Source organism: Burkholderia mycopellens, from assembly GCF_964265025.1.
Lineage (GTDB): Bacteria > Pseudomonadota > Gammaproteobacteria > Burkholderiales > Burkholderiaceae > Burkholderia.
The window spans coordinates 1,356,787-2,279,532 of sequence record NZ_OZ183802.1; the positions used below are offsets into that span (position 1 = coordinate 1,356,787).

790 protein-coding genes, 9 tRNA genes, 28 pseudogenes, 4 riboswitches and 1 other annotated feature (2 of these 832 cut by a window edge) are annotated in these 922,746 nt (G+C 65.1%); of the genes and pseudogenes, 492 read left to right on the top strand and 335 right to left on the bottom strand.

The features are described from left to right. Window positions 1-1,427, bottom strand: the 5' portion of a protein-coding gene (locus ACPTTC_RS06360; RefSeq protein ID WP_423391882.1) for a methyl-accepting chemotaxis protein. It extends 271 nt beyond the left edge of the window; 1,427 of the gene's 1,698 nt are visible here — the first part of the coding sequence; its start codon is at window positions 1,425-1,427; its stop codon lies off the left edge, out of view. A gap of 515 nt (window positions 1,428-1,942) precedes the next feature. On the opposite strand from ACPTTC_RS06360, the gene ACPTTC_RS06365 reads away from it, so the two are divergent. Beyond that, entirely contained in the window at window positions 1,943-3,115 is a 1,173-nt protein-coding gene (locus ACPTTC_RS06365; RefSeq protein ID WP_423391883.1) for an EamA family transporter, read from the top strand. A 21-nt stretch (window positions 3,116-3,136) separates the two neighbouring features. Here ACPTTC_RS06365 and ACPTTC_RS06370 read toward each other — a convergent pair whose 3' ends face one another. From ACPTTC_RS06370 to ACPTTC_RS06400, 7 genes are all read right to left on the bottom strand, one after another. Beyond that, window positions 3,137-4,336 (bottom strand): MFS transporter, encoded by a 1,200-nt coding sequence (locus tag ACPTTC_RS06370; RefSeq protein ID WP_423391884.1) that lies wholly within the window; start codon window positions 4,334-4,336, stop codon window positions 3,137-3,139. A 193-nt stretch (window positions 4,337-4,529) separates the two neighbouring features. Continuing rightward, the gene (locus ACPTTC_RS06375) at window positions 4,530-5,354 is read right to left on the bottom strand and encodes a phosphodiesterase (RefSeq protein ID WP_175951809.1); all 825 of its coding nucleotides are present in this window, start codon (window positions 5,352-5,354) and stop codon (window positions 4,530-4,532) included. Window positions 5,355-5,438: 84 nt separating this feature from the next. Beyond that, window positions 5,439-6,470: an ABC transporter ATP-binding protein gene (locus tag ACPTTC_RS06380; protein WP_175951810.1), complete on the bottom strand. Its 1,032-nt coding sequence runs from the start codon at window positions 6,468-6,470 to the stop codon at window positions 5,439-5,441. A gap of 13 nt (window positions 6,471-6,483) precedes the next feature. Then, the gene (locus ACPTTC_RS06385) at window positions 6,484-7,380 is read right to left on the bottom strand and encodes an ABC transporter permease (protein ID WP_423391885.1); all 897 of its coding nucleotides are present in this window, start codon (window positions 7,378-7,380) and stop codon (window positions 6,484-6,486) included. 10 nt (window positions 7,381-7,390) lie between these two features. Further along, entirely contained in the window at window positions 7,391-8,215 is an 825-nt protein-coding gene (locus ACPTTC_RS06390; protein WP_423391886.1) for an ABC transporter permease, read from the bottom strand. After that, window positions 8,216-9,244 (bottom strand): ABC transporter substrate-binding protein, encoded by a 1,029-nt coding sequence (locus tag ACPTTC_RS06395; protein ID WP_423391887.1) that lies wholly within the window; start codon window positions 9,242-9,244, stop codon window positions 8,216-8,218. Between the two features lie 74 nt (window positions 9,245-9,318). Then, entirely contained in the window at window positions 9,319-10,344 is a 1,026-nt protein-coding gene (locus ACPTTC_RS06400) for a substrate-binding domain-containing protein (RefSeq protein ID WP_423391888.1), read from the bottom strand. A gap of 863 nt (window positions 10,345-11,207) precedes the next feature. Here ACPTTC_RS06400 and ACPTTC_RS06405 point away from each other — a divergent pair. The 6 genes from ACPTTC_RS06405 (at window position 11,208) to ACPTTC_RS06430 (ending at window position 18,384) form a co-directional block, all read left to right on the top strand. Then, entirely contained in the window at window positions 11,208-11,834 is a 627-nt protein-coding gene (locus ACPTTC_RS06405; RefSeq protein ID WP_175967447.1) for a flavin reductase family protein, read from the top strand. Window positions 11,835-12,224: 390 nt separating this feature from the next. Further along, complete coding sequence (locus ACPTTC_RS06410; RefSeq protein WP_175967450.1) at window positions 12,225-13,457, top strand: 3-methyl-2-oxobutanoate dehydrogenase (2-methylpropanoyl-transferring) subunit alpha; 1,233 nt, start codon at window positions 12,225-12,227, stop codon at window positions 13,455-13,457. Window positions 13,458-13,459: 2 nt separating this feature from the next. Beyond that, on the top strand, window positions 13,460-14,500 hold the full coding sequence (locus ACPTTC_RS06415) for an alpha-ketoacid dehydrogenase subunit beta (RefSeq protein WP_089483685.1): 1,041 nt from the start codon (window positions 13,460-13,462) through the stop codon (window positions 14,498-14,500). A 1-nt stretch (window position 14,501) separates the two neighbouring features. Beyond that, window positions 14,502-15,839: a dihydrolipoamide acetyltransferase family protein gene (locus tag ACPTTC_RS06420; protein ID WP_423391889.1), complete on the top strand. Its 1,338-nt coding sequence runs from the start codon at window positions 14,502-14,504 to the stop codon at window positions 15,837-15,839. 5 nt (window positions 15,840-15,844) lie between these two features. Then, window positions 15,845-17,236, top strand: a complete 1,392-nt coding sequence (gene lpdA / locus ACPTTC_RS06425; RefSeq protein WP_423391890.1) for a dihydrolipoyl dehydrogenase — start codon at window positions 15,845-15,847, stop codon at window positions 17,234-17,236. A gap of 518 nt (window positions 17,237-17,754) precedes the next feature. Continuing rightward, window positions 17,755-18,384, top strand: coding sequence for an NAD(P)H-binding protein (locus ACPTTC_RS06430; RefSeq protein WP_423391891.1), 630 nt, complete (start codon window positions 17,755-17,757; stop codon window positions 18,382-18,384). 25 nt (window positions 18,385-18,409) lie between these two features. On the opposite strand, the gene ACPTTC_RS06435 is transcribed toward ACPTTC_RS06430, so the two are convergent. Next, window positions 18,410-19,327, bottom strand: a complete 918-nt coding sequence (locus ACPTTC_RS06435; RefSeq protein WP_423391892.1) for a LysR family transcriptional regulator — start codon at window positions 19,325-19,327, stop codon at window positions 18,410-18,412. Between the two features lie 127 nt (window positions 19,328-19,454). Between ACPTTC_RS06435 and speB the strand changes: the two genes are divergently transcribed. The 5 genes from speB (at window position 19,455) to ACPTTC_RS06460 (ending at window position 24,653) form a co-directional block, all read left to right on the top strand. Further along, the gene (gene speB, locus ACPTTC_RS06440) at window positions 19,455-20,423 is read left to right on the top strand and encodes an agmatinase (RefSeq protein ID WP_423391893.1); all 969 of its coding nucleotides are present in this window, start codon (window positions 19,455-19,457) and stop codon (window positions 20,421-20,423) included. Further along, window positions 20,416-20,880 carry a GNAT family N-acetyltransferase gene (locus ACPTTC_RS06445; RefSeq protein ID WP_423391894.1) on the top strand — a complete coding sequence of 155 codons (465 nt, stop codon included), beginning with the start codon at window positions 20,416-20,418 and terminating at the stop codon, window positions 20,878-20,880. Before speB ends, ACPTTC_RS06445 begins: the two co-directional genes overlap by 8 nt. Window positions 20,881-21,010: 130 nt before the next feature. After that, window positions 21,011-21,688: an SOS response-associated peptidase family protein gene (locus ACPTTC_RS06450; protein WP_423391895.1), complete on the top strand. Its 678-nt coding sequence runs from the start codon at window positions 21,011-21,013 to the stop codon at window positions 21,686-21,688. A 303-nt stretch (window positions 21,689-21,991) separates the two neighbouring features. Beyond that, entirely contained in the window at window positions 21,992-23,422 is a 1,431-nt protein-coding gene (locus ACPTTC_RS06455) for a purine-cytosine permease family protein (protein WP_423391896.1), read from the top strand. Window positions 23,423-23,582: 160 nt separating this feature from the next. After that, the gene (locus ACPTTC_RS06460; RefSeq protein ID WP_423391897.1) at window positions 23,583-24,653 is read left to right on the top strand and encodes a porin; all 1,071 of its coding nucleotides are present in this window, start codon (window positions 23,583-23,585) and stop codon (window positions 24,651-24,653) included. 58 nt (window positions 24,654-24,711) lie between these two features. On the opposite strand, the gene ACPTTC_RS06465 is transcribed toward ACPTTC_RS06460, so the two are convergent. Next, window positions 24,712-25,668, bottom strand: a complete 957-nt coding sequence (locus tag ACPTTC_RS06465; protein WP_423391898.1) for a LysR family transcriptional regulator — start codon at window positions 25,666-25,668, stop codon at window positions 24,712-24,714. 190 nt (window positions 25,669-25,858) lie between these two features. Here ACPTTC_RS06465 and ACPTTC_RS06470 point away from each other — a divergent pair, with 190 nt between their 5' ends. The 4 genes from ACPTTC_RS06470 to ACPTTC_RS06485 all read left to right on the top strand — a co-directional run bounded on the left by ACPTTC_RS06470 (window position 25,859) and on the right by ACPTTC_RS06485 (window position 29,983). Then, window positions 25,859-27,169 (top strand): MFS transporter, encoded by a 1,311-nt coding sequence (locus tag ACPTTC_RS06470; RefSeq protein WP_069247614.1) that lies wholly within the window; start codon window positions 25,859-25,861, stop codon window positions 27,167-27,169. A 31-nt stretch (window positions 27,170-27,200) separates the two neighbouring features. Then, window positions 27,201-28,472, top strand: coding sequence for a Zn-dependent hydrolase (locus tag ACPTTC_RS06475; RefSeq protein WP_423391899.1), 1,272 nt, complete (start codon window positions 27,201-27,203; stop codon window positions 28,470-28,472). A gap of 33 nt (window positions 28,473-28,505) precedes the next feature. After that, window positions 28,506-29,528, top strand: coding sequence for a histone deacetylase family protein (locus ACPTTC_RS06480; protein ID WP_423391900.1), 1,023 nt, complete (start codon window positions 28,506-28,508; stop codon window positions 29,526-29,528). Between the two features lie 152 nt (window positions 29,529-29,680). Further along, window positions 29,681-29,983: a hypothetical protein gene (locus ACPTTC_RS06485; RefSeq protein ID WP_423391901.1), complete on the top strand. Its 303-nt coding sequence runs from the start codon at window positions 29,681-29,683 to the stop codon at window positions 29,981-29,983. 24 nt (window positions 29,984-30,007) lie between these two features. On the opposite strand, the gene ACPTTC_RS06490 is transcribed toward ACPTTC_RS06485, so the two are convergent. The 6 genes from ACPTTC_RS06490 to ACPTTC_RS06515 all read right to left on the bottom strand — a co-directional run bounded on the left by ACPTTC_RS06490 (window position 30,008) and on the right by ACPTTC_RS06515 (window position 38,022). After that, window positions 30,008-30,970, bottom strand: coding sequence for a Csu type fimbrial protein (locus ACPTTC_RS06490; protein ID WP_423391902.1), 963 nt, complete (start codon window positions 30,968-30,970; stop codon window positions 30,008-30,010). Beyond that, the gene (locus ACPTTC_RS06495) at window positions 30,967-33,351 is read right to left on the bottom strand and encodes a fimbria/pilus outer membrane usher protein (RefSeq protein ID WP_423391903.1); all 2,385 of its coding nucleotides are present in this window, start codon (window positions 33,349-33,351) and stop codon (window positions 30,967-30,969) included. The genes ACPTTC_RS06490 and ACPTTC_RS06495 overlap by 4 nt, the downstream gene beginning before the upstream one ends. Before the next feature lie 7 nt (window positions 33,352-33,358). Beyond that, window positions 33,359-34,078 (bottom strand): fimbrial biogenesis chaperone, encoded by a 720-nt coding sequence (locus tag ACPTTC_RS06500; RefSeq protein ID WP_423391904.1) that lies wholly within the window; start codon window positions 34,076-34,078, stop codon window positions 33,359-33,361. A gap of 15 nt (window positions 34,079-34,093) precedes the next feature. Continuing rightward, window positions 34,094-34,579, bottom strand: a complete 486-nt coding sequence (locus ACPTTC_RS06505; RefSeq protein ID WP_423393321.1) for a Csu type fimbrial protein — start codon at window positions 34,577-34,579, stop codon at window positions 34,094-34,096. A 586-nt stretch (window positions 34,580-35,165) separates the two neighbouring features. Further along, window positions 35,166-36,371, bottom strand: a complete 1,206-nt coding sequence (locus ACPTTC_RS06510) for an MFS transporter (protein ID WP_423391905.1) — start codon at window positions 36,369-36,371, stop codon at window positions 35,166-35,168. 730 nt (window positions 36,372-37,101) lie between these two features. Beyond that, window positions 37,102-38,022 (bottom strand): LysR family transcriptional regulator, encoded by a 921-nt coding sequence (locus ACPTTC_RS06515; protein WP_423391906.1) that lies wholly within the window; start codon window positions 38,020-38,022, stop codon window positions 37,102-37,104. A 156-nt stretch (window positions 38,023-38,178) separates the two neighbouring features. Between ACPTTC_RS06515 and ACPTTC_RS06520 the strand changes: the two genes are divergently transcribed. Continuing rightward, complete coding sequence (locus tag ACPTTC_RS06520; RefSeq protein WP_423391907.1) at window positions 38,179-39,099, top strand: pyridoxal-phosphate dependent enzyme; 921 nt, start codon at window positions 38,179-38,181, stop codon at window positions 39,097-39,099. A gap of 55 nt (window positions 39,100-39,154) precedes the next feature. Then, entirely contained in the window at window positions 39,155-39,292 is a 138-nt protein-coding gene (locus tag ACPTTC_RS06525) for a hypothetical protein (protein ID WP_423391908.1), read from the top strand. A 148-nt stretch (window positions 39,293-39,440) separates the two neighbouring features. Here the strand turns inward: ACPTTC_RS06525 and ACPTTC_RS06530 are convergent, their stop codons facing one another. Beyond that, complete coding sequence (locus ACPTTC_RS06530; protein WP_423391909.1) at window positions 39,441-40,574, bottom strand: DUF2242 domain-containing protein; 1,134 nt, start codon at window positions 40,572-40,574, stop codon at window positions 39,441-39,443. A 115-nt stretch (window positions 40,575-40,689) separates the two neighbouring features. Beyond that, complete coding sequence (locus ACPTTC_RS06535; protein ID WP_423391910.1) at window positions 40,690-41,583, bottom strand: LysR family transcriptional regulator; 894 nt, start codon at window positions 41,581-41,583, stop codon at window positions 40,690-40,692. A 108-nt stretch (window positions 41,584-41,691) separates the two neighbouring features. Between ACPTTC_RS06535 and ACPTTC_RS06540 the strand changes: the two genes are divergently transcribed. Together ACPTTC_RS06540 and ACPTTC_RS06545 are read left to right on the top strand one after the other, a co-directional pair. Continuing rightward, on the top strand, window positions 41,692-42,447 hold the full coding sequence (locus ACPTTC_RS06540) for a TerC family protein (protein ID WP_423391911.1): 756 nt from the start codon (window positions 41,692-41,694) through the stop codon (window positions 42,445-42,447). 91 nt (window positions 42,448-42,538) lie between these two features. After that, window positions 42,539-42,876: pseudogene (locus ACPTTC_RS06545) on the top strand (zf-TFIIB domain-containing protein). Window positions 42,877-42,963: 87 nt separating this feature from the next. On the opposite strand, the gene ACPTTC_RS06550 reads toward ACPTTC_RS06545, so the two are convergent. Then, window positions 42,964-43,380 carry an Hsp20/alpha crystallin family protein gene (locus ACPTTC_RS06550; protein ID WP_175967496.1) on the bottom strand — a complete coding sequence of 139 codons (417 nt, stop codon included), beginning with the start codon at window positions 43,378-43,380 and terminating at the stop codon, window positions 42,964-42,966. Between the two features lie 16 nt (window positions 43,381-43,396). Next, entirely contained in the window at window positions 43,397-43,837 is a 441-nt protein-coding gene (locus tag ACPTTC_RS06555; protein WP_226197913.1) for an Hsp20/alpha crystallin family protein, read from the bottom strand. Window positions 43,838-44,084: 247 nt separating this feature from the next. Between ACPTTC_RS06555 and ACPTTC_RS06560 the strand changes: the two genes are divergently transcribed. Beyond that, window positions 44,085-45,002 (top strand): 3-hydroxyacyl-CoA dehydrogenase NAD-binding domain-containing protein, encoded by a 918-nt coding sequence (locus tag ACPTTC_RS06560; protein WP_423391912.1) that lies wholly within the window; start codon window positions 44,085-44,087, stop codon window positions 45,000-45,002. A gap of 15 nt (window positions 45,003-45,017) precedes the next feature. Here ACPTTC_RS06560 and ACPTTC_RS06565 read toward each other — a convergent pair whose 3' ends face one another. Next, window positions 45,018-45,299, bottom strand: a complete 282-nt coding sequence (locus ACPTTC_RS06565; protein ID WP_423391913.1) for a DUF4148 domain-containing protein — start codon at window positions 45,297-45,299, stop codon at window positions 45,018-45,020. Between the two features lie 166 nt (window positions 45,300-45,465). Continuing rightward, entirely contained in the window at window positions 45,466-46,314 is an 849-nt protein-coding gene (locus ACPTTC_RS06570; protein WP_175967505.1) for a LysR substrate-binding domain-containing protein, read from the bottom strand. Between the two features lie 329 nt (window positions 46,315-46,643). Here ACPTTC_RS06570 and madL point away from each other — a divergent pair, with 329 nt between their 5' ends. From madL to ACPTTC_RS06625, 11 genes are all read left to right on the top strand, one after another. Further along, window positions 46,644-47,039, top strand: coding sequence for a malonate transporter subunit MadL (madL, locus tag ACPTTC_RS06575; protein WP_034186756.1), 396 nt, complete (start codon window positions 46,644-46,646; stop codon window positions 47,037-47,039). Window positions 47,040-47,050: 11 nt separating this feature from the next. Next, on the top strand, window positions 47,051-47,818 hold the full coding sequence (gene madM / locus ACPTTC_RS06580; RefSeq protein WP_226197917.1) for a malonate transporter subunit MadM: 768 nt from the start codon (window positions 47,051-47,053) through the stop codon (window positions 47,816-47,818). A gap of 132 nt (window positions 47,819-47,950) precedes the next feature. Then, entirely contained in the window at window positions 47,951-49,597 is a 1,647-nt protein-coding gene (mdcA, locus tag ACPTTC_RS06585) for a malonate decarboxylase subunit alpha (RefSeq protein WP_423391914.1), read from the top strand. A 10-nt stretch (window positions 49,598-49,607) separates the two neighbouring features. Next, window positions 49,608-49,922 (top strand): malonate decarboxylase acyl carrier protein, encoded by a 315-nt coding sequence (gene mdcC / locus ACPTTC_RS06590; RefSeq protein ID WP_423391915.1) that lies wholly within the window; start codon window positions 49,608-49,610, stop codon window positions 49,920-49,922. Beyond that, window positions 49,919-50,854, top strand: coding sequence for a biotin-independent malonate decarboxylase subunit beta (locus tag ACPTTC_RS06595; RefSeq protein ID WP_423391916.1), 936 nt, complete (start codon window positions 49,919-49,921; stop codon window positions 50,852-50,854). The genes mdcC and ACPTTC_RS06595 overlap by 4 nt, the downstream gene beginning before the upstream one ends. Beyond that, window positions 50,841-51,548 (top strand): biotin-independent malonate decarboxylase subunit gamma, encoded by a 708-nt coding sequence (gene mdcE / locus ACPTTC_RS06600; RefSeq protein WP_423391917.1) that lies wholly within the window; start codon window positions 50,841-50,843, stop codon window positions 51,546-51,548. The genes ACPTTC_RS06595 and mdcE overlap by 14 nt, the downstream gene beginning before the upstream one ends. Further along, window positions 51,535-52,203, top strand: a complete 669-nt coding sequence (gene mdcG / locus ACPTTC_RS06605; RefSeq protein WP_423391918.1) for a malonate decarboxylase holo-[acyl-carrier-protein] synthase — start codon at window positions 51,535-51,537, stop codon at window positions 52,201-52,203. Before mdcE ends, mdcG begins: the two co-directional genes overlap by 14 nt. After that, window positions 52,200-53,066 carry a triphosphoribosyl-dephospho-CoA synthase MdcB gene (mdcB, locus tag ACPTTC_RS06610; protein ID WP_423391919.1) on the top strand — a complete coding sequence of 289 codons (867 nt, stop codon included), beginning with the start codon at window positions 52,200-52,202 and terminating at the stop codon, window positions 53,064-53,066. Before mdcG ends, mdcB begins: the two co-directional genes overlap by 4 nt. Beyond that, window positions 53,063-53,995, top strand: coding sequence for an acyltransferase domain-containing protein (locus ACPTTC_RS06615; protein WP_423391920.1), 933 nt, complete (start codon window positions 53,063-53,065; stop codon window positions 53,993-53,995). The genes mdcB and ACPTTC_RS06615 overlap by 4 nt, the downstream gene beginning before the upstream one ends. 117 nt (window positions 53,996-54,112) lie before the next feature. Next, entirely contained in the window at window positions 54,113-54,634 is a 522-nt protein-coding gene (locus tag ACPTTC_RS06620; protein ID WP_226197924.1) for a phospholipase D-like domain-containing protein, read from the top strand. A 125-nt stretch (window positions 54,635-54,759) separates the two neighbouring features. Then, window positions 54,760-55,404: a phosphoribosyltransferase gene (locus tag ACPTTC_RS06625; protein ID WP_226197925.1), complete on the top strand. Its 645-nt coding sequence runs from the start codon at window positions 54,760-54,762 to the stop codon at window positions 55,402-55,404. A 7-nt stretch (window positions 55,405-55,411) separates the two neighbouring features. Here the strand turns inward: ACPTTC_RS06625 and ACPTTC_RS06630 are convergent, their stop codons facing one another. Further along, on the bottom strand, window positions 55,412-56,629 hold the full coding sequence (locus tag ACPTTC_RS06630) for a polyhydroxyalkanoate depolymerase (RefSeq protein WP_423391921.1): 1,218 nt from the start codon (window positions 56,627-56,629) through the stop codon (window positions 55,412-55,414). A gap of 253 nt (window positions 56,630-56,882) precedes the next feature. Here ACPTTC_RS06630 and ACPTTC_RS06635 point away from each other — a divergent pair, with 253 nt between their 5' ends. Both ACPTTC_RS06635 and ACPTTC_RS06640 read left to right on the top strand, forming a co-directional pair. Further along, window positions 56,883-57,512, top strand: a complete 630-nt coding sequence (locus tag ACPTTC_RS06635) for a glutathione S-transferase (RefSeq protein ID WP_423391922.1) — start codon at window positions 56,883-56,885, stop codon at window positions 57,510-57,512. Window positions 57,513-57,689: 177 nt separating this feature from the next. Beyond that, entirely contained in the window at window positions 57,690-57,896 is a 207-nt protein-coding gene (locus tag ACPTTC_RS06640; RefSeq protein ID WP_082146089.1) for a hypothetical protein, read from the top strand. 109 nt (window positions 57,897-58,005) lie between these two features. Here the strand turns inward: ACPTTC_RS06640 and proP are convergent, their stop codons facing one another. After that, window positions 58,006-59,493, bottom strand: coding sequence for a glycine betaine/L-proline transporter ProP (gene proP / locus ACPTTC_RS06645; protein WP_226197929.1), 1,488 nt, complete (start codon window positions 59,491-59,493; stop codon window positions 58,006-58,008). 539 nt (window positions 59,494-60,032) lie between these two features. Between proP and ACPTTC_RS06650 the strand changes: the two genes are divergently transcribed. Then, window positions 60,033-60,365: a YnfA family protein gene (locus ACPTTC_RS06650; RefSeq protein WP_423391923.1), complete on the top strand. Its 333-nt coding sequence runs from the start codon at window positions 60,033-60,035 to the stop codon at window positions 60,363-60,365. Between the two features lie 34 nt (window positions 60,366-60,399). Here ACPTTC_RS06650 and dnaQ read toward each other — a convergent pair whose 3' ends face one another. Genes dnaQ through ACPTTC_RS06665 form a run of 3 tightly spaced genes read right to left on the bottom strand, consistent with a single transcriptional unit; the run spans window position 60,400 to window position 62,425 of the window. After that, window positions 60,400-61,134 (bottom strand): DNA polymerase III subunit epsilon, encoded by a 735-nt coding sequence (gene dnaQ / locus ACPTTC_RS06655; RefSeq protein WP_175958101.1) that lies wholly within the window; start codon window positions 61,132-61,134, stop codon window positions 60,400-60,402. Window positions 61,135-61,172: 38 nt separating this feature from the next. Beyond that, entirely contained in the window at window positions 61,173-61,616 is a 444-nt protein-coding gene (rnhA, locus tag ACPTTC_RS06660) for a ribonuclease HI (protein WP_423391924.1), read from the bottom strand. Further along, entirely contained in the window at window positions 61,613-62,425 is an 813-nt protein-coding gene (locus ACPTTC_RS06665; RefSeq protein ID WP_226197931.1) for a class I SAM-dependent methyltransferase, read from the bottom strand. Before ACPTTC_RS06665 ends, rnhA begins: the two co-directional genes overlap by 4 nt. 18 nt (window positions 62,426-62,443) lie before the next feature. Here ACPTTC_RS06665 and gloB point away from each other — a divergent pair, with 18 nt between their 5' ends. From gloB to ACPTTC_RS06705, 8 genes are all read left to right on the top strand, one after another. Continuing rightward, entirely contained in the window at window positions 62,444-63,250 is an 807-nt protein-coding gene (gene gloB, locus ACPTTC_RS06670) for a hydroxyacylglutathione hydrolase (protein ID WP_423391925.1), read from the top strand. A 151-nt stretch (window positions 63,251-63,401) separates the two neighbouring features. Next, complete coding sequence (locus ACPTTC_RS06675) at window positions 63,402-64,961, top strand: transglycosylase SLT domain-containing protein (RefSeq protein WP_423391926.1); 1,560 nt, start codon at window positions 63,402-63,404, stop codon at window positions 64,959-64,961. Between the two features lie 156 nt (window positions 64,962-65,117). Further along, the gene (locus ACPTTC_RS06680) at window positions 65,118-66,335 is read left to right on the top strand and encodes an MFS transporter (RefSeq protein ID WP_423391927.1); all 1,218 of its coding nucleotides are present in this window, start codon (window positions 65,118-65,120) and stop codon (window positions 66,333-66,335) included. A 364-nt stretch (window positions 66,336-66,699) separates the two neighbouring features. Continuing rightward, window positions 66,700-67,845, top strand: a complete 1,146-nt coding sequence (gene carA / locus ACPTTC_RS06685; RefSeq protein WP_175967548.1) for a glutamine-hydrolyzing carbamoyl-phosphate synthase small subunit — start codon at window positions 66,700-66,702, stop codon at window positions 67,843-67,845. A gap of 37 nt (window positions 67,846-67,882) precedes the next feature. Further along, complete coding sequence (gene leuE / locus ACPTTC_RS06690; protein WP_423391928.1) at window positions 67,883-68,542, top strand: leucine efflux protein LeuE; 660 nt, start codon at window positions 67,883-67,885, stop codon at window positions 68,540-68,542. A 49-nt stretch (window positions 68,543-68,591) separates the two neighbouring features. After that, window positions 68,592-71,846 (top strand): carbamoyl-phosphate synthase large subunit, encoded by a 3,255-nt coding sequence (gene carB, locus ACPTTC_RS06695; protein ID WP_226197935.1) that lies wholly within the window; start codon window positions 68,592-68,594, stop codon window positions 71,844-71,846. A 118-nt stretch (window positions 71,847-71,964) separates the two neighbouring features. Next, window positions 71,965-72,441, top strand: coding sequence for a transcription elongation factor GreA (gene greA / locus ACPTTC_RS06700; RefSeq protein WP_057927897.1), 477 nt, complete (start codon window positions 71,965-71,967; stop codon window positions 72,439-72,441). 14 nt (window positions 72,442-72,455) lie between these two features. Beyond that, on the top strand, window positions 72,456-72,914 hold the full coding sequence (locus ACPTTC_RS06705) for a DUF4149 domain-containing protein (protein ID WP_046545365.1): 459 nt from the start codon (window positions 72,456-72,458) through the stop codon (window positions 72,912-72,914). 79 nt (window positions 72,915-72,993) lie between these two features. Here the strand turns inward: ACPTTC_RS06705 and ACPTTC_RS06710 are convergent, their stop codons facing one another. After that, window positions 72,994-73,521, bottom strand: coding sequence for a YhbY family RNA-binding protein (locus tag ACPTTC_RS06710; protein WP_423391929.1), 528 nt, complete (start codon window positions 73,519-73,521; stop codon window positions 72,994-72,996). 193 nt (window positions 73,522-73,714) lie between these two features. Here ACPTTC_RS06710 and ACPTTC_RS06715 point away from each other — a divergent pair, with 193 nt between their 5' ends. The 11 genes from ACPTTC_RS06715 to phoR all read left to right on the top strand — a co-directional run bounded on the left by ACPTTC_RS06715 (window position 73,715) and on the right by phoR (window position 85,878). Further along, window positions 73,715-74,377, top strand: coding sequence for an RlmE family RNA methyltransferase (locus ACPTTC_RS06715; protein ID WP_046545366.1), 663 nt, complete (start codon window positions 73,715-73,717; stop codon window positions 74,375-74,377). Window positions 74,378-74,543: 166 nt separating this feature from the next. Then, entirely contained in the window at window positions 74,544-76,442 is a 1,899-nt protein-coding gene (gene ftsH, locus ACPTTC_RS06720) for an ATP-dependent zinc metalloprotease FtsH (RefSeq protein WP_175967564.1), read from the top strand. 70 nt (window positions 76,443-76,512) lie between these two features. Further along, on the top strand, window positions 76,513-77,412 hold the full coding sequence (gene folP / locus ACPTTC_RS06725; RefSeq protein WP_423393322.1) for a dihydropteroate synthase: 900 nt from the start codon (window positions 76,513-76,515) through the stop codon (window positions 77,410-77,412). Window positions 77,413-77,440: 28 nt separating this feature from the next. Continuing rightward, a complete protein-coding gene (glmM, locus tag ACPTTC_RS06730) occupies window positions 77,441-78,796 on the top strand; it encodes a phosphoglucosamine mutase (protein WP_423391930.1) in 1,356 nt (451 codons plus the stop codon). A gap of 378 nt (window positions 78,797-79,174) precedes the next feature. Next, on the top strand, window positions 79,175-80,209 hold the full coding sequence (gene pstS / locus ACPTTC_RS06735) for a phosphate ABC transporter substrate-binding protein PstS (RefSeq protein WP_175967570.1): 1,035 nt from the start codon (window positions 79,175-79,177) through the stop codon (window positions 80,207-80,209). A 94-nt stretch (window positions 80,210-80,303) separates the two neighbouring features. Beyond that, complete coding sequence (gene pstC, locus ACPTTC_RS06740) at window positions 80,304-81,290, top strand: phosphate ABC transporter permease PstC (protein WP_423391931.1); 987 nt, start codon at window positions 80,304-80,306, stop codon at window positions 81,288-81,290. Further along, complete coding sequence (gene pstA, locus ACPTTC_RS06745; RefSeq protein ID WP_175967574.1) at window positions 81,287-82,180, top strand: phosphate ABC transporter permease PstA; 894 nt, start codon at window positions 81,287-81,289, stop codon at window positions 82,178-82,180. The genes pstC and pstA overlap by 4 nt, the downstream gene beginning before the upstream one ends. Window positions 82,181-82,195: 15 nt before the next feature. Then, entirely contained in the window at window positions 82,196-83,044 is an 849-nt protein-coding gene (gene pstB / locus ACPTTC_RS06750; RefSeq protein ID WP_226197941.1) for a phosphate ABC transporter ATP-binding protein PstB, read from the top strand. 18 nt (window positions 83,045-83,062) lie between these two features. Next, window positions 83,063-83,767: a phosphate signaling complex protein PhoU gene (gene phoU, locus ACPTTC_RS06755; protein WP_175958086.1), complete on the top strand. Its 705-nt coding sequence runs from the start codon at window positions 83,063-83,065 to the stop codon at window positions 83,765-83,767. 32 nt (window positions 83,768-83,799) lie between these two features. Continuing rightward, window positions 83,800-84,501: a phosphate regulon transcriptional regulator PhoB gene (phoB, locus tag ACPTTC_RS06760; protein WP_027787869.1), complete on the top strand. Its 702-nt coding sequence runs from the start codon at window positions 83,800-83,802 to the stop codon at window positions 84,499-84,501. Between the two features lie 57 nt (window positions 84,502-84,558). Continuing rightward, a complete protein-coding gene (gene phoR / locus ACPTTC_RS06765) occupies window positions 84,559-85,878 on the top strand; it encodes a phosphate regulon sensor histidine kinase PhoR (protein WP_423391932.1) in 1,320 nt (439 codons plus the stop codon). A gap of 126 nt (window positions 85,879-86,004) precedes the next feature. Here phoR and ppk1 read toward each other — a convergent pair whose 3' ends face one another. Next, on the bottom strand, window positions 86,005-88,068 hold the full coding sequence (gene ppk1, locus ACPTTC_RS06770) for a polyphosphate kinase 1 (RefSeq protein ID WP_423391933.1): 2,064 nt from the start codon (window positions 88,066-88,068) through the stop codon (window positions 86,005-86,007). A 277-nt stretch (window positions 88,069-88,345) separates the two neighbouring features. On the opposite strand from ppk1, the gene ppx reads away from it, so the two are divergent. Further along, complete coding sequence (gene ppx / locus ACPTTC_RS06775; RefSeq protein ID WP_423391934.1) at window positions 88,346-89,860, top strand: exopolyphosphatase; 1,515 nt, start codon at window positions 88,346-88,348, stop codon at window positions 89,858-89,860. A 90-nt stretch (window positions 89,861-89,950) separates the two neighbouring features. Here ppx and ACPTTC_RS06780 read toward each other — a convergent pair whose 3' ends face one another. Beyond that, window positions 89,951-90,385: a hypothetical protein gene (locus tag ACPTTC_RS06780; RefSeq protein ID WP_423391935.1), complete on the bottom strand. Its 435-nt coding sequence runs from the start codon at window positions 90,383-90,385 to the stop codon at window positions 89,951-89,953. Window positions 90,386-91,561: 1,176 nt separating this feature from the next. Between ACPTTC_RS06780 and ACPTTC_RS06785 the strand changes: the two genes are divergently transcribed. The 5 genes from ACPTTC_RS06785 (at window position 91,562) to ACPTTC_RS06805 (ending at window position 97,742) form a co-directional block, all read left to right on the top strand. Continuing rightward, on the top strand, window positions 91,562-94,261 hold the full coding sequence (locus ACPTTC_RS06785; protein ID WP_423391936.1) for a type VI secretion system Vgr family protein: 2,700 nt from the start codon (window positions 91,562-91,564) through the stop codon (window positions 94,259-94,261). Window positions 94,262-94,272: 11 nt separating this feature from the next. After that, a complete protein-coding gene (locus ACPTTC_RS06790; protein WP_423391937.1) occupies window positions 94,273-95,541 on the top strand; it encodes a hypothetical protein in 1,269 nt (422 codons plus the stop codon). 538 nt (window positions 95,542-96,079) lie between these two features. Further along, window positions 96,080-96,640, top strand: coding sequence for a PAAR domain-containing protein (locus ACPTTC_RS06795; protein ID WP_423391938.1), 561 nt, complete (start codon window positions 96,080-96,082; stop codon window positions 96,638-96,640). Beyond that, on the top strand, window positions 96,637-97,206 hold the full coding sequence (locus tag ACPTTC_RS06800; RefSeq protein WP_423391939.1) for a lytic transglycosylase domain-containing protein: 570 nt from the start codon (window positions 96,637-96,639) through the stop codon (window positions 97,204-97,206). Before ACPTTC_RS06795 ends, ACPTTC_RS06800 begins: the two co-directional genes overlap by 4 nt. Next, complete coding sequence (locus tag ACPTTC_RS06805; RefSeq protein ID WP_423391940.1) at window positions 97,203-97,742, top strand: hypothetical protein; 540 nt, start codon at window positions 97,203-97,205, stop codon at window positions 97,740-97,742. Before ACPTTC_RS06800 ends, ACPTTC_RS06805 begins: the two co-directional genes overlap by 4 nt. Before the next feature lie 938 nt (window positions 97,743-98,680). Here the strand turns inward: ACPTTC_RS06805 and ACPTTC_RS06810 are convergent. Continuing rightward, window positions 98,681-98,923, bottom strand: coding sequence for a transcriptional regulator domain-containing protein (locus ACPTTC_RS06810; RefSeq protein WP_423391941.1), 243 nt, complete (start codon window positions 98,921-98,923; stop codon window positions 98,681-98,683). Window positions 98,924-99,220: 297 nt separating this feature from the next. Here ACPTTC_RS06810 and ACPTTC_RS06815 point away from each other — a divergent pair, with 297 nt between their 5' ends. Further along, window positions 99,221-100,600: a tyrosine-type recombinase/integrase gene (locus ACPTTC_RS06815; RefSeq protein WP_423391942.1), complete on the top strand. Its 1,380-nt coding sequence runs from the start codon at window positions 99,221-99,223 to the stop codon at window positions 100,598-100,600. 57 nt (window positions 100,601-100,657) lie between these two features. Here the strand turns inward: ACPTTC_RS06815 and ACPTTC_RS06820 are convergent, their stop codons facing one another. Continuing rightward, window positions 100,658-101,209, bottom strand: coding sequence for a hypothetical protein (locus tag ACPTTC_RS06820; RefSeq protein WP_423391943.1), 552 nt, complete (start codon window positions 101,207-101,209; stop codon window positions 100,658-100,660). Between the two features lie 112 nt (window positions 101,210-101,321). Here ACPTTC_RS06820 and ACPTTC_RS06825 point away from each other — a divergent pair, with 112 nt between their 5' ends. After that, entirely contained in the window at window positions 101,322-101,744 is a 423-nt protein-coding gene (locus ACPTTC_RS06825) for a transcriptional regulator (protein WP_423391944.1), read from the top strand. Window positions 101,745-101,777: 33 nt separating this feature from the next. On the opposite strand, the gene ACPTTC_RS06830 is transcribed toward ACPTTC_RS06825, so the two are convergent. Beyond that, a complete protein-coding gene (locus ACPTTC_RS06830; RefSeq protein WP_423391945.1) occupies window positions 101,778-102,353 on the bottom strand; it encodes a hypothetical protein in 576 nt (191 codons plus the stop codon). Between the two features lie 137 nt (window positions 102,354-102,490). Between ACPTTC_RS06830 and ACPTTC_RS06835 the strand changes: the two genes are divergently transcribed. From ACPTTC_RS06835 to ACPTTC_RS06895, 13 genes are all read left to right on the top strand, one after another. Next, window positions 102,491-102,625: a hypothetical protein gene (locus tag ACPTTC_RS06835; protein ID WP_423391946.1), complete on the top strand. Its 135-nt coding sequence runs from the start codon at window positions 102,491-102,493 to the stop codon at window positions 102,623-102,625. A 111-nt stretch (window positions 102,626-102,736) separates the two neighbouring features. Further along, the gene (locus ACPTTC_RS06840; RefSeq protein ID WP_423391947.1) at window positions 102,737-103,702 is read left to right on the top strand and encodes a DUF932 domain-containing protein; all 966 of its coding nucleotides are present in this window, start codon (window positions 102,737-102,739) and stop codon (window positions 103,700-103,702) included. 88 nt (window positions 103,703-103,790) lie between these two features. Then, window positions 103,791-104,789: a YqaJ viral recombinase family protein gene (locus ACPTTC_RS06845; RefSeq protein WP_423391948.1), complete on the top strand. Its 999-nt coding sequence runs from the start codon at window positions 103,791-103,793 to the stop codon at window positions 104,787-104,789. 16 nt (window positions 104,790-104,805) lie between these two features. Then, window positions 104,806-105,708 (top strand): hydrolase or metal-binding protein, encoded by a 903-nt coding sequence (locus ACPTTC_RS06850; protein ID WP_423391949.1) that lies wholly within the window; start codon window positions 104,806-104,808, stop codon window positions 105,706-105,708. A gap of 504 nt (window positions 105,709-106,212) precedes the next feature. Further along, window positions 106,213-106,944 carry a hypothetical protein gene (locus ACPTTC_RS06855; RefSeq protein WP_423391950.1) on the top strand — a complete coding sequence of 244 codons (732 nt, stop codon included), beginning with the start codon at window positions 106,213-106,215 and terminating at the stop codon, window positions 106,942-106,944. Between the two features lie 119 nt (window positions 106,945-107,063). Next, window positions 107,064-111,200 carry a beta strand repeat-containing protein gene (locus tag ACPTTC_RS06860; protein ID WP_423391951.1) on the top strand — a complete coding sequence of 1,379 codons (4,137 nt, stop codon included), beginning with the start codon at window positions 107,064-107,066 and terminating at the stop codon, window positions 111,198-111,200. 87 nt (window positions 111,201-111,287) lie between these two features. Beyond that, window positions 111,288-112,100 (top strand): sulfotransferase family protein, encoded by an 813-nt coding sequence (locus tag ACPTTC_RS06865; RefSeq protein WP_423391952.1) that lies wholly within the window; start codon window positions 111,288-111,290, stop codon window positions 112,098-112,100. Between the two features lie 49 nt (window positions 112,101-112,149). Then, window positions 112,150-114,288 (top strand): type I secretion system permease/ATPase, encoded by a 2,139-nt coding sequence (locus ACPTTC_RS06870; RefSeq protein ID WP_423391953.1) that lies wholly within the window; start codon window positions 112,150-112,152, stop codon window positions 114,286-114,288. A gap of 5 nt (window positions 114,289-114,293) precedes the next feature. Then, window positions 114,294-115,712, top strand: a complete 1,419-nt coding sequence (locus ACPTTC_RS06875; protein WP_423393323.1) for an HlyD family type I secretion periplasmic adaptor subunit — start codon at window positions 114,294-114,296, stop codon at window positions 115,710-115,712. Then, entirely contained in the window at window positions 115,702-117,156 is a 1,455-nt protein-coding gene (locus ACPTTC_RS06880) for a TolC family protein (protein WP_423391954.1), read from the top strand. The genes ACPTTC_RS06875 and ACPTTC_RS06880 overlap by 11 nt, the downstream gene beginning before the upstream one ends. A 2-nt stretch (window positions 117,157-117,158) precedes the next feature. Further along, the gene (locus tag ACPTTC_RS06885) at window positions 117,159-118,571 is read left to right on the top strand and encodes a dienelactone hydrolase family protein (protein ID WP_423393324.1); all 1,413 of its coding nucleotides are present in this window, start codon (window positions 117,159-117,161) and stop codon (window positions 118,569-118,571) included. Window positions 118,572-118,727: 156 nt separating this feature from the next. After that, entirely contained in the window at window positions 118,728-119,528 is an 801-nt protein-coding gene (locus ACPTTC_RS06890; protein ID WP_423391955.1) for a hypothetical protein, read from the top strand. A gap of 79 nt (window positions 119,529-119,607) precedes the next feature. Beyond that, window positions 119,608-120,804 carry a DUF4919 domain-containing protein gene (locus ACPTTC_RS06895; protein ID WP_423391956.1) on the top strand — a complete coding sequence of 399 codons (1,197 nt, stop codon included), beginning with the start codon at window positions 119,608-119,610 and terminating at the stop codon, window positions 120,802-120,804. Between the two features lie 1,371 nt (window positions 120,805-122,175). On the opposite strand, the gene ACPTTC_RS06900 is transcribed toward ACPTTC_RS06895, so the two are convergent. The 6 genes from ACPTTC_RS06900 to ACPTTC_RS06925 form a co-directional block, all read right to left on the bottom strand. Beyond that, entirely contained in the window at window positions 122,176-124,800 is a 2,625-nt protein-coding gene (locus ACPTTC_RS06900) for a phage/plasmid primase, P4 family (protein ID WP_423391957.1), read from the bottom strand. After that, complete coding sequence (locus ACPTTC_RS06905) at window positions 124,760-124,966, bottom strand: helix-turn-helix domain-containing protein (RefSeq protein ID WP_423391958.1); 207 nt, start codon at window positions 124,964-124,966, stop codon at window positions 124,760-124,762. The genes ACPTTC_RS06900 and ACPTTC_RS06905 overlap by 41 nt, the downstream gene beginning before the upstream one ends. A gap of 189 nt (window positions 124,967-125,155) precedes the next feature. Further along, a complete protein-coding gene (locus ACPTTC_RS06910) occupies window positions 125,156-125,668 on the bottom strand; it encodes a hypothetical protein (RefSeq protein WP_423391959.1) in 513 nt (170 codons plus the stop codon). Beyond that, the gene (locus tag ACPTTC_RS06915) at window positions 125,658-125,867 is read right to left on the bottom strand and encodes a helix-turn-helix domain-containing protein (protein WP_423391960.1); all 210 of its coding nucleotides are present in this window, start codon (window positions 125,865-125,867) and stop codon (window positions 125,658-125,660) included. Before ACPTTC_RS06915 ends, ACPTTC_RS06910 begins: the two co-directional genes overlap by 11 nt. A gap of 125 nt (window positions 125,868-125,992) precedes the next feature. Further along, on the bottom strand, window positions 125,993-126,808 hold the full coding sequence (locus tag ACPTTC_RS06920) for a hypothetical protein (RefSeq protein WP_423391961.1): 816 nt from the start codon (window positions 126,806-126,808) through the stop codon (window positions 125,993-125,995). A gap of 105 nt (window positions 126,809-126,913) precedes the next feature. Beyond that, window positions 126,914-126,990 (bottom strand) — tRNA-Pro (locus tag ACPTTC_RS06925). Window positions 126,991-127,151: 161 nt separating this feature from the next. On the opposite strand from ACPTTC_RS06925, the gene sixA reads away from it, so the two are divergent. Together sixA and ACPTTC_RS06935 are read left to right on the top strand one after the other, a co-directional pair. Next, window positions 127,152-127,613, top strand: a complete 462-nt coding sequence (gene sixA / locus ACPTTC_RS06930; RefSeq protein ID WP_226197966.1) for a phosphohistidine phosphatase SixA — start codon at window positions 127,152-127,154, stop codon at window positions 127,611-127,613. Between the two features lie 170 nt (window positions 127,614-127,783). Then, on the top strand, window positions 127,784-128,590 hold the full coding sequence (locus ACPTTC_RS06935; RefSeq protein ID WP_011351620.1) for a GNAT family N-acetyltransferase: 807 nt from the start codon (window positions 127,784-127,786) through the stop codon (window positions 128,588-128,590). A 201-nt stretch (window positions 128,591-128,791) separates the two neighbouring features. Here the strand turns inward: ACPTTC_RS06935 and ACPTTC_RS06940 are convergent, their stop codons facing one another. Beyond that, window positions 128,792-128,962, bottom strand: a complete 171-nt coding sequence (locus ACPTTC_RS06940) for a hypothetical protein (RefSeq protein WP_175967592.1) — start codon at window positions 128,960-128,962, stop codon at window positions 128,792-128,794. 136 nt (window positions 128,963-129,098) lie between these two features. On the opposite strand from ACPTTC_RS06940, the gene ACPTTC_RS06945 reads away from it, so the two are divergent. Continuing rightward, entirely contained in the window at window positions 129,099-129,275 is a 177-nt protein-coding gene (locus tag ACPTTC_RS06945) for a hypothetical protein (protein ID WP_089445358.1), read from the top strand. Window positions 129,276-129,294: 19 nt separating this feature from the next. On the opposite strand, the gene ACPTTC_RS06950 is transcribed toward ACPTTC_RS06945, so the two are convergent. The 5 genes from ACPTTC_RS06950 to ACPTTC_RS06970 all read right to left on the bottom strand — a co-directional run bounded on the left by ACPTTC_RS06950 (window position 129,295) and on the right by ACPTTC_RS06970 (window position 134,827). Then, complete coding sequence (locus ACPTTC_RS06950) at window positions 129,295-130,659, bottom strand: MATE family efflux transporter (protein WP_423391962.1); 1,365 nt, start codon at window positions 130,657-130,659, stop codon at window positions 129,295-129,297. An 8-nt stretch (window positions 130,660-130,667) separates the two neighbouring features. Next, window positions 130,668-130,997 carry a DUF2288 domain-containing protein gene (locus tag ACPTTC_RS06955; RefSeq protein WP_175958504.1) on the bottom strand — a complete coding sequence of 110 codons (330 nt, stop codon included), beginning with the start codon at window positions 130,995-130,997 and terminating at the stop codon, window positions 130,668-130,670. 76 nt (window positions 130,998-131,073) lie between these two features. Further along, the gene (locus ACPTTC_RS06960; RefSeq protein WP_423391963.1) at window positions 131,074-132,693 is read right to left on the bottom strand and encodes an acyl-CoA synthetase; all 1,620 of its coding nucleotides are present in this window, start codon (window positions 132,691-132,693) and stop codon (window positions 131,074-131,076) included. A 368-nt stretch (window positions 132,694-133,061) separates the two neighbouring features. Next, on the bottom strand, window positions 133,062-133,763 hold the full coding sequence (locus ACPTTC_RS06965; RefSeq protein WP_175967598.1) for a peptidoglycan DD-metalloendopeptidase family protein: 702 nt from the start codon (window positions 133,761-133,763) through the stop codon (window positions 133,062-133,064). Between the two features lie 152 nt (window positions 133,764-133,915). Continuing rightward, window positions 133,916-134,827: an aldose epimerase gene (locus ACPTTC_RS06970; protein ID WP_423391964.1), complete on the bottom strand. Its 912-nt coding sequence runs from the start codon at window positions 134,825-134,827 to the stop codon at window positions 133,916-133,918. A 478-nt stretch (window positions 134,828-135,305) separates the two neighbouring features. Here ACPTTC_RS06970 and ACPTTC_RS06975 point away from each other — a divergent pair, with 478 nt between their 5' ends. From ACPTTC_RS06975 to ACPTTC_RS07005, 7 genes are all read left to right on the top strand, one after another. Then, on the top strand, window positions 135,306-136,136 hold the full coding sequence (locus ACPTTC_RS06975) for an undecaprenyl-diphosphate phosphatase (protein WP_423391965.1): 831 nt from the start codon (window positions 135,306-135,308) through the stop codon (window positions 136,134-136,136). Window positions 136,137-136,305: 169 nt separating this feature from the next. Beyond that, a tRNA-Arg gene (locus tag ACPTTC_RS06980) sits at window positions 136,306-136,382 on the top strand. Between the two features lie 451 nt (window positions 136,383-136,833). Further along, window positions 136,834-137,814 carry a hypothetical protein gene (locus ACPTTC_RS06985; RefSeq protein WP_423391966.1) on the top strand — a complete coding sequence of 327 codons (981 nt, stop codon included), beginning with the start codon at window positions 136,834-136,836 and terminating at the stop codon, window positions 137,812-137,814. A gap of 193 nt (window positions 137,815-138,007) precedes the next feature. Next, the gene (locus tag ACPTTC_RS06990) at window positions 138,008-138,280 is read left to right on the top strand and encodes a DNA-binding protein (RefSeq protein WP_423391967.1); all 273 of its coding nucleotides are present in this window, start codon (window positions 138,008-138,010) and stop codon (window positions 138,278-138,280) included. Then, entirely contained in the window at window positions 138,281-139,474 is a 1,194-nt protein-coding gene (locus ACPTTC_RS06995; protein ID WP_423391968.1) for a hypothetical protein, read from the top strand. Beyond that, on the top strand, window positions 139,464-141,014 hold the full coding sequence (locus tag ACPTTC_RS07000) for an AAA family ATPase (RefSeq protein WP_423391969.1): 1,551 nt from the start codon (window positions 139,464-139,466) through the stop codon (window positions 141,012-141,014). The genes ACPTTC_RS06995 and ACPTTC_RS07000 overlap by 11 nt, the downstream gene beginning before the upstream one ends. A gap of 304 nt (window positions 141,015-141,318) precedes the next feature. Then, on the top strand, window positions 141,319-142,596 hold the full coding sequence (locus tag ACPTTC_RS07005; RefSeq protein ID WP_423391970.1) for a hypothetical protein: 1,278 nt from the start codon (window positions 141,319-141,321) through the stop codon (window positions 142,594-142,596). On the opposite strand, the gene ACPTTC_RS07010 is transcribed toward ACPTTC_RS07005, so the two are convergent. Beyond that, window positions 142,582-142,875, bottom strand: a complete 294-nt coding sequence (locus tag ACPTTC_RS07010; protein WP_423391971.1) for an H-NS family nucleoid-associated regulatory protein — start codon at window positions 142,873-142,875, stop codon at window positions 142,582-142,584. The two genes, ACPTTC_RS07005 and ACPTTC_RS07010, sit on opposite strands and share 15 nt — an antisense overlap. A 568-nt stretch (window positions 142,876-143,443) precedes the next feature. Between ACPTTC_RS07010 and ACPTTC_RS07015 the strand changes: the two genes are divergently transcribed. Beyond that, window positions 143,444-144,667 (top strand): hypothetical protein, encoded by a 1,224-nt coding sequence (locus tag ACPTTC_RS07015; RefSeq protein WP_423391972.1) that lies wholly within the window; start codon window positions 143,444-143,446, stop codon window positions 144,665-144,667. 214 nt (window positions 144,668-144,881) lie between these two features. Here the strand turns inward: ACPTTC_RS07015 and ACPTTC_RS07020 are convergent, their stop codons facing one another. Beyond that, complete coding sequence (locus tag ACPTTC_RS07020; protein ID WP_423391973.1) at window positions 144,882-145,253, bottom strand: hypothetical protein; 372 nt, start codon at window positions 145,251-145,253, stop codon at window positions 144,882-144,884. Window positions 145,254-145,350: 97 nt separating this feature from the next. Then, complete coding sequence (locus tag ACPTTC_RS07025) at window positions 145,351-145,518, bottom strand: hypothetical protein (protein ID WP_423391974.1); 168 nt, start codon at window positions 145,516-145,518, stop codon at window positions 145,351-145,353. A 277-nt stretch (window positions 145,519-145,795) separates the two neighbouring features. Here ACPTTC_RS07025 and ACPTTC_RS07030 point away from each other — a divergent pair, with 277 nt between their 5' ends. Then, window positions 145,796-146,692: a hypothetical protein gene (locus tag ACPTTC_RS07030; protein ID WP_423391975.1), complete on the top strand. Its 897-nt coding sequence runs from the start codon at window positions 145,796-145,798 to the stop codon at window positions 146,690-146,692. Between the two features lie 218 nt (window positions 146,693-146,910). On the opposite strand, the gene tnpC (ACPTTC_RS07035) is transcribed toward ACPTTC_RS07030, so the two are convergent. Genes tnpC (ACPTTC_RS07035) through tnpA (ACPTTC_RS07045) form a run of 3 tightly spaced genes read right to left on the bottom strand, consistent with a single transcriptional unit; the run spans window position 146,911 to window position 149,300 of the window. Further along, window positions 146,911-148,497: an IS66 family transposase gene (gene tnpC, locus ACPTTC_RS07035; RefSeq protein WP_423391976.1), complete on the bottom strand. Its 1,587-nt coding sequence runs from the start codon at window positions 148,495-148,497 to the stop codon at window positions 146,911-146,913. A gap of 30 nt (window positions 148,498-148,527) precedes the next feature. Beyond that, window positions 148,528-148,872, bottom strand: a complete 345-nt coding sequence (gene tnpB, locus ACPTTC_RS07040) for an IS66 family insertion sequence element accessory protein TnpB (protein ID WP_089339208.1) — start codon at window positions 148,870-148,872, stop codon at window positions 148,528-148,530. Then, window positions 148,869-149,300, bottom strand: coding sequence for an IS66-like element accessory protein TnpA (gene tnpA / locus ACPTTC_RS07045; RefSeq protein ID WP_423391977.1), 432 nt, complete (start codon window positions 149,298-149,300; stop codon window positions 148,869-148,871). The genes tnpB (ACPTTC_RS07040) and tnpA (ACPTTC_RS07045) overlap by 4 nt, the downstream gene beginning before the upstream one ends. A 372-nt stretch (window positions 149,301-149,672) precedes the next feature. Here tnpA (ACPTTC_RS07045) and tnpA (ACPTTC_RS07050) point away from each other — a divergent pair, with 372 nt between their 5' ends. From tnpA (ACPTTC_RS07050) to ACPTTC_RS07070, 5 genes are all read left to right on the top strand, one after another. Then, window positions 149,673-150,074 (top strand): IS66-like element accessory protein TnpA, encoded by a 402-nt coding sequence (gene tnpA, locus ACPTTC_RS07050; RefSeq protein WP_423391978.1) that lies wholly within the window; start codon window positions 149,673-149,675, stop codon window positions 150,072-150,074. A 44-nt stretch (window positions 150,075-150,118) separates the two neighbouring features. Continuing rightward, the gene (gene tnpB, locus ACPTTC_RS07055) at window positions 150,119-150,412 is read left to right on the top strand and encodes an IS66 family insertion sequence element accessory protein TnpB (RefSeq protein WP_057929670.1); all 294 of its coding nucleotides are present in this window, start codon (window positions 150,119-150,121) and stop codon (window positions 150,410-150,412) included. Between the two features lie 51 nt (window positions 150,413-150,463). Further along, a complete protein-coding gene (tnpC, locus tag ACPTTC_RS07060) occupies window positions 150,464-152,014 on the top strand; it encodes an IS66 family transposase (protein WP_423391979.1) in 1,551 nt (516 codons plus the stop codon). 61 nt (window positions 152,015-152,075) lie between these two features. Next, complete coding sequence (locus tag ACPTTC_RS07065; protein WP_423391980.1) at window positions 152,076-153,125, top strand: hypothetical protein; 1,050 nt, start codon at window positions 152,076-152,078, stop codon at window positions 153,123-153,125. Window positions 153,126-153,263: 138 nt separating this feature from the next. Further along, a complete protein-coding gene (locus ACPTTC_RS07070) occupies window positions 153,264-153,791 on the top strand; it encodes a hypothetical protein (RefSeq protein ID WP_423391981.1) in 528 nt (175 codons plus the stop codon). Between the two features lie 144 nt (window positions 153,792-153,935). Here the strand turns inward: ACPTTC_RS07070 and ACPTTC_RS07075 are convergent, their stop codons facing one another. From ACPTTC_RS07075 to ACPTTC_RS07090, 4 genes are all read right to left on the bottom strand, one after another. Then, a complete protein-coding gene (locus ACPTTC_RS07075; RefSeq protein WP_423391982.1) occupies window positions 153,936-155,243 on the bottom strand; it encodes a hypothetical protein in 1,308 nt (435 codons plus the stop codon). Between the two features lie 88 nt (window positions 155,244-155,331). Further along, on the bottom strand, window positions 155,332-157,242 hold the full coding sequence (locus ACPTTC_RS07080) for a reverse transcriptase domain-containing protein (protein WP_423391983.1): 1,911 nt from the start codon (window positions 157,240-157,242) through the stop codon (window positions 155,332-155,334). Window positions 157,243-157,712: 470 nt separating this feature from the next. Continuing rightward, complete coding sequence (locus ACPTTC_RS07085; protein WP_423391984.1) at window positions 157,713-159,239, bottom strand: hypothetical protein; 1,527 nt, start codon at window positions 159,237-159,239, stop codon at window positions 157,713-157,715. 151 nt (window positions 159,240-159,390) lie between these two features. Next, window positions 159,391-160,257 carry a hypothetical protein gene (locus tag ACPTTC_RS07090; protein ID WP_423391985.1) on the bottom strand — a complete coding sequence of 289 codons (867 nt, stop codon included), beginning with the start codon at window positions 160,255-160,257 and terminating at the stop codon, window positions 159,391-159,393. Window positions 160,258-160,778: 521 nt separating this feature from the next. Between ACPTTC_RS07090 and ACPTTC_RS07095 the strand changes: the two genes are divergently transcribed. From ACPTTC_RS07095 to ACPTTC_RS07110, 4 genes are read left to right on the top strand one after another with little or no spacing between them, the layout of a single operon-like run. Beyond that, a complete protein-coding gene (locus tag ACPTTC_RS07095; protein ID WP_423391986.1) occupies window positions 160,779-162,506 on the top strand; it encodes an SIR2 family protein in 1,728 nt (575 codons plus the stop codon). Between the two features lie 2 nt (window positions 162,507-162,508). Beyond that, window positions 162,509-163,954: an argonaute/piwi family protein gene (locus ACPTTC_RS07100; protein ID WP_423391987.1), complete on the top strand. Its 1,446-nt coding sequence runs from the start codon at window positions 162,509-162,511 to the stop codon at window positions 163,952-163,954. A 5-nt stretch (window positions 163,955-163,959) separates the two neighbouring features. After that, window positions 163,960-164,733 carry an abortive infection family protein gene (locus tag ACPTTC_RS07105; protein WP_423391988.1) on the top strand — a complete coding sequence of 258 codons (774 nt, stop codon included), beginning with the start codon at window positions 163,960-163,962 and terminating at the stop codon, window positions 164,731-164,733. Continuing rightward, window positions 164,730-165,251: a hypothetical protein gene (locus tag ACPTTC_RS07110; protein WP_423391989.1), complete on the top strand. Its 522-nt coding sequence runs from the start codon at window positions 164,730-164,732 to the stop codon at window positions 165,249-165,251. Before ACPTTC_RS07105 ends, ACPTTC_RS07110 begins: the two co-directional genes overlap by 4 nt. Window positions 165,252-165,656: 405 nt before the next feature. On the opposite strand, the gene ACPTTC_RS07115 is transcribed toward ACPTTC_RS07110, so the two are convergent. The 7 genes from ACPTTC_RS07115 to ACPTTC_RS07145 form a co-directional block, all read right to left on the bottom strand. Then, entirely contained in the window at window positions 165,657-166,370 is a 714-nt protein-coding gene (locus ACPTTC_RS07115) for a hypothetical protein (RefSeq protein ID WP_423391990.1), read from the bottom strand. Beyond that, the gene (locus ACPTTC_RS07120; protein WP_423391991.1) at window positions 166,367-167,209 is read right to left on the bottom strand and encodes an endonuclease NucS domain-containing protein; all 843 of its coding nucleotides are present in this window, start codon (window positions 167,207-167,209) and stop codon (window positions 166,367-166,369) included. Before ACPTTC_RS07120 ends, ACPTTC_RS07115 begins: the two co-directional genes overlap by 4 nt. A gap of 388 nt (window positions 167,210-167,597) precedes the next feature. Beyond that, window positions 167,598-168,014 (bottom strand): DUF2513 domain-containing protein, encoded by a 417-nt coding sequence (locus ACPTTC_RS07125; protein WP_423391992.1) that lies wholly within the window; start codon window positions 168,012-168,014, stop codon window positions 167,598-167,600. A gap of 47 nt (window positions 168,015-168,061) precedes the next feature. Further along, entirely contained in the window at window positions 168,062-168,796 is a 735-nt protein-coding gene (locus ACPTTC_RS07130) for a hypothetical protein (RefSeq protein WP_423391993.1), read from the bottom strand. 95 nt (window positions 168,797-168,891) lie between these two features. After that, the gene (locus ACPTTC_RS07135; protein WP_423391994.1) at window positions 168,892-169,209 is read right to left on the bottom strand and encodes a hypothetical protein; all 318 of its coding nucleotides are present in this window, start codon (window positions 169,207-169,209) and stop codon (window positions 168,892-168,894) included. After that, a protein-coding gene (locus tag ACPTTC_RS07140) for an IS3 family transposase (RefSeq protein WP_423393325.1) occupies window positions 169,209-170,416 on the bottom strand; the annotation gives its coding sequence in 2 pieces (ribosomal slippage) (window positions 169,209-170,101 and window positions 170,101-170,416; 1,209 coding nt in all). The genes ACPTTC_RS07135 and ACPTTC_RS07140 overlap by 1 nt, the downstream gene beginning before the upstream one ends. 341 nt (window positions 170,417-170,757) lie before the next feature. After that, window positions 170,758-171,951 carry a toxin-antitoxin system YwqK family antitoxin gene (locus ACPTTC_RS07145; RefSeq protein ID WP_423391995.1) on the bottom strand — a complete coding sequence of 398 codons (1,194 nt, stop codon included), beginning with the start codon at window positions 171,949-171,951 and terminating at the stop codon, window positions 170,758-170,760. Between the two features lie 129 nt (window positions 171,952-172,080). Between ACPTTC_RS07145 and ACPTTC_RS07150 the strand changes: the two genes are divergently transcribed. Next, on the top strand, window positions 172,081-172,428 hold the full coding sequence (locus tag ACPTTC_RS07150; protein ID WP_423391996.1) for a helix-turn-helix domain-containing protein: 348 nt from the start codon (window positions 172,081-172,083) through the stop codon (window positions 172,426-172,428). 84 nt (window positions 172,429-172,512) lie between these two features. On the opposite strand, the gene ACPTTC_RS07155 is transcribed toward ACPTTC_RS07150, so the two are convergent. After that, window positions 172,513-173,304 (bottom strand): methyltransferase domain-containing protein, encoded by a 792-nt coding sequence (locus ACPTTC_RS07155; RefSeq protein WP_423391997.1) that lies wholly within the window; start codon window positions 173,302-173,304, stop codon window positions 172,513-172,515. Window positions 173,305-173,778: 474 nt separating this feature from the next. Here ACPTTC_RS07155 and ACPTTC_RS07160 point away from each other — a divergent pair, with 474 nt between their 5' ends. Then, window positions 173,779-174,036, top strand: coding sequence for a helix-turn-helix domain-containing protein (locus tag ACPTTC_RS07160; RefSeq protein ID WP_423391998.1), 258 nt, complete (start codon window positions 173,779-173,781; stop codon window positions 174,034-174,036). Between the two features lie 3 nt (window positions 174,037-174,039). On the opposite strand, the gene ACPTTC_RS07165 is transcribed toward ACPTTC_RS07160, so the two are convergent. The 23 genes and pseudogenes from ACPTTC_RS07165 to ACPTTC_RS07275 all read right to left on the bottom strand — a co-directional run bounded on the left by ACPTTC_RS07165 (window position 174,040) and on the right by ACPTTC_RS07275 (window position 196,023). Further along, entirely contained in the window at window positions 174,040-174,339 is a 300-nt protein-coding gene (locus ACPTTC_RS07165; RefSeq protein WP_423391999.1) for a hypothetical protein, read from the bottom strand. Window positions 174,340-174,441: 102 nt separating this feature from the next. Then, window positions 174,442-175,248, bottom strand: a complete 807-nt coding sequence (locus ACPTTC_RS07170; protein WP_423392000.1) for a DUF4942 domain-containing protein — start codon at window positions 175,246-175,248, stop codon at window positions 174,442-174,444. Between the two features lie 65 nt (window positions 175,249-175,313). Then, entirely contained in the window at window positions 175,314-176,399 is a 1,086-nt protein-coding gene (locus tag ACPTTC_RS07175; RefSeq protein WP_423392001.1) for a hypothetical protein, read from the bottom strand. Further along, window positions 176,396-177,301, bottom strand: coding sequence for a phage capsid protein (locus ACPTTC_RS07180; protein ID WP_423392002.1), 906 nt, complete (start codon window positions 177,299-177,301; stop codon window positions 176,396-176,398). The genes ACPTTC_RS07175 and ACPTTC_RS07180 overlap by 4 nt, the downstream gene beginning before the upstream one ends. Before the next feature lie 51 nt (window positions 177,302-177,352). Next, window positions 177,353-177,580: a hypothetical protein gene (locus tag ACPTTC_RS07185; RefSeq protein ID WP_423392003.1), complete on the bottom strand. Its 228-nt coding sequence runs from the start codon at window positions 177,578-177,580 to the stop codon at window positions 177,353-177,355. Window positions 177,581-177,593: 13 nt separating this feature from the next. Continuing rightward, the gene (locus ACPTTC_RS07190; RefSeq protein WP_423392004.1) at window positions 177,594-178,589 is read right to left on the bottom strand and encodes a YqaJ viral recombinase family protein; all 996 of its coding nucleotides are present in this window, start codon (window positions 178,587-178,589) and stop codon (window positions 177,594-177,596) included. Window positions 178,590-178,664: 75 nt separating this feature from the next. Then, window positions 178,665-178,865 (bottom strand): hypothetical protein, encoded by a 201-nt coding sequence (locus ACPTTC_RS07195; protein WP_423392005.1) that lies wholly within the window; start codon window positions 178,863-178,865, stop codon window positions 178,665-178,667. Then, on the bottom strand, window positions 178,862-179,830 hold the full coding sequence (locus ACPTTC_RS07200; protein ID WP_423392006.1) for a DUF932 domain-containing protein: 969 nt from the start codon (window positions 179,828-179,830) through the stop codon (window positions 178,862-178,864). Before ACPTTC_RS07200 ends, ACPTTC_RS07195 begins: the two co-directional genes overlap by 4 nt. A gap of 96 nt (window positions 179,831-179,926) precedes the next feature. Beyond that, window positions 179,927-180,667 (bottom strand): hypothetical protein, encoded by a 741-nt coding sequence (locus ACPTTC_RS07205; RefSeq protein WP_423392007.1) that lies wholly within the window; start codon window positions 180,665-180,667, stop codon window positions 179,927-179,929. Window positions 180,668-181,444: 777 nt separating this feature from the next. Next, window positions 181,445-181,816 (bottom strand): annotated as a pseudogene (locus ACPTTC_RS07210) (transposase); the annotation flags it as partial. 74 nt (window positions 181,817-181,890) lie between these two features. Beyond that, the gene (locus ACPTTC_RS07215; RefSeq protein WP_423392008.1) at window positions 181,891-182,457 is read right to left on the bottom strand and encodes a GNAT family N-acetyltransferase; all 567 of its coding nucleotides are present in this window, start codon (window positions 182,455-182,457) and stop codon (window positions 181,891-181,893) included. A 32-nt stretch (window positions 182,458-182,489) separates the two neighbouring features. Beyond that, complete coding sequence (locus tag ACPTTC_RS07220; RefSeq protein ID WP_423392009.1) at window positions 182,490-183,833, bottom strand: MFS transporter; 1,344 nt, start codon at window positions 183,831-183,833, stop codon at window positions 182,490-182,492. A 13-nt stretch (window positions 183,834-183,846) separates the two neighbouring features. Next, window positions 183,847-184,530: a TfuA-like protein gene (locus ACPTTC_RS07225; protein ID WP_423392010.1), complete on the bottom strand. Its 684-nt coding sequence runs from the start codon at window positions 184,528-184,530 to the stop codon at window positions 183,847-183,849. After that, the gene (locus ACPTTC_RS07230; RefSeq protein WP_423392011.1) at window positions 184,511-185,662 is read right to left on the bottom strand and encodes a YcaO-like family protein; all 1,152 of its coding nucleotides are present in this window, start codon (window positions 185,660-185,662) and stop codon (window positions 184,511-184,513) included. The genes ACPTTC_RS07225 and ACPTTC_RS07230 overlap by 20 nt, the downstream gene beginning before the upstream one ends. Then, window positions 185,659-188,706, bottom strand: coding sequence for a carbamoyltransferase C-terminal domain-containing protein (locus ACPTTC_RS07235; protein ID WP_423392012.1), 3,048 nt, complete (start codon window positions 188,704-188,706; stop codon window positions 185,659-185,661). Before ACPTTC_RS07235 ends, ACPTTC_RS07230 begins: the two co-directional genes overlap by 4 nt. Further along, window positions 188,703-189,554, bottom strand: a complete 852-nt coding sequence (locus ACPTTC_RS07240; protein WP_423392013.1) for a DUF692 family multinuclear iron-containing protein — start codon at window positions 189,552-189,554, stop codon at window positions 188,703-188,705. Before ACPTTC_RS07240 ends, ACPTTC_RS07235 begins: the two co-directional genes overlap by 4 nt. 2 nt (window positions 189,555-189,556) lie before the next feature. Then, window positions 189,557-190,132 (bottom strand): hypothetical protein, encoded by a 576-nt coding sequence (locus ACPTTC_RS07245; protein WP_423392014.1) that lies wholly within the window; start codon window positions 190,130-190,132, stop codon window positions 189,557-189,559. Between the two features lie 3 nt (window positions 190,133-190,135). Next, the gene (locus tag ACPTTC_RS07250; RefSeq protein WP_423392015.1) at window positions 190,136-190,402 is read right to left on the bottom strand and encodes a hypothetical protein; all 267 of its coding nucleotides are present in this window, start codon (window positions 190,400-190,402) and stop codon (window positions 190,136-190,138) included. After that, window positions 190,403-191,032 carry a DUF6445 family protein gene (locus ACPTTC_RS07255; protein ID WP_423392016.1) on the bottom strand — a complete coding sequence of 210 codons (630 nt, stop codon included), beginning with the start codon at window positions 191,030-191,032 and terminating at the stop codon, window positions 190,403-190,405. It lies immediately after the preceding gene. 20 nt (window positions 191,033-191,052) lie between these two features. Next, a complete protein-coding gene (locus ACPTTC_RS07260; protein WP_423392017.1) occupies window positions 191,053-192,183 on the bottom strand; it encodes a ThiF family adenylyltransferase in 1,131 nt (376 codons plus the stop codon). A gap of 150 nt (window positions 192,184-192,333) precedes the next feature. After that, window positions 192,334-192,456, bottom strand: coding sequence for a hypothetical protein (locus tag ACPTTC_RS07265; RefSeq protein ID WP_423392018.1), 123 nt, complete (start codon window positions 192,454-192,456; stop codon window positions 192,334-192,336). Window positions 192,457-193,847: 1,391 nt separating this feature from the next. After that, window positions 193,848-195,239: a tyrosine-type recombinase/integrase gene (locus tag ACPTTC_RS07270; RefSeq protein ID WP_423392019.1), complete on the bottom strand. Its 1,392-nt coding sequence runs from the start codon at window positions 195,237-195,239 to the stop codon at window positions 193,848-193,850. Window positions 195,240-195,558: 319 nt separating this feature from the next. After that, entirely contained in the window at window positions 195,559-196,023 is a 465-nt protein-coding gene (locus ACPTTC_RS07275; RefSeq protein WP_423392020.1) for a phage terminase small subunit P27 family, read from the bottom strand. A 491-nt stretch (window positions 196,024-196,514) separates the two neighbouring features. Here ACPTTC_RS07275 and ACPTTC_RS07280 point away from each other — a divergent pair, with 491 nt between their 5' ends. After that, a complete protein-coding gene (locus tag ACPTTC_RS07280) occupies window positions 196,515-197,948 on the top strand; it encodes an AAA family ATPase (protein WP_423392021.1) in 1,434 nt (477 codons plus the stop codon). Further along, window positions 197,945-198,904: a hypothetical protein gene (locus tag ACPTTC_RS07285; protein ID WP_423392022.1), complete on the top strand. Its 960-nt coding sequence runs from the start codon at window positions 197,945-197,947 to the stop codon at window positions 198,902-198,904. The genes ACPTTC_RS07280 and ACPTTC_RS07285 overlap by 4 nt, the downstream gene beginning before the upstream one ends. Window positions 198,905-199,319: 415 nt before the next feature. Here the strand turns inward: ACPTTC_RS07285 and ACPTTC_RS07290 are convergent, their stop codons facing one another. From ACPTTC_RS07290 to istA (ACPTTC_RS07320), 7 genes are all read right to left on the bottom strand, one after another. Further along, complete coding sequence (locus ACPTTC_RS07290) at window positions 199,320-199,751, bottom strand: single-stranded DNA-binding protein (protein WP_423392023.1); 432 nt, start codon at window positions 199,749-199,751, stop codon at window positions 199,320-199,322. A gap of 19 nt (window positions 199,752-199,770) precedes the next feature. Then, window positions 199,771-200,235 carry a hypothetical protein gene (locus ACPTTC_RS07295; protein ID WP_423392024.1) on the bottom strand — a complete coding sequence of 155 codons (465 nt, stop codon included), beginning with the start codon at window positions 200,233-200,235 and terminating at the stop codon, window positions 199,771-199,773. 161 nt (window positions 200,236-200,396) lie between these two features. Beyond that, window positions 200,397-201,512 (bottom strand): helicase RepA family protein, encoded by a 1,116-nt coding sequence (locus tag ACPTTC_RS07300; RefSeq protein WP_423392025.1) that lies wholly within the window; start codon window positions 201,510-201,512, stop codon window positions 200,397-200,399. Then, window positions 201,499-202,311: a DUF7146 domain-containing protein gene (locus tag ACPTTC_RS07305; RefSeq protein ID WP_423392026.1), complete on the bottom strand. Its 813-nt coding sequence runs from the start codon at window positions 202,309-202,311 to the stop codon at window positions 201,499-201,501. Before ACPTTC_RS07305 ends, ACPTTC_RS07300 begins: the two co-directional genes overlap by 14 nt. Continuing rightward, window positions 202,308-202,631 carry a hypothetical protein gene (locus ACPTTC_RS07310; protein WP_423392027.1) on the bottom strand — a complete coding sequence of 108 codons (324 nt, stop codon included), beginning with the start codon at window positions 202,629-202,631 and terminating at the stop codon, window positions 202,308-202,310. Before ACPTTC_RS07310 ends, ACPTTC_RS07305 begins: the two co-directional genes overlap by 4 nt. Before the next feature lie 379 nt (window positions 202,632-203,010). Then, complete coding sequence (gene istB / locus ACPTTC_RS07315; RefSeq protein WP_060091270.1) at window positions 203,011-203,808, bottom strand: IS21-like element helper ATPase IstB; 798 nt, start codon at window positions 203,806-203,808, stop codon at window positions 203,011-203,013. Beyond that, on the bottom strand, window positions 203,801-205,279 hold the full coding sequence (istA, locus tag ACPTTC_RS07320; RefSeq protein ID WP_224755808.1) for an IS21 family transposase: 1,479 nt from the start codon (window positions 205,277-205,279) through the stop codon (window positions 203,801-203,803). The genes istB (ACPTTC_RS07315) and istA (ACPTTC_RS07320) overlap by 8 nt, the downstream gene beginning before the upstream one ends. A gap of 134 nt (window positions 205,280-205,413) precedes the next feature. Here istA (ACPTTC_RS07320) and ACPTTC_RS07325 point away from each other — a divergent pair. Further along, window positions 205,414-206,076, top strand: a pseudogene (locus tag ACPTTC_RS07325) (transposase); the annotation flags it as partial. A 258-nt stretch (window positions 206,077-206,334) separates the two neighbouring features. On the opposite strand, the gene ACPTTC_RS07330 reads toward ACPTTC_RS07325, so the two are convergent. After that, a complete protein-coding gene (locus ACPTTC_RS07330) occupies window positions 206,335-207,345 on the bottom strand; it encodes a LysR substrate-binding domain-containing protein (protein ID WP_423392028.1) in 1,011 nt (336 codons plus the stop codon). A gap of 151 nt (window positions 207,346-207,496) precedes the next feature. Between ACPTTC_RS07330 and ACPTTC_RS07335 the strand changes: the two genes are divergently transcribed. The 7 genes and pseudogenes from ACPTTC_RS07335 to tnpC (ACPTTC_RS07365) form a co-directional block, all read left to right on the top strand. Further along, entirely contained in the window at window positions 207,497-208,609 is a 1,113-nt protein-coding gene (locus ACPTTC_RS07335; protein ID WP_423392029.1) for a CoA transferase, read from the top strand. Beyond that, on the top strand, window positions 208,606-209,970 hold the full coding sequence (locus ACPTTC_RS07340; protein WP_423392030.1) for an MFS transporter: 1,365 nt from the start codon (window positions 208,606-208,608) through the stop codon (window positions 209,968-209,970). The genes ACPTTC_RS07335 and ACPTTC_RS07340 overlap by 4 nt, the downstream gene beginning before the upstream one ends. Window positions 209,971-210,100: 130 nt before the next feature. Further along, window positions 210,101-211,159 carry a porin gene (locus ACPTTC_RS07345; protein WP_423393326.1) on the top strand — a complete coding sequence of 353 codons (1,059 nt, stop codon included), beginning with the start codon at window positions 210,101-210,103 and terminating at the stop codon, window positions 211,157-211,159. A 65-nt stretch (window positions 211,160-211,224) separates the two neighbouring features. Further along, window positions 211,225-211,599 (top strand): BON domain-containing protein, encoded by a 375-nt coding sequence (locus ACPTTC_RS07350; protein ID WP_423392031.1) that lies wholly within the window; start codon window positions 211,225-211,227, stop codon window positions 211,597-211,599. A 478-nt stretch (window positions 211,600-212,077) separates the two neighbouring features. Beyond that, complete coding sequence (locus ACPTTC_RS07355) at window positions 212,078-212,620, top strand: transposase (protein WP_423392032.1); 543 nt, start codon at window positions 212,078-212,080, stop codon at window positions 212,618-212,620. After that, complete coding sequence (gene tnpB / locus ACPTTC_RS07360; protein WP_423392033.1) at window positions 212,596-212,952, top strand: IS66 family insertion sequence element accessory protein TnpB; 357 nt, start codon at window positions 212,596-212,598, stop codon at window positions 212,950-212,952. The genes ACPTTC_RS07355 and tnpB (ACPTTC_RS07360) overlap by 25 nt, the downstream gene beginning before the upstream one ends. Window positions 212,953-212,983: 31 nt before the next feature. Beyond that, a pseudogene (gene tnpC, locus ACPTTC_RS07365) lies at window positions 212,984-214,339 on the top strand (IS66 family transposase); the annotation flags it as partial. Here the strand turns inward: tnpC (ACPTTC_RS07365) and ACPTTC_RS07370 are convergent. After that, on the bottom strand, window positions 214,340-216,418 hold the full coding sequence (locus ACPTTC_RS07370) for a recombinase family protein (RefSeq protein ID WP_423392034.1): 2,079 nt from the start codon (window positions 216,416-216,418) through the stop codon (window positions 214,340-214,342). Further along, the gene (locus tag ACPTTC_RS07375) at window positions 216,408-216,608 is read right to left on the bottom strand and encodes a hypothetical protein (RefSeq protein ID WP_423392035.1); all 201 of its coding nucleotides are present in this window, start codon (window positions 216,606-216,608) and stop codon (window positions 216,408-216,410) included. The genes ACPTTC_RS07370 and ACPTTC_RS07375 overlap by 11 nt, the downstream gene beginning before the upstream one ends. Before the next feature lie 306 nt (window positions 216,609-216,914). On the opposite strand from ACPTTC_RS07375, the pseudogene ACPTTC_RS07380 reads away from it, so the two are divergent. From ACPTTC_RS07380 to ACPTTC_RS07410, 7 genes and pseudogenes are all read left to right on the top strand, one after another. Continuing rightward, window positions 216,915-217,133 (top strand): annotated as a pseudogene (locus ACPTTC_RS07380) (IS66 family transposase); the annotation flags it as partial. Window positions 217,134-218,107: 974 nt separating this feature from the next. After that, on the top strand, window positions 218,108-218,485 hold the full coding sequence (locus tag ACPTTC_RS07385; RefSeq protein WP_423392036.1) for a hypothetical protein: 378 nt from the start codon (window positions 218,108-218,110) through the stop codon (window positions 218,483-218,485). 561 nt (window positions 218,486-219,046) lie between these two features. After that, window positions 219,047-223,003, top strand: coding sequence for a matrixin family metalloprotease (locus ACPTTC_RS07390; protein WP_423392037.1), 3,957 nt, complete (start codon window positions 219,047-219,049; stop codon window positions 223,001-223,003). A gap of 34 nt (window positions 223,004-223,037) precedes the next feature. Beyond that, entirely contained in the window at window positions 223,038-223,853 is an 816-nt protein-coding gene (locus ACPTTC_RS07395; RefSeq protein ID WP_423392038.1) for a sulfotransferase family protein, read from the top strand. 67 nt (window positions 223,854-223,920) lie between these two features. Continuing rightward, window positions 223,921-226,050, top strand: a complete 2,130-nt coding sequence (locus tag ACPTTC_RS07400; protein ID WP_423392039.1) for a type I secretion system permease/ATPase — start codon at window positions 223,921-223,923, stop codon at window positions 226,048-226,050. 21 nt (window positions 226,051-226,071) lie between these two features. Next, window positions 226,072-227,502, top strand: coding sequence for an HlyD family type I secretion periplasmic adaptor subunit (locus tag ACPTTC_RS07405; RefSeq protein WP_423392040.1), 1,431 nt, complete (start codon window positions 226,072-226,074; stop codon window positions 227,500-227,502). Then, a complete protein-coding gene (locus ACPTTC_RS07410) occupies window positions 227,492-229,024 on the top strand; it encodes a TolC family protein (RefSeq protein WP_423392041.1) in 1,533 nt (510 codons plus the stop codon). The genes ACPTTC_RS07405 and ACPTTC_RS07410 overlap by 11 nt, the downstream gene beginning before the upstream one ends. Before the next feature lie 175 nt (window positions 229,025-229,199). Here ACPTTC_RS07410 and ACPTTC_RS07415 read toward each other — a convergent pair whose 3' ends face one another. Next, complete coding sequence (locus tag ACPTTC_RS07415) at window positions 229,200-229,493, bottom strand: hypothetical protein (protein ID WP_423392042.1); 294 nt, start codon at window positions 229,491-229,493, stop codon at window positions 229,200-229,202. 1,252 nt (window positions 229,494-230,745) lie between these two features. Between ACPTTC_RS07415 and ACPTTC_RS07420 the strand changes: the two genes are divergently transcribed. Continuing rightward, window positions 230,746-231,366, top strand: coding sequence for a Mu transposase C-terminal domain-containing protein (locus ACPTTC_RS07420; protein WP_423393327.1), 621 nt, complete (start codon window positions 230,746-230,748; stop codon window positions 231,364-231,366). Here the strand turns inward: ACPTTC_RS07420 and ACPTTC_RS07425 are convergent. Further along, window positions 231,353-231,910: pseudogene (locus ACPTTC_RS07425) on the bottom strand (transposase); the annotation flags it as partial. The gene ACPTTC_RS07420 and the pseudogene ACPTTC_RS07425 overlap by 14 nt on opposite strands. Before the next feature lie 155 nt (window positions 231,911-232,065). Next, window positions 232,066-233,004: a LysR family transcriptional regulator gene (locus tag ACPTTC_RS07430; protein ID WP_423392043.1), complete on the bottom strand. Its 939-nt coding sequence runs from the start codon at window positions 233,002-233,004 to the stop codon at window positions 232,066-232,068. Window positions 233,005-233,143: 139 nt separating this feature from the next. On the opposite strand from ACPTTC_RS07430, the gene ACPTTC_RS07435 reads away from it, so the two are divergent. From ACPTTC_RS07435 to ACPTTC_RS07470, 8 genes and pseudogenes are all read left to right on the top strand, one after another. Next, the gene (locus ACPTTC_RS07435) at window positions 233,144-234,256 is read left to right on the top strand and encodes a linear amide C-N hydrolase (protein WP_423393328.1); all 1,113 of its coding nucleotides are present in this window, start codon (window positions 233,144-233,146) and stop codon (window positions 234,254-234,256) included. Window positions 234,257-234,604: 348 nt separating this feature from the next. Beyond that, a pseudogene (locus ACPTTC_RS07440) lies at window positions 234,605-234,813 on the top strand (IS66 family transposase); the annotation flags it as partial. A 206-nt stretch (window positions 234,814-235,019) separates the two neighbouring features. After that, window positions 235,020-235,286: pseudogene (locus tag ACPTTC_RS07445) on the top strand (IS3 family transposase); the annotation flags it as partial. A gap of 324 nt (window positions 235,287-235,610) precedes the next feature. Beyond that, entirely contained in the window at window positions 235,611-236,888 is a 1,278-nt protein-coding gene (locus ACPTTC_RS07450) for an NAD(P)/FAD-dependent oxidoreductase (RefSeq protein ID WP_423392044.1), read from the top strand. A 21-nt stretch (window positions 236,889-236,909) separates the two neighbouring features. After that, entirely contained in the window at window positions 236,910-237,089 is a 180-nt protein-coding gene (locus tag ACPTTC_RS07455) for a hypothetical protein (protein ID WP_423392045.1), read from the top strand. A 1,012-nt stretch (window positions 237,090-238,101) separates the two neighbouring features. Beyond that, a complete protein-coding gene (locus tag ACPTTC_RS07460) occupies window positions 238,102-238,695 on the top strand; it encodes a Mu transposase C-terminal domain-containing protein (protein WP_423392046.1) in 594 nt (197 codons plus the stop codon). Window positions 238,696-238,787: 92 nt separating this feature from the next. After that, a complete protein-coding gene (locus ACPTTC_RS07465) occupies window positions 238,788-239,198 on the top strand; it encodes a transposase (protein WP_423392047.1) in 411 nt (136 codons plus the stop codon). A gap of 69 nt (window positions 239,199-239,267) precedes the next feature. Next, the gene (locus tag ACPTTC_RS07470) at window positions 239,268-239,483 is read left to right on the top strand and encodes a hypothetical protein (protein ID WP_423393379.1); all 216 of its coding nucleotides are present in this window, start codon (window positions 239,268-239,270) and stop codon (window positions 239,481-239,483) included. Between the two features lie 16 nt (window positions 239,484-239,499). Here the strand turns inward: ACPTTC_RS07470 and ACPTTC_RS07475 are convergent. Beyond that, window positions 239,500-239,613, bottom strand: a pseudogene (locus tag ACPTTC_RS07475) (IS110 family transposase); the annotation flags it as partial. Between the two features lie 201 nt (window positions 239,614-239,814). Between ACPTTC_RS07475 and ACPTTC_RS07480 the strand changes: the two are divergent. From ACPTTC_RS07480 to ACPTTC_RS07490, 3 genes are all read left to right on the top strand, one after another. Beyond that, complete coding sequence (locus tag ACPTTC_RS07480; RefSeq protein ID WP_423392048.1) at window positions 239,815-240,090, top strand: hypothetical protein; 276 nt, start codon at window positions 239,815-239,817, stop codon at window positions 240,088-240,090. Between the two features lie 23 nt (window positions 240,091-240,113). Continuing rightward, on the top strand, window positions 240,114-240,335 hold the full coding sequence (locus ACPTTC_RS07485; protein WP_423392049.1) for a hypothetical protein: 222 nt from the start codon (window positions 240,114-240,116) through the stop codon (window positions 240,333-240,335). Between the two features lie 134 nt (window positions 240,336-240,469). Then, a protein-coding gene (locus ACPTTC_RS07490; protein WP_423392050.1) for an IS3 family transposase occupies window positions 240,470-241,668 on the top strand; the annotation gives its coding sequence in 2 pieces (ribosomal slippage) (window positions 240,470-240,770 and window positions 240,770-241,668; 1,200 coding nt in all). 325 nt (window positions 241,669-241,993) lie between these two features. Here ACPTTC_RS07490 and ACPTTC_RS07495 read toward each other — a convergent pair. Next, a pseudogene (locus ACPTTC_RS07495) lies at window positions 241,994-243,031 on the bottom strand (IS110 family transposase). A 33-nt stretch (window positions 243,032-243,064) separates the two neighbouring features. Here ACPTTC_RS07495 and ACPTTC_RS07500 point away from each other — a divergent pair. Beyond that, window positions 243,065-243,559 (top strand): annotated as a pseudogene (locus ACPTTC_RS07500) (integrase core domain-containing protein); the annotation flags it as partial. Window positions 243,560-243,637: 78 nt separating this feature from the next. Beyond that, a protein-coding gene (locus tag ACPTTC_RS07505) for an IS3 family transposase (RefSeq protein WP_175047848.1) occupies window positions 243,638-244,779 on the top strand; the annotation gives its coding sequence in 2 pieces (ribosomal slippage) (window positions 243,638-243,890 and window positions 243,890-244,779; 1,143 coding nt in all). 125 nt (window positions 244,780-244,904) lie between these two features. Here ACPTTC_RS07505 and ACPTTC_RS07510 read toward each other — a convergent pair. The 4 genes from ACPTTC_RS07510 to ACPTTC_RS07525 all read right to left on the bottom strand — a co-directional run bounded on the left by ACPTTC_RS07510 (window position 244,905) and on the right by ACPTTC_RS07525 (window position 250,245). Continuing rightward, on the bottom strand, window positions 244,905-246,518 hold the full coding sequence (locus tag ACPTTC_RS07510; protein WP_423392051.1) for an MBL fold metallo-hydrolase: 1,614 nt from the start codon (window positions 246,516-246,518) through the stop codon (window positions 244,905-244,907). A gap of 277 nt (window positions 246,519-246,795) precedes the next feature. Then, window positions 246,796-247,608, bottom strand: coding sequence for a class I SAM-dependent methyltransferase (locus ACPTTC_RS07515; protein ID WP_423392052.1), 813 nt, complete (start codon window positions 247,606-247,608; stop codon window positions 246,796-246,798). A 63-nt stretch (window positions 247,609-247,671) separates the two neighbouring features. After that, window positions 247,672-248,835 carry an aminotransferase class V-fold PLP-dependent enzyme gene (locus ACPTTC_RS07520; RefSeq protein ID WP_423392053.1) on the bottom strand — a complete coding sequence of 388 codons (1,164 nt, stop codon included), beginning with the start codon at window positions 248,833-248,835 and terminating at the stop codon, window positions 247,672-247,674. Between the two features lie 93 nt (window positions 248,836-248,928). After that, window positions 248,929-250,245 (bottom strand): phenylacetate--CoA ligase family protein, encoded by a 1,317-nt coding sequence (locus tag ACPTTC_RS07525; RefSeq protein WP_423392054.1) that lies wholly within the window; start codon window positions 250,243-250,245, stop codon window positions 248,929-248,931. Window positions 250,246-251,533: 1,288 nt separating this feature from the next. Between ACPTTC_RS07525 and ACPTTC_RS07530 the strand changes: the two genes are divergently transcribed. The 9 genes from ACPTTC_RS07530 to ACPTTC_RS07570 all read left to right on the top strand — a co-directional run bounded on the left by ACPTTC_RS07530 (window position 251,534) and on the right by ACPTTC_RS07570 (window position 266,155). Continuing rightward, window positions 251,534-253,195, top strand: a complete 1,662-nt coding sequence (locus tag ACPTTC_RS07530; protein ID WP_423393329.1) for a PhpK family radical SAM P-methyltransferase — start codon at window positions 251,534-251,536, stop codon at window positions 253,193-253,195. Between the two features lie 48 nt (window positions 253,196-253,243). Next, window positions 253,244-253,441, top strand: a complete 198-nt coding sequence (locus ACPTTC_RS07535; protein WP_423392055.1) for an MbtH family protein — start codon at window positions 253,244-253,246, stop codon at window positions 253,439-253,441. A gap of 226 nt (window positions 253,442-253,667) precedes the next feature. Further along, a complete protein-coding gene (locus ACPTTC_RS07540; RefSeq protein ID WP_423392056.1) occupies window positions 253,668-253,913 on the top strand; it encodes a hypothetical protein in 246 nt (81 codons plus the stop codon). A gap of 60 nt (window positions 253,914-253,973) precedes the next feature. Further along, window positions 253,974-254,957 (top strand): MFS transporter, encoded by a 984-nt coding sequence (locus ACPTTC_RS07545; protein ID WP_423392057.1) that lies wholly within the window; start codon window positions 253,974-253,976, stop codon window positions 254,955-254,957. Between the two features lie 108 nt (window positions 254,958-255,065). Then, the gene (locus tag ACPTTC_RS07550; RefSeq protein WP_423393330.1) at window positions 255,066-256,856 is read left to right on the top strand and encodes a non-ribosomal peptide synthetase; all 1,791 of its coding nucleotides are present in this window, start codon (window positions 255,066-255,068) and stop codon (window positions 256,854-256,856) included. A gap of 44 nt (window positions 256,857-256,900) precedes the next feature. Then, complete coding sequence (locus ACPTTC_RS07555) at window positions 256,901-262,720, top strand: amino acid adenylation domain-containing protein (RefSeq protein WP_423392058.1); 5,820 nt, start codon at window positions 256,901-256,903, stop codon at window positions 262,718-262,720. A gap of 66 nt (window positions 262,721-262,786) precedes the next feature. Continuing rightward, window positions 262,787-264,064, top strand: coding sequence for a histidine--tRNA ligase (hisS, locus tag ACPTTC_RS07560; protein WP_423392059.1), 1,278 nt, complete (start codon window positions 262,787-262,789; stop codon window positions 264,062-264,064). A 48-nt stretch (window positions 264,065-264,112) separates the two neighbouring features. Beyond that, a complete protein-coding gene (locus ACPTTC_RS07565; RefSeq protein WP_423392060.1) occupies window positions 264,113-265,474 on the top strand; it encodes a condensation domain-containing protein in 1,362 nt (453 codons plus the stop codon). Window positions 265,475-265,777: 303 nt separating this feature from the next. After that, window positions 265,778-266,155 carry a transposase gene (locus ACPTTC_RS07570; RefSeq protein ID WP_423392061.1) on the top strand — a complete coding sequence of 126 codons (378 nt, stop codon included), beginning with the start codon at window positions 265,778-265,780 and terminating at the stop codon, window positions 266,153-266,155. Window positions 266,156-266,223: 68 nt separating this feature from the next. On the opposite strand, the gene tnpC (ACPTTC_RS07575) is transcribed toward ACPTTC_RS07570, so the two are convergent. The 3 genes from tnpC (ACPTTC_RS07575) to ACPTTC_RS07585 form a co-directional block, all read right to left on the bottom strand. Beyond that, complete coding sequence (gene tnpC, locus ACPTTC_RS07575; RefSeq protein ID WP_423392062.1) at window positions 266,224-267,777, bottom strand: IS66 family transposase; 1,554 nt, start codon at window positions 267,775-267,777, stop codon at window positions 266,224-266,226. Between the two features lie 62 nt (window positions 267,778-267,839). Beyond that, window positions 267,840-268,175, bottom strand: a complete 336-nt coding sequence (tnpB, locus tag ACPTTC_RS07580; protein ID WP_423392063.1) for an IS66 family insertion sequence element accessory protein TnpB — start codon at window positions 268,173-268,175, stop codon at window positions 267,840-267,842. Beyond that, entirely contained in the window at window positions 268,172-268,597 is a 426-nt protein-coding gene (locus ACPTTC_RS07585; protein WP_423392064.1) for a transposase, read from the bottom strand. Before ACPTTC_RS07585 ends, tnpB (ACPTTC_RS07580) begins: the two co-directional genes overlap by 4 nt. Before the next feature lie 98 nt (window positions 268,598-268,695). Here ACPTTC_RS07585 and ACPTTC_RS07590 point away from each other — a divergent pair. From ACPTTC_RS07590 to istA (ACPTTC_RS07610), 5 genes and pseudogenes are all read left to right on the top strand, one after another. Further along, window positions 268,696-269,195, top strand: a pseudogene (locus ACPTTC_RS07590) (transposase); the annotation flags it as partial. 39 nt (window positions 269,196-269,234) lie between these two features. Beyond that, entirely contained in the window at window positions 269,235-270,248 is a 1,014-nt protein-coding gene (locus ACPTTC_RS07595; RefSeq protein WP_423392065.1) for an IS110 family transposase, read from the top strand. Between the two features lie 244 nt (window positions 270,249-270,492). Further along, window positions 270,493-270,666, top strand: a pseudogene (locus ACPTTC_RS07600) (IS3 family transposase); the annotation flags it as partial. 77 nt (window positions 270,667-270,743) lie between these two features. Further along, window positions 270,744-270,854, top strand: a pseudogene (locus ACPTTC_RS07605) (transposase); the annotation flags it as partial. A gap of 113 nt (window positions 270,855-270,967) precedes the next feature. Then, window positions 270,968-271,639, top strand: a pseudogene (istA, locus tag ACPTTC_RS07610) (IS21 family transposase); the annotation flags it as partial. A gap of 68 nt (window positions 271,640-271,707) precedes the next feature. Here istA (ACPTTC_RS07610) and istB (ACPTTC_RS07615) read toward each other — a convergent pair. Together istB (ACPTTC_RS07615) and istA (ACPTTC_RS07620) are read right to left on the bottom strand one after the other, a co-directional pair. Next, entirely contained in the window at window positions 271,708-272,574 is an 867-nt protein-coding gene (istB, locus tag ACPTTC_RS07615; RefSeq protein ID WP_124681121.1) for an IS21-like element ISBcen28 family helper ATPase IstB, read from the bottom strand. After that, window positions 272,571-273,827: an IS21-like element ISBcen28 family transposase gene (gene istA / locus ACPTTC_RS07620; protein WP_423391356.1), complete on the bottom strand. Its 1,257-nt coding sequence runs from the start codon at window positions 273,825-273,827 to the stop codon at window positions 272,571-272,573. Before istA (ACPTTC_RS07620) ends, istB (ACPTTC_RS07615) begins: the two co-directional genes overlap by 4 nt. 122 nt (window positions 273,828-273,949) lie before the next feature. Between istA (ACPTTC_RS07620) and ACPTTC_RS07625 the strand changes: the two are divergent. Both ACPTTC_RS07625 and istB (ACPTTC_RS07630) read left to right on the top strand, forming a co-directional pair. After that, window positions 273,950-274,789 (top strand): annotated as a pseudogene (locus ACPTTC_RS07625) (Mu transposase domain-containing protein); the annotation flags it as partial. Then, the gene (istB, locus tag ACPTTC_RS07630) at window positions 274,782-275,579 is read left to right on the top strand and encodes an IS21-like element helper ATPase IstB (RefSeq protein ID WP_060091270.1); all 798 of its coding nucleotides are present in this window, start codon (window positions 274,782-274,784) and stop codon (window positions 275,577-275,579) included. The pseudogene ACPTTC_RS07625 and the gene istB (ACPTTC_RS07630), both read left to right, overlap by 8 nt. An 84-nt stretch (window positions 275,580-275,663) precedes the next feature. On the opposite strand, the gene ACPTTC_RS07635 is transcribed toward istB (ACPTTC_RS07630), so the two are convergent. From ACPTTC_RS07635 to ACPTTC_RS07665, 7 genes and pseudogenes are all read right to left on the bottom strand, one after another. After that, entirely contained in the window at window positions 275,664-276,704 is a 1,041-nt protein-coding gene (locus ACPTTC_RS07635; RefSeq protein ID WP_423392066.1) for an ATP-binding protein, read from the bottom strand. Then, the gene (locus ACPTTC_RS07640; protein WP_423392067.1) at window positions 276,698-278,704 is read right to left on the bottom strand and encodes a hypothetical protein; all 2,007 of its coding nucleotides are present in this window, start codon (window positions 278,702-278,704) and stop codon (window positions 276,698-276,700) included. The genes ACPTTC_RS07635 and ACPTTC_RS07640 overlap by 7 nt, the downstream gene beginning before the upstream one ends. A 153-nt stretch (window positions 278,705-278,857) precedes the next feature. After that, window positions 278,858-279,175 carry a hypothetical protein gene (locus tag ACPTTC_RS07645; RefSeq protein ID WP_423391994.1) on the bottom strand — a complete coding sequence of 106 codons (318 nt, stop codon included), beginning with the start codon at window positions 279,173-279,175 and terminating at the stop codon, window positions 278,858-278,860. After that, window positions 279,175-280,164: pseudogene (locus ACPTTC_RS07650) on the bottom strand (IS3 family transposase); the annotation flags it as partial. The gene ACPTTC_RS07645 and the pseudogene ACPTTC_RS07650, both read right to left, overlap by 1 nt. Before the next feature lie 13 nt (window positions 280,165-280,177). After that, window positions 280,178-280,975 carry an IS21-like element helper ATPase IstB gene (istB, locus tag ACPTTC_RS07655; RefSeq protein ID WP_060091270.1) on the bottom strand — a complete coding sequence of 266 codons (798 nt, stop codon included), beginning with the start codon at window positions 280,973-280,975 and terminating at the stop codon, window positions 280,178-280,180. Continuing rightward, a complete protein-coding gene (istA, locus tag ACPTTC_RS07660; RefSeq protein WP_224755808.1) occupies window positions 280,968-282,446 on the bottom strand; it encodes an IS21 family transposase in 1,479 nt (492 codons plus the stop codon). Before istA (ACPTTC_RS07660) ends, istB (ACPTTC_RS07655) begins: the two co-directional genes overlap by 8 nt. 299 nt (window positions 282,447-282,745) lie before the next feature. Then, window positions 282,746-283,189, bottom strand: coding sequence for a hypothetical protein (locus ACPTTC_RS07665; RefSeq protein WP_423392068.1), 444 nt, complete (start codon window positions 283,187-283,189; stop codon window positions 282,746-282,748). 509 nt (window positions 283,190-283,698) lie between these two features. Between ACPTTC_RS07665 and ACPTTC_RS07670 the strand changes: the two genes are divergently transcribed. From ACPTTC_RS07670 to ACPTTC_RS07680, 3 genes are all read left to right on the top strand, one after another. Then, window positions 283,699-284,118, top strand: a complete 420-nt coding sequence (locus ACPTTC_RS07670) for a hypothetical protein (protein ID WP_423392069.1) — start codon at window positions 283,699-283,701, stop codon at window positions 284,116-284,118. 303 nt (window positions 284,119-284,421) lie between these two features. Further along, window positions 284,422-285,659, top strand: a protein-coding gene (locus tag ACPTTC_RS07675; protein WP_423392070.1) for an IS3 family transposase whose coding sequence is annotated in 2 segments (ribosomal slippage) — window positions 284,422-284,713 and window positions 284,713-285,659 — 1,239 coding nt in all. Because the reading frame shifts where the segments join, the coding sequence is not laid out codon by codon here. Beyond that, window positions 284,703-284,819: a sequence feature (AL1L pseudoknot), on the top strand. (Overlaps the previous gene by 117 nt.) A 24-nt stretch (window positions 285,660-285,683) precedes the next feature. Further along, a complete protein-coding gene (locus tag ACPTTC_RS07680; RefSeq protein ID WP_423392071.1) occupies window positions 285,684-286,256 on the top strand; it encodes a LysR substrate-binding domain-containing protein in 573 nt (190 codons plus the stop codon). A 39-nt stretch (window positions 286,257-286,295) separates the two neighbouring features. On the opposite strand, the gene ACPTTC_RS07685 is transcribed toward ACPTTC_RS07680, so the two are convergent. The 3 genes from ACPTTC_RS07685 to ACPTTC_RS07695 form a co-directional block, all read right to left on the bottom strand. Then, the gene (locus tag ACPTTC_RS07685) at window positions 286,296-287,435 is read right to left on the bottom strand and encodes an aminodeoxychorismate synthase component I (RefSeq protein ID WP_423392072.1); all 1,140 of its coding nucleotides are present in this window, start codon (window positions 287,433-287,435) and stop codon (window positions 286,296-286,298) included. A gap of 237 nt (window positions 287,436-287,672) precedes the next feature. After that, window positions 287,673-287,757: riboswitch (ZMP/ZTP riboswitch) on the bottom strand. A 338-nt stretch (window positions 287,758-288,095) separates the two neighbouring features. Next, window positions 288,096-289,913, bottom strand: coding sequence for a glutamine--fructose-6-phosphate transaminase (isomerizing) (gene glmS / locus ACPTTC_RS07690; protein ID WP_175972068.1), 1,818 nt, complete (start codon window positions 289,911-289,913; stop codon window positions 288,096-288,098). A gap of 48 nt (window positions 289,914-289,961) precedes the next feature. Next, complete coding sequence (locus ACPTTC_RS07695; protein WP_423392073.1) at window positions 289,962-291,050, bottom strand: hypothetical protein; 1,089 nt, start codon at window positions 291,048-291,050, stop codon at window positions 289,962-289,964. A 1,336-nt stretch (window positions 291,051-292,386) separates the two neighbouring features. Between ACPTTC_RS07695 and wecB the strand changes: the two genes are divergently transcribed. The 7 genes from wecB (at window position 292,387) to ACPTTC_RS07730 (ending at window position 300,996) form a co-directional block, all read left to right on the top strand. After that, a complete protein-coding gene (gene wecB / locus ACPTTC_RS07700; protein WP_175972065.1) occupies window positions 292,387-293,604 on the top strand; it encodes a non-hydrolyzing UDP-N-acetylglucosamine 2-epimerase in 1,218 nt (405 codons plus the stop codon). Beyond that, window positions 293,601-293,741, top strand: a complete 141-nt coding sequence (locus tag ACPTTC_RS07705; RefSeq protein WP_175972064.1) for a hypothetical protein — start codon at window positions 293,601-293,603, stop codon at window positions 293,739-293,741. Before wecB ends, ACPTTC_RS07705 begins: the two co-directional genes overlap by 4 nt. Window positions 293,742-294,311: 570 nt before the next feature. Beyond that, window positions 294,312-294,773 (top strand): (2Fe-2S)-binding protein, encoded by a 462-nt coding sequence (locus ACPTTC_RS07710; RefSeq protein WP_226197991.1) that lies wholly within the window; start codon window positions 294,312-294,314, stop codon window positions 294,771-294,773. Then, entirely contained in the window at window positions 294,770-297,094 is a 2,325-nt protein-coding gene (locus ACPTTC_RS07715; RefSeq protein WP_423392074.1) for a molybdopterin cofactor-binding domain-containing protein, read from the top strand. The genes ACPTTC_RS07710 and ACPTTC_RS07715 overlap by 4 nt, the downstream gene beginning before the upstream one ends. A 68-nt stretch (window positions 297,095-297,162) precedes the next feature. Continuing rightward, window positions 297,163-297,930, top strand: coding sequence for a class II aldolase/adducin family protein (locus ACPTTC_RS07720; protein ID WP_423392075.1), 768 nt, complete (start codon window positions 297,163-297,165; stop codon window positions 297,928-297,930). Between the two features lie 107 nt (window positions 297,931-298,037). Beyond that, window positions 298,038-299,867: an acyl-CoA dehydrogenase gene (locus ACPTTC_RS07725; RefSeq protein WP_423392076.1), complete on the top strand. Its 1,830-nt coding sequence runs from the start codon at window positions 298,038-298,040 to the stop codon at window positions 299,865-299,867. A 148-nt stretch (window positions 299,868-300,015) separates the two neighbouring features. Further along, window positions 300,016-300,996 (top strand): NADPH:quinone oxidoreductase family protein, encoded by a 981-nt coding sequence (locus ACPTTC_RS07730; RefSeq protein ID WP_423392077.1) that lies wholly within the window; start codon window positions 300,016-300,018, stop codon window positions 300,994-300,996. A 79-nt stretch (window positions 300,997-301,075) separates the two neighbouring features. Here ACPTTC_RS07730 and ACPTTC_RS07735 read toward each other — a convergent pair whose 3' ends face one another. Beyond that, window positions 301,076-301,204: a hypothetical protein gene (locus ACPTTC_RS07735; protein ID WP_423392078.1), complete on the bottom strand. Its 129-nt coding sequence runs from the start codon at window positions 301,202-301,204 to the stop codon at window positions 301,076-301,078. A gap of 22 nt (window positions 301,205-301,226) precedes the next feature. After that, window positions 301,227-301,763 (bottom strand): PadR family transcriptional regulator, encoded by a 537-nt coding sequence (locus ACPTTC_RS07740; RefSeq protein ID WP_423392079.1) that lies wholly within the window; start codon window positions 301,761-301,763, stop codon window positions 301,227-301,229. 151 nt (window positions 301,764-301,914) lie between these two features. Here ACPTTC_RS07740 and ACPTTC_RS07745 point away from each other — a divergent pair, with 151 nt between their 5' ends. Both ACPTTC_RS07745 and ACPTTC_RS07750 read left to right on the top strand, forming a co-directional pair. Next, window positions 301,915-303,939, top strand: a complete 2,025-nt coding sequence (locus ACPTTC_RS07745; protein WP_423392080.1) for an FAD-dependent oxidoreductase — start codon at window positions 301,915-301,917, stop codon at window positions 303,937-303,939. A 49-nt stretch (window positions 303,940-303,988) separates the two neighbouring features. Further along, the gene (locus ACPTTC_RS07750; protein WP_423392081.1) at window positions 303,989-304,429 is read left to right on the top strand and encodes a nuclear transport factor 2 family protein; all 441 of its coding nucleotides are present in this window, start codon (window positions 303,989-303,991) and stop codon (window positions 304,427-304,429) included. Between the two features lie 146 nt (window positions 304,430-304,575). On the opposite strand, the gene ACPTTC_RS07755 is transcribed toward ACPTTC_RS07750, so the two are convergent. Beyond that, window positions 304,576-305,457, bottom strand: a complete 882-nt coding sequence (locus ACPTTC_RS07755; protein ID WP_423392082.1) for an intradiol ring-cleavage dioxygenase — start codon at window positions 305,455-305,457, stop codon at window positions 304,576-304,578. 118 nt (window positions 305,458-305,575) lie between these two features. On the opposite strand from ACPTTC_RS07755, the gene ACPTTC_RS07760 reads away from it, so the two are divergent. The 6 genes from ACPTTC_RS07760 to ACPTTC_RS07785 all read left to right on the top strand — a co-directional run bounded on the left by ACPTTC_RS07760 (window position 305,576) and on the right by ACPTTC_RS07785 (window position 312,068). Continuing rightward, the gene (locus tag ACPTTC_RS07760) at window positions 305,576-306,499 is read left to right on the top strand and encodes a LysR family transcriptional regulator (protein ID WP_423392083.1); all 924 of its coding nucleotides are present in this window, start codon (window positions 305,576-305,578) and stop codon (window positions 306,497-306,499) included. Window positions 306,500-306,661: 162 nt separating this feature from the next. Next, window positions 306,662-306,928: a hypothetical protein gene (locus ACPTTC_RS07765; RefSeq protein ID WP_423392084.1), complete on the top strand. Its 267-nt coding sequence runs from the start codon at window positions 306,662-306,664 to the stop codon at window positions 306,926-306,928. Between the two features lie 214 nt (window positions 306,929-307,142). Beyond that, on the top strand, window positions 307,143-309,233 hold the full coding sequence (locus ACPTTC_RS07770) for a TonB-dependent receptor (protein ID WP_423393331.1): 2,091 nt from the start codon (window positions 307,143-307,145) through the stop codon (window positions 309,231-309,233). Then, entirely contained in the window at window positions 309,233-310,030 is a 798-nt protein-coding gene (locus ACPTTC_RS07775) for an ABC transporter ATP-binding protein (protein ID WP_423393332.1), read from the top strand. Before ACPTTC_RS07770 ends, ACPTTC_RS07775 begins: the two co-directional genes overlap by 1 nt. Before the next feature lie 5 nt (window positions 310,031-310,035). Next, a complete protein-coding gene (locus ACPTTC_RS07780) occupies window positions 310,036-311,031 on the top strand; it encodes an ABC transporter substrate-binding protein (RefSeq protein ID WP_423392085.1) in 996 nt (331 codons plus the stop codon). Beyond that, on the top strand, window positions 311,028-312,068 hold the full coding sequence (locus ACPTTC_RS07785) for a FecCD family ABC transporter permease (protein WP_423392086.1): 1,041 nt from the start codon (window positions 311,028-311,030) through the stop codon (window positions 312,066-312,068). Before ACPTTC_RS07780 ends, ACPTTC_RS07785 begins: the two co-directional genes overlap by 4 nt. Window positions 312,069-312,131: 63 nt before the next feature. On the opposite strand, the gene ACPTTC_RS07790 is transcribed toward ACPTTC_RS07785, so the two are convergent. Next, window positions 312,132-313,523 carry an ATP-binding protein gene (locus ACPTTC_RS07790; protein WP_423392087.1) on the bottom strand — a complete coding sequence of 464 codons (1,392 nt, stop codon included), beginning with the start codon at window positions 313,521-313,523 and terminating at the stop codon, window positions 312,132-312,134. Beyond that, complete coding sequence (locus ACPTTC_RS07795; protein WP_423392088.1) at window positions 313,524-314,252, bottom strand: response regulator; 729 nt, start codon at window positions 314,250-314,252, stop codon at window positions 313,524-313,526. A 241-nt stretch (window positions 314,253-314,493) separates the two neighbouring features. Between ACPTTC_RS07795 and ACPTTC_RS07800 the strand changes: the two genes are divergently transcribed. Further along, a complete protein-coding gene (locus tag ACPTTC_RS07800; protein WP_423392089.1) occupies window positions 314,494-315,240 on the top strand; it encodes a MipA/OmpV family protein in 747 nt (248 codons plus the stop codon). 327 nt (window positions 315,241-315,567) lie between these two features. After that, the gene (locus ACPTTC_RS07805; RefSeq protein WP_175953071.1) at window positions 315,568-315,897 is read left to right on the top strand and encodes a hypothetical protein; all 330 of its coding nucleotides are present in this window, start codon (window positions 315,568-315,570) and stop codon (window positions 315,895-315,897) included. A 217-nt stretch (window positions 315,898-316,114) separates the two neighbouring features. Here the strand turns inward: ACPTTC_RS07805 and ACPTTC_RS07810 are convergent, their stop codons facing one another. Then, window positions 316,115-317,512, bottom strand: a complete 1,398-nt coding sequence (locus ACPTTC_RS07810) for a hypothetical protein (protein WP_423392090.1) — start codon at window positions 317,510-317,512, stop codon at window positions 316,115-316,117. A 36-nt stretch (window positions 317,513-317,548) separates the two neighbouring features. Next, window positions 317,549-317,812, bottom strand: coding sequence for a PAAR domain-containing protein (locus tag ACPTTC_RS07815; RefSeq protein ID WP_423392091.1), 264 nt, complete (start codon window positions 317,810-317,812; stop codon window positions 317,549-317,551). A gap of 476 nt (window positions 317,813-318,288) precedes the next feature. Between ACPTTC_RS07815 and ACPTTC_RS07820 the strand changes: the two genes are divergently transcribed. The 12 genes from ACPTTC_RS07820 (at window position 318,289) to ACPTTC_RS07875 (ending at window position 337,573) form a co-directional block, all read left to right on the top strand. Continuing rightward, a complete protein-coding gene (locus ACPTTC_RS07820) occupies window positions 318,289-321,084 on the top strand; it encodes a type VI secretion system Vgr family protein (protein WP_423392092.1) in 2,796 nt (931 codons plus the stop codon). 2 nt (window positions 321,085-321,086) lie between these two features. After that, window positions 321,087-321,944, top strand: coding sequence for a DUF4123 domain-containing protein (locus ACPTTC_RS07825; RefSeq protein WP_423392093.1), 858 nt, complete (start codon window positions 321,087-321,089; stop codon window positions 321,942-321,944). 113 nt (window positions 321,945-322,057) lie between these two features. Then, the gene (locus ACPTTC_RS07830) at window positions 322,058-322,678 is read left to right on the top strand and encodes a DUF3304 domain-containing protein (protein ID WP_423392094.1); all 621 of its coding nucleotides are present in this window, start codon (window positions 322,058-322,060) and stop codon (window positions 322,676-322,678) included. Next, a complete protein-coding gene (locus tag ACPTTC_RS07835; RefSeq protein ID WP_423392095.1) occupies window positions 322,675-325,074 on the top strand; it encodes a T6SS phospholipase effector Tle1-like catalytic domain-containing protein in 2,400 nt (799 codons plus the stop codon). The genes ACPTTC_RS07830 and ACPTTC_RS07835 overlap by 4 nt, the downstream gene beginning before the upstream one ends. A 61-nt stretch (window positions 325,075-325,135) precedes the next feature. Beyond that, the gene (locus ACPTTC_RS07840) at window positions 325,136-328,870 is read left to right on the top strand and encodes a type VI secretion system Vgr family protein (protein ID WP_423392096.1); all 3,735 of its coding nucleotides are present in this window, start codon (window positions 325,136-325,138) and stop codon (window positions 328,868-328,870) included. 53 nt (window positions 328,871-328,923) lie between these two features. Next, window positions 328,924-329,796 (top strand): hypothetical protein, encoded by an 873-nt coding sequence (locus ACPTTC_RS07845; RefSeq protein WP_423392097.1) that lies wholly within the window; start codon window positions 328,924-328,926, stop codon window positions 329,794-329,796. Window position 329,797: 1 nt separating this feature from the next. After that, complete coding sequence (locus ACPTTC_RS07850; RefSeq protein WP_423392098.1) at window positions 329,798-330,814, top strand: hypothetical protein; 1,017 nt, start codon at window positions 329,798-329,800, stop codon at window positions 330,812-330,814. A gap of 70 nt (window positions 330,815-330,884) precedes the next feature. After that, complete coding sequence (locus tag ACPTTC_RS07855) at window positions 330,885-333,689, top strand: type VI secretion system Vgr family protein (RefSeq protein WP_423392099.1); 2,805 nt, start codon at window positions 330,885-330,887, stop codon at window positions 333,687-333,689. Between the two features lie 5 nt (window positions 333,690-333,694). Next, window positions 333,695-334,585, top strand: coding sequence for a DUF4123 domain-containing protein (locus tag ACPTTC_RS07860; RefSeq protein ID WP_423392100.1), 891 nt, complete (start codon window positions 333,695-333,697; stop codon window positions 334,583-334,585). Further along, on the top strand, window positions 334,582-334,968 hold the full coding sequence (locus ACPTTC_RS07865; RefSeq protein ID WP_423392101.1) for a DUF805 domain-containing protein: 387 nt from the start codon (window positions 334,582-334,584) through the stop codon (window positions 334,966-334,968). The genes ACPTTC_RS07860 and ACPTTC_RS07865 overlap by 4 nt, the downstream gene beginning before the upstream one ends. Continuing rightward, a complete protein-coding gene (locus tag ACPTTC_RS07870; RefSeq protein ID WP_226198019.1) occupies window positions 334,965-335,444 on the top strand; it encodes a hypothetical protein in 480 nt (159 codons plus the stop codon). The genes ACPTTC_RS07865 and ACPTTC_RS07870 overlap by 4 nt, the downstream gene beginning before the upstream one ends. A gap of 5 nt (window positions 335,445-335,449) precedes the next feature. Beyond that, window positions 335,450-337,573, top strand: coding sequence for a phospholipase effector Tle1 domain-containing protein (locus ACPTTC_RS07875; RefSeq protein WP_423392102.1), 2,124 nt, complete (start codon window positions 335,450-335,452; stop codon window positions 337,571-337,573). 65 nt (window positions 337,574-337,638) lie between these two features. Here ACPTTC_RS07875 and ACPTTC_RS07880 read toward each other — a convergent pair whose 3' ends face one another. From ACPTTC_RS07880 to ACPTTC_RS07890, 3 genes are all read right to left on the bottom strand, one after another. Then, complete coding sequence (locus ACPTTC_RS07880) at window positions 337,639-338,874, bottom strand: transglycosylase SLT domain-containing protein (RefSeq protein ID WP_423392103.1); 1,236 nt, start codon at window positions 338,872-338,874, stop codon at window positions 337,639-337,641. A 412-nt stretch (window positions 338,875-339,286) separates the two neighbouring features. Beyond that, window positions 339,287-340,447 (bottom strand): porin, encoded by a 1,161-nt coding sequence (locus ACPTTC_RS07885; protein WP_423392104.1) that lies wholly within the window; start codon window positions 340,445-340,447, stop codon window positions 339,287-339,289. A gap of 260 nt (window positions 340,448-340,707) precedes the next feature. Then, window positions 340,708-341,037: a hypothetical protein gene (locus ACPTTC_RS07890; RefSeq protein WP_423392105.1), complete on the bottom strand. Its 330-nt coding sequence runs from the start codon at window positions 341,035-341,037 to the stop codon at window positions 340,708-340,710. On the opposite strand from ACPTTC_RS07890, the gene ACPTTC_RS07895 reads away from it, so the two are divergent. From ACPTTC_RS07895 to ACPTTC_RS07910, 4 genes are read left to right on the top strand one after another with little or no spacing between them, the layout of a single operon-like run. After that, window positions 341,011-341,520: a sigma-70 family RNA polymerase sigma factor gene (locus ACPTTC_RS07895; RefSeq protein ID WP_175953068.1), complete on the top strand. Its 510-nt coding sequence runs from the start codon at window positions 341,011-341,013 to the stop codon at window positions 341,518-341,520. The genes ACPTTC_RS07890 and ACPTTC_RS07895 overlap by 27 nt on opposite strands. 3 nt (window positions 341,521-341,523) lie before the next feature. After that, a complete protein-coding gene (locus ACPTTC_RS07900) occupies window positions 341,524-342,510 on the top strand; it encodes a FecR domain-containing protein (RefSeq protein WP_423392106.1) in 987 nt (328 codons plus the stop codon). Between the two features lie 53 nt (window positions 342,511-342,563). Continuing rightward, window positions 342,564-345,140 carry a TonB-dependent siderophore receptor gene (locus ACPTTC_RS07905; RefSeq protein ID WP_423392107.1) on the top strand — a complete coding sequence of 859 codons (2,577 nt, stop codon included), beginning with the start codon at window positions 342,564-342,566 and terminating at the stop codon, window positions 345,138-345,140. 55 nt (window positions 345,141-345,195) lie between these two features. After that, window positions 345,196-345,975, top strand: coding sequence for a hypothetical protein (locus ACPTTC_RS07910; protein ID WP_423392108.1), 780 nt, complete (start codon window positions 345,196-345,198; stop codon window positions 345,973-345,975). Window positions 345,976-346,009: 34 nt separating this feature from the next. On the opposite strand, the gene ACPTTC_RS07915 is transcribed toward ACPTTC_RS07910, so the two are convergent. Then, window positions 346,010-346,900 carry a LysR family transcriptional regulator gene (locus ACPTTC_RS07915; protein WP_423392109.1) on the bottom strand — a complete coding sequence of 297 codons (891 nt, stop codon included), beginning with the start codon at window positions 346,898-346,900 and terminating at the stop codon, window positions 346,010-346,012. 112 nt (window positions 346,901-347,012) lie between these two features. On the opposite strand from ACPTTC_RS07915, the gene ACPTTC_RS07920 reads away from it, so the two are divergent. Beyond that, on the top strand, window positions 347,013-347,438 hold the full coding sequence (locus ACPTTC_RS07920; RefSeq protein ID WP_166896550.1) for a VOC family protein: 426 nt from the start codon (window positions 347,013-347,015) through the stop codon (window positions 347,436-347,438). Between the two features lie 133 nt (window positions 347,439-347,571). Beyond that, window positions 347,572-348,156: a flavin reductase family protein gene (locus ACPTTC_RS07925; RefSeq protein WP_423392110.1), complete on the top strand. Its 585-nt coding sequence runs from the start codon at window positions 347,572-347,574 to the stop codon at window positions 348,154-348,156. Between the two features lie 42 nt (window positions 348,157-348,198). Here the strand turns inward: ACPTTC_RS07925 and ACPTTC_RS07930 are convergent, their stop codons facing one another. Then, window positions 348,199-349,095, bottom strand: a complete 897-nt coding sequence (locus tag ACPTTC_RS07930; protein WP_423392111.1) for a LysR family transcriptional regulator — start codon at window positions 349,093-349,095, stop codon at window positions 348,199-348,201. 97 nt (window positions 349,096-349,192) lie between these two features. Between ACPTTC_RS07930 and ACPTTC_RS07935 the strand changes: the two genes are divergently transcribed. The 3 genes from ACPTTC_RS07935 to ACPTTC_RS07945 are packed head-to-tail and all read left to right on the top strand — an operon-like array spanning window position 349,193 to window position 352,201. Beyond that, a complete protein-coding gene (locus ACPTTC_RS07935) occupies window positions 349,193-350,491 on the top strand; it encodes a CitMHS family transporter (protein WP_423392112.1) in 1,299 nt (432 codons plus the stop codon). A 40-nt stretch (window positions 350,492-350,531) separates the two neighbouring features. Continuing rightward, window positions 350,532-351,890: an acyclic terpene utilization AtuA family protein gene (locus ACPTTC_RS07940; RefSeq protein WP_423392113.1), complete on the top strand. Its 1,359-nt coding sequence runs from the start codon at window positions 350,532-350,534 to the stop codon at window positions 351,888-351,890. Continuing rightward, window positions 351,890-352,201: an AtuA-related protein gene (locus ACPTTC_RS07945; protein ID WP_226198032.1), complete on the top strand. Its 312-nt coding sequence runs from the start codon at window positions 351,890-351,892 to the stop codon at window positions 352,199-352,201. The genes ACPTTC_RS07940 and ACPTTC_RS07945 overlap by 1 nt, the downstream gene beginning before the upstream one ends. Before the next feature lie 30 nt (window positions 352,202-352,231). Here the strand turns inward: ACPTTC_RS07945 and ACPTTC_RS07950 are convergent, their stop codons facing one another. Together ACPTTC_RS07950 and ACPTTC_RS07955 are read right to left on the bottom strand one after the other, a co-directional pair. Continuing rightward, window positions 352,232-353,053: a carbon-nitrogen hydrolase family protein gene (locus tag ACPTTC_RS07950; RefSeq protein WP_423392114.1), complete on the bottom strand. Its 822-nt coding sequence runs from the start codon at window positions 353,051-353,053 to the stop codon at window positions 352,232-352,234. A gap of 177 nt (window positions 353,054-353,230) precedes the next feature. Next, complete coding sequence (locus tag ACPTTC_RS07955) at window positions 353,231-354,022, bottom strand: response regulator transcription factor (protein ID WP_423392115.1); 792 nt, start codon at window positions 354,020-354,022, stop codon at window positions 353,231-353,233. Window positions 354,023-354,237: 215 nt separating this feature from the next. Between ACPTTC_RS07955 and ACPTTC_RS07960 the strand changes: the two genes are divergently transcribed. The 4 genes from ACPTTC_RS07960 to ACPTTC_RS07975 are packed head-to-tail and all read left to right on the top strand — an operon-like array spanning window position 354,238 to window position 359,357. Continuing rightward, entirely contained in the window at window positions 354,238-356,589 is a 2,352-nt protein-coding gene (locus tag ACPTTC_RS07960) for a hypothetical protein (RefSeq protein ID WP_423392116.1), read from the top strand. Continuing rightward, window positions 356,586-357,806, top strand: coding sequence for a hypothetical protein (locus tag ACPTTC_RS07965; protein ID WP_423392117.1), 1,221 nt, complete (start codon window positions 356,586-356,588; stop codon window positions 357,804-357,806). The genes ACPTTC_RS07960 and ACPTTC_RS07965 overlap by 4 nt, the downstream gene beginning before the upstream one ends. Window positions 357,807-357,819: 13 nt before the next feature. Continuing rightward, window positions 357,820-358,491: a DUF1266 domain-containing protein gene (locus ACPTTC_RS07970; protein WP_208454960.1), complete on the top strand. Its 672-nt coding sequence runs from the start codon at window positions 357,820-357,822 to the stop codon at window positions 358,489-358,491. Between the two features lie 59 nt (window positions 358,492-358,550). Then, window positions 358,551-359,357 carry a topoisomerase IV gene (locus ACPTTC_RS07975; RefSeq protein ID WP_423392118.1) on the top strand — a complete coding sequence of 269 codons (807 nt, stop codon included), beginning with the start codon at window positions 358,551-358,553 and terminating at the stop codon, window positions 359,355-359,357. A gap of 42 nt (window positions 359,358-359,399) precedes the next feature. Here the strand turns inward: ACPTTC_RS07975 and ACPTTC_RS07980 are convergent, their stop codons facing one another. After that, window positions 359,400-360,329: a phosphatidate cytidylyltransferase gene (locus ACPTTC_RS07980; protein ID WP_175971775.1), complete on the bottom strand. Its 930-nt coding sequence runs from the start codon at window positions 360,327-360,329 to the stop codon at window positions 359,400-359,402. A 36-nt stretch (window positions 360,330-360,365) separates the two neighbouring features. Next, the gene (locus tag ACPTTC_RS07985; RefSeq protein ID WP_423392119.1) at window positions 360,366-360,998 is read right to left on the bottom strand and encodes a lysophospholipid acyltransferase family protein; all 633 of its coding nucleotides are present in this window, start codon (window positions 360,996-360,998) and stop codon (window positions 360,366-360,368) included. 466 nt (window positions 360,999-361,464) lie between these two features. Between ACPTTC_RS07985 and ACPTTC_RS07990 the strand changes: the two genes are divergently transcribed. From ACPTTC_RS07990 to ACPTTC_RS08005, 4 genes are all read left to right on the top strand, one after another. Further along, window positions 361,465-362,070 (top strand): CDP-alcohol phosphatidyltransferase family protein, encoded by a 606-nt coding sequence (locus ACPTTC_RS07990; RefSeq protein WP_041492804.1) that lies wholly within the window; start codon window positions 361,465-361,467, stop codon window positions 362,068-362,070. Window positions 362,071-362,151: 81 nt separating this feature from the next. After that, entirely contained in the window at window positions 362,152-363,921 is a 1,770-nt protein-coding gene (locus ACPTTC_RS07995; protein WP_423392120.1) for a bifunctional alpha/beta hydrolase/class I SAM-dependent methyltransferase, read from the top strand. Next, on the top strand, window positions 363,918-365,324 hold the full coding sequence (locus ACPTTC_RS08000) for a phosphatase PAP2/dual specificity phosphatase family protein (RefSeq protein WP_423392121.1): 1,407 nt from the start codon (window positions 363,918-363,920) through the stop codon (window positions 365,322-365,324). Before ACPTTC_RS07995 ends, ACPTTC_RS08000 begins: the two co-directional genes overlap by 4 nt. Next, on the top strand, window positions 365,324-365,776 hold the full coding sequence (locus ACPTTC_RS08005; RefSeq protein ID WP_423392122.1) for a hypothetical protein: 453 nt from the start codon (window positions 365,324-365,326) through the stop codon (window positions 365,774-365,776). Before ACPTTC_RS08000 ends, ACPTTC_RS08005 begins: the two co-directional genes overlap by 1 nt. Window positions 365,777-365,857: 81 nt before the next feature. Here ACPTTC_RS08005 and ACPTTC_RS08010 read toward each other — a convergent pair whose 3' ends face one another. Further along, on the bottom strand, window positions 365,858-366,880 hold the full coding sequence (locus ACPTTC_RS08010; RefSeq protein ID WP_423392123.1) for a diguanylate cyclase domain-containing protein: 1,023 nt from the start codon (window positions 366,878-366,880) through the stop codon (window positions 365,858-365,860). A gap of 479 nt (window positions 366,881-367,359) precedes the next feature. Between ACPTTC_RS08010 and bcsB the strand changes: the two genes are divergently transcribed. From bcsB to ACPTTC_RS08055, 9 genes are read left to right on the top strand one after another with little or no spacing between them, the layout of a single operon-like run. After that, on the top strand, window positions 367,360-369,672 hold the full coding sequence (gene bcsB / locus ACPTTC_RS08015; RefSeq protein WP_423392124.1) for a cellulose biosynthesis cyclic di-GMP-binding regulatory protein BcsB: 2,313 nt from the start codon (window positions 367,360-367,362) through the stop codon (window positions 369,670-369,672). Window positions 369,673-369,675: 3 nt separating this feature from the next. Beyond that, a complete protein-coding gene (bcsZ, locus tag ACPTTC_RS08020) occupies window positions 369,676-370,911 on the top strand; it encodes a cellulose synthase complex periplasmic endoglucanase BcsZ (RefSeq protein ID WP_423392125.1) in 1,236 nt (411 codons plus the stop codon). Next, a complete protein-coding gene (locus ACPTTC_RS08025; protein ID WP_423392126.1) occupies window positions 370,896-374,786 on the top strand; it encodes a cellulose synthase subunit BcsC-related outer membrane protein in 3,891 nt (1,296 codons plus the stop codon). Before bcsZ ends, ACPTTC_RS08025 begins: the two co-directional genes overlap by 16 nt. Window positions 374,787-374,795: 9 nt before the next feature. Then, a complete protein-coding gene (gene bcsE, locus ACPTTC_RS08030; protein ID WP_423392127.1) occupies window positions 374,796-376,763 on the top strand; it encodes a cellulose biosynthesis protein BcsE in 1,968 nt (655 codons plus the stop codon). Further along, complete coding sequence (locus ACPTTC_RS08035) at window positions 376,760-376,978, top strand: hypothetical protein (RefSeq protein ID WP_423392128.1); 219 nt, start codon at window positions 376,760-376,762, stop codon at window positions 376,976-376,978. The genes bcsE and ACPTTC_RS08035 overlap by 4 nt, the downstream gene beginning before the upstream one ends. Further along, window positions 376,975-377,754 (top strand): cellulose biosynthesis protein BcsQ, encoded by a 780-nt coding sequence (bcsQ, locus tag ACPTTC_RS08040; RefSeq protein WP_226198044.1) that lies wholly within the window; start codon window positions 376,975-376,977, stop codon window positions 377,752-377,754. Before ACPTTC_RS08035 ends, bcsQ begins: the two co-directional genes overlap by 4 nt. Beyond that, window positions 377,751-380,288, top strand: a complete 2,538-nt coding sequence (gene bcsA / locus ACPTTC_RS08045; RefSeq protein ID WP_423392129.1) for a UDP-forming cellulose synthase catalytic subunit — start codon at window positions 377,751-377,753, stop codon at window positions 380,286-380,288. Before bcsQ ends, bcsA begins: the two co-directional genes overlap by 4 nt. 27 nt (window positions 380,289-380,315) lie before the next feature. Further along, window positions 380,316-381,872, top strand: a complete 1,557-nt coding sequence (gene bcsG, locus ACPTTC_RS08050; protein ID WP_423392130.1) for a cellulose biosynthesis protein BcsG — start codon at window positions 380,316-380,318, stop codon at window positions 381,870-381,872. Further along, entirely contained in the window at window positions 381,854-382,051 is a 198-nt protein-coding gene (locus ACPTTC_RS08055; RefSeq protein ID WP_175971761.1) for a hypothetical protein, read from the top strand. The genes bcsG and ACPTTC_RS08055 overlap by 19 nt, the downstream gene beginning before the upstream one ends. A gap of 147 nt (window positions 382,052-382,198) precedes the next feature. On the opposite strand, the gene ACPTTC_RS08060 is transcribed toward ACPTTC_RS08055, so the two are convergent. Genes ACPTTC_RS08060 through ACPTTC_RS08075 form a run of 4 tightly spaced genes read right to left on the bottom strand, consistent with a single transcriptional unit; the run spans window position 382,199 to window position 385,436 of the window. Continuing rightward, the gene (locus ACPTTC_RS08060; RefSeq protein ID WP_423392131.1) at window positions 382,199-383,098 is read right to left on the bottom strand and encodes a pirin family protein; all 900 of its coding nucleotides are present in this window, start codon (window positions 383,096-383,098) and stop codon (window positions 382,199-382,201) included. A gap of 31 nt (window positions 383,099-383,129) precedes the next feature. After that, window positions 383,130-383,522, bottom strand: a complete 393-nt coding sequence (locus ACPTTC_RS08065) for an OsmC family protein (protein ID WP_423392132.1) — start codon at window positions 383,520-383,522, stop codon at window positions 383,130-383,132. Window positions 383,523-383,569: 47 nt separating this feature from the next. Next, a complete protein-coding gene (locus ACPTTC_RS08070) occupies window positions 383,570-385,150 on the bottom strand; it encodes a cation:proton antiporter (RefSeq protein ID WP_423392133.1) in 1,581 nt (526 codons plus the stop codon). A gap of 25 nt (window positions 385,151-385,175) precedes the next feature. Then, window positions 385,176-385,436: a XapX domain-containing protein gene (locus ACPTTC_RS08075; RefSeq protein WP_423392134.1), complete on the bottom strand. Its 261-nt coding sequence runs from the start codon at window positions 385,434-385,436 to the stop codon at window positions 385,176-385,178. A 417-nt stretch (window positions 385,437-385,853) separates the two neighbouring features. Between ACPTTC_RS08075 and ACPTTC_RS08080 the strand changes: the two genes are divergently transcribed. Next, window positions 385,854-386,156: a DUF3331 domain-containing protein gene (locus ACPTTC_RS08080; RefSeq protein WP_423392135.1), complete on the top strand. Its 303-nt coding sequence runs from the start codon at window positions 385,854-385,856 to the stop codon at window positions 386,154-386,156. A 118-nt stretch (window positions 386,157-386,274) separates the two neighbouring features. Here ACPTTC_RS08080 and ACPTTC_RS08085 read toward each other — a convergent pair whose 3' ends face one another. Then, complete coding sequence (locus ACPTTC_RS08085) at window positions 386,275-387,861, bottom strand: acid phosphatase (RefSeq protein WP_423392136.1); 1,587 nt, start codon at window positions 387,859-387,861, stop codon at window positions 386,275-386,277. A gap of 223 nt (window positions 387,862-388,084) precedes the next feature. On the opposite strand from ACPTTC_RS08085, the gene ACPTTC_RS08090 reads away from it, so the two are divergent. The 3 genes from ACPTTC_RS08090 to ACPTTC_RS08100 all read left to right on the top strand — a co-directional run bounded on the left by ACPTTC_RS08090 (window position 388,085) and on the right by ACPTTC_RS08100 (window position 390,489). Then, entirely contained in the window at window positions 388,085-389,470 is a 1,386-nt protein-coding gene (locus ACPTTC_RS08090; protein WP_423392137.1) for a cytochrome-c peroxidase, read from the top strand. Window positions 389,471-389,620: 150 nt separating this feature from the next. Continuing rightward, on the top strand, window positions 389,621-390,007 hold the full coding sequence (locus ACPTTC_RS08095; protein ID WP_423392138.1) for a hypothetical protein: 387 nt from the start codon (window positions 389,621-389,623) through the stop codon (window positions 390,005-390,007). A gap of 11 nt (window positions 390,008-390,018) precedes the next feature. Continuing rightward, window positions 390,019-390,489 (top strand): NUDIX hydrolase, encoded by a 471-nt coding sequence (locus tag ACPTTC_RS08100; protein ID WP_423393333.1) that lies wholly within the window; start codon window positions 390,019-390,021, stop codon window positions 390,487-390,489. Between the two features lie 139 nt (window positions 390,490-390,628). On the opposite strand, the gene ACPTTC_RS08105 is transcribed toward ACPTTC_RS08100, so the two are convergent. Continuing rightward, window positions 390,629-392,338 (bottom strand): glutamine--tRNA ligase/YqeY domain fusion protein, encoded by a 1,710-nt coding sequence (locus tag ACPTTC_RS08105; protein ID WP_175953036.1) that lies wholly within the window; start codon window positions 392,336-392,338, stop codon window positions 390,629-390,631. 244 nt (window positions 392,339-392,582) lie between these two features. On the opposite strand from ACPTTC_RS08105, the gene ACPTTC_RS08110 reads away from it, so the two are divergent. Together ACPTTC_RS08110 and ACPTTC_RS08115 are read left to right on the top strand one after the other, a co-directional pair. After that, window positions 392,583-392,792 carry an ornithine acetyltransferase gene (locus ACPTTC_RS08110; RefSeq protein ID WP_011351716.1) on the top strand — a complete coding sequence of 70 codons (210 nt, stop codon included), beginning with the start codon at window positions 392,583-392,585 and terminating at the stop codon, window positions 392,790-392,792. Between the two features lie 179 nt (window positions 392,793-392,971). Next, complete coding sequence (locus tag ACPTTC_RS08115) at window positions 392,972-393,538, top strand: RBBP9/YdeN family alpha/beta hydrolase (protein WP_423392139.1); 567 nt, start codon at window positions 392,972-392,974, stop codon at window positions 393,536-393,538. Window positions 393,539-393,704: 166 nt separating this feature from the next. Here the strand turns inward: ACPTTC_RS08115 and ACPTTC_RS08120 are convergent, their stop codons facing one another. Next, complete coding sequence (locus ACPTTC_RS08120; protein WP_423393334.1) at window positions 393,705-394,925, bottom strand: CaiB/BaiF CoA transferase family protein; 1,221 nt, start codon at window positions 394,923-394,925, stop codon at window positions 393,705-393,707. Between the two features lie 249 nt (window positions 394,926-395,174). Between ACPTTC_RS08120 and alaS the strand changes: the two genes are divergently transcribed. Then, window positions 395,175-397,799, top strand: coding sequence for an alanine--tRNA ligase (gene alaS / locus ACPTTC_RS08125; protein WP_175953033.1), 2,625 nt, complete (start codon window positions 395,175-395,177; stop codon window positions 397,797-397,799). 126 nt (window positions 397,800-397,925) lie between these two features. Here alaS and ACPTTC_RS08130 read toward each other — a convergent pair whose 3' ends face one another. Beyond that, a complete protein-coding gene (locus ACPTTC_RS08130) occupies window positions 397,926-398,840 on the bottom strand; it encodes a LysR family transcriptional regulator (RefSeq protein WP_423392140.1) in 915 nt (304 codons plus the stop codon). A 123-nt stretch (window positions 398,841-398,963) separates the two neighbouring features. Between ACPTTC_RS08130 and ACPTTC_RS08135 the strand changes: the two genes are divergently transcribed. The 16 genes from ACPTTC_RS08135 (at window position 398,964) to ACPTTC_RS08210 (ending at window position 415,662) form a co-directional block, all read left to right on the top strand. Next, window positions 398,964-400,208, top strand: a complete 1,245-nt coding sequence (locus ACPTTC_RS08135) for a YbfB/YjiJ family MFS transporter (RefSeq protein ID WP_423392141.1) — start codon at window positions 398,964-398,966, stop codon at window positions 400,206-400,208. Between the two features lie 121 nt (window positions 400,209-400,329). Next, complete coding sequence (locus ACPTTC_RS08140) at window positions 400,330-400,866, top strand: NUDIX domain-containing protein (protein ID WP_175953030.1); 537 nt, start codon at window positions 400,330-400,332, stop codon at window positions 400,864-400,866. A gap of 139 nt (window positions 400,867-401,005) precedes the next feature. After that, window positions 401,006-401,443, top strand: a complete 438-nt coding sequence (locus tag ACPTTC_RS08145; RefSeq protein ID WP_175953029.1) for an acyl-CoA thioesterase — start codon at window positions 401,006-401,008, stop codon at window positions 401,441-401,443. A 7-nt stretch (window positions 401,444-401,450) separates the two neighbouring features. Further along, complete coding sequence (locus ACPTTC_RS08150; RefSeq protein ID WP_226198057.1) at window positions 401,451-402,386, top strand: branched-chain amino acid ABC transporter permease; 936 nt, start codon at window positions 401,451-401,453, stop codon at window positions 402,384-402,386. Then, window positions 402,379-403,599 carry a branched-chain amino acid ABC transporter permease gene (locus tag ACPTTC_RS08155; RefSeq protein ID WP_423392142.1) on the top strand — a complete coding sequence of 407 codons (1,221 nt, stop codon included), beginning with the start codon at window positions 402,379-402,381 and terminating at the stop codon, window positions 403,597-403,599. Before ACPTTC_RS08150 ends, ACPTTC_RS08155 begins: the two co-directional genes overlap by 8 nt. Then, window positions 403,596-404,348: an ABC transporter ATP-binding protein gene (locus tag ACPTTC_RS08160; RefSeq protein ID WP_423392143.1), complete on the top strand. Its 753-nt coding sequence runs from the start codon at window positions 403,596-403,598 to the stop codon at window positions 404,346-404,348. The genes ACPTTC_RS08155 and ACPTTC_RS08160 overlap by 4 nt, the downstream gene beginning before the upstream one ends. Continuing rightward, complete coding sequence (locus tag ACPTTC_RS08165; protein ID WP_423392144.1) at window positions 404,345-405,049, top strand: ABC transporter ATP-binding protein; 705 nt, start codon at window positions 404,345-404,347, stop codon at window positions 405,047-405,049. The genes ACPTTC_RS08160 and ACPTTC_RS08165 overlap by 4 nt, the downstream gene beginning before the upstream one ends. Window positions 405,050-405,222: 173 nt before the next feature. Next, window positions 405,223-405,969 carry a glucose 1-dehydrogenase gene (locus ACPTTC_RS08170; RefSeq protein ID WP_175953024.1) on the top strand — a complete coding sequence of 249 codons (747 nt, stop codon included), beginning with the start codon at window positions 405,223-405,225 and terminating at the stop codon, window positions 405,967-405,969. Between the two features lie 472 nt (window positions 405,970-406,441). Beyond that, window positions 406,442-407,932 (top strand): MFS transporter, encoded by a 1,491-nt coding sequence (locus ACPTTC_RS08175; protein ID WP_423392145.1) that lies wholly within the window; start codon window positions 406,442-406,444, stop codon window positions 407,930-407,932. Window positions 407,933-407,941: 9 nt separating this feature from the next. Next, window positions 407,942-408,529, top strand: a complete 588-nt coding sequence (locus ACPTTC_RS08180) for a hydrolase (protein ID WP_423392146.1) — start codon at window positions 407,942-407,944, stop codon at window positions 408,527-408,529. A gap of 58 nt (window positions 408,530-408,587) precedes the next feature. Beyond that, window positions 408,588-409,751: a zinc-binding dehydrogenase gene (locus ACPTTC_RS08185; RefSeq protein WP_423392147.1), complete on the top strand. Its 1,164-nt coding sequence runs from the start codon at window positions 408,588-408,590 to the stop codon at window positions 409,749-409,751. A 102-nt stretch (window positions 409,752-409,853) separates the two neighbouring features. After that, window positions 409,854-411,092, top strand: a complete 1,239-nt coding sequence (locus tag ACPTTC_RS08190) for a CaiB/BaiF CoA transferase family protein (protein ID WP_423392148.1) — start codon at window positions 409,854-409,856, stop codon at window positions 411,090-411,092. Beyond that, entirely contained in the window at window positions 411,089-411,952 is an 864-nt protein-coding gene (locus ACPTTC_RS08195; RefSeq protein ID WP_423392149.1) for an HpcH/HpaI aldolase/citrate lyase family protein, read from the top strand. The genes ACPTTC_RS08190 and ACPTTC_RS08195 overlap by 4 nt, the downstream gene beginning before the upstream one ends. Then, window positions 411,949-413,436: an MmgE/PrpD family protein gene (locus tag ACPTTC_RS08200; RefSeq protein ID WP_423392150.1), complete on the top strand. Its 1,488-nt coding sequence runs from the start codon at window positions 411,949-411,951 to the stop codon at window positions 413,434-413,436. Before ACPTTC_RS08195 ends, ACPTTC_RS08200 begins: the two co-directional genes overlap by 4 nt. Then, entirely contained in the window at window positions 413,433-414,452 is a 1,020-nt protein-coding gene (locus ACPTTC_RS08205) for a cyclase family protein (RefSeq protein ID WP_423392151.1), read from the top strand. Before ACPTTC_RS08200 ends, ACPTTC_RS08205 begins: the two co-directional genes overlap by 4 nt. A 271-nt stretch (window positions 414,453-414,723) precedes the next feature. Continuing rightward, window positions 414,724-415,662: a LysR family transcriptional regulator gene (locus tag ACPTTC_RS08210; protein ID WP_423392152.1), complete on the top strand. Its 939-nt coding sequence runs from the start codon at window positions 414,724-414,726 to the stop codon at window positions 415,660-415,662. Between the two features lie 33 nt (window positions 415,663-415,695). Here ACPTTC_RS08210 and ACPTTC_RS08215 read toward each other — a convergent pair whose 3' ends face one another. From ACPTTC_RS08215 to ACPTTC_RS08225, 3 genes are all read right to left on the bottom strand, one after another. Further along, on the bottom strand, window positions 415,696-417,186 hold the full coding sequence (locus ACPTTC_RS08215) for an MmgE/PrpD family protein (protein WP_423392153.1): 1,491 nt from the start codon (window positions 417,184-417,186) through the stop codon (window positions 415,696-415,698). Window positions 417,187-417,232: 46 nt separating this feature from the next. After that, window positions 417,233-418,315, bottom strand: a complete 1,083-nt coding sequence (locus tag ACPTTC_RS08220; protein WP_423392154.1) for a porin — start codon at window positions 418,313-418,315, stop codon at window positions 417,233-417,235. Between the two features lie 200 nt (window positions 418,316-418,515). Next, window positions 418,516-419,406: an HpcH/HpaI aldolase/citrate lyase family protein gene (locus ACPTTC_RS08225; protein WP_175953013.1), complete on the bottom strand. Its 891-nt coding sequence runs from the start codon at window positions 419,404-419,406 to the stop codon at window positions 418,516-418,518. A 232-nt stretch (window positions 419,407-419,638) separates the two neighbouring features. Between ACPTTC_RS08225 and ACPTTC_RS08230 the strand changes: the two genes are divergently transcribed. The 4 genes from ACPTTC_RS08230 (at window position 419,639) to ACPTTC_RS08245 (ending at window position 424,346) form a co-directional block, all read left to right on the top strand. Further along, a complete protein-coding gene (locus tag ACPTTC_RS08230; protein WP_175953012.1) occupies window positions 419,639-420,403 on the top strand; it encodes an IclR family transcriptional regulator in 765 nt (254 codons plus the stop codon). Window positions 420,404-420,462: 59 nt separating this feature from the next. After that, window positions 420,463-421,743 (top strand): CaiB/BaiF CoA transferase family protein, encoded by a 1,281-nt coding sequence (locus ACPTTC_RS08235; RefSeq protein ID WP_423392155.1) that lies wholly within the window; start codon window positions 420,463-420,465, stop codon window positions 421,741-421,743. 56 nt (window positions 421,744-421,799) lie between these two features. Continuing rightward, window positions 421,800-422,819, top strand: a complete 1,020-nt coding sequence (locus ACPTTC_RS08240) for a cyclase family protein (RefSeq protein ID WP_423392156.1) — start codon at window positions 421,800-421,802, stop codon at window positions 422,817-422,819. Between the two features lie 75 nt (window positions 422,820-422,894). Beyond that, complete coding sequence (locus tag ACPTTC_RS08245) at window positions 422,895-424,346, top strand: MFS transporter (RefSeq protein ID WP_423392157.1); 1,452 nt, start codon at window positions 422,895-422,897, stop codon at window positions 424,344-424,346. Window positions 424,347-424,392: 46 nt separating this feature from the next. On the opposite strand, the gene ACPTTC_RS08250 is transcribed toward ACPTTC_RS08245, so the two are convergent. The 5 genes from ACPTTC_RS08250 to ACPTTC_RS08270 all read right to left on the bottom strand — a co-directional run bounded on the left by ACPTTC_RS08250 (window position 424,393) and on the right by ACPTTC_RS08270 (window position 430,692). Continuing rightward, window positions 424,393-424,887 (bottom strand): heme-degrading domain-containing protein, encoded by a 495-nt coding sequence (locus ACPTTC_RS08250; RefSeq protein WP_423392158.1) that lies wholly within the window; start codon window positions 424,885-424,887, stop codon window positions 424,393-424,395. 82 nt (window positions 424,888-424,969) lie between these two features. Next, entirely contained in the window at window positions 424,970-425,785 is an 816-nt protein-coding gene (gene iolB / locus ACPTTC_RS08255; protein WP_423392159.1) for a 5-deoxy-glucuronate isomerase, read from the bottom strand. Window positions 425,786-425,813: 28 nt separating this feature from the next. After that, window positions 425,814-426,743 (bottom strand): myo-inosose-2 dehydratase, encoded by a 930-nt coding sequence (gene iolE, locus ACPTTC_RS08260; protein WP_423392160.1) that lies wholly within the window; start codon window positions 426,741-426,743, stop codon window positions 425,814-425,816. A gap of 61 nt (window positions 426,744-426,804) precedes the next feature. Then, the gene (iolD, locus tag ACPTTC_RS08265; RefSeq protein ID WP_423392161.1) at window positions 426,805-428,688 is read right to left on the bottom strand and encodes a 3D-(3,5/4)-trihydroxycyclohexane-1,2-dione acylhydrolase (decyclizing); all 1,884 of its coding nucleotides are present in this window, start codon (window positions 428,686-428,688) and stop codon (window positions 426,805-426,807) included. Window positions 428,689-428,733: 45 nt separating this feature from the next. Beyond that, window positions 428,734-430,692, bottom strand: a complete 1,959-nt coding sequence (locus tag ACPTTC_RS08270; protein ID WP_423392162.1) for a bifunctional 5-dehydro-2-deoxygluconokinase/5-dehydro-2-deoxyphosphogluconate aldolase — start codon at window positions 430,690-430,692, stop codon at window positions 428,734-428,736. Between the two features lie 317 nt (window positions 430,693-431,009). On the opposite strand from ACPTTC_RS08270, the gene ACPTTC_RS08275 reads away from it, so the two are divergent. The 8 genes from ACPTTC_RS08275 to ACPTTC_RS08310 all read left to right on the top strand — a co-directional run bounded on the left by ACPTTC_RS08275 (window position 431,010) and on the right by ACPTTC_RS08310 (window position 440,029). Beyond that, the gene (locus tag ACPTTC_RS08275) at window positions 431,010-431,936 is read left to right on the top strand and encodes a sugar ABC transporter substrate-binding protein (protein WP_175953003.1); all 927 of its coding nucleotides are present in this window, start codon (window positions 431,010-431,012) and stop codon (window positions 431,934-431,936) included. 68 nt (window positions 431,937-432,004) lie between these two features. Then, window positions 432,005-433,588: a sugar ABC transporter ATP-binding protein gene (locus ACPTTC_RS08280; protein ID WP_423392163.1), complete on the top strand. Its 1,584-nt coding sequence runs from the start codon at window positions 432,005-432,007 to the stop codon at window positions 433,586-433,588. A gap of 26 nt (window positions 433,589-433,614) precedes the next feature. Next, window positions 433,615-434,640, top strand: coding sequence for an ABC transporter permease (locus tag ACPTTC_RS08285; RefSeq protein ID WP_226198067.1), 1,026 nt, complete (start codon window positions 433,615-433,617; stop codon window positions 434,638-434,640). Window positions 434,641-434,716: 76 nt separating this feature from the next. Next, on the top strand, window positions 434,717-435,628 hold the full coding sequence (locus ACPTTC_RS08290) for a sugar phosphate isomerase/epimerase family protein (protein WP_423392164.1): 912 nt from the start codon (window positions 434,717-434,719) through the stop codon (window positions 435,626-435,628). 59 nt (window positions 435,629-435,687) lie between these two features. Continuing rightward, window positions 435,688-436,701, top strand: coding sequence for a Gfo/Idh/MocA family oxidoreductase (locus ACPTTC_RS08295; RefSeq protein ID WP_423392165.1), 1,014 nt, complete (start codon window positions 435,688-435,690; stop codon window positions 436,699-436,701). A 39-nt stretch (window positions 436,702-436,740) separates the two neighbouring features. Next, window positions 436,741-437,667, top strand: coding sequence for a TIM barrel protein (locus tag ACPTTC_RS08300; protein ID WP_423392166.1), 927 nt, complete (start codon window positions 436,741-436,743; stop codon window positions 437,665-437,667). A gap of 32 nt (window positions 437,668-437,699) precedes the next feature. Then, entirely contained in the window at window positions 437,700-438,872 is a 1,173-nt protein-coding gene (locus tag ACPTTC_RS08305; RefSeq protein WP_423392167.1) for a Gfo/Idh/MocA family protein, read from the top strand. A 272-nt stretch (window positions 438,873-439,144) separates the two neighbouring features. After that, window positions 439,145-440,029 (top strand): MurR/RpiR family transcriptional regulator, encoded by an 885-nt coding sequence (locus ACPTTC_RS08310; RefSeq protein WP_423392168.1) that lies wholly within the window; start codon window positions 439,145-439,147, stop codon window positions 440,027-440,029. 59 nt (window positions 440,030-440,088) lie between these two features. Here ACPTTC_RS08310 and ACPTTC_RS08315 read toward each other — a convergent pair whose 3' ends face one another. Next, a complete protein-coding gene (locus ACPTTC_RS08315; RefSeq protein WP_423392169.1) occupies window positions 440,089-441,609 on the bottom strand; it encodes a CoA-acylating methylmalonate-semialdehyde dehydrogenase in 1,521 nt (506 codons plus the stop codon). 115 nt (window positions 441,610-441,724) lie between these two features. Between ACPTTC_RS08315 and ACPTTC_RS08320 the strand changes: the two genes are divergently transcribed. From ACPTTC_RS08320 to ACPTTC_RS08350, 7 genes are all read left to right on the top strand, one after another. After that, on the top strand, window positions 441,725-442,660 hold the full coding sequence (locus ACPTTC_RS08320) for a LysR substrate-binding domain-containing protein (RefSeq protein WP_423392170.1): 936 nt from the start codon (window positions 441,725-441,727) through the stop codon (window positions 442,658-442,660). Between the two features lie 117 nt (window positions 442,661-442,777). Beyond that, entirely contained in the window at window positions 442,778-443,005 is a 228-nt protein-coding gene (locus ACPTTC_RS08325) for a sulfurtransferase TusA family protein (RefSeq protein ID WP_006402122.1), read from the top strand. Window positions 443,006-443,214: 209 nt separating this feature from the next. Next, window positions 443,215-443,628, top strand: a complete 414-nt coding sequence (locus ACPTTC_RS08330) for a peptidase (RefSeq protein ID WP_423392171.1) — start codon at window positions 443,215-443,217, stop codon at window positions 443,626-443,628. A 269-nt stretch (window positions 443,629-443,897) separates the two neighbouring features. Further along, window positions 443,898-444,602, top strand: a complete 705-nt coding sequence (locus ACPTTC_RS08335; RefSeq protein WP_027784223.1) for a response regulator transcription factor — start codon at window positions 443,898-443,900, stop codon at window positions 444,600-444,602. Beyond that, window positions 444,599-445,960, top strand: coding sequence for a FecR domain-containing protein (locus ACPTTC_RS08340; protein WP_423392172.1), 1,362 nt, complete (start codon window positions 444,599-444,601; stop codon window positions 445,958-445,960). Before ACPTTC_RS08335 ends, ACPTTC_RS08340 begins: the two co-directional genes overlap by 4 nt. Window positions 445,961-445,970: 10 nt before the next feature. Next, on the top strand, window positions 445,971-448,358 hold the full coding sequence (locus ACPTTC_RS08345) for a CHASE2 domain-containing protein (RefSeq protein WP_423392173.1): 2,388 nt from the start codon (window positions 445,971-445,973) through the stop codon (window positions 448,356-448,358). 37 nt (window positions 448,359-448,395) lie between these two features. Then, the gene (locus ACPTTC_RS08350) at window positions 448,396-449,010 is read left to right on the top strand and encodes a DUF4136 domain-containing protein (protein WP_423392174.1); all 615 of its coding nucleotides are present in this window, start codon (window positions 448,396-448,398) and stop codon (window positions 449,008-449,010) included. Window positions 449,011-449,073: 63 nt separating this feature from the next. On the opposite strand, the gene galU is transcribed toward ACPTTC_RS08350, so the two are convergent. Beyond that, complete coding sequence (galU, locus tag ACPTTC_RS08355; RefSeq protein WP_226198079.1) at window positions 449,074-449,958, bottom strand: UTP--glucose-1-phosphate uridylyltransferase GalU; 885 nt, start codon at window positions 449,956-449,958, stop codon at window positions 449,074-449,076. An 87-nt stretch (window positions 449,959-450,045) separates the two neighbouring features. Then, window positions 450,046-452,913: a valine--tRNA ligase gene (locus ACPTTC_RS08360; RefSeq protein ID WP_226198080.1), complete on the bottom strand. Its 2,868-nt coding sequence runs from the start codon at window positions 452,911-452,913 to the stop codon at window positions 450,046-450,048. 224 nt (window positions 452,914-453,137) lie between these two features. Between ACPTTC_RS08360 and ACPTTC_RS08365 the strand changes: the two genes are divergently transcribed. Further along, window positions 453,138-455,501, top strand: coding sequence for a UvrD-helicase domain-containing protein (locus tag ACPTTC_RS08365; RefSeq protein ID WP_226198081.1), 2,364 nt, complete (start codon window positions 453,138-453,140; stop codon window positions 455,499-455,501). Continuing rightward, window positions 455,498-456,295, top strand: coding sequence for a 5'-methylthioadenosine/adenosylhomocysteine nucleosidase (locus tag ACPTTC_RS08370; RefSeq protein ID WP_423392175.1), 798 nt, complete (start codon window positions 455,498-455,500; stop codon window positions 456,293-456,295). The genes ACPTTC_RS08365 and ACPTTC_RS08370 overlap by 4 nt, the downstream gene beginning before the upstream one ends. A gap of 74 nt (window positions 456,296-456,369) precedes the next feature. On the opposite strand, the gene ACPTTC_RS08375 is transcribed toward ACPTTC_RS08370, so the two are convergent. Then, window positions 456,370-457,608, bottom strand: coding sequence for an MFS transporter (locus ACPTTC_RS08375; RefSeq protein ID WP_423392176.1), 1,239 nt, complete (start codon window positions 457,606-457,608; stop codon window positions 456,370-456,372). Window positions 457,609-458,015: 407 nt separating this feature from the next. Between ACPTTC_RS08375 and ACPTTC_RS08380 the strand changes: the two genes are divergently transcribed. Then, window positions 458,016-459,689: a methyl-accepting chemotaxis protein gene (locus tag ACPTTC_RS08380; RefSeq protein ID WP_423392177.1), complete on the top strand. Its 1,674-nt coding sequence runs from the start codon at window positions 458,016-458,018 to the stop codon at window positions 459,687-459,689. A 106-nt stretch (window positions 459,690-459,795) separates the two neighbouring features. Here ACPTTC_RS08380 and ACPTTC_RS08385 read toward each other — a convergent pair whose 3' ends face one another. Genes ACPTTC_RS08385 through ACPTTC_RS08400 form a run of 4 tightly spaced genes read right to left on the bottom strand, consistent with a single transcriptional unit; the run spans window position 459,796 to window position 464,680 of the window. Next, window positions 459,796-460,671 (bottom strand): HlyD family secretion protein, encoded by an 876-nt coding sequence (locus ACPTTC_RS08385; RefSeq protein ID WP_011351755.1) that lies wholly within the window; start codon window positions 460,669-460,671, stop codon window positions 459,796-459,798. A 12-nt stretch (window positions 460,672-460,683) separates the two neighbouring features. After that, entirely contained in the window at window positions 460,684-460,887 is a 204-nt protein-coding gene (locus ACPTTC_RS08390) for a DUF1656 domain-containing protein (protein WP_011351756.1), read from the bottom strand. Then, window positions 460,884-463,085: an FUSC family protein gene (locus ACPTTC_RS08395; RefSeq protein WP_423392178.1), complete on the bottom strand. Its 2,202-nt coding sequence runs from the start codon at window positions 463,083-463,085 to the stop codon at window positions 460,884-460,886. The genes ACPTTC_RS08390 and ACPTTC_RS08395 overlap by 4 nt, the downstream gene beginning before the upstream one ends. A gap of 14 nt (window positions 463,086-463,099) precedes the next feature. Beyond that, window positions 463,100-464,680 carry an efflux transporter outer membrane subunit gene (locus ACPTTC_RS08400; protein WP_423392179.1) on the bottom strand — a complete coding sequence of 527 codons (1,581 nt, stop codon included), beginning with the start codon at window positions 464,678-464,680 and terminating at the stop codon, window positions 463,100-463,102. Between the two features lie 157 nt (window positions 464,681-464,837). Here ACPTTC_RS08400 and ACPTTC_RS08405 point away from each other — a divergent pair, with 157 nt between their 5' ends. Beyond that, the gene (locus ACPTTC_RS08405) at window positions 464,838-465,779 is read left to right on the top strand and encodes a LysR family transcriptional regulator (RefSeq protein WP_175971717.1); all 942 of its coding nucleotides are present in this window, start codon (window positions 464,838-464,840) and stop codon (window positions 465,777-465,779) included. 117 nt (window positions 465,780-465,896) lie between these two features. After that, on the top strand, window positions 465,897-466,049 hold the full coding sequence (locus ACPTTC_RS08410; protein ID WP_163008969.1) for a hypothetical protein: 153 nt from the start codon (window positions 465,897-465,899) through the stop codon (window positions 466,047-466,049). Window positions 466,050-466,108: 59 nt separating this feature from the next. On the opposite strand, the gene ACPTTC_RS08415 is transcribed toward ACPTTC_RS08410, so the two are convergent. Genes ACPTTC_RS08415 through wrbA form a run of 4 tightly spaced genes read right to left on the bottom strand, consistent with a single transcriptional unit; the run spans window position 466,109 to window position 469,414 of the window. Next, window positions 466,109-466,939 carry a metallophosphoesterase gene (locus ACPTTC_RS08415; RefSeq protein WP_423392180.1) on the bottom strand — a complete coding sequence of 277 codons (831 nt, stop codon included), beginning with the start codon at window positions 466,937-466,939 and terminating at the stop codon, window positions 466,109-466,111. Between the two features lie 25 nt (window positions 466,940-466,964). After that, window positions 466,965-468,383: an FAD-binding oxidoreductase gene (locus tag ACPTTC_RS08420; RefSeq protein WP_423392181.1), complete on the bottom strand. Its 1,419-nt coding sequence runs from the start codon at window positions 468,381-468,383 to the stop codon at window positions 466,965-466,967. Window positions 468,384-468,404: 21 nt separating this feature from the next. Beyond that, window positions 468,405-468,797 carry a DUF2069 domain-containing protein gene (locus ACPTTC_RS08425; protein WP_175971714.1) on the bottom strand — a complete coding sequence of 131 codons (393 nt, stop codon included), beginning with the start codon at window positions 468,795-468,797 and terminating at the stop codon, window positions 468,405-468,407. Continuing rightward, entirely contained in the window at window positions 468,794-469,414 is a 621-nt protein-coding gene (gene wrbA / locus ACPTTC_RS08430) for an NAD(P)H:quinone oxidoreductase (RefSeq protein ID WP_175971713.1), read from the bottom strand. The genes ACPTTC_RS08425 and wrbA overlap by 4 nt, the downstream gene beginning before the upstream one ends. A 145-nt stretch (window positions 469,415-469,559) precedes the next feature. Here wrbA and ACPTTC_RS08435 point away from each other — a divergent pair, with 145 nt between their 5' ends. Then, on the top strand, window positions 469,560-470,891 hold the full coding sequence (locus tag ACPTTC_RS08435; RefSeq protein WP_423392182.1) for a YihY family inner membrane protein: 1,332 nt from the start codon (window positions 469,560-469,562) through the stop codon (window positions 470,889-470,891). Window positions 470,892-470,907: 16 nt separating this feature from the next. Here the strand turns inward: ACPTTC_RS08435 and ACPTTC_RS08440 are convergent, their stop codons facing one another. Further along, window positions 470,908-471,225, bottom strand: coding sequence for an Mpo1-like protein (locus ACPTTC_RS08440; protein WP_175952974.1), 318 nt, complete (start codon window positions 471,223-471,225; stop codon window positions 470,908-470,910). 158 nt (window positions 471,226-471,383) lie between these two features. Here ACPTTC_RS08440 and ACPTTC_RS08445 point away from each other — a divergent pair, with 158 nt between their 5' ends. The 3 genes from ACPTTC_RS08445 (at window position 471,384) to aroC (ending at window position 475,281) form a co-directional block, all read left to right on the top strand. Next, a complete protein-coding gene (locus tag ACPTTC_RS08445) occupies window positions 471,384-471,839 on the top strand; it encodes a CBS domain-containing protein (protein ID WP_006488504.1) in 456 nt (151 codons plus the stop codon). Between the two features lie 142 nt (window positions 471,840-471,981). After that, window positions 471,982-473,916 (top strand): MFS transporter, encoded by a 1,935-nt coding sequence (locus tag ACPTTC_RS08450; RefSeq protein WP_423392183.1) that lies wholly within the window; start codon window positions 471,982-471,984, stop codon window positions 473,914-473,916. A gap of 264 nt (window positions 473,917-474,180) precedes the next feature. Further along, window positions 474,181-475,281 (top strand): chorismate synthase, encoded by a 1,101-nt coding sequence (aroC, locus tag ACPTTC_RS08455; RefSeq protein ID WP_423392184.1) that lies wholly within the window; start codon window positions 474,181-474,183, stop codon window positions 475,279-475,281. Window positions 475,282-475,417: 136 nt separating this feature from the next. Here aroC and ACPTTC_RS08460 read toward each other — a convergent pair whose 3' ends face one another. Then, entirely contained in the window at window positions 475,418-477,091 is a 1,674-nt protein-coding gene (locus tag ACPTTC_RS08460) for an electron transfer flavoprotein-ubiquinone oxidoreductase (protein WP_423392185.1), read from the bottom strand. A 178-nt stretch (window positions 477,092-477,269) separates the two neighbouring features. Here ACPTTC_RS08460 and ACPTTC_RS08465 point away from each other — a divergent pair, with 178 nt between their 5' ends. Both ACPTTC_RS08465 and ACPTTC_RS08470 read left to right on the top strand, forming a co-directional pair. Continuing rightward, window positions 477,270-478,052 (top strand): SDR family oxidoreductase, encoded by a 783-nt coding sequence (locus tag ACPTTC_RS08465; RefSeq protein ID WP_011351770.1) that lies wholly within the window; start codon window positions 477,270-477,272, stop codon window positions 478,050-478,052. A gap of 32 nt (window positions 478,053-478,084) precedes the next feature. After that, window positions 478,085-478,516, top strand: a complete 432-nt coding sequence (locus ACPTTC_RS08470) for an acyl-CoA thioesterase (protein ID WP_011351771.1) — start codon at window positions 478,085-478,087, stop codon at window positions 478,514-478,516. A 110-nt stretch (window positions 478,517-478,626) separates the two neighbouring features. Here the strand turns inward: ACPTTC_RS08470 and ACPTTC_RS08475 are convergent, their stop codons facing one another. Then, the gene (locus ACPTTC_RS08475) at window positions 478,627-479,172 is read right to left on the bottom strand and encodes a LuxR C-terminal-related transcriptional regulator (protein WP_423393335.1); all 546 of its coding nucleotides are present in this window, start codon (window positions 479,170-479,172) and stop codon (window positions 478,627-478,629) included. 223 nt (window positions 479,173-479,395) lie between these two features. On the opposite strand from ACPTTC_RS08475, the gene ACPTTC_RS08480 reads away from it, so the two are divergent. Both ACPTTC_RS08480 and ACPTTC_RS08485 read left to right on the top strand, forming a co-directional pair. Then, complete coding sequence (locus ACPTTC_RS08480) at window positions 479,396-480,100, top strand: CoA transferase subunit A (protein ID WP_175952969.1); 705 nt, start codon at window positions 479,396-479,398, stop codon at window positions 480,098-480,100. Window position 480,101: 1 nt separating this feature from the next. Further along, complete coding sequence (locus ACPTTC_RS08485) at window positions 480,102-480,743, top strand: CoA transferase subunit B (RefSeq protein ID WP_423392186.1); 642 nt, start codon at window positions 480,102-480,104, stop codon at window positions 480,741-480,743. Window positions 480,744-480,819: 76 nt separating this feature from the next. Here the strand turns inward: ACPTTC_RS08485 and ACPTTC_RS08490 are convergent, their stop codons facing one another. Genes ACPTTC_RS08490 through ACPTTC_RS08500 form a run of 3 tightly spaced genes read right to left on the bottom strand, consistent with a single transcriptional unit; the run spans window position 480,820 to window position 483,150 of the window. Next, the gene (locus tag ACPTTC_RS08490; RefSeq protein WP_423392187.1) at window positions 480,820-481,533 is read right to left on the bottom strand and encodes an SDR family oxidoreductase; all 714 of its coding nucleotides are present in this window, start codon (window positions 481,531-481,533) and stop codon (window positions 480,820-480,822) included. Between the two features lie 37 nt (window positions 481,534-481,570). Further along, window positions 481,571-482,581 (bottom strand): polysaccharide deacetylase family protein, encoded by a 1,011-nt coding sequence (locus ACPTTC_RS08495; RefSeq protein WP_423392188.1) that lies wholly within the window; start codon window positions 482,579-482,581, stop codon window positions 481,571-481,573. Between the two features lie 11 nt (window positions 482,582-482,592). After that, window positions 482,593-483,150, bottom strand: a complete 558-nt coding sequence (locus ACPTTC_RS08500) for an ester cyclase (RefSeq protein WP_423393336.1) — start codon at window positions 483,148-483,150, stop codon at window positions 482,593-482,595. A 138-nt stretch (window positions 483,151-483,288) separates the two neighbouring features. Here ACPTTC_RS08500 and ACPTTC_RS08505 point away from each other — a divergent pair, with 138 nt between their 5' ends. From ACPTTC_RS08505 to ACPTTC_RS08565, 13 genes are all read left to right on the top strand, one after another. Further along, entirely contained in the window at window positions 483,289-484,194 is a 906-nt protein-coding gene (locus ACPTTC_RS08505; protein WP_069257985.1) for a LysR family transcriptional regulator, read from the top strand. A 124-nt stretch (window positions 484,195-484,318) separates the two neighbouring features. Further along, complete coding sequence (locus ACPTTC_RS08510; RefSeq protein WP_423392189.1) at window positions 484,319-485,215, top strand: alpha/beta fold hydrolase; 897 nt, start codon at window positions 484,319-484,321, stop codon at window positions 485,213-485,215. A gap of 80 nt (window positions 485,216-485,295) precedes the next feature. Next, a complete protein-coding gene (locus ACPTTC_RS08515; protein WP_175952967.1) occupies window positions 485,296-485,649 on the top strand; it encodes a RidA family protein in 354 nt (117 codons plus the stop codon). A gap of 44 nt (window positions 485,650-485,693) precedes the next feature. Then, window positions 485,694-487,928, top strand: a complete 2,235-nt coding sequence (locus tag ACPTTC_RS08520) for a RelA/SpoT family protein (protein ID WP_423392190.1) — start codon at window positions 485,694-485,696, stop codon at window positions 487,926-487,928. Between the two features lie 87 nt (window positions 487,929-488,015). Beyond that, window positions 488,016-488,092 (top strand) — tRNA-Val (locus tag ACPTTC_RS08525). 272 nt (window positions 488,093-488,364) lie between these two features. Then, the gene (gene thrS / locus ACPTTC_RS08530) at window positions 488,365-490,272 is read left to right on the top strand and encodes a threonine--tRNA ligase (protein ID WP_423392191.1); all 1,908 of its coding nucleotides are present in this window, start codon (window positions 488,365-488,367) and stop codon (window positions 490,270-490,272) included. Between the two features lie 49 nt (window positions 490,273-490,321). Then, a complete protein-coding gene (gene infC / locus ACPTTC_RS08535; protein ID WP_071734130.1) occupies window positions 490,322-490,846 on the top strand; it encodes a translation initiation factor IF-3 in 525 nt (174 codons plus the stop codon). Window positions 490,847-491,035: 189 nt separating this feature from the next. Next, window positions 491,036-491,233 (top strand): 50S ribosomal protein L35, encoded by a 198-nt coding sequence (rpmI, locus tag ACPTTC_RS08540; protein WP_004191477.1) that lies wholly within the window; start codon window positions 491,036-491,038, stop codon window positions 491,231-491,233. A gap of 29 nt (window positions 491,234-491,262) precedes the next feature. Continuing rightward, entirely contained in the window at window positions 491,263-491,622 is a 360-nt protein-coding gene (gene rplT / locus ACPTTC_RS08545) for a 50S ribosomal protein L20 (protein ID WP_004192938.1), read from the top strand. A gap of 148 nt (window positions 491,623-491,770) precedes the next feature. Next, a complete protein-coding gene (gene pheS / locus ACPTTC_RS08550) occupies window positions 491,771-492,784 on the top strand; it encodes a phenylalanine--tRNA ligase subunit alpha (RefSeq protein ID WP_006486107.1) in 1,014 nt (337 codons plus the stop codon). Between the two features lie 96 nt (window positions 492,785-492,880). Beyond that, complete coding sequence (gene pheT / locus ACPTTC_RS08555) at window positions 492,881-495,310, top strand: phenylalanine--tRNA ligase subunit beta (RefSeq protein ID WP_423392192.1); 2,430 nt, start codon at window positions 492,881-492,883, stop codon at window positions 495,308-495,310. A 72-nt stretch (window positions 495,311-495,382) separates the two neighbouring features. After that, entirely contained in the window at window positions 495,383-495,769 is a 387-nt protein-coding gene (locus ACPTTC_RS08560; RefSeq protein WP_040144036.1) for an integration host factor subunit alpha, read from the top strand. A gap of 61 nt (window positions 495,770-495,830) precedes the next feature. After that, a complete protein-coding gene (locus ACPTTC_RS08565) occupies window positions 495,831-496,244 on the top strand; it encodes a MerR family transcriptional regulator (protein ID WP_423392193.1) in 414 nt (137 codons plus the stop codon). A gap of 79 nt (window positions 496,245-496,323) precedes the next feature. Here ACPTTC_RS08565 and ACPTTC_RS08570 read toward each other — a convergent pair whose 3' ends face one another. After that, window positions 496,324-498,534: a hypothetical protein gene (locus ACPTTC_RS08570; protein WP_423392194.1), complete on the bottom strand. Its 2,211-nt coding sequence runs from the start codon at window positions 498,532-498,534 to the stop codon at window positions 496,324-496,326. 336 nt (window positions 498,535-498,870) lie between these two features. Beyond that, on the bottom strand, window positions 498,871-499,686 hold the full coding sequence (locus ACPTTC_RS08575; protein ID WP_423392195.1) for a tyrosine-protein phosphatase: 816 nt from the start codon (window positions 499,684-499,686) through the stop codon (window positions 498,871-498,873). Between the two features lie 396 nt (window positions 499,687-500,082). Between ACPTTC_RS08575 and ACPTTC_RS08580 the strand changes: the two genes are divergently transcribed. The 4 genes from ACPTTC_RS08580 (at window position 500,083) to ACPTTC_RS08595 (ending at window position 503,197) form a co-directional block, all read left to right on the top strand. Next, window positions 500,083-500,796 (top strand): class I SAM-dependent methyltransferase, encoded by a 714-nt coding sequence (locus ACPTTC_RS08580; RefSeq protein WP_423392196.1) that lies wholly within the window; start codon window positions 500,083-500,085, stop codon window positions 500,794-500,796. Between the two features lie 152 nt (window positions 500,797-500,948). Beyond that, window positions 500,949-501,025 (top strand) — tRNA-Pro (locus ACPTTC_RS08585). A 140-nt stretch (window positions 501,026-501,165) separates the two neighbouring features. Next, window positions 501,166-502,380 carry an outer membrane protein assembly factor BamC gene (bamC, locus tag ACPTTC_RS08590; protein WP_423392197.1) on the top strand — a complete coding sequence of 405 codons (1,215 nt, stop codon included), beginning with the start codon at window positions 501,166-501,168 and terminating at the stop codon, window positions 502,378-502,380. A gap of 526 nt (window positions 502,381-502,906) precedes the next feature. Continuing rightward, window positions 502,907-503,197, top strand: a complete 291-nt coding sequence (locus ACPTTC_RS08595; RefSeq protein WP_226198108.1) for a putative quinol monooxygenase — start codon at window positions 502,907-502,909, stop codon at window positions 503,195-503,197. Between the two features lie 40 nt (window positions 503,198-503,237). Here the strand turns inward: ACPTTC_RS08595 and ACPTTC_RS08600 are convergent, their stop codons facing one another. The 3 genes from ACPTTC_RS08600 to ACPTTC_RS08610 form a co-directional block, all read right to left on the bottom strand. Continuing rightward, window positions 503,238-503,495, bottom strand: a complete 258-nt coding sequence (locus ACPTTC_RS08600) for a hypothetical protein (RefSeq protein ID WP_021162409.1) — start codon at window positions 503,493-503,495, stop codon at window positions 503,238-503,240. A 136-nt stretch (window positions 503,496-503,631) separates the two neighbouring features. After that, the gene (locus ACPTTC_RS08605) at window positions 503,632-503,904 is read right to left on the bottom strand and encodes a hypothetical protein (protein WP_175952958.1); all 273 of its coding nucleotides are present in this window, start codon (window positions 503,902-503,904) and stop codon (window positions 503,632-503,634) included. Between the two features lie 224 nt (window positions 503,905-504,128). Then, window positions 504,129-504,845, bottom strand: a complete 717-nt coding sequence (locus ACPTTC_RS08610) for a YdcF family protein (protein WP_423392198.1) — start codon at window positions 504,843-504,845, stop codon at window positions 504,129-504,131. Between the two features lie 157 nt (window positions 504,846-505,002). Here ACPTTC_RS08610 and ACPTTC_RS08615 point away from each other — a divergent pair, with 157 nt between their 5' ends. Continuing rightward, complete coding sequence (locus ACPTTC_RS08615) at window positions 505,003-505,320, top strand: hypothetical protein (protein WP_011351791.1); 318 nt, start codon at window positions 505,003-505,005, stop codon at window positions 505,318-505,320. 195 nt (window positions 505,321-505,515) lie between these two features. Here the strand turns inward: ACPTTC_RS08615 and ACPTTC_RS08620 are convergent, their stop codons facing one another. Together ACPTTC_RS08620 and ACPTTC_RS08625 are read right to left on the bottom strand one after the other, a co-directional pair. Beyond that, window positions 505,516-505,767, bottom strand: coding sequence for a hypothetical protein (locus ACPTTC_RS08620; protein WP_226198110.1), 252 nt, complete (start codon window positions 505,765-505,767; stop codon window positions 505,516-505,518). A gap of 201 nt (window positions 505,768-505,968) precedes the next feature. Beyond that, window positions 505,969-506,364 (bottom strand): annotated as a pseudogene (locus ACPTTC_RS08625) (transposase); the annotation flags it as partial. Between the two features lie 431 nt (window positions 506,365-506,795). Here ACPTTC_RS08625 and ACPTTC_RS08630 point away from each other — a divergent pair. The 9 genes from ACPTTC_RS08630 to truB all read left to right on the top strand — a co-directional run bounded on the left by ACPTTC_RS08630 (window position 506,796) and on the right by truB (window position 518,976). Then, window positions 506,796-507,698, top strand: coding sequence for a LysR family transcriptional regulator (locus ACPTTC_RS08630; protein WP_089450360.1), 903 nt, complete (start codon window positions 506,796-506,798; stop codon window positions 507,696-507,698). Between the two features lie 75 nt (window positions 507,699-507,773). Beyond that, on the top strand, window positions 507,774-508,985 hold the full coding sequence (locus tag ACPTTC_RS08635) for a pyridoxal phosphate-dependent aminotransferase (RefSeq protein WP_423392199.1): 1,212 nt from the start codon (window positions 507,774-507,776) through the stop codon (window positions 508,983-508,985). 272 nt (window positions 508,986-509,257) lie between these two features. Further along, the gene (gene scpB, locus ACPTTC_RS08640; RefSeq protein WP_423392200.1) at window positions 509,258-510,289 is read left to right on the top strand and encodes an SMC-Scp complex subunit ScpB; all 1,032 of its coding nucleotides are present in this window, start codon (window positions 509,258-509,260) and stop codon (window positions 510,287-510,289) included. Window positions 510,290-510,349: 60 nt separating this feature from the next. Next, a complete protein-coding gene (gene rluB / locus ACPTTC_RS08645) occupies window positions 510,350-512,116 on the top strand; it encodes a 23S rRNA pseudouridine(2605) synthase RluB (protein ID WP_423392201.1) in 1,767 nt (588 codons plus the stop codon). A gap of 453 nt (window positions 512,117-512,569) precedes the next feature. Continuing rightward, on the top strand, window positions 512,570-513,028 hold the full coding sequence (gene rimP / locus ACPTTC_RS08650; protein WP_014897219.1) for a ribosome maturation factor RimP: 459 nt from the start codon (window positions 512,570-512,572) through the stop codon (window positions 513,026-513,028). Beyond that, entirely contained in the window at window positions 513,028-514,503 is a 1,476-nt protein-coding gene (nusA, locus tag ACPTTC_RS08655) for a transcription termination factor NusA (protein WP_006476166.1), read from the top strand. Before rimP ends, nusA begins: the two co-directional genes overlap by 1 nt. A gap of 91 nt (window positions 514,504-514,594) precedes the next feature. Beyond that, entirely contained in the window at window positions 514,595-517,519 is a 2,925-nt protein-coding gene (infB, locus tag ACPTTC_RS08660; RefSeq protein ID WP_423392202.1) for a translation initiation factor IF-2, read from the top strand. 112 nt (window positions 517,520-517,631) lie between these two features. Beyond that, window positions 517,632-518,030, top strand: a complete 399-nt coding sequence (gene rbfA, locus ACPTTC_RS08665; protein ID WP_021162402.1) for a 30S ribosome-binding factor RbfA — start codon at window positions 517,632-517,634, stop codon at window positions 518,028-518,030. A gap of 13 nt (window positions 518,031-518,043) precedes the next feature. Then, complete coding sequence (gene truB / locus ACPTTC_RS08670) at window positions 518,044-518,976, top strand: tRNA pseudouridine(55) synthase TruB (protein WP_423392203.1); 933 nt, start codon at window positions 518,044-518,046, stop codon at window positions 518,974-518,976. A 79-nt stretch (window positions 518,977-519,055) separates the two neighbouring features. On the opposite strand, the gene ACPTTC_RS08675 is transcribed toward truB, so the two are convergent. From ACPTTC_RS08675 to ACPTTC_RS08690, 4 genes are all read right to left on the bottom strand, one after another. After that, window positions 519,056-520,615 carry a DHA2 family efflux MFS transporter permease subunit gene (locus ACPTTC_RS08675; RefSeq protein WP_226198117.1) on the bottom strand — a complete coding sequence of 520 codons (1,560 nt, stop codon included), beginning with the start codon at window positions 520,613-520,615 and terminating at the stop codon, window positions 519,056-519,058. Between the two features lie 28 nt (window positions 520,616-520,643). After that, window positions 520,644-521,858, bottom strand: a complete 1,215-nt coding sequence (locus ACPTTC_RS08680; protein WP_226198118.1) for an efflux RND transporter periplasmic adaptor subunit — start codon at window positions 521,856-521,858, stop codon at window positions 520,644-520,646. A 52-nt stretch (window positions 521,859-521,910) separates the two neighbouring features. Beyond that, window positions 521,911-523,407 (bottom strand): efflux transporter outer membrane subunit, encoded by a 1,497-nt coding sequence (locus ACPTTC_RS08685; protein ID WP_423392204.1) that lies wholly within the window; start codon window positions 523,405-523,407, stop codon window positions 521,911-521,913. A gap of 87 nt (window positions 523,408-523,494) precedes the next feature. Next, the gene (locus ACPTTC_RS08690; RefSeq protein WP_175970144.1) at window positions 523,495-523,986 is read right to left on the bottom strand and encodes a MarR family winged helix-turn-helix transcriptional regulator; all 492 of its coding nucleotides are present in this window, start codon (window positions 523,984-523,986) and stop codon (window positions 523,495-523,497) included. Between the two features lie 328 nt (window positions 523,987-524,314). Between ACPTTC_RS08690 and typA the strand changes: the two genes are divergently transcribed. The 6 genes from typA to ACPTTC_RS08720 all read left to right on the top strand — a co-directional run bounded on the left by typA (window position 524,315) and on the right by ACPTTC_RS08720 (window position 533,993). Then, the gene (gene typA / locus ACPTTC_RS08695) at window positions 524,315-526,141 is read left to right on the top strand and encodes a translational GTPase TypA (RefSeq protein WP_175952947.1); all 1,827 of its coding nucleotides are present in this window, start codon (window positions 524,315-524,317) and stop codon (window positions 526,139-526,141) included. Window positions 526,142-526,459: 318 nt separating this feature from the next. Then, a complete protein-coding gene (locus ACPTTC_RS08700; RefSeq protein WP_175952946.1) occupies window positions 526,460-529,324 on the top strand; it encodes a 2-oxoglutarate dehydrogenase E1 component in 2,865 nt (954 codons plus the stop codon). 135 nt (window positions 529,325-529,459) lie between these two features. Then, entirely contained in the window at window positions 529,460-530,734 is a 1,275-nt protein-coding gene (gene odhB / locus ACPTTC_RS08705; RefSeq protein ID WP_175952945.1) for a 2-oxoglutarate dehydrogenase complex dihydrolipoyllysine-residue succinyltransferase, read from the top strand. Between the two features lie 83 nt (window positions 530,735-530,817). Then, window positions 530,818-532,248: a dihydrolipoyl dehydrogenase gene (lpdA, locus tag ACPTTC_RS08710; protein WP_085038893.1), complete on the top strand. Its 1,431-nt coding sequence runs from the start codon at window positions 530,818-530,820 to the stop codon at window positions 532,246-532,248. 92 nt (window positions 532,249-532,340) lie between these two features. Continuing rightward, entirely contained in the window at window positions 532,341-533,438 is a 1,098-nt protein-coding gene (gene zapE / locus ACPTTC_RS08715; protein WP_226198122.1) for a cell division protein ZapE, read from the top strand. Window positions 533,439-533,582: 144 nt separating this feature from the next. After that, complete coding sequence (locus tag ACPTTC_RS08720) at window positions 533,583-533,993, top strand: transposase (RefSeq protein ID WP_226198123.1); 411 nt, start codon at window positions 533,583-533,585, stop codon at window positions 533,991-533,993. A gap of 103 nt (window positions 533,994-534,096) precedes the next feature. Here the strand turns inward: ACPTTC_RS08720 and ACPTTC_RS08725 are convergent, their stop codons facing one another. The 5 genes from ACPTTC_RS08725 to ACPTTC_RS08745 all read right to left on the bottom strand — a co-directional run bounded on the left by ACPTTC_RS08725 (window position 534,097) and on the right by ACPTTC_RS08745 (window position 540,000). Next, entirely contained in the window at window positions 534,097-534,558 is a 462-nt protein-coding gene (locus ACPTTC_RS08725; protein WP_423392205.1) for a DUF2147 domain-containing protein, read from the bottom strand. 166 nt (window positions 534,559-534,724) lie between these two features. Beyond that, window positions 534,725-536,410 (bottom strand): ShlB/FhaC/HecB family hemolysin secretion/activation protein, encoded by a 1,686-nt coding sequence (locus tag ACPTTC_RS08730; RefSeq protein WP_423392206.1) that lies wholly within the window; start codon window positions 536,408-536,410, stop codon window positions 534,725-534,727. 144 nt (window positions 536,411-536,554) lie between these two features. Then, window positions 536,555-537,976: a collagen-like triple helix repeat-containing protein gene (locus tag ACPTTC_RS08735; protein ID WP_423392207.1), complete on the bottom strand. Its 1,422-nt coding sequence runs from the start codon at window positions 537,974-537,976 to the stop codon at window positions 536,555-536,557. 40 nt (window positions 537,977-538,016) lie between these two features. Continuing rightward, the gene (locus ACPTTC_RS08740; RefSeq protein WP_423392208.1) at window positions 538,017-539,687 is read right to left on the bottom strand and encodes a collagen-like triple helix repeat-containing protein; all 1,671 of its coding nucleotides are present in this window, start codon (window positions 539,685-539,687) and stop codon (window positions 538,017-538,019) included. Beyond that, window positions 539,677-540,000, bottom strand: a complete 324-nt coding sequence (locus tag ACPTTC_RS08745; protein WP_423392209.1) for a hypothetical protein — start codon at window positions 539,998-540,000, stop codon at window positions 539,677-539,679. The genes ACPTTC_RS08740 and ACPTTC_RS08745 overlap by 11 nt, the downstream gene beginning before the upstream one ends. Before the next feature lie 364 nt (window positions 540,001-540,364). Between ACPTTC_RS08745 and ACPTTC_RS08750 the strand changes: the two genes are divergently transcribed. From ACPTTC_RS08750 to ACPTTC_RS08815, 14 genes are all read left to right on the top strand, one after another. Then, window positions 540,365-540,574, top strand: a complete 210-nt coding sequence (locus ACPTTC_RS08750; RefSeq protein ID WP_174936517.1) for a Flp family type IVb pilin — start codon at window positions 540,365-540,367, stop codon at window positions 540,572-540,574. 101 nt (window positions 540,575-540,675) lie between these two features. Then, window positions 540,676-541,173, top strand: coding sequence for an A24 family peptidase (locus ACPTTC_RS08755; protein WP_423392210.1), 498 nt, complete (start codon window positions 540,676-540,678; stop codon window positions 541,171-541,173). After that, the gene (locus tag ACPTTC_RS08760) at window positions 541,173-541,676 is read left to right on the top strand and encodes a TadE/TadG family type IV pilus assembly protein (protein ID WP_423393337.1); all 504 of its coding nucleotides are present in this window, start codon (window positions 541,173-541,175) and stop codon (window positions 541,674-541,676) included. The genes ACPTTC_RS08755 and ACPTTC_RS08760 overlap by 1 nt, the downstream gene beginning before the upstream one ends. Window positions 541,677-541,740: 64 nt before the next feature. Then, window positions 541,741-542,670 (top strand): Flp pilus assembly protein CpaB, encoded by a 930-nt coding sequence (gene cpaB, locus ACPTTC_RS08765; RefSeq protein ID WP_423392211.1) that lies wholly within the window; start codon window positions 541,741-541,743, stop codon window positions 542,668-542,670. 64 nt (window positions 542,671-542,734) lie between these two features. Beyond that, entirely contained in the window at window positions 542,735-544,066 is a 1,332-nt protein-coding gene (locus ACPTTC_RS08770; protein ID WP_423392212.1) for a type II and III secretion system protein family protein, read from the top strand. A gap of 60 nt (window positions 544,067-544,126) precedes the next feature. Next, entirely contained in the window at window positions 544,127-545,401 is a 1,275-nt protein-coding gene (locus tag ACPTTC_RS08775) for a fimbrial protein (protein ID WP_423392213.1), read from the top strand. 3 nt (window positions 545,402-545,404) lie between these two features. Further along, window positions 545,405-546,772 (top strand): CpaF family protein, encoded by a 1,368-nt coding sequence (locus tag ACPTTC_RS08780; RefSeq protein WP_423392214.1) that lies wholly within the window; start codon window positions 545,405-545,407, stop codon window positions 546,770-546,772. Next, the gene (locus ACPTTC_RS08785) at window positions 546,765-547,757 is read left to right on the top strand and encodes a type II secretion system F family protein (RefSeq protein WP_423392215.1); all 993 of its coding nucleotides are present in this window, start codon (window positions 546,765-546,767) and stop codon (window positions 547,755-547,757) included. Before ACPTTC_RS08780 ends, ACPTTC_RS08785 begins: the two co-directional genes overlap by 8 nt. A 4-nt stretch (window positions 547,758-547,761) precedes the next feature. Beyond that, window positions 547,762-548,754 carry a type II secretion system F family protein gene (locus ACPTTC_RS08790; protein ID WP_423392216.1) on the top strand — a complete coding sequence of 331 codons (993 nt, stop codon included), beginning with the start codon at window positions 547,762-547,764 and terminating at the stop codon, window positions 548,752-548,754. Between the two features lie 18 nt (window positions 548,755-548,772). Then, entirely contained in the window at window positions 548,773-549,615 is an 843-nt protein-coding gene (locus tag ACPTTC_RS08795) for a pilus assembly protein (RefSeq protein ID WP_423392217.1), read from the top strand. A gap of 25 nt (window positions 549,616-549,640) precedes the next feature. Next, window positions 549,641-549,967 (top strand): DUF3613 domain-containing protein, encoded by a 327-nt coding sequence (locus tag ACPTTC_RS08800; RefSeq protein WP_423392218.1) that lies wholly within the window; start codon window positions 549,641-549,643, stop codon window positions 549,965-549,967. Between the two features lie 11 nt (window positions 549,968-549,978). Further along, window positions 549,979-552,009, top strand: coding sequence for a pilus assembly protein TadG-related protein (locus tag ACPTTC_RS08805; RefSeq protein WP_423392219.1), 2,031 nt, complete (start codon window positions 549,979-549,981; stop codon window positions 552,007-552,009). An 11-nt stretch (window positions 552,010-552,020) separates the two neighbouring features. Further along, window positions 552,021-553,412 carry a sigma 54-interacting transcriptional regulator gene (locus tag ACPTTC_RS08810; protein ID WP_423392220.1) on the top strand — a complete coding sequence of 464 codons (1,392 nt, stop codon included), beginning with the start codon at window positions 552,021-552,023 and terminating at the stop codon, window positions 553,410-553,412. A gap of 54 nt (window positions 553,413-553,466) precedes the next feature. After that, a complete protein-coding gene (locus tag ACPTTC_RS08815) occupies window positions 553,467-554,168 on the top strand; it encodes a DUF2968 domain-containing protein (protein WP_423392221.1) in 702 nt (233 codons plus the stop codon). 80 nt (window positions 554,169-554,248) lie between these two features. On the opposite strand, the gene hfq is transcribed toward ACPTTC_RS08815, so the two are convergent. From hfq to ACPTTC_RS08840, 5 genes are all read right to left on the bottom strand, one after another. After that, entirely contained in the window at window positions 554,249-554,800 is a 552-nt protein-coding gene (gene hfq, locus ACPTTC_RS08820) for an RNA chaperone Hfq (protein WP_423393338.1), read from the bottom strand. A 544-nt stretch (window positions 554,801-555,344) separates the two neighbouring features. Beyond that, the gene (locus tag ACPTTC_RS08825; RefSeq protein WP_423392222.1) at window positions 555,345-556,262 is read right to left on the bottom strand and encodes a DUF1571 domain-containing protein; all 918 of its coding nucleotides are present in this window, start codon (window positions 556,260-556,262) and stop codon (window positions 555,345-555,347) included. A 29-nt stretch (window positions 556,263-556,291) separates the two neighbouring features. Further along, window positions 556,292-558,046: an AMP-binding protein gene (locus tag ACPTTC_RS08830; RefSeq protein WP_423392223.1), complete on the bottom strand. Its 1,755-nt coding sequence runs from the start codon at window positions 558,044-558,046 to the stop codon at window positions 556,292-556,294. 156 nt (window positions 558,047-558,202) lie between these two features. After that, window positions 558,203-559,024: a TetR/AcrR family transcriptional regulator gene (locus ACPTTC_RS08835; protein WP_175952922.1), complete on the bottom strand. Its 822-nt coding sequence runs from the start codon at window positions 559,022-559,024 to the stop codon at window positions 558,203-558,205. A 214-nt stretch (window positions 559,025-559,238) separates the two neighbouring features. After that, window positions 559,239-560,459 carry an MFS transporter gene (locus ACPTTC_RS08840; protein ID WP_423392224.1) on the bottom strand — a complete coding sequence of 407 codons (1,221 nt, stop codon included), beginning with the start codon at window positions 560,457-560,459 and terminating at the stop codon, window positions 559,239-559,241. 281 nt (window positions 560,460-560,740) lie between these two features. Between ACPTTC_RS08840 and ACPTTC_RS08845 the strand changes: the two genes are divergently transcribed. The 3 genes from ACPTTC_RS08845 to ACPTTC_RS08855 all read left to right on the top strand — a co-directional run bounded on the left by ACPTTC_RS08845 (window position 560,741) and on the right by ACPTTC_RS08855 (window position 563,776). Further along, window positions 560,741-561,283 (top strand): GNAT family N-acetyltransferase, encoded by a 543-nt coding sequence (locus ACPTTC_RS08845; RefSeq protein WP_175970116.1) that lies wholly within the window; start codon window positions 560,741-560,743, stop codon window positions 561,281-561,283. A 128-nt stretch (window positions 561,284-561,411) separates the two neighbouring features. Continuing rightward, window positions 561,412-562,038 carry a ParB-like protein gene (locus ACPTTC_RS08850; RefSeq protein WP_175970115.1) on the top strand — a complete coding sequence of 209 codons (627 nt, stop codon included), beginning with the start codon at window positions 561,412-561,414 and terminating at the stop codon, window positions 562,036-562,038. A 7-nt stretch (window positions 562,039-562,045) separates the two neighbouring features. After that, window positions 562,046-563,776 (top strand): SulP family inorganic anion transporter, encoded by a 1,731-nt coding sequence (locus ACPTTC_RS08855; RefSeq protein ID WP_423392225.1) that lies wholly within the window; start codon window positions 562,046-562,048, stop codon window positions 563,774-563,776. A 22-nt stretch (window positions 563,777-563,798) separates the two neighbouring features. Here the strand turns inward: ACPTTC_RS08855 and ACPTTC_RS08860 are convergent, their stop codons facing one another. The 8 genes and pseudogenes from ACPTTC_RS08860 to ACPTTC_RS08895 all read right to left on the bottom strand — a co-directional run. Continuing rightward, window positions 563,799-564,734 carry a carbohydrate kinase family protein gene (locus ACPTTC_RS08860; RefSeq protein WP_175953098.1) on the bottom strand — a complete coding sequence of 312 codons (936 nt, stop codon included), beginning with the start codon at window positions 564,732-564,734 and terminating at the stop codon, window positions 563,799-563,801. A 130-nt stretch (window positions 564,735-564,864) separates the two neighbouring features. Beyond that, the gene (locus tag ACPTTC_RS08865; RefSeq protein ID WP_423392226.1) at window positions 564,865-565,809 is read right to left on the bottom strand and encodes an ABC transporter substrate-binding protein; all 945 of its coding nucleotides are present in this window, start codon (window positions 565,807-565,809) and stop codon (window positions 564,865-564,867) included. An 82-nt stretch (window positions 565,810-565,891) separates the two neighbouring features. Next, window positions 565,892-566,929 carry an ABC transporter permease subunit gene (locus tag ACPTTC_RS08870; RefSeq protein ID WP_423392227.1) on the bottom strand — a complete coding sequence of 346 codons (1,038 nt, stop codon included), beginning with the start codon at window positions 566,927-566,929 and terminating at the stop codon, window positions 565,892-565,894. Between the two features lie 42 nt (window positions 566,930-566,971). After that, complete coding sequence (locus ACPTTC_RS08875; protein WP_423392228.1) at window positions 566,972-568,525, bottom strand: sugar ABC transporter ATP-binding protein; 1,554 nt, start codon at window positions 568,523-568,525, stop codon at window positions 566,972-566,974. Beyond that, window positions 568,512-569,759, bottom strand: coding sequence for an ROK family protein (locus tag ACPTTC_RS08880; RefSeq protein WP_423392229.1), 1,248 nt, complete (start codon window positions 569,757-569,759; stop codon window positions 568,512-568,514). Before ACPTTC_RS08880 ends, ACPTTC_RS08875 begins: the two co-directional genes overlap by 14 nt. Window positions 569,760-570,118: 359 nt before the next feature. Further along, window positions 570,119-570,205: transfer RNA gene (locus ACPTTC_RS08885), tRNA-Leu, on the bottom strand. Between the two features lie 403 nt (window positions 570,206-570,608). After that, a tRNA-Leu gene (locus ACPTTC_RS08890) sits at window positions 570,609-570,695 on the bottom strand. 73 nt (window positions 570,696-570,768) lie between these two features. Beyond that, window positions 570,769-571,090: pseudogene (locus tag ACPTTC_RS08895) on the bottom strand (hypothetical protein); the annotation flags it as partial. On the opposite strand from ACPTTC_RS08895, the pseudogene ACPTTC_RS08900 reads away from it, so the two are divergent. Next, window positions 571,048-571,458 (top strand): annotated as a pseudogene (locus ACPTTC_RS08900) (MarR family winged helix-turn-helix transcriptional regulator); the annotation flags it as partial. The pseudogenes ACPTTC_RS08895 and ACPTTC_RS08900 sit on opposite strands and share 43 nt — an antisense overlap. Before the next feature lie 81 nt (window positions 571,459-571,539). Here the strand turns inward: ACPTTC_RS08900 and ACPTTC_RS08905 are convergent. Beyond that, a tRNA-Leu gene (locus ACPTTC_RS08905) sits at window positions 571,540-571,626 on the bottom strand. A 249-nt stretch (window positions 571,627-571,875) separates the two neighbouring features. Here ACPTTC_RS08905 and rnr point away from each other — a divergent pair. From rnr to ACPTTC_RS08935, 6 genes are all read left to right on the top strand, one after another. Beyond that, window positions 571,876-574,362, top strand: a complete 2,487-nt coding sequence (gene rnr / locus ACPTTC_RS08910) for a ribonuclease R (protein ID WP_423392230.1) — start codon at window positions 571,876-571,878, stop codon at window positions 574,360-574,362. A 148-nt stretch (window positions 574,363-574,510) separates the two neighbouring features. After that, window positions 574,511-575,254 (top strand): 23S rRNA (guanosine(2251)-2'-O)-methyltransferase RlmB, encoded by a 744-nt coding sequence (gene rlmB, locus ACPTTC_RS08915; protein ID WP_039358863.1) that lies wholly within the window; start codon window positions 574,511-574,513, stop codon window positions 575,252-575,254. 97 nt (window positions 575,255-575,351) lie between these two features. Then, on the top strand, window positions 575,352-576,224 hold the full coding sequence (locus tag ACPTTC_RS08920; RefSeq protein WP_423392231.1) for an N-acetylmuramoyl-L-alanine amidase: 873 nt from the start codon (window positions 575,352-575,354) through the stop codon (window positions 576,222-576,224). 91 nt (window positions 576,225-576,315) lie between these two features. Further along, window positions 576,316-577,011 carry a ribose-5-phosphate isomerase RpiA gene (gene rpiA, locus ACPTTC_RS08925; RefSeq protein WP_226201481.1) on the top strand — a complete coding sequence of 232 codons (696 nt, stop codon included), beginning with the start codon at window positions 576,316-576,318 and terminating at the stop codon, window positions 577,009-577,011. Between the two features lie 279 nt (window positions 577,012-577,290). Continuing rightward, on the top strand, window positions 577,291-578,007 hold the full coding sequence (locus tag ACPTTC_RS08930; protein ID WP_046545537.1) for a FadR/GntR family transcriptional regulator: 717 nt from the start codon (window positions 577,291-577,293) through the stop codon (window positions 578,005-578,007). Window positions 578,008-578,108: 101 nt separating this feature from the next. Next, window positions 578,109-579,095: a Gfo/Idh/MocA family protein gene (locus ACPTTC_RS08935; protein WP_423392232.1), complete on the top strand. Its 987-nt coding sequence runs from the start codon at window positions 578,109-578,111 to the stop codon at window positions 579,093-579,095. A gap of 52 nt (window positions 579,096-579,147) precedes the next feature. Here the strand turns inward: ACPTTC_RS08935 and ACPTTC_RS08940 are convergent, their stop codons facing one another. The 7 genes from ACPTTC_RS08940 to ACPTTC_RS08970 all read right to left on the bottom strand — a co-directional run bounded on the left by ACPTTC_RS08940 (window position 579,148) and on the right by ACPTTC_RS08970 (window position 584,439). Then, entirely contained in the window at window positions 579,148-579,840 is a 693-nt protein-coding gene (locus tag ACPTTC_RS08940) for an amino acid ABC transporter permease (RefSeq protein WP_006484207.1), read from the bottom strand. Window positions 579,841-579,962: 122 nt separating this feature from the next. Next, window positions 579,963-580,757, bottom strand: a complete 795-nt coding sequence (locus ACPTTC_RS08945) for a cystine ABC transporter substrate-binding protein (RefSeq protein ID WP_011351851.1) — start codon at window positions 580,755-580,757, stop codon at window positions 579,963-579,965. A 100-nt stretch (window positions 580,758-580,857) separates the two neighbouring features. After that, a complete protein-coding gene (locus ACPTTC_RS08950) occupies window positions 580,858-581,895 on the bottom strand; it encodes a quinone-dependent dihydroorotate dehydrogenase (RefSeq protein ID WP_175952909.1) in 1,038 nt (345 codons plus the stop codon). Window positions 581,896-581,993: 98 nt separating this feature from the next. Further along, window positions 581,994-582,824 carry an arginyltransferase gene (locus ACPTTC_RS08955; RefSeq protein WP_175952908.1) on the bottom strand — a complete coding sequence of 277 codons (831 nt, stop codon included), beginning with the start codon at window positions 582,822-582,824 and terminating at the stop codon, window positions 581,994-581,996. Between the two features lie 33 nt (window positions 582,825-582,857). Next, window positions 582,858-583,622, bottom strand: coding sequence for a leucyl/phenylalanyl-tRNA--protein transferase (gene aat / locus ACPTTC_RS08960; RefSeq protein ID WP_226201484.1), 765 nt, complete (start codon window positions 583,620-583,622; stop codon window positions 582,858-582,860). Between the two features lie 11 nt (window positions 583,623-583,633). Then, window positions 583,634-584,179 (bottom strand): NUDIX hydrolase, encoded by a 546-nt coding sequence (locus tag ACPTTC_RS08965; protein WP_021161562.1) that lies wholly within the window; start codon window positions 584,177-584,179, stop codon window positions 583,634-583,636. Window positions 584,180-584,362: 183 nt separating this feature from the next. Beyond that, a tRNA-Met gene (locus ACPTTC_RS08970) sits at window positions 584,363-584,439 on the bottom strand. Window positions 584,440-584,636: 197 nt separating this feature from the next. Here ACPTTC_RS08970 and ACPTTC_RS08975 point away from each other — a divergent pair. Genes ACPTTC_RS08975 through ACPTTC_RS08985 form a run of 3 tightly spaced genes read left to right on the top strand, consistent with a single transcriptional unit; the run spans window position 584,637 to window position 586,662 of the window. Further along, complete coding sequence (locus tag ACPTTC_RS08975; protein ID WP_423392233.1) at window positions 584,637-585,134, top strand: heme-degrading domain-containing protein; 498 nt, start codon at window positions 584,637-584,639, stop codon at window positions 585,132-585,134. Window positions 585,135-585,143: 9 nt separating this feature from the next. Next, window positions 585,144-585,476: a DMT family transporter gene (locus ACPTTC_RS08980; RefSeq protein ID WP_374101787.1), complete on the top strand. Its 333-nt coding sequence runs from the start codon at window positions 585,144-585,146 to the stop codon at window positions 585,474-585,476. Between the two features lie 31 nt (window positions 585,477-585,507). Next, window positions 585,508-586,662: an enoyl-CoA hydratase/isomerase family protein gene (locus ACPTTC_RS08985; RefSeq protein ID WP_423392234.1), complete on the top strand. Its 1,155-nt coding sequence runs from the start codon at window positions 585,508-585,510 to the stop codon at window positions 586,660-586,662. Window positions 586,663-586,766: 104 nt separating this feature from the next. Here the strand turns inward: ACPTTC_RS08985 and ACPTTC_RS08990 are convergent, their stop codons facing one another. Then, complete coding sequence (locus tag ACPTTC_RS08990; RefSeq protein WP_006484223.1) at window positions 586,767-587,195, bottom strand: hypothetical protein; 429 nt, start codon at window positions 587,193-587,195, stop codon at window positions 586,767-586,769. A 340-nt stretch (window positions 587,196-587,535) separates the two neighbouring features. On the opposite strand from ACPTTC_RS08990, the gene ssuD reads away from it, so the two are divergent. The 8 genes from ssuD to ACPTTC_RS09030 all read left to right on the top strand — a co-directional run bounded on the left by ssuD (window position 587,536) and on the right by ACPTTC_RS09030 (window position 592,643). Further along, a complete protein-coding gene (gene ssuD, locus ACPTTC_RS08995; protein ID WP_226201487.1) occupies window positions 587,536-588,693 on the top strand; it encodes an FMNH2-dependent alkanesulfonate monooxygenase in 1,158 nt (385 codons plus the stop codon). Window positions 588,694-588,710: 17 nt separating this feature from the next. Continuing rightward, on the top strand, window positions 588,711-589,523 hold the full coding sequence (gene ssuC / locus ACPTTC_RS09000) for an aliphatic sulfonate ABC transporter permease SsuC (protein ID WP_423392235.1): 813 nt from the start codon (window positions 588,711-588,713) through the stop codon (window positions 589,521-589,523). Next, complete coding sequence (locus tag ACPTTC_RS09005; RefSeq protein WP_423392236.1) at window positions 589,520-590,479, top strand: ATP-binding cassette domain-containing protein; 960 nt, start codon at window positions 589,520-589,522, stop codon at window positions 590,477-590,479. The genes ssuC and ACPTTC_RS09005 overlap by 4 nt, the downstream gene beginning before the upstream one ends. 57 nt (window positions 590,480-590,536) lie before the next feature. After that, window positions 590,537-590,752 (top strand): TOBE domain-containing protein, encoded by a 216-nt coding sequence (locus ACPTTC_RS09010; RefSeq protein WP_006476104.1) that lies wholly within the window; start codon window positions 590,537-590,539, stop codon window positions 590,750-590,752. Window positions 590,753-590,894: 142 nt separating this feature from the next. After that, window positions 590,895-591,092 (top strand): hypothetical protein, encoded by a 198-nt coding sequence (locus ACPTTC_RS09015; RefSeq protein ID WP_048243884.1) that lies wholly within the window; start codon window positions 590,895-590,897, stop codon window positions 591,090-591,092. 55 nt (window positions 591,093-591,147) lie between these two features. After that, a complete protein-coding gene (locus ACPTTC_RS09020) occupies window positions 591,148-591,393 on the top strand; it encodes a hypothetical protein (RefSeq protein WP_226201490.1) in 246 nt (81 codons plus the stop codon). A gap of 130 nt (window positions 591,394-591,523) precedes the next feature. After that, window positions 591,524-592,510: a tRNA dihydrouridine(20/20a) synthase DusA gene (gene dusA / locus ACPTTC_RS09025; protein ID WP_071334403.1), complete on the top strand. Its 987-nt coding sequence runs from the start codon at window positions 591,524-591,526 to the stop codon at window positions 592,508-592,510. A 57-nt stretch (window positions 592,511-592,567) separates the two neighbouring features. Then, window positions 592,568-592,643: transfer RNA gene (locus ACPTTC_RS09030), tRNA-His, on the top strand. A gap of 267 nt (window positions 592,644-592,910) precedes the next feature. Here ACPTTC_RS09030 and ACPTTC_RS09035 read toward each other — a convergent pair. Next, window positions 592,911-593,489 carry a VUT family protein gene (locus tag ACPTTC_RS09035; protein WP_423392237.1) on the bottom strand — a complete coding sequence of 193 codons (579 nt, stop codon included), beginning with the start codon at window positions 593,487-593,489 and terminating at the stop codon, window positions 592,911-592,913. Between the two features lie 534 nt (window positions 593,490-594,023). Here ACPTTC_RS09035 and ACPTTC_RS09040 point away from each other — a divergent pair. Next, window positions 594,024-594,128: pseudogene (locus ACPTTC_RS09040) on the top strand (GNAT family N-acetyltransferase); the annotation flags it as partial. A 74-nt stretch (window positions 594,129-594,202) separates the two neighbouring features. Here ACPTTC_RS09040 and ACPTTC_RS09045 read toward each other — a convergent pair. Continuing rightward, window positions 594,203-594,667 carry a plasmid fertility inhibition factor family protein gene (locus ACPTTC_RS09045; RefSeq protein ID WP_423392238.1) on the bottom strand — a complete coding sequence of 155 codons (465 nt, stop codon included), beginning with the start codon at window positions 594,665-594,667 and terminating at the stop codon, window positions 594,203-594,205. 326 nt (window positions 594,668-594,993) lie between these two features. Here ACPTTC_RS09045 and ACPTTC_RS09050 point away from each other — a divergent pair, with 326 nt between their 5' ends. Both ACPTTC_RS09050 and ACPTTC_RS09055 read left to right on the top strand, forming a co-directional pair. Next, window positions 594,994-595,389 (top strand): hypothetical protein, encoded by a 396-nt coding sequence (locus ACPTTC_RS09050; RefSeq protein ID WP_423392239.1) that lies wholly within the window; start codon window positions 594,994-594,996, stop codon window positions 595,387-595,389. Window positions 595,390-595,743: 354 nt separating this feature from the next. Further along, window positions 595,744-596,058, top strand: coding sequence for a hypothetical protein (locus ACPTTC_RS09055; protein ID WP_423392240.1), 315 nt, complete (start codon window positions 595,744-595,746; stop codon window positions 596,056-596,058). A gap of 420 nt (window positions 596,059-596,478) precedes the next feature. On the opposite strand, the gene ACPTTC_RS09060 is transcribed toward ACPTTC_RS09055, so the two are convergent. Beyond that, a complete protein-coding gene (locus ACPTTC_RS09060; RefSeq protein WP_423392241.1) occupies window positions 596,479-597,231 on the bottom strand; it encodes a DUF695 domain-containing protein in 753 nt (250 codons plus the stop codon). An 86-nt stretch (window positions 597,232-597,317) separates the two neighbouring features. Between ACPTTC_RS09060 and ACPTTC_RS09065 the strand changes: the two genes are divergently transcribed. The 5 genes from ACPTTC_RS09065 to ACPTTC_RS09085 all read left to right on the top strand — a co-directional run bounded on the left by ACPTTC_RS09065 (window position 597,318) and on the right by ACPTTC_RS09085 (window position 599,866). Beyond that, a complete protein-coding gene (locus tag ACPTTC_RS09065) occupies window positions 597,318-597,701 on the top strand; it encodes a VOC family protein (RefSeq protein ID WP_423392242.1) in 384 nt (127 codons plus the stop codon). Window positions 597,702-597,752: 51 nt separating this feature from the next. Next, window positions 597,753-598,061 carry a phosphatidylserine/phosphatidylglycerophosphate/cardiolipin synthase gene (locus ACPTTC_RS09070; protein WP_046546333.1) on the top strand — a complete coding sequence of 103 codons (309 nt, stop codon included), beginning with the start codon at window positions 597,753-597,755 and terminating at the stop codon, window positions 598,059-598,061. 208 nt (window positions 598,062-598,269) lie between these two features. Beyond that, window positions 598,270-598,512: a hypothetical protein gene (locus ACPTTC_RS09075; RefSeq protein WP_423393339.1), complete on the top strand. Its 243-nt coding sequence runs from the start codon at window positions 598,270-598,272 to the stop codon at window positions 598,510-598,512. A 178-nt stretch (window positions 598,513-598,690) separates the two neighbouring features. Next, window positions 598,691-599,233 carry an aspartyl-tRNA synthetase gene (locus tag ACPTTC_RS09080; RefSeq protein ID WP_423393340.1) on the top strand — a complete coding sequence of 181 codons (543 nt, stop codon included), beginning with the start codon at window positions 598,691-598,693 and terminating at the stop codon, window positions 599,231-599,233. Between the two features lie 159 nt (window positions 599,234-599,392). Continuing rightward, a complete protein-coding gene (locus ACPTTC_RS09085; RefSeq protein ID WP_174931533.1) occupies window positions 599,393-599,866 on the top strand; it encodes a VOC family protein in 474 nt (157 codons plus the stop codon). A 60-nt stretch (window positions 599,867-599,926) separates the two neighbouring features. Here the strand turns inward: ACPTTC_RS09085 and ACPTTC_RS09090 are convergent, their stop codons facing one another. Then, window positions 599,927-600,898: a diguanylate cyclase domain-containing protein gene (locus ACPTTC_RS09090; RefSeq protein ID WP_423392243.1), complete on the bottom strand. Its 972-nt coding sequence runs from the start codon at window positions 600,896-600,898 to the stop codon at window positions 599,927-599,929. Between the two features lie 264 nt (window positions 600,899-601,162). On the opposite strand from ACPTTC_RS09090, the gene ACPTTC_RS09095 reads away from it, so the two are divergent. Further along, window positions 601,163-601,390: a hypothetical protein gene (locus tag ACPTTC_RS09095; protein ID WP_423392244.1), complete on the top strand. Its 228-nt coding sequence runs from the start codon at window positions 601,163-601,165 to the stop codon at window positions 601,388-601,390. 107 nt (window positions 601,391-601,497) lie between these two features. Here ACPTTC_RS09095 and ACPTTC_RS09100 read toward each other — a convergent pair whose 3' ends face one another. Next, window positions 601,498-602,121 (bottom strand): phospholipase D family protein, encoded by a 624-nt coding sequence (locus ACPTTC_RS09100; protein WP_423392245.1) that lies wholly within the window; start codon window positions 602,119-602,121, stop codon window positions 601,498-601,500. Window positions 602,122-602,462: 341 nt separating this feature from the next. Further along, entirely contained in the window at window positions 602,463-602,951 is a 489-nt protein-coding gene (locus ACPTTC_RS09105; protein WP_226200648.1) for a winged helix-turn-helix transcriptional regulator, read from the bottom strand. A gap of 169 nt (window positions 602,952-603,120) precedes the next feature. Between ACPTTC_RS09105 and ACPTTC_RS09110 the strand changes: the two genes are divergently transcribed. Together ACPTTC_RS09110 and ACPTTC_RS09115 are read left to right on the top strand one after the other, a co-directional pair. After that, window positions 603,121-603,558 (top strand): PaaI family thioesterase, encoded by a 438-nt coding sequence (locus ACPTTC_RS09110; protein ID WP_423392246.1) that lies wholly within the window; start codon window positions 603,121-603,123, stop codon window positions 603,556-603,558. 147 nt (window positions 603,559-603,705) lie between these two features. Continuing rightward, a complete protein-coding gene (locus ACPTTC_RS09115) occupies window positions 603,706-604,758 on the top strand; it encodes an NADP(H)-dependent aldo-keto reductase (protein WP_423392247.1) in 1,053 nt (350 codons plus the stop codon). Between the two features lie 87 nt (window positions 604,759-604,845). Here ACPTTC_RS09115 and ACPTTC_RS09120 read toward each other — a convergent pair whose 3' ends face one another. Both ACPTTC_RS09120 and ACPTTC_RS09125 read right to left on the bottom strand, forming a co-directional pair. Continuing rightward, window positions 604,846-606,132 carry an MFS transporter gene (locus tag ACPTTC_RS09120; protein WP_423392248.1) on the bottom strand — a complete coding sequence of 429 codons (1,287 nt, stop codon included), beginning with the start codon at window positions 606,130-606,132 and terminating at the stop codon, window positions 604,846-604,848. A gap of 35 nt (window positions 606,133-606,167) precedes the next feature. Next, window positions 606,168-607,589, bottom strand: a complete 1,422-nt coding sequence (locus tag ACPTTC_RS09125) for a M20 family metallopeptidase (protein WP_423392249.1) — start codon at window positions 607,587-607,589, stop codon at window positions 606,168-606,170. A 164-nt stretch (window positions 607,590-607,753) separates the two neighbouring features. Here ACPTTC_RS09125 and ACPTTC_RS09130 point away from each other — a divergent pair, with 164 nt between their 5' ends. The 4 genes from ACPTTC_RS09130 to ACPTTC_RS09145 all read left to right on the top strand — a co-directional run bounded on the left by ACPTTC_RS09130 (window position 607,754) and on the right by ACPTTC_RS09145 (window position 611,478). Continuing rightward, window positions 607,754-608,707: a LysR family transcriptional regulator gene (locus tag ACPTTC_RS09130; RefSeq protein WP_423392250.1), complete on the top strand. Its 954-nt coding sequence runs from the start codon at window positions 607,754-607,756 to the stop codon at window positions 608,705-608,707. Window positions 608,708-608,771: 64 nt separating this feature from the next. After that, complete coding sequence (gene mnmH, locus ACPTTC_RS09135; RefSeq protein ID WP_423392251.1) at window positions 608,772-609,899, top strand: tRNA 2-selenouridine(34) synthase MnmH; 1,128 nt, start codon at window positions 608,772-608,774, stop codon at window positions 609,897-609,899. After that, window positions 609,896-610,954 carry a permease gene (locus tag ACPTTC_RS09140; RefSeq protein WP_423392252.1) on the top strand — a complete coding sequence of 353 codons (1,059 nt, stop codon included), beginning with the start codon at window positions 609,896-609,898 and terminating at the stop codon, window positions 610,952-610,954. The genes mnmH and ACPTTC_RS09140 overlap by 4 nt, the downstream gene beginning before the upstream one ends. Before the next feature lie 101 nt (window positions 610,955-611,055). Beyond that, complete coding sequence (locus ACPTTC_RS09145) at window positions 611,056-611,478, top strand: hypothetical protein (protein ID WP_175955471.1); 423 nt, start codon at window positions 611,056-611,058, stop codon at window positions 611,476-611,478. A 37-nt stretch (window positions 611,479-611,515) separates the two neighbouring features. On the opposite strand, the gene ACPTTC_RS09150 is transcribed toward ACPTTC_RS09145, so the two are convergent. Continuing rightward, a complete protein-coding gene (locus ACPTTC_RS09150; RefSeq protein WP_423392253.1) occupies window positions 611,516-612,349 on the bottom strand; it encodes an ABC transporter permease in 834 nt (277 codons plus the stop codon). Between the two features lie 6 nt (window positions 612,350-612,355). Next, window positions 612,356-613,270: a nodulation factor ABC transporter ATP-binding protein NodI gene (gene nodI, locus ACPTTC_RS09155; protein ID WP_423392254.1), complete on the bottom strand. Its 915-nt coding sequence runs from the start codon at window positions 613,268-613,270 to the stop codon at window positions 612,356-612,358. Between the two features lie 337 nt (window positions 613,271-613,607). Here nodI and ACPTTC_RS09160 point away from each other — a divergent pair, with 337 nt between their 5' ends. Beyond that, window positions 613,608-614,105, top strand: coding sequence for a universal stress protein (locus tag ACPTTC_RS09160; RefSeq protein WP_423392255.1), 498 nt, complete (start codon window positions 613,608-613,610; stop codon window positions 614,103-614,105). 97 nt (window positions 614,106-614,202) lie between these two features. Here ACPTTC_RS09160 and ACPTTC_RS09165 read toward each other — a convergent pair whose 3' ends face one another. Genes ACPTTC_RS09165 through lexA form a run of 3 tightly spaced genes read right to left on the bottom strand, consistent with a single transcriptional unit; the run spans window position 614,203 to window position 615,970 of the window. Beyond that, window positions 614,203-614,931: a DUF2939 domain-containing protein gene (locus tag ACPTTC_RS09165; protein ID WP_423392256.1), complete on the bottom strand. Its 729-nt coding sequence runs from the start codon at window positions 614,929-614,931 to the stop codon at window positions 614,203-614,205. A gap of 29 nt (window positions 614,932-614,960) precedes the next feature. Further along, a complete protein-coding gene (locus tag ACPTTC_RS09170) occupies window positions 614,961-615,296 on the bottom strand; it encodes a hypothetical protein (RefSeq protein ID WP_043182727.1) in 336 nt (111 codons plus the stop codon). Window positions 615,297-615,322: 26 nt separating this feature from the next. Further along, on the bottom strand, window positions 615,323-615,970 hold the full coding sequence (lexA, locus tag ACPTTC_RS09175; RefSeq protein WP_009689103.1) for a transcriptional repressor LexA: 648 nt from the start codon (window positions 615,968-615,970) through the stop codon (window positions 615,323-615,325). Between the two features lie 264 nt (window positions 615,971-616,234). Here lexA and ACPTTC_RS09180 point away from each other — a divergent pair, with 264 nt between their 5' ends. From ACPTTC_RS09180 to ACPTTC_RS09275, 20 genes are all read left to right on the top strand, one after another. After that, entirely contained in the window at window positions 616,235-617,272 is a 1,038-nt protein-coding gene (locus ACPTTC_RS09180) for a sulfate ABC transporter substrate-binding protein (RefSeq protein ID WP_011351893.1), read from the top strand. 122 nt (window positions 617,273-617,394) lie between these two features. Then, window positions 617,395-618,303, top strand: coding sequence for a sulfate ABC transporter permease subunit CysT (gene cysT, locus ACPTTC_RS09185; RefSeq protein ID WP_423392257.1), 909 nt, complete (start codon window positions 617,395-617,397; stop codon window positions 618,301-618,303). Next, window positions 618,300-619,250, top strand: coding sequence for a sulfate ABC transporter permease subunit CysW (gene cysW / locus ACPTTC_RS09190; RefSeq protein ID WP_423392258.1), 951 nt, complete (start codon window positions 618,300-618,302; stop codon window positions 619,248-619,250). Before cysT ends, cysW begins: the two co-directional genes overlap by 4 nt. A gap of 13 nt (window positions 619,251-619,263) precedes the next feature. Beyond that, complete coding sequence (locus ACPTTC_RS09195) at window positions 619,264-620,322, top strand: sulfate/molybdate ABC transporter ATP-binding protein (RefSeq protein WP_175970070.1); 1,059 nt, start codon at window positions 619,264-619,266, stop codon at window positions 620,320-620,322. Between the two features lie 75 nt (window positions 620,323-620,397). Further along, window positions 620,398-621,324: a CysB family HTH-type transcriptional regulator gene (locus tag ACPTTC_RS09200; RefSeq protein WP_175955462.1), complete on the top strand. Its 927-nt coding sequence runs from the start codon at window positions 620,398-620,400 to the stop codon at window positions 621,322-621,324. Window positions 621,325-621,826: 502 nt separating this feature from the next. After that, complete coding sequence (locus ACPTTC_RS09205; RefSeq protein ID WP_226200658.1) at window positions 621,827-622,213, top strand: DUF805 domain-containing protein; 387 nt, start codon at window positions 621,827-621,829, stop codon at window positions 622,211-622,213. Window positions 622,214-622,489: 276 nt separating this feature from the next. Continuing rightward, window positions 622,490-623,440 (top strand): sugar ABC transporter substrate-binding protein, encoded by a 951-nt coding sequence (locus ACPTTC_RS09210; RefSeq protein WP_226200659.1) that lies wholly within the window; start codon window positions 622,490-622,492, stop codon window positions 623,438-623,440. Window positions 623,441-623,586: 146 nt separating this feature from the next. Further along, window positions 623,587-625,200, top strand: coding sequence for a sugar ABC transporter ATP-binding protein (locus tag ACPTTC_RS09215; RefSeq protein ID WP_423392259.1), 1,614 nt, complete (start codon window positions 623,587-623,589; stop codon window positions 625,198-625,200). Further along, on the top strand, window positions 625,197-626,216 hold the full coding sequence (locus tag ACPTTC_RS09220; protein ID WP_175004679.1) for an ABC transporter permease: 1,020 nt from the start codon (window positions 625,197-625,199) through the stop codon (window positions 626,214-626,216). Before ACPTTC_RS09215 ends, ACPTTC_RS09220 begins: the two co-directional genes overlap by 4 nt. Before the next feature lie 35 nt (window positions 626,217-626,251). Further along, window positions 626,252-627,283, top strand: a complete 1,032-nt coding sequence (locus ACPTTC_RS09225) for a LacI family DNA-binding transcriptional regulator (RefSeq protein WP_011351902.1) — start codon at window positions 626,252-626,254, stop codon at window positions 627,281-627,283. Next, complete coding sequence (rbsK, locus tag ACPTTC_RS09230; RefSeq protein WP_423392260.1) at window positions 627,280-628,206, top strand: ribokinase; 927 nt, start codon at window positions 627,280-627,282, stop codon at window positions 628,204-628,206. Before ACPTTC_RS09225 ends, rbsK begins: the two co-directional genes overlap by 4 nt. Window positions 628,207-628,466: 260 nt before the next feature. Then, window positions 628,467-630,233, top strand: coding sequence for a methyl-accepting chemotaxis protein (locus ACPTTC_RS09235; protein WP_423393341.1), 1,767 nt, complete (start codon window positions 628,467-628,469; stop codon window positions 630,231-630,233). A 551-nt stretch (window positions 630,234-630,784) separates the two neighbouring features. Further along, complete coding sequence (locus tag ACPTTC_RS09240; protein WP_175970062.1) at window positions 630,785-632,707, top strand: PrkA family serine protein kinase; 1,923 nt, start codon at window positions 630,785-630,787, stop codon at window positions 632,705-632,707. Between the two features lie 125 nt (window positions 632,708-632,832). Continuing rightward, complete coding sequence (locus ACPTTC_RS09245; protein ID WP_039358726.1) at window positions 632,833-634,101, top strand: YeaH/YhbH family protein; 1,269 nt, start codon at window positions 632,833-632,835, stop codon at window positions 634,099-634,101. After that, entirely contained in the window at window positions 634,098-635,777 is a 1,680-nt protein-coding gene (locus ACPTTC_RS09250) for a SpoVR family protein (RefSeq protein ID WP_089494795.1), read from the top strand. Before ACPTTC_RS09245 ends, ACPTTC_RS09250 begins: the two co-directional genes overlap by 4 nt. Window positions 635,778-636,011: 234 nt before the next feature. Beyond that, the gene (locus ACPTTC_RS09255) at window positions 636,012-637,316 is read left to right on the top strand and encodes an MFS family transporter (protein ID WP_175955448.1); all 1,305 of its coding nucleotides are present in this window, start codon (window positions 636,012-636,014) and stop codon (window positions 637,314-637,316) included. A gap of 254 nt (window positions 637,317-637,570) precedes the next feature. Next, the gene (locus ACPTTC_RS09260) at window positions 637,571-639,505 is read left to right on the top strand and encodes a rhomboid family intramembrane serine protease (RefSeq protein WP_423392261.1); all 1,935 of its coding nucleotides are present in this window, start codon (window positions 637,571-637,573) and stop codon (window positions 639,503-639,505) included. Between the two features lie 175 nt (window positions 639,506-639,680). Next, entirely contained in the window at window positions 639,681-640,496 is an 816-nt protein-coding gene (locus tag ACPTTC_RS09265) for an ABC transporter substrate-binding protein (protein ID WP_423392262.1), read from the top strand. A gap of 94 nt (window positions 640,497-640,590) precedes the next feature. Beyond that, complete coding sequence (locus tag ACPTTC_RS09270) at window positions 640,591-641,313, top strand: amino acid ABC transporter permease (RefSeq protein ID WP_175955442.1); 723 nt, start codon at window positions 640,591-640,593, stop codon at window positions 641,311-641,313. Window positions 641,314-641,315: 2 nt separating this feature from the next. After that, entirely contained in the window at window positions 641,316-642,041 is a 726-nt protein-coding gene (locus ACPTTC_RS09275) for an amino acid ABC transporter permease (protein WP_423392263.1), read from the top strand. A 169-nt stretch (window positions 642,042-642,210) separates the two neighbouring features. Here ACPTTC_RS09275 and ACPTTC_RS09280 read toward each other — a convergent pair whose 3' ends face one another. Then, window positions 642,211-643,464: a M23 family metallopeptidase gene (locus ACPTTC_RS09280; protein WP_423392264.1), complete on the bottom strand. Its 1,254-nt coding sequence runs from the start codon at window positions 643,462-643,464 to the stop codon at window positions 642,211-642,213. Window positions 643,465-643,799: 335 nt separating this feature from the next. Beyond that, a complete protein-coding gene (locus tag ACPTTC_RS09285) occupies window positions 643,800-644,447 on the bottom strand; it encodes a TetR family transcriptional regulator (protein ID WP_175955436.1) in 648 nt (215 codons plus the stop codon). A 150-nt stretch (window positions 644,448-644,597) separates the two neighbouring features. On the opposite strand from ACPTTC_RS09285, the gene ACPTTC_RS09290 reads away from it, so the two are divergent. The 8 genes from ACPTTC_RS09290 (at window position 644,598) to ACPTTC_RS09325 (ending at window position 656,119) form a co-directional block, all read left to right on the top strand. Then, on the top strand, window positions 644,598-645,797 hold the full coding sequence (locus ACPTTC_RS09290) for a MexX/AxyX family multidrug efflux RND transporter periplasmic adaptor subunit (protein ID WP_423392265.1): 1,200 nt from the start codon (window positions 644,598-644,600) through the stop codon (window positions 645,795-645,797). Window positions 645,798-645,817: 20 nt separating this feature from the next. Next, complete coding sequence (locus tag ACPTTC_RS09295; protein WP_423392266.1) at window positions 645,818-648,955, top strand: multidrug efflux RND transporter permease subunit; 3,138 nt, start codon at window positions 645,818-645,820, stop codon at window positions 648,953-648,955. Continuing rightward, the gene (locus ACPTTC_RS09300; RefSeq protein WP_423393342.1) at window positions 648,955-650,412 is read left to right on the top strand and encodes an efflux transporter outer membrane subunit; all 1,458 of its coding nucleotides are present in this window, start codon (window positions 648,955-648,957) and stop codon (window positions 650,410-650,412) included. Before ACPTTC_RS09295 ends, ACPTTC_RS09300 begins: the two co-directional genes overlap by 1 nt. A 374-nt stretch (window positions 650,413-650,786) precedes the next feature. Beyond that, entirely contained in the window at window positions 650,787-651,044 is a 258-nt protein-coding gene (locus ACPTTC_RS09305; RefSeq protein WP_423392267.1) for a hypothetical protein, read from the top strand. A 205-nt stretch (window positions 651,045-651,249) separates the two neighbouring features. Then, a complete protein-coding gene (locus ACPTTC_RS09310) occupies window positions 651,250-651,762 on the top strand; it encodes a fimbrial protein (RefSeq protein ID WP_226200674.1) in 513 nt (170 codons plus the stop codon). Between the two features lie 118 nt (window positions 651,763-651,880). Next, window positions 651,881-654,334, top strand: a complete 2,454-nt coding sequence (locus ACPTTC_RS09315; RefSeq protein WP_423392268.1) for a fimbria/pilus outer membrane usher protein — start codon at window positions 651,881-651,883, stop codon at window positions 654,332-654,334. Between the two features lie 16 nt (window positions 654,335-654,350). After that, window positions 654,351-655,097 carry a fimbrial biogenesis chaperone gene (locus ACPTTC_RS09320; RefSeq protein ID WP_423392269.1) on the top strand — a complete coding sequence of 249 codons (747 nt, stop codon included), beginning with the start codon at window positions 654,351-654,353 and terminating at the stop codon, window positions 655,095-655,097. Further along, a complete protein-coding gene (locus ACPTTC_RS09325) occupies window positions 655,094-656,119 on the top strand; it encodes a fimbrial protein (RefSeq protein ID WP_226200677.1) in 1,026 nt (341 codons plus the stop codon). Before ACPTTC_RS09320 ends, ACPTTC_RS09325 begins: the two co-directional genes overlap by 4 nt. A 154-nt stretch (window positions 656,120-656,273) precedes the next feature. Here the strand turns inward: ACPTTC_RS09325 and ACPTTC_RS09330 are convergent, their stop codons facing one another. Continuing rightward, window positions 656,274-656,411, bottom strand: a complete 138-nt coding sequence (locus tag ACPTTC_RS09330) for an HHHH-motif protein (RefSeq protein WP_011351930.1) — start codon at window positions 656,409-656,411, stop codon at window positions 656,274-656,276. A 46-nt stretch (window positions 656,412-656,457) separates the two neighbouring features. Beyond that, entirely contained in the window at window positions 656,458-656,703 is a 246-nt protein-coding gene (locus tag ACPTTC_RS09335) for a hypothetical protein (protein WP_423392270.1), read from the bottom strand. Window positions 656,704-656,984: 281 nt separating this feature from the next. On the opposite strand from ACPTTC_RS09335, the gene ACPTTC_RS09340 reads away from it, so the two are divergent. The 7 genes from ACPTTC_RS09340 (at window position 656,985) to ACPTTC_RS09370 (ending at window position 663,789) form a co-directional block, all read left to right on the top strand. Then, on the top strand, window positions 656,985-657,641 hold the full coding sequence (locus ACPTTC_RS09340) for an RNA polymerase factor sigma-70 (RefSeq protein WP_175955419.1): 657 nt from the start codon (window positions 656,985-656,987) through the stop codon (window positions 657,639-657,641). Window positions 657,642-657,727: 86 nt separating this feature from the next. Continuing rightward, complete coding sequence (locus ACPTTC_RS09345) at window positions 657,728-657,970, top strand: MbtH family protein (protein WP_175955417.1); 243 nt, start codon at window positions 657,728-657,730, stop codon at window positions 657,968-657,970. A gap of 45 nt (window positions 657,971-658,015) precedes the next feature. Continuing rightward, the gene (locus tag ACPTTC_RS09350) at window positions 658,016-659,023 is read left to right on the top strand and encodes a TauD/TfdA family dioxygenase (RefSeq protein WP_423392271.1); all 1,008 of its coding nucleotides are present in this window, start codon (window positions 658,016-658,018) and stop codon (window positions 659,021-659,023) included. Then, window positions 659,023-659,871 (top strand): ABC transporter ATP-binding protein, encoded by an 849-nt coding sequence (locus tag ACPTTC_RS09355; RefSeq protein WP_423392272.1) that lies wholly within the window; start codon window positions 659,023-659,025, stop codon window positions 659,869-659,871. The genes ACPTTC_RS09350 and ACPTTC_RS09355 overlap by 1 nt, the downstream gene beginning before the upstream one ends. Continuing rightward, window positions 659,868-661,958 (top strand): Fe(3+)-hydroxamate ABC transporter permease FhuB, encoded by a 2,091-nt coding sequence (gene fhuB, locus ACPTTC_RS09360; RefSeq protein ID WP_423392273.1) that lies wholly within the window; start codon window positions 659,868-659,870, stop codon window positions 661,956-661,958. Before ACPTTC_RS09355 ends, fhuB begins: the two co-directional genes overlap by 4 nt. Beyond that, window positions 661,955-662,755 carry a siderophore-iron reductase FhuF gene (gene fhuF, locus ACPTTC_RS09365; RefSeq protein WP_423392274.1) on the top strand — a complete coding sequence of 267 codons (801 nt, stop codon included), beginning with the start codon at window positions 661,955-661,957 and terminating at the stop codon, window positions 662,753-662,755. Before fhuB ends, fhuF begins: the two co-directional genes overlap by 4 nt. Continuing rightward, window positions 662,752-663,789 (top strand): ABC transporter substrate-binding protein, encoded by a 1,038-nt coding sequence (locus ACPTTC_RS09370; RefSeq protein WP_423392275.1) that lies wholly within the window; start codon window positions 662,752-662,754, stop codon window positions 663,787-663,789. The genes fhuF and ACPTTC_RS09370 overlap by 4 nt, the downstream gene beginning before the upstream one ends. A 209-nt stretch (window positions 663,790-663,998) precedes the next feature. Here ACPTTC_RS09370 and ACPTTC_RS09375 read toward each other — a convergent pair whose 3' ends face one another. Continuing rightward, window positions 663,999-665,744, bottom strand: coding sequence for a cyclic peptide export ABC transporter (locus ACPTTC_RS09375; RefSeq protein WP_423392276.1), 1,746 nt, complete (start codon window positions 665,742-665,744; stop codon window positions 663,999-664,001). Between the two features lie 272 nt (window positions 665,745-666,016). On the opposite strand from ACPTTC_RS09375, the gene ACPTTC_RS09380 reads away from it, so the two are divergent. The 9 genes and pseudogenes from ACPTTC_RS09380 to ACPTTC_RS09420 all read left to right on the top strand — a co-directional run. Continuing rightward, complete coding sequence (locus tag ACPTTC_RS09380; protein WP_423392277.1) at window positions 666,017-675,700, top strand: amino acid adenylation domain-containing protein; 9,684 nt, start codon at window positions 666,017-666,019, stop codon at window positions 675,698-675,700. A gap of 9 nt (window positions 675,701-675,709) precedes the next feature. Then, window positions 675,710-680,731: an amino acid adenylation domain-containing protein gene (locus ACPTTC_RS09385; protein ID WP_423392278.1), complete on the top strand. Its 5,022-nt coding sequence runs from the start codon at window positions 675,710-675,712 to the stop codon at window positions 680,729-680,731. Further along, the gene (locus tag ACPTTC_RS09390) at window positions 680,721-681,746 is read left to right on the top strand and encodes a GNAT family N-acetyltransferase (RefSeq protein ID WP_423392279.1); all 1,026 of its coding nucleotides are present in this window, start codon (window positions 680,721-680,723) and stop codon (window positions 681,744-681,746) included. Before ACPTTC_RS09385 ends, ACPTTC_RS09390 begins: the two co-directional genes overlap by 11 nt. A gap of 32 nt (window positions 681,747-681,778) precedes the next feature. Next, the gene (locus tag ACPTTC_RS09395) at window positions 681,779-683,155 is read left to right on the top strand and encodes a lysine N(6)-hydroxylase/L-ornithine N(5)-oxygenase family protein (RefSeq protein ID WP_423392280.1); all 1,377 of its coding nucleotides are present in this window, start codon (window positions 681,779-681,781) and stop codon (window positions 683,153-683,155) included. A gap of 22 nt (window positions 683,156-683,177) precedes the next feature. Next, entirely contained in the window at window positions 683,178-685,427 is a 2,250-nt protein-coding gene (locus ACPTTC_RS09400) for a TonB-dependent siderophore receptor (RefSeq protein ID WP_423392281.1), read from the top strand. Between the two features lie 86 nt (window positions 685,428-685,513). After that, entirely contained in the window at window positions 685,514-686,353 is an 840-nt protein-coding gene (locus ACPTTC_RS09405) for a formyltransferase family protein (RefSeq protein WP_423392282.1), read from the top strand. Then, complete coding sequence (locus ACPTTC_RS09410; RefSeq protein ID WP_423392283.1) at window positions 686,353-687,369, top strand: GNAT family N-acetyltransferase; 1,017 nt, start codon at window positions 686,353-686,355, stop codon at window positions 687,367-687,369. Before ACPTTC_RS09405 ends, ACPTTC_RS09410 begins: the two co-directional genes overlap by 1 nt. Window positions 687,370-687,766: 397 nt before the next feature. After that, window positions 687,767-688,930, top strand: a complete 1,164-nt coding sequence (locus ACPTTC_RS09415) for a M20 aminoacylase family protein (RefSeq protein ID WP_423392284.1) — start codon at window positions 687,767-687,769, stop codon at window positions 688,928-688,930. 3 nt (window positions 688,931-688,933) lie between these two features. Then, a pseudogene (locus ACPTTC_RS09420) lies at window positions 688,934-689,077 on the top strand (type II toxin-antitoxin system ParD family antitoxin); the annotation flags it as partial. A 90-nt stretch (window positions 689,078-689,167) separates the two neighbouring features. Here the strand turns inward: ACPTTC_RS09420 and ACPTTC_RS09425 are convergent. Genes ACPTTC_RS09425 through cobA form a run of 4 tightly spaced genes read right to left on the bottom strand, consistent with a single transcriptional unit; the run spans window position 689,168 to window position 692,239 of the window. Continuing rightward, complete coding sequence (locus ACPTTC_RS09425) at window positions 689,168-690,472, bottom strand: cobyrinate a,c-diamide synthase (protein WP_423392285.1); 1,305 nt, start codon at window positions 690,470-690,472, stop codon at window positions 689,168-689,170. 2 nt (window positions 690,473-690,474) lie between these two features. After that, window positions 690,475-691,077, bottom strand: a complete 603-nt coding sequence (cobO, locus tag ACPTTC_RS09430; RefSeq protein WP_423392286.1) for a cob(I)yrinic acid a,c-diamide adenosyltransferase — start codon at window positions 691,075-691,077, stop codon at window positions 690,475-690,477. 38 nt (window positions 691,078-691,115) lie between these two features. After that, window positions 691,116-691,493 (bottom strand): cobalamin biosynthesis protein, encoded by a 378-nt coding sequence (locus ACPTTC_RS09435; protein WP_423392287.1) that lies wholly within the window; start codon window positions 691,491-691,493, stop codon window positions 691,116-691,118. Continuing rightward, window positions 691,490-692,239: a uroporphyrinogen-III C-methyltransferase gene (gene cobA, locus ACPTTC_RS09440; protein WP_423393343.1), complete on the bottom strand. Its 750-nt coding sequence runs from the start codon at window positions 692,237-692,239 to the stop codon at window positions 691,490-691,492. The genes ACPTTC_RS09435 and cobA overlap by 4 nt, the downstream gene beginning before the upstream one ends. Window positions 692,240-692,409: 170 nt before the next feature. Then, window positions 692,410-692,646: riboswitch (cobalamin riboswitch) on the bottom strand. 113 nt (window positions 692,647-692,759) lie between these two features. Further along, window positions 692,760-693,025: riboswitch (cobalamin riboswitch) on the top strand. Between the two features lie 330 nt (window positions 693,026-693,355). Here cobA and cobW point away from each other — a divergent pair. From cobW to ACPTTC_RS09475, 7 genes are all read left to right on the top strand, one after another. Further along, complete coding sequence (gene cobW / locus ACPTTC_RS09445; protein ID WP_423392288.1) at window positions 693,356-694,444, top strand: cobalamin biosynthesis protein CobW; 1,089 nt, start codon at window positions 693,356-693,358, stop codon at window positions 694,442-694,444. A gap of 6 nt (window positions 694,445-694,450) precedes the next feature. Then, a complete protein-coding gene (gene cobN, locus ACPTTC_RS09450) occupies window positions 694,451-698,248 on the top strand; it encodes a cobaltochelatase subunit CobN (RefSeq protein ID WP_423392289.1) in 3,798 nt (1,265 codons plus the stop codon). Further along, the gene (locus ACPTTC_RS09455) at window positions 698,245-699,321 is read left to right on the top strand and encodes an ATP-binding protein (RefSeq protein ID WP_423392290.1); all 1,077 of its coding nucleotides are present in this window, start codon (window positions 698,245-698,247) and stop codon (window positions 699,319-699,321) included. The genes cobN and ACPTTC_RS09455 overlap by 4 nt, the downstream gene beginning before the upstream one ends. Window positions 699,322-699,389: 68 nt before the next feature. Further along, a complete protein-coding gene (locus ACPTTC_RS09460; protein WP_423393344.1) occupies window positions 699,390-699,998 on the top strand; it encodes a vWA domain-containing protein in 609 nt (202 codons plus the stop codon). A gap of 90 nt (window positions 699,999-700,088) precedes the next feature. Then, entirely contained in the window at window positions 700,089-700,541 is a 453-nt protein-coding gene (locus ACPTTC_RS09465) for a YaiI/YqxD family protein (protein ID WP_423392291.1), read from the top strand. 166 nt (window positions 700,542-700,707) lie between these two features. Beyond that, window positions 700,708-701,280 carry a DUF1993 domain-containing protein gene (locus tag ACPTTC_RS09470; protein WP_423392292.1) on the top strand — a complete coding sequence of 191 codons (573 nt, stop codon included), beginning with the start codon at window positions 700,708-700,710 and terminating at the stop codon, window positions 701,278-701,280. A gap of 31 nt (window positions 701,281-701,311) precedes the next feature. Continuing rightward, window positions 701,312-701,638, top strand: a complete 327-nt coding sequence (locus ACPTTC_RS09475) for a low molecular weight protein tyrosine phosphatase family protein (protein WP_423392293.1) — start codon at window positions 701,312-701,314, stop codon at window positions 701,636-701,638. A gap of 21 nt (window positions 701,639-701,659) precedes the next feature. Here the strand turns inward: ACPTTC_RS09475 and ACPTTC_RS09480 are convergent, their stop codons facing one another. Together ACPTTC_RS09480 and ACPTTC_RS09485 are read right to left on the bottom strand one after the other, a co-directional pair. Next, complete coding sequence (locus ACPTTC_RS09480) at window positions 701,660-702,082, bottom strand: NUDIX hydrolase (RefSeq protein ID WP_175955358.1); 423 nt, start codon at window positions 702,080-702,082, stop codon at window positions 701,660-701,662. A gap of 151 nt (window positions 702,083-702,233) precedes the next feature. Continuing rightward, window positions 702,234-702,491, bottom strand: coding sequence for a hypothetical protein (locus ACPTTC_RS09485; protein ID WP_423392294.1), 258 nt, complete (start codon window positions 702,489-702,491; stop codon window positions 702,234-702,236). A 276-nt stretch (window positions 702,492-702,767) separates the two neighbouring features. Here ACPTTC_RS09485 and ACPTTC_RS09490 point away from each other — a divergent pair, with 276 nt between their 5' ends. The 4 genes from ACPTTC_RS09490 to ACPTTC_RS09505 all read left to right on the top strand — a co-directional run bounded on the left by ACPTTC_RS09490 (window position 702,768) and on the right by ACPTTC_RS09505 (window position 707,473). Next, window positions 702,768-703,934, top strand: coding sequence for a CaiB/BaiF CoA transferase family protein (locus tag ACPTTC_RS09490; RefSeq protein ID WP_423392295.1), 1,167 nt, complete (start codon window positions 702,768-702,770; stop codon window positions 703,932-703,934). Between the two features lie 124 nt (window positions 703,935-704,058). Further along, complete coding sequence (locus ACPTTC_RS09495; protein WP_423392296.1) at window positions 704,059-705,360, top strand: CitMHS family transporter; 1,302 nt, start codon at window positions 704,059-704,061, stop codon at window positions 705,358-705,360. A gap of 142 nt (window positions 705,361-705,502) precedes the next feature. After that, window positions 705,503-706,669 carry an acyl-CoA dehydrogenase family protein gene (locus tag ACPTTC_RS09500; protein ID WP_423392297.1) on the top strand — a complete coding sequence of 389 codons (1,167 nt, stop codon included), beginning with the start codon at window positions 705,503-705,505 and terminating at the stop codon, window positions 706,667-706,669. Window positions 706,670-706,729: 60 nt separating this feature from the next. Beyond that, a complete protein-coding gene (locus tag ACPTTC_RS09505; RefSeq protein WP_175955348.1) occupies window positions 706,730-707,473 on the top strand; it encodes an IclR family transcriptional regulator in 744 nt (247 codons plus the stop codon). A 113-nt stretch (window positions 707,474-707,586) separates the two neighbouring features. Here the strand turns inward: ACPTTC_RS09505 and ACPTTC_RS09510 are convergent, their stop codons facing one another. Then, entirely contained in the window at window positions 707,587-708,942 is a 1,356-nt protein-coding gene (locus ACPTTC_RS09510) for a chitinase (RefSeq protein ID WP_423392298.1), read from the bottom strand. 250 nt (window positions 708,943-709,192) lie between these two features. Next, complete coding sequence (locus ACPTTC_RS09515; RefSeq protein ID WP_423392299.1) at window positions 709,193-710,095, bottom strand: LysR substrate-binding domain-containing protein; 903 nt, start codon at window positions 710,093-710,095, stop codon at window positions 709,193-709,195. Between the two features lie 94 nt (window positions 710,096-710,189). On the opposite strand from ACPTTC_RS09515, the gene ACPTTC_RS09520 reads away from it, so the two are divergent. Beyond that, window positions 710,190-711,398, top strand: coding sequence for an MFS transporter (locus ACPTTC_RS09520; protein ID WP_423392300.1), 1,209 nt, complete (start codon window positions 710,190-710,192; stop codon window positions 711,396-711,398). Between the two features lie 6 nt (window positions 711,399-711,404). Here the strand turns inward: ACPTTC_RS09520 and cobJ are convergent, their stop codons facing one another. Genes cobJ through cobG form a run of 4 tightly spaced genes read right to left on the bottom strand, consistent with a single transcriptional unit; the run spans window position 711,405 to window position 715,843 of the window. Next, entirely contained in the window at window positions 711,405-713,132 is a 1,728-nt protein-coding gene (gene cobJ, locus ACPTTC_RS09525) for a precorrin-3B C(17)-methyltransferase (RefSeq protein WP_423392301.1), read from the bottom strand. Continuing rightward, window positions 713,129-713,863: a precorrin-2 C(20)-methyltransferase gene (locus ACPTTC_RS09530; RefSeq protein ID WP_423392302.1), complete on the bottom strand. Its 735-nt coding sequence runs from the start codon at window positions 713,861-713,863 to the stop codon at window positions 713,129-713,131. Before ACPTTC_RS09530 ends, cobJ begins: the two co-directional genes overlap by 4 nt. Continuing rightward, window positions 713,860-714,486 carry a precorrin-8X methylmutase gene (locus ACPTTC_RS09535; protein WP_423392303.1) on the bottom strand — a complete coding sequence of 209 codons (627 nt, stop codon included), beginning with the start codon at window positions 714,484-714,486 and terminating at the stop codon, window positions 713,860-713,862. The genes ACPTTC_RS09530 and ACPTTC_RS09535 overlap by 4 nt, the downstream gene beginning before the upstream one ends. Then, window positions 714,479-715,843 (bottom strand): precorrin-3B synthase, encoded by a 1,365-nt coding sequence (cobG, locus tag ACPTTC_RS09540; protein ID WP_423393345.1) that lies wholly within the window; start codon window positions 715,841-715,843, stop codon window positions 714,479-714,481. Before cobG ends, ACPTTC_RS09535 begins: the two co-directional genes overlap by 8 nt. Before the next feature lie 107 nt (window positions 715,844-715,950). Next, window positions 715,951-716,141: riboswitch (cobalamin riboswitch) on the bottom strand. 13 nt (window positions 716,142-716,154) lie between these two features. Between cobG and ACPTTC_RS09545 the strand changes: the two genes are divergently transcribed. The 6 genes from ACPTTC_RS09545 to ACPTTC_RS09570 all read left to right on the top strand — a co-directional run bounded on the left by ACPTTC_RS09545 (window position 716,155) and on the right by ACPTTC_RS09570 (window position 721,505). Then, on the top strand, window positions 716,155-716,580 hold the full coding sequence (locus ACPTTC_RS09545) for a hypothetical protein (protein WP_423392304.1): 426 nt from the start codon (window positions 716,155-716,157) through the stop codon (window positions 716,578-716,580). A 114-nt stretch (window positions 716,581-716,694) separates the two neighbouring features. Further along, the gene (cbiE, locus tag ACPTTC_RS09550) at window positions 716,695-717,957 is read left to right on the top strand and encodes a precorrin-6y C5,15-methyltransferase (decarboxylating) subunit CbiE (protein ID WP_423392305.1); all 1,263 of its coding nucleotides are present in this window, start codon (window positions 716,695-716,697) and stop codon (window positions 717,955-717,957) included. Continuing rightward, complete coding sequence (locus ACPTTC_RS09555) at window positions 717,957-719,045, top strand: cobalt-precorrin-5B (C(1))-methyltransferase (protein ID WP_423392306.1); 1,089 nt, start codon at window positions 717,957-717,959, stop codon at window positions 719,043-719,045. The genes cbiE and ACPTTC_RS09555 overlap by 1 nt, the downstream gene beginning before the upstream one ends. Continuing rightward, the gene (locus tag ACPTTC_RS09560) at window positions 719,042-719,773 is read left to right on the top strand and encodes a cobalt-precorrin-6A reductase (protein ID WP_423392307.1); all 732 of its coding nucleotides are present in this window, start codon (window positions 719,042-719,044) and stop codon (window positions 719,771-719,773) included. Before ACPTTC_RS09555 ends, ACPTTC_RS09560 begins: the two co-directional genes overlap by 4 nt. Window positions 719,774-719,816: 43 nt before the next feature. Beyond that, window positions 719,817-720,545: a precorrin-4 C(11)-methyltransferase gene (gene cobM / locus ACPTTC_RS09565; RefSeq protein ID WP_423392308.1), complete on the top strand. Its 729-nt coding sequence runs from the start codon at window positions 719,817-719,819 to the stop codon at window positions 720,543-720,545. Between the two features lie 90 nt (window positions 720,546-720,635). Then, entirely contained in the window at window positions 720,636-721,505 is an 870-nt protein-coding gene (locus ACPTTC_RS09570) for a hypothetical protein (RefSeq protein WP_423392309.1), read from the top strand. 13 nt (window positions 721,506-721,518) lie between these two features. Here the strand turns inward: ACPTTC_RS09570 and ACPTTC_RS09575 are convergent, their stop codons facing one another. After that, complete coding sequence (locus tag ACPTTC_RS09575) at window positions 721,519-722,697, bottom strand: MFS transporter (RefSeq protein ID WP_175955321.1); 1,179 nt, start codon at window positions 722,695-722,697, stop codon at window positions 721,519-721,521. A 130-nt stretch (window positions 722,698-722,827) separates the two neighbouring features. Between ACPTTC_RS09575 and ACPTTC_RS09580 the strand changes: the two genes are divergently transcribed. Further along, entirely contained in the window at window positions 722,828-723,343 is a 516-nt protein-coding gene (locus ACPTTC_RS09580) for a MarR family winged helix-turn-helix transcriptional regulator (protein WP_175955320.1), read from the top strand. Window positions 723,344-723,630: 287 nt separating this feature from the next. On the opposite strand, the gene ACPTTC_RS09585 is transcribed toward ACPTTC_RS09580, so the two are convergent. The 4 genes from ACPTTC_RS09585 to ACPTTC_RS09600 form a co-directional block, all read right to left on the bottom strand. Continuing rightward, on the bottom strand, window positions 723,631-724,014 hold the full coding sequence (locus ACPTTC_RS09585) for an ATP-dependent protease (protein ID WP_423393346.1): 384 nt from the start codon (window positions 724,012-724,014) through the stop codon (window positions 723,631-723,633). Between the two features lie 373 nt (window positions 724,015-724,387). Further along, window positions 724,388-725,092 carry a glutathione S-transferase N-terminal domain-containing protein gene (locus tag ACPTTC_RS09590; protein WP_175955318.1) on the bottom strand — a complete coding sequence of 235 codons (705 nt, stop codon included), beginning with the start codon at window positions 725,090-725,092 and terminating at the stop codon, window positions 724,388-724,390. A gap of 178 nt (window positions 725,093-725,270) precedes the next feature. Then, window positions 725,271-726,395, bottom strand: a complete 1,125-nt coding sequence (locus tag ACPTTC_RS09595) for a porin (RefSeq protein WP_423392310.1) — start codon at window positions 726,393-726,395, stop codon at window positions 725,271-725,273. Between the two features lie 222 nt (window positions 726,396-726,617). Continuing rightward, window positions 726,618-729,320: a LuxR C-terminal-related transcriptional regulator gene (locus ACPTTC_RS09600; protein WP_423392311.1), complete on the bottom strand. Its 2,703-nt coding sequence runs from the start codon at window positions 729,318-729,320 to the stop codon at window positions 726,618-726,620. Window positions 729,321-729,561: 241 nt separating this feature from the next. Here ACPTTC_RS09600 and ACPTTC_RS09605 point away from each other — a divergent pair, with 241 nt between their 5' ends. From ACPTTC_RS09605 to ACPTTC_RS09695, 19 genes and pseudogenes are all read left to right on the top strand, one after another. Continuing rightward, window positions 729,562-730,494: a universal stress protein gene (locus tag ACPTTC_RS09605; protein ID WP_423392312.1), complete on the top strand. Its 933-nt coding sequence runs from the start codon at window positions 729,562-729,564 to the stop codon at window positions 730,492-730,494. A gap of 18 nt (window positions 730,495-730,512) precedes the next feature. Beyond that, a complete protein-coding gene (locus ACPTTC_RS09610) occupies window positions 730,513-731,493 on the top strand; it encodes a quinone oxidoreductase family protein (RefSeq protein WP_226200725.1) in 981 nt (326 codons plus the stop codon). A gap of 10 nt (window positions 731,494-731,503) precedes the next feature. Next, on the top strand, window positions 731,504-732,352 hold the full coding sequence (locus tag ACPTTC_RS09615; protein ID WP_423392313.1) for a TauD/TfdA dioxygenase family protein: 849 nt from the start codon (window positions 731,504-731,506) through the stop codon (window positions 732,350-732,352). A 117-nt stretch (window positions 732,353-732,469) separates the two neighbouring features. Then, on the top strand, window positions 732,470-733,525 hold the full coding sequence (locus ACPTTC_RS09620) for a 3-keto-5-aminohexanoate cleavage protein (protein ID WP_423392314.1): 1,056 nt from the start codon (window positions 732,470-732,472) through the stop codon (window positions 733,523-733,525). Between the two features lie 158 nt (window positions 733,526-733,683). Then, entirely contained in the window at window positions 733,684-735,012 is a 1,329-nt protein-coding gene (locus ACPTTC_RS09625) for an MFS transporter (RefSeq protein ID WP_423392315.1), read from the top strand. Window positions 735,013-735,028: 16 nt separating this feature from the next. Further along, the gene (locus ACPTTC_RS09630) at window positions 735,029-735,622 is read left to right on the top strand and encodes an RBBP9/YdeN family alpha/beta hydrolase (protein ID WP_423392316.1); all 594 of its coding nucleotides are present in this window, start codon (window positions 735,029-735,031) and stop codon (window positions 735,620-735,622) included. A gap of 132 nt (window positions 735,623-735,754) precedes the next feature. After that, entirely contained in the window at window positions 735,755-735,928 is a 174-nt protein-coding gene (locus ACPTTC_RS09635) for a hypothetical protein (protein ID WP_226200729.1), read from the top strand. 1 nt (window position 735,929) lies between these two features. Further along, on the top strand, window positions 735,930-736,316 hold the full coding sequence (locus ACPTTC_RS09640) for a type II toxin-antitoxin system death-on-curing family toxin (protein ID WP_338639469.1): 387 nt from the start codon (window positions 735,930-735,932) through the stop codon (window positions 736,314-736,316). Between the two features lie 260 nt (window positions 736,317-736,576). Then, window positions 736,577-737,743: an ABC transporter substrate-binding protein gene (locus tag ACPTTC_RS09645; protein WP_423392317.1), complete on the top strand. Its 1,167-nt coding sequence runs from the start codon at window positions 736,577-736,579 to the stop codon at window positions 737,741-737,743. A 49-nt stretch (window positions 737,744-737,792) separates the two neighbouring features. After that, window positions 737,793-738,872, top strand: coding sequence for an ABC transporter ATP-binding protein (locus ACPTTC_RS09650; RefSeq protein WP_423392318.1), 1,080 nt, complete (start codon window positions 737,793-737,795; stop codon window positions 738,870-738,872). A gap of 37 nt (window positions 738,873-738,909) precedes the next feature. Then, entirely contained in the window at window positions 738,910-739,779 is an 870-nt protein-coding gene (locus ACPTTC_RS09655) for an ABC transporter permease (protein ID WP_175955300.1), read from the top strand. Further along, complete coding sequence (locus ACPTTC_RS09660) at window positions 739,779-740,711, top strand: ABC transporter permease (protein WP_423392319.1); 933 nt, start codon at window positions 739,779-739,781, stop codon at window positions 740,709-740,711. The genes ACPTTC_RS09655 and ACPTTC_RS09660 overlap by 1 nt, the downstream gene beginning before the upstream one ends. A gap of 139 nt (window positions 740,712-740,850) precedes the next feature. Beyond that, complete coding sequence (locus tag ACPTTC_RS09665) at window positions 740,851-741,288, top strand: hypothetical protein (RefSeq protein ID WP_423392320.1); 438 nt, start codon at window positions 740,851-740,853, stop codon at window positions 741,286-741,288. A 664-nt stretch (window positions 741,289-741,952) separates the two neighbouring features. Then, window positions 741,953-743,086, top strand: a complete 1,134-nt coding sequence (locus ACPTTC_RS09670) for an ABC transporter substrate-binding protein (protein WP_423392321.1) — start codon at window positions 741,953-741,955, stop codon at window positions 743,084-743,086. Between the two features lie 45 nt (window positions 743,087-743,131). Continuing rightward, window positions 743,132-746,824 (top strand): response regulator, encoded by a 3,693-nt coding sequence (locus ACPTTC_RS09675; RefSeq protein ID WP_423392322.1) that lies wholly within the window; start codon window positions 743,132-743,134, stop codon window positions 746,822-746,824. A gap of 58 nt (window positions 746,825-746,882) precedes the next feature. Continuing rightward, entirely contained in the window at window positions 746,883-749,465 is a 2,583-nt protein-coding gene (locus ACPTTC_RS09680) for an EAL domain-containing protein (protein WP_423392323.1), read from the top strand. 166 nt (window positions 749,466-749,631) lie between these two features. Next, on the top strand, window positions 749,632-749,844 hold the full coding sequence (locus ACPTTC_RS09685) for a hypothetical protein (RefSeq protein WP_006497261.1): 213 nt from the start codon (window positions 749,632-749,634) through the stop codon (window positions 749,842-749,844). Window positions 749,845-750,210: 366 nt separating this feature from the next. After that, window positions 750,211-750,375, top strand: a pseudogene (locus ACPTTC_RS09690) (VOC family protein); the annotation flags it as partial. Between the two features lie 240 nt (window positions 750,376-750,615). Further along, the gene (locus tag ACPTTC_RS09695; protein ID WP_423392324.1) at window positions 750,616-751,443 is read left to right on the top strand and encodes an alpha/beta hydrolase; all 828 of its coding nucleotides are present in this window, start codon (window positions 750,616-750,618) and stop codon (window positions 751,441-751,443) included. Window positions 751,444-751,529: 86 nt separating this feature from the next. On the opposite strand, the gene prfH is transcribed toward ACPTTC_RS09695, so the two are convergent. Further along, window positions 751,530-752,144 (bottom strand): peptide chain release factor H, encoded by a 615-nt coding sequence (prfH, locus tag ACPTTC_RS09700; RefSeq protein WP_423392325.1) that lies wholly within the window; start codon window positions 752,142-752,144, stop codon window positions 751,530-751,532. After that, the gene (locus ACPTTC_RS09705) at window positions 752,138-753,286 is read right to left on the bottom strand and encodes an RNA ligase RtcB family protein (RefSeq protein ID WP_423392326.1); all 1,149 of its coding nucleotides are present in this window, start codon (window positions 753,284-753,286) and stop codon (window positions 752,138-752,140) included. The genes prfH and ACPTTC_RS09705 overlap by 7 nt, the downstream gene beginning before the upstream one ends. Before the next feature lie 733 nt (window positions 753,287-754,019). Here ACPTTC_RS09705 and ACPTTC_RS09710 point away from each other — a divergent pair. Both ACPTTC_RS09710 and ACPTTC_RS09715 read left to right on the top strand, forming a co-directional pair. Beyond that, window positions 754,020-754,889, top strand: a complete 870-nt coding sequence (locus ACPTTC_RS09710) for an RNA ligase family protein (protein ID WP_423392327.1) — start codon at window positions 754,020-754,022, stop codon at window positions 754,887-754,889. A 41-nt stretch (window positions 754,890-754,930) separates the two neighbouring features. Beyond that, window positions 754,931-756,064, top strand: a complete 1,134-nt coding sequence (locus tag ACPTTC_RS09715; protein ID WP_423392328.1) for an AAA family ATPase — start codon at window positions 754,931-754,933, stop codon at window positions 756,062-756,064. Between the two features lie 60 nt (window positions 756,065-756,124). Here the strand turns inward: ACPTTC_RS09715 and ACPTTC_RS09720 are convergent, their stop codons facing one another. Then, the gene (locus tag ACPTTC_RS09720) at window positions 756,125-756,808 is read right to left on the bottom strand and encodes a hypothetical protein (RefSeq protein ID WP_423392329.1); all 684 of its coding nucleotides are present in this window, start codon (window positions 756,806-756,808) and stop codon (window positions 756,125-756,127) included. A 62-nt stretch (window positions 756,809-756,870) separates the two neighbouring features. Further along, window positions 756,871-757,509 carry a 5-formyltetrahydrofolate cyclo-ligase gene (locus tag ACPTTC_RS09725; protein ID WP_423392330.1) on the bottom strand — a complete coding sequence of 213 codons (639 nt, stop codon included), beginning with the start codon at window positions 757,507-757,509 and terminating at the stop codon, window positions 756,871-756,873. Window positions 757,510-757,967: 458 nt separating this feature from the next. Between ACPTTC_RS09725 and ACPTTC_RS09730 the strand changes: the two genes are divergently transcribed. The 3 genes from ACPTTC_RS09730 to ACPTTC_RS09740 all read left to right on the top strand — a co-directional run bounded on the left by ACPTTC_RS09730 (window position 757,968) and on the right by ACPTTC_RS09740 (window position 759,022). Then, entirely contained in the window at window positions 757,968-758,339 is a 372-nt protein-coding gene (locus ACPTTC_RS09730) for a GFA family protein (protein ID WP_423392331.1), read from the top strand. Next, entirely contained in the window at window positions 758,336-758,464 is a 129-nt protein-coding gene (locus ACPTTC_RS09735; protein ID WP_423392332.1) for a hypothetical protein, read from the top strand. Before ACPTTC_RS09730 ends, ACPTTC_RS09735 begins: the two co-directional genes overlap by 4 nt. Window positions 758,465-758,566: 102 nt before the next feature. After that, a complete protein-coding gene (locus ACPTTC_RS09740; protein ID WP_423392333.1) occupies window positions 758,567-759,022 on the top strand; it encodes a MarR family winged helix-turn-helix transcriptional regulator in 456 nt (151 codons plus the stop codon). 48 nt (window positions 759,023-759,070) lie between these two features. On the opposite strand, the gene ACPTTC_RS09745 is transcribed toward ACPTTC_RS09740, so the two are convergent. The 3 genes from ACPTTC_RS09745 to ACPTTC_RS09755 form a co-directional block, all read right to left on the bottom strand. Further along, window positions 759,071-759,787, bottom strand: a complete 717-nt coding sequence (locus ACPTTC_RS09745) for a GNAT family N-acetyltransferase (RefSeq protein WP_423392334.1) — start codon at window positions 759,785-759,787, stop codon at window positions 759,071-759,073. A 98-nt stretch (window positions 759,788-759,885) separates the two neighbouring features. Beyond that, window positions 759,886-761,271: an ATP-binding protein gene (locus ACPTTC_RS09750; RefSeq protein ID WP_423392335.1), complete on the bottom strand. Its 1,386-nt coding sequence runs from the start codon at window positions 761,269-761,271 to the stop codon at window positions 759,886-759,888. Beyond that, window positions 761,268-761,933: a response regulator transcription factor gene (locus tag ACPTTC_RS09755; RefSeq protein ID WP_226200748.1), complete on the bottom strand. Its 666-nt coding sequence runs from the start codon at window positions 761,931-761,933 to the stop codon at window positions 761,268-761,270. The genes ACPTTC_RS09750 and ACPTTC_RS09755 overlap by 4 nt, the downstream gene beginning before the upstream one ends. 284 nt (window positions 761,934-762,217) lie before the next feature. Here ACPTTC_RS09755 and ACPTTC_RS09760 point away from each other — a divergent pair, with 284 nt between their 5' ends. Continuing rightward, a complete protein-coding gene (locus ACPTTC_RS09760) occupies window positions 762,218-762,745 on the top strand; it encodes a DedA family protein (RefSeq protein WP_423392336.1) in 528 nt (175 codons plus the stop codon). A gap of 41 nt (window positions 762,746-762,786) precedes the next feature. Next, on the top strand, window positions 762,787-763,503 hold the full coding sequence (locus tag ACPTTC_RS09765; protein ID WP_423392337.1) for a class I SAM-dependent methyltransferase: 717 nt from the start codon (window positions 762,787-762,789) through the stop codon (window positions 763,501-763,503). 240 nt (window positions 763,504-763,743) lie between these two features. Here ACPTTC_RS09765 and ACPTTC_RS09770 read toward each other — a convergent pair whose 3' ends face one another. After that, window positions 763,744-764,073 carry a DUF4148 domain-containing protein gene (locus tag ACPTTC_RS09770; protein WP_423392338.1) on the bottom strand — a complete coding sequence of 110 codons (330 nt, stop codon included), beginning with the start codon at window positions 764,071-764,073 and terminating at the stop codon, window positions 763,744-763,746. 67 nt (window positions 764,074-764,140) lie between these two features. Then, window positions 764,141-764,560, bottom strand: a complete 420-nt coding sequence (locus ACPTTC_RS09775; protein ID WP_423392339.1) for an organic hydroperoxide resistance protein — start codon at window positions 764,558-764,560, stop codon at window positions 764,141-764,143. A 299-nt stretch (window positions 764,561-764,859) separates the two neighbouring features. Here ACPTTC_RS09775 and ACPTTC_RS09780 point away from each other — a divergent pair. The 3 genes and pseudogenes from ACPTTC_RS09780 to ACPTTC_RS09790 all read left to right on the top strand — a co-directional run. After that, a pseudogene (locus tag ACPTTC_RS09780) lies at window positions 764,860-765,177 on the top strand (LysR substrate-binding domain-containing protein); the annotation flags it as partial. Between the two features lie 449 nt (window positions 765,178-765,626). Continuing rightward, the gene (locus ACPTTC_RS09785; RefSeq protein WP_175969972.1) at window positions 765,627-765,947 is read left to right on the top strand and encodes an H-type lectin domain-containing protein; all 321 of its coding nucleotides are present in this window, start codon (window positions 765,627-765,629) and stop codon (window positions 765,945-765,947) included. 461 nt (window positions 765,948-766,408) lie between these two features. Continuing rightward, entirely contained in the window at window positions 766,409-768,700 is a 2,292-nt protein-coding gene (locus ACPTTC_RS09790; protein WP_423392340.1) for an Ig domain-containing protein, read from the top strand. A gap of 402 nt (window positions 768,701-769,102) precedes the next feature. Here the strand turns inward: ACPTTC_RS09790 and ACPTTC_RS09795 are convergent, their stop codons facing one another. Next, the gene (locus tag ACPTTC_RS09795; protein ID WP_423392341.1) at window positions 769,103-769,939 is read right to left on the bottom strand and encodes an AraC family transcriptional regulator; all 837 of its coding nucleotides are present in this window, start codon (window positions 769,937-769,939) and stop codon (window positions 769,103-769,105) included. Between ACPTTC_RS09795 and ACPTTC_RS09800 the strand changes: the two genes are divergently transcribed. Next, on the top strand, window positions 769,932-770,471 hold the full coding sequence (locus ACPTTC_RS09800) for a hypothetical protein (RefSeq protein WP_423392342.1): 540 nt from the start codon (window positions 769,932-769,934) through the stop codon (window positions 770,469-770,471). The genes ACPTTC_RS09795 and ACPTTC_RS09800 overlap by 8 nt on opposite strands. Window positions 770,472-770,501: 30 nt before the next feature. After that, window positions 770,502-771,524, top strand: coding sequence for an IS110 family transposase (locus tag ACPTTC_RS09805; protein WP_423392343.1), 1,023 nt, complete (start codon window positions 770,502-770,504; stop codon window positions 771,522-771,524). A 169-nt stretch (window positions 771,525-771,693) separates the two neighbouring features. Here the strand turns inward: ACPTTC_RS09805 and istB (ACPTTC_RS09810) are convergent, their stop codons facing one another. From istB (ACPTTC_RS09810) to ACPTTC_RS09820, 3 genes are all read right to left on the bottom strand, one after another. Beyond that, on the bottom strand, window positions 771,694-772,560 hold the full coding sequence (gene istB / locus ACPTTC_RS09810) for an IS21-like element ISBcen28 family helper ATPase IstB (protein ID WP_124681121.1): 867 nt from the start codon (window positions 772,558-772,560) through the stop codon (window positions 771,694-771,696). After that, the gene (istA, locus tag ACPTTC_RS09815; RefSeq protein WP_423391356.1) at window positions 772,557-773,813 is read right to left on the bottom strand and encodes an IS21-like element ISBcen28 family transposase; all 1,257 of its coding nucleotides are present in this window, start codon (window positions 773,811-773,813) and stop codon (window positions 772,557-772,559) included. Before istA (ACPTTC_RS09815) ends, istB (ACPTTC_RS09810) begins: the two co-directional genes overlap by 4 nt. 369 nt (window positions 773,814-774,182) lie before the next feature. Continuing rightward, on the bottom strand, window positions 774,183-775,667 hold the full coding sequence (locus tag ACPTTC_RS09820; protein ID WP_423392344.1) for an ISNCY family transposase: 1,485 nt from the start codon (window positions 775,665-775,667) through the stop codon (window positions 774,183-774,185). 512 nt (window positions 775,668-776,179) lie between these two features. Here ACPTTC_RS09820 and ACPTTC_RS09825 point away from each other — a divergent pair. The 10 genes from ACPTTC_RS09825 to ACPTTC_RS09870 are packed head-to-tail and all read left to right on the top strand — an operon-like array spanning window position 776,180 to window position 787,594. Beyond that, window positions 776,180-776,785, top strand: a complete 606-nt coding sequence (locus ACPTTC_RS09825; RefSeq protein WP_423392345.1) for a ParB N-terminal domain-containing protein — start codon at window positions 776,180-776,182, stop codon at window positions 776,783-776,785. A 41-nt stretch (window positions 776,786-776,826) separates the two neighbouring features. After that, complete coding sequence (sbnA, locus tag ACPTTC_RS09830; RefSeq protein ID WP_423392346.1) at window positions 776,827-777,816, top strand: 2,3-diaminopropionate biosynthesis protein SbnA; 990 nt, start codon at window positions 776,827-776,829, stop codon at window positions 777,814-777,816. Next, window positions 777,809-778,840: a 2,3-diaminopropionate biosynthesis protein SbnB gene (gene sbnB / locus ACPTTC_RS09835; RefSeq protein WP_423392347.1), complete on the top strand. Its 1,032-nt coding sequence runs from the start codon at window positions 777,809-777,811 to the stop codon at window positions 778,838-778,840. The genes sbnA and sbnB overlap by 8 nt, the downstream gene beginning before the upstream one ends. Before the next feature lie 3 nt (window positions 778,841-778,843). Further along, window positions 778,844-779,836, top strand: coding sequence for a TauD/TfdA family dioxygenase (locus ACPTTC_RS09840; protein ID WP_423392348.1), 993 nt, complete (start codon window positions 778,844-778,846; stop codon window positions 779,834-779,836). Further along, complete coding sequence (locus ACPTTC_RS09845; RefSeq protein WP_423392349.1) at window positions 779,823-781,592, top strand: non-ribosomal peptide synthetase; 1,770 nt, start codon at window positions 779,823-779,825, stop codon at window positions 781,590-781,592. Before ACPTTC_RS09840 ends, ACPTTC_RS09845 begins: the two co-directional genes overlap by 14 nt. Next, complete coding sequence (locus ACPTTC_RS09850; protein ID WP_423392350.1) at window positions 781,589-782,320, top strand: thioesterase II family protein; 732 nt, start codon at window positions 781,589-781,591, stop codon at window positions 782,318-782,320. The genes ACPTTC_RS09845 and ACPTTC_RS09850 overlap by 4 nt, the downstream gene beginning before the upstream one ends. Before the next feature lie 5 nt (window positions 782,321-782,325). Continuing rightward, window positions 782,326-783,603: an ATP-grasp domain-containing protein gene (locus ACPTTC_RS09855; RefSeq protein WP_423392351.1), complete on the top strand. Its 1,278-nt coding sequence runs from the start codon at window positions 782,326-782,328 to the stop codon at window positions 783,601-783,603. Between the two features lie 10 nt (window positions 783,604-783,613). Then, complete coding sequence (locus ACPTTC_RS09860; RefSeq protein ID WP_423392352.1) at window positions 783,614-784,786, top strand: hypothetical protein; 1,173 nt, start codon at window positions 783,614-783,616, stop codon at window positions 784,784-784,786. A 24-nt stretch (window positions 784,787-784,810) separates the two neighbouring features. Then, window positions 784,811-786,619: an asparagine synthase (glutamine-hydrolyzing) gene (gene asnB, locus ACPTTC_RS09865; protein WP_423392353.1), complete on the top strand. Its 1,809-nt coding sequence runs from the start codon at window positions 784,811-784,813 to the stop codon at window positions 786,617-786,619. 15 nt (window positions 786,620-786,634) lie between these two features. Next, window positions 786,635-787,594: a hypothetical protein gene (locus ACPTTC_RS09870; protein WP_423392354.1), complete on the top strand. Its 960-nt coding sequence runs from the start codon at window positions 786,635-786,637 to the stop codon at window positions 787,592-787,594. 211 nt (window positions 787,595-787,805) lie between these two features. Here ACPTTC_RS09870 and ACPTTC_RS09875 read toward each other — a convergent pair. Both ACPTTC_RS09875 and ACPTTC_RS09880 read right to left on the bottom strand, forming a co-directional pair. After that, window positions 787,806-788,810: pseudogene (locus ACPTTC_RS09875) on the bottom strand (IS110 family transposase); the annotation flags it as partial. 528 nt (window positions 788,811-789,338) lie between these two features. Further along, window positions 789,339-789,644, bottom strand: a complete 306-nt coding sequence (locus ACPTTC_RS09880) for a hypothetical protein (RefSeq protein ID WP_423392355.1) — start codon at window positions 789,642-789,644, stop codon at window positions 789,339-789,341. A 1,059-nt stretch (window positions 789,645-790,703) separates the two neighbouring features. Here ACPTTC_RS09880 and ACPTTC_RS09885 point away from each other — a divergent pair. Further along, complete coding sequence (locus ACPTTC_RS09885) at window positions 790,704-791,144, top strand: hypothetical protein (protein ID WP_423392356.1); 441 nt, start codon at window positions 790,704-790,706, stop codon at window positions 791,142-791,144. A gap of 142 nt (window positions 791,145-791,286) precedes the next feature. Then, window positions 791,287-792,276 (top strand): patatin-like phospholipase family protein, encoded by a 990-nt coding sequence (locus ACPTTC_RS09890; RefSeq protein WP_423392357.1) that lies wholly within the window; start codon window positions 791,287-791,289, stop codon window positions 792,274-792,276. A 45-nt stretch (window positions 792,277-792,321) separates the two neighbouring features. Here ACPTTC_RS09890 and ACPTTC_RS09895 read toward each other — a convergent pair whose 3' ends face one another. From ACPTTC_RS09895 to ACPTTC_RS09960, 14 genes are all read right to left on the bottom strand, one after another. Beyond that, window positions 792,322-795,483: a multidrug efflux RND transporter permease subunit gene (locus tag ACPTTC_RS09895; protein ID WP_423392358.1), complete on the bottom strand. Its 3,162-nt coding sequence runs from the start codon at window positions 795,481-795,483 to the stop codon at window positions 792,322-792,324. 21 nt (window positions 795,484-795,504) lie between these two features. Next, window positions 795,505-796,866, bottom strand: coding sequence for a metallopeptidase TldD-related protein (locus ACPTTC_RS09900; protein WP_423392359.1), 1,362 nt, complete (start codon window positions 796,864-796,866; stop codon window positions 795,505-795,507). Further along, window positions 796,866-798,317, bottom strand: coding sequence for a TldD/PmbA family protein (locus ACPTTC_RS09905; protein ID WP_423392360.1), 1,452 nt, complete (start codon window positions 798,315-798,317; stop codon window positions 796,866-796,868). Before ACPTTC_RS09905 ends, ACPTTC_RS09900 begins: the two co-directional genes overlap by 1 nt. Further along, on the bottom strand, window positions 798,310-799,953 hold the full coding sequence (locus ACPTTC_RS09910) for an ABC transporter ATP-binding protein (RefSeq protein ID WP_175956099.1): 1,644 nt from the start codon (window positions 799,951-799,953) through the stop codon (window positions 798,310-798,312). Before ACPTTC_RS09910 ends, ACPTTC_RS09905 begins: the two co-directional genes overlap by 8 nt. Further along, window positions 799,953-801,065: an ABC transporter permease gene (locus ACPTTC_RS09915; RefSeq protein ID WP_423392361.1), complete on the bottom strand. Its 1,113-nt coding sequence runs from the start codon at window positions 801,063-801,065 to the stop codon at window positions 799,953-799,955. The genes ACPTTC_RS09910 and ACPTTC_RS09915 overlap by 1 nt, the downstream gene beginning before the upstream one ends. Then, window positions 801,019-802,071, bottom strand: a complete 1,053-nt coding sequence (locus ACPTTC_RS09920) for a microcin C ABC transporter permease YejB (protein ID WP_175956103.1) — start codon at window positions 802,069-802,071, stop codon at window positions 801,019-801,021. The genes ACPTTC_RS09915 and ACPTTC_RS09920 overlap by 47 nt, the downstream gene beginning before the upstream one ends. 13 nt (window positions 802,072-802,084) lie before the next feature. After that, a complete protein-coding gene (locus tag ACPTTC_RS09925) occupies window positions 802,085-803,944 on the bottom strand; it encodes an extracellular solute-binding protein (protein ID WP_423393347.1) in 1,860 nt (619 codons plus the stop codon). Window positions 803,945-804,245: 301 nt separating this feature from the next. Next, on the bottom strand, window positions 804,246-807,029 hold the full coding sequence (locus ACPTTC_RS09930; RefSeq protein WP_423392362.1) for a TonB-dependent receptor: 2,784 nt from the start codon (window positions 807,027-807,029) through the stop codon (window positions 804,246-804,248). A 324-nt stretch (window positions 807,030-807,353) separates the two neighbouring features. Further along, on the bottom strand, window positions 807,354-807,929 hold the full coding sequence (locus tag ACPTTC_RS09935) for a helix-turn-helix domain-containing protein (RefSeq protein WP_423392363.1): 576 nt from the start codon (window positions 807,927-807,929) through the stop codon (window positions 807,354-807,356). Window positions 807,930-808,232: 303 nt separating this feature from the next. Beyond that, complete coding sequence (locus ACPTTC_RS09940) at window positions 808,233-809,423, bottom strand: tetratricopeptide repeat protein (RefSeq protein ID WP_423392364.1); 1,191 nt, start codon at window positions 809,421-809,423, stop codon at window positions 808,233-808,235. 16 nt (window positions 809,424-809,439) lie between these two features. Further along, the gene (locus tag ACPTTC_RS09945) at window positions 809,440-809,871 is read right to left on the bottom strand and encodes an ExbD/TolR family protein (RefSeq protein ID WP_423392365.1); all 432 of its coding nucleotides are present in this window, start codon (window positions 809,869-809,871) and stop codon (window positions 809,440-809,442) included. Between the two features lie 126 nt (window positions 809,872-809,997). Further along, complete coding sequence (locus ACPTTC_RS09950; RefSeq protein ID WP_175013681.1) at window positions 809,998-810,420, bottom strand: ExbD/TolR family protein; 423 nt, start codon at window positions 810,418-810,420, stop codon at window positions 809,998-810,000. Window positions 810,421-810,440: 20 nt separating this feature from the next. Next, window positions 810,441-811,349: a MotA/TolQ/ExbB proton channel family protein gene (locus ACPTTC_RS09955; RefSeq protein WP_423392366.1), complete on the bottom strand. Its 909-nt coding sequence runs from the start codon at window positions 811,347-811,349 to the stop codon at window positions 810,441-810,443. A gap of 86 nt (window positions 811,350-811,435) precedes the next feature. Next, on the bottom strand, window positions 811,436-812,134 hold the full coding sequence (locus ACPTTC_RS09960) for an energy transducer TonB (RefSeq protein ID WP_011352160.1): 699 nt from the start codon (window positions 812,132-812,134) through the stop codon (window positions 811,436-811,438). A 122-nt stretch (window positions 812,135-812,256) separates the two neighbouring features. On the opposite strand from ACPTTC_RS09960, the gene ACPTTC_RS09965 reads away from it, so the two are divergent. Beyond that, window positions 812,257-812,496 carry a hypothetical protein gene (locus tag ACPTTC_RS09965; protein WP_423392367.1) on the top strand — a complete coding sequence of 80 codons (240 nt, stop codon included), beginning with the start codon at window positions 812,257-812,259 and terminating at the stop codon, window positions 812,494-812,496. A 118-nt stretch (window positions 812,497-812,614) separates the two neighbouring features. Then, window positions 812,615-812,836 carry a hypothetical protein gene (locus ACPTTC_RS09970; protein WP_423392368.1) on the top strand — a complete coding sequence of 74 codons (222 nt, stop codon included), beginning with the start codon at window positions 812,615-812,617 and terminating at the stop codon, window positions 812,834-812,836. Between the two features lie 130 nt (window positions 812,837-812,966). Here the strand turns inward: ACPTTC_RS09970 and ACPTTC_RS09975 are convergent, their stop codons facing one another. Together ACPTTC_RS09975 and ACPTTC_RS09980 are read right to left on the bottom strand one after the other, a co-directional pair. Next, window positions 812,967-813,452: an aminoacyl-tRNA deacylase gene (locus tag ACPTTC_RS09975; protein ID WP_175956115.1), complete on the bottom strand. Its 486-nt coding sequence runs from the start codon at window positions 813,450-813,452 to the stop codon at window positions 812,967-812,969. 110 nt (window positions 813,453-813,562) lie between these two features. Continuing rightward, entirely contained in the window at window positions 813,563-814,552 is a 990-nt protein-coding gene (locus tag ACPTTC_RS09980) for a cysteine synthase A (RefSeq protein WP_423393348.1), read from the bottom strand. 145 nt (window positions 814,553-814,697) lie between these two features. Between ACPTTC_RS09980 and ACPTTC_RS09985 the strand changes: the two genes are divergently transcribed. Next, entirely contained in the window at window positions 814,698-815,186 is a 489-nt protein-coding gene (locus tag ACPTTC_RS09985) for an adenosine-specific kinase (protein WP_175956117.1), read from the top strand. Window positions 815,187-815,409: 223 nt separating this feature from the next. Continuing rightward, window positions 815,410-815,703, top strand: coding sequence for a YciI-like protein (locus ACPTTC_RS09990; protein ID WP_175956119.1), 294 nt, complete (start codon window positions 815,410-815,412; stop codon window positions 815,701-815,703). 7 nt (window positions 815,704-815,710) lie between these two features. Here the strand turns inward: ACPTTC_RS09990 and corA are convergent, their stop codons facing one another. After that, window positions 815,711-816,688 carry a magnesium/cobalt transporter CorA gene (gene corA, locus ACPTTC_RS09995; RefSeq protein ID WP_175971856.1) on the bottom strand — a complete coding sequence of 326 codons (978 nt, stop codon included), beginning with the start codon at window positions 816,686-816,688 and terminating at the stop codon, window positions 815,711-815,713. Window positions 816,689-816,867: 179 nt separating this feature from the next. Here corA and cydX point away from each other — a divergent pair, with 179 nt between their 5' ends. Both cydX and ACPTTC_RS10005 read left to right on the top strand, forming a co-directional pair. Continuing rightward, on the top strand, window positions 816,868-817,014 hold the full coding sequence (gene cydX, locus ACPTTC_RS10000) for a cytochrome bd-I oxidase subunit CydX (protein WP_043182986.1): 147 nt from the start codon (window positions 816,868-816,870) through the stop codon (window positions 817,012-817,014). Further along, on the top strand, window positions 817,011-817,628 hold the full coding sequence (locus ACPTTC_RS10005; protein WP_175971854.1) for an AAA family ATPase: 618 nt from the start codon (window positions 817,011-817,013) through the stop codon (window positions 817,626-817,628). Before cydX ends, ACPTTC_RS10005 begins: the two co-directional genes overlap by 4 nt. A gap of 94 nt (window positions 817,629-817,722) precedes the next feature. On the opposite strand, the gene ACPTTC_RS10010 is transcribed toward ACPTTC_RS10005, so the two are convergent. After that, the gene (locus tag ACPTTC_RS10010) at window positions 817,723-818,823 is read right to left on the bottom strand and encodes a saccharopine dehydrogenase family protein (RefSeq protein WP_011352168.1); all 1,101 of its coding nucleotides are present in this window, start codon (window positions 818,821-818,823) and stop codon (window positions 817,723-817,725) included. Between the two features lie 247 nt (window positions 818,824-819,070). Between ACPTTC_RS10010 and ACPTTC_RS10015 the strand changes: the two genes are divergently transcribed. The 4 genes and pseudogenes from ACPTTC_RS10015 (at window position 819,071) to ACPTTC_RS10030 (ending at window position 822,442) form a co-directional block, all read left to right on the top strand. Next, entirely contained in the window at window positions 819,071-819,853 is a 783-nt protein-coding gene (locus tag ACPTTC_RS10015; RefSeq protein WP_423392369.1) for a hypothetical protein, read from the top strand. Between the two features lie 56 nt (window positions 819,854-819,909). Beyond that, complete coding sequence (locus ACPTTC_RS10020) at window positions 819,910-820,347, top strand: hypothetical protein (RefSeq protein WP_423392370.1); 438 nt, start codon at window positions 819,910-819,912, stop codon at window positions 820,345-820,347. A gap of 79 nt (window positions 820,348-820,426) precedes the next feature. Continuing rightward, complete coding sequence (locus tag ACPTTC_RS10025; protein ID WP_423392371.1) at window positions 820,427-821,092, top strand: response regulator; 666 nt, start codon at window positions 820,427-820,429, stop codon at window positions 821,090-821,092. Then, a pseudogene (locus tag ACPTTC_RS10030) lies at window positions 821,068-822,442 on the top strand (sensor histidine kinase). Before ACPTTC_RS10025 ends, ACPTTC_RS10030 begins: the two are co-directional and overlap by 25 nt. Window positions 822,443-822,493: 51 nt before the next feature. Here ACPTTC_RS10030 and ACPTTC_RS10035 read toward each other — a convergent pair. Next, window positions 822,494-822,958, bottom strand: a complete 465-nt coding sequence (locus ACPTTC_RS10035) for an Lrp/AsnC family transcriptional regulator (protein WP_006481526.1) — start codon at window positions 822,956-822,958, stop codon at window positions 822,494-822,496. A gap of 384 nt (window positions 822,959-823,342) precedes the next feature. Between ACPTTC_RS10035 and ACPTTC_RS10040 the strand changes: the two genes are divergently transcribed. Both ACPTTC_RS10040 and ACPTTC_RS10045 read left to right on the top strand, forming a co-directional pair. Then, window positions 823,343-823,888 carry a Spy/CpxP family protein refolding chaperone gene (locus tag ACPTTC_RS10040; protein WP_423392372.1) on the top strand — a complete coding sequence of 182 codons (546 nt, stop codon included), beginning with the start codon at window positions 823,343-823,345 and terminating at the stop codon, window positions 823,886-823,888. Between the two features lie 134 nt (window positions 823,889-824,022). Next, on the top strand, window positions 824,023-824,454 hold the full coding sequence (locus tag ACPTTC_RS10045; RefSeq protein WP_423392373.1) for a PGDYG domain-containing protein: 432 nt from the start codon (window positions 824,023-824,025) through the stop codon (window positions 824,452-824,454). 33 nt (window positions 824,455-824,487) lie between these two features. On the opposite strand, the gene ACPTTC_RS10050 is transcribed toward ACPTTC_RS10045, so the two are convergent. The 8 genes from ACPTTC_RS10050 to ACPTTC_RS10085 all read right to left on the bottom strand — a co-directional run bounded on the left by ACPTTC_RS10050 (window position 824,488) and on the right by ACPTTC_RS10085 (window position 832,384). Beyond that, window positions 824,488-824,850, bottom strand: coding sequence for a DUF3022 domain-containing protein (locus tag ACPTTC_RS10050; RefSeq protein WP_423392374.1), 363 nt, complete (start codon window positions 824,848-824,850; stop codon window positions 824,488-824,490). A gap of 13 nt (window positions 824,851-824,863) precedes the next feature. After that, window positions 824,864-825,652, bottom strand: a complete 789-nt coding sequence (locus ACPTTC_RS10055; RefSeq protein WP_423392375.1) for a YhfC family glutamic-type intramembrane protease — start codon at window positions 825,650-825,652, stop codon at window positions 824,864-824,866. 54 nt (window positions 825,653-825,706) lie between these two features. Beyond that, a complete protein-coding gene (locus ACPTTC_RS10060) occupies window positions 825,707-826,750 on the bottom strand; it encodes a LacI family DNA-binding transcriptional regulator (protein WP_423392376.1) in 1,044 nt (347 codons plus the stop codon). Between the two features lie 428 nt (window positions 826,751-827,178). After that, window positions 827,179-828,144, bottom strand: coding sequence for an NAD(P)-dependent oxidoreductase (locus ACPTTC_RS10065; protein WP_423392377.1), 966 nt, complete (start codon window positions 828,142-828,144; stop codon window positions 827,179-827,181). A gap of 5 nt (window positions 828,145-828,149) precedes the next feature. After that, a complete protein-coding gene (locus ACPTTC_RS10070; RefSeq protein WP_175956139.1) occupies window positions 828,150-829,430 on the bottom strand; it encodes an MFS transporter in 1,281 nt (426 codons plus the stop codon). A gap of 109 nt (window positions 829,431-829,539) precedes the next feature. Continuing rightward, complete coding sequence (locus ACPTTC_RS10075) at window positions 829,540-830,532, bottom strand: sugar kinase (RefSeq protein WP_423392378.1); 993 nt, start codon at window positions 830,530-830,532, stop codon at window positions 829,540-829,542. Window positions 830,533-830,560: 28 nt separating this feature from the next. Then, window positions 830,561-831,325 (bottom strand): sugar phosphate isomerase/epimerase, encoded by a 765-nt coding sequence (locus ACPTTC_RS10080; RefSeq protein ID WP_423392379.1) that lies wholly within the window; start codon window positions 831,323-831,325, stop codon window positions 830,561-830,563. A gap of 165 nt (window positions 831,326-831,490) precedes the next feature. Continuing rightward, entirely contained in the window at window positions 831,491-832,384 is an 894-nt protein-coding gene (locus ACPTTC_RS10085) for a LysR family transcriptional regulator (protein ID WP_423392380.1), read from the bottom strand. Window positions 832,385-832,496: 112 nt separating this feature from the next. On the opposite strand from ACPTTC_RS10085, the gene ACPTTC_RS10090 reads away from it, so the two are divergent. Beyond that, window positions 832,497-833,564: a YeiH family protein gene (locus ACPTTC_RS10090; protein WP_423392381.1), complete on the top strand. Its 1,068-nt coding sequence runs from the start codon at window positions 832,497-832,499 to the stop codon at window positions 833,562-833,564. 103 nt (window positions 833,565-833,667) lie between these two features. Beyond that, entirely contained in the window at window positions 833,668-835,401 is a 1,734-nt protein-coding gene (locus ACPTTC_RS10095) for a ClcB-like voltage-gated chloride channel protein (protein WP_423393349.1), read from the top strand. A 93-nt stretch (window positions 835,402-835,494) separates the two neighbouring features. Here ACPTTC_RS10095 and ACPTTC_RS10100 read toward each other — a convergent pair whose 3' ends face one another. Next, entirely contained in the window at window positions 835,495-836,115 is a 621-nt protein-coding gene (locus tag ACPTTC_RS10100; RefSeq protein ID WP_175956151.1) for a TetR/AcrR family transcriptional regulator, read from the bottom strand. A gap of 186 nt (window positions 836,116-836,301) precedes the next feature. Between ACPTTC_RS10100 and ACPTTC_RS10105 the strand changes: the two genes are divergently transcribed. The 4 genes from ACPTTC_RS10105 (at window position 836,302) to ACPTTC_RS10120 (ending at window position 843,274) form a co-directional block, all read left to right on the top strand. Continuing rightward, entirely contained in the window at window positions 836,302-837,411 is a 1,110-nt protein-coding gene (locus ACPTTC_RS10105; RefSeq protein ID WP_423392382.1) for an efflux RND transporter periplasmic adaptor subunit, read from the top strand. Further along, window positions 837,408-840,557: an efflux RND transporter permease subunit gene (locus ACPTTC_RS10110; RefSeq protein WP_423392383.1), complete on the top strand. Its 3,150-nt coding sequence runs from the start codon at window positions 837,408-837,410 to the stop codon at window positions 840,555-840,557. Before ACPTTC_RS10105 ends, ACPTTC_RS10110 begins: the two co-directional genes overlap by 4 nt. Window positions 840,558-840,559: 2 nt before the next feature. Further along, window positions 840,560-842,125: an efflux transporter outer membrane subunit gene (locus ACPTTC_RS10115; protein WP_423392384.1), complete on the top strand. Its 1,566-nt coding sequence runs from the start codon at window positions 840,560-840,562 to the stop codon at window positions 842,123-842,125. 120 nt (window positions 842,126-842,245) lie between these two features. Further along, window positions 842,246-843,274: a MerR family transcriptional regulator gene (locus tag ACPTTC_RS10120; protein ID WP_423392385.1), complete on the top strand. Its 1,029-nt coding sequence runs from the start codon at window positions 842,246-842,248 to the stop codon at window positions 843,272-843,274. A 112-nt stretch (window positions 843,275-843,386) separates the two neighbouring features. Here ACPTTC_RS10120 and ACPTTC_RS10125 read toward each other — a convergent pair whose 3' ends face one another. The 4 genes from ACPTTC_RS10125 to ACPTTC_RS10140 all read right to left on the bottom strand — a co-directional run bounded on the left by ACPTTC_RS10125 (window position 843,387) and on the right by ACPTTC_RS10140 (window position 846,348). Next, window positions 843,387-843,611 carry a helix-turn-helix domain-containing protein gene (locus ACPTTC_RS10125; protein WP_423392386.1) on the bottom strand — a complete coding sequence of 75 codons (225 nt, stop codon included), beginning with the start codon at window positions 843,609-843,611 and terminating at the stop codon, window positions 843,387-843,389. Window positions 843,612-843,619: 8 nt separating this feature from the next. Continuing rightward, window positions 843,620-844,180, bottom strand: coding sequence for a DUF2975 domain-containing protein (locus ACPTTC_RS10130; protein WP_226240639.1), 561 nt, complete (start codon window positions 844,178-844,180; stop codon window positions 843,620-843,622). Between the two features lie 162 nt (window positions 844,181-844,342). Beyond that, on the bottom strand, window positions 844,343-844,870 hold the full coding sequence (locus tag ACPTTC_RS10135) for a M949_RS01915 family surface polysaccharide biosynthesis protein (protein WP_423392387.1): 528 nt from the start codon (window positions 844,868-844,870) through the stop codon (window positions 844,343-844,345). A gap of 80 nt (window positions 844,871-844,950) precedes the next feature. After that, a complete protein-coding gene (locus tag ACPTTC_RS10140) occupies window positions 844,951-846,348 on the bottom strand; it encodes a sigma-54 interaction domain-containing protein (RefSeq protein ID WP_423392388.1) in 1,398 nt (465 codons plus the stop codon). A gap of 249 nt (window positions 846,349-846,597) precedes the next feature. On the opposite strand from ACPTTC_RS10140, the gene ACPTTC_RS10145 reads away from it, so the two are divergent. The 3 genes from ACPTTC_RS10145 to ACPTTC_RS10155 are packed head-to-tail and all read left to right on the top strand — an operon-like array spanning window position 846,598 to window position 850,004. Then, entirely contained in the window at window positions 846,598-847,482 is an 885-nt protein-coding gene (locus ACPTTC_RS10145) for an MBL fold metallo-hydrolase (protein WP_423392389.1), read from the top strand. Between the two features lie 29 nt (window positions 847,483-847,511). Beyond that, window positions 847,512-849,179 (top strand): TIGR01244 family sulfur transferase, encoded by a 1,668-nt coding sequence (locus ACPTTC_RS10150; protein ID WP_423392390.1) that lies wholly within the window; start codon window positions 847,512-847,514, stop codon window positions 849,177-849,179. A gap of 18 nt (window positions 849,180-849,197) precedes the next feature. Further along, complete coding sequence (locus ACPTTC_RS10155) at window positions 849,198-850,004, top strand: sulfite exporter TauE/SafE family protein (protein WP_423392391.1); 807 nt, start codon at window positions 849,198-849,200, stop codon at window positions 850,002-850,004. A gap of 178 nt (window positions 850,005-850,182) precedes the next feature. On the opposite strand, the gene ACPTTC_RS10160 is transcribed toward ACPTTC_RS10155, so the two are convergent. The 4 genes from ACPTTC_RS10160 to ACPTTC_RS10175 all read right to left on the bottom strand — a co-directional run bounded on the left by ACPTTC_RS10160 (window position 850,183) and on the right by ACPTTC_RS10175 (window position 854,264). Beyond that, window positions 850,183-851,004: an ABC transporter permease subunit gene (locus ACPTTC_RS10160; RefSeq protein ID WP_175971828.1), complete on the bottom strand. Its 822-nt coding sequence runs from the start codon at window positions 851,002-851,004 to the stop codon at window positions 850,183-850,185. Beyond that, window positions 851,001-851,927: an ABC transporter permease subunit gene (locus tag ACPTTC_RS10165; RefSeq protein ID WP_423392392.1), complete on the bottom strand. Its 927-nt coding sequence runs from the start codon at window positions 851,925-851,927 to the stop codon at window positions 851,001-851,003. The genes ACPTTC_RS10160 and ACPTTC_RS10165 overlap by 4 nt, the downstream gene beginning before the upstream one ends. Then, the gene (locus ACPTTC_RS10170; RefSeq protein WP_423392393.1) at window positions 851,924-853,084 is read right to left on the bottom strand and encodes an ABC transporter ATP-binding protein; all 1,161 of its coding nucleotides are present in this window, start codon (window positions 853,082-853,084) and stop codon (window positions 851,924-851,926) included. The genes ACPTTC_RS10165 and ACPTTC_RS10170 overlap by 4 nt, the downstream gene beginning before the upstream one ends. Window positions 853,085-853,169: 85 nt before the next feature. After that, window positions 853,170-854,264 carry a polyamine ABC transporter substrate-binding protein gene (locus tag ACPTTC_RS10175; RefSeq protein ID WP_175956172.1) on the bottom strand — a complete coding sequence of 365 codons (1,095 nt, stop codon included), beginning with the start codon at window positions 854,262-854,264 and terminating at the stop codon, window positions 853,170-853,172. Between the two features lie 419 nt (window positions 854,265-854,683). Between ACPTTC_RS10175 and ACPTTC_RS10180 the strand changes: the two genes are divergently transcribed. The 4 genes from ACPTTC_RS10180 (at window position 854,684) to ACPTTC_RS10195 (ending at window position 859,593) form a co-directional block, all read left to right on the top strand. After that, window positions 854,684-854,887, top strand: a complete 204-nt coding sequence (locus tag ACPTTC_RS10180; RefSeq protein ID WP_021159754.1) for a DUF1289 domain-containing protein — start codon at window positions 854,684-854,686, stop codon at window positions 854,885-854,887. A gap of 598 nt (window positions 854,888-855,485) precedes the next feature. Further along, window positions 855,486-856,166 carry a DUF1120 domain-containing protein gene (locus tag ACPTTC_RS10185; protein WP_175956174.1) on the top strand — a complete coding sequence of 227 codons (681 nt, stop codon included), beginning with the start codon at window positions 855,486-855,488 and terminating at the stop codon, window positions 856,164-856,166. Window positions 856,167-856,277: 111 nt separating this feature from the next. Further along, the gene (locus tag ACPTTC_RS10190; protein ID WP_423392394.1) at window positions 856,278-857,015 is read left to right on the top strand and encodes a fimbria/pilus chaperone family protein; all 738 of its coding nucleotides are present in this window, start codon (window positions 856,278-856,280) and stop codon (window positions 857,013-857,015) included. 28 nt (window positions 857,016-857,043) lie between these two features. Beyond that, complete coding sequence (locus tag ACPTTC_RS10195) at window positions 857,044-859,593, top strand: fimbria/pilus outer membrane usher protein (RefSeq protein WP_423392395.1); 2,550 nt, start codon at window positions 857,044-857,046, stop codon at window positions 859,591-859,593. Here ACPTTC_RS10195 and ACPTTC_RS10200 read toward each other — a convergent pair. The 3 genes from ACPTTC_RS10200 to ACPTTC_RS10210 all read right to left on the bottom strand — a co-directional run bounded on the left by ACPTTC_RS10200 (window position 859,590) and on the right by ACPTTC_RS10210 (window position 863,047). Next, complete coding sequence (locus tag ACPTTC_RS10200; protein ID WP_175914602.1) at window positions 859,590-860,231, bottom strand: OmpW/AlkL family protein; 642 nt, start codon at window positions 860,229-860,231, stop codon at window positions 859,590-859,592. The two genes, ACPTTC_RS10195 and ACPTTC_RS10200, sit on opposite strands and share 4 nt — an antisense overlap. Window positions 860,232-860,296: 65 nt before the next feature. Next, window positions 860,297-861,487 carry an NAD(P)H-dependent flavin oxidoreductase gene (locus ACPTTC_RS10205; RefSeq protein ID WP_175956181.1) on the bottom strand — a complete coding sequence of 397 codons (1,191 nt, stop codon included), beginning with the start codon at window positions 861,485-861,487 and terminating at the stop codon, window positions 860,297-860,299. Window positions 861,488-861,610: 123 nt separating this feature from the next. Continuing rightward, window positions 861,611-863,047 (bottom strand): aldehyde dehydrogenase family protein, encoded by a 1,437-nt coding sequence (locus ACPTTC_RS10210; protein ID WP_423392396.1) that lies wholly within the window; start codon window positions 863,045-863,047, stop codon window positions 861,611-861,613. Between the two features lie 124 nt (window positions 863,048-863,171). Between ACPTTC_RS10210 and ACPTTC_RS10215 the strand changes: the two genes are divergently transcribed. Together ACPTTC_RS10215 and ACPTTC_RS10220 are read left to right on the top strand one after the other, a co-directional pair. Beyond that, entirely contained in the window at window positions 863,172-863,933 is a 762-nt protein-coding gene (locus ACPTTC_RS10215) for a hypothetical protein (protein ID WP_423392397.1), read from the top strand. A 311-nt stretch (window positions 863,934-864,244) separates the two neighbouring features. After that, window positions 864,245-864,610, top strand: a complete 366-nt coding sequence (locus ACPTTC_RS10220; RefSeq protein WP_059234078.1) for a hypothetical protein — start codon at window positions 864,245-864,247, stop codon at window positions 864,608-864,610. Window positions 864,611-864,731: 121 nt separating this feature from the next. Here the strand turns inward: ACPTTC_RS10220 and ACPTTC_RS10225 are convergent, their stop codons facing one another. The 11 genes and pseudogenes from ACPTTC_RS10225 to ACPTTC_RS10275 form a co-directional block, all read right to left on the bottom strand. Beyond that, a complete protein-coding gene (locus ACPTTC_RS10225; protein ID WP_423392398.1) occupies window positions 864,732-865,211 on the bottom strand; it encodes a DUF2501 domain-containing protein in 480 nt (159 codons plus the stop codon). 220 nt (window positions 865,212-865,431) lie between these two features. Beyond that, on the bottom strand, window positions 865,432-867,018 hold the full coding sequence (locus ACPTTC_RS10230) for an MFS transporter (RefSeq protein WP_423392399.1): 1,587 nt from the start codon (window positions 867,016-867,018) through the stop codon (window positions 865,432-865,434). Window positions 867,019-867,046: 28 nt separating this feature from the next. Then, a complete protein-coding gene (locus tag ACPTTC_RS10235) occupies window positions 867,047-867,658 on the bottom strand; it encodes a 2,3-dihydro-2,3-dihydroxybenzoate dehydrogenase (RefSeq protein ID WP_423392400.1) in 612 nt (203 codons plus the stop codon). Between the two features lie 85 nt (window positions 867,659-867,743). Further along, window positions 867,744-867,878 (bottom strand): annotated as a pseudogene (locus ACPTTC_RS10240) (hypothetical protein); the annotation flags it as partial. Then, window positions 867,836-871,753, bottom strand: a complete 3,918-nt coding sequence (locus tag ACPTTC_RS10245) for an amino acid adenylation domain-containing protein (protein ID WP_423392401.1) — start codon at window positions 871,751-871,753, stop codon at window positions 867,836-867,838. The pseudogene ACPTTC_RS10240 and the gene ACPTTC_RS10245, both read right to left, overlap by 43 nt. A 45-nt stretch (window positions 871,754-871,798) precedes the next feature. Next, window positions 871,799-872,122: a DUF2218 domain-containing protein gene (locus tag ACPTTC_RS10250; protein WP_423392402.1), complete on the bottom strand. Its 324-nt coding sequence runs from the start codon at window positions 872,120-872,122 to the stop codon at window positions 871,799-871,801. Further along, window positions 872,119-872,997 (bottom strand): isochorismatase family protein, encoded by an 879-nt coding sequence (locus ACPTTC_RS10255; RefSeq protein ID WP_423392403.1) that lies wholly within the window; start codon window positions 872,995-872,997, stop codon window positions 872,119-872,121. The genes ACPTTC_RS10250 and ACPTTC_RS10255 overlap by 4 nt, the downstream gene beginning before the upstream one ends. Window positions 872,998-873,049: 52 nt before the next feature. After that, window positions 873,050-874,663 carry a (2,3-dihydroxybenzoyl)adenylate synthase gene (locus ACPTTC_RS10260; protein ID WP_423392404.1) on the bottom strand — a complete coding sequence of 538 codons (1,614 nt, stop codon included), beginning with the start codon at window positions 874,661-874,663 and terminating at the stop codon, window positions 873,050-873,052. Beyond that, window positions 874,660-875,844: an isochorismate synthase gene (locus ACPTTC_RS10265; RefSeq protein ID WP_423392405.1), complete on the bottom strand. Its 1,185-nt coding sequence runs from the start codon at window positions 875,842-875,844 to the stop codon at window positions 874,660-874,662. The genes ACPTTC_RS10260 and ACPTTC_RS10265 overlap by 4 nt, the downstream gene beginning before the upstream one ends. 49 nt (window positions 875,845-875,893) lie before the next feature. Then, window positions 875,894-878,038, bottom strand: coding sequence for a TonB-dependent receptor domain-containing protein (locus ACPTTC_RS10270; RefSeq protein ID WP_423392406.1), 2,145 nt, complete (start codon window positions 878,036-878,038; stop codon window positions 875,894-875,896). Between the two features lie 117 nt (window positions 878,039-878,155). Then, complete coding sequence (locus ACPTTC_RS10275; RefSeq protein WP_423392407.1) at window positions 878,156-879,127, bottom strand: helix-turn-helix domain-containing protein; 972 nt, start codon at window positions 879,125-879,127, stop codon at window positions 878,156-878,158. Between the two features lie 160 nt (window positions 879,128-879,287). Between ACPTTC_RS10275 and ACPTTC_RS10280 the strand changes: the two genes are divergently transcribed. The 6 genes from ACPTTC_RS10280 (at window position 879,288) to ACPTTC_RS10305 (ending at window position 884,680) form a co-directional block, all read left to right on the top strand. Further along, on the top strand, window positions 879,288-880,403 hold the full coding sequence (locus ACPTTC_RS10280; protein ID WP_423392408.1) for an ABC transporter substrate-binding protein: 1,116 nt from the start codon (window positions 879,288-879,290) through the stop codon (window positions 880,401-880,403). Window position 880,404: 1 nt separating this feature from the next. Beyond that, window positions 880,405-881,346 carry an alpha/beta hydrolase gene (locus ACPTTC_RS10285; protein ID WP_423392409.1) on the top strand — a complete coding sequence of 314 codons (942 nt, stop codon included), beginning with the start codon at window positions 880,405-880,407 and terminating at the stop codon, window positions 881,344-881,346. After that, a complete protein-coding gene (locus tag ACPTTC_RS10290) occupies window positions 881,343-882,416 on the top strand; it encodes a FecCD family ABC transporter permease (RefSeq protein WP_175956216.1) in 1,074 nt (357 codons plus the stop codon). Before ACPTTC_RS10285 ends, ACPTTC_RS10290 begins: the two co-directional genes overlap by 4 nt. Then, on the top strand, window positions 882,409-883,218 hold the full coding sequence (locus ACPTTC_RS10295) for an ABC transporter ATP-binding protein (RefSeq protein WP_423392410.1): 810 nt from the start codon (window positions 882,409-882,411) through the stop codon (window positions 883,216-883,218). The genes ACPTTC_RS10290 and ACPTTC_RS10295 overlap by 8 nt, the downstream gene beginning before the upstream one ends. Window positions 883,219-883,509: 291 nt before the next feature. Further along, a complete protein-coding gene (locus ACPTTC_RS10300; protein WP_423392411.1) occupies window positions 883,510-884,019 on the top strand; it encodes a hypothetical protein in 510 nt (169 codons plus the stop codon). 85 nt (window positions 884,020-884,104) lie between these two features. Then, complete coding sequence (locus ACPTTC_RS10305; protein ID WP_423392412.1) at window positions 884,105-884,680, top strand: polysaccharide deacetylase family protein; 576 nt, start codon at window positions 884,105-884,107, stop codon at window positions 884,678-884,680. A 12-nt stretch (window positions 884,681-884,692) separates the two neighbouring features. On the opposite strand, the gene ACPTTC_RS10310 is transcribed toward ACPTTC_RS10305, so the two are convergent. After that, on the bottom strand, window positions 884,693-885,667 hold the full coding sequence (locus ACPTTC_RS10310) for a phosphotransferase (RefSeq protein ID WP_423392413.1): 975 nt from the start codon (window positions 885,665-885,667) through the stop codon (window positions 884,693-884,695). Window positions 885,668-885,692: 25 nt separating this feature from the next. On the opposite strand from ACPTTC_RS10310, the gene ACPTTC_RS10315 reads away from it, so the two are divergent. Next, window positions 885,693-886,382: a cephalosporin hydroxylase family protein gene (locus ACPTTC_RS10315; protein ID WP_423392414.1), complete on the top strand. Its 690-nt coding sequence runs from the start codon at window positions 885,693-885,695 to the stop codon at window positions 886,380-886,382. Here ACPTTC_RS10315 and ACPTTC_RS10320 read toward each other — a convergent pair. From ACPTTC_RS10320 to ACPTTC_RS10345, 6 genes are all read right to left on the bottom strand, one after another. Beyond that, entirely contained in the window at window positions 886,339-887,547 is a 1,209-nt protein-coding gene (locus tag ACPTTC_RS10320; protein ID WP_423392415.1) for a glycosyltransferase, read from the bottom strand. The genes ACPTTC_RS10315 and ACPTTC_RS10320 overlap by 44 nt on opposite strands. 7 nt (window positions 887,548-887,554) lie before the next feature. Beyond that, window positions 887,555-888,616: an asparagine synthase-related protein gene (locus ACPTTC_RS10325; RefSeq protein WP_423392416.1), complete on the bottom strand. Its 1,062-nt coding sequence runs from the start codon at window positions 888,614-888,616 to the stop codon at window positions 887,555-887,557. Further along, window positions 888,613-889,491, bottom strand: a complete 879-nt coding sequence (locus tag ACPTTC_RS10330) for a 4Fe-4S cluster-binding domain-containing protein (RefSeq protein ID WP_423392417.1) — start codon at window positions 889,489-889,491, stop codon at window positions 888,613-888,615. Before ACPTTC_RS10330 ends, ACPTTC_RS10325 begins: the two co-directional genes overlap by 4 nt. A 1-nt stretch (window position 889,492) precedes the next feature. Further along, window positions 889,493-890,485, bottom strand: coding sequence for a phosphotransferase enzyme family protein (locus ACPTTC_RS10335; RefSeq protein WP_423392418.1), 993 nt, complete (start codon window positions 890,483-890,485; stop codon window positions 889,493-889,495). Then, the gene (locus ACPTTC_RS10340; protein WP_423392419.1) at window positions 890,486-891,235 is read right to left on the bottom strand and encodes an FkbM family methyltransferase; all 750 of its coding nucleotides are present in this window, start codon (window positions 891,233-891,235) and stop codon (window positions 890,486-890,488) included. 244 nt (window positions 891,236-891,479) lie between these two features. Continuing rightward, window positions 891,480-893,072: an ABC-F family ATPase gene (locus ACPTTC_RS10345; RefSeq protein WP_423392420.1), complete on the bottom strand. Its 1,593-nt coding sequence runs from the start codon at window positions 893,070-893,072 to the stop codon at window positions 891,480-891,482. A 167-nt stretch (window positions 893,073-893,239) separates the two neighbouring features. Between ACPTTC_RS10345 and ACPTTC_RS10350 the strand changes: the two genes are divergently transcribed. Then, window positions 893,240-893,692, top strand: coding sequence for a lipocalin-like domain-containing protein (locus ACPTTC_RS10350; protein WP_423392421.1), 453 nt, complete (start codon window positions 893,240-893,242; stop codon window positions 893,690-893,692). Between the two features lie 6 nt (window positions 893,693-893,698). Here the strand turns inward: ACPTTC_RS10350 and ACPTTC_RS10355 are convergent, their stop codons facing one another. Continuing rightward, entirely contained in the window at window positions 893,699-895,987 is a 2,289-nt protein-coding gene (locus ACPTTC_RS10355) for an AsmA family protein (protein ID WP_423392422.1), read from the bottom strand. A 152-nt stretch (window positions 895,988-896,139) separates the two neighbouring features. Between ACPTTC_RS10355 and ACPTTC_RS10360 the strand changes: the two genes are divergently transcribed. Together ACPTTC_RS10360 and ACPTTC_RS10365 are read left to right on the top strand one after the other, a co-directional pair. Then, entirely contained in the window at window positions 896,140-896,841 is a 702-nt protein-coding gene (locus ACPTTC_RS10360; protein WP_423392423.1) for an ABC transporter ATP-binding protein, read from the top strand. Further along, window positions 896,838-897,641: an ABC transporter permease gene (locus tag ACPTTC_RS10365; protein ID WP_175971808.1), complete on the top strand. Its 804-nt coding sequence runs from the start codon at window positions 896,838-896,840 to the stop codon at window positions 897,639-897,641. The genes ACPTTC_RS10360 and ACPTTC_RS10365 overlap by 4 nt, the downstream gene beginning before the upstream one ends. 41 nt (window positions 897,642-897,682) lie before the next feature. Here the strand turns inward: ACPTTC_RS10365 and ACPTTC_RS10370 are convergent, their stop codons facing one another. The 3 genes from ACPTTC_RS10370 to ACPTTC_RS10380 all read right to left on the bottom strand — a co-directional run bounded on the left by ACPTTC_RS10370 (window position 897,683) and on the right by ACPTTC_RS10380 (window position 900,128). Continuing rightward, window positions 897,683-898,156, bottom strand: coding sequence for a PliI family lysozyme inhibitor of I-type lysozyme (locus tag ACPTTC_RS10370; protein ID WP_423392424.1), 474 nt, complete (start codon window positions 898,154-898,156; stop codon window positions 897,683-897,685). Between the two features lie 244 nt (window positions 898,157-898,400). Further along, window positions 898,401-898,952: a DUF6013 family protein gene (locus ACPTTC_RS10375; protein WP_226197067.1), complete on the bottom strand. Its 552-nt coding sequence runs from the start codon at window positions 898,950-898,952 to the stop codon at window positions 898,401-898,403. A 159-nt stretch (window positions 898,953-899,111) separates the two neighbouring features. Beyond that, window positions 899,112-900,128, bottom strand: coding sequence for a zinc-binding alcohol dehydrogenase family protein (locus ACPTTC_RS10380; RefSeq protein ID WP_423392425.1), 1,017 nt, complete (start codon window positions 900,126-900,128; stop codon window positions 899,112-899,114). Between the two features lie 122 nt (window positions 900,129-900,250). Here ACPTTC_RS10380 and ACPTTC_RS10385 point away from each other — a divergent pair, with 122 nt between their 5' ends. Both ACPTTC_RS10385 and serB read left to right on the top strand, forming a co-directional pair. Further along, window positions 900,251-901,192, top strand: coding sequence for a LysR family transcriptional regulator (locus ACPTTC_RS10385; protein WP_423392426.1), 942 nt, complete (start codon window positions 900,251-900,253; stop codon window positions 901,190-901,192). 167 nt (window positions 901,193-901,359) lie between these two features. After that, on the top strand, window positions 901,360-902,205 hold the full coding sequence (serB, locus tag ACPTTC_RS10390) for a phosphoserine phosphatase SerB (protein ID WP_423392427.1): 846 nt from the start codon (window positions 901,360-901,362) through the stop codon (window positions 902,203-902,205). Window positions 902,206-902,291: 86 nt separating this feature from the next. Here serB and ACPTTC_RS10395 read toward each other — a convergent pair whose 3' ends face one another. From ACPTTC_RS10395 to rimO, 5 genes and pseudogenes are all read right to left on the bottom strand, one after another. Beyond that, complete coding sequence (locus tag ACPTTC_RS10395; protein ID WP_423392428.1) at window positions 902,292-903,473, bottom strand: cystathionine beta-lyase; 1,182 nt, start codon at window positions 903,471-903,473, stop codon at window positions 902,292-902,294. Window positions 903,474-903,585: 112 nt separating this feature from the next. Continuing rightward, window positions 903,586-904,128, bottom strand: coding sequence for a hypothetical protein (locus tag ACPTTC_RS10400; RefSeq protein ID WP_423392429.1), 543 nt, complete (start codon window positions 904,126-904,128; stop codon window positions 903,586-903,588). Between the two features lie 18 nt (window positions 904,129-904,146). After that, window positions 904,147-904,275 (bottom strand): annotated as a pseudogene (locus ACPTTC_RS10405) (acetyl-CoA C-acyltransferase); the annotation flags it as partial. Window positions 904,276-904,368: 93 nt separating this feature from the next. Beyond that, complete coding sequence (locus tag ACPTTC_RS10410) at window positions 904,369-905,295, bottom strand: sugar kinase (RefSeq protein ID WP_226197058.1); 927 nt, start codon at window positions 905,293-905,295, stop codon at window positions 904,369-904,371. A 3-nt stretch (window positions 905,296-905,298) separates the two neighbouring features. Next, window positions 905,299-906,660, bottom strand: a complete 1,362-nt coding sequence (rimO, locus tag ACPTTC_RS10415; RefSeq protein WP_423392430.1) for a 30S ribosomal protein S12 methylthiotransferase RimO — start codon at window positions 906,658-906,660, stop codon at window positions 905,299-905,301. A gap of 573 nt (window positions 906,661-907,233) precedes the next feature. Between rimO and ACPTTC_RS10420 the strand changes: the two genes are divergently transcribed. From ACPTTC_RS10420 to ACPTTC_RS10430, 3 genes are all read left to right on the top strand, one after another. Next, window positions 907,234-907,398: a hypothetical protein gene (locus ACPTTC_RS10420; protein ID WP_423392431.1), complete on the top strand. Its 165-nt coding sequence runs from the start codon at window positions 907,234-907,236 to the stop codon at window positions 907,396-907,398. A 380-nt stretch (window positions 907,399-907,778) separates the two neighbouring features. Continuing rightward, window positions 907,779-908,717, top strand: coding sequence for a sialidase family protein (locus tag ACPTTC_RS10425; RefSeq protein WP_423392432.1), 939 nt, complete (start codon window positions 907,779-907,781; stop codon window positions 908,715-908,717). A gap of 551 nt (window positions 908,718-909,268) precedes the next feature. Then, window positions 909,269-909,505: a hypothetical protein gene (locus ACPTTC_RS10430; RefSeq protein ID WP_423392433.1), complete on the top strand. Its 237-nt coding sequence runs from the start codon at window positions 909,269-909,271 to the stop codon at window positions 909,503-909,505. A 144-nt stretch (window positions 909,506-909,649) separates the two neighbouring features. On the opposite strand, the gene ACPTTC_RS10435 is transcribed toward ACPTTC_RS10430, so the two are convergent. The 7 genes from ACPTTC_RS10435 to ACPTTC_RS10465 all read right to left on the bottom strand — a co-directional run bounded on the left by ACPTTC_RS10435 (window position 909,650) and on the right by ACPTTC_RS10465 (window position 918,013). Then, window positions 909,650-910,597 (bottom strand): lysozyme inhibitor LprI family protein, encoded by a 948-nt coding sequence (locus ACPTTC_RS10435; RefSeq protein ID WP_423392434.1) that lies wholly within the window; start codon window positions 910,595-910,597, stop codon window positions 909,650-909,652. A 306-nt stretch (window positions 910,598-910,903) separates the two neighbouring features. Continuing rightward, complete coding sequence (gene phaR / locus ACPTTC_RS10440; protein WP_006485265.1) at window positions 910,904-911,470, bottom strand: polyhydroxyalkanoate synthesis repressor PhaR; 567 nt, start codon at window positions 911,468-911,470, stop codon at window positions 910,904-910,906. Window positions 911,471-911,589: 119 nt separating this feature from the next. After that, complete coding sequence (locus tag ACPTTC_RS10445; RefSeq protein ID WP_175956262.1) at window positions 911,590-912,330, bottom strand: 3-ketoacyl-ACP reductase; 741 nt, start codon at window positions 912,328-912,330, stop codon at window positions 911,590-911,592. Window positions 912,331-912,451: 121 nt separating this feature from the next. After that, a complete protein-coding gene (locus ACPTTC_RS10450) occupies window positions 912,452-913,633 on the bottom strand; it encodes an acetyl-CoA C-acetyltransferase (RefSeq protein ID WP_314598763.1) in 1,182 nt (393 codons plus the stop codon). Window positions 913,634-913,732: 99 nt separating this feature from the next. Next, window positions 913,733-915,598 (bottom strand): PHA/PHB synthase family protein, encoded by a 1,866-nt coding sequence (locus tag ACPTTC_RS10455; RefSeq protein ID WP_226197044.1) that lies wholly within the window; start codon window positions 915,596-915,598, stop codon window positions 913,733-913,735. Between the two features lie 360 nt (window positions 915,599-915,958). Further along, window positions 915,959-916,798, bottom strand: a complete 840-nt coding sequence (pgeF, locus tag ACPTTC_RS10460; protein WP_423392435.1) for a peptidoglycan editing factor PgeF — start codon at window positions 916,796-916,798, stop codon at window positions 915,959-915,961. A 6-nt stretch (window positions 916,799-916,804) separates the two neighbouring features. Next, complete coding sequence (locus tag ACPTTC_RS10465) at window positions 916,805-918,013, bottom strand: RluA family pseudouridine synthase (RefSeq protein ID WP_423392436.1); 1,209 nt, start codon at window positions 918,011-918,013, stop codon at window positions 916,805-916,807. 41 nt (window positions 918,014-918,054) lie between these two features. Between ACPTTC_RS10465 and ACPTTC_RS10470 the strand changes: the two genes are divergently transcribed. Continuing rightward, window positions 918,055-918,879 (top strand): outer membrane protein assembly factor BamD, encoded by an 825-nt coding sequence (locus ACPTTC_RS10470; RefSeq protein WP_021163132.1) that lies wholly within the window; start codon window positions 918,055-918,057, stop codon window positions 918,877-918,879. Window positions 918,880-919,000: 121 nt separating this feature from the next. Here ACPTTC_RS10470 and ACPTTC_RS10475 read toward each other — a convergent pair whose 3' ends face one another. The 3 genes from ACPTTC_RS10475 to ACPTTC_RS10485 all read right to left on the bottom strand — a co-directional run bounded on the left by ACPTTC_RS10475 (window position 919,001) and on the right by ACPTTC_RS10485 (window position 922,346). Further along, a complete protein-coding gene (locus ACPTTC_RS10475) occupies window positions 919,001-921,247 on the bottom strand; it encodes an ATP-dependent DNA helicase (RefSeq protein WP_423392437.1) in 2,247 nt (748 codons plus the stop codon). Window positions 921,248-921,302: 55 nt separating this feature from the next. After that, the gene (locus ACPTTC_RS10480) at window positions 921,303-921,518 is read right to left on the bottom strand and encodes a YdcH family protein (protein ID WP_006478692.1); all 216 of its coding nucleotides are present in this window, start codon (window positions 921,516-921,518) and stop codon (window positions 921,303-921,305) included. 75 nt (window positions 921,519-921,593) lie between these two features. Further along, window positions 921,594-922,346 (bottom strand): hypothetical protein, encoded by a 753-nt coding sequence (locus ACPTTC_RS10485; RefSeq protein ID WP_226197037.1) that lies wholly within the window; start codon window positions 922,344-922,346, stop codon window positions 921,594-921,596. A 160-nt stretch (window positions 922,347-922,506) separates the two neighbouring features. On the opposite strand from ACPTTC_RS10485, the gene ACPTTC_RS10490 reads away from it, so the two are divergent. Continuing rightward, a protein-coding gene (locus tag ACPTTC_RS10490) for a Tex family protein (RefSeq protein ID WP_423392438.1) crosses the window boundary here: on the top strand, window positions 922,507-922,746 show its 5' end (the start). 2,085 nt of this gene lie beyond the right edge of the window; only the first 240 of its 2,325 coding nucleotides appear in the window; the start codon lies at window positions 922,507-922,509; its stop codon lies off the right edge, out of view.

Here is a 922,746-nt window from a genome sequence, read left to right on the forward strand (position 1 = left end):
ATCTGACCCACGGCCACGTTGACCTGTTCGATGCCGCGGCTCTGCTCGTCGGATGCGGCGGCAATCTCCGCGTTGATGTCCGAGACGCGGCGGATCGCCTGCTGAATCTCGCTCATCGTGCGGCCGACTGCCTCGGCCTGCGTCGAACCTTCCCGGACGGTCGTCGCCGAGCGCTGGATCAGGTCCTTGATCTCCTTCGCGGCGCTCGACGCGCGCTGTGCGAGGCTGCGCACCTCGCCGGCGACGACGGCAAAGCCGCGTCCCTGTTCGCCGGCGCGGGCCGCCTCGACGGCCGCGTTCAGCGCGAGGATGTTCGTCTGGAACGCGATGCTCTCGATCAGGCCGGTGATGTCGGCGATCTTCGTCGAGCTCGTGCTGATCTCCGTCATCGTCGCGAGCATCTGCCCGACCGCTTCGCCGCCCCTGTCCGCGATCTGCGATGCGTTCGTCGCGAGCGTCGTCGCCTGGATCGCGTTCTCCGCGTTCTGTTTGACCGTCGCGGTCAGTTCGTCCATGCTCGCCGCGGTCTGCTCGAGCGACGCGGCCTGTTCCTCGGTGCGCGACGACAAATCCATGTTGCCCGCCGCGATCTGTTTCGACGCGACCAGGATCGACTCGCTCGACGTCTTGATGCCGCGCACGATGCCGGCGAGCTGCGTGTCCATCTGGCGCAGCGCGCTCAGCAGGCGGCCGAATTCGTCCGTCGAGCGGGTCTCGAGCCGGTTTTCGAGCCGTCCGTCCGCGATGCGCCGGGCAGCCGTCATCGCGATTTCGAGCGGCTGCGTGATCGCGCGCTGCAAATAGAACCACGCGCCGAACGCCACCGCCACGCCGATGGCAAGCACGCCGAACGATACCCACTGCAGCAGGTGGAACGTATCGCTGCCTTGCGCGGCGGCGTCCTTCACCTGTGCCACGTTGATCGCGATGTCCGAGTCGACGCTGTCGCTCAGTGCGTTGCCGACCGGGCGCAGCTTGTCGAGCGTCGTACCGACGGCCTCGGCGTTGCCGGCCTCGGCCGCGGCGAGCGCCGCGTCGGCGAGCGAACGGAACGCGGCGAGCTGGCTCGCGATCTGGTCGGCGATCTTGCGCTCGTCGTCCGCGGTCACCTTGGCCGGGTAGTAGTCGTTCCACGCGGCGGTCAGCTTCTTGTCGGATTCGCGCACGCGCTCGACGGCGCGTTTCACGTCGCTCGGGTTCGTTTGCCCGGCGAGCCTGTCGAGCGTCACGCGCATCTGCAGCGACGCGCTGTGCGTCGTCGCCAGGTCCTCGACCGGAATGGTGCCGAGCGCGTACATCCCGTCCATGTCCGTGCTCAGCTTCGCGAGTCCGCGGACCCCCGTCAGCCCGATCGCGACCATCAAGAGAAAGCACGCGCCGAATGCGAGCGCGATCTTGAATTTGATTGTGCCTGTCAACTTGCTCATCCACCGCCACCCATGTCGAAACGAGAAACCCGCCATCCCCGAGCGCCAGCCGCGAACCGATATGTCTGACAAATCCATGCTGGGATCAGGGTTATAAAAAGGTAAACGGCAATGTCGATTGTTAACTTGAGGCGCAACGAACCGTTCGCGCACGCATGACGGCCTGCGTCGAATCCGGCACACGAACGAGGCGGTGCGCCCGGCGTGCGGCGGGCGCGGCGTGCATCGTCGCCGGAGGCACTGTCGTGCGGATGCGTCATTCCCGATGCTTTCAGACAGGTCTGACGTTGCTTTCGAATCCGTGATGCCATAATGCCGAGCGTGCGCAGCCGAAACGGTTGCGCGCGTTTTTTTTGTCCCTCTGCCGCCGCTTGCCGGTTCTCTTTCGCCGCCGTTCGCACTGCCATGTCGTTCCGCACGTTCGCTCTGCCTTCCCGGCCCCGCCAGGGCCGTTTGCCGGCATCGCCGGCGTCTTTCAGCGGAGCACGCGGCGTGACGTGCGGGCAGGCTGCGCAATGACGCCGCTCGACCGCCTTCTCGACTTCCTCGCCCGCTTCTCGTTCCGGATCCGCCTGCCGCAAAGCCGCGGCGGCCGCGTGGCGCTGGCGCTCGTCTTCATCTATTTCGTCTGGGGTTCGACCTACAGCGGCCTGCATTTCGCGCTGCAGTCGTTCCCGCCGCTGCTGCTGTCGGGGCTGCGCAACCTGCTTGGCGGGATCGGCCTGTTCATCTTCGCGCTGCGACGCAAGCCCGAATGGCCGACGCTGCTCGAAATCCGCAATGCCGGGATCGTCGGCACGATGCTCGTCGCGCTGTCGTCCGGCACGATCGCGCTCGGAATCAGCTCGGTCAGCAGCGGCTCGGCCGCGGTGATGGTGGCCACGGTGCCGCTGTTCGCGACCGTGATCGCGGCGGTCGCCGGGCGGCCGGTCACGAAAGGCGAGTGGGGCGCCGTCGCGCTCGGGATGGTCGGCATCGTCGTGCTGAACTCGGGCGGCGCGGCCGCGCAGAATTCGGCGCTCGGCACGATCTGCGTGCTGGCCGGCGCATTGTTCTGGGCTGGCGGCGCGCATCTCGCGACGCGGCTCAAGCTGCCGTCCGACCTGTTTCTGTCCACGTCGCTGCAGATCGGCCTCGGCGGCATGATCTCGACGCTCGTTGCCTGGCTGATCGGCGAACGCATCGAGCATGTGATGGCGGGGCCGGTGTTCGCGTTCCTGTACCTGATGGTGTTCTGCACGATGGCCGCGTACGTCGCGTACGGTTACCTGATCCGCCACACGAGCCCGATCATCGCGAGCAGTTGCATGTACGTGAACCCGATCGTCGCGGTTGCGCTCGGTGCGCTGCTGCTTGGCGAGCCGGTGACGATGGCGACCGTGGTCGCGACCGTCGCGATCCTGGGTAGCGTCGGGCTGTCGTTCGTGTTTGATCCGGCGCGCCGGCCCGCGGCACGCGCGGCAGCCGCCAGCTCGGCGGCCGCGGCAGCCGCGTCGACGGCGGAGGCTGCATCGGCGCACGAGCAGATCGAGATCCCGGATGCGGCGCCGATCCTGGCGCCTTCCGCCGTTCCGATGGCCGTGCCGGCTCCGGCTGCCGTGATGGATCCTGCCGCGGTCGTCGACCCGGCACCGGCGTTCGCCACACCGCCGGCCGCCGAACCGGCAGCGCCCCGCGCCGACGCGTGACGCCGCCGTGGCCGGTCGCGCTCAGCCGCGCCGGCCGCCGCGATGGTGGAACCAGCCCCCGAGCGCGGTGAACACCAGCCCGGTTGCGCACATGCCGATCCAGCCGAACGCGTGCCATGCGGCGACGCCGGCCGACGAGCCGAGCGCGCCGCCGATGAAATAGCACACCATGTACACAGTGTTGACGCGGCTGCGCGCGTCGGGCTTCAGCGCATAGATGCGCGACTGGTTCGAGATCTGCGCGGCCTGCACGCCGACGTCCAGCACGACGACGCCGATCACGAGCCCGACGAGGCTCGTACCCGACAGCGCGAAGATCACGAACGACAGCGCGAGCAGCGCGATCGCGAGCGAGATGATCGCGCGCGGGCCGCGCGTATCCGCGAAGCGGCCCGCGTACGGTGCCGCGAGCGCGCCTGCCGCACCGACGATCCCGAACAGGCCGGCTGCCTGCGGGCCGAGATGGAACGGCGCGCCGGCGAGCAGCAGCGTGAGCACGGGCCAGAACGCGCTGAATGCCGCGAACAGCGCGGCGCCCGTCAGCGATGCCTCGCGCAGCCCGCGCAACTCGACCGCCAGATGCCACATCGAGCCGAGCAGCTTGCCGTACGACAGCGTCGACGTCGGCGAGCTGCGCGGCAGTCGCAGCACGATCACGGCGGCGAGCGCGACGAGCGCCGCGACCGACGCGGCGAACACCGCGCGCCAGCCGAAATACTCGGCGACGAAGCCGGCGGCCGTCCGCGCGAGCAGGATGCCGAGCAGCAGGCCGCTCATCACGGTGCCGACCGCGTGCCCGCGTTCGGCCGGCGGTGCGATCTCGGCGGCGAACGGCACGGCCTGTTGCGCGATGGTCGCGAGTACGCCGATCGCGAGGCTCGCGACGGCGAGCACGGCCAGCGACGGCGCGGTGGCCGCGACGATCAGCGCGATCGACAGGCCGGCGATCTGCATCAGGATCAGCCCGCGGCGGTCGAAGCGGTCGCCGAGCGGCGCGAGCAGGAACATGCCGGCCGCATAGCCGAGCTGCGTCGCGGTCGGCACGGCGCCGATCCACGAAGCGCCGTCGGGAAACGCCGAGCGGAAGCTGTCGAGCAGCGGCTGGTTGTAGTAGATGTTCGCGACGGACACGCCCGCGATCGTCGCGAGCAGCAACAGCAGGCTGCGCGAATAGTGGGGCGAGGCGGCGTCGGTCGGACGGTCGGTGGAGGCGGTGGACATGGCTGCGCGGACGGAAGTGGGGCGGCGCGGCGCGCGGCGCACGCGTCGGGTGCGCAGGCGGGCAGGGCGCCGCTCAAGGCTGCCGATCATACCGGAGCGACGTGAATCCTGCCGGACGGGGGCCAATCGGCCAAACCAGCGTAACCGGCATAACCGGCCGGCCGCCGCCCGTCATCGTGCGTGCTTCAACCCGTCAGTCGACCAGCTCGCCCGTCGGTTCATAAAACGGATAAGGTCCGGCCCCTTCATCGACATACACGTGATGCGACGTCATCCCCGTATCGGGCGCATAGCGATGAACCGCGAACGCCGGCGGTTCGAGCCGGAAGGCGGACGGCGCATCGGTCCGCAGGTCGAAAGCGACCTGATGCGCGGGCGACGGCACCGCGGCTGCGATCGTGCCGCCGAAGCGCGTGAACATCGTGCGGTGCACATGGCCGCACAGCACGCGCTCGACGTTCGGATGGCCGCGCAGCAGCGCGTCGAGTTTGGCGGAGGCGGCGGGTGCGAGGCGCAGCTTGTCCATGTGGCCGATTCCCGCCACGAACGGCGGGTGATGCAGTGCGACGATCACGGGCCGGTCGCGCGCAGCGTCGAGCTGCGCGGCGAGCCACGCGAGCCGTGCGTCGCACAGGTCGCCGTGGCTGGCGCCGGGAACCTGTGAATCGAGCGCCAGCACGCGCACCGCGCCGACGTCGAGCGCGTACTGCACGAATTCGCCCTCCTGCAGCTCGGCGCGATCGGCGAACGCGCGGCGCAGCCCGGCGCGGTCGTCGTGATTGCCGATCATCAGGTAGTACGGAATCTCGAGCGTCGCGAGCAGCCCGCGCAGGTGGCCGTACTCTTCATCGTGGCCGAAGTCGGTCAGGTCGCCGGTGACGAGCACGGCGTCGGGGCGCGGCTCGAGCGCGTTCAGTCTTGCGATGCAGCGCGCGAGCGCGGCCGCGGTGTCGACGCGCCGGTACGCGAGCTGGCCCGGACGCTTGATGTGGAGATCGCTGATTTGAGCAAGCAGCATCGTCGTTCCTCGGAATCGTCTGATTGTTGTCGCGGCGTCGTGCGCCGCGGTGGGGAGCTGCATGAATGATGCCGGAATGATGGATTACGCGCCGAGCGCGATCAGGCCTTCCGGTGCGATTGCGAGGCCGACTGCCGTACCGCGTGCGAGCGCGATGCGGCCCGGCACGTCGATCACGAGCGCGTCGGGGGCCGCATGCTCGATCGTGAGCCGCGTGCGCTCGCCGAGGAACGCGCACGCACTGACCGCGCCGCGCAGCGGCGCATGCGCGGGATCGGCGAGTTGCGCATCCTCGGGGCGGAAGAACCACTCGTCGGCGGCGTGCGGCGTCGCGATCGCCCCGCCCGTGGTCACCAGCGCGCCGTCACGCCATTGCCCGGCGAGCCGGTTCAGTGTGCCGATGAACTGCGCGACCGTGCGGTTTGCCGGGTGGTAGTAAATGTCGCGCGGCGTGCCGATCTGCTCGATGCGGCCCGCGCCCATCACGACGATCCGGTCGCCGAGTTCCATCGCCTCGGCCTGGTCGTGCGTCACGTAGACGGTCGTCACGCCGAGTTCGCGCAGCAGCGCATTCATCTCGCGACGCAGCGTATCGCGCAGCTTCGCGTCGAGCGCGGTCAACGGCTCGTCGAGCAGCAGCACGCGCGGTCGCACCGCCAGCGCGCGGGCCAGCGCGACGCGCTGGCGCTGGCCGCCCGACAGCTGGTCGATCGGCTTGTCCGCATGGGCGTCGAGCCGCATCATCGCGAGCAGTTCGTCGACGCGTTCGCGCAGCGCGCGCGGCTCGGTCTTGCGGATCTTCAGCCCGTAGCCGACGTTGCCGCGCACCGTCAGGTTCGGAAACAGCGCGTAGTTCTGGAACACCATGCCGACCTGGCGGCGCTCGATCGGCAGCGCGGTCACGTCGTCATTGCCGAACGCGATCGTGCCGCCGGCATCCGGCGTGTCGAGGCCCGCGATCAGGCGGAGCGTCGTGGTCTTGCCGCAGCCGGACGGTCCGAGCAGCACGAGCGTCTCGCCCGCGCCGATCGACAGGTCGAGCGGTTCGAGCACGCGCGTGCCGCGGAACGTCTTCGCGCAGCGGGTCAGGGTGATGGGGGTGGAATCGAGTTTCATGTCTGCGAGAAATTCAGCGCGGGCGCTTCTTGAGCGCGCGCGTGCCGGACGGATCGACGCCGAGCCACTGCATCGCGACGAGCAGCGGCAGTGTCATCAGCAGGAACAGGATCGTGTACGCGCTGCCGACTTCGAGGCGCAGCGATGCATAGGTATCGGCGAGCCCGACGGGCAGTGTCTTGGTGTCGGGCGTATGCAGCATCCACGTGAGGTTGAATTCGCCGATCGACAGCGTGAGCACCGCGAGCGCACCCGCGACGATGCCGGGGCGCAGGTTCGGCAGCACGATCGTGACGAAACGCGTGACGAACGACGCACCGAGGCTGGCCGCGCCTTCCTCGAGCGTGCGCAGGTCTGCGCCGGCCGCGACGGCCGCGACCGCGCGCACCATGAACGGCAGCGTGAACACGACGTGGCCGACCACGATGAACCACGGGCTCATCCGGAACGCGGTGAAGCCGCCGTACACGACCAGCAGCGCGAGCGCCGACGCGAGGCCGGGGAGTGCGACCGGCAGCACGAGCGCCTCTTCGATCGCGCGCGCGACGCGGCTCTTGCTGCGCGCGAGCGCATAGCCGGCCGGCACGCCGACGACGAGCACGATCGCGAGCGTGGCGAACGCGACGTAAAGCGACAGCGCGATCGAGCCGTGATACTGCTGCCACACCTGTTCGAGCCAGCGCAGCGTGAGGCCGCTCGACAGGCCGCGGAAATAGTTGACGGTGAGACCCGCGAGCACCGACATCACGACGGGCACGATCAGGAAGGCACACAGCAGTAGCGTGACGCCCCATTGCAGCGCGGCGATCGCGCGCGCGCCGGTGACGCGCGGCGTGCGGCGCGCGACACCGTTCGCCTGCGCGGGAGCGGGGGCCGGCGACGGCGTGGAAGAGCCGGAAAGCGATGGCATGCAGGAATCCTCAGGCCGCGGCGGCGGCGGTGTGGCCGGTGAAGCGGCGCGCGAGCGCAAGCACGGCCCAGGTGACGATGCCGAGCACGATCGACAGGCCGGCCGCCGTCGCGATGTTCGCGTTCAGCGTGAACTCGGTATAGATCGTCATCGGCAGCACGTTCAGGTCGGTGGCGAGCGTGAACGCGGTGCCGAAGGCGCCCATCGCGGTCGCGAAGCAGATCGCGCCGGCCGCGATCAGGCCCGGCGCGAGCGCGGGCAGCACGATGTCGACGAAGATGCGCCACGGCGATGCGCCGAGCGAACGCGCGGCTTCCTCGAGCGACGCGTCGAGCTTGGACGCCGCCGCGATCACGGTGACGATCACGCGCGGAATCGAGAAGTACAGGTAGCCGATGAACAGCCCCGCGACCGAGTACGCGAATACCCACTTGTCGCCGGTGAGCTTTGCGGACAGCATGCCGATCAGCCCCTGCCGACCGGCCAGCATGATCACCATGAAGCCGACGACGACGCCCGGGAACGCGAGCGGGAACGTGAGCAGCGCGAGCAGCACGCGCTTGCCCGCGAATTCGCGGCGTGCGAGCAGGAGGCCCGAGATCGTCGACAGCGCGAGCGTCGCGAGCGTGACGCCCGCGGACAGCGCGACGGTCCCGCCGAGGCTCTTCATGTAGCGCGCATTGCCGAGCAGCGCCGCGTAGTGCGAGAAGAACGCGCCGTCGGCGGACACCTGCACGAGCGCCGCCATCGGCAGTAGCCAGAACGCAGCGAACACCGCGAGTGCCGGCGCGACGAGCGCGACGCGCCAGCGCAGCGGGAAAGTCAGGTCGAGCATTTACTGCATCACCTGCAGGTATTGCTGGCCGAATGCCTGCTGACCGGCCGCCATCTTGCCGAAGTCGACCGATTTGGCCCGTGCATACTCGCTTGCCGGCAGGAATTTCGATGCGATGTCGCCGCTGAGCGCTTGGGCGCGCACCGGACGCAGGTACGCATTGGCCCACAGCTTCTGGCCTTCGTCCGACAGCACGAAGTCGAGCACCTTCCTGCCGTTCGCGTCGTGCGGTGCGCCCTTCACGAGACTCATCACGTACGGCACCGCGATCGTGCCTTCCTTCGGAATCACGAACTCGACGTTCGCGTTGTCCTTGTATTTCGCGCGATACGCGTCGAAGTCATAGTCGAGCAGGATCGGAATCTCGCCCGACAGCACACGCGCATACGCGGTCTGCTTCGGCACGATCGGCGCGTTCGCCCTCAGCTTGCGGAACCAGTCGAGCGCCGGCTTGAAATTGTCGAGGCTGCCGCCGAGCGCCTGGTTGACGGCCACCGCGCCCGCGTAGCCGACGAATGCGCTGGACGGATCGAGATAGCCGACCATACCCTTGTATTCCGGCTTCAGCAGATCGGCCCACGAGCGCGGCACCGGCTTGCCGTCGAGCGCGTCCTTGTTCACGAAGAAGCCGAGCGTGCCCGAGTGGATCGCGAACCAGTAGCCTTGCGGGTCCTTCAGGTTCGCGGGGATATCGTTCCAGTGCGCGGGCTTGTACGGCGCGATCACGCCCTTGTCCTTCGCCTGGAACGCCGACGACACGCCGAGGTAGACGACGTCGGCGACCGGACTCTTCTGCTCGGCGATCAGCTGCGCGATCGACTGGCCCGAGTTCTTGTTGTCGAACGGCACGCGGATGCCGGTCTTCTGCTTGATCGCCGCGATCTGCGCGGCCCAGTCGGCCCATTCGGGCGGGCAGTTGTAGCAGATCGCCGTTTCGTCGGCGTGGGCGGCGGGTGCGCCGGCGACGAGCGCGGCGCAGGCGAGCGGCGCGGCAAGCGCGCGCAGCAGCGAGGTCAGGCGAAAGGACACGGTAGGTCTCCGGGCGAGGGTGAGGCGCTGGGGTGGCGTGGTGGTGTGCGTATGTCGTGGTGTGGTGCGCGCGTTCAGGCCTTGCGCAATTGCAGGTCGGTGGCCGGCGGGGCGACCGTCGCGCCGTCGCGCACCACGTGCGGCAGGATCAGCGACGTGCGTTCGATCGCTGCGCCGCCGATGCATTCGACGAGACGCTGCCATGCGTGGCGGCCGATGTCGCGGTTCGGCGTCGCGACGCTCGCGAGCGGCGGCGCGAGCAGTTCGCCGATCGCGATCCCGTCGAAGCCGAGCACCGACAGGTCGTCCGGGATCGAGAAGCCCGCGCGGCGCAGGCCGCGCATCACGACCATCGCGAGCAGGTCGTTGCCGCAGAAGAGGGCGGTCGGGCGCGTCGCTTGCGCGGTGAGGTGTGCGAGCACCGCGTCGGGCAGCTCGGGCGCGGTGAAGTCGACTTCGACCGGCGGCAGCGTGGCGACGCCGCTTTCCTCGAGTGCCTGCGCATAACCGAGATGGCGCTGGCGTGCACGATCCGACGCGGCGAGCGAGCCGGCCAGCATCAACACGCGGCGGTGGCCGCGTGCGGTCAGCATCCGCACGCCGTCATATGCGGCACGGCGGTTGTCGACCGATACCGACGGGCGGCGCTGCGTGTCGTTGTGCATCAGCACGTAGTGCGGGCCGTCGCGGTCGAGCATGTCGAGCAGCGGGTGCGTGTCTGCGTCCGCGACGGTGAGGATCAGCCCTTCGACGCGCTGCTCGCGCAGCGTCTCGATCGCGTGACGCTCGCGCGCCGCGTCGTATTCGGTCGTCATCAGGATCAGCTTGAAGCCGGCTGCGGTCGCGCGCTCGTCGATGCCTTGCAGGCAGTCGGCGAACACGGGGTTCGACAACGTCGGCACGACGACACCGACGAGCCGCGTGCGCTCGCCGCGCAGTTGCCGGCCGAGCGGGCTCGGGCGGAACTGCAGCGTGTCGATCGCGGTGCGGATCGTTTGCAGTGTGGCGGGGCTGACGGTATGCGGGGCGTTGATCGCGCGCGAGACGGTAGCGATCGAGAAGCCCGCGAGGGCAGCGACGTCCTTGATGGTCGAGGTCATGAAATAACGCGATGTAAACGTTTTCGGCCGGAAAATTATCGAAAACGTTTGTGACTCCGCGATGACGCAGGCGACGCTTGTTTCGCAAAAGGCGCGATACAAACGTCTGACGGATAGGGCCGCCGGACGACGCGGCTCGATTGTATCGAGGATGGTGCGGCGCGGGACGAAATCGCCGGCGGCGGCGTGGCGGCGTCGATTACAAAGGATGAATCCGTGCGGCGGCGGGACGCGACGTGAGGCGGCGCCGCAGAATAAGGGAACGCATGCGCAAGCAATGGTAGAATCCCGTCCGCCCTCTTGCCGGGGTGATGAAATTGGTAAACATAGCGGACTTAAACGATTGAGTGCCCGGTCGGAAACGGTCGGTGCAGAACCCTTCAAATTCGGCGAAACCCCTGATGCGCGCATCGAGGCAACGCCGAGCCAAGCCTCGCGGCATCCGCGAGGAAGGTGTAGAGACTAGACGGGGGGCGCCTAAGGCGCACGGGCAGCAGGCACGCCCGCGCGCGACGGTGAAGGCATAGTCCAGCGCACGAACGGCAACGCGCACGCGACGCCGGCTTTGAAAGAAGCAGTGTGACGAAAATCCGCCGCCTTAACTGGCTTGCCGGTTCGAGTCCGGTCCCCGGCACCACGATCGCGTCCAGCGCGATTCGATGACGGCACGAAAGCCCGCGAAAAGCCATGCGCTCGCGGGCTTTTTATTGCACGAGGGTATTGCCCGATGCGGGTGTCATCCAGGCGATTCATGCGCGTTCGCTTGCCGCGTCGCTGCGACGAAAGCAACGCCATGCAATACTCGGCACGCACGTCCCGCCAATTGACTTCAACGCGCGTTGTCTTGCGCGCGACCACCCGCCATGACCGACTCGAGCTATCACTTTTACGAACCGTCGCAAGGCCACGGCCTTCCGCATGATCCTCTGAACGCGATCGTGGGTCCGCGCCCGATCGGCTGGATTTCGTCCCGCGGCAACGACGGTACGGTCAACCTCGCACCGTACAGTTTCTTCAACGCATTCAACTACCATCCGCCGATCATCGGCTTTTCGAGTGTCTCCGCGAAGGACAGCCTGCGCAACGCACAGGAGACGGGGGAGTTCGTCTGGAACCTCGCGACTCGCGATCTTGCCCACCGGATGAACCAGACCTGTGCCGCAGTACCGTACGGTGTCGACGAGTTCGAACTCGGCGGCCTGACCGCGATCCCGTCGCGCCTGGTCGACGTGCCACGCGTTGCGGAAAGCGGCGTGAACTTCGAATGCAAGGTGACCGATGTCATTCGGCTGCGTGACCACCGGGGCGTCGAGACGGCGGCTTCGCTGGTATTGGGCGAGGTCGTCGCGGTGCATATCCGGAACGACTTGCTGAAGGACGGGATCTTCGACACCTTTGGCGCGGGCATCATTCTTCGTGCGGGCGGCCCGTCCGCCTATGCCCATGTCCGGCCCGACAGCCGGTTCGACATCGCCCGCCCCGGCGCGTGACGCAGCGCGTGCCGTAACGCATCCCGAATCGCGCGCGACCCGCGCGACCCGCGCGATCGTCCGCCTCGCTCGCATCCACGAAGGCCCCGCAGGAATCCGGAATTTCGCGGGGTCTTTTGCGTTGTATCGTCGGAACTCGATCCGGCGGGCCCGCTCCTTCCATTCGTCGTTCGACCCCGATCCCCGCAAGCCGGAGCCATGGGCCGACCGCGCCGCAACATGGCAAATCTGCTCATCGTGGTCGAGCGGGTTGGTCATCGACGTCCGCCGCCGCAACGCCTAAATTTCCAAGGTTGACGTGCCTATCCGCACGCCAGCTCGCGCGCAGGCCGGCAACCGGCCGCGCGTTCCTAATCAGCGTGAGACACAATCGAGCGTGGAGACGACACGATGAGCCTGTCAGAGCCATTGCGTCTGCATGTGCCGGAGCCCACCGGGCGCCCGGGCTGCAAGACGGACTTTTCCTATCTGCATCTATCGCCGGCCGGCGCGGTTCGCCGCCCGCCGATCGACGTTGCCGCGGCGGACACCGCCGATCTCGCTCGCAGCCTCGTGCGCGTGCTCGACGACAGCGGCAAGGCCGTCGGCCCGTGGGCGCCGGATCTCGACGATGCGCGGCTGATCGCCGGCCTGCGCGCGATGCTCAAGACCCGCATTTTCGACGCGCGCATGATGATCGCGCAGCGTCAGAAGAAAATCTCCTTCTACATGTTGAGCCTCGGCGAAGAGGCGATCGGCACCGCGCACACGATGGCGCTGCGCGACGGCGACATGTGCTTCCCGACCTACCGCCAGCAGAGCATCCTGATCGCGCGCGACGTACCGCTCGAGCGGATGATCTGCCAGCTGATGTCGAACGAAGGCGACCCGTTGAAAGGCCGCCAGCTCCCCGTGATGTACTCGGATCGCGACGCGGGCTTCTTCTCCATTTCCGGCAACCTCGCGACGCAGTTCATCCAGGCGGTCGGCTGGGCGATGGCGTCGGCGATCAAGGGCGATACGAAGATCGCGTCCGCGTGGATCGGCGACGGCGCGACAGCCGAATCCGACTTCCACACCGCGCTCACGTTCGCGCACGTGTACCGCGCGCCGGTCGTGCTGAACGTCGTCAACAACCAGTGGGCGATCTCGACGTTCCAGGCGATCGCGGGCGGCGAAGGCACGACGTTCGCGGGGCGCGGCGTCGGCTGCGGGATCGCGTCGCTGCGTGTCGACGGCAACGACTTCCTCGCGATCTACGCGGCGTCGAGCTGGGCCGCTGAACGCGCGCGCCGCAATCTCGGCCCGACGCTGATCGAGTGGGTGACCTACCGGGCGGGTGCGCATTCGACGTCGGACGATCCGACCAAGTACCGGCCGAGCGACGACTGGTCCCATTTCCCGCTCGGCGATCCGATCGAGCGCTTCAAGCGCCACCTGATCGTCAAGGGCATCTGGTCCGACAGCGCGCACGAAGCGTTGACGGCCGAGCTCGAGGCCGAGGTGATCGCCGCGCAGAAGGAAGCGGAGAAATACGGGACGCTGGCCGATGACAGGATTGCGTCGCCGGCTTCGATGTTCGACGACGTGTACAAGGAGCTGCCCGCGCACCTGCGCCGTCAGCGCCAGGAACTGGGAGCGTGATCATGGCGCAACAAGAGACAGGCACGGCAACGCAGCCGATGACGATGATCCAGGCGCTGCGCTCCGCGATGGACGTGATGCTCGGGCGCGACAGCGACGTGGTCGTGTTCGGGCAGGACGTGGGCTATTTCGGCGGCGTGTTCCGCTGTACCGAAGGATTGCAGAACAAATACGGCAAGTCGCGCGTGTTCGATGCGCCGATCTCCGAAAGCGGGATCGTCGGCGCGGCGGTGGGGATGGGCGCCTACGGGCTGCGCCCGGTGTGCGAGATCCAGTTCGCCGATTATTTCTACCCGGCGTCCGACCAGATCGTGTCGGAAGGCGCGCGGCTGCGCTATCGCTCGGCCGGCCAGTTCATCGCGCCGATGACGATCCGCATGCCCTGCGGCGGCGGCATCTACGGCGGCCAGACGCACAGCCAGAGCCCGGAGGCGATGTTCACGCAGGTGTGCGGGCTGCGCACGGTGATGCCGTCGAACCCGTATGACGCGAAGGGGCTCCTGATCGCATCGATCGAGAACGACGATCCGGTGATCTTCCTCGAGCCGAAACGGCTGTACAACGGGCCGTTCGACGGCCATCACGATCGGCCGGTGACGTCGTGGCTCAAGCATCCGGCAAGCGCGGTGCCCGAGGGCTACTACACGGTGCCGCTCGATACGGCCGCCGTGGTGCGACCCGGCAACGACGTGACGGTGCTGACCTACGGCACGACGGTGCACGTGTCGCTCGCCGCGGCCGAGGAGACGGGCATCGACGCGGAGGTGATCGACCTGCGCACGCTGTGGCCGCTCGACCTCGACACGATCGTCGCGTCGGTGCGCAAGACCGGGCGCTGCGTCGTGGTGCACGAGGCGACGCGCACCTGCGGTTTCGGCGCGGAACTGGTGTCGCTGGTCCAGGAACATTGCTTCTACCACCTCGAGGCGCCGGTCGAGCGCACGACGGGCTGGGATACGCCGTATCCGCATGCGCAGGAGTGGGCGTACTTTCCGGGCCCGGCCCGGGTCGGTGAAGCGTTGCGACGCGTGATGGAGGCGTGAGATGGGGATTCATGTCATCAAGATGCCGGATATCGGCGAAGGGATTGCCGAGGTCGAACTGGTGGCCTGGCACGTGGAAGTCGGGCAGACGATCAAGGAAGACCAGCCGCTCGCCGATGTGATGACCGACAAGGCGGCGGTCGAGATTCCGTCGCCCGTGACGGGCAAGGTGATCGAGCTCGGCGGCCGGATCGGCGAGATGATGGCGGTCGGCAGCGAGCTGATCCGCCTCGAGATCGAAGGTGACGGCAACCTGAAGGCCGGCGCACCGGTGCGGGAATCAAAGGTAGAAACCGCACCGGTCGCGGCGGCGCCGTCGAAGGCCGTGGCCGAGGCGCCGGCGGAATCGTCGGCAAAGCCGGCTGCGAAGCACGCACCGGCGGAGCCGCGTCGTGCGAAGCATGCCGAGCACACGGCGCACGTGGAACCGCCGCGCGCGGCGCTCGCGCCGGGTGAACGGCCGCTCGCGTCGCCGGCCGTGCGCCAGCGCGCATGGGACATGGGCATCGAGCTGCGCTATGTGCGCGGCACCGGTGAGGCAGGGCGGATCCTGCATGCGGATCTCGATGCGTATGCGCGCACCGGCAGCGGTGCGGCGCGCGGGTCACGCGCAGCGCAGGCGCATGGCTACGACGAACGCAACGATGAGACGGAAGTCCCGGTGATCGGCTTGCGGCGTGCGATCGCGCGCAAGATGCAGGAAGCGAAGCGCCGCATTCCGCACTTCAGCTACGTCGAGGAGATCGACGTCACCGAGCTCGAATCGCTGCGTACGGATCTGAACCGCCGCTACGGCGACACGCGCGGCAAGCTCACGCCGCTGCCGCTGCTGATCCGCGCGATGGTGATCGCGTTGCGCGACTTCCCGCAGATCAACGCGCGTTTCGACGACGAAGCGGGTGTCGTCACGCGCTACGGTGCGGTGCACATGGGTGTTGCGACGCAGACGGACGGTGGCCTCACGGTGCCCGTGCTGCGTCATGCCGAAGCGCGTGACGTGTGGTCGATTTCCGCCGAAATCGCGCGGCTCGCCGAAGCAGTGCGTGCGAACCGCGCGCACCGCGACGAGCTGAGCGGCTCGACGATCACGATCTCGAGCCTCGGCGCGCTCGGCGGCATCGTGTCGACGCCGGTCATCAATCATCCTGAAGTCGGCATCGTCGGCGTGAACCGCATTGTCGAGCGGCCGATGATCCGCGATGGTGCGATCGTCGCACGCAAGATGATGAACCTGTCGTCGTCGTTCGACCATCGCGTCGTCGATGGCGCGGACGCGGCCGAATTCATCCAGGCCGTGCGCGCGGTGCTCGAGCGCCCGGCACTGCTGTTCGTGGAGTGAGCGCGATGAAGAATGAACACACCACGCTGCTCGTGATCGGCGGCGGACCGGGCGGCTACGTCGCCGCGATTCGCGCCGGCCAGCTCGGCATTCCGACCGTGCTCGTCGAGCGCGACCGGCTCGGCGGCACGTGCCTGAACATCGGCTGCATTCCCTCGAAGGCGCTGATCCACGTGGCCGACGCATTCGAACAGGCCCGCGGCCACGCGGGCGAGGGCGCGCTCGGGATTCGCGTGCGCACGCCCGAGATCGACATCGCGAAAAGCGTCGCGTGGAAGGACGGTATCGTCGACCGGCTGACGCGCGGCGTCGGTGCGCTGCTCAAGAAGAACGGCGTGCGCGTGCTGCACGGCGATGCGCACGTGGTCGACGGCAAGACCGTCGACGTCGCCGCCGCTGGCCACACGACGCGAATCAGCTGCGAGCACTTGTTGCTTGCGACCGGCTCCGAACCGGTCGCGCTGCCGTCGATGCCGTTCGGCGGCCATGTCGTGTCGTCCACCGAGGCGCTGTCGCCCGAGACGTTGCCGAAGCGGCTGGTCGTCGTCGGCGCCGGTTACATCGGGCTCGAACTCGGGATCGTCTACCGCAAGCTCGGCGTCGACGTCAGCGTCGTCGAAGCGGCGGAGCGCGTGTTGCCTGCATACGATGCCGAACTCGCGCGGCCGGTCGCCGATTCGCTCGCGCGGCTGGGTGTGCGGCTGCTGCTCGGCCACACGGTGCTCGGACTCGCGGAACACGGCGCGGTGCGCGTGCAGGCCGCCGATGGCGCGGAGCAGACGCTGCAGGCCGATCGCGTGCTGGTCGCGGTCGGCCGCCGGCCGCGGGTCGACGGCTTCGGGCTCGAGTCGCTGCCGCTCGATCGCAACGGCCGCGCGCTGTGGATCGACGACGAATGCCGAACCTCGATGCGCAACGTCTGGGCGATCGGCGACGTGGCCGGCGAGCCGATGCTCGCGCATCGCGCGATGGCGCAGGGCGAGCTGGTGGCCGAGCTGATCGCCGGCAAGCGCCGCAAGTTCATGCCCGCGTCGATCCCGGCCGTGTGCTTCACCGATCCGGAGATCGTCACGGCGGGCTGGTCGCCGGACGACGCGCGTGCGGCCGATGTCGATTGCGTGAGCGCGTCGTTCCCGTTCGCGGCAAACGGCCGTGCGATGACGCTGCAGGCGACCGACGGCTTCGTGCGCGTCGTCGCGCGGCGCGACAACCACCTGATCGTCGGCTGGCAGGCAGTCGGGCGCGGCGTGTCGGAACTGGCCGCGGCGTTCTCGCAGTCGCTGGAGATGGGCGCGCGGCTGGAGGACATCGGCGGCACGATCCACGCGCATCCGACGCTCGGCGAAGCGCTTCAGGAAGCCGCGCTGCGTGCGCTCGGGCATGCGTTGCACGTCTGACGCGTCCCACGCACGGCATCGCAGACGTAACAAAGCCCGTGAGCAACCAGGTGCTCACGGGCTTTTTCGTTGCTGTGGCGGGGCGGGCCTGGACCCCGTCATGCGCCGGCCCGCATCGCATCACCACGAATGCCCGATGCCGCCGTTGACCATCAGACGAATCAGATGAATCTTACGGAGTGGAATATATGCGTAATGCAAAGCAGCGAAAAATGAATGCGCTTTCTTTCGTTGGTTGATATTGAGATATCGTATGAATATCCAGGAAACTTTTGTTTCTAGAGATTAGATGCGATCAAGGATGCTAAATCAATTGTGAAAATGCGACGAATCGAGGCGTGGATGAACTGCGGCCGATGGCGTGCCGCATCAATTTAGCGATCCGGATTGAGCGCGGTCTGTAATTTTTCGAGATGTTGGAAGGTTGTCGGCGCCGGGGCGGCCGACGATCATGTGGGAAGCTGGAAACCGGGCCGTTCCCGGCCCGCCAACGCAGGCTCCACACGGAAGAACCGGACATGAAACTGCTGCTCGTCGGCGCGACCGGACTCGTCGGGCGTCACGTCCTCGAAGTCGCGCTCGCCGATGCGCGGGTCGATCAGGTGATCGTCCTCGCGCGCCGCCCGTTGTCGCCGCATCCGAAGATGCGCGCGCTCGAAGTCGATTTCGACCATCTGCCCGACGCAGCCGACTGGTGGCATGCCGATGCCGTGATCTGCACGCTCGGCACCACGATGCGGGCCGCCGGCTCCCAGGCGGCATTCCGGCGCGTCGACCACGACTATCCGATCGCGGTCGCGCGGCTCGCACACCGCTACGGCACACCGGCTTACGTACTGAATTCCGCACTCGGCGCAAATGCGGCGTCGCGCATCTTCTACAACCGCGTGAAGGGCGAGGTCGAGCAGGCGCTCGCCGGCGTCGGGTTCGCGTCGCTCACTTATGTGCGGCCCGGCCTGATCGGCGGCAGCCGCGACGAATTCAGGTTCGGCGAGCGGTTGCTGGTGTCCGTGTTGAACCTGGCCCGCCCCGTGTTGCCGGCGAAGTGGCGCGTGAATCCCGCGTCGCGGATCGCCCGCGCGATGCTCGATGCGGCAATCGACGCGCGGCCGGGCGTGCAGGTCATCGCGTCGGACCAGCTCGTCTGATGCAGAACGGGCGGGCGCGCGCCGGTCACCGACCCGCGAAGCCGTCGAGCCCGCCGAACTGTTCGGCGAGCGCCGCCGTGAACGCTTCCAGCGCTTCGCTGCCGTCACAGTTCCGCGGTGTCGCGAGCTGGAATTCGACCGTATGGCTCAGCTTGCTCGCGAGCAGCCGGCGCATCTTGCCCGCGGCAACCCACGGCGCCGCGACGTGGTCGGGCAGGAAGCCGACATGCGCGCCGGAGAGAATGAAGATCACGTCGGCGTCGACGTTTTCGGAGAACGCGGTCGGCTGCGCGTTGCGCAGCACCGCACCCGACGTATTCGTCTTGTAGAGCCGCGCGACGTTGCTCGCGTTCGCGATGTCGTTGACCGACACGGTCTTTTTCGCAAACAGCGGATGCCGGGCGCCGCAGTGAAGCGACTGGTGCTCGACGAACAGCGGCGCGTAGTGCAGGCCGGCCTGGTGGCCGGAAAAGTAGCCGATCGCGAGCTGCAGTTCGCCCTTCAGCAGCCGGCGCTCCAGTTCGTCGGGCGGCACCGCGATCATCTCGATCAGCACGTCCGGCGCGCGTTCGCGGAAGCCGCCGACGGCCGCCGCGATCGATTCGACGACGTCCGGTGCGAGCCGCTCGGACAGCCCGATGCGCAGCTCGCCGAGCAACGTGCCCGACACGTGCTGCGTATCGCGTGTGAACACGTCCATCGCATGCAGGAGCCGCCGCGTCGACTGCAGCACGCGTTCGCCCTTCGGTGTCAGCCGGAAGCCGCTCTTGCCGCGATCGCACAGTCGGAACCCGAGACGCGTCTCGAGCTTGGCCATCTGCGTGCTGATCGTCGAAGGCGCCATCCCGAGCGAGCCCTGCGCGGCGCTGAAGCCGCCACTTTCGACGATCGTCAGAAAGAGCCGCAGCAACTGCAAATCCATGTCTCTCAATCGGGTCAGCATGGCGATACATCGCGTTTCGTGAAGTCGGCTTATGTTAGTTCATATTTTTCGTCGGAAGCCGTGACGGCAGAATCGGGCACGAGGTCGCCCGCCGCGCGGCCGTTCCCCTACGGACAGGAATCCGACGATGAGCCAGAACGATTTCGCATTCACGCGCGACAGCCTCTACGGCACGCAGGCCGAACCGACCTTCGCGGGCGCGACGAGTTTCATGCGCCGTCGTTTCAGCCGCGACCTCGACGGCGTCGACCTGGCGATCACCGGCGTGCCGTTCGATTCCGCCGCATCGCACCGGCCCGGCACGCGCTTCGGCCCGCGCGGGTTGCGGATCGCATCGACGGGCATCGCGTGGGAGCGCCCGTGGCCGTGGTCGTTCGATCCGTTCGACGTGCTGGCCGCGGTCGACTACGGCGATTGCGCATTCGATCTCGGGCAGCCCGAATCGGTGCCGGGCGCGATCGAGCGGCATGCCGACGCGATCCTCGCGCGGGGCTGCGCGATGCTGACGCTCGGCGGCGATCACTTCATCACGTATCCGCTGCTGAAGGCGCATGCGAAGGTGCACGGGCCGCTGTCGCTCGTGCATTTCGATGCGCATACCGACACGTGGCCCGACGGCGACGTCAAGCGCATCGATCACGGCACGATGTTCTATCACGCGGCGCGGGAGGGGTGGGTCGTGCCCGACCGGTCGGCGCAGATCGGCATCCGGACGACCAATGACGAACCGATGGGCTTCGACATCGTGGATGCGCGCCATGTGCATGCATCGACGCCCGCGGCGATCGCCGCGCGCGTTCGCGAGCGGGTCGGCGACCATCCCGTGTATCTGACCTTCGACATCGACTGCCTCGATCCGGCGTTCGCGCCGGGCACGGGTACGCCGGTCTCGGGCGGGCTGTCGAGCCATCAGGCGTTCGAGATCCTGCGTCACCTCGAAGGCATCAACCTGGTCGGCATGGATGTGGTCGAAGTGTCGCCGCCGTATGATCATGCGGAAATCACGTCGCTGGCCGGCGCGACGATTGCGCTGGAGCTGATCTGCCTGCATGCGTCGCGCCGGCGGCGGACCATGGAAAAAACGAACGATGACTGAGCTCACCTGGCGCAAGGCCGTTCCCGACGATGCGGCTGCGTGCATCGCACTGCGCGGCAGGACGCGCGAGAACGCCTTCACCGAAGCGCAGTTGCGCGGCCTCGGCGTCACCGTCGAAAGCTGGGGCGACGGGATCCGCCGTGGCCTGTTCTCGGGCCACGTCTGCTGCGCGAACGGGCGCATGGCCGGCTACTGCTTCGGCGACACCGAGTTGGGCGAGATCGTCGTGCTCGCGATCCTGCCCCAGTACGAGGGGGCGGGGATCGGCAAGCGGCTGCTGCGGCAGGTGATCGACGAATTCGCGGCGAACGGCTTCACGTCGCTGTTTCTGGGGTGCTCGACCGATCCCGCGTCGCGCTCGCATGGCTTCTACCGGCATCTGGGCTGGACGCCGACCGGGACGCTCGACGACGCTGGCGACGAAATCCTGACGCTGCGGATCGGGCCGCTCGCGTGACGGCACGGGGCGGGCAACGCGCGGCGCATCATCGCTTCGTAAAACTGTTTCGTCATACCAAACAATGGCGTGACCACGGCACCCACGCTGACCTACGATGGAAACATGGCTTCCCATCGTCCGCCGAGCCGTGTGCACTCACTACCGCGCCCCTGACGAAGACCCGGGCATCAGCGAACTGAAGATCGGCATCGGCGATCTGTATCGCCGCGACCCGTGGGCACCCGACGTGTATCCCGATTACGCGGCGCCGGTCGCGCGCGCCAATGGCGATGGCCTGGAAGTCGTCGCGGCCGTGTTCGGCTTCTGGCCGAAATTCATGCAGCCGGAGCGAGTCGACGAGAACGGCCGTCGAAGGAAGAAACTCGACACGATGAACGCGCGCGCGGAAACGGTCGGCTCGTCGCGGCTCTACGGCCATGCGTGGCGCAACGGACAGCGCTGCCTGATTCCGGTGCGCTGGATCGTCGAACCCTGCTACGAAACCGGTCACAACGTGTGGCAGCGGATCGGCGTCGACGGCTGGCAACCATGCTGCGTCGCCGGCATCTGGCGGCGCTACGAAGGCGACGACGGCCGTGAACGCGTAGGCATGGCGATGCTCACGGTCAACGCCGACTCGCACCCGCTGTTCGCGCGGATGCATCGGCCGGGCGAAGAGAAGCGGGGCGTCGTGATGCTGCGTCGCGACGACTACGACGAATGGCTGCATGTGCGTGACATCGAGGCCGCCCGACGCATGCTGAACCTGCTTCCCGCCGCCGACATGACGGCCGAGCCCGATCAGGCGTCGCCCGCACGCACCTGAGCTTTCATTCATCCGACATCCCGCTTTCGATCAAACCGGTCGAACGTATCCCGAAGGTTCGAACAATTTCGAAAATCGGCCGATTTCGGGTAATCACCGATACCTCGCAAGTTGTATATACAAGATCATCCGCTGGCAATGTCGGCACACGTCGTGCCGCTTGCGTGCCCGTGCGCAGACCATGCGTGCGCGGCGCATGCCGGCGATCCACGGCGCCCCGCACCCGCAGAGCCGAAAGGGCGGCTCGCAGATTCCCGTCTCGTTCAAACCATTTGTGATCCTGAGTATTTTGGAGATTTCCCCGTGTCAACGAATCCCAGTGGAAAAGCCGGCGGCCTGATCGAAGTCCGTTCGATCGACTTCATTCCCGACGCCGAGCGCCACGGCGGCTTGCTGAGCCAGTTCACGCTGTGGCTGTCGGCCAACATGCAGATCACGGCCATCGTCACGGGCGCACTTGCCGTGGTGCTCGGCGGTGACGTGTTCTGGTCGCTGGTCGCGCTGCTCCTCGGCCAGTTCATTGGCGGCGCGGTGATGGCGCTGCATGGCGCGCAGGGGCCGCAACTCGGGTTGCCGCAGATGATCTCGAGCCGCGTGCAGTTCGGGGTCTATGGCGCGATGATCCCGATCGTGCTCGTGTGCCTGATGTACATCGGCTTTTCCGCGAGCGGCTCGGTGCTGGCCGGGCAGGCCGTCGCGCAGTTGCTGCACGTCGACGACGCGGCCGGCATCCTGCTGTTCGCGGCCGTGATCGTCGTGCTGACCGTGTTCGGCTATCGCGCGATCCATGCCGTCGGCCGGATCGCGAGCGTGGTCGGCATCGCCGCGTTCGTCTACATGTTCACGCAGCTGTTCGCGAACCACGATATCGGCGCGCTGCTGGCGAACAGGCATTTCACGCTCGCAAGCTTCCTGCTGTCGATGTCGCTGTCGGCGTCGTGGCAGATCGCGTTCGGCCCGTACGTCGCCGACTATTCGCGCTACCTGCCGCGCTCGACGTCGTCGGTCGCGACGTTCGTCGCGGTCGGCCTGGGTTCGGTGATCGGCGCGCAGGCGGCGATGGTGTTCGGCGTGTTTGCGGCCGCGCTGGCCGGCAGCCAGTTCGCGCACCATGAGGTGTCGTATATCGTCGGCCTCGGTTCGACCGGCGCCGTGGCCGCGCTGCTGTACTTCAGCATCGCGTTCGGCAAGGTGACGGTCACGGCGCTCAACGCATACGGCAGCTTCATGTCGATGGCGACGATCGTCAGCGGCTTCCGCGGCAAGGGGGCCGTGTCGTCGCGCAGCCGCCTCGTCTACATCTTCGGGATGATCTGCGTATCGACGCTCATCGCGCTCGCGGGCCGCCATTCGTTCCTGAAGGAATTCACCGCATTCATCCTGTTCCTGCTCGCGTTCTTCACGCCGTGGAGCGCGATCAACCTGGTCGACTACTACTGTTTCACACGCTCGCGCTACGACGTGCCGGCGCTGTCCGATCCGGACGGCCGCTACGGCCGCTGGAACGTGATGGCGATCACGATCTACGTGGTAGGCATCCTCGTGCAGTTGCCGTTCATGTCGACGCACCTCTACACGGGGCCGCTCGTCGACGCACTCGGCGGCACCGACATCTCGTGGATCCTCGGCCTGGTCGTGCCGGCCGTGCTGTATTACATCGGCGCGCGCGCGTCGCGGCGCAGCATTCCCGAAAGCCTGATCCTGCCGCTCGAACGCGGCGAAGTTCAGCACTGACGACACGTCGCGCGCATCGGGCCGGCTGGCTGCCGGCCTGAATGCCGCGCGAGCCGGGCGCTGCCTGCGCCGGGCTCCTCCCCAGGTTTCCTTTCCCGCGATCCCGGTGCGGCGCAACTGCGCCGCGCGGTGTCGTTTCATTCTCTGACCATTGAATAGTATGACTAAACAAATGAAAGACAGCGGGAGCAATTCCCGGGCGCGGAGGGCGCACGCCGGTCTTCGCATGACGGTCGCGGTGGCGTGCGTCGCCGGGCCAGGCGCCGCATTCGCGCAGGACGGCGTCACGCTGTACGGCGTGATCGACGAGTTCGCGCAGTACGTGAATACGGGCAACGGCTATACGGCGGCGATCAATTCGGGCGGCCAGTGGGGCAGCCGGTTCGGGCTGAAGGGCGGTGAGGATATCGGCGGCGGGCAGAAGATTGAGTTCGCGCTGGAGAACGGCTTCAACCCGAACGACGGTTCGCTGGCGAGTTCGGGCAGCCTGTTCAACCGGCAGGCGTGGGTTGGTATCGCGGGGCAGTGGGGCAAGGTGCGCGCGGGCCGCCAGAATTCGCCGTTGTTCAACGACCAGGGCGGCCAGGATGCGTTCGGCGGCGTCACGCAGGCGTCCGGCATGGACAACCTGACCGTGTTCGCGTTCCGCACCAGCAACACGCTGTCGTACCAGAGCCCGGAGATCGCGGGCTTCCAGGGCGGGCTGTACTTCGGGTTCGGCGATGCGGGCGGCGTGCGCTCGGCGGGCTCCAGCCAGCAGTTCGACCTGACCTACGAACACGGGCCGTTCGGCGCGTTCGTCGCGGGCCAGTGGCTGAAGAACGCGACGGCGAGCACCACCGATCGCACGATCATGGCCGGCGCGTCGTACGAGATCGGCAAGGCAACCGTGTACGGCGGTTTCTCCGCGGTGAAGTGGGCCGATCTCGGCATCGATTCGCGCGTGTACGGGCTGTCGGTCAAATACCAGTTCAATCCGGCCAACTACGTGGCGCTCGGCTACGCGTATCTGCACGACCAGTCGTCGCAGGGCAACAATGCGGACCAGCTCGGGCTGATGTACGAATACGACCTGTCGAAGCGCACGAGTTTCTACGGCGCACTGTCGTACCTGCGCAACCGCAACCAGGCCGGCTATACGCTCGCCGGCGCGGCGAACCCGGGCCTGCCGCTCGCGTATCCGGGCGCGAATGCGCGCGGCGTGCAGCTCGGCATCGTGCATCGCTTCTGACGTCGTCGACGCGCCGGGCCGTGGGCGCCCGGCGCTTTCCCCGGGCGCGTTCGCGCCGTCATTTCCCCAGCCGCTCCGCGAGCGAATAGCGCTGCATGCAGCGCTCCATCGCGTCGAGAAACGCCTGCTCGGCAGCGTTCATCTTGCGGTCGCGATGCCACAGCAGCAACACGTCGACATCGACGAGCCCGTCGTCGGGCGGCAGCCGCCACAGCCGCTGCTGCGCGATGTCGTCGCGCACGATGTGCTCGGGCAGGCAGCCGATCCCGTAGCCGGCGAAGATCAGCCGCCGCACTTCCTCGAGGCTCGGCGACGACGCGACGATGCGCCCCGTGAAGCCTCTCTGGTCGCGAAACACGGTGAGCGGCGACAGGCTGTCGCCGATCTGGTCGCTCGTGAACGACACGAAATTCTCGGCGAGCAGATCGTCCATCCGCAGTTGCGTCTGCCCGAACAGCCGGTGATGGCGGCCGCAGTAGATCGCATAGCGCTGGCGCAGGAAGCAGCGCATCTCCAGCTTGTCGTGCGGTGTGCGGCACAGGCCGAGCCCGGCCGTGGCTGTCTTCTGCAGCAGTGAAGACAGAATGTCCGACGAGCGCATCACCTCGATCTGCAGGTCGATGCGCGGATACGCGCGATGGAATTCCGCGAGGAATTCGTCGTAGACGGGCGACTCGATGCGGCTTACCGTCAGCAGCCGGATCGAACCGGTCAGGTCGGCCGTGCTGTCGTCGATTTCGGTTTCGAGACGCGAGATACCGCCGTAGATGTCGCTCGCGATCCGGTAGACGGCTTCGCCGGCAGGCGTCGGTGCGAAGTGCGTGCCGCGCCGCTCGATCAGCTTGCGTTCGAGGGTGTCCTCGAGCCGCCGCAATGCCTGACTCACGGCCGGCTGCGTCACGTGCAGGCGCGCGGCCGCGCGGCTTACGCTGCGCTCCTGGATGATCACCAGATACGTGCGCAGCAGGTTCCAGTCGAGGCGGTCGTTCAGGAACGGGGCAAGGTCGGGGCGCATCGGGTCTCCGGGCGAGGCGTCCAGATGGACATTAGTTGAATTTATACAGCGAATAATAACTTGAAATTTGACTAATGATTTGCGGTCGCCGATAAAGGAGGGGCGCCGCAGCGTGCGGCGCAAGGCCGCGACAGACGGCCGTCACACGATATTGCGCGTCGCCCCGCAGCGGCGCGCGTCAGGAGCCCCCATGACCCAGTCCCTTCCTTCCGCCCGCCAGCCGGGGCGTGCCGCGACGGCCGCGTTCATCGGCACGATGATCGAGTGGTACGACTTCTACATCTACGCAACCGCCGCCGCGCTCGTGTTCGGCGAACTCTATTTCCCGTCGCATGATCGCTTCGTCAGCACGATGGCGTCGTTCGCGACGTTCGCGGTCGGCTTCTTCGCACGGCCGCTCGGCGGCGTGATCTTCGGCCATCTCGGCGACCGCATCGGCCGCAAGAAGGCGCTGATGACGACGCTGATGATGATGGGCGTCGCGACCGTCTGCGTCGGGCTGCTGCCTGATTATTCGAAGGTCGGCATGCTCGCGCCGGTGCTGCTCGTCGCACTGCGCGTGGTGCAGGGGATCGCGGTGGGCGGCGAATGGGGCGGCGCGGTGCTGATGGCGGGCGAGCACGCGCCGCAGGGGCGCCGCACGTTCTTCGCGTCGTTCGCGCAGCTCGGCAGCCCGGCCGGGCTGATCCTGTCGCTGATCGCGTTTCGCGCGGTCACGTCGATGGACAAGGCCGACTTCCTCGCGTGGGGCTGGCGCCTGCCGTTTCTCGCGAGTTCGGTGCTGCTCGTGGTCGGCATCCTGATCCGGCTCGGCGTGAACGAGTCGCCGGAATTCGCGCGCGTGAAGGAAACCAACCGCACGGTGAAGCTGCCGGTCGCGGAAGTGTTCCGCTCCGCGTCGGGGCTCGTGGCGCTCTGCATCGGCGCAAACACGATCGGCATCGCGGGCGTCTATTTCACGAACACCTTCATGATCGCGTATACGACGCAGTACGTCGGCGTCTCGCGATCGCTGATCCTCGACAGCCTGTTCGCGGTCGCGATCATCCAGTTCGTCGCGCAGCCGATCGCCGCATGGATCGCCGAGCGCATCGGCGGCGCACGCTTCCTGAAGCTCGCGGCGCTGCTCGCGATGCTGTCGCCCTATCCGATGTTCATGCTCGTGCAGGGCGGCACGTCCGCCTCGCTGATCGCAGGCATCGCGCTCGCGGTGGTCTGCATGGCCGGCTTCTATTCGGTGATCGCGGGGTTCGTGAGCGACGTGTTCCCCGCGCACGTGCGCTATTCGGCGATCTCGCTCGCTTACCAGATCTGCGGCGCGATCGCGGGCGGACTGACGCCGCTCGTCGGCACGTGGCTCGCACATCGCTTCGCGGGCCAGTGGTGGCCGCTCGCGGTCTTCTACACGTGTCTCGCCGGCATCTCGCTGCTCTGCATCGTCGCGCTCGACGCACGCCGCGCGGCAAGGCCTGCCGCCGCCGAAGCGCTTGGCTCACAGTGAACCTCAACGAATGAATTCATCCGGAGTGCACATGAAAGACCTGCTGGAAATCGACGGCGCCCGTTTGTGGCGGAGCCTGGCGGATATGGCGCGCGTCGGCGCGACGCCGCGCGGCGGCGTGCGGCGCCTCGCGCTTACCGAGGACGACCGTCGCGGGCGCGACCTGTTCGCGCAGTGGTGCCGCGACGCCGGGATGACGGTGAGCGTCGACGCAGTCGGCAACCTGTTTGCGCGGCGCGACGGCGCCGATGCGCAGGCCGCTCCGGTGCTGATCGGCAGCCATCTCGACACGCAGCCCGAAGGCGGCCGCTTCGACGGCGTCTATGGCGTGCTCGCCGCGCTCGAACTCGTGCGCACGCTGAACGACGCGGGCATCGCGACCGCCAAGCCGCTGGAGATCGTGTCCTGGACCAACGAGGAGGGCGCGCGCTTCGCGCCGGCGATGCTTGGCTCGGCCGTGTTCACCGGCGCGTTGGCGCTCGACGATGCGCTCGCGAAGCAGGACGCCGACGGCGTCACGCTCGGCGCGGCACTGGACGCATGCGGCTATCGCGGCACGCGTGCGACCGGCGGCCCGGTCGATGCGTACTTCGAAGCCCATATCGAACAAGGCCCCGTGCTCGAGGCGAACGGCACGACGATCGGCATCGTCACGGGCGGGCAGGCGATCCGCTGGCTCGACGTGACGGTGACGGGCGTGGCCGCGCATGCGGGCACGACGCCGATGCCGTATCGCAAGGATGCCTGTTTCGCGAGTATGCAGATGGCGCTCGAACTCGAACGGATCGTCACCGGCTATGCGCCGCGCGGGCTTGCGACGATCGGGCAGGTCGGCATCCGCAATGCATCGCGCAACACCATTGCCGGCGAGCTGACGTTTACGGTCGACCTCCGCCATCACGACGATGCGCAAGTCGATGCGATGGAGCGCGAATGGCGCGATGCATGCACGCGTGTGGCCGCCGCGCGTGGCGTGCAGGTCGAGATCGACACCTGCTGGCGCAGCCCGGCGACGCCGTTCGATCGCGACTGCGTCGAGCAGGTCGCGCAGGCGGCCGCCGCGTTCGGCTATACGCACGAGCGGATCGTCAGCGGCGCCGGGCACGACGCGATCCTGCTCGCGCGCCGGGTGCCGACCGCGATGGTGTTCATTCCGTGCGTCGACGGCCTGTCGCACAACGAAGCCGAGGATGCGCTGCCTGCCGACGTGACGCGCGGCGCGAACGTGCTGCTTCATGCGGTGCTCGCGCGCGCCGGCGTCGCGGCGGGCGTTGCCGCGGCCGCCGCCACGCAGGATGCATGACGCGGCGAATCGATAAACCGACGAGGGCGAACGATGAAAACCTATTTCCATCCCGAGCAGTTGCTGCACCATCCGCGCAGCTACCTGTCGCGCGGCCGGATGCGTGAACCGCAGGAAGTGCCCGAGCGCGCGGCGCGACTCGTCGCGGCTGTCCGGTCACTCGACTTCGACGTGCGCGAGCCGGCGGACCGCGGCACTGCGCCGATCGCGGCCGTGCACGACATGAACTACCTGCGCTTTCTGGAAGAAGCGCACCGCGACTGGAAGCAGATGCCCGACGACTGGGGCGACGAAGTGATGTCGAACGTGTTCGTGCGCGACCCGAACCCGCTGCGCGGCGTGCTCGCGAAAGCCGCGCGCTACCTCGCCGACGGCAGTTGCCCGGTCGGTGCGAACACCTGGCGCGCCGCGTACTGGTCCGCACAGGGCGCGCTTGCGGCCGCGGCCGACGTCAACGACGGCGCACGCGAGGCGTACGCGCTGTGCCGGCCGCCCGGCCATCACGCACGTCGCGACGCGGCCGGCGGCTTCTGCTACCTGAACAATGCGGCGATCGCCGCGCAGTCGCTGCTCGGCCGCCACCGCCGGGTCGCGATTCTCGACACCGACATGCATCACGGGCAGGGTGTGCAGGAGATCTTCTACGGCCGCGACGACGTGCTGTACGTGTCGATCCACGGTGACCCGACCAACTTCTACCCGGTTGTCGCGGGCTATGAGGAAGAGACGGGCACGGGGGCCGGCGACGGATTCAACCTCAACCTGCCGATGCCGCACGGTGCGCCGGAGTCGGCGTTCTTCGAGCGGCTCGACGACGCGTTGCGCGCGCTCGCCCGGTTCCAGCCCGATGCACTCGTGCTCGCGCTCGGCTTCGATATCTACAAGGACGATTCGCAATCGCAGGTGGCCGTCACGACCGACGGCTTCGGGCGGCTCGGCGGCGCGATTGGCGCACTCGGGTTGCCGACGGTGATCGTGCAGGAGGGCGGTTATCACCTCGACAGCCTCGACGCGAATGCGCGTGCATTTTTCGGCGGATTCGCCGCCGCGCGCTGACGCTTCCGGACGGCTGGTATGCGACGCTCGCCGCGCAGCATCGGCGCGGCGCAGGTCGGGGCCCGATTGCGCGCCAGCGCATTCGGGTTTTTCACTTGCGCTTCGCCGATTCGGGCGTACGCTTGACGGATCGATGAAGAAGAGGGGGAACGATGAAGCTAACCGGACGGACCGGAAAGGGCGCGTTCGCACTTGCGATGCTGAGCACCGGCCCGCTTGCCTGCGCGGCCGAGCCGTCGATCCCGCTCAGGGTCAGCCTCACGATCCCGGAAATCTGCACGATTGGCGCGGCCGCTGGTCAGGGCCCGGGCGCGCGCGTCGAGTTTGACGCGCCGAGTGTCAGTTGCATCCACGGCACCCCGTTCGTGCTCAGTCATGCACCCGGGCCCGGCGCGACCCCGTCGCCGCGCGGCCTGGGAGTCGGTGCGGCCGCGGCATGGACCGTCACGTTCTGAGCAGCGTATCCGCTGCTTCGCCGGTCAGAAACTGATCGTCGCGGTGATCGTGTCGCTGTAGCTGCCGGGCGCGGGTGTGGTCTGCGTCGGCACCGCGCCGTACACGGTCACGACCTGCGACGTGCCCGTGCCGACGCCCGTGACCGTCGTGCTGCCGCCCGTGCCGTCACCCCACCCGATCGAGTGCGCGGCGTCCGTGTAAAGCCCGTAGCTGATCGCACCGCCTCCACCGCTACGCTGCATCTGGCGCGCCGTCACGTTGCCGCTGTTGCCGCCGTTCAGCGCGATCTTCCACGCGTCGCCGTTCGTGCACTGCGCGGTGATCGTACCCGTTGCCGCGAGCGTGCCCGACAACAGGCTGGCGGTACCGAAGCTCACGTTGGTCGCGTTGATGTTGCAGTTGTTGACGACGTTCGCCGTCGCACTGAACGGGAAGGTGCCGCTCGACGTCGTCAGCGACGCGCAGGTCGGCGCGCCGAGCAGGTAGAAACCGGTGTTGAGCGACGTCGTGGCGCCGCCGAATGTCTGCGAGTAGGTCGTGGTGCTGTTGCCGGTCGTCGGCACGGTCGGCTGGTTCCCGGTGATCTGTCCGTATATGGTGACCGTCGCGGACGCGCTCGTGCCGAGCGCGGGCTTGACGAGCGTGACGGACGCCGGTGTCGTACCGGAATACACGGAGCCCCACGCGACCGTATGCCCGCCGTCGAGATAGAGGTCGTACTGCATCGCGTTGCCGCCGTTGACGAGGCTGCGCGGGCTCGTGCCGCCGAGATTCAGGCATACGACCACGTTCGGTGTCAGCGAGACGGTCGACCACGTGCAAGTGACGCTGACCGTGCCGGTCACCGCGACCGGCGCGTTCGAGATCGGGCTGACCGAGCCGAAGCTCACGTCCGATGCGGTGGCCGTGCAGCTTTCTGCCTGTGCGTGACGGGGCGAGCCGCACCACGCGACGAAGGCAACGAGGACCAGCAGCGCGATCCTCATTGCGTCGCCCGGCACGTGAGCGGCCCGATGGTCGGCAGCGTGCCGCTGCCGGGCGCGCTGAACGGGAAGTCCGCGACGCAGCGTTGCGTGCCGTAGTCGATCACGAGGTGGTTGTCCTCCTTCAGTCCGTCGATGAACGTGAGCCCGTCGTAGCCGACGATCGTATCCGTGCCGCTTTCGGCGTGATGCACGCGCGCGCCGACCGGCAGCGGGCGGCCGTCGGTATCGCGCAAGATCACCGACGCCGCGCGATAGCGCGACACGCCGAAATGCGCGATGACGCCCGATTGCGTCTGCGGCACGACCGTCATCGACGTGCGTGCGATCCGCGCATCGGCGGGCAGTTTCATCGAGTCGATCGCGATCCGGTTGTTCTGGTACGCGTTCAGGTCGGGTACGAGCAGGTGCCCCGCGCGATCGGTCGTGCCGATCACGCGGTTTTCGTGCAGCACCGGAATGCCTGCGACGCCGTCGGTCGATACCAGCGCGAAGCCGTCGTTGATGCGGCGCGACAGCTGCAGGCTGCTGTTCATGAGCACCAGCGCGCCGCTGACGTCGAGCGATGCGCCGGTCTGGCGGTCGATGTTCTGTGCGGCCGCGATGACTTCGCCCGCATGACCGAGATAGCGTACTTGCGCCTGCCGGTAGGGCACCGCGCCCGTGCCGCCGGTCTGCACGCCCCAGCCCCAGCCGCCGTCGTAGTCGGGCGGGCGGCTCGCGTCGACCGTGTAATTCGACTGGCCGCGCTGGCGGCCGACGGTCGCATTGATCGACGTGTTGCGCCCGAGCCCGATGTTCAGCGATACGAACGCGCCGTTCGCGCCCTGCTGCGCGAAGTCGCGGTACGCACTGACGCTCAGCGAGGCGAGATCGCCGAAGCTCAGCGTGTACGACACCGTGCCGATCCGCGTGCTCGGGCCTTGCGGCAGCCGGAAGCCGATATAACTGAGCGAGAGCGTCTGGCGGTGCATGAACGGCAGCGCGAGCGTCGCCTGGTCGGTCGCCGCGGGCGCCGTCGCGCCGTCGCGCGAGGCGAGATCGCCGTAGTGGCCGAACGCGCGGATCGTCTGCGCGTTGATCGAGAAGCGCGGTTCGATCAGCTGGTAGCCGATGCTCACCTGCGTACCGGGAAAGCGGCCGGCGCTGCCCGCGACCGCGCCGCTCACGACGCCTGCATTGCCGAGCCGCAGCAGCGCGCCGACGCCGGTGTTGAGCACGCCGCCGGTGGCTTCCGCGTGCCCCTCGACGGTCAGCGCATCGATGACGCCGCGCCGCATCGAGCCGCTGACGGCCGGCCGCGCGTCGTAGTCGAACGACTGCAGCCCGTAGTTGCGGCGCAGGAAGCCGGCTTCGAACGAATAGCTCGACAGCCCGGCGGACAGCATGCGCGTATCGACGTAGAGCGGCACGGACGTCGCGACGGTGCGCCCGAGCGCGTCACGCGTGATGACGGTCGCCTGGCCGGCGCCCGTGATGCCCGGCACGTCGTGGATGATGAACGGGCCGCTCGGCACGTTGCCGGAGTACTGGCGCACGTTGTTGATGTAGAGGTCGACCGCCGACGGTACGGCGGCGGAGCCCGTGAGCGACGGGATCGGGAACGTCACGAGATCGGGCCGCAGCGCGAAGTTGCTGCGCCACTGGAAGCCGCCGAGGCGCACCGAGCGCGTCCATGCGAGCGATCCCGAGATCGTGTCGCCGATCTGTGTCGTGCTCGGCCGTGCCGGATCCGAGCGGCTCCATGACGTATCGAAGCGCGTGTAGCGCCGGCGGCCGTCATGGAAGGTCGCGACGCCGCTGGTGTCGAACACGCCGCCCGGATCGAAGTAGCGCACGTCGGTGTAGAGCGAAACCTGCCGGTTGCCGAGCGTCTGCGCGTACGCCTCGTAGTTGATCGCGACGCCGCGCGACGCGCTGGCCGCCTGCGTGGGCGGCAACGCGCGGCTGTCGACCGCGTACGGCCGGCGCAGCGTGTCGGGCATCTGCAGGTCGACGCTCTGGTGCGCCGCGTCGTAGCGGTAGCGCAGGCCGGGAATCGTGTCGAGGTCGACCGTCGTCGCGTCGGCGATGCCGAGCCGGTCGGTCGCGAGGCCGATCGTGTGCAGGTCTGCGCCGCTCGCCGACAAGTGGCCGTCGCGTTCGCGGAAGTGCGCGAGCAGCGTCGTGTTTTCGCCGTTGACGCTGACTTCGAGGATCACGTCATGCATGCTGTCGGTCATCACGAGTGCGGCGGGTTCATCCGCGCGTGCGCAGCCGAGCGCAAGCAGGCCGCCGGCCACGACGGCCGCGAGTGCGGCGCGCGGCGAACGAAGCGGGGTCCTGCGTCCGTTGGCCGGACGCGTGCGGGCGCGTGGCGAAGGGGGAGGGGCCGGGCGGCGCACCGGCGGTCTAGCCCGGCGGCTCCACCGTGACGATCGCACTGGCCGGCTGCGAATTGACGGCCGCCCGCACCGTGACCTTGCCGCCGAGCGCGACGCCGGCCGGCAGCGGCACGCTCCACTGGCCCGTGCGCCCCGCGAGCGCATAGCCGAGCAGGCCGCGCGTGAGCGGATACGTGCGGCCGTCGCCGGTCACGAGTTCGACCGATGCCAGTTGCGCGCGCCGCGTGCCGCCGTTGTGCACCCGCAGTACCCAGCCGCCGTTGCCGCGCAGCAGCGCCCAGTCGAGCCGGGGCGCGCCGTCGGCTGCCGGCTCGACGAACACCGGAATCGAATAGCGCAGCCGGATCGACACGCCGTTGGCCGGCGCTTCGCCGGGCTGCGGCAGCTCGTCGATCAGCAGCCGGTAGGTCTGCTCGGCGCCGGCAGGCGTGCGCGATGCGCGCACGACGCGGATCAGCTGTTCGGACTGCGTACCGACCTCGATGAGCGGCGGGCTGGCCATCAGATCCTGGGTGGGTGTCAGCGTGTCCTGGCCGTCGGCCTGGTCCCAGCGGAACACGCGCACCTGTCCGTACACGGGGCGCTCGCCCGGATTGCGCAGCGTGATGCCGGTGGCCGTGTCGTCGGTGCCGAATTCGATCGTGACCGGGGAAATCTGCAGCGACGCGGCGTGCGCGGCGCCGGCCGCACATAGCAGCGCGGCGAGCGTTCGACGTAATGCGGACATGGCGAGCCGCACCGGTCAGAAGTAGACGGTTGCGGTGACGGTCGTCTGATAGGTGTCCGGCTTCGGCGTCGCCTGCGCGGGCACCTGGCCGTAGACGGTCAGGGACTGCGCAGCGCCCGTGCCGGTGCCGGCCACGGTGTCCGTGCCTTGCGTGTTGCCCCAGATCGTCGTGCGCCCGGCATCCTGGTAGAGCTGGAAGCCGACGGTCGTCGACGTGTTGCCGGTCGCCGTGCCGGCCATCAGCCGGCTCGCGACGCTCGACCCCGTGACCGTGCCCGCGTCGAGACCGACGTTGTAGGGCGTCGTGTTGGTGCAGGTGACGCTCACGGTCGTTTGCTGGTTGATCGCGGTGGCCAGCACGCCGCTGGTGCCGAAGGCGAGCGGGTTCGCGGCGATCGTGCAGTTCGGCTGCAGCGTCAGCGTGACGTTGAAGGTGGCGGTCGCGGTGCCGTTCGAATAGGTGGCAGCGTCGGCGGCGGGAATCGAAAGGCCGATTGACAGCGCGAGCGACAACGTTGTGGAAGCGATGGCGACTTTCACACTGATCCCTCATCGATCGTTTTTCATTGGATTTATGCCGCGCTTCGCATGCCACGGTATCGCAGATGCTGATACGAATCGGCAAGTCTTTCAATCTTTAAATTTGCGCCGTTTCATTTTGTTACATTTGATGCAGGCATTGATTGAATAAAGCCGGGAAGCATTTCATTTTCTGAATTTTCGTGATCGATTTGAATGAAATATTATCCTGCGGCGCAGCAATATTGAGTAATTCGTGCGGGGTTCGATACGATTTTTAGCCAGACCTGGCGAGCCGAATCGACCCGCGGGAAATGGGTCATTCATGCGCTGAATGAAATGGAAGGGAGGCGGGTATTCGAGCGGATTGAATCGATTTCGGCACTCCCTAAATGAGTTGAATGTGGGGCGACGTGAAATTGATGGATATTCCGGATTTTTTCGATTGAGGGATTGCTGAATCGGAATGGATCGTTGAAAACGAAAACGGCCGCAATGCGCGGCCGTGAGCGTGTGTCGGTACGGATCGGCGGTCCGGCGTGCATCGCCGGCGCACGACGTGCGGCGATTACGAATTCGCTGCGGCCGGCGCGCGGCGCTGCTGCGCGATCTGCAGGAAGACGAGCGCGAGTCCGGCCGCGGCGATCAGCCCGCCGACGAGCGGCACGGCCGCGTATCCGAATCCGGCCGAGATCGCGGCACCGCCGGCGGCCGCGCCGAGTGCGTTGCCGAGGTTGAACGCGCCGATGTTGACGGCGGACGCGAGGCCCGGCGCTTCGTGGGCCGCCCGCATCACGCGCATTTGCAGCGGCGGCACGACCGCGAACGTCGCGACACCCCACACGAGCAGCGTGACGGCCGCGCCGGCATGCGTGCCGGCGAGCACCGGGAACGCGGCCATCGTGGCAATCAGCAGCAGCAGGAAACCGATCAGCGTGCCGTCGAGCGAGCGGTCGGCGAAGCGCCCGCCCGCGATGTTGCCGATCGAGAAGCCGACACCGATCAGCACCAGCATCGCGGTCACGAAGCCGGGCGTCGCGCCGGTCACGTGTTCGAGCGTCGGCGCGACGTACGTGTAGAGCGTGAACATCGCGCCGGCACCCAGCACGGTCGTCCCGAGCGCGCCGAGCACGACGGGGCGGGTCAGCACCGAGAGTTCCGCGCGCAGGTCGGGCATCTTGCCGGCTTCGCCCTTCGGCAGCGCCGCGAACAGCCCGGCGATCGCCACCAGGCCGAGGCCCGCGGTCGCCGCGAACGACATGCGCCAGCCGATGATCTGGCCGAGCCAGGTCGCGGCCGGCACACCGCCGACGTTCGCGATCGTCAGGCCCATGAACATCGTCGCGACCGCGCTGGCCTGCTTTTCACGCGGCACGAGGCTGGCCGCGACCACCGAGCCGAGCCCGAAGAAGGCGCCGTGGTTGAGGCTCGTCACGAGGCGGGCGAGCAGCAGCGTCGTGTAGCCCGGCGCGAACGCCGACAGCAGGTTGCCGATCGTGAAGATCGACATCAGCGCGATCAGCGCCGAGCGGCGCGACCAGCGCGCGAGCAGCAGCGTCATCAGCGGCGCGCCGACCATCACGCCGATCGCATAGGCGCTGATCAGCATGCCGGCCTGCGGAATCGAGACGTGCACGCCGTCGGCGATCACGGGCAGCAGGCCCATCGGCGAGAACTCGGTCGTGCCGATGCCGAACGCGCCGGCGGCGAGTGCCAGCAGCGGCAGCGCTGCGCTGCCGCCCGGGCGAGAAGGAGAGGAAGTCGTGGGGTTCACGCGATGAGCTCCTGTAGTCGAGGGACAACGGCACGGGCCGTTGAGGACAGGGCGAAGTGTGCCTGCATGACTTTTGCGGAAAAAGCCGTATACGGACGAAATTATCTTGATTTCATGTCAACAATGCAGCGAGCGCGTGAAGTCCGCTGGCGAGCCGCGCGAAAGAGGGGCTTTTCCGAAAGCGTCATGTAATGAATGACGTGCGGTTTTCGGCCGGGAGATTGAAATCCATCGGCGCCGCGAGGTGGACTGACGGCCGCTCCTCCCGATGATCCGGAGGCCGTCCGCAGAACGTCCGTCGACGTGCCGCCGCGCGGATCGGCCGAACCGGTCAGGTGGCGGGCATCCCCCCGATCGAACGTCGCACCGTCGCCGAAAACCCTTTGCAGACAAGGCACACGGGCAAAAAAAGCCCCGATCACAGGGGGACCGTGACCGGGGCGGAAACGCATCCTCTCTTTGGCACGAGGGCTGGATGCGCGCGAAGTATATTTCGAACCATGACAATTCGAACCGGCGTTAAACGGCCGTTTTGGGTGTCAATTTAAAAACACCGGCGCTGCGACGTCCGGCGTCATCATTTCGAAAGAATTTTCGCGGTAAAGATGCGGCTGTTTAGCGTGTTTCAGCAGCCAAGGCGACGGTTTGACGGAACGGGCTCGCCCGTCGTTCGGGCGCCGCGGATCGTGTCGCTCAAGTACCGGGCGAGGTCGGCGTATCGGCTGCCCGCTCAGCCCGGTTGGCGGGCTTCGCCGGCGGCATCGCGCACGGCTTCGAGAAATCGCGCGATGACAGGCGATGGTGGCATTGCCGCGCCGTCGTACACGAACTCGATGTCGAAGCGCTTGGCGAGCTCGTCGAGCGCGACGAGCCGGACCGTGCGCGGGCAGGTCGGCGACGCGCTTTCCGGCACGAATGCACAGCCCATCCCGGCTGCGACGAGGCCGATCAACGTCGGAATGTCGCTGCCGACCTGCGCGATGCGTGGCGTGAAGCCGGCCTGCCGGCACTGCGCCATCAGGAACCGGTGGTGCGCAGCGGAGCGCTGCGCGTCGAACCAGACGAACGGCTCGTTCGCGACGTCGGCCAGCGTGCGCGGCGCGGTGAAGCGTCCACCCGGCGGCGCGGGCATCGCGAGCACGAAGCGGTCGCTCAGCAGCCGCACGCCCGACAGGTGCGGCGCCTCATCTTGACGCCACGCCATGATCCCGCCGTCTAGCTGGCCGCGCATCAGCGCGTTCGCCTGTTCGGCCGACAGCATCGGCGCGATCGACAGCTTCACGTCCGGGCACGCGTCGCGAAACGCCTTGAGGACGTTCGCGACGACGGGCAACGGCAGGCAGTTCGGCAACGCACCGAGCCGCAACTCGCCCAGTTGGCCGGCCGCGCTGCGCAGTGCGCGCTCACGGCTGTCCTGCAGTGTCGCGAGCAGGCCGGTCGCATCCTGCAGGAAGCTGGCGCCGGCCGCCGTGAGCGTGACGCCCGTTGCGCGGCGCACCAGCAGCGGCGTACCGATCGCGTCCTCGAGTTCGCGGATCTGTCGCGACAGCGCGGGCTGGACGATGCCGGCCGCGCGGGCGCCGGCCATCACGCTGCCGGCTTGCGCGACGGCCACGAAGTAGCGCAGGTGACGCAGTTCGATCTTGCGCATGCAGTATCCGTTCCGGTTCATCGATATACCTGTGGAGCATAGCAAACGCCATCCGATGGTATTGGAAAGCATGGGAGGCGTGCCGTACGATGGCCGTCATTGCCGCTCGCAATTGCGCGTCGCGTGCGTTCCCTCCGTTCCCATTGGTCCCGTCCCATGCCGCTTCATATCCCGACCCCTTATCTCCGCTCGCAAATCGCGTCCCGCCGGCTCGGCAAGGCCATCCGGCTGAAGCTCGATGCGCTGCAGCCGTCGGGCTCGTTCAAGCTGCGCGGCATCGGCGCCGTCTGCGAAGCACGGCATGCGGCCGGCGCGCGGCGCTTCGTGTCATCGTCGGGCGGCAACGCGGGCATCGCGGTCGCGTATTGCGGCCGCGAACTCGGCGTGCCGGTGCTCGTCGTCGTACCCGAAAGCGCGTCGGCCCGTGCGCGCGAGCTGATTCGCGTCGAGGGTGCGGAGCTCATCGTGCACGGCGCGAGCTGGGCCGAGGCGAACGCGTTCGCGCAGTCGGCGCTCGGCGAGCACGATGCGTTCGTGCATCCGTTCGACGATCCCGTGCTGTGGCAGGGCCACGCGACGATGATCGACGAGATGGCGGCGGCCGGCCCCAAGCCTGACGCGATCGTGCTCGCGGTCGGTGGCGGCGGGCTGCTGTGCGGCGTGCTCGAAGGGCTCGCGCGCAACGGCTGGCACGACGTGCCGGTGGTCGCGGCCGAAACGCAAGGCGCCGACTGCTATGCGCGCTCGCTGGCGCAGGGGCATGGGGTCGAATTGCCGGCGATCACGAGCATCGCGACGTCGCTCGGCGCGAAGCGTCCGTGCGATGCGGCGGTCGAATGGGCAGCGCGACACGAGATTCACCCGGTCGTCGTGTCGGATGCCGATGCGGTGGCCGCGTCACTGCGATTTCTCGACGAGCACCGGATCGTCGTCGAGCCTGCATGCGGTGCCGCGCTGGCCGCGCTCGAGCGGCCGGTGCCCGTGCTCGCGTCGGCGAAGGATATCGCCGTGATCGTCTGCGGCGGCGTGACGGCGACCGTCGAGCAGCTGCAGACGCTGCGCACAACGTTGCGGTAGGCGGGGCGGTCGGCGCAAGCGGGCTGGTCAGGGGGCGGCTGGACGGCGATCGACGATGGGTATCGCCGAAATCGTCTGCGGTGGCGTGATCGCGATCGCCGAGCAACTGCAGACGCTGTGCGCGCCGTTGCGGTATGCGTGGTGGAGGCGCAGGCCGGCCGATGGCCGGACGGCCGTCGATCTCCGTGAATGACGGAATCGGCCGAGCGTGTCCGACGCAAGGCATCGGCACGACGGGCAGGCAGCCGGCGGCGTGAAAATTCCCGTGACGAATGACGGGCAAGGGGGCGTATCGTCGCGCTGCGCCGGTTGCGGCCAGGAGCGACGATACGGGCGGTCGATCAGTTTGCGGCCGGTGCGCTCGCGCCGGACGGGGCGGACGATGCGACGGGGTTGGCGGCGGCAGGCGCGGGCGACGTGCTCGACGGTGCCGATGCCGATACGGGGGCCGAAGCAGTGGACGCGGGCGCAGGCGCGACCGGTGCCGGTGTTGCGGTGGCCGGCGCCGAAGCGGCGGGCGCCGACGCCGCTGCGGCAGGGTGCGACGCCGGGCCGGAAGCGGACGCAGGCGCGGAAGCCGGCACGGGAGCCGAAGCCGACGTGGATGCCGATCCGGACGCCGGTGCAGGCGTCGACGCGGCGGCCGATGCAGGCGCCACACCCGAAGCCGGTACCGACCCCGAACCAGACGCCGCTGGCGGCGCGGCAGCACGCATCGCCGCCGGCGCGACCACGGCCGAAGCGGCGGCCGGCACGGCGTTCGCGCCCGACTGGGGCGCCACGACCGGCAACGAAAGCGGCACCGGCGCCGCGGGCGGCGTCGGCACGACCGGGGTCGTCATCTTTATCGGCTCGCCCTGCGGCGTCGGCGCGGGTTCGGGCAGCGGCGTGACGGGCTCCTTCTCGGCGGCCTTGACGGTCGCGCGGTCGCGGCGGGCCGGGTCGATCTTCAGGAAATGCTCGACGAGATTGAAGAAGCGCTCATAGAACACGCCGGCGGGAATCGTTTCGCTGGCGGTCTTGACGAGCGCGTCGTCGCTCGACCCGATCGGCAGCGACAGCGAGCCGAACACGCTGAGGCCGACGCTGGCCGACGTGTTCGACTTCTTCAGCGTGTAGCGATCCTGCACCGCATTCACGTACGCGATGCTCGACGAGCCGTCCGCGTTCGCGTCCGCGCACACGACGTGAAACTCGATCACGACGTGCATGTCGTTGTTCGGCTGGAAATTCTTGCTGCCGTCGACTGCATCGCTGCGCGACGACGACACCACATAGCCCTGGCTCAGCAGCGCGCGCCGCGCGGCCTCGCAGGCCGCGTCGGATTTCGAGTGGAACGTATGCGCGTACGGGCTGCTGGTCGCGTCGAACTGTTCCTGCTGGTAGATCGGCTTGGGCGGCGACGAGCACGCCGCCAGCACGGTCGCGGCCGCGAGCGCGCACGAAACGGAAAACAGGCGAAATCGGTTGTGCATGGCGTCTTTCAGAAGGCTTGGCGAGAGGTCGCGCAACGGCGGTGCCTGGAAGAAGCGCGGGGCAATCTCGTAAGGCCGGGGCGCCATTATAGTTTCGTTTGATGTCGCGCTCGCTTCAGTCGGCCGGGGTGCCGCGTGCGGCGGCCAGCAATCGCGACGTCAGTGGATGGTGTTCGCCGCGCCGCGAGCGGATCGCGTGGATCTCCTCGGTCACGTCGCCCGCGCGCCCGAGCCGCCGCAAGCCGCGCAGCAGCGACGCGTCGTTCGCGCCGAGTTCGCTCAGCGGAAACACGCCGAGGCCGCGCGCCGCGAACACGGCCATCAGCGCGCTGTCCTCGAATTCCCCGGCCACGCGCGGCACGATCCGTTCGCTTTCCAGCCACACGTCGAGGCGCGCGCGCAGCGCCGAATGCGCGGTCGGCAGCAGAACGGGCAGGTCGGCAAGGCACTGCGGAAAGTGCTGCCGCGCGGCCGGCGTGACGAGCGCGGCGGGGCCATACCAGTCGACCGGCGACGCGACGAGCCGCTCGCTCGTCACGCGCAGGTTCGAGCCGGACGGCGCGCCCTGGCCGGCCAGCACCAGATCGAGATGATGCAGCGCCAGCTCCGCGAGCAGCGCATCGTGCTCGCCCTCGTGGCACAGCAGCCGCAGCGTGGGCGTATCCAGCACGGGCGCGAGGGTCGCGTGCGCGGCGAGCTTGGAGATGCCGTCCGCAAGGCCGACCGCGAGCCGAACCGTCGGCTGGCTGGCCGCCGCGCGCACTTCGTCGGGAATCAGCCGCCCCATCTCGAAGATCACCTCCGCGCGCGCAAACGCGGCCTGGCCGGCGTCGGTCATCGTGACGCCGCGCCCGGCCGGGCGCAGCAACTGGTGCCCGAGCGCTTTCTCGAGCTCGCGCACCTGCGCACTGATGGTCTGCACGGCCATGTCGAGCCGCGCGGCCGCGCGCGCAAAGCCGCCTTCCTTCACGACGACCCAGAAATAGTACAGATGTCGGAAATTGAGCATCGGAGCGTAATTTCGTAAAAACCGAACTTAAAGTCAGATTCTCTCTGATTTTTCCGAAGTTCGGGGCGGCATATCATCTGGCTTTCCACTTTCGTATCGGCCCATTTCATGGACTACCTGCTGACGCTTGCCGTCGACCCCGCCGTCTGGGCTGCGCTTCTGACGCTCGTCGTGATGGAAGTCGTGCTCGGCATCGACAACCTGATCTTCATCTCGATCCTCAGCAACAAGCTGCCCGAGGTGCAGCGCGCCCGCACGCAGCGCCTCGGCATCGCGCTCGCGCTGGTGATGCGCCTCGCGCTGCTCGGCAGCGTCGCGTGGATCGCGAGCCTCACCGAACCCGTGTTCACGCTGTTCGACCATGCATTCTCGTGGCGCGACATGATCCTGCTGTCGGGCGGCCTGTTCCTCGTGTGGAAGGCGACCACCGAGATCCATCACCACGTGTCGCACGACGGTGAAGGCGAGGGCGGCGCCGGCGGCGCAGCCGGCCTGACGATGTGGGCCGCGATCGGCCAGATCGTGATGCTCGACATCGTGTTCTCGATCGACAGCATCGTGACCGCGATCGGCATGACCGAGCACGTGCCGATCATGTTCGTCGCGGTGATCGTCGCCGTCGCCGTGATGTTGTTTGCCGCGCAGCCGCTCGCACGCTTCATCGACCGCAACCCGACCATCGTGATGCTCGCGCTGTCGTTCCTGGTCGTGATCGGCATGACGCTGATCGCCGAAGGGTTCGGTTCGCACGTGCCGAAGGGCTATATCTACGCGGCCATGGCGTTCTCGGCTTTCGTCGAGGGCATGAACATGCTGGCGCGGCGCGCGAAGGCGAAGCGCTCGGCACCGACGGAAGGCCGCTGAGCCATCGCGTGTGGCGCCGGCCGCTGCGGCGACCGGCGTCACGCGCCTCATAGGGAATCCAGACGACATTCGCACGGAAAGGAGAGACGCGATGAAATGCCCAGTCTGCAAGACGCCCGACCTGTTGATGGCCGAGCGCCAGTCGATCGAGATCGACTATTGTCCGACCTGCCGCGGCGTGTGGCTCGATCGCGGCGAACTCGACAAGCTGATCGCACGCGAGACCGGTGACGCGCCGCTGCGTCGCGACGAGACACCCGTGCGGCACGATGCGCAGGCGCCGCGCAGCCACGACGGCGGGTGGGGGCGCGACGGTCGTTCGCATGACAGCCGCGGCAGGCACGATGGCCGCTCGCACGACGAGCGCTACAAGCACGACGGCCAGCGCGTCGCCGGAAATCGGTGTTCGACCTGTTCGACTTCGACTGATTGCACCGCATGTCGTAAAAAAGCCCCGCCGGGAGCGTACCCGGCGGGGCTTTTTCATGCGTGCGGGACGATCGCCCGCGTTGGTGCTTATGCGTGACCGGTCGTCACGTCGATGCGGCGCGGACGCGTTTCCTCGCGGCGCGGAATCGTCAGCGTCAGCACGCCGTCGCGCAGGTTCGCGTCGATCCTCGACGTGTCGAGATCCGGGCTCAGCACGAAGCTGCGCGCATAGCGCGTCGCGCGGATTTCGGCATGCCGCACGCGCAGGTCGGCCGGCGTATCCAGGTGCGTGTCGGCTTCGATCGTCAGCGTGTTGTCGTGCACCTTCACGTCGAGGTTTTCGCGCGGCACGCCGGGCAGATCGGCCCGCAGCGTGACGCCGAGATGATTCTCGACGACGTCGACGGCCGGCGTGATCGCGGGCCGGCGAGCTGCGTCGGCGGCAGCGGCAGCGGGGTGAACGGTGTTCGTCTGGCGCTCGGCCAGGGTCGGGTTCGCATTCATGTCGGTATCCTGACTATTATTGAACGGTGATTGCACGCGGCTTCGATGCCTCGCGCCGGCCGACGCGAATCAGCAGGCAGCCGTTTTCGTAGCGGGCGCTGACCTGCTCGGGATCCGCGTCCCGCGGCAGCTCGACGACGCGGCGGAATGCGCCGTGAAAGCGTTCCTGCGCATAGGTGCGCAGATCGTCGCCTTCGCCGCGCGGCGCAGGCTTGCGCTCGCCGCTGATCGTCAGCAGGTCCTTGTCGATCGATACGTCGAAGTCGGCCGCGGCCATGCCGGGCGCGAACGCGACGATCTCGATGGCGCCGTCGGTGGCGCCGACGTTGAGCGCGGGAAAGGCACCGGGCCGCACCGCGCGAATGCCGGCTGGACGTTCGCCCAGCAGATTCGCTACTTGCCGCTGCACGCGGGCAAATTCGTCGAACAGGTCGCTGCCGAAATGAATACCGCTCATGTTGGTCCTCCTGAACAGGGAACACGGGAGACGTGACGGCGCGACGCCTGCGGCGGGCGCGACGCGGGAGCTCCACTGGGTCGAAACGGGGGCGGTGCGTTGAACGGTGCACTGCCCGACGACGCGTAATTAGTGGCAGCCGAAGCGCATTTCAAGAGGGAATCTGCAAACTGCGTCAACACAGGCCCGCGCGATTCGATGCGACAATCGCCGCGATCTATTGGCAGACCAACGACACGGGACAATCATGGACATTCGACGCATCGCGATCGTCGGCGCCGGCGTGATCGGCGCGAGCTGGACCGCTTTCTATCTGACGCAGGGCTTCGACGTCGTCGCGACCGATCCGGCGCCGCAAGCCGACGCACGGCTGCGCGACGCGCTGGCCGCGTTTCTCGGCGACCGGGCTGCCGAACTGTCCGCGCGGCTGTCGTTCGACGCCGATCTCGTGCGCGCGCTCGACGGCGCCGATTTCGTGCAGGAGAACGGCCCGGAACGGCTCGACCTGAAGCGTGCGCTGTACCGGCAGATGGACGACGTGCTGCCCGCGCACGTGCCGATCGCGTCGAGTTCGTCGGGCCTGAAGATGTCGGACATCCAGACCGCATGCGAGAAGCATCCGGAACGCTGCCTGATCGCGCATCCGTTCAATCCGCCGCACCTGATTCCGCTCGTCGAGCTGGTTGGCGGCGACGCGACCAGCCGGGACGTGATCGCACGCGTGAAGGATTTCTACGACGCACTCGGCAAGCAGACCATCGTCCTCAACAAGGAGATGACCGGCCACGTCGCGAACCGGCTCGCGGCCGCGCTGTTCCGCGAGGTGTATCACCTCGTCGGCGAAGGCGTCGTGAGCGTTGCCGACGCGGACAAGGCCGTCGCATGGGGGCCCGGCCTGCGCTGGGGGCTGATGGGACAGTGCCTGACCTATCATCTCGGCGGCGGCGCGGGCGGGATCGCGCACTTTCTCGAACACCTGTCGGGGCCGATCACGAGCTGGTGGGACGACCTCGGCACGCCTTCGTTCGATCCGGACGTCGATCGCCGGCTGAACGACGAATTGCGCGCGATCCAGGGCGAGCGCTCGATGCAGGAACTGGCGGCCGAACGCGACCGCCTGCTCGTCGAGCTGATCGACGCGCGGCGCCGCAGCTTCCTGCCGTGATCGCGCCGCGGTCCGCTACTGCTGCGCGGCGGTTTGTGAGGACGGCGGCGTCTGCGCGAGCCATGCCGGGCTCGCGGCCTGCACGAGTTCGCGGTTGCGCGCGCGTGTCGCGGCGTTCGGCGGGTAGTTGCTGTCGTTCGTCGGCAGTTGACCGTCGAGATAGGCCTGCTTGAGTTGCGCGATGACTTCCGCGCGGGTCAGCCCCTGCGCGGGCGCCGCGGCGTCGGACGTCTGGGCAAAGGCGGGGGACAGCAGGGCGGCGGCGGCGGTCGCGACGGCGAATCGCAAGACATTCATGGCGTGCTCCGATCAAGGGGATGGGACACCGGATGCGCGCGGCGGGTGGCCGTGCGTTCCGATGGGCCCCATTGTCGCGAGCGGGTGCTGCGCGGACGATGACGCGTTCCGGGCAAAGCTGTCAGTTGCGGGCGCGCCCCCCATGTGCGTGTCGCGCCCGGCGCGGTTACAACCCCGACGCGGCGGCAATCAGCGTCGCTTCGAGCGCGAGCGTCGAACGCGACGCGGCCGCCGGCCGGTCGATCACGTATTCGAGTTCGCCGAGTTCGGGCAGCCCCGCGTCGAGCCGCGCAAGCCCGGCCGGGATCACGTAGCCGGCGAACGCGCTGACGCCGAGCCCCGCGCTCGCAGCGGCGCGCAATACCGCAACGCTGCTGCTCACGACCGCGATCCGGTACGGCCGCCCGACGGCTTCGAGCGATTCGAGCACGCGGCGGCGCGACACGCTCGGCTCCGGATGCATCGCGAGCGGCAGCACGGCCTCGTGGCCGGTGATCCGCGAATCGGGGCCCGTGCACCAGTACAGCGGCTCGCTGCGGATCACGCGGCCGCGCCGGCTGCCGGCGATGCGCTTCGCGAACACGAGATCGTGCCGTCCTTCGTCGAGCGCGTCGAACAGGTCGCCCGACAGCCCGGTCGAGATCGCAAGCTCGACTTCCGGATTGCGCTGCACGAAGCTCGCGAGCGCGGCGGTCAGGTGCGCCGACGCGAAATCCTCCGACATCGCGAGCCGCACCTTGCCCGACAGCGGCGGCCCGCATACCGACGTGACGGCTTCGTCCATCAGCTCGAGGATGCGCACCGCGTAGCGGAACAGCGCGTCGCCGTGCTGCGACAGGTGCACGTTGCGCGTGTCGCGCTCGAACAGCGGCCGGTCGAGCAGCTCCTCGAGGCGGCGGATGTGCTGGCTGACGGTCGACTGCGACAGGTTCACGCGCTCGGACGCGGCGGTGAAACTGCCGGACTGGGCGACGGCGACGAAGCTGCGCAGCAGCTCGGGCGGTAACGGACGCATTGCTAAATCCACTGAATCGGTTTCGACAACTTCATAAATGGCCGGGTATTGCGGCGCTAGTATCGGATCACGCCCCGGTGCGGCCCGCGCAAACGGGGCGAACCGGATGCGTAGCCCGTGTCGGGCCGGCGGCTGCGTCAGTCAGTCTACGGCATCCGGTGTCCGGCCCGAAACCGCATCATCCCATCGACCGCCCGAGAACGCGCCCGCACGACGGGCCGCCGGGCCGCGGCGCACCGCCGCAGGAGACAGTCCGCGCACGGGATCGACGTGCGGGCCCGCTTTCTGCACGCGTCAGGCGCCCGTCACGAAGAGACTGGAGACGACTCATGATCATCTACGGAACCGCGCTGCTGGCGTTCTGCCACCTGGCCGGACTGTTCCTCGGCGACCTGCTCGGCAGCGCGATCGGCGTGAAGACCAACGTCGGCGGGGTCGGCATCGCGATGCTGCTGCTGATCTGCCTGCGCCTCTGGCTGCACCGGCGCGGCTGGCTACCGAAGGAGACCGAGGCCGGCGTCGGCTTCTGGGGCGCGATGTACATCCCGGTCGTCGTCGCGATGGCCGCGAACCAGAACGTCGTCGCCGCGCTGAAGGGCGGCCCGGTCGCGCTGCTGGCCGCCGTCGGCGCGGTCGCGATCTGCGCATGCTGCATCGCGGTACTCGTGCGCACCGGGCGCGACGACACGGCCTTCGCGGGCGTGCCGCAATTCGAAGAACAGTGACGGAGGCCGCCATGCTGCAGATGCTCGAAAAAACCGTCGCCCACAACGGGCTCGTCGCGTCGTTCGCGCTGGTCGGCCTGATCATGTGGCTGTCGTCGATCGCGTCGCGCAAGCTCACGTTCGGCCGCGTGCACGGCTCCGCGATCGCGATCGTGATCGGCCTCGCGCTGGCTTACGTCGGCGGCGCGTTCACCGGCGGCGAGAAGGGGATCGCCGACGTGCCGCTGTTCGCGGGCGTCGGCCTGATGGGCGGCGCGATGCTGCGCGATTTCGCGATCGTTGCGACCGCGTTCGAAGTGCAGCCCGCCGAGGCGCGCAAGGCCGGGCTCGTCGGCGTCGTGTCGCTGCTGCTCGGCACCGTGCTGCCGTTCATCGTCGGCGCGTGCATCGCGCGCGCATTCGGCTACACCGACGCGGTCAGCATGACGACCATCGGCGCGGGCGCCGTCACCTACATCGTCGGCCCCGTCACGGGCGCGGCGATCGGCGCAAGCTCCGACGTGATCGCGCTCAGCATCGCAACGGGGCTCGTGAAGGCGATCATCGTGATGGTCGGCACGCCGGTCGCAGCCAGCTTCATGGGCCTGAAGACGCCGCGTTCCGCGATGATCTTCGGCGGCCTCGCCGGCACCGTCAGCGGCGTAAGCGCGGGGCTCGCCGCGACCGACCGCCGGCTCGTCCCGTACGGCGCCCTCGTCGCGACGTTCCATACGGGCGTCGGCTGCCTGCTCGGCCCGTCGGTGCTGTTCTTCACGACGCGCGCGCTGGTCGGTGCATAGGTCCGCGCGACGCGGCCCGCGTGCGGGCCGCATCCATCGCGGCGCCCTCTGAGTCGCATTCGTCAACATCATCAATCGGCGGCGGCGCCAGGCTTAGAATGCCGCTGAACCATCGAAGCGGGAGAACAGTTCATGACGGGATGGAATCACGCGCGGCAGGCGCGCGATGCACGACTCGCGGCCGGCGCGGCTTACGCGCAGGGCAAGCGGGTCGATGCGCGCGACACCGTGGCGTTGCTCGAAGCGGTGCTGCGGCCGGGCGACCGCGTCTGCCTCGAAGGCGACAACCAGAAGCAGGCCGACCTGCTCGCGACGGCGCTCGCCGACGTCGACAGCGCGAAGATCCACGACCTGCACATGGTGCAGTCGGGCGTCGTGCTGCCCGAGCATCTCGACGTGTTCGAGCGCGGCATCGCGAAGCGTCTCGACTTCGCGTATTCGGGCCCGCAGTCGCAGCGGATCGCGAAGCTGCTGTTCGGCGGCAAGATCGCGCTCGGCGCGGTGCACACCTATCTCGAACTGTTCGCACGCTACTTCATCGACCTCACGCCGCAGGTCGCGCTGATCGCCGCGGTCAGCGCCGATCGCGACGGCAACCTCTATACCGGCCCGAACACGGAAGATACGCCGACCGTCGTCGAGGCCACCGCGTTCAAGGACGGCATCGTGATCGCGCAGGTCGACCGCATTGTCGACAAGGTGCCGCGCGTCGACATCCCGGGCGACCGCGTGCATTTCGTCGTCGAGGCCGGCCGGCCGTTCTACGTCGAGCCGCTGTTCACGCGCGATCCGGCCGCGATCACCGAAACGCAGATCCTCACCGCGATGCTCGCGATCAAGGGCATCTACGAGCCGTACGGCATCAAGCGCCTGAACCACGGGATCGGCTTCAACACGGCCGCGATCGAGCTGCTGCTGCCGACCTACGGCGAGAAGCTCGGATTGAAGGGCAAGGTCTGTTCGCACTGGGCGCTCAACCCGCACCCGACGCTGATTCCCGCGATCGAGTCGGGCTGGGTCGAGCAGATCCACTGCTTCGGCTCGGAAGTCGGGATGGACGACTACATCCGCGCGCGCTCCGACATCTGGTTCACGGGCCCCGACGGGTCGCTGCGCTCGAACCGCGCGTTCTGCCAGACCGCCGGCCTCTATGCGTGCGACATGTTCATCGGCTCGACGCTGCAGATCGACCTGTCCGGCCATTCGTCGACGGTCACGGCCGAGCGGATTGCCGGTTTCGGCGGCGCGCCGAACATGGGCAGCGACGCGCGCGGCCGGCGCCATCCGAGCGAGCCGTGGCTGAAGGCCGGCGCGGAAGCCGACCCCGACACGCCGGCGGCGCTCAGGCGCGGCCGCAAGCTCGTCGTGCAGATCGGCGAGACGTTCGGCGACAAGAACGTGCCGATGTTCGTCGAGAAGCTCGACGCGCTGAAGCTCGCCGACAAGCTGCAGCTCGACCTCGCGCCGATCATGGTCTACGGCGACGACGTCACGCACATCGTCACCGAGGAGGGGATCGCGAACCTGCTGATGTGCCGCGACAAGGACGAACGCGAGCACGCGATCCGCGGCGTCGCCGGCTATACGGAAGTCGGCCGCGGCCGCGACCGGAAGATGGTCGAGCGGCTGCGCGAGCGCGGCGTGATCCGTCGCCCGGAGGATCTCGGCATCGATCCGCTCGACGCTGATCGCCGCTGGCTCGCCGCGCGTTCGATCAAGGATCTCGTGCACTGGTCGGGCGGGCTCTATGCGCCGCCGGCCCGGTTCCGCAACTGGTGAGGAAGAGGGCATGGAACAGTTGAACTATCGCTTCACCGCGCGCGAGCGCGCGAAGGGCGAGCAGGCCGCGGCGCTCGTCGGCGTGGTCGCATCGGGAAATCTCGAAGTGCTCGTCGAGCGCGTGTTGCCGGGCAACGAATGCGAGGTCGACATCCGCACGGCGGCGGTCGGTTTCGGTGCGGTGTGGCAGGCGGTCGTATCGGATTTCGTCGAGCGGCGCACGCCGGGCGGCCTGAAGCTGTCGATCAACGACGGCGGCGCGCGGCCCGACATGGTGTCGCTGCGGCTCGCGCAGGCCGTGCGAGCGATCGAGGGAGATGCATGATGAACGACGCGATCCACGACGCGCCCGCGTTCGTCGCGAATGGCGCGAGCTGGTACGAGGCGTCGGCGCGGCAGCGCATCGACGGCCTGCTTGACGCGGGCAGCTTCGGCGAATTCCTCGGCCCGGCCGAGCGCGTGACGAGCCCGCACCTGCCGTTGTTCGACCTGCCGCAGCAGTTCGACGACGGGATGGTGGTCGGCCACGGCCGGCTCGACGGCCGGCCGGTGTTCGTCGCCGCGCAGGAAGGCCGCTTCATGGGCGGCGCGTTCGGCGAAGTGCACGGCGCGAAGCTCACGGGGCTGCTGCGTGCCGCGCGCGAAACCGGCAAGCCGGTGTTGATCCTGTTCGATACGGGGGGCGTGCGGCTGCAGGAAGCGAACGCGGGCGAACTCGCGATCGCCGAGATCATGCGTGCGCTCGTCGAAGCGCGCGCGGCCGGCGTGCCGGTGATCGGGCTGATCGGCGGACGCGCGGGCTGCTATGGCGGCGGCGGGTTGCTCGCCGCGTGCTGCTCGGCGCTCGCGGTGTCGGAGCAGGGGCGCATCAGCGTGTCCGGCCCTGAAGTGATCGAGACCAATCGCGGCGTCGAGGAATTCGATGCAAAGGACCGCGCGCTGATCTGGCGCACGATGGGCGGCAAGCACCGGCGGCTGATCGGCGGCGCGGACCGCTACGTGGCCGACACGCCCGACGCGTTTCGTGCGGCGGCGCTCGAGCTGATCGGCCGTGCGCCGAAGTTCGATGCGGCGATGCTGCGCGCGGAACAGGCGCGCCTCGAAGCGCGCGTCGAACGGTTCGGCGCATGCGCGGATGCGCTCGACGTGTGGCGCGCGCTCGGTGCGGACGCGCCGGAAGCGATTCCCGGGATGCCCGACGAGGCGTTCGCGAAACTCGCCGACCAACTGCAGGAGCCGCAGCATGACGCTCGATGAAGTCCTGAACTCGCTTTTTCCCAAAGGCCATTCGATCGCCCTTGACGGCGGCCTGCTGAGCGGCCACGCGGAACTGGCCGGCACGCGCGTCGACGTGATCGGCGTCGCCGAGCGTTTGCCGTTCGGCATCGACGAGGCGCTGACGCTTGCATCGTGCGTGCTCGACACGATCGTGCGCGGCGGCGACACGCCGATCCTCGTGCTCGTCGACAGCGACAGCCAGCGGATGAGCAAGCGCGACGAACTGCTCGGCCTGAACGAAGGGCTGTCGCATCTCGCGAAGTGCCTGATGCACGCGGATCTCGCCGGGCACCGGACGATCGGCGTGCTGTACGGCCACACGGCCGCGGGTGCGTTCATCGCGACCGCGCTCGCGACGCGCACGTTGCTGGCGGTGCCGGGCGCCGAGCCGGAGGTGATGGACCTGCCGTCGATGTCGCGCGTGACCAAGCTGCCGATCGACGTGCTGAAGGAGATGGCGCGCTCGACGCCGGTGTTCGCGCCGGGGCTCGACAATCTCGTGAAGATGGGCGCCGTCGACGCCGTGCTCGATCCGGCCCGTGCGCTCGACGCACAGGTCGGCGAATGGCTCGGCAAGCCGGCCGACCGCGTCGACCGGCGCGCCGCGCGCGGCCGTCCGGTTGCCGCCGATGTGGCCCAGCGTGTCGAGGCGCTCGCGCGTGCCGCACGCTGAGCTGCCGCTGCGCCGCCACACGCTCGTCACGCTGACGGCGGCGGGGTGGGGCGCGGCATTCGCGCGTGATCCCGCGCTCGCGGCCGATCCGCTCGTGCGTGCGTGGGCCGAACGCGGCTGGCCGCTGATCGTGCGCCGCGCGTCGCCCGACGAGGCCGACGCCGGCTGCGTGCCGCTCGGCCTGCCGCTGCCGCCTTCCGCGGGCAAGCGGCGCGTCGCGCTGAACGCGGCTGCCGACGCGCTTGCGACGGTCGGGCCGCTACCCGCGTTGTCCGACGTGCTCGCCGCCGCGCCCGACGCATGGCGCACGGCGTTGCGCGAACTCGATACGCTTGGCGCGCGTTGCGGCGTGCAGGGCCGCGTGTTCGGCAGCCTTGCATGGCAGGCGCTGACGGGCGAGCCCTACCTGGGGGCGTCGTCCGATCTCGACATCGTGTTCCCGCTGCCGGATCCCGCATCGCTCGCGTCGCTGCTCGACGGCCTCGCGGCGATCGACGCGCGCGCGCCGATGCGCATCGACGGCGAATTGCTGCGCGACGACGGCGCGGGCGTCAACTGGCGCGAACTGCAGGCGCGGCAGCCTGAAGTCGCGGTCAAGACCGCGATCACCGTCGAGCTGATGCCGGCCGACGCATTCACCGGAGGGGCGCGATGAGCGCATGGGCTGCCTGCCGCGTACCGGCGCCGTCCGAAGCCGAGCGCATCGCCGAACTGGCCGAGCGCAGCCTCGTGTTCGAAATCGAGACCTATCCGAAGCCGGGGCTCGTCAGTCACGTCGACACCGGCAGTCACACCGACATGGATGCCGCGACGTTCGCGCGCAGCGCCGCCGCGTTGCGGCCGTACTTCGCCGAGTTGGCCGACGCGGGCGCACGCGATGCGGACATGGCCGTGCTGCGCAAGATCGGCCTGCGTGCCGAGCACGCGATGCTTGCCGCGACCGGCGGCGTCAATACGCATCGCGGCGCGATCTTCGGGCTCGGGCTGCTGTGTGCGGCGGCGGGCCGGCGCGCGGTGCCGGGAACCATGCCGGCCGGGATGACGCTCGGCGCGTTCGTCTCCCGCCGCTGGGGCGCCGATATCCTCGGCGGCCCGCGCTTGCCGGACAGCCACGGCGAACGCGCGAGCCGCCGCTACGGCGTCGGCGGGGCGCGTCGCGAGGCGGCCGGCGGTTTCACGACCGTCTACGCGATCGGACTGCCCGCGCTGCGCCGCGCGCAGCGCGACCTGCCTGGCGATCCGGAAGCCGCGCGCGTCGATGCGTGCTTCTCGCTGATCGCCGCGCTCGACGATACGAACCTGCTGCACCGGGGCGGGCAGGCCGGTCTCGACTTCGCGCGGGCGACCGCACGCGCATTCGTGGCGCGCGGCGGCGTGCGCGCGCGCGATTGGCGGCTACGGGCGGCTGCCGCGCATCGTGCGTTCGTTGCACGGCGGTTGAGCCCGGGCGGCGCGGCCGACCTGCTCGCGATGAGCGTCTTCGTCGATGCGCTCGAAGTTGACGAGGGCGCGCGATGACGCTGGCCATCCTCTGTTCGGGACAGGGCGCGCAGCGCGCCGACATGTTCGAGCTGACCGGCACCGCGCCGCAGGCCGACGCGTTGTTCGCGCACGCCGGCCGGCTCCTCGGTGACGATCCGCGCGCCTGGGTCCGGCAGGCCGGGCCGGATGCGCTGCGCGAGAACCGTGCCGCGCAGATTCTCTGTACGGTCCAGGCGCTCGCCGCCGCCGCGCTGCTCGACGCTCTGTGGCCGCGCCGACGCTGCGTCGCCGGCTACAGCGTCGGCGAAGTCGCGTCGTGGAGCGTCGCGGGGATGATCGAGCCGGACGCCGCGCTCGACCTGGCCGATGCGCGTGCGCGCGCCATGGATGCCGCGAGCGGCGGCGACGAGCGGATGGTGTTCGTACGCGGCCTGACGCGCGCGCAGCTCGTGTGGCTGTGCGACGGCCGCGACGCGGCGATCGCGATTGCGAACCCGGGCGACGCGTTCGTGGTCGCGGGGCGGCAGGCCGATGTCGATGCGGTGGCCGACGATGCGTCGCGTGCCGGCGCACTGCGTGTCGCGCCCGTCTGCGTGCGGATCGCGTCGCACACGCGCCGGCTCGCCGCGGCTGTGCCGGTGTTTCGCGCGTCGCTCGCCGCGACGCACGTGCGGCGGCCGCTGCCCGGCACGCGGCTGGTTTCGGGGATCGATGGCGCATCGGTGCTCGACGTCGACGCGGGCCTCGACAAACTTGCGCGGCAGATCGCGGAGCCGGTCGAGTGGGCGGCCTGTCTTGCCGCCTGTGTGGAGGCCGGGGCGACCGCGTTCCTCGAGCTGGGGCCCGGCCGCGCGCTGGCCGAGATGGCCGGCGGCGCCTATCCGGCGCTGCCGGCGCGCAGCCTCGCGGATTTCCGTTCCGTCGACGGCGTGGCGAGCTGGCTCGCACGCGTCGCGGCGGGCTGACCGACGGCGTGATAACGGGCCTGTCACCCGTTCGCCGGGGGCGGGTTCTGCGCTGTGTGTTGCGCCGGCGCAGCAGCCTCGCAGCCGGTGCTTGCCACGCGAACTGGCGTCGCTAAAATGGCGCCCGCCATGAGACCAGCCGCCTTCCTTCTCGCCGCGCTTTGCTGTGCGGCGAGCGCCCACGCCAGCCAGATTCCGTCCGATGCCGCATCGGTCGGCACATACTTTTCGTATGACAATGCAGCGGCCGACGCAACCGTCGATCTGATCGGGCAGGCGCATCGTCGTGTGTTGCTGGCCGGCTATGCGCACGTGCCGCCGGCGGTCGCGAGCGCGCTGCGCGCGGCCCGCGCACGCGGGGTCGAGGTGCGTGTCGTGCTCGTGCGTTCGCCGCGCGCGGGCCGGTACAGCGGCGCGGGCTATCTGAAATCCTCCGGTATCGACGTGGCGATCGATTCGCGGCATGGCGATCCTGCGCCGCGCTTCGTGATCGTCGACGACAGCGTCGCGCTGACGACGCTGTCCGAAGGCGCGGCCGCGCATGCGGAAACGGTGAACGTGTTCCAGCGTGCCCCCGAGCTCGCGCAATCCTATGCGCAGTCGTTCTGGCGGCTGTACCGGCAGGCCGGCGGCCTCTGACCCATACCCTCGGCGCCGCGCGCGCCGGTGTGACCCTGCTTGCATCGGCGCGGCCGATGAATCATGCTCGCTGACAGGCGCCGGCGCGGGTTTCGCGCATCCGGCGCAACGGCAGGGAGCCGATCGTGTTCGAGTGTTTTGCCGATCGCGCCGATGCCGGCCGCCAGCTGGCCGGCGCATTGCGCGATTACGCGGGGCGTAGCGATGTCGTCGTGCTGGCGTTGCCGCGCGGCGGCGTGCCCGTCGCGTATCCGGTCGCGTGTGCGCTGCATGCGCCGCTCGACGTGCTGGTCGTGCGCAAGCTCGGCGTCCCATATGATCCCGAGCTCGCGATGGGCGCGATCGCGACGGGCGGTGCGATTCATCTGCAGCGTTCGGTGCTCCGCTCGATGCACGTGTCCGACGAACAGCTCGCCGACGTGATCGCGCGCGAGACGGCCGAACTGCATCGGCGCGAAGCGCTGTATCGCGGTGCCGCGCCGCCCCTGCCGGTCGAAGGGCGTATCGCGATCGTCGTCGACGACGGCGTCGCGACCGGCGCGTCGATGCGCGTCGCGCTGCAGACGTTGCGCGAGCGTCACCCGGCGCGGATCGTGGCGGCTGTCCCGGTCGCGCCGGCGGGCGCGCGCCATGTGTTCGACGATCTGGCCGATGCGTTCGTCACGGTGTCGCTGCCGCAGCCGTTCTTCGGGATCAGCCAGTTCTACGCGCGCTTCGAGCAGACGAGCGACGACGAGGTACGGGCATTGCTCGACGCGGCGCGGCCCTGACGCGGCATCACGTCCGCCTGATGCGGCGCGGGTGAGGGCGGCGGGTTTCGGCCCATACGAACACGCGCTGCAGCATCGGATGCACATCGCCGTGCCAGCGCGCCCCCGTAAACAGCCCGTAGTGATCGCAGTCGTCGATGTCGATCCGGTAGCGTTCGTCGTCGGCGAGGCCGCTGCACAGGTCGAGCGCCGCGTGGGTCTGGCCGGCGCCCGTGACCTTGTCGCATGCGCCTTCGACGGTCAGCAGCACGACGCCGCGCAACGCCGCCGGATCGACGCGCCGGCCGCCCACGTCCCAGGTGCCGAGCGCGAGGCTCATGCGCTGGAACACGATGTCGACCATATCGAGGAAATACTCGGCCGGCATGTCGAGCAGCGCCGTGTATTCGAGCAACGCGCGCCGCGCGCCGGCGAGTCCGCTCATGTCGAAGCGCGACGCGGCCAGCGCGTACGTTTCGATCAGCGACAGGAAGTGTTGCGGGTACACGAGCGCGATTTCGCCCTGTTGCAGATAGGTCGGAAATACGTGGCGACCATGCCCCGCGAAACCGGGCGGCACGATGTCGATCAGGTGACGGCGGCACCAGTCGAGCGAATGAGCGGCAGCGGCGGTGCCGAGCGCACTCGGATGCCGGCGTGCGTCGAGCGGGCCGCCGATCAACGTGACGCTCGCGGGGGGCGGGAGGCCGCGCGCCGCGCGCAGCGCGAGCGCGCCGAGCACCGGCACGGTCGCCTGGCACACGGCGACGACATGCAGCGGCCGGTCGTCGTGCGCGAGCCCGTCGACGAAGCCGTCGAGCGTCGCGACATACTCGTCGAGCCCGAAGCGGCCCGACGCGAGCGGCACGTCGCGCGCATTGCGCCAGTCCGTCACGCAGACGTCGCCGTCCGCGAGCAGCGTCTCGACGGTTTCCCGCATCATCACGGCCGCATGCCCGGCCAGCGGCGCGCACAGCAGCACCGTGCGCGGTGCATCGGCGCGCGTGAAGCGCCGCAGGTCACAAAACGGCGTGCGCGCGACGACGCGCTCGCCGACGGCCGGCCATCCGATGTCGAAGTGTGGGGGCCCGTCCGGCGGCCCGAGCAGCGGCTCGAACAGGTCGTCGTAGCACGACGACGCGGCGTGCGGCAGCGTGGCCGCGGGCCACGCGTCGAACGCATGCCGCGTCGCCGTGCGCCAGGCGCGCATCCATTCCCGCTGCTGCTCGACGAGGGCATACCACATGGCGAACCTTGGGGCGGAAGGGGCGTGAACTTGCATTATGGTCACTGTGGCCGGACAACGTGAGTCCCGCGCGTGTCCGGCTGATGCGCGTCAAGCGCGGGGGCGCAAGGGCTGGCCGCGTTCGTTCCGTCATTTCGGCAAACTCGCTCGTGGCGCCGGTACCCGCCCGTTGCTCCCGGGAACGGGCCCTAGTCGATGCCGCGCGACGCTGCTACAGTCGTCGCTCCCATTCCCCTTAAGCGGAGCGTTCGCGATGAAGCTGATCGGCATGCTGGATTCCCCGTTCGTACGCCGTGTCGCCATTTCGGCGAAGCTGCTCGACCTGCCGTTCGAACACGAGTCGCTCTCGGTGTTCCGTCATTTCGAGCAGTTCAGGGTGATCAACCCGGTCGTCAAGGCGCCGACGCTCGTGACCGGCGACGGCGCGACGCTGCTCGATTCGTCGCTGATCGTCGACTATCTCGATCACCTGGTCGCGCCCGAGCGGCGCTTGCTGCCCGATACCGCCGATGCACGGCTGCGCGCACTCGTGCCGGTCGGTTTCGCGCTGGCGGCCGCCGAGAAGACCGTGCAGGTCGTCTACGAGCAGGCGCTGCGTCCGGCCGACAAGCAGCATGCGCCGTGGCTCGAGCGCGTGCTGAGCCAGATCGAGGGCGCATACGGCGAACTGGAGCCGCTCGTCGCGGCCGCGAACGGCTGGTTCGGCGGCGCGCGCCTGCTGCAGTCCGACGTGACGGTCGCGGTCGCGTGGCGCTTCACGCAGTTCATGGCGGCCGACTACCCGGTGCTCGCGCGGATCGATCCGGCCCGTTATCCGGCGCTGGCCGCGCATTCGGCGCGGGCGGAAGCGCTGCCGGCGTTCGTCGAAACGCCGCTCGTCTAAGCCCGGCGGCCCGTGGCGGCGCGAGGCCGCCCCGCGCTGTTGCCTGCCGCCAGCCCGGCCCCGCCCGGCAAGCCGCGCCGATTGTTCTCGGCGGCTGACAAGTGACTTCGCATTCGCGCCGTTTATCCGGAAGCGGCCGGTCCCTAGAATCCACTCCATCGAATCACGCATTGCCAGATGGAGCCGATGATGAAAGCCCTGATCGAATCGAGCCTGTACCACCCGTCCGTCGTGTTGCCGCTTGCCGCGCTGACGCAGTTGATGGTCGAGCGCGATTTCAATCTCGGCCAGATCGGGCTGATCGTCGCGGCACGCGGTGCGCAGGCGGCGGTGTCGCGCTCGCGTGCGCTGTTGTTCTGCCGTCACTGCGAAGCTCAAGCGTGAGGGTGCTCGCGGCTGAAGGATGAAAAAAAGCCCGGCCGGCGCAAGCCGGTCGGGCGGATCGGATTCGATCGGGCCCCGGCTTCGGCCGGGGCTTTTTCATGGGCGACGCTCAGGCGCGTGCGGGCGACACGACGCCGTAGATCTCCGATTCCTCGTCCTCGCGCATCTGGCGCACGAGCTGTTGGGCTTCGCGGCGCGACGCGACGGCCGGCGGCGAACCCTTGAGCGGCTGGCGCGCGGTTTCGGCAAGCGCGACCACCGACACGATGCCGATCACGGCGGCGCCCATCATGTAGTACGCGGGCATCATCAGGTTGTGCGTGACATCGACCAGCCACGCGGTCACGAGCGGGGTCGTGCCGCCGAACAGCGACACCGACACGTTGAAGCCGATCGCGAGCGCACCGTAGCGGATCTCGGTCGGGAACAGCGCCGGCAGCGCCGACGGCATCACGCCGGTGAAGCACGACAGCAGCACGCCGAGGATCAGCAGGCCGCCGAACACCGACACCGTGGTGCCCGCATGGATCAGCATCATCGACGGGATCGACAGCGCGAGCAGGCCGACGCAGCCGGCGAGCATCACGGGCTTGCGGCCGATCCGGTCGGACAGGCGGCCGGCGGCGAGCGTCAGCGGCATCATCAGCACCATCACGATCAGCACGAGCACGAGGCTGTGCGATTCGTCGAAGTGCAGCGTCGACGACATGAAGCTCGGCAGGTACGACAGCACCATGTAGTCGGTCACGTTGAAGATCAGCACGAGGCCGACGCACAGCAGCAGTGCACGCCAGTTGCGCATCAGCGTTTCGCGGAAGCGCGCCTTCGGCACGGCCTTGTCCTGCGCTTCGCGCTCTTCGGCCTGGCGCTTGAACGCGGGCGTTTCCTCGAGCCTCATCCGGATGTAGAGGCCGATCAGGCCGAGCGGGCCGGCGATCAGGAACGGCACGCGCCAGCCCCACGACAGCAGCGCTTCCTGCGACAGCGACGCGGTGAGCAGCGCGACGACGCCCGCACCCATCACGTAACCGATCAGCGTGCCGAACTCGAGGAAGCTGCCCATGAAGCCGCGGCGCTTGTCGGTCGAGAATTCGGCGATGAAGGTGGCTGCGCCGCCGTACTCGCCGCCGGTCGAGAAGCCCTGGACGAGGCGGGCGACGAGCAGCAGCACGGGCGCCATGATGCCGATCGATGCGTAGCTGGGGATCAGGCCGATTGCGAACGTGCCGACGGCCATCATGATCATCGTGGCGGCGAGCACGCGCTGGCGGCCGATGCGGTCGCCGAGCGGGCCGAACACCATGCCGCCGAGCGGGCGCACGAGGAACGCGGCCGCGAACGTGCCGAAGGTTGCAAGCAGCTGCGCGGACGGGCTGCTGGACGGGAAGAACACCTTGCCGAGCGTGACGGCGATGTAGCTGTAGACGCCGAAGTCGAACCATTCCATCGCATTGCCGATGGCCATCGCGCTGACGGCGCGCTTGAGGAGGCTCTGGTCGACGACGGTGATGTCGTCCGCGACGAGCGGGGCTTCGCCGGACGACGAAGCGGAGGAAGAGGCAGCGGTCGGGCTGACGTGTGTTGCGGTCAAGGTCATGCACTCCTTTGACTGCGCCGAACGGACGGGCCGTCCGACACGGTTTGCCGGCGAGCGCGGTGTCGCGTGCGGCGCGTCGGGGCAGGCCATTAAGCACTTACAGCACAAAAGGCGGTAAAGGGCCGTAAGGGGCTGCTTCGACGCGGGCCTGATGGGCCGTCGCGACAGTGCGCTCATGAAGAATGGGCCGCGTGATGCAGGCGGCAGATGCCGGTGCGGACGATGTCCGGCGTTCCGGCAAGCGCCCCGGAGGGGCAACGAAACGAGAAAAGCGGGCCTGTCGGGCGGGCTTTCCTGTGGGTGCAATTTCGGTCGAAGGGCCGATCCATCACGCGCGGACGGACTTCTCTCGAAATCGAATAGACAGAGATTGAATGTTGAAACAGGCGACATGATAGCACGATGACGGATGATCGTGCAAATTGCCGGGAGGCGCCCGTCTGGCGGGGCGTTCGGCGAGGGCGGCTCGGGTATGATCGGCGGCGCGCGGCGGGGCCGTGCCGCCTCTGGTGACGGGGGCCGAATTCACGAGGAACCGGATGACCGAACTGATGAGGATCGCGGCCCTGTTTGCCGCCACCGCGCTGGCCGAAATCGTCGGCTGTTACCTGCCGTGGCTCGTGCTGAAGGAGGGTCGGCCGGTGGGGTTGCTGGTGCCGGCCGCGCTGTCGCTCGCGCTGTTCGCGTGGCTGCTGACGCTGCATCCGAGCGCGGCGGGGCGCACTTATGCCGCGTACGGCGGCGTGTATATCGCGGTGGCGCTGGTGTGGCTGCGGGTGGTCGACGACGTCGCGCTGACCCGCTGGGATGTGGCCGGCGCGGCGCTCGCGCTCGGCGGGATGGCGGTCATCGCGCTGCAGCCGCGCGCGTGAGCGCGGCCGCGGCGCGTGCCGTCTGCCGCTTGCTTCAAGCCGTTTCGGCGGCGTCCGCGTCGGCGGACCTGCGCCACACGCAGGTGCCCTTGACCGACTTGTCGAGCTCGTCGAGTTGCGCGAGGTGCGCGGCCAGTTCGTCGTCACTCGCGGCCACCACGGCCAGGTCGAGCGCGGCGAGCGACACGCGCTGGCCGTTCGCTGCGCCGCCGTCGGCGCCTGCGTCGTCGAGCATGTCGATCACGAGGCTGTCCTGGCCGCGCGTCATCGCGAGATACACCTCGGCGAGCAGCTCCGAGTCGAGCAGCGCGCCGTGCAGCGTGCGGTGCGCGTTGCTGATGCCGAAGCGGTCGCACAGCGCGTCGAGCGAGTTGCGCTTGCCGGGGAACATCTGCTTGGCCTGCACCAGCGTGTCGATCACGCCGCCGCAATGTTCGGTGAACGGCGGCAGGCCGAGCCGCGCGAATTCGGCGTCGAGGAAGCCGAGGTCGAACGGCGCGTTGTGGATGATCAGCTCGGCGTCCTTCACGAAGTCGAGGATCTGGCTCGCGACTTCCGCGAATTTCGGCTTGTCGCTCAGGAATTCGGTCGTGAGCCCGTGCACCGCCAGTGCGCCCGGATCGCTGTCGCGCTCGGGGTTCACGTAGAAGTGCAGGTTGTTGCCGGTGAGCCGCCGGTTCAGCAGCTCGACGCAGCCGATTTCGATGAGGCGGTCGCCCGTGCGGGCGTTCAGGCCGGTGGTTTCGGTATCGAGGATGATCTGGCGCATGTCGGGGAAAGCAAAGGAAACAGGGGAGTGGACGGCGTTCAGGCCGTGAGCGATTCGACGCCGCGATTCGCGAGTGCGTCAGCGCGCTCGTTTTCCGGATGGCCCGCGTGACCCTTGACCCAGCGCCACTCGATCTCGTGCTGCGCGACGAGCGCGTCGAGCCGCTTCCACAGGTCGGCGTTCTTCACGGGCGTCTTGGCCGCGGTGACCCAGCCTTTCTTCTTCCAGCCGTGGATCCACTCGCTGATGCCTTTCTGCACATATTGCGAGTCGGTATGCACGATCACCTGGCACGGCCGCTTCAGCGCCTCGAGTGCGGCGATCACGCCCATCAGCTCCATGCGGTTGTTGGTCGTGTTGGGCTCGCCGCCGAACAGCTCCTTCTCCTTGTCGCCGTAGCGCATCAGTGCGCCCCAGCCGCCGGGGCCGGGGTTGCCCTTGCAGGCGCCGTCGGTATAGATGTCGATCGTATCGGTTGTCATGAATGTTCTTGATGGGTAGTCGGGGAGGCCGCCGGCGTCAGGCCTGGTGCGAGCACGGGCTTCTTCATCTTGATCTGGCCGACGAGGCGCATGCCGCGCACGCGCTTGACGGCCGTCACCATGTAGACGGCGCCGAAGATCGGCCACCAGCGGTCGCCGGCGGCCTCCATGAAGCCGTAGCGCGCCAGCCACTGGTCGGTGACGAGCGGCGGCCGGTAACAGCCGAAGCGGCCGCGTTCGAGGTCGAAGCCGAGCAGCTTGATCCAGTCCTTGAGCCGGATGAACGCGATCTGGTCGCGCGTGGCCGGCACGAACGGACGGTTTGCCATGCGCCCGAACGATTGCCGCATGCCCCACAGGCTGAGCGAATTGAAGCCGGTGATCACGAGCTGGCCTTCCGGCATCAGCACGCGCTCGGCCTCGCGCAGCAGGCGGTGCGGATCGGACGTGAATTCGAGCGTGTGCGGCATCACGATCAGGTCGACGCTCTGCGACTCGAACGGCAGGTCGAGCAGGTCGCACCAGGTCGTGCTGCGGCCGTCGGGCGCGTGCTCGGGCGCATGCGCTTCGCGGGCCCATGGATACTGGTAGGGCGCGCTCGCGCCGCTCGCCGGATCGAGCACGAGGCCGCGATACGGCATGCGGTTCTCGCGCAGCGCGTCGAGCTGCGGCAGGCCGAGCTGCAGTGCGTGGAACCCGAAGACGTCGGACACGATCCGGTCGAGCTGCGCCTGCTCCCAGCCCAGCACGTAGCGGCCGGGCGGTGAGTCGGTCCAGGCGGGCCAGTCTATAATTTGACGGTCAGACATAACGATGATTGCGCGCCCATGAACGAGCTGGAATACGTGCCGGTTCCGGCATTCGATGACAACTATATCTGGCTCGTCTCGGACGGCCGCGATGCGATCGCCGTCGATCCGGGTGAAGCCGCGCCGGTGCGCCGGGTTCTAGCCGAGCGAGGCTGGCGGTTGACCGCTATTTTACTCACGCACCATCACGCCGACCACGTCGGCGGTGTCGCGGCACTGCGCGATGGCCAACCGGACGATGTTCCGCTCGCCGTTTACGGCCCCGCTGCCGAGGCGATCGGCGTGGTCACGCGACCGCTTTCGGGCGGCGCGCGCGTGACGCTCGACGCGCCGGCCGTCGCGTTCGACGTGCTCGACGTGCCGGGCCATACGCGCGGCCACATCGCCTATTTCCAGGCGGCCGGGCAGGGCAACGCGGCGCCGCACGTGTTCTGCGGCGACACGCTGTTCTCGTGCGGTTGCGGGCGCCTGTTCGAAGGCACGCCCGCGCAGATGCTCGCATCGCTCGACGCGCTCGCGGCACTGCCGGGCGACACGCACGTGCATTGCGCGCACGAATACACGCTGTCCAACATCCGCTTCGCGCTCGCGTGCGAACCCGGCAATGCGGCGCTCGCCACGTGGCGCGACGACGCGCAGGCGCTGCGCGCGCGCGGCGTGCCGACACTCCCCACTACGATCGCGCACGAGCGTGCCGTTAACCCGTTCATGCGTGCGGACAGCGATGCGATCCGCGCGACGCTCGAGGCCGAGTTGCACGAAACAGTGCCGGATCGTCTGACGGCGTTCACGCTGATGCGCGAGTGGAAAAACCGGTTCCGATGATGATTTCCGGAGGACTCCAAAGCTCATGCGGTGCCTGTAAAAATTGCTCCAAATGTAGGATTTCGCTGAGTTTTCGGTGTTTTTATTGACGTGAAGCACGCACTTCCGTAGTATCGCCTGCAATTTCCAGCCGTCGGAAGCAGAGAATTTCATGCGACTTATATTGAGTGCGATGGTGGTTCTGCTGCTCGCCGCTTGTGCGAGCCAGGCCCCTGTCGCCAACAACGCCGCCGATTCGCAGGCGACGTCCACCTACCTCCGTAAATCAGCCACCGCCAAAGAAACTGTCGACGTCGACAAGCAATCCGTCGGCGATCTGACCAGCGCGGATTCCGATCTCTGGGGTCGCATCCGCCGCGGTTTCCAGATGCCCGACCTGCAGACCGACCTCGTCGACATGCAGACCACGTGGTATACGCAGCGCCCGGATTACGTGCAGCGCATGACCGAGCGCTCGCAGAAGTACCTGTACCACATCGTCGAGGAACTCGAGGCGCGTCACATGCCGACCGAGCTCGCGCTGTTGCCGTTCATCGAGTCCGCGTACAACCCGCAGGCGCTGTCGGTCGCGAAGGCGGCCGGCATGTGGCAGTTCATGCCCGGCACGGGCCGCACGTACAACCTGAAGCGCAACATGTGGCAGGACGAGCGCCGTGACGTGCTCGCGTCGACGAGCGCCGCGCTCGACTACCTGTCGCGCCTGCATGACATGTTCGGCGACTGGTATCTCGCGCTGGCCGCATACAACTGGGGCGAGGGCAACGTGCAGCGCGCGATCGCGCGCAACCAGGCGGCCGGCCTGCCGACCGACTACCTGAGCCTGCGCATGCCGAACGAGACGCGCAACTACGTGCCGAAGCTGCAGGCGGTGAAGAACATCATCGCGAATCCGCAGCAGTATGGCCTGGCCCTGCCGGACATCCCGAACCACCCGTATTTCGTGACGGTCACGACGTCGCGCGACATCGACGTGGCGGTGGCGGCGAAGCTCGCGAACCTGTCGCTCGACGAATTCCGCTCGCTGAACCCGTCGTTCTCGAAGCCGGTGATCCTCGGCGCGACCGAGCCGCAGATCCTGCTGCCGTTCGACAACGCGTCGGCGTTCGAGAAGAACCTGAAGGCGTACAACGGCCAGCTCTCGTCGTGGACCACCTATACGGTCAGCGAACGTGCGCGGCCGGCCGCGATCGCGGAGAAGATCGGCGTGGACGCCGATACGCTGATGTCGATCAACAAGATTCCGGCGGGTATGCGCCTGAAGCCCGGCTCGACGATCGTCGTGCCGCGCGGCAATGACGACGACGAGGACATCAGCGCCGACGTCGCCGAAAACGGCGTGCTCGCGATGGAACCCGATGTGCCCGACACACGCAAGATGCTGATCCGCGTGCGCCGCAAGCAGTCGATGGCGGCGATCGCCGGCCGCTACGGCGTGTCGGTCGGCCAGCTCAAGGCGTGGAACCGCACGCACCGCGATCTCGTGATGCCGGGCCAGGCGCTCGTGCTGCACGTGCCGGTCGGCCGTTCGGTGCCGGCGGAACCCGGTCCGGAGCGGATCGCGACGTCGGCCGGCGGTGCGCACATCGAGCGCGCGAGCCTGGCGGTGGGCGGCAAGTCGCACGGCGCGAAGCGCGGCGCGGCAAAGCCGGTAGCCAGAACGGCGAAGGCGGCGCCGGCCAAGGCTGCAGCGCACAAGGGCAAGAAGAAGTAACGCACTCGCGAGCGCATCGTGCGGCCGGCCCGGTTCGCGCGATTGCGCTATCATCCGACGAAATGCGACGAAACGCCGTCACCGAGGTGACGGCGTTTTTGTTTGTGCGCGGCGCGGGGCGCCGCCGTGAATGTCTACATATAACAAGGGGAAGGGATGTCGTCGGTGCAGGTGAGGGTGCTCGCGCTGTTTTCGGTCGGGTATTTCGTGTCGTATGTGTTTCGCGGCGTCAATCTGGGCTTCGCGCCGTTCGTCACGCACGAGCTCGGGTTGTCGGCCGCCGATCTCGGTTTGCTCACCAGTCTGTATTTCCTCGGCTTCGCCGGCGCGCAGATCCCGGCCGGCGTGATGCTCGACCACTTCGGCCCGCGGCGCGTGACGGCCGGCATGCTGCTGTTCGCGGCCGCCGGTGCGGCCGTGTTCGGCGCCGCGCACAGTCTCGGCACCATGATGGTCGGCCGGCTGCTGATCGGTGTCGGCGTATCGGTGTGTCTCGGCGCGGCGTTCAAGGCGCTCGCGCAGCATTTCCCGGTGGGCCGGCTGCCGCTCGTCAACGGCCTCGTGATGGCCGTGGGCGGCCTCGGCGGCGTGATGGTCGGCTCGCCGCTGACCTGGCTGCTCGGCTGGACGAGCTGGCGCGCGATCTGTTTCGGCCTCGCGGTGCTGACGGTGATTGTCGCGGCGGCGATCGGGCTAGGCGCGCCGGAAGCGAAGCAGGTGCGCCACCAGGGCGGGATCGTCAGCCAGTTCAAGGGCACGTGGCATATCCTGAGCAGCCGTGCGTTCTGGAAGATCTCGTCGTTCTCCGTGGTCACGCAGGGCGTGTTCTACGCGATGCAGTCGCTGTGGGTCGGGCCGTACCTGCGCGACGTCGCCGGGTTCGATGCGCCGCATGCCGCGCGCCTCGTGTCGGTGCTCGGCTTCGCGATGATGGCCGGCTGCGTCGGCTTCGGCGCTGCCGCGCGCGTGCTCGAGCGGCGCGGCGTGTCCGTGTATGCGTTCTGCGGGGTCGGCATGGCGCTGTTCGTCGCGACGCAGGCCGCGATCGTCGCGCACGTGCCGTTGCCGCCCGCCGTGCTGTGGGCCGCATACGGGATGTTCGGCGGCGTCGGCATCCTGACCTACGCGGTGATGGCCGGGCATTTTCCCGCTCACCTGATCGGTCGCGCGAACACGACGCTCACGCTCGTGATCTTCCTGCTGATCTTTGCGTTCCAGATCGGTGTCGGCGCGGTGCTGTCGCACTGGCCCGCGGTCGACGGCCACTATCCGGCCGCCGCACACTTCACCGCATGGGGCGTGCTGCTCGCGCTGCAGCTCGCGAGTGCGCTCTGGTACGTCTGGCCTGCGCGCGGCGCTGGTCAAGCGCACTGATCCGGCGGTACGCTGGGGGCAGGGCGGCCGCGTAAATGGGGCCGCAGCGCATTGCGTCGCGTCGCCGGGCGCGGCATGCGCACGATCGGACGGCCATATCAATTGAAGATAGGGCCATTTTCAGGCTATAATTTGAAAGTTTGTGCTGATCAACCTCGCACCCTAGCGCCTACCTCATTCATCCCGTTCATCCGCCGCACGCCGCCTGCCGGGCGATGCCGCGAAGCCTCGTGCGCCACGCGCCGGGTTCGCGTCTCGACAGCGCAGGCCGCGTCCAGCAAGCGACCACGCGCGCTCACGCAGCGCGGCGCTCGCGCGGCAGGGTAAACAGGTCGGCAGCAGGGTGTTCCCCAAGGAGCCTCCCGTGTTGCCGTCTTTTACTCCCGCCTTGCTTGCACTCGCCGACGGCACGGTCTTTCGTGGTTATTCGATCGGGGCCGAAGGCCATACGATCGGCGAAGTCGTGTTCAATACCGCGATCACCGGCTATCAGGAAATCCTGACTGATCCGAGCTACTCGCGCCAGATCGTCACGCTCACCTATCCGCATATCGGCAACGTCGGCGTCAATGCCGAAGACGTCGAAGCCACGAAAGTCCATGCCGCCGGCCTGATCATCCGTGATCTGCCCTCGCTCGCATCGAACTTCCGCATGGACCGCACGCTCGGCGATTACCTGCGCGAAGAAGGCGTCGTCGCGATCGCCGGTATCGACACCCGCAAGCTGACCCGCATCCTGCGCGACAAGGGCGCGCAGAACGGCTGCATCCTGACGGGCTCGGACGACGAAGCGAAGGCAATCGAGCTCGCGCGTTCGTTCCCGGGTCTCGCGGGCATGGATCTCGCGAAGGTCGTGTCGACCACGAAGCCGTTTGAGTGGAAGCAGACCGAATGGCGCCTCGAAGGCGGCTACGGCATGCAGGAAGCGCCGAAGTACCGCGTCGTCGCCTACGATTTCGGCGTCAAGTACAACATCCTGCGCATGCTCGCGGAGCGCGGCTGCCACGTGACGGTGCTGCCGGCCCAGGCAAGCGCGGAAGATGCGCTCGCGCTCAATCCGGATGGCGTCTTCCTGTCGAACGGCCCCGGCGATCCGGAACCGTGCGACTACGCGATCGCGGCCACGAAGCAATTCATCGAGCGCGGCGTGCCGACCTTCGGCATCTGCCTGGGTCACCAGATCATGGGCCTCGCGGTCGGCGCGAAGACGCTGAAGATGAAGACGGGCCACCACGGCGCGAACCACCCGGTGAAGGATCTCGGCGACGGCCGTGTCGTGATCACGTCGCAGAACCACGGCTTCGCGGTCGATGCGGATTCGCTGCCGGCGAATGCGCGTGTGACGCACGTGTCGCTGTTCGACGGCACGCTGCAGGGTTTCGAGCTGACCGACAAGCCGGCATTCTGCTTCCAGGGCCACCCGGAAGCGTCGCCCGGCCCGCACGACATCGGCTATCTGTTCGACCGTTTCACCGCGCTGATGGACGCGGCGAAGCAGCGCAACGCCTAACGTCAACGACGCAACTGAAGCTCGGGAGATTCGCATCATGTTCGGCCACGCACTCGGCATCACGGATATCTGGACCTACGTGTTCGGCGTGATCTTCATCATCCTGCTGCCGGGGCCGAACTCGATGTACGTGCTGTCGCTCGCGGCGCAGCGCGGCGTGAAGGCCGGCTATCGGGCGGCGTGCGGCGTGTTCGTCGGCGATACGGTGCTGATGGTGCTGTCCGCCGCCGGCGTCGCGTCGCTGCTGAAGGCGAATCCGCTGCTGTTCTCCGTCGTCAAGTACGGCGGCGCCGCGTATCTGCTGTACATCGGCACCGGGATGCTGCGCAGCGCGTGGAGCAAGCTGCGCGCGCGTGGCGATGTGCCGGTCGATGCACCGCCGGCCGTCGACGGCGAGCGGCCGTTCCGGAAAGCGCTGATCGTGAGCCTGCTGAATCCGAAGGCGATCCTGTTCTTCATCTCGTTCTTCATCCAGTTCGTCGACCCGGCATTCCCGCATCCCGCACTGTCGTTCGTCGTGCTCGGGGCGATCGCGCAATGCGCGAGCTTCCTGTACCTGAGCACGCTGATCTTCGCGGGTGCGCGGCTCGCCGAGCACTTCCGCCGCCGCCGCAAGCTTGCAGCAGGCGCGGCGAGCAGCGTGGGCGGCCTGTTCATCGGATTCTCGGTGAAGCTTGCGCTCGCCACGATGAGCTGAGCGCAGCCGGCCGACCCACGACAACGATTACTTATTGAATTCACAAGCCATGCCAAAACGCACAGACATCAAGAGCATCCTCATCATCGGCGCCGGCCCGATCATCATCGGCCAGGCGTGCGAGTTCGACTATTCGGGCGCGCAGGCTTGCAAGGCGTTGCGTGAGGAGGGCTACAAGGTCGTTCTCGTCAACAGCAACCCGGCGACGATCATGACCGACCCGAACACGGCCGACGTGACCTATATCGAGCCGATCACGTGGGAAGTCGTCGCGCGCATCATCGAGAAGGAGCGCCCGGACGCGATCCTGCCGACGATGGGCGGCCAGACCGCGCTGAACTGCGCGCTCGACCTGCACCACCACGGCGTGCTCGAGAAGTTCGGCGTCGAGCTGATCGGCGCGTCGCCGGAAGCGATCGACAAGGCGGAAGACCGCCAGAAGTTCAAGGAAGCGATGACCAAGATCGGTCTCGGTTCCGCGAAGTCGGGCATCGCGCACTCGATGGAAGAGGCGACCAAGGTGCACGCCGAGATCATGGCGGAGACGGGCGGCAGCGGCTACCCGGTCGTGATCCGTCCGTCGTTCACGCTCGGCGGTTCGGGCGGCGGCATCGCCTACAACCGCGAAGAGTTCGAGGAAATCTGCAAGCGCGGCCTGGATCTCTCGCCCACGCGCGAACTGCTGATCGAAGAGTCGCTGCTCGGCTGGAAGGAATACGAGATGGAAGTCGTGCGCGACCGCGCCGACAACTGCATCATCGTCTGCTCGATCGAGAACCTCGACCCGATGGGCGTGCACACCGGCGACTCGATCACGGTCGCGCCGGCGCAGACGCTCACCGACAAGGAATACCAGATCCTGCGTAACGCGTCGCTCGCGGTGCTGCGCGAGATCGGCGTCGACACGGGCGGCTCGAACGTGCAGTTCTCGATCAACCCGAAGGACGGCCGCATGGTCGTCATCGAGATGAACCCGCGCGTGTCGCGTTCGTCGGCGCTCGCATCGAAGGCAACGGGCTTCCCGATCGCGAAGGTCGCGGCGAAGCTGGCCGTCGGCTACACGCTCGACGAACTGAAGAACGAAATCACCGGCGGCCAGACCCCGGCGTCGTTCGAGCCGACGATCGACTACGTCGTCACGAAGATCCCGCGCTTTGCGTTCGAGAAATTCCGCGAAGCCGATTCGCGCCTGACGACGCAGATGAAGTCGGTCGGCGAAGTGATGGCGATCGGCCGCACGTTCCAGGAATCGTTCCAGAAGGCGCTGCGCGGCCTCGAAGTCGGTGTCGACGGTCTCGACGAGAAGTCGACCAACCGCGACGAGATCGCGATCGAGATCCACGAGCCGGGCCCGGACCGCATCTGGTACGTCGGTGATGCATTCCGCATCGGCATGACGGCCCAGGAAATCTTCGCGGAAACCGCGATCGACCCGTGGTTCCTCGAGCAGATCGAGCAGATCATCCTGAAGGAAAAGGCGCTCGGCGGCCGCACGCTCGCGTCGCTGTCGTTCGACGAACTGCGCTACCTGAAGCAGAGCGGCTTCTCCGACCGCCGCCTCGCGAAGCTGCTCGGCGCGACGCCGGAAGACGTCCGCAAGCGCCGCGTCGAACTCAACGTGCGCCCGGTCTACAAGCGCGTCGACACCTGCGCGGCGGAATTCGCGACGAAAACCGCGTACATGTACTCGACCTATGAGGAAGAGTGCGAGGCGCAGCCGACCACCAACAAGAAGATCATGGTGCTGGGCGGCGGCCCGAACCGGATCGGCCAGGGCATCGAGTTCGACTACTGCTGCGTGCATGCGGCGCTCGCGATGCGCGAGGACGGCTACGAAACGATCATGGTCAACTGCAACCCGGAAACGGTGTCGACCGACTATGACACGTCCGACCGCCTGTACTTCGAGCCGCTGACGCTCGAGGACGTCCTCGAGATCGTCGACAAGGAAAAGCCGGTCGGCGTGATCGTCCAGTACGGCGGCCAGACGCCGCTGAAGCTTGCGCTCGACCTCGAGGCGCACGGCGTGCCGATCGTCGGCACGTCGCCGGACATGATCGACGCGGCCGAAGACCGCGAACGCTTCCAGAAGCTGCTGCAGGACCTCGGCCTGCGCCAGCCGCCGAACCGCACCGCGCGCGCGGAAGACGAAGCGCTCAAGCTCGCCGAGGAAATCGGCTATCCGCTGGTCGTGCGCCCGTCGTACGTGCTCGGCGGCCGCGCGATGGAAATCGTCCACGAGCCGCGCGACCTCGAGCGCTACATGCGCGAGGCCGTGAAGGTGTCGAACGATTCGCCGGTGCTGCTCGACCGCTTCCTCAACGACGCGATCGAGTGCGACGTCGACTGCATCTGCGACGGCGAAGCCGTGTTCATCGGCGGCGTGATGGAGCACATCGAGCAGGCGGGCGTCCACTCGGGCGACTCGGCATGCTCGCTGCCGCCGTACTCGCTGTCGAAGGAAACCGTGGCCGAGCTGAAGCGCCAGACGGGCGCGATGGCGAAGGCGCTGAACGTGGTCGGCCTGATGAACGTGCAGTTCGCGATCCAGCAGGTGCCGCAGGCGGACGGTTCGAAGCTGGACATCATCTACGTGCTGGAAGTGAACCCGCGCGCATCGCGCACGGTGCCGTACGTGTCGAAGGCGACCAGCCTGCCGCTCGCGAAGATCGCGGCGCGCGCGATGGTCGGCCAGAAGCTCGCGCAGCAGGGCGTGACGAAGGAAGTCGAGCCGCCGTACTTCAGCGTGAAGGAAGCGGTGTTCCCGTTCGTCAAGTTCCCGACCGTCGATCCGGTCCTCGGGCCTGAAATGCGTTCGACCGGCGAAGTGATGGGCGTCGGCCAGACGTTCGGCGAAGCGCTGTTCAAGTCGCAGCTCGCGGCCGGCTCGCGCCTGCCGGAGTCGGGCACGGTGCTGCTGACCGTGATGGACGCCGACAAGCCGAAGGCAGTCGAAGTCGCGCGCATGCTGCACGACCTCGGCTACCCGATCGTCGCGACCAAGGGCACGGCTGCCGCGATCGAAGCGGCCGGCGTGCCGGTGAAGGTCGTGAACAAGGTGAAGGACGGCCGTCCGCACATCGTCGACATGATCAAGAACGGCGAGATCGCACTCGTGTTCACGACGGTCGACGAAACGCGCCAGGCGATCGCCGATTCGCGTTCGATCCGCATGAGCGCGCAGGCGCACAAGGTCACGTACTACACGACGATGTCGGGCGCGCGCGCGGCGGTTGAAGGCTTGCGCTACCTGAAGGATCTGGAAGTCTATGATTTACAAGGTCTTCACGCTCGCCTAAACTAAGCGGTCAGTTTCCTGTCGAAGCAATACGTGCCGCGGTTAAGCGGTGTTTCCGGTTCATCGGAAACGCGCTTAATCGCGGTGATTTTTTTTAAAGCCGTTTTTAGCGATTGAGCCGTTTATGAGCACCATTCCGTTGACAAAGCGTGGCGCAGAACTCCTGCGCGATGAATTGCAGCGCCTCAAGTCCGTCGAGCGGCCGGCCGTGATCAACGCGATCGCGGAGGCCCGCGCACAGGGCGACCTGTCCGAAAACGCCGAATACGATGCCGCGAAGGAAAAGCAGGGCTTCATCGAGGGTCGTATCGCGGAACTCGAATCGAAGCTGTCGGCCGCGCAGGTCATCGATCCCACCGTGCTCGATGCCGAAGGCCGTGTGGTTTTCGCGTCGACCGTCGAACTCGAGGATCTCGAGTCGGGCGACACCGTCAAGTACCAGATCGTCGGTGACGACGAAGCCGATATCGATCACGGCCTGATCTCGGTCAGCTCGCCGATCGCGCGCGCGCTGATCGGCAAGTCCGAAGGCGACGTCGCTGCCGTGCAGGCGCCGAGCGGCGTGCGCGAGTACGAAATCATCTCGGTCAGCTACATCTGAAGCGGGGCGACGTGATGCCGCATCGCGTGTTCCGTCTGCTGTCGGCCGTGTGGGTCGGCAGCCTGCTGACGATCGGGTATGCGGTCGCGCCCGTGCTGTTCAAGACGCTGGAGCGGATGACGGCCGGTTCGGTCGCCGCCCAGCTGTTCCGTATCGAGGCAATCCTCGGCGTCGTGTGCGGCGTGCTGCTGCTCGCGTTGTCGAACCAGCAGGTGCGGCGCGGCAGTAGCGACTATCGCCGCGTGCGCTGGATCGTCGCCGCGATGGTCGTGTGCGTGCTGGTCGGGTATTTCGCGCTGCAGCCGTTCATGAACGCGCTGCGGGTGGCTGCGATGGACGCGGGCACGGATATCGCGAACTCGCCGTATGCGAGCCGCTTCGGGATGCTGCACGGCGTCTCGAGCGTGTTCTACCTCGTCGAGAGCGTGCTGGGGCTGATGCTGATCTGGCGTTTGCCGGCGCGCGACGCCTGAGGCGAGTGCCACGCAGGCCCGGTCGATGCCGGGCCCGCGGGCAGGGTGGCGGTACGGCGTAGCCGTGCCACCCCGGTGCTTACTTGTCCTGGAACGGACGCTTGGTGCTGGCCTGGCGCTTCTTGGCGCGCTTCACGTTACCGCCTGCCGTCACGCGCTCGTTGCCGCGCACGACGACCTTCGTCGGCTTCGGACGGCGCACGGGGCTCGCGTTCGGCGACACCTTGACGACCTTGACGGTGCGCGGTGCACGGCCTTTCTTGTCGTCGACGGCTTCAGCCGCGCTCGGCACGGTGCCGGCACGACGGCCGCGGGCCGGGGCCGCTGCGGCGGCTTCGGGCTTCCAGATCACCAGCAGCTTGCCGATGTGCTGGATCGGCGCCGCGCTCAGGCGATCGCAGATCTCGTCGTAGATTGCGATGCGCTCGTCGCGCTCGTCGCCGAACACGCGGATCTTGATCAGTTGGTGCGCGTCGAGGTGCACCTTGATTTCCTTCAGCACGGCTTCGGTCAGCCCTTCGGCGCCGATCAGCACGACGGGCTTGAGCGCATGGGCCTGGGAGCGCAGCGCGGAGCGCTCGGCGGGAGAAAGCGAAAGGGCGGGCATGGAAATGTCGAAATCTAAATAAGGGCGCGCTGACTGGAAAGCAATCGCGGGAAGTTACCGCGTCAGCCGTGCGCCGAAACCACGTAAAATCGCGGCTTGGGCCTGAAAAGGGGCCGCAGCCGCGCGAAGAAGACGCGTATTATCCGCTAAAAGCGCGGCTTCACGAAGCAATTGGCAGCAATCTCTCTCTCGAATGGCAAAAAACCGCTTCAACCAGCACTGGCTGCACGACCACATCAACGACCCCTACGTCAAAATGGCGCAGCGGGAGGGCTATCGCGCGCGCGCCGCGTACAAGCTGAAGGAAATCGACGAGCAGGACAAGCTGATCCGTCCGGGTCAGGTCATCGTCGACCTCGGCGCGACGCCGGGCAGCTGGAGCCAGTATGCCCGCAACAAGCTCGCGCAGGGCAAGAAGCGTGACGCGGAGCGCGAAGGCGGCATCGACGGCACGATCGTTGCGCTCGATATCCTGCCGATGGAGCCGATCGCCGACGTCCACTTCCTCCAGGGTGACTTCCGCGAGGATGAAGTGCTCCACCAGCTCGAGGAAGTGCTCGAAGGGCGCGCGGTGGACCTTGTTATTTCCGACATGGCCCCCAACCTTTCCGGCGTGGCCTCGGCGGACGCGGCGCGCATCGAGCATCTCTGCGATCTGGCGCTCGAATTCGCGCAGAATCATCTGAAGCCGGACGGTGCGCTGCTCGTGAAATGCTTTCACGGCAGCGGCTACAGCCAGATCGTCGAGAAATTCAAACAGCAGTTTAAGACCGTCGCGCCGCGCAAGCCGAAGGCGTCCCGCGACAAATCGTCCGAAACGTTCATTTTGGGTCGGCATCTGAAACGTCCGCGCTGATGCGCGACGGGGTGCCGCAAACGGGCTCCGGCCCTTGCCAGACAAGCGAAGCGCTATCGCGGCGGTTGTCAATGCTTATGGCGAGGGTGGTCGGACTGGATTAGAATGACCGAGGGGCGCCGCAAGGAAAATGTAGGCGCTCGTCTACGAGTGAAGGAGTGGTGCTTTGAACAACAATATGTTTTCGAAGGCAGCGGTGTGGCTAGTGATCGCACTGGTGCTGTTTACGGTGTTCAAGCAGTTCGACAAGCCCCGCGTCCAGGAAGGCGTGTCCTATTCGCAGTTCATGGACGACGCCAAGAACGGCAAGGTCAAGAACGTCATCGTTCAGGGGCGCAACCTCACCGTCACTCCGGCTGATGGCCAGAAATACCAGATCGTGTCGCCCGGCGACATCTGGATGGTCGGCGATCTGATGAAGTACGGCGTGCAGGTCAGCGGCAAGGCCGATGACGAGCCGAACGCGCTGATGTCCGCGCTGTACTACCTCGGGCCGACGATCCTGATCATCGTGTTCTGGTTCTACATGATGAGGCAGATGCAGGGGGGCGGCAAAGGCGGTGCCTTTTCGTTCGGCAAGTCGCGAGCGCGGCTGATCGACGAGAACAACAACGCGGTGAACTTCTCCGATGTCGCGGGCTGCGACGAAGCGAAGGAAGAAGTGTCCGAGCTCGTCGACTTCCTGCGCGATCCGCAGAAATTCCAGAAGCTGGGCGGTCGCATTCCGCGCGGCGTGCTCCTCGTCGGGCCGCCGGGTACCGGTAAGACGCTGCTCGCTCGCGCGATCGCGGGTGAAGCGAAGGTGCCGTTCTTCAGCATCTCGGGTTCGGACTTCGTCGAAATGTTCGTCGGCGTCGGCGCGGCCCGTGTGCGCGACATGTTCGAGCAGGCGAAGAAGCATGCACCGTGCATCGTGTTCATTGACGAAATCGACGCGGTCGGTCGTCATCGCGGCGCCGGCATGGGCGGCGGCAACGACGAACGCGAACAGACGCTGAACCAGATGCTGGTCGAGATGGACGGCTTCGAGGCGAACTCGGGCGTGATCGTGATCGCTGCGACCAACCGTTCCGACGTGCTCGACAAGGCGCTGCTGCGGCCGGGCCGTTTCGACCGCCAGGTCTACGTCGGCCTGCCGGACATCCGCGGCCGCGAGCAGATCATGCGTGTGCACCTGCGCAAGGTACCGATCGCGAACGACGTCGATGCGGCAGTCATTGCACGCGGCACGCCGGGCTTCTCGGGCGCCGATCTCGCGAACCTCGTGAACGAGGCTGCGCTGTTCGCGGCACGCCGCGGCAAGCGTATCGTCGAGATGCAGGATTTCGAGGATGCGAAGGACAAGATCTTCATGGGTCCGGAGCGCAAGTCGGCCGTGATCCGCGAGGAAGCGAAGCGCGCAACCGCTTACCACGAGTCGGGCCACGCGGTGGTCGCGAAGCTGCTGCCGAAGGCAGACCCCGTGCACAAGGTCACGATCATCCCGCGCGGCCGTGCACTGGGTGTCACGTGGCAGTTGCCGGAGCATGACAACGAAACGTACTCGAAGGACTACCTGCTGGATCGCCTCGCGATCCTGTTCGGTGGCCGGGTGGCGGAAGAGCTGTTCATGAATCTCGTCAGCACCGGCGCATCGGACGACTTCAACAAGGCAACGCAGACGGCGCGCGCGATGGTCGCCCGCTTCGGCATGACCGATGCGCTCGGACCGATGGTCTACGTCGACGACGAGAACGATGCGTCGCCGTTCGGCCGCGGTTTCACGCGCACGATCTCGGAAGCGACGCAGCAGAAGGTCGACGCGGAAATCCGCCGCGTGCTGGACGATCAGTACAACCTCGCGCGGCGCCTGCTCGAAGAGAACCGCGACAAGGTCGAGGCGATGACTGCCGCGCTGATGGAGTGGGAGACGATCGACGCCGATCAGATCAACGACATCATGGACGGCCGTCCGCCGCGTTCCCCGAAGAGCTCGCCGGCTGTCGGCGGCGATTCGTCGGGTGGTGGCAGCAGCGCCGAGGTGAAGCCCGGCACCGCGCCGGCGCCTGCTACGCCGGCGGCATAATCTCCGCTTTGGTGCCTTTCACGGGCTGGTGTGGCTTCACACCGGCCCGTTTTGCATTCATTCACGCCAGTTGCTCGTGTCCGATCCCGCTGTTTTTCCATTCATTCCCGCGCCACTCCAGTGCGGCCGCTTCGAACTGACGTTCGAACGCCCGCTCGTGATGGGCATTCTCAACGCCACGCCCGATTCGTTCTCCGACGGCGGCCGCTTCCTCGCGCGCGACGATGCGCTGCGCCAGGCGGAGCGGATGATTGCCGAAGGCGTGGACCTCCTCGATATCGGTGGCGAATCGACGCGCCCCGGCGCGCCGCCCGTGCCGCTCGACGAGGAACTCGCGCGCGTGATCCCGCTCGTCGAAGCGCTGCGGCCGCTGAACGTGCCGCTGTCGATCGATACCTACAAGCCGGCCGTGATGCGTGCGGCGCTGGCCGCAGGCGCCGACCTGATCAACGACATCTGGGGGTTCCGCCAGCCGGGCGCGATCGATGCGGTGCGAGACGGCAACTGCGGGCTGTGTGCGATGCACATGCTGGGTGAGCCGCAAACGATGCAGGCCGGCGAACCCGATTACGGCGACGTCGTGGCCGACGTGCGCGATTTTCTCGCCGAGCGCGCACAGGCGCTGCGCGATGCCGGGATTGCACCGGAGCGGATCTGCGTCGATCCCGGCTTCGGATTCGGCAAGGCGGTCGTCGACGACAACTATGCGCTCCTGGCCGCGTTGCCGGACACGGCGCCCGCACGGCCCGACGGGCGCGCGTATCCGATACTCGCGGGCATGTCGCGCAAGTCGATGCTCGGCGCGGTGATCGGCGGCAAGCCGCCGATGGAGCGCGTCGCGGCGAGCGTGGCGGCTGCATTGTGCGCGGTTGAGCGCGGGGCGGCGATCGTGCGCGTGCACGACGTTGCGGCGACGGTCGATGCGCTGAAGATCTGGAATGCCGTGCGCGAAGCCGCGCGGCAACGATAAGTCAGAAGACGAAGGAGGAAGATTCGCTATGGGACGTCGATATTTCGGCACGGACGGCATTCGCGGCACGGTGGGCGAGGCGCCCATCACGCCGGATTTCGTGTTGCGTCTCGGCTACGCGGCAGGCAAGGTACTGGCCAGCTCGGCCGACGTCGCGGCGGGCTCGCGTCCGACCGTGCTGATCGGCAAGGACACGCGCGTGTCGGGCTACATGCTCGAAGCTGCGCTCGAGGCCGGATTCTCGGCGGCGGGCGTCGACGTGATGCTGGCCGGCCCGATGCCGACGCCGGGCGTCGCGTACCTGACGCGCGCGCTGCGCCTGTCGGCGGGCGTCGTGATCAGCGCATCGCACAACCCGTATCACGACAACGGGATCAAGTTTTTCTCGGCCGACGGCAACAAGCTGCCGGACGACACCGAAGCCGCGATCGAAGCGTGGCTCGACAAGCCGCTCGAATGCGCATCGTCCGACGGTCTCGGCAAGGCGCGCCGCCTCGACGATGCGGCCGGCCGCTACATCGAGTTCTGCAAGAGCACGTTCCCGGCCGCGTTCAACCTCCGCGGGCTGAAGCTCGTGATCGACTGTGCGCACGGTGCCGCGTACCAGATCGCGCCGCACGTGTTCCACGAACTCGGCGCGGATGTGATCCCGATCGGCGTCGCACCGAACGGCTTCAACATCAACGACGGTGTCGGTGCGACCGCGCCCGACGCGCTGGTGCGCGCGGTGCGTGCGAACCACGCCGATCTCGGCATCGCGCTCGACGGCGATGCGGACCGCCTGCAGGTCGTCGACGCGACCGGTCGCCTGTACAACGGCGACGAGCTGCTCTACGTGCTCGTGAAGGACCGGATCGCGACCGACGGCAAGGTCGAAGGCGCGGTCGGCACGCTCATGACGAACCTCGCGGTCGAAGTCGCGCTGCAGCGCGAGGGTGTGAAATTCGTCCGGGCGGCGGTCGGCGATCGCTACGTGCTCGAACAGTTGCGCGAGCACGGCTGGCAGCTCGGCGCGGAAGGCTCGGGCCACATCCTGTCGCTCGATCGCCATTCGACCGGCGACGGCATCGTGTCGGCGCTGCTTGTGCTCGCCGCGCTGAAGCGCAGCGGCCGGACCCTTGCGCAGATGCTTGACGGCGTCACGCTGTTCCCGCAGAAGCTGATCAACGTGCGGATGAAGCCGGGCGCCGACTGGAAGGGCAGCACGTCGATCCGCGCCGCGATCGCCGCAGCCGAAGCCGCGCTCGCCGGCAGCGGCCGCGTGCTGATCCGCGCATCGGGCACGGAGCCCGTGCTGCGCGTGATGGTCGAGGCGCAGCAGGCGGCCGACGCGGTCCGCCACGCGGAGACGATCGCCGACGCAGTGCGCGCAGCGACGACCTGATGCGCGGGCCCGGCGCAGGGCGGTCAAACGCCTGCGCGTCGGCGCGCCTGTGAACTGGCATGCGGCGCCTTCGGGGCGCCGCGATTTCATCAGACGCAAAGGACCCGCCTCGAGCGGAGGCTTTCCGTGACGCTGGCACTGCGCTACGATCCGCTCGCACTCAGGTGAAACGGGTAGTCTCCCGTCCCCTCCAGGCAGGCAATTCTTGCCGCCACAGCCGTTCTGGCACCGCCCGGGCGCCGCGCGCACCGCCCCCGATACTCCCTTTCAACCAGTCATGTTACTGTCACGCCAGTTTCATCGATTGTCACATTACCGTCATGAGGAGCCCCTAACCTTCGCGGTGCCGTAGTCATCCGCTCACACACTGGAGGTCTCATGAAATTGATGCAAACCGCGATTGCCGGCCTGGCTGGCGCGCTTTTCGCCGTCGCCGCTCACGCTGCCGACATCACGGGCGCAGGCAGCACGTTCGCGATGCCGATCTATACGAAATGGGCTGCTGACTACCAGCAGACCGGCGGCGCGAAGGTCAACTACCAAGGTATCGGTTCGTCGGGCGGCCTGAAGCAGATCGTCGCGAAGACGGTCGATTTTGCCGGTTCGGACGCTCCGCTGAAGGATGACGAGCTCGCGAAGGAAGGCCTGTTCCAGTTTCCGACGGTGGTCGGCGGCGTGGTGCCGGTCGTCAACGTGCCGGGCGTGAAGGCCGGTGAACTGACGCTGTCGGGCCCGGTGCTCGGCGACATCTACCTCGGTAAGATCAAGAAGTGGAACGACCCGGCTATCGCCGCGCTGAACCCGAAGGTCAAGCTGCCGGACACGGACATCGCCGTGGTTCGCCGTGCTGACGGCTCGGGCACGAGCTTCATCTGGACGAACTACCTGTCGAAGGTCAACGACGAGTGGAAGTCGAAGGTCGGCGAAGGCACGACGGTCAACTGGCCGACGGGCACGGGCGGCAAGGGCAACGACGGCGTCGCAGCCTTCGTGCAGCGCCTGCCGGGCGCAGTCGGCTACGTCGAATGGGCGTACGCGAAGAAGAACAACATGGTCTACACGGCCCTGAAGAACTCGACGGGCACCGTGGTCGAGCCGAAGACGGAAACGTTCAAGGCTGCTGCTGCCGGCGCGAACTGGTCGAAGTCGTTCTACCAGATCCTGACGAACCAGCCGGGCAAGGAAGCATGGCCGGTGGTCGGCGCGACGTTCGTGCTGCTGCACGCGAAGCAGGACAAGCCGGAGCAGGGCGCGGAAACGCTGAAGTTCTTCAGCTGGGCGTTCAAGAACGGCGAGAAGGCTGCTGACAGCCTCGACTACATCTCGCTGCCGCCGGCAGTCGAAGCGGAAATCCGCAAGCAGTGGAAGGTGAAGGTGACGGACGCTTCGGGCAAGTCGGTCGCCGCCGAGTAAGCATTGCAGCGGTTCGCTGCCCGGCCGCACCGGTCGGGCAGTGTGTGCGGTAAAGCCGGGCGTTACGGCGTCCGGCAATCAAAAGCAGGCACCCATGTCTGATATTTCCTATACGTCCTCACGGTCCGCCGACGTTGCGCAGCAACGCGCGCCGAGCCGCCTCGGGGATGTCGTATTCGGCGGCCTTGCACGGCTTGCCGCCATCGTGACCCTGCTGCTGCTCGGCGGGATCATCGTTTCCCTGATCGTTGCGTCGCTGCCGACCATCCAGAAGTTCGGCCTCGGCTTCCTGTGGCAATCCGAGTGGGATCCCAACTCGGACATCTACGGCGCGCTCGTGCCGATCTACGGCACGATCGTGACGTCGATCATCGCGCTCGTCATCGCCGTGCCGGTCAGCTTCGGCATCGCGCTGTTCCTCACCGAGCTGTCGCCCGTGTGGCTGCGCCGCCCGCTCGGCATCGCGATCGAGCTGCTCGCCGCGATTCCGTCGATCGTGTACGGCATGTGGGGCCTGCTCGTGTTCGCACCGATCTTCGCGGAATATTTCCAGAAGCCGCTCGGCCGCCTGTTCAAGGACGTGTGGGTGCTCGGGCCGCTGACGTCCGGCCCGCCGATCGGCATCGGCATCCTCGCGGCCGGCGTGATTCTCGCGATCATGATCATCCCGTACATCGCATCGGTGATGCGCGACGTGTTCGAAGTCACGCCCGTGCTGCTGAAGGAATCGGCGTACGGGATCGGCTGCACGACCTGGGAAGTGATGTGGAAGGTCGTGCTGCCCTATACGAAGACCGGCGTGATCGGCGGCGTGATGCTCGGCCTCGGCCGCGCGCTCGGCGAGACGATGGCCGTGACCTTCGTGATCGGCAACACGAACCTGCTCGACAGCGTGTCGCTGTTCGCACCGGGCAACAGCATCACGTCGGCGCTGGCAAACGAATTCGCGGAAGCGCAACCGGGCCTGCATACGTCCGCGCTGATGGAACTGGGCCTGATCCTGTTCGTGATCACGTTCATCGTGCTGTCCATCTCCAAACTGCTGCTGCTTCGTCTCGAGAAGGGAGAGGGCAAGAAATGAGCGAGCCCATCATGAATTTCCCGGGGCCGGACGGCGCCGTGCTCGACGCGATGCGCAATCGCCTGCAGCGCAAGCGCAAGGCCATCAACGCGATCGCGCTGGCCGCATCGCTCGGCGCGATGGCCTTCGGCCTGCTGTGGCTCGTGTGGATTCTCTACACGACGGTGCATCTCGGCATCAGCGGCCTGTCGCTGCAACTGTTCACGGAATCGACGCCGGCACCGAACACGGAAGGCGGCGGTCTCGCGAACGCGATCGTCGGCAGCTTGCTGCTGTGCGGTTTCGGCACGCTGGTCGGCACGCCGATCGGCATTCTCGCGGGCGTCTATCTTGCCGAATACGGCCAGAAGAACCTGCTGGCGGGCACGATCCGCTTCATCAACGACATCCTGCTGTCCGCGCCGTCGATCGTCATCGGCCTGTTCGTGTACGCGATCGTCGTCGCGAAGTCGGGGCGCTTCTCGGGCTGGGCCGGCGTGATCGCGCTCGCCCTGCTGCAGATTCCGATCGTGATCCGCACGACCGAGAACATGCTGAAGCTCGTGCCGAACGCGCTGCGCGAAGCGGCTTTCGCGCTCGGCACGCCGAAGTGGCGCATGGTGATGAAGATCACGCTGCGCGCATCGGTCGGCGGGATCGTGACGGGCGTGCTGCTCGCCGTCGCGCGGATCGCCGGCGAAACGGCGCCGCTGCTGTTTACCGCGCTGTCGAACCAGTTCTTCTCGTGGGACATGAGCCAGCCGATGGCGAACCTGCCCGTCACGATCTACAAGTTCGCGATGAGCCCGTTCGCGGAATGGCAGTCGCTCGCATGGGCGGGCGTGTTCCTGATTACGCTCGGGGTGCTCGGACTCAACATCCTGGCGCGCTCGATCTTCTCGAAAAAGTAACGGCGGAGCAATCCGATGAATATGGCAGAAAGCCACCTGAATCCTGTCGAGCGCACTGCAGCGCCGGCCGGCGTGCAAGAAGCGGCGCACGGCCGTCCGCTCGAGCCGCTGAACGCGAAGATCGAGGTCAACAACCTCAACTTCTTCTACAACAAGTTCCATGCGCTGAAAAACATCAACCTGAGCATTCCCGAAGGGAAGGTGACGGCGTTCATCGGCCCGTCGGGCTGCGGCAAGTCGACGCTGCTGCGCACGTTCAACAAGATGTTCGCGCTCTATCCGGAGCAGCGCGCCGAAGGCGAAATCCTGATGGACGGCGAGAACCTGCTGACGACGAAGCGCGACATCTCGCTGCTGCGCGCGCGTATCGGCATGGTGTTCCAGAAGCCGACCCCGTTCCCGATGTCGATCTACGACAACATCGCGTTCGGCGTGAAGATGTTCGAAAAGCTCACGCGCTCGGAAATGGACGACCGCGTCGAGTGGGCGCTCACGAAGGCCGCGCTGTGGAACGAAGTGAAGGACAAGCTGAACCAGAGCGGCTACGGCCTCTCGGGCGGCCAGCAGCAGCGTCTGTGCATCGCGCGCGGCATCGCGATCCGTCCGGAAGTGCTGCTGCTCGACGAACCGTGCTCGGCGCTCGACCCGATCTCGACGGGCCGCATCGAAGAGCTGATCGCGGAGCTGAAGAGCGACTACACGGTCGTGATCGTCACGCACAACATGCAGCAGGCCGCACGCTGCTCGGATTTCACGGCCTACATGTACCTGGGCGAGCTGATCGAATTCGGCGAGACCGAAAAGATCTTCATCAAGCCGGTGCGCAAGGAAACGGAAGACTACATCACCGGCCGCTTCGGCTGATGACGGAGAACAACAGCCATGTCGGATAAACATCTGTCGAGCCAGTTCGACGCGGACCTGAATGCCGTGTCGTCGAAAGTGCTGGAAATGGGCGGGCTCGTCGAGTCGCAGATCGTCGGCGCGATGCACGCGCTGAACGAATTCGATCGCGATGCGGCCGAGAAGGTCATCACGGCCGAGGAAACGCTGAACGCGATGGAAGTCGACATCGACCAGGAGTGCGGCAACATCATCGCGCGGAGGCAGCCTGCCGCGCGTGACCTGCGCCTTTTGATGTCGATTTCGAAAACGATTACGAACCTCGAGCGCGCTGGCGACGAGGCCGAGAAGATCGCGAAGCGCGTGCGCCGCCTGGTCGACGAGCCGGCCGCGCGCGCGGTCAACATCGCCGAGATCAAGGTGTCGGGCGAAATGGCCGTGACGATCCTGCGCCGCGCGCTCGATGCGTTTGCGCGTCTCGATACGGTGGCCGCCGCGCAGATCGTCAAGGACGACAAGGAGATCGACCAGGAATTCCGTGCGTTCGTGCGCAAGCTCGTGTCGTACATGCAGGAAGATCCGCGCACGATCTCGGTCGGCCTCGAATACCTGTTCATCGCGAAGGCGATCGAACGGATCGGCGATCATGCGAAGAACATCGCCGAATTCATCATCTATATCGTGAAGGGCACGGACGTGCGGCACCAGCCGCGCGACACGCTCGATCGCGAAGCCAACAGTTAATCGACTCCGTACAGGGGAAAAAAGAGGTGCCGATGCCCAGCAACATTCTCGTCGTTGAAGATGAGCCCGCGATTTCCGAACTGATCTCGGTGAATCTCCAGCACGCCGGTCACTGCCCGATTCGGGCGTACAACGCCGAACAGGCGCAGAACCTGATCAGCGACGTGCTGCCCGATCTCGTGCTGCTCGACTGGATGCTGCCGGGCAAGTCCGGTATCGCGTTCGCGCGCGACCTGCGCAACAACGAACGGACCAAGCACATCCCGATCATCATGCTGACTGCGCGCGGTGACGAGCAGGACAAGGTGCTCGGCCTCGAAATCGGCGCGGACGACTACGTGACGAAGCCGTTCTCGCCGAAGGAGCTGATGGCGCGGATCAAGGCCGTGCTGCGCCGCCGTGCGCCGCAGCTGACCGAGGACGTCGTGTCGATCAACGGGCTGCGCCTCGACCCGGCCACGCATCGTGTCGCCGCGCATGCGGAAGGCAGCGAGATCAAGCTCGATCTCGGCCCGACCGAGTTCCGCCTGCTGCATTTCTTCATGACGCATCCGGAGCGCGTGCACAGCCGCACGCAACTGCTCGACCAGGTGTGGGGCGACCATGTATTCGTCGAGGAGCGCACCGTCGACGTGCACATCAAACGATTGCGCGCGGCCTTGAAACCGGCCGGCTGCGATGCGATGATCGAGACCGTGCGCGGCAGCGGCTACCGGCTCGCCAAGCACGCGTAACGTATTCACGCATGCCGTGTGCCGCGGCATGCCGTTCATTCTTTCGGGCGCTGAATCATGAACATCATCTGGGCGCGCTTTCTGGTGTCGCTCGTGCTGCTCGTGCTGATCGGCGTATTGGTCGGCGTCTTCGCCGGCCCGACCGCGGGCCTCGTGTTCGTGGTCGTGATGCTGGTCGCGCAGGGCTTTTTCAGCACCTTTCATACGCAGCGTCTGTGGCGGCTGCTCGATGCGCCGGTCTACGGCGAAGTGCCGAGCGCGCCGGGCATCTGGGGCGAGATCTACTATCGTCTGCACAAGCTCGCGAAGCAGTGGCATGCACAGGTGCGTCAGGTCGAGCAGCAGCACTCGCGCTTCATCCAGGCGATCCAGGCGTCGCCGAACGGCATCGCGATGCTCGACGACCACGACCAGATCGAGTGGTGCAATGCGATCGCCGAGGTCCACTTCGGCCTCGACGCGAAGCGCGATCTGCGCCAGCACATCACCAATCTGGTTCGTCATCCCGAGTTCGTACGCTATCTGAACGCGCAGCATTACGACGAAACCCTGGTGATGCGCGGCATGGGCGATTCGCGGCAGAACGTGCTGGAAGTGCAGGTGTTTCCGTACGGCGAGAACCGCAAGCTGCTGCTCACGCAGGACATTACCGAGCTCGAGCGGACCGACGCGATGCGGCGCGACTTCGTCGCGAACGTGTCGCACGAATTGAAGACGCCGCTCACCGTGCTGTCGGGTTTCCTCGAGACGATGCGCGAGCTGCCGCTGAACGAGGAAGACCGCGCGCGCTATCTCGAGATGATGGAGCAGCAGGCCTCGCGGATGCGCCACATCGTGACCGACCTGCTGGTGCTCGCGAAGCTGGAGGGCGAGAGCAAGCCGCCGGTCGATCGTGCGATCGACATGCGTGCCGTGTTCGACCATCTGAAGGAGGACGCGCAGACACTGTCGAACGGACATCACGACATCGCGTTCTCGATCGACGAGACGCTCGGCGTCACCGGCGCGCAGACGGAGCTGTTCAGCGCGTTTGCGAATCTCGTCACCAACGCGATCCGCTATACGCCGGAAGGCGGCAAGATCGTCGTGACGTGGCGGCGCGAAGGCGCGCAGGGCGTGTTTTCGGTCACGGACAGCGGCTTCGGTATCCCGGCCGCCGACCTGCCGCGGCTCACCGAACGCTTCTATCGCGTCGATCGCAGCCGTTCGCGCGACACGGGCGGCACGGGGCTCGGCCTTGCGATCGTCAAGCACGTGCTGCAGCGGCACGACGCACACCTGTATGTGCAGAGCGAGGAAGGGCGCGGCAGCACGTTCACCGCGCGGTTCCCGGGCTCGCGCATCATCGCGATCCGGCCGGCCGCATACGAGGCATGATCGCGTCACCGCATCCGTCGCTCGTTCGGCGAGCGGCGGCATGCCGGATCCGCAACAAAAAAGCGCAGCCCGCGGGCTGCGCTTTTTATTGGTGGCGCGGAGCGCGACTCGCGCCGCGCCGCCGGTTCAAGAACAGAACTTCGCGAGCAGCCCGAGTTGCGCGTTGCGGATCGTCTTGCCGGCGCGACGGCGACGGTAGTGGCCGTCGCTGTGCATCTGCCATGCCGACTGGTTGTCGCCGAGGCACACCGACAGGCCTTCGGCGATCACGCGCCGCTTGAGCTTGCGATCGCGGATCGGGAACGCGACTTCGACGCGGCGGAACAGGTTGCGGTCCATCCAGTCGGCGCTCGACAGATAGACGTCTTCGGCACCGTTCGCGTGGAAATAGTAGATCCGGTGGTGCTCGAGGAAGCGGCCGACGATCGAGCGCACGGTGATGTTTTCCGATAACCCCGGCACGCCGGGTTTCAGCGCGCAGACACCGCGCACGATCAGGTCGACCTTGACGCCGGCTTGCGACGCTTCGTACAGCGCGGCGATCACCGTCGGCTCCAGCAACGCATTCATCTTCGCGACGACGCGTGCGCGCTTGCCGGCACGCGCATTGTCGATCTCCGCGCGGATTGCGTCGATGATGCGCGGATGCAGCGTGAACGGCGACTGCCACAGCTCGTGCAGCGTGAGTTCGCCGCCGATGCCGGTCAGCTGCTGGAACACGTGATGGACGTCCTCGCAGATCTTCTGGTCGGCCGTCATCAGCCCGAAGTCGGTGTAGAGGCGTGCCGTGCGCGGGTGGTAGTTGCCGGTGCCGAGGTGCACGTAGCGGCGCAGCGACGCCTTGCCGGCCTGCACGACCCGTCGCACGATCAGCATCATCTTCGCGTGGCACTTGTGGCCGACCACGCCGTACACGACATGCGCGCCGACGGCTTCGAGCTGCGACGCCCAGTTGATGTTGGTTTCCTCGTCGAAGCGCGCGAGCAGCTCGACGACGACGGTCACTTCCTTGCCGTTGCGCGCGGCTTCCATCAGCGCGTCCATCAGCGGCGAATCGGTGCCGGTGCGGTAGATCGTCTGCTTGATCGCGACGACGCTCGGATCCTTCGCGGCCTGCTGAAGCAGTTCGAGCACCGGCTGGAAGCTCTCGTACGGGTGGTGCAGCAGGATGTCGCCGTTGTCGATCGCGTCGAACATCGTCGGCGCGTTCGTGATCACTGCCGGGGTCGACGCGGCGAACGGCGCGAACTTCAGGTCGGGACGGTCGACGAGATCGGGAATCTGCATCAGCCGCACGAGGTTCACCGATCCGGTCACGCGATAGCAGTCCTTCTCGCCGAGTTCGCTTTCCTCGAGCAGGCGTCGCACGATGTGCGACGGCGTGTCGGCCGACACCTCGAGGCGCACGGCATTGCCGAGGTGGCGCGCGGGCAGTTCGCCCTGCAGCGCGACGCGCAGGTTCGTGATTTCGTCCTCGTCGACGAACAGCTCGCTGTTGCGCGTGATGCGGAACTGGTTGCAGCTCTTCACGACGAGTTGCGGGAAGAGTTCGCCGACAAAGCGCTGCATGAACGAGCTCAGCAGCACGAAGCCGTGCTCGAAGCCGGACAGCGCGTGCGGCATGCGCACGACGCGCGGTAGCGCACGCGGGGCCTGCACGATGCCCATCACGGCCTGGCGGCCGAATGCGTCGCGGCCTTCGAGCTCAACGACGAAATTCAGGCTCTTGTTCAGCACGCGCGGGAACGGGTGGGCGGGATCGAGGCCGATCGGCGTCAGCACGGGCAACAACTCGTCGAGGAAGTAGTGCCGCGCCCATTCGAGCTGCTCGTCGTTCCACGTGTCGCTCGCATGGAAGTAGATGCCTTCCTGTTCGAGCGCGGGCAGCACGGTTTCGTGCAGCATCGTGTACTGTCGATGGACGAGCCGTTGTGCGCGTTCGACGACGAGGTCGTAAGCATGCTGTAACGACATGCCGTCGGGCGTCAGTGCACCGGGGTTGTCGCGGATCTGCTCCTGCAGCCCGGCCATCCGGACCTCGAAGAATTCGTCGAGGTTGCTGCTGGTGATGCAGATGAAGCGGAGGCGCTCGAGCAACGGGACTTGAGGGTCGGCTGCCTGAGCCAGCACGCGCTCGTTGAAACCGAGGATGCCGAGTTCACGATTGAGAAGCGGATAACGGACGGACATCGGCAGAGTAGGGGGTGATTCGGGCGATGATTCGAAAGGACGCTCGGAAACTCTCACGGTACGATGACGTGCTGATGACAATAATGTATTTATATCGGGAAATTCTACGCCGTAACCGTTTCGTCTCATAAATGTTTCGGCTATATGCAATCGAGCAGCATGCATGCCCGTGAAGCGTGGCAATGGCAAGCGTTCCACGCTTAAAATGTCGCCTTTGATTGATCGCCCAGGGTGGCCGACCGGCCGCCGCGGGCGAACGCGCACGGAGCCCCATTCGATGGTTACAACCCCCCACTTGCTGGCTGCCGTGGATCTCGGCTCGAACAGCTTCAGGCTGATCGTCGGGCGTGTCGAGGAAACGTCGGCGGGCAGCCAGATCTATCCCGTCGATGCGTTGCGCGAGCCCGTCCGGCTGGCCGCGGGCCTGTCGAGCGACAAGATGCTCGATCGCGCGTCGCAGGAGCGTGGCTGGGAGGCGCTCAAGCGGTTCGGCGAGCGCCTGCGCGATTTCCATCCCGATCATGTGCGCGCGGTGGCGACCAACACGCTGCGCGTCGCGAAGAACGCAGCCGAATTTCTCGGCGAGGCCGAAGCGGCGCTCGGTTTCCCGATCGAAGTGATCGCGGGCCGCGAAGAAGCGCGGCTGATCTATGCGGGCGCCGCGCACTCGGTGCCGGCGAGCGCCGGCAAGCGGCTCGTCGTCGACATCGGCGGCGGCTCCACCGAATTCATCATCGGCTCGCACTACACGCCGATCGTGATGGAGAGCCTCTATATCGGCTGTGTGAGCCACAGCCGCACGTTCTTCCCGGCCGGCAACGTCGACGAATACACGATGCGGCAGGCCGAACTCGCGGCCAAGCGCGAGATCCAGATCATTTCAAGCGAGTACAAGAAGGCCGGCTGGGACCAGGCGATCGGCTCGTCGGGCACCGCGCGTGCGCTTGCAGAACTCGTCGAGGCAAACGGCTTCAACGATCCGGGCATCACGCACGGCATTTCGCGCGGGGGCCTCGAGCGGCTGAAGCGTGCGCTGATCAAGTCGGAGAACGTCAACCGGCTGAAGCTGATCGCGCTGAAGCCCGATCGCGTGCCGGTGCTCGCGGGCGGCCTCGCGATCATGCTCGCGGTATTCGAGGAACTCGGTGTCGACTACGTCGATACGACCGACGGCGCGCTGCGCCTCGGTGTGCTGTACGACCTGCTCGGCCGGACGCAGCACGAGGACATGCGCGCGGTGACCGTCGAGGGCTTCACGCGCCGCTACGGTGTCGATCGTGCGCAGGCCGAGCGGATCGGCGCGCTGGCGGCGCGCTTCTACGATGAACTCGAAGAAGCGGACGAAGAAGCGCGCGAGGAAGGGCGGATGTTCCTCGGCTGGGCGGCCGCGTTGCACGAGATCGGTTTGTCTATCTCGCACAGCGCGTATCACAAGCACTCGGCTTATATCGCGAGCAACGCGGACATGCCGGGTTTTTCGCGCACCGACCAGGCGCGCCTCGCCGCGCTCGTGCTCGGTCACGCGGGCAAGCTCGGCAAGCTGTCGCAGGCGCGCGACGTCGAGTGGCCGCTGCTGTTCTGCCTGCGGCTCGCGGCGCTGCTGTGCCGGCGCCGGACCGATGCCGGGCTGCCGGACATTTCCGTCTCGCAGATGAAGAAGGGCGGGTATGAAGTGCGCCTGCCGAGCGCGTGGGTCGAGCAGAACCCGCTGACCGACTACAGCCTCAGCCAGGAAGCGGCGGAGTGGGAGAAGGTCGGTATTCCGTATCGCGTGGTGTATACCGGCGCGTAAAGGGGCGAAAGCGGGGCCGGGAGGGGGCGGCAGCAGGCTGGCTTGGGCGCCCCCCCCTCATGAATGCCGCATGATCGCCCTGACGGCTGCTCAGTCCGACGAGCAGACGATCGCGGTCAGGAACGGAAACGCCTGCTTGACGGTCGCGTCGCTGCCGGCCTTGCGCACGGCTTCCTCCACCGCGCTTTTCGTGCCGCGCACCACGACGCCATAGGCCCAGTCGCCGATCGGTGTGCCGTCGCCCGTGCGGAAAATCGGGTCGTTCGCCTGGTATCCGAGTACGACATAGACGCCGAAGCCGTATGCCGTCAACGCGTGGTTCGTGCGGAATGCATTGACCGAGTTCGATTCGACGTGCATCGGCTCCGACTGGATGTCGCCGGCGGCAAGCAGCGGCGCGACGAACTTGTGGCCGGTCGAGTGGCAGTCGAGTGCGTCGTCGAGCGCCTTGGCCGATGCGGTGCCGGAGGTCGCGAGCGCGAGCAGCGATGCGCAGAGGGCGGTGTTCAGAATGTTATTTTTCATGCGCGGATGCGGGTTGTTCATACGTATTATCGCGTGTTCCGGCAAGTGCCGTATGCGGGCCGCAGGTGGCACGTTGGCACGTATGCCGCCGGCATTCCGGCATTCCGGCGTGCCGGCGAGGCGGGCCCTTGATCTTTTCAAGTCAGTCTTTCCTGCGTCGAGAGCGACAGGCCATAAGCCATTTGCTTCGTGTTGACCGTCGAAAAATGGCCGCCGAGGGCTGCGTGGATCGTTGTAGCGTCGATGCCCCAATCGATCACCGCAATGAACCGAGGCGCTGCGAACCGGAATCCCGGCTGACGCTCAAAGGGGCCAGAAACGGAAAAGGGGCTACGGTATTTAACCGTAACCCCTTGATTCCTTTGGTCGGAGCGATAGGATTCGAACCTACGACCCTCTGATCCCCAATCGGGTGCCCCTGCTATTCTCAACGTCACTGGCGATCGATAAAAATTATAAGCCATTGATTTGATGCAAAATTTAAGCTCGCTGCGATTTTGTGTGCTGACCCACAACGCTCCATGTTGCCGCTGCCCTTGGGATGTCGCAGTCCGCGTACTCCAGGCTCCAGGCTCGAGTCGGGGGAGTCAGTCCTAAATTTGTCGCAGCTGCGGAACGTCTGTGCCCACCTTGATGTTAGCCCGGCACAGGTTCTGCACCAGGCCGAGGAGTATGAAAAATTGCTGCGTAGCCAAAGCGTCAACGTGATTTCGGAAAAATCCATTAACCCGGCCGCGATCGCTATTGGTCTAGGCTTGCTCGCCGCACTCTTGTTGAGCAGTAAATAGTTCTTACTTCAACGACGTAAGTCGCCCCGTCTCGGTCCATCCAGGCGTCGCAGATTGGAGCGGTGGACGATGAATCGGCCCTACCTGATGAGCGCGCATCCGGGAGGTTGCTACTCGCGCTAGAATCCAGCGCCGCCAGCGCATGAAATTACTTAGAAAGAAATTTGTTATATAAATGAAATATTCGGTGGCCCTGACTGCGTCGAAAACAACTCTCACTAGGCGCTGTATTTGAATTTTTTGTCAGACCATATTGTTGTTTTCACGATCAGGGTACATTCTCATGACTTGTCGACATCGCTAGAATTGCGGCGATATAACGGGGAAGCCGTTCCCGTGAGAGCGTGGGCCGTTACGGGCCTGCAAAAAACAAGAAGATAGATAACGCATGAACATGACCGAAGTGGTTCAGGCTATTCGTGGTGGTCTGATCCAGCAAGATCGCTTGCTCAAGACAAGCATCCCATCGCTACCGGAAAACGCGCTTGTGCCACGGCGAGCAGTGACCTATTCCGAGCTTGGCCGTGACTTCAGTGTCACGCTCGACATGGTATCCACGGCGGGCGATATTGAGCTCAAAACGTTGATCGCCCAGCCGATGACGCTGTGGATTCAGCAAGCGGGCGGGTCCTATCTGCCCATCAATGGATACATCCATACAGCTCGCAGGCTTGGGGCTGACGGTAGCCTTTCAAGTTATCAATTGGCTTACGCTTCATGGATGCATTTCCTCAAATTCCGCAGCGATATGCGGTACTGGCAGGACAAGAGCGTCGACGCCATCATCACGGATGTATTTAATGCACATCCCCAAGCTCGAGGGCAGTTCGAATTTGCCTTGCTGAAGCAGCTACCCCCACGCTCATATTGCCGCCAGAGTGAGACTGACTGGAGTTTTGTCCATCGATTGATGGAGGAAGAGGGCTTGTTCGGTTTTTGGCGTCAGGACAATGATGGGAAGTCGCATAGGTTCGTCGTGACGGATGACATCTACTTCCTCGATGAGATGTCGTCCAATTCAATTGGATTCTCCAGGTCGGGTACGAGCAGCGAAACGGATGCTTTTACGCAGTGGGCGGGCTCGCGGACGCTGCAGAGTACCGTGCATACGACGCGCACGTTCGACTATAAAACCCCATCGTCTGTCGCTAATCCCAAAGGCACAACATTGCCGACGATGGCTGGCCAAGGAAATTTGCCGGAGCAGACCGAAGTCTACGAATACACAGGTGCCTACACGTATTTGAACCGGGATCGCGGTGAGCATCTCTCGAAGATTCACCTAGAGGAATGGGAGTCGAGAGCGAAGCGATTCCTTGGTATGGGGGCGGTTAGGGCTATCGATGCCGGCCGTCGGTTTGTGCTGACTGGCCATCCTGAGCACGATCGTGATCAAACCGGGCAGCGAGAATTCGCTGCGATCAAAGTGCGCCGGTACATCGAGAACAACCTGCCGCTTTCGACTCATGAAGCGAGCTTTCCATATAGCTTGCAGAGCGAACTAGCACAGGCAAAGTTTGAACAAACGGGAGAGGTCGTCACTCATGAAGACGGCTCGGCCGGTTTTTATCTGGTCGAAGTCGAGGCACAACGCGTGGTGGTTCCGTATCGGAGTCCGTTCGAGCACAAGAAGCCGTCGATGGAGTTGGAGACAGCAATTGTCGTCGGGCCGCAGGGCGAAGAGGTGTACACGGACACACTGAACCGCGTCAAGGTTATGTTCGTTTGGGATCGACAGAACTCGGGTGACGCGAATGCCTCGTGTTGGGTGAGAGTCGCACAGTCGGATACGGGCGGTGGCTATGGGAGTGTACACATTCCGAGAGTCGGGGAAGAAGTCCTAATCGGCTACATAGGCGGAGATTGTGATAGGCCTATCGTTCTGCATCGCGTTTACAACGGGAGCGTCCAACCGCAGTGGCATAGCAACGGCATCTTGTCCGGCTACCGGTCGAAGGAGTATTCGGGCAGTGGTTATAACGAGATGGTCCTTGATGATGCGACAGGACAAAATCGAACCAAATTGTTTAGCAGTACCGGGAGCAGCATGCTTCATCTCGGATATCTGATTGAGCAAAACGGAAACACGCGTGGGGCATATCTTGGCTCAGGCTTTGACCTGAAGACGGACTCGTACGGTGCCGTGCGTGCAATGCAGGGACTCTACGTTGCAACGCATCCGAAGTCGGGAAATGGTCAACAGCTTGATGTGCGTGAAGCGCAACAGCAACTTGTTAACGCAGAAAGCACGATTGAAGCGATGTCGCAACTGAGCCAGACTCACGAGGCGGGGAGCCTGAACGACGGGCACGAAGCACTGAAAACTTTCACTGACGCGACGCAGAGCAACGTGCAGGGTTCGCAGTCGGGAGGCCGGACGGCAGGGGGCGGAACGGGTAGCGCGAATGGGTTCAAGAAGGCGTTGATGTTGCTCGCGAGCCCATTTGGGATTGGTGCGTCTACACAGGATTCCATGCATGTAACAGCCGACCGCCATATCAATCTTGTAAGCGGTCTGGACACGTATATAGCAACGGCTCGGTCTCTCATTACGAGCGCCGCCGGCGTCGTTAGTATGTTCGCGAAAACGAGCATGAAAATGTTTTCTAAAGGTCCGGTTCAGATTCAATCGCATCAAGCGAATGTCGAACTGCTGGCGAAAGCGGTCCTTAAACTTTTGGCGCAAGGCGATGTAGAGATTGCTGCGGGCGGGAAACTTGTTCTGACAGCAGGGGGAGCATCAATCACGCTAGCGGGTGGCAATATCCTGGCGCATGCCCCGGGGATGGTTGATGTTCGGGGTACCCAGCATAGTCTCAATGGACCTGCGCAGATGAACTATCCATTGCCGTTGCTGCCAACGGACGATTTGCATTCTGGCTGGTTTAAGGCTGTTGATCATACGGGCCAACCAATTGGAGGATTGCCTTATAAGATCGTGCACGGTTCGCAGGTCCACTACGGCTTCACGGACGATGACGGTAAAACGCAAACAGTGATGGCGGCATCGCCGGATCACATGGAAGTGACTTGGAATCCTGAGCACTTTGAAGAACCATCGACTGACGATGACACCCCAACCTGCTAGAAGAGATAACAATGGCGACAAGTAATCTGACACTGTCCCAAAGCGGCACTGAGCAAGTTGCGACAGTGACGGCTGCGACGGTTCGTTTCGAGTTCGTAAATGCCGTGGGGAAGCTGACATCATTGAAGTATCGGATTGTCAAAAATGGCACGATGCAGCTAGCGCTCAACAAGTTGGGCGCCGATGAAAAGACCGCTACCGTGCAGGTCAATGCGGGTGACAGAGTCGGTATCCAATTAGGCGCTGACACGAAGCCGATGTTCCGCAGGCATGTGCTGTACGAAATCGTCGCGGACCCCGGCGTGAACATCGTTACGATCCGGGAGCATCGCGGCAAGGTTGACAAAGACGCGTGGAACAACGACAAGGTTGGGCAAAACGCGTTCAAGGTCGTACCCAATCAAAACGGTCGATGGCAAGGAGAATTGTGGGGCGACACATGGGCGCTCTTCAGTCCCAAGTACACGACGACCGAAGCAACGACGCTTTTGCACGGAGCCGGAGCGTCGGATGACTGGGTAGCGGTGGTTTGTCGTGTATATAGTGATGACCTTGCCGATACGGGGGACGCGGAATACGCACAGCTGCGCGGCGCACATACGGGCGTTAAACGCCTGCGCATCGCAATTGTGCCTACTCATCCTACGACCATCTTCTGGGAAGTCGATGCGTTCAATAACTGCCGTCAAAATATCCGAGGTGTCTATATGGCGGCAGATCCACCAGATACGCTTCCGTTGATCGAATTCGTTGGGCGGGTATCGCCGCTTGCGTACTATGCTGCGTTCAAAGCTGCCGTTGATTCGAGCATCGCAGAGATACACCTGAGCAGCGGTTGGCGTCCGATGATTGGGAGCGTTTTGCATCGTGTCGGAGTGGGGCTCGACGTGAACTACTTGCTCAATGACGGTCCGAACCATGATGCGCCGACGATGGACCACATCGCGATGCCGAGTCAGCAGGCTCAGCAGCGCTACCACGAAAGTGTTGAGATTAGTTCGCTGGAGAAACTACCCACCCGCACGCCGGAGCAGGAAGCCCATCTCGCGCAGCTGCGTAGCCAAGCTGATGCATTGAAGGAAAAGCCACTCGTCACTGCATACCGGACGCAGCTAAAGCAGAGCCCGCAGATTCGCCAGCTCTTTGAGCCATGGTTTATGCGTGCGACGAATCCGAATGTGCCAGATGCAGTCGAGGATATGAACAAAGGTCATTCATCCAATGAAACACTCCACAAAGACCATCTGCACATTACTGCAAATGATCCGGAAATCTACTAACACGAGTCAAATCGTGAAGCGCACGTGCAGATTAGCTGCACTGCTATTTGGACTAGGCGTATTGAGCTTACCGGCGATCGGTGCGGCGCAGGACGTTGAGGAGGCAGGGTGCCATTCAATTTACCTGAAGCGGGCTATTACGCTGTCGGGGCAGTACGCTGTCGACTACGACGACGAGGCTATCGGCTCCGACGTTTGGTTCACGGAGGATGATGACTCGGCGAAACGGCTTCCGGATCGTTCGCAACGATCAGGCGTACTTGTGTTCACGAATCAGGCTGACGCGATTCGCCGCCTGCGGATTCCGGCTGCGCGACCAGGCGGCGTATGTCGGCTGGAAGGGACCGCGAAAATAGTGATTCGGGATTTGGAAACGACGTGCCCTGGGCAAGAGGCGCCGGATCACGCTTTTCTGGCAAAGGTGATCCGTGCGAGTGTCCCCAAGCGGATAGCTTGCGACGCCTCTACTCAATGAGCGACGAGCTGCGGAACTGACTGGTCTTGTGTCGATTTCGAATGGTTGATGGGAGTATCAGGGGTGAAACGTAGTTATATCATTTTGGGCGACATGACAACTGCAGGTGGTGTCGTAATTCAAGGCGAGCCCGTATATACGGCTAATGGGAAACCCCTGGCATACCACGAGGCTAAAGTCTATTGTCATGCATGTAAAACAGAAGGGTACATCCGCAACATCGGGCCAAGTCGACCGATGATGTTGATGGGAAAGCAAGTTGCTCTGGAAAATGATCTTTGTATTTGCAAGTGTAATCCACCGCCTCAATTGATTGCGTCGCAGAGCAGTGCGTTCATGGAGTTCGGTTCAAAAGAACTCGAGACGATGGGCTACACCCCTAAAGGTAGGTACTTTGGTGACGCATCGTATGATCAACATTTTCTGTTGAAAGACAAGCGTACGGGACGACCACTTCATGACGTACCCTATAGGATAGTGACGGATGAAGGGGGCGAGATTGAGGGGCGTACTGATGCGAACGGCTATACAGAGAAGATATATGCAAAAAGTGCGGTGATTGCAACTATCGACGTATTTGAAGAGCACGTGCCGCTGAATCCAGACTGGGATCGTAATCTATGACGGGTAAGAAGGTCATTCAAACGCAAAAGGCGGCAGCAACTCCGAGATCAGAGACTGATCCGGTTGGTGTGCCAATCGATGATTCGGCGAGACTCCGTGAAATACGTAAGCTTGTTGAGGAAAACAATCGATCGACGCTTGACGAAAACTTGGTCATTTGTCAGATATACATGGAGTCTCGATTCGACGCGCGTGCTGGTGCTTCTCACGATGCAAGAGGGCTCTTGCAAATGCAACTTCGAGGTGTTCAGCAAGTTTATAAATATCGGAAGCAGAAGGAGCGTGGCGGGCACATGCCTAGCGACGCACAAACAAAGCAGGCCTTTAGCGAGGGGGCAGCTCTGCATAATAGCCCTGCTATATTTGATGAGGCTACGAACATACAGATCGGCACAGAGTACATGCAGTATTGGATCGATCAGTCTAGTTCCATTGAGGATGCGTACAAGAAATACCGAGGTGTCAGCAATGGAATTTATTACCAAAAGATTAGTGCGGCTGCAAAGCGGCTCGCTGCCGATCCTGACTCAATGCAGGTACTTCGCGACATGGTGAAGATTAAATGAGAATTCTAGCTCTAGGCCTTTTATTGATCGCGACGGCAACGCCGAGCATCAGTGACGCCGGCGCTTTGCGTTCGATAGTTTCGTGCCCATTAGAGGGCGGGAGTCGAATTACCCTTATGGCGAAATCACGTGGAGTGGATGGGGATTCACTGTTCGTGCAGACGAAGGGGAAAATCGAACGTGCGTTTCTTGATATGCCAGATACTGATTTTGTTGGACGTATTGTATTGTCGAGGTGTGTCAATAAAACTCTCGTTTTTGCACTGGACTATGGACCACCCTACCTAAAGGGAGTCGCAATTCGACAGAACCCAAAGACACATGTTGAAGAGCGTATCTATTTTGCGGAAAAGTCCCTGCCCCGGTGGCTGTATTCCGGTCGTCAGGAAATGTTGGTGATTATCCCCAACGAAGGCTATGAGACAGACAAGAAGTACCTTGTCTATCGATATGTCGTCGGGAAAGGGCAGTCGACGGAGAGCGCGCCGACGGATCGATTGCCAATCGCGAAGCGAAATCTAGTTGAAATTAGGTGACTAGAATTTGTTGTTGAGAAATTTAACGCGAAGAGAGGTGGTCTCACTCCTTCGGACAGTATTCTGAGATTTTTAAGCCAGTATGACTTTCCGTGAGGCGAGGGCTGGCTTGTCGTGGCGAATTCAACGCGGGTTAGCATCGCTGCCATAGCTGCACGGCATGGGCAATGCCACACCGGCGATTTCCACCACGGAGGCCAGCATGAAGAACGATAGCACGGTGTACGTTGGATTGGATGTGCACAATGAATCGATTACGGTCACGATCCATTCCTCTCCCGTTAACCATAGAGATTGCTGTTGGAAACGTCACTGAATGATCGGTGAAGAATTGCGCGCCGCACTCCGCCTAGATGGTCGACCAGGAATGTCTAGTGCGGCGCGGCTCGAAAGGATTCTTGAGTACCTCGTCGACGCTGGATTTACACTGTTGGCGCGTTTCGATCATGCTGATCTCCGGTTACGCCGAATTGGCATGCGTAGACTAATGTGTGATCCCCGCAGACGAGCTGATACGCATGATCTAGCCACTGGTTGATCAGGCGTGGATCATGCCGCCCATCCTTGAAGGGGTGTTGTTCGAAATATCGGCGTAGGGCTCGATTCAGGTCTTTGCGAATGCGCCGGTGTTCCTGAATGTAGAGGGGAGACCAAAGCGCAGTCCGGATCAATCGATAGGTCCAGGTCGCGGACATCTACTCGGGGGAAGTGATCTCGCTTTTCGCTTATCTGGTCCGCAAGCGTGCCTGCTTCCAACGAACAACCACGCGAGTTCGTTGCGTGGTTCACGGTTGGGATGCAGGTCTGCGACTTTGGTAGCAGGTAGTGCCGGGTCGATCAGGCAAGTTATACCCCCGCGTTCTCGAACATGGTCTAGGAGCGGGAGTACAAGGTGGTTGGGATGTTTGGCCCCGTACTGTTCGTAGGTCATGCCCGGATCAGGTTCTGGGACGCAGAAATACCCCTTTAGGGACATTTTGGGGAAACGGGATCGGGGGAAAGTCCGTAACTCGCTGATGCCAGTCGGCAAAATCCTGTGTGTACTGATTGTTGCGTCGGAGCAGTTCCCAAGCCCCGATAGACGGATCCTGAAGTTCGGTGGACGGGTGCTTGGCGTCATCGCGCCAGTCTTCACGGGCGATGAAAAGACGGTGCCGGGCGGGGGCAAGACGGGCAGCCATCGGGCGCGGTTCCTTATGGAAGTCGCCCTAGACGGTAGCAAAATAGTAACAATAGCCCCGCGACGCCCCAAAGAAAAAGGGGTTAGCATCAGCTAACCCCTTGATTCCTTTGGTCGGAGCGATAGGATTCGAACCTACGACCCTCTGATCCCAAATCGGTGGGGCTGATTGTTTCGGGGAATTGATTCAGGTTGATTGTCGTTGATTATATTGAAGAAAATTGAGTGTTTTGATAGTCTAAGAGGTATGGGTCGTGATCAAAGTTGACCTCTTTTGTAACCCCGGCGTAACCCCAAAATGGCTGACGGCACCCACATCAATTTCACCAAGGCGGCTTTGCTGGCGTTACCTGTGCCGGCTACTGGGCGAGCTACCTTTCACGACACTCGAACGCCGGGGTTGCAGCTAAGGATCACGGCAACCGGCGTCAAGACGTTTTCCGTATTTCGTAGGGTCAAGGGCGGCAGCCCTGTTCGGGTTACGCTCGGCCGCTTCCCGGACGTTTCGATCGAGAAGGCGCGTCAACAAGCGATGACGTTTACGGCGGAGCTTGCGGCCGGGACCGACGTTGCCGACCGTCAGCGTAAGGCTCGATCGGTTATGACGTTCGCCGAGCTGTTCGCTGAGTACATGCGACGGCATAGCAAGGTTAAGAAGCGCACGTGGTCGCAGGACGAAAGCCAGTACATGCAGTATCTCGATGCGCCGCTCGGGAAACGGCGTCTGTCGGAAATTACCCGTAAGCATATCGCCGAGATTCATTCACGGATCACGATTGACGGGCACGCGACGACCGCCAACCGAGTACTGGCACTAATTTCGAGTGTATTTGGCTGGGCTCATTCGGTCGATCTTTGGAGCACAAACCCGGCTGTTGGGGTTCGCAAGAACGCTGAACATTCCCGAGATCGTTTCATCCAGGGCGCAGAGTTGCCCCATTTCTTCATGGCGCTCAATGCTGAGCGCAACGAGTGCATCCGGGATTTTTTTCTGATGTCGCTCCTGACAGGCGCAAGGCGTTCGAACGTCCTCGGAATGGCGTGGCACGACTTGGATCTTCTGGAGGCGTGCTGGCGAATACCACGTACGAAAAATGGAGACGCGCAGGTTGTGATGCTGGTTCCCTCTGCTGTCGATGTTTTGAAACGGCGAAAGGCCGAGTGTGGCGGTAGTGGTTACGTGTTTCCAGGAAGTGGTTCGTCGGGACATCTCGTGGAACCTAAAAGCGGATGGTTCCGAATTCGGGTTCGTGTCGCTGGCCTAGCGATCTTACATTCCCTCAGCGAGCGTGAAAATTGGAAGCCCGAGGAGCGTGACGAGCGTGCCAAACAATTCTTGGAGGTGGTTGACCTCGAAGCAGCACTGGACTTGCTATGTCAACAGTTGGTGCAAGCGAGGTTACCGATTCCGTCCCCGCTTTTGCCAGACATCCGTATACACGATCTACGCCGAACGTTGGGTAGCTGGCAGGCGATGACGGGTGCTACCTTACCGGTCATTGGGAAAAGCTTGAATCACCGTTCGCCTTCGGCGACGGCTATCTATGCCCGCCTCGATTACGATCCGGTTCGAGCTGCGGTGACGAAGGCGACCGACGAAATGCTGAAGGTGGGGCAGGCCCATGCGCGGCTGAAGGACATTCTTGTCTCTGCACCTGAACCGGACGACGCGAAGTAGACGGAGTACCGTGTTCGAAGCAACCGCATGGCGCTTCTCGAACAGATCTCCTGGGCTTCAGTGAAGCACAAGCGCCTTGATCTGTTTGAGTTCGTCCGAGTTCAGCGCTTCGCTTCGTGCGAGGGGGGCGAGCGTGCTGAGAAAGTCTTCGGGTGCTTCCCTCGGGCGGCGCGTCTGAAGCTCAGCAAGCACGTTCTTCTTGCGTTCGGCGAACTCCGTTTCGTCGAGCAAATCGGCCTTGAACAGGCGATGCAGCTTGTCGATTTGGGCAGAAAAATCTTGCGCTGTCACCGTCTCGGAAGCCAGTTTTGCGGCCGCGGCGTGGGCTTCCACTTCTTCTTGTCGAGCTTGTTGCAATCGAGCGTTGATCTTTTCTGCTGTCCGGAACGCGTCGATTGCGCCGTAGAGGATAAGCGGAATCACCAGTATCCATGCGGCGAAGCCGAACAGTAGGCCGCTGACGACTGCACCGCCGAACATGAGTGCTGCCTTCGGCATGTCACCGTTATAGAGTTGCCCCGCGCCGACACAGACGACGCTCAGAAAAGCGGCCAAGGCCGGGCTTTTTTCGGCGGGGAGGGTGTGTTCGCTTTCGAGTGGGGTGGTCATACGCTGCTTGTCCTGCTCGTCGAGTTCATGTCGTCTCGATCATAAACCATAAGGTTTATTGAAACAACTATATGGTTATCACGGGCGTGCGTGCTTTTCGCACACTGGCGGCATGCCCGATCTCGATGAAAAGAAAGCCTTTGCCGACCGCCTGAAGATGGCCCTTAAACGCAGCCCGAAGCCTGTCGAGACTGCGTCGGAACTTGCTACACAGTTCAATCTTCGCTATCAAGGTGAACCGATTACGGTGCAAGCTGCTCAGAAGTGGCTCACGGGATCAGCTCGGCCAACGGTCGACAAGATCAAGACGTTGGCAGACTGGCTCGATGTGTCCGATCAGTGGTTGCGCTTTGGTGTCACGGATATGAAACGGAGCCGGCCACCGAAGGGTACAAACGCGGTCGACGATGTAATCCAGCCAACCGCTGACGAGCTCAAGCTATTGCGTCGCTTACGTAGGATGTCCGCCTATCGTCGTCAGCTTGTCGAAGGAATGATTGAACAGTTCAGCTTGGACGACGAAGTATGGAAATAGCAAATCGCCTTTCGCAATCTTTTGTCGGATAATTTATTTCCCTCTAAGCAACGCTACCCCAAATTTATCCGGTGCCCCGTTAGGCCGAAATACGTCAAATGACCGTACCAGAGACGGTTCCAACTTCACCTTGGTTGCATCCAAACCGTTCTTGCGGCCGAAGCTGGCTTGAAGGGCGAGTAACGGATCGGCTGCGGTAGCAGCATCTTGACGAAAGAACGCCAAAAACCAATTGGTTCCATTGGGATTCAGTGATTTGATCTTTGCAAGATCTCGATGCACCTTCCCGACGCTGAAATCACCAGCCTCAATCAACATCGGTATGCCGCCATTGCACGGCCTTAACCAAAGGTCCACTTGTTTCGGCGCACCCTTTTTACTCGATTTATAAGGCTCTTCGTGGCGAATGTCGTACCCAGACAGAACAGCACTCATTAGCATTGCTTCATAGATAGCGGTAACGATGCCGGTTTCATAGAAGGTGCTAACATTCGGTTTGGATTTTTTCGAACCCTTCCTGTCCGTTGTCAAGATCAGCAGACGTGCGGCTAGCGTCCAGACTGCCGGCTCAACGAGTCTAAAAATTGTAGTTGGGATTTTTCCGGGCATGGGTGCGCTCCATCGCTTTTAGATTCTACATTAAGTTTATATTTTAAAAAAATATCAATTCGATCAGCTCCATATGCGATTCTTGGTATAAGAAAATGTGAAAGAACGTTAATCCTCCATCCAACCAAGGAGCCACGATGAAAAATGCTGCTGTTAGTTTCGTGTTGGTCGTTCTGATCGAGGCGGTAAGCGCAGTTGTTGCATATCTCAAGGCTCAATTAATGGGCAACTTGCGCCGAGCCGACGACGGTCCCGACTGCGCCGACTGCTGAAAGACGCCCCGCCAATCTTATCCCTGTCGTTCTGACGGGTCATTTCCTTTTCATCGCAACATCCGCTCGCATTGTCCGAGCTGGATCCGCTCGTCTGTTCATGGAGCTCATATGCATCTCGTCAAATCAATGGCCTACGTCGGGGAAGTACCTTGGCACGGTCTCGGAAATCAACTCGCCCCTCATCAACCGCTCGAAGTTTGGGCCCAAGCTGCCGGCATGGACTGGAACATTGAAGCTTCCGAGGTTCGCTTCGTCGCCGGCGACGATGGTCTCGGCTCGATCCACGCTTTCCCGGAGCAAAAGGTTCTGTACCGAAGCGACACGAAGGAGCCGCTGTCTGTCGTGTCGAATCGATATCACGTCGTGCAACCCAGCGAAGTTTTGTCGTTCTACAGGGACCTCACCGAAGTCGGCGGCTTCGAGTTGGAAACCGCTGGCGTTTTGAAGGGTGGTCGGAAGCTCTGGGCGCTGGCTCGGACCGGGCAGACGGTCAATCTGAAGGGCAACGATGAAGTGAACGGGTACCTGCTGTTGGCGACAGCCTGCGACGGAACGATGGCGACGACAGCGCAGTTCACAAGTGTGCGTGTCGTCTGCAACAACACCCTGCAAATTGCCTTGGGAGACAGCAACGGCGCAATCAAGGTTCCGCATCGAAGTCAATTCGATCCGCTTGCCGTGAAACGACAGCTCGGCATTGCTGTGTCGTCGTGGGATGCCTTCATGGTTCGGATGCGTGCCTTGTCGGAACGGAAGATCAAGCAAGACGCGGCTCAAGAGTATTTCCGACGTGTATTCGCCTATACCCATACCTCGCTCCCCGGCTCCGCCGATGCCGGGACAAGCGACCGAGCTGCCAAGGCAGCGGCCGAGTTGTTCGCCGGACGTGGGAAAGGCTCGGAGCTCGCTTCAGCAACCGGCACGGCATGGGGGCTCGTCAATTCGGTCACGGAGTACATCGACCATCATCGCCGGGCTCGAAGCGACGACTATCGCCGAGATACAGCTTGGTTTGGTAACGGTGCAACGCTGAAGCAGCGAGCGTGGGATGAGGCAATGCGTTTCGTCGTTTGAAAAGCATAGTAGTCCAGATGTTATTTCGACTTAATATGCCCGGTCGAACTTCGGTTCACTGGGCTTCTTTCATTTGAAGGAGCGAAACATGAGCATTGCAACAGGCAATGTTGGGACGGCACGCAGACGAGCGGCGCTTCGTCTTGTCGAAACCAAATCGTTGGCCCGTGACGACTGGCTTGAGGCGAGGAGATCTGGGATCGGGGGAAGTGATGCGGCGTCTGCGGTCGGTTTGAATCCGTACAAGAGCCAGCTCGAACTGTGGTTGGAGAAGACCGGCCGTGACGCAGAACTCGAAAAGCCCGATCCCAAGGACACAACAACACCGGCCTATTGGGGAACGCTGCTCGAACCGATCGTTGCCGCGGCCTACACCCAGCAGACGGGAAATCGGGTGCGCAAGGTCAACGCTGTTCTTCGCCATCCGTCCATACCGTTCATGCTAGCTAATCTCGATCGGGAAGTGATCGGTGCCAACGTTCAGATTCTCGAATGCAAGACGGCCGGAATCAATGGAGCGAAGCTCTGGCGGGAAGGCGTGCCCGAATATGTGCAACTCCAAGTCCAGCATCAGCTTGCCGTGACGGGCAAGCGAGCTGCGCACGTTGCAGTCCTCGTGTGCGGCCAGCAACTCGACGTTCATCGCATCGACCGTGACGACGAACTCATCGAGAGGCTGATCGAACTCGAAGCTCAGTTCTGGCAGTACGTCGAAACCGATACACCGCCATCGGCTGACGGCTCCGATTCAGCTGATCGAGCCTTGCGTTGCCTGTTCCCGAGAGACGCGGGAAGCACGGTCGATTTCTCCGAGGACCGTTCGCTATCTGCAGCGTTTGCCGATCTCGTCAGCGTTCGGGCTGAAATCGAAACTCGGGAACAAGTCGAGGCTCAGCTCAAGCAACGCATCCAGCAGGCGATGGGCGACGCATCTCGGGCCGTCTTCGAAACCGGCGAGGTCTCATTCAAACGAAGCAAGGACGGCTCGGGCATTGACCTAAAGAAGCTTCTCGCCGATCACCGGGAACTGGCATCGCAGTATGTCGTCACCAAACCCGGCTCCCGTCGATTCCTCGTCTCAGTCTAGCCCAAGGAGGTAGCAAATGTTGAAAGGTCTTGCAATCACGCCGCCTGTCATTGGGCGGATTTCGATTGGCCGTGTTGTCGAGAAGAACGGCAAGCGTCTCCCCGAGAAGGACGATCAGTTCACGGTCACCACCCAAGTTCAGAATCGGGATGGGTGGATTCTTCATCCCTTCGACGAGGCACTGCGCGTGGCCAGCGGTAACGGAAAGCTGCGCTCGATTCCGATCCAGTTGCTGTTCAACGATCCTGACCTGAATCTGCGGTCAGAATATTCGCTGTTCGATCGGGACACTGGCCGGCCGATGTGTGTGGGCAATGGCGAGACATGTCGGCGGGTAACAAATGAAGGGATCGAAGCTCTGCCTTGCCCGTCGCCGGACGCCTGCTCCTATAGTAATGGGCAGTGTAAGCCGTACGGTCGGTTGAACGTCGTAATCGGCGATGATGACGAATTCGGCACGTTCATCTTCAGAACCACCTCGTATAACTCGATCCGGACATTGGCGGCGCGGCTTCATTACTTCAGTGCGGTGTCGAGCGGATTGCTTGCATCCATGCCGTTGGAGCTTCGACTTCGGGGGAAGTCAACCACGCAAAGCTATCGCACAGCCATCTACTACGTCGATCTTGTTGCCAGATCCGGCTTCAAGTTGACAGAGGCCATTGCATATGCTCGCAAGGTCGAAGGTGAGCGGAAGGCTGAAGGCTTCGACCAAGCCGCACTCGACGTTGCAGCACGGCTCGGGTTCGGCAACGGTGTGTTCGAGGAGTCGAGCGAAGACGTTCCTGCTGTTGTCGAAGAGTTCTACCTGGAAGATAGCGGTGGAGCCGATGCTGAAGCTGGTGGCGGTGCTGGCAATGCGAGTCTGAAGTCCAAGCTCGATCGTCGTGTCGCTTCGAGACAAAGGAATGAGCAATGATCCTCCTCCACGCTATCTTCTGGCTCGTCATCGCTCCGGTCGTCTGGATCGTCATCGGCGTCGCCTGGCTCTACTTCGGACAGAGGTTGCTGAACTGCTTTATCGGGCAGTGAAATGTCTGTTGCTCTTGCTATGGCGAGAGCTTTTTTAGCTTGGCGGAGCTATCAGGGCCTGTTTAGGCTCGTCGGTGCGTTGACAGGATCCTAAGAGGCAGTGATTCAATAGAGAATTGCTAAAGACCTCTTCTAGTAAAAATTTCTTGCAGTGTGTTGGGTGTGGCTAATTTGGTTTCATCAACTAGATGCTCGTTTCGTGAGGGAAATGTCAATATTTTCATGAATAATCAATGACAAGTTGTTAATTTATTAGTATTTGTGGGATTCGGTGGGGTAAGTTCTTTCAAAAATAATTCAGAAATATTTCGTAATGTAATTGTGCCAATCTGTTCATATGTGAATTGTTGCTATATTTGACATCGACTGGTAAATTTGTCCGATAAATTGCGTGTTCAGTCAGGTTTCGAGTGATGTCATACAATCATTGATCTTATCGATTGACTTTATTTTTCCATTTAAAATGAAACAAATTAAAGAAAAGATCGCCATAATTTTGAGTGTGTTTTCCGTTCTTTTTTGTGCGATGGGGCCTTCCGTTTCAGCAGGTAAGGATTTGAAAACTGCTAATGATATGGGCGGGAATTCAGGCGCGGATGATTTTTTGGGGAAAATTAAATTATTCGTTTCTAGTAATAGGCTCAATGATGATGCATATTTCTCCAATTTGTTCGGTATAAGGTTGGCCGGCGGCGAGCCGGAAAGCGGCGTGGGCAACATGGTCTATGAATGTTCAATAGGTAATCAAAATTTAGGGAAATGGACTGGCCGACGCTATCGCTATCAAAGTGCTCCATCTTATATCGCAACTCAACCAAATGCATCTACTTCAAAATGCTTCAATCCGTACTCTATTGATGTGATTAATCCGATGCATCGTAAAATATTTATCCAATTCGACATCGATCCGAATAAGTTATGTTTGTCGGAGACGGAGATTAAGAGATATTTTCCTAATGCGTATTATTCTGAATCGCCGGGGCGATTAAGTGTTAGGAGTCGATGGGGAACGCTCGATGATCCGATTGTTATGGGAATTGAATCATATGGGGTGAATGGGGTATGCGCAAGATCTATATTCTTCAGGCAAAATAATTTTACTTCAGATGAAGCTGGATTTTAGTATCAGAAGAGTGGAGTGCTGCTTTCTTCTGGATGTATGTTGTTTCGCTGAGCTTAATTTCGTTCCTTACTCGTTAAAGTGAGGATCTGTCTGTTAATTTTATTTTTAGAGAAATGACGATGGCGACGCCGATAACTGGTAACGAAACCTTCTGGGGCGGTCTGACGAAGCCTACCGCTGCGACCCTGGCGCTGATCAACTCGAGTCCAACCTTGGTTCAGGAGTTGAATGACTACCAGGCTGCCGTGAACGATGGCAAGGCGTTGCCGTTTAGCATTGATAACTTCAACACGGGCACGCTTAACACTGCTACGAATAATCTGGGGCAACTTCAAATTGATGTCGGAGTAAATAGAAATGGTGCGTATCAAAGTAATCAAAACAATATAATTACGGATTTGAGCTATGAGTTGGGTAAATTTGAGGAATATCAGAATGATCAGGCCCTTTATGAATCACTCCTTCTTTCGCCAAACGATCCCAGTTTTAGCGGAATTGCAACTTCAGTGGCGATACTGTCAGAGCAGCAATCATTTGCGAACAATGCAGTTGTCCAGCGGGAAATCTATTTGGCACAAGGGGTTCAGATAGGTTTAAATGGGGAAGGCGCTGCGCATGCCAACGGTGCTCTGCAAGCAATTGCCGATTCGGTATACGCTGGTGCCTCTAGTGGAACCCCGCCTGCTGACTATTTTTCGGCACTGGTTGATGCATCATCAGGGGTTATGGGGAATTTCCCGGCAGTACCCAATTCGACAAATTCTGGATATCTGACGTTCACGCAATTGTATTCCGGTAACGTCACTGGAGTGAATCAATTTTTCAGGCCAGCGCAGGAGAATCTGATTCATTCAAATTTTGGATTGAATGGCTCAGAAGACTTGACTAACGTATCGGTAAATTACAATTCAAGTGCCAATACGATCACGTCAACGACGATGTATTTCTCGGATGGAACGAAGGAGACGTTGAATTTTGCGAATTCCCAGATTAGTACGGCTGTTTATTATGGCTCAACTGGGGGCATTGCATCCACCATCACCTATACTCATAACTCGGACGGCAGCTATTCTGCAACCATGAGCGACGGCACGGGCGCCGTAGTGTCAACGCAAAACTTTTCGGGTTCCGGCGCGGAGACACAGACGTTCACCAATCCGTCTTCCACTGCAGATGTGAACGCATCTGGTGTAACTTTTACTACGAACGCCAACACCATCGATGTAAACGGTGCAGACTACGACACGACGATCCTCAACGGTAATCACGTAATTAACGCGCAAGCTGGCGACACCTTCCAACTTACCGGTGTCGGTTACAACGTGAACTTGTCGGCGACCGGTGCTGCATCGACTGTGACGTTCCAGGCAAACTCAGGTGGTGCCGTCAATGGTTCGGGAGCTACGGTTGATGCCGCAGGGTCTGACGGCGTCACAGTTAACGGCAACTCGAATCAAGTCACCGGTAGCAGTGGCGATACCTTGAACATCTCGGGCGCTGGCAACACCGTCAATACGACAGCAGATACGTCAGTGACGCTGAGTAACACGGCAAATACTTTCGACACCATCAACGGAAGCGGCGACCAATTCGGCAGCACGACGGCGGGTAATCAAGCAAGCGGAATTCACCTTGCTGGCGATGCGTCAGTCAACGTCAATGGCAGCAACAACGGCATCAGCGAAGCAACTGGCGATAACGTTGGTGTGTATGGAGGTGGTGACACGATCAACGCGACCGCAAACTCGCTGACGTACGTTGCCAGCACCAACGGGTCCTATGACAACGTCAACGTAAGCGGAGACACGTTCGGCGGTACGGTGGCCAACGGACAAGGAACGGGCGTCTGGCTGGCTACGAACGCACAGGTGAACGTCTATGGCAATAACAATGGCATCACGGTGAACAGTGGCGACAGCATGGGCGCGTATGGAGGTGGTGACACGATCAACGCGACCGCAAACTCGCTGACGTACGTTGCCAGCACCAACGGGTCCTATGACAACGTCAACGTAAGCGGAGACACGTTCGGCGGTACGGTGGCCAACGGACAAGGAACGGGCGTCTGGCTGGCTACGAACGCACAGGTGAACGTCTATGGCAATAACAATGGCATCACGGTGAACAGTGGCGACAGCATGGGCGCGTATGGAGGTGGTGACACGATCAACGCGACCGCAAACTCGCTGACGTACGTTGCCAGCACCAACGGGTCCTATGACAACGTCAACGTAAGCGGAGACACGTTCGGCGGCACGGTAGCCAACGGACAAGGTACGGGTGTCTGGCTGGCCACGAATGCGCAAGCCAATGTCGACGGCAATAACAATGGCATCACGGTGAACAGTGGCGACAGCATGGGCGCGTATGGAGGTGGTGACACGATCAACGCGACCGCAAACTCGCTGACGTACGTTGCCAGCACCAACGGGTCCTATGACAACGTCAACGTAAGCGGAGACACGTTCGGCGGCACGGTAGCCAACGGACAAGGAACGGGCGTCTGGCTGGCCACGAATGCGCAAGCCAATGTCGACGGCAATAACAATGGCATCACGGTGAACAGTGGCGACAGCATGGGCGCGTATGGAGGTGGTGACACGATCAACGCGACCGCAAACTCGCTGACGTACGTTGCCAGCACCAACGGGTCCTATGACAACGTCAACGTAAGCGGAGACACGTTCGGCGGCACGGTAGCCAACGGACAAGGAACGGGCGTCTGGCTGGCCACGAATGCGCAAGCCAATGTCGACGGCAATAACAATGGCATCACGGTGAACAGTGGCGACAGCATGGGCGCGTATGGAGGTGGTGACACGATCAACGCGACCGCAAACTCGCTGACGTACGTTGCCAGCACCAACGGGTCCTATGACAACGTCAACGTAAGCGGAGACACGTTCGGCGGCACGGTAGCCAACGGACAAGGAACGGGTGTCTGGCTGGCTACGAACGCACAGGTGAACGTCTATGGCAATAACAATGGCATCGCGGTGAACAGTGGCGACAGCATGGGCGCGTATGGAGGTGGTGACACGATCAACGCGACTGCGAACTCGCTGACGTACGTCACCGACACGAATGGTGTTTTTGACACCATTAATGCCAGTGGAGATGTATTTGGCGGAAAAACAGCGAACGGTCAGGGTACGGGGATCTGGATCAACGCAAACAGTCAAGCAAACGTCGACGGGAGTAACGATGGAATCTCATTGGATGGCGGAAACACGATCGATATCGATGGCCAGCATGATCAGGTAGACGGCAGTGGAGATACGGTCGATTTTAGTGGATCCACAACGGGCGATATCGTAACAGGCAACGACGATTCTGGTAGCGGCTGGAGCGGTGTTGATTATGTTGACGATGGCACATCATCGGGTGGAAGCGGTGGTACGGGCGATCCCAGCGGCGGAGATGAGGAGCCTCCCCCCGATGATGGAGGAACCGGTCTTGGCTTTTCAGGCAATCGGCAAACAATCAACGCCGAATTGGACCAAGGTGCGGCGCAACTCGCACAGCTCGAACAATCACAAGGCCTGAGTGCTGCGGCTGTGAAACAAGGTCTGGCGCAAGCAACCGAGATGTCGACGGATACGGCTACGTCGGCCGGCAATAGCGCCAACGTCCTGGAAGGCGCTCGATGGAATGATCCAACGGTGACGTGGAGCATGGGCACAACGAACGGTGCGTTCGACCAGACTGAACAGCATCAAATTGATCAGGCATTTGCCACCTGGGCGGCAGCGTCGGGGCTCCAATTTGTCGAAGTGTCCTCACCTTCTCAAGCCGATATCAGTATCGGTTGGGGGAATCTCGATACAAGTCAAACGGGCGCTATTGGACTGACAACGTATAACAGCTCGAAGGGCGTGTTTTCGGCAGGAACGCAGATTCAGTTGGAATCGTCAGCTCAAGATGCGCTGACCCCGGGTGCCCATGGCGAATTGAAGTATTCGGGAACCGATGCGACGTTCTCACAGACGGTGCTGCATGAGATCGGTCACGCGTTAGGGTTGGCCGAGAATGCGGATACGACGTCGATCATGAACTACGACCTCACCTCCAGCAATCAGACCTTGGATCAAACGGACCTAAATGGGATCCAAGCTCTCTATGGTTCTTCGGCTCAAACCGCAGCGTTGATTCAAGCGATGGCGGGTCATGCTCCATCATCCTCGGCGACCAGCACGTCGATTGCTCCAGCAGAACAGGCGTCGCAGCATGTTCAGTTGCTAGCTGGAGCGCACTAGCTAAGGTAGGGTCACCTCACTTTCGCAGGCGACGAAGTCTTGTCGCCTGCGGAACTTGTGATTTGAAAACCAAGTATAAGATTTTCAATGATAACGAAACTGCATTTGATTTCGGGGTTGCCACGTTCGGGTTCGACTTTGCTTTGCGCATTACTTCGTCAGAATCCTCGCTTTTCCGCTGCGATGACAAGCCCTGTCGCCCTGCTTTGTGGGACTGTGCATGGAAAGATGTGCGGTGGAGAGTTCAGCACATTCTTTGATGACGAAAAGCGATCGAATATTTTGCGAGGGATATTCGATTCTTATTATCCTGGTGCTGCCGACCAAGTGGTCTTTGATACCAATCGAACGTGGACTGGTCGAGCCTCGTTGCTCGCAGCCTTGTATCCTCAGGCACGCATCATCTGCTGCGTTCGTGAAATCGGGTGGATTATCGATAGCGTAGAGAAAATGCTGTCAAAAAATCCACTCCAGCTATCCAGGATGTTCAATTTCCAACCTGGCGGTTCGGTGTATGCACGCGCAGAGTCTTTGATGGAGACGGAGCGTGGCTTGATCGGGCATCCTTGGAGTACGCTGCGTGAGGCGTGGTTTGGAATGGAGGCGAAACGCCTCATTCTGGTCTCTTACGATCGATTGGTTCGAGAACCCGAGAAGATCCTGAAATCACTCTATCGTGAAATCGATGAGCGGTGGTTCGAGCACGATTTCGAGAACGTGGTGTACGACGAGCCCGACTACGATGCGCACTTGGGCATGCCCGGTTTGCACAAGGTAAGAAGCAAGGTTGAGTACCAATCTCGGAAGCCCTGTATTCCACCGGACCTCTTCGCAAAATACGCAGGAACCAGCTTCTGGGATAAACCAGAGCTCAATACGCGACAGGCAAAGTTACTTTGAGCTACGACGTGGGTGATCGACCCATTGAGCTTTGATAGAGGTACGGCAAGTGAACGCCCCCGAAAAAAACGAAGAATTTACACACGCCTCAACTGATCCGGCTTTGGCCTGTCTGGTCACCATTGCACGATTCCACGGTATCGCTACAGATTCCGCTCAATTGCGCCATGCTGCAGCTCAAGGCGAGCAGCCGTTCGATGCTGAAGCATTGATCTTGTGTGCCCGGTCGATAGGATTGAGGGCCCGACTTGCGCCGCTGCGAACGGATCGACTGGATAGGTCGCCACTGCCGGCGCTTTGCCTCGACAAAGAGGGGCGACACTTCATCATCGCACGCCGTGATGGCGCCTCCGTGCTCGTGTTCGAGGCTAACTCAACTCAGCCCACGCTTCATTCGCTGGAGGAAATCATCAGTCGCTCGACGGGAAGTATGCTCTTGTTCGCATCCCGAGCGTCCCTTACCGGCGAGTTGGCGAAGTTCGATTTCTCATGGTTCATCCCAGCTGTCGTCAAGTACCGCAGGCTGCTGTTAGAGGTGCTGGCAATTTCGTTCGTCTTGCAGGTATTCGGTCTCGTGACGCCGCTGATGTTCCAGGTGATCATGGACAAGGTGCTCGTCAACCATACCTACAACACCCTGGCTGTCGTCGGTATCACGCTGCTTCTCAGTTCGACGTTCGAGGTCATGTTGACCGGCTTGAGAAACTACATCTTCTCGCACACCACAAACCGGATCGATGTCGAGCTTGGGGCACGCCTCTTCAAGCACTTGATCGCTTTGCCGTTGTCGTATTTCGGCGTGCGTCGAGTTGGTGACACGATCGCCCGGGTTCGTGAACTCGAAAGCATTCGAAACTTCCTGACGGGCCAGGCATTGACGGCCGTCATCGATCTGTTCTTCTCGGTCGTGTTCATCGCTGTCATGTGTTTTTACAGCGTCTGGCTCACGATCGTAGTCGTACTTTCTCTGCCGATCTACGCTGGCATATCCGCATCCATCGTTCCTGTCCTGCGTCGTCGACTCAACGAGAAATTTGCACGAGGTGCCGACAATCAATCGTTCCTTGTCGAGACCGTATCGGGTGTCGAAACAGTCAAGTCGATGTCGGTTGAACCGCAGTTTGCCAAGAAGTGGGAGATGCAACTGGCTGCGTATGTAGCCTCCGGATTCCGTGTTACGCAGCTCGGCAACATCGGTCAACAACTGATTCAGTACATCGGCAAGCTCGTGTCATTGGGCACGCTTCTGTTGGGCGCCAAGCTCGTGATCGACGGCAAGCTGACGATCGGCGAATTGATTGCGTTCAACATGATGTCGCAGCGTGTTGCTGCACCTGTTTTGCGACTCGCTCAACTTTGGCAGGATTTCCAGCAAGTCGGCATTTCGATGAGTCGGTTGGGAGACATTCTCAACACTCGAACCGAGCTGCGGCAGAGTAGTCAATCGATGCCGGCGATCAAGGGCGATATCCGATTCGAGCATGTTCGGTTCCGATACCGTCCGGACGGCCAGCCGGTTCTGGACGATGTATCGCTGGATATACGAGCGGGTCAGGTCATTGGCATCGTTGGCCGATCGGGGTCCGGCAAAAGCACGCTCACCAAGCTTCTGCAACGTCTCTATGTGCCCGAACACGGAACAGTGCGTATCGATGGCGTCGACCTGGCACTTGCCGATCCTGCGTGGCTTCGGCGATACATCGGCGTCGTGCTTCAAGAGAACTACTTGTTCAACCGATCGATCCGAGAAAACATTGCCTTGGCGGACCCGGGTGCTCCGATGGCGGCCATCATGCATGCGGCCAAACTGGCTGGGGCGCATGACTTCATTTGCGAGCTTCCGCAAGCCTACGACACCCTCGTGGAAGAGCATGGCAGCAACCTTTCAGGCGGGCAGCGACAGCGAATCGCCATCGCCCGTGCGTTGTTGACCAATCCCCGGATTCTCATTTTCGACGAGGCGACGAGCGCACTCGATTTCGAGACAGAACGCGTGATTCAGAACAACATGAGTGCGATCTGCGCCGGCCGCACGGTGATCATCATCGCCCACCGTCTGAGTACGGTTCGCCATGCGGACCAGATCATCGCAATGGACAAGGGGCACATTGTCGAACTCGGTACGCATGAAACATTGCAGGCGACCGGCGGCTACTACGCCCACTTGCTTTCTCTTCAGGCGGGGTGATGACGATGTCGATTCGTTTTCACGCCTTGCTTGATCTCCTGCGCCGATATCGATCGGTCTGGGCAGCCGCATGGAATATCCGTCATCAGCTCGACGGTCCGGCCAAGCTTGAGTACGAGCTTGCCTTCCAGCCGGCACATCTTGAACTGGTCGAAACGCCGGTGCATCCAGCGCCTCGCTGGACCGCCCGCTTGATCATGCTGCTGGCCGCATCGACGGTATTGATAGCCTGCTTTGCCAAACTCGACATCGTTGCGACGGCGAGTGGAAAGCTCGTTCCAGATGCCAAAGTGAAAGTGATACAGCCGGCGATCACGGGTGTGGTCAGGGAGATCGCTGTCCAGGATGGCCAGCGCGTCAAAGCCGGTGATCTCCTGGTGAAGCTCGATACGACTCAAGCCGCTGCGGATGAAGACAAGGCTAAATCGTCCAAGCAGGATGCTGCCTTCGCCGCTGCTCGGGCAGAGGCATTGCTAGGTGCGTTGCAATCCGGGCGAGAGCCGGAAGTTTCCAGGATAGACGGAGCAACACCGGAGCGCCAGGACGAGGCGAAACATCTCGTTGCCGGTATGTATCGTGAGTACCAGGACAAGCTGAGCGCCGCTCGAAGCGAGCTCGCTAAGCGGGAGGCCGAACTCGACAGTACCAACCAGGAGATCGCCAAACTGGTTGCGACGGCTCCGTTGGCGCGTGCTCAGGCAAATGATTACAAGGCGCTGTCGGCTGACAAATACGTCGCAAAGAACGACTACCTGGACAAGGAACAGACCGCTTTGAACCAAGAGCACGAGTTGGCCGCACAGCGCAGTCATGCACACGAACTTGCGGCCGGCATAGCGGAGCAACGGGCGGACATTGCGCAGACGGCCTCGCAGTTTCGCCGAGAACAACTCGACGATTTGGAGAAGGCCACGGAACAACTGAGGCAGAGCACCAACGATGAAACCAAAGCCCAAACTCGCCAAGCCTTGCTCAGTTTGACGTCTCCAGTCAGTGGCACGGTTCAGCAGCTTGCTACCCATACCCTCGGTGGGGTCGTCACGACCGCTCAGGCGCTCATGGAAATTGTTCCCGATGATGCCGTTGAAGTGGAAGCGACTGTTGAAAACAAGGACGTGGGTTTCCTGAAGCTGGGTCAACGAGCGGCGGTCAAGCTTGATGCCTTTCCATACAGCCGATACGGGATGCTCGAAGGCACGGTGGTCGATCTGTCCAACGACGCCGTGCAGGACAAGAAGCTCGGTTTGGCATTCACCTTGCGCATTCGATTGGCGTCGAATCGAATGCGAATCGACGACCGCTGGATCGCGTTGACACCCGGCATGACCGTGAAGGCGGAGATCAAGACAGGAAAACAAACGGTCGCTCAGTATCTGCTGGGTCCGCTTGTCGAAGGCGCTCAGGAGAGCATGCATGAGCGTTAAGCCATCGATCTGGCTGCTCATGGCAGCAACCGTTGTGATGTCGACCATCCCGCCGGCCGTCCTTGCGTTCGATCCACTGCGTGCCGAACAGTCCATTCCAGTCAGCGCGGCCGACGATATGGTCCCGGCCAACAGCACCTGCGAATTCGGTTCGTTGAGTTCTCCATTGACACTGAATGATGCGGTTGAACGCACGCTGTGTCGCAATCCGAAAACCCGAGAGGCATGGGCGGACGTCAAGGCTCAAGCAGCCGCTGTCGGTGTCGCTCGTGCGGCATATCTGCCGACCATCACTGGTAACTGGCAGGGTGTTCGGGATAGCTCCGTCAGAAACGTCACCGATCATCCGACGCTCAGTTCGAACTACGCGTCGACAGTCCAGTCGGAAGGCGTCTCGTTGAACTGGCTCCTGTACGACTTCGGGGGGCGTGAGGCAGCACTCAGAAATGCGTCATCGCTTTTTCAAGCTGCACGGGCGACACAGAATGCCTCGCTGCAATCGACCTTTGCCGCTGTTGCCAAAGACTACTATGCGGCCCAAGCTGCTCGGGCGGCGCTTGATGCGGCCCAGGATATAGAGGTAATGACGAGGCAAAGCGCAGCGGCCGCTCAGGCCAAGGTCGACAAAGGAGTGGTGCCGATTACTGACGCACTGCAAGCGCAAGCACAGCATGAGCAGGCGCTTCTGAACCTCGCCAAGGCCCGCAGTGACGCCCGATCGACGATCGGAACGCTGGCTTCGGATATGGGCTACGATCCCTCCGCTGTGACCGACGTACCGGCTGTCACCGAAACCGTCATCCCAGGGAAGACTTTTACTGAGTCTATCGCCAGACTGATTGACGAAGTCAAGCGTACTCATCCCAGCGTTGTAGCGGCGCAGGCGCAGTACGACGCCGCTGTGGCGAAGGTTGCGCAAACCCGTGCGCAAGGACTGCCGAGCATCAGTCTGGTCGGGAAATACAGCCGGGACAACCAGCCTCAAAGCTTGGGATTGGGACTGCCGACGTATCCGTCAACTGGCCACGACGCCTACATTGGCATTCAGGTTTCCATTCCGATATTCGAAGGGTTCGGGAGAGGCTATCAGATCGACCAAGCTCGTGCCGTGGCGGAGAGGCAGCAAGACACGCTAGAGGAAACTCGGCTCAAGGTTGGATTGGACGTTTGGAACAGCTACTACGCATTGGAAGCTGCGTCCGAGAGCGCAGCCCATAGCACGTCGCTGCTAGCGATCGCTCAACAAGCGTATACCGCTGCGGAGCATCGCTACAACGTCGGCGTTGGCAACATCCTCGAATTGCTCAACACGCAGACTACTTTGGCCAATGCCAAGGAGCGAAAGATTCAGGCGCTGACGGATTGGGACAACGCTCGCATTGATTTGGCAGCGAAGCTTGGGCGCTTGGATATGTCTTCTATCTCTACACTTGGCTCGCCTTGAAAATGCACAAGCTCTGGAAATTTTGTCTGCTCATTGCCGTTACGTATCTTCACGCATACGTGCCTCTTGCGCATGCGGACGATGTAGATAGCGTAAAAGCTCCCGAGGCTGCTCTGCGTCACGAGCAAGTTATCTCGATTCCGAGTGCTGACGGTAATTCAATCCTGCTACAAGCGACACTGTACGTTCCGGATGGACCGGGACCATTCCCCCTAGCTGTTATGAATCACGGTGCGAATGGAAGCATGCCACCGCCGGAACAACCTCGTTACCACTTGACCTTTTCGGCTTACTACTTTTTGTCGAGAGGGTATGCCGTTGTCCTGCCGATGATGCGTGGCTATGCCGGATCGCAGGGCCATCAAGCACATCATGGATGCGACTATGCTGCGACTGGCATCGACGATGCGCAAGATATCAGAGCTGTGATCGAGTATATGAAGACGCAGCCGAAGATCGATGGCGCTCGAATCGTCGTTGCCGGACAAAGCTTTGGTGGATGGAACACCCTTGCGGTTGGAACGATGGACGTGCCGGGCGTACACGGCTTGGTCAGCTTTGCCGGTGGCATGGATGAGTCAGATTGTCTTTTTTCCAGCCGCGCCTTGATCAACGCAGCTGGAGAATTGGGAGCACATAGCAAGTTACCCTCGATCTGGTTCTTTGGAGACAACGACAAGGTGTTCTCGAAAGACACGTGGCACGCCGAATATGAGCGCTATGTTTCAGCAGGAGGATCGGCGGAACTGGTCGCATACGGTGCATTCGGCACAGATTCTCATAACATGCTTGGGTCGGCCGAGGCTTTGCCACTGTGGGTTCCGAAGCTCGACGCATTTCTGTCCCGGATAGGTATGCCTCATACGGAGGTTAACCCCGAATACATGCCAACGCCAGTTCCGCCAGCGAGCGGTTATGCGGCGATTGACGATGTAGACGCTTTGCCGTACTTGGGCGTCGCTGGGCAAGCGTACTACAAGAAATTTCTCGAACGGCCGTTGCCCCGAGCATTTGCGATTGGGTTGCACGGCGCCGCGTCTACAACGGGCGGCTTTGATCCGATGGTGCAGGCGATAAAACTATGCAGCCAACGGGGACCTGGCTGCCGTCTTTATGCCGTGGACAACACGGTCGTTTGGACCCGGCCGACACCGGCACCTCCCGCCAGCAACTTCGCCAAGCTGGACGACGCGACAGCGGTTCCGTATCTGAACGACAGTGGAAGAGCCGGATATCAAAAATTCCTACAATTTCCTCGACCTCGAGTATTCACCATTGCCCCCGATGGTGGCTGGGATGCCTCGGCGCTCGGTCCCGACCCGGTCAAGTACTCGCTCGACCATTGCGGTCAAAAGCATCAAGGGTGCAGGGTTTATGCGGTCGACGGCTCTGTTGTTTGGCAGGGAGCGAAATAGCCACCGCCTCCGACTGTTCTACGGTGGACTAAAGTATTCGACGAACGGGCCATTGAATTTCCAAGTTGCGAGGAGTTCTATGATTCGACTTGAAACGGGGTGGAAATGAGTCAAATAAATAATTGGCAGTGCGTCAGAGGGGCATGGAAGGATGCAGTGTCAGCTGTTGCTGCGAAACCCGTCCTGGCTATTGCGGTGGCAGCGATATTGCTTGGGTATTACCGGGCTCAATATATCATTTCTCAATATCTGATCGGAGGTGCTGGTGTCTATGCGCATTTCAGTCAATTTTCGAGAATCTTGAATTCGATTGTGTTAGCTGTTGTGGCATGTGTTTGGGTGTTCGTTATGCGCTACACGGTGTCGAGTAAAAGTGAAGCAAGGTTGAGAAGTATATTTAATCGAGGATTGTGGGGGTTTATAAAACTGTCCGTGGTGGTCGGTTTTGGGATCTTGCTGATATCAGGTATTGTCGCAGTTTTAATAACGTTCGGTATTGTTCGGTACGGATCGGGGTGGTCGAGGGCGCAGATAATTTCTGCGTCATGTGTTTTGATTGTTTTGATATTATTGGTTTTATTCTATTTAATGGCCCGGGTAAGTTTGTTGTACTGTCAGGCTGCGCTTGAACGGAAAATGCTTTGGCGAGCTGGCTGGCATGACACCAGCGGCCATGTGGGGAGCATCTTGATTACTCACTTCATCGCAGGTTTGCCGAACTTGTGCTTGATGTTTGTCGGCTACGTCGGCGCCTGGATGTTGGCGAAGAGAGGATTTGTTGGCGTAACTTATTTGAGGTTGGCAATAGAGACGCTGACAATGTTTGTCGGTACGTACGTTGGGGCGGCTTGCTCAGGCTGGTTGTATCGACGGTATGCCAACGAGTTGCTCATCTCGTCGGGATCAGGTGGGGTAACACGCACTGATGGAGATTTCGTGCGGCGTGAACCTGAATAGCCATATTTGCAAAAAGGTGGGTGATTGGGCGTAGTGATAAGGTTAAAAAATTGAAGACTTCTTTGGAATTTAATGGATCATGCGTAGAGCAAAATTCCTAATTTGTTTTTTCGTTACAGCTCTTTCGGGTAATGTTTTATCGCAGAGTTCCGTTTCGGTTGTCGATCAGCTTCTGTCGCAAAGGCAGAAGCTTGCGCAGGACAATAAAATTGACCTCCAACAACTCTCACGTGACATTGAGGCGACAGCAAAGGAAGCGAACGAACTGGACCGAGCAGGAAGAGGAGGGGACGCCCTTCGTCGTCTGTCGGAACTGACAAAATACGCACCGTTGGATGAATTCCCCGACTACGACGTGCAGGCATTGTGTTCCAACATCTACGGGCATTTCAATCGGCCACTGTCAGATGATTGTCGTACTCGTGCACACGCAATGGCCGATATTCTAAATAATCATATCGGTAGTGGCAGTAACCCTGATGATCCTGTTCGAGTCATCACATTCGCCGAAGTTCATGAGTGGATGAATTTGCACTCGGCAAGCATTTCAAATATTCAAGGGTATCAATATCATGACGTATCCTTGCAGAAAGTAACTTATTCAGGCCAATCAACTGGCGGTCAGCCAGCTCTTGTATATTTCGAAATCAATCCTCGGGCGATGGCGTCGATCTCCCGCTCGACTTCCAACCCGTTTGATCCATTGCCACTGCCTTTTAGTGGGCAGTATGCAGAAGCCTATAGGAAAGCTCACGAGAAACGCATTCAGTTTTTAGCTGACAACAGCTTCAGCTATCCTGATCTCATTAATTTGTGTCGAAAGTTGGGAAAGCAAGCCATGCAATTGGCTCAACAAGGTAACTTTAGTGGAGCTCTAGCCAAAATTCGGGAGGTCGAGAAGGTTCGGCCGATTCATGATATTCCGATTTTTAGCCTTATCTCCAATTATAGTTACTTGCTCGGCAAGGCAGGCAATGCCGATGCTCAATCCAAGATGCGACTCTATCTCTTTGGTATCACTCAGGACATCGCCCATAGCGGGGATGGATTGTCTCCCGAAACGGCCATTCACGTTGCCGATGACGGTGAAGAATATTCATGGCTCATAGCAAGAAAGCTACGTTTGACGCGGCAGACTCTCATCATGAGAGGCGATTCTCGGTACGACGCGCTTGATACTACTGATGTGAGCGGAAATGCGAAGACATATTACTTCGAAGTAACGAAAATTTATAATAGGCAAATCGAAATCGTACATGGAAAGGGGGCTGAATAGCAAGGACAGGGCTAAATAACCCTGAGTCGGATTGGGCTCGTAACCTTCCAGGTTGACAGGGAATCTTAAGTCAACCTCGCTATGTACAAATCCGCAGATGCTAGTCGGGCAAGATTTGCAGATTCTTTATGTAATGACATGATTTTAAATTGGCCACTCAACTGGAGTCCCTCGAAACGGATTGCCGGACATGAGTGCGACAAGTCGCATGATGCGAACGCCCTGAATGCCTGTAATGAGCGCTGGCCGATTAGTCAACGTGGCTTCGAGGGCGGCAAGACTTTGGTGGAGTGCGGTAATTGGATCAGTGGGATGCATGCGCGTGTATCAGGCGTTGGTGTCGGTCTCGGATGAGCTTGGAAGATTTGCTCTCCGTCCCGTCCAGGCGACGGAGGATTGTCATTTATGTTGTACTGCATCCGTATTGATTTACTTCCATGCTGTAAGTCAGTGGCGTGGACGACTGTCGGCTACAAGCGCTACAGCGGGTAATTCGAGGCTTATTAACTATCCTCTTCGCCCCTACCAAGGTATGCAAAATCAGTGATTTGTTGTGATTTGCGTCAATCAACGCGGTAAATGCGAAATCGTATATGGTGAGGCTCCGGCTGCATGGGCAGATGTATTTTTGTAGAAAATAGCTGTCCCTCGCAAGGGTGCCCTCTCGAACATCGAGGAGGCGCTCAATTTTTGAAATATCCTCTTCATTCGATTTCGTGTATTTTTCGGGATTCTCAAATTCAGAGCGTGGGATTGTTTTTTTGAGGAATTCTTCTTCCGTAATAGACTGAACTGTATCATATGTAATTAACATTTCTGGTCTCCGTGGTCTTTTGGTAAGTGCCGCCAGGATACCCAACGTAGGACCGAAGTTCTTGTCGGGTCTCTGACAGACTATCACGCCAGTAATTCAGTATGGCGATGATCGACGCGCTCGTTGCCGCATGGAAGCAATCCAAAGTATTGTGTGCCTGCTGCCGATTTTCATCGTCGGCGTAGGCTATGGATCCCTGACAGATTGTCGGCCGAGGAACTCTGATGCCGGTGATTTAGGTGGGAGGCGGCTTGGTGTAGGGTGATGTAGGGCTGGTGTAGGGTCTGGCTTGTACCCTACACTCGGGAGAGCCTTATAGATAAAGGGTTTGCTGGAATTGGTGTAGGGTCTGTGGGGTTTTGAGCAAATTTCTTATGAAATTTATTGTGGGGCCTATTCTGGCTTTTATCTCAATTGGATAAGAAATTTTCCAATTGTTTGAGAAAAACCCTACATACCCTACACCACTTCCCGCTCAGCCTTGCTGGGTAAGGTATTGCGAGGTGTAGGGTGCAAGTCAGACCCTACACCAGCCCTACATCACCCTACACCTTTCCTCAGACCTGATACTGGCTTGCGGCATCCGGGTTGACTGCCGAGACTTCAATTGAGGGCGAATCCCGAGCATAGGCGGCTTGCCAGCGAATCCCCTCCTTGAGCCGAATTTTCTCGAACCCGACGGCTTGCAACCTCTCGGCAAAAAGGTTGCTAGCGCAGGGAACGAAGCCGTTATCACGCGCCCAATCCCTATACTCCTGGTAGAGCAGTGCGCTGCCGAGCCACGTTGATTTGTCAGTGTTCGGCGTCAAGAACTCTTCGGCAAACTGCCGGACAGGATCAGAATTGAGCCTATAGCGTTGTACTTCCTGCTCCGAGCTTGGTGGGAGAATGAAGCGGCCACGGGAAAGTAGAGTCTGAAGTCCGGCAAGTGCCCAGTTGAGGATGCCAGGAAGCTCAGTTTTCAGTTTATCTTCCAACCGGGGATCTCGCTCAGCTTCGGAAAACTGACGATTGAAGCGAACGATGACCGCTCGGCGAGCAAAGCCATCGCTATGATCCAGCAAGCGAGGAAGCGTGTTGGTGGCCCCGATCAGCTTTGCATAGGGCTTGAAGGAAAACGACGGTTCGAATTTTCGTTCGGCCTCGATGCAGTCACCGCTGACGATTTGTTTGAGATAACTGTCCGAAACGGTCGCTTGGGCTGACATTTCGGCACTGATGTTGATCAGCTTGCCCTGGAGTTCGGCCCGGACGTTCGGGTTTTCCAGCCTTTCGATGGCGGCATGACCGACATTGTGCGTGCCGATCAGGTTTGCGACGACGGAGAGTACCAACGACTTGCCATTGCCGCCGGCACCGACCAGCCAGAGAAACTTGTGCATGCGGGTGTCGGGGATCAGGCAGTAGCCGATGAATTCCTGAAGAAACTGGATACGTTCCGCCCGATCCGGATCAGGCTGAAAGATGCCGGCGAGCGTCGACAACCACAGTGGGCATTCGGCTGCGGCATCGTAGTCGATTTCCAGCCTGTTCGTCAGGTAGTGTTCGGGCGCGTGTGGAAGTAGCTTGCCAGTGATCGGGTCGAGTGTGCCGTTCCGAAGACAAATCAACGCCGAGGCATGGCCGAAATCTTCGTCCTTCTTGCCGTGTGCGATGCGAAGCAGTTCCACCGCTTCGTTGATCTTTCCGCTCGTAGCCGCGTCCCCCAAATCACGGAGCAGGCGCTGCTTGATGTCGCAGTCTACATTCAGCGCATTCCAGCAACCGGCTTCATAGGCCCGGAACTGGTTGCCGAGATGAACCAGATGGCCGGCATAATGGCGTTCGGCAAAAGTCTCGGCGATTTGCAAGGCCAGGGTTTTCTTTGTCGCCGCTTTCTTCTCAGGACCCCGGGGAGCCGAGTTGTTGATGGTCTTTGGTTCTAGCGGTGCGGCCGGTGGTGCGACAGATGAAGCGATCGGTTCCCACAAAGTGTCACCGAGGCCGGCCAACCGTTCTGCCGTCCACCCGTCGCTTTCGGCATCGGCGAGATCGTAACCCTTGGGCAGTTCTCCGTCACCTTGACGAAGGGTTGTCAGGTTTAGCGTTGCGGCGACCTCGGCCCCGGCGCGACGAAGTAGGTCGATGAGTTTGTTCTTGTAGGACATCCCGGCTTCGTCGTTGTCGGGAGCAATGTAGATTCGTCGGCCTGCGAAGGGCGTGAAATCGGTATGCTCGGGCGACTTTGCTCCGTTCAGGGTTGTAACAGCAACGAATTCGGGGAGGAGGCGCTGAGCAGCGTCGGCCGATTTTTCTCCCTCAGCGAACAAGACTGGGGCATCCTTCTTGGCGGCGAGACGATCTAGACCATACGCTGGTCTCGGGGAGGGCGGAGCCGCGTTTCGCCATTGCTGCCAACCTGTCGAATCTTTCCAGACGGACAGAGGGCGAAATTCTTTTCCTTTGGCCGTGTCGAAGCGTTGCTGATAAAAAAGCAGTCCCCCTGTTTCGTCTCGATATTCCCAAACCTTCGAAGGTCGGCCGAGTGCAGCGCCGAAGAATATCGGACGACGACTGAGCATGTCGTCAGGAACCGGCATGACGACGGTGAGGTCGTCCGATGCACTTGTTGGTTTTCGGGACGGGCGTGGCGTGCTGGGTTGCTGTTTGACCGTCGGAGACTCGCCGGGGGATTCACTGTTGCCGTCGGCCAGAAAGCGAAGAATCGCAAGGGCTGCATCCGATTGGAATTCGTATCCGCTGATGTATTTGACGTAGCTGATAATGTCGCCGCCGCTGTCGTCCGTCGCAAAGTCGGACCATCGCCCCGTGTTCGTGTTGAACTTGAACGAGCCGGGTTCGTAGTCGTTCCGAGTGGGGTTGCAGGCAACGTATTCAGAACCTTTCCACTGGCCGTCAGGGATGAAATGATCAAGAACATTCTCAATTTCATTCATTGCTCGCTCATTGACGATCGAGAAATCGATGGTGCTAGGTTGTGCTTCGTACTGCTTTAAGAGATTTAGGTTGTCATTTGAGTTAAAATTCATGATATAGATTAAAAAAGGTACTTCTGGCCTGTGTTGAGGTTGTAGCCTCACACGGGCTTTATTTTTTGCTTCAATGATCAGTGCTCGATGTTGAGTGGGAGACTTCCGGCTGTCAACTCGCAAGAGCGAGGGGCGGGCGAAGATCGAACACATTGCATTTCAAAGCTTCAGCCATCTTCCGGGCTATTCTCAAGTTTGGCACTCTGCCGAGTCGAATCCACTTATAGACAGCGCTCGTGGATACGCTGAGTTCTTTGGCGGCCATCGTTGCTCCGCCCATGTTGTATATTGCTTCACGGATTGTTAGATTTCGATTCATCTTTGCCTTTTCGTTTTCTTGTTGATGACGTAATGTTCATCAAATATGTACTTATGTTAACTCTGGAATTTGGATTGTTCATCGAAAGTAATCGGAATTATGAATTATTTTTCCAATGATCAAGTGCTGAAAAATGAGTAATAGACGATGCCCCGATCAGAGCATCGCCATTTCTCGAAATTCAACTTGCTAGAAACTGCCGTCGCCGATCGTGCTGCCGTCGATCCTTGCTTCCCACGTTGCTTTCCTGGCAGCGCGGTTGTGGCGCAAGGCAGGCGAAGTGGCGAAGAAATCGTGAAGCTTGTCGAAAGCATCCTTGATGACTTCACCGTGGTTCTCGGGATCGACATCGCCGGCCAACTGGAGGACGACTTCAGCCCACCCGTCGCCGAAAGCAATTTTCGAAACTGCGCCAACTTTGAGGGCACGACTTCGTTCATCCAACAAACGGGCGAGCTCCAGCACTTCGGCCGATTCGGATGCGGTGCCGTACGCGCCGTTGATGGGAAGGTTGGTCTGGATGTAGGCGATGTGAGCCTGGCGAGGTTTCGTCTCGGCTGTATGCGTTGCCAGTCGACCTGCGAGTTCTGATGCCGGAAGCTTGGCGAAGCGACCCTTACGTTTCTTGGGCGTAAGCGTGGCCGTGTCGATCGAGTTGACCGAGCTGTTCGATGCGGGCGGAGTATACGTATTAGGCAGCATGACGAACCTCCATTGCGCCGAAGTCGCGGCGGTTGGCCAGGACGAAGGCTTCAAGGTCGGCGAGGCGATACATGACCCGACGGCCGATCTTTACGAACGGGAGGGGGTAGCGCTGGGTGCACGCCCATGCGGCAAGCGTTTGAGGCTGAACGCCGAGATAGGCTGCGGCGGCGGGGCGACTGATGAGACTCTCTTTCACAACGTTCTCCAAGGTTGAGGGCCACTGCCGTGTTTGGCAGGGTGTATTCGGAGTTTGATGAAAGCGAGATCGGAAATTGAGGGGCGATCAGTTGTCGGTCATCGCCCCTTGACAGCCTCGGGGTCTCATGACTTGACTGGTTGTACGGGGCGTCGTGCCTCAGCTTCTTCTTGCAGCGCTCGATGGGTCAGAAAATTGATGCAATCGAACGCCTTTTTTAGGGCAACCATACGGTCGTCCAAGGTGTCGAGATCGTCAATGCCAAGCAGGGCGTTCGACACACGTGCGGGAAGGTGTTTGCCGGTCAAGGTCGCGTATAGTCGCAGGTCGGTGTAGGCGAGCAGGGAAATGTCCGCCCATCGCGGCAGGTCGTCGCTGGGCACCTTTCGGGCGGGCGTGATCGCGTCGTGCGCATGCCAGTAATCGATGAATCGGCTGAAGTCTCGGACGAGCTGCGTTTTTGTTGCGCCGAGGTTGATGGTCAAGTGAGAGTAGGGACTGGCAAACGGCATGGACTGACTGTCCTGCAATCGGCCAAGTAGAACATCGACGGGTCTCGGACTGGTGGGTGTTACCTTGCCGTGTGTCCCGTCTAGGGCGTCGAGGAGGCCCAGTAGGACGGTGTCAGTGAGCAGCTTGACGGTTTGGGTATCCGACTCGTGACTGTTTCGCCAGTGGACGGTAAATACCGCATCTTGGAGGGGATTGGCCTTCAGGCGCTCAAAGATGTCAGTCGCACGCTGGAGGTTGCCGTCGACGTCTCGCTTGTCAAGGAGGTCCTTGAGAAAGGCGCGGTCGCCGACTAAGCGAGCCCAAGTTTGCAGGTAGGCTGCCGTGCCGGGGGGCAGGTCGCTGGGGAGGTGATATTTATCGAGCGAGAACCACTCGAAGTCTGCGGGTGTGAGTTTCGGGGCCTTGGGTTTCGCCGGCTGTCTGGGCATCGGAACCTCCATAGGGATGGATGGTGATGGATGTTCAGTGTAACCCCGGCGTAACCCCAAAAGGAAAAGGGGCTACGGTGTTCAACCGTAACCCCTTGATATCCTTGGTCGGAGCGATAGGATTCGAACCTACGACCCTCTGATCCCAAATCAGATGCGCTACCAGGCTGCGCTACGCTCCGACGAGCCAAAGATTGTATCGTCGAATGTCCGATCCGGTCAATCCCTATATGCGGGTAAATGCTGCGGCGGCGAACCGTCCGCAATTTGCGACAATTCGGACGGTAATCGGCGCGCCCGGACGCATAGGCGCGGGGCCGCTCGCCGAAGCAAGGAGAACACCATGATGAACCTGATCCTGTGGCGCCACGCCGAAGCCGAAGACTACGCGACGAGCGATCTCGCACGCCAGTTGACCGTCAGGGGGCGCAAGGATGCGCAGGCGATGGCCAAATGGCTGCGTGGCCGGCTCGAGACGAATGCCGTGATCCTCGCGAGCCCGGCGGCTCGCACCGTGCAGACCGTCGAGGCGCTGACCGACCAGTACCGGACAGTCGACTCCCTCGCGCCGGGCGGTAGCGTCGACGACGTGCTGGCGGCGGCCGGCTGGCCGGAAGGCATCGCACCGACGGTCGTGATCGTCGGGCACCAGCCGACGCTCGGCAGCGTTGCCGCGCAACTGATCGCCGGCGGCGACGACAGCTGGAGCGTCAAGAAGGGCGGAATCGTGTGGCTGGCGAGCCGCACGCGTGACGGCAGCCGGCAGGCCGTGCTGCGCGCGATATTGACGCCCGACCTGCTGTGAAGCCGGCCTGACGGGCTTTGAAGGGATTCATCATACGGTTTCGCAAGCTTTCTGCTAAAGTCAATTCGGCGACACGTCATTGAAAGGACACGGTCGTGCCACATAACGGTCACGGCCGATTACTACATTGGCGGGCATGTCGTCCTATTCCTTACGATCAGGAAAGCCTAATGCGAGAACTGCCGACGCCTACGCTCCCTTTTGCCTCGCTGCCACTCGACACGTCGCGGCGCCACCTGCCGCGCGCTGCTGAAACCGTCACATCGGAGTATCGCCTGCGCGCCGCGTGGGCGCGTACGGAAGACGAATTGCGCGAAGCCCAGCGCCTGCGTTACAGCGTGTTCGCCGAAGAGATGGGCGCGCAGGTCAGCGGTCCCTCCGGTCTCGACGTCGATCCGTTCGATGCGTATTGCGACCACCTGCTGGTTCGTGATCTCGACACCCTGAAGGTCGTCGGCACGTACCGCGTGCTGCCGCCGCACCAGGCGGCGCGTGTCGGCCGCCTGTACGCGGAAGGCGAATTCGACCTGTCGCGCCTCACGCACCTGCGCGGCAAGATGGTCGAGGTCGGCCGCTCGTGCGTGCACAGCGACTACCGCAGCGGCGCCGTCATCATGGCGCTGTGGGGCGGCCTTGGCGCGTACATGATGCAGAACGGCTACGAGACGATGCTCGGTTGCGCGAGCGTGTCGATGGCCGACGGCGGCCACTATGCGGCGAACCTGTACCAGTCGCTGTCGGCAGGCTCGCTGACGGCGCCCGAATATCGCGCATTCCCGCACACGGCCCTGCCGGTCGACGAACTGCAGACGGGCACCGTCGTGGCGCCGCCGCCGCTGATCAAGGGTTACCTGCGTCTCGGCGCGAAGATCTGCGGTGCACCGGCCTGGGATCCCGACTTCAACTGCGCGGATTTCCTGACGCTGTTCCGCCTGTCCGACATCAACGCGCGCTACGCCCGTCACTTCCTGGGCTGAGCCGCCGGAATCGCGTTGTGCCCGTCCGGGCGCGCGCAAGCGAACGCCGTCGCGTGGTACGAGCCGCGCGACGGCGTTCGTCCATCTGACCAACGCGCGTGAATCGGACCCTGTTAATTTCGGCGCTACGCGGTTCCCGGCGTGCCGCGGGACGGTACGTTCGAGAACGGCCCGGGGAAGGGCCGGGCGGCAGCGGCGCGCTTAGTGCTTGCGCCGCCAGTCGAGCAGGTGGTGTTCGGCCATCCAGTGATGGATCATCCCTTCGCCGTGATGGCTGCGCTTGTATTCGCGCGACTCGAAGAACGACAGGGCGACGAGTACCATCAGACCGACGAACAGGCCAATCAGGCCGGCAATTTCTTCAGACGACATGGCAGCCTCCTTTCCTCGGCTGAGTGCCATGCGTACATAGTAGGACATGCGCGGCCCGACTCCGAAACGGGAATTCCGCTAGACTCGGCGCGGTCCCGGCGTGCGATGGGCGCGCCGATTTCCGGAGCCATACCCGATGACCCGTTTCATGCTGGCCGTGCTGGCCGCATCTTTCCTCGCCGGCTGTACCAGCGATCCGCATCAGGCCCGTCGCGGCCATCCGCCGGAAGATCCGGCCGACTATCATGGCGTGCCGACCGACATGACGCCGCCGTCGATGCTCGACGCGCCGCCGCCGAAACCCACGCAGTAATGGCCGGTTCGGCCCGCCGTCAGGCGCGGGCTGCGGGTGTGTCGGTGCCGATATGCCGCAACAGCGCCGGCAGGTAGCGCGCCAGCGTCGCGCCGCGTGCGGCCATGAACAGCAGGAGCGCGAACCAGAGGCCGTGATTGCCGAACGTGCCGACCGCGGCGAGCGTGGCCACGACGAAGATCGAGAGCGACGCGACCATTGCGCGCATCAGCGATTGCGTCTGCGTGGCGCCGATGAAGACGCCGTCGAGCAGGAAGCCCCAGACCGACACGATCGGCGAAATCGCGGCCCACGGCAGGTAGCGCAGCGCCACTTCGCGGATCTCGGCCTGGTCGGTCAGGCGCGCGACGATCCAGCCCCCGGCGGCCCAGTACACGAGCGCAAACAGCAGCGCGCCGAGCGCTGACCAGAACAGCGTGACGCGCACGGCCTGCCGGAACGCGCGGCGGTCGCGCGCACCGGCGGCCGCGCCGACGAGCGCCTCGGCCGCATGCGCGAAGCCGTCGAGGCCGTACGCCATGAACGTCTGGAAATTCAGCAGCAGCGCGTTTGCCGCGAGCGTCGCATCGCCCTGCTTCGCACCGAGGTGCGCGAACCAGCCGAATGCGCCGAGCAGGCACAGCGTGCGCAGGAAGATATCGCGATTGAGCGCGATCAGCCGCTTGAGCGCGACGCGGTCGGCAAGCGCACGTACCGCGATCGGGCCAAGGCCGCGCGGCCGCAGCCGCCACAGCATCCATGCGCCGAGCGCGAAGCCGCATGCGTCTGCGGTGGCCGTCGCGGCGCCGATGCCGGCAATGCCCCAGCCGAAGCCATACACGTAGAGCAGCACGGCGCCGATGTTCACCGCATTGATGAACACCTGCGCGACGAGCGCGAGCCGTACGCGCTGCGTGCCGAGCAGGTAGCCGAGCACGACATAGTTCGCGAGCGCGAACGGTGCGGCCCAGATGCGCGCATGGCTATACGCAAGCGCCGTTGCACGGACGGCATCGCTGCCGCCGAGCGCGGACAGCGCAAACGACAGCAGCGGCACCTGCAGCGCCAGCACCGCGGCGCCGAGTGCGAATGCGACGATCAACGCACGCAGCAGGTTCAGGCGGATCCCGGCGGCGTCGCCGGCACCATGGGCCTGCGCGACGAGGCCGGTGGTCCCCATCCGCAGGAAACCGAACCCCCAGAACACGAAACTGAAGAACAGCCCGCCGAGCGCGACACCACCGAGGTACTGCGCGCCGTCGAGGTGGCCGGCGACGGCCGTGTCGACCGCACCGAGGATCGGCTGCGTCAGGTTCGCGAGGACGATCGGGAACGCGAGCGCGAGGACACGCCGATGCGTGACGGCGGCCGAGCCGGCCCCGTGCGGTAACGCGGATTCGGACATGGGACGCGTCAGGCGCGTTCCTGCACGCAGACCCACGGCGATACGACGACCGCCCACAGCTCCGGGTTGCGCGCCGCGTAGTCGGCGGCGGTTTCGGCCGGCATGCGCGCGACGAGGCCTGCCGACAGCCAGCGCGTGACCTGCTCGGCATCGTCGGCCGCAACGGCTTCCGCGACGCTGACGAGATCGAGGTCGCGTGCGACGGACAGCAGCTTGCCCTGCGCGAAGAAGCGTTCGAGATCACACCAGTCGATCTTGGCGGTTTCGCCGAGGAGTTTGGCGTAGAGCGGGCTGTGCGACGCGCTCGCGTCGGAGTGGTGATCAGAGGAAGAGGACATCGTTTTCTTGGAATGACTGCGTAGTGGCGCCACTATAAACCATCCGGCCGGGCGGGCGGCGCGGGTGGCGGCCGGCCTACGCGTCGCGCAGCGCGCGGCGCACGATCTTGCCGGTCGCGGTCATCGGCAGGCTGTCGACGAATGCGATCGCGCGCGGATACTCGTGCGCGGCAAGACGTGTGCGCACATGTGCCTGCAGCGCCTGCACGAGCGCGTCGTCGCCGGTGTGGCCAGGATTCAGCACCACGAACGCCTTGACGATCTCGGTGCGCGTTGCGTCGGGCACGCCGACGACGGCCGCCATCCGCACCGCAGGATGCGTGAGCAGGCAGTCCTCGATCGGGCCCGGGCCGATCCGGTAGCCGGCGCTCGTGATCACGTCGTCGTCGCGGCCGACGAAGCGCACGAAGCCGTCAGTGTCGATCATGCCCGTGTCGCCAGTGAGCAGGTAGTCGCCGGCGAACTTGTCGCGCGTCGCGTCGGCGTTACGCCAGTATTCGAGGAACATCACCGGGTCGGGGCGGCGCACCGCGATGCGCCCTTCGACGCCGGGCGGCAGCGGCATGCCGTCCGCGTCGACGATCGCGACGGCATGGCCGGGCACCGCCTTGCCGATCGCGCCTGGCTGCGCGTCGAACAGCGCCGCGCACGACGACAGCACCATGTTGCACTCGGTTTGTCCGTAGAACTCGTTGATCGTCACGCCGAGCGCATCGCGCCCCCAGGCCGTCAGTTCGGTGCCGAGCGATTCTCCGCCGCTCGCGACGGATTTCAGCGACAGCGCGTAGCGTTCGCGCGGTGCCGGGACGGAGCGCATCAGCTTCAACGCGGTGGGCGGCAGGAATGCATGGGTGACGCCGTGCCGTGCCATCAGCGCGAATGCCGCGTCGCCGTCGAATTTCTCGAAGCGGCGCGCGAGCACGGGCACGCCGTGATGCCATGACGGCAGCAGCACGTCGAGCAGGCCGCCGATCCATGCCCAGTCGGCCGGCGTCCAGAACAGGCGCGCGTCGCGCGGGAAGCACTGCTGCGACATCTCGACGCCCGGCAGGTGGCCCAGCAGCACGCGATGTGCGTGCAGCGCGCCTTTCGGTTTGCCCGTCGTGCCGGACGTATAGATGATGACCGCCGGATCGTCGGCGGCCGTATCGACCGGTATGAAATCGGGCGTTTCGGCGGCGAGCGCCGCGTCGTAACGCAGCACGCCCGGATGATCGGGCGCATCGTCGCCGATGCAGTAGACGGTATGCAGTGCCGGCAACTGGGCGCGCAGCGGCGCGATCTTCGCGTAGCCGGCCGCGTCGGTGACGAGCGCTGCCGCCTCGCTGTTCGCGAGCCGGTATTCGAGCGCATCGATGCCGAACAACGTGAACAGCGGCACCGCGATTGCGCCGAGCTTGTACGCGGCGAGGTGCGCGATGGCCGTTTCGGGGCCCTGCGCGAGAAAGATGCCGATGCGATCGCCTCGCCCCAGGCCTGCGCGCACAAAGCTGTTCGCGAGCCGGTTAGAGGCGTTCCTCAGGTCGTCGAACGTGAGGCGAAAAACGTCGCCTTGCGCCGTTTCGTGGATCAGTGCGAGGCGTCCGCTGCCGTCTGCCCATTTGTCGCAGACGTCCACGCCAATGTTGTAGCGCGCCGGAACGTCCCACGCGAAGCGGGAGAGCAGGTCGTCATAGCGGTCGGCGGCGGGCAGCATCGAGGTGTCTCCTGGAGGCGAACGTGGTGTCGAGCGAACGGCTTACATCAGGATTTCACGCAGACGAATCCACAATGGCGTCTGAGGGTAGGGAATCTTCGTACTCGTCCAATAGCCTCGGCTCAGTGCACGATTCCACAATGACGCATAAGATCACTAAAAAATCAGTGTGTGACCATGGATTTGCTTCTGATAGCTGCGGGGTTCAGCCTGATTGGAATCGGCGTACTGGTGGCGTTTGCTCGCCACGTCGATCCGTTGTCCGGCCGTTTCACCGGACGTCTGCGCAAGCGCTGACATCACCTTTTCCGATTCTCACGCCGACGGCACGCGATGCGCGCCGGCATCGCGTGTCGCCCATCGGGCGCTCAACGTGCCGGCAGGTAGCGTGACGGGTCGATCGATCGGCCGCCGTAGCGTAACTCGAAATGTACCGCGACGCGATCGCTGTCGCTGTTGCCCATCTCGGCGATCGATTGCCCCTGCGTGACCGATTGGCCTTCCTTCACCAGCAGCGCGCGGTTGTGCGCGTAGGCGGTCAGGTAGTCGGCGTTGTGCTTGAGGATGATCAGGTTGCCGTAGCCACGCAACCCGTTACCGGCATAGACCACCACACCCGGCGCGGCCGCGACCACCGGCGTGCCCGGCGAGTTCGCGATGTCGATGCCCTTTGATTTCGAGCCGTCGAACGTGCGGACTACGTTGCCGGCTGCCGGCCAGATCAGCGCGATGCTCGTGGCCGGCTTGACGGCCGATTCGACCGGTGCGGAAGGCGCAGGGCGGGCCCGGCCGGCACTGCCGGTGCCGGTGGTCGACGGCGTCGACGCGGTGGTCGTGCCGGGCGGCGGCGCGACGCGCAGCACCTGGCCGACTTCGATCGCATCGGGGTTCGTCATCTGGTTCCAGCGCACGATGTTCGATACTGACGTGCGGTTGTCGCGCGCGATCTTGTAGAGCGTATCGCCGCGCTCGACGCGATAGAACCCGGGGCCGACAGGCGCGGAGCCGCACGCGACGAGCAGGGCGGCGCAGGCGGCTGCGAAGAGTCGCTTCGTTGTTGTTCCGAACATTGAACCTCGCAAAACCCTGCCGCTCGTGACGCGGCAGGCAACACAAAACATCCGATTTTAACGGGTTCGACCCGCGTACCGCAGTTTGGGCCGTCGCCGGGGCTGTCGCGTGCCGGCTTGGCACGCTGTGAATTGATGTCTCAGCCGTCGAATCAGCCGGCGAGCGGGAGGACGCGAATCCGCAGGGTGGCCGTTTCGGTCGCGCCCGGCGCGAGCATGCGCAGCCCGAGGCCGTTGTGGATCGCATCCGGGAGGCCGAGCCACGGTTCGACGCAATAGAAGTCCGAATCCGGCTTCTCGGTCCAGGTCGTGACCGCGTACCACGGGATCGAACCCGGCACGTCGAGCGCGATCTCGATCGTGCGGCGGCGGCCCGGCATCACGATGCGCACCGGCGTGGACGGCGCGCCGTCGACGCAGTGGAAGCGGTCGAGGATGTCCGGGTTGTCGAGCTGATAACGGGCTTCGCCCGGTTCGGGCGTGCTGATCGAGCCGTCCGCCTGCTGCATGCAACGATGCGTCGGCGGCAGTTCGAGCGTGGTTTCGGCGCGTTCGCCGTGCGGCAGCGCGAAATAGAAATGATGGCCGGCGTAGTAGGGCAGCGGCGCGTCGCCGCGATTGATCGTCGTCAGCGCGACTTCGAGCGTGTGCGAGTCGGCCAGCCGGTAGGTCGTTTCGAACCGGAAGTCGAACGGGTAACTGGCGCGCAGCGCGTCGGTCGCGTCGAGCGTCATCGACAGCGCGGCGCCATCGGCCGACGGCTGAGCGGCGAACGGCAGGTCGCGCGCGAAGCCGTGCATCGGCAGGTCGCGCACCACGCCGGCGGCGTCGCGCCAGCGGCCGAGCTCACCGTCGACGCGGTGACGGCCGAGGAACGGGAACAGCAGCGGGTTGCCGCCGCGCACGCGCGCGAGGTTGCTCCAGTCGGCCGTTTCCGGCCAGAAGATCACCGGTTCGCCGTCGACGTGCCATGACAGCAGGCGGCCGCCGAATTGCGGAGCGACCCGGATGAGCGACGGGCCGGCGTGAAGTTCGTGAATGTCGTGTTGCTGGAAAGTCGGCATGGAGAATCGGCTTGGGCGGGTGGACGGGAACGGCGCGCTCCATTATCGGGCCGTGGCGGCTCGGGGAAAACCCTTCTCGGGAAATTGCGAGTTTTTAACAATCGCAACCGTCTGGATAATGCCTCTAAACCGGTGACGTTGCCGGGTCATGACACTTCGTGGAGGGGGCCATGGATCTGGCAATGGCAATGGGACTCGCACTGTTCGGCATGTTCACCGGCAGCACGGTATTATTTTTCTATCAGCTCGGCCGCTGACGGCAATTCCTGCCGAAGTCGAAAGGCCCGCCATGCGAATGGCGGGCTTTTTGCTTTCCGAGTGCTTACAAATTGCAAGCGTTTGTGTGCATTGCCGCAATATCCAGCCAAATGCCTTGGCGCAGTAATCCGGGCTCGGCATAATCGGGGCGCGTTTTTTCGGACGCGCATCGCGTCGTCCGCTTCTCTTTCCGCTCAAACTTCACTAAAAGGACCGACGCGTGAGTCTCTGGTTTCTGGTATTTCTGAGCGTCCTGCAGGGCGTCACCGAACTCTTCCCTGTCAGCAGCCTTGGCCATACGCTGCTCGTGCCGGCACTGTTCGGCATGCACATCGACAAGCACGCACCGCAACTTCTGCCGTTCCTCGTCGCGCTGCACCTCGGCACCGCGCTGGCGCTGCTGTGGTACTTCCGTGCGCGTTGGATCGCGCTGATCAGCGGCTTCTTCGCGCAGCTCGGCGGTCGCAGGAACGACGACGGGCACCTGATGTGGGCGCTCATCATCGGTACGATCCCGACCGGCATCGTCGGGCTGCTCCTCGAAAAGCGCATCGAACGCGTGTTCCATGACCTGCGGATCGTCGCGATCGCGCTGATCGTGAACGGCGTGCTGCTGTGGCTCGGCGATCGCATCCAGCGTAGTCGCGTGCATCAGGCGCCCGAGAAGATGACGTTCAAGCAGGCGTTCTTCGTGGGTCTCGCGCAGATCGGCGCGCTGATTCCGGGTTTCTCGCGCAGCGGGCTGACGATGATCGCCGGCAATGCGGCAGGGCTGACGGCGGAGAAGGCCGCGGAATTCTCGTTCCTGCTCGGTACGCCGATCATTTTCGCAGCGGGTGTGCTTGAGCTGCCGAAGCTGTTCCATGCGCGCGACCAGCTCGCCGATGCGCTGCTCGGCGGCGTGTTGACGGCGATCGCCGCGTACCTGAGCGTGCGGTTCCTGATGCGCTACTTCGAAGGGCGTGGCCGGCTGGCTTCGTTCGGCCTGTATTGCGTGATCGCCGGCGTGTTCTGCCTCGGCTGGTTCATGCTGCATCCGCAGCCGGTTTGATGCTGCGAAGGCTGGTCTCGCGTGATGTGACGCGATGATCAGGTATAATTTCGGGCTCGGCTTCATGCCGGGCCCGTTTTGTTTCGGGGCTTCGGGTTGGGTGGTTGTTGCTGTCGATCGAAGCCTTGCGTCAAATGCGGTCCGGATTGGCCGTGTCTTTTCTCCCCGACCGCCCTTAGCTCAGTTGGATAGAGCAACGGCCTTCTAAGCCGTAGGTCACACGTTCGAATCGTGTAGGGCGGGCCAGTAAAATCAGTGCGTTAGCTGATATTTTCACATCCCCCGTCCTCTGCCGGCATGGTCGTGTAACCGCTATGTAACCCAATTGGGTCAACGTGGATGCACATCGATGCTCTTTTGTTCGCCGGACGGGCACGAGTTTGGCTTGGGCGGCTGCGAGGAGTGTTCATGCTACGAAGCGCGGCTCCGACGCTCGGATTCGATGGGTGGCCTTAGCGGTTTTTGGTGCCGTATCAATTGCGTGTCCAAGTGGTGGCGCGGACGTGGACGAGTTCCGCGAAGTTCTGGTCCGGGTGCCTGTCGGAGACCTTCACGTATGTCGCGATAAAATCAAGTCACCTGGAGCGGTGAAACCGGGGCCGTGTCTGCCTAATCACCGGGAGCGGTGAGTGGTTCCTGACGCATCCGATGACCAGCCGAGTCGATATATCGTTCAGTTTCCGATTTGCTAAAAGCCATGACAGTGCAAGAACCGAAGGTCCAGCGTGCCGCGGAGCCGTTGTACGACAAAGATTTGCCAAAGACCCCGTGTATCACGCTCGATAACGTGATCAGCTTGATTGCAAAGCACGGCGTTGACATTCCTGAGGGGGAGGCCAAGCAGATCGAAGATTTTATCGAGAAGCGGTTCGGTAGTTCGCCGACGTCTCAGCTCCAATATGGGCTGCCGCTGACCCTTGTAATGGAATCTCTCTATCGTCGTTGGTTTGCCGCGAGTCGCCTGCACTGGGAACTGATGGAGCACGCGGAGCGAAGCCCAAAGTGGCGAAACTGGGGTGTGACTGGGCAACCCATTCGTCTAGACGTCGAAGACAGAAAGCGGGCTATGGCCATGCTGGAGCGCATGATTGCTTACAACCAGGATCGATTCAATGATTTTCTGTCTGGACGAGAATCGCTGACCCAACAGTCGGTTATTGATGACTCTGCGGCGTTTGACGCTGCAGATCGGAAGTGGTTGAGCTGTCTTGGTTTTGAGACAGAGGAGATACTCGGATTCTTCCGTGCGGACTCGACCGAAAATGAAGTGGTGGATCAGCCGTCCGAATCGCATCCAAGCATGACGGATAAATCTATCCCCAATGTCGAGGTAAGCGTCAGCGCGGAGATCGTGGCCGGCGACGTGGGGGCGGCCGAGGGGACTCGAAAATTTTCGCGGCTGAAGCAACGGCGAAACGAACTAGACGATCCAATTGATAAGGCCATTGCATCAACGGGCTCATATAACACCTCAACAGTTTGGCAGGCTCTGAGAGAACTCGCTCTGAATGAAGAACTGCCTTTCACGGGAGTTATAGATCGCGACGGTGCTTTGCTGTATACGAAGGACCAGCCTTCGACAGATGACAAGGAGCCACCCAGATTCACTAAGAATGCTCTTGATAACCGTTTGAATCGCCGCTGGGACGCTTTGAAGAAGAGCGGCCGACGACATTAAGCTTCTTCGATAGTTCACGACAAGCTTCGGTAGCCTTCGGTAGGCTTCGAAGCTGTTTCGGATCTCTTCGCCCACAAATATTGTTCGCTCCACGCTGTTCGCGGTGATCTAGGTTGACCGGGATCGAGATGTGTTGATCCTTTCAGCCCCGAGACACTGCGACGCGGATTTCCCTAATCCATTGGAGCGAACAATGAGTCTCTATGCTGTTCCCGGCGCTACCGCCCAACTTGCGGCTGATGTCCCATTCCGGGCCTCAGCCGCAAGTCACGTATCCGCCCCGTCGTTTGGGCGCGAATATCTCACGACCGACGAGGCTGCGGATCTTCTCGGCCTCCGTCCGCAGACGCTCCGAAAAGCTTACTCCAGCGACGGCTGCTATTTCTCTGTCGTTCCGAAGAAGGCCGCAAACCGCCGCCTGTACTGGAAGGCCGATCTGATTCGTGCATTGATCGAGGGGGCTTGAATGTACACGCGATACGCCGGCGGCTTCCCTCTGTCCCTCAACCTCGTGCGCTTTCTGAACGCGGATCTTCCAACTGAAACTCGTCGGCCCCAATCCAGCAGCACTGCCGTAATCAACCTTTTGAAGTTCGGAGCGATGTTCGCCACGATAGTATCGATCGGCGTCGCGATGTATGCCGGTTGGTATCAAGGCGGCTTGACCGTTGAGCGGGGGATGAGCGTCTCAATCGGGTGTGTGGCCGTGCTGTATGTCCACATGTTGCCCGCAGCGCGGCAAGCCTTGGCCGGTCTCGCTCGGCCGTTCGCCTTTGTGTTGTGGGTTGTCGGCCTGATTGTCGTGCTGTACGGCCAAGTCACGTTCGTTCTGATCTCCCGGCAACACGCGGGGGACCAGCGAGCGGCAATGGTTCCGACGACCACTCCAGGATCGCGCGGAGAAATGCCGGCGAGACGTACGTTGACGGAAATTGCACAAGATAATTCGAAGGCCCAGATTGACCTGGCCCGAATGGAGGTCCGTCCATGTGATGGCGATTGTCAGCGGATCAAGGTTCGTCGGACGATTCTCGCGGCGCAGATCGCGACGCTGGAGGCAGAGGCCAGCGAAGTCCGGCGGCACGAAGCCGCAGAGGACCGACGCAACCGGCTGGCGGATCAAGAAGCAGCGTTACGCGCGGATTTGCGAGCCGATCCGGTCGCGCGCCAGGTTGCGGCGTGGTTCGGTACGACGGAAGGCGGACTGGAGTTGTTGTTGGCTATCGCGTGTTCGGTTGTGCTCGAAGGTGCGGCCATTACGGGCTGGTTGCTGGTATCGGTCGTATCGAGTCGCGTGAGTCCTTGTGGCGTAGTCGTGTCGGGGCGCAACGAGACAGCACCGGAGCAAAGGGAGGGCGCGTCAGGGTTGGGAATCGCCTCTGACGACTGCCCGGAACCGATTTCCAATCGTGAGGTGATCTCGACGGACGACGTGACGGTCATCCGCGACCCCGGGATCGACACTGGGTGCTCCGACGAAGATCTCCGTCAACTCCGAGTAATTCACAGAGCGGTCGTTGCTGGACATCTGAGACCCACGCAGGCGGCGATTCGCGGATTTCTGAAATGCGGGCAATCGAAGGCCGGCAGGTTGAAGCGGGAGTATGAGGTTCAATTTGGTGGGGTGCTCGACCACGGAGGCCAAGCACATGCGCGCTAATCCCTGGTCCAATCGTGAGGCAAATGGGAACGGTCCGGTCCTTGAGGCGGCAAATGAGATTCCCATACTCCCGATCGTTTGGTTGTGGAAATTTTGGCTGGCACGAGGAAAGCTACATCTCCTCGCCGGCCCGCCATCGACAGGGAAGACCACGCTTGCACTTTCGATCGCCGCAACGCTATCGGTCGGTGGATGGTGGCCAGATGGGAGTTGTGCTCCTTGGGGACGTGTGTTGATCTGGACCTGTGAAGATGGTGTGGAGGATACGTTGATGCCCAGGCTCGCCGCAAGCGGGGCAAATCTTGACAACGTCTACATCCTGCGGGAAACGAGCGAAAATGGACGCCGGCGTGCGTTTGATTTTCGTGTCGATTTACCGCGTCTTACTGCAAAGGTTCAAGAGCTTCGCGATGTCGTTCTTGTCATCATCGATTCGATCGCGCAGATCGTATCGGGCAACTCGAACAGCAACACTCAGGTGCGGAAGGATCTTGAACCCGTTGTTAGTTTTGCCGAGCAAACCGGCGTCGCAGTATTAGGGCTCACACACGTAACCAAAGGATCAAAAAAGAAAGATCCGCTTGAGCGTGTGAACGGGAGCGTCGCCTTTAGCGCGGTCGCACGAGTCGTGTTGATTGTTGCGCCCGACGAAAGCGATCGGGCGGGCGACGGTGTGCCGCGCAGCATAATTGTGCGTGCCAAGTCAAACATCGGTCCGATAGAGGGTGGCTTCGCGTATCACGTCGAACCGGTCAATATTCCGGTGCCTAACGGAGTCGTGGAAAGTTCGAAGATCGTTTGGGATGAACCGTTGCATGGATCGCCCAAGGAAATTCTAGGCGAGGCCGCAGGCGCGACAAGTGTTGTAACGAAAGACAGTCGACTGCAGGAGGCCAAAGATTTTCTGGAAGCGATGCTCGCAACTGGCCCAGTGCTAAGCGAGGTCATTCGAGCAGAAGCTGAAGGTGCTGGCTTAGCGTGGGCGACTATCCGTCGTGCATCCGGCGAGCTGGGCGTGAGTACCAATCGGCCGGTGGGTGAGAAACGTTGGTACTGGTCTCTGAATTGTGGTGCTTCGATGGCGCCAAGGTCGATGGGCGCCCCATATTTCAGCAACAGTCAGAGGCAGGTGCATCAGGTTGGGAGATCGATTTTCGACACCGCGGGAGTATCTAACCTAGGCGTTATGTCGCTTTCCGACTACGCGCCATCCGATTTCGGAGACGCTGCCGAGCCCGGGTCGCACAATGTTGCTCAAGTTGCTCAAGTTGCTCAAGTTGCTCAAGTTGCTCAAGTCGGTGATGTTGAGCAAGTTCAACTCGAAACCGACAGTGCTGAGTGGGACCTCCTCGTTCGCGCTTGCGTTAAGGAGTACCGTCATCTGAGTCAGCATCGACGATACGAGGATGCAGACGATGAATGGCGCGTTCGTGAGGAGGCGATTGACGATGTCCTCAAGGGAACGCCTGCCAATGACGAGTGGAGAGACCAGATGAAGGCGCGACTCCTCAAATTGAACTTCGTTGAACTAGCTGGTTAAGCTCAATCCACTGCGGTGTATTTTTTATGCCGCTGTCGATGAGTAATATCAAAAACACTAACTTGAACATCTGCCCGGAACATGCCGATGCCTGGAATGTTCGATCACGCATGCAGGTATTGTCTGATTATGATTGGTGTTCGTTGTAATCACGAATACCGGTACTTTCATAGTTAGGTTCAAGTGCACTCATTTAGATCATAAATCCAATCTCTCTGTTTCTCGGAGGATTTGATTGCTTGCGCATGTCTGCACTGATGCGATCTTCAATGCATGACGGACGGAGCTTCATAAGAAAAGTGATATGAACGCATCATTTCAAGAAAATCAACGTAATCAAGATCAAGCAACCAAGGAGGAATGGCTGCTCGATTATGCTATCAATTCGATGAAGAAATTCGACAAGCGCACATCGGTTGACGGCACGTGTACCCGAGCGGAAGACGCAGCGTCGATTACGAAGTGCGTCTGGCAGATCATCATCTCCGACGACACGCTGTTTCGCGTCGTACGCAAACAAGGTGTCGTCTCCAGTGCTTCGAGACAGGTGAAGCTCGTGCCGACGCCGTTGGGAGCTTCATTTCTGAGCTGCTTGGCGATTGATCTTGAATACCTTTCGATGATCGACCCTATCGATCGTGCGAACCCATTCGTCGCTCTGTTCAAGCGCAACGTTGCTCGTGATCCAAACGCTGACGTTGCGGCCGGATTGCACTTGGATCCAGTGCGATACATGTTGCAGTATTGGTCGAACATACGTCGTGGTCTGTCCGATGAAGACCTGTGGGCGTTCTCGTACGGACTGAACGATGTGGTAGCGGCAATTCGCGAAGAAGGGCGGACCCAATCGTTTTGCGACGAGTGGCGACGCCATACGCGACCAGCGGCGAAGAACTACGATTCGCTGCTTGAGATGATTCGGGAGTTGTTCAAGCAACACCATCGCCTGTTGGTCGTCCGCGTCGACTTCGGATATGGGAAGGCGCATCAATCGATTCCGTACGCTGACGTTCGTAGGCATCGAGAGGCTTTGGTGCGATATTTGAGGAGAATGAAGTTGTCGAAGGGAAATGTGTTTAAAGCCTACGCGCTGAAGCTCGAACACGGGCTGCAGAAGAAGTGGCACTTCCATGCATTGATGTTCCTCGACGGCAACGAGGTACAACGCGGCGTTCATCATGCGATGGTGTTCGGTGAGCACTGGAAGAACACCATCACGAAGGGCAAGGGCGTCTACTACAACTGCCACAAGAATCGCAGCAAGTACAAGAACGTGCTGGGTATTGGCAAGATCGAAGCCCACACAGTAGGTCCACGCCGCGCCCTGGAGGCGAATGTGGCAGGCTACATCGTGAAGCCGGACTTCTATGGGCAGATGATGAAGGACGCGGGTGATCGCATGTTCTTCAAGAGTGAGCTCCGCGAGGCCGCAGGGCGCAAGCGCGGACGAAAGCGTACGAAGCCTGATGTGTCGGCTCAATTGGCTAAGATTCCGCTTCCGTTCAAGTCGAAGTTGCGCTATCGACCGCCAATGAAGGCGACGCCACGCAAGGTCCCGATGAGCGATTTACTCTTGAATTAGAAAGCGATCGCGGTTCTTGGCATCCTTGATCCAAGCGGGTGCGCGACCACGGCCGGACCACGTAGCACCGGTCTTCGGATCAAGATACTTCGCTTCTGCGGGTGCTTTGGTTGATCGACTGAGCTGTCTGCCGAAGATGTCTTTCTCGGTGATGCCGTATTCGGCGACCTTGGCTCGAATGTCATCGAGGACCGCTTGCAATTCGGCGAGACGTGCAGCCTCGGCTTTCGCGGCGAGCGCTTCTGCTTGTGCTTTCAGATCCTTGTAAGAAGTCGCCATATTTTCCTCGCTTGGTTGTGATGCACCGGTAGTATCGCTTTTGCAATGTAATGGGTGAAAACGGACCGGTAGTAGGTCAATTGGGAATGAGCGACGGAGGGCAGGGGCGATAATCGGACCGGCAACACATCGCAGCTGAAGACGATCTACGAGAAGTGTGGGCACGGGACCGGCATCGGCCAGACCAATTAGAGCGAGACGAAGAAGCCGGAAGCGTTATGTACGAACCTCGAGTATCTCGCGAAATTCTCGCAGTACCTGATGATCAAGGGCGATGATCGTATCCGTACCTCCGACATGGGACAGATTCCGAAGAAGGTGAACGCAGGGCGGCCTCGTATGGATGCAGGCACGAACGAGACGAGTGCAGATTTGTCAGTAGGTGAGCTGACTGATTCGAGCACAACCAAACCGTATTCGGATTAAACTGGTTAAAGTATGCTAGTCCTCCGGATACGTGCGCCGTTTCGATTTTCATCTGTGGTCGCTGGCGAATCGAAACGACCCATCACGTTCTTCGTTCAAGGTTTCGCGAGCAGGGTTGCCGCCAATTGTTGCGGGAGCACGAATGTCAGTTAGCAAGAGTTGGGCGTATGTTACGGAGTTCGGTCGTGAGCGGATCACCGCCTGGGCGATCAAGCAAGAACGCGCGAAGTATGATGGAAAGCCGCTTGGCAGGACATACTGGAGCAACCATAAACCGGGTCGACGAAAGGCGGTCAAGCATGTCCAGAAAGCGGGGACAGCATTTTTCGCCTACATCAACCCCGCCGACGCAGAGGGCGGCGGTGAGGGCGAGTCCCTTTCGCACCGGTTGTTGAAAGAAGCCATTGCTGGGCTAGCCGGCACGAAACTCAAGCTCGGTAATTATGGCGACCACGACGTCACCATAACGCACGGCGAGATAGAGACACTTTTTCCCACGATCGAAGGAACATATTACGCTGACGCCTTCCTGCGCTTCACCTGCTCGACTCGACTAGCACTCAGATGGTCGGGGGAGATCTATATTGAAGTGCACAACACACACGCGGTGCCCGTTGACAAAGTGAAGGAGCTTCGCCGTTCACGCGTGCCGGTTGTGGAAGTGCCGTTATTGAAGGTGTTCGACTATCCGTACCAGGATGAAGACACAACTGATCTGCGCGAGGCGGCACACGTGGAGAGGATTCGGAGCATGCTGGAAAACGGCTTCCTCGCAGGAAAAGTCATCAGCGACCGTCGCTCCGTCGAATTCCTCGAACAGGACGTGTCGCTCCTGAGGGCCTCGCTTCGGGAAGCGCGCGACGGTTGGGACCTGGCAAAATTGGCGACTGCTGGTGCAAATGATCAACTGGCCTTAGCCCGCGCTCGGATTGCGGAACAAGGGAAATTGATCGCTGACGAGGCTGGGAACGTGAAGCGATGGACTGACCAATGCGGTGATCTGCAGCTAGAGCTCGACGAAGAAAAGGCTAAGGCTGGCGCGCTGAGCGGCGATCTGGCAAATGCTAAAGCGACAATCGTTGCGCTACGCAAGAAAGCGCGCCGATATTCGATTGCGGGAGGTACCGGAATCCTTCTGGGCTTGTGCAGCGTGCCCGGCTATTGGCAGTTTTTAAAGCCCCCTTCAGTTGCGCAGAACCTGTCGGCGCAGCCTACCGCGCTTGCGCCGATGGCGCAACCAACGGTCGCGCATCCGCCATCGGTGCCCGCAAGACGTGCAGCGCGGATCGTGACGTCACGTCATCGTCATGCCCCAGCACGGGCTCCCGCCGTCGACAACGAGGACGCGAATGCAGCAACCCAGTAGGAGGGAGACGCCTGCCGCCGTCTCGGTAGTGCCCTCGGTGTGACTAGGCGATCTAGCGGCGGCCAGATCCGAGTCCGACATCGTATCGGGCGTTACGCTGTCGGCTCATAGTCGAAACAGCTTTCTGATCTGGTCGAGCCATCCGCCGAAGATTGTTGCGAGGAGAAGGGGAAGGCGACGCAGCAAGGCTGCGCCGCGCTGTACTGTCGACAGCTTAGGACAGTTGAAATAGCTCCTCTCGAACTCGCTCGACGGTGATGCCACGCTCGAGCTGAATTCGCACGGGAATAACCAGTTCAACGCGCTCCGGTAAGTTGGAGGCGTGCGCTAGACAGCGAATGGCGCCGGTCACGGTGCCTGCGGTAGCAGTGTCGGGCCGAAAGGTTATCTCCAGAGCATGCGGTTCGTGTTGATGCCGGAATTCGTCGCATTCCAGTACCCATTCCGTAGCTTCTTCTGTCGGCTGGTGTGGTTTCCAGTAAAACCCATTTGGATCGTGACGTTGCGTCGTCCATAAGCTCGATAAGTCAGGAATGCGGCGCTCGAGGTTTGGAGCGAAAACGTTGGGCATCGCGCTGAGTGCCATAAAGCGATCCGCAATATTCACATACGCGCCAGCTGGGGGGGCGGCGGCGGGGCTGTGAACAGCGGTTTCTCAGTGTCGGTGTCCTCGTCGTCATCACTTACTGCAGGTACGCCGAAGACAATCGAGCCTTCGGCATGAAACGTGACGAGCAGATTTTTCGCCGGTTGTTGCCCGGCACGCCTTCGACGAGCTGCGATGGAACATGGACGATGAAGTCGTTCGGATCGGTATTCAGGCTGTGTTCGTAGCTGACGCGGTAGTCCATGATTCTCCCTGGCTGGGCCAATGGTCCAGCTTCTCGACTTGATATTATCAGCCCGGACGCGGTACGAGGATCTCGTCGGGCACGATTGTGATTGCCCGAGCGCGACCGGACGAACGCGATCTTTTGACAGCGGGCGATGGAACCCAACCGCTTGAAGTCCCCTTGGTGCTGTCGGTTTCCTAATGTGTTTCCTTATTGCACGCGACCATGACGGCGTGTAGTCTCGTCCCAGAAATCAAACCGATAGTTCGAAAGTCACATAGCTCGGGGGAATAGCATGGACTTTGTTATCTTCAGGGGGTGCTTAAAAACATCTCGATGCGTTGGCGCGTTCGCGGCATTGGTTATTTTGTCAGGTTGCTCAGCACTTGATATCAAACCTCTAGACGCTTCGCAGTTTGACGTTTCGCCTCAGGCATCGTCCTCCCAAACTTCCACTTCTCGTACTGCCCCGCCAGCAGGTTATCAGCCGCTAGACCCGGCCCCCGTAAATGTCATCGCAATAGGCGGTGTGGTACCGCCGCCGCAAGACATACTCGATGCACTGCCGGACGAAACAATGCGGCTGGCGATTGGGCAGATCGACATTAGCGGAAATATTACCTATGGTCCGGTGGCGCTTAGCGCCGCGAATAGCAGCTACATTGTCACCGTCGACTATATCAAGTCGAATACTCACCCGCTGTTCGTGAAGAAAGGCCCCATCCGCCAGGATGGGTCATTTGCCGCATACGTCGTAGATGACGCGAAGGTCGCCGATATTTCGCTTCCGGTTTATATTGGTGTGGGCCTGAGAGTAACAGCAACGCTTAGCACCAAGAGGGCTGGCATCAACTTGGGGAATTTGATTGCTATTGGTGCTGCAGCTCAAGCCAATCAATTGACTGGAACACTCGTGGTACAAACGCTCGGCTTGACGGGTGAAAATATCTCGACCGCACTTCCAATTCCAAGCGACGTCAGTGTTGGATCTATCCAAAGTGCTATCCAAGCCCTCGGCACCATGAAAGCCAAGCTGTACGACACGAGCAAGACGAGAATAGAGCCCAGAGTGGTTGGTGTGTACAACAATCTTGGTGGTAGCACGAGTAGTACGATCAATGGAATTATCTCGTCCGTTCTCGCAAAACCCCTAGATTTTAAAGTTGCCGTCAACCAACGACGATCAAGGTAGCCGCCAATGTGGCACACGCTTCGGTACCGTCCAGCCCAGCCCGGCGAGGGGGTGTGCAAATGCAGATTGATTCATGATTGTTTTTTCAATTTACGCGCGTGCGGAAGATGACTTCGGAATTGCCGTTTTATCGTAAGCGGCTCGGGTAGGCCAGTCCCCCATTCGCGCGCGCGTGAGGCATGATGGTGATGGCGTGGTGGAGTCCGTGACCTACACGGTTAGGATGTAGGTGGGGTCGCCGGCTTCAGTTTGCCGGCCACGTTCCAGGGAAGCAATTCGTCGATGCGAGAGATCTTGTGATCAGCGATGTGGGTCAGGACGTATTCCAGGTAAGCACGCGGGTTGATTCCGTTGAGCTTGCACGTCCCGATCAAGCTATACATCGCAGCGGCCCGCTCGCCCCCGCTGTCGGAGCCGACGAACAGATAGTTTTTGCGTCCGAGCGCGACACAGCGCAGGGCGTTCTCGGCAAGCACGTTGCTGATCTCGGCCCGACCGTCCTCGCAGTAGAACACGAGCGCTGCCCAGTGGTTCAGCGAGTAGTTGATCGCTTTGGCGAGCGCGGACTTCGTCGACAGCGTCGCGAGTTTCGCCCTGATCGTCGCTTCGAACTTCGCGAGCAACAGCTTGGTCTTCTCCTGCCTCACGCGCAGACGCTCGTCAGGCGCCTTGCCGCGGATGTTGGCTTCGATGCTGTAAAGCTCGCCGATCATCTCGAGCAGTTGCTGGGTATCCGGAGTCGGCGTGCGCACGTGAACATCGTAGATGTACCGCCTCGCGTGATCCCAGCATGCCACTTGCTGGATCTCGCCGCTCGCGTACAGTTGATCGAATCCGGCGTAGGCATCGGCCTGCAGGATGCCGTGGAATGCGACGAGCCGGGTTTGAGGGTGAACCCCTTTGCGATCCGAGGAGAAGTCGAACCATACCGCAGCCGGGTCAGTCGAGCCCGAGCGGCGATCGTCGCGCACGTAGGCCCAGAAGCGTCCGGTCACCGTCTTTCCGTTGCCTGGTGCGAGCACTGCGACCGGTGTGTCGTCGACGTGCACCTTGCCGGGGACCAGCGCGTAGCGCTGGATCGCTTCAACAAGTGGCACGCAAAGCTCGGCAATCTGCCCGAGCCAGCGCCCCATGCTGGCGCGATCCAGCGTCACGCCGTCGCGTGCGGCAATCTCCGATTGGCGATACAGCGGTTGGTGATCGGCGAACTTCGATACCGCAATATCGGCCAGCAGGCTCGGATGGGCAATGCTGCGCTCGATCGGCAGGCTGGGCATCGCGGGTTGTTCTATGTGGCCGCAATCAGGACAGCACAGCTTGTGGCGGATCGTGCGGATTACTTTGAACGCGGCCGCCACGCGGGCGAGCTGCTCGGATACATCCTCGCCGAGCCGCTGCATCAGCGTCGCGCACTTGGGGCAAGCCGGATCCGGCGTAAGTTCGATTTCATCGCGCGGCAAGTGCGGCGGCAGCGGCTCTCGCGTGGGCGCTCGACTGGGGGGCGCTTTCGACGCCTTGTCTCGATGCCCTCGCGTGTCTGCCGCACCCTGGCCGGCCGTCAGGTCTTCGAGTTGCGCCTCGAGTCTATCGATCTGCCGGGCCAGTTTCTCGGACTTGCTCCCGAAGTACATTCGCCTGAGCTTGTCGATCTGCACCTTCAGGCGCTCGATTTCGTCGTCGCGGGCGGCGATCTCCCGCACCATGTTTGCGATCGATGCCTGCTGCTCAAGCAGCGATGCTTGCTGCGCGAGCACCAGGGCCTGGAGCTCAGCGACGGTGGCAGGAAGCGGCGCATCTTTGGACATGCGTCGCAGTTTACGAGCCTTCGACGCGGTTTACAACATCGACAGCGCGGCGGTGCGGCGTGGCTGTCGCCAGTCGATGCCCTCGAGCAGCATCGACAGTTGGGCGCTCGTCAGATGGATCTTTCCGCCGTCGGCCTGCGGCCAGATAAAACGGCCTCGTTCCAATCGTTTCGCGAGCAACCAGAGCCCGTCGTCGGTCGCCCAAAGCAGCTTCACAAGATCGCCGCGGCGGCCGCGGAAGATGAATACATTGCCGCCCAGCGGATTCTCTTCGAGCGCGGTCTGCACCTTCGCGGCTAGCCCCTGGAACCCGCAGCGCATGTCGGTCACGCCCGCTGCGAGCCAGATGCGCGTACCCGGGGGCAGAGAGATCATGGCCGCAGGCTCCCCAGCACCATTCGGAGCATCTCGGTGTCGACCACGCCGTCGACCTTGATCACCGCTCGGCCGATTCGAACCTCAATCGTGCCGGTGGGCACAGCCGGTTTCCCGATCCCAGATTCGATGGTGGGCACGGGCAGAGGCACCGCTTCTCGCGACGCCTCATCCACAATCGCCACCGGCAACAGTGGCACCACCGCAGCCTGCTGTTCCGCGCGATACTGGCGGCGCCACGTGAACACGAGATTCGCGTTCAGACCGTGCTCGCGAGCCAACTTGGCGACCGAAACACCCGGCTCGCAAGCTGCCATCGCCAAGCGACGCCGGAATTCGGCACTATGGTTCGGGCGTCCTTTACGACTACCCTGTTTCTCCATCGTATCTGACAAAGTGGTGTCCATCACTTCGAAAATGATGGGCATCACTTTGGCGTCGGTCCGCGCTGCGGTCTATAACGGCCATCGCGAGTCGCTTACGTTTTATCCCGAGGAATTGATGGACCTCTCTCAGTGTCACTCGACATCTAAGAGTCACCTGCGGAAGTAACGTTGTAATTCCAGCAGTGCTTGTAACTGCAAAAAAATCGAGCCCGCAGCGGAGTCACTGCTGCCTCGCACAGATGCGATTCTCGCCGCGGATTCGCGACGCTATCAAAACTGGATTCTTTGCTAATAGAGGAAATTTCAATGAAGAACTCATTAAGAATTATGGTAAGCGCTCGACATGTACCGTCTGTTCGTGAGAGCGCGGCATAGGCAATCTGATTCCCATCAGATGTAATGGGAATCAGATCGATGAAGCCAGTAGTGCATGGAAGACAACCGGGATCGAGGAACTACACGAAGGAGTTTCGGGAAGCGGTTGCTGCTGAAGCGAACGATCCGAATCGTTCAATTGCCGAAGTGGCCCGTGCGCATGGCTTGAATGCCAATATGGTCGCGCAGTGGCGGAGAAGCTTACTGGAAGCGCAACGTGCAACTTCGACACCAAGCATCGCGCTGCTGCCAGTTGATGTGATCGATCTGCCATCGAAAAACGTCCCAAACCACTCTCTGCCGCAAACGCTGGATGTGTCGGCGAGCCCGGCGATGTCGCCGAGCTGTGAAATCGAGATCGAGGTTGGCAAGCGACGTATCCGCATCCGCGGCGTGTCACAGGAGTTCGCTGAACGGTATCTACGAGAGTGCCTGAAGTGATTCCGCCGAACACGCGAATCTGGATCGCGGCGGGCGTCACGGACATGCGTTCCGGCTTTAACTCGTTGGCCTCGAAAGTACAGACGGTGCTAGAGAAAGATCCGTTCTCCGGACACGTGTTTGTGTTTCGGGGCAAGCGAGGTGACTTGCTGAAGTGCTTGTGGTGGTGTGACGGCGGCCTGTGCCTTCTCTCGAAGCGCCTCGAGAAAGGACGCTTCGCGTGGCCGCGCGCCGATGCCGGCGTTGTCGCGCTGACGACCGCTCAGCTCGCGCTCTTGCTCGAGGGTTTCGATTGGCGGCAGCCGATCGATGCAGCGCGCCCGCGAAGCGCATTGTAAACGTTCATTACGCGTGGCGAGCTTGAGGGTGGCGTCGTGTAAGCTCACTGCATGTCTGCTGCTCCCGCCGATCTCCCCGATGACATTGACGCGCTGAAGGCGATGGTCGCCAATTTGCGCGAGCAGCTCTCGTCGCGCGCGATCGAGATCGAACATCTGAAGCTGACGATCGCCAAGCTGCGCCGGATGCAGTTTGGCCGGAAATCGGAGAAGCTGGATCGCCAGATCGAACAGCTTGAATTGCGGCTGGAAGACCTGCAGGCCGATGAAGGCTCGGCCGATATGGCCACCGCTCCTGCGTTGAAACGGCCGAGTCGCGAAGGTGTGGGCCGCAAGCCGTTGCCCGATCACCTTGAGCGCGAAGAGCGCATCCATCTGCCCGCGGACGATGACTGCCCCGATTGCGGCGGCCAACTCAAACTGCTGGGCGAAGACGTCGCGGAACAGCTCGAATACGTCCGGGCGCACTTCCGCGTGATCCGCCACCGCCGTCCGAAGCTGGCCTGCGCATGCTGCGATCGCATCGTACAGGCCGCGGCACCGAGTCGACCGATCGATCGTGGCATCCCGGGTCCGGCGCTGCTCGCGCACATTGCCGTGTCGAAGTTCGCGTACCACATCCCGCTGCATCGCCAGGCAGTCATGTACGCGCGCGACGGCGTCGAGATCGAGCCGGGTGCGATGGGGTATTGGATGGGAAGCATCACGGCGCTGCTTGCACCGCTGGTCGACACCGTACGCCGATACACGTTAGCCGGCGGCAAGGTTCACGGGGACGACACGCCGCTGCCTGTGCTGGCACCCTGCAACGGTCGCACAAAGACAGGACGCCTGTGGGTCTACGTGCGTGATGACCGGCCGAGTGCCTCCGAAGAGCCGGCGGCGGTCTGGTTCACCTATACGCCGGATCGACGTGGTGAACATCCCCAGCAGCATCTCGCGCACTTCGCCGGCGTGCTGCAGGCCGATGCGTTTGCCGGCTATGCCGAGCTGTATCGCGGCGGCACCATCCAGGAAGCTGCATGTATGGCCCACGCTCGCCGGAAAATCCACGACCTGCATGCGGTGCGTCCCAATGCCGTAACCGAAGAGGCACTGCACAGGATCGGCGCGCTCTACAAGATCGAAGAGCAGATCCGCGGCAAACCGCCCGATGAACGACGCAGAGTACGTCAGGCACAAGCGGTGCCGTTGCTCGACGACATGAAGCTCTGGTTCGAAGCGACGCTCGCCACGCTCTCTGCGAAATCCGACACGACCAAGGCACTTCGGTATGCGATGAATCGCTGGTCGGCACTGGTCTATTACTGCAGCGACGGGCAGGTGGAGATCGACAACCTGATCGCCGAGCGGGCGCTGCGTGGCGTCGCGATCGGGAGGCGCAACTACTTGTTCGCCGGCGCCGACTCCGGTGGTGAACGGGCCGCCGCGATGTATAGCCTGATCGGCACGGCGCGCCTGAACGGCCTCGATCCGGAGGCGTATCTCGCTTACGTGCTCGAGCGTATCGCTGACCATCCGGTCAATCGCGTCGATGAGCTGCTGCCGTGGCATGTGGCGCCGTTGTTGCCGTCTACCGCTCACGTCGATCCCATCCGATAGCATCGCGGATACCCCTCCGTCAACGACATGCGCTACGGTGCTGATCGGGTGCTTACGAATTATGCTCGATCTAGCCAGAATTGCCGGGATTGTGGCACTGGGATTTTCTGTACGTGCGACCATCGCCGTGCCAGCGGCGACCTGTCCGGGGCCGGCCATGATTGGTGGTCTTCCAGGCGCGCGCTTTCAGGATGGAAGCTTCGGTGTTAATGGGCCTTTGGCAGTCAATCCTGATGGCGCCAAGGCGTCGTATACAAAGGGTGACCATGGCTTCACTTATATCTCCAATGGCATGGACCTGTTCAATCCCAAGGCCAGTTGTCAGTCGCGGGGCTCCGATTGCGGCAGGAAATTTCGGGAAGCCGAAACACATGGGTTTGGTCCAGGGACGCCCGAGTTCTGCGTGTATGCGATCGACGTTGAGCCGATCCCGCCAAAGACCGCAACGATTGATTGTGGCAATGGTAAGAAGGTGATCGGAAACGGGAAAGGGCGGCCCCGCGTCGGAGAGGATCAGTTAGATACCGTCGACGGTGGCAAAACGAGCTATTACGTATCAATGACGCGTCTCAACCAACTCCTTGATGGAAAGGCTCGGCCGATCGACTCGGCAATCGTGCCTAGCATAGTGGTCCCGACTGGCGAGTCCGATCTTGTCGGTCGTATTGTTTACGTGGCGTATCAAGGTCGCAGCACCTTGGCGGTGGCGGGCGATACCGGGCCGCGCTTTGGCGAAGGCTCCATTGCCCTGCATGAAATGCTGCGCTACGGCGATCTTCAGACTCCACCCAAGATCGGCCCGATTAGCCTGAGTAGTCGGTGCGGTGAAGACGAACGCGCGCTTAAGCCGCCGTTCGAGTCTCGTCCCGATTTGCGCGGAGACCAATGTACTCAGGGAGTCGTTAGTCAGCGCGGCGGCGCAGACATTCGGGCCTACGCGGGAATTGATAGTGGCGTGACAATGGTTGTGCTGGGGAAGGCAAGTCTTCCGATGAAGAGTGCCGTTTCACAGGTGCCAGTTACCTTAGACGCGCTCAAGGAGGCCGCCAACAAGGCTGGTTACACGGATGCGTCCTTGAAGGCAATGGCGTCGTGTCTTGAACAACGCTGACTCTCCTATCGCCGGGCAAGAGCGGACGCCGAATACTGCGTGACTAAAGAAGGAGGGTTGTCTCCAAACGGGCCATTGCCGTCGTGCCCTGTATGGCTGCGGTGGGTCTGGCTGCAGAAGTAGGCAAAGGCGTTGCAAATGCGAATGTTGATCGGAGGAGACAAAAAAGAAGGTCCGTTGCAGCGTCGGGCGCGTTTTCGCGCGCCTGACACTTATGTCGTCTCCAAGTGCCAGGCGCGCGAAGTTAGCGTGCTAATCGGGCAGATCCTCACGGCCGGACTCACAGGCGCACCCGACCTGAACTCTGCGATCAAGCAGATCGTCGACCTCTTTGGGGCGTTCGACGTCGCGCTGGCGAACCTTACGCATTGCGAGGCGGCGGTGCTGACCGTGGCGCACAGTTTCAAGAGGCCGGAGCGCACCCCGCGTTGGCTCTGGCGTTGCAACGATCTGCTGGCCCGGTGGAGCAGTCCGAACAATGATCTACGCATGGAGGAGGACGAGTTTTTTCAGGAGCTTCTCGCGCTGGTCCAGCGTGGCATCGAAGTCGAAGTGCCGCACGACGGGCAGCGGGATGCCCCGCTTCTGACCGCGACGGACAATCCCGGCATTCTGTACGAGCGCAAAGTGTGCATTCGGCCGATGATCCTGCTCGTCAACTGGTGACGCAGGCGGACGGCCGCTGCACGTGACGGTATTTTCGTGTCTAGTAACGGTTCGCAGTGCGTCGTCATGTGTCAAGCGCATCCGCTCGCCATTAGGAGGCCGTAAAAAGACAACGAGGCCGTCTTGTTTCCAGGACGTAACCTGCTACAGCCGGTGGCCGACGGTGGCGAGCAGCGCGCCCAGCGAAAACCACCATACCCAGCCGAGGCGCTTGTTCAGCGCCTGTATGACGGCGCCGACTTGTTGGAGTCCGACGCGGGTGTTCGAGCCCGCCAAGGTTTCGAGCACGCGATGCACGTCGCCGCGAGTGGCTGGCACATCAAGATCATCGGGATCGCTGGTCACCACATCACCGAACCATGATGGGTGCTCGCGCTCCATCCGATCCCACATCCCCGTGAACAGATTGTGCGGCAGCAGGTCGGAGTGCGGATCGGCATTGACCACAGCCCAGGAAGCCGAGCGTAGCGCTTCTCGGTGCTCTTCGTCTCGCCAAAGCGACTCGTTGCGCACCATCTCGCCAAACCCCATGGGGCCGTCACGCTCCACGGCGGCGGCGATCTGATCCGCGTCCAACGAACGGGATGCGTACACCGCCGCACGCAGCGCAGGGTCTTCGCTTGCCAGGAACTCATCGACCCGCCTGCCGCTTTTTGCCAGGGCGAGACGAGCCAGACCCTTGCGCACGCTCTGGAACGGCGAGAGTGCCCCGTGTTTGATGCCTTCGTCATCGTCCGGTGTCCATCGGGCTGCGAAGACCAGCGGATCGTCGATGCCGTGACCGATGGGAAGCAATACATCGAACAGCCAGCCGAGCGCGAAGGCCCACGCTCTGGTGTTCGGCACGGTCGCCGCCATCTTCCAGGCGGCCTCGAACACCTTGTTGTGCGAGAACTCGGCGTAACCGTCAGCGAACGACTGATCGTACGGTGTGCTCATGCGCGGGTTGTTTGTCAGGGCGCGCAGTGCGGTCAAACGCTGCGGTTCTGACAGGCAAATCCAAACCGGACCGCCGTTGAAAAATGCTTCAAAAAACTGATTGTTCAGGGACGGGTTTTTAAAGAACGTGGTCAGCTCTTCGTCCGTCGCAGAGGGGAACCAGTCAAGAGGGCCGTCGCCGAAGAACGCCGTCGGCCCGTTGCTCATAAAACTTGCGCCGGCGGTGACGTTTGAGAGAAGGGACAGCCGGACTGCGAGGTCATGTGTGCTGTTGCCAGGATGGGCATTAAGCAGGGCTCGACCCGTCGGAAGGTGGCAGCACCAGCGTGCAAGGGCGAGGTCTATCAGGGGATCGTGCCGATCCAGCAACGCCTGCTCGAACTGCTCGTCAGCCGTCTCGCTGAACGGCCGCTTTGCTACTTGCGCGCCGCGGTCCTCCAGGTACTGGACCACCGTCTCAGCCGGACTGACGACCAGCCGTGCCTCGTCCACCACGCTGTTGAAACTTCGCACGTTGATCCCCCGTAGTTTTGTCGGGGAAATGTAGCACGCCGATCACATGACTTGACTGTCCTCGTCGAGGGGAAACCTGTGTCGCAGGTCACGGCGTCGTTGGCGGAGCCGGCGGCGCGGCAGGGGCATGGCCCGCTGGCGCGATTGGTACCGGTGCTGGCGGCGGCACAACCGTGGCGGGCGCGGGCGGCGGCGCTAGCGGTACCAGGGTCGCTTTCCAGGCCGCGATCAGGACATCAGCAATCTCAAAACAAAGGCACTCGTCGTGCCCCGTTCCCATGTACGCACCGCGCTGGGCCACGCCAGCCACACGGAACCGGTCATCCGTGAACGGGCCACCGCTGTTGCCGGGACGGATGCTCCCGGAGTTGGCGATCGTGAAACTGTTCATCCCCGCGTTTGGCATTGTCCTGTTCAACACTTTCTGATCGTTGAAATCTGGAAGGTTCCAGTTCTGGTAAGCCGGGAAGCCAATCAGAATGCCGTCGGCGCGTGCCTGGATCGGATTGTCCATCACCGAGAAATACCGATGCTGCGGTACGGGATCGTCGAACGCGACGAGCGCGAAGTCCATTTGCTTGTTGCGATACAGGATGTGCGCCGGCCACGCCTGTTGCGTGCCGGGGCGCACCAGTTGCAACGTTTTGTTCGCCATTTCGACGGCCTGAAAATCGGTAGGGACCGTCATTTTTCCGACTTTGGCTTCGGCCTCGAACACGTGATCACACGTGACTAGGAGATTCAGTTCACGGTAGACAAACGCGGTTCCTTGGGCCATAACCATGTCGTCGGTATGCCCGGGCTGGCTTTGGTAGTCGCCGAACCATTCGAGGACGAACACGGCTTCTTGCGCGGTGTCGTGATCGCGTACCACAGGCTCGACGGGAAGTTTCGGGGCGGCAAACAGTCCTGCCGCCATTTCTTTGTCCACCGCTGCGTTGTAGCGCTCGGCGAGCCTGGTGTAGATCAAGTCGTCCTTACCGCGGACCATCCGCAGGTACAACAGTTTGCCCCACAGGACGTTTTTCAGTTTCGGAACACCACTCCCACGCGTCTGGCGTTTCCATGGCTTCTTTTCGTAGGCACCAGCAGACGCCTTTTGAACCCGATCCTGCCAGCCGTTTTCGGCGGCGGCATAGTCGTTGCGCTCCCAGGCGTTCAGGGCTCCGCGTATCCGGTCAATGAAAACGCGGCGCACGTTCGGAAACTTGTTGATCGTGAGGCCAGTGACCTCCATCCGTCGGAACCTGTCGCTCAACCGCGTCTTTGCCGCGTTGATCGTGAAATGGTGCTTGGTCGCGATCAGGTCGTGCAGTTCCGCACCGATGGTCACACCGCCATCGTCGTCCACGACGCAGATGGCCGCCGGTAGGCGAGACGCCTTTTTCACGGGAAAGGAGAACGTGATGTCGTCAGCGTATCGGGTGTAGCGCGCCAGGTTTCGGCGGGCAAGATCGGTCAGGTCGCGATCCATCGACCGGCACACGAGATTCGACAGGAACGGCGACGTGGGCGCGCCCTGCGGCAAGGTGCCGTCGAGAGTGCAGATGTGGGCGATGACCGTTGCGACGTGGTGCGAGAAGTTGAACGGATGCTTGCGCAGGACGCCGCGCACCCGATAAAACGTGATGCTCGGGAAGAAATCCTGCAGATCAAGGTTGAGGATGTGGTGGTTCTTCGGTGAGCAGTGAGCGCGTGCGTTGGTCACGATGCTTCGCTTGCTCACGAATCCGTGGACGGCGGGCTTCAGCGGAACCGAGCGGGGTTCGAGAAAGGCAAGGACACGCTCCTGGATGATTCTCAGGCGCTTACGCGGTTCCGAGATGACCCGAGGGCTGCCGTTGCGCTTCATGATCGTGAAGTGCTTATACGGTGGCCGCGGGTAAATCATCCTCTTGAGTTTTTCGTAATCGACGCCCAGCGCATTGCGGGAGAACCAAGTCACGTGGTTGCGCAGCATGGCTTCTGCGAGTTCGTCGGCACTCGGAATGGCAACCATGTTTCCCCGTTAGTGAGTGCCGCCCCTTAGCGTCTTTCTCCTGTAAACACATCGCCGCAAATCGGACGAGCGATCATGTACGGTACGCGCGGGGATACCTCGTGGAAAGTCTGCGTTAAACGCGGACCTGATTAAGCTCCGTTCAGGGGCGGCATCCGATTGTAAGCTGCCATTTCAGTTCAGGCAATGCGCTACCGATCGTGTGGGACGGATCTTGCGGGTGGACAATGGTCCAGCGTTCTCCGGGGCGGCGAGCACTGGACCTGACGTGATCTCGCGAGGCAAGACCGGGCCAAGCGATGGCATTACAAGTAGAAGGCGCAGGTACGGAACCGATGACCGGGCGTAAAGCTGCCGAATGGAATCCAGGCAGCGGTTTAGAAACCAGGCCACGTCCATGGCGTTCCCCCGATCGGATGTGCGCGAAACGTTGCGCCCGGCACCATGCGCGAAACCGGGCGCTTGTGCGCTTACGCTGTTGCGCGAGACTTTTTTCTTTTGACGTACTCGTCAACGAAGGCCTTGATGCCGTCGTTTCGTGGGAATGCCTTCTTAACGTCTACGGGCGCGACGATGCCCGACTCCAGGAGACCAGCCAGCCCATCCTTCCAACGTGTTAGGAGGTTGTCTTTCAGGAACTGTTCGACCTGCTCGAACGTGACCATGCTCTCGATCGGCGTGCGTGTTGTTACGTAGAGGTCGGCGATCACCTTGATCCCATCGTTGGATGGGATGGGCACGGTCGCAGCAATGGCGACGACGCGAGTCAGCAGATCCGCTTCCTTGTCCGTCCCACCGCCTGCGCGCATCGTGCTCATGAACACGTTCATGACGTCGGCACCAAACGTGCCACAAATGAGCAACGCGTCCTCACTGTACTTCAACAAGAGTTCGGGCTCGGTGTAGCTGGGATGGTAGATAAGGCGGCGATAGCCTTGGGCATAGGCGCTTTCGATCGACGGCAAGAAGGGCAGTTGCCGGATCGCTTCTGGCACGTCCCAGTCCTTCGATGGCGTCGAGCGGTGGCGCGCCATGATGCGGGCGGCCGGGCCGGCGTGCGCGGTCAGCGCCAACGAGGCCGCCACGAGGTCCATCGCGGAATGTTCGGCGATGACGGCGGACCCGAACAGCAATAAGCCGTTCGCACGTTCAGCGAGCGCATCACGCAAAGGTCCCATGAGCGGCGTCGGCAAAGCGTCGGCGGTTCCCGCCGGCGTGACCGGTTCTAACGTCGGCCATGCTTCGGAGAACGGCACGCGCGATTGCAACTCGCCTTCGTCGGTGACGATGCCGATCAGCGCCGTTTCTTCGTCCACGTGCCCATCCCTAGACGTGACCATGAGCCGGACGTCCTGGTGGAGCATCTCGGGCGTCGGGGAGTCGAGCAGCACTGCGACACGGTGCCCTGAGTCCAGCGCATACTTGCAAGCCGTTTCCAGACGGCTCGCGGTTTCGTCCCAGGATTGCTGGTCGAGTTCGAGAGGGCCGACCACCAGCAACGTGCCGCTGGGCACACGATCCAGGCCGGACGACCAGAGGCCGTATTCACCCAGGTCGATGGCGCTGGGACAACCATTGCCGGCGCGTTCGGCGTAGAGCAGCGCGCCGTCGGTGGCGTCCTCGTACACCTCCAGCAGGGCGTCGATCGCCTTCTGGGCGGTCGCGATGTAGACGCCGGGAACGGGACCTGCCGGCCAGATCTGCGGGGCCCTGCGGGCGACGACCGCGCCGGGCGGAGACAGGACGACGAGCAACTCCTGGGGCGACATGTCGACCGCGTAGCGCTTCTTCAGGCGGAACGCCAGGCGACCGATCGAGGTGGTATCCAGCTCGGCGGCGGCGACGCGTTCGGGGAACGCCATCACCTCGGGCCAGTTACGAAGCCCGGGCAGCGCTGCGATCAGATCGAGCGCCTGGCCATGACCAAGGGAAGGGTGCGTGGGCTGCAAAAGGCCGCGGACGAGCCCGGCCAGCAGCTTCAACTGCTGCGTATCCATTGCTTTCTCCTGGACGGCAAATCCGGTGCACGCTTTGCGGACCGCCCATCGAAAACAAGGACCATGGAATGGGGTAGGTGCGGCGACACATCGTCTTCGTCATGCCCCGAAGGGCGCGTGCGGCAGGCGACGACAGCCTGCCACCACTATATCAGGAATACAGGGTCGTTCGGCACAAGGTCAGATAGTCCTCGTACACCCGTGCAAACTGCGCTGCGAGTTTGTCGAGTTCGGCCGCATCGGCCAGGTCGTCAGCGTTCGGACGATCCCGAAACTGTTCATGCACGACCCATATCCGATCGGCCGCCTTGCCGTACAGCGATGTGCGATCGCCCAGCTCCTCCGACAACGTGTCGCACGCGTTGTACAGTCCGCTAAACGCTTCACGCAGCGTCTCGTCGTAGAACGCGGTGGCGATCGTGCGCCAACCGTGCAGGAACGTGTGCAGGACGGTCACCGATTTGTACGGGAACGGGTGCCGAAAATCATGCTCGGCGAACTGCAAGACGGTCGTGTGGGGCAACGCCGCCTGCAGCTCGTCGAAGCGCGCCCGATCCTTGACCAGTCGTGCGTCGGGGCCACCCAACGCATCCAACCCGAAACCCCCGTAATGCTTGCGCAGCGCGTCTGGGCTGTTGCACAGTAGGTCTTGCAAATCAGCCCAGAACAGCACCTCGACGGTGAACTTCCGCTGTTCCTTGCGTTCGTCCGAGAGCAACAGAACCTGGCGCTCGACGGGGCCATTCTTTTTCGCCGACGTGGCGATGCGGTAATGCTTGATCGCCGGCTCGAACGCTTCCGCTTTCTGGATCTCGTCGAGGATGATCTCCATCGTGATTCCGTCGGGCATGTTCTTGCATTGGTACGCGATGAAGCGGTCGTCCTTGTCCCGCCCGTAGACATCGACGCCAATCTGCTGTTGCCCGGCACGAGCGTGCAGGCGGAAATCTTTTGTGTCCCAGCGCAGATTCGCGCAGGCGCACACGATCTTTTCAAACGCTTGAAAACCTTCAGGCACGGGGAGGAATGTTTCGATTGGACTGGGCATGGCAGCAGACGGCAGTGGGCAAGACGTGAGTTTAGCGTGCGGAGAACGCGCTTGCTCACCGCGCTGTGGGCACTCACCCCCACTCGGTGGTTTAGCTCGGGGTCTTCGCGTTCTAGCTCATATGCCAGGCCTGGCGATCCTCGACGTTCCCCACCCGCAGGGCCCCCGGGTCCGAAGCGGTCGTTCACGGCATCCAGCGCGGCCATCAGGTGCTCCTGTCGTGGAGCCGGGGCTTTTGATTACAATCGTTGGACATAGGGTGGGCTGACGACACTGCTTGGCAGCCTCGCAATGCGTGTCGTAGCGTGAGGGCGGGAGAATCCCGGGCGCTGCGGTGGCGCCCAAAACGACGATAGACGGGAGCGGTTTTGAGCATTCAAACGGTTTCGGGGTCGCAGTTCGCCACAATGTTTTGCCTTCGCCCTACGCAATACGCATGGTTTTTGGGGGCGGGTGCCTCAGCCGCTGCCGGAATACCCACCGGCTACGCGATGATCACCGACTTCAAAAAACGGATCTTTTGCGAGCTGTCCGGGGCCAAGCTCAAGGAGGTTGACGCTGACGATCCGCTTTGGATTCAGCGCATCGACGCGTTCCTTGCGTCACGATCGGTCCTCCCCCCGCCGAACGATCCCACGGAGTACGCTGCGGCATTTGAGGCGGTCTACCCGACACCGCAGGACCGGCGAAACTACATCAGCCTGGCGGTGCAAAAGGGTACGCCGTCCTACGCGCACCGGGTGCTTGCAGGGTTGATCACCACCGGTCGCGTCCCTTGCGTGTTCACGACCAACTTCGACAGCCTGGTGGAAACCGCGGCAACGGTGACCGACCAGCTCGTGGCTCCCGATGAGCGCGCTAACTTGTCGGTGTCCGGGATCGACAACGCGGAACGTGCGATGCACGCCCTGGGCGAGAGCCGCGCGCTCTTGGCGAAGATCCACGGCGACTATCAGTCGGTCAGCCTGAAGAACACGACCGACGAGCTGCGCGAGCAGGACGCGCAAATGCGTACGGTCCTGACCAGTGCGTGCGGGCGGTATGGTCTGGTCGTGATCGGCTACAGCGGGCGCGACGCTTCCGTGATGAAGGCTCTGAACGATGCCTTGGTCCAGCCCACGCCGTACCCCGCGGGGATCCATTGGGTAGCCCGATCGGCCGAAGGATTGTTGCCAGACGTCCAGGCCTTTCTCGAGGCCGCGGCGGCCAAAGGCGTGCGGGTGACGGTCGTCGAGTGTCAGACGTTCGACGAGTTGGCGGCGGACATCGCCGATGGTTCGACGTGGCCACAGCAGCTCGACGCCCACATCGGGTCGTTCGCTCCGCCCAGCGTGGTTAGACCGGTGCCATTGCCAACCAAGGAGCACCGCGCTTTCCCCATTCTTCGTTGTTCGGCCATCCCAGTGCTGGAGATGCCGAGGGTGGCGAGGCGCATCACGCTGGAGCGGAGCGTGACCACGCTGGATGCTCGTCAGATGCTGAGGGACGCCGACGTGTGGGCGATCGTCGCCAGCAGAGGAAAGGAAATAGCCGCGTTCGGGAATGACGAAGAGCTAGCTCGTGCCTTCGGACCAGCAGGCGGGCGGCTCGACGGCACGGTCAACCTGGCGCCCGCCGACGACAGTTGGGCGCTCGGACTGCTCTACGACGCCTTGACGCGAGCCGTCTGCAGAAATCGTCCGTTGAGGGTGCGCTGGCGGCGCAGTGGTCATGCGGTGATGGTTCGAGGTGACTCAGACAAGGAAACGCCCGAAGCTCGCGAGGCGCGGCTGGCCCGGCAGGCTAGGCTGCGGAACGCGTACTCGAGCGCGCTGTACGGGAAGACCCCGCAGGGGTACCCGTTCCAGGAAGGGGTCGAGCTTCACCTGGAACGGGCTGCGGATCGCTGGTGGTTGACGTTCGAGCCGGCCACGTTCGTCGACGTCCCTTATCCCGAACCCACACAGGGTCGCCCGGACACCGAGACGAGCCTTGAGCGACCGCGCTTCGTCGACCCCACCATCGACTGGCGGCGGGAGCGATGGGCTCAGCGCTACAACCACGTTTGGTCGGCCATCATCGACGCGTGGGCCGATACGCTGGCGGGCGATGGGAGCCGCGTTCTGCTGACGACGGGAGTTCCCCAGGACGAGGGCATCGACGCCGTGTTCAAGGTTTCGCCCATCACGGCGTGGAGCCGTCCGAGCCACGAGCATGCGTACTTCCAAAGGAACCAGTAACGATGGACTACAACCTTTCGAAGGCGCCATCGTTTTCCTTGCTGGACGAGCCGGCCCTCACGTTTAACAGCGAAGACACAGACCTCGACGAGAACCCGCTGCGCGGCCTTTTGCGTTTCGGTGCCTACAACGGCAAGACGTTCGAGGGGTACACGCCAAAGCTTCGCGTCGCGACGATCGCCCCTGCGTCAGGGTGGCCGAAGCTCCGAGGGCTGGTGGACACCATCCGATCGGGCCACGAAGCGAGCGACCGGCGCAACTACGTGCCGCCGTTCCCCGGATTTGAAAACCTGTTTCGCGTTCCGCTCGTTGCGGGGCCGAAGGACGTGCACATTAAGTGGCCCGACGATCTCATGGCCCTGGCGCGCACTGGGGCGCCCCATGAGCGGTTGTTTTCGGCGATGTCGGAAGCCATGGCGCGTCTGGATGCGTTGCACGACCAGTTTGATGTCGTTTTGGTGCATCTCCCCGATGCGTGGGCTACGGCATTCACGGCCAACGGATTCGACGCGCATGACGCGTTGAAGGCCCTTGGTGCCCGGTACGCCATCCCAACACAGGTCATCAACGATCGTGTTTTCACATTTCGGCTCAAGGCGTCGTTGGCGTGGCGCCTCGCCATCGCGCTCTTCACCAAGGCGGGTGGCATTCCTTGGAAGCTCGCGCCGCTGGCCGGTGTGCCAAAAGACACGGCCTATATTGGTCTCGCCTACGCGTTGCGCGGCGACCCCAAGTTCGCGCAGTTCGTCACATGCTGCTCGCAGGTGTTCGATGCGGACGGGGGCGGCATGCAGTTCGTCGCTTTCGAGGCCAAGGAGCAGGTGGCGGATCCGCGCGAAGCCAGGCGTAACCCATTTCTCAGTCGAAGCGACATGCGGGCGGTCATGGCACGTAGCCTGAGCCTCTACCTTGGGCGTAATGGTGGACGGCTGCCGCGACGTCTCGTTGTCCACAAAACGACGTCGTTCAAGGACGAAGAACTCCGGGGCGTTTTCGACGGCCTGTTGACGGTCCCAGAGGTGGAGTGCATCGAGATCGGCAGCAGTGCCACTTGGCGTGGCGTGTGGCTGAAGCAGGGGAAGAAGGGTGGACCCAGAAGTGTGCCTGATCGAGCGCCGGTGCCACGGGGAACTGTCCTCACGCGAACGGACCGGTCGGCGCTGTTGTGGGCGTCGGGCAATGCCCCGTCAGCAGCGCTCAGCGGGGCCTTGTTTTTCCAGGGAAGCAAGAGCATCCCGCGCCCACTCAACATCATCCGGCACGCGGGCAGCGGTCCGCTGGAAGTGGCTGCATTGGAAACCCTCGCGCTGACCAAAATGGACTGGAACAACGATGCGTTGTACGACCCGGTTCCGGTGACCATTCGCTATTCGCAACGGCTCGCGCGGACCATCGCCAACGTGCCCGACCTTCCGGGGCATGCGTATCCCTATCGCCTCTTTATGTGACTGCTATGTCGAGCCTGACCTCACGCGATCGTCGCTGCCTAGAACCGTTCCTCGCCATGGGCAGCGGGTTCGTGCTCAACTTCTCCGACCGAACGATGGGCGAGTTTTTCCAGGAGCAGGTTGGCGTCAACATCTACGACGAGAAGTACCAGTTCAAAGGCACGTCCAAGGCTAAGCGGATGCGCGCATTCTGGGAACTGGAGTCTGACCACCTAGTGGCTCGGGCGCTCACCGCGTTGATCGAATGGGGTGAGGAGTTCCAATGCTTGCCGGACGATTCGCAACTGCGCGCTGCCGTCGAAGCGATCGTTGCCCGGCTGAAACTCAGCAGTCGGGTCCCCGAGGCCGATGCCTTTACGGCGAGCGTCAACGCGTTGGATTTCGCCGCTGCGGCGAAGCACATTCGGGCCGCGATCGAGGCGAACGAGCCTGCTACGGCTTTGGACCGCGTGCACGTCTTCATGATGAAGTTCTTGCGCACGCTCTGCGAGCGGCGCGGCATTGCCGTTACGCGCGAGAAACCGTTGCACAGCCTGATGGGTGAGTACGTGAAGTGCCTGCGCGGCGCCGGCCACATCGAAAGCGAAATGACCGAGCGAATCCTCAAGACCAGCATATCCAACCTGGAAGCGATGAACGCCGTGCGCAACGACCAAAGCCTGGCGCACGACAACCCCATGCTGAATCACGACGAGGCCGTACTGATCGTCAGCCACATCGGTGGCCTTGTCCGTTTTCTCAAAACCATCGAAGCGAAGATCCAGGCTAACCGGTCATGACCACCCAGAAGACATCCAAACGCGGCGAGTTCAACCCCAACTGGCCGGTGCCCGATGAATACCTGCTCGAACTCGGGCGCATGGTGAGCGTGTGGGGCTCCCTCGAGTCGACGGCTGCAATCGCAATCTCGAAACTGGCCGGCTATGAGTCTCCGACCGACATCCGCGCGTTGGCGATGGTAGCGCACAGCAACTTCCAGCAGCGGGTGGACATCGTAAGCTCCCTGTGCGGACAGCTCGTGGATCAGGTACCTCACTTAAAGGGCTACGAGATCGTCATCAAGAAAGTTCGGGCGGCCCAGGCGGGGCGCAACAAATACGCGCACAACGCGCTTTCTCTGGACAACGATGGCCAGGTTCACATCGCATACATGTCGGCTAGGGGCACCTTCAAGACCAACGTTGAGATCGTGCGGGTCGCCGATATTAGGGAGGTCACAGCGAAGATCCACGAAGCGGTGGTGGCGTTGCATGGGTTGATCACCAATACCGCAGCCAAACCCATGTGGGAGCGCTGAGCACCGGGCGACCACCCCAGTTTCGGGTGAACATCAAAAGCTTAGCCTTCCGTCAGGCGTGCGTGGTGCCGTGACCGATTGTAGAGTAGTGGTTCCCCACGCTGTACACTGCGGTTCTGCTGAGATGTGGCGAGGATGCGTCCAACGAAACGAGAGGCGCATTGCGAGCCATCTGTCGCATGAGTAAATGCACCTTCTTTAATCAGAAACAGCATCTCACGGGGGGCGCGCCGAAGAGTATCCGCGCTGGAGTGCCGCCTACGGGCTAGTGACGCTGGCGGCGGTGCGAGGCCGGAAGAAACGGAGTTGCGGCGATTGATGCGAATCGCTCTTGAAACGATGATCATGCATCGCAACCAGGTGGAGCGGAAGGTGGGCCAGCAGCTGCGGCACCTTGGTAACTGGTCATAGGCGTTTGCGCAGACGGAATGTTTGGAGGCGGCGCGTCCACCAGGTCCGCTCGGGGTACGGGTCCGGCAGGTTGCGGAAGCGGCTGGTGCCACGGCTCTCAGAGGCGTCCAGGAACGTCCTGAGTCCGACATTGCCCTTGCGCGGGTCCGTCTCCTCGAAGATTCGATCGAAATCCGCGCGCTCGATCGGGTCCTGGCGATGCTTGGGCCACTTCGCGAACGCGTGGACGATGACGGCAGAATGCGGCTCGATGCCGTCGCGGCGCTGTGCCCGTGGTGCGATTACTTCCCGGTAGTAGGTCGGTTGGTGGTACGCGTCACCTTGGAGCGCGAGGTAGAAGAGGTAGCGCCAATGTTCCTCGTGGTCGTCGGCGATCCGGCGGTGGACATTCACGCCGATCTCGCGCTTTAGTGCCTTGTAGGTTTCCAGGTTGCGCGCGGCGGTCAGCCAGTTCAACCGGTCGGCCGGGACAGGAGCCGTCTGGGCTCCGTTAACGGTCAGGGCGTTGTATGCGCGTTCGAGCGCGCGCACGGCTTGGTCGAGCAGCGCCGCGCTTTTCTGGTAGCGTAACGGGCGGGTGATAGCGAAGACCGAGATGAGCACGGTCACGGCCGACACGGCGCCGCCCAGTAAGCGCAGCTCGCCTTCGTTGAGGTGCCCGACGAACGATACCACCGAAGTCGAGGCGTGCGACAACCACGCGATCATGCCCGATCTCCCGGCGCCGGCACGTTCAGCGCCACCGGTGCCAGCTCGACGCTCAGGCGGTATTCCATGAGTTGCACGCGCGGAGCGACCTTGCCGGCGTATTTGAGCTTGTCGCTGATCGAGTTCGCCACGATCACCCCGGACACATTCTTGCCCTCGGCCACGTGGTGCTCGATCCACCCCATGTAACGCTGCACCTGGCCCAACGCCGCATCGGGGCCCCGGCCCAGTTTCAACTCGAAGACCACGAAGTTTCCGTCACGATCTCGGAATACCAGATCCGCGGGGCCGCAGTCGGTCTGGAACTCCACGCCGTCCCTTCCGTCGGCGTCAACGAATAAGCTGAGGGGGCCGTGTGTCGTGGTGCTGGGAGGGTTGTGCGCCAGGTAGTCACGCAGGTGGCTTTCGAGCGCGAACGCACCGCCGCCGAATCCGTCGTCCAACGGTTCTGCCGCGTCGATGTCCTGCGGGGCCATCACCGCCTCGGTGGTTTCGTCCACGCGACGCACCGCTAGGCGGTTCGACGTTGGCAACGTCTGCTCGATCGACCACATGCCGTGCTTGTCTGGGTCGTACCACGTGACCTTGCCGCGGTTGGTGGCAAAGAGGAAGTCATATGGACCGTTCGCCAGGCGCGGCTTCTTGTTCTCCGGATAGTTGACCCGGCTGACCCGGTTGACCGTGCAGATGGCTATCTGACAGGCGATGGTAGCCTCGTTCAGATCCGGATACGCAAGCAGCAGGAGCTGCTTGATTTCCGCGTTGGTGGTCTCGCGGGCCAGTGGGGCCACGGCATCCCGGATGAGTTGCCAGATCGGCGGACGGTTGGTGGTGCTCACGGCTCAGGTTCCTCGTGTTGGTATGGTCGCTGGGCGACATACCCAAGCAGAACACGATTGAACCATGGTGCGACGAGCCGGCGCCAGAGGAAAAGTGTTGACCTGTCTGCGATCGCCAACCCGGTTGCAAGGACCGGATTTCAGCCGATGCGCGGGTCTGGCTGCTAGAAGAGCCGATGCAGCGGAAAAAAATCAGGCTTGGCTCTTCGACCAACAGGAGCGATCCTTGACTTGTCGTTCTGGAATTTGTCTGCGCCGTTCGTAGCGGTCGGCGGTTCGATGGTGGAGTTGCCTCGCGCGAGGTGGGGAGCAGGAACGGGACCGTGGCAGTCAGTTCGGCAAACGTTCTATCGAGTCGGGCCGGCCAGCCTAATCTTGATCTGACACGTTATGTCCCGATGATCTGCTTGAGAGCCCAGCCTGCGAGCATCTTGACGGCGTCAAACGTCAATTCGATGCCTTTCGTTTGGGCTGTCGCTTTGATCTTTTCCCAGACAGGTTGAGAACGCATCGTGTCGAGCAGATCGTGACCAGCCATCGTCAGCCGCGGGGAGAATCGACTCACCATGAAATGGCCATTCAGGCCCCGCGTTACCTTGAGTCCGTCAACGTAGCCGTTATCGATCAACAGTTCGAGGTGCCCTAGAATCCGTGATTCAGCGGCACGGTATTCTGCGTCTTGGTGGGCAAATTCTTGTTCCGATTGATCCGTCCATTTTGGCTTGGCAGGAATGTCGGCGAGTACATCGTGCTCTTCTTCAATGTCGATAAGCTGCTTGCGCAGCAGATCCCAGTCACGTTTCAAGGTTTCCTCCCGAGATGATGAGTAGGTCGGTGTCGAGCGTGCTGTTGTTACACATTGGTCGACAATGCTTGGGGAGTTGCTTGTTGCACATCGTCATCTTGATTGTTCTTCGACACACGACGCCTTCGCGTTTTCGGCGCGGAGTCGGCGAGCGAAGGGTTTGCGCCCGATTGTTTAGTGTATGGCAGCGGATAGATTGTGTCGGCCTTGAGCAATCTGCCGGCGGCGTCAGCTCGTAAGGCAACGAAAATCAAAAATGGCACAGCGATCAGGTCGAGCGTGAACATTGCAGCGAGCGCGAATGGATCGATGAGTTTACAGATAATGCCGAACAGTACCAACCCAACATAGGGGACGATGATCAGCAGCATCATGATCTGAAAGATGCTTTGGAACGATAGCCTAGGATTTGGGCGTGCATCCTCAAAGCACTGCTCGTCCGCTCGGAATTTTATGATGGGGCCCGCCTGCTTGATGCTGCGAAGGACCGTCAGTGGGTGATCGCGCATAAGTGCAAACCGAATGGCATCACCTGATAGCTCGACACCGAGCATGTCCTTTGTCGCCAGCTGCAATGCACCGGAGGAAGTCGTATACCCACCATTCCTGCGGTTCATGATGTCGTATAACCGTTTGGTGCGGCCTTGCGCTAACCTTAGACTACCATGTCGGAGTTTGAGCCACGTCACGGCCCCGAGAATCGGGGCCGTGAAAAAAGAGAAAGTCCCAATTGTTGCAATGCGGCTCTGTTGGACGAAGTCTACGATCGAGTTGATGTCCATGCATACTCCCAAACAATCTGATGTTGATGAGTATGGCAGATTGCGAGCGTGTGGAGTTGCCCCTGTATCTCCGGACACGCGCTAGAACAAACTTGTCAATATTGCGAATCAGGTGTTCGACAGATGTCCGTAATGACGCCATCCGCGAAGATCTTGCCCTCCCACATCTGGATTTCCTTGCCGACAGCCAGAAGTGGGGCAACCAGGGCGAAGGACAGAAACTTTACCGGTACATCGTGTTCGTGACCAAGTTCGAGAAGTCGACCTTCCAGCAACCAGCGACAATCGAAGTGCCGACCCTCGATGACCAGGGGGCAACCGAAGTGCGTACCCGGATTTACGAATACCGGCCCATTTCGTCCTCCTTCGGCCGTGGTTCTGAGCCGGAGGCGAAGTAGCACATCAGGTTGCATCAGACTCCCTCCCTGACCATAGTTCGCCTGAACTCACGTGGAGAGCGATATTTCAAGGCGCTATGTGGATGCTGCTCGTTGTAATGCTCAAAGGCGATGGCGAGATTGCGCACGGCCGTCGCCGCGTCGGGCTTCGGCATGAAGGTCACGTAGTCGCGTTTCATCGTCTTCACGAAGCTCTCCGCCATGCCGTTACTTTGTGGGCTGCACACCGGCGTCGTCAATGGCTTCAGGCCGATGTCGGCAGCGAAGGCGCGGGTCTTCTCGGCAATGTAGCCCGAGCCGTTATCCGTAAGCCATTCTATTTCCGCTGGCGCCTGCAAGGCGTCGCCAAAGCGGTGCTCGATGGCCGCGAGCATCACGTCACGCACGATGTTCCCGCTGTGGCCGCCGGTCGTCGCCGCCCAGTTCATCGCTTCGCGGTCGCAGCAGTCCAACGCAAACGTCACGCGCAGCGGTTCGCCGTTGTCGCAACGAAACTCGAAGCCGTCAGAACACCAGCGTTGATTGCTCTTCGCCACGGCGACCTTGCCGTCATGCCGACGCTGCGGGCGCGGCGGCATGGTCCTGCGCTCGACCAGCAAGCTGTGTACGCGCATGACGCGATAGACCCGCTTGACGTTAACGGGGGCCGCGCCTTGGTTCTCCCGCAGGCTTCGCAGCCTGCCCCAGACGCGCCGGTAACCCCAGCTCGGCAAGTCGGCGATGATGTGCCGGATTTCCTCGACCAACTTGGCGTCGTTGGTGTGCCTCACCGTGCGCCCGTCACGCCAATCGGCAGGTCGGGCGAGCTTCGCCGTCACATTCGAGCGCGCTACGCCGAGAACTTCGCAGACCTGTTTCACTGGTCGTCCCCCGGCAACGATGGCGAGCGCGCAATCCATTTTTTTGCTCGACCGTATTCGACAGCTTCGCGCAGGATTTCCGCCTCCATCGTTTTCTTGCCCAGCAGCCGTTGCAGCTCCTTGATTTGCTTGAGCGCGTCGGCCAATTCCGAGGCAGGCACAACTTCCTCACCGGCACTCACCGCTGAAAGACTGCCGTCGTGGTAGAGCTTGCGCCAATGAAACAACTGATTCGGATTCACGCCGTGCAGGCGAGCCACCATCGAGACCGTCTTGCCCGGCTCGAGGGTCTCCCTGACCATCGCCACTTTTTCCTCTACCGACCACCGCCGCCGGCGCTCGGGCCCCGTCAACACTTCCATCACTTCTTGCTTGGTGTTAGTCAAAAACACAGTCGTATGCCTACCCGTTATTGTAAGTGGGTAACTGTGTCCGGTGTTTCAGGGGGCTGCTCCAGCGTGACGCACTGAATCGGCGAGTCTTGTTTGTGCTCCATTCTTGGCGCTGAAATCGAATAGGTGTCGTTCCAGCGATGGAAGTTAGCGCATACCTACGTTCATGTTGATGTTCGATTGCAGTAATGATGGCGGCGGCTGATGATGCGACACACGTTGCGATCGCTAACCAGAAAAAAAGAAAACGGCGCAGTGGTAAGGGATGCGCCCAGAAGCGCATCCCTAATATGCTGGTTGCTGACGACTGGCTACGACGGGCGCTTGCCGTCTTTACACCAGGATCGCCATTCGCCAAGCTGATCTGCCGTAACGACGGCGTCGTCGCCGTTTTCACGGTGAAAGGCCGCAGTCCAGATCGATACACAGATCTCGTCGTCCGATGAGCTAGTCGTCGCCGTTGATTCAGATCGCTGTGTCGAGCCAGCGCGGTCCACGGATTCTTCCTTGCATTCGGCTTCCCACTGGTTTCGTTGTTCGCTATTGACGTTTTCGCGAGGGTCGCCTGAGCTATGAAAGGCAGTGTATCGACGGTCGAGGCACGCGGTGACTGTGGGGACCGGCGGCGATTCTTGCCCGTTCTGATAATCCTTTTCGTAGATAAGCTTGCCGTCAGCATTCCAGCGTTTGACGTTGCCGCTCAGCAGCCCATTTGTATATTCAGCACGACCGGTAAGTTTGCCAGTCGTCGGATCGTAGGTTTCCTCGGTACCTTGTGGTTTGCCGTTGACGAATGTTGCCCGGTAGGTGATCTGCTTGCCGTCTGGCGCATAACGCGTGAAAGGGCCATTGAGCTGTCCATTGACATACGTCGCGAGCAGAATGCGATTTCCGGTCTTTTCGTCGAATCCTTCTTCTTGCCCTTCAGGGGCACCCTTGCTCCAGTTCGAGACGTGAACCAGTCGATGCGTGGTCGGGCTGTAGATTTCCTGTCGCCCATCCGGTTCGCCGTTCCTGAACGCGATGGTGGCGAGCTTTTGACTCGCACCGTCTGGTGTGTAAACGGTCAACTCGCTGTCGGGGCGCCCCTCCTTGAGTGCCATTTCCAACCGTATATTGTCCGTGTTCGCCGCTTTGCAGACGGTCTTACCGTCCAGAATCCCGTCGGCCACGTGTGTATCGCAGTAGACCGGAACCGGAATGCGTGGATCGGTCGGAAAGTTGCCGATGCCGACAGACTGAACGTAATCGTATGTGAGCATTGGCAAGACGCGTTCAATACTCGAGACGACTTTGCGGAAGCCTGATTGAGAGTCCAGGATAACGCCGCTCGGTACGTTGGTCAGCGTCCCAGAGAATGGTTTGTTCGCGTCGCCGGAATAGGCCTTACCGTTGGAGAATTGGACGTTGCGGTAGTCGAGTACGTCGCCTTTGCAGCCACCCAACGCGAGAGCCGCAATTAGACTTGAAAGAATCAGTGGGTAGCGGTAGTTCGGTACTTTCATGTGGATGGTCCTGTTCTTATGTAGAAACGGAATCAGTCGAATATCAACCCAAAAGGATGAATCTCAACCCTGTAAGTCCTTCATGTCAAGAAGTCGATGCCCAACCATCTAGGTGGAATGGGAGTGGACATGCGGGATACGGAAGAATCACGGCTCGCCCGGCGGGTTGGCAAGGCGATCGCCCGGCGTCGGGAGGAGAGCCAACTGACGCAGGAGGACGTGGCTGAACAGCTCGGGGTCGGGAATGAAGCGATTTCGCGCATCGAGCGCGGCATCGTCATGCCGACGGTTGCTCGCTTGGTCCAGCTGGCCAAGGTGTTTCAGTGCAATGTCGCCGATCTGCTGACGGAAGCCAGCCACCGGCCCGACGATCAGGCTCGGTATCTCAGCCAGTTGCTGACGAAGCTGAACCATCAGGATCGCGAGACGTTGGTGTCGATCATCGAAACGCTCGCGGCTCGACTGACACACAGATGAAAAAGAGCCGACCGCCTTGGCGGTCGGCGAAACGGTTCTGGCGATCCGAGGGTGATGTTTGCCAGAACCCAGGCACGGGACGGACTACGACGTCTTTTCGGCCAGCACGGTCAAATGCGTCCGGTTCGAGATGCAATGAGCGGACAGGACCTTGAAGCCTTGGTCCGTCATGAATTGCCTCATGGCCGTCACCGAGAAGTACCAGAGGTGTCCAGGAGGCCCGAAGTGCTTCCAGTTCTGTCCGCGGCGGACAGCGGAGAAATGCGTGACACACGGCACGACGAAGTACACGCGGCCGGCAGGCGCGAGCACGCGACGCACTTCGGACATGAACTCACCCAGGTGCTGAACATGTTCGAGTACATGGAAGCCGACGATGAACTCGAATCGGTTGTCCGGATAGTGCTGATCGGACAGGCTGCCTTGGGCCACATCAATGCCGTTCGCGCTCATGTACGGCATGGGCCCGGTCGCATAGTCAACGCCCCGTAGCTCGAATCGTCGGGTTTGCTTGAGCGCCATCAACAGGTGTCCTTCGCCGTAGCCGATCTCCAGCAGGTTACGCCGGCCCGCTGCGCATCGAACGAGGTTGCGCGCATGCCACCAGTTCTCGACCGATTTCGAGAAGCGCTTCGACAGCCGCTTCCGGGAGACCGGCACGAATTCGTTGGCGTCGCCGTAGTAGCCGGAATAGAACTCGGCGAGCGTCGCATCGGACGGTACGTTGCGGACGTAGACGAACCGGCATTCCGGACAGCGGTCGATGTAGTAGCCGTCCCGCTCGAAGTACGGCATCGGCAGGCTGCCACATATAGGGCAAGCCAGATTGAGGTAAGCATCCCCGCGGTGATGAACATTTTTGGTCGTTTGCAACATCGTTTTTTCCTTATAGGGGGCGGCCGGGATCGTCGTCGGTCACCTGCGATGGAGTGGGAGTGGTCTGCTCCGCCGCGACAGGCGTTTCTGCGTCCAGGGCCGCAGAGCACGCCCGGTAAATCACCGGGCCTACCGAGCCCACGCTCCCGAGAGCGGTTAGCCGTGCCCGTCGGACTTGAACGGGAACGGCCTGGTCGCCGACGAGTACCCAAACCGCGTCAATCAACGCTTGCCGTGTTGCGCTCCGCCGGCTCAGATAGATCGCCCCCGCAATGGGACCGAGGCATACGGACGCAACGCCCCATCCGATCGGTGGCAAGCCGACGCGGCGAGCGCCGAGCCGGCGCATGTCGAAGACGACGGCCAGTGCAGTAGCGACGCCGCCGCCCAGCCAAATCAGTTGAAACATGTAAGCCTCTCGAATATACTGTATACGGATACAGGATATTCGAAATGCGTATCTAGAATCTCTTCATGACCCATCCAATCCACGATCCCCGCTATCAACGGATCGCGACGCTGCTCGCCGAGCTGCGCAAACAGCGCGGCTTGTTACAGCAGGACGTCGCCGACCGGCTCGGGCGCCCACAAGCCTTCGTCTCGAAGGTGGAAAGCGGCGCTCGCCGTGTGGATGTGGTGGAATTGCTCGATTTCCTGAGGGCGCTGGACGCGGATCCGCACACCTTCATCGACGCGCTGCTCAATGCGCCGATTTCGTCGCTACCGCGCTGACACCTAGTAATCGCCGGGCAGCAAAAACGTCGTCGATGAGCGATCCCATTCGGTGATGACCCAAACGGTGTGGCCGCCGGGCAGGACGTAGCCGGACAGCAGGCGCAGCCCGGCGGTGATCGACAGCTCGTTCTGCTGGCGGTCGGATTCAGAGAGGTCACCCCAGTCGCCGCGGATGTGGCGGATCAACAGGTCGATGATCGACACGTGCGCGTCGGCGATGACTTCCAGCGCGGCGGGTGTCGCGAAGATCCGGCCGAGCTTGAAGCGCGGACCGGCGTTTTGTGTGGAAGGCAGATTCACGAAAGACTCCGGGGTAACGGGCGAGCACGGGCCGCCAGATGAGCCGGATACCGAATTCGCTGAATGGATGGAGAAAGGCGAGACGCAGGACGCGTCCCGGGACTACCGCACTTCGGACGCGAGTGCGTTCGGATAGAGCTTCGCGAGAATCCGGTTCATCTTGTCGACCAGATCAACACGCTTGAACGTCAAGTGCCCGTTGCCGTTCTTGAACCAGCGCAGGTGGAAATAGCCGTTCTCGGTCTCTGTTTTCCGTTGACGCAGAGCGTCCGAAATGAGGGCCGACATGCCATGCCGATGATCCGGCTCCGGCTTACCATCGAGCACGCTGAACACCCGCATCAGATCGTCCAGTTCGTTCGTGACGTGATAATTCGAGCTGCCTTGCGAGAGTAGATACCGGACGATGATGCGCTTCCCGAACTTGAACGGCTGGTTTGTTTTGTAGTTCCACGACAGTCGCTTGAAGCACTGCAGTACGCCGCGTTCGAACATGTCACCGCGCGCCCCGTAGAGCTGGGCGAAGGTGGCTTCGATGTTGGCGGCCGTCAATTCGGGCACGTCGCCTTCGGCAATTTGGTTGCTCCATTGGTCGCGAGCCTTGGCGTCCATGAAGGTACGTAACCCCGATTCCGACAGCAGGTAGTCCCAGCCCCGGATGTCGATGAGGCGCACGATAGCGGCCTCTGCTTCGTCGCGTTTCGCATACTCGCCGGTCACGGTCGGGCGGCCACGACAACCGTAGCTTTCATCGAGCACGAGTCGTGGAAATCCGAGATGCGCAGCCTTGGCGAGTTGCTGGGCTTCGCCGAGCAGATCGAGCGCGGCGCGCACCCGTTCGACGACGGCGACGCGCTGGTTGGCGAGGTTCACGATGCTGATACTTGGAACGAGATTGTGCTGATCCATGTTTCATGGTGATGTGGAAGTGGATGAATACAGACATGAAAAAGCCGGGCTCGAGGCCCGGCTGTTTATGCAGTCACGTTGAGTTCGACGAGTTGGCGCCGTAGCGTGGCGGCGCGGGCCTGAGAGCAACCCAGATGACGTCGAATGTCGGCGACGGTCGGTCGGACGCGACCGGCCTCGACATCTCCAACGAGTCGTGACAGGTTGTCGTCGATCGGGACTGCGGTCGGTAACGACGTGATCGGATCATCGCGCGGCGCATGACTGCTGGTCGTGCTGTCGTGATGGGGAGTCACGGAATTGCGACTAACGGTCTCGTCGTGGTGACTCGCCGTGACTGGCGTGACGGGCTGCTGAGTCGCGTCAGTCATGTCCGTGACCGGCATGACTTTCGGCTGAGTCACGTCGGCCGTTATCGTCACTGCTGGCAGCGCAACGCCAATCGTGACCGGGGCTGACTTCGATAACGGCGACCGAAGCGTGACGACCCACAACAGGCAGGCGACCCCTTCGAGCACCGCCGCGAACATCAACCCCGACAGCAGGTCGACGCGGGCAGTCGTGACCCCGAGTAACGCGGCAAGTCGCGACGTGACCGGATCGGCGAGTAACGCGTCATGCTGCATCGTGACTCGATCCGTGGCGGCCTGCTGGCGCCGCACCTCATCGGCCTCAGCGTTCAGCGCATCTACCTTGGCGGTAAGCGTCGCGCGACGGCCTTCCAGCGTGACGCACTTCCCGACGCAGTAACGCGCGTTCGCCGCGGCGAGCCGCGCCGTCACGGCGGCGCGTTCTGCCATGACGACTGTAAGGCTGCGAGCAGGGGACGACGCTGGGAGCGCCTGGACAGCCGATGCGCGTTGCTCGCCGGCATGCTGTTGAGCGAATGTGAAAAACACCGCATGTCCGTAACACGCCGTCACCAGACACGCGCCCCATAACAGGCTGCCGACGCTTCGAATGACGATCGGCATCTCGCGGATCAACGCCGGCAACAGATGCGCGCTCGTGACGAGCACCGTGCCGATGGCGATCCAGATGAGCCGTTCCGGTAACGTGCCGCCGCGCTGCCAGCCGGCGAGCACCGAAAGGCAAAGCGCGGTGGTGGTCGCGGCGATCGCCAGAACGAGTGCCCAGCGACGCGTACTCATGCTGCCTTGCCGCCCAGCAGTACGGCCCTGCGTTCGAGTTTCTGGCGCAGCGTCGGAGAGCCGTCGGTGGCGTTACCGTCTCCGGAATCAGAGGGGTCCGCCGTGTCGGGATAGAACTCTTCGGCGACGGCCGCCCGCTCGTCCGGACTGTCCTCGAACGCGCCGTTGGCGAACCCGAGCTTCGCTGCGGTATCGAGCGCGGCTTGATTGAAACCGGCGGCGCGTCGGCGCGTGTCCAGTTCCCTTGCCTCGATCAGCGTTTGTTCGAGCGTACTGCCGGAGCGAACACCCAGGTCGACGTAATAGATGGCCGACCTGTAGCTCTGCGTGGTCGACTTGCCGCGCAGTTTCAACTCCAGCGGCAGACAGGCGAGCAGATTACCCGATACGGCGCGGAAGTAATGCAGGCGCGCGGCGAGCGTCCGGATACTGTTATAGGACGTGGTGCGGAAGATGAACGAGCCCATCTCGTCTTCGTCGCCGACGATCACGTTCAATCGAGCGTAGGGCTTGCAGCCGCCCTGACGACCGAAGACGCAACCATCTGGAGACGGACAGGGAAGGGCCTCGATACCGGTGTCAGTGACGCGCCGGCATTGTTCACCATTGCCGACGCACACGGGGCGCCCGGTATCGCGATCGAACAGCGAGTACTCGGTCCGAAGGTTCAGGTCCGGGTCGTTGAACAGTACGCGAACCGGAATCGAGCGCAGCTTGCCAGCCGTTGCCTTGCGCAGCGTTTCGTTGAGCGGATGCAACATCCACTCGCCGCGCTGCTGGACCTGGGTGGTGAGCGTGAACTGGTCGTCTTTCTCCGGGATGCGTTTACCGTTCTTCTCGACGATGCGCCCGATGGAGATTCGCCCGACAACGGGCGGCGTGATGGCGAGACCTTTGAGCATGATGGTCCTCAAAAATTGAAAGGGAGAGGAGAGAACTGCGAGCGATGCGGACTACCGGGAAAAGTGCGCTTCGAGCTTGGCGTGGATTTCCAGGGCGACGCCGTGCCAGGCGCGAGCCCTGATCATCGGGTTGACTTGCAACTGTTCGGGTGGTGTTGTGGCAACACGCGCTGCGTGCTGGCTCAACGCATCCATTACGAACGCTTGTGCGAGCGCGCCGTATCGAGAGAACGTCATGATCTCGGTGACACACTCGAGATTCGTTACCGGTTTCGACATGAAGGGCCTCCGGTCAGGTGGAAACAAGGAAGCGCCGGGAACCCGGCTTCAAGGTGGCGTACTGCGTTTCGAACTCGGGGTGATCCGCCAGCAGGCGAGCCAGATCGACGGTGGATGAATCCTTGCTGCGCTTGAACGACACGGAGCCCGTCGCGAATACGGCCCGGATTGCGTCACCCATGGCTTGCTGGATCGTTTGCTTGAACTGCGCTTCGAGCTGCTGGCGCGTCTCGATCTCGGCCTGCACCGCGACCAGATCGGCAAAGACCGACGACAGGCGGTGGTCGTCGCTGAAGTCGATCGTTTCGCCATTGCCCGGATACAAGTGACGCAGCGCGCGATCGGCCGATTCCGATCCGTCGGCAGGGGGCGGCGTATCCGTCTCGACGTAGCCCCAGAATCGCTGCTCCAGTTCGATGAGCCGACCGATCAATGCGTCGTCCCGGTCGATTCGATGGACTTCCAGCGCCTGTCCGCACAGCAGCACTGCGACGTGTGCGGCAGACTTGCCCGTGACGGCCAACTGGTGCTGGACCTGGATCTGTACATACTCCGGCACGCCTTCACGCCAGAGCCGCGCACCGAATTCGCCAGCGGTCTTGCATTCGAGAATTTGAATGTCCGGCACACCAACAACCTCCCGGTCAATGTTGGCGAGCATCCAGGGGATCGATGGATGACGTAGTACCGCATTAACCTTGCGGACCATGTTGCCGGTCTGCTGTGTATAGACCGCCGCGACGATGGGCTCCAGTAATGTTCCCCAGTAGGTCGGCGAAGTCGTATCGTTCGGATCGGGGCATGGCATACCTTCGGCGCGTCCGGTCTTGTCGAGCCACAATTCCAGCGCGCTTATGTAGGGATTCAGGCCGACAGCCGCAGCGGCATCGGAACCGCCAATGCCGGTACGACGAACAGCCAGCCAATCGTCTCGGCTCAAGTCTTGCGTCTTGACGAGCTTCAGCGCGGGCTTACGTGCGCGCGGTGGTTCGGGGTGAGGGGTGTTCACGGGACCTCCAGAAACGAAGAAGCCCGGTAGACGAATCTGACCGGGCCAACGGTGAGTCAATACGGGGGAACGACGCTACGCTGAGGTGGTGCGTCGGAATGCGTCCTGCAACGCGTTGTGGGCGAAGGTTACGAGCTTGCCGTTTCTGAGGTGGACAGTCGTGCCTTGAGGTTTGATTTGCAGGATCGTCGCGTATCGGCCGCCGAACCGTAACCCGGTTCCGCGCGGGATCTGGATTCGTGTGCCGACGATCAAGGGAGAGGGCAGTTGGGTCATGCGACAAGCTTCATCGCCTCGTCCCAAGCACGCTGCTTGAGCGTTGCTCCTGCACCGAACCAAGCGGCGTCGAGACGGTGGTCATCGCTGCGCGCGCGGCGGTAGTGGTCCACATACTCCACGACAGCTTGGAGCAGCCCGAATGCTGTACCGGAAGCGGACGGCAGATCCGCACCCTTGCCGCGACCGGCATAGAGCTGGCCAACCGCCTTGATCGCACGCTCGTTGACGGCAACCGTATCGCGATCGGGGAGATTGGCGGTGGAGTAGGTCAGCACACGCCGCAGGAACGCTTCCGCTGCCGAGTCCGTCACCTTGCGTTCGGATAGCGCCTTGGTGCGGACCATAAAGGCGTCCCATGTGGAAACGGCGATGCCGAGCTGCCGCTTCACGGCGGCTGCATCGAACTGAGATCGATGCGAGACCTTGATCGCACCGGCGTTGTTTCCCAAGGCTATTTGCAGGGTGTTGTTGCAAACGACTCTGATCGACGTGAACTGCGCCGTCGTCGCGAGCGTGCCATCGCAAGCGGTAGCCAACAGAAGGTAGCCGTTTACCTCGTCTTTTCCCTTGAGCGTGCCGGATTGGCCTGTGCGCGCGAGAGCCCAGAGTTTGCGGCCTTCCTTCAACACGCCAGCCGTCTCGAGCTGGAAGCCGCCGATCTCCGTCAGGTCTCGATAAAACTCCAAAATCTCTTCGGGTTGCACGACCTGATAGCGCGCGGAGACGACCGACAGCGGTGCCTTGGTGTCCGAGCGATACAGTACTTTCTGTTCGGGAAAAGCGTGTATTGAGCCGAGATTGCGGTTGCCAGCGGCGACGAAGCGGACTTCAGCTTCCTCGATAGTCCAGTCCATGCCGGCGGCACGCCTCCAGACTTCGAGCGGTTGTTTCGGGGCGAGTTTGTTTCCGAGACCGTGCCAGGGTTCGGCTCCGACGTAGGCCATTGTTTGAACGAGATGCATGGTTGCTCCTTGTAAAAAGACGAGGGCATACAGCCCGGCGAGCGCCGGACGGAAAGGGAATTGAGGGGAGAAAGGCGAGAGGGAGAGGCGAGCCGTTCAGCACTGCGCGGCACTGAATGCGTGGCCGCACGCGAGGCAGTGGTGATTGTCCAGCACGTTGTCATCGATTGCGCCACCGACAGCGGAACCGGCCGCGCAGCCCGCGGCGCTGCCGACGAGCCCGGCGATTACTGCGCCGGCGAGGCCGCCGAACACGGTGCCGATCGGGCCGGCGATCGAGCCGACGACCGCGCCGGTCTCCGCACCCGCGAGCGCGGCGGCCATACCGCCCGTGGCTCCCGCAACGCTGCCGATCGTGCTGCCGGCTTTGCGGGCGCGATTGCGCGTATCGATACGCGAGGACAGACAACGCGGACATCGGATTGTCGATGCGGGCGACGGCGTGATGGCGGGCTTGGGTGGCGTCGGCTTGTCCGGCTCGCCCATCAATGACTCGATCGCGTCGTGCAGGTCGTGGCGGGCGTCAGTCGCGTGGGGGGTATGGGCGGGTTCTTCATGCCGGCCGAATGGCGGATAGCTGTCGTGCAATTCGGTGGCCGCTTCGTGCGCTGCTCGGACGACATGATCGGGATACGGCGCGAACGCTTCCCATTCATCAGCTTCGTCGACATCGAAGGTACGCGTGGCGGTGGCGCGGTGAGTTGGCGAGGGCGGGATGGGCGGATGAGGGCGTGTTGGCCGGTCCTTGGTGGCGAGCCAGTAGAAGCCCGCCGCGAACATGGCGACGAGCGCGAGGCCCAGCACGATCAACACAAAGGTAGGGGGATCAGAGATCACGGAAACTCCTGAGCGAAGTGCGCCGGTGCGGGAATGCATCGGCGGAGCGGCCGTAGCTGGCCGTGCTCGTGAAGGTGATATAGGTTTGAAAAAAACTAGATTCCAGCTACAACAGAGCGTCGGTTAAAGATCGTTAAAAACCAACGGGTGCACCAATTGGAGGCGGTGATAGCAAATTCATCAAGCAGATTTGCAGTATCGTGGAAATAATCAAGGCTGTTGCTGGACTATCATGGACTACAGCGACATCGAGTAGAGCAGGTAAATCGCGCGGGGTAGTGACGTTGTCGGCTGATCAATTGAAACGATTACGCGAGGCGCTTCTGCCTTACGGGTTCAAGCTGCTGAAATCCGAATGGCGCGGATGGAATGCGCAATATCGCGTCCGATGCCGCAACGGCCACGAGGTCAGCCGATCGGGTTCCCATCTGTACTACCATCTTGTCGCGTGCCCGACTTGCCGCGACGAGGAATCCCTGCGGCAACTAGACGGGCTTGCGCGACAAGCGGGAGGGCGTTGTTTGTCCGAACGGTATTCTGGCAGGACAGCCCGCTACCGGTTCATGTGCCGTGAAGGGCATGTCTTCGAGAAGACGGCCGCCAATTTGCACAAAGGCTCGTGGTGCGTACCGTGCTCACATGTGACGCATTCGAAGCGGATGGCCGATCCGGACGGGATGGAGCGCATGCGTGCAGCCGCTCGGGCACGAGGCGGCGAGTGCTTGTCAACGACGTACACAAAGCTTTCAGATCGTCATCGCTTTCGGTGCGTGGTAGGGCATACATGGCGACGATCTTGTCGTCGAAGTCCGTGAGACGTCGCTCATGCTTGGAAATCAGCAACGGTTCGAAGCTGCCATCGCGGTCGCGAGGCACCTCGATACGGATCGGGCCGTCCTCGGTCAGGACTGTCTTGGCGCCAGTACCGTTGCGCTGATTGGTCACGGTGATTGGCTTCGCTGCACCAGCTGGGTAGCCGAGATGGTGGCTCATCTCGCCGCCCAGCGCTCGCTCGATCAGCGCCTTCTTGAGGGCCAGCGTTGCGGCGTCGATCGCTTCGGCCGTCGTCGGACCGCTGCCGAATTGCTCAAGCAACTCGGTGGGAATCGCCGACAGGTCTACCGGTTTGGCTTTCGGTTTGCGAGGCATATAGTCTCCTTCGGAGTATCATATGCCTTGAACACGAAATTGCTGACACCCCCTGACAGGCCCGCCGCCTGGCACTACACCTTGTCGTTGATGCGGGAGGTCAGCACGTGATCGGCCCAGCTTCCGCTTATTTTAAGATAAGCCCGCGCCTTACCCTCAATTTCGAAGCCTAGACGCTTCAGAAGTTGCTCGCTACGAACGTTCTCCGGTCGGTAATTCGCCATTACACGATGTAGTGCATAAGTCCCAAAGACAAACTCGATCGCCCGCTCCAACGCTTCATACATCAGCCCTTGCCCTTGAGCGCTCGCTGCGACGGAAAATCCAAGATGGCAAGCCTGAAAAGGGCCGCGCACGATATTCGTAAAATTGCACTCTCCAATCATCGCATCACTGTCGATGCTTCGGATCAGCAAATGAAGTGAGTTCCCCTCGTTCATCTGATGCACCATGCCCTCGACTCTTCGCTTGATTGCCTCCAATGTAAAGAACTCGTCGTTACGCAAAGGTTCCCACGGCTGCAAATGCTTTCGATTCTCCAACTGGTATCGCAGTAGTTGGGCTGCATCGTCGGTACGCAGCGCCTGCAAAATCAAGCGACGAGTCACCAAGCCGGAAGCGGGAATATTGTGCGCTGACATGAATATAAACTCTCGTGATCAAAAGCGAAAAATTATGCCTGTGCGTCATCCAGGCTTACACGGTTAGCACCCTTAAACGCAATGACGTCGCAGGCGATGGTAAGGCTAATTATAGTGCCGGCTAGCACCATCAACTGTATAAAAATTCGATCAGGGCTGTCTACACCTGTACCATTGACCGTCAGCAGCGCGGAGTAGGATCCATATGCGACTAGCACGATGATTTGGACAACGCTAAAGACGGTGGCACGCAGATGGTTGGGTACGTCAACGAGAAACTTCGATTGCAGCGTCATATTCCCAGGGGAATAAAGTGCATTAAAAAAAAGTGCAAATCCAATGACCGCGACAATTGAGTGACCAGCACGCGAACAAAAGAACGCCAGCAGAGCTAGAAAAATTTGGGCGATCAGCGAAAAATATATCAATTGGCTAGCATTAAGTTTCCTTGAAACTGCAGGTGCGATCCAGCCTTTTGGGTAGTGTGCGAAGTCAAATGCAGCTACAACGAGAAATCCTATTAGTACGACGTGCCACGAACCATCTCGCAGGCTAATCTGCCGCAGTTGCGACACCATAAGATAGGTGTGAACATGTATGATCGTCAGGATTGATAGAACCATTCGAAGGAGCGTCATCAAGAACCGAATTCTCTCAGGAGTCTCGCGCCGCCGAAGCTCGGATACGAATAGCACGACCCTCTGCCCATATTCTCGGCAATGTCGACGGAACGTGTTGCGTGACTTTGGTGATATATTTATCTCGGTTTTGGTGAAAAAGAATAATGTGGAAAGTCCGGCATAAATTATGGTGGGAATAAGTAATGACCATTCGCTATGGCGTGTGAGATAGTAATTTCCAAACACTAATGCCAATACCAAAACGGGAAGAAAAGCAGAAAAGAAATTTCCGTAGGATTGTGAGAGGGGCAGTGCTTTTGTGCGCAATTCATTGGCTTCCTCGTCCCGAAGACCAGACTTGGAAACGTGCAAATCGATAAAATCCTGCATGAACGCCTGCAGACATCCTGAGACGAGCGCCCCGCCGAACGCGCTCAAACTGGTGCTCACGATCAATAGCGTCAATGAAGCGGATGTTTGACTATAGTGGCACGCCAAGAACAAGAATAGGGTGGCAACCGAGCAAATTGCGTAGCCATATACCAACGTACGTCGATGTCCAAATACGTCGGCAAATACTCCTGCGGGCAATTCCAACACAGCGCTAAGGTAAAACCCGATGCCGACCCGTAAGGAGACCGCGAAGCCCGGTAGCCCACTCAACACGCCTACGATCAGATGAGACATCTGATTTGAAATCGATTCTCCGCCTTTTGCGATATTGTAGAAATACCCCAACTTTTTGAGCCATGTCATGGATACTCCTAATTCAGGCAATGTTCTTCAAAAAATACTTTGACAGGAGATTGCAGGCACTAACTGCATCTCGAACCTTGGGGTTGTGCCCCACGTCTTCCCACAACGCGAGGAACTCCCCCTTGATCTGTGGATCGCCTACGCGGCGCGCAAGAATTTCACCGGCAAGAAGTGGATTGCGCTCGTACCAGGGAATCGCGCGCAGATCTTTTAGAATGAGCCGCCGCACTATATCGCTAAACGTTCGCCGTACTGTCAATACGCGGATGAGGTGATCAGCATGAGCAAGCGAGACACTCAGTTCACGTTGCGCCTTTTGGTCGTAGAGCACAGCAACATCAGCATCCGAATGAAAATAGCCGGTGCGATAGCTGAAGAATATGTCTCCTACTCCGATCATGCCCACACGACAGCAATCTGCTGCACGAAGCGCGCCCATACTGGAGGAGCCCATCAGGATCCACCCCGCCTCCAGCATGTCTATACATTCGATCGGCGAGACTGATAGGCTTTCACCGAATACACCATCCGTAATCAAGACGCATCCTCGCGATGCGGATCGCTCGGCCAGTAGTTCATGCAGATCGCCGCGGCGGACGGGCGGACGATAGTCGAAGCTATACGGGTAGAGACGCCGCACTTCGCGCAATGAAGGGCCGCCAAATACGACGGGAGGCCTACGCCTTTGCAGCAGCATGACTTTTCCTCGAAGGATTGACCCGAGTATCGAACAACCCGGGCGCGATGACTTTTGCCACCTTTAACGGTATCTCAGGCCGGGATAAATCGCATCGGTATACCTCGTCGAACCCGTTGGAACGCAATTGACTGAGCAATCGATGCAATGCATCTTGAGCGGTCAGTGGCATTGGTATTGAAGCCAACGATTCGAATCGTCGGGTGGGATTTCGGCGTTCCAGCATGGCTCGTATGCGGTAGAACGGGTTCTCGCTGCTAGCAGATTGGTCGCGGTACGATTTGTCAAAGCGTACGAGATCTTCCCGGGCGCCTTGCGCCGCTATGACAATTCCTTGCATGGACTCAAGCAGGGCAGCTTCAAGTGCATCTATTTCATTCAGATGTGCTGCCACGCCGCCAACCATGAACTTTGGGCCGAGATTCGAAGCATCCAGAATAGCCACGTAATACACCGGCAGGAACGCATCGATCCGGAACAAAAGACACTCGTAACCGTTGTCGTTAAGATTGTGTATCGTTGCAGTAACTCTCGGAGAAAATTCACTGTCGAGATCGATGAGGGTGCCTGTTCCAATGCTCCTGCAGGCCTCGAAGAAAGCCGACGATGCATGACGTTCGATGACTTCAATCAAGCCGAACAACGTCGCTTCGTCAAGCGTGGCGCCGCACGCGAGTCCAGATGTATGCGGACGAATAAGTGTGTGCTGCAAGTCGACGCCATGATAGGGAAAACATACCTCGAGAGCCGGCACGAGATAACGGTCGTTCGACAACAATTCGTCCGAAACACAGAAATCCCTCGGCATAAAGCTAACCTCATGTCCCCAACGAGACAGATCGGCCGTCGGAAGTGATTTGACAATGCATGGGTCAGGCGCAGTCATATGCGCCGCACAGTATCTTTCGCTTGCTTCGCCTAGGGCACCACAGATAGCGTCACGGAGATTCCATCCCTTTCCGGTCGTCGCCGAGACCTGCCCCTTCACTAGCGCGACTCGAACAGCCTGTACGACCCGGACGTTAAGCGTCGTAAACGGACCGAGGTCGGCAATACGAGAAATACCGAGCTGCTCTTTCTTTGCCAGAAGCATTGTTGTGACCTGCTTAGGCGTGAGGCTACGCAAACTCATGGCTTTACCGTACGGGTCCGGTTCAATATGCGCAGTCTCACGTAGCGGTGCAACGTATCAAGACACTTTGCGGTGTCTTGTCCGGCGCGGCTTGTTGCATCCGCCACTGTGCATCCGATGCTTAATGCCTGCAATACCTTAATCATCGACGCGGAAACACGGAACATTTTTCCCTGGCTTCGAACTTTCACGGCACCTCGCGTACCGTCTGTGTCGGCTGTGAACTCGAAGCCGGTTCCCGGTGAGAACATGAGGCGTTCCTCCGCGCCAAGCGTGTCAGGTGCATCCATAATTTCGACAAGTAAGTCCCCGAATATCACGCCACTCAATTGCGTACTCAACAGCATTTCGATGGCGTGAATAGGTTGTTCAACGACTGGCTGCCCTCGCACGTTGAACGACGTATTCATGAGGACGGGAAATCCGGTCTTCGCATGGAATGCTGCGAGCAAGGCATAGATCTCCGGATCTTCACTTGAAGATACGGTTTGCACGCGTGCGCTTGCGTCCACGTGGGTGATTCCGGCGAGTTCTGATCGATAAGCTTCGCGTACTTTTACTACCTCCAACATATACGGGTAGTAGCCTCTCGCCTCGAAATAATCTGAAAGCGCATCTGCGGCCACCATGGGTGCGAATGGCCGAAACTCTTCCCTATACTTCACCCATTTGTTGACGAACTGCCAGACCGAACGCTTGCGAGGATCGGCGAGGATAGATCTTGCGCCTAGCGCTCGTGGACCGAATTCACTACCCTTGCGCAATGAGAAGAAGCCGTAGACCGCGCCATCCGCGATGCCGGAGGCTATATCACCCGGCGTGACTCTACGCACCTTCAGACGATCAGCAAATTGGTTGATAGCTAATGCAACGTCGCGATCGCTATACCGGTAACCTAGGAAGTCGTGTCGAAAAAATCGGCTAGGCACCTTTCCGCTCGAACGGAAAACAGCTGCCGCCGCGGCGCCAATCGCGACACCGGCATCGTGCTGCGCCGGCAACAGAAAAAGCTCCCTGGGACGAATCTCCGAACGAATCCTAGAGTTGGCCACCGCATTTAATGCAATACCGCCTGTGAATACGACGTTGTCACCCGCCTCAACGTGCCGCTGAAAGCGATCAAGAATGGCGATCTCGAGATCTTGCTGGATTCTTGCTGCGAGGTTGCTGAATCGCATGACGTCCGACGAATCGGACACACCGTCGGTCGATAACTTCCATTTGAATGAGAAATTAAGCTCGCCGTCTTCGCCTCTCTCCAAATAGCTCTGATCCGGTGTAGCAGAGCCATACGGTGCAAGCCCCATTAGCTTGCCAGAGGCCTGCCACGAATTGAACACGAACTGACTAACTGATGCATAGGTTTCGCCCAGCGACTCGCTTCCACTACGAACATTGAACGAACGCGCATATTCACGATGCTTGAGTTGAAAGCCAGCCTGGTCGAATGTATAGACGGAGAAAGTATGGAGGCGGAGTTGATCGGCGCCTTTTCCCTTGCCCAGGTACTCGCCGAGTTGACGGCCATCGAGGATGAGGTCGCTGGCGCCCACCGCGACGCCGCCAGATCCATCGGCCACGATGACAGTCGCACTGTCGAACGTGCTCCCGCTGAAACCCGCGAATGCGTGGCATAGGTGATGGCTGACAAAAAGAGCCTTATCACCCAGCGGGTCGAACAGAGTGAACGATTTGCGGGCCAGCGGCTGGCTCAGCCCGACATACCCCGGCGTCAACGCCTGTATATTAAAGGCAAAAGTGTCGACGTCCGTGGCCGTCAGTCCAGCCGTGGACAAACAATACTGGATCGCGTCGTCGTGGCTCAACGAGGACTCGCCGTCGTGCTTGACGCGAGTTAAGCGCTCGAGCTGAATACCAGCGATCAGCTCACCGTTGACCGACAGAACCGCTGAGGCATCGTGGCTGGCGGATATTCCTACGACTACGTGATCGCCGACATTCTTAACGGGAACGATCGAATCATCCAACACCTCAAGTTGTGCCCCCGTCCACGCAATTGCGCATCCCTCTGCCAAGCCGCTGACTTCTAACGTCACATCACGCCGTTCGCCTGCGCCAAGCTCGTCGAACGCCAGCACGACACGTTGGCCTTGTGTCCGTCGCGCTATCCCGTCCACGGTTGATGTCACTGAAAGAGCGAATTGGTGATTGGGTGCCAGAGATTCCGCTACGCAGGCATCACCCACCAACGAGAGCCGGCACCGTGGATCCGTATTGCGCGTCACGCGTATTCTTACCGAACGACGACGAGACTTCGTTGCTTCAAGCAACTGGGTGCCAACCGCCTGGTGCAGCACGTCAATCTGATTCAGGAGGAAAGTATCTTTAAAGGGCGATGTCAACAACAGAAGTCCTGCGTAGAGCTCTGACGGAGTTGCCGGTTGTGTCGAGCGCTCGTAAAGCATGGCGGCGAGGCCCGCAACAAATGTTACGGCCGGAGATGTTCCCGTCACGGGAACCAGACGCCCGTCGCGGCTCAGCGCTGGAAACGGCTCATCACTCAACAGCAGCGCGGGCTTGAGCAGATCTCCAAGCCCTGCGCCTACCACTGTTCCGTCCGAGCGCACTAGACCGACTGAAACAACGTTGTTCGAAGTTGCTGGGAATCGCACGCGAAACGGGTCATGTCCAGGTGAGCACAGAACCAGACTTCTCAGCTTCGAGTCGCGCGCATTTCGCGTGAATTGCCCCTCAAAGGCAGCTGTCGCCTTACCTGCGGGGCATGAGTAGGCATGCGCTTCAATGTGAATGAGGCCGTGAGTATCCACGAGACGCGTCTTAACAACGTCATAGCCTTCGAGGATGCAATCGAGTGCATTGACCGAAATGACTTCGCTACCACGTGCGATGCCATGCAAGCGTTCGTCGGTCAGGAAACCTGTTATACGGCGCACGTGCTCATCCGGATCGAGCACGTCCTGTATGCGCCTAAAGGCGCGGCTATTCGTATCGTCGTATACCGCGATTCGGCAACCGGCTCCGTTTAGTGAAAGCGCCGAAGCCGCAATTAGATTGGCGTTCATATCGGCATGGTCTTAGTTAGGCGGGGTACGAAGTGTTTCGCCTCCGCAATGACTTGCAATCGCGTGATTTCTCGATCGACAAGATCGAGCGAAATGCCCAGTCCTATTTCGTATGTAATCGCTCGCAGGTTTTGACAGTGATCAATCGCAGCCGCAAGGATCGGAATGACTTGCTCCACAATCGGCTCCACGTGGGTATCTCGATAGCGCCATATGTGCTCTGGGTGAACACTCCCTCCGGCAATGTGAATCTCTACCACGCGATCAAGCGGCAGCGCACGCAAAACTTCAAGTGGATCTTGGTTGCAATAGATCGCGTAAGAGAAGACATGGCTGACGTCAAGTACCATCCCGCAGTCTGTCTCAGCAAGCAGTTCGCCGAAGAAATGCTCGAGTGTCATGTCGCCAGCGAGAAAACTGAACGACGGCAATTCAGCCAAAAAGGGCACCGGGGTTTCGCATTTGAGACGGCGAAGACCATTGATGGTCTGGTCCAAGACCTCACGGCAAAGCACCGGTGGCGCGAAGTACGGTATGTTGTACGGGCCAATATGCCAGATACCGATGTCTTCCAGACACCAGACCGCGTCAAGCGCGCTACTGATTTCGCACTGTCTTTTCAGATTGACGAGATTTATGCCGTCTGCCCCGCCAGGCGCGACTCCCGTGAAATGATGTAGAATCGGGAGTGCGGTCATTGCCTTAAAGTCGCGCACGTCGTCATCTGTCACTAAACCAACAATCGACACATGGGACAAACGTGGTGCGAGTGAATGCAACAAATCTCCGAGCGACAGACTGTAGCTTTGTCTGTGCTGATAGTCGAGTCCTAGACCAATTTTCTGCATGTCTAGTCCTTTATGAATTTCACGTTGATCTTTGCGCCGGATTTTCGGATCACGCAGGTAACCGGCTGCTTTGTCGGTTGAAAGTCAGACTTGGAGTCGAAAATCTGCTTGAAGGGCAAAGAGAACGGTGCGAGAAAGGTTTCCGTAGTAACATCGCCGCGTTGCTGCATATCGTGTTCGTCCCAAGGTGAAGCGACTGCAGTCTTAATGGATAGTCCCGAACACACGCCCTCAATGCAGGCCAGCAACTTATGTACTGGTGTGGCCGATGTGTGCTCAACAAAGTATAGGCAGAAGTCTTCGATGAGCGTGCGGCCGCGATGCAACCAAAATAGATCTGATTCCGCGTAAGCCTTCACGTGAGGCAAAAGCGACGCTTTGTCCAGGACCTTTTTGAGAAGACGCATATCGTCGTGCAGTACGGTCCGCAGATTTCGGATGCGGGCCGCATGTTCGACAATCAAACGCTCCGCAGAAGATTGTGCGATAAAGAACGCATCCTCTTCAGAGGAGACCGTTGCTGGAGCGCCGGTATACATCGCCCGAAGATAGGCCTGTTGTAGTTTCCTTGCGTCCATGTGTCAGCCACCCGCGATCGCGACATCGAAGGACACCCGGTCTCCGTCATTGAGCGAACCTTCGATTGCAAAAACCTGCTCACCATTGAGAAAGATGGCCACGAAGGCTTTCGGCACGATGCCGGTATTGCGCTCGCGAAACAAAGCGTCGAATACAACTGGGTTCGATTTTCTAATTTTGACAAAAAGATCGTTGACATTCTCGGCTTCGATTTCCAGATTTCGCTCTCTGAAAATCGAACTGGGAAGGGAAACGTTGATTAGCGGCATTTATAGATAAATCTCAAAATGTTGAGTGAGACGTCCGGATGCAGCATCATTTCCAAAAATGCCCGTGGACGCATGAAAGCAGCGAGCCATCAAGACGATCAAACGATTGAAACGCATTGGAAGTTCTCCTATTTGCGTCCAATTTGACCAGTCGAGGCAGTAGTTTTTCACCAATGTGGCGAAATCCGGATCTTTAATGCCGACTCCGAATTTCTCGCTCAACATATTGAACCATTTTAGATTCATCGACGTCTGTCCACTTAGCTTACACTGATACAGACCGACGCCCCCCACGCAGTCGGCGTCGTGTGCTAGATAAACGATGGCCGAGTAACGTTGCGTATCCTGGTGAACAGCGTCGGGACGCGTTTTTTCGTGCTGCTTCATTGCGAGTCGGAACTTACCTTGCGCAAAATTTTTTCCGGGAATCGGCGTTTCGACGGAACCCGCACCCAGTTCTCCGATAATTCTTTGGCGAACGCTCTCCCAGTCCATTGCGTTTGAATAGGCTTCGCCGCCGGGGTACATTGCATCGTCTTTGGGACGAAATTCTAGGCTTAATGCCAAGTCACGAACTGCCATCGGCTCGTCATAAAAATCATCGAGAATCAAAACTGAACGTTGGGGCACAGCGCCTCCGCTTCGGTATGTTAGACCTTCGGTATTATTGACTCGTTGCCGGATCGACATGTGCAATTCGCCCGCGCTCGGAGTTTACGCTTGCTGAATGCGTCATCGAGCGCGTGATAAATCAGCGAAAAACCCGGCTCGACGTCCAGATCCAAAACGAGCTTGATCGCCGTGGCAGCCTGCAACGTACCAATAACGCCTGGCACCACACCGATCACCCCCGCCTCCGAGCACGTTGGTGCGATTTCCGAGGGCGGTGACTCGGGATAAATGCAGCGATAGCACGGGCCGTGACCGTGATTGAGTAGGGCGACCTGACCTTCGAATTGAAAAACAGCGCCATGTATCACCGGCAAATTCAACGCGATGGCGGTATCGTTAACCAAATATCGGGCAGTAAAATTGTCTGTGCAATCGATGAGAATGTCGAAATCCCGGCAAATAGACAGGGCATTCGCGGCGTCAAACTTGTCGGAAAATGTGCTTACGCGCACATCTGAGTTCATCGCCAGCAGTCGATCTCGAGCGGCCGACACCTTCGGCTTGCCAATATCCTGAACACCATAGATCACCTGCCGTTGCAGATTACTCAGGTCGACACTGTCATGGTCCACGATTCCGATCGTCCCTACGCCTGCCGCCGCGAGGTATTGCAGGCATGGCGCACCCAGCCCACCAGCTCCGATCACGAGGATCCTAGCGCGTTTGAGCTTTGCCTGACCATCAATGCCGACCTGCGGCAAAATGATTTGGCGACCATACCGATTGCGCTCGCCACTGCTTAGCGAAGCACCTTTGACGACCGGTAGGCCCTCTGCTTTCCAGGCGGCTAGACCACCCGCGAGTGACATGACGTTTGTATATCCTAGAGCGCGCAGGGAGGCCCCAGCGACCACCGAACGAACACCGCTCGCGCAATAGACGACCACCGGCAAGCCGAGATCGGGTACCTGCTCGGTAACCCTCATTTCCAAAAAGCTCCGCCCGCACGCCTGAGCGCCAGGGATTATTCCCTGATCAACCTCGCTTTCCTCACGCACATCAAAAAATGGAACATATGTGGCTAGGAGCTCCTGCGCATATTCAGCCGATATTTCGCGAACTGAGCTTCTTGCTTTTTCAAGAAAATCACCGAATATCGCAGAATTCATCTTTATATATTTACAATGGTTGAATTCAAAGGCGCACTAGTAATTTGTCGTGCTCGCCTTGCGGAATTGATAAAATCAAGGTGTATAAAACAGATGAAAATGCAGCCATTCCCGGGATATGGCTGCATTCACCCTAAAAACCGAGGGTGCTTACTCCTGCCATTCCTTGTTCGACAAAATCTGGCTGAGCGAGAACGTCACTTCTTCTTCCGAAATTTGCTCGGATTCAAGCAATTTTGCATCTTCTTCAACGATTTTGACTTGCTCGTTCATGATTCCTCCAAAAAAATGCCACTAAAGGAGCAACATTGCTCTTCAATTGGCTGTGTCAGCTTATGAGAGACGGAAATTTGATGCAAGTGCCAAAAATGGATTGAGCATACAAATCGTTAGAGGATTTGCTCTACATGAATGCGGCAAGAATCGAAACAAAATCTATCATTGTTTATAATAATGCCTTGCGACTTTCGTTCTGTTTTCTTTCATTTTCATGCGGAGGCCACATCTAGTATTCGATGTGCTCGGCCTAAATATGCCATGTGCTCAACTCTCCGAGTTGAGTACAGTGACGGTGTAGAGTCCGTTCCAGAGGGGAGCAGCAATACAAAGCGATTAGCCAAAGAGAAAATCGTAGGGATTTTGAAAGAAGCTGGTGCAGGCTTGAAGCCGGCGGAGCTGTGCCACAAGTACGGCATCTCGGAAGCGACCTACCTCGCTCAATTTGGGCCGACGTAGGCCACGCGCTTGGGTCACATCCGGACGCCAACATAGACGCAACCGTGTGAGAGTGATTTCTGCAAACTGGACGTATGTCACGCTTAGAACGCAACGAGAGCACTTTGGCAGCGCTGCTCTTCGTTGGAGCGGGGGCTGTGAGCCGTCCATTGGCAAGACGTTGCTCAGTGTCAGCTTCGATTTGCTGTACGTCGCGGCATGGGACGAGCACCTTTCGCTTGAGGAACAGCAGATTCTTGGCGGCCGGCTACCTGGTGGGTCGACGTATTGGTCGTGGGACCATTGTAAGAGGCTCACTCGTGCTTGCTTGGACGCGCTGACGCGGACCAGTTCTCGGCGGGTTGACCTTTTGGAGATGAGTGTCAGCTCCATGACTGCAGAAGCGGTTATGCGTGGGATCGTGTCGAGTGACGATTCGCTAGTTAAACTAAAAGCTCTAAGCTTGAAACTTGGCGATCTACCTGATGCCCGACGGCTATGGGAAAAAGCAGTGAAGGACGCACTGCGGCAAACGCGCGCTTCCGACCGATATGGTGGTGACGGCGAGAGGCAGGGCCTCGGTGGAGGCGCTCGATTGTCGAAGATTGAACGATGCCCTAGCGGTAGGGGTTTTTGGGCAGGAACAGACAGCTTACAGGCGTGCTCGTAAGCCCTTATGCCCCTTTAGTCTGCCGAAAAGACGTGTTGAGCCCACGCTTCCATCAGTGGCCGTCGCTGTTCCAGTAGGTCGGTACGGTGCGGTGATATGCGGCCCCGACCTGATTTTTAACGGTGTGAGCCAGTGCACGTTCGGCAAGATTTCGAGCATAGCCGTGTTCGCTGGCCCAATGCCGGAAACTGGAACGGAAGCCGTGAGCGGTTGCAACGCGATCACACGTATCGCTCTCAACTTTCACGCGACGGAGGAGGGCCGATAACCGCGGTGAGTATTAGATCGTTGGCACTGACTCTGCCTGTCCGCCGTCAGTAAACATCTCGGAAGCAGACGCAACGAGATGGCCGAGGCCGGCTTGCTGCAGCATCCATCGTTCGATCAAATCGTGCCATTTCCTCAAGAGGTCTAGAGGGCGCCGCCGATAGTGCTTTTCGGCCAACGCGGATGGTTTGTGCCCCTGAATCTGTGCGACAACTCCGACGGGGACCTCGACCCATTCGGAGAGTGTGCCGAAGGACCGCCGCAATCCGTGCAGGGATAGGTGAGGTAGGTCGAAGGCAGTCAGTGCACCGTTGTGGGCTTTCCTGGGCTCAGCAATTTTTCCGTCCTCCGATCTGTTACTGGCGAACACCCATTCAGATGGCATCCATGACTTCCCTTGTTCAGTTAGGCTGGCCAGTTGCCGCCTGTTCGGCGGTGTCTCGTTCACTAGCTTAAGGTTCGACAGGAGGCTTGCCAGATATGGCGTGAGCGGGATCGTACGGCCGCCGGCGCCCTCGACCTTGTCGTTCATGGTGAGGCTGCGCCAGCGAAAGTCCACGTCCCTCCAACGCAGTGCGGCGAGCTCTTCGCGCCGAGCCCCAGTAATCAGGAGACCCTGCAAATACGTGCTGATAACGGGATTTTCTATTTGGCGTACAGCCGCGAACCATGCGCGCAGTTGTTCCCGTTGCAGGCAATCACTCTTGGCTTTGGTGCGTGGTACGGCGGCGCGTACTGCTCGAGAGGCGTACGCACTTGGTGCAATGCACCCCGAGTATTCCGGCTGGTCATCACACCATCGAATGCAGGCGCGAAGTTTACGATAACTCTGTTCAGCATTCGTCGGGCGCTTCTTTGCCTCGGCTTCCAACCATTCAGATACGACCTGAGCGGTCAGGTGTGACAGCTTTAATGGCATCAGGGCGGCAAGTGGCCCAGCGATCGTTAAGCCTCTGCCGCGTTTCTTTGGTTCGCCACCATTTTGTGCCAGCTTCTCATGGTCATACAGATGACGCTCACTCCATCGGTTTCGGTTGGCTTCGATGTATGCGGACCACGCCGCCAGCATGGTGACATCCTGCCGGAGTGTTTCTGCGCGACGCTGTTCGGCGGCGGCACGCAGTTCTGCAGCTTCTTCGCGGGGATCCTTCCCGCTGTCTGTCAAGCGTTTGAGGCGCCGCGCCTCGTCTCGTGCTCTATCGATGCTCCAATCTTTCGGAGCTCCAATCGTGATGCGAATGGTTGCCCCATGTAACTTGCCTTGCCAAACGTAGGTTAGGGCGCCTGCTGTCGTTGCGCGCAGTCCGAGGCCGGTTGCACCAGAATCCCATACGAACGCTTGAGATTTGCCGACGGGGCAAAAATGTCCGTTGACCCGCGCCGCCGTGAAATTGATCTTTGCCACTCAGACTGCCCTCTTGTGAAAGTCGGGTTACGTGCATCCGCATGTAACCGCCATGTAACCGGATTCTAGGTGGCTCGATCAATTCAGGTCAACATGGTAGGGGTGTCATCATTTATAAGTGACTGTAAATAATGAATTTTTCAAGATTAGTGGAATTCGATCAACGTCGCGGAATATTGTATCTTTCGGCCTTCTAAGCCGTAGGTCACACGTTCGAATCGTGTAGGGCGGGCCAGTAGAATCAATGAGTTAGCCCAGTTTTTGTAACTGGGCTTTTTGCTTTTCGGGATAGCCGGAACCAATCCGGAACCCAGTTTCCTCAACGTTGCGGCCGAATCGGCTTAACGAACGCCGCATAAGGATTTTCAGCAGGCACCGGCGGCGGCGCGTCAATGGCCTGTCGTCCACGCGGACTCAGGCCGAACGCATCGAGTAGCCGGGCCGATTGGGCGCGCGCATCGCTCAACGCGCGCAGCGCCGGATGCGCTTTACTTCCGCCCGACCCGGTCGCAATCGTCAATCCTTCACGGTCCAGCGTCTCGCGTAACTGCGCCTCCGTTGCCAAGGTTTCGGCCAGTAGTTCAAGCGCGCGCAGGTCGGACGCGCTCAATAGACCCAAGCTCACGACGAGCGGCGCGACGCGGATCCATTCCGCAGCCGCCCGCGATGACATGCCGTCCGGCGGTGGCGGCGCGACGGTCAATTGATCGGCCGCGATACCCTTAAGCCGGTCGGCACGCAACGTACCCGAAAGCGCCTTCGTGGCGTTCGATTTCTGCGGCATGATTCGTTCCCCAAAAATGGTTTTGGTGCTGACGCTGCAAAAATTCGCGTTGCGCGACGGTCACTAGCCGGTCGCGCCGGAGATTGCCTACCCCCTACCCATCTTCATACGGCCGCGCTGACGACCCGCAAAGCCCGCCCACATGGTTCGCGCGCGATCAACCAAGCCCGCATACGGAGTACACACCGACCGCTCAGGGCGCCTGTATTCGCCGATATCGTGGCGCGCTCGGTTGCCGCGTGCCCCTGTGAACCCGGACAACCGAATCTAACCCCCGCTGTCCGATTAGTACTGCCCCTGCTGCCTGTACATCGAGCGTTCTCGGGTGAGCGCGCGCCTCTTACGTTGACGGCTCGATATGGTCTAGCTTCCGCCGGGCATCGTTCATCGCCCTGCGTAATGCACAACGTGCGCGCCGCTTTTGAGGCAAAACGGACACTCTGGTGCTAACATCTGCGCGTGCGAAAAATGATGCCTGCAGGGGAAAGAAATTGGAAAATCAAACGGGTATAAAAAGTCTCGCAGTGGAGGGTCTCCACGAGCAATTCGATGTCGAACTGGAGCTAAAGCCAGGTCTTAATATTATATATGGCAAGAATGGCAAAGGGAAAACCACGGTCCTGCATATTCTGGCCAACGCTCTCGAACTTGATTTCAAGCGCTTTAAGTATCTCAGCTTTCGCCGAATAGCCATATCGACATTTTCCGGCACTAAACTCGAAATCTCCAAATCGGGTAGCCCGGAAAATGTTGAGGTACTTATTAATGGCGAAGCAACATCTTTACTCAATAGCTCCGAGAATCTCTCGGAGCTTGAGATGGTTTCAATACGGTCGGCACTGGGCGAAAGATCAACTTATTTGCCCGCATTTCGATCTGTTCTGGAGCGTGTTCGCGACGAAGCTAGTCTTTATTATCGGGATCGAGCACGTGACCCGAACATCGATGAGCTTGAAGCAATCGAATTTCACGCACTGCGAGAAAAGTCTGGCATCCGCCGAGGGCGGGACATGGTCGCAACTCGCGCTCTGAAAGAAGAAGCGAGCATAACAGCACGCAAGACATCCCAATGTCGACAATGGTTTGGCTCTTTTGTACCGACGATCCGATATCCATCAATTATGGAAGTCGACGAAGGCTTGACTGCCGAATGGAGATCGGCTCAGCTTGCAATGGCCGAGCGCGAACAAAACATGTTTGCCGACGTGTTTGTAAAGGTTTTTCGAACTATCGTTGGGCTGGACAACCCGCAAAAACCATTCGAGATAGAGGATGCTCTTGCATCGATTGCGGATTCCTTGGACAGCAAGGACTATCAATTGGGGAATCGACGCTCAGAATTTATTTCGGCACAGTTGCTGGATGCGATGCAGTTTGTTAAGAACAAGCCAGCGCATGAAACGAAGGGAATCGAGAAATCAGTTCTTGGCCTCTATCTAGAAACGTTGATCGAACGAAAGGAGGCTCGCAAAAACGCGCTACAAAGCAGTCGTGATTTTGAAACTTCGATTAACACCCTTTTCGGTAAGCAGAAAACCCTTCGGATAGGTGAAACGGCTGGTCGAGAACATTTGAGGTCGGCGGTTACGGTCGGCACTGAGGGTGGTCGTGCATACGGCCTTTCGGCCTTGTCGTCTGGCGAACGCCAAATCTTGACAATGCTTTACTCTGCAAGTCGATCTCGTTTTAGAGACGGAATTTTTCTTATCGACGAACCTGAGTTGTCATTGCATATCGACTGGCAGAGAATGATATTGAATGAACTCATGTCGCTAGCACCAAATCGCCAGATTATTGCGTGCACCCATTCACCCGAGGTTGGTGCCGATCATTTCGAGAACACACAAGATTTTGAGCCGCGACTCACGAAGCGGCCCCAGGAAGATCTATTCGACGAAATGGACGATGCAGTTGACGGGGAATGAAAATGAGCATGCAGGGGTACTCTATTGGGGGATACTTGAACGCCGTGATGCGTCGGACGCAGAAAACCATGCTAGTTGAGGGCGTCTCAGATCGATCTGTTTTGCAGCGTTTGAAAAGCGAACGCTGTGCGATAGCGAAGGAGGACCTTCCCGGCGTTATCGATGTCGCAGATCTTCTCACGGATGAAGCGATCAAGGGTTTGGGGAAGAAGGAGGTAATCAAGACTGTATTAAACCGATTGGCCCAGTCGCCGACAATGTTGGCGAAAGCCGCAGAGAAATTCGGCACGCTCACGGACCGAGAATGGGACGGTCTAACTCTAGATATGGAACTGCAAAATCCATGGTTTGCACCAGAACAGGGAAGTCCGAATTTCATTACACTCGGCCATTCGGTTGAAAATTATTTCTTCAGATTGCCACCAATAGAGGCTTTTCTAAGACAGTTTTTTAGCGATCACTTGAATCAACGATTCTTTGGCGATCTATCCAATAGATTTCACTCTATCATCGGATTTGCGGTCGTTTATTCGCTAGCGATACGACATATTGGGTGCATAAGTCGCGCCGATCGACTTGTCTCGCGGAACATGATTGAGTGGTGCGACTCGATGTATCTTGCGACTCCCGGATTGAATGCAGCCTTAAGGGGGCGCGGAGCGGATTTTCATCAAAACGCTTATTTATTGATAAATTCCGGAATTCAAAATTATTTATCAAGATTTACTGCGTCTGAGCCTGGACATTGGTTGTGCCACGGCCATTTGGGCGAGCAAGCAATTTGGGCGTGCGTGGCTAACTTGGCACGTGAGCAGGGCGTGGACAATGACGTCGCGACGCAAATTGAGCGCGGACTAAATGACGTGCGATTTCGGCATTGTGTCGATTATCTTTGTCGCGATGAAAATCAGATGCATGCACCGCTGGATTCGGCTGTTGACTGGCTTATTGCATAATGATGCAAATTTATATTAAAATTGATCGTTTTTGGTTCAAGAAAATGCAAAATTAAAGTGATAGATATTTATGAGGAAGGAGGTGCGCTGAAAATAAAATCTTCATGTATTCAGCGTTTGAGCAACGGCGGCGCGGCTTGCCGCCAATCGCCTTGACGCTAGCACCCGGCTAGGCACCCGCTGACACTTTATAGAAGGTTATGGCTAAAGTTCTCTGAAAGCCGCCATCAGTGGCGGCGGGTTCGAATGATCCGTCCAGGTCGATAAGCGACCTTCATCTCTGCACAAATCTACGAAAAACCGTAAGTTTGACGTTTGCTTCGAAATCGATCGCTTGTGAAGCGGCGGGGCTATCCAGGAGCAGCAGACGCCGCTGATGAACGCGGCCATACCCATCTAAAGTGCAACCCGCGACCTACAATTCGTCCCGCATGTCCGGCGTATCGCCGCAGGCGAACGCCGCCGCCTGCCGTCCGCCGGTCATCGCCGGATGACTGTTGCCGCGTTCGCCGAGGTCGTTCTTACCGCAAACGGCGGCGCGCTTACGTTTGACTTGGTATGCCGTCAGCACCACGTGCGCGACCATGTCGAGTACCGGTTTAGCCTCGCCGTTGCGGTCGGTCCAAACCTTCGGGGTCAGCGTACCGGCCAGCGCGACGGAATCGCCGTCGTCGAGCGCCAACAGCGCGGCCTTCGCGTCGTCCGAGAACACAATCACGTTCACGAACAGCGCTTCGCCGTCGCTAACGGCAGCGCGGATCTTAGCTGTTGCGAACGGCCGGCCGCTCGCGCCCATGCGCTCGACCGGCTTGCCGAAAATGCGCCCGCTCAAAAGACCGTCAAGCATGCTCATCCACCTCTGTAATTCAGTGAAACGTCTCAGTGCGCGCGCAGCCCGGAGGATTGCACAAGCTGTCGAAAAACAAGCCGCCGGGTGAAAACATGCAGCGCCCACCCGATTGACCGTCGCGCGTTGTCGTCAGAAAGTCGATGAATACCTGATTTACGGCATGAAACAGCGGCCCATCCTTACGCTCAAGATGTCGGCTCGCTGCGGAATCCTCCTTCCCATGATCGAAGATCAGCGCGGCCAGCCCGTCGGATTCACTGAGCCCGTTGCGGTCGGCTACGTTGACGTTCAACAGTTCGCAACGCTGAGCCAGCGTCGTACAGGCGTCGATGATTGGCGCAGCGTTCATCAACGCGTAGCCGCACTCGCGCACGAACGCGTAATCTTTCGATGCGATGGCCCGTCGAAGGTCGCGTCGCAGGAAAGCGATAACGTTGGCGATTTCTCCGAAGGACGGCTTGCCCTCGATCCGAACAAACATGATTCCACCTCCCATTACAAAAAATCGACTTCCCGAAATTTCCTGAATACGGCGAGCGGCGGGCCTTCACAACTTCACGAACGCCGAGCCACGATATGCAGGGTACGTTTAGGTACACCCCTAAAGGGTGGTGTACCTAAACGTACCTTCGCGTACCTTCTTCATTTTGCAGCGTCCGCGATGCAAACCATGCCGGCGGCTTCGTGGATGGCAGCGGCGGTGACCAACGCTTTCATGGCGCGATAGACAGACCCCTTCTCATATCTTCCCGAGAAATGCGCAACTACGACGCCTTTCTTGACGCCGACCTTCTGGGACGCCAGATATTCGATGACCGCGCCCTCAACCTCGCCGACACGCTTCGCACGAACCTTTTCGGGCGGAGGCGCATCGGTCGGCACGACGACGCAACTCGTCGCGAGCTTGCCCCATTTCGTCGTGCCGAGTCCTACAACGTCGAGTCGAAAGCCGATACGCTCACCCTTGGTCGGCAAGTCGCGCTGTTTTGTAATTTCGGCACAACGGCCGCCTGCACCGTCCGTTACCTCAATTTCGGTATCGACGGCCGCGCGCAAGCCGGACCATCCGCGCGCGCCGGCGGCGGCGTTCTTGCCGCTGTGGTGAATCAACATGAAATGGGCTTCGCACTCCGTACGGATGCGGTCGAAGCGCTTGATGACGAGGCCCATATCTTGCCCTGCATTCTCGTTCGCACCGGCACTCAGGCGAGCGAGGGTGTCGCCCACAATCAGGCGAACTTTCATTCCGCGTTTAGCCTCCAACCGTTTCACGGTCGCGATGATTGCCGATGCATCGAAGTCGCTTTCGAACAGGTTCACTGGGCTTTGGACGATGGCGAGGTTAGGGACGCGCAGGCCGTAATATTTTTGGTACGCCTGAAGCCGGGTGCGAACCGATGCGGGAGATTCGGTCGCCAGGTACACGACGAGGCCTTGTTCCGTTTGGCGTCCCATCCACGGCACGCCGCGCGCAACGGCCGCAGCCACGTCGAGGCCAAAGAACGTCTTGCCGCAGTTGGTATCGCCGTACAACACACTCCCGCCGTCTGCCGTAAGCACACCTTCGATCAATTCGTCGGGCGGTTCGTACTCGACCGGCAATTCATCCGCAAAGGCAACGTTGAGGGGCAATTCTTTGCCCACCGAAATCGCCTCACGCTCGGATTGCTTCGGGATGTGCCTGCCGTTTGCAACAGCAACGCGTACAGCATCAGCGCCACCTTCGGCCGCCACATCATTCAAATCACGCCCCGTCATGACCGACCTCCACAAGCGTAACCTCTCGATCAGCGAGCGCCCACCGCTCCGCGCATGCATGCCCGGCTGTTACTCCGGCCGGGTCATTGTCCGCGCCGATCACCAGGCTTTCGACGCCGAACAGGTGCGGGAACGCGGCGAGATTACCGGCGTCGATGAGCGCCCAAACCGGCGCATAGCCCCATGCGAGCGAAAGCGCCGATTCAATGCCTTCCGCGATGCCGAGCCCGCTCGTTACGGCCTCGTTGGGCCACAAGCGAATGACGCCGCCCGCCTTGCGATGGCCGCCGAGCAGCAGGCGCGGTGGGTCAACGTCAGCCTTGCGGCCATCGGTCCGAATCCAAGTTTTGTGCAAGGTCATGAATTCGCGCGTTACCGCGTGCGTCACGAGCCCAACAAGCGCCGGACCGGCGTAGCCGGTCGGATGCTTCAACGAGGGGTGCCAGCGCAAATCACCATCGGCGGGCGGGATGCGGCAGTGCCGAGCGTCGAGATAGGCCAGCGCGTCGCCGGAAATGGCGTGACACGCGTTCCAAAGGTCGAACCCGTAGTTAGACAGGACGCGTTGCTTCGCGAACGGCGTAACGACCGGAATGCGCACCATGCTATGCGCCGAGCCGCACACGCCGCGTTCGGGGCGGTACGTTTCCGTGATGTCGCATCGGAAACAGTGCGCGACGCCCGCGCCGCTTGCGGCGATGGTCAACCCGAGCGTCTTATCGCGTTCGCCGCGCCCGCAAACGGGGCAACTCACGCGGTAGTTGCCGGTCGCGTATTGGCTCCATGCAATCGCGCTCATGCGACCTCCCGCGCCTTGAGCCAGCGAGCGACCTTGCGACGGTCGGAGGTGGTGAGGTGATAGACGCCGCGCAACACTTCGCGACCGTCGCGGTCGATGTACGGGACGCGCTCGCACGGCAACATGAGGCCTTTCGTGCGCAGGCTTGCGATGAGAGCGGGGGAGTTCGAGCAGCCGGCGAAATGGTCCAGTTCTTCACGCGGCATCGGACGGTGTTGCAGCACAGTCAATGCGCGAAGCTGACGGCGATTGGCGGTTCCGGTAAACTCGCTTTGACGTTTGGCGCTCGATTCGGCTTTGCTGGGTCGGGCGTTTTTCATTATTGGCCCCCGGCCAACTTTTCGATGGCATCTGCGGGCCACATGAGGCGACCGTTCGGCAGTTTGACGGGGCGCAGCGTGAAGTACGCGCCGGTTTGGCAATAGCGCTTGCGGATGGACTGTGGGCGAATCGAGAGGAGGTTCGCCAACTCCTCCGTCGTGAGGGGGCGACACGACCGAGTCGCCGTGAATTGTTGCGCGTGCATGTGGTGCCCTCCAAGGTTGCGCGATTCAACGCGAATCGCTTGGAGGCACCGTGAATTACGGGTATGCGCGCGGCCAATACGGCCGTATTTGATTTCTAGGTTGTTGATTTCCACCGAGTCTTAACCCACCGATTTCATCTAAATCTGACCCACCCTGAGACAGCGTAGTACATCTATTCCGGTGTGGATAACTCTTCGTTACCCGCTGGTTTTGCTGCTCTTTTTCTTGTTGTCTTTGCCTTGGCAGAACTGGTCCTGAAGCGCCACGATTCATTGCCCGTTTCGACGATGTGGCAGTGATGGGTGACGCGGTCCAGCAGCGCTGTCGTCATCTTTGCATCCCCGAACACGCTCGCCCACTCGCCGAAGCTGAGATTGGTCGTGATCGCGACGCTCGTGTGCTCGTAAAGCTTTGAGAGCAGATGGAACAGCAATGCACCGCCGGTCTGGCTGAACGGCAGATAGCCCAGCTCATCGAGAATCACCAGATCGACGTACATCAGCTTGTGGGCGATCTGGCCTTGTTTGCCGATGGACTTCTCCTGCTCCAGGGCGTTGGTCAGCTCGACGGTCGAGAAGTAGCGCACACGCTTGCCGTGGCGCTGTACGGCTTCGATTCCGATCGCTGAGGCGAGGTGCGTCTTGCCAGTGCCCGGACCACCGATGAACACGACGTTGTGCGCGCTTTCGAGGAACGACAGCTCGCTCAGTTCGCGCACCAGCGCTTCGTCGACGTGTGCCTGCGCGAAGTCGAAGCCCTTCAGGTCGCGGTGGGCCGGGAAGCGCGCAGCGGTCATTTGATAGGCGATCGAGCGCACCTGCCGTTCGGCGGTTTCAGCCATCAACAGCTGCTTCATGAAGCGCTCCGGCTCGAAGTCAGTGTGGCGCGACTGCGCGAGCAGCTCCGGCCACGTGCTCGCCATGCCGTGCAGTTTAAGACCCTTGAGCTGGGCCGCGATATCGTTAGACATGACGATCCTCCGGTGGGTTGGCACGCAGCGTCTCGTAACGGTTCACGTCGGCCGCGGGCTCTTCCTTGAGCTGGAGTTTCGTCGTGGCGAGGCTGCCATTCGTGACGGGCGCCTTCAGCCGGCTCAGCACGTTCAGGACGTGCTCTGCGCTGGGGCGTCCTGAATCCAGCGCAGCCTGTACGGCGAGCAGCACCGCATCGAGCCCGTGTTCGCGCACCGCAGCGAGCACCTGCGTCATGACGCGATCGCCGCCCGGGTGTTTCAGCAGATGCCGCTGCAGCAGTTGCAGCGGCTGCGGCATCGTGATGAACGGTGCGCCGTTGCGCAGTGCGCCGGGTTTGCGCTCGACCAGCGTGACGTAGTGGCGCCAATCGTAGAAGGTCATGTGCCGCTCGAAGCTGCGTTCGTGGCGTGCGATCTCCTGGGCGTTGGCGACGACGCTGAGATATGCCGGATAGCAGCGCACGCTCACCAACTGGTTCGTGTACTCGGTGGGCACGCTGTAGCGGTTGCGTTGGAAGTGAATCAGGCTGGTCGACGAGACTCGCAGGGTCTGCTCGATGTAGCCGTCGAACGGCCGTGGATTGGGCATCAGCCGGGTACGCTCGTCCTGCAGCACATCCTCGACTGTCAGCTCAGGCCACTGCGGGTGCCGCATGTGCCACGCCTCACGACACTGACCAGCGACCCATTCGTTCAGGATCTCCAGCGTTTCCCAGCGCCGTAGCGCTGCTTCGTGCCAGATCTGACGTCGCCGGTCCTGAACGTTCTTCTCGACGATGCCTTTCTCCCAGCCTGCAGCCCGGTTGCAGAACTCCGGCTCGAACAGGTAGTGACTGCACATCGCTTCGAAGCGCGCGTTGACCGCACGCTCCTTGCCGCGGCCAACCTTGTCCACGGCGGTCTTCATGTTGTCGTAGATGCCGCGCCGCGGCACGCCGCCGAACGCGGCGAATGCGCGGGCGTGCGCATCGAACAGCATCTCGTGACTCTGTGTGGGATAGGCGACGAGCCAGAACGCGCGGCTGGAGTTAAGTTTGACGTGGGCGACCTCCAGGCGTCGCCGTAGCCCGCCAACAAACGCGTATTCGCAGCTCCAGTCAAACTGGAAGGCTTCGCCGGGTTCGAAGGCGAGCGGCACGAAGGCCTTCCTGCGAGGCGCCTCAGCCTGCTCCTCGTGCCAACGCCTCACGAACGCGCTTACGCGGCCGTAGCTGCCGGCGTAACCCTCGGCGCGGATCGCCTCGAACATGAACCGGGCGGTGCGCCGGTCACGCTTCGGGCGATGACTGTCGGCACGCAGCCAACCTGTCAGCTGTGCGGCCCAGTCGTCGATGACGCTCGGGCTGACGCGCTTCGGATACTTCGGCTCGACAGCATCAGTCTGCCGCAGCCAGCGGCGCACCGTGTTTCGGGACAGGCCCGTACGCCGCGCAATCTCGCGCAGTGGGACCTTCTCGCGGAAATACATCCGCCTGATCTTGGCCAATATGCCCACCGTGATCACCTTTGTATCCCCTGCTCAAAGATTGAGCAGGGCATTCAATCACGTGGGTCAAAATTCGATGAAAATTTTCAGCTCTAGTGGGTCAGTTCTGTGCGGACATCAACACGCATGAAGTTACGAACGCGGGTAGTGACCGCGCGCAGCTAAGTTCAATGGCGCAAGCTGCTCGGGATGCCATGGGTAGAACCAAATTGAAGGCTATCGCTGATCGAGGGTATTACAGTGGCCCACAGATAAAGGCTTGCGAGGACGCAGGCATTGCCGCCATTCTGCCCAAGGTCACGACATCCAGCGCGAAGGCTGATGGTCGCTTCGATCGGGCCGACTTTATTTACACTGCCCGGGATGACGAATATCTATGCCCGGCCGGGCAACGTGCGATCTACCGCTTTACTGGTCTGGAACATGGCATGTATCTTCGTCGTTACTGGAGTAGCGCCTGTATCGGCTGCGCCATAAAACCACAATGCACGCCAAGCAATTACCGGCGGATCACGCGCTGGGAGCACGAATCAGTGCTGGAAGCTGCGCAGCGAAGACTGGACCGAATGCCGAATGCGATGACGGTGCGAAGGCGGACAGTTGAGCATGTGTTCGGGACGTTCAAACACTGGATGGGCTACACGCACCTTCTGACTCGCCGGTTTGCCAACGTGAGCACCGAAATGAGTTTGCATGTGCTGGCATACAATCTCAAACGCGTCATAGCGATACTCGGGTTCTCGAAAACCATGAAGGCGATGCGGCTGGTGGGTGCGTGAAGCACTCCAGGGTGCGCTTACATGCCGAGGGACGACAGCAACTCGGCACTGAAGCTATGGCGACATTCCTCGTTCACCTGAAGGCTGCGAAAATGCGGCACGGGATCTGCGCCCGCCGACGCTGAGTTACGGGTTTCCACACAGCCTCGACCCACTTCTGCCCTTCGATATCCCGAGATCTTAAGGGCGGCTTTAAAGGTGCAGCGGCCATTTCCCGTTCGGTTAGTACGCAAATCCCAGGGAACTAAAATTTCCAGGTCACGACCTGGTAGTAACCGCCGCACTGCCCCGTGTCGACCCCCGTTTCTCTCCACTTCCTGCCGCAGCGATAAACGCTTGCAACGCCGGGAAGTCGGCATTCGTGTTGAGATGAATGAGCGAGATGGTTCCCGTGGGCATCTTTAGAAGGCTTTTCAAGAATTGAACGGATCCCGAGCGCTGATAGAGTTCAACCGCAGAGCGTGGAGCGATAGTCAGTGCGTCCAATGCTCCGACCATCTGAAGGTTGGTGTGGAAAGACATTGACTCTACGACCGGTCTTGGCGGCATCAATCCTTCATTGAGGAATAGAGAGTCGAACACGCGGCGCGTTTCCGAACCTGTGGCCGCCACAATCCAGTCCTCGCCCTGCAATTGTCTTACCGTCACGCGCGCTGCCCGCGCAAGCTTGTGGCTAGGCGCGCAGGCAATGGAGAGAGGCTCAACCATCAGCGGCAGAACGGTCAGATCGTATCCCGCTGATTCGATGAGCATGTCGGAATCCACTCGTCCAACGATGCAGTCAATTTGCCCGGCGACAAGCGCCTTGAACAATCCACCCACAGTCGATTCGTGTATTTCGAGCAGGGGCCGAAGCCTACCGTCGAGCCGGCGCAGCACAGCCGGCAGTAGCGAGACCGCAACGACAGGCAGCATCCCGATACGCAGGAGCGGGCGTCTGCCGTCGCCCTCGTCTCCGACGACGGTCAGGGCGGTGTCGAAATGCGCAAGAGCAAGCCGCAGGCGCTGCAGCACGACCGCCCCTTCACTAGTTAGTCGTCCACCGCGCGCGCCGCGTGTCACCAGATTCCTGCCAAAAGATATCTCCAGCTCGTGCAGCATTTTCGTCACTGCTGGCTGAGACAGATTGAGTTCGCGTGCGGCTGCCGCGAGCGACCCGCCAAGCGAAATCAACTCGAGCAGCCGCAGGTGTTTGATGCGCAGAAAATTGCCCGCATAGCGGCGGCTTGAATTAGGGTCAGTATTCACGTTCTGGAAATGCCCGTTCACTAGTTTTCAATTTTCAAGTAATTCTCGGTCGATCACAATCACTGCCACAACTCAGGAGACGTGGCATGCCAACAGATTCCGCAGAAACGACTTTCAGATCCGGTGCAGTATCTTCCGGGCATCGTCAAGTGGTCAAGGCGAGGTCCGCATCGTGATCGGCTTCAAACCGCTAAACGGTATCAGGGTGCTCGACTTCACCCACGTGATCGCAGGGCCGCTTGCGACGTTCTATCTTTCCCAATTGGGCGCGGAAGTCGTCAAGGTGGAGAGTCGGAGCGGCGGCGACGTCATGCGGCGAGGCAAGGGGCTGGCCGCCTTCGTTGCGCTGAATGCCGGAAAGCAGTGTCTCTCGCTGGATCTGAACCATCCTGCTGATCGCGAGCAGGCATTGGCACTCGCGCACGAAGCGGACGTACTGGTGGATAGCCTGCGCCCTGGCGTACTCGATCGCCACGGCTTAAGTGACGCCGATCTGAGGGCAGCGAATCTGGGTCTCATCTACTGCTCGATCAGCGGCTGGGGACGTGAGGGCGCATGGCAGGATCGACCGGCCTACGACCACGTGATCCAGGCTGCCACCGGCATGATGCTGATGGGCGGCAACGAAGGCGAACCGCCGATCAAGACTGGCTTCCCCGTGATCGATGCCGGAACCGGAATCATCGCTGCGCTGGCAGTGATCGCGGCGCTTCGCGAGCGGGACGTGAGCGGCCAGGGCCGCTTTCTCGATATCTCGATGACCGGCGCGGCGTTGCAACTGATGTATCCGTTCGCCTGTCACGCGCTCACGGAAGGCGTTACCCCGCCGCGAGTCGGCAATCAAGGTTATTCGGGAAGTCCGGCGGCCGATCTGTTCGAAGTGCGGGACGGTTGGGTCGCCCTCGGCGCCAACACGCCGCGTCAACTGATCGCGCTGCTGAATGTATTGGGACGTAGCGACATCGCCCGCAATCGCGGGTATTTCGAGCAAGCGCTTGATGCCGATGCGCCTGCGGCATTCCTGCGTTCTCACAATCCGTCGGCATTGCGCGCTGAACTGGCGGCCGCAATCGCAGACTGGAAAGCAGCCGAACTCGAAGACGCATGCGCAGCGGCGGCCGTGCCCTGCGCGAAGGTTCGCACGATCGCCGAATTCACCGAGCAGGCGCGCAGCGCCGGCGCGCTGGATCCTGTGACGTTGTCCGATTTGGGTTGCGAAGTCGAATCGCCCGGTCTGGGTTTCCGCACGCGCATCCCCGACACGGCTTGCGGGGGCCCGACATGAAACTCGACTCGACATTGTCAATCGAGCCGGCTGCGGACGGGTCTGGCTGCGCGCCCGAACCCGGCGCGGTATACGGCAAGATCACCGCGAGGCTCGTCCCGCTGCTCTTCCTTTGCTATCTGATCGCGTTCGTCAACCGCAGCAACATCGGTCTGGCCAAGCTTCAGATGCAGACGGCGCTCGGGTTCAGCGACACGGCCTACGGAATCGGTGCAGCCATGTTCTTTATCGGACTCGTGCTGTTCGAGGTGCCGAGCAACCTGCTGCTGCGCCGTATCGGCGCACGCAAGACGCTTCTGCGCATCATGGTGTTGTGGGGCGCCACCTCGGCGGCGACACTGTTCGTCAAGACACCGATCCAGTTCTACGTGTTGCGCTTCCTGCTGGGCGCATTTGAGGCGGGTTTCTTTCCCGGCGTCATTCTGTATCTGACGTTCTGGTATCCCCACGAGCGCCGCGCACGTGTGATCGCGCTTTTCATGACCGCGGCCGGCGCGGCGGGTTTCATAACGGGTCCGGTGTCGGGCTCAATCCTCAAATCGCTGCACGATGTATGGGGTCTGGAGGGCTGGCAGTGGCTGATGCTTCTTGAAGGCATCCCGAGCATACTGCTGGGCGTCGCCGCATTTATGCTGTTGCCGGAGAAGCCGGCTAACGCCAGTTGGCTGTCGCAGCCGGAGCGGCGCCTGGTGGAGAACGCGTTGCGTGGACAGTCCACCTCGGCCGCCGCGCACCCGCCACGCAATCAGGTGCTACGCGATCCGCTTGTCTATTTGCTTGGATTCGCCGCATTTTCGGTCGCCTGTGCAGTCAACTTCCTGGCCTTCTGGCTGCCATCGATCATCGCCGCGACCGGTATCACCGATCTGCAGCACGTCGGCTTGTATGTGCTGATTCCGAATGCGCTCGGCACCGTTGCGATGGTGATGTACGGCCGCCATTCAGATCGTCACCAGGAGCGTCGCTGGCATTTCATCTTCGCGGCCGGCGTCAGCGCTGCCGGGTTGGGTACCATCGCCGTGCTGCATGGCTCTCTCGTCGGTGTAGTGATTGCCGCCATCGCCACGACATGTGGCGTCGCGTCGGCGTATCCACTCCTCTGGGCGATTGCGACCCGCTGCCTTTCACGTGAAGCCTCCGCCGTGGGCATCGCGGTCATCTCGAGCCTCAGTTCGCTTTCCGGCATCAGCGCGGGACTCGTTGGCGCGATCAAGACACACACCGGCAGCCTCGATACAGCCATCTATCTGCTCATCGCGCTTCTTGTTGCCGGCACCCTCGTATTGGCGTTTTGCGTGCGCAGCGATGCCGGCAACATCAGCACGCGAAATTCGACCGGGGAATGCGACGAACCATCGTGATTCGCGTGTGCCGTGCGATGTCAGCCCGGCACCACTCTCGATGTGAGGATGTCGCTCAACCAGAAAATTCTCACAATTGAATTAGATATACTAATAATATGGAGGCGCAATGAGATTATCAGTGCCCGCTCTGGCGAAGGTGACATCGGTAGCAGCGCTGACCCTGCTTTCAGGCGCATCGTATGCGCAATCCAGCGTGACGCTTTATGGTGATATCGGCGGCGGTATCCGCTGGACGAACGGAATGAAGGGCGGCGCAGGGCTTGGCTACGACAACAGCATTATTTCCATCAATCAGTTCGGCTTTACTGGCAGCGAGGATCTGGGCGGTGGAATCAAAGCCATCTTCAGGCTGGCGGGGGCGTTCAATAGCGGAACGGGCGCACTGAAAACAGCGGGGACCGAGTTTTCGCAGCAAGCCCTCGTCGGCTTGACTGGAGATTTTGGCCGTCTGACATTTGGGCGGCAACTCAATGCAAACACGGACTTCGGCATTCTCATCGACCCGATCGGAGGGAACGGCGCGTCCCTCGCAACCGAGCCGGGCGTTGTGTACGGAACGAACTACTTCACGCTGGACTCACGATTCAATAACACCATCAAATACATCGGGCAGGTCGGCGGATTCCGCTTCGGAGCGAGCTATTCGCCGGGCGGCGTCGCCGGCGACACGCGTGCCGACACCAACTTCTCCGGGGCGGTAATGTATCAATGGGGGCCGGCGCTGGGTGGCGTCTCCTATCAAAAGACCTGGAACGCAGCGGCAACACAGTGGGCGCAGACCTTCCAGACGGGCGGAACGCTTCAGATCGGGAATGGGCGCCTCTATCTGAGCTACGACGATCTGAGCGTCACGGGCGCCACCGCGAACGCACCCAGCCGGCGTGACAAAATTCCGGGCGGAGGCGTCGTGTGGTCCGTCACACCAACATTCCAGCTCACCGCGGCGTGCATTTACGATATGGCTAGCAGTCTCGGTAATGTCGAAGGTGCGAGCGGCCACAAACTTACGACCTATGCGATCGCGGAATACTACCTCTCGAAGCGAACCGAACTCTATGCCGAGCTAGATCACAACGGCTTCTCCGGCGTGTATCGCTTCGATCCGAGCAACATCGCGGCCCTCGGATTGAATCCCGGTGGTCACTCCCTAACCGGCGCATCGGTCGGTCTCCTGACCCGGTTCTAGGTATTAGCCGCAGCGTTATAAAGCAGTTGCGCTACCCGCTCGTTGATATTGACCGAAGGAATGACATGAATCATCACAATCGTGTTCTGCAGGGACTGTTTGTTATCACGCTTCTGGGTGTTATCGGTAGCGTCTGTGCTCAGCCCGCGAGCAGCGCCATAGATAGCGTGGCTGAAGCTTCCAGTGCATCTGCCGCGACGTCGGCTAAAGCGGCGAAGTCCGAGGACAGAAAACTTGCACATCAGGTTTCGACCGCGCTCGGTCGAACTCGAGGCTTGAACGCCACGCGTATCATCGTCAGGGCTCGCGATGGCAGCGTCACGCTGTCTGGCTCCGTGACGGATACTGGACAGATTTCGCTGGCCGTCGACGCCACACAGAAGGTCGAGGGCGTGAAGGCAGTCAAAAACGTCCTGCGTATTTCTGAGCAGCCGATGTAACGAGCTGAGGAGCCGCTTTGCTTCTGTAGCTGGCGGCTCCCGACTCGGTTCGTGCAACTGTTGATATCCTCTCCCAGACATACTATTCGAGTTTCCTGACAGCATTCGCGACCGCGTTGTCAGGTCGCCTTTGGCGAACGCTTATTTACGCAGAGGCCTTGACGACGTCCAGCGGGTGTCGAATGGCCGGTAGCAGGGTGCAACCGACATCGGAGCGTCCTGACAAGACGTCGAACAAAGGCCGCTCATGGCCGGCAGCCGCCGGTCGTGATCTCCGGCAACTGGCCGAACGGCGAACTTCGAGCGGTCCCGTCTGGCCCGCTGGTAAACTCAGGCAACCCCACCACGCAATGGCCGGAGAGCGCGTTGACCGATCTCGTCACACTGCAGGCCCCCATCGACTACGAAATCGCGAATTCGCTGATCATTGGTAAGCCGTCAATAAACGACGCCCTACCAATGGTAGGAAAAAGGTCAGATGCTAAGTGTCCGCGTGGACACATGCACTCAGACCGTGATGACAGAGAAACAGGACCTTCGAAGCAGACTGGTGGTTGGCCGTCGACGGGATGGTCGGCGGGAATTTGATGAAGAGGCCGTGCGTGAGCTGGTCGAGTTTTGCCTGAAGCCGGGGGTATCGATCGCCCGGGCGGCCATGGACCATGATGTCAATCCGAACCAGTTGCGTCGCTGGATCTCGCGTCATCAGCAGCATACGCTGCAAACGCCACCGAGACCGGACCCGCTGGTGATAGACGGTGTATCGATCGACATCCCGGGTTCGGCACGTGGTGTTCCGATGAGTGAAGCGCCGGCATTTGTCCCTGTCGTCACCGCGCCATCGACAGTGCCCGCCGTTTCCCCTGTACTGCCACCGGACACGTCGTTGATGGCGCTCTCGTTACATGTGCGCTTATCGAATGGTGTCGAATTCGATCTTGGCGAGGCGAGTGTCGATGAGCTGGCCACGGTGATCCAGATGCTCGGGAGGCTGCCGTGTTCCGGTTCGACGAAGCGCTGAAGGTCTACCTGCATCGCGATCCGGTCGACTTCCGCATGGGCATCAACGGGCTGTCGATCCTGGTCGAACAAGCGATGCGCCTGAACCCAATGACCTCGGCGCTATTCGTCTTCGGCAACCGCCGTCGCGATCGTATCAAGATTCTCGGCTGGGGTGGCAATGGCTTCTGGTTGCTACTCAAGCGACTCGAAGCCGATCGCTTCATCTGGCCGAACGGAGGCGACACGATCACGATCACGCTCAACGCCGAGCAGTTGCACTGGCTGCTCGACGGAATCGACCTGGCGGTGATCCAGAAGCATCCCCAGCGATATTACGCGCGGATGAGCTGAACACCACGCGAGAGGCATAGTCTAATCGGCCATGCCGAACAGCCCCGTCATGCCGAGTGTTGAGGAATACCAGGCACTGCTCGCCGAACGCGATGCGCTGCGCGGTGAGCTTCGGCTCGTGACGGCTCAGCGCGATCTGGCCGAAGAGAAACTGCGGGCCTACAAGCACGAACTGTTCGGCGCCTCGAGCGAGGCGCGCCATGCCGACCAGCTCGGCCTGTTCAACGAAGCAGAGGCATTGGCGACGGCTACCGACGCGCCCGCACGCGAGGATATGCCCGGCACATCGGTCGCCGCCCGCACGCGTGGCAAGCGTGGGCGCAAACCACTCGATCCGAACCTGCCGCGCGAGGTCGTGCGGCACGAGTTGCCCGAGTCCGAACGGTTCTGCGCGCATGATGGCCATGCTCTCGTCGAGATCGGTGTGGAAACGAGCGAGCAACTCGACGTGATTCCCGAGCAGGTGCGCGTCGTTCAGCACCAGCGGGTCAAGTACGCATGTCCGTGCTGCGACCTCGGCATCAAGGTGACGCCCGCACCGGTGCGCATCATCCCTCGCGGGCTGCTCACGGAATCTGCGCTGGCGTGGATCATCACTGGCAAGTACCAGTACGGTATGCCGCTGTATCGCCAGGCCACCCTGCTGCGTCGCTTCGGCGGCGACATCTCATCGAACACGCTGGCCGCCAGCGTGGTGCGGGTAGGTCTGGCCACGCAGCCGGTGATCAACCTGATGCGCGACGCGCTGCTCGAATCGGACCTGATCTGCGGCGACGAGACAACGTTCCAGGTGCTGAAGGAGCCGGGACGAAGGCCGCAGGCGAAGAGTTACCTATGGGCGCAGGTTAGCGGCTCGGGGCCGCCCGTGCGAATGTTCTCGTACTCGCCGGGACGCGGCGCCCAGCATGCGCAGAAGCTCTATGCCGGCGTGCAGCCTGGCACCGTGCTGATGACTGACGGGTACGAGCTCTACAACGGCATCGCCCACGATCACCATCTCGTGCATCTCGGATGCTGGGCACACGTACGCCGCGGCTTCATCAAGGCCGAGGAGTCGGTGCCGAAGGCTGCACGCTCGCCTGATCTGCTAGCCACGCGATTCGTCGTGCTGATCGGCAAGCTGTTCGCGGCCGAGGCGCGCAGCGCGAAGTGGAAGTCTGAACGCCGGCAGCGACTGCGCGCCCGATACAGCGCCCACGTGCTCTCTCTCATCGAGCACATGTTGGTCGAACATCTGCCGGGCGTCGTACCATCGAGTCTGCTCGGCAAGGCATTGCAGTACATGAGCGGACAATGGCCGAAGTTGGTCCGCTACGTCGAGAACGGCACCTGGCCGATCTCGAACAACCCTTGCGAGAACGCGATCCGGCCGTTCGTAATGGGGCGTTCATTGTGCACCTCCTTCCGGAGCCTCGATAAACATTGGGATTTGTCCTTCGCCATCGTTGCGACACGGGCGATATTTGCGCGCCAGGGCCGCCGTAACGGCGTCGCTGTGCAGATCGCTTGCACGAATCTGCCATGGGGCGTCGGGCATGACTTGCTCCGCTGGCAGAATCCGATCGTTGATAAGACGCCGGATCATGTAATGAGTGACGCCGAGCAGTTTCGCCGCGTCAGACATCGTCAACCATTGTCCATCCTTATCCGCCGACTTGTAGGCTCGAATGTCGCGCACTTGCCGTATCGATCTGACACGGTGTGCGGTCCAGGTCTTGCCTTGGCCGGTGCGAATTCCCATCCGATTCAGCGACGCTGCGATGTCCTGGTCTGACCACCGGGTGATCATGCTGCGAATGACCGCGAGCGCGTCGGCAGAGGTACTGCATCCATGCTCGCCAGTCCGAGGCTTGCGGACTCGAAGCTCGGAATGCTGGCCACCTTGCCAGTGAATCGTGAGGATGACTTCGCGAGCGGCTTCGTTCACGTCGGCAACGATGTCGGCAATCAACGCGCGAACAAGCTGTTGACGTGTGCGCATGGTGACGCCCGGTGCATTCCACGCAGCACGAAGATCCTCGGCGAGCTTCGTAAAGTCAGGCAGGGGAGCCTGCGCGTCTGGTTCAGTGACCGTCTCCAGGCGGGCCTGGCAGGCCTGTACACGACGTAATGCCGCTTCCCAGTTCTTCTCCAGCTGCGCGGCAATCAGACGGTTCTCAGGATCACAGGCGGCGTAGCGCCGCTCAGCCAGCGTGGCCTCGTACCGAGCCCGCTGCAGTTCAAGCTCCACGATTCGCCGCTGCTCGTTCAGGGTATCCATGTGCATTTGCTCGGCCTGTTGGGCAACTTCAATCGCCAATGGCTCCACGACGCGCAGAAGCTCCTTGCCGATAGCGGCATCGATGCGTGAGCCGCCGAACGTCATGCATCGCGGCGGCATGTCGAAGCGATTGCACCGGTAGACTGCCTGCGGGATGCGTCCTGCATAGGCTACTGACAGGCGACGTCCGCAGCGGGCGCAGGCAAGCAAACCGGTAAGCAGCGCGCGTCCACCACGACTGGATTTTACGTCACCAGCCTTGCCATAGGCGTTGGTGGCCAGCTTCTCCTGGTTGCGCTCGAATTCGGCCCAGTCGATGTAGCCTTCGTGATGCTCTCGGAGCATGACGTCCCAGTCTTCAAACGGCTTGCGGTGCTTGTAGCTCTTGCGAGCACGGCCTTCGACGATCGTCGTCTGCTTACCGCTCTTGCCATACGCGTAGACACCAGCATAGAACGGATTCTTGAGCACCGAGATCACGTTACGGTAACGTATCGGAGTCCAGTCGACCTGCGTCAGCGTCCGGCCATCAGATGGACGCGGAAAATGAACCTGCTCAGCCCTCATCGACAGCAGGACTTGCCGCGCGCTGCCCAGTTGCCGGAATCGGGTGAAAATCAAGCGTATGACTTCCTGCAACCGCGCGTCTGGATCGAATCCCAGACCGACATCACGATGCCAGATATAGCCAACCGGCACGCTGATACGTAATTCACCGCGGTGTGCCTTCTCTCGTTTGGCGTCGTGCATGCGCGTTCGAAGCACGTTAAGTTCGAACTCGCTGATGCTGCCCTTCATGCCAAGCAACAGCCGGTCATTTGCCCGACAAGGGTCGTACACGCCGTCAAGGTCGATTACCCGCGCTTCAACGAGACCGCAGAGCTCGAGCAGATGATGCCAGTCGCGTCCATTGCGAGCAAGGCGTGAGGCATCGAGGCAAAGCACTGCGCCGACGTCGCTAGCGCATAATAACGCGACCAGACGGTCGAAGCCCGGTCTCGCAACCGTGCCGCTCGCCGAGCGCCCTTGGTCGTCGTCGATGACTTCAACGTCGCGAAATCCATGTCGCTTTGCTTCATGCACGAGGTCATACTGCCGGCGCTGGCTCTCGAGGTTCAGTTGGACCTGTGTCTGGCTGGACTGCCGGACATAAACTACTGCCTTGCGTTTAAGAAGATCTGCGGGCAAACGATCATCATTCTTCATCGTCAGGCCCCTTCGCAGTCGAGATGCCTGCGGCCTGCATCAGCAGGCACGCGAGATTCCTGAGCGCGTTTGCTCGCTGCACCGCGTTCATTCCCTGAAGCTCGACCGTATCGAACGTCAGGTTCATCTGCTGCGACATCGACCGCGACGACTGTTGATCTGCTAGAACGACGTTTGGCAGAGTGGCCATTGCGTTTCTCCCGGACGTTGGTGGAACCGTCCGGAGAGTGTCCCCGCAAATGCCGATCGGCCAGTAACTGATGCAAATTGTGCAGTGCCGCTACGGAAACCCTCGGTTCGCCGAGAACCATGGCTGAACATACAGCGGCATCAAGCATCCACGCTGCGATCATCTTGATTACGGCACCGTCCGTCTCCACGTGGATGACTTGGCTTCCGCCACGATGTTCGACGTCTCTGACCTTGACGTGACGTCCGTACAGCGGATGCCAGCGATAATGGACTTCGACTTCCTGCCCGATATGGGCAGAATGAGCGCGAAATGGCTACTGCGAGGAAATCGTGGTTGTTCAGCGACACGGTCGCCGGCGCGAAGGCGAGCGCGGTGGTCTACAGCTTGATGCTTACATGCCGCGCCTGCGGCGTCGAACTACACGTGTTGACCGAATTGCCGCAGCGCGCCACAGACGCGGACATCAGCGACCTGCTGCCGTTCAACTACGTGAAGCAACAAGCCGAGGCGAGCGTGAGCTGACACAACGAGCGCGCCCCGGCCATCGCGCCGGCACACTCGACCGAGACTCAGTTGCGGACATCGCCGGTCAACCTCGACCGTCGCGATGCGGCTATGCGCGCCCGTCAGTTGCAAATGATTCTCCATTCGGTATGCTGAATTTACCGCTTACCTTTAATTCGCAACGTGCAACCTCATGAATTCACGACGGTTTCGCCCTTCATCGCCGGCGCGAGGCGGCGAAGTGACATTTTTTACTTCGTAAACAGTGACGACTTTAATTTGGTCTACGATTATGAAAGCTAGAAATATTTCGAGATTTACAGGCGCATTTTTATGCGAAAGAAGTAGATCCATGGTCGACACCTTCTTTCAAAATAGAAAGAAATATTATGAAACATGAATAGTTGCAGTAAGGTTAATGGTGAATTGTAATATCACCATTTGCAAATAGGGAAACATGGAGTACCATCAGACGTAAGGAGCATCGGTAATTGATATCGGTGTTTGAGAACATGCAGAAATAACAATTAATGCGGAGGGCTTCCATGCATCAAACAGGCTTCCATATTCCGGCCGCCGATCCAAATAGGTGAGAATATTTTCTTTCGGATAATGGGTTTTCCGATTTAAAACATTCTAATCGGAATTTTTATAATCCCGCATGCTGGCTACAGCCGATGATGACGAAATATAAATGCACTGGAAACGCCACGACAGATCGATACATTTCGGCTTTCCGGCTCACCTATATGAGCTGGCAAGAATGAAGCGTGCAGATATCTCTTTGACTTCTATCGCATTGCCAATTAGGGGATAAATTATATTTTTTGATCTTAATGTGAAATTCGTGGTGGCCAATATTTTTCTCGCGCGCGAGTGGAATGCGGGGCGCCATAAATTTATACTCCACTCCATTTATAAATTAATTAAAATGCTCGAGCGCGAAGCGTGTTGATCAATTTTGGAATGATCAAGCCGAAATAGTGGCGCACATGGACGGGAATACTTTAAAGTTGATGATATTTTTCATATTGTCAATTGCCTTCATCGTTGGTGGAATTGGCGGGCTATGCAACGAGCATATTAAAGATATGCGCGGAATTCCCGCGATGATGTTCGCTCCGATCATGGCAATAGGGCCGATCGTGGCAATTTTTTCATTCGCCTCCTCACTTGCATCCAGCAAAATCTCGCCAAGAGTCAAGCTAGCAGTCTTGATTTTATTCCTTATCACAATTGTGCTATTGATTTCTGGATTGAAGGAATATATGACAAATGCGTGCTTCGTGAGAAAAGAATGGAAAATATTGTTGATGACCTCACCTGTTCAGACGGCGAGGGTGCTGGGAATGCCGGTGTGCAAGGGTTAGCCGAGACGCTTACCAAATCCCATAATTTCCTGGATTGATGGCAACATATGATGCGGCATACGCGAATTCCGTTGCTGTTGATGCCACTCATATGTGGGGCGAGATATTTTTGAGACAAATTGCGATGATGTGTTCTGCCACTTGAGGCTTCCTGAATTATCGGGGTATAGCAGTGGCGCCGGGGAGGACAATTGAGGAACAATGGCTTACTTGAGTATATAAGGCTAATTTTATCGGCAATTGGTTCAGTGCTGCTTATCGGGATGATTTTCTTTATACGATGCCGGACAAATATCCCATATTTACAATTTTTATCAAATCCAAGTTTGGCATTCGTCTTGATTTGCCCATTTGTCGTTGCCGCCTCCATAGTCTATACGGCCTACAGCTACTTCTCTGTTTTTAAATTTAGAGATGAGCGCCGTGGCGGGAGAAGTGTTGTTTCGTATCGCGCGGGGGTGTCACTGATTGCTGGCTTCTTTTTTATTTTATATCTGGCCAATTTTTTGGCATCGCGGATTTGCAAGTGAGATGTCTTGATAAATTCATGAAGGAGAGATCGTGAGCTCGATTACCAGTTCAATTTCCGTCGCCGGATTCTCTGTTGCAAATCTTGACACATTTGCGAATGTCCAAAGTGCCTATCAAACATGGGCTGCCAATCCAAATAGTGGAACTCTGGTGGCATATCAGGCTGCACTTGCCAATACTGCTGCATCGATCACGTCTTTGATTCCTGGGGAGGGTGCCGCATTTGCTGGTAACGCCATTATGGCAAATCTTGTTAATATAACGACAAATTTTAACACGATGAGCCAAAATGACTTGCATAGCGCAATCGCCTCCATTACGGGGGAGATTATAACGCTCGTCGGTCAAGGCGTTGAAATTCTAGGGCTGTCGGAGAGTAATCTCAATCCGCTCGTCGGAGGCGGGACATTTACGGTTGGCGAACTTGTAAACGGCATTGGCTTTCTGATTTCAGCTGCCGGTGTTGGTATCGATGCAGCAACCATAAAAAGCATGGTTCAGCAAGACCTTCAATCGGCGGGATTCTCGCCAGATTCGAATGGAAACTATACCCCTACCGGCCAGAGCAGTTCGAATTTTATATGCGATGGCAGCAATGCCGCTACGATGTGGGATATTGTTCAGGGAAATAATACCGATCAGATACAACCGCCTGGAGTTACGTCAGAAGAAGTCAATGGCAGCCCAGTGGCAACCGTAATAACGAATCAGCAAGGTCAAGATGTAATTATTGCGCCTGGAGTAAATGGTGCTCAATTGAATCTTGACTCGAGTGGCGGAAATGGTTCAGTGTCTGGTGTCAATTCTCAAGCAGTGTCTGGAGGGCAATATAATTTCTCTGGCACCGGCAATGTTGCGAATATATCGAATGCTCAGGTAAATGTTGGCTCCGGAGGCCAGCTTCAGCTATCAGGTAGCGGCGACTTGGTTAATCAGGATGCGGGCTCGGACGTTTCAGTTAGCACCCAGGGCGTCACCACGATCAACGACGATGTGACCGGCCGAGAGGTCACCGTGTCAAACGGAACAGTCGATGTTGGAGGGGGCGCCACGGCGATCGGTGGCGGCACAACGGACAATGTTTCCATCAATAGCGATGGCTCGTTGACGGTTGCAATTTCAAATGCCGTCGGTGCGGAAACGAGCAGTGAGGCTTTCAACAGTCTGGGGGACGGAACGGAGATTGACAATTTCTCTGGTACGGCTGCGAATGACTATTTGACTGATGCTATTGCACTTAATCCGATGACGGGTTGGGCCACCACAAGTACGCAATTCAATTCGACGGGCAACGAAACCGCACAGGAGACTTACGCTGGCGCTGCAAACTCGTCTGGCGTCGATGTGGAAACCGGATACTTCACCTTCAATCCGTCGAATGAGGCGGAGACGAGCAGCGAGCAGTTCAACAGCGCAGGCCAGCAAACCGGCTTTACCGACTACGCCGGGACAGCGACCGACAACTACGCGACCAACGTGGGCACGATGAACACGTCGACTGGCTGGGAGGCGTCCGACACGGCTTACAACTCGGCCGGACAGGAAACCTCAAACGAGACCTACGCAGGGGCTGCCAACGCTTCCGGTATCGATGAGGAAACAGGGTTCACCACGTTCAACCCATCGACGGGTTGGGAGTCGTCATATACCTCGTTCAATGCAGGCGGGCAGGAGACGTCGGACGAAACATTTGCCGGAGTTGCGAACACGTCGGGTGTTGACGAGGAAACCGGGCTTGCCAATTTCAATCCGTCGAATGGTGCCGAAACGAGTAGCGTGCAGTTCAACAGCGCGGGGCAGGAAACCGGTTATACCGACTACGCGGGTACTGCGGCGAACGATTACGTGACCAACGTCGCCGCCATTGATACTTCAACGGGCTGTGAGACATCCGACATCTCATACAATTCCGCCGGTCAGGAAACATCTTCCGAGACGTTCGCCGGGACGGTTAACGCATCGGGGGTCGATGTGGAGACCGGATATGCCAGTTTCAACCCGTCGAATGGCGCTGAAACGAGCAGTGAGCAGTTTAATACCGCTGGGCAGGAAACCAGTTTCACCGATTACACAGGAACTGCGACGAACGATTACGTGACCAACGTGGGCACGATGAATACATCGTCCGGCTGGGAGGCATCCGATACCTCGTACAACTCGGCCGGGAAAGAGACCTCAAACGAAACCTTTGCAGGGGTGGCGAACTCGTCGGGTATCGATGAGGAAACGGGGTTCTCCACCTTCAATCCGTCGACGGGTTGGGAGACTTCCTTCGCATCTTTCAATTCGACAGGTCAAGAGACGTCGGACGAAACCTATGCTGGCACGGCGAACTCGTCTGGAATCGATGTAGAGACAGCGTTTGAAACCTATAACGCGTCGAATGGCTGGGAGACTTCCTACACATCGTTCAATTCCGCAGGCCAGGAAACATCCGACGAGACGTTTGCAGGTTCAGGAAGTTCAAACTTCAATGCGGAGACTGGGTTTGAAACGTTCAACCCGTCAGATGGCTGGGAGACATCTTACGCGTCGTTCAACTCGTCTGGTGACGAAACGTCGATCGAGACGTTCGCAGGAACGGGGACGTCGAACTTCGATCCCGAACTCGGGTTTGAAACCTTCAATACATCAACAGGCTGGGAGACTTCGTTTACCGCTTTCAATTCCCAGGCGCAGGAGACATCGGTTGAAACGTACGCCGGCGCGGCCAACTCATCGGGTATCGATCCAACGACAGGGGTCAAGAATTATGATCCTTCGAGCGGTGCCGAGACGAGCAGCGAGCAATTCAACAGTGCTGGCCAGGAAACCGGAGTCGTCGATTACGCGGACAACCCATCCGACGACTACGAGACTCAAGCGATCGCATTTAATCCCTCGACCGGCTGGGAAACGTCGGACACGATTTTTAATTCTTCCGGACAGGTAACGCAGATCGATGACTACGCGGGTTCCGCGAACGCCTCCGGAGCAGATCCGGAGACAAGTATCACCGACTATAACCCTTCAACTGGCGCAGTGACGGGCAGTTCCTCCGGCGACGGCACCGGCTACTTGACCGCCAGTAACCCGGCGCCTGACGGGGGGGACGGTATCGATGGCGGTTATGGCGGCTATGGGTTTGCAGGCAAGCAGTCCGTGATCAGCGCCACGCTGGGAAGCGACGTTGGCTCGATCGCATTACACGATCTCGCTATCGGTGATCAGAAAGACGCAGCGACGGCGGAGAGTGCATTTCATCAGGCACAGAATATTGCAGGAGTTACTCCGACGAATGGCACCGGAACGGCCGTCGATTCCGGAAATCGATGGAGTGGCAATGCGATCACGTGGAACCTGGGTGCCGATATGGGCATTCAGTACGACGCGGAAGTACAGCAGGCCTTTGCGACCTGGGCGGCGGCATCGGGATTGACCTTCAAGGAAGTCTCGGGGGCGTCGTCTGCCGACATCCACGTTGAGTTCAGCGATCTCGATACGCCCACGTCGGGCGTGGCGGGCTACACGAGCTATCACGCCAGCGCCGGGCAGATATCGTCTGCAATGATCCAACTCGAGGATCCGAGCCAGGATGCGGTGATTGCGGGGGCTGCTGGAGCACTCACGTACTCGGGTACCGATGCGACGCTGGAGCAGGTGCTACTGCACGAGATCGGGCACGCGCTGGGGCTGGCGGACGATTCGGATCAGGACTCGGTGATGTACTACGAACTGACCTCCAGCAACCGCATGCTCGACGGTACGGACGTGACGGGGATCCGGTCCCTGTACGGGTCGAGCAGCATGGCTGAGCAGTCGGAGCACGGTGGGCCGGGGATCGCTGCCCGATCGGGGCAAGGGGCCGGCCAGACCACGGTCGATCACCAGCTTGGCCAGTTGATTACGGGAATGGCCTCGTTCAATCCCCCGTCGGCGGGCAGCTCGAGCCCGATCCATGACGCTGTACACGAGCGTCACATGGTACTGGCCGCCAGCGGGCACTGATCGATTACCGTCATAGAAAGGAGCAGGGCGTCGCATGGTTACCCGACTGCATTTGATATCCGGGCTTCCCCGCTCGGGATCGACGTTGCTGTGCGCGCTCCTGCGCCAGAACCCCGGCTTTTCAGCGGCGATGACGAGTCCTGTCGCGTCGCTATGCGGTGCGCTTCACAAGAAGATGTGCGGCGGTGAGTTCAGCGTGTTCTTCGATGACGAGAGGCGCGCCAGTATGTTGCGCGGCGTGTTCGATGCCTACTATGCCGCCGTACCCACCGGCAGTACCGTGTTCGATACCAACCGGACCTGGACGGGGCGTGCTGCGCTGCTGGGTGAGTTATATCCCGGAGCGCGCATCGTCTGCTGCGTACGAGAAGTCGGATGGATCATCGACAGCATCGAACGGATGCTCGCGAAGAATCCGCTTCAGCTTTCCCGCATGTTCAACTTTCAACCCGGTACCTCGGTGTATGCGCGCGCCGAGACCTTGATGAATTCAGAGAGCGGACTCATCGGCTTGGCCTGGACCACGCTGCGCGAGGCGTGGTTTGGCTCGGACGCCGCTCGCCTGATTCTCGTTCCCTACGAAAAACTGGTTCGGCAACCCGACGCAACGCTGCGGCGGCTATACGACGCACTCGGCGAGCCGTGGTATGCGCATGACCTGGACAACGTCGTCTATGACGAGCCCGACTATGACGCGCTGCTCGGCATGCCCGGTCTTCATAAGGTCCGGCAGAAAGTGGAATATCAGGAGCGAAAGCCGTGTATCCCACCGGATCTCTACGCGAAGTATGCAGGCGCGAGTTTCTGGACGAAGCCGGAGCTCAATACGCGCAACGTCATGATCGTCTGAAGTGCGGTTCGGCGCGTGCCGCAACTGCGTATCCACAGAAAAATCACTGTCCGACGAAATACTTCGCATGTTCGACGCCAAACAACACGCTGTCCCCGACAGCGATCCGGGGCTTGCCGCGCTCGTGCTGATCGCACGCTTTCACGGGATCGCGGCGGATGCAAGCCAATTGCGTCACGCAGCCGGATTCAAGTCGGCGGCATTTGATGATGGTGAGTTGACCCTGTCGGCCCGGTCGCTGGGTCTCAAGGCGCGAAAGGTAAAGATCTCGACCGGCCGACTGGCTCGTACGCCTTTTCCGGCTCTAGCGCTCGATCTGGAAGGTCGCCATTTTGTCGTGGCAGGTTGCAATGCAGAGCGCGCACTGATCCTGGACTCCGGTGCAAGTACCACCACCACCTGTTCACCGGACGAAGTCATTGCCCGCTGTGACGGCCGCATGCTGCTTTTCGCATCGCGTGCGTCGCTCGCAGGCGAGCTCGCACGTTTCGATTTCTCGTGGTTCATTCCCGCCGTCGTCAAGTACCGACGGCTGCTGCTCGAAGTGCTGCTGGTGTCCGCCGTATTGCAGTTGTTCGGGTTGGTATCGCCACTGATGTTCCAGGTTGTGATGGATAAGGTCCTGGTCAATCGGGCTTTCGATACGTTAAACGTAGTATGCATAGCGCTGCTTGTCAGCTCCCTATTCGAGGTGCTGCTGACGGGGCTGAGAAACTATGTGTTCTCGCATACGGCAAATCGGATCGATGTCGAACTCGGCGCACGGCTTTTCCGGCACCTGCTTGCATTGCCGCTTGCCTACTTCGGCGCGCGACGGGTCGGGGATACGGTTGCACGCGTGCGCGAGCTGGAAAATATCCGGAACTTCCTGACTGGTCAGGCGTTGACTGCGGTCATCGATTTGTCCTTTTCCTTCATCTTTCTGTCGGTCATGTGCTTTTACAGCGTCTGGTTGACGCTCGTCGTGGTGATTTCACTCCCCGCGTACGCGGCCGTCTCGATGACGCTGAATCCGGTGCTGCGTCGACGTCTCAACGAAAAGTTTGCACGTAGTGCCGACAACCAGGCATTCCTGGTCGAGACCGTCTCCAGTGCGGAAACGGTGAAATCGATGGCTGTCGAGCCGCAGTTCACGCGTCGATGGGACAACCAGCTCGCAGCCTATGTCGCGGCGGGCTTTCGGGTGAGCGAGCTCGGCAATATCGGCCAGCAGCTCATCCAGCTGATCGGCAAGCTCGTGACACTCGTCACGCTGTACCTTGGCGCGAAGCTGGTTATCGACGGCAGGCTGTCGGTCGGTCAGCTCATCGCGTTCAACATGATGTCGCAGCGCGTTGCCGCGCCGGTCTTGCGGCTTGCGCAACTATGGCAGGATTTTCAGCAGATCGGCATTTCGATGGGGCGGCTTGGCGATATTCTCAACAGCCGTACCGAACTCCCGCAAAGCCGCCAGGCGTTGCCGCCGGTCAAGGGAGATATCAGCTTTCAGAACATCCGTTTCCGGTACACGCCGGATGGCCCGACGATCCTCGACAATGTCTCGCTCGACATTCGTGCAGGCGAGGTGATCGGCATTGTTGGCCGCTCCGGATCGGGGAAGAGCACACTGACCAAGTTGCTGCAGCGGCTGTATGTTCCGGAGCATGGGCACGTGCGCATCGACGGAATCGACCTCGCGCTCGCCGATCCGGCATGGCTGCGGCGACAGATCGGTGTTGTGCTTCAGGAGAACCTGCTGTTCAATCGATCGATCCGCGACAACATTGCGATCACTGACTCGGGCATCCCGCTCGAGGCGGTCATTCGCGCGGCACGCCTCGCGGGTGCTCACGAATTCATTTCCGAAATGCCGGAGGGCTATGACACGCTCGTCGGCGAACACGGCTCCAATCTTTCCGGTGGTCAACGACAACGAATTGCCATTGCCCGTGCACTGGTGACCAACCCGCGCATTCTCATTTTCGACGAGGCGACGAGCGCACTCGACTTCGAAACCGAACGGATCATCCAGAACAACATGAGGGCGATGTGCGCGGGGCGTACTGTCATCATCATCGCGCACAGGCTCACATCCGTTCGACATGCGGATCATATCGTCGCGATGGACAAGGGAAGGATCGTCGAACGCGGCGGACACGAGCAACTGCTCGCGTTGGGTGGCTACTACTCCCACCTGATTTCGCTTCAGAACGGCTGATCCAACAGGCAGACACTGCATATGTCCTTGGTCAATTCGATAAGAATGCGGGCGTTCGGAGACTTGCTGCGACGCTACATTGCGGTCTTTCGGGCCGCCTGGTCGATCCGCCATCAACTCGACGGGCGGCCGCGTCTTTCACACGAGCGGGCCTTTTTGCCCGCCAACCTCGAGCTGGTGGAAACGCCGGTGCATCCGGCGCCGCAGTGGGCGATGCGGATCATCGTCGCGTTGGCTGGCCTCGTCACGCTCATTGCGTTGTTCGGCCAGCTCGACATCGTGGCCGTCGCGAAAGGGAAGTTGCTGCCTGGCGTGCGAGTGAAGGTCATTCAGCCGGCCATAACCGGTGTCGTTCGACAGATTTTCGTTCACGACGGGCAGCGGGTACACGCCGGGCAGTTGCTGATGCAACTAGATCCGACCCAGGCCGCGGCGGATTCCGACAAGGCCCGCTCGTCCCGGATCGAGGCGGCGCTCGCCGCAGGACGCTCGCGCTCGTTGCTGGACGCCCTGAGTTCGGGCCAGCCACCCAAGGTTGCACACGTCGATGGCGCATCGGACAGCGAGCTGCAGGATGCGCAACGTTATGCGGACGGACTCTATCGCGAGTATCGCGACAAGTTGAGCAGCGCGCAGGCCGAACTGCTCAAGAAGGAAGCCGAGCTCGACGAAACGCATCAGGAAATCGCCCGACTGGCCGCGACGGCGCCGCTCGCCCGCCAGCAGGCCAACCAGTATCAGTCCCTGGCAGAAGACAAGTACGTGGCGCGGACCGACTACCTGGACAAGGAGCAGGCCGCACTCGAGAAAGAGCATGAGCTTGCCGCGCAGAAAAGTCATGCACATGAGCTGATCGAAGGGATTGCGGAGCAGCGGGCAGACATTGCTTCGACGACGTCGCAATTTCGAAGCGGTCAGCTCGATACGCTGGACAAGGCGACTCAGCAACTCGAGCAGAGCCGGAACGACGAGACGAAAGCGGATACGCGCCAGAAGCTGATGAGCCTGACTTCTCCCGTGGACGGCACGGTCCAGCAGCTGGCCATTCATACGCTCGGCGGTGTCGCTACCGCTGCCCAGTCGGTGATGGAAATCGTGCCCGACGATTCGGTCGAGGTTGAAGCGAACATTGAAAACAAGGACATCGGGTTCGTGAAAGCCGGCCAGACGGCGACCGTGAAGATCGAGGCGTTTCCCTATACGCGCTATGGCTATCTGACCGGCAAGGTCGTCTCGGTTTCCAACGACGCGGTACCGGACAAAAAGCTCGGCCTAACGTTTGTCGCACATGTTCGCCTGCCGACGAACCGGATTCTCGCTAACGATCAATGGATCAATCTGACACCCGGCATGGAGGTGACAACCGAGATCAAGACAGGAAAGCGCAGTGTTGCGCACTATTTTCTTGATCCGGTGATGCAGACCGGCCAGGAGAGTCTGCGTGAACGTTGAGCACAAGCGAGATACCCGCGAATCCATGCGGCGAATGCAAGCGCAGTTGATCGGGCTGACGCGGACCTTCCTCACGGGCTTGCTCGTACTGTCGTCGATCGGTTGTGTATCGGATTCCGTCTGGGCGTTCGATCCACTGCGTACCGGTGGGGTTGTGTCGTCGACACCTTCCGGCACGATGCTCGACAACGACGCCGCGAATGTCTGTGTATTCGGCCCGCTGCCTCGTCCCTTGCCGCTGCAGAATGCCATCGAACGCGGCCTCTGCAACAATCCGACGACACGCGAAGCGTGGGCCCAGGTCAAGATACAGGCGGCAGGTGTCGGCATCGGCCGCGCCGCTTATTTGCCTACGGTATCTGCAACGTGGCAAGGTGTGCGCGATGAAACGGTGACAAACATCACTGGGCTGCCGCAGTACAGTTCTGTTTACCGGAATAGCGCACTCAGAACCGATAGCGTTTCGTTGAGTTGGGTGCTCTACGATTTCGGTGGCCGCTCGGCGGCGCTGAAAAACGCTACGGCTTTGCTGGCGGTGGCGCAGGCGAACCAACAGGCCGCACTCGAAACCGCTTTCGCGAGCGTGGCCAAGGACTACTATGCGGCGCAGGCGGCACAAGGCGCGTTCGCCGCGGCCGACGAGATCGAGCAAACGGCCAACGGCAGCTTCAAGGCGGCAACGGTTCGAGTGGACAAAGGCATCTCGCCGATCAGCGACGAGTTGCAGGCTCAGACGTCGTGGGCCGAAGCCGTCGTCGAGCGTACCAAAGCGTTGGGCGCATGGCAGACTGCACTGGGTTCACTCGCGTCGGATATGGACCTTGATCCTGACGTACAGATCACGCTACCGGACGTCGGGGACGGTGTAGCACCCGATGGGGAATTCAATGAAACCGTTGCGGATCTTATCCGGGAAGCGAAGCGATCGCATCCCAGTGTATTGGCTGCCCAGGAGCAAGTAGCGGCCGCCGTCGCCAAGGTTTCTCAAACCCGCGCCGCCGGGCTACCCAGTTTGAGCCTTGTTGCCAAATATAGTGAGAATAACGAACCGACGACGCTCCAAATTGGCGTACCTCAGTTTCCAACCACGGGACATGAATGGTATTTGGGGTTCCAGTTGACGATACCGATCTTCGAGGGATTCGGGCGGACATACCAGATTCGGCAGGATGAAGCACGAGTCGAATTCCAGCGAGATACGCTCGACGAGGTACAGCAGCAGGTTGGCCTGGATGTATGGACAAGTTACCAGGCTTTGCAAACAGCAACGCATAACATCGGTAACAGTGCGACGCTACTTGATGTCGCTCGCCGTTCCTACACGGCAGCGCAACACCGGTATCAGGGTGGTGTCGGGAATATCCTTGAACTGCTCAGCGCCCAATCATCGATGGCAACCGCCAAGCGGCAGCGCATCCAGGCGTTGACCGACTGGCGCTCCGCACGATTACAACTGGCGGCGAAGCTCGGAAAACTGGGGATGTGGAGTCTTGCGGACTATTCTACGGATAGCTTGAAGTAGTCAGGGAAAGCGCAGTTTTACTCGGCGGCATATGACAAGCAGGCGTCCAATCTTGACAGTGGTCCGCTTTGCATGGCCGAGAAATGGATGGTCATCCATGAGGGAATGAGCGGGCGCACCACCAGGGTGTGCGTGCATGAACATCGCCGATCGGGCGTTCGGCGATGTTCATCGATTAGCGAGTGGTTCGAAAGGCTTTGCGCATCTCTTCCGCGAAGAGAATGGGCTGTTCGAAGGCCGCGAAGTGGCCACCCTTGTCGACCTCGTTCCAGTAAAAGAGGTTCGGCCAGTGGGTCTCGGCCCAGGATTTCGGCGCACGGTAGATCTCTTTAGGGAAGATGGTCGCCGCCATCGGGAGCTCGATACGGCCGGCGTCGAAGCCGCCGCCACTGCGGGTGTTCTCCCAATAGATGCGTGCCGAGGAGGCAGCCGTATCGGTGAACCAGTAAAGTGAGATGTTGTCGAGCATCTCATCCACCGTTAGCACATCTTCCGGCTCGCCATGATTGTCTGTCTAGGCCCGAAACTTCTCCGGGTCGCCCCCGCGAACGAACAGGCCGTGCCGAATCGGATCGTCCGGACGGGAAAGTTCGGTCGAGGCCTTGGAAACCAGCACATCGATGCAGCTGTAAGTGTTCAGTATTAACGCTAGCCGTGTCCAGTAACGTTGCTAGCAGAAATTTGCGGAAAGGCCCCGGATTTAAAGGCTTTTTATAAAGTTTCTTACGGGTGAATAGCTGTTGCATTCCTACAACAAAATCCGTGCCGATGTTCACTAACGTTGCTAGCACGTTGCACGTGTTCTTTAATAGTGCTACCGCACGTGTCGCGTGGATTGATAGGGATCCATATGGCTTCGATCGAAGAGCGGGCCGCTCGAGCAGCGAAGATTGCGTCCGTGCTTCGACCGCTTGGCAACGGTGTGCTTTCCCGACAGCAGGCTGAACGAGCAGCACAGCTATTAGGCGTTCACTGCACCACCGTATATCGCCTGCGTCGACGTTTCCTCGCAGATCCGGTCGCCAGTACATTAGAGCCAAGGCAGCCGGGTAGGGCGACCGGGGGCAGACTGGACGCCGCCGTCGAATGCGTCATCGACGAGGCCGTGCACGAATGGCTCCCCGATCAGCGGCACCTTGCGCATCCTGCAACTGATCTTGTACTTGAGGTGAAACGTCGCTGCAGCGTTGCAGGTCTATCGCCTCCGAGCAGATCAACAATAGCTCGACGGTGGCTCTCCTATCGCGAGCAGGATGCTTTGGCACGAGCGGCCCTCCCGAACGCTGCAGTTGCCCCTGGCACATTCCAGGTCCGGCATCCATTAGATATCGTGCGGGTTGATCACACGCAAGCGGACATCCTGCGCGTTAGCGAACTGGACGGACAGATTATCGGTCGACCGTGGCTGTCTGTGGCTCTCGACGTTGCTACGAGATGTGTGCTTGGCTTTTATGTCGCAATGGAGAGGCCGGGGGCTGCCACGGTAAGCTTGCTCCTCTCGCGCGTAGTTCTACGGAAAGAGCCGTGGCTCGAAAGACTAGGCGTTGAGGCTGACTGGCCGATGCGCGGTATCCCTCGGACGCTGCATCTTGATAAACGCGGCCGAATTCTAAAGCCGTGCCCTTCGCAGTGGATGCCGCGAGTACGGCATTGAGCTGATGTACCGACCGGTGGGCAAACCGCACTTTGGTGGCCACATCGAGCGGCTGAACAGGACCTTGATGGAGCGCGTGCGTGGCCTCCCTGGTTCGACTGGATCGTCAGTCAAAGGGCGCAAGGCGCGCCAGGCCGAAAAGACAGCTTCACTTACGTTGAAGCAGTTCGAGCAGTGGCTGGCTGTCGAGATCGGCAGGCGTTATCACTGCAGCCTCCACTGCGGTTTGTTGGGACTTCAGCCCGCGCAAAAGTGGCAGGAAACATGGCGAGCAGCGGATTCACGATGCTTGCCAACTCAACCGGATGCCGAACTGAAGTTTCTGATCCGGTTCCTGCCAGTCGCATCCAGGACCATTCAGCGGGACGGCCTCAAGCTCTTCCTGATCCGCTATTGGCATCCCTTGTTCGCCGCATGGCGGGAAACACGCCGGTCCGTGACGATCCGCTATCACCCAGAAGATCTCTCGCGCATCTTCGTAAGCGCTGGCAGAGGCAGTTTCGTTGAAGTGCGATACGCGGACTTGCGTCGGCCTCCCATCTCGCTGTTCGAACAGCGGGCAGGTTTGCGAACTATCCGGGCTAGGGGACAACGGGCAGTATCGGAGAAGGAGATATTCGAGACTGTTGAGCAGCAGCGACAACTGGTCGTCAGTTCTGCGTGGACATCAACACTTCGCGGATCTTGACCCGCAGCGCGTCGAAGAACACGACCGGGTACATGGGTTCGAGCGGCCGGGCTTGCCAGGCGGTTACTTCGGCCATCACTTCGTCGGTCACTGAACTGATGAAGTCCGGGGAGACCTCTGTGCCGTACTGCTCCAGCAGGAAACCTTGAATCTCGCGGACCGTCATGTCGCGCGCATACATGGCGACGATCTTGTCGTCGAAGCCGGTGAAGCGCCGTTCATGCTTGGGGATCAATATCGGCTCGAAGCTGCCATCACGGTCGCGGGGCACCTCGATGCGGATTGGGCCGTCTTCGGTCAGAACCGTCTTGGCACCACGGCCATTGCGCTGGTTCGTGGCGTTGGCCGGCTTGGCGGCACCCGGCGGATAGCCGAGATGGTGGTTCATCTCGCCGCCCAGGGCGCGCTCGATCAGTGCTTTCTTGAGCGCCATCGTGGCCGCGTTGATGGCTTCAGCCGTCATCGGGCCATTGCCAAACTGTTCAAGCAGCTCGGCGGGAATTGCCGGCAGGTCTACCGGCTTGGCTTTCGGTTTGCGAGGCATAGTCACTCCTTGGCGACATGTTATGCCTCAAACACGAAATTCCTGACAGGCCCCATCCGGGATGCGTGTTATGCAGAGCATCCTTAGACCCGTGAATTTCATTCGCATTAATACGTAAAGCAGTTCTCGGGAGGTTCGCCCTTTGACGCGCTTCTTCACTTCGCCGCCACCGGCGGCCGCCGCTCGCTGCAGCCGTCCAAGATGAACTGCATCGCCATGTGAGCGGAAGGGGAACAGGTACGCCCCGCGAGCCGCACGAGGCCGCAGCCGATCATCCCGACAGGTTCGATTGTGGGTGACAACAGCATACCGATATCCACGATTTGCCCCGTTTTCAGTTCCTCATCCAGCCAGTGGTGCCACGACCATAACAGCGTATCGGTGCCGAGCACGACATCGCGCAACAAATCGAAGCTGCTGCAAGCTAGTGAAAGGGGGCGCTTTGCTCGATGGTCCGGTACGCGCATCGCACGCAGGCGAGGCAGAAATTCACCGGACATCTGTACGGCCGCCCATGGGTAATCCAGTAGAGCCTGAGCCGCTATCACCTTCTGGCCAGCAAGTAGCGGATGGTCCGCGCGACAGAATACCGACGCCTTTGTCGCCGCGAGAGGCGTGATTATGAGGTTCGGGTCGTTTGAGAGCACGTCAGTGAAGGACACAAAAAACTCGATCCGCTCTTCAACAAGCTGTTCTCGCAAGCGTCCCCAGCTAGCAACCTCAACGTTCAGGTGCAGCCCGGGATACTGTCGGCGCAATTCAACGATACGGCACCGCAACGTGGCGTCCATCGCCATCGGACTCACGCCAAACGACAGGTCGCCGACCTCTATCAGTGTGGTCAGACTCATGTCGTGTGCGATGTCGTTCGCGTCGGCCAAGAGCTTTTTGCCACGCGACACGAATCGCTTGCCGACCAGCGTCAGCCTGACCGAACGAGTGTCGCGATCAAACAACTTGTAACCGAGTTCAGTCTCGAATGCCTGAATACTTCGGCTGAATGCCGTCTGTGACAAATTCGCGCGCTCAGCAGCCCTTGAGAAGTTCAACTCCTCCGCCAGAAAAAGAACGTGTTCAAGACGTTTGAAGTCCATGCCTAAAGCCCACTATTGCGCATTTTGCATAGATGATAACTAAATTGTGCATTGGACGCAGCATGAAATTTGGTGAATGATTCCATTGACGCTTACCCATCGAATCTAAATTGCAAATCAGGAAACGACCTTGAGCAACATGCTTATACGGAAATTTCGCTTTCGCAGTGTGGTGTCCAGCGTAGTTCTCGCAACCACACTGGCCGGCGTGGCGATGCAGCCTTCCGAGGCGTGTACCGACGTAAATATCGTCGCGCAGGATGGTTCCGTGTTGAGCGCACGCAGCATGGAATTCGGCATGCCGATGAAATCGCGCTTGGTGATTCGCCCAAGGGCGATGCACTTCACATCCGCTGCGCCGGACGGAAAAAAAGGCATCACGTGGGCGGGTAAGTACGGTTATGCCTACCTTGATGCGCTCAATCAGGATGTGGTTGTGGACGGTATGAATGAAACCGGTCTCAGTGTAGGTGCACTCTACCTGCCAGGCTTCGCGGCATATGAAACGATTGATCCGACACAGGACAAGACCGCGTTGTCGAATCTCCAGATCGGCGCATGGATTCTTTCGCGATTCGCATCGGTAGACGAGCTGAAAGCGGCGCTGCCGGATATTCACGTGTGGGGGGAACCGGTTCACATCTTTGGCGACCATTACGTGCCGCTTCATTACGTTGTTCACGACGCGGCCGGCAAGAGTCTGATCCTTGAATGGGTTGATGGCAAGCTGAAGACCTACGACGATGCGGTCGGTGTAATGACGAATTCGCCTCCGTACGACTGGCAGATGGCGAACCTTCGCAACTACGTGAATCTGTCCGCGACCAATGCGTCGCCGCTTAAAATTCGTGGGCTGTCCGTGCGTGGCACTGGCGAGGGCTCCGGGCTGCTTGGGTTGCCGGGGGATCCGACTCCACCCTCACGCCTAGTTCAGACGGTCTTTGCGCTGAATCTTGCGACACAGCCGAAAGACATTGCGGGTTCACTCGTGCTGGCACAGAAACTGATGGACCGGGTAGATATCCCGATGGGCATGGTCCGCGATCAGAAAGCGCAAGGTGACTGGACACAATGGAACGTCTTCTACGATCACCAGAACAGGCGCTTTTACTACCGCACTTACCGCGATTCAACGCTGAGGATGCTCGACCTTAGGAAAGTCGACTTTGACCAGCCCGCAAAACGTATGCCGATTGGCGATGGCAAGCCCGTTATCAAAGAAATTGTCGCCGCTAAAATTCCTGTTCTCTGAGCGTGGAAGAAAACTGCTGTGCTGAAATAGCACAGCAGCAGATACATCGAACGAAGGGAAATCTGGCGACAGTGTGAAAGCAGTAATCTCGACAGCGATCGCCACTTGCAGCGGCAGTCGGGGCATTCGCTCCGGACGGGGCTGACGCACGATCGTCCACCACGTTCTATGGGCGGATTACCGGCAGCATTTTCCAGCAGAGAAACGAATTGTGCACTGACGTACGGTCAACCGGTCGCGCTGGACATTGGCGCAGCCTTGCGCCACGCGGGGTTTGCCACCGATCGGCAATCCCGCTTGCTTGCTGCCGCGACGGTCGATGGCGAAGCACACAACTTCAGCTACTCAGTGAAAACCGATCTCGCCATATTGCCGCAGGCCGTCAAAGCCTATTCCACGAGCTAGAAGCGGGTCCCGACGAGCGCGCTGCCAGGATTGGCGAGCTCACCAAGCGCCTGGATGCACTGGAAGAGCAATATCGTCTCGCAAAGGCCAGGCAGCACGCACCAAAGAGCGAGAAGCGGCGGGACCGCGTGTTCAACGAGGGCGAAGGAGCAAACCTTTCCCGTTGCGCAACAACCCTCAGAGAACTTGGTCAGCGCTGTCGGCCACCGCTTGCAACCATGTCAGAGTGCAATGGGCCGTGCAGCGCTTCTGATTGAGCCCGGCATATCGCGTGGCGAGAAGACACCGGCCGAAGCTCTGGACGAGCACCTAAAATCTGTTCAACAATCTCGTGTTGCGACGACCGGTTGAATCCGCCCAATACAGGATGCCCGAATACCGCAGGCTGCTTGACGCACATGCCACGAAGCAAAGCATGTCGCGCAAAGGCAATTGCCTCGACAACGCCGCGATGGAGAGCTTCTTCGGCACGTTGAAGTGCGAGCTTTACTACTTGGAGAAATTCCGCAGCGTAGAAGAGCTGCAAGCAGGCATCGATAAGTACATCCGGTACTACAATCATGATCGCATCAAGCTGAAGCTCGAGGGTCTTAGCCCAGTCGAGTACCGACTTCGATTCGCGTGAGATTCGTTTGATCCACCGTCCAACTTCTGGGGTTCAGTTCAAAAATAGGTGGACACCTATGCTCCTCGCTCAGAGCGCCGTCGGGTAGACGCCGATAATGGATCGCTTGCGTTTAATGATGAGGTACCAATTGAGCTTTGAATATTGGCGATAGCAACAGGAGTTTTGGTGATTTTCTACAATCCCAATCGCGAAGGACCTGCCCTATGATCAGGCTTTCACTGGCGGCTCATGTCAACTGGCGTCGCCCCATTTCAGAGACAAACATCAAACGTGATCGGTCGGCCGCGTTGCTCAGTTCCCCAGCCGTTGGAGACGAACAGAATGGAACGAAGGGTTGTAATCGTAGGTGGCGGAGCCGGCGGCGTGGAACTTGCCTCCACACTGGGGCGCCGATCGCGTCGGCTAAACATGCAGGTATCACTGGTCGATTGTGCTTCGCGACATCTCTGGAAGCCACGACTGCATGAGGTGGCTGTCGGTCTTCGCGGCGACGGTGATGCAGTCCCCTACCTCGCGCTCGCGCAAGCCAACGGCTTCCGCTTCAATCTCGGCGCACTGACCGGGATGGATGCAAAGGCCCAAACCATTTCCCTCGGACCTGTCGCGACGTCACAGGGTGACACGCTTCTCAGTGAGCGCGTGTTGCAGTACGACACCCTGGTCCTCGCTTTTGGTTCCGACGTCAATGACTTCGGCACACCGGGTGTCCGCGAGTATTGCCTCATGCTTGATGACAGTGAGCGCGCCCTGGGGTTCCAGAGGCAGTTGCTGGAAGCGGCCGTGCTCGTCTCCCAGGGCACAGTCGAGCGCCTGCGCATAGGCATCGTTGGTGCCGGTGCGACCGGAGTCGAACTGGCCGCGGAACTCTGTCATTCGATTAGCGCCATGCATCGCTCCGGTGGTCTGATGCTCACCGACAAGTTTGATATCACACTGATTGACATGGCTCCGCGCGTTCTCGCGAACAGCGCCCCTGCTGTATCCGGTTTTGCAGCGCACGCCTTGCAACGACTTGGCGTAACGCTACGGCTGAACTCGGGTGTGGCAATGGTGACAGCGAACGGCTTCGTGCTGAAGGGGGGCGACGTCGTTCCCTGCGACCTGAAGATATGGGCATCTGGTGTCATCGGGCGCCCCGTGGCCGCCAACCTCAATCTCACGCTGGATCGTTCACGTCGTATCGTCTGCGACCAGTTCCTGCGCTGCACGGGAGCTGAAAACATCTATGCGTTGGGCGATTGCGCCTCTGTCTCTGATCCCGCAACCAATCGCCCGCTGCCGACAACGGCCCAGGTCGCACACCAACAGGCGGCCTATCTGCTCAAGTCGCTTTCGCTGAAACCCGCCGACATGCCGTCAAAACCCTATCAATACCGGGATCGCGGCTCTCTTGTATCCCTCGGTACGGAGCCAACGACGGGAGAGGTCCCAATCCACAAGCAGAAAGCGTGGACGTTCAACGGGATATTTGCGAAATTCGCGTACGTGTCTCTTCAGATCATGCATCGCGCCACGCTACTTGGCTGGCCCCGGGCGGTAACCCTGATGCTCGCCGATTGCCTGCGACGGACTGTCGCTCCGCCTGTAAAGCTTCACTAGGGAAACACTGGTTAATTCAGCTTGGCAGTCATCGCAGACGGCGCCGAGGATGTTGTAAAAAGAGGCTTGCGGAACGGTGCCACGATCATGAAGCGGAAGAGGCAGATCGGTTTTGCAGAAGCAGCAACCCTGGGGCAAGAGGCGCGTGACGAAACGGCGGCGCTTCCTGACAGAGATGAAGATGTAAGTGTTCAGTATTAACGCTAGCCGTGTCCAGTAACATTGCTAGCGGAAATTTGCGGAAAGGCCCCGGATTTAAAGGCTTTTTATAAAGTTTCTTACGGGTGAATAGCTGTTGCATTCCTACAACAAAATCCGTGCCGATGTTCACTAACGTTGCTAGCACGTTGCACGTGTTCTTTAATAGTGCTACCGCACGTGTCGCGTGGATTGATAGGGATCCATATGGCTTCGATCGAAGAGCGGGCCGCTCGAGCAGCGAAGATTGCGTCCGTGCTTCGACCGCTTGGCAACGGTGTGCTTTCCCGACAGCAGGCTGAACGAGCAGCACAGCTATTAGGCGTTCACTGCACCACCGTATATCGCCTGCGTCGACGTTTCCTCGCAGATCCGGTCGCCAGTACATTAGAGCCAAGGCAGCCGGGTAGGGCGACCGGGGGCAGACTGGACGCCGCCGTCGAATGCGTCATCGACGAGGCCGTGCACGAATGGCTCCCCGATCAGCGGCACCTTGCGCATCCTGCAACTGATCTTGTACTTGAGGTGAAACGTCGCTGCAGCGTTGCAGGTCTATCGCCTCCGAGCAGATCAACAATAGCTCGACGGTGGCTCTCCTATCGCGAGCAGGATGCTTTGGCACGAGCGGCCCTCCCGAACGCTGCAGTTGCCCCTGGCACATTCCAGGTCCGGCATCCATTAGATATCGTGCGGGTTGATCACACGCAAGCGGACATCCTGCGCGTTAGCGAACTGGACGGACAGATTATCGGTCGACCGTGGCTGTCTGTGGCTCTCGACGTTGCTACGAGATGTGTGCTTGGCTTTTATGTCGCAATGGAGAGGCCGGGGGCTGCCACGGTAAGCTTGCTCCTCTCGCGCGTAGTTCTACGGAAAGAGCCGTGGCTCGAAAGACTAGGCGTTGAGGCTGACTGGCCGATGCGCGGTATCCCTCGGACGCTGCATCTTGATAAACGCGGCCGAATTCTAAAGCCGTGCCCTTCGCAGTGGATGCCGCGAGTACGGCATTGAGCTGATGTACCGACCGGTGGGCAAACCGCACTTTGGTGGCCACATCGAGCGGCTGAACAGGACCTTGATGGAGCGCGTGCGTGGCCTCCCTGGTTCGACTGGATCGTCAGTCAAAGGGCGCAAGGCGCGCCAGGCCGAAAAGACAGCTTCACTTACGTTGAAGCAGTTCGAGCAGTGGCTGGCTGTCGAGATCGGCAGGCGTTATCACTGCAGCCTCCACTGCGGTTTGTTGGGACTTCAGCCCGCGCAAAAGTGGCAGGAAACATGGCGAGCAGCGGATTCACGATGCTTGCCAACTCAACCGGATGCCGAACTGAAGTTTCTGATCCGGTTCCTGCCAGTCGCATCCAGGACCATTCAGCGGGACGGCCTCAAGCTCTTCCTGATCCGCTATTGGCATCCCTTGTTCGCCGCATGGCGGGAAACACGCCGGTCCGTGACGATCCGCTATCACCCAGAAGATCTCTCGCGCATCTTCGTAAGCGCTGGCAGAGGCAGTTTCGTTGAAGTGCGATACGCGGACTTGCGTCGGCCTCCCATCTCGCTGTTCGAACAGCGGGCAACCAAACTGATTCATGGGAATGCGCGAACTCGCTGACAACTAGCGTCGCGCCGATGGCGCAGGTGAATCAAGTGGTCATACGGAGGCTGAACTGAACCCCGAAGGTTGGACTCCGACCTGAAGGGACTATGGGAAAATACACGGACCAAGCCAAGCTGGCGGCCGTCAGAGATTACTGCTCCGGCGAGTCCGGCCTAAAAGCTGTTGCACAACGGCATGGCGTCGATGTTTCATCGCTGCGGCAATGGATTGCCGGCTATCGGGCTCATGGCGAGGAAGGCGTGCGGACAAAGAAGCGGGCCCCCACGAATTTCAGCGCTGAATTCAAACTTTCGGTACTGAAGCGGATGCACGAGGAAGGCTTGTCGCAGCGACAAACTGCAGCTCTGTTCAATATCCGCCGCTTCAACGTGATCGGCGAGTGGGAAGATAAATTCAATTTATCTTGCTGGTACGTTCATTCCGACGCCAGCATCCCGTCGAATACCGTTGCCCGTGTGAGGTGGTGGGAGTGCCAGGTGCTTATTGCATGGTTATAGCTATTGGCAATTGAACGATGGTTGAAAAGGGCGACAACCTGCCCGAACACCAGGCAGCATAGAAAGACGATGCAGATCCTCCAGGCTTTATGTGCGCGAACGCGACCGTTCAATCCGAAAGCCGCGATGATCAGCGTGATCGGTATGGTGACGGCAAGCGCCAAGCAAAGCAGGATCGTCGGGTCCGATATCCCGTACAACATCATTATCGCGTCTCCGTTTGATTTAACTCTTCTTGACGAGGCCACAGGCACTGCAATTGTACGTCCCGTCGCGAACTCTTAGATCCGCTTATATGGACCAACTGATCACGCGAGACGCGAGGTTTGATCGGCGCGGCCGTGCCGGTCGCGTCGACACCGTGGGAGGCAGAAATGTTCTTGCGGAGATCGATTCCTACGGTAGATATAATCACGATTTCCCCCTCCAGTTGGTGTTGATGACCGTTGAAAACTTATCGGTCTGGTGCTGCCTTGGAGACCGTCGACACTGACGTTTTTCATCGCCACACTTTCTCAACGCCACGGTTTTACTTTTCGTCATCAACAAGACCGATCTTTCGTTCGCAGTGGTAGGAAGTAAAGTTGCCTACGCGGGCAGGTCAGGGCACGGACTCATGGCGTGTTCATTCGGGTCCGATGCACAACATTACTTCGCGGGACGGCTGGTGCAATGGGCCGTCGAACAGCTGCTCGTGACGCTGCTGGATCTGACCGAGCCGGAACGCCGGCGGCTGGACGAGCTCTCGCCGTACGCGTTCCGTCATACGTTCGGCATGCAGTCGGTGGTCGCCAACGTGCCGCTCGACGTCGTGCAGGCACTGCTCGGCCAGCCGACCGGCGCCGCGCCTGCGTGCATTCGCTGCGCCACACGTTCGCGAACCACGGCCTAGACGCCGGCGCCGAGATCCGCGACATGGGGGAGTTGCTCTGCCCGGCGAGCCTGCGCACTACCACGCACTACATCAAGGCGGACGCGGTGCGGCAGGTCCAGTCGGTCGAGACGTTTTTCAACGCGGCGATCACGACCCCGTCGTCCGCGGCCCGCGTTGCGACGAGCTTGGTGTCGCACACAGTTGACGCGGAACTCGCCGGCGGGGTGCCGAGGGTTTGGTCTCAGCCACCGGTGGTCGATTGACTCGCGATAAGCTTCGCGCCACAGGCCAACTCGTCGCCGTCGCACGCGGCGGTCTGACCGTCGAAACGACCACGACCCGATTGACCCTGTCTCGATTCCACGTACAGCAAGAAGTTTGATAACTTTTTGACTGTATGGAGAACAGAATGGCAGAGAACGTGGTGCCGAGAAGGCAATACACGCAGGAATTCAAGGTGGAGGCGGTGCGCTTGTCGGAGAGCGTCGGTCAGCATGAGGCCGCTCGCAGGCTGGGTGTACCGGTGGCGACACTGGGCAACTGGTGCCGAGACCAGCGCAAAGGCAATGCTGAAGCGGCGACGGGGCCGTTACCCAGCACGCCGAGCTCCAGTCGTCGACCGGTCAGCGATCTGGAGGCCGAGGTCAGTAGGTTGCGCAAGGAGTTGGCCAGCGCGAAGCTCGACATCGATATCCTCCGAAAGGCAACGGCGTACTTCGCGAAGGGGTCGCGGTGAGGTACGCCTGGATCGACGCACACCGCGACCAGTACAGCGTGAGCCGGCTGTGCCGGGTGTTGGCCGTCTCGCGCAGCGGGTATTGCCAGTGGCGGGCTCGCCCGCCCAGCGTCAGGGCGCAGGCCAACCAGGCGCTGGATGCCGAAGTGGCGGCCATCTACCGGGCCAGTCGCGGCAGCTATGGCCGTCTTCGCATCGTGCGGCAATTGCGTGCTCAGGGCCGGCCGGCGAGCGCTGAGCGCGTGCGACGCAGCCTGCAACGTCAGGGGCTGCGCCCGGTCTACAAGCGCCCGTATCGAGTTACCACGGATTCGACGCATCATCTGCCGGTGGCGCCGAATCTGCTGGATCGGCGCTTCGATGGCTGGCAGCTGAACCAAGCGTGGGTGAGTGACATCACGTTCATCGCCACTGACGAAGGCTGGCTGTTTCTTGCGGCGATCCTCGATCTGGCAAGCCGGCGTATCGTCGGCGGGTCGATGTCGGAGCGAATCAACGCGGATCTGGTCTGCCAAGCATTACGCAGTGCGTACTGGCAACGCAAACCCGGGCCCGGATTACTGCTGCATTCGGATAGGGGCAGTCAATATGCCAGTTGGGCGTATCGCGATCTGGCCGCCGAATTCGGCATGATGGTCTCGATGAGCCGGCGTGCAAACGCGTGGGACAACGCGCCGATGGAGAGCTTCTTTAAAACCCTGAAGGTGGAGCGCATTTACCAAACGCGCTACGAGACCCGCGCTCAGGCTCGCCTGGACATCGTCGACTGGATCGAAGGCTATTACAATCGACAGCGCATGCACACGTCGATCGACTACTGCACTCCCGTCGAATACGAAACGCTACGCGCTGCTGCATGACATGCTGTACGTGAAAACGAGGCAGGGTCAATCAACGAAATCTGGAGCATGGATTTCTCTATGGTCCACCCGCAAACCGCAAGCGCAGACTGGTGGCGATAGACGACTCGCGTTTATCTATCCGGCCTGTAGCGATCCGATCGAAGCCGGATCTGGCCTGCATGATGTAGTCGCACGCTTCCGTCCCAATTAGTGGCGCGGCATGATGTCTTCCGGAAGTCCATACGGGTTTGGGGAAGCGACGGATGGTCGTTTGCGCCATGCTGATTGGCTGCGCGAGCTGCGGAAAGAAGCGGCATCGAGGGTAGCGTCCGTCTGGTATGCGTCAGGCGTGATAGTGCAGGTTAAACTCCGCGCCGCTTCGCATGACGGCCCATGCAATGCGTACGAGTTTGTTTGCCAGAGCGCAGACCGCAATGTGCGCATGCCGGCGTTCGGCAAGTTGGATTAGCCAGTGCTGGATCGGTTCGTTGGGATGCTTGTCTTTCCATACCCATAGCGCGCGGGCGCCCTGCACGAACAGGCGACGCAGATAACTGTTTCCCCTCTTTGTAATACCTAGCAAACGTGGCTTGCCGCCGGTTGTATGCTGCTGTGGCACCAGCCCTACCCAGGCGGCGAGATCGCGTGCCCGCCGGAACGTTGATGCATTGCCGACTGCGGAGACGATGGCGGTCGACAGCAAGACACCGACACCTGGAATCGTTTGAAGGCGTCGGCAAAGGTCACTCTCACGTGAGAGACATTTGAGCCGGTCGTTCATCTATTCAATGGTTGATTCCGTGCGGTTCCACATATCGAGCAGCATGCGTCCAAGATCGCGCATCATGGGAGTTAAGCCGGAGTCTTCCTTCTCGAGCAGAGCGGGCAACACTGTGCGAAGCGCATAGAACCCCTGTGCAATCTCGATGCCGCGATCCAGCAGCAGTCCGCGAATCTGGTTGGTCAATGCCAGGCGTTGCTGGAGCATGCGTTCGCGGGCGCGATGCAGCGCCTGGACATCCATCTGTTCCTCTGACTTGAGCGGCACAAACCGCATCGTCGGAAGTCGGACAGCTTCGGCAATAGCCTGAGCGTCGTTAAAGTCGTTCTTCTGCGATTTGACGAACGGCTTGACGTACTGTGCTGGCAGAAGTTTGACGTCGTGGCCGAAGCCCTGAAATTTGCGGGCCAGATACTGCGAGCCACAGCATGTTTCGATGCCGACAAGGCACGGTGGATGTTGTGCCATAAGCTGCAGGAGTTGATTACGCCCCAACTTCTCGCGCAGCACGACTTTGCCAGCAGCGTCGCAGCCGACGACGTGGAACCAACGCTTGCCGAGATCGATTCCTAACGTGACCGAGTTCATGGCAGCCTCCATGGGTGGTAGCGCCACTACGATAGAAGAAGCGGGTGGACCATACCATTAGTTGCAGATGCACTGTTCGACGGGAGACGTCTTCGGACACTGACCGTCGTCGACAACTACACACGGGAATGCTTGGCCATCGAGGTCGGCCAAAGTTTGAAGGGTGAACACGTGGTCGAAGCGTTGACGCGTATCACCGCCATGCGCGGCCACCCGGCTACGATCAAGGTCGACAATGGCAGCGAGTTCATCTCGAAGGCAATGGATCGCTGGGCGTATGAACATGGCGTTGAACTGGATTTCAGCCGACCGGGCACGCCAACTGACAACGCCAAGGTCGAAAGCTTCAACGGGCGCTTCCGGCAGGAATGTCTGAACGCGCATTGGTTCTTGTCATTGGCCGACGCGCAGAGCAAAATCGACGACTCGCGTACGTACTATAACGAAGTTCGTCCCCACTCCGCATTGCAGTGGATGACGCCTGCCGAATTCGCCCGTCAGGCAAGGGAATCCGCCTCGCCTGACAACTCAACCAAGTGACCCTGACCCAGGAAATAGTCCGGTTCAAAAGTAGAGAAATTCGGCATGATGTGTCCGAGCGGACACGAAGGCCATGTCATGAAGACGAGCAAGTTTACGGAAGAGCAGATCGCATTTGCACTGAAGCAAGCCGAGCTGGGTACGAAGGTCGAAGAGATCTGCCGCAAGCTCGGAATTAGCGAGGCGACTTTCTACAATTGGAAGAAGAAATTCGGAGGGTTGGGACCTTCCGAGTTGCGCCGGTTGCGCCAGCTCGAAGAGGAAAACGCGAAGCTGAAGCGACTCGTGGCGGACCTGAGCCTGGATAAGGCCATGCTGCAGGACGTACTCGCAAAAAAGCTCTGAAGCCTGCCCGTCGGCGCATGTTGATCGATGAGTTGCGTGATCGCTATCGAACGAGTCTGACGAAGACCTGTGCGTTGTTTGGCATGTCTCGTTCGCTGTATCGGTATCAGTCAGTCGCACGCGATTCGTCGGCACTGCTCATGCGTATCAAGGAGATCACCGCCACGCGCGTGCACTACGGGTATCGACGCGTTCACGTGGTCCTGCGACGGGAAGGCTGGCGAGATAATTGCAAGCGCGTCTACAGGCTGTATCGCGCGGAAGGCCTGTCGCTTCGGCATAAGCGGCCGCGGCGCAACAAGTCGGCACGACTACGGCAGCCCAAGCATATCGTGACTACGATCAACGAAATCTGGAGTATGGATTTCGTTGCCGATGCACTGTTCGATGGAAGACGTCTTCGGACACTGACCGTCGTCGACAACTACACACGGGAATGCTTGGCCATCGAGGTCGGCCAAAGTCTGAAGGGTGAACACGTGGTCGAAGCGTTGACGCGTATCACCGCCATGCGCGGACAACCGGCCACGATCAAGGTCGACAATGGCAGTGAGTTCATCTCGAAGGCAATGGATCGTTGGGCGTATGAACATGGCGTTGAACTGGATTTCAGCCGACCGGGCACGCCAACTGACAACGCCAAGGTCGAAAGCTTCAACGGGCGCTTCCGGCAGGAATGTCTGAACGCGCATTGGTTCTTGTCATTGGCCGACGCGCAGAGCAAAATCGACGACTGGCGCACGTACTATAACGAGGTTCGTCCCCACTCCGCATTGCAGTGGATGACACCTGCCGAATTCGCCCGTCAGGCAAGGGAATCCGCCTCGCCTGACAACTCAACCAAGCCGGAAATCTCCACTTCCGACCGGGACTAATTCCGGTTCAGGGTCACAAGCCGGAAATCTCCACTTCCGACCGGGACTAATTCTGGTTCAGGGTCAAGGCTAGTTTGCCGAAAAACTCGCTCTCGCATCGGTCTGGGATTCTTAAAGCGGGTCACTCACAATTGGATCTCCTTTTTACAATACAGGCGCTCAGAGTCGATACCGGCATCGCGGCATTGATTCACGAAGCGGTTCGACTCGATAATCGGGATAGATTCCTCGGTGTAAAGAACGGTAGTAAGGAATCCAAGCCATGGTTCCTGTCCCATAGCGTAGACGTACGCCATCCTACAGCGGAAGATCGTGACGATGTCGAACGCCTCACGACTGTTGCTGCCATTTAGGCGTCGTGTCTGGTCCATTCTCCGATCGATGGGCCGGCGCAATAGCGGTCCGTAGAGCCATGACATCGGTGCTCCGTCGCATTCCATGCCAATGAACACGACATCCACATCACCGAGCCACTTATGCAAACGCCGATACAGCTCAGAATCGACATTTCTTGAATCGGCAAGGCACAGGATCGAGCGATCGGCTCCCCGCACGTGGTATGCCAGTTTGGTTGAAATTCCGAGATCGCCATGCTCACCAAAGAAAGGTAGGCCAGTGATGCAAAGCCCTCCGGCGTCTATAGATTCCAACTCGTCAAGCTCAGTCACGCGAGAAAATCCGATGGCGCTCAGTACCCGCTTTAGAGAAGGATTGAGCAAAGTGCCGTTCGATGCTCGCGGCACCACAATCATACCGATGCGATGACGTAGCTGTAGAAGGAACTCCAAGCAGACGTGATCCTGATGGTCGTGTGTTAGTAGTACATAGTCGATATGTGGCGGAAGGTCGTCAATGGTATATCGAGCTTCGCTTGATGCGACTTGATGTCGGTAACTAATCGTCGGATCGACCAGAATTGACACGTGTGCAGTTTGCATCAGTAGGCAGGCGTGTCCAAGGTAGCGAATTCGCAATCCATCTATTGGCATGTCATCCCCATCGCCGGCAGGTGCCTCGTCGGTAAAGAGTTCCAAAAAACGAGAACGCTTCACGCCCTCTAGGCCAAAATCGGAGGCGAGTTCCGCAGCGCAAACGGGAGAATTGCGGGCGCTGAATAGCCTATCTACGAGTCTCGACTTGAATGGCACATCCAGTCGTACTTGCTGTTCACTCTCTATGCGAGGCGTTGTCAAAATGAAACTACGGTAGTCCGACTCAACGGTTGACAACAAGAGACTCTGATGCCGCTCGTCGTACACTCCGTTTTCTCCGTATAGCAGAGCTTCAATGAAGCGCATCGACGGGTGATTGTCATCGTCATACACAATCTCCACCAAACCTCGTAGCTGGTCGGGCAACTTTGAGTAAAGCTGATCAACGGAATAGCCAGTCGCACTTTTATCTATGATGCGATTGCCATCTGTTATTGCTTTTCCAAGTTCAATATAGCGGTAAAGATTTTTATTTGTTTCAGTCAACAGATTTTTTACGGCAGGCACAAGAGTCTCGTCTAGATCAACAAATGGGCCGCCCAACATCGCTGGATTCTTTACCGCTTCGATATGAACTTCCGGCGAATCGATGAATGACTCCATCACTGGAATTTGGAACTGAGATATATGTTGAGATGCAGTGTGTGGAGCTATAAGCTGGGTCCATGCGTACCATCCATTAAACAGTGGCTCGCACACAACGTTAGATTTGAGGTATTGTTTTTTAACTCTCATAGATTTCGCCATGTGTTTATAGAGTAACTCCGCAGTCTCTGGGAATTCGCGAAGGACCGAGAGGAGTTGTTTGGGGTGACAAAATTCATTTCGAAAGACGAAGTCCCGAGAAGTCCGGATACCTCGATGAGATTTTTAGCGATATTTACCGAGCATAAGGTCGATGGCTCGCTCGAACGCCACGTTCCATTGTTTGGACCACCGTGCTGTCCAGTTACGACTCGCAGTGCTATGTGCGGACTATGGCCAGAGGCCGGTGGCTCCAGCGTGAAGATGTGTCACATGCGTATCAACTGATGGCTACATGCTGGCAGCGCGTCGCGCGGACAAAGTAAACGGTCTGCGCAATACGAAGTCCGACAGCCCGGTGCACCGCATCGGCTCTGGCTAAGAGATGTGCAGTCAACGTTGGAAGTAACGCGGTATCGACGCGCTCAAAACGACGTCGCCCGTAGTGAGACCAAAGCCACGCCCACCACTGCTCAGCACTGGAGAACTCGAACTCGTGGCGGCATTGATGTGTTCCGTCTACCTTCCAGCCGAGCCTTTCCAAAGCCGTCTGGACATCCTGGTGGCTGCCACATGCAGGACGCGTCTCGATCAAGCCGGGCGGCGTATAATGCGCGAGTTCTTCTTTTAAGAAAGGCCAGGTATGGTCGGTCTCGCCGAGTAGTGACAGGGCAAATTGAGCGCGGTCCTCACCGATGCGATGCAATTCCAACGCAACGCGTTCAGGGCGCAGAAGGAATTGCCACGACAAGGCACAATAAAACGCGTCGAAGGATCTGTCAGGAAACGGCAGATTTTCAGCGTCTGCCTTGATTAGGTTAACTTGCAATCCTGCCGCGCCACATCGTGTCCTGGCAGACGCCAACATCTGCGCGGAAATATCGATGCCGGTTAGCGACAGCCGCTTCGATTTGGGGAACGACAACAGGCACGCGCCGTGCCCTGTGCACAAATCGAGCACTTTGCTTCCTGCCCTGGGTGGGTGCCATCGGACGAGCTCTTTTGCGAAGCTCGAGAAGTACGGCAGCCGTGTATCGTATTGGTCGGCAAGGCGGTCGAAGGTGGCCGCAATTTCCGCTAGTTCGCTTTCCATGGAAGCATTCTCAATGCCTTGCAATGGGTTGAATCGGAGGTGGTGGAACCTTTTAATATGTAATTACCTGCGTCTTACCAGGCCGATGATTTCATCCAAAGCATAAAACACCGCCTTGATGTCTGCTTCGTCGTTGTACAGATACCCGGAGATTCGCAGCACCTCTTGGTCTGTGAAACGGTCGACCAAAGGTTGGGCACACATATGTCCGGTGCGACAGAAAATACTATAGGAGTCGCTCAAGATCTGGGCAATCTCCTTCAAATGCGATACGCCGTCGATTGAAATGCTTAAGATGCCGCCGCGATCGATGTTCGAGATGGGGCCAAGCACGCGCAAGTAAGATCGACGCATCGCTTCCCTTGCCAAGCTTGCCCCCAACTCGTGATCGTGAGTGGACAGTCTGTCGAAGCCGATCGCCATAAGATATTCGATGGCGGCACCAAGTCCGTACACGGCCGAAATGTTAGGCGTTCCCGCCTCTAAGGAGTGAGGCAGCTTGCGAAGGTCATGGCGCTGCTCATCAACCCAGTCGACTGCACCGCCGCCAATTTGAACTGGTGCAAGGCGCCTGAGATACTCATGCCGACCACATAGTACGCCGAGCCCGGTTGGACCGAGCATCTTGTGGGACGAAAACGCGAGAAAGTCTACGTCCGGCGTGACAAGCCTCCTATGTCCGACGGATTGAGCGGCGTCGACCAACGTGATTGCACCAACTCGTTTAGCCATCGATGCCATCAATGCAACCGGCATGTAGACGCCAGATACGTTGGAGCAACCGGTGAGCACTACGACCGCAGGTTTGAGGCGCAACAAGTCCTCATATGCATCCAGATCGACGACACCGGAGTCGGACACCGGTATATAGCGGACGTCGGCTCTCCGTCGCCAAGGCAGCATTGCCGAGTGATGTGCGTCGAAAGGCACGAGTACTACATCGCCTTGCCCCATCGTCAGGCCTGATGCGACGAGGTTGATCGCAGCGGTTGTGCCGGCAGTGAAAATGACCTCGTTGCTGAGAAAGCCCGTGAACTGGGCTACGCGCGCTCTGACGTCTTCGAAGTCCGCTGACGCTTGTTCGGAAAGAAAATGCTTTCCGCGATGGATGTTGGCTCCGATTTCCGAATAGTAGCGGACGACTTCGTTTATTACACACTGCGGCTTAAGACTGGTAGCCGCACTGTCGAGATAAACTATACGCCGTCCGTCGATGGCTTTGGTCAATAGCGGAAAATCCGGTCGACACTGCTCTGCTAGGGGGGGGGATTGACCCATGTGCGCTGAGCTTCGTCCACAAAAGACGCCGTATTGGTCGAGTCAAAATGCATGGGGGCTTTCCTCGGATAACGCAGATGTACATGAGGCGAACTTTCCGGAACGGGCGGCCGGAATGTAGGTCACGGACTCGATCACAAGCGGTGCTTCCGTGCCAAGCAAGTGAGTCAATCGATCCCTCAAGGATGTCTCGTTGACAGTTGAGCCAGTACTCGAAATATAGCGAAACTCGAGTTCCCCGCCGCGACGCTGATGCAATTGATAGATAGCAATATTAGGATCTGGACCGACGGCATCGTCGACATCCCGCGGACTTATGAGCGTGCGTTGCCCATCCTTGACCACCCGAACCATCGTTTGAAACCGTCCTTCGTGCCGTGCCAACGGCAGCGTACTGCCACACGCGCAGCGGCGGACATCGACGGTATAGATGTCACCTGTTCTATAGCGGAGATGGGGAGATAGCCTGTCTCCGATGCTTGTCACCACAAGTTCGGCGCGTTCGCCTGTGCGCGCAGGCCGTGATCCTACGAGGAACTCCGGAAAGAATTTGACATTATTGATGTGCATGCGCCCCGCGGGACACTCGATTGCAACCCAGCCCAGCTCGGTCATGGATACGATTTCGGCCGAGGGGGTATCGGCTCCGAAATATTCCTGAAGCTGTCGCCGAGCGACCCTGGTGACAAGAGTGTAGGTCAGTGCAATGGCTGAAACAGAGGGCGGCGGTTCACTACGTTCCTTCATGCGGCGAACCAAGAAGGCTAAGTGTGTCGCATCGGCGTAAAACCACTGAGGGCCAAACAACCCGATCTCGGAGACTGCCTGCTTGACTAGTGCTTCCGGAGTCGCGAGAACGTCGTGTGCGACGGGGAGCACCAGGGTTCCGTCAGGCAATGTGCGGTCGGCCATCGTACTGCCCGGGGTCGCACATTCGACATCCGAGCAATTCGGCGCGGCATAGCGGACAGGGCGGTTCATCTTGCAGCGCGCGAGCGCTTGACTCAATGCCTCGTTTCCTGCCAGCGTCGCCCACATCCTATCAGCTAGGCTGTACGTATGTGCGATCGTAGTCAGACGTTCTCCACCAGTACCGGAACTCTGGCTTATCAACGTTAGCGGCTCCGCCAGTGTTTTTCCTCGTGCCAGTATCCCCAAAGGGAAATTGCGTCGATAGTCAGCTTTCGTCGTGCAGGGAATCTGGCGAAAGTCTTCAGCGGTCGTTATGTCATGCAGTCGAATACCGGCTGCGTCGATGTGCTCCTTGTAAAAGGGGACATTCTCGTAGGCAAATTGCACTTCGGACAGCGCGCCCTCGAAGCTCTTGGCTTCGAAGCCGATATCGACAGAATAGACCATTCAATTCTCTCATTGCGATCGGATACGGCTGACTTGCTAACACCCCCCTCCAGGAATCGGGTCATGAACGCCAGCATCTTCCGTATTTGCCTGACGCCTGCCATCTACTTGTACGGCATCGATGGGCCATGCCGCGACCAAACTCGAGTTTCCACTGAACGTCTTCTCGAAGGGCGACTACGTGCTGGACCTACGGATACCATTCAATACCACGTAAGTCCTTTGTGTGAGAGACAGTACCATGAATAAAAAAATATTGGGTTTCAAAAAACGTTTCCGCATGTGGCGGTTCGAATGGTGAGAGGTGCATGGTGATTGCGTCGAATTGTGACGGAAGGCTTTCTTGTTCCAAAAGATCTCTTTCAGCGAAATCATTAAATTATATATTTGCAATATATATTACATAACGGTGATGGTTTGCTGCTGAATGGAAGTTATATGAAAGCAAGGCGACCCGATCAGCAACACATTGATATTAGCTATTTTATTTAAGGGGCAGACCATAGAGCCTTATCGCAGCTGGATAGTACTGCACGTGTAAGATATCCAAAGCTAGGGCTCCCAATATAACTAGTCGCGCAACTAGACGTGGTCGCTGTGTCGCCACTAGCCGATCTCTCATCTCATTTATCTTCCAATTAACTAACAATTTCTTGCGTCGCAAAGTTCCTGTTGACACTTTTTTTGAGATTCACTAGATTGCGCCCTACGGGATCAAACTTTTTTTGATGGGAAGTCTTTCCTCGATTGAAGGATCGCTCGGTTTTGCTTGGGGCCCAAGCCAATCATGGCCTGGTGTTTTTTTATTTTTTATTATTCGTGGTCGCGTCTTTTTTTGTATCATGCGTTTTTGTTATCCCGGTAGTATGAAGTTTGGGTAATAAGGGATGGTGATCGTAACCTGCTGGTGAGCACGAACTCGGTGCGCTGATGCGCTGCGAACTGAGGAGTCGAGTGCGAGATTTTTACGGGTCGTCCCTTGATTGCGATCAGGCGCAATAGGCTGCCTGATACATCCAATGCTAGATGCTGTTCGCTAATTAGGTCACGTCCGAGAGATCGCGGTGGCTGTGCGACGTGTTTTCTCCTCCGACTCAATGCTGGTGAGAGCACTCGCGTATGCGGCTATGGAGCGTGATGCGCGCTTAAATTTGGCCGATTGCTGACGTATTGAGACCATAGTGTGAGAGGCTTCCGCGGCGGGTCCGCTGCAATTCCGACTCCTGAGCTCCAGCAAAAAAATTCACCAGTGCTCGCGTCGGGGGAGGAAACAAACAGAAGGGTGGAAATGATCGACTGCGTCCTTGTAGGCTTCAACGACTACAGTTTCGATGACTATATCGAGTCACTGCGCGTCATGGGAAGGGAGGCCGTGAGCTACCGGGATGCCAATCTGTCTTTCATCGACCGTGGCGGCGAGAGACTACGTGCGCTAGATATACTGAACAAGCACGGCATTTTCACGGGCGAGAATGAGCAGCCTCTAGACAACAGCGATTTTATTTGGCCAGTTATAACTTATCTGGGGTCATACCTCGCTCGCCACGGCTTAACGTTCGACTACATCCGCCTTTTTCATCGCGACAAGGATCGGCTTGCTGCTTTGCTGAGAAGTAAAAATACGAGGTCAATTGCGATCACAACCACGGTGTATGTCACACCTGAGCCAATCGTTGAAATCGTCGAGTTTGTGCGCGAAGTCGATCCAGAGGTGAAAATTATCATCGGAGGACCGTTTCTCGCAGACAAGTCGAAGACCATGACTGCCACCTCGTTGCAAGATCTTCTGGAATACCTTGGTGCCGACTTTTATGTCTTTTCTGCCGAGGGCGAGGGAGCACTTAAAGAGCTGATCTCGGCATTAAAAAATGGCACGGAAGTCGAGAGTGTAAGTAACATCGCTTTCCGGAAAGGTGATTCATTCGTCACGAATCTAATTGTTCAAGAATTTAATTCCTTAGAAGATAACATGGTCGACTATCGCCTTTTTTCAAGGCGGGATATCGGACAGTTTGTTTCGGTTAGAACGGCGAAATCCTGCCCATTCGCTTGCGCGTTTTGCGGGTTTCCAGAGAGAGCGGGGAGGTACAAATATCTTTCGTTGGATTATGTAGAGAAAGAGCTTGATGCGATCCGCGATGTCGGTGGCGTCACGACCATCACCTTTATCGACGACACGTTCAATGTACCCAAGGGGCGGTTCAAGGAGATGTTGCGTCTTATGATCCGCAAGCAATATGGCTTCAGATGGAACAGCTATTTGCGCAGCGACCACGTCGATGAAGAAGCCCTGGAACTGATGGCACAAAGTGGCTGCGAAGGCGTCTTTTTAGGGGTCGAGTCTGGCAGCGGAAAAATTCTGCAGAATATGGCCAAGGCTAGTCGGCCAAGTGACTATCGATGGGTGATAGATAGATGCAGAGCGCTCGGTATTGTGACTTACGCGTCAATGATCGTAGGGTTTCCAGGAGAAGACCAGACGACCGTGCAGGAGTCTATCGATTTCCTCGATAGCTCTCGCCCAAATTTTTACCGCGCTCAGGTGTGGTATGCCGATCCGATTACGCCGATTTATCGTAACGGTGGAATGTACAGTTTAAAAGGTGAGGGGTTTGCTTGGAGCCATGAAACGATGACGGCGTTCGAGGCGGCCGACATCGTCGAAAAGATGTTTTTGACAGTGAAAGGTAGTAGATGGCTTCCTCAAAACGGATTCGAGCCATGGAGCCTTTACTATCTTCAGCGTCGAGGGATGAAATTTGAGCATATATGCAGATTTCTTGACAGTTTCAACGACGCAGTCGCGGAAAAATTGCGCACGGGGCATGAAGAAGCTAGCGATGCGCGTTTTGAAGAATTGGTTCGAGTGGCGAAAGGCGAAGCGCTCGATGAGCGTTTGATAGAAAAAAATTGTCGCGTTATCCCCGATGCAACTCATCCGCATCTTTGAGTGTGAAAAGCAAATTGTTTTTCAAACCAAAAATATATGGAGTAGATCATGGAGCAACAGGATCGGAAGTATATAGTAGTGCAGAATGATGAGGAGCAGTACTCCATCTGGTTTGCCGAGAGGGAGATCCCACTTGGTTGGCGGAAGATCGATATGGAAGGAACTAAGGATCAGTGTCTGTCCTACATCGAATCGGTATGGAAGAACATCCTTCCGCGTAGCGTCCGGGATCAGGCGGCGGAGTAGGCGGAACGGAGTCTAGATCGGAGAGCGCATCGCTCGTTGCTCTAGCCCCTGTACGTAGCATTTCTATGCAAACAACGCAACAAGGGGCAACACAGCCAGGGGCTTTCCGCAAGCGATTAGAACAATTGGCCCAGTCGGAGTTTGTGCGCAAAAGAAATATAGGCTGACTTATTATTGGCCCGCGTCCACCGTGAAGGGAGCCGAGCGTGGCGACAGATGAAAGCGCATGAATGAGACGACGGTCGAATCACCTTTGCGGATACGAATTATGGTCCTTCGGACGCAGAAAATTGGAGTTTTCTATACTGGTGTGGCATTGGCGTCTTTCGGGACGGAGTTTATTTCGTTGCTTGTTGTACTGCTCGCGACGAGAGAGCTCAAGCTAAGCGATACAACAGTGGGTTACATTATGGTGGCAGCGTTCCTGCCGTCTATCTTGTTGGGCGTTTTTGCCGCACCTTTTATCGATTGATTGCAGCTACCCGGAGTGATGAGAGCTTCCGGATGGCTTCGAGCTGTCTTGGTTCTAACAATGGCGATATTTCTGTATACAGGAAAATCTTCATTGCCTATCCTCATCTGCTTCGTCTTTCTCCTTGGCTCCCTGCGAGTCATGTCGGATATCGCGCAAAGCACCCTTATTCCTGCCATGATGAATGGTAAGGATAAGCTTGTGTTAGCAAATTCAAGGGTTGCGACTTGCCAATCTATTGCGGCGCTCGCTGCTCCGACCGCCGCTGGCTGGCTATTTGCCGTATGTGGAGCAATGTCGGCATTTCTGATTCAGGCGATAGTATTTGCTGTGGCCACATTGGCATTTTTGGCATTCGAATTTCCTCTGCATGAAGCACGTTCCGCCTCTGAAAGAAGTGAACCGCGAGTATTTGCGAAGGTCGGAGAGGGCATCGCTTTCATTGCAAATGAGCCGCGGATCAGGTGGCTCGTACTTGTTGCGTTCTGCTGGAATGCAACTGCTGAGTCTTTCATGATAAGTGTCAAGATATATATGTCTAACTCGGCAGTCGTGTCGTCTTCGATTATCGGACTGTCTTTGTCTGTAGGCGGTGCGGCGTTCCTCGCCGGCTCGTTATGCGCTCGTTCAGTTGCAAAGCGAGTGTCCAGTTACGATTCAATACGCTTGACGATGTGCGCTCCGCTCATTGCGGCACTAGTGATGCTCGTTTCATTAGCGTCAGGTGTTTTGTCCATATGGGCAATACTTGTTTCGTTGATGCTCGTCAATTTTGCTGCGCCTGTGCATGGCGTGTGCTCGGTTAGCTTACGGCAGTTGATTACGCCACGTGACATGCTCGTTAGGGTGCAGTCAGCTTCAAGGACGGTCGTGTCTAGCGCTATTCCAATTGGCTCTGTTACAGGTGCGCTAATTACCGGAAAACTGTCTCCTCTAATGATATTCGGAATTTTATCTTTGATATCGATTGCGTCTTTGTGTGTGACGATGGGGTTCAGAGGCAAAGGAATATCGGAAAGCATGTACAAAGAATTCACATCATAGCTCACGAATTAATGGTGAGAAGGTATCCGGAGAGAAACAGTCAGAAAGCAACACTCGTAAGCATCGCGGATCGAGGGTCGTTGGAAATAAATTGCGAGACAGAAGATGATGTCAATATTTGAAGAGCGGTTATCGGAAATTTGCGAGTGTTTTGGAACGCGTATTGCGCTTTCAAGCGCGTCGACGAGTTGGTCGTATCGTGACATGTACGCGCAGGTTCGTCTTACATCCCTGTACCTCCAGGGCGAAGGAATTCGACCAGGAGCGCGTGTTGGCTTGATCTGCGGACGCTCTCCCGAGTTGGTGATCCTTATGCTCGCTCTACTCTCGATCGAGGCGGCCTATGTCCCACTGGATCCGATGTATCCGGTTACGTTGATTGAACGATTAATCGTGACAGCCGACGTGGAGCATGTGATAGTCGATGAAGATGTCGTGGCTGCGCATTTAGACGTTGCGCGCCAGAACGGCGTTTCGATTCATGCAGCGAGACCCTCGACTGACATGGGAAACGTGAGGCAGATTGTAAAAACCGCGCGTGCTTGTAATCCGTTGGCTTATGCTATTTGTACCTCGGGTAGTACAGGCAATCCAAAAGTGGTCTCCGTTACGCTTGAAAGCTTACTTGCATCTACTGCCGCTAGGACGAAGTTTTATGCAAGCCATCGGATGCCGTTAAAAAATCTATTGATCTCATCCGTTGCGTTCGATAGTTCAATTGGGGTGATTTTCGGAAGTTTGTTTGCTGGTGATGAACTGCTGCTTGCAACAAACGCCGACATCAAAGATCCGAGGAGACTACTGGAATTGATTGTTCGTGAGAGTGTCACGTCGCTTCTAATACTACCTTCCTATGTACGCGTGTTGTATGAGTTCGAGGACAGCAGGCAGGCATTCGAGCAACTCGAGCGACTAATCTTCGCGGGTGAGCGCGTACTTGCGTCAGATGTCGATCAGGTCTTTGAAAGAGCGCCGCAGATTCATGTCTATAACGAATATGGGCCAACGGAGGCCGTCGTATGGGCGGCGGCGACATCGCTCGTCCCTAGGAAATATGGACCGGGCACCGTCCCTATCGGCTGTGCTGTCAATCATGTTGAGGCATATATTCTCGATGACGAGCTTCGCCCTGTTCCAGACGGCCGAGAGGGAGAGATCTATGTTGGCGGAGCATCGATTGCAAGTGGCTACTTGAACGATCCGCGCCAGACCGCAGAGCGATTCATTCCGAACCCGTTTTCACGCCATCAAGGCTCGCGTATGTACAAAACGGGAGATCGAGCGATGATGGGGGCTGACGGCCAAATCGTATTTACCGGTCGCGCGGACCGCCAAATCAAGTTGTACGGTTATCGAATCGAACTCGGTGAAATAGAGATCGCAGCAATGAGCCTACCTGGCATCAAGGCCGCCGCCGCCGTTTATGCCCCAGCCCCCAAGGACCGAGTCGAATTATTCGTCGTCGCAAGCCTTTCGATAAAGCAAATCCGTGATCGGCTGGAAAGCCGTCTGCCAGAACATATGATGCCAGGACGAGTCGAGTTAGTGAAGAGGTTTGCACTGCTCCCGAACGGAAAGGTCGATTATGGGGTGTTGACGCAGTGCCACATCGCGGCTGATAACGGCGTAGCCGAGGAGCCCCCTGATTCCGGTCTGGAATCGAAGATTCGAGGCATTTGGGAGACGGTGCTACAAGAGCGCGAAATCTCGCTGGACGACGACTTCTTCGAGCTTGGCGGTAGCTCTATCAAGGCCGCGATGATCGCAAACCGCATCCAACGATTGCTAAGTTGCCGGATTTATGTCGGCCAGCTATTTGAACAACCGACCATACGAGGGCTCTGCGTCTATCTGCGTAGCACTTTTCCCCTCGCGGTGCGTGAACTTGAGCGACAGTAAGATGCGTTGACGTTCAGCAGATTAACCCCCTTTCATCGAAGTTGATGCCGATCATCATGTCCCAGTCGTTAGATCTAGCATTTGCCGACGCTGCTAAGCGTCACGCAGACCATATCGCCGTGACGTGTGACGGCACTGAATTGACCTACGAGGAGCTGGAAGCGCGGGCAAGATCGCTGTCGGTGTATTTGCGTTTGCGATGCTCTGTCCGCCGAGGAGACCGTGTCGGGATATATATGGCACGATCGGAGCGACTTGTTGTCGCGACGCTTGCCGTCGTGATGGCGGGAGCTGCATATGTGCCGCTAGATATGAGCTATCCACTGGATCGAATCGACTATATGCGCAACGATGCCCAAGTCCGGGTCGTGCTATGCGATAAGCCTGATGCACTCCAGCCGTGCCGGGGTGAGGACATTTGTCTAGTCTGTCTCGACGACGCATATTTCCGTACCTTCATGCCTACGGGGTTGCAGGCGCAATGCACTGGTGGACCAGACGATCTCGCTTATCTAATGTACACGTCGGGTTCGACAGGAAATCCCAAGGGCGTCGCCGTGCCACATCGCAGCATCGTGAGTCTCGTGACGGACACGAACTATATTTCGATTGCGCCAGGTCACCGCATCGCTCAGGTTTCGAATAGCTCGTTCGATGCCGCAACATTCGAGATATGGGGGGCCCTGCTCAATGGTGCGACACTTGTTGTTATAACGGGCGCCGACGCATATGAGCCGACACGGCTCACTCATCGTTTGAAGCACGATCGTATCGATGCGATTATGTTGACCTCTGCCGTCGTGTCACAAATCGCCTTGCACGATGCCTCTGCGTTTTCCTCCGTGTCAACGTTGCTATTCGGTGGCGAGAAGATTGATTCGCGCTTCGTTGAAACTCTTCTAGCGTCTCATCCGCCGGAAAATCTTCGTCATATGTATGGGCCGACCGAGACAACGACTTTCGCGTCCGCTGCATTGGTCAAGAAGGTTGGCGAGAATTCGCAGAGCATTCCCATCGGTTTTCCGATTTCGAACACGCAGATCTACCTGCTGGACGAGGACATGAACGAATTGCCCCGCGGAGCGACGGGCGAGCTCTATATTGGTGGAGCAGGAGTGACGCACGGGTATCTGAACCGTGCAGCGCTGACAGCGGAGAAGTTCGTCCCAGATCCGTTTGGTGGAGCACCAGGGGCAAGACTGTATCGAACAGGCGACTTGGCGCGCTATCTGCCCGGGGGCGACATCGAGTTCGTTGGGCGCAGCGACCATCAGGTGAAGGTGCGTGGCTACCGGATCGAACTGGGCGAGATCGAATCGAGCCTGAGAGAGCAGCCTGGAGTCAGGGACGCGGTGGTGATGGCCCGCGCAGGGGATGATGGCGAGAAGCGGCTGGTGGCGTATGTGATGTGCGATGCGCAAGCGCGCGAGGCGGATTCACACAAGCTCAGGGATGCACTGCGCGAGGTCCTGCCACCTTATATGGTACCGAGCGCGTTCGTACAGCTCGAGAAGTTTCCGTTGACGCCGAACGGCAAGATCGATCGTCATGCGTTGCCGGAACCGGAGTCGATGAACTGGGGCACGTCCAGTGAGGACGGCATGCCCCGCGGCGCAACACAAGCGAGTGTGGCGGCAATTTGGGAGAAGTTGCTCAAGGTCAGCGCAGTTGGAATCCAGGACGATTTCTTCGCGCTAGGCGGGCATTCGCTGCTGGCGATCAGACTGGTGGCACATATTCAGCGCGAATTAGGGGTGACCTTTCCGATCGACGTATTGTTTGACGGTCCCACGATCGAGCAAATGGCGGCGTACATCGAAGCGCAGAAGGAGGTGCAAGAGTACGAGGTAGCCAGGATTCCGAGGGCGGAGCGGGACAGTGTGATCCGGATGTCGTTTGCACAGGAGCGCATGTGGTTCTTGGAGCAGCTATCTCCGGATACGGCGTTTTACAACATTCCAATGGTACTGAGGCTGAGGGGAGAGGTGAAGGCCGAAGCCTTGAGCGGGGCGCTGCAGGATGTTGTGGATCGGCATGAGGTCCTGCGTACTGCGCTGATGCTGGTGAACGACGAGCCGGCCCAGGTGATCCGTGACGAAGTGCCGGTGGAACTGCGCAGCGTAGATCTGAGTGGGCTGGGGGAACACGAGCGTGAGCTGGAGACGTTGCGGCTGGTGAGAGAGGACGCAGCGCGACCGTTCGACCTCGGGCATGCACCGTTGATGCGGACGTTGTTGATGCGGCACGGGGAGCAAGAGTATGTACTGCTGGTGAATGTCCATCATGTGGCATTCGATGGCTGGTCGCGCGGTATTTTTGTTCAAGAGCTGACGGAGTGTTACCGAGCGCGAGTGGAGGGAGGGCAGGCTGCGCTTGCGGCATTGACCACCCAGTACGCCGATTTTGCGCAGTGGCAGCGTAGCTGGCTCAAGGATGAGGAGTTGGAGCGGCAGCTCACGTACTGGAAGACGCGGTTGGCGCAGGCGCCGCAGATACTGGAGTTGCCGAGAGATTTCAAACGGCCGCAGCGCGCAAGTCATCGTGGGGCGACGCAGCGGTTGGACTTGCCGCCGGAGGTTTTCGCGCAGATTACCGAGGTGAGCAGGCAACACCAGGTGACGCCGTTCATGCTGGTGTTGGCCGCGTTCAACGTATTGCTATACCGATATGCGGGGCAGGGCGACATTTGTGTCGGTACGCCAGTGGCCAACCGTAATCGCGAGGAAGTGGAGGGATTGATTGGTTTGTTCGTGAACACGCTGGTTCTGCGAACAAAGGTAAGAGGGGACCGCCCATTCTCCGAGCTGTTGCAGCAGGTAAGAGAGATGACGCTGGAGGCTTATGCGCATCAGGACCTTCCGTTTGAGTTATTGGTGGAGGCGCTCAATCCGGACCGACGTCTGGATGCCAATCCGCTGGTGCAGGTGATGTTCGCGTACGAGACGGAGCGGGTACAGGAGGTGACGGGCGGGGGTGTGAATTGGGCGTTCGAACATCCAGGCATCGGTGCAGCGAAGTTCGATCTGTCGGTGTTCGTCTACGAAGCGGGAGGGCGGCTCACGCTGAGCGCGCAGTATGCAACGGATCTGTTCGAGGAAGCGAGAGTGTCGGAGCTGCTGCGCACGTTCGGGGAAGTACTGCGTATAGCGACGTCGCAGCCGCAAACCGAGGTGGGTGCCATACCTCTGGCATTTGATGAGGTAGTAAATGTACGGCAGCAGGCGAAATCGAAGCGCGAAGTGTTCGAGCCACGGGCGCTATGCGTGCACGAGCTATTTGAACAACAAGCGCTGAAGACGCCTGAGGCCATTGCGGTACGGCTCGGTGAGCGGAGCTGGACTTTTGCGCAGGTCGATGCGAGTGCTGAGCTGTTGGCGTTGCGCTTGATCGAAGCGGGGGTAGAGAGCAACGATCTGGTAGCGATCCATCTGGAGCAGTCGCTGGCTGTTGTGGTCAGCCAGCTGGCGATCCTGAAAGCAGGTGCGGCGTTCTTGCCATTCGATATGAAGCATCCGCCGGCACGGATAAGAGGCATGTTGGAGGACGCTCGGCCGCGGGTGGTTGTGATGAAGGCTGGGGGGCGAAGTATGCCCGAGGGGTATGAGGGCAAGGTGATCTGGATCGATGAGCTTGGTACGGCCGATACGCTGGGCTTGCCAGTAAAGACAAGCGTGGCGAAGCGGGTCTCACCGGATCAGGCGGCATATTGCATCTACACATCGGGTTCGACGGGACAACCTAAGGGGGTGCTGGTGCCGCACCGCTCGGCGGTCAACCTGGTGGACACATTGGCCACCACATTTGGACGCGGCGGTACTTCCTGGGAAGGGGCCAGAGTCGGGTCTACCCTTTCGCCCGCATTTGATGGATCGCTCCACCCTTTGCTCACAATGGTGCTCGGCGCCGTTAACTGTGTGTTCCCCGACTATGTCCGAGAAGACCTGCACCAATTGGTGACATATGTCGATGGTTATGCTCTTGACTGCGCTATCTTCACGCCGTCATTGTTCAAAGCGTACGCTGAGGCTCGACGCTGGAGCCATTCGACGCTGCCGTGGCCGCGTACGCTGTTGCTCGGCGGAGAGCAGTTCGACCAAGGGCTGTGGGACTCGTGCGCATCGTGGGAACAGACGTCAACGTTCAACGGTTACGGTCCGGCCGAGTGTACGGTCCACTGTGCCGTGGGTGCAGTGAAGTCGAAGGGTGAAGTCCCACATATCGGTTTTCCGATTTCGAACACGCAGATCTACCTGCTGGACGAGGACATGAACGAACTGCCCCGTGGAGCGACGGGCGAGCTCTATATTGGCGGAGCAGGAGTGGCGCACGGGTATCTGAACCGTGCAGCGCTGACAGCGGAGAAATTCGTCCCAGATCCGTTTGGTGGAGCACCTGGGGCAAGACTATATCGAACAGGCGACTTGGCGCGCTATCTGCCCGGGGGCGACATCGAGTTCGTTGGGCGCAGCGATCATCAGGTGAAGGTGCGTGGTTACCGGATCGAACTGGGCGAGATCGAATCGAGCCTGAGAGAGCAGCCAGGAGTCAGGGACGCGGTGGTGATGGCCCGCGCAGGGGATGATGGCGAGAAGCGGCTGGTGGCGTATGTGATGTGCGATGCGCAAGCGCGCGAGGCGGATTCACACAAGCTCAGGGATGCACTGCGCGAGGTCCTGCCACCCTATATGGTACCGAGCGCGTTCGTACAGCTCGAGAAGTTTCCGTTGACGCCGAACGGCAAGATCGATCGTCATGCGTTGCCGGAACCGGAATTCGGTGCCACGGACCTCGATCGCGGAGAGCCGCTCGCGGGCGGGCTCGAAGAGTCGGTCGCTCAAGTATGGCGGGACGTTCTCGGAGTGGAAACTGTCTATCGCAACAGCAACTTTTTCGACCTCGGTGGGCACTCGCTGACGATCATTCAGGTTCACTATCGCATGAAAAGGCAGCTTGGTATCGAGGTCTCCATTGAGACACTCTACGGGAACCCAACAATCGCAACACTGTGCGAATCTCTTGTTGAGCTTCCGCGCCGACAGGGGCTGGCCACGGTCCTTGTTCGACGGGGAAGGACCCCCGCGACGTTGGCTGTTGTGCACCCTATCGGTGGCGATGTTGCGTGCTACCGCGGCTTGGTCGAGTGTCTAGACGAGAATTGGACTGTTCTTGGGTTTCAAAGGCCAGAATTCGACATGTTTGAACCGCCCGAGTTTTTGACAATCGAGGCGCTTGCACAACTATACGTCGGACAACTGCGACTGAGGCAGCCGCGGGGGCCATACCGACTAGCTGGATGGTCACTTGGTGGGGTTGTTGCGTTTGAAATGGCCCGAATACTCGAGCAACAAAGCGAGTCGGTAGATTTTCTGGGTCTTATCGATTCTTACTTCGCATTGCGTAACCGTAAGATCGATTCCGATGTTGATATCGAAAAGATTAGGTATACAGATCATAACGAGCCAGATTGTAGCGATAACTCGGATATCGTGGCTGCTTGGAGATCAATTGCGAGGCATCCGGTGCACAGCACCATAATCAATGGATTTAATGATGGCCAGACTGCTGGATTTATGAATGATATTTACTTTTTCAATTGGCTCGCGCTGGAGAAATTCAATCCTTCCGGTCAAGTTAGGCATATAACGTATTTCACTGCCGCGAAAAGTGAGCATGGGATCGATGTTACAGAACGCGTAGATCGTGTCCGCAGCCTCTCACATGAAAAATTGACCGTCCACCACCTTGCCGGAGATCATTTTTCTATCATTGTCGGGGACGACTCACGAGTCACTGCAGATTTGTTAACGTTCGAACTTTCTCAGCGGTTGGTATCGAAAATTGAGGTATCAGCAAACGGCTCTTAGTTTCAGAGAGATTAAAGAATATAGGTCTGGGAAAAGAGTTCTGAAATTTAAGAAAGGAGTCGAGAATTGAGTAAAGGCAATGTGCAACCAGCTCGCGGGATGAGAGATTTTTTACCCGATGATGCGGAATTTCGGGATGCAGTAGAATCTAAGATTGTTTCTGTGTACCGGTCTCACGGTTACCGAAAAATAGAGACTCCAACGATGGAGGCTATCGATCTTCTCACCGCGGGAAATGGTGGGGAGAATGAGAAACTCATTTTTAAAATCATCAAGCGCGGCGAAAAACTGAATCTGAACCCGGGTGCAACAGAGGCCAGTATCGTTGAATATGGATTGCGCTTCGATTTGACGTTGCCGTTAACGCGATTTTTCGCCTGTAATGTCTCTAACCTTGTCCTTCCTTTTAAATCTATTCAGGTGGGACCCGTCTGGCGTGCGGAGCGTCCACAGAGAGGACGATTTCGGCAGTTCGTTCAATGTGATATCGATATTATAGGCGAGGAAAGCATGCTCGCAGAGGTCGATCTTATTACTACAACGGCACGCTGCCTCGAATCCTTCGGTTTGGAACGTTTTGCCATTCGCATCAATGACAGGCGTTTGCTAGAGGGCTTGCTGTCGTCGCTTGGATTTCAAGTGGTGGACCACTCATCGGTTATGATCGCATTAGATAAGCTAGACAAGATCGGGATAGATGGAGTGGAGGCTGAGTTAAATCGATTTGATAAGAAAAATGTCCATGAACTCGTTGAATTTATGAAATTGAGCGTCGATTCGCCTGCCCGTATGGCGGAGCATTTTTCGGAGAGTGAGCGCCAAAGTTGTGCCGACGCGTTGAACCGTTTGCAATCGGTTATCGATGCAACCGTTAATTTATCTGAACAAAGATATCAAATAATATTTGATCCCTACCTGGTCAGGGGGATGGGATATTACACAGGCCAGATATTTGAGATTTCCTATAAGGATTTCCCGTTTTCCATTGCCGGAGGGGGGCGATACGATCGAATGATCGGAAATCTCCTTGGGCGTGATACCCCAGCATGCGGTTTTTCCATCGGATTTGAAAGACTGATTGATGTGCTCCGAGATGAACGACGCTCGTTGGATGGCACGGCTCGCAAAGCGGTGGTTCTGTTTGAGGATGAGCGCGACCTGTGCGCTGCTCACGAAAAAGCCGCATCGCTACGAGACAGTTTTGAGGTCGTAGATGTAGCCCGTAAGCGGGGGAACCATCGGTCTCAACTAGCTGCGTTCGAGCGTCAAGGATATGGGTACACGTTCCACTTCCGGTCCGGAGTATGGACGCAGTCAGCTCTTGGCGCTAAAGAAGTGGACTAACGCCCGCACATCGTCCCGTAACATCCTCCAAAATATCAGGCCTACCAAATGACCACCCTAAGTATGGCGGTGACCTCGCTGAGCCAAGACCGATTTTTGTTCAATCAAGCCTTGAACAAGGAAGACTGGTCGTACAACATTCCAATGGTGATGACGCTGGAAGGGCCGTTGGATGGAGAAGGGTTGGAATGGTCATTGAATGAGGTCGTGAGACGACACGAGGTGTTGCGTACGGGTTTTTCGATGAATGAGGAGGGTGAGCCAGTGGCGGCGATACGAAGCGATATCTCGCTGGCGCTGCCGCTGGTTGATTTGAGTGGTTTGCCGGAGGAAGAGGCACAGACGGAGGCCGAGCGACTGGTGAAGGAGGATGCGAGACGACCATTCGACTTGAGTGATGCCCCGTTGATGCGCGTCCTGTTGGTGAGGGTGAACGAGACGAAACATATTTTTTTCGTCAATGTCCACCATATTGTTTTCGATGGGTGGTCTGGCAACATTTTTGTGCGGGAGCTGGGCGAACTCTATCGCTCGCGCAAGGAGGCGTGTGAGCCGGAGCTTGCGGATTTGCCGATCCAGTACCGGGACTTTGCACAGTGGCAGCGCGACTGGCTAGAAGGGGAAGAACTCGAGCGTCAGTTGTCGTATTGGAGAAAGCAGCTAGCCGACGCGCCGCAGACGCTGCAATTACCCTGCGATTATGAGCGTCCGGCGAAGTCGGGACACCATGGGGCGACACAGGTATTCGAGTTGCCCGTGGAGTATGTCGGCAAAATAAGCGAGTTGGCCAAGAGATACCGCGCTACGCCATTCATGGTGATGTTTGCGGTGTTCAATGTGCTGATGTACCGTTACACGGGGGCACCGGATATCTGCGTCGGCACACCCATTGCCAATCGTAATCGGGAGGAGGTGGAGGGGTTAATCGGTTTGTTCATCAACACGCTCGTGTTAAGAACAAAGTTGTCTGGCGACATGACGTTTGCGCAAGTGCTTGAAGAAGTGCGCACAACTACACTCGATGCATACTCCAATCAAGATCTACCCTTCGATAGATTGGTCCGCGGATTGAACCTGACTCGCAAGTCGGGACAGTCTCCCCTCGTAAATACAATGTTCGGCTACCATTTGACGGCTGATCGCGCGTTACGCCTGCCCGGTCTCCGTGCCATGACAACCTTCCTGCACAGCGACGTTGCACGCTTCGATTTGATTATGAATGTCTTTGCGTCAGACGCGACACTGACCGGCTACGTCGAATATCGCACGGAGCTCTTCAAAGCATCGACGATTCAGAGTATGGTTGTGCATTTCAAAGAGCTTATTTGCCGAATCTGTTTATCAACGGGCACAAAACTTCCCATTTTGCGGTTGGTCGATTCGAATTTTTCTGTCACCTACTCTGATTGATTTCGGAAGTGTATTCGTCAATGTCGCCTTCATTGCAGTGCTCCGGACCGAGGGAACTCCAACACACCTTGAGCGTCTGTGTTGATGTTCACGCAGAACTGATCCACTGGGGATGCGGACAAAATCTTGGACTACTTTGGAGGTAGTCCATGTATTCATACGAAGACCGCGTTCGGGCGGTCGAGCTGTACCTGAAACTCGGGAAGCGCATCAAGGGTAAGCCGTCAATAAACGACGCCCTACAAATCGGCGGCAGAAGGTCTGATGCTAAGTGTCCGCGTGGACACATGCACTCAGACCGTGATGACAGAAAAACAGGACCTTCGTAGCAGACTGGTGGTTGGCCGTCGACGGGATGGTCGGCGGGAATTTGATGAAGAGGCGGTGCGGGAGCTGGTCGAGTTTTGCCTGAAGCCAGGGGTATCGATCGCCCGGGCGGCCATGGACCATGATGTCAATCCGAACCAGTTGCGTCGCTGGATCTCGCGTCATCAGCAGCATACGCTGCAAACACCACCGAGACCGGACCCGCTGGTGATAGACGGCGTATCGATCGACATCCCGGGTTCGGCACGTCGTGTTCCGATGAGTGAAGCGCAGGCATTTGTCCCTGTCGTCACGGCGCCATCGACAGTGCCAGCCGTTTCCCCTGTACTGCCACCGGACACGTCGTTGATGTGACCTGCTCCCCGCGTTTAGTACGTAAGCCCCCGGCGAAGTCATCTTGACGGGACCGATCGCCGAGATGGTCAAGCGACGGTTGGCGTCCAGCGATGGGGCAGCAGCTGCGCGATGTCGGCAGCACGGTGGGTCGGCAACCGGGTCAACACGTCTTTCAGGTAAGCTAACGGATCGTGTCCGTTCAGTTGCGCGGAACGGATCAACGTCATGATCGCTGCTGCACGCTTTCCCGCGCGCAGTGACCCGGCGAACAACCAGTTCGACCTGCCGATGGCCCATGGGCGGACCTGGTTTTCCACCCAGTTGTTGTCCGCAGGCAGATGCCCGTCGTCCAGATAGCGCGTGAGCGCCTCCCAGCGTTTCAGGCTGTAATCGAGCGCCTTGGCAATCGCCGAGCCCTCGGGGACACGTTGTCTCTGCTCGAGCAGCCAGGTGTGGAGTGTGTCGGCGATCGGTCGAGCACGCTCCTGACGCACGATGCGTCTTCGGTCTGGTTCAAGTTCCGCTACATCACGTTCCACTTCGTACAGCGCGCCGAAGTACCGCAGCGCTTGCCCGGCGAGTTCGCTTTGGTGCTTGACGTGTAGATCGAAGAACTTCCGGCGGGCATGGGCGAGACATCCGATCTCAGTGATCCCGTTTTCGAAGCCGGCCTTGTAGCCGCCGTAGTCGTCGCACACCAGCTTGCCGCGCCACTCGCCCAGGAAAGCGCGCGCGTGTTCGCCGGCACGACTGTCTGCGAAGTCGTAGATCACCGCTTTCAGATCGGTGAACTGCGTGGTGCTGTACGCCCATAGATAGGCGCGATGGGTCTTGCCTTTGCCCGGTGCGAGCCTCTGTACCGGCGTCTCGTCAGCGTGCAGCACGTGTTGCTGCAACAGTTCCTGCTGTAGCGCGTCGACCAGAGGCTGCAATCGCACGCCGCATACCCCGACCCAGGCACCGAGCGTCGATTGCGGTATCGCCAAGCCAGCACGTGCAAAGATGCGCTCCAATCGATAGAGCGGCAAGTGATCGGCGTACTTTGCCACCAGCACCCACGCGAGCAGTGCAGCAGTCGGGATGCCCTTGTCGATCACCTGCGGCGCAACCGGCGCCTGCACCAGCGTCTCACATGCCTTGCATACCCACTTGCCGCGGATATGCCGCTTGACCGTGAACACGCCGGGCGCATAGTCCAGCTTCTCGCTGACGTCCTCGCCGATGCGTACGCGCTGGCAACCACACGCACAGGTCGTATCGTCCGGTTCGTGATGGATGTCGGTGCGGGGGAACTGCGGTGGCAGAGGCGCACGTTTCGGTTGCTGACGCGCCTGGCTGGCCCGCTTCTCCGGTTGCAGCGCTTCGAGCTCGGTTTCAATCGCCGCCAGATCCGCGTCGATCGCTTCGTCGAGCAGGCTCATTTGCTCTTTGTTGAGCTGTTCGCTGCGCCTGCCGAACTGCTGCCGCTTGATGATCGACAGTTCGTGCGTCAGCTGATCGATCCGCGTTTGACGATACCGCAGCTCCCGCTCCTTCTCATCAACCTCGCGGTCCTTCTCCCTAACCTCGACGATCAACGCCGCGGCCAAGGCGCGGAGCTGTTCGGGACTGAGGGCATCGAGGTCGGGTGGCAGGTCCATGGCAACCAGTCTGCCAGACGCCAACCCGATACGAAGCGGAACAGTTTACGTCCGGCGCAGCATCATAGGACGGTGATCGCGTGGTCCGGCGTGAGCGTGCGCCACGGCAATCCCGTCACCAACGCGCGCAACTGCACCGGATTCAGCGGCAGCGCGATCGCTTGCTCACCGTTGGTCCAGACGAATCGCCCCTTGTTCAGACGTCGTGCGGCAAGCCACACACCCAAGCCGTCGTAGACCAGCACCTTCATCCGCGTCGATTGCCGGTTGGCAAACAGGTACGCATGGTGGGGCCGCACCGCGCCGAACACCTTGACCACGCGTGCCAGCAACGTATCGACGCCGGCACGCATGTCGACCGGCTCCGTCGCCAGCCAGATGGTATCGATGCGAATCATCGCAGCCAGTCCTGTAACCACGTCGCACATTCGCCGGCCGCGGACACTGGCCAGCGCACCGTGACCGTCGCGGCTCCCCGGTGGATTTCGATCTGGATGTCAGTGGAACACGATGCGTTAGCCGGTGCGTCGAGTTGCAACGGAACGAACGCGGCAGGAACGTCCTTCGTTTCGACAGACGCCACAGGCGCCCCCGATGCCTCTCGCGTAGCCGCCACCCATCGACGCAGCAGATTGGCATTCAATCGGTAGTGCAGCGCCACCGCCGCAATCGACACGTGCGGCTGCAACGCCGCGCGGATCGCCTTCTCCTTGAATTCCTTGCTATGTCGCCGACGTCCCCCGGTCGGGCGAAGCTCGTCGTCAAGTGGCGTTGCCTTCGTCATCATGTACACCTGTCCATCAAAAATTTTAATGGACACGATGCTCCTTGCTTTCGATGGCCGCCTTCAAGATGACTTCGCCGGGGGCTTACTTTAGTACGGTGACGGTGTAGAGTCCGTTCCAGAGAGGAACGGCAATGAAAAAGCGATTCACCGAAGAACAAATCATCGGCATCTTGAAGGAAGCTGAGGCTGGCCTGAAGCCGGCGGAGCTGTGCCGCAAGTACGGCATATCGGAAGCGACCTACTACAACTGGAAAGCGAAGTTCGGCGGGATGACTGTCTCCGAAGCGCAGCGCCTGAAGGAACTGGAGCAGGAGAACAACAAGCTCAAGCGCCTGTTGGCCGAATCAATGCTCGACAACGCCGCGCTGAAGGACCTGCTGGCCCGAAAGTAGCAAGCCCGCAGGCCAAGCGCGAAGCGGTCCGAATCTTGATGGCCGAACGCGCCATGGGTGTTACCCGGGCCTGCGGGCTGGTAGGGATTTCGCGCTCGCTGTTCCACTACGAATCACGCCGCCGAGTTGACGACGAAGCGCTGACTGGCCGAATGATGGCCATCGCCGCGCAGAAACGCCGTTACGGCTATCGCCGGATTCACGTGCTGTTGCAGCGGGATGGTTGCTTCGCCAACCACATGCTGTAATTGCGTCTCCGGCTAACGACGGAGGCTGCCATGGAAACGTATGTGGGTCTCGATGTATCGCAGAAGTCAACGGCGGTTTGCGTAATCGATGGGGACGGTAATCCCGTCTGGCGCGGAACAGTAGCATCGGATCCGCAGGCTATTGATAGCATCATCCGACAGCAAGCCCCCGAGGTCCGGCGCGTCGGAATGGAAACTGGCCCTCTCGCAGTATGGCTCTATCACGCACTGCGAAATCGAGGTGTTCCTGTTGATTGCATTCATGCCCGCCACGTGCACGCAGCGCTCGCGACGCAACTGAACAAGACTGACAGCAATGATGCGCGCGGCATTGCTCAACTCACGCGCAGTGGCTGGTATCGTGCCGTCGAAGTCAAAAGTATCGCGAGCCACGAAGTCCGGCTGCTTCTTGGAGCGCGCAGTCAATTGGTCAGTATGCGTACCGGCCTGTACAACCAGATCCGCGGGGTGCTCAAAACCTTTGGTGTTGTGCTGCCTCCTGGTACGCGCGGCACATTCGAGAAACTCGTCGAGCAACATACGCCATCGACATCGCTAATCCGTGGCGTAGTTGACATCCTGCTCGACAGTTGGAGGCATATAGACAGGCAAGTCCGTGAGACCGATAAGGCGCTTGAACGGATTGCGCGCGCCAGCGATGTGTGTCGTCGTCTGATGACGGTCCCCGGTGTCGGCGTGAAGACAGCAGTGGCATTCGCTGCTGCAGTCGACAATCCGGATCGATTCCGCCGTGTCGGCGATATTGGTCCGTATCTTGGTCTAACGCCACGGAAGTACCAATCAGGGGACGTCGACCATAACGGTGGAATATCCAAGACCGGCTGCCGGCTGACCAGACACATGCTGTTCGAGGCGGCGTCGGCTTTGCTCCTGCGTCATAAGCGCGACTGCGCACTCCGACGTTGGGCGCAGGCACTGATTCCCCGGATAGGCTTGCGCAAAGCACTGGTTGCAACCGCTCGCAAACTCTCAACGCTGCTGCTCTCAATGTGGAGAAGCGGCAAGGAGTTCATACCGGGATAGCCACACGCTCGCCATCGCAAGTCGCTTTACCTGCAACAACTGCGGTACCGGTTCATCCAGGCTGATTACGTCGCCTCAACGATTCCTTGACGCGCTTTGCGGGAAAACCGCGGCAATCACATCGGAACGTTGTAGCGACTCTCTGACGGCATGTTGTGGCGTGAACACGACCACGAAGACGACAAGGAAACGGCTGGTCTGAACCCTTTCTAGGAGGATGATCTATTGACAGCAATTAGACGACAAGCGCATCTGGCGCCTGTACAGCAAGGCGGGACTGAGCGTGCGCAAGCGGCGACGCAAGCGTATTGCGGCTGTCGAGCGCACGCCGCTGCCGTTACCAACAGGCCCGAATCAGAGTTGGTCGATGGACTTCGTTTCTGACGGGCTAGCCTATGGTCGGCGGTTTCGATGCCTGTGAGCGGCCCCCAGTAAACAGTGCCATGATGTAAGCGAGTTTTCGGCGGACTTTTTCAGTATGAAAGGAGCCGTACGATGAAACGCAAGCGCTTCAGTGTCGAGCAGATTGTGGCGGTGTTGAAACAGGCCGAAGCAGGCATGCCGGTCGCGGAACTGACTCGTCACGTGGGCATTTCGGAGCAAACTGTTGATGTCCGCACAGAACTGACCCACTAGAGCTGAAAATTTTCATCGAATTTTGACCCACGTGATTGAATGCCCTGCTCAATCTTTGAGCAGGGGATACAAAGGTGATCACGGTGGGCATATTGGCCAAGATCAGGCGGATGTATTTCCGCGAGAAGGTCCCACTGCGCGAGATTGCGCGGCGTACGGGCCTGTCCCGAAACACGGTGCGCCGCTGGCTGCGGCAGACTGATGCTGTCGAGCCGAAGTATCCGAAGCGCGTCAGCCCGAGCGTCATCGACGACTGGGCCGCACAGCTGACAGGTTGGCTGCGTGCCGACAGTCATCGCCCGAAGCGTGACCGGCGCACCGCCCGGTTCATGTTCGAGGCGATCCGCGCCGAGGGTTACGCCGGCAGCTACGGCCGCGTAAGCGCGTTCGTGAGGCGTTGGCACGAGGAGCAGGCTGAGGCGCCTCGCAGGAAGGCCTTCGTGCCGCTCGCCTTCGAACCCGGCGAAGCCTTCCAGTTTGACTGGAGCTGCGAATACGCGTTTGTTGGCGGGCTACGGCGACGCCTGGAGGTCGCCCACGTCAAACTTAACTCCAGCCGCGCGTTCTGGCTCGTCGCCTATCCCACACAGAGTCACGAGATGCTGTTCGATGCGCACGCCCGCGCATTCGCCGCGTTCGGCGGCGTGCCGCGGCGCGGCATCTACGACAACATGAAGACCGCCGTGGACAAGGTTGGCCGCGGCAAGGAGCGTGCGGTCAACGCGCGCTTCGAAGCGATGTGCAGTCACTACCTGTTGTCAACGTCGGACGTAATTTCCCCAGAAGTGTCGAAGTAAAATTCCCCACCCTGTTCGGACGGTGATCAGCCGGCGATGTGATCGGATGAGCTCCTTCGCGGACGGCCCGGGCGCCGACGAACCGGTTCAGCGGACGGGTGATTCAGGGAAGATGGTCGGTTGCGCAGATGGTCGGGCAGCAGATCGGCGTGTTCTCGTAGGCGGTACGATGTGCCTTCAATCTGCACGACGATCGCGTGGTGCAGCAGCCGGTCGAGCAGCGCCGCGGCGACCACGCTGTCGCCGAACACTTCGCCCCATTCGCCGAAGCTGCGATTGGACGTCAGGATGATCGCGCAGCGCTCGTAGCAGGCGTTGACGAGCTGGAAGAACAGATTGCCGCCGTTGGAGCCGATCGGCAGGTAACCGATCTCGTCGACGATGAGCAGGCTGTTGCGTGCAAGGAAGCGCACGCGCTGCGCCAGGTTGCCCTCCCGCTCGGCCTTGGCCATCGAGTTCACGATCTCGGCCAGCGAGCCGAAGTAGACGCTCTTGCCGGCGCGCACGGCTTCCACGCCCAGCGCAATGGACAGGTGCGATTTGCCCGTGCCGGGCGGCCCAAGGAAGTGCACGGTCTGCCGTCGTTCGATGAACTCAAGTTGCGCAAGCGTCATGATGCGATCTCGGTCGAGGCTCGGCTGGAAGCTGAAGTCGTAACCGGCCAGCGTCTTGATCGTGCCGAGCCGCGCGGTCTGCAGCGCCATCCGGATGCGGCGGGTCTCGCGCGTCGTGAACTCCTCGCCCAGCAGCGTTTCCAACACTTCCAGCATCGAGCTGTCGCCTTGCTCGAAGCGATTCAGGGTGGCGTCCAGCGTTTCGAGCGCGCGCGGCATGCGCAAGCCGACGAGATAGCGCCGGATGCGTTCCAGTGTCGAGGCAGGCATGCCGCTCATGCGGTCCTCCCAGCATCTGCGAGGCGTCTTGCGACCTGGTCATAGAACGACAGAGGCCGGCGAGCTACGGCTACCGTTACCGATGGTGATGGGTGTCGTGCTGGCTGCTTGCGCTGATTTGCGCGCCGATGGCCGGGCAACAGCGAGGTTCGTCGCCGGCCTTCGAGCACGGGATGAACCGCCAGCAGTTCACCGTCTTCGTAGATGCGGATCTCGTGGGCCAGACTGTGGACGTCGAGCGTGCGCTTGCGTGTTCGATCGGGCACGCTGTAGTAGTTGCCGCCGACCGAGACGAGGCCTTCGTGACTCACGCGACGCTCGAGCCGGATCACGCCGTTGAAGGTGCCGGCCGGCAACGCCTGCAGTGCGGGACGCTCCTCACCGAAGTGCTGGGCGACGACGCGGTGCGTCGTGCCGTGCACGCGCACATTGGCCACCGTGTCGAGCCACTCGCGCAACTGTCGGTTCAAGTCGGCGAGATTCTGGAAACGACGCGCCAGGAAGAAGTCCTGCCGGATATAGCGGTACGGCCGCTCGACCTTGCCCTTGGTCTTGGCGCGATATGCCTTGCAGGCGCGCGGCGCGAAGCCGTAGTGCTGCGCAAACGCGACCAGCTTCGCGTTGTAGACGATGTGCTTCTCGACTTCGCCCAGCACGGCCGCCTTCATCCGGTCGTACAGAATCTCGCGCGGAGCGCCGCCGAGGTGCTCGAACGCATCCATGTGGCAGCGCAGGACGGTCTGCAGGTCCTGATGCTCGACGAAACGTCCCCAGAGATAGCGGCTGTGCCCAAGCACGATCGAGAATAGCCAGATCGAGCGTCGCTGGCCAGGCGCGTCGCCGAACTCGACATTGAAGTGGGCGAAATCCACCTGCGCTTGATGCCCGGCAGGCGTCTCGAAGCGCACCTCGAAGCCACGTTGGCGGGGCGGCCGGACCTCCCGAACCAGGTCGCCCAGTGCCGTGCGGCCACCGGTGTACCCCATGGCCCGAATCTCGCGCAGCAGTCGCTCGACGCTCAGGTCGGGAAACTCGCGCACACGTTCGGTGACGTAGTGGACGAACGGATCGACCACGCACGGTCGCGGTGCGCGCGGACCGTAACGCGGCGCCTGAACGCCATTCCTGATGTATTTACGAACGGTCTTGCGGTCCATACCCAGTCGAGTAGCGATGGCCGAAATACTCAGCCCTTGCCGATGCAATTCCAGAATCGTCATCACTTCCTCCAGCTCGACCACCGACACCCCCACGACGGATCTCCAGGGCGATATGGTCGGCGATCGACAGGACGGCGCCGCTACCGCGGCGCCATCAGATAAAAAACTGGGGAAAATTACTTCGACGAAAGTGGGGAGTATCTATCCGACGCTGACACCTGTTCGAGCCGGAGTTCTGCAACCGGGCTGCAGGCTGGGAGAAAGGCATCGTCGAGAAGAACGTTCAGGACCGGCGACGTCAGATCTGGCACGAAGCAGCGCTACGGCGCTGGGAAACGCTGGAGATCCTGAACGAATGGGTCGCTGGTCAGTGTCGTGAGGCGTGGCACATGCGGCACCCGCAGTGGCCTGAGCTGACAGTCGAGGATGTGCTGCAGGACGAGCGTACCCGGCTGATGCCCAATCCACGGCCGTTCGACGGCTACATCGAGCAGACCCTGCGAGTCTCGTCGACCAGCCTGATTCACTTCCAACGCAACCGCTACAGCGTGCCCACCGAGTACACGAACCAGTTGGTGAGCGTGCGCTGCTATCCGGCATATCTCAGCGTCGTCGCCAACGCCCAGGAGATCGCACGCCACGAACGCAGCTTCGAGCGGCACATGACCTTCTACGATTGGCGCCACTACGTCACGCTGGTCGAGCGCAAACCCGGCGCACTGCGCAACGGCGCACCGTTCATCACGATGCCGCAGCCGCTGCAACTGCTGCAGCGGCATCTGCTGAAACACCCGGGCGGAGATCGCGTCATGACGCAGGTGCTCGCTGCGGTGCGCGAACACGGGCTCGATGCGGTGCTGCTCGCCGTACAGGCTGCGCTGGATTCAGGACGCCCCAGCGCAGAGCACGTCCTGAACGTGCTGAGCCGGCTGAAGGCGCCCGTCACGAATGGCAGCCTCGCCACGACGAAACTCCAGCTCAAGGAAGAGCCCGCGGCCGACGTGAACCGTTACGAGACGCTGCGTGCCAACCCACCGGAGGATCGTCATGTCTAACGATATCGCGGCCCAGCTCAAGGGTCTTAAACTGCACGGCATGGCGAGCACGTGGCCGGAGCTGCTCGCGCAGTCGCGCCACACTGACTTCGAGCCGGAGCGCTTCATGAAGCAGCTGTTGATGGCTGAAACCGCCGAACGGCAGGTGCGCTCGATCGCCTATCAAATGACCGCTGCGCGCTTCCCGGCCCACCGCGACCTGAAGGGCTTCGACTTCGCGCAGGCACACGTCGACGAAGCGCTGGTGCGCGAACTGAGCGAGCTGTCGTTCCTCGAAAGCGCGCACAACGTCGTGTTCATCGGTGGTCCGGGCACTGGCAAGACGCACCTCGCCTCAGCGATCGGAATCGAAGCCGTACAGCGCCACGGCAAGCGTGTGCGCTACTTCTCGACCGTCGAGCTGACCAACGCCCTGGAGCAGGAGAAGTCCATCGGCAAACAAGGCCAGATCGCCCACAAGCTGATGTACGTCGATCTGGTGATTCTCGATGAGCTGGGCTATCTGCCGTTCAGCCAGACCGGCGGTGCATTGCTGTTCCATCTGCTCTCAAAGCTTTACGAGCACACGAGCGTCGCGATCACGACCAATCTCAGCTTCGGCGAGTGGGCGAGCGTGTTCGGGGATGCAAAGATGACGACAGCGCTGCTGGACCGCGTCACCCATCACTGCCACATCGTCGAAACGGGCAATGAATCGTGGCGCTTCAGGACCAGTTCTGCCAAGGCAAAGACAACAAGAAAAAGAGCAGCAAAACCAGCGGGTAACGAAGAGTTATCCACACCGGAATAGATGTACTACGCTGTCTCAGGGTGGGTCAGATTTAGATGAAATCGGTGGGTTAAGACTCGGTGGAAATCAACAGTCAGGCTGGGCTCAGGCATGAGGGCCCTCCTGGCGCGCGTGCGCGCCCCGCAACATTGCCGTGGCGGAGATGAGCGCCATCAGTTCCCGGTGGCCGCAGTCGCGGACGGTCGTGCCCCACGCGTCCGCGGTCGTCACGGCGTCAACGTCGGCGCCACCAGCAATGCGCAGCAGCACGTGGCGGCACGCCTGGGCGACGGTTTTCATCGGGAAGTCGATCGGCCCCGCGTAGCGCGGCGGCAGCGTATCAAGCATCGCCTGCATCAGCGCGGCAGCCTGGTGCTCCATTCGGAACCCGCCAGCCCATGGGCGTGGGGCCAAGCCTGCGGTGAATGACTTCCCCGAACCGGGCGGCCATTCGCTGCTGTCGTCGTACCCGCGCATCACATAGGCGAGTTCATCGGTCGTCCGAACGCAGTGAAATGGCTCGGCGGCCAACATGAAGCGCGCCGCGACATGAGCGCTCCCCGCGAGCGCGAGGCCGAACGGTTCGTCGAAGAACTGCAGCGACGCGATCGAAAACACGCACAGCCGAATTCGTTGCTTCTCAAGCAAGCTGTGCAATTCGACCAGCCACAGCCACTCGCGCTGGCTCATGCCCTGCGCTTCGTCGATCACCAGCACCAGGAAGCGTCCGCCGCCCTGGGCGGCGAGCTCGATCCAGCGCTCGACCAGCATGGTTTGCCGTTCCAGCGGGCTGCGCCGTGCCTGAGCGAGCCTGTGGCCGCTCGCATCGAGCAGGTGCGCGTAAAAGCTGCCGACAGCCTGACTGCTGCCAGAATCCGTGTGGCTCCAGATCACCAACGGCAGGAAACCTCCATGGCGCTCGGACAGCAGCCGCTGCAGCCAGTGATCGACGGCACTCGACTTGCCGAAACGCGACGGCCCGAAAATGGTCGCGCCGTCGATCTGGTCGTCCAGCCAACTGCCGATGCGTTCGGCCATGTCGTGAATCGCGATCGTGAACAGCGAGTAGTCGCGCGTCACGACCGGATGATCGCGCGGCACGTGGGCCGCCACGAGCGGATCCCGGATTCCGGCGGGCGTTACCATTGCTGAGCTCGACGCATCGGAGGCAAAGGCACGCTGGTGCGCGCAGGCGCGGCGGATGCCACCTCAGCATTTGTCGCCGGTGTTTCCGGGCGCTTGGCCAGGCTGACCATCGACTGTGCGGCCACCCGCTCCGCATTCAGTTGCAGAATGCGCCGCGCCTCAAGATAGGCCGGGTGGACCGGCAATTTGCCACCGGGCGACGCCTCGCAATACTGGATCAGAGCTTCAACCGCGTCGCCGTGGGTCGCCAGATGCAGCAGCCGGCGCTTTTCAAGGGAACGGATCGCCGTGCGTACGTACAGCGAATGCGGCGACAGATGCCACGGAGGTGCAGCGCGGACCACGCCGAGAAACAGGCCCCGCTGTGTCGAGACCGTCGCAAAACGCGCATCGTCCTCGTTGTCGAGCTGCAGCCAGAAGGCCTGTCCGAGCAGGTCAGTGCGCAGGCACAGCCACTCGGCCGAATACCGCGCATTGGCGAAATGGAAATGCGGCCGGCGCCCTGTCTTGACCCCACCCAGCAACGTACACTGCTTGCGCACGCCAACTAGGCGACGCACTGCGTTCGGATCGGCCTGGCGAGGTGTCCACGTGCCGGTTTCCAATAACCATGCGAGCTGCTCGAGCGGGCTGCGATAGCCCAGTCCCGAGTGTGGCGTGGCGTTGTAGTTGGCAATCAGCGTGTCGAGCAACTCCTCCGCGTACTCGAGCTGGAACTGCGTCGCCACGGCCGCGGCGTTGGGATCGGCACCATGCCTGTCGCTCGGCGCGCTACCGGTCGTCGTCGCGAGCCGGTGAAACCCACCGGCCGCCAGGCGCCCGAAGAACGACTCTACGAATGGCCGGTCGTCCTTGCTGCGCCGGCTGCTGTAGCTTGCAGCATCCTGCGGCTTGACGATTCTGGCGTCGACCACGTCGCGCAGCACGTTTTCGACGCGCGCGCAGATGTTGGCCAGCGCTCCGTCGACGCTGAATTCGTTCCAGCACGCGCCGGCGAGCTGCGGCAATACATGCGACGGCAGGCCGGCGCCCGGTACGTACGCGGCGTCGCTGAACTGCAGGTCGCCCGGAGTCCACTGCGTGAGGGCGCAGCGGACTGCGCGCAGCACGTCTTCGGCGGAGCACTCGCGTCGCAGGCTGAGGTGATAGCCGAGCACCGCGCGCGAGGCCACTTCGACCAGCACGATGACCCAGAGGCGGTGAATTATGCGCGGTTCAGCGCCGCCGTGCGGAGACGGTAGCATGACCACCATGCGGGCATCGAGCTTATGCGCATCGCATTCAACGCGCTCGAACGGGGCCAGCGGCGGCCGACGCGTGCTATCGCCGGCGCGCGCCTTGCGCGTCGCTTCTGGCCCGCCGGCCAGTTCGCGGGCCCGTGCCGGATGCTCCGCGAGGACGCGATCGATGTAGCGGGCCAGCGTCACGTATCCGCGCTTTTCGACGTTGAACGGCCATTCGCCGCGGCGCTCGAAGCCGCGTGCGCGCAGTTCGGCGAGAAACCAGCGAAAGATAGCTATGCGCGGCCGGCGCGACGCCTCAAGTGCAGGACGTTTGCCGAGAATGCGTTCGCGCAGCATGTCTTCGAATCCGCGCCCCGCGGGCGACTCGAACACCCATTGCAGGGCGCCAACGGCCCCGCCGCTCCAAGCGTTGAGGGCAAGCGGCGCCGTCCGTTCGTAGGCCTTCACGCGGGCATGCGGTAACAGGCCCCGCCAGCCATAGATATGTCCGTCGGGATGCGGCTTGAGGCAGCGCTCGGTCAGCAGTCGATAAGCCTGACCGCGGCCCATCCCGCATGCCGCTTTGATCTGAATGTCGGTTGCGCCCTCGAGGTAAAGGCGAATCGCGCGCTCGCGCCGCAGATATAGGGCAGTACGCTCAGCAGGCAATGCCAGCGGGTCGACCGCAGGCCAGCTTTCCAGATCGACGTCGCCCGGCAGCTCAGCTTCGCCGTCCTTTGCCGCAATGCTTGCCAGCAACCGTGAGCGCCGTGCCATCTCGCGCCTCCGCCATCGCGTCGACCATTACGACACAAGATTAGTTGAGATCGAGCATAGCGCCACAACTTGTTGACGATGGGCTCATAGGTCGAAAAGTTGTGAAACCTGGAGTTGCCCCTGTATCTCCGGACACGCGCTAGAACAGACTTGTCAATATTGCGAATCAGGTGTTCGACAGATGTCCGTAATGACGCCATCCGCGAAGATCTTGCCCTCCCACATCTGGATTTCCTTGCCGACAGCCAGAAGTGGGGCAACCAGGGCGAAGGACAGAAACTTTACCGGTACATCGTGTTCGTGACCAAGTTCGAGAAGTCGACCTTCCAGCAACCAGCGACAATCGAAGTGCCGACCCTCGATGACCAGGGGGCAACCGAAGTGCGTACCCGGATTTACGAATACCGGCCCATTTCGTCCTCCTTCGGCCGTGGTTCTGAGCCGGAGGCGAAGTAGCACATCAGGTTGCATCAGACTCCCTCCCTGACCATAGTTCGCCTGAACTCACGTGGAGAGCGATATTTCAAGGCGCTATGTGGATGCTGCTCGTTGTAATGCTCAAAGGCGATGGCGAGATTGCGCACGGCCGTCGCCGCGTCGGGCTTCGGCATGAAGGTCACGTAGTCGCGTTTCATCGTCTTCACGAAGCTCTCCGCCATGCCGTTACTTTGTGGGCTGCACACCGGCGTCGTCAATGGCTTCAGGCCGATGTCGGCAGCGAAGGCGCGGGTCTTCTCGGCAATGTAGCCCGAGCCGTTATCCGTAAGCCATTCTATTTCCGCTGGCGCCTGCAAGGCGTCGCCAAAGCGGTGCTCGATGGCCGCGAGCATCACGTCACGCACGATGTTCCCGCTGTGGCCGCCGGTCGTCGCCGCCCAGCTCATCGCTTCGCGGTCGCAGCAGTCCAACGCAAACGTCACGCGCAGCGGTTCGCCGTTGTCGCAACGAAACTCGAAGCCGTCAGAACACCAGCGTTGATTGCTCTTCGCCACGGCGACCTTGCCGTCATGCCGACGCTGCGGGCGCGGCGGCATGGTCCTGCGCTCGACCAGCAAGCTGTGTACGCGCATGACGCGATAGACCCGCTTGACGTTAACGGGGGCCGCGCCTTGGTTCTCCCGCAGGCTTCGCAGCCTGCCCCAGACGCGCCGGTAACCCCAGCTCGGCAAGTCGGCGATGATGTGCCGGATTTCCTCGACCAACTTGGCGTCGTTGGTGTGCCTCACCGTGCGCCCGTCACGCCAATCGGCAGGTCGGGCGAGCTTCGCCGTCACATTCGAGCGCGCTACGCCGAGAACTTCGCAGACCTGTTTCACTGGTCGTCCCCCGGCAACGATGGCGAGCGCGCAATCCATTAATAGGATGGTCCGCCCCTCCCGTAATCGCGTAATCTGGGCCGACTGTTGATTTCCACCGAGTCTTAACCCACCGATTTCATCTAAATCTGACCCACCCTGAGACAGCGTAGTACATCTATTCCGGTGTGGATAACTCTTCGTTACCCGCTGGTTTTGCTGCTCTTTTTCTTGTTGTCTTTGCCTTGGCAGAACTGGTCCTGAAGCGCCACGATTCATTGCCCGTTTCGACGATGTGGCAGTGATGGGTGACGCGGTCCAGCAGCGCTGTCGTCATCTTTGCATCCCCGAACACGCTCGCCCACTCGCCGAAGCTGAGATTGGTCGTGATCGCGACGCTCGTGTGCTCGTAAAGCTTTGAGAGCAGATGGAACAGCAATGCACCGCCGGTCTGGCTGAACGGCAGATAGCCCAGCTCATCGAGAATCACCAGATCGACGTACATCAGCTTGTGGGCGATCTGGCCTTGTTTGCCGATGGACTTCTCCTGCTCCAGGGCGTTGGTCAGCTCGACGGTCGAGAAGTAGCGCACACGCTTGCCGTGGCGCTGTACGGCTTCGATTCCGATCGCTGAGGCGAGGTGCGTCTTGCCAGTGCCCGGACCACCGATGAACACGACGTTGTGCGCGCTTTCGAGGAACGACAGCTCGCTCAGTTCGCGCACCAGCGCTTCGTCGACGTGTGCCTGCGCGAAGTCGAAGCCCTTCAGGTCGCGGTGGGCCGGGAAGCGCGCAGCGGTCATTTGATAGGCGATCGAGCGCACCTGCCGTTCGGCGGTTTCAGCCATCAACAGCTGCTTCATGAAGCGCTCCGGCTCGAAGTCAGTGTGGCGCGACTGCGCGAGCAGCTCCGGCCACGTGCTCGCCATGCCGTGCAGTTTAAGACCCTTGAGCTGGGCCGCGATATCGTTAGACATGACGATCCTCCGGTGGGTTGGCACGCAGCGTCTCGTAACGGTTCACGTCGGCCGCGGGCTCTTCCTTGAGCTGGAGTTTCGTCGTGGCGAGGCTGCCATTCGTGACGGGCGCCTTCAGCCGGCTCAGCACGTTCAGGACGTGCTCTGCGCTGGGGCGTCCTGAATCCAGCGCAGCCTGTACGGCGAGCAGCACCGCATCGAGCCCGTGTTCGCGCACCGCAGCGAGCACCTGCGTCATGACGCGATCTCCGCCCGGGTGTTTCAGCAGATGCCGCTGCAGCAGTTGCAGCGGCTGCGGCATCGTGATGAACGGTGCGCCGTTGCGCAGTGCGCCGGGTTTGCGCTCGACCAGCGTGACGTAGTGGCGCCAATCGTAGAAGGTCATGTGCCGCTCGAAGCTGCGTTCGTGGCGTGCGATCTCCTGGGCGTTGGCGACGACGCTGAGATATGCCGGATAGCAGCGCACGCTCACCAACTGGTTCGTGTACTCGGTGGGCACGCTGTAGCGGTTGCGTTGGAAGTGAATCAGGCTGGTCGACGAGACTCGCAGGGTCTGCTCGATGTAGCCGTCGAACGGCCGTGGATTGGGCATCAGCCGGGTACGCTCGTCCTGCAGCACATCCTCGACTGTCAGCTCAGGCCACTGCGGGTGCCGCATGTGCCACGCCTCACGACACTGACCAGCGACCCATTCGTTCAGGATCTCCAGCGTTTCCCAGCGCCGTAGCGCTGCTTCGTGCCAGATCTGACGTCGCCGGTCCTGAACGTTCTTCTCGACGATGCCTTTCTCCCAGCCTGCAGCCCGGTTGCAGAACTCCGGCTCGAACAGGTAGTGACTGCACATCGCTTCGAAGCGCGCGTTGACCGCACGCTCCTTGCCGCGGCCAACCTTGTCCACGGCGGTCTTCATGTTGTCGTAGATGCCGCGCCGCGGCACGCCGCCGAACGCGGCGAATGCGCGGGCGTGCGCATCGAACAGCATCTCGTGACTCTGTGTGGGATAGGCGACGAGCCAGAACGCGCGGCTGGAGTTAAGTTTGACGTGGGCGACCTCCAGGCGTCGCCGTAGCCCGCCAACAAACGCGTATTCGCAGCTCCAGTCAAACTGGAAGGCTTCGCCGGGTTCGAAGGCGAGCGGCACGAAGGCCTTCCTGCGAGGCGCCTCAGCCTGCTCCTCGTGCCAACGCCTCACGAACGCGCTTACGCGGCCGTAGCTGCCGGCGTAACCCTCGGCGCGGATCGCCTCGAACATGAACCGGGCGGTGCGCCGGTCACGCTTCGGGCGATGACTGTCGGCACGCAGCCAACCTGTCAGCTGTGCGGCCCAGTCGTCGATGACGCTCGGGCTGACGCGCTTCGGATACTTCGGCTCGACAGCATCAGTCTGCCGCAGCCAGCGGCGCACCGTGTTTCGGGACAGGCCCGTACGCCGCGCAATCTCGCGCAGTGGGACCTTCTCGCGGAAATACATCCGCCTGATCTTGGCCAATATGCCCACCGTGATCACCTTTGTATCCCCTGCTCAAAGATTGAGCAGGGCATTCAATCACGTGGGTCAAAATTCGATGAAAATTTTCAGCTCTAGTGGGTCAGTTCTGTGCGGACATCAACAATCCACAGTTCCTGCGGACGCACGCGGTGACGATTTTAGACGACAGTTATTGCGGATACGCGTGCGCACATATAACGGTGTCAATCCATTTCGCGCGGACATTTAGACGCATGGGGAGTATCGCGTTGTGCGACCTCGTTATCGTTGTCGAGCCAATATCAAGCGAGGACGAATATGATCGCGTTGTTATTGCAAGCCACTTGGTCGTAGCAGTCCCTTAGTAAGGGAAGAAGCGCGATCTCATTTCGATAGTCATCCGAAAGCTTCGCAAATTCCGTTTTCGAGAATAGGTCAAGGAAATAACTTTCCGGTTGGCGCAAGGCCTTTGAGATAGCACGCACAAGACTGGCGCCCAGAAAACCAACGTCCGGGTCAGGACCACCTCGCGCCGACATCTCGCCGATAAAGAGCAAGCGAAGGGGCGATGGCGCGTGTTCGGTAGCTTCAACCCAGAGAGGCCACGTTTCCTGCAGATCGTAAACCAATCGTCCGGTCTGCCCGACATGGAGCTTGCCGAGCTCAACGTACCAGTCGGACTTCGTCTCGAGTCGAGCCAGGCGATCCCGCACACTGTCTGGGACTTCGAAGAGATTCCACGACAAGTCGTCTTCTCCTTGCAGTGCTGTAATCGATTTCCGTCAAAACGACACCGCGATCCAACCGCCGCGAAACCCATGCCGGTCGCGTGCGGGGCGGCCAGTTCTACTGGAGACGCGCGCACGATTCCATGTGTATTGGAGCCTCACAATGCTCGGTTAGGCTCATGTGGGTATGCCCGCGAAGTCGCCGTCGCCAGATGTTACCGCAGCCATTACGGCAACGACGGAAAGACGGCTTGTCCGTCCGGTCGCTGCTTCTTGAGGTCGACGAGGGGTGACGTGGCTTTGCCCTTGCTCGGCGAATTTCCTGACCAAGGTATCATGCGGTTGCGTTCACGACCGGCGAAGCAGAGTCGAATGTTTCAACGACGGTGCACCGGACGAGGGGATCGGCATCCACATCGCTTCGACCGGCTTCAGCATTGCGAGTGGCCACGTTTTAAAAGAAACGATGCGAAAGAGAATGGGATAACGGCGCGACCCCGCGTATAAACGGACGAGGGAATGAGACTATGAACGAACGGGCAACAGAGTTGCTGATCGAACTCGCTCAGCATGTCGTCGAACAGATGCGAGTTCATTTTCCTGGGTGGAACGAGGCCTACGTTCGCCTGGAAGCACCGAGCGATTCGCAATTTGGAGGAAGGGCTTCCTATCGCAGTGGCACTTGCGTCGAGCTGATTGCTTCCACGGTTCACAAAGAATTTTTTGCAGGCGTACTTCGCATTCTTCCCGACCTCCGCAATGCATTGGAAAATAACGGCCGCAAGTTTTGCGTCGGGCTATTCAGGGTGAATTCGCACCTCCAGTATCAAATGGACTACGAGTGGAACGATCCTGCACGCTGGAATATTACGAAGCTCAACGGTAGGTCTGGGCTCCCCGACGGACTGGACGGTCTCCCTCCGTTGCCGGTGATTCCCCGGGAATAGAGCATCGCCGGTTGCCCGTTGATTTTCGCAACTCTCAGCGTCACTACGTCTGGCTTTGTATGGGATGGCCTGGACGCACCTTGTTCGTCGTCAACTCCTCGTGCGCGTGACGCGTCTTGTCTGCAATGTTCCATATCCAACGTAGCTGACGGTGATGACCGGGGCGCCGATGCCATAGGAAATGGACATTGGCGTCCAGGCGCTGGAGGGCTCTCAAATCATCGGGTCGCTATCTATGCTTAGAAAGCGGAGTTGAATCGCACCGAATTTGGTGGAGGCTCGTATTCTTGAGAGAATCGAGCCATGAACAAGAAGGCAAACAAGTTTTCCCCGGAAGTTCGAGAGCGTGCAGTGCGCCTGGTACGCGAGCAGCGTAGCGAACACCCGTCGATGTGGGCGGCAGTCGAATCGATTGCACCGATGATCGGCTGTACGCCGCAGACGCTGCTGGATTGGGTCAAACGCGACGAGGTCGACCGTGGGGAGCGCGATGGCGTGAACACGGCCGAGCGTGAGCGTATCAAGGCGCTAGAGCGCGAGGTTAAGGAACTGCGCCGGACCAACGAGATTCTCAAGCTGGCGAGCGCGTTTTTCGCCCAGGCGGAGCTCGACCGCCGTTTCAAGTTCTGAAGACCTTCATTGATCAGCATCGCGACACCTTCGGGGTCGAGCCGATCTGCAAGGTCTTGCGGATTGCCCCGTCGGGCTACCGACGCCATGCTGCGCAGCTTCGAGATCCGTCCAAACGCTGCGCCCGCGCCAAACGTGATGAGATTCTGCAACCGGAGATCAAGCGTGTCTGGCAGGCCAACATGCAGGTCTATGGCGTACCGAAGGTCTGGATGCAGATGAACCGGGAAGGTATCGTGGTCGCACGCTGCACAGTCGGGCGGTTGATGAAGCTGCAGGGTTTTCGAGGCGCAGTTCGCGGCAAGCGAGTTCGCACAACGATTCCCGATGCGATTGCGCCACGCCCGCTGGACCGGGTCAACCGGCAGTTCAAGGCCGATCGACCGAATCAGCTCTGGGCGTCGGATTTTACGTATGTCTCGACTTGGCAAGGCTGGCTGTACGTGGCATTCGTGATCGACGTGTTTGCCCGCCGTATCGTTGGCTGGCGCGTCAGTTCGTCGATGACCACGGACTTCGTGCTGGATGCACTTGAACAGGCGCTGTACACCAGGCAACCGGGCGAGGACGGGACGTTGATTCACCACTCCGACAGAGGGTCCCAATACGTCAGCATTCGCTACAGCGAACGGCTGGCCGAGGCGGGCATCGAGCCGTCGGTTGGCAGTCGGGGCGACAGCTACGACAATGCACTGGCTGAAACGATAAATGGCCTGTACAAGACGGAACTGATTCATCGCCGCGCCCCTTGGAAAACGAGGGAATCCGTCGAACTGGCAACGCTGGAATGGGTGGCCTGGTACAACCATCATCGGCTGATGGAGCCGCTCGGCTATATCTCGCCCGCTGCGGCTGAGGCAAACTACTACAGGCAACTCAGAAATACCGCTGACGTGCCTGCATTAACTTAAACCAACCAGCCTCCACGATTCCCGGTGCGGTTCAATCAGGACCTGGCGGGTTTGCTGTCGGCGCTGCACCGTTACGATCCCGGGCTGACGATCGAGCTGCGCGTCGATCACGCACGACAGGTGCTGGACGATCTCGACAGCGGGCGTCTGGGCGCGGCGATCGTTCCACGCGTCGAAGGGCGCGGTGATGGTTATGTGGTGAAACGCGAGCGCTTCGGCTGGTACGCCGCGCCTGAATGGGACGAGACGCCCGGTAGCCCGCTGCGCCTCGTGTCGTGGCCCGCTTCCAGCGACACGCGGGCGTTGGTGCTGCGTTCGCTCGACGACGTGCCGATTCCGTGGCGTGAGGTATTCGTCGGCGAGACCGCGAGCGCGGTGTCCGCCGCCGTGTCCGCGGGACTCGGGGTGGCAGCGATGATGTGCGGAACCGCCCCCGCCGGGGCCGTTGAAGTCAGCGGCCGCTACGGCCTGCCGCGTTTGCCGGAGATGGAGGTGAGGTTGTATCCGGGCTGCGTCGACGAGCGCGTCGCGCGCGCGTTGGGCGCAGCTGCCGGGATGTGTCGCGGCAAGGTGGAGGGCGCGCACGCGTCCATCTGACCGACGCCGCGACAGGGGCGTGACGTCAGGCCGTCAGGTCTACGCGTCGTCGTGGATCTCGCCCAGTACGCGGGATTTCCACTGGCATTCGCGCCATTCGAGATCGGGCTCGGAGTCGAACACGATGCCGCCGCCGACGCCGTAGACGCCCGAGCCGTCGCGACCTAGGACGAGGGTACGGATCGCGACGTTCAACGAGAAGTCGCCGTTGGGCGCGAGCCAGCCGAGGCTGCCGCAATAGAGGCCGCGGTCGTCCACTTCGCGTTCCCGGATGCAGCGCATCGCCGCGAGCTTGGGCGCGCCGACCACCGATCCGCACGGAAAGAGCGCGCGCAGGATCTCGAGCAAGGTCGTGGTGTCGCCCACTTCCGCCTGGATCGTGGAGGTCAGGGTCCAGATTGACGGATAGCGCTCGAGGTCGAACAGGCGAGGGACGCTGACCGAACCGGTCCGCGCGATCTTCCCCAGGTCATTGCGCAGCAGGTCGACGATCATCGCGTTCTCGGCCCGGTCCTTGTCGCTCGCGAGGAGCGCGTCGGCGGCGCGCTTGTCCTGCTCCGGGTCCGCATGCCTGGGCGCCGTGCCCTTCATCGGGCGGCTGGTCAGCATGCCGTCGGCGTGCGCCACGAACAGCTCCGGCGAAATGGACAACGTGTACGAGTCGCCGTCGTCGATATAGGCCGCGTGCGACACCGGATGGTGGTGGATCAATTGCCGGTACAGCGACGCCGGGTCGCCCTCCATCTCGACGTCGACCGGCAGTGTAAAGTTGACCTGGTACACGTCGCCGTTTTCGATCTGCTGCTTGATGGCGAGGATGTGCCGCGCGTACTCCGGGAAGCGGATGCGCGGACGGGCGCTGACGATCCTGGCGGGCGCGTCGTCCGCGCGCGGTTGCCACGTCGACTCGCGAACCGCGTCCTCGAAGACCAACGCGATCAGGCGCGGCGCGCCGCCCGAGGCCGCGGTGCGCCGGTCTTTCAGCCACGCGGGGTCGAGCCATTCGCCGAGCGCATAGGACAGCTTGAGGCCGATCCAGTATCCTGCCCGCTGCGCGCGCTGGATGTCGGCGAGCGCGGCGGGCAGATCGTCGAAGGCGCTGACCGTGATCTTCCGGACGAATCCGCGCAGCTCGAGTGCCTGATCCTGGACGGCATCTTCAAAGCGGCAAATGGGCATTCGATACTCCGAGCTGCCGGGTCACGGGCTTCAGGAAACAGGAAGAGGAGGAGATCCGGGCAGGCTGTCGCAGGGGCACGGGACGCGGATCGAGGTCCGCGCGACGGCGGCGGTCGACGCTGCGCGAGGCCGCGGCGCGCGAGGAGACGGAGGCGCGTGTCGTCTGCTGTCGATAGGTGGGGCAGCAGGAGCGAAAGAAACCGGGACGCATGTTTCCTGAGCGTGAATTGTGTCGGAGAAGTCGGCCCAGGCGCGCGGCAAGATGTCAAGGTCGCGCTTCCCGATAGTGGTCTATCTATTGGCGCCAGTCACGCGACACGCGGATTCTCTCACAACCGAAGCGCGTTTTGGCATGCGCGGCCAGGCCGCGCGCGGCGTGCGGACGTTCAGGGGCAGGTGTCGACGAATGCGGGATGCCGCGCGAGCGCGTCGACCACGGCTGCCGGCGTCGGCGCGCGGGACGGCAACGCGAGATCGGGATGGGTGGCGTGCGCGTAATCGGACGCGACGACCGCGCTTAACGTCGCGATGCCGAACGCGTTCGCGCCGATCTTGCCGCTCGTGCGCGCAGCCTGCTCCAGTGTGCCGCGAAGCCGCCGAGCCGCTGGGCGCTGTAGCGCTCGATCAGCGCGGACTGGATGCGGCCGTCCGACCCTCCCCTCACTCCACCGTCACCGATTTCGCCAGATTCCTCGGCTTGTCGATATCCGCGCCGCGCAAGCACGCCGCGTGATACGCGAGCAGCTGCAACGGCACGACGTGCAGGATCGGCGACAACAGCCCGTAGTAATCCGGCATCCGCAGCACCGACACGCCTTCGCTGTTGTCGATCCGCGTATCGGCATCGGCGAACACGTAAAGCTGCCCGCCGCGCGCGCGCACTTCCTGCATGTTCGACTTCAGCTTCTCGAGCAGCGCATCGTTCGGCGCGATCGTCGCGACGGGCATCGTGTGAGTCACGAGCGCGAGCGGCCCGTGCTTCAACTCACCCGCGGGATACGCCTCCGCGTGGATATACGAAATCTCCTTCAACTTCAGCGCACCTTCAAGCGCGATCGGGTAGTGCAGCCCGCGCCCGAGAAACAGCGCATTCTCGTGCTGCGAGAATTCCGCCGCCCAGCGTTCGATCTGCGGTTCGAGCCCGAGCACATCCTCGAGCGCGCCAGGCAGACGCCGCAACTGCATCGTGTAGCGCGCGAGCTGCGCATCGTCGACGTAGCCGCGCAGTCGGCCGAGCGTGACGGCGAGAATGAACAGCGCGACGAGCTGCGTCGTGAACGCCTTGGTCGACGCGACACCGATTTCCGGGCCGGCCCGCGTCAGGAAGCGCAGGCCGGTCTGCCGCATCATCGCGCTGGTCGGCACGTTGCAGATCGCCAGCGTGTCGATATGGCCGAGCGCCTGCGCGTACTTGAGCGCGGCGAGCGTGTCGGCGGTCTCGCCGGATTGCGACACGCTCACGACCAGCGTATTCGGCATCGCGAGCGCGTCGCTGTAACGGTATTCGCTCGCGATCTCGACCTGCGCGGGCACGCGCGCGATCGTTTCGAGCCAGCGGCGCGCGGTCAGGCCGGAATAGTGACTCGTGCCGCACGCGAGAATCAGCACGTTGTCGATCTGCTCGAACGCCCGCGCGGCGTCCGGGCCGAATACGGCCGGATCGAACAGCCCCGCATCCGGGATGGTCGCGGCCACGGCCTGCGGTTGCTCGAAAATCTCCTTCTGCATGAAATGCCGGTACGGCCCGAGTTCGACCGCGGCCTGTGCGGAGGAAATGGTTTGTACCGCGCGCTCGACCGGTGCGCCGCCACGATCGAGTACGCGCACGCCGCCCGGCGTCAACTCGACGATGTCGCCTTCCTCGAGAAAGATGAAGCGGTCGGTGATGCCGGCGAGCGCGAGCGCGTCGGAGGCGAGAAAGCATTCGCCGTCCTTCACGCCGACGACGAGCGGTGAGCCGGCCTTTGCGCCGATCAACCGTTGTGGCTCGTGCTTGCTGAACACGGCGATCGCGTAGGCGCCGTGAAGCTGTGAAGTCGCTGCGCGTACGGCGGCGAGCAGGTCGCCGCGGTACTTGCTGTGGATCAGGTGCGCGACGACCTCGGTGTCGGTCTGGCCATCGAATTCGTAGTGCGCGTCGGAAAGTTGCTTGCGCAGCGTTTCGTGGTTTTCGATGATACCGTTGTGCACGAGCGCGATTTCATCGCGCGAGAAGATCGGATGGGCATTGCAGGTTGCCGGTGCGCCGTGCGTCGCCCAGCGCGTGTGCGCGATGCCGGTGCTGCCGGTCAGGCCGGCGGTGCGTACATGCGCATCGAGATCGGCAACGCGCGACACGCTGCGTTCGCGACGCGCCTGGCCGTTCACGACCGTCGCCACGCCGCATGAGTCGTAGCCGCGGTATTCGAGACGACGCAAACCTTCAATCAGAATCGGGACGATGTCCCGTTGCGCGACCGCGCCGACGATGCCACACATGACACGTCACCTCCCTGTTAGTCATCATGAGCCGCACGCACCGTTGCGTCAGCGCGATGCGGTTGCCGTTGCCGCCGCCGTCGTGAATCCGCATCGAGCGGGTATGACGGGGGCGGTCATCCGGCTTTCGAATGCCAGATAAAGCGACTCCTCCAGTACGTTCCAGTGTGCGCCGTGCCGATATGGGCCCGACCGTGCTTTCCAGCAGGCAACCGTGCCCCAATCGTTCATCTTGAGCGCGACCAGTGCGATCAAGCTCCACGGATAGTCCGTGTCGGCGAGTTGCGGCCAGCTCTTGCCGTACTTTCGCATCCACTGCGCATAGATCGTCTCGCTGGATTGTTCGGGTACCTGAATACCGGACAGGAGCGGGAGGATCTGCGCGATCTTCGCCGGATAGAAACTCGTATCGCTGACCTGCTGCGTGCTGGCGCGAAAGCCGGATTCGGCGCCGCGCCAGAAGACCTTCAGGATCGCGGATGCCAGCCGGTCGGCGCGCTGGCTCCACGGTCCCGCATGCGTGTAGTCGGCGCGTCTGACGTAGTACGCCGCGAGGGCCTGGAACGCGCTGTGTACTTCGACGTTGTCCATCAGCAATGCGACGTGCAGCGACGACGAGACCTGGTAGACGCCGGAGGACTTGTCGAGCAGCGTGTCCAGGTGCACGCCGGCGCGGTTCAGGCTGAGTTCCCACGCGGCTGGCAAGCCGTCGGGCGGCGCGAAGCGGGCGAGCAGTTCGATCCAGGTCGCCGTCATCGCGTCGTCGGTTTCCGCGCTGGCACATGCGCGGTAGCGGTCGTTCTTCGCGCAGTAGCGATCGAAGCTGCCATCCGGGCGCTGGCGCGGCAGCAACCAAGCGATCCACGCGAGTGCAGCCTGACGGGCGTCGAGTTGCGCGTCGGACGCGGCGAGCAGTGCCTTCGCCGCGAAATACGGGTCGATGCCGACGCCGTTCAGGCGCACGGTGATCGCACCGTCGGCGCGTTGATACAGGCCGTTGAGGCGGAGTTCGGCGGCGCTCGCGTGCAGCGCGAAACCGCACGCAGCGATGCAGCAGGCGACGTGCCACCGGCGACACAGCGCGACGGTGGCCGCGACGCGCGAGCGTACGGTCGGGCAAAGCGCGGGCCGGTTCATGGTCTTGGGCTCCTGCGCGGCGGTCCTGTGCAATTGTCGCCGGGCGCGGCGTTGGCCGCGTCGCACCCGGCGAGCGTGTCGACGTTGCGGCTCGGTTCACCGTGGCGCGGGTGAACCCGAGGCTGGTAACGCTATTGGCGTTCACGGGCCGGTTCTTGACTGCGAAGCCGGAACCAGGCTCGTGGATCGCGCGTGCTTTAACAGGGCACGTCGGCACGATCGGCACTGTCGGCGCGCAGGAGCGCTTGTCTTGCGCTCCAGGCGGACGCGTCGCGTTTCCTTCCGGCTTCGTTGCCCGGGCGTCCCCGTTCGTCCGCTGTCGGACGAGTGCTTCGGGGCACCCTTGACTGTCATTAAGCAAGGCATGAGCCATCGGCCGCGATGCCGCGCGCAGCAAGGGACGAGGGGGAGGGCGGGCGCGTGGCGCGAACGAAGGCGGTGAATTTTGATTCATCGAAGAATCAGCGTGCGCGCGGGTCGAATGCCCGTACACGATCGGCGTCGCTGCCCGCACGCGTCGTGCGTCGAGCGAATTGTCTGCCGAACCGGTGCCGCCTTGGCAGCACGACTCTGCGCGGTGATGTGCACCGCGTCGTTCGTTGCGAGTGCATCGGCCGGAATGCCGATGCGTTCCATGAGGGCGTGTGCGTTGCATGGGCCGGACTCCGATGCAACAGCCCCGTTCCGCACCTGCGTTACACATTCGCAACATTTCCCGCCCCGTTGATTCGTGCGACGTGAATGACGTTGCATGGCGGGTTAAGCCCTCGTGCGTGACCGTGGCCACGCGCTCGACCGCACCGCCGGCTGCACAGACAAAAGTGGCTGATCAAGGACGCGCAACGCGCGTCGACAGATGCGGGAGATCCGATGCGCGATGGACGCTCGACATGCGTTCGGGATTCGTCGGACGACGTCGTCGAAGCGATCGTGCGACTGTCCCGGTGTTTGCCTGTGTCGCGCTTGACCGGCGCTGCGACACGCGTAGCAGTTGTGAAACATTCCGTCGCGCACCGCGTGTGTGCGGGGCATGCAATGCGAACCGGAGACGGTCACGGGGGTGGCTGGTTTGAATATTGCTGTAGAGGAAGAAGCGTGACGAAAAGACGTGACGCGTGGCCAAGCGAGGAACGACTCATGACGTGATTGACCAAGCGTAACAGGACGCCGGTAGTACGACGATTCGCGTGGCGCAGACCGCGCGAACCGGGCGGCGCGCTCGCTCCGCGACACCGCAACGTGTCGATCGCGTGCGAGTACGGGAGGCGCCGCCTGAATACATGATTCGCGCAACGAGGAGGGTCATTCGGCGCGAAATGGCTCAACGAGGATAACGATGAAAAAGATATTGCTTGTGTTCGGGACTCGGCCGGAGGCCATCAAGATGGCACCGCTGGTGCGTGCATTGAAGGCACAAGCGGATGTCGACGCCAGGGTATGCGTGACCGCGCAGCACCGTGAAATGCTCGATCAGGTGCTGACGCTGTTCGACATCAAGCCCGATTACGATCTCAACGTGATGCGCCAAAGTCAGACGCTGACCGACGTGACGACCGGCATTCTTCAGGCAATCGGCATCGTCTTCGACGAATTGCGTCCGGACGTCGTGCTGGTTCACGGCGATACGACGACCACGCTCGCGGTCAGTCTCGCGGCGTTCTACCGTTATTTGCCAGTCGGGCACGTGGAGGCCGGCTTGCGTAGCGGTGACATCTGGTCGCCCTGGCCGGAGGAGTTGAACCGCCGCGTGACCGACGCGGTGTCGTCGTGGCATTTCGCGCCGACCGGGCAGGCACGCGACAACCTGCTCAGCGAGGGCGTACCGGGCGGGGCGGTCGTGCTGACCGGCAATACCGTGATCGATGCGCTGCACGAGGTCAAGCGCATGCTGGACTCCACTGCGGCGCTGTCGGAGAAGGTCGCAGGACAGTTTCCGTTTCTCGAGCCGTCGCGGCGCGTGGTGCTGATCACCGGGCATCGTCGCGAAAGTTTCGGCGAGCCGTTCCAGAATTTCTGCGACGCGCTCTGCACGCTCGCGAACCGCTATCCCGATGCGCAGTTCGTCTATCCGCTGCACATGAATCCGAACGTGCGGGAGCCGGCGCGTGCACGGCTCGGCCACGTACCGAACATCTACCTGATCGAGCCGCAAGAATACCTGTCGTTCGTATTCCTGATGTCGCGCGCGCATTTCATCATCACCGATTCCGGCGGCATTCAGGAAGAAGGGCCGGCGCTGGGCAAGCCGGTTCTGGTGACGCGCGAGACGACGGAGCGGCCGGAAGCGATCCAGGCCGGTACCGCACGGCTCGTCGGCACCGATCAGGAGCGGATCGTGTGGGAGGCGTCGCGGCTGTTCGACAGCGAGAGCGCGTACGGGGAAATGGCGCGCGCGAGCAATCCATACGGAGACGGTCACGCGAGCGAGAGGATCGTGCATGCGCTGATGCGCAATCCGGGGGTGCCCACGAAGGCGACGAGCTTTTCGATGGGGGCGTCGGAGATGCCGTTCAACGCGCTCACGCTGGGGTTGCAGGCGTTGAGATCGCCGTGAGCGTGGCGGGGCACCCGCATGCCGTGCAAGCGGGATGCCCGGCGCTCGATTCGCACGGCGACCTGACGCATGCCACGTTCACGCTCGATCGCGTCAACGACCACAAGAAGGCCGGTGTGGACGCGATCCCGATGTAACGAAGCACTGCGGCGAACCGTCGGCGCGTTGGTGCGCGGCAGCGTCGCGCCGTCATCGCTCGCCGGGACCGGCGCACCGATCGGTTCCACTCGCGTGACAGACGTCATGCGTCATCGATTCCCTTTCGACCTCTCCCCGGTTTGCCTCGCCCATACCGCTATGCACCGGCGGCGCAAAACTGGCGCACATCAGGTAGAGTTGGAGCCCGGGTCATTCCGCATACGATTCCGGTTCCCCTGAGCCGTGTCGAAGCCGCCGGGGCCGAACCTGGCACGCAGGCGCCGCGATCCGAGTCGCCGTTTCTGGCAGTCCCGACATGATCGCGTTGCCTGAATGACGGTTTGCACGGAGCAGAATCCGGGCTGGTGCGTGTCCGCTATCGATCCGGATCGCATGCCCGATAGCCTCCCCAGCCAGCCGCACCGATAACCACGCATTGACCGCTGGTCCTGCCGGCGGAGCAGTCGACAAGACGGCACGGGCCGGCGCATCAGAACGCACCCGCTGCCGTTCGAATCCCCACCCGGCACCCGTGGTGCGACGCGGGCGCCTCGACCAGGAGGTGAACGATGATCACGCTGACCGTCAACGGTAGCGAGCAGCACTTCGACGGCAATCCCGATATGCCGTTGCTCTGGTATCTGCGCGATGTCCTCGGCCACACCGGCACCAAGTTCGGCTGCGGCATGGCACTGTGCGGTGCTTGCACCGTGCACCTCGACGGCGTTGCGATCCGGTCGTGCATCACGCCGGTCGCCGCGGCTTCCGGCAAGCGCGTGACGACGATCGAGGGACTGTCGACGGCCCTCGATCATCCGCTGCAGCAGGCCTGGCAGGAACTGAACGTCGCGCAGTGCGGCTACTGCCAGTCCGGGCAGATCATGCAGGCCGCGTCGCTACTGAAAACGAATCCCCATCCGACCGACGCCGACATCGACGATGCGATGTCCGGGAACATCTGCCGCTGCGGCACCTACACGCGCATTCGCGCGGCCATCCGCCTGGCCGTTCGCCGCGGAGGTGCCGCATGAGTGCGTCCGAACTCTCCGTCCATAACGAAAGCCGCCGTGCGCTGCTGCTCGGCTTCGCATCCGGCGGGTTGCTGCTCGCGTTCGGCGTGCCGTCGCTCGCGCGCGCAGCCGTGCCGGTGCAGCCGCCCGTCAGCGCGAATCCGCAGTATGGCGGCGCGGGGATGCCGCACGGGTTGCGCGACGATCCGCATCTGTTCGTCGCGATCGCGCCGGACGGCACGGTCACCGTGACCTGTATCCGCTCCGAGATGGGGCAGGGCGTGCGCACGAGCGTCGCGCTCGTGGTGGCGGACGAACTGGGCGCGGACTGGGCGCGCGTGAAGGTCGCGCAGGCCGTCGGCGACGAGCCGCGCTATGGCAACCAGAACACCGACGGATCGCGCAGCCTGCGCCAGAGCTTCGCCGCGCTGCGCCGCGCGGGCGCGGCTGCGCGCACGATGCTCGAACAGGCGGCTGCCGCGGTGTGGGGCGTCGATACGCGTCAGGTCAAGGCGATGGTGCATGAGGTCGTCGACACGAAGAGCGGGCGCAAGCTCGGCTTTGGCGAACTGGCGGCGAAAGCGGCCGCGCTGCCGGCGCCGGATCCGGCAATGGTGGTGCTGAAGGCGCCGGCCGAATTCCGCTATATCGGCAAGGGCGAAACGGCGCTGATCGACGGGCGCGACATCGTCGGCGGTCGCGCGCACTACGGGATCGACACGCGGCTCGACGGCATGCTGTATGCAGTCGTCGCGCGACCGTCGGCCTATGGTGACACGGTTGCGTCGTTCGACGCATCGGCAGCGGAGCAGCTGCCGGGCGTGGTCAAGGTCGTGCCGCTCGCGCCGACACCGCTGCCGTCCGGCTTCCAGCCGCTCGGCGGCGTGGCCGTCGTCGCCCGCGATACGTGGACGGCGATCCAGGCGCGTGCGCAACTGAAGATCGACTGGAAGCGCGGGCCCCACGCGAACTACGATTCGGCCGAGTATCGCAAGACGCTCGAAGCGGCTGCCGCGCAACCGGGCGACGTGATCCGCAACGACGGCGACGCGGCGGCAGCGCTGGCCGGCGCCGCGAAGCGCGTGCGTGCGACGTACTACGTCCCGCATCTCGCGCACGCGACGATGGAGCCGCCCGCGGCCGTCGCGCGCGTGGCCGACGGGCGCTGCGAAGTGTGGACCTGCACGCAGGCGCCCCAGACCACGCGCGACGAGGTCGCGAAAGCGCTCGGGTTGCCGACGGAGCGCGTGACGGTCAACGTGACGCTGCTCGGCGGCGGTTTCGGCCGCAAGTCGAAGCCCGACTACGTGGTGGAGGCGGCGCTGCTGTCGAAGGCGGCCGGCGCGCCCGTCAAGCTGACGTTCACACGCGAGGACGACATCGCGCACGACTATTTCCACGCGGTGTCGCTCGAGGCGTTCGATGGCGGGATCGATGCGTCGGGGAACGTGGTCGCGTGGCAGCATCGCACGGTCGCGCCGTCGATCCAGTCGACGTTCCGGGCCGGCGTCGTACACGAGCAGCCGGGCGAGCTCGCGCAGGGGATTGCCGACCTGCCGTTCGCGATTCCGAACGTGCGGATCGAGAATCCGGCCGCGCAAGCGCATACGCGAATCGGCTGGTTCCGTTCGGTCTACAACATCCCGCATGCATTCGGCATCCAGAGCTTCGTGTCGGAGCTGGCGCATGCGGCCGGTCGCGACCCGAAGGATTTCCTGCTCGAATTGATCGGTCCCGCGCGGCGATTCGAGCCGCACATCGCGGTGAAGAACGTGAACTACGGCGAGGATCCGGCGCTGTATCCGGTCGATACCGGGCGGCTACGGCGCGTGGTCGAGACGGTCGCGCGCGGAGCAGGCTGGGGGCGCGCGCTGCCGAAGGGGCACGGGCTCGGGATCGCCGCGCATCGCAGCTTCGCGTCGTACACGGCGGCGGTGTGCGAGGTGCAGGTCGATGCCGACGGCAAGATCGCGGTGCCGCGAGTCGATATCGCGATCGACTGCGGGCCGCAGGTCAATCCGGAGCGGGTACGCTCGCAGCTCGAGGGCGCGGTGGTGATGGGGCTCGGGATCGCGCTGCACGGGGAGATCACGTTCAAGGACGGCCACCCGGAGCAGAGCAACTTCAACGGCTTCCAGGTGCTGAGAATGAACGAAGCGCCGCGCGAAATTCGCGTGCATCTCGTCGCGCCGGACGATTTTGCGACGCCGCTCGGCGGCGTGGGCGAGCCGGGCCTGCCGCCCGTTGCGCCGGCGCTGACCAATGCGATCTTCGCGGCGACCGGCACGCGCATCCGCAGCCTGCCGGTCGCCGATCAGCTCGCGAAGCGCCGGGCGGGGTGACACCATCCCCAGGCCGGGCCGCATCGTGCGGCCCGGTACGCATCCATCCTTGAACAAGGAGTGTCGACGTGGCCTCATCCGATGTCAGCGTGAAGCAGGCAGTTTCCCCCACCGAATGGGATGCGCGAGTCAACCTGGCGGCGGCGTATCGCCTCACCGCGCTGTTCGGCTGGGACGATCTCGTGTTCACCCATATTTCCGCGCGCGTACCCGGCCCGGAGCACCACTTCCTGATCAACCCGTACGGCATGATGTTCGACGAGATCACGGCATCGTCGCTGGTCAAGGTGGATCTCGACGGACGCAAGGTGTCCGAATCACCCTACGAGATCAATCCGGCCGGCTTCACCATCCACAGCGCGGTGCATGCGGCCCGCGACGACGCGCTGTGCGTGATGCATACGCACTCGATCAACGGCGTCGCCGTGTCGGCGCAGGAAGGGGGCTTGCTGCCGCTGTCGCAGCAGTCGCTCGGCGTGCTGGCGTCGCTCGGTTATCACGACTACGAGGGCATTGCGCTCAACGAGGGCGAGAAGGCGCGCCTCGTGCACGACCTCGGCGCCAACACGAACCTGATGTTGCGCAACCACGGCCTGCTGACCGTTGGCGCGACGCCGGCAGACGCGTTCGTCGCGATGTACTTCTTCGAAGCGGCCTGCATGATCCAGGTCCGTGCGCAGGCCGGCGGCTCGGCGTTGCTGCCGATCGCGCAACCGATTCTCGACGGCATCAAGCAGCAGATCGCCGCGGTGACGCGCGGGATGGGCGCCGGGGCGCTCGTCTGGCCCGGCTTGCTGCGCCGGCTCGATCGGCGCAATCCCGGTTACGCGAACTAGCGCATCTGTCGTTGTCGGTTTAGAACGACCGTGCTAAATTCCCGGCAGCACCTGCAGTCACGGAACCCTTCATTCGGCTGACGATGCCGGCCCCGGGAGGCAGCACGATGAGCTTGTTGATGTCGCGACGCGATCTCGCGTTCCTGCTGTATGACTGGCTCGACGCGGAAGCGCTCGTCGCGCTGCCGCATTACGCCGAACACAGTCGCGAGACGTTCGGCGCGGTGCTCGACACCAGCGAGCGGATTGCCGAAGACCTGTTCGCGCCGCATGCGGCGCGTGGCGATCGCGAGGAGCCGCACTTCGACGGCGAGCGCGTGACGCTGATCCCGGACGTCGAACCGGCCGTGCGCGCCTTTGCGGACGCCGGGCTGATCGCCGCGGGCCATGACGAAGCGCTCGGCGGCATGCGCTTGCCGAAGCTGGTCGAAGCCGCGTCGTTCCTGTACTTCCAGGCCGCGAACATCGCGACGGCCGCCTATCCGTTCCTGACCGTCGCCAACGCGAACCTGCTCGTCGCGCACGGCAGCCCCGCGCAGATCGACGCGTTCGCGCGCCCGGAACTGGAAGGGCGCTACCTCGGCACCATGTGCCTGTCCGAGCCGCAAGCCGGTTCGTCGCTGTCCGACATCGCGACGCGTGCGGATTTCGAGGGCGATTCGCCGCTCGGCCCGCGCTACCGGCTGACCGGCAACAAGATGTGGATCTCGGGCGGCGAGCACGAGCTGGCGGAGAACATCGTTCACCTCGTGCTCGCGAAGATTCCCGACGAACATGGCCGGCTGCTGCCCGGCACGCGCGGCATCTCGCTGTTCATCGTGCCCAAGTACCTGCCGGGCAGCGACGGCGCGGCGCAGGGCGAGCACAACGACGTGGTGCTCGCCGGGCTGAACCACAAGATGGGCTACCGCGGCACCACCAACTGCCTGCTGAACTTCGGCGAAGGCACGCGCTACCGCCCGGAAGGGCGCGCAGGCGCGATCGGCTATCTGGTCGGCCAGCCGAACCACGGTCTGGCGTACATGTTCCACATGATGAACGAGGCGCGCATCGGTGTCGGCGCGGGCGCGGTGGCGCTCGGCTACACGGGTTACCTGCACGCGCTCGACTATGCGCGCAACCGGCCGCAAGGGCGCCCGCTCGGGCCGGCGGGCAAGGATGCCGCCGCGCCGCAGGCGCCGATCGTCGGGCATCCGGACGTGCGGCGCATGCTGCTCGCGCAGAAGGCTTATGTCGAAGGCGGTCTCGCGCTGATCCTGTACTGCGCGAAGCTAGTCGACGAAGCACGCGCGCACGTCGACCCCGACGCGCGCGCCGACGCCGCGCGCCTGCTCGACATCCTGACGCCGATCGCGAAAAGCTGGCCGTCGCAGTGGTGTCTTGCGGCGAACGACCTTGCGATCCAAGTGCACGGCGGCTATGGCTACACGCGCGATTACGCGGTCGAGCGGCTCTATCGCGACAATCGGCTCAACCCGATTCACGAAGGCACGCACGGGATCCAGGCGCTCGACCTGCTGGGCCGCAAGGTCGCGCAGGACGATGGCGCATTGCTGCGCGCACTGGATGCGCGGATCGGCACGACTATCGAACGTGCGCGCACGCTCGATGCCGGCCTGCGCGAGCAGGCCGACGCGCTGGCGCGGCGCTGGGCGCGGCTGGTCGAGGTCACGCGGCAACTCGGCGCGATCGGCGATCCGCAGGTGCGGCTCGCGAATGCGAGCGTCTATCTGGAAGCGTTCGGCCATCTCGTCGTCGCATGGCTGTGGCTCGACGTGACGCTCGCCGCGCACGGGCAAGCCGACGATTTCCACGACGGCAAGCGTGCGGCCGCCCGTTACTTCTACAAATGGGAATTGCCGAAAGTGGATGCGCAGCTCGATCTGCTCGCGAGCGTCGATACGACGACGCTCGACATGCGCGACGCGTGGTTCTGATCGTTGCTTCATCGACATTCCGGAATGCAGACGATGTCGCGGATGCCGATTCCGTCGGCTGTCGCGTATGCGTCGTGAACCGGCCGTGCGGGCGTGCCCCGCAGGCTGACCCAATGCGCGGCCACGCCGCACAAGGAGAGAGAAGCGCATGAAAGCCCTGTTGTGTACCGCATTCGGCCCGATCGACAGCTTGCGCATCGAGGACGTGGCGACTCCCGAGCCGGCCGCGGGCCAGGTCCGGGTTCAGGTGAAGGCCGCATCGCTCAATTTCCCCGACGCGCTGATCGTCCAGGGGTTGTACCAGGTGAAGCCGGCGCTGCCGTTTTCGCCGGGCGCGGAATTCGCCGGCGTGATCGACGCGGTGGGTGAAGGCGTGACCGCGTGGCGGCCGGGCGATTCGGTGGTTGCGTTCACCGGGCACGGCGGGTTCGCGCAGCAGTGCGTGGCCGACGTGCACCAGATTGCCGCGCTGCCGCCGGGCATGACGTTCGAGCAGGGCGCGGCGCTCGTGCTCGCGTATGGCACGTCGCTGCACGCATTGCAGCAGCGCGCGCGGCTGCAGCAGGGCGAGACCTTGCTCGTGCTGGGCGCGGCGGGCGGGGTCGGGCTCGCCGCGATCGAGATCGCGAAGGCGCTCGGCGCGCGTGTGATCGCGGCGGCGTCGAGTGCGGACAAGCTGGCGTTGTGTCGTGAGGCGGGCGCCGACGAGACGATCGACTATGCGACCGAAGACCTGCGCCGCCGTGTGGACGAACTGACCGGCGGGCGCGGTGCGGACGTCGTCTACGATCCGGTGGGCGGCGCCTACAGCGAGGCGGCGTTGCGCGCGACTGCCTGGCGCGGCCGGTTCCTCGTGGTCGGTTTCGCGGCCGGCGAGATTCCGAAGATCGCGCTGAACCTGGCGCTGCTCAAGGAGCGCGACATTCTGGGCGTGTTCTGGGGCGATGCCGTGCGCCGCGATCCGAAGCAGCATGTCGCGAACATGCACCTGCTTGCCGAGTGGTTCGCGGCCGGCAAGGTGCGACCCGCGATCACCGAGCGTGTGTCACTGACAGGTGCGGCCGATGCGATTGCGCGGATGGCGAACCGGCAGGTGAAGGGCAAGGTGGTGATCCTGCCGGACGCGTGACGGCTTTGCGCACGCGGCGTGCCGGTGGACGCCGCGTGGTTGTGGCGCAGTGCTCGCGCGCGTCAGGCACAACCCTTCTTCAATGACCCGCCGGCACGCCGGTCCAGCGCTCTTCGCGCGCAAACCGCTCGAGTATGCCGGCACGCGTCATCGGGCCTGTGCCGTGCGTGTTCGAATCGCCGTGGCAGAGCACGGTTTTCTGCGTCATCGTCCTTTCCTCCGTCAGCCGGTCAGTCTTTCGGCGAGCGCAGCACGTCGAGCGCCTGCTGCGAGAACTCGACCCAGAACCGCTCGTTCGCGATGCCGGCTTGCAGTACCAGGTGCTGAAGACGCTTCGTGCGCGAATCAGTGTCTTCCGGGAAATCGCGCGCCTCGATCTGCAGATACAGGTCGAGCTTCTCCTGGTGCAGCGCGATGCGCCGCCTGATTTCGTCATCGAGGCCGGCCGGGCCGAGCACCGCTTCCGCGCGCAGACGCACCATCAGCGCTTCGCGCAGCGGCGTCGGATCCTCCTGTTCGGCGATCCAGCGCCGCAACTCCTTCTTGCCGGCCGGCAGGATCCGGTACGTGCGCTTGCGGCCGCGCCCCGATTCGGCCGGCAGCGATTCGATCCAGCCCGCTTCTTCGAGGCGCCCCAACTCGCGATAGATCTGCTGGTGCGTCGCCTGCCAGAAATAGCCGATCGAGCGATCGAAGCGGTCGGCGAGTTCGGAGCCCGAACCGGGGCGTTCGGCGAGGGCGGTGAGGAGTGCGTGGGGCAGGGACATGTCGGGTCGGAGGAGGCCGCGGAATGAACCGCATCTTGCCATATCGGGGTCACGGTACAAGATGATGGATGCGTTTATGCAACGGGTTGCATAAACAAAAGCGGTCGACTAACATCTGTGCAACTTGTTGCATAAAAATGGGTGACCCCCGATGACACAGCGCTATCCGCATCTGACGACCCCGCTCGAGCTCGGCTTCACGTCGCTCAGGAACCGTGTACTGATGGGATCGATGCACGTGGGCCTCGAGGAAGCGCCGAACGGCTTTGAGCGGATGGCGGCGTTCTATGCGGAGCGCGCGCGCGGCGAGGCCGGCCTGATCGTGACGGGCGGATTCGCGCCGAACGAACGGGGCCGTCCGGCCCCGGGCGGCGCGATGCTGACGACCGAAGCGGAGGCAGAGCGTCATCGTGTCGTGACGCGTGCGGTGCACGCGGAGGGCGGCAGGATCGCGCTGCAGATCCTCCACTTCGGGCGCTATGCGTATCACCCGGCGCTCGCCGCACCGAGCGCGCTGAAGGCGCCGATCAACCCGTTCATGCCACATGCGCTGAGCAGCGATGAAGTCGACGAGACGATCGCCGATTTCGTGCGATGCGCGGCGCTCGCGCAGCATGCGGGTTACGACGGCGTCGAGATCATGGGGTCGGAGGGCTACCTGATCAACGAATTCATCGCCGCTCGCACCAACCATCGCGACGACGCATGGGGCGGTGCCTACGAGAACCGTATCCGTTTCCCGGTCGAGATCGTGCGGCGCGTGCGCGAGCGGGTCGGCACGAACTTCATCCTGATCTACCGGCTGTCGATGCTCGATCTCGTCGAAGGCGGCTCGACGCTCGACGAAGTGATCCGGCTCGCGCAGGCGATCGAGGCGGCCGGCGCAACGATCATCAATACGGGTATCGGCTGGCACGAGGCGCGCATTCCGACCATCGCGACGAAGGTGCCGCGCGCCGCATATGCCTGGGTCACGCGGCAGTTGATGGGCAAGGTCGGCATCCCGCTCGTCGCGACCAACCGGATCAACACGCCGGAAGTCGCGGAGCCGCTGCTGGCCGACGGCTATTGCGACATGGTGTCGATGGCGCGGCCGTTTCTCGCCGATGCCGCGTTCGTCCGCAAGGCGCGCGAAGGGCGCGCGGACGAAATCAACACGTGCATCGGCTGCAACCAGGCCTGCCTCGACCATACGTTCAGCGGCAGGATCACGTCGTGCCTCGTGAATCCGCGCGCGTGCCATGAAACCGAGCTCGTGATTCGCCCCGCGCGGCAGCGCAAGCGGATCGCCGTGGTCGGCGCCGGGCCGGCGGGCCTCGGCTTCGCGGTGACCGCGGCCGAACGCGGTCATGCGGTGACGCTGTACGAAGCCGGCGCCGAGATCGGCGGCCAGTTCAACATCGCGAAGAAGGTGCCCGGCAAGGAAGAGTTCAACGAGACGCTGCGCTATTTCCGCCGCCAGATCGTACTGCGCGGCGTGACGCTCCACGTCAATACGCGGGCGACCGCCGAGATGCTGCTGCAAGGCGAATTCGACGAAATCGTGATCGCGACGGGCATCGTGCCGCGCACGCCGCCGATCGATGGCGTCGGGCATGCGAAGACGCTCGGCTATCTCGACGTGTTGCGCGACGACAAGGCCGTGGGCCGCAGCGTCGCGATCGTCGGCGCCGGCGGCATCGGCTTCGACGTTGCGGAATATCTCGTTCGTCGCGAAGACGGCGAACAGGGCGCCTCGGACCGCTTCTTCGCCGAGTGGGGTGTCGACCCGTCGTATGCGAACGCAGGCGGCTTGCGCCGTGCGCAGCCCGAACCGGCGGCGCGACACATCCATCTGCTGCAGCGCAAGGCGTCGAAGGTCGGCGACGGGCTCGGCAAGACCACCGGATGGATCCACCGCACGGCGCTGAAGGCGCGCGGTGTCGGCATGTCGTCGGCGGTGACCTACGGACGGATCGACGACGAGGGATTCCACGTGACGATCGACGGCGTCGAACAGACGCTGCCAGTGGACAACGTCGTGATCTGCGCGGGACAGGAACCGTTGCGCGAACTGGCGGAGCAACTGGAGGCGACCGGGCGCAAGGTGCACGTGATCGGCGGCGCGTACGAAGCGGCCGAACTCGACGCGAAGCGCGCGATTCACCAGGGTACGACGCTTGCCGCCACCCTCTGAGGCTTGAGACTGGTTCGCTTTTTTCCGCCCGACGATACTGGAGTCTTCGATGACGAACGCACCGCTGCATCTTCAACCCGCTGTCGCGCAATCGCTCGACAAGTGGCATGCGATGATCGAACGCAAGGATTTTGGCGCACTGGATTCGATCGTCCATCCGGACGCCGTGTTCCGTTCGCCGATGGCGTTCAAGCCCTACGGGCCGGCGCCCGCGCTATTGCTGGCGCTGCGCACGGTCATCACGATCCTCGAGGATTTCACCTATCACCGGCAGTTCGTTACCGGCGACGGCAAGAGCGTGGTGCTGGAGTTCAGCGCGGCCGTCGGTGACAAGGCGCTGACGGGGATCGACATGATCCGTTTCGACGACGAAGGGCGAATCGTCGAATTCGAGGTCATGATCCGGCCGTTCAACGCGCTGCAGGCGCTGGGCGCGGAAATGGGCGCGCGGCTCGGGCAGCAGTTGCCGACGTTCAAGATCGGCGGCTGAGCGTCGCATCGCCGGACGGCACGTCGACGCGTTCGATGCGCTTGCCGGACCAACGCGCGAGACCGTGCGACGCGTCGACGAGCCGCGCATGGCGCGCGTGCTTGCGCGGATCGTCCTCGTTGACGGCCTGCCCGAGACGTGGCGGATCATGCGGCGCGCGCCGCAGGATTGAGCACGAAGTCGTAGTCGAGCGTGTAGAACGGCGTGTCCATGCGCGATCCGTCCGGCGCGATGCCGGGCGCGTGCCGGACCCAGTCGGCAACGAGCGTCGACCGTACGCCGAACACCGCATCGGAGTCGAGATAGCGGTCGCCGTCGCGGAACACGTGCGTGATCAGCGTTTCGTAGCCGTGCGCGTCGATCATGAAGTGCAGGTGCGCGGGGCGCCACGGATGACGGCCGAGCGCGTCGAGCATCGCTCCGACGGGGCCGTCGTGCGGAATCGGATACGGCTCGGCGAGGATCGAGCGGAATGCGTAACGGCCGTCGGCGCCGGTGCGCAGCCGGCCGCGCGCGCGGTGCGTGACCGAGCCGTCGTCGGCCGGCAGTTGCACGTCGTAGTGCCCGTCCTCGTCGGCTTGCCAGACTTCCAGCGACGCATGCGCGATCGGCATGCCGTCGATGCCGCGCACGTGGCCCGACACGAAACAGGGTTCGCCGCACGCGCCGTTCGCGATGTCGTCGAACATACCGAAGTCGCGGCTGCCTTCGACGTAGAACGGGCCGAATACGGTCGCTTCGGTACAGCCAGCCGGCTTCGCATGATTCTGCGCGGTGACGAGGGTCGACAGCCCGAGCACGTCGGAAAGCAGGATGAACTCCTGACGCTTGTCGTCGGTGATGTGGCCGACGGCGGTCAGGAAGCCGATCGCGGCTTGCCATTCAGCCTCGGTGAGCTTCGTCTCCCGCGCAAACGAATGCAGGTGCTGGACGAGACTGGTCATGACCGTGCGCAACCGCTCGTCGCGACAGCCGGCGAGCGACGCGATCACGGCCTGCGTAATGGTGTCTTCGTCGAGATTGCGCATAGGGGGTGTCTCCTGATGTCGTTGGATGGCGCGCAGACGTAACATTAATTCTTCCTGGAATCGTAAAAAAGAGGGCGGGGAGGAGTTTTGTTCTCCGCCAGGTGGAAGAATCGAACCCATGGACAAGTGGACCCAGATCGAATTTTTCGTGCAGGTCGCCGAGTTGGGCAGCCTGTCGAAGGCTGCCGAGCGGCTCGGAATGTCGAGCGCGGCGGCGAGCCGCTGCCTGAACGCGCTGGAGGAACGGCTCGGTGCGCGGCTCGTCGAGCGCACCACGCGGCGCCTGTGGCTGACCGACGCCGGGCATGAATATCACCGGCGCTGCGTCGCGATCCTGATGGAACTGTCGGAGGCCGATGCGGCGGTCAACGAAGCGAGCGTCAACCCGGCCGGCACGCTGCGCGTGACCGCGTCGGTATCGTTCGCGTCGATCTATCTCGCCCCCGCATTGCCGGAGTTTCACCGGCGCTACCCGAACCTGAACGTGCAGATCGTCGCGGCGAACCGCTATCCGGATTTCATCGAGGCCGGCATCGACGTGGCGATCCGCACGCGCGAGCATGAAGCGGATTCGGGCATCACCGTGCGCAAGCTCGCCGAGACGCGGCGCGTGCTGGCCGCGTCGCCCGGGTATCTGGCGAAGCACGGCGCGCCGGAGACGCCCGATGCGCTGGGCGACCACCGGCTGCTGGTCTACAACCTCGCGAACGACCCGTATGTCCTGCATTTCCGCCACGGCGCGAAGAAGCGGTCGGTCACGATCAAGAGCGTGCTCGATGCGAACGAAGGGCAGGTGATCCGCGCCGCGGCGCTTGCCGGGCTCGGCATCCTGATCCAGCCGCTCTACATCATTCACGACGATATCGTCGCGGGGAAGCTGGTCCCGGTGCTCACCGACTGGCAACTGCCGGTGCTCACCGTCAACATCGCGTACCAGAGCCGCCGTCACCAGCCGGCGAAGATCCGCGTTTTCACCGAATTCCTGATCGAGCGTTTCGAACGTCTCGGGCTCGCGCGCAAATGGAAGGAAGTCGGCCGCTGAGCGCAGGCGGGTGCGGCACCGTCGCGTATTTCTCCGTGTCACGAAGAACGGTTCTCCCGAGCGTCGTCGGTTCCGCCGCAGTCGTGCGCCTTGCGTGGCGTCGCCCCGGGCCTGTGATGCGCGGCTCGCGATGACGCGATAGCAATCCGGCCTGGGGGCGACATGACGTTCGCATTGCGACGGGCGCCATTGGCATTCCTGATCGCCGGGGACATTCAGGTTGCGGCATCGGCCCCGGAGAACGGGCAGGTCAGCTATCCGTTCGGCGTCGACACGGTGCCGAACGGGCCGCTTCCGCCGCCCGGCAACACGCGGTACTTCAACGACACGCCGTACTCGGCATCGAACCGGTTTGCCGGGCCGGACGGCGATAGCGCGGCGCGCGACGCCCGTCGGCAGGGCGGCCGGCATAACCTGACAAACTCCTGACGAATCAGATTGATATATTGTATCATCTGACGTTTGCGTTGCCGGCCGCCCGGGCTGCCCGGTGTGGCCGCGCGCGGCGACTCCATCCGAAGATCGATACGACGTGACGAACACCAGATTCAACCCGGCGCGCGGGGAGCGGCACGCTGCCGCGCCGCGCCGGCAGGCTCGCGCGTGGCGCGCACGCGGCTGCACGACCCTGCTGGGTTGCGCGATGGCGACCTCCGGCGCGATGGCCGGCGAAGCGGCCGCACCCGCACCGGACGAGCGGCATGCGCTGCCGGCGATCAACATCAGCGCGCAAGCCGCACCGGCCGACCCGCTGACGCAGCCGCTCGAGACGGGCTCGCGGCTCGGGCTCGCGAGCCTCGACACGCCCGCGAGTGTCGAGACGGTCACGGCCGCCACGATCGACGCGCGCGGCGATCGCACGGTGCTCGACGCGGTGACGCGCACCGCGGGGTTCTCGAGTGCGATGGCGCCCGGCAACGGCGGCACCGCATTGAGCGTGCGAGGCTTCAGCGGGCAGGAATCGGTGATGACGCTGCTGGACGGCGTGCGGCTGATGCCGGCTGCCGGCACGATCACCTTCCCGTTCGATACGTGGTCGGTCGAGCGTATCGAGGTGCTGCGCGGCCCGGCGTCGGTGCTGTACGGCGAAGGGGCGATCGGCGGTGTCGTGAACGTGGTGCCGAAGCGGCCGCAGCGCATGCGCGAGACCACGCTGCAGGTCGGTGTGGGCCCCGACGGCGCGAAGCGCGCCGCGTTCGATACGACGGGGGCGCTCGGCTCGCAGCTGTCGTATCGTTTCTATGCGAGCGATGCGCGCGCGAACGGTCTCGCCGAGCGCGCCGATACGCATACGACGGCCGTTGGCGGCGCGCTGAAGTTCGACGTGAGCCCGAAGCTCACGCTGACGCTCGACTTCGACTACGGCCGCCAGATGCCGGCGACCTACTATGGCGTGCCGGCGCCGAACGGCGTGCTCGATCCGTCGCTGCGCAAGCTCAACTACAACGTCGCCGATGCGACGATGTCCTACTACGACCAGTGGACGCGCCTGTCGGCTCGCTACCGGCCGACGGCCGGCGTGACGATCGACAACCAGCTTTACTACCTGACGTCGAACCGCCACTGGCGCAATGCCGAATCGTATGCGCTCGATGCCGCGACGGGTCTCGTCACGCGCAGCGACTATCTCGACATCGGCCACCATCAGCGCCAGATCGGCGACCGGCTGAGCGCACGCTTCGACGGCACGCTGTTCGGCCGTGCGAACCGCTTCGTCGTCGGCACGGAATTCAGCCAGATCACGTTCAGCGGCACCAACAATTCGCCGTATGGCGGTGAATCGACCGTGCCCGCGCATGGCTTCGATCCCGGCGTGTTCACGAGCCCCGACCCGACGGTGCCGCAGTTCAGCACGCGGGCGCGGCAGGCCGCGGTGTTCGCCGAGAACCGGCTCGAAGTGCTGCCGCGGCTCGCGTGGGTGAGCGGCCTGCGCTACGACCATATCGCGTTCAGTCGCGAGCAGGCCGCGACCGGAGCGGGCTTCGACAAGCGTTTCGCGAACGTCGGCTGGCGCACGGGCTTCGTGTTCGACGTTGCGCCGACGCTCAGCGCGTATGCGCAGTACACGACGGGCGCGGAGGGCCTCGGCTCGCTCGTGACGCTGTCCGCGTCGCAGGCAAGCTATCGGCTCGCGACCGGCGAGCAGTGGGAGGCCGGGCTCAAGCAGACGCTGCTCGACGGCCGCGCATACTGGACGTTCGCCGTGTACGACATCACGAAGCGCAACCTGCTCAGTACCGATCCGTTCAATCCCGCGCTGCGCCAGCAGGTCGGCCGGCAATCGTCGCGCGGCATCGAGCTGACCGGTGGCGCGCGGATGCCGCACGGCTGGACGGTCGATGCGAACGTCGCGCTGCTGCGTGCACGCTACGACGCGTTCAACCAGACGACCGGCGGCGCAACGGTGTCGCGGGCCGGCAACGTGCCGTCGAACGTGCCGCAGCAGACCGCGAACCTCTGGCTCGGCTGGGCGTTTGCCGAGCGCTGGCAGGCGAATGCGGGCGTGCGCTACGTCGGCGCGACGTACGGCGACGACGCGAACCGCGTGCAGGTGCCGTCCTACACGGTGTTCGATGCGTCGCTGCGCTGGCAGCCGACGTCGCGCACCGAGCTGGCGTTGTACCTGCGCAATCTCGCGAACCGCACGTATGCGGTGACGACGTCGAACGGCGGCGAGCAATGGCTGCTCGGCCCGTCGCGGTCGGCGGAGCTCGTCGCGACGATGCGCTTCTGATGCGGCGCGACGAGCCTCCCGTGGCGCATATGCTCGATATCGAGCGCGTGAGCTGGTCTCCCGGCGGCGCGATCACCGTGCTCGATTCGGTGACGCTGAGCGTGGCCGAAGGCGAGTTCGTCGGGCTGGTCGGCCCGAACGGCAGCGGCAAGACGAGCCTGCTGCGCTGCGTGTTCCGTTACGCGCGGCCCGATGCCGGCCGCGTCGCGCTCGATGCGCAGGACGTGTGGCGCATGCGGCCGCGCGCGGTCGCGCAGCGCATCGCGGTGCTGCAGCAGGAGACGCCGGACGATTTCGGGCTGACGGTCGACGAACTGGTCGGCATGGGGCGCACGCCGCACCTGCGGCCGTTCGATGCGGAGACGGCGGACGATTGCCGGATCGTCGAATCCGCATTGCACGACGTCGGCCTCGTCGAGCGCCGTGCGCAACGCTTCGCGTCGCTGTCGGGCGGCGAGAAGCAGCGCGCGCTGCTGGCCCGCGCGCTCGCGCAGCAGCCTGAATTGCTGCTGCTCGACGAGCCGACCAACCATCTCGACCTGCGTCACCAGCTCGAACTGCTCGCGCGCGTGCGACGCCTCGGCATCGCGACGCTCGCCACGATTCACGACCTCAATCTCGCGGCCGCGTATTGCGACCGGCTCCACGTGCTCGCGCACGGCAGGGTCGTCGCATCGGGCGTGCCGGCCGACGTGCTGACCGAAGCGCTGCTGCGCGACGTGTTCGGCGTCGCCGCGCTCGTCGATCGCCATCCCGTCACGGGCCGGCCGCGCATCACGCCGCTTCATCCGGAATGACCGCCATGCCGTTTCCTGTCTTGTCCTCCGCTTTGTCATCCCTGTCCCGTCGGCTGGTTGCCGCGACCGTGCTCGGCTGCGCGGCCGCTCATGCGGGGGCCTATCCCGTCACCGTGCGCAGTTGCGATCGCGACGTGACGTTCGAGCGCGCGCCGACGCGTGCGGTGAGCAACGACGTGAACCTGACCGAGATGATGCTCGTGCTCGGCCTGAAGGACCGGCTCGTCGGCTACACCGGGATCGGCGGCTGGAAGACGGGCACCGCGCGCGTGCGCGATGCGCTGCGCGGCGTGCCTGAACTGGCAAGCCAGTATCCGTCGCTCGAGGTGCTGGCGGCCGCGCGCGCCGACTTCTATCTCGCGGGCTGGAACTACGGGATGCATGTCGGCGGCCCGGTGACGCCCGCGACGCTCGCGCCATTCGGCATCCGTACCTACGAGCTGACCGAATCGTGCTCGCACGTGATGAAACAGTCGGCGGCCTCGTTCGACGATGTGTTCCGCGACCTGACCAATCTCGGCCGGATCTTCGGTGTCGACGCGCGCGCCGCGCAGGTCGTCGCCGCGATGCGTGCGCGTCTCGCGGCGGTGTCGCGCACGGTCGGGCGCCCGCAGCCGCTGCGCGTGTTCGTGTACGACAGCGGCACCGACAAGCCGATGACGGCCGGCGCTCTCGCGATGCCGACCGCGTTGCTGTCGGCGGCCGGGGCGCGCAACGTGATGGCCGACCTGCCGCGCAGCTGGACGCAGGTGAGCTGGGAAAGCGTGGTCGCGCGCGATCCGCAGGTGATCGTGATCGTCGACTATTCGGCCGTGACGGCTGCGCAGAAGCAGCAGTTCCTGCTGAGCCAGCCGTCGCTCGCGCGCGTGGCCGCGATCCGCGATCGGCGCTTCATCGTTATTCCTTACGACGCGGCGACGCCGGGCCCCGAGAACGTCGCGGCCGTCGAGACGCTGGCGCGCGCGTTGTATCCGGCCGCGTTCGCCGGGCCGGCGCGATGAGCGTGCGCGTGCCTGCATCGCGGCCCGACATGCGCGTGGTGCTGCCGGCGCTAGCGCTGCTGCTGGTCGTGTCGATCGTCGCGTCGGCCGCGTTCGGCCCGGCGCCGATTGCGATCTCGACTGCGGTGCGGATCGTCGCCACGCACATCGTGTCGGCGTTCGGCGAGACCGGCGCGTTCGCGGCGGGGGCGGGCGACGACAGCATCGTCTGGCTGATCCGGATGCCGCGCGCGCTGCTGGCCGCGATCGTCGGCGCGACGCTGGCAGCGGTCGGCGTGGCGCTGCAGGCCGCGACCGCGAACCGCCTGGCCGATCCGCACCTGCTCGGCGTGAGCGCGGGCGCGATGCTCGGCGCCGTCGCGGTCACCGTGATGACCGGTGCGGCATTCGGCCCGTTCACGCTGTCGGCCGCCGCATTCGCGGGCGCGCTCGCGGCGACCGCTTGCGTCGTTGCGCTCGCTTACCGGCGTGGCCGGCTCGAATCGGACCGGCTGCTGCTCGCCGGCGTATCCGTGTCGTTCATGATGGCGGCGTTCGGCAACCTGCTCTTGTATCTCGGCGACCAGCGCGCAGCGTCGTCGGTGCTGTTCTGGATGCTCGGCGGCGTCGGGCTCGCGCGCTGGGATCTGTTGCCGGTGCCGGCCGTATGCGCGACGCTTGCCGGCGGCGCGTTGTACGCGCGCCGGCGCGAACTGAATGCGCTGATGTCGGGCGATGCTGCCGCGGCTGCGCTCGGCGTGCCGAGCGCGCGGATGCGGCGCGAGGTCTTCGTCGTCGCGTCGTTCGCGACCGGCGCGATGGTGGCGGTGAGCGGGGCGATCGGCTTCGTCGGGCTCGTGACGCCGCATCTGTGCCGTCGCGTCGTCGGCGCCGAGCACGGCAGGCTGCTGCCGGTGGCCTCGCTGACCGGTGCGATTCTGCTCGTATGGGCCGATGTGGCCGCTCGCACGCTCGCGGCACCGGAGGATCTGCCGATCGGAATCGTGACCGCGATGTTCGGCAGCCTGTTCTTCGTCGCGCTGCTGCGCCGCCGCTGAGCGGCGCGCACGCCCCGGCGGCAGGCGGTCAGGCGAAGGCGGCCGGGGCGCCTGCCGCGCGCTTCATTGCCGCGGAGCGGCCATGCCGGCGTTGCCGCCGAACGCGTCGGTGCGCGTGAGGGGGTCCGGCAAATCGAACAGATTGTCCGGCAGCGTCAGCGCGGGCAGTGTGATCACGAAGCGTGCGCCGCCAAGCGGCGAATCCTCGAGCCGCACGTCGCCCCCATGCACCAGCGCAACGCGCCGCACGATCGCGAGCCCGAGCCCGAAGCCGCCGGTCTGCCGGTCGCGGCTGGAGTCGAGTCGCTGGAACGGCTCGAATACGCGGGCGCGTTCGGTGGCCGGAATACCGGGGCCATCGTCATCGACGCTCAGCACGAGCGCGCCGGACGCGTTGCGCTCGGCGGCGAGCAGCACCGTGCGCGATGCGTAGCGCGCGCCGTTGCGGATCAGGTTCAGCAACGCGCGGGCGACCAGCTTCGGGTCGCACACGTGGGTCGCGGGTGCGCCGAGCGCCGACACGTCGAGCGCCGACACGTCGAGCGTGATGTCGCGATCGACGATGTCGTTCGCGACGTTGCCGGCGACGCTGTCGAGCAGCGCATCGACGACGACTTCCATCGGCGCGAGCTGGCTCGCGCCCTGTTCGAGCCGGCCGATCGTCAGGAGCTCGGTCACGAGTTCGTCGAGTTCGCGCACGTCGCGCCGCAGCGCGTCGCGGCGTTCGCGCATGCGGCCCGTCTCGTCGGGCTCCGCGAGCAGCGCGAGCCCGAATTCGAGCCGCGCGAGCGGCGTCTTCAGTTCGTGCGAGATGCCGTGCATCATTTCGCGCTGCTGCTTGATCGACGCTTCGATGCGCTCGGCCATGTCGTTGAACTGCTGCGACAGCTCGTAGATGTTCGACCGGCCCGACAGCTTCACGCGCGTCGACAGGTTGCCCGCGCCGAACGCGCGCGCGGCCTCCTGCAGCCGGCGCAGGTCGCGCCAGTGATACGAGGTCCACAGCGCGACGGCGAACAGCGCCGCGAACGCGATCACCAGGTACGCATAGATCTTGATGTCGAGGTCGGCGGGCTCGATCGGGCGCGCATGGAGCACGGAGCCGTCCGCGAGCGGCATGTAGTAGTTCCTGCCGTCGTAGCTGATCGCGATCTTGCCGGCGTCGAGGTCGCGCAGCGGCGCGCCGCTCAGTTGCGCACGGGCGTCGGCCATCGTCACGAAACCGAATCGTTCGTTGCCGTGTTGCGCGAGTTCGCGCAGCGCGAGCATGCGCTGCGCGCCCGGATGGCGTTCGAGGTAGTCGTTCAGCACGAACGCGTAGGTGGTCAGCGAATCGCGCTGCGCCTGTGCCGCGCGCTCGTAGAAAATCCTGTCGAACGAGAGTTGGATGAACACGATCGAGGCGGCGCCGCACAGGATCACGATGAGGTACAGCTTGATCAGCGGGCGCAGCATTTACTCGTCCCAGGCGGAAGGGCTGAACAGGTAGCCGCGGCCCCAGATCGTCTTGATCCGGTGCGGCTCCGACGAAACGTCCTCGAAGCGGCGGCGCAGCTTCGAGATGCCCGAGTCGACCGAGCGGTCGAGCCCGTCGAACTCGATCCCGCGCAGCTGCCTCAGGATGTCGTCGCGACTCAGCACGGTGCCGGCCGCACGCGCGAGGATCAGCAGCAGGTTGAATTCGGTGGTTTTCAGGTCGACCGGCTCGCCGCGCCACGTGACCGTCCGGTTCGGCGGCGAAATCGTCAGCTCGCCGAACACGAGGGCTTGCGGCTCGGCGGCGGCCGGTTCCGGCGCGGCGGGCTGCGCGCGGCGCAGCAGCGCGCGGGCGCGCGCGACCAGCACGCGCGGCTCGATCGGCTTCGTCACGTAGTCGTCGGCGCCGGTCTCGAGGCCCGCGACCTGGTCGTAGACATCGGCGCGCGCGGTGAGAATCAGCACCGGGATGTTGGTGAACGCGCGAATGCGCCGGCAGACTTCCATCCCGTCGAGATTCGGCAGCATCAGGTCGAGTATCACCAGCGCCGGCCGGTGCTCGCGTACCGCGGCGACGGCGAGATCGCCGCGCCGCACGACCGTCACCGCGAATTCGTAGCCGTCGAGGTATTCGCGCACGAGCTGCGCGAGGCGGTCGTCGTCCTCGATCAGCAGCACACGGTATTTGAGCGGATTGTCGTTCTTCATGGTCTCCTCGGAATGCGCGCGTCGTCTTCCACTTCTGCGCGCGGGCGCGCGGCACGCGAATTCTATCCGGCGTTCCGACGGCCGGGGCGGCCGTACGACAATCAGGAACAATCGAACACATTTGCGCACAGATTCACCGCAGATTCCGGACAGTCCCGGCGCGCGGCGATCCCTAGACTGCGGGCTCCGTCACTCTTATTTCAATATTGTGCGCCCATCTCTCCGCTCCTTGCGCTATTGCATGCCGCTTGCCGGCCTGACTCTTGCCGCCGTCGCCCACGCCGAAAACCAGTATGCGATATCGCTCGGCGGCGGATTCGCACCGCGCTACCAGGGGAGCAACCAGTATCGCGGCGTGGCCGCGCCGTCGTTTTCCGCGATGTTCGGCAATGGCTTCTTCATTGACGGCACGCAGGGCGCCGGCTACCGGCTGGACTTGCCGCACGGCGCGTTCGTGTCGGCGGCGTTGGGCTACGACGCGGGCCGCGCCGACGAAAACCGCTTCGACCTGCCGGGTTCGAACCACCTGAAGGGGATGGGGCGGGTGCCGGGCTCGGTGCTCGTCGGCTTGCGTGCCGGCGTGAAGCTGCTGGACGGCGGCGAACTGACCGTCGCGATCGACGCGCCGGTCACGCATGCGTCGCGCGGCCTGTCCGGGCATGTCGACCTCGCGGTGCCGGTGTTCACGGCCGCGCGACACACGATCGTCGTGACGGGCAGCGTGCATGCCGGCACGGGCCGCTACATGCAGACGTTCTACGGCGTGACCGACGCGCAGTCGATGACGAGCGGGTTCCGGCCGTATTCGACGAGCGGCGGGGTCGACAGCGCGACGCTGTCGCTGGCGTGGAACTGGGATCTGTCGCAGCACTGGTCGGTGCGCGCGACCGGCGGCATGACGCGGCTGCTCGGGCGCTATGGGGACAGCCCGATCGTCCAGACGCGCAGCAACTATTACGGCATGGCCGGCGTGACGTACAAGTTCTGAGCGGATTGTCGACGGCGGCCCCGAGTGCCGCGTTGCATCGGCAGGCATGGGGCGGCGCGATTGAGCCGCGGCGCTGCGCGATGCATGGGCGCCGCGCCGTGGCGGCCGACCGCCTGCGGTAACATGCAGGCGGCTTTGGCTTTGGCTTCGGGCCGGCCCCGAGGCTCCGCTAGCCGAACCGGCGCGGCCGAAGCGCGCGAGGTCGCGGTTGGCCGGCCGGCATCCGCCGGAAAACGGCTGGCGATGCGCGCAAACCAATCATGTATGCAACGCCAGGCGGGCGAGGCGCGCCGCACCTGTTTCGCCGGGCGCGCAAGGGAGAAACCGATGAAGAAGACGATCGCGATGATGATGGCGCTGGTTGCGGGCGCAACGTTTGCGGGATGCACGGACATGAAAACGAAGAATGCGACCGCGGGCGGCATGATGATGAACGGCGAGCCGGCAGTCACGTCGCAGGCATGCAAGGCGGACGCGGGGCCGGACGACGCGCTGGTCGGCAAGGCCGAGGCCGACGCGGCCGCGCTGCTCGACGGTTGCCCGTGGCGCGTGCTCGAGCGCGACGGCAAATCGTTGCCGGGCACGATGGATTACCGGCAGGAACGCCGCAATCTCGGCATTCGCGACGGCAAGGTGATCTGGGTGCGGCGCGGGTGACGGATTCGGCCGCCGCCGACGATCGGTCGTGGGCGACGGCGCTTGCGCACGCGGGAAATTGGAGGCGTGCACGGCGTGCAAGGCCGATCGAGCGGCGGCACGCGTTGCAATTCGCCGCCGCGGGGCAGCGGCATCGGTAGCCGCGCCGCTCATGCGCTTCGATACCAGTGTAGACGGACGCGTGCACGCGTCATGACGCACCCGCCGGCGCGTCCGCTCATGCGGCGACCGTTCCGGATTGCGGCGCCGCCGCCGCGGTGTCGACCGTCATCGCCGGCGTGACGAGCATGACCCCGCGGACGAGCGGATCGCTGACCGATGCCGCAAATACCGCTTGCCCTCCCTCTGTCGCGCGATCGGCGGCGACGGCCAGCGCGGCGAGTGCGAGCGCCGCGCCGCTTGTTCCGTTGGCAAGCCCGAGGTGGCGGCTGCGCTCGGCGGCAGTGTTGCCCCAGAGCTGCTCGCCGACCGTCACGACTTCGGTGCGGCGACTGCTGCGTTGATCGGCGTCGGTGACGAAACCGGATGCCGACAGTTCGGGACGCAACGTCGACAGTCGAGTATTGACCGCCGCGAGCAACTGTCCGAGCGTTGTCGATTCGGCCTTGCCGTGATCGGCGGAGCCCGCACGGCGCGCGGACGCGAGCCGATGGACCGACGGCACGGGCGTCACATGCGGCGCGTCGGGATGACCGAGCAGCAATGCACATGCGCCTTCGCCGGGGGGCATGCCGTTCGGCCGATCGCGGCCGTAGAGCCGGCCTGCGCGATCCAGCGCGTCGACCGCGTCCCGGCTCGCGGTGGAGTCGAACGCGAGGACGAGGTGCAGATCGCCGGACGGTTGCAGGTGCAATGCCTGGATCAGTTCGTCGACGACCGCCCAAGCTTGTACGGGATCGGCGACCGTGCGCAGTTGCGCGCGCGCGATGCCCGGTGCGACGGCTTCGCGCGCGGCGTGAGCATCGAGCCATGCGGCGAGCGTGGCGGCGACCGGTTGCCAGCGCTCCGGCATCAGCAGGTGGAGCCTGATCGGTGGCGCGTCGGCGCCCGCGCAGGACAACACGGCATGACGTTCGCGCAATTCGTCAAGCGCATCGGCGGCGAGCAGCAGCCCGCGCCAGTGCTCGTCCTGCAGCGCTTCCCGCGCGTCGGGCGCGAGCAGGCTCGCATCGAATCGGTCGAGCGAGACCGAGTCGACGGTGCTCGCGAATACGCCGGTTCCGTCCGGGCGTCGCAGTTCGGGATGAAGCGCGACGGAACGTTCTTCCCGGGCCGCCGCATCGATGTCCGCGGTCGTCGCCCCCGTCGGCAGCCTGACGCTGCTGTCGAGCAGCAGGGCCGCCCAGGTGTGCGACGCGGGGTCCTGCGCGGCAGAGGCGTCGGTCGATGCCGGTGCGCTCGGCGGTACGGCGGCCGCGAGCGCCGGACGCTGGCCGAGCCCCCGGCGCAGCCATGCCGCGCAGACGGCGAGCGCCGCCGGCAGTACGAGCCCGCACAGCAGTAACTCCTTGGTGGTCGGTGCATGCCGGCTCGTTTTCCACCAGGCGAACACGGCGACCCACACCGCGACGAACAGCGCGGCGACGAATGCCGTCTTGCGCAACCCCGTGATCATTTCCCTCGATTCTCCCGTGACTTGCGGCGGCGCGTGTCAGTTGCCGTCGCTGCCCGCCGTCCGGCTCGCGACCAGTGCGGCGCCGCAGGCCGTCTTGTAGCCGTCGCGCGCGACGCCTTCGCCCTGCACGATCATCGTGTCGTCGCCGTCGACGATGTGATTCGGGCCGTGGATCGGACACGTCACCGTGTCGTTGCGGCGTGCGATGCCGCGGCCGTCGACCGACGATTGCGTGGACGCGCTGGTCACGGTGCCGCCATGGCTATGCTTGTCCCCGAGGACGATGAAGGGTTGAGTCATCCGGATGGGCCTCCTGGCTGGATCGTCGGCGATGCATCGGGCTTTCGCCGCCGGGTGCGGGCAGCGTCGCGACTGCGATCGGCAACGCTTTTCGAATTGATTCCGGTCGAATCAGGTATTTATTACCTTTCGGGAATAATTGCCTGATTCGATTGGATCGTAATGTATCTTTCGAACTGAAGGCAGTCATTATCGTGCGTGAAGACCGCACGTCAAGGGATGAATTTTTAAATCTAGGCTGTTTGCCTATGGCGAATGCTGACGGTGTAATTTAAAATAGCTTACTTAAAATGGGGGCGCATCACTCGGCCCAACTGGCGCGAGTTCAGCGCGCCGACGAGTGGTGTTGCGGGGAATCCCGCGCGTTTCCTGCCGGTTCGGCGTGGCGATCGCGATGCCGGCAATCGTGCATCGTCCCGTGTTGGTCGCAGCAATATGCATTTAAAAACGTCAAATCCTGAGAGAGCGGGAACCGCATGAGCGTCATCACGGAATTTGCGTCTCTTTTCGGCGCATTCAATCGCCTGTATTCGCTGGACGGCTCCGGTGCGCTCGCCGCATTTCAAATCGAGCGCTGGGCCGGCCGCGAATCGCTCTCCGATCTCTTCGAATGGAACGTCGATGCGCTGTCGACGGATCCCGCACTGGATCTCGACGCGATGCTCGGGCAGCGTGCCGCCATTCGCACCACGCTCGCGAACGGCACGACGACGCTGCGCAGCGGCCTCGTCGCCGAGGCCGAGTGCATGGGTTACGACGCAGGCCTCGCCCGCTACCATCTCCGGATCGTGCCGTGGCTCGCGGCACTCACGCATGCCCGCGACGAGCGGACCTTCGTGAACCAGACGCTTGCGGGCGTGCTCGACACGGTGTTCGCGCCGTACGCGGGGATCGCGCGGTGGCGCCTCACGCCGGATGCGGGTCGGCGTCTCGACGCGGTGGGGCCGGCCGCATATCGCGTGCAGTACCGAACCCATACGCACTACGAATTCGTGCAGCATCTGCTGGCCGAGGCCGGGCTCGGGTTCTGTTTCGTCGAGGACGAGGACGCGCCTGCCGGGCACACGATGCTGGTGTTCGACGACAGCGCGCAACTGGCCGAGGACGATACGTCCGCGCGACGCGGCGGGGTGCCGCGCCGCTCGAGCGGCGCGGCGACCGGCGCCGACGACGTGATCCTCGGGATCGGGCAGTCGCTGTCGCTCATGGCCGATCGCATCACGCTGATCAGCAGCGACTACCGCGTGAACCGGGCGACCACCGCGAGCACGACGCTCGGCAGGCCGGACGGTGTGCGCGAGCTCTACGACGACGTCGGGCCGGAGGCGTTCGACAACTTGCGCGAAGCGGAAGACACGGTACGGCGCCAGGCCGATGCGATCGTGTCGCGCGCCAGTGTCTGGACCGGCTACGGCACGCTGCGCACGGCGCGGGCCGGACGCGCGCTGAAACTCGTCGATGCCGGCTGGCAGGCGGTGCGCGGCGCCGCGGCGCCCGAGGATTTTCTGCTGACGCGCGTCGAGCACGTCGGGATCAACAACCTTCCGGCGACCGTCATGGAAGCCATCGAACGGCGGCTCGGACCGTTGCCGGCGGCGGCGCTGGATCCGCGCGTGCTTCGGCAAGCGAAGACCGGCGGCTACGCGAACCGGTTCGATGCGGTGCCGCGAACGCAGGTCTGGCGGCCCACGCTGGCCGACGGAACCGGGCAGCGGCTCAATCCGGCGCCGACGGCGCTGGGCGCGCAGACGGCGATCGTCGTCGGTCCGACCGGTAGCGCGCAGGCGGGTTCGACGGGGCCGGTGCACACCGATGCGCAGGGCCGCCTGCGCGTTCGGTTTCACTGGCAGGCGCAGGACGATGCGGGCACCTATCCGACGCGCGCCATACAACGGCTTGCGAGCGACGGGCACGGCCTTCAGCAGGTGCCGCGCATCGGCCATGAAGTGCTCGTGCAGTTTCACCACGGGCTGATCCACCGGCCCATCGTGCTCGGCGGCCTGTTCAACGGCCGCGGCGAAGGCGGCGAGCCGCCTTCGCCGGGCGGTGCGGCCGGCAAGCCGCTCGACGCGTCGATCTACACGCAGGCGGGCGATCATGCGCCGAGCGCGCAGGGCAATCTCGCGGGCGGAATGAGCCCCGCGTGGCACGGCGCCGGCGGCGGCACGGATCGCCACAATCACGCCGGCGCGCTGTCGGGCTTCAAGAGCCAGGGCTTCGACGGGCAAGGCCACAACCAGCTCGTCGCTGACGATTCCGACGGCATGGGACGCCTGCAGATGGCGACCACGCACGCGGCGACGCAACTGAACCTCGGTCATCTGCGTCATCAGGCGGACAACTATCTCGGCAGTTTTCGCGGCCAGGGCCTCGAATTGCGCACGGATGCATACGGTGCGATGCGTGCGACGCGCGGCCTGCTCGTGTCGAGCTATGCGCCCGCCGGCGCCGCGCAGCCGGCGGGCGATGCATCCGCGCTGCAGGCGCTGCTCGCGCGGCACGCGGCACTCGTCGGCCGGTTCGACAAGACTGCCGATACGCACGGGACGCTGCCGTTCGCCGCGCAGCGCGGCGTCGAGCAGGCGGGCCAGTCGTCGCTCAACGGCAGTGCCGCGCCGCTCGACGCGCTCGCGCAGAGCTTCGCGACGACGGTCGGCGCGAACGGCTACACGCAGGCGTCGGCCGACGCCGCACAGCGATCGGCCGGCAACGCACTGCCGCATACGGGCGACCCCGTGCTCGGCATCGAGGCGCGGGGCGGCTACGGGATCGTCGCCGGGCAGGCGCTGCAATGGGCAGCCGGCGAAACGCTGTCGCTCGGCAGCGGTGGCGACTTCAATCTCGCCGTCGCGCAGCAGTTGCGCGTTCATAGTGGGCAGGGCATCGGCTGGCTGGCCGGTGCGAGCCATGCGGACGGCGTCGGCATCAGCATGATCGCCGGCAAGGACGGACTGACGCTGCAGGCGCAGCGCGATGTGCTGGGCCTGCGCGCGCGCGACGACCTGAAGCTCGCATCCGCGAGCGCGGACGTCGAGATCGCCGCGAAGAAGACCGTGCATCTCGCGGTGAGCGGCGGCGCGCACGTGACGATCGAGGGCGGCGACGTCACGTTCGGCTGCCCGGGTAAATTCGTCGTGTATGCCGCGCAGCACGCATTCGTGGGCCCCGATCAACTGAATACGCCGTTGCCGCAGTTTCCCGAAAAGGTCTGCGTCGAATGCCTGCTGCACGCGATGCAGTCCGGCAGCGCGCTCGCGGGCAAGGCGATCTGAACATGACGATCGACGCGACCGACTGGATCGACCGCTATCCCGACGACACGCCGGACCGGCTGAATGCGCTTGTCGAGCGCGCGCCGGCGGGCGGCCGCTGGCATCTGTTGCTCGACATGGGCTTCGCGCCGGCGCTGCGTGAGCGGATGCACGCAGTTGCGCGCAATGATGCCGTCATCGTGTTGTACGAAGGCGTGTACGACGGCGACGACCTGCTGGCGATTTCGCCGTGCGTCGTGCCGTTGCCGGCCGACGCGGCGGCGCGCGGGGCGATACTGGAGACCGTGCTGCGCGAGACGTCGGGACGGCCGATGGTGAGCCTGCTGCACGGCGCGCGCGAGACGGTCGCGCTTGCCGCGCATCTGCGTGGACAGATGGAGGCGATTGCGGCGGTCGACGACGAAGCGTTTCTGGTGCGTCTCGCCGATACGCGTTGCCTGCCCGCGTGGCTCGCGGCGCTGACACCCGCCCAGCGCCGCCGCTTCACGGACGGCATCGATGCGTGGCACGTGTTCGACCGCACCGGGGCGCTCGTCGCACTCGATTTCGGCACTGCGGGCGAGGCGGCTGACGGTGAGGCGGACGCAGGGCGCAGCGGCGAGCCATACGTGCTCGACGACGAACAGATCGAACGGCTTCGGCAGGCAGCGAAGATCGACACGCTGATTTTTCATGTTCGCCAGCGTCCGGAGAGTTTCGGCCGTCTGGTGGCCACGCCATCGCAAGTCCATGCGTGCGTGAGCACGGCGTGGGCGCGGCACGACGGGCCGCCCGCGGCGGCGTCGCGGGCCGCGCTCGATGCGCTCGTGGCGGCCGGGTTTCTGGTGACGGAACTGGCACCGGCGACGTCGTCCGCATAGAACGATACAGGTTGGTGTGCAGGCGACGACACGGACGTGTCGGCAATGCATGCGACGGGGTACGCAATGGATAGCGATTCGCGCCGGACGGCGTCGGACAAGAGGATGACAAGATGAGTTTGAATGCCGGTTCCACGACGTTTGCCGCTCGACTGCTGATGTTCACGGCCATCCTGCTCGGCACGGCCGGATGCTCGCGCGCGACCGACGTGTCGCCTGCCGCGTCGAATGCGGCCGGGGCGGCAAGCGGTGCGTCGGGCGTCGCAAGCGCGGCGGCCGAATCCGGCACGATGGGGTTGAAGCTGAATGCGCTCAACTACACCGACGTTCCGATCGGCACGTTCTACGTCGACGGCACCTGGGGCGGGACGGTGCCGGCGCGCATCGGCAGCGGCGGCGGCGCGATCATCTGCTGCGTCGCGTTGCCGAAGCAATGGCATCCGGGGCTGACCGTCAATCTGCAGTGGCGGGACGACAACCTGTACAGAAAGGATCCGAAGGCGCTCGCGAGCCGGGTCGTGCCGGTCGAGCGCTACGACACCTTCTCGGACGGCTTCCTGTGGGTCCTGTTCTTTCCGCACGACCGCATCAAGGTCTATGCGTCGCAGTGGATGCCCGGCTACCGCGGCTTCCCCGAAAATCTGCAGGCGCCCGACGAAGCGTGTCCCGGGCACTTCACGCTGCGCAACAGCGACCCGCAGTGCCCGAATCCCGACAGGAGGATCGCGCGATGAGTTTCCGCTTCGCGAGCGCCGATCGGCCTGACGTCGGCGTCGTCACGCGGGAGGAGCAGGACGCGATCATGCGCCGGCTGCACGACGACGACGGGATGAGTTGCTGCAAGACGCTGCATATCGGCATCTTCTTCGACGGCACGCGCAACAACGCCGATCGCGATCGTGCGGGCGGCAAGCACAGCAACGTCGCGCGGCTGTTCGACGTGTTTCCCCGCGACCAGTATCACAGCGCCATCTACGTGGCCGGCGTCGGCACGCCGTTCGTCGACGAGATCGGCGACCAGGGCGTCGGGCTGCAGGCCGCGGCCGGCGCCGCGACGGGGTGGGCCGGCGAGGGACGCATCAACTGGGCGCTGCTGCAGATCCATAACGTCGTGCATGCGCACGCGTTCGGCAATTCGCTGTCCGCGGCGCTCGGCAAGAGCGACAAGGAACTCGCGAAAGCCGTCAGCGTCGACCTGAACTTCAAGGGCATCGATCTCGGCGGTACGCCGCCCAAGCCGGGCAGTCTCGGCGACATCCACGCGCGCGGCAGTTCGAGCGTCGGAGCGCTGAAGCTGATGGCCGCCGAGCAGAACGGGATCGAACTGACCTGGGATCGGGACACGATCTGGGCGCAGCTCAAGGGCGAAGTCGATACGGCGAACTGGACCGCGACGATGCGTGCGTGGGACGAGAAACGCCGCGTCGCATTGCGGGCCCGCTGCGCGCAGTTGAAGGCCCGCGTCGGCGATCTGCTGGTGAAGGGCAAGCCGAAACTGCAGCGCATTCGGCTGTACGTGTTCGGTTTTTCGCGCGGCGCGGCCGAGGCTCGCACGTTCTCGAACTGGCTGGCCGATGCGCTGGACTCCGATTTCAGCCTGTGCGGCGTACCCGTGTCGTACGACTTTCTCGGCATCTTCGATACGGTCGCGTCGGTCGGCATCGCGCAAAGCACGGCCGCGACGCTGTTCGACGGGCACGGCGGCTGGGGGCGCAAGGAACTGATGAGCGTGCCGCAGTACGTGCGCCGCTGCGTCCACATGGTCGCGGCCCACGAGCCGCGCGGATCGTTTCCGCTCGACCTGATCGACGCGTCGCTGGACGGGCGTGAGGAGATCGTCTATCCGGGCGTGCATTCGGACGTCGGCGGCGGTTATGGGCCGGGTGAACAGGGGCGCGGCACCGGCGATGCGGACAAGCTGTCGCAGGTGCCGCTGCTCGACATGTATCGCGAAGCGCGCAAGGCCGGTGTTCCGCTCGACATCAAGGGTCCGGGCGTCGCCGCCGAAGCGGCGGCGGCGTTCGCGATTTCGCCGGCGCTCACGCGCGCGTTTTCCGCGTACGTGAACACGAGTGCGAGCTACTACTACGCGAAGGAGTACGGTACGCCGGGCCTGATGCGTGCGCACTACGGGCTTTACCTGCGCTGGCGGAAGATGCGGCTCGACAATTTGCGTTCGCAACCGTCGTTTCTCGCCGCCAAGGCCGCTTATCCGCAGGATGCCGTCGATCTCGACAGCGCGAACGAGGAACTGCGGCTCGAATGGCGCGATCTGCTCGAATGCGAGAAAGCAGGCGGACCGACCGTAAGCCGGTACGCGGGCAACGCGGTCAGCCGGAAGATCACGCAGAACCCGAAGGCGGCGGCCGTCATGTCGCCGGCCGTCCTGCCGATCGCCGCGGGCCTGCAGTCCTCGATTCCGTTCGTTGGCCCGCTGGTGCGCGCGAGCGCCAAGCGCGCCGAGGATTTCTTCCAGCTGCAGCTCGACGAGAAATGGAAGCAGTGGCTCGAGGTGCGCGGCGACTGGAACATGGGGCCGCCGGAAGCGCCGATCAGCGCGCTGTACGACAACTTCATGCACGATTCGCGCGCGTGGTTCAAGCCGCTCGGCGACGACGACGACGTGTGGAATCACAACCAGATCAACGCGCTGAAAACGCGCCAGGCCGAGTTCGAGCGCCGGCATGCCGAGTGGAGGAAGCGTCAGCAGCTCGGCGTGCCGGGACCGTCGCAGATCATGCAGGCGATGGGAGCAGGGGCGTTCGGGCTCGGGCCGGCCGTCAACGTAGCGCCGGAGCCTGAACCGCGTTCGCCGTTGACCGCGCAGCAGATCGATGTTCTGAAACGCTACGACGCCGCGCAGCAGGCCGCGCAGAAGGCTCGTGCGGCCCGAGACGCAACCGCGCCGACCGATAGCGCGATCCTGACCGACCCGAAAGTCACCGGGGGGCTCGCGCTGCAGGATTCGGGGCGCGAGTTTTCGTTCGTCTGGGGCTACCTGCGCTGGCGCACCGTCTACGTGAACGGCGCGCGCTGGGACGCGCCCCATGTGCCGAGCGTGCAGGAAGACATGGAAGCGATGCGCCAGCAACTGCAGCGCAACGTCGACATGAGCAAGCTGTTCCGATGAACCGATTCGATACGAACCAGCCGGCGCGACACGCATGCGCGCGCGATTGCCGAGAAACGACATGGATCTAGTTGCCGCATTGACAGGGTACGGGCAGGCGACCCGTCATATCCAGATCGACACCGCGATGCCGGGGGCCTTCGTGGTCGAGCGCTTTCACGGTCGTGAAGGGATCAGCGAATCGTTCCGGTTCGAGATCGACGTGCTGTCGAGCGAGCCGTTTCTCGATCTCGCGCCGCTGATCGGCAGCGCCATGCGGCTGCGTCTGGCGACGGCATCGGGCGAACGATGCTGGAACGGCTACGTCACGCATGCCGCTTATGCGGAGAGCGACGGCGAATTCACGCGCTACCGGCTCACGATGGAATCGTGGCTCGCGTTGCTGCAGCTGCGCCGCAATTGCCTGTATTTCGTCGATCTCGATGTCGAGGGTATCTGCGATCGCGTGTTCGGCGACTATCCCGAAGCGAAGTGGCGCCATGAACGCGTCGAGCCGCTGCGATCGTTTCGCTTGCGCGGCCAGTATCGCGAAACCGATCTCGAGTTCGTGTTGCGGCAGTTGTCCGAAGCCGGGTTGTCGTTTCGCATGGAGCATGGGCAGGATGCGGGGAAGGCGCCGTCGGGCGACCATACCGTCGTCGTGTTCGACCGCCATGCGCGGCTGCCCGACGGCAGCGCGATCGCGTTCAACGCGCAGGACGTCGGCGATCCTGACGGCGTGATGACGCAATTCTCCGATCGGCGTCAGCTCGTGCCGGATCGTGTGGTGGCGACGAGCTGGAAAGCCAGCGAACTCCATGCGCTCGCCGGTCATGCGCAACAGCCGGCCGACGCCAACGCGCCGCTGCTGCCGGTGCGGGAAATCTTCGACGGCCAGCGCGCCGGCCGCTTCGACACGAGCGGCGACGCGCAGCGTTATGCCGAACAGCGTCTCGACGCGCTGCAGCTCGCGAAGCGGATCTACCGCGGCGGCGGCTCGTCGCGCACGCTCGAGACCGGCAACGTACATACGCTGAACGATTATCTGGGCGGCGCCGTTCGTTTCGTGCCGCTGTCGATCGAGCACGAGGCCGTGAACAACCTCGGCGCGCAGATCGGGCAGCTGTTCGGACGCGGCGAGCTCGACAAGGGGCTGTATCGCAACCGTTTCGTCGCGGTGCCGGAAGGCGCGCCGATCGTGCCGCCGTTCCGCGACCGGCCGACGGTATATGGCGTGCAGACCGCGATCGTGGTCGGCGAGCCGGGCGGGCGGGTCAGCAGCACGCGCGATCACCAGGTGCGCATCCAGTTTCCGTGGATGCGCGGTGTCGCGCCGTTGCCGGGCGGGCTGACGGAGACGGCAAGCCGGTCCAATCCGGCCGGCCATGCGCCGGGCGATCACCGTTCGGGCATCCTGGTTCGCGTCGCCGAACAGGCGGCCGGGCCGAATTTCGGTCATGCGTTTGCGCCGCGCGTGGGGGCGGAAGTGGTGGTCGGCTTCGAGTCGGGCAACATCGATGCGCCGGTCGTGCTGGGCCAGGTGTATGGCGGCCGCGTACGTCCGCCGTTCTCGGCCGGCGAGGGCAGCGATGCCAATCATCCGGGAACGCTGACGGGCCTGCAGACGCAAACCCTCGATGGACAGCCGGGCAGCCGCTGGGTGATGGACGATGCGGCCGGGCAACTGCGTCACGAACTGAGCAATTCGACTGCCGGCACGCGACTCGCGCAGGGCTATCTGATCGACCAGCAGGGCACGATGCGCGGCGCGTATCGCGGAGAAGGCTTCGAGCTGGCGACGCAGGGGTGGGGTGTCGTGCGGGCCGGCGCGGGCGTGCTGATGTCGAGTACCGCGCGCCGGCTCGGCGCGTCGACGCAGATGGATGTCGCCGAACGCGTGGAGCAATTGAAGGACGCGGCGAAAACGGCGCAGGAACTCGACACGGCGGCGACGGGGGCGCAGGCGGTCGGCCTGAGCGCGAACGCGGCGCAGACGGATTTCCTGAAGGCGATCGATCCCGCGCAGGACGGCAAGTATGCGGGTAGCGTGGGCGGCCAGAGCGCGACCAAGCCGACCGGGACGCAGCGCGACGGCGGCAACCCCGTCGAGCGATTCGCGACGCCCGCGGTGCTGATGGAGTCGCCGGAGAACATCGTGGTGACGACGCCGGAGAGCGCGGTGTCGTATGCGGCACAGCATGTTCACCTGACGTCGCAAGGCGATGCGCACGTGGGCGCCGGTGCGACCGTGGCCGCTGCGACCGGCGATGCGATGAGCCTGTACAGCGTGGCGGGCGGGCTCAAGGCAATCGCGGGCGAAGGGCCGGTGAGCGTCGAGGCGCACGCGTCGACGATGGAGATTCTCGGCGACCAGACCGTGCGCGTGACGTCCACCGACGAGCGCGTCGACGTGCTCGCGCAGGAGGCGATCGTGCTGCAGCAGGGACCGAACCGCATCACGCTGAAGGGCGGCGACATCATCGTCGAGACGCCGGGGCAGTTCGCGGTGAAGGCAGGCGGGCATCCGTTCCCGGGGCCGCGCGCGACGAGCGTGAAGCTGCCGGCGCTGCCGGTGTTGCCGCAGGGCGATCCGTGCGACTTTCTCGTGCAGGCGCTGGCGGCGAGTCCGGCGGGGCGGGGGGCGGTGGCGGCGGGCGGAAGTCTGGCGGGTGCGGCGAGTTTGATCGCCGGTGCGACGGCATCGGGGGCGGGTGGTGCGGTGGGCGCGGCGCGGACGTTCGCGAGTGCATCGAACCAGCCGATCTCGACGCCGACACTGCCCGCTCAGCCGGCCGCGTCGATGGGTCCTGGCTCAGCCGACTCCACGTTGCCGCGGGAGCCGCAACTCGGACATTCGGCTCCCGTGCCGGTGTCGGACGAACTCGAGGGACTACCCAAGAGCGGCCCTAGCGGATCCGTCGCCCCATGCAACCTTCATATTCCGCCACTCAAGGAGCTGGAATATCAGCCGGATATGGGGCTTGTCGACTACTATCAGACCGACGCGAACGGCCGAGCAGTGCTCGAAAATCAGAAGCCGATTCTGCTTCGCTTTTCCGGGTCGACCGGCATGTACGACATCGAATACACGCCGGCAACGGCCACGTTGACCGCAACGGTTCGCCTTCGGGTCGTGCTCATGGATCAGCATGAGTATACGAACGGCCGGTTGCTGGTGGACAGGAAAACCGGTAAGCCAGTTTCGATACCGTACGACGGCGATGGGCCGCAGGATGACAGGGTCGTCTGGGAGAAGGTCGAGCGGCCTGGCAATTCGGCCGATCTCGCGGGTTTCAAGCAGCGGATCGAAAGCGGCCTGAACCGAAACCACTACTACATGCAGCCGAGGAAATGTCCGCTCGGCAAGAACTGTACCTGCAAGGTGAAGTTGAAGCAGGAAATCGAATTCGTCACGACGACCGGGCGATTTCACAGCACCATCAGTCTGTACCCGATGGAGGCGCGGGCAAATTCGGAGAACTGGGGCGAGGTGCAGGTCACGTGGGATCCAGAGAAGAAGAAGGCAACGCGTGAGGCTACGCAAAACGCCATCATTCACGAGGCAGGACACCACTATGGGTGGCCGGACGAGTACTTCGAGAACAAAGGGACCGTTTACGGCGCCTATATTAATGCGCAGAAACTAGTCGACGTCACGATGCCGCAGCTCCAGGACAATTGGCAGCGGACTTCTTCGACGAATCTGATGGGGGAGGGGATGTTTCTGCCGCATCCCGAGATTCCGAAGTACTACATGTACGGATTCCGCGACTGGTTCCAGAAGAAGACCGACATCGAGTGGGAAGTCCTGAAATGATGCGTTTTACACGGGTTCTGATGGCGATGACACTGATTCTTGGAGTGACGGACATGGCGTCTGCGAAAAACGAGCGTGGCTATTTCGAAATCCGCAGCGGGTCCGGACAGACCAACCCCGCGCCGACCATGGTGATCAAGGATGACGGCAAGACGCTTTCCTACTATTCGCGCGGAAGAGACCTCGATCACAGTTCGCAGGGCCGCTATCTGGGCATCGGGAAATATACGGTCGAATCGAGCGACACCTATGCGGGACAGCTCGCGGAAATTCGACACGTGTTGAGCAAACGTGATGCGGCGGTCCGGGACGCGGTCAACGCGGGACCTGTTCTGTCCTATTCGTTCGACATGGATGGACACCACTACGAAGGTGCGTTCAACTACCAGGCGGAAAAGCCGGTACAGGACAAAATCATCGCGTTGTATTCGCTCGCGAAGGAACTGCTGAGCCACGGAGAACCCGAGATCAATCTTCGTCCGGCATTGTCGATTCGTTCCGACTCGAATCGCTTGCTGGTCGAAGTCGAATTCCGTAACGAAGGCCGGCGCGAGGTCGTCATCGATGGTCCGGATACCTGGACGGACAACCTTGCGATCCCGAGTCGGCAATACGTCGAAATCCGGGGGAGCAACAGCGCGGGCGCCGACTTCAAGGTCCGCCTCGGCAGCAAGTATCTGATCGAAGCGTCGCGCCGCTACGCCAGTGGAATCACCGTCAAGCCGGGCGACGTGATCCGGCTCGGGTTCGCGGTTCCCTACGATGCTTTGTCGTTCGACAGCGATTCGCCCATTCAGCGCATGGAAACCGGCACCTACGATTTTGTCGGTCGCATGCAGGGCAATGTCGACAAACCGGACGAGATGTCCGGCAGGTTCATCACATGGACGGATCCGGTGCCGTCAGTCGGTTTGACGCGGGAATGACATGATTCAGACTGAACGCACGCCACGCGCGATAGCGATGATCCGGAGGAGAAAAGGTGCTCGCCGAGCGGGAAGCCGCACGGACGGAATCGCGCGACGCGTGCCGTATTTTCTGGCGGCGGTGTTTCTGTTCGGCGCGACGGAAGCCGCATTGGCCGGAGAAGCCGGGGATTACTTCGCGATGGAAAACAGTCCAGGGCAAACCAATCCTTCACCCCCACTGGCGTTCACGTTCGATGGCAATCGCGTTGCCTACTATTCGCGCGGACGGGATCTGGATATCATGCCGCCGGCGAAGTACACGGGCATCGGAAAATACACGGCAGAACTGAACGATCGTTTCCGACCGGAGATCGAGCAGGTCAAGCGGATTCTCGCCAATCACGAGATTGCTTCGGTACCGGGCCGGAATATCGGATCGGTCCTGAGATATTCGTTCGAGCAGAACGGGATGCGTTACGAGGGCCAGCTTCAATATCGATCCAGCGACGCGTTCAGTGGCAAGCTGGCGTTTCTTTACGACCTCGCGCAGGATCTGCTTGACCACGGCACGCCCGAAATCAATCTGCATCCGGAGTTTGCCGTGCACTCTGCATCGCGGGATCTGGTGGTGGATGTCGTGTTCAAGAATGATGGGGAACAGGAGGTCGTCATCGACGGTCCGGAGCAATGGTCGCCAAAGTGGGCACACCCGAGCGTGCAATACTTTCAGATCCGGGCATTCGGTGACTCCGGTATCAAGTTCAAGGTCAAACTGTTTGCAAAGTATCTGAGCGCTGTCTCCCGCTCTTATGCGTCGGCGATTTCCATCAAGCCGGGACAGCCGGTCAAGATCGAATTCGTGGTGCCCTATGCGGATCTGGAGTTCGATCCGGATTCCTCGGCACGGCAGATTCTGGCGGGTGCGTACCGGATCGGAGCCGTGGCCAACCTCAATATCCAGACGCCCGATGAAATGAATGGAAAGGTGTTTACGCGAATGGATTCGCTGCCCGCCGTCGAACTGACCGAACAGTAATGCGAATGCCGGGCACGTCGAACTCCCTGATTCAAGATACCGCCCCCCGCGAACCCCGAACCTACCCACCATGTCGACCCAATCCGACCTCATCCAGACGTTCTTCCGCGGCTGGTCGCAGCACGACCGGTTTCTATGGCTGACCACGCCGCTTGGCGCGGACAAGCTTGTCGCCGAGAGCCTGCACGGATGGGAGTCGCTCGATCGCGGCGGCTTCCGGTTCCAGGTCACCGCGCTGACCGAGCGTCCTGACGTGCCGCTAGACAAGCTGATCGGTGCGCCGATCCTCGTCGAATGGCAGGTCGCGGACGGGCACGACGCACGGCGCCCGTTCCACGGCCATGTGATGGCTGCGGAACTCGTCGGCTACAACGGTGGCCTCGCTCGCGTGCGGCTCGTCGTCGAACCGTGGCTCGCGCTGCTGCAGCAGCGCGTCGACAGCTACAACTTCGTGAACGCGAGCGTGATCGAGATCAGCGAGCAGATCTTCGCGCACTACGCGCGTGGCGCGATCGCGCCGGCATGGCGCTGGGCGCTCGCCGATCCGGCGAGATATGCGAACCGCAGCCTGACCGCGCAGGCCGGAGAATCGGATTTCGCGTTTCTCGAGCGACTGTGGGCGGAAGAGGGCATCTTCTACTGGTTTGAACACGAAGGCGATGCGCAGTCGACGGACCTCGGCAAGCACACGCTCGTCCTCGCCGATACGAACCAGCGTTTCGTGCCGGCTGAACCCGAGGTCGTCGGTTTCCATCAGACGAGCGATGGCGACCCGCGCGGCGGTATCCGGCAATTCATGAACGCGCGCCGCTGGCGCATCGGCAGCGTCGCGCGCGCCAGCTGGGATCATCGAAGCCTGTCGACCCGTCCGGTCGGCGCGCTCGCGAGCGGCGCGGTCGCACCGGGCGAGGATCGCGATGTCGCGGGTCCCTACGCGTTCCAGACTGCCGCGATCGGCGACCAGCGTGCCCAGCAGCAACTCGATGCGCAGCGTGTGGCGGCGCTGCAGGCCGAAGGCATCGGCACGCGGCGCGATCTGCGGCCGGGGCTGCACTTCGCGATGTCGCAGCATCCGTCGCTCGACCCGTCGCGCTCGTTCGTGTGCCTGCGCGTCGAGCACGACGCGCGTGCGAACGTGGGCGCCGACGTGCATGGTGCGATCGCGCAACGGCTGGGCGCGATTCCGCCGATGCTCGATGTGGCGCCCGGCGAGGGCGGCGGCGCGCAGGCGCTGCACGCGGCATTCGACGCCGCGACGCATGCCGGCGGTGCGCTCGTGGACGGCGACGTGGTGTACCGGAACCGCTTCACGGCGCTGCCGTTCGACCAGCCCTACCGTCCGTTGACGCCGAACGGGCACGGTGCGCGCGTGCATCCGGTCGCGGTGATGCCGGGCGCCCAGACGAGCATCGTGGTGGGAGCGGGCGATCCGATTCACACCGAACGCGATCACCGGATCCGGATCCAGCATCATGCGCAGCGCGGGCCGCGTTCCGCGAGTCGGGAGGAACATCCGCGCGCGGCGAATGCGCCGGCCGATCACGGTGCGGGCACCTGGACGCGCATGGTGACCCCGGTCGGCGGCGACAACTGGGGCGGGGTGAACGTGCCGCGCGTCGGTCAGGAAGTCTGGACCGAATGGCTGGAAGGCCAGCCCGACCGGCCGGTCGCGGTCGCCGCGCTGTACAACGGGCAGGGCAACGCCAACGCGCAGCACAATGCGCTGGCGGGCGGCCCGAGCGGCAGCACGGCCAATGCGGCGGCGTGGTTCGCCGGCAACGACCACGTGGCCGTGCTGACCGGCTTCAAGACGCAGGACCTGGGCGCGAGCCAGACCGGCGCGGGCGGATCGCGGCAATTCATGCTTGACGATACGGCCGGCCAGTCGAGTGCGCGCCTTTATACGACCGATCACGGCAGCGGCCTGACGCTCGGGCACATCAAGCAGGTGCAGGACAACCGGCGTCTGGCCGATCGCGGCTACGGCGCGGAACTGTCGACGCAGGCGGCCGGTGCGCTGCGCGCCGGGGCCGGCTTGCTGATCAGCACCGCGCCGGGCGTCAACCAGATGGACGCGAGCGCGGCGAGCCAGGTGCTCGCGCAGCAACGCGAGATGCTGCAGGGGCTCGCGAACTTCGCGCGCAAGCAGGGCGCGGAGCCGGGCGCGAGCCCGGCGCAGCCCGGTGCCGCGACTGCAGGCGGCACGACCCAGCAGCCCGCGGCGATCGAGGGGCTGCAGCAAAGCCAGGCATCGATCGGCGCGACACGCGAAGGCAGCGGCGCGGGCGGTGCCGGCGGCGGCACCGCGCTCGCGTGGCAGCATCCGCATCTCGTCGCGCACGGCGCGGCCGGCGTCGTCGCGCTGACCGCCCAAAGCCACGTGTGGACGTCGGGTACGCAAACCGTGCTGAGTGCCGGACGCGACGTGCAGGTCACGGTCCAGGGCAAGTCCAGCATCGTTTCAAAGGAAGGTATCGCGCTGTACACGCACGGCAACCCGGGCGGCAGCCGCCCCGTGTCGGCTGTCGGGATCGCGCTTCATGCTGCGACGGGAGCAGTCGCCGTGCAGGCGCAGAACGCCGGGACGCTCGACGCCCGTGCGCAACGTGCGGTGACGGTATCGAGCGCGCAGGCGAGTGTCGCGCTGCAGTCGCCGAAGCGGCTGTTGCTCACGGCCGCCAACGCGTTCCTGAAGATGGAAGGCAACGACATCGTGATCGGCGCGCCCGGCAAGGCGACGTTCCACGCGGCCCAGCACACGCTGACCGGCCCGCGATCCGCGAACGTGCAGCTGCCGCCGATGAACAAGCCCGCATGTGTCGAATGCATGCGGGATCTCGCGCATCGCCACGAAGCGATCGCCACGCGCGGGTGACGACGATGCCTACGCTGCTCCAGGCATGGGAAACGACGGCAGCCGCCGAGCAAGCGGCGTTTCCGGATGCTCATCGCTATCTACTGGCCGATGGGTCGCAACTGCCGGTCAACGCGGCGCCCTGGCGCGAGTTGATCGCGCAAGGGCAGGTTCACAACGTGCTCGCGGGCCAGCCGGAGGCGAGCCATCCGGAGGTCTGTGCACTGGTGTGCGATTACCGTGCGCCGCACGTGCCGGCGTTGCTCGAACGGCAGATCGCGCGGCGGCCATTCGCGTTTCTGTCGCTGGTCAGCGTGTATCCGCTCGAGGAACTCGCGCCGAAACTCGCCGTGAGGACGCGCGTGACGCTACCCGACGATCGCGACGGGCTGCTGCGGTTCTACGACGCGGCGGTGTTCCAGGCGCTGGCAGGCGCACTGTCCGAGTCCCGCTATCAGGCGCTGCTGTCGCCGTGCGTGTCGTGGACCTGGGTGCGTCGCGATGGCACCGTCGGGTCGGTGCGGCATCCGCGTCGGCACGAACGGCTCTTCTACCCGCGTGTGGATGTCCGCGAGCTCGACGCGTTGCGGCGCGACAGCCGGCCGGACGCCGTGCTCGCCGAATTGCGACGCAACGGCCGGATCCCCGTCGACGCGGATCCGTTCGACACCTATGCGCGGATGCGTCGCCTGTTCGACGTGCTGGACGCGCAGGAGCCGGGTGACGAGCGGCTCGCGTACCGGATCGGCGCGACGCTGGCGATGGTCGGCCACGTGCAGCTCGACGATGCGAGCGTTGCCGAATGCATCGCCGCCCATCGGCACGATCACGACGCGCTGTGCGATGCATTGCTCGATCGCCTGATCGAGCTGGGCGATGCCGCGAATGCCGAGACGGAGCCGGAGGCGCAGCGATGAGCGTGGCTGCTTTGTTTTCATTGCGTGGCCGGGCTGGGCGCATGCAATGGTGGAGCGTCACCGTGCCTTTGCTGCTCGCCGGCTCCGTGCTCGATGCGCTCGCCGATCTGCCCGCCGCGCAGCGGGCGCAGACATTCGTGGATCTGGCCGGATGGGCATTCGCGATCGTGATGATCTGGCTGCTCGTCGCGGTGTCGGTACGGCGCTGGCACGACATCGGCAAGTCAGGATGGTGGACGCTCGTCCATGCGGTTCCCGTCGTCGGCGCGTTCGTCGCGATCGCGATGAACGGGTTCGTCCGCGGTGACGACGCACATAACCGGTTCGATCCGCCGTTGCGCGGTGAACGCAACAACGACGCAAGTTTGCGAGGGTATCGATGAAATTCAGGGCAGGGATGCACGTTTTGGCGCTGGTCGGGCTCGGTGTGCTCGCCGCATGCAGCAAGCACGGTGTCGACGTATCAGCGCAGCCGCATGACGTGTGTGTCACCGGATACAACGAGTACGGCCGCAAGCTTCACGAATTCTGGCTCGACAACGAGCACAAGTCCGGATGCTTCGGCAATCCGTCGGCGCGCGAGGACGGCGAGGCATTCGGCGGCGGCGGCGGCTTCGCCTGCGGCTGCAAGGTGACGCCGGGACAGACGGTGAAACTGTTCTGGGAATTCGCGCAGCCGCTGGACGACATTCAGCGCGGCATCCAGCCCGAACGCAAGACGATCGACGTGACCATTCCTCAGCCGGAATCGCCGACGTCGCGCTATCTGCGTGTGTATTTCCGCAAGAACGGCACCGCCGAGCTGCAGTGGGTCGACGACATGAACGCGCCCGAACTCAAGCCGACGCAGGAGAAGTGAGCCCCATGGCCGACATCAACCTGAAAAAGGACGCCGTCTCCGCGGAGACGGACCGCGTCAAGGCGGAGGCCGAACAGATGTGTCCCGCATGCGAACACATGCTGTGGGTCAGCTTCTATTTCGACGGCTTCAGCTTCGGCGAGAAGGACGGCCCGCGAACCAACATCCTGAAACTGTTCAACGCCGCGTACGACAAGAAGAACAAGAACATGCGACGCTTCTACTATCCGGGGCTCGGCGCGGATTTCGATCCCGAGACCGGTGTGCTGAGCGAGGTCCTGAAGGACAAGGCGACGGATACGCTCGGCGAGAAGGCCGGCGACAAGCTCAAGGAGCAGACCGTCGACAAGGCGAAGGAAAAGGCGCAGAAGGCCACCGAGGACGCGTGGAAGCGGAGCGGAAAGATCAGGCATCCTACGTTCGGAAATCGCGTGAGCGACACGTTCGATACGCTGGTCGGGAAGGCGAAAGACGGCTTGGGTGACGCGCGCAAGCGAATCGAACGCGCGATCGAGCGGCCCGGGTCGGAAAAGAATCGTGCGCTGCGCCATCTGCGGCACGAATGGAAAGGTTTCTGGCGCGATGTCGTCAAGTATCCGTACCGGATTCCGAAGACCGTGCTGAAGGAGGTCGGCAAGGAATCGCTGGGCGCATTGGCCGAGTCGTTCCAGCTCACGCGCGATACGAAGCTGGGCGCCGCGCTGTTCAATACGGGCGTGGATACGCGCCTGAAGGCAGCGGAAGGGGATTTCAAGGCGGCGGTGGCCGGCGCGAAGCAAGCCGGCACGGTGAACAAGATCCATGTCGCGATCTTCGGCTACGACATGGGCGGCGGCCTTGCGCTCGCCTTTGCCAAGCAATTGCTCGACGAGGTGGCCAAGGGCGGCCAATACGACGGCGTTCCGGTCAAGATCAAGTTCATGGGACTGTTCGATTGCGTGACGAACCGCTTCGACGACAACCTGCTGACGGGCTACATCCCGCTGAGCAACGCGGTGTCGTCGGATCTGATCCTGTCGCCGGACATCGAGAAATGCGTGCACTACGCGGCCGCCCACGAACTGCGCGTGTACAAGCCGCTGACCATGCTCGGTGTCGACCCGTCCGACATGCGCGGCCGGCGCCAGGAGCGCCTGTTTCCCGGCGCGCAGGTGGACGTGGGCGGCGGTGCGATCGAAGGCGAGGACGGCATTTCCGACAAGCTGGCGCGCGTGCCGCTCGAGATGATGTACCACCGCGCATATGGCGCGGGCATTCCGATGCCGAGCCTGAGCGCGCTGGCGAACGAGGACGGTGCGCTGTATCAGCAGATCGTCGCGCCGCCGGAGATCCAGAATTTCCAGCTCGACTACCGGATGGCGGTCAAGAAGCTCGTGGCGACGACGCGCGAAATTCCGCCGCTGATGCCGCTGGGCACCGGCATCGGCTATCCGTCGGCGGCGCTCAAGCCGTCGATCGAGCCGCTGGACTTCCTCAACCCGAAGCCCGTGCCCGACATGACGGACGGGTGCCGCGTGCCCGATCCGGCGCCGCCGCGCCCGGTCGTCGTGACCGATCTGCCGAAGGACATCCAGGGCGAGCTGAAGGGCCACATGGTCGTGTATGTCCAGTGGCTGCGCATGTGGTACGACCAGGCCGAGAATCGCACGGCCGCGGCGCAGCGCAAGCCCGGCTGGCTCGGCGGCGCGGCCAATCCGCTGGCATACGGGCGTTACGAGAAGCTGGTGCGCGAGATCGATTACCAGAAGCAGCACGGCACACGCCCGGGATATGGGTTCGATCGCAAGCAGGCGATGAAGCAGCTCGACGGCGAGTTGCCGCCGTCGATTTTCAACACCGATCCGCAGGCGCAGGCGCTGTTCTGGCTTTGGAACAATCCGGGCGAGCGCCTGCCGCAAGTCGAGGCGATGTATCCGCTATTCGTGAAGCACGTGCACGACAGCATGGCCGAGAGCGACATCGAGTCGGTGTGGAGCCACCTCGTGTCGATCAAGAACTACATGAATACGCGGGCAATGCAGAAAATCGCGACCGCGCCCGACAAATCGTTCCTGGACCGCGTCGCGGACGTGTACCACTCGCTGGTATCGACCGTCTCGGCACCGTCCGGCACGACCGTCGCCCGATAGCCCGATAGCCCGATAGCCCGATAGCCCGGCTCGCGCCGGCCGACCGCGCGCAGCCTGCCCGCGCGCTATTTCGAGATATACCAGAGTGCGTCGGTGCTGACGCGCGTGGCCGGCTTGGCCGCGGCGGGCGCCTGAGGCGTCGCGGGCGGCGGCGTGTTCGACGTGACCGCGGTGGGCCACGTGGCCGGCGGGTTCGACGGACTCGACGCGGGCGGGGTATTCGCCGTGCTCGCGGTCGATGCCGAACCCGACGTCGACGGCGTGTCCAGATACCAGAGTGCGTCGGTCGACGCCGTGCGCTTGGTCGATGCATTCGCGGCCGGTTGTTTCGCTGCGGGCGCCGCGGTAGCCGTCGGCGCGGGCGCGCCCGAGCGCTGCGTTCCCGTTCCCGTCCCGCCCTGAGCGGTCATCCCCGCCGTCCCCCGCTGCGCGCGCGCCTCGAACGGCCCGAGCTGGAAGATTAACGTTTGCGCCGGACGCGTCAGGACGGCATACGGAAACTGCAGCTCCCACGACATCAGCACGCGTCCGGACGACGTCTCGGTGAAGATCGCCGGCACGTGTTTCATGTCGCTGAACTGCACGTACACCCGCGCGCCATCGTCGAAGACCTGGGTCGGCTTCGCCTGGTCGGCGCCCGTGACCGTCCATCCGAAGTTATACGAGCCGGCCGGACCGGCGGGGCCGCCCTGCGGCGGCGGGGGCGGCGGGGCCGACGAGATCGTGCGCGGACGCGTGACCTGCTGCGGTGCGGACACGCTCAGGCTCGCGAACGGGTTGTACGCCTGGGCCTGTTGCGGCGGCGTAAAGGACGGTGGAAGGATAGGCATGGGAGTATCCGGCGAATCCGGCATGGTCCGGATTGCATCATAGACCTTGCGTGCATACGCGAGGCGCTTGTCGGGCGATGCGGAGTTGTACGCGCCGATCGCGTTCCAGTTGGCGCCGAGCTGGCGAATGTTCTGCGATAGGATCCACGCGCCGACATACGCGTTCGTGCAAGCATCGAACAGGCTTTCCCGCGTGATGCCTTCGCGCGCGAGCGTCGGCAGCCAGGTGCTGTTGATCTGCATCAGGCCGATGTCGACCGTGCCGTTCGTATTGGTGTTGACGGCGTTCGGATTCATGCCCGACTCGACCTGCGCGATGCCGCGCATCAGGCTGACACTCACGTGCTGGAACGCGGCCGCGTCGTCGAGGCAATCGGCCCGGGCGACACCGTGCAGCGCGCACGACATCGCGATCGTCGAGGCGATTTTCAGCGTTTCTCGGCTGATCGAACGGGTTGTCTGACGCGGCATGGCAGGATGGGGCGGAATCCGACCGCCCGGTGCAAGGAAATTACGCAGACGCGAAGTGTGCCATAGCGAGCAGGCAAATGGCTCGCGTCAAACTTTCCTTTGCATTTGCCCATGCGTTCGCCACGCATTTCCATCGCGTCCAATCGCGGGGGCGGCGAAGCATTATCGGTAAAAATGGCCGGATTATCGCGTGAATACCGGGGCAGTGACGGCGCCGGAATACTGACGCATTGCGTCATTGGCTTGGGGAATTCGGTGCTGAATCAAACTGGATGGTAATCGCGCGGCAGTCGATAGCCGGGCTGAAAAGGGCGATGACAAGGCGATCCGGAATCAACGGCAGCCGATGCCGCCGTGTCGGCCAATGCGGATTCGACCGGCCGCGCGACGCGCAGCCGGCCGTTGTTTTGCATCAGAAGCGGTGACGCAGGCCGAGGTTGACCATCGTCTGCGAGCTCGTGCCCGCATAACCGTACGACCCGATCGAGGCCTGCGCGGCCATCGAGCCGCCGTTGCCGTCGCCGGTCCGGCCGCTGGCGTGCTGGTACGCGGCGCTCAAATAGACGTCGGTGCGCTTCGACAGGGTGTAGTCCGCGCCGGCCGATACCTGGTGATAGGTGGCCGACGTGTCGCCGCCCGAGCGCGTATAGCTGTAGCCGACGCCGACCAGCAGCGCGTTGGTCGCCTGATAGTTCACGAAGCCTTGCCCCGTGTTGTAGTGCTCGTTCGAGCCGAACACCGAGCTTCCGTCGCGGCGGTACTGCGCGTTGCTGTAGCCGAGGCCGAACGTGAACGGGCCGGCGACGTACTGGCCCGCGATGCGCGCGATGCCGATCGAATGCGCGCTCGCATAGCCGCTGTTGATCGGGCCGTCGAACGTGCCGTCCGACGTGCTGGTCCAGCCGCTGCGCAGGCTGCTCGACGCAGGGCTGTTGGTCGCGTGGAAGTAGCCGCCCGCGACGCTGAACGGCCCGTTGTTGTACGACACGGCGGCCGAATACGAATTCGCGGCGCCGGTGCTCCCGGCGATGCCGCCGAACGAATACATCGCCGAGAACTGCAGGCCCGCATAGACGGCCGACGTGTACTTCACCGCGTTGTCGACGCGGAAGCTGTTGTCGTAGTTGTCGACGTCGCCCGGCGTCGCGAACACGCTGCCCAGATAGTTGTCGGCGGTGATGCCCTGCACGAGATCGACGAGCGGATCGTACTGGCGGCCGAACGTGAGCGTACCGTAGCGGTCGCTCGTCAGGCCGACGAACGCCTGCCGGCCGAACATGCGGCCGCCCTGGCCGAGCCGGCCGTTGCTCGGGTCGAAGCCGTTCTCGAGCTGGAACAGTGCCTTCAGCCCGCCGCCGAGATCCTCGCTGCCTTTCACGCCCCAGCGGCTGCCGGCCAGGTTGCCCGCGCTGCTGTTGCCGAGCATCCATGCGTTGTCCTTGCCCTGCGCATGGTTCACGTAGGTGATCGACGTGTCGATCACGCCATACAGCGTGACGCTCGACTGCGCATGTGCGACGGGTATTGCCGCGAATGACGCGATGGAAACCAGAGAGAGGGTCGTGCGTTTCATTTCATCTCCTTGCGCATTGGCTTGTGCTCGTGATCCGGAATGGCAGGAGACTACCGAGCCCGATGAAAACGGCAAAAATGAAATTCTCTTTTGTGGCCTGACGCAGACAGGAATGTCCTTCGTTCTCGACGATCGGGGGATTTGAATTGTTGAAAATCGCGTATCAATTGATTGCTATTTCGCGATTTCGCCATTGCGGCTTGCATATGTCGCGATAATTTCGCGCAATTCAGGGAGGAATTGAGATGGTCGGAACATTGTTATCGATCTGTCAAATAATTATTGAATGAATCGAATTGGCCGGGGTGCAATGAATGTGTTAGCGACGGGCGCGCGTGCCCTTTGACGGCCACGTCCTGGCCATCCAATCCGGTCTCGTTGTCGCTGCGTGCGTGGCGCGCCGTGCGTGTGCCGCGCCGGAGCATGACCGCCATCGGTGCGTCGCCCGTCGAAGAGCGGCAGCGGTCATTGCGCACCGGAACACCGGTCGCCGGCCAGGCTTGTATATAATAATCATTCTCATTTACAAAATCGTTGACGCGTGCGCACCCCGGAACCCGGCCATGTCCGCTGACAAGCTGCTTCTTCATCGAGAAATCGACGCTCTCTACACCGGCCACCACGCGTGGCTGCGCGGCTGGCTGAGCCGGAAGCTCGGGTGCGCGCATCGCGCGGCCGATCTCGCGCACGACACGTTCATGCGCCTGCTTGCGCGCGACGAGCCGATCGGCGCCGACGAGCCGCGTGCGTTCCTGACGACGGTCGCGCAGCGCGTGCTGAGCAACCACTGGCGGCGCGAGCAGATCGAGCGCGCGTATCTCGATGCGCTCGCGCTGCGCCCCGAAGCGCATGCGCCGTCGCCGGAGGAGCGGGCCGTCGTGCTCGAGACGCTGCTCGAGATCGACCGGTTGCTCGACGGCCTGCCGCTCGCGGCGAAGCGGGCGTTCCTGCTCGCGCAGCTCGACGGGCTCACGCAGGCCGAGATCGCGCGCGAACTCGGCGTGTCGCTGGCGACGGTGAAACGCTATCTCGTGAAGGCCGGCACGCAGTGCTTCTTCGCGATGGCGGCCTGACCGATGGCCGCCCCGGGAGTGCCGGCGGTGCCGCCGCAGGTTGCGCGTCGCGCGGTCGAATGGTGGGTCGACCGGCAGGCCGGCCGTACCGACGAAGCGTTCGACGCCGCGCTCGCGCGATGGCGCGCGGAGGATCCCGCGCACGACGCGGCATGGCGCCACATCGAGACGATGCAGCGCAGGTTCGGCGGGCTGGCAGCCGGGCTCGACCCGCAGGCCGCCCACGCGGCGCTGCTGCCGCCGCGTGCGGGCCGCCGCCGTGCGGCCGTGAAGACGCTGGCCCTGCTGCTGTTCGCGGGCGGTGCCGCATGGATGGCCGAGCCCGCGCGGCGGGCGGCGATCTGGCCGGCGGACCTGCGCACGGCGGTCGGCGAGCGGCGCACGGTGACGCTCGCGGATCGCACGGTCGTCGTCCTCGATACCGACACGGCGCTCGACGTGCGCTTCGACGATACGGTGCGCCACTTGCGCCTGCTGCGCGGCACGGTCATGGTGACGAGCGGCCACGACGATCGCGTGCCTGCGCGGCCGCTCGTCGTCGCGACCGCGCAGGGCGAACTGCGGCCGCTCGGCACGCGCTTCGCGGTGCGTCAGCGCGACGGCGCGACGCGTGTCGAGGTGTTCGCCGGTGCCGTGCGCGTGCGGCCCGACGATGCGTCGGCCGGCGCGCGCGTGATCGCGGCCGGAGAGGGCGCGGATTTCACGCGCGACACGATCGATGCGCCGGCGCCGCTCGATGCGTACGCGTCCGCGTGGACGAGCGGCATGCTCGTCGCGTCGCGCATGCGGCTGGCCGACCTCGTCGCCGAACTCGACCGCTATCGCCGCGGCAGCCTGCGCTGCGCTGCGGCCGTGGCCGACCTGCGCGTGTCGGGCACCTATCCGCTCGACGATCCCGCGCGCGTGCTCGACACGCTGAAGGCGACGCTGCCGATCGACGTTCACTACCTGACGCGCTACTGGGCGACGGTTGTGCCGGCCCGTTCGTGAGCGCGTCAAAATTTTTTTCGCCGACCTGAGCTGTTTCTCGATGGTCGCGTGACATGGGTAATGAAAGCAGCACTGGCCCATCGTCCACCGACTTCCCGATCATGGTTTCCATCCGTCTCACGTATCGGCGCCGTCCGGCGCCTGCCCGACATCTGCCGCGCGCGTCGCGCGCGGCTGCACCCGCTGCACCGGGTCGCCTCGCGCGCCGGCTGGCCGGCGCCGTCCTGGTGTCGGCGCTGCTGCCGCTGCCCGCGCTGGCCGACACCGACGCCGATGCGGCGCCGGCCGCGCAGCGCGCGGCGCGCCGCGCGTTCGACATTCCGGCCGGGTCGCTCGAAGCGGCGCTGAACCGGTTCGGCCGCGACGCGGGCATCCTGCTCGCGTTTCCGGCCGAGCTGACCGCCGGCCTGAAGAGCGGCGGCGTGCAGGGCCGCTTCGACGTCGATGGCGCACTCGACCGCCTGCTCGCGGGCACCGGGCTCGTCGCGTTGCGACAGCCGGGCGGCGGTTATACGCTGAAGCGCGCGGACGGTTCGGTCGCGCGGCCCGTGGCGGCCGGCGCGGCCGCAGGCGCCGAGTTGCCCGCGATCAATGTGCGCACGAGCGCGCTGCGCGCCGAAAGCTATCGCGCGCCGAAGGAAGCGGGCGTGCTGCGTTCCGAGATCCCGCTGCTCGATACCGCGCAGGCGGTCAACATCGTGCCTGCGCAGGTGTTGCGCGACCAGCGTCCGCGCAACCTGGACGACGCGCTCGGCAACGTCAGCGGCATCACGCAGGGCAACACCCTCGCGGGCACGCAGGACACGATCATGAAGCGCGGCTTCGGCGGCAATCGCGACGGCTCGGTCATGCAGAACGGGATGCCGCTCGTGCAGGGGCGCGCGTTCAACGCGGCGGTCGACAGCGTCGAGGTGCTGAAGGGGCCGACGTCGCTGCTGTACGGGCTGATGGACCCGGGCGGCGTGGTCAACGTCGTTACCAAGCAGCCGCAGCTCAAGCGCTACAACGCGATCTCGCTCGGCGCGTCGACGTTCGGGCACGGCAAGAACGGCGGCAGCGCGACCTTCGATTCGACCGGGCCGGTCGGCGATTCGCGGCTCGCGTACCGGCTGATCGTCGACCAGTCGAACGAGCAGTACTGGCGCAACTTCGGCGAATACCGGCAAACCTTCGTCGCGCCGTCGCTCGCGTGGTACGGCCGCGATACGCAGGTCGCGGTGTCCTACCAGTACCGGAAATTCCATTCGCCGTTCGATCGCGGCACCGCGCTCGACCCGCGCACCAACGCGCCGCTCGACATTCCCGCGCGGCGGCGCATCGACGAGCCGTTCAACAACATGGACGGCGAATCTCACCTCGCGCAGTTGAGCGTCGATCACCAGTTCAACGCGGACTGGAGCGCGCATTTCGGCTACAGCTACAACCGCGAGACCTACGACGCGAACCAGTTGCGCACGACGGGCGTCGATCCGGTGAAGGGCACGATGACGCGCAGCAACGACGCGACGCACGGCTCGCTCAGCACCGACAGCTACGGGATCGGCTACGTGAACGGCAAGCTGATGCTGGGCGGGATGCAACACGACGTGCAGGTCGGCTTCGATACCGAATACCGCCGCATCTACCGCAAGGACATGCTGCGGCAGGCCGTGAAGACGCCGTTCAGCTATCTCGATCCCGTCTACGGGCTGCTGCCGCCGTCGAGCACGGTGTCGGCGAGCGACAGCGACCAGACCGACACGCTGCACGATGCGTCGGCGTTCGTACAGGACACGATCCACCTGACCGACAAGTGGATCGTGTCGGGCGGGTTGCGCTACATCACGTACAACCAGGTCGCGGGGCGGGGGCGGCCGTTCGTCGCGAACACCGATCTCAGCGGCTCGAAATGGCTGCCGCGCGCGGGCGTGGTCTACAAGTGGACCGACACGTTCTCGCTGTACGGCAGCTATTCGCAGTCGCTGAAGCCGTCGTCGTCGATCGCGCCGATGACGGGCTACATCATCGACGGCGCGACGCCGCCCGAGGAAGCGACCGCGTGGGAAGTGGGCGGCAAGCTCGACCTGCCGGGCGGGATGACGGGCACGCTCGCGTTGTTCAACATCGACAAGAAGAACGTGCTCGTGTCGCAGTACAACGACGCAACCAAGCTGACCGACTGGCGCACGTCGGGCAGGGCGCGCTCGCGCGGGATCGAGCTCGACGTGTCGGGCAAGCTCGGCGAGCGCGTGAACGTGATCGCGAGCTACGCGTACATCGACGCGAAGACGACCGAGGATCCGCTGTACACGGGCAACCAGCTGTGGAACGTCGCGCGTCACACGGCGTCGCTCGCGGCCGTCTACGACTTCGGCACGGTGGCGGGCGGCGACGACCTGCGCATCGGCGCGGACGTGCGCTACGTCGGCGCGCGGCCCGGCGATTCGGCGAACAGCTTCACGCTGCCTTCGTACGTGCTCGCCGACGCGTTCGCCACGTACGACACGCGGATCGGCAAGCAGAAGCTGTCGTTCCAGCTCAACGTGAAGAATCTCTTCAATCGTACCTACTACCCGTCGAGCGCGAACCGTTACTTCGTCGCGATCGGCGACGCGCGACAGGTGTCGCTGCTCACCACGCTGCAGTTCTGACCACGCAATCGCCGCGCGGCCGTCACGGCGGCGCGCGGCTTCGGAGAAGATCCAGATGAAACGGAACATGAAGACCGGCGCCGTGCGCGCCGTTGCCGCCGGCGCGCGGCGTCGCGCATTACGCGCGATCGCGGGCTCGGTGCTCGCGATCGGCGCGGGCCTCGGCCTCGGCGCAGGTGCGGCCGCCCCCGCGTCGGCAGCCGATGCACCGCCGGCCGTCACGCGCGTCGCGATGCTCGTGCAGCTGCGCGGCCCGAACCTGAAGGTCGACGAGCGCATCGGCCAGCATCTCGGCGAACGCGGCTATGCGGTGCGGCTGATCGACGAGTCGGCCACGCCCGATGCGGCGCGCGACGCCGACCTGGTCGCGATCTCGTCGACGGTGTCGTCGAAGAACGTGCGGCCCGGCTGGCGTACGCTCGACAAGCCGCTCGTGACCTGGGAAAACGACCTGCTCGACGATCTCGCGATGACGGGCAAGCGTCATGACGTCGACTTCGGCGAAACGGGCAAGGAGCGCTACCTGTGGCTCGTCAATGCGCCGCACCCGATCTCGGCCGGGCTGCCGGCCGGCGCGACGAACGTGTACGGCAAGCAGGCGCCGATGAGCTGGGGCAAGCCGGGGCTCGGCGCGATCACGATCGCGACCGTGTACGGTCAACCCGACAAGGCCGCGATCTTCGCGTACGAGAAGGGCGCGACGATGGACTACGAAGCGCTCGCGCCGGCGCGCCGCGTGATGTTCTTCCTCGACAACGACACGTTCGTGAACCTGTCGCCGGCCGGGCTCGCGCTGTTCGACGCGGCCGTCGACTGGGCGGCCGGGCGGCGCTGATCCGCCACGGCTACGGCGTCGCCGGGCGTGCGACTCAGGCGGCCTGCGGCGGCGAGCGCCGCCGCGACGCCGCTTCGATCAACCGGGCCAGCACCTGCGCCGGTTCCGACATCGTCCGCCGCGCGCGATGCACGAGCCCGATGTCGCGGTGGAACGTATGGCGCCCGAGATCGATCGCGCGCACGCCGGCCGGCCAGCGGCGATAGACGGCAGTCTGCGGGACGATCGCGACGCCGACACCGTTCTCGACCAGCTTGACGATCGCGTCGAGCTCGTCGAGTTCACAGGTGTCGCGCGCCGGGATGTGCATCTTCCTCAGAAAACGGTCGACCTGGCGGCCGCCGAACGACGCGCGGTCGTAGCGCACGAACGGCTCGCTCGCGAGCAGCGCGGTCCAATCCTTGCCCTTCACGCTGCGCGGCACGATCAGCCGGAACGGTTCCTGCACGAGTGTCGTCCAGTGCAGGTCGCTCTGCAGCGAAAACGGCGGCCGGATGATCGCGGCCAGGTCGATCTCGCCCGCATCGACCCGGTTGACCAGCTCGATCGACAGCCCCGGTATCACGCGCGTGCGGCACGCGGGATGCCGGCGATGGAACTCGGCGAGCGCAGCCGGCAGCAGCGCGCTCTGCACCGACGCGATCGCGCCGATCGTCACGCGCACGTTGGCAGGCGAACCGGGGGCCGTCGAGCTCAGGTTCTCGTACAGGCCGATCAGCGCCTGCGCCTGGTCGAGCACGTGATGACCGCGCTCGTTGAGCCGGGCCGAGCGGCCTTGCCGGTCGAACAGCGCGAAGCCGAGCTCGGCTTCCAGACGCTGCATCTGCGCGCTCACGGCCGCCTGCGTGAGCCCGATGCGATTGCCGGCCGCGGCGAACGTGCCTTCCCGGGCGACGGCGACGAGGGTTTTCAGTTCGCGGATCATTCATCAATTCCATTTGTGAATGAAGAAACTATATATTGATTTAATTTCTGATTGACCTTGGCTACCATGGCGCCGTCCTCGCGCCACGCGAGCGTTCCATCACGAGGCAACCATGAGTCTTTCCCCGTTTCACCTGGCGATCCCGGTCTACGACCTGCCGGCCGCGCGCGATTTCTACGGCCGTGTGTTCGGGCTGGCAGAGGGGCGCTCGAGCGCGCAGTGGGTCGACTTCGACTTCTACGGGCACCAGCTCGTGATCCACGAGCATCCGAAGACCGCGTCGCAGGAAGGCGCGCATACGAATGCGGTGGACGGTCACGACGTGCCGGTGCCGCATTTCGGGATCGTGCTCGACTGGCCGAGCTGGGAAGCGCTGGCCGAGCGGCTGAAATCGTTCGGCGTGACCTTCGCGATCGAGCCGTATGTGCGGTTCCAGGGGCAGGTGGGCGAGCAGGCGACGATGTTCCTGTTCGATCCGTGCGGCAATGCACTCGAATTCAAGGCGTTCCGCGACATCGGCCAGTTGTTCGCGAAGTGACGGATCGGGCGAGTCTGCGCCGATTGAAATTGGGTGCGAGAATGCGGCCTCCGGCCCGGCTGCGCGCACGCGCGCCGGCCGGCGCCGCGCCGCACGGCATCCGTCCGTGCGCGACGTTCTCCAAGGAACCCGTATGGACAGTCACATCGCTCCGGTGGAGCTGAAGAAGGCCTACCGTCTCCTCAACCACGGCCCGACCGTGCTCGTGTCGGCCCGCCACGATGGCGTCGACAACGTGATGGCCGCCGCATGGGCGTGCGCGCTGGACTTCCTGCCGCCGAAGCTGACGGTCGTGCTCGACAAGACCGCGAAGACGCGCGAGCTCGTCGAGCGCAGCGGCACGTTCGTGATCCAGGTGCCGACGGCCGCGCAGATTCGGCTCACGCATGCGGTCGGCAGCCACAGTCTCGCGGAGCGGCCCGACAAGCTGCGCGAAGCGGGCGTCGCGCTGTTCGACGTCGAAGGCCACGATCTGCCGTTCGTCGCCGGATGTTCGGGCTGGCTCGCGTGCAAGCTGATTCCGGAGCCGCACAACCAGCAGGCCTATGACCTGTTCATCGGCGAGGTGGTCGCGGCGTGGTCCGATACGCGCGTGTTCCGCGACGGCCACTGGTATTTCGAATCGGCCGATCCGGCACTGCGCAGCCTGCACTACATCGCGGGCGGCAATTTCTATGCGATCGGCGAATCGCTGCACGTCGATCCGGACGCGAAATAAGCGCCGGGCGGGCTGCCGGTTCAGCCGATCCGGGCGCGCGGTTCACGCGCGCTTGTTCAATTCCATCAGCATGGTTTCGGCGAACGCCTGCGCGACGCGCGGCAGCGTGCGGCCGCGCTTCGTGACGAGTGCGATCGGCCGCACGAACGCGGGGTCGTCGATCGGCTTCGCGACCAGCTCCGGTTCGGCGCGCACCTCGCGCGCGGTCGCCGGCAGGATCGTCACGCCGAGGCCGCCGCGCACCATCGCGACGGCCGTCATCATGTAGGTCGGTTCGCACGCGATGTCGGGCGTGCAGCCGGCCGCGTCCAGCGCGGCATCGACGACGCTGCGCACGCTCGTGCCCTGCGCGGTGAGCACGAGCGGCACGGCCGCGACGTCGGCGGTGCTCACGCGGCGCTTGCGCGCGAGCGAGTGATCCTTCGGGCATACGGCGACGAGCCGGTCGGCGCCCGCATACAGCACCTCCAGCGACGTATCGAACGCGTCGCCGCCGGTCAATCCGAGATCGGCTTCCTCATTGCGCACGAGCGCGGTGACGAGGCTCGCGACGCCGTCGCGAATCTCGAAGCCCGCGCGCGGCACGTCGCGCCGGAACGACTGGATCAGCTCCGGCAGCATGCTGGATGCGAAGGTCGGCAGGCACGCGAGCCGCACCGTGCCGCTCGTGCCTTCGCCGAGCGCGCGCGCATCGCGCAGCACGCGCTCCATGTCGTCGAGCGAGCGCTGCAGTATCGGCAGCAGCTCGCGCCCGGTCTGCGTGAGCGCGACGCTGCGGCTGTTGCGGTCGAAGAGGCGCGCGCCGACGATCTCCTCGAGCCGGCGGATCTGCACGGTCAGCGCCGGCTGCGACAGATGCAGCCGCGCGGCCGCGCGCGTGAAGTTGCCGGCGTGCGCGACGGTGACGAACGCGCGAATGTCGCGAAGGTTCAGATCCATAACGGCTCGTGATTGCCGCGATCAAATCATTTCAATTGTGCTATCGCTGCGCCGACCTTACGCTCGTCTCCAACAAAAGACAAGGTAGGAGACACGGATGCTGCCGTTACTCGGGCTTGGCACGATCGTCGTGCTGCTGGCCGCGATTCTGTCGAAGCGGATGTCGCCGCTCGTCGCGCTGATCATCGTGCCGATCGCCGCATCGCTGATCGGCGGCTTCGGGCTGCACACCAGCAAGTTCGTCATTGACGGGCTGAAGGGGCTCGCGCCCGTCGTCGGGATGTTCGTGTTCGCGATCCTCTATTTCGGGACGATCACCGACGCCGGCACGCTCGACCCGATCATCGACCGCATCCTGCGCGCGGTCGGCACGCGGCCGACGCGCATCGTGATGGGCACGACGCTGCTCGCGCTGCTGATCCACCTCGACGGCTCCGGCGCCGTCTGCTTTCTCGTGACGATTCCGGCCGTGCTGCCGCTGTACGACCGGCTGAAGATGGACCGGCGCGTGCTGGCCGCCGCGGTGTCGATGGCCGCGGGCATCAACTTCCTGCCGTGGACGGGGCCGATGATTCGTGCGTCGGCGTCGCTGCACCTGCCGGTGTCGGCGCTGTTCAATCCGCTGATCCCGGTGCAGGCGATCGGGCTCGTGTTCGTGTTCGGCGTGGCGTACTGGCTCGGGCGGCGCGAGGAGAAGCGGCTCGGCCTGTCGCGCGACGATGCATCGGTTCCGCTGCCGAAGCGCGAGCTGACGCCCGACGAGCAGGCGCTGCGCCGGCCGCACCTGTTCTGGTTCAACCTGGTGCTGACGCTCGTCGTGCTCGGCACGATGGTTGTGATGGGCGAGAAGATCCCGCCCGCGATCATGTTCATGGTCGGGCTGTGCATCGCGCTGATGGTGAACTACCCGGACGTCGACATGCAGCGAAAGCGCATCGACGCACATGCGCGCGCCGCGCTGATGATGGCCGGCATCCTGCTCGCGGCCGGCGTGTTCACGGGGATCATGCAGGGCAGCGGGATGCTGAAGGCGATGGCGCAGGCGGCGGTCGGCTTCGTGCCGCCGTCGATGGCCGGCCACATTCCGGTGGCGCTCGGCCTCGCGTCGATGCCGCTCAGCATGCTGTTCGATCCTGATTCGTTCTACTTCGGCGTGCTGCCCGTGATCGCGGAGGTGGCCGGCCAGCTCGGCGTGCCGGCCGTGCAGGTCGGACAGGCCGCGCTGCTCGGCCAGATGACGACCGGGTTCCCGGTCAGCCCGCTGACGCCCGCGACCTTCCTCGTCGTCGGCCTGTGCGGCATCGAGCTGGCCGAGCACCAGAAATTCACCTTCCCGCTGCTGTTCGGCGCGTCGATCGTGATGACGGTCGCGTGCGTCGCGCTGGGCATCTTTTGATCTTTTCCGGCGGTGAAATCCGCCGGACGACGGTACGGACATGACAGCAAAGCAACCTGAACGGCGCGTGCGCATCGGCGCGGGCGCCGGCTACTCGGGCGACCGGATCGAGCCCGCGGTCGAACTGGCCGCACACGGGCAGCTCGACTATCTCGTCTTCGAATGCCTGGCCGAGCGCACGATCGCGATCGCGCAGCAGGCGCGGCGCAAGGACCCGGCACTCGGCTACGACCCGCTGCTCGATGCGCGGATGCGCGCGGTCTTGCCGGTCGCCGCGCCGAAGGGCGTACGCATCGTGTCGAACATGGGCGCGGCCAATCCGCGTGCGGCCGCACGGCGCACCGCACAGATCGCGCAATCGCTTGGCCTCGCGAAGCTGAAGGTCGCGGCGGTCGAAGGCGACGACGTGCTCGACGTGGTGCTGCGCGGCGCATTCCGCTTCGAGGAATCCGGCGACGACGTCGCCGCCTATCGCGACCGCATCGTGTCCGCGAACGCGTACCTCGGCGCCGCGCCGATCGTCGATGCGCTTGCGGCCGGCGCGGACGTCGTGCTGACCGGGCGCGTCGCCGATCCGTCGCTGTTCGCCGCGCCGCTGATCCACGCGTTCGGCTGGCGGATGGATGACTGGGACACGCTCGGGCAGGCGACGGTCGTCGGCCATCTGCTCGAATGCGCGGGGCAGGTGACGGGCGGTTATTTTGCAGACCCCGGCTACAAGGACGTGCCGAACCTCGCACGGCTCGGGTTTCCGATCGGCGAAGTCGCGGCCGACGGCGCGGTCGTGATCACGAAGGTGCCGCACGCGGGCGGCCGCGTGAGCGCGGCGACCTGCAAGGAACAGCTGCTCTACGAGATTCACGACCCGGCGCGCTATCTGCAACCCGACGTCGTCGCGGATTTCACGCGCGTGGCGGTCGTGGAGGAGGCGATCGATCGCGTGCGCGTGACGGGCGGGCGCGGCACCGCGCGGCCCGATACGCTGAAGGTGTCGGTGGCTTACGTCGACGGCTGGATCGGCGAAGGCCAGATCTCGTACGGCGGCCCGGGCGCGCTCGAACGTGCGCGCCTCGCGCTCGAGATCGTCCGCGAGCGGCTGGCGTTGACCGGCGTCGCCGCGACCGAGTTGCGCTTCGACCTGATCGGTGTCGATTCGCTCTATGGCGACGCGACGCCGGCCGTGCGCGGCGAGCCGGCCGAGGTGCGCGTGCGGGTGGCGGGCCGCGCGGCGAGCGCCGATGAAGCGGCGCGCATCGGCAACGAAGTCGAGACGCTCTATACGAACGGCCCGGCCGGCGGCGGCGGCGCGTTCAAGTCGACGCGCGAGGTCATCGCGGTGCAGTCGGTGCTGCTGCCGCGCGCGGCCGTGACGCCGTCGTTTTCATTCGTGGAGGCATGATGCAACTGCGTGAACTGGCGCATGCGCGCACCGGCGACAAGGGCAATACGCTGAACGTGTCGGTCATCTGCCGCGATCCGCGCCACTACGATCACCTGCGCATGCATCTGGATGCCGACGCAGTGAAGGCATGGCTCGCGGGCATCGTGCATGGCGACGTCGTGCGTTACGAATTGCCGGCGCTCGGTGCATTCAATTTCGTGCTGCGCGATGCGCTCGGCGGCGGCGTCACGCGTTCGCTCGCGCTCGACGCGCACGGCAAGTCGGTCAGTTCGGCGCTGCTGGCGATCGAGGTGCCCGACCCGACGTAACGGATGTCGCCGCCGCGGGCGGGCAAGCGCTTACGGAATCAGCAGTTCGCGAAGGCCGTTGGCGTGCTCGATGCGTTCGCCCGCGATGGGCAGGCGCTGATCCCGGCGATAGTCGTAGACCGCACGCGACGCGGCGAGCTGGTCGAAATCGAGTTCGACCGCATGGCGCGATTCGGTATGGCCGGCCTCGAAGATCAGGTTGCCGAACGGATCGGCCGCGAGGCTGCCGCCCGCGAACACGACGTCGTGCGTGCTGCCGCCGACGCGGTTGGCGACTACCGCGAACACCTGGTTCTCCATCGCCCGCGCCGTTGCCGACGTGCGGTGGACCGGGCGGTACGGCTCCATGTTGCCGTCGGTGATGAGGATCAGCTCGGCGCCGAGTGCGGCGAGCGCGCGGCCGGTTTCGGGGAATTCGTTGTCGTAGCAGATCAGCAGGCCGATCCGTGCGCCGCGCCATTCGATCGTCGCGTAGCGGTCGCCGGGCAGGACGACGCCGCGCTCGCTCACCCACAGGTGGGTCTTGCGATAGCGCAGCGCGATGCCGTCCGGCGTGACGAACACGGTGGTGTTGTAGAAGCGGCCGCCGTCGTTCTCGATCAGCCCGACCACGACTGCCACGTCGTGTGCACGCGCGGCCGCGATGATCGCGCCGACGCTCGGGCCGTCGAGCGGTTCCGCGCATTCCGCGAGGTTGGACGGATCGAGGAAGCCGGTAAGCTGCGCTTCCGGAAACATCACGATGTCGGTGCCCGGGGCGCAGGTGGCGATCGCTTCGAGCGTGCGCTGCAGGTTGTAGTGCGTGTCGCCGTCGCGGCCGGCGAGTTGGACGATATCGAGCTTCAGTTTCATGGCGATGTCGGTGGCAGGGGCCCGTCGCCGGTGGCGCCGGAAGGGAGGGTAAGGAGGCCCCAGTATGCGCCGAAGCGGCGGATTTCCCATCCCGCCGGCGCGTTAACCCGTCAGGGGTATTGATCCGTGACGCCGCCAGTGGCGGCGAGCGCTGGCCCGCGAGACCCGCGACGCGTGTCAGGTACCGGTCTGTGCGTTCAGGAACAGCGAGAACAGCTCCGATTGCGAGTTGATGGCGAGCTTTCCGTAGATGTTGCGGCGATGCACCTTGACCGTTTCGGCGGAAATCGACAGCTTGTTCGCGACTTCCTTGTTCGAGCGCCCGCTCAGGATCAGCCGGATCACGTCGAGCTCGCGTGCGGTCAGCGGTGTGCCGAGCCGCGCCATCGCCTGCTCGAAGCCGTCGTGCGCGCCGGGCCGGCGCGACGGCGCAGCGTCCGCGGATGCAGGCTCGAACGCGAGCCGCTGCCGCATCAGCGCGGCCACCCACGGCCGGATCAGGTCGAGCAGCGCAACCTGCTCGGGGCTGAAGCGCCGCTTGCTGCCGAGCGACAGGCACAGCGTGCGCGCGTCGTCGAGCACGACGTTGAACTGCACCTCGTCCTCGACGACGTTGTGCGTGAAATAGCGCGTGTAGTACTCGGTATCGCGGAAGCACTCGGGCGCAACGTCGGACAGCCGGAACAGGCCGCTCTTCGGTGCGTCGCGGTTCGCGATGTAGAACGGGTCGAGCTGGTACAGGCCCTGCACGTAGTCGCGGAACAGCGGGTCGGGGCCGCCGCCCTCGTACGGGCATTCGGCGAACACCTGCGGGCGGCCGTCGCCGAACGTCAGCGCGACCCAGCTGTCGACCGCGACGTATTCCTCGATCAGCCGGATCAGTGCCAGCCAGAAGCCCGGCTGATCGAGCGACTCGATGAGCCGCCCGACCGAGCGGTGCCATGCGACATCCTGCAAGGTGAGGTTCATGCGTGTTCCGGGTCGGGCGGGACCGGTCGGGGCGCATCGTGCCGTCGTGCCGTACGCATCGACCGGATCCTGGAATGAAGTACGAGATCGTAACGCCGGACGACGCGGATGGCGAGGCCGCGCACCGTCTCCGTCTCCTGATAAGCTATCGCGATTCCGAGAGGGAGCAGTCGTCGACTCCCAGTGCCAATACCAATTCCAAGACCGATAGCGATATGACAACGATGCCTTTGATGGGCCAGCCGCTCGACACGTTGATGAATCGGCTCGAAGCCGATCTTGAAGAAAGCGACTCGAGTCGCGCGAGTGACCTTGCGGCAAGACTGCGGGCCCAGCCGTTGCGTGCCGATTCGCTCGACGCGATCGCACGCCTGCACACACTTTGGATGCACGCCGGCGATCCGGCCGCTGCGCGCGCCGTGCTCGATGACGACGGCGCGGCCGTGCATGACGCGGCGCCACCCGACGCGCGGCCCGATATCCGCATGCAGCTCGCGCTGTACCGGCTGCAGGTCGCCCGGCACCTGGGCGAGAACGACGCCGTCACGCACGCGATCGGCGAGATGCACGACGTCGTGCGCACGTCGCCGACGCTCGATGCCGATCGTTTCGTCCGCGCACGCATTCTCGATACGCTCGAATACGATCACGCGGAGCACGCGCTCGACGCGATCGAACTGCGGCATGCGTTGAATGGCGCGCTTGCCGACCGGGCCGCGTTTCGCGCGTGGGACGAGGCGAACCGGCAATGCCTGCGTGCGTGGGCGCTGCGGCGGCTCGGCCGGGACGACGACGCGCGGGCGGCGGCCGAGGCCGCGGTGGCGGCCGTCGCGTCGGCAGGGGCGGACCAGGACATCAATGCCGATGACTGGCTGCGGATCGGCCACGCGATGATCGAGATTGCGCCGCTGCAGTTCGACACGATTCGCCAGGCCGTCGAGTCGCGCATAGCCGACTGGGCACTGCCGCCGCGCCGCGAGGCCGAGGTGAGGCTCGCGCGGCTTGCCGCGCGCGCGGCATACGCGCAAGGCGATCTCGATGGCGCGCTCGCGCGTTGCGAGATGGCGCGTTACAGCCTCGAGTCGGACGGCGGGGATGATTTCATCGAATACGAGCTGCCGTGGTTGCTCGAGGCCGGCCGCTTCGACGACGCGGGGCGGTGCGCGTTCTTCCACGTGTACCAGCTCGAAAGCAGCATGCTCGACCGGGTGGGGCGGATCATCCATGCACGCCTTGCCGAGCCGACCGATACGTCGGTCTGGTGGCCGCTGTGCGCAATGCGCGCAGCCGGTTTCGAGCCGACGCTCGAGCGGCTCGTCGAGCTCGGCGCGCAAGAGCGCGATGCGCTGGCCGCGCGTTCGCCCACGCATGGCGAGATTTTTGCCGCGCTGGGCTCGCTCGACGGCGATGCGTTGCGTTACGCGGTGGCCGACGCCGCGCGCGAGGTCGCGCTGCGGCGCGCGCCCGGTCATCCGTGGATCGCGCGGCTCGCGGCGGTCTACGATGGCGAAACCGGCCGCATCGACGCGACGACCCAGGCCGCGCGCCTGCTCGCCGCCGCGCAGGAAGGCGAGATGCACGACAACCGCACTGCGATCATGCTGACCCAGGCGCGCATTGGCGCGCTGGGCGTCGCCGCCGCGCTGAAACTGCCGCTGCCGCCGTCGCTGCGCAGCGGCTTGTGGAGCTACGTATTCTCGGCCCGGGTCGAGGACCTGGCCGAGGAGGCGATCGATGCGCTGCCGGCCGCAGAACAGGCGCCGGTGCGCGCCGACCTTCAGCGCCTGCGGATCGCCGCCTACGAGCAGGGCCGCGCGTGCATGGAACGCTTCTTCGAAACCGGCAAAGGGCACCCGTACGACGCGTGTGCGCACCTGTATTCGATGCTCTGCAACAACCTCGCGATTCTCTACCGCGACGAGGACCGTTACGACGAGGCGCTGGTCCTGCATCGCAACGGGATTGCGGCGAGCTCGTTTGCCGAGCATTACTCCGGTGTCCGCTACGTGCTCGCCTGCCAGGGCAAGGACGACGAGATGGTCGAGGCCGCCGAGCAGCTCTGGCATTACGCCGCCGAATACGGTTTCAGCCGGCATGACCCGAACTGGTACGTGCGCGACGTGGTGCGCGCGCTGTATCGCCTCGATCGTTGCAACGAACTGCCGATCTGGCTGGAACGCCTCGTCGGCTGGCAGCGGGAACACGACCAGGTCGACGGCAGCCTGCCCGACGAGGCGCTGATCGCCCGCTTCGTGTTCGCGTCCCACATGGCGGCGTCGCATCCGGACCAGGCGTCGGCGCTGTACGACGCCGCGCGCGGGCAGGCCGATACGTCGAGCGATCTGGACGTGCTGATCCGGGCCGCCGATGCGGCATACGAACTGGGCCGCCGGTCCGATGTGAAGTATTTCTACGAGCGCGTGCTTGCCGGCAACCGGCACGCCGCCGAGCCGCTCGACCTGATGGAAGACGTGATCGAGCGACGGATACGGGAGGCCGATGCGCCGGCCTCGCCGGATTCACCGACCGCCGCGCCGAACAAGCGCTGGTGGAAGTTCTGGCAATGACGGCAGCAGATCGGCGGGCCGGCTACGCGCCACGCAACGCGCTGAACGCCGATGCGCTGAAAGCGGCGATTGCCGCCCGCAGCACCGCGCGGGGCGACGCCGACGCGGTGCGCGCGTGGCTGCTCAACCATTTCTACCGGCATGTCGTCGCGAACTTCGAGCCCGCGCGCACGATCGGCTCGCTCGACGATGCGCGGCAGGCGCTCGGCCACGCCGTGCCGTCGGCGTGGGTCGCGCGACGCTTCGGGCCCGGCGCGAAGACGATCGGCGAAGCCGACGCCGGCAGGCAGGCACCCGTCGTCTGGGTCGACCCGTCCGATCCGCGTCTCCTCGCACTCGAAACCACGCTCGTCGAGTTTCTCGAGTCGCGCAAGGGAACCGGGCTCGAGGGCAAGCTCGACCGTGTCAATTGCCCCCAGGCGCTCGCGATGTGGGAACGCGAGCATGCGGAGATGGCGTCCCGGATCGCGCGCGGCTGGCGCGAGAGCCAGCCCGATGCGCTGCGCACGTGGTGCGAAACCGCCAACGGACGCTTTGTCGAATTCCTGCCCGACAGCCCGCTGCTGCGCGCCGAAATGGCGTTCGAGAGTTACGTGATGCGCCATTGCCTCGGCCAGTTCGCGGACCGGCAAGCGCTGGCGGGCGGCTACGGCGGGCGCTATGCGGAAGCGATCGAAGCGCGCCGGCTGCGGTTGCTGAGCTTCCGGGATGCGGGCGGCCAGCCGCACATCACGATCAGCGTCGAGGTGCGGGCGGACGGCGGCCTCGACGTCGATCAGGTCAAGGGCAAGCAGAACCGGCCGCCGGTCGAGCGCTACGTCGACGACGTGCTGGCCTGCCTCAATGCGCTGGGGACGACGGATCGCACGCCGCCCGACTGCATCGCGCTCGGTGTCGTCCATACGCCATCGGGGTGGTGCAGGATCGAGGACGTGACGGATGCCGCGTCGCAAGCGCGGCTCGTCGCGCGCCATCCGCAATTGTTCGGGCGGCTCGCCGAGCCGACGCCGACCGTCGAGTGGCTGGTCGCCGCGCGGCAGCCTGAACTGCTGCAGGCGTGGCCGCCGCGTGCCGGTTCGGTGCGTTACGCGGTGCGCGCGACGCTGGCGCCGGCCGTGCCGTCCGCACCTGAGGACGCCGCGCCTCCGGCCTTTGCAACCGAGGACGTGCACTGGCCCGGTTACGTCGCGCCGCGTGGCGTCGGTGTCGCGCAATGACGGGGCGAAGACCATGATATTCAAGGTGATCATTGCCCTGTTCGTGCTGTGGCGCATCGTGCGCTACTTTCGCCGGCGCGGTGGGCGCTATTCGGCCTTGTCGGCCCGCAAGCATTGGGCGCTGCTGCTCGCGCATCCGTACGTGGACGCGACGGAATTCTCGGGTTTCGATGATGCGGACACGAGCCACCTGAACGAGACGTCGCGCAAGTTCCTGCGTGCCCAGATGCTGCACCAGATGGAGTTGCGCACCGACGCGACGGACGACGATGCGCGCGCACATCTGGCGCGCGTGCTCGAGACACAGTGGTTTCGCGCCGACCTGCATGCGCTGCAACCGACCGACGACCCGCGTGCGGCGCTTGCGTTCGCCTGTGCGCGGATGGCGTTCCTCGCGCGCGTGGCGATGCTGATGGGCTGGACCGAACGGGACACCGCTTGGCGCGTGTTGTTGCTCAACGCGCAGCGCGCCCAGGATTGTTTCGACAGCTGGGCGGATTTCGGCCACGCCTACGTCGCGGGCCGCAAGCAGTGGGTGGCCGGATTTCGCGCCGATCCGTTTGGCAAGGCGTTCGACGATGCGACGCTGCAACGCTGGCTCGCACCGGGTGACGGTGCGTGGGGGCAGGCGCCGTGGCCTGGGCTGGCGGCGTTCGATCCCGAGCCGGTCGCGCAACCGCGTTGATGCGTGGATACCGCCGGTCGTTTTCCCGGGCATCGCTTTTTATCGCTATCGACACTGACATGATTTCATCCATTCATCCCCTGGTGCGACGCCTGGTGCTGTCCGTCACGTGCGCGGTGCCTGCGTTCGTGTTGCCGGCTGCGGCGCACGCGATCCAACCGGCTGTCGCCGACCCTGTGCTGCGTGCGTTCATCCATGACACTTACGGCAATTGGCGCGCGGACCGCAAGGGCTGGCAGGCGGATGCGGACGATTTTGTCTATGCGTCTTGCGGCTCGCTGCGCGTGGCAACGGCCGACGGCCCGCGCACCCTGCTCGCGATGTGCGGCGAGACCGCGGCAGCGGTGCAGAACGGGATGCCGGGCATGGATTCGGACGCGACGACCGGCACGATCGACCTGTACGTGCTGAAACCGGCGGCCGACGGCAAGACGCTCGAGCCGGTCATGAAGAAAACGGAGATCGCGTCGGGCGGGCGCGGCGAGCCTGGCACCGTGCGCATCGAGCGGCTCGGGCCGCACCTTTTCGGTTTCGTCATCGGCGAAAGCGACACGCGGCAAGGCTATTCTCAACGCTTCCGCGCGATCTGGCTGCCGGTCGGCAATGCACTGGTGCTGGCGGCGGCGCGCATCGACGAGGCGCTCGACAACGCTGAGTCGACCGAATGTGCGAACGCGCGGGCGCGCTGCGAGGAACGTCGCTTCGAGATCGCGCCCGACACGACCGGCGCCGGCGACGTCTATCCGCTGACGGTCACGGAAACGGGCATGCGCGGCGACAGGGCGATCCGCGCGCGCCATACGGTGAAGTTCGACGCGGCGCGTGGCCGCTACGTCGTGCCGAAGGCATTGCGCGAAGGGTACTGATCCTTCGCGCGCGGGAACGGGCGGCGTTGCGCCGCCCGCGCATCACACGTACAGATACCGCACGAGGTGGAAGAACACCGGCGCGGCGAAGCAGATCGAGTCGACGCGATCGAGCATCCCGCCGTGGCCCGCGATCATCGAGCCCCAGTCCTTGGTGCCGAGCGAGCGCTTGACGGCCGACAGCACGAGGCCGCCGACGAAGCCCGCGATCACGATCGCGAGCGAGATGCCGAACGCCGACCCGAAGCTGAACGGCGTCACGCGATACAGCGATGCGCCGCACAGCGTGGCCAGCAGGCCGCCTCCGATGAATCCTTCGATCGTCTTCGACGGCGACAGCTGCGGCGCGATCTTGCGCTTGCCGAACAGCTTGCCGACCACGTACTGCAGCACGTCGCTGATCTGCACGACGAACAGGAAGAAGAACAGCAGCAGCGCGTTCTGCCCCGTGTAGTGCGGAATGTCGAGGATCAGCACGGCCGGCGCATGGCTCAACCCGTAGACGCACACCATCAGCGCCCAGTTGATCTTCGCGTTGCGGCTCAGGAATTCGCGGGTGTCCTGCGTGAGCGCCGACACGAGCGACATCGCGAAGAACAGGTGCACGGGCACGAAGATCGAATACATCCCGTACCAGTTGATCCCGAGCAGCAGGTACTGCACGGGGATCGCGATGAAGAACGCGATGAACAGCGTCGTATGGTCGCTCGCGGTGGTGGGCGTGAGCGTGATGAATTCACGCAGCGTCAGGTAGGACAGCACCGCGAACACCAGATACGTGATGTTGTTGCCGAGGCCGATCGCGATGGCCATGATGGCGATCATCGCCCACCATGCGCGGATGCGCTGGTTCAGGTTGACGATGGTCGCGTTCGTGCCGCCGCTGCGTGCGCCGAGGATCGCGCCGATCACGGTCGCGACGACGAGCACGCCCGTGACGCCCGCGACCAGTTCCCAGAAAATTGTTCGCATATTTGATATCCGGAAAGGGAGAAGAGGGCGCCGCGTTCAGCCGGCCGGCCGTTGCGGCGGCGCGAGCGAGACGACTGCGTCGCGCATGCGGGCGAGGAAGGTCGGCTTGTCTTCCTGGGCGCCGAGCGCTTCGTTCGCGCCGAAGTGCACCTTGCAGATCAGCGGCACCGGCCAGATCGCGCCCTTCGGCATGATCCGTTGCAGGTTCTCGAGATAGACGGGCGCGAGTGCGACGTCCGGAAACTCGGTCGCGAGGTGGAACAGCCCGCTCTTGAACGGCTGCGGCAGGATCTCCGCGCCGCGCGTGCCTTCCGGGAAGATGATGATCGAATGGCCCTGCTTGAGCGCGTCGCGCACCGGGTCGAGCGGATCGCCGCCCGATTCGCGGTGGCGGTCGATCAGCACGACGTTCAACAGCTTTTGCGCGATGTGGCGCTTCATGTCGCTGCTGTCCCAGTAGTCGCGCGCGGCGACCGGCCGCACGACCGCGCGCACGTTGCGCGGCAGCGCGGCGAGGATCGCGAGCGTGTCGATGTGGCTCGTATGGTTCGAGAAGTAGATCTTCTGCGTCGGCGACGGCGGCGCCTGATGCCAGACCGGATACGCGCCGGCGACGAGCCGCACGATGGACAGCAGGAAATCGCGCTGCCAGACGTTGAGGATGTTCATCGGCGCTGCGCCTCCTGCCTGCCTGCATGGCCCGCTGCGCGTGAGCGGCGGGCGGAGCCCCGGAATGCCGGCGCGGCAGGATGCGCGCCGGACGGCCCTTGTTTAAATTTTTTCAAATTCGTGGCTGCCTGTCGCAGGTCCGCGATAATCGGACGATTCGCCGTCTCACGCTGATGCGTCGCGGCGAATGAGCCGGCCGGCGGCGTGATAATCGGCTGTTGCACGAGTGCCCGTTTGCAGTTCGAATGGATCTCGCTGCGATCGGGCCAGCGGATTATCGCGAGTTTCCGTCAAAAACGCCAGATTCGCGCCGCGCGTGCGGGCCGGGCGCATGCTTGACGCATCGGGGCCGCTCGGCGACGATTAGGCCCGTCCATGGAAGGCCCTTCAAGGCCCTTCAAGTCCGTTTCGCCGCCCGGGGCATGGCGGCGGGAAACGTATCCGACTGTGCCGCACAAATAAAACGATGAGCCTCTACGCACTCAAACCCAAATTCCAGAACCGTCTGCGCCCGTTCGCGAACGCGCTCGCCGAGCGCGGCGTCACGGCCAACCAGGTCACGCTGTTCGCGGCCGGCGGCTCGATCGTCGTCGGCGCGCTCGCCGGCCTCGGCGTGTTTGCCCGCGCACTGTTCCTGCTGATCCCGCTGTGGCTGTTCGCGCGGATGGCGCTCAACGCGATCGACGGGATGCTCGCGCGCGAACACAACCAGAAGAGCACGCTCGGCGCCTACCTGAACGAACTCGGCGATGTCGTGTCCGATATCGCACTGGTGCTGCCGTTTCTCGCGATTCCCGTGTTCGCTCCGGCAGACGTCTGGCTGTTCGCGCTGACGGCGGTGATCGTCGAATGCGCGGGGCTGATCGGCCCGCTGGTCGGCGTGAGCCGCCGCTACGACGGCCCGTTCGGCAAGAGCGACCGCGCGCTTGCCCTCGGCGCGTTCGCACTGTGGATCGGGCTCGGGTTTCCGGTCGGCGGCGTTGCCGCATGGCTGTGGCGGCTGCTGATCGTGCTGTCGATCGTGACTGTGGTGCGGCGCGTGCAGGCCGGCATCGCGGAAAAGGGCGGTTGAAAGGGGAGTTGGAGCGGTTGCGGTACCGGGCGCCGGAGGGCGGCGTACCAAGATTCGAATAACGAAACGAGAGAGAAACGCATGAGCGCACGCATGGCCCGCGAGGCCGACTTCATCACGCACGACGGCGAAACGCTGTTCTATCGTCACTGGCCTGCCACCGGCGCACGCTGTCGCGGCGCAATCGTGCTGCTGCATCGCGGCCACGAACACTCGGCGCGCGTCGCGCACCTGGTCGACGAGCTCGACCTGCCCGAATTCGCGTTCTTCGCGTGGGATGCGCGCGGCCACGGCCGCTCGCCTGGCGCGCGCGGCTACAGCCCGAGCGCGGCCGCATCGGTGCGCGACCTGCAGACCTTCGTCGAACATATCCGCGACACGCACGGTATCGCGATCGAGGACATGGCCGTGGTCGGCCAGAGCGTCGGCGCGGTGCTCGCGGCGACCTGGGCGCACGATTATGCGCCGCCGATCCGAGCGCTCGTCGTCGCGTCGCCGGCGTTCCACATCAAGCTCTACGTGCCGTTCGCGCGGCCGGGCCTGCGGCTGATGCACAAGCTGCGCGGCCTGTTCTACGTGAACAGCTACGTGAAGCCGAAATTCCTCACGCACGATCCCGAGCGGATCGCGAGCTATGCGTCCGATCCGCTGATTACGCGGCCGATCGCGGTCAACATGCTGCTCGACCTGCACGACACCGCGCGGCGGATCGTCGCCGACGCGGCCGCGATCACCGTGCCGACGCAGCTGCTGATCTCGGGCGCCGACTGGGTCGTGCATCGCGGCCCGCAGGACCGCTTCTTCGAACGTCTCGGCGCCGCGCGCAAGGAGCGCATCGTGCTGCCGGGTTTCTATCACGACACGCTCGGCGAACGCGACCGTGCACAGGCGCTCGCGCCGCTGCGTGCATTCGTGTTGCGCGAATTCGATGCACCGAGCCCGCGCGTGTCGCTCGTCGACGCCGACCGGCGCGGCGCGTTCCACGATGAATACGCGGCGCTCGGCCGGCCGCCGGCGAATGCGTTCGCGCGGGCGTACTGGGCGCTCGCGCGGGCCGGCCTGAAGGCCGGCGGCGCGCTGTCGGACGGCATCGCGCTCGGGCTGCGGCTCGGCTTCGATTCGGGCTCGACGCTCGACTATGTGTACCGCAACCGCGCACAGGGGCGGTTCGGCGTCGGCGCGCTGATCGATCGCACGTATCTCGATTCGCCGGGCTGGGTCGGCATCCGCCAGCGCAAGGTGCATCTGCAGGAACTGATCGGCGCGGCGATCGGCCGCTTGCGCGGCCACGGCGCGCCGGTGCGGATCGTCGACATCGCGGCCGGGCACGGGCGCTACGTGCTCGACGCGATCGCGTCGGCCGCCGAACGCGACGGCGCGGCGCCCGACGACATCACGCTGCGCGACTACAGCCCGCCGAACGTCGAGGCCGGGCGCGTGCTGATCGCGCAGCGCGGCCTCGAGCCGATCGCGCGCTTCGAGCGCGGCGACGCGTTCGACGAGGCGTCGCTCGCGGCGCTCGAGCCGCGTCCGACGCTCGCGATCGTGTCGGGCCTCTACGAGCTGTTCGGCGAGAATTCGCTGATCGAGCGCTCGCTGCGCGGGCTCGCGCAGGCCGTGCCGCCGGGCGGCTATCTCGTCTATACGGGGCAGCCGTGGCATCCGCAGCTCGAATTCATCGCGCGCGCGCTGAACAATCACCGCGGCGAAGCGACCTGGGTGATGCGCCGCCGCTCGCAGGCCGAGATGGACGAGCTCGTCGCGCGCGCGGGCTTCCGCAAGCTCGACCAGCGGATCGACGCAATGGGCATCTTCACGGTCAGCCTCGCGCAGCGGGTCGACGCGTCATGAGCGCGCTCGACGGCGGCGCGAGCGGCCTCGCCGACGCGGCTTCGGCGGCCGGCGCGCGCGACGCGTCGTTCGCGCTGCGCTTCGGCTGGCTCGCGGCGATGGGCGCCGTGTTCTTCTCGACCTACGGCTTCGCGAACTGGCTCGCCGCGCGCCGCGCGGCGGTGCCGACCTTCGCGTTCGGCTGGGAGCACGCGATCCCGTTCGTGCCGTGGACGATCGTGCCGTACTGGTCGATCGACCTGCTGTATGCGCTGTCGTTCTTCTTCTGGACGCGCCGCGCCGACCTGCTCGACCACGTGAAGCGGCTGTTGACCGTGCAGTTGATCTCGGTCGCATGCTTCATCGCGTGGCCGCTGCGCTTCGGGTTCGAGCGGCCCGACGCGGGCGGCGTGGCCGGTGCGCTGTTCACGCTGCTGATGGGCTTCGACAAGCCGTTCAACCAGGCGCCGTCGCTGCACATCGGGCTGCTCGTCGTACTGTGGGCCGTCTATGCGAAGCACCTGCGCGGCACGCTCGCGCGTGCCGTGCTGCACCTGTGGTTCGCGGCGATCGGCGTGTCGGTGCTGACCACTTACCAGCATCACGCGATCGACGTGCCGACCGGCGCGGCCGTCGGCTGTCTCGCGCTGTTCCTGTTTCCGCTGCGCGATGCCGCGGGCCGGCTGCCGGGCGCCGATGCGTCGCCGGGTGCGGCCGGCCGTGCGCTCGCGCGCCGCTATGCGCTCGGCGCGGCGGTGGTCGCGCTCGCGGCGCTCTGGTGCGTGCCGCGCGCGCCCGGCTGGGCGCTGGCGGCAGGGTGGGTCGCGCTGGCGCTCGCGTGTGTCGCGTGGATCTACCGGCGCGGCGCGCCCGGCGCATTCCAGAAGGACGCGCACGGGCGTTTTCCGGTCGTCATTCGCTGGCTGCTCGCGCCGACGATTGCGGGCGCGTTCATCAATTCGCGGCTGTGGACGCTCCGGCAGCCGGCGCCGGTGCGGATCGACGAGCGCGTATCGATCGGCCGCACGCCGACGACACGCGACGTGCGCCGCCACGGCTTCACGGCGCTGGTCGACCTGACCGCCGAGATGCCGCGCTGGACGTCGGTCGATGCAGCGCTCGCGTATGCGACCGTGCCGCAGCTCGACCTCGTCGCGCCGACGGCCGGGCAACTCACGCAGGCCGTCGCCGCGCTCGAACGCCTGCACGGGGAAGGGCGCGACGTGCTGGTCTGCTGCGCGCTCGGCTATGGGCGCAGCGTGCTGTGCGCGGCCGCATGGCTGGCGGTGCGACGCGGGTTCGGCGATGCGCGCGACGCGCTGGCCGCGGTGCGCGCGGTACGGCCGCATGCGGTGTGGTCGGATGACGGCGTGGCCGTGCTGCAGCACTGGATCGATCGCCGTCGGGGTGCGGGAGGTACGTGATGCGCGACCCGTCCGCAGCGTTCAGGATTGCCGCCGCGCGCGGCGCGCTCGATGCGGGCGCGTGGGCGATCGCGGCTGCGCTGGCCGCGTCCGGCGCGGGCTGGTGGATCGCATCGGGCTGGGCGCCGGCGACGATCGCCCGCGTGCTGCTGGCCATCGTCAGCACCGGGTCGGGGATCGCGGCGCTGTGGTACGCGGTGAGGATCGAGATCGACCGCCGGTTGTTCGGCGCGCTCGCGCGGGCGGCGGCAGGCGACGGATCGGTCGACGACGGGCTCGCGGCGCTCGACCGCGCGCTCGCCGATCTCGGCTGGATCGATGCGTCGAAGGCCGGACGCGCACTCGATGCACGCGTGCGCGGTGCGGTCGGGCTGTGCCGGGCCGGCGTGCTCGTCGCGATCGTCCAGTGGCTCGCGGTCGGGCTCGCGATCGCCGTTCCGCCGATCGGCTAGCGCCCGTTCAAGCCAGCCGCGGGCGTTTGACGGCGTCGTTCCGCCCGCCGGCTCGTCAAGGTAGCCGCCTTCGAGTGCGCGTCATGCGTGCGCCGTCCGTTTCGACCGCGTGCGCTTCACTTCATACATCGCCCGGTCCGCATGCTCGATCAGCGCGTTCATGTCGGTGCCGTCGTCGGGCAGCAGCGCGATGCCGACGCTGACGCCGAGTTGCATCGGGCGCCCCTCGAATTCGAACGGCTCGCCGACCTGACGCGCGAGCCGCGCGCTTTGCGCATGCGCATCGTCGCGGTTGCCGATGTTCGGCAGGATCACCGCGAATTCGTCGCCGCCGATGCGCGCAACCGTGTCCGAGCGCCGCACCGCGCCCCGCATCCGCGTGGCGATCTCGCGCAACGCCGCATCGCCCGCACGGTGGCCGAACCCGTCGTTGATCGGCTTGAGCCCGTCCATGTCGATGTTGAGGATGCCGAGCCGGCCGTTCGCGCGCAGCGTCGTGTGCATCGACTGCCGCAGGCGGTCGTAGAACAGCGCGCGGTTCGGCAGGCCCGTGAGCGCGTCGTGCGTCGCGCGCAGGTACAGTTCGTTCGCCTCGTTGCGCGCCGCGTGGAACATGGCGGCGGCGATCAGATCGGCCGTCAGCCGCAGCGTGCCGGCGTCGGCTTGCGAGAAGCCGTCGACTTCCGGCGACATCACCTTCAGCACGCCGACGGTCGTGTCGGCATGGGTGAGCGGCATCACCAGCATCGAGCGCAGGCCGACGCGCCGGCATGCGTCGCGATCGACGCGCGGGTCGGTTTCCGAATCGGTGCAGTGCAGCAATTCGCCTTGCTGCACGCACAGGCCCGACAGGCTGCCCGAGCGCCGCAGCCGCAGGCCGAGCATCCCGGCCGCGGTGCCCGACGCGGCGCGGTACACCATGTCGTCGCCCTCGGCGAATTCGACCGCGGCGGCGCTCGCGCCGGTGAGCTGCGGCACCTGCTCGGCCACATAGGCCATCACGCTGCCGAGATCGAGGCCGAGCTTCGCGATCTCGGTCTGCGCGGCAATGATGCGCAGCAGCGTATCGGGGGACGGAGTAGCAGTGCCGACGATTTGATTCAAGTCAGTTTTCCGTGAAAGAAAGCACGTCCGTGCGGCGCAGGATTGCGGTAGCATACGCGCCGCCTCGCGGCAGCGAGTTCCGGCGGGGCGGTTCGCAACGAACCGCCGCCGGCCAGCCGCACCGCGCCGGCAGTATGCCGTTCGGCTTGCCGGGCGACAACGGCGCAATTCTTACCATTCATCCCTCTCGCGCAGCATTTCCGACCGGATCGAGGTTTTTTTCGCTCGAACGTTGCGAATCGGGGTAAGTTTTGTCCTATTTTTGAGATAGTGTGACGAATGGGCATGTGCCGGTGCCAGGCGCGTAGCCCGACGACGCGCGATTAAAGAAATCGTCGCGTTGTTTCGATAAATGAATCAGGCCAGTTAGAGATATGAGGGGAAGCAGTGGGGATGTTCACTCACGGGCATAGCTGCTTTGCGCGCATCGGTTTCGATGCGACGGATGACCGGATGATCCTGACGAAACGGAGCGGCGCATGAAGCCGGCCGTGTCGCTGCTCGTCCTCTCGGCCGCCATGGTCGGCGCTTTGCATGCCGCCGCGTTGTCGGCCGCGCCGATGCCGGCCGTGCCGGCCGCCGGCGCCGCATCCGGCGCTGCGCCGGCGCCGGTGCTCGCGGCTGCGCCCGCGGCGGCCAGCGCGGCCGCCGCCGGCCTGCCGGCGACGACGGTGCGCCTGCCGTTCGCGTCACTCGGCGCGTTCGATCCGCTGCGCCTGCGCGGGGCCGATGATGCGCGCACGATCAATGCGGGCGTGCGGCTCGATCGCGTGGTCACCGGCGCGCGGCTGCGCCTGACCTACGCGTATTCGCCGTCGCTGGTGTTCCCGATGTCGCACCTGAAGGTGTCGGTAAACGGCGAGGTCGTCGCGACCGTCCCGTTCGACGCCGCACAGGCGGGCCGTACGGTCACGCAAGAGATCCCGATCGATCCGCGCTACTTCTCGGATTTCAACCAGATCGGCCTGCGCCTGATCGCGCACTACACGCTCGACCATTGCGAGGATCCGGCCAACTCGGCGCTGTGGGCCGACGTGAGCCCGAAGAGCGAGCTGATCCTCGACGAATCGCCGGTCCGCCTGCCGAACGACCTCGCGCTGCTGCCCGCGCCGTTCTTCGACCGGCGCGACAACGGCCGCGTGCGGCTGCCGTTCGTGCTGCCGGCGTCACCCGATTCGGCGACGCTGCGCAGCGCGGGCGTGCTGGCGTCGTGGTTCGGCGCGCTGGCCGACTACCGGCACGCGCGCTTCCCGGTGTCGTCCGGGCTGCCGGCCGACGACCAGGCGGTGGTGATCGGCACGGCCGCGACGCTGCCGGCCGGCCTCGCGCTGCCGTCGATCAACGGCCCGCTGCTCGCGGTCGCCGACAACCCCGCCGCGCCGGGGCGCAAGCTGCTCGTCGTCACGGGCCGCACGGCGGCCGAGGTCGACGATGCGGTCGCGACGCTCGTGCTGGGCCGCGTGGCGCTGTCGGGGCCGTCGGCGACGGTCGCGCACGTCGATCTCGGCGCGCCGCGCAAGCCGTATGACGCGCCGCGCTGGCTGCCCGTGAACCGGCCGATCGCGTTCCGCGAGCTCGTATCCGACGTGCGCGAACTGGAAGTGCGCGGCACGACGCCCGACGCCATCCGCCTGAACCTGCGGGTGCCGTCCGATCTGCATTCGTGGAATGGCGCGGGCGTGCCGATCACGCTGCGCTACCGCTACACGGCGCCGACGGTGCAGGACAACTCGACACTCGCCGTCGAGATCAACGACCAGCTCGTGAAGTCGTACCGGCTCGGGCCGGCTCATGCCGAGGACGCGCACGGCCGCATGCAGTTGCCGCTCCTGTCGGTGCCCGAAGGGCGCGTGACGAGCGACGTCGACATCCCGGCGTTCCGGGTCGGCAGCGGCAACCAGCTGCAGTTCCGCTTCACGCTCGACTCGCAGAAGACGGGCCTGTGCTCGAGCACGGCGACCGAGCCGCAGCGTGCGGCGATCGATCCCGATTCGACGATCGACTTCTCGCACTTCGTCCATTACGCGCAGTTGCCGAACCTCGCGTTCTTCGCGAACAGCGGCTTCCCGTTCACGCGCTTCGCCGACCTGTCGCAGACGGCCGTCGTGATGCCTGACCGGCCGTCGCCGCAGGAGCTCGAGGCCTACCTGACGATGCTCGGCCACATGGGCGAATGGACCGGCTTCCCGGCGCTGCGCGTGCAGGTCGCGCGGCCCGGCGACGTCGCCGCGCTGTCGGGCAGCAAGGATCTCCTCGTGATCGACGGTTCGCCCGCGTCGCCGCTGCTCGCGCACTGGCGCTCGGCATTGCCGCTCGTGATCGGCGAGCAGGGCAGCGCCGGCGGCGAAGGCGCCGCGCGCGTCGCGTTCTCGGTGAAGGAGCGCTGGCGCAACGGCGTCGGCCTGACCGAAGGCGGCGCGCATATCGAGCAGACGGGCTCGCTCGCGGCGCTCGCCGGGTTCGAGCTGCCGGGCAGCCAGGGGCGCAGCGTCGTCGCGCTGACGGCGACCGACCAGCCGCGCCTCGGCGATCTGCTCGACGTGTTCGAGAACGCCGGGCTCGTGTCGCAGCTGCAGGGCGACCTTGCGCTGGTGCGGCCGGGGCAGGTGGACAGCCTGCGCGTCGGCGAGCCTTACGTGGTCGGCTTCGTGCCGTGGTATGAGCGCGTGTGGACGCATGCGGCGCGGCATCCGGTCGTGCTTGGCGCGGTCGGCGTCGTGGCGGGGCTGCTGCTCGCGCTCGGCGTGTTCAGCGTGCTGCAGAGAATCGCCGCGCGTCGACGGGGGATGTAACGGATGGCGCGGGCAATGGCGAAGCGACGGGCAATGCGGCCGGCGCGGCGCGGCGGCGCGGCACTCGCGCTGGCGGTTGCGGTGGCGGTGACGTGCGCGGCGGCCGGCATGGCCACGCGCGCGCAGGCCGCGGGGGCCGGTGCGATCGACGCGGCCGACGAGGGATGCGGCGCGGCGTGGCCGCGCTGGGACGCGTTCAAGCGCGATTTCATCTCGGCCGACGGCCGCGTGATCGACGTCGGTTCGGCCGATTCGCGCACGGTGTCGGAGGGGCAGGCGTATGGACTTTTCTTCGCGCTGGTCGCGAACGACCGGCGCATGTTCGACACGATCCTCGCATGGACCGAGAACAATCTCGCGCAGGGCGACCTGAGCGCGCACCTGCCGGCGTGGCTGTGGGGCCGTGCGCCCGACGGCGCGTGGCGCGTGCTCGACGCGAACGCGGCGTCGGACGCCGACCTGTGGATCGCGTATGCGCTCGTCGAGGCCGGGCGGCTGTGGCACGAGCGCAGCTACACGGCGCGCGGCGCGCTGCTCGCGAAGCGCGTGCTCGACGAAGAGACGGCGGCCGTGCCGGGCCTCGGCCTCACGCTGCTGCCCGGGCCGACGGGGTTCAAGCTCGCCGACGGGCAGTGGCGCGTGAATCCGAGCTATTCGCCGCCGCAGGTGATCCGCGCGCTCGGCGCGCGCCTGCCCGACGACAAGCGCTGGGCCGCGCTCGCCGCCAGCACCGGACGCGTGCTGCTCGACACCGCGCCGAAAGGCTTTTCGCCCGACTGGGCGCTGTATCGCGCGGGCACGGGTTTCGGGCCCGATCGCGAGACGAAGGCGGAGAGCGCGTACAACGCCATCCGAGTGTATCTGTGGGCCGGCATGCTCGACCGTGCCGATCCGCTCGCCGCGCCGATGCTCGCGCGTTTTGCGCCGTTCGCCGACACCATCGCCGCACGTGGCGCGCCGCCCGAGCGGGTCGATACGACGACGGGCGTCGCCGGGCCGAACGACGGCAACGGCGGGTTCTCGGCGGCGGCCGTGCCGTTCCTCGACGCACGCGGCCAGCGCGCACTCGCGGATGCACAGGTGTCGCGTGTCGATACGCTCGCGCGCCAGTCGGCGCCCGGTTACTACACGAGCGTGCTGACGCTGTTCGGGCTCGGCTGGCGCGACGGGCGCTACCGGTTCGGCGCGGACGGCACGCTCGACGCCCGCTGGGGAGGCCGCTCGTGCGCCGCCCGCTGAAGCGCGCCGCGCCGCACGTCGCGGGATTCGCGTGGCTCGCGTCGTCGGTGTGCGCGGCGGCGCCGGGCACCGCGGCGGACGCGACGATGGCGAACCGCGCGACGCCCGCAACGCCCGCGACTTCCGCGTCCGCCGACGCGCGGCGTGAGCTCGACACGGCGCGGATGTGGGGCGTCAAGCATCGCGACGACCTCGCACGCGATGCCTTGCGCAAGGGGCTGCTGATCGCGCCGGGCGATCCCGAACTGCTGGCCGAACAAGTGCGCGTGCTGCTGCGGCTCGGCGACGCGAAAGGCGCACAGGCGTCGCTCGTGCGCCTGCAGGCGCAGTCGCCCACTGCGCCCGCCACGCGGCGGGTCGCCGACGAATACCGCGTCGCGACGAGCGGGCGCGGCGAGATGGCGCAGATCCGCCTGCTCGCGCGCAGCGGCCGCGCCGACGAAGCGGCCCGGCGGATCGTCGCGTTGTTTCCGAACGGCGCGCCGTCGGGGGCGCTCGGCGCCGAGTATTACCAGATCGTGTCGAATGCGCCGGGCGGGCGCGAGCCGGCGATCGCCGCGCTGCGCCGCGCGGTCGCGGCCGATCCGCAGGACACGAGCGCGGCGATGGCGCTCGCGCGGCTCTTGAACCAGCGCGCCGACACGCGGCCGGAGGCGAACCGGATTGCCTGGGCGCTTGCCAGGCGCGCCGACGCCGACCATACGGAGGCGATGGCGCTGTGGCGGCGCGTGCTGCAGTCGGCCGGCAGCGATCCCGCGTATCTCGATGCGCTGCATGCGTATCTCGCGCTCGTACCGGACGATACCGAATTCGTCGACCGGGCGGCGACCCTGGATCGCCAGCGCGACGCGCAGCGCCGGCTCGAACGCAATCCCGACTACATCGCGCAGCAGCGCGGCCTGCAGGCGCTCGCGCGCGGCGACCTGGCCGGCGCCGATCCGCTGCTGACGCGCGCCGCGCGCGCGCGCGCGGACGACGCCGACGCGGTCGGCGGGCTCGGCCTGCTACGCCTGCGCGAAGGGCGGCACGACGAAGCGCGTGCGCTGTTCATGCGCGCCGCGACGCTTGCGACCGACCAGCGCGGCAAATGGCAGGGCCTCGCGCGCACCGCGCAATTCTGGGGACAGCTCGCGCAAGGCCGCGCGGCCGCCGCCGCGGGGCGTCCGCAGGACGAAGAGCGCGCCGCACGCGCGGCGCTCGCGATGCAGCCGGACAGCCCGGACGCGAAGCTGCAGCTTGTCGACGCGTTGCTCACGCAGCGCGACTGGGCGCGCGCCGAGCCGTTGCTGCGCGCGCTGCTGGCCGCGCGTTCGCCTGACCTCGCCGCCGTGCGCGGCACGGCCATGCTGTATGAGAACACCGGCCGCGCGGACCAGGTCGGCCCGCTGCTCGACGCGCTGCAAGGCCGCGTGACGGGCCGCGACGATCGGCGTGCGCTCGACGGCCTGCGTGCCGACCTGCTCGCGAACCAGGCGCGCGCGCTTGCGGACAAGGGCGAACGCGGGCCTGCGGCGCAGCGCTACGAGGCGGCCGTGCGCGCCGCGCCCGACGCGCCGTGGACGCGCTTCGCACTGGCGCGCCTCTATCGCGACATGGGGTTGCCGCAGCTCGGCCGCACGGTGATGGACGACGGGCTTGCGCAAAGCGCGACGCCCGAGATGCGCTATGCGACCGCCTTGTACCGCAATTCGCTCGACGACGTGGCGGGTGCGCGGGCCGCGCTCGCGCCGGTCGACGATGCGCACCGTTCGGACGGGATGCGTGCGCTCGCGCGCAAGCTCGACGCCGAAGGCGCACTGGCCGATGCACGCGGCACGCTCGCACGCGGCGACCGCGCGGCGTTCGCCGCGTCCCTCGCCCAGGCGCAGGCGAGTGCGCCGGACGACCCCGACATGCTCGCCGCGATCGGCGCGCAATGGATCGACGCGGGCGAACCCGAGCGCGGACTCGCGCCGTTGCGCGACTGGATCGCGGCGCACCCGCGCGAAGCCGATGCGGACGTGCGGCTGCGCTACGGCGACCTGCTCGGCAGCGCGGGGCGCGACGACGCGCTCGCCGCGTGGCTGGACACGCTGCGCCGCGAACTGTCGCTGACGCCCGCGCAGACGGCGAGGCTCGAGGACCAGTCGCTGCGGCTCGTGCTGCGGCAGACGGACGACGCGATCGCGCAGCAGGACTACGCGCAGGCGCGCACGCTGCTCGATCGCGCGAGCCCGGCCGGCCGCGCGGACAAGCGCTATGCGCTCGAACTGGCCGATCTCGAGCGCGCGCAAGGCCATTACGACGCGGCGCGTGCGGCGCTGGCACCGGTCGTCGCCCGCACGCCGGACGATGCCGATACGCAGCTCGCGCTGGCGCGCATCGACGAGGACAGCGGCAATCGGGCTGCGGCGCTGGCACGCGTGCAAGCGGTGCTCGCCCGCACGCCGGACGACGACGTCGACACGCAACTGTCGGCCGTGCGTCGCCTGAACGCGCTGCGTCGCCCGGACGAGGCCGCGCAAGTGACCGATCGGCTGCAGGCCGCGTATCCGGCGCGTGCGGACGTGACGGTCGCGGCCGGGCGCGTGGCCGAGGCACAGGGTCGCTACGACGACGCGGCGTCGCTGTACCGGTTGTCGCGGTCGCAGGAACGCACGGCGGGCGTGAGCCCCGGCCGCGACGGCCTGACGCCGGCGCAGGCCGCATTCGCGGATCTCGAACAGCGGCGCAACCCCGAGATCGAGACCGGCTGGACGCCGGCGTACAAGTCGGGCGACGAAGGCGTGTCCTCGTATCGCGCGCAGCAGGTGCCGATCTACATGCAGATGCCGATCCGCTACGACGGGCATGTGTTCGCGCAGATCGACACCGTGCATCTGGACCCGGGCACGCTCGATACGAGCAACCCGGACGCGTATTCGCTCAGCACGTTCGGCAGCTACGCGTCGCTCAAGGCGCGGAACGCGCTGACACCCGCAGAGATCGCCAATCCGCCGGGCTCGCTGCACCAGACGGCCACGGGTGTCGCGCTCGGCGCCGGCTATCTGACGGACGCATGGCGCTTCGACCTCGGCACGTCGCCGCTCGGTTTCCCCGTGCATTACCTGGTCGGCGGCGTGCGCTATCGCTTCGACGCGGGCCCGGCCAGTTTCTCGGTGAATGCGTCGCGGCGGCCGGAAACGAGCAGCGTGCTGTCGTACTCGGGGATGCGCGACCCATGGACGGGTGCGGTCTGGGGCGGCGTCCGGCGCGACGGCGTGAACCTGCGCGCGTCGGTCGACGTCGGCCGCACGAACCTGTTCGCGGAACTCGGCGCGGGCGTGCTGTCCGGCCGCGATGTCGAACGCAACGCGGAAGTCACGCTGCGCACGGGCTTCACGATGCCCGTGTACGAGCGTTCGACGATGAAGGTCAGCACCGGGCTCGTCGGCAATGCGTGGCACTACGCACAGAACCTGCGCTACTACACGTACGGGCAGGGCGGTTACTACAGCCCGCAACGCTACCTGTCGCTCGGCGTGCCGATCGAATGGGCGGGGCGGCACGATGCGCTGTCATGGGACCTGACCGTCACGGGCGGGATCTCGAACAGCTACGAGAAGGATTCGCTGTATTACCCGCTGTCCTCGGACCAGCGGGCCGCGCAGGTGGCGGCCGGGTTCGTGTACGCGGGCAGCTCGACGCGCGGCGTGTCGTTCTCGTACGGCGTCAACGGGATCGTCGAGTACCGCGTGAACCCGCACCTGAGTGTCGGCGCGCAGTTGCAGGTCGACCGGTCGCACGACTACGCGCCGAGTTCGGCGCTCGTGTACCTGCGCTATGCGTTCGACGCGCGCGCGCAACGCAGCTGGCTCGTCACGCCGACGCCGGTGCGGCTTTATTCGGATTACTAGGGGAACGCCGTGACTACGGAACTCGATGCCACCCGTCCCGCGCTCGGCGCCGCCGGCCTGCTGGGCCGCCTGCGTGCGCGGCTGGGCGCGGGGCCGGCCGGCGGCCGCGCCGGCCCGGTGAGCCGGCTCGCGATCGACGGCTTGCCCGATGCCTGGACGCAACTGGAAGCCGGCGGCCTGTACGCGATCTATGCGGCTGGCGGCACGCCGGCCTGCGATGCGCTCGTGTGGGAGAGCGCGCGACAGGCGCGCACGCGCGACGTGACGGTCGTGCTCGCGCGCGAGGCGGCGCACGTCGCCGAACAGATGCAGGCGCGCGGCTTCGCGGGCGGCGCGCTGCCGGCCGGCTGGCCGCGCAACCTGAACGTGCTGGCGATGCCGCCGGCGGCGGAACCGGCCAACGGTGACAACACCGGCGCCGGCGCCGCGGCGGACGCACCGCGCCGCGCGGCGCCGGGCCCGTTCGCCCGGCTGAGCGGCGGCCTGCGCGCGATGAAGCGCTACGGCTTTCGCGCGCGCTCGCTGTATTTCGTCGAGGGCGCGCAGCGCTGGTTCAGCTGGGACGACCCGATCGCGCTCGCCGACGAGGCGCACGCGCTCGCCGAATGGTGCCGCACGCGCCGGATCGCGCTCGTGCTGCTGCTCGATCCCGAAGCGACCCGTGCGGGCGACGCAGCGCGCACCGACGATGCTCCGCTCGTCCGCGACACGGCTCGCACGACGCGCGGCGGCTTCCACGGTATCTGCTCGGGCGTCGCGCAGTTGCAGCGCACGCACGGCGAGCTGCTGTGGGTCGTCGATTTCTGGCGTGCGGGCGATACGCTCGCGGCCGGCGAAGTACGGCCGCTGCGCTTTGCGCCGGGCGGCCGGCTGTCGGCGAGCATCGACGGCGGCGCGACCGGGCCCGCGCACCGGATGAAGCTCGCGAGCGACGAGGATCGCGTCGTCGCCAGCCGCGCGGTGCTCGACGGCGCGAACCGCGCGCCGGACGGCTGGGAGATCGTCGAGGACAACGCGGCCGTCGTCGCGGCGTGCGCGCATGCCGAGGCCGCGACCGCGGTGCTCGTGTTCCGCTCGCACGCGCAGCTCGAAGCGCTCTGCGCGGACGTGCACACGCTGCGCCGGCAGTGCGGCGGTGCGCTGAAGATCGCGGTCGTCGAGCGCGGCGAAGTGCTGCGCCAGCAGTTCGAGATGCTGGTACTGAGCGTCGGCGCGAGCCGCGTCGTCGCGCGCGACCTGCCGGTATCGAGGATGCAGGCCGCCGTGCACGCGCTGCGCGGCCAGCTCTATGCGCGGCCCGTCGCGGCCGACTATCGTGCGGCGCTCGCGGCCGCGCTCGGCGATTCGGTGCTCGGCTACCTGCCGGTCGGTGCGTTCTGCCAGCGGATTCGCGCGGTGCTCGATCGCGGCGCCGTGCTCGCGCTGCCGCACACGCTCGCGAAGATCGCGCTGCTGCCGGGCGTGTCGCACGTCGACGCGCTGCGGTGTTGCCGGCCGCGCCGCACGGGCGACATCGTGACGGCCGATGCCGCGCACCTGTACGTGTTCCTGTTCGCGTGCGAGCCGGCCGATGCGGAGGACGCGCTCGCGCGCATCTTCGACGTGCCGGTCGAGACGCTGTCCGACCGTGTCGTGTGCCTCGGGTCCGGCAGCATCGACACCGAACTCAATGTGCTGAAGGCCGAGAACCGGCGCGCGCCGATCGCCGACTACAGCGATCTGTTCGCGGCCACGCAGCCGGCGGGCGCCGGGCGCACGCCGGCTGCGCGCACCGATCCTGGCGCGGCGCTGCCCGACCCGCGCGAAGTGAGCGTGGCGATCGACGCGATCGATACGATCGTCGCACTCGAGGCGATCGGTGCGACGCCGTCGGCCGCGGCCGCCGACGCATCGGCGCCGGCACCCGTCATTCCTGCCGCGCGCAAGCGCGGCGCCATCCGCAGCGCGATGCCGCTGCGCAAGCAGGGGGTCGCATGATCGCCGACATCGTCATCGGTTTCATCGTCGGCATCGTGATCGCGGTGCCCGTGTGGATCGTCGCGCAGCATCTCGGCATCGGCCGCGGTTTTCAGGCGCCGCGCGGGATCGACCGGCGCGACGCCGTACCCTGCGAACTCGTGCCGGTGGCGCTGCGCGGGCGGCTGCTGCCCGATGCCGAGCCCGGCCAGCGTGCGGACGAGGCGGCCCGATGAAGACGATCGCCATTACGTCGACCACGGGCGGCGCGGGCCGCACGACGCTCACGGCCGCGCTCGCGGTGCTGCTGGCGCGCCGCGGCCGCCCGGTCGTCGCCGTCGAATTCGACGCGCAGAACCTGATGGGCGCGACGCTCGGCCTCGACACGCTCGCCGAGCACGGCCTCGCGCAAAGCGTGCTCGGCGGCGCGGAGCCGTGGCATGCGCAGACGTGGCGCAACGCCGACGGCGTGCTGTTCGTGCCGTACGGGCAGCTCGACGCGGCCGGCGCCGCCGCGTGCGATGCGCGGCTCGCGGCCGATCCCGCGTGGCTGTCGCGCGCCCTCGACGAAATCGCGCTGCCGGCCGACGGCGTCGTGCTGATCGACACCGCACGCTATCCGTCGACGCAGGCCGAGCAGGCGATTCGCTGCGCGAACCTGACGCTCGTCGTCGTGCCGCCCGAGCCGACCGCGTGCGCGACGACGGCCGCGCGGCTCGGTGCGCTCCGGGCCGGCGGCGGCGAACTGCAGATCGTCGTGAACCGGCTGAATCCGGCGCGCGACATGCAGCGCGACGCGCTGGGCATGCTGCGCGCGGTCGCGGGGCCGGCATCGATGCTCGAGCAACGCATCCACGTCGATGCGGCCGTGCCCGAAGCACTCGCGCGCGGCAGCTGGATCTTCGACGACGCGCCGTATTCGCAGGCGTCGCACGACCTGAACGGCGTCGCGAACTGGGTCGATACGTGGTTGGCGGCAGGTGCCGCCGGTCGCCGCGGAGCGGCGCGATGAACGCGGGCTTCGCGCCGCGCCTGCGCGCAGTCGGCCGCCGTGCGGCCGACTGGCTCGCACGCGGCATCGGGTTGCCGGCGCAACGCACGCTGGTCGACTGGTTCGTGCGGCTGTTCTTCCACGCGCCGCCGCCGGGCCGGCCCGACTACGTGCGCCGCTGGGTGCGCGTCGCGTCCCTGCGGCTTGCGCACGAGTGGGGCGTGCTGCAGCCGCTCAGCCCGCGCGAATGGCTGTGGCGCACGATCGTGCGCGCGCCGCGCACGGCCGACGCCCGGCCCGCGCGCGATCCGCTCGCGTGGTTCGACAAGGTTGTCGTGCCCATCTACGTAGCCGGGCGCGCGGTCGGCCGGTGGATCAACGCGAGGCTCGAACGCCTGCCGTGGGTGCGCTGGGGCGGCTGGCTCGATGCGCGCGCGAACGGCGTCGGCCGGCGCCGCTGGCTCGCGCCGCTGCTGCTCGTGGCCGGCGCGCTGCTGTGGGCCGCAGCCGGGATGTCGCCGCTGATGCCCGGCGCGCAGTTCGCGTTCTTCGCGATCGTCGCGGTGCTGGCGCTTGCGCTGCGCCGCCTGCCGGGCCATCTGCCGACGCTCGCGCTCGCGTCGCTCGCGCTGCTCGCGACGTTGCGCTACGTGTGGTGGCGCACCACGCAGACGCTCGATTTTCGCGGCCCGGTCGAGGCCGTCGCCGGGTACCTGCTGTACGGCGCGGAAGCCTATACGTGGATGATCCTGCTGCTCGGCTTCGTGCAGACCGCATGGCCGCTCGACCGGCCGATCGTGCCGCTGCCCGACGATCCCGACACCTGGCCGACCGTCGACATCTACATCCCGACCTACAACGAGCCGCTGTCGGTCGTGAAGCCGACGGTATTCGCCGCGCAGAGCATCGACTGGCCGAGCGCGAAGCTGCGCGTGTACCTGCTCGACGACGGCAAGCGCCCCGAATTCGAGGCGTTCGCGCGCGAGGCCGGCATCGACTACGTGACGCGCGACGACAACCGCCACGCGAAGGCCGGCAACATCAACCGCGCGCTGCCGAAGACGCACGGCGAATACATCGCGATCTTCGACTGCGATCACGTGCCGACGCGCTCGTTCCTGCAGACGACGATGGGCGTGTTCCTGCGCGATCCGAAATGCGCGCTCGTGCAGACGCCGCACCATTTCTTCTCGCCCGATCCGTTCGAGCGCAACCTCGGCACGTTCCGCGAGATCCCGAACGAGGGCAACCTGTTCTACGGCCTCGTGCAGTCGGGCAACGACCTGTGGAACGCGACGTTCTTCTGCGGCTCGTGCGCGGTGCTCAAGCGCAGTGCGCTGGAAGAGGTGGGCGGCGTCGCGGTCGAGACCGTGACCGAGGATGCGCACACGGCGCTCAAGCTGCACCGGCGCGGCTATACGTCGGCGTACCTGCCGACCGTGCAGGCGGCCGGTCTCGCAACCGAAAGCCTCGCGGGCCACGTGAAGCAGCGCACGCGCTGGGCGCGCGGGATGGCGCAGATCTTCCGCATCGACAACCCGTTCCTCGGGCGCGGGCTCGGCCTCATCCAGCGGATCTGCTACGGCAACGCGATGCTGCACTTCTTCTACGGGATTCCGCGGCTGGTGTTCCTGACGATCCCGCTCGCGTACCTGTTCTTCCACCTGTACTTCATCAACGCGTCCGCGGTCGCGCTCGCGAGCTACGTGATCCCGTATCTCGTGCTGGCGAACGTCGCGAACTCGCGGATGCAGGGGCGCTACCGCCATTCGTTCTGGGCCGAGGTCTACGAATCGGTGCTCGCGTGGTACATCGCGCTGCCGACCACCGTCGCGTTCTTCAGTCCGAAGCACGGCAAGTTCAACGTGACCGACAAGGGCGGCAAGATCGACGAAGGCTACGTCGACTGGTCGACGTCGAAGCCGTACCTGGTGCTGTTCGGGATGAACGTGCTCGCGATCGTCGCCGGCCTGTGGCGGCTGGTGGCCGACCAGGGCGACGAGGCGTCGACGATCCTGATCACGCTCGGCTGGACCGTGTACAACCTCGCGATGCTCGGCGCGGCGCTGGCCGTTGCGCGCGAGACCAAGCAGGTGCGCGTCACGCACCGGATCGCGATGCGCGTGCCGGCCACGCTGCTGCTCGCCGACGGCTCGACGGCCGCGTGCTTCACGAGCGACTACTCGACCGGCGGCCTGGGCCTCGAAGCGGTGCCGGGGCTTGCGCTCGCCGTCGGCGACACGCTGACGGTGTGCGTGACGCGCGGCGACCGGCCGTTCCCGTTCCCGGTGCGCGTGAGCCGCGTGACGCCGACCCACGTCGGCGTGAGCTTCGAGGAGCTCACGCTCGAACAGGAGCGCCAGCTCGTGCAATGCACGTTCGGCCGCGCGGACGCGTGGCTCGACTGGCACGCAGGCGAGCGCCCCGACACGCCGCTCGGCGGGCTGAAGGAAGTGTTGCGTATCGGCCTGGACGGCTATGTACGGATGTGGAAGGGTGCGGCGCGCGGCCTGCAGGCGATGCTGGCGCCGAAACTCGATCGGGCGCGCGACTGACGCGGCGCTCATCACGGAGTGGGTTAGATGACGTTCTGGAATCTGTATTTCATCCTGAAGTTCGCGCTGTTCGCGACCGGGCACTTGGAGCCGTTCTGGCTTGCGAACCTCGCGTTCGCGGTGGCGCTCGCGGCGAGCGCGCCGATCCGGCGGCGTGCGTGGCGCCTCGTCCGGCAGCTCGTCGCGATCGCGATCGCGGTGCCGCTGCTCGCACGCGAGATGCATGCGCCGCCGCTCGCCCGGCTCGTCGAGGCCGCGCGCGAAGTGAGCACGTTCCGCCTCGACTACTGGATGGAGCTGCTGCCGCGCCTGCTGCCGCCGGTGCTGCTGCTGACGGTGGCCGGCGCGCTGATCGTCTACTTCGTCGTCAATCGCTGGCTGCGCGTCGCGACGTTCGTGCTGGCGGTGCTGATCGTGATGCCGCTGTGGCAGGCCGGCAGCGGGCTGATGGCGCGCGTCGTCGCACCGCCTCCGCAGCAGGCGAACACGACGGGCACGACGCTCGCCGGCCAGCCGGAGGATCACAACGCCGCCCTCGCGACGTTCCGCACGCAGGAATCGCAGCGGCAGGTCGCGTTCGGCCATCTCGGCAACGATCCGGCCACGCAGTTCGACGTGATCGTGCTGCACATCTGCTCGCTGTCGTGGGACGACCTCGATGCCGCGAAGGTGCGCAACCATCCGATGCTGAGCCACTTCGACTACCTGTTCACCAACTTCAGCACGGCCGCGAGCTACAGCGGCCCGGCGGCGATCCGCGTGCTGCGCGCGAGCTGCGGGCAGGAAGCGCACGCCGACCTGTACAAGCCGGCGCCGCAGCAGTGCTACCTGTTCTCGCAACTGGCGAGCGCGGGCTACAAGGTGCAGTCGCTGCTGAACCACGACGGCCATTTCGACAACTTCCTGCAGGTGGTCCACGACAACATCGGGGTGCCCGACGCGCCGCCGGTGTCGAACGCGGCCGCGCCCGTCGCGATGCACGCGTTCGACGGCTCGCCGATCAAGGACGACTACTCGACGCTCGCGAACTGGTATGCGCAGCGCGCGTCGGTGCCGGGCCCGGTCGCGTTGTACTACAACACGATCAGCCTGCATGACGGCAACCGGCTCGTCGGCAGTTCGCTGACGAGCATCGACTCGTATCCGCAGCGCGCCACGAAGCTGATGGACGACTTCGACCGCCTCGCCGACCTGATCGCACAATCGGGCCGCCGCGCGGTGATCGTGTTCGTGCCCGAGCACGGTGCCGCGCTGCGCGGCGACAAGAACCAGGTCGCGGGCCTGCGCGAGATCCCGACGCCGCGCATCGTGCACGGGCCGGTCGGCGTGCGGCTCATCGGCTTTACCGGCAACCACGGCGCGACGACCGTAATCGATCAGCCGACCAGCTTCCTCGCGCTCGCGCAACTGCTGTCGAACCTCGTGTCGAACAGCCCGTTCAAGCCGGGCACGACGCTCGCGCAGTACGCGGCCGACCTGCCGCGCACGCGGATGGTGGGCGAGAACGAGGGCACGGTGACGATGCAGACGGCCGCGGGCTACTCGGTGAAAACTCCGGATGGTGTATGGATCGACGAACAGTAATGCTTCCCGGCGACGCCGATGACGATCGCCTGTCGCAACCGAACGACGTGATCGGTCTCGCGCGGCATCTGCCCGCGCTCGATCCCGAGCGTTACGTCGACGAACAGGCGCGCCGCGCGTTCATCGAGTCGCTCGACCGGTGGCCGACGCTCGCGAAGCTGATGGGATTGAAGCGCTGAAAGGCGCGGCGGCCGGAGCGGTGTGCGGCGGCGGTTGACCCGATACCGCCCGGGTTCGGTCGACACCAAACCCGGGCATTCAGCCATCTGTCGCAGCCTGGCCGGGCACGTGTCTCACGACTCTCCCGCAGGGGGGCGCATGTCGCGTCAACGATCCGACGTTGACTGCACCTTGCGTTCCGGCTGGCGCGTCCACTCGTTTTCTTCGCCCGGCACCTTGCCGAAGGTCTGATCGGCCCACGCCGCACGGGCCGCGTCGATCTTCGCGCGTGCGCTCGACACGAAATTCCATTCGATGAAACGCTCGCCCGGCAGGTGCGCACCGCCGAGCAGCATCACGCGTGCGCCGTTCGCACTGGCGAGCGTCACGGTCGCGCCGGGTTCGAGCACGGCCATCGTCGCGGGGGCGAGCGGGGTGCCGTCGATGGCGAGGTCGCCGTCGACGAGGTACACGCCGCGCTCCTCATGTTCGGCGTCGAGCGCGAGCGTGCCGCCCGCCGCGAACTCCGCATACGCATAGAGCGTGGGCGAGAACACGGCGACCGGCGACGTGAGCCCGAACGCGGTACCCGCGATCACGCGCACGCTCGCACCGTCACGCGTGAACGACGGCAGCGTCTCGGCCGCATGATGGACGAACGCGGGCGTGGTGTCTTCATGCTCGACCGGCAGCGCGACCCAGGTCTGGATCCCATGGACCGGCTGATCATGCGGCCGGTCTTCGTCGGGCGAGCGCTCCGAATGCACGATGCCGCGGCCGGCCGTCATCCAGTTCACGTCGCCCGGCACGATCTTCTGCCGGAAGCCGAGGCTGTCGTGATGCATCAGCGAGCCGTCGAACAGGTAGGTGACCGTCGCGAGGCCGATGTGCGGATGCGGCAGCACGTCGATGCCGCGGCCGGCCGGCAACACGGCCGGCCCCATCTCGTCGAAGAAGATGAACGGGCCGACGAGGCGCGCGGCGCGCGCGGGCAGCACGCGACGCACGACGAGGTTGCCGATGTCGCTTTCGCGCGGCGTGAGCAGGGTCTTGATCGAGGCGGACATGGTGGGGGTCTCGTGGTCGAGGCGGGACGCGTCAGGCGATCGCTGTGTCGATGGCGATCGGATGCGTGAGGATCTTGTGCACCGGGCACGCGTTCGCGATCTGCAGCAGGCGCTCGCGCTGCTCGCCCGACAGGTCGCCTTCCAGCGTGATGCGGCGCACGATCGTGCTGCCGGTGCCGGCCGATTCGTGCGCGAGCTTCACGTGCACTTCGGTGAGCGGCCAGCCCTTGCGCTGTGCGTACATCTTCAGCGTGATCGCGGTGCATGCGCCGAGGCTCGACAGCAGCAGCGCGACGGGCGCGGGCGCCGCATCGCCGCCGCCCAGTGACGCCGGTTCGTCGGCGCGCCACTGGTGGACGCCGTCGCTGAAGTGGACGAGGTAATCGACGGAGCCGATGCTCGCTTCGACGGACAGTTCGCTCATTGCAGTTCCATGGGGAGAAAGGGGAAGGCCGGCGGCGTGGCCGGGCGTTACGGTTCGAGCAGCCGCTGCAGCCGCAGTTCCTCGAAATCGAGTTCCGATTCGATCCGGTGCAGCACGGCGTCGTCGACCTTGCCGTCGCGATGCAGGTCGAGCAGCGCACGGCGCGACACGCCGACGAGTTCGAGTTCGACGCGCAGCATGCGCGAGCGCACGTTGGCCGGTTCGGCGCCGTGGCGATGCGCGCGTTCGTTGAAGGTGACGCGGTTCCGGTACTCGACGAGCAGGCGCTCGAGCGACGGCCGCTCGAGGGTCGACCCGCGCTTGTCGAGCGCGTCGAGTTCGGCGAGCGCCGCGCCGAACGCATGCGCGCGCACCGCATGCTCGGACATCGTATGCCGCGCGGCCGGGCGCAGCTTCAGCACGCGGATCAGCGGCGCGAGCGTGCCGCCCTGCACGACGAGCGTGGCGATGATCAACAGGAACGTGCTGAACAGGATCAGGTCGCGGCCGGGGAATTGGGCGGGCAGCGCGATCGCGGCCGCGAGGCTGACGACGCCGCGCATGCCGGACCAGCCGAGCACGACGGCCTCGCGCCACGACCACGGTGCGTGGCCGGCGCGCGGCGCGCGCAGGCGGCCCGGCAGCCACATCGCGACGAACACCCACACGATGCGCGCGGCGATCGCGGCGGCGGTGGCAGGCAGCGCGACGCGCAGGCCGGCCATCAGCACCGCGCCTTCATGGTTCACGCGTGCGAGGATCGCGTGCAGCGCGAGGCCGATCAGGATGAACACGAGTGCGTCGAGCACGAACACGATCGCTTCCCACGTCGCCTTCGCCTTGATCCGCATGTCGGCGTCGAACACGCGATGCTGGCGCACGCCGAGCACGAGGCCGCAGGTGACGACCGACAGCACGCCCGAGCCTTCGACGGCTTCCGCGATCCCGTAGCTGCCCCACGCCATCGCGAAGGTCACGACGATGCCGAGCATCGGATCGCGCAGGCGCGGAAGCACCCAGCTCATCGCATGGCCGCACGCGAGGCCGACCGCGATGCCGATCAGCGTGAGCGAGAAGAACAGGCCGGTGGCGCTCGCGGCCGTGATCGACACGGCGAGCGCGGCCGACACGGCCATCTGGTACAGCAGCAGGCCCGACGCATCGTTGACGAGGCTTTCGCCTTCGAGCACCGCGACGAGCCGAGAGGGCAGCGGGTGGCGCTGCAGGATCGCCTTCGCGGCGACCGCGTCCGGCGGCGACACGATCGCGCCGAGCGTGAAGCATGCGGCCCATGGCAGCGCCGGGTTTGCCGCATGCACGGCGAGTGCGACCGCGACGGTGGTGAACACTACCGCGCCGAGCGCGAGCGACGCGATCGGCGCAAGCTCCTGCCGGAATTCCTTCCATGCGGTGTAGAACCCGCTCGACATCAGCAGCGGCGGCAGCACGGCCGCGAGCAGCAGCGCCGGGTCCATGTCGGGTACGCGCTTGCCGGCCACCGCGACCACACAGCCCCCGAGCAGCAGCACGACGGCCGGCGGAATCGAAATCCGTTCGGCGAGCCACGTGAGTGCACCCGCACCGCAGATCAACAGCAGCAGGTAATGAAACAGCTCGACGTTGGTCATGCGTGGCCGGCGGCGAACGATTGCGTCATGACGGCTTGCGATCGTTCGTGGTGCCGCCGGGCAGCGCGCCGAACATGTGCTGGCTGCATTGTGCATCGCGCCAAGCGGTGTTCAGGCGATGGCCCGCGAACATCCGGCGCGCGACGGGCAGGATCTGTTCGCCGGCCAGCATGCCAAGCAGGCCGGTGAGCGCGATGAGCGGCGGCGCCGGCGAATTCACGCGGAGCGCGCCGTAGACGACACCGGCGAGGATGCCGGCAAGCAGCGACAGGCAATACGGTTTCATGGCGGGCGACCCGGGATGGCAGGCGAGCGGCGCGGTGCGCGCCGTCAAGATTTCGAAAGCGTATCGGGTTTGCGCGAAGAATAAAAGCGCGGGGAGCCCCGAACCGGCATCGATTCCGTTTCCCGGGTGTTCGCGCCGTGCGTTTGCGGATTAAATACTTCGAGCCGGATGACGATCCGGCGCTGACATACCTCCGGCTCCTGCCGTTTCGACGGTCGCGGCAGGCCCGTCTTTTTTTCGTTCACGGGACACCTTGCGCCATGAGCAATCCGAAGCGCGTGTGCAGGTGCTCGCGTATTCGGACGAGATGCTGATCGTGCGCTGCGCCCGGGCCGCTGCGTGCTGTCCGGCGAGAAGATCATTTGCGGCGACGCCGTTTTCAGCCCGCGCGGGCGGGCGCCGTTCGAACCGAATTCGATGATCCTGGCGGCGGTGCTCGACTGTCCGCGCGCGTCGACGGTCCGCCCGCACGGTCAGGTGCTCGCGCGTTCGGCGCAGTTGCTGGTCGTACGCCGGGTCGAACCGGGCCGCGCGCACTTCGGCGAGCAGCACTGGAAACCCGGGCGGGCACGGCAGGCCGGGGTCTGCGTGCTGTCCGGCGCACGGATCGCGTGCGGGGACGACGTGTTCCGCCCGCGTGGTCGGCCGATGCCGCCGAATGCACGCGCGATGATTCTGGCCATCGCACTCGACGGCGCCGGGCTGAAGTACGGCGGGTGACGCGGCGCGTTCGTGCTTGCGTTCGCGTTTATGCCATGACAAAGGGCGGCCGAAGCCGCCCCTTGCCGTGTCGTGGCCGGCAACGCACTCGCCGGTGCGTTGCCGCGTCGCTCCGCCGTTACAGGTTCGGCGACAGTTGCAGCGCGTTCGTCAGGTCGCCCATCGGCTGCCCGCCGTTCGCCTTCAAAGCGTCGTCGCGCTGTTGCAGGCCCGCGAGGCGCGGCAGCGAGAAGCGGCGCGTGATGAAGCGCAGGATCGACGCGGTGTCGTATTGCGTGTGGTCGACGAAGCCCTTTTTCGAGAACGGCGACACGATGAGTGCCGGAATCCGCGTGCCCGGGCCCCAGCGGTCGCCCTTCGGCGGCGCCACGTGATCCCAGAAGCCGCCGTTTTCGTCGTACGTGACGACCACGACCATGTTCTTCCACTGCGGGCTTGCCTGCAGGTGGGCAAGCACGTTCGCGATGTGCTGGTCGCCGCTCGCGACGTCCGTGTAACCCGGGTGCTCGTTCAGGTTGCCCTGCGGCTTGTAGAACGCGACCTGCGGCAGCGTGCCCGCGTCGATCGCCTTGATGAACTCGCTGCCGTCGGTGCCGCCGTCGAGCAGGTGCTGCGCGCGGTTCGCGCTGCCCGGCGCCTGGTTCGCGTAGTAGTTGAACGGCTGGTGGTGCGGCTGGAAGTTCGGCGCTGTCATGTTCGGGCCGTAGATCACGTTCGCCGTGCCGCTCTGTGCGGCTTGCAGCGCCTGGTTCCACGCGCCGCTGTACCATGCCCACGACACGCCCGCGTTGGTCAGCAGGTCGCCGATGTTCTGTTGCGACTGCGGCGGCAGCGTCGTCGCGGCCGACGGATCGGCGAGGGTCGGGTCGCCGCCCGATGCGGCCTTGTTGCCGCTCGGCTGGTACGGCGGCTGCATCGTGTTGATCGCGTAGAAGTCCGGCGTCAGGTTGCCCGAATTCACGAACTTCGGCACGCCGTCGAGCGCCGAGGCCGGCGAGTTGCTCGCGAGCTGCAGCGACTTGCCGTCCGCGGCGACGGCCGAGATCGAGCCGGCCGCGGGGCTCTTGTTCGCGTTCGCGTAGAACGGCGCACACGCGCAGATCAGGTACTGGTGGTTCAGGAACGAGCCGCCGAACGCGCCCATGAAGAAGTTGTCGGCGAGCGTGAACTGCTGCGCGATCTTCCACAGCGGCAGCTTCGTCGCGTCGGGCGTGTAGTGGCCCATCACGAGGCCGCCCGAGTCGGCCCACGCGGCGAACATGTCGTTCTTGCCGCCGTTGATCTGCATCTGGTTCTCGTAGAAGCGGTGATACAGGTCGCGCGTCGTCACGCTCATCGGCGTGTTGAAGCCGTTCGGGTCGTCGATCGCGAACGGCGCGTTCGGCAGGTTCGCCGTCATCGCTTCGGTCACGGCCGGCGTGACGCCCTTCGCGGTCAGGCCGCCCCAGGCCTTCGGCAGCGTCGCGAGCGGCTGGCCGTTGCGGTCCTTCTGCTGCGCGCTTGCCGCAGTCACATTCTGCAGGCCGTTCGCGCCCGGGAAGTTGCCGTACAGGTTGTCGAAGCTGCGGTTTTCCGCGTAGATCACGACGACGTTCTTCACCGTCGACAGGCCTTGCTGCTGCACGTCGTCGCCGCCGCAGGCGGTCAGGGCGGCGGCCGCGGCAACGGCGATCGGTGTAAAGCGAATCCAGGCGTGGTTTTTCATCCGTTGTACTCTCTATCTCTCTTGTCGCGTGGGAAACCGGCGCATTCGTGTACCGCCGGTTCGCGAGGGGAACCGTGGCATGTCCGGCTGTAAGCATTTTGAGGGTGCGATTTGACAGCCGGGTGTAGGCGTCCTTTCGATTACCTGTCGATTGGCCGTCATGTAACGGTCATGCGGTTGACATAAACTCCGGCCGCTCCTGAACCCACTTTCCGACGAATCGATGAAGCCTCGCCAACCGACAGCCGGCGCGTTCGCGCGTTCGTGGCTGCACCTGACCGGCGCATTCGCGCTGGCCACCACGCTTGCAACCCTTGCCGGCTGTGACGGACAGCCGGGGGCGGGGGCGCCGCCCGCGCAGTCCGCGCGCGCGGCGAGTGCGCCGGGCGCCGAGAACATGGTTGCGTCCGCAACGGTTTTCGCCAGCGGCGCGGTGGTCGAGACGGACCGGCCGCAGACACGGGCACAAGTTTACGAAGGCGTGCGTCGGATGACGGCGCTCGGCAAGCAACTTTTCTTCGACCCTACGCTGTCAGGTTCCGGCAAGCTCGCGTGCGCGTCGTGCCACAGCCCCGATCACGCATTCGGTCCGCCCAATGCGCTGGCCGTGCAGTTCGGCGGCGACGACATGAAGCGCCCCGGTTTTCGCGCGGTGCCGTCGCTGAAGTACCTGCAGGGCGTGCCGCAGTTCACCGAGCATTTCCACGATTCCGACGACGAAGGCGACGAGAGCGTCGATGCGGGCCCGACGGGCGGCCTCACGTGGGACGGCCGGGTCGACACGGGCGCCGAGCAGGCGCGCATTCCGCTCACGTCGCCGTTCGAGATGAACAGCTCGCCCGCGAAGGTGGCGCAGGCCGTGAAGGCCGCGCCGTATGCGGACGAGTTCCGCGCGGTGTTCGGCGTGAAGGTGCTCGACGACGACGCAGCCGCGTTCAAGGCCGTGCTGCGCGCGCTCGAGACGTTCGAGCAGACGCCCGAGCTGTTCTCGCCGTACACGAGCAAGTACGACGCGTATCTCGCCGGCCATGCGCAGCTCACGCCGGCCGAATTGCGCGGCCTGCAGTTGTTCAACGACGAGAAGAAGGGCAATTGCGCGAGCTGCCACATCAGCCAGCGCGCGCTCGACGGCACGCCGCCGCAGTTCAGCGATTTCGGGCTGATCGCGATCGCGGTGCCGCGCAATCGCGCGTTGCCCGTCAATCGCGACCCGCGTTTCAACGATCTCGGCGCGTGCGGCCCCGAGCGTACCGACCTGAAGGGCCGCGACGAATTCTGCGGGCTGTTCCGCACGCCGTCGCTGCGCAACGTCGCACTGCGCAAGACGTTCTTCCACAACGGCGTGTATCACACGCTGGAGGACGTGATGCGCTTCTACGTCGAGCGCGACATCCATCCGGAGAAGTTCTATCCGGTCGTGCACGGCAAGGTGCAGATCTACGACGACCTGCCCAGGCGCTACTGGCCGAACATCAACCGCGAGGCGCCGTTCGATCGCAAGCGCGGCGAGCAGCCGGCGCTGAACGCGGCCGAGATCAAGGACGTGATCGCGTTCCTGGGTACGCTGACCGACGGATATCAGCAAACGGCCGCGCCGGCCGGCCGCTAGGGCCAGCGCAAGCCCGTCATTCGCGTGAACAGGCCCTAGCAGGCGGCGCGAACGGCACGCATGCTATCCTCGCTCGCTGACAGGCGCAGTGTGCGTGCCGGTTCGCCGGCATGCACGGCGCCGTTCGATCGAACATCCAAGGAGAACAACATGTCGATGCGTGCATCCCTTTCCGTCGTCACGCGCGTGCTGGCCGGCGCCGCGTGCGCAGCAGCGATGCTGCCCGCCCATGCGCAGAACAACCTGAACTTCCTGAACGACACGCCGCTCAGCTACTTCAGCAAGACCGATCGTGCGTCGCTTTCCAAGGCGGTCGTGCAGGTGCGCGACGAAGGCAAGGACGGCGAGACCACGACGTGGCAGAGCACCGGCCGCGGCACGCAGATCGATGCGAAGCTCACGCCGACCACGACCGAGACGGACGGCAAGACCTGCCGTGAAATCGCCACCGACATCACCGCGAAGGGCCAGACGATGACGCTCAAGCCCGTCTATTGCAAGAGCGACGCGGGCAAGTGGCAGCTGCAGAAACGCTGAGCGCGCGCGTGATGAAGCGGGGCGGCGCGGCGCGCACGGTGTCGTGCGGCGTCGTGATCCTCGATGGGGCCGGTCGCGTGTTCCTCGCCCACGCGACGGATACCACCCACTGGGACATCCCGAAGGGGCAGGGCGAGCCGGGCGAGTCGCCGGTCGATGCGGCGCTGCGTGAACTGCTCGAGGAAACCGGCATCGCATTCGCGCCGGCCCGGTTGCTCGATCTCGGGCGTTTTGCTTACCGGCACGACAAGGACCTGCACCTGTTCGCGGTGCAGGTGGCCGACGGCGAGATCGATCCCGCGCAGTGCACGTGCACGTCGCTGTTTCCGAGCCGTCGCGACGGCTCGATGATTCCCGAGATGGATGCGTATCGCTGGACCGTGCCCGGCGACATCGACGCGTATGCAAGCCGCAGCCTCGCGCGGCTGTTTCGCACGAAGCTGTCGCTGGTGGCGTTGCATCGGCGGTTGACGGGCGGGTGAGTGAGCGCGGCGGCTTGCGCTGCGTCATGACGGGGCTTTCGCTTCGCAGCACGCAATAAAAAACCGGCCCTGGGGCCGGTTTTTTTATGGTCACGCGACGGCGGCTTGCGAAGCCGCGCGCCGCGTGCGGAGCATGCCGTTACGCCGGCTTGCCCCAGCTGTCACGCAGCCCGACGATCCGGTTGAACACGGGCTGGCCCGGCTTCGAATCGACCCGGTCGGCCACGAAGTAGCCGTGACGCTCGAACTGCAGGCGCGTTTCCGGCGCGATGTCGCCGTTGCCCGGCTCGAGGTACGCTTGCACGATCTTCTTCGAATCGGGGTTCAGTGCCTCGAGGAAGTTCGCGCCGCCCGCGTCCGGATGCGGCTCCTTGAACAGGCGGTCGTAGATCCGCACTTCCGCCGGCTGCGCATGCTTCGCGCTGACCCAGTGGATGTTGCCCTTGACCTTGTACGCGTTCGCGCCTTCGGTGCCCGACTTGCTGTCCGGGAAGTAGTTGCAGTGCACGGCCGTCACGTTGCCTTCGGCGTCCTTGTCGAAGCCCGTGCACTCGATCACGTAGCCGTAGCGCAGGCGCACCTTGTTGCCCGGGAACAGGCGGAAATAGCCCTTCGGCGGATTCTCGACGAAGTCCTCGCGTTCGATCCACAGCTCGCGCGAGATCGGGAACGTGCGCACGCCGCGATCCGGGTGGTGCGGATGCACGGGCGCCGTGCACGCTTCTTCGAGGTCTTCCGGGTAGTTGTCGATCACGAGCTTCAGCGGATCGAGCACGGCGACCGTGCGCGCGGCCTTGTCGTCGAGGTCATCGCGCAGCGCGCCTTCGAAGATGCTCATGTCGATCCACGAGTCGATCTTCGTCACGCCGATCCGCTCGCAGAACAGGTGGATGCTCTCCGGCGTGAAGCCGCGGCGGCGCACGCCGACGATCGTCGGCATCCGCGGGTCGTCCCAGCCGTCGACGTGGCCTTCGGTGACGAGCTGCAGCAGCTTGCGCTTGCTGGTGATCGCGTACGTGAGGTTCAGTCGCGAGAATTCGATCTGTTGCGGCAGCGGACGCGTGAACACGCCGGCTTCCGCGAGTTCGTTCAGCACCCAGTCGTACAGCGGCCGGTGATCCTCGAATTCGAGCGTGCACAGCGAATGCGTGATGCCTTCGAGCGCATCCGAGATGCAGTGCGTGTAGTCGTACATCGGGTACACGCACCATGCGTCGCCGGTACGGTAGTGGTGCGCGTAGCGGATCCGGTAGATCACCGGGTCGCGCATGTTCATGTTCGGCGAAGCCATGTCGATCTTCGCGCGCAGCACGTGCTCGCCTTCCTTGAACTCGCCGGCCTTCATGCGGCGGAACAGGTCGAGGTTTTCTTCCGGCGTGCGATCGCGGAACGGCGACGGCTTGCCGCCTTCCGTCAGCGAGCCGCGGTTCGCGCGCATTTCATCGGCGCTCTGGCTGTCGACATACGCCTTGCCGCGCTGGATCAGCAACTCGGCGAACTCGTACAGCTTGTCGTAGTAGTCGCTCGCGAAGTACTGGTGATCGACCGCGTCCTTGCGCCAGTCGAAGCCGAGCCAGCGCACCGCGTCGACGATCGAGTCGACGTACTCGACGCTTTCCTTTTCCGGGTTGGTGTCGTCGAAGCGCAGGTGGCACACGCCGCCGTAGTCGCGCGCGACGCTGAAGTTCAGGCAGATGCTCTTGGCATGGCCGATGTGCAGATAGCCGTTCGGCTCGGGCGGAAAGCGCGTTTCGACGCGGCCGCCCCATTTGCCGGTGCGGTTGTCGTCGTCGATGATGTTGCGGATGAAATTGGAAGCCGCGGGGGCGTCGTTGCGTTCGGTGCTCATGCGGATAGCGTCAGGTTGTGTCGGCGCGTCGTGCCGGTTTAATCCCGTGATTCTACCTGACCGGGGTCCGTCCCGCGCGGCTTGCGGCATGGCGGGGGCGGGTTTCGAGCGATTATCTCGATATTGTGTCGGCTGTAACACGACGTAAATCGGATTGCCCGGGCCGTTTGCTGTTGCCTATGATGGCTGCACCGATTCAATGCCGCCGCCCGGGTTGCCGCGCGGCGGGAGGACACCAAAAATCATGATGAAGAAGACCACGTTTATCGTTCGTACCGCCGTGATCGTCGCGGCCCTGTCGCAACTCGGCGCATGCGCGATGACGCATACGCAGCGCAACGCCGGTATCGGCGCGGCCGCGGGCGGCGCGCTCGGCTACCTGGTGACGGGCGGCCCGCTCGGCACGGTTGCCGGCGCCGCGGCGGGCGGTATCGTCGGCGCGAACGTGCGCTGACCGACAGACATGACGCGAGCCGCCCGTAGCGCGGCTCGCCGTCCGGTCGCGACGCCGCGCTCGACGCGTCCCGACCCCACGCACATCCTTCCGGTATCAGACAGGCAGCATCAGGGAGGAACGGGTGTGCGACACTGCGTCGACGCAACATAACGATTTCACGCGTCGACGCACTTTCCATGAGCCGATTTCCCGTTCGATTCCCCGTTCTCGTCCTGCCGGGCTACGCCAATTCGGGCCCGCTCCACTGGCAGAGCCGCTGGGAGCGTGCCGACGCGCGTTTCTCGCGCGTCGCGATGCCCGACTGGGACCGGGCGTTCCGCAACGGCTGGTGCCTCGCACTCGATCGTGCGGTCGAAGCCGCGCGCGGGCCGGTGCTGCTTGCCGGCCATAGCCTCGGTACGCTGACCGCCGCGTGGTGGGCGACGCGCTATGCGCGCCCGGCCGGGCTCGCGAAAGTGCGCGGCGCGTTGCTGGTCGCGCTGCCTGATCCCGACGGTCCCGCGTTCCCGGCCGATGCGCACGGCTTCGGGCCGGTGCCGTACGAACGGCTGCCGTTTCCGACCTGCGTCGTCGCCAGCAGCGACGATCCTTATGGCTCGCTCGCGTTCGCCCGCACCTGTGCGAACGCATGGGGGAGCGCCTTCCACGATATCGGCCCGCGCGGCCACATCAACGCGGACAGCGGGCTCGGCGACTGGCCCGAGGCACGCGCCTGGCTCGACGCGCTCGCCCACCGCGATTGACGACGCGGGGCGGTGGCTGAGGCTGCTGCCGCGCGCCTGCCCGCACCCGCACCCGCACCCGCACCCGCACCCGCACCCGCACCCGCACCCGCACCCGCACCCGCACCCGCACCCGCACCCGCACCCGCACCCGCACCCGCACCCGCACCCGCACCCGCCACCGCGTTCAGATCGCCTGTTTCGCCCGCAGCGTGGCAATCTTCGCGTCGTCGTAGCCGAGCATGTCGCGCAGCACGTCGTCGGTCTGCGCGCCGAGCAGCGGCGGGGCCGTGCGTGCGTCGGGCGGCGTCGCGCTCATCCGGATCGGGTTGCGCACGAGCTTCGCGTCCGCGCCGCACGGGTGCGGGAGCGACACCTGCATCCCGCGCGCGACGACCTGCTCGTTGTCGAATACCTCGTCGAGATCGTTGATCGGCCCGCACGGCACGCCGGCCGCTTCGAGCGCACCGATCCAGTCGGCCTTGTCGCGCGTCTTCACCATCTCCGCGAGGATCGGCACCAGCGTGTCGCGATGGCGCACGCGCGACGGGTTCGTCGCGAAACGCTCGTCGTCCGCCAGCTCGGGCTGGCCGCCGGCCTCGACGAACTTGCGGAACTGGCCGTCGTTGCCGACCGCGACGATGATCCACCCGTCGCGCGTCTGGAACGTCTGGTACGGCACGATGTTCGGATGCGCATTGCCCCAGCGCACCGGCGGCTTGCCGCTCGCGAGGTAGTTGGTGTTCATGTTCGCGAGCAGCGCGACCTGCACGTCGAGCAGCGCCATGTCGATGTACTGGCCTTCGCCCGTCCGGTCACGGTGTGCGAGCGCGGCGAGCACCGCGATCGTCGAGTAGAGGCCGGTCGCGAGATCGGCGATCGCGACGCCTGCCTTCTGGGGGCCGCCGCCCGGCTCGCCGTCGCGCTCGCCGGTGATGCTCATGAAGCCGCCGATCCCCTGGATGATGAAGTCGTAGCCCGCGCGGTGCGCGTACGGGCCGGTCTGGCCGAAGCCCGTGACCGAGCAGTAGACGAGGTCGGGCTTCACCGCGCGCAGCGAGTCGTAGTCGAGCCCGTATTTCTTCAACTGGCCGACCTTGTAGTTCTCGAGCACGACGTCGCTCTGCGCGACGAGCTCGCGCACGATCTGCTGGCCTTCGGGCGTCGCGATGTCGACCGTCACCGAGCGCTTGTTGCGGTTCGCCGCGAGGTAGTACGCGGCTTCGGCGGTATCCGCGCCGTCCGCGTCCTTCAGGTACGGCGGCCCCCAATGGCGCGTGTCGTCGCCGGCGCCCGGGCGCTCGACCTTGATCACGTCCGCGCCGAAATCGGCAAGCGTCTGCGCGCACCACGGGCCCGCGAGGACGCGGGTGAGGTCCAGCACGCGGATATGGCTCAGGGCACCCATCGTCGAATCGTCTCCTTTCATGGCTGGCCTTGTCGGGCACGGCCGGTTGGCATGCCGAGCATCTTAAGGCGAATCGGCCCGGCGGGTGGCCCAGCCGGGCCGGCCGGATGGCCGAGCCGCTTTCCGGCGCTTTGCCCGGAAGCCGGCCCCGATCCCGTATAATCGATCGTTTCCGAATCCATGCCGCCGCGCGCTCCGTCAAGGGCGCCGGCGTTTGAAGCCGTCTTTGCCAGACTGTCCCCGCACGCCATGAAAGCTGCCGAAATCCGCGAGAAATTCCTCAAATTCTTCGAATCGAAGGGCCACACGATCGTCCGCTCGTCGAGCCTCGTGCCCGGTAACGATCCCACGCTGATGTTCACGAACTCGGGCATGGTCCAGTTCAAGGACGTGTTCCTCGGCACGGACCCGCGTCCGTACTCGCGCGCCACGACGGCGCAACGCAGCGTGCGCGCGGGCGGCAAGCACAACGACCTCGAGAACGTCGGCTACACGGCGCGCCACCACACGTTCTTCGAGATGCTCGGCAACTTCTCGTTCGGCGACTACTTCAAGCACGACGCGATCAAGTTCGCGTGGGAACTGCTGACCACGGTCTACCAGCTGCCGAAGGACAAGCTGTGGGTCACCGTGTACCAGGAAGACGACGAGGCATACGACATCTGGGCGAAGGAAGTCGGCGTGCCGACCGAGCGCATCATCCGCATCGGCGACAACAAGGGCGCGCGCTACGCGTCGGACAACTTCTGGACGATGGGCGACACCGGCCCGTGCGGCCCGTGCACGGAAATCTTCTACGACCACGGCCCGGACGTGTGGGGCGGCCCGCCGGGATCGCCCGAGGAAGACGGCGATCGCTACATCGAGATCTGGAACCTCGTGTTCATGCAGTTCAATCGCGACGCGCAGGGCAACATGACGCGCCTGCCGAAGCAGTCCGTCGACACCGGCATGGGCCTCGAGCGCCTCGCCGCGGTGCTGCAGCACGTGCACAGCAACTACGAGATCGACCTGTTCCAGAACCTGATCAAGGCCGCCGCGCGCGTGACCGAGATCAGCGACCTCACGAACAACTCACTGAAGGTGATCGCCGATCACATCCGCGCATGCTCGTTCCTGATCGTCGACGGCGTGATTCCCGGCAACGAAGGCCGCGGCTACGTGCTGCGCCGGATCGTGCGCCGCGCGATCCGCCACGGCTACAAGCTCGGCCGCAAGGGTTCGTTCTTCCACAAGCTGGTGGCCGACCTCGTCGCCGAGATGGGCGTCGCGTATCCGGAGCTGAAGGAAGCCGAACAGCGCGTGACCGACGTGCTGCGCCAGGAAGAAGAGCGCTTCTTCGAGACGATCGAGCACGGCATGTCGATCCTCGACGCCGCGCTGGCCGACGTCGAGGCGAAGGGCGGCAAGGTGCTCGACGGCGAGCTTGCGTTCAAGCTGCACGATACGTACGGCTTCCCGCTGGATCTGACGGCCGACGTGTGCCGCGAGCGCGGGATGACGGTCGACGAGCCGGCATTCGACGACGCGATGGCGCGCCAGCGCGAGCAGGCGCGCGCGGCCGGCAAGTTCAAGGCCGCGCAGGGCCTCGAATACACGGGCGCCAAGACCACCTTCCACGGCTATGAAGAAATCGCGTTCGACGACGCGAAGGTCGTCGCGCTGTACGTCGACGGTTCGTCCGTCAACGAAGTGAAGACCGGCCAGGACGCGGTGGTCGTGCTCGACCACACGCCGTTCTATGCGGAATCGGGCGGCCAGGTCGGCGACCAGGGCGTGCTCGCGAACGCCGCGACGCGCTTCGCGGTGGCCGACACGCTGAAGGTGCAGGCCGACGTGATCGGCCACCACGGTACGCTGGAGCAGGGCACGCTGAAGGTCGGCGACGTGCTGCGCGCGGAAATCGACGCGCATCGCCGTGCCCGCACGCAGCGCAACCACTCGGCCACCCACCTGATGCACAAGGCGCTGCGCGAAGTGCTCGGCGCGCACGTGCAGCAGAAGGGTTCGCTGGTCGACGCGGAAAAGACCCGCTTCGACTTCGCGCACAACGCGCCGATGACCGACGACGAAATCCGTCGCGTCGAGCAGATCGTCAACAACGAAATCCTCGCGAACGCGCCGGGCATCGTGCGCGTGATGCCGTACGACGAAGCAGTGAAGGGCGGCGCGATGGCGCTGTTCGGCGAGAAGTACGGCGATGAAGTGCGCGTGCTCGACCTCGGCTTCTCACGCGAACTGTGCGGCGGAACGCACGTGCATCGCACCGGCGACATCGGCTTGTTCAAGATCGTCGTCGAAGGCGGCGTCGCGGCCGGCATCCGCCGCGTCGAGGCGATCACCGGCGACAACGCGGTGCGCTACGTGCAGGAACTCGACGCCCGCGTGAACGAAGCCGCGGCCGCGCTGAAGGCGCAGCCGTCCGAACTCACGCAGCGTATCGCGCAGGTGCAGGACCAGGTGAAGTCGCTCGAGAAGGAGCTGGGCGCGCTGAAGTCGAAGCTCGCATCGAGCCAGGGCGACGAGCTCGCGCAGCAGGCCGTCGAAATCGGCGGCGTGTACGTGCTGGCCGCGACGCTCGACGGCGCCGACGCGAAGACGTTGCGCGAAACGGTCGACAAGCTGAAGGACAAGCTGAAGAGCGCGGCAATCGTGCTGGCAGCCGTCGAAGGCGGCAAGGTCAGCCTGATCGCGGGCGTCACGCCTGACGCGAGCAAGAAGGTCAAGGCCGGCGAGCTCGTGAACTTCGTCGCGCAGCAGGTCGGCGGCAAGGGCGGCGGCCGTCCGGACATGGCGCAGGCAGGCGGCACCGAGCCGGCGAACCTGCCGGGGGCGCTGGCTGGCGTGAAGGGCTGGGTCGAAGCGCGGCTCTGATCGTTCCGACCGATGCGATGCCGCCTCGTTGCGGCATCGCGTGAAATGAAAAAGACCCGATCGGCATGCGCCGGTCGGGTCTTTTCGTTGGTACGCCGGGACACCGTGTGCCGGCCGCCTGACGATTCAGGCCGGCGTGGCGACCGGCGGCTTCGCCGTCCCGTCCGGCCGTCGTGCGGCCTCGGTGAGCATGTCGCGCAACGCGGCCAATGCGGCCGACGCATAACCCTGCCGCCATGCGAGCAGCGTTTCGATGCCTTCCAGTGCGGGGATCACGTGCGCGGTGATGTTGCCGGTCTCGGGCTGCAGGTCGAGCACCGAACGCGGCGCGACCGCGATGCCCGCACCTGCCGCGACGCACGCGACGATCGCATGATACGACCCGAGTTCGAGCACGCGCGCCGGCTTGACGCCGTGCGCCGCGTACCATTGTTCGACGTACTTGCGATACGAGCAGCCGCGCTCGAACGCGATCAGCGTCGGCAGGATCACGTCGCGCGGCGTGCGCACCGGCGGGTGGCCGCGTGGCGTGAGCAGCGCCAGGTCCTCGCGGAAGATCGGCACCGTCTCGAACGTGTCGGGCAGCGTGTCCGGCGCGGGCGGGCGCGCGAACAGCGCGGCGTCGATCTCGAAGTCGCGCACGCGGTCGATCAGGCAGCCCGTCGTGCCCGTCAGCAGTTCGAGCGACACGTCGGGCCACGCATGGTGATAGCGCGCGAGCACGGTCGGCAGGCGGCTCGCAGCCGTGCTTTCCATCGTGCCGAGCCGCAGCCGCCCGCGCGGCGTGTCCTCGCGTACCGCGTCGCGCGCCTCGTCGGCGAGCGCGAGCAGGCGCTCCGCATACGGCAGCAGCGTGTGCCCGGCCGGCGTCAGTACGAGCCGGCGGCCGTCGCGCACGAACAGCGCCGCGCCGAGTTCCTCCTCGAGCTGCTTGATGCGCGTCGTGACGTTCGACTGCACGCGATTGAGCTTGGCCGCCGCGCGCGTCACGCCGTTCTCGCGCACCACGGCCCGGAAAATCGCCAGCGCCGCCAGGTCCATGATTCTCTCCAAGCGATGAATGGATTCTTAATTATTCATTTTTCAAGAACGTTTGGTCAAGCTAGGATGACACCATTCCGATTGCCGATCCGGCCGGCGCGTTGAACGCCGGCCCATGCCGCCATGTCACGCTCCGATGCCCCGACCGCCGCCGCCGGCGCGCCTTCCGTCTATCAAGCCGACCGCCGCGCCCGCACGGCCGCACTGGCCTGCATGGTCGGCCTCGCGGTCGTGCTCGGCGTCGGCCGCTTTGCGTTCACGCCCTTGTTGCCGCTGATGCTCGCGGACGGCTCGATCGGTCTGAAGGCCGGTGGCTGGCTCGCATCGGCGAACTACGCGGGCTACTTCGTCGGCGCGGTCAGTTGCGCGGCGCTGCGTGCGGCGCCCGCACGCATGGTGCGCTTCGGGCTCGTGGCCACCGTGCTGCTCACCGCCGCGATGGGCGTTGGCCACCTGCTGCCCGTGTGGCTCGCGGTGCGCTTCGTCGCGGGCGTCGTCAGCGCATGGACGTTCGTGTTCGTGTCGCAATGGGGGCTGCGGCGCCTGGCCGAACTGCATGCGCCGGAGTGGAGCGGGGTGATCTACGCCGGGCCCGGCGTCGGCATCGTGGTGACGGGGCTGATCGGCAGCGCGCTGGCCGGCCGGCACGCGGCGGCGGGCTGGCTCGGTTTCGCGGCGCTGTCGGCCGTGCTGTCGGTCGTGATCTGGCGCACGTTTGCAACGGCCCCGGCGCAAGCCGGCGCGCCGGGCGGCGGCACACCGCACGCGGCCGCCGTAACCGCGGCGACGCCGGCCGATACGCGCCGCCATCGCGCGGACGCGGCCTGGCTCGTCGTGCTGTACGGCCTGCCGGGCTTCGGCTACATCATCACCGCGACGTTCCTGCCCGTGATCGCGCGCGGCGCGCTGCCGGCCGGTTCGCCGTGGCCCGACCTGTTCTGGCCGATGTTCGGCGCGGCGCTGATCGTCGGCGCGATCACCGCCGCGCGGCTGCCCGGGCACTGGGACAACCGGCTGCTGCTGGCCGCCGGTTGCGCGACCCAGGCGCTCGGCATTGCCGCCGGGATCGTGTGGCCGAACGCGGCCGGCTTCTCGGCCGGCAGTGCGCTGCTCGGCTTGCCGTTCACCGCGATCACGCTGTTCGCGATGCGCGAGGCGCGGCGTTTGCACGGCGAGCGGGCCGCCGGGCTGATGGGCTATGCGACCGCGTCGTACGGGGTCGGGCAGATTCTCGGCCCGCTTGTCGCGGCGCCGCTGGCCGCGCGCTTCGGGTCGTTTTCCCCCGCGCTGTGGGGCGCGGCGGCCGTGCTGCTGCTCGGCGCCGCCGGCTTCGCGGCGACTGCCGCACGAGGGCGCCTGCAACCGTGATATCGGCGGGGCCGGATCGTCTGCGGCGCGGGCAAACTCGCTAGAATGAAGCCTTTCCCGCGCCGAGCGGGTGCGCGGGCAGCCGGCAGGCGGCCGTCCGGCGCCTGCCAGATCCCCATCGATGACCACCGCCGATTACCGCTTTTGCCCGCGCTGCGCGAGCCCGCTCGCCGAGCGCGCCGATCCCGACCATGAAGGCGGCCGCATTCGCCAGGCGTGCCCCGACGACAGCTGCGGCTATGTCCACTGGAACAACCCGCTGCCCGTCGTCGCCGCGATCGTCGAGCTCGACGGCAAGATCCTGCTCGCGCGCAACGCGGCCTGGCCCGAAGGCATGTTCGCGCTGATCACCGGCTTCCTCGAGAGCGGCGAGACGCCCGAGGACGGCATCGCGCGCGAGGTGTTCGAGGAAACGGCGCTGAAGGCCGAGCAGGTGTCGCTCGTCGGCGTCTACGAATTCATCCGCAAGAACGAGCTGATCATTGCGTACCACGTGCGTGCGTCGGGCACGGTCGCGCTGTCGCCGGAACTGCTCGAATACAAGCTCGTCGATCCGCCGCTGCTGCGCCCGTGGCGCGCCGGCACGGGCGTCGCGCTCGCCGACTGGATGCGTGCGCGCGGCCTCGATTTCGAGTTCGTCGACCGGCCGGGGCAGTGAAGGGCCGGCCCGTCGGCAGGGTTGCATCCGCCGTGCCGCGAGCGATCGCGGCGCGGCGCTCCGCTTCTTGCCGGTGCGCCGTGTTCCGCGGCCGCCGCGCGTCGTCCTCGTCGCTTCCATCGTCCTGACCGCCATCGCCATGTCCGACAAGCCGCAACCGCGTCCGCGCGACGCCTATCGCCACTTCCTGCCGATCACGACCCGCTGGATGGATAACGATGTCTACGGGCACGTGAACAACGTCGTCTACTACAGCTACTTCGACACGGTCGTGAACGAATACCTGATCCGCGCCGGCGTGCTCGATGTCGAGCACGGGCAGACGATCGGCCTCGTGGTCGAGACGCAGTGCAACTACTTCGCGCCGCTCGTGTTTCCGCAATCGGTCGATGCCGGGCTGCGGGTCGTGAAGCTCGGCACGTCGAGCGTGCGCTACGAGGTCGGGCTGTTCGCGCAGGGCGACGCGGCGCCCGCCGCGCAGGGGCACTTCGTGCACGTGTACGTCGATCGCGGCACGCGCCGGCCGGTGCCGCTGCCCGACGCGCTGCGCGCCGCGCTCGAGCCGCTCGCGGCCTGACTGCGCGGTGCACGCGTTCGCGCTCCAGGCCTTCAACGGCCTCAGCTACGGCTTGCTGCTGTTCATGCTGTCGGCCGGACTCACGCTGATCTTCAGCGTGCAGGGCGTGCTCAACTTCGCGCACGCGAGCTTCTACATGCTCGGTGCGTATGTCGGCTACAGCATCGCGGCCAGCGCGGGTTTCTGGCCCGCGCTGGTGCTCGCGCCGCTCGCGGTCGGGCTGCTCGGGGCGGGCTGCGAGCGCACGATGTTGCGCCGCGTGCAGGCGCGCGGCCATACGAGCGAGCTGCTGCTGACCTTCGGCCTTGCCTACCTGATCGGCGAGGGCGCGAAACTCGTGTGGGGGCTCGCGCCGCTGCCGGCACCCGTGCCGGCGCTGTTCGATGGCGCGCCCGTGACCGTATTCGGCCTCGCGCTGCCGCGCTACCGGCTGTTCATGATGGGGATGTCCACGGCGATGCTGGTCGCGCTCGGCGCACTGCTGCGCGCGTCGCGCATCGGGCTCGTCGTGCGCGCGGCGCTCACGCACCGCGCGGCCGTCGAGGCGCTCGGCTACGACGTGCCGCGCGTGATGACGGCGCTGTTCGGCGCGGGCACCGCGCTCGCGGCGCTGGCCGGCGTGATCGGCGCGCCGCTCGCCGTCATCGAACCGGCGCTGGCTGAAACCGTCGGGTCGGTCGTGTTCGCGGTCGTCGTGATCGGCGGGCTCGGCTCGCTCGGCGGCGCGTTCGCGGCGTCGCTCGCGGTCGGCTTCGCGCAGACCTTCGCGGCTGCGAGCGACACGTCGCTGCGCGACCTCACGGAATGGGCCGGCATCGCGCTGCCCGACAGCGTGGCCGCGGTGTCGATCGCGCAGCTGGCGCCGCTGGTGCCGTACCTGCTGCTCGTCGTGGTGCTGGTCGCGCGGCCGCGCGGGTTGTTCGGCGAGCGTGCCGATGCGTAACCGTACGCTCGCCGGCGTCGCGCGCGGGTCCCTGTTCGCCGCGTGCGTCGTGCTGCCCGCGTGGCTGTGGCCGCATGGCGCGGTGCTCGGCTATCTCGCGCAGACGGCCGCGCTCGTCGTGCTCGCCCTGTCGTACAACCTGCAGCTCGGCACGACCGGGCTGCTGTCGTTCGGACACGCGGCGTTCGCGGGCGTCGGTGCGTTCGCGGCCGCGCACTGGTTCAACCATTTTGGCGGCCCGCTGCCGCTGTTGCCGCTCGTCGGCGGCGTGGCCGGCGCCGGTTTCGGCTTCGCCGCCGGGCTGCTCGCGACGCGCCGTGCGGGCACCGCGTTCGCGATGATCACGCTCGGGCTCGGCGAATGCGTCGCCGCCGCCGCGTGGAGCGTGCCTGCCTGGTTCGGCGGGATCGGCGGCGTGCCGATCGACCGCGCGAGCGGGACGCCGTGGGGCGGCTGGCATTTCGGTGCACCGGTCCAGGCGTATGCGGTGATCGCGGCCTGGTGCCTCGCGTCGGCGTGGGCGATGCACGCGCTGACGCGCACGCCGCTCGCGCGGCTCGCGAATGCGGTGCGCGACAACCCCGTGCGCGTCGCCGCGCTCGGCACCGATCCGCGCCGCGTACGTCTTGCGATGGTCACCTGCGCGTCGTTCTTCGCCGGCGTCGCCGGCACGCTGACGTTGATCGACGTCGAAATCGCGACGCCCGACAGCGTATCGATGGCGCGGTCGGCGACCGTGCTGATCGCCGCGGTGATCGGCGGCACCGGTTCGTTCTTCGGGCCGGCGGCCGGTGCGGCGGTGCTGACCGCGCTGAGCGTCGTCGTCGCCGGCGTGTCGCGCGCGTGGGCGCTGTATCTCGGCGTGCTGTTCGTCGTGATCGTCATGGCCGCGCCGCGCGGCATCGCCGGGATCGTGCCAGCGCTCGCGCAGGCCTTGCGGCGCGGCGCGCCGGCGGCCGAACGGTGGCGCATGCTGTGCGCGGTCGGCGCGTGCGTGTTCTGGGGCGTCGCGCTCGTCTGCGCGGCCGAGCTCGGCTATGCGTGGCGCTTCGCGCAGGACGACGGCGCGGGCTTCGCGTTCGGCGCCTGGCGCATCGACGCCGATACGCCGGCCGGCTGGGCCGTCGCGTGCTCCGCGTTCGGCATCGGCACGCTGCTGTGGGGCTGGCGTGCGCGGCTCATGCCGGCCGGCAAGCGGGAGGACGGGCGATGAACGGCAACGCGATCGCGCTTCACGGGGTGGTGCGGCGCTTCGGCGCGCAGACGGTGCTCGACGGCGTTGAGCTGAGCATCGCGGCCGGCGAGCGTCACGCGCTGATCGGGCCGAACGGCGCGGGCAAGTCGACGCTGTTCGGCGTGATCGCCGGTGCGGTGCGGCCCACGCGCGGGCGCGTCGTGCTGCACGGCGTCGAGTTGCGCGGGCGCGGCCCGGTCGTGGCGAGCCGGCTCGGCATCGGCCGCAGTTTCCAGCAGACGAGCGCGTTCGCGCGGCTGACCGTGTTCGACAACCTGCGCTGCGCGGCGCTGCATGCGCCGTCCGAGCGGCGGCGTTGGTGGAACCGGCTGCGCGAATCGGCGTCGGTCGATCTCGCTGCCGAGCGCGTGCTGCACGACGTCGGCCTCGATGCGCACCGCGATACGCCGGCCGCCGAGCTGAGCTACGCGGAACAGCGCGCGCTCGATCTCGGGATCGCCCTCGCGAGCGGCGCACGCACGCTGCTGCTCGACGAGCCGACGGCCGGCATGAGCCGCGCGCAGGCGGCGCGGATGATCGCGCTGATTCGTGCGACGACGCAGGGGCGCACGGTCCTGCTGATCGAACACGACATGGATGCGGTGTTCGGCTTCGCCGAACGCATCACGGTGCTCGTGCGCGGCACGGTGGTCGCGACCGGCGCGCCCGATGCGATCCGCGCCGATCCGGCCGTGCGTGCCGCCTATCTGGGCGAGGGCGGCCCATGAGCGCGTTGCTCGACATTCGCGACCTGCGCGCAGGGTACGGGCTGCAACCCGTGCTCGACGGCGTCGATCTCGCGCTGGCGCCCGGCGAGACGCTCGCGCTGCTCGGCCGCAACGGCTCGGGGCGCTCGACGCTCGCGAAGGCCGTGATGGGGCTCGTGCGCACGGCCGGCTCGGTGCGCATTGCCGGCGCCGAATGCGTGGGGGCGCGCACGTTCGAGATCGCGCGGCGCGGCGTCGCTTACGTCGCCGAAAGCCGCGACGTATTCCCGCTGCTGACGGTACGCGACAACCTGCGGCTCGGGCTGCGCGGCGCCCGCGGTGCGGCCGAGCGCGCGGCGCTCGAGCGGCTGTTCGAGCGCTTTCCGCTGCTGGCCGCGCGCGCGGACGTGAAGGCCGGGCGGCTGTCGGGCGGCGAGCAGCAGGTGCTCGCGCTGGTGCGGGCGCTGGCCGGCTGCCCGCGCGTGCTGATCGTCGACGAACCGGCCGAAGGGCTCGCGCCGCTCGCGGTCGATGAGGTTGGCGCGTGCCTCGCCGCATTGCAGGCCGACGGTGTCGCGATCATGCTGATCGAGCAGCGGCTGCAGTTCGCGCCGCGGCTCGCGCGGCGCGTCGCGGTCATGGGGCGCGGACGGATCGTCTACGACGGCGCGCTTGACGGCCTGGGCGGCGAGGTCGCCAACGCATGGTTGAGCGCCGGCTGACAGCGCGCGCGATTGTTCGGAAAACGCCGCCAGTCAATTCGTGTCGAGCCGCTTTATCGCTGCCGCACCGCACAGTAAATTGCCAGTCATGCCGGGTGCGCATCGAAGCATCGACGCAACGACGGGGCAACCGGCGCTATCCATCGATAGTCTTCTGACTGAGGAATGAAATCATGAGCAAGCTGGCAAACAAGGTAGCGATCGTCACGGGCGGATCGAAGGGCATCGGCGCGGCGATCGCGAAGGCACTGGCCGCGGAAGGCGCGTCGGTGGTCGTCAACTACGCGAGCAGCAAGGCGGGCGCCGACGCGGTCGTCGGCGCGATCGTCGAAGCCGGCGGCCGTGCGGTCGCGGTCGGCGGCGACGTGTCGAAGGCGGCGGATGCGCAGCGCATCGTCGATACGGCGATCGACACGTATGGCCGTCTCGACGTGCTCGTCAACAATTCCGGCGTGTACGAATTCGCGCCGATCGAAGCGATCACCGAAGAACACTACCGGCGGCAATTCGACACGAATGTGTTCGGCGTGCTGCTGACCACGCAGGCCGCCGTCAAGCATCTCGGCGAAGGCGCGAGCATCATCAACATCAGCTCGGTGGTGACCAGCATCACGCCGCCCGCCAGTGCGGTCTACAGCGGCACCAAGGGCGCGGTCGACGCGATCACCGGCGTGCTCGCGCTCGAACTCGGCCCGCGCAAGATTCGCGTGAACGCGATCAACCCGGGGATGATCGTGACCGAAGGCACGCACAGCGCGGGCATCATCGGTTCGGATCTCGACAAGCAGGTGCGCAGCGAGACGCCGCTCGGCCGCCTCGGCGAGCCGGACGACATCGCGTCGGTCGCCGTGTTCCTCGCGTCGGACGATGCGCGCTGGATGACCGGCGAGCATCTCGTCGTGAGCGGCGGGTTGAACTGACCGGATCACGCCGCACCGGCAGCAGGGGCGGCGAAATCCGGCGCACGCCGCGGCGATCGTGCTTCGGCCGGTCACGCAGCGTGCCGCCGATTGCCGTGCGGCCCGCGACATTCGATGCCCGAATGCGGGATGCATACGATGCCAGTAGAGGCCACCCTCTGATCCTGCGCCGCACCGCGGCATAAAAGTGTCATGCGGCACGCGCGGCCACGGTGCATGCAGCGTGCCGCACGTGACTGAAGCTATCCCGCCGAATTCTCCTCGACCGCCCGTCGCGCAAGGCTGACGGGCGTTTTTTATGGCGCGCCACGGTATCGGCGGATGCCGGTCCGATGCGTCACGCGCACGCCACCCATTCAAGTTGCGAATGTGTGCATCGCAACAATCCATTTCATCCGCGGCGCGCTGAGCGGTATGGTGAACGCACGTTCGAAATTCATCGACCGATGCACATCCCTCACGTGAAGGCGCCATGAAAACGACTCACGATCGCTCCGGGCACGCGGCACAGTCAGCCGCCGGCGGCCCGCCCGAAGACGGCGACGACCGACGCAACGCAGGTCTGCGCCTGCCGGCGAAGCTGGTGGGGCCGATCGTGCTCGGCACACTGCTCAACGCGCTGAACTCGTCGATGATCGCCGTCGCGCTCGTCAGCATCCAGCAGGCGTTCGCGCCGCATGGCGCTGCGCAAGAGCGCATCGATACGCTGTGGCTCGTGTCGGGTCTCTATCTCGCGACGGCCGCCGGCCAGCCGACGATGGGGCGGCTCGCCGATCGCTTCGGTGCGAAGCGGATCTTCTGCCTCGGCCTCGCGATCGTGCTGGTCGCGTCGTCGCTCGCGCCGTTCGCGCCGACGCTCGGCTGGCTGATCGCATCGCGCGTCGCGCTCGGTATCGGCACGTCCGCCGCCTATCCGGCCGGCATGGCGATGATTCGTGCGTGGTCGCAGCAGCACGCGAACGGCGCGACGCCGACGGGCGGCCTCGGCGCGATTTCGATCGCGGCGCAGGTCGCCGTCGCGTTCGGCCCGCCGCTCGGCGGCGCGCTCGTGCAGTTCGCCGGCTGGCGCGCGATTTTCTGGATCAACGTGCCGATCGTGCTGGCTGCCTTCCTGTTCGCGTGGCTGTGGATTCCGGCCGATCCCGTCCGTCGCGGCGCGCAGGCGCGCGACACGCTGAAGGAACTGGACCTGCCGGGCGTCGTGCTGTTCGTGCTGACGCTCGCGAGCCTGCTGCTGTTCCTGCAATCGGTGACGCACGAACCCGATTGGCTGCTGCTGGCCGCGACGCTCGTGCTGGTGCCGCTGCTGATCCACCGCGAGCGCCAGGCCGCGGCACCGCTGATCGACATTCGCATGCTGGCCGAAAACCGCCCGCTGCTGGGCACGTATCTGCGCTGCGTCGGCACCTATGCGGTGTTCTACGCGATCTTCTACGCGCTGCCGATGTGGCTGCAGGAGGCGAGGGGACTGTCGGCCGCCGATGCCGGCCTCGTGATGCTGCCGGTCGCCGGCATCGGCACGGTCACGACGATGCTCGCGACCCGCATCGTGCACCGTCACGGCCCGCGCCCGGTGCTGGTCATCGGTTCCGCGATGCTCTGCATCGGCAGCGTCGTGATGAGCTTGATGACGAGCAGCCTGCCGATCGCGGTGATCGTACTGCTGTCCATCGTGTTCGGTATTCCTAACGGGTTCAACAATCTCGGCAATCAGGCCACGCTCTACCAGAGTACGCCGCACGACCGGATCGGCACGGCCTCGGGGCTGTACCGCACCGCGCAGTACGTCGGCGGCAGCCTGTCGTTCGCGCTGGTCGGTCTCGCGCTCGGTCATCCGGCGAGCGATCACGGCCTGCGCGAGCTGGCCGTTGTCCTGGCGGTCATCAGCGTGCTGCTGTTGCTCAATGCCGTATCGAGCCGGCACCTCGACGCCGCCATTCCTTCCGTTCCACAACAAAAGTGAGGGTTTTACATGTCCATTCCGACGCTCAATCGCACCGCCGCGCTCGTCGCCATCGATCTGCAGAACGGCATCGTCTCGTTGCCGGTCACGCCCTATACCGGCGCACAGGTGGTCGCGAAGACGGTCGAGCTGGCGGCGGCTTTCCGCGCGCTGGGGCTGCCCGTCATCTACGTGCACACGAGCTACCGGCCGGATGGCGGCGTCGCGCTGAAGGTGAAGACGGATGCGCCGTCGTCGCCGCCGAATCTCGATCCCGAATGGAGCGCGTTTGCGCCGGCGCTCGGCGTGCAGCCGCCCGACATCGTCGTGACGAAGCATCAGTGGGGCGCGTTCACGGGCACCGACCTGGACGTGCAGCTGCGCCGCCGCGGCATCACCGACATCGTGCTGACGGGTATCGCGACCAATATCGGCGTCGAATCGACGGCGCGCCAGGCATATGAAAACAACTACAACGTCGTCATCGTGAGCGACGCGGTCAGCACCTCGTCGGCCGATGCGCAGACGTTCGCGCTGACCCAGATCTTCCCGAAGCTCGGGCAGGTCGCCGCGGCGGCAGACGTGGAGGCGGCACTGGAGCAGGCTCAGTCGCGCTGAAGCCGGCGAATCGTTCGGCGCGCTTTTGCACACATCAATCGTTTACCGAGGAATGGCGATGATCAAGACCGATGCATGGGTTCTCTACGCGGGACCGGAACCGACCCGGCAGCAGCCGCCCGTTGCGGGCGAGCTGCGCCGTGAAACCTTCGAATTTTCCAGTCTCGAAGCCGATGAGGTGCTCGTCGAGCCGCTGTACGGATCGTGGGAAGCGAACCTTGACCATGCGCTGTCGCGCAATCCGGTCGATATCTGTCGCCAGCGCCGCGAGGACAAGATCGTGCTGGGCAACGGCGCGCTGGTGCGCGTCCTGGAGCGCGGCAGCGCGGCCAATACGCTGAAGGACGGCGAGATCTGCATGGTGATGCCGTTCGGCAAGCGTGACGAATACGGGTTCGCCGAACTCGTCTACGCGTACGACGCGCCGGGCACGATCGGCGTGATGGCGCAGCGCACCAAGATGCGCGCCGACAACCTGGTGCCGGTGCCGACCGACAGCCGCCACTCGCTGCTGCAATGGGCGACCTACGGCCGCTACTTCACCGCATGGGACAACTGGAAGGTCGCGTCGGCGTGCTGGCGTTCGCAATTGCCCGACGTCGATCCGGCCGACAACCTGGTGTTCGGCTGGGGCGGCGGCACGACGCTGGCCGAACTGCAGCTTGCGAAGCGCGAAGGCTTTCGCGTCGCGATGACCGCGAGCAACGATCGCCGCCTCGAGGAGCTCGCGAAGCTCGGCATCACGCCGGTCGACCGCCGCAAGTTTCCGGATCTCGCGTATGACGAGGCGCGCTACCGGGCCGATCCGGAATATCAGGCACGCTACCGCGAGTCGGAGCGCGTATTCGCCGAGACGATCGCCGAGCTGAGCGGTGGCCGTGGCGTCGCGATCTTCCTCGACAATCTCGGGGGCGCGCTGTATCGCGCGACGATGCGCGTGACGGGCCGCACCGGCATCGTCGCGACGGTCGGCTGGAAAACCGGGATGCGCCTGTGGAACCTGCGCGCGACGGAGTGCATCAACCGCCGCCTGCATATCCATACGCACGCGTGGCGCTACGACGACAGCATCACGATCCGCGATTTCCAGGAGTCGACCGGCTGGATCGGCCAGGAACCGACCGAAATCTTCGATTTCGACGACGTGCCGAAGCTGGCGTCCGATTACCTGAACGGGAAGATCGAGACGTATTTCCCGATCTATCGGATCAACGCGGTCTAAGCCGCGGGGTGCGCGCCGTGCATGCATCGTCGCACGATGATTAGTCATGCAGATGATGGCGGCGCACGGCGCGCCGTGCAATCTGACTCGCAGGAGAACGCCATGGCCTTTGTGGAAACCGGGGAGGTCGACGCCGGCACGGCGTCGGACAGCTCCAGCCGCGCGCCGCTCGGCGGCATTCGCGTGATCGACGCCGCGACGCTGTTCGCCGGCCCGCTCGCGGCGACGATGCTCGCCGACTACGGCGCCGACGTGATCAAGGTGGAACATCCGACGGGCGATCCGGCGCGCAAGTACGGTGCGCGCCGCGACGACGTGCCGTTGTGGTGGAAGGTGGTCGCGCGCAACAAGCGGGCAATCACGCTGAATCTCGGCGCGGCCGACGGCCAGCGGATCTTTCGCGAGCTGGCGGCGCAGGCCGACGTGGTGGTCGAGAATTTCCGGCCCGGCACGCTGGAGCGCTGGGGGCTCGGCTACGACGTGCTGTCCGCGATCAATCCGCGGCTCGTGCTCGTTCGGGTGACCGGCTTCGGCCAGTTCGGCCCGTATGCACGCCGCCCCGGTTTCGGCACGCTCGCGGAGGCGATGAGTGGGCTGGCGGCGGCCACCGGCGAGGCGGGCGGGCCGCCGCTGCTTCCGTCGTTTCCGTTGGCGGACACGGTGGCGGGGCTGACCGCCGCATTCGCGATCATGACGGCGCTGAGGGCGCGCGATCGTACCGGGCGCGGGCAGGTGGTCGATCTCGCGATCATCGAGACGATGCTCGCGGCGATGGGCGCGCAGATCGCGAGCTACGACCAGACGGGGCGCGTGCCCGAGCGCACCGGCAACCGCTCGCCGAACAATTCGCCGCGCGGCGTGTATCGGACCTCGGACGGCAAGTGGGTCGCGCTGTCGACGTCGGCGCACAGCATCGCGGAGCGCGTGATGCGGCTCGTCGGCCGCGCCGACCTGATCGACCGGCCATGGTTCGCGAACGGCGTCGAGCGCGCGAAGCATGCGGACGAGCTGGACGCGGCGGTGGGCGGCTGGATCGGGCAGCGCACGCGCGCCGAGGTGATCGACGCATTCGAACGCGCGGAGGCGGCCATCGCGCCGATCTACGACGTGTCCGACGTGCTGGACGATCCGCAGTATGCGGCGCTCGGCTCGGTCGTTTCGGTGCCCGACGCCGAACTCGGCGCGTTCCGCACGCACAACGTGCCGTTCCGGCTGTCCGACACCCCCGGCGCGATCCGCTGGGGCGGGCCGTCGCGCGGCGCGCACAACGATGAAGTATTCGGCGCTTTGGGACTGGAGCCGCAGGACCTTGCCGACTTGACCGAACGAGGTGTGATTTGAAACAGAGCGCAACCTGCCGCAGTTATCTGTACGTGCCTGCGCACAAGACGCAGGTGGTCGAGAAGGCCTACGCGAGCGAGGCCGACGCGATCGTGCTGGATCTCGAGGACGCCGTGCCGGCGAGCCACAAGGTCGACGCCCGCAAGGCCGCCGCCGCGATTCTCGCGGGCGGCCCGCCGAAGCCGACCTACGTGCGCGTCAACCCGATCGGGAGTCCGTGGTGCCGCGACGACGTCGAGGCGATCGCACTGCCCGCGCTGCAAGCGCTGCGTCTGCCGAAGTGCGATCTTCCCGCGCACATCCAGGAAGTCGCGGGCTGGCTCGACGCGCTCGGCAGCGAAGCGGGGATCCAGATCCTGATCGAATCGGCGTATGGCGTGGAGACGGCCTTCCAGCTCGCGACCGCGTCGCCCCGGCTGGAACGGATCGGGCTCGGCGAAAGCGACCTGCGCGCCGACCTGCGGATCGGCGTCGACAACTTCACGCTCGAAGTGTGTCGCGCGTGCTGCGTGGTGGTGTCGCGCGCGGCGGGGCTGAACGGGCCGATTCAAACGGTCTATCACACGCTGGGCGATCTCGAGGGCCTGAAGGAGTCGACGTTGCGCGCGAAATCGATGGGGTTCGTCGGCCGCTTCGCGATTCATCCGTCGCAGGTTCCGGTGATCAACGCGGTATTCACGCCGTCGGACGAAGACATCCGCGCGGCCGAGCGCGTGCTGGAGGCGGTCGATGCGGCGGACGGCGAATCGTCGGTGTTCGTGCTGCCCGACGGCCGCGTCGTGGCGCCGCCGCTGATCGCGAACGCACGTGTGACGCTCGCGCTGGCCGCCCATCTCCGGCGCGACGGAGTACCGGCATGAGTACGCCCGACACGCTTTCCGCACCGGCCGCTGTCGCCAGGCCGGCGAGTCCGGACGGCATCATCGGCGCGCTCGGCCGCTTCGCGGCGGCAGTGCGCGCCGACGGGCTCGACCGCACGCTGCGCGTCGAGGCGGCCGCCCGCGTGCTCGACCTGATCGGCAACAGCCTGATCGCGCACGACGAAGCCGTCGCGCAGTCTGTGCTGCAAGTCGCGCGGCGCTGGGCCGGTAACGGCCCGGCGAGCGTGATCGGCGCGCCCGACCGGCTGCCGGCCGCGAGCGCCGCGTTCGTCAACGGCACGCTTGCGCATGCGATGGATTTCGACGATTCGCACATGCTGTCGGTGCTGCATCCGAGCGCGTCGGTGATTCCGGCCGCGCTTGCCGCCGCACAGGCGAGCGGTGCATCGGGCGCGGCGTTGCTCGATGCGATCACGGTCGGCACCGAGATCTGCATCCGGCTCGGCGTGGCCGCCTACAACCCGCAGATCGGCAATTCGGTGTTCTTCGAGCGCGGCCAGCATGCGACGTCGATCTGCGGGACGGTCGGCGCGGCCGCGGCCGCGGCGATGCTGCTCGGGCTCGACGCCGCGCAAATCGCCGCCGCGCTCGGGATCGCCGCGAGCATGGGCGCGGGCCTGCTCGAAGCGAATCGCACCGGGGGCTCCGTGAAGCGGGTCCACTGCGGCTGGGCCGCGCATGCGGGCGTGAGCGCGGCGGAACTGGCGGGCGCGGGCGTGACCGCGCCGCCGACCGCGCTCGAAGGCCGCTTCGGCTTCTTCCGCGCGTGGTGCGGCGAGCTGGCCGACGCCGACGCGGTGCTGCGCGAACTCGGGGACGACTGGGAGACGAGCCGGATCATCTTCAAGCCGTATCCGTGCAACCACTTCACCCATCCGGGCATCGACGCGGCATTGCAGTTGAAGGCGCAGGGCGTGACGGCCGACGACGTGGTGTCCGCCGAACTGCGGGTCGCGGCGTCGACGCTGCGCACGATCGGCGAGCCCGCCGCGCTGAAGGCCAGTCCGCCGGACGGCTATGCGGCGGCGTTCTCGGGGCCGTACACCGTCGCGGCCGCGCTGCTCGGCGGCGGCGGGCTCGGCGTCTGGTTCGACGATTTCGACGACAAGCTGGTGCACGATCCCGCGCGCCGTGCGCTGGCCGCGAAGGTACGCTGCGTCGCCGATCCGTGGTGCGACGAGCGGTTCCCGCATTTCCTGCCTGCCGTGCTGCGGGTGGAACTGCGCGACGGGCAGGTGCGCGAGGCGCGAGTGGAGTCGAGCAAGGGTACCAATTCGCGGCCGCTGACCGAACGGGAGCTGGTCGCGAAGTTCGTGCTCGCGGCGAGCTCGACGATCGGCTTGCCGCACGCGCTCGAACTGCGCGACGCGGTGCAGGCGCTCGCAGACGACGCGCCGCTCGACGCGCTGGCGGCGTTGACGTCCGGCGCGCATTCGAACCTGAAAGGAGGCGATCCATCTTGAGCACACCACGCTGGAACAAGCGGCCGCCCGGCTCGAACTGGGGCGATTTCGGTCCGGACGACCAGAAGGGACGGTTGAACTGGCTGACCCCGGACAACGTGCGGCAGGGCGTCGCCGAGGTGCGCGAAGGCCTGTCGTTTTCGTTGAGCCTGCCGCTCGACGTGCCGCGTGGCGGCGGGCTGAACGCGCGCCGCCGGCCGCCGGCGGTCATGCCGGCGCTACTGGGCGGCAAGCCGTACTTCGGCTATCGCGCGGACGAACAGGTTGCGAACGCAACCGACGTGGTCTGCGACGATTCGTTCTGCATGCATTCGCAGTTCTCGACGCAATGGGACGGTCTCGCGCATGTCGGCGGCGTATTCGATGCGGATGGCGACGGCGTGCCCGAAATCGTGTTCTACAACGGCTTCCGGATGGGCGAGCATCTGCGGGTGCCGCAGGAAGGCGACGCCACCGGCGGCGCGCGCGCACTCGGCATCGAGGTGATGGCGCGGACCGGCGTGCAGGGGCGCGGCGTGCTGATCGATCTGCGGCATCACTTCGGCGATGCCCGCACGAAAGTCGGCTACGCGCAGCTGATGCGCGTGATGGACGAAGACGACGTGCGCGTCGAGCAGGGCGACATCGTCTGCATTCACACCGGTTTCGCCGACCTGCTGCTGAACGACGAGAGCGGGTCGCCCGCGACCGTTGCGAGCGCATGTGTGCTGGACAGCAGCGACGCCCGCCTGCTGCAGTGGATCGACGAGTCGCGGCTTGCCGCGCTCGTGGCCGACAACCATGCGATCGAGGAGCGGCCGCAGCATGCGCAGCCGCTCGCGCAACCGGGTGCGCTGATGCCGCTGCACGAGCTGTGCCTGTTCAAGCTCGGCATCCACCTCGGCGAGCTATGGCATCTGACGCCGCTCGCGAACTGGCTGCGTGCGCATCGGCGAAACCGGTTCCTGCTGACCGCGCCCCCGCTGCATATCCGGGGCCTGGTCGGTGCGCCGGTGAATCCGGTCGCGACGGTCTGATGCGCGGGTAGGCAGCGGCCCGCGCGCGATTGCCGGCGCGAACCGTTTCCACTCGCCGATTCGTGGTTCCGATTGACTCGTTTTTTCAGAAAAATTCCAGGGAAACGAGTCATTTAAATAAAAAATCGAATCAATGGCGGCGGGTATATAAAAAATATTGAAACGTCAAGGTTGGACTATTCTCGTTTATTGCACTAAATATCAGGGGATTTCCCCATTGCGATAATCGTGAGCCGGGGGCGATTAACCCGTTTAGTGGATGGTCACAATCATGAATCTACGTTCGATCGACCTGAACCTGCTGGTCATACTCGATGCGCTGCTGACCGAGAAACAGGTGACGCGGGCCGGCCTGAAGGTCGGCCTGACGCAGCCGGCCGTCAGCAATGCGCTGTCGCGCCTGCGGTATCTGTTCAACGACGAGATCCTCGCGCGCGGCGCCATCGGGATGGAGTTGACGCCGCGCGCCGAGGCACTGATCTCGCCGGTCCGGCAAATCATGCAACAAATCGGGGAATTATTTGAATCGGATTATCAATTCCAGCCTTTTACGTCGGAGCGCCATTTCACGGTCAGAATGTCGGATCTGACCGAATTGCTTTTGCTGCCCGAATTGCTGCGGCGCATGCGCACGGCAGCGCCGAATATCAGCCTGGACGTCGTGCATCCGAGCGCGGCCAAGACGGCCGAAGCGCTCGAAGCGGGGCGGCTCGACATGGCGATCAGCGCGGGCCTCGAGCATTCCGGCACGCTGTCGTCGGAAACCGTATTTCACGACCGGATGGTCTGCGTGCTGAGCCGCCACCATCCCGACGCGGACAAGCCGCTGACGCTCGAACGGTTCCTCGCGCTCGACTTCCTCAACGTGTCGATCAATCCGGTCGATCACAGCCTGATCGACAACCTGCTCGCGAACATGCACTGCAAGCGCCGCATCGTGCTCAACGTGCCGCACTGGCTCGTCGTGCCGAACATGCTCGATGCGCTGCCGTACGCGGTGATCATGTCGGAGCGGCACGCGCTGAGCCTCGGCGATCCGCGTCTCGTGATCCGCGAACTGCCGCTCGCGATGGAACGGGTCACATGGTCGCTGTACTGGCATCACCGGTACGATGCGAGCAACGCGCACGGCTGGATGCGTCGCATGATCATCGCGGTTGCCGAGTCTCTCGCGGACGACGTCGCGGCGCACGCATGCAGTGTCGGCTGAGTGCGATGTCGCGTGGCGCCGATCGTGCTCGGGTCAGCCCACGACGAACAGCGGCGGCAGCGTCGTGACGTCGGGCTGTTCATCGAGCCGCCACAGGTAATCGAGTGCGGCGCGCGTGCGTGCCGCACTCCACTGCGGCCGGCAATTCTTCGCGAACTTTGCTTCATAGTCGTCGCGCTGCATCGGTTGCGTCGGCGAACCCGGCAGATCGTCCACCTGTTTCGCATGAACCGAGCCGTCGTCGCACACGGCCGTCACCCGATTCGGCGCATGGGCGGGATAGCGGGCGGTCAGCGCCGGATCCGCGCTGACGGTGATTTTGCCGATCAGCGTGCGCAATGCCGGGTCGCGCAGCGCGGCGCTCGCGTAGCTGCGGGTCGTGATGTCGCCGTCGAGCATCGCCCGGCCGACGATGTACGGCAGGCTGTGATCGGCGGTTTCGTGGGTCGACGGCGCCCACTTCTCCGGATCGCGGCCGGCCGTCACGTAGCCGACTTCGGTCGTGTGGATCTCGATGCGGCGGATGCGCCGCAGGTCGCCGACCTGCGCGGCGACCGCGAGCGCGGCCGGAATCGCCGTTTGCGTGAGCCCTTGCGCCGGATAGAACTTCACGAAGCATTTGCCGACCCTGAACGTGCCGCTGCGCCCGCCGAATTCGCCCGTATCGAGCGTAAACGGCCCGGACACCTGCTCGAAGAACCCGGCCGTCCCTTCGAAGATCGGCGCGGGGCCGGTGAGGCCGGCGCGGGCGAGTTCGGTCGAAAACACCGCGTTGCGCGCCGCGTCCGCGTCGGCGAGCGCCTTCCAGTTGGACAACTGCTGCACCCGTGTCTGGTTCAGCGCGAGATGGCTGTTGAGCGACAAGTTCACCGCCTGCACGAGTTGCGGCGCGGGCAGGCGCATCAGCTTGCCCGCGGCGAGCGCGACGGCGGGCAGGCTGTAGCAGGTGTGGTCCCAGCCGCGCGGGCTGATGGCGGCGGCGTCCATCAGCCGGCACGCGATTTCGTACGCGATCGCAATCGACAGGATCAGGTCGCGGCCCGTGGCGTGCTGCGCTTCGGCCACCGCGAGACACGCGGCGACGTTGTCGCTCGGATGGCCGGTCTCCTTGCCGGCATACGCGTCGTTGAAATCGAAGTAGCGCAGCGCTGTGCCGGTCGCGAATGCGGCGAGTGCGGGGCTCGTGCGCCGGTTCGTCCCGATTACGGTCGCGACGCCGCCGGGCGTTGCGAGCGCCGCGTTGCGCGCGATGCGCACGGGCGGCTCGTCGTGCGCGGCGATCGCGCAGCCGAGTGCGTCGATCAGGTGCGCCTTGATCGTTTCGACGGTCGCGGCGTCGAGGTCGCGATACTGCAGCCCGGCTGCGTAGTCGGCGAGTTGCCGCGCGAGTTCGGGCCGGTCGGTGTCGCGCATGTCGGCACGGCCGGCGACGCTTGCGGCGGGCGACGCGTCGGCGCGGGCGCGCATGGCGGGCAGCGTCAACGCGGCGCCGGTCAGGGCGGAAAGGAAATGGCGGCGGTTCATGGCGATGGACTCCGAAAATTTCAGGTGCGGGGAGAAGGGGGCGAGGTCAGAACGCCTTGCGCAGGCCGAGCGCGACGCCCGCGCTGCCCGAGCGATCGGCGGCGAGCGAGTAGTGCAGAAAGTTGTAGTTGTCGTTGTCGAAGTCGAGCGCGGCGCGATGCGCGTAGCCGCCCGCCAGGTACAGCGTCACCGTCTTGGACACGAAGTAGTTCAACTGCAGCGTGATCTGCTGCGGACTGGCGGGAAGCGACGCGGGCGTTGGTGCATGGGCAGGATTCTGCGCCCGGATGTTTTCGTAATAGACCGCGCCGATCACCTGCAGGAAATCGGTGACGGCGTAGCGGACGCCGGCCCACCAGAACGTGAAATTCGTCACGACCGACGGCGCGGCGATGTCGCTGCGCGCGTGCTCGACACCGGCCAGCAGTTGCGCGCGGCCGAGCGGCACGAGTGCGGAAGCGGCGTAGCGGCGAAAATGCGCGAAGCCGCCGGGCTGCGGCGTGTGGACATCGTCGAACGCCGCGGCGAACGAGAACGCCCCGCCGGCATAGTCGAAGCCCGCGCCGTACGCGGCGTTCGACTGGAACGCGCCCGCCGTGCCGCCGAATGTGTAGTGCGTTTCGAGCGTCAGCGCACCGAGCTTCGCCAGGTATTTGACGACGTTGTTCTCGCGATAGTTGATGCCGACGATCGCGCCGTCCGGCTCGTACAGCGTCGAATAGGCGCCCGTCGGCGAATAGCGCTCCATGATGTCGAACAGCGTCGTGTACTGGCGGCCGAGCCGCAGTGCGCCCCAGCGATCGTGCTGCAGTGCGACCCAGGCGGAGCGGTCGAAGCCGCCCGAGCCGGCGCCGGTGCCGTTGGTCAGGTTGATGCTGCTCTCGACGCGAAGCGCGGCCTGCCAGCCGTCGCCGAGATCCTCGACGCCCTTCAGGCCCCAGCGCGAGCCGCTCTTGCCGCCCGAGGCCATCCGCACGAGCGACGCCGACGATTTGCCGTCCGGCGCGGCCTGGCCGGTGAGAAATTCGGTGTAGACGTCGGCGACGCCGTACAGCGTGAGGCTGGCCTGCGCGCAGGCGCCGGCCGATACGAGGCCCAGTCCGCACAATGCGGACATTCGCTTGCCCATGGGGCTGTCTCCTTGTTTTGGGTTGTTGTTCGCGATGTGCGCCGCGTGGGTCGAGGGGCGCGGCGCGGGCTCGCTATCCGGGGCGGACGGCGAATGGGGCGTGCCGCGCCGGGCCGCCCGCACGCGTCGTGCGGCGCACGCGGGCGACTCCCGGCAGCGGGATCGGATGAGGGGGCAGGCGCATCGTCGGGGCGCGCGGGTCAGCGCGCGCGGGCTCGCACGGCTGCGTCGCGCGCGAGTACGCGCGCCGCTTGCGCGACGCCGGCGGCGTCGACCATCCGGCCGTCGACGCGCAGCGCGCCGCGACCGTTGGCGCGAGCGTCGTCGTATGCGGCGAGTACGGCCCGCGCGCTGCGCACCGCGTCGTCGTCGGGCCGGAACGCGCGGTTCAGCGCATCGACCTGCAGCGGATGGATGCAGGTGGCGCCCGCATAGCCGAGCGCCGCGGACGCGTGGGCGATGCGCTCGAACGCCTCGAGGTCACGCAACTCGTCGAGACCGTCGATCAGGCCGAGCGGCAGGATGCCGGCCGCTCGCGCGGCGATGATCAGCAACTGCTTCGGCACGCGCAGCACGTCGGCGCCGGTGCCGCTTTCGCAGTTCAGCGCGAAGTCGCCGCCGCCGAGCATCATCGCGACGACGCGCGGCGATGCGCGCGCGATCCGGTCCATCGCCTGGAACGCGCGCGGCGTTTCGATGATTGCGACGATACGCGTGCTGCCGGGCGCGGCGCCGGCTTCATCCTCGAGCGTGGCCAGCAGTTCGTCGATCGCCTCGACATGCGAGCCGCCGCGCACCTTCGGCAGCACGACGCCGTGCACGCCGGCCCGCACGGCCGCGCGCAGGTCGGGCACCAGCAGGTCGAGCGGGCCGTTGGCGCGGACCAGCACGTCGCGGCCGGCGGCACGCAGCATCGGCACGGCGTCGGCGAGGCCGGCGCGGGCGTCGGGCTTGCAGGCGAACGGGACGCTGTCCTCGAGGTCGAGGATCAGCGCATCGGCCGTGCTGGCCGCGGCCTTCGCGACGAAGCGGGCGACGTGGGCGGGAACGTAGAGAAGCGAGCGCCAGACCGGTTGGGAAGAGGAATTCATCGTTGTTCTCGAAAAATGAAAGCTACTTTCATTTTTGTGATCGATTGGGGTATTCGTCAAGATTATCGTTAACGCCTATATTTGCGAGCAATTGAAAGAAGATGAACGCATGAGGTCATGCGAATTCATGTTGATGTCATCGTCGTCATGCGTATAATGAAAGTAACTTTCATTTTTTGATGACCCTGGGCGATGCGGGTTGCACCGTCGCCCGGCACGGTACGAGGCGGACATGAGCAAGGTGGAGACGAACAATCAGGCAGAAGGCGGCGTGGCCGCGGTCAATCGCGCGCTGACCGCGCTGCTCGCCTTCGCGGGCGCGCCTGGCGGGCTGATGCTCGCGCAGGTCAGCGATGCGACCGGGCTCAACATGAGCACGCTGTTGCGGATGTTCGAATCCCTCGAACAGTTCCGCTTCATCAAGCGCCTGCCCGACGGGCGCTATGTGCTGGGGCCGGCCGTCTTCCAGCTCGGCGTGATGTACCGCGAATCGTTCCAGCTGCGCGAGCACGTGATGCCGATCCTGTCGACGCTGTCGGCGCAGACCGGCGAAACCGCCGCGTTCTACGTGCGCGAGGGCGACCAGCGCGTCTGCCTGTTCCGCATCCAGGCACAGCGCTCGGTGCGCACGCATCTACGCGAAGGCGACCGTTTTCCGCTCGACGCCGGCGCGGCGGGGCGCGTGCTGCTCGCGTTTTCCGGCACGCGCGGCGGCGAGTACGAGAAGACGGCCGAGCAGGGCTATGCCGTGTCGATTGCCGAGCGCGATCCGGAGAGCGCGGCGATCGCGTGCCCGGCGTTCGGCGTCGGCCGCGTGCTGAGCGGGGCGATCTCGCTCGGCGTGCCGCGCTATCGCTTCAACAAGAAAGTGCTGGCCGATTACCTGCCGTACGTGCAGGCCGCCGCTGCCGAGCTGACGCACGCGCTCGGCGGCGATCTGCACGCGGCGAGCGCGCCGTTCCCGGCGGCCGACCAGCTTGGCGCGCTGCTCGAATAGCGCAGGCGCGCGGCGCGCGCGTCGCTGATTCACCGACCCATACCAACCAGGAGACAGTCATGTCCGTACCCGACACGCAGGCCGCCCGCGCGGCCGGCGCGCATCGTCGCGCGTCCACCGGCCCGATCCGTCCGAAATCGTTCGACGCAGATGCGCGCGGACCGCTGTCCGGCGTGCGCGTGGTCGACCTGTCGCGCCTGATGGCCGGCAACATGCTGAGCGTGCAGCTCGCCGACTTCGGCGCGGACGTCGTGAAGGTCGAAAGCGAGCGCGGCGATACGCTGCGCGCGGTCGGCGCGGGCGGAATCAGCACGAACTGGAAGGTGTACGGACGCAACAAGCGCAGCGTGTGCGTCGATCTGCGCACGCCGGAGGGCGTCGACATCGTGCGCCGGCTGGTGCGCGACGCGGACGTGTTCGTCGAGAGCTTCAAGCCGGGCGTCGCGGAGCGGATGGGGCTCGGCCCCGACGACCTGCTCGCGATCCGGCCGGAACTGGTGATCGCGCGGATCTCCGGCTGGGGGCAAACCGGCCCGTATCGCCACAAGCCGGGCTTCGGCACGCTCGCCGAAGGCTATGCGGGCTTCGCGGCGATCAACGGCTTCGCCGATCGTGAGCCGGTGCTGCCGCCGATGTTTCTTGCCGACATGACGGCCGGGATGTCCGGCGCACTCGCCGTGCTGGTCGCGCTGCATGCGCGCGGGTCGCAGCGTGCGGCGGGGCAGGTGATCGACGTGTCGCTGTTCGAGCCGCTGCTGTCGATCCTCGGGCCGGCCGCGGCGAACTACGTGATGACGGGCGAGATCAAGCCGCGCACCGGCAGCCGCTCGACCAACACCGCGCCGCGCAATGCGTATCGCACCCGCGACGGCAAATGGCTGTGCCTGTCGAGTTCGACGCAGGCGATGGCCGAACGGTTGTTCCGCGCGATCGGTCGCGCGGACCTGATCGACGATCCGCGCTATGCCACCAACGCGCTGCGCGTGCGGCATGCGGAAGCGCTCGATGCGATCGTCGGCGAATTCATCGGCGCACGCGATCTCGACGCCAATCTCGCGTTCTTCGAGGAAGCGGGCGTGACGGCCGGGCCGATCCAGGACATCGCGCAGATCGTCGCGGATCGCTACGTGATCGAACGCGAGGCGCTGGTCGAACTGCCCGACGACGACGTCGGCAGCCTGCCGATGCACAACGTCACGCCGCGCCTGTCGGGTACGCCCGGCGCGTTCCGCCGGCCCGCGCCCGCGCTCGGAGAACACAACCGCGAGATCCTGCAGCCGCTGCTCGGCGAGCACGAGTACGCGCGGCTCGCCGCATTGGGCGTGATCCGTTCGCGGTAAGCGGGCCGCGTATCGACCGACACCGGATGCACCGGACATTGCATGGAGGAGACACCATGAATCCGCGTTGGACCCATCGGGCGCCAGGCTCGAACTGGGGCGATTTCGGCCCGGACGACCAGAAAGGGCGCCTGAACTGGCTGACCCCTGACGCCGTGTTGCGCGGCGTCGCGGAAGTGCGCGAAGGCCGCGTTTTTTCGCTGAGCCTGCCGCTCGACGTGCCGCGCGGCGGCGGATTGAATGCGCGGCGGCGTCCGCCGGCGATCATGCCGGCGCTGATGGGCGACACGCCGTACTTCGGCTATCGCGCGGACGAACAGGTTGCAAACGCAACCGATGTCGTGTGCGACGACGCATTCTGCATGCATTCGCAGTTCTCGACGCAATGGGACGCGCTGTCGCACGTCGGTTCGCTGTTCGATCCGGCGGGCGATGGTGAAAAGACGCGCGTGTTCTACAACGGCTACCGGATGGACGAGCATATCCGGGTGCCGCAGGCCGGTGCGCCGGAAGGTGGCGCGCAGGCGCTCGGCATCGAGGTGATGGCGCGCACGGGCGTGCAGGGGCGCGGCGTGATGGTCGACCTGCGGCGTCACTTCGGCGACGCGCGGCGCAAGGTCGGTTTCGATGACTGGATGGCGGTGCTGCACGCGGATGACGTGAGCGTCGAGCGCGGCGATATCGTGTGCGTGCACACCGGTTTCGCCGACCGGCTGCTGGAAGCGGCCGCGCGCGGCGAGACCGGTACGCCGCATGCCTGCTGTGTGCTGGACGGCGCCGACGAGCGCCTGCTGAACTGGATCGACGCGTCGGGGCTCGCGGCGCTCGCGGCCGACAACCACGCGGTCGAGGAGCGCCCGCGCGATGCGCAGCCGTTCGCGCAGCCGGGTGCGCTGATGCCGCTGCACGAGCTGTGCCTGTTCAAGCTCGGCATCCATCTCGGCGAACTGTGGCACCTGACGCCGCTCGCGGGCTGGCTGCATGGGCATCGCCGCAGCCGCTTCCTGCTGACCGCGCCGCCGCTGCATTTGCGCGGGCTCGTCGGCTCGCCGGTCAATCCGGTCGCCACCGTGTGATTGCCCGCCGCGCGGCCCGTGCCGCGCCATGACCGCCGTCCCGCGCGCCGCGCGGGCGACTACCGAGGACACGCCATGTCTGACTCCCTTGCGGCATCGCTCGCCGCGCGCATCGATCGCCTGCCGGCGACAGCCGGTATCTGGAAGCTCGTGCTGTTCCTGAGCATCGGCGGCTTTTTCGAGGTCTACGACCTGTTCCAGATGACCTACCTGCCGCCGGGGCTGATTCGCGACGGCATCTTTCACACCGGCGCACGCGGCGTGCTCGGCATGTCGGACCAGGGCGCGCTCGGCGCGGCGACGTTCATCGGGCTGTTCATCGGCGAAATGTTCGTGTCGCGTCTGGCGGATCGCTACGGGCGCCGCGCGCTGTTTACCGGTGCGCTGCTGCTCTATACCGCGGCGAGTCTGATGATGTGCGTGCAGTCGAGCGCGCTCGGCGTGCTCGTGTGCCGCTTCGTCGCGGGCTGCGGCGTCGGCGCGGAGTTGATTACGATCGGCGCGTTCCTGACCGAACTGGTGCCGAAGGCGGTACGCGGCCGGGCATTCGCCGTCTGCTTCGCCGTCGGCTACCTGGCCATGCCGGTGCTTGCGCTGGTGTCGTGGCTCTGGGTGCCGCGCGATCCGCTCGGCTGGTCCGGGTGGCGTTGGGTCGTGCTGCTCGGCGGAAGCGGTGCGGTGGTCGTCTGGTGGCTGCAGTCGCGCTTGCCGGAGTCGCCGCGCTGGCTGGTCGGCGCGGGCCGGGAGGCGGAAGCCGAGCGCATCGTGCAGCAACTCGAACGCATGGTGGAGCGCGAATCCGGTCGGCCGCTGCCCGCGGTCCGGTTACCGGCCGCCGCCGTGCCGCCCGCGCAGCACGCACCGTCGATGTGGGGGGCGCGATACCGCGGCCGCACCGCGATGCTGATTGCGTTCAACGGGTTCCTGAGCATCGGCTTCTTCGGTTTCAGCCAATGGCTGCCGACGCTGCTCGCCGCTCAGGGCGCAACCGTCACGAAGAGTCTCGGCTATGCGTTCGTGATCGCGTTCGCGTATCCGGTGTCGCCGCTCGTCGCCGGCCTGGTCGCGGACCGGATCGAGCGCAAGTGGCTGATCGTTGCGTCCGCGTTCGGCGTCGCGCTGTTCGGCAGCGCGTTCGCGATGTCCGCGCAAGCGTCGTTCGTGATTGCGTTCGGCCTGCTTGTCACGCTGTCGAGCACGGTGCTCGCGAGCAACGGCACCGCGTACCAGTCGGAACTGTTTCCGACCGCGATCCGCGGGCGCGCGCTCGGTTTCGTGCATTCGATCGGCCGCCTGACCGGGGCCGTCAGCAGTTTCATCGTCGCGCTGCTGCTCGAGCGGGCGGGCGTGTCGGCGGTGTTTGCGTTGATCGGCGGCAGCATGCTGATCGTGATGCTGTCGATCGGTGCGTTCGGGCCGCGCACCAACAACCGGTCGCTCGACGATATCCCGGACGAGGCGGCCGACGCCGCCGTGGCGAAACGGCCGGCGCGCACGCTCGACGCGCTGCCGACGCGCCGTTCGTGACGGCGTGACGGCGTGACGGCGCAACGGCGCAACGGCGCAACGGCTGCTACGTGCTCATCGCCAGCGCGTGCGCGCCGACGTGCCACCGCAGGCACTCGACGACGAGCGCATGATCGCGCGCGTCGTCGAGCCCCGCGATCGTCATCGCGCCGACGATGCCGGTTCCGGCGAGCCGCAACGGCACGCCGCCGCCGTCGAGCGCATAGTCGTCGTCCGACAGCCCCTGCGACTGCAGCGACCAGCCGGCGCGGCGAAAGCGCTCGCCGACCGCGAGCGAACTCAGGCCAAAGCGCAATACCGTGTTCTGCCGCCGGCGGATCGCGTCGCTGTCGCCGGCGCCGCTGCCGTCGAGCGCGCAGTAGAACAGCGGCGCCTGCTCGCCGACGATGCTCACCGCGATCGGCAGCCCGCGGCGCGCGGCAAGGTTGACTGCAATTTCACCGATCCGGCGCGCGATGGCCGCATCGAAGCGCGGCAGCGCCGGGTTCGACGCGTCGTCGTCGAAGGGATGGGGTTCGAGGCGAAAGAGGGTCGTCACCATGGCGGCTCCGTGGCGTCGCCGGCTCTGGGTGCGCGTGCCGGGCGTCGCATCGTCACGGGCCGCGCGCGGGCCCGTCTTTCCATCAGCGCTTCGGTGCGTCGAGCATCCACTCGTGCGCGGGATCGTTCTTGAACGCCCATGCGCGGCTCGGCCCGGCCATCACGTTCAGGTAGTACAGGTTGTAGCCGTGCGGCGCGACGACCGGATGGTAGCCGCGCGGCACCATCACGACGTCGTGGTCTTCCACCGCGCACGCTTCGTCGAGGCTGCGGTCGTCCGTGTACACCCGCTGGAAGGCGAAACCCTGCGGCGGATCGATCCGGTGGTAATAGGTTTCCTCGAGCGACGTCTCGTCGGGTGCCGCGTCGCGGTCGTGCTTGTGCGGCGGATAGCTGCTCGAATGGCTGGCCGGCGTGACGACCTCGACCACGAGCAGCCGGTCGGCCGCCGGGTTGTCGCCCATCAGGATGTCGCACACGTAGCGCGTGTTGGTGCCTTGCCCGCGCACCGAGCGGCGCATCCGCTCGCCGTCGAGGCGCCGCACGGGCTTGTCGCCGCTCGCGTACGGCGCGGTGCACAGCGCGATTTCCGCATCGCGCGTCGCGACCAGCGTGACCGTCTTGCCGCCCGGCACGTACAGCGCGTCCGGCGACACGTCCTCGAATACGCTGTCGCGCTTGCCGAGCGCGTCGTAGGTCGTGCCGTCGACCGCCGCGCGCACCGTGCCGGTGAGCACGACGACGCACAGCTCGCGCGCGCCGGTGTCGAGCGTTTCGGTGTCGCCGGCCTTTAATCGCAGCGCACGAAAGCCGACGTGCTTCCAGCCGGCCGACTCGGGCGTGACGTTGCAGATTTCGCGCTCGGCAGAGGCTTTGACCAGCAGGGGGGAAATCGTCATGGGGTGGGGCTCCGCAATAGGGTAGGGCTTACGCACTCAACCGGTCGACGATCGCGCGCAGCGATTCGTAGCCTTTCTTCGCATACGCATAGCTCGGCGCCACGGCCGGATCCTGCTCGGCCTCGACGACGAGCCAGCCTTCGTAGCCGGCGTCCTTCAGCGTGCGCAGCGTCGCGTCGTAGTCGAGCGCGCCGTCGCCCGGTACCGTGAAGGTGCCGTTGATCACGCCGTTCAGGAAGCTCCAGCCGTCGTTGCGCGCCTGCGTGACGACCTGCGGCCGCACGTCCTTGCAATGCACGTGAACGACGCGCGACACATGTTTCTTCAGCAGCGTCACCGGGTCGGCCGCGCCGCCGAAATACGCGTGGCCGGTATCGAACAGCAGGAACACCTTCGCCGGGTCGGTCAGCGCCATCAGCCGGTCGACGTCGTCGGGCGACTCGACGTACGCGCCCATGTGGTGATGGTAGGCGAGCTTGATGCCGTACGCGTCGAGCAGGTACGCGCCGAACGCGTCGAGACGTGCCGCGTAGCGCCGCCAGGCTTCGTCGTCGACGAAGCGCGGCCGCTTCGCGACCGGCGTGTCGATGTTGCCCTGGATCGTGCCCGCGCATTCGCCGTAGACCACCACCTTCACGTCGTTGTACTGCAGCTTCGTCATGTGCGCGCGGCAGCGCTCGATTTCCGCGGCGACCGCCTCCGCGTCGCTCATGCCCGGTTCGACCTCGGCGAGGAAACCCGAATACCAGCCGGACACGCACACGAGGCCGAACTCGGCGAGCTTCGCCTTCAGCTCGGGGCCCGTCTTCGGAAACTTGTTGCCGAGCTCGAAGCCCGCGTAGCCGATTTCGGCGCCTTCCTTCAGCGCCGTTTCGAGCGGCGTCTCGCCGCCGAGCGACGGCAGGTCGTCGTTCATCCACGACAGGGGATTGATACCGATGCGGACGTTCCAGCTCATGACGTGCTTCCTTGGTTCGAATGGGTTTTTCGCGGGGAGGGTCGGTGGGCAGTGCGCGCGATCAGCGCCGCTGCCGGGTCTTCGCATCGAGATACGCGCGGTGCGCCGCGTCGACGCCGGCGCGTTCGGACACCTGCGGCACCGCGACTTCCCACCATGCGCCGCCGTCGTCGGTCGTGCGCCGGTGCGTGGTGTCGATCACGAGCATCTGGCTCTTCTTCGCCGCGCGGGCGCGCTTCATCTCGCTGCGCAGCTCGCCGATGTCGCGCACGTGCACGGCTTCGGCGCCCATCGCACGCGCATGCATCGCGAAATCGATCGTCGAGCGCTCGCCGCCTTCCGGCACGCAGTCGTCGAGCATGTTGTTGAAGCTCGCGCCGCCGCAATTCAGTTGCAGCCGCTCGATGCAGCCGTAGCCGCGGTTGTCGAGGATCACGACGATCAGCTTGCGGCCGAGCATCACGGACGTCGCGAGTTCCGCGTTGAGCATCATGTACGAGCCGTCGCCGACGATCACGATCACTTCGCGCTCGGGCCGCGCGAGCTTCGCGCCGAGGCCGCCCGCGACCTCGTAGCCCATGCACGAGTACGCATAGTCCATGTGGTAGTTGCCCGGCGCGCCGCTGCGCCACAGCTTGTGCAGTTCGGCAGGCAGCGTGCCGGCCGCGCATACGACGAGGTCGTCGCGCGCGCTGTCGCGGCCCGCGTCCGCAGCGGAGTCGCGCACCGCGCCGATCACTTCCGCGTCATACGGGAGCGTGTCTGTCGGCACGCGCGTCGTCAGCTCGGTCACGCGCGCCTGCCATGCGGCGGCCTGGTCGCGGTTGCTTGCGGTCCAGGCCGGATCGGCGCGCCAGCCGGCCAGTGCGGCCGACAGCTGGCCGAGGCCCGTGCGCGCATCGGCCACCAGTTGATGGCCGCGTTTCTTGCCCGCGTCGAACGGCTGCACGTTCAGGCTCAATAGCGTCGCCTTGCCATAGAGCGCGTGCGAGCCGGTCGTGAAGTCCTGCAGCCGCGTGCCGACCGCGAACACCACGTCGGCCTGCGCGGCCGCGCGGTTCGCGGCGGGCGAGCCCGTCACGCCGATCGAGCCGAGATTCAGCGGATGGTCCCACGCGAGGCTGCCCTTGCCGGCCTGCGATTCGGCGACCGGCACGCCATGCGTATCGGCGAACGCGCGCAGCGCATCCCATGCCTGGCTGTACAGCACGCCGCCGCCCGCGACGATCAGCGGCTTGTTCGCGGCCTTCAGCACGTCGAGCGCATCGGCGAGCTCGAGCGCGTCGGCCGGCGGCCGGCGCATCCGGATCACCGGCGGCGCGAAGAAATCCTCGGGCCAGTCGTACGCGAAGGTCTGTACGTCCTGCGGCAGCGCGAGGCACACCGGGCCGCACTGCGCGGGGTCGGTCATCACCTGGATCGCGCGCGGCAGCGCGACGAGCAACTGCTCGGGCGACGTGATCCGGTCGAAGTAGCGCGTCACCGGCCGGAAGCAGTCGTTCGCGCTGACGTCGCCCTGTTCGAAGTCCTCGACCTGCTGCAGCACGGGGTCGGGCAGCCGCGACACGAACACGTCGCCGGGCAGCAGCAGCAGCGGCAGCCGGCCGACGTGCGCGAGCGCGGCCGACGTCAGCATGTTGGTCGCGCCGGGGCCGATGCTCGACGTCGCGGCCATCATCCGCTGGCGGAAATGCGCTTTCGCGAACGCGACGGCCGCATTGGCCATCCCTTGCTCGTTGTGCGCGCGGAAGGTCGGCAGGCGGTCCTTTTCCGCGTGCAGCGCTTCTCCGAGCCCGGCCACGTTGCCATGGCCGAAGATCGCGAACACGCCGCCGCAGTACGGCAGGATCTCGGTGCGGCCGTCGGGCTGGACGACTTCGGCGCGCAGGGCGGCCAGGTAGCGCACGAGCGCCTGGCTGACGGTCAGTCTTACGGTAGAGGTCATGTCGGTCGGTGAAGAGGGATCGGGTGGATCGTCGCGGGTGTCGCGTCAGGCCGCGGCGGCGCGGGCGGCCGCGGCACGGCGGCCGAGCCACGCGTCGACCAGCTGCGCGAAGTTGCCGGCGACTTCGTCGATCAGCGCCTGGTCGTCGATCCGGCCGGCGAACCAGTTCAGCGATGCATCGGCCCACAGCGTGCGCCCGACCATGAAGCCCTTGACGATCGGGTTGGTCGCCGAGCGGAAGCTGTCGACGAGGTATTGCAACGGCTGGTTCAGCCCGAGGATCACCGCGCCGCGGCAATGCGGGTCGCGCTCGGCGATCAGCGCGGCGAGCCGCGCCCAGCCGTCGGCGCTCAGCGGCGTGAGCTTCCACCATTCCGGCATCACGCCGAGGTTGTAGAAGCGCGCGATCGTGCGCAGCACCGCGTCGTCCTCGGTGCCGGCCGGCGTGACCGCGCGCGGCGGAATCATTTCCAGCAGGAGTTCGTTGCCGCTCTCGCGCGTGGCTTCCCACAGCTCCAGCACGCGCTGCTCCTGTTCGACGCGCAGGTCGACCGGGTCGTCCGGGTGATAGTGAACCAGGCACTTCACGACCTGTTCGGTCGGCCAGTGCGTGAGCGACGAGCCGATCGAGCGCGTTGCGTCGAAACGCAGCGGCCGGGAGCCCGGCAACTCGACCGGGCGGCCGACCCACCAGCCGCGTCCGGTGGCCGACGCAAGCGCGTCGCTGCCATAGCCGCCGCCGTCGATCAGCACGCCGACATGGCCTTCGATATGACGATCGCGCTCGACCTGTTCGACCGCGCGCACGAGCAGGCGCTTCAGCGTCTTGATCCGCGCTTCGTCCGCGCCGGCCTGCATCGCGAGTTCGTAGAACTGGCTGCGATGGTCGAACGCCATCACGCACAGGTCGTCCCATTCGCGGCGCGGCACCGTCACGCGATGCAGGTGCGCGAGCGTGTGGTCGGCGTCGACCACCGGATTGCGGCTGCCGTCGAACCAGTGCGCGAGTTCGGCCGGCGTCGGCATCGCCGCGGAGCACGCATGGCGCGACACGACGATCGCGCCGCACGCGTTCGCGATGCGCGTCGATTCGGCCCAGTCGCGGCCGCGCAGCAGCCCCGACAGCAGGCCCGACAGGAACGCGTCGCCCGCGCCGAGCACGTTGAGCACCTCGACGCGTTCGCCGAGGAAGGTCGGCGCATCGTCGATGCGGGCGGGAATGTCGCCCTCGATCACGCAGCAGCCGAGCGCGCCGCGCTTGACGACCAGCGCCGCATTCGTGATCTTGCGCACCGCCTGCAACGAGCCGATCAGGTCGTGCGGCACGCCGCCCGCGATCAGGAATTCCTCCTCGGTGCCGACCAGCAGGTCGAATTCGCCGAGCGCCTGCTGCAGTTGCCGCGTCACCTGCGCGTCCGGCACGTAGCGGTTCTCGCCCGCACCGCGCGCGGTCAGCCCCCACAGCACGGGCCGGTAGTCGATGTCGAGAATCCGCACGACGCCGTGGCGACGCGCATAACCGAGCGCGGTCAGCGACGCCTCGCGCGTGCCCGGCGTCGACAGATGCGTGCCGGTGATCGCGAGCGCGCGGCAGCCGGCGATGAAGTCCTCGTTGATCTCGTCGGCGCGCACCGCCATGTCCGCGCAGTTCTCGCGCATGAACAGCAGCGGGAACGTGTCGCGATCCTTCAGCCCGAGCAGCACCAGCGCGGTGAGGCGCTCGCGGTCGGTCTGCAGCTGGCTCGTGTCGCAGCCTTCGCGCTCGAGCGTCTCGCGCAGGAAGCGGCCCATCTGTTCGTCGCCGACCCGCGAGATCATCGCGGTCTTCAGCCCCAGCCGGGCCACGCCGAATGCGACGTTGCCGGACGAGCCGCCGAGGTACATCTGGAAGCTGCGCGCGTCCTCCAGGCGGCTGCCGTACTGCTGCGCATAGAGATCCACGGCCACGCGGCCGAGGCAGGCGAGATCGATGGGGCGGTCACTCGGAAAGTTCAGCAGGCTCATATCACGTGTCACGCTCGCAGCCGGCGTTCGGCGATGCCGGCGAATTAGGGGACCGATCTTCCGGCGACGATCCGCACCGTGGGCTGCACGACGCGGGACTGCCTGCCGCAAGGAATCGGGCTACGGAACGGAGTCTAGACTTTTTGGAAATCCAGTTCCCTAGGTGAAATCACGTAGAAATAAATTTCCAAATTTTCGAGGAAGTGATCTACAGTTTCATCCGGATGCTTCAGTCCCGATCGGATCAGATCGGACTCGGCCCGGCGGCGCGCAACGCGCCGTCTTCCGCCCCCCGGAGATGAGGAGACAGATTGATCATGAAGACCAAGCTGATGGCCGTCGCGGCCGCCGCGATCCTGGCTGCGCCGCTCGCGCATGCCGAGAAGATCGGCGTGACGATGGCGTCGTTCGACGACACGTTCCTGACCATCCTGCGCAACAGCATCGCCGATTCGGCGAAGAAGGACGGCGCGACGGTGCAGATCGAGGACGGCGGCAACGATGTCGGCAAGCAGTTGAGCCAGGTCCAGAACATGATCGCGCAGAAGGTCGACGCGATCATCGTGAACGCGGTCGATACGGACGCGACGCCGAAGATCACCAAGATGGTGACGGCCGCGAAGATCCCGCTCGTGTACGTGAACCGCAAGCCGGTCGATTTCGACAAGCTGCCGGCCGGCGTCGCGGTCGTCGCGTCCGACGAGAAGCAGTCGGGCACGCTGCAGGCGCGCCAGGTGTGCAAGCTGCTCGGCGGCAAGGGCGACCTCCTCGTGCTGATGGGCGAGCTGTCCAACGAATCGGCGCGCGCCCGCACGAAAGACATCGAGGACGTGATCGCGACGAAGGATTGCGCGGGCATGAAGATCGTCGACAAGCGCGAAGGCAAGTGGAGCCGCACGCAGGGCCAGGACATCACGATGAACTGGCTGAGCTCCGGCACGAAGTACGACGCGATCATCTCCAACAACGACGAGATGGCGATCGGCGCGATCAACGCGCTGAAGGCCGCGCGCAAGTGGACGCCGAAGACGATCGTCGCCGGCATCGACGCGACGCCGGACGGCCTCGCGTCGATGAAGAGCGGCGAGCTGAAGGTGTCGGTGTACCAGAACGCGGCCGGGCAGGGGCAACAGGCCGTCGCGGCTGCGCTCAAGCTCGCGAAGAAACAGCCCGTCGACCGTTACGTGAACGTGCCGTTCGAGCTCGTGACGCCCGAGAACATGAACCAGTACGCGAAGCACTGACCGGTGATCCGTTGAACTGCGCGGGCCCGGCCTGGCCGGGTTCGCGCGCGACTTGTCGAGGAACGTCCATGTTTACAGCCAGAGTCGCGCGCCCGATGGCCGGCGACGATGCGCCGGCCCCTTCGTCAGGCTCGTCCGGCGCGTCGGCCCCGCCGGCTTCTTCCGCGGCCGACTGCGTGCTCGAAGTGCGCGGCGTCGGCAAGGCCTTTCCCGGCGTCGTTGCGCTCGACGGCGTGCAGTTCCGCGTGCGTCGCGGCACCGTCCATGCGCTGATGGGCGAGAACGGCGCGGGCAAGTCGACGCTGATGAAGATCATCGCCGGCGTCTACACGCCCGACCAGGGCGAGATCCTGATCAACGGCGAGCCCGTCGTGCTGAACGGCCCGCTCGATGCGCTCGACCGCGGCATCGCGATGATTCACCAGGAACTCAACCTGATGCCGTACATGACGGTCGCGGAGAATATCTGGATCCGTCGCGAACCGAAGAACCGCTTCGGCCTGATCGATCACGCCGCGCTGCGCCGCCAGACGGCCGAGCTGTTCGAACGGCTGTCGATCGACATCGATCCGGAAACCGACGTGCGGACGCTGACGGTCGCGAGCCGCCAGATGGTCGAGATCGCGAAGGCCGTGTCGTTCGACTCCGACGTGCTGATCATGGACGAGCCGACCTCCGCGCTGACCGACAAGGAAGTCACGCACCTGTTCCGGATCATTCGCCAGTTGCGCGAGCAGGGCAAGGGCATCGTCTACATCACGCACAAGATGAACGAGCTGTTCGAGATCGCCGACGAGTTCTCGGTGTTCCGCGACGGCAAGTACATCGGCACGCATGCATCGAGCGACGTCACGCGCGACGACATCATCCGCATGATGGTCGGACGCGAGATCACGCAGATGTTCCCGAAGGAGGAAGTGCCGATCGGCGACGTCGTGCTGTCGGTGAAGAACCTCGGCGTCGAAGGCGTGTTCCGCGACGTGAGTTTCGAGCTGCACGCGGGCGAGATCCTCGGCGTGGCCGGCCTCGTCGGCTCGGGGCGCTCGAACGTCGCGGAGGCGCTGTTCGGCGTCGTGCCGGCCACGTCGGGCGAGATCCGGATCGACGGCAAGCCGGTGCGCATCACGACGCCCGCGCAGGCGATGAAGCACGGGATGGCCTTCCTCACCGAAGACCGCAAGGACACCGGCTGCTTCCTGAATCTCGACCTGCTCGCGAACATGGAAGCCGCGGTGCTCAGCCACCGCTACGTGAAGTTCAATTTCGTGCGGCAGGCGCAGCTGAAACGCGACTGCGAGGAAATGAGCCGGATGCTGCGCGTGAAGTCGCCCGGGCTGCACGAGGAAATCCAGAACCTGTCGGGCGGCAACCAGCAGAAGGTGCTGATCGGCCGGTGGCTGCTCACGCAGCCGCGCATCCTGATCCTCGACGAACCGACGCGCGGCATCGACGTCGGCGCGAAGGCCGAGATTCACCGGCTCGTCAGCGCGCTTGCCGGCAAGGGCGTCGCGGTGCTGATGATCTCGTCGGAGATGCCGGAGGTGCTGGGAATGAGCGATCGCGTGATGGTGATGCACGAAGGGCGCATGACCGGCATCGTCGATCGCAAGGACGCCGACCAGGTCCGCATCATGGATCTCGCGTCGCGCTGAGCCGAAACAAGATTGGAGACATAGCAATGGGCAACCTGAACCCGGTCGCGGATGCGCAGACCATGACCGTCAAGACGCGGCACATGAAATGGCCGCCCGAACTGAGCATCTTCCTGGTGCTCGTCGGCATCAGCCTGTTCTTCGAGATCGTCGGCTGGATCGTCGTCGGCCAGAGCTTCCTGTTCAACGCCGAGCGGCTCGAGATCATCGTGCTGCAGATGGCCGTGATCGGCATCATCGCGGTCGGCGTGAACCTCGTGATCATCACCAGCGGGATCGACCTGTCGTCGGGCTCGGTCGTCGCCGCCGCGGCGGTCGTCTCGGCGAGCCTCGCACAGGTGTCCGACTTCCCGCGCGCGGTGTTTCCGCACCTGACCGACCTGCCGATCATCTGGCCCGTGCTGGCCGGCGTATGCGTCGGGCTGCTGGTCGGCCTGCTCAACGGCTCGCTGATCGCGATGACGGGCATCCCGCCGTTCATCGCGACGCTCGGCACGATGGTGGCCGCGCGCGGCTTCGCGAAGTGGTTCACCAACGGGATGCCGGTGTCGATGCTGACCGACCAGTTCGCGGCCATCGGCGCGGGCGCCAACCCGGTGATCATCTTTCTCGTGATCGCCGCGATCTTCCACGTCGTGCTGCGCTACACGCGCTTCGGCAAGTACACCTACGCGATCGGCGCGAACCGTCATGCGGCCGTCGTGTCGGGCATCAACGTCACGCGCCACCTGATCTTCGTCTACGCGATCGCGGGCCTCCTGAGCGGGATCGCCGGCACCGTGACGGCCGCGCGTGCGATCTCGGGCCAGTCGGGCATGGGCGTGATGTACGAGCTCGACGCGATCGCGGCGGTCGTGATCGGCGGCACGTCGCTGTCGGGCGGCCTCGGCCGCGTGACGGGCACCGTGATCGGTGTGTTGATCCTCGGCGTGATGACGTCGGGCTTCACGTTCATCCGCATCGACGCGTATTACCAGGAGATGGTCAAGGGCGCGATCATCGTCGCGGCCGTGATCGCCGACCAGTACCGCAACAAGAAAAAACGCCGCTGACCCTTCGTGCATTGCGGGACGAGCGCGGCACGTGCCGCCGCCTTCGTCCGGAACCCGCCACCGTCGAGGACTTTCGATGAAGATCGCGCTGGACCCCTACATGATTCGCCACCTGCCGCTCGACCGCCTGCCGTATGCGGTGGCTGAGCTCGGCTACGACCAGATCGAGCTGTCGCCGCGCAGCGACTTTCTCGACTGGTGGGTGATGCCGCGCGCGACCCGCGAGCGCATGGCCGCGTTCCGCCAGGCGATGCGCGCGAGCGGCGTCGGTCTCGCGTCGCTGCAGCCGATGTACCGCTGGGCGAGCCCGTTCGACGACGAGCGGCAATGGGCCGTGCGCTGCTGGAAGAAGGCGATCGAGGTGGCGGTCGAGATGGAGTGCGCGCTGATGGTGTCGGAGTTCGGGCGCGGCGCGTCGCCCGAGCGTTCGGTCGGCGAACGGCCGGGCGCGAACCCGAAGGAGCTGTGCGAAGCCGCGTGGTTCCGCTCGATGGACGAATTGCTGCCGATTCTGGAGCGCGAGCGCATCGTGCTGTCGGTCGAGCCGCATCCGGAGGACTGGATCGAGCAGCTGCAGCCGGCGATCGACATCGTCACGAACCTCGGCTCGCCGTCGCTGAAGCTGTCGTATATCGCGCCGCACACGTTCTACTACGGCGACGACATGGCCGCGATGATCGCGCAGGCCGCGCCGATCCTCGCGCACGTGCGCGTGGCCGATACGTTCGACCACCGCAAGAGCAGCCAGCTGCGCTACATCGTGAACCCGCCCGGTTCGAACCAGATCCGCGTGCACCAGCATCTCGACATCGGGCAAGGCGAGATCGACTGGGACGTGTTCTTTCGCGCGCTCGGCGCGGCAGGCTTCGACGGCGTGATGTCGTCGTGCGTGTTCGCGTGGGAGGACCGCGCGGAAGCATCGTCGCGCTACATGCGCGACACCATCCAGCGCTACGTCGATCGCCATTTCGACCGCACCGCGCGCTGACCGATTGTTGACCGGCGCGGCACGGGCCGCGCCGCTGATGAACGACTGGAGACTCGTAGATGACCTTGCAAATCGGCGTGATCGGCTGCGGCGCGATCGGCCAGGACCATATCCGCAGACTGACCCGCACGCTGTCCGGCGCGCGCGTCGTGGCCGTCAACGACATCGATCCGCGGCAGGCGCGCGACGCGGTGACGAAGTACGGGCTCGAAGCGGAGATCTACGGCGACGGCCACGAGGTCGTCGCGGCCGCCGACGTGCAGGCCGTGCTCGTCACGTCTTGGGGGCCGACGCACGAAGCGTTCGTGCTCGACGCGATCGCGCACGGCAAGCCGGTGTTCTGCGAGAAGCCGCTGGCCGTCACGGCCGACGGCTGCATGCGGATCGTCGAAGCCGAAGTCGCGCACGGCAAGCGGCTCGTGCAGGTCGGCTTCATGCGGCCGTACGACGAAGGATACCGCGCGCTGAAGCGCGTGATCGACAGCGGCGAAATCGGCGCGCCGCTGATGCTGCATTGCGCGCACCGCAACCAGTCGGTCGGCGAGCGCTACACGACCGACATGGCGATTACCGACACGCTGATCCACGAACTCGACGTGCTGCGCTGGCTGCTCGGCGAGGACTATGTGAGTACGCAGGTCGTCTATCCGAAGAAGACGCGCCATGCGTCCGCGCATCTCGCCGATCCGCAGATCGTGCTGCTGGAAACCGCGAGCGGCGTGCGCATCGACGTCGAGATCTTCGTGAACTGCCAGTACGGCTACGACATCCAGTGCGAGGTGGTCGGCGAGCAGGGCATCGCGAAGCTGCCCGATCCGCCGGCCGTGGGGCTCAAGCATGCGGCACGTCAGTCGGTCGAGATCATGACCGACTGGAAGGAACGTTTCATCGCGTCGTACGACGTCGAGCTGCAGGCGTTCATCGACGGCGTGCGGCAGGGCGCGCTGACCGGCCCGTCCGCGTGGGACGGCTACGCGGCGGCGGTCGCGGCCGATGCGTGCGTGCGAGCGCAGAAGAGCGGCGCGGTCGAACCGATCGCGATGGCCGAGCGTCCCGCGTTCTATCGCGGCTGACCCGCGGCCACCCGCCGCTTGTCTACAGGACCGACCGACATGACGATGAAGATTGGCTGCGCACCGTGCTGCTGGGGTGTCGACGACGTGAAGAACCCGCATCTGCCGCCGTGGCGGCAGGTGCTCGCCGAGGCCGCGCAGGCCGGCTACTCGGGCATCGAGCTGGGGCCTTACGGCTACATCCCGCTCGAACTGGACGTGGTGAGCGCCGAGCTCGAGCGGCAACGCCTGAGCATCACCGCCGGCACGATCTTCGACGATCTCGTGTCGCCGGAGAACCTGCCGAACCTGCTGCGCCAGACCCGCGACATCTGCGCGCTGATCACGCGGCTGCCCAGGCTGCCGACGCAGGACGGCCAGCGCCATGCGGCGCCGTACCTGGTCGTGATGGACTGGGGCCACGAGGAGCGCGACTACGCGGCCGGCCACGGCGATCGTGCGCCGCGGCTGTCGGACGAGCGCTGGTCGGCGATGGTCGACCATATCCGGCAGATCGCGACGATCGCGCGCGACGAGTTCGGCGTGCGCGCGGTGATTCATCCGCACGCGGGCGGCTACATCGAGTTCGCGGACGAAATCGACCGGATCGTCGCGGGCGTTCCGGCCGACACGGCCGGCCTCTGTCTCGACACGGGCCACCTGTACTACTCGGGCATGGACCCGGAAACGTGGCTGCGCCGTCACGCAGTGCGCGTCGACTACGTGCATTTCAAGGACATCGACGCCGCCGTGTACGACGCGGTGATGGGCGAGCACATCGCGTTCTTCGCCGCGTGCGCGCGCGGCGTGATGTGCCCGATCGGCACCGGCGTGCTCGACTACCGCGCGATCCGCCACGCGCTCGACGAGATCGGCTACGCCGGTTACATCACGATCGAGCAGGAGCGCGATCCGCGCAACGCCGGCACGAGCCTGCGCGACGTCGCCGCGAGCCGCGCGTTTCTCGCGTCGGCCGGTTTTGCATGATCTTCTGAACACGCACCAGGAACACCACCATCATGATTGACGGACAGATTCTCCTTGGACATTCGATTCGCTGGGGCATGGTCGGCGGCGGGCTCGGCAGCCAGATCGGCTACAGCCACCGGTCGGCCGCGTTGCGCGACGGCAGTTTCGAGCTGGTCGCCGGCGCGTTCGACCTCGATCCCGAACGCGGCCGCCAGTTCGGCGTGAAGCTCGGCGTCGCGGCCGAACGCTGCTATTCCGATTACGCGACAATGTTCGACGCCGAGGCGCGGCGCCCGGACGGCATTCGCGCGGTGTCGATCGCGACGCCGAACAATACGCACTTCGAAATCTGCCGCGCCGCGCTGAACGCGGGGCTGCACGTAATCTGCGAGAAGCCGCTGTGCTTCACGACCGAGGAGGCCGAAGCACTGCAGCGGCTGTCGGTCGAGAAGAACCGGATCGTCGGCGTCGCGTACGGGTATTCCGGACACCAGATGATCGAGCAGGCGCGCGAGATGATCGCGCGCGGCGATCTCGGCGAAATCCGCATCGTGCAGATGCAGTTCGCGCACGGCTTCCACAGCGAGGGCGTCGAGGCTGCGAGCGCGGCCGCGCGCTGGCGCGTCGACCCGAAGTTCGCGGGCCCGAGCTACGTGCTCGGCGACATCGGCACGCATCCGCTGTACCTCTCCGAAGTGATGGCGCCCGAGCTGAAGATCCGGCGGCTGATGTGTTCGCGGCAGAGCTTCGTGAAGAGCCGCGCGCCGCTGGAAGACAATGCGTTCACGATCATGGAATACGACACCGGCGCGGTCGGCTACGTGTGGTCGAGCGCGGTGAACGCGGGCTCGATGCACAGCCAGAAGGTGCGCGTGATCGGCTCGAAGGCGAGCGTCGAGTGGTGGGACGAGCATCCGAACCAGTTGCGCTACGAAGTGCAGGGGCAGCCCGCGCAGGTGCTCGATCGCGGGATGGGTTATCTGCATCCGCACGCGTTGCGCGAGGATCGGATCGGCGCCGGTCATCCGGAAGGGCTGTTCGACGCGTGGTCGAATCTCTACGCGCGCTTCGCGCTCGCGATGGATGCGGCCGATCGCGGCGACGCCGCCGCGTTGAAGAGCATCCGCTATCCGGACGTCCATGCGGGCGTGGAGGGCGTGCGCTGGGTCGAGCACTGCGTGCGATCCGCCGATGCGGGCGGCGTGTGGGTCGACTATCGCTGAGCAGGGCAGGCCGGTTGCGCCACGCGCTGCCGTGGCGGCCGGCCTTGGTAGACACCCTGATCTTTACGACGCCGCGAGAGCGTCGGACAATCGCTTCCAGTATCGCCGTGGAGCGTAGGCAAGTGATGATCGAGCGCGTGGGAGCGAGCGTGCGGCGCGGGCCGGGCCGCAAACGTGATTAAATTCGCCCTTCATGCATGTATCCAGGTGAGCCCCGGGCCGCGCCCGCCCGCATCGCGCGCGCATCGGGGCCGTCAACTTCGCGCTATCCGATGAGTTCATCCGAGAAACCTCCCGCCACCGTCGAGCAGTTCCTGCAGCATCTGACGCAGGAGTACGACGGCCTCAGCAATCGCCTGAAGGTGATCGCGCGCCACGTGGAAACGCATCGGGACCAGCTTGGGCTGGAAGGCATCCAGTCGCTCGCGGAGGCATGCGGCGTCCAGCCGTCGGCCGTCGTGCGCTTCGCGAAGCACTTCGGCTTTTCCGGCTTTTCCGAGATGCAGCGGCTGTTCCGGGAGGGGCTCGCGCAGCAGATCGCGCCGGGGCGCGCGTACAACCTGCGGTTGCGTGACGTGATCGAAGCGGGCTCGTCGAGCCTGCAGCCCGAACAGATCGCCGACGAATTCATCAAGGGCAGCATCGCCGGGATGCAGCAACTGCGGCAGACGCTCGATTCGCAGGCGCTGGCGCAGGCCGTCGACCTGCTCGCCGACACGCAGGCGATCTGGATCGCGGGCTCGCGCCGCGCGTTTCCGATCGCGGTGTACCTCGACTATGCGCTGCAGCACACCGACAAGCGCATCGGGCTGTTCAGCGCGCTCGGCAGCATGCATCTCGGGCAGATCCGCTCGGTGCGCGAGGGCGACGTGATGATCGTGATCTCGTTCATGCCGTATGCGGAGGAAACGGTGCAGGTCGCGCAGCAGGCCGTGCAGCGCGGCGCGCGGCTGATCGCGATCACCGACAGCCGGATGAGCCCGCTCGCGCGGGAGGCCGAGGTGACGCTGATGGTGCAGGACAGCGCGACGTTCGGCTTTCGCGCGCTGACCGCCACGATGGGCCTCGCGCAGAGCCTGTTCGTCGCGCTCGCGTACCGGCTCGAACTGTCGTACCTGCCGACCGCCGACGGCGCCCACGACACGAAGGCCGGCTGACGCATCCCGCCGCCGCGCCGCCCGCTCGACTGATCCGCGGGCGGCGTGCCGTCAGGCGGTTACTTCGCGGTCGGCATCGCGAATTCGGCGCCCTTGCCGATGCTCGACGACCAGCGCTGCATCACCGACTTCTGGCGCGTATAGAAGCGCACGCCTTCCTCGCCGTACGCATGCATGTCGCCGAACAGGCTCTTCTTCCAGCCGCCGAAGCCATGCCACGCCATCGGCACCGGAATCGGCACGTTGATGCCGACCATCCCGACCTGGATGCGCCGCGAGAACTCGCGCGCGATGCCGCCATCGCTCGTGAAGCACGACACGCCGTTGCCGAATTCGTGCGCGTTGATCAGTTCGACCGCTTCGCCGAAATCCTTCACGCGCACGCAGCCAAGCACGGGCCCGAAGATTTCCTCCTTGTAGATGCGCATCTCGGGCGTCACGTGGTCGAACAGCGTGCCGCCGGTGAAGAAGCCTGCCTCGCGGCCCGGCACGCGCAGCCCGCGGCCGTCGACCACCAGTTGCGCGCCTTCGTTCACGCCTTGCTCGATATAGCCTTCGATGCGCTTGAGTGCGTCGCCGGTGACGATCGGGCCCATCTCGACTTCCGGCGACATGCCGTCGCCGATCACCAGCTTGCGCGCGCGCTCGGCTACCAGCGGCACGATCTTGTCCGCAATGTCGCCGACCAGCACCGCGACGCTGATCGCCATGCAGCGTTCGCCGGCCGAGCCGTACGCGGCGCCGATCAGTGCATCGACCGCCTGCTCGAGGTTCGCGTCGGGCATCACGACGAGGTGATTCTTCGCGCCGCCGAGTGCCTGCACACGCTTGCCGGATTGCACCGCGCGCTGCTGCACGTAGGCCGCGATCGGCGTCGAGCCGACGAAGCTGACGGCCTGCACGTCGGGGTGGTCGAGCAGCGCGTCGACCGCGCCCTTGTCGCCCTGCACGACGTTGAACACGCCGGCCGGCAGCCCGGCCTGCGTGAGCAGGTCGGCGATGAACAGGGCCGCCGACGGGTCGCGCTCGCTCGGCTTCAGCACGAACGTGTTGCCCGTCGCGATCGCGACCGGGAACATCCAGCACGGCACCATGCACGGGAAGTTGAACGGCGTGATGCCCGCGACGACGCCGAGCGGCTGGCGCATCGTCCAGTTGTCGATGCCGGTGCTGACCTGGTCGGTGAAGTCGCCCTTCAGGAGCTGCGGCACGCCGCATGCGAATTCGATGATGTCGATGCCGCGCGCGACTTCGCCCTGCGCGTCGGAGAACACCTTGCCGTGCTCGGCCGTAATGATCGCCGCGAGTGCGTCGCGGTGCTCGTTCATCAGTTGCAGGAAGCGGTGCAGGATGCGTGCACGGCGGATCGGCGGCGTCGCGGCCCAGGCCGGGAACGCGGCGTTGGCCGACGCGACGGCCTGCTGCACTTCGCTGTCGTCGGCGAGCGCCACGCGGCGCACCACGCGGCCGAGCGCGGGATTGAGGACGTCCTGGAAGCGGCCGCTGCGGCCGGCGACGGGCGCGCCGTCGACGTAGTGGCCGACGTCGGCGTCGGAGGTGTACGCGGGAACCGGATTCATCGTGTCTCCTGAGGTAATCGGGTGGGGGGGGACAGCCCCAAGTCTAGGCAAACGCACAGGGCGGGAGAAGGCCGTGCAGCTTGATTCACTGTTCAGAATTCTGAATAATCACTGGATGAATCAGCAAAATGTCCAGGCGCTCTGGCCGCACATCCATTCGCTGACGGTACTGGCTGCGGCCGGCAGTTTCACGGCCGCCGCGCAGCGGCTCGGCATCAGCAAGGCAGCGATGAGCCAGCGCATCGCCGATCTCGAAAAAGCCGCCGGCGTGCCGCTCGTGCGTCGCACGACGCGCAGCGTGCGGCTCACCGACGCGGGCCAGACGCTCGTCGACAGTACGCGCGACGCGTTCGAATCGATCGGGCAGCACTTCGCGCGCGTGAAGGACCTGGCCGGGGAACCGCGCGGCCTGCTGCGCTTGACGGTGCCGGTCGCGCTCGGGCGCCAGCAGGTCGTGCCGCACCTGCCCGATTTCCTGCGGCAGCATCCGGGCGTGCAGATCGAGCTCGACCTGTCGGACCGGCTGCATTCGCTGACGCAGGAGGGTTTCGACCTCGCGATCCGCCATACGACCACCGCGCCGCAGACCCACGTCGCATGGAAGCTGTGCGACACGCGTTCGCTGCTGGTCGCGAGCCGCGACTACCTCGACGCGCGCGGGTCGCCGCGACACCCGGGCGAGCTCGTCGAGCACAGCTGCCTGTGCTACCTGCGCGACAACGAGCCGGCCGCATGGAGCTTCGAGCCGCACGGCCGGCGGCGCGAGCGCGTGAGCGTGCCGGTGCGCGGCAGCTTCGCGGCGAACAACAGCGAGGCGATGCGCGAGGCCGCGCTCGGCGGGCTCGGCATCGCGCTACTGCCGGATTTCAGCGCGCAGCGCGATCTCGACGCCGGCCGGCTGGTCGCGCTGCTCGACGGCTGGCGGCCGTCGGGCGCGTTCGGCGACCACGTCTTCGCGATCCGCCCGTACAGCCCGGTCGTGCCGAGCGCGGTGCGCGCGCTCGTTCGGCACCTGCGCGAACGGCTCGCGGGCGGCTTTTCGGGCGCCTGAGCCCGGTGGTCGCCGGCGCCGGGCTGCCGGCGGTCCGGGCAGGCACGGCGGCGCTGCGGTAAAATCCCGGCTTCTCTCCGCGCCTTGGATGGCGCGACATTCGAAGGTCGACAGCCGATGCAGATTCACAAGGAAGTGGACGCGCGCGGGCTCAATTGCCCGTTGCCGATCCTGCGTGCCAAGAAAGCGCTCGCCGACATGGAAAGCGGGCAAATCCTCAAGGTGCTCGCGACCGATCCCGGTTCGCAGCGCGATTTCGCCGCGTTCGCGAAGCAGACGGGCAACGAGATCGTCGAATCGACGACGCAGGACAAGACCTTCGTGTTCCTGATGCGCCGCCGCTGACGGCACGCATCTCGGTGCCGGCCACGCCTGGCGCCGGCCGCACGTCGCCGGCCACGCTTCTCTGACAATTCTTAAACCTCGCTTCGTGATCGGCTGCGTATACTGACCCGGCCGGTCGTCCGCTCCCAGCGGATGCGCCGGCCACGGTACGTCGTATGGCAGGCACGGGGGCCATGCCTGACGCTACCGTCGTACAACGGGGAGAGGACATGTCCTTCAGACCAGGGACCATTCGAAGTCCGTCCGGAGCGGAACGCAGCGCATCGGGACTGAGCCGTATCGAGCTTGACCCGCAACAGGATCGCCACGCGCGTGCCGCGTTGGAGGCCTACGCGGATTCGGCCGCGGCCGAGATGCCGTGGCTGGCCGAGTGGCTCGACGAACGGCTGCGCGATGCCGCGCAGGACGACGGCGCGGGCCTGACCTACTGCGGTGCGACGATCGAGCGCGTGTTCGATCTGGCGCAGGCGTGGGCGGCGAGCCAGCCGGACTACGCGGCCACCGCGTGGGAGCGCGTGCGCGGCCAGCTGCAGCGGATGCTGGCACAGGCGGCGCGTCCGGAGCCGCTGTCGCATCGCGTGCCGGACGATGATGTTGCCGAGCAGGTGGCAGGCATCGATTAGGCGCTCGATTGCACGGCGGGAAGGATTATTCGAAGAAAAGACGGCAGTCCGCGCAATTTATTGGCGAATTTCATACTACTATGATGAAATCGCCGGTTCGTCCGTGCCCCGTTTTTTGAGATATTTAGCCGGGGTCGCCGGTTTGCGCAGGTGGCGCGAGCGGCGAACGACGACTCGCCGGCCGGTATCCGGAAGCCGCGCGCATGCTGCGCGGCCGGGTGGGGGCGGGGAGCTGAACTGGACGAATCGATTTCGATTTGCGGGGTGCTATGAGAATTGCTGTACTGGATGACGATCCGGCCCAGACGGATTTCGTCAGTCAAACGCTGACGGCCATTGGCCATACGTGCTATGCGTTCAAGGAAGGCAAGGCCCTGAAGAAGCGCCTGCAGCGCGAGACCTTCGATCTGCTGGTGCTCGACTGGAACGTGCCCGACATGTCCGGCGAGGAAGTGCTGAAGTGGGTGCGCGCCAATCAGACCGAGCACAGCCTGCCGATCATCTTCATGACGAGTCGTGACGACGAGGCGGGGATCACGCAGATCCTCAACGCCGGCGCCGACGACTACGTGGTCAAGCCCGTATCGGGCCCGATCCTGCGCGCACGCATCGGCTCGCTGCTGCGTCGCGCGTATCCGGTCAACGCCGAGGCAACCGTTCGCGAATTCGATCAATTCCGTTTCGACGTGAACCTGAAGCAGGCCTACGTCGGCGACAAGGCCGTGAGCCTCACGCAGAAGGAATTCGAACTCGCGCTGCTGCTGTTCCAGCACCTCGACCGGCCGCTGTCGCGCGCGCACATTCTCGATCTCGTGTGGAAGCAGGCGACCGACATCCCGTCGCGCACGATGGATACGCACATCTCGATGCTGCGCACCAAGCTCGGCCTGCGGCCCGAAAACGGCTATCGCCTCGCGCCGATCTACGGCTACGGCTACCGGCTCGAGCGGGTCGGCCAGGGAGAACCGGAGTGACCACGGGAATCATGCAGCGCACCGCGAACCTGCGCACGGTAGCGCTGCGCACAGCGTGCGCGGTCGCGTTTGCGTTCGCCGCGCAGCATGCGGCTGCCCAGCCGCCCGAGGCGGCGGGCAAGATGGCCGTCTACCGCACGCAGGCGGGCGATACGCTGTCCGACGTCGCCGCGCGCTACCTGCAGGGCGCTGACGACTGGCAACTGCTCCAGCGGATCAACGGCGTACCCGCGCCGAAGCATCTGCAGCCCGACATCGCGCTGAAGCTGCCGGTGGCGCGCCTGCGCAAGGAAAAGCTGACCGCGCGCGTCGTCGCGGTGCAGGGCTCGGCCGAACGTGCGTCCGGCGACGCTTATGCGCCGCTCGCGAACGACGCGACGCTCGCCGAAGGCGATCGCGTGCGCACGGGCCCGAACGGCTTCGTGACGCTCGAGCTCGCCGACGGCACGCACATGAGCCTGCCGCCCGACAGCCAGCTCGCCCTGAAGACGCTGCGCCGCACGGTGCTGACCGGCACGCTCGATCGTGAGTTCGAACTGACGCGCGGCTCGGTCGACAGCGAGGTCACCCATCTGAAGAAACGCGACGACCGCTTCCAGATCCGGTCGCCGTCGGTCGTGGCAGGCGTGCGCGGCACGCACTTTCGCGTGAACTACGACGCGGCCGGCAATGCGTCGACGCGCGTCGAAGTGCTCGACGGCACCGTCGGCGTGGCGGGCGGCCGCCAGCAGGCCGATCCGACGCTCGTGCATGCGAATTTCGGCAGCGTCGCGACATCGTCCGGCGCGGTCGGCGCGCCCGTCGAGCTGCTGCCCGCGCCGGCGCTCGCGCATCCCGACAAGGTGCAGGACGAGCCCGACGTCGCATTCGACGTCGCGCCGCTCGACCAGGCGCATGCATATCGCGTCCAGCTCGCGCACGACGCCGGGCTGCTCGACCTGTTCCGCGAAACGCGCACCGATTCGCCGCGCGCGGTCTTCCACGACGTGCCGAACGGGAACTACTTCGTGCGGGTCGCCGCGATCGATGCGAACGGCCTCGAGGGCCGGCCGCGGACGTACGCGTTCGAACGCCGCGTGATGGGGCTCGACGCGAGCGCGTCGCCCGGCGCCGGCGGCTACGAGTTCCGCTGGTCGCCGAACGGTTCGGGCAAGGGTGCGCGCTACCGGTTCGTGCTGTCGCGCTCGAAGGATCTGAGCGCGCCGGTCGTCGACCAGGTCGGCCTGCATACGCGCCAGATCACCGTCGCGCACCTGCCCCCGGGCGACTATTTCTGGGCCGTGACCGTCGAGGAGTTCGAAGGCGGCAAGTTCTACGAGAAGACCAGTCCGGTCGGCGCATTTACGCTGTCGCGCTGATCCGCGGCGCATGAAACCCGATTCTGTTTCCCCGCGGCGGCACCTCGGCCGCCGCTTCCTGATCGAATGGATCGCGATCGGCTGCCTCGGGATCGCGGTGATCCTCGCGTGCGCACTCGGCAGGCTGTCGGCCAGCGTCGACGGGCTGCTCTATGACCGGCTGCTGATGCTGCGCAGCCTGCCGTTGTCACCCGACGTGGTCGTCGTCGACATCGACAACCAGAGCGTGTCCGCGCTCGGCCGCTGGCCGTGGTCGCGCGACGTGCACGCGCGGCTGCTCGACACGCTGGCGCGCGCGCAACCGGCCGCCGTCGTCTACGACGTGCTGTTCACCGAACCGTCGCCGGAAGATCGCGCGTTCGCGGACGCGATGAGCCGCGTGCCGACCTTCCTGCCGGTGCTGCTGAGCCCCGAGCAGGCCGACGGCTCGCGGACCGTCGAGCCGCCGGTGGCCGCGCTCGCCGCGCGCGCGACGGGGCTCGGTCACATCAACCTCGAAGTCGATCCCGACGGCATCGTGCGCAGCGTGGCGCTGTTCGAAAGCGACGGCCGGGTGCGCTGGCCGCAACTGATGGTGCCCGTCTACCGCGCGATCCAGGCCGGCCGGCTGCATCCGGTCGGCGGCGCGCCGGGCGCGAACGCGCACGACCTGTCGCGCGACGCGGCCGACGAAGGGCGCTACCTGATCCCGTTCAGCCGCAATACGCCCGCGTATCCGACGCTGTCGTTCGACGACGTGCTCGAAGGGCGCGTGAAACCCGATGCGCTGCGCGGCAAGATCGTCGTCGTCGGCGTGACGGCGTCGGGGCTGTACGACCGGTTCGCCACGCCCGTGTCCGGCGAATTCGGGCCGCTCGCCGGCGTGTATATCCATGCCAACGTGCTCGACATGCTGGCGACCGGCAGTGCGATCTCGCCGGCGTCGCGCGCGGGGCTGTTCGCCGCGTCGCTGCTGCCGCTCGCCGCGCTGCTGGGCGGCTTCCTGATGCTGTCGCCGTGGCGCGCGCTGCTGCTGACGCTGAGCCTTGCCGCGCTCTCGGTCGTCGCGAGCATGGCGCTGCTGTTCGAGGCGCGCGTCTGGCTGTCGCCGGCGCCCGCGATCTTCGGGCTGATCGCCGTCTACCCGATCTGGAACTGGCGGCGCCTGGAAATGACGATGTCGTACCTGCGCCGCGAACTGCAGCGGCTCGCCGACGAGCCGCACCTGCTGCCCGAGGCGCCGCGCACGCGCGACGTCGGCGGCGACGTGCTCGAGCGGCAGATGGCGCTGATGGCGCAAGCCGCGCAGCGCGTGCAGGACATGAAGCGCTTCGTATGGGACAGCCTCGACAGCATGCCCGAGCCGATCTTCGTGACCGATCTGGCCGGTACTGTGCTGATCGCGAACCATGCGGCGAAGCGCTACGGGTCGCGGCTCGCGCTGCCGCTGCCGGAAGGGCGGCCGCTGCGCACCGCGCTCGGCGAGCTGACGTTCATGAAGACCGTCGACGGCAACGCCGAACACGATGCGGCGATCCGCGAGCACTGGCCGGCCGTGCTCGACCCGACGCTCGAGGCCGAGCATGACGCGATGGCGCGCGGCATCGAGGTGCGCGACCGAGACGGGCTCGACCATCTGTTACGCTACGCCGCATGCACGAACGCACAGGGCCGCGTGACGGGCTGGATTGCCGGCCTCGTCGACGTCACCGAGCTGCACGCGGCCGAGCGGCATCGCGAGGAAGCGCTGCACCTGCTGTCGCACGACATGCGCTCGCCGCAGTCGTCGATCCTCGCGCTCGTCGAGATCGAGCGCGATCGCTGCGAGACCGACGCGATGCGCGAGCTGCTTGCGCGGATCGAGCGCTACGCGCACCGTGCGCTGTCGCTCGCCGACGAGTTCGTGCAGTTGGCGCGCGCGGAGTCGCAGGCGTACCAGCTCGAGGTGACGAGCCTCGTCGACGTGCTGATCGATGCGAGCGACGAGGTGTGGCCGCAGGCGCAAGCGAAGCACATCCGCATCGACACCGAGGTTGGCACCGACATGTGCTGGGTGCGCGCGGATCGCTCGCTGATCACGCGCGCGTTCGTGAACCTGCTGAACAACGCAGTCAAATACAGTCCGTCTGCGACCGTGATCACGTGTACGCTAGCGGTCGAGCACGCGTCGAAACGGATGTTCTGTACGATTCGCGATCAGGGATACGGCATTGCGCCGGAAGATCAGCGGCATCTGTTCGAGCGTTTCAAGCGATTCCATGCCGGCGAGCGGCCCGAAATCCCGGGTTCCGGGCTCGGCATGGCATTCGTGAAGACGGTCGTCACGCGCCATGGGGGCAGCGTGTCGGTCGACAGCGTGGTGGGTGTCGGCACCGCGGTGACGGTGTCGCTGCCCGCGATCGACGAGCCGTCCGCCTGACAGGGCCGGGCGCGACGGCAGGCATTTGGGGAAAGCCATGAGAAAGGAATGGGCAGCGACCGCGCTGGCGGCGTCGCTGTTGACGGGTTGCGCCGGCGTGACGAGCGGCGTGAGTGCGGTCGGGCAGCCGAACGCGTTCGCATCCGATGCGCACAGCTACGATTTCGTGCGAACGGCCGCGCAGGCCAATGATGCCGAATACCGGCAGATCGAGGCGCTTGTGCGCGACGAACTCGCGCACCGCGGCTTCGATGCGAGGCCGCTCGCGGCCGCGCGCTACCGGTTGTCGATCGCGTATGCGACGCAGCCGGCCTCGGTCGCGGCGCGCGCCGACGGGTGCGGCGCCGCGAGCAGCGCATGCGTGACGGTCGACGGGCCGGCGCCGTTTGCGCTGCCGTTCATGGGCCGTGTGTATCGCCATGTGCTGACGCTGCGCTTCGTCGACGCGAAATCGGGCGTCGACGTCTACCGCGTATCGGCCGCGCTGCGCGATCGCGATCCCGGCACGCAGCAGGCCGCGCCGGCGCTCGTGAAGAGCGCGCTCGCGAAGGTGCCGTTCGACGGCGGCGGTGGCTGGCTCGTCAAGACGAAAAAAGACGACGCGGGCGGGATGCCGGGCATCGTCTCGGTGAAGCCGGCCGACGCGCGCTGAGCGCCGGCGGCCGATGAGGTGAGGGCGGGCTCGCCGGAGTGAGCCCTCGTGCCCTTGCCGTGTTCAGTCGGCCGGGTGTGCGCCGCCGCGTGCGCGCAGGTACGCGTCGAACTCCGCGCCGACTTCCGCGTGCCGCAGCGCGAATTCGACCGTCGCCTTCAGGTAGCCGAGCTTGCTGCCGCAGTCGTAGCGCGTGCCCTGGTACTTGTAGGCCAGCACTTGCTCATCGGCGAGCAGCGCCTGGATCGCGTCGGTGAGCTGCAGCTCGCCGCCCGCGCCGGGCTTCAGCGCACGCAGGTGCTCGAAGATCCGCGGCTTCAGGATGTAGCGGCCGACCACGCCGAGGTTCGACGGCGCGACTTCCGGCGCCGGCTTCTCGACGATCGCCGACATCTTGACGATCGACTCTTCCCACTCCTTGCCGTCGACGATCCCGTACGACTTCGTCTCCGACGGCGGGATCTCTTCGACGCCGATCACCGAGCTGTGATAGTGGTCGAACACGTCGACCATCTGCTTCATCACGGGCGGGTTGCCGTCGAGCAGGTCGTCGGCGAGGATCACCGCGAACGGGTTGTCGGCCACGAGCTTTTCCGCGCACAGCACCGCATGACCGAGGCCGAGCGCTTCCGGCTGGCGCACGTAGAAGCAATCGACATGGCTCGGCTTGATGCTGCGCACGAGTTCGAGCAGCTTTTCCTTGCCGCGCGCCTCGAGTTCGGCCTCGACTTCGTACGACTTGTCGAAGTGGTCCTCGATCGCGCGCTTGCTGCGCCCGGTGACGAAGATCATCTCGGTGATACCGGCGGCGATCGCTTCCTCCACTGCGTACTGGATCAGCGGCTTGTCGACGACCGGCAGCATTTCCTTCGGGCTTGCCTTCGTTGCCGGGAGGAACCGTGTGCCGAGACCGGCAACGGGGAACACCGCCTTGGTAACTTTCAACATGATCGAACCTTTATTCCTGTAATCGACTTGTCAGACGGTCTATGTTCACGTTGCAATTATAGTGAACGCAAACGACCTTACGGTTTGTTACGCAGGCAACCGATCGAGCTGCGCGCGCAGTTTCTCGAGCGTGCTCTGGAATTCCGCGACGCGCTTTTGTTCCTGTTCGACCACGGCTGGCGGCGCTTTCGCGACGAATGCCTCGTTGCCGAGTTTCGCATTGCACTTCGCGATCTCGCCGGTCAGGCGCGTGATTTCCTTCGACAGGCGCTCGCGTTCGGCCGCGACGTCGATTTCCACCTTCAGCACCAGCTTGTTCGGCCCGACGATCGCGATCGGCGCGCCGTGCGCTTCCTTGTCGAGCGTCGCTTCGTCCGCGAGGATCTGCACTTCCGACAGGCGCGCAAGGGCCTGAACGTACGGCGCGAACGAGCGCAGGCGCTCGGCATCGCCGGCCGCGAGCAGCGGCACCTTGGTGGCCGGCGACAGGTTCATCTCGCCGCGCAGGTTGCGGCACGCGTCGACGATCGCCTTCAGGTCGGCCACCCATTGCTCCGATGCTTCGTCGATCTTCTGCAGGTTCGCGATCGGGTACGCCTGCGTCATCAGCGACGCTTCGCCCTCGGCCTTGCCCTGCGGATATCGGCCGGCGAGCGGCGCGACCTTCTGCCAGAGGGCTTCGGTGATGAACGGGATGACCGGGTGCGCGAGGCGCAGCACCGTCTCGAGCACGCGCAGCAGCGTGCGGCGCGTGGCGCGCTGCTGTTCCGGCGTGCCGTTCTGGATCTGCACCTTCGCGAGTTCGAGATACCAGTCGCAGTACTCGTCCCACACGAACTTGTAGATGCTGCTTGCGATGTTGTCGAAGCGGTAATCGGCGAAGCCCTTCGCGATGTCGGCCTCGGTGCGCTGCAGCAGCGACACGATCCAGCGGTCGGCCGCCGAGAAGTCGAGGTAGCCGCCCGGGCCGCAATCGCCCGCACCGCAGACTTCCGGCTTGTCGCTGCCGCAGTCGTGACCTTCGCAGTTCATCAGCACGAAGCGCGTGGCGTTCCACAGCTTGTTGCAGAAGTTGCGGTAGCCTTCGCAGCGCGCGAGGTCGAAGTTCACGTTGCGGCCGAGCGTCGCCATCGACGCCATCGTGAAGCGCAGCGCGTCGGTGCCGAACGCGGCGATGCCGTCCGGGAATTCCTTGCGCGTCTTTTTCTCGATCGTCGCGGCCTGCTTCGGGTTCATCAGGCCCGTCGTGCGTTTCGCGACCAGCGTGTCGAGGTCGATGCCGTCGACGATGTCGATCGGGTCGAGCGTGTTGCCCTTGCTCTTCGACATCTTCTGGCCTTCCGCGTCGCGCACGAGGCCGTGCACGTAGACGGTGTGGAACGGCACCTTGCCCGTGAAGTGCGTGGTCATCATCACCATCCGGGCGACCCAGAAGAAGATGATGTCGAAGCCCGTGACGAGCACCGACGACGGCAGGAAGTGCTTCAGTTCAGGCGTTTCGTTCGGCCAGCCGAGCGACGAGAACGGCACGAGCGCCGACGAGAACCACGTGTCGAGCACGTCTTCGTCGCGCTTCAGCGCACCCGTGTAACCCTTCGCGGCAGCCTGCGCGCGCGCTTCTTCCTCGTGGCGCGCGACGAACACCTCGCCGTTCTCGCCGTACCACGCGGGAATCTGGTGGCCCCACCACAGCTGGCGTGAGATGCACCAGTCCTGGATATTCTCGAGCCACTGGTAATAGGTGGTCGTCCAGTTTTCCGGGACGAACTTGATCTGGCCGCTGCGCACGACGTCGAGCGACGTTTCCGTGATCGACTTGCCGGGATTGAACGTGCCTTCCGGCGCCGGCTTCGTCATCGCCACGAACCACTGGTCGGTCAGCATCGGCTCGATCACGACGCCCGTGCGGTCGCCGCGCGGCACCATCAGCTTGTGCGGCTTCACCGAGTCGAGGAAGCCTTGCGCGTCGAGGTCGGCGACGATCGCCTTGCGCGCGTCGAAGCGGTCGAGGCCGCGATACTGCTCGGGGCCGTTGTCGTTGATCTTCGCGTCGAGCGTCAGGATCTCGATCGGCGCGAGCTTGTGGCGCTGGCCGACCTGGTAGTCGTTGAAGTCGTGCGCCGGCGTGACCTTCACGACGCCCGTGCCGAACTCGCGGTCGACGTAGTCGTCCGCGATCACCGGGATCTCGCGGCCCGTCAGCGGCAGCGTGACGAGCTTGCCGATCAGGTGTGCGTAGCGCTCGTCTTCCGGGTGGACCATCAGCGCGACGTCGCCGAGCATCGTTTCCGGGCGCGTCGTTGCAACGGTCAGCGAACCCGAGCCATCGACGAGCGGGTAGCGGATGTGCCACAGGTGGCCGTTTTCCTCTTCGCTCACGACTTCGAGGTCCGACACGGCGGTCAGCAGCACCGGATCCCAGTTGACGAGGCGCTTGCCGCGATAGATCAGGCCCTGTTCATAGAGCGTGACGAACACGTCGCGCACGGCGGCCGACATCTTGTCGTCCATCGTGAAGTATTCGCGCGACCAGTCGGGCGACGCGCCGAGGCGGCGCACCTGGCCGGTGATCGTCGAACCGGATTTTTCCTTCCATTCCCACACGCGCTCGACGAACTTCTCGCGGCCGAGGTCGTGGCGCGACACGCCCTGTGCGTCGAGCTGGCGCTCGACGACGATCTGGGTTGCGATCCCCGCGTGGTCGGTGCCGGGCACCCACAGGGTGTTCTCGCCGAGCATCCGGTGGTAGCGGGTGAGGCCGTCCATGATCGTCTGGTTGAACGCGTGGCCCATGTGCAGCGTGCCCGTCACGTTCGGCGGCGGCAACTGGATCGAGAAATCGGGGCGGGCCGGATCGAAGGCCGGGGCCGCATAGCCGCGCTTTTCCCACTCCGGCCCCCATTGGGACTCGATGGTGTGGGGCTCGAAGCTCTTCGCAAGCGTGTTGTCGCTCATGTTGGAAATCTGCCGAAAAATGCGTGAATTGGATGCCGAATCTGACGATTATAAATGGATGCACATCCACCAGCCATCGCCTTGCCGGCGCGGGCCCGTCGCGACGCGGCCGCAGCGTGCCCGCGACCCGCTCGCGACGTGCTGTCGAACGGATCGGGAACAGCATCGCGCGGCCGACTTATAATGTCGGGTCCGCATTTTTCTCGCCCGTTCGCTGCCGCTCCATGCCCGACCTGCTCGCCAATCTGAACCCCGAACAACTCGCCGCCGTCACGTTGCCGAACGAACCGGCGCTGATCCTCGCCGGGGCGGGCAGCGGCAAGACCCGCGTGCTGATCACCCGCATCGCGTGGCTGATCCAGCAGGGCTACGCATCGCCGCCCACCGTGCTCGCCGTGACCTTCACGAACAAGGCCGCGCGCGAGATGATGGCGCGCCTGTCGGCGATGATGCCGATCGACACGCGCGGAATGTGGATCGGCACGTTCCACGGCCTGTGCAACCGGATGCTGCGCACGCACTGGCGCGACGCCGGCCTGCCGCAGACCTTCCAGATCCTCGATACGGCCGACCAGCTGTCCGCGATCAAGCGGCTGATGAAGGCGGCGAACGTCGACGACGAGAAGTACCCGCCGAAGAACGTGCAGTACTTCATCAACAACGCGAAGGAGCAGGGGCTGCGTCCCGACAAGGTCGACGCGTCCGACAACTTCAACCGCAAGTTCGTCGAGCTGTACCAGGCTTACGACCAGCAGTGCCAGCGCGAGGGCGTCGTCGATTTCCCCGAGCTGCTGCTGCGCTGCTACGAACTGCTTGCGTACAACGCGCCGCTGCGCGCGCATTACCAGGCGCGCTTCAAGCACATCCTCGTCGACGAGTTCCAGGACACCAACAAGCTGCAGTACGCGTGGCTCAAGATGCTCGCGGGCGGCCAGAACGCGATCTTCGCGGTCGGCGACGACGACCAGTCGATCTACGCATTCCGCGGCGCGAACGTCGGCAACATGCGCGACTTCGAAGACGAATTCCGCGTGCGCAACCTGATCAAGCTCGAGCAGAACTACCGGTCGCACGGCAACATCCTCGACGCGGCGAACCAGCTGATCTCGAACAATGCGCACCGCCTCGGCAAGAACCTGCGCACCGATGCGGGCCACGGCGAGCCCGTGCGCGTGTACGAGGCGAGCACCGATTCGCAGGAAGCCGGCTGGATCGTCGAGGAGATCCGCTCGCTGATCAACACCGGGATGGCGCGCAGCGAAGTGGCCGTCCTGTACCGCAGCAACGCGCAGTCGCGCTCGATCGAGCACACGCTGATGTCGTCGGGCATCCCGTATCGCGTGTACGGCGGCCTGCGCTTCTTCGAGCGCCAGGAAGTGAAGCACGCGCTCGCGTACCTGCGCCTGATCGACAACCCGAACGACGACACCGCGTTCGTGCGCGTCGTGAATTTCCCGACCCGCGGCATCGGTGCGCGCTCGATCGAGCAGCTGGCCGACGCCGCGCGCCTGTACGGCTGCTCGATGGCTGCCGCGATTCCGTACGTGACGGGCAAGGCCGGCACGAGCCTCGGCGGGTTTGCAAACCTGGTCGCGAAGATGCGCGCCGATACGCAGCACATGAACCTGCCCGATACCGTCGAGCACATCGTGCGCGCCAGCGGTCTTGCCGATTTCTACCAGGGCGAGCGCGAAGGCCAGGACCGTCTCGAGAACTTGCAGGAACTGGTGAACGCGGCCACCGCGTTCATTGCCGAGGAAGGCTACGGGCTCGACACGCCGGCCCGCTCGATCCCGCTGCGCGCAGGTGCGATCGCGGCGCCGGCGCTCGGCACCGCGACGGACGATCCGGCGCTCGACGTGCTCGATCCGGTATCGCCCGCCGACCCGGCACAGAACCCCGACACGATGACGCCGCTCGCCGGCTTCCTGTCGCATGCGTCACTGGAGGCCGGCGACAACCAGGCCCAGGCCGGGCAGGACGCCGTGCAGCTGATGACGGTGCACGCGGCGAAGGGGCTCGAATTCTCGGCCGTGTTCATCACGGGTCTCGAGGAAGGGCTGTTCCCGCACGAGAACAGCGTGCTCGAATCGGACGGCCTCGAGGAAGAGCGCCGGCTGATGTACGTTGCGATCACGCGCGCGAAGGAGCGGCTCTACCTGTCGTTCGCACAGAGCCGGATGCTGCACGGCCAGACGCGCTACAACGTGCGCTCGCGCTTCTTCGACGAGCTGCCCGAACACGTGCTCAAGTGGCTGACGCCAAAGGTCGAGGCCGGTTCGCGCTGGGGCGGTCGGTCGGACAACGCCGGGTACGGGCGCGACTGGTTCGCGCGGCCGGGCGGCGGCAGTCGCGAGCAGATCGTCGACCCGGCCGTGTCCGCACCGCTGCCCGCGTTCGCGGACAAGCAGCGCGCGGCCGATGCCGGTTTCCGGGTCGGCCAGCAGGTGTTCCACACCAAGTTCGGCGAAGGGACGGTCACCGCGCTCGAGGGCAACGGCACCGATGCGAAGGCGCAGGTGAAATTCAAGCGGCACGGCGAGAAGTGGCTCGCGCTCGCGGTCGCGAAACTGCAGGCGGTGGAATGATGGGCATCGACAACTTTGCGACGCCCGTGGCTCGCCCGCTCGGCATTCTGGCCGCGCTGCCCGAGGAACTCGGCGACCTGATCGCCGCGATGCGCGCCGACGGCGCGATGAAGACGGTCACGCTCGGCCGTCGCGATTATCACGTCGGCACCGTGCATGGCGCGGCCTGCGTCGTGACGCTCGCACGGGTCGGCAAGGTCGCGGCCGCCGCGACGGTCAGCGCGCTGATCCACGTGTTCGGCGTGGCGGGCGTCGTGTTCACCGGCGTCGCGGGTGGCGTGTCGCGCGCGGTGCGCGTCGGCGATGTCGTCGTGGCCGATACGCTGCTGCAGCACGATCTCGACGCGTCGCCGCTCTTTCCGCGCTACGAGGTGCCGCTGCTCGGCATCACGCGTTTCGCGACCGACGCGGCGCTGACGGCGAGCCTGCGGGCCGCGTGCGCGCAATTCGTCGAGGAAGAGGGCGCGCAGTTCGCCGCGCGCTTCGGTCTGGCCGGTGCGACGCAGCATGCGGGGCTCATCATCAGCGGCGACCGCTTCGTGTCGAGCGAGCGCGAGGTCGTCGCGCTGCGTGATGCGCTGCCGGATGCACTCGCGGTCGAAATGGAAGGGGCCGCGATCGCGCAGGTGTGTGCGGAGCACGACGTGCCGTTCGCGCTCGTACGGACGATTTCCGATACGGCCGACGATCATGCAACGCAGTCGTTCTCGCACTTCCTGTCGGCGATCGCGAGCAGCTATTCGTCCGGCATCCTCAAGCGTTTCCTGACGCTGCATGCGACGACGGCGGCCTGAAGCCGCCGTCGTTTGCTTCACTCCTTCATTCAAGCCATTCGACCGGCCGCGGCGCGCACGCCACGGCCGCCTCGTCACGCTTTCTTGCGCCGGCTGCTTTCGAGGTTCGGCAGGAACACCGTCAGCACGCCGATCAGCGGCAGGAACGAGCACACCTTGTAGACGAACGCGATGCTCGTCGCGTCGGCGAGCTGGCCGAGCACGGCCGCGCCGACCCCGCCGAGGCCGAACGCGAAGCCGAAGAACAGGCCCGCGACCATCCCGACCTTGCCGGGCATCAGTTCCGTCGCGTAGACGAGGATCGCGGCGAACGCCGATGCGAGCACGATGCCGATGATCACGGTCAGCACGCTCGTCCAGAACAGGTTCGCGTACGGCAGCAGCAGCGTGAACGGCGCGACGCCGAGGATCGATACCCAGATCACGTACTTGCGGCCGATCCGGTCGCCCACCGGCCCGCCGATCAGCGTGCCGGCCGCCACGGCCGCGAGGAACACGAACAGGTGGATCTGCGCGGCCTGCACCGACAGGTGGAACTTGTCGATCAGGTAGAACGTGAAATAGCTGTTGATGCTCGCAAGGTAGAAGTACTTCGAGAACACGAGCAGCACCAGCACGCCGATCGCGCCCATCACGCGGCCGCGCGACAGCGTCGGGTGGCCGGCCGCCGCGGCCTTCTTCTTCATCGACGGATGCTTCTTGTACCAGTGGCCGATCTGCGTGAGCACGATCATCGCGACGAGCGCGGCCGCCGAGAACCACGCGATGCTGTGCTGGCCGTGCGGAATGATCACGAGTGCGGCAAGCAGCGGCCCGAGCGCGGAACCCGCATTGCCGCCGACCTGGAACACCGACTGCGCGAGCCCGTGCTGGCCGCCCGACGCCATCCGCGCGACGCGCGACGATTCGGGATGGAACACCGACGAGCCGCAGCCGACGAGCGCCGCGGCGACCAGCAGCATCGGGAAATTCGGCGCGACCGACATCAGCAGCAGCCCCGCGAGCGTGAAGCCCATGCCGACCGGCAGCGAATACGGTTTCGGACGCTTGTCGGTATAGAGGCCGATGAGCGGCTGCAGCAGCGATGCGGTGATCTGGTAGGTGAGCGTGATCAGGCCGATCTGCGCGAACGACAACGCGAACTGGCTCTTGAGCATCGGATAGATCGCGAGGATCAACGACTGGATCATGTCGTTGAGCATGTGCGAGAAGCTGATCGCGCCGAGCACCGGGTACACGGTGCGGGAGACGGGGGGCGCGGGCGGCTGGGTAGCGGCTGCGCCGGCGGAGCCGGTGTCGAAGCTGGTTTCCATGTGAGAGCTGAACGAGTTGAGGTGGCGGGCGCGCTCTGCTGGGGATGGGCGCGTCTTGAATCGTTGCTGCGTCAAAGAAGTGTAATGTGGCGTATCGAGAATGTCCGGACAAGTTTTGTCGTGAATCGGACATTCATCCGATGGATCGGCCGATGCCCGCTTTTTTGGCCGGGTATAACGCTGGCGGCGCGCCTGCCCGTCAGCGGGGCCGCGCCCGGGGCCGGTGCGTGGTTTCCCGGACTCAAGAAACGGCGGTGGCGGCCGTAGAACGACCCAATGACAACAGGCGCGCCGCGCCCGGCGCCGGCTATCCGCCGGTGCGGGCGCAGGACGCGCGGCATGGCCAGCCATCGCGGGAATGCCGGGACCGACCTTTCCGGCTGCGTGATCAATACGGGGATAGTTCGATGAAAGCAGCATCTTTGCATCCACAGCCAGGTGCGGCGCCCGCCGCCCCCGACGTTGCCGCCGGTCGCGCCGCCCGGCGCCTGCGGGCGGCGCGTCGCGAGCGCCGGCCGTGGACCGTCAAGGCGACGTTGCGCGCCGCATTCGCGATCCTGCTCGCCGGCACGCTGGCGATCGGCATGTTTTCACTGTGGCAGATCAGCCGGCTGAATGCGTCGATCGCGTCGGTCTACGAGCAGGGTCACGTCGCGAGCCGCGCGGCCGAGGAGGTCCGGGCCGAAATGCTGCGCGCGAGCCGTGCCCAGAAGATGCTGCTGACTGCGACCACCGCGAAGGAGCGCGACGAACTGGGCGCCGAGGTGGGCGCGGGCCTCGCGTCGATCGGCCAGGCGCTCGGCACGCTGCAGCGCTACGCGGATCCTGCCGATGTCGACGATTCGGCGCGGCTGCGCGCATTCTCGACGGCGGTCGGCACATGGCGTGCGCACCTGCGCGATTTCGTCGAACTCGTGCGTGCGCAGCCGCTCGACCTGTCGCAGATGAACTGGCAGGTCGGCACGCAGGACGTGTCGCTGCTGGTCGAAACCGGCAAGCTCGAGAAACTCGTCGCCGAACTCGTGAAGACGCGCGGTGCGAAGTCGAAGGCGACGCTCGATGCGTCCGCCACCATTTTCTCGTCGTCGTTCGCGATGATCGCGGCGATGACGGTTGCGTTGATCGTGCTCGCGGTCGTGATCGCGGAGCGCGTCGTGCGCCGTCTCGCGTCGCAGCTCGGCGGCGAGCCCGCGCACGCGAAGGCGATCGCCGCGGACATCGCGCGCGGCGACCTGACGCGACCCATCGAGCTGGGCCGGCACGACCGCGACAGCATGGTGCGGGCACTGGCCGAGATGCAGACGGGGCTCGCGGCGACGGTCGGCGAGATCGCGGTCAGCGCCGAGGCGATCGCGGCCGCGTCGGGCGAGATCTCCACCGGCAATCTCGATCTGTCGAAGCGCACCGAGCAGCAGGCCGTCGCGCTCGAACGCACCGCGGCCAGCATGGAGCAGCTCACGTCGACCGTCCGGCAGAACGCGGAGAACGCGCGGCAGGCGAGCGCGCTCGCGGCCAATGCGTCGGCCGTCGCGGAGACGGGTGGGGAAGTCGTCGGGCGGGTGGTGGCGACGATGAGCGAGATCGACGACAGCGCGAAGAACATTCGCGACATCATCGGCACGATCGAGGGGATCGCGTTCCAGACCAACATTCTCGCGCTGAACGCGGCGGTCGAGGCCGCACGCGCCGGCGAGCAGGGGCGCGGCTTCTCGGTGGTTGCGGGCGAGGTTCGCCTGCTCGCGCAGCGCTCGGCGACCGCGGCGAAGGAGATCCGCGCGTTGATCGGCGCGTCGGTCGAGCGTGTCGCGAACGGTGCGGCGCTCGCGCACGATGCGGGCCGCACGATGGGTGACGTCGTGCGCGCGGTCAAGCGCGTGACCGACATCATCGGTGAAATTTCAGCCGCTTCGGACGAGCAGAGCGCCGGGATCGACGAGATCGGCCGCGCGGTCACGCAGATGGACGCCGGCACCCAGCAGAACGCGGCACTCGTCGAACAGGCGGCCGCCGCGGCGAACGCGCTCGACGAGCAGGCGCAGGCGTTGAAGTCGCTGGTCGGGCGTTTTCGCATCGCGGCCTGAGCGCGCCCGGCAGCGGGCCGGCTGGCCGTGACGCGCGCATCCGGCGGGTTGCCGGCTGTTCCGGGAAGGAAGCGCCCGGGCGGGGCACCGTCCGGGCGTGCCGCGCTTACGACTTCTTCTGCTTGTCGGGATCGATGATGACCGTGCAGGTCGTGCCTGCCGACAACACGACGTCGGCAGGCACGTCGTCGATCTTGATGCGCACCGGCACGCGCTGCGCGAGGCGCACCCAGTTGAAGGTCGGGTTCACGTCCGCGACGAGGTCGCGGCTCTGCGGGTTGTCGCGATCGTAGATCCCGCGCGAGATGCTTTCGACGTGGCCCTTCATCACGCCGCCGCTCATCAGCCGCATCTCGGCAGGCGCGCCGATCTTCACGCGCGGCAGCTTGGTTTCCTCGAAGTAGCCGTAGACCCAGAACGAGTGGCTGTCGACGATCGCGAGCTTCGCCTGGCCGGCCACCGCGTAGTTGCCCTTGAACGTCTGCAGGTTCGTGATGTAGCCGTCGACCGGCGCGACGACGCGTGTGCGCTCGAGGTTGAGCTTCGCGGCATCGAGCGCGGCGATCGCCTGCTGGTACTGCGCATCGGCGCTCGACGCGCTGTGCGCGGCGTTCTCGCGGTTTTCCTTCGACACGACGAGCGCGTCGAGATCCGCGCGGCGGGCCGCGTCGTCGCGGCGCATCTGCAGTTCCGCGCGACGGGCGGCGACGGCGGCTTGCGCCTGCTCGACCGCGATCTGGTAGTGCGACGGGTCGATCTGCATGATCAGGTCGCCCTTTTTCACGAGCTGGTTGTCATGCACGGGCAATTCGACGATCGCGCCCGACACGTCCGGCGCGACGTTGACGATCTCGGCGCGCACGCGCCCGTCGCGCGTCCACGGATCGTCCATGTAGTGCACCCACAGCGAGCGCCCGATCAGGATCGCGACGAGAAGAATGACGGCGGTCGCGACGAAGCCGAAGAGTTTTCTGAGAATCATGATGGTTCGGAATCAACGGTAAACGGCAAGACTCAGTCCGCCGCAAATGCAGACGAGAAGGCAGGCCCGGAACAGCGACGGGTGCCAGACGAGACGGTAGAGGCCCGTATAGGCGAGCAGGCGGTCGACGGCCCAGGTCGCGAGCGCGCCGAGGACGAACATCAGCACCACCGTGGGCATGTAGGCATCGAGAATGGCGATTTCACGCGGCATCATGACGAGGCTCCTGGTTGGGGACGCACGGGGCGGTTGCGGTTGAGCGCGGCGAGCGGCGATTCGGGATCGAGCAGTGCCGTGCGCACGAAATGCAGGTGGCTCAGGATGCGCTGCAGCCGGTGGCGTTCCTCGCGCGTCGGCGTGAACGCGTCGAGCGTCTGCCGGGTCGCGTCGATCGCATCGTTGACCGCGGCGAGCGTGGCGTCGAAGCGTCCGGCGTCAGGCCGGGTGAACAGCGACGCCAGCGCGGCGCGCATCGTCTCGATCGCGCGTCGCCACGGCGTTGCCGGCGCGTAGCGCTGGTCCGGCGGCAGCGTCGCCAACTCGTGGCGCAGGTCGATGGCCGCATTGCCGGTTTCGAGCACCGCGAACATCCAGCGCAGCGCGTCGCGCTGCACGTCGGGCTGGTCGGCCGACAGCGTGTGCGCCTGGTACATCAGGTCGCGCGCGCCGCTCTCGAAGCGCGTGCGCAATCCGGCGAGCCGCGCATGGCAGGCCGCGACGGCCTGGCGACGCAGGTCGGCGAGCAGCCGCTTCTTGAGCCACGGCGCGGTCGGCGGGAACAGCACGGCAAACGCGATCGCCGATACCAGCATCGACAGCAGCAGCGCGAGCGCGTCGTTCATGAAGCTGGTGGGATCGTAGTGCGTGATGCTGTCGGGGCCGGCCAGGAAGCAGAAGAAGATCAGGTAGCCCATTCCGTAGCCCGCGAGCTTCGGCTTCAGCGTCATGTAGATACCGATCGCCAGCAACGGCGCGAGCGCCGCGCACAGCAGCCAGAAGCCGTCGATCCGCGGGTAGATGCCGAACATCAGCAGGAAGCCGGTGCAAACGGCCAGCGCCGTGCCCATCCCCATCTGCGCGGCCATCGCGGTCGGGCGCGGCGCCGACGACGCGAGCGCGCAGGTCGCCGCGGCGTTCAGCACCAGCATCACGCCGCTCGGCCAGGCGGTCTCGATCCAGAACCAGCCCAGCGCGAGAATCACCGTCGCGGTGCGAATCCCCGCGATCGTCGCGGCCGTCCGGTTGGTGCGCGGCTCGTAGCGTTCGATCCAGCGTTCGCGCTCGTGCGTCGCGGTCGCGAGCGACGCATAGGTCGCCGCGTATTCCTGCAGGTCGGTGATGAAGCGGTACAGCAGTTCGGCGGCCGTGTCGAAGTCGAGCAGCGGGAAGTCGGGCTGCGTTTCGAGTTCCGCGCGCGTCGCACGGATGCGGCGCGGCAGCGCGTCGCGCCACGCGAGCAGTTGCTCGGCCGAGTGCGCGGCGTCGATCGACGTGCGCACGGGTTCGCCATCGCGCGTGAGCAGCGGCGCGATTTCGCGGAAATACGGTTCGATCGCATCGATCGCGGCCTGCGCACCGGCTGCGTGCAGCCGGTTCATCAACTGATGCAGCGCGTGAAAGCGGCTCGACGCGCTCATGAACTCGCTGTTCAGTCGCGCGAGGCGGCCGCTGCGCATGCGCGTGTCCGGGTTCTCGAACACGGCCATGCTGCGCGCGGCCTCGAAGCCGACTACGTCGGCGACGAAGCGCGTGTGGATGGTCTCGATGTGCGCGCGGTCGAGCTGGCCCGACAGCGCCGACGCGACGTAGTCGACGAAGCTGCCGAAGCGCTTGCGCACCGTCGTGCGCATCTGCTCGCCCGTGTACTGCGGAAACACGAGCGCGCTGACGACGCCGGCCGACACGATCCCGATGATGACTTCCGAGACGCGCGTCATCGCGCTCATGAATGCACCGTCAGGGTGTTGCGACGCGGGCAGGCCGATCAACGCGGTCGTATAGCCGGCGAGCAGGAAGCCGTAGCTGCGGAAGTTGCGGTTGCGCGCGGCGCCGGCGGTGCACAGCGCGATCCACAGCGCGATGGCCAGCAGGAACAGCTGCGGCTGCTGCGGGAACAGCCCGACGAACGCGAGCGTCGCGACGAGCCCGAAGATCGTGCCGGCGACCCGGTAGAAGCTTTTCGCGAGCACGGCGCCGCTTTGCGGCTGCATCACGATGAAGACGGTCGTCATCGCCGTCTTCGGTGCCGGCAGGTCGAGCCGCATCGACACGCCGAGCGCGATGAAGGTCGCGAGCAGCGCCTTGAACAGGTAGAGCCACGCGGCGCCGTCCGTGCGGGCCCAGTCGCCGAACGCGGCGCGCCAGGCAGAGAACGGACCGCCGGCGGGCGTGGAAGCGGGGGGGAAGGCTGACATGGCGTCGCTCCGCGTTACCGTGCGGCCGGCACGCCGGACGCACCGGCGGCGGCCACCTGCGCGGGCCGGGCGACTGCCGCCACGGGCTTGGCACCCGGCGCGGCTGCGCCCGCGGCGGATTCGTCGTGCGACGGATGGCCGTCCTGCAGGTCCGTACCCGTCTCGACGCCGCCGCCGAGCGCGGCCATCAACTGCGCGTGTGCGGCGAGGCGTTCCGCATCGATGCGGGCGGCCGTCTCCTGCGCGCGCAGCAACTGCTGCTGCGCGACCAGCACGTTCACGTAGTCGGTCAGCCCGCGGCGGAACCCTTCGCGCGACAGTTGGTAGCTGCGGTCGTTGGCGGCCACCGAGCGTGCGGCGTCCTTCTTCTGCGTATCGAGCGAACGGATCCGCACGACCTGGTCGGCGATGTCCTTGAGCGCGCCGACGATCGTCTGGTTGTAGCGCTCGACCGCCTGGTCGTAGCCGGCATTGGCCGCGCCGAGCTGCGCGCGCAGCCGGCCGCCTTCGAAGATCGGCAGCGACAACGCGGGGCCGGCCGTCCAGCCACCGTTCATCGCGCGCAGGAAGTCGGTGAACGGTGCGGTCACGCCGAAGCCGCCGACCGTCGCGAGCAGATCGATATTCGGGTAGAACGACGCCTTTGCCACATCGATGCCGCGCGCCTGCGCGTCGACCGTCCAGCGCGCCGCGACGACGTCGGGGCGGCGGCCGAGGAGGTCGGCCGGCATCGCCGACGGCAGGCCGGCAGGCGCGTCGAGCGACAGCTGCGGCCGCTTGATCGCGTCGCCCGCGCCCGGACCCTTGCCGGCCAGCGCGGCAAGCTGGTGCCGCGCGAGCTGGATCGCTTCCTCGTAGCTGTCGATCTGGCGCTCATAGTCGGGCAGTGTCGATTCCGCCTGGCTCACCTCGAGCTGCGTGCCGAGGCCGGCCTGCAGCCGCTTGCGCGCGAGATCGGCGAGCGAATGCTGGCGTTCGAACGTCTGGTGCGCGAGATCGAGCAACGCGTAGTTCATCGACATCTGGACATACGCGCGCACGACGTTGACCTCGAGCTCGAGCTTTGCCGCACGCGCATCGGCGGCGCTCGCATGCGCCGTGTCGAGCGCGCGCTCGGTCGCGTTCTTGTCCTTGCCCCACAGGTCGAGGTGGTACGACAGGCCGAGCGTGCCGGTGTTGTTCCAGGTATCGGCGTTCGCGAGCGGCCCCGGGCCGTAGTACACGTTGTCCGGCCAGTGCTCGCGCATCAGCGAGAGGTTGCCGTTGATCTGCGGCAATTCGGCCGAGCGGGCCACGCGCGCCATCGCCTGCGCTTCGCGCACCCGGGCCTCGGCGGCCGCGAGCGTCGGGTTGCCGGCCTGGGCGGCAGCAATCCAGGCATCGAGCTGCGGATCGCGGTAGGCGCGCCACCAGTCGGCCGCGGGCCAGCCCGCGTCACGGTCGGCCGCACGGATCGCGGCGCCGGCGTCGAGTGCGTTCGCCTCGATGCGGGCCGACTGCGGCTTGTTGTCGCCCATGCTCGCGCATCCGGCCATTATTAATGAGACTGCAAGAACCGCCAGTGCGAGCGTCCCTTTTGTCGCCGGAGACTGCACGATTTTCTCCCTTTCGGATATAGATGAGTCGGATGCGATTATATTTTTCAGTGATTCCTGAATAAATGGACAAGGGTGCAAGTCATTTTTACGAATCCTGAGACAATACTTGTTCGCCTCTGTGCAACAATCCGTCCGGATTCAAATGGGCAATGGGATGGATACGTTACAAAACATGCGGGTATTCGTCCGCGTGGTCGACGCGGGAAGCTTTACCGCGGCCGCCCAGCAGATGAATTCGACCACCGCCTACGCGTCGCGCGCGGTTTCCGATCTCGAGGCGCACCTGCGCACGCGCCTCCTGAACCGCACGACGCGCCGGATCGCGCTGACCGAAGCCGGCGAGCGCTACCTGCAGCGCTGCGAGCAGATCCTCGCGTATGTCGACCAGGCCGAAGCCGAGGCGGGCGACGCGCATGCGCGCCCGTCGGGCAAGCTGAAGGTTCATTGCTTCACGAGCCTCGGCCAGCACTACCTGGTGCCGGCCGTCGCGCGCTATCGCGAGCGCTACCCGGACGTGCACGTCGAGCTGACACTTGCGCAGCGGATGCCCGACCTGCTCGACGAGGGGTATGACGTCGCGATCGTCGTCGGCCGCGACCTGCCGGATTCGGGGCTCGTGTCGCAGCGGCTCGGCGAGAGCTACAGCGTGGTGTGCGCGTCGCGCGGCTATGTCGAGGCCCATGGCGTGCCGCAGCGGCCGGCGGATCTCGCGCAGCACATATGCCTCGGGATGGTCGCGCCGGGCTTCCAGTTCGACGAATGGGCGCTGGCGGGGCCGAACGGCGACGAGGTCGTCCCGATCACGGCGCCGCCGTTTCGCGTCAACGTCGCCGAGGCGCTCGCGGTGGCCGTGCGGGAAGGGATGGGGATCGGCGGTCTGCCGCTTTATTCGGCGATCGGCTGGTTGCGCAGCGGCCACATCGTGCGCGTGATGCCCGAATACCGGTCGCACGTGATGAACATCTACGCGCTGTATCCGTCGCGCCAGTACCTCGACGCGAAAATTCGCACCTGGGTCGATTTCCTGCGCGACGAACTGCCGGCCACGCTCGCAGCCGACGAAGCCGCGCTCGAGCAGTACACGCGTGCGGCATGACAGCGCGGTTGACTGCAATCTGACGAGATTTGTCCTTCACGCAACATTTTTTTACGAACGCGTGTCAGACAGTTTGATACTGTGGGAATTAACGAGATACGCAACCCCGGAGTAGCAATGGATACGCACCTGATGATCGGCCTTGGAGTCCTGCTGGGCGCGGCCGCGGCCGCCGCGGCGACCCGCGACCTGCTGCGCGCGATGAAGGCGAAGGCGCAGATGAAGCCGGTGCCGGTGCGGGTGCGCGAGCAACGCCGCCCCGGCCGCTGATCCCGCTGTCACGCTCCGGGTCGAACAAGGCCGCGCAGTGCGGCCGGGCGGGCCGGCGTTCAGCCGAGCTCGACGACCTTGTCCCACGCGAACGCGGTGTTTTCCAGTTCGCCGGTGCGCCGGTGGATGTAGCCGCGCGGGTTGCACACCACGCGTGTGCCGCCGCCCGCCACGTAGTCGAATGACGTATGCGTGTGGCCGTGGAGCCACAGATTGACCGGCGGCTGCACGAGTGCCGCCATGTCCGTCACGAATCCCGCCGACGCAAGATCTTGCGCATAGCGCTCCGCCAGCGAGCGCCGGTGCGGCGCGTGGTGGGTCACGACGATCGTTTGGCCCGCGAACGGCATCGCGAGCTGCGCCTCGAGCCACGCGCGGCTGCGTCGATGCAGCGCGATGGCGTCGGCCGGCGCGAAATCCCGTTCCGGCGTGCCCGGCACCGCATGCAGCGCCGCGTCGTGCGGCCAGGTCACCTGGATCAATCCCTTGAAATCGAGCATCACGCGCAGCCCGGCCTCGATCGATCCGGCAAGGCTGGCTTCGTCGGCGCCGAACAGTGAAAAATCGCTCCAGAGCGTCGTGCCGAGCACACGAAAACGCTGCCCGGGATCGACGTAGACGTCGTTGTTCAGGTAATGCACGTTGTCGAGCGCCTGCGCCGCATCGCGCATCGCCGCCTCCAGCGCGCCGAATTCCCCGTCGTAGTACTCGTGGTTGCCCGGCACGTAGATCACCGGCACGGCCGGGTCAAACGTCTCGGCGGCCCAGCGCAGGCCTTCCGCGTGATTGTGGATGTCGCCGGCCAGCACGACGAGATCCGCGTCGGCATGCGGGATCGCGTCGGGCAGGTTGCTTTCGAGATGCAGGTCGGACAGGACGCGGACTTTCACGGACGTGGCTCCGGAGTGGGTGGCTTCAGCGCAGGACCTTGCCGGGATTCATCAGGCCGCGCGGATCGAGCGCGGTCTTCAGCGTGCGCATCAGCGTCGTTTCGACCGGCGACTTGTAACGCTGCGCGTCGTCGATCTTCAACTGGCCGATGCCGTGCTCCGCGCTGATCGTGCCGTGGTGGCGGTGCACGTTGTCGTAGACGATCCGGTTGATCGGCGCCTGGAACGCGGCCAGGAACGCTTTCGGGTCGCCGCCTTCGGGCATCTGCACGTTGTAGTGGAGGTTGCCGTCGCCGAGGTGGCCGAACGTGACCATCCGCGCGCCCGGCGCGGCTTGCTGGATCGCCGCGTCGGTCTCGTCGATGAAGCGCGCGATCGACGAAATCGGCACCGCGATGTCGTGCTTGATGTTGAGCCCCTCGTCGGCCTGCGCGAGCGGGATGTGTTCGCGCAGGTCCCAGAATGCGCGCGACTGCGCGAGATTTTCCGCGACCACCGCGTCGACCACGAGCCCGGCCTCGAACGCCTCTTCCATCAGTTTCTCGAACAGCGCGCGCGCATGCGCTTCGCTTTCGTTGTCGGACAGTTCGAGCAGCACGGTCTGCGCATGCGTCTGCGCGAACGGGTAGCGCAGTTGCGGGTAGTGCTTGCCGACGAGCTGCATGCAGAAGTCCGACATCAGCTCGAAGCCGGTCAGCAGCGGCCCGGCCGCGCGCTGCGCGAGGGCGAGGAAATCGAGCGCCGCGTGCGGCGAATCGAGCGCGGCGAGTGCCGTGACCTGCGCGGCCGGCAGCGGATGCAGCTTCATCACGGCCGCCGTGATGATCCCGAGCGTGCCTTCCGCGCCGATGAACAGGTCGCGCAGGTCGTAGCCGGTATTGTCCTTGCGCAGTCCGCGCAGGCCGTCCCAGATTTCACCCTGGGGCGTCACGACCTCGAGCCCCAGACACAGCTCGCGCGCGTTGCCGTAGCGCAGCACCGCGGTGCCGCCGGCGTTGGTCGACAGGTTGCCGCCGATCGTGCAGCTGCCTTCCGCCGCCAGGCTCAGCGCGAACAGCCGGCCGCCTTCGCGGGCGCGTGCCTGCACGTCGGCGAGGATCACGCCGGCTTCGACGGTGATCGTGTTGTTGTGGGGATCGAGCGCACGCACGCGGTTCAGCCGCGCGACGCTCAGCACGGCCTGGCTGCCGCTCGCGTCGGGCGTGGCGCCGCCGGCCAGGCCCGTATTGCCGCCTTGCGGCACGAGTGCGATGCCGTGTGCATTGGCCAGCTTGACGAGCGCGGCGACTTCGGCGGTGTTCGCGGGCTTCAGCACCGCGCACGCGGCGCCCTTGTAGCGGCGGCGCCAGTCGGTCAGGAACGGTTCGGTATCGTGCGGGTCGGTCAGCACATGATCGGCGCCGATCGCGTCGCGGCACGCGGAAACGAAAGCTTCGGAGGACATCTTCACCTTGTCGCGTAAGGGTCAGGACGCAGCGCGCGACTTTTTCGCCGCGCGCTTGAACGGCGCGACGTACGCCAGCGCCGCCGCGAAGAAGGCGACGGCAAGCGTGGTCTCGCACCAGCCGAGCGTCGCGGACAGTCCGCGATCGGACATGCCGCGCACGACGCCTTCGGCGAAATAGACGAGTATCAGCATGCTCGCCCACTGCATCGTATAGATGTTACGCCGCCAGACGCCCGGCAGTGCGAGCGCGAGCGGGATGGCCTTGAGCATCAGCGCGGAGCCGCCCGGGCGCAGCGGTGCGAGCCACAGCTCCCACGCGAGCGACAGCGCGATCAGCGCGACGAGGCAAGCGGTGGCGACCCGCGCGTAGCGCGGCCGGGCAGCGACTGCGGGGCGGGCGGGGGCGTTCATGCGGCGTCGGCGGCCTGGGCGCTGGAGAGGGCGGCCGCCGCGCGCGCAAGCCGCACGCCGAGCGCGGCCGCGAGCGCCTTTTCGTCCGCCGACAGCCCGGCGGCTGCCGAGCGATCGTGCTGCGCGACATGCGACGCGCCGTACGGCGTGCCGCCGGTGCGCGTCGTGGTGAGCGCGGATTCCGTGTACGGGATCCCGACGATCATCATCCCGTGATGGAGCAGCGGCAGCATCATCGACAGCAACGTCGATTCCTGGCCGCCGTGCAGGCTGCCCGTCGACGTGAACACGCTGGCCGGCTTGCCGGACAGTGCGCCCGACAGCCATTGCGGTGTGGTGCCGTCGAGGAAATACTTGAGCGAGGCGGCCATGTTGCCGAAACGGGTCGGCGAACCGAGCGCGAGGCCCGCGCATTCCTCGAGATCCCGCAGTTCCGCGTATGGCGGGCCGTCGGCGGGGATGTCGGGGGCAGTGGCTTCGCAGACGGCCGACACGGGCGGCACGGTGCGGATGCGAGCCTGCATGCCTGGCACGCTGTCGATGCCGTTCGCGATCGCGAGCGCGAGATCGCGCGTGGCGCCGTGACGGCTGTAATAGAGGACGAGAATGTCTTTCATGGGCGACGGAGCCGTGTGCGGCCGCGCGCGTGCCCGGTGCAGTCGGCCCCTGCTGGAATCGAGCGGCTATTATAGGGGCTGAAGCCGTCGCGCAGCGCGGCGGCGGCGCGCCGTCGGGCGCGCGGAATCAGGAAGGAGAAGCCGTTTGCCGAAGTTGAGCGTCGATCTCGACACCATCAAGCGCCTGGCGCAGTTCGCGGCCCGGCGCAGCGCCGAGGATCGCATCCCGCAAGTGGCGGGCAGTCTGACGTTTACGACGATGCTGGCGCTCGTGCCGCTCGTGACGGTCGCGTTCGCGCTGTTCACCGCTTTCCCGATGTTCTCGTCGTTCCAGATCTCGCTGCAGGGGTTCCTCGCGGATCACCTGATGCCTGCGCAGTTCAACATCCAGATCTTCAAGTACCTGAATCAGTTCGCGTCGAAGGCGAAGGGGCTGACGACGGCCGGCCTGATCGTGCTCGTCGTCACGTCGGTGATGACGATGATGACGATCGAGTCGGCCTTCAACCTGATCTGGCGCGTACGCAAGCCGCGGCCGTTCGCACAGCGCGTGCTCGCGTACTGGGCGCTGATCACGCTCGGCCCGCTGCTGTTCGGCGTGAGCCTGTCGATCTCGTCTTACCTGTTCACGCAGTCGCTGGCGTTCACGGGGGCGGCGCCGTCGACGTCGATCGTCGAATGGCTGCTCGCGCTCGTGTCGCTGCCGCTGACGGTGCTCGCGTTCACGCTGCTGTACGTGTACCTGCCGAACTGCACGGTTGCATGGCGCGACGCGGTGATCGGCGGGCTGTTCGCGGCCGTCGCGTTCGAGCTCGCGAAGCGCGGCTTCGGCTACTACGTGCGGCGCATTCCGACCTATACGGCCGTCTATGGCGCGTTCGCGGCGTTGCCCGTGTTCCTGTTATGGGTGTATCTGAGCTGGTTCATCGCGCTGCTCGGCGCGATGGTGGCCTCTGCGCTGCCGGCGATCCGCGTCGGCCAATTCCACCGTATCCACTATCCGGGCAGCGATCTGCTTGACGCGCTGGAAATGCTCGCGCGGCTGGCCGACGCGCGCACGGCCGGCAAGCGCGGCTACACGGCGATGCGGCTCGCGACCCTGCTGCGCTGCGACATGGAAACCGCGCAGCGCTTGCTGACGACGATGGAGGAGCGCGAATGGATTGCGCGGCTCGACGGCGGCGGTGAGGCCACGCCGCGCTACATCCTGCTCGCGAACCCCGAGCAGCTGACGCTTGCGCAACTGTTCGACGTGCTGGTGATCGACCGCACGGAGCTCACCTACCAGCTGCAGCGGCGCCGCAGCCACGTGGATGGCGCTGCGCTGCTCGCGGTGCTGTCGAGCGACCGGTTCGACGTGTCGCTCGCGTCGCTGATCGCCGCCCACCGGCTTGCGGGCGCGCAGCCGGCGGCGATCCCGGGGCAGGCGCCGGGCACCGTGTCCGACCCGCATGCGCGGCCGCCGCGGCCGGCGTGAGCGGGGTGCTCGACCGCTACAGCGGGATCTTGCCGGTGCAGATGTCCTTGAACATCACCCAGTCGCCCATCAGGCTGTAGATCGGGTGCCGGAACGTGGCCGGGCGGTTCTTCTCGAAGAAGAAGTGTCCGATCCACGCGAACCCGTAGCCGCAGACGATGGCTGCCGGCAGCCACAGCCAGTTGCCGGTCGCGATCGCCATCGCGACGCAGCCGATCACGCCGAGCGAGCCGATGAAGTGCAGCCGCCGCGACGTCAGGTTCTGGTGTTCGTTCAGGTAATACGGGTAGAAATCGGCGAAGCTGGCGAATTGCTCCGAATGCGTATGCGCCATGGAGGTCTCCTCTGGCCGCTGTTCATGGGGCCATTGTGCTGCCGGCGGACCGCTTCCGCAAGCGGGGCGCGGCCCGCCGCGCGGGCCCGAGCTTTCCTTTTGACAGGCTTTCCGATAGGATCGAAAGAGGTTTTGCATTCAAGCATGAGGGGACTACGATGCGCGTCAGCGATATTCTGAAAGTGAAGGGCAACACGCTGTTTACGGTGACGCCCGATAAGCCGCTGCGCGAAGCGGTCGATACGATGGCCGAGCACGACATCGGTTCGCTCGTCGTGATGGAGTACGGCGATCTCGTCGGGATGCTGACGTTCCGCGAGATCATCCTGCGCCTGCACGTGAATGGCGGCGCGATCGGCGACGTGCAGGTGCGCAAGGTGATGGACGAGCCGCTCACCTGCACGCCGGAAACGGACGTCAACGAAGTGCGCCGGATGATGCTCGAGCGTCATGCCCGCTATATGCCGGTGCTCGACAAGAAGGTGCTGATGGGCGTCATTTCGTTCTACGACGTCGCGAAGACGGTCGTCGAGGCGCAGAGCTTCGAGAACCGGATGCTGAAGGCGTACATCCGCGACTGGCCGGAATCGGAAGCCGAAGCGCACAAGCCGTGAACCACGCCGCGCCCTGCGCCCTGACGCGCGGGCGTCGCCATCCGGCACGCGGCGGCGCAGGTTGGTCCTGCGCCGCCGTTTTTTCAACGACAACACGACAAGGCCCGCGCAGCTTCGCCAAGACGACGCGCGCGTATTCCGCATGAGCGATCAAACGCAAGCCACATCCGGGCAGCGCGACGAACGGCGCGCCCACGCGTCGCAGTTCGACCTGCTGCGCGAGCGTCGTTTCGCGCCGTTCTTCACGACCCAGTTCCTCGGCGCGCTGAACGACAACGTCTTCAAGATCGGCTTCACGTCGCTCGTTACCTATCACACCGCGCGGTTCTCCGGCGTCGATGCGAAGACGGCCGCCTTCCTGATTTCCGCGATCTTCATTTTGCCGTTCGTGCTGTTCTCGGCGACGTCCGGCCAGATCGCCGACAAGTACGACAAGGCGACTCTCACGCGCTTCGTGAAGACCTTCGAGATCGTGCTGATGCTGGTCGGCGCGGCGGGCTTCGTCACGCACAGCGCAACCCTGCTGTACTTGTGCACGTTCATGATGGGGATGCACTCGACGCTGTTCGGGCCCGTCAAGTATTCGTACCTGCCGCAGCATCTCGGCGAGCACGAGCTGGTCGGCGGCAACGGCCTCGTCGAGATGGGCACGTTCATCGCGATCCTGATCGGCACGATCATCGGCGGCGCGGCCGCAGGCATCGAAGGCAGCGGCGAGCGCGTGCTCGCGGTGAGCGTCGTCGTCATCGCGATCGCGGGCCGGTTCGTCGCGCAGCGCGTGCCGTCCACGCCGGCGCCTCAGCCCGATCTCGTGATCAACTGGAATCCGGTCAGCGAGACCTGGCGCAACCTCGGGCTCGCACGCCAGAACCGCACCGTGTTCCTGAGCCTGCTCGGCATCTCGTGGCTGTGGTTCGTCGGCGCGACGTTCCTCACGTCGTTCTTTAATTTCGCGAAGGACGTGCTGTCCGCGAGCCCCGACGTCGTCACGATCCTGCTCGCGACGTTCTCGGTCGGCATCGGCCTCGGCTCGTTGCTGTGCGAACGGCTGTCGCAGCGGCGCGTCGAGATCGGCCTCGTGCCGCTCGGCTCGATCGGCATCAGCGTATTTGCGATCGAGCTGTATTTCGCGAGCCATGCGCTGCCGTCGCCCGGCCATCTGCTGTCGGTCGGCGAATTCCTGGCCGGCGCGCGCCACTGGCGCATCCTGGCGGACCTGTTCCTGCTCGCGATGTTCGGCGGCTTCTACAGCGTGCCGCTGTACGCGCTGATCCAGAGCCGCAGCGCGCCGACGCACCGCGCGCGGATCATTGCCGCGAACAACATCCTGAACGCGCTGTTCATGATCCTGTCGGCCGTGATGGCGATGGGGCTGACCAAGGTCGGCGTCGACATCCCGGGGCTGTTCCTCGTCACCGCGCTGCTTAACGTGATCGTCGCCGCGTATATCTATCTGCTCGTGCCCGAGTTCCTTCTGCGCTTCGTTGCGTGGGTGCTCGTACACACCTTCTACCGGATTCGCCTCGTGCATGCGGAGCGGATTCCGGCAGAAGGGGCCGCCGTGCTCGTGTGCAACCACGTCAGCTACGTCGACGCGCTCGTGCTGGCCGCCGCGAGCCCGCGTCCGATCCGTTTCGTGATGGATCACCGGATCTTCAAGACGCGCTTCGCGAGCTGGGTGTTCCGGCATGCGAAGGCGATCCCGATCGCGCCGCGCCACGAGGATCCCGCGATGCTCGCGCGCGCGTACGACGCATGCGAGGCTGCGCTGAAGGAAGGCGAACTCGTGTGCATCTTCCCGGAAGGCAAGCTGACGAAGACGGGCGACATCAACACGTTCCACCACGGCATCACGGAGATCCTGACCCGCACGCCGGCGCCGGTGATTCCGATGGCGCTGCGCGGGCTGTGGGGTAGCTATTTTTCGCGGCATTCCGATGCGCGGATGCCGCGGCCCATCAAGCGCGGCGTCATGAGCCGGCTGACGCTGGCGGTCGGTGAGCCGGTCCCGGCGTCGGTTGCGACGCCCGAGTCGCTGCAGGCCGCGGTGACCGAACTGCGCGGCGCGCGGAAGTAGGCGGGGCGGGCCCGGCGGCATCGCCCCGGGCCGTAATGACCGCCGCGAACCGGCCCGTTCGACCGGAACGGCGCGGGTCGGCGATCGTCGCACCGGCCCGTTCCCGTGGCTGGCCAGTGTGGTCTGAACGGTTCACGCGGCCCGCAGGCACGGGACGGCTGGCATAATAGCGACTTACCTCTTTTTCTCGACCGGCAAACGATCGGCCTGCCTGCGGCCTCGGCAGCGCATCGGTTTGCCCATTTCTCTTTGGGCGGTTCCATCATGTCCGGCAATACCCTTGGCACGCTTTTCACTGTCACGACCTTCGGCGAATCGCACGGTCCCGCGATCGGCTGCGTGATCGACGGTTGCCCGCCGGGAATGGGGCTGACCGAAGCCGACATCCAGGTCGAGCTCGATCGCCGCAAGCCCGGCACGTCACGTCACGTCACGCAACGGCAGGAGGCCGACGAGGTCGAGATCCTGTCGGGCGTGTTCGAAGGCGTGACGACCGGTACGCCGATCGCGCTGCTGATCCGCAACACCGACCAGCGCAGCAAGGATTACGGCAACATCGTCGAGACGTTCCGTCCCGGCCACGCTGACTACACCTATTGGCAGAAGTACGGCATCCGCGACTACCGCGGCGGCGGCCGCTCGTCGGCGCGCCTGACCGCGCCGATCGTCGGCGCGGGGGCGGTTGCGAAGAAGTGGCTGCGTGAGCGCTTCGGCGTCGAAGTGCGCGGCTACATGAGCGGCCTCGGCGAGATCGACGTGCCGTTCGTCGACTGGTCGCACGTGCACGAAAATCCGTTCTTCTCGCCGAATGCGGCGGTCGTGCCGGAGCTCGAGGCGTACATGGATGCGCTGCGCAAGGACGGCGATTCGATCGGCGCGCGCATCGACGTCGTCGCGTCGGGCGTGCCGGTCGGCTGGGGCGAGCCGGTGTTCGACCGTCTCGATGCGGACATCGCAAAGGCGATGATGAGCATCAACGCGGTGAAGGGTGTCGAGATCGGCGCGGGCTTCGAAAGCGTCGCGCAGCGTGGCTCGATGCATGGCGACGAGCTGACGCCGGACGGTTTCGTCGGCAACCATGCGGGCGGCGTGCTCGGCGGGATTTCGACGGGGCAGGACATCACCGTGTCGATCGCGATCAAGCCGACGTCGAGCATCCGCACGCCGCGCCGCTCGATCACGAAGGCCGGCGACGAGGCGACGGTGGAAACGTTCGGTCGTCACGATCCGTGCGTCGGCATCCGTGCGACGCCGATCGCCGAGTCGATGCTCGCGCTGGTACTGATCGACCATGCGCTGCGCCATCGCGCGCAGTGCGGGGACGTCGAGACGCCGACGCCGAAGATCGCGGGCAGCGCGACCTGACGCAAGCGGGCAGGGCGCTGCACGTCTCGCCCGGCCGTTGCGCGGAGCATGCAAAACGGGGCGCTGCTTCAGGCAGCGCCCCGTTTTGTTTGCGGCGTCTGATCAACGCGCCGTTCGTGGCGGCGCGTTCCGGCAATTACATGTTCGGGTAATTCGGCCCGCCGCCGCCTTCCGGCGTGACCCACACGATGTTCTGCGTCGGGTCCTTGATGTCGCAGGTCTTGCAGTGCACGCAGTTCTGCGCGTTGATCACCAGCCGGTCGCTGCCGTCGTCGTTCTTCACGAACTCGTACACCGCCGCCGGGCAGAACCGCCCCTCCGGCCCCGCGTAGGTGCGCAGGTTCACGTTCACCGGCACGCTCGCATCCTTCAGCGTCAGGTGCGCCGGCTGGTTCTCCTCGTGGTTCGTGTTCGAGATGAACACCGACGACAGCCGGTCGAACGTCAGCTTGCCGTCCGGCTTCGGATACTCGATCGGCTGGCACTGCGACGCCGGTTTCAGCATCTCGTGGTCCGCGTGCTTGTGGTGCAGCGTCCACGGCACGTTGCCGCCCATCACCTTCTGCTCGAGCCCGACCATCAGCGTGCCGAGGTACAGGCCCTTCGCCATCCACTGCTTGAAGTTGCGCGCGCGGTACAGCTCCGTGTACAGCCACGACTGCTTGAAGGCGTCCGGGTACGCGTTGAGTTCGTCCGACTGACGACCGGCCTGCACCGCGTCGAACGCCGCGTCGGCCGCCAGCATGCCGGTCTTGATCGCCGCGTGGCTGCCCTTGATCCGCGAGGCGTTCAGGAAGCCCGCGTCGTCGCCGATCAGCGCGCCGCCCGGGAACACCGTCTTCGGCAGCGACAGCAGCCCGCCGGCCGTGATCGCGCGCGCGCCGTACGACACGCGCTTGCCGCCTTCCAGGAACGCGCGGATCGACGGGTGCGTCTTGTAGCGCTGGAATTCCTCGAACGGCGACAGGTACGGGTTCGTGTAGCCGAGGCCGACCACGAAGCCGACCACGACCTGGTTGTTGTCCATGTGATACAGGAACGAGCCGCCGTAGGTATCGGACTTCAGCGGCCAGCCGGCCGTGTGGATCACGAGGCCCGGCTTGTGCTTGGCCGGGTCGATTTCCCACAGCTCCTTGATGCCGATCCCGTACGCCTGCGGATCCGCGTTCGCGTCGAGCTTGAACTTCGCGATCAACTGGCGGCCGAGGTGGCCGCGGCAGCCTTCGGCGAACAGCGTGTACTTCGCGTGCAGCTCCATGCCGAGCTGGAAGTTCTCGGTCGGCTCGCCGTCCTTGCCCACACCCATGTTGCCGGTCGCGACGCCCTTCACGGAACCGTCGTCGTTGTAGAGGATCTCCGCGGCCGGGAAGCCTGGGAAGATCTCGACGCCCAGCGCCTCGGCCTGCGCCCCCAGCCAGCGCGTGACGTTGCCCAGCGAAATCACGTAGTTGCCGTGGTTCTGGAAGTTGGCGGGCAGCGCCCAGTTCGGCGTGGTGACCGCGCTTTTCTCGGACAGGAACAGGAAGCGGTCTTCCGTCACCTCGACATCGAGCGGCGCGCCGCGTTCCTTCCAGTCGGGGAACAGCTCGGTGATCGCGCGCGGGTCCATCACCGCGCCCGACAGGATGTGCGCGCCGATCTCGGAGCCCTTCTCGAGCACGCACACGCCGATCTCGGCGCCTTTCTCGGCGGCCAGCTGCTTGAGCCGGATCGCCGCCGACAGCCCGGCGGGGCCGCCGCCGACGATCACGACGTCGTATTCCATCGATTCGCGCGGGCCGTATTGCTCGATGAGGCTTGCGGGGGTCATTGGCGTTCCTCTAACCGTTAGAATGCTTTTATTCGGGAGCGTATTGTCTGCGAAACGAAACGCTTGCCGCAACAGCATGCGGCTAGATTAGCACGATCGTTCTATTTTTGTGCTAGGGTAATGCCGTTCGGGCCGTACTGCCCGTGGCGGCGAAACGACATCGAAAGGGGAAGTGCAAATGGGTCGGTCGATCAATCTGGAAGGCAAGGTTGCGCTGGTCACGGGTGCGTCGAGCGGCCTCGGGCAGCGCTTTGCGCAGGTGCTGTCGCAGGCCGGTGCGAAGGTCGTGCTTGCGAGCCGTCGCGTCGAGCGCCTGAAGGAACTGCGTGCCGAGATCGAGGCGGCGGGCGGTGCCGCGCATGTCGTGTCGCTCGACGTCACCGACGTCCAGAGCATCAAGGCGGCGGTCGCGCACGCGGAGACGGAAGCCGGTACGATCGACATCCTCGTGAACAATTCGGGCGTCTCGACGATGCAGAAGCTCGTCGACGTGACGCCGGCCGATTTCGAGTTCGTATTCGACACCAACACGCGCGGCGCATTTTTCGTCGCGCAGGAGGTCGCGAAGCGGATGATCATGCGCGCGAACGGAAGCGGCAACGGCAAGCCGCCGTGCCGGATCATCAACATCGCGTCGGTGGCCGGGCTGCGCGTGTTTCCGCAGATCGGCCTGTACGCGATGAGCAAGGCGGCGGTCGTGCAGATGACGCGTGCGATGGCGCTCGAGTGGGGGCGTCACGGGATCAACGTCAATGCGATATGTCCGGGCTATATCGATACCGAAATCAATCATTACCTGTGGGAAACCGAGCAGGGCCAGAAGCTGCAGTCGATGCTGCCGCGCCGGCGCGTCGGCAAGCCTCAGGATCTCGACGGGCTGTTGTTGCTGCTCGCGGCCGACGAGTCGCAGTTCATCAATGGCTCGATTATCTCCGCCGACGACGGCTTCGGCCTCGCCTGAGCGGACGACATTCAGCAACACAGAAGACTGCAATGAGCGATTATTCCCCCGTTTTTGAGATGTCGATGCCGATCCGCTGGGGCGACATGGACGCGTTCGGCCATGTGAACAACACGGTCTATTTCCGCTACATGGAACAGGCGCGGATCTCGTGGTTCGAGGAACTCGGCATCGCCGGCGGCAACGGCGAGGGGCAGGGGCCCGTCATCGTCACGGCGTCGATGGAGTTCCTCAAGCAGCTGCACTATCCGGGTGACGTGATCGCGAGGATGTCGGCTGCGAAGCCCGGCCGTAGCAGCTTCGACACGGGTTTCGAGCTGACGCGCGCCGACGATCCGCAGCACGTCTATGCGCGCGGCAACGCGCGCTGCGTATGGGTCGACTACGCGCTCGGCAAGTCGGTGCCGCTGCCCCAGTTGCTGCGCGACACGATCGAGCGCGCGCTCGCGGCGAAGGTCGGCTGAACGTCGATACGGCGGGGCCGGGCCGGCACAAGGTCGCCGGTGGCACGCCATATGTGCTGTTTCCCGAATCGGCCGCCATGTGCGGCCGATTGTCGTCAGGGAGCCGCCATTTACTGCCCGAGCAGGCGCTGCAGCAGCTCAGGGGTATTGTTGGTCCCGTACTTGCGCATCAGCCGTGCGCGGTAGATATCGACCGTACGCGAACTGATGTCGAGCACGCGCCCGATTTGTTTGCTGGTCTTGCCGGTCGCGAGCTGCGCGGCGATCTCGCGCTCGCGCGGGGTCAGTTCGACGGCGACCCGGCGCGTCGCACTCAAATCCTCGAAGGTCCACACGCCCGCCGCAAGTGGCGCGGTGCGGTCGAGCGCGCGGCCGGTGACGTGGCACCAGAACAGTTCGCCGTCCGCCCGTTTCATGATTCTGTCATCCGAGTAGATGCCGTTCGCGGCCATCACGCGCGAGATCCGTTCGCCGATTCGCTGGAATTCGTCCGTCGACGGGTAGAGCACCTTGTACGATTTTCCGATGAGGTCGGCCCGCACGCAGCGAAAGATCGACGCGAGCGCGTCGTTGCAGTCCTCGATCACGCGGTCGCGCGACATCACGAGGCCGAGCGGCGCGAGGTGGAAGGCAGTCTGGTAATCGAGAGCGGGCATGGCGCGGGCAACCGGAGGCAAACGCTTATGTATTTTTGCGTATTGTGCCGCATCCGCGCCGCATCGTACCCTTTCAGGCATCTCACGGCGGTTTGCCGCGACATAAAAACAGCGCGCCTCGACGCAGGCATCGCCGCGCATGCATAGAATGATGCGGCGGGCTTGCGGGCCAGGTGGGCGCGTGAACCGGTTTTGCTGGTTTCCATAAAGGAAGGGACAACAGATGAACAAAGTCTATCCAAGCGCGGCTGCCGCGCTGGAAGGGATCGTCCACGACGGACAGACCTTCGCGGTGGGCGGCTTCGGCCTGTGCGGGATTCCGGAGGCGCTGATCGCGGCGTTGCGCGATTCGGCCGTCAAGGGCATCACGTGCATCAGCAACAACGCGGGCGTCGACGGTTTCGGCCTCGGCCTGCTGCTGGAAACGCGCCAGATCAAGAAAATGATCTCGTCGTACGTCGGCGAGAACAAGGAGTTCGAACGCCAGTATCTGGCCGGTGAACTCGAGCTCGAATTCACGCCGCAAGGCACGCTCGCCGAAAAGCTGCGGGCGGGTGGCGCGGGCATTCCGGCGTTCTTCACGAACACGGGCTACGGCACCGTGATCGCGGAGGGCAAGGAAACGCGCCAGTTCGGCGATCGCCACTACGTGCTCGAGCCGTCGCTGACGGCCGATGTCGCGCTCGTGAAGGCCTGGAAGGCCGACAAGTCCGGCAACCTGATTTTTCGCCGCACCGCGCGCAACTTCAACCCGATGTGTGCGATGGCCGGCAAGATCACCGTCGCGGAGGTCGAGGAGATCGTCGAGAACGGCGAGCTCGATCCGGACCACATCCACACGCCGGGGATTTTCGTGCAGCGCATCGTGCTGAACGCGACGCCCGAAAAACGCATCGAACAACGCGTCGTACGCGCGAAAGGAGACTGACATGGCCTGGAATCGTGACCAGATGGCCGCGCGCGCGGCGAAGGAACTGCAGGACGGCTTCTACGTGAACCTCGGCATCGGCCTGCCGACGCTCGTTGCGAACCACGTGCCGGAAGGCGTCGAGGTGTGGCTGCAGTCGGAGAACGGCCTGCTCGGCATCGGCCCGTCGCCGACCGAAGACGAAGTCGACGCCGATCTCATCAACGCCGGCAAGCAGACCGTCACGACGCTGCCGGGCTCGTCGATCTTCTCGTCGGCCGATTCGTTCGCGATGATTCGCGGTGGCCATATCAACCTCGCGATCCTTGGCGCGATGCAGGTCAGCAAGCAGGGCGACCTCGCGAACTGGATGATCCCGGGCAAGATGATCAAGGGGATGGGCGGCGCGATGGACCTCGTCGCCGGTGTGAAGCGCGTCGTCGTGCTGATGGAGCACGTCGCGAAGGGCGATCAGCACAAGATCCTCGACGAATGCAACCTGCCGCTGACGGGTGTCGGCGTGGTCGACCTGATCATCACCGATCTCGGCGTGATCGAAGTCACCCCGGCCGGGCTGAAGGTCCTCGAGCTCGCCGAAGGCGTGAGCGCCGACGAGATCCAGGCGAAGACGGGCGCACCGCTCGACGTCAGCGCGGTGGCCTGAGCGTCACCTTGTTGCGTCATTCTCGACGCCCCGCGCGCCTGACGGAGTGCGGGGCGTTTTGTCGTGAATGCATGCGTCACGCGATCGCGCCGCCGCCGTCGATCAGTACCGTCGAACCGGTGGCATAAGGCGTCGCCGCGAGATACAGGATCGCATTCGCGACATCCTCCGGCTGGCCGACTCTGCGTGCCGGAAGCCGCTGTGCGGCGCCGGCGTACATCGCGTCGCGTGCGTCGGGAGCGAGCTTGTCCCACAGCGGCGTCGCGATCAGGCCCGGCGACACGGTATTCACGCGAACCGGCGCCAGCTCGAGTGCCAGGCCGCGAGCGAGCGCCTCGAGCGCCGCATTGATCGCGCCTTGCAGGACCGACGACGCGTTCGGCCGCACACTGAGGTAACCCGACACGAACGTCAGCGAACCGCCGGGCGCGATATCGATTGCGCGGGCGATGCGGTATGCGCCCCAGAACTTGCTGTCCATTGCCGCTTGCGCGTCGGCAAGCGGCAATGCACGGACGGGGCCCGTGGCGGTATTCGCGGCCGAAATCACGACGTGGTCGAACTGGTCGGCGCGCGCGCAGAATTCATCGACGTCCGCGGTATCCGTGATGTCGAGCGTTTCGGTCCGCATGTGCGCGCCTGGCATGGTGTCGATGTCGAACCTGCGTGGATGGCGCGAAGCGATTGTCACGAGCGCGCCGCGTCGCGCGAAGGCTGCCGCGGCGGCGGCGCCGATGCCGGAGCTTCCGCCGACGACGAGTACTTTCTTCCCGTGGAGCAGATCATTCATGAAGGTTTTTCCTGGGTGACACGTTGAACGGAGTCCGTTAGATCGTTTCGGTCTCGCGCAGCGTCGACGGACTCTGCAGCGCGAAGCGCGCAATGTCGTCCTTGCGCATGAAAGCGACACCTGGGTGTGATCGGGCGTAGTGCAGGAAGGCGTCCCACGCGCGGACCATCTGCGGGGTGCCGCTGATCCGGTCGTGCGCGCTGATCGACATCAGTCTGCGCCGCTGCCCGGCTTCCGCGTACAACTGGTCGAAATCGAGCTTGATCTGCTCGAGGAACATCGTCGGCGAGTAGTTGCGACCTTCGATCAGCAGGATGTCGTTGTTGCGCAGCGTGTACGGGACCACCACGAAATCGCGACCGCCGACGGTCTCGATGAACGGTTCGTCGCGACTGACGTCGTCGATGTGATACGCGTAGCCGAGTTCCTGCAGCAGCGACAGCGTATGCGGTCCGCGCCGCAGCCAGTTGCAGTTGTACCCGGTCGGCCGCTGGCCGGTCGCCGCTTCGACCATGTCGCGTGCTTCGGCCAGGAAGCGGCGCTCGTCGTCGCGGCTCATCGCGAATTGCGCGCGCCACGTCGGGCCGTGCGCGGCGGCTTCATGGCCGCGCGACACGATTTCGCGCGCCAGTTCGGGGTGGCGGCGTGCGGCTTCCCCGATCATGTGCGACGTGACCTTCACGCCGTGTCGGTCCCAGAGATCGAGAAGGCGGGGAATCCCTTCCCGGTAGCCATACGCGAACCAGGTGGCCGACGCGAGATCGACCGGCACCGACGGCGGGAACGCGACGGCCGGAAACGGGCTGTCCGCGCCGGTAGGCGGTTGTCCGCCCGCCTCGAACTGCATCGAGATCGAGATCACGATGCGTGCGCCGTCCGGCCAGAACGGCGTGACGCCCGGTGCCGCGGGTGCCGGCATCGATGCGGCGGTTGCCGGCAGGGAGGCGCCTGCGGCCGCCGCGACGCCAGCCGCGAGCCCGGCGCCGGCCTGGGCCAGGAACGTGCGGCGCGGCAGCGGCGTCGCGGGATAGTCGTGAATTTGAGTCATCGTCTCCTCCGTCAGCCGACGAGCCCAAGCTGGCGCATCAGCGTCAGGTTGTCCTCGATGTGCCAGTTTTCCGCGATCCGGCCGTGGTCGATCCGGTAGATATCGGTCGCGATGAAGTCGATTGCCTGTCCGCGCCCGGCCGTTCCGTTGAAAGCGCCGGTGAAATGCCCGCGAAAATGCAGGTGCACGACGACACGATCGCCCGCGACGATCATCTGTTCGATCTCGCAGCGCAGGTCCGGGATCGCGCCGCGCATCGTGCCGGAGGCCGCGAGCGGCCCAGGTACGCCTTGTTCGCGGCCGGGCGGCAGCGTTCGGTCGATGAAGCCGGCGGCGAGCGCCGCGCGGGCGAGGGCAGGGTCGCCGGTATTCCAGAAGGTGCCGTAGCGGCGTGCGGCCAGAATTTGCGCCCGGGCCTGCGCCGCCGGCAAATCCGCCGCGACGGTCAGGCTGTGCGGCGCGACGAGATCGGCGGCACGGGCGGCGGCGGGCCATAGCGCAATGACGCAGGCGGCCGCCGCGCATGTGCGCGCGAGGGAGCGGGTGGCTGAACGAAGGCGGATCGACATGGTTTCGGAGGTCCTGTGAAGCGCGTCATGCGACGACGCGGAACAGGTATGGTAGGTTTCCATTTCGCATGCAAATACGGGCAAACGGCGAATGGATTATTCGAAAAAAAGAAAGGTTGGGATGAGGCGGGTTCCATGATGCTGATCGACGATTTCCCGGCGCTCGATACCTTCGCGAGGATCGTGTCGACCGGCAGTCTGTCGGCGGCGGCGCGCGAGCTCGACCTGTCGTTGTCGGTCGTCAGCAAGCGCCTCGCGCATCTCGAGTCGCGGCTCGGCGTGCGCCTGCTGCACCGGACGACGCGGCAGCAAACGCTCACCGACGACGGTGCCCAGTTTCACGCACAGGTGCTGCGCATCCTGGCCGAGGTCGATCGTGCCGAAACGCTGATGCGCGATCGCCGCGGCACGGTCAGCGGCGTACTGCGCGTGACGGCGCCCGGCGAGCTCGGCCGCCTGCGGATCGCGCCGCTCGTGGCGGCATTTCAGCAACGCCATCCGCAATTGACCGTGCAGTTGATGCTGACCGATACGGTTGTCGATCTGCTCGCATCGGACATCGACGTCGCCGTGCGGATCGGCAATCTGGCCGATTCGACGATGATCGCGCGCGAACTGGCGCCGAATCATCGCGTGCTGTGTGCGTCGCCGGGCTATGTGGCCGCGCACGGGTTGCCTGCCCATCCGGCAGAACTCCGCGCGCATCGATGCATCGTGATGGGTGACCAGCCGCGTGCCGAATGGCGGTTCGACGGCGCTCAGGGCGGCGTGGCGGTCGAGGTGACGGCCGCGCTGCTGACGAATGACGGCGGCGCGGCGCGCACGCTGGCGCTCGAGGGGGCGGGCATTGCATTGAAGTCGATCTGGGATGTCGGCGCGGATCTCGACGCCGGTCGGCTCGTGCGCGTGCTGCCGGCTTTCGAGGCGTGCGCAGCACCGCTGCATGCCGTCTATCCCGGCGGCCGTCACGTGCCGTTGCGGGTGCGGACATTCGTCGATTTCCTGCGCGAGCAGTTGCGAGACGCGTGGCGCCGCGACGATTGAACCCGTCTCGGGCGATGGGCCGGGCGCGTGGCGCCTCGTCGTTCCGAAGCGGTTTACAATCGTTTGCATCAGGCGCCGCAGGCGTTGTCCCGCGCCGAGCCCCCCGTTCGACAGGATGCCAACGATGCCAACGATTCCAGTGAATCCCCCGGTTCCCCGCCAGCGGCGCGTGCAGTGTGCGAGCGCGGCCGGTCTTCACCACGTCGCCTATACCGAATGGGGCGATCCCGCGAATCCGCGTGTGCTTGTCTGCGTGCACGGCCTGACCCGCTCCGGGCGCGATTTCGACAGGCTCGCCTCCGCGCTGTCCGATACGTATCGCGTCGTCTGCCCCGATGTCGTTGGGCGTGGCCGGTCGGACCGGCTCTCCGATCCGCGGCTCTATGCGATTCCGCAGTACGTGGCCGACATGGTGACGCTGATCGCACGGCTCGACGTCGAATCGGTCGACTGGTTCGGCACGTCGATGGGCGGCCTGATCGGCTTGGCGCTCGCGGGGCTGCCGGGTTCGCCGCTGCGCCGGATGATCGTCAACGACGTCGGTCCGCGTATCGAACCCGATTCGCTCACGCGCATCGGCGAATACCTCGGCGTACAGCCGCGGTTTGCGACGGAGCAGGAGGGGATCGACTATCTGAAGTCGCTATCGCTGCCGTTCGGCGCGCTGAGCGCCGACGAGTGGCGCGAGATCAACGGGCCATTGCTGCAAGAACTGCCCGAAGGCGGCTGGACGATGCGCTACGATCCGCGCATCGCCGAGCCGTTCAAGGCGACGACGCCCGAACTGGCCGCACTCGGCGAGGCCGCGCTATGGCGCGCGATCGAGACGACGGACGCGTCGCTGCTGGTCGTGCGCGGCGAGACGTCCGACTTGCTGTCGCGCGAGACGGCGGCCGAAATGGTAGGTCGCGGCCGGCATGTGACGCTCGTCGAGATTCCGGGTGCGGGCCACGCGCCGGCGTTCGTCAGCGCCGATCAGATTGCGCTCGCGCGGCGGTTTTTCGTCGAAGGCAGCGCATAAACGCGTCATAATATGCGGTTCGGCGGCACGCGGGCCGTGTTGCCGCCCGATTCCTTACCCCATCACGACCGGAACATTTCATGGCAGTCATTCGTCACCACGTCGGGGCCCGACTCTCCGAAACCGCGATCCACAACGGTACCGTGTATCTGGCCGGCCAGATCGCCGAAGACACCACGCAGGACATCAGGGGCCAGACGCGCGAAGTGCTCGGCCATATCGACCGCCTGCTCGCCGAAGCGGGCAGCGACAAGGCGCATCTGCTGTCGGTGCAGATCTACATCTCGGATCTGGCGAACTTCGAAGGCATGAATGCGGAGTGGGACGCATGGGTCGCGCAGGGCAACACGCCGCCGCGCGCAACCGTCGAGGCGAAGCTCGCGGATCCGGCACTGCTCGTCGAGATCGTCGTCGTCGCCGCGCAACGGAGCTGAGCTGAGCGTTATCCGACGATGACCGTAATTCGCCAGACCGTGCAATGACCGAATCCGCTTCCGCCTCTTCCGTCGCGGCGCCGTCGTTCGACGACGTGCTCGCGTTCGTGCGCGAGCGGGCCGGCGACGCGCGCCTGTCGTCCGGCGAATTGCTGGCCGATCACTCGGCGGGCACGGCGGCGATCATGCGCACGCTGAACGTCGATCCGTCCGCGATGCAGGCCGCCGCGCTGTTCGTGCTGACGCCGCACCTGAGCGATCCCGAGCGCGAGCTGACCGAGCGTTTCGGCGACGAAGTGGCGCGGCTCGTGTCCGATGTGCGCAAGCTGCTGCGGCTCGGCACCGTCAGCCTGCGTGCCGCGCAGAACGCGAAACCCGACTCCGGGCGCGACGCGGCGGAAGAGCGGCGCACGCAGATCGAGGCGCTGCGCAAGATGCTGCTCGCCTTCGCGCAGGACATCCGCGTGGTGCTGATCCGGCTCGCGTCGCGGTTGCAGTCGCTGCGCTACTACGCGGCCGCGAAGATCGACCCGCCGCCCGACGTTGCGCGCGAGACGCTCGAGATTTATGCCCCGCTCGCGAACCGGCTCGGTATCTGGCAGCTGAAGTGGGAGCTCGAGGATCTCGCGTTCCGCTTTGAGGATCCCGTGACCTACAAGCGGATCGCGAAGCTGCTCGACGAGAAGCGCATCGAGCGTGAGGCGTACGTCACGCAGGCGATCGCGCGGCTGCAGCACGAACTGGCGGACGCGAACATCCAGGCCGAGGTGAGCGGCCGGCCGAAGCATATCTACAGCATCTGGCGCAAGATGCGCGGCAAGGAGCTCGATTTTTCCGAGTTGTACGACGTGCGCGCATTTCGCGTGATCGTGCCGGACATCAAGGATTGCTACGCGGTGCTCGGCATCGTGCATCACCTGTGGCAGCCGGTGCCGAAGGAATTCGACGACTACATCTCGCGACCGAAGCCGAACGGCTACAAGTCGCTGCATACGGTGGTGATTGGCGACGACGGCCGCGCATTCGAAGTGCAGATCCGCACGCAGGAGATGCACCGTTTCGCCGAGTACGGCGTCGCCGCGCACTGGCGCTACAAGGAAGCCGGCGCGCGCGGCTATGGAGGCCAGTTCTCGGCGAGCGACAAGTACGACGAGAAGATTGCATGGCTGCGCCAGCTGCTCGCATGGAAGGACGACGTCGAGGACGGCGCGGAAAAGTCGGGCGACAAGGCGTGGGCGCAATTGCGCGAGACGTCGCTCGACGACGATCACATCTACGTGCTGACGCCGCAGGCGCGCGTGATCGCGTTGCCGCAGGGCGCGACGCCGGTCGATTTCGCGTACCACCTGCACAGCGAACTTGGCCATCGCTGCCGTGGCGCGCGCGTCGACGGCGCGATGGTGCCGCTCAACACGCCGCTCGCAAACGGCCAGACGGTCGAGATCGTCGCGGTGAAGGAGGGCGGGCCGTCGCGCGACTGGCTGAACCTGCAGCTCGGCTATTTGAAGAGCTCGCGCGCGCGTCAGAAGGTGCGGGCGTGGTTCAACTCGATCGAGCAGGAAGAAAACGTCTCGCATGGCCGCGCGCTCGTCGAAAAGACGCTGCAACGCGAGGGCAAGACGTCGGTCAACCTGGACAACCTCGCCGCGAAGCTCGGCTTCAAGTCGCCCGAGGAACTGTTCTCGGTCGTCGGCAAGGAGGAGTTCAGCCTGCGCAATGTCGAGCACGCGCTGTCCGATGCGCCGCCTCCCGAACCGGCGCCCGAGGCGCCTGCCGATTTCGAGAAGCGCAGCAGCGGTGCGAGCGTGGCGCACGGCGCGTCGACCGGCGTGCTGGTCGTGGGTGTCGACGCGCTGCTGACCCAGCTCGCGCGCTGCTGCCGTCCGGCGCCGCCCGATCCGATCAGTGGTTTCGTCACGCGCGGCAAGGGGATGTCGATCCATCGCACCGATTGCCCGACCTTCCGCCGGATGGTCGAGCGCGCGCCGGAGCGCGTGCTGCAGACGACCTGGTCGGCCGACGTGCTCGGCGGGCGCGGCGCGTCCGTCTATCCGGTCGACCTGATGATCGAGGCGAGCGACCGGCAGGGGTTGCTGCGCGACATCTCCGAAGTGTTCGCGCGCGAGAAGATGAACGTCGTGGGCGTGAAGACGCAGAGCCGCCGCAACGCGGCATTCATGCAGTTCACGGTCGAGGTCTCGAACTCGGCGCAGGTGCAGCGCGCGTGCACACTGCTCGGCGAGGTGCAGGGCGTCGTGCGGGCCGGTCGGAAGTCCTGATATGGGGTCCGAACACCGTTATTTTGCTGCGACTGCATAAAAATACTTGCCAAGCGGGTAACGGCTCCATATAATCTTAGCTTCACTAGGCTCGTAGCTCAGCTGGTTAGAGCACCACCTTGACATGGTGGGGGTCGTTGGTTCGAGTCCAATCGAGCCTACCAACGAATTGAGAATGCCCGGTCCTCCGGGTGTTCGATGCAGTAAATAACTCAACGCAAACAAGGCGAATACGGTTATGACACCGCGAACGTTGACCGAAACCTTTTCGGAGCGACGCTAGTCGAGGAACCCTTTCGCCCTTTCAGTTTGAGTGAAGTATCGAATGCGGCCCCTCGAAAGCGGGGCCGCATTTTTTTTGTCGCGAAATTTTCCCGCGTGATTTTTAAATCGCGTACCTGGTCTGCCGCCCACTGTCGGCATCACGGAGATTGCTATGGTTTCGATACGCTTGCCTGACGGCTCAGTTCGACAATACGAGCATCCGGTGACAGTTGCCGAGGTTGCAGCCTCGATCGGTCCCGGCCTTGCGAAGGCTGCGCTTGGTGGCAAGCTCGATGGCGAGCTCGTCGATACGTCGGCCGTGATCGACCGCGACGCGTCGCTCGCGATCGTGACCGACAAGGACGCCGACGGCCTCGACATCATCCGTCACTCGACGGCGCACTTGCTCGCGTACGCGGTGAAGGAACTGTATCCGGACGCGCAGGTGACGATCGGCCCGGTGATCGACAACGGCTTCTATTACGACTTCTCGTACAACCGCCCGTTTACGCCGGAAGATCTGGAAAAGATCGAAAAGCGCATGCAGGAACTTGTGAAGAAGGACGAGCCCGTCACGCGCCGTGTCGTGTCGCGCGACGAAGCGGCGGGCTACTTCCGCAGCATCGGCGAGAAGTACAAGGCCGAGATCATCGAATCGATTCCGCAAAGCGATGAAATCAAGCTGTATTCGCACGGCGGCTTTACCGATCTGTGCCGTGGTCCGCACGTGCCGTCCACCGGCAAGCTGAAGGTCTTCAAGCTGATGAAGGTCGCGGGCGCGTACTGGCGCGGCGATTCGAAGAACGAGCAGCTGCAGCGCATCTATGGCACGGCCTGGACGAAGAAGGAAGACCAGGACCAGTACCTGCACATGCTCGAGGAAGCGGAAAAGCGCGACCACCGCAAGCTCGGCAAGCAGCTCGACCTGTTTCACATGCAGGAAGAGTCGCCGGGCATGGTGTTCTGGCATCCGAAGGGCTGGGCGCTGTGGCAGCAGGTCGAGCAGTACATGCGCCGCCGCGTGAACGAAGCCGGTTACCTCGAGATCAAGACGCCGATGATCATGGACCGCTCGCTGTGGGAAGCGTCGGGCCACTGGCAGAACTACCGCGAGAACATGTTCACGACGGAGTCGGAGAAGCGCGACTACGCGATCAAGCCGATGAACTGCCCCGGCCACGTCCAGGTGTTCAAGCACGGCCTGCGTTCGTATCGCGACCTGCCGCTGCGTTACGCGGAATTCGGTTCGTGTCACCGCAACGAGGCATCGGGCGCGCTGCACGGTCTGATGCGCGTGCGCGGCTTCGTGCAGGACGATGCGCACATCTTCTGTACGGAAGACCAGTTCATCTCGGAATCGATCGCGTTCAACACGCTGGCAATGAGCGTGTACAAGGACTTCGGCTTCGATCACATCGACATCAAGCTATCGCTGCGCCCGGAGCAACGCGCGGGTACGGACGAAACCTGGGATCGCGCCGAGCAGGGCCTGCGCGATGCGCTGACGGCCTGCGGCCTCACGTGGGAAGAGCTGCCGGGTGAGGGTGCGTTCTACGGTCCGAAGATCGAGTATCACATCAAGGATGCGCTCGGCCGTTCGTGGCAGTGCGGCACGCTGCAGCTCGACATGGTGCTGCCGGAGCGTCTCGGCGCCGAGTATGTCGCGGATGACAGCAGCCGCCGTCGTCCGGTGATGCTGCACCGTGCAATCGTCGGTTCGATGGAGCGTTTCCTCGGCATTTTGATCGAGCACCACGCTGGTGCGATGCCGGCCTGGCTCGCGCCGTTCCAGGCAGTTGTGCTCAATATCGCCGAAAGTCAGGCCGAATATGCGCAATCTCTGGCCCAATCGTTGCAAAAACAAGGGGTTAGAGTGACGGCCGATTTGCGCAATGAGAAGATTAGCTATAAAATACGCGAGCACACGCTGGAAAAGGTGCCTTATCTCCTCGTCGTGGGTGATAAGGAGCGTGATGCGCAAACGGTAGCCGTGCGTGCCCGTGGCGGCGTCGATCTTGGCGTGATGCCGGTCGATGCCTTCGTTGAGCGTCTGCAGGAAGACCTGCGGTCGTTCAAGTAACCGCCCTGGCAGCGCGGCTCGTTTTTTTAATTTTTAGAGGAAACGTAACATCGCTACTGATAAGTCGTCGCACCGCATCAACGGTGAAATCACTGCGCCGGAAGTGCGCCTGGTCGGGATCGAGAACGAGCCGCTCGGTATCGTAAAACTCGCTGATGCTTTCCGTAAATCGGAAGAACTGGATGTTGACCTGGTGGAAATCGCGCCGCAAGCGGTTCCCCCGGTTTGCCGTCTGATGGATTACGGCAAGTTCAAGTACCAGGAATCGAAAAAGCAACACGAAGCGAAGCTGAAGCAGAAGGTCATCCAGGTCAAGGAAGTCAAGTTCCGCCCGGGTACCGATGACGGTGACTACAACGTCAAGCTCCGCAATCTCGTGCGCTTCCTCGAAGAAGGCGACAAGACGAAGATCACGTTGCGTTTCCGCGGCCGCGAAATGGCTCACCAGGAAATCGGTATGCGGATGCTTGAGCGTCTGCGCACGGATCTCGAGGAAGTCGGCCAGGTCGAGCAGATGCCGAAGATGGAAGGGCGCCAGATGATCATGGTGCTTTCGCCGAAGAAAAAGAAGTAACGGGCCCGCGCGCTTCGCGCGCAGGTTCGCAGTGGTTCGGCGCGTTGCCCGGTCAGGGCGGCGTGCCAACAATGACGGCGGCTGCGCAAGCGGTTCGCCGTACACAAGTGGACTGGGTTTCGAAGGGCGGGTCAAGGGCGCAAGCCAACCGCACACCCATCGCCATCTAATAAACTGGAGTTGTTCGTCATGCCTAAGATGAAGACCAAGAAGAGTGCTGCAAAGCGCTTCGTGGTGCGGCCGGGCGGTACCGTCAAGCGCGGTCAAGCCTTCAAGCGTCACATCCTGACCAAGAAAACCACGAAGAACAAGCGTCACCTGCGCGGCGCAACGGCAGTTCATGATTCCGATCTGAACTCCGTCCGCGCGATGCTGCCGTTCGCGTAACCCCTAACTGATACTCTAAGGAGAGAAACATGCCTCGAGTCAAACGTGGGGTAACCGCACGGGCCCGCCACAAGAAGATCATCAACCTGGCCAAGGGTTATCGCGGCCGCCGCAATAACGTCTACCGCATCGCCAAGCAGGCGGTGATGCGCGCTGGTCAGTACGCGTACCGCGATCGCCGCAACAAGAAGCGTGTGTTCCGCGCACTGTGGATCACGCGTATCAACGCGGCAGTTCGCCAGCACGACATGACCTACAGCGTGTTCATCAACGGCCTGAAGAAGGCGTCGATCGAACTCGACCGTAAGGTGCTGGCCGATATGGCGGTGTTCGACAAGGCTGCTTTTGCTGCGATCGTCAAGCAGGTGAAAGCCGCCGTTGCAGCCTAATTGCGAAATTAGCACTGCGTGGTTAGTTGCAGCGATGTTCCGGTAGTCTCGGCCGCTGCAGCGAAAACGGGGCTCTTCCGAGCCCCTTTTTTGTTTGGTGGGCGATTTCGCTCGCCAAGACCGAATGACGTTGGAAATGATGGGATCTATGGATCTGGACCAGATTGTCGCCGACGCGCAGCAGTCCTTCGAACAGGCTGCCGACATCACCACGCTCGAAAACGAGAAAGCACGATTTCTCGGCAAGTCGGGCGCGCTGACCGAGTTGCTGAAGGGTCTCGGCAAGCTCGATCCCGAAGCACGCAAGACCGAAGGCGCACGCATCAACGTCGCGAAGCAGCAGGTTGAAGCCGCGCTGACCGCACGTCGTCAGGCACTGGCCGACGCGCTGCTGAATCAGCGCCTCACTGCCGAAGCGATCGACGTGACGTTGCCGGGCCGCGGCGCCGGAGCAGGCAGCCTGCACCCCGTGATGCGCACGTGGGAGCGTGTCGAACAGATTTTCGGCTCGATCGGCTTCGATGTGGCCGATGGCCCCGAAATCGAGACCGACTGGTACAACTTCACGTCGCTGAACAGCCCGGAGAACCATCCGGCGCGTTCGATGCAGGACACCTTCTACGTCGAAGGCAAGGATGCCGACGGCCGCCAGCTGCTGCTGCGCACGCACACGAGCCCGATGCAGGTGCGTTACGCGCGCATGAACCGTCCGCCGATCAAGGTGATCGCGCCGGGCCGCACGTATCGCGTCGACAGCGATGCGACCCACTCGCCGATGTTCAATCAGGTCGAGGGGCTGTGGATCGACGAAAACATCAGCTTCGCCGACCTCAAGGGCGTCTATACCGACTTCCTGAAAAAATTCTTCGAGCGCGACGACATCCTCGTGCGCTTCCGTCCGTCGTATTTCCCGTTCACGGAACCGTCGGCCGAGATCGACATGATGTTCGAGCAAGGCAAGAACGCCGGCAAGTGGCTCGAGATCTCCGGTTCGGGGCAGGTGCATCCGACCGTGATTCGCAACATGGGCCTCGATCCCGAGCGCTACATCGGCTTTGCGTTCGGCAGCGGCCTCGAGCGCCTGACGATGCTGCGCTACGGCGTACAGGATCTCCGGCTGTTCTTCGAGAACGACCTGCGTTTCCTGCGCCAGTTCGCGTAACGCCGCGCGCCGCGCCGACCTGTGCCCGCGCACGCCCCGACGGCCGATCCGACGGGGCCCGGGCGTCGATCTAACCTGTTTCGAACGTAGACATCCATGCAATTCCCTGAATCCTGGTTGAGAACCTTTGTCGACCCGCAGCTGACAACCGACGAACTGTCGCACGCGCTGACGATGGCGGGGCTCGAAGTCGAATCGCTGAGCAAGGCTGCGCCGCCGACGTCGAAGATCGTCGTCGGCCGCGTGCTCGAAGTCGTCAAGCATCCGGATGCGGACAAGCTCAATGTCTGCCAGGTCGACGCCGGCACCGGTGCGACGCTGAATATCGTCTGCGGCGCACCGAACGTCGCGCCCGGCATCAAGGTGCCGGTCGCGCTGGTCGGCGCGGAACTGCCGCCGGCAGAAGAGGGCGGCAAGCCGTTCGCGATCAAGCTGTCGAAGTTGCGCGGCGTGGAGAGCCAGGGGATGCTGTGCTCGGCGCGCGAGCTGAAGCTGTCCGAGGATCACAGCGGCCTGCTGGTGCTGCCGGAAGATACGCCGGTCGGCCAGGACATCCGCGAGACGCTCAATCTCGACGACACGATCTTCGAAATCAAGCTGACGCCGAACAAGGCCGACTGCCTGTCCGTGTTCGGAATCGCACGCGAGACGGCCGCGATCACCGGCGCGCCGCTGACGCCGGTCGACATCCGCCCGGTGCGCGTCGAGCTCGACGAGACGCTGCCGGTGCACATTGCCGCGCCCGATCTGTGCGGCCGTTTCTCGGGGCGCGTGATCCGCGGCGTGAACGCGCATGCGAAGACCCCGCAGTGGATGGTCGAGCGTCTCGAGCGTTCCGGCCAGCGCAGCGTGTCGGCGCTCGTCGACATCTCGAACTACGTGATGTTCGAGCTCGGCCGCCCGTCGCACGTGTTCGATCTCGACAAGATCCACGGCGGCATCGAGGTGCGCTGGGGCAAGCGTGGCGAATCGCTGAAGCTGCTCAACGGCAACACGGTCGAACTCGATGAAACGGTCGGCGTGATTTCGGACGACCGCCAGGTCGAAAGCCTGGCCGGCATCATGGGCGGCGACAGCACGGCCGTTACGCTCGATACGACCAACATCTACCTGGAAGCCGCATTCTGGTGGCCGGACAGCATCCGCGGCCGTGCGCGCAAGTACAACTTCTCGACCGATGCGGCGCATCGCTTCGAGCGCGGCGTCGACTACGCGACGACCGTCGAGCACGTCGAGCGCATCACGCAACTGATTCTCGAGATCTGCGGCGGCAAGGCCGGGCCGGTCGACGATCAGTCCGTGAACCTGCCGCAGCGTGCGCCGGTGAAGATGCGCGTATCGCGCGCGAACCGCATCATCGGCGTGCAGATCGGCGCCGACGAGATCGCCAGCATCTTCACGCGCCTCGGCCTGCCGTTCGAGCGTGAAGACGACGCGTTCCTCGTCACGCCGCCGTCGCATCGCTTCGACATCGAGATCGAGGAAGACTTGATCGAGGAAGTGGCGCGCATCTACGGCTTCGAAAAGATCCCGGCGCGTCCGCCGGTCGCGACGAGCGAAATGCGTGCGACCAACGAGACGCGGCGCTCGATCCACGACATCCGTCACGCGCTTGCCGCGCGCGACTACGCGGAAACCGTCAATTTCAGCTTCGTCGATGCGGAGTGGGAGCGCGATTTCGCCGGCAACGACAACCCGATCCGGCTGCTGAACCCGATCGCGAGCCAACTGTCGGTGATGCGCACGACGCTGTTCGGCAGCCTGATTTCCGTGCTGCGCCACAACCTGAACCGCCGCGCGGATCGCGTGCGGGTGTTCGAGGCTGGCCGCGTGTTCCTCGCCGATGCGGCGGCGAAGGCTGGTGAGCTGACGGTCGAGGGTTATGTGCAGCCGAAGCGCGTCGGTGCGCTTGCCTATGGTCCGGCGCTCGATGAGCAGTGGGGCGCAGCGACCCGCGCGGTCGATTTCTTCGACGTGAAGGGCGATCTCGAGGCGCTGCTCGCGCCCGCTGCCGCGCGTTTCGTGAAGGCGGAGCATCCGGCCCTCCATCCGGGCCGCAGCGCGCGGATCGAAGTCGACGGCCGTGCGGTCGGCTGGATCGGCGAGCTGCACCCGCGCCTGATGCAGAAGTACGAGCTGCCGCAAGCGCCGGTGATGTTCGAGATCGATGCGGATGCGCTGATTGCGCGTGCGTTGCCCGCGCCGACCGACGTGTCGAAATTCCCGCCGGTTCGTCGCGATATCGCCGTTGTCGTCGATCAGGCGGTCGAGGTTCAGGCACTTTTCGACGAAATGAAGAAGGCGCTTGCCGAAGAGGCCTGCCGATTCGTTCAGAAGGTTGTACTCTTCGACGAATTTCGTGCAAAATCAAATACTTCCGGTGGTCTTGCCGCGCACGAGAAGAGCCTTGCCTTCCGCGTGACGCTGCAGGACGCGGCTGGCACGCTGCAGGACGAGGTCGTCGATCAGGCGATCCAGACGCTGGTCGAGCGGATGGCTCGTGCCGGTGCGCGCCTGCGCGGCTAAGGAGAAGGTTCGCCCGCTCGCGGGCGGCCTTTTCCAATCGTAAGTTTTGATTTAACGCGCTGTATGGCAGATATGAACGACATGACCTCGAGTGAATTCGAAGCCCTCCTGACGGCGCAACGCAGCGCCATGAACCGCGACGCTTCGGCGCCGGCGTCCGCCGAGACGCCCACGCTGACGAAGGCGGAACTGGCGGAGCTGCTGTTCGACAGCGTCGGGCTGAACAAGCGTGAAGCGAAGGACATGGTCGAGGCGTTTTTCGAGGTGATTCGCGACGCGCTCGAAAACGGCGAAAGCGTCAAGCTGTCGGGGTTCGGCAACTTCCAGTTGCGCGACAAGCCGCAGCGTCCGGGCCGCAATCCGAAGACGGGCGAGGCGATTCCGATCGCGGCTCGCCGGGTGGTAACCTTCCACGCGAGCCAGAAGCTGAAGGCGCTGGTCGAAAACGGCGCGGAGTAAGCCCCGCGCGCTGACGCCCCCGCGCGGCCGCCGCGCACCCTTTACCGACGGTTAACCGACGATGACCACTACGGTTGAGAAAGTCGTCTTGCCTCCGATTCCCGCGAAGCGCTACTTCACGATCGGTGAAGTCAGCGAACTGTGCGGGGTCAAGCCGCATGTGCTGCGTTATTGGGAACAGGAATTTACTCAACTGCGGCCGGTGAAGCGGCGCGGCAATCGCCGGTACTACCAGCACCACGAAGTGCTGCTGATCCGGCGGATTCGCGAATTGCTGTACGAGCAGGGATTCACGATCAACGGTGCGCGCAACCGGCTTGATGCGCCGGCCGCCGAGCGGGCCGCGGCCACACCCGTCGAGCCGGAAGCGCAGGCTACCGATGCACGCGCGCCGGGCAAGCCGGGTGCAACCGTCGACGTCATTGCATTGCGGCAGGCGCTGCTCGACGTGATCGACGGACTGAAGCACGACTGAGCGCGAAGCGCGAAGGATGAAATGAAAAGCCCGGTTGGCGACGTGCCACCGGGCTTCTTTCATGCGTGTCGTGTGCGCTTCAGCGTGATGCGAGCGGGTTTTTCTGCCCCATGTCGACGACCAGCGTGCCGTCCGGCAGCATCCGCACCGAGCCTTGCGCGACTTGGCTGCGGTAGCCGTACAGGTCGAAACGCATCGGGCCGGCCTCGGCCGAATTCCGGATCAGCGCGCGCACGTTCAGTTCGAGCACGTTGAACATCTTCATGTCGCCGCCTTCCATCCACATGTAGCTCGGAGCATCGATCTGCGGCCGTTGCGGCGCGGGCGGGCCTGCCATGCGCCTGAACGTGAGGCGCAGCCCGTCGCGCTCGACCGTTGCCTGTCCAAGCTTGCCGTTCAGCACGGGTGGCGGGAACACGGTGTACTGGTCGAGCACGAGCGTGTCGCCACGTAGTTCCGCGCCGCGCCGCTGCAACGGCGTCAGCGAAGCGAGCTCGATGCCGAGCGAACGCAACAGCTTCGCCTGCGGAATGCCGAGCACCGACACCTGGGACGGCTTGAACGCGAGGTGCCGATCGTCGAGCACGGACAGCGTGCCCTTCATGTCGGTCGGCAGCCAGACTCCCGGCACGTGATTCCACAGCTTGATGCCGCCCTGGACACGCAGGTTCGTACCGTCCGCGCTCAGTTGCAAGTCGTTGAGCGAACGCGGCGAGTAGTCGAGCAGATAGCTGTTGAAGAGCGCGGACATCGCCTTCCACGACTCGACGACGGTGCCGCCGAGAATGCGGATGTCGTACTGGTTCGGGTCGTCGAGATCGACGGGGTCGCCGGGCCGCTTCGATACGAGTTCCACGTCGAGATCCTCGACGTGAAAGCCGATATCGCCGGACAGGTTGAAGTCGACGTTGCGCAAGTGGATCGTCGGGTTGCGGTTCGACACGTGCCGTTCGTTGAACGGCGTGGTCGACGTGCGGCGCATCGCAACCTTCTGCATGCGAGGGGAGGCGGTGTTTGCCGCGAGCGCATAGGCTTCCCAGTGCTGTCGTATGTCGCGCAGCGCATTCTGCTGCGCGGCGAGGAAGCTGTCGTTCAGGCGCGCGGCCGCGTTGCCGAGCGGCGCGCCGCTGGCCGGGCCCGCATACGAGGGCATCCGGATCGCCATCGCGCCGCTTTCGTCGAAGTTGAAGTAGCCGGCCGACACCTGGTCGCGGTAGTGATACAGGTCGAACACGAAAGTCTGGCCGGGCTTCGTGGAGTCGACCGGGCCGATCAGGATGTCCGCGTTCATCGGCATCGAGCGCATGAACTTCACGTCGCCGCCGCGAATGACCATCGCCTGCTGCGGTGCGTTCGCGGGCATCGCGAAGCCGGCGTGCGTGCCGTCGTCGAGCTTCAGGTCGAGGCCGGCCGGCGTCACGCGCAACGCGGTGATCGTGAGCTTCAGGCGTGGCGGCGGCATCAGCTTGTCGACCGACATCACGAGATCGTCGCCGGCGAGCTGCGCGATCGGCGTCTGGACTTTCAGCAGGTCGGCCATCTTCACGTTGGCCGCGCGCATCACGGGCTGCGCGTTGATGCCCGATACCTGCACACCCATCGGATGGAACACGAGCTGGCTGCCATCGCGGATCGCGAGCGTGCCGGTCAGCGAGAACGGCACCCAGCCGTCGCGCTGCATCTCGCCTTGCAGATGAATCACGCCGTCGCCGGCCGATACGGCGAGCTTGCGCAGCGGTGCGTTGCGGTAGCCGAAGATGTAGGTGTTGAAGAGGGCGGTCAGCTTCGCGTTGTCGAGCGTGACCGTGCCTTCATGCACGTCGATCTCGAAACTTGTCGGATCGTCGAATACGATCGGCGCGCCGGCCTGCGTCGGCACGAGCGTCGCTGACAGCTGGTGGATGAAGAAGCCGAGGTTGTTGACGATACGGAAATCGACGTCGCGCAGGAACGTCATCGCGCCGTTCTGGCCCGAGTCGCGCAGCGTGAACGGGCGCGATTGCGTGAGGCTGATCGATGCGAGCGACGGCACGGTGCGTGCGACCTGCTGCTCGCGGGCGAGGCGTTCGGCCTTGGTGCGTTCTATCTTCGTCGACGCGGCCGACGTGTTGCCGTCGCGCTGCGCGGATGATTCCGCGCAACCGGCACACAGCATGGCGAGCGCCAGTACGCCGCAGCCGAACGCGCGGGATGTCCTGGGCGAGATGGGGCGGGCCGCGCGTGGCGGGCCGGAAAACCAGTCGAAAATTGCCAAAGGCGAGCGATGGCCGCGCCGGACCGCATTCCGCATCGTCTGTCTCCATGTCTTGTCGTGATCGACGGCTGCGCGCGCCACTGCACGGCGCGAGCGTCGATGCGGTGCAGTGTGGCATAGCGCGCTAGAGCGGCGTTACCAAACAACGGGCGCCCGGGCGGGGCCGGCCGATGGGCTGCGGGACAACGGATTCGGGGTGGTTGGACGGCTGGATCAAACGGTCGTTTGGTTGACGCGACCCGTCATCGGCGGCTCTTGCTGCGCCTGGGCAAACCCGCTCCAGCCTTGGCCGGTGCGGGTTTCGTCGGATTTGCGTTGCAGCAGGCGCGGCGTGGATACGATCCGACCCCGTCGCGGCGGCGCGCAGGTCGGTCAGGTCAGCATGCGCTGGCGGATTGCGTTCAGCGTCGCCTGGTCGAGTTGCAGGCCGTTCGCGACATACGACGCCATCGAGCCGTACGACGCGGTGACCTGATCGAATGCCGCCTGCAGATAGTCGGTGTGTGCGCCTTGCAGCGCGGTCATCATGTCTGCCGCATTTTGCCCGCCGGCTTTTTGCGCCTGGGCGACCGAAGCGGCGATTTCCGATGCGCTATAGACGTTCGTTAGCAGATAGTCGGCGAGTATCGTCTGTTCGGACGCGCCGAGGATCGTGTGCAGGATCGCGGTTGCCCATCCCGTGCGATCCTTGCCGGCCGTGCAGTGGAACACCAGGTTTTCGCCGGAGGCAGCGAAGCCGGTGAAGAGCGCGTGATAGCTGGCATGCGCGGTGTCCGACGTGACGAACGCGCGGTACATGCTCGACATGAAAGCCGTCGCGGTGGCGCCGGTGGTCGGGATCGGATCGATGCTGGCGGCCCCGAGCACGTTGAGGTTTTGCCAGGTGGCGCCGGCCAGCGGCACATCCGGTTGCGTCTTGATCTCGGCGGGCGTGCGCAGGTCGCAAACCTGCCCGATGCCGAGCGTGCCGACGGTGGCGACATCCGCGGCCGACAACGCGAGCGCGGATGAACGATAGATCACACCTTTCTTCATCTTGGCACCGCTCGTTGTCATGTAGCCGGTTCCGTCCGGCCCGGCCGTGTCGCGAAAATTCGAAGCGGAACTCAGCCGCGGTGTCGTGACGGGCGAGACCGAAATCGAGTCGCCTCCGCATGCCGACAGAAACGATGCGCTTCCCAGCGCCATGCCTATCGTGCCGACGCCCAGCCGGAGAAAATGTCGACGGGAAATTTCGTTTTTCTGATGCATTCAATGCCCTGTGTCGGAGACGGTTACAAGAGGTCGCGACCGCGGTGGTGACCGAAACCGCTTCCTGTATCACGCGCGACGCGGCAAAGCCGGGGCGGCCGGATCGATCGGCAAGCAGTCGGACGGTTCGCCCGCGCGCATCGATCTCGCGCCGGGTAACCGCACGGTAGCGATTTACGGCGAACCGGCCATCGTCCTTTTCGATTAGGTTGGAAAGCGGGTTGCCACTGTCGGTTGCGCGTTGGGGCAGGTAGGATCGGTGGCAGCAGCGAGGTAAGATCGGTAGCAGTGACTATATCGACCAAAGCACGGTAGCCATCACGGGGAAGCGTCATGGATCTCAAGGAAGTCGACGTATTGGGTGCGGGCGTGGGGGATCACTGGTACTACGCGTCGAAGGCGAGTGCGATCCGTCGGTTCCTGGGGGCGCCAGGTGCGAACCGGATACTCGATGTCGGTGCAGGCTCCGGCTTCTTCTCGAAGCACTTGCTGGAGCGTACGCAGGCGACGGAAGCTTGGTGTGTCGATACGAGCTACGCCGACGATACCGATGGCGAGGCGGCCGGCAAGCCCATCCACTTTCGGCGATCCGTTGATCGATTCGATGCCGATCTCGTGTTGCTGATGGACGTGCTCGAGCATGTCGACGACGATGTCGGTCTGCTCACGCAGTATGTAAAGGGCGCGCCTTCGGGCAGCCGCTTCCTGATCACGGTTCCCGCGTTCCAGTTCCTCTGGAGCGGTCATGATGATTTTCTGGAGCACAAGCGCCGATATACGCTCGGCAGTCTCGAGGACGTGGTACGTCGCGCGGGGCTCGACGTCGAGCACGGCGCCTATTATTTCGGCCTCACGTTTCCGCTCGCGGCAGCGTTGCGGCTCGGCGAGCGCGTGCGGCGGCAACCGAGTGTGCCGGCGTCGCAATTGCGTCGTCACCATCCGTTCGTGAACGGCCTGCTCAAGACGATCTGTCGGATCGAGCTGCCGATGTTCCGTTTCAACCGCGTCGCCGGGCTGACGGTCATCTGTGTCGCACGCAAGCGGTGAAGGCGAGGCCGTCTGGCCGGCGCGCAGCGTTGTGCCAAGCGCGTCGTTGCTTGCATCAGAACCGCTGCGCCCAAAAAATTTCACAAGAACATTCACAAAATGCATGCGACCCGTTCTAAATCGGAAAACTGTCTGTTATAATTTTTTTCTTTCGGGGCGTAGCGCAGCCTGGTAGCGTACCTGCATGGGGTGCAGGTGGTCGGAGGTTCAAATCCTCTCGCCCCGACCAGACAAGAACCCGCGTCAGCTTAAGCTGGCGCGGGTTTTTTCTTGCCCGTCGCTTTTTTGCACATCGTGGCGCGGCCCCGGTAAAATGCAAGGTTGATCCACGGAAAGCGCCGTGATTTAGCGGAAGAGGATTCCCCGAACATGACTGATCTTCGTCTTACCATGCGGTTCGCTGCAGTGCTCGCCACCGGCGCGCTCGTTGCCGGTTGCGGTACGTCGTCGCCCACGAAAGTGGACTACAAGAGCGATTCGAAATCGAAGGAAGCGTCGCTCGCAGTGCCGCCCAATATGCTCGACGAGACGGCCGATCAGCGTTCGCTGCCGCCCCAGGGCGGCGCGACTTCCCTTTCCTCGCTACAGCAGGTCCAGCAGGCAGCGCCTGCGCTGGACACTGTCGCTCCGGCCGTGCCCGGTATGCATATCCAGCGCGATGGCACCGAGAGCTGGCTCGTGATCGACGGCAAGCAGCCGGCCGACATCTGGCCGCAGGTTCGCCGGTTTTGGCAGGAGCAGGGCTTCCTGCTCGTCGTCGACCAGCGCGACAAGGGCGTGATGGAAACCGACTGGAACGAAACGCATCCGCAGATCAACGACGGCCTGATCCGTGGCGTGATCTCGAAGGCGATGGGCAACTCGTACGTGACGGCCGAGCGCAACAAGTACCGTACGCGTCTCGATTCGGCGCCGAACGGCGGCACCTATGTCTTCATCAGCCAGAAGGGGATGCGCGAAGCGATCACGGGCTCGAACAACGATTCGAGCAAGTGGGAACCGAAGCCGAATGATCCGGCACTCGAGACCGAATACCTGAAGCGATTGATGGCGGTGCTCGCACAGAACGAGCAGCGCGCGAAGAACGGCGAGCCGCCAATCGCGAACATCAAGGACAACACGATACCGAAGGACAAGGACAAGAAGGCCGACGCCGACGCATCGTCGAAGGCTGCTGCAGCGATTGCCGCGCAAAACGTCTCACGCACGTCGGCGCAAGGCAACGATGCGGCTGAAGCTGCCGTCCCGTCGGAAGTCACGCTTGGCGAGCCGTACGACCGGTCGTGGTTGCACGTCGGTCTCGCGCTCGATCGTGCGAACTTCACGGTCGACGATCGCGATCGCACGAAGGGCCTGTATTTCGTGCGCTATGTCGATCCGAAGGATCTGACTTCGGCCGAGCAGGGCTTCTGGAGTCAGTTGTTCCACGGCAAGAAGGAAAAGCAGGCGAAGCAATACCGTGTCAACGTGAAGGCACTCACGGCCGACCAGACGCGTGTCGCGGTCGTCGACGATTCGGGCGCAATTGACACCTCGTCACCGGCTCGTCAGATCATGGGGCTGCTCGTGAATCAGCTCCGCTGATTTCGGCGTTTCTCCCCGCCACTGAAAAGCCCGCCATATGGCGGGCTTTTTTATGGCCGCTCGCCGGCGCGCACATGTGCGGGAGGGTTCCGTCCCTCCTCGTGACGTTACGTAACATCCGCGTGTTACGGCTGAAAAACGTATGCGACATTGTCGATGGTAAAAAATTTTCCTTATAAATCAATAAGGTAGTCGATTGTGCGTGCCTGGCACGCAACCTGCTTTATAAGTTGAAATTGTTGAAACAGGGAGGATGGCGTCAGATACCGGGGGGTGTGCCGCGAGCGCCCGATCAACGGTATCTACGTCCTCGAATGTCGACGCGACGAGCGTCGGCGCAACTGATGACGATCCGCGCCAGCGTGCGGATCTCGATGGCCCCGTCGCCTATCCTCGTAGGGCGACGGTTTCGCCCGCGCTTCTCTGAAGCGCGGGCTATTTTTTTGGGGCCTCCGGCGGTGCGGTGCCGGCGCAGCCGATACGTGATGCGCGTATTCTCGTGCTTTTCCAGAGGAAGGAGGCGGGAATGGCGGAAATTGCAGTCGTGGCGCTGATCGTGGCGAAACCGGGCGCCGAGGAGAAGTTGCGCGCCCAGCTCGAAGGGATCGTCGAGCCGACCCGCAACGAAGCAGGGGCATTGCAGTACGACCTGCATCGGGACTTGAGGGAGCCCGCGCGGTTCGTATTCATTGAGCGCTGGGAAAGCGAGGAGGCGCTGGCTGCGCATGCGCGTTCCGCGCACATTCTCGCTTATCGCGAAGCGGCCGCGGACTGGATCGAGCGTTCCGAAATCCGCGTGCTGTCGAAGCTCGTTTGAGCCGGGTGGGGCGACCGGACGTGTCCGGTCGCGGGGTGCATCAGTGCGACGTGTTGGGTACGTCGAGGATCAGGATGATCGTCCAGTCGGCGTCGCCGTCGTGATGGTACTGGCGCTCTGCGACGATGAACGGTTGCTGCTTGCCTTGCGGGCCGAGGAAAAGCACGTCGCCCTCCATCGGCAGGCACTCGATCGGCGGCAGCGCGAGGAACGCGTCAGCCGAGCCGCGGGGCATCAGTTGCTTGATCTGGCGAGTGGCTGCTTCGGTCCACTCGATGTCGAGTTGAATGTTGCTCATGCTGTCCTCCGCACCGGGGTGCGCACGGGTGGAAAATTTCGGTGCGCGACTTTAGCACAGCGCACGGGCACCGCAACCAAAAAAGCCGAACCCGGTTGCCCGGATTCGGCTTTTCGCTTGTGCGGTACCGCCGAACTTACTGGCTGGCAGCGTCTGCGGCCTTGGCAGCCTTCTTCGCGGCAGCCTTGTGGTGAGCAGCCTTCTTGCCGTGGTGATGATGATGCTCTTCCTGCATCGCCGGCTGTGCGGCTTCAGCCGCTTGCTGCTGTTGCAGTGCCTGTGCGCGCTGCTCGATCTCGGAGATCTTGGCCGGATCGGTAATCGTCTTGATTTCCGTGCTCTCTTGCGCATACGCTGCGCCAGTCAGCGCCGACATCGCTACCAGGATAGCCAGGGACGTCTTCTTCATTGCTTTACCTCCGCTAAGTGGTGATGAACCCGAGTGTTGCCGTTTTGTCTGGCGACTGCAATCGAGTGCGTGTCGAGTGTAACAAAAGTGACGGATCAATGTGCATCGGATCGTGGCGCGGCGCAAGGTCCCGTTGAAGTCGCGCAACACTTCACGCACTTCGTCACGCGCCTGCCATCGTAGCCGCCGCAGTCATTTCCGCTCAGGTTTCCCCGCAGCAGCGGTCAGAACCATCCAAGCCATCGATAGACATGGAACTGAGCGATGCCGACCAGTTCGTGCAGCGCTTGCTCGGCATTGACCACATTGAGCCAGCGCGGCCGCCAACCCGTTTGAGCGCGTCGGCGATTCGCATAGACGGGTTGAGGATCGATCCCGAAACGGTGGAAATCGAGCAATGCGCGGCGCATCTGGTATGACGAAGTGACGAGAATGCGTGCGTCGTCATACTGTGAGCGTAGTATAGATGCAGTGAATTTCGCGTTTTCGTAGGTTGTGCGGCTATCCGGTTCCAGAACGAGATCCGCGGGCGCGACGCCTTCGGCGACGAGTTGGCGCCCGTATACGGCAGCCTCGGTTTCGCCGTGATTCTGCGGGTCGCCGCCCGACATTACCACGGTGCAGCGCTCGGCCTGCTGCCGGCAGGTGCGGTAGAGCGCGGCGATCTTGTGGATGCGGGCGGCTCCATCGGGTGGCGGCTGCAGCCCGGAGTCGGTGCGCTTCGTTCCGGCGCCGATGAGTATCAGTGTGGTCCGTCCGTGCATGTCCGGGTGCTCGACGGGTACGACGCCTGCCTCGCTCCAGGCGATCAGCGGCGCGGCGAGCCAGCCCGTCGCGAGCAGCCAGAGCAGCGCAACGGCGGCGATCGAGATGATTCGTCGCCGCTTGCGGCAGAGCATGAAACAGATGAAGAGAAGTACAAATGAATCGAACAGAATCAATTTGATTGGGGTATGGTGTCTTTTTATGGACGGCTGACGATCCGGCCCTGACGCGACGCCGAACGTCGGCCCCCAGAATCGGTGGCGGTATCGGCGGGCGGTGACGCCGCCCGGCGCGCCGCTTCGCATTGTCGCTGCACTTTAAGAAAGAATCGAGATGGCCACGTATTCCAATGAAGCGGTGCTCGACGCATTGAGACGAGTGCAGTACCGCCAGGTACCGTGGGCGCGCCGCCCGGGCGTGTTCGAGTATCTCCGTTCGCTCGGGCTGATGGACACGGTCAGGCAGAAAACCGTTGCTCCAGCGCCGGGCTTCCATGCACCGGTCGACATTGCCGTGCTGACCGAAAGCGGTCGAGCCGAATTCTCGCGCCTCGAGCGCGACGAGAAATTACTTTCCTGGACAGATCGCCGCATGGCCGACTACGCATTGAGCGAAGCGAGTGCCGTGGCGATTCTCGAAAGCCGCCTGTAGCGGCCGATCATCCCGCCGCCCGCATCGCCATGCGGCTGGCGACACCCAAAAAAAAGCCCGTATCGCGAGGATACGGGCGTACCGGATACTTTTGCTGTTGCCACGCTGTGCTCATGGCAACGTTGTGACTCGTCGCGTGCGGCGCAGTTCCCGGCCGCGGGTATTTTCTTGGGCGAAATCCCGAAATTGGCAGGACTACGGATGACGCGGTACGTCGGACGGCTGCGAGCCGATACGCGCTCGCGCATTGCTGGCGATGTCGCCGCGCAGGTCGCCACGCGGCACGGTCTGCCGGCTGGGCGGGTTGGCGGACGGCGGCTGGCGGAGCGTGTTCCGGTGATCCTGCTGGCGATGGGGTGGCTTCGCGCGATCGTCGGCATGGGCTGGAGCGGACAACGCCAGGGAAATGACAATGCCGCATGCAACGAGCAGTGACATTGGTTTCATGGCGGGGCTCCCTTCAAGCCGTCGACGCGGCCTGTTGATATGTCGCTAAGGTAAGCGCGGGAGTGCAGGCTTGCTGTAAATATTGGTAAATAGATGTATCGCGGCACGACAACGGTAATCGACGGCAACGCGGGCGTCGCGAGCAAGTCGCGTCGCAGAAAGAAACCGGGCGGCCGAGGCCGCCCGATCGAGCATTCGTTACGCCATCTTCACGGGCGCACGCCAGGATTCCGGGTTGGTCCAGAAGGCGCCGCGCAGCCGGTCGCGGCTCGGCGGTGCAGGCGGCTTCGCAGCGCTTGCGCCGATGCGCCCGCGCAGGGAGATCTGCCGACCGCTCGTGCCGAGTCGCTTCACGATTTCGGCGAGCGTGCCGTCGGCCTGCCATTCGTCGAAGCGACGGCGGCAAGTCGGCGGCGACGGATAGCGGCCCGGCAGCTTCGACCAGCCTTCTCCGGTCGACAGCACCCACAGCACGGCGTTCACCACCGAGCGGGCTTCCACCCGGGGGCGGCCGCGCCGCTCACTCCGTGCGGGTTCCGAGCAAAACAGACCCTCGACCAGCGCCCACTCGTTATCTCTCAAATCGTCGAACAGCATCATGTCCTCACCTCAGCGAAGCTAACTCCGGTGCGCTGCCCTGCGCCGCGCACTCTTCAAGCACTCGATCGTCGAGTGCCGGGTGGGGGCGTCCGGTTGGCCGGCAGCGGCGTTTCTGCTCTTCCGTCCGACGAAACCTGCGCCCTGTGCGTCAGGTAATGCACGAAGCGTGCCATGTCGGAGGTAATTCCCTCGAGAGCCGCTTGGCAGCGAGCTAACGGCTAAGTCAGCTAGGGGCGTATAAGACGCCAAAATAACCCACCAGCAAATCGGGACAATCACCAATCTTGTGCAGTTCGCCCGCACCACGTGCGTTCGCGGATGTATTGCACCGCAGCGAAACATGTGGGGCAGGTGCCTGATTCGTACATCGACGCCGGATTCGCGCATTAAAATCGCGCATCGATATCGACGATTGATGAGGTCAGGAAATGAACGTCACGCTGCGCCAGCTTCGCGTCTTCATCGAGGTCGCGCGGCTCAAGAGCTTCAGCCGCGCGGGTGGCGAGATCGGGCTCACGCAGTCTGCGGTCAGCCGCTGCGTGCGCGAGCTCGAGGCCGAGCTCGGATTAAAGCTGATCGACCGCACGACGCGCGACGTGCAATTGACCGATGTTGGTGCGAACCTGATCGCGAGCGTGTCGCGTCTGCTCGACGATCTCGACGACACGCTGCGAGAGATTCGCGAGATCGGCGAGCAGCGCCGCGGGCGCGTGATCGTCGCAGCAAGCCCGACGATTGCGTGCCGGCTGATGCCGCGCGTGGTTGCATCGTGCGAGCGCCAGTTTCCGTTCGTGACGCTCGGATTGCGCGACGACGTGCAGAGCGACGTGTTGCGCAAGGTGAAGTCGAGCGAGGTCGACTTCGGTGTCGTGATCGGGCCGCTCACGGTGGCCGATCTGGTCTGCGAATCGCTGATGACCGATTCCTTCTGCCTGGTCGCGCGCGCCGACCATCCGCTCGCGGCGCGTGCCGAGGTGCCCTGGACGGCGCTGGACGGCGAGCGCCTCGTGCTCCTCGATCATGCGTCGGGAAGCCGGCCTCTGATCGATGCCGCGCTGGCCGCCCATCGCGTCAACGCGACGGTCATGCAGGAGCTTGGGCATTCGGCGACCGTATTCGGACTCGTCGAGGCCGGCGTCGGCGTGAGTGTGCAGCCGTGGCTGTCGCTGCCGCTTCCGGCCGGCTCGACGCTCGTCGCGCGGCCGCTCACGCCACGCACCGAGCGTACGGTCGAACTCGTGCGCCGCCGCGACCGGTCGTTGTCGCCCGCTGCGCAGGCGATCTGGGAACTCGTGCGGCAGATGCCTGCGAGGGCGGAGGATCTCGACTGACGCGCTCCGACGCGCGCCAGTCCGGCTTAGGGGCCGGTACACTACGCGGATCGTGTTCCTCGAAGGTGGTTCTCGATGGCGCATTTCGCAGAGTCTTTTCCGGTGCCCGGCGCGCCTGCGGCACGCGACGCAGTGCACGCGTTGCGTCCGTCGCTGATCCGGGAGGTGGCAAACGCCGGCTTTGGCGTGCCGGACATGCTGCCGTTCTGGTTCGGCGAATCCGATCGCGTGACGCCGGACTTCATCCGCGACGCCGCGGCGGCGGCGTTGCGCGATGGCGCGACCTTCTACACGCACAACCTCGGCACTGCGCCGCTGCGCGACGCGATCGCGACCTATGTCAGCGCTCGTCACGGTGTAACGACGGCCGACACCGTGGCCGTGACGAGTTCGGGCGTGAGCGCGTTGATGCTGGCCGCGCAGATGCTGGTCGGTGCGGGCGAACGCGTCGTTGCGGTCACGCCGCTGTGGCCGAATCTCGTCGAGATCCCGAAGATCCTTGGGGCTCGGATGGAATGCGTCCCGCTCGGCTATGACGCTGCGGGCTGGCAGCTCGACGTCGGGCGGTTGCTTGCGGCGCTGACGCCCGATACGCGGATGCTGCTGATCAACTCGCCGAATAATCCGACCGGCTGGACGATGTCGCGCGACGACCAGCAAGCCGTGCTCGCCCATTGCCGTCGCCACGGCATCTGGCTGGTTGCCGACGAGGTGTACGAGCGGCTCGCTTTCGATGCAATTGGCGCGGGCGGCGCGCCGTCGTTCCTCGACATCGCATCGCGCGACGAGCGGGTCGTGGTCGTGAATTCGTTTTCGAAAGCGTGGGCGATGACGGGCTGGCGCCTGGGGTGGCTCATCGCGCCCGCGGCGGTGATGGCTGACCTGGCGAAGCTCGTCGAATACAACACGTCATGTGCGCCGGGCTTCGTGCAGGCAGCGGGGGAAGTCGCACTGCGCGATGGCGAACCGTTCGTGCGGTCGTTCGTCGCGGCGCTGCGCGATGCGCGCGATCACCTGGTTGCCGCGCTGCATACCCTGCCGGGTGTCGAGGTGCCGCCTCCGTCGGGCGCGATGTACCTGTTTCTGCGCCTCCCGGGCGCGTCAGACAGTCTTGCGTTCTGCAAGACGCTGGTGCGCGAGGCGGGGCTCGGTCTTGCACCCGGGCGGGCGTTCGGCCAGGAGGGGGAAGGGTTCGTGCGCTGGTGCTACGCTTGCGATCCGGCACGACTCGACGCGGGTGTCGAGCGGTTGCAGCGTTTCCTCGCACTCGGCGCAGCTGTCCGCTGAAGCGGGGCCGGAGCGGACGCGACGCGCTGGCGGCGGCTCGTTCGGCTCATCTTTACGCACCGGGCAATTTTGCGTAATATGGCGCTCAGTCACGCGGTTCCGTCGTTGAGCCGTGCTGTTCCGTCCGGTTTGGGCCTGGCCTGAAGTTGGTTCGCCGCCCCCGGTTCGTGCTCCCATCAATATGACCGATCAGAATCGGGCGAGCGCGTCTTCCGTTCCTTTCGTCTGTTTGTTGATCCGGTTCGTTTGACCACAGGGTCTGGCCTAGCTGCATGAATACCCAAGAGGCGAAGATCGTCCTCGAGACTGCTTTGATCTGCGCGCAGGAACCGCTGAAACTCGGCGATTTGCGCAAGCTCTTTGCCGACGGCGTGTCGGCTGACACGGTCCGCACGTTGCTCGAAGATCTGAAACAGGATTGGTCCGGCCGCGGCGTCGAGCTGGTGGCGCTCGCAACCGGATGGCGTTTCCAGAGCAAGCCGGCGATGCGTCACTATCTGGATCGCCTGCATCCCGAGAAGCCGCCGAAGTATTCGCGTGCGGTGCTCGAAACGCTCGCGATCATCGCATACCGGCAGCCCGTCACGCGCGGCGACATCGAAGAGATTCGCGGCGTGACGGTCAATACGCAGGTGGTCAAGCAACTCGAGGATCGCGGCTGGATCGAAGTGATCGGTCATCGTGATGTTCCGGGGCGCCCGGCGCTGTATGCGACGACCAAGCAGTTCCTCGACGACCTCGGCCTGAAGGCGCTCGATGACCTGCCTGCGCTCGAAGAGCCGGCCGCGAACATCGAGGCCGCGCTGCTTGCGCAGCAGGCGATGGATTTCGACGAGGGCATGGCGGTCGCAGGCGACGCAGCGGGCGACGCGCCGCAAACGGATGAGGCATTCGCCGGTCAATCGGCAGGATTGCCGGATGATCCCGCGGCGGACGTCGCGTCGACGCACGAAATCGCGAGCCGCGATACGCTCGATACTGATCGCGGGCAAACGGAACAAATCGAACAGGCTGGCGCCGAAGCAGTGCCAGCCGGTGTGCAGCCCGAGCCGCTGCGCGCGGATTGGAGCGAGGAAGATCGCAAGCCGGCTGCCGAAGCGGTTGCCGGAGACGGAGCGGAAGCGGCCGGCGACATGCCTGGCGAGGCTGGCCAGGCCGACGCCCCCCGTTCCCGTCCTGCGGACGACGAGATGCTGGACGACACGTCCGACAGTCTCGCCGATGCCGTACGAAGCGCCAGTGCACCCATCGGTGCCGACGCGCTGCCTGACGACGAAGCAGAACCCGAACAGCGTCGCGCCTGATCGCGGCCAACTTCTTGCCGCGCCCGCGCCGGGCGCGAGACCTGACATTTTGAGGTTGTTTTGACAGATATCCACGATATTGAATCGTCCGCGCCTGCCGTGCAGGCGGCGCGTGCCGACGATGCACCGGAGCAGGGCGCTTCGGCCGAGGGTGGCGACGAGCGTCCCCGCCGCGGTCTGCGGCGAGGCCCGCGCAGCCTGATCGCGCGGCGTCGCGCGGCGGCCAAGTCGAAGGGCGCCGACGGCGAGCCGCAGGGCGGCGAAGGCGCTGATGCGCAGCCGGCCGAAGCCGCCGAAGCGCAGCAGCCGGTGCGTGCACCGCGCAAGGAAGGTGCGGCCAAGGGGGCTCGCAAGCCGGCCCCCAAGCGCGAAGGTGCTGCGGCCAAGTCCCAGGGCAGCCAGAGCCGTCGCGGTGGTGCATCGAAGGCTGAAAGCGGTGCGGCGAAGGTGGAAGGCGGCGATGCGTCCCAGGACGAACTGTTCGCCTACGTGACGTCGCCGGCATTCGACGCTGACAACTCCGCGGGCGGTAGCGGCGTGCGCGCGCCGATGCTGCGTCGCGGCCGCAACCAGCCGGCGAACAAGCGCGTGCTGTCGCCTGACGACGACGCGCCGAAGCTTCACAAGGTGCTGGCGGAAGCGGGCATGGGCTCGCGCCGTGAAATGGAAGAACTGATCGTTGCCGGCCGCGTATCGGTGAACGGTGAGCCGGCGCACATCGGCCAGCGCATCATGCCGACCGACCAGGTGCGGATCAACGGCAAGCCGGTCAAGCGCAAGCTGCCGAACAAGCCGCCGCGCGTGCTGCTGTACCACAAGCCGACGGGCGAGATCGTCAGCCATGCGGATCCGGAGGGCCGTCCGTCGGTGTTCGACCGCCTGCCGCCGATGAAGACGGCGAAATGGCTCGCGGTGGGCCGCCTCGACTTCAATACCGAAGGTCTGCTGATGCTGACGACTTCGGGCGATCTTGCAAACCGCTTCATGCACCCGCGCTACAGCGTCGAGCGCGAGTACGCGGTGCGCGTCGTCGGCGAGCTGGCCGAAGGCATGCGGCAAAAGCTGCTGCACGGCGTCGAGCTCGATGACGGCCCGGCGAACTTCCTGCGCATCCGCGACGGCGGCGGCGAAGGCACGAACCACTGGTATCACGTTGCGCTGGCCGAAGGCCGCAACCGCGAAGTGCGCCGGATGTTCGAGGCGGTCGGCCTGATGGTGAGCCGCCTGATCCGTACGCGTCACGGCCCGATTCCGCTGCCGCGCGGCCTGAAGCGCGGTCGCTGGGAAGAGTTGGACGACACGCAAGTGCGCAAGCTGATGGCGACCGTCGGCCTGAAAGCGCCGTCCGAGGAAAAGGGCAAGCGCGGCGCTGCCGGCCAGGCCGAGCGACGCCAGCCCGATCCGATGCAGACGTCGATGGGCTTCATCAGCCGTGAGCCGGTGCTGACGACGCACGGGCAGCTGGATCAGCCGCGTCGTGGCGGTGGTCGCCGCGGCGGGCCGGGCCTGCCGGGCCTGAGCGGCTACGGCAGCCTGCCGGTCGCGCCGTCGGGCTACGGCAATCGCGCCGGCGGCGGTCGAGATGGCAACCGTGCAGGCGGAGGCGGGCGCGATGGCAATCGCGCTGGCGGTGGCCGTGGCGATGTCGACGGCAACCGCGCGCCGTATGGTGCAGGTCCCAAGCGCGACAGCGCGGGCCCCAAGCGCGGCGGCAGCAAGGGCGGTGGTAATCGCAACCCGAACGGCAATCGTGCCGACGGCGCCGGCAACGGCGGCGGCCCGCGCGGCGGTCAGCGTCCGCAGCGCAGCCGCACGCGTAGCCGCTGAGCATTCAGGCATGCGGTGCAAGGCCGTCGGCGTGCCGGCCGGATCGGCATCCGGCCGGTCTTGTCGGCGCGAGGCATTGCGTTTATTGCTTTCGACTGTATATATGTCGCGCGGTGCTGCATGGCCGCCGGCATGACCGATTACCGGCATGCGTCGATCGCGCCGGTTGATCGAGCAGCCCGATTTCGCATTTTTGGGCCCGTAAAGGCAGCCGACACGCTGCTTTTACCGGCTGGCTTGGCGTTTGCGCCAAAAATCGCTATAATCGCGAAGTCGCTGGGCGTACGGATTCAATGTGCGGCTCAGGTGCGACCACCAGTAAGAAGATGGGCGTTCCGCCCATTTTTTTTTGCTGAAACGGTTAGGCATCTCGGGTAGCGCTTCCTGCGCCGGCTAAGGCGCGCGCCCGCGGGTGAATCGCGAGCGGCGGGCGCGAACACCTGAGAGGACACAGTGCAACTGACGGAACTGATAGAAACCACGGTCACCGGGCTCGGCTACGAGCTGGTGGATCTCGAGCGCACCGGGCGCGGCATGCTTTGCATCTATATCGATCAGCCTGCCGGCATCTCGCTTGAAGATTGCGAAAAGGTCACGCGTCAGCTCCAGCACGTCTTGACGGTCGAAAACATCGATTACGAACGGCTCGAAGTCTCGTCCCCGGGGCTCGACCGCCCGTTGAAGAAGCTGGCCGACTTCGAGCGCTTCGCGGGCAGCGAAGTTTCCGTGACCTTGAAAAAGCCGCTGGACGGGCGCAAGACGTACCGGGGCATTCTGCACGCGCCGAATGGCGAAACGATCGGTTTGGAATTTGAGAGGAAGAAGGGCGAGGCGGCCATGCTGGATTTCACGCTGGCCGATATCGACAAAGCCCGCCTGATTCCGCAAGTTGACTTTAGGAGCCGCAAATAATGAGTCGCGAAGTGTTGATGCTGGTGGATGCGCTGGCGCGCGAGAAAAACGTCGACAAGGATGTGGTGCTGGGCGCCCTCGAGGCTGCGCTCGCGTCCGCTTCCAAGAAGCTGTTCGACGAAGGCGCCGAAATCCGCGTCCATATCGATCGCGAAAGCGGCGAGCACGAAACCTTCCGTCGCTGGCTCGTCGTGCCCGACGAGGCAGGCTTGCAGGAGCCGGATCGCGAGATCCTGCTGTTCGAAGCACGTGAGCAGAAGCCCGACGTCGAAGTCGGCGAGTATGTCGAGGAACCCGTTCCGTCGATCGAGTTCGGTCGCATCGGCGCGCAGGCCGCGAAGCAGGTGATCCTGCAGAAGGTGCGCGACGCCGAGCGCGAGCAGATCCTGAACGACTACCTCGAGCGTGGTGAAAAGATCATGACGGGTACGGTGAAGCGCCTCGACAAGGGCAACTTCATCGTCGAATCGGGCCGTGTCGAGGCGCTGCTGCGCCGCGACCAGCTGATCCCGAAGGAAAACCTGCGCGTGGGCGACCGCGTGCGCGCGTACATCGCGAAGGTCGACCGCACCGCGCGCGGCCCGCAGATCGAGCTGTCGCGTACGGCGCCCGAGTTCCTGATGAAGCTGTTCGAGATGGAAGTGCCGGAAATCGAGCAGGGTCTGCTCGAGATCAAGGCGGCTGCCCGCGACCCGGGCGTGCGCGCGAAGATCGGCGTCATCGCATACGACAAGCGGATCGATCCGATCGGCACCTGCGTCGGCATCCGCGGTTCCCGCGTGCAGGCCGTGCGCAACGAGCTCGGTGGCGAAAACATCGACATCGTGCTATGGTCGGAGGATCCCGCCCAGTTCGTGATCGGCGCGCTCGCGCCGGCAGCTGTCCAGTCGATTGTCGTCGATGAAGAAAAGCACTCGATGGACGTCGTCGTCGACGAGAACGAGCTGGCTGTCGCGATTGGCCGCAGCGGTCAGAACGTTCGCCTTGCAGGCGAACTGACCGGCTGGCAGATCAACATCATGACGCCGGACGAATCCGCCCTGAAGCAAGGTGAAGAGCGCGACCGGCTGCGTGCGCTGTTCATGGCGCGTCTCGACGTCGACGAAGAAGTTGCCGACATCCTGATCGACGAAGGCTTCACGAGCCTGGAAGAGATCGCGTACGTGCCGCTCAACGAAATGCTCGAAATCGAGGCGTTCGACGAGGACACCGTGCACGAACTGCGCAACCGCGCACGCGACGCGCTGTTGACGATGGCCATCGCGAACGAAGAAAAGGTCGAGAACGCAGCGCTGGATCTCAAGAGCCTCGACGGCATTACGCCGGAGTTGCTCGCGAAGCTGGCCGAACACGGCGTGCAGACGCGCGACGATCTCGCCGAGCTGGCTGTAGATGAATTGGTCGACATGACCGGAATGGAAGAGGATGCCGCTAAGGCGTTGATCATGAAAGCACGTGAACACTGGTTCCAGTGAGAAATGACCATGGCGCACTGATTTGATGGCGGCCGTATGGCCTGACCCGATGCTAACCGCAAGGAATCGGTCCTTGCACTAAGAGGAATGAATGGCGAGTAACAACGTAGCCCAATTTGCCGCGGAACTGAAAATGCCTGCTGGTGTGCTGCTCGAACAGCTGCAGGCAGCGGGCGTCCAGAAAGCGAGTGAAGACGATGCGCTGTCCGAAACGGACAAGGCGCGTCTGCTCGATCATTTGCGCAAGTCGCACGGCGCAACCGACGGCGACAAGCGCAAGATCACGCTGACCCGCAAGCATACGTCGGAGATCAAGCAATCTGACGCGACGGGCAAGGCTCGCACCATTCAGGTCGAGGTCCGCAAGAAGCGTACGTTTGTCAAGCGCGACGACGTGAGCGAGGGTGCGGAACAGGGTCAGGCGCAGGTCGCCGAAGCGGACGACGATGCAGAACTGAAGCGTCGCGAGGAAGAGGCGCGCCGCGAGGCCGAGCTGCTCGAGAAGCAGGCGCAGGAACTCCGCGAGCGTCAGGAACGCCTCGAGCGCGAGGAAGCGGAACGCCGCGCCCGCGAGGAGGCGGCCGAAGCCGAGCGCCGTCGCGCCGAGGAAGAGGCGGCGGCGAAGCGTGCCGCGGCCGAAGCTGCGGCGGCACAGCAGCAGGCGGTCGCGCAGCAGGCCGCTGCAGCCGAGCAGGAAGCGGCGCCTACGCAGTCGCAGTCCGCGCAGGACGAAGCACGCGCAGCCGCCGAACGTGCGGCGCAGCGCGAAGCGGCGAAGAAGGCTGAAGACGCGGCCCGCGAGGCGGCGGACAAGGCGCGCGCCGAGCAGGAAGAGATCAGCAAGCGCCGCGCGGCGGCGGAAGCCGAAGCGCGCGCGATTCGCGAAATGATGAACACGCCGCGTAAGGCCGTGGTCAAGGCAGTCGAGCCGCCGAAGCCGGTCGAGCCGCCGAAGCCGGCCGAAGCGAAGGGCACGTTGCACAAGCCGGCAAAGCCGGAAGGTGCGCAGGCGCGTCCGGCCGTGAAGAAACCGGCCGGTGCGGCACCGGCAACGACGCAGGCGCCGGCAGGCGCGGGCGACCGCAACAAGAAGCCGGGCGCAGGCAAGGGCGGCTGGCAGGACGACGCGTCGAAGCGTCGCGGCATCAAGACGCGCGGCGATTCGAGCGGCGGCGTCGACCGCGGCTGGCGCGGCGGCCCGAAGGGTCGCGGCCGTCATCAGGACAGCGCATCGTCGTTCCAGGCGCCGACCGAGCCGATCGTCCGTGAAGTGCACGTGCCGGAAACCGTTTCGGTTGCCGATCTCGCGCACAAGATGTCGATCAAGGCCTCCGAAGTCATCAAGGTGATGATGAAGATGGGCCAGATGGTCACGATCAACCAGGTGCTGGACCAGGAAACGGCGATGATCGTCGTCGAGGAACTGGGCCACCGCGCGGTTGCCGCGAAGCTGGACGATCCGGAAGCGCTGCTCGTCGAAGGCGAAACCGGCACTGACGCAGAGCAACTGCCGCGTCCGCCGGTCGTCACGGTGATGGGCCACGTCGACCACGGCAAGACCTCGCTTCTCGACCATATCCGTCGCGCGAAGGTTGCCGCGGGCGAAGCGGGCGGCATTACGCAGCATATCGGCGCTTACCACGTCGAAACGCCGCGTGGCGTCATCACGTTCCTCGATACGCCGGGCCACGAAGCGTTTACGGCAATGCGTGCACGCGGCGCGAAGGCGACCGACATCGTGGTGCTGGTGGTCGCCGCTGACGACGGCGTGATGCCGCAGACGAAGGAAGCAATCGCCCACGCGAAGGCGGGTGGCGTGCCGATCGTCGTCGCGATCAACAAGATCGACAAGCCGGAAGCGAACCCCGATCGCGTCAAGCAGGAGCTGGTCGCGGAAGGCGTCGTGCCGGAAGAATACGGTGGCGATTCGCCGTTCGTGCCGGTGTCGGCAAAGACGGGCGCAGGCATCGACGATCTGCTCGAGAACGTGCTGCTGCAGGCCGAAGTGCTGGAACTGAAGGCCCCGGTCGAGGCGCCGGCCAAGGGCATCGTGATCGAAGCGAAGCTCGACAAGGGCAAGGGCCCGGTCGCGACGATCCTCGTTCAGTCCGGTACGCTGAATCGCGGCGACATCGTGCTGGCGGGTACGGCCTACGGCCGCGTGCGTGCGATGCTCGACGAGAACGGCAAGCCGACGAAGGAAGCTGGCCCGTCGATCCCGGTCGAAATCCAGGGTCTGTCGGAAGTGCCGGGTGCAGGCGAGGAAGTGATCGTGCTGCCGGACGAGCGCAAGGCGCGTGAAATCGCCCTGTTCCGTCAAGGCAAGTTCCGCGACGTCAAGCTTGCGAAGCAGCAGGCCGCGAAGCTGGAAAGCATGCTCGAGCAGATGGGCGAAGGCGAAGTGCAGAACCTGCCGCTCATCATCAAGGCGGACGTGCAGGGCTCGCAGGAAGCACTCGTACAGTCGCTGCTCAAGCTGTCGACCGACGAAGTGCGCGTGCAGATCGTACACAGCGCGGTGGGTGGCATCAGCGAAAACGACGTCAACCTCGCAACGGCATCGAAGGCCGTCATCATCGGCTTCAACACGCGTGCGGATGCACAGGCGCGCAAGCTGGCCGAGTCGAACGGCATCGACATCCGCTACTACAACATCATCTACGACGCTGTGGATGAAGTGAAGGCGGCAATGTCGGGCATGCTGGCGCCGGAGAAGCGCGAAGTCATCACCGGCATGGTCGAGGTGCGCCAGGTGTTCAAGGTGCCGAAGGTCGGTACGGTCGCTGGCTGTATGGTCACGGACGGTATCGTCAAGCGCTCGTCGTCGGTTCGCGTGCTGCGCAACAACGTCGTGATCTTCACGGGCGAACTCGAATCGCTGAAGCGCTTCAAGGACGACGTGAAGGAAGTCAAGCAAGGCTTCGAGTGCGGTATGTCGGTGAAGAACTTCAACGACGTCATCGAAGGCGACCAGTTCGAAGTCTTCGAAGTGACCGAAGTCGCGCGTACGCTGTAATCGTCGCGCATCGGCTCATGGGCGGGGCAGGCTTGGGCCTGTCCCGCCCATTTTCATGGTGGCGTGCCAATACTGGCCGCCGCTTCATCCTGATAAAGGATACGGATCGATCATGTCCAGGAAACGGACTTCCCCCAATCGCAACGTTCAGATCGCCGACCAGATTCAGCGGGATCTGTCCGAACTCATCATGCGCGAGGTCAAAGACCCGCGCATCGGCATCGTGACCATCCAGAGCGTGGAACTGACGCCGGATTACGCACACGCGAAGGTCTACTTCACTGCGTTGACCGGCGATCCGGCCAAGACGCAGGAAGCGCTGAACCACGCGTCGGGTCACTTGCACAACCTGTTGTTCAAGCGCCTGCACATTCATACGGTGCCGACGCTGCATTTCCACTACGACCAGACGATCGAGAAGGCCGTGGAAATGTCGCGCCTGATCAAGGAAGCGAACTCGACGCGCGCGAAGGACGACGACGAGGCCGACGCGGCCACCAAGGACGACTGAGCTCGACCGGCCTATGACGACTGCAGCATCCCAACGTCCGCGCGTGCCCCGGCGCGTGCTGGACGGCGTCCTCCTGCTCGACAAGCCGGTCGGCCTGTCGAGCAACGACGCGCTGATTCGCGCGAAGCGCCTGCTGCTCGCGAAGAAAGCCGGTCACACCGGCACGCTCGATCCGCTTGCTTCGGGCCTGCTGCCACTGTGCTTCGGCGAGGCGACGAAGTTCTCGCAGGATCTGCTCGAAGCGGACAAGACCTACGAAGCGACGATGCGCCTCGGCCAGCGTACGGCCACCGGCGACGCGGAAGGCGAGGTGATCGACACGCGGGCCGTCGAATGCGATCGCGCGGCGGTGGAAGCCGCGCTCGTGCGCTTCACCGGCGAGATCGTGCAGGTGCCGCCGATGTATTCGGCGCTCAAGCGCGACGGCAAGCCGTTGTACGAATATGCGCGCGCGGGGCAAACCGTCGAGCGCGAGGGCCGCAACGTGACGATCCTCGCACTCGAGCTACTCGCGTGCGACTTGCCTGACGTGACGTTTCGCGTGACCTGCAGCAAGGGCACGTACGTGCGCACGCTGGCGGAGGATATCGGCGAGGCGCTCGGTTGCGGTGCGCATCTGACGATGCTGCGTCGCACGGGCGTCGGTGCGCTGACGCTCGAGCATGCGGTGACGCTCGATGCGCTGTCCGATGCCGATGACGTGTCGCGCGATGCGTGGCTCCAGCCGGTCGACGCGTTGTTGTCGACGTTTCCGCTGGTTCGTCTCGATGAAACCAGCGCGAAGCGGTTCCTGCACGGCCAGCGTCTGCCGCTGTCGGCGCTCGACCCGATCGATGCGGCCGAAGGTGAGCGTGTGCGTGTCTACGACGCGACTCGGCTGCTCGGTGTGGCTCGCAAGGCGAACGGCGTACTGGCACCGGAGCGGCTTGTCGTCACGGCGGCCTGACGCAGCCGAGCGGACGCGTTCCCGTCGAAATGAAAAAGCCCGGTCGACCGGGCTTTTTGTTTGCGTTCAGGCTGCGTGTTCAGTGCGCAGCCGATGCCGCGGCACCTGCATCGCCACCACCGGAGCGCTCGGGCTTCGTGATCCAGATCAGCCCGATCAGCAGCACGAAGATCGCTGCCGAGATGTAGAACAGGTCGTTCACGCCGAGCTGCGCGGCCTGCTGCGTGGCCATGTTGTTGATCAGCCCGTGCGCCTGGTCCTGCGTCAGCCCGAGGTTGCCCATCTGCGTGACGGCCTGGTTGAACGTCGGGTTGTAGACGTTCGCCTGCTCGACCAGTTGCGCGTGATGGAAGTTGTTGCGATGGTCCCAGGCCGTCTGGAAGATCGATGTGCCGATACCGCCGCACATGATCCGCACGAAGTTCGACAGGCCCGATGCCGCAGGGATACGATGGCCGGGCAGGCCGGACAACGTGATCGATACCAGCGGGATGAAGAAGCCGGCCATCGCGATGCCCTGCACGAGCGTCGGCAGCGTCAGCGACCATTCGTCGACGCCCGTCGTGTAGCGCGACCGCATCCAGAAGCACAGCGCAAACGTCAGGAACGACGCCGTCGAGATAAAGCGCGGATCGGTGCGCGGCAGATACTTCCCGGTGAGCGGGGACAGCAGGATGGCGAACAACCCGACCGGCGCCATCACGAGACCGGCGTCGGTCGCCGTGTAGCCGATCTGCGTCTGCAGCCACAGCGGCAACAGCACGAGGTTGCCGAAGTACAGGCCGTACCCGATCGACAACGCAACCGTGCCGCCGGTGAAGTTCCGCATGCGGAACAGCGACAGGTCGACAACCGGATGCTCGGCGGTCAATTCCCAGATGACGAAGAACGCGAACGCAATGACGGCAGTCAGCGCGAGCACGATGATGGTCGTCGACGCGAACCAGTCGAGATCCTTGCCCTTGTCGAGCATGATCTGCAGCGAGCCGACCCAGACGACCAGCAGCGCGAGGCCTACGCCGTCGATCGGCGCGCGGCGCACGGCCGACTCCCGATTGCGGTAGATCGCCCACGTCGCGGCGGCGGCGGCGATGCCGACCGGGATGTTGACGTAGAAGATCCACGGCCACGAGTAGTTGTCCGAGATCCAGCCGCCGAGAATCGGGCCGGCAACGGGCGCGATCAGCGTCGTCATCGCCCATAACGCGAGCGCCATCGGCGCCTTGGCGCGCGGATAGCTCGACAGCAGGAGCGCCTGCGACAGCGGAATCATCGGGCCTGCGACCGCGCCTTGCAGCACGCGCGACGCAAGCAGGAACGGCAGGGTGGGCGAGAGCCCGCACATCCACGACGAGATCACGAACAGGATGATCGACGCGAGGAACAGGCGTACCTGCCCGAAGCGGTCGGTCAGCCAGCCGGTCAGCGGCACCGAGATTGCGTTCGCGACCGCGAACGACGTGATGACCCACGTGCCCTGGTCGGACGACACGCCGAGGTCGCCCGAGATGGTCGGGATCGCGACGTTCGCGATGGACGTGTCGAGCACGTTCATGAACACCGCGAGCGATACCGCGATCGTCCCGATCACGAGTTGCCCGCCCTGCAAGGGCGGGTGAGAGACAGGAGCCTGTGCCATGTCGGTTGTTTTTCCGGAGTCGGAACGGTTACATCATCTTCGCGACGGCATTCGACTTCGACGCAGCCGGCGCTGATGCGTTGCCGCCTGCGTTCTCCGCGACGATGCGGGCGATTTCAGCATCAGCTTCGTCGCCGTACTTCGCGAACACGTTGGTCTCGTAGACGGTGTTCGGCGCGTTGACGAGCTGGTCGCCGCGTTCGTCCTTGATGTCCACGTCGACCTGCATCGACAGGCCGATGCGCAGCGGGTGCTTGTCGAGATCCTTCGGATCGAGTTCGATCCGTACCGGCAGGCGCTGCACGACCTTGATCCAGTTACCCGTCGCGTTCTGCGCCGGCAGCAGCGAGAACGCCGAGCCCGTACCGGCCGAGAAGCCGACCACCTTGCCGTGGTAGACCGCCGACGAGCCATAGATGTCGGCCGTCAGTTCGACCGGCTGGCCGATGCGCATATGCTTGAGCTGGACTTCCTTGAAGTTCGCATCGACCCACACTGCGTTCAGCGGCACCACCGACATCAGCGGCGTGCCCGGCGATACGCGCTGGCCGACCTGCACCGAACGTTTCGCGACATAGCCGGTCACCGGCGCGGGCAGCACGTTGCGGGCGTTCGCAAGATACGCGTCGCGCACCTTCGCGGCCGCGGCGAGCACGTTCGGGTGCGAGGCGATCGTCGTGTTCGCGGTCAGCGCGCGATTCGACGCGAGCTGCTGCTGCGCGGCGTCGAGCGATGCCTGAGCGGCCTTCACGGCGTCGCGCGCGTGCGAGATTTCTTCCTGCGACACGGCGCCCGTCTGCGCGACGGCCAGGCGGCGACGCAGGTCGTCCTCGGCCTTCGACAGGTCGGACTGGCGCAGCGCGACTTGCGCGCGGTACTGGTCGTCGTTGACGAACAGGCCGCGCACCTGGCGCACAGTTTGCGCGAGATTGGCTTCGGCCTGCTGCAGCGCGACCTGCGAATCGGCCGGGTCGAGCACGACGAGCGGATCGCCGGCCTTGACCGTCTGCGTGTCGTCGGCCTTCACCGCGATCACGGTGCCGGTGACCTGCGGCGTGATCTGCACGACGTTGCCGTTCACGTACGCGTCGTCGGTCCCTTCATGGAAGCGGGCGACGAGGAAGTAGTACAGGCCATACGCGATGGCCGCGATTACGATGACCGCGACGAGCAGCGTCATCATCCGTTTGCGCTTGCCGTTGTTCTGCGGCTGCACGCTGGCGGCGTTTTGTTGGTCGCTCATGGCGATTTTCTCCGTCCGTTATTTCGAGTGTCTGCGTAGTGGTGGCGCCGGATCAGTTGGCGGCCTGTTTTGTCGGCTTGTCGGCGTCGGGTGCGGCGAGCGGCGTGCCGGTCGCGTCGAACCCGCCGCCCAGCGCCTTGATCAGCGCGAGCTGCATGTCGCGGCGGCGCATCTTCAGGTTGGTCACCGTCTGCTCCGATGCGAGGCGGTTGCTGTCCGCGGTCAGCACCTGCAACTGCGGCGACAGGCCGGCCTTGTAGCGGATGACTGCGAGGTCATAGGCGCGCGTCGATGCGTCGAGCGCGCGTTGCGCATCGCCCATCTGGCGATCGACCGCGCGGATCGATGCGACCTGCGTCGCGACGTCGTTCAGCGCATTGATCAGCGTCTGGTTGTAGTTCGCCACCGACAGGTCGAAGTCCGCATAGCGGCCCTTGAGCTGCGCGCGCAGCGCGCCGGCATCGAAAATCGGCAGGTGGATCGCCGGGCCGAACTGCGCCTGGCGGCTCGCGAAGTTCAGGAATTTGCCCCAGCCGAACGCATCGAAGCCGAAGCCGGCCGCGAGGTTCACGTCGGGATAGAACTCGGCCTTCGCTTCCTTCACGTCGTGCATCGCGGCTTCGACCTGCCAACGCGCGGCGACGATGTCGGGGCGGCGCGAGACGAGATCGGCCGGCAGGTTGCCGGGCAGCGCCACTTCGCCGCTCGGGTTCAGCACGGGCGCCGCGATCTGCAGCCCGCGATCCGGACCCTTGCCGAGCAGCGCGGCGAGCTGGTAGCGCACCGTCGTGATCTGGCCGTCGAGATCCGACAGCGAAGCCTGGGTCGTGGCGATATTGCCGCGAGCCGTCTGGCGTTCGACGTTGGTGTCGAGACCGGCCGACACACGGCCGTCGGTGATCTTGCCGACCGTCTCGCGGTTGGTGATCTCGCGTTGTGCGATATCGCGCAGCGCATAGAGTTGCGCGAGCGAGTTGTAGGTGCGTGCGACCGACGACGCGAGCGTGATGCGTGCCTGCTGCATGTCGGCTTCGGCCGCCTTTTCCTGCGATACGGCGGTATGCAGGCGTTCGCGGTTCTTGCCCCACAGGTCGAGCTCCCACGACGCGCTCGCGAGTGCATTGTTCTCGCTGTACCACTGGCCGCCGTACGGGGGCGGGAACAGCGCGTTCGACGAATACAGCTCGCGCGTCCACGAATAGCTGGCTTCCGCCTTCGGCATCAGGTTCGAACGCGACGATTCAATGTATGACGACGCCTTTGCGATGCGCGCCTGTGCCTGCGCGATCGACGGATTGCCCTGCAGGGCCTCGTCGATCAGCTTCGGCAACTGCGGATCGCCGAACTGGCTGGCCCAGTCGAGCGCCGGCCACTGGCCGCCCTGGGCTGGCAGGCTCTGGGCGGATTCGAATTGCGACGCGGGGGCGATCTGCTTGTCGCTCTTGATGCCGATGTAGTTCGCGCAGCCCGCCAGCGCCAGTGCGGCGACCGCGGCGGCGACGGCGGTGCGGCACGACCCGGCGCGCACGGACAACGGGGAGGATTTCATCGCGCTGATCCCTGACTCGGAATGAATGATGGACACTGCAAGGATTTCCTTACATTAATCTGTCAAAAGTAATTGTTATGGCAACTATTACGTGATGCTGCCGCCGGCGGTCTCGCAGTAGTTGCTGAGAATGCGGCGCAGCATGCTCTTCAGGAACCCGACTTCTTCCGGCGTAAACCCGTCCAGCACCTGATCGAGCACACTGCGGAAAATCGGCGGCAGCCGCTCGGCGAGCGCACGGCCTTCGTCGGTCAGCTCGAGCCGCACGACACGCCGATCCTCGATGCTGCGGACGCGGGACAGCAGGCCGCGTTTCTCGACCCGGTCGAGCAGGCGCGTGACCGCGCTCGCATCGATCCCGTATTCGCGCGCGAGCTCGGCGGCCGTCGAGCACTTGCCGACCGCTATCATGAACAGCATGCTCGCCTGCGTGCCCGTGATGCCGAGCTCTTCCTGCGTGCGTTGCGTGACGAGGTTGGTCATCACCGACTTCACGCGCGACATCAGATAACCGACGCTGTCGTTCATCTGATATGAGGACAGCGGCGAAACAGGTGGTGGGGTAGAAGAATCCGACATAAAACCCTGAATCTGCAATAGTTGACTAGGCAGCAGTATAGGCACAGTTGCTTGCCGCGGCAAATGTTAATCGAACGGCCAAGGGCGTGCTTTACGTCACACAAATCCCTTGTCGCAATAAGGTTTTTGGGCTCGCCGGTGACGTGGGCTTCGATTGATGGGTGTGTTCGAGGGGAGGGCGAGCCGGCCGGCTCTTGTTGCGTCGCAACGCACCCGTCAGCTCTCGACATCCGCACGTGCTATAATTTGTGGCTTTCCAAGCTGCAATGCGCGCGCCCGTGAAAAACGAGCGGGCGCTTTTGCGCGTTCAAACGATTTCCAGGTTTCTATGACCCGCGCCCTTCGCAATATCGCCATCATCGCCCACGTCGACCACGGCAAGACTACGCTCGTCGACCAACTGCTTCGCCAGTCCGGCACCTTCCGCGAGAACCAGCAGATTGCGGAGCGGGTGATGGATTCGAACGACATCGAAAAAGAGCGCGGGATCACGATTCTCGCGAAGAACTGCGCGGTCGAGTACGAAGGCACGCACATCAACATCGTCGACACGCCGGGGCACGCGGACTTCGGTGGCGAGGTGGAGCGCGTGCTGTCGATGGTCGACTCGGTGCTGCTGCTCGTCGACGCGGTCGAGGGCCCGATGCCGCAGACGCGCTTCGTCACGAAGAAGGCGCTCGCGCTCGGCCTGAAGCCGATCGTCATCATCAACAAGATCGACCGTCCGGGTGCGCGGATCGACTGGGTCATCAACCAGACCTTCGACCTGTTCGACAAGCTCGGCGCAACCGAAGAGCAGCTCGACTTCCCGATCGTCTATGCATCGGGCCTGAACGGCTATGCGTCGCTCGACCCGGCTGCGCGCGAAGGCGACATGCGCCCGCTGTTCGAGGCGATCCTCGAGCACGTGCCGGTCCGTCCGGCGGATCCGGATGCGCCGCTGCAGCTGCAGATCACGTCGCTCGACTATTCGACGTATGTCGGCCGGATCGGCGTCGGCCGGATCACGCGCGGTCGCATCAAGCCGGGCCAGCCGGTTGCGATGCGCTTCGGCCCGGAAGGCGACGTGCTGAACCGCAAGATCAACCAGGTGCTGTCGTTCACGGGCCTCGAGCGCGTACAAGTCGAGTCGGCCGAAGCGGGCGACATCGTGCTGATCAACGGTATTGAAGACGTCGGCATCGGCGCAACGATCTGCGCGGTGGATACGCCGGAAGCGTTGCCGATGATCACCGTCGACGAGCCGACGCTGACGATGAACTTCCTCGTCAACTCGTCGCCGCTCGCCGGCCGCGAAGGCAAGTTCGTCACGAGCCGCCAGATCCGCGATCGCCTGATGAAGGAACTGAACCACAACGTTGCGCTGCGCGTGAAAGACACCGGCGACGAAACGGTGTTCGAAGTGTCGGGCCGTGGCGAACTGCACCTGACGATTCTCGTCGAGAACATGCGTCGTGAAGGCTACGAGCTTGCCGTGTCGCGTCCGCGCGTCGTGATGCAGGAAATCGACGGTGTGCGGCACGAGCCGTACGAGCTGCTGACCGTCGACGTCGAGGACGAGCATCAGGGCGGCGTGATGGAAGAGCTCGGTCGCCGCAAGGGCGAGATGCTCGACATGGCGTCGGATGGCCGCGGCCGCACGCGTCTGGAGTACAAGATCTCGGCGCGTGGCCTGATCGGCTTCCAGAGCGAATTCCTGACGCTCACGCGCGGCACGGGCCTGATGAGCCACATCTTCGACTCGTACGCACCGGTCAAGGACGGTTCGGTCTTCGAGCGCCGCAACGGTGTGCTGATCTCGCAGGACGACGGCGCTGCCGTGGCCTACGCGCTGTGGAAGCTGCAGGATCGTGGCCGCATGTTCGTGAAGCCGGGCGACGCGCTCTATGAGGGCATGATCATCGGTATCCACAGCCGCGACAACGACCTCGTCGTGAACCCGATCAAGGGCAAGCAGTTGACCAACGTGCGTGCGTCGGGTACCGACGAAGCCGTGCGCCTCGTGCCGCCGGTCCAGATGTCGCTCGAGTACGCAGTCGAATTCATCGACGACGACGAGCTCGTCGAAGTGACGCCGCAGTCGATCCGCCTGCGCAAGCGCTTCCTGAAGGAGCACGAGCGTCGCCGCGCGAGCCGCGAAGGCGCGGTCGACTAAGCGTTTCGTCCGTTCGCTGCATCACGGAAAAGGCTGCCTGCGGGCAGCCTTTTTTGCATCTGCGCGATGTGCAATCGGGGTGTCTGCAAAACACTGTTCCTGCGGGTCGTGGCAATCCGGCAAAACCCCGTCGCGCGGTGCTTTCAGGCACATTTCGCCGTGAACTTCGGTATCGGTTCTGTGATATGCTGCGCGCACGCAAGTTTTAGGTCCTTCCAAGCAAGACTTGATTCGCAATCCGCTAAACGGTCAGGCCGTGTCGCGGAAGGTTGAGCAACCCGCTATTTCTCGAGAAGCTCGAAGAAAGGTGAGCGTAAAATGTCAGATGTAATGAAGCAGTTTCAGCTGAACTCCTATCTGTTCGGCGGCAATGCTTCGTACGTTGAAGAACTGTACGATGCATACCTCAACAATCCGGCATCGGTGCCGGAGAACTGGCGAGAGTATTTCGACGCGCTGCAGAATGTACCTGCAACGGACGGTTCGAATGCCAATGACGTCGCCCATTTCCCGATCGTCGAATCGTTCGCCGAGCGTGCGAAGGCCAATGCCTTCATCCCGCGCGAAAGCACCACCAATCTGGCTGCGGCACGCAAGCAAGTGCACGTCCAGTCCCTCATCAGCGCCTATCGCTTCCTCGGCTCGCAATGGGCCAATCTGGATCCCCTGAAGCGTCGCGAACGTCCCGCCATTCCCGAGCTCGAACCCGCGTTCTACGATTTCTCCGAAGGCGACCTCGACCAGACGTACAGCGCAAGCAACCTGTACTTCGGTTTCGACCAGGCTTCGCTGCGCGACATCGTCAAGGGCCTGCGCGACACGTACTGCGGCACGATCGGCGCCGAATACATGTACATCAGCGACCCGGAACAGAAGCGCTGGTGGCAGGAGCGCCTGGAGTCGATCCGCGCGACGCCGAACTTCTCGGCCGACGAGAAGAAGCACATCCTGAATCGCCTGACGGCCGCTGAAGGCCTCGAGCGCTACCTGCATACCAAGTACGTCGGCCAGAAGCGCTTCTCGCTCGAAGGCGGCGAAAGCTTCATCGCGGCGATGGACGAAGTCGTCCAGCACTCGGGCAAGCGCGGCGTGCAGGAAATCATCATCGGCATGGCCCACCGTGGCCGTCTGAACGTGCTGGTCAATACGCTGGGCAAGATGCCGGCCGACCTGTTCGCCGAATTCGAAGGCAAGCACGTCGACGACCTGCCGGCCGGTGACGTGAAGTACCACAAGGGCTTCTCGTCGGACGTGTCGACGGAAGGCGGTCCGGTCCACCTGTCGCTCGCGTTCAACCCGTCGCACCTCGAAATCGTGAACCCGGTGGTCGAAGGTTCGGCGAAGGCGCGGATGGATCGTCGCGGCGACGAAGACGGCCTGCAAGTGCTGCCGGTGCAGATCCACGGCGACGCGGCCTTCGCTGGCCAGGGCGTCGTGATGGAAACGCTGAACCTCGCGCAGACGCGCGGCTACGGCACGCACGGCACGCTGCATATCGTCATCAACAACCAGATCGGCTTCACGACGTCCGACCCGCGCGATGCGCGCTCGACGCTGTACTGTACCGACGTCGTCAAGATGATCGAGGCGCCGGTGCTGCACGTGAACGGCGACGATCCGGAAGCCGTCGTGCTCGCGATCCAGATCGCGATCGACTACCGGATGCAGTTCCACAAGGATGTCGTGATCGACATCGTCTGCTTCCGCAAGCTGGGCCACAACGAGCAGGACACGCCGGCGGTCACGCAGCCGCTGATGTACAAGAAGATCGCGCAGCACCCGGGCACCCGTGCGCTGTACGCCGAGAAGCTCGTGCAGCAGGGTGTGATCACCGCGGAAGACGCCGACAACTACGTGAAGGCGTACCGCAAGGCGATGGACGACGGCCACCACACGGTCGATCCGGTCCTGTCGAACTACAAGAGCAAGTACGCAGTTGACTGGGTTCCGTTCCTGAACCGCAAGTGGACGGATGCAGCCGATACGGCCGTGCCGCTCGCGGAGCTGAAGCGCCTCGGCGAACGCATCACGACGGTCCCGGAAAACTTCAAGGTCCATCCGCTCGTCGAGCGCGTGATCAACGACCGTCGCAACATGGCGCGTGGCGACCAGCCGCTCGACTGGGGCATGGGCGAACACCTCGCGTTCGCGTCGCTCGTCGCATCGGGTTACTCGGTGCGCCTGACCGGCCAGGACTCGGGCCGCGGCACGTTCACGCACCGTCACGCGGTGCTGCACGACCAGAACCGCGAGCGCTGGAACGACGGCACGTACGTTCCGCTGCAGAACATCGCTGATGGCCAGGCGAAGTTCACGGTGATCGACTCGGTGCTGTCGGAAGAAGCCGTGCTGGGCTTCGAATACGGTTACTCGACCGCCGAGCCGAACACGCTCGTGCTGTGGGAGGCGCAGTTCGGCGACTTCGTCAACGGCGCGCAGGTCGTGATCGACCAGTTCATCTCGTCGGGCGAAGTGAAGTGGGGCCGCGTGTCGGGTCTGACGATGCTGCTGCCGCACGGCTACGAAGGCCAGGGTCCGGAACACTCGTCGACGCGTATCGAGCGTTTCCTGCAACTGTGCGCGGATCACAACATGCAGGTCGTTCAACCGACGACGCCGGCGCAGATTTTCCACCTGCTGCGTCGCCAGATGATCCGCCTGTTCCGCAAGCCGCTGATCGTCGCTACGCCGAAGTCGCTGCTGCGTCACAAGGAAGCTGTGTCGGACCTGTCGGAACTCGCGAAGGGTTCGTTCCAGCCGGTGCTGGGCGAAACCGACGGCGGCATCGACGCGAAGAAGGTCAAGCGCGTGCTGGTGTGCTCGGGCCGCGTGTATTACGACCTCGTCGCACATCGCCGCGAAACGAAGGCGAACGACGTCGCGATCATCCGTATCGAGCAGCTGTATCCGTTCGCGCACAAGCAGTTCGAAGCCGAAATGAAGAAGTACGAGAACGCGACTGAAGTGGTCTGGGTGCAGGACGAGCCGCAGAACCAGGGCCCCTGGTTCTACGTCGAGCACCATCTGAAGGAAGGCATGAAGGAAGGGCAGAAGCTGGCATACAGCGGCCGTCCGGCTTCGGCCTCGCCGGCGGTTGGCTACTACGCGAAGCACTACGAGCAGCAGAAGGCCCTCATCGAAGGTGCGTTCGGCCGCCTGAAGAGCGCATCGATCGCGAAATAACCGACGGAAGCGAAACGGGAAGGCGCCATGCGCTTTCCCGTCTCTTTTGGCCTGCCGGGCGCGTGGCGCGCCGCACCGGCCGAAGGAATCGCACGAACCTCGTCATACCCCAGATTAAGCATCCAGGAAAATCACATGGCTATCGTAGAAGTCAAAGTCCCCCAGCTTTCGGAGTCGGTTTCGGAAGCCACCATGCTGCAGTGGAAGAAGAAGCCGGGCGAAGCAGTTGCTCAAGACGAAATCCTGATCGAACTCGAGACCGACAAGGTCGTGCTCGAAGTGCCGGCACCGGCCGCGGGCGTGCTCGCGCAAGTGCTGCAGAACGACGGTGACACCGTCGTTGCCGATCAACTGATCGCGACGATCGACACCGAAGCGAAGGCAGGTGCAGCCGAAGCTGCGGCGGGCGCCGCCGAAGTCAAGCCGGCGGCAGCACCTGCTGCAGCCGCACCGGCAGCGCAGCCGGTCGCCGCTGCGGCATCGTCGGCGACCGCATCGCCGGCCGCATCGAAGCTGCTGGCCGAGAAGGGCCTGTCGGCGGGCGACGTCGCAGGTTCGGGCCGCGACGGCCGCGTCACGAAGGGCGACGCGCTGGCAGCAGGCAGCGCACCGAAGGCCGCTCCGGCTGCCGCACCGGCCAAGACGGCCGCTGCGAAGCCGTCGCTGCCGGAAGTGAAGGTGCCGGCATCGGCTGCGACCTGGCTGAACGACCGTCCGGAACAACGCGTGCCGATGTCGCGCCTGCGTGCGCGTATTGCCGAGCGTCTGCTCGAGTCGCAGCAGACCAACGCGATCCTGACGACGTTCAACGAAGTGAACATGGCCCCGGTCATGGAGCTGCGTAACAAGTACAAGGACAAGTTCGAGAAAGAGCATGGCGTGAAGCTCGGTTTCATGTCGTTCTTCGTGAAGGCGGCTGTCCACGCACTGAAGAAGTTCCCGCTCGTGAACGCGTCGATCGACGGTAACGACATCGTCTACCACGGCTACTTCGACATCGGTATCGCTGTCGGCTCGCCGCGCGGCCTCGTCGTGCCGATCCTGCGCAATGCGGATCAACTGAGCCTCGCCGAAATCGAAAAGAAGATCGCCGAGTTCGGCCAGAAGGCGAAGGACGGCAAGCTGTCGATCGAGGAAATGACGGGTGGTACGTTCTCGATCTCGAACGGCGGCGTGTTCGGCTCGATGCTGTCGACCCCGATCATCAACCCGCCGCAGTCGGCAATCCTCGGCGTGCACGCGACGAAGGAGCGTCCGGTCGTCGAAAACGGCCAGATCGTGATCCGTCCGATCAACTACCTCGCGCTGTCGTACGACCACCGCATCATCGACGGCCGCGAAGCCGTGCTGTCGCTTGTCGCGATGAAGGATGCGCTGGAAGATCCGGCACGCCTGCTGCTCGACCTGTAAGCCGAGTTTCACCGCATTGACCCGCACCGCACGGGCGCGCGACACGCGCGGCCCGTGCGGTTGCACAAGAAGAAAGGATTGTCATGTCCAAGGAATTTGACGTCGTCGTGATCGGCGCCGGCCCCGGCGGCTACATCGCCGCGATCCGCGCCGCGCAGCTCGGCAAGACCGTTGCGTGTATCGAGAAGTGGAAGAACCCGGCCGGCGCGCTGAAGCTCGGCGGCACGTGCCTGAACGTCGGCTGCATCCCGTCGAAGGCGCTGCTCGCGTCGTCGGAAGAGTTCGAGAACACGTCGCACCACCTGGCCGACCACGGCATCACGGTTGACGGCGTGAAGATCGACGTTGCGAAGATGCTCGGCCGCAAGGACGCGATCGTCGAGAAGATGACGAGCGGGATCGAGTTCCTGTTCAAGAAGAACAAGATCACCTGGCTGAAGGGCCATGGCAAGTTCACCGGCAAGACCGACGCCGGCGTGCAGATCGAAGTGAGCGGCGAGGGTGAAACCGAAGTCGTCACCGCGAAGAACGTGATCATCGCGACGGGCTCGAAGGCACGTCACCTGCCGGGCATCCCGGTCGACAACAAGATCGTGTCGGACAACGAAGGTGCGCTGACGTTCGACGCGGTGCCGAAGAAGCTCGCCGTGATCGGTGCAGGCGTGATCGGCCTCGAACTCGGTTCGGTGTGGCGTCGCCTGGGTGCCGAAGTGACGGTGCTCGAAGCGCTGCCGGCATTCCTCGGCGCAGCTGACGAAGCGCTCGCGAAGGAAGCGGCCAAACTGTTCAAGAAGCAGGGCCTCGACATCCATCTCGGCGTGAAGATCGGCGAAGTGAAGACGACCGCGAACGGCGTGTCGATCGCCTACACCGACAAGGACGGCAACGCGCAGACGCTCGACGCCGACCGCCTGATCGTGTCGGTTGGCCGCGTGCCGAACACCGACAACCTCGGCCTCGAGGCGATCGGCCTGAAGGCGAACGAACGCGGCTTCATCGACGTGGACGACCACTGCCGCACGGCGGTGCCGAACGTGTACGCGATCGGCGACGTGGTGCGTGGCCCGATGCTCGCGCACAAGGCGGAAGACGAAGGCGTGCTGGTCGCGGAAGTGATCGACGGCCAGAAGCCGCACATCGACTACAACTGCATTCCGTGGGTGATCTACACGTACCCGGAAATCGCATGGGTCGGCAAGACGGAGCAGCAGCTGAAGGCGGAAGGCCGCGAGATCAAGTCGGGCAAGTTCCCGTTCTCGATCAACGGTCGCGCGCTCGGCATGAACGCGCCGGACGGCTTCGTGAAGATGATCGCGGACGCGAAGACCGACGAACTGCTCGGCGTGCACGTGATCGCGGCGAACGCGTCGGACCTGATCGCGGAAGCCGTGGTGGCGATGGAATTCAAGGCGGCGTCGGAAGACATCGCCCGTATCTGCCATCCGCACCCGTCGATGTCGGAAGTGATGCGCGAAGCGGCGCTCGCCGTCGACAAGCGTTCGCTGAACAGCTGAGTGCGGTATAGCCGGCCATCGGCCGGCGCAGCCGTCTCATGACGAGGGCGGGCGGGGTTACCCGTCCGCCTTCGTTTTTTCCGGTTTGCCCGATGAACGTCACCGAATACTACACGCGCGAACTGACCACGCGCGGCTATCAGTCCGATCCCGCGCAGCGCGCGGCCGTCGATCGCCTGCAGCACTGTTTCGACGAGTGGGTCGAGTACAAGGCGCGCCGCTCGAACGCATTCAAGAAGCTCATCAATCATCCCGACCTCCCGCGCGGCGTCTACATGTGGGGCGGCGTCGGTCGCGGCAAGAGCTTCCTGATGGACAGTTTCTACGCGGTCGTGCCCGTGCAGCGCAAGACGCGCCTGCATTTCCACGAATTCATGCGCGAGGTGCACCGCGAGCTCGAGGAATTGAAAGGGCAGGCCGATCCGCTCGACGAACTCGCACGGCGCATCGCGAAGCGCTACCGGCTGATCTGCTTTGACGAGTTCCACGTGTCGGATATTGCCGATGCGATGATCCTGTATCGTCTGCTCGACCGCCTGTTCAACAACGGCGTGCAGTTCGTGATGACGTCCAACTACGATCCCGATGACCTGTATCCGGACGGCCTGCATCGTGACCGCATGCTGCCGGCGATCGCGCTGATCAAGTCCAAACTCGACGTGCTCAACGTCGACGCGGGCGTCGATTATCGCCAGCGCACGCTTGCGCAGGTGAAGATGTATCACACGCCGCTCGGCGCCGACGCCGATCGCGAATTGCGGCATGCGTTCCAGAAGCTCGCTGCCGTTCCCGACGAAAGCCCACTGCTGCATATCGAGAAGCGCGAACTGAAGGCGCTGCGCAAGGCGGACGGCGTCGTATGGTTCGACTTCGCGACGCTGTGCGGCGGCCCGCGCTCGCAGAACGACTATCTCGAGCTCGCGAGCCGCTTCCACGCGATCGTCCTGTCCGAGGTGCCGCAGATGTCGCCGCGGATGGCGTCCGAGGCGCGCCGCTTCACGTGGCTCATCGACGTGCTGTACGACCACAAGGTCAAGCTGCTGATGTCCGCGGCGGTGCCGGCGGAGCAGTTGTACGTCGAAGGCCCGATGGCCAACGAGTTTGCACGAACGGTGTCGCGAATCGTCGAAATGCAGTCGAAGGAATATATCGAAACGCCGCGCCGCATTGTCGATACGTCGCTGACCTGAGGGCGATTCCCGGCAACGGGCGGGATTTAAACGTCAATTCCGGTCAAATCAACGCAATCTCGGGGTATTTTCGGATTTGTCTTATATTCATTGTTGAGGTGAGTCGATATCGTTGTGTCATGGTTACTAAGGCTGGAGAGACCCATGACACCGTATCGCGATCTGACCGAACACGAGTGGCGCTGCGTCGCGCCGCTTCTGCCCGAAATGCAGCCGCGCACCGAGTTGCGCGGCCGTCCGTTGGCCAATACGCGTGCCGTCCTGAACGGTGTGCTCTGGGTGATCTACAGTGGCGCAACGTGGTCGGCCATGCCGCGCCGTTACCCTTCGTACCAAACTTGCCATCGACGCTTCAAGGTCTGGCACGAGACGGGTACGTTGATGAGTATCATGCGTGAACTCTATGGCGACGCAGGCGTCAATCTGTGCAATGAATTGTCCACGCGAATGCGCAAGCACACGCAATCGAAAGCGGCGGAAGCGCGCAGCAATGTGGCGCCCGTGTATCGCGCACCTGGCAGCTATGCGCCAGACGCGCTGAAACATGCAGCGTGATGTCCGCGGGTTCCAGTTACGCGCGCATCAAAACAAAATCGGCCTGACGACTTCGTCGCAGGCCGATTTTTTCATTGAGCCGCGCGTTTAAGCGCGAGTCGCATTATTGCTGGCGAACCCAGGTCTGCGAACGACCGAGCAGCGACACGCCGATGTAACCGCGCACGATGAGTTTCTGGCCGCCGTCTTCAAGCGTCATCTTGCACTTGTAGACCTTGCCGTTCTCCGGGTCGAGAATGTTGCCGCCGTCCCAGTGGTCGCCTTCCTTCTTCATTGCCTTGATGATCGTCATGCCCTTGATGAGCTGATCCTTGCGCTCGTCCGTGCAGGCGGTGCAGCGGCGATCAGGCGTATCGTTCGCACCGAGGCCCTTGACGACCTTGCCGGTCAGCGCACCGTCGCCGTCCTCGGCGATCTGCACGAGTGCCTTCGGCTGATGCGTGTTGTCGTCGATCGTCTGCCACATGCCGATGGGGCTGTCTGCTTGTGCGAACGTGGGGGCAGCGCAAGCGAGCAGTACGCCGGCGATGGCGATTGCACGAAACGGGCGGGTCAGTTGAATCATTGTCGTCCTCCTTGTTTTGCATGTCGTGTTCGATTTGCTCGCACGACCGTCTGCATGGGGCGGGCATGTTGCGAGCTTCGCCAGAATACGTGAAACAGCGCGCCACGTTTGATAGAGGGGACTCTAATCGAAACAGCCCGCGTGGCGCGGGCTGTTTGGTGACCGATCAGTTGAGCTGATAGGAGAACGCGGCGTTGATGCGCGGGCTGCGTGACGCGCTTTCGACGGGCGCGTCACCCACCGGCTTCGCGACGTTCAGGTCGAGGCTGTAGAAGCGGCTGTCGGTGAAACGCACGCCGATGCCGACCGACGACATGCGATTCGGCGACGGTGTGCCCGCGTGCAGGTACACACGCGCCATGTCGTAGGCGATGTACGGCGTAACGGACTTCATATACGTCCAGCCCGGCGTGAAGCCGCGGTTGACCTCCAGCGACATCCCCCATCCCGAGTCACCCGACGCTTCGCCCGGCTGATAGCCGAGCGCGTAACGCGTCGAGCCGAACGAGATCTGCTCGGACGTCGGCAGCGAGTCGGGGCTGTATTGCCCGGTTAGCGAGACCGACGTGCCGATCCGGAACGGCCATTCGTTGGTTTGCGTGAAGGTCGCGCCGGTGCGGACGAAGGTCAGTGATGTCGGGTCGGCGTACGTAATCGTCGAGCCGTTCACCTGGGCGACCTGCGATTTCGATGCGCCGAGAATGTCGAACGCCTTGGCTACGTTGATGCTCAACTTTCGCACCTGCTTCGGCTGGACGTTCGTGTAGTCGAGCTGCAGTTGCAGCACGCGAACCTGCGACCGGTTGTCGAGCGTCGCGCCGGTGATCTGGTTCTGGTAATTGTCCTCGTTGTGTGCCGCATAGCCCGACACCGTGCCGAGCAGGCTGCGCTGGTTGTTCAGCAGTATCGGATAGGATGCCGAAAGACCCAGCTTCTCGTTCTTGACTGTACGCTGCACGTATGACGGCAGCCCCGGGTTGTCGGTCGGCTTGCCGCGATAGGTGCTCGCGTCGAGGCGCGTGATCAGGCCGCTGCTGCCCACGGGTACCGCGCCGCTGAATGCGAAATAAGTCTGCTTGTCGCGCCCCGGCGGCGCTAGCGCGGAAATGCTCAGTTGCTCGCCGAACGACGTGAGGCCGTTCTCGGTGGCGGTGATGAGGCCCTGGACGCCCGGATGGTTGAAGTCGATACCGGTGCTGACGTTGAACGGCTTACGGTCGACCGCGAGCTCGAGCGTCGTGGCACCGTCGGTGGTTTGCGGCGGCGGTACGTTCGCCTTTACCGTGAGGCCGGGCAACAGGCCGAACGTGTTCACGTAGCGTTCGAACGTCGCGCGGCGCAGCGGGCGATCGGCAGTGATATGTGCGGCGATCGCACGAATCTTCGATTCCATCGCACCGGGCTTGCCGGTGACCTTGACGTCCGATACATAACCTTCGACAACCGTGATGCGCACGACGCCGTTCTCGAACGTCTGCGCGGGAACGAATGCGAACGACAGCGCGTAGCCGCGATCCTGGTACAGCTTCGTCACGCCGTTGGCGGTTTCGATCAATTCGCCGATCGTGATGTCCTTGCCGACGAGAGGGGTGAAGCGACGCGAGATTTCCTCGAACGGAACGGACTTCACGCCTTCGACCTGGAACGTCGTCGGCGTCAGGTGGCGCGACAACAACTCCTGCAATTGCGGCACTTGCGGTGCGACCTGCACGGTCACGCTCGGGCCGGTTTTCGGCGCGTTGATCTGCGGTAGGGAATCGAGCGGGTTACCTCCGACGCGTGTTTGTGCATGTGCCGTGCCTGCCGCCGCGATGGCGAGCATCATCATCCATCTGTCGAGTCTGGATTTCATTGTTCTTCCTCGTAGGCCTTGCTCTTCGTCTTCTTTGTCATGCCGGCGCGCGACACCAGGGTGCCGCGCGCCGCGTGCCGCAATGCCGGTTGTATTTGTACGGTCGCGCCATCCGCTCCGGCTGCGAAGGTGCGACCGTCCTCCTTACTTCCCAACGCTACCCAGCGTACCCAGCAATCCCGTTACCGGTGCCAGCAGACCCGTCGAGCCGCCGCCCGACGTCGCCGTACCCGTGACGCTGCCCACCAGCGACGTGACCGGCGCGAGCGGGCTCGCGCCACCGGATCCTGCTGCACCGCCCACTGCTCCGGTGACAGTATTCAGCAAACCGGTGACAGGCGCGAGAGGGTTTGCACTGCCTGCGCCACCCGTTGCGCCGCCGAGCGTGCCCGTGACCGTCGACACGAGATTCGTGACCGGGGCGAGCGGGCCGCCGCTGCCGCCCGCCGCACCGCTCAGTGCGCCGGTAACGGTGGAGACGAGGCCCGTGACGGGTGCGAGCGGGCTGCTGCCCGAGCCGCCGGTTGCGCCGCCGAGTGCGCCGGTGAGCGAGCCGAGCGGCGTCGAGCCGAGACCCGACAGCAGGCCGCCGAGCGGATTCGTCGAGCCGGAACCCGACGACGTGCCGTTCTGTACGGTCGCCGTCGAGCCGCCAACGAGGCTCGTGATCAGGCCGGGGATCGGTGCCGCGCCGTTCGGGCCGTTCGGGTTGACGAGGCCACCCGCGTTGGTCACGGTGTTGCCGACCGCAGTGACGAGTTGACCGACGTCGCCGACGAGCGGTTGGCTCGACGTGCCGCCAACCTGCTTGCCGGCCGAGCTGATCGCGCCGCCGACCTGGCCGAGCAGGCCCGAGACGGGTTGGCCGAGGCCGGTCGTCGTGCCGACCTGTTGCGTGACCTGGCCGGCGGTGATCACGAGCGGCGTGATCGCCGAGCTGAGCGGCTGCGTCACCTGCTGCACGGCGCCCGACGACAGCGTCGAGCCGATCGTCGTGCCGGCGGCCGTCAAGCCGTTGGCCACCGTGTCGAGCACGGTGCCGACCGGGGTCGTGACAGGCGCGAGCGGCGCGAGCGGGCCCGTGCCGAGTGCCTTGACCGTCGCGCTCAGCCCGGACACCGTGTTGCTCGTCGCACCGACCACATTGCCGAGGCCAGCGACGGTTGTGCCGACCGGATCCTTAGTCGTGCCGATCTGTCCCAGCCCGTTGCTCACGGCATCGGCGGCTGCACCGACGATCGTGCCGGTGCTGGAGAGCGTGCTGCCGACGCCCTTCGTCACGCCGTCGCCGAGGCCCGGCACGCTGATGTTGCCGACCGTGCTGCCGAGGTCGGTGGCCGTCTGGCCAACCGTGCTGACGACACCCTTGGTGCCGGTGGACGTGCCGCTGGTGCCGCTCGTGCTCGGCGTGCCGCTCGTGCTGCTGGGGTTGTTGTTGCTGCTGGTCGGCGGCGAGCTCACGCCGCCGCCGCCGCAGGCGGCCAGCAGGCAGGCGGCGGCGAAGGCGGTGAGGGGCACGCGCCACTGGCTCAGGGCGGCTGTCGTGAGGGAACGTTGCTGGGACATGATTGACTCCTCGCTGTCTTGTCGATTGATGGATGTTGGTTTACTTGCCGTGCGTGCCGCCGAGCAGGCCGCCGATCAGCGACGTGACGGGCGCGAGCGGATTCGACGACGAGCCCGAGTTCGTCACTGCGCCGGTACCGCCGGTCAATGCCGGTGCGCCGACCGTGCTGGTCACCGTGGACACGACGTTCGTCACCGGCGCGAGCGGGCTGCCGCCGCCAGCACCGCCTGTCGCGCTGCCGAGCGCACCCGTCACAGCGCCGAGGAGACCCGTGACCGGGGCGAGCGGGCTGCTGCCGCCACCCGTTGCGCCGCCGAGTGCGCCCGTGACCGTCGAGACGAGGCCGGTGACCGGGGCGAGCGGGCCGCTGCCGCCGCCTGCTGCGCCGCCGAGTGCGCCCGTGACCGTGGAGACGAGGCCGGTGACCGGAGCGAGCGGGCCGCTGCCGCCGCCTGCTGCGCCGCCGAGTGCGCCGGTGACCGTCGAAACGAGGCCGGTGACCGGAGCGAGCGGGCCACTGCCGCCGCCCGTTGCGCCGCCGAGTGCGCCGGTGACCGTCGAAACGAGGCCGGTGACCGGAGCGAGCGGGCTGCTGCCGCCGCCCGTTGCGCCGCCGAGTGCGCCCGTGACCGTGGAGACGAGGCCGGTGAGCGGTGCGAGCGGGTTGGTCACGCCACCGGTGCCGCCCGTGAGCAGGCCACCGACGGCCTTCACGGTGTTGCCCGTCGACGAGACCGTGTTGCCAAGGCCGGTCGTGACGGGGTTGCCGCCCGTGGACGCGAGCAGGGCGCCGGCCTGGTTCAGGCCGTTGCCGACCGTGCCGAGCAGCGTGTTGACGGGCGCGCCGAGGCCGGTCGCCGTGCCGATCGTCTGGGTCGTCTGGCCGACCATCGTCGTGATCGGCGTGATGGCAGAGCTGACCGTCTGCGTGACTTGCTGGATCGGGCCGGTCGACAGTGCGTTGGTGAGGGTGGCGCCGCCGTTCGAGACTGCACCGCCGAGCGTCGACACGAGGCCGCCGACAGCGCCCGTGACCGGTGCGAGCGGCGACAGGGGGCCGCTACCGAGGCTCGTGACCAGGTTGCCGGTCTGCGTGACTGCGCCGCCGAGCTGGTTGACCACGCCGCCCGTGCTGGCGAGCGTCGTGCCGAGCGGATCCTTCGTCGCGCCAAGCTGGCCGAGACCGTTGCCGAGGCCATTGCCGAGTGCGGTCACCGCACCGCCGACGCTTTGCACGATGCCGCCTGCGGCTTGCGTGGTGGCCGGGTTGACGCCCGGCAGCGACTGGCTGCCGATGACGGAGCCGAGACCGGAGACGGTGCCGCCGACACTCGTGACGATGTTGCTGCTGCTTGCGAGGACAGTTCCCACTGGGTTCGACGACACACCCGAGGTGCCCGAGGTACCGCTCGTGCCCGACGTGCCGCTGGTGCCGCTCGTACCCGAGGTTCCGCTGGTGCCGGACGTACCGCTCGTGCCTGAGGTACCGCTGGTGCCGGACGTGCCGCTCGTACCGGAGGTTCCGCTCGAGCCGGACGTACCGCCGCCCGAAGTCGAGATCGAATCGCCGCCGCCGGAGCTCGAGCCGCCGCCAAGACCCTGGCTGATGGAGCCGGAACCGCCGCACGCGGAGAGGGAAAGCATGGCTGCAACGGTGGCCGCGATCAGAGTCGTCCGGAACACGCCATGGGGGATAACCTTAATGTCCATTTTGTCCTCGCGTTAAAAATGTGTTGTGAACTGCGTTGTGTTGAGTGGTGCGAGAACTACTCTGCAACTGTCGTGCCATTTCGATGGTCGACGGTTCGGCAACAGGTTTTAAACGGGGCAATTCCTTGTCGGAAAAGGAAGGTATGGAAATTGAAAGATTGTTGAATCTGTTTAAGGGCAGACGAATGAGAACGGTTTCGAGCGTTGCGTAACGTAACGTCACAACATTGGCGTTACGCGCACGACGTAACGTGGGGTTGCGCAGGCTTGGTGGACGAGGCAATTGTTTTACTGGTGGATTAGGTGTGCACATCTAACCTATCGTAAATCCTATGTGTAAGCCGTACCGAAACGCCGTACAAATACGTTGTGCTTCCGGTCATTTTTTTCCATCCAAGTCGTTGAAAGAGGTTGGAAATTAAATGGGATCGGATATAGAATCGGGAGCAGATGTAAGGAAATGTACGGTTCGGTACACAGCGTTCGAGGAGGATCACTATCGCGAATGTTAACTTGCATCAAATGTTGAGCCATGCCCCTCGGGGCAATCTATAAAGAAAGCGCACCCGGTTGTCGTCGCAGCAGATGTGGCGAACAGCGTGGGGCAACCGGCCGGATATGCGGGGACGTTTACGTATAAAAGGCCAAAGAACGTACATTCAGGCACGAGGAATAAAATGAAAGCACTCATCAAGCGCTTCCTTAAGGAAGAAAACGGGGTTACCGCGATCGAGTACGGTCTGATTGCGGGTCTCATTGCTGTTGCCATCATTGCTGGCGCCTCATCGGTTGGGACTAATCTCAGCAGCACCTTCTCGAAAATCGGAACCTGTGTCTCGTCGCCGAGCTCTACGTGTTGGTCGGCCGCGACGGGTGCGTCTACCTGATAAGAAAAACTGCCGGCTCCGAATATCGCCTTGCGTCTTTGCGGCGGGCGAATTATTGACGTAATTCGCCCGCTGTCCTAGTCGCGGTAGATAGCGATGTGATGGCTCGTCTTTTCTTCATCGGGGTATTCCTGGGCTGGGCGGCGTTCGTCGCGTCTGGCGATATCCGCTTTCGGCGCATTCGAAACTCGCTGGTCGTCTCGGGGTTGATCGGCGCGTTGATGGCTGCGGCTATCAGTCGAAACCCATTCGGAATATCGCTGACCCAATCATTGGCCGGTGCGGCTGTGGGGTTGGTTTGCTTTTTCCCCCTGTTCGCATTGCGTGTAATGGGCGCGGCCGATGTCAAGGTATTCGCCGTACTGGGTGCATGGTGTGGTGCGCCAGCATTGCTGTGGCTCTGGATTGTCGCAAGCGTTGCCGCAGGCGTGCACGCGCTCTGGGTGATGCTTCTGTCGCGTACCTCGGTCTTCGCACTGTACAAGCGCGCGACGCCCACGATGACACTCGGTGGCCGCCGAGCGACGCCATATGCGGCGTTTCTTGTGATGCCTGCGGCGGTGTGGCTGCTGCATCTTGTGTATGTGAGGGGGATGTGATGGCTCGGGGGACGCAGGCGCGCCAGCCGTCCGCATGGCGGCGGCAACGGGGAGTGGCGGCGGTCGAGTTCGCTGTCGTGTTTCCTTTGTTCTTCCTGATCTTTTACGCGATCGTCACGTTCGGGATGGTTTTCATAATCCAGCAGAGCCTGACATTCGCGGCATCCGAGGGTGCGCGTGCCGCGCTGAACTACACGTCTGCGCCGTGTGACCGGCTGCAGGTCAATGCGCGGAACGCCGTTGCGCAAGCGTTGGCCGGCGCGCCGTGGTCGAGCAACGTCAGTTTCGCTGCGCAGGTTTCCACTTCGGTGCCAACACCCACATCGACGCCCGGCGTGACCTGCGGCACGACATTCACATCGACGTCCACGTCTGCCTTCAACGTGATGGTGACGACGACCTATTCATATGCGGCGAATCCGCTGATTCCGTGGATATTCCTGTTCAGTGCGCCGCAGTTGCAGAGTAGCGCGACCGTACAGGTTCAGCCCAGCATGCTTTGAAACTGAATTTAGTCACTCGACCGTTGCACGCTCCAGAACCTGATTCCGGCACTCCCATATCAACATGGCCAACAATCTGACAAAAATCATCGCGGGTTTGCTGATTGCGATCGCTGTTCTGCTCGGAATCTACGCATGGATGCTCGGGCGCAGTCCGTCGAGTCCCGTCCCTGTCCAGCAGTCCGTCGCTGCGAACCCGGTGCCGGTGGTCATTGCGACGCGCATGCTGCCGGTCGGTCAGCCGATTGCTGCTGATGCGTTGAAGGTTCAACCGACCGCACCTGCACCGGTCGGCGCGTTTGCCGATCCGACCGCACTGGTCGGTCGCGTTCCGGCGAGGGACATCCCGGCGTCGGCGCCGGTCGTGTCGGATGCATTGGTGTCAGGGCTCGCCGAGGACGTTCAGCCGGGCGAACGCGCGATTGCGGTTCGCGTCGACGAGACCAATGCGGTCGGCAACCGTCTGCGTCCCGGCAATTTCGTCGACGTATTCTTGAATCTGAAGCGTGAAGCGGGCGGCGGGATGCTCGACGGCGAAGTTTCGCAGACGCAAGCTCGGCTCCTGATGTCGAAGGTTCGCGTGCTGTCGTTCGGCGATGCGACACCCGAGCGCGATAGCGGCAGCAACACGAACGGCAATAACGGCCAACCGAGCAACGCGCGCATCGCGGTACTCGCGGTACCGACGGCGCAGGTCGATGCACTGACGCTCGGCGAGGCGAGCGGCCGGCTGACGCTCGCGTTGCGCAACCCGCGCGACGACGAGCTTGCGATGCAGACGGTGGCTGTGCGAACGGACAACAAGCTGTCGCCGTCGGCGCTCGCAGCGGCCGGCGTTTCGCTGCAACAGCTGTCCGGCACGCCGAGGATCGCAGTGGCGAACGCGAACATGCCGCCGCTGCCTTCGCGGTTGCCGCCGGCGGTGCGGCCAAGCGGTAGCGGGGGCAGCATCGAGGTGATCCGGGGCGGCCGGTCGGAAACGGTTGCGTATTGAACAACGTCGATGGCCATCGATATCAGCGACGACAAGTAAAGGCCGTGCGACGGTCCAACAAACAATGAAAAACACACTGATTGCATTCGCGATTGCTCTCTGGGCCCTGACATTCGCCTCCCTGGCAAGCGCGAGCGGCACGATCGAGCTTGCGGTCGGCGCGCAGCGGCAGATTTCTGCCGGCCGCGCGCTGCAGCGGGTCGCCGTCGGCGATCCGGCGATCGCCGATGTGCTGATCATGAAGGGCAGTCGTTCCGGTACCGTGCTGCTGACCGCGAAAGCGCCGGGGGCGACGAACGTGATGTTGTGGGAGCGTGGTCACGACGAGCCGACGGTCTGGAGCGTCGAAGTCGTCGACGCGGCTGCGCAAGCGGTACTCGACGGCTCGACGCCTCAGGTGAAAGCGTACGGCGGGACGTCAGTGCTGCGGGGAGCGGCGGCATCGCTCGACGCGCACGAGCGGGCCGTGGCGGTTGCCAAAAACATGAGCCCCAAGGGCACGGTGATCGATCGTTCCACGCTGGCCGGCAAGAACGTGGTGCAGGTCGATGTTCGGGTAGTGGAATTCAGCCGCTCGGTGCTCAAGCAAGTAGGCTTCAACTTCTTCAAGCAGAGCAACGGTTTTTCGTTCGGCTCGTTCTCGCCGGGCGGCGTGCAATCGTATAACGGCAGCTCGGGGCCGGGCACGGGCGGATATATTCCGACGCTCGGCGCACCGGTTGCGTCTGCATTCAATCTGGTTGTGAACGCTGCGGGACGTGGCATCTTCGCTGACCTGTCGCTGCTCGAAGCGAACAACATGGCGCGCGTGCTCGCGGAGCCGACGCTCGTCGCGCTGTCCGGCCAGAGCGCCAGCTTCCTCGCAGGCGGCGAGATTCCGGTGCCGTCGCCACAGGGACTCGGCTCGACCGCGATCCAGTGGAAGCAATACGGCGTTGGCCTTTCTTTGACCCCGACGGTGCTGAGCCCGAACCGGATTGCGCTGAAGGTCGCGCCGGAATCGAGCCAGCTCGACTTCGTGAACAGCGTGACGATCAGCGGTGTTGCCGTGCCGGGTATCACGACGCGCCGTGCCGATACGACGGTCGAACTCGGCGACGGCGAGAGCTTTGTGATCGGAGGCCTGATCGACCGCCAGACGATGTCGAACGTGAACAAGGTACCGCTGCTCGGCGACCTGCCGATTATCGGTACGTTCTTCAAGAACCTGAACTACCAGCAGAACGACAAGGAGTTGCTGATCATCGTGACCCCGCATCTCGTCGCACCGATTGCGAAGGGTGCGGTACTGCCGGCCACGCCCGGCGAGTTGTCCGAGCAGCGTGACGGGCCGGTCTGGCGATCCTATCTGGGCGGAGCGGCGTCGCCGGATGCCGCCCCGGGTTTTTCGAAATGAATGTGAGGCATTGTGCGTTGCGACACATCGCTACGCCTTGCGTAATCGGGGGTGTTCGACATGAATGCACGAACCCAATCTTTGTGTGAACCCGCCGTGACCGACTACTTCGTTTGCGCATCGACAAAGGAAGCGCATGTGCGCTGGCTGGCCGATACGCTCGTGTCGGCCGGGGCGGTCGAGGCCGCATCGCTGGAGCCGGGTGGACTTGCGCAGCGCATTACGGGGCTCAATCCGGCGCTGGTGTTCATCGATTTCTCTGAACGCAGCGATATGGCGAGCGTCGCCGCTGCGATGGTACGCGCAGCGCACCCCGGGTTGCCGATCATTGCGCTCGGCTCGCTTGCCCAGCCGGAGAGCACGCTCGCCGCACTCCGTGCGGGCGTGCGCGATTTCATCGACGTGTCCGCCTCGGCCGAGGACGCACTGCGGACGACGCGAGGTCTGCTGTCCAACGTCAGCGAGCCGACGAGCCGCCACGGCAAGGTCGTCGCGCTGCTCGGGGCGCGTGCCGGCATGGGGGTCAGCACGCTTGCAGCGAATCTCGCGGTCTGGCTGCAGAAGCGGGCGCTCGGCCCCGGCGCGACGGGCAGCCCGGACGGCGGCGCACCGGCCGGTCGCCAGACCGCGCTGATCGATCTGGGATTGCCGGCCGGTGACGGCGCGCTGTTCCTGAACACGCGCTGCGAATTCCATTTCATCGACGCCGTGCAAAACCTGCGCCGCATCGATCGCACGTTCGTGAACACTGCGCTCACACGGCACCGGAGCGGCGTCGCACTGACGACGCTGCCGCCGGACCTCGGTGCATTGCGCGACGTGTCTTATGCGTCATGCATCGGTTTGCTGAACCGCTTTCGTGCATTTTTCGACCAGCAGGTCGTCGACCTCGGAGGGTTCTCGAATCGCGAGTTCGTCACGCAGATCGCCGCGTCGGCCGACGAGGCGTGGCTTGTCTGCGATCAGGGCGTCGCATCGATCGTGTCGGCGGCCGACTTGCTCACCGGGCTGCGCGATGCGGGTGTCGATACCGACCGTGTCAAGCTCGTGGTCAATCAGTACGATCCCGCGCTGGACCTGATGCCGGGGCAGATCGCCGAGCGTCTTGGCTTGTCGCTGGTCGGCACCTTGCCCGCGCGTCGCGTCGCGATCGGCCATGCCGCGAACCAGGGACGGCTCATCGTCGATGCAGCGGAGCGCGATCCGTATGTGCGCGCACTCGAAACCCTCGCCGCGCGGTTGCCCGGCATATCGGGCATGGCAGGCGCGTCGCGCGCCGCGCCGGGCCTGTCCGTGCTCAAGCGTTTCATTCAACCTTCGTCCAAGCGGTCGTAAGCGATGGCACACGACATTCAATTTGCCGACGGCGCAGCGCCGTTCTCCCAGACGCAGCAATTCCACGACATCAAGAATGCTGCGCACGAGCACCTGCTGACGCGTATCGAGGAACTGGGCGCCGAGTTCGGCCGATGGTCCCGCCAGGCGATCAATCAGTTCGTCGATCTCGAGATTGACAGCTTCGTGCGTTTGCGCCGCATTCCGCTCAACGAGAACGAAGTGCGTGCGATCGCCGAAGCGCTGACGAAAGAACTCGCGGGCTTCGGGCCGATCGAGGATCTGCTCGCGGATCCCGCGGTCGAGGACATCCTGATCAACGGCTACAACGATGTGTATGTGTCGCGTCACGGGATCCTCGCGAAGCTGCCGGTGCGCTTCACCGACAATGCGCATTTGCTACGCATCGTGCGCCGGATCCTTGCGCCGATCGGGCGTCGTCTCGACGAATCGAACCCGATGGTCGATGCGCGGTTGCCGGACGGCGGACGCGTGAATGTCGTGATCGAGCCACTTTCGATCGACGGCCCGATCGTGTCGATCCGGAAATTCCGCAAGGATCCGCTCAAACCCTCGGACCTGCTCGGCAACGGCACGTACAACGAAGAGATCGGCGCGCTGCTCGAGGCGGCAGTCGAGGCACGCTGCAACGTGCTCGTGTCGGGCGGCACGAGTTCGGGCAAGACGTCGCTGCTTAACGCGCTCGCATTCCACATTCCGGATGCCGAACGTGTCGTGACGATCGAGGATACGGCCGAACTGTCGCTGAACCACCCTCACGTCGTGCGGCTCGAAAGCCGTCCGGGTGGTTTCGACGGCACCGGCGTCGTGTCGATTCGCGACCTGCTGCGCAATACGCTGCGGATGCGCCCGGACCGGATCATCGTCGGCGAAGTGCGCGGCGGCGAAGTACTCGAAATGCTGCAGGCCATGAACACGGGCCATGACGGCTCGATGGGCACCGTGCACGCGAGCTCGCCGCGTGAGTGCCTGTACCGTCTCGAGATGCTCGCCGGTTTTGCGGGTTTCCAGGGGACCGAGTCGAGCCTGCGTCGCCAGATCGCGAACGCGATCGACTTCATCGTGCAGATCGGGCGACTGTCGAATGGACGCCGCCGGATTCTGTCGATTACCGAGGTGACCGGGCTTTCCGACAACATCATCGCGACGCAGGAGCTGTATCGCTACGAAGCGCGCGTGACGCCCGAGGGCGAGGAGATCGATCACTGGGAATCGCTGGGTATCCATCCGCATTCGCCGAAACTCGCGCGGTTTCGCCAGACGTTGGCGAACAGCGGACCGGGTGGCGGCGGGTTCGGTGGCGGCTTTGGCGGAGGCGGGTTCGGTCGCGGCGGGGGCTTCAATGTATAGCGCGACGGTCTGGATGCTCGCGATCGCAATGTTGTGTGTGGCGTCGGCGCTGATGCTGTGGCGGCATGCGGAAACCCGGCGAGTGCGCACGGATGCGAAGCGCTTCATCGACAGCCGACTTGAACCCGGTGCACGCGCGGCGTCGCCGTCCGCAAGACCGGCCGCATCCGCTGGTTCGCGGACTGTGGCGTCATCCGGTGATGTGCGCAATGCGGTATCTCGTGATTTCTGGGCGCACTGGCACGCGGTCGCGACGGAGTATCTGAGCAACCTCGTGAATCGCGCCGGGATCGAAGGCGCGCGCGGCAAAGCGGTCGTTGCGCTGGCCGTGCTGGTCGCGATTGTGTCAATTGCGGGTAGCCGCGGCGGCGCGCTTGCATGCTTCGCTGCGCTGGTCTGCGGAAGCGCGATTTTTTGCATCTGGCTCACGTCGCGCATCCAGCGGCGGCGACTGAAGATCGTTCGGCAGATCCCGTCGTTTCTCGACGGCATCGTGCGACTGGTGACGCTGGGCAACAGCGTGCCGGCCGCATTTCAGGCAGCGCTGCTGACGACGGAGGAGCCGCTGCGTGGGTGTCTCGATCACGTGTCCCGGATGTTGCGCACGGGTGTCGAGATTGATCGCGCGATGCTCCATATCGCGAAGATCTACCGGGCGCAGGAATTCGAACTGCTCGGATCGGTGCTGCGGTTGTCGGTCAAGTATGGCGGTCGCGCGGACGTGATGCTCGAACGCATGGCCGTGTTCATGCGCGACCTCGAGCAGGCGGAGCGCGAGCTGACGGCGATGTCGGCCGAGACGCGGCTATCGGCGTTCGTACTCGTGATGCTGCCGATCGCGATCGGCAGTTTTGTCGTGATGACCAATCCGAAATATCTGGAGGGGATGTGGATTGATCCGCGCGGACAATTGCTCCTTATCGTCGCGTTCCTGTTGCAGGTTGCGGGGGCCGTGTGGTTGTATCGAATGGCTCGACTCAGGTGATGCGATGACGGCAACTCAGATCGGATCGGTTGCTCTGGCGCTTGGCGCGCTGGGCGTGCTGTTGTTCGGAGTGGTCGCGTTGCTGCGTGCGAGCGCCGCGTCACGTGCTGAACGTGCGCTGGCCCGTGCGCTCGACCAGCGCATGGCAGCGCTCGAAGCAGCCAAGGTACGGGCCACGGCGGAGGATATCCGCGAAACGAAACCGGCCACGCCGGGCCGTCAGCGCATCGAGCGCATGCTTGCGCGATTGTCGGCGGCGGGAATGCGCTTGCTCGATACCGGGTTCGGCAAGCACATTGTCGCGGAGGAGGATCGCCGTATTCTCGAGCAATGCGGCTACGTCGACACGCGCACGCGCGGACTGTTCCTGAGCGCGCGGATCGCTTGTGGGATCGGGATGCCGCTTCTGTTTGCGATATTCGCCAGTGGACGAATGAAGGGCGGATATTGGATGGTCGGGATGTTCGCTGCATTCGGGCTCGGCTTCATGCTGCCGAAGCTTTATGTGCAGCGCCGTGCCGCTGCTCGTCGCCAAAGCGTCGTCGACGAACTGCCGCTGTTCGTCGACATGTTGCGCCTGTTGCAGGGCGTTGGGTTGTCGCTGGATCAAAGCCTGCAGGTCGTGACCAACGATTTCCGGGGGATGATGCCGGTGCTGTCGTCGGAGGTTGGAATCGCACAGCGTCAGTTCGCAGCGGGCCGCACGCGCGATCAGTCGATGCAGCGGTTGTCGGGCGGTTTCGACAACGAGGACTTGCGCGCGATCACCCGGTTGATGGTGCAGGTCGACAAGCACGGCGGTGCGGTACAGGAGCCGCTCAAGCAGTTCGGCGACCGGCTGCGGGAGACGCGCCGCGCAATGCTTCGCGAACGGATCGGCCGACTGACCGTGAAGATGACGGGCGTCATGGTCCTGACGCTGCTACCCGCGCTGCTGATCGTGACGGCGGGACCCGGGTTGCTGGCAGTGATACATGCGCTGTCGGCGAATCATTGATGGGTGGAAGGGAAGACGATGAAGCGGATCACCAGGATGGCCAGGCACGCAGGTATGGCGGCAGCGGTGCTGCTGCTTGGTGCTTGCGCGACCAAGGAAAGCGGATATGGTATCGGCGCGCAGACCGAACGCGCGGCGCTGATTCAGGCTGCTGACCAGAAACAAACGGTGCCGGATACGCCCGCGATGTATCTCGGGTTGATTCAGCGGATGCAGGCACAGGGCCTCTATTACGCATCGCTCGCACACATCGACGCTTACGACAAGGCGTACGGTGTGTCGCCCGACACGACCCTGCTGCGCGCGGACGCACTGCGAATGACCGATCAGCCGGCCGCCAGCGCGGCCGCCTATACGCAGTTGCTGAAGACGCCGCTGGCCGCTCGCGGTTACCGGGGACTCGGGTTGATCGCCGGTGCGTCCGGCGATTTCGGTCAGGCGGTACAGGCACTGACGCAGGCGTCCGAACTCGCGCCCACCGATGCGTCGCTGCTGTCCGATCTGGCCTATGCGAAATTGCGTAGCGGCGATGTGGTCGGCGCGCGCGTGCCGCTGATGAAGGCGGCGGAACTGGATCAACGCAATCCGAAGATCGTCAGCAATCTCGCACTGTATCTGCTCGCGGCCGGGCGCACACAGGACGCGCAGCGGCTGATGAACCAGCAGCATCTACCGCCGGATATCCGCAAGGAAATCGTTGGCGATGCCGCGAAAATTGCGGCCGCTGCACGTGCACAGCAGCGTGCGGTCGCAACGCCACCGGTGGTGTCGCGCCGCGCTGCGACCGCGCCGATCACGCCGATGGCAAACAATTTCGGCTATGACCAGACCGTGCCGTTGCTGCAACGGTTTGCACAATGATCAGAACAGACAGGCGGGGAACGACATGAATAACAACCATCATCGCGCCATGCGCGCGGGGCGGATCGCGGTATTGGGCGCGATCGTTTGCATGGCAGTGGGCACCGTATCCGTACATGCGCAACAGCCGGCGACGCCAGCCGTATCCGACGTCGATCGCTCGACCAAGGAATGGCTTTCTATGCAGCGAGACAATCGCGCGGCGGCACCGGTGCAGCCGATGCTCGGCGATGTCGCGTCGCTCGTTTATCAGCGTTATCTCGACTCGTTCAAGAACAAGATTCCGCAGTCGATGAGTACGCTCGGCAGTTCGTCAGGCGGTATGTCGGGTAGCGGGCAGAGTGCGCAGTAAGCGAGATGACAATGCTGGCAGATCAAGCACATGGGTTTCGGTGGCGCGGCACTCGCTGGCCGGGCAGACGACGGCAACGCGGCTCCATCGTGGTCATCGCAGCGATTTGGGTTACGGTCGCGATCATCGTGCTCGGCGTGATCGACATCGCGAATCTGTACTTGCAGAAGCGGGACCTGCAGCGGGTCGCGGACCTGGCCGCGTTGGCTGCAGTGCAGCCGATGACGAGCGATCCGAGCGGTTGCCTGACCGATGCAAAGAGCAATGTGACGGCGAGTGCAAACATCAACGACAAGGGTTATACGTTCACTTTGATAAGCGCGACGGCGACGGCAAGTCCTTCCACGGGAAACGATCAGATTGCCGTCACCTGCGGGAGCTGGGATGCGTCGACCGCCTACGTGACGCCGGCGTCGACTGCAGCGAATGCGGTGCAGGTGACGGCGTACCGGCAGGTGAACTACTACTTCCTGGGGCTCCTGAACCAGTTGAGCGGTCGGCAGGCCGTTGTCTCCGCGACGGCTACCGCACGTGCGGCGGCGATCGACACGTTTAGCGTGAGCTCGACGCTTGCGACCCTGAACTCCTCCTCGTCCGCGATACTCGATCCGCTGCTTACCGGGTTGCTGGGTGCCTCCACCAACGTCAACGTCGGCCTGGCCAATTACCAGGCGTTGGCCGGAGCAAACGTCACGCTGGGTCAATTGGCGAATGTCGCGACCCAGCTCGGCACGGCGGGCATGTCGAGTCCAGCCAGCGTCGGGAAGTTGCTCGGTCTCAGCCTGACCGTCTCGGATATCCTGAACCTCACGGCGACGGCGGTGGGCAGCAATACCACGGTGGGCACGGTGCTCACCGTGCTAAGCAACAGCGTTGGCGCCAATGTCAATGTCAACAAGATCTCACTTGGGAGTCTCCTCCAATACTCGGGCAGCAATGCAGAGGCGGCGGCGAACGCAAGCATCAATGTGCTGCAGTTGTTGCTCACGACGGCTCAGATCGGCGCATACAACAGCGCGCTGACGCTGTCGGTTGGTCAAGCAAGCTGTCCCGGCAGTGCGTTTTGTCCGCTCATTTCAGCGGTGTCGTCGCTGGTTCGAGTCAATAGCCTGCAATTGCAGGTGCTGGCGCCACCGTCGATCGGAATTGGCGAAGCCGGACAAGTGAATGGCATATGGCGCACGCAGGCGTCGCAAGCGGAGATCGGGCTCTACGTCGATGTGCAGGCGCTGTCGGATCCGCCCCCGCTGGGAATTCCCGGCCTGCTGACGCTGCAGATTTCGGGACCACATTTGCCTCTCTACGTCATTCTGGGCGGCCCCGGTCGGGCCTGGCTGGCCAATACGAGTTGCAAATCGACCCCGGCATCGAGCACCGCGACTTTTGGGGTATTGCCGGGCGTAGCGATGATTTGCGCCGGACAAAATACTGGGGGGACGCTGAACCTGAATTCCCCGAGCTGTGCGTCCAGCACCGGCACGATTCCGGTGGCGAAGTTGTCGGGGGCAGGGCTGCTCGGGAATTTTTCGCTTCTGCAACTCAGTCTGTCGCTGCCGAACCCCGTCGCGTACGTCGGGAGCAGCACGAGCACGCCGATCTACAGCGGCCCGCCATTGCCTTCGACCCCAGGCGCGTTGAGCACCAGCCTGCCGTTGTCGGGGACGGGGATCTTGTATCAGAACAATTCGCAATACTCGTTCTGCAACACCAAGCCGGGTAACGGTGCATGCACGTCGTCCGCCTGGTCTCCGGGACCCAATTGGACCACGTCGTCGACAGCAACCAACTCGCTCAACGTGCAGCTGGCCAATCTCTTGGGCACAACGTCGATCCAGCTCAGCGTGGCAGGGCTGGATCTATCGATCTTGACCCAGATTCTTCAGCCGCTCACGGGGCAGCTCATTCCTTTGCTGATCGGGCTTGTCAATCCGTTGCTCAACCTGTTGGTCACGCCGTTGTTGACGGCATTAGGATTGCAAATCGGCCAGGTGACCGTGATACAACATGGCCTGACTTGCAACGCCCCGCAAATCGTTCATTGAAAGCATCAACAATGAGAACCCCCTCCGCAATCGAAGAGCTCGACCTGTACGTCTGGGAAGGCAAGGCGGACATTGTCGACCGTGTCGCCCGATGCATGGCGAGCTTCGACGTCGAAGTGATCCGTGCCGACAACGCGGAAGTCTCGCCCGAGCGCGCCGCATTGCGGCCATCGCTGGCGATCATCAGCGTGTCGATGATCGAAACCGGCGCGGCATTCCTGCGCGACTGGCAGGCCAACATCGGCATGCCGGTCGTCTGGGTCGGCGCGGCGCGCGACCACGACGCGTCGCAGTATCCGCCCGAGTATTCGCATATCCTGCCGCTCGACTTCACCTGCGCCGAACTGCGCGGCATGATCGGCAAGCTCGTCACGCAGCTGCGTGCGCATACGGCCGAAACGTCGCAACCGTCCGAACTCGTCGCGCACTCGGAATCGATGCAGGCGCTCCTGCACGAAGTCGATACGTTCGCCGACTGCGACACCAACGTGCTGCTGCACGGCGAAACCGGCGTCGGCAAGGAGCGCATCGCGCAACTGCTGCACGACAAGCACTCGCGCTATCGGCACGGCGAATTCGTGCCGGTGAACTGCGGCGCGATTCCCGACGGCCTGTTCGAATCGCTGTTCTTCGGTCATGCGAAGGGATCGTTCACGGGTGCGGTTGTTGCGCATAAAGGCTATTTCGAGCAGGCGGGCGGCGGCACGCTGTTCCTCGACGAAGTCGGCGATCTGCCGCTGTACCAGCAGGTCAAGCTGCTGCGCGTGCTCGAGGATGGCGCGGTACTGCGCGTCGGTGCGACGACGCCGGTCAAGGTCGATTTCCGCCTGGTTGCTGCAAGCAACAAGAAGCTGCCGCAACTCGTGAAGGATGGCCTGTTCCGCGCCGACCTCTACTACCGGCTCGCGGTGATCGAGCTGAACATTCCGTCGCTGGAGGAGCGCGGCGCCGTCGACAAGATCGCGCTGTTCAAGTCATTCGTCGCGCAGGTCGTCGGCGAGGAGCGGCTCGCTCAGTTGTCCGATCTGCCGTACTGGCTGACGGATTCGGTCGCGGACAGCTATTTTCCCGGCAACGTGCGTGAACTGCGCAACCTCGCCGAGCGTGTCGGCGTGACGGTGCGGCAGACGGGCGGGTGGGATGCCGCGCGGCTGCAGCGGCTGATCGCGCATGCACGCAATTCGGCGCAGCCGGTACCGGCGGAAAGCGCGGCCGAGGTCTTCGTCGACCGCAGCAAGTGGGACATGAACGAGCGCAACCGCGTCATCGCGGCGCTCGACGCAAACGGCTGGCGGCGTCAGGATACGGCGCAGCAGCTCGGCATCAGCCGCAAGGTACTGTGGGAAAAAATGCGCAAATATCAGATCTTCGACGAGGAGCCCGAGACCCGCGAAAGTGAGTAATTAATGAGATAAAATCGCGCTGAATTACAACGACTCGGGCGGGAATAGAACTTCATGAGCCATATGACGGGGTTGGGAAGGGCGTGCGTGTTGCTCGCCGTGGTGGGAGGCACGCAGGGCGCATACGCGCAAAGTCTGGCAGATAGCGGTTCGCCGGCAGTACAGCAGGCGTCGGCGCCGGTGGCGGCGATTCCGGTGATCGATTCGCAGACATCGGTGCAGCCGCAGGCGGGCGAGTCGACGGGGCCGAGCACGGTCGACGACTTGCAGCGCCAGATCCAGGCACACGCGCTGACGGAAATGCGCACGAGCTACAACGGCAGCTACGGCGCAAGCCTGCTGTTCAACGTGAAGGACGGTGCGTACTTCGTCGCGCTGTTCCAGCAGAAGGCGTTCTGGCGTGTCATCAAGACTTACGACGAAACGCGTGCGGAAGCGATCTATCGCGATTTCTCGCGCCAGGCGGAGCGGCTGGCCGTGAACGAACTGCGGGCAGCGAAGCTGGAATCGCAGAGGGCGCAAATGGACAAGCAGATCGAAGTCACGCAGGATCGCGCGCGGCGTCTGCAGGCCGATATCTCGATCGCACGGCAGCAGCAGGCGGCGGTCGCGGATCGCCAGAAGAGCGTACGCAACGAGACGGCCGCATTGCAGGCGCAGCAGGCCGAGCTTCAATCGCAACTGCGTGCGTTGCAGCAGCAGGTGCGTTCGTTGCAGCGCGAGGCCGACGCGGGCCTGCCGACGACGGCGCGCTGAACCCGGCGACGGTGCGGCGACATGCCGCGCCGGCCGCACAAGTAAAAAGGGCAAGCCGGTTTTTGGCTTGCCCTTTTGCTTTACTGGCCGTCCGGCACGATTCGCCGGCGGCGCGTCACGATGACCGGCCCGTTGCCGCCGCGGGAATCCGACGGCGATGCGTTGCCGGATGAGTCGCCGGTGTCGCGCGGCGCGCCGTAGCTTTCGCGCGGTTCACGGGGTTCGCGCGGGGCACCGTAGCCTTCGCGCGGTTCGCGCGAGCCATAGCTTTCACGCGGTTCGCGGGAGCCGTAGCCGCCGTCGCCGCGCGATTCACGCGGGCCGCCGTGCGAGCCGTACGGGCTGTGACCGCCGCCTTCACGGCCGCCGGGGCGCCCGCCGGTGCGCGGCCCGCGGGGGCCGCTGCCGCCCGGGCGCGAGCCGCCCGTGTCGAGCTGGATCGTGGAAATCGCGCGCTTGTAGATGCCTTGCAGACCCACGGGGGTGCGCAGCATCACCAAGTACTGGTCGAACGACTCGATACACCCCGTCAGACGAATGCCGTTGACGAGATAGATTTCAACGCGCTTACGTTCCTTGCGCGCCGAATTGATGAAGTCGTTTTGCGGATGGGATTCTGCGGGATTGGCCATTGAGGTGCGGCAGGAGCCTGCGTCAGAGAATATGTTGTGCGTGTGTGTGGCGTGTTCGTCCACAAGGTGTTTGGCGGGATTCTACCCTGTTCGATCGGGGAGCGCGAAGTCGTGATTGTGTCGAACCGTAACCCACTATAGACGTTCCCACGCATTTTCGCGATTCGGCCAAACGGCTAATGCCATTTCGTTAGGCCGCGTTACGGCGCTCGCCGTGCCGTATCGCCTTGGTTCGCGCGCGACGCTTACATTGGTTTGGTCGCGCGAGCCGGGCGGGCCGGTGCGTATCAGGGATTCAGAACATGAACAAGAGGCGATGGACAGGGTGAGTCGGGCGCGTGGCGATGTCGACCTCCGGCAGTGCGATGGCGGGGCATGTCGACCTGTCAGCCGGCGCTGGCGTACCGGCCGCACCGGTCTATGTCGAGCCGGCGCCGGTCTATTGAGCGCCGCAGCCGGCCGTGGTCGCCTATCCGGGCTATGGATACGACTACCATGGCGACGACGATGACGATTGAGCCCGAGGTCGGCCCTGCCGGCAGCATCAGAATGCGTAGTCAGGGTTTTTCGGGTCGAATGCTGTGTCGTCGAGCGTCGCTGGCGCGATTTTCTCGATGACGATCCGCTCGAAGATCTTGCCGTCGTTGTCATAGGACTCGACGGTCCGGAAATAGGGCGCGTGCAGATCGAGCCCCAGGACTTCCTTTTTCGCGTAGAACTGCGGCTGGCCGGTCGGCGTTTCGTAGGTGAGCGCGACGACCCGCACGCCGTTGATCGTCCTGGCTTCAACATCGGTCGGCCGTTGCACGCCGGCTTCCACGTATTTTTTCCCTTCGGTCAGGTACAGGTTCGTGATGAACTCGGTGCCGAGATCCTTCACCTGGTGATTCGACTGGGCGCGCGCGAGTGCGCCGTCGATTGCCGTCCACAGCGGAATCTTGCCGAGCAGGCCACCGAGGTGGCCGTACATCTCATCCTTGCGCTGCGTCGTGTCGTAGATGGTCTCCTGGCCGGCATGCGCGCCGCCCGGCAGCCATTTCGCATAGACGCGCAGCGGCTCGCGGGTGGTCTTCACGAGCATGCGGTCGGGTGTCTCGGACCATTTTCCGCTGATGCGCTCCTGGCGCACCATCGTGAACTGGTAGGACGGATAGCCGTTTGGGCCGTTACGGATATAGAGCGGCACGGCAAGCGGATCGAGTGCCTTGAAGAGCGCGGTGAGCGTCGCGTCGTCGAGCTGCGCGAGCGTGCCGCGCTGCGCGGCCGTGCGCAGCCAGCGCGCCTGCTGCGCGACCGGCTCGCTCGTGACTTTCGCGAGTTCCACCGGCAGCGTGACGCCCGCCGCCGCACTCGCGGCGTCGGCCGTTTCCTGTGCATGCAGGCCTGCCTGTACGAGCGACAACAGGCAGGCGACGGCCACGGCGGGGGCATGCCGTGCGTGGCGCTTCTTTCCTTCGTTCATCGACGGCGTCTCCGGAGGCGATGGATCGTTCAGCCTTGCTTCGCGGCCTTGATTTTGGCGAGTTCCTCGTCGCGCAACGCGCGGCGCAGGATCTTGCCGACGTTGGTCTGCGGCAACGCGTCGCGGAATTCGACGAATTTCGGCATCTTGTAGCCGGTCAGGTTCTTGCGGCAGTGCGCGAGCACGTCGTCGACCGTCAACGACGGATCGCGGCGCACGACGAACACCTTGATCCGTTCGCCCTGTACCTCGTCGGGAATGCCGATCGCCGCGGCTTCGCTGATGCCCGGATGCATCACGAGCACTTCCTCGATTTCGTTCGGATACACGTTGAAGCCCGACACGAGGATCATGTCCTTCTTGCGGTCGATCAGGCGAATGAAGCCGCGTTCGTCCATCACGCCGATGTCGCCGGTGCCGAGCCAGCCGTCGGCGTCGATCACCTTGGCCGTTTCGTCGGGGCGCTGCCAGTAGCCGCGCATCACCTGCGGACCCTGCACGCACAGCTCGCCTGGCTCGCCGATGGACGCCCAGGTGCCGTCCTCGCGACGAAAGCGCACGACGGTGGACGGCGCGGGCAGGCCGATCGAACCGCTGAACGCGGCCATGTCGTTCAGGTCCACGGGGTTCATCGTGACGATCGGCGAGCATTCGGTCAGGCCGTAGCCTTCGACGACCGGCCGGCCCGTCACCTGCTGGAAGCGCTCCGCGACTGCGCGCTGCATCGCCATCCCGCCGGCCATTGCGAGCTTCAGCTTCGAGAAATCCCGCTTGCGGAATTCTTCGTTGTCGAGGAACGCGTTGTATAGCGTGTTGATGCCGGTGATCCCGGTGAACGTCTCGTTGCGAATGATCTTCATCACCATCGTCATGTCGCGCGGGTTGGCGATCAGGATGTTGCGCCCGCCGAGCCCCATGAAGATGAATGCGTTCACCGTCAGCGAATAGATGTGATACAGCGGCAGCGGCGTGAGCACGGTTTCGACGTCGCCCGATACCTGGTCGGCGATCCAGGCCTTCGCCTGCAGCAGGTTCGCAATCAGGTTGCCGTGCGTGAGCATCGCGCCTTTCGCGACGCCGGTCGTGCCGCCCGTGTATTGCAGGAACGCGAGGTCGTCGCGCGTGATCTGCACGGGCTGCGGCTTGCCGCGCGCGCCGAGCGCGAGGGCGGAGCGCAGCCGGACGGCCTGCGGCAGGTGGTAGGCCGGTACGAGCTTCTTCACGTGCTTCAGCACGAAATTGATCAGGCGTCCCTTCGCATTGAAGCCGTCGGCGAGCAGGTCGCCGAGCGCGGTGACGACGATGTTCTTCACCTGCGTTTCCGGCAGCGCGTCCTGCAGCGTGCGCGCGAAATTCTCGAACACGACGATCGTCTGCGCGCCGCTGTCCTTCAACTGGTGCGCGAGTTCGCGCACGGTGTAGAGCGGATTGACGTTGACGACGATCGCGCCGGCTTTCAACGTGCCGAACAGCGCGACCGGGTACTGGAACGTGTTCGGCAGCATGATCGCGACGCGGTCGCCGGGCTTGACGCCGATGCTTTGCAGGTACGACGCGAACGCGTCGACTTTCTGCGCGAGCGTGCGATAGGTCATCGATGCGCCTGCGCTCACGTAGGCGACGCGCTCGGCGAAGCGGCTCGTGCATTCGTCGAAAAACTGCACGAGCGATGCGTATTGCGTGACGTCGATGTCGTGCGGGACGCCGGGCGGGTATGACGCGTACCAGATGCAGTCGGTGTTCGGCGGAACCTGGGCCGCTGCGGTTGCTGCGGAAGATGACATGACGAGTCTCCGTTCTTTGCTCTCGGCGAGGGCGGACGTTTCAGCGCCGGCCCTTGCCCTGTGCCGCACGGCCGATCGACGGGGCGCCTCGACGCCCCGCACGACCGCGCGTTTCAATCAATTCGTGAACAGGAAGCCGCGCGTGGCCTCGCGCGCTCAGTTCGTGGAATGCAGCGTTGCCGTATCGACGGTGGTCGCAGCCGACTGCGGCAGCCCGAACGCTTCGCTTGCGCCCGCGTCGTCGAGCACGGCCGCGAAGATCGACAGTTGCGCACTGTCGGGCATCGGCGCTTTCAGCGCGGCGACGATCAGCGACGACAGTCGCGCGATCATCTGCACGTCGTTCATCGTGCGGCCTTGCGAGAACTCGTCGATCAGGCTTTCCGTTTCGGCGCCCGCGAGCGCGCCGGACAGCGCGCCGATCGCGAAGTGCAGACGCCAGCCGAGCTCTGTGCGCGGCAGGTGCGGCAATGCGCGCTGGAACGCATCGAAGAAGCGGCCCGCGACGCTCGCGTAGTGCGCGGTCAGGAAGTTGCGCACGAACGGCGACGGATCGGTGTACGCACGGCCGATCAGCCGCAGGAACCCGGGCCCGCCGCGCTCGGGATCGCGCGATGCTTTCAGCGCGGGAATGAACATCGCGCCGAGCACGTGCTCGCAGGTGATGTGCGTGCCGAGCTGCGCATCGAAGCGGTCGAGGATGCCCAGGCGTTCCTGGTTGAGCTGGTCGAGCCGACGCGACAGCATCGCGTGGATCAGCGCTTCCTTGCTGCCGAAGTGGTAGTTGACCGCAGCGAGGTTGACCGCCGCGCGCGACGTAATCTGGCGCATCGACATCGCCTCGAAGCCATGCTCGATGAATAGGTCCTCGGCCGCATCGAGGATGCGCGCCTTCGTCCCGCCGGTCTGCCGCGTGCCGGATGACCGTGCCCCGGACGGCCGTCCCGCGGATGGCCGTCCCTCCTGACTTACTGCCATGTCCCGCCTCCCATGCCGGTCGCCCGGCCGCGAACTGGTGATTTTTTGTCTGATTCAAACAGTCGTTTTTATTAAGATAAAAAATCGCGGACGGAGCGGGCAAGCGGGGAATCTGGACAAATTCCTCTAGTTCGATGTGCGGATGCGGAAAGTATCGTGCGTGCCCTCGACAGGACGGGGCACGCGCGATGATGCGGTGCGGCAATGCGCGAGTTCAGGCGACCGTGCTACGCGTATTGACCGATTGCGTCATGTCGATGCCGCGCCGCTCGCGGCTGAACAGGATCAGCACGGCGATCACGACGGCCACGATGCCGGCCACGAGCGCGAGTGCGAAGCTGTAGTTGTTGTGGTTCGAAACGGCGAGCGACGCCTGCATCGTCGCGTTGCCCGACGCGAGCAGGTTGCCGAGCTGATAGACGACGCCGGGGAAGGTCGCGCGGATCTCGTCCGGCGAGATCTCGTTCAGGTGAACCGGGATCACGCCCCACGCACCCTGCACCGAGATCTGCATCAGGAACGCGCCCGCGGCGAGGGCAACCGGGGCGCTCGAGAACGCCCACAGCGGCAGCACGGGCAGGGCGATCAACGCGGCGATGAAGATGGCCCGACGTCGGCCGATCCGCTCCGAGATCGTGCCGAACGACAGGCCGCCGACGATGGCGCCGATGTTCAGCACGATCGTGATCCACGACACGGTATGCGGATCGAAGTGATGCTGTTCGCGCAGGAACGTCGGATAGAGATCCTGCGTGCCGTGCGAGAAGAAGTTGAACGCGGTCATCAGCACGATCGCGTAGATCGTGAGCTTCCAGTTCTGCTGCAACGTGACGCCAAGGCTCGGGCGCTGGCGCTTCTCCATCTGTTTCCACGCCGGCGATTCGGGCACGTGAGCACGCACGTACAGCACGAGCAGCGCGGGCAGCACGCCGACCATGAACATCCCGCGCCAGCCGATGTACTGGTAGAACAGGCCGAACACGACGGACGCAAGCAGGTAGCCGCTCGGATAGCCGGCCTGCAGCAGCCCCGACACGAAGCCGCGCGCATGGGTCGGGACGGTTTCCATCGTCAGTGCCGAGCCGACACCCCATTCGCCGCCCATCGCGACGCCGAACAACGCGCGCAGCACGAGCAGCGCGGTCAGGCTCGGCGCGAAACCCGATGCGAGTTCGAGCAGCGAGTAGCACGCGATGTTGACCATCAGCGTCGGGCGGCGGCCGAAGCGATCGGCGAGCCGGCCGAAGATCAGTGCGCCGAGCGGGCGCATCGCGAGCGTCAATGTGAGCGCGAACGCGACGGCGGGAATTGTCGATCCGAATTCGGCGGCGATGTCCTTCAGCACGAAGACCATCAGGAAGAAATCGAACGCATCGAGTGTCCAGCCGAGGTAGGCGGCGATCGTGACGTTGCGTTGTTCGCGGGTCCAGCTCATGTCCGAGATCTCCTCGTTGGCTTGCGCGCTCATGATGTGCATGCGGATGCCGGCCGGCTTGCGCGCGGTGCGGGGGGCATTGATCGAGTGTAGGCCTCGGCGCCGGACGATGTGGGGCGCGATAACGTCGAATCAGGAATAATCCCTAGGAAATGAACTGTTTCGGAATGGGAAACGCCGTCGCACGAAACAGGCGGCACGCGTCTGTATCATTCCGGAAGGCTGTTTGTATCTGTTTTGTAATGTGCCCTATGCGCATCGTCACCGAATCAGGAGTCCCGATGACCGAACGTTCCGCCGCCACGCTGCCCGTGCTCGAAACTGCCCGGCTGTGGCTGCGTCCGCGTGTGCTGGCCGACCTCGATGCGTGCGTGGCGATGGATCGCGATCCCGAGGTCACGCGGCACATCGCGGGCCCGTGGCACGATCCCGTCGAGCATCGGCGCTTCGTCACGCACCGGATCACGCGCGACTATCCGCCGGGCCTCGGCTACTGGTCGATCTTCGAGAAGGCCGCGCCCGATGCGTTCATCGGCTGGATCCTGCTGATTCCCGACTATGCGGGCGGCGCACGCGACGTCGAGATCGGCTGGCGGCTGGTGCGGGCGGCATGGGGGCGTGGCATCGCGAGCGAAGCGGCGGCGGCGGTCGTGCGCCACGCCTTCGACACCGTGCATCTGCCACGCGTGATCGCCGATATCGCGGAGGCCAACAGCGGCTCGCTGAATGTCGCGCGCAAGCTCGGGATGCGTCGCGTGAGCGTCGTGCACGATGGTATTCCTTACATTCGACATCGTCTCGAACGCAACGATCTGCGTGCGTAGCGCGGCGCCGCACGGGCGTAGGCGGTTGTCAGAGATCGTTAACCGGATGCGTATCGAGGTCATGACGTATTAACGGCTCGCAGGATCAGGAGTATCGTTGCCGGAATTTCGCAACATGGGGTACGACCATGACGCTCGGCAACGATGTTCACCTGATTCCCGTCAAGCTGGAAGAACTGCGTCCCACGCAGATGACGGTTGGTTATCGCGAAGTCAAGGCGAAGCGCAAGCACTGGAAGGCGCTCAGCAAGCGCGCGCGCAAGACCGCGATCGAATCGCACTGGTTCCCGACGGTGCTCGGCCCGGATGGGCTGCACTACATCACCGATCACCACCACCTCGGCCTCGCGCTGATCGAGGAGGGCGAGGCGCGCGTGAACGCGATGCTGCTGAAGGATCTGTCGTGGCTCGACCACACGATCTTCTGGCGGATGATGGAGCACAACCAGTGGGTGCATCCGTTCGGCGCGGACGGCACGCGCCGTGACTACGCGAATCTGCCGAAGGCGCTGACGGGGCTCGTGGACGATCCTTACCGCAGTCTCGCCGGCGAGCTGCGCACGGCAGGCGGCTATGCGAAGGACGCGACGCCGTTCAGCGAATTCCTGTGGGCCGACTACCTGCGCCAGCACGTGTCGCTCGACCAGATCCGCAAGAACTTTGCGAAGGCGCTCGACATCGCACTGCATCGCGCGCATGAGCAGGACGCACGCTATCTCCCGGGCTGGTCGGGCGTCATCGCCGTCAAGCCCTGACCCGCTCATGACGACCGCCCCGATCCGCCCCGATGCCGGCCCGCAGCATGCCGACCATTTCGCCGCGCTCGACGCGGCCTCGCCGCCGCCCACGCGACGCATCGGCCTCGATGCGCTGGCCGGCCTGTCGATCGCGGGCCTGCTGATCCCCGAGGCGGTCGCGTACGCGGGGCTGGCGAACCTGCCGCCGCAGGCCGGTCTCATCGCATTGCTGTCGGGGCTCGTCGTCTATGCGCTCACCGGCAGCAGCCGCTTCGCGATCGTGTCGTCGACGTCCTCGTCGGCCGCCGTGCTCGCGGCGACCGTGCTGGCGGAGTCGGGGATGGCGCTCGCCGCGCAGCTCGCGCTCGCCGCGGCGCTCGTCGCGATGACGGGCGTGCTGTTCATCCTGGCGGGTGCCGCGCGCCTCGGCGGCATGTCGGACTTCGTCGCGCGGCCGGTGCTGCGCGGCTTCACGTTCGGCCTTGCGTTGACGATCGTCATCAAGCAGTTGCCGAAGATTCTCGCGATCTCCGTGCAGCACAGCGATGCGCCGCATGTCGCGCTCGACCTGATCACCGGTGCGCCGCATGCGAATCTCGCGAGCGTCGTGCTCGGTGCGATCGCACTGGCGTTGCTGTTCGCGCTCGGGCGGAGCTCGCGCGTGCCCGCGACGCTCGTCGTGATCGTGCTGTCGATCGCGGCCGGCTACGCGATCGACTGGCAGCGATACGGGATCGCGATCGTCGGCCATATCGATTTCAAGCATCTCGAGTTCGGCCTGCCGACCCTCGACCGCAACGCGTGGATGCAGACCATCGAGCTTGCGTTCGCGCTGATGCTGATCCTGTACGCGGAATCGTACGGATCGATCCGCAACTTCGCGCTGAAGCATGGCGACAGCGTATCGCCGAACCGCGACCTTGTCGCGCTCGGCTGCGCGAATCTCGTGTCGGGCCTGCTGCACGGGATGCCGGTCGGCGCCGGCTATTCGGCGACCTCGGCGAACGAAGCGGCCGGCGCGCAATCGCGCTTTGCCGGCCTGTGGGCGGCGGGCGTGGTTGCGCTGATCGTCTGGCTGCTGCTGCCGCAGCTCGCGCGCACGCCGGAGCCCGTGCTCGCGGCGATCGTGATATTTGCTGTCAGCCACTCGCTGCATCCGTCGGTATTCCGGCCGTACTGGGCCTGGCATCGCGACCGGCTCGTCGTGATCGCCGCGCTGCTCGCGGTGCTCGTGCTCGGCGTGCTGCACGGGCTGCTCGCGGCCATCGGCGTGAGCCTGCTGCTGACGCTGCGCAAGCTGTCCGAGCCGAACGTCAGCGTGCTCGGCAGGTTGCGCGACAGTCATGATTTCGTCGACGTGGCGAGCCATGCCGACGCGAAGCCGGTGCCGGGCGTGCTGATCGTGCGACCCGAGGCGCAACTGTTCTTCGCGAATGCGGACCGGATGCTGAACCGCGTGCGTGCGTTGATGAAGGCCGTGCCGGATGCACATACCGTGATGCTGAGCCTCGAGGAAACGCCGGATATCGACAGCACGACGATCGAATCGTTGCGCACGTTCGCGGCCGAATGCACGGCGCGCGGGTTGCGGCTCGCGATCGTGCGGCTCAAGGTGCACGCGCTGCACGCGTTGCGCCGCGCGGCCGACGATACGCTGCGCGACGACGCAATGTCGGAACTGAGCGTCGACGAGAGCCTGCAACTGCTGCAGGCCGGGATGCCGCCGGACGGCGACGCCGGCACGACCGCCGCGTGACGGGGCGGCGCGCCGGCGCGCGTTATTGGGAAACGACGACGCCGGCGGAGCGATCGATCATGCCGGTCACTTCGGCTGCCGTCGGCGCATAGGCGCCGGCATGCTCACAGGCGACCGCCGCGCACGCGGCTGCGTAGCGCAGATGGTCGGCGGCTGATGCATCGGGACGCGCGAGCTGGCTGGCGAGCCAGCCGCCGATGCTCGCATCGCCGCAGCCGACTGTGTCGGCCACTTCGGTCGGGAACGCGGGCTGGAACAGCACGGTGTCGCGATGCAGGAGCTGCATGCCGGATGCGCCGCGCGTGACGAGCATCGTCGCGTCGGGCGCCCACGTCCGCAGTTGCGCGAGCGCGGCGGCTTCATCGAGTTCGGGAAACAGCCCGCGCAGATCCTCGTCGGAGACCTTGATCCAGTCGGCGAGCCCGGCCAGCCGGCGCAGCGTGTCGCGATACGACGGCGCGGCCATCGGCGCACGAAAGTTCGGGTCGAACGAGATCCGCTTGCCGGCCGCCCGCGCAGCTTGCGCAACTTCAATCAGGCGCGATGCGAGCGGCTCGCGCACGACACCGAGTGAACCGACGTGCACGATCTCGGTCGCGTCGAGTGCGCCGGCGGGCAGGTCCGCCGGATCGAATGCGAGATCGGCGCTGTTCTCGCCGATGAAGAAGTAGTGGGGCGGCTGCTTCGACACGACCATCGCGAGCAGCGGCGCGCGATCGACCTGCCGCATGAAGCGCAGGTCGAGCCCGGCGTCGGCGCTCTTGCGCATCAGCTCGTCGCCGAAGGTGTCGCGGCTGACCGTGCCGGCGAAAGCCGTCGGCACGCCGAGTCGCGCACCGACACGCGCGACGTTCCAGCATGAGCCGCCGGCGACGCTGTGCCAGTGCTGCGCGTCGTCGCGGATGAAATCGGTCAATGCTTCGCCGAATACGATCAGGCGGGGAAACGTCGTCGTCATGTCGAAACCTTGTGCCGCGGCGTTGTGCGCGGCCATGCAGCGATTGATCTGAAAAGGCGGGCAGTGCGGGCCGTCGCACGTTGCGATGCAGCCGACACTGCCCGGTTGCGCGGGTGGACGGGCGGCGCGATCAGCGCGGCGCGCTCCAGCCCTTGTAGGTCTTCACGTTGTCGCGCGTGATGAGCGTCGGTTCGATCAGGATCATCGGGTTGGCCGGCTTCTGGCCGTTCATGATGCCGTAGCCGACGTTGACGGCCTGCTGCGCCATCGCCCACGGATCCTGGCTCGACGACGCCTGCACGAGCGTATTCGACTTGAGCGCGACCTCGATATCGGGCGCACCGTCGACCGACGTGATCACGATGCCCGGGCGGTTCAGCTGTTTCGCGGCGAGATCGCTGCCGATCGCCTGCGGGTCGTTGATCGTGAATACCGCATCGAGCTTCGGAAAACGCGTCAGGTAGCCCTGCATCGCATTCATCCCGCCTTCACGCGAGCCCTTGCCGTCCTGGTCGCTCGACAGCACCTTGATGCCGGCGTTTTTCGCGAGCACGGTCTTGCAGCCGTTGACGCGATCGATCACGGCCGACACTTGCGGGCCGTTCTCGATGATCACGTTGCCCTTGCCGTTGAGTTTCTTCGCGATGTAGTCGCATGCCAGCTCGCCGGCCTTCACGTTGTTGGTCTGCACGGTCGCGTTCGCGCCGGCGGCCGCGACGTCGACCGCAACGACCGTGATGCCGGCTGCCTGCGCCTTCTTCACCGCCGGCTCGATCGCCTTCGGATCGGTTGCGTTGAGCAGGATCATGTCGACGTGCGCGGAGATGAAGTTGTCGATCTGCGTGAACTGCTTGTTCAGGTCGTAATCGGCCGACACGGCCGTGACTTTCGCATTCGGGTTGATCTGTTTGGCGCGCGCCTCGGCGCCCTTGACGATCGTGACGAAGTACGGGTTGCCGAGCGACCCGACCGTGACGCCGATCGATTTGAGCGGCTTGTCGGCCGCGTGCGCGACGGAAGTGCCGAAGGCGAGTGCGCAGGCGACGGCGGTGAGGGCGGCTTTGTGCTTGAACATGTCGTTGTGTCTCCGTGAAGTTGCTTGTCGAGCGGGCGCAGGGATCGGCCTGCGCCGCAAGGTTGAATGGACGTGAAGGCGCTCAGGTACGCGCCGAATCGCGCTGGCGGTAGCGGTCGAGCGCGACGGCGCCGATGATCACGAGCCCCTTGATGATGTACTGCCAGATGTCGGACACGCCGAGCAGCACGAGGCCGTTCGTCAGCACCGCGATGATCAGCGCACCGATCAACGTGCCGACGATCGAGCCGACGCCGCCGACGAAGCTCGTGCCGCCGAGGATCACCGCGGCGATCGCGTCGAGTTCGTACGACTGGCCGAGCTGCAGGCCATTGGCCGCGTAGAGCCGCGCGGCCGACATCACCGCACCGAGGCCGGCGAGCAGGCCCGACGCCGCATACACGAACAGCTGGATCGCACGCACGTTGATGCCCGACAGGCGGGCGGCTTCCGGGTTGCCTCCGACCGAATAGATGCGCATTCCGAGCACCGTGCGGCGCAGGATGAACCACGAAATCGCGATCACCGCGCACGCGATCACGACGAGCCACGGCACGCCGAGGATCGTGCCGTTGCCGATGAACGCGAACGGCAACTGCGGATTGAACACGGTCGTGTCGTTGCCGATCAGGCGCGCGACGCCGCGCACGGCCGTCATCGCGCCGAGCGTGACGATGAACGGCGGCAGGCGCAGGAACGAGATCAGGCCGCCGTTGATCGCGCCGAACACGAGGCCGACGAAGAGCGCGAACGGCACGCCGAGCCAGCCCCAGCCCGGGATGGTCGACGCGAGCAGCGCCGCGACGGCGGCGGCAGCCAGCACCGAGCCGACCGACAGGTCGATGCCGCCTGTCAGGATCACGAAGGTCATGCCGGCGGCGAGCACGATGTTGATCGACGCCTGCTGCGTGACGATCGACAGGTTCTGCAGCGTGAAGAAACCGTCGGTCAGGAAGCCGAAGCCGATGCACAGCACGAGCAGCACCGGCAGCATGCCGGCGGTGCGGATCAGCGACTGCATGCGGGCGCGATGATCGGCGCCGCGCATCAGGGGCGTACGGTTGGCGACCGGGTGGGCCGTCGCGGAAGCGAGGTTCCGCTGCTTGGTCGGGTTGATCATTTCGGTAACCTGAATGTAAGAAGGGAATGAAATGGACGAGGCTCAGTGCGCGTCGGCGAGTTCGGCTTGCGACCCGGTGGCGAGCGCGATGATGGCTTCCTGCGTGATGGGCGTCTGCGTGTAGCCGCCGAGTTCTCCGGCGATTTCGCCTTCGCGCATCACGAGCACGCGATCGGCGACACCGATGATCTCCGGCAGTTCGCTCGAGATCACGATGACACCCACGCCGGCCCGGGCCAGTTCGTTGATGATCCGGTAGATCTCGGATTTCGCGCCGATGTCGACGCCGCGCGTCGGTTCGTCGAGGATCAGCACGCGCGGCTTCGTCTCGAGCAGCCGCGACAACAGCACCTTCTGCTGGTTGCCGCCGGACAGCGCGCCGACGTTGACGTTCGCGTGGGGAACGCGGATCGACAGCGACGTGATGGCGTCGCGCGCGCGTTCGGCGCCGCGCGCGAGGTCGAGTGCGCCGAGCCGCGCATCGCGGTTGCAGACCGAGATGTTGATGTTGTCGCGCACGCTCATGTCGAGGAACAGGCCCTGGCGCTTGCGGTCTTCGGTCAGGTAGACGAGGCCGGCATCGATCGCGTCGCGCGGCGAGTGCGCGCCGAACGTGCGCTCGCCCACCTTCACATCGCCGCGCACGCGCGGCTCGGCGCCGAAGATCAGGCGCGCGAGTTCGGTGCGGCCTGCGCCGACGAGCCCCGCGATGCCAAGCACTTCGCCCGCGTGCAGGTCGAGGCTGCAGCCGCGCACACGCGAGCCGTCGGCGATGTCGCGTACCGACAGCAGCAGGTGGCCGGGGTCGTACGGCGCGTGTTCCTTCTTGTAGAAGCCGGAGATGTCGCGGCCGACCATCATGGTGACGAGACGCTCGGCCGACAGCGATGCGCGTTCGAGCGTGCCGACGTACGTGCCGTCGCGCAGCACCGACACCCGGTCGGACAGTTCGTAGATCTCCGCCATCCGGTGGCTGATGTAGATGATCGCGAGACCCTCCTCGCGCAACTGGCGGATCAGCCGGAACAGGTGCTCGGTTTCGCGCGACGACAGCGGCGTGGTCGGTTCGTCCATCACGAGGATGCGCGCACGGGTGTGCACGGCGCGTGCGATCTCGACGAGCTGCTGCTCCGCGATCGACAGCGTATCGACGAGCGTGTCGGGCCCGAACGATGCGCCCAGGCGCGCGAGCACGTCCTCGCAGCCGCGCGCCATCGCCGCGCGGTCGATCGTGCCCCAGCGCCGGTTGCCGCGCCGCAGTTCGCGACCGATGTAGATGTTTTCCGCGACGGTCAGATTCGGCGACAGGCACAGTTCCTGGTAGATCACCGCGACGCCCGCATCGCGCGCGGCAAGCGGGCCGTCGATATCGATGCGGGCGCCGTCGATCAGGATCTCGCCGCCGGCGTCGGCGCGGTATGCGCCCGACAGGATTTTCATCAGCGTCGATTTGCCGGCGCCGTTTTCACCCATCAGCGAATGGATCTCGCCGGGATAGGCGGTCAGGCTGACGTTGTCGAGCGCGCGCACGGCCGGGAACGTCTTGCTGATCCCGCGCATCTCGAGCAGCGGGCGGGGCGACTCAGATCGCGACATGGTTGACCTCCTGCGAGTCGGTGCGGGCGCCCTTGAGAATGCCGGCCCGCGGAGAGAAGTTGAAGAACATCGGCAGCGTGGCCGCGCCGATCGCACCGGCGTCGGCGCCGAACGTGCCGCGCACGAGTACCGGCGTGCCGCGCGCTTCGGGCGCGGTGGCCACGAGTGCTGCGCGCAGGCGCGCCGTGACCGCGTCGAGCAGGCCCGCGTCGGTATCGGCGTCGAGCACGACCACCGGCGCATCGATCACGCACAGCATTGCGCGCAGTGCCGGTGCCAGCGCGTCGACGCAATCGTCGATCCATTCGTCGACGGCCGGCAGGCCGCGGGCGATGCACGCTTCGAGATCGGCCCGGTTGTCGACCGTCTCGCCGTGATGGCGCAGGTGGCGCACCAGCGCATGCAGCGATGCGCGCGCGAGCAGGATGTCCCACGGGCCGCGCGGCGGCGGTGCGGAAGCCAGCCGGCTCGGCGGCACGGGAATCACGGCGATGTCGCCCGCATTGCCGGTCACCCCGCGCAGGCAGTCGCCATCGATCGCGATGCCGCCGCCGATTGCCGGCCCGATGAACAGGTAGACGAAGTCGTCGCACTGCCGGCCGTATCCGTAGAACAGTTCGGCGATCGCGGCCGCGTTGCCGTCGTTTTCGCCGAAGACGGGCAGCGATTGCGTGCGACCGAGGTCGGCCGCGAAATCGACGTCTTCCCACGCGCGGAACGTGTCGGGTGCGAGGCCGAGTTCGCGCATCCACGCGCCGAGGTTGTAGGGCTGCGCGACGCCGATGCCGGTCAGGCGCGCGCGCTCGTGGTCGGGGAGCAGGGCCTGCATTGCGTCGATGTCGTGGCGGACGATCTCGAGCACGTCGGCGGGCGGCGGCAGCAGCGTATCGTGCGAGCGTCGGCCGAGCACGTCGCCCGCGAAGTTGACGAGTGCCGTTTCGATGCGCATGCGGTCGAGATGGACGCCGATGCCGAACGCGCCGCGCGGATCGAGGCGGATCAGCGAGGCCGGCTGGCCGCGCTGGCCTTCGGTGCGGCCCGCGAATTCGATCAGCTTCGCGCCGGCGAGCGACGTGATGATGCTGCCGACCGCCGTTCCCGTCATGTTCGCAAGGCGGGCGAGGTCAGCCTTCGACGCGCTGCCCGCGCGACGCAGCGTCTTCAGCAGCAGGCGCTCGTTGTAACGGCGCACGTTGGCCGAGTTGCTTCCCTGGCCGAAGTGCGGGCTTCTCATGGCGTCTCCTTCCATGGTGCGCCGTTCGGCGGCGCATTAAATAAATCACGTTGATTTATTTAACCGCGTGAGCGGCGGAATGTCAGCTTAGGGAAATCCCGGTTTGTGGTGGAGGCGGGGATGCTGGTGCGGGGTGTCCGGAATCGGGGATAGGGCGCGGAGATCGAGGAAACCAAGCCAAGGGTGGCTTGTGGGGTAATCCGAACCCGGAGCGATGGGTTGTCGCCGGGTTTGCCGCGTGCCCTTACGGGCTCGCCAGCGCTGGCCGCGCAAACCGAAGCGACTGGTTTGCTCTCGGGATGGGGGCGTAGCCGGAAATGAAAAAAGGCCGGCTAGAAGCCGACCTTTTTGAATACAGATGGTGCCCAGGAGAGGACTCGAACCTCCACGATGTTGCCACCGCTAGGACCTGAACCTAGTGCGTCTACCAATTCCGCCACCTGGGCACGTTTTGCAGTAGCTGCTTGCTGCAAAGAAGCGAAATTATAGCGTGTATTGCGTGGCTGTCAACAGAATTTGAGGTCGCGAACGAAAATAATTGGGCGGGCTTGTTCGGGGCATCGGGCGGGGTGCGCAAACGTCGCGGTCGCCGACGTGCACCGTCGAATTTGCGATTCCGGTTGCGTACGTGAGCACATCAATTCCGCAGTCGGGAATGAAGAGAGATCGACTGGAAGCAGGCCGCTTTTGACAGCAGATGGTGGTCAGGAGGGGCGGTCATGCATGCGCGACCTCGGTTTCACTTGCAGGCGCAGCCTTCCGAGACCTTGCGCAAAGCGAGTAGGCGCGTTGCTTCCTGGGCCGGAAATGAAAAAAGGTCGGCTAGAAGCCGACCTTTTTGAATACAGATGGTGCCCAGGAGAGGACTCGAACCTCCACGATGTTGCCACCGCTAGGACCTGAACCTAGTGCGTCTACCAATTCCGCCACCTGGGCACGTTTCGCTTATTACTGCAGTGCGAAGACCGCTATTTTAGCGTGTTGGCAGAGTCTGTCAACACAATTTCATTCAAGGCGATAAAAATATTACCCCTCGCGCGACAGATTCTCGCGCGCCCGTTGGATCAGCACGTTTCGCGGGGAAATTCCAGCGCTGGGCCCCTGGCTCGTGTCGACGCGGGCCGGCAGCAGTCCGGCGGTGACGAACGTGTCGGCGATCTTCTGCTGCTCGCCAAAGTTTCGCGCGACACTGCGCGGACGACGTAACTGCGGCGCGCGTTCGTCGTCGCGTCGAGCCCGCAGATCGGCGCGAGTGTATTCGCGGCCTCCTGCGGGTGGTCGCGCAGCCATGTGGCCGCCTGCGACAGCTGGTCAAACAGGATCTGAAACTGAGAGGGCGGGGTTCGTGCTCGTGAAGGCACGCAATCTGATCACGTCCGAGATGGATGCGGCGTTGAGGGATCTCGATATCACGGGGCAGCAAATGGGTGTCCTGCTGTCCCTGCGCGCCGGCAGTTCGGCGACGCCTTTCGAATTGTCGAAGCTGCTCGGCGTCGACACCGAGCTGATGACGCGTTCGCTCGACAAGCTGAAGGGGAAGGGGCTCGTCGAGCGGTCGCGTAGCGTGAGCGATCGGCGGGTGGTGAACCTCGCGCTGACCGAAGCGGGGTCGGCGGTTGCCGTGCAGATTCCGGAGATTGCGCCGAAGGTGCTCAACGCCCGCTTGCGGAAATTTTCGAAGGCCGAGTTTGACGAACTCATCGGCGAGCAAGCCAAGCGCCGTTCATTCGCGCCGGAAATGAAAAAAGGCCGGCTAGAAGCCGACCTTTTTGAATACAGATGGTGCCCAGGAGAGGACTCGAACCTCCACGATGTTGCCACCGCTAGGACCTGAACCTAGTGCGTCTACCAATTCCGCCACCTGGGCACGTTTTGCAGTAGCTGCTTGCTGCAAAGAAGCGAAATTATAGCGCCCCAATTATTCGTGTCAACACTTTTTTGCGATGCATCGCAAACCGGGCGCCGCCGCGCCTGCTGGCGGCATTCCGGTCTTTTGGTGACACAGGCGGATGATAGAATGACCCGCCGCCGTCAATATAGAACTGTCTGAAGGACACCTCTATGTTGATGCCGTGCACCATCAATCAACGCAACGAGAACAACCATCGACAAACCCTTGAGCAAATATCCGTACCCCATTCCGAGCCGTGAAGAAATTCTCGGCGTGCTGCGTACGAGCGACGCGCCGCTGGCCGCCAACGACATCGCAGAAGCACTGTCGATCAAGCGTCAGGAGCGCGAGGGGTTCTTCCGGCGTGTCGCCGCGATGGAACGCGACGGCCAGATTCGCCTCGACAAGCGCGGCCATTACCAGTTGACCCATCCGTCGAATTTCGTCGCCGGGCGCGTGCAGGGGCATCGCGACGGCTACGGGTTCGTCATCCGCGACGACGGCCAGGACGACCTGTTCCTGCCGAACGGCGAAATGCAGAAGGTGATGCACAACGATCGCGTGCTCGCGCGGATCGTCGGCTACGATCGCCGCGGCCGCCCGGAAGGGCATGTCGTCGAAGTCACCGAGCGCGCGAACAAGCGCGTGATCGGTCGCCTGCTCAACGAGAACGGCGCGCTGATCGTCGCACCGGAAGACAAGCGCATCGGCCATGACATCCTGATCACGCAGAACGTGAAGAAGGCGAAGGTCGGGCAGGTCGTCGTCGTCGAGCTGACCGATTTCCCGAGCCGCCATTCGCAGCCGCTCGGCCGTGTCGTCGAGGTGCTCGGTGACATCGACGATCCGGGCATGGAAATTGAAATCGCGGTGCGCAAGTACGGCGTGCCGCACGAGTTCAGCCAGCCGGCGCTCGACGAAGCGGCCGCGCTGCCCGACAAGGTGCGGCCGACCGACCTGCGTTTCCGCGTCGACCTGCGCGATGTGCCGCTCGTGACGATCGACGGCGAGGACGCCCGCGACTTCGACGACGCCGTCTACTGCGAGCCGGTCAAGGTCGGCCGTGGCGACGGCTACCGGCTGATCGTCGCGATCGCCGATGTATCGCACTACGTACAGCCGGGCAGCGGGCTCGATGCCGATGCGCTCGAGCGCAGCACGTCGGTCTACTTCCCGCGCCGCGTGATTCCGATGCTGCCGGAGAAGCTGTCGAACGGCCTGTGCTCGCTGAATCCGCATGTCGACCGCTGCGTGCTCGCGTGTGACATGGTGATCACCGCGCGCGGCGAGATCAAGGCGTACCAGTTCTATCCGGCCGTCATCCATTCGGCTGCGCGCCTCACGTACACCGAAGTCGCCGCCGTGCTGTCGAACACGAAGGGGCCGGAGGCTGCGCGCCGCGCGGACCTGCTGCCGCACCTGCAGGACCTGTACGGCGTCTACAAGTCGCTGTTCGCCGCGCGGCAGAAGCGTGGCGCGATCGACTTCGACACGACCGAGACCTACATCGTCTGCAACTCGCAGGGCAAGATCGAGCAGATCGTGCCGCGCCAGCGTAACGATGCGCACAAGCTGATCGAGGAATGCATGCTGGCCGCGAACGTCTGCGCGGCCGACTTCCTGAAGCGTAACAAGCATCCGGGCCTGTACCGCGTGCACGCGGGGCCGACGCCGGAGAAGCTCGAGAACCTGCGCGCGTTCCTGCGCGGCATGGGCCTGTCGCTCGGCGGCGGCGACAAGCCGCATGCGAGCGACTACGCGGCGCTGATGGCGCAGATCCGCGACCGGCCCGATGCGCAGATGCTGCAGCCGATGCTGCTGCGCTCGATGCAGCAGGCCGTCTACAGCCCGGACAACATCGGTCACTTCGGTCTGGCGTACGAGGCGTACGCGCACTTCACGAGCCCGATCCGCCGTTATCCGGACCTGCTCACGCACCGCGCGATCTACGCGATCCTGTCGGGCAAGAAGTATGTGCCGAAGGCACCGGATGGCTTCGAGCTGAACACCGCGCTGTCGCCGCGTGCCCGTGCGATGCAGCAGGCCGACGACGAAGCGCGCGGCCGCTCGCGCTCGAACAACACGGCGATCTGGGAAGAACTCGGACTGCACTGCTCGGCGAACGAGCGACGCGCGGACGAAGCGTCGCGCGATGTCGAGGCATGGCTGAAGTGCTATTTCATGCGCGACAAGCTCGGCGAGGAATACGGCGGGATGGTGAACGGCGTCACGTCGTTCGGCATCTTCGTGCAGCTCGACACGCTCTTCATCGAAGGGCTCGTGCACGTCACGGAACTTGGCTCGGACTACTTCCAGTACGACGAGATCAAGAACGAGCTGCGCGGCGAACGCACGGGCATCCGCTATCGCCTGTCGGATCGCGTGCGCGTGCAGGTGAGCCGCGTCGATCTCGATGCACGCAAGATCGACTTCCGTCTCGTGCGCGATACGCCGGTGAAGGTGCCGCGTCCTTCGCCCGCGCCGGCTTCCGCTGGCGGCGCTGTCGACCGCGGCAACGGCAACGGCCCGCGCGTACGCGCGCTGCCGCAGGCGGAGGAGCCTGCACTGCGTCGCAAGAAGGCCGCGAGCGCGCCGAGCGTCGCGGTGAAGGAAGCGCGCGCCGCGCGTGCCGCCGCGAAGAAGAAGGGCGCAAGCGGCGGCGCGGCGGCGAAGCCGGCCGCGAAAAAGACGCGCGCCCGCAAGAAGTATTGAGCATTCGGGGCGGCGTCAGCGTCCGCCCTGCAGTATCGAGAGACGCCGCGTTACCGGTCATCAGCCGGCAACGCGGCGCTTTCCTTTTCCATGGATCGCGGCTGCGCGCGTCGCGCGGCCGCATGTTTGATCGAAGGTTGTTCCAGTCATGTCACGTCTGAAGGTTCTTTACGGTTTTCATGCGGTGACCGCACGTTTGCGGCACGATGCATCGACGGTTGCGGAGGTGCTGTACGACCAGACGCGCCGCGACCGCCGCATGCAGGACTTCCTGCACACCGCGAAGGAAGCGGGCGTGCGGCTGATCGCGGCCGACGAAACGCGCCTGTGGGGCCTCGCCCATACCGAGCGTCACCAGGGCGTCGTCGCGCGTGTCGAGGACATCCCGCTCGCGCAGAACCTGTCGGAGCTGCTCGACGGCATCCAGGGCCCGGCGCTGCTGCTGGTGCTCGACGGTGTCACCGATCCGCACAACCTCGGCGCGTGCCTGCGTGTTGCCGATTCGGCTGGCGCGCACGCGGTGATCGCGCCGCGCGACCGTGCTGTCGGCCTGAACGCAACCGCGGCCAAGGTCGCGAGCGGCGCGGCCGATACGGTGCCGTACATCACGGTGACGAACCTCGCCCGCGCCCTGCGCGAGCTGAAGGACGCCGGCGTGTGGATCATCGGCACGTCGGACGAGGCATCGGCAACGCTCTACGAAACGAAGCTCGACGGCCCCGTCGCGCTCGTGATGGGCGCGGAAGGCGAAGGCATGCGCCGGCTTACGCGCGACACCTGTGATGAAGTGATGAGCATTCCGATGGCCGGCAGCGTGGAAAGCCTGAATGTGTCGGTCGCAAGCGGCGTGTGCCTGTACGAAGCCGTGCGCCAGCGGCGCGTGAAGGGCTGACGCAGCCCGTTCCGCGCGCCCTGCGCGGGCCTCGAATGACCCGAACGACGCGTGCCGCGATCCGATGCGGCACGCGGCTCTCCGGAGTTCGCAACCGATGACCCTGATTCGCGTTGGTGCATCCTGCGCCGTGCTGTGCCTGCTGGCCGCCTGCACGTCGCCGTCGCTCGTCGAACGCGGCACCTACTACGCCGACACGAGCTTGCACGCGCGCGGCGCCGATTCGCGGATCCGCTTCCTCGTGATGCATTACACCGAAAGTGACGAGGCGAAATCGCTGCGCACACTGACGGGCGATTCGGTCAGCGTGCATTACGTCATCCCGCCGCAACCGCGCAGCGAGCGCGGGATGCCGGTCGTCTACCAGCTCGTTCCGGAATCGGAGCGTGCATGGCACGCGGGCGTCAGCGAGTGGCAGGGCACGACCGAGCTGAACGCGGTGTCGATCGGCATCGAGAACGTGAACCGCGGGCCGCTCGATCCGCAGAACCGCACCTGGCAGCCCTATCCGCCCGAACAGGTCGCGGCGCTGACCCGGCTGTCGAAGGACATCGTCGCGCGCTACGGGATTCCGCCGACGCGCGTGGTCGGGCACAGCGACATCGCGCCGCAACGCAAGATCGATCCGGGGCCGCTGTTTCCCTGGCATGCGCTGGCCCAGGCCGGCGTCGGCGCGTGGCCGGACGATGCGACCGTGACCGCGCGGCTCGGCGGTCGTGATCCGCATGCGCCGGCCGACGTGCGCGAACTGCAGATCAAGCTCGCGCGCTACGGTTACGACGTGGCCACCGATGGGGTGCTCGACGCACGCACGCGACGCGTGTTCGCGGCGTTCCAGATGCATTTCAGGCCGTCCGACTACGCGGGCAACCCGGACGCCGAAAGCGACGCGATCGCGCAGGCGCTGCTCGACAAGTACTTCCCCGGCACGCAACCGGCGGACGACGCGCCTGCGGCGGGCGCACCCTGAATCCACAGTGCACGGCGTACCGAAAAACGCGGGCCGTCATCCGAGTCCGGTAAACTGGCGGTTTTCCGCAATCCCGCAGCATTACCACTCCATGACTCAAGACGAACTCAAACGCCTCGTCGGCCAGGCCGCCGCTGATTACGTGATCCAGAACGTGCCGGAAGGCGCCGTGATCGGCGTCGGCACCGGCTCGACCGCCAACTGCTTCATCGACGCGCTCGCCGTCGTCAAGGCGCGCTATCGCGGCGCCGTGTCGAGCTCCGTCGCCACGACCGAGCGCCTGAAGTCGCACGGCATCAAGGTGTTCGACCTGAACGAGGTCGACTCGCTGCAGGTGTACGTCGATGGCGCCGACGAGATCGACGCGAGCGGCGCGATGATCAAGGGCGGCGGTGGCGCGCTCACGCGCGAGAAGATCGTCGCGTCGGTGGCGGACACGTTCGTCTGCATCGCCGACGCCAGCAAGCGCGTGCCGGTGCTCGGCGCGTTCCCGCTGCCGATCGAGGTCGTGCCGATGGCGCGCACGGCGATCGGCCGGCGCGTGACTGCCCTGGGCGGCGTGCCTGTGCTGCGCGTGACGAAGGACGGTGCGCCGTACATCACCGACAACGGCAACGAGATCATCGACGTGAAGGGGCTGCAGATCGCCGATCCGCGCGGCTTCGAAGCGCAGGTGAACGCATGGCCGGGCGTCGTGACGGTCGGCCTGTTCGCCGAGCGCGGCGCGAATCTGTGCTTGCTCGGCACGGAAAACGGCGTTGAAACGATCGTCTATTCGGTTAATTGAAAGGCATGACAAGCAGTCCGTAATGACGTGTCATATACCGTAATGGACTGAATGTTTAAATCTTGTGGAAATCGGGGCCCGGCAGGCGCAATGCGCTTCCCGGGCCTTATTTTTAGCCGTATAAATCACCCCGACAAAAAGAGGGATAACCCTGTCAGGTGTTTACCAGATAGCGAAATGTCCTCGAACTCATCAACTTATAGATCATAAGAACAGTCGTAACCAGGGCCGGCGGAACTGCGGAGCAGGTGTTCGCAAATCGACGCACGGGGAGGTGTCATGGAGCAGGGCAAAGACCGGTCACTGGTCGCCAAAGTGATGGATGGGCTTGTCTCGGGTATCGTCGAGGACAAGTACGGCGGCATCTTGCCGCCGCAGGACGTGCTGTCGAAAGAGTTCGATGTGAGTCGCACCGTGATGCGGGAAGCATTGTCGATGTTGCTTGCGCGCGACATGCTCGACGTGCGTCCGAAAGTCGGCACGCGCGTGCGGCCGATGCGTGACTGGCGGATGATCGACGAAGACGTGGTGAGCTGGCGATTCCGGGCGAAACCCGATCCGCAGTTCATGCGCGATGTCATCGAATTCCGGATGCTGATCGAACCGCGTGCGACCGCGCAGGCGGCAGTGCGTGCAACGGCTGCCGACATCGCGGGTATCCGCGAAGCGTTCGATGCGTTCAAGGTGCTGCAGCCGGGAGACCCTGGCTACGACACTGCAGACGAGTTGCTGCACACGCGGATCGTCCAGGCGAGCGGCAACCAGTTTTTCCAGCAGATGGCGGCGATCGTGCGCGGTGCGGTGCGTCTCGTGAATCCGCGTGTCGTGCAGAAGGAAGGTGCGCACGACATCGTGGTGAAGGCGCATGCGCGTGTGGTCGACGCGATCGAGCGGCGCGACCCGCGCGAAGCCGAAGCCGCTTCGCTCGCGCTGATCGATTTCAGCGCCGACGAGATCTCGCGCGATTTCTCCGTCGACGTACCCATGCGCGCCTGACGCTGCGTTTGTCGCTCATCCGTGTGCCGCCGGGCCGTTTATCATGACGGCCAGCCGGCAGCGTGCCGGCCATCGTCATACGACCGACACGGAAGATCAGGATGAACGACAACGACCCTCACCCGGTGCGCTTCGGCATCGTCGGTGCAGGCAGCATCGCGCGCCGTTTCGCGCAAAGCCTCGCACACGTGCCGGGAGCCACGCTCTCCGGTGCCTGGGCCCGCCGCGCCGATGCCACGGCAGACTTTTGCGGCGCATACGGTGGTACGCCTGCTGCAAGCCTCGAAGCACTCCTCGCGAGCGATATCGACGCGGTCTACATCGCGACGCTCCATGACACTCACGCGCAGTACACGCTGGCCGCGCTTGCTGCGGGCAAGGCCGTGCTGTGCGAAAAGCCCGCGACGCTGAACGCGGCGCAGCTCGACACGGTGCTGCGTGCGGCATGCGACGCCGGGCGGCTTTTCATGGAGGCGATGAAGCCTCCGTTCTTTCCGCTGTACCGTCAGTTGCGCGCGCATCTGCATGACGATCCGATCGGCGAGATCCGGCTCGTGCGGGCAGGGTGTGCATCGTCGTCGGTCCCGGACGACCACTCCGTCTATCGCCTCGATCGCGCGGGCGGCGCGCTGCTCGATATCGGGATCTACGAGGCTTTTCTCGCGGTCGACTGGCTAGGCGCGGCGCTCGACGTGCAGACGCTCGGCCGCGTCGGCGCGACGGGTGTCGACCTGTTCGCGAGTCTGAACAGCGTGCATGCGAACGGCGGGATCGCGCAGCTCTTTTGCGGGCTCGACGTGATGGGGCGTGGCGACGCGCTGATCGCCGCGGCCGGCGGCCACGTGACGATCCACGAGAAGTGGTGGAACCCCGCGCGTGCGACGATCCGCTACGCGGACGGGCGCACCGTCGAACTCGATGCGCCGGTCGACGGCGGCGGGCTGAACTACGAGACCGCGCATTTCTGCGACCTGCTGCGCGCGGGCAAGACCGAAAGTCCGATCATGACGCACGACCATTCGCGGCGGATGATCGCGATGACCGATGCCGCGCGAGCGGCGCTCGGTGTGCGCTATTTGGGGGAATAAGCGGGAAGAAGGGTGCCGGGCGCGCGCGTGCGGCCCGGCGGACGGCGTGCGCTCAGTGCCGCGACGGCAGCGACAGGCGTTTTTCGTACCAGCGCTGCACCCATTCGAGGATCTGGCACAGGATCCAGTACACGGCCGCGGCGGCAAGATAGAGCGGCAGCGGTTGATAGGTCGCCGCGATCACTTCCTGCGCGCTGCGCAGCAGTTCGGTCACGGTGATCACGGACACGAGCGACGTGTCCTTGATCAGGCTGATCAGGCTGTTCGACAGGCTCGGTACCGCGATGCGCAGCGCCTGCGGGCCGATCACGTAGCGCAGCGTCTGTCCCCACGACAGCCCGAGGCTGTACGCGGCGAGCCATTGGCCGCGCGCGATCCCGTTGATTGCGCCGCGCATGCTTTCCGACATGTAGGCCGCGACGTTCGCGGACAGCGCGATGACGCCGGCGGGCGTCGGGTCGAGCGAGATGCCGAGGCTCGGCAGCCCGTAGTAGATGACGAAGATCTGCACGAGCAGCGGCGTGCCGCGCATCAGGCTCACGTACGCGCGTGCCAGCCACGCGAGCGCGTTGACCCAGATGCGTTCGAAGCCGTCGAGCGCTTCGCTTTGCCGGATGCCCATCATCGCGAGCACGACGGCGCCAAGCAGGCCGAACACCATCGACAGCACGGCGAACTTGACGGTCAGAACGGCGCCCTGGGCGAGCACCGGCAGCGATTGGACGAGCAGGGACGTTGTCGACATGGAATGCGAATCGAAGGCGTGCGCGAAAGCGCAATCATAAACCGGACGAACAAAACAAAGGGCGGCATCGTGACGGATGCCGCCCTTTCCGGCCCGCCGTCAGGCGGGAAATGCAGGCGTGCTTACTTGATCGGCTTCGTCACGTCGATGCCGAACCACTTGTCCGAGATCTTCGTGAAGGTGCCGTCCGCTTCGAGTTGTGCCATCGCGTCGTCGATCGCCTTCTGGAACTTCGGGTTGCCCTTCTTGAACGGGATGCCCGACGGGTTCGCCGAGCCGACGTTCGCACCCGGGCGCAGCGGCAACTGCGAGTTCTTGGTCAGGTACGCGAGCATCAGGCGGTCGTTGAGCGCCGCGTCGAGACGGCCGGCCGCGAGGTCGCGCAGGTACTCGGGCGCGCCCGGGTACGTCTTCACGTCGATGCCGGGCACCGACTTTGCCATGTCCATGTAGTTCGTGCCGAGCGCGACGCCGAGCTTCTTGCCTTTCAGGTCTTCAAGCGACTTGAACTGGCGCGTGTCGTCGTTGCGCTGGATCAGTTGCGCGGACGAGTACGTGTACGCGGGCGAGAAGTCGAGCGTTTCCTTGCGCTTGTCGGTGATGCCGACCTGGTTGGCGATCACATCGAACTTGCCGGCCTGCAGGCCCGCGATGATGCCGCTCCATTCGGTCGTCACGAATTCGGCCTTCACGCCGAGCTTCGCGGCCACGGCCTTCGCAATGTCGACGTCGAAGCCGACGAGTTCGCCTTGCGGATTCTTCGAGTTGAACGGCGGGAACGTGCCTTCGAGGCCGACCCGCAGCGTGCCGCGTTGTTTCACCTGGTCGAGGAGGTCGGCCGCATGCGCGGTGGCGGCAGCGAACGACGTGCCGATCAGGCCGGCAACCAGCAGCTTCTTCAGCAGCGCAATCTTCATCGTGTGTTTCCTTGCCCTGTCCGGGTCATTGATTCTGATAACGGGGCCGATGATAGCAAAAATGCAATCGACCGCTAAATACCGTTTGTTTATGCCTATATTACGCGGTGCGTTCGCGGGCGACGGCCTTCACGCATTCCGCGACGAGCGAAGGGCCGCGGTAGATGAACCCCGTATAGAGCTGCACGAGCGCCGCGCCGGCCGCGAGCTTTTCACGGGCATCCTCGCCCGAGAAAATGCCGCCGACGCCGATGATCGGCACTTCGCTGCCGACTTCGGCGTGCAGCTTGCGGATCACTTCGTTCGACGCCTTGAACACGGGGCGGCCCGACAGGCCGCCGGCTTCGTCCGCATGCGGCAGGCCCTGGACGGCCGCGCGCGACAGCGTCGTGTTGGTCGCGATGACCGCCTCGATCTTGTGGCGCAGCAGCGTATCGCCGATTTCCTTGACCTGTTCGTCGTCGAGATCGGGCGCGATCTTCAGGGCGAGCGGCACGAGCTTGCCGTGCAGGTCGGCGAGGCGCTGCTGCTTGTCCTTCAGCGCCGCGAGCAGCGCGTCGAGCTCGCCCGCACCCTGCAACTGGCGCAGGTTCTTCGTGTTCGGCGACGAGATGTTGATCGTCACGTAGCTCGCGAACGGGTACACGCGCTCGAGGCAGTACAGGTAGTCCTCGGCGGCGCGCTCGATCGGCGTATCGGCGTTCTTGCCGATGTTCAGGCCGAGGATGCCGCGATAGCGGGCGGCCTGGACGTTCTTCACGAACTGGTCGACGCCGTGGTTGTTGAAGCCCATCCGGTTGATCAGCGCGTCGGCCTGCGGCAGGCGGAACATCCGCGGGCGCGGGTTGCCGGGCTGCGGGCGCGGCGTGACCGTGCCGACCTCGATGAAGCCGAAACCGAGCGCCGCAAGGCCGTCGATGGCCGCGCCGTCCTTGTCGAGGCCGGCCGCGAGGCCGACCGGGTTGCGGAACGTGAGCCCCATCACGGTGCGCGGCGCGTCGGGCACGCGGGCCGACAGCGCGCAGGCAAGGCCCGTGCGGCCGGCCGCGCCGAGCGCGCGCAGCGTGAGGTGGTGAGCGTCTTCCGCATCCATCTTGAACAGGGATGCGCGGGCCAGCGGATAGAGGGAACTGAACACGGGAATTGGGCGGGCAGCCGGAATGAATGACAACCCACTATTTTACCGGGAGTTCAGCGGCAGGGGCGCGCTTCGCTTCGTCGCCCCCGCGGCGCGCGTCAACCCGAGCCGGAATGTCCGCCCGGCAACGGCGCACGGGCCAGCGCCGCGTCGACGGGCGGCAGGTCGATCCGTTCCGGATCGAGGATCTTCCAGCGGCCATCGATCAGCCCTTCGAGCGGGTGGAAGTTTGCCTTGTACGCCATCTTCGGGCTTTCGCGGATCCAGTAGCCGAGGTACACGTAGGGCAGGCCGAGGCTTTTCGCCTGCTCGATCTGCCACAGAATGTTGTAGGTGCCGTAGCTCGTGTGCTGGTCGTCGGGCTCGAAGAACGTGTAGACGGACGACAGCCCGTCGCCGAGGATGTCGATCATGCTGACCATGCGCAGCTTTCCGGGCTCGCCGCCCGGGGCGTCGAGGTCGCGGAATTCGACGAGGCGCGAATTGATCCGGCTCTGCAGCAGGAATTGCTCGTACTGGTCGCGGCTGTCGCGATCCATGCCGCCGCCCGCGTGGCGGGCGGACTGATAGCGCATGTACAGCGCGTAGTGTTCTTCGTCGTAGTGCAGCGGCGAAACTGTCGCGACGAGCGCGCGGTGCCGCTTCCACATCCGGCGCTGCGTGCGCGACGGCGCGAACGCGTCGACGGGCACACGCACCGGCACGCAGGCACGGCAGCCGTCGCAGTACGGGCGATATGTGAAGACGCCCGAGCGCCGGAAGCCGGCCTTGACGAGCTCGGTGTAGATGTCGGAATTGATCAGGTGGCTCGGCGTCGCGACTTGCGAGCGCGCGACGCGGCCGTCCAGATAGCTGCACGGATAGGGCGCCGTTGCATAGAATTGCAACGCCGAAAGCGGTGAAAGCGGCAGCTCAGTCGGGTGAGTCATGGGCAGCTCTCGATGCAGGGGAGGAGTGCCGCGCTAGCGTTCGATTCCGGAGGGGGCCGCCGGTTCGGTGCGGGCCGTCAGCGCGGCGAGCACGCGCTTGTCGAATTCCCACGGAATCGGCGGTTCGGCTACCGCGCTGCGCACGTGAGCGACAAAGGCCTTGCGTGCGATCTCGCGGCCGCCGAGCGACGCTAGATGCGACGTATTCTGCTGGCAGTCTATCATTTCCAGCCCCTGCTCGCGAAGGTGTGCGACGAGCGTGGCCAGCGCGATTTTCGATGCGTCGGTCGCGTCCGCATACATCGACTCGCCGAAAAACATCCGCCCGAACGACACGCCGTACAGGCCGCCGACGCGTCGCCCGCCGTGCCACGTCTCGATGCTGTGCGCGTTGCCGGAGCGGTAGAGCGACGTGTACGCGTCGATGATCTCGGCCGTGATCCACGTGCCGCGCTGCCCGCGGCGCGGCGCCTGTGCGCACGCGCGCATCACGCCCGGAAAGTCGTGGTCGACGCGCACCTCCCATTCGGGCTCGCGCAACACGCGCTTCAGCGTCTTGCGCAGCGAAGGCGACACCTTGAATTCGGCCGGCACGAGGATCATGCGCGGGTCGGGGCTCCACCACAGCACGGGCTGGCCGTCGGAATACCACGGGAAGATGCCGCGCCGGTACGCGTCGATGAGGCGCGACGGCAGCAGGTCGGCGCTCGCGGCGAGGAGCCCTGGCGCGCCGGTCGCGGGACCGAGCGCGCGTTCGATGGGCGGAAACGGATCGTCCGGGCCGAGCCAGGGGACCATGGGGCGGGGGCTCAGCCGTTGCGCAGCGAGCGGAAGATGTCGCCAGTGTGCACGCCGTAGTCGCCCGCGGCGCGATCGGCGAAGAAGAATCGCAGGGTCTGGCTGACGGTCGGGAACGCGATCTCGTCCCACGGGATGTCGGCTTCGTCGAACAGCTTCACTTCGAGGCTTTCCTCGCCGGCCTCGAACCCCGGATCGGTGAGCCGCGCGAGGTAGAACAGGTGGACCTGATGCACGTGCGGCACGTTGAGCAGCGTGAACAGGTTCTGCACCTCGACGCGCGCGCCGGCTTCCTCGAGCGTTTCGCGTGCGGCGGCTTCAGCCGTCGTCTCGCCCATTTCCATGAAGCCCGCGGGCAGCGTCCAGAACCCGTAGCGCGGTTCGATCGCGCGGCGGCACAGCAGGATCTGATCGCCCCAGACCGGGACCGTGCCGACGACGTTGCGCGGATTCTGGTAGTGGATCGTGCCGCAGTGATCGCAGACGAAGCGTTCGCGGTTGTCGCCCGGGGGAATGCGCGCGATGACTTCGTGACCGCAGACGGAGCAGAATTTCATGTCGAGTGGAAGGGACGAGGTGATGCGAGTGTATCACCGGGGCGCGGCATTCTTGAACGCCTGCGCGTGCAGGCCGCGTGTCGCGCGAAGTGGCGGGCGCGGGTGCGCGAGGCGGGACGGCGAGTGCGACGGGAAAACAAAAAGCCCGGCGCTGGGCCGGGCTTTTTGCGTCATTCTGGACGTTGGTTGCGGGGGTAGGATTTGAACCTACGACCTTCGGGTTATGAGCCCGACGAGCTGCCAGACTGCTCCACCCCGCGTCCGTCGAAGAAATGAATTATAAGGAGTAACCCGAGTGCGTGCAAGCGCTTTCTGACAATTTCTTGTCGCCGCTTGTAGGGACGGTACGGCATGGGCGTGCGCTAGAATCGAGCGGTTTGTTTCGTTTCCTTGGCAGCGGGGCCGTGCGCGATCGCAGTGGCGCCGTTGCAACTCTCACTACTGTATCGACGGATTCATGGACATCGCTCACGATCTGCAATCGATCGGCGCGCAGGAACAGGCGCTCGTGTTTCCCCATTTCGACCCGGCCCGCGCGTGGGCGCTCGGCAACCGGATGCACGCGCTCGCGACGTCGCGCGGCCATGCGATCGCGATCGACATCGTCACGTTCGGCCAGCCGCTGTTCTACGCGGCGCTCACCGGCGCCACGCCCGACAATGCCGACTGGGTGCGCCGCAAGCGCAACGTCGTTGCGCATTTCCGCCGTAGCTCGTATGCGATCGGCCTGCGCATGCAGCAGGCCGGCGCGACGCTCGCCGACAAGCACGGGCTGCCGATCGCCGAATATTCGCCGCACGGCGGCTCGTTCCCGTTGACCGTCGCCGGTGCCGGCGTGATCGGCTCGATCACTGCGTCGGGGCTGCCGCAGCGCGCGGACCACGAATTCGTCGTCGAGGCGCTGTGTGCCGAGCTCGGCCACGACTACGCGGTGCTGGCCCTCGCAAGGAGCTGAGCGATGCAACTGCCCGGTTACGCATGGCTCGCGATCGCGATCGTCGCGGAAGTGATCGGCACGTCGGCGCTGCGCGCGGCGGACGGCTTCACGCGCCTCTGGCCGTCGTTGCTGGTCGTCGCCGGCTACGGCATCGCGTTCTACTGCCTGTCGCTCACGCTGCGCACGATGCCTGTCGGCATCATCTATGCAGTCTGGTCGGGCGCCGGCATCGTGCTGATCACGCTCGTCGCGATGCTGCTCTATCGCCAGGTGCCGGACCTGCCGGCCGTGATCGGCCTCGGCCTGATCGTCGCCGGCGTCGTGGTGTTGAACCTGTTTTCGAAGATGCAGGCGCACTGAGCATGCGACTGCCATTTGCCGGATGACCCTCATGACCGATTCCACTTCCGCTGCCGTTTCCGCCGAATCCGCTCAGCCCGACGTGCGCACGTATGTCGTGAACCGCATCGGCTTTCTCGAACTGAACCGGCCGAAGGCGCTGAACGCGCTGTCGGTCGGCATGATCCGGCTGATGCAGCAGGCGCTCGACGCGTGGCGCGACGATCCCGAAGTCGTCGCGGTCGTCGTGCACAGCCCGCATCCGCGCGCGTTCTGCGCGGGCGGCGACGTGCGTTTCTTCCACGATGCGTGGCGGCGCGGCGACCGCGATGCGATCGACACGTTCTTCATCGAGGAATACACGCTCAACCACACGATCTTCACGTATCCGAAGCCCTATATCGCGCTGATGCACGGTGTCCTGATGGGCGGCGGCATGGGTATTTCGCAGTCGGCGCGGCATACGGGCGGCCTGCGTGTCGTGACCGACTCGACGAAGATGGCGATGCCGGAAACGCGCATCGGCCTGTTCCCGGACGTCGGGATGAGCTGGTTCCTCGCGCGCACGCCCGGCGCGATCGGCCGCTATCTCGCCGTGACCGGCGCGACGCTCGATGCGGCCGGCGCGCTGTACGCGCAGCTCGCTGACGTCTATCTCCCCGATGCCGCACTGCCGGCGCTGCTCGATACGCTGCGCGGCGCGCGCATCGACAGCGGCGAGCAGGCGGTCGCGTGCGTGGCCGCCGCGGCCGCCGCGCACAAGGTCGTGCCGACGCCCGACACGTCGGCGCTGGCCGACGCGCGTGCCGGGATCGACCGGCATTTCGCGCAGCCGGACATCGGCGCGATCCTCGCGTCGCTCGACGCCGAGCAGGATTGCGCGGCCGTCGACGGATGGGTCGAGAAGGCGACCCATGCGATGCGCGAACAGTTGTCGCCGCTGTCGATGGCCGTGTCGCTGGAAGTCGTCGAACGCGCACGCGGCGCGACGATGGCCGACTGCTTGCGCCGCGATCTCGATCTCACGCGCTCGACGTTCGTGCGCGGCGACGTGATCGAAGGCGTGCGCGCGCTGATCGTCGACAAGGATCACCAGCCGGCCTGGCGCTTCAAGTCGTCCGCCGATATCGATCGCGCGGACCTGCTGGCGATGTTCGACAGCCCGTGGACGCCTGATACGCATCCGCTGCGGAAACTCCACGACTGACCGAAGCGCGAGCTGGAAACAAAATGGCCGCCTGCATCTGCAGGCGGCCATTTTCATGGGTATCGACCGGTTGGCGGTCGAAGGGCGTAGCGCCTGCGTCCGCGTTATTCGTCGCCGGCGTCGTCCGACATGAACGCGCGCATGAATACGAGGGCACCGAAGCCCCATACCGCGTTCGCCGCGAAGCCGGCTGCGAGCACGGGCATCATGTTGCCCGACGGCCAGATGCCGCGCAGCGGATCGATCGCGAACACGCGGGCGGCCGTCAGCACGATGCCGCCGAACACCAGTGCGCCGATCCACGATGCCTCGCGCTCCGGCGAGACGCGCAGCAGCCATGCCATCGGGATCGCACAGCACGCGCTGATCAGTGCATTCGCGACAAATTCAGGAATGCCGAGCGGCGCGAACGGCTGCGTGGAGAAGCCGGTTGCGGCGATCAGGTCGGCCGTATGGAGGAGTGCGAGCGTGGCTTCGCGGAAAAACAGGGCGGCCAGGAAGCCGGACAGGAATGGCAGGATGACTTTCTGCATCGATGAGTGCACCGCAGGCGCGCACAGCCGGGGCCGTCCGCGCGGAGTTATTCGGATAGGTGCGTCATTATAGGGCCCGCCCGCCGCGATATTCGCTCCAGCGTCGTGCTAATCACGAAAGCGGAAAACCTAAGCTCAAAAAAATCGTTCCAAAGCCCTGCACCGATCCCTAGACTGATTTCCCAGAAACAGCCGTGCAATCGCGTCCTCGCCCGCTGCACGGCCTGACCGGCGAGCCATCCCGATTCGAACGCACACCATGCATGCGCCGCTCATCCGCGACGCGAGCAGGGCGGTGTTTTTTCAAATTCCGGCAAGGACAGTCAAGCAGGAGCAGCAGATGAATGTGTTCTGGTTTATCCCCACGCACGGCGACAGCCGCTATCTCGGCACGGCCGAAGGTGCGCGCGCCGCGGATTACGATTACTTCAAGCAGGTCGCGGTGGCGGCCGATACGCTCGGCTACGAGGGCGTGCTGCTGCCGACCGGCCGTTCCTGCGAGGATGCGTGGGTCGTTGCATCGAGCCTCATCCCGGCAACGCAGCGCCTGAAGTTCCTGGTTGCCATCCGTCCCGGCATTGCATCGCCGGGGCTGTCGGCGCGGATGGCCGCAACGTTCGACCGCCTGTCGGGCGGCCGCCTGCTGATCAACGTCGTGACCGGCGGCGATGCTGCCGAACTCGAAGGCGACGGCCTGTTCGCGGATCACGATACGCGCTACGAAATCACCGACGACTTCCTGAACATCTGGCGCGGGCTGCTGTCCGCGTCGCACGACAACGGCGGGTTCGACTACATCGGCAAGCATCTGCAGTCGAAGGGCGGCAAGGCACTTTATCCGCCCGTGCAGCGTCCACATCCGCCGCTGTGGTTCGGCGGCTCGTCGCCGGCCGCGCATGAGATCGCGGCCGATCACATCGACACCTACCTGACCTGGGGCGAGCCTCCCGAGGCCGTCGCGAAGAAGATCGCCGATATTCGCGCCCGCGCGGAGGCACGCGGCCGCAAGATCCGGTTCGGTATTCGTCTGCACGTGATCGTGCGCGAGACCGAGGACGAAGCATGGCGTGACGCCGAACGCCTGATCAGCCGCCTCGACGACGAAACCATCGCACGTGCGCAGAAGGCGTTCGCGAACATGGATTCGGAAGGCCAGCGCCGGATGGCCGCGCTGCACGGCGGCAAGCGCGGCGGCCGCGAGGCGCTCGAGGTGTATCCGAACCTGTGGGCCGGCGTCGGTCTCGTGCGCGGCGGCGCGGGCACTGCGCTCGTCGGCAATCCGGAGCAGGTCGCGGAGCGCATGCGCGAATACGCGGATCTCGGCATCGAGACCTTCATCCTGTCCGGCTATCCGCACCTGGAGGAGTCGTACCGTTTCGCGGAACTCGTATTCCCGCTGATCAAGGGCAACGGTGCGGCGAAGGCGACCGGCCCGCTGTCGGGCCCGTTCGGCGAGATCGTCGGCAACAGCTATCTGCCGAAAGCGGCGCAGAGCTGAGCGACAGGAGGCCTGCGATGACAACGAAAACGTCGACGACGGGCGCGGCCGTGGCCGCCCGCGCATGGCGCGGCGTCGCACCGTGGCTCGTGCCGCTTGCGCTGCTGGTGGCATGGGAAGTCGGTGCGCGCATCGGCTGGCTGTCGACCCGCGTACTACCGGAACCCGTGGCGGTCGTGCGAGCGGCGTGGTCGCTCGTGGCGTCGGGTGAAATGTGGGCGAACGTGAAGGTCAGCACCTGGCGCGCGCTGTTCGGTTTCGCGATCGGCGGCGGCGTCGGCCTCGCGCTGGGGCTCGCGACCGGCTTGTCGAAGGCGGCCGAGGTTGCACTCGATTCGACGATCCAGATGATCCGCAACATCCCGGCGCTCGCGATGATTCCGCTCGTGATCCTGTGGTTCGGCATCGACGAGAAGGCGAAGCTGTTCCTCGTTGCGCTCGGCGTGTTCTTCCCGGTCTACATCAACACGTACCATGGGATTCGTTCGGTCGATGCAAACCTGATCGAGATGGCGAAGAGCTATGGCGTGCGTGGCTTCGCGCTGTACCGCGACGTGATCCTGCCCGGTGCGTTGCCGTCGATTCTCGTCGGCGTGCGCTTTGCGCTCGGGCTGATGTGGGTGATGCTGATCGTCGCGGAAACGATCTCCGCGCAGTCGGGCATCGGCTACATGACGATGAACGCACGTGAATTCCTGCAAACCGACGTGGTGGTGGTCGGCATCCTGCTGTACGCGGTGCTCGGCAAGCTGGCCGACGTGCTGGCGAAATGGCTCGAGCGTGTGACGCTGCGCTGGCACCCCGCGTATCAATCGGGAGCAAAGGCATGAATGCGACGACTTCGGCGGCCGCCTACGGCCCGCTCGCCGGCGCAGACCTCGAGGCCGAACTTGCGCAGGCGCGTGTCGCGGACAGCGACGCGCGGGACGCGGCGGTTCTCGAACGTGACGGCAGCGCATCCGTCGTTCCGCTCGCGCGGCGACGGCCAGGAAGCCCGGCACCCGACGATGCAGTGACATTGTCGGGCGTCAGCAAGCGCTTCGGGGCGCGCACGGTGCTAGACAACGTCGAGCTTGGCATCGCGCGCGGCAGTTTCGTCGCGATCGTCGGACGCAGCGGCTGCGGGAAATCGACGCTGCTGCGTCTCGTTGCCGGGCTCGAGCAGCCGAGCAGCGGCGCGCTCGAGACGCGCGGCGAGGGCGGCGGCGAACTCGATACGCGGATCATGTACCAGGATGCGCGCCTGCTGCCGTGGAAAACCGTGCTGCAGAACGTGATGCTGGGCCTCGGGCGCGGCGCGCGCGACCGGGCACGCGCAGTGCTCGATGAAGTCGGCCTGCTGGAACGTGCGAACGACTGGCCCGCGCAACTGTCGGGCGGCCAGCGGCAGCGTGTCGCACTGGCCCGTGCGCTCGTGCACCGGCCTCAACTGCTGTTGCTCGACGAGCCGCTCGGCGCGCTCGACGCGCTGACCCGCATCGAGATGCATGCGCTGATCGAGCGGTTGTGGCGCGAGCATCGATTCACCGCGCTCCTCGTCACACACGACGTGCAGGAGGCCGTCGCGCTCGGCGATCGCATCCTGCTCATCGAGCAGGGGCGGGTGGCGCTGGATCAGCCGGTGCCGCTCGACCGGCCGCGCGCCCGTGCGTCGGCGGCGTTTGCGGCGCTGGAGGATCGCGTGCTGAAACGCGTGCTCGCCGGCGGGCCCGGTGCGGCCGATCAGGGCGCGGTGCATGAGACAGACAACGTTCGACCGGTCGGGCAGATCCGCTGGGCCGTTTAAATCCGGGCGGCAGCGGCCGCCCGTTCTGAGATCTTTTTCTTCGGAGCGATCAACCTGATGAGCATCACTGCAATCAACGTACGTAACCAGTTCAAGGGCAAGGTCAAGGAGATCATCCGCGGATCGGTGGTCTCCGAGGTCGACGTCGAGACGCCGTTCGGCATCGTCACGTCGGTGATCACGACCCGTTCGGTTGACGAACTCGAACTGAAGGTGGGCGCGGAAGTCGTCGCGCTCGTGAAATCGACGGAAGTATCGATCGCGCGCCTCTGAGCCCGCGTGTCCTGCGCCGGCGCGGCGCCGCGGGCAACCTGTCCGTCGGCGCCGTTCGGCATTGGTGCAGCGCGTTTGCCTTGGTATTCGACGTCCGGACGAAGTGCTAGGATGGAGCGACACCGATGCCGGAGGCGAACGCATGACCCCCATCCTTTCCCCCGAAGCCATCGAGGCGCTGAAGTGGATCGACCAGTTCGGCGAAAGCCGACCGGTTCCCGCTGCGTTCGACGACGTCGTCTACGCGTTGCTGAACGAGGGGCTGATCTACCAGGCGACGGCCGACCGGGTCGACCTGACGGCCGATGGCAAATCCTTTTTATCCGACGAATACGATTGAGCGCACGGCGCCGGCCGCGCGGGCGGCTTGGCGCTGCGTCGCCACGGAGCGTGCGATGGAACCGAGAGGCAGCGACCTCGGCGATTTCAGCGAGCCGTACCGCGGCTTCGAGATCGAGGTGAAGACCGAGCAGGTCTGGGACGGCGAGCATGCGCATTACCGCGTGCTGCAGGGTGAGGCCGTGCGGATCGACTGGCGGCTCGTCAAGGTCGACGGGATGCTGCTGACCGAACGGCGCGTGATCGAGCGCGTGCTCGACGAGGCGCGGCGGGCCGTCGATGCGGAGCTGGGCGACGGGTAGTCAGCGTGCCGGGCAGGCACGGCCCGTCTTGCGGTAAAATATCGGGTTGTTTCCGCGCCGCCTGGCCTGTTGCCCGAAATCCATGTCCGTACCGTCCTCGCTTCCTCCCCGCCGCGTATCCGTCGCGCCCATGCTCGACTGGACCGACCGCCATTGCCGGTCGTTCCACCGTACGCTGACGCGCGACACGTGGCTGTATACGGAGATGATCACGACGGGCGCGCTGCTGTTCGGCGATGCCCAGCGGCATCTCGCGTTCACGCCGAACGAATCGCCGGTTGCGCTGCAACTAGGCGGCAGCGAGCGCGACGATCTCGCGCGCGCGGCGAAGCTCGGCGAGCAGTGGGGCTACGACGAAATCAACCTGAATTGCGGATGCCCGTCCGAGCGCGTGCAGCGCGGCGCGTTCGGCGCGTGCCTGATGAACGAGCCGCAGCTCGTCGCCGACTGCGTGAAGGCGATGCGCGATGCGGTGTCGGTGCCGGTCACGGTCAAGCATCGGATCGGTGTCGACGCGGTCGAAGACTACGCATTCGTGCGCGACTTCGTCGGCACGGTGGCCGAGGCTGGCTGCGAAACGTTCGTCGTGCATGCGCGCAATGCGATCCTGAAGGGGCTGTCGCCGAAGGAGAACCGCGAGATCCCGCCGCTCAAGTACGACTATGCGTATCAGCTGAAGCGCGATTTCCCGTCGCTCGAGATCGTCATCAACGGCGGCATCACGACGCTCGACGAGGTTGCGCAGCATCTCGAGCATGTCGACGGCGTGATGCTCGGCCGCGAGGCGTATCACAACCCGTACGTGCTCGCGGAGGTTGATACGCGCTTCTACGGATCGACCGCAGCGGTGCCGACGCGCGAAGAGGCCGAGGCGAAGCTGATCGAATACTGTGCGGCCGAACTGAAGCGCGGGACCTACCTCGGCGCGATCGTGCGGCACGCGCTCGGGCTGTATCGCGGCATGCCCGGCGCACGCGGTTGGCGTCGTGTGCTGTCCGACAACAAGAAGCTTGCGCGTGCGGATCTGGCCGTGTTCGACGAGGCGCGCGCGCATCTGAACGAGGCCGAAGAAGTTTTTGAAAAAAAAGCTTTGCAAGATTCAAAAGTGTTCGTATAATCTTGTTCTTCGCTGCTGAAACACAAAAGCAGCGAAGAACAAAAAGCAGTAACAGTGGTGGCTGTAGCTCAGTTGGTAGAGTCCAGGATTGTGATTCCTGTCGTCGTGGGTTCGAGTCCCATCAGCCACCCCAAAGAATTCCAAGCGGTATCAAGTCGTTAGAAACGGCACTGTCCCAAAAGGCAGTGCCGTTTTTGTTTTGGAATGCCCAATTTGGGAATGCCATAGCTCGTCGCTTTACGAGCGTCATTCGATCCTTGTGCCGTCCGCGCAACCGATCAACAACACGACACTCCGGTCTTTGGTCTACGCGAGAAACGCCAGGGCGAACTGAACTGAACTGAACTGAAACGACGACGACTTCGACAACGAACAATGCCGCTATACGCGCAACCCGCTCTTAACGATCGACCGCATTGCTCGCGATCCCCGCCCGAACCGTTCGAGTATTTCGAAAAACCACCCACGACCATAACGCGCCGCCCGCGACCTTCGCGACGAACTGCAATGCGGCGATCGTCGGGAACACTGTCCCGAATGCAATCAGTGGAAAGATGATGGAGTCGACGGCCGCGCCCGCGACGTTCGCGCCGTTTGCGCGTGCCAGTATCGGAAAGCGACGTGCGAGTTGAAACACGATTGCGCTCGCCAAGGCTGCCGAACCGAATGCGACGAGAGACGCGAGGGCGATTTCCTTGGCAGCCGGATTGAGCGCGTAACTGACGACGCCAGCGGCCGCGATCAACGCGAACATCCGTGACCAAAGCGCGCGGCCGCGCCAGTCCAGGTGGAGCCTGTCTCGAATCGCGAGATCGAGTCCGATCAGAAAGAACGCGATGATCGGTGTAGCAGCCGGCCCGAAATGAGCGACCATCAGGTTCGCGACAGCGACTGCTGCGATATAGATCAAGACGTACATGTTTTCCCTGCGGTAATGAGTGCGCGCTGCATCGATTCGGAGCCGAAGTTTGCCATACATGGCCGATTAAACGGACTGGCTAAACTAACGGGCGCATCGCTGCGAGCAAGCCGGATGGAATTGTGCACGATGGGCGGGCGGCCGGGGTTGGGAGCGACGGGTATCGCCACTGTGTCACAGGTTTTCATCCATGGACCTTCAACGCGAGCGTGTATGGCCGTATCCCGTCGACGTGACGTTGCGAAGTTTCGTTTTCTGCCTAATGTTCTTGCGCCCCGTGCCGTTATCTTTCATGGACAGCCCTCGTGCCTCGAATGCTGATCCGTTTTCTTGCCTGCTCGCGTTCCGCGTGAGCAGGCTTTTTTCGTTCATGGCCGCGCTTTGCCGCATGAATGGCGGAATGGGGCAGGGATTTGGCGCGAGCCGACAATGCGCAACAGTCTTACATGGGTGTAATGTGTCGACTTCCTCGTGCCCTCATGCTTTGCAGGGCCGTTCGATCCCGGCGACCAATGAAGGTGTCGGGATTTTTTTTGCCTGCATCCCGTTGCACTGGCAACGAGTTGCAGCGACGCCCGGCAGGCAGGCGCTAACGCGATCGGCTTCTATGAGCACAATGGCTGGCAACTGGCGGGTATCGAAACGAGCTGCATCGGCCAGGTGGAGGTCATCGACCGGATCTACGCGATACAGGCGTAGTGGCTTGGCGGCATCGCACGAATGGCCGCACGAGATGCCGCCATCGCCGGGCAACGGTCGAACGTACTCCGTCGTTACCCGCCGCAGTACCGCACGAGCAGATCGGCTTCCGTCTCGTGCACCTCGACGGGCAGGATCGTTGCGCCTGCATAGGCGAGATAACGCGCGCGATGCTGGCCGTTGCGGAACGACGCCACGCCGACTTTCGACAGGCCGGGGATGCCGAGCAGCGTTCGCGTTCTCGTCTCGCGAAACGTGATGTACGGCATGTCCGGAATCCTGTCCTGCTCAGGATCGAGGAATTCGCGAATGCCCGCGGCTTTTCCAGGGGCCCAGTACAGCACCGACGGCAACACGTAGTCCGTCGTGTCTCGGTCGGCGCATGCCAGCAGTTTTTTCACGTCGATCGTCACGACGCGGTGTCGCGTATCGTCGGACGCGAATACCCGCTTGAGATGCACATAGGCATAGGGGGCGTGCCCGGGAAGCTGGATAATCCAGACTTCTACGCCATTCTGTTGTGCGCGGGCGAGTGCCATGGTTTCCTCTGGTGCTGCAAGCGGTCTTCCTGACTGGAGTTTAGCCCTTCGATTGCGTTGGCGAAGCAGGGCCATACCCGGAACAGGAAAGTGGCGCGATTCGCGGCAGAACCTGAACCGCGAGCAAAAGCGCAGAGTGGAATGGTGGGTAAATCGAATGCGGTCATGCGGCGGCGATCAATATCGACAGGTCACGAGCGTATCGCGATACTGTCAGGGGCAATGGCGCACCGCGCGAATTTCATCGAAAATTCACACAGTGTCGTGAAACCCGGCATGCACGGGGCATCATAAGAACTGAGAGGGCAGATTGACTGGAGAAAACCATGTCGTCGAAACTTGAGATCGAGTACCTCGATTACCGTTTCACGGCGACGCTCGAAATCAAGGAGTCCGGTCGGACCGGCGTTGTCGATTGGCATCTCGAATCCGCTTCGCGAAGCAAGACGCTTGCGTGGATCGTATTCGACCGCTTTCTCGCGCGGCATGATTTCCTCGATGAAGAGGATGCGCGTGCCAACATCGTCGACTGGTTGGAACGGCTGGCCGATCCGAGATCGGGCGCGTCGGTCGACATGGCGAAGGCGAACGCGGCGGCTGCCGGAGTGGTGGCGACGGACGCCTCAACCACATCGACTGCCGAAATCGTCGGCGAAACCGTCATGGATATCGCCTGCGATCTCGACTGGATCGAGAGGGTTGCGGAATGGCTTTTCGGCTGACCGTCACGATGACGAAACCCGGTTGTCATGACATGAGTTCCTGTGTTCACGAAACGCGGTTTCGAAAAATTTGGTACGGAAAAAAGAAGCCAGAATCATGCCGATTGGAAAAATAGAATAATCCTGCTTTGACAACATGCGTGACATACCGGAAACTGGGCCCGGGCCTGAAAATATCCGATTGAATTAAAACAAAGCAAAATTCCAGACATGAAAAGAAGAGCGCTGCTGGCGGCGGGCGCGATCGTTGTCGCCGCCGGACTGACAGCCTGCACTGCAATGCTGTTCGAAGACGACAGATACGAAGCGACAGTCGACTAATTTCTCGTCCGCGAGGACGGCAAGAAATGCGTCGTGCTCGGCAAGCAATATCACTACACCTTCGATATACCGGAGCATCTCGGCGCTGTGCCGGCATCGCCTTACCGGAAATCGATCAATGCGGCGCTTTGTGGGCTCGTCGCGCAGGGCAGCAAGGTCTTGGGCAAGTTCTCGCTGCAGCTGCGCCGCGATACCGACCGCATCACGACGGCGGGCAAGACGGTGCGTGTGCTCGCGACGCCTGTCACGCTCGCGGCCGACGGCGTGATGACGATCGGGGCCGTGGTGCTGTCGTCGATCATCGAGGTGATGCTCGTGCCGGTCGCAGGCGTTGCGCTCGGACCGTGACGCGATCCGGGCGGCACGCGAGCGAACCGAATGCTGCGGCATCGTCACCAAACGGTGAGTTGCCGCACAGATCGTCGCGCGGCCCGCGCACACAATTTGGCCGGTTGACCGTTCTTCCCCGGCCCGGTCAACCGTTTCCCCGCTCGCTCGCGCAGGAGCGGGGCTTTTTGCCCGTCCGACGCCGGAAGGTTGCGTTGGCGGAACCGGACAGGCGTCCGGCGGGCGGCGTAATCGCATCGGTTGCGCGCCCCGGCGTCCGTTCGCCTGATCCGCACGAATCGCTTTCCTCGTGCCTGAGCGAACCCTCAGGCCCATCGCCGGCTTCGGCCGGTGATGCCTTGGTCCCGGCGGCGCGCAAGCATGCCGCCGGGATATTTTTTGCACCGGACGCTTCGCATCACGTGTCGCGCAGCGGGCAGGTCAACCCGCTCGGCCAGCCTGTTCGACGCTGGTTTCCCATCCGTCGTATTCCCCTCCGAGCGAACGTACTTCGCGGCTGATCGCGACCGTATGGCGCGTGATGTCAGCCAGCGCCATCGTGCCTTCGTGCGAAAACCGGACGGCCGACTTGCCGTCTTCGGTGGGCGCAACCGACTCGACCGGATAGCCTTTCGCTTCGGCCCAGTCCGCGAACTGATGCGCGTCGCTAGGGTCGGGGAAGTACGCCCAGTGCATCACGCGCCGGCTGATGTCGCTGGCGTCGCCTTTCTTCCGCAATTCATCCAGCACGCGCATGTCGCGCATGATCTGCCAGTCGTCGTCGGTCGGGTAGAGCGTCTGCCAGTACGCTTCCTTGTCCGGATCGACCTGGTGCGCGTACTGCAGTGCGTAGGTTGTCTGATCGGCCAGCGCGTCGACGATCTCCGCCGCTGCCTCTTCGTCGAACGGCACGTAGAAAAGGAAATCGCGATGGCCGTCGACGGTGATGCGGCCTACCTGCACGCCACCTTTCGCGGTAATGGTGGCGTCCAGCAGATCCTCGATCTGCGCGAGTCCGGTGAATTCGTCGCCGGTCGGCAGGCCTTCCGGCGTCGGATGCGCAAAGGGGACGCGCACGCTGAGCAGCGACGTGCGCGGATCGCCTTCGGCGATGTCCGCAAAGCCGTGGTTGAAGCTGATGAAGGCCTGATGGTCGCCCATTCGGGCAGGGAAGGTTCCCCAGGCGTCGGTCATGTGTTTCTCCCGTGCACGATTGTCTGTTGACGGTTGTAAAGCGTCGCAATGTATCATCGAAAATCGCGTTGGCCGGAGAAGCGCACATGATCGAGCGTCTGGGCATCCTCGTGCCGGTCGAGGACGATCGCTTCCGGGCGGTGGTGGATTTCTATCGTTTGGCGCTCGCGCTACCGGTGCATTCCGAAGGCGTGTCGGCTGCGGGGAATCCATGGCATCGCTTTGTCGTGGACGGGGCGACGCTGACCATTCATACGGGCCGCGGTGGCGAGTTTCCGTATCCGGAGTTTCGGCCGACCGGCCATGGTATTGCGCTGGCCATTGAAGTGGCGCGTATCTCGGAAGCCATTGCGCGACTTGAAGCGTGCCGCGTCGGCATCCTGAACGAGTGGGACTACGGCGACGGCACGATCGCGATATCCGTGGCGGATCCGGCGGGAAACGTCTGCGAAATCTGGGGCCGTCCGTGACCGCGCATCGGTACGGCGGGCGGGCCGCAAAAAAATTTTAAGGAGATGTCGATGTCGATGTTTGCGGTGAATGGCGTGCGAATCGATCCGCTCAGCGCGCGCGTGACGCACGTGCGCTGGGCGGCCGTGAATCCGGCTGACCGGTCGTGGGCGGCGACGCCAAGCGAGGCGCCGGTGGCGGACGTGGCGCGCGCGCTTGCGTCCGGCAACGATGTCCGCGCAATTTTCTCGGCATCGGATGCCACCGCGATCGGGCCCCGGCTGAAACGCGTGCTGTATCGCGATGCATCGGAAGGCATCGAACTCGACATCGATGCAACGAACGAGTCGCGTACGTTGCGCGATCTGCCGCAAATCTGACCGGCGCGGCATGCATCAGCGCAAGCGGGTGCCGCCGCATGGATGGCGGTGCCTGGCCGAACGGCCGGTCGCACGACGTCGATCGCGAGGCGTAGTATTGGATGACCGTCATGCTGTATCGGCGGTTGCGCCGGTCGGTCTGACGGGGCACGTGATTTTCCGCGAGCCCGTTTTACCAGAAGCGAATATCGCAAACGCGTACGAAACCATGTCCAGACCGCTCATCGCCCCGTTGGCATCCACTTTTTGTCTGGCGCTGTCGGCTTGCCAGGCCGCATCCGAGCCGCCTCTGCTACCGTCGCCCGACACCGCGTCGGCAGCCACTGCCGTTCCGGCATCGTCGCCGTCCGAGCCGATCCGTGGCGTCGGCCTGGCCCCTCATCTGGCAGGGCAGAGTCACTGGGCCGTCGGTCAATGCACGACCAACGGCGCCGTCAAGGTGTGCAACTGAAAATGGCCGATGCCGACGGCGTGCCGCCCGTTTCGTGCGGACAAAAGCGTGTTGTCGTGCGTCGATGCTTACGTTCGTCGATCTCGACCATTTCCTGTCGGCACGCTGTCCGTCTCGGCGGGTCGATAGGGTGTCCGACCTCGATGAGCCGATTGTCGTCGATGTGAGCGATCGTGCGATGAACGACGAAAGCGAAACCACGGATTCCGGCTGGCATGTCGATCCCGTCGCGGGAACCGTCGTCGGCCAGTTGCCGGTGACGCTGGCGGTCGACGGCCGGAGCCTGCAAAGAAGGGCGATCGCGTGCGCGGTCCTGGCCGCGGCGAGCCTGTGCGGTTATGCGGCCGCCCCGGCGCTCTGGCCGGTGGCGGCATTGGCCGTGTTGCTGGCGCTGGCGGCGGCCCTCTTCCTCGTGTCGTCGCGGCGCAGGATGGCGCTGCATGTCGACGAGACGGGCTTCAGGCTGATTGGGGCATTGCGCGAACAACCCGTCACACCATGGCGCGACGTCACCGAATTCCGGATCATCAGCGTCGCCGGCAATCGTTACATCGGCTATCAGTTCTCGGCGCATTCGTCGCGCACCCGGGTGCCGGGCGGCGTGATGCTGCCGATCGCCCGGTTTGCCGATCTGCCGCTCGATGCGGTGGCCGGATTGCTGGAGGCATGCCGCCGGCAGTTCGGTGCGCCGGACAACGAGGCCGGCCGAACGGGCCGATGACGCCCGGTGCGGGGAACCCGCGCGCCGATGCCCGAGAAAACAAAAAATGTCGGGCACCGTGTCGATTTCCGCCGGGTTCGTCCGTCGTAGCATCGGAGGCGTGCGCATCGCGCGTCCGTCCCGATTCCGATACGACAACCGACCGAAGGAGCGATACCCATGTCCACGTCCGTCAAACCGATCCCGGAAGGGATGCGCACGCTGACGCCGCACCTGATCTGCGCCGGCGCAACGGCAGCCATCGACTTCTACAAGCGCGCGTTCAATGCGAGCGAACAGTTTCGCCTGGCGATGCCCGACGGGCGGCTCGCGCACGCGTGCCTCGTGATTGGCGATTCCACACTGATGCTGGTGGATGAGATGCCCGAGCACGGCGCGCTCGGGCCGAAGGCGCTGAAAGGCACGCCGGTCTGCCTGCACCTGTACGTGCCGGACACCGACGCGGCGATCGCGAAGGCGGTCGAGGCCGGCGCGACGGTCACGATTCCGGCGGCCGACATGTTCTGGGGCGATCGCTACGGACAGGTCGAGGATCCGTTCGGCCATCGCTGGTCGCTCGCGACGCACCAGCGCGACCTGACGCCCGAGCAGATCGCCGAAGCCATGGCCAGCGCGCCGCCGTGCGGAAGTTGATGCAACCACGCAACCGAAGTTGAGCGGCGGGGCGGCGCCACGCGCCCGGTCAGCCCGTACTTACGCGCCGGCCGTCTTGCCGCGCTGCTTGTCCTCGTACATCCGTTGATCGGCCGATGCGAGCAGGTCGGCCACGTCGCGATGGTGCGCGGGATCGTAGTCGACGTGCCCGACGCTGAACCGGATGTCATAGCCGCGTGCGTCGGCCGCGTTGCGCAGCGCGAGCGCCCGCGTCACGCGTTCGACCGGCTCGGCAACGTCGGCCGGATCGGTGGCGCTCAGCAGCACGACGAACTCATCGCCGCCCAGCCGTGCGATCACGTCGCTGTCGCGCAGCGCGCCCGTCAGCGTATCGGCGAATGTCTTGAGCGCGTGGTCGCCTTCGGCGTGGCCGAAGTGGTCGTTGATCGACTTGAAATCGTTCAGGTCGAAGAACAGCAGCACCGCGTGACGGTCAAGGCGATCGCACAGCCTCAGCACGTGACGGGCCAGGATCTCGAAGCCGCGCCGGTTGGTCAGTCGCGTGAGTTCGTCGGTGGTCGCGAAATGCAGCGCGGCGATTTCACGTTCGGTCATGTGGGCGAGGTCGCCGAGCAGCGCGAGTTCGTCGGGCTCGAGCGAGCGCGGCCGCGTATCGATCAGGCACAGCGTGCCGATGGGCGCGCCGTTCGGCGCCGTAAGCGGCCGACCGGCGTAGAAGCGGATGCCGGGCGCGCCGGTGACGAGCGGGTTGTCGTGGAAGCGGTTGTCGCTCAGCGCATCCTGGATCACCGTCGTATTGCCCTCGAGCAGCGCATGGGCGCAGAACGACACGTCGCGCGACGTTTGCGTGACGTCGAGCCCGGCGTGGCTCTTGAACCACTGCCGATCGTCGTCGACGAGGCTGACGAGCGCGATCGGTACGTCGAACAGCCTGCGTGCGAGACGCGTCAGGCGATCGAAGCGCTCTTCGGGCGGCGTGTCGAGGATCGAGAGCGAATGAAGCGTATCGAGCCGGGCCGCCTCGTCGGCCGGTTTCGGTGCGATTTGCATGGGCGTTGTCTTTGGTCCCGGCTGCGAGGCCGGTCACGGGATCGTATGGCGGACAGTATCGCGCATTGTTCGGCGCGTCGCCACGGTGCAAATCCGCCGACGGGCGGTTTGGGCCTGGCGCGGATCGATGCTGATGGGGTGAGAAGCGGGCGCCATGGGATCGTGTTTCACGCCGATGCGCAATCGGAGGCGCGATGCCTCAAGGTGCCCGGCGCAGTGCCGTAAACAGGACGAGTCCACTCGTTCAACGCTTCCCATCGCACCATGGTTCGATTCCTGTACGCGGGCTATCTCGCGTTTGCGCTGTATCTTCTTTATCCGATGGTTCAGAACACGCTGGCATTCGGCGTCGTTTGCGTGAGCAGCGCGCTGCCAAGCGTCGCCGGCGGTTTGTCGACGTCTTCGGCAAGCGGCGCGAGCGGTCAGGCGAATCGTTGTGCACCGACGACGCAGGCCGGTGCGGCGATCGGGCGAGCGCCCGAAATCCATTGAGTGCGGCGGCGCGCTGGCCATTCGGCTGAATTGAACGTCGCGCCGTGCTCGCCGATCATCGGCAACACGGCGGATCGAACACGGAGGTGTGCGCCGCGCGGCTTGCCTCAGTAGCTGGAGCGGTACGGCGTGCCCTGGTCGAAGCGGCTTTGCCAGTGCGTGAGATAACGCGACGCGAGTTGCGGGTTGTTCCACACCACGACGACGTTCTCGGAATTGCGGCTGGCCGCCGACGCGCTGTAGTTGAACGAACCCGTTTCGACGTGCTCGGCGTCGATCACGAGGTACTTGTCGTGATGGATCGAGTAGGCGTCGATCGTGCGCGTCGGGATACCTGCGTTGACGAGGAGGTTCAACGCCTGCTTGCTGCTCTTTGCGCGATTGCCCTTGTCGTCGACGACCACCGCGACATTCACGCCGCGTCGCCTGGCGGCGAGCAGTGCGCGCGTGACAGGCGGCGACGTGAACGAATAGGCGGCGACACGGATCGAACTGCGCGCGGCGCCGATCGCTTTCAGCACGAGCGCTTCGGCACCGCCGTCGGGCGAAAACGCCGATTCGACGACCTGCGTCGCGGGCGCTTCGTGAGTGGGGGCCGGTAGCCAACGTGCAACGAAGTCGATCGCCTGCTGGAGCAGCGATTCGCTTTGCGTCTTGCCGAAGGCGGCGAACGGAGTGGCGAGCAGGGAAGCGGCGAGACAGGTAGCGGCGAGGCGATTGCGCGACAACATCTTGGACAGCGAACAATTTCGAGACAGCGGGCCGTGAGTGTAACGCAGACGTGGCGGCCCGGTCACGTGCGGATGAGACGGGGTGACTCATCGCGATGACCGGCGATGGCAGAGGCGGTGACGCAAAGTTGCGTTGTGCGGTATCCGAGTGCGTGATCGGTTCAATCAGCGGATGTGATCGAAAGCAGCATGCGATTGCGCGTGCGGCGGTGGCGGAATTGCGGCATGCAAGCCATGCACGAGTGCAGCCGGGCGGGCTCGCTGCGGCCCGCGACAGCAGCGCGAGCGCGACTAACGATCCGTGCGTGTCACGCGTTCATTCACATGTGCCCGACGCTGCGTCAATCCTCGGCCGCGGGCGCCCCGGCTGCCTCGTCTGCGATCCACCCTGGGCCACGCTCCGGCTGCACGTCGTGTGCGTCGAGCGGTTCGCCGCACGCCGAGCATACGGTGACCGCATGCATCAGATGGCCGCAGGTGCGGTGGCGCAACTGCACCGGCGGCCCCTGGCCGTCGTCTTTCCAGCGGTCGCCCCACGCCGTCAGCGCGAGCAGGGTCGGGTAGAGGTCGAGGCCCTTGTCCGTCAGCCGATATTCGAAACGCGGCGGCCGATCCTGATACGCGCGCTTGACCAGCACGCCTTCGTCAACGAGACGCGCGAGCCGCTCGGCCAGCACATGGCGCGTGAGGCCAAGCTGGGTCTGGAACGCGTCGAAGCGGCGGCAGCCGAGGAACGCGTTGCGGAGGATCAGCATGGTCCAGCGGTCGCCGAGCACGGCGAGCGTACGCGCGACCGAACAGTTCAGCGTGCCGATGTCATCCCATTTCATCGTCGAGTCTCTTGCGGCGGTTCAGCAAAATAGCGGGTTCGATTATAGAACCCGCCTTCGGTTGTAACGGGCCCGGCCACGTTGACAACGGCCGCCGTCGCTGTCAATAATGAGTTCCAATTTAGAACTTACTCGCGCGGCGACGCGCTTTCAACCCGGAGACAACCCGATGAACCCGCTTTCCCTGTCTGGTCTCGATCTGCTGCGCGCGGCGGTATCGGGCGATGCGCCGCTCGCGTCGATTTCCGAAACGATCCCGATGCGTCCGCTCGACGTCGAGCTCGGTTATGTGAGGTTTTCGGCGCGGGCGGACGGCCGGCACCTGAATCCGCTTGGTGGCGTCCATGGCGGGTTCGCCGCGACGGTGCTCGATTCGGTCACGGGGTGCGCGGTGCATTCGATGCTGGATGCGGGTGTCGGCTACGGCACGGTCGATCTGCATGTGAAGATGCTGCGGCCCGTGCCGCGCGATGCCGACCTGGTTGCGGAAGGGCGCGTGATTCACCTGTCGCGTTCGCTGGGCGTCGCGGAGGGCACGCTGAAGACCGCGGACGACAAGATCGTCGCGCATGCGTCGGCGACTTGCTTCATCCAGCGGCCGCAGTAACGGCGGGCGGCAACACCGTCGTTCGGGCCGGCGCGCGAACCGCCACGCCGGTGCCGAAGGCCGTCTGTAGGCGTATGCGGCGCCGGTCTGAAGCAGTCGCTGCAATGTGATAGCGTTCCTGCTTTCCACCGACGCGACAGGAACAGCATGGAATACCGCACACTTGGCGATTCGGGTATCGAGGTCAGCCTGATCGGCCTGGGCACGATGACGTGGGGCGAGCAGAATTCGGAGCGCGATGCGCACGAGCAGATCGACTACGCGATCGGGCAGGGCGTGACGCTGATCGATGCCGCGGAAATGTATCCGGTGCCGCCGAAACCCGAAACGCAGGGGCGCACCGAGGCGTACATCGGCACCTGGCTCGCGCAGCATCGCGCGCAGCGCGAGCGCATCGTGCTCGCGACGAAAATCGCTGGGCCGGCACGGCAGCCGCACAATCCGCGCCATATTCGCGGCGAAGGCAACCAGTTCGACCGCAAGAACCTGACCGAAGCGCTCGACGGCAGCCTCAAGCGCCTGCAGACCGACTACGTCGATCTCTACCAGTTGCACTGGCCCGACCGCAGCACGACGACGTTCGGCCGTCCTGCCTATCCGTGGGTCGACGACGCCTATACTGTGCCGATCGAGGAGACCCTCGGCGTGCTCGCGGAATTCGTGAAGGCCGGCAAGGTGCGCGCGATCGGCGTGTCGAACGAAACGCCGTGGGGCGTCGCGCAGTTCCTGCGCGCGGCCGAGAAGCTCGGGCTGCCGCGCATCGCGAGCATCCAGAATCCGTACAGCCTGCTGAACCGCACGTTCGAAAACGGCCTGTCGGAATTCACGCATCGCGACGGCGTCGGCCTGCTCGCCTATTCGCCGCTCGCGTTCGGCTGGCTGTCCGGCAAGTACGAGAACGGCGCGCGTCCGGCCGGCGCACGCATCACGCTGTTCGAACGCTTCCAGCGTTACAGCAAGCCGCAGGCCGTCGAGGCGACGTCGCGCTATGTCGCGCTCGCACGGCGTCACGGGCTGTCGCCCGCGCAGCTCGCGCTGGCGTTCGTCAACGGCCGGCCGTTCACGCGCAGCAACCTGGTCGGGGCGACGTCGCTCGAGCAGTTGAAGGAGAACATCGGCAGCATCGACGTGAAGCTGTCCGACGAAATCCTTGCCGAGATCGACGCGCTGCATGAATTGCAGCCGAACCCGGCGCCTTGACCTGAACCAGGCGGTGCGCGGTCCGTGCGGCAGCCATGCCGCGACGGGTCGCACCGGCGGCGCATCGCTGCGCCGTCGTTTCTTCCGTTATCGCATCTTGAGCCGTGTGCGCGCGACGAACAGCGCGGCGAGGCTCAGCAGCGCGCAGCCCATCAGATAGAGCGCCGGCGACAGCCGGTTGCCGGTCGCGCTGATCAGCCAGGTGATGACGAACGGCGCGAAGCCGCCGAACAGCGTGACGCCCGTGTTGTAGCTGACCGCGAGCCCCGTTGCGCGCGTCTGCGACGGGAACAGCTCGGCCATCAGCGCCGGCAGGGCGCCGCAGTACATCGCCTTCAGTGCACCGATCCAGACCAGGGCGGCGAGCATTGTCGCGAACGATGCGTGACGCGTGAGCCACGCGAATGTCGGGTACACGGTGACGAGCATCAGGATTGCCGCAACCGCCATCATGCGGATCCGCCCGGTACGATCGGACAGGTGGCCGACGACCGGCGTGACGAGCGTGAGCACGAAGCCGGTCGCGAGCGTCGCCGCGAAGCCCGTCGACGCGGGCAGCCCGAGCTGCTTGATCGCATAGGTCGGCATGTACAGCACCATGTAGTTGATCGCGGTCGAGATCACGAGCGCGCCGACCGACAGCAGCAGCCGCAACTTCTGATCGGCGAACAACTCACGCACGGGCGCTTCCGAGCGTGCCTGCGTCTTGAACTCGACGCCTTCGTCGACGTAGCGGCGGATGTACAGCCCGACCGGGCCGATCGCGAGCCCGAACAGGAACGGCACGCGCCAGCCCCAGCTTTCGAGTTGCGCGGCTGTCAGCGTGGATGTCAGCAGGGCGCCGAAGCCCGATGCGAGCAGCGTCGCGAGGCCCTGGCTCGCGAACTGCCAGCTCGACATGAAACCGCGCCGCTGCGGTGCGTGCTCGACGAGGAACGCGGTCGAGCTCGCGAATTCGCCGCCCGCGGAAAAGCCCTGCATCAGCCGCGACAGCATGATCCCGAGCGGCGCGAGTATGCCGATCGCCGCGTAGGTCGGCATCAGCGCGATCAGCAGCGTGCCGGCCATCATCATCGCGATCGACAGCAGCAGCGACGCCTTGCGGCCCGCGCGATCCGCGTACGCGCCGAGCACGAAGCCGCCGATCGGCCGGATCAGGTAGGACAGCCCGAACGTGCCGAGCGTGAGCATCAGCGACGTCGCTTCGCTCGTCGCGGGGAAGAACAGCTTGGCGATCGTCACCGCGAAGAAGCCGTAGACGATCAGGTCGAACCATTCGAGTGCGTTGCCGATCGACGCCGCGAAGATGATGCGCCGGATCTTCGCGGCGCTGGGGCGGGCGGCTTCCTGCGAGGTCAGGGTGGTCGTGTTCATCGTGTGAGCAGGTCCCGTGAAAGGGGCGAAGCGCGTTACAGGGCGGCGCCGGCCGCGGCGGGCGCCGCGCGGCGAACGGTCGGCGCGTCGTCGCCGAGATCCCAGAAGAGGCCGGCCATCATCTGCAGCCCCTCGCTGACGACGCTCGCGAGCAGGTGCTCGTCCGGCGCGTGTTGCGAGCATGCCGGGTACGAGTGCGGCACCCACAGCGTCGGCAGCCCGAGCGTGTCGGCGAACACTTCGTTCGGCAGCGTGCCGCCGAGATTCGGCAGGATCGCGGGCTTCTTGCCGGTGGTCCGCGCCAGCGACGCGACGGCCCAGCGGACCCACGGATCGTCCGGCGGCACGCGCGTCGCCGGGGCGCCGCGTTCGACATCGATCTCGATGTCGGCGAAGCCGTGCGCATCGAGGTGCGTGCGCAGATGCGCATGCAGCGCTTCCCAGTCGGTGCCGACGACGAAGCGCAACTGGCAGTGCGCATACGCGGCGGGCGGGATCGCATTGACGGGGTGCTCGGGGTTGCCGGCCTTGAACGCGAGGATCTCGAACGTGTTCCAGCCGAATACGCGCTCGGCCGCGGTGAGGCCAGGCTCGCCCCAGCCGGCGTCGAGCGCCGGATCGCCGGGGCCGCCGCCAACGGAGAGATCGGCGAGCGCATCGCGCACGGCGGCCGGGATCGGCGGCGGACGCAGCCCCGCGACGCGAATCGCGCCGCGCGCGTCGACGAGGCTCGCGAGCGCATGGGCGAGCACGATCGCCGGATTGCGCAGCAGCCCGCCCCAGTTGCCGGAGTGATGCGCGCCGTCGCGGGCGCGCAGGCTCAGCTTGAAATTGACCGAGCCGCGCGAACCGAGGAAAACCGTTGGGCGCGCGGCGGCGATGCGCGGGCCGTCGGACGCGATCAGCACGTCGGCTGCGAGCGCGCGGCGCTCCTGGCGGCACAGCGCGTCGAGGCCCGGCGAACCCGTTTCCTCGCCCATCTCGATCAGCAGCTTCGCGTTGAAGCCGAGCTGGCCGCCGCGCGCGTCGAGCACGCTCGCCAGCGCGGCCAAGTTGATGGTGTGCTGGCCCTTGTTGTCGGCGCTGCCGCGGCCGTACCAGCGGTCGCCGTCGGCCGTCAGCGTCCACGGCGACAGCGGTGCGCGCCATTGCGCATCGTAGCCGCGCACGACGTCGCCGTGGCCGTAGATCAGCACGGTCGGCAGTGCGTCGTCTTCGTGGCGCGATGCGAGCAGGAACGGGCCGCCGCCGTCGACGGGGTTGTCGACGATCCGCGACGTGAAGCCGAGGCGCGCGGCTTCGGGGGCGATCTCGTCGGTCAGGTACGCGCGCAGCGCGGCATCGTTGCCGCTTTCCTGACTTTCGGTGCGCAGGCCGACGCGGCGGCTCAGGGTCGTGAAGAACGCACCGGATTCGAACTGGTTCAGCGCGTGCTGGATGGCGGCGGTACGGCTCAAGTCGTGCTCCTCGGTCGGGTTCGCTGCACGCGCCGGATCGTGCCTGCAGCGTGAGGTGCGATCGATTCTAGAAAGCCGTTTTTTTTGTCACAATGATCGAATTTCGAACCTTTCTTTGCCGAAAAGGCAAGGCAGCGCGGCCGGCAGCCGGGCGGAGATAGAACGTGGCGGCTTTCCTGCATGGCCTGGCATTGCGGTATTTCGTCGAAGTGGCGCGCACCGGCTCGATCAGTGACGCGTCCGCGCGGCTGCACGTGGCCGTATCGGCGATCAGCCGCCAGATCGCGAAACTGGAGAGCGAGCTCGGCGCACCGCTGTTCGAGCGCCGGCCGCGCGGGATGGCGCTGTCGGAGGCCGGCGAGCGGCTCCTGGCGTTTGCGCAGCGCAGCTTGCTCGAGGCCGAGCACGTGATGAAGGACATCGGCGGGCTCGATGCGCTGCACGGCAGCTTGCTGAAGATCGCATGCTCGGAAGGGTTCGCGATCGATTTCCTGCCCGGCACGCTCGCTAGTTTCAAGGCACGCCATCCGGGCGTCGATTTCTCCGTCTGGGTGGTGTCGCCGGCGGACGCGACGCGGCGGGTGCGCGACGGCGACGTGGACATCGCGCTGAGCTTCAGCCTCGCGCCGGAGAAGGGCGTGCGTGTCGAGCACACCGAGCGCGCGCCGATCTTCGCGCTGGTGCGGCACGACCATCCGCTCGCGACGCGAGAAGCGGTGTCGCTCGCCGATGTCGCGCGTCATCCGCACGTGCTGCCCGAGGCCGGCACGACGGTGCGTCAACTGATCGACATCGCGTGCGCGCTCGACGGGCTGCTGCTCGAGCCCGAACTGACGAGCAACAACACGGCAGCGATGTACGGCTACGCACGGCGCACGGGCGCGGTGATGTTTACGGGGCTGCTGTCGGTACGCGATCGCTGCGCCGCGGACGGCTTCGTCGTCGTGCCCGTGACGAACCCGCAGCTACGCGAGCGCAGCATCCAGGTGCAGACGATGGCGGGGCGCGATCTACCCGCGTCGGTTCGTGCGTTCCGCGACCATCTGATCGATGCGATGCAGGCCGCCTCGGCACCGCCGACCGCCGCGCGCGTCCCGAGACGCCGGCCCGTGAGATAATCGTCAATCCGCCTTCCGCGCCCATGCGACTCATCGAGCCGCATCGCCCCTGTTCGACGCCAAATTGAAGAACCTGCTTGTCACCCTCGATCACGCCGGTGAGTTCGACGAGATCATCGACGTGCGCACGCCGCTCGAGTTCGCCGAGGATCATATCCCTGGCGCGCTGAACGCGCCCGTACTCAGCAACGAAGAGCGCGTGCTCATCGGCACGATGTACCGGCAGGTGTCGCCATACGAGGCGACCCGGGTCGGCGCGGCGATCGTCGCGCGCAACATCGCACGGCATCTGGATACGACGTTCGCCGATCGTCCGCGCAACTGGCGGCCGCTGATCTACTGCTGGCGCGGCGGCAAGCGCTCGGGCTCGATGACGACCTGGTTCAACCTGATCGGCTGGAAAGCGCGCCAGCTCGACGGCGGCTACAAGTCGTACCGCCAGTCGGTGTGCGCGACGCTCGCGTCGCTGCCGACGCGCTTTCGCTACATCGCGCTCGTCGGCCATACGGGCTGCGGCAAGACGCGCTTGCTGAACGCACTGCGCGACGTGGGCGCGCAGACGCTCGACCTCGAGGCGCTTGCGTGCCATCGCGGTTCACTGCTTGGCGCGCTTCCGGGCAAACCGCAGCCGGCGCAGAAGGGGTTCGACTCCGGGCTCGTCGAAACACTCGGGCGTTTCGACCCTGAATGGCCGGTGTTCGTCGAATCGGAAAGCCGCCGGATCGGGCTCGTGCAGTTGCCGATCGCGTTGATCGAAGCGTTTCACGCAGGGCCGTGGGTGCATGTCGACGCGGCGCACGACGAGCGCATCGCATTCCTCCTCGACGATTATGCGCACCTGTTCGACGAACCGGACACCTTCAAGGCGCAGCTCGATCGGCTGATCGGCCTGCATAGCCGCGAACAGGTAACACGCTGGAAGGCGCTGATCGATGCGGACGCGCGGGTGGAGCTGTTCACCGAGCTGATCGACAAGCATTACGATCCCGCCTATGCGCGCACCTATCGCGCGACGTACAACAAGCCGAACCGGGCGCTGACGTTCACATTCCGGCCCAACGCCGCCGACGGGCGCGATCAGGCGCGTGCGCTGCTGGCCGCACTCGCGCAAGCCGGGCTGCCCGCATCGGCCGCGCTTGCCGCGGGCGCGACATCCGAAACCGACCAAGACCAATCGACGACCACACGATGACGACAACACGCACCCAACCCAATCCGACCCTCGGCTGGATGACCTTTCTGCTGATCGCGGTCGCGGGCCTGTTCTATGTGAAATGGTTCCCGTACTACAACAAGGCGTTCGTTGCCGCCGAGCATCATTCGATCGGCCAGTCGATCCTGATGGGCACGTCGGCGGCCGCCCCCGAGCCGTCGCTGAAGGCCGCGCTCGATTACGCGTGGGCGTACGGCAAGGCGATCTGGCAGGCGATGGTGCTGGGCCTGCTGCTCGGTTCGGCCGTGCAGGCGCTGCTACCCGCGCACTGGGTTGCGCGCGTGCTCGGCCGCACCGGTTTCGGCAGCGTCGCCGCGGGCGGCCTGCTGTCGCTGCCCGGCATGATGTGCACGTGCTGCGCGGCGCCGGTCGTCGCGGGGCTGCGTGCGCGCCATGCATCGCCGGGCGGCGCGGTTGCGTTCTGGCTCGGCAACACGGTGCTGAACCCGGCGGCGCTGGTGTTCATGGGCTTCGTGCTCGGCTGGCACTGGAGTGCGCTGCGCCTGGTGCTCGGCATCGCGATGGTGTTCGGGATCGGCTATCTGCTGAACCGCATCGCACGCCCTGAAGACCGCAGCATCGACGATGCGCAGCTCGCCGCGCTGGCGGCCGAGCAGGCCGCGGCCGGCAATCCGTTTGTCCGCTGGATGAAGCTGCTTGCGCGCATGGCCGTGCGGCTCGTGCCCGAATACATCGTGCTCGTGCTGCTGCTCGGCGCCGCGCGCGCGTGGCTGTTCCCGCATATCGGCCCGGACATCGGCAATCATCTCGGCTGGATCGTCGCATTCGCGGTCGCGGGCATGCTGTTCGTGATCCCGACGGCCGGCGAGGTGCCGATCATCCAGGCGATGCTGTCGCTCGGCATGGGCGTCGGCCCGGCCGCCGCGCTGCTGATGACGCTGCCGCCGATCAGCGTGCCGTCGCTCGCGATGCTCGCACGTTCGTTCAAGCCTTACATGCTGGCCATCGTCGCGATCCTCGTCGTCGTGTTCGGGATCGCAAGCGGCCTGCTCGCGGTCGCGCTCGGGTTCTGACGCGCGCAAGCGGCGCGCCAATCGGGCGCAATCGTCGTATTCATCCGGCGCCGCCGTTTCACGCGTGCGGCGCTATTTACAAGAAGCAAACAGGAAAACGCATGACCCAACCGAAGATCCATCCTCGACTCGAAAAGGCGCTGACGCGCGGCGATCTCGCGATCCGCCAGGCCAATTCCGCGCGGGCGACTGCCGTGCTGAGCGCACTCGGCATGATGATCATCGAGGCCTCCGCAACGATCGGCGTCGAAGCCAGCATCGACATTCCGCAGGGCGATCGCATTTACGATCCGGTCAACGGCCTGTGGCCGCAGAAGATGCTGGTGTCGTTCGACGGCCCGGTGGATGAAGCTGACAAGGAAGAGCTGCGCTCGGTGTATCTGCTTGCCGATGATCCGGGCACGCAGTTCCGCGTCGAATGGCATCGCGCGGACGGCAAGCTGGGCCGCCAGGAAGGTGGCCCGCTCGCGACCGTCGCGTTCCTGACCGACGTCGAGATCCCGTGGAGCGACGACGACGAGTAACGTCGTCGCATGAAGCCGGCGCCCGGTGCGCCGGCCGTCAGCGCATCATCCGCCGCCGGAACAGCCATGCGGACAGCAGGAATCCGCCGACCGCGTAACCTGCGAGCACCGCGACATGCAGCGCGACGTCGGTCGCCGGCCGGCCGAGCATCGCGGGCCGAATCAACTCGACGGCATTCGCGAGCGGCAGCGCCTGCGCCGCATGCCGCGCGATCGGCGGCAACTGCGTGCTCGGGAAGAACACGCCCGACAGCAGCAGCATCGGCGTCAGCACGAGCGTCTGATAAAACATGAAGAAATCGTAGGACGGTGCGAGCGCCGTGACGATCATCGCGATGCTTGCAAACGCGAGGCCCGCGAGTGCGATCACGGGCAGCGCCGCGAGCATCGACGGAAACTGCGCATAGCCGAGCGCCCCCGCGACGAGCATGATCGCGGCCCCCGACAGCATCGCCTTGCTGGCTCCCCAGACGATCTCGCCGAGCACGATGTCGCCGAGCGCGAGCGGCGTATGCATGATTGCTTCCCACGTGCGTTGCACGTGCATCCGCGAGAATCCCGAATACATCGACTCGAAGCTCGCGGACATCATCACGCTCGACCCGACCGTGCCGGCCGCGAGGAACGCGATATACGAAACGCCGTCGACGTGGCCGAGCATCAGGCCGAGCCCGAACCCCAACCCGAACAGATAGATCATCGGATCGGCGAGATTGCCGAACATCGACGCGAGCGCGAGCTTGCGCCAGACGAGATAGTTGCGCCGCCAGACAGCGATCCAGTTGGTCGCGTTCGCGGGCATCGCGATCGCGAAACGTGATACGCGCGGTGGTGCCGACGGTGCGGCGGCGGAATAGTTGCGGACGTCCATGATCGATCAGTCCTGCATTTCGCGGCCCGTGAGCCGCAGGAACACATCTTCAAGATTGGCCGGGCGATGCAGATAGCGCAACCCCGTGCGGCCCTTGAGCCGCGCACTGAGCGGTTCCGGGTCGCTCACGTAGCAGAACAGCGTTTCGCCGCTGATCTCGGTGCGCTTCGCGAACGCCGACAGCTCGTCGCGTAGCGTGGCTGGATCGGGCCCGTAGATTTCGATTACGTCGCAGCCGATCTCCGATTCGATCAGTGCGTGCGGCGCGCCTTCGGCGATCTTGCGGCCTTCCTCGATCACGCACAGGCGGTCGCACAGGCGCTCGGCTTCTTCCATGAAGTGCGTGGTGATCAGGATCGTCTTGCCGCGTGCGAGCAGCGAGCGCAGCCGTTCCCACATGAGGTGACGCGCCTGCGGGTCGAGGCCCGTCGTCGGCTCGTCGAGCACCAGCACATCGGGATCGTTGACGAGCGCACGGGCGAGCGTCAGGCGGCGCTTCATGCCGCCCGACAACTCGCCGACCTTCGCATTGGCCTTGTTCTCGAGCTTCGCGAATTCGAGCAGCGGCTTCACGAGCGCGTGCGCAGCCTGCGCCGACATGCCGAAATAGCGGCTGAACACGAGCAGGTTCTCGCGCACGGTGAAGTCGGGGTCGAGATTGTCGAACTGCGGGACGACCCCGACACGCTGGCGCGCATGCCGTGCACGCGATGGAACCGGTTCGCCGCAGAGCGAAATGGTGCCTGCATCGGGATGCGTGAGGCCAAGCAGCATTTTCAGCGTGGTGGTCTTGCCGGCGCCGTTCGGCCCGAGCAGGCCGTAGCACTCGCCGGCCTGTACGGTGAAGGACAGGCCGTTGACGACGAGCTTGTCGCCGTAGCGCTTTTCGACGTTCCGGAAATCGATCGGTACATCGGACATGGGTTGGTTGTCGTTGTAAGCGGGCGCGGACGCGTTCCGCCGCCGGATGGGTGGCCGGTTGGCGAACCGATCGGACGATTGCGTGTCGCACGGGCATGGCCGAAGCGCACGACGCCGGCGCCTGTTGGCCTGCTGGAGTACGAACGGGCCATTCTAGTGCATTGGTTGCGTCTCTTCCGGGCATGCCTGCACGGTGCGATGCATGTACGCACCGATCGTGCACTGCATCATCGCGCAGGAGCCGAGCGGGGCGAATCAGCGTTTTCCATCCCTTGCATCCTGAATTGCGGCGCACCATGATGAATGCGTAGGCTCGTTGTTGCGATAGGGAGGCTTCATGGCTAGCTACAACAAGATTCTGTTGTGTTACGACGGCTCGCTCGAAGGACGCAAGGCCCTGCGCTGCGGCGCCAACCTCGCGATGGATCTGAAGGCCGAGACGCATTTGCTGTCGGTTGTCGATATGCGCTCGAGCATTGCACAGAGCGCAGGTTTGCTGACCGATGTCGCGTGCGGCCGGTTCGAGGAAACCGCGCGCGAAATCCTGCAGGAAGGGGTGAACTGGCTGCGCGAGCGCGGCGTGCAAGCCGAAGGCCATTTCGCGTTCGGCTATCCGATCGACGAAATCGCGAATCTCGCGGCGGAACTGAAGGTCGACCTCGTCGTTGTCGGCCATCGGTGCCGTAGCGGCTTATCGAGATGGTGGATGGGGTCGGGCAACACGCAACTGCTCGACCGCGTGAACTGCAGCATTCTGGTTGCGTGTTCGTCGGCGCAGGAGCAGAAGGCCGAAATCGCGCGTGAGCGTGAAGCGGCCACGGCGAACGGCAAATGATCCAATGATTCGATGACTGCCTGACCGGCGAATCGCGCCGGTCAGGCGTCGTGCCGTATTCGTGGCGCGGGCGCCGACCGCGGCCACCCAAGACCTGTCAAGCGTGCAGGTCGATCGCGGACAACTTCCACGAGAACAGGCCGAAGCGGTGGAATATTGCCGCATAGCGCGTGCCGTCGGCACTGCGCTGGTAGGTCACGACGAATTCATCGATATTCCGGTAGCCGGCGCTGGTTTGCTGCTGGTGCGGCGCATGCGTTGCGTCGACCGGGCTTGCCGGTGCGGCAGCGGCGGGTGATTGCGATGGCGCTGCCGTGGTGGCCGTGTCGCTGCCCGGAGCGGTTGCGCTCGCCGGAGCCGGATTGGCTGCGGGTGCGGCCGGCGTGTTGCCCGGCGCATTGCCTGGCGCATTGCCTGGCGGCAAATTCGACCATTCAGGTGGACGCTCACCCGGATTGCCACGCGGCGGCAATCCGCTCATCAGCGCGGCCACGCCCTCCGGGGTTGCGTACGCATCGACCAGGGGGCCGATCAGTGCCGACCCGATCAGCGCACCGATCACCGCGAACGGATTGTTCTTCTTCACCGCGTCGATCCGGCGCATCAACTCTTCCGTGACCTGCTGCTTCAGGCTGATGCGCAGCGACGGGAAATCGACATACTCGCTGATGGCCTGCGCATCACGCGCATCGATCGCCGATTTCAGGCGACCGAGCGCGACGTACGGCGACGCGTAGCCATAGCCGATCGCCGCAATGATGGCGACGGCCAGCACGACGATCAGCAGGGGCTTGAGCCGCCATGCGCGGCCCGAAGATCCGGTCACGTTGCCTCCGGTGCGGGGATATTCCGCAATCAGAGACCGCCTGGCGTGGCCGATCGTTCCTCCGCGATGCAGCGATCGATCATCCGGCACACGGCATCGATCGTGCCGACCATGATCAGGCGCGAACGGCCGTGATAGACGCGCACCGGCGCGCGGCGCGCGGGTTCGGCGTGATTCAGGCCGGCGTTCAGCGATACCCGCGCGAAAGCGGGAAGCGCCGACGGCAGCAGGGACGCCTGCCGTTCGACTGCGACTTCTTCTTGCACGGGCGCCGCCGCGGACAGCGGTGCGCAGGGCGTGCGGCCGCGCAGGTGACGCAGGCGACCGAATTGACGGAAAGGCAGCAGACGGGAAAGGCGTTCCATGATGTTCTCCTGAGCGAGACGGAATGTCAGAGTTCGCCCGAGCGAATCAGCCCGACGGCGATGCCTTCCAGCGCGAATTCCGCGCTGCCGGCCTTGACGAAGATGTTTTCGTAATCCGGGTTCTCCGCGATCAGCTCGAGACCGCCAGGCCGGCGCATCAGGCGCTTGACCGTGACGTCGTCGCCGAGACGCGCAACGATGATCTGGCCGTCCTTCGCTTCCGTGCGCTTCTGCACGGCGAGGAGGTCGCCGTCGAGGATGCCGGCGTCGCGCATCGACAGGCCGCGCACTTTCAGCAGGTAATCGGGCTTGCTGGAGAACAGCGCGGGATCGCACGCGTAATGCTGCGAGATGTGCTCCTGCGCAAGGATCGGGCTACCGGCCGCGACGCGGCCGACGAGCGGCAGCGACAGCTGCATCAGGCCGGCGTGCGGCAGCGTGAACTGGTGCGGGGCATCGTCGATGCCGAGCAGGCGGATGCCGCGCGATGCGCCGGCGGCCAGCTCGATCACACCCTTGCGCGCCAGCGCGCGCAGGTGCTCCTCGGCCGCATTCGGCGAGCTGAAGCCCAGTTCGGCCGCGATCTCGGCACGGGTGGGCGGGAATCCGGAGCGCTCGATCGCGCGACGGATCAAGTCGAACACTTGCTGCTGACGGGCGGTGAGTTTGGTCATGGCTCAACTGTATGGATAGACAGTGAGCTGTATTTTTATACAGTAGTTCGCGAATTTCAAGTGTTACTTGAGGTTCGACGTGATCGCGCCGGTTCCGGCGCGATTTCGCGACGCCCCGACGCCGGTTCATCTGCCGCAACCGTCCATCCAGCCTGCGTTAGCACTTTTGAGTATTAAAAAATGAGGAACGATTATTTTTAATCATGTAACCCGTTCGTTAGACTGGCCCGACATCGCAATACCGACAACACTGGAGAACCAAGGATGGGCAAGCGCAACACGGGGCTGGTGGGCGGGGTGGGCCGCCTGATCGCAACACTCGCGCTGGGCGCGGCGGCGGCGCTGGGCGTCGCGACGCACGCGCAGGCCGATACGACCTTCCTGAACGTGTCGTACGACCCGACGCGCGAGCTGTATCAGGACTTCAACCAGGCGTTCGGCAAGGAGTGGAAGGCGAAGACGGGCGAGACCGTCAACTTCAAGCAGTCGCACGGCGGCTCGGGCGCGCAGGCGCGCTCGGTGCTCGACGGCCTCCAGGCCGACGTCGTGACGCTGGCGCTGGCGTACGACATCGACGCGCTCGCGAACAAGGGGCTCGTCAACAAGGACTGGCAGAAGCGGCTGCCCGACAACGCGTCGCCGTACACGTCGACGATCGTGTTCCTGGTGCGCAAGGGCAATCCGAAGGGGATCAAGGACTGGGACGACCTGACCAAGCCGGGCATCTCGATCGTCACGCCGAATCCGAAGACGTCGGGCGGCGCGCGCTGGAACTACCTGGCCGCATGGGCATACGCGGTGCACAAGCCGGGCGGCAACGAGCAGACGGCGAAGGAATTCGTCACGAAGCTGTACAAGAACGCGGGCGTGCTCGATTCGGGCGCGCGCGGCGCGACCACGAGCTTCGTGCAGCGCGGGATCGGCGACGTGCTGATCGCATGGGAAAACGAGGCATTCCTGTCGGTCAAGGAGTTCGGCACCGACAAGTTCGAGATCGTCGTGCCGTCGGTGAGCATCCTGGCCGAGCCGCCCGTCGCGGTGGTCGACAAGGTGGTCGACAAGAAGGGCACGCGCAAGCTGGCCGATGCATACCTGAACTTCCTGTACAGCCCGCAGGGCCAGGAGATCGCGGCGCGCAACTACTACCGGCCGCGTTCGAAGAATGTGCCGGCGGAGCTGACGAAGCAGTTCCCGAAGCTGAAGCTGTACACGGTCGACGATACCTTCGGCGGCTGGACGAATGCGCAGAAGACGCATTTCGCGGACGGCGGCGTGTTCGATTCGATCTACAAGCCGCAGTAACGCCATAACGACAGCGGCGCGCCACGATAGCGCACCGCATCCCCGACGGTCCGCCGGCGCGATTCACTGCGCCGGCGTTTGCGTCGGACCCATGAGCAGCATCGACACAGCAAGAGCATCCGATGACGACGTACACCTTTCGCAAGCCGAGCGCGCTGCCCGGTTTCGGCGTGACGCTAGGCATCACGGTGGCCTATTTGAGCCTCGTGGTGCTGATACCGCTCGCTGCCACGTTCCTGAAGACCGCGACGCTGTCGTGGGACCAGTTCGTCACCGCCGTCACGTCGCCGCGCGTGCTCGCGTCGTACCGGCTGACGTTCTCCTCCGCACTCGGCGGCGCGCTGATCAACGCCGTGTTCGGCTTTCTCGTCGCGTGGGTGCTCGTGCGCTACACGTTCCCGTTCAAGCGCCTCGTCGATGCGATCGTCGACCTGCCGTTCGCGCTGCCGACGTCGGTCGCCGGCATTTCGCTCGCGGCCGTTTACGCGACCAACGGCTGGGTCGGCCAGTATCTCGCGCCGCTCGGCATCAAGATCGCGTTCACGCCGGCCGGCGTGCTGGTCGCGCTGACCTTCATCGGGCTGCCGTTCGTCGTGCGCACGGTGCAGCCGGTGCTCGAGGATTTCGAGCGCGAGCAGGAAGAGGCCGCTGCGTGCCTCGGCGCGTCGCGCTGGCTGACGTTCCGCCGCGTCGTGCTGCCGGCCGTGCTGCCGGCGCTCCTCACCGGGTTCGCACTCGCGTTCGCGCGCGCGCTCGGGGAATACGGCTCGGTGATCTTCATCGCCGGCAACGTGCCGATGAAATCCGAGATCACGTCGCTGCTGATCATCACGAAGCTCGAGCAGTACGACTACGCGGGCGCGACCGCGCTCGCGGTCGTGATGCTCGTCGTGTCGTTCCTGATGCTGCTGCTGATCAACACGCTGCAGTGGTATCTGCAGCGCAGGACGAGCCGCGGCTCGTCCGGCAAGGGCGCAAGCGGCCCCGCGCCCGCCACCGTCACCGCCGTTGCGGCAGGAGGCCAGCAATGAGCCAGGAGGCCACCGTCGTGCTGAAAACCCCGTCGTCGGCCGCGCAAGGGCGCACCGCGAAGCGGCTCGACCCCGTCAGCGAGTCGCGCGTCGTGCGCTGGCTGCTCACGGGCATCGCGCTGGCGTTCCTCGCCTTCTTCCTCGTCGTGCCGCTCGCCGCGGTGTTCGTCGAGGCGCTGAGAAAGGGTGTCGGCTTCTATCTCGAATCGCTGGCCGACCCCGACGCGTGGTCGGCGATCAAGCTGACGCTGACCGTCGCCGCGATCGCCGTGCCGCTGAACCTCGTGTTCGGCGTGTGCGCATCGTGGGCGATCGCGAAATTCGAATTCCGCGGCAAGGCGCTGCTGACGACGCTGATCGACCTGCCGTTCTCGGTGTCGCCGGTGATCTCGGGTCTCGTGTACGTGCTGCTGTTCGGCGCGCAGGGCTGGCTCGGGCCATGGCTGCAGGATCACGACGTGCAGATCATCTTCGCGGTGCCGGGCATCGTGCTCGCGACGATCTTCGTCACGTTCCCGTTCGTGGCGCGCGAGCTGATTCCGCTGATGCAGGCACAAGGCACGGACGAGGAAGAAGCCGCGCGCGTGCTCGGTGCTTCCGGCTGGCAGATCTTCCGCCGCGTGACGCTGCCGAACGTGAGGTGGGGCCTGCTGTACGGCGTGATCCTGTGCAATGCGCGCGCGATGGGCGAGTTCGGCGCGGTATCGGTCGTGTCCGGCCACATCCGCGGCGTGACCGACACGATGCCGCTGCACGTCGAGATCCTGTACAACGAATACAACTTCGCGGCGGCGTTCGCGGTGGCGTCGGTGCTGGCGCTGCTCGCGCTCGTCACGCTCGCGCTGAAGCTGCTCGCCGAGCGCCATCTCGCCGCCGAACTGGCCGGCGCGCGCGACACCGTTCCCGCACATGCCGGCCCCGTCGCCGCCGTGTCGTCGAAATCGTAAAGAGGCAACCAGAATGGGTATCACCGTCCGTAACCTTCAGAAGCGCTTCGGCGATTTCACGGCGCTCGACAACGTATCGCTCGACTTCCCGCCCGGCGAACTGGTCGCGCTGCTGGGGCCGTCCGGCTGCGGCAAGACCACGCTGCTGCGCGTGATCGCGGGCCTCGAGCACGCGGATGCCGGCCAGGTCGTGTTGCAGGGGCTCGACGTCGCGTCGGTCGGCGCGCGCGACCGCCAGGTCGGTTTCGTGTTCCAGCATTACGCATTGTTCCGCCACATGACGGTGTTCGAGAACGTCGCGTTCGGGCTGCGCGTGAAGCCGCGCCGCGAGCGGCCGTCGGAAAGCGCGATTCGCGACAAGGTGCATGAGTTGCTGAAGCTCGTGCAGCTCGACTGGCTCGCGCAGCGCTATCCGTCCGAGCTGTCGGGCGGCCAGCGCCAGCGCATCGCGCTCGCTCGCGCACTCGCGGTCGAGCCGAAGGTGCTGCTGCTCGACGAGCCGTTCGGCGCGCTCGACGCGAAGGTCCGCAAGGAGTTGCGCGGCTGGCTGCGTCGCCTGCACGACGACCTGCACATCTCGACGATCTTCGTCACGCACGACCAGGAGGAGGCGCTGGAAGTCGCGGACCGCATCGTCGTGCTGAACCGCGGCCACGTCGAGCAGGTCGGCAGCCCGCAGGACGTCTACGATCATCCGCAGAGCGCGTTCGTCTACGAGTTCCTCGGCGCGGCCAACCGGCTGCCGGGCACCGTCGCCGGGCGTGGCTTCGTCGCCGAGGGCGCGGCCGCGCCGATCGAGATCGATGCCGATTTCGCGGGCCCCGCGAATGCCTATGTGCGCCCGCACGACCTGCAGCTGTGGCCGATTGGCGAAGGGCACCGCGACGGCATCGCGGTGGACGTGCGCCGCGTGATTCCGCTCGGCGGGTCGGTGCGCGTGGAACTCGAGGCGCGTGCGGGCGGGGCGCTCGAGGCGGAACTCGATCGCGATGCGTGGCGTGCGCTGTCGCTGCAGGTCGGCGATGGTGCGACCGCCGTGCCGCGCGCCGTGAGGGTGTTTCCCGCGCGTTAACGCAAAAATGCAGGGCAGGGGGCGGAAATTGCTCCGATTCGACAATCAAACAACGACAGCCTAAGAGGCATACCCATGAATTTTCAGCAATTGCGGTTCGTGCGCGAAGCGGTGCGCCAGAACATGAACCTGACGGAAGTCGCGAACGTGCTGTACACGTCGCAGTCGGGCGTGTCGAAGCAGATCAAGGATCTCGAGGATGAGCTGGGCGTCGACATCTTCATCCGGCGCGGCAAGCGGCTGACGGGGCTCACGGAGCCCGGCAAGGCCGTGCACCAGCTGATCGAGCGGATGCTGCTCGACGCCGAGAACCTGCGCCGCGTCGCGCGCCAGTTCGCGGATCAGGACAGCGGCCACCTCGTCGTCGCGACGACACACACGCAGGCGCGTTACGCGCTGCCGAAGGTGATCCGGCAGTTCACCGACGTGTTCCCGAAAGTGCATCTCGCGCTGCGCCAGGGCAGCCCGCAGCAGATCGCGCAGATGATCCTGAACGGCGAGGCCGATCTCGGCATCTCGACCGAGGCGCTCGACCGCTATCCGGACATCGTCACGTTCCCGTGCTATTCGTGGCACCACACGGTCGTCGTGCCGAAGGGCCATCCGCTCGTCGGCCGCGAGAACCTCACGCTCGAGGAAATCGCCGAGTATCCGATCATCACGTACGACCAGGACTTCACGGGCCGCTCGCACATCGACCAGGCGTTCACGGCGGCGGGTGCCGTGCCCGACGTCGTGCTGACCGCGATCGACGCGGACGTGATCAAGACCTATGTCGAACTCGGGATGGGGATCGGCGTCGTCGCGGCGATGGCCTACGATCCGCAGCGTGACACGGGGCTCGTCGCGCTCGATACGCAGCACCTGTTCGAGGCGAGCACGACACGGGTCGGGCTGCGCAAGGGCGCGTTCCTGCGCGCGTATGCGTACCGGCTGATCGAGATGTTCGCGCCGCACCTGAACGAAGCGGAAATCGCGGGGATGTTGCGCGAAGCCGTTTGACGGCAGCGCGTCGTGCGCCATCCACGCTATCACCGCTGATGGCGCGACGTACCTGCGCGGGTTGTCATGTATCGGGCGGCGGCAGGCGATCTGCCGCCGCCTTGGTTTTTCGACTCACGGAATCATCGATCGCCAGCGCGGTTTCCCGTCCAATTCTTCGCCGCACCCGGCGAACGACATGTATTCGCTTGCCGGCACAACGGCAAGAACAAGCAGGCGCGATTGAACGCCTCGTTTCGGCGGCGGCCGTCATCCATACCGGACGATCCGTATCGCTGCAGATATGATTCAATGCATGTGAATGCCGGCTGACGCAGGTTCGCGTGGCCCCGCGTCACGTTCCGGATGCGCCGGTGGCGCAATGAGCAACGCCGGGGCGAAGCGCAAAAGGCGCATCCGGCAGGCCGTCCACCTTCACCAAACAATGCACGCGAATTGCCGGTCCCGGCACACTTGGAGACATATCGCGCAGTTCGCAACACGCGTGACGAAGAGGTGAACAATGAACCTGAAATGGTTTCTCTTTTCCTTCGAAGGCCGGATCGGGCGCCTGCCGTGGTGGATCTACGCGCTGGCTTCCACGGTGCTCGGCGCGATTTTCGATGCGGGTTCACGTGGCGCGCCGGAAGAGGATATGCCGCTGCTGGCGATGCTGGTGCTCGTCGTCATTGCGGTCGTCGCGGTGTGGTCGTCGATTGCGGTCGGCGTAAAACGGCTGCACGACATCGACAAGGCGGGATGGTGGATGCTGTTGCTGTTCGTGCCGATCGTCGGCGCGCTTGCGTTGTTCGTGATGAATGGCTTCATCGCCGGCACGCCGCATGCAAATCGCTTCGGCGAGCCGCCGTCAGCCGGCGAAGACGAGCCGGCGCCGCAGGACCCGGCGTGACACGGGCTCCGAATAAACCCTTAAATATTGATCAGACAGGTTGCGCGCCGGCACGAATCGGTACAGCATACCTTCACTCCGCCGGCGTCCCGCCGGCGGTGGCGTGTAATCGACAGCACGCGTCAGGCAGTCGGCCGTCTGCCTCGCTTCCATTTCGTGGTACCGACAGCAGCATCGATGGCCATTGCCCGGGTAGTGTGGCGCAAACGTTTGCTCGCATTAAAACAACAGTCAAACAATAGTCCGGCCCTCAGGGCCAGTCGCCAGGAGATGAGTATGAATGTCCGCTTTCGCCGTCGCTTCCTGACCGCCGCGCTTGCCGCCGTCGCGGTCGCTGCCGCACCGGCCGTCCACGCGCAGTCTACGGCCAAGCCGAAGGTCGCGCTCGTGATGAAGTCGCTCGCCAACGAGTTCTTCCTGACGATGGAAACGGGCGCGAAGGAATACCAGAAACACAACGCGAGCCAGTTCGACCTGATCACCAACGGCATCAAGGACGAGACCGACACGGCAAACCAGATCCGCATCGTCGAGCAGATGATCGTGTCGAAGGTCGACGCGATCGTGCTCGCGCCGGCTGATTCGAAGGCGCTCGTGCCGGTCGTGAAGAAGGCGGTCGACGCGGGCATCATCGTCGTGAACATCGACAACCGACTCGATCCCGATGTGCTGAAGTCGAAGAACCTGAACGTGCCGTTCGTCGGTCCGGACAACCGCAAGGGCGCGCGCAAGATCGGTGATTACCTCGCGAAGCGGCTGAAGGCGGGCGACCAGGTCGGCATCGTCGAAGGCGTGTCGACGACGACGAACGCGCAGCAGCGCACGGCCGGTTTCCAGGACGCGATGAAGGCGGGCGGGATGAAGGTCGTGTCGGTGCAATCCGGCGAATGGGAGATCGACAAGGGCAATGCGGTCGCTGCCGCGATGCTCAACGAATACCCGAACCTGAAGGCGCTGCTGTGCGGTAACGACAACATGGCGATCGGCGCCGTGTCGGCCGTGCGCGCGGCCGGCAAGCAGGGCAAGGTGCTCGTGGTCGGCTACGACAACATCAACGCGATCAAGCCGATGCTGAAGGACGGCCGCGTGCTCGCGACCGCCGATCAGTACGCAGCGAAGCAGGCCGTGTTCGGTATCGACACGGCGCTCAAGGCGATCGCGGAGCATCGCAAGCAGGCCGACTTGTCGGGCGTGGTCGAGACGCCGGTGGATCTCGTGACGAAGTGACGCGGCCCCCGATGCGGCCGCCGTCCTCAAGAATTCGGCGCGGCGGCCGTTATCCGGGGTGAGCGCGATCACGGCCACTGCATGCACATGCACTTGTGAGCGTCCCACCCGCGCGCCGCGTGCGCGCGGCCGCAACCAGGATCGCGATGGACCCGACTTTCCAACCCTCCCGCGCAGCCACTCCCGTGCTGTCCGTATCCGGCATCGGCAAGACCTATGCCGAACCCGTGCTTGCCGACGTCACGCTGACGCTCGAGCCGGGCCACGCGCTTGCGTTGACGGGTGAGAACGGCGCCGGCAAGAGCACGCTGTCGAAGATCATCGGCGGGCTCGTCGAGCCGACCGCCGGCACGATGCAACTCGGCGGCCAGCCTTATGCGCCGGCGAGCCGGTCGCAGGCCGAGGCGCTCGGCGTGCGCATGGTGATGCAGGAGTTGAACCTGCTGCCCACACTGACGGTCGCCGAGAACCTGTTCCTGAACCGCCTGCCGCGGCGTTTCGGGATCATCGATCGCGCGCGGTTGCGCGACGATGCGCGGGCCGCGATGGCGCAGGTCGGGCTCGACACGGTCGATCCCGATACGCCGGTGGGCGCGCTCGGCATCGGCCACCAGCAGATGGTCGAGATCGCGCGCAACCTGATCGGCGACTGCCGCGTGCTGATTCTCGACGAACCGACCGCGATGCTGACCGCGCGTGAAGTCGAGTTGTTGTTCGAACAGATCGACCGGCTGAAGGCGCGCGGCGTCGCGATCATCTACATCTCGCACCGGCTCGAGGAACTCGCGCGTGTCGCCGAGCGCGTCGCGGTGCTGCGCGATGGCCGGCTCGTGCATGCGGGCGACATGGCGGCGACGACGTCCGACGGGCTCGTCACGCTGATGGTCGGGCGCGAGATCGGCGAGCACATCGATCTCGGCGAGCGCCATATCGGCGCGCCGCGGCTCGTCGTGTCGGGCCTCACCCGCGGGGCGGCGGTGCGCGACGTGTCGCTCGAGGTGCGCGCGGGCGAGATCTTCGGCATCTCGGGGTTGATCGGCGCGGGGCGTACCGAACTGCTGCGGCTGATCTACGGCGCGGATGCGCCGGACGCGGGGACGATCGCGGTCGGCCAGCCGCCGAAGCCGACGCGGATCGCCTCGCCCGTCGAGGCGGTGAAGCACGGCATCGCGCTGATCACCGAGGATCGCAAGGGTGAGGGGCTGCTACTGACGCAGTCGATCACCGCGAACGTGTCGCTCGGCCAGCTCGACCGGCTCGCGCGCGGCGGGATCGTCGACGGCGCGCGCGAAACGGCGCTCGCCGAACAGCAGATCGACGCGCTACGGATCCGCACGCACGGCGCGACGCAGGTGGTCGGCGAGCTGTCGGGCGGCAACCAGCAGAAGGTCGTGATCGGACGCTGGCTCGCGCGCGACATGGGCGTGCTGCTGTTCGACGAGCCGACGCGCGGGATCGACGTCGGCGCAAAGTTCGAGATCTACACTTTGATGGGCGCGCTCGCGCGCGAAGGCCGCGCGCTTGTCGTCGTGTCGAGCGACTTGCGCGAGCTGATGCTGATCTGCGACCGGATCGGCGTGATGTCGGCCGGCCGCATGACCGCCGTGTTCGAGCGCGGCAACTGGACCCAGGATGCGCTGCTGGCGGCGGCGTTCGCCGGCTTCGGCCGCGACGCGCCGCCGGGCGGCGCGCAGCATCCGGACGCAGGGCAGGCGCCAGGCGCCGCCCCGGGTACTTCGACGACAGGACGACAGCAATGACCCAGCCTCCCGTAACCCCGACCGACGCAGGCGCGCAGCAGGACGTGACCGGGCGCCGCGCGCGCACGCTGTCCGGCACGCGGCTCGGCCTGTCGAACTACCTCGGGCTCGCCGGCGCGCTCGCCGCGATGATCGTGCTGTTTTCGACGCTGAGCTCGCATTTCCTGACCTACGATACGTTCAGCACGATCGCGAACCAGATTCCCGATCTCGTCGTCATGTCGGTCGGGATGACCTTCGTGCTGATCATCGCCGGGATCGACCTGTCGGTCGGCTCGGTGCTCGCGCTCGCCGCGTCGATGGTCAGCGTCGCCGCGCTGAAATGGCAGTGGGGGCCGCTGCCGGCCGCGCTGATCGGCATCGCGGTCGCGACCGTCACGGGCGCGCTGACGGGCGCGGTCACGGTCGGCTGGCGGATCCCGTCGTTCATCGTGTCGCTCGGTGTGCTGGAGGCCGCGCGCGGCCTTGCGTACCAGCTGACGAATTCGCGCACGGCCTACATCGGCGACGCGTTCGATTTCCTGTCGAACCCGATCGCGCTCGGCATTTCGCCGGCGTTCCTGATCGCGGTCGCGGTAATGATCGCGGCGCAGTTCGTACTGACGCGCACCGTGTTCGGACGCTATCTCGTCGGGATCGGCACGAACGAAGAAGCCGTCCGACTTGCAGGGGTTAACCCGAGGCCGTATAAAATCCTCGTATTCGCGTTGATGGGCGCGCTCGCAGGGCTTGCGTCGCTGTTCCAGATTTCGCGGCTCGAAGCGGCCGACCCGAATGCGGGCGTCGGCCTCGAACTGCAGGTGATCGCCGCCGTCGTGATTGGCGGCACGAGCCTGATGGGCGGGCGCGGCTCGGTGATCAGCACGTTCTTCGGCGTGTTGATCATCTCCGTGCTGGCCGCGGGGCTGGCGCAGATCGGCGCGAACGAGCCGACGAAACGGATCATCACCGGCGCGGTGATCGTGGTGGCGGTCGTGCTCGATACGTATCGCAGCCGGCGCACGCGCGTGCGGTAGAACGACAGACAGAACAGACCAGAGAGAAACGGGAAATGGCGACGATCAAGGATGTGGCAGCCATGGCGGGCGTGTCGTTTACGACCGTCTCGCACGTGGTGAACAATTCGAGGCCAGTGTCCGCGGACGTGCGTGCGAAGGTCGAGGGTGCAATCCGCGAGCTGAATTACGTGCCGTCGGCGGTGGCACGCTCGCTGAAGGCGCGTGCGACGGCGACCATCGGCCTCGTCGTGCCGAACAGCACGAATCCGTACTTCGCGGAGCTTGCGCGCGGCATCGAGGATCAGTGCGCGGCCAACGGCTATTGCGTGTTCTTCTGCAACTCGGATGACGATCCCGTGAAGCAGCGCAACTACCTGCGCGTGCTGCAGGAAAAGCGCATCGACGGGCTGATCGTTGCATCGGCGGGCGAAGACGCGGTGCTCGCGCAGACGCTCGCGGACATCCATGCGCCGCTCGTCGTCGTCGACCGCAACATCGAGGGGCTGGCGGCCGACCTCGTGCAGATCGACCACGAGCGCGGCGCATACCTGGCGACGCGCCATCTGCTCGAACTCGGGCACGCGAAGATCGGCTGCATCACGGGGCCGACCGACACGGCGGTCAGCGCGATGCGCGTGCACGGCTTCATCCGCGCGATGGCCGAACGCGGCGTCGACATCGTGCCGGGCGCGATCGCGGAAAGCGACTTTTCGTGCCTCGGCGGTTATCACGCCGCGTCGCGGCTGTTCGAATCGGTGCGGCCGAGCGCGATCTTTGCGGGCAACGACCTGATGGGCGTCGGCGCGCTGCGCGCGGCGGCCGAGCGCGGCATGCGCGTGCCCGACGACTGTTCGATCATCGGGTTCGACGACATCGAATTCTCCCGCTACACGTATCCGGCACTGTCGACGGTCGGCCAGTCGGTGCGCGCCCTCGGCGAAATGGCCGCGCAGACGCTGATCGAGCGGATCGGCGGCGGATCGACCGCCGTGCCGAGCCGCCGCCGCGTCGTGTCGCCGCGCCTCGTGCTGCGTGAATCGACGGCGATCTACCGCGAACCGCCGGCATCGGGCGGTCGCGCATGACCGCGCCCGCAGCAGGCGCCGGCCGCGTGACGGTGGTCGGCAGCCTCAACATGGATCTCGTCGTGCGCGCGCCGCGTTTGCCGCTGCCGGGCGAAACGCTCGCCGGCCATGCGTTCGCGCAGGCGGCGGGCGGCAAGGGCGGCAATCAGGCCGTCGCGGCCGCACGGCTCGGTGCGCGGGTCGCGATGATCGGCTGTGTCGGCGCGGATACGCACGGCGCGGCGTTGCGCGCGGGCCTCGAAGCCGAGGGAATCGACTGTGCGGGGCTCGCGACGAGCGCGTCGGCGTCGACCGGCGTTGCGCTGATCGTCGTCGACGATGCGAGCCAGAACGCGATCGTGATCGTCGCGGGCGGCAACGGCGAGGTCACGACCGAGACGATCGCACGGCACGAGGCCGCACTGGCGTCGGCCGATGTGCTGATCTGCCAGCTCGAGACGCCGCCGGACGCGGTGTTCGCGGCGCTGTCGGCCGGGCGTCGGCTCGGCCGCACGGTGGTGCTCAATCCGGCCCCGGCCGTCGCACCGCTGCCGGCCGGCTGGCTGCCGCTCGTGGATTACCTGATCCCGAACGAGGTCGAGGCGGGTGCGCTGACCGCGCTGCCGGTGCGGGACCCGGCGGAGGCGGAAGCCGCCGCGCGCGTGCTGCAGGCAGGCGGGGCACGCAACGTGCTGGTGACGCTGGGCGCGCGCGGCGTGCTTGCGCTGACGGCCGATGGCGCGGCGCGGCATTATCCGGCGCCGGCCGTGCAGGCCGTCGACACGACGGCGGCCGGCGATACCTTCATCGGCGGCTTTTCCGCACGGCTCGCGGCCGGCGCGGACGTCGACACCGCCATCCGCTTCGCGCAGCGCGCGGCGGCGCTGTCGGTCACACGAGCGGGCGCGCAACCGTCGATTCCCACGCTTGCCGAACTGGCCTGATAGGGCCGGATCACGCATCGCGGCCGGCCACGTATCCGCGACGCTCGCCGGCAGCCGGGAACCTCCCATTGCCTGGCTTGCAGCACATGTTGAAGTGCGCATTTTTCATTCAGCTATTTGTAATAAACGGACGAATAATTCGAAAAAATAGCGGAAACACCATCAAGTTGTGCGGCGCATGGTCGTAAATGCACCGAGCGAAGCAATGCTTCGAAGCGACGGGCCTGTCCCGTCCATCACGACGCAACACAGGAAGGATGATGGTGTTCAAAAACCTGACGATTCGTGCGCGCATCGGTTTCACGATGGCGTTTCTGGCGGTGCTCCTGGGGGTGATCGGTGGGCTCGGCGTGTACGGGATGACGCGCGCGAACGATACGACGCGCGAGATTTTCACGAACCAGATGCCGAGCGCGGTCGACGTTTCGGTGGCCGAGATCTACGCTGCGCGCGAACGCCTGGCGCTCGACCGCGCGGCGCTCCTGGCCGGCTCGCCGGACGCGGCGGCCGCCATCGAACGCAGCCGCGCGATGCGCGCGCAGTCCGATACGTGGTGGCAGAAGTACCTCGCGTTGCCGCGCGGGCCGGAGGAAGACCGGCTCGCCCAGGACGTCGCCGCAAAGCGGCAGGCACTGCAGCACGAGTGTGACGCGTTCGCGAGCGTGATCGGGGCGAATCAGGCCGACCGCATCGGCGAAGGCGCGAAGCAGCTCCAGGTGCGCTACAACGACCTCGCGATGGCGAGCGAGGCGCTGCGCAACTTCCAGTTCACCGATGCGCAAGCCGGCTTCGATCATGCGGAATCGGTGTACGACACGCTGCGCGTGCTGGCGATCGTCGCGTTGTTGGCCGGCTTTGGCGCCGCGGTCGTGTCGTGGCTGACGCTGAGCCGCGCGATCGGCCGCCCGATTGCCGACGCGCTCGCGCATTTCGACGCCATAGCCGCGGGCGACCTGCGCCGGCCGATCGTCGTGGACCGGCATGACGAGATGGGCCAGCTTCTCGAGGGCCTCGGCAAGATGCAGCGCGGGCTCGTCGACACGGTGCGCACCGTGCGCGGCGGCAGCGAGTCGATCGCGACCGCGGCGCGCCAGATTGCGGCCGGCAACATCGACCTGTCGTCGCGCACCGAGGAACAGGCCGCGGCGCTGCAGGAAACCGCGTCGAGCATGGAGCAGCTGACCGGCACCGTGAAACAGAACGCGGACAATGCACGCCAGGCGAGTTCGCTGGCCGCGAATGCGTCGGAGATTGCAAACAAGGGCAATACGGTGGTCCGCCAGGTGGTCGGCACGATGGGCGAGATCAATGACAGCTCGGCAAAGATCGCGGACATCATTGCCATCATCGAAGGAATCGCGTTCCAGACCAACATTCTTGCGCTGAATGCAGCAGTCGAAGCCGCGCGAGCCGGCGAGGAAGGCCGCGGTTTCGCGGTCGTCGCGGGCGAGGTGCGCAGTCTGGCCCAGCGTTCGTCGACCGCGGCCAAGGAGATAAAGGTGCTGATCGACGCATCGGTGGAGCGCATCCGGTCGGGTTCCACGCTGGTCGATGAAGCAGGGCGCACGATGAGCGACGTGATCGGTGCGGTGCAACGCGTGACCGACATCATGGGCGAGATCGCGGCGGCGTCCGAGGAACAGAGTGGCGGGATCGACCAGGTGGCGCGCGCGGTCGCGCAGATGGACGAGGTCACGCAGCAGAATGCGGCGCTCGTCGAGGAAGCCGCGGCCGCCGCGCAATCGCTCGACGAACAGGCCGGACGCCTGCGTGAAACGGCAGCGGTGTTCCAGCTCGACGACGACACGTCACGCTCCGGCGGCGCCGCCCCGGTTGCGGTGCGTCACGCGCCGCGTGCGCCCGCCGCAGCGGTTGCCGCGCCCGTCCAGGCTGCTGCGCGCGACGATCGCGATGCGCCGCCGAAACGCGCGGCCGCAGCGGCGCCGGTGCGCAAGCCCGTCGCTGCTTCTGCGGCGCCGGCACAGACGGCCGTTAGCGCTGGCTCGGACGACTGGGAAACCTTCTGATTCGCGCTTGCCGCGCATCTCTCCCCATTTGGTGACGAACGACGCCCGCGACATGCGGGCGTCGTCGTTTTCGCGGTTGAAAAATGTGACAGGCGACGCGCACGAATGACGATCGCGCATCGTCGCGCGCATCGCGTGACCTGCATCGACGGAAGTGTGCACCGGTGCACGTGACGTTCCCACGTCCGTCGTACGGGTATCTCCGTAAGGGCACTGCGAAAAAAATTTGTAACGGCACGCGCAACGTGTCGTCGAAAACGACCGCTCGAACGTATAGGGATGAAGGGGAGAAGTGACGACGCCGGATGTGTCCAACACACAAGACGTTCCGTCGTTCGACGAGATGCGCCGGATGCAGTTTCTGCGACTCGGGAGATCGATTGTAAAACGACGAAATGTGTTGTCCAAGCGGTGTTGTCGAGAATGACGAACTTCGTACGAAGAGTTCGTGAAAAAAAATAAGAAAGGGTTTAGGATGAATTCGAACGCGCTTGCTTCTGCGCAGTCGTACGAAGGCAGGCAAGTCTTCAGACTCAGGCGAGGGAGGTAGCATGGATATTTACAGCAGCTTCGCGAACCGCTTCGAAAAAACGCGAGAGGAAGAGCTCTCGCTGGAGGAGTATCTCGCGCTCTGCAAGAACGATCCATCCGCGTACGCGACGGCTGGTGAACGCATGCTGGCAGCAATCGGGGAACCTGAACATGTCGATACCCGCAACGACCCGCGCCTGTCGCGGATCTTTGCGAACAAGGTCATCAAGGTCTATCCCGCGTTCCGTGAGTTCTACGGAATGGAGGAGGTGATCGAGCAGGTGGTCGCCTATTTCCGCCACGCTGCGCAAGGGCTCGAAGAGAAGAAGCAGATCCTCTATCTGCTTGGCCCGGTGGGCGGCGGCAAGTCGTCGATCGCCGAGCGTCTGAAGCAGCTGATGGAGCGCGTGCCGTTCTACTCGCTGAAGGGTTCGCCCGTCAACGAATCGCCGCTCGGGCTGTTCGACTACGACGAAGACGGCCCGATCCTCGAGGAACAATACGGCATTCCGCGCCGCTACCTGAAGAACATCCTGAGTCCGTGGGCCGTCAAGCGGCTGCACGAATACAACGGCGACATCCGCCAGTTCCGCGTGGTGCGCCGCTATCCGTCGATCCTGCGGCAGGTCGGCATCGCGAAGACGGAGCCGGGTGACGAGAACAACCAGGACATCTCGTCGCTGGTCGGCAAGGTCGATATCCGCAAGCTCGAACAGTACGCGCAGGACGACGCCGACGCGTACAGCTACTCAGGTGGCCTGTGCCTGGCGAACCAGGGCCTGCTCGAGTTCGTCGAAATGTTCAAGGCGCCGATCAAGGTGTTGCACCCGCTGCTCACCGCCACCCAGGAAGGCAACTTCAAGGGTACCGAGGGCTTCGGCGCGATTCCGTTCGACGGCATCATCCTCGCGCACTCGAACGAGTCGGAGTGGAAGGCGTTCCGCAACAACCGCAACAACGAGGCACTGCTCGACCGGATCTTCGTCGTGAAGGTGCCGTACTGCCTGCGCGTCTCGGAAGAGACCAAGATCTACGAGAAGCTGATCCGCAACTCGTCGCTGGCCGAGGCCGTCTGCGCGCCGGGCACGCTGAAGATGATGTCGCAGTTCTCGGTGCTGTCTCGCCTGCACGAGCCGGAGAATTCGAGCCTGTTCTCGAAGATGCAGGTGTATGACGGCGAGAACCTCAAGGACACCGATCCAAAGGCGAAGTCGTACCAGGAATACCGCGATTACGCGGGTGTGGACGAAGGGATGACGGGCGTGTCGACGCGCTTCGCGTTCAAGATCCTGTCGCGCGTGTTCAACTTCGATTCGAGCGAGGTCGCGGCCAACCCCGTGCACCTGATGTACGTGCTCGAACAGCAGATCGAACGCGAGCAGTTCCCGCCGGAAACCGAGCAGAAGTACCTGTCCTTCGTGAAGGACGTACTCGCGTCGCGCTACGCGGAATTCATCGGCAAGGAGATCCAGACGGCCTACCTCGAGTCGTATTCGGAGTATGGCCAGAACATCTTCGACCGCTACGTCACGTATGCGGACTTCTGGATCCAGGACCAGGAATTCCGCGATCACGACACGGGCGAGAGCTTCGACCGCGCCGCGCTGAACGCGGAGCTCGAGAAGATCGAGAAGCCGGCCGGCATCAGTAATCCGAAGGATTACCGCAACGAGATCGTGAACTTCGTGTTGCGTGCACGGGCGGCGAATGCCGGCAAGAACCCCGTATGGACGAGCTACGAGAAGTTGCGCGTCGTGATCGAGAAGAAGATGTTCTCGAACACCGAGGAACTGCTGCCGGTGATTTCGTTCAACGCCAAGGGTTCGGCGGAGGAACAGCGCAAGCATGAGGACTTTGTGAACCGGATGGTCGCGAAGGGCTATACGCCGAAGCAGGTGAGGCTGCTTTGCGACTGGTACCTGCGCGTGCGCAAGTCGTCATGACGCGCGCGGTACCGAGCCCGTACGGCGTCGCCGTACGGGCGCTTTCAGAGACGCCGCCCGCATGACGGGAGACGGCATGTGCGGCGAGCGTCCCGGCATATCGACTTTCGAGCGGGAGACCGGCAGTGCTTCATCAAATCATCGACCGCAGGCTGGCCGGCAAGAACAAGAGTATCGCCAACCGCGAACGCTTTCTGCGTCGCGTCAAGAACTACATTCGTCGCGCCGTGTCGGACGCGGTGCGCGACCGTAGCATCAAGGATATCCAGAGCACGCAGAGCATCACGATCCCGCGCAAGGACATCGCGGAGCCGAATTTTCGGCACGCGCCTGGCGGGCGTCGTGAATACGTGCACCCCGGCAACGAGGACTACGTGCGCGGCGACAAGATCCCGCGTCCGCAGGGCGGCTCGGGCGGCGGGGGCAGCCAGGCGAGCAACGAGGGCGAAGGGCAGGACGACTTCGTGTTCGAGTTGTCGCGTGACGAGTTCATGCAGTACTTCTTCGACGATCTCGAACTGCCGCGCCTCGTGAAGACGCACCTGCTGACGGTGCCGAGCTGGAAGAACGTGCGCGCGGGCTGGTCGGCGGAAGGCACGCCGAACAACATCGATGTCGTGCGGTCGCTGCGCAGCGCGCTCGGGCGTCGCATCGCGCTCGGCTCGCCGCTCGTCAACGAGCTGCGCGAACTCGAAGCGCAGCTGGAGGCGATGAAGAGCGACCCGGAAGACCGGCGCGCGGAGATCGCGGTGCTCGAGGCCGAGATCCATCACCTGAAGGGGCGCATCTGGCGGATTCCGTTCATCGATCCGTTCGACCTGCGCTACATCAACCGCGTGAAGCAGCCGCAGCCTTCGAGCCAGGCCGTGATGTTCTGCCTGATGGACGTGTCGGGCTCGATGGACGAGCAGCGCAAGGATCTGTCGAAGCGCTTCTTCATCCTGCTTTACCTGTTCCTCAAGCGGAACTACGAGCGCATCGAGGTCGTGTTCATCCGTCACCACACGCGCGCCGAGGAAGTCGACGAGGACACCTTCTTCCATTCGACCGAGAGCGGCGGCACGGTGGTGTCGAGCGCGCTCGAGCTGATGCGCAAGGTGATGAACGAGCGCTACTCGCCGACCGAGTGGAACATCTACGGCGCGCAGGCATCCGACGGCGACAACTGGACCGACGATTCGCCCAAGTGTCGCAAAATCCTGGAAGAGGATATCCTCACGAAGACGCGTTACTTCGCGTATATCCAGGTCGCGCCGGAAGAGCAGAACCTGTGGCTGGAATACGCGCAACTGGCCTTGTCACAGCCGCATCTCGCGATGAAAAAAGTGGAATCGGCTGCCGACATTTACCCGGTGTTTCGCGAATTGTTCGAAAAGCAGGTGGAAATGTCATGACGACCCGCCATCTGCACAACGAGTCGCGCGGCTATGCGCCGCGCCCTTCCGGCGACGACACGGCCGGCCCTGCCGCATCGCAGCAACGCGGGCAGGCCGAACCACCGCCGCCGGCCGCCGACTTGCCCGGCCCAGGGCAAAAGGAAGCGCGTATGAACGTTGCCGAACGCAAGCCGCTGCCGTGCCCGTCCGACTGGACGTTCGAACTGCTTGAGGAATACGACACGCACATCTCGCAGGTCGCCGAACAATACGAGCTCGACATCTACCCGATCCAGCTCGAACTGATCAGCGCCGAGCAGATGATGGACGCGTATGCGTCGGTCGGGATGCCCGTCAACTACCGTCACTGGTCGTTCGGCAAGCACTTCCTGTCGACCGAGAAGAGCTACCGTCGCGGCCAGATGGGGCTCGCGTACGAAATCGTCATCAACTCGAACCCGTGCATCGCGTACCTGATGGAAGAGAACACGATGACGATGCAGGCGCTCGTCATCGCGCACGCGGCGTATGGACACAACTCGTTCTTCAAGGGCAACTACCTGTTCCGGCTGTGGACCGACGCGCACGCGATCATCGACTATCTCGTGTACGCGAAGAACTACGTGGCGGAATGCGAGGAGCGCTACGGCCTCGATCGCGTGGAGGAGCTGCTCGATTCGTGCCATGCGCTGATGAACTACGGCGTCGACCGCTACAAGCGGCCGCAGAAGCCTTCGCTGTCGAAGGAAGCCGCGCTGCGGCGCGAACGCGAGGCGTACCTGCAGTCGCAGGTGAACGAACTGTGGCGCACGCTGCCGGGCAAGAAGCCCGAGCTGATGGAGGAGCAGGAAGACCGCTATCCGCCCGAGCCGCAGGAGAACCTGCTGTATTTCGCGGAGAAGAACGCGCCGTTGCTCGAACCGTGGGAGCGGGAAGTGATCCGCATCGTGCGCAAGATCGGCCAGTATTTCTACCCGCAGCGGCAGACGCAGGTGATGAACGAAGGCTGGGCGACGTTCTGGCACTACACGCTGCTGAACACGCTGTACAACCAGGGGAAGCTGGAAGACAGCTTCATGATGGAGTTCCTGCATTCGCACAGCAACGTGGTTTACCAGCCGCCCGTCACGAAGCCGTACTACAGCGGGATCAACCCGTATGCGCTCGGCTTCTCGATGATGAGCGACATCCGGCGGATCTGCGAAGCGCCGACGGAGGAAGACTACAAGTGGTTTCCGGAGATCGCGGGCACCCCGTGGCTGCCGGCGATGCACTACGCGATGCGCAACTTCAAGGACGAGAGCTTCATCGCGCAGTACCTGTCGCCGAGCCTGATCCGCGACATGCGGCTCTTCTCGGTGCTTGACGACGACATGCGCGATTCGCTCGAGGTGTCGGCGATCCACGACGATTCAGGCTACCAGTACGTGCGGCAGGCGCTGTCGAGGCAGTACGACATCCATCACCGCGAGCCGAACATCCAGGTGTGGGCGGTGAACACGCGCGGTGACCGCAGTCTCACGCTGCGCCACTTCATGACCGACAACCGCCACCTGTCGAACGACAGCGACGAGGTGCTCAAGCACATGGCGCGGCTGTGGCAGTTCGACGTGTTCCTGGAAAGCGTCGACGAGGCCGGCACCGTGCGCAAGCGCTACGAGTGCCGCTACGTGCCGCCGGAGGTGCGGATCTGAGCCTCGCCTGCAGAAAGTTTGCATCGAACGCCAGCCTGCGGGCTGGCGTTTTCATATGACGAACGCATGGCGGGAGAAGAATTTTCTACATCCGGACGAACCCGGAGAGCCTGTTACTTTACATTTCGCTAAAATCCCATAGCGCCGTGCGCCGGAACCGGTGCCACATGCGACCGCACGCGGCGGCCCCCGCCGTCTCGCCCAGAAAGCACTAAAAAAGGAACTGACCCATCCATGGACGTCCAGACCGACCAAGCCGCGCTGTCCGCGCACGACACCCGGCGGCGCGTGTTCGCCATCGTCGGCGCCTCGTCGGGCAACCTCGTCGAGTGGTTCGACTTCTACATCTACTCGTTCTGCGCGCTGTACTTCGCGCCGGCGTTCTTCCCGAGCGGCAACACGACGACGCAGTTGCTGAACACGGCGGGCGTGTTCGCGGCCGGCTTCCTGATGCGTCCGATCGGCGGCTGGCTGTTCGGCCGCATCGCCGACCGCCACGGCCGCCGCAACGCGATGATGATCTCCGTGCTGATGATGTGCGGCGGCTCGCTCGTGATCGCGGTACTGCCGACCTATGCGCAGATCGGCGCGCTCGCGCCGGCGCTGCTGCTGGTCGCGCGGCTGTTCCAGGGGCTGTCGGTGGGCGGCGAATACGGCACGAGCGCGACCTACATGAGCGAGGTGGCGCTGAAGGGCCGCCGCGGCTTCTTCGCGTCGTTCCAGTACGTGACGCTGATCGGCGGCCAGCTGTGCGCGCTGCTCGTGCTCGTGATCCTGCAGCAGACGCTGTCGGCCGACGACCTGAAGGCATGGGGCTGGCGCATTCCGTTCGTGGTCGGCGCGGCGGCCGCGCTGATCTCGCTGTACCTGCGCAAGTCGCTCGACGAGACGTCGACGAGCGCGTCGCGCGACAAGAAAAACGCGGGCACGATCCGCGGCGTGTGGCAGCACAAGGGCGCGTTCTTCACGGTGGTCGGCTTCACGGCCGGCGGCTCGCTGATCTTCTACACGTTCACGACGTACATGCAGAAGTACCTCGTCAACACGGCCGGCATGCATGCGAAGACGGCCAGCAACGTGATGACCGTCGCGCTGCTCGTCTACATGCTGATGCAGCCGGTGTTCGGTGCACTGTCCGACAAGATCGGCCGCCGCACGTCGATGATCCTGTTCGGTTCGTTCGCGGTGATCGGCACGGTGCCGCTGATGCATGCGCTGAAGGACGTGACGAGCCCGGTGGCCGCATTCGTGCTGATCACCGTCGCGCTCGCGATCGTCAGCTTCTACACGTCGATCAGCGGCCTGATCAAGGCCGAGATGTTCCCGCCGGAAGTGCGCGCGATGGGCGTCGGCCTGTCGTACGCGGTCGCGAACGCGATCTTCGGCGGTTCGGCGGAGTATGTCGCGCTGTGGTTCAAGTCGATCGGCAGCGAGGAAACCTTCTACTGGTACGTGACCGTGCTGTGCGCGATCTCGCTGATCGTGTCGTGGCGGATGCGCGATCCGAGCAAGGAAGGGTATCTGCGTCACGAGCCGTGATCGATTGCGCGCGGCAATTGCACGCTCGAGTGCAAGCTCATCGCGCCGCGCGCGATAACGATATCGAAATCGATTCGTTGCCGGCGGCGGGTGCGCCGCTTAACCTGATTCCGTAGTTCGTGTGACACCTCCTTGACTGGGATTCGCGCCCGCTGCCTGCAGCGGGCGTTTTTTTGTTCCGGTCGTTCGCGTGTCCGGGATATACAATCGGCAGCGCCGGTTCCAGGCGCCATCGACGATTGAAAAAAATATCCATGAAAGAACAACGATCATCCATTCCGGGCCTGACGATCCTGCTGGCCGTCGTCAACCTCGCCGTCTTCCTGCTGATGTGGCGGCAGGCATCGTACGGTGCGCTGCCGAACAGCCTGCTGCTCGACTGGGGCGCCAATTTCGCGCCGTATACGCTGACCGGGCAACCGTGGCGCCTGCTGACCAGCGCGTTCCTGCACGGCGGCTGGCAGCATCTGGCGCTGAACCTCTACATGCTGATCGTGCTCGGCACCGTGCTCGAGCGCGCGGGCGGCTCGCTGCGGTTCGGCATCGTGTACCTGCTGTCGGCGCTCGGCGGTTCGCTGCTGAGCGCGCTCTGGTCCGGGTATCACGAGGTCAGCACAATGCAGGTCGCGTTCGGCATCGTGGTGCCGACGAGCGGCATCCGCCCAGTCGTCAGCGTCGGCGCGTCGGGTGCGCTGATGGGGCTGGCCGGCGCGGCCGCCGCGTTCGCGTTGCACCGCCGCGTGGACAGCGGCCGCGATGCGCGCGTCGTCATCAATCTCGGCGCGGTGGCCCAGGTGATCGCCATCAACCTGGTGTCGGGGTTCTTCATTTCCGGTATCGACCAGGCCGCGCATCTGGGCGGCGTCGTCACGGGTTTTGTCGTCGGCTGGATACTGTACGGTTTTCGTCCTTCGGGCGCGTCGTTGCGCGGCGCGGTCCTGCCGGTTGCGCTGGCGGTGCTGGGCAGCGGCGCGATGCTGTTCGCGGCACAGCGCGCGGGCAGCACCGAGCTGCAGGCGCTGCGCACGGCCGTAGACCGCGAGCGCGCGCAGGACGATGCGCGGCAGCAGGCGAAGCGCGACGCGGATACGATCGCCGAGCAGATTCGCGACGACGAGCAGCATCGCGCCGCACCCGTGTCGGCCGAGCTGGCCGCGGGGACCGTCGTCCCGGTCGGCAAGGGCACCTATGCGATGGTGATGGGCGCGTCGGGCAAGCGCCTGTACATCACCGACAACGACGCGAACGCGCTCGTCGTCGTCGACGTCGACAAGCGCGCGGTGATCCGCACGATTTCCGGGGAGCCGTTCAAGACGGGGCTCGACGGTTGTCCGAGCAACATGTGCCGCGGCCGCGGCGCAAGCGGCGTCGTGGTCAGCCCGGACGAGCGCTATGCGTACGTGGCGTCGATGCGCGAGAACAGCGTCGTGCGCATCGATCTGGCGAGTGGAAAGATCGTCGACAGCGCGACGCTCGGCCGGTTTCCGCGCGCGATCGTCGCATCGGCATCGCACGACAGGCTCTACGTGTTGAACGGCGTCGACGACACGGTGTCCGTCGTCAGCATCACGCACTGGCCGCAGGTCGTCGCGACGCTGAAGCTGGGCGATGGCAACGGGGCGGGCGTCGAGTTCGGGCGACCGCTGTCGATGTGGCTGTCGCCGGACGGAAAACAACTGAACGTCAACGCCATGCAGAAAGGCACGATCGTCGCGTTCGATACGTCGACGAACGAGCCGGTCCGCTCGTATCCGCTCGATGCGGACTTCATCCAGGCGGAACCGGGCGCGCCGGGCGCGGGAACGTGGCTTTACGGCGCGTCGTCGGTCAAGTGGGTGGATCAGGCGAGCCTGGCGCCGCTGAAGACCTACCCGGTCTGCCAGACTTCGGCGCACGGCTTTGACGGCAGCGGCGACGGCAAGCTGATCGCCGTGAGCGCGTACGACGGCTCGCCGATGCGCGTGATCAAGGTGGCGACCCGCCGCACCGTCGGCGAATTTCCGGTGGCGGGCGGCGTGTCGCAGGTGATCTTCGCGCCGGACCATCGCACGCTCTACGCATTGGGCGCCGCGGGCACGCTGTCGTTCCTCAGCATGGACCGCTCGCTCGATTACCTGCAGGACGCTGGCGAAGGCGAGTTCCTGTGCGCGGCGTCCGCGGACGGGGACGCAGGCGGCGACGGCGATTGATCGCGTCGCTCGCTTCATCACGAAACCCGCTGAGCAAAGCACCATTTGTTGGTTCGGATTCGGCGCACGCGCTGATACGTTAGCGGCTTCGCGACGACACACTCCGTCGCGATGTTCTTCGAACCGGGCCGCCGCGCGATCCGCGGCGGCCTTCATAACAAATCAGGTCGTGCTCATGAAAATCCACACGCTCGCTACGTGGCTCGCCGGGGCTGCGCTCATCGCTGCAAGCACCGTCGCACATGCGGACCGTCTAGACGACATCAGGAAAGCCGGCGTGCTGCGCGTCGCGACATTCGACAGCAACCCGCCGTTCGGTTACGTCGACGGCAAAAGCAATCACATCGTCGGCCTCGACGTCGACTATGCAAAGGCGCTCGCCGACAAGCTCGGCGTGAAGCTGCAACTCCAGCCGACCAACCCCGCGAACCGCATTCCGTTCCTGACGTCCGGCAAGGTCGATCTCGTGCTCGCGAACTTCACGATCACCGACGAACGCGCGAAGCAGGTCGACTTCAGCATTCCGTATTTCTCGTCGGGCCAGCAGTTTCTCGCGAAGAAGGGCGTGCTGAAATCGGCCGACCAGCTGAACACGCTGCGCGTCGGCGCCGACAAGGGCACGACCAACGAGATCACGCTGCGCGAGAAATTCCCGAAGGCGACGATCGTCGCGTATGACGACACGCCGTTCGCGTTTGCCGCGCTGCGCGCCGGCAACGTGCAGGCGATCACGCAGGACGGCCCGAAACTGATCGGGCTGCTCGCGAACGTGCCCGACAAGCAGAACTACGAGATTCCGGCGTTCACGATCTCGAACGACTACATGGGCGTCGGCGTGCCGAAGGGCGAGACGCGCCTGCTCGGCTTCGTCAACGACACGCTGAAGGGGCTCGAGGCAAACGGCCGTGCCGGGCAGATCTACGACGCATGGTTCGGGCCGACGACGAAGACGCCGCTCACGCGCATCTTCCGGATCGGCGACAAGACCTGATCCGCATCGCAAGCGCGCCGCGACCGGCCGGACCACCGGCCTCGCGGCGCATTCCGTTTTCTTCCGATCGCGCGCTTCGCGCCCGCAACACGGCATGCTCGGGTTGGCTCCCAAATATCTGTCCTGGCTCTGGCAGGGCTTCCTGCTGACGCTCGGCCTCGCGGCCGCGTCGGCCGTCTTCGCGACCGCCGGCGGGCTGCTGCTCGCGGTCATGCGGCATGCGCGCGGCCCGGGGCTGCGCACGGTGGCGGCCGCGTACGTCGTCACGTTCCGCAACACGCCACTGCTCGTGCAGTTGCTGTTCTGGTATTTCGGCGTCGCGTCGTTGCTGCCCGACACGTGGATCGCGTGGCTCAACGCGCGCCATGCGTTGAGCATCGGCCCGTTCACGCTCGCATGGCCGTCGTTCGAATTCGTCGCGGGCTGGGTCGGGCTGAGCGCCTATACGGCCGCGTTCGTCGCCGAGGAGTGCGAAGCGGGCCTGCGCGGCGTGCGGCGCGCGCAGCACGATGCGGCGGCCGCGCTCGGCCTCACGCCGATGCAGTCGCTGCGTTACGTGGTGCTGCCGCAGGCGGTGCGCATCGCGTTGCCGCCGCTGTTCGGCCAATACATGAATCTCGTGAAGAACTCGTCGCTCGCAATGGCGATCGGCGTGGCCGAGCTGTCGTATGCATCGCGGCAGGTCGAGACCGAGACGTTCAAGACGTTCGCTGCATTCGGCGTGGCAACCGTGCTGTACGTTGCGGCGGTGGCCGCGATCGAAGCGGGCGCGTATGCCGCCACGCAATGGCGCGACCGGCTGGGAGCGGGGCGCTGACGATGGACTTTTCGCTGCTGCTCGCCAATCTGCCGTACCTGCTCGTCGGCGCGTTCCCGGAAGGGCCGCTCGGCGGCGCCGCGCTGTCGCTGCTGCTCGCAATCGCGTCGGCCGTCGTGTCGGCCGTGCTCGGCATCGCGCTCGGTGTTGCGATGGCGCTCGCGCGCGGCCCAGCACGCGTGCTGCTGCTTGCGTTCATCGGCTTCTTCCGCGCGATTCCCGTGCTGATGCTGATTTTCTGGACCTACTTCCTGATACCCGTGGTGCTGCACATGGACGTGCCGGGGCTCGCGACGGTCGTATGCGCGCTCGCGCTGATCGGCGGCGCGTATCTCGCGCACGCGGTGCATGCGGGCATCGTCGCGGCCGGCGACGGGCAATGGCAGGCCGGGCTGTCGCTCGGGCTCACGCGCTGGCAGACGGTGCGCTACGTGCTGCTGCCGCAGGCGATCCGGATCATGACGCCGTCGTTCGTCAACCAGTGGGTCGCGCTCGTGAAGGACACGTCGCTCGCGTATATCGTCGGCGTGCCGGAGCTGTCGTTCGTCGCGACGCAGGTGAACAACCGGCTGATGGTGTATCCGGCGCCGATCTTCCTGTTCGTCGCGCTGATCTATCTGGTGCTGTGCACGTCGCTCGACGGCGCGGCACGCTGGCTGCTGTCGCGGCGCCCGCGTACGGAGCGCGCGGCGCACGCGGCGGCCGGGGATGCGGAACCCGCGCGGTGACGGCATGCTGCGGCCGTTTTTGAACTGCCGACGAGGCAGTGTCGGTGAATGGGTGCAGCGGGCTGCGTGCCAGGCACGTCAGGCCCGGCGGGCAGGGGCAGGGACAAGGAAGGTAGAACGCCGGCTGCGCGCGCCGCTACCCGTCGGGCAACTGCGCGCGGCACGTGCGTCACGACGCGGAGTAATGCGTATTGAAGACCGCGCGCAGCGTCGATGAATCGGTCGCGAAATCGCCCCACAGCGGCCCGTCGTTCTGCGCGAACGCGAACGGCGCCGTATTGATCGATGCGAGGCGGAAGCGCCATTGCGCCGCTTCCTGGCGGAATGCGGTGAGCTGCATGTCGGACAGCGCGGTCTGCGCGCTCGCGAGCGTGACGAGCGGATCGACCGGATTGTTCGCGACGCGCACCTCGAAGTGCAGGTGCGGGCCCGTCGCGGCGCCCGTCATCCCGACCGAACCGATGCGCTGGCCCTGCTTCACGGTCTCGCCCGTCTTGAGGCCGCGTGCGAACGCGGACAGGTGCGCGTAGTAGGTCGAGTAACCGTCGGCGTGATCGACGATCACGTAGCGGCCGTAGCCGCCCGGATCGGTGCCGACGAACGATACGACGCCGTCGGCCGCCGCGTCGACGGGCGTGCCGGTGGGTGCCGCGAGGTCGACGCCCGTGTGGAACGCCATCGCCTGCGACAGCGGATGGATGCGCTCGCCGAAGAACGAGCTGATGCGCGTCCACTTGACCGGCATCGTGAATGCGGCGGCTTCGAGCGGCGAGCCGTCGAGCGCGTAGTACGCGCCGTGCTCGGCGCCCGGTGCGCGGAACCAGATCGCGCCGAACGTGCGGCCGGCGACGCGCAGCTCGAGTGCGGTAACGCGCGGTGTGCCGTCGTTCGTATCGAACGCGACGCGGTAGTAATCGCCGCGCTGCGCGCTTGCCCGCATCGCGACCTTGCCGCTGACGAGATCGCCGAGCTGGATGCGCACCTCGGGCGGCACGTCGAGACGATTCAGCGTATCGGACAGCGTGAGCTCGATGTTGCCCGCACGCATCCCGTGCCGGTTATCGGGGGCCGCGAACTGGAACAGGTTCGCATAGCCGAGCATGTCGTTGCGGTGCGCGCTGAGCGGCGCGAACAGGCCCGGCTGCTGGCTGCGGTCGCCGGCATCGTTGCGCTCGCCGAGCGTGCGGGCGAGCTCGCTCGTCACGAAATGCTGCGCGGTGGGAAACGGCGTGTCCGACAGCACGCGCTGCGGCAGCGCGGCCGTGCGTGAATCGACGGCACCCGGCAGTTGCGACACGGCGGGCAGCGCGGCGAGGCCGAGTGCGGCGAGGGCGCCGAGCACGGCGGCCGGCACGAGCGCGCGCGCAATGCGCTGCGCGCGGCCGGGTGCGAAAGCATCAGGGGTAGCGACAGGCTTGACCAAGGTGTCCACATCCAGGAAAGCGGTTCAAAGGGGTGTGGGCAGGGACCGCCGGCGGCACATCCGTCGGGCAGCGACGGGGCGGGCGGGCGTGCAACAAAACAGGCCCCGCCAGGGGCCTGTGTCGTTTCCGTTCGACCCAACGCGCGGGGCGGGCCCGCTTCGAACGGCGGCGTGCATTCCGGGTCGAACCCGGTTATCACGAAGACGCTAAAGAAAGATGACAGCGTCAGTCTACCGATGTTCCGCAAAACGTTAAAAATTTTAAAGGGGGTCAGCTCATTCGTTTCGCAGTGCGGTAAATCGGGTTAAATCAGCATTTATTACGACGATTTGCGTCAGTCCGGCAATTTGTGCGCGCGGATGCGCAAGGCGGCGGACGTGCGCACGGTGTCGAAGCCGGCGTCGAGCATGGCCTCGGCGTCGGTCCACAGGTTGCCGCGCAGCCGGTTGGTCCAGATCATCGACGCGAACACGCCTTCGAGCAGCGACACGAGATAGACGGCGGCCAGGTGCACGTCGAGATCGGCGGCGACTTCGCCGGCCGCGATCGCGCGCCGCAGCAGCGCCTTCGTGATCCGCAGCATCTGCAGTTCGAGCAGCATGCGGCGCCGCTGCAGCGCGCCGTTTTCCTCGCTCTGCTCGCACTTGGTATAGAGGATCACGAGCACGCGCTGCATCGGGCCCGGCTCGCCGCATTCCTGCAGATAGTGCGATGCGGCGCGCCGCAGCGTGGCGAGCGGGGGCAGCCCGTCGCCCGCGTCGAAGCCTTCCGACGTGCGCGCGAACGCGCGGTCGCACAGCGCGAGACACACTTCCATCTTGTTGCGGTAGTGGCCGTAGACAGCGCCCCGTGACATCCCGGCGGCCTCGGCGAGGTCCGCCATCGCGGTTTGCGCCACGCCTTTCTCGAGCAGCACGAGCTCGGCGGCGTCGAGGATTCGGTGCTTGATGGCGAGCGATTCTTCGCGGGTCTTGCGGGCCATGTCCTGAAATTCCTTACAGTTCGCTGTCGTTTTATTGAGACAGTGTGACGGTCAGATTGAAGCGGCGTGTATTTAATCAGTCGTGACTGATTATAATCGGCCACCCTGAGCCGCCGCATTTTATCGGTGGCGAACGATCCGAGGTCACACATGAACAACAATCGCTCCCTGTTGCGCCACCGTCTGGCGCCGTTCGCGCTGGCGGCCATGCTGGCCCTGGCCGGATGTGGAAAGGGCGACCAGGACGCCGCGCCGGAGGCCGCGAAACAGGCAACGGTCGTGACGGTGCGCCCGACGGCCGTGCCGATGACCGTCGAATTGCCGGGCCGGCTCGACGCATACCGGCAGGCGGAAGTACGCGCGCGGGTCGCGGGCATCGTGACCGCGCGCACCTACGAGGAAGGCCAGGAAGTGAAGCAGGGCGCGGTGCTGTTCCGCATCGATCCCGCGCCGCTGAAGGCCGCGCGCGACGCCGCGCAGGGTGCGCTCGCGAAGGCGCAGGCCGCCGCGCTCGCGGCGAGCGACAAGCGCCGTCGTTACGATGATCTCGTGCGCGATCGCGCGGTGAGCGAGCGCGACCATACCGAGGCGGTTGCCGACGACACGCAGGCGAAGGCCGGCGTGACTTCCGCGAAGGCGGAGCTCGCACGCGCGCAGTTGCAACTCGACTATGCGACCGTCACCGCGCCGATCGCGGGCCGCGCACGGCGCGCGCTCGTGACCGAAGGCGCGCTCGTCGGCCAGGACCAGGCGACGCCGCTCACGACCGTCGAGCAGCTCGATCCGATCTACGTGAACTTCTCGCAGCCGGCCGCCGACGTCGACGCGCTGCGCCGAGCGGTGAAGAGCGGGCGTGCGACGGGCATCGCGCAGCACGACATCGCGGTGACGCTGCTGCGCGCCGACGGCACCGCGTATCCGCTGAAGGGCAAGCTGCTGTTCAGCGATCTCGCGGTCGATCCGACCACCGACACCGTCGCGATGCGCGCGCTGTTCCCGAATCCGGAGCGCGAGCTGCTGCCGGGCGCGTATGTGCGGATCGCGCTCGACACGGCGGTCGACCAGCGGGCGATCCTCGTGCCGCGCGATGCGCTGCTGCGCACGGCCGAGCGCACGTCGGTGCGCGTGGTCGGCGCGAACGACAAGGTCAAGGACGTCGAGGTCGCCGCCGACCAGATGAGCGGCCATGACTGGCGCATCACGCGCGGCCTCGCGGGCGGCGAGCGCGTGATCGTCGACAACGCCGCGCAGTTCGCGCCCGATACGGCCGTCAAGCCCGTCGAGAAGGCGCCGCCGTCGAAGGCAGCGCCGGCAGCGGCCGCTTCGCAGGCGGCTGCCCGTCAAACCTGACCGGTTAACACCACACCACCATGGCACGTTTCTTCATCGATCGCCCCGTCTTCGCGTGGGTGATCGCAATCTTCATCATGCTGGGCGGCGCATTCGCGATCCGCTCGCTGCCCGTTGCGCAGTACCCGGACATCGCGCCGCCCGTCGTCAGCATCTATGCGACGTACCCGGGCGCGTCCGCGCAAGTCGTCGAGGAATCGGTGACCGCGCTGATCGAGCGCGAAATGAACGGCGCGCCGGGGCTGCTGTACACGTCGGCCACCAGCAGCGCCGGGGCGGCATCGCTGTACCTGACGTTCAAGCAGGGCGTGAACGCCGATCTCGCGGCCGTCGAAGTGCAGAACCGGCTGAAGACGGTCGAGGCGCGGCTGCCCGAACCGGTGCGGCGCGACGGCATCCAGGTCGAGAAGGCCGCCGACAACATTCAGCTCGTGGTGTCGCTGACGTCCGACGACGGACGGATGAGCGCCGTGCAGCTCGGCGAATATGCGTCGGCGAACGTCGCGCAGGCGCTGCGTCGCGTCGAGGGTGTCGGCAAGGTGCAGTTCTGGGGCGCCGAGTACGCGATGCGGATCTGGCCCGACCCGGTGAAGATGGCCGGGCACGGCCTCACCGCGTCGGATATCGCGTCGGCCGTGCGCGCGCACAACGCGCGCGTGACGATCGGCGACATCGGCCGCAGCGCGGTGCCGGCCAGTGCGCCGATCGCGGCGACCGTGTTCGCCGATGCGCCGCTGAAGACGCCGGCCGATTTCGGCGCGATCGCGCTGCGCACGCAGGCCGACGGCTCCGCGCTGTATTTGCGCGACGTCGGGCGCGTCGAATTCGGCGGCAACGACTACAACTATCCGTCATACGTGAACGGCAAGGTCGCGACCGGGATGGGCATCAAGCTCGCGCCGGGCTCGAACGCGGTATCCACCGAGAAGCGCGTGCGCGCGACGATGGATGAGCTGTCCGCGTATTTTCCGCCGGGCGTGAAGTACCAGATCCCGTACGAGACGTCGTCGTTCGTGCGCGTGTCGATGAACAAGGTCGTCACGACGCTGATCGAGGCCGGCGTGCTCGTGTTCCTCGTGATGTTCCTGTTCATGCAGAACCTGCGCGCGACGCTGATCCCGACGCTCGTCGTGCCGGTCGCGCTCGCGGGCACGTTCGGCGTGATGTATGCGGCGGGCTTCTCGATCAACGTGCTGACGATGTTCGGGATGGTGCTCGCGATCGGCATCCTCGTCGACGACGCGATCGTCGTGGTCGAGAACGTCGAGCGGCTGATGGTCGAGGAGGGGCTGCAACCCTACGACGCGACCGTCAAGGCGATGAAGCAGATCAGCGGCGCGATCGTCGGGATCACCGTGGTGCTGACGTCGGTGTTCGTGCCGATGGCGTTCTTCGGCGGCGCGGTGGGCAACATCTACCGGCAATTCGCGTTGTCGCTCGCGGTGTCGATCGGCTTCTCGGCCTTCCTCGCGCTGTCGCTGACGCCCGCACTGTGCGCGACGCTGCTCAAGCCCGTGTCCGGCGACCATCACGAGAAGCGCGGCTTCTTCGGCTGGTTCAACCGCTTCGTCGCACACTCGACGCAGCGCTATGCGACGCGCGTCGGCGCGATGCTGAAGAAGCCGGTGCGCTGGCTCGTCGTATACGGTGCGTTGACCGGTGCCGCGGCGCTGATGCTCACGCAGCTGCCGACCGCGTTCCTGCCGGACGAGGACCAGGGCAATTTCATGGTGATGGTGATCCGGCCGCAAGGCACGCCGCTCGCGGAAACGATGCAGAGCGTGCGCGAGGTCGAGTCGGCCATCCGCCGCGACGAGCCGGCCGCGTTCACGTATGCGCTCGGCGGCTTCAACCTGTACGGCGAAGGGCCGAACGGCGGGATGATCTTCGTCACGCTGAAGAACTGGAAGGAGCGCAAGCGCGAAGACGCTCACGTGCAGGCGATCGTCGCGCGCATCAACGAGCGCTTCGCGAGCACGCCGAACACGACGGTGTTCGCGATGAACTCGCCGGCGCTGCCCGATCTCGGCTCGTCGAGCGGCTTCGACTTCCGCTTGCAGAACCGCGGCGGGCTCGACTACGCGACGTTCAGCGCCGCGCGCGAGCAACTGCTCGCGACGGGCCGCAAGGATCCGGCGCTGACCGACCTGATGTTCGCCGGCACGCAGGACGCGCCGCAGCTGAAGCTCGACATCGATCGCGCGAAGGCGTCCGCGCTCGGCGTGTCGATGGACGAGATCAACACGACGCTCGCGGTGATGTTCGGCTCCGACTATATCGGCGACTTCATGCACGGCACGCAGGTGCGGCGCGTGGTCGTGCAGGCCGACGGGCTGCACCGGCTCGATCCGGACGACGTGAAGAAGCTGCGCGTGCGCAACACGCGCGGCGAGATGGTGCCGCTCGCGGCGTTCACGACGCTGCACTGGACCATGGGGCCGCCGCAGCTCACGCGCTACAACGGCTATCCGTCGTTCACGATCAACGGCTCGGCCGCGGCAGGCCACAGCAGCGGCGAAGCGATGACCGCGATCGAGCGGCTCGCCGGGAAACTGCCGGCCGGCACCGGCTTCTCGTGGTCGGGGCAGTCGTTCGAGGAGCGGCTGTCGGGTGCGCAGGCGCCGATGCTGTTCGCGCTGTCGGTGCTCGTCGTGTTCCTCGCGCTCGCGGCGCTCTACGAGAGCTGGTCGATTCCGTTCGCGGTGATGCTGGTCGTGCCGCTTGGCGTGATCGGTGCGGTGCTCGGCGTCACGCTGCGGATGATGCCGAACGACATCTACTTCAAGGTCGGGCTGATCGCGACGATCGGGTTGTCCGCGAAGAACGCGATCCTGATCGTCGAAGTCGCGAAGGACCTGGTCGCGCAGCGCATGTCGCTCGTCGACGCGGCGCTCGAGGCCGCGCGCCTGCGGCTGCGGCCGATCGTGATGACGTCGCTCGCGTTCGGCGTCGGCGTGCTGCCGCTCGCGTTTGCGTCGGGCGCCGCGTCCGGCGCGCAGATGGCGATCGGCACCAGCGTGCTCGGCGGCGTGATCACGGCGACCGTGCTCGCGGTGTTCCTCGTCCCGCTGTTTTTCGTGATCGTCGGCCGCCTGTTCGACGTCGGCCCGCGCCGGCGCGGCGGGGCCCAGCCGGCGGCGATGGAGGGTTCTCAATGATGTTTGCGCTGAATGCACGCGCCGCGCTGCGGGTTCAGGTTGCGCTGGCCGCCGCGCTCGCGCTGGCCGGCTGCACGCTCGCGCCGCGCTACGAGCGGCCGGCGGCGCCGGTGCCGGCGACCTATGCGCCGGTCGACGGCAGTGCCGCACCGGCGGCCGAGGCGTCGCCCGACGCCGCCGCGCTGCTCGACGACTGGCGCGCCTACTTTACCGACGCCGCGTTGCAGGCGTGGATCGATGCGGCGCTCGCGAACAACCGCGACCTGCGGGTCGCGGCCGGCCGTCTCGAGGAAGCGCGTGCGCTGTACGGCGTGCAGCGCGCGGACCTGATGCCGTCGGTCGATGCGAACCTGGGCTACGACCGTGCGCGGCAGTACGACCCGGTCGTGCGCGAAAGCGCGATCAGCGGGCTGTATCGCGCGGGCGTCGGCGTCAGCGCGTACGAGCTCGACCTGTTCGGCCGCGTACGCAGCCTGTCCGACGCGGCACTCGCCGAATACTTCGCGACGGCGAACGCGCAACGCACGGTTCGCATCGGCGTGATCGCCGACGTGGCGCTCGCCTATGTGTCGGAGCGCTCGCTGCACGAGCAGCTCGTGCTGGCGCAGCGCACGCTGGAGGCTCGCGAACGCATGGCCGCGCTCACGCAGCGCCGCTATGCGGCCGGCACGAGCGATGCGATCGAGCTGCGCTCGGCCGAGATGCTGGTGGCATCCGCGCGCGCGTCGCAGGCCGCGCTGCAGCGCGAGCATGCGCAGTCCGTGCGGGCGCTGCAGTTGCTCGCGGGCGACTTCGCGCGCAACGTACCCGGCGACACGACCGCGCTCGACACGCTGTCGATCGCGCCGGTGGCGCCCGGCGCACCGAGTACGCTGCTCGAACGGCGGCCGGACATCCGGCAGGCGGAGGCGCGGCTCAAGGCTGCCAACGCGCAGATCGGCGCCGCGCGCGCGGCGTTCTTCCCGCGCATCACGCTGACGAGCGACTACGGCTCGGTCAGCGACACATTGTCGAGCCTGTTTGCCGGCGGCACGAGCGTGTGGACGTTCGCGCCGCGCATCACGCTGCCGATCTTCGCGGGCGGACGCAATCGCGCGAACCTTGACGTCGCGAACGCGCGCAAGCACATCGCGGTTGCCGATTACGAGAAGACGGTGCAGACCGCGTTCCGCGAAGTGGCCGACGCATTCGCCGCGCGTGACTGGATCGATCGCCAGCTTGCCGCGCAGCAGGACGTCCATGCGGCCGACGGCGCGCGGCTGAAGCTCGCGGAGCGTCGCTACACGGGCGGTGTCGCGACGTATCTCGAACTGCTCGACGCGCAGCGCAGCACGTACGAGTCGGGGCAGGAGCTGATCCGGCTCAAGCAGCTCCGGCTCGCGAATGCGATCACGCTGTACCGTGCGCTCGGCGGCGGCTGGTCGCCGGCGTCGGCGGAGGCCGCGGCTTCCGCCTAATGCCCGTCGCCTGACGCGACAACGCACCGGGCGGCATGACGGCGGCGGTACGCTTCGGCGTGCCGCCGCCGCTTCCTTCGATCCATACCGCTGTTCCAGCGATAGCGTTCCCCACTGACAGGCCGGCCAGGACGTTCCTCATCCTGCAGCAACGCGCACGTACGCGTTCCGGAGCAGCCCTCGTCTTGCGACCGTTCGTGTCGCCATCCCGCGCAAACGTGCGCGGGTCATTTCTCCTTCTTTCTCCCATGCGATGCGGTCCGGATGTCGGGTTCCGGCAACCGCTTATATGGGCGCTTTACGATCCGGAATTGACAATCCAATTAACCATATATTGGAAATAATGAGGGTGGCAAAGTGTCGCAGCAAAACGTTTGCATTCGTATCGCAATCGTTTGCGCGAAAGAATCATATTGATTGAATCGCGAGTTAATTTCCTGTTTGTTGAAAATGATTTGATATTGGCGTTGCCGCCAGGCAACGATGGCGGCGTTGGACAAGATTTTGTCTTTTTCCCGGATGATTTGCCTGGAGCCAATGCCAGCAAGGAGAAGCGGGTTGGCAGCGACTGTCGATCGAAAATGTCTTTAATCTTCAATTGCTTCCATGGAATAAAAAAGGACTGCGGATAAAAATCTCTGGATTGAAAACGGGTGGGAAATGGTGCGGGTTTGGAGGGGTAAATCGAAGATTGTCAGAAGCATTTGACAATGATTTACAGAAAACTTTCATGGTTATCTCGATAATGCCGCCTCGTGACGGACGGAAGCCAACCACGCGCTGCCGTTTGTGTCCGCCACGTCATCTACTCCATTTGCACTCCATACGGGTAACGTCATGAAAAAATCCCTCCTGACCGCTGTCGCACTCGCGGCCCTGTCGACCTCGGCCTTCGCAGCGGGCACCGGCACGATCAACTTCACGGGCGAGATCGTCGCGGGCGCATGCGGCATCGATTCGGGTTCGGTCAACCAGACCGTGAACCTCGGCAAGGTGCCGACCAACGTGTTCAAGCAGGCCGGCGACAAGTCCACGCCGACCAAGTTCGACATCCAGCTGACCGATTGCGACACGAGCGTCGCGCAGAACGCGTACTTCACGTTCACGGGCACGTCGAGCGCAGGCCAGCCGAAGCTGCTCGCGACGATCGGTTCGGCAACCAACGTCGGCATCCGCCTGCAGGCCGCGTCGGGCGAATACCTGGACAACGGCGCCGAGCAGAAGGCACCGACCGTGCTGCAGAACGGCACGAACATCGCACGCTTCGCCGCCATGTACGAAGCGACCGCAGCCGGCGTGACGCCGGGTACCGCCGAAGGCGTCGCGAACTTCACGGTCCGCTACCAGTAAGCCGCCGTACCGGGGAAGGGTGCGCGCACCCTTCCTCGTTCGTTTTTCCTCCTTTTCCTCTTCCCTGGACTTCCGGTAGCGCCGCGTGCGAATCAGACATTCCTTCCTTTGCGTCTCCGTGCTGGTTGTCAGCAGCCAGAGCCATGCGACGGAATTCAATTCGTCGTTCCTGAACATCGACGGCTCGAACAACGTCGATCTGTCGCAGTTCTCGCAAGCGGACTTCACGCTGCCCGGCGAGTACATGCTCGACGTGCAGGTCAACGACCTGTTCTACGGGCTGCAGGCGATCGAATTCATCGCCGTCGACACTTCGGGGGCGGGCAAGCCGTGCCTGCCGCCGGAACTCGTCGCGCAGTTCGGGCTGAAGCCGTCGCTCCTGAAGGACCTGCCGCGCTTCCAGGGCGGACGTTGCGTCGATCTCGGCGCGATCGAGGGGGCGACCGTGCGCTACCTGAAAAGCGACGGGCGGCTCAAGATCACGATTCCGCAGGCCGCGCTCGAGTTCACCGACACGACCTACCTGCCGCCGTCGCGCTGGTCCGAAGGGATTCCGGGCGCGATGCTCGACTATCGCGTGATCGCGAACACGAACCGCAACTTCGGTACGGGCGGCAGCCAGACGAATTCGATCCAGGCCTACGGGACGGTGGGCGCGAACTGGGATGCATGGCGCTTTCGCGGCGACTACCAGGCGCAATCGAACGTGGGCAATACGGCCTACGCGGACCGCACGTTCCGCTTCAGCCGGCTTTATGCCTTTCGCGCGCTGCCGTCGATCCAGTCGACGGTGACGTTCGGCGACGACTACCTGACTTCCGACATCTTCGACACGTTCGCGCTGACGGGCGCGTCGATCCGCAGCGACGACCGCATGCTGCCGCCTTCGCTGCGCGGCTATGCGCCGCTGATCTCGGGCGTCGCGCGCACCAACGCGACCGTGACGGTCTCGCAGGCGGGCCGCGTGTTGTACGTGACGCGCGTGTCGCCGGGCGCGTTCGCGCTGCAGAACATCAATACGAGCGTGCAGGGCACGCTCGACGTCGCGGTCGAGGAAGAGGACGGCAGCGTGCAGCGCTTCCAGGTGACGACGGCCGCCGTGCCGTTCCTCGCGCGCGCCGGGCAATTGCGCTACAAGGCCGCCGTCGGCAAGCCGCGACAGTTCGGCGGCGCCGGCATCACGCCGTTCTTCGGCTTTGGTGAAATCGCCTACGGCCTGCCGTTCGACGTCACGGCGTACGGCGGCTTCATCGCCGCGTCGGGTTATACGTCGATCGCGCTCGGCCTGGGCCGCGATTTCGGCGCGTTCGGCGCGCTGTCGGCCGACGTCACGCATGCGCGGGCGACGCTGTGGTGGAACGGCGCGACGCGCAACGGCAACTCGTACCGCATCAACTATTCGAAGCACTTCGACGGGCTCGATGCCGACGTGCGCTTCTTCGGTTATCGCTTCTCCGAGCGCGAATACACGAACTTCGCGCAGTTCTCGGGCGACCCGACCGCGTACGGCCTCGCCAACAGCAAGCAGCGCTACTCGGCGACGCTGTCGAAGCGTTTCGGCGATACATCGACCTATTTCTCGTACGACCAGACGACCTACTGGGAACGTGCGAACGAGCAGCGCGTGGGCCTCACGCTGACGCGCGCGTTCTCGATCGGCACGCTGCGCAACCTGAACGTGAGCGTGTCGGCCTTCCGTACGCAGAGCGCCGGTGCCAGCGGCAACCAGGTCTCGGTCACCGCGACGTTGCCGATCGGCGGCCGCCATACCGTCACATCGAACTTGACGACGGGCAGCGGCAGCACGAGCGTGAACGCGGGCTACATCTACGACGATCCGGATGGCCGCACCTACCAGATCAACGCGGGCGCGACCGACGGACGCGCGTCGGCGAACGCGAGCTACCGCCAGCGCTCGTCCGCGTATCAGCTGACCGCGCAGGCGTCGACGCTCGCCAATGCGTATGCGGCGGCATCGCTCGAAGTCGACGGTTCGTTCGTCGCGACGCAATACGGCGTGTCGGCGCACGCGAACGGCAATGCGGGCGATACGCGCCTGCTGGTGTCGACCGATGGCGTGCCCGATGTGCCGCTGTCCGGCACGCTCTCGCGTACCGATTCGCGCGGCTATGCGGTGCTCGACGGCATCTCGCCGTACAACGTGTACGACGCGACCGTCAACGTCGAGAAGCTGCCGCTCGAAGTGCAGGTGACGAACCCGATCCAGCGCATGGTGCTGACCGACGGCGCGATCGGCTTCGTGAAATTTTCCGCCGCACGCGGCAGCAACCTGTACCTGACGCTGACCGACCCCGCCGGCAAGCCGCTGCCGTTCGGCGCATCGGTGCAGGACGTGGCGAACGGCAAGGAACTCGGCATCGTCGGCGAGGGCGGTGCGGCGTTCCTGACCCAGGTTCAGCCGAAATCCACGCTGGCGGTGCGGGCGGGCGAACGCACGCTCTGCACGATCGACACGCTGCCGAACCAGCTCCAACTCGAAGGCACGCCGATTCCGGTGACGTGCCAGACGCCCGGCGAGTCGCATGCAGCGGCCGCACGGGTCGAACGATGAATTCACGGATCCAGCGATGAAAAATTCCTTCTCCCTTTCCTTTTCGCGGCGCGCAGGGTGCGTGCTCGCAACCGCCGGCGCGCTGTTCGCGGGCGCCGCGCAGGCGGCGATCGTGCCCGATCGCACGCGCGTGATCTTCAACGAAGGCGAACAGGCCGCGATCGTCACGATCACCAACAAGAGCACGACGTACCCGTATCTCGTGCAGTCGTGGCTCGAGGACGCGAAGGGCAACAAGATCACGTCGCCGCTGATGGTCGTGCCGCCGCTGCAGCGCGTCGAGGCGAACGAGCGCAACGTGCTGCGGATCGCGAAGCTGCCGGGCACCGAGCTGCCGGCCGATCGCGAATCGGTGTTCTACCTGAACATCCGCGAAGTGCCGCCGAAGACGGATACGCCGAACACGCTGCAGATCGCGCTGCATACGCAGATGAAGCTGTTCTACCGGCCGAAGGCCGTGCAGCCGGCGCGCGACGAGGACTGGACGCTGCCGATGACGTTGCGGGTCGATCCGGCCGCGCACAAGCTGGTGTTCGACAATCCGACGCCGTATCACATCACGATCGTCGACCTGGCTTCGGGTGCGCAGAAGACGCATGTGCCGCTGGAGCCGGTGATGGTGAGCCCGATGAGCACGGCCGACGTGCCGTTCAAGGCCGCGACGCCGGCGACGCTGTTCGTCACGCATGTGGACGACTACGGCGGCCAGGTGGCGGTGGAGTATGCGTGTGAGGCCGGTGCGTGCAAGAGCGTGAAGAAATGAGCGGGGGGATGCGAAAGGGCGCGCCAACGATGACGGCGTGGTTGCGCTGGGCGATGCTGGCCGTGCTGGTCGCCGTCGTGCAGCCGGCGTTCGCGGTGCGCTGCGTGACCAGCGGCGGCGCGACATCGATGACGGAGCCGATCGGCGGCGTCGCGTCCTATCCGACCGACGCGCCCGACGGGTACGTGATCTGGGTGTCGCCGGTTCGCAATACGACGGGCTATTGCTTCAAGGATCTGGGCGGCAAGGGCAACATCGACATTTCCGACCCGATCTCGTTCTATGCGAATCCGAACAAGCAGAACCCGGCCGGGTGGGGGCTCGAGATCGGCATCCGCTACAAGGGCACCGACTATTTCGGTGCGGGGAACCAGCCGGGCACGGGCGTACCGACGGGCAAGACAGTGCCGCCGTGCACGGACCGGGAACTGAACGCCGGCCGGTGCCCGAAGATTTCGATCGACATTGCCTACCAGGTGGTGGTGCGCAAGCGCGGGTCGTGGGTGCAGCCGCCAAGCGACGTTTACACGGTGTTCCAGTTCGACGGCGCGAAAGGGCTGAACGCGATCAACCCGAGTTTCCAGTATCGCCTGAGCGGCCTGAGCAATCTCAAGCCGACGCCGTGCTTTGTCGACGTGCTCGTGACGCCCGAGCCGGGCATCGTCAATTTCGGGCAGGTGCAGGCGGTCGGCAACGGCTTCATGCCGGCGGTGCCGCGCAAGCGGTTCTCGTTGTCGTTGACCAAGAAATGCAACGTCGCGGTGCGCGTCGACGGGTACTTCGAAACGAGCTATCCGGTCCGGAACGGTTTGCTGGTGCCCGCGAAGGACAGCAATTTCGGCATCGGCATCGAAGACGGCACGGGCAAGGCGATTCCGTTCAACGAGCAGTTCACGCTGGCGCAGTTCGCGTCGAACGTGATGAACCAGAGCGTGCTGATGGACGCGGTGCTGAAGTCGTTCGGGCCGCCGAAGATCGGGCGATTCGATGCGACGGCGACGATCCGGCTGTTCATCTATTGATCCCGACGCAGGCGGCGGGCAACAAAAAACCCTCGCATCGGAGGGTTTCGGGGCGACTGCGATGTCCGGCAGCCTGCTGCGGTCGTCACGGTCATTTTCGCGATCGGACGGGACCGTGACGGAGCGGCGCCGGTTTCCCGGCGCGTTGCTCTGCTTACCGCACCCAGCGGCACATCTTGTGATGGTGATGATCGAAGTGACACACGCGGTGCGGATGCGCTTCGGCGATCGCCGGCACGAGCACGGCGGCGGCGAGCGCCGCGACGGTCAGGGTCTTGAGTAGCGTTTTCATGTTGAGGTCCTGTTGTTGAAGATCGAATTACGGGAAGAGGAGGGCATCACCACTGCTGCTGCGGCCGCTGATCGTCGCGATGGTCGTCACGGCGATCGTCGCGGCGGTCGTCATGTCCACCGGGATGCTGAGCCTCCCAGTCGCGGCGCTCCCAGTAGCGATTTCCGTCCCAGTAACGATCGCCATGCCAGCCGATCGTGACTTCGGCCGGCGCCGGATAGGCGACGCAGCCGGTGAGCATCACACTCGATACCACGCCCGCCATGACGGCGGATAACACGATGGATTTCATGTCGTTCTCCCTTGGAAACGGCAACCTGATCGTACGAGCCCTCAAAATTTCACGTGGTAATAAGTTGCTACCGCACATGACACGCGCAGGCGTATCGACAGACGCGTGAAAGATCGTGTCGGCGCGGCGCCGCTGGCGGCCCCGTCCTATCTGTCCGAGCAACGATTTGATCGATTATTCAGACAAATCCTGACAAACGAAAGGGGCATTTCGTAATCGTATTGAGAATGATTTGCGTTTACGTTAAATTGCGCTATCTCGGAATTTGACGGAGCAGATCGATGGCGATGGCGGAAGTGCTCGACCGACCGGCGGCGGCAGCGGCGAACCCGTTCCTCGGCAATTTTCCCGACCGGCCGCCGCGTGCGCGCCGTGCCGCAGCGGCCCGTGCGCAGGGTGCGTTGCTCGACGTGCTGATCTCCCATCGCGCGATGCTCGTCAATGTCGCGCGCGGTTTCGTCGGTTGCGCGAGCCGCGCCGAGGACGTCGTGCACGACGTGTTCGTGAAACTCGTCGAATTCCCGAACCAGGACGCGGTGCGCCAGCCGGTCGCGTACGTGACGCGGATGGTGCGCAATGCGTCGATCGACGCGTGCCGCCGGCAAAGCCTCGAGAACGTCTATCACACGGAAGAGGACGACGGCTTCGACGTGCCGTCGCCCGAGCCGACGCCGGAAGCCGCGCTGCTGACGCGCGACACGCTGCGGCGCGTGTGGGCCGCGCTCGACGACCTGCCGGCGCGCAGCCGTGCCGCCTTCGAGATGGTGCGGCTGCGCGAGGAGACGCTGCAGACGGCGGCGCGCGCGCTGAACGTGTCGCAGACGCTCGTGCATTTCATGGTGCGCGACGCGGAGCGCCACTGCGCGGAATGCCTCGACGCATGCCATCGCGGCGTCGCGTGCCCGGTGTTCCTGGGCGGCCGCGCACGCCGCCGGTAAAAAACCGCGCCGGCCAATCGTCTAACAGACAGGAGCGGCCGAAACCACCGCTTCGCCACCTTCAACCGCCTCAGCGATTTCCGATCATGACGCAAGCCACGACGCCTTCCGCCGACACCGACGACCTCGTCTATACGGTCGTCATCAACGACGAAGAACAGTATTCGATCTGGCCGACGTTCCGGCCCGTGCCGGCCGGCTGGCGCGAGATCGGCGTGAGCGGCCCGAAAGCCGACTGTCTCGCGCACATCGAGACCGTCTGGACCGACATGCGCCCCGCGAGCCTGCGCCGCGCGATGGACGGCGAGCGCGCGACCCGCGCATCGTGACCCGCTGCGCCGGGTTTCCGGCGCGCCACCTGAAGAGGACGTTGCATGACCCTGCTTTCGTTGCCGACGCTCGACGACCTGCGTATCGAGCCGGGGCTGCCCACCGTCGTGTCGCCGCGCGGCAGCGACGGGATGTCGATCGACGACGTCGCGCCGCTCGCGCGCGAGATCGCGGCCGACACGCTCGAACGGGCGGGCGGTGTGCTGTTCACGGGCTTTCACGTGCCGTCGATCGACGCGTTCCAGCAGTTCGCGGCGTCGTTCGGCGATCCGCTGATCGGCTATGAATACGCGTCGACGCCGCGCAGCCAGGTCGAGGGCGCGGTCTACACGTCGACCGAATATCCGCCGCACCGCGCGATTCCGCTGCACAACGAGCAGTCGTACACGCGTGAATGGCCGCTGCGGATCTGGTTCCACTGCGCGCTCGCGGCCCCGAAGGGCGGTGCGACGCCGATCGCGGACAGCCGCGCGGTATACCGCGCGCTCGATCCGGCGCTGGTTGCGCGCTTCGAGAAGCGCGAGCTGCTGTACGTGCGCAATTTCGGGCAGGGGCTCGACCTGCCGTGGCAGCAGTCGTTCGGCACCGACGAGCCGGCCGAGGTCGAACGGATGTGCGCGGCGCGCGGCATCGAATGCACGTGGCGCACGGACGACGACGGCGAACTGCTGCTGCGCACCCGCGAACGTTGCCAGGCCGTTGCGCGCCATCCGCGCACGGGCGAGCGCGTCTGGTTCAACCAGGCGAACCTGTTTCACCTGTCGGCGCTCGACGACGACATGCAGGAAGCGCTCGTCGACGCGGTCGGGCTCGAGAACGTGCCGCGCAACGTGTATTACGGCGATGGCGAACCGCTCGAGGCCGATGCGCTCGCTCAGATCCGCGGCGTGCTCGACCAGCAGCGCATCGTGTTCCCGTGGCGCACGGGTGACGTGCTGATGCTCGACAACATGCTGACCGCGCATGCGCGCGACCCGTTCGAGGGGCCGCGCAAGGTCGTCGTCGCGATGGCGCAGAGTCATACGGTCCCGCGCGACCGAACGGAGGATTGATGACGTGTAGTACCGCCGCGCTTGCCGCGCGCGGGCTGTCGGTAGGGTATCGCGACCATGTCGTGATCGACGGGCTGGACCTGTCGATCGCGGCCGGCCGCGTCACCGCGCTGTGCGGACCGAACGGCTGCGGCAAGAGCACGCTGCTGCGCACGCTCGCGGGCCTGCAGCCCGCCCGTGCCGGCCATGTCGAAGTCAACGGCCGGCCGCTTGCGTCGTTTCGCCGTCGCGCGCTCGCGCGCGAGCTGACGATGCTCGCGCAGTTCAACCAGATTCCGTCGGGCCTCACGGTGCGCGAGCTCGTCGCGTACGGGCGCTATGCGTACGGCGGCTTCCTGCGCGGGCTGTCGCGCGCCGACCATGCGGCGATCGACGAGGCGCTCGAGACGAGCGGCCTCGCCGACGACGCGAACCGCGACGTCGGTGCGCTGTCCGGCGGCGAACGCCAGCGCGCGTGGATCGCGATGGCGCTCGCGCAGCAGGCGCCGATCGTGCTGCTCGACGAACCGACGACCTACCTCGACATCCATCACCAGCTCGACATCCTCGATGCGCTGCGCACGCTGAACCGCACGCGCGGGCTGACGATCGTGTGGGTGCTGCACGACCTGAACCAGGCGGCCGCGTACAGCGACGAGATCGTGCTGATGCGCGCGGGCCGCCTCGTCGCGCAGGGCACGCCCGACGCGATGCTCGATCCGGCGCGGCTGCGTGCGGCGTTCGGCGTCGAGATGCTGAAGCTCGCGCATCCGCGCACGGGCGCCCCGATGTGCGTGCCGGCCTACGGGCCGTCCACCGACGGCGCGCCGCAGGCGGCCGGCGTCCTCGACCGGGATCTCGCCGTATGACGACGTTCGCGATGCGCAAGCGCCTCGCGGCGGCGGGGAAGGGCGCGGCTGCGGGCCGGGCAGGCGCGATCGCGTTCGGCCTCGTCACGTTGATCGCGCTGGTCGCGGCGCTGCGCGTCGCCCCCGATCTGCGCGTGTGGCGGGACGCCGTGCCCGGCAGTGATGCTGCTACGCTCGCGCACGTGTTCCTGTTCGACCTCAACCTGCCACGCGTCGCGGCCGCGCTCGTCGCGGGCGGCTGCCTCGGCATCGCGGGCGCGCTGTTCCAGTCGCTCACGCGCAATCCGCTCGCGTCGCCCGACCTGCTCGGCGTGACGGGCGGCGCCCAGCTCGGCCTGCTCGCGGCGATGCTGGTGCCGGCGCTGGCCGGTGTCGCGTCGGTGCCGCTGCTGTTCGTCTGCGGGCTGGCCGCGGCCGCCTGCGCGATCGCCGCGGCCGGCGGCTGGCGCGCGACGCCGTTGCGGCTCGTGCTCGCGGGCAGCGTGTGCATGCTGCTGTTCGCGGCGCTGTCGACGCTCGTGCTCGCCTTCTTCGAGCAGAACATCGCGGGCGCCGCGCTGTGGACCAACGGCAGCCTCTACCAGCCGGGCGCGACGGGCCTCGGGCTCGCCGCGCGCTGGCTCGTCGTGCCGCTCATCGCGTTGCCGTTCGTGATCCGGCCGCTGAATCCGCTCACGCTCGGCGACGATGCGGCGGCCGCGGCCGGCGTGCGCGTCGATGCGACGCGGCTCGCCGCGACGATCGTTGCGGTCGCGTTCACGAGCGTGGCGGTCAGTATCGCGGGCCCGCTGTCGTATGTCGGCCTCGTCGCGCCGAACCTGCTGCGCCAGGTGCGCGGCGCGCGCGCGGCGCGGCTCGGCGTGCTGGTGCCGCTGTCGGCGCTCGCGGGCGGCGCGCTCGTGCTCGTCACCGACAGCGCGGTGCTCGCGTCGGGCCTCGATGCGACGCTGTCGACCGGCGTCGCGATCGCGCTCGTTGGCACGCCGCTGATGCTCGCGATGATCCGGCGCGGCGCCGCGTGGTCCGGCGTGCTGCATGCGGATGCCGAACGCGCGGCAGGCGGCGGCGCGACGCGGCTCGTGGGCTGGCTCGAACGGCTCGGCTGGCCGCTGCGCACCGCGCTGTTCGTCGCGGCAGGCGTGCTGATCGTGTTGGTGGGCGTATCGGCCGGCCCTGAATGGCTGTCGATCGGGCGCTGGTCCGATGCGCTGTCCGGTCACGATGCGCTCGCGCGGATGCTGATCGACCTGCGCATGCCGCGCCTGCTGTGCGCGCTTCTGGCCGGCGCGCTGCTGGCGGTGAGCGGCGTCGCCATGCAAAGCGTCGTGCGCAATCCGCTCGCGGGCCCTGAAGTGCTCGGCGTCACGCAGGGCGCGGGGCTGGTCACGCTGTTCGCGTTGTCGACGTGGCCGCTGATGGGCCACCTGACGCTCGCGGCTGCCGCGCTGATCGGCGGCGGACTGTCGCTCGCGATCACGCTCGCGCTGAATCACCGGCATCGCTACGCGCCGCTCGCGGTGGCGCTGACGGGCATCGTGATCGGCGCATTGTGGACCACGCTCGCGCAATGGCTGATCACGCAGGAAAGCGTGCAGCCCGCGCGTTTCGTCGTGTGGCTCGTCGGCGGGACTTATGGCCGGAGCTGGGGCGAGGTGTCGATGCTGCTGCCGTGGTGCGTGCTCGCCGTGCCGGTGTTTGCGTGGCTCGCGAAACCGCTCGACATGCTCGCACTCGGCGACGATCAGGCGGCCGCGCTCGGCCTGCCGGTGGCCGTGCTGCGGCCGCTCGCGCTGACGATCGCGACGCTCGCCGCGTGCGCGGCCGTCGCGGCGGTCGGGCCGGTCGGCTTCATCGGGTTGATGGCGCCGCACGTCGCGACGATGCTCGGCGCGCGCCGGCACCGTACGCGGCTGTGGCTCGCGGCCGCGTGCGGCGCGCTGATCCTCGGGGTGGCGGATCTCGCGGCGCGTACGGTCGTCGCGCCGCGCGAAGTGCCGGCCGGCGTGCTGACCGCGTTGATCGGCGCACCGTACCTGCTCGGGTTGCTGATCCTCGAGGGGCGCCGCGCCCGGCGCGCAGGGCGATGACGCCCGCGCTCGACGGCGCGCCTGCCACGCGTTTTTCGACGTTCGCGCCCGAACCGTTCGCCGAACACCTCGACGTCGTCTGGCTCGGCATGCCCGACGACGCGCGCGCGCCGGGCCGCATCGTCGTGCCGGTCAGCGCGTTGCCCGCGCACCGCGACATCGTGCTCGACGCGATGGTCGGCCATTACGGCGGCGATCCGGCGCGGCATGCGCGCGCGCTGATGTCGCAATGGAGCAAATACTATTTCGGCCGCGCGGCGCCGGCCGGCGTCGTCGCCGCGCTGACGCTCGGCCGCCCGCTCGACATGACGCCCGAGCGCACGTTCGTCGCGCTCGACGGCGGGATGCCCGCCGCGCTGTACTTCCCGCGCGATGCGCTCGGCGAACCGTGCGACGCCCCGGCGCCACGCTATGCGGGGCTCGTCTCGCATCTTGGCGCCGTGATCGACGCGCTCGCGGCGATGGGCCGCGTCACGCCGCGCGTGCTGTGGAGCAACGCAGGCAACCTGCTCGACTACCTGCTCGATACGTATCGTTCGCTGCCATGCGCGGCCGATCCCGTCCGGGATGCGGACTGGCTGTTCGGTTCGAGCTGCATGCATGGCGAACCGAATCCGCTGCGCGTGCCGGTGCGCGATGCCGTGCCGCGCTCGGCGCTGCTGCCGACGCCGTTTCGCACGCGCCGCGTGTGCTGCCTGCGCTATGAAATTCCTGGAGAAACGCAACTGTGTGGAAGCTGCCCCCTGCTACTGACGATGGACGACGCGGCGCTGGCCGGGCAGGACGCGATCCGGTGACGGATGCCGGCCGCCGGCACGCGCTCGGCGCACTCGCGGCGCTCGGCGCCGCATGCTGCGGCGCGCTTGGCGCACGGTCCAGCGCCGTTGCCGCGACCCTCGACGCCCATCGCGCGCAGGGCGTGCGCGCGCCGGGCGCGGTGTCGCTGGCCGGCAATCCCGTCGTGTCCCAGGCGAGCGCGACGATGCCGGTGCGCCCGCAGCGCGTGGTCGCGCTCGACTTCATGTTCGCGGAAAGCGTGATCGCGCTCGACATCGTGCCGGTCGGAATGGCCGATACCGCGTTCTATCCGGGCTGGCTCGGCTATCAAAGCGACCGGCTCGCGCACGTGACCGATATCGGTTCGCGCCAGGAGCCGGGCCTCGAGGCGATCGCGGCGGTCAAGCCCGACCTGATCATCGGCGTCGGCTTCCGGCATGCGCCGATCTTCGACGCGCTCGACCGGATCGCACCGACGATCCTGTTCCAGTTCAGCCCGAACGTGTCCGATGGCGGCGTACCGGTCACGCAGCTCGACTGGATGCGGCGGATCTTCCGGACGATCGGTGCGGTGACGGGGCGCGACGCGCGCGCGCAGGCGATCGACGCGCAGCTCGATGCAGGCATCGCGCGCAATGCGGCGCGGCTCGCGGCCGCGGGCAGAACGGGCGAGCGCGTCGCGCTGCTGCAGGATCTCGGCTTGCCCGACCGCTACTGGGCCTATACGGGCAACAGCACGTCGGCGGGCCTCGCGAGGGTGCTCGGTCTCGATCCGTGGCCGAACAAGCCGACGCGGGAAGGCACGCTGTACGTGACGTCGGCCGATTTGCTCAGGCAGCGTGAGCTGGCCGTGCTGTTCGTGACCGCCTCGGGGATGGAGGTGCCGCTGTCCGCGAAACTCGATTCGCCGGTGTGGCGCTTCGTGCCCGCGATGAAGGCGCACCGGATCGCGCTCGTCGAACGCAATATCTGGGGCTTCGGCGGGCCGATGTCGGCGCTGAAGCTGGCCGACGTGATGACCGATACGATGCTGAAGCTGCCGGCCGTGCGTTGAGCGCGTGCGTGCGCGGCGCTCGATCGGCGGATGATGCGGCTTCGGCTTCGGCTTCGACGGGCAGGGCGTTGCGGTCGGCCTGATTCGCGGTGAACCGCCCGGGCTTTTCCACGATCGCGCTGCCCACCCGGAACCTGTCCTTCTGAAACGCAAATCGCCGACGCACTGCCATTGCAACGCGTCGGCGATTTTTTTGATCGACTGCGGTGTTACGCGCTCAGCGCATCGACGCCATCCTGCGCGCGCGAGCGCGCCGGCGTCGTGTCGCTGACGATGCGCCCATTGTCGAGCTTCAGCAGGCGGTCGGCGAGATCGAAGTAGCGGTCGTCGTGCGTGATCACGATCACGGCCTTGCCGCGCGCGCGCAGCTCGGGCAGCAGTTGCTCGTAGAACACGGCCTTGAACGACGGGTCCTGGTCGGCTGCCCATTCGTCGAACAGGTAGAACGGCCGGTCCTCCAGGTACGCGACGACGAGCGCGAGCCGCTTGCGCTGCCCGGTCGACAGCGCGCGGGTCGAGAACGCGCCGTCGACCACCTTCACCTTGTGGTCGAGCGCGAGTTTCGCGACGAGCGCGTTCGCGCGTGCGTCGGCCTGCGCACGGGACGGATCGTCGGGATCGACGATGCCGAGCAGCGCATCGAACAGGTGGAAATCGTTGAACACCGCGCTGAAGCGTTGCCGGTACGCGGCGCGCTCGCGCCAGCCGATCGCGCGGCCGTCGACCTCGATCGTGCCTTCTTCCGGCTCGTAGAGCCCCGTCAGCACCTTCGCGAGCGTCGTCTTGCCGCTGCCGTTGCCGCCGACGATGAACACAAGCTCGCCCGGCTGGATCGTCAGGTTGATCGGCCCGATGCTGAACATCCGTTCGTCGCGCTCGTGGAAGTACGCATGCGTGACGCCGCGCAGCGTCACGGAGCCGGCCGGCGGCACGTCGGGTGCATCGGACGCGGGCGGCACCGTGCGCAGCGCGCCGAATTCGGCCATCACGCCTTCGATCCGCGTGAGCGACACGCGGGCCGCGTTGACGGTCGGCAGGTTGTTCAGGAGTCCATCGAGCGGCACGAGCATGAACAGGAACACGACCACGTAGCCGGCGGCCGCGGCCGGATCGGCATGCACGCCGAGTTGCGGCCAGAACGACGCGATGCCGAGGAACACATAGAACAGGAAGATGATCCAGCCGACACCGACCGCATATGCGCTGAACGCGCGGCGGCGGTGATCGCGTACTTCGCCGATCGCGGCGCCGAGCTGGCCGTCGACGAACTGGCGTGCGCGTTCGTCGTGCAGCTTCAGTTCCTTCGCGCCGGAAAACAGCGAGCCGAGATAGCCGAACAGGCGGTCCTGCGCCTGGCCGGCCGCCTCGAGCGACGCGATCGCGCGGCGATCGCCGGTGTGATAGCCGAGCGAGCCGGCAACGATCGCGGCCAGCGCCAGCAGGCACACGGGCCACGACAGCCACGCGAGATAGCCGAGGCAGCCGAACACGATCGAGCCGTGCATGACCAGGTTCGGCAGCGCGAAGAACAGCATCGACACGTTGGTGGCGTCGTCGGTCAGCACCGACTGCACCGGCGCCGCGCCGATCCGCTCGATGTCGCGCAGCTCGGCCGCGCCGACGCGCCGCGCGAGATGCACGCGCAGCCGCGCCATCGTGTCCTGCGACAGGCGGGCAAACAGCGTGCCCGACACGATTCGCGTGACGAGCGCGATCACCGCGCACAGCGCGAAGCGCCACGCGAGCGACGCGTCGGCCGCGCCCGGCTGCGAGAGCGCGCGGTTCAGCGTCGCGACGAGCAGCACGCTCGCGACGCCGTTCAGCACGCACGCGGTGAGCGCCAGCGCGAGCGACGCACGGCTTTCGCGCAACAGCGCAAGGATCAGGCGCGCCGCGGGGCGGCCGGGGGAAGCGTCGAGGGGCGGCGGGGAAGAAGGCTCGTGGGCGGCAGTCATCGGCAACGTCGGTAAAGGGAAGGCAAGCGAAAACGCGGAAACGGCAAAACGGACGTGAAAGCGGCCGGCGAGGCGGGGCCCCGTTCCGGCGTTCCTCCCTGATAGACGAACGGGCCGCGCAAATATTTAGCGGCGTGTACAAAAAAAGCCTTCGCACGGACTTTGCGCACAAAACGGTAAAAAATCGGCCGCGCCGTTCGTCACACCAGTGAAGCCGCCCCAAGCGGCCCCGAGACTTGGCCGAAGCGGCCGGACCGAAGGACTTCACGCACATGACGAGTTTCCCGACTGCGCTGCATCACCGAATCCGCGAACTGGCGCGCCTCGCGCCCGCCGCACCCGCCATCGCGATTCCTTTCCAGAATGACTTGCGCCTGTCGCGCGGCGCGCTCGACGCGCGGGCATCGCGGCTGGCCCGTCAACTTCGCGCGGCCGGCGTCGGCGCGGAAGTGCGGGTGGGCGTGTGCGTCGAGCGTTCGTGCGAATTGTTCGTCGCGCTGCTGGCCGTGCTGAAGGCGGGCGGTGTGTTCGTGCCGCTCGACCCGCGTCATCCGGCCGCGCGCCTCGACTGGATCGTCCAGGATGCGCAGTTGCGGCACGGGATCGTCGATGCCGCTGGCCGTGCGGCGCTCGGTACGCCGTTCGAACACGAGGTTGACGCGGCAGTGGCAGCGGAAGCGGCGGACGGGCGAGACATTTACGCCGATGACGAAGCCGTGCCTGTCCACCCGCGTTCGGCCGCCTACATGATTTATACGTCGGGTTCGACCGGCACGCCGAAGGCGGTCGTCGTCGAACACGGGCCGCTCGCCGCGCACTGCGACGCGCTCGCGGCCGCGCTGCCGATCGAGGCCGGCGACCGCCTGATGCATTTCGCATCGGTCAATTTCGACGCCGCGCACGAATGCTGGCTGGCGCCGCTCGCGACCGGCGCCAGCATCGTCGTGGCGCCGCCGCAGCCGTTCGCGCCGGATGCCGCGCATGCGTTGATGGTGAACGAATCGGTCAACGTCGCCGCGTTCCCGCCTGCGTACCTGCGTGAATTCGCGGCGGTGGCCGCGCGCGACGGCGTGCCGCCGGCACTGCGCGTGCTCGCGTTCGGTGGCGAAGCGCTGCCGCAGCAGGCATTCGAATTCGTCCGCAGCACGTTCCCGTCGGTACGCCTGATCAACGGCTACGGGCCGACGGAGGCCGTCATTTCGCCGATGCTGTGGCCGGTCGAGCCGGGCGAGACGCCCGCGCTGGCCGCCACCGACGCGTATGCGTCGTTGCCGATCGGCCGCGCGATCGGGCCGCGCGTCGTGCGTATCGACGGCGGCGAAGGCGACGGCGTGGGCGAACTGCTGCTGGGCGGCGTGTGCGTCGCGCGCGGCTATCACGGCCGTCCGGCGCTGACGGCCGAACGTTTCATTCCCGATGCCGACGGCGAACCCGGTGCGCGCGTGTACCGCACCGGCGATCTCGCACGACTGCGCGAAGACGGCGCATTCGACTATCTCGGCCGCCTCGACGATCAGGTCCAGGTGCGCGGCGTGCGTGTGGAGCCCGCTGAAATCGCCGCGTGCCTGCGCTCGCATCCGACCGTGGCCGACGCGGCCGTGGTCGCCGAAACCGGCAACGGGCCGACGCGGCTGATCGCGTGCGTCGCGTTGCGCGCGGCGGCCGACGATGCGGCGCTGAAAGCACACGTGGCCGCGCAACTGCCGGCCGCCTGGCAGCCGCACCGGTTCGTGCGTTGCGATGCGCTGCCGTATACGCTGAACGGCAAGATCGACCGCACCGCGCTGCGCGAGAAGATTGCCGCCGCGCGCGACACCGCACCAGGCAGCGGCGACACGCCACGCACGCCGACCGAACGGCAGCTCGCCGACCTCTGGCAGACGCTGCTCGCCCTTGACGTCACGCCGTCGCGTGACGACCGGTTCTTCGCGCTGGGCGCCGATTCGCTCGCCGCGATGCAGTTGCAGGCGGCGATCCGCGCGGCAGTACGCGTGAACCTGCGGCTCGATACGCTGTTCGCCGATCCGGCGCTCTTCGAACTGGCCGAAGCGGTCGATCGCGCGGAACGCGAAACCGGCGAACCGCTGGCCACCATTTCCGCGCGCCGCGCGCCGGCCGAAGCGGCCGAATCGGACGCGCCGCACGTCGACCGTGCCGCATCGCTTGCGCAGCAACGTTTCTGGGTGCTCGCACAAACACGTGACGCGAGCGCCGCGTATCACATCGCCGCGCACTGGACGATCGACGGCATGCTCGATCGCACTGCGTTGCAGCGCGCGCTCGATCACGTGATCGAGCGCCACGAAGCCTGGCGCACGACGCTCGTCGACAACGACGACGGCGTCGTGATGCAGCGGATTCATGCGCATCTGCACGTGCCGATCGTCGACGTCGACCTGCGCGACCAGCCGCCCGCCGCACGCGACGCGCAAGCCGCGCGGCTCGCCGAGCGCGATGCGGCCGAACCGTTCGACCTCGCACGCGGCCCGCTGCTGCGCGCGACGCTGGTCGCACTCGCCGACGACCGTCACCGCCTGTTGCTGACCGGCCATCACGCGATCACCGACGGCTGGAGCTCGCGCTGCGCGTTTGACGAACTGTCGGCCGCCTATCGTGCGTACGCCGAAGGCCGCGAACCGTCGCTGCCCGAACTGCCGATCCAGTACGCCGACTATGCGGACTGGCAACGCGACATGCTGGCCGGCGGCGAGGGGGGACGTCAGCTCGACTACTGGCGCGGCGCGTTGCGCGACGTGCCGGGCCCGCTCGCGCTGCCGGTCGATCGTCAGCCGGGGGCGGTACGCACGCTGCAAGGCGCACGCGTGTCGGTGCGGCTGCCCGACGCGGTCGCGGCCGACGTGCGGCAACTCGCGCGCGACGCGCAGGCCACCCCCTTCACGGTGCTGCTGGCCGCGCTCGACGCGTGGCTGTCGCGCCTGACCGGCGCAACGGATGTCGTCGTCGCGGTGCCGGTCGCGCATCGCCAGCGCCCGGAAACGCGCGCGCTGCTCGGCCTGTTCCTGAATACGGTCGCGCTGCGCGTACGCGTGGCGCCGACGCTGTCGTTCCGCACGCTCGTCGATGCGACGCGCACGGCGGCGCTCGACGCGGTCGCGCACCAGGACGTGCCGTTCGAGCGCGTCGTCGATGCGGTGAAGCCGCCGGTCAAGCGCGGCGACGAATGGCTGCGCGTGAAATTCGCGCAGCAGTTCGACGCGCGGCACGACAGCGTGCTGCCGGGCGCGACGGCCGTCGCGACACCGGGGCCTGACCTCGCCGCACGCTTCGACTTCGCCGTGGATTTCACCGACGATGCTAATGGCATCGAACTGGTCGCGGCCTATGCGACCGACTGCATCGACGGCGACACCGCGCGCGCATGGCTCGACAGCTATGCGGCGCTCGTGGGTGCGGCCGCGCGCGATCCGCACCAAACGACGGCCGTCCTGCCGTGTGATGCATCGGCGGCTTCGCGCCAGCCGCGCGACGGCCGTGCGCTGCGCGTCGAACATGCGGACATCGTCGCCGCGTTCGCGCGGCAGGCGGCCGCGTATCCGCATCGCGTCGCGCTCGCCGACGCGTCGGCGTCGCTGACGTTCGCCGAACTCGACGACGCATCGAACCGCATCGCACGCGCGCTGACCCAGCGCGGCGTGGCCGCCGAAGCGTCCGTCATCGTCTGCATCGAACGGTCGGCGCGCTTCGTCGTCGGCTTGCTCGGCGCGCTGAAGGCCGGTGCACTTGCGGTGTTGCTCGATCCCGCCCAGCCCGCCGCGCGACTGGCCGCGGCGGCGGCCGACTGCGGCGCGCGCTGGGCGCTCGTCGCCGAGCCGGCCGCGTGGCCGGCCGGCATCGACGCACAGCCGCTCGACGTCGACACGCTCGCGCAGGACGCCACGCTCGCGCATGCCGCCGGCGTGCGCCTCGCCCCGCATCCGGAACAGGGTGCGTACCTGGTCTATACGTCGGGCTCGACCGGCACGCCGAAGGGCGTCGTCGTGTCGCACGGCGCACTCGCCGACTACGTGCAGGGGATGCTCGACGAACTCGCGTTCGCACCGGACGCGTCGTTCGCGATGGTGTCGACCGTCGCGGCCGATCTCGGCCACACGACACTGTTCGGCGCGCTGTGCGCGGGCCGCACGCTGCACTTGCTGCCGGCCGCGTGCGCGTTCGATCCCGACCTGTTCGCCGATGAAATGCGCCGCCGCGACGTCGGCGTGCTGAAGATCGTGCCGAGCCACCTGCAGGCGCTGCTCGATGCGCGCGTGCCGGCGGACGTACTGCCGCGCCACGCGCTCGTGACCGGCGGTGAAACGCTCACGTGGGCGCTCGTCGCGCGCCTGGCCGCGCTTGCGCCAGCCTGCCGCGTGATCAACCACTACGGGCCGACCGAAGCGACGGTCGGAGCGATTGCCTGCGACACGGCGTCGATTGCCGCCGATGCGCGCGATCCCGCGAGCGGCGTGCCGCTCGGCCTGCCGCTGCCGAATGCGCGTGCGCTGGTGCTCGACGCATTCGGCGCGTGCGTACCGGCCGGCGCGACGGGCGAACTGTATCTGGGCGGGCCGGGCGTCGCGCGCGGCTACCTCGGGCGGTCGGCGCAGACCGCCGAGCGCTTCGTACCCGATCCGTTCACGCCCGGCGCGCGGCTGTATCGCACCGGCGACCGCGTGCGCCTGCGCGCGGACGGCCGCCTTGCGTTCCTCGGCCGTATCGACGATCAGGTGAAGATTCGCGGCTATCGCGTCGAACCGGGCGAGGTGAGCGCGGCCGTGCGCGCAGCCGGCCAGGTCGCACAGGCCGAAACCCTCGCGATCGAACACGACGGCCGCATGCGGCTCGCGACGTTCGTCGTGATGCGCGACGGTGCGAACTTCGACGAGGCTGCGTTGCGCGAAGCGCTTGCCGCGAAGCTGCCCGACTATATGGTGCCCGCGCAGTTCGTCGCGCTCGCGCGCCTGCCGGTCACCGCGAACGGCAAGATCGATCGTGCCGCGTTGCGTGAACGGGCGGCCACGCCGGTCGCGACGGCATCCGGCGATGCCCCGCAGGGCGCGGTCGAAACGGTGCTCGCCGAAGTCTGGCAGGCCGTGCTGAAGGCGCCGAAGGTCGGCCGCGACGACAACTTCTTCGCGCTCGGCGGCGATTCGATTCTCGTGCTGCAGGTGATCGCTCGTGCGCGCAAGCGCGGCGTGCGATTCACGCCGAAGCAGCTGTTCGACGGCCCGACGGTCGCCGAACTCGCACGCATTGCGAAGACGGAGGACGTGGCTGCCGCTGCCGCTGCCGCCGCGCAACCTGCGGCCGCGGCTGGCGTGGCGGCGGCTGCGCAGGTCCTGACGCCCGCGCAGCAGCGCTTCTTCGCGCTCGATATCCCGCATCCGGGCCACTGGAACCAGTCGGTTGCGTTCGATGTGCGCGGGCCGTTCGACGCCGACGCCTTCGCGCGCGCCTTCGCATCGTTGCTGACGCATCACGACGCATTCCGCCAGCGTTTCGCGGGTCGCGCCGACGGTACGTGGCACGCCAGCGAGGCGGCGAAGCCGTACGACGCGCTGCCGTTCGCCGACGTCTCCGCCCGCGACGAAGCCGACGCGCTTGCGCGCTTCGACGCGCTGCAGCGTCGTCTCGACCTCGGCCGCGGGCCGCTTGCCTGCGCCTGCGCGGCGCGCTTGCCGGACGGCTCGACGCAGCTCCATCTCGCGATTCACCATGCGATCGTCGATGGCGTGTCGTGGCGCATCCTGCTCGACGACCTCGACACGGCGTACCGCGCCGCTTGCGAACGCGCGCCGGTCAAGCTGTCGCAGCCGGGCCTGCGTGCGGATGCATGGGCGGCTCGGCTCGCACGTGCGGCAACGGAACCGGGCTCGCCGTTCGCGGCCGAGGCCGCGTACTGGGCCGGCATGGCGCAGGGCGACGACATCGTGCCCGATCATCCCGACGCGGCGGCAACGAACGCCGATGCGGCCGTCGTCGTGCAGACGATCGACGCGGCATTGACTCGCGCGGCGCTGACCGATGCGCATGCGGCCTATCGCACGCAGACGATCGACCTGCTGGGCGCGGCGCTCGCACTGGCGCTGGCCGGCGTGAGCGGCACCGCGTCGTGCCGTGTCGAACTGGAAGGGCATGGCCGCGAGGCACTGTTCGACGACGCGGACGCCAGCCGCACGATCGGCTGGCTGACGAGCCATTACCCGGTGACGCTGCCGGTCGCGGCCACGGCGCGCGACACGCTGTGCGCGGTCAAGGACGTGCTGCGCGCGGTGCCGCACAAGGGTCTCGGCTTCGGCGTGCTCGCGCACTACGGCGATGCGGCGACGCGTGCGGCGCTGGCCGCCGTGCCGCGCCCGCGCGTCACGTTCAACTATCTCGGCCAGTTCGACGCGCCGCGCGATGCCGCGCTCGTGCCGCGCTTCGGCGGCGCAGGCGTCGAGCGCGATCCACAGGGGCCGCTCGGCAATACGCTCGCGATCCATGCGTACCTCGATACGGATCGTGACGGCGCGCGCACGCTGAAAGTGCACTGGGTCTACGGCGCACCGCAATTCGAACGCGCGACGATCGACGCATTCGCCGAACGCTTCGCGGCGGCGCTGCGCGAACTCGTCGACACGTGCGCATCGCGCGTGGCGCATCGCGGCGGCGGCGCGACGCCGGGCGATTTCCCGCTCGCGCAGTCCGCCGGTCTCACGCAGGCCGCGATCGAGCGCGCGCCGCTCGACTGGCGCACGATCGACGACGTGTATCCGTTGTCGCCGATGCAGCAGGGCATCCTGTTCCATGCGCTGTTCGCGCCCGGTCACGCCAGCTATGTGAACCAGCTCGTCGCGACCGCGATCGCACTTGACGCCGACCGGCTCGCGGCCGCATTCGACGCGTCGATCGCCCGCCACGACATCCTGCGCACGAGCGTGATGCCGGACGAAGCCGCGCCGCTGCAGTGCGTGCATCGCCATGCGCGGATGCCGGTCGAACGGCTCGACTGGCGCACCCGCGGCGACACGCTCGAGGCCGATTTCGACGCCTGGCTCGCGGCCGATCGCGCCCGCGGTTTCGACTGGCGCGAGCCGCCGCTGATGCGCCTCACGCTGATCCGCGTGACCGATGACGCATGGCGCGTCGTGTGGACGCGTCATCACGTGCTGCTCGACGGCTGGAGCACGGCGCGCCTGCTCGCCGACGTGCTGCGCGACTATCGCGATCCGGATGCCGTGTCGCCGTTCGCAAGCCGCCCGGCGCTGCGTTATCGCGACTTCATCGCCTGGCTCGGCACGCGCGACCGCGACGCCGACGAGCGCTTCTGGACGGAACGCCTCGCACGACTCGACGCACCGACGCTGATCGCGGCACGCACGGCCGACCGTGCGGATGCCGAAATGCTCACGTGGCGCGCAACGCTCGACGCCGGCGTGATGACGCGTGTCGCGCAAACCGCACGCGCGTTGAAGCTGACCGTCAACACGCTGGTGCAGGGCGCCTGGGCGCTCGCCCTGCAGCGGATGACGCACCAGCCGGCCGTCGCGTTCGGCGCGACCGTCGCGGGCCGCCCCGATGCACTCGCGGACGTCGATTCGGTGCTCGGCCTGTTCATCAACACGCTGCCGGTGATCACCGCGCCGGCGCCGCAACAACGCGCGGCCGACTGGCTGCAAACGCTGCAACGCGAGAACGCGGCTGCCGCCGAGCACGCGCACACGCCGCTCGCCGACATCCAGCGCTGGGCGCGCGGCGCGGGCGGTGCCCTGTTCGACACGCTGGTCGTGTTCGAGAACTACCCGGTGGACGACACGGCGCGCGACGCCGATCCGCGTGCGCTGGCGTTGAGCGGCGTGCGCAGCATCGAAGCCACCGATTTCGCCCTGACGCTCGTGATCGAGAGCGGCGCCGAGCTGACGATCGACTACGGCTACGACACCGCGCGCGTCGATGCGCGGCAGGTTGAAACCTGGCACCGCGCGTTTGCATGCGCGCTCGATGCGCTGGCCCGCACGCCGGATGCGCTGCTCGGCACGCTGTCGATCGCCGACGACGTGACTCGCGACGCGCTGGTCCGTGCGCGCAACACAGCGCACACCTGGCCGGACGCGCAACGCCAGCCGCTGCATCTGCAATTCGCCGATGCGGCGCGGGCGACGCCCGACGCGATCGCGCTCGAATACGCGGACGTTCACGGCGGTGTGCATCGCGCGACCTATCGCGAACTCGACGCCAGCACGTCGCGCATCGCGGCCGCATTGCGCCGGCGCGGCGTGCAGCCCGACACGCCGGTCGCCCTGTGCGTCGAGCGTTCGTTCGACATGGTGATGGCGCTGGTTGGCGTGCTGAAGGCCGGCGCCGCCTACTTGCCGGTCGATCCCGACTATCCGGCCGAGCGCATCGCGTACCTGCTGCGCGACGCGCGGCCGGCCGTCGCGATTACCCAGGCTCATCTGCGCGAACAAGTCGAAGCGGCGCTCGGTGACGGTGCAGGCACGCAGTTGCTGACGGTTGCCGACCTGCTCGCCGACGAAACCGCCGATGAAACCGAAAGCGATGCCGCCGGCGCGACCGCAGCGATCCACGACGCGCAGCTTGCGTACCTGATCTACACGTCCGGCTCGACCGGCAAGCCGAAGGGCGCCGGCAACACGCACGGCGCGCTCGCGAACCGGATCGCGTGGATGCAGCACGCTTACCGGCTGACACGCGACGACGTCGTGCTGCACAAGACGCCGTTCGGCTTCGACGTGTCGGTGTGGGAATTCGTGTGGCCGCTGGCGATCGGCGCGAAGCTCGCAATCGCCGCGCCCGGCGACCATCGCGACCCGGCGCGCCTGGCCGCCGCGATCCACGCACACGGCGTGACGGTGCTGCACTTCGTGCCGTCGATGCTGGCCGCGTTCGCCGCGTATCTCGACGATTTCTCGGCTGCCGCGCAGTGCGACAGCGTGCGCCTGATCGTTGCAAGCGGCGAGGCGCTCGCGCCTGAACTCGTCGCGAAGATGGCGCGGCTGCTGCCGAACGCGACGCTCGTGAACCTGTACGGGCCGACCGAAGCCGCGATCGACGTGTCGCACTGGACCTGCGGCCCCGACGATGCGGAGACTGCCGCGGTGCCGATCGGCCATCCGATCGCGAACCTGCAACTGCACGTGCTCGATGCGGCGTGGCAGCCGGTGCCGGCCGGCGCGACCGGCGAACTGTATCTCGCGGGCGCGGGCCTCGCGCGCGGCTATCTCGGCCGTCCGGCGCTGACCGCCGAGCGTTTCGTGCCCGATCCGTTCGTGCCGGGCGCGCGCATGTACCGCACCGGTGACCTCGCCCGACAGCGTGCCGACGGTGCGCTTGACTACCTCGGCCGCGTCGATACGCAGGTCAAGCTGCGCGGCCAGCGGATCGAGCCGGGCGAGATCGAGGCGCTGCTGCGCGCGGCGCCCGGCGTGAACGACGCCGTCGTGATCGTGCGCGACGAGCAACTGATCGGCTATGTCGCACGTGGCGACGCGGGCCCGCTCGACCAGGTGGCGCTGCTCGACGCGCTTCGTGCGCAATTGCCGGCCTACATGGTGCCGTCGCGACTGATCGAACTCGACGCGTTGCCCGTCACGCCGAACGGCAAGTGCGACCGCCATGCGCTGCCCGCGCCGGCGCGCGAAGCGGCAGCCGACGTCGCGCTCGCGACCGACACGGAACGCACGCTCGCCGGGATCTGGCAACGCGTGCTGCACGTGGAGGCGATCGGCCGCGACGACGATTTCTTCCTGCTCGGCGGCCATTCGCTGCTCGCGACGCAGGCCCACGCGCAGGCGAACCTGCACTGGGGGCTCGCGTTGCCGCTGCGCACGCTGTTCGACATGCGCACGCTGGCGCGCTGCGCGGAGGCGATCGACGCGGCCTGCGCGGCGCGCGGCGAAACCGACGCGGCGAGCGCGATCGATGCGCTGCTCGGCGAACTGGAAACCCAATAAGGACGACGGATGACGAAGGTTCAACCCGACTGGCTCGCGCTCGCGACGCGTTTCGCGCAACTGCCCGACGCGCAGCGCGCGGTCTTCATCGACAAGCTCGGCGCGGCCGGCATCGACTTCCGCGTGCTGCCGATCCCGCCGCGCACGCCGCGCAGCGAGCGCGTGCCGGCGTCGTTCGCGCAGACGCGGCTGTGGCTGCATGCGCGGCTGATCGATGCGCCCGACGCGTATCACATCACCGAGCGCCTGGCGCTGACGGGCCCGCTCGACGCGCATGCGCTGCGCCTGGCGTGCGACGCGCTGATCGCGCGCCACGAGGCGCTGCGCACGACCTTCGACGAAACGCAGGACGGCGTGGCGCAAACGATCCACGCGCCGTTGCGTTGCCCGTGGCGCGAAACCGATCTCGAAGCGCTGCCGGATGCGCAGCGCACGGCGCGCGCGCAGGAGGTCGCCACGGCTGACGAAGCCGAACCGTTCGATCTCGGCGCGGCGCCGCTCGTACGTGCTCACCTGGTGCGCTTCGATGCGACCCGTCACTGGCTCGCGCTGACCGTGCATCACATCGTGTCGGACGGTTGGTCGTCGGGCGTGATGCTCGAGGAGCTCGCGGCGTTCTATCGCGCGTATGCGTCCGACCGGCCGGTGCCGCTCGCGCCGCTGCCGATCCAGTACGCCGACTACGCGCTGTGGCAGCGCCGCTGGCTCGACGCCGGCGAGCGCGACCGCCAGCTCGCGTTCTGGCGCGAACGGCTCGATCCGCAACGCGGCGTGCTGGCGCTGCCGGGCGCGGCTGCGCGACCCGCACGCCGCAGTGCGCGCGGCGCACGCCATGGGTTTTCGCTCGACGCACGCGTCGGCGCGCAATTGCGCGCATTCGCGGCTGCCTCGGGCACCACGCCGTTCGCGGTGCTGCTTGCCGCGCTCGACGCGCTGCTGGCGCGCGCGACCGGCGACGCGCGGATCTGCGTCGGCGTGCCGGCCGCAAACCGCGAACGCGCGGAAGTCGCCGGCCTGATCGGCTTCTTCGTCAACACGCTCGCGATCGACGTCGACGTGCCCGCGCACGGCGATTTCTCGTCGCTGGTCGCGCGCACGCAGCGAGCGCTCGTCGACGCGCAGATGCACCAGGACGTGCCGTTCGAGCAGGTGGTCGACGCGCTCGGCGTGCCGCGCAGCGCGAGTCACCATCCGCTGTTCCAGGTGATGGCCGCGTACGGCGAGCGCCGCGCGCTGCCGGCGCTCGGCGCGGCGTCGGCGGCGTTGCTGCCGTCGGGCACGCCGTCCGCGAAATTCGACCTGACGCTTTCGGTCGAAGCGACGCCGGACGGCACGTTCGACGCCGCGTTCATCTACGCGCTCGACCTGTTCGACGCGGACGCGATCGCACGGCTGGCCGCGCGCTTCGTCACGCTGCTGGCCGATGCGCTCGCGCGCCCCGGCATGCCGGTCGGCGATCTCGACTGGCTGCCCGCCGATGAACGCGAACAGCTCTTCGCATGGAACGCCCCGGCGGGCGCCGCCGAATCCGAACCGTTCGTGCCCGTTCATGCACGCATCGCCGCGCATGCGCAGGCACGGCCCGACGCACGCGGCGTTGCCGATACCGATCGCGCGTTGACGCGCGGCGAAGTCGACGCGCGCGCGGCACGGCTGGCGCGCCATCTGGTGGCGGCCGGCGTACGGCCCGAAATGCGCGTGGGCGTCGCGCTGCAGCGCTCGGTCGACCTGCTCGTCGCGCTGATCGCGGTGCTGAAGTCGGGTGCCGCGTTCGTACCGCTCGATCCGGCGCATCCGCGCGAACGGCTCGCGCAGATCGTCGGCGACGCGCACATCGCGCACGTGCTGACCGACGGCGCGAGCGCCGCGTCGCTGCCCGAACTGCCGGATCTGCGCGTGTGGCGCGCCGATGAAGTCGACGCACTCGACGCAGCCGCGCACGTCGCGCTGCCGGACGTGCTGCCGGGCCACGCGGCCTATGCGATCTACACGTCGGGCTCGACCGGCAAGCCGAAGGGCGTGATCGTCGATCATGCGTCGTTCGCGCGGCATTGCGCGGCGATCGCCGAGCGCTACGGCGCGGGCGAGAACGACGTGTTCCTGCTGTTCCAGTCGGTCAACTTCGACGGCGCGCACGAAGGCTGGTTTTCGCAGTACATGTCGGGCGCCGCCGTGTCGGTGACGGCCGACGTGCTGTGGCCGCCCGCGCAGACCTGCGCGATGATGGTCCGCGATGGCGTGACGATGACCTACGTGCCGCCCGGTTGCGCCGCGCAGCTCGCCGAATGGGCGCTCGCGCACGGCGCGCCGCCGACGCTGCGTTCGCTGACCGTCGGCGGCGAGGCGACGTCGCGCGAGGCGTTCGCGATGCTGCGCCGCGCGCTGCCGAACGTGCGCGTGGTCAACGGCTATGGCCCGACCGAGACGGTCATCACGCCGACGCTGTGGATGTTCCGGCCCGGCGACGATCTCGCGAAGCTCGGCGACGCCGCCTACCTGCCGATCGGTACGCTGGTCGGCGCACGCACCGCGCATGTGCTCGACGAACGCCTGCATCCGCTGCCGGTCGGCGTGATCGGCGAACTGTATCTGGGCGGCGAGGGGATCGGCGTCGCGCGCGGCTACCTCGACCGCCCGGCGCTGACGGCCGAGCGCTTCGTGCCCGATCCGTACGGCGCGCCGGGCGCGCGGCTGTACCGCACGGGCGACCTCGTGCGGCGTCGCGCGGACGGCGTGTTCGACTTCATCGGCCGCGTCGACCATCAGGTGAAGCTGCGCGGGCTGCGCATCGAACTCGGCGAGATCGAGGCCCAGCTTGCCGCGCACGACGCGGTGCGCGAAGCATGCGCGGTCGTGCACGGGCAGGGCGCACGCGCGCAGCTGGTCGCGTACGTCGAGCTGACAGCCGACGCACGGGCGGCCGCGCAGCCGGTCGAAGCCGCGACGCTCGACGCGCACCTGCGCCGCACGCTGCCCGACTACATGGTGCCCGCGCAGTTGATCGTGCTCGACGCGCTGCCGCGCAACGCGAACAGCAAGGTCGACCGCGCACGGCTGCCGGCGCCGGTACGCGTCGAGCGCGCGTACGAAGCACCGCACGACGGCGACGAGGCCGCGCTCGCCGCGATCTGGTGCGACGTGCTGAATCTCGCGCGCGTGGGGCGCGGCGATCACTTCTTCGATCTCGGCGGCCATTCGCTCGCCGCCGTGCGCGTGGCGACGCGTGTGGCCGAACAGCTCGGCCGCGACGTGCCGGTGCGTGCGCTGTTCGAGGCGCCCGTGCTCGCGCAGTACGCGTTGCAGGTCGCCGGTGCGCCGCGCGCCGCGCATGCCGGTGCGGCAGCGCCGGGCGTCGCCGTCGCCCAACCGGACGCGCACGGCGTGTGGCCGCTGTCGCCGGCGCAGCTCGGCCTGTGGTTCCTGTGGCGCGCGCAGCCGGACAGCGCCGCGTACAACATTCCGGTCGCGCTGCGCGTGCGCGGCCCGCTCGATGTCGATGCGCTGCGTGCGGCCTTTGCGGATGTCGCGATCGTGCATCCGGCGCTGCGCGCGCGGCTGGTCGAGCGTGACGACGCACTTCCGGGCCAGCGGATCGATTCGGACGTTGCCGTCGAACTGCCGGTGGTCGACCTGTCGGCGCAAACCGATGCGCTCGTTCGCGCCGCGGCGCTGACCGACGAGGATGCACTCGCGCCGTTCGACCTCGCTGCCGATGCGCCGCTGTGGCGCGCGCGGGTACTGCGGCTCGGGGCGGAAGATCATGTGCTGTCGGTGACGATTCATCACATCGTGTCGGATGGCGAATCGATCGAGCTGTGGCTCGACGCGGTTCGTGCGCGCTATGTCGCCCGCGTGCAAGGCGGCGCCGCGCCGGCCGATGAGGCCGTTGCGGCCATTGCGTCCGTTCAACCGGCCATGCCGCTCGTGCTGCCCGCACTGTGCCATCCGGCCCGCGTCGCGTACTGGCGCGACGCGCTGGCCGATCTGCCGGCGCGCGTGCTGCCGCAGCGCGCGGACGCACCGGCCGTGCCGCAATGGCGTGCGGCCCGCATCGCATTCGAATTCGACGGCGCCCTGATCCGCGCCGCGCGCGATACGGCGTCGGCCGCGCACGCGACACTGCCGATGCTGCTGCACGCGGCGCTCAACACCGCGCTGTTCCGCGCGACGGGCGCGGCCGACCAGCCGGTCGGCGTGCTGGCGTCGACGCGCGAGCTGGCGGGCGACGCGGCCCGCGACGCGCTCGGCCTCTTCATCAATTCGGTCGTCGTGCGCACGCGGCTCGACCCGGCCGCGCGCCGCGCGGACGTGCTCGCACAAGTGCGCGACACGGCGCTCACGGCCTACGCGCACGCTGACGTGCCGTTCGCGGACGTCGTCGCGGCGCTGTGCGCGCCGCGTGCCGCGCAGGCCAATCCGCTGTTCCAGGTGATGTTCAATTACCTGCGCCCGGCGGGTGCCGCGGCGCGCGACTGGGCCGGCCTGTCGCTGGCCGGATTCGACGAGGTGCGCCATCGCGTCGTGTTTACGCTGGAGCTGGACGTCGTCGAGCATCCGGACGGCCGCGTGAGCGCCGCATTCTCGTATGCGGACGAGCTGATCGACCGCGGTTTCGTCGATGCGCTCGTCGACGTCTATCACGACGAAGTCGCGCGTTTCGCCGGCGCGTCGGAAGCGGCGCTCGGCGCGCCCGACCAGCATGCTGTCGCGCCGGCGTCGCATCGCTCGCGGGCGGAAGGCAACGGGCGCGCGGCAACGTCGTCACGTGCACCGCACGCGGCTGCCGCTCTCGCGGCGCTGTGGTCCGACACGTTCGCGACGGCCGCCCCCGAAGCGGACGCCAACCTGTTCGAAGCCGGCGCGACCTCGTTCGACGTCGTGCGCTTCGTCGACGCGGCGGTCCGTGCCGGTCACTCGCTGACGGTCGCGGACCTATTCGCGTCGCCGACGCTCGCGGCACTCGGCGCGCGACTTGATGCGCGACTTGATGCGCACACGGAAACGGGACAGGAGGCGCGCCATGCTGGCTGAAGTGCGTCCGGACGGATTCACGCTGCTCGATACCTGCCGCCTCGCGTTCGCGGACGGCCTGTTCGCCGTGCGCGACGGCGCGCAGATCCGCGTCGCGCAGGGCGACGGCATCGGCGCGCAGTTGCTGCGCGCGCAGCTCGGCGACGATGGCGCGCTGCGCCTCGTCGCGTACAACCATCGCGCGGCCCCGGCCGACCAGCGGCGTGCGCTGCTGGTCGCGCTGGCCGCGGCGTTTTCGGATAGCGCCCGCCACGCGGCGATCCGGCTCGACCCGGCCGCGTGGCCGGCGGTTGCGCTCGATGCGCTGCGCGCGAGCGGCGTGCTCGCCGACGGCGGCCTCTGCATGCGTGAAGGCTGGGCGCAGCAGGCCGATCTGTGGCTCGTCGGCCCGCATCTGCCGTGCGCGACGTTGCCGATGTTCACCGACGGCCGCCGTCATCCGCGCCGGCCGCCCGCGCCGCGCGGCGAGGTCTACGCGCGCGACCTGCCTGCGCTCGGCGTGCGTTTCACGCTGCGCGGCTGGCAGCCGGCCGAGGACGCCGCGCGACTCGCGCGCTGGTTCGACGAACCGCGCGTGCGCGACGGCTGGCCCGGCACGCCGCCCGGCGCGCAAGGCGCGGCGCCCGACACCGATCCGCACGTGATTCCGCTCGTCGGCTGCTTCGACGGCGAACCGTTCGCGTATTTCGAAGCGGTCTGGCTGAAGGAAGACGCGCTCGCGCCGCACGTCGCGGCGCGCGACTACGACCGCGGGCTGCGGATGCTGGTCGGCGAGTCGCGCTGGCGCGGCCCGCATTGCGTGGCGGGCTGGCTGCCGTCCGTCGTTCATTACCTGTTTCTCGACGACCCGCGTACCGAAGCGGTCGGCTGCGCCGTGCCGGCCGGCCGCGCGCGGGTTGCCGACCATCTCGCGCGGCATGGCTTCGCGCGGCAGCGCCGTCTCGCGCTGGCCGACGCGCAGCCGCTGTGGATGCGCACGCTGCGCGAGACCTTCTTCTCCGGCCGTCACGTCTGACGCGCCGGATTCACCGACAAGGGAGCTGAGACATGCAGAGAGAAACCGTATTCGACCTGATCGGCGTCGGCTTCGGGCCGTCGAATCTGGCGCTGGCCGTGCGCCTCGCCGAGCGCGGCGGCGCCCGCACGTTCGCCCATTGCTTCGTCGAGCGCCAGCCGGAATTCGGCTGGCATCGCGGCATGCTGCTCGACGACTGCCGGATGCAGATCTCGTTTCTGAAGGATCTCGTCACGATGCGCGATCCGAAAAGCCGCTACACGTTCATCAACTATCTGTTCGAACGCGGCCGGCTGAACGAATTCGTCAACCTGAAGAACTTCTATCCGACCCGCGTCGAGTTCCACGACTACCTGAGCTGGGTGGCGGAGGCGTTCGACGACCGCGTCCATTACAGCGAAACCGTGCTGGCGATCGAACCCGTGCACGGCGACGGCGCGCGGATCGACGCGCTGCGCGTGCTGTCGCGCGACGCGGCCGGCCACGAGCGCCAGCGCGTCACGCGCGCGCTGTCGGTCGGCGTCGGCGGCACGCCGGCGGTTCCGGACGCGTTCGCCGCGCTCGGCCGCGATCGCGTGATCCATTCTTCGTCGTACCTGACCGACATCGACCGGCTCGTCGCGTCGCCGGACGGCGAGCGCCGCCGCGTCGCGGTGATCGGCGCGGGGCAGAGCGCGGCCGAGGTGTTCATCGATCTCGCGCGCCGCTTCCCGCACGTCGACGCGAACCTCGTGATGCGCGCCGGCGCGTTGAAGCCGGCTGACGACAGCCCGTTCGTCAACGAGATCTTCAGCCCCGAGTTCACCGACGTCGTCTATGCGCAGCCGCACGACGCGCGCCGCGCGCTGCTCGAGCGTTATCGCGACACGAACTACGCGGTGGTCGACCGGCCGCTGATCGAACAGATCTACGAAATGCTGTACCTGCAGCGCATCGACGGCATGCCGCGTCATGCGCTGCTCGCGAACAGCGCGATCGAGGCGGCGGTGCGCACCGCCGACGGACGCATCGAGCTGACGCTGCGCGACCGGATGAGCGGCGACCCGCGCGTCGAGCGTTTCGACGCGCTCGTGCTGGCCACCGGCTACCGCCGCGACACGCATTCGGCGCTGCTCGAAGGGCTCGCGCCGCACCTGGGTGACGCGCTTGCACGCGGCGACGTGACGCGCGACTACCTGCTCGCGACGCCCGAGCACTTCGCGCCGCGCATCTACCTGCAAGGCTGCTGCGAAGACAGCCACGGCCTGTCCGACACGCTGCTGTCGGTACTGGCGCGTCGCGCGGACGAAATCTGCGCGTCGCTCGAAAACGAGATCGCACCCGCCCATGAAGAAGGCGCGGCCCGGGCATCACAGGAAAAACGACGGGACAACGGGGTGAGCGCGAGCCGGATGGCTTTCGCTCTTTGACAAAGGCGCGGTCGGAGACCGCATGAAACAAGTGGAGCAGAGAAAGATGGAGTGGGCAACAGGCACGCGTTTGCGTGCGATCGCAGCCGCGGCGAGCGTGGCGTTCGGTGTGGCGGCAGGGCAGGCACAGGCCCAGACGGCGCCGGCCGTGAACGCGGGCGCCGCGGCATCGGCCAGCAGTGCGCAGAACGGTGCGTCGGCCAGTGGGTCGACCGGCACGCTGCCGACGATCAACGTCAACGCGGCCTCGGAAGGAGACGGCACGGTCGGGCTCGTCGCGAAGCGCAGCCGGACCGGTACGAAGACCAGTACGTCGATCAACGAGATCCCGCAGACGATCAACGTCGTCACCGCGCAGCAGATCGAGATGACCGGCGCGACCGACGTGAATGCGGCGCTGCGCTACGTGCCGGGCTTCTCGTCGTACGGTTCGGACAACCGCTCCGACTGGTACGCGGCGCTGCGCGGCTTCACGCCGACCGCGTACGTGAACGGGCTGCAGGTGCCGAACACGATCAACCTGGCGAGCTGGCGTGTCGATCCGTACATGATCGACAGCATCAGCGTGCTGCGCGGGCCGACCTCGGTGCTGTACGGCGCGGGCGACCCGGGCGCGATCGTCGACGTGCAGACCAAGCTCGCCGACGGCGAGCGCGTGCGCGAGGCCGGCGTGCAGATCGGCAACTACGCGCGCAAGCAGTTCATGATCGACGTCGGCGACAAGCTCGACCCGGACGGCAAGTACGCGTACCGCTTCGTCGGCGTCGCACGCGACGGCAACGCGCTGACCGGCCCGAACAACGACCAGCGCGTCGCGCTCGCGCCGTCGTTCCGCTGGCGTCCGGACGCGGACACCTCGCTGACGCTGTCCGCGACGTACCTGCAGGACTGGGGCGACATCTCGTCGAACTTCCTGCCCGCGCAGGGCACGGTGCTGCCGAACCCGAACGGGCAGATCAACAAGGACGTCTACGAGGGCGACGGGAACTTCAACTACTACCGCAAGAAGCAGTGGTCGGTCGGCTACCAGTTCGAGCGGAACCTGACGCCGGCGTGGACGTTCCGCCAGAACACGCGCCTGATGCACCTGTCGCTCGACAACGGGTCGGTGTTCGGCAACGGCTTCGTCGACGGCAGCACGACCGACGTGTCGCGCTGGGCCGGCGTGTTCCAGATGAACTACAGCCGCTTCGACATCGACAACAACCTCGAAGGCCGCTTCGCGACGGGGCCGCTCCAGCACACGCTGCTGCTCGGCTTCCAGTACAACCGGCAGACGGCGACCGACAGCGAATGGCTCGCCGCCGCGCCGCCGCTGAACATCTACAACCCGGTGTACCAGCCCGTCACGACGGCGGTGTTCACGCCCGACGCGACGATCCGCACCAACACGTACACGACGATGAACACGTTCGGCCTGTACGCGCAGGACCAGGTCAAGTGGAACCGCTGGACGCTGACGCTCGGCGGCCGCGAGGACTGGGTCAACATGCGGATGGACGACCGCGCGGGCGGCACGTCGACGAAGGCGGACGTCACGGCATTCACCGGCCGCGTGGGCCTCACGTACCAGGGCGATTACGGGCTGTCGCCGTACGTCAGCTATGCCACGTCGTTCAATCCGCTGATCGGCGTGAACCTGCTCGGCGGCGGGCTGCCGCAGCCGACCCGCGGCAAGCAGATCGAAGCCGGCCTGCGCTGGCAGCCGCCCGGCAAGAACCTGATGCTGAACGCGGCGATCTACCAGATCAACCAGACCAACGGGATCACGCCGGCGCTGCCGAGCCAGGACGATAGCGGCACGAAGTCGGTGCAGACCGGCGAAGTGCGTTCGCGCGGGATCGAGCTGAGCGCGACCGGCAAGCTCACGCGCAACCTGTCGGTGATCGCGTCGTACGTGTACCAGGACGTGAAGGTCGTGAAGGCGAACGACAACACGCTGAACAACTGGCCGGTCGACATTCCGCGTCCGCGCCAGATGGCGTCGCTGTGGACCGACTGGACGTGGCACACGGGGCCGCTCGCCGGCTTCGGCCTCGGCGGCGGCGTTCGTTACCAGAGCGCTTCGGCCGGTGCGGCCGACAACTCGCTGACGGTATCGAGCGTCACGCTGTTCGACGCGGGTGTGCACTACGACACGCGCAACTGGCGCTTCGCCGTGAACGGAACGAACCTGTTCAACCGCCACTACATCAGCGGTTGCCAGTCGGCGAACGTCTGCGTGTTCGGGACCGACCGTACCGTGATCGCGACCGCGAAATACAACTGGTGACGATGCGCGCCGCGGCGCGCCGGCCGGCCTTCGTGGCCGGCGCGGGCGGGCCGCGGCGCCATCGTCCGCTTTTCCACGACGCATCCATGCCGAAGAAAAATCTCGTCTACATCCAGTCGCTGCGCAACGGCGCGGCCGATCGCGCCGGCCAGCCGGTCGCTTATCGCGGCGGCACGCGCTACATGAAGGCGCCGCTCGAATTCCTCGTCGAGCGCCTGAACGACTCGCCGCTCGGCGAGCGTTACACGCTCAAGGGCGTGATCGTCGACGACGACGAAGGCTCGCCGGCCGACCGCGCGAAAGTCGCCGACTACGGCTTCGCCCGTACGCCGGGCCGCCCGTGGATCCTGCCGGAAGGATTGGCGGTGCAAGGCCGGCCGGTCGACGAACTGTTCTGCACGATCCCGTCGACGTACCGGCGGCTGCCGCGCGACGCGCGCGAGCGCGCCGCGGCCAAGCAGGCGTTCGAGCGCCGTCTGCTCGAGCGCCTGCTCGAACTCGAAGCCGACGTCGTCGTGCTCGACGGGCTGCTCGTGATCCTCGACGAACTCGTGCGGCCCGGCGCGCGCTTTCACCGGCGCATCGCCAACATCCACCCCGGCATCACGGCCGACGGTTCGCCGTACCAGCGGCGTGGCGCGTGGGCGACGCTCGACGCACTGCACGGCGCGCGCGGCGAACGGGTGGACTGGGCGAGCGGCGCAACGTCGTCCGTCGAGCCCGTGATGATGACGGGCGCATCGTTCCACTACGTCGACAACGGCATCGATTCCGGCGAGGTGATCTGCGACGTGCTCGACACGCCGATCGCGCCGGACGACACGATTCTCGAACTGCGCTGGAACAACTTCCAGCGCAGCCTGTTTCCGGCACTCGAGCGGGGGCTGCACGTCCTCGCCGACCGCCACGACGCGGGAGCACTGTGATGGAAGACACGCTGACGAAACCGGCCGGCGCCTCGGGCTCCGTCGAAGGTGACGTGGCGGCCGCGCTCGACGGCGCCGCACGCGGACAGGCGCTGGCGGTCGCCGAGCACACGCTCGACGCGTGGCGGCCCGACGACTCGCCGGACGTACTGCTCGCGGCGTTCGTCGCGCTGTTCAACACCGACACGCGCTACGACGCGGCGACGATCACCGCGCCGCTCGGCGGCGCCGATGCGGCGGCCATTGCGTCGTACGTCGCGCGTGCGGTGCGCGAGGGCGTGATCGACGGCGCGCAGGTGGCCGGTGACACGCTGCGTCTCACCGTGTCGCGCACGACGTTCTGGCAGAACCCGCGGCCGTGGCTGAAGGCGCCCGCGTCGGGCGGCATGCCGCTGCGCCACGTGATCACGAATGGCCATCGGCACCCGGTGCGGCCGCCATCGCCGGCCGGCGAGATCTACTCACGCTATATGCCGCAGGTCGGGATGACGTTCAGCCTGCGCACGGTCGATGTCGACGCGCACGCGGATCTGTTCAGCGACTGGATGAACCTCGATCGCGTCGCGCAGTTCTGGGACCAGCGCGGCACGCGCGACGAGCACGCGGCGTACCTCGCCGAGCGGCTTGCCGATCCGCACATGCACCCGATGATCGGCTATTTCGACGACACGCCGTTCGGCTATTTCGAGTTCTACTGGGCGAAGGAGGACCGTCTCGCGCCGTTCTACGACGCGCACGACTACGACCGCGGGCTGCACCTGCTGATCGGCGACCCGCGCTTCCAGAGCGCCGGCAAGCTGCATGCCTGGTGGAGCGGGGTGCTGCACTACATGTTCGTCGACGAACCGCGCACGCAGCGCCTCGTCGGCGAACCGCGCGTCGATCACGTGCGACATATCGCTTACATGCACCGGCTCGGGTTCCACACGCTGAAGGAATTCGACTTCCCGCACAAGCGCGCGGCGCTCACCATGATCGAGCGCGATACGTTCTTCGACACGTTCCGGTTGCCGTGACGGCGCGATGTGGCGCGCGGCACCGTGGCTCGCGGGCATCGGTCGCGGTTCGTGCCGATCTCGCCGCACGCGGCGCGCCGATCGACGCGAACGATGTTTCGACCGCCGGGCATGCGATCGCGGCCGGTGCCGTGCGCGTCACCCGCAACAGCCGGGAGTTCGGCCGTGCCGCCGGGTTATCGCTCGAAGGCCGGGAGGCCGAATATCGAGGATGGGCGTCCGGTTCGGCTCCCCCCGCGCGCCTGTGGCAATCGTCCCGAAAATCGGTCCAGGCGCGTCCTGAGCGTCGAACCGATGGCAACTGCCAGTTGCTACCGTGACGACTTTTCGTCTGCCCGGTTGCCGTCTAACCCACTATCCTTGCCTGCATATTCCCCACAGGACAGGAGACGACACCGTGACGCACAGCGTGATTCCCGCAGGCCTCGCCGAAGAAATGATCGAGATCCGGCACCGCATCCATGCCCACCCCGAGCTCGGCTTCGAGGAATTCGCGACGAGCGACCTCGTCGCGGAGCAGCTGCAGTCGTGGGGCTACACGGTGCACCGTGGGCTCGGCGGCACGGGCGTCGTCGCGCAGTTGAAGGTCGGCAACGGCGCGCAGCGCCTCGGCCTGCGCGCCGACATGGACGCACTGCCGATCCACGAGGCCACGGGCCTGCCGTACGAGAGCAGGATCGCCGGCAAGATGCACGCGTGCGGCCACGACGGCCACACGGCGATGCTGCTCGCGGCCGCGAAGCATCTTGCCCGCGAGCGCCGCTTCTCGGGCACGCTGAACCTGATTTTCCAGCCGGCCGAGGAAGGGCTCGGCGGCGCGAAGAAGATGCTCGACGAAGGGCTGTTCGAGCTGTTCCCGTGCGACGCGATCTTCGCGATGCACAACATGCCCGGCTTCCCGACGGGCAAGTTCGGTTTCCTGCCGGGGTCGTTCATGGCGTCGTCGGATACGGTGATCGTCGACGTGCAGGGGCGTGGCGGCCACGGCGCGGTGCCGCACAAGGCGGTCGATCCGGTGGTCGTCTGCGCGCAGATCGTCATCGCGCTGCAGACGATCGTGTCGCGCAACGTGTCGCCGCTCGACATGGCGATCGTCACGGTCGGCGCAATCCACGCGGGCGAGGCGCCGAACGTGATTCCCGATCGTGCGCAGATGCGCCTGTCGGTGCGCGCGTTGAAACCGGAGGTACGCGACCTGCTCGAGACGCGCATCAAGGAGGTCGTGCATGCGCAGGCCGCCGTGTTCGGCGCGACCGCGACGATCGACTACCAGCGCCGCTACCCGGTGCTCGTCAACGATGCGGAAATGACCGCGTTCGCGCGCAACGTCGCACGCGAGTGGGTGGGCGACGCGAACCTGATCGACGAGATGGTGCCGCTCACCGGCAGCGAGGATTTCGCGTTCCTGCTCGAGAAGCGGCCGGGCTGCTACCTGATCATCGGCAACGGCGACGGGGAGGGGGGCTGCATGGTGCACAACCCCGGCTACGACTTCAACGACGCGGCGCTGCCGACCGGCGCGTCGTACTGGGTGAAGCTGGCGGAGGCGTTCCTGGCGTGACCCGTCGTACGAGCCGGTTGGCGGCTTCTCGAGTCACACGAAACGCAGGGGCGAGCATGGCAGGAAGCGTCGATGGCCGGGGAGGCATCGGGCGCGGCCAAGCCGTTCGACAGCAAGGCCGTCCTGGCCCGGATGCGGGCGACGCACCAATCGAACCCCATCCGCAGCCGCACGAAGTACGCACGGGATTGTTGCCACGGGGCGCGCCATCCCGGTACGACTCGAGCCATCCCGGGTCTAGAACGCTTCCCCGCTGAACATCGCCACGACCGCTTCCGGATTCGACGGCCAGTACATGTGCATGTACGTCGCGACGATCGCATCGCGTCGATAGACGGCTTCGCCGCTGCCCGACATCCCGTCGGGCCGCGCGGCGCTCGCGACCGGTTCGAGCGGCGTCGCGAGCCGCGAATAATGGAACGTGTGGCCGCGCATCGTCCCGCTGCGCGTATCGAGCTGCTGCATGCCGAGCGCCGCGAACCGGCGCTGCATCGTTGCCTGACCCGGCAACAGTCCAAGCATCGGCGTTGTCACGCCGTCCGCATCGGTCAGCGATTCACACAGGTACACCATCCCGCCGCATTCCGCGACGACCGGCTTGCCCGCCGCCGCGTGCGCGCGAATCGACCGTGCGGTCGCGGCGTTCGCCGCGAGGGTCGCCGCATGCAGCTCCGGATAGCCGCCCGGCAGGAACAGTGCGTCGCAGTCGTCCGGCACGGGTTCGTCGGCGAGCGGCGAGAAGCATCGCACCTGTGCGCCGAGCCTGTCGAGCAACGCGAGATTCGCCGGATAGATGAACGAAAAAGCGACATCGCGCGCCACCGCGATCCGCTTGCCGGCGAGCGCACGCGGCAGCGGCGCTGCCGCATCCGGTTCCGCGAACACGACAGCCGGCGGCAATTCGGCAAGCGCCGTGTGCGCGAGCACGTCGGCCGCGCGATCGAGCCGTGCGTCGAGATCGTCGATGTCGTTCGGCTGGTGCAGGCCGAGATGCCGCTCCGGCAGCGCGATGCCCGCATCGGCCGGCACGTGCCCGAGCCACCGCAGGTCGTCGGGCAGCGCCTGTTGCAGCAGTTCCGCGTGCCGGGCCGAGCCGACGCGATTCGCCAGCACGCCGTGAAACGGCAGCCCCGGCCGGAACCGCGCGAGCCCGAACGCGATCGCCGCGAACGTCTGCGCCATCGACTTCGCGGAAATCACCGCGACGACCGGCACGCCGAACGCGGCCGCGAGGTCGGCACTGCTCGGCGTGCCGTCGAACAACCCCATCACGCCCTCGATCAGGATCAGGTCCGCCTCGCGCGCGGCGTCGGCAAGCAGCGCACGGCAGCCGGCCTCGCCGACCATCCCGAGGTCGAGCGCATGCACGGGCGCGCCGCTCGCGCGCTCGAGCAGCATCGGATCGAGAAAATCGGGCCCGGTCTTGAATACGCGCACGCGCCGGCCGAGCCGGCGGTGCAATCGCGCGAGGCCCGCCGTCACCGACGTCTTGCCCTGGCCCGACGCGGGCGCACTGACGAACAGCGCGGGGCAGGCGGCCATGCTCAGAACTCCACGCCGCGCTGCGCCTTCACGCCCTGTTCCTTGTACGGATGCTTGACGAGCCGCATTTCGGTGACGAGGTCGGCCGCTTCGATCAGCGCATCGGGCGCATGCCGCCCGGTCACGACGACGTGCACCGCATCGGGCCGCGCGGCCAGCGTCGCGAGCACTTCGTCGAGCGGCAGGTATTCGTACTTGAGCACCGTGTTCAGCTCGTCGAGGATCACCATCCGGTAGTCGCCGCTCTCGATCATCCGGCGCGCCTCGTCCCAGCCCTTGCGCGCGGTCGCGATGTCGGCATCGCGGTTCTGCGTGTTCCACGTATAGCCGTCGCCCATCGTCACGAAATCGCATTCGGCCACCGCGCCGAGGAAGTCGCGCTCGGACGTGTGCAGCGCGCCCTTGATGAACTGCACGACGCCGAGCCGCATGCCGTGGCCGAGCACGCGCACCGCCATGCCGAACGCGGCCGTGCTCTTGCCCTTGCCGTTGCCGGTGTTGACGATCAGCAGGCCCTTTTCGTTGACGGCGGCGGCCTGCTTCTTCTCGTGGCCCGCGCGGCGGCGTTCGGTCATCCGTTGATGGGATTCGGCGTCGGTTTTCATCGGATTCGTCCTGTCGAAAGAAAGCGAAACAAAAGGGTTCAGAGCGGGCCGGCGAGTGCGACCGTCACACCGTCCCGGATGGATTTGGGGCCCAGCAGCCGGCCGTGCGGCGCCGCGAGCCGCGCGCACGGCTCGGCCACGCCCGCGACGCCGAAGCGGGCGAGCGCGGCATCCGACGGGCCGCTCGCGGCCAGTTCGGGACGGCGCGCGAGGTGCGCCGCGTCGAACGCGACGAGCGGCCAGCCGCGTCGCGCGCACAGCGTGCGCAGCGCGCGGGCACGCGCCTTGTCGGCGAGCGTGGCAACGAGCGCTGGTTCGGCGGCCGGGTACAGCGTCAGCGCCGCGCGGATTGCGGCATCGAGTTGCGCGGCCGTTGCGCCCGCACGGAAACCGATGCCGAGCGCGACGCGCATCATGCGCCGCCGCCGAGCGCGGCACGTACCGCGGGAGCGTCGGCGAACGCCGCGACGCGCCCGATCACGACGATCGCAGGCGAACCGATGCCGGTCGCGCCGACGCGTTCGACGAGCGTATCGAGCGTCGCGAGCGCGTGCCGCTGTTCGGGGCGCGTCGCATGCTCGATCGCCGCGCACGGCGTATCGCCGGGCAGGCCGCCTTCGCGCAGCGCGGTTGCAATCGCGTCGAGCCGGCGGATGCCCATATAGATGACGATCGTCATGCGCGTGGCCGCGAGCGCGTGCCAGTCGGGCTCGTCGGCGCCCGCGCCGTGGCCCGTGACGAAGATCACGCCCTGCGCGTCGCCGCGCTGCGTGACCGGGATGCCGATGGCGGCCGGCGCGGCGATACCCGCGGTGACGCCGTTCACGACTTCGACCGGGAATCCCGCCGCGCCGAGCGCGGCCAGTTCCTCGCCGCCGCGGCCGAACACGAACGGATCGCCGCCCTTGAGCCGCGCGACGCTGCGGCCCGCGCGCAGATGAGCGAGCATCGCAGCGACGATCGCCGCCTGCGGCGTCGACGCATGGCCGCCGCGCTTGCCGACGTGCTCGATGTGCGCATCGGCACGCGCATGGCGCAGTACGTCGGGATTCACGAGATCGTCGACGAGCAGCACGTCCGCCGCGCCGATCGCGTGGACGGCCTTGAGCGTCAGCAGGTCGGCGTCGCCGGGGCCGGCGCCGACGAGCCACGCGCGGCTCATCGGGCGCGGCACGGCGCGCACCGTGTCGAAACAGTGGAACAGGGCAGGCGGGCGGCGCGGCGGCGGCCGGCAGACAGGTCACGCATGGCGGATCGAACGAAGCCCGCGCGGACGCGGGCGGAATGCGCACCCCATCCGTCCCCCGCGGATCGGGCGTTCGGCGAGCGTCGGGCTCGCCCCTTGCGTCGGCCGGTATCCGGGCTGGCCGCTTGCCAGACCGCAGCCTTCCCGCCCGGCTGAAGGGCAGTGGCATCGTGGGCGGCATGGGCGCGTGCGCGGGGAAGCGCGTCGCGCGGGCGGCGTACCGTTGCGGGGACAGCACAGGCCGGGCGGCAGGCCGCCTCCTGTTTCCCGTTTAACTGCAGGCGCGGAATGCGCATGCGAGCACCGAACGCGGCGCTACGATAGCACAGCGATCCACCCGAACGAACCGCCGCGCACGGCTTCCAGCCCTGCGCGCCGGCCATCCGCAACCGGGCCGGGCGGCCCGCTTCGCCTTGACGCTCCCCGCACCGCCGCCTACACTCGCACGCGTTTTGGTGCTCGCGCGCGCCGCTCCGGTGCGCGCAGTTAAACGGGAAACAGGGCGCCCGCCTGCGCCGCAGTCGAGCCAACCTGTGCTGCCCCCGCAACGGTAAGCGAACGCGTCGCGCGCAAGCGCCACGCAACGCCGCTTCGCCGCATGCCGCGCGCATGCGGACGACCGCCACTGGATGCCGCGCGCATCCGGGAAGGCGAAGCGGCGTGTTCGTCAGCCCGGATACCGGCCTAAACATTGGGGTTCAGCGCCGCGGGGAGGCGGCGCATCGTCCACGGCCGCAGCAGGCCCGACGCCCGCATGTTGCCCGCTTCCTCCGCCGATCTGCCCATGCGCGAACCCGCGCCGGCCGTCGCGGGGAACGGCCGGCTGCGCGAGCCGGGCCGGCGGCAGCCGTGTTGGCATTCACGATGTCGACCGTTCGCAAGGAAGCACCATGTCCGATTCGTCGTTCCGCCCGCCCCGCGACTGTCCGTGCGGATCGCGCGGCGGCAGGCCCGCGATCCGCCAGATGAACTGCCACGCCGCCATCGACGCGACGATCCCGGCCTGATTCCATTTTCGACCCTGGACCTACCATGACCCTACGCAAGCTTCCCGTCACGATCGTCACGGGCTTTCTCGGCAGCGGCAAGACCACGCTGATGCGCCACATCCTGCAGCACGCCGAAGGCCGCCGCATCGCGGTGATCGTCAACGAATTCGGCGAGCTCGGCATCGACGGCGAAATCCTCAAGGGCTGCGGCATCGGCTGCGACGATGCCGACGGCGCGCAGGGCGAAGCGTCGGGCCAGCTCTACGAACTCGCGAACGGCTGCCTGTGCTGCACGGTGCAGGAAGAGTTCTATCCGGTGATGGAAGCGCTCGTCGAGCGCCGCGCGGACATCGACCACGTGCTGATCGAGACGTCCGGCCTCGCGCTGCCGAAGCCGCTCGTGCAGGCGTTCAACTGGCCGACGATCCGCAACAGCTTCACGGTCGATGCGGTCGTGACCGTGGTCGACGGGCCGGCCGCCGCAAGCGGCCAGTTCGCGGAAAACCCGCAGGCCGTCGACGCGCAACGCCGCGCCGATCCGAACCTCGACCACGAATCGCCGCTGCACGAGCTGTTCGCCGATCAACTGTCGTCCGCCGATCTCGTGATCGTGAACAAGGCCGATCTTGTCGACGACGCGGCGTTCGCGCAGATCGAAACCGCGATCCGCGACGAGATCCCGCCGCAGGTGAAGATCGTGCGCGCGACGCGTGGCGAGCTCGATCTCGCGATGCTGCTCGGTCTCGAATCGGCATCGGAAGCAACGATCCACCTGCGTCACGACCATCACGGCTCGGCCGACGACGGCGATCACGATCATCATCACGACGATTTCGACTCGGTGGTCGTGTCGGGCGACGCCGGCACGCGCGAAGCGACGATCGCCGCGCTGCAGCGCGTCGTCGAGGCGCACACGATCTACCGCGCAAAGGGCTTCGCCGCGCTGCCCGGCGCGCCGATGCGGCTCGTGATCCAGGGCGTCGGCCGCCGCTTCGACAGCTATTTCGACCGTCGCTGGCAGGACGGCGAAACGCGCGCGAGCCGCTTCGTGCTGATCGGCGAGGATCTCGACGCGGCCGCGCTGCAGCGCGCGTTCGATGCCGCGTGCGCGGCCGAACCGCAACAGGCGTAACGCACGATGCATCTGTTGCGCACCACGCCGGGCGGCTTCGTCGACGATACGCAGGGCGTCGTCCGGATCGACCAGCAGCCGGCCGACATCGTGATCCTGAGCTCGGCCGACACGACGCTGTCGCTGCTCGCGAGCGTCGTGCCGCATCTGCCGGCCGGCTTCCCGAGCGTGCGGCTCGCGAACGTCACGTTCCTGCGGCAGCCGGCGTCGGTCGACTTCTACGTCGACGACGTGCTGCAGCATGCGAAGTCGGTCGTGATCGATCATCTCGGCGGCGAGGCGTATTGGCCGTACGGGATCGAGCAGGCCGTGTCGCTCGCGTCGAAGCGCAATCTGCCGCTCGCGATGTTCTCGGGCGACCTGCAGGAGGACCCGAACCTCGTCGCGAAAAGCACCGTCGCGCCCGACCTGTGCCGGCTGTGGTGGCGCTACCTGCGTGAAGGCGGCGTGCACAACGCCGAGGCGCTGCTGCGCAGCATTGCATTCCACACGCTCGGCTTCGGCGACGAGCCCGAGCTGCCGCGCCCGCTGCCGGCCGCCGCGCTGTACCACCCGGCGCGCGACCGCGCGAGCGTCGACGACTGGCGGCCGCGCTGGACGCCCGGCGCGCCCGTCGTCGCGATCCTGTTCTATCGCGCGCACTGGCAGGCCGCGAACACGGCCGTGTTCGACGCGCTGGCCAACGCGCTCGTCGACGCAGGGCTGAATCCGCTGCCGATCGCGGTCACGTCGCTGAAGGACGCGGTGAGCCGCGAGGTCATCACGCAGCTCTGCGACACGCACGACGTCGCGCTCGTGCTGAACACGACCGCGTTCGCGGCCGGCGCGATCGATGCCGCCGAACCGGACGTGCTCGCCGGCGACGCGCCGGTGCTGCAGGTGATCCTGTCCGGCGGCAATCGCGACGCGTGGGTGGCCGACAACCAGGGCCTGCATGCGCGCGACATCGCGATGCACATCGCGCTGCCCGAGGTCGACGGGCGCATCGTCACGCGCGCGGTGAGCTTCAAGGGGCTCGCGTACCGCTGCCCGCATACCGAGGTCGACGTCGTGCGCTATCAGCCGGATGCCGAGCGGATCGCGTTCGTCGCGGCCCTCGCGCGCGGCTGGTGCCGGCTGCGCACGCTCGACCACGCCGACAAGCGTATCGCGCTGATTCTCGCGAACTATCCGCAAAGCGAAGGGCGGATCGGCAACGGCGTCGGGCTCGACACGCCGGCGTCCGCGCTGCGCGTGCTCGCGGCGCTGCGCGATGCGGGCTATGCGGTGGCCGACCTGCCGCCCGACGGCGACGCGCTGATCGCACGGCTCACCGAAGGCGTGACCAACGACACGGCCGTGCACGCGCTGCGCCCCGCATTCCAGAGCTTCCCGCTGGCCGACTACGTCGCCCGTTTCGCGCGGCTGCCGGCGGCCGTGCGCGACGCGCTGAACGCACGCTGGGGCCCGCCCGAAGCCGACCCGACGCTGCGGCAAGGGCGCTTCACGATCGCCGGCTGGCGCGCGGGCAACGTGTTCGTCGGCATCCAGCCGTCGCGCTCGCGCGGCGAGAACGATTACGCGAGCTACCACGACGCGGATCTCGTGCCGCCGCACGCGTATCTCGCGTTCTATTTCTGGCTGCGCGACGCGTATCGCATCGACGCGGTCATCCACCTCGGCAAGCACGGCAACCTCGAATGGCTGCCGGGCAAGAGCGTCGCGCTGTCCGACGCGTGCTGGCCCGACCTGACGCTCGGGCCGCTGCCGCACCTGTACCCGTTCATCGTCAACGATCCGGGCGAGGGCAGCCAGGCGAAGCGCCGCGCGCAGGCCGTGATCGTCGATCACCTGATGCCGCCGCTCACCCGCGCGGAAAACTACGGCCCGCTGCAGGATCTCGAACGGCAGGTCGACGAATACTACGAAGCGCTGATGGTCGATGCGCGGCGCGCGAAGCTGCTGCGCAAGACGATCCTCGCGACGATCGCCGAACATCGTTTGCATGACGAACTGAGCGTGTCGCCGCCGCGCGATACGGGCGACGAGGATGCGCTGCTCACGCGCGTCGACGCGTGGCTGTGCGAGCTGAAGGAAGCGCAGATTCGCGACGGTCTGCACGTGTTCGGCGTATCGCCGGCCGCGCGCCAGCGGCGCGACACGCTGCTCGCGCTCGCACGCTTTCCGGTCGGTGACGGCAAGGGGGCGCGGGCAGGGCTGATCGGGGCGCTCGCGCGCGATCTCGCGCTCGGCGACGATTTCGATCCGCTCGCGGCCGACTGGGCCGCGCCGTGGGCCGGCCCGCGCCCGGCGATCCTGCAGGCGCTCGACGCATCTCCGTGGCGCCATGCGGGCGATACGCGGGAGCGGCTCGAACAGCTCGCGCAGCAATGGCTGGACGGGCTGTGCGCAGATACGGATACCCATTCGACGCCTCCCGGCGACTGGCCGCACACGCTCGCCGTGCTCGAACGCGTGCGCGCGACGCTGCTGCCTGCGCTCGACGCGTGCGGCGGCGAGGAAATGCGTCAGCTGCTGCGCGGGCTCGACGGCCGCTTCGTGCCGCCGGGGCCGAGCGGCTCGCCGTCGCGCGGCCGCCCCGACGTGCTGCCGACCGGCCGCAACTTCTACTCGGTCGACACGCGCGCGGTGCCGACGCAGGCCGCGTGGGCGCTCGGCCTGAAATCCGCGCAGCAACTGATCGAGCGTCATCTGCAGGATCACGGCGACTATCCGCGCGCAATCGGCCTCTCGGTATGGGGCACGGCGACGATGCGCACCGGTGGCGACGACATCGCGCAGGCGTTCGCGCTGCTCGGCGTACGGCCGAAATGGGCGCACGGCAGCCACCGCGTGACCGACTTCGAGATCCTGCCGATCGAGATCTTCGACCGGCCGCGCATCGACGTGACGCTGCGCGTGTCGGGCTTCTTCCGCGACGCGTTCCCGAACCTGATGCACCTGTTCGACGCGGCCGTGCAGGCCGTGGCCGCGCTCGACGAGCCCGAGGACCTGAACCCGATTCGTGCGCGCATCGAGCGTGAACGCGAGACGTGGATCGCACGGGGCGTGGCACCGGACGAGGCGCGGCGCCGTGCCGGCTGGCGCGTGTTCGGCGCGCGGCCGGGCAGCTACGGCGCGGGCCTGCAGGACCTGATCGACCAGCGCCGCTGGCAGGCCGACGCCGATCTCGCCGACGCCTACCGCCGGTGGGGCGGCCATGCGTACGCGCAGAACAGCGCGGGCGACGCCGCGGCCGACGTGTTCGGCGAGCGGCTCGCGACGATCGACGTCGTCGTGCAGAACCAGGACAGCCGCGAGCACGACATCCTCGATTCGAACGACTACTACCAGTTCCAGGGCGGGATGACGGCGGCCGTGCGGCACCTGTCCGGGCAGCAGCCGAGCATCTACCACGGCGACCACGCGAACCCGGTCGCGCCGAAGATGCGCACGCTGCGCGAGGAAATCGCGCGCGTGATCCGCTCGCGCGTCGTCAACCCGAAATGGCTCGACGGCGTGAAGCGCCATGGTTACAAGGGCGCGGCCGAGATGGCGGCGACCGTCGACTACCTGTACGGCTATGACGCGACCGCGCGCGTGCTGTCCGACCACCAGTACGCGCTCGTCGCCGACGCGTACCTGTTCGACGACGCTACCCGCGCATTCCTCGAACGGCACAACCCGAAGGCGCTGCACGGCATCTGCGAACGCTTCGTCGAAGCGATGCAGCGCGGCCTGTGGCAGCAGCCGGGCGACTATCGCGACCGGATCGAGGCGGTCTGGCTCGCGAGCGAACAATTCCAGGAAGGGGGACGGCGATGACCGATCCGACGATGCACCGCGCCCGCGCGGTTTTTCCGTTTGCGGCGCTGGTCGCGCAGGATGCGCTGCAGCAGGCGCTGCTGCTGGCCGCGATCGACCCGTCGCTGGGCGGCGTGCTCGTGAGCGGGCCGCGCGGCACCGCGAAATCGACCGCGGCGCGCGGCCTCGCGGAGCTGTTGCCCGAAGGGCAGTTCGTCACGCTGCCGCTGTCTGCGAGCGACGAGCAGGTGACGGGTACGCTCGATCTCGCGCATGCGCTCGCCGAAAACGGCGTGCGCTTCCGGCCGGGACTCCTCGCGAGGGCGCATCTCGGCGTGCTGTACGTCGACGAAGTGAACCTGCTCGCCGACGGGCTCGTCGACACGCTGCTCGACGTCGCCGCGAGCGGCGTGAACATCGTCGAGCGCGATGGCGTGTCGCACGCGCACGATGCGCGCTTCGTGCTCGTCGGGACGATGAATCCGGAGGAGGGCGAGCTGCGTCCGCAACTGCTCGACCGCTTCGGTTTGATGGTCGAGCTGGAGAACTGCTTCGACGCCGCACAGCGCGAGCGGATCGTGAAGGCACGGCTTGCATTCGATCTCGATCCGGATGCGTTTCGCGCGCGCCATGCATCCGCGCAACGTGAGCTCGGCGACCGGATTCACGCGGCGCGCGCACGGCTGGTGGCGCTCGATTTCGACGATGCAGTCCATGCGCGCGTCAGCGCGCTGTGTATCGACGCGGCCGTCGACGGGCTGCGCGCCGATCTCGTGATGCTGCGCGCGGCGCGCGCGCTCGCCGCGCTGGAGCAGGCCGGCGCGGTGACGGTGTCGCATGTGGAGCGGGTGGCCGACGCGGTGCTGCGGCACCGGCGCCACGCGGGCATGCCACCCTCGTCCGGCGCGCCGCAACCGGGCGGCGAACGTGACGGTCACGGTGCGCCCGATGCGCGCGAGCGCCCCGGCGATCCATCGGGTGCGGCGAAGGACGATGCCACGCCGTCGCAGGGCGACTGGGGCTACCTGCCGCCCGAAGCGGCCGGGCTGCGCAACGTCAAAGGCGTCGTGCCGCTGCCGCTAAAAAAACGCTGAGCCATCGAGCCGGCGCCGCCGCGAACCTCGTTCGCGGTCCTCGATGGCCATCAGGCGCAGCCGTGCGCGTGCCGGGCACGGCGCGCGCCGGCACGGCCGTGGCGTGGCCGGCGACACTGGCCGCGAAACGCGGCGGCCCGCTGCATCGCGATCATCTGCGCTTCCGGAAACGCGCCGGCCCGCCGCACGCACTGCATTGCTTCGTGCTCGACTGTTCGGCGTCGATGCTGTCGCACGAGCGGCTCGCGTTGGCGAAGGGGCTGATCGTCGCGTATTTCGACCAGGCCGCGCGCGACCGGGTCGAAACCGCGCTGATCTGCTTTGGCGGCAACGGCGCCGCGCGACGCTTTGGCCCGGCCGTCCCGCGCTGGTGGAATGCACGCTGGCTCGAACCCGTCGAAGGCGGCGGCGGCACGCCGCTCGCGGACGGCATCGCGGCCGCCGCGCAATTGCTCGCGCGCGCGGCGCGGCGCGAGCCCGGCAAGCAGCGCTGGCTGTGGGTGCTGTCCGACGGACGCACGCGCGAGATGCCCGCGAAACCCGCGGCGGCCGATCACGTCGTGTTCGTCGACTTCGACGACGCGGCCGTGCGGATCGGGCAGGGCGCACGGCTCGCCGCTGCGTGGGGCGCGCAGTGGGTGATGGCCGATGCGCTGTGCACGGAGCTCGCAGGCTGATCGGGCCGATCGGGTCGAGTGCGGCGCAAGGCCGCGGCCGGCGGTGCGATATGATCGCCGCTTCTGCTTCTCCCCATTGGAAAACCCGCCATGCAAGTACTGGTCGATGCCGACGCGTGTCCCGCCGTCATCAAGGACATGCTGTTTCGCGCCGCGCGTCGTGCCGAAATCAGCGTGACGCTGGTCGCGAACCAGTTTCTGCGCACACCGCCGTCGCCGTTCATCAAGTCGGTGCAGGTGCCGGCCGGCTTCGACGTGGCCGATGCGCGCATCGTCGAGCTGGTGGAAGCGGGCGACCTCGTGATTACCGCCGACATCCCGCTGGCCGCCGCCGTGCTCGACAAGAGCGCGCATGCGCTCGACCCGCGCGGCAACTGGTTCAGCCGCGAGAACATCGAGGAACGCCTGTCGACGCGCGCGATGATGGATCAGCTGCGCAGCGCGGGCATCGACACGGGCGGGCCGGCGCCGTTCAGCGCGCGCGACGGCAAGGCGTTTGCATCGCAGCTCGACCGGTTCCTGGCGCGACACGGCAAGCCTTGAGGTTGCGTGGATGCGGCCGCGCGCCGTCATCGTCCCGCGTCGGGGTGCACTCACCCGTGTCACGCGCCACATCACCCGATCCGCATCGCGCTCATCGCCCAGGCCAGGATGCAGGTTCGTGCCGACGCTGCTATCGTGGCGCAAACCACAACACAGGAGCGCACGCGTGACACCGACCCAACTTCTCGTTCCGACCTTCACCCAGATGCTGCGCGCGCAGACCGCGTGGCTCGACAAGGCTGCCGCGCACCGGCAGGCCGCGGGCGACGCGCCCGACGCGGCGATGTCGCTGAAGCTGGCGCCCGACATGTATCCGCTCGCGGCACAGGTGCGCTTCTCGTGTTTCCAGGCGATGGAGCCCGTCCACCGGCTGCGTGGCGAACCGGTGCCGGCTGCGCTGCTGGCATTGCGCGAGGCGGGATGGAATGCGGATGCGCAACCCGGCTCGCTTGCCGACGCGCAGGCGATCATCGCCGGCACGCTCGCCTTTCTCGGCGAACTCGCGCCGGATGCGCTCGACGGCGGCGCCGCGCTGCCGATCGCGCTCGAGATGCCAAACGGGATCGCGTTCGACATGACGGGCGAACAGTACGCGCGCGACTGGGCGCTGCCGCAGTTCTACTTCCACGCGATCGCCGCGTACGCGATCCTGCGCCACCATGGCGTCGAACTCGGCAAGGCCGACTACGTGCCGCACATGCTCGCGTACATCCGGCCGGGCGCGATTGCGCAAGGATGAGCAGGGCGGTGTCGGGTAATCGCGAAGCGACATGATGCGGGCGCTCTTCATCTGCAGCCGCAACCGGCTGCGCAGCCCGACCGCCGAAGCGGTATTCGCCGCCTGGCCGGACGTCGAAACCGACTCGGCGGGCCTCGCGCCCGATGCGGATACGCGCCTGTCCGCCGAGCAGCTCGACTGGGCCGATGTCGTGTTCGTGATGGAGCGTGCCCACCAGGCGCGGCTGGCCGCGCAATTCGGCCCGTATCTGCGGCACAAGAAGATCGTGTGCCTCGACATTCCCGACCGTTACACCTGCATGCAGCCCGAACTCGTCACGCTGCTCAAGCGCAAGGCCGGCCCGTTCCTGCGCAAGTGACCGGCGCGGGTGATATCGGCGTCAGCGCGGCCGGCCGTTCGCGCTCGCCGAGAAACACTCGAGCCGCAGCAGCTCGATGATCTTGCGCGTCGGCACGCTCGCATGAAGCGTGTCGAGCCGGTCGACGGTAAACCACTTGCAGCGGGCGATCTCGTTGCTCGCGCGCGGCGTCAGGTGCGCCGGCACGTCGGCCACGAACACATGATGGAGCTTGGTCAGCCCGCCGAACTGCACCGCGTAGTCGAGCGCAAGCCCCTCCAGCCGCGTTTCCTCCGCGAGTTCCCGCAGCGCAGCATCGAGCGGCGTCTCGCCACGCCGGATCGTGCCGCCCGGCAGCGACCAGCGCGACGCGGCGCGGGCGACCAGCAGCACGCTGCTGCGCTGACGGCACACGATCGTGGCGCGTTCCTTGATGACGGCGAGAGTGTCCAGCCCGGTACTCATATTCGGTAAAGCAGGTGCTGAATCGTGGAGAAAATGCGCGTCGGCGGCTCGCTGCCCCGGCAGCAGGCCGCGACGGCGTACAGGCGCCCGCACCGATCTTAGCGGCCGTTCATGACAGTTCCGTGCACGGCTTCGCGGAACGGAAAACGGGTCACGCGTGCGTATAGATTCCGCTGCGCGCCGGCTTCGCGTGGCGCGGCTGGCGGCGCTTGTGAACGGCACGCCGATGGTGGGACGGCGGCGTGACGTGCCGGCGCGCGGGCGCGGGCCGCGCGGTCGATGAGGCCGCCTGCGGCGCGCCCCCCGGCATCTGGGTCTGTCCTTCGCCGAAATGGAACGTCTGGGTTTGCGCGTGGCCGACGCCCAGCGTCGACGCCAGCACGAAGGCCGCGAGCAGCATCCGTTTCATGAATAGTCCGCCTTGTTTTTTCGAGATGAAGATGGCCCGCCAGCTTAGCGAATGGCGGGGCGCCATCGCAACCGCGTCGTGTTCGGTGTCGGCCCCACTTGCGCACGGCGGCGCCGTCAGGCCGGCCTCAGGGTGCCGCCGGGGTTGACAACATAATTCCCGGGTGTGAATATAAATTCACACACAAGAATTATTCGTCGAATCCGGGAAGCTGCGCCGCAGGTGCGTGGCAACCGGAACCGGCCGTCCGATCAACCGGAACCAGGAGCGGGACGCATGGCGGAACACGAGCAGCAGGGCGCGCTGGCGGGATTGCGCATCATCGATCTGTCGCGGGTGCTGGGCGGCCCGTATGCAACGCAGATCCTGGCCGACCACGGCGCGGAAGTGATCAAGGTCGAACCGCCGTCCGGCGACGAAACGCGCACGTGGGGCCCGCCGTTCGACGGCGATACCGCGTCGTACTTCCTCGGCGTGAACCGCAACAAGCTCGGCATCGCGCTCGACCTGACGCAACCGGACGACCGCGAGCGGCTGCTCGGCCTGCTCGAACAGGCGGACGCCATCGTCGAGAACTTCAAGATCGGCACGATGGAGCGCTGGGGGCTCGGCTTCGACGCGCTGCATGCGCGGTTTCCGCGCCTCGTTTATTGCCGCGTGTCGGGCTTCGGCGCGGACGGCCCGCTCGGCGGGCTGCCCGGCTACGACGCGGCCGTGCAGGCGCTCGCGGGGCTGATGAGCGTCAATGGCGAAGCGGGCGGCGCGCCGCTGCGGGTCGGCGTGCCGATCGTCGATCTCGTCACCGGGCTAAACGCCGCGCTCGGCGTGCTGATGGCGCTGCGCGAGCGCGACGCGAGCGGCCGCGGCCAGTTCGTCGAATCGACGCTGTTCGACTGCGCGCTGTCGATCCTGCATCCCCATACGCCGAACTTCTTCCATTCGGGGAAGGCACCCGTGCGCACCGGCAACGCGCATCCGAACATCACGCCGTACGACAGCTTTCCAACGGCCACCGTCGACATCTTTCTGGCGGTCGGCAACAACGGGCAGTTCGCGGGGCTGTGCGACGTGCTCGGCACGCGCGACTGGCTCGACGATCCGCGCTTCACGGACAACCGCGCGCGCAGCGCGAATCGCGCCGCCCTGCGTGCGCTGCTCGAAACGGCGCTCGCCGGACACGACGGCGCGGCGCTCGCCGAGCAACTGATGCGCCGCGGCGTGCCGTGCGCGCCGGTGCTCGGGCTCGATGCGGCGCTCGATCATCCGCATGTCGCGCATCGGGAGATGAAGGTCGAGCTGGGCCGGCATCGCGGCATCGCGTCGCCGATCAAGCTCGGTCGCACGCCGGCCACGTACCGGCGGCCGCCGCCCGCGCTGAACGAACACGCGGCGCAGGTGTTCGCCGACGCTGACGACCGCGATCGCGCCGCACACCGGGATTGACCGGCTTCGCGGCCGCCGGCCGTGCCGCGCGCCGGACGGCGCCGCACGGCCACGTATGCCGCACGCCCCTTCGACCCCCCTGCCGGGCGCGACACAGGCACGCCGGCTGAAGAGGAGACGCATCATGCTTGCATGGATCGGCGCGATCGCCATCATCGCGCTGTTCGGCCTGATCATCACGAAACGGCTGTCGCCGCTCGTCGCGCTGATCGTCGTGCCGGTGGCCGCGTCGCTCGCGGCCGGTTTCGGGCTCGCGACCGGCAAGTTCATCGTGCACGGCGTACAGAACATCGGCCCGATCGCAGGGATGTTCGTTTTTGCGATTCTTTTTTTCGGGATCCTCACCGATGCGGGGATGCTCGACCCGATCATCGCGGGCGTGCTGCGCGTGATCGGCTGCCATCCGCCGCGCATCGTGATGGGCTCGGCGCTGCTCGCGCTGCTGATCCATCTCGACGGCTCGGGCGCCGTCACGTTTCTCGTCACGCTGCCGGCGATGATGCCGCTCTATACGCGGCTCGGGATGGATCGCCGCATCCTCGCGTGCGTGGCGTCGATGGCGGCCGGCGTCAATTTCCTGCCGTGGGTCGGGCCGATGCTGCGCGCGTCGGCGGCGCTGCACATTCCCGGTTCCGCGATCTTCATGCCGATGATTCCGGTGCAGATCGTCGGGCTCGTGTTCGTGTTCGGCACCGCCTACGTGCTCGGCGTGCGCGAGGCGAAGCGGCTCGGTCTCGATCGTGCCGGCGCGGCATCGCTCGCGATTGCGCCGCGCGCGCTGACCGACGCCGAACGCGCGTTGCGCCGGCCCGAGCGCTTCCGGATCAATCTCTTGCTGACGCTCGTCGTGCTCGTCACGCTCGTGTCGGGCATCGTCGACCCGATGGTGATGTTCATGCTCGGCACGGTCGCCGCGCTCGTGATCAACTACCCGGACGTGCAGGCCCAGCGCGAGCGGATCGACGCGCATGCGAAGGCCGCGCTGATGATGGCGAGCGTGCTGCTCGCGGCCGGCGCGTTCACCGGCATCATGTCCGGCACCGGGATGCTGAAGGCGATGGCGGACGTGGTCGTCGCACACGTGCCGGTCGAGCATGCGCGTCACATGCCGTTCGTGCTCGGGTTGCTGTCGATGCCGCTCAGCCTGCTGTTCGACCCCGATTCGTTCTATTTCGGCGTGCTGCCGGTGCTCGCGGAAAGCGCGAAGCTGCTCGGCGTGCCGCCGATCCAGATGGCGCAGGCCGCGCTGCTCGGCCAGATGACGACGGGCTTCCCGGTGAGCCCGCTCACGCCCGCGACGTTCCTGATCGTCGGCCTGACCGGCGTCGAGCTGGCCGAGCACCAGAAATTCACGATTCCGTTCCTGTTCGCCGCCACCGTGCTGATGGTGTTCGCCGCGGTGATCGTGGGCGTGTTTCCGTTGTGAGCGCCCGAGACCGGCCGCTTCGTGCCGACGCGCCGAGCGGGCCATCCCGCACGGGGACATCCTTCGGCGTGGAAACCTCGGTGCCGCATGGCGTTTTCTTGAGAGCGGCGCGACCGCTCGCCTTTTTCCGGGAGTGCATTCCATGCAGTTCGACCTGACCGATGACCAGCGCGCGATCGAAAGCGCGATCGAGAAAATCTGCGCGCGCTTCGGCGACGACTACTGGCTCGAGCGCGATCGCGCGGGCGGGTTCCCGGCCGATTTCCACGCGGCGCTCGCCGAGGCCGGCTGGCTCGGCATCGCGATGGACCCCGCCCATGGCGGCGCCGGGCTCGGGATGACCGAGGCCGCGCTGATGATGCGCACGATCAGCGCATCGGGCGCCGGCCTGTCCGGCGCGTCGGCCGTCCACATGAACATCTTCGGGCTGAACCCGGTGCAGGTGTTCGGCAACGACGCGCAGAAGGCGCGCTTCCTGCCGCCGCTGATCGCCGGGCGCGACAAGGCGTGCTTCGCGGTGACCGAACCCGATGCGGGCCTCGACACCACGCACCTGACCACGCAGGCCAGCCGGGACGGCGACCACTACGTGCTGAGCGGGCGCAAGATCTGGATCTCGACCGCGCAGGTGGCCAACAAGATGCTGATCATCGCGCGCACCACGCCGCTCGACCAGGTCGCGAAGCCGACCGACGGGCTGAGCCTGTTCTATACCGATCTCGACCGCTCGTGCGTCGAGGTGCGCGAGATCGAGAAGATGGGCCGCAAGGCGGTCGATTCGAACCTGCTGTTCATCGACAACCTGCGCGTACCGGAAGGCGACCTGATCGGCAACGAAGGCGACGGCTTCCGCTACCTGTTGCACGGGCTGAATCCCGAACGGATCCTGATCGCCGCGGAGGCGATCGGGCTCGGGCAGGCCGCGCTGCGCCGCGCGACGCAGTACGCGTGCGAACGTGTCGTGTTCGGCCGGCCGATCGGGCAGAACCAGTCGATCCAGCATCCGCTCGCGCAGGCGTGGATGCAGCTCGAGGCCGCGTGGCTGATGGTGATGAAGGCCGCGACGCGCTACGACGCGGGGCAGCCGTGCGGCGCGGAGGCCAACGCCGCGAAATACCTCGGCGCGGAAGCCGCGTTCCAGGCGTGCCAGACGGCGGTCGCGACGCACGGCGGGATGGGCTACGCGAAGGAATACCATGTCGAGCGCTACCTGCGCGAGTGTATGATTCCGAGGCTCGCGCCCGTGAGTCCGCAACTGATCCTGTGCTACATCGCGGAGAAGGTGCTCGGGCTGCCGAAGTCGTACTGACCGTACCGTCCCGGCGGCCGGCCCGGTGCGCGATCTCCCGTTCCGATTCAAGCGCTCGTCATGGACGTCAAACTCGTTGCCCGCACGCTCGACCTGTTCGAGCTGTTCGCCGCCGAACGGCGGCCGCTGCCGCTCACCGAACTCGCGCGCCTGCTCAATGTGCCGGCGTCGAGCTGCCTCGCGATGGCGCGCACGCTCGTGAGCCGCGGCTACCTGTACGAAGTGCGCAAGCGCGGCGGCTACTACCCGACGCGCCGCCTGCAGACGATCGCCGCCGCGATCGACGCGACCGATCCGGTCGTCGACATCGTCCATCCGCATCTCGTCGCGCTGCGCGACGCGAGCCGCGAGACGGCCGTGCTCGGCAAGATCCAGGGCGTATCCGTCACCTATCTCGACGTCGTCGAATCGGAGCAGGCGATCCGCTATACGCGCGCGCCGGGCGAGCTGCGCCCGCTGCATGCGAACTCGATCGGCAAGGCGATTTTCGCGGAACTGGACGGCGACGCGCAGCAGGCGCTCGGCGCGCAGTTGCCGTTCGAACGTTTCACCGACACGACAGTGGCGGACCTGCCCGCGCTCGTCGCGCAAACCGCCCGGTTTCGCGAACTCGGCTGGGCCGAGAACATAGGCGAGAGCGCGCCCGAACTGTCGGCGATCGCGGTTGCGCTGACGCTCGACGGCGACTGGTACGGGCTGTCGGTGGTCGGGCCGACCGAGCGGATTCGCCAGCATCGCGATACGCATGCGGCGCTGCTCGTCGACGCGAAGGCCAGGCTGCTGGCGGAGCACGCGCGCGGCTGAAAGCGAGCCGGGTAGTGCCGGCCAGTGGGCCGTCCGCCGGCGATCCAGTATCGATCGCCGTGAACGGCCCCTGATGCGCAAGCCTGGTGCCTAGCGACGGCCGCTACGCCGCATCACGACTTCACCCACACACCGCCCGCACTCGGGTTGTCGCCTTGCGTCCACCACTTCGCGCAGTATTTCGCGCCCTGGTACATCACGCAGGTGCCGCCTGAATACGCGGTGGTGGCAGACCACGTGGGCGTGCCGCCGCCGACCGGCTTCCACACCGCGGCCTGGCCGGGCACGTCGCCCTGCGTCCACCATTGCGCCTGATACGTCGTGCCCTGGTAGGTGACCGTCGCGCCGGCCGTATAGACCTGGCCGGCCACCCAGGGCGCGCCCGGCTGCGGCGTGCCGCCGTCCGAGCCGCCGCCGTAGTTCGGGTCCTGCGTGACGCCCGCACCCCACTTGCCGCCGAGCTGCTTGAAGATGGTCGCGAACGCGTACGGCTGCTGCGCGACGCCCGAGCAGGTCGGCGACGCAGAGGTGCCGCCGGACGGGCAGGCCTGGTCGCGGCCAATCGACCAGTTGCCGAAGAAGCCGTAACCGTTGCTGACCGCCGCGTTCAGCACGCTTTGCGCATTCGCGAGCGTGAAGGTTTCGCCTTGCACGTCGTTCACGCCGATCATCGGCGTGACGCCGACCATCTGCCAGAGCTGCGCATCGGTCTTCGGCTGGCCGGCCGACTTGAAGGCCGTATCGAGCTGCGAGTAGAGCGCCTGCGCGGCACTGATCGCGGCCGCGCCCATGTCGATGTTGGCCGGGCCGTAGTCCATCGCCATCACGTTCACCGCATCGAACGCGGTCTTGTTCGAGATCGCCGCATTGACGACGTTCAGGCCGTCCTGCGTGAGCCCGGTCGGCATCGTCGGCAGCGTGAGCGTGACGTGCAGCGGCTTGCCTTTCGCCGCATAGCTCGCCTGCAGCTGCGCGACCGCCTGGAAGTTGCGCGCGACCGCGGCCGTGTCCGTCTGCGACACGCCCTCGATGTCGAAGTCGATGTGCGTGAGGCCGTACGTGTCGATCACGGTCTGGTAGGCGCTCGCCAGCGCGGGGACGGTCGAGCACGCCTGCATCAGCGGCGTGCCGTTCGCGCCGCCGAACGACACGGCGACTTCGCCGCCTTTCGCGCGATAGCTCACGATCGACGTCGACAGCGCGGTCAGCAGGCCGCCGCTCGCGCCGTTGCCGATCGGCTGCACGCCGCCCCACGACGGCACGCAACCGTTGCCCGCGACCACGAACGCGAGCGTGAACTGCTGGATGCCTTGCCGGACGCCGATCTGGTCGACGAGCGGCGTCGGGTAGAGCGTCACGTCGACATAGGGCGCATAGACGCCGGCGCCCTGGGACACGCTCGCCACGGCGAGCAGACAACCCGCGGCAAAGGCGCGCGGGATGAAACGCGGCAACACATTGTTGTTCATTGTGTTCTCCAAGTGGAAGAGGGATACGCTGGCCCGCGTATCGCCGCCGGTCGTGCGACCAGGCATGCCCGGCCGGCGGCGTGCCCATCTTGGAGGATTCGCATCGAATAGTGAATAGTCAGGAGTTCTTTTCGTTATTTGATTCCCGATACGTAACGATCTTGCCGATTCCGCACAGTTGCGGCACGCGTGATGCGGGCGATTTTCCCGATCGATCGCGCGAACCCCGACGCGCCTCGCTCGCCGTGCATCAGGCCGATGCCGGCTGCGCAAGCGAGCGCGCCAGCGCGACGAAGCGCTCGACGCACGCCGACGCGAACGGCTCGTTCCACGACACGATCTGTTCGACCGCGCGCGTGCCGGCAAGCGGCACGTAGACGACGCCCGGACGCCGCAGCGTCGCCGTGAATCCCGGCACGATCGCGATGCCGCGCTCGGCGGCCACCAGCGACACGAGCGTCGTGATCTGGGCCGCGGTCGCGCCGATCCGCGGTGCGAATCCGGCTTGCGCGCACACGTCGTCCAGGGCAGCGGCCAATGCCGAGCCGAAACCGGGCGGAAACGTGACGAAGGTTGCGTTCGCAAGTTCCGCGACGTCGACGCTCGCACGGCCCGCGAGCGGATCGCCGGCCGGCACGGCCGCGACGAGCGGCTCGCGCGACACGACGAGCGACGCCACCGGCGCGCCGGGCGCACCGTTCCACGCCCAGCCGAAGCCGATGTCCATCGTGCCGTCCGCGATCTGCTGGCGCTGGCTGGCGGTCGCCGCCTCGCGGAACGTGAGCTCGACGTCGGGCATCGTCCGGCTCGCGACGCGGATGACGTCCGGGAATGTGTCGGACATCGGGATCGAGCTCGCATAGCCGATCACGATCCGCCCGGCGATGCCTTGCGCGATCTTGCGCGCGCTCGCTTCTGCCTCGGCGGCCGCGCTCACGACGTTGCGCGCATGGTCGAGAAACGCGGTGCCTTCCGGCGTCAGCCGCACCGCGCGCGTCGAACGTTCGAACAGCCGGACGCCGAGTTCGCTTTCCAGCGCGGCGATATGGCGCGTCAGCGGCGGTTGCGCGACCCGCAGGCGCAACGCCGCGCGGCCGAAGTGCAGTTCGTCGGCGACGACCACGAAATAGCGGAGGCGGCGCAGGTCGAGCATTGTTGTCGTTCCGGTATCAATCGCGATGAAAACGGTATTGGCGTGCACACGGCGCGCTCGTCAGACTGTCGGCATCGACGACCGGGCAGCTCCGATGAACGACAGGACCACGCGCATCGCGTTCTTTCTCTGCGGCTTCGCCGCGTTTCTCAATCTGTATTCGACGCAGGGCATCCTGCACGAACTCGCAGCCACCTTCGGCGTCAGCGCGGAGCGCGCGGGGCAGGGCGTGAGCGCCACCACGACGGCCGTCGCCATTATCGCGCCGTTCGTCGGCGTGCTGGCTGCACGCATCGAGCGGCGCGTCGCGATTTCGCTGGCGGCGGCGGCCGTCGCGCTGCCGGTCGTGTGGTCCGCGCATGCGGGCGGTTTCGCGTCGTTTCTCGGCGCGCGCTTTGCCGCCGGTCTCGTCATGCCGTTCGTCTTCGCGCTGTCGATCGCCTATATCGCCGAACGCTTCGATCGCGGCACGTCGGCCGAGATCAGCGCGCTGTTCGTCGCAGGCACGACGCTCGGCGGTTTCGCCGGCCGCTTCGCGACCAACCTGATGACGTCGATGTGGGGCTGGCGGCATGCGCTCGACGTCGTCGCGGCGCTGTGTCTCGTCACGGGTGTCGCGATCTATGCGAGCCTGCCGGCATCCGGTGCAAGCGCGCGGCGCGCCGGCCGCGAGGCGGATAGCGGCGCGGGGCCGTCCTGGCGCATCGTCACGCGCAGCCCGCTGCTCGCGTCGTTCGCGATCGGCGCATGCGTGCTTGCGTCGCAGGTCGCGACGTTCACGTTCGTCGGCCTGCGCCTGGCCCGTGCGCCGTTCGGCTTCGGCACGGTCGGGATCGGCGCGATCTATGCGGTGTTTCTGGTGGCGGTGGTCGTGACGCCGCTGGCCGGGCGCCTCGCGCGGCATCGCGGCCCGCGTGCACCGGGGCTTGCCGCGGCCGCGCTCGCAATCGGCGGCGCATTGCTCACGCTGTCCGACAGCGTGCCGGTGATCCTCGCCGGCCTCGCGCTCAGTTCGACCGCCGTGTTCGTCGAACAGGCGTCGGCCAACGCGTTCATCTCGCAGGCGGCGTCGAGCGCACGCTCGACGGCAATCGGCATCTACCTGTCCTGCTATTACTTCGGCGGCAGCCTCGGCTCGATCCTGCCGGTGCCCGGCTGGCATCGGTGGGGATGGGCCGGCTGCGTCGCGTTCGTGGTCGCGGCGCAGGCCGTCGTCGGCGTGCTCGTGTACCGGTTCTGGCGAACCGGCGGCGCGGCCGGCGCCGCGCATGCCGACGTGCGCGGCGCCGGGTTCACACGCTAGCCGCGTTCAGCGATACCAGCGCGGCGTGTAGACCCACTCCCGTGCGTTGCCGATCGCGAAACGCCGCGTCGTCGACGAGCCGACGATCACCATCGTGCGCATGTCGACCTGGTCGCTGCGCAGCGCACCGAGCGTCGTCGTCGTGAGCGTCGCGCCCGGCCGGCCGATGTCGCGGCCGAGCACGACCACCGTCTCGGCCGCGCGGTGCGCGCGCACGACATCGAGCGCACGATCGAGCTGCCACGGCCGCGCCCGCGAGATCGGGTTGTAGAACGCCATCACCAGATCGGCCTGCGCCGCACGCCGCAGGCGCGTCTCGATCACGTCCCACGGCTTCAGGTTGTCCGACAGCGAGATTGCACAGAAGTCGTGACCGAGCGGCGCGCCGGCCTGCGCGGCCGTCGCGAGCGATGCCGAGATGCCCGGCTCCACGCGCAGGTCGACCGCGGCCCAGCGCGGATCGCGCGCTTCGTCGAGCGCTTCGAGCACGGCCGCGGCCATCGCGAACACGCCCGGGTCGCCCGATGACACGACTGCGACGCGCCGGCCTTCGGCCGCGAGTTCGAATGCGTGGCGCGCGCGCTGCATCTCTTCGCGATTGTCGGTGCCATGCACGCGCTGGTCGGCGCGGAACGGGCCCGCCATGTTCACGTAGGTCGTGTAGCCGAGGATGTCGGACGCTTGCGCGAGCGCGGCGCGTGCGGCCGGCGTGAGCCACGCTGCGCCGCCCGGGCCGAGGCCGAGCACCGTCAGGCGGCCGCGCGCACGGCCGAGCGTGGCGGGATCGACCGGATGCGACGCGACCGCGCACGCGATACCGTTCGCCGTGGCGCGCAGCGTGTGTGCGACGCGCAACGCGCGGCCAAGCAGGGCGGCGGCATCGGCGATTGCCTCGTCGTTGCCTTCGGAATCGACATCGACATCGACGAAACGTAGCGGCACGTCGAGCGTTCGCGCCGCGTCCTCCAGCACCGCGTCGCCGATTACCGACGCGGGCGCCACGATGGCCGCGAGCGCGAGCCGTGCGAGACCGTGCGCATCGAGCGCGGCGTCGATGCGCGCAGCGAGCGCTTCATCGCCGTGGATCGCCTGCGCATCGACGCCCACCACCACGCTGCGCGGATGAATCACGAGTTCGTCGCGCGTGCCGCGCCATGCCTCGGGGGTCACGCGGATCGCATGCGCGGCTGCATCGTCGCGCGGCAGCGCGACATCGTCGAGCCACGGCGCCGCGCCGTCGATGCGCGTCGACGCGCCCGCGAGCAGATCGGACACGAAGCGCTTTCCCTGGGCGAGATCGGCGAGCGCATAGCCTTCCGGCGGATTGAGCACGCACGCGCCGAAGCGCAATTCGCCGCTCGTCGTGATTGCAGGCGCAACGCCGACGCATGCGGCGATTTCCCGCGCGACCACGTTGACGCCCGTCAGCCCGCCGAGCAGCGGCACGACCGCCGACCCGTCTTCCGCCACCGCGAGCACGGGCGGTTCGATGCCTTTGTCGGCAAGCGCGGGGGCGAGGCAGCGGATCACGATGCCGGCCGCGCACAGCGCGACGATCGGCAGCCCGCGCGCATAGAGTTCGCGCAGGTGCACGCCGAGATCGTCGAACGGCACGTCCGCCGCGACGCGCGACGCGAGGCCATGCACGAGGGCGCCCGGATAGCGCGCCTGGATCCGCCGCGCGGTATCGAGCGCGCCCGCGCCGAGAATCACGATCGCGGGCGGGGTCGTCATCCTTGCCATTTTTCCCCCGGCACGACGAGCAGCGAGAAATACGGCGACGCCATCGGATCGACTTCGTCGAGCGGCACGATGCGCTGGCTCGCCATCGTCGCGCGCTCGACATACAGCGCGCGCTTCGCGAGCCCCAGCTCGTCGAGCACGCGCCGCACCTTGTCGAAATTGCGGCCGAGCTTCATCACGACGGCCGCGTCCGCCTGGGCGAGCCGCTCGCGCAGCTCGTGCTCGGGCAGCACGCCCGACAGCACCGACAGGCTCTGGTTGCGATACACGAGCGGCTGGCCGAGCACGGCCGTGCCGCCGAGCATCGCGCATACGCCGGGGATCACCTCGGTGTCGTAGCGCGGTGCGAGGCGGTCGTGCAGGTACATGTACGAGCCGTAGAAGAACGGGTCGCCTTCGCAGATCACCGCGACGTCGCGGCCCGCATCGAGGTGCGCGGCAACGATCTCGGCGGCCGTATCGTAGAAGTCGGCGATCACCGTCTCGTAGCACAGCGGCGGCGGCAGCGCCTCGGTCGTCACCGGATAGACCAGCGGCAGTTGCGTTTGCCCGTCCTGCAGGTGCGCTTCGACGATGCCGTACGCATTGCCCTTCTTGCCCTTCGCGACGAAATACGCGACCACGGGCGCGGCCTGCAGCACGCGCAGCGCCTTGATCGTCATCAGTTCAGGATCGCCGGGGCCGACGCCGACCCCGAACAGGCGTCCGCGCGCGGTCGTCATTCGACCTCCGTCGCGAGCGCATTGACCGCCGCAGCCGCCATCGCGCTGCCGCCGCGCCGGCCGAGCAGCGTGACGTACGGCACGCCGCGGCTGTCGGCATCGAGCAGCGCCTTCGATTCGGCCGCGCCGATGAAGCCGACCGGGAAACCGAGGATCAGCGCGGGACGCGGCGCGCCGGCGTCGATCATGTCGAGCAGGTGGAACAGCGCGGTCGGTGCATTACCGATCACGACGACGCTGCCCGCGAGATACGGACGCCACAGTTCGAGCGCGGCGGCCGATCGCGTGTTGCCGAGATGGCGTGCGAGATCGGGCACCTCGGGCTCGCCGAGCGTGCAGATCACGCGATTGTCGGCCGGCAGCCGCGCGCGCGTGATGCCTTCGGCGACCATCCTCGCATCGCACAGGATCGGCGCGCCGGCTGCCAGCGCCGTGCGGCCCGCCGTGCCGGCACCGGCCGAGAAGCGCAGGTCGTAGACGACGTCGACCATCCCGCATGCATGGATCACGCGCACCGCGAGTTTCTCGAGGTCGGGCGGAACCTGCGACAGGTCGGCCTCGGCGCGGATCGTCGCGAACGACTGGCGGTAGATTTCCTGCCCGTCGCGAATGTAGTCAAGCATCGGTGGTGTCCTGGCTGTGCCGCGCGCCCGTCAATCGGACCGCGGCCTGGTCAATCGTCAGATGGCGCGCGAGCGGGGCGCCGAGGCCCGCAGCAGCGTCGCGCCGGTAAAGGTCGTAGTGTGCGGGCGCAACCGCGACGAGCGTGTGCGTCGCGGGATGCGGCAACGCGCAGTGGCGCTCGCAGCCGGTCAGGTGCACGTCGAGCGCATGGCCGATGCGCGTGGCGAGCGCGAGTGCGTCGTGTTTGGTGTCGGCGCGCGCCTTTGCGCAGCCCGCGCTGCCGGTGCATGCGACGAGCGACGCGAGGGGGTCGGACGACGCGCAGACGAGGCCGAGCGACGCGAGCGCATCGAGCGTGGCCGCAGCGCGTTGGTTCGGCACGCCGTGGAGAAACACGCCTTGCCACGGCGTCATCGACAGCGTGCCGTCGCCGTCGGCTTCGGCCAGCGCGGCGAGCCGCTCCAGTTGTGCGGCATCGAGCCGGCCGAGCACGAATTGCGCGCCGACGTTGCAGCGCGCCTCGTCGAGAGACGAACGCACGCCGAAACGCAGCGTCGGATCGGCATGCGTGCGGCGCCAGCCTGCGAGCGCCGGATCGGCCGCGAGCGGGAAGGGCAAATAGTGCTGCGCGCGTTCGAGCAACGCGCGTTCGCTGCCTGTTGCGAGCAGCGCGCGCATCCGCGAGACGTCCGCGGGCGCGAGATCGAGGAATGCAAGCAGCAGCGCGCGAACCAGTGCAGCGGTTTGATCGGGAGCGACGTCGACTGAAGCGGGTGGGTCGTCGTGCGCGACCGGAGGGCAGCCGGCCAGCCCGGCAGCGACGCGCACCGCGCCGTCGCCGCGACGCCAGGCGGCCAGCCAGATATCGTGCGGATGATCGAGCGCCGCAACCGATTCGCCGCCGTCGAGCTGGATCGAGAATTTCGGCGACAGCTCGCCGCGGCGAGGCTCGCGCGCCAGCAGGTCGAAGAGCGGCGCGACGAGCGCGCGGCTGTCGACGAGCGCGGCCGGGTCGTGGCCGGCGAGCGGGCTGAGCATCACGTTGCGGACGTCGTCGCTCGCGGCGAGCGCGGCCGCATCGGCGGCGGCATTCGAGGTTGTGTCGACGCGCGGGCCGAGGCCCGCATCGAGCAACGCGCGCGTCAGCGCGTCGGCCGCGCCGTCGCGAATGCCGCGCAGCTGAAGATTCGCGCGATTGGTCGCGTCGATCGCGCCGGAGCCGCAGGCACGCGCGGCGGCGGCGATCGCACGCGCCTGGTGCGCGTCGAGCCGCCCGCCCGGCAGCTTGATCCGGCACAGCCCGCCGTCGGCGGCCGCGACCACGCGCACGAGCCCCGGGCAGGCCGACGGGCGCACGACGGGCGACGCAGGAATCGAAACGGGGGCGGAACTCAACGGGGTAGCGGGACAGTGTCGCGCCGCGGCCAACGCATCGGTACACCCCGCCCGACGCCGACTGGCACGCACGCACTTTCTGGCCGGCAGGTCTCCTGGCTGACAGGTCGGCGCCGGCTCCCGGCCTTCCCGGTGGAACCAGTGGCATGAGGGGGAGATCGGCTCGCTGTCTACAGTTGCGGGGGCAGCCACAGCGGCGCGCGGCGCGCCCTGTGTTCCCTCTTCGGCCCCGAGGGGCACCGGCGAACGAACGGCCGTAGGATACCCGATTTTTGCGACGATCCGGCATTGTCGATATGCCGCGCAACCGCATCGCAGAACGGCCGCAGCCGGTTTTGCGCTATCTCGCAAATGGTACGATTGGCGGCTCGACATCAGATCGGCGACCGCCGGGATCCGCGATGAAACTCGGCAGGACGGAGCTGTTCGGCATGGGCATTGCACTGGGCTTGCTGGCCATCCCGGCCTGGATGCTGCTCGCGTGCATACTGATCCCGCTTGCACCGTCGGCCGAGTGGCCGAAGAATGTCGGGCTCGCCGGCCTCGGCGTGCCGATCGTGGCGGGTGGCACGTTCCTGTACAGGAAAATCGGTGCGCGGCCGCTCACGTGGCTGCTGCTCGGGTGGCTGCTGATCGCGTCGATCGGCGGCATGTATCTGGGCTTGCTGGTCTTGATTGGCCCTGTGCCGCGCGGCTGACGTCGTCGCCGTATCGCACCGGCCACGCTCGGCACATCAACGGATCAACGCGTGGCGGCCCGGCCGCCGCGCATCGCAACAAACGGTAGGGAATCGAACGATGGGGAAGGGTGCATGACGGCGTGGCTGACGGTAGTAGGCATCGGCGACGACGGTTACGCGGGGCTCGGACGCGGCGCGCGGCGCGCGCTGCTCGACGCGACGCTCGTCGTCGGCGCGAAGCGGCATCTCGACATGCTGCCCGCGCGGCTGCCGGCCGCGCGCGAAACCTGGCCGTCGCCGTTCGACCTCGCGGGCGTGCTGGCTCGACGCGCATCGCCCGTCTGCGTGCTCGCCAGCGGCGACCCGATGCTGTTCGGCGTCGGCGCCACGCTCGCGCGCCAGCTTTCCCCCGACGAATGGCGCGTGCTGCCCGCGCCGTCGTCGCTGTCGCTGGCAGCTGCACGCCTCGGCTGGGCGCTACAGGATGTCGGCGCGGTCTCGCTCGTCGGCCGCCCGCTTGCGACGCTCGCGCGTCACCTGCTGCCCGGCCGCCGCCTGTTCGTGCTGAGCGCCGACGGCCGCACGCCGGCCGCCGTCGCGGCCGAACTCGTCGCACGCGGCTTCGGGCCGACGCGCATCAACGTGTTCGAACATCTCGGCGGCCCGCTCGAGCGGCGTCTCGACGGGCTCGCACAGGACTGGCGCATCGACGAAACGGCCGCGCTCAATCTGGTGGCGCTCGACTGCCAGGCCGGCCCTGACGCGCCGCGCCGCGCGCTCACGCCCGGCCTGCCCGACGATGCGTACCGTCACGACGGCCAGCTCACCAAACGCGACCTGCGCGCCATGACGCTCGGCCGTCTCGCTCCCGTGCCCGGCGAGCTGCTGTGGGACGTCGGCGCCGGCAGCGGCTCGATCGGCATCGAGTGGATGCGCGCGCATCCGTCCTGCCAGGCGATCGCGATCGAAGCGCATGCGGAGCGGCAGCGCTTCATCGAGCACAATCGCGACGCGCTCGGCGTGCCGGGCCTGCAGCTCGTCGCGGGCCGCGCGCCCGATGCGCTCGCGGGGCTTGCCGCGCCCGACGCGATCTTCATCGGCGGCGGGGCAACCGCGCCCGGCGTGCTCGACGCGTGCTGGGCAGCGCTGAAGCCCGGCGGCCGGCTGGTCGCGAATGCGGTCACGCTGCAGGGCGAGATGGCGCTCGCCGCGTGGCGCGATGCGCATGGCGGCACGCTCACGCGCGTGTCGCTCGCACACGCCGAACCGCTCGGCCGTTTCGACACGTGGCGGCAACCGTTGCCGGTCACGCTGTACGACGTGCGCAAGCCCGACGCGGCCGGCATGGCCGACACGAGCGCACCGTCGGCCACGACGAACGCAACGGACGCGTGATGCGCGACGAGACCCCCGAACAGCCTGCGCCGCTACGCTTCGGCTACACGACCGGCAGCTGCGCGACCGCGACGTCGCTCGCCGCCGCGCGGCTGCTGCTCGCGGGCCGGGCGGACGACGCGGTCGAGATCGTGCTGCCGAAGGGGCAGCACGTGATGATGCGACTCGAGTTTTGTCGGGCCACGGCCGACGGTGCGGAAGCCGGCACGATCAAGGATGCCGGCGACGATCCGGACGTCACGCATGGCGCACTGATCTTCGCGCGCGTCGCGCTCGCGTCGGTGCCCGGCGTGCGGTTTCGTGCAGGGCCAGGCGTCGGCACGGTCACGCGCGCGGGGCTGACGCTGCCGGTCGGCGAACCGGCGATCAACCCGGTGCCGCGCCAGATGATGACGACGCACCTGGAAGCGCTGGCGATCGAGCATGGCTACGCGGGCGGCTTCGACGTGACGATCGGCGTCGAAGGCGGCGAGGCGCTCGCACTGAAGACGATGAATCCGCGCCTCGGCATCATCGGTGGTTTGTCGATCCTCGGCACGACCGGCATCGTGCGGCCGTTCTCGTGTTCGGCCTATATCGCGTCGATCCACCAGGGCATCGACGTCGCACGCGCGAACGGTATCGCACACATTGCCGCATGCACGGGCAACGCGAGCGAGGACGCGATGCGCGCGCACTACCAACTGCCCGACATGGCGTTGATCGAGATGGGCGATTTCGCCGGCGCGGTCCTCAAGCACCTGCGGCGCGCACCGGTCGCGCGGCTGTCGATGTGCGGCGGCTTCGGCAAGCTCAGCAAGCTCGCGGCCGGCCATCTCGACCTGCACAGCCGCCATTCGAGCATCGACCTGCCGCTGCTCGCGCAGTGGGCGGCAGAAGCCGGCGCAAGCGATGCGCTGCAGGCCGCGATGCGCGCCGCGAACACGAGCCAGGAGGCGCTGAAGCTTGCGCACGCCGACGGCGTGCCGCTCGGCGATCTCGTTTGCGCACAGGCGCTGCGCGTCGCGCGCGACATCGTGCCGCCGTCCGTCGCTGTCGAGATGTTCGCGATCGACCGGCAGGGCCGCTTCGTCGGGGAGGCGCGATGACGACGCGCATCCTGCTGCTCGGCGGCACCGGCGATGCGCTGAAGATTGCACGCGCGCTCGGGCCTCGTCACGTCTACAGCCTGGCCGGCCTCGGCAAGGTACCCGACGACCTGCGCTGCGACGTGCGCGTCGGCGGCTTCGGTGGCGCGGCCGGACTGGCCGCGTATCTGCGCGACGCCGGCATCGGCCTCGTGATCGACGCGACGCATCCGTATGCCGCGCGGATCAGCGCGAATGCCGCGGCCGCGGCGCGTGAAGCGGGCGTGCCGCTGTGGGCGCTGCGCCGTGCGCCGTGGGCGCCGCAACCCGGCGACGACTGGCGCATGGTCGACGACTGGGCCGGCATCGAGGCCGCGCTTGCGCCGTTCAGGCGGCCGCTGTTCACGCTCGGCCGCGAACCGCTCGCGCATCTCGACGCGATTCCGCCACATCAGTTCTGGCTCGTGCGCTGCCTCGACGCGCATCCCGGCAACGCGCGTGCACAGATCATCGCCGCGCGCGGGCCGTTCACGCTCGACGGCGAGCGCGCGCTGTTCGCGCTGATGGGCATCGACGTCGTCGTCAGCAAGAACAGCGGTGGCGCGGCCACCGAAGCCAAGCTCGACGTCGCGCGCGAACGCAGGCTGCCGGTCGTGATGCTGCGCCGGCCGGCGCTGCCCGACGCCGACCGCACGTTCGACTCGGCCGCGGCGCTCATCGACGCGCTCGATCCCGCCGCATGCGCATGATGCGGTACGGCGGGTCACCCCATGAATTGACGGAGATTTTTCGATGACGGTGTATTTCATCGGCGCGGGCCCCGGCGACCCGGAGCTGATCACGGTGAAGGGCCAGCGCCTCGTGCGCACCTGTCCGGTGATCCTGTATGCGGGATCGCTGGTGCCGCCGGCCGTGCTCGACGGCCATCGCGCGCAGCAGGTCGTCAATACGGCCGAGCTCGACCTCGACGCAATCGTCGCGCTGCTCGCCGGCGCGCACGCGAAAGGGCAGGACGTCGCGCGCGTGCATTCGGGCGACCCGTCGCTGTACGGTGCGATCGGCGAGCAGATTCGCCGGTTGAAGGCGCTCGGGATTCCATACGAAATCGTGCCCGGCGTGACGGCCACGGCCGCGTGCGCGGCGACGCTCGGCGTCGAACTGACATTGCCCGGCGTCGCGCAGACGGTGATCCTCACGCGCTTCGCGGGCAAGACGACGATGCCGGAGGGCGAAGCGCTCGGCTCGCTCGCCGCGCACCGCGCGACGCTCGCGATCCATCTCGGCGTGCGCCATCTCGCCCGCATCGTCGACGAAGTGCTGCCGCATTACGGCGCCGATTGCCCGGTCGCGGTGATCTATCGCGCGAGCTGGCCCGATGAAGAGCGCGTGACCGGCACGCTCGCCGACATCGTCGGCAAGGTGCAGGGCACGCAGATCGAGCGCACCGCGCTGATCCTGATCGGGCGCGTGCTCGACGCGGAGGGGTTCGCGGATTCGACGCTGTACGCGAGCGCGGGCTGATCGCGCGCAGGCCGGCCACGTTCGGGCAGAATGGGCCACTTCGCGCAATCACGGCACGCCGTGCAAGCGACCTGACAAGGACAACGTCGAATGCGTACCCTGACTCGATCACGCAGGTTCGGCCTGGCGGGATTGACGGCCGCTCTGCTGGCGGCCTCCACGGCCAACGCCGCCGCTGAAGCCAATGAAGCCCGCGCGGTGCCCTTGGTCGAGGTGACGAAAACCGCCGTGCCCGATCGCGACTGGCCGCGCAAGGTCTGCGCGTTGGCGTCGGCATCGTGCGGCGCCTCCGGCGAGTCAGGGGATGCGGACAGCGCGCCGTCGCTGTACCGGGCCAGGAACGACGCGGCGGGCCTCTACTATGCGATCCTGCCGGGCCCGCAGCTGCTGAAAGTGAGTTTCGCGTCCGGCACGGGCTGGAAGGTCGTGCGGCAGTGGGATTTCTCCGACTACCCGCCCACTGACCGGGTCGAAGGCGATGGCGAGCCGCCGCCGCTGCGGATCTACCCCGCGCTGTATCCGCTGGGCGGCGAGCGCTTCGCGGTCGCGGTACTGGCCGGTTGGTCCGAAAGTTATTCCGGCGGTGGCGGAAGCTGGGAAAACGCCGACTTCGTCGAACTGCGACCGGACGGCGGGCATGCCCGCTCGCCCCGTGTAGCGAAGCTCCCGTTCAGCTGCAGCAAGCAGATTCGCGCCTGCTTCACGGAGCACGACTATCGGCACTCGCCGCATTGCAGCGAAGACTTCGACGGTTCGCTGCGGCTGCGCTTCGTGCCCGGTGCGAGCGCCGGCGATCTCGACTGGATCGCCACCTGGAAGGAGAGTCATTGGCCGGGCCAGGAACCCCGGAGCAAGACCGGGCAGACGTCGGTTTCCGTCACGCTGCCGGCAGGGCGGGACCCGGTCGCCGCAGGCAACGCGCTGCGCGACAAGATCCCGTTTTGCGAGCCGGTCAACTGAGCGGCCGCCGACGCTACGCACGCGCCGCGTGCAGCACCCGCTTCGGCGCAAACCCGGCCGCCAGCGCGAACAGCGCGACACACAGGCAGGCCATCGCGATCCAGGCGGGCGTCAGGTCCGCGAGATGCTGGCGCACGATGCCTGCCGCGAACGGAAACAGTCCGGCGATCAGGTAGCCGACGCCCTGCACGAAGCCCGTCAGCGACGCGGCATCGGCCGGCGTCGCGGCATGGTCGACGGTGACGATCAGCGACAGCGGGAACAGCGCGCCGATCCCCGCGCCCAACAACAGCGCGGCCGGCAACGCCAGCGCTTCGGGCGCGGCCAGCATCACCAGCAAGCCGACGAACAGCGACGCGATCGCCGCATGCAGCGCGGGCCGGCGGTCGGGCAGGCGGTCGATCGTCGCCGAGATCGTCAGCCCCGCGACGACTTCCGCGAGCGTCACGCCGCCGAGCAGGCTGCCGGCCGCCGTCGGCGACCAGCCGAGCCGCATGTAGTACGGCGGCAGCCAGGCGAGCACGAGCGTGTACGCGCCCGTCGCGATGCCGAAGAACAGCGCGAGGCGCCACGCGCGCGCCGAGCGCGCCGGCTGCGCGTTCGACGCCGACGTCGGCCCGGCGGCAAACGCGTCGCCGCCGCGGCTGGCCAGCGGCCACGCCAGCGCGGCCACCGCGGCCGGCAGCGCCCAGCCCGCGAGCGCGGGGAGCCAGCCCCAGCGCGCCGCGGCGAACGGCGCGACGACGCTCGCGAGCACGGCGCCGCCCATGATCGACGTCGAATAGACGCCCATCGCACCGCCGATCCGCGTCGCGAAATGCGCCTTCACGAAGCCGGGCAGCAGCGCCTGCACCATCGCGATCCCGACACCCGCGCAGCAGGCGCTCGCGAGCAGCAGCCACGCGTGCTGCGCGCCGATGCGCGACACGCAGGCGAGCCCGATCAGCGCGACGCCGAGCCAGACGCCGCCCGCGATGCCGGTCAGGCGCTGCAGGCGCCGCGCACTCAGTGCGCCGAGCCCCATCAGCAGGATCGGGATCGTCGTCAGCAGGCTGGCCGCGCCGTCGCTGATGCCGGTCGCACGCTGGATCATGTCGAGCAGCGGGCCGACCGCGGCAAGCGCCGGCCGCAGGTTCAGCCCGACGAGCACGATGGCGGCGAGCCGCCATCCGGGGGAAGAGAAGCGATTCATTGCAAGGCCCTCGAAATCGGTGCGCGGGCCCCGGTGAGGCGCGGCGCGTTCTTCATGTAAAGTATCTCGACATCAAGATAAATGCTGATTTATCTCGACGTCAAGATAACTGGTGAGCCGAGGAGGGTTAATGGATCGAGCCGCGCATGCGCTCGCACAATGGCGCGCCGAGCGTCCGGATCTCGACGCGTCGTCGATGGTGGTGATGGGGCGGCTGCAGGAAGCGGCGCTCGTGATCGCGCGCGACCGTCTCAATCCGCTGTTCGCGCGCTACGGGATGCAGCCGGGCGAATTCGACGTGCTCGCCACGCTGCGGCGTGGCGGGGCACCGTTCGCGCTGACGCCGACGGCGCTGTACGACGCGCTGATGATGTCGTCGGGCGGGATGACCGCGCGCATCGACCGGTTGCAGAAAGCCGGCTGGGTGGAACGCCGGCCGAACCCGGCCGACGGGCGCGGCACGCTCGTCGCGCTGACGGAAACGGGCCGCGCGCTGATCGACGAAGCGGTCGTCGCGCACATCGACAATCAGCGCGCGCTGCTGGCCGTGCTGTCGGAGGCGGAACAGGCGCAGTTGTCGCAGCTGCTGGGAAAGTTGCTGGCGGGGCTGGCAGACGGGGCGCCGAAAGGGGCGGACGGCGAGTAGCGCCGCCGGATGCGCGATGCACACGCGCGGGGCGGGCAAAAAGCATGCTTCGTGAATGATCGTGGACGCCGCTTGTCGACGCGCCTGTCCGCCCCATTGCAGCCGGTCGAGCCGTTGCACGATCGACGGCCCATATCAGGGCATGACGGCCACGCGTTCCGAAGATCCGAAAGCGTGTCCTGCCTCAGCGGATCGGTTGCAGCAACCGAGCGCCCCGCGCACCATGTGACTGCCCCGACTCCAGCCCCGCACCCGGCAAGACTCGAGGCCCCAACGGCAAGCAAGGATCAGAGATCTCCGCGCACTTCGCCGGTTCCCAGCGCGCTCCGCTGCCGGTTGACTTCCGCCCAGAGCGCGTCGCTGTCGTCCTCGCGCAGCACGACCATCCAGTCCAGTTGATCGTCGGTCACGCCGAAGTATTCCAGGATTTCCCGGCGCATCGTATCGACGAACTGCGCGTACTCCGGGGTTGCCTGGGCCTGCGCGTGCAACGCGTCATATTCTGCATCGTCCGCTCCGCCGCCATGCTCGTCGATATAGCGCGAGATCCACTGGTCTCGCTCGTGGTCGTAGTCGGCCTCGGCGCGCATCGCTTGCACAGCCGTATATAAATCCAGTTGGGCAAACGCGGCGATCGCCGCCGTCGTTGCCGCGTCGAATGTAGTCGTCATTCCATTTCTCATGTCGGTCATCGCACATCGTCGCACGGGCCGCACCCGGGCAGGCGCCTCGCATCCGCACCGCGCAACACGCCGCCTGGCGTCGGCGTTCGATCCGGGCAAAGGCACCCTGACCGGAAGGTTCACGCCTTCCAGGGCGCCACGCATCGGGGCCGCCCGCGCGACAGGGCGCTCATTGTGCCGCACTGCAAGCCCGCGATGAAGACAACCGGGTGCGGCCGAGCGCACCACACGTCTCGAGCGTATCGCCGCAGGCGCCACGCCGGCACTTGAACGCCCATGCGGGCGCCGGTCGTGAACGGCGCGGCATGGGCGAACGCGAACGGCCAACCTTGGGCGGTGGCCGTTGCGCTTTCCTGGCCGATCAGCCTCGTGCCGGAATATTGAGCCCGCGCGCAACAGCCGGACGCGCGACGAACGCGTCGAGCACCCGCGCGACGTTCCGGAATTCGCTGAAGCCGACCAGGTCGCCCGCTTCGTAGAAGCCGACGAGGTTGCGCACCCACGGGAAGATCGCGATATCGGCGATGGTGTACGTATCGCCCATCATCCACTGGCGGTTCGCGAGGTGCGCGTCGAGCACGCCGAGCAGGCGCTTCGATTCGTCGACGTAGCGGTCGCGCGGGCGCTTGTCCTCGTAGTCGCGGCCGGCGAACTTGTGGAAGAAGCCGAGCTGGCCGAACATCGGCCCGATGCCGCCCATCTGGAACATCACCCACTGGATCGTCTCGTAGCGGCCCGCGAGATCCTTCGGGATCAACTGGCCCGTCTTGTCCGCGAGATAGATCAGGATCGCGCCCGATTCGAACAGCGGCAGCGGTTTGCCGTCCGGGCCGTCCGGGTCGATGATCGCCGGGATCTTGTTGTTCGGGTTCAGCGACAGGAACGCGGGTGAGAACTGGTCGTTCGTGTCGAAGCGCACGAGGTGCGGCTCATACGGCAGGCCGGTTTCCTCGAGCATGATCGACACCTTGACGCCGTTCGGCGTCGGCAGCGAGTAGAGCTGGAGACGGTCGGGATGCTGGGCCGGCCACTTTTGCGTGATCGGGAAGGCGGACAGGTCGGACATGGAGGTTCGCTCGTCGAAGTGGAGGTTCCGCGCTCCGTCCCGGCTGCCGCGCGCCACGGTCGACGGCGCGGCGGCGGGGCGGAACGCGCCGAAAACGCCCACTGTAGCCGATCCCGCGGCTCGATGCAGGCGGTGCCGCACGCGAGCGCCGCCGCATCGCCCGACGCCGCCGGAACCGTCAGAAGTTGTGCCGCAGCCCGATCATCGCGGCCGTCGTGCCGACGCCCGGCGCGACCGGCTGCCCGTACACGAGCATCTGGTCCATCGTGCCGCGGTTGTTCACGTGGCCGACCTGCGCATAGACCGTCGTCCGCTTCGACAGGCTGTAGTCGGCCGCGAGCACGACCGCCGTCGACTTGTTCGCCGAGACGTTGCGATCCTTCAGGTAATACACGGCCGAGCTCACCTGCAGGAAAGGCGTGAAGCGATAACCGATGCCGGCCGACAGCATGTCGAGGTTCACCTTGTCCGCATGCGACGGATTCCGGCCGTTGCCGTACGACGCCGACACCGAGAAATCGTGGATCGTGTATTTCGCACCGGCGTAGACGAAGCGGTTGTTGTCGACGCCGGTCGGCGCGACGCCCGGCGCCGGGTTCGTGTCGTGCCCGTTGTAGTAGACGGCCGACGCGTTCAGCCCGCCGTTCGCATACCTGAGCACGACCGATTCGCGCGTACCGCCCTGGAACTGGCCGGCCACGCCGCCCGGCGCATATTCGAGCGCGATCGACGCGCCCGCGAAGGTCGGCGATTGGTAGACGAGCGCATTGCTGTCGTACAGCGCGCCGATCGCACCGTTGGTGCTGGTTCCCGGCCAGCCGGCCGCCGTGTTCAGGCCGAGCCACGCGGTCAGCACGCTGCCGAAGAATTGCGCGTTGCGCACGTCGGTGTCGGCCATCGCGTAAATCATCGGCACGATCTGGCGGCCGGCCGTGAACGTGCCGAACGGGCCCGACACGCCGAGCGACGCCACCTGGTTGAAGATCGCGACGGCGCCCGGCGTGTCGCTCAGCTGCAGCTTGCCGGTGCCGCTGTCGAACGAGCCCTGCAGCTTGAAGTTGACCTTGTAGCCGCCGCCGATGTCCTCGCTGCCCTTGATGCCCCAGAAGCTCGAGTAGATGCCGCCGTCCTTCATGCGGAACACCTTGCCGGTATTCGGCGCGCTCGGGCTGAACGACGCCGCCGACGTGCTCTGGTACAGCAGGCCCGAGTCGATCACGCCGTAGAGCGTGACGGAGGATTGCGCGTGCGCGAGCGCCGAACAGCCGGCAAGCGCCGCGAGCGCGGCCAGTTTCGTCTTCATGAAGTCTCCAGGATCGTATTGGACCGGACGGGATCGAGCCCGTCCGGGTGAAGCGGGGATGTATCGAGGCGGGCGGGAAGGCGTGGCCTGCATCGCCCGTGCGAGCCGTGCGGAAAGAGTACGCAACGGCGGACGGCCGCTCCCCCCCATGCGCGGGGGGCAGGGTTGCGGAGAATCGGAGGAAGGCGGGCGCGGCCAGACGCCCAGTTGGCGGAAGCGGCGTTACGGCGCGCTTTCGAGCAGGCCGAGCACCAGCGCGCGGCGTACCGCATGCTTGCGCGAGCTGGCGTCGAGCTTGCCGAACAGGTTCTTCAGGTGCCACTTCACGGTTTCCTCGCCGACGGCGAGCGCCACCGCGATCTCCTTGTTCGACAGGTTGCGCGCGAGCAGTTCGAGGATCGATCGCTCCTTCGGCGTCAGCACGACGCTCGGCACCGCGCGCGGGCTGGCCGCGGCGCGCGGGGCGGGCGGCACGATGCGCGGCTGCGGCAGCGCGTGCCGCGCGGGGCCGGCGCCGGCGGCCGCTTCGTCGCCGGCGCGACGCGCCCAGTCGGCGATGGCCGGATGCGCGTCGGCGAGCGTGCGCGTCAGCCCGAACAGGTCCGCGAGGTTCATCGCCTCGTCGAGCAGCGCGCGGCCGCCGCCGCCCGACTGTTCGAGCGCGAACGCGCTGAGCGCCATGATCTCGATGCGCGCCTGCCCCATGCTCATTTCGCGGGCCAGCACCGCTGCTTCGTCGAGCGCCGCGCTCGCGTCGGCCCAGCGGCGCGCGGCCAGCGCCGCACCCGCGTGTGCGGTTGCCTGCAGCAGCACGACGGGGCGCCGCCACAGCGGCCCGTGCGACGGAAACTCGGCCGCCGCGATCGCGTCGATCCGCTCGACGAGCGCGTGGCAGGTTGCCTCGCGATAGCGCGCCGCATGAATGCGCACCTGTTCGGCGAGGCTCGCGACCGACAGGCGCGGCAGGCGGCGCGCGACGCCCATCGCGTCGAGCGCTTCGAGCAGGTCGATCGCGCGGTGCTCGACCCCGCGCAGCAGCGCGATGCGCGCGGCGGTGCGATAGCCGAGCAGCACGGTGTCGGGCGTGCCCGCATGTTCAAGCACGTCGAGCCGGTTCGCGAGCAGCGCGGCGGCCTGGTCGACGCGGTCGGCCTCGTAAGCGAGCGCCGCGCACATCGCCGCGAGCATGCAGGTCAGCGGATGGCGGCGCCCGAGATCGGCTTCCGCACGCGCCAGCGCCGGCGACAGCGCGTCGTCGGCCAGCCGGACCTGGCCCTCGCACAGGTAGCTCAGGCCCGTGATCAGCTCGCCCCAGCGCGCGACATAGCCGAACCCGGCCGCCGTCTCGCCGCGCGGCGCCGCGTGCTGGAAGCGGCGCGCCTGCGCCGGTTCGCCGACGATGATCGCGCGCGCCGACAGCCGGTTCGCGTGCATTTGCGCGAGCCACGTCGCCGCCGGCGGCGCGAAGTCGGCCCACGGTTCGAACAGCTCGACGAAGCGGTCGATTTCGTCGGCGTAATACGCGGCCGCGCTGAGGATCAGCGCGCATTCGTAGCGCATCGCCGCGGGCGTGCCGGGATCCGCGAGGATGCCCGCGATCTGGCGCTGCGCCTCGACATGGCGCTCGCCAAGCGCCAGCGCCCACGCCACCGCGACGCGCAGCGTCGGGCGCTTGTCGAGTTCCGCGTCAGGCAGCAGCGCGAGCCAGTCGAGCACGTCGTTGATGCGGCCCTGCTTGATCGCATCCTCGAGACAGCGCTGCGCAAGCCCATACGCCACCTCGACCTGGCCGGCCGCATACGCGTGGCGGGCGGCTTCCTCGGTCATCCCGTGCGCGTCGAGCCAGGCGGCCGCACGCGCATGCAGCGTGCTGCGCTCGGGTTCCGGGCCCGCGGCCAGGCGGTCGCGCAGCGTGTCGCGCACGAGCGGATGCAGCCGGCACCAGTCCGAATCGTCCGACGCAATGAACAGCGGCGTGTCGCGTGCGAGCCGCGCGAGACGGTCGGGCGCGGCCGCGTCGTCGAGCAGCGCGGCGCACAGCGACGGATGCAGGCGATCGGCGACGCTCGTGCGGGTCAGGAAAGCCGTGTCGTCGGCCGACAGGTTCGTGAGCAGCAGCTCGACGAGCCGGTCGCGCGTGCCGTCCACGCGGGCGGCGAGCGCGTCGACCGCCTGGCGCGGATCGGCCGAGCGCGCCATCGCGGCCATCGCGAGCTGCAGGCCGAGCGGCCAGCCGTCGACGCGTTCGAACAGCCGTGCGCACGCATCGGCATCAACCCGCTGCGCAAAACGCGCGCCGACCAGCGCAATCGTCTCGTCGAGCGTGAAACGCAGCCAGTCGGGGCCCGCGACCGTGCATTGCCCGCCGGCGAGCAGGTCGCCGGCCACGTGATCGAGCCCGCGCCGCGCGGCAACGACGACATGCAGGTTTTGCGGCGCGTTGTGCAGCACATACGTCAGCGCATCGAGGCCGGCTGGCGGCAGCCGCTCCGCATCGTCGACGATCAGCAGCGCATCGATCGACAGTTGCGCGACCTCGGCCAGCCACGCGGTCACGCCTTCCAGCGCGCGCGCCGCGTCGGCCGCGCCGACCGGGATCAGGCGCCCGAAGCCGGGCCGCGCGCAGCCGGTCCGCACCGCTTGCACGAGCCCCTGCAGCAACCGCGCCGCATCGTCGCGCTCGTCGGCCGACAGCCATACGACCGCGCGGCCGAGCGCAAGGGTTTCGCGGCGCCATTGCGCGAGCAGCGACGTCTTGCCGTAGCCGGCCGGCGCCTGCACGAGCGCGACCGGCCGCCCGTCGAACGCGGGTGCGGCGAGGCTCAGCCGCGCGCGGGCCAGCAACTGCGCCGGTACGCGCGGCGCGGTCGTCTTCAGGACCAGTTCGGTGGGGGGCGCGTCGGCGCGATCGGGTGGGTGGGCCATCGGGGCAGCAGTCGGAATCCGGCGGTGCCGTGCGGGCCAGCGTCCGGGGTGGGCGTGGGGGAAGGATCGGCCGAACCGCGTTCGCGCGTCAATCCCCCCCGTGACGAGTGGGGCCGCCCCGGCGCCGCATCGATAGCATGGGTTCCGATGCATCACGAACGCAACGAGGAGGGGGCCATGAACATCGTATCGACCGGCACGCGGCGCGGCGCGCCGCTCGCCGGATAAGCGGAGCAGCGCGATGTATCGCCATCTGCTCGTGACGGTCGACGGCACGCCCGGCGGCATCGACGCGATCGGCCATGCGCTCGAACTGGCGCGCGCGGTCGGCGCCCGGGTCACGTTCCTGCTGCCCGGCGCCGCGCCGGACTCGCGTTTATCCGGAGCGCGGCTGCCGGAGCACGGTGCGAAAGTGGAAGCCGCCGCGCGGGCGCAGGGGGTGTCCCATGCGATCGCGGGGGCCGGCCATCCGGGGGCCGGCGATGCGGCGCCCGGCACGCTTGCAGCCGAACTCGGCTGCGACCTGATCGGCGTCGCGGCGCTGCCGCACGATGCCGACGCGGCGGCCCGCGCGCAACGGCAGCGCCTGCTCGCGACGAGCAGTGTGCCGGTGCTCGTGTGCACGTCGCGGCGATCGCCTGCCGAGGCGCGCGTGATGGCGCGTTGTTTCGACGCGCATCGCGCGGTCGGCGGGTTGCTGCGGGCGCTGACGGCGTCCGGCGCAAAGGCGCACGTGGGCGCGCCGCCGCGGCAAGTGGCCGACACGCAGGACGCGCTGACCTCGCTCGCCGCACTGCAGCGCGCCCGCGTCGGCACGGCCGCCGAAGCGCGCCTCTGCGCGGCATTGCGCGTGCGCGCGGAGTGCGTCGCGGCCGAACTGGATGAACTCGACCGCCAGCGCCAGCGCGACGCACAGGCGCTCGATGCGCTCATGCGGATCGCGTCGGACGGGCTGCCGTCGGCCGCCTTCGACGCCGCGCTCGCCCGCTATGCGCACGGCGCGTTCGAGCAGATGGGGCGGATGGAAGGCGTGATTTTCCCGGCCGCGCGGCGCTATCTCGGCGACGCGGACTGGGCCGGACTGGATGCATCGCTGGCGGACGGCGCAGCCGCGACGCCGCCACGCGCGAACGAACCGAACGAACCCGACGATGCGCGGCGCGCATCGGACTGACACCCTACGGAGAACGACATGGCACATGCAGTGCGATTCCACGAAACCGGCGGCCCCGAGGTCCTGCGCTGGGAGGCAGTCGAGGTCGGCGACCCGGGCCCCGGCCAGGTGCGCCTGCGGCACGACGCGGTCGGACTGAATTTCGCCGACACGTATTTCCGCAGCGGCCTGTATCCGGTGCCGCTGCCTGCCGGCCTCGGCGTCGAGGCGGCGGGCGTGGTCGAAGCGGTTGGCCCCGGCGTGACGAACGTCGCCGCCGGCGACCGCGTGACCTACACGGGCTTCCTGAACACGCTCGGCGCATACAGCACCGAGCGGCTGATCCCCGCCGCGCCGCTCGTGCGGCTGCCCGCCGGCATTTCGTGCGAAACGGCTGCCGCGATGACGATGCGCGGCCTGACGTCCGCCTACCTACTGCGCCGCATCCATGCGTTTGCGCCGGGCGACGCGATCCTGCTGCATGCGGCCGCCGGCGGCGTCGGGCTGATCGTCTCGCAATGGGCGAAGCTGCTCGGGCTCACGGTGATCGGCACGGTATCGAGCGAACGCAAGGCCGAAATCGCCCGCGCGCACGGTTGCGACCATACGATCGACTACAGCCGCGAGGACGTCGCGAAGCGCGTGCGTGAACTGACGGACGGCGCGGGCGTCGACGTCGTGTTCGACAGCGTCGGCAAGGACACCTTCGAAGGCTCGCTCGATTCGCTGAAGCGGCGCGGGCTGATGGTGTGCGTCGGCACCGCGTCGGGCCCGATCCCGCCGTTCGATCCGCAGCGCCTCGCGATGAAGGGCTCGCTGTACCTGACGCGCCCGGCGCTGGCCGACTACATCGCCGATCCGGCCGAGAAGCACGACCTGGCCGGCGAATTGTTCGCGCACGTCGCGGCCGGCCGGATCCGGATCGAGATCAACCAGCGCTACGCGCTGCAGGACGCCGCGCAGGCGCACCGCGATCTCGAATCGCGCAAGACGACCGGTTCGTCGGTGTTCATCGTCTGAGGAGACGCGCATGCGAGTCGAACCCCTGACCTGCGCGATCGGCGCGGAACTGCTGGATGTGAGCCTCGCCGACGCCGTGCACGACGACGGCCTGTTCGCCGAGATCCGCGCGCAGCTGCTCCGGCATCGCGTGCTGTTCCTGCGCGACCAGGACATCACGCGCGCCGAGCACGTCGCGTTCGCGCGGCGCTTCGGCGAGCTCGAGGATCATCCGGTTGCCGGCAGCGATCCCGAACACCCGGGGCTCGTGCGGATCTACAAGTCGCCCGACCAGCCGAACGACCGCTACGAGAATGCGTGGCACAGCGATGCGAGCTGGCGCGTGGCGCCGCCGTTCGGCTGCGTGCTGCGCTGCATCGACGGTCCGCCGGTTGGCGGCGACACGATGTGGGCGAACATGGTGCTCGCGTACGAGCGCCTGCCGGCGCACGTGAAACAGCAGATCGACGACTTGCGCGCGCGGCACAGCATCGAGGCGAGCTTCGGCGCCGCGATGCCGATCGACAAGCGCCTCGCGCTGAAGGCGCAGTACCCGGACGCCGAGCACCCAGTCGTGCGCACGCATCCGGAAACCGGCGAGAAGGTACTGTACGTGAATGCGTTCACCACGCATTTCACGAACTTCCACACGCCGGCGCGCGTGCGGGTCGGGCAGGACGCGAATCCCGGCGCGGGCCAGTTGCTGCAGTACCTGATCAGCCAGGCCGCTATCCCCGAGTACCAGGTGCGCTGGCGCTGGAAGAAGAACAGCGTCGCGATCTGGGACAACCGCAGCACCCAGCACTACGCGGTGATGGACTACCCGCCTTGCGTGCGCAAGATGGAGCGCGCGGGCATCGTCGGCGACGTGCCGTTCTGAGCGCGTTCGCACCGTAACCGATCCGCACCCCTGAACGACGCGCCGGGCCGGCCGCCCGGCGCGGCGGGATACGCACGCCCGTACGCCCGAATACAACGATTTCCACTGGAGGACGACATGCAATTTCTCGACGATTCGCTGCACCCGGAAAACCAGGACAAGGTGGTCATCACGGTCGCGCCGTACGGCCCCGAATGGATGCCGGCCGATTTTCCGGAAGACATTCCGGTGACGATGGACGAGCACGTGCAGAAGGCCGTCGACTGCTACAACGCGGGCGCGACGGTGCTGCACCTGCACGTACGCGAGCTCGACGGCCGCGGCAGCAAGCGGCTGTCGAAGTTCAACGAGCTGCTCGGCCGGCTGCGCGAGGCGGTGCCCGACATGATCCTGCAGGTGGGCGGCTCGATCTCGTTCGCGCCGGAAGGCGAGGGCGCCGATGCGAAATGGCTGTCCGACGACACGCGCCACATGCTTGCCGAGCTGACGCCGAAGCCCGACCAGGTGACGGTCGCGATCAACACCGTGCAGATGAACATCACCGAGCTGATGAACCGCAAGGACATCGCCGGCACGTCGCTGAACGAAGCCGCGCTTTGGGACGCGTACCGCGAGATGACCGTGCCGGCCGGCCCCGGCTGGGTCGACGAGCACCTGCGCCGCCTGCAGGCGGCCGGCATCCAGCCGCATTTCCAGCTCACCGGCATGCACGCGCTCGAAACACTCGAACGGATCGTCCGGCGCGGCGTCTATCGCGGCCCGCTGAACGTCACGTGGGTCGGCATCGGCGGCGGCTTCGACGGGCCGAATCCGTACAACTTCATGGAATTCGTGCGGCGCTGCCCGGACGGCGCATGCATCACGCTCGAATCGCTGATGAAGAACGTGCTGCCGATCAACACGGTCGCGATGGCGCTGGGCCTGCATCCGCGCTGCGGGATCGAGGACACGATCATCGACCAGAAGGGCAACCGGATGACGTCGGTGCAGCAGGTCGAGCAGTGCGCACGGATCGCGCGCGAACTCGGCCGCGACATCGCGACCGGCAAGGAGGCGAAGGCGATCTACCGGATCGGCGTGCAGTACGACGGCATCGACGAGACGCTCGCGCACCTCGGGATGGCGCCGAACCGCCGGCCGGGCCAGGTGAACGTGCCGCTGCGGGCCGCCTGACGCGCATCCGGGCAGGCGGCCGTACTGGCCGCCGCCCGCCGATCGTTGTGGCGTGGCACCCATCCCCGCGCTTGGCGCGGGGGATGACTCCGATCAACGGAGCGGGGCCGCGCAAGCCGCGCCGGAGCACGACCGCTCCGGTGCCGGAGGAGACACGCATGCTGATCCATCATGTCGAGCCGTCGATGCAGGACGTCGCCGCCGCCGGCCGGCGCGCGCCCGCGTATGCGTGGCTCGTGTTCGGGCTGACCGTCGGCCTGCTGCTGTCGGACTACATGTCGCGGCAGGTGCTCAACGCCGTGTTCCCGCTGCTCAAGCACGCGTGGGCGCTGTCGGACACGCAGCTCGGTTCGCTGTCCGGCGTCGTCGCGCTGCTGGTCGGGCTGCTGACGTTTCCGCTGTCGGTGCTCGCCGATCGCTTCGGGCGCGTGCGCAGCATCGTGCTGATGGCCGCGTTGTGGAGCGTCGCGACGCTCGGCTGCGCGCTGTCGACCAACTATGCGGAAATGCTGGTCGCGCGCGGCCTCGTCGGGCTCGGCGAAGCCGCGTACGGCAGCGTCGGCGTCGCGCTGATCCTCAGCATCTTTCCGGCCCGGCTGCGCGCGACGCTGACCGGCGCGTTCATGGCGGGCGGCGCGTTCGGTTCCGTGTTCGGGATGGCGCTCGGCGGGCTGGTCGGCGCGCATCTCGGCTGGCGCTGGTCGTTCGGCGTGATGGCCGCGCTCGGCATCGTGCTGCTCGTCGCGTATCGCTGCGTCGTGACCGAACGGCGGCTCGCCGCATATCACATCGCACCGTGCCGGCGCGACGCCGGCGCGCCGCGCGACCTGCGCGGCAGCGTGCGCGCGCTGATGTCGGGCCTGTTCGCATCGCGTTCGGTGATCTGCGCGTATCTCGGCAGCGGGCTGCACCTGTTCGTGCCCGGCGCGCTGTTCGCGTGGCTGCCGAGCTACCTGAACCGCTACTACGCGATGGCGCCCGACCGTGCGGCCGTCCTCGCGGCCGGCTTCGTGCTGCTCGCGGGTGTCGGGATGGTCGGCTGCGGGATCGTCACCGACCGCGTCGGCAAGACCGACGGCAAGCGCAAGTGGCTGACCGCAATCTCGTATTGCGTGCTGACGGGCGCGTGCCTCGCGATTGCGTTCCGGCTGCCGCCCGGGCCGCTGCAGCTCGCGCTGATCTGCGTGGGCATGCTGGTCGGCGCGGGCGCCTCCGGTGCATCGGGCGCGATGGTCGCGAACCTGACGCCGGCCGCGATCCACGCATCGGCATTCGCCACGCTCACGCTCGCCAACAACCTGCTCGGCATGGCGCCGGGCCCGCTGCTGACGGGGTGGGTCGCCGATCGCGCGGGGCTCGTCGGCGCGCTGCAATGGATTCCCGTCGTGCCGCTCATGGCCGCCGTGCTGTTCGCCATCGGACGCGCGAGCTATGTGGCCGATCTCGCGCGCGTCGAACGCGAACGGCGCGCGTCCTCCCTTTCCTGAACGCTTCGGAGATTGCATGACCCTGACGACCGCACCCACCATCCTGATCGTGCCCGGCTTGCGGGATCACGTCGAAAACCACTGGCAGACGCACCTCGAACGGCGCCTGCCGAACGCGCGCTCGGTCGCACCGCTCGAAGCCGACAAGCTGAGCCGTGCCGCGCGCGTCGCGGCGCTCGAGGCGGCGCTGGCCGGGATCGACGGCCCCGTGATCCTCGTCGCGCACAGCGCCGGCGTGATGATTACGGTGCACTGGGCGCGGCAGGCCACGCGCAAGATCCACGGCGCGCTGCTCGCGGCGCCGGCCGATCTCGAATCGCCGATGCCCGCCGGTTATCCCACGCCCGATGCGATCGACGCGAACGGCTGGACGCCGGTGCCGACCGAGCGGCTGCCGTTTCCTAGCATCGTCGCCGCGAGCCGCAACGATCCGCTCGCGCGCTTCGAACGCGTCGAGGCGCTGGCGGCAGGGTGGGGCAGCCAGCTCGTCGATCTGGGGGAGGTCGGGCACCTGAACCCTGCGTCCGGCTACGGCGAGTGGCATGACGCCGAACGGCTGATTGGCGAGGTCGTGGCGCTCGGTGAAAGCCGCTCCGATATGACGGATTGACAGGCCGCCATCGCGTGTCTGCGCAGACATTCTGATGCGGTTCGTTGGATGCTATGATTATCAGCAGTGTGGCCGCCGCATGCCAATGCGGGATAAATGGCTGATTAATATCATTTTTATCGGAAATCCGTCATGGCTCCCAAAAGGAAAACGCTGTACGGCGTCGAGCTGAAACCTCGCACGATCATTCGCCCCACGACGGAGGTCAAGGTCTCGACCGAAGCCGAGAAAGGCGACGTGCTGCGTGCAGCACGAAAAGTCATTACCGAACACCGGGACGTGCTGATCGCGCTGAAGGACCGCTGATTTGCTGGATCTCGATTACGTCATCACCATTCACGACGAGATCATCCGGGACCTCGGCGGCCTCAGCGGTTTCGCTCATGCCGGCCGAGGTGGCGTCGAGGCCGCTCTCCATCGTGTCGAAAATCATGTTCATTACGCGGGCCTTGATGACGTGTTCGGTATTGCCGCGACCTATGCCGTCGCAATCGCGCGCGGCCATGTGTTTAATGATGCAAACAAGCGTACCGGCCTCACTTGCGCCTTGACGTATATGGAGCGGCAAGGTATCTCGATTCCTCGCCTTGCCGATCTCGAAGACCTCATGGTCGATGTCGCCGACGGCAGCGTCACGAGCGAGGAACTGGCTGAATATTTCAGTGCGGTCTGGGAATTGTCCCTGTCCCGTTAAAACCCTGCCTCACGCAGCAATTGGCCGGGCGTTCCCGACGCACCGGCCTACGCCAACATACGATGTCCTAACACGTTGCGCTCAACCTGCCGCAACACACCCGGCATCCGCTCGGCCTATTGGATCACACCATCGCAGAAGGGTTTTTGTCAGGGAAAGTCCCGCCCCGCGCGCCGTGGTTTTTTGTTGACCGACATCGTATAACGCCGTCATGATTTCCTGAAAAGAACGGTCCCATCCACCGACCGAAGTGAGGAGACATGAACGCCACCCCGATCGCTCGCCGTGTCCGCCGGATCGCACTCGCGCTGGGTTTCACGCTGTCGGCCGCGGCAGCCGTTGCCGCCCCCGTGTCGCTGAACATCGTCGATGTCGCGGGCAACCTGCAACTCACGCAGAAGGCCATCGAAGCCTTCCGCGACAAGAACCCGAACCTCGTGTCGAACGTTACGTTCACGAACGCGCCCGCGCCGCAGTTGCCGGGCAAGATCAAGGCGATGCAGGCGGCGGGGCGCTCCGACATCGACCTCGTGCTGACGGGCACCGACGCGCTGGCCGCCGGCATCGAACAGAACCTGTGGCTGAAGCTGCTGCCCGACGACGCGGCCGCATTCCCAGGTGTGCTCGACAAATACGCGCCCGGCCCGCGCAAGATGCAGGATCTCGCGCAGGGCTACGGCCTCGAAGTCACCTACATGCCGGCCGGCCCGCTGCTCGAATACAACCCGGCAAAGGTCGGCAATCCGCCGAAGACGCCCGATCAGTTGCTCGCATGGTGCAAGGCGCACCCGAACAAGCTGATCTATGCGCGCCCGGCGAACTCGGGCCCCGGCCGCACGTTCCTGATGGGGCTGCCGTACGTGCTCGGGGACAAGAATCCGCAGGATCCGATCAACGGCTGGGACAAGACCTGGGCGTTCCTCAAGGCGTTGAACGACTGCGTGCCGTACTACCCGGGCGGCACGTCGGCCGTGATGAAGGAGCTCGGCGAGGGCACGCGCGACATGACCGTGACCGTCACCGGCTGGGATCTCAACCCGCGCGCACTCGGCATCGTGCCGGCCGAGTTCAGGGTCCAGGCATTCGATAACATGACGTGGGTCAACGACGCGCACTACATGGTGATCCCGAAGGGCGTGCCGAAGGAAAAACTCGACGTGCTGTTCAAGCTGATGAACTTCCTGCTCGAACCGGCGCAACAGGCGATGACCTACGACGACGGCTACTTCTACCCGGGCCCGGCGGTGAAGGGCGTGACGCTCGAGATGGCGCCCGCGCACAGCCAGGAGGTGATCCGCAAGTTCGGCCGCCCCGAGTACGCGAAGCTGCTCGCGGATCGCCCGCACGTGCAGCCGCTCAACGCGCAGGCGATGGTCGCCGCGTTCCAGAAGTGGGATCGCGAGATCGGTTCGCAGAAGTCGAAGTAACGCATGGACCGGCGGGCGCCGCGGTGCCCGCGTCGACGGAGTTCGCGCAATGAAGCATAGTTTCGAACGGCTGCGGCTCGATGACGTGTGCCGCAGCTTCACCAATGCGCAAGGCGCGCAGGTCGCCGCGCTGGACGGGCTCGATCTCGAGATCCGGCGTGGCGAGTTCATCGCGCTGCTCGGCCCGTCGGGCTGCGGCAAGTCGACCGCGCTCAACTGCATCGCGGGGCTGCAGCCGCTCACGCGCGGCGGCATCTGGCTCGACGACACGCGCATCGACGTGCTGCCGCCCGAGCGCCGCGGCTTCGGGATGGTGTTCCAGAACTACGCGCTGTTTCCGCACATGTCGGTGCTCGACAACGTCGGCTTCGGCCTCAAGATGCGCGGCGTGCCGAAGCAGGAAACGCGGCGGCGCGCGCAGCAGGCGCTCGAACTCGTGCAGCTCGTCGGCCACGAGGGCAAGCTGCCGGGGCAACTGTCGGGCGGGCAGCAGCAGCGCGTCGCGATCGCACGTGCGATCGTGATCGAGCCGCCGCTCGTGCTGATGGACGAACCGCTGTCGAATCTCGACACGAAGCTGCGCATCGAGATGCGCGCCGAGATCCGCCGCATCCACACACAGCTCGAACGCGCGACGATCTACGTGACGCACGACCAGGACGAGGCGCTGTCGATGGCCGACCGCATCGTCGTGATGAAGGAGGGCGTCGTGCAGCAGGTCGCGACGCCGAAGGACGTCTACACACGCCCGCACAACCTGCATGTCGCGCGTTTCATGGGCTATCGCAACGTGCTGCCGTTCACGCTCGAAGGGATGGCCGGCGATTACGTGAATGTCGCCGCGGGCGGGGTGCGACTCACGGGCGTGCCGATGGCCGGGTTCGACGCCAAGGATGTCCTGGTCGCGCTGCGCCCCGACGACATCGAGCGCGCGGACGCAGGCGGCGACAACACGTTCGACGCGACCGTCGAATCGGTCGAGTACGGCGGCCGCGATTCGCTGATCCGCGCGATCACGCCGTTCGGCGCGATCTGGGCGCGCGTCGCCGGCGAATTCACGGAAGGCGAGCCGCTGCGGCTGCGCGTTGCGCCGTCACGCACGCTCGTCTACCCGGGAGCGCCGACATGAGCGGCGTGGCCGCGGCGCGGTTACCCCGGGAGGCCGCATGAGCACGCTCCCGGCCCGCGCGCCACGCGACGCGAAAGCCTGGCTCGTCACGCCCGCGCTCGCGTTCATCGTCGCGCTGTTCATCTATCCGTTCGCGTATGGCCTCGTGCTGTCGTTCCAGCCGATGAACGGCGGCGGCGCGCTCGCGAACTACGTGCAGTTCTTCACCGACACCGCGATGTGGCCGACCGTGCTCGTCACGCTGAAGCTCGCGGTGCCGGCGACGCTGATCAACGTCGGCATCGCGGTGCCCGTCGCGTTCGCGCTGCGCCGCCATTCGCCGTACCAGAAGTTCGTCACGACGCTGCTCGTGATTCCCGTGACGCTCGGCACGGTGCTCGTCGCCGACGGGATGCTCACGTATTTCGGGCCGAACGGCTGGTTTCCGCAGGCGTTGCAGGGGCTGCACCTGTACACCGACGAAGTACGGCTCACGCACAACTACTGGGGCGTGCTGCTGTCGCTGATCGTGTCGGGCTTTCCGTTCGCGTTCCTGCTGATGCTGTCGTACATCAGCGGCATCGACCCGACGCTCGCTCGCGCGGCCGCGACGCTCGGCGCAAACCCGTGGCAGCAGTTCCGCCGGATCTACCTGCCGCTGCTCGTGCCGGGGTTGACGATGGCCGCGTGCCTGTCGTTCGTGCAGGCGTTCTCGGTGTTTCCGTCGGCCGTGCTGCTCGGCGCGCCGGCGGGGCCCACGCGCGTGATCTCGATCGCGGCGGCGGAAGCCGCGTTCGAAAGCTATGACTACTCGCTCGCGTCGGCGATCGCGATCGTGATGGGCTTCGTGCAACTGCTGGTGGTCGCATCGATGCTCGGCGCGCGCCGCTTCTTCTATACGGGCGCGGTGACGGGAGGCAAGGGCTGATGGCGACCGACCAACATGCCGCCCGCACGTGGCCGCCGAAGCACGACGCGCCCGATGCGCGCGGTGAGCGCCCCGTCGACGCGAGGAAACCGCAGAAGATGACAAGCCATCTCGCCGGCCGCGCATGGAAAGCGCTCGTGTGGGGGCTGATGGCGTTCTTCCTGCTGAACGTGATGCTGCTGATCGCGACCGTCGCGGTGAATTCGGTCGCGACGCGCTGGTTCGGCACGCCGCTGCCGCAGGGCTTCACGCTGCACTGGTATGCGAAGGCATGGGAGGACTTCCAGCTCGCGAGCGTGCTGTGGGTGACCGTCGAGGTCGTCGGCGCGGTCGTGCTGCTGTCGATCGCGCTCGGCGTGCCGGCCGCGTATGCGCTCGCGCGCGTGCAGTTCCGCGGCAAGCGCCTTGCGCTGCTGGTGTTCCTGCTGCCGCTGATGGTGCCGCCCGTCACGTACGGGATCCCGATGGCCACCGTGATGTACAAGGTCGGGCTCGCGGGCACGCTGCCCGGCGTGATCCTTGCGAACCTCGTGCCGGCGCTGCCGTTCGTGATCCTCGTGATGACGCCGTTCATCGAGCAGATCGATCCGAATCTCGAGGCCGCCGCACGCATCTTCGGCGCGAACACGTGGCGCTATTTCCGCCACGTGCTGCTGCCGCTGCTGGTGCCCGGCATGCTCGCGGCGGGGCTGCTCGTGCTGGTGCGCACGATCGGGATGTTCGAGCTGACCTTCTTCACCGCGGGGCCGAGCACGCAGACGCTCGTCGTCGCGCTGTATTACGCGGTGTTCTCGACCGGCGTGCGTGCGCCGCAGTCGATCGACGCGATGGCGATGATCTACATGGCCATCACGCTCGTGTGGGTCGTGATCGCGCTGCAGTTCGTGAGCCCGACGCAGCTCGTGAGCCGCGTGAAGCAGGAGCGGCAATAGGCGAGGGCCTGTTCACCTCCAGGGCGACACCCGGGCACGCGGCGCCGCTTGCGCATCCGTGCAATTGGTTACAAATGGATACCGCGCACGACACGCGGACGTTGCAGACTACGCGGCGTTCACCCGATAACGGATACCCATGAAGTTCTACACGCTGCTGACACTCGCCGGGGCATCGACGCTGCTGGCCGCCTGCAACCTGCTCCACGACGGCCCCGGATCGAGCGACGTCGACGCCGCCGTGCGTCGCGCGCTCGAAGCGGAAAACCACGGCGGCCTGAACGCGTTGTTCGGCCAGCCGCTGCCTGTCTCGGCCGATGTCGTGTCGGCGAAGCCCGACGGCGACTGCAAGAAGCTCGGCGAGCGCACGTACTCGTGCGATGTCGTGGTCACGTGGCGCAACGCCGACTACAAGCCCTCGCGCGCGAACCTGACCTTCGTGAAGGCCGCCGACGGCTCGTGGCAGACATCCGGTGTCGACGCGGCGCTCGTGACCGGCACCGCGAAGTCACTGGTCGACGAAATCGGCAAGGCGTGGCCCGGCAATGCGGCGAGCGGCGCGTCGGCGCCGCGGTGACGTAGCCGCGTATTTCGCCGTTTATTCCGGCACGCCGCGGACGCCGGGTTTCCCCTCCGGCGATCAGGACATTCACGCCGGACAGGCGAGCTTCCGGCCGCGTTGCAGGCCGGAAGCCGATACCGTCTTTGAATCGGTCCCGGATCGCGTCATTGTCGCGCGCATTCATCGCGATTCGAATGTGCGAATTTCGGCAAGAAAATAGCGAATTAAAAATCGAATCGAAATTCCGAAAGCACAACGAAACACAGCTCGGCGCGACAACGTTCCTCACGTGAAGTGCAATGCCGTCGATTATCCGCGTTTATTCGCCCTCCGGCTTGCAGTCGCATTTGATGCAACCTATATATATGACTAATTGCTTCGTGCCGCGTCGGTAGTCCGGCATGCGGCGGCACGACCCGATATCTAAGAATCAAGAAGCCGGCGCGAGGGGGAACCCAGCATGGGCAATAGCGTGTCTGTCGCACGAATGTGTTCCGGTACCCGGTTTCCGCATGTATTGCACACGCTTGCCCGTGCCGATCGCCTGGCGTTTGCGCCGATCGTTCGATCCCTTGGCCGGCGCGGGCGGGGCTCGACGGCGCCTGCCGTCGAGCCCGGACACGGCTGCGCGATCCGCCGTCACGCGCGACGCGCGACGTTGCGCCGGACACTGACGCTCATGGCCTGCGTCGCCGCGACGATCGGCCCCGGCGCTTGCCTCGCGGCAGAGCCCGGCGTGACCGACAGCACGATCCGCCTTGGCATGGTCAACGCGCAATCGGGCAATTCGGCGGGCCTCGGGCGCGCGCTGCTGGCGGGTGCGCAGGCCGTGTTCGACGACGTGAACGCGCGCGGCGGCGTGCACGGCAGGAAGATCGACCTGGTGGTCGGCGACGATCGCTACGAGCCCGACAGGACCATCGATAGCACGCTGGACATGATCGAACGGCGCAATGTGTTCGCGCTGTTCGGCTATGTCGGCACGCCGACGACCTCCGCGGTGCTGCCGATCATCCGGGAGGCCGGCATTCCGCTCGTCGGCCCGTTCACCGGCGCGATGGCACTGCGCAAGCCGGTGGTGCCGGAGGTCTTCAACATCCGCGCCAGCTATGAAGACGAGACCCGCGCGCTGGTCGACCATTTCATCGCGCACGATGGCGCGAAACGTTTCGCGGTGTTCTATCAGGACGACGGCTTCGGGCTCGCGGTGCTGGCGGGCACGCGGCTGGCGCTGCAGCGCCATGGCCTCGACGTCGTCGCGACAGGCACGTTCCGCCGTGGGACCACGGCGGTCGACACGGGCCTCGCGTCGCTGCTGGACAGCCAGCCGGACGTCGTCGTCATGGCCGGCCCCTATACGCCGATTGCCGCGTTCATCCGCGCGGCGCGGCGCGAGGGCCTGAAGGCCCGGCTCGCATCGGTATCGTTCGTCGGCACCGACGACCTGCTGCGCCTGGTCGGCGACGAAGGGGACGGCACGCTGATCTCGCAGGTCGTGCCGCTTCCCCAGAACGACCGGGAAGTGATCCGCGATTGCGCACGGCTGATCGAGCAGCGCTTTCCGGGAGAACACGCGGGCGTGGTGCACATCGAGGGCTGCATCGACGCGAAGGTCATGCTGATCGGCCTCGAGCGGGCCGGCCCGTCGCCGACCCGGGCGGCGCTGAAGCAAGCGCTCGAATCGATCAGGCATCTCGACCTCGGCGGCCTGATCGCCGATCTGGGCGCGGACAATCACCAGGCGCTGAACGCGGTGTTCCTCTCCGAAATCGCGCACGGCCGCATCGCGCCCGTGGACGCATCGGCCAGATAACCCGCCGGATGGCCGCGCGCGGGCCGTCCCGATCCCGGAGGCTGCATGGACATCAAGGCCAAGCTTGTCACCGGCACCAGCCTGATGCTGCTGGGTGCGCTGGCGATTTCCGCGGCCAGCCTGATCTCGGTGCACGGCATTGCGTCCGGCGTGCGCACGCTGACGACCGAATCGCTGCCGTTGCAGGTGCGCAGCAACGAACTCCAGCGCGCGTACGCGGAGCTGGCGGTGGATTTCAGCCGGCTCGAACAGGCGCAAGACGCGTCCGAGCAGGAGCAGGCGACCTCGGAGATCGAAACGCAATTGCAGCGGACCGCCGCCCTCACGGCCGCCGTGCGCGCGATCGACGGGCACGGCGGCGACGCGCCGTCCGCCGACCTGCGCACGATGCTGCGGTCGATGAGCGAAGGCGTCGGCCAGCGTCTGCGGGACGAGGCGCGGCTGGGCGCCGAAAGCCGTCTGATCGAGCGCATCCAGACACGAGGCGACGCATTTCTGGGCACGATCCGCGCCGAAACCGAACGGCTGGACAGCCAGGCCGATGCGGCGGTGAGCGACGCGCTGGCGGCCAACACCGCGTACAACCGGACGATTCATGCGCTCGACCAGGTTCGCATGAACATCAAGGACATCATCGGCGTTGCCGCTCGCGTCGACGCCGCGCCGAACCGATACCGGCTCGCCCCGCTGCGGGAGCACCTGCAGGCGGCCATCGACGGTGCGCGCAATGCGCTGACGATCGCGGCGCCGAACCTCGAAGCTGCCGCGACGCAGGACGTCGCGAATACGCTCGGGCGCGTGGCGGCCGACATCCTCGACGGCAACGACGGCCTTGTCACGCTGCGCGGCAGGATGTTCGCGGAGCCGTCCGTCGCGACGCGCTACCACGCCAGGGCGGACAAGGTCCGGCAGTCCCTCGATGCACTGGACACGAAGCTGGCGGAAATCGCCGACCCGTTTGCGTTGCGGATCGTCAAGGCGCGACAGCGTCTCGACGAAACGATCGCGCTCCAGCGGCAGGCGGCCCGGATCCGATACCTGTCGACCGTCGTCAACGGCGGCATCAAGGAGCTGGCGGCCGATCTTCGCATCGTCGCGCAAAGCAAAAGTGCGGAACCGCTCAAGCGCGCCGACGGCGACGCACGGGAGAATCTCGGCAAGCTCGCCGCCGCCGCGAGCGCGCTTCGCGATGCGCTCGTCGCCAGCGGGCAGCGCGAATCGAGCCGCGCGCAGGAGGTGATTCCGCTGGCCGCGGAACTGGCCGGATCCGCACGCCGCATCCTCGCGGTGAGGTCGAACATGCTGTCCAACGACGCGAGCATGCAGCGCATCATCGCGGACGTGGAGACGACCGCGAATCGCCTCGCGGCCTATACGGAACAGGAGGCCGTGCGCGTCGATCTGCAGCAGCGCAGCATCGTGTCGCAGGTCAATCGCGCGGTGACGAGCGCCATCGTGATGATCGCTTCCGTGTCGTATTTGCTCGCGATCGCCAGCCTCGTGATCAGTCATCGCCTCGGCACGTCGATCTCGCGCCCGCTGGGGAATCTGACGCGCACCATGGCCCGCATCCGCAGCGGCAGCGACCTGTCCCTGCGCATGTCCCATCGGGGCCGCGACGAAGTCGCGACCCTGATCGCCGGCTTCAACACGATGCTCGACGAAATCGAGCGTCGCGACATCGACCTGCAGGCGGCAATCGCCGCAGCCGAAACCGCCAATTCGGCGAAGTCGGAATTTCTCGCGAGAATGAGTCACGAGATCCGTACGCCGATGAACGGCGTGCTGGGCATGACCGAACTGCTGCAACGCACGCGCCTGACGTCGAAGCAACGCAAGTTCGTCGACACCGTGTATCGATCCGGTCAGACGCTGCTCATCATCATCGACGACATACTCGATTTTTCGAAGATCGAGGCCGGCAAGCTGACGCTGGAGCGCATCGATTTCAACCTGCACCAATTGCTCGACGATGTCGTCGCGCTGCTGGAACCCAATGCGCAGCGCAAGGCACTCGAGCTGGTATTCCGCAAGACGGATACCGTGCCGCAATGGATGCGCGGCGACCCGGTCCGGCTGCGCCAGATCCTGACGAACCTGATCGGCAATGCAATCAAGTTCACCGAGCGCGGGCAGGTCGAGCTGGCCGTGTCGTATGCGGACGACGGCCGCGTCGTGTTCGCGATCGCCGATAGCGGCATCGGCATCGCGCCGGACGTGGCTGCGCAGTTGTTCCAGCCGTTCCAGCAGGCCGACAGCTCGACCGCGCGCAAATACGGCGGAACCGGGCTGGGGCTCGTGATTTCCCGCCAGCTGGCCGAGATGATGGGCGGCCAGCTCACGCTCGAATCAACGCCCGGCAAGGGCTCGGTGTTTACCGTGACCGCGCGGCTCGAGCCGGCGTCCGGCGTGGTCGACGTCGCGGCGGGCGCGAGGTCGTCGCTGGCGGGATTGAAGGTGCTGATCGTGGACGACAGCGAGACCGATCGCAGCGTGCTCGTCGAACATGCGATCGAATGGCAGCTGTGCGTCGCGACAGCCATCGGCGGCGACGACGCGCTGTCGCAGTTGCGCTCGGCCGTCGCCGACGGCGCGCCGTTCGATCTGGCCGTCGTCGACGTGCGGATGCCGGGCATGGACGGCATCTCGCTCGTTCAGCACATCCGCCACGACGCATCGCTGCGTGCGCTCAGGATCGTCACGCTGACCGCGTTCGAGATGATGGACAGCATCCAGGTCGCGCGCGAACTCGACATCGACGCCCGGCTGACGAAGCCGCTCCATGGCGCCGAGCTTTATATGGCCATCGCGTCGGCGATGCACGTGAGGCCGACGCCGCTGCCGTCGGCCGCGCCGGTGTCCGACGACGCCGGGCCGGACGCGGCGCCGCCGCCCGACGCCGGCTCCGCGCGCGTGCTGCTGGTCGAGGACAACATGGTCAACCAGCAGATCGCGCTGGCGATGCTGGAGGACACCGGCTATCGGGTGGCCGTGGCCGAAGACGGCCGGCAGGCACTGACGATGCTGGCGGACGACGCGTTCGACGTGGTCCTGATGGATTGCCAGATGCCGCTGATGGACGGCTTCGAGGCGACGCGACTGCTGCGGCAGCGCGAAGCGGCATCCGGCGCGCCGCGTCTGCCGGTCATCGCGTTGACGGCCAACGCGCTTAGCGGCGACCGCGAGCGCTGCTTGGCCGCCGGCATGGACGACTACCTGGGAAAACCGTTCCGTCGCGATGCGCTGCTGCAGATGCTCGCGCGCCATGCCCGCGGCGCGGCGTCCGGGCCGGCAATCGCGAGCGGCGACGCAGGACCCCGAGCGGGCATCGAAGCGGCCGCCGAAGCCGGCGAGGCGACCGCCGCCGATCGGGACGGTGAAGCCGACGTGATCGACCGCAAGGCGCTCGACGCATTGCGCGCGCTCCAGCGGCCGGGCCGCCCCGATATCCTGACTCGCATCATCGACCAGTTCACGCTGGATGCGCCGCGGCTGATCGGCGACATGCACGCGGCCGTCGTGGCGGGCGACGCCGATGCGCTGAGGCTTGCCGCCCATACGCTGAAATCGAGCAGTGCGAACGTCGGCGCGCACCTGCTGTCGGCCCGCTGCAAGGCGATCGAGCAGCGGGCGCGCGCCGCCGACGTCGCCGCGGCAGCCGAACTCATCGCCGGCATGGACGCCGAATTCGAGCACGCGCAGGCCGCATTGACAGCGGAACGCATGGTGGAGGATTGAGCGGGCCGCCGGACGAACGCGGTGGCGATCCCGGCGGGTCGAAAACAGGAGAACGGTCGTGAACGAGGAAAATGTCGATGCACCGGTGATTCTGATCATCGACGACGATGCGATGACGCGCCTGCTGGTCGTGGAAACCCTCGAGCCGGAGGGTTTTCGCGTCGAGGAAGCAACCGGGCCGCAGGAGGGCATCGACGCGTTCCTGCGTCATCGTCCCGCCGTGGTGCTGCTCGACGTCGAGATGCCCGGCGGCGACGGCTTCGCCTGTTGCCGCCGGTTGCGCGCGTTGCCGGAAGGCCGCCGCGTGCCGATCGTCATGCTCACGGGCAACGACGACGACGCGTCGATCGCCAATGCCTTCGACGCCGGCGCGACCGATTTCGTCTCCAAGCCGATGCGCTGGAAGCTGCTCGGCTACCGGATCCGCTACCTGCTGCGCGCCGCCGCGACGCTCGAAAAACTCGCGACCGCCGAGATCAGCCTGACGCATGCGCAGGCGCTCGCGCATCTGGGCAACTGGGAGTATCAGGCCGGCCGGATCGACGGCAGCTGGTCGCCGGAGCTGTACCGGATCCTCGGCCTCGACCCCGAGCGCACGCCGCCGACCTTCGATCGGCTGCTGCAAGCCGTTCCGGTCGACGAGCAGCCGCTCTTGATCCAGTCGTTCACGAGCCTGCGCACCGAGGGCGCGCCGTTCTCGCTCGAGCATCGGCTGATTCACCCGGACGGCACCGAGCGCCACGTGCTGCACCACGCGGAGGCGGGGCGCGACCTGAACCACGCGATCATCCTGCGCGGCATCGTGCAGGACATCACCGAGCGCAAGACGCAGCAGGGACGCATCGAATACCTCGCCAACCACGATGCGCTGACCGGCCTGCCCAATCGCAACCTGCTGAGCGACCGCATGGAGCAGGCGATGTCGCAGGCGCGGCGCACCGGGCACCTGGTCGCGGTGATGGTGCTCGATCTGGATCGCTTCAAGCACGTCAACGACACCTTCGGCCATTCGGTCGGCGACGGCCTGCTGCGAGCCGTCTCGGCCCGGCTCAAGGCTGCCGTGCGCGACGGCGACACGGTCGCGCGGCTCGGCGGCGACGAGTTCGTCGTGATGCTGGTCAACCTGTCGACCGCGACGGATGCGGACGCGGTCGCTCGCAAGATCCTGAACACCTTCAGTGCGCCGTTCATGCTCGACGGACACGACCTGCATGTGACGACGAGCATCGGCGTCAGCGTTTGTCCGACCGACGGCATCGACGCGGAGACGCTGCTGAAGACGGCCGACGCCGCGCTGTATTGCGCGAAGGAACGCGGGCGAAATGGCTACAGCTTCTACACGCGCGAGCTGGGCGCCCGCGTGGAAGAACAGGCCGAACTCGAAAACGCGCTGCACGAGGCCGTCGCGAACGGCGAACTGGAGCTGTACTACCAGCCGAAGGTCGATCTCAAGACCGGCCAGATCAGCGGCGTCGAGGCGCTGATTCGCTGGCGCCGCCCCGGAATCGGCGTGATTCCGCCCGACCGCTTCATCCCGATCGCCGAGGAAACCGGGCTGATTCTGCCGATCGGCGAATGGGTGTTGCGCACGGCCTGTGCGCAGGCCGTCGCGTGGCGTCGGGACGGGTATGCGCCGCTGCGGATCGCCGTCAACCTGTCGGCACGCCAGTTCCGGCAGCAGAACATGGCCGACGTGGTGCGCAGGACGCTGCGGGATACCGGCCTGGAACCGGCCTGGCTCGAACTCGAGTTGACCGAAAGCGTGCTGATGCAGGACCGCAACGCGATCGCGAACACGCTGCGCCAACTGAAGGCGCTCGGCGTCGTGCTGTCGCTGGACGACTTCGGCACCGGCTATTCCAGCTTGTCGTACCTGAAGGACCTGCCCATCGATGTCGTCAAGATCGACAAGTCGTTCCTCAGCGACGTCACCACGAGCGCGGAAGGCGCGTCGCTGACACGCTCGATCATCGCGATGGCGGAGTCGCTGCACATGGAGACGGTGGCCGAGGGCGTGGAGACGGAAGCACAGCTTTCGTTCCTGAACCGGCACCGCTGCCATGCGATGCAGGGCTATTACTTCAGTCATCCGGTCACCGGCACGGAAATCGCCGACATGCTCTCCGCCGGCTCCGAGCTTCCCGAGCATTGCCGGCAGCGCGAGCTGCTGCACCGGACGCTGCTGGTGGTCGACCGCGACCCGGCCGTCCTGCAGACGCTCAGGCAGGCGCTGGGCCGCGACGGCTACGAGATTCTCGGTACGACCGATCCCGCCGACGCGCTCGACCTGCTCGCGCAACATCGTGTCGGCGTGATCGTGTCGGACTTCCGCATGCCGAACCTGTCCGGGATCGATCTGTTGCAGCGTGTCAAGTCGCTCTATCCGGACATCGTGCGCATCCTGCTGTCGGGCCATGGCGAAGGGCAGTCGATCGCCGCCACGCCCGGCGACGGATCGGTCCAGAAGCTCCTGATCAAACCGTGGGATGTCGCGCTGTTGCGCACGCACATCGCCGAGTCGTTCAAGCGGTTCGAGCGCAGCATGTTGCACAACCGGATAGGCATCGACGCCGCCGGCGTCGGCATTCGCCCGTCCTCCGTCCGGCCCGTCGAAGCGGCAGCTCCCGGCGATCCCGCTTGAGCGGCGCGCCGACGCTCGCGCGTCCCGTCCGGTGCCCCGGGTGCGAACGGGCAGGCGAAACGACCACGAAAAGGGGGCGATCACGGCGATCCCCGGCATGCGGCCGGGGATATAGGGAAAACCCTTATTTTCGGCTATAATCATGGCCTAGAAGAAAGGTCGAACCATGCCTGAACGTTTCCAAACCCTTGAAAAATTTGTGTTTTCCCTCGTCGTGATGTCCGCGGTCGTGTGCTCGGCATTCCTCGCGTACGAGCGTCACCCCGAAATCAAGATCGCGCTGCACGAAGGCGAAGCGCTGATGCGCGAGAGCGCCAAGTATTCGGTCATCTGCTCGCCGTCCAAGGTCGATCCTTGCGTCGAGATGTCGGCGTACTGACATTCGCGCCGATAGCGGTGCGCTGCTGTCGAAACAGACATTTTCAGCATTCGTCCCATTCAGTTTCAGACTGGCCCTACAGCGTTGGCGATCTGGATTCCCTAAAGTAGCACCCATCAGGCATTCAGAAACCGGCCGCAAGATAGGGCGGATGCACGAACCCGTTACGTGCCGAGTCGCTGGCGTAAGCAGCCCCCGAATTCAGCCGGCCCCGCTTCGAGCCATCGAGCGGGGCCGTTCCGTTTGCGCGGTTCAAATCTCCCGCCGCCATGCCATGCGCCACGTGCGTCGCACCCCATGCCGCGGCGCGCCGCCCACGAACGCGGCGACGTTGTCCACGAGCTGATCGGCGAGCGCCTGCATCGCTTCATCGCGCCGGTGCCGCTCGACGACGTGATCGCGCACCTGAAGCGCGTCGAATGGCCGATCGTCGAAGGGCCCGTCGAACGCACGGGCGCGACGCGGAAGATCCGGTCGATCGACGTGCGCGATCCCGGCCTGCACCTGATCGAGATCTCCGAATTGATCTGAGCGCCCGGCGCGCCGCCGGCTGCATCGGGCCTTCACGCTCGCGCATGCGGACCTGATCACGGTGCGGCCGCATGCCGCGCCGATCTCCCGCCGAAAACGGACAGACGGTTTCCGCGCTCGCCGATTCCGGATAGCCGCCCCGTGCCGCGCTGCGGATAATGCGTGCATCGGCGACTGAGAAGCCGCCTTCGCACCGGACCTTGCGTCCGCGCTTCCGCAACCCGAACCAGGCAATTCCCGATGACGATCCTCTATCGCGGCATGGACCGCACGGCGCTCGACGCCGCTTATCTGAACACGCGGGCCGTTCCCGATTTCCCCGCGTTGCTCGCGTCGATGCAGGCGCGCAGTGCGGCGTTCTACGACACCGCGTCCGTGCGGCGCGACCTGCGTTACGGCGCGCAACCGGCGCAGCGTTTCGACTGGCTGTCGTGCGGCCAGCCCGATGCGCCGCTGTTCGTGTTCATCCACGGCGGCTACTGGCAGCACTGCGCGAAAGAGGATTTCGCCTACGCGGCAAGCGGGCCGCTCGCGTGCGGTTTCGACGTGATACTCGCCGAATACACGCTCGCGCCGGTCGCGACGATGACCGGCATCGTCGGCGAGATCGGTGCGCTGCTCGATTACCTCGCGAACGACCCCGACGGGCTCGGCACCGCGAAGCGGCCGATCCACCTGAGCGGCCATTCAGCCGGCGGCCACCTGACGGCCGTGCACCGCGCGCATCCGGCCGTTGTCTCGGCGCTCGCGATCAGCCCGCTCGTCGATCTCGAACCGATCTCGCTGTGCTGCCTGAACGACAAGCTGCAACTCACTGCGCACGAGGTCGAAGCGTACAGCCCGTTGCGCCATATCGGCCCCGGCGCGCCGACGGTCGTGGCGGTCGGCGAGGCCGAATTGCCCGAACTCGTGCGGCAAGCACGCGACTACGCGACCGCATGCGAAGCGGCGGGCGAGCGGAGCGTCCACGTCGGGCTCCCCGGCATGCAGCACTTCGACGTGCTCGACGATCTCGCGAAGCCGGACGGTGCGATGCTCGCCGCATTGTTGTCGATCGCGCCGCGCTAGGCGCGCCGTACCGCGCTCACGCGGCCGGGCGTGTGATCGGTGTCGGGCCGCCGGCGCAACAACCACCGGCAGCCAGGCGCTCGGGCTCAGTCAGCCGGCACGAACGCCGCCCCGTGAAACACGCGCACGGGGTTGCCGCGCTCCAGCGCAAAGTGCTGCATCCGCCGCTGCCGGCGCGCATCGGATGCGTGACGGTCGGCTTCCTGCTGGAGTCTGACCTTCAGCAACTGCAGCGCCAGGCGCTTGTTCGCGTGCTGGCTGCGCTCGCTTTCCACGCGCACCGACAGGCCGGTCGCGACATGGGTCGCACGAATCGCGGAGCTCGTCTTGTTCACGTGCTGGCCGCCCGGCCCGCGTGCGCGCATCGCTTCGAACCGCACGTCGCCATCCGGCAGCGGCTGCGCGTCGGCACAGCGCGTGACGCCAATGAACCAGTTCTTGCGCGGATGGTGCAACCGGTACGGGCTCGCGCAAATCCATCGCAGCGTGCCTGTCCAGCGATCCGCAAGCGCCTGCGCGCCGGCGCCGTCGAGATCGAGCAGCGCCGAGCGCAGCGTGCCGGGCCGTTCGCCCGGCTGCGCATCGAGCACCGTGACGACGACGCGCAACGCATCGGCTTCCGCCTGCAGGCGCCGCAACGCATTGGCCGCGGCAAGCTGGCACTCGAGCGGGCCGTGCGCCGAAGAAATCTGCATCAGCATCGGCCAGCCTCCCCGGACGTCTTGTAGGTCAGTACCGGCGCGAGCCGTGCCAGCCTGCGCAGCAGGCCGGCCGCCTCGAGCGCGTCGACGACGCTGTCGATCGGCTTGTAGGCCTGCGGTGCCTCCTCGTACAACAGGTCGCGGTCTTCGCAAATCACGTGGCTGCCGAGCGGCGTGCGCGTGAGTTGCGACGGCGTGAAGCGCCGTTCGAGGCGCCCCTTGCAATCGCCGCGCGCCCATTTGCGGCCCGCACCGTGCGCGAGCGACGCCAGGCTGGCGGCATCGTCGGGCCGCACCGGCGCGACGAGGTAGCTGTAGTCGCCGCGCGACCCGGGAATGACGACCGGTCCTGCGTCGGCCGGCGTCGCACCCTTGCGATGCAGCCAGCCCGGCTCGCCGTCGACGGTCGCACGGCTCACCAGGTTGTGGTTCACGTCGAGCACGCACCGGCCGTCGGTGCGCCAGCGCGCCAGCATGCGCCGTGCGATCAGGTCGCGATTCGCGATCGCGTAGCGCAACGCCGCATCGTGACGCGCGAGGTACGCCGTGCACGCGGCATCCGCGTCGTCGAGGCCGTTGTAGCCGTGCTCCCGCATGTGTTGCTCGAGGATCGACTGGCCGAAGCCGCGCGACCCGCTATGCACGAGCAGCAGCAGGCGATCGGGATCGAGACCGAGCGCCTCGACGGCATCGGTGTCGTACACCGCGTCGATACGCTGCGCCTCCGCGAAATGATTGCCGCTGCCGATCGTGCCGAGCGACGCCGCGTACGCATGATCCGCGAACCCGGCGGCCGCAATGAGCGGCTGCCAGCTCGCATCGGGCGCGGCGTCGATCGAGCCGAGCCGGCTCGCGAGCTTCGGCGCACTGACGCGCCGCGCATCGAGCGCGGTCTGCCACAGCGCCATCCCGCAGCCGATATCGCCGCCGATCAGCGCCGGATAGAGCCGGCCCGTCGAAAAGAACGCGGCGCCGACCGGGTAGCCGCGTCCGGGGTGAAGATCGGGCATGCCGGCGACGCGCCGCATGCCGGGGAGGGTGGCAGCGTGTTCGAGCTGCCGGATGGCCTCACCTTCGATCCAGGTGGTGGCGCAAGCGCACAACGTGATGCGCTCGCCCAGGTATTGCATGGAAGTGCCCATGGAGGTTTCCGTTCGATGAAAAAGTAGAACGGCGGGCCATGGCGCAGGCAGCGCACACATGCGCTGCCCGGCATCGGAAGTCGGGAAGAGGGCGGCACGACCGGACCGGAACGACCCGGCTCATCGCCGTGACGGCGATATGTCGTGCTGCTTGGCGTGAACGATGAAACGAACGGACGCGAAAAACCCGGACTACGACCCGCGACGGGAGGAGTGCTGGCGTGACGTCATGATTTTCTTCTCCTTGCGAGTGAGGGGTTGATCGGAATGGCGGCGACTCTAGCATGCACGCGACGGGCGCAGCAAGCGGGCGGCGCAGCGCAACCCACCGAATCATCCTTCGATGTGGCGAAAAACACACATATAGGAATCCGGATCATTTCACCGTCGATGACGCGCAAGGCGCGCCGCGGCAGGCATTCGACCTACGCAGACAGCCGCCACGGATATGCCCGACCACGCTTGACAGCGCAAAGGCCGTTTCGTAGCATCCGCCTGCTTCATCCCTGAACCCTCATCGAATCGGTGATCCAAGTGCCCGCAAACATTCGTCCCTTCGCCTGATACGCCGACGACTGCCGTCCCGGCCGCGTGTCGTCCTGCCCGTTTCCGTCTGCCTCGCGGCGCGGAACAGCGATCGCAGGGCCGCGCCCGGACACGCACTGACACCGCAACGCACACCCCATCGTTCGTTCACGTCGTCGGCTTCTTCCGTTGTTTCCGGAGAAAGACCATGACGCTGGATTTCCGCGCATACGCGCAATCGCTCGACCTCGCCCGCTACCCGCGCACACCGCACCTCGAAGGCTCGCGCCTGCAGGACGGCGACGAAGGTCACGACCACATTCCTTATCGCACCCTCGCGGGCGCGCATCTCGTCGTCGAGGAGAAGCTCGACGGCGCAAACACGGGCATCAGCTTCAGCCCGGCGGGCGAACTGCTGCTGCAGTCGCGCGGCCACTATCTGGCCGGCGGCGGCCGCGAGCGGCAGTTCGGGTTCGTGAAGACCTGGGCCGCCGCCCATGCCGGCTGGCTGCTCGACCGCCTTGGCGATCGCTACGTGATGTACGGCGAGACGATGAGCAAGAAGCACGCGGTGTTCTACGACGCGCTGCCGCATCACTTCTTCGAGTTCGACGTGTTCGACCGCGCAACGGGCCGTTTCCTGTCGACGCCCGCGCGTCGCGCGCTGCTCGCCGACGGGCCCGTGCTGTCGGTGCCCGTGCTGTACGAGGGTATCGCGCCGGTGCGGCTCGCCGACCTGAAGGCGCTGCTCGGCCCGTCGCTCGCGAAAACGCCGGACTGGCGTCGCGCGTTCGAGGAAACGGTGCGGCGGCAAGGGCTCGACCTCGCGCGTGCATGGCAGCAGTGCGACAAGTCGGAGCGCTCCGAAGGGCTCTATGTGAAGGTCGAGACGGACGACACGACGACCGCGCGCCTGAAGTGGGTACGCCACGATTTCGTGCAGGCCATTCTCGAATCGGCACGCCATCACTCGGAGCAGCCGTTCATCCCGAACCTGCTCGCGCCGGATGTCGACCTGTATGCGCCGCGCCCGACGGTCACGTGGCCATCGCGCCTCGCCGCGCATCCGGGCAAATGAATGCGGAACGGCCGTGCGCCGTTTCGAGAGGAGTCTTGATCATGAAGTACGAACAACTTCAGGCACTCGTGCCTGTACCCGGCCGGCAGCCGGACTATCGCGCGTGTCTCGCGGCGTTTCCCGCACTCGAACACGCGAAAACGACACCGCAGGAGCCCGCGCACCACGGCGAAGGCGACGTGTGGACGCATACGATGATGGTGATCGATGCGCTGCTCGCGCTGCCCGAGTACCAGGCCGCATCGCGCGCGGACCAGGAAATCGTGTTTCTGGCCGCGCTGCTGCACGACATCGCGAAGCACAGCACGACGGTCGTCGATCCCGTCACCGGCGCAATCGGCCATCCCGGCCACTCGCGCAAGGGCGCGATCGATGCGCGGATCACCCTGTGGGATGCCGGCGTGCCGTTCACGGTGCGCGAGGCGATCTGCCGGATGATCGCCGTGCACCAGGTGCCGTTCTTCGCGATGAGCGGATCGCGCCGCGGCACGCCCGAGTTCATCGCGCGCGAGCTGTCGTGGCAGGTCAGCCTGCCGCTGCTGTGCCTGCTCGCCGAAGCCGATATTCGCGGGCGCATCTGCGCCGATACGCAGCGCGTGCTCGACAACATCGAACTGTTGCGTGAACTGGCGAGGGAAGACGGCTGTTACGGCCAGCCGCGCGCGTTCGCCGATGCGCACACCGCGCTCAGCTACTTCCGTGGCGCGGACGTGCATCCCGACTATCCGCTGTTCCGTCCGCCGGGCTCGCAGGTCGTCGTGATGTCGGGCCTGCCCGCGTCGGGCAAGAACACGTGGGTTGCGCGGCATCATCCGGATCTGCCGGTCGTGTCATTCGACGATGCGCGCGATGCATTGGGGCTGCGTCACGGGCAGAACGAGGGCGCCGTCGCGCACCATGCGATCGACGCCGCGAAGGCGCTGTTGCGCGCGCGGAAACCGTTCGTGTGGAATGCGACGAACCTGTCGCCGCTGATGCGCAAGAAGACGCTCGACCTGCTGTTTGCATACGGTGCCGACATGACGCTCGTCTACCTCGAACAGCCGCGCGCGGCGCTGTTGCGTCGCAACGCGCGGCGCGACACGTCGCTGACGAACCGCGCGCTCGAAGCGATGCTGCTGCGCTGGGATCTGCCGCTGCCGACCGAAGCGCACGCGGTGCGGTACGAAGTCTGACGCGACAACGTCACGACACGGGCCGGTACGCCGCACATCACCGCGGCATACCGGCTCGCTTCATTTCAGCGCCGGATTCTGCTGCGTCGCGCAAGCGCGCAGCGCGGTGGCGAGATCGGCCTTGCCGAGCTTCTCGAACAGATCGGCCATCTCCATCTGTGCGACCGGATCGCCTTCGCGCGCCGCGCGCCAGCGCAGCGACGCGATCATCCCGCTCATGCCCTCGCCGGGTGTTTCGCCGTCGTAGCCCGACATCGCCTGCAGGACATCCGCGAGCTTGTTGTAGCCGGCCGGCACGTGATGAACGAGCAGCCATGCAATCGCCGGCTGCGCGCCTTCCCAATCCTCGTCGTCGAGCGAACTGCTCGCCAGGCGCGCGGCCGCACGCCACGAACCGAGCGACGCGGCCTTCGCGTACGCCTTGTCGGCGTCGCGACCGCGCGGCGACGGCGCCGCGTCGAACGCGGCCTGCGCGTCGGCCGAAGGCGGTGGCAATGCGAGCTTCGTGCATTGGAATGCGCCGGTATCGGGTGCGTTGCCGGGCAGGCCGGCCCAGCGCGCCTGGTCCTTCAGTGCGCGATCGAGCGTGGGCCGCACGTCGCTTTCCTTCATCGACGCGAACACCCAGTCGGTGCGGACATGCCGCGCGGCATCCCAGTCGCTTTCGGCGACGGCGTGTTGCGTGACGACCAGGCAGGTGGCAAGGCAACCGATACGGAACATCGTTCGGGCGGGAATTCTCATGGTGGATTCCGTTGAAGCGCGACGTGGACGTCGCATTGCGGCAACGCCGCGATGCCATGGCCCTAGTGGGCCAGGACGAGAATCGTGGTGAGTGCGATCGGGGCCAGCGCGATACCCAGCAGCCCGAGCGCACCATCGGCTGCCATCGTGATCGGCGAAAGCGCGAGCTTCGCTCCCTTGCCCAGCACCGACGGCCGCTCGATCACCTTGACGTCGTACGCGTGATTGAACGCCTGCGGGATCGACGAAGGCGTGACGTCGTTCGGCTGGTAGCGCTTGCCGCTGATCGTACCGCTCTCGGTCAGCTTGTAACCCCGGTCCTTGAAACCATCGGCGAGCGCGCGTTCACGCAATTCGGAGCCGGACGGTGCGTCGTCGCGCGAAAGCTGCAACACATAACGTCCGGTGATCTTGTCGCCGTGCGTCTCGAAATCGTCGAAATCGGTGTACAGCTTGGGGCGATAGGGGGCCGTGAGAGTGACGGCGAGGGCCGGCGGCACATCGAAAATGTAGTGATACTGCTTGCCGATGACGACGAGGCTCTTTCCGTCCGCGCTGATCAGAAATGCCGACAGCGTTTCCCGGTATTCCGGGTCCTTCATCATGCGATTGGTGATGGGACCGAAGTCGGCGTTGGAGCAGCCGGCGAGCAGGCCGGACGCTGCCACGGCGGGCAGCGCGAGAAACGTTCTTCTTTTCATGGGTGCGGGTTGGATGTTGTTCGTTATTCAGCGAAACCGCTTGAATGTCGGACGCTGCGTTCGATGAACGCGGCACCCTGACGGCCGATCATGCGGTTTCGTCGCCTGCGCATTGTAGGGCCAAAACGGCAAGTGCAGTATCCCCTTGGCAAAGCATCGCGCCCGTGTGCGACAGACTGCTCGCTCTCTTGCGGGCCGCCATCGCACCCGTTTCGAACGCGAAACGCGGGCGGAGATCGAGCGGATGCGGCGCGTGCCGGATTGATCGGACACCCGCGGGCGGCGAGCCGCAAGCAGATGCCGCGATCGGTGGCCGCACCCCGATCGCCGCCTCCATACGCCACAGTCCGCCGCCGATTTGCAATGTTCTGTATCTGCACGAACAGCGGATACATTGCGATACAACGCAGCTTCGGGCGTCCGCTATAAAGCAGGCATGACCTCTTCGGGAATCCACCATGTCTGCAACCTGGTTCAAAGGGTCCTGCCATTGCGGGGCCGTCAAATTCGAAGTCAGAGCGACCGTGACGCCGGCGGTTCGCTGCAACTGCAGCCTGTGCCGCCGGCGCGGCGCGCTGATGAGCCCGATGTTCGCCGCAAGCGAACTGAAGATCGTCGAAGGCGAGGGCGCGCTGACGTGCTACCAATTCAACACACGCACGGCCCATCACTATTTCTGCAGCCATTGCGGCATCTATCCGTTCCATCAGACGCGCATGGATCCCGCCTGCTGGCGCGTCAACCTCGGCTGCCTCGAAGGTATCGATCCGTATGCGCTCGACGCAACGGTCGCCAACGGCGCGAGCCTCTCGATCGTGGAGGACGCATGAAACGCTGGCTGACGATCCTGCTGTTTGCCGCAGGCGGGCTCGCGACCGAAATCGCGCATCCGGTGCAATGCACGCTGCTGTCGGTGAACCGCATGCAGACCGGCAAGCGCCGCAGGGCAGGCTGACGGCGCGCCGGTTCATCGAACACGATTACCATGCTTCCGATAAGATCGCACGCGATATATAATGCGTCCATCTGCGGCCGCTCGCGTCTCTGGAGGACGTTCATGAAACCGACCGAAGCCCCATCCGCCGCCGCGCCGAAGCTGTCCGAGTTCCTGTGCTTTGCGATCTACTCGGCGAACCTCGCGTTCGGCAAGGCCTACAAGCCGATCCTCGAAGCGCTCGGCCTCACGTATACGCAATACATCACGATCATTGCGCTCTGGGAGCAGGACAACCAGACGGTCGGCCAGCTCGGCGAGAAGCTGTTCCTCGAATCCAATACGCTGACGCCGATCCTGAAGAAGCTCGAGGCGATGGGCTATCTGGAGCGGCACCGCGATCCGTCGGACGAGCGCCAGGTACTCGTCAGCCTCACGAAGCGCGGCCGCCGCGTGCGCGAGAAGGGGCTCGACATGAATCTGGTCGAAGCCACCGGGTTGAAGCCGGACGAATTCGCCAAGATGCAGAAGGCGATCGTCACGCTGCGCGGCAACCTGATCCGCTCGACCGACGAATAAACGTCCGGACAAACCGCGGCCGGCACGTGCGTCGCGCCGGCCGCGTCGTCATGCGTGCTCGTCGCCCAGCACCAGCAGGTGCATCTCGCGGCGGACGACGAAACCGAGGGCGAGATAGCGCTCGATCGCAACCTGGTTCGACGTGAGGACGTGCAGGAAAGGCGTTTCCGCGCGCGCATCGATCTCCGCAATCAACGAGCGCATCAGACGCGCCGCCAGCCCTTGCCGCCGGAACGCGGCATCCACGCAGACGGCGCTGATCTCCGTATACCCGTCGACCTGCATCCGCTCGCCGGCCATCGCGGCCAGCCTGCCTTCGCTGCGAATGCCGATGTAATGGCCGAGCTCGAACGTGCGCGGGCCGAACGGGCCAGGCTGCGCGGCCGTGGTCAGCGCGAGCATTTCCGGCACATCGGCTTCGGCGAGCGTGACGTAGCCGGATTCAGGCGCAGGGTCGAGCGTCCGTTGCCAGATCATCTGCAACAGGTTCGCGCGCCGGATCGCCGACAATCCCGCCGGCGGCTCGATCACGTCCGGCGTGACCAGTGCCGCCGGCCCGTGTGCGGCGATCAGCATGCGCAACGCGTCGAACGATGCCGCGCTCGTGTCCTCGATCGCGGCGAACGGCGCGATGGCTGCCGGAAACCGCCACGCACGGTCATTGCCGAGCGCAAAGCGGCGCTGCCTGCCCGCCAGCGCGTTCCACACCCCATGGTCGAGCGGGTGCGCACTGTCTGGCGCGTTTCCGGTCGTTGCGTCGGACATCGGCGGCTCCTCGATTGACGGTTTCGATGGCACAGCATAGACCGGTATCGACCGGGCAGGGCGCGGCGCCTGCACCGGCCGGATTGTCGGCGCTCGCACTACCGCTGCCAGTGCGTCGGATCCACCCATATCGGGAACGACAGGACCACCGCCAGCCCGTCCCCCCCGATCCCGGTCGTCACCTCGACCGACCCGCCGTGAGACTCGGCGATTCGCGCGACAAGCGACAGGCCGATGCCGCTGCCCGGCTGCACCGTCCCCGGTACGCGATAAAAGCGTTCGAAGATCCGCTCGCGCTCGCCGACCGGCACACCGGGCCCGTCGTCCGCGATACGCAGCTTGACCCGCGCCCCGTCCGCATCGGCGGAAACGTCGCACGTAATCTCGACCCGCCCGCCGTCACGGCCGTATCGCAACGCGTTGTCGATCAGGTTGCGCACCGCGATCGCGATCTCGTCCAGATCGCCCCAGACGCGTACCGGTTCGACCGCGATTCGCACCGTCTGTCGGCGCGCATCTGCGGCCGCGTCGAAGTCGCTCGCGATCAGCGCAACGAGCCGCGACAGGTCGACCGGCCCATGCTGGTCGACGCGCGATCCGGCATCCAGCCGCGCCAGTTCGAGCAATTGCCCGGAGAGCCGCGCGCTGCGCTCGACGCCCGTGGCGAGCCGACGCAATGCTTCGTTCTTGTCCGCCAGACTGTCCGCCTGCAACGCGACTTCCGCCTGGGCGGACAACGCCGCCAGCGGCGTGCGCAACTCGTGCGCCGCATCGCCGATGAAGCGGCGTTCGGTGTCGACGGCCTGATTCAGGCGCGCGAGCAGGCGATTGAACGACTCGACGAGCGGGCGGAGTTCGCGCGGCAGCGTCACCAGCGGCAACGGCGAGAAATCGAACGCGGCCTTGTGCTGGATGGCTCGCTGGACCTCGCGCACCGGCCCGAACGACCAGCGGATCACCCACCAGATCACGACGCCCAGCATCCCGAGCATCACCGCCGTATTGAACAGCCCGAGTTGCAACGCATTGCTCGCCTTCTCCTGCCAGGTCGTGGCCGGGCCGCCCGTCTGAACGTGAATCCTGCCCGCCGGATCCGACAGCGAGTAGACCCGCCAGGTCTCGTCGTGCGCGGCGCCGCGACCGGCGCTCATACCGTATCCGTCCCGCAGGTCAGCCTTGAGCGCCGGCCCCGGCGCATCCGCGCTGTGCATCACGTTGCGGCCGTCTACCCAGACCTGGAACGCGATGTCGTACCTGCCATACGCGGCTTTCGGAACGACCGCCTGGGCGTTCGCTTCGGGCAGGCGATCGATCGTATCCGGCAACGACAGGAGCAGCAGTTGTGCGGCGCTTTCGAGCATGCCGTCGCGCCAGCCGCGCTGTTCGCGCCACAGGCCGATGCCGAGAAACGCCCCCCAGCTCGCCCAGAACACGACGACCGCCGCCATCACGGTCGCGAGCAGGCGCACGCGCAGCGACTTCATGCCGGGCTCTCCCCGACGCGATAGCCGAAGCCATGCACCGTCACGATCAGTTCGTCGCCGAGCTTGCGCCGAAGCTGATGGATGTACACCGCGATTGTGTTGCTTTCGATTTCGCTGTCGTTGCCGTACACGCGCTCTTCGAGCTGCGTCCGCGTGACGACGCGGCCTTGCCGCTCCATCAGCGCGAGCAGCGTGCGGTACTCGTGAATGCTGAGCGCAACGGGCTCGCCGGCGCGCGTGACTTCCTTGCGCGCCGGATCGACGTGCACGTCGCGGTAGATCAGGCGCTCCGACACGCGGCCCTGGCTGCGGCGCGTCAGCGCGCGCAGCCGTGCGTAGAGCTCGTCGAGCTGAAACGGCTTCACGAGATAGTCGTCGGCGCCTGCGTCGAGGCCGCGGATCCGGTCGCTCAGCTGATCGCGCGCGGTCACGATCAATACCGGCGTCGGGTCGTAGTTCGCGCGCATCGCGGCGAGCAGCGTGAAACCGGACGCGCCTGGCAGTTGCAGGTCGAGCAGCACCGCGTCGTAGTCGTGGCCGACGAGCGCGAGCCGCGCGGCCGGCACGTCGGCCGACCAGTCCGCGCGCCAGCCGTTCTGCCTGAGGCCCGCGCAAACGGCGTCGGCCAGCATGACATCGTCTTCCACCAGCAGGATATGCATGGGTTTCGCTCCTCGAATGTCGAGGTCGCCAGCCTGACCGACCGCGATTAAAAACTTCTTAAAGCCGGGGGGCCACGATGCGTGCCAATCGCCGCATTGCCGGTGCAATGCATCTGGCGTTTTCTCGAGAGGCTCGCGATGACCGTGTCACGTCCTGCAATTCCGTTGCTGCAATGCAATGCGGCACGAAGCGCCACCTTCACGCCGTCTCGGTGCGGGCCATTCTGGCATGGAAGGTCGCGCACGTTGTGCCTGTTGCGCGCCTGCCGCGCGGGAGCCGTGCGATGAACCAGCTCGCCACGCTCGTCCCGTTCGGTCTCCCGCTCAGTCTGGCCAGCGCCAACGGCATCGCCTGCCTCGTCGGCCTGTCACTGATCGAACGGCTGATCCCCGTACTGCCGTCGCACGTGCTCCTCACGATGATCGGCGTCGCCAGCGCGCAAGGTGCATGGACACTGCCGGAAGCCATCGTCGTCACGGCGCTCGGCAGCTTCGCGGGCTGCCTGTTGCATTACGCGCTCGGCAACCTGTGGCCGGAAGACAGCGTGCTGGCGCTGCTGCGCCGCGTCGCGCCGCTGGGCAGGTTGCAGCCCGCACGAATGGACGCGCTGATCGACGGAATCCGCGCGCGGCCCACGCGGCTCGCACTCTGGTCGCAACTGGTGCCGTTCGTGCGGCTCGTCGCACCGGCGCTCGCCGGCTTGCTGGAAACGAGCTTCGCGCGATTCGCGTCGGGCGCCGCGGCCGGCATCGCGCTCTGGAACACGCTGTTCATCACGGTGGGCTACCTGGCCGCGCAAGCGGCCGCATAGCCACCTGTCGTTGACCGATCGATCCCGCCTGGAGCCTGTCGATGCGAATCCCTGAATGGATGCTGTTCCTGCGTACCTGGTTGCGCAATCCACGCCGGGTCGGCGCGCTCGCGCCGTCCGGCCCGGCGCTCGCCGCGCTGATCACCGCGAACATCCCGCGCGACGGCGCTACCGTGATCGAGCTCGGTGCGGGCACCGGCGTGTTCACGCGGGCACTGCTCGCGCGCGGCGTCTCGAGCGACCGGCTGGTGCTGGTGGAAGCCGATCCCGCATTTGCGACCGCGCTGCGGCATCGGTTTCCCGCGTTGCGGATCATGCAGATGGATGCGGCGCAGCTCGGCATGACGGGCGACTTCTTCGGCGGGGCGCGCGCGGATGCAATCGTGAGCGGATTGCCGCTCGTCGCGATGCCGGTCGAACAGGCGGTCGCGATCGTTCATTGCGCGTTCGCGCGCCACCTGGCTGCCGATGGCGCGTTCTACCAGTTCACGTATGTGCCGCGCTGCCCGATCCCGGTGCGCTACCTGGAAGCCATGCGCATTCGCGCCGTCCGGGTTGGCGTCGCGTGGATGAACTTCCCGCCTGCCATCGTGTATCGCTTCGAACGCAGGACCGATGCAGCCGGCCATCAGTGGCCCGGTGCGCGTCCGTTGCTCGATGCGGTTGCGGAGGCAACGATTTTGCGAGGCGTCGATACCACGCCATCGCTCAATTCAAACGGCGTGGGGCCGTCGACGGAAGGAAGTCCGTCATCGTGAACGCGCTCGGGTATGGCGCGCTGTTCGGCCGGCCACGGCTGCCGTTCCTTCTTCGACAATCACCGGTCGCGAGAGCCGGCAGCCGCATTGGCGCTGCGCGGCAGGCACGTGTTGCATGTCGACCTGCAACGTCACGCTCCGTCGACGGCCGATGAGGAGCGCGCCGTGCTCGCGCGCTCCCGTTTCTCACACGTCGTATCGAACTGCCCGGATTGGCGCGACGACTTCAACGCGCCATGCTCAATGGCCAAAGTAGATCGATCGCTCGACCGTGCGAACCGGGCTACGGCTGCCGGACTGCACCGCACCGCCAACGTCGCTGCCGTATCCGGACGCCTGCGACTCGACGGCAACCGCATCGGTGTCGTGGGCCCGGCGCAGCGCAGCCTGCAGATTGTCCGGATAGTTCGGGTCGTTGGGCCGGTTCGGGAGGTAGCCGGCCTTCTGCAGCGCGGCCAGTTCCGCACGCAATTGCGAGCGCGTCACGGTGCCTTCGCCGGCAAACGCCGGCGCAGCGACGGCGGCCGACACGGCAACAAGAAGGGCGGCCATCAGTCGGGTATTCATCATTCACCTCGAGAAGAAACAAAGGAAATCGGCATTCGGCAAGGCGGCGCCAGGCCGCCTGATGCATCGTTCAAGCGATACGGATGTCGACGTCGATGTTGCCGCGCGTCGCCTTCGAATACGGGCAGGTCTGGTGCGCGGCATCGACGATGCGCTGCGCGACGTCGCGATCGAGCCCCGGCACGCTCACGTTCAGACGCGCCTGCAGGAAGTACGCGTTGCCGGCGGTGCCGAGATCCACTTCGGCGTCGACCGCGAGATCGGCCGGCAGCGTCACCTTCGCGGCACGCGCCGCAAGCTGCATCGCGCCGATGAAGCAGGCCGACCAGCCGGCCGCGAACAATTGTTCCGGGTTGGTGCCGCTGCCGGCGCCGCCCGGCGACGACAACTGGATGTCGAGGCGGCCGTCGGAGCTGCGCGCCGCGCCGTCGCGGCCGCCCGAGGTCGTATGCGTCTTGCCCGTGTACAGCACTTTTTCGATCTTGCTCATCATTTGCTCCGTCAGTTGGGTGGTTTGCTTCTGAGCGATTCGATCGCATGCGATGGAGTTTCGTCGAGGTGACCCTTCACGTCAATCTCATTCGATTAAATCGCATGCGATATTTTGTATTTCAATGTATCTGGAACGTGTACAGCTTTGCCGGACAAGGCTTTCAGACGATCGATCGCCGATATTCGACGAGCGGCAAATCCGGGCAGGGCGGGTGAAAGCGCTGTCGGGAAGGGGTGACCGCCTGGCGGGGCGGCCGATCGGTCAGGCGGGCACGAGCTTCGCTGACGGCCGTATAGCTGCCGAGCAGCGGGCGGCCAATTCCGTGGCTGTTCAACGATGGCTCGGAAGAACTCGACGTCGCGACGACCGGCCGCTACGGTACGTCGGGTGACTACCTTGCCGGTGTGCCGCTCGCGCGCAGCGGTGTGGGCCTGTTCCAGACGTATCGCTTCATCATCGAGCAGGATTTGTGCGCCGGCGCGCTCGTGGAAGTGCTGCCCGGCCTCGGCGGCCGGTCGCGGCCACTCATGCTGCTGTATCCGCATGCGCGCGTTTTGTCGTCACGCGTACGTACATTCGGCGACTTTCTCGTCGAGCATCTGGCGCGCGCACCGGCCACGCAGCCGGCCGGGACATGCGCCATACGGCGCCGGCGCATCGCGCCAGGCGCGCCAGTTGCAATCTCGAACACCCACCGTAGAGCAACAGTCATGCGTCGGGGGAACGAGTGCGGGGAGGGGCGGTGGACTGCGGTCAGCAGCCGGTCAGGACGTTCAGTGAGATTGCACGTCAACGGCTCGCAGTGCATTCGGGACAAGGGCATGCATTGCCGCGACGGTGTCGCGTGCCGTTCATACCAGGCGTCGACATCGCCCGGCCAGCCGCTCGCATGGTGATTCGGCCTCCATTTCGGCGAACCCGGATCGCTACCTCAGTCGTGTAATCGCGTGTAATCGCGTGTAATCGCTTTCGCAGTGCGCTCGACATACCTTTGCTTCGAGCGGAGTGCTTTCGCGCACGGATCACCAACGACGTCAATCGTCTTGTCCATAAGGAGCTCGAAATGCTGGAAAGAATCGTAGCGAAGCAGGCAGTCGGCAGCTATCAAAGCGGCGACCGGATTTCCTGGAAAAACCCGCCGCTCAATGCGCAGATCACGTTCCCGGGCACGTTTTCGACTGCTCCCGTCGTCATCGTGACGGCCCTGCAAGACCCCAACGACGCATCCTCTTATCCGGACACGTTCTCGGTGACGGTGACCAAAGTCACGACGACCGGTTTCAACGTCAATATCACTCGCGAAGATGCGGTGTTCCCCGATTATTCGGGCACTGATTGGGGGCAAAACCTCTACATTGCATACATCGCCGAGGTTCCGAGCTAATCAGGAAACATGCCGCAGTCATGCGGTTGCCGTCTCCTCTCGAGCTACACCGGTTCCACGACCGGTAGTTCGGCGGCTGGCCGCCATCGGAACGGATTGCCGTGCAGCATGCCCCGCGGCGAGCGTCATAGAGGCAGTCACGGTGCGTCGCTTGTCATATGCCGTCCACAAGGATCGCGACGCTGATCCCGCGGCCCTGATCCCGGAAGGGGCGAGCTTCGAAGGCCGGTGTGCTCGCCCGTCGATGCAGGATCACCGGCGTCGACAACCTGCCCGGGCGTTCGAAGCCGTCCGCCAGATCGGCTGCGTCCAATGATCCGGGATATCCGCCGGCCACCGTTACATGTCTGCCAAGGGGATCGGTTAGATATTCAAAACATGGGCTCACGGCATGCGTGAGAAGGATGCAATGGTGAAACTGCGCCGCCGGTGCCCACTCGTATCGTCAGGAAAGTCGAAAAATGAAAAGCACTCTGCACATTCCGGCCGGCTACTTGACGCTGGGCCTGGACTCCACCGGCGCTGTCGTCGAACTCATCGATTCCCGCAGCGGCCACGACTTCATATCGCCCGGGAAGTCCGTCCCGCTCGTCAGTCTCGTGATCAACGGACAACAGGTAATGCCCACTGGCGTCCGATGGTCGTCCGCTGACAACACGCTTTTCTTCGTGAGCGAGACGCGTCTCGGATTCGAGGCCGATGTGCGCGTCCTGCAGAAGAACGGCTACGCCACCTTTGAAGTCACCCGGGTGCTGATCGCCAACGGTGGCGACGTTCAGACGCTGCTGTGGGGGCCATTGCCCCTTGTGATCAACCACACCGTCGGCGAAGCGGCGGGCGTGGTGCGAAACAACGATTTTGCGATCGGCCTCAAGCCGCTCAACGATCGCACCGAAGGCGCGTGGCCCAAGGAATATCCGCAATACGGCTGGGAAAGCGACGTCAACCCGAATCCGTACAAGCTGACGGTGGCGGACATGGAACCGTGGAGCGTGGCCGCCAAGACTTCGTGGGGGGCCGTGCTGCGCGCCTTCACTTTTGACTATACACGCGAGCGTACGCGGCTCAACCCCAACGGCTCTCCGATTCCGCTCGGCCCGCTCGACATCAACGGCACGGTAATCGGATCGAAAATTGCGCTATACGGTTGCGAACCGGATCTCGTGACGACTCTGTTGTCGTTCATCGCGTCGGGCGAGAACCTCCCGTATCCGACCCAGAACGGCCAATGGCAGAAAGTCGCCCAGGCCAGCAGCCAGTCGTTTCTCGTGCTGGCCGATCTCGCGACCAGCAATGTCAACCAGGCTGCCGGCTTCGCCAAAAGCGCCGGAATCCACTACATCTACTCGCTTCCGCTGAACTATCGGGGGCCGTGGGCCTATACCGGGCATTATCGATTCGACGCCAGCTTCGGCAGCAGCGACACCGGCGCTGCACGGCTGGTGGCTGCTGCAAAAGAGCAAGGTATCCGCGTCGGCGTTCATACCATGTCGGACTTCATCAGCACCGGCTCGGATCTCCCGCTCGCCATCGACCCGTACGTTTCGCCCTCCCCGGACCCTCGTTTGGCTACGGGCGCACAAGCCGCTTTGTCCCGGCCATTGAGCGCGTCCAGCACGGCGCTCTCCCTGCCCGTATCCGGACCGGTGCAGGCCGCGATCAACGGAAAAATGCTGCGTATCGGCAATGAGTTCGTCTCGTTCGACAGTTTCCGAATGGTCGGCAAGGTATGGCAAGTCAGCGGGCTGCAGCGAGGCCAATGGGGCTCCGTCGCGGCCGACGCCCCGCAAGGTACGCCCGTGGCGAGGGTGATCGTGAATTCGTATGGCGGGGCCACGGGCGGCCTCGGCATCATCGACGAGATTGCTGTCCGGTTCGGGACGCTGCGGAACGACGTCGGCATCCGGTCCCAGTCGTTTGACGGTGTGGAATCCGCCAGCCTCTCCGGCTGGGGCAGCTTTGGCATTGCCCGTTTGATAAACGGTACCTACGCAACCCAGACCGGGCACGATGGATACATCAGCGAGACCAGCCGGATGACCTCGAATGCGTGGGACGTGCTGACCCGCGCGAGTTGGGACGACACGATGGATCAGATGTTCCTCAACAATGATTTCTACCAGGCCAACTACCTGCCGGGCATGCTTGGATGGCTCACTTTCACCCGCGTCCCGACACTCGACGCCGATATCCTGTTCCAGGTCGAGACCCGCCTCGCACGCGGCGCGGGGCTCAACGCCGGCACCGGCTTCTGGTTTACGATGGCCAGTCTGTCCTCGAAACAATCACTGACGCCTCAGATTCTCGACAAAATCAAGCAGTGGGAAACAGCCAGAAATCTGGGCGCATTCACCGAGCAGCAGAAGCTCGCGTTCCGCGATCTGAATACGCACTGGACCCTGACGGTCGTCGGTTCGGGGCAGAGTTGGTCGTTACAGCAGTTGAACCCCGACAAGACCCCGATGGGAAAGCCGCAGACCGTATCGGCGCCGACGCCGCAACTGAGCCCCACGGTTCTGCCGGATGCCGCGCGAGGCACGCTCTACGAAGCGAGAATCACGACGAATACGCCCGCGACAGTCCATTTTTCTGTGACCGGCGGGGCGTTGCCTCCAGGTCTTCTACTCAATCACGACACCGGCGGGATCGTCGGGACGCCCGGCAACACCGGGCGCTATTCCTTCACCGTCACGGCCACCAATGACGGGGGACTGGCTGACGCGCGAGCCGCTTACACGATCAGGGTGCGCTGAAGCATCGGCTCCCGCTCGGCGGTTTCGCGAGCAATCACGCTTGCATTCCGGACGCGCGTCGCGGCAGCGGTGCGGCGCGCGTTGTTCTGGTGATGCCTGCGGATTCGTCATGTGAGGAGCCGATTCGTCGGCCGTGGAGCACGCAGTTGGATAAATCGATGATGACGTCTGGATAACTTTTCTTATCACAACATCACGATTTAAAATCCAAACTCGTCGTTTCGAAAACGCGTCTGATGCCCGACGTATGGCGCGCCTTCATGCTGCTCGCCGTCGAACCGAGGGCAGGGAAGCGAACATTCGTCGCGCACGACTCCCTCGACCGGATCGTCAGGTTCTCGCCGAATCGATGCCGGTACTGTACTGCCAGGGGTGATAAGGGCGGGGCAGCTCAGCACTGCGCTATGGCTGCCTGCGCTTCGCGAAGTAGTGTGCGGGCGAATCGCCGAATGCGCGGCGGAACATCGCGATGAAGTTGCTCGGCGTCGCGTAGCCCAGCGCGTCGGCGATGTTGGCGACGCTGTCGCCGTTCGCAAGCCGTTCGAGCGCATGCGTCAGGCGCGCCTGCTGACGCCATTGCGCGAAGCTCGTGCCGGTTTCCGCGACGAACAGGCGGCTCAGCGTGCGGGCGGACAACCCGGCCCATTCGGCCCACGCTTCGAGCGTGCGGCTGTCGTGCGGCTGCCCGAGGATCGCGTTGGCGATGCGCAGCAGCCGCCGGTCGCGCGGCATCGGCAGATGCAGCGGCTCGTGCGGCGCACGGCGCATCTCGTCGAGCAGCACGACGCTGATGCGCGCCTGCTCCATATCGAGCCGATCCTGATCGGCCCACGACACCGCGCGCCGCACGAGCGCGCGCATCAGTTCGGTGATCGCGATCACGCACGGCTGGCCCGGCATCCGCCGGCTCGCGGCAGGCGCGATCACGACACTCCAGCCGCTCAACGCGCCGCTGATGCTGACCTTGTGCTGCTCGTCCGGCGGAATCCAGCCCGCGCGATGCGGCGGCAGCAGCCACGAACCATGCGGGGTGCGCACGTGCGCGAAACCGCTTTCGACGCAGAACACCTGACCGCGCAAATGGCTGTGCCAGTCGACCTCGCGGGTACCGAGCCGGTACGTGTTACCGCCGTCGTCCTCGCCCCAGACGGCGATCAGCGACGGGCCGTCCTCACGCTCGCTCGGATCGGAGTCGGCGCGCTTCGCGGTACGCGGCGGGGAAACGTGTCGGATGGGCATGGCCGGAATTCATTATTTTTTGTCTAAACAACATTATCAGCTTTGTCCGGGAGCGTCCAACAATGCGTGTCGTGTTCAAACCGATACGAAGCAGAGGAATGCGATGCATGCAGCACTTGCTCCCTGGACACGCGATGCCGGCGCACCGCGCGTCATGTCGCGAATCGCCGTCGCCGCGGCGCTCGTCGTGCTCGGCGCGTGCGCGAGCCGCGACGGGCTCGCGCCGGCCGGCACGCTGCGCGGCGCCGATACGCTCGCCGCATCGCGCAGCCTCGCGCACGCACCGGACGCCGACTGGCCGGCCGCCGACTGGTGGCGCACGCTGAACGATGCGCAACTGAGTGCACTGATCGACGAGGCGCTCGCCGGCAACCCCGATCTCGCGACCGCCGATGCGCGCGCACGCGAAGATCAGTCCAGGTTGGCCCACGATGCGCTCCGGCAGTTCGAACCGCCGCCAGCATGCGCCGAAACCCTCCAGCTACGACATAATGAAATGGCCAGCCCGATCCCAGCGATCGTTCTACGATAGGCAGTTCGGTCCACGGTAGAGGAGAGCGCCATGAACGAGGTCACGCTGATCGGCATCGATTTGGGCAAGCATGTGTTTCATCTGCACGCACAAGATGCAAAGGGTCACGAAGTATTTCGCAAGAGGCTGACGCGCGCTCAACTCTTGCCGTTTTTCGGGAATCTGAAGGCCGTGACAGTTGTCATGGAGGCCTGCGCGGGATCGCATTGGCTTGCACGCCAATTGATCGCCATGGGACATACCGCCAAGCTCGTTTCGCCTCAGTATGTCCGCCCCTTTGTGAAGAGCAACAAGAACGACTACATCGATGCCGAAGCGATTTGTGAGGCTGCAGCACGCCCCTCGATGCGTTTTGTAGAACCTCGCTCAGAGGCACAGCAAACGCTTGCTGCGTTGCATCGGGTTCGAGAGGGCCTCGTCGTAGAGCGCACGGCTACCATCAATCGAATTCACGGCATTCTTCTGGAATTCGGTATTAGTCTGCCAACGTCCAAAGCTGTTTTTCATCGCATTCCCGACACCTTGGCCGCCAATGAGTTGCCGCCTCGACTGGCCGAGCTGCTGCACCGATTGCACGAACATTATCGATATCTGGATCAACAGGTCCATGACATCGACAAAGATCTGACGATGCAGCTACGCGAGGACGAAAATGCAGTCCGACTGCTGTCGATTCCTGGTATCGGCGTCATCACGGCGAGCCTTCTCGCGTCCGAGATCGGGAACGTTAGTCAGTACGATGGCGGACGCAACTTTGCGGCGTCGATCGGTCTCGTGCCCAGGCAACATAGCACCGGTGGCCGAAACATCTTGTATGGAATCAGCAAGCGAGGCGACAAGCATCTGCGACACTTGTTGGTCCAATGTGCGCGAGCCGTCATCCAGCGAGTGGCGCTACGAACTGATCGGTTGGGGGAATGGATCAGATCGATGCTCACACGACGCCATTCGAACGTGGTGGCATGCGCGGTAGCCAACAAGCTGGCTCGAATCGCTTGGGCTGTATTGACGAAGCACGCGGTGTACGATCCGTCGCGCGGTTGTCGTGCTTGAAAATTTGTCCCGCCAGGTTTTGCGACTGCTGTAACTCTGATGATCTAACGGCACAGCGACCGGACGAAGAACCTGACAAGTTGTACAGCTCCCAGCAGCTGCTGTCAACGTCGGACGTAATTTCCCCAGAAGTGTCGAAGTAAAATTCCCCACCCTGTTCGGACGGTGATCAGCCGGCGATGTGATCGGATGAGCTCCTTCGCGGACGGCCCGGGCGCCGACGAACCGGTTCAGCGGACGGGTGATTCAGGGAAGATGGTCGGTTGCGCAGATGGTCGGGCAGCAGATCGGCGTGTTCTCGTAGGCGGTACGATGTGCCTTCAATCTGCACGACGATCGCGTGGTGCAGCAGCCGGTCGAGCAGCGCCGCGGCGACCACGCTGTCGCCGAACACTTCGCCCCATTCGCCGAAGCTGCGATTGGACGTCAGGATGATCGCGCAGCGCTCGTAGCAGGCGTTGACGAGCTGGAAGAACAGATTGCCGCCGTTGGAGCCGATCGGCAGGTAACCGATCTCGTCGACGATGAGCAGGCTGTTGCGTGCAAGGAAGCGCACGCGCTGCGCCAGGTTGCCCTCCCGCTCGGCCTTGGCCATCGAGTTCACGATCTCGGCCAGCGAGCCGAAGTAGACGCTCTTGCCGGCGCGCACGGCTTCCACGCCCAGCGCAATGGACAGGTGCGATTTGCCCGTGCCGGGCGGCCCAAGGAAGTGCACGGTCTGCCGTCGTTCGATGAACTCAAGTTGCGCAAGCGTCATGATGCGATCTCGGTCGAGGCTCGGCTGGAAGCTGAAGTCGTAACCGGCCAGCGTCTTGATCGTGCCGAGCCGCGCGGTCTGCAGCGCCATCCGGATGCGGCGGGTCTCGCGCGTCGTGAACTCCTCGCCCAGCAGCGTTTCCAACACTTCCAGCATCGAGCTGTCGCCTTGCTCGAAGCGATTCAGGGTGGCGTCCAGCGTTTCGAGCGCGCGCGGCATGCGCAAGCCGACGAGATAGCGCCGGATGCGTTCCAGTGTCGAGGCAGGCATGCCGCTCATGCGGTCCTCCCAGCATCTGCGAGGCGTCTTGCGACCTGGTCATAGAACGACAGAGGCCGGCGAGCTACGGCTACCGTTACCGATGGTGATGGGTGTCGTGCTGGCTGCTTGCGCTGATTTGCGCGCCGATGGCCGGGCAACAGCGAGGTTCGTCGCCGGCCTTCGAGCACGGGATGAACCGCCAGCAGTTCACCGTCTTCGTAGATGCGGATCTCGTGGGCCAGACTGTGGACGTCGAGCGTGCGCTTGCGTGTTCGATCGGGCACGCTGTAGTAGTTGCCGCCGACCGAGACGAGGCCTTCGTGACTCACGCGACGCTCGAGCCGGATCACGCCGTTGAAGGTGCCGGCCGGCAACGCCTGCAGTGCGGGACGCTCCTCACCGAAGTGCTGGGCGACGACGCGGTGCGTCGTGCCGTGCACGCGCACATTGGCCACCGTGTCGAGCCACTCGCGCAACTGTCGGTTCAAGTCGGCGAGATTCTGGAAACGACGCGCCAGGAAGAAGTCCTGCCGGATATAGCGGTACGGCCGCTCGACCTTGCCCTTGGTCTTGGCGCGATATGCCTTGCAGGCGCGCGGCGCGAAGCCGTAGTGCTGCGCAAACGCGACCAGCTTCGCGTTGTAGACGATGTGCTTCTCGACTTCGCCCAGCACGGCCGCCTTCATCCGGTCGTACAGAATCTCGCGCGGAGCGCCGCCGAGGTGCTCGAACGCATCCATGTGGCAGCGCAGGACGGTCTGCAGGTCCTGATGCTCGACGAAACGTCCCCAGAGATAGCGGCTGTGCCCAAGCACGATCGAGAATAGCCAGATCGAGCGTCGCTGGCCAGGCGCGTCGCCGAACTCGACATTGAAGTGGGCGAAATCCACCTGCGCTTGATGCCCGGCAGGCGTCTCGAAGCGCACCTCGAAGCCACGTTGGCGGGGCGGCCGGACCTCCCGAACCAGGTCGCCCAGTGCCGTGCGGCCACCGGTGTACCCCATGGCCCGAATCTCGCGCAGCAGTCGCTCGACGCTCAGGTCGGGAAACTCGCGCACACGTTCGGTGACGTAGTGGACGAACGGATCGACCACGCACGGTCGCGGTGCGCGCGGACCGTAACGCGGCGCCTGAACGCCATTCCTGATGTATTTACGAACGGTCTTGCGGTCCATACCCAGTCGAGTAGCGATGGCCGAAATACTCAGCCCTTGCCGATGCAATTCCAGAATCGTCATCACTTCCTCCAGCTCGACCACCGACACCCCCACGACGGATCTCCAGGGCGATATGGTCGGCGATCGACAGGACGGCGCCGCTACCGCGGCGCCATCAGATAAAAAACTGGGGAAAATTACTTCGACGAAAGTGGGGAGTATCTATCCGACGCTGACAGCTGCCGACATTTTGAGGATCGACCGGTGCGGTTTTCATCGTGGAACGAGGCTCTACCTCAGATTCCGGATAGATTTGCGCAAGCCAAAGACATCAGAACCAGGGGTTGCAAAATTCGGGCTGGCCATAGATTACTACTTTGCTCCTACACCAAATGTCATAGCCATTTCAAGATGTCGGGGCGCCAGCTAAATAGAAATGTCGTGTTTTCAGGGGTTCATGATTTGTTTCTCATGGGCTGCAGATCACGCCGTGTCGAAGAGCTGGTCCTGAACGGGCAGGGTGCTTACGCTTGCGTCATTGCCCCTTGCAGACCGACGGCTAGGTTTGCGCGCGGGCTGTTGCGGCTGTCTGCGTTCGGCGAGATCCACGATTACCTGCTCGACGTCGGCCTGCGTAAATGCACGTTGCTTCTTCGTGCCAACGGGTTGCTTTGAACCGCGGACGGCCTGACCTTGATTGGTTCGCGACGGCGATCCGGAGGTTCGACGGTTGTCGCGCTGAGCCTGAAGCGCTTGCGAAACTTGTAGCACGTGACTCAATCGCTTTTGCTCGATCACTGCACCTTGATCGACTTCCGCCAGCTTGTCGTAAAGACGGCAAGACAGAACCTTGCCATCGGCTCGGATTTCGATCCGCCCGTCGGGGTACTCCCATACATCGATGTAGCGGTGAATCAGCTTCCGGTTGACCGGCGTGTCGTCCAGCAAGTAAAGCACTCGGTCGTGGAGCACGGTCAGCGATTTCGATACCCGACGTGTTTCACGCCACGTCAATAACGTATCCAGATCCTCGTCGTCTCGCAGTGGCCGATGCGCATTGAAGTCGCTGCGCGGCGGCTTCGCGAAGCGTGTGTTGTAGGCTGCCATGAAGGAGGGCGCATACGCATTGGCCTCGGCTACCGTGCTGATCCCGCGCAGCCGCAGTTCCTTCACGAGCCGGTCTTGCAAGGTCAGATGCGCTCGCTCGACACGGCCCTTGGCCGAGCTGCTGTTCGCGCAAAACGTATCGATGTTCAACTCATACATGGCCCGGCCAAACTGCGTCACGCTGCTTCCGGTCTTGCTCGCGGTTGGGCTGCGGAACACGCTGTACTTGTCGCTGTAGAGCGCTCCAGGTTTGCCGTAACGCTCCAGATACGCCCGCGTCGCTTCGAAGTAGCTGAAGGTCGATTCGGTCTGCGTGAAGTGCAGATGCATCAACCGACTCGTCGCGTCGTCGACGTACACCAGCAGCGTGCAGGCCGGCGCCCGTTCCTCGAACCATCGATGATCGCTGCCGTCGATCTGGATCAGTTCACCCAAGCAGGCGCGCCGGGCCCGCGGCTGATAGACCTTCGGCGGCCGCTGCCGGCGTGGCACCCACAAACCGGCATCCGTCATCAGCTTCCGGACCGTCTCCTTGGCCAACTGGATGCCATGGCACTCGGACAACTTCTCGCAGGCCAGCGTCGGGCCAAAATCCGCGTAGCGCTCGAGAATGATCGCCAGCGCTCGCCGAGCCAGTTCCTCGTCCAATCGCCGGTTCCCCGGACGACCACGTTTGAGCGACGTCAGTCCAGCCGCACCAGATTCCCGGTACCGAATCACTAGCCGTTCGATCTGCCGGACCGTTAGGCCCAGTCGTTCGGCCGCGCGGCCAGGCTTCAGGCCCAAATCCACCACAGCCTGGATTACCTTCAGACGGTCGAGTTCTCGCATGTTCAATGTCACCAGTGCTGTTCGGTGCATCGCCGGCTCCATGATCTGACGGGGAGCCGGCAAGCTTACCGAGGTCCAAACGCGACATTTCTAAATGGCTAGAACACGACATTTCTAAAAAGCTACTACACCAAAACTATCGATAATCTTGATTATGTAAAATTCACTCAATGCGGCCTCGCATACACCACGGCGGCCCTCAGCAAGCTGACGGGATAGATTGACATCGCGACTGGTCAATTTAGAAAATAAATCTGCTACCTGTCAAACGTATCAGTTGAATCTAAATTAACGCCAACTTATTCTAATCGCCGTTCGATCGAGCAACCTCATAGAGCTTCTTAATCCCCATTGCCGAGTGAGTCGAGCCGAAGCCATCCTCACGTTCGGTTACTAGATTGCACAAATTTTCGCAAACGCTTTCTCTAGCCTTGGAGAAAGCGCTCCATTTCTCTCGGTTAAATTTCGAGACAGATTATTTACATTTTTATAACCGATTTTCGGAATGAGCCAAATTGGGCAGCGCCGTCATAATTTTTTAATTGAACGAATTCGAAAATACGACAGCAACGCTCTATAGCTCGAGGCTCGCACCGTTGAGTCAATTGGATGGTGATGCATCGCGTTTAATTTTCAGACCGGTTTCGGAGATTCGAATGCGTGATGGCTTAATGAAAGAAAGCATTCCCCGACCCGAACTCATTCTGGCGTCACCGGCACGCTTGCGCCCGACCGAAGAGTGTGTGCCGGATCGACTGATGGAAGTTACTTCCGACATCCTGCGGGATGGATTCTGGAAAGAACCTATTCTGGTCGAGCGCGGGTCGATGATCGTAATGGATGGCCATCACCGCCTGGCCTTTGCGTTGCAGCGTGGCCTTGCGAGCGTGCCATGCTTGCTTGTTACGTATTCGCACGTCTCACTCACAGCCTGGCGTAACGACGTGGTCGTCAGCCCCGACGAAATCATTTCCCGCGGCATGACCGGCAAGCTGTACCCGCCCAAGTCCACACGTCATACCCTGCTTACGCCCGTAGATTATGTTTGCAATTTCCCTCTCGCAATGCTATTCGAGAGCGGCCGCGTTTCGCTTGAGCATTTTCAGTCCGATTCACAGCAATCTTTATGCGTCGAGCGGACCATCTGAGCTCTTTTCTCTTCTCTTCTCAATCCAGGGCGTTGTAGATCATGCAAATCGACTCCATCGACAAGTTCGTGACCGACGATGTATTTTTGGAGCTGCGTCATTTTGTCCAGTCTCGCAACGTCCACCTGAAGCTGGAAGGATTCAACGCCGGCGGCTCGATCAAGCTCAAGACTGCCACCGCGCTGGTTCGAGATGCGGAAACGCATCGCAATCTCAAATCGAAGCGCAAGTTCATCGAATCGAGCTCAGGCAATCTCGGCCTCGCCCTCAGCGTGATCGCGGCGGCCCGCGGGTATCACTTCACCTGCGTGGTCGACAAAAATAGCAGCGAGCAAAGTATTAACATCATGCGCGCACTCGGTACGACGGTCGTCATCATCGATAAGCGCGACAGCCACGGCGGCTATCTTGGCAGTCGGTTGGAATACATTCATGCCGCCCTCGCGCGAGATCCGGATCAAATCTGGCTCAACCAGTACCAGAATCGCGCAAACCCTGAAATTCATGCTCAGCAGACTGCTCGATCGGTCCTGGACGAATTCGACCACGTTGATTATTTGTTCGTGGGCGCAGGCACCACCGGCACGCTGATGGGTTGTGTCGCCGCTTTCCGCGTTCATTCGCCCGCCACACGGCTCATCGCAGTGGATTCGATCGGTTCCGTCACGTTTGGAACGCCGGGACAACGGCGCCATCTGCCAGGTCTCGGTGCCAGCGTGATGCCGCATTTCTTCGACCGCACGCAAATCGACGACGTGATTCAGATTCCGGAAGCTGAGACGGTAGCAATGTGCCGAGACATTTCAGCTCGATACGGCTATTTGAGCGGAGCATCGACGGGCACAGTGCTCGCGGCCATCCGTCGGATGCACGCGACGATTCCGCCCGATGCGCGAGTCGTGGCAATTTCACCCGACCTCGGTCATACGTATCTGGACACGGTCTACAACGACGCCTGGTGCAACGAGACATTTGGCAGCGCCTGGCAGGAAGCTTTTGCATCGACATCAAAGGACATTCAGTATGCGTGACGACCATCCGTGCTTCAGCGTGATCTCCGGTGACTTCATTGAGGCCATCTTGTCGGAGACAAAGCCGCAGATCATCGATCTCGTGCAACAAGGGTACTTGCTCCACCATCACCGCAAGACAATCAATCCGGATAGCTACTTCCTGCGTTTCGACGACAAACCGGAAGCACGCATCATCGCGCTGCCGGCCGCTGTACGCGATCTTGACGGGGGGCTGTCGGTATCCGGTATCAAATGGATCGGGAGCTATCCGCGCAACATCGACGTCAATTTACAGCGTGCGTCGGCCGTCGTGATACTTAACGACTACGAGACCGGCTATCCTTTTGCGTGTCTCGAAGCCTCTCAGATCAGTGCGGCGCGAACTGCCGCTTCTGCCGTATTGGCGACCCGTCATCTGCACGGCGACGGTAAGCGTGCGCGATCGCTTAGCGTGATTGGTGCCGGTGTAATCGCGCGCACCATCCTTGCCTACTTCGACGCAGACGACTGGCAATTCGACGACGTGTGCGTACACGATCTGTCGACGTCGCACCGCGACGCGTTTGTGCGTAACGTGGGAAAAACTTCGCGTTGGCCCGTAAGGAGCGCGTCGCTCGGCGATGCGCTCGATGCGTCGATCGTCGTGCTGGCGACCACGGCCGCCGCTCCGTGGATCGACGCGGACCATTCATGGCGGGCGGATCAGGTCGTGTTGAACGTGTCTTTGCGTGATTTGCCGCCTGAGACGATTCTCGGCAGCAATAACGTGCTCGATGACGTCGATCACTGCATGAAAGCAAACACGTCGCCGCACCTCGCGTTCCAGCGATACGGCCATCGAGACTTCGTCAACGGCACACTCGCGCAGATCATCGAGGGCGAGGCCCGCCTCGACACGAAGAAGCCCACGATCTTCTCTCCATTCGGGCTCGGGCTGCTTGATCTTTGCGTCTCCATGTTTCTTTACCGACAAGGCGTGGAGAAAGGAAAGGATTATGCGGTGCCGAACTTTTTCCCGAACACCGAGCGCTGGAGCCGCTGAGCCATGACCATTCGTTACGATATACGGCCCATTGCCGATCACGTTCGGCATGTTTCGCGCGTAGTGTGCACCGAGGGCAAGGGTTCGATTGCCGATTTTTTCCAGAGCAGACCGATCGACGAAACGCTCGCGCGACACGGCGCGCTACTGTTTCGAGATTTCGAAGTCGCGGATGACGATTCGTTCAGCCGGCTGGTCGACACGCTTTCCACTGAAAAGCTCCGCTACCGCGAACGTTCGACGCAACGCAAGAAGGCCGCAGACAACGTCTACACGAGCACCGAATATCCGGCCGATAAAACGATTGCCAATCACAGCGAAAACGCGTTCCAGAACATCGTACCCGGGAAGATCCTATTCTACGTCAGGCACATCGACTGCCGCGGCGGCGAAACACCGTTCGCCGACAATCGGCGCATTCTCGAACTGCTCGGCGACGACGTCGTGGAATCGTTCCGTCGCCGTGGCATTCGCTATTTGCGCAATTTCGACGGCGGTTTCGACCTGTCATGGCAAGAAGCGTTTCAGGTCGACGATCCTGCGCTTGTCGAGGCTTATTGCCACGATAACGAAATCGAATTCGAGTGGCTTTCGCCGACGCATCTGCGCACATCGCAATTGCGCAATGCGACGCGCGTGCATCCTGTGACCAACGAGGAAGTCTGGTTCAATCAGCTGCACTTGTTCCATATCACCAACCTGGAACGGCCGGTTCGTCAGGCGTTGCTCAGCAGCGTAGGTCGGGCTCTGCTGCCGCGTCATGCAGTGTATGGCGACGGCGAGGAGATTCCCGACGAGATCGTCGATTGCATCCGCCGCGCGTATCTCGATGCCGAGTTCGTCTTTCCATGGCAAACAGGCGACGTCTTGATCGCCGACAACGTTCTGGTCAGCCATGGGCGAAAGCCGTTTGAAGGAGAACGCGCGGTCCGTGTCGCGTTGATCGATCCGATTACGTATCCCGCATTCGAGGAGGCAACTCGTGATATCGCATGATTTCGATTCGGCACGGACACTGATTCCGCTGCTGGAGCAAACCGCTGCACGTGCGCCCGAAATCGTTGCAGTGCAGGATGAACGGCGCACACTGAGTTTTGCTGCGCTCGTGAGCGAGATCGACGCACTGGTGATGGCACTTCGGTCCAGCATCGCACCCGGGGACCACGTCGCCGTAAGGTTGCCAAGAGGACTGGAATACGTCATTGCGGCCTATGCGATCTGGAAGGCAGGCGGTGTCTACGTTCCACTCGACGACAATTGGCCGAACGCGCGTATCGAGACGATCCTCGTCCGCTCCAACGTACGTGTGTTGATTCACGCCGGCCCTGCCCCTGCCGGCATGCAGGTCACGGCGCTTCCGCGTAATCCGGCCGTCGCGCCGATCGCGACGGACATGGCCGACATGACGGCCTATCTTATTCACACCTCCGGAACGACGGGCGTGCCGAAGGCAGTGCAGGTCGGTCACGCGTCGCTGCTGAACCTCGTCGCGAATCACCAGCGCTATCTTTACCGCCCTCATGGCGTGACAAGCGGTGCCGTCGCGCTCAACGCGTCATTCTGTTTTGACAGCGCACTCGAACGCATGGCGCTCGTCGCGCTGGGATACACGGTGCACGTCGTCGCGGATCCGGTGCGCAAGTCGCCGCACGCGCTCGTGCAGTATCTGCGGGACCATCAGATCCTGAATGTGGATCTTGTGCCTTCGCATTTGCGCGTGCTGATGCATACCGGCCTTGCCACAGCCGCGACCGCTCTCAAGCTCGTCATCGTGGGTGGGGAACCGATCGACGCACCGCTTTGGCAAGAATTGGCCGCTAGCCGCATTGCATTCTTCAACGTCTACGGGCCGACTGAAAACACCATCAACACGACGTTCTGCCGGATTCAAGGTACCGTTCCGCACATCGGCCGGTCGTTTGATGGCGTCGACTGCGACATCGTCGATGCCGACGGCCGACGCTGCGCAACCGGTATAGCAGGCGAATTATGGATATCGGGACGCCATCTCGCGCTTGGCTACTACAATGCCCCCGATGCGACGGCCAAGGCCTTCGTCGAGCGCGACGGCGTCCGATACTATCGAACGGGAGACATCGCACGAATCGACGACAGTGGCGACCTTCAGTTCATAGGCCGGCTCGACGATCAGGTGAAGATCAACGGTCACCGCTTCGAGTTGGCAGATGTGCAGCACCACCTCGCATGCCTGGCGAGGGTCCGCGAAGCCGCCGTTACGCTCATACGGCGACCCGATAGCGTACGGTTACTCGCCACGGTCGTACTGGAAGCCGGCCCGCAAGCGCCGACGTTCACCGAACTCGCCGCGCAACTTTCCGCGCGCGTTCCGGGCTATATGGTGCCCGAAAACTGGCAAGCGCTGGACGCGCTACCGCTCACGGACAATCTGAAGCTCGACCACAAGGCGCTATTGCACGCATGGGAGCGAACGCAGCAAATTGCCGGAGATATCGACGGCGCAAGCGACACATGGCGAGCAAGCGAGCGCGAGATCCGTTCCGTCTGGCAACGAGTGCTGGCGCGCAACGAATTTGCGCTTGACGATCATTTTTTTGCCAGCGGCGGTGACTCCATTGCTGCCATGAACCTGCTCGTGGAACTCGGCGTTCTGACGTCGGGCGAGGTCGAACTCAACGTCGTGTTCAAGCACCCGACGGTCCGCAAGATGGCAGCGTGGCTCGATACGCAGCGCACGCACGCAGCGACGACCGTCAGCGGCGCGCACTCATGACCGCACTACTCTACTGCCTCCCGCACGCCGGCGGCGGCGGTCATCAGTATCTGTCGTTGTCGTCTCATCTGCATCCCGATGTCGAGTGGGTGCCACTCGATTACCCGGGGCATTTCTCGCGAGCCGATGAGCGTCTCGAGCACAGTCTCGACGGGCTTGCCTATACGCTGAGCGCAGAAATACTGGCGCATGCGAGCGGACGGCAGTTCGCTGTGTTCGGGCATAGCATGGGAGGCGCGCTCGCGTTCGAAATCGCCCACCATGTCGCGGCGCGCGGCGCCGACACGCTGCGCGTGGTCATGATTTCGAGCGCAGCGCCGCCACAACGCGCGAGCCACACGGCCCATGAGCACTTTACGCTCGACGATGCCACATTCGTCCGTCATCTTGTGGACACGGGCGGCTTGAGCGAGGCGGCGGCAGCCAACCCGGCGCTGCTGCGCGCGGTCCTGCCGCTGATTCGCCACGACTATCGCCTCTATTTCGAGCATGTTCCACCGGCGCGCGCACCTCTCGACGTGCCATTGACCGTGTTTTGGGGCGAAGCAGAAACGGCCCTGGAACCGGTCATGCGGGCGTGGGCGGATTGCAGTCGGGGCGACTTCGCGGGCAAACGCTACCCTGGCGGGCACTTCTATTGGCAGTCGTCGACCGGCGAGCTGGCCAGCGACATCTCGGCCAGCGCACGGCATCACATGTCGGCACCTCTCCTTCGTTTCTCGGGTTAATCACCATGTCGATACTTCAGCGCAAGGACATTATCGTAATCGTCGACGGCTGGTCGGGCGGCAAATACCTGATCCCGGCATTCCAGAGTCTCGGCTATTTCTGCATGCACGTGCAGTCCCAATTCGTGCCGGCTGTCTTCGATGCGGACAATCGGCTCGCGATCGCGCGCAGTGACCGGCACGTGGTTCATGACGGCGACTTCGACGCGCTGCTGGCGACATTGACGCCCTACAGTATCAGGGCCGTACTGCCGGGTAGCGAAAGTGGCGTTCTGCTTGCCGACCAGATCAACGATGCACTCGGTTTGAGCTTCGCGAACGAATTCAAATACTCGCATGCGAGACGCGACAAACATGCAATGCAGGCGCGCATCGCGCAAGCCGGACTCGCGTCGATCGAACAGTGCTTGGTCGAAGATCGGACCGCGCTGCGTGCATGGCTCGCGCGCCATGATCGCTGGCCGGTCGTCGTGAAACCGGTACAGAGTGCCGGCACGGACGGCGTAGCGATCTGCCACACGATCGAGCAGGCGGACGCGGCGTTCGCGTCGATCGTCTCAAGGCACGACTTGTTCGGCCGGCGGAATGCAAGCGCGTTGTGCCAGGCATATCTCGATGGCGAGGAGTACGTCGTCAATGGTGTGGCGTGCGATGGCCGTTGCTTCTTCACGGAGTTGTGGCATTCGACGAAACGGCAGTATGAGGGCGTTCCCGTATATGAAACACAATATCTTCGTTACCGCGACGACGCGGTCTTTGACGCACTGACCGCGTATGCCGCTGAGGTCTGCAAGGCGCTCGGCATCAGGAACGGCCCCTTCCATGCGGAAATCATGCTGACAGCGCGCGGCCCGGTGCTGATCGAGATCGGCGCACGCATTGCCGGCGGAGCCGATCCCTACGTGATCGAGCAATGCCTCGGCCATTCGCAAGTCAGCAAGGTCGTCCAGGCGGTCGTCCGGCCAGACGAGTTTCTGCGAGAGCAGGCCGACCCGCAAGACCATCGCGGTCATCGTCGCGCGGCCTACATTTTCATGATCTCGCCGTACACGGGCGTCGTTCGAGATACGCCCGAGGCGAGCTTCATCGCGATAGACGGCGTCATCAGCGTCAATTATCACCACGTGCGCGACGACATTCAGCAGCGTACCCGCGATCTCATGAGTTCGCCCGGTGTCGTGATCGCGCTAGGCGCGGACGCGACGCAACTGGACCATACGATCGCTGCAGTCCGGGCTGCAGAAGCCGCGTTCTACCAAGAAAACCTGATTCAGCAAGCATGAGAGAGCCGTCATGGATCTTCACCAGTTAGTGCAACAACATGCTCAGACGTTTCCGTGGTACGGTGCGCTCGTGCGCGCGTGCGGCGCAGATGCCGGGCGCCTGGAAACGCTGCCGCCGATCACTGAAGCGATCCTTACCGATCACTACTATCACGATGAGCGACCGCTGCCTGAACCGGTCGATAGCTATTTGACGTCCGGTACGCGGACCGGAAGACGGAAGCGCATCCGCTATTCGCATCGCGATCAGCAACTGTATCTGCAACAACGCACCGAGATCATTCGCCGTTTTTGCGGTAACGAACTCACGCGCGCGTGCGCGGACCTGGGTACAGGCCATGCTGCCGCGACGGCCGGCCAGATTTTCCAGTCGATGGGCTGTCAGGTCGAACTGATCGATTTCGCCCGGCCGATCGACGAACACGTGCGGGTGCTTAACCGATTCAAGCCCGAGATTTTTTTCACGATGCCGATGATCCTCGATCGTCTCGTCGCGAGCGGGAAACTCGATTTTCAGCCAAAGAAGATTCTGGTGCTCGGCGACGTGGCATCGTCGAGCTGGCAAGCGAGTATCCTCGATTATTTCGCGCTTCCGCGCGGCAGTATTCTCGATCTGTACGGCAGCATCGAGATTGGCTCGATCGCCCATTACCGGCATGACATTGATCGATATGTGCTGGACGCCTATTTGCTTCCCGAGGTGGTAACGCCCGAAGCGATTTATCCCGGTTCCAGCTATCGGGGACGCGGCGGGCTGCTGCTGCTGACATCATTCGCGCGCGACTATTTTCCGGCGATACGCTTTGTTACCGATGACTTGATCGAGGGCTTTGCGCGGGAGATCGTCGACGGCCGCCCGTGCTACACCTTCGACCGTTGCCTCGGCCGCTTTGCAGCCGAATACAAGCACGGTGAAAAAATCAACCTCAGCGATATCAGCGACGCGATCGCCAAACATCTACCGCTACGCCGCTACGACCTCGAAGACGGCGGCGGCAAGCTGACGATTCGTATCGGCGACCGGTCCGTCGACAGTGCGGTGCTCGACGCAATCCGACGCGACATTCTGTCGCGCAACCCCGATGTAGCTCAAATGATTGCGTCAGGTCTGGTGGAAGACATTGGCATCGAGCGTGTCGACACCGAAGACATCGCCGATGACGCAAGCAAGCGTCGCTACTAAACGCGTCTGAAAGAGGAATGACCCATGTGCGGAATCGCAGGAATAGTTGACTTTACGAAGCGGCCCGTCTCCCGCGCGCAGTTGTCGGGCATGCTGGATACGATATGGCACCGGGGACCGGACCAAGAAGGTATTCACCATGACGGACATATCGGCCTCGGCATACGCCGGCTCAAAGTCATCGCACTGAACAACGGCGCGCAACCTAGTTACAGTAGCGACGGGCGTCATGTTCTGGTGTTCAACGGAGAGATCTACAATCATCACGCGCTACGACGCGAGCTGATCAATGACGGATATCAATTCAATACCGATTCCGACGCTGAGGTCATCGTCAATCTGTACGCGCGCGACGGCGAGCGATTCTATGCGCAGCTGGACGGCATGTTCGCGCTGGCGCTCTACGATCGCCACGAGGGCGCGTTGTTGCTGGCGCGCGATCGCGCCGGGAAGAAGCCGCTCTACTATCACTTCAGCGACGACACGGTCTGCTTTGCTTCCGAACTGCAGGCTTTGGTCAAGCACCCGTCGATCGGGCGCGAGCTCGATCCCGTTGCGCTCGACTATTACCTGCGCTTTCGAGTCGTACCGTCGGACCGGACGATCTTCCGGAGCGTAAAGAAGGTCCCGGCAGGCGGCAGTGTCCGCCTTAAACCCAACCGCGCCGATGTCACGCAGAATTGGCAGGTGGACTATACGCCGCAGTCCGCCCCGCGCACCGAGGCCGAATGGATAGACGAACTCGACGCGGCGCTCAACCAAGCGGTCGCGAAGCGTATGACCGCCGAAGTTCCGGTTGGCACGATGCTGAGCGGTGGGTTGGATTCCAGTCTCATCACCGCGATCGCAGTAAAGCAAGGACACCGCGCACTGAAGACTTTTGCAATTGGATTCCACGAAGCGCAATTCAATGAGCTACCGTATTCGCGCCGCCTGGCCGCGGATCTCGGCACGGATCATCACGACTACATCATCACTGCGCGGGAAGCCTTTGACGCGGCTCATGAACTGATCGCACATTTCGGCGAGCCATTCGCGTTTCCGTCATCGATAGCAAGCCACTTCATGTATCGCCTCGCACGGCAGCATGTGACCGTGGTGCTGGGCGGCGACGGTGCCGACGAGCTGTTCGGCGGCTATGCGCGATATTCGTTGGCAGCGGCTTTTCCCGATTTTCCCGCCGACTACGCATTGCCGCGCAAGGTCGATCTTGCAGGCGCATCGTGGTCGTCTGGGCAGTTCGACGTCTTCTATCAAGCGTTGCTGACGGATGGCCTGGGGCACGACGCGCGGAACGACTTGTACAGCGACTCGTTTAGAAAGCAGCTGATTGATGCACAGCAGGCCTGTCCGTATCGCGGCGAACTGCGTCGTCATGCGGATCGCCTGTCGGCTGCGATGGAATACGACTTCAATCATTGGATGCGCGAAGCGCAGTTGGTGAAGATAGACATCGCTTCCATGGCAAACTCGCTCGAGGTGCGTGTTCCGTTTCTCGATACTGAGGTGGTCCGGATTGGCAGCGGACTGCCCGGCGCACTAAAGCTCAGGGACGGCCGGGAAAAACACCTGCTACACTGCGTCGCACGCCGGTACCTCCCCGACTATATCCTTGATCGCAAGAAGCAAGAGTTAGCCATGCCGCTCGAGCAGTGGATCGTCTCGTCGATGCTGCCGACGATCACCAACACGTTGCTGAGCGACGAAGCGTTGTCCCGCGGGCATTTCAATCCGGATCGGCTCCGTGCCTTCGTCAACACATACGACGGCAGCCAAAGCTATGCACTATGGACCCTGTATGTACTCGAAAAATGGCATAAGCAGTTTTCCTGATGCGGGAGGCCGGTCATGACGACGCGAACTCACTACTGGGTCGGTGTCGTGTTCACGGTCCTCTATATTTTGATCGCGTCGGCCCAAAGCGTTGCATTGAATGCATGGCTGCACAGCGTCAACGTGTTTCTCGTCGTCGGCTTGTCGTTCTCTATCGTGACGGTTGTTTTCTCGATCGTCGGTGTTGCCAGGCAGCGGTATGCATATGCCGATCTGCTGTCGCGTTGGCGCTTTCTCTGCGCGCTCAATCTTGTGTCCGTCACAAACTGGCTGCTCTACTTCTTCGCGGTGAAGTACCTCGAGCCGTCGGTCGCCGTGACCTTAACGCAAGGCGTGGGGCCTGTCAGCATGACGCTCTACATGCTGCTCCAGCGCAAACGCGTCACCGCAACCACACGCGTATGTCACGGCATTATCTTGGTGGCGGCCGCGGGCATGTGTGCGTACGTTTTGGCGTACCGCGACGTGTACAGTCCGTACAGTCGCTTCGAGACATTGATGGGCATGGGGCTTGCCGTTGCGTGCAGTATCAGCATTACTGCAACCGTCCTGATCTCGAAGCGCTTTGCCGCACATCAAGTTCCGGCTGCGGCCCTTCTATCGTTGCGGTTTCCGCTACTGGTCGTGGTGTGCGCAGCTGCATTGCCGCTGCAACACGATTTGAGGATGACCGCGGATATTTTCGCGACCATCTTGTTGGTCGCCCTTGTCGGGGTGTGCGGATCGACCTATTGCTTGCAAAAAGGCATCGAGTTCGCACCGTCTCTCGCGGTATCGACCGTGCTCGCGCTGTCTCCACTGGCCGTATTCTTGATACAGTTGTCGAACGCACGCGCGCCGTTCAGCCTGCCGATATTCGCGCTAATCGTCACTATCGTGATCGTCTCGATAATTTCGATCGTCTACGACGCTCGCCGAATCGGCACTCACGAGGACGCGATCGCCGCGAAAATAGCAGACCCGGCGCAGAGCTGAGCCAATTGGCCGATTTACGGTCGGAAGGGGGCCTTCGATTTCCATGCGCTTTCCGGTTAGGCGCCTTTATACCTTGCAAGGCCTCCCTTCACTAACGTAGACCAAAGCAAAGTTGTCTACATGAACGCCCCCCTTTGCGCCGGACTTTCGAGTCTTCGAAAAACAGGATGGGCTGCAGCTCTACATTCGGCCTTGTTTCAGCCGGTTTAACGCTTTCGTAGTCCTTCTGGTAGGATCGTTGATGTGCCAGCATTGCCCAGATTATCCGGGCAAGCTTGTTGGCCATCGCGACGATGACGACGTTCAACGGACGCCGCTGTTTCATCTGCGTCACCCATAGACCTGGCTCTTTCACGTGGTAGATGATGCTTCGCGCGCCGTGAACGAGCAAAGTCCTGAGACAGGTATCACCTCGTTTACTGATTCCCTGTAGCTCTATCTTGCCACCGGAACCCGTCTGGCCCGGGACGAGACCGAGCCACGCAGCAAACTCGCGGCCGGATTTGAAGGCTTTCGCCTGTCCCATCGTTGCCACTGCCGCCGTTGCGGTAAGCAGGCCTACGCCTGGGATCATCGCAATTGCTTTGGCAGACGGGTCGTCTTTCATCCACTCGTGCAAACGGCGCTCGATCTGGCCGATCTGCCGATCGAGGTCATCCAGACCTTTCCATTGCTCGCGTAACGTTTCGATCAGTATCGCTGGCAGGCGTCCCGACAATCTTTCCAAAACCCCAACGACAGATTTGTCCAACGCAGCTCGACCGACACCCATCACCTCGCCATACTCGGTCAGCAATCCGCGCAGGCTGTTGATCTGCATCGTGCGGAACTTCACCAGTTGCTGCCGCATGCGATGCAGCGCGAGCACTGTCTGTTGAGCCTCGGTCTTCACGGCAACTTCCTTGCTGTCCATCTGCGTAGCCATCCAGATTGCTCGAGCATCGGCAGCATCGTTTTTGTTGCGGATGTTGAATGCCTTGACGAATTTCGCTGGCATCAGCTTCACCCGGTGGCCCATCTCGATCAATCGCCGCGCCCAGTGTTGGGATCCGCTGCAGGACTCCATCCCGATAAGACAAGGACTGCGATTTGCAAAATATTCGAGAACCGCTGCTCGTTTCACAGGTCTGTTCACGATCTCACCGGTTTCGGGGTCCACCCAATGCACCTGCATTACGTTTTTTGCGATGTCCACACCCACGATCGTATGCGTCATGATGGATCCTCCGGTTGAGTAGGCCAATATGATCTACCGATTTTTATTCAGTAGCGACCGCAGGGCACGAATGTACCGCCGACGCTACACGCAGCGATGGTGGGGGGCGTTCATATCATTCACTTCGCCGTCTCGCGCCGGCGATGAAGGGCGAAACCGTCGCGAATTCATGAGATTGCAGGTTGCGAATTAAAGTTGTCACCGGCCACGGTGTTGCGAAGACCAGTGCCAACTCCCGCCCACACCGTGTTTGAGCAGGCAATCATGCCGTGTGATAATAAGGATTAGATAGAAACTGTTCCCGTTACGGCATCAAACACTCGATCCATGCAAAACCGGTGGGAACAAGATTGCCTAAACGGACGCCCGCAGCCCTGATCCGATGGGAAATCAGTCTTTACTACCGTGGCAAACGAACATGGCGACGTCTTGGATTCGGCAACCCGACTGCGACGCCGTGTCCGGCCTGACGGATTCAATGCATGAAGGAACGAGCGAGCCCGGAATTTGACAGCGGGCTCGCCACGCTCAGTGCCCCTTGTAGAGTTCGAGCAACTGGTTCTGCATGCTCATCATTTCCCTGTCGTACTGCATTTGCATCTTTGCCATGGCTTCGTTGTGCTCCATTTCCATCGCCATCATTTTCTGATGGATGACGATCGCCTGCGTGCGCTGTTCGGGCGTGAGCTTGTCCATCATCATCATGGGCCAGTCGCTTGTGTGCGACATATAAGTACCGCTGCGACCAATGCCACCGCCGTCTGCCTGAGCAGCACCGGCGACGAGCAGGAACGGAATGGCGGCACACAGCATGAGCTTTTGAATCGGGTTCATCAGGGTTCTCCTGTCAAAAAGGAGCGTCTGGAAGCGCCCGTGTCAAATGCACGGGTTTCCTGAGCGCGTACGATGAATTTGCCAGCTGACATCGAGATCTCGTCCGATTAATCGACCGGGTGATCGAAAGACTTCTCCCGGCTAAGCGCTAAGACGAATCGGCTGACGACTGATTGTTCGACTGGCGTGGTATTTGTCGTCCCGTTCCGGTAGATGTGACACATCGCGGCGAGAATTTTCGGATCGCGTCAACCCGCGAGCCCGGCTGCGGTGCCCATACGAGAAAACGGGAACGCGCACCTCGCCGACCTCGCCCCCCACCCTTCAGTTGGCTGTCGCAGCCAGCGGCTGCCCAACTCATCATCTCTGGCAGTCGTACAGGATCAAACGCCCGACCCATGCAAAACCGGTAGGAACAGAATTACTTAACCGGACGATCGATATAGCGGGTTTGCACCCACCCTGATCGCGCTCGTCGCCGAGACAGCGCCGGACGTGACCATTTCCTTGATCGACGTCGGCCCGGTCATCCAACGCACAAAGCACGCGAGGCAGCAATCCGAATGTTTCAGATATTTCAGATATATCCACTTCAACCCGGATTGTTTCAAATCATATTGAATCAACCCTCTTGAAATCCCTTGTCAGCCGCCATTCCATTTCCTATAAATCATTAGTGCCAAAACGTTCGGTAATAAAAAGATACGCAAGCCCTTTGATTCTTCGACGGGAATCTCATAACCAACTCGAAAAATAAAAAGCGGTAAAATTTTTCACGGGCAGCACATTTCACGCCTTCCGGTTTCCGGTAAACCATTAAAAAAATGGAATACCGGGCATTCGACGAACCAACGTTCCGGCATGCTCCGGTACGCGGCGGCGTCAAGCCTGGGCACTATCACGGCCGATCTGCGATCGCCCGACCGGATCGAAGAACGACGGAATTCGCCGGCATCGCGGCCTTTGACGATGCCGGTGCTCCATGCGTCCTAAGCGCATGAGACTGTTAATCGAAGGCACGGGGAAACATCCAACCTCTTCAAGGTCAAGGTGAAAAAAATGAATCTCAATCCGATTGAAAACAAGCCACACGGGACCTTTGCCGAATTCGCCAACACCGCGCCATTTTCCGCCGACATAGTCAACAAGTTCAAAATGGCGCTCTATCACGACGGCGTCCAGCTGGGTTGGCTTGGCCAAAACGACGGCGAATGGGCTCTTCTCGTCGATTCCGCCGCGAAAGCGCTAACGCTGGAACAGTATCCCTACAACGGCACGACGTATTACCGGATCCAGGGCACCACTCGATATCTGTCCGTCAGCAACAACGCGTACGTCGGGTTCTATAACTGGATAGGCGCACGCGGATGGACCCGCCAAGGCTCGATTTTGATTTCCGATTTCAATCACCAGAAGCTGTCGCTCTACTCCAAAGACAATGCGTATCTGTATGCGTGGGATGCGTACACCGTGCTCGACGTGCGCTTCGACGCGCAATAGCGCTCGGCGACTCGCCTACCGGATCGGTTCCCGGCTTCCGCTATTCAAGGAACGGGTGCCACCCGGTCAACCAACCCTGGCGGGATGCCTGCCGGGCTGAGCCCTTCACCTTCATCCCACCGGCAACAAAAGGGGAAGCACGATGACCTTCAAGATTCTCAGTTGCGATGGCGGCGGTATCCGGGGATTGATCACCGCCCTGCTCATCCAGGACCTCGATCGGCGCAGCCGGATCATCGAGAGAGCGGACGGCTTTGCCGGCACCTCCACGGGTGGCCTGATCGCCCTGGGGCTGGCGCGCGGCGCGTCCATTTCCGAAATCGTCGATATCTACAGGACGAAGGGTCCGGTGATCTTTCGGAAAAACCCGGCGTGGCTGGCGCAACAGCAAGCGCTCGAACAAACTGCCGTCCTGGCTGGACCCGGCCTGACCGCATGCCAGTATGTCAACACAGGGCTGCTGGAGATAGCCAGGTCGCTGCTCGGAAACCGCAAGCTGACCGATCTGTCCCGCTTCGTCGCGATCAATTCGGCGCGCCTGTGGGATCCGCAGACCAAGAGCTGGGCTCCGTGTACCTTCTCCAACGGAAATGGCAACGCCTATCGCAACATCGGCGGCGTCGACGCCGCACTTGCGACATCGGCCGCGCCGACGTATTTCCCGCCTTACGAAATCGCCGGGCTCGGCTATTTCGCCGACGGTGGCGTATTTGCAAACAATCCTTCCATCTCCGCCATTGCCGAGGCGCTGGCCAGCGGCCGCTCAAGCAATCTGGATGATGTGCGCCTGCTGTCCCTCGGCACCGGAACCAGTCCCGAGGGCATTCCCCCGAACGCGGTCGGCAATCCGTTGAACTGGGGCATTTCGACATGGCTGTGGCCGCTCGAATACCGGGGCGTGCCGGCAGCGGCGCTGCTCGGGATGACGATGGATACGACGGCAACGATCGCGGCACGACAGGCCGAGCAGATACTGAATACGCACTACCGGCGGGGCAATTTCGTTCTCGGTCAATCGATCGGGCTGGACGACTGGCAAAAGGTGCCGGAGCTGGAGCAGGAAACCCTGGCGTACATGAAATCCGCCGAGTGGCAACAAGTCTGCCAGTGGGTCGAGCAATACTGGCGCTGATCGCGCAACGATCGCCGCACTACCGGAGCGCGGCCGCCGCCGCGCTCACTCCCGAACCGTCTCCACCTGACGCGCATCGTGCGTGGCGGTCCCCACGTGCCGACCACGCCGGCCCACGGACGCGACAACCCGAAACGCCACCGGCGCGAACACGAGCCCGAACACCGTCGCCGCCAGCACGCCCCCGAACGCGCCCGTGCCGATCGAACGCCGGCTTTCCGCGCCCGCGCCCGTCGCCAGCACGAGCGGCACGACCCCGAGCAGGAACGCCATCGACGTCATCACGATCGGCCGGAAGCGCGCCGCGGCCGCATCGACCACCGCCTGCCGCAGCGGCACGCCGCGTCCGGCCAGGTCACGCGCGTACTGCACGATCAGGATCGCGTTCTTCGCCGCCAGCCCGACCACGGTGATCATCCCGACCTTGAAATACACGTCGTTCGGCATGCCGCGCGCGAGCGCCGCCGCGATCGCGCCGATCATGCCGAGCGGCACGATCGTCAGCACGGACAGCGGAATCGTCCAGCTTTCGTACAGCGCGGCCAGCGCCATGAAAACCGCGAGCACGGACAACCCGACGAGCAGCGGCGTCTGCCGCGCGGCGATCTGCTCCTCGCGCGCCGCATCGACCCAGTCGAAGCCGATCCCGGCCGGCAGCGCACCGGCAAGCCGCTCCATCTCCGCCATCGCCGCGCCGGAACTCGTGCCGGTCGCCGCCCGGCCGCTGATGTCGAGCGACGGATAACCGTTGTACCGGTTCAGCATCACCGGCCCGATCGTCCAGTGCGGCGCAGCAATGGCCGACAGCGGCACCATGTCGCCGGTGCGGTTCGGCACGGTCAGCGCCATCAGCTGCGTATCGGTCGCACGAGCTTCCGGATCGGCCTCGATGATCACCCGCCGCATCCGGCCCGACGCCGGAAAGTCGTTGATGTAGTTCGAGCCGAACGTGCCGCCCAGCAGCCCTGCGATCCGCTCGAACGGCACGCCGAGCGCATACGCCTTCGCGCGATCGACATCGAGCTCGATGCGCGGCGCGTCCGGCAGGTCCTCGAAATGCACGGAGGACAGCAACGGATCGGCCTTCGCGCGCTCGGCAAGCTGCTCGCGGGCCGCCTTCAGCGCGTCGAGCCCGACCCCGCCGCGATCCTCGAGCCGGAACGTGAAGCCGTCCGAATGCCCGATGCCGCGCACCGAAGGCGGCAGCGCCGCTTCGACATCGCCGTCGAGGATCGCGCCGAAACGCCCGTTGAGCCGGTCGCGCAACGCCGTCGCGTCGACGTCGCGCTTCGCCCAGTCCTTCAGTTCCACGAACGCCATCCCGACGTTCTGCCCGCTGCCCACGAAACTCCAGCCGATCACGCTCGTCACGTTCGCGATCGCCGGCTCCCCGTGCAGGATGGCCTCCACACGCTCGACGACCGCGAGCGTGCGCGCCTGCGTGGCGCCCGCCGGCAACTGGATCATCACCTGCAGCTGCCCCTGGTCCTCGGTCGGCAGGAAGCCGCCCGGCATCATCCAGTACAGCAGCCCGCATCCGATCACGAGCGCCGCATAGACGGCCACGACCACGCCGGTGCGGCGCACGGCAAACACGGCGACGCGGCGATAACCGGTTTCGGCGCGCGCGAAGGCCGCACCGAACCGGTCGGCCAGGCGCGCGCCGATGCCGCGTCGCCGCGCACGGCCGGCGCCGCCATCGTGTCGCGCGACCGGCTTCAGCAGGTTCGCGCACAGCGCAGGCGTGAGCGACAGCGCCATGAACGACGACACCAGCATCGACGCGATCATCGCGACCGCGAACTGCCGGTAGATGCCGCCGACACTGCCCGGAAAAAACGCCATCGGCACGAACACGGCGGTCAGCACCGCGGTCACGCCGACGATCGCCCCGCCGATCCGCTTCATGGCCCGGCGCGTGGCGTCACGCGGCGGCACGCCCTCCTCCATCACACGGTGCACGCTCTCGACGACGACGATCGCATCGTCGACCAGGATGCCGATCGCCAGCACGAGGCCGAACATCGTGAACACGTTGATCGACAGCCCGAACGCCCACATCGCGACGAACGCGCCCATCAGCGTGACCGGAATCACGACGGTCGGCACCAACGTGTAGCGCAGGTCGCGCAGGAACAGCCACATCACGCAGAACACCAGCACGACGGCCTCGACGAGCGTCAGCACGACTTCGTGGATCGCGATCTTGACGAAGTGCGCGCCGTCGAACGGAATCTCGACCGCCACGCCCGGCGGCAGCGTCCGCGACAGCTCGGCGAGCCGCGCGCGAATCGCATTCGACGTTTCGAGCGCATTACCGCGCGGGCCGAGCTGGATGCCGACCGTCGCGGCTGGCCGGCCGTTCAGCCGCGAATAGAACGAATAGTCGTCGCGGCCGATTTCGACGCGCGCGACGTCGGCCACGCGCACCACCGAGCCGTCCTGTTTCGACTTCAGCACGATCCGGCCGAACTCCTCGGGCGACGTAAGCTGGCCCTTGACCACGACTGTCGCGGTGAGCTGCTGGCCGTGCACGAACGGCGCGTCGCCGATCGCGCCGGCCGTGACCGTCGCGTTCTGCGCGCTGATCGCCGCGATCACGTCATCGGCGCCGAGAGCGTACTCGCGCAACTTGACCGGATCGAGCCAGACCCGCAGCGCCTCGTCGGCATCCCACAGCTCGGCCGCACCGACACCCGGCGCACGCTTGAGCTCGCGCAGCACGTAACGGTTCAGGTAATCGCCGAGCTGCGCGGAATCGCGCGTGCCGTCGGTCGACGTCAGCGTGACGAGCATCAGGAACGTGTTCGCCGCCTTGAACACGCCGATCCCCTGCTGGACGACCTGCTGCGGCAGCCGCGGCTCGACCTGCTTCAACCGGTTGTTGACGTCGACGAGCGCGATGTCCGGATCGGTGCCCGGCGAAAACGTCACGTCGATCTCGAGGTTGCCGTGGCCGTCGCTGCTCGTCTCGTAGTACAGCAGCCCGTCGGCGCCGTCGAGGCTTTCCTCGATGATGCTGCCGACGTCGGCATCGACCGTCTCGGTCGACGCGCCCGGGTAGGACGCGGTGATCACGACCCGCGGCGGCGCCAGGCGCGGATACTGGGCGATCGGCAGCTGCGGAATGGCGAGCACGCCCGCGACGACGATCGCGAGCGCGACGATCCACGCGAATACCGGACGGTCGATGAAGAATGACGGCATCGGCGAGTGTCGGCGAACGCGCTACAGCGTGAGCTCGAACGAACGCGCGAGCAGCCCCGGCAACTGCGCGCCTCCGGTGGCCCGCTCGCCGTACGTGTCGTCGTTCGCGAGCAGCGCCGGCACCGCGCCGAGCTGCTCGAGCTCCGACCCGAACAGCCGGTAGAAGCTGTCGTCGAACCGCATCGCGTCGACCGGCGCGACGATGCGCCCGCCTTCGACCCAGAACGTCGCGAAGCGCGTCATCCCCGTCATCCGGCAGGCGATCGGGTCCGAGAAGTTCAGGTACCAGAGGTTGCCGACGTAGAGCCCCGTATCGAGCGCGGCCAGCACGTCGGCATCGGCGAGCGTGCCGCCCGCGATCGTCAGCGACTGCGGCGATTCGGCGTTGTCCGCGCCGTTCGGTGTGCGCCCGTGCTCGCGCGCGGTGCGTGCGCACACGAGCTGCCCGGCGCCCCGCCCTTCGACGACGAGCGGCACGCTGTCGCGCCGGTAGCCGTCCGCGTTGAACGCCGGCGCGATGCCCAGCGAGAAATCCTCGGTGATCGACACCCGCGGATCGAGCGCGACCTCGCCGGCGTACAGGCGATGCAGCGGGCTGCGGGCGCTCGCCACGGCGCGCGCCGAGAAGCCGCTCCAGCCGAGCAGGCTCGTCATCTCGAGAATGGCGTCCGGTGTGAAATACGCGCGATAGCGCCCGGGCGCAAGCGCCTTCGGCGTACGGCCGAGCACGGGCAGCCGAGCAGCGGCCGCGTCGACCTTGGCCGCGAACACTTCATCGCGCCAGTCGTCGCCCGCATGGACGGTCTTGATCGCGCGGCCGCTCGGGTCGTACAGCGACCAGCTGAAGTTGAAATTCTCGACCTCGTACCAGCCTCGGCTGCCGGTCGACGACGCGAAGCCGCGCGCCAGCGTGCCGCCCGCGTAAAAGCCGACGAAGTCGAGCCCGCGCGCGCATTCGGCCACGATTCGCGCGAGCCCGTCCGCATCCGGCAGGCGCCCGGTGCGGCGCGTTTCCTGCACCCATGACGAGGTATCGAACAGCAGGTGCGGGTCGTCCTGCGCATCGCGCAGGCCGTCGCGCAACACGGCAACCGCGTCCGCCAGTTCGCGCAAGTCGGCCGCCGGATCGCCGCAGACGGTCAGCGTCGAGTGCGCCTGCCGCGCCCCGTCGACGAGCCGCACGGACAGCCGCCCCTGCGTGACGCGCCCGGTCTGGCGAATCCTGCCGCCATTGAAGCGGATGAAGTCGGACGTTTCGCCGGAGAAGCCGAGCAGCACGGTTTCGGCCGGCGTCGTCAGCCGTTGCGCGTCCTCGGCGAGCCGCGTGAAATACGCGTACCAGTCGATTCCACCACGGCGTGCCATCGGATCGAATCCCGTCATCACGCGCCTCCGAATACGTCGACGCCGGCGAACACGCAGGCCGGCGCGGCGTGGCCGACGCGGATGATCTGCGCAGGCTCGCCCTTCCCGCAGTACGGCGTGCCGTAGATGCCGAACGTGCTCACATCGCCGACCGCGCGCAGGCTGCGCCAGAACTGGGCGGAGATGCCGCGGTAGTTCGGGCGCTTGACGACCTGTGTGAGCCGGCCGTTCTCGATCAGTTGCCCGAATTCGCAACCGAACTGGAATTTGTTGCGGTGGTCGTCGATCGACCAGGACGTGTTGGTCCGCATCAGGATCCCGTGCTCGGTGCCCGCGATCAGCGCATCGAGCGACTGGTCGCCGGGTTCGACATTCAGGTTCGCCATCCGGTCGATCGGCGCGCGGTTCCAGCTCGACGCGCGCGAGTTGGCCACGCCCGGCAGGCCCGCACGCTGCTGCGACAGCGCCCCGCCAAGCAGCCGTTCGAGCACGCCGTTGCGGATCAGGGTCTGCTTGCGCGCCGGCGTGCCGTCGTCGTCGAACGCGTAGGACGCGGCTTCGGCCGCAGGCTCCGGATCGAACGTGACGTTCAGCAGCGGCGAGCCGTATTGATAGCGGCCGACCATCTCCGGCCTGACGAAGCTCGATCCGGCGAAGTTGCGTTCGTCGCCGAGAATCCGGTCGAGCTCGAGCGGATGGCCGATCGACTCGTGGATCTGCAGCATCATCTGGTCCGGCATCAGCAGCAGGTCGCGCCGGCCGGTCGGGCAGTTCGGCGCGGCGAGCAACTGCAGCGCCTCGTCGGCAACACGAACGCCGGCGCCGTCGAAGCCGTAGCGCGCCAGCACGTCGATGCCGCCCTGCGCCAGCGTGCCCGACTGACCGAGCGAGCGCGTCTGCGTGTCGCCGTCGCCGTGGGCAACCGCTTGCAACTCGGGCATCAGGAAGCGGAAGCGCTGGTCGATCCGCACGCCGTCGCTCGTCACGTAGCACTGCTCGGTGTGCACGATCATCACGCTCGCCGCGCGCTCGACGATCCGTGCGCCGAGGTTCGCCGCCGCGCATTCGTGCGCGAGACGCTCGATCCATTCCGCGCGCGACGGCAGCGCCGCGTCGACGTCCGGCGACGCATACGAGCCGCTCGCCTGCGGGCGCGCAGCCTGACGATGATCGACCAGCGCCCACGGCGCACTGGCCCGCGCCCGCGCGGTGGCGATGTCGAGCGCCGCCTGCAGCCCGGCCGCGGACAGGTCGGGCGTCGCCGCATAGCCCGCGCCCGTGCCGACCCAGGCCGTCAGCATCGCGCCGCGCTCGCGGGTCCGAGAAAACGGCTGCGCGACGTCGTTGCGCACCGCGTGTTCGTCGATCGTCTCGTCGACGATGCGCAGCGACCAGAAATCGGCGTCGCTGCGCAACGCCTGCGCCGCCTGCACGGCTCGGGCGCCCGGCGCCCGGTTCTCGTCAATCATCGGTTCTCTCTTGCCTCTGCTGCGGGCCGCGCTCGGGCGCCAGCATGGACGACGCGAGCAACGCCCGCGTATACGGATGGGACGGCGCGTGCAGCACGTCGAGCGTCTCGCCCGCCTCGACCACGCGCCCCGCCTTCATCACGACGACCCGGTGGGCCATCGCGCGCATCACCGCCAGATCGTGCGTGATGAACAGGTAGCTGAGTTTGTACTTCTTTTGAAGATTCGTCAGCAGATTCAGCACCTGCTTCTGGATCGACACGTCGAGGGCGCTCGTCGGCTCGTCGAGCACCAGCAGTTCCGGCTCCACCGCCAGCGCCCGCGCGATCGCGATCCGCTGCCGCTGCCCGCCGGAAAACTCGTGCGGATAGCGCAGCATCGCCTCGGCCGGCAGGCCGACCTCCTGCAGCAGCGCAGCGATCCGCGCCCGCCGCGCGTCGCCGGCCACCTGCGGCCGGTGCACGCCCAGCCCTTCGCCGACGATCTGCTCGACCGTCATGCGCGGCGACAGCGAGCCGAACGGATCCTGGAACACCACCTGCATGCGCCCGTACAGCGTGCGGCGGCCCTGCGTCGTGCGCAGCGACGCCAGCGGCATGCCATCGATCTCGATCCCGCCCGACGCCGGCCGCTGCAGACCGAGCACGGCGGCCGCTAGCGTCGATTTCCCCGAGCCCGACTCGCCGACGATCCCGAGCGTTTCGCCGCGCTTCAGGCTCAGTTGCACGTCGTGCACGGCGCGGAACGTCGTCTTGCCGAGCACCGAGCGCCAGCCCTTTGCCGCGATCCGGTAGTCGACGGCGAGATGCCGCACGTCGAGGATCGTCTGCGCGCCGGCGGCGACCGGCTCGAGCGCCCGTTGCGGCGCGCTGTCGAGCAGCCGGCGCGTATACGGATGCTGCGGCGCCGCGAACAGCTCGGCGGTCGTGTTGGTCTCCACCAGCACGCCCTTCTCCATCACGGCCACGCGCTGCGCGAAGCGCCGCACGAGGTTCAGGTCGTGCGTGATCAGCAGCACGGCCATCCCGCGCGCGGCGGCCTCCTGCTCCTGCAGTTCGATCAGCAGGTCGACGATCTGCTGGCGCACCGTCACGTCGAGCGCGGTGGTCGGCTCGTCGGCCAGCAGCAAGCGCGGCCGGCACGCCAGCGCCATCGCGATCATCGCGCGTTGTCGCTGCCCGCCCGACAGTTGATGCGGAAAGCTGTCGATGCGCCGCTCCGGCTCCGGAATCCCGGTGCGCCGCAGCAGCGCGATCCCGCGCTCGCGCGCGTCGCCCGGGCGCAGCCCTTCGTGCAGCCGCAGGCTCTCGGCGATCTGCTTGCCGATCGTATACAGCGGATTGAGCGCCGTCATCGGCTCCTGGAACACCATCGCGATATCGGCGCCGCGAATCCCGCGCATCTGCTGCTCGGTCTTCGCGAGCAGATCCTCGCCGTCGAACAGCATCCGCCCCGACAGCGTCGCCTGCTGCGCGAGTCGCAGGATCGCCAGCGCGGTCACGCTCTTGCCCGACCCCGACTCGCCGACGAGCGCCACGCGCTCGCCGCGGCCGATCGACAGGCTCAGGTCCTGGACGGCCGCGTTCGCGCCGAAATGCGCGGAAAACCCGTCGATCTGCAGCAACGGTCGCGTCATCACCGCCCTCCGCCGAATGCCGAACCGCGCGTGCGCGTGTCGAGCGCATCGCGCAGCGCATCGCCCATGAAGGTGAGCAGCAGCAGCGTCACCACCAGCGCCGCGAACGCCGCGATCGAGATCCACCACGCATCCAGGTTGTTCTTGCCCTCCTGCAGCAGCTCGCCGAGGCTCGGCGTCGGCGGCGGCACGCCGAGGCCCAGGAAGTCGAGGCTCGTCAGCGACAGGATCGCCGCGCTCATCCGGAACGGCAGGAACGTGATCACCGGCGTGAGGCTGTTCGGCAGCACGTGGCGCCACATGATCTGCGCATTGCTCAGCCCCATCGTGCGCGCGGCCTTCACGTAGTCGAGCGCGCGATTGCGCAGGAATTCGGCGCGCACGTAGTCGGACAGCACGAGCCAGCCGAACATCGACAGCAGGATGAACAGCAGCCACAGCGACGGCGTGAAGATCGACGCGAAGATGATCAGCAGGTACAGGTCGGGCAACGCGCTCCAGATCTCGATCAGGCGCTGCCCGACCAGGTCGGTGCGGCCGCCGTAGAAGCCTTGCAACGCGCCCGTCAGCACACCGACCAGCACGCCCGACACGGTCAGCGCGAACGCCATCAGCACCGACAGCCGGAACCCGTACAGCAGCCGCGCGAGCACGTCCCGCCCGAACTGGTCGGTGCCGAGCCAGTTGCTCGACGACGGCGGCGCCGGATACGGCCGCGACGCGAAATAGTCGATCGTGTCGTAGCGATAGCGGTTCGGCGGATAGATCGCGAAATTGCCGTGCGACTCGAGCTTCGTGCGGATATACGGATCGAGATAGTTCGTCATCGCGGGAAAATCGCCGCCGAACAGGGTTTCCGGATAGTCCTTCACGATCGGGAAGTAATAGTGCCCGTCGTAGCGCACGATCAGTGGCCGGTCGTTCGACAGCAGGTCCGCGCCGAGGCTGAGCGCGAACAGCACGGTGAAGATCACGAGGCTCCAGTACCCGAGCGGCTGCGCGCGAAAGCGCAGCCACGTGCGCCGCCACGGCGACGGCGAGGCCGCGCACGCGACGCATGCCGGGTCAGTGGTCCAGGCGGTTGAACTGGATACGGGGGTCGACGAGGACATAGCAGATATCCGCGATGAGTTTGGTCAGCAGGCCGATCAGCGTGAACAGGAACAGCGAGCCGAGCACGACCGGATAGTCGCGGCGGATCACCGAGTCGTACGACAGTTGCCCCATGCCGTCGAGCGAGAACAGCGTCTCGATCAGCAGGTTGCCGTTCAGGAAGGCGCCGACGAACGCGGCCGGCAGCCCGGTGAGCAACGGGATCGCCGCGTTGCGCAGCACGTGCTTCCACAGCACGTCGCGCTCCGGCGCGCCCTTGGCGCGCGCGGTCAGCACGTACTGCCGGCCGATTTCCTCGAGGAAGGTGTTCTTGGTCAGGATCGTGACGATCGCGAAGTTGCCGACGACCGACGCGGTCACCGGCATCACGATGTGCCACAGGTAATCGAGCGCCTTGCCGATCAGCGTCAGGTCGTCGAAGTTGTCGGACGTGAGCCCGCGCATCGGGAACACCTGCCAGAACGTGCCGCCGCCGAACAGCATCAGCAGCAGCACGCCGAGCACGAAGCCGGGCACCGCGTAGCCGGCCAGCACCAGCACGCTCGTCACGGTGTCGAACCGCGACCCGTTGCGCACCGCCTTCGCGATGCCGAGCGGCACCGACACCAGGTACGTGAGGATCACCGTCCACATCCCGAGCGTGATCGACACCGGCAGCTTCGAACGGATCACCGCCCACACGCTGCGATGCGCGAAATAGGACTGGCCGAGGTCGAACGTCGCATAGCTTTTCAGCATCAGCACGTAGCGCTCGAGCGGCGGCTTGTCGAAGCCGAACTGCTTGCGGATCTGCTCGATCTGCTGCGGATCGACGCCCTGGCTTCCGTGGTAGCCGCCGCCTGCGCCGCCCGCCTCCCCGCCGCGCGCGCTGCCGTGGCGCAACTGCGCGAGCACCTGTTCGACCGGGCCGCCCGGCACGAACTGCGTCACCGCGAACGTGATCGTCACCACCCCGATCAGCGTCGGGATCATCAGCAGCAATCGCCTGAGTATGTATGCCAGCATCGTCGTTCCTCCGTCAGGCGGCCGGCGCGGGTTTCGCCGCCGGCTGCTTCACGTACCAGTAGTCGATGATCCAGTCCTCGTACTGATAGGAATCCGGCACGATCGCCGGGTGGCCGAGCGTCGCCTTGTACGCGATCCGCGCGTTCGGCAGGTAGTACTGCGGGATCAGCGCGTACAGGTTGATCAACACGCGGTCGAGCGCGTGCGTGGCCGTCTCGAGATCGTCGAGCGTGTCGGCCGCGAGCGCCGCGCGGATCAGCGCATCGACGGCCTTCGACTTCACGCCCGGATAGTTCTCGGAGCCGGGCTGCGACGCGGCAGCGCTGCCGAAGCGGCGCGTCAGCTCCGCCCCCGGAATCGTCACGGGCAGGTAGATGTACGTCGTCATGTCGTACTCGAAATTGTCGAGGCGCTTCAGGTAGACCGCGCTGTCGATCTCGCGCAGGTACGCGTGGATGCCGAGCATCGCGAGCGCCTGCGTGTACGGCAGGATCAGGCGGTCCATGCCGGGCTGGTCGTCGATGATCTCGATCGTCATCGGCGTGCCGTTCGCGTCGCGCAGCGCGCCGTCGCGGTAATGCCAGCCGGCCTGCGCGAGCAGGTCGCGCGCTTGCTTCAGGTTCGCGCGCAGCGAGTTGGGCGGCAGCGTCGAAGGCTGCTGGACCATCGGGCCGAACACCTCCGGCGGCAGCGTCGAGCGGAACGGCTCGAGCAGCGCGAGCTCCTTCTCGCTCGGCATGCCGGATGCCGCGAACGGGCTGGCCTCCCAGAAGCTGTTGGTCCGGCGGTATTGCCCGTAGAACATCATCCGGCTCATCCAGTCGAAATCGAACGCCAGCGCGAGCGCGTGCCGCACCCGCACGTCCTGGAACATCGGCTTGCGCATGTTCATCAGGAAGCCCTGCATCTGTGCGGGGCCGTCGGGAAACTCGCCGCGCTTGAGCATGCCGTTGCGGAAGTTCTTGCCGACATATTTGCGCGCCCACTGCGTCGCGCTGTATTCCATGCGCGCGTCGATGTCGCCGGCCTTGAACGCTTCGAGCGCCGTGTACTGGTCCAGGTACAGCTTGAACGACACGTGCGCGAAGCGGAACATGCCGCGTCGCGACGGCAGGTTCGCCGCCCAGTAATGCGGGTTGCGCACGTAGCTGATCTGCTTGTCGTTCTTGCGCTGGTCGATCAGGTACGCCCCGCTCGCGATCGGCGGCACGTTCGCGATCTGGTCGAACGGCGGTCGCGTGCCGTCCGCGCGCTGCCCCCATTTCGGCGAGAACACGGGCAGGTCGCCCGCGATCAACGCGGCGTCGCGCTCCGCGTGCTTGAACTCGAAGCGCACCGTGTGGCCGTCGACCACCACCGCGCGCTTGATGATCGCGAACTGCGCGTTGTACAGCGGCGACGCCTGCGGGCTCGTCAGCGTGTCGAACGAATACCTGACGTCGGCCGCAGTGATCGGGTCGCCGTTCGAGAAGCGCGCGGCCGGGTTGATGTGGAACGTCGCCGACAGCCCGTCGGGCGCGACTTCGACGTCGTCCGCAATCAGCGCGTATTCGGAGGCGAGCTCATCCCAGCTGCGCTGCATCAGCGTGTCGAACATCAGGTTCTTGATGTCCGGTGCGGGTGCGCCGCGCACGAGGAACGGGTTCAGCGAGTCGTAGCTCTGCGATTCGTCGTAGTTTTCGAACTGGAGCGTGCCGCTGTCCGGCGCATCCGCATTCGCGTAGTCGAAATGCGTGAAGCCCGGCGGATATTTCGGATGGTCGTATTGCGAGATCGCCGGCACGGCGAGCGCGGCCTGCGGCATGACGCTGCCCGACACAAGCCACGCGGCGCACGCGAGCAGCGCGGCGCGCGTGGCGGTGCGCATCCGCATGTTTGTCCGCTGCAGGTGCGAGTGGCGCGGCGCACGTGCCCGTCGCCCATTCAACAGTCTCATGGTCAGTCTGTCCGGAAGCGTGCGGGTGCGAAGCCTGCGCGCAATCGATGCCCGTGCCGGACGCCGCATACGGCCGCGTCCCGCGGATGGTTCGTGCTGGTCACGATCGGATGAACTGCACCGCCGCGCGTCCCGGTTGCGGGCCGTCGTGGCGCCAGGTGAAAAAAGGCCGCCCCGAAAAGGGGGTAGTGGACGTGGAGCGGCCTGTCCAAAACCTGTCAGTGCATCGCGACCGCCATCAGAACTTGTACGTCGCGCCGATCTGCGCGAACCGGCCGATGTACGAGTACACCGACGTGTCGTACCCGCTCTGGCTCAGCGTGCCGTTCGCGAAGATCGGGTCATACGGCGGCGTGCGGTTGAAGAGGTTGTCGATACCACCGTAGATCGTCCAGTTCTTGAAGCCCGTGTACGTCACCATCAGGTTGAACTGGCTGTACGAACCGACCTTGCTCGGCTCGGGCATCAGGTTCTGCGCGTACGGGCCCGTGAACTGCCACGTCAGCGCCGCATCGAACTTCCGGTAGTTCCAGTCCAGCGTCGTGTTGCCGCGCCAGCGAGGGAAGCTGCCGCCGAACGGCTGCGTGATCGTGAAGTTGTTGCCCGCGCCGTTGACCGGCGCGGCGCCCGGGAAGCCGATCTTGTAGCTGTTGACGTAAGCCCAGTCGCCCGACAGCGTAATCGTGCCCCAGTCCTTCAGGGGCAGGCCCTGGCGGAACGTGCCTTCGAAGCCGTTCGTGTCGAGGTAGCCGAGGTTCTGGTACGGAATCACCTTGTACAGCAACTGGCCGGTCGTCGGGTCGGTCACGACCTGCGATGGCTTGCCCTGGCCGATCACGTTGTCGATGCGGATCTTGTACCAGTCGAAGCCGAGGTCGGTGTAACGGCTCGGCGAGAGCTGAAAGCCGATATTGAGGTTGCGCGTGCGTTCCGGCGCGAGGTTCGGGTTGCCGACGGTGATCGACGTGTAGTTCTGGCCGGTGGCCGGATCGACCTGGATGCCGAGCGTCTGCGACTTGCTGTCCTCGACGAAGGTCGGCGCGCGGAAGCCGCGGTTGTACGACGTATACAACGTGAGCGCCTTGATCGGCTGGTACCGCAACGCGAAGCGCGGCGAGAAAGCGCCGCCCACGTCGGTGTAGTGATCGTAGCGGCCTGCCTGGCTGAACGTCAGGTTCTCGATGATCGGTATGTTGATCTGGTAATAGATAGCCGCGACGTTGCGCTGGCCATCCACCGTCTCGAGGTCCGGTGTGATGACGGCCCCGCTCAGGTACTCGGAACCCGGCGTCAGCGTTTCGCTCTGGTGCGTGAACTGCGCACCGAAGCCGATGCCGACGTCGCCGGCCGGCAGATGGAACAGGTTCGGCGTCGACAGCGTCGCATCGATCGTGTCGAGCTTCGAGATGCCGAGGTTGTTCGCCTCCTGATAGAGACCGTTGAACGCGTTCGGCGTCGCGGCCGGGTTCGCGAAATTCAGCGTGCCGTTCTGGTAGATGTTGTTCAGCGCATTCACATTCAGCTGGTTCGTGAACACGTTCGACACCGTGCTCTGCGAATGGCTGACCGACGTCGCCCAGTCCCAGTCGCCGTACGGCAGCGTGAACGACCCCTTGATGCCGGCGGCCGCCCGCCAGTAGTTGGCCCAGGTCTTTTGCGCGACCGTGTTCGGAAACGCATAGGTGAGCGGCGTAGCCGCGCCTGTCGTGTTGTACGGGTTGCTGACCGGCACCGTGAAGTTGAACGGCGACAGCAGCTTCGTCTGCGGATTCCAGACGAGCGCCGGATTCTGCGAGTTGCCGATCACGTTGTTCCACAGGCCGTCATTGGTCGTGGTCGTGTTGTAGCTCTCCAGAAAGTCGGCGAACGCGGTCGTCTTGTCGTCGATCTTGAAGTCACCATGGAGCTTCGCGTTCAGGCGCTCGGTCATCGGCAGGATCGACGTGCTTTCCGCCGTGTTGTACCCGCAGACGGTGCCCGGCAACCCGGCCGACAGCGAATTCGACGCGGCCGGACGAACCGAGCCGCCGAACGGGCAGCCGCCGCTCAGCGCCTGCGCACTGCCGTCGGGCATGTTCCAGTAGGACGGCGCGAGCAGCGAGAAGCCGCCCGGCTTGCCCGTGAAGTCCTGGTTGCGCGTGGAATCACGGTCGGCCAGCGTGAAGCCGTTCGACTTGTAGTAGCTGAGCGCGGCCGTCACGTTGAAGCGGTCGGCGTTCAGGTCACCGAAGCCGCCGAGCACGCCGAACTTCATCGTGCCGTCGCCGTTGCCGGCGTTGATCGCGCTGCCGAGGCTGCCGTCGAGCTGCAGGCCGCGGAAATTGTGTTTCGTGATGATGTTGACGACACCGCCGATCGCGTCCGAACCGTACTGCGACACGGCGCCCGTCTTCACGATTTCGATCCGCTCGATGTCGTTGAGCGGGATCGTGTTGAGGTCGAAGAACGAATCGACGCTGTTCGAGAAGAATGCATACGGCGCGACGCGCTGGCCGTCGACCAACACGAGCGTGTACTTCTCCGAGAGGCCGCGCAGTGCAATGCCGGCCGCGCCGGCCGCGAAGTTGCCCGACTGCCCTTCGCCCCAGCTGTTCGCCGAGTTGGCTGCCGCATCGCGCAGGAAGTCGGCGACAGTCACCGCACCGCTGGCCTGGATTTCCTTCGGCGTGATCGTCTGCACCTGCTGGAAGCCGGTCTTGTCGGCTTGCCGGATCAGCGAACCCGTCACTTCGAACCGCTTGATCTGCGCGACCTTGCCCTGCCCGTTCGCGGCGGGTGCGGCGGGCGTCGCCTCGGCTGCCGCGCCGGCCGACGCATCGGGCGCCGCGGGCGCTGCCGCGCCCGGCGTGCCGTCCGCCTGTGCAACGGTCACGGGCGCGCCGCTCGCGACCGTATCCGCGATCGCGACGGCGCCCGGCGCCGGCTGGCTCTGGGCGAACGCCGGCGGCGCCAGTACGGCCGTCAACGCGAGTTCCGCCCAGACTATCCTCTTGATGGCCAACGCCAACACTCTCTGCTTCATCTTGTTCCCTCTCGCTCGTAGTAAGACCCCACCTGCTGCGCGCCGGAACCTTGTGAATTCCTTGCGCGTCCTGGGTGCCCGTGTACCGGAACCCGCGATTGCCACGCTTTCGACTGCCACGACTCGAACGGATCGGCCTCCGGTCACCCGCACCATCCAGCATCACCGTTGTTTTCTATTTTGATTCGTCATACTAATTACCTACATTGAGCGCATTGCCTGCTTCTTCCCGATTCGACGGACAGCGGGTTCTGCACGAGGCGAGCCTGTGTGCGTACCCTCTGCCGTCGATCGGGTATTTCTCCTTCCTGCCGGCCGCCTTCGCTAGAACAGCCTCGGCGTGCCGACCCAGACGATCACCGCCTCTTCGTCGGCCGTGTTGCGCCATGCATGCGGCATCGTCGATTCGTAATGCGCGGTGTCGCCCTCGTTCAGCGTGAACGTGCAATCCTCGAGCGTCAGCGCCACCTGCCCGCGCAACACGTAGACGAACTCCTCGCCCGCGTGCGTCGTCATCTCGGACGAGAGCTGCCCCGCCGGCATCCGGACGAGAATCGCGTCGAGCTTGCGGCCGTCCACCAGGTTCGTCAGCCTGGCGAACAGGCTGGCCGAGTTCGTGAACTGGAAATACTGCAGCGCGTCGCCGCGGCATACCGAGCGCGCTTCCGTCGGCGTGTCGATGAAGTACTGCATCGTCACGCCCAGCGCCTTCGCGATCCGCACCAGCGACGTGATCGACGGCGTCGCTCGCCCGCGTTCGACCTGCGACAGGAACGGCTTCGAAATGCCGGCGATCGTCGACGTTTCGTCGAGCGTGAGTTTCAGGCGCTGGCGCAGCGCCCGGATCTTGTTGCCGAGCGACACGGCGACGAGCACCGACTCATCAGGGGGCAAAACCATGGAAAGACGGTCCCTCGCAGTCGAAATCGGTTTGATGTCGTCAAGCCTCGACCGATGCCGTGATGCAGCCGGCCCGGCGCGATGCCCCGCTGCACGCTGTCGCGGCGTGCAGGCCACACGAGGTGCGGCGCCGCAGCCGTGTCGCGGAACCACGCGTCCATTGCATATTTCATTTGGCATACTAATCAACAAGGCTGACCCCTTACCATCTGCTGACCTGCCCATCGTGCATCGGCGCCATCGCGGCGGCACACCGCTTGCCGACCACGCCTGCGTTGCGCGCCGTCGTGCGCGTTCGTTGCGCTACCGGGATGCCACCACCGTCCAGAGGCGCGCCAGGTCGGCAGAACCGTCGGTACCCTTGACCGTGCGCAGCACCTGGACCGCACGCGCCTTCTGGCCGGCCACGTAATACGCCTCGCCGAGCCGCAGCCGCGCCGCATCGGGATGCTCGAGCCCTCCCTTCGCGATCGCCTGCTCCATCATCTGCAGCCCCTGCTGGGCATGACCCGCGAAGACGAGGTTCATGCCCGCGTCGATCGGCGCTGCCGGCGTCGTGGCATCGCCGCCCGATTGTGCGCGTTTTGCGGCGAGCGTCTGCAGCCGCTTCTCGCGATCCGCCTGCGCGTCCTTGCCGAGTACGCCGGATGCGAACCCCTGGTCGATCACCTGCTTGCCCTCGGCGGGCGACCCCGCAACCAGCGCGAGCTGTGTCATCTCCATGTACGCGTTGGCGGTCGCGAGCGAGCCCGTTGCGCGGCGCAACCGGTAGATGTCGAGGTCGAGCGACGGCAGATATCCGGGGTTGCCGCGAATGGCGGTGACCATTTCGTCCCAGTACGCGGGGCTCGGGTGATAAGCCACCAGCAGCCCGAGCGCCCCGCGATATGCGTTGCCGTCCTTCACTTTCTGCGCACAGGTCGCCAGCATCTGCAGCTGCCCTTCATCCGGTGCGTGTCCGCCATTCGCCTGCGCGTCCGTGCTCGCTTTCAACTGGCTCACGAGCGGCGCGCAATCGTTGGACAGGTAGTAAGACTGCGTGAGCAGCGTGCGCATTTCCGGATCCGAGCCACCCGCCTTCAGGTAGCGCTGCGCGACCCGAATCGCCAGCGGGTAGTTCTTCTGCTGGAAGTAAATGCCGGCCAGCGCCGCCGTTGTCCGCTGCTCGTCCTCGCCCGACAGCCGCCCCGAGTTCAGCACGCTCTCGTAGGCCTGCGCGGCCGTGCCCGAGTCGCCGGCCGCCATCGCTGCCGCGCCGCGCATCTCCTCCACCATGTAGGTTTCGTACGGCGTCCGGTTCGGCACGGCGGCCGCCTGCGCGATCTTGCCCAGCGCATCGCGATACTTGTGCGCCCGGTACAGCTCCTGCGCGGCCGCCAACGGTTTCGCCACGTCCGGCCGCAGCGCGTCCGCCGGCCACGCCGGGCGTCCGAGCAGGCCGGCCGCGCCGAGCGCCGTCACCGCCATCATCCGTTTCCATCGTTGCGGGTTCATCGGCTCGTCCGTGTCTTCATTGCATGAACTGTTCGTTACCGATCAGGCCGATCTTGGTCGCGCCCACGCGTTGCGCGGATGCGAGCACGGCGGCCACGTCCTTGTATGGCGCCAGCTTGTTGGGACGCAGGTGGATCTCCGCCTGCACGGGTTCCGCCGCGACCTGGGTCAGTTTCGACTCGAGCGTCGCGCGGTCCGGCACCGGCGCCCCGTTCCAGGTCGTCGTGCCGTCGAAGTCGATATCGATTTGCACGATTTCCGGCGGCGTGGCCGGCGGCGGCGGATTACCGACCGGCAGGTCCATCTTCACCGAATGCATCTGAATCGGGATCGTGATGATCAGCATGATCAGCAACACCAGCATCACGTCGATCAGCGGCGTGGTGTTGATATCGACCATCACTTCCGGTTCGGCGTTGCTACCGCCCGAAGGCACATTCATTCCCATCGTCGACTCCTGTCGACCCGCGTTAGCGCTTTAGCGCTTACGCGGGTCCCATGCTTTGCGGTCGACCAGCGTTAGCGCTACCCACTTGCCGCCAGCCCCCTGTTCCACCACGATTCCCACACGCGACTATCCACCGCGCGCAGGCGGCTCCGTGATGAACGACAGCTTCGCGATCCCCGCGCGCTCGCACATCGTGACCACCCGGCCGATGAATTCGTAGCGCGTGTTCTGGTCGCCGCGCACGTGGACGCTCGGCTGCGGCTGCTGCTGCGACACGTCCTTCAGCTTCGCGAGCAGTGTCTGTGCATCCACCAGCTGTTCGCCCCAGAAGAAATCGCCGTCTCGGTTCACCGCGATCTCGACGCTTTTCGGCGTCGTCTGCAGCGGCTGCACCGTCTCCTTCGGCAACTGAAGCTGGATCGTGTGCGTCACGACCGGAATCGTGATCAGGAAGATGATCAGCAACACCAGCATCACGTCGACGAGCGGCGTCGTGTTGATGTTGGCGATCACCTCGTCGCTATCGTCCTGCCCGACGTTCATGGCCATCGCGCGTCTCCGTCAGCCGATCAGTTCGCGAGCGACGCAGCTGCCGGCGACGACGACGCGCGTACCGGGCGCCGATTGCCGGCCAGCAGCACCGTGTGCAGTTGCGCGCCGAAGTTGCGGACCCGCTCCATCACCGACTTGTTGCGCCGGACCAGGAAGTTGTAGCCAAGCACCGCCGGCACTGCGACGGCGAGGCCGATCGCGGTCATGATGAGCGCCTCGCCCACCGGGCCGGCGACCTTGTCGATCGACGCCTGGCCGGCGATGCCGATGGCCGTCAGCGCGTGATAGATCCCCCAGACCGTGCCGAACAGCCCGACGAACGGCGCGGTGGAGCCCACCGTGGCGAGGAATGCGAGCCCGTCCTGCATCCGGTTCGACACGTTCGTGATCGAGCGCTCGACCGACACGTCGATCCACGTGTTGCGGTCCACCGCTTCCAGCAGCGCCTCGTCATGATGCTCGCCGGCCTCGATCGCCGTTTCGGCGATGAAGCGGAACGGCGATGCCTCGTCGAGCAGCTTGGCGCCCTCCGCCAGCGACGGCGCGGACCAGAGCTGCGCGTCCGCCAGCTTCGCGCGGCGATTGGCGCGCAACTGCTCCACGAACTTCGTGATCATGATGTACCAGCTTCCCATCGACATGATCACGAGCAGGATCAGCACGAAACGGGCGACGAAATCGCCGTTCTTCCAGAGCGCGCCGAGCCCGTACGGATTCTCGACCGCTTCCGTCGTGGCCGGCGCGGGCGGCGGAGCCGGCTCGGCGGCGGCCGGAGCCGGGGCAGCCGACGGTGCCGCGGCCTGTGCCGATGTGCCGGCCGTGCCGCTAGCCTGCGCGTGGGCGAGTTGCGGTGCAACGAACCCGTCGATTGCGGCGACGGACATCAGGATGCTTGCCGCCAGCGCGGCCAGTGAACGCTTCGTCATACCCCACTCCAGTTATTTCGATGAACTTAATACATCAGTTCGAGATGGTTTTTCCCGGCCCGGATCGCACCGGGCCGCCCACTGCATCAATTCAGATTGAACGAGAACGGAACCTGGACCCGCACCGACTGGCCCTGCGCAACGCACTTGAATCGTTTCACGGTGTTGTAGGCAGCACGATCGAGGATCGGATCCGCCGACTGCGCCACACGCTCGTTCGTGATGTTCCCTTCCGCATCCACCACGAATTCGATCGTCACGTCGCCCGTGATGTTGTTTTCCTGCGCCTCCTTCGGATACTGGATCGACGCGCGAAGCGTGTCCGAATTCGGGCAGACCACACCCACGTCATGGCTGACCGGCTTGGCCGGCGCCGGGGGCGCCACGACCGGCGCCTGCACGGCGGGTGCGGACGGTACCGGGGCCGACTGGTGCGTGATCGTTGCCTGCGGCGGCGCCTGCACCGGCACTTCCGGCGGCGGGACGAACGGCGGCGGCGGCGGCGCGAATTTCGGCGGCGGGAGTTTGACCACGGGCATCGGCGGTGGCGGCGGTGGCTTGACCGGCTCGATGATGCGCGTTTCGATCGGATGCTGGATCACCTGCACGACTTTCGTCGCCAGGCCGTTGAGCAGCGCGTAGATCAGCACTGCGTGCAGCACCAGGACGATTCCGATGCCGCCGAACCGGCGGACCGGATTCTGTTGCTTCTTGCCGAACTCCCGCGGACGGCCCAGCGTCGCCAGTCCGCTGTTCGACGTAGCCAGATGCTCTTCGACTTTCATGCCCACCATCCATCCCCCAAGCGATTTGCCCAGTTTCGGATTGCTGCCGGCGGCGAAGCCAGGTCGGCATCGCCACCGCATCTACCCGAACATTTCATTTCAAATTCAATTAGCAATCCGAATTGAAAGAATCAAATTGGAATTTCAATTTGTTCTTTTTCAAGGAATCGTTCCAGCCGGCGCGGCCCGGCTTTGCACCGGAAAATCACGCGCCTGCACGTTCAGGCAATTGTCAGCTGAGTGGGTGGCACCTCGCGTTTCGTCTGACGATTGGTCGTTCGTTACGCGGTGATGTCAATGGCGCCGTTCACTTGGGTGCAGAAGATAGCAAGGAAAAAATTTTGACGTCAAACTTTATTTGATACCCGAATACAAAGTTTGGAGGAGTTATTCAAATAATATTCTGGTAAGCATAAATCAACCTTTTATTATTAATGCAGTAATTGAATTGTATGGGTATATGCGGAAACGGATATTAAGTTGTTTCAACATAAATGCCGGCATATTTCCTGCACCGCATCAAAACCAGCCGCCGTGGTGGCGACCGGGACGGTGCGTTCCTCCCCTCGTCAACATCCGCATCGGTCGCGCGATGCGCTGCTCGGCCACCTCGAGCTGGCCGACACCGCTTCCTCGAAACTCGAAACGTCCGACGCACCATCGATGTCCGAACAGTTAATCCGGAATGCGATTCAAATTTAAGGCCGCTTTTTCCACCAAAAAATCGACGCCACAAATTCGCATGCCTAACCAACTATCTCACGGGGCAACCCCTACCGCGGCTCACAACCATGTCACACACGCATCGACCAGCGCCCTTGCAACGCGCGCGTCAGGCGTGCATGCCCTGCATCTTGTGCGAGAAATGCGCGCGCTCGGCCGTCTCCATCAGCGTCAGGAATTCATCCTGCATCATGTGGATCAGCGCTTCGTGGTCGCCGGCCTCGAAATAGACTTCCGGCTGCTGCGCGAGACGCTCCTCGAGAAACGTTTTCATTCCATACGCCATGCACACCGGCGGCAACGCGCCCATGTCGCAATCCTTGAACAGCTCGCGCAGTTCGACCTCGCGGGCGAGCACGAGATGACGTCCCGTCTTCACCCAGAGATCCGACAGGCGCACGGCGTGCGTGGTCGGCAATACGGCGGCGACGTAGCCTTCGTCGTCTTCGAGGAGCACGGTTTTCGCGAGGCGATCGCCGGGTATATGCGCGGCGGCGGCCGTCTCCATGCTCGTATGGCTATAGGGGTGGTACACCACTTCGTACCGCGATGACTTCTGACGCAGGCAATCCTGCAGGGTGGCTGACACAGGCATGGCACACCTCGTCTGGGCGAAACGGGCGAACGGCGTTCGCACCGGATTCGTTCAGCATAGGTCGCATTCGGGCGGATGGAAATCCTCACCTATGCCACGCCTCCGGCGGTTCAACTCATGGGCTCAGCCCCCGGGTCCAGTCCCTTTTCGCGGAGCCATTCCCGATTGAAAAGCCGCGCGCGATAGATGTCGCCACGGTCGCACAGCAAGGTCACGATCGTGTGCCCCGGGCCCATCCGGCGGGCCAGCCACGCCGCCGCCGCGACGTTGATGCCGCTCGATCCGCCGACATACAGCCCCTCCTCGCGCAGCAACCGGTAGACCATCGTCACGCACTGCTGATCGTCGATCCGCACGGCGTCGTCGATCGGCGTGCCCGCAAGGTTCATGGTGACGCGCGTCGATCCGATGCCTTCGGTGATCGAGCTGCCTTCCGCGCCGAGGTCACCCGTTTTCACGTACCCGTAGAGCCCGCTGCCGTGCGGGTCGGCCAGCACGATCCGGACGTCCGGATTCTGCTCTTTCAGATGCCGGCTCACGCCGGCCAGCGTGCCGCCCGTCCCGGTCGCGCAGACGAACGCATCGATCGTGCCCGCCGTATCGCGCCAGATCTCGGGCCCGGTCGTCTCGTAGTGCGCCTGACGATTGACGACGTTGTCGAACTGATTGGCCCACACCGCGTTGTCGAGTTCGTCCGCGAGCCGTCCGGCAATCTTCTGATAGTTGTTCGGGTCACGGTAGGGCGCCGCCGGCACCGGACGCACCTCGGCACCGAGCGTACGCAGGATCGCCAGCTTGTCCGGCGATTGCGTATCGGGAATCACGATCACGCAGCGATAACCGCGCGCCGCGCAGATATGTGCCAGACCGATGCCGGTATTGCCCGCCGTGCCCTCGACGACGGTGCCGCCCGGCTTCAGCACGCCACGCCGTTCGGCGTCGCGGATGATGTAGAGTGCCGCGCGGTCCTTCACCGACCCGCCCGGATTCATGAATTCCGCCTTGCCCAGGATCTCGCAGCCCGTCTCGGCGCTGAGCTTCGTCAAGCGAATCAGCGGCGTGCGCCCCACGCAGTCGACGAAGCCGTGTCGCACGTCCATGTCTGCCTCCGTTGCCTTCGCGCGGCGCACGCGCCACACACAACGAAGGATAGGACGCCCTCGCGGCTTTCGTCGCCGGCGCTCACGTATTAAGCTTGAAGAGCCCATTGCGGCGCACGCGCCGCATCGCGAGACGAGGTCCGCCATGCTGCAACTGCAAACCGTTGCCGTCGACAAACCCGAGACCGTGAACTTCATCCTCGGCCAGTCGCATTTCATCAAGTCCGTCGAGGACATCCACGAGGCGTTGGTCGGCACCGTGCCCGGCATCCGCTTCGGCCTCGCATTCTGCGAGGCGTCAGGCAAACGGCTGGTGCGCCACTCCGGCACCGATGCGGCGCTCGTCGAACTTGCATGTCGCAACGCCAGCGCGATCGGCGCCGGCCACGCGTTCATCGTGTTCCTCGGCGACGGCTTCTATCCGGTCAACGTACTCAATGCAATCAAGGCCGTGCCGGAGGTTTGCCGGATCTATTGCGCGACCGCGAACCCGACCGACGTGATCGTCGCGGAAACCGCGCAAGGACGCGGGATCGTCGGCGTCGTCGACGGCTTTGGGCCGCTCGGTGTCGAAAATGACGACGACATCCGCTGGCGCAAGGATCTGCTGCGCACGATCGGCTACAAGGCGTAGGGATGGGCCGCCGGGGGGCGGCCTGTAGACTTGGCTGCATCGAAGGTGCGTTGCAACCGGGATTCCAGGACGGATCGCGCCTAGACCGTTAGTTGCGTTTTAGACGTAGGAACGCCGCCTCTCGTGTTGTGCCGCGATCGTCCGCCTGCCCTATACTGCCCGCAGCAGACTGACTGACAGCCGCGCCGACGTCCCGGCCGCCGCGGCGCTCCCTGGAGCCACCATGCATTACCAGTTGATCTACGAACTCGTCGACGATTACCTGTCCCGTCGAGAACCGTTCCGCGCGGAGCACCTCGCACTCGCACAGGCCGCGACCGAACGCGGCGAACTCATGCTCGCCGGCGCGCTGTCGGACCCGGCCGACCAGGCCGTGCTCGTGTTCGAAGGGGATTCGCCGGAGGCGGCCGAGTCGTTCGCACGCGCCGATCCGTACGTGCAGAACGGCCTCGTGAAATCGTGGCGCGTGCGTCCGTGGCGCGTCGTGGTCGGCAAGCACGCGCCGCCTCGCGCATGAAGCGAGACTACAGCCACCCTGCCCGCTTGAATCGCCACCACAGCGCGAAGTCGGCGACGACCATCACGGCGATGCAGCCGTAGAACCCGTATTTCAGGTGCAATTCGGGCATGTTCGCGAAGTTCATCCCGTAGATGCCGGCGATCATCGTCGGTATCGCGAACAGCGCGGCGAACGAGCCGAGCCGCTTGGTCACCTCGTTCTCGGCGAGCGAGATCATTCCGAGGTTGACCTGGACCGCTGTCACGACCATCTCGCGCCGCCCCTCGATCGTCTTCACGATCCGCTGCAGATGGTCGTACACGTCGCGGAAGTAATGCTCCATCCCGTTGCATATCTGCGGGATGCGTCCGCCCGTGAGTTTCGCGAGCGGCTCGATCAGCGGCGCCGTGTGCTGATGCAGCATCACGAGCCGGCGCTTCAGCGAATAGAGATCCTCGATGATCGCGCGCGCCGACGCGGGCGTGGCCTTCGCGAAGATGCGGTCCTCGAGTTCCTCGAGTTCGGCGCCCAGCGATTCGAGGATCGGGAAATAGCGGTCGACGACCTGGTCCATCAGCGCGTAGAACACGAACGCCGAGCCTTCCTGCAACAGATGCGGCTCGCGCTCGCAGCGCTTGCGCACTTCGCGGAAATCCTGCTCGGTATGGTTGCGAATCGACAGCACGTAGTTCGGGCCGACGAACACGTTCAGCTCGCCCAGCTTGAATTCGCCGTCATCGTCGAGCTCGACCGTATGCAGCACCGCGAACAGCGAATCGCCATACTCCTCGATCTTCGGCCGCTGATGCCCCTTGCGGGCATCCTCGAGCGCGAGCTCGTGCAGCCCGAACTCCTCGCCCATCAGGTCGATTTCGTCGGGCGTCGGATCTTTCAACGCGACCCACACGAAGCATTCGGGCTTCGACACGTAGTCGCTGATGGCGTCGATATCGATGTCGGCCAGTTTGCGGCCGTCCTGGTATGCAGCACAGTTGATCAGCATGTTGTCCGTGATGTTGCGGTTTGCGCATCAGTTTACCGGTTTGCTGCGCGGGCGGCCCGGCTTGCGCGGCACGGCGATATTGGTCATGATCGGGCTGCGTGCGCCGCAGCATGCGCACCCGGACACTTCGGACCACAAGCCGCACGGCCGTGCGGCCCAACCGTCAAGGAGACAGACCCATGTGGTATTTCTCGTGGATACTCGGCATCGGCGTGGCGCTCGGCTTCGGCATCATCAACGCGATGTGGCTGGAGGCGGAAGTCTTCTCGCGAGGCGACAAGCGCAACGGCGCGTCGAGCCCGCGCTCGGGAGGCAAGGCTTCGTGACGCATCTGGTGTTCTTCTGCGGTCACGCCGGCACCGGCAAGACCACGCTCGCGAAGCGGCTCATCGGGCCGCTGATGCGCGCGACCGGCGAGGCCTTCTGCCTGCTCGACAAGGACACGCTGTACGGCCGCTACAGTTCGGCCGCGATGGGCGCGCTCACCGAGGATCCGAACGATCGCGACAGCCCGCTCTACCTGAAGCACCTGCGCGATCCCGAATACCAGGGCCTGCTCGACACGGCCCGTGAAAATCTCGCGCTCGGCATCGGCGCGCTCGTGGTCGGCCCGCTGTCGCGCGAAGTGCGCGATCGCCGAATTCTCGACCGCGCGTGGCTCGGCATCGCGCCCGACGTCACGCTGACGGTCGTCTGGGTCCACACGTCGGAAGACGTCGCGCACCAGCGGATCGTCGCGCGCGGCAATCCGAACGATGCCTACAAGCTCGCGCACTGGGACGAATACCGGCAGCGCCGCTTCGTGCCGACCGGCCACGAATGCGACGGCATCGTGATGTTCGACAACACCGCGCCATCCGATGCCGACGTCGATGCGCTGCTGTACCGCATCGCGCCGCCTCCGCCGGTGGCCACGATCGTCCCGCCGCTGCCGGCCTGACCGGTTGTTCCCTCGTTCCCCGCAAAAAACAACGCCGGAAGCGCTGCTGCGCTCCCGGCGTCGTACGGCCCTCGTGCCTGAGGCTGGCGGGCGGTCAGGCCACCGCGTGCACGCGCTCCATCGTGCCGCCTTCGTACAGCTTGCCGAAGCGGTTCGACAGGAACGCCTTCAACGACACCTTTTCCTGCGGGATGAAACCGCTCTGCGGCAGCTTCTTTTCGCGGAACAGATCCAGCACCGCGCACATCGCGCCGGCCGTCGTGATCTGGATCGCGCTCATGTGCATCCCGCACACGTCCTTCGCGAAAATCTTGCGGGTGAACACGTCCTGCACCAGCTGGCCGTCCTTCACGCCCGTCACCGTGATGAACACGAGCACGACGTCCTGTTTCGTCGACGGCACCGCGCGGCGCATGATCGACTTCAGCGTGTCGCGGTCGGTCGACAGGCGCAGGTCCTCGAGCAGGAACTGCACGAGATCGCGGTGGCCCGGATAGCGCACCGACTTGTAGTCGAGTGTCTCGACCTTGCCCGACAGCGTCTCGCACAACGTGCCCAGGCCGCCCGACGTGTTGAACGCTTCGTATTCGGTGCCGTCCAGCGAGAAGTGCTCGAGGCCTTCGAGCGGCTGCACCCATTGCTTGCGGCCGTCGCGGATCGCTTCGCACGGCTGGCAGTATTCGTTGATCAGGCCGTCGACGCTCCACGTCAGGTTGTACTTCAGCGCGTTGGTCGGGTACTCGGGCAGCGCGCCGACGCGCATCTTCACGTCGCGCACTTCGCTGAAGCCGTTCACCAGTTCGTGTGCGGCGAGACCGATGAAGCCCGGTGCGAGGCCGCACTGCGGCATGAACGCACGGTCGGAGCCTTCGGCCAGTTCGCGGATCGCATGGGTCGCGCGCACGTCTTCGGTCAGGTCGAAGTAGTGGACGCCGGCAGCCTTCGCGGCGGCGGCAACGTTGACCGCGAGGTAGTAAGGCAGCGCGTTGACGAGCGCATCGAAGCCCTTCACGGCTTCGCGAATCGCGTTCGCGTCGGCCGAATCCACCCGTTGCGTCGCGATGCCTTCGCGCGACAGCTTCGCAAGCGCATCCGCATCACGGTCGAACGCGACGACTTCGTAGTCGCCCGTTTCACGCAGCATGTGAGCAATGGTGTGGCCGATCAGACCTGCGCCGACGATGGCGATTTTCATGCGCTTATCTCCTGATGATGGGTTGGTGTTGTGAACGGCGTTGAGCCATGAACACAGTTTAGGGACGCGCAAAATCAGTTCCAAGACGAAGAATGATGCGAAACGACCTCTAAATTCGACGTTCCGACGATACATTTCGTCGAAATGTCGAAACGACACTTTTTCCCGCTGCCGGCCTCGCTATGGCTGGCCTAAGTCTTCCGTTTCAGACTGCATGCCGACCACCCGACCGCCAAGGAGGCATCGCATGCAATCCCTGCCCGCTCAACGCACGCCGCACTGGCTGAACAAGGTGCCCGACGTCGCGCTGTCGTTCTGGATCATCAAGATCATGTCAACCACGGTCGGCGAAACCGGCGCGGACTTTCTCGCGGTCAACGCGGGACTCGGCCAGACCGTCACGCGCGTCGCAATGGCGTCGCTGCTCGCGATCGCGCTGTGGCTGCAGTTGCGCACGCGCCGCTACGTGCCATGGATCTACTGGCTCACGGTGGTGCTGGTCAGCATCGTTGGCACGCAGATCACCGACCTGCTCACCGACGGCCTGAACGTCAGTCTCTATGCGAGTACCGCCGCATTTGCCAGCGCGCTCGCCGCGATCTTTTTCGTGTGGCATCGCGTCGAAGGCACGCTGTCGATCGACACGATCGTCACGCCCCGGCGCGAGCTGTTCTACTGGGCCGCGATCCTCTGCACGTTCGCGCTGGGCACCGCCGCGGGCGATCTCGCAACCGAGGCGCTCGGGCTCGGCTTCACGCTCGGCGCGCTGTGCTTCGGCGCATTGATCGCGGCCGTGTTCGCGATGTGGCGGCTCGGCGTCAATGCGGTGCTCGCGTTCTGGATCGCGTACATCCTGACGCGCCCGTTCGGCGCGTCGCTCGGCGACCTGCTCACGCAGGCGCGCACCTATGGCGGGCTCGGCTTCGGCGCCGCCTGGACGAGCCTGCTGTTCCTGACCGTGATCGTGCTGCTCGTCGCCGTCGCGCAGTTCGGCGGCGGCCCGCGCACGCGCGCCGGTACCGCCGACTGACGCCCTTTCCTTTCCGTTTGTTTCGTTCTTCCCGTTCATCGAATCGAGGACACGCCATGCGCATCCCCCATCCCGTTTCCCGTCTCGCCGTTGCCGCGGCCGCGATTGCGCTGCTGGGCGCCGCCGGTTGCTCGAAGCAGCAGGATGCGAATGCATCGACTTCGGCGCCCGCTTCGGCCTCCGCATCGCCTGCTGCGACCCACGCATCGAAACTCGGCGACCTCTCGCAGTTCCGCACGATCGCCGTCGACGTGAACACGCGTGTCGCCAAGGGCGACCTGCCCGGCGCGAAAACGCGCATCAAGGATCTCGAGATCGCGTGGGACTCGGCCGAAGCCGGCCTCAAGCCGCGCGCCGCCGTCGACTGGCACATGGTCGACCAGGAGATCGACCGCGCGCTCTCCGCGCTGCGTGCCGACCCTCCGACCCAGGCCGATTCGGCCGCCGCGATGAAGAACCTGCTCGCGGCCCTCGACCGGTTCAGCGGCAAATAAGGACGCCGCGCGCGCGACACGTGACGCCCGTGCGGGAATCGCATACGCTGGCGGCGTTTGCGCGGCACGGAGAACACGCATGCGAATACTGCTCGTCGAAGACGACCCGATGATCGGCGACGCCGTCCATGCCGCGCTGAAAGACGCGTCGTACGCCACCGACTGGGTCACCGATGGCATGCGCGCGTTGACCGCGTTCGCCGCGCAGCCCTACGACCTGGTCCTGCTCGACCTCGGGCTGCCCGGCCGCGACGGGCTCGACGTGCTGGCCGCCATCCGCGCGAAGGACGCCAGTGCGCCGCTGCTGATCGTCACCGCGCGCGACGGGCTCGACGATCGTCTGGCCGGCCTCGACGGCGGCGCCGACGACTACATCGTGAAACCATTCGAGATGGCCGAGCTGCTTGCGCGGATTCGCGTCGCGATCCGGCGCCGGGCCGGTTCCGCCGCGCCGCTGCTGAGCAACGGGATCGTGTCGCTCGACCCGGCGACGCGCGAGGCCGTGGTCGACGGGCACGCACCGGTGCCGCTGTCGAATCGTGAATTCTCACTGCTGCGCGCACTGCTGGTGCGCCCGGGCGCGATCCTGTCGCGACGCGAGCTCGAGGATCGCCTGTACGGCTGGGGCGAGGAAGTCGAAAGCAACGCGGTCGAATTCCTGATCCATTCGCTGCGCCGCAAGCTCGGCAGCACCGTGATCAAGAACGTCAGGGGTGCGGGATGGATGGTTTCAAGAAACGCCTGAGCGAATCGATCGGGTTTCGCCTGTCGGTCGCGCTGTCGGCCGCGATCCTGGTCGTCGCGACGGCCGCGGCCGCGTTCGCGTTCTCATCGGCATTCGACGAAGCGCACGAACTGCAGGACGACGTGCTACGCGAGGTCGCGACACTGCTCGACCACCCGCGAGCGCCATCGCTCCATGCCGCCGCCGGCGCACCCGCGCGCGAAAGCGACGAGCTGTCGCGCGTGTTCGTGCAGCCGCTCGGCGGCCCACCGCAGCCGGGCAACGACGGCATGCCGCGGCTCGCGCTGGCGCCGACACTCGCCGACGGACTGCATACGGTCGATGCCGGCGGCGGCACGTATCGCGTGATGGTCCGGACCTTCGCGAACGGCGAGCGCATCGCGGTCGCGCAGGAAGCCGGCATGCGCGACGACGTCGCTCGCGAAAGCGCGTGGCGCACCGCGTTGCCGCTGCTGATCCTCGTCCCGATCCTGCTGCTGCTCGTCGCCGATCTCGTGCGCAAGCTGTTCCGCCCGGTGGCCGCGCTGTCCGCCGGCATCGATGCGCGCGACGAGCACGACCTGCGCCCGGTGCCGGCCGAACGCGTGCCGATTGAGGTGCGGCCGTTCGTCGTCGCGATCAACCGGATGCTGGAGCGCGTCGCGCTGTCGGTCGCCGCGCAGCGCCGCTTCGTCGCCGACGCCGCACACGAACTGCGCTCGCCGCTCACGGCGATGTCGCTGCAGGCCGAGCGCCTCGCCGATGCCGACCTGCCGGACGATGCGCGCGCGGCTCGCCGCGCTGCGCGGCGGGCTCGATCGCAGCCGCCACCTGATCGGGCAGTTGCTTGCGCTCGCACGGGCGCAAAGCGCGCCGGCCGCGCCGCCCGGCAACGTGTCGGTACATGCGGTCTATCGCCGCGTGCTGGAAGACCTGATGCCGCTCGCGGAAGCGAAAACGATCGACATCGGCATCGAGGACGGCCCGGACGCCTCCGTACCCGCCGACGAGCTCGAACTCGTGTCGCTCGTGATGAACCTGGTCGACAACGCGATCCGCTACACGCCGCCGGGCGGCCGCGTGGACCTATCGACGCAGCGGACCGGCACGCACGTAGGCGTGACGATCTCCGATACCGGCCCGGGTATCGCGCCGCACGAGCGCGAGCGCGTGTTCGATCCGTTCTACCGGGTGCCCGGCAACGCGCAGATCGGCTCCGGGCTCGGCCTGTCGATCGTGAAGATCGTCGCGGACCGGTTGAGCGCCGGCATCATGCTCGCGTATGCGGACGAAGCGGAATCGTGCGGGTTGCGCATCTCGGTGCGGATTCCGCTGGTGCAGCCGGCCGCCGCGTCGGAACCTGACAGCTAAGCCGATACACCGGCACAACACGCGCCGCGCGACGAACACCGCGCTCGAGCGTCAGCCGCCGATCGTCCCGCGGTCGATCTTGCGTGAAAGAATGATCGACGTGGTCGTGCGTTCGACGCCTTCGAGCGTACCGATCTGGTCGAGCAGGTCGTTGAGCCGTTCGGGCGAATCGGCACGCAGCCACGCGACGTAGTCGTACTCGCCGCTCACCGCGCAAAGCAACTGCACTTCGGGCATCCGGTCGAGCTTGCGCAACACATCCTTGCCGAACTTCGGGGTGAGGATGATGCCGACATACGCGTAAATGCTCGCGTCGAGCACGTCCTGCCCGAGCCGGACGCTGTAGCCGGCGATCACGTTGGTGCGTTCGAGCCGCGCGATGCGTGCGACGACCGTCGTGCGCGCGACGTCGAGCTGGCGCGCGAGATCCGCGACGCTTGCGCGCGCATCGGCTTGCAGCAGCGCGACGAGTTGCCGGTCGAGATCGTCGAGTTGGTCGAGGCGGGGTGGACGCATGAGGCTGGGCCGGCGCGAGACGCGCCGGCTAAGTGGAATGTGACGCGATGATAGCGCCGAACGCCGGTGCGCCCAAACGGCATCGCACGACTGCGCGATCGCGCGCCGTCATGCGGTCGCGCTGCCTTGTCCGTGCGCCACGACTGCATCCGGATCGCACTTGCCGCTCGCATTCCGCGCCGGGCGCCAGTACGCGCCGCACCATCGCGGGCCCCGTGTCGACCTGCCATATCCCTTTCAATTTCGATTCGTATCGGTTGTAAGCAAGTGTCGCATTCACTGCCGCGCCGCACGCAACGTGCTACTAATAGCAGGCGACGCGAGAAACGTTTGCGGCAATTGCCGCCGCGCCCGCTCGCAAGACACCATCCCGGAGAGCCAACCATGAAGAAAATCTCGCTCACCCTCGCTACGCTCGCGGTTGCAGCCAGCGCGTTCGCGCAAACCCCGGCGCAGCCGCAAGCGCCCGCCCAGGCCATGACGGCCGCGGCTTCGGCCCCGAGTGCCGAGCAGCGCGAGGCGCGCCACGAAGCGCGCGTCGAGCAGCGTATCAAGTATCTGCACGACCAGTTGAAGATCACGTCGGCGCAGGAACCGCAGTGGAAGACGTTCGCCGACACGATGCGCGACAACGGCGACACGATGGGCCGCCTCTATCGCGAACGGATGGCCAAGCACGACGTCTCCGCACTCGACGACATGAAACAGTACGCGGAACTGTCGCAGGCGAACGCCGACGGCGCAAAGAAGCTCGCCGACGCCTTTGCGCCGCTCTACGAGAGCTTCCCGGCCGACCAGAAGGCGCTGGCCGACACGACGTTCCGCAGCTGGCTGCACCACGGCGGCGAGCACCGCGGCAAGGGCAAGACGAAAGGCAAGGAAGGCAAGGCGGCAGCCGCACCGGCCGCCAGCGCACCCGCGCAGCCCTGACGCCCTCCCCGCCGGCGCCGTACCGCCCGTCCGGGCCGAACGGCGCCGCGCCACTCCAGGCGACCGGCGCGTCACACGGCGCGCCGGATTCGGGATAAGCTCCCGGCTTTCCAGCTTTCCCGCACTGCCCCGCCATGCTCGAACTCAAGCACCTCGACCTGCGTACCGATCCGCAGGCCCACCGCGTCGTCAAGGACGAAACCGTCGCCGTGTCCTTCGCGGAGGCCGACGGCGAATTGATGAGCCTCGAAGGCCCGAACCGCTATGCGGCGGGCGACGCGCTGATCACGGGCTCGACCGGCGACCGCTGGGTCGTGTCGCGCGCGCGCTTCGACGCCAAATACCTGCCCGCCGATCCGGCGCTCACGCACGGCGAGCCGGGCGACTACCGGAACCGGCCTGCCGTCGTACTCGCCCGCCGGATGGACGAGCCCTTCACGATCGCCCGCTCGGAAAACGGCGACATGCTGCGCGGCGTCGCCGGCGACTGGGTGATGCAGTATGCGCCCGGCGACTACGGTGTCGTGCAGGCGCAGCGCTTCGCGCAGGTCTACCGCGACGCGTAATGCGACGCGCCGGCATGGCGCCGGCGCGAACGGTCACGCAAAGTCTTCGTCGAGTTCGAGTTCCGCGTCGCGCTCGACGGCCTCACCGGCCGCGTGGCGCTCCTCGAGCGACCCGAGCATCGCTTCCGTATACGCATGCAGCACCGCATGGCTGCGTGCGCGCTGCATCGGCTTGAGCGCCAGATAGCGCGCGAGCGCGGCCGGCACGATACGGATATCGAGCGTCATCCGCTTCGGCGTCGAGCCGAAACGCATCGCGAGCCAGTGAACGGACAGGAAGCGCCCGCGGGCGTCGCTGCTTTCGGCAAAACGCGTCTGCTCCGGAAAGAGATCGCAGATCACGCGGGCGAGCGCGTCGAATTCCGCGCTCTGGCATTCGATCAGATAGTCATCCATTCCGTCTCTCCCGTCAGGCTGCCGATTGCGACGGCCGGCACACCTTCACCAGCACGACGACCAGGATCGCGGCCAGCATGACATGCGCGGCCTCGACCCAGCCGGCCGGCAGCACGCGAACCTGGTACAGCAATGCCGGCGCGGCCGCCAGCGCATGCAGCACGATCGCGAGCGGCAACACGCCCGCGCGGCCGGCGCGCACGCCGCGCCAGACCAGCACCGACAGCGCAAGCTGCAGCACGAATGCCGCGCAGCGTTCGAGCAGCAACAACAGGATCGACTGCGCCGACAGCGTCGCAAGCATCACGTGCAGCCGCACGACGGTATCGCCCGGCAGGTCGGCGAGTTGCGTTTCGAGCTGGCCGCGGCTCGCGAGCCACGCGAGATACGACCACTGGGCCCACACGAGCACGCCGCCGAACCATGCTTCGGCGCCACCGTGACCGATCCCGTAACCGATGCCGCGGCTGTCGCCGGCCGACGGGCCGTAGCGGCGGTTCAGGAAACGCATCCCGAGATAGCGGCCGACTTCCTCGAACACGGCGGTCGCGAGCGCGCTGTACGCGACGAACGCAAGCGGCTGCGTGAGCCAGCCATCCGGCGGCGTCCGGCTCAGCACGAGCCCGTGGAACGCGCGTTCGAGGATCATCGCAAACAGCGTGAAGACGGCGACGCCGACGATCGTATCGCGGCGGTTCAGCGCCAGCGGCTTGCGCAGGAGTCGGAAGAGGATGAGCGGCAGGAGCGCGATGATCAGCGTGGCGGCGATCAGCACCGCCAGCGTGACGGGAGCGACAGTCATGTATTTCCTTGTTCGGGGCAGCGCATCCGGCGCGCTGCGTGCCCCGCATGATACTCAGCTTGCGGTCGACGCGCGCGCAACCAGCTCGCCCGGCAACAGCGAGACGCGTACGTCGCCCGCCGCGCCGTCGATCCGCTCGTGCACGAATTCGACGGCCTTGTAGCCGATTTCGTAGGTCGGCTGGCGGATCGTCGTGATGCCGATCAGCTCGGCCCATTCCGGATCGTCGATCGATAGCAGCGCCGCCTGCTGCTGCCATCCGGTGCCGAAACGCGCGCGCAGGTGGCGCGCGATCGCGAGCGCGACCGGCGCGTTCGCGGCGAACAGCGCCGCGCGCACGCCGCGCCGCGCCGCGTCGTCGATACGGGCATCGATGTCGGCCAGCGCCGCCGTGACGGCGTCGGGCGCGTTCAGGTCGAGCACGACCGTCGACGGCACCGGCAGCCCGCGCGCCGCCAGCGCCGCGCGGAACGCAGCCTCGCGCAGGCGCCGCGAGCTGACGCGCTCGAACGGCTGCACGACGAAATGGATCGCGTCGAAACCATGTTCGACCAGGTGCGCGAGTGCCGTCTCGATCGCGTCGGCGTTGTCGAGGCCGATCAGGTCGGCCTCAAAGCCTTCGACCGTCCGGTCGACAAGCACGGCCGGGATGCCGGCTCCGCGCAGCGGGCGCAGCACGTCCTCGTCGGCGCCGAGCGCGTTGACGATCAGCCCTTCGACGCGGTAAGTCGTGAGCAGTTGAAGGAAGCGGCGTTCCATCTCGACTTCGTTTGCCGCGTGACAGATCAGCGGCATGTAGCCGAGCGCGTGGCATGCGGCCTCGACGCCCTGCAGCACTTCGACGGTATAGGGATTGGTCAGGTCGGCCGCGAGCATGCCGAGCAAGCGGTTGCGGCCGCGCTTGAGCCCGCGCGCCATCTGGTTCGGCCGGTAGTTGAGCCGCGCGATGGCCGATTCGATCCGCTGGCGCAGATCGGTGGACAGCACGTGCGTCTCGCCGTTCAGGTAGCGCGACACACTGGTCTTGCCCGTGCCGGCCTCGCGCGCGACATCGCTGATCGTCGCCGGACGCGTCGTGGTAGGTTGCGAATCGGTCACTGTCGTGCCTCGCGACGTACGATCCGCGCCGCTTCGTGAGCAGACGGACCTTTGTTGTTGGAAACGTAAGCCACCCGGTGGAATCTCCTGTCGACCCGCGTCAGCGCTCCAGCGCTTCGGCACTTACGCGGATCCCATGCTTCGCAGTCGGTCAGCGTTGGCGCTTGAGCTTACGCTGATCCCCTGCTTCTGCTGATCGGCGCCGGCGCGTCGGCACCCGCCCCGGTCACCTGCAAAAGCAGTCGGCCGCACCGGACCTGGCGCGGATACCCGTCGCGGGACGCCGCCGGCAGCGTTGCCGGGCCGTCGATGCGACGCGGGCGATCATAACGCAGCCAGCCATCCGGCACCAAGACCATAGACTCTAACGAAGCCGGCACCCCGCCGGCCAACCATCGACCGGTGGCCGCCCCGCTACCCGCCGCGGCTCAGGCGTGCGCGAGCGCATCCGGATTGACGAGATTCGTGCGCAGCGTGCCGGCCAGCGCGCCGACCAGGTTTTCCGCGGCGCAGCGCGCCATCGCGTGGCGCGTCTCGTGCGTCGCCGAGCCGATATGCGGCAGCGCGACGACATTTTTCATCTGCAACAACGGCGAATCCGCCGGCAACGGCTCCTTCTCGAACACGTCGAGCCCCGCGCCACGGATCGTGCCCGCGCGCAGCGCATCGATCAGCGCGGCTTCGTCGACCACCGGCCCGCGCGATGCGTTGATCAGGATCGCACCGCGCTTCATCTTCGCGAATTCGGCCGCGCCGATCAGGTGGTGCGTTTGCGCAGACAGCGGCACCTGCAGGCACACGAAATCCGATTGCGCGAGCAGTTCGTCGAGCGTCACGCGCCGTGCGCCGTATTGCGCCTCGGCCTCGGCATGCGCGGAGCGGTTCGCGTACAGCACCTGCATCCGGAAGCCGAGCGCGGCGCGGCGCGCAACCGCGCCGCCGATCCGCCCGAGCCCGACGATGCCGAGCGTCTTGCCCTGCACGTCGGTGCCGTACAGGTCGGGGCCGATACTGTGATGCCAGTGGCCGGCCTTCACCCACTCGGCCAGCTCGACCACACGTCGCGCGGACGCGAGAATCAGCGAAAACACCGTATCGGCGGTCGACTCGGTCAGTACGTCCGGCGTATGCGCGAGCACGATGCCGCGCCGCGTGAGATCCGCGACGTCGAAGTTGTCGTAGCCGACCGAGATCGTCGACCACGCCTTCAGCCGCGGAGCGCGGTCGAGCATCTGCGGCGTGACCTTCAGGCTCGCGCCGATCGCGCCGTCCGCATCGCCGAGTGCATCGGCGAGGGCTGCGGCGCCGTCGGCCCGCACGACGTCCGCATGCTCGCGCAGGTACGCGAGGACGTCATCGGGCAGCGGCTTGTACGCGACGATACGGGGCTTCATCTGATTCATTTTCCTTGCAGCGGCGTCGCGAGCGGATGCGTATCGCGCGCCTGGGGTTTGACGGACAGCGTGAGGATCACCGCCGCGACGAGCGCGGCGCTCATGAATGCGTACGACGCGACGGGCGAGCCGGTCGCACCGTTCAGGTAGCCGACGAAGTACGAGCCGACGAACGAGCCGAGCGCGCCCATGCTGTTGATCAGCGCCATCGCACCACCGGCGACATTCTTCGGCAGCAGTTCCGGTACGATCGCGAAGAACGGGCCGTACGGCGCGTACATCGCGGCGCCTGCGACGACCAGCAGCGCATACGAAATCCAGAAATGCGACGAGCCGAGTGCGTACGATGCGGCGAACGCCGCCGCGCCGATCAGCAGGAACGGCCACACGAAACCGCGGCGCGAACCGACCTTGTCGGACGCCCACGATGCGGCGAGCATCGCGATCGTCGCGGCGAGATACGGCAGCGCGGACAGCCAGCCGGTCGCGACCATCCCGAGGTCGGAGCCGTTCTTGACGATCGACGGCAGCCACAGCACGAAGCCGTACACGCCGATGCTCCAGCAGAAATACTGTGCGCACAGCTTGATCACGGCCGGCGAACGGAACGCCTCGCCATAGTTGCGCACGGGCTTGATCGCTGCCTGCTCGGCCGCGAGTGCGGCGTCGAGGTCACGCTTTTCCTGTGCGTTGAGCCACGGTGAATCGGCCGGCTTGTCCTGCACGAGGAACCACCAGCACACGGCCCAGAGCACGGCCGGCACGCCTTCGGCGATGAACATGTGGCGCCAGCCGAATTCGTGCACGAGATAGCCCGATACGATCGACATCCACAGCACGGTGACCGGGTTGCCGAGGATCAGGAACGTATTCGCGCGCGAGCGCTCGTTCTTCGTGAACCAATTGCTGATGTAGATCAGCATCGCCGGCATCACGGCCGCCTCGACGACGCCGAGCGCGAAGCGGATCGCCATCAGCGACGGGATGTTGCTGACCACGCCCGTGAGCGCCGCGCAAGCGCCCCACAGGATGAGGCTGACGAACACGAGCTTCTTCACACTGCGGCGTTCCGCATAGATCGCGCCGGGGATCTGGAAGAAGAAGTAGCCGAGAAAGAACAGCGCGCCGATCAGCGACGACAGGCCCTTGCTGATCCCGAGGTCCTGGTTGATGCCGGCCGCGGCCGCGAATCCGTAGTTCGCGCGGTCGAGGTAGGCGAGGCTGTACGTGATGAAGACGATCGGCATGATCGTCCACCAGCGGCGGGCAGCAAGTGTGTTGGCCATCAGAATGTCTCCTGTGTCGGAACGCACGCTTCGGCGCGCGCCCCGGTCCCGTACGTTGCCGTGCGCGTGCACGACGAAAGAGTCCGCGGATTGTGCCGTGTCCGGCCTCTCATTGCGCGGTGAAGGTTTCCTCTAAGCGATCGGCGCGATTGCTGACGTTTTCGAATCGATCGAGCGCGGCGCGGGTCGGCAGCCCTTCCGAGTCGCCGATCACCTGGATCGCGAGCGCGCCGATCCGGTTGCCGCGCGCCACGGCCTGCTCGATCGTCTTGCCCTCCAGCAGCGCGCTGACCACGCCGACCGCGAAGCCGTCGCCGGCGCCGACCGTGTCGACGACATTCTGCACGCGCTCGCCCGCCACCGTTCCGTCATGACCGTCGGCCGTCCGGTAGTACGCGCCTTCGGCACCAAGCTTGATCACGACACCACGCGCACCCTGCGCCAGATAGAAGCCCGCGATGTCGGCCGGCGTGTCGTGCCCGGTCAGTTGCCGCCCTTCGGCAATGCCTGGCAGCACCCAGTCCGCCAGCGACGCGAGCGCGTTCAGCGTCTTCGCCATGACGTCGGCGGACGGCCACAGCGTCGGGCGCAGGTTCGGGTCGAACGAGATCGTCTTGCCGGCCGCGCGCATTTCGCGCGCGAGCTTGAACGCGAGCTCGCACGACGTCGCGGAGATCGCCGGCGCGACGCCCGTCAGGTGCAGGTGGCGCGCGCCGAGCACGTAGTCGGCCACGTAGTCGTCGCACGACAGGTGGCTCGCGGCCGAGCCCTTGCGAAAATATTCGACGGTCGGGTCGCTGCCGTCGTCGTTGCGGGACTTCAGCTGGAAGCCGGTCGGATAACGCGGGTCGACCGTCACGCACGACGCGTCGATGCCCTCGCGCGCCAGCGTGTCGAGCACGTAGCCGCCGAACGAATCGCGACCGACGCGGCTCATCCAGCCGACCCGGAAGCCGAGCCGCGACAGGCCGATCGCGACGTTCAGGTCGGCGCCCGCGATCCGCTTCGTGAATTGCGCCGCGTGCGCGAGATGGCCGGGCTCGGTCGCGACGAACATCGCCATCGCCTCGCCGTAGGTCACGACATCGAGTGCTGCTTTCATGAATGAACTCTCCAGGATCCTTCCGCCGTCACGCGGTCGCGAGCCACGCGACGCGCCGGCATGCATCGCCCGCCAGGTCGGCCGCGTCGAACGGGAACTCGATACCGCGCGGCGCCTGCCGCGGCAGCGCCGCGAGCACGCCGGTCACGAGCGGGTCGTTCGGTGCCGGCGCGGCGGCGAAACGGCGCGCGCCCTCGCCCGCGACTGCCTTGCAATGAATGTATTCCACATGCGGCGCGAGCACTTGCGCGCAGTCAAGCGGCGCTTCGCCCGGCCACTGCCAGTTGCCGATGTCGAAGGTCATCCCGAGCGCATCGGGCGTGCCCGCCGCGGCCAGCGCCGCGAACAGCCCGCGGAACTGCGCGAGCGCGCCGCCCACCGGAAGCTGGCCGTTTTCGACCACCACGCGGGCCCGCGCGCCGCGCGACAGCGCGACGATGTCCGCCGCGTGCGCGTCGCCGGCGAAGCCGCCGAGCTGGAATTTCACGAAGCGCGCCCCGAGCGCGTCGGCTTCCGCGAGCGCGCTGCGCAACGCGTCCGCATCGAGCGCACCCGTTTCCGTGTACAGGTTGGCCGGCGTCGAATAGACCGACCACAGCCCGTGGCTGGCCAGTTGCGCGCCGAGCGCGGCCAGCGCGGCGGGGGCTGCTTCCGCTTCGGACGCGAACAGTTCGCGCCGCACCTCGAAGCCGGTCGCACCGGACGCTGCCGCGGTCGCGATGAATGCGCCGTGGCCCTCCTGACGCACGCGATCCATCCCGAATGCGCTCGCCACGATCACGATGTCTGTCATTTTGCCCTTTTTCACCGGAATGGAACCGGTTCCATTTGCTTGAGACGGATGGTGCGCTCCGCGTCAGACCCACGCCATAGAGGAAATCCCTAAGATGGGGGAAACGACGCAGATGCGCACCGACACGGCGCGCATCGCGCGTTCCCAGGCCGGGCGTGCGGCCGCTCACGCGACGTCGTGCGCGAGGCTCATTTCGAGGAATTGTGCGGCGACCCGCGACGGCGCGCCGCCGTGCGGCACGAGGATGGAGAAGTGACGTGCGAGCGGCGCGGGCGCGAGCGAGCGCAGGACGAGCGCGGCATCGTCGTGACGCAGCGACATCACGGATACGAATCCGACACCCATCCCGGCCCGCACGGCTTCCTTCACCGCCTCGACGCCCGCGATCTCGAACGCGACGCGCATCGGCGCCGCGCCTTGCGCGAACGCACGCTCGACGAGTTGCCGCACGGCGGAGCCCGCCTCGCGCAGTACGAGCGGATGGGCCGCCAGCGCGTCGAGCGTGACCCCCGACGCATATTCCGGCGCGGCCAGCGGATGACCGGTCGGCACGATCGCCACGATCTCGTCCTCGCGCCACGCATGCACCGCGGTGCCCGGCGGCAGTGCCTCGCCGGGCGGCCCCTCGATCATCGCGATATCGAGCGACGGCAGCGCCGCGACCACGTCGGCCGTGTTGCCGCTCATCGTGTGGATCGCCACGCGCGGCGCGCGCGGCTGGAACGCCGCGATCAGGTACGGCAGCAGGTAGCTCGCGGGGGTCGTGCTCGCGCCGATGCGCAGCGTGCCGGCCTCGAGGCCGCGTACCGCGTCACGAAACGCGCGCGCCTGCGCAAAGGTGTCGCGCTGCGCCCTCGCGTACTGCGCGAGCTGTTCGCCGATCGGGGTCAGGCGGATGCCGCGGCCTTCGCGCTGGTACAGCGGCTCGCCGAACTCGTCCTGCAACAGCCGCAACTGGCCCGACACGGCCGGCTGCGACAGATGCAGCGACACGGCGGCGTGGCTGATGTTCAGGTGTTCGGCGACGGCGGCGAACGTTATCAGTTGATCCGGGGTCATGGGGTTAAATTATCGGCTTTCCGGATAGTTTACGTCACAAATCACAATTTTTCATATCGATATAACAAAATTAGGATTACAGCATCGCAACACGCTCCATCACGGTGCTTCCATGTCCACTGCCCCGACTCCCCATCTCAGTCCCGCCGCGCCGTCGATGCGCGGCCAGTTGAACGGCGTGCTGTTCGTCGCGCTGTTCGCCGCCGCCGTCACGAGCCTGTCCCAGCTGCCCGCGATCGCGGGGCTCGGCCTGTCTCCACTGATCGTCGGCATCGTCGCCGGTGCGCTGTACGGCAACGCGCTGCGCGACGGCATGCCGGCCAGCTGGGCGGCCGGCGTCAATTTCTCCGCGCGCAAGCTGCTGCGCATCGCGGTCGCGGTCTTCGGGTTGCGCGTGAGCCTGCAGGAAATCGCGCAGGTCGGGCTGCCGGGCCTGACGGTGTCGGTACTGGTCGTCGTCAGCACGCTCGTGATCGGCACCTGGGCCGGCATGAAGATCATGAAGCTCGACCGCGACTCGGCATTGCTGACCGCCGCGGGCAGCGCGATCTGCGGCGCGGCCGCCGTGCTCGCGTTCGAGTCGACGCTGCAGTCGAAGCCGCACCAGAGCGCGATGGCCGTGGGCAGCGTCGTGCTGTTCGGCACGCTGTCGATGTTCCTGTACCCGCTCGCGTATCACGCCGGGCTGCTGAACCTCGATCCGGCCGGCCTCGGCCTGTTCTTCGGCGGCACGATCCACGAGGTCGCGCAGGTGGTCGGCGCGGCGAGCGACATCAGCCCGCAGGTCGCGCACGTCGCGACGATCGTCAAGATGACCCGCGTGATGCTGCTCGTGCCGGTGCTGCTGGTGCTCGGCTGGTGGCTCGCCCGCTCGGCGCGCGCCACCGCCGGCGGCGCGCACGGCAAGCGCAAGGTGGCCGTGCCCTGGTTCGCGCTCGGTTTCCTCGGCTTCGTGATCGTCAACTCGCTGAACGTGCTGCCCGCCGACGTCACGCACACGCTGAACGTGCTCGACACCTTCGCGCTGACGATGGCGATGACCGCGCTCGGCATCGAAACCCGCGTCGCGCAGATCCGCGCGGCCGGCCCCCGCGCGCTGATGACCGGCCTGATCCTGTACGTATGGCTGATCGCCGGCGGCTACGGGATCACCTGGGCCGTGCAGCACTGGCTTGGCTGAGTTGCCCGCCCGTGACACTTCGCGCGCCGCGCCCGACGGGATGGTCCCGCGGGCGCGGTGCAGTGCTATGCTTCGCGTCGTTTTCCATCGCCCTCTTTCAGCCGTGCTCTCGTTCCTGCTGAAGCTGCGCACTCGCGCCCAAACGCTGTTCCGCCTGTCGGACGCCCATACGATGCTGATCTGGTCGGCCATCGTCGGCGTCGGCGGCGCCTTTGCCACGATGGCGTTCCGCGAAGGCATCGACCTGATGCAGCGCATGATCTCCGGGCACAGCGGCAGCTTCGTGCAGATGGCGAAGAGCCTGCCGTGGTACGTGCGGTTCTGGATGCCGGCCGCGGGCGGCTTCCTCGCCGGCTGCGTGCTGCTGCTCGCGACGCGCGGCGACAAGAAGGCCGGCAAGACCGACTACATGGAATCGGTCGCGCTCGGCAACGGCATCGTGCCGGTCCGCCAGAGCCTGTGGCGCAGCGTGTCGTCGCTGCTGACGATCGGCAGCGGCGGCTCGATCGGCCGCGAAGGCCCGATGGTGCAGCTCGCGGCGCTCGCCGCGTCGCTCGTCGGCCGCTTCGCGCACTTCGACCCGCCGCGCCTGCGCCTGCTGGTCGCCTGCGGGGCGGCGGCCGGCATCACGTCCGCCTACAACGCGCCGATCGCCGGCGCCTTCTTCGTATCGGAGATCGTGCTCGGCACGATCGCGATGGAGAGTTTCGGGCCGATGGTCGTCGCATCGGTCGTCGCGAACATCGTGATGCGCGAATTCGTCGGCTACCGGCCGCCGTACGAGATGCCGGTGTTTCCGGCCGTCACCGGCCCCGAGGTGCTGCTGTTCGTCGTGCTCGGCGCGCTGTGCGGCGTGCTCGCGCCGCAGTTCCTGCACCTGCTCGACGCGTCGAAGAACCAGTTCAAGCGGCTGCCGGTGCCGTTGCCCGTGCGGCTCGCGCTCGGCGGCCTCGTCGTCGGCGTGATCTCGGTGTGGACTCCGGACGTGTGGGGCAACGGCTACAGCGTCGTGAACCACATCCTTCATTCACCGTGGACCTGGCAGGCGCTCGTCGCGGTGCTCGTGTTCAAGGTGATCGCGACCGCCGCGACCGCCGGCTCGGGCGCGATCGGCGGCGTCTTCACGCCGACGCTGTTCGTCGGCGCGGTGTTCGGTTCGTTGTTCGGGCTCGCGATGGAAGCGCTGTGGCCCGGCCATACGTCGGCGTACTTCGCTTATGCGATCGTCGGGATGGGAGCGTTCATGGCGGGCGCCACGCAGGCGCCGCTGATGGCGATCCTGATGATCTTCGAGATGACGCTGAGCTACCAGGTCGTGCTGCCGCTGCTGGTGTCGTGCGTGTTCGCGTATTTCGTCGCCCGCGCGACGGGCACGACGTCGATGTACGAGATCACGCTGCATCACTATCAGGACGCGCAGGAACGGATGCGGCTGCGCACCACGCAGATGCGCGAGCTGATCCAGCCCGCGCAGACGGTCGTGCCGCTCACGGCGAGCGTCGCGGACATGACGCGCGTGTTCCTCGAATATCCGGTGAAGTACCTGTACGTGACCGACGACGCCGGGCGCTTTCGCGGCGCGGTCGCGCTGATGGACATCACGTCGGACCTGCTCGACAAGCGCGACACGACCGACAAGACGGCCGCGCACTACGCGCACACGCCGTTTCCGCTCCTCACGCCCGACATGCCGCTGGCCACCGCGCTCGAACGCTTCATGGCGTTCCAGGGCGAACGGCTGCCGGTGATCGAGAGCGAGGCCGAGCCGACGCTCGCGGGGGTGGTCTACAAGACGTCGCTGCTCGACGCGTATCGGCGGATGACGGGCGAGCGCTGACGCGCATGGCGCGGTGCGCGCCGCACCGCTTCATCGCATGCCGCCTGCCGTCTGCCGCGGGCGAGCACGACGCCCGCGAACCCGCCGCCCCGCTCAGTCCGGCGCGCGCCCCAGCACGACCCGCGCGAAGAACCCTGCGAGCACCGCTTCGGCCGAGTCGGCCGACACGTGCTGCGGATCGGCCGTGTAAAACGACTGCACACCGTCGCACAGGCACATCAGGCCGAACGCGAGCGTCTCGGCCGGCAAGAGCAGCGGCGTGCCCGCGCGCTCGGCGAAGCGCTGGATGAATTCGGCCATCTGCAGCCGCTTGGCGTGCAGGAACTGGTTGAAGCGCACGCGAAACTTCGCGTCGCGCGCGGCCTGCAGCTTCGCCTCGCCCCACAGCAGCGAATATTCGTCGTCGCGAAACAGCGTCCGGTAGTACGCGAGCGCCATCGACTCCATCTGCTCGCGCGGGCCGCCTTCCTCGAAGATCGCTTCGAAATCGGCCCGCACCGAATCATGGTCGCGCGCGAGCAGTTCGAGCAGCAGTTCCGACTTGCTGCGGAAATTCGAGTAGAACGCACCGCGCGTAAAGCCCGCCGCGGCCGCGATGTCCTCGACGCTCGCGGCCACAAAGCCTTTCTTCAGAAAAATACGATGCGCGGCATTCAGCAGACGTTCGCGCGTCTGGTCCCTGCTCTGCTCGCGGGTTAAGCGCTGAGGTTTCATGGCGCGCAGTCTAGCACCAATCCCCTTTCGGATTCATCTTTGCATTCAGATACAGGTGTGTATTAGAATTCGCCACAGTTTCTGAAAGATGGTGTCCGCACGCCCGTGCCGGCGCCGCTCGGGGCAAGCGCCCGCCGCGCTTGCCGGCTTCGTTCCGCTCTCGCTCTCACCTCATCTGGGGGTTTCGTGAATCGCTCCGGTTCCCGCGCCGCGCTGTTGGTCGGCGCCGCGCTCGTCCTCGCCGCCTGTCATCCGAAAGAATCCGCGCCGCCCGCGCCGCGCCCCGTCGTCGCGCTGCCCGCCCATGCCGACGGCGCCGCGGTCGCCAGCACGCTCCCCGGCGAGATCCAGCCGCGCTATGCCACGCCGCTGTCGTTCCGCATCGCCGGCAAGATCATCGAGCGCAAGGTGCGCCTCGGCGATACGGTCAAGGTTGGCCAGGTCGTCGCGCTGCTCGACCCGTCCGACGTCGAGAAGAACGCCGCGAGCGCGCAGGCGCAACTCGATGCCGCGACGCACAGCCTCGCGTTCGCGAAGCAGCAGCTCGACCGCGATCGCGCGCAGGCGCGCGAAAACCTGATCGCCACCGCGCAGCTCGAGCAGACCGAGAACAGCTACACGTCGGCGCTCGCGCAGCGCGACCAGGCGCAGCAGCAGCTCGCGCTCGCGAAGAACCAGCTCCGCTACGCCACGCTCGTCGCCGATCACGCGGGCACCATCACCGCCGAACAGGCCGATACCGGCCAGAACGTGTCGGCCGGCCAGGCCGTCTACCAGCTCGCGTGGTCCGGCGACGTCGACGTGGTCAGCGACGTGCCCGAGTCCGCGCTTGCGTCGCTCACGCCCGGCCACGCGGCTAGCGTCACGCTGCCGTCGCTGCCGGGCCGCTCGTTCGCCGCGAAGGTGCGCGAAATCGCGCCGGCCGCCGATCCGCAAAGCCGCACCTATCGCGTGAAGCTCACGCTCGCCGCGCCCGATCCGGCAATCAAGCTCGGCATGACGGCCAGCGTCGCGTTCGACGGCGCACCGGCGGCCGGCGCCGCGCCGTCGATCACGCTGCCCGCGACCGCGCTGTTTCACGACGGCCAGCAACCGGCCGTATGGGTCGTGCGCACGAAGGACGACACGCTCGAGCTGCGCCGCGTCGACGTCGCGCGTTTCAACGAGCGCACGGTGACGGTGTCGCACGGGCTGCAGCCCGGCGAACGCGTGGTGCTGCAGGGGGTGCACACGGTCAGCGCGGGCGAGAAGGTACGCGCGATCGCGCCGCTGCATCCGGAGGACTTCGCATCGTGAGCGTTTCCTACGAAGAAGGCCGCTTCAACCTGTCGGCGTGGGCGCTGCGCCACCAGGCGCTGGTCGTCTACCTGATCGCGCTCGCGACGCTCGCGGGCATCCTCGCGTACACGCGCCTCGCGCAGTCCGAAGACCCGCCGTTCACGTTCCGCGTGATGGTGATCCGCACGTTCTGGCCCGGCGCGAGCGCGCGGCAGGTGCAGGAACAGGTGACCGACCGGATCGGCCGCAAGCTGCAGGAAACGCCGGCCATCGACTTCCTGCGCAGCTATTCGCGCCCCGGCGAATCGCTGATCTTCTTCACGATGAAGGATTCGGCGCCCGTGAAGGACGTGCCCGAGACCTGGTACCAGATCCGCAAGAAGGTCGGCGACATCGGCTATACGCTGCCGCCCGGCGTGCAGGGCCCGTTCTTCAATGATGAATTCGGCGACGTCTACACCAACATCTGGACCCTCGAAGGCGACGGCTTCTCGCCCGCGCAGCTCCACGACTACGCCGACCAGTTGCGCACCGTGCTGCTGCGCGTGCCGGGCGTCGGCAAGGTCGACTATTTCGGCGACCCCGACCAGCGGATCTTCATCGAGGTCAACAACGCGCAGTTGACGCGCCTCGGCATCTCGCCGCAGCAGCTCGGACAGGCGATCAACGCGCAGAACGACATCTCGTCGGCCGGCACGCTGACGACCGCCGACGACCGCGTGTTCGTGCGGCCGAGCGGCCAGTTCGACAACGTCGGCGCGATCGCCGACACGCTGATCCGCATCAACGGCCGCACGTTCCGGCTCGGCGATCTCGCGACGGTGACGCGCGGCTACGACGATCCGACCGTCACGCAGATGCGCGCGAACGGCCACGCGGTGCTCGGCATCGGCGTCACGATGCAGCCGGGCGGCGACGTGATCCGGCTCGGCAAGGCGCTCGACGAGGAATCGAAGGACCTGCAGGCGCAACTGCCGGCCGGCCTCAAGCTGACGCTGGTATCGAGCATGCCGCATGCGGTCGCGCATTCGGTCGACGACTTCCTCGAGGCCGTCGCGGAAGCGGTCGCGATCGTGCTGGTCGTGAGCCTCGTGTCGCTCGGCCTGCGCACCGGGATGGTGGTCGTGATCTCGATTCCCGTCGTGCTCGCGGTCACCGCCCTCTTCATGTACCTGTTCGACATCGGGCTGCACAAGGTGTCGCTCGGCACGCTCGTGCTCGCGCTCGGGCTGCTCGTCGACGATGCGATCATCGCGGTCGAGATGATGGCCGTGAAGCTCGAGCAGGGCTACACCCGCGCACGCGCCGCCGCGTTCGCCTATACGAGCACCGCGTTCCCGATGCTGACCGGCACGCTCGTCACCGTGTCGGGTTTCCTGCCGATCGCGCTCGCGAAATCGAGCACCGGCGAATACACGCGCTCGATCTTCGAGGTGTCGGCGATCGCGCTGATCGCGTCGTGGTTCGCGGCGGTCGTGCTGATCCCGCTGCTCGGCTTCCACCTGCTGCCCGAGCGCAAGCGGCAGGCGCATGAGGCGCACCTGCCCGACGACCACGAACACGACATCTACGACACGCGTTTCTACCGGCGGCTGCGCGGCTGGATCGACTGGTGCATCGAGCGGCGCTTCGTCGTGCTGCTGATCACGGGCGCGCTCTTCGTCGTGGCGCTGATGGGCTTCTCGCTCGTGCCGCAGCAGTTCTTCCCGAGTTCCGATCGCCCCGAGCTGCTGGTCGACCTGCGGCTGCCCGAAGGCGCATCGTTCGCGGCGACGCTGCGCGAGACCGAGCGCCTCGAGAAAGTGATCGACAAGCGCCCCGAGATCGATCATTCGGTGAACTTCGTCGGCAGCGGCGCGCCGCGCTTCTACCTGCCGCTCGACCAGCAGCTTCAGTTGCCGAACTTCGCGCAGTTCGTGATCACCGCGCACTCGGTGAAGGACCGCGAGAAGCTCGCGACCTGGCTCGAAACCACGTTGCGCGAGCAGTTCCCGGCCGTGCGCTGGCGGCTGTCGCGGCTCGAGAACGGCCCGCCGGTCGGCTATCCGGTGCAGTTCCGCGTGAGCGGCGACAGCATCGCGACGGTCCGCTCGATCGCCGAGAAGGTCGCGGCGACGATGCGCGGCGACGCACGCACGGTCAACGTACAGTTCGACTGGGACGAGCCGGCCGAGCGTTCGGTGCGCTTCGAGATCGACCAGAAGAAGGCGCGCGAGCTGAACGTCACGTCGCAGGACGTCTCGAGCTTCCTCGCGATGACGCTGTCCGGCACGACCGTCACGCAATACCGCGAGCGCGACAAGCTGATCGCGGTCGACCTGCGCGCGCCAAAGGCCGACCGAGTCGACCCCGCGAAGCTCGCCGGCCTCGCGCTGCCGACCCCGAACGGCCCGGTGCCGCTCGGCTCGCTCGGCCGCTTCAAGCCGACGCTCGAATACGGCGTCGTGTGGGAACGCGACCGCCAGCCGACCATCACCGTGCAGTCGGACGTGCGCGCCGGCGCGCAGGGCATCGACGTCACGCATGCGGTCGACGCAAAGCTGAACGCGTTGCGCGCGCAACTGCCGGTCGGCTATCAGATCAACATCGGCGGCTCGGTCGAGGAAAGCGCGAAGGCGCAGAATTCGATCAATGCGCAGATGCCGCTGATGGCGATCGCCGTGTTCACGCTGCTGATGATCCAGCTGCAGAGCTTCTCGCGCGTGCTGATGGTCGTGCTGACCGCGCCGCTCGGGCTGATCGGCGTGGTCGCCACGCTGCTGCTGTTCGGCCAGCCGTTCGGCTTCGTCGCGATGCTCGGCGTGATCGCGATGTTCGGGATCATCATGCGCAACTCGGTGATCCTGGTCGACCAGATCGAACAGGACATCGCGGTCGGCCACCGGCGCATCGACGCGATCATCGGCGCGACCGTGCGGCGCTTCCGCCCGATCACGCTGACGGCCGCGGCCGCCGTGCTCGCGCTGATCCCGCTGTTGCGCTCGAACTTCTTCGGGCCGATGGCGACCGCGCTGATGGGCGGCATCACGAGCGCGACCGTGCTGACGCTGTTCTACCTGCCCGCGCTGTATGCGACGTGGTTCCGCGTGAAGCGCGACGAACGCGACCCGCAGGACGGCCCGCCGCCTGGCGGCAGCACGCCGGCCGCGCCGTCGGGAGCCTGACCATGGATCGATCGATGAACCTGAAAACCCAAGCCGTGCGGGCACTCGCCGTGGCGAGCCTCGCCGGCCCGCTCGCGGGCTGCGCCTGGTTCGCGCCGAGCGGCGAGCCGCCCGCGATGCCGTCGCCCGCGCACTACGGCACCACGCCGCAAGTCCAGCAGACCGTGTCCGCGCAAGGCGTCGCGCAGCAGTTCGAGGTCGGCGCGCAACCGGTGCCCGACTGGTGGAAGCAGTACCGCTCCGATGCGCTGAACGCGCTCGTCGACGAAGGGCTGCGCAACAGCCCGACCTTGAGCGCGGCATCGCACTCGCTCGATGCCGCGCGCGAACAGTTGCGCGGGCAGATCGGCAGCTCGATGCTGCCGTCGATCGACGCGGGCGGCCAGGCCTCGCGCCAGCGTGCGCTCGGCGTGCCGATTCCCGCGCTCGGCGCGCCGACGCTGTTGTACGACACGTTCGTCGGCCAACTGCAGGCGAGCTACACGATCGACCTGTTCGGCGCGTCGCGTTTCGCGAACCGTGCGCTGGCGCGGCGCGTCGACGTCAGCGCGTTCCAGCTCGAATCCGCGCGGCGCGCGCTGGCCGCGAACATCGTCACCGCGTCGATCACGGTATCGGTGCTCAATGCGCAGATCGGCACGACCGAGCGGCTCGTCGCGCTCGCCAACGACCAGGCGCACGATGCCGAACGCCGCTACGCGCTCGGTTCGGCCTCGCGCAGCGACGCGCTGAACGCACGGCAAAGCGCCGACACGTTCGCGGCGAGCCTGCCCGCGCTGCGCCAGCAGCGCGACTCGGCGCGCCATGCGCTCGCGGTGCTGATCGGCCGCACGCCCGACCAGCCGCCGGCCGATCTCACGCTCGCCGATCTGCGCCTGCCCGAGCAAGTACCCGTCGTCGTGCCGTCCGACCTGCTGCAAAGCCGCCCGGACATCCAGGCGGCCGACGCGGGGCTGAAGGCCGCCGCGGCCGAAGTGGGCCTCGCGACCGCGCAGATGTTCCCCCAGCTGTCGCTGTCGGCCGCGATGGGCAAAGGCGGCTTCAGCTGGCCGGCGATGCTGTCGGGCGCCGGCGCGATCTGGAACGTCGGCGCGTCGCTGAGCCAGCCGATCTTCCATGGCGGCGCGCTGCTCGCGCAGCGCCGCGCGGCGAAGGCGACCTACGAAGCCGCGGTCGACCAGTACAAGCAGGCCGTGCTCGGCGCGTTCCAGAACGTCGCCGATTCGCTCGCGGCGCTCGAGCATGACGCGGAGGCGCTCGACGCGTCGTCGCGCGCCGCGCTGTCCGCGCGCGGCGCGTACGACGACGCGGCGGCCCGCGTGCGGCTCGGCGCGCTGCCGCCGTCGGCCGCGCGCGCCAGCGAGCTGCAGTACCGCAACGCGCGGCTCGACGAGATCCGCGCGACCGGCGCGCGGTTCGCGGATACCGCGCGGCTTTACCAGGCGATGGGCACGCCGCCGGTCGACCAGGCCGGCCGGTCCGGCAAGACCGCCCCTGCAACCGGCGACGCCGCAACCGGCCAGCAAGCGCGCGCCGCCACCGCCGGCACCCCGCCTTCGCCGCAATAAGCCGGCCCTGCCGTCGGGTGCGCGCGGCATTTCCCCGCGCACCCGATTCCCGATCTTCCGCTTGACCCTCACGTAGCGTAACGTTCGAGACTCCAGTGTGCGACCCGAACGGAGGAACGAATGCGACTGAAAGTGGGAGAACTGGCGAAACGCAGCGGGCTGACCGTCCGCACGCTTCATCACTATCACGCGATCGGTCTGCTGACGCCTTCGGCGCGCGCCGACAACGGCTACCGGCTGTACGACCGCCACGACATCGCCCGGCTCCACCAGATCCAGGCGCTGCGTCGCTTCGGCCTGTCGCTCGCCGAAATCGGCAACCACCTGAACCAGCCCGACACCCCGCTCGTCGAGATCGTCGCGAAGCAGATCGCGCTGCTCGACCGTCAGCTCGCGCAGACCGCGCAGCTGCGGGAAAGGCTCGTGAGCCTGCATGCGCAGCTCGCCGCGGGCACGGAGCCGGAGCTGGCCGATTGGCTCACCACACTGGAGTTGATGACCGTGTACGACAAATATTTTTCCGAGGAAGAACTCGCGCGCCTGCCGATGTACCAGAAGAGCCAGGCGGGCGACGCCGAATGGATCGCACTCGTCGACGAGATGCGTGCGCTGCACGATGCGGGCGTGCCCGCCGAGAACGAACGCCCCCGTGCGCTCGCCAGCCGCTGGATGTCGCTGCTCGTGCGCGACACGAACAACGACCCGCGGCTGCTGGCGAAGCTGAACCTGATGCACGAGCATGAACCGGCGATGCAGTCGAAGATCGGCATTTCGACCGCGCTGCGCGACTATGTGCTGCGCGCGTCGTCGGAAACCAAGATGCGGATCTTCGAGAAGTATCTCGCACCGGACGAGATCCGTTTCATGCGCGCCCACTACGGTGAAAGCGCGATGGCATGGCCGCAGCTGATGGGCGACGTGCGCGACGCGATCGATGCGGGCGCCAGCCCGGATTCACCGGAAGGCCGCGCGCTCGCGCAGCGCTGGCTCGCGCTGTTCTGCAGCTATGCCGGCAACGATCCGGCCACGCATGCGAAATTCCGCCAGGCGATGATGAACGAGCCGTCGCTGACGCAGGATTCGTGGATCGACGACACGCTGATCGGCTTCGTGCGGGAGGCGATGACGCAGCTTGCGCCTGCGCGTTGAGTGCGTTGAGTGCGTTGAGTGCGTTGAGTGCTTGACCATGCGGGCGGCAGGCGGGTTTCCCGTTTGCCGTCCGTTCACCCTTCGCAGCCGGTGACCTCGCCGTTGCGATGTGTCAGTCCGGTTCGCCGACACCGTCATCGATGAACGCGAGCAGGTCGCCGGGCTGGCAGTCCAGATAGCGGCAGATTGCCTCGAGCGTCGCGAAACGGATGCCCTTGACCTTCCCTTGCTTGAGCAGCGACAGATTCTGTTCGGTGATGCCGACGGCCGCCGCGAGATCCTTCGAGCGGACCTTGCGCGTCGCGAGCATCACATCGAGCTTGACCACGATCGACATGGCGCGCCTCAGACGAACTGTCGATGTTCGGCATCGAGCTCGCTCGCCTGCCGGAGAATGTGCGCGATGACCGCAATGCAGGCCGCGGTGAACAGCGCGACCACGTATGGCAGGCTGAAGCCGATACTGACCACGCGATGGCCGACCGGCTCGCGCAGCGTCGCCCACACGCTCAGAAGCGGTTCGCACAGCAGGCTCAGCAACACCCACAGCCCGATCGCACGGCCCGTCTTGCCGAGATGGCCGGCCGCTTGCGCGGAGAAATAATCGCGGCGCGCGTAGGTGCGGAACAGCGCGCGCAGATGACGCAGGCCGTTCGCGAGCGCGATCAGCGGCACGCTCGACAGCAGGATGCCAACCGCCTTCTGCCACCACGGGAAGGCGGCGACGTCCACGTTCAGGTTCGACATCACCGAATCGGTGAGGCCGAATACGAGGCCGGGCCCGGAGGCCGCGTTCAATGACGGAAACGCCCAGCACGCGGCGTTGAGCACCAGCATGCCGACGATGAACCACAGCGTGACGGTGGCCATTTGCTGGCTGATACGGGCGATACGATCGGAATGCATGCGAAGTCCTCGACAGGGAATGAACATGCGTCGAGTGTACACCGGCAATTATCGTTAAACGATAATTAATTGTTGTATTTTTATGATTTCCTATCGCATGGCACGCTCAAGCTCGTCTCGACAGTCGCGTGTCGGGCGCACCACCGCGCGCCGAGTGCGCGCCTATCGATAGGCGCGCACGCTGATCCCGTGCCAATGCTTCGTCATGTAGCGCAGAAACGCAGGTTGGGCTTTCAGGTCCGCATTCGGCACGGGTGCCGCGCCGCCGTCCATGAACTTGCCGTTGACCGTCACGGTTTCCTCGCCGCGCAGCACGTACTTCGTGCCCTGGTCGACCAGGAAGTACTTGACCTGGTCGGCACTGACGTCGCCGCGGCAGCCGATCTTGTACGCGAACAGGAACTGCTTGCGGCCGTTGCCGAGCAGGTCGCGCATTTCGATCGACGCGGGCACAACGTCGAGGATCACGTCGACCGGGCATGCCTTCACGTAGTCACGTACGGTCCAGTCGGGCCGGCCGTCGAGCGTCGCGGCCACCTTGAGTTCGACGTCGTCGCCGGATTCGGTCCTGGCGAGCGTCACCGCGTGTGCACCGGCCGCGTCGGTCCATGTGTATTCGGCGGCCGCTGCCGGGTTGGCCAGCGCAGCAGCTGCGACGAACAGGCAAGGCGAAAGGAAGTGTCTTTTCATTGGCGATGGGATCCGGATCGAACGCGCCATTATCGGCAAAGCCGCCTGCCGCTGCCAGTTGCGCCTGGCGCCCGTGCCGCTTACCGGTCGCGCGACCCGAGCCCGAGCGCCCTCATCCGCCGGTACAACGTCCGCTCGCTCATGCCGACCTGTTCGGCGAGCGCCTTGCGCGTGCCGTCGAACGTGCGCGCGATGCGCACGAGTTCCGCGTCCGACACGCCGCGCGCATCGGCCGTATGGTCCTGCGGCGCCGCCGATGCGGCGACCAGCTCCGCTGGCAGATGCTCGATCCGGATCGTCCCGTCGTCCGCGAACAGGCACGCGCGTTCGAGCACGTTGCGCAGCTCGCGGATGTTGCCCGGCCACGCATACGCTTCGAGGCACGCCCGTGCGGGCTCGGTCAGCACGAACGGCCGGGCCGCGAACGGCCGCGCGCTCCCGTCGCCCGCACTGGCTCGCGCGTTCGCGATCCGCCGCAGGATCGATTCGGCCAGCAGCGCAATGTCCCCGCGCCGGTCGCGCAGCGCCGGCAACGGAATCGGAAACGCATTGATCCGGTAATAGAGGTCCTGCCGGAACCGGCCGTCGTCGATCATCTCGCGCAGCGGTTTGTGCGTCGCTGCGACCAGCCGAAAATCCGCGCGCAGCGCCTCGACGCCGCCGACGCGGCGGAACGTGCCCGACTCGATCAGGCGCAGCAGCTTCACCTGCATCGGCAGCGGCACGTCGCCGATCTCGTCGAGGAACAGCGTGCCGCCCTGCGCGGTTTCGACGAGGCCCGGCTTGCGCTGGTTCGCGCCGGTGAACGCGCCCTTCTCGTACCCGAACAGTTCGCTCTCGAACAACGTCTCGGCGATCCCCGAGCAATCGACGACGACGAACGGTCCCATCGCGCGGTCGCTCGCCTCGTGCAGCGCGCGGGCGAACAGCTCCTTGCCGGTGCCCGATTCGCCGAGCAGCAGCACCGGCAGCATCGAAGGTGCGACGCGCTGCAATGCGCCGAGCGCCGCATTGAACGCGTCCGCGCCGCCGACGAGCCCTTCCGCACTCGGCTGCGCGGACGCGCTGCGCACCGTCGTCAGCCGCTCGACGTACGCGATCACGTTGCCCTGCGCATCGAAGATCGGCCGCAATTCGACGTCGACATGCTCGGGGCCGCGCGGCGTGTGGTGGATGTGCAGCACGCGGTTCAACCCGCGCGATTCGAGCGCCTGCTTCATCGGGCAATGCTCGCCGGCCTGGTCGCACGGCACGTCGTAGTGATGCGAGACCTGGAAGCAGTGCCGGCCCACGTGCTCGACGCCCGCGACGCCGAACTGGCGCCGGTACGCGTCGTTCGCCGCGAGAATGCGGTAGTCGGGATCGACGACGATCATCGGTTGCGGATCCTGCTCGAGATACGCGACGAGCGCGCGCACGTCGGGCATGACGTCGCGGCGCGGCGCGGGGACGATCGGGATGGTGTCGTGCGGATTCATGCGGACGCTCGGTGTAGGGTCTGCCTGACGAACTGCCACGCAGACTGCTAATTCTGCCACGGCACTGCCAGTTGTGGCAGTCCACCGTGACGAACCGGTGCCAGCGACACCCGCGTATCGCTGCGGCCGCACCGAAAATCCGAGCCGAATCAAGTCCCTGGCAGATCGGCCGGACCTGCGATGCAGGCTGGCACGCTTCTTGAGTTACTGATCCCGATTGCAGATGCAGAACCCGATCGAGGACACCCCGTGAGCAACGCCCCCACGCTGTCGGTCGAAGGCTTTTTCGACCCGGCGACCCACACCGTCAGCTATCTGCTGCTCGATACCGCGAGCCGCGCGTGCGCGCTGATCGACAGCGTGCTCGACTACGACCCGAAATCCGGCCGCACGCACACGGCGAGCGCCGACCGGCTGATCGCCCGCGTCGCCGAACTCGGCGCGGACGTGCACTGGCTGCTGGAAACCCATGTGCACGCCGACCACCTGTCGGCCGCACCGTACCTGAAGGAACACGTCGGCGGCCAGATCGCGATCGGTTCGCACGTGCGCCGCGTGCAGCACGTGTTCGGCACGCTGTTCAACGCGGGCCCCGGCTTCGCGCACGACGGCCGCCAGTTCGACCGGCTGCTCGACGACGGCGACACGCTCGCGCTCGGCGCGCTGACGATCCGCGCGCTGCATACGCCGGGCCATACGCCCGCGTGCATGACCTACTACGTCGACGATGCGACGCAGCGCGCGGCCTTCGTCGGCGACACGCTGTTCATGCCCGACTACGGCACGGCCCGCTGCGACTTCCCCGGCGGCGACGCGCGCACGTTGTACCGCTCGATCGCGCGCGTGCTCGCGCTGCCGCCCGACACGCGCCTGTACCTGTGCCACGACTACCAGCCGGGCGGCCGCAACGTGCAGTTCGAGACGACCGTGGCCGAGCAGCGCCGCGCGAACGTGCACGTGAAGGACGGCGTGAGCGAGGACGATTTCGTCGCGATGCGCACCGCGCGCGACGCCACGCTCGCGATGCCCGTGCTGATGCTGCCGTCCGTGCAGGTCAACATGCGCGCCGGCCACCTGCCCGAGCCTGAAAACAACGGCGTGCGCTACCTGAAGATCCCGCTCGACGCGATCTGAGCCGCACGCCCCACCCGGAGAACCCCGACATGACCATCCGCCAGCTGACCGACACGCTGTCGGTCTCGCCGCAGATCGCGGCGGCCGACCTGCCCGCGCTTCACGCGGCCGGCATCCGCGCGATCATCTGCAACCGCCCCGACGGAGAAGGCCCCGACCAGCCGACCGTCACCGAGATCCGCGCGGCCGCCGCGCCGCTCGGCATCGACGTGCACTACCTGCCGGTCGATACGGGCAAGGTGACCGACGACCAGGCCGCGCAGTTCGGCGCGCTCGTCGCGTCGCTCGAAGGCCCGGTGCTCGCGTATTGCCGCAGCGGCACGCGCTCGGCCACGCTGTGGGCGCTGTCGCAGGCCGGCCTGCGTCCGCTGAACGACATCGTCGCGACGGCCGGCGCCGCCGGCTACGACCTGCGCGCGCTCGCCTCGCGCGTCGTGCAAGGCGGCAAGCAGGCGGCACCGGCCGTCGACGCGCGGCACGACATCGTGATCGTCGGCGCGGGCGCAGCCGGCATCGCGGTCGCGTCGAGCCTGCTCGCGCGCGATGCGTCGCTCGACATCGCGGTGATCGATCCGGCCGACGTCCACTACTACCAGCCCGGCTGGACGATGGTCGGCGCGGGCGTGTTCCGGCCCGAGACCACCGCGCGCCGAATGACCGACGTGCTGCCGCGCGGCGTGCAGCGGATCCAGGCCGCCGTCGCGGGCTTCGAGCCCGACGCACACACCGTCGTGCTCGACGGCTGCCGCCGCATCGGCTATCGCAAGCTCGTCGTGTGCCCGGGGCTCAAGCTCGACTGGCACGCGATCGAAGGGCTCGCCGACACGCTCGGCCGCAACGGCGTCACGTCCAACTACCGCTACGATCTCGCGCCGTACACGTGGGAGCTCGTGCGCGCGTTCCGCGGCGGCAACGCGCTCTTCACGCAACCGCCGATGCCGATCAAGTGCGCGGGCGCGCCACAGAAGGCGATGTACCTGTCGTGCGACCACTGGCGGCGCGCGGGCCGCCTCGAGGCCGCGAACGTCGAGTTCCTGAATGCGGGCGCCGCGCTGTTCGGCGTCGCCGACTACGTGCCCGCGCTGATGGAGTACGTGAAAAGCTACGACATCGCGCTGTCGTTCGGCCACAACCTCGTGTCGATCGACGGGCCCGCGCGTCGCGCGACGTTCGCGCGCGCGCTGCCGGACGGCGGCAAGGAAACCGTCGTGCGCGCGTTCGACATGATCCACGTCGTGCCGCCGCAGAAGGCGCCCGACTTCGTGCGTTCGAGCCCGCTCGCCGACGCGGCCGGCTGGATCGACGTCGATCCGGCGACACTGCGCCACAAGCAGTTTCCGGACATCTACGCGCTCGGCGACGCCACCAACACGACCAATGCGAAAACGGCCGCGGCCGCCCGCAAGCAGGCGCCGGTGGTGGCACACAACCTGCTCGCATCGCTCGGCCACGCGCAGGGCGACGCCGCGTACGACGGCTATGGCTCATGCCCGCTCACGGTTGAGCGCGGCAAGATCGTGCTCGCCGAATTCCTGTACGGCGGCAAGGTCGCACCGACCTTCCCCGCGTGGCTGATCGACGGCAAGCGTCCGTCGCGGCTCGCGTGGCTGCTCAAGGAACGCGTGCTGCCGCCGCTCTATTGGAAGGCGATGCTCAAGGGCCGCGAATGGCTCGCGAAGCCCGCGATCGCACGTTGACCGGAGCGCGATGACGTCATGCTGATTTCCCTCGTACTCGGCGGTTTCGTCGGCGCCGTGCTCGGCCTGACCGGCGCCGGCGGCGGCATCCTCGCGGTGCCCGCGCTCGTCGTCGGGATGAGCTGGCCGATGCAGCAGGCCACGCCCGTCGCGCTCGTCGCGGTGGCCGGCAGCGCCGCGCTCGGCGCGCTCGAAGGTTTCCGCCGTGGGCTCGTGCGCTACCGCGCGGCGCTGCTGATGGCTGTGGCCGGCGTGCCGCTGACCACGCTCGGCGTGCGGCTCGCGCATGTGCTGCCGCAACGCCTGCTGCTCGCGCTGTTCGCGCTGACGATGCTGGTCGTCGCCGGCCGCCTGTTGTTGCAGTCGCTGCGGCACGCGCCGGTCGACGCGGAAGCGTCGCCGCTGTGCGTCGGCCGCGTGAATCCCGATACGGGCCGGCTCGTCTGGTCCTGGCCGGTCGGCGTCGCGCTTGCGTCGACCGGTGCGATGACCGGCCTGATGACGGGGCTGCTCGGCGTGGGCGGCGGCTTCGTGATCGTGCCGATGTTGCGCAAGTTCACGAACGTGTCGATGCACGGCGTGGTCGCGACGTCGCTGATGGTGATCGCGCTCGTCGGCACCGGCGGCGTGTTCGCCACGCTCGTGTCGGGCACGCGCGCACCGCTCGACGTGACGTTGTGGTTCACCGTCGCGACCGCGCTCGGCATGGCCGCCGGCCGCGGCGCGTCACGCCACCTCGCCGCCCGGCACGTGCAGGCCGGGTTCGCGGTCGTGCTCGTGTGCGTCGCGCTCGGGCTGCTGGCGAAGGCGGCGTTCCGCGCATGAAGCGGCCACGGCCGGGCACGGTAATCGAAGCCATGCCATGCCGTGGCGCTGGCGCCCCTCGTCCGTCGCAATCGCATCCTGACCGGGGCCGATCCACACGCAACGCCACCCAAACAAAACGCCCGGCCCGACTCATCGTCGGCACCGGGCGTTTTCCATGGCGATCACGACCTGAACGTCAGGTCGCGAACCCCGCCATCCGCTTGCGCTCCTGCCGCAGCATCACGAAGTTCGCGATCACGACGCCGGCCGTCACCGCGACGATGAACAGCGTCGCGAGCGCGTTCATTTCCGGGTTCAGCCCGAGGCGCACGCGCGAGAACACGACGAGCGGCAGCGTCGTCGAACCGGGGCCCGACAGGAACGCCGACAGCACGAGGTCGTCGATCGACAGCGTGAACGACAGCAGCCAGCCCGCGATCAGCGCCTGCGAGATCAGCGGCAGCGTGATCGTGAAGAACACCTTCAGCGGCGTCGCGCCAAGATCGAGCGCGGCTTCTTCCAGCGACGGATTCAGCTCGCGCACGCGCGACTGCACGATGATCGCGACGTACGAGATGCACAGCATCACGTGGCCGAGCCAGATCGTGAAGATGCCGCGCTCGGCCGGCCACCCGATCCACTTCGCCAGCTCGATGAACAGCAGCAGCAGCGAGATCCCCTGGATCACCTCGGGAATCACGAGCGGCGCGTTGATCATCCCGCTGAACAGCGCGAAGCCGCGAAAGCGCCCCATCCGCGCGAGCACGAAGCCGGCCCACGTGCCGATGAACACCGACGCGAACGCGGTCAGCACGCCGATCTTCAGCGACAGCCACGCAGCCGTCAGCAACTCGTCGTCCTCGACGAGCGCCGAGTACCACTTGAACGAGAAACCCGACCACACGGTGACGAGCTTCGACTCGTTGAACGAATAGACGATCAGGCTGATGATCGGGATGTACAGGAACGCGAAGCCGGCAAACAGCGCCGCGAACTGCAGGTAACGATTCGGCTTCATCGACGGGCCTCCTGCTCCTTCGCCTGGAAGTGCTGGAACATCGCCATCGGCACGAGCAGCAGCAGCACCATCGCGCAGGTCACCGCCGACGCCATCGGCCAGTCTGCGTTGTTGAAGAACTCATTCCACATCACGCGGCCGATCATCAGCGTGTTCGCGCCGCCGAGCAGCTCGGGAATCACGTACTCGCCCACCGCCGGGATGAACACGAGCAGGCAGCCCGCGATGATCCCGTTCTTCGACAGCGGCAGCGTGATCTGCACGAACGCCTTCCAGGGTTTGGCGCCCAGGTCGTACGCGGCTTCGAGCAGGCGCAGGTCCATCTTCACGAGGTGCGCGTAGAGCGGCATCACGAGGAACGGCAGGTACGAATAGACCATCCCGATGTACACCGCATAGTTGGTGCGATACAGCTCGATCGGCGTGTGCGTGAGGCCGATCCACATCAGGAAGTTGTTCAGCAGCCCGTTGTTCTTCAGGATGCCGATCCACGCGTACACGCGGATCAGGAACGACGTCCAGAACGGCAGCATCACGCCCATCATCAGCAGGTTGCGGGTCGCCGGGTTCGAGCGCGCGATGTAGTACGCCATCGGATAGCCGATCAGCAGACACAGCAGCGTCGTCACGGCGGCCACCCACACCGAGTTCACGTAGGTCGCGAAATACAGGCTGTCGGTAAACAGGAACGCGTAGTGCGACAGGTTCAGCGCGACGTGCACGACGCCGTCGGTGTACGACGCAAGCTCCGTGTACGGCGGGATGCCGAGCTGCAGCTCCGCGAAACTGATCTTGACGACCAGCACGAACGGCACGAGAAAGAACAGCACGAGCCACGTGAACGGCCCCGCGACGACCGCCGTGGCGCCCGTCAGGTTGAAGCGCCGCACCGGCCACTCGAGCAGGGACTTGAACGCGCTCATGACGTCAGCACCACGCCGGCAGTCGCGCTCCAGCGCACGTAGATCTCGTCGCCGAGCGCCGGCGTGTCGAGCTCCGAAATCGCGAGGCTCGACACGTTCGCGATCACCGTCTTGCCCGCTTCGAGCTTCACGTGATACAGCGAATAGCCGCCCATGTACGCGACGTTGCTGATCCGGCCGCGGGCCCAGTTGAACGCGCCTTCGGGCGGCTTGCGCGTCAGCGCGATCCGTTCGGGGCGCACCGACACCGTGACCGGCATCCCGAGCGGGCCCGAAATCCCGTGGCTCACGTACAGCCGGCTCGGCAGCTCCGGCGACTCGATATACACGTGGTCGGGTTCGTCCTCGACGGTCACGCCGTCGAACAGGTTCGTCGAGCCGATGAATTCGGCCGAGAAGCGGCTGTTCGGATATTCGTACACTTCGTTCGGCGAGCCGATCTGCACGATCTGCCCTTCGCTCATCACCGCGAGGCGATTGGCCATCGTCATCGCCTCTTCCTGGTCGTGCGTGACCATGATGCAGGTGACGCCGACCTTGTTCAGGATGTTGACGAGCTCGATCTGCGTGCGCTGACGGATCTGCTTGTCGAGCGCGGACATCGGCTCGTCGAGCAGCAGCAGCTTCGGCCGCTTGACCAGCGAGCGCGCGAGCGCGACGCGCTGCTGCTGGCCGCCGGACAGCTGATGCGGCTTGCGCTTCGCGTACTTGCTCATCTGCACGAGTTCGAGCGCCGAAGCGACGCGCTCCTTCAGCTCGGCCTTCGGCGTGCCTTCCTGCTTGAGACCGAACGCGACGTTCGACTCGACCGACATGTGCGGGAACAGCGCATACGACTGGAACATCATGTTCACGGGCCGCTTGTACGGCGGCATCTGCGCGAGGTCCTCGCCGTCGATCAGGATCTTGCCCGACGTGACCGTCTCGAGGCCCGCGAGCATCCGCAGCAACGTCGACTTGCCGCAGCCCGAGCTGCCGAGCAGCGCGAACAGCTCGCCCTGGCGCACGGTCAGGTTGACGCTGCGCACGGCTTCGGTGTCGCCGAATTTCTTGACGACGTCGACGATCTGGACAAAGTTCTCGGCGCGCGCATCGGCGCGGGAGGAGGAAACGGAGGACGGTGCGCCCACGACCGGCGCACCCGACTGGCTATTCATGATGTGCTGCTTCTCTCCTGCGTTGAACGAACAAAGCCCCCGGGGACACCAGGGGCTTCATGACTGCTGGGAACATCGGTGCGTATCAGCGGCCCGACTTCAGCTCGGTCCACAGACGCGTCTGCAGACGCTGGATTTCCGGCGGCAGCGGCTTGAGCAGGAACAGCGTCTTCACGACGTCGGCCGGCGGATAGACGGCCGGGTCGTTCGCGACGTCGGGCCGCACGTACTTGCGTGCCTCGGCGTTGGCGCTCGGGTAGTACACCGCGTTCGTGATCGCCGCGTGGACCTTCGGGTCCTCGATGTAGTTGATCCACTCGAGGGCCGCTTCCTTGTTCTTCGCGTCCTTCGGAATCGCCATCACGTCGAACCAGACCGGCGCGCCGCCCTTCGGAATGTAGTACTCGATCTTGTACGGCTTCTTCGCCTCGATCGCGCGATGCTTCGCGATCACGACGTCGCCCGACCAGCCGAACGCGAAGCAGATGTCGCCGCCGACCAGGTCGTTGATGTAGCCCGACGAGTTGAATTGCGTGATGTACGGGCGGATCTTCTTCAGCACGTCCATCGCGGCCTTGTAGTCGGCCGGGTTCGTGCTCATCGGATCCTTGCCGATGTAGTGCAGCGCCGCCGCGAACATCTGGTCGGGCGCGTCGAGCACCGACACGCCGCAGGTCTTCAGCTTCGACAGGTTTTCCGGCTTGAACAGGATGTCCCAGTTGTCGAGCGGCACCTTGCCGAGCGCCTGCTGCGCCTTGGTCAGGTTGTACGCGAGACCGGTCGTGCCGTATGCCCAGGGCACCGAATACTTGTTGCCCGGATCCGCGCCGGCGACGAGCGCCATCAATTGCGGGTCGAGGTACTTGAGGTTCGGCAGCTTCGACTTGTCGAGCGGCGCGAAGATGCCGGCGGCGATCTGCTTGCCCGCATAGTTGCTGGTCGGCACGACGATGTCGTAGCCCGAGCTGCCCGTCAGCAGCTTCGCCTGCAGCGTGTCGTCGCTGTCGTAGTTGTCGTAGCGGACCTTGACGCCCGTCTGCTTCTCGAAGTTCGGGATCGTGTCCTTCGCAATGTAGTCCGACCAGTTATAGACATTGAGCTGCGTATCCTTCGCCGCTGCCGCCGATGCACCCACGCACAGCGCGAGCGCCGCGAACCGGCCCACTACCTTTGCTTTCATCCCGTTCTCCCTCCGGCCGGACCGTGTGTCCGGCTGCCGTCTGCCTCGTCATGGCGGCGCATTCTGGCGCGCCGCCCCTCGAAAACCCCGAAAACTACCATCATTCGCGCGCCGTCACAAAAAAATCATGCCGGTGTCGCGCAAACGGAACAAATTCCCGCCGCCGGCCGGCTGGCCGCCCGTGCGGCGGGGTGTTCCCGGGGAATTCTATCGGGTAATCGGCGGCTGTCCACCGGGAAAAACGGGCGGCGGCGAAACCGCGCGCGCCGGCCGGCCGCGAACCGGCTGGCGGCTGTGCCCGAACCCGGCCGTACCATCGAGTCACGGCACCAGTGCGGCATGCTGGCCGCCCCCGTCCGACCGTCCGGCCGCGATGCATTAAAATGGCGGCTGACGATTCAACTGCGTGCCCCCTTCCGATGGCCTCCAATCTCCACGACCTGCCCGACAGCCCCTGCATCGGCGTGTGCTCGACCCTCTTCGACGAAGTCTGCAAGGGCTGCGGCCGCACGGCCGCCGAAGTGTCGAACTGGGTGTTCCTGAGCGACGACGAAAAGCGCGCGGTGTGGGAGCGCATCCAGCGCGAAGGCACCGCGATGCGCTTCCAGTACGACAAGCTGTAAACCGTCCCGCGTCGGCGCATGCCGACGCGATGCGCCCGTCCGGGCGCAGCGGGCCCGATCACGGGCCGGCCGCCGGCGGCCCTGACCCGACCCAGCCCCACCTCAGCCACACTCGCCTCCCCCTTCGCCACCGCACCCGCTCCGTCTCGATCGACGCGACGCCACTCCGTTTTACGTTCCGACTTCCCGCTGCCGACATGCGCCATCAGCGCAATGACGCCGTGCGTCCTTCGTCACGATCGTCCATTGCCAACCGGTATACCGGGGTCGCGCCTCCTGTTTTTTTCGATATTGTCCGCTCAGATTGAATCCAATCCGCTCGATCCTTATCGAAGCTGAAAAATATTACATCTGACATTCGTAACGATCAAAACACCAGCCCCCGTCAATAAATCGGATTATTCCCCCGATTAAATGCCATCAATTCCACGTAAATAGCCACAAAAATCTGTACAAGTACGATTTCAATTCGCAAATCGAATTGATAAATTCCATCCGCTCCCCGGAAATTAAGGCGAGCTATTTATCTTCCACCAATCGAAAAACCGGATCACCGAATTACCTTCGGAATTACGGCTAGTTAAAGGAAACCGCTCAGATGAAATTCGTTAAAATGCCGAAGCAAGCGTCGCACCTCATGATGGCAGGTCTGCTGGCCCTGGGGAGCGCATCGGCGTTCGCCGACTCGTTCGACGTCAAGGTCACCGGGAAGATCAAGCCGGGCGCCTGCACGCCGACGCTCGCCGGCGGCGGAACGTTCGATTACGGACTGATCGGCTCGGCTCAACTCAGTCCGACCGCGCCCACGCTGCTCCCGGTCTTGTCGGATTCGATCACGATCACCTGTGACGCCGCCGCCCGCGTCGCATTGACCGCGCGGGATAATCGCGCCGGCACCGGCGCATTTACCGGCAATATCAATTTCTTCGGCTCGTCCAGTCCGGTTTCCTCGCAATTCGGCCTCGGCTCGGCCGGCGGCAAGAATATCGGCGCTTTTGCATTCCGTTTCAGAACGAACACGTTCCAGGCGGATGGCGCGGCGGTCGATTCGATTTATTCGAATACCAGTGGCGCCACCTGGATGGGGTCCAACGGGGTCGTCGACAACACCGGCGGCTACGAGTCGTGGGCGAAGAAAGGCCAGACTGTCCCGGTCGCGGCGAAGGTCTTCACCGGCACGCTCGACGTGCAGGCCGCCATCGAAAAGACGTCGAATCTCGACCTGAGCCAGGAAATCAATCTCGACGGCCTCGCCACCGTGTCGCTCGTGTACCTGTAATTCCGGTACGCGTCTTTTCTCCGATCGCGTCGATTGCCTGACAGGCGTCGACTGCACCGCCGCTTCGCCGAAGCGGCGGTGCGCCGCATTACCGCCAAGCCAGCCACCGCCATGAAATTCCCTGCACGCCATACCCTGCGGGCGTCGTTGCTCGCCCCGCTCCTCGGTTGCCTGATCGGTTCGAGCGTCGCACACGCAATGGGCGTCGTGCCCGAGACATCCGTCGTGATCGTCGACGAAGCCGACGGCGAAGGAACGATCTCGGTCAGGAACACCGACAACCACCCGACACTCCTGCATACGACGGTCGAGCCCATTCCCGAGGACAAGGCCGAGCTCGTCATCGTGACGCCCCCAATCGCGCGCGTCGAAGCCGGTGCGGTGCAGCTCGTCCGGTTCGTTCTCGCCGGCAACGAGCCGCTCGCCACGCAGCGCCTCGCCCGCGTCTCGTTCTCCGGCATTCCGCCGAAACGCCAGGGCAAAAACGAGATCCAGACGATCATTCGCCAGAACCTGCCGGTGCTGATCCAGCCGCAAGACCTCGCGCGCAACGACAGGCCATGGGAACTGCTGAAGTGGTCGATCGAGGACGGCAGGCTAATTGTGCGCAACGACAGCCGCTATGTGGTGCGCCTCGAACAGAAAGTGCAGTTGCTGCCGTCGCGGCAGATCGTGTCGCTGCCGGCACCCTACGTGCTGGCCGGACAGACCCTCCGGACTGCGCTGGCCCGCGAGGCCACGACGCCCGAGCGCGTGCGCCTCTTCCCCGCCACCGTCTACGGCTACTCGGTCGAGCACTACGACGCAGCGCTTGTCCCCGCCACGGGCGATACGGCCACGCAACGGTAAGCACCGCGTCTTCGATTCCGGATCTGCCATGTCAGGCGCCATTCATGGCCTGCGCGGCCTCGTCGCGCTCGCGCTGTCCGCCGTTGCGAGCTGCATGCCGTGCACCGCCGCCAGCCCAGACCGCACCGCGCCCGAGACGGTCGAGTTCGACAACGGCGCGCTGCGCGAGCACGGGATCGACGCCACGGCGAGCCGCTATTTCGCGCACGCGCCGCGCTTCACGCCCGGCACGGCTTCCGTTCGGCTGACGGTCAACGGCAGGCGAGCCGGCGGCGCCGATGCGCGATTCGACGACAACGGCAACCTGTGCGCGACGCCCGGCCTGCTGCGCGCGGCCGGCCTCGTGGTGCCCGACGCGCTCCGGGATGCGACTGCGGCGATCACGGCGACCGCGCGGAGCGCCAGCGACGACACGCCGCCATGCTACGACTACCGGCGCGCCTATCCGCAGGCGATCGTCGCGCTGCGCCCGGCCGACGGCGCCGTCGACCTCGTCGTGCCGGCCGACGCACTCGACACGGGCCGCCGCACGCCCGATATGTTCGAGCACGGCGGCTTCGCCGGGCTCGTCAACTACGACCTGCTCGCGACGACGACGCGCAATCCGGCCGGCACGTCGCAATACTGGCAAGCCACGACCGAAGCCGGTTTCAACGCGGCGGACTGGATCGTGCGCAGCAGCCAGATCGCCACGGTCGTCGACGGCCATGCCGGCATCGATCATCAGGCAGCCTACGCACAGCGCACGTTCGCCTCGCACGGCACGACGCTGCAGGCCGGGCAGATCGTCCCGCGCTCGACGCTGTTCGCGATTGGCCGGACGTTCGGTGTGCAGATGTTTCCGGACGAAGCGCTCGCCGTCACGCCCGGCGCGGCCGCACGCGTGACCGGGATCGCACGCACGCAGGCGCGCGTCGAGGTGCGCCAGCTCGGCGTACTGATCCATGCGTCGCAGCTGCCGCCGGGGCCGTTCACGCTGAGCGACCTGCCGCTTGTCAGCGGCAGCGCGGATCTCGACGTGACCGTCGTCGAGGCCACGGGCGACGTGCAGCATTTCGTGGTGCCGGGTTCGTCGCTGCCAGGGGCCGGGCTCGGCGCCGCGCAAGGGCTGGCGATCGCGGTGGGCCGCCTGCAGAACGACGGCTACGCACAAGCGCCGTGGCTCGCGACCGCCACGTACGGCTGGCAGATCCGGCAACACGCACGGCTCAACGCCGGCATCCTCATGTCGTCGCCGTTGCAGGCGGGCGCCGCGAGCGTCGAATTCGCACCACTTGCCGGCGTCGCCGCGGCCGTCGGCGTCGACCTCACCCGCGCCGCCGGTCGCCAAGGCGCCCAGACGCGTATCGCGCTGGCGAGCAACGGCGACACGCCATTGCGCGCCGATGTGTCGTTCGTCCGGCGCACGTCCGGATACCGCGAACTGACCGATTCGGTGCGATCGATCGATGCCTTCACGCCGCCGGCGCGTACCCAGTTCGCGGCGGCACTCGGTTGGCGCGATCGCACGCTCGGCATGCTGTCGTTCGACTACACGCGGGTCGCGGTATTCGACGGTCCCGCGATGCAGCGCATCGCCGGCGCATGGACCCGCCCGTTCGGGGCGGGCTCGCTCGCACTGAACGTGAGCCGGACGTTCGGCACCCGCGGCGGCGCCGGCGTCCAGGTTTATGTGAGCGCGACCGTGCCGATCGGCACGCGCAGCGTCAGCGCCTTTGCGAACGTCACCGGCGGCTCGGTGCGTTCGGGCGCCCGCTATTCCGACACGTTCGGCCGGACCGGCAGTTACAGCGTCGCGGCCGACTACGACACCGCGACCCGGTCGCCGTCGATCCGCGCGACGGTCAGCGCCACGCCGAAGCATGTGCGCGCGATCGTCAACGCGGGCCTCTACGGCGCCGAGCGCGCCACACTCGGTGTCAATCTGCGCGGTGCGGTCGCGCTGCTCGGTGGCGTCGGCATGCTGTCGCCGTACGAGATCCGCGACACGCTCGCACTCGCCCGCGTCGGCGATCGCGCCGGCATCGAACTCGTCACGCCGTCGGGCCCGGTCTGGACCGATCGCCACGGCCGCGCCGTCATCGCGTCGCTGCCCGCGTACGCGCGAACACTCGTCCGGATCAACACGAAAAGCCTGCCGCGCAATCTGGACCTGAAGAACGGCATACAGACCGTCGAAGCCGGCCGCGGCTCCGTCAGCCACGTCGAATTTGCCGTCGAGCACACGCGGCGCGTGCTGCTGACTGTCACGCTGGCGAACGGCGCGCCGCTGCCGGTGCTGTCGACCGTCGTCGACGACGACGACCGGTTCGTAACCGTCACCGGAAGCGAAGGCAGGTTGCTGCTCACGGGCGCCCAACTGACCACGCCGCTGCGGGTCGCGTTGCCGAACGGCACGTCCTGCCGCCTGGCGATTGCGCTGCCGGCCACGCCGCCTGCGACGACGCGCTATTACGAGCGTGCCGACGCGCGCTGCGAATCGTTGCCCGCGTCCGTCGCGCAAGCCGCGCAAAAAAAGAGCGGCATGCCGACCGCCATGCCGCCAACCCCAACTCTGTTCTTTTCCGAACGCGCCTAGAACTTCATCCCGACGCCCACGCCGACGATCAGCGGATCGATGTGCAGCGTGCCGATGCCCTTGTCGCCGAGCGTCGCATCGGTGCTCATCCAGATCTTCTTCACGTCGACGTTCATGAACACCTTCTTCGTCAACTGCACGTCCACGCCGAACTGCAGCGCCGGGCCGAAGCTGCTCTTGTTGATCGACACGCCCTCCCCGCCGACGTTGAGCCCGTTGTTGTAGAAGTACGTGTAGTTCACCCCCGCGCCGACGTACGGACGCACCTTGCCGGCGTGGTTGAAGTGGTACTGCAGCAGCAGCGTCGGCGGCAGCACGCCCACGCCGCCGAGATTGCCGAGGCTCGACGTCAGCTGGTGCCTCGACGTGCCGAGGATCAGTTCGACGCCGAGGTAGTCGCGGATCATGTACGTGAAGTCGAGCTCGGGCACGATCGCGTTGTTCACGCCGACGTTCAGCGCGCCCAGCGTATCGCTCGCGCGTTCGTTCGGCTGGATGCTGATCGCACGCAGCCGGACCAGGACGTCGCCCTGGTTGATGCCGTCGCCGGGAGAGGCCGCGTGCGACAGCGAAGGCATCGCGGCGAAAGCGGCCGCAACGGCGGCAGCGGTAACACAAGTTCGAATCGTTTTATGCATGGTACGGACCCCCAAAGAATGGTTTCCATTCTCCCTGCAGGGTCTTTTCGTCATGTTGATATCCGTCAAGCCAGCGTAAACGTGGGACGGTTTGCCGCAGGCTCGGTCGCATGGCCCGTCAGCAGCAGATCGAGCAAATCGCGCACGCTTCGGATCGCACGGCCGAACGGCAACGCTTCGCGGCCACGGAAGAACAGCCCGTTCGCGACGTCGCCGCGCAATGCAGCCGCAAGCCGCGTGTCGATGCAGAAATGGCCGAACTTCTCGATGCCGTCGCGCAAGCCGCATACGCTCAGGCATTCGAGCGCGGTCGGGCAACGCTGCTTCAGCGCGCCGAGCTTGGTGCGGATGCGCGCCTCGTTGCGCAGGTAACGATCGAGCCACGGCGTCTTCACCGCACGTGCCGGCAACCCCGTCACGCTGACGAATTCGACGATGTCGTCGGGCGTCGCGTCGGCCAGCACACGCTTGAAGTGCGGATGCGCATCGCCTTCTTCCGTCACCGCGAACGGTGTCCCGACCTGCACGCCGTTCGCGCCGGCCTCGAGCGCCGCGCGCACCGCGTCGTGACTGTTGATCCCGCCCGCAACGATCAACGGGATCGTTTCGCGCGCGAGCCCGAGCGATGCCATCACCTGAGCGGTTTCGTCGAGCACGCGCGCGAAATCGAATCGAAGGTCGTGCATGTCGTCGATCTGCGTGACGCCGAGATGGCCGCCCGCATGCGCCGGATGCTCGATCACGATCGCGTCGGGCAAGCGCCCCTTCTTCATCCACTTCTTCAGCACGAGCGCGATCCCGCGGCTGTCCGACAGGATCGGGATCAGCGCGATGTCGTGTCCTTGCGTGAGGTCGGGCAGGTCGAGCGGCAGGCCCGCACCCATCACGATCGCGTCCGCCCCTTCGTCGCACGCCACCCGCACGTAGTCCGCATGCGCGCTCACGGCCTTCATCACGTTGACCGCGATCATCCCGCGCCCTTCGCTGTAGGTCTTCGCGAGGCGGATCTCGCGTGCGAGCGCCTCGAGGTTCGCGGCCTCGAGCGTCGCGCGATCGGGTTGCGCGCGGCAACGCGCGAGCAGGTCCGCATGATGGTGACGCAGGTCGATGCTCGCGATCGTGCCGACCGCGCCTTCGCGCGCGACGCTGCCCGCCAGCCGGTGCGCGGAGATACCGACGCCCATGCCGCCCTGCACGACGGGCAGCAAGGTGCGGCCGCGAATCGTCAGCGGCGGAAAGGAAGTGCGTACGGTCATCTGAAACCTCATCGGAACATCGGAACCGCGATGATCGACGATCCACCGACGCGCACCTTGACGCCCGTCAATAAAAAAACGGCACGCGAGCGTGCCGTTTCCGGTTCGGGCCGTGAGAAACGCTCAGGCCGGCTTCGCGGGCTTGAGCTGCATCGACTTGTACTCGAGATATTCCTCGAGCCCGTACACGCCGTTCTCGCGGCCGTGCCCCGACTGCTTGTAGCCGCCGAACGGCGCGGCCATGTTCCATGTGCCGCCGTTGATGTCGACCTGCCCGGTGCGGATGCGGCGCGCGATGCCCATCGCGCGTTCGTCGCTGCCGGCCCATACCGCGCCGCCGAGCCCGTACGGCGAATCGTTCGCGATTCGCACGGCCTCGTCTTCATCGCGATACGTGATGATCGACAGCACCGGCCCGAAGATTTCTTCCTGCGCGATCGTCGATTTCGGGTCGACCCGGCCGAACACGGTCGGCTTCACGAAGAAACCCTTCGCGAGCCCTTCCGGCATGCCCGTGCCGCCCGTCACGAGTTCCGCGCCTTCGTCGATCCCGCGCTGGATGTAGTCCTGCACACGCTGCTGCTGGACGGCCGACGCAAGCGCCCCAAGGCGCGTCGCGTCCTGCCGCGGATCGCCGGCGACGTAGGTTTCTGCCGCCGCCTTCGCGAGCTCGCGCGCCTCTTCGTAGCGCGCTTGCGGCACCAGCATCCGCGTGTGCGCCGAGCAGGTCTGCCCCGCGTTCAGGTAGCACGCGTTGACCGTGCCCTTCACCGCCGTCGCGAAATCGGCATCGTCGAGGATCACCGACGCCGACTTGCCGCCCAGCTCGAGCGCGACGCGCTTGACGCCCGCGGCCGCCAGCTCGGCCACGCGCTTGCCGGCGCGCGTCGAGCCGGTGAACGACACCATGTCGACGTCCGGGTCGGTGGCCAGCACCTCCCCGACCACCGGGCCATAGCCGCACACGAGGTTGAACACGCCGGCCGGCAGCCCGGCTTCGTGAATCGCTTCGGCGAGCATGAACGCGTTGAGCGGCGCCACTTCGGACGGCTTCAGGACGACCGTGCAGCCGGCTGCGAGCGCCGGCGCGACCTTCAGCGTCACCTGGTTGAGCGGGTAGTTCCACGGCGTGATCGCCGCGACGACGCCGACCGGCTCGCGCACGACGAGCGAGTTGCCGACCTGTGCCTCGAACTCGAACGACTCCGCAAGCTTCGCGTACGCCTTCCAGTTGTAGATCGGGCCGCCGACCTGGATCGCACGCGACAGCTTGATCGGCATCCCGACTTCGCCGGTGATCGACTGCGCGAGCTCCTCGCTGCGCGCCTGCAGATGCTCGACGATCTTGCGCAGGTAGCCCGCGCGCGTCGCGGCGGGCGTGGCCGCCCACGCGTCGAAGGCTGCGCGCGCCGCGCGGATCGCGTCCTGCGCGTCGGACGCGACGCCTTCCGGAATCCGGCCGATCACGGCTTCGGTGCCCGAGTCGATCACGTCGATCGTGCCGGTGCCGGCCGGTTTGCGCCACGCGCCGTCGATATAGAACTGGTCGTAGATTTTCATCGCTTTCCGCCTCCAGGAAAGCCGACATTCTAGCGAGCGTTTCAGTCCACCGGTGTGACGATTGACAGCCATTGGAAAGGTCTTTAGCCTCGGCGCCTCATTCATCATAAGAAAGGAGAATGCCTTGAGCATCCTGACCAAAATCGAGGGCGGCTATCTTCAGGTACTGCGCGTGATCGTGCTGTTGTTCGCGACCGCGGTCCTGATCGGCGGGGTCATTTTCGGCGCGATCGCACTCGATGCACGCCTCTCGAAACCGCCGAAGGTCGATTCGGCCATCCAGGTCGATCCAGCGTCGTTCGCGTGGGAGAACGACGCACCCGCCAAGGCCACGCCGGCCGCCGACGGCGCGGCAGCCAAGGACGACAACGCGTCGCCCGCGCTGCGCCTGTCGACGCGCCTGTCGGGCATCGTGCAGAAGCACGGCCGGGCGGCCCTGTCGCCGGACTACGCGGTCGATCGCGACGCGTACGAGCCGTCGTTCCAGCGCGTGCTCGGCGACGACGACCATCCGGACGTCGCGTACTACGAGCAGCAGATCGCGTATCTCGACAAGGTGCTGTCGCGCGCGGACGTCGCGGCCAGCGTCAAGAAGAAGGTCTCCGGGCACGGCGACGAATATGCGCGCGAGCAGGCGTACACCGGCGTCGTGTCGGCGGTCATGCGCGACTTCTCCGAGCGCTACGATGCACGCCGGACCGCGATCGACAACGAGAAGAAGGCCGCGGAAGAAACGGCCGCCGAGAATGGCCAGACCGCGCGCTACGCGGGCGTCGCCGCGCTCGTCGCGCTGTATTCGTTCGTGTCGCTCGCGGTGCTGATCATCCTGATCCGCGTCGAGCGCAGCATCCGCTCGATCGCGCGCGCCACGCACACGACGGCCTGATCCCGCGCATCCGCAGCCCGCGCGCCGGGCTGCGGCGGGTCGGCAACCGGCCCGCGTCGCGGCGCAAGCGGCCGGTTCCGGGCCGCTTCTTCCCGCGCGGTTCCTCATGCGTTCGCGCGCTTTCCGTTCCCGCTCCCCCTCATTCTGCCGTCGGCCGTCCACGCCGGCGCAGCGTCCGTTTCGTCGCCGCCATGTCAGCATCCGCCCGGGTGCGCGGCCGGGCCCGCATCGTGCTATGTTTTTATTATCGGCACCGGCCCATTGCAACCAACCGGCGCCGCCCGGAATCGACGAATTTCGTGAGCGCTGCCATGTCCGACGCACCCCATACCCTCGGCTCGCAAGACCGCCTGGAACTGCTTTGCTGGCTCACCTGCGGCAATCTCGGCGCGTTTTACCTCAACGAATCGTGGCCGGACGCCACGTTCCAGGTCCAGGCTGCGCACCGCTGGCTCGACCGCCATCACCGCCAGGCCGACTGGCTGGCCGTTGCCAAGCTCGCGGCGCTCGCGCAGGACATCGCGAAGCGGCACGCCGGGTTCGTCGATGCGTCGTGGGCGCGCGACGCGGTCGAGGAAATCGTCGATACCGACGATCTCGACTATCGGGCGAAACTCGTGCAATGGGTGTACGAAGACTGCTGCAAGGCGCTCGCCGACAAGCGGCTGGCCGATTGAGTCCATGCGTGCGGGCCGCGGCATCGCGCGGCCGCCCGTCCGTTCTTCGATGTGCGCGTGGCAGTCGCGATCACCGACTGGCGCGGTACACCTCGCACCGCACCGCCACGCGCCGAGACGCTTACAACAGCGACTTCGCCTGCGTCAGCACCTTGTCGCAGATCTGCTTGGTGACCTGCTGCTTCAGCCCACCGCCGCTCAGGTCGAGCTTGCCGCCGTTGCCGGCATCGAGGATCCCGCTTGCGCCGCTGGTATACCCGCTGTCGGACGACGCGTTGCCGCCGAGCTTGCCCATCAGCGCGTCCTTCACCGACGACGCGCCGCCGGACGCCCCGCCGAGATAGTTGTTCTGGATGCAGAACTGCAGGATGCCCGCGACGTTGCCGGTGCTGCCCGGCATCAGCGATGAACCACCCCCGCCCGTCAGGGCACCGCCGAGCCCGCCGAGATTGCCGAGCGCACCGCCCGCGCTGCCGCCTGAATCGCCACCGCCGCCGACCTGCTTCAGGACATCGCCAAGCTGCGCGTGCGCCACCGAAAACGGCGCGAGCAACCCGATCAGCGCGCCGGCAACGGTCGCGCGGTATAGACGTGCATTCATGTGAAGCCTCCCGGTTGTGACTGCATGAGTACCGCGAATCGCATTCAAGGATACTCAATCAACCCGCACCTGAGAGCCCCGCGGGGCCGCCGGATATGCCCGGCCGGCCGTTTTTTCGACAATTTGACAAAGCTTGACGTAACGAGCCGGTGCCGCCGGCCGTCGCTCGTGCCATGAGCCGACAGCCGACGCGTGTCGCACGGCACCGGCGCATGCAGCGCTACGCGTGCGCCGCGCGCGACCCGCGCCACGACGCGGCAGCGGAAACGCCTGCCAGGATCACGCCGATCGACACGAACGGCAGGGCCGGATGCAACTCGTACAGCATCGCGCCGGCGAGCGGTCCGATCACCATGCTGAGCCCCTGGGCCATCGACATCGCCCCCGCACAGGCGGCCTGCTCGTGGGCCGCCACGCGCGCGCTCGCCAGCGCCGCTGCAGCGGGAAACGCCGCCCCCATCCCGCATGCCGCCACGAGATAGCTTGCACACAGCAGCAGCGGCTGCGTGGCTCCGGCCACCAGGACCGACGCGAATCCGGCGCCGGCGACGAGTGCGCCCCATCGCAGCCACTGCACCGGGGCGACCACCCGCAAACGCCCGACCAGCGCCTGCATCGCAATCAGGCCGAGGCCCGCACTGCCGAGCGCATAACCCGTCGTGAGCGACGCGGCCTGCGCGCTCACGCCCAGCCGATCGATCACGTAAAACCCGAGTGCGCTGTTCGCGATCATCACCGCGCTATAAAGCGCCAGCGCACTGAACCAGGGCAAGCGCAGGCGCGGCTCGGTCGGTTTCAGTCGCGGCGGCGCCTGCCGCACCGCGTATTCGCGCCCTTCGCGCTGGCCGCGCAATCCGGCCAGCCCGGCCAGCGGCAACAGCGCAAACACCGCCAGCGCGAGCGTCATGTCGTATCCGGCGATCCAGCCGGCCAGCGGCGGCGCGACGACCATCCCGACGGCACCCGCGGCGCCGAACCTGGCAATCGCCCCCGCCCGCCCCTCGACGGCGGTCCGGTCTGCAATCCATGCGGTCGCGGCAACCGACAGCCCCGCATAGCAGCCGCCCATCGCCGCTCGCGTCACAAGCAGCGCGACGAAGCCGGTCCAGACAGCCGGAACGGCCGTACCGCCGTTGCGCAGCGCCCAGCCGACGTAACCCGTCAGCAGCAGCGAACTCGCGACGAAGCCGCCGATCGCGGCACGCATCGCCGGCAGCCGTCCGCGCAGGTCCGCAACCCGCGCCCAGCGCGGTGCGGCCAGCATCCACACGAGACCGACGATGCCGATGATCGCGCCGATGTGCAGCGGCGCGAGATGCATGCGGCGCGCCATCGGGCCCGCGACCGTGACGAATGCATAGGTCCCCGCGACCATCGAGAAATTCGCGAGCAGCAGCGGCAGGAAAGACGCGCCGGCACCGGCCGGCGTATTCAGGGTGTCAGCAGAAGTGGTAGACATGGTTGCGTTGATGATGAAGAAATGGGGAAAAGCGGCGTATGCCGGCCACGTCGGCGCGCCCGCTCGCGCAGCCGGCTGCACGCATGCAGCAGCGCGTCCTCGGTCGCCTCCCAGCCGATGCACGGATCGGTCACCGAGCAGCCGTCGCACAGCGCGCCGCTCGAGAATCGCGCGCGACTGTGAGCGTCCCGCGTCGACGGTCGCCAGCGCGGCGAACGACGCCGGCACGTCGCGGCGCAGGGTGTCGGGAGACGGCAGGCGCACGCCGACGCGCAGCCGCTCGTCCTGGCGCGGCTGCGCGAAAGCGTCCGCCGCGCCCTGCCCGGTCAGTACGGTCAGGTGTTTCATCGCTTGTGCCCTGGCAACCGATCGCGCCTCACACGCCCAGTGTCGCGCCGCCGTCCACGCACAGCGTGTGCAGCGTGACGTGGCGCGACGCGTCGGACAGCAGGAACAGCACGGCTTCGGCAATATCGTCGGGAGCCGCGATGCGGCCGAGCGGAATACCGGTTCGATAGGTGCCGAGCGACCCGCCGATGACGCCCGCCGGCCCTTCGGGGCCCGTCCATAGCTGGCGCTGCATCGGCGTATCGGTCGAGCCCGGTGCGACGATGTTGCAGCGAATGCCGTGGCCGGCCAGCTCGAGCCCGAGACAACGGGTGAACTGGTGAGCGGCCGCCTTCGATGCCGCATACGCGGCCATCTGCGTGCGCGGCACGAGCGCCGCGTTCGAGCCGACGGTCACGATGCTGCCCGCCCGCCGCGCGATCATGTGCGGCGCGACTGCCCGCGACAGGTGGAACACGCCGTGCGCGTTCACCCCGAAGCAATGCGCCCAGTCGTCGTCCGTCAGCGACGTCGTGCTCGCCAGCCGCAACACACCGGCGACGTTCGCAAGCATCCCGATCGGACCGACGGACGCTTCCACTCGCTCGACCGCCGTGCGCACGGCATGCGCGTCGGCGACGTCGACCTCGAATGCGTGCATGCGCCCGGGCGCCGGCCGGCGGTCGGCCACGGCGCGCCAGTGCGTCGCCGTCCGCATCGAACGCGGCCACGTCGACGCCGAGTTCGGCGAGCGCACGCGCAACCGCGGCGCCGATCCCTCGCGCCGCACCGGTCACGATGGCCACGCCGGCCGGAAAAGTCAGGTTCGTTTTACTGTTCATCGATTCGAATTCCGTGCTTGAAGCGCCGGGCCCGCGCATGACGCGAGCCGTTCGGTCAGGACGGCGCCGATCGCCGCCATCGGTTCAGGATCCGACATCCCGTCGTGCGAGCAGTCGAGCGCCACGCAGATCGTCGACGCGGGAGGCCGGTGCGCGTCCCAGCTCTCGGGCGACGGCGTGCCGCGTCGCTTGCGGGTCGCGTTGAAGAGCAGCACTTCGCCGTCGTAGCGTGGTGTCGATGCCGCCCGGAACTGCCGCATCTGCCGCAGCGTGGCCTCGACGAATGCGTCGAGGCCCGCGCCGCCGAGCGTCGCGAACGGGCTGCCCGCGCGCAGCAGGCGCTGCCGCAGTGCCGCGTCGGACAGCGCCGCCGTATCGAAGTCGCCATTGACCGTCAGCAGGATCCGCAGTGCGTCGCCGCGTACCGGCTGCGGCTGCGCCGCCCATGCCGACGACGGATAGCTGTCCATCAACGCGACCGTGCCGACCGTGCAGCCGTCGCTCGCCAGCGCGGCTGCGACGCCATACGCGAGCGCGCCGCCGAGCGACCATCCGAGCAGGTGATACGGGCCATCCGGTTGAAGCGCCCGTACGCGTCGCACATAGGTCTCGACGAGTGCGTCGAAATCGGCCGCGCCGCGCGTATCGTCGACGCAGAGCTGCAGTCCGTCGACCGTCGCGTCGGGCAGGTAGGCCGCGAGACGCAGGTAGCTCCACGCGAGACCGTCGGCCGGATGAATGCAGACGAGCCGCGGGGCATCCCCCGCGGCCGTCTGGATCGCCAGGTGCGGGGCGAACGCATGGCGTTCGGTGCGCGGCCGATACGGCAGCGGCGTGCGCAATGCGGCAGTCAGCGCCGCGATGGTCGGATGCCGGAACAGCATCGATACGGGCACGTCCCGCCCGAGCTCCGTCGCGAGCCTTGCGCTCGCCTGCATCGCCTGCAGCGACTTGCCGCCGATGTCGAAGAAGTTGGCGTCCGGCGTGAGCGCGACGTCGCCGAGTACGTTGCGCCACACGGCCATCACCTGCCGCTCGAGCGCGCCGGTGCGCGGATCGTCGGCCGCGTCATCGCGCCGCGCATCGAACCGCTGCAGCGCCTGGCGATCGATCTTGCCGTTCGCGTTGCGCGGCAGCCGCTCGAGCACATGGCAACGATCCGGAATCGCGGCGGCAGGCAGGCGCTGCGCGAGTTGCGTACGCAACGCGGCGGCTTCGGCCGGCCCGGCGACGAACGCCGCGAGCGTCACGGTACCCGCCCCGCTGCGCGATGCGACCACCGCCGCCTCGCGCACGTCCGGCACGCGCAGCAGCGCGTCCTCGATCTCGCGCGGGTCGATGCGCACGCCGCTGATCTTCACTTCGTGATCGATCCGGCCGTCGAAATACAGCCGGCCGTCACGCAGCGTCGCGAGATCGCCGGTACGGTACGCCCGCCGGCCGCCGCGCGGCAAGGTCACGAACCGCTCCGACGTCAGCGCGGGATTGCCGGCATACGCAAGCGCCAGACCGCCGCCGCTCAGCACCAGTTCACCCGTGCGCCCCTCGGCAACCGGGTATCCGCGCTCGTCGACGATGCACACGTCGACACCCGCGCGCGGCGTGCCGATCGGCACCGGCTCGCCGTCCCGCCAGATCGCATCCGGGCCGCCGACGCACGCCGCGGTCGCAATGATCGTCGCCTCGGTCGGCCCGTAGGTGTTGAGCAGCGCCTGATGCGGCAGGTGCGCGCGCCAGCGCCGGATTCGCTCCGGCAATGCAGCCTCGCCGCCGATGATCGTCAGGCGCACGCGCTTGAGCCGACGCGCATGACGAGCGTCGAGCGCATGCGCGAGCACGTGCCAGTACGCGGTCGGCAGATCGAGCACGGTAATCCCGCGCCGCTCCACTTCGGCCGTGAACGTCTCGACCGAATCGAGCATCGCGTCGTCCCGCAGCACGAGCGTCGCGCCGTGGCAGAGCGTCGCGAAGATCTCCTCGAAACTCGCGTCGAAATGCAGCGGCGCGAACTGCAGCACGCGGTCGTCAGGCCCGATGCGATACAACCCGCGCGTGCTCGCGACGAACTGCGCGAGCGCGCCGCGCCCGATCAGCACACCGTTCGGGCGGCCGGTCGACCCCGACGTGTACAACAGATACGCAGGCAGCGAGTCCGGTACCGGTTCGTCCGGTATCGATGCGGGGCGCATCGCCGGCACGCGCGCCGCATCGAGATCGAGCACCGGATACGCACCCGCGCATGCACGATGCGCGCCGCGCGTCATCACGAGCGCGGGCGCCGCGTCCGCCAGCATCGCGGCCGTCCGTTGCGGCGGCCCGTCCGGATCGAGCGGCACGACGACGGCGCCGAGCTTCAGCACGGCCAGCATCGCCGCGATCACGTCCGGCGCGCGCGGCGCCGCGATCGCCACGCGTGTCTCACGCGTCACACCGCGCCGTGCAAGCTCGGCCTCCAGCGTGTCGGTATCGGCGAGCAAGGTCCGATAGTCGACGCGACGATCCCCTGCTTCGATCGCCGTGCTTGCATGCGTCGTGCCGGCGGCGCGCTCGATCAGCGCGAGTACGTCGTCGTGCGGCCCGGGCAGCGGCGGGCCGCGCACGATCGACGGCGCCGGTATGTCGTCCAGCAGACGCGCGACCGGTTCGTTCTCCGCGCAGGCGGCGAACGTGTCGAGCCAGTGCAGGAAGGCCTGTGCGTAGCCCGCCAGCGTGGCGGCGTCGTACGCGTCCGGATTCGCCTCGAGCGTCAAATGCCATGCGCCGCCGCGCACGGCAAGCGTCACGTTCAGGTCCCTCACCGGCCCGCCGCTCACCGCGCGCGTATCGCTCGCCAGCCCGCGGAACGCGACCTGCCGCTCGAACGGCATCACGTTGACGGCCTGGTTGAACAGGAAAGCATTGCCCTCGAGCAGACCCAGATCGCCGCGAATCCAGCCGTAGCGGTAATACAGGTGCGGCCGGATCGCGCGCAGTTGCGCCGCACAGGCGCGCGCGAGATCGCCCGGCGAATGGCCCGCGTCGACATGCACGCGAAACGGCACGATGTTCATTGCCATGCACGGCACGCCGAGCGCGGGCGTGCCGAGACGGTTCATCACCGGCAGCCCGAGCGTCAGGTCGCGCTGGCCGCCCTGCCGGGCCAGCCAGATTCCGGTCGCGCACAGCAGCCACGCGTTCCAGTCGACGTCCGCGCGCTCGGCGGCTTGCCTGAGCGCAGCCAGCCGGCTGCCGTCGACGACGCGCGTGACCCGCAGCGCGTCGCCGGCGATGTCCTGTTTCGGTGCGAGCACGAGCGGCGCGGGAACGTCGCGCAGATGCTCGCGCCAGAACGCGCGATCGGTATCGAAGCCACCGCCCTCGCGATAACGCGCTTCGGCGTCAACGACGCGATCCACGCGCCAGTCGGGCAACGCCGGCGGCGGCGCATGGCCGACGCATGCGCTGTAGCGGGCGGCGACGGCCTGCTGCAGTAGCCCGTAGCCGAAGCCGTCGAGCGCGATGTGATGAACCTGCAGATACCACCAGTGCCGTGTCGGCGACAGCTTCAGCAGCGCGGTGCGATACAGCGGATCGGACGTCACGTCGCAGCACACCGCCAGCGACGCCTTGATCCAGCGGTGCGCCGCCTGCTCCGGCTCGGCTTGCGCCGACAGGTCCACGAGCGGCAGACGCGTATTCGACGCACGGCGGATTTGCCAGAGCCGGTCGTCCGCCCACGCGAAGCGCATGTGCAGCGCGTCGGCATGATCGAGTACCGCCTCGACGCTCCCGGTCAGCGCGTCGGCGTCGAGTGCGCCGTCGAGTTCGACGATTTCGGCCGTCAGGTAGCCCGGATCGTCCGGATCGACCTGCTGCGCGACCCAGATTCCGTATTGCGCGGACGTCGCGCGCATCGGTCGTTCTTCGAGTTGCATGAATGAAGGTATCGCGAATAAACGTTGAACCGGAACCGCACGCGGTCAGTCCGCGCGCTGCCACGCAATCACGAGTTCGCGATTGCGCGACATCAGCACCAGATGCTCGTCCATCACGTACTGGATCTGTGCGAGCTTGTCGGCCGAATCGGCTTCGCAGCGTATCCGCACCAGATCGTCGGTACGCTGCATCCGGCAGGTTCCGTAAGGAAAATCGACGGTCGCGCGGTGCGCGTCGAACACGACGGGCACCTTGATCGCGTAGTGCTTGCACAGTTTGAACAGCACACGTTCGGCCTGCGCAAGCGTGACTTCCGCGGTGCTGACGAACGGCGCCGCACGCGTGTCGAGCCCTGCCTGCGTCGTCATGCCGGCACCAGCACGGTGCGTTGTTGCAGCAGGCGTGCCCACGCCTCGAGTGTCGGCTGCTCGGCAAGCTGCACGAACGTCACGTCGTGCCCATCGGCCCGCCACCGCTCGACGAACGTCATCATGCGGATCGAGTCGACGCCGCAATCGACGAGGTTGGCGTCCACGCGCAATTCCGCGGCCGGCACGCGCAGGCTCTCGGCAACCAGCCGCACGACCTCGTCGAGCATCGGCGTCGCGGCATCGCCGCGCGCGGCGGCGACGAGCGTGTCGGTCGACACGACGCTGCCGCAACGCCCCGCGACGTAGTCGAGCGCCATCCGGTGCTCGCGCTCGGAGAAATCCGCCAGCGCATCGCCGACGAAGAACGGCTTGATGTCGCGCATGAACGCGTCGCACGCGGTCATCAGGCAGCCGATGTGCGCATAGATCCCGCAGATCGCAAGCTGGTCGCGCCCCTGCTCGCGCAGCCGGGCTTCGAGGTCCGAGCGCCGGAACGCGCTGTAGCGCCACTTGTCGAGCACGATGTCGCCGGACGCCGGCGCGACGGCCTCGTGGATCGCGGCGTGCGCCGGTTGCCCGGTCAGGCCCGGGCCCCACATGTCGGTCAGCAGCGCGCGATCCGCCGGCGCCTGGGCCGCGGGCTGCGCGGTGTAGTAGACCGGCATCCCCGCTGCGTGCGCGAAATCGATCAGGCGCCGTACGCGAGCCAGCAAGGTCGGCACCGGCACCGCACCGCGATCGTAGAAATCGAGGAAGTAGTCCTGCATGTCGTGCACGAGCAGCGCCGCGCGATGCGGCTCGAACCGCCAGGTCACGCGGTTGGCCGGCATGTCGGCCGGCATCGGATAGGAAGCGATTTTCGGAATGGCCATGATGGAATATGTAGGAAAACTCAGGAGTTCGGAAATGCCGCCGCGGCGCGGATCACGCGGAGGCGGCCAGGGAATCGGCGATGCGCTGCCGCAACGCCCGCTTGTCGATCTTGCCTACCGGCGTCTTCGGGAATGCATCGACGAACTCGATCCGGTCCGGCACCTTGTAGGTCGCGACACCCTGCTCGCGGACGAACCGCACGAGATCGGCCGCACTCGGCGAAGCGGCGCCGCGAATGACGTAGGCGCAGCTGCGCTCGCCGAGATACGGGTCCGGCATCGGCACCAGCGCCGCGTCGACGATGCCCGGATGGGCAAGCAGCAGGTGTTCGATTTCTTCCGCGGAAATCTTCTCGCCGCCGCGATTGATCTGATCCTTCGCCCGGCCTTCGACGACGAGATAGCCGCCCTCGGTCACGCGCACGCGATCGCCGGTGCGGTAGAAACCGTCCGCCGTGAACGCACGCGCGTTGTGCGCCGGCGCGTCGTAGTAGCCGCGGATCGTGTACGGGCCGCGGGTCAGCAGGTGACCGGTCTCGCCCGGCGCCACCGGACGATCGTCGTCGTCGACCACGAGAATTTCGTCGTCCGGCGAGATCGGCCGGCCCTGCGTGGCTATCACGACGTCGCGCGGATCGCCCGGCCGCGTGTAGTTGACGAGCCCTTCCGCCATCCCGAATACCTGCTGGAGCTGCGCGCCGAACCCGTCCGCCGCGCGCGCCGCCAGCGCCGGATCGAATCGCGCGCCGCCCACCTGCACGAGTTCGAGGCTCGCCGGCGCGCCCCCGCGCCGCGCGGCCGCGCTCAGCCAGACGCTCACGAGCGGCGGCACCAGCGCGACCACGTTCACGCGTTCACGCTCGATCAGGTCGAACGCCACGTCCGGGCTGGCGCTGTCGCATAGCACGACCGTGCCGCCAGCATGGAACACGCCCAGCGAGCCGGGAGAACTGAGTGCGTAGTTGTGCGCGGCCGGCAGCGCGGCAAGATAGACGCTGCGATCGCTCAACCCGCAGATGCGCGCGCTCTCACGCACGCTGTACAGGTAATCGTCGTGCGTGCGCGGGATCAGTTTCGGCGTGCCCGTGCTGCCGCCCGAGAGCTGCAGGAAAGCCACGTCGTGCGCGGCCGGCCCCGGCGGCAAGGCAGCGTCCCGCGCATCGGGAAGATCGAGCCCTGCGTTGCCCGGCGTCGTGAACAGCACCTGCTTCAGCGTCGGTGCGTCGGCCCGCACGTCGTGCGCAAGCGACCGGTAGTCGAAACCGTCGTGACGTTCCGCCGCGATATACGCCACCGCGCCCGCGTGCCGACAGAAGAACCCGATCTCTCGGCGGCGATGCGCGGGCAACGCGAATATCGGCAGCGCGCCGATGCTGAACAACGCGAACGTCGTCGCGAAAAACGCGACGCAGTTCGGCAGTTGCAGCACCACCCGATCGCCTCGCGCTATACCCGCCGCACTCAGTGCGCAGGCGATCCGTTGCGCCTCGAGCGCGAGCGTCCGGTACGACCACCGGAGGTCGCCCTGCACGAGTGCCGTCCGTTCAGCGCATTGCTCGACGCGCGCATCGAGCCACTGCGCGAACGACTCACCCTGCCAATAGCCCTTGTTCCTGTACGTGTCGGCCAGCGCGGCCGGCCACGGCGTGCCGTGTGCGCCCGTCACGCCGCCTCCCGCTCGCCGCCCGATGCGGCATCGCGTCGAATCCCCAATGCATCCAGCATCGTCCCGAACTTGGCGGCCGTTTCCGCCCGCTCGCCATCGGGTGTCGACCCGGCGACGACGCCCGCCCCCGCGTAAAGCCGCAGCGTGCGGTCGAAAGCTTCCGCGCAGCGAATCGTCACGACCCATTCGCCGTCGCCGCGCACATCGACCCAGCCGAGCGTCCCCGCATAGAAGCCGCGATCGAACGGCTCGGCATCGCGAATGCAGGCACGGGCCGCGGCCCGCGGCGCACCGCACACCGCGGGCGTCGGATGCAGCGCAAGCGCGAGCGTCAGCGCATCCGCCTCGGTTTCGCCGCGCACCTCGGTAGACAGGTGCCACATCGTTGCCGTATGAATCAGCGACGGCCGCGACGGCACGTCGAGATGTCTGCAGAATGGTGCGAGACTGTCCCGTACCGCCTCCACGACGACGCGGTGTTCGTCGAGATCCTTGACCGAATCCAGCAGCGCCTGCGCACGGCGACGATCCTCGACGGGATCGCGGCTGCGCGGCGCGGAGCCTGCCAGCGGATTCGCGCGCACGACGCCGCCGAATCGGTTCACGAGCAGCTCCGGGCTTGCGCCCAACAGCGTGCGGCCCGCGCCGAGATCGATCGAGAACGTATAGCCGTGCGGGTTACGAGCGGCGAGACGCGCGACCAGCGGCGCGATTTCGACCGGCTGCTCGCCGACGACTTCGAGCGTGCGGGCCAGCACGACCTTGTCGAGTTCGCCTGCCCGGATGCGCGCGACCGCGTGTGCCACGGCGTCCGCATAGGCATTCGCCGGCGGCACCTCGCGCGTCGCATGACGCATTGCGGACGGCGCCGGTGCGTGCGGCGCGCCGAGCGGCGCCGCACGCAGCATCGTGCGCGCGACCCGCAGTGCAGCCGGTGCATCGGCGTCGAACGGCACGGCACCGACTACGGCCGCACCGGCATGCCCTTGCGCCTGCGCACGACGCAGCGCCGTCGTTACGCGTTCGGCCAGCGGCTCATCCGCGTGCGGGATGGCTTCCGCCGCATCGGCCGCGAGCAGCGTATGGGCCGGCGTCGCGAGAAACAGCGGCGTATCGGCGCGATACAGATCCCATATGTTATGGGGTACTGATAGATCGGAAGGACGGGATATTGCATTCATGGTATTGACCTCCAGATTGAACGGGCCGGCCCCTGCGCCGGCCATGCCCTCACATTTCAGCCGTGAGGCTCACCGCGACGCGGCGCCCCTGGTCGACCAGCCAGTTGCCGCTCAGGCCGGTCGTGCGCGTGCGATCGTCGATCGGCACCATTTTGTTGGTCAGGTTCAGCACGGCGAAGTTGACGGAGAAGCGCTTGTCGATCCGGTAGCGGCCGCCGAGGTCGAAGGTCGTCGTCGACGGCCGTTCGCGCACGCCCTGCGCGCCGTTGCGGAACGCCGCCCAGTATTCGCTGCCGATGTAGTTCGCGGTCGCATACAGGTCGAGCTTCGCCGTCGGCGTCCAGTCGACCTGCACGTTGAATTTGTGCTTCGGCGTCTTGTCGAGCGGATAGCCGTCGAGCGAGCTGCCATTGAACGCCTTCTCGCCGCTGCCTTCGCGGCGCGACTGGGTCAGCGTATAGGCGCCCGACACCTTCAGCGTGCGCAGCACGCGCGTGCCCGCGCCGAGCTCGAGCCCGTACAGCTTGACCCGGTCGATGTTGTCGTACACGTAGAGGTTGCGGCCCGGCGAGCGCGGATCCGGCTTGCCCGTGTCGTAGCTCGACACCTTGTTCTTGAACAGGTTGTTGAACAGCGTCAGCCCGGCATAGGTGTCGCCCAGGTCGTAGCGCACGCCGAGTTCCTCGGTCAGGCTGGTCTCGGGCTTGAGGTCCGGATTGCCGCATAGCGTGCCGGGCACCGCGCCGGCCGCGCCGCCCGACGTCATGCAGTAGCCGCCGGTGCTCTGGCGCAGCGAAGGCGGCCGGAAGCCCGTCGACACGCCGCCGCGCACCGTCCACGCCCGGCTGAGCTTGTAGACGCCGTAGATGCGCGGGCTCACGTGACTGCCGTAGCGATCGTCGTGATCGAGCCGCACGCCGGTCGTCAGCGTGAAGCGGTCGTTGAAAAAGTAGTCGTTTTCGCCGAACAGCGCCCACGCATTGCGCCGGATCCGATCGGAGTTCGCCGCATGGCCCTGCGGCACGGCGTCCTGGCGGGCCACGCCGGACAGCGTCGACCAGATGTGCTGGCCGCCGACCGTCAGGATGTTGCGCTCGCCCCACCACGGCACCTCGGCCTTGCCTTCGAGAATCGTGTCGGTCAACGCGGGCCGGATCGCCGCGCGGCCGGCCGGCGTCCATTGGTCCTGCACGCCTCGCTCGCCGTAGAGCGACAGCGTCGTGTTGCCGAACCCCCAGCGGCCGTCGTGCGTAATGCCCCAGTAGTCGCGCACGTGGCGGGTTTCGGTCACCGCCGTCGCGGCCGTGCGCGGCGTGAGCGGCGCCGCGCTCTTGCCCGGCGTGCTCAGGTAGGTGAGCTGCTCGCGCCCGACGTTCACGCTCACATCCTGGTTGCTCGCGGGCTTCGCCGCCAGCTTCACGTCGAAGCTGCCGATCCGCTGGCCGTTCGCGCCGCCCGTTCCGCTGTTCGGATAATAGATGTCGTCCTCGCCGCGATGCAGGAGACGGCCCGACGCCTGCAGCCCCAGCACGTCGGATTTCAGCGGGCCGCCGAGCCAGAAGTCGACGCTCTGCGTATCGCCCTGGTCCGATTCGAGCTGCCACACGCTGCCGGCCGTGATCGAGGCGCCCCAGCGCTTCGGCACCTTGCGCGTGATCACGTTGATCACGCCGCCCATCGCGTCGGCGCCGTACAGCGACGACATCGGCCCGCGCACGACCTCGATCCGCTCGATCGCGGACAGCGGCGGCATCAGGTTCGACTGCACGCCCGAGCTGCCGCGGTTCATCGTTTCACGCGTGTTCTGCCGGCGGCCGTCGACGAGCAGCAGCGTGTACTCGCCGGGCATCCCGCGAATCGAAATGTCCTGGTCGTTCGGCGAGGCGCCAACGACACTCACGCCCTCGACATTGCCGACGATTTCGGCAACCGACGTATAGGGCTTCGCCTCGATGTCGTCGCGGCCAATCACGGAGATGCTCGCGGGCGCTTCGCGGATGGCCTGCTCGCGACGGCTCGCCGTCACGACGATTTCCTTCGGCACGACCCGATCCGGCGACTCGGCAACGGTCGGCTGCACGGTGGCGGACGCGGCGGACTGGTCGGGCGTCTGCGCCCACGCGCTCGACACCCCCATCAGATACAGGCCGGCAACGACGACCGGCTTCAATGCATACGCGGCTTGACTCGACATGGTGGCGCTTTCGATGTTCCATTAATGTTATTGATTCTCATTTGCATTATGGAACATGTAATACGCCGAAACCTTTGCGTAAGCTTCGAACTCGTTTGAGCGGCGCCAGGCGCGCAGTCAGCGCCGGTCGCTGCGGCGCGCAAGCGTCGGCGTGACGCCGAATCGGCGCTTGTAGGCGGTCGCGAAATTCGCCGCGCTCGTATAGCCGGCAAGCGCCGCGGCCTGCTTGACGCTTACCGCGTCGCGCTCGAGCGCCAGCCGCGCACGCTGCAGATGGTGCTCCCGGATGAAATCGAACACCGTCGTGCCATAGGCGGCGCGGAACTGGCGCTGCATCGCGTTGGCGCTCATTCCCGCGTGGCGGGCGATGTCTTCGAGCGACAATTCCTGCACCGCGTCGCTCGCCAGAAACGCGCGCAGCTCCGCCATCCGGCGATAGTCGCGCGAGCCCAGCGCCGCATCCGGCGCCTGCACCGCCTCGACCTCGGTCTCGAGCGGCGCGAACGCCTCGGCAAGCAATTCGAGCACGCGGCTTTCGAGATAGATCGCCTGCAGCATCGGCTGATACGCGGGCGGCCGCACGATCTGCTCGGCCAGCGCGGTCGCGCGCGGTGTCGGGTGCCAGAAACGGATCGCCAGGTGCGCGGACAGCATCGCATCCAGCCGCGCCGGCAGCGCACCGTGGCTCGCGACCTGCAGATGGCCCAGCCACTCGCCCGACATCGCGAGACTCAGCCGCCGCGCATAGCCGCCCTTGCTGAGCCGCCTTCGGAACGTGTCCGGCTGCACCGCGTTGAGCAGGAACGACTGCATCCGCACCGAGGACCGCGGCTGCGCCGCGCGGATCGCCTGGCGCGCGTCGGTCGCCAGCACCACGCGCCGGTCGCCGTACGACACGTCGAGCGCGCCTTCGAGCAGCAGGACGAGGTGCAGGCCCGGCGCGCACTGCCCGGACATCACCGCATCGAATTCGTCGGTCGCATCGTCCGCATGGATGCGCAAGCCCGGGCGCACCTCGCGAATCCTCGCGACGTGCGCGTCGTGGCGAGTGCCGCCGGAATGGAAAACAGCTGACGTTTGCGCTGTCATGTCGTGATACCCCCGTCGCGTGCGCGATGCGCCCGCACAAACTAATTCGTCGTTGGATCAAACAGCCTGCATGCCTTGATGCCTCGCTGCTCGGTTACAATCAAATGCGAATAATTCTCATTTATATCGTATCGGGAGTCGCGTGAGAAAGACAAGTGGAATGTGGGCCATGTTCGGCGCATGGCTGTGTAGCTGGCTCGTGATGCATGCGGCGCATGCGGACACGACCGTGACCGACCTCGCCGGTCGGCAGGTTCGAATTCCCGCCCACGTCGAGCGCGTGCTGCTCGGCGAAGGGCGCCTGCTGCCCGCACTGGCGGTCGTCGACGCCGATCCCGCCCGCCGCCTCGTCGGCATGATGGGTGATTTCGAACAGCTCGACCCGGCCAGCTACGCGCAATGGCTCGCGCGCTTTCCGCGCCTGAAGGACGTGCCGCGCATCGGCCGCTCGCAATCCGGCAGCTTCAGCGACGAACGTGCGCTCGCGCTGCGTCCGCAGGTCGCGATCTTCGGCCTCGGCGGCGGTCACGGCCCCGGTGAGCGCGACCGCGAGACGCTCGCGCGGCTCGAAGCCGCCGGCGTCGCGATTGTCTTCGTCGATTTCCGGCACGACCCGCTCGTCAACACCACGCGCAGCATCGCGCTGCTCGGCCAGGTCCTCGGCGCGCCCCAGCGCGCAGCGGATTTCAATACGTACTGGCAAGCGCAGTTCGATCTCGTCCGTACGCGGCTCGCGAACGCCAGACCGGCCGCGCCGAGCGTGTTCCTCGAAAGCCGCGTCGGCCTGTCGAGCGACTGCTGCGACACGATGACGGGCATGATGGGCCGCCTGCTCGACGCCGCCGGCGGCAACAACATCGCGAAGGGCCGCGTGCCCGGCGAGCACGGAACGCTGAACCCGGAATACCTGCTCAGCCGCCAGCCCGATTTCTACATCGGTACCGGTATCGGCTCGACCCGGACGCTGCAAAGCGCGCCACTGCGCATCGCGCTCGGCGCCGGCGTGTCGCGGGACACCGCCGCCCGCTCGCTGGACCGGTCACTGCAGCGACCGCAGATCGCGCCGCTGCGCGCGGTCCGCGAGCGCCGGGCCTATGCGATCTGGCATCACTTCTACAACTCGCCGTTCAACGTCGTCGCGGTACAGGCCATGGCCAAGTGGCTGCATCCCGCGCTGTTCGCCGACCTCGATCCGCGCAGCACGTTCGACACGATGGTGCGGCGCTTCCAGCCCGTTCCGCTGGATGGCGAATACTGGGTGCAGGAAGGATCCTGACATGCTGCCGCCTTCTTCCACGCTGCGCCGCTCGCTGCTCGTCGCCGGCCTCGCGGGCCCGTTCGGCAGCCGGGTCGGCCCCGCCTTCGCCGCCAATGCGTCGGGCTGGCCTGCGCTCGACGCGGCTCCCGCCGTTCAGGTGCCGAACAGCCGGCAGTTCGACGTGACGATCGCCGGCAGGACCCGCCGGCTGTTCGTCGCGCTGCCCGCCCGGGCTTCCGGCACCGCGCGCCATCCGGTGCTGACCGTGCTCGACGGCAACGCGCTCTTTCCGCTTGCCGCGCAACTCGTCCGTAACCGCCGCGCGCGGCCTGACGGCACACCCGACGCCGAGCCGGTCGTGATCGGCATCGGCTACCCGACCGATGCGCCATACGACATGGCCGCCCGCGCGGACGACTACACGCTCGCGCCGCTGCCCGACGGCCAGGGCCTCGCCGCGGACCGCTTTCTCGATTTCATCGAGCACGACGTACAGCCCTGGCTCGCGCGGCAGGTTGCCGTCGACCCGGCGCGCCAAACGCTTTTCGGCCATTCGTACGGCGGGTTGCTGACGCTGTACGCGATGCTGACGCGCCCGCACCTGTTCGGGCGCTATGTCGCGGCGAGCCCGTCGATCTGGTGGGGCGATCGTGCGCTGCTGCCCTATGCGGACCGCTTCGCCGCGCTACCGGCGCCGCTTGCGCCCGCGCTGCGGCTGCTCGTCACCGCGGGCAGCCTCGAGGAAGGCGCGCCCAATCCCGACGCCGAACGCATGCGCCGGCAGCAGGCGCGCAAGCAAGTCACTTCCGCCCGCGATTTCGTCCGGCGCGTGGGCACGCGACCGGGTCTCGACGCCGCGTTCCGCCTGATCGACGGCGAGGATCACGGCGGCGTCGCGGTGCCCAGCGCGATGCTCGCCGCGCGCATCGCCGGCGAACCCGCCGCGGGAGCCGCCGCATGAGCGCCACCTCGCCCGCTTCCGCCACGCCCGCCGCATCGCTGAAGCTGCGTTACCGCGCGGTGGCCGCACGCCGTGTCGGCGCGCTGCTGCTGCTGGCAGGCGTGCTCGGCACCCTGCTCGTCGTCGACATCGGCACCGGCCCGTCGCCGTTCCCGGTCGCGGATCTGGTCGCCGGCCTGTTCCGGCCGGACGCGCTGCCGCTCGAGCAGCGCGTGATCCTCTGGGACGTACGCCTCCCGTACGCGCTGATGGCCGTTCTGGTCGGCGCATCGCTCGGCCTCGCCGGCGCGGAAATGCAGACCGTGCTGAACAACCCGCTCGCGAGCCCGTTTACGCTGGGCATGTCGGCCGCCGCGAGCGTCGGCGCATCGCTTGTCGTGATCTCGGGCTGGCACGTCGTGCTGTGGAACGAGAACATTGCGCTGTCGCTCGGCGCGTTCTGCTGCGCGAGCCTCGCGACGCTGCTGATCGTCTGGCTTGCGTGGCGACACGGCGCGACGACGGAAACCGTCGTGCTGTTCGGCATCGGCCTGATGTTCAGCTTCGAGGCGCTGCTGTGGCTGCTGCAGTTTCTCGCAGACGCGAATGCGCTCCAGCAGATCGTGTTCTGGAGCATGGGCAGCCTCGCGCGCGCGACGTGGGGCAAGATCGCGCTGCTGTCGTGCGTGCTCGCCGCCTGCACGCTGTGGGCAAGCTTCGACGTCGCGTCGATGACGGCGCTGCGCGCCGGCGACGAGCAGGCGCGCAGCATGGGCATCGCGGTCGAGCGGCTGCGGCTCGTCGCGCTGGCGCGCATCAGCCTGCTGTCGGCGACCGCGCTGTCGTTCGTCGGCACGATCGGCTTCGTGGGCCTCGTCGGGCCGCACGTCGCGCGGCTGCTCGTCGGCGACGAGCATCGCTATTACCTGCCCGGCGCCGCCCTCGCCGGCGCGATCATGCTGGCCGGCGCGTCCGTGCTCAGCAAGACGCTGATCCCGGGCGTGACGCTGCCGATCGGGATCATCACCGCGCTGGTCGGCGTGCCGCTCTTCATGATCCTCGTCAGCCGTCGCCGGAGGCTCGATGGATAAACGCGCGCTGTGCATCGACGGCCTGGTCGCGCGTTATGGCGCACGGGTCGTGCTCGACGGGTTGTCGCTCGCGCCCGTCGCGCCCGGTACGATGGTCGGCCTGCTCGGGCCGAACGGCGTCGGCAAGTCGACCCTGCTGCGTGCGCTCGCCCGGCTTGCGGCCGCGCACGGCCACGCGGCGTTCGACGGCTTCGATCTGCTGCGCGGTTCGCGCCGGGAACACACGCAGCAGGTCGGCTATCTGCCGCAGACGCTGCCTCAGCCGTCGTCGCTGCTCGTCTACGAAGCCGTACGCAGTGCATTGCGGGCGACCTGTGCCGGCCTGTCCGACGCCGCGCGCGACCTGCGCCTCCAGCAGGTGTTCGAGCGGCTGCGGCTGCAGGCGCTCGCGATGTCGCCGCTCGACCGGTTGTCGGGCGGGCAACGGCAGATGGTCGGGCTTGCGCAGGTACTCGTGCGCGAAACGCCGCTGCTGCTGCTCGACGAACCGACGAGCGCACTCGACCTGCGCTGGCAGCTGCTCGCACTGGAGGCGGTGGGCGATGCGGCGCGCCGGCGCGGCGCGGTCGTGCTGGTCGCGCTGCACGACCTGAATCTCGCGTCGCGATTCTGCGACCGGCTCGTACTGCTCGGCACCGACGGCCTCGTCGCCGACGGTACGCCCGCCGGCGTCCTGACGCCGCCGCACTTGCGGCGCGCGTATCGCGTCGATGCGCGAGTCGAACGGACGGCGGCAGGCGATTACATCGCGCTCGCGGAACGGGCGATTACGGACGAGGCGCGGGACGCGTGCGACACCTGAACGGGTACCGGTCGTCGCGCCGACGGCCGTTCCGGCTTGCAGGCATCCTTCCGGTGCCCGTTCGCCGCCCTCCCGGCAACGCCGCAGCCGCGGCGTAAACGCAATCGAAACGCACCATCGGCGCGCGCAAAGCGGCATAGAATCGCGCTGCAGGCCGACGGGCACTGCCCGCCGCGACATCGGCAAACGAACGCGCGACCGCCGTGCGTACGGCGGCCCGTTCCTCGAACCTGCAAGGACGACAGCGTGATACGCGCATACCGACTTCTGCTGACGGCCGGCGCCTCGGCCATGCTTGCCGCCTGGGCAGCGGCTGCCTTGCCGGCCCCCGCTGCGGTGACAACTGCCCGGCCTTGCCCGTCGCCTTCATTCGACCGCTATCCGGCACCGGCGGCAAGCGCGCCGCGCAAGCCGGTCACGGCGCCACGCCTGACCAGCAAGGAAGCCCGCCTCTACCGCACCGTCATTCGCGACGAATTCACGCAACCGGCCAATTTTGCCGGCCACTACCGGGTCGCGATCTGGGGTTGCGGAACGGATTGCCGGAATTTCGCGATCGTCGACAAGTACACGGGCGCGACCTACACGATGCCCGGCGTGCAGGCCATCGCGGGCGTGATGGGCAACGACGAGGAGCGCGTCGATTTCCGGCCCGGCAGCAGGCTGCTGATCGTCGCGGGCTGCTTCAACGACGATTGCGACGACAGCAACGCAAAGGCCGCCCGGTTCTTCTATGAGTGGACCGGCACGCGATTGCGCCAGGTCGGCACCTGTCCGCTGGCGATCGAGCCGCTCCATTAGCAGACCAAGGGATGCGCACGCCGCCGCTCGCTACGACTTGCGCTATCGTTCCTCCGGTACACCTTGAAAAGCGCACCCACCCGCGATGTCCATTCGCCTCAGTTTCGACGACGGCCCCGGCCCTTCGACGCTCCCCTTGCTCGACGTCCTGCGCGCCGCATCCTGCCAGGCGACCTTCTTCCTCCTCGGCCAGAATCTCGCAGGCGCGCCCGACGTCGCCGCGAGAATGGCGAGTCACGGCCATGCACTCGGCAATCACACCCATTCGCACGCGAAGCCCGGCGTGCTGGCGGACAACGCGCTGATCGACGAGATCGAGACGACCGACGCGCTGATCCGCGAAGCCTATCGCCGCGCCGGTGTTCCGGCTCCAGACACGATCCCGTTGCGCCTGCCTTATGGACTGATGCCGCAGGACAACCGCGCCGGCGTGCTGACGCGGCTGCAGCGCGAACACACGGGCTGGACCGCGATACTGGACGACTGGCAGCGACCCGCGCCATCGCCGCAGGCGCTATTCGACGCGATGTGCGCGCATGTCGACGCCAGCGCGGCACGGCAGCGCGACGTGCTGTTCTGCCTGCACGACGGATCGCGGCACGGCGAGGCGCGGCCCAACACGGTCGAAGCGGTGCGCCTGTTCCTGAATCGGTCGCGTTGACGCAGCGGCCGGCTAGCGCCCGGGCGTCGCACCATCCAGCAACTGCCGCCAGCCGCCGAGAAACCCGATGCCGGGCCCCAGCGTCCACAGGCCGCGCTGCGCGGCTTCGAGATGAATCAGCGTCTGGTCCGCGCAAAACAGGGCCATCAGCGCATCGCGGCGCTCGTGCATCCAGTCCGGTGCGGCATCGGGACGCGTCGCGGCATAGGCTTGCAGGCCGGCCTCCCAGCGCCGCGCATCGAATACGAAGCGATCGTCCCTGCCCGCATCGCGCGACAGCGCGAACAGCGCAAAGGCCGCTTCGAGCCACTGCGCGCCCTGCCCGACATCGTCGAAATCGAGCACGCCGTTCACCGCGTGCCCGACGTACAGCAAGTTGCCCGCGTGATAATCGCCGTGCAGCCAGTGCGCCGCCCCTGTGAGCCAGCGCGCGGCAGCGTCGAGATGGGCGCCGATCCGGCGAATCATCGTCTCGTAGTGGCCACTCAAGTCACCCGGCAACGACGGAGCGGCACGCGCCGCTATGCGTGCGTGGCGTGCCGACAGCCAGGCCAGCGGCGACGATTCGGTCGTGGGTATCGCCGCCATCGCCGCATGCAGGTGCGCAAGCGCACGCATCGCATCGATCGCGCCCGCCTCCGCATCGTCCGGCAGGCCGGGGCTGCCGTCGATATGCTCGAACAGATGCAGCCAGCGCCCATCGGGCAGTTGCACACCGGATTGCACATCCACGGTCGGCCGCAGGCGCGGCAGCACGGGCAGCCTCGGCGCAGTGCGCGGGTGGCCGAGGTGGTGGAGGTGGCCGAGCATCGCCGCCTCGCGACGCACCTGTTCGGCCGCCTTGCCGGACCACGACACGCGCAGCACCGCGCGCCTCGCATCGCACTCGACGAGATACGTTTTGTTAGTATGGCCCGACGCCAGCGCCTGCAGGTGCGCCGGCCCGATGTTCCAGTACCGGTGAAGCCACGGTTCCAGCGTTTTCACGTCACTCCTACTCGTTGCATTGACCATGTCAGAGCGTCCCTCGGCCCGCATGCGGGACATCAACATCGAATGGCTGACGCGCGCCGCCGAATTTGACCATCTGTTCCAGACGCGCTGGCTCGGCGAGCGCTTCTTCCATCTGCCCGGCGACATGCTCGCGCTCCAGGAACTGATCTGGCGCACGCGTCCCGACTGCATCGTGCAGACCGGCATCGCGGCGGGCGGCGGCGTCGTGTTCTCCGCGTCGATGCTGGAACTGGCGGGCGGCAGCGGCCGCGTCGTCGCGATCGAACCGCGCCTGCGCGACGAAGTCAGGCAGCGCCTGCAATCGCACCGGCTCGCCCATCGCATGACACTGCTCGAAGGCGAATCGTGCGCGGCCGACACGCTTGCGTCGGTACACGCACAGATCGGCGACGGCGCGCGCGTGATGGCGATCCTCGATCTCACGCACACCCATGCGCACGTGCTGCGCGAACTCGAATGCTATGCGCCGCTCGTGACGCCCGGCAGCTACGCGATCGTGATGGACACCATCATGGAGTACTTGCCCGCGTCGATGTTCGACGGCAAGCCGTACGGCAAAGGCAACAACCCGGCCACCGCCGCGCATGAATTCCTCGCCCGCGACGCCCGGTTCGAGGTCGACTACGACATCGAGGACCGCGTCCTCATGACGCTGTCGCCCGGCGGTTTCCTGAAGCGAGTGCGCTGATCAGGCGCGCCGCCTCGGCCGACCCGTCGCGCGCAGCATAGCTCGCGCGGATCCGCGCCGCCTGCTCGCGCAACGATCCGGGCCGCAACAGCCGTTCGAGCGCATCGGTGATGTCCGCCACGCCGGCCTGCTGCAGATCCAGCACGCACCCCGCGCCGGCCCGCTCGACGAAGTGCGCCGAATGGAACTGGTCGTTGCAGAACGGCGACAGCAGCATCGGCACACCGCAGGCAAGCGACTCCATCACCGAATTCGCGCCGCCATGACTGACGAACGCGTGCGTGCGCCGCAGCAGCGCCAGTTGCGGCACGTAACGCACCGCGACCACGCGCTCGTCGCCGGCGGGCAGCAGATCCGAATCGACCAGTTCGCCCACCGACAGCACCAGTTGCGCCGACGTCGCGCGCGCCGCGTCGATGACCTTCGCAAACACGTCGGGATGGTAGTAAAGCTGGCTGCCGAGCGACATGTAGACGAGCGGACGACCGGCATCGAGGCGCTCCCACGGAAACGGCGTCTCGTCGCCGCGCGGGCCGGACGGCATTGCCGGGCCGACCAGCTCGACGCCGGGCGGCGGCGCACCGACCAGCGCGTCGGTCGTGAATGCGAGCGTCAGGTGCGGCGACAGGATGTCGCAACCGCGAAAACGCGCATCGAGCCCGTAGCGCGCGAACAGCCGCATGCGCTCCGGCGCGAGCCATCGCACCGTGCGCAGCAGTTCCGAATCGAGATCGTCCGGCAGCACCGGATTCAGCGAATTCGACATCGAAACCCACGGCAGCCCTTCCAGCTCCGCGGCAATCGCCGCCGCATAGAGCAGCGGATCGATCACGACCACGTCGGGCTGCCAGTCGCGCAGCACCGCGCGGATGCCGTCTACCTGCGCGGGTGCAAGATCGATCAGCAGCGTGCGGATCCAGTGCCGCAGCCAGCCCGCGTCGCGAATGTTCGCGGCAAAGCTCGCGCCGCGCGACAGGTCGTGGCGCTCGGGCGTCTCGCGCGGCCCGACGAACGCGAAGCCGCCCGCGCCGTCGAGCTGGGCCCTGATATCGGCCGGCGCGTAGAACGCGACGTCGCAACCGGCGGCGCGCAGATGCTGGGCCGGGCCGATGCACGGATTGACGTGCCCTTTCTCGGGCACCACGCAGAACAGGATGCGTTTCATGAACGACTCAGGTTGGGCGATGCACGGCATCGCGTGGGTCGAAATGATCGAGGATCAGCGACAGCGTCGTCCACAGCACGCGTTCGTTGTCCGTCTGCAGCGCCGGTGCGGCCAGACCCAGTTTGTCGGCCAGCGCGTGCGTGCGGTCGCGATCGAGCAGCGCCGCGAGGTCCATCGCCGGGGCGAGCCGCCCACGCTTGGGGCCATGCACGAGCCGGTCCGGCAAGTTCAGACGCGCACCGAGATCGCGCAGGCATTGCTTGTCCCGATCGGGCGCGATGCTCGTCAGATGCGCGACGACGGCATCGTCGACGAACGGCGGATGCAGCTCGACCGACGCCGCGTCGAACAGCGCATGGCACAGCGGCAGGTAGTTGGCCGACCGGTCGCGACGCAGCACCTGGTCCGCGCCGTCGCCGGTAATGGCCACCTCGACGCCGTCCGCGGCCATCGCCTCGGCGAGCAGCAGCTTCGCGACCGGATGCAGGTTGAACATCGGCTCCTCGACCGCATGCGTCGTTCTGGGCAGCGCCGCGACGAAATCGGCCTCGTTCGCGCGCACGATCTTCACGTTCGCCTGCATCTGCTCGGCCAGTTCGAGTGCGGCATCGCGCTCGCAATAGTCCGGCATGTCGGTCACGAGCACGTAGGACGTCACGTGCCGCTGCGCACCGAGTTCGCGCAGCAACGCGAGCAGCAGCGCCGAATCGAGCCCGCCGCTCAACGCCAGCGCGGCACGCTTGCCGCTGTCGAGCGCGCGCTGCAGCGATGCGCGCAGCACGGTTTCCAGATCGGCGTGCCGCGGCCGCTCGGGCGCCGGCTGCACGGTCAGCCCTTGCGGCGAACGGATCAGCGCATGGCCGGGCGGCACCGCGCGCACGTCGCGCAGCACGGTGCGGTCGATCGGCCGCTCGCCGCTCAGGTAGCCCGCGATGGCCGCCGCGTCCGGCTCGCCGGCCGGTTGCGCCGCTGCGCGCAGGACGGCCCGGATGCCGGACGCCGTCGCACCGCTGCGTGGATGGTAGTGAAGCCGGTCGAAGCCGAACAGGTCGCGCGTGCCGACGATCATGGATAACGAGCCTTCAAGGCGTCCACTTCAATGCGTTTGAGGATGCGATGCGGCGCCACCGGCGCGCTGCCGCCCTGGCAATGCAGGCACGCTTCGAGCGGCGCCTCGCGTTGCAGATAGGCGAGCATCGCGTCGAGCATGCCCGCGTCGTCGCGCAGCGGCAGGCCGTCGGCTTGAAAATCCTTCTCGCCCTTGTAGAGCGTATGGAAATGCGCCGGACGCGTGCATGTGTAGAACATGCCGTCGCGAATCATATGGCAGCGCTCGCGTATCCAGCAATCGTGATAAAGGCGCTGCGCGGCGTCGCGATCGGTGCCGGGCTCCGCGCGGTTCATCGTCGTGAACACGTCCTGCACCTTCCAGTTCAGGCGCACGTCGAAGCGCGCGGCCTGGCGCTCGATGTGCGCGACCAGGTCGGGCGACAGCACCGGCTTCGGATAGCGCGAGATCGTCAGCGCATCCACCGCCTGCCAGAACGCGTCCGTCATCTCGCCGAGCTTCAGGCCGTTCGTCGTGACGGAGATCACGGGCGCGATGCCGGTGGCACGCACCCGCTGGACAAGTTCGACGAGCGCCGGATGCAGCAGCGGCTCGCCGCCGACCAGCTTGAACATGCGCGGACGCAGCACCTTCGCCGCCTTGCGCAGATCGGCCTCGATCGATTCGGGGCTCGCGTACCACTCGGGCAGCAACGGCGACAGCGAGCAGCATTCCGCACAGGTCAGGTTGCAGTGATCGACGACATGCGCTTCGAGCGAGCGCGTCAGCACGCGCCCGTCTTCGACGCGGTAATCGCGATCCAGCGGCGGCGGAAACACATGCTGCCGCTCGGCCGGCGGCGTCGGATTCGACACCCGGTTCAGATTCGCATTCACTTCAGCGTCCTGCTTCGATGCAACGGGAAAAGAAATCGACGAGACGATCGCGCGCCTCCACCATCGCGGACGCCATCGTCACCGCGCCGTTCAGATGCGATGCAAAGCGCGACGGATCGTCGAGCCAGCCCTGCACGATCCAGAGCTTGAGCGCGTGCTGCAGACACGCGGCATCGACCGCCCATGCGATACGCGCGGGATCGACCGGCCGGGTCCGCCGGTATGCCCGCACGAACGCCTCCGCCAGATGCGGTGCCTCGAGCGGCAGATGGTTCAGGCAACGCACCAGCTCGTATTCGCGCGGTGCGCCGATCGCTGCTTCCCAGTCGAGAATGAGCGGCGGCAGCGTGCCCGTGAACAGATAGTTGAACTGGTTGTAGTCGTTGTGGATCGGGCATTGCGGATCGCCGGCGGGAAACGCGTCGATGCTGCCCGGATAGTAGCGCTCGAGCATGCGCAGCGCGAGATCGACGTAGCGGCGCAGGTTCTCCGCGCCGTCGTTCGAGCGGCCGCGATCCAGCGCGTCGAGCAGGCTGCCGCGCACCGCGTCCGCGTCGATCGCGGTCAGCCGTGCGCGGATCGTGTCGATCTGCGGCAGATGAAGCGGCTCGAGGCTCAGATGCAACGCCGCCAGACTCTCGCCGAGCGCATCCCATTCGGCCGGTGAAAACGTGTCGTAGGTTCTGAACTGCCCGGTCTCCCAACGCGTCAGCATCGCGTGGGCAGTTGACCCCGTCCAGAGCGGTGCGCCGGCTGCCGTGCGTTTCAGCGCCTGCACATGGAAACGGGCATCGCCGTGCGTCTCGAAGTGCGCAAGGACGGCCGCTTCCTTGGCCGCACGCGCATGATGTTCGGACGCGTAGAGCTTGACCGCTACGCCGCCGTCATCGGTCGGCAAGTGCCACACGCGTTCGCCGACCTGGCGCGGCTGCCCGCTTGGGCCCAATGCGTAGGCCTCGCGGATCTCGTCGAAGGTCGCGGCGAGCGGGTCCATTCAGATGTGCTCGGCCGGCCCGTATCGATACGGATGGCCGCTCAGGAACGTGTTGTGCCCGACATAGCGCACCTTGTACATCGCCGGGCGGAACAGCACCGACGGAGCGTTGTTCGCGATGCCGAGCAGCGGATACAGGTCCTGCCGCACGAAGAACGCGTTGTTGCCCATGTCGTCGCAGCAGACGAGTTCATAGCCCTTCTGCCTGCCGAGATGGACGAGCGATTCGAGGCTCGCGCCGTAGTACGTCGAACCGTCCCATTCGTGGTCCGGGTTGAAGCACATGACCCAACGCTCGGGTGGCGTGTAGTACGGGTTGTATTCGATCACGACGATGCGCGGCTGGAATGCCTGCAGGCCGCGCCAGACCCAGTAGTCGTTACCGTCGATGTCGATCGACAGCAGGTCGAAGTCGGTTGGCGTGTTCGCATCGGCGAGCAACGTGTCGATCGTGTCGGGCTGAACGCGGTCGTGGTGCAGGCGCACGCGGTCCGAGCCCGCGTAGTGGGCCGCCAGCTTGCCGAAACGGTATGCGCTGCCTTCCACCAGCACGCCGGACCACTCCTGTTCGCGCAGCAGCCGCGCGGTGTTGCTGTTGCGCAGGCCGTCGCTTGCACCGATATCGACGCAGAAGCGGTGGGTCGGCGCGATCCGCTCCATCAGGCGCGACAGGATGCCTTCCTCGGTACCCTGCGCATACAGGCTTTGCGCAAGGCCGGACAGGTCGAGCGGGAGAGGATGGTCCTGCATCGAGGGGGCGGCTCCGGGTCGGAATTGAGATAAGTATTCGGAGCGTAATTTACCCGAAGTCGATTGAGGGCAGGAAACGGAAATGCGCGACACTGCCGCGCTTCACCGGCACGGAAATGAAAAAGCCCGCATCGACAATACTGTCGATGCGGGCCCGATGCGTCTCCGGCGGCTTCGCGCTGCCATGCGCCCCGGCTTCGTACTGCTGCCTGGCCGCATCACACGAACGGAAGCGTCAGGACAATTACTCCTGCCCCTGGCTCGTCAGGAACTCCTCGTAATTGCCGCCGAAGTCGAACAGCGTGCCATCCGTGCGCACTTCGATGATCCGGTTCGCCAGCCCGCTCACGAATTCGCGGTCGTGGGAAACGAAAATCAGCGTGCCTTCGAACTGCTCGAGCGCGATCTGCAGCGACTCGATCGACTCCATGTCCATGTGGTTGGTCGGCTCGTCCATCAGCAGCACGTTGTGGCGGCCGAGCATCAGCTTGCCCCAGATCATGCGGCCCTTCTCGCCGCCCGACAGCACCTTCACCGACTTCTTGATGTCGTCCGACGAGAACAGCAGGCGGCCCAGCGTGCCGCGCACCATCGTTTCGTCGTCGCCGTCCTTGCGGTACTGGTCGATCCAGTCCATCAGCGTGATGTCGTTCGGAAACTCCTCGTACGTGTCCTGCGGCATGTAGCCGACATTCGCGTTCTCCGACCACTTCACCGTGCCGTGATCGAGCTCGAGCGCGCCGAGCAGCGAACGCAGCAGCGTCGTCTTGCCCGCGCCGTTCTCGCCGATGATCGCGATCCGCTCGCCCGGCTGAACCGACAGGTTGAAGTTCTGGAAGATCGTGCGCTCGTACTTCTTCGTGATGTCTTCAGCCACCACCGCGACGTTGTGCAGCTTCTTCTCGAACTCGAAACGAATGAACGGGTTCTGGCGCGACGACGGCTTGAATTCCTCGATCTTGATCTTGTCGATCTGCTTCGCGCGGCTCGTCGCCTGGCGGGCCTTCGACTTGTTCGCCGAGAAGCGGCGCACGAAGTCCTGCAGCTCGGCCACGCGCTCCTTCGCACGTGCGTTCGCCGCGGCCTGGCGCTCGCGCGCCTGTGCCGATGCGAGCATGTAGTCGTCATAGTTGCCCGGCCAGACCTTCAGCGTGCCGAAGTCCATGTCGGCCATGTGCGTGCACACCGAGTTCAGGAAGTGACGATCGTGCGAGATGATGATCATCGTCGAGTTGTACTCGTTGAGCGTGTGCTCGAGCCAACGGATCGAGTTGATGTCGAGGTTGTTGGTCGGTTCGTCGAGCAGCAGCACGTCCGGCTTCGAGAACAGCGCCTGTGCGAGCAGCACCCGCAACTTCCAGCCCGGCGCGACGTCGGCCATCGTGCCGGTGTGGAATTTCTCCTCGATGCCGATGCCGAGCAGCAGCGCGCCCGCGCGTGCCTCGGCGTCGTAGCCGCCGTATTCGGCGAACTTGCCTTCGAGCTCGGCGGCATGCATGTAGTCGTCGTCGGTGGCTTCCGGGTTCGCGTAGATCGCGTCGCGCTCGGTCATGGCGGCCCACATCTCGGTGTGGCCCATCATCACGACGTCGAGCACGCGCACGTCTTCGTACGCGAACTGGTCCTGGCGCAGCTTGCCCAGGCGGACGTTCGGCTCCAGCGCGACGTTGCCGGCGCTCGGCTCGAGGTCGCCGCCGAGGATCTTCATGAAGGTCGACTTGCCGCAGCCGTTCGCGCCGATCAGACCGTAGCGGTTGCCCTCGCCGAATTTGACCGAGATGTTCTCGAACAAGGGCTTCGGCCCGAATTGCATCGTGATGTTGGCAGTAGAAAGCACGGCAGGTCCCGAAAGGATAAATCGACGGAAAACCGTGTATTTTAGCAGGTGTCGGAGAAACTGCCGACCACGCCGTTCCGGCAGCGCATTTCAGCCCCCTGGCCCGGCGCCCGGCAGCCCGCCAACACGGCGGCGCGCGCCCCACCGCCGCCTTGCCGGAATCCCGCATGCTTGCCAGCCAGCTTCGCGAACGACGCGTCGGCGCGTGGCGCCTCGTGTCCGACGAAATCCGCCCGCGCGGCGGCGGCGCGGTCACCTACCCGCTCGGCCGCGACGTGCGCGGCTGGATCCTCTATACGCCTGACGGCTACATGTCTGCCCAGCTGATGGCCGCCGGCAGGCCGCCCTACGCGGACGGCGACCTGCAGGGCGGCACCGCCGACGAACGCGCGGCGGCGGCCGGTGGCTATATCGCCTATTCCGGCCCCTTTCACGTCGCCGACGACGGCACGCCGACCCACGAAACGGACGTCAGCCCGTTCCCGAACTGGATCGGCCACGTCCAGCAGCGCGCCGTCAGGCTCGACGGCGATCGCCTGCCGCTCGGCACTGCCGCCCCGGTACGGATCGACGGCCTGGAAGTCGATGCCGTGCTGCTCCGGGTGCGCGCGGGCCGCTGACGCCCGTCACTTGCCGGCTTTCGCCGCCGCCCGCTGCGCCGCCTTCGCATTCATCTGCCCGAACAGTTCCGAGCAAGGCACATCCCTGTTGTTGCTCGGCGCGATCAGCGGAATCAAGGCCGCGAACGGGTTGATCAGCCCGAGGCCGATCATTGCACCGGCACGCAACGCGAGCGCGCCGGCATCGACGCCGACGTCCGGGTTCTTGAACGTACCCTTCGCGTACAGCGGCGAGCGCAGCGAGAAGATCCGGAACCCCTTCGTGTGCGGGTGGATCTTCAGGTTCAGCGTTTCGTCGCGCAGGCTGATCGGGCCGTCGACGTTGATCAGCGCGTCGTCCGTATCGAGCGCGAACACCTTCGGGTCGAGGATGCCGTTGGTCGCGACGAAGTCGATCGCCGCGCAGTTGATCTTCACGTCGTTGTTGCCGAACAGCTTCTCGTAGACGACGTTCGCGACGTTCAGCCCCGCCGCTTCCATCAGCAGGCGGCTGATACGGCCGTCCGTCACGAGCGCCTTCACCTCGCCGGTCGACGTCGCGGCCAGCGCGGCCGGCGAGTTGCCGGTCGCCGACAGCGACGCATCGCCGTTGATCTCGCCGAGCGCCGACTGCATGACCTTCTGCGCCGGGAACAGTTGCTTGAGCTTCAGATGCCGCGCGGCCACCGTGAAGCGGCCCTTCAGCGGCGCACCGCTGCCGTCGAGATGCGCGGTCGTTGCAAGCGTGCCGCCCGCGACGCCGAACTGCAGCGGCTCGAGCGACAGCACGCCGTCCGTCATCACGATGTGCGTGTACAGGTTGGTGATCGGCAGGTCCGAACTCTTGACCAGCTTGCGGCCCGTGAACTTGACGTCCGCGTCGAGTGCGCGCCAGCGGTCGGTGCGGAAGGTTTCGACCGGCAGCACGCGGCTCGACGGCTGTTTCGTCGTGTCGCCGCGCCTGGCCTTGCTCGCGGCCGTATCCGCGCCGATCACCGGGGCGAGATCGGAGAACTGCAGCAGGTTCGACACGAGTTCGCCCGACAGCTTCGGTCGCGGTTCGCGCTGCTCGTAGACCAGTGTGCCGCCGAGATCGCTGCCGCCGACGCGGCCGTTGAAATTCTCGTAGCGGAACGTGCTGGCCTTCCGCTTGAAGTTGCCGATCAGCCGACCTTCGGTCGCGTAAGGCGGCGTATCGGGCAGCGTGATGCCGCTGAGCTGATAGAGATGCGACATCGACGTGCCCTGCAGCCACAGCCGCAGGTCGATGGCCGCGAGATGCATCGGATCGGTCAGCGTGCCGACGATCGCGAGTCGCGTGTCGCCGGCCTTCACGTCGGCCTGCAGCGGGAACGGCCGCGACGCGTCCTGGATCGCAAGCACGCCGCCCAGCTTGCCGGTACCGCTGATCGGCACGTTCTTGTAGCGGCCGTCGACCTTCAGCCCGAACGCATAGGTCGGGCCGGACGGCTTCGCGGGCGCCGCGACGCCGCTTGCACCGGATGTGGCGGCAGCAGCCGATGCCGAAGAGGTGGACGAAGAAGACGAAGCCGTCGCCACGGCAGACGCGGCCGAAGCCCCTGTTGCCGACGCCGCACTTGCAGCCTGCGCGGCGGAAGCGCTCGACGCGGCCTCCGCATTGGCCTTCGCGCTCAATTGCGCGGCGCCGTGCTTGCCGACACGCTGCGCCGATGCCGCGCGCGAGGTCTGCTCCTGTTCCTTGAGCACGTCGCCGAGCGGAATCGGCTGCCCGAGCGTATCGATCGCGACGGTCAGGTCGGCCTTCGTGATCGCATCGCGATACGTGACGGTGCCCTTCGCGAAGCCGAAGCTGTCGAGCCGTACTTTCCACGGCGACGGCTGCGACGATTGCTTGAACTGGAAGGTCCACGTGTTGCGGCCGTCGGCAAGCCGCTCGAGGTCGACGGCCGGATTCACGACATCGATCGACGGGATCACGATTTCATGCGCGAGCAGCGGCAGGATTGCGAGATCGAAGTGTGCGGCGTCGAGCGTGACGAACTTGGGCGTCTTCGCCCAGTCGGGGTTGCCGATCTCGAGCTGGGTGGCGGTAAAGCTCGGCCAGGGCACCCACGCGCGCCAGCCGGTTTCGCCGTCGGGGCGGCGCCAGCCGATCTTCAGGTCGCCGTTGATCGCGAATGGGCGGCCGAGTGCGGCTGTGACCTGTTCGTTGACCCACGGCTTCGCGCGGTTCCAATCGAAGACGAAGAGAAAGACGCCGGCCGCCGCGATGAGCACCGCGACGATACCGACGATCCATGCAGCCGATTTGCCGATGGCTCGGGCTAGCGTCATGGCGGTTCCGTAGTTGTTCTGAAATGATGCCGCGCCATGCCGGGCCGCTTGCGTGGACGAACGGCGCACGACACCCGCGGCTTTTCAATCGGTATTATGACGCACGCCATCGTGACGTTTCGGCGCCATTAACGCTTTTTTTCATTTGTGACATGACAGCCCCCACCGGTCTCATCGATGCAGCGCGCATCACGCGACGCGATGCCAGCAGCGGCAAGACCCTGCTCGCCCCGACCGATTTCAGCCTCGCAGCGGGATCGCGCATTGCTATTACCGGGCCGTCCGGGTCGGGCAAGAGCGTGCTGCTGCGCGCGCTCGCCCTGCTCGATCCGCTCGACGGCGGCCACATCCTGTGGCGCGGCAAACCGATCCGGCGCAATGAGATCCCGCGTTACCGTCGCAGCGTCGCTTATGTACGCCAGCGTCCCGCGCAGATGGACGGCACCGTCGAATCGCAGTTGCGCTATCCGTATTCGCTCGCGATCTATCGCGACGTTGCGTTCGATCGCGCGCGGGCCGAAGCGCTCGCCGCGCAGGCCGGCCGCGGCCCCGACTTTCTCGACAAGCGCGCGAGCGACCTGTCGGGCGGCGAAGCGCAGATCGCCGCGCTGCTGCGCGTGCTGCAGCTCGATCCCGACGTGCTGCTGCTCGACGAACCGACGTCCGCGCTCGACCCCGAGTCGGCGCGCGCGATCGAGGCGCTCGTCGGCGCATGGTTCGACGCGGCGCCCGCCGCCCGCGCGTACATGTGGATCTCTCACGATCCGGCCCAGGCCGCGCGGATCGGCACGAGGCGGCTCGTGATGCAGGCCGGCGTGATGCAGGTTGCCAACCCGACGGAGGCCACGCAATGAGCCCCGCACTGCAGGACCTGAGCCTCGTCGACGTCGGCATCGCCGCCGCGCTCGTCGCGGTCAACGGCGCGATCTCGATGGCCCTGTCGCTCGGCCTCGGCCGCAAGCTCGCGCTCGCGGCCGTGCGCACCGTCGTGCAGTTGCTCGCGATCGGCTACGTGCTCGGCTGGGTGTTCGGTCATCCTCACTGGACCGTCGTGCTGCCGCTCACCGCGCTGATGACGCTAATCGCCGGGTTCGCCGGCGCGGGGCGCGGCAAGCGCACGTATCGCGGCCAGCGCATCGACAGCATCGCGTCGATCTGGTTCAGCAGCTGGTTCGTCGCGGCGGTCGGCCTGTTCGTCGTGATCCGCATCCATCCGTGGTACGCGCCGCAATACGCGATTCCGATCCTCGGGATGATTCTCGGCAATACGCTCACGGGCGTGTCGCTCGGCGTCGAGCGGATGATGGAAGAACTCACGGCGCGCCGCGATCGCGTCGAAACCGCACTCGCGCTCGGCGCAACGCGCTGGGAGGCCGCGCAGGACGCTGCGCGCCAGGCCGTGCGCGCCGGTATGCTGCCGACGCTGAACCAGATGGCCGTCGTTGGCGTCGTGAGCCTGCCGGGGATGATGACGGGCCAGGTGCTGGCCGGCCAGTCGCCGCTGCAGGCCGTGCGCTACCAGATCGTGATCATGTTCCTGATCGCCGCGGCCTCGGCGCTCGGCACGGTCGGCGCGGTGCTGATGACCTATCGCCGGCTGTTCTCGGCCGATCACCGCTTTCTCGCGGCGCGGCTCGAAGAACGCGCGCACTGACACGCGGTGCCCTCGCGCGATGCGTTCGCGCGGCTCGCCAGTCAGCGCGCGTTGCGGCGCTTGCCGATCGCCTGCCGCAACGCGGCCGCGATGTCCGCGTCCGGCGCGAGCCCGTCGACCGACGCGACGAGCCTCACCGCGCGCGGCGTCGTCACATAGGCCTGCGCGCCGACATAGCCGCCGCTGCCGGCCGAGCGCATCGTCACGACGAGCGCCTGCGGCGCACGTGCGCCGAGGTCGGCCATGAATGCATCGGTAACCGTACCGTCACGCGCATGCAGCGCGCCCGTTACGTAATCGTCGGTATCGAAGCCGGGTTCGGCATGCGCGGTCGAATACACGCGCACCGCGTAGCTGCCGGTCGAGCACGGTTCGAGGGCGCCGCTCGACACGACCGCCACCTGCTGCCGCGCCGGCAGCTCGACCTTCTTCACGAAACTGCAATCGTCGGCCGCATGCGCGTGCGCGGCGACGAGCGCAAAGGCACACGGCAACGCGCGCATTCGGCATTTCATCGGGATGTCGTGACAGGAAGGTGATGATGCGGGCGAGCATAGCGCGCCATTCGCATGACGTCACGCAGGTCGCCACGCGACGCTGTCGGACGTCAAACGACTACCCTGCCGTTGCAACAACACGGTACCGCGCAGCAGGTAACGGGAAACACCGTGACGGCGACACGAAACGGCCACATGTCGCCGGGCCGGCCCGCCGGTCAAATCCGTTGCGCACACACCGGCGCCGGCCCGCGCTCGCCGCTCAGCGCTTGATCGACACGGTCACTTTCGTGCCGTCGCTCATCGTGACGACCTTCGACCCGCCGTTGGTCGGGATCGACACCCACTTCACCTGGCTCACCGACACGACGTCCGGGCACTGCAGCGACTTGCCGCCGGCCGTCACGCTGCGCGTGCCCTTCGGCGCGGCCGCCTGGAAGCTCATCTGCACGTTGGCGATCCCCTTTGCGTCGATCGACGGCGCGAGCCGCACCTGGGTCTGGCGCACCATCGCGCCGTTCTCGTCGCGCGGCAGGCTGTCGACGTTCGGGCAACCGTCGGGCATCGCGACCGCGCCGCTCGGCGGCACCGACTTCCAGTTGAAGTCGTCCGTCTCGCCCGAACGGATCTTGCGGGTCTCCTGCGTATTGCCGAAGGTCTTCGAGTCGACCTTGACGGTGTATTCGAGCTGTCCGGTACCGCCGCCCTTCAGGCTGCCCTTGACCGGCGGCGCCGCGAATGCGCTCGCGCTGACACACGCCGCCGCGAACACGACCGACCACGATGCGGCGACTGACAAGCTGTGCTGGCTCATGCTGACCTCCTTGGTATGCGGCGGCACGCGCGTGCCGCGCGGTTTTCGATGCATGATGCGCTGCCAGTCTACCGCCAAGCGGCATGCAGTGCGCCGCAAACGCATCGGGTGTTACCCCGCTTGCGTTCACGGCGCCGCAACCTTACGCGCGATGCCTGCTTAGAAGCCGCTCAGCACGAGCTTGCCGATCGAACGCCCGGCCTCGAGCAACTGGTGCGCGCGCCGCACGTTCGCGGCATTGATCGTGCCGAGCTGCTCGCCGAGCGTGGTGCGCAGCGTGCCGCCGTCGACGAGCCGCGCGACTTCGCCGAGGATCCGGTGCTGTTCGATCATGTCCAGTGTCTCGAACATGGCGCGCGTGAACATGAATTCCCAGTGAAACGCGGCGCTCTTCGCCTTCAGCAGTTCGACCGGCACCGGCTTGTCGTTCTCGACGATCGTGCAAATGCCGCCCTGCGGCCGGATTACCTCCGCAGCGGCAGGAAAGTGACGATCCGTGTCGTTGAGAATCAGCACGTAGTCGACGTTCGGATGCCCGGCTTCGCGCAACTGCGCAGGCAGGTCGCCGAAATGGTCGACCACGGTGTCCGCACCCAGCGAGCGCACCCATTCGGCCGACGCCGGCCGCGACGCGGTTGCGATCACGTGCAGCTTGCCGAGCTGCTTCGCGAGCTGGATCGCGATCGAACCCACGCCACCCGCGCCGCCGATGATCAGCACCGACTTGCCGGCGTCCGCGCCCCGCGGCGACACGCGCAGCCGGTCGAACAGCGCTTCCCACGCCGTCAGCGTGGTCAGCGGCAGCGCGGCGGATGCAGCGAAATCCAGCGTGCGCGGCTTCAGCGCGGCGATCCGCTCGTCGACCGTATGGAATTCGCTGTTCGCGCCCGGCCGCGTGATGCTGCCCGCGTAGAACACTTCGTCGCCGGGCCTAAACAGCGTGACGTCGGCGCCGACCGCGATCACCGTGCCGGCGGCATCCCAGCCGAGCACGCGCGGCATGCCCTCGACCTGCGGCTTCGGCGCGCGCACCTTGGTGTCCACCGGGTTCACGGAAATCGCCTCGACCTTCACGAGCAGATCGCGCGGGCCCGGCACGGGCTGCGGCAGCTCCACGTCGAGCAGGGCTTGCGGATCGTCGATCGGCAGATAACGGGTCAGTCCAACGGCTTTCATCACGACACTCCTTCAGGAAATCCTCCGGGCCGCGGCGCAGCCCCATGAACGTCATCGTAGGCAACCCGATCATTCGATAAAACCGCTATATTTCCTGAAACATTTTCAGGAATTTCAGAATAATGACCTCCGATCCGATTCCGGCCCCCGACAAGCCGCTCGACCTGCTCGACGTCGCGCTGTTCGTGCGCGCGGCGCGACTCGCGAACGTCACCGCGGCCGGACGCGAGTTCGGCGTGTCGGCCGCGGTCGCGAGCGCGCGCATCGCGCAGCTCGAGCGCCAGCTCGGCGCACGGCTGCTGCACCGCACCACGCGTCGCATCAGCCTGACGCAGGACGGCGACGTCTTCATGGCGCACGCCGACACGCTGCTGTCGGCCGCCGACGCCGCCCGCGCGTCGGTCGGCCACGGCCGCACCGAGCCGTACGGGCGGCTGAAGGTGTCGATGTCGTCGTCGTTCGGCCGCCAGCATGTCGCGCCGGTAATTCCCGCGTTCCTGCGCCGCTATCCGTCCGTGTCGCTCGACCTGCGGCTGTCGGACGAGATCGTCGACCTCGTCGACGACGGCTACGACGTCGCGATCCGCCTCGGCGCACTGAAGGATTCGACGCTCGTCGCGCGCAAGCTTGCCGCGAATCGCCGCGTGCTGTGCTGCTCGCCCGCGTATCTCGCCGAACACGGCACGCCGCGCCATCCCGCCGACCTTGCGCAGCACGAATGCGTGATCCTTGGCGACCAGCGCGACTGGTCGTTCGCCACGCCGCAAGGCCCGCTCACGGTGCGGGTCGGCGGCCGGCTCGTCGCGAGCAATGGCGAGGCGATCCGCGAAGCGCTCGTCGACGGCTTCGGGATCGCGATCAAGTCCACCTGGGACGTCGGCCCGCTGCTCGCGAGCGGCGCGCTCGTCACCGTGCTCGACGACTATCCGTTCGCGGAAGACATCGCGATCTGGGCCGTCTACCCGAGCCGCGCGCATGTGCCGCTGAAGACACTCGCCTTCATCGCGTTCCTGGCCGAGCATTTCGGCGATCCGCCGTACTGGGATCGCGCGGACGGGCAATGACCGCGGCGCCGCGCACGGTTTGGATCCGCCGCCGACCGCCGCACGCGGCCAACCGGCTACAATGGCGCGTTCGCCACGCAAGGGCCCGACGCCGGACGGGGCCCGCATCGGCAGGCGGCTGCCCGTGAGCCGCATACGCATTTCATTCGCTTTCCAACCATCCCGTCATGACCCACAACCTCGTCATCCAGAGCCTTGCGCCGCTGTCGGACGCCCATCACAAACCGCTGCTCGCGCTGTCCCGAGGCACCCGCATCGTGCAGACCGACGATCACGCGCTGCGGATCGACAACGCGAACCCGGCGCAGCGCCTCGACATCGATGCTTACTGCGGCACGCACGCGCTCGACTTCGCGTTCGTCGAGGCCGGCCTCTCGCTTGGCGATTTCGGGCTCGCCGTGATGGACATGGATTCGACGCTGATCACGATCGAGTGCATCGACGAGATCGCCGATTTCTGCGGGCTGAAAACGCAGGTCGCCGAGATCACCGAAGCGTCGATGCGCGGCGAGATCCGAGACTTCAACGAAAGCCTGACGCGCCGCGTCGCACTGCTCGCCGGGCTCGACGCGCACGCACTCGAACGCGTGTACGAGGAACGTCTGCAACTGTCGCCGGGCGCCGAGAAAATGCTCGCCGGCGTGAAGGCCGCCGGCATGAAGACGCTGCTCGTGTCAGGCGGCTTCACGTTCTTCACCGAACGGCTGAAGGCCCGCCTCGGCCTCGACTACGCGCATGCGAACACGCTCGAGATCGTCGACGGCAAGCTGACCGGCAAGGTGCTCGGCGAGATCGTCAACGCCGACGCGAAGGCACGCCTGCTGCGCGAGACGTGCGCGTCGCTCGGCCTCGAGCCGCGCCGTGCGATCGCGATGGGCGACGGGTCGAACGACCTGAAGATGATGGCCGAAGCCGGGCTGTCGGTCGCGTACCACGCGAAGCCAGTCGTGCGCGACGCGGCGACGGTCGCGTTCGACCACATCGGCCTCGACGGGCTGCTGCGGCTGTTCTGATCCCGCAGGATCCAAATGAAAAACGCCGGCGCGATGCAACATCGCGCCGGCGTTTTGTTTTTCTGCCGAACGTTATCGGCTGGCGATCAGCCGAGCGCGGCCTGCATCGCGCGCTCGATATCCGCGCGCAGGTCGCCTTCGTCTTCCAGGCCGACATAGAAACGCACCAGCGTGCCGCGATGCGGCCAGTCCGGACGCATCGACGCGACGTCGTAAGGCATCGCGAGGCTGCACGCACCGCCCCAGCTCCAGCCGATCGCGAACAGCTCGAGCGACTCGACGAAGCGGTCGACCTGCTCCGCGCTGTAGCGCTCGTCGAACACCACCGAGAACAACCCGCCCGCGCCGGTGAAATCGCGCATGAACGACGCGTGCCCCGGGCAATCGGCGATCTGCGGGTGCAATACCGCCGCGATCTCCGGCCGCGCCTTCAGCCACTGCGCAAGCGCGAGCGCGCTCTTGCTGTGCGCGTCGAACCGCACCTGCATGCTCGGCAGGCTGCGCAGCACGAGCGAGCAATCGTCGACCGACACACCGACGCCGCAGCGCATCCGCGCGAGCTTCAGCTTCGCATGCAGTTCCGCGTTCGCGGTGATCGTCGCACCCATCAGCACGTCGCTGCCGCCCGACTGGTACTTGGTCAGCGCCTGCACCGAGATGTCGACGCCGTGTTCGAACGGCTTGAACGCAAGCCCGGCCGAAAAGGTGTTGTCGATCGCGGTAACGACGCCGCGCGCCTTCGCGGCCGCCGTGATCGCCTGTACGTCCGGCACTTCCATCGTCACCGAGCCGGGCGCCTCGATCCAGATCAGCCGCGTGTTCGGCTGGATCAGGTCGGCGATGCCGGCGCCGATCAGCGGATCGTAGAAGCGCGCGGCGACCCCGAAATCCTTCGCGAGCCAGTTGCCGAAATCGGCGTTCGGCCCGTACACGTTGTGCGGAATCAGCACGTCGTCGCCGGCTTTCACGATCCCGAAGTAGACGTTCATGATCGCCGCGAGACCCGACGGCTGCAGCAACGCATGCGTGCCGCCCTCGATCTCGGCGAGCCGCTGCGCGAGCGCGAGCGACGTCGGCGTCGCATGCAGGCCGTAGCGCCACTGGTTGTCGTTGTGCCAGACGAGCGCACGCATCGTCGCGAGATCGGGGAACACGACCGTCGACGCGCGCGCGACCGGCGGCACGAATGAACGGAAGCCTTCCGGGATCGCGTCGTCGGGTTGAACGATGCGGGTTTGCAGTGCGCGCTTGGAGGTGGATGCAGTCATGACGGGAGCCGGGCACGAGGCCGTTCGGTTGCGGAATATGCCGCTAGATTAGCCAAAATCGACGCAATTGGCCCGGTACAATGCGCGCCGCGCGCACCGAGCCAGCGCGGGTTCAGTCGTCGGTGCGCAGATTGACGACGCCGCCCACCGTCTCGATTTCCTGCACGCGGCCGTCGCGCACCTGCAGCGCCGCGCGCTTGCCCGGCGCGAGATGCAGCACGACGGGCTGCGGATCCGACTCGTCCGAATTCATCCGGTCGGCCTTCAGGTCGCCCGTCGCGTCGAAGCGGCCGATCCACACGCCGGTGATGTTCGTGCCGTCGTTCGATTCCTCGATTTCGAGCGTGTCGCCGTCGCGATCGCCCGCGAGCAGCACGACCTCGCCCGTATCGGCGAACTGGTATTCGCCGTGCACGCCTTCCTCGTCCGTCTTCGGGCCGAGATGCACGACGATCGGCCGGTCGCCGAGCGTGCCTTCGTAGCGCGGCAGGCGGGCGAACTCGGGATTCGGCTTCAGCGGCCGCGCCAGTGCCGGTTCATCCTGCTGCATGCCCGCCGCGGCGGCCTGCGCCGCGACGACGCCCGGCATCGCCATGCCCGCCGCCAGCGCGCCCGCGACGACGAGCGCCCGTTGCCATTGCGAATATCGACCCACCTTGTGTTGCTCCTTGCTTCAGATTCGCTCGAAAATCGCGGCGATGCCCTGCCCGCCGCCGATGCACATCGTCACGAGCGCATATCGGCCGCCGACGCGCCGCAACTCGTACAGCGCCTTGACGGTGATCAGCGCGCCCGTCGCGCCGCTCGCCACCATGTCACGTTGCATGCCGACTCCTCATGCTGCTGATCGCATGAATCGTCCGTGCGATGCCGTGGCCGGCGTGCGCATCCCGCATCAGCGTTGCATCAGGCGCTCCACCGCCTCGCGCTGCGGAATCGGCGCGACCGCGCCGTAGCCCGTCGTCGACAGCGCCGCCGCGGCGTTTGCATAACGCGCCGCCGCGAACGGGTCGTCGCCCGCGACGATCCGCGCGACGAACGCACCGCCGAAGCAGTCGCCCGCGCCGGTCGCGTCGACGGCTTCGACCGCGAAGCCCGGCACGACGCGCCGCTCGTTCGGCGTCGCCACGTAGGCGCCTTCCTTGCCAAGCTTCAGCGCGACGACCTGCGGCCCGTGTTCGAGCATCGCATCGACGATCGCGTCGCGATCGTTCGCGCCCGTGAGTGCCGTTACGTCGTCCCAGCTCGGCAGGCAGATGTCCGTCTGGCGCAGCGCCTCGCGCATCACCGCGCGAGCACGCGGCAGCGGCCACAGCTTCAGCCGCAGGTTCGTGTCGAAGCTGACCTTCGCGCCGTTGCGGCGCGCATGGTCGATCCCCGCGAACGCGGCATCGCACGCGGTCGTGCCGATCGCAAGGCTGATGCCCGACAGGTGCACGGCCTTCGCGGCGGCCAGCGCGTCGAGCGGCAGGTCGCCCGTTGCATAACGGCTCGCCGCCGAGCCTGCACGCAGGTAGTCGAACTGGTGACCGTCGGCGCCATGCGTGACGAAATACACGCCGGTCGGCGCCGCACGGTCGACCCGAACGTACGTCGTGTCGACGTGCTCCGCGCGCCACATGTCGGCCAGCAGCCGGCCGAACGGATCGTCGCCGATCGCCGACACGAAGCCCGTCGACGCGCCCTGCCGCGCCGCGGCGATGCAGAAGTTCGACGTGTCGCCGCCGAAGCCCTGCAGGAATTCAGGCCGGCCCGGCTGCGACTGGTTGAATTCCACCATCGCCTCGCCGAGCGCGAGGATCTCCGGAAACGCGGCGGCCATCGCTTACACCTCGCCCCACAGATCGTGGCCATCAGCGCCCGTGATCTTCACGGACACGAAATCGCCGACCTTGTAGCGCTTCGATGCCTTCGCTGCCGGCTCGACGTAGACGACCCCGTCGATCTCCGGCGCATCGGCCGCCGTGCGGCCGATCCCGCCTTCTTCGCTGACTTCGTCGATCAGCACCTTGAGGGTCTTGCCGACCTTGCGCTGGATGCGGTTCGCCGACACTTCCTCGGCGACTTCCATGAAGCGCGCGCGGCGCGCCTCGCGGACTTCATCCGGCAGCGCGCCGTCGAGTTCGTTCGCGGTGGCGCCTTCGACCGGCGAATACGCGAAGCAGCCGACGCGATCGAGTTCCGCTTCGCGGATGAAGTCGAGCAGCGTTTCGAACTGCGCTTCCGTCTCGCCGGGGAAACCCGCGATGAACGTGCTGCGGATCGTCAGGTCCGGGCAGATCTCGCGCCACTTCTGCACACGCTCGAGCACCTTCTCGGCGTTCGCCGGACGCTTCATGCGCTTCAGCACTTCCGGATGCGCGTGCTGGAACGGCACGTCGAGATACGGCAGCACGTGGCCCTTGAACGGGCCTTCGGCCATCAGCGGAATCACTTCGTCGACGCTCGGATACGGATACACGTAGTGCAGGCGCACCCATGCGCCGTACTGCGCGGCGAGTTCGCCGAGCGCGGCGACCAGGTCGGTCATGCGCGTCTTGATCGGCTTGCCGTTCCAGAAGCCCGTGCGGTACTTCACGTCGACGCCGTACGCGCTCGTGTCCTGCGAGATCACGAGCAGTTCCTTCACGCCCGACTTGAACAGGTTCTCCGCTTCCAGCATCACTTCGGCGACCGGGCGCGACACGAGGTCGCCGCGCATCGACGGGATGATGCAGAACGTGCAGCGGTGATTGCAGCCTTCGGAGATCTTCAGGTATGCGTAGTGGCGCGGCGTGAGCTTGATGCCGGCCGCGGGCACGAGATCGGTGAATGGGTCGTGCGGCTTCGGCAGGTGCGAATGCACGGCCTGCATCACTTCGCCCACCGCGTGCGGGCCGGTGACGGCGAGCACCTTCGGGTGGACTTCCTCGATCAGGTTCGAGCCGCTGGCGCTCGACTTGGCGCCGAGACAGCCGGTGACGATCACCTTGCCGTTCTCGGTCAGCGCTTCGCCGATCGCGTCGAGGCTTTCCTGCACGGCTTCGTCGATGAAGCCGCAGGTGTTCACGACGACGAGGTCGGCACCGTCGTACGTACCGGAGATTTCATAACCTTCGGCGCGCAGTTGCGTGATGATCTGTTCGGAGTCGACGAGCGCCTTCGGGCACCCGAGGGATACGAACCCTACTTTCGGGGATTGGGACATCTGGAGTGTGGGGGCGTGGCAGCAAAAGCGTGAGTTTACAGCGATTTAGTGTCCGGCGACCCAAAAACAAGCGGAGGAAAACGGCCATGGAGTGCTGGAGCGGATAGGTCGCCCGATCGGCGGTGGATCAGGGGATGGGGGCGATACGTCCCGTTCTCTTCGAGATGAGGGTCTGTCGGCACATCAGACAAGGCGCGCTTGGCGTATTCCTGCTGCCGTCGAGGACAACGAGGTGCCGGCCGAATCCGTCCTGCGTTCAAGGGGCTGAATCGCCTAAGCCGCGCTGAGTCGCGGCAGGCTCGGGCGCAGTTCGCTCAGATCGTGAACGCCGGCATCTCGGTTGTGGCAACCGGCGATGGCCGCGAGTACAACCGCGAGCGGCTGAAGGCGCAAGCGATCGTATGCTAGCCGCACGAAGGCCGCTTCGGCTGTACCGGCGACCTGTACCTGACGCCCCTATAGGGAGCGTTTCTGCGCTCCGTGGGACAGCATCAACACCGCGTGCGGCCACTGCCGAGAAACGAACTCGTGGGTCAGGGTCATCGAATTCGAACGTAAGAAAGAACGACAGCAATGAAGAAGCCGACCGAGATCGCCCGCACTCGTGTTGCGCAACGCGCAACAGACGACCTGGAGTTCGTCGCGCCGACCATCAGCACGATCAGTGCGGGTCAGCTTTCAGGGGTTGAGTATCACGACGTCGGCGAGCCGGCGACGCACGCGGTGATCGTTATATAAGGCCGCATGATCGACTCAGGCCCGAACGTCACACGCGCAGTTAGGGACGAAACGATCAGGTCTTATCGAAACTTCCTGATCGGCAGTGGGCATCTTCGCGTGTTGTCGAAGCCGGCCTCGGCATGAGAACAACGGCGCTTCGGCGCCGTTTTCGTTATACCTTTCGCTTAGTGTGTCGAAGTGATCGAGCGTCAGCAATTCCATCGAATCGCGCTACGTCCAGGTGGCGTAGGCGCGTAATCGAGTGTAATGGATCTGCAGCATGAGAGAGACTACGTTTATTGCGCGTGAGCTTTCAAATATCACGCTGCTGGACCAAACATCACTGACTTGAAAACGTCGGCGATCCCAAAGCCATTAAAAATCGAGAGAGGCACATCATGAATGACGAAAATCGGCTTGTTGACGAAGAAAGCAACCAAGACACTTCCTCAGACACCACCCAGGCACTAAATTACCCTTCACTGGCGGTCTTCAACGGGAAGCTATACTTGGCATACAAAGGCGCCGACAGCAACAGGAATATTTATCTCACATCTTTCGATGGAAAAGAATGGGAGAAACCGACGGCAGTCAAAAACGGTGCGTTCTGGACGACCCAGGCAGTTACACTAGCGGCATTCAGCGGGAAGCTGTATATGGCACACAAAGGCGGCCTTAACAACAACGGCATTTATTGCGCGTCGTTCGATGGAACGAACTGGGATCCCAAGGAACATACCGTGCCGCAAGACAGTACTCGCCAACCCGTCGCCATGGTGTCCTATAACGGAAAGTTATATATGGCACACAAGGGCCCCAACGACACTCACATTTACTTCCATAGCTTTGATGGGGTGAACTGGAAATCGGGAGGCTATGTCGGCGTCCAAGGTGCCGAAACCTCCCAGCCGGTTGCATTGGCGATGTTCAATGACAGGATGTACCTGGCATTCAAGGGTGTCGACGACAACAGCATTTACTACACCTCATACAATCTCACCGGGAATAGCTGGGATCAACCGAAAAAAATCAACGATCTGGACTGGACCAGTCAAGCGGTTGCATTATATGCATTCAATGGAAAGTTATATATGGCACACAAAGGTGGCGGCCCCGACAATCAAATTTATTACAACTCGTACGATGGAAAAAATTGGGGGATCGACAGAGGAGTTTCGGGCTCAATAACCTCTGAACCGGTCGCATTAGCGGTATTCAATAAGAATCTATATTTGGCATATAAAGATGCCAAAAATTCCAGCATTCATTACAAGTCATTCGACGGATCCTCTTGGGGAACGGAACAAACAGTCCCCAATGCGTCAACGACTGAGTAATTTCACTAATCACCGGATGCGAGGAGTTTAGAAAAATCTTCTCTTATCTGCCTGCCTCCTTGCGAGTTCGCACAGGTAGTCAGGCACGCATACGGCCGATAGCTGCAGCTTGGCTATCGGCCGACGCGACCAGCTGCAGGCAGTTGCCGGTCAACTGCCCGCCCACCCGGCCGCGAGCTAGTCTCTGCGCATTCAAACCGCCACACAGGACCAGGGTTCTATTTGCAAACTTTCGGCCACCCGAGGGATAGGAGCCCTACTTTGGGGGATTGGGACATCTGGGGCGCGGCAGAAAAAGCGTGAGTTTGCAGCGATTTATGAGGCAGAGAACCCAAACCGGCGGTTGCGACGCTACGAGTCACGACGTCAGTGTGCGGCTCGCGCGGCCGCCCCGAGTCGACAGGGGAACTCGATCTGCCCCTTTCATGGCGGCGCGACGATACGACAGGCACGATCGGCAAACAGCACCGCGCGAGAATCGCCCCGAAACCGCCCCACCGCTATGCGAAAATCGCAGCGTCCGTTCTCTTCAATTACCCAACGGGGCCCGCATGACCACCCACATCACGATCGAATTCACCGAGCACGCAGCAGAAGCCATCGATGAGCAAACCAGCACCAGCTTTTCGTATGACCAGGGCGCGCACGTGCCACAACCGGGCGACTTCGTCGAACTCGAGAATTCGCGCCAGACGTTTCTCGTGATCGGCCGCGTGTTTTCGCTCAAGGCCAACTACAGCGCCGTCAAACTCGTGCTCGACCTTCCTCCGCACGACGACGCGCAATAATTCCCGGCGCTGCGAAACAATTCGGGCCGGACCCGTCGGCCTTGCCGCCGGCAATCGCACACGCCCGGCCCGCGTTGCATGAAATCACTCGAGCGACGAAATCGTAAAAAAGCCCGCCGAAGCGGGCTCAATCCAGTCCTGCACTCACGGAAACTTCGCCGCCGTCAAGCAGCGATCGAACCACACCGCATCGTCTCCATCGCCGATCGGCCACATTTCCGCATCGAGGTGCGGCAACCCGGCGACCGGCGCCGACGCGCGGTTATCGTCACCAGACGCCCCCGCACGCATCCACGCCGATTGCTTTCCGCCGTTGTCGCACGCACTCCCATGCGCCTGTGCTTCACAGAACGCCACCGGTCGCACCTTCCCGCCATCGGCCGTGCTCACCGACCGGTACTGATAAACCGCGCCGGTCGCCCAGTCCTCGCTCTGGCTGCAGACCCGCGCATGATGCTGCACATGGACCGCGCCGAAACATGCATAGGAAACGTGCGCGCCGCGTGCATCGTCGGGAATGAAATCGCAGTTCGCATCGAAACCGGTGAGCGGGCCGCCTGTGTATTTCGCGAGCCACTGGCGCTCGGCCTGTGCGCGCGCGATCAATCCTTTAGCCGATCGATCGGCCAGTACGGCGGTACGCCGATCGATTGCCTTGCGCACTTCGTCGACGGCCAGCGGGCGGCCTTCGTAATCAGCATCGAGACGGTTGTTCCGCGCGCCGATCCAGCGGCGCTGGCTACGCACCAGCATGTCGCGGATGGCCGTGTCCGGCGCGGCCTTCAGCACGCCCGCATAGGCCGAATTCATGCGCGCGTCGGCCGCACGCAGTACAGGGCTCGCGCAGATACGCTTCTCGATCGGCTGCACGGCTTTCGCGCAATCCATCGCAAAGGCCGGCACCGCCACGCCAATGCCCATCGCGAACATCGATGCAAGACCCGCCAGCCTGCGGGCCCCTACCATTCGAATCCCTCGCATGCTCTCTCTCATTTGGTTTTTTTCGTGATCATGCTGCGTCGGTGCAGCATCGCCCATCATGGCCCGTGATGCGCGGTACCGGTATCGCCTTTGGCCGAAGGCAGCAATCACGCACACCCTGCGGCGCCGCATATCGGTACGCGTGCCTGCATGAATGCACACCGCCAGGCGTGATGCACGCCGGGATCATTCACGGGTGACTGGATCTCGATCGACCGGACAACGGTCATGCACGCCCGTACCCGGCACGCGCATTCGGTGCCGACGGTCATGAACGACCGTCGGCGAGAGAATCCGGCAGGCGGCGGCCGCCCATCGTCGCGCACGGATGCGCGCGATCGGCCGACCCGCACCGCGTTGCTTCACGGCACCGACGCCCGACCGGTTGCCCACCGCGGTCGGCCTGCCGCGAAACCGTTACTTCTTTTCCGGCTCCGACGCGCCCGGCTGCTTGAACGGGAACGTGCTGAACATCGACTTCGCCTGGTTCTGCATCTGCTCCTGCATCTGCACGAACATGTTCTTCGACTGCTCGATGTAGCTGGTCATCATCCCCTGCATCATCGGCGCCTGCATGTTCATGAACTGCGACCAGACTTCCGGATTCATCGCGTTGCCTTCGTACAGGTTCTTCGACTGATCCGCGAGCTTGTTCTGGATGTCGATGAACGCCTGGATGTTCTTTTCCAGGTACGTGCCCATCATGCCCTGCATCGCATGCCCGTAGAAACGGATGATCTGCGACAGCATCGACGACGAGAACATCGGCACGCCGCCGCTTTCCTCTTCGAGGATGATCTGCAGAAGGATGCTGCGCGTCAGGTCTTCGTTGGATTTCGCATCGACGACCTTGAAGTCCTCCTGCTCCAGCACGAGCTGCTTCACGTCGGTCAGCGTAATGTACGTGCTTGTCTCGGTATCGTAGAGCCGACGGTTCGGGTACTTCTTGATGAGCCGTTCGGCCGTCTTCTTTGTAGTAGTCATGTAACGCCTTTGAGTGCAGCGTAGCGGAAGTGACGAATCCCCGCCGCCCGAATCCGGGAGGCGGGGGCCTTCGGAAAACGCCCGGCTGCGCGGCCGCCCGGCCCACGCAGCGCGGACGCTCAGCCCATGTGCAGGCCGCCGTTCAGCGAGAAGTCGGCGCCCGTCGCGAAGCCGGAATCATTCGACGCGAGCCACGCGACGATCGAACCGATTTCCTCCGGCGCGCCGAGACGCCGCACCGGGATCGTCGCGACGATCTTCTCCAGCACGTCCGGACGAATCGCCTTCACCATGTCCGTGCCGATGTAGCCCGGCGACACGGTGTTGACCGTCACGCCCTTCGTCGCGACTTCCTGTGCGAGCGACATCGTGAAGCCGTGGATACCGGCCTTCGCGGTCGAATAGTTGGTCTGGCCGAACTGCCCCTTCTGGCCGTTCACCGACGAAATGTTGATGATTCGGCCCCAGCCGCGTTCGACCATCCCGTCGATCACCTGTTTCGTCACGTTGAACAGGCTCGTCAGGTTCGTGTCGATCACGGCGGTCCAGTCTTCGTGCGTCATCTTGCGGAACACGACGTCGCGGGTGATGCCCGCGTTGTTGACCAGCACGTCGATCTCGCCAACTTCGGCCTTCACCTTGTCGAACGCTTCCTTGGTCGAGTCCCAGTCGCCGACGTTGCCTTCCGACGCGATGAAATCGTACCCGAGCGCCTTCTGTTCCTCGAGCCATTTCACACGGCGCGGCGAGTTGGGGCCGCAGCCCGCGACGACCTTGAAGCCGTCTTTCGACAGACGCTGGCAAATGCTGGTGCCGATGCCGCCCATCCCGCCCGTTACGTACGCAATTCGCTGAGACATATATCTCACTCCATTCTTTTGGTTTCGAGGGCAGCCGAAGGCCCCTCTGACTTCACGTGACGCCGGCCGAAACCGCAATCGGCCAGCGCACGGATTCGGTTCGCTGGTCGAGACCGGCCGGTTACGGACGCTCGACCGCGAGCGCGACGCCCATCCCGCCGCCGATGCACAGCGACGCCAGCCCGCGCTTCGCGTCACGCTTGGCCATCTCGTGCAGCAGCGTCACCAGGATCCGGCAGCCCGACGCGCCGATCGGGTGACCGATCGCGATCGCCCCGCCGTTCACGTTCACCTTCGACGTGTCCCAGCCCATCTGCTTGTGCACCGCCAGCGCCTGCGCCGCGAACGCCTCGTTGATCTCCATCAGGTCCAGGTCGCCCGGCGTCCAGCCCGCACGCTCCAGGCACCGGCGCGAGGCCGGCACCGGGCCCATCCCCATCACGCTCGGATCCACGCCCGCGTTCGCATACGCCTTGATCCGCGCCAGCGGCGTCAGGCCGAGCGCCGCCGCCTTCTGCGCCGACATCACCAGCACCGCCGCCGCGCCGTCGTTCAGCCCCGACGCGTTCGCCGCCGTCACCGAGCCGTCCTTCGAGAACGCCGGCTTCAGCCCCGCCAGCGATTCCGCCGTCACGCCGTGACGCACGAATTCGTCCGTCGCGAACTGCAGCGGCTCGCCCTTGCGCTGCGGAATCGCCACCGGCACGATCTCATCGTTGAAGCGCCCGGCCTTCTGCGCGGCTTCCGCCTTGTTCTGCGACAGCGCCGCGAACGCGTCCTGCTCTTCGCGCGTGATCCCGTATTCCTTCGCGACGTTCTCCGCCGTGATACCCATGTGGTACTGGTTGTACACGTCCCACAGGCCGTCGACGATCATCGTGTCGACCAGCTTCGCGTCACCCATCCGGAACCCGTCGCGCGAGCCCGGCAGCACGTGCGGCGACGCGCTCATGTTCTCCTGGCCGCCCGCGATCACGATCTCCGCGTCGCCCGCGACGATCGCGTTCGCCGCCAGCATCACGGCCTTCAGGCCCGAGCCGCACACCTTGTTGATCGTCATCCCCGGCACCGCCGTCGGCAGCCCGGCCTTGATCAGCGACTGCCGCGCCGGGTTCTGCCCCGAACCGGCCGTCAGCACCTGGCCCATGATCACTTCGCTGACCTGCTCGGGCTTCACGCCCGCACGCTCCAGCACCGCGCGGATCACCGTCGCGCCCAGCTCCGGCGCCGCAATCTTCGCAAGCGAACCGCCGAATTTGCCGACCGCGGTCCGCGCGGCCGATACGATCACTACGTCCGTCATTTCCCTTTCCTCCAGGCCCGCACGACACGGCGCATCGCTACCGGCCCTGTTAAAAAAACTGCGGTGCATCGGACAGCGTGCTCCGCTGTCCGGTTTTCGTCAATCGCGCTGCAACACGTAACGCCCCGGCGCCGGCTCGATCACCGGGAACTGCGCGGTACCGGGCTGCGCGGGCGGCTCCACCTTGCGGCCGCCGTACTGATCGAGCCATTCGACCCAGGTCGTCCACCAGCTTCCCGGCTGCTCGGCTGCACCGGCGAACCAGTCGTCCGCCGATTCGGGCAGGTCGCTGTCGTTGACCCAGTAGCTGCGCTTCTTCTTCGCCGGCGGATTGATCACGCCCGCGATGTGCCCCGACGCGCCGAGCACGAACTTCAGCGGGCCCGACAGGATCGACGTGGATGCATAGGCCGTCTGCCACGGCACGATGTGATCCTCGCGCGAGCCGTAGATGAAGGTCGGCACGTCGATCAGCGTCAGGTCGACCGATTCGCCGCACACGGTCAGCGCACCCGGCTCGCGCAGCTTGTTCTCGAGATAGGTATTGCGCAGGTACCACGCGTACATCGGGCCCGGCAGGCTCGTCGAATCGCTGTTCCAGTACAGCAGGTCGAACGGCGCCGGCGTGCGGCCCTTCAAGTAGTTGTCGACGACGTAGTTCCACACGAGGTCGTTCGGCCGCAGGAACGAGAACGTGTTCGCGAATTCGACGCCGCGCATCAGCCCCGGCTGCGCGCCGTTCTTGCCGCCGATGGTCTGCTCGCGCATCTGCACGTGAGCCTCGTCGACGAACACGTCGAGAATCCCGGTGTCGGTGAAGTCGAGCATCGCGGTGAGCAGCGTCATCGACGCGGCCGGATGTTCGCCGCGCGCGGCGAGCACCGCGAGCGCGGTCGCGAGCATCGTGCCGCCGACACAGAAGCCGAGCGTGTTGATCTGCTCGCGGCCGCTGATCTGCTGCACGGCGTCGATCGCCGCGAGCAGCCCTTCGTTCATGTAGTCGTCCCACGTCTTGTGCGCGACCGATGCGTCCGCGTTGCGCCACGACACGAGGAACACCTGATGGCCGTTCGACAGCGCATGCGCGACGAGCGAATTCTCGGGCTGCAGGTCAAGGATGTAGAACTTGTTGATGCAAGGCGGCACGATCAGCAGCGGCCGCTCGAACACCTTGTCCGTCTTCGGCGTGTACTGGATCAGCTGGATCAGGTCGTTCTCGTAGACGACCGCACCTTCAGTACACCCGAGGTTCTTGCCGACCACGAACTGCGATTCGTCGGTCTGCGAAATCTTGCCGCGCTGCATGTCGCCGAGCAGGTTCATCATCCCCTGCCGCAGGCTTTCGCCCTGCGTTTCAAGGATCGATTTCTGTGCATCGGGATTGAGGGCGAGGAAGTTGCTCGGCGCGGCTGCGGCCGTCCATTGCTGGACCGTGAAACGAATGCGCTCGCGCGTCTTCGGATCGGCCTGAAGCGCGTCGGCCAGTTCCTGCAGATAGCGCGCGTTGAGCAGATACCAGGCCGCCGCGAACGCATGCGCCGGCGACGCCTTCCACGCATCGCCGCTGAAACGGCGGTCCTTCAGTTCGGGAGACTCGAGCTTCGCCGCGGCGGCCTGCTGCATCAGCGCCATGCAATCGCGCGCGTAGTCGGCCTGCAGCGCCTGCAGGCGCTCGGGCGGAATCGCGGCGGCCGGCAGCTTCAACCCGGCGAACGGCGACGCCATCGCGCCGAAATCGGGCATCGACGGCATCCGGAACGGAAACGATGTCGGAAACTGGAATGTTGCGAACGGATTCATGGTGGCCGACGCAGTCGCGGCGCGTGCCGGATCTGCAAAACCGCGCCATGCATTCAACCATGATTCGAACATCTGCTGCATCGGCTGGGCGGCCGGATCGAAACCAATGCTGCCCGGGGAAGTGCCCGCCTGAGCGGACGTCGACGATTTTTTCGATGCTGTCATTACCTGCCTTACCGGTGATTCGTGAGCGTCTATCGTGAAATCCTGCTCGCGCGCGGCATGCCGGCTGCGAGCCGGGCCGTCATGCTCTGGAGAGGCGTCTCCAGATTCTGCCGCAGTGCGGTATTTTTATCATTATCGTTTTCCCCATGTGAAGCGCCATGTCAAACCGCTGAACATTTCCGTACGGAGATAATCCTCGCGCAACAGACGGGACAAGGGTTCCGGCGAAACATAAAACATTTTGATTGACTTGACGTCGCGATCTTTCATTCAATCGCGCATGCCGCGTGGCATGGCCGCCAAAATATCGAGATAACCCGATTTTGCGGCGCAGCAAACCCCACGCGCATACGCATCCCGTCAATCCGCCAGCCAGATCGCCGCCGCCATCCGGCCCGTCACGCGATCGCGCCGGTATGAATAGAAGCGATCCTGTTCGGTGACCGTACAGGCCGTCCCGCCGCTCACGTGCGCAACGCCCGCACGCGCGAGACGCAGGCGCGCGAGCGCATAGAGATCGGCAAGAAACTTGCCCGGCGCGCCATCGATCGCGACGAACGCAAGCCGGGTTTCATCATGCTCCGACTGCGGGGCCGTGTCGAGAAACGCGTCACGTACGTCGGCGCCGACCTCGAACGCCCGCGGGCCGATCGCCGGCCCGAGATACGCATGAAGCGCGTCCGTCGCGCCGCCCGCGAGTGCCGCGACGCGCGCCGCGGTCTGCTCGACGATGCCGGCCGCCAGCCCGCGCCAGCCCGCATGTGCGGCGCCGACTGCGCGGCCCTGCGTGTCGCACAGCAGCACAGGCAGGCAATCCGCGACCATCACCACGCAGACGGCACCCGCCCGGTCGGTGACGCTCGCGTCGGCCTGCACCGGTGCCGTGGCAGCAGGCGCCGCCGCGATCACCTCATCCGCCCGCACGATCTGCGCGCCGTGAACCTGCTCGAGCCACGCAGCACTCGACTGGCCCGCCAGCGCCAGCAAGCGCGCGCGATTCCCGGCGACGTGGGCCGGGTCGTCACCGGTATGCAGGCCGAGATTCATTCCGCCCGGCAGCACCTCTCCGCCCTGCCAGCGCCCGAATGGGCCTTCGCTCACCCCGCCGTCACGCGTCGTGATCAGCGCGCGCACGCGCGGCGACACCTGCCAATCGGGCCGTACGCAGTCCCGCCACGTCAACGGCGCCAGGTTCGTCATCGGCACTCACTCCTCCTCATCGTCCAGGTACGGCTCGTCATCGTGATACTCGCCGCCGAAATCGTCATCGTCGTAGACACCGTCGTCGTCGTCGAATTCCTCGTCGCCCTGCCCGAAACCGAGCGCCGCCACGAGTGCGTTCATGTCGTCCGGAAGCGGGCAACGCCATTGCATCGCCTTGCCCGTGACCGGATGCACGAGGCCGAGCCGCCATGCATGCAGCGCCTGTCGCGCGAACCCGTCCGGCAGCGGCGTGACCGAGCGCTTGCCGCGCGCACGGCCGTACACGGGATCGCCGAGCAGCGGATGCCCGGCGTGCGCGCAGTGCACGCGGATCTGGTGCGTGCGGCCGGTTTCAAGGTCGCACTGGATCGCCGAAACCGGCTGACGTTGCCACAGGCATGTGTCAACCGTGCGGAAATGCGTGCGCGCGGGCTTGCCAGAGGCCCCCGTGACGACGGCCATGCGCGTGCGTTCGCGCGGATCGCGGCCGATCGGCGCGTCGATCGTGCCTTCCTCGGGCATCGTGCCCCATACGAGCGCGAAATAGCGGCGCTTCACCGTGCGGGCCTGCAACTGGCGCACGAGGTCCGTCTGCGCGGCCAGCGTGCGCGCCACCACCATCAGCCCCGACGTTTCCTTGTCGAGCCGGTGGACGATCCCTGCGCGCGGCAGGCCGGCCGCCGCGTCGCCATAGCGATGCAGCAGCCCGTTGAGGATCGTGCCGCTCCAGTTGCCGGCGGCCGGATGCACGACGAGGCCGGCCGGCTTGTTGATGACGACGAGGGCGTCGTCCTCGTAGATCACGTCGAGCGGCACCGGCTCCGGCGTAAAGGCGAGCTGCTCGGGGAGCAGGTCGGGCACGAGCTCGATCGTCGCGCCGAGCGGCACCGGCTGGCGGATCTTCGCCGGCGCGCCGTCGACGAGCACGCGCTGCGCCTCGATCCAGCTCTGCAGGCGGCTGCGCGAGAATTCGGGGAACAGTTGGGCGAGCGCCTTGTCGAGGCGTTCACCCGCGAGCGACATCGGGACTTCGACGATGCGCGGCGCGTCATCGGCCGCCGCGGACGGCACGACGGGCGGTTGTATTGCGTCGCCGGTCAGATCGTCATCGAGGGAATCCCCCGAGGCAGCGTCGGCGGGCCGATCGCTTGGGCTATAATCTTCGCGATTTGGTGTGCCCGGCTGGGCATTCTGCGAACTTGAACGGGTCATTTAGACTGGGTCACCGAGACTTGAAGCTAGGACATGCGAGCATGATGAATTCGACCAAACGTACGGCCAGAACCGTCGCCGCCCGGGCTGCGGCGGTAGCGGCCGCGGCCCTCATCGCCGGCTGCCACGGCTTGCCGCAGAAGCAGGACGAGACGGCTACCTGGTCGAACAACAAATTATACTCAGAGGCCCAGGACGCACTGTCCGGCGGCGACTGGGGCAAGTGCGCGAAATATTTCGAATCGCTGCAAGGTCGCGATCCGTTCGGCCATTTCGCGCAACAGGCACAGATCAACGTTGCATACTGCAACTGGAAGGATAACGAAGCGGCCGCCGCCGACCAGGCCGTCGATCGCTTCATCCAGCTCCATCCCGATCATCCGGATATCCCGTACGCGTACTACCTGAAAGGGATGATCCACTTCAACGACGATCTCGGCCTGTTCGGCCGCTTCTCCGGCCAGGACATGAGCGAGCGCGATCCGCAGGCACTGCGCGAATCGTACGATGCGTTCAAGGTCGTCGTCGACCGCTTCCCGAAGAGCAAGTACGCGCCCGACGCCGCCGCGCGGATGCGCTACATCGTCAACGCGCTCGCATCGCACGAAGTGCACGCGGCCGACTACTACTACCGTCGTGGCGCCTACGTCGCGGCCATCAACCGTGCGCAGCTCGCGATCAAGGACTACAAGGGTGCCCCGGCGATCGAGGACGCGCTGCACATCATGATCCTGTCGTACGGCAAGCTGAACCAGCCGCAACTTGCCGAGGACACGAAGCGAGTACTCGCCGGCACGTTCCCCGACAGCCCGTACGTCACGGGCCACTCGCGCCCCGGCGCGAAGAAGTCGTGGTGGCAGTTCTGAAGCACTGAGCAACACAACACCAGCTGCACCAACAAAAAACCCGGCTCGATGGCCGGGTTTTTTGTTGGCACCGCATTCCGGCGGCGCGGATGCGGGCGCGCGGCGGTCGCCGCGCACGCCGTCACATGCGTTTTGCCGACCGGTGCTCGTCGAAGAAGTCCTGGACAACCGCGATCTCGCGGGTTCGCTTGAACGGCGGCAGGCTCTGCCAGATCCGGCGACCGTAGGGCTTGTCGACGAGCCGCGTGTCGCAGATCATCAGCACGCCACGATCCGTCTCCGCGCGAATCAGCCGGCCCGCACCCTGCTTCAGCGTGATCACGGCCTGCGGCAACTGGTGCACCGCGAACGGGCTCAGCCCCTTCTTCGTCAGCGCGTCGAGCCGCGCGGCCAGCACCGGATCGTCCGGCGGCGCAAACGGCAGCTTGTCGATCACGACGAGCGACAGCGCGTCGCCGCGCACGTCGACACCTTCCCAGAAACTCTGGCTACCGACCAGGATCGCGTTGCCATACGCACGGAAACGGTCGAGCAGTTCGGTGCGGCTCGCATCGCCCTGCACGAGCAGGGGCGTGTTCCAGCCGCGCGACTCGATCACGTCGCGCAGCTTCGATGCGATCCGGTCGACCGCGCGCAGCGTCGTGCACAGCATGAACACGCCGCCACCGGACGCCTCGATCGCCGGCAGCGCGGCGTCGAAGACGGCGTCGGTAAACGCCGGCGAAGACGGTTGCGGCAGGTTGCGCGGCACGTACAGCAGCCCTTGCGACTGGTAGTCGAACGGGCTCGCGAGCGTCATCGAGCGACGCGAGCTGAGGCCCATTTGCGCCGCGTAGTGCGTGAAATCGCCGCGCACCGACAGCGTGGCCGACGTGAACACCCATGCGCGCGGCACGCCCGCGCGCTGCTTGGCAAAGATCGGCGCGACCGACAGCGGCGTTTCGTGCAGTTGGACGGTATGCGCGAACACTTCGACCCAGCGCACCTTCTCGTTCGGATCGCCGTCGGCTGCCGCCTTGTCGCCGGCCGCCGCTGCATCGGCCTTCGCGGCCGCTTCCGTCGCGCCAGGCGCGACCCAGCCCGCCAGCAGGTCCTGCAGCTCGCGTGCTCGCCGCAGGCACGCGCCGAGCGATTCTGCCCGTTCGGCCTGGCTCGCAAGCGCCGATGCCAGCGCGTCGAGCGCAGCCTCGAGCGCATCGAGCGCGCCGAACATCGGGTGATCGTCGCCGAGCTGGGCGAGCGACATGCGGACGATCTGGTCGTTCGCGAACGCAAGGCGCAAGTCGCGCGCCGCGCGCTCGAGATCGCCGCCGAGCTTCACCCACTCGACCGCGTCGCGTGCATGGCTCAGGCCTTCCGCCACCGTGTCTCGTGCGAGCTCGAGAATCTGCGTCGTCGACAACGTCTCGCCGAAGAACAGCGTCGCCGTTTCCGGCAACTGGTGCGCTTCGTCGAAGATGACCGTGTTCGCGTTCGGCAGCAGCTCGGCCATCCCCGTGTCGCGCAGCATGATGTCCGCGAAGAACAGGTGGTGGTTGACGACGACGATGTCGGCCTGCTGCGCCTCGCGCCGCGCCTGCATCACGAAGCAATCCTTGTAATGCGGGCATTCCTGGCCGAGGCAGTTGTCGCGCGTCGACGTGACCATCGACCACACGGGCGCCGTTTCCGGCACGCTCGCGAGCTCGGCCTTGTCGCCGCTCTTCGTGATCTTCGCGAAACGGACGATTTCCTGCAGGTAGGCCGTGTCCTGCCGCGACGGCAACCGGCCGTTGTCGGCCGTGCGTTGCAGGTAGTAGTGGCACAGGTAGTTTGCGCGGCCCTTCAGCATCGCGACCGACACCGGCACCGCCAGCGCGTTGCGCACGGTCGGGATGTCGCGCTGGAACAGCTGGTCCTGCAGGTGCTTCGTACCGGTCGACACGATCACCTTGCCGCCCCACAGCATCGCGGGCACGAGGTACGCATAGGTCTTGCCGGTACCCGTGCCGGCCTCGACGATCAGCGTGTTGTCGCCGGCATCGCTGTCGGACTCGGTTGCGGCGGCGTCCGCGCCCGGCTCGGCCGCCTTGTCGCCGTCGCCGAGGCGACGCGCCGGCCGCTTGCGGGTTTCGAAGATCTCGGGTTCGGGCATCCGGCGGGCGGACGCCTCCATCGCGGACGCGACGGCACGCGCCATCTCGATCTGCGACATACGCGGCCGATAGCCGTCGAGCGCACGCGCCAGCAATCCGCCTTCGCCGAAGATCGTGTCGAGTTCGTCGACGCGCTTGCGGCTCAGCTCAAAGGTGCCTTCGGGCGCACGAGCGCGCCCGGCGGACGACACGTCGCGCCGGGCATCGGGGGTGGCTTCAAGCGGTGAATTCAAGGCAAGCGTTCCTGTATCCAGCGCCCGGGCGGCGCCGGCGCTTGCCAGGCCGCGCTCAGGCGCGCTTATCCGGTTCCAGCTGCGATTGCAGCAAAATGATTTTGTCCTTGGCCGCCAGCTTTTCCTTCTTCAGCCGGTGCAGCGTGATGTCGTCGATGTCGGAGTGCCCTTCCTTCAGCTCGATCTCCCGAGCGAGCTGCTGGTGCTGCTCCTGCAATGCAGCCAAACGGTTGTGCAATTCCTGCTGCTGTTCCGTGTGACGGTTTTGCATATTTGCCTCCTCATCGAAGCAGCGCGCCGACTGGCGTGCCTGCGCGCCCGAGACTGACCCGATCAATCCAACACGTTACTGCCCCTGCTGTTGCTTCTGCTGCGCCTTCTCGGCCGCTTCCTTCTGACGCCGCTCGACGTCGGCCTTGTGCTGCTCGGCTTCCTTCTGCTTCTGCTCGTAGCGCGCGGCATTGTCCGCCCGCTCCTGCGCCTTCTGCGCGGCCTGCTGGTGCGCCTGATCGAGCTTGCGCTGGAAATCGCCCTGCTTCTGGTCGTATGCCTGCTTGCTCGCCGCGCGCTGCGGCCCTTCCGCGCCGCGCTGCGCCTGCTTCAGCGCATTCTGCTCCTGCTTGTCGCGGAACGCAGCCGCGTTTGCCGCATCGTTCGCCGCGCGCTGCGGCGCCTCCGCCGCATTCTGCGCCGCCTTCAGCGCCTGCTGCTGGTCGCGCTGCTGCGCGCGCACCGCCCGCTGTTCGTCGTTGAGCGCGAGCTGCTCCTGGCGGATGCTCGCCCGCTCGTCGCGCATCTGGTCACGCGCCTTGCCGAGACAGTGATTGACGAAGAACTTGCTGTAGCAATCGTGCTCGGCCACCGCATAACGATAATCGTTTTCTGCGGAGCGTTGATTGAGCACTTTTTGACGGGCGTCGAAATCCGGTGCGGCCGTGGCCATCGCGGGCGCAGCCGCGGCGGCGGCCGGCGCGGTTGCGTCCGAAGCTTGCGCGAACGCGCCGGAGGCCCCGGCAGACAAAGCCGCGGCGAGCGCTGCGCCGAGCGCGACGAGAGAAATTCGGGAAGTTGGCAACGTCGTAGGAAAGCTGCGGGACATGTGTCAAATTCTATCACCCCCGGCTGGACGCTCCGCCATTTATGGCAAAATGCCCCGCTTCACTCACCCGCGGCATCTGGCCCGTCGGGCCCGCCACGCAGCCCGCCGCTTCGGGCCCGCCGGCCCGCGCCGCGATTTCAGCAGGCACATCATCCACGACATGACGGAAACCGTAGCACTCAAGATCGTACAGCGCATCGCCACCGAACTGTCCGTCCAGCCGCGCCAGGTCGCGGCGGCAGTGCAACTTCTCGACGAAGGCTCGACCGTTCCGTTCATTGCCCGGTACCGCAAGGAAGTGACCGGCAACCTGGACGACACGCAGTTGCGCCAGCTCGAGGAACGCCTCCTGTACTTGCGCGAGCTCGAGGATCGCCGCGCGGCGATCCTGTCGAGCATC

Bases quoted from the DNA above. Each gene is read 5' to 3' on its own strand.
- ACPTTC_RS06365 (WP_423391883.1), top strand. From the start codon at position 1,943: ATGACGCCGCTCGACCGCCTTCTCGACTTCCTCGCCCGCTTCTCGTTC.
- ACPTTC_RS06370 (WP_423391884.1), bottom strand. From the start codon at position 4,336: ATGTCCACCGCCTCCACCGACCGTCCGACCGACGCCGCCTCGCCCCAC.
- ACPTTC_RS06375 (WP_175951809.1), bottom strand. From the start codon at position 5,354: ATGCTGCTTGCTCAAATCAGCGATCTCCACATCAAGCGTCCGGGCCAG.
- ACPTTC_RS06380 (WP_175951810.1), bottom strand. From the start codon at position 6,470: ATGAAACTCGATTCCACCCCCATCACCCTGACCCGCTGCGCGAAGACG.
- ACPTTC_RS06385 (WP_423391885.1), bottom strand. From the start codon at position 7,380: ATGCCATCGCTTTCCGGCTCTTCCACGCCGTCGCCGGCCCCCGCTCCC.
- ACPTTC_RS06390 (WP_423391886.1), bottom strand. From the start codon at position 8,215: ATGCTCGACCTGACTTTCCCGCTGCGCTGGCGCGTCGCGCTCGTCGCG.
- ACPTTC_RS06400 (WP_423391888.1), bottom strand. From the start codon at position 10,344: ATGACCTCGACCATCAAGGACGTCGCTGCCCTCGCGGGCTTCTCGATC.
- ACPTTC_RS06405 (WP_175967447.1), top strand. From the start codon at position 11,208: ATGACCGACTCGAGCTATCACTTTTACGAACCGTCGCAAGGCCACGGC.
- ACPTTC_RS06410 (WP_175967450.1), top strand. From the start codon at position 12,225: ATGAGCCTGTCAGAGCCATTGCGTCTGCATGTGCCGGAGCCCACCGGG.
- ACPTTC_RS06415 (WP_089483685.1), top strand. From the start codon at position 13,460: ATGGCGCAACAAGAGACAGGCACGGCAACGCAGCCGATGACGATGATC.
- ACPTTC_RS06420 (WP_423391889.1), top strand. From the start codon at position 14,502: ATGGGGATTCATGTCATCAAGATGCCGGATATCGGCGAAGGGATTGCC.
- lpdA (WP_423391890.1), top strand. From the start codon at position 15,845: ATGAAGAATGAACACACCACGCTGCTCGTGATCGGCGGCGGACCGGGC.
- ACPTTC_RS06430 (WP_423391891.1), top strand. From the start codon at position 17,755: ATGAAACTGCTGCTCGTCGGCGCGACCGGACTCGTCGGGCGTCACGTC.
- ACPTTC_RS06435 (WP_423391892.1), bottom strand. From the start codon at position 19,327: ATGCTGACCCGATTGAGAGACATGGATTTGCAGTTGCTGCGGCTCTTT.
- speB (WP_423391893.1), top strand. From the start codon at position 19,455: ATGAGCCAGAACGATTTCGCATTCACGCGCGACAGCCTCTACGGCACG.
- ACPTTC_RS06445 (WP_423391894.1), top strand. From the start codon at position 20,416: ATGACTGAGCTCACCTGGCGCAAGGCCGTTCCCGACGATGCGGCTGCG.
- ACPTTC_RS06460 (WP_423391897.1), top strand. From the start codon at position 23,583: ATGACTAAACAAATGAAAGACAGCGGGAGCAATTCCCGGGCGCGGAGG.
- ACPTTC_RS06465 (WP_423391898.1), bottom strand. From the start codon at position 25,668: ATGCGCCCCGACCTTGCCCCGTTCCTGAACGACCGCCTCGACTGGAAC.
- ACPTTC_RS06470 (WP_069247614.1), top strand. From the start codon at position 25,859: ATGACCCAGTCCCTTCCTTCCGCCCGCCAGCCGGGGCGTGCCGCGACG.
- ACPTTC_RS06475 (WP_423391899.1), top strand. From the start codon at position 27,201: ATGAAAGACCTGCTGGAAATCGACGGCGCCCGTTTGTGGCGGAGCCTG.
- ACPTTC_RS06480 (WP_423391900.1), top strand. From the start codon at position 28,506: ATGAAAACCTATTTCCATCCCGAGCAGTTGCTGCACCATCCGCGCAGC.
- ACPTTC_RS06485 (WP_423391901.1), top strand. From the start codon at position 29,681: ATGAAGCTAACCGGACGGACCGGAAAGGGCGCGTTCGCACTTGCGATG.
- ACPTTC_RS06490 (WP_423391902.1), bottom strand. From the start codon at position 30,970: ATGAGGATCGCGCTGCTGGTCCTCGTTGCCTTCGTCGCGTGGTGCGGC.
- ACPTTC_RS06500 (WP_423391904.1), bottom strand. From the start codon at position 34,078: ATGTCCGCATTACGTCGAACGCTCGCCGCGCTGCTATGTGCGGCCGGC.
- ACPTTC_RS06515 (WP_423391906.1), bottom strand. From the start codon at position 38,022: ATGCGCAAGATCGAACTGCGTCACCTGCGCTACTTCGTGGCCGTCGCG.
- ACPTTC_RS06520 (WP_423391907.1), top strand. From the start codon at position 38,179: ATGCCGCTTCATATCCCGACCCCTTATCTCCGCTCGCAAATCGCGTCC.
- ACPTTC_RS06525 (WP_423391908.1), top strand. From the start codon at position 39,155: ATGGGTATCGCCGAAATCGTCTGCGGTGGCGTGATCGCGATCGCCGAG.
- ACPTTC_RS06530 (WP_423391909.1), bottom strand. From the start codon at position 40,574: ATGCACAACCGATTTCGCCTGTTTTCCGTTTCGTGCGCGCTCGCGGCC.
- ACPTTC_RS06535 (WP_423391910.1), bottom strand. From the start codon at position 41,583: ATGCTCAATTTCCGACATCTGTACTATTTCTGGGTCGTCGTGAAGGAA.
- ACPTTC_RS06540 (WP_423391911.1), top strand. From the start codon at position 41,692: ATGGACTACCTGCTGACGCTTGCCGTCGACCCCGCCGTCTGGGCTGCG.
- ACPTTC_RS06550 (WP_175967496.1), bottom strand. From the start codon at position 43,380: ATGAATGCGAACCCGACCCTGGCCGAGCGCCAGACGAACACCGTTCAC.
- ACPTTC_RS06555 (WP_226197913.1), bottom strand. From the start codon at position 43,837: ATGAGCGGTATTCATTTCGGCAGCGACCTGTTCGACGAATTTGCCCGC.
- ACPTTC_RS06560 (WP_423391912.1), top strand. From the start codon at position 44,085: ATGGACATTCGACGCATCGCGATCGTCGGCGCCGGCGTGATCGGCGCG.
- ACPTTC_RS06565 (WP_423391913.1), bottom strand. From the start codon at position 45,299: ATGAATGTCTTGCGATTCGCCGTCGCGACCGCCGCCGCCGCCCTGCTG.
- ACPTTC_RS06570 (WP_175967505.1), bottom strand. From the start codon at position 46,314: ATGCGTCCGTTACCGCCCGAGCTGCTGCGCAGCTTCGTCGCCGTCGCC.
- madL (WP_034186756.1), top strand. From the start codon at position 46,644: ATGATCATCTACGGAACCGCGCTGCTGGCGTTCTGCCACCTGGCCGGA.
- madM (WP_226197917.1), top strand. From the start codon at position 47,051: ATGCTGCAGATGCTCGAAAAAACCGTCGCCCACAACGGGCTCGTCGCG.
- mdcA (WP_423391914.1), top strand. From the start codon at position 47,951: ATGACGGGATGGAATCACGCGCGGCAGGCGCGCGATGCACGACTCGCG.
- mdcC (WP_423391915.1), top strand. From the start codon at position 49,608: ATGGAACAGTTGAACTATCGCTTCACCGCGCGCGAGCGCGCGAAGGGC.
- ACPTTC_RS06595 (WP_423391916.1), top strand. From the start codon at position 49,919: ATGATGAACGACGCGATCCACGACGCGCCCGCGTTCGTCGCGAATGGC.
- mdcE (WP_423391917.1), top strand. From the start codon at position 50,841: ATGACGCTCGATGAAGTCCTGAACTCGCTTTTTCCCAAAGGCCATTCG.
- mdcB (WP_423391919.1), top strand. From the start codon at position 52,200: ATGAGCGCATGGGCTGCCTGCCGCGTACCGGCGCCGTCCGAAGCCGAG.
- ACPTTC_RS06615 (WP_423391920.1), top strand. From the start codon at position 53,063: ATGACGCTGGCCATCCTCTGTTCGGGACAGGGCGCGCAGCGCGCCGAC.
- ACPTTC_RS06620 (WP_226197924.1), top strand. From the start codon at position 54,113: ATGGCGCCCGCCATGAGACCAGCCGCCTTCCTTCTCGCCGCGCTTTGC.
- ACPTTC_RS06630 (WP_423391921.1), bottom strand. From the start codon at position 56,629: ATGTGGTATGCCCTCGTCGAGCAGCAGCGGGAATGGATGCGCGCCTGG.
- ACPTTC_RS06635 (WP_423391922.1), top strand. From the start codon at position 56,883: ATGAAGCTGATCGGCATGCTGGATTCCCCGTTCGTACGCCGTGTCGCC.
- ACPTTC_RS06640 (WP_082146089.1), top strand. From the start codon at position 57,690: ATGGAGCCGATGATGAAAGCCCTGATCGAATCGAGCCTGTACCACCCG.
- proP (WP_226197929.1), bottom strand. From the start codon at position 59,493: ATGACCTTGACCGCAACACACGTCAGCCCGACCGCTGCCTCTTCCTCC.
- ACPTTC_RS06650 (WP_423391923.1), top strand. From the start codon at position 60,033: ATGACCGAACTGATGAGGATCGCGGCCCTGTTTGCCGCCACCGCGCTG.
- dnaQ (WP_175958101.1), bottom strand. From the start codon at position 61,134: ATGCGCCAGATCATCCTCGATACCGAAACCACCGGCCTGAACGCCCGC.
- rnhA (WP_423391924.1), bottom strand. From the start codon at position 61,616: ATGACAACCGATACGATCGACATCTATACCGACGGCGCCTGCAAGGGC.
- ACPTTC_RS06665 (WP_226197931.1), bottom strand. From the start codon at position 62,425: ATGTCTGACCGTCAAATTATAGACTGGCCCGCCTGGACCGACTCACCG.
- gloB (WP_423391925.1), top strand. From the start codon at position 62,444: ATGAACGAGCTGGAATACGTGCCGGTTCCGGCATTCGATGACAACTAT.
- ACPTTC_RS06675 (WP_423391926.1), top strand. From the start codon at position 63,402: ATGCGACTTATATTGAGTGCGATGGTGGTTCTGCTGCTCGCCGCTTGT.
- ACPTTC_RS06680 (WP_423391927.1), top strand. From the start codon at position 65,118: ATGTCGTCGGTGCAGGTGAGGGTGCTCGCGCTGTTTTCGGTCGGGTAT.
- leuE (WP_423391928.1), top strand. From the start codon at position 67,883: ATGTTCGGCCACGCACTCGGCATCACGGATATCTGGACCTACGTGTTC.
- carB (WP_226197935.1), top strand. From the start codon at position 68,592: ATGCCAAAACGCACAGACATCAAGAGCATCCTCATCATCGGCGCCGGC.
- greA (WP_057927897.1), top strand. From the start codon at position 71,965: ATGAGCACCATTCCGTTGACAAAGCGTGGCGCAGAACTCCTGCGCGAT.
- ACPTTC_RS06705 (WP_046545365.1), top strand. From the start codon at position 72,456: ATGCCGCATCGCGTGTTCCGTCTGCTGTCGGCCGTGTGGGTCGGCAGC.
- ACPTTC_RS06710 (WP_423391929.1), bottom strand. From the start codon at position 73,521: ATGCCCGCCCTTTCGCTTTCTCCCGCCGAGCGCTCCGCGCTGCGCTCC.
- ACPTTC_RS06715 (WP_046545366.1), top strand. From the start codon at position 73,715: ATGGCAAAAAACCGCTTCAACCAGCACTGGCTGCACGACCACATCAAC.
- glmM (WP_423391930.1), top strand. From the start codon at position 77,441: ATGGGACGTCGATATTTCGGCACGGACGGCATTCGCGGCACGGTGGGC.
- pstS (WP_175967570.1), top strand. From the start codon at position 79,175: ATGAAATTGATGCAAACCGCGATTGCCGGCCTGGCTGGCGCGCTTTTC.
- pstC (WP_423391931.1), top strand. From the start codon at position 80,304: ATGTCTGATATTTCCTATACGTCCTCACGGTCCGCCGACGTTGCGCAG.
- pstA (WP_175967574.1), top strand. From the start codon at position 81,287: ATGAGCGAGCCCATCATGAATTTCCCGGGGCCGGACGGCGCCGTGCTC.
- pstB (WP_226197941.1), top strand. From the start codon at position 82,196: ATGAATATGGCAGAAAGCCACCTGAATCCTGTCGAGCGCACTGCAGCG.
- phoU (WP_175958086.1), top strand. From the start codon at position 83,063: ATGTCGGATAAACATCTGTCGAGCCAGTTCGACGCGGACCTGAATGCC.
- phoB (WP_027787869.1), top strand. From the start codon at position 83,800: ATGCCCAGCAACATTCTCGTCGTTGAAGATGAGCCCGCGATTTCCGAA.
- phoR (WP_423391932.1), top strand. From the start codon at position 84,559: ATGAACATCATCTGGGCGCGCTTTCTGGTGTCGCTCGTGCTGCTCGTG.
- ppk1 (WP_423391933.1), bottom strand. From the start codon at position 88,068: ATGTCCGTCCGTTATCCGCTTCTCAATCGTGAACTCGGCATCCTCGGT.
- ppx (WP_423391934.1), top strand. From the start codon at position 88,346: ATGGTTACAACCCCCCACTTGCTGGCTGCCGTGGATCTCGGCTCGAAC.
- ACPTTC_RS06780 (WP_423391935.1), bottom strand. From the start codon at position 90,385: ATGAAAAATAACATTCTGAACACCGCCCTCTGCGCATCGCTGCTCGCG.
- ACPTTC_RS06785 (WP_423391936.1), top strand. From the start codon at position 91,562: ATGAACATGACCGAAGTGGTTCAGGCTATTCGTGGTGGTCTGATCCAG.
- ACPTTC_RS06790 (WP_423391937.1), top strand. From the start codon at position 94,273: ATGGCGACAAGTAATCTGACACTGTCCCAAAGCGGCACTGAGCAAGTT.
- ACPTTC_RS06800 (WP_423391939.1), top strand. From the start codon at position 96,637: ATGACGGGTAAGAAGGTCATTCAAACGCAAAAGGCGGCAGCAACTCCG.
- ACPTTC_RS06805 (WP_423391940.1), top strand. From the start codon at position 97,203: ATGAGAATTCTAGCTCTAGGCCTTTTATTGATCGCGACGGCAACGCCG.
- ACPTTC_RS06810 (WP_423391941.1), bottom strand. From the start codon at position 98,923: ATGGCTGCCCGTCTTGCCCCCGCCCGGCACCGTCTTTTCATCGCCCGT.
- ACPTTC_RS06815 (WP_423391942.1), top strand. From the start codon at position 99,221: ATGGCTGACGGCACCCACATCAATTTCACCAAGGCGGCTTTGCTGGCG.
- ACPTTC_RS06820 (WP_423391943.1), bottom strand. From the start codon at position 101,209: ATGACCACCCCACTCGAAAGCGAACACACCCTCCCCGCCGAAAAAAGC.
- ACPTTC_RS06825 (WP_423391944.1), top strand. From the start codon at position 101,322: ATGCCCGATCTCGATGAAAAGAAAGCCTTTGCCGACCGCCTGAAGATG.
- ACPTTC_RS06830 (WP_423391945.1), bottom strand. From the start codon at position 102,353: ATGCCCGGAAAAATCCCAACTACAATTTTTAGACTCGTTGAGCCGGCA.
- ACPTTC_RS06835 (WP_423391946.1), top strand. From the start codon at position 102,491: ATGAAAAATGCTGCTGTTAGTTTCGTGTTGGTCGTTCTGATCGAGGCG.
- ACPTTC_RS06840 (WP_423391947.1), top strand. From the start codon at position 102,737: ATGCATCTCGTCAAATCAATGGCCTACGTCGGGGAAGTACCTTGGCAC.
- ACPTTC_RS06845 (WP_423391948.1), top strand. From the start codon at position 103,791: ATGAGCATTGCAACAGGCAATGTTGGGACGGCACGCAGACGAGCGGCG.
- ACPTTC_RS06850 (WP_423391949.1), top strand. From the start codon at position 104,806: ATGTTGAAAGGTCTTGCAATCACGCCGCCTGTCATTGGGCGGATTTCG.
- ACPTTC_RS06860 (WP_423391951.1), top strand. From the start codon at position 107,064: ATGGCGACGCCGATAACTGGTAACGAAACCTTCTGGGGCGGTCTGACG.
- ACPTTC_RS06865 (WP_423391952.1), top strand. From the start codon at position 111,288: ATGATAACGAAACTGCATTTGATTTCGGGGTTGCCACGTTCGGGTTCG.
- ACPTTC_RS06875 (WP_423393323.1), top strand. From the start codon at position 114,294: ATGTCGATTCGTTTTCACGCCTTGCTTGATCTCCTGCGCCGATATCGA.
- ACPTTC_RS06880 (WP_423391954.1), top strand. From the start codon at position 115,702: ATGAGCGTTAAGCCATCGATCTGGCTGCTCATGGCAGCAACCGTTGTG.
- ACPTTC_RS06885 (WP_423393324.1), top strand. From the start codon at position 117,159: ATGCACAAGCTCTGGAAATTTTGTCTGCTCATTGCCGTTACGTATCTT.
- ACPTTC_RS06895 (WP_423391956.1), top strand. From the start codon at position 119,608: ATGCGTAGAGCAAAATTCCTAATTTGTTTTTTCGTTACAGCTCTTTCG.
- ACPTTC_RS06900 (WP_423391957.1), bottom strand. From the start codon at position 124,800: ATGTGTTCGATCTTCGCCCGCCCCTCGCTCTTGCGAGTTGACAGCCGG.
- ACPTTC_RS06905 (WP_423391958.1), bottom strand. From the start codon at position 124,966: ATGAATCGAAATCTAACAATCCGTGAAGCAATATACAACATGGGCGGA.
- ACPTTC_RS06910 (WP_423391959.1), bottom strand. From the start codon at position 125,668: ATGCTGCCTAATACGTATACTCCGCCCGCATCGAACAGCTCGGTCAAC.
- ACPTTC_RS06920 (WP_423391961.1), bottom strand. From the start codon at position 126,808: ATGCCCAGACAGCCGGCGAAACCCAAGGCCCCGAAACTCACACCCGCA.
- sixA (WP_226197966.1), top strand. From the start codon at position 127,152: ATGATGAACCTGATCCTGTGGCGCCACGCCGAAGCCGAAGACTACGCG.
- ACPTTC_RS06935 (WP_011351620.1), top strand. From the start codon at position 127,784: ATGCGAGAACTGCCGACGCCTACGCTCCCTTTTGCCTCGCTGCCACTC.
- ACPTTC_RS06940 (WP_175967592.1), bottom strand. From the start codon at position 128,962: ATGTCGTCTGAAGAAATTGCCGGCCTGATTGGCCTGTTCGTCGGTCTG.
- ACPTTC_RS06945 (WP_089445358.1), top strand. From the start codon at position 129,099: ATGACCCGTTTCATGCTGGCCGTGCTGGCCGCATCTTTCCTCGCCGGC.
- ACPTTC_RS06950 (WP_423391962.1), bottom strand. From the start codon at position 130,659: ATGTCCGAATCCGCGTTACCGCACGGGGCCGGCTCGGCCGCCGTCACG.
- ACPTTC_RS06955 (WP_175958504.1), bottom strand. From the start codon at position 130,997: ATGTCCTCTTCCTCTGATCACCACTCCGACGCGAGCGCGTCGCACAGC.
- ACPTTC_RS06960 (WP_423391963.1), bottom strand. From the start codon at position 132,693: ATGCTGCCCGCCGCCGACCGCTATGACGACCTGCTCTCCCGCTTCGCG.
- ACPTTC_RS06965 (WP_175967598.1), bottom strand. From the start codon at position 133,763: ATGTTCGGAACAACAACGAAGCGACTCTTCGCAGCCGCCTGCGCCGCC.
- ACPTTC_RS06970 (WP_423391964.1), bottom strand. From the start codon at position 134,827: ATGCCGACTTTCCAGCAACACGACATTCACGAACTTCACGCCGGCCCG.
- ACPTTC_RS06985 (WP_423391966.1), top strand. From the start codon at position 136,834: ATGACAGTGCAAGAACCGAAGGTCCAGCGTGCCGCGGAGCCGTTGTAC.
- ACPTTC_RS06990 (WP_423391967.1), top strand. From the start codon at position 138,008: ATGAGTCTCTATGCTGTTCCCGGCGCTACCGCCCAACTTGCGGCTGAT.
- ACPTTC_RS06995 (WP_423391968.1), top strand. From the start codon at position 138,281: ATGTACACGCGATACGCCGGCGGCTTCCCTCTGTCCCTCAACCTCGTG.
- ACPTTC_RS07000 (WP_423391969.1), top strand. From the start codon at position 139,464: ATGCGCGCTAATCCCTGGTCCAATCGTGAGGCAAATGGGAACGGTCCG.
- ACPTTC_RS07005 (WP_423391970.1), top strand. From the start codon at position 141,319: ATGAACGCATCATTTCAAGAAAATCAACGTAATCAAGATCAAGCAACC.
- ACPTTC_RS07010 (WP_423391971.1), bottom strand. From the start codon at position 142,875: ATGGCGACTTCTTACAAGGATCTGAAAGCACAAGCAGAAGCGCTCGCC.
- ACPTTC_RS07015 (WP_423391972.1), top strand. From the start codon at position 143,444: ATGTCAGTTAGCAAGAGTTGGGCGTATGTTACGGAGTTCGGTCGTGAG.
- ACPTTC_RS07020 (WP_423391973.1), bottom strand. From the start codon at position 145,253: ATGGCACTCAGCGCGATGCCCAACGTTTTCGCTCCAAACCTCGAGCGC.
- ACPTTC_RS07025 (WP_423391974.1), bottom strand. From the start codon at position 145,518: ATGGACTACCGCGTCAGCTACGAACACAGCCTGAATACCGATCCGAAC.
- ACPTTC_RS07030 (WP_423391975.1), top strand. From the start codon at position 145,796: ATGGACTTTGTTATCTTCAGGGGGTGCTTAAAAACATCTCGATGCGTT.
- tnpC (WP_423391976.1), bottom strand. From the start codon at position 148,497: ATGTCCAAAGATGCGCCGCTTCCTGCCACCGTCGCTGAGCTCCAGGCC.
- tnpB (WP_089339208.1), bottom strand. From the start codon at position 148,872: ATGATCTCTCTGCCCCCGGGTACGCGCATCTGGCTCGCAGCGGGCGTG.
- tnpA (WP_423391977.1), bottom strand. From the start codon at position 149,300: ATGCCCATCATTTTCGAAGTGATGGACACCACTTTGTCAGATACGATG.
- tnpA (WP_423391978.1), top strand. From the start codon at position 149,673: ATGAAGCCAGTAGTGCATGGAAGACAACCGGGATCGAGGAACTACACG.
- tnpB (WP_057929670.1), top strand. From the start codon at position 150,119: ATGCGTTCCGGCTTTAACTCGTTGGCCTCGAAAGTACAGACGGTGCTA.
- tnpC (WP_423391979.1), top strand. From the start codon at position 150,464: ATGTCTGCTGCTCCCGCCGATCTCCCCGATGACATTGACGCGCTGAAG.
- ACPTTC_RS07065 (WP_423391980.1), top strand. From the start codon at position 152,076: ATGCTCGATCTAGCCAGAATTGCCGGGATTGTGGCACTGGGATTTTCT.
- ACPTTC_RS07070 (WP_423391981.1), top strand. From the start codon at position 153,264: ATGCGAATGTTGATCGGAGGAGACAAAAAAGAAGGTCCGTTGCAGCGT.
- ACPTTC_RS07080 (WP_423391983.1), bottom strand. From the start codon at position 157,242: ATGGTTGCCATTCCGAGTGCCGACGAACTCGCAGAAGCCATGCTGCGC.
- ACPTTC_RS07085 (WP_423391984.1), bottom strand. From the start codon at position 159,239: ATGGATACGCAGCAGTTGAAGCTGCTGGCCGGGCTCGTCCGCGGCCTT.
- ACPTTC_RS07095 (WP_423391986.1), top strand. From the start codon at position 160,779: ATGATCACCGACTTCAAAAAACGGATCTTTTGCGAGCTGTCCGGGGCC.
- ACPTTC_RS07100 (WP_423391987.1), top strand. From the start codon at position 162,509: ATGGACTACAACCTTTCGAAGGCGCCATCGTTTTCCTTGCTGGACGAG.
- ACPTTC_RS07105 (WP_423391988.1), top strand. From the start codon at position 163,960: ATGTCGAGCCTGACCTCACGCGATCGTCGCTGCCTAGAACCGTTCCTC.
- ACPTTC_RS07110 (WP_423391989.1), top strand. From the start codon at position 164,730: ATGACCACCCAGAAGACATCCAAACGCGGCGAGTTCAACCCCAACTGG.
- ACPTTC_RS07115 (WP_423391990.1), bottom strand. From the start codon at position 166,370: ATGATCGCGTGGTTGTCGCACGCCTCGACTTCGGTGGTATCGTTCGTC.
- ACPTTC_RS07130 (WP_423391993.1), bottom strand. From the start codon at position 168,796: ATGGACATCAACTCGATCGTAGACTTCGTCCAACAGAGCCGCATTGCA.
- ACPTTC_RS07135 (WP_423391994.1), bottom strand. From the start codon at position 169,209: ATGCAACCTGATGTGCTACTTCGCCTCCGGCTCAGAACCACGGCCGAA.
- ACPTTC_RS07145 (WP_423391995.1), bottom strand. From the start codon at position 171,951: ATGAAAGTACCGAACTACCGCTACCCACTGATTCTTTCAAGTCTAATT.
- ACPTTC_RS07150 (WP_423391996.1), top strand. From the start codon at position 172,081: ATGCGGGATACGGAAGAATCACGGCTCGCCCGGCGGGTTGGCAAGGCG.
- ACPTTC_RS07155 (WP_423391997.1), bottom strand. From the start codon at position 173,304: ATGTTGCAAACGACCAAAAATGTTCATCACCGCGGGGATGCTTACCTC.
- ACPTTC_RS07160 (WP_423391998.1), top strand. From the start codon at position 173,779: ATGACCCATCCAATCCACGATCCCCGCTATCAACGGATCGCGACGCTG.
- ACPTTC_RS07170 (WP_423392000.1), bottom strand. From the start codon at position 175,248: ATGGATCAGCACAATCTCGTTCCAAGTATCAGCATCGTGAACCTCGCC.
- ACPTTC_RS07175 (WP_423392001.1), bottom strand. From the start codon at position 176,399: ATGAGTACGCGTCGCTGGGCACTCGTTCTGGCGATCGCCGCGACCACC.
- ACPTTC_RS07180 (WP_423392002.1), bottom strand. From the start codon at position 177,301: ATGCTCAAAGGTCTCGCCATCACGCCGCCCGTTGTCGGGCGAATCTCC.
- ACPTTC_RS07185 (WP_423392003.1), bottom strand. From the start codon at position 177,580: ATGTCGAAACCGGTAACGAATCTCGAGTGTGTCACCGAGATCATGACG.
- ACPTTC_RS07195 (WP_423392005.1), bottom strand. From the start codon at position 178,865: ATGACCCAACTGCCCTCTCCCTTGATCGTCGGCACACGAATCCAGATC.
- ACPTTC_RS07200 (WP_423392006.1), bottom strand. From the start codon at position 179,830: ATGCATCTCGTTCAAACAATGGCCTACGTCGGAGCCGAACCCTGGCAC.
- ACPTTC_RS07215 (WP_423392008.1), bottom strand. From the start codon at position 182,457: ATGTCAGCGCACAATATTCCCGCTTCCGGCTTGGTGACTCGTCGCTTG.
- ACPTTC_RS07220 (WP_423392009.1), bottom strand. From the start codon at position 183,833: ATGACATGGCTCAAAAAGTTGGGGTATTTCTACAATATCGCAAAAGGC.
- ACPTTC_RS07225 (WP_423392010.1), bottom strand. From the start codon at position 184,530: ATGCTGCTGCAAAGGCGTAGGCCTCCCGTCGTATTTGGCGGCCCTTCA.
- ACPTTC_RS07230 (WP_423392011.1), bottom strand. From the start codon at position 185,662: ATGAGTTTGCGTAGCCTCACGCCTAAGCAGGTCACAACAATGCTTCTG.
- ACPTTC_RS07235 (WP_423392012.1), bottom strand. From the start codon at position 188,706: ATGAACGCCAATCTAATTGCGGCTTCGGCGCTTTCACTAAACGGAGCC.
- ACPTTC_RS07240 (WP_423392013.1), bottom strand. From the start codon at position 189,554: ATGCAGAAAATTGGTCTAGGACTCGACTATCAGCACAGACAAAGCTAC.
- ACPTTC_RS07245 (WP_423392014.1), bottom strand. From the start codon at position 190,132: ATGGACGCAAGGAAACTACAACAGGCCTATCTTCGGGCGATGTATACC.
- ACPTTC_RS07250 (WP_423392015.1), bottom strand. From the start codon at position 190,402: ATGCCGCTAATCAACGTTTCCCTTCCCAGTTCGATTTTCAGAGAGCGA.
- ACPTTC_RS07260 (WP_423392017.1), bottom strand. From the start codon at position 192,183: ATGAATTCTGCGATATTCGGTGATTTTCTTGAAAAAGCAAGAAGCTCA.
- ACPTTC_RS07265 (WP_423392018.1), bottom strand. From the start codon at position 192,456: ATGAACGAGCAAGTCAAAATCGTTGAAGAAGATGCAAAATTGCTTGAA.
- ACPTTC_RS07275 (WP_423392020.1), bottom strand. From the start codon at position 196,023: ATGCCGCAGAAATCGAACGCCACGAAGGCGCTTTCGGGTACGTTGCGT.
- ACPTTC_RS07285 (WP_423392022.1), top strand. From the start codon at position 197,945: ATGAAAATGAGCATGCAGGGGTACTCTATTGGGGGATACTTGAACGCC.
- ACPTTC_RS07290 (WP_423392023.1), bottom strand. From the start codon at position 199,751: ATGCTTGACGGTCTTTTGAGCGGGCGCATTTTCGGCAAGCCGGTCGAG.
- ACPTTC_RS07295 (WP_423392024.1), bottom strand. From the start codon at position 200,235: ATGTTTGTTCGGATCGAGGGCAAGCCGTCCTTCGGAGAAATCGCCAAC.
- ACPTTC_RS07300 (WP_423392025.1), bottom strand. From the start codon at position 201,512: ATGACGGGGCGTGATTTGAATGATGTGGCGGCCGAAGGTGGCGCTGAT.
- ACPTTC_RS07305 (WP_423392026.1), bottom strand. From the start codon at position 202,311: ATGAGCGCGATTGCATGGAGCCAATACGCGACCGGCAACTACCGCGTG.
- ACPTTC_RS07310 (WP_423392027.1), bottom strand. From the start codon at position 202,631: ATGAAAAACGCCCGACCCAGCAAAGCCGAATCGAGCGCCAAACGTCAA.
- istB (WP_060091270.1), bottom strand. From the start codon at position 203,808: ATGTCTAACGATATCGCGGCCCAGCTCAAGGGTCTTAAACTGCACGGC.
- istA (WP_224755808.1), bottom strand. From the start codon at position 205,279: ATGTATTTCCGCGAGAAGGTCCCACTGCGCGAGATTGCGCGGCGTACG.
- ACPTTC_RS07340 (WP_423392030.1), top strand. From the start codon at position 208,606: ATGAAACTCGACTCGACATTGTCAATCGAGCCGGCTGCGGACGGGTCT.
- ACPTTC_RS07350 (WP_423392031.1), top strand. From the start codon at position 211,225: ATGAATCATCACAATCGTGTTCTGCAGGGACTGTTTGTTATCACGCTT.
- ACPTTC_RS07355 (WP_423392032.1), top strand. From the start codon at position 212,078: ATGCTAAGTGTCCGCGTGGACACATGCACTCAGACCGTGATGACAGAG.
- ACPTTC_RS07370 (WP_423392034.1), bottom strand. From the start codon at position 216,418: ATGAAGAATGATGATCGTTTGCCCGCAGATCTTCTTAAACGCAAGGCA.
- ACPTTC_RS07375 (WP_423392035.1), bottom strand. From the start codon at position 216,608: ATGGCCACTCTGCCAAACGTCGTTCTAGCAGATCAACAGTCGTCGCGG.
- ACPTTC_RS07385 (WP_423392036.1), top strand. From the start codon at position 218,108: ATGGACGGGAATACTTTAAAGTTGATGATATTTTTCATATTGTCAATT.
- ACPTTC_RS07395 (WP_423392038.1), top strand. From the start codon at position 223,038: ATGGTTACCCGACTGCATTTGATATCCGGGCTTCCCCGCTCGGGATCG.
- ACPTTC_RS07400 (WP_423392039.1), top strand. From the start codon at position 223,921: ATGTTCGACGCCAAACAACACGCTGTCCCCGACAGCGATCCGGGGCTT.
- ACPTTC_RS07405 (WP_423392040.1), top strand. From the start codon at position 226,072: ATGTCCTTGGTCAATTCGATAAGAATGCGGGCGTTCGGAGACTTGCTG.
- ACPTTC_RS07415 (WP_423392042.1), bottom strand. From the start codon at position 229,493: ATGCTCGACAACATCTCACTTTACTGGTTCACCGATACGGCTGCCTCC.
- ACPTTC_RS07420 (WP_423393327.1), top strand. From the start codon at position 230,746: ATGGAGCGCGTGCGTGGCCTCCCTGGTTCGACTGGATCGTCAGTCAAA.
- ACPTTC_RS07430 (WP_423392043.1), bottom strand. From the start codon at position 233,004: ATGGACTTCAAACGTCTTGAACACGTTCTTTTTCTGGCGGAGGAGTTG.
- ACPTTC_RS07435 (WP_423393328.1), top strand. From the start codon at position 233,144: ATGCTTATACGGAAATTTCGCTTTCGCAGTGTGGTGTCCAGCGTAGTT.
- ACPTTC_RS07450 (WP_423392044.1), top strand. From the start codon at position 235,611: ATGGAACGAAGGGTTGTAATCGTAGGTGGCGGAGCCGGCGGCGTGGAA.
- ACPTTC_RS07460 (WP_423392046.1), top strand. From the start codon at position 238,102: ATGTACCGACCGGTGGGCAAACCGCACTTTGGTGGCCACATCGAGCGG.
- ACPTTC_RS07465 (WP_423392047.1), top strand. From the start codon at position 238,788: ATGGGAAAATACACGGACCAAGCCAAGCTGGCGGCCGTCAGAGATTAC.
- ACPTTC_RS07470 (WP_423393379.1), top strand. From the start codon at position 239,268: ATGCAGATCCTCCAGGCTTTATGTGCGCGAACGCGACCGTTCAATCCG.
- ACPTTC_RS07480 (WP_423392048.1), top strand. From the start codon at position 239,815: ATGGCGTGTTCATTCGGGTCCGATGCACAACATTACTTCGCGGGACGG.
- ACPTTC_RS07485 (WP_423392049.1), top strand. From the start codon at position 240,114: ATGGGGGAGTTGCTCTGCCCGGCGAGCCTGCGCACTACCACGCACTAC.
- ACPTTC_RS07510 (WP_423392051.1), bottom strand. From the start codon at position 246,518: ATGGCGAAATCTATGAGAGTTAAAAAACAATACCTCAAATCTAACGTT.
- ACPTTC_RS07515 (WP_423392052.1), bottom strand. From the start codon at position 247,608: ATGGAAAGCGAACTAGCGGAAATTGCGGCCACCTTCGACCGCCTTGCC.
- ACPTTC_RS07525 (WP_423392054.1), bottom strand. From the start codon at position 250,245: ATGGTCTATTCTGTCGATATCGGCTTCGAAGCCAAGAGCTTCGAGGGC.
- ACPTTC_RS07530 (WP_423393329.1), top strand. From the start codon at position 251,534: ATGATCGACTGCGTCCTTGTAGGCTTCAACGACTACAGTTTCGATGAC.
- ACPTTC_RS07535 (WP_423392055.1), top strand. From the start codon at position 253,244: ATGGAGCAACAGGATCGGAAGTATATAGTAGTGCAGAATGATGAGGAG.
- ACPTTC_RS07540 (WP_423392056.1), top strand. From the start codon at position 253,668: ATGAATGAGACGACGGTCGAATCACCTTTGCGGATACGAATTATGGTC.
- ACPTTC_RS07545 (WP_423392057.1), top strand. From the start codon at position 253,974: ATGGCGATATTTCTGTATACAGGAAAATCTTCATTGCCTATCCTCATC.
- ACPTTC_RS07550 (WP_423393330.1), top strand. From the start codon at position 255,066: ATGTCAATATTTGAAGAGCGGTTATCGGAAATTTGCGAGTGTTTTGGA.
- ACPTTC_RS07555 (WP_423392058.1), top strand. From the start codon at position 256,901: ATGCCGATCATCATGTCCCAGTCGTTAGATCTAGCATTTGCCGACGCT.
- ACPTTC_RS07565 (WP_423392060.1), top strand. From the start codon at position 264,113: ATGACCACCCTAAGTATGGCGGTGACCTCGCTGAGCCAAGACCGATTT.
- ACPTTC_RS07570 (WP_423392061.1), top strand. From the start codon at position 265,778: ATGACAGAAAAACAGGACCTTCGTAGCAGACTGGTGGTTGGCCGTCGA.
- tnpC (WP_423392062.1), bottom strand. From the start codon at position 267,777: ATGGACCTGCCACCCGACCTCGATGCCCTCAGTCCCGAACAGCTCCGC.
- tnpB (WP_423392063.1), bottom strand. From the start codon at position 268,175: ATGATTCGCATCGATACCATCTGGCTGGCGACGGAGCCGGTCGACATG.
- ACPTTC_RS07595 (WP_423392065.1), top strand. From the start codon at position 269,235: ATGGAAACGTATGTGGGTCTCGATGTATCGCAGAAGTCAACGGCGGTT.
- istB (WP_124681121.1), bottom strand. From the start codon at position 272,574: ATGAGCGGCATGCCTGCCTCGACACTGGAACGCATCCGGCGCTATCTC.
- istB (WP_060091270.1), top strand. From the start codon at position 274,782: ATGTCTAACGATATCGCGGCCCAGCTCAAGGGTCTTAAACTGCACGGC.
- ACPTTC_RS07635 (WP_423392066.1), bottom strand. From the start codon at position 276,704: ATGGTAACGCCCGCCGGAATCCGGGATCCGCTCGTGGCGGCCCACGTG.
- ACPTTC_RS07640 (WP_423392067.1), bottom strand. From the start codon at position 278,704: ATGGCACGGCGCTCACGGTTGCTGGCAAGCATTGCGGCAAAGGACGGC.
- ACPTTC_RS07645 (WP_423391994.1), bottom strand. From the start codon at position 279,175: ATGCAACCTGATGTGCTACTTCGCCTCCGGCTCAGAACCACGGCCGAA.
- istB (WP_060091270.1), bottom strand. From the start codon at position 280,975: ATGTCTAACGATATCGCGGCCCAGCTCAAGGGTCTTAAACTGCACGGC.
- istA (WP_224755808.1), bottom strand. From the start codon at position 282,446: ATGTATTTCCGCGAGAAGGTCCCACTGCGCGAGATTGCGCGGCGTACG.
- ACPTTC_RS07670 (WP_423392069.1), top strand. From the start codon at position 283,699: ATGAACGAACGGGCAACAGAGTTGCTGATCGAACTCGCTCAGCATGTC.
- ACPTTC_RS07685 (WP_423392072.1), bottom strand. From the start codon at position 287,435: ATGCCCATTTGCCGCTTTGAAGATGCCGTCCAGGATCAGGCACTCGAG.
- glmS (WP_175972068.1), bottom strand. From the start codon at position 289,913: ATGTGTGGCATCGTCGGCGCGGTCGCGCAACGGGACATCGTCCCGATT.
- ACPTTC_RS07695 (WP_423392073.1), bottom strand. From the start codon at position 291,050: ATGAACCGGCCCGCGCTTTGCCCGACCGTACGCTCGCGCGTCGCGGCC.
- wecB (WP_175972065.1), top strand. From the start codon at position 292,387: ATGAAAAAGATATTGCTTGTGTTCGGGACTCGGCCGGAGGCCATCAAG.
- ACPTTC_RS07710 (WP_226197991.1), top strand. From the start codon at position 294,312: ATGATCACGCTGACCGTCAACGGTAGCGAGCAGCACTTCGACGGCAAT.
- ACPTTC_RS07715 (WP_423392074.1), top strand. From the start codon at position 294,770: ATGAGTGCGTCCGAACTCTCCGTCCATAACGAAAGCCGCCGTGCGCTG.
- ACPTTC_RS07725 (WP_423392076.1), top strand. From the start codon at position 298,038: ATGAGCTTGTTGATGTCGCGACGCGATCTCGCGTTCCTGCTGTATGAC.
- ACPTTC_RS07730 (WP_423392077.1), top strand. From the start codon at position 300,016: ATGAAAGCCCTGTTGTGTACCGCATTCGGCCCGATCGACAGCTTGCGC.
- ACPTTC_RS07735 (WP_423392078.1), bottom strand. From the start codon at position 301,204: ATGACGCAGAAAACCGTGCTCTGCCACGGCGATTCGAACACGCACGGC.
- ACPTTC_RS07740 (WP_423392079.1), bottom strand. From the start codon at position 301,763: ATGTCCCTGCCCCACGCACTCCTCACCGCCCTCGCCGAACGCCCCGGT.
- ACPTTC_RS07745 (WP_423392080.1), top strand. From the start codon at position 301,915: ATGACACAGCGCTATCCGCATCTGACGACCCCGCTCGAGCTCGGCTTC.
- ACPTTC_RS07750 (WP_423392081.1), top strand. From the start codon at position 303,989: ATGACGAACGCACCGCTGCATCTTCAACCCGCTGTCGCGCAATCGCTC.
- ACPTTC_RS07755 (WP_423392082.1), bottom strand. From the start codon at position 305,457: ATGCGCAATCTCGACGAAGACACCATTACGCAGGCCGTGATCGCGTCG.
- ACPTTC_RS07760 (WP_423392083.1), top strand. From the start codon at position 305,576: ATGGACAAGTGGACCCAGATCGAATTTTTCGTGCAGGTCGCCGAGTTG.
- ACPTTC_RS07765 (WP_423392084.1), top strand. From the start codon at position 306,662: ATGACGTTCGCATTGCGACGGGCGCCATTGGCATTCCTGATCGCCGGG.
- ACPTTC_RS07770 (WP_423393331.1), top strand. From the start codon at position 307,143: ATGGCGACCTCCGGCGCGATGGCCGGCGAAGCGGCCGCACCCGCACCG.
- ACPTTC_RS07775 (WP_423393332.1), top strand. From the start codon at position 309,233: ATGCGGCGCGACGAGCCTCCCGTGGCGCATATGCTCGATATCGAGCGC.
- ACPTTC_RS07780 (WP_423392085.1), top strand. From the start codon at position 310,036: ATGCCGTTTCCTGTCTTGTCCTCCGCTTTGTCATCCCTGTCCCGTCGG.
- ACPTTC_RS07785 (WP_423392086.1), top strand. From the start codon at position 311,028: ATGAGCGTGCGCGTGCCTGCATCGCGGCCCGACATGCGCGTGGTGCTG.
- ACPTTC_RS07790 (WP_423392087.1), bottom strand. From the start codon at position 313,523: ATGCTGCGCCCGCTGATCAAGCTGTACCTCATCGTGATCCTGTGCGGC.
- ACPTTC_RS07795 (WP_423392088.1), bottom strand. From the start codon at position 314,252: ATGAAGAACGACAATCCGCTCAAATACCGTGTGCTGCTGATCGAGGAC.
- ACPTTC_RS07800 (WP_423392089.1), top strand. From the start codon at position 314,494: ATGCCGCTTGCCGGCCTGACTCTTGCCGCCGTCGCCCACGCCGAAAAC.
- ACPTTC_RS07805 (WP_175953071.1), top strand. From the start codon at position 315,568: ATGAAGAAGACGATCGCGATGATGATGGCGCTGGTTGCGGGCGCAACG.
- ACPTTC_RS07810 (WP_423392090.1), bottom strand. From the start codon at position 317,512: ATGATCACGGGGTTGCGCAAGACGGCATTCGTCGCCGCGCTGTTCGTC.
- ACPTTC_RS07815 (WP_423392091.1), bottom strand. From the start codon at position 317,812: ATGACTCAACCCTTCATCGTCCTCGGGGACAAGCATAGCCATGGCGGC.
- ACPTTC_RS07820 (WP_423392092.1), top strand. From the start codon at position 318,289: ATGAGCGTCATCACGGAATTTGCGTCTCTTTTCGGCGCATTCAATCGC.
- ACPTTC_RS07825 (WP_423392093.1), top strand. From the start codon at position 321,087: ATGACGATCGACGCGACCGACTGGATCGACCGCTATCCCGACGACACG.
- ACPTTC_RS07830 (WP_423392094.1), top strand. From the start codon at position 322,058: ATGAGTTTGAATGCCGGTTCCACGACGTTTGCCGCTCGACTGCTGATG.
- ACPTTC_RS07835 (WP_423392095.1), top strand. From the start codon at position 322,675: ATGAGTTTCCGCTTCGCGAGCGCCGATCGGCCTGACGTCGGCGTCGTC.
- ACPTTC_RS07840 (WP_423392096.1), top strand. From the start codon at position 325,136: ATGGATCTAGTTGCCGCATTGACAGGGTACGGGCAGGCGACCCGTCAT.
- ACPTTC_RS07845 (WP_423392097.1), top strand. From the start codon at position 328,924: ATGGCGTCTGCGAAAAACGAGCGTGGCTATTTCGAAATCCGCAGCGGG.
- ACPTTC_RS07850 (WP_423392098.1), top strand. From the start codon at position 329,798: ATGATTCAGACTGAACGCACGCCACGCGCGATAGCGATGATCCGGAGG.
- ACPTTC_RS07855 (WP_423392099.1), top strand. From the start codon at position 330,885: ATGTCGACCCAATCCGACCTCATCCAGACGTTCTTCCGCGGCTGGTCG.
- ACPTTC_RS07860 (WP_423392100.1), top strand. From the start codon at position 333,695: ATGCCTACGCTGCTCCAGGCATGGGAAACGACGGCAGCCGCCGAGCAA.
- ACPTTC_RS07865 (WP_423392101.1), top strand. From the start codon at position 334,582: ATGAGCGTGGCTGCTTTGTTTTCATTGCGTGGCCGGGCTGGGCGCATG.
- ACPTTC_RS07870 (WP_226198019.1), top strand. From the start codon at position 334,965: ATGAAATTCAGGGCAGGGATGCACGTTTTGGCGCTGGTCGGGCTCGGT.
- ACPTTC_RS07875 (WP_423392102.1), top strand. From the start codon at position 335,450: ATGGCCGACATCAACCTGAAAAAGGACGCCGTCTCCGCGGAGACGGAC.
- ACPTTC_RS07880 (WP_423392103.1), bottom strand. From the start codon at position 338,874: ATGCCGCGTCAGACAACCCGTTCGATCAGCCGAGAAACGCTGAAAATC.
- ACPTTC_RS07885 (WP_423392104.1), bottom strand. From the start codon at position 340,447: ATGAAACGCACGACCCTCTCTCTGGTTTCCATCGCGTCATTCGCGGCA.
- ACPTTC_RS07895 (WP_175953068.1), top strand. From the start codon at position 341,011: ATGTCCGCTGACAAGCTGCTTCTTCATCGAGAAATCGACGCTCTCTAC.
- ACPTTC_RS07890 (WP_423392105.1), bottom strand. From the start codon at position 341,037: ATGAAGAAGCAGCTTGTCAGCGGACATGGCCGGGTTCCGGGGTGCGCA.
- ACPTTC_RS07900 (WP_423392106.1), top strand. From the start codon at position 341,524: ATGGCCGCCCCGGGAGTGCCGGCGGTGCCGCCGCAGGTTGCGCGTCGC.
- ACPTTC_RS07905 (WP_423392107.1), top strand. From the start codon at position 342,564: ATGGGTAATGAAAGCAGCACTGGCCCATCGTCCACCGACTTCCCGATC.
- ACPTTC_RS07910 (WP_423392108.1), top strand. From the start codon at position 345,196: ATGAAACGGAACATGAAGACCGGCGCCGTGCGCGCCGTTGCCGCCGGC.
- ACPTTC_RS07915 (WP_423392109.1), bottom strand. From the start codon at position 346,900: ATGATCCGCGAACTGAAAACCCTCGTCGCCGTCGCCCGGGAAGGCACG.
- ACPTTC_RS07920 (WP_166896550.1), top strand. From the start codon at position 347,013: ATGAGTCTTTCCCCGTTTCACCTGGCGATCCCGGTCTACGACCTGCCG.
- ACPTTC_RS07925 (WP_423392110.1), top strand. From the start codon at position 347,572: ATGGACAGTCACATCGCTCCGGTGGAGCTGAAGAAGGCCTACCGTCTC.
- ACPTTC_RS07930 (WP_423392111.1), bottom strand. From the start codon at position 349,095: ATGGATCTGAACCTTCGCGACATTCGCGCGTTCGTCACCGTCGCGCAC.
- ACPTTC_RS07935 (WP_423392112.1), top strand. From the start codon at position 349,193: ATGCTGCCGTTACTCGGGCTTGGCACGATCGTCGTGCTGCTGGCCGCG.
- ACPTTC_RS07940 (WP_423392113.1), top strand. From the start codon at position 350,532: ATGACAGCAAAGCAACCTGAACGGCGCGTGCGCATCGGCGCGGGCGCC.
- ACPTTC_RS07945 (WP_226198032.1), top strand. From the start codon at position 351,890: ATGCAACTGCGTGAACTGGCGCATGCGCGCACCGGCGACAAGGGCAAT.
- ACPTTC_RS07950 (WP_423392114.1), bottom strand. From the start codon at position 353,053: ATGAAACTGAAGCTCGATATCGTCCAACTCGCCGGCCGCGACGGCGAC.
- ACPTTC_RS07955 (WP_423392115.1), bottom strand. From the start codon at position 354,022: ATGAACCTCACCTTGCAGGATGTCGCATGGCACCGCTCGGTCGGGCGG.
- ACPTTC_RS07960 (WP_423392116.1), top strand. From the start codon at position 354,238: ATGACAACGATGCCTTTGATGGGCCAGCCGCTCGACACGTTGATGAAT.
- ACPTTC_RS07965 (WP_423392117.1), top strand. From the start codon at position 356,586: ATGACGGCAGCAGATCGGCGGGCCGGCTACGCGCCACGCAACGCGCTG.
- ACPTTC_RS07970 (WP_208454960.1), top strand. From the start codon at position 357,820: ATGATATTCAAGGTGATCATTGCCCTGTTCGTGCTGTGGCGCATCGTG.
- ACPTTC_RS07975 (WP_423392118.1), top strand. From the start codon at position 358,551: ATGATTTCATCCATTCATCCCCTGGTGCGACGCCTGGTGCTGTCCGTC.
- ACPTTC_RS07980 (WP_175971775.1), bottom strand. From the start codon at position 360,329: ATGCGAACAATTTTCTGGGAACTGGTCGCGGGCGTCACGGGCGTGCTC.
- ACPTTC_RS07985 (WP_423392119.1), bottom strand. From the start codon at position 360,998: ATGAACATCCTCAACGTCTGGCAGCGCGATTTCCTGCTGTCCATCGTG.
- ACPTTC_RS07990 (WP_041492804.1), top strand. From the start codon at position 361,465: ATGAGCCTCTACGCACTCAAACCCAAATTCCAGAACCGTCTGCGCCCG.
- ACPTTC_RS07995 (WP_423392120.1), top strand. From the start codon at position 362,152: ATGAGCGCACGCATGGCCCGCGAGGCCGACTTCATCACGCACGACGGC.
- ACPTTC_RS08000 (WP_423392121.1), top strand. From the start codon at position 363,918: ATGAGCGCGCTCGACGGCGGCGCGAGCGGCCTCGCCGACGCGGCTTCG.
- ACPTTC_RS08005 (WP_423392122.1), top strand. From the start codon at position 365,324: ATGCGCGACCCGTCCGCAGCGTTCAGGATTGCCGCCGCGCGCGGCGCG.
- bcsB (WP_423392124.1), top strand. From the start codon at position 367,360: ATGAAGCCGGCCGTGTCGCTGCTCGTCCTCTCGGCCGCCATGGTCGGC.
- bcsZ (WP_423392125.1), top strand. From the start codon at position 369,676: ATGGCGCGGGCAATGGCGAAGCGACGGGCAATGCGGCCGGCGCGGCGC.
- ACPTTC_RS08035 (WP_423392128.1), top strand. From the start codon at position 376,760: ATGATCGCCGACATCGTCATCGGTTTCATCGTCGGCATCGTGATCGCG.
- bcsQ (WP_226198044.1), top strand. From the start codon at position 376,975: ATGAAGACGATCGCCATTACGTCGACCACGGGCGGCGCGGGCCGCACG.
- bcsA (WP_423392129.1), top strand. From the start codon at position 377,751: ATGAACGCGGGCTTCGCGCCGCGCCTGCGCGCAGTCGGCCGCCGTGCG.
- bcsG (WP_423392130.1), top strand. From the start codon at position 380,316: ATGACGTTCTGGAATCTGTATTTCATCCTGAAGTTCGCGCTGTTCGCG.
- ACPTTC_RS08055 (WP_175971761.1), top strand. From the start codon at position 381,854: ATGGATCGACGAACAGTAATGCTTCCCGGCGACGCCGATGACGATCGC.
- ACPTTC_RS08060 (WP_423392131.1), bottom strand. From the start codon at position 383,098: ATGTCCGCCTCGATCAAGACCCTGCTCACGCCGCGCGAAAGCGACATC.
- ACPTTC_RS08065 (WP_423392132.1), bottom strand. From the start codon at position 383,522: ATGAGCGAACTGTCCGTCGAAGCGAGCATCGGCTCCGTCGATTACCTC.
- ACPTTC_RS08070 (WP_423392133.1), bottom strand. From the start codon at position 385,150: ATGACCAACGTCGAGCTGTTTCATTACCTGCTGCTGTTGATCTGCGGT.
- ACPTTC_RS08075 (WP_423392134.1), bottom strand. From the start codon at position 385,436: ATGAAACCGTATTGCCTGTCGCTGCTTGCCGGCATCCTCGCCGGTGTC.
- ACPTTC_RS08080 (WP_423392135.1), top strand. From the start codon at position 385,854: ATGATCCTGGCGGCGGTGCTCGACTGTCCGCGCGCGTCGACGGTCCGC.
- ACPTTC_RS08085 (WP_423392136.1), bottom strand. From the start codon at position 387,861: ATGAAAAACCACGCCTGGATTCGCTTTACACCGATCGCCGTTGCCGCG.
- ACPTTC_RS08090 (WP_423392137.1), top strand. From the start codon at position 388,085: ATGAAGCCTCGCCAACCGACAGCCGGCGCGTTCGCGCGTTCGTGGCTG.
- ACPTTC_RS08095 (WP_423392138.1), top strand. From the start codon at position 389,621: ATGTCGATGCGTGCATCCCTTTCCGTCGTCACGCGCGTGCTGGCCGGC.
- ACPTTC_RS08100 (WP_423393333.1), top strand. From the start codon at position 390,019: ATGAAGCGGGGCGGCGCGGCGCGCACGGTGTCGTGCGGCGTCGTGATC.
- ACPTTC_RS08105 (WP_175953036.1), bottom strand. From the start codon at position 392,338: ATGAGCACCGAACGCAACGACGCCCCCGCGGCTTCCAATTTCATCCGC.
- ACPTTC_RS08110 (WP_011351716.1), top strand. From the start codon at position 392,583: ATGATGAAGAAGACCACGTTTATCGTTCGTACCGCCGTGATCGTCGCG.
- ACPTTC_RS08115 (WP_423392139.1), top strand. From the start codon at position 392,972: ATGAGCCGATTTCCCGTTCGATTCCCCGTTCTCGTCCTGCCGGGCTAC.
- ACPTTC_RS08120 (WP_423393334.1), bottom strand. From the start codon at position 394,925: ATGGGTGCCCTGAGCCATATCCGCGTGCTGGACCTCACCCGCGTCCTC.
- alaS (WP_175953033.1), top strand. From the start codon at position 395,175: ATGAAAGCTGCCGAAATCCGCGAGAAATTCCTCAAATTCTTCGAATCG.
- ACPTTC_RS08130 (WP_423392140.1), bottom strand. From the start codon at position 398,840: ATGGACCTGGCGGCGCTGGCGATTTTCCGGGCCGTGGTGCGCGAGAAC.
- ACPTTC_RS08135 (WP_423392141.1), top strand. From the start codon at position 398,964: ATGTCACGCTCCGATGCCCCGACCGCCGCCGCCGGCGCGCCTTCCGTC.
- ACPTTC_RS08140 (WP_175953030.1), top strand. From the start codon at position 400,330: ATGACCACCGCCGATTACCGCTTTTGCCCGCGCTGCGCGAGCCCGCTC.
- ACPTTC_RS08145 (WP_175953029.1), top strand. From the start codon at position 401,006: ATGTCCGACAAGCCGCAACCGCGTCCGCGCGACGCCTATCGCCACTTC.
- ACPTTC_RS08155 (WP_423392142.1), top strand. From the start codon at position 402,379: ATGCGTAACCGTACGCTCGCCGGCGTCGCGCGCGGGTCCCTGTTCGCC.
- ACPTTC_RS08160 (WP_423392143.1), top strand. From the start codon at position 403,596: ATGAACGGCAACGCGATCGCGCTTCACGGGGTGGTGCGGCGCTTCGGC.
- ACPTTC_RS08165 (WP_423392144.1), top strand. From the start codon at position 404,345: ATGAGCGCGTTGCTCGACATTCGCGACCTGCGCGCAGGGTACGGGCTG.
- ACPTTC_RS08170 (WP_175953024.1), top strand. From the start codon at position 405,223: ATGAGCAAGCTGGCAAACAAGGTAGCGATCGTCACGGGCGGATCGAAG.
- ACPTTC_RS08175 (WP_423392145.1), top strand. From the start codon at position 406,442: ATGAAAACGACTCACGATCGCTCCGGGCACGCGGCACAGTCAGCCGCC.
- ACPTTC_RS08180 (WP_423392146.1), top strand. From the start codon at position 407,942: ATGTCCATTCCGACGCTCAATCGCACCGCCGCGCTCGTCGCCATCGAT.
- ACPTTC_RS08185 (WP_423392147.1), top strand. From the start codon at position 408,588: ATGATCAAGACCGATGCATGGGTTCTCTACGCGGGACCGGAACCGACC.
- ACPTTC_RS08190 (WP_423392148.1), top strand. From the start codon at position 409,854: ATGGCCTTTGTGGAAACCGGGGAGGTCGACGCCGGCACGGCGTCGGAC.
- ACPTTC_RS08200 (WP_423392150.1), top strand. From the start codon at position 411,949: ATGAGTACGCCCGACACGCTTTCCGCACCGGCCGCTGTCGCCAGGCCG.
- ACPTTC_RS08210 (WP_423392152.1), top strand. From the start codon at position 414,724: ATGAATCTACGTTCGATCGACCTGAACCTGCTGGTCATACTCGATGCG.
- ACPTTC_RS08215 (WP_423392153.1), bottom strand. From the start codon at position 417,186: ATGAACCGCCGCCATTTCCTTTCCGCCCTGACCGGCGCCGCGTTGACG.
- ACPTTC_RS08220 (WP_423392154.1), bottom strand. From the start codon at position 418,315: ATGGGCAAGCGAATGTCCGCATTGTGCGGACTGGGCCTCGTATCGGCC.
- ACPTTC_RS08225 (WP_175953013.1), bottom strand. From the start codon at position 419,406: ATGAATTCCTCTTCCCAACCGGTCTGGCGCTCGCTTCTCTACGTTCCC.
- ACPTTC_RS08230 (WP_175953012.1), top strand. From the start codon at position 419,639: ATGAGCAAGGTGGAGACGAACAATCAGGCAGAAGGCGGCGTGGCCGCG.
- ACPTTC_RS08235 (WP_423392155.1), top strand. From the start codon at position 420,463: ATGTCCGTACCCGACACGCAGGCCGCCCGCGCGGCCGGCGCGCATCGT.
- ACPTTC_RS08240 (WP_423392156.1), top strand. From the start codon at position 421,800: ATGAATCCGCGTTGGACCCATCGGGCGCCAGGCTCGAACTGGGGCGAT.
- ACPTTC_RS08245 (WP_423392157.1), top strand. From the start codon at position 422,895: ATGTCTGACTCCCTTGCGGCATCGCTCGCCGCGCGCATCGATCGCCTG.
- ACPTTC_RS08250 (WP_423392158.1), bottom strand. From the start codon at position 424,887: ATGGTGACGACCCTCTTTCGCCTCGAACCCCATCCCTTCGACGACGAC.
- iolB (WP_423392159.1), bottom strand. From the start codon at position 425,785: ATGACGATTTCCCCCCTGCTGGTCAAAGCCTCTGCCGAGCGCGAAATC.
- iolE (WP_423392160.1), bottom strand. From the start codon at position 426,743: ATGAGCTGGAACGTCCGCATCGGTATCAATCCCCTGTCGTGGATGAAC.
- iolD (WP_423392161.1), bottom strand. From the start codon at position 428,688: ATGACCTCTACCGTAAGACTGACCGTCAGCCAGGCGCTCGTGCGCTAC.
- ACPTTC_RS08270 (WP_423392162.1), bottom strand. From the start codon at position 430,692: ATGAGCCTGCTGAACTTTCCGAGTGACCGCCCCATCGATCTCGCCTGC.
- ACPTTC_RS08275 (WP_175953003.1), top strand. From the start codon at position 431,010: ATGAAGACCAAGCTGATGGCCGTCGCGGCCGCCGCGATCCTGGCTGCG.
- ACPTTC_RS08280 (WP_423392163.1), top strand. From the start codon at position 432,005: ATGTTTACAGCCAGAGTCGCGCGCCCGATGGCCGGCGACGATGCGCCG.
- ACPTTC_RS08285 (WP_226198067.1), top strand. From the start codon at position 433,615: ATGGGCAACCTGAACCCGGTCGCGGATGCGCAGACCATGACCGTCAAG.
- ACPTTC_RS08290 (WP_423392164.1), top strand. From the start codon at position 434,717: ATGAAGATCGCGCTGGACCCCTACATGATTCGCCACCTGCCGCTCGAC.
- ACPTTC_RS08295 (WP_423392165.1), top strand. From the start codon at position 435,688: ATGACCTTGCAAATCGGCGTGATCGGCTGCGGCGCGATCGGCCAGGAC.
- ACPTTC_RS08300 (WP_423392166.1), top strand. From the start codon at position 436,741: ATGACGATGAAGATTGGCTGCGCACCGTGCTGCTGGGGTGTCGACGAC.
- ACPTTC_RS08305 (WP_423392167.1), top strand. From the start codon at position 437,700: ATGATTGACGGACAGATTCTCCTTGGACATTCGATTCGCTGGGGCATG.
- ACPTTC_RS08310 (WP_423392168.1), top strand. From the start codon at position 439,145: ATGAGTTCATCCGAGAAACCTCCCGCCACCGTCGAGCAGTTCCTGCAG.
- ACPTTC_RS08315 (WP_423392169.1), bottom strand. From the start codon at position 441,609: ATGAATCCGGTTCCCGCGTACACCTCCGACGCCGACGTCGGCCACTAC.
- ACPTTC_RS08320 (WP_423392170.1), top strand. From the start codon at position 441,725: ATGAATCAGCAAAATGTCCAGGCGCTCTGGCCGCACATCCATTCGCTG.
- ACPTTC_RS08325 (WP_006402122.1), top strand. From the start codon at position 442,778: ATGCAGATTCACAAGGAAGTGGACGCGCGCGGGCTCAATTGCCCGTTG.
- ACPTTC_RS08330 (WP_423392171.1), top strand. From the start codon at position 443,215: ATGTCCTTCAGACCAGGGACCATTCGAAGTCCGTCCGGAGCGGAACGC.
- ACPTTC_RS08335 (WP_027784223.1), top strand. From the start codon at position 443,898: ATGAGAATTGCTGTACTGGATGACGATCCGGCCCAGACGGATTTCGTC.
- ACPTTC_RS08345 (WP_423392173.1), top strand. From the start codon at position 445,971: ATGAAACCCGATTCTGTTTCCCCGCGGCGGCACCTCGGCCGCCGCTTC.
- ACPTTC_RS08350 (WP_423392174.1), top strand. From the start codon at position 448,396: ATGAGAAAGGAATGGGCAGCGACCGCGCTGGCGGCGTCGCTGTTGACG.
- galU (WP_226198079.1), bottom strand. From the start codon at position 449,958: ATGTTGAAAGTTACCAAGGCGGTGTTCCCCGTTGCCGGTCTCGGCACA.
- ACPTTC_RS08360 (WP_226198080.1), bottom strand. From the start codon at position 452,913: ATGAGCGACAACACGCTTGCGAAGAGCTTCGAGCCCCACACCATCGAG.
- ACPTTC_RS08365 (WP_226198081.1), top strand. From the start codon at position 453,138: ATGCCCGACCTGCTCGCCAATCTGAACCCCGAACAACTCGCCGCCGTC.
- ACPTTC_RS08370 (WP_423392175.1), top strand. From the start codon at position 455,498: ATGATGGGCATCGACAACTTTGCGACGCCCGTGGCTCGCCCGCTCGGC.
- ACPTTC_RS08375 (WP_423392176.1), bottom strand. From the start codon at position 457,608: ATGGAAACCAGCTTCGACACCGGCTCCGCCGGCGCAGCCGCTACCCAG.
- ACPTTC_RS08380 (WP_423392177.1), top strand. From the start codon at position 458,016: ATGAAAGCAGCATCTTTGCATCCACAGCCAGGTGCGGCGCCCGCCGCC.
- ACPTTC_RS08385 (WP_011351755.1), bottom strand. From the start codon at position 460,671: ATGATTCTCAGAAAACTCTTCGGCTTCGTCGCGACCGCCGTCATTCTT.
- ACPTTC_RS08390 (WP_011351756.1), bottom strand. From the start codon at position 460,887: ATGATGCCGCGTGAAATCGCCATTCTCGATGCCTACATGCCCACGGTG.
- ACPTTC_RS08395 (WP_423392178.1), bottom strand. From the start codon at position 463,085: ATGTCAGCCTTCCCCCCCGCTTCCACGCCCGCCGGCGGTCCGTTCTCT.
- ACPTTC_RS08405 (WP_175971717.1), top strand. From the start codon at position 464,838: ATGGATACGTTACAAAACATGCGGGTATTCGTCCGCGTGGTCGACGCG.
- ACPTTC_RS08410 (WP_163008969.1), top strand. From the start codon at position 465,897: ATGGATACGCACCTGATGATCGGCCTTGGAGTCCTGCTGGGCGCGGCC.
- ACPTTC_RS08420 (WP_423392181.1), bottom strand. From the start codon at position 468,383: ATGTCCTCCGAAGCTTTCGTTTCCGCGTGCCGCGACGCGATCGGCGCC.
- ACPTTC_RS08425 (WP_175971714.1), bottom strand. From the start codon at position 468,797: ATGAACGCCCCCGCCCGCCCCGCAGTCGCTGCCCGGCCGCGCTACGCG.
- wrbA (WP_175971713.1), bottom strand. From the start codon at position 469,414: ATGAAAGACATTCTCGTCCTCTATTACAGCCGTCACGGCGCCACGCGC.
- ACPTTC_RS08440 (WP_175952974.1), bottom strand. From the start codon at position 471,225: ATGGCGCATACGCATTCGGAGCAATTCGCCAGCTTCGCCGATTTCTAC.
- ACPTTC_RS08445 (WP_006488504.1), top strand. From the start codon at position 471,384: ATGCGCGTCAGCGATATTCTGAAAGTGAAGGGCAACACGCTGTTTACG.
- ACPTTC_RS08450 (WP_423392183.1), top strand. From the start codon at position 471,982: ATGAGCGATCAAACGCAAGCCACATCCGGGCAGCGCGACGAACGGCGC.
- aroC (WP_423392184.1), top strand. From the start codon at position 474,181: ATGTCCGGCAATACCCTTGGCACGCTTTTCACTGTCACGACCTTCGGC.
- ACPTTC_RS08460 (WP_423392185.1), bottom strand. From the start codon at position 477,091: ATGACCCCCGCAAGCCTCATCGAGCAATACGGCCCGCGCGAATCGATG.
- ACPTTC_RS08465 (WP_011351770.1), top strand. From the start codon at position 477,270: ATGGGTCGGTCGATCAATCTGGAAGGCAAGGTTGCGCTGGTCACGGGT.
- ACPTTC_RS08470 (WP_011351771.1), top strand. From the start codon at position 478,085: ATGAGCGATTATTCCCCCGTTTTTGAGATGTCGATGCCGATCCGCTGG.
- ACPTTC_RS08475 (WP_423393335.1), bottom strand. From the start codon at position 479,172: ATGCCCGCTCTCGATTACCAGACTGCCTTCCACCTCGCGCCGCTCGGC.
- ACPTTC_RS08480 (WP_175952969.1), top strand. From the start codon at position 479,396: ATGAACAAAGTCTATCCAAGCGCGGCTGCCGCGCTGGAAGGGATCGTC.
- ACPTTC_RS08485 (WP_423392186.1), top strand. From the start codon at position 480,102: ATGGCCTGGAATCGTGACCAGATGGCCGCGCGCGCGGCGAAGGAACTG.
- ACPTTC_RS08490 (WP_423392187.1), bottom strand. From the start codon at position 481,533: ATGAATGATCTGCTCCACGGGAAGAAAGTACTCGTCGTCGGCGGAAGC.
- ACPTTC_RS08495 (WP_423392188.1), bottom strand. From the start codon at position 482,581: ATGACTCAAATTCACGACTATCCCGCGACGCCGCTGCCGCGCCGCACG.
- ACPTTC_RS08500 (WP_423393336.1), bottom strand. From the start codon at position 483,150: ATGTCGATCCGCCTTCGTTCAGCCACCCGCTCCCTCGCGCGCACATGC.
- ACPTTC_RS08505 (WP_069257985.1), top strand. From the start codon at position 483,289: ATGCTGATCGACGATTTCCCGGCGCTCGATACCTTCGCGAGGATCGTG.
- ACPTTC_RS08510 (WP_423392189.1), top strand. From the start codon at position 484,319: ATGCCAACGATTCCAGTGAATCCCCCGGTTCCCCGCCAGCGGCGCGTG.
- ACPTTC_RS08515 (WP_175952967.1), top strand. From the start codon at position 485,296: ATGGCAGTCATTCGTCACCACGTCGGGGCCCGACTCTCCGAAACCGCG.
- ACPTTC_RS08520 (WP_423392190.1), top strand. From the start codon at position 485,694: ATGACCGAATCCGCTTCCGCCTCTTCCGTCGCGGCGCCGTCGTTCGAC.
- thrS (WP_423392191.1), top strand. From the start codon at position 488,365: ATGGTTTCGATACGCTTGCCTGACGGCTCAGTTCGACAATACGAGCAT.
- rpmI (WP_004191477.1), top strand. From the start codon at position 491,036: ATGCCTAAGATGAAGACCAAGAAGAGTGCTGCAAAGCGCTTCGTGGTG.
- rplT (WP_004192938.1), top strand. From the start codon at position 491,263: ATGCCTCGAGTCAAACGTGGGGTAACCGCACGGGCCCGCCACAAGAAG.
- pheS (WP_006486107.1), top strand. From the start codon at position 491,771: ATGGATCTGGACCAGATTGTCGCCGACGCGCAGCAGTCCTTCGAACAG.
- pheT (WP_423392192.1), top strand. From the start codon at position 492,881: ATGCAATTCCCTGAATCCTGGTTGAGAACCTTTGTCGACCCGCAGCTG.
- ACPTTC_RS08560 (WP_040144036.1), top strand. From the start codon at position 495,383: ATGAACGACATGACCTCGAGTGAATTCGAAGCCCTCCTGACGGCGCAA.
- ACPTTC_RS08565 (WP_423392193.1), top strand. From the start codon at position 495,831: ATGACCACTACGGTTGAGAAAGTCGTCTTGCCTCCGATTCCCGCGAAG.
- ACPTTC_RS08570 (WP_423392194.1), bottom strand. From the start codon at position 498,534: ATGCGGAATGCGGTCCGGCGCGGCCATCGCTCGCCTTTGGCAATTTTC.
- ACPTTC_RS08575 (WP_423392195.1), bottom strand. From the start codon at position 499,686: ATGGCGCTGGGAAGCGCATCGTTTCTGTCGGCATGCGGAGGCGACTCG.
- ACPTTC_RS08580 (WP_423392196.1), top strand. From the start codon at position 500,083: ATGGATCTCAAGGAAGTCGACGTATTGGGTGCGGGCGTGGGGGATCAC.
- bamC (WP_423392197.1), top strand. From the start codon at position 501,166: ATGACTGATCTTCGTCTTACCATGCGGTTCGCTGCAGTGCTCGCCACC.
- ACPTTC_RS08595 (WP_226198108.1), top strand. From the start codon at position 502,907: ATGGCGGAAATTGCAGTCGTGGCGCTGATCGTGGCGAAACCGGGCGCC.
- ACPTTC_RS08600 (WP_021162409.1), bottom strand. From the start codon at position 503,495: ATGAGCAACATTCAACTCGACATCGAGTGGACCGAAGCAGCCACTCGC.
- ACPTTC_RS08605 (WP_175952958.1), bottom strand. From the start codon at position 503,904: ATGAAGAAGACGTCCCTGGCTATCCTGGTAGCGATGTCGGCGCTGACT.
- ACPTTC_RS08615 (WP_011351791.1), top strand. From the start codon at position 505,003: ATGGCCACGTATTCCAATGAAGCGGTGCTCGACGCATTGAGACGAGTG.
- ACPTTC_RS08620 (WP_226198110.1), bottom strand. From the start codon at position 505,767: ATGAAACCAATGTCACTGCTCGTTGCATGCGGCATTGTCATTTCCCTG.
- ACPTTC_RS08630 (WP_089450360.1), top strand. From the start codon at position 506,796: ATGAACGTCACGCTGCGCCAGCTTCGCGTCTTCATCGAGGTCGCGCGG.
- ACPTTC_RS08635 (WP_423392199.1), top strand. From the start codon at position 507,774: ATGGCGCATTTCGCAGAGTCTTTTCCGGTGCCCGGCGCGCCTGCGGCA.
- scpB (WP_423392200.1), top strand. From the start codon at position 509,258: ATGAATACCCAAGAGGCGAAGATCGTCCTCGAGACTGCTTTGATCTGC.
- nusA (WP_006476166.1), top strand. From the start codon at position 513,028: ATGAGTCGCGAAGTGTTGATGCTGGTGGATGCGCTGGCGCGCGAGAAA.
- infB (WP_423392202.1), top strand. From the start codon at position 514,595: ATGGCGAGTAACAACGTAGCCCAATTTGCCGCGGAACTGAAAATGCCT.
- rbfA (WP_021162402.1), top strand. From the start codon at position 517,632: ATGTCCAGGAAACGGACTTCCCCCAATCGCAACGTTCAGATCGCCGAC.
- truB (WP_423392203.1), top strand. From the start codon at position 518,044: ATGACGACTGCAGCATCCCAACGTCCGCGCGTGCCCCGGCGCGTGCTG.
- ACPTTC_RS08675 (WP_226198117.1), bottom strand. From the start codon at position 520,615: ATGGCACAGGCTCCTGTCTCTCACCCGCCCTTGCAGGGCGGGCAACTC.
- ACPTTC_RS08680 (WP_226198118.1), bottom strand. From the start codon at position 521,858: ATGAGCGACCAACAAAACGCCGCCAGCGTGCAGCCGCAGAACAACGGC.
- ACPTTC_RS08685 (WP_423392204.1), bottom strand. From the start codon at position 523,407: ATGAAATCCTCCCCGTTGTCCGTGCGCGCCGGGTCGTGCCGCACCGCC.
- ACPTTC_RS08690 (WP_175970144.1), bottom strand. From the start codon at position 523,986: ATGTCGGATTCTTCTACCCCACCACCTGTTTCGCCGCTGTCCTCATAT.
- typA (WP_175952947.1), top strand. From the start codon at position 524,315: ATGACCCGCGCCCTTCGCAATATCGCCATCATCGCCCACGTCGACCAC.
- ACPTTC_RS08700 (WP_175952946.1), top strand. From the start codon at position 526,460: ATGTCAGATGTAATGAAGCAGTTTCAGCTGAACTCCTATCTGTTCGGC.
- odhB (WP_175952945.1), top strand. From the start codon at position 529,460: ATGGCTATCGTAGAAGTCAAAGTCCCCCAGCTTTCGGAGTCGGTTTCG.
- lpdA (WP_085038893.1), top strand. From the start codon at position 530,818: ATGTCCAAGGAATTTGACGTCGTCGTGATCGGCGCCGGCCCCGGCGGC.
- zapE (WP_226198122.1), top strand. From the start codon at position 532,341: ATGAACGTCACCGAATACTACACGCGCGAACTGACCACGCGCGGCTAT.
- ACPTTC_RS08720 (WP_226198123.1), top strand. From the start codon at position 533,583: ATGACACCGTATCGCGATCTGACCGAACACGAGTGGCGCTGCGTCGCG.
- ACPTTC_RS08725 (WP_423392205.1), bottom strand. From the start codon at position 534,558: ATGATTCAACTGACCCGCCCGTTTCGTGCAATCGCCATCGCCGGCGTA.
- ACPTTC_RS08730 (WP_423392206.1), bottom strand. From the start codon at position 536,410: ATGAAATCCAGACTCGACAGATGGATGATGATGCTCGCCATCGCGGCG.
- ACPTTC_RS08735 (WP_423392207.1), bottom strand. From the start codon at position 537,976: ATGTCCCAGCAACGTTCCCTCACGACAGCCGCCCTGAGCCAGTGGCGC.
- ACPTTC_RS08740 (WP_423392208.1), bottom strand. From the start codon at position 539,687: ATGGACATTAAGGTTATCCCCCATGGCGTGTTCCGGACGACTCTGATC.
- ACPTTC_RS08745 (WP_423392209.1), bottom strand. From the start codon at position 540,000: ATGTGCACACCTAATCCACCAGTAAAACAATTGCCTCGTCCACCAAGC.
- ACPTTC_RS08750 (WP_174936517.1), top strand. From the start codon at position 540,365: ATGAAAGCACTCATCAAGCGCTTCCTTAAGGAAGAAAACGGGGTTACC.
- ACPTTC_RS08755 (WP_423392210.1), top strand. From the start codon at position 540,676: ATGGCTCGTCTTTTCTTCATCGGGGTATTCCTGGGCTGGGCGGCGTTC.
- ACPTTC_RS08760 (WP_423393337.1), top strand. From the start codon at position 541,173: ATGGCTCGGGGGACGCAGGCGCGCCAGCCGTCCGCATGGCGGCGGCAA.
- cpaB (WP_423392211.1), top strand. From the start codon at position 541,741: ATGGCCAACAATCTGACAAAAATCATCGCGGGTTTGCTGATTGCGATC.
- ACPTTC_RS08770 (WP_423392212.1), top strand. From the start codon at position 542,735: ATGAAAAACACACTGATTGCATTCGCGATTGCTCTCTGGGCCCTGACA.
- ACPTTC_RS08775 (WP_423392213.1), top strand. From the start codon at position 544,127: ATGAATGCACGAACCCAATCTTTGTGTGAACCCGCCGTGACCGACTAC.
- ACPTTC_RS08780 (WP_423392214.1), top strand. From the start codon at position 545,405: ATGGCACACGACATTCAATTTGCCGACGGCGCAGCGCCGTTCTCCCAG.
- ACPTTC_RS08785 (WP_423392215.1), top strand. From the start codon at position 546,765: ATGTATAGCGCGACGGTCTGGATGCTCGCGATCGCAATGTTGTGTGTG.
- ACPTTC_RS08790 (WP_423392216.1), top strand. From the start codon at position 547,762: ATGACGGCAACTCAGATCGGATCGGTTGCTCTGGCGCTTGGCGCGCTG.
- ACPTTC_RS08795 (WP_423392217.1), top strand. From the start codon at position 548,773: ATGAAGCGGATCACCAGGATGGCCAGGCACGCAGGTATGGCGGCAGCG.
- ACPTTC_RS08800 (WP_423392218.1), top strand. From the start codon at position 549,641: ATGAATAACAACCATCATCGCGCCATGCGCGCGGGGCGGATCGCGGTA.
- ACPTTC_RS08805 (WP_423392219.1), top strand. From the start codon at position 549,979: ATGCTGGCAGATCAAGCACATGGGTTTCGGTGGCGCGGCACTCGCTGG.
- ACPTTC_RS08810 (WP_423392220.1), top strand. From the start codon at position 552,021: ATGAGAACCCCCTCCGCAATCGAAGAGCTCGACCTGTACGTCTGGGAA.
- ACPTTC_RS08815 (WP_423392221.1), top strand. From the start codon at position 553,467: ATGAGCCATATGACGGGGTTGGGAAGGGCGTGCGTGTTGCTCGCCGTG.
- hfq (WP_423393338.1), bottom strand. From the start codon at position 554,800: ATGGCCAATCCCGCAGAATCCCATCCGCAAAACGACTTCATCAATTCG.
- ACPTTC_RS08825 (WP_423392222.1), bottom strand. From the start codon at position 556,262: ATGAACGAAGGAAAGAAGCGCCACGCACGGCATGCCCCCGCCGTGGCC.
- ACPTTC_RS08830 (WP_423392223.1), bottom strand. From the start codon at position 558,046: ATGTCATCTTCCGCAGCAACCGCAGCGGCCCAGGTTCCGCCGAACACC.
- ACPTTC_RS08835 (WP_175952922.1), bottom strand. From the start codon at position 559,024: ATGGCAGTAAGTCAGGAGGGACGGCCATCCGCGGGACGGCCGTCCGGG.
- ACPTTC_RS08840 (WP_423392224.1), bottom strand. From the start codon at position 560,459: ATGAGCTGGACCCGCGAACAACGCAACGTCACGATCGCCGCCTACCTC.
- ACPTTC_RS08845 (WP_175970116.1), top strand. From the start codon at position 560,741: ATGACCGAACGTTCCGCCGCCACGCTGCCCGTGCTCGAAACTGCCCGG.
- ACPTTC_RS08850 (WP_175970115.1), top strand. From the start codon at position 561,412: ATGACGCTCGGCAACGATGTTCACCTGATTCCCGTCAAGCTGGAAGAA.
- ACPTTC_RS08855 (WP_423392225.1), top strand. From the start codon at position 562,046: ATGACGACCGCCCCGATCCGCCCCGATGCCGGCCCGCAGCATGCCGAC.
- ACPTTC_RS08860 (WP_175953098.1), bottom strand. From the start codon at position 564,734: ATGACGACGACGTTTCCCCGCCTGATCGTATTCGGCGAAGCATTGACC.
- ACPTTC_RS08865 (WP_423392226.1), bottom strand. From the start codon at position 565,809: ATGTTCAAGCACAAAGCCGCCCTCACCGCCGTCGCCTGCGCACTCGCC.
- ACPTTC_RS08870 (WP_423392227.1), bottom strand. From the start codon at position 566,929: ATGATCAACCCGACCAAGCAGCGGAACCTCGCTTCCGCGACGGCCCAC.
- ACPTTC_RS08875 (WP_423392228.1), bottom strand. From the start codon at position 568,525: ATGTCGCGATCTGAGTCGCCCCGCCCGCTGCTCGAGATGCGCGGGATC.
- ACPTTC_RS08880 (WP_423392229.1), bottom strand. From the start codon at position 569,759: ATGAGAAGCCCGCACTTCGGCCAGGGAAGCAACTCGGCCAACGTGCGC.
- rlmB (WP_039358863.1), top strand. From the start codon at position 574,511: ATGTCACGTCTGAAGGTTCTTTACGGTTTTCATGCGGTGACCGCACGT.
- ACPTTC_RS08920 (WP_423392231.1), top strand. From the start codon at position 575,352: ATGACCCTGATTCGCGTTGGTGCATCCTGCGCCGTGCTGTGCCTGCTG.
- rpiA (WP_226201481.1), top strand. From the start codon at position 576,316: ATGACTCAAGACGAACTCAAACGCCTCGTCGGCCAGGCCGCCGCTGAT.
- ACPTTC_RS08930 (WP_046545537.1), top strand. From the start codon at position 577,291: ATGGAGCAGGGCAAAGACCGGTCACTGGTCGCCAAAGTGATGGATGGG.
- ACPTTC_RS08935 (WP_423392232.1), top strand. From the start codon at position 578,109: ATGAACGACAACGACCCTCACCCGGTGCGCTTCGGCATCGTCGGTGCA.
- ACPTTC_RS08940 (WP_006484207.1), bottom strand. From the start codon at position 579,840: ATGTCGACAACGTCCCTGCTCGTCCAATCGCTGCCGGTGCTCGCCCAG.
- ACPTTC_RS08945 (WP_011351851.1), bottom strand. From the start codon at position 580,757: ATGAAGATTGCGCTGCTGAAGAAGCTGCTGGTTGCCGGCCTGATCGGC.
- ACPTTC_RS08955 (WP_175952908.1), bottom strand. From the start codon at position 582,824: ATGACTCACCCGACTGAGCTGCCGCTTTCACCGCTTTCGGCGTTGCAA.
- aat (WP_226201484.1), bottom strand. From the start codon at position 583,622: ATGGTCCCCTGGCTCGGCCCGGACGATCCGTTTCCGCCCATCGAACGC.
- ACPTTC_RS08965 (WP_021161562.1), bottom strand. From the start codon at position 584,179: ATGAAATTCTGCTCCGTCTGCGGTCACGAAGTCATCGCGCGCATTCCC.
- ACPTTC_RS08975 (WP_423392233.1), top strand. From the start codon at position 584,637: ATGGACATCGCTCACGATCTGCAATCGATCGGCGCGCAGGAACAGGCG.
- ACPTTC_RS08985 (WP_423392234.1), top strand. From the start codon at position 585,508: ATGACCGATTCCACTTCCGCTGCCGTTTCCGCCGAATCCGCTCAGCCC.
- ACPTTC_RS08990 (WP_006484223.1), bottom strand. From the start codon at position 587,195: ATGCAGAAAGTCATCCTGCCATTCCTGTCCGGCTTCCTGGCCGCCCTG.
- ssuD (WP_226201487.1), top strand. From the start codon at position 587,536: ATGAATGTGTTCTGGTTTATCCCCACGCACGGCGACAGCCGCTATCTC.
- ssuC (WP_423392235.1), top strand. From the start codon at position 588,711: ATGACAACGAAAACGTCGACGACGGGCGCGGCCGTGGCCGCCCGCGCA.
- ACPTTC_RS09005 (WP_423392236.1), top strand. From the start codon at position 589,520: ATGAATGCGACGACTTCGGCGGCCGCCTACGGCCCGCTCGCCGGCGCA.
- ACPTTC_RS09010 (WP_006476104.1), top strand. From the start codon at position 590,537: ATGAGCATCACTGCAATCAACGTACGTAACCAGTTCAAGGGCAAGGTC.
- ACPTTC_RS09015 (WP_048243884.1), top strand. From the start codon at position 590,895: ATGACCCCCATCCTTTCCCCCGAAGCCATCGAGGCGCTGAAGTGGATC.
- ACPTTC_RS09020 (WP_226201490.1), top strand. From the start codon at position 591,148: ATGGAACCGAGAGGCAGCGACCTCGGCGATTTCAGCGAGCCGTACCGC.
- dusA (WP_071334403.1), top strand. From the start codon at position 591,524: ATGCTCGACTGGACCGACCGCCATTGCCGGTCGTTCCACCGTACGCTG.
- ACPTTC_RS09035 (WP_423392237.1), bottom strand. From the start codon at position 593,489: ATGTATGGCAAACTTCGGCTCCGAATCGATGCAGCGCGCACTCATTAC.
- ACPTTC_RS09045 (WP_423392238.1), bottom strand. From the start codon at position 594,667: ATGGCACTCGCCCGCGCACAACAGAATGGCGTAGAAGTCTGGATTATC.
- ACPTTC_RS09050 (WP_423392239.1), top strand. From the start codon at position 594,994: ATGTCGTCGAAACTTGAGATCGAGTACCTCGATTACCGTTTCACGGCG.
- ACPTTC_RS09060 (WP_423392241.1), bottom strand. From the start codon at position 597,231: ATGACCGACGCCTGGGGAACCTTCCCTGCCCGAATGGGCGACCATCAG.
- ACPTTC_RS09065 (WP_423392242.1), top strand. From the start codon at position 597,318: ATGATCGAGCGTCTGGGCATCCTCGTGCCGGTCGAGGACGATCGCTTC.
- ACPTTC_RS09070 (WP_046546333.1), top strand. From the start codon at position 597,753: ATGTCGATGTTTGCGGTGAATGGCGTGCGAATCGATCCGCTCAGCGCG.
- ACPTTC_RS09075 (WP_423393339.1), top strand. From the start codon at position 598,270: ATGTCCAGACCGCTCATCGCCCCGTTGGCATCCACTTTTTGTCTGGCG.
- ACPTTC_RS09080 (WP_423393340.1), top strand. From the start codon at position 598,691: ATGAACGACGAAAGCGAAACCACGGATTCCGGCTGGCATGTCGATCCC.
- ACPTTC_RS09085 (WP_174931533.1), top strand. From the start codon at position 599,393: ATGTCCACGTCCGTCAAACCGATCCCGGAAGGGATGCGCACGCTGACG.
- ACPTTC_RS09090 (WP_423392243.1), bottom strand. From the start codon at position 600,898: ATGCAAATCGCACCGAAACCGGCCGACGAGGCGGCCCGGCTCGATACG.
- ACPTTC_RS09095 (WP_423392244.1), top strand. From the start codon at position 601,163: ATGGTTCGATTCCTGTACGCGGGCTATCTCGCGTTTGCGCTGTATCTT.
- ACPTTC_RS09100 (WP_423392245.1), bottom strand. From the start codon at position 602,121: ATGTTGTCGCGCAATCGCCTCGCCGCTACCTGTCTCGCCGCTTCCCTG.
- ACPTTC_RS09105 (WP_226200648.1), bottom strand. From the start codon at position 602,951: ATGAAATGGGATGACATCGGCACGCTGAACTGTTCGGTCGCGCGTACG.
- ACPTTC_RS09110 (WP_423392246.1), top strand. From the start codon at position 603,121: ATGAACCCGCTTTCCCTGTCTGGTCTCGATCTGCTGCGCGCGGCGGTA.
- ACPTTC_RS09115 (WP_423392247.1), top strand. From the start codon at position 603,706: ATGGAATACCGCACACTTGGCGATTCGGGTATCGAGGTCAGCCTGATC.
- ACPTTC_RS09120 (WP_423392248.1), bottom strand. From the start codon at position 606,132: ATGAACACGACCACCCTGACCTCGCAGGAAGCCGCCCGCCCCAGCGCC.
- ACPTTC_RS09140 (WP_423392252.1), top strand. From the start codon at position 609,896: ATGACGACAACACGCACCCAACCCAATCCGACCCTCGGCTGGATGACC.
- ACPTTC_RS09145 (WP_175955471.1), top strand. From the start codon at position 611,056: ATGACCCAACCGAAGATCCATCCTCGACTCGAAAAGGCGCTGACGCGC.
- ACPTTC_RS09150 (WP_423392253.1), bottom strand. From the start codon at position 612,349: ATGGACGTCCGCAACTATTCCGCCGCCGCACCGTCGGCACCACCGCGC.
- nodI (WP_423392254.1), bottom strand. From the start codon at position 613,270: ATGTCCGATGTACCGATCGATTTCCGGAACGTCGAAAAGCGCTACGGC.
- ACPTTC_RS09160 (WP_423392255.1), top strand. From the start codon at position 613,608: ATGGCTAGCTACAACAAGATTCTGTTGTGTTACGACGGCTCGCTCGAA.
- ACPTTC_RS09170 (WP_043182727.1), bottom strand. From the start codon at position 615,296: ATGGAACGCCTTTCCCGTCTGCTGCCTTTCCGTCAATTCGGTCGCCTG.
- lexA (WP_009689103.1), bottom strand. From the start codon at position 615,970: ATGACCAAACTCACCGCCCGTCAGCAGCAAGTGTTCGACTTGATCCGT.
- ACPTTC_RS09180 (WP_011351893.1), top strand. From the start codon at position 616,235: ATGGGCAAGCGCAACACGGGGCTGGTGGGCGGGGTGGGCCGCCTGATC.
- cysT (WP_423392257.1), top strand. From the start codon at position 617,395: ATGACGACGTACACCTTTCGCAAGCCGAGCGCGCTGCCCGGTTTCGGC.
- cysW (WP_423392258.1), top strand. From the start codon at position 618,300: ATGAGCCAGGAGGCCACCGTCGTGCTGAAAACCCCGTCGTCGGCCGCG.
- ACPTTC_RS09195 (WP_175970070.1), top strand. From the start codon at position 619,264: ATGGGTATCACCGTCCGTAACCTTCAGAAGCGCTTCGGCGATTTCACG.
- ACPTTC_RS09200 (WP_175955462.1), top strand. From the start codon at position 620,398: ATGAATTTTCAGCAATTGCGGTTCGTGCGCGAAGCGGTGCGCCAGAAC.
- ACPTTC_RS09205 (WP_226200658.1), top strand. From the start codon at position 621,827: ATGAACCTGAAATGGTTTCTCTTTTCCTTCGAAGGCCGGATCGGGCGC.
- ACPTTC_RS09210 (WP_226200659.1), top strand. From the start codon at position 622,490: ATGAATGTCCGCTTTCGCCGTCGCTTCCTGACCGCCGCGCTTGCCGCC.
- ACPTTC_RS09215 (WP_423392259.1), top strand. From the start codon at position 623,587: ATGGACCCGACTTTCCAACCCTCCCGCGCAGCCACTCCCGTGCTGTCC.
- ACPTTC_RS09220 (WP_175004679.1), top strand. From the start codon at position 625,197: ATGACCCAGCCTCCCGTAACCCCGACCGACGCAGGCGCGCAGCAGGAC.
- ACPTTC_RS09225 (WP_011351902.1), top strand. From the start codon at position 626,252: ATGGCGACGATCAAGGATGTGGCAGCCATGGCGGGCGTGTCGTTTACG.
- rbsK (WP_423392260.1), top strand. From the start codon at position 627,280: ATGACCGCGCCCGCAGCAGGCGCCGGCCGCGTGACGGTGGTCGGCAGC.
- ACPTTC_RS09235 (WP_423393341.1), top strand. From the start codon at position 628,467: ATGGTGTTCAAAAACCTGACGATTCGTGCGCGCATCGGTTTCACGATG.
- ACPTTC_RS09240 (WP_175970062.1), top strand. From the start codon at position 630,785: ATGGATATTTACAGCAGCTTCGCGAACCGCTTCGAAAAAACGCGAGAG.
- ACPTTC_RS09250 (WP_089494795.1), top strand. From the start codon at position 634,098: ATGACGACCCGCCATCTGCACAACGAGTCGCGCGGCTATGCGCCGCGC.
- ACPTTC_RS09255 (WP_175955448.1), top strand. From the start codon at position 636,012: ATGGACGTCCAGACCGACCAAGCCGCGCTGTCCGCGCACGACACCCGG.
- ACPTTC_RS09260 (WP_423392261.1), top strand. From the start codon at position 637,571: ATGAAAGAACAACGATCATCCATTCCGGGCCTGACGATCCTGCTGGCC.
- ACPTTC_RS09265 (WP_423392262.1), top strand. From the start codon at position 639,681: ATGAAAATCCACACGCTCGCTACGTGGCTCGCCGGGGCTGCGCTCATC.
- ACPTTC_RS09270 (WP_175955442.1), top strand. From the start codon at position 640,591: ATGCTCGGGTTGGCTCCCAAATATCTGTCCTGGCTCTGGCAGGGCTTC.
- ACPTTC_RS09275 (WP_423392263.1), top strand. From the start codon at position 641,316: ATGGACTTTTCGCTGCTGCTCGCCAATCTGCCGTACCTGCTCGTCGGC.
- ACPTTC_RS09285 (WP_175955436.1), bottom strand. From the start codon at position 644,447: ATGGCCCGCAAGACCCGCGAAGAATCGCTCGCCATCAAGCACCGAATC.
- ACPTTC_RS09290 (WP_423392265.1), top strand. From the start codon at position 644,598: ATGAACAACAATCGCTCCCTGTTGCGCCACCGTCTGGCGCCGTTCGCG.
- ACPTTC_RS09295 (WP_423392266.1), top strand. From the start codon at position 645,818: ATGGCACGTTTCTTCATCGATCGCCCCGTCTTCGCGTGGGTGATCGCA.
- ACPTTC_RS09300 (WP_423393342.1), top strand. From the start codon at position 648,955: ATGTTTGCGCTGAATGCACGCGCCGCGCTGCGGGTTCAGGTTGCGCTG.
- ACPTTC_RS09310 (WP_226200674.1), top strand. From the start codon at position 651,250: ATGAAAAAATCCCTCCTGACCGCTGTCGCACTCGCGGCCCTGTCGACC.
- ACPTTC_RS09320 (WP_423392269.1), top strand. From the start codon at position 654,351: ATGAAAAATTCCTTCTCCCTTTCCTTTTCGCGGCGCGCAGGGTGCGTG.
- ACPTTC_RS09325 (WP_226200677.1), top strand. From the start codon at position 655,094: ATGAGCGGGGGGATGCGAAAGGGCGCGCCAACGATGACGGCGTGGTTG.
- ACPTTC_RS09330 (WP_011351930.1), bottom strand. From the start codon at position 656,411: ATGAAAACGCTACTCAAGACCCTGACCGTCGCGGCGCTCGCCGCCGCC.
- ACPTTC_RS09335 (WP_423392270.1), bottom strand. From the start codon at position 656,703: ATGAAATCCATCGTGTTATCCGCCGTCATGGCGGGCGTGGTATCGAGT.
- ACPTTC_RS09340 (WP_175955419.1), top strand. From the start codon at position 656,985: ATGGCGATGGCGGAAGTGCTCGACCGACCGGCGGCGGCAGCGGCGAAC.
- ACPTTC_RS09345 (WP_175955417.1), top strand. From the start codon at position 657,728: ATGACGCAAGCCACGACGCCTTCCGCCGACACCGACGACCTCGTCTAT.
- ACPTTC_RS09350 (WP_423392271.1), top strand. From the start codon at position 658,016: ATGACCCTGCTTTCGTTGCCGACGCTCGACGACCTGCGTATCGAGCCG.
- ACPTTC_RS09355 (WP_423392272.1), top strand. From the start codon at position 659,023: ATGACGTGTAGTACCGCCGCGCTTGCCGCGCGCGGGCTGTCGGTAGGG.
- fhuB (WP_423392273.1), top strand. From the start codon at position 659,868: ATGACGACGTTCGCGATGCGCAAGCGCCTCGCGGCGGCGGGGAAGGGC.
- fhuF (WP_423392274.1), top strand. From the start codon at position 661,955: ATGACGCCCGCGCTCGACGGCGCGCCTGCCACGCGTTTTTCGACGTTC.
- ACPTTC_RS09375 (WP_423392276.1), bottom strand. From the start codon at position 665,744: ATGACTGCCGCCCACGAGCCTTCTTCCCCGCCGCCCCTCGACGCTTCC.
- ACPTTC_RS09380 (WP_423392277.1), top strand. From the start codon at position 666,017: ATGACGAGTTTCCCGACTGCGCTGCATCACCGAATCCGCGAACTGGCG.
- ACPTTC_RS09385 (WP_423392278.1), top strand. From the start codon at position 675,710: ATGACGAAGGTTCAACCCGACTGGCTCGCGCTCGCGACGCGTTTCGCG.
- ACPTTC_RS09390 (WP_423392279.1), top strand. From the start codon at position 680,721: ATGCTGGCTGAAGTGCGTCCGGACGGATTCACGCTGCTCGATACCTGC.
- ACPTTC_RS09395 (WP_423392280.1), top strand. From the start codon at position 681,779: ATGCAGAGAGAAACCGTATTCGACCTGATCGGCGTCGGCTTCGGGCCG.
- ACPTTC_RS09400 (WP_423392281.1), top strand. From the start codon at position 683,178: ATGAAACAAGTGGAGCAGAGAAAGATGGAGTGGGCAACAGGCACGCGT.
- ACPTTC_RS09405 (WP_423392282.1), top strand. From the start codon at position 685,514: ATGCCGAAGAAAAATCTCGTCTACATCCAGTCGCTGCGCAACGGCGCG.
- ACPTTC_RS09410 (WP_423392283.1), top strand. From the start codon at position 686,353: ATGGAAGACACGCTGACGAAACCGGCCGGCGCCTCGGGCTCCGTCGAA.
- ACPTTC_RS09425 (WP_423392285.1), bottom strand. From the start codon at position 690,472: ATGGCCGCCTGCCCCGCGCTGTTCGTCAGTGCGCCCGCGTCGGGCCAG.
- cobO (WP_423392286.1), bottom strand. From the start codon at position 691,077: ATGAAAACCGACGCCGAATCCCATCAACGGATGACCGAACGCCGCCGC.
- ACPTTC_RS09435 (WP_423392287.1), bottom strand. From the start codon at position 691,493: ATGATGCGCGTCGCGCTCGGCATCGGTTTCCGTGCGGGCGCAACGGCC.
- cobA (WP_423393343.1), bottom strand. From the start codon at position 692,239: ATGAGCCGCGCGTGGCTCGTCGGCGCCGGCCCCGGCGACGCCGACCTG.
- cobW (WP_423392288.1), top strand. From the start codon at position 693,356: ATGACCCTACGCAAGCTTCCCGTCACGATCGTCACGGGCTTTCTCGGC.
- cobN (WP_423392289.1), top strand. From the start codon at position 694,451: ATGCATCTGTTGCGCACCACGCCGGGCGGCTTCGTCGACGATACGCAG.
- ACPTTC_RS09455 (WP_423392290.1), top strand. From the start codon at position 698,245: ATGACCGATCCGACGATGCACCGCGCCCGCGCGGTTTTTCCGTTTGCG.
- ACPTTC_RS09465 (WP_423392291.1), top strand. From the start codon at position 700,089: ATGCAAGTACTGGTCGATGCCGACGCGTGTCCCGCCGTCATCAAGGAC.
- ACPTTC_RS09475 (WP_423392293.1), top strand. From the start codon at position 701,312: ATGATGCGGGCGCTCTTCATCTGCAGCCGCAACCGGCTGCGCAGCCCG.
- ACPTTC_RS09480 (WP_175955358.1), bottom strand. From the start codon at position 702,082: ATGAGTACCGGGCTGGACACTCTCGCCGTCATCAAGGAACGCGCCACG.
- ACPTTC_RS09485 (WP_423392294.1), bottom strand. From the start codon at position 702,491: ATGAAACGGATGCTGCTCGCGGCCTTCGTGCTGGCGTCGACGCTGGGC.
- ACPTTC_RS09490 (WP_423392295.1), top strand. From the start codon at position 702,768: ATGGCGGAACACGAGCAGCAGGGCGCGCTGGCGGGATTGCGCATCATC.
- ACPTTC_RS09495 (WP_423392296.1), top strand. From the start codon at position 704,059: ATGCTTGCATGGATCGGCGCGATCGCCATCATCGCGCTGTTCGGCCTG.
- ACPTTC_RS09500 (WP_423392297.1), top strand. From the start codon at position 705,503: ATGCAGTTCGACCTGACCGATGACCAGCGCGCGATCGAAAGCGCGATC.
- ACPTTC_RS09505 (WP_175955348.1), top strand. From the start codon at position 706,730: ATGGACGTCAAACTCGTTGCCCGCACGCTCGACCTGTTCGAGCTGTTC.
- ACPTTC_RS09510 (WP_423392298.1), bottom strand. From the start codon at position 708,942: ATGAACAACAATGTGTTGCCGCGTTTCATCCCGCGCGCCTTTGCCGCG.
- ACPTTC_RS09515 (WP_423392299.1), bottom strand. From the start codon at position 710,095: ATGCTCGACCTGCGCCGCCTCCGCTATTTCGTGGTCGTCGCCGACGAA.
- ACPTTC_RS09520 (WP_423392300.1), top strand. From the start codon at position 710,190: ATGAACGACAGGACCACGCGCATCGCGTTCTTTCTCTGCGGCTTCGCC.
- cobJ (WP_423392301.1), bottom strand. From the start codon at position 713,132: ATGACGACCCCGCCCGCGATCGTGATTCTCGGCGCGGGCGCGCTCGAT.
- ACPTTC_RS09530 (WP_423392302.1), bottom strand. From the start codon at position 713,863: ATGACGACCGCGCGCGGACGCCTGTTCGGGGTCGGCGTCGGCCCCGGC.
- ACPTTC_RS09535 (WP_423392303.1), bottom strand. From the start codon at position 714,486: ATGCTTGACTACATTCGCGACGGGCAGGAAATCTACCGCCAGTCGTTC.
- cbiE (WP_423392305.1), top strand. From the start codon at position 716,695: ATGACGGCGTGGCTGACGGTAGTAGGCATCGGCGACGACGGTTACGCG.
- ACPTTC_RS09555 (WP_423392306.1), top strand. From the start codon at position 717,957: ATGCGCGACGAGACCCCCGAACAGCCTGCGCCGCTACGCTTCGGCTAC.
- ACPTTC_RS09560 (WP_423392307.1), top strand. From the start codon at position 719,042: ATGACGACGCGCATCCTGCTGCTCGGCGGCACCGGCGATGCGCTGAAG.
- cobM (WP_423392308.1), top strand. From the start codon at position 719,817: ATGACGGTGTATTTCATCGGCGCGGGCCCCGGCGACCCGGAGCTGATC.
- ACPTTC_RS09570 (WP_423392309.1), top strand. From the start codon at position 720,636: ATGCGTACCCTGACTCGATCACGCAGGTTCGGCCTGGCGGGATTGACG.
- ACPTTC_RS09575 (WP_175955321.1), bottom strand. From the start codon at position 722,697: ATGAATCGCTTCTCTTCCCCCGGATGGCGGCTCGCCGCCATCGTGCTC.
- ACPTTC_RS09580 (WP_175955320.1), top strand. From the start codon at position 722,828: ATGGATCGAGCCGCGCATGCGCTCGCACAATGGCGCGCCGAGCGTCCG.
- ACPTTC_RS09585 (WP_423393346.1), bottom strand. From the start codon at position 724,014: ATGACGACTACATTCGACGCGGCAACGACGGCGGCGATCGCCGCGTTT.
- ACPTTC_RS09590 (WP_175955318.1), bottom strand. From the start codon at position 725,092: ATGTCCGACCTGTCCGCCTTCCCGATCACGCAAAAGTGGCCGGCCCAG.
- ACPTTC_RS09595 (WP_423392310.1), bottom strand. From the start codon at position 726,395: ATGAAGACGAAACTGGCCGCGCTCGCGGCGCTTGCCGGCTGTTCGGCG.
- ACPTTC_RS09600 (WP_423392311.1), bottom strand. From the start codon at position 729,320: ATGGCCCACCCACCCGATCGCGCCGACGCGCCCCCCACCGAACTGGTC.
- ACPTTC_RS09605 (WP_423392312.1), top strand. From the start codon at position 729,562: ATGTATCGCCATCTGCTCGTGACGGTCGACGGCACGCCCGGCGGCATC.
- ACPTTC_RS09610 (WP_226200725.1), top strand. From the start codon at position 730,513: ATGGCACATGCAGTGCGATTCCACGAAACCGGCGGCCCCGAGGTCCTG.
- ACPTTC_RS09615 (WP_423392313.1), top strand. From the start codon at position 731,504: ATGCGAGTCGAACCCCTGACCTGCGCGATCGGCGCGGAACTGCTGGAT.
- ACPTTC_RS09620 (WP_423392314.1), top strand. From the start codon at position 732,470: ATGCAATTTCTCGACGATTCGCTGCACCCGGAAAACCAGGACAAGGTG.
- ACPTTC_RS09625 (WP_423392315.1), top strand. From the start codon at position 733,684: ATGCTGATCCATCATGTCGAGCCGTCGATGCAGGACGTCGCCGCCGCC.
- ACPTTC_RS09630 (WP_423392316.1), top strand. From the start codon at position 735,029: ATGACCCTGACGACCGCACCCACCATCCTGATCGTGCCCGGCTTGCGG.
- ACPTTC_RS09635 (WP_226200729.1), top strand. From the start codon at position 735,755: ATGGCTCCCAAAAGGAAAACGCTGTACGGCGTCGAGCTGAAACCTCGC.
- ACPTTC_RS09645 (WP_423392317.1), top strand. From the start codon at position 736,577: ATGAACGCCACCCCGATCGCTCGCCGTGTCCGCCGGATCGCACTCGCG.
- ACPTTC_RS09650 (WP_423392318.1), top strand. From the start codon at position 737,793: ATGAAGCATAGTTTCGAACGGCTGCGGCTCGATGACGTGTGCCGCAGC.
- ACPTTC_RS09655 (WP_175955300.1), top strand. From the start codon at position 738,910: ATGAGCACGCTCCCGGCCCGCGCGCCACGCGACGCGAAAGCCTGGCTC.
- ACPTTC_RS09660 (WP_423392319.1), top strand. From the start codon at position 739,779: ATGGCGACCGACCAACATGCCGCCCGCACGTGGCCGCCGAAGCACGAC.
- ACPTTC_RS09665 (WP_423392320.1), top strand. From the start codon at position 740,851: ATGAAGTTCTACACGCTGCTGACACTCGCCGGGGCATCGACGCTGCTG.
- ACPTTC_RS09670 (WP_423392321.1), top strand. From the start codon at position 741,953: ATGGCCTGCGTCGCCGCGACGATCGGCCCCGGCGCTTGCCTCGCGGCA.
- ACPTTC_RS09675 (WP_423392322.1), top strand. From the start codon at position 743,132: ATGGACATCAAGGCCAAGCTTGTCACCGGCACCAGCCTGATGCTGCTG.
- ACPTTC_RS09685 (WP_006497261.1), top strand. From the start codon at position 749,632: ATGCCTGAACGTTTCCAAACCCTTGAAAAATTTGTGTTTTCCCTCGTC.
- ACPTTC_RS09695 (WP_423392324.1), top strand. From the start codon at position 750,616: ATGACGATCCTCTATCGCGGCATGGACCGCACGGCGCTCGACGCCGCT.
- prfH (WP_423392325.1), bottom strand. From the start codon at position 752,144: ATGCTGATGCAGATTTCTTCGGCGCACGGCCCGCTCGAGTGCCAGCTT.
- ACPTTC_RS09705 (WP_423392326.1), bottom strand. From the start codon at position 753,286: ATGGGCACTTCCATGCAATACCTGGGCGAGCGCATCACGTTGTGCGCT.
- ACPTTC_RS09710 (WP_423392327.1), top strand. From the start codon at position 754,020: ATGACGCTGGATTTCCGCGCATACGCGCAATCGCTCGACCTCGCCCGC.
- ACPTTC_RS09715 (WP_423392328.1), top strand. From the start codon at position 754,931: ATGAAGTACGAACAACTTCAGGCACTCGTGCCTGTACCCGGCCGGCAG.
- ACPTTC_RS09720 (WP_423392329.1), bottom strand. From the start codon at position 756,808: ATGAGAATTCCCGCCCGAACGATGTTCCGTATCGGTTGCCTTGCCACC.
- ACPTTC_RS09725 (WP_423392330.1), bottom strand. From the start codon at position 757,509: ATGAAAAGAAGAACGTTTCTCGCGCTGCCCGCCGTGGCAGCGTCCGGC.
- ACPTTC_RS09730 (WP_423392331.1), top strand. From the start codon at position 757,968: ATGTCTGCAACCTGGTTCAAAGGGTCCTGCCATTGCGGGGCCGTCAAA.
- ACPTTC_RS09735 (WP_423392332.1), top strand. From the start codon at position 758,336: ATGAAACGCTGGCTGACGATCCTGCTGTTTGCCGCAGGCGGGCTCGCG.
- ACPTTC_RS09740 (WP_423392333.1), top strand. From the start codon at position 758,567: ATGAAACCGACCGAAGCCCCATCCGCCGCCGCGCCGAAGCTGTCCGAG.
- ACPTTC_RS09745 (WP_423392334.1), bottom strand. From the start codon at position 759,787: ATGTCCGACGCAACGACCGGAAACGCGCCAGACAGTGCGCACCCGCTC.
- ACPTTC_RS09750 (WP_423392335.1), bottom strand. From the start codon at position 761,271: ATGAAGTCGCTGCGCGTGCGCCTGCTCGCGACCGTGATGGCGGCGGTC.
- ACPTTC_RS09755 (WP_226200748.1), bottom strand. From the start codon at position 761,933: ATGCATATCCTGCTGGTGGAAGACGATGTCATGCTGGCCGACGCCGTT.
- ACPTTC_RS09760 (WP_423392336.1), top strand. From the start codon at position 762,218: ATGAACCAGCTCGCCACGCTCGTCCCGTTCGGTCTCCCGCTCAGTCTG.
- ACPTTC_RS09765 (WP_423392337.1), top strand. From the start codon at position 762,787: ATGCGAATCCCTGAATGGATGCTGTTCCTGCGTACCTGGTTGCGCAAT.
- ACPTTC_RS09770 (WP_423392338.1), bottom strand. From the start codon at position 764,073: ATGATGAATACCCGACTGATGGCCGCCCTTCTTGTTGCCGTGTCGGCC.
- ACPTTC_RS09775 (WP_423392339.1), bottom strand. From the start codon at position 764,560: ATGAGCAAGATCGAAAAAGTGCTGTACACGGGCAAGACGCATACGACC.
- ACPTTC_RS09785 (WP_175969972.1), top strand. From the start codon at position 765,627: ATGCTGGAAAGAATCGTAGCGAAGCAGGCAGTCGGCAGCTATCAAAGC.
- ACPTTC_RS09790 (WP_423392340.1), top strand. From the start codon at position 766,409: ATGAAAAGCACTCTGCACATTCCGGCCGGCTACTTGACGCTGGGCCTG.
- ACPTTC_RS09800 (WP_423392342.1), top strand. From the start codon at position 769,932: ATGGGCATGGCCGGAATTCATTATTTTTTGTCTAAACAACATTATCAG.
- ACPTTC_RS09795 (WP_423392341.1), bottom strand. From the start codon at position 769,939: ATGCCCATCCGACACGTTTCCCCGCCGCGTACCGCGAAGCGCGCCGAC.
- ACPTTC_RS09805 (WP_423392343.1), top strand. From the start codon at position 770,502: ATGAACGAGGTCACGCTGATCGGCATCGATTTGGGCAAGCATGTGTTT.
- istB (WP_124681121.1), bottom strand. From the start codon at position 772,560: ATGAGCGGCATGCCTGCCTCGACACTGGAACGCATCCGGCGCTATCTC.
- ACPTTC_RS09820 (WP_423392344.1), bottom strand. From the start codon at position 775,667: ATGCACCGAACAGCACTGGTGACATTGAACATGCGAGAACTCGACCGT.
- sbnA (WP_423392346.1), top strand. From the start codon at position 776,827: ATGCAAATCGACTCCATCGACAAGTTCGTGACCGACGATGTATTTTTG.
- sbnB (WP_423392347.1), top strand. From the start codon at position 777,809: ATGCGTGACGACCATCCGTGCTTCAGCGTGATCTCCGGTGACTTCATT.
- ACPTTC_RS09840 (WP_423392348.1), top strand. From the start codon at position 778,844: ATGACCATTCGTTACGATATACGGCCCATTGCCGATCACGTTCGGCAT.
- ACPTTC_RS09850 (WP_423392350.1), top strand. From the start codon at position 781,589: ATGACCGCACTACTCTACTGCCTCCCGCACGCCGGCGGCGGCGGTCAT.
- ACPTTC_RS09855 (WP_423392351.1), top strand. From the start codon at position 782,326: ATGTCGATACTTCAGCGCAAGGACATTATCGTAATCGTCGACGGCTGG.
- ACPTTC_RS09860 (WP_423392352.1), top strand. From the start codon at position 783,614: ATGGATCTTCACCAGTTAGTGCAACAACATGCTCAGACGTTTCCGTGG.
- asnB (WP_423392353.1), top strand. From the start codon at position 784,811: ATGTGCGGAATCGCAGGAATAGTTGACTTTACGAAGCGGCCCGTCTCC.
- ACPTTC_RS09870 (WP_423392354.1), top strand. From the start codon at position 786,635: ATGACGACGCGAACTCACTACTGGGTCGGTGTCGTGTTCACGGTCCTC.
- ACPTTC_RS09880 (WP_423392355.1), bottom strand. From the start codon at position 789,644: ATGAACCCGATTCAAAAGCTCATGCTGTGTGCCGCCATTCCGTTCCTG.
- ACPTTC_RS09885 (WP_423392356.1), top strand. From the start codon at position 790,704: ATGAATCTCAATCCGATTGAAAACAAGCCACACGGGACCTTTGCCGAA.
- ACPTTC_RS09890 (WP_423392357.1), top strand. From the start codon at position 791,287: ATGACCTTCAAGATTCTCAGTTGCGATGGCGGCGGTATCCGGGGATTG.
- ACPTTC_RS09895 (WP_423392358.1), bottom strand. From the start codon at position 795,483: ATGCCGTCATTCTTCATCGACCGTCCGGTATTCGCGTGGATCGTCGCG.
- ACPTTC_RS09900 (WP_423392359.1), bottom strand. From the start codon at position 796,866: ATGACGGGATTCGATCCGATGGCACGCCGTGGTGGAATCGACTGGTAC.
- ACPTTC_RS09905 (WP_423392360.1), bottom strand. From the start codon at position 798,317: ATGATTGACGAGAACCGGGCGCCGGGCGCCCGAGCCGTGCAGGCGGCG.
- ACPTTC_RS09910 (WP_175956099.1), bottom strand. From the start codon at position 799,953: ATGACGCGACCGTTGCTGCAGATCGACGGGTTTTCCGCGCATTTCGGC.
- ACPTTC_RS09915 (WP_423392361.1), bottom strand. From the start codon at position 801,065: ATGTCCTCGTCGACCCCCGTATCCAGTTCAACCGCCTGGACCACTGAC.
- ACPTTC_RS09920 (WP_175956103.1), bottom strand. From the start codon at position 802,071: ATGCTGGCATACATACTCAGGCGATTGCTGCTGATGATCCCGACGCTG.
- ACPTTC_RS09925 (WP_423393347.1), bottom strand. From the start codon at position 803,944: ATGCGGATGCGCACCGCCACGCGCGCCGCGCTGCTCGCGTGCGCCGCG.
- ACPTTC_RS09930 (WP_423392362.1), bottom strand. From the start codon at position 807,029: ATGAAGCAGAGAGTGTTGGCGTTGGCCATCAAGAGGATAGTCTGGGCG.
- ACPTTC_RS09935 (WP_423392363.1), bottom strand. From the start codon at position 807,929: ATGGTTTTGCCCCCTGATGAGTCGGTGCTCGTCGCCGTGTCGCTCGGC.
- ACPTTC_RS09940 (WP_423392364.1), bottom strand. From the start codon at position 809,423: ATGAACCCGCAACGATGGAAACGGATGATGGCGGTGACGGCGCTCGGC.
- ACPTTC_RS09945 (WP_423392365.1), bottom strand. From the start codon at position 809,871: ATGGGAATGAATGTGCCTTCGGGCGGTAGCAACGCCGAACCGGAAGTG.
- ACPTTC_RS09950 (WP_175013681.1), bottom strand. From the start codon at position 810,420: ATGGCCATGAACGTCGGGCAGGACGATAGCGACGAGGTGATCGCCAAC.
- ACPTTC_RS09955 (WP_423392366.1), bottom strand. From the start codon at position 811,349: ATGACGAAGCGTTCACTGGCCGCGCTGGCGGCAAGCATCCTGATGTCC.
- ACPTTC_RS09960 (WP_011352160.1), bottom strand. From the start codon at position 812,134: ATGAAAGTCGAAGAGCATCTGGCTACGTCGAACAGCGGACTGGCGACG.
- ACPTTC_RS09975 (WP_175956115.1), bottom strand. From the start codon at position 813,452: ATGCCTGTGTCAGCCACCCTGCAGGATTGCCTGCGTCAGAAGTCATCG.
- ACPTTC_RS09980 (WP_423393348.1), bottom strand. From the start codon at position 814,552: ATGGACGTGCGACACGGCTTCGTCGACTGCGTGGGGCGCACGCCGCTG.
- ACPTTC_RS09985 (WP_175956117.1), top strand. From the start codon at position 814,698: ATGCTGCAACTGCAAACCGTTGCCGTCGACAAACCCGAGACCGTGAAC.
- ACPTTC_RS09990 (WP_175956119.1), top strand. From the start codon at position 815,410: ATGCATTACCAGTTGATCTACGAACTCGTCGACGATTACCTGTCCCGT.
- corA (WP_175971856.1), bottom strand. From the start codon at position 816,688: ATGCTGATCAACTGTGCTGCATACCAGGACGGCCGCAAACTGGCCGAC.
- cydX (WP_043182986.1), top strand. From the start codon at position 816,868: ATGTGGTATTTCTCGTGGATACTCGGCATCGGCGTGGCGCTCGGCTTC.
- ACPTTC_RS10010 (WP_011352168.1), bottom strand. From the start codon at position 818,823: ATGAAAATCGCCATCGTCGGCGCAGGTCTGATCGGCCACACCATTGCT.
- ACPTTC_RS10015 (WP_423392369.1), top strand. From the start codon at position 819,071: ATGCAATCCCTGCCCGCTCAACGCACGCCGCACTGGCTGAACAAGGTG.
- ACPTTC_RS10020 (WP_423392370.1), top strand. From the start codon at position 819,910: ATGCGCATCCCCCATCCCGTTTCCCGTCTCGCCGTTGCCGCGGCCGCG.
- ACPTTC_RS10025 (WP_423392371.1), top strand. From the start codon at position 820,427: ATGCGAATACTGCTCGTCGAAGACGACCCGATGATCGGCGACGCCGTC.
- ACPTTC_RS10035 (WP_006481526.1), bottom strand. From the start codon at position 822,958: ATGCGTCCACCCCGCCTCGACCAACTCGACGATCTCGACCGGCAACTC.
- ACPTTC_RS10040 (WP_423392372.1), top strand. From the start codon at position 823,343: ATGAAGAAAATCTCGCTCACCCTCGCTACGCTCGCGGTTGCAGCCAGC.
- ACPTTC_RS10045 (WP_423392373.1), top strand. From the start codon at position 824,023: ATGCTCGAACTCAAGCACCTCGACCTGCGTACCGATCCGCAGGCCCAC.
- ACPTTC_RS10050 (WP_423392374.1), bottom strand. From the start codon at position 824,850: ATGGATGACTATCTGATCGAATGCCAGAGCGCGGAATTCGACGCGCTC.
- ACPTTC_RS10055 (WP_423392375.1), bottom strand. From the start codon at position 825,652: ATGACTGTCGCTCCCGTCACGCTGGCGGTGCTGATCGCCGCCACGCTG.
- ACPTTC_RS10065 (WP_423392377.1), bottom strand. From the start codon at position 828,144: ATGAAGCCCCGTATCGTCGCGTACAAGCCGCTGCCCGATGACGTCCTC.
- ACPTTC_RS10070 (WP_175956139.1), bottom strand. From the start codon at position 829,430: ATGGCCAACACACTTGCTGCCCGCCGCTGGTGGACGATCATGCCGATC.
- ACPTTC_RS10075 (WP_423392378.1), bottom strand. From the start codon at position 830,532: ATGAAAGCAGCACTCGATGTCGTGACCTACGGCGAGGCGATGGCGATG.
- ACPTTC_RS10080 (WP_423392379.1), bottom strand. From the start codon at position 831,325: ATGACAGACATCGTGATCGTGGCGAGCGCATTCGGGATGGATCGCGTG.
- ACPTTC_RS10085 (WP_423392380.1), bottom strand. From the start codon at position 832,384: ATGACCCCGGATCAACTGATAACGTTCGCCGCCGTCGCCGAACACCTG.
- ACPTTC_RS10090 (WP_423392381.1), top strand. From the start codon at position 832,497: ATGTCCACTGCCCCGACTCCCCATCTCAGTCCCGCCGCGCCGTCGATG.
- ACPTTC_RS10100 (WP_175956151.1), bottom strand. From the start codon at position 836,115: ATGAAACCTCAGCGCTTAACCCGCGAGCAGAGCAGGGACCAGACGCGC.
- ACPTTC_RS10115 (WP_423392384.1), top strand. From the start codon at position 840,560: ATGGATCGATCGATGAACCTGAAAACCCAAGCCGTGCGGGCACTCGCC.
- ACPTTC_RS10120 (WP_423392385.1), top strand. From the start codon at position 842,246: ATGCGACTGAAAGTGGGAGAACTGGCGAAACGCAGCGGGCTGACCGTC.
- ACPTTC_RS10125 (WP_423392386.1), bottom strand. From the start codon at position 843,611: ATGTCGATCGTGGTCAAGCTCGATGTGATGCTCGCGACGCGCAAGGTC.
- ACPTTC_RS10130 (WP_226240639.1), bottom strand. From the start codon at position 844,180: ATGCATTCCGATCGTATCGCCCGTATCAGCCAGCAAATGGCCACCGTC.
- ACPTTC_RS10135 (WP_423392387.1), bottom strand. From the start codon at position 844,870: ATGAAAAGACACTTCCTTTCGCCTTGCCTGTTCGTCGCAGCTGCTGCG.
- ACPTTC_RS10140 (WP_423392388.1), bottom strand. From the start codon at position 846,348: ATGAATCCGCACGACACCATCCCGATCGTCCCCGCGCCGCGCCGCGAC.
- ACPTTC_RS10150 (WP_423392390.1), top strand. From the start codon at position 847,512: ATGACCATCCGCCAGCTGACCGACACGCTGTCGGTCTCGCCGCAGATC.
- ACPTTC_RS10155 (WP_423392391.1), top strand. From the start codon at position 849,198: ATGCTGATTTCCCTCGTACTCGGCGGTTTCGTCGGCGCCGTGCTCGGC.
- ACPTTC_RS10160 (WP_175971828.1), bottom strand. From the start codon at position 851,004: ATGAAGCCGAATCGTTACCTGCAGTTCGCGGCGCTGTTTGCCGGCTTC.
- ACPTTC_RS10165 (WP_423392392.1), bottom strand. From the start codon at position 851,927: ATGAGCGCGTTCAAGTCCCTGCTCGAGTGGCCGGTGCGGCGCTTCAAC.
- ACPTTC_RS10170 (WP_423392393.1), bottom strand. From the start codon at position 853,084: ATGAATAGCCAGTCGGGTGCGCCGGTCGTGGGCGCACCGTCCTCCGTT.
- ACPTTC_RS10175 (WP_175956172.1), bottom strand. From the start codon at position 854,264: ATGAAAGCAAAGGTAGTGGGCCGGTTCGCGGCGCTCGCGCTGTGCGTG.
- ACPTTC_RS10180 (WP_021159754.1), top strand. From the start codon at position 854,684: ATGGCCTCCAATCTCCACGACCTGCCCGACAGCCCCTGCATCGGCGTG.
- ACPTTC_RS10185 (WP_175956174.1), top strand. From the start codon at position 855,486: ATGAAATTCGTTAAAATGCCGAAGCAAGCGTCGCACCTCATGATGGCA.
- ACPTTC_RS10190 (WP_423392394.1), top strand. From the start codon at position 856,278: ATGAAATTCCCTGCACGCCATACCCTGCGGGCGTCGTTGCTCGCCCCG.
- ACPTTC_RS10195 (WP_423392395.1), top strand. From the start codon at position 857,044: ATGTCAGGCGCCATTCATGGCCTGCGCGGCCTCGTCGCGCTCGCGCTG.
- ACPTTC_RS10200 (WP_175914602.1), bottom strand. From the start codon at position 860,231: ATGCATAAAACGATTCGAACTTGTGTTACCGCTGCCGCCGTTGCGGCC.
- ACPTTC_RS10205 (WP_175956181.1), bottom strand. From the start codon at position 861,487: ATGACCGTACGCACTTCCTTTCCGCCGCTGACGATTCGCGGCCGCACC.
- ACPTTC_RS10210 (WP_423392396.1), bottom strand. From the start codon at position 863,047: ATGAAAATCTACGACCAGTTCTATATCGACGGCGCGTGGCGCAAACCG.
- ACPTTC_RS10220 (WP_059234078.1), top strand. From the start codon at position 864,245: ATGTCCGACGCACCCCATACCCTCGGCTCGCAAGACCGCCTGGAACTG.
- ACPTTC_RS10225 (WP_423392398.1), bottom strand. From the start codon at position 865,211: ATGAATGCACGTCTATACCGCGCGACCGTTGCCGGCGCGCTGATCGGG.
- ACPTTC_RS10230 (WP_423392399.1), bottom strand. From the start codon at position 867,018: ATGAAACACCTGACCGTACTGACCGGGCAGGGCGCGGCGGACGCTTTC.
- ACPTTC_RS10235 (WP_423392400.1), bottom strand. From the start codon at position 867,658: ATGCACGCATTCGAGGTCGACGTCGCCGACGCGCATGCCGTGCGCACG.
- ACPTTC_RS10245 (WP_423392401.1), bottom strand. From the start codon at position 871,753: ATGCAACTCGAAGAACGACCGATGCGCGCGACGTCCGCGCAATACGGA.
- ACPTTC_RS10250 (WP_423392402.1), bottom strand. From the start codon at position 872,122: ATGACGACGCAGGCAGGGCTCGACACGCGTGCGGCGCCGTTCGTCAGC.
- ACPTTC_RS10255 (WP_423392403.1), bottom strand. From the start codon at position 872,997: ATGGCCATTCCGAAAATCGCTTCCTATCCGATGCCGGCCGACATGCCG.
- ACPTTC_RS10265 (WP_423392405.1), bottom strand. From the start codon at position 875,844: ATGAATGCAATATCCCGTCCTTCCGATCTATCAGTACCCCATAACATA.
- ACPTTC_RS10270 (WP_423392406.1), bottom strand. From the start codon at position 878,038: ATGTCGAGTCAAGCCGCGTATGCATTGAAGCCGGTCGTCGTTGCCGGC.
- ACPTTC_RS10275 (WP_423392407.1), bottom strand. From the start codon at position 879,127: ATGACAGCGCAAACGTCAGCTGTTTTCCATTCCGGCGGCACTCGCCAC.
- ACPTTC_RS10280 (WP_423392408.1), top strand. From the start codon at position 879,288: ATGTGGGCCATGTTCGGCGCATGGCTGTGTAGCTGGCTCGTGATGCAT.
- ACPTTC_RS10285 (WP_423392409.1), top strand. From the start codon at position 880,405: ATGCTGCCGCCTTCTTCCACGCTGCGCCGCTCGCTGCTCGTCGCCGGC.
- ACPTTC_RS10290 (WP_175956216.1), top strand. From the start codon at position 881,343: ATGAGCGCCACCTCGCCCGCTTCCGCCACGCCCGCCGCATCGCTGAAG.
- ACPTTC_RS10295 (WP_423392410.1), top strand. From the start codon at position 882,409: ATGGATAAACGCGCGCTGTGCATCGACGGCCTGGTCGCGCGTTATGGC.
- ACPTTC_RS10300 (WP_423392411.1), top strand. From the start codon at position 883,510: ATGCTTGCCGCCTGGGCAGCGGCTGCCTTGCCGGCCCCCGCTGCGGTG.
- ACPTTC_RS10305 (WP_423392412.1), top strand. From the start codon at position 884,105: ATGTCCATTCGCCTCAGTTTCGACGACGGCCCCGGCCCTTCGACGCTC.
- ACPTTC_RS10315 (WP_423392414.1), top strand. From the start codon at position 885,693: ATGTCAGAGCGTCCCTCGGCCCGCATGCGGGACATCAACATCGAATGG.
- ACPTTC_RS10320 (WP_423392415.1), bottom strand. From the start codon at position 887,547: ATGAAACGCATCCTGTTCTGCGTGGTGCCCGAGAAAGGGCACGTCAAT.
- ACPTTC_RS10325 (WP_423392416.1), bottom strand. From the start codon at position 888,616: ATGATCGTCGGCACGCGCGACCTGTTCGGCTTCGACCGGCTTCACTAC.
- ACPTTC_RS10335 (WP_423392418.1), bottom strand. From the start codon at position 890,485: ATGGACCCGCTCGCCGCGACCTTCGACGAGATCCGCGAGGCCTACGCA.
- ACPTTC_RS10340 (WP_423392419.1), bottom strand. From the start codon at position 891,235: ATGCAGGACCATCCTCTCCCGCTCGACCTGTCCGGCCTTGCGCAAAGC.
- ACPTTC_RS10350 (WP_423392421.1), top strand. From the start codon at position 893,240: ATGCTTGCCAGCCAGCTTCGCGAACGACGCGTCGGCGCGTGGCGCCTC.
- ACPTTC_RS10355 (WP_423392422.1), bottom strand. From the start codon at position 895,987: ATGACGCTAGCCCGAGCCATCGGCAAATCGGCTGCATGGATCGTCGGT.
- ACPTTC_RS10360 (WP_423392423.1), top strand. From the start codon at position 896,140: ATGACAGCCCCCACCGGTCTCATCGATGCAGCGCGCATCACGCGACGC.
- ACPTTC_RS10365 (WP_175971808.1), top strand. From the start codon at position 896,838: ATGAGCCCCGCACTGCAGGACCTGAGCCTCGTCGACGTCGGCATCGCC.
- ACPTTC_RS10370 (WP_423392424.1), bottom strand. From the start codon at position 898,156: ATGAAATGCCGAATGCGCGCGTTGCCGTGTGCCTTTGCGCTCGTCGCC.
- ACPTTC_RS10375 (WP_226197067.1), bottom strand. From the start codon at position 898,952: ATGAGCCAGCACAGCTTGTCAGTCGCCGCATCGTGGTCGGTCGTGTTC.
- ACPTTC_RS10380 (WP_423392425.1), bottom strand. From the start codon at position 900,128: ATGAAAGCCGTTGGACTGACCCGTTATCTGCCGATCGACGATCCGCAA.
- ACPTTC_RS10385 (WP_423392426.1), top strand. From the start codon at position 900,251: ATGACCTCCGATCCGATTCCGGCCCCCGACAAGCCGCTCGACCTGCTC.
- serB (WP_423392427.1), top strand. From the start codon at position 901,360: ATGACCCACAACCTCGTCATCCAGAGCCTTGCGCCGCTGTCGGACGCC.
- ACPTTC_RS10395 (WP_423392428.1), bottom strand. From the start codon at position 903,473: ATGACTGCATCCACCTCCAAGCGCGCACTGCAAACCCGCATCGTTCAA.
- ACPTTC_RS10410 (WP_226197058.1), bottom strand. From the start codon at position 905,295: ATGGCCGCCGCGTTTCCGGAGATCCTCGCGCTCGGCGAGGCGATGGTG.
- rimO (WP_423392430.1), bottom strand. From the start codon at position 906,660: ATGTCCCAATCCCCGAAAGTAGGGTTCGTATCCCTCGGGTGCCCGAAG.
- ACPTTC_RS10420 (WP_423392431.1), top strand. From the start codon at position 907,234: ATGAAGAAGCCGACCGAGATCGCCCGCACTCGTGTTGCGCAACGCGCA.
- ACPTTC_RS10425 (WP_423392432.1), top strand. From the start codon at position 907,779: ATGAATGACGAAAATCGGCTTGTTGACGAAGAAAGCAACCAAGACACT.
- ACPTTC_RS10430 (WP_423392433.1), top strand. From the start codon at position 909,269: ATGACCACCCACATCACGATCGAATTCACCGAGCACGCAGCAGAAGCC.
- phaR (WP_006485265.1), bottom strand. From the start codon at position 911,470: ATGACTACTACAAAGAAGACGGCCGAACGGCTCATCAAGAAGTACCCG.
- ACPTTC_RS10445 (WP_175956262.1), bottom strand. From the start codon at position 912,330: ATGTCTCAGCGAATTGCGTACGTAACGGGCGGGATGGGCGGCATCGGC.
- ACPTTC_RS10450 (WP_314598763.1), bottom strand. From the start codon at position 913,633: ATGACGGACGTAGTGATCGTATCGGCCGCGCGGACCGCGGTCGGCAAA.
- ACPTTC_RS10455 (WP_226197044.1), bottom strand. From the start codon at position 915,598: ATGACAGCATCGAAAAAATCGTCGACGTCCGCTCAGGCGGGCACTTCC.
- pgeF (WP_423392435.1), bottom strand. From the start codon at position 916,798: ATGACGAACCTGGCGCCGTTGACGTGGCGGGACTGCGTACGGCCCGAT.
- ACPTTC_RS10465 (WP_423392436.1), bottom strand. From the start codon at position 918,013: ATGACCCGTTCAAGTTCGCAGAATGCCCAGCCGGGCACACCAAATCGC.
- ACPTTC_RS10470 (WP_021163132.1), top strand. From the start codon at position 918,055: ATGATGAATTCGACCAAACGTACGGCCAGAACCGTCGCCGCCCGGGCT.
- ACPTTC_RS10480 (WP_006478692.1), bottom strand. From the start codon at position 921,518: ATGCAAAACCGTCACACGGAACAGCAGCAGGAATTGCACAACCGTTTG.
- ACPTTC_RS10485 (WP_226197037.1), bottom strand. From the start codon at position 922,346: ATGTCCCGCAGCTTTCCTACGACGTTGCCAACTTCCCGAATTTCTCTC.